The sequence below is a fragment of the Pseudoxanthomonas winnipegensis genome (assembly GCF_030322905.1).
GTDB lineage: Bacteria > Pseudomonadota > Gammaproteobacteria > Xanthomonadales > Xanthomonadaceae > Pseudoxanthomonas_A > Pseudoxanthomonas_A winnipegensis.
This window is the reverse complement of record NZ_CP095475.1, coordinates 1026478-1945388: the sequence shown is the minus strand read 5'-3', so window position 1 is coordinate 1945388 and position 918911 is coordinate 1026478. Positions and strand designations below refer to the sequence as shown.

At 69.0% G+C, this 918911-nt stretch carries 810 protein-coding genes, 32 tRNA genes, 1 other RNA gene, 7 pseudogenes and 2 riboswitches (1 of these 852 running past the window's edge); of the genes and pseudogenes, 331 read left to right on the top strand and 519 right to left on the bottom strand.

Annotated elements, in window-relative coordinates:
- Positions 1-180: 180 nt before the first annotated feature.
- Both pheA and serC read right to left on the bottom strand, forming a co-directional pair.
- Complete coding sequence (pheA, locus tag MWN52_RS08640) at positions 181-1389, bottom strand: prephenate dehydratase (protein WP_286577477.1); 1209 nt, start codon at positions 1387-1389, stop codon at positions 181-183.
- A 140-nt stretch (positions 1390-1529) separates the two neighbouring features.
- Positions 1530-2615 carry a phosphoserine transaminase gene (gene serC / locus MWN52_RS08635; protein ID WP_286577476.1) on the bottom strand — a complete coding sequence of 362 codons (1086 nt, stop codon included), beginning with the start codon at positions 2613-2615 and terminating at the stop codon, positions 1530-1532.
- A gap of 200 nt (positions 2616-2815) precedes the next feature.
- Between serC and msrP the strand changes: the two genes are divergently transcribed.
- Positions 2816-3784 carry a protein-methionine-sulfoxide reductase catalytic subunit MsrP gene (gene msrP, locus MWN52_RS08630; RefSeq protein ID WP_286577475.1) on the top strand — a complete coding sequence of 323 codons (969 nt, stop codon included), beginning with the start codon at positions 2816-2818 and terminating at the stop codon, positions 3782-3784.
- A 531-nt stretch (positions 3785-4315) separates the two neighbouring features.
- Positions 4316-5026 (top strand): protein-methionine-sulfoxide reductase heme-binding subunit MsrQ, encoded by a 711-nt coding sequence (gene msrQ, locus MWN52_RS08625; RefSeq protein WP_286577474.1) that lies wholly within the window; start codon positions 4316-4318, stop codon positions 5024-5026.
- A 139-nt stretch (positions 5027-5165) separates the two neighbouring features.
- Here the strand turns inward: msrQ and MWN52_RS19555 are convergent.
- Positions 5166-5381 (bottom strand): annotated as a pseudogene (locus MWN52_RS19555) (FHA domain-containing protein); the annotation flags it as partial.
- 441 nt (positions 5382-5822) lie between these two features.
- Between MWN52_RS19555 and MWN52_RS08615 the strand changes: the two are divergent.
- From MWN52_RS08615 to MWN52_RS08605, 3 genes are all read left to right on the top strand, one after another.
- Positions 5823-6098, top strand: coding sequence for a polyhydroxyalkanoic acid system family protein (locus tag MWN52_RS08615; RefSeq protein WP_130519643.1), 276 nt, complete (start codon positions 5823-5825; stop codon positions 6096-6098).
- Between the two features lie 87 nt (positions 6099-6185).
- Entirely contained in the window at positions 6186-6761 is a 576-nt protein-coding gene (locus MWN52_RS08610) for a phasin family protein (protein WP_286577473.1), read from the top strand.
- A gap of 133 nt (positions 6762-6894) precedes the next feature.
- Positions 6895-7890, top strand: a complete 996-nt coding sequence (locus tag MWN52_RS08605; RefSeq protein ID WP_286577472.1) for a restriction endonuclease — start codon at positions 6895-6897, stop codon at positions 7888-7890.
- Between the two features lie 467 nt (positions 7891-8357).
- Here MWN52_RS08605 and hutC read toward each other — a convergent pair.
- Both hutC and MWN52_RS08595 read right to left on the bottom strand, forming a co-directional pair.
- Positions 8358-9100 (bottom strand): annotated as a pseudogene (gene hutC, locus MWN52_RS08600) (histidine utilization transcriptional repressor HutC).
- Positions 9097-10461 carry a formimidoylglutamate deiminase gene (locus MWN52_RS08595; protein ID WP_286577471.1) on the bottom strand — a complete coding sequence of 455 codons (1365 nt, stop codon included), beginning with the start codon at positions 10459-10461 and terminating at the stop codon, positions 9097-9099. Before MWN52_RS08595 ends, hutC begins: the two are co-directional and overlap by 4 nt.
- 79 nt (positions 10462-10540) lie before the next feature.
- Here MWN52_RS08595 and hutI point away from each other — a divergent pair, with 79 nt between their 5' ends.
- From hutI to MWN52_RS08570, 5 genes are all read left to right on the top strand, one after another.
- Complete coding sequence (hutI, locus tag MWN52_RS08590) at positions 10541-11746, top strand: imidazolonepropionase (RefSeq protein ID WP_286577708.1); 1206 nt, start codon at positions 10541-10543, stop codon at positions 11744-11746.
- Between the two features lie 55 nt (positions 11747-11801).
- A complete protein-coding gene (gene hutH, locus MWN52_RS08585) occupies positions 11802-13337 on the top strand; it encodes a histidine ammonia-lyase (protein WP_425608117.1) in 1536 nt (511 codons plus the stop codon).
- A gap of 103 nt (positions 13338-13440) precedes the next feature.
- Positions 13441-14322, top strand: a complete 882-nt coding sequence (gene hutG, locus MWN52_RS08580) for an N-formylglutamate deformylase (RefSeq protein WP_286577469.1) — start codon at positions 13441-13443, stop codon at positions 14320-14322.
- Positions 14319-15986, top strand: coding sequence for a urocanate hydratase (gene hutU, locus MWN52_RS08575; RefSeq protein WP_286577468.1), 1668 nt, complete (start codon positions 14319-14321; stop codon positions 15984-15986). The genes hutG and hutU overlap by 4 nt, the downstream gene beginning before the upstream one ends.
- Positions 15987-16203: 217 nt before the next feature.
- Positions 16204-16470, top strand: coding sequence for a hypothetical protein (locus MWN52_RS08570; protein WP_286577467.1), 267 nt, complete (start codon positions 16204-16206; stop codon positions 16468-16470).
- Positions 16471-16557: 87 nt separating this feature from the next.
- Here MWN52_RS08570 and MWN52_RS08565 read toward each other — a convergent pair whose 3' ends face one another.
- From MWN52_RS08565 to zigA, 4 genes are all read right to left on the bottom strand, one after another.
- Positions 16558-18720 carry a S46 family peptidase gene (locus MWN52_RS08565; protein WP_286577466.1) on the bottom strand — a complete coding sequence of 721 codons (2163 nt, stop codon included), beginning with the start codon at positions 18718-18720 and terminating at the stop codon, positions 16558-16560.
- A gap of 92 nt (positions 18721-18812) precedes the next feature.
- Positions 18813-19949 carry a CobW family GTP-binding protein gene (locus MWN52_RS08560; protein WP_286577465.1) on the bottom strand — a complete coding sequence of 379 codons (1137 nt, stop codon included), beginning with the start codon at positions 19947-19949 and terminating at the stop codon, positions 18813-18815.
- On the bottom strand, positions 19946-20860 hold the full coding sequence (folE2, locus tag MWN52_RS08555; RefSeq protein WP_286577464.1) for a GTP cyclohydrolase FolE2: 915 nt from the start codon (positions 20858-20860) through the stop codon (positions 19946-19948). Before folE2 ends, MWN52_RS08560 begins: the two co-directional genes overlap by 4 nt.
- A gap of 62 nt (positions 20861-20922) precedes the next feature.
- Positions 20923-22143, bottom strand: coding sequence for a zinc metallochaperone GTPase ZigA (gene zigA / locus MWN52_RS08550; protein WP_286577463.1), 1221 nt, complete (start codon positions 22141-22143; stop codon positions 20923-20925).
- Between the two features lie 366 nt (positions 22144-22509).
- Here zigA and MWN52_RS08545 point away from each other — a divergent pair, with 366 nt between their 5' ends.
- The gene (locus MWN52_RS08545) at positions 22510-24651 is read left to right on the top strand and encodes a TonB-dependent receptor family protein (protein ID WP_286577462.1); all 2142 of its coding nucleotides are present in this window, start codon (positions 22510-22512) and stop codon (positions 24649-24651) included.
- Positions 24652-24663: 12 nt separating this feature from the next.
- Here the strand turns inward: MWN52_RS08545 and MWN52_RS08540 are convergent, their stop codons facing one another.
- Together MWN52_RS08540 and MWN52_RS08535 are read right to left on the bottom strand one after the other, a co-directional pair.
- Positions 24664-25830 carry an SGNH/GDSL hydrolase family protein gene (locus MWN52_RS08540; protein WP_286577461.1) on the bottom strand — a complete coding sequence of 389 codons (1167 nt, stop codon included), beginning with the start codon at positions 25828-25830 and terminating at the stop codon, positions 24664-24666.
- Positions 25831-25958: 128 nt separating this feature from the next.
- Complete coding sequence (locus MWN52_RS08535; RefSeq protein WP_286577460.1) at positions 25959-26882, bottom strand: LysR family transcriptional regulator; 924 nt, start codon at positions 26880-26882, stop codon at positions 25959-25961.
- Between the two features lie 131 nt (positions 26883-27013).
- Between MWN52_RS08535 and MWN52_RS08530 the strand changes: the two genes are divergently transcribed.
- Positions 27014-27421, top strand: a complete 408-nt coding sequence (locus tag MWN52_RS08530) for a RidA family protein (protein WP_286577459.1) — start codon at positions 27014-27016, stop codon at positions 27419-27421.
- A gap of 136 nt (positions 27422-27557) precedes the next feature.
- Positions 27558-29216, top strand: a complete 1659-nt coding sequence (locus tag MWN52_RS08525) for a DUF3300 domain-containing protein (RefSeq protein WP_286577458.1) — start codon at positions 27558-27560, stop codon at positions 29214-29216.
- Positions 29217-30104: 888 nt separating this feature from the next.
- On the opposite strand, the gene MWN52_RS08520 is transcribed toward MWN52_RS08525, so the two are convergent.
- Positions 30105-32585 carry a S9 family peptidase gene (locus tag MWN52_RS08520; protein ID WP_286577457.1) on the bottom strand — a complete coding sequence of 827 codons (2481 nt, stop codon included), beginning with the start codon at positions 32583-32585 and terminating at the stop codon, positions 30105-30107.
- Between the two features lie 169 nt (positions 32586-32754).
- Between MWN52_RS08520 and MWN52_RS08515 the strand changes: the two genes are divergently transcribed.
- The 4 genes from MWN52_RS08515 (at position 32755) to wrbA (MWN52_RS08500) (ending at position 34953) form a co-directional block, all read left to right on the top strand.
- Positions 32755-33552, top strand: coding sequence for a HipA family kinase (locus tag MWN52_RS08515; protein WP_286577456.1), 798 nt, complete (start codon positions 32755-32757; stop codon positions 33550-33552).
- A complete protein-coding gene (locus tag MWN52_RS08510) occupies positions 33530-33922 on the top strand; it encodes a DUF3037 domain-containing protein (protein WP_286577455.1) in 393 nt (130 codons plus the stop codon). The genes MWN52_RS08515 and MWN52_RS08510 overlap by 23 nt, the downstream gene beginning before the upstream one ends.
- 84 nt (positions 33923-34006) lie before the next feature.
- On the top strand, positions 34007-34291 hold the full coding sequence (locus MWN52_RS08505; protein WP_286577454.1) for an acyl-CoA-binding protein: 285 nt from the start codon (positions 34007-34009) through the stop codon (positions 34289-34291).
- Between the two features lie 62 nt (positions 34292-34353).
- Positions 34354-34953 carry an NAD(P)H:quinone oxidoreductase gene (gene wrbA, locus MWN52_RS08500; RefSeq protein ID WP_286577453.1) on the top strand — a complete coding sequence of 200 codons (600 nt, stop codon included), beginning with the start codon at positions 34354-34356 and terminating at the stop codon, positions 34951-34953.
- A 552-nt stretch (positions 34954-35505) separates the two neighbouring features.
- Here the strand turns inward: wrbA (MWN52_RS08500) and MWN52_RS08495 are convergent.
- The 6 genes from MWN52_RS08495 to MWN52_RS08470 all read right to left on the bottom strand — a co-directional run bounded on the left by MWN52_RS08495 (position 35506) and on the right by MWN52_RS08470 (position 43412).
- The gene (locus MWN52_RS08495; protein WP_131660637.1) at positions 35506-36999 is read right to left on the bottom strand and encodes an efflux transporter outer membrane subunit; all 1494 of its coding nucleotides are present in this window, start codon (positions 36997-36999) and stop codon (positions 35506-35508) included.
- Complete coding sequence (locus tag MWN52_RS08490) at positions 36993-37739, bottom strand: SDR family oxidoreductase (RefSeq protein WP_286577451.1); 747 nt, start codon at positions 37737-37739, stop codon at positions 36993-36995. Before MWN52_RS08490 ends, MWN52_RS08495 begins: the two co-directional genes overlap by 7 nt.
- Before the next feature lie 39 nt (positions 37740-37778).
- On the bottom strand, positions 37779-40961 hold the full coding sequence (locus MWN52_RS08485) for an efflux RND transporter permease subunit (RefSeq protein ID WP_286577450.1): 3183 nt from the start codon (positions 40959-40961) through the stop codon (positions 37779-37781).
- Positions 40962-41135: 174 nt separating this feature from the next.
- Entirely contained in the window at positions 41136-42347 is a 1212-nt protein-coding gene (locus tag MWN52_RS08480; RefSeq protein ID WP_130533994.1) for an efflux RND transporter periplasmic adaptor subunit, read from the bottom strand.
- Between the two features lie 49 nt (positions 42348-42396).
- The gene (locus tag MWN52_RS08475; RefSeq protein WP_286577448.1) at positions 42397-43200 is read right to left on the bottom strand and encodes an SDR family oxidoreductase; all 804 of its coding nucleotides are present in this window, start codon (positions 43198-43200) and stop codon (positions 42397-42399) included.
- Entirely contained in the window at positions 43197-43412 is a 216-nt protein-coding gene (locus MWN52_RS08470; protein ID WP_286577447.1) for a hypothetical protein, read from the bottom strand. Before MWN52_RS08470 ends, MWN52_RS08475 begins: the two co-directional genes overlap by 4 nt.
- A gap of 130 nt (positions 43413-43542) precedes the next feature.
- Between MWN52_RS08470 and MWN52_RS08465 the strand changes: the two genes are divergently transcribed.
- Positions 43543-44553, top strand: coding sequence for a LysR family transcriptional regulator (locus tag MWN52_RS08465; RefSeq protein ID WP_286577446.1), 1011 nt, complete (start codon positions 43543-43545; stop codon positions 44551-44553).
- Between the two features lie 92 nt (positions 44554-44645).
- Here the strand turns inward: MWN52_RS08465 and MWN52_RS08460 are convergent.
- From MWN52_RS08460 to MWN52_RS08425, 8 genes are all read right to left on the bottom strand, one after another.
- A tRNA-Val gene (locus MWN52_RS08460) sits at positions 44646-44720 on the bottom strand.
- Positions 44721-45198: 478 nt separating this feature from the next.
- Positions 45199-47406 carry an aldehyde oxidoreductase molybdenum-binding subunit PaoC gene (gene paoC, locus MWN52_RS08455; RefSeq protein ID WP_286577445.1) on the bottom strand — a complete coding sequence of 736 codons (2208 nt, stop codon included), beginning with the start codon at positions 47404-47406 and terminating at the stop codon, positions 45199-45201.
- Positions 47403-48359, bottom strand: a complete 957-nt coding sequence (locus MWN52_RS08450) for an FAD binding domain-containing protein (RefSeq protein ID WP_286577444.1) — start codon at positions 48357-48359, stop codon at positions 47403-47405. The genes paoC and MWN52_RS08450 overlap by 4 nt, the downstream gene beginning before the upstream one ends.
- A complete protein-coding gene (paoA, locus tag MWN52_RS08445; protein WP_286577443.1) occupies positions 48356-49006 on the bottom strand; it encodes an aldehyde dehydrogenase iron-sulfur subunit PaoA in 651 nt (216 codons plus the stop codon). The genes MWN52_RS08450 and paoA overlap by 4 nt, the downstream gene beginning before the upstream one ends.
- A 323-nt stretch (positions 49007-49329) precedes the next feature.
- Positions 49330-49647 (bottom strand): hypothetical protein, encoded by a 318-nt coding sequence (locus tag MWN52_RS08440; protein WP_286577817.1) that lies wholly within the window; start codon positions 49645-49647, stop codon positions 49330-49332.
- A gap of 294 nt (positions 49648-49941) precedes the next feature.
- The gene (locus MWN52_RS08435) at positions 49942-50340 is read right to left on the bottom strand and encodes a low affinity iron permease family protein (RefSeq protein WP_286577442.1); all 399 of its coding nucleotides are present in this window, start codon (positions 50338-50340) and stop codon (positions 49942-49944) included.
- A gap of 368 nt (positions 50341-50708) precedes the next feature.
- Positions 50709-50795, bottom strand: a tRNA-Leu gene (locus MWN52_RS08430).
- A gap of 144 nt (positions 50796-50939) precedes the next feature.
- The gene (locus MWN52_RS08425) at positions 50940-51542 is read right to left on the bottom strand and encodes a M23 family metallopeptidase (protein WP_286577440.1); all 603 of its coding nucleotides are present in this window, start codon (positions 51540-51542) and stop codon (positions 50940-50942) included.
- A gap of 145 nt (positions 51543-51687) precedes the next feature.
- Between MWN52_RS08425 and MWN52_RS08420 the strand changes: the two genes are divergently transcribed.
- Positions 51688-52392, top strand: coding sequence for a hypothetical protein (locus MWN52_RS08420; RefSeq protein ID WP_130531107.1), 705 nt, complete (start codon positions 51688-51690; stop codon positions 52390-52392).
- Here MWN52_RS08420 and MWN52_RS08415 read toward each other — a convergent pair.
- Positions 52373-53167 carry a helix-turn-helix domain-containing protein gene (locus MWN52_RS08415; protein WP_286577439.1) on the bottom strand — a complete coding sequence of 265 codons (795 nt, stop codon included), beginning with the start codon at positions 53165-53167 and terminating at the stop codon, positions 52373-52375. The two genes, MWN52_RS08420 and MWN52_RS08415, sit on opposite strands and share 20 nt — an antisense overlap.
- 106 nt (positions 53168-53273) lie before the next feature.
- Here MWN52_RS08415 and MWN52_RS08410 point away from each other — a divergent pair, with 106 nt between their 5' ends.
- Genes MWN52_RS08410 through MWN52_RS08400 form a run of 3 tightly spaced genes read left to right on the top strand, consistent with a single transcriptional unit; the run spans position 53274 to position 54756 of the window.
- Entirely contained in the window at positions 53274-53636 is a 363-nt protein-coding gene (locus MWN52_RS08410) for a nuclear transport factor 2 family protein (protein WP_286577438.1), read from the top strand.
- The gene (locus tag MWN52_RS08405; protein ID WP_286577436.1) at positions 53633-54427 is read left to right on the top strand and encodes an alpha/beta fold hydrolase; all 795 of its coding nucleotides are present in this window, start codon (positions 53633-53635) and stop codon (positions 54425-54427) included. The genes MWN52_RS08410 and MWN52_RS08405 overlap by 4 nt, the downstream gene beginning before the upstream one ends.
- Positions 54424-54756 (top strand): putative quinol monooxygenase, encoded by a 333-nt coding sequence (locus MWN52_RS08400; RefSeq protein ID WP_286577435.1) that lies wholly within the window; start codon positions 54424-54426, stop codon positions 54754-54756. The genes MWN52_RS08405 and MWN52_RS08400 overlap by 4 nt, the downstream gene beginning before the upstream one ends.
- Before the next feature lie 190 nt (positions 54757-54946).
- Here the strand turns inward: MWN52_RS08400 and MWN52_RS08395 are convergent.
- From MWN52_RS08395 to MWN52_RS08340, 12 genes and pseudogenes are all read right to left on the bottom strand, one after another.
- A tRNA-Gly gene (locus tag MWN52_RS08395) sits at positions 54947-55022 on the bottom strand.
- Positions 55023-55069: 47 nt separating this feature from the next.
- Positions 55070-55143: transfer RNA gene (locus MWN52_RS08390), tRNA-Cys, on the bottom strand.
- 108 nt (positions 55144-55251) lie between these two features.
- A tRNA-Gly gene (locus tag MWN52_RS08385) sits at positions 55252-55327 on the bottom strand.
- Positions 55318-55962: a CDP-diacylglycerol--glycerol-3-phosphate 3-phosphatidyltransferase gene (pgsA, locus tag MWN52_RS08380; RefSeq protein WP_130519560.1), complete on the bottom strand. Its 645-nt coding sequence runs from the start codon at positions 55960-55962 to the stop codon at positions 55318-55320. Before pgsA ends, MWN52_RS08385 begins: the two co-directional genes overlap by 10 nt.
- Positions 55959-57830, bottom strand: coding sequence for an excinuclease ABC subunit UvrC (uvrC, locus tag MWN52_RS08375; protein ID WP_130531097.1), 1872 nt, complete (start codon positions 57828-57830; stop codon positions 55959-55961). The genes pgsA and uvrC overlap by 4 nt, the downstream gene beginning before the upstream one ends.
- The gene (locus tag MWN52_RS08370) at positions 57827-59245 is read right to left on the bottom strand and encodes a hypothetical protein (RefSeq protein WP_130531095.1); all 1419 of its coding nucleotides are present in this window, start codon (positions 59243-59245) and stop codon (positions 57827-57829) included. Before MWN52_RS08370 ends, uvrC begins: the two co-directional genes overlap by 4 nt.
- A gap of 88 nt (positions 59246-59333) precedes the next feature.
- On the bottom strand, positions 59334-60113 hold the full coding sequence (kdsB, locus tag MWN52_RS08365; RefSeq protein ID WP_286577433.1) for a 3-deoxy-manno-octulosonate cytidylyltransferase: 780 nt from the start codon (positions 60111-60113) through the stop codon (positions 59334-59336).
- Positions 60114-60241: 128 nt separating this feature from the next.
- Complete coding sequence (gene lpxK / locus MWN52_RS08360) at positions 60242-61252, bottom strand: tetraacyldisaccharide 4'-kinase (protein ID WP_130534023.1); 1011 nt, start codon at positions 61250-61252, stop codon at positions 60242-60244.
- Positions 61249-63006, bottom strand: a complete 1758-nt coding sequence (msbA, locus tag MWN52_RS08355; RefSeq protein WP_286577707.1) for a lipid A export permease/ATP-binding protein MsbA — start codon at positions 63004-63006, stop codon at positions 61249-61251. Before msbA ends, lpxK begins: the two co-directional genes overlap by 4 nt.
- Positions 63003-63431 (bottom strand): ExbD/TolR family protein, encoded by a 429-nt coding sequence (locus tag MWN52_RS08350; RefSeq protein ID WP_130531087.1) that lies wholly within the window; start codon positions 63429-63431, stop codon positions 63003-63005. The genes msbA and MWN52_RS08350 overlap by 4 nt, the downstream gene beginning before the upstream one ends.
- 12 nt (positions 63432-63443) lie before the next feature.
- Positions 63444-64067: a MotA/TolQ/ExbB proton channel family protein gene (locus MWN52_RS08345; protein ID WP_130519548.1), complete on the bottom strand. Its 624-nt coding sequence runs from the start codon at positions 64065-64067 to the stop codon at positions 63444-63446.
- Positions 63961-66443: pseudogene (locus MWN52_RS08340) on the bottom strand (DNA internalization-related competence protein ComEC/Rec2); the annotation flags it as partial. The gene MWN52_RS08345 and the pseudogene MWN52_RS08340, both read right to left, overlap by 107 nt.
- A gap of 285 nt (positions 66444-66728) precedes the next feature.
- On the opposite strand from MWN52_RS08340, the gene MWN52_RS08335 reads away from it, so the two are divergent.
- Positions 66729-67961 (top strand): TCR/Tet family MFS transporter, encoded by a 1233-nt coding sequence (locus MWN52_RS08335; RefSeq protein ID WP_286577431.1) that lies wholly within the window; start codon positions 66729-66731, stop codon positions 67959-67961.
- On the opposite strand, the gene MWN52_RS08330 is transcribed toward MWN52_RS08335, so the two are convergent.
- Both MWN52_RS08330 and MWN52_RS08325 read right to left on the bottom strand, forming a co-directional pair.
- Positions 67962-68519, bottom strand: a complete 558-nt coding sequence (locus tag MWN52_RS08330) for a 2'-5' RNA ligase family protein (protein WP_130519544.1) — start codon at positions 68517-68519, stop codon at positions 67962-67964. It lies immediately after the preceding gene.
- Between the two features lie 48 nt (positions 68520-68567).
- The gene (locus tag MWN52_RS08325; RefSeq protein WP_130531080.1) at positions 68568-68909 is read right to left on the bottom strand and encodes a RidA family protein; all 342 of its coding nucleotides are present in this window, start codon (positions 68907-68909) and stop codon (positions 68568-68570) included.
- Between the two features lie 375 nt (positions 68910-69284).
- Between MWN52_RS08325 and MWN52_RS08320 the strand changes: the two genes are divergently transcribed.
- Positions 69285-69467, top strand: coding sequence for a hypothetical protein (locus tag MWN52_RS08320; protein WP_130519540.1), 183 nt, complete (start codon positions 69285-69287; stop codon positions 69465-69467).
- A gap of 351 nt (positions 69468-69818) precedes the next feature.
- Here MWN52_RS08320 and MWN52_RS08315 read toward each other — a convergent pair whose 3' ends face one another.
- A complete protein-coding gene (locus tag MWN52_RS08315; protein WP_130519536.1) occupies positions 69819-70157 on the bottom strand; it encodes a zinc ribbon domain-containing protein YjdM in 339 nt (112 codons plus the stop codon).
- A 156-nt stretch (positions 70158-70313) separates the two neighbouring features.
- On the opposite strand from MWN52_RS08315, the gene MWN52_RS08310 reads away from it, so the two are divergent.
- The 6 genes from MWN52_RS08310 to MWN52_RS08285 all read left to right on the top strand — a co-directional run bounded on the left by MWN52_RS08310 (position 70314) and on the right by MWN52_RS08285 (position 75555).
- Positions 70314-71267 (top strand): cation diffusion facilitator family transporter, encoded by a 954-nt coding sequence (locus tag MWN52_RS08310; RefSeq protein ID WP_286577430.1) that lies wholly within the window; start codon positions 70314-70316, stop codon positions 71265-71267.
- Positions 71268-71316: 49 nt separating this feature from the next.
- Positions 71317-72054 (top strand): DUF6491 family protein, encoded by a 738-nt coding sequence (locus tag MWN52_RS08305; RefSeq protein ID WP_286577429.1) that lies wholly within the window; start codon positions 71317-71319, stop codon positions 72052-72054.
- A 112-nt stretch (positions 72055-72166) separates the two neighbouring features.
- The gene (locus MWN52_RS08300) at positions 72167-72649 is read left to right on the top strand and encodes an FKBP-type peptidyl-prolyl cis-trans isomerase (RefSeq protein WP_130519530.1); all 483 of its coding nucleotides are present in this window, start codon (positions 72167-72169) and stop codon (positions 72647-72649) included.
- 110 nt (positions 72650-72759) lie between these two features.
- Positions 72760-74625 (top strand): ABC transporter ATP-binding protein, encoded by a 1866-nt coding sequence (locus MWN52_RS08295; protein ID WP_286577427.1) that lies wholly within the window; start codon positions 72760-72762, stop codon positions 74623-74625.
- A 22-nt stretch (positions 74626-74647) separates the two neighbouring features.
- On the top strand, positions 74648-75064 hold the full coding sequence (locus MWN52_RS08290) for a hypothetical protein (RefSeq protein WP_286577426.1): 417 nt from the start codon (positions 74648-74650) through the stop codon (positions 75062-75064).
- A complete protein-coding gene (locus MWN52_RS08285) occupies positions 75061-75555 on the top strand; it encodes a GNAT family N-acetyltransferase (protein ID WP_286577425.1) in 495 nt (164 codons plus the stop codon). The genes MWN52_RS08290 and MWN52_RS08285 overlap by 4 nt, the downstream gene beginning before the upstream one ends.
- Before the next feature lie 54 nt (positions 75556-75609).
- Here the strand turns inward: MWN52_RS08285 and hemN are convergent, their stop codons facing one another.
- From hemN to MWN52_RS08270, 3 genes are all read right to left on the bottom strand, one after another.
- Positions 75610-77019: an oxygen-independent coproporphyrinogen III oxidase gene (gene hemN / locus MWN52_RS08280; protein ID WP_286577706.1), complete on the bottom strand. Its 1410-nt coding sequence runs from the start codon at positions 77017-77019 to the stop codon at positions 75610-75612.
- Positions 77020-77258: 239 nt separating this feature from the next.
- Complete coding sequence (locus MWN52_RS08275) at positions 77259-78056, bottom strand: amidohydrolase (protein ID WP_286577424.1); 798 nt, start codon at positions 78054-78056, stop codon at positions 77259-77261.
- Positions 78057-78476: 420 nt separating this feature from the next.
- Positions 78477-79625: a pyridoxal phosphate-dependent aminotransferase gene (locus MWN52_RS08270; RefSeq protein WP_130531075.1), complete on the bottom strand. Its 1149-nt coding sequence runs from the start codon at positions 79623-79625 to the stop codon at positions 78477-78479.
- 121 nt (positions 79626-79746) lie between these two features.
- Here MWN52_RS08270 and MWN52_RS08265 point away from each other — a divergent pair, with 121 nt between their 5' ends.
- The 12 genes from MWN52_RS08265 to metX all read left to right on the top strand — a co-directional run bounded on the left by MWN52_RS08265 (position 79747) and on the right by metX (position 89208).
- On the top strand, positions 79747-80244 hold the full coding sequence (locus MWN52_RS08265; protein ID WP_286577421.1) for a DUF3293 domain-containing protein: 498 nt from the start codon (positions 79747-79749) through the stop codon (positions 80242-80244).
- A 62-nt stretch (positions 80245-80306) separates the two neighbouring features.
- A complete protein-coding gene (gene ccmA, locus MWN52_RS08260) occupies positions 80307-80969 on the top strand; it encodes a heme ABC exporter ATP-binding protein CcmA (protein WP_425608097.1) in 663 nt (220 codons plus the stop codon).
- Complete coding sequence (gene ccmB / locus MWN52_RS08255; protein ID WP_286577418.1) at positions 80966-81649, top strand: heme exporter protein CcmB; 684 nt, start codon at positions 80966-80968, stop codon at positions 81647-81649. Before ccmA ends, ccmB begins: the two co-directional genes overlap by 4 nt.
- 199 nt (positions 81650-81848) lie before the next feature.
- Positions 81849-82307: an azurin gene (gene azu, locus MWN52_RS08250; protein ID WP_286577417.1), complete on the top strand. Its 459-nt coding sequence runs from the start codon at positions 81849-81851 to the stop codon at positions 82305-82307.
- Between the two features lie 190 nt (positions 82308-82497).
- Entirely contained in the window at positions 82498-83256 is a 759-nt protein-coding gene (ccmC, locus tag MWN52_RS08245) for a heme ABC transporter permease CcmC (RefSeq protein ID WP_286577416.1), read from the top strand.
- Positions 83253-83429, top strand: coding sequence for a heme exporter protein CcmD (gene ccmD / locus MWN52_RS19610; protein WP_130522326.1), 177 nt, complete (start codon positions 83253-83255; stop codon positions 83427-83429). Before ccmC ends, ccmD begins: the two co-directional genes overlap by 4 nt.
- The gene (ccmE, locus tag MWN52_RS08240; protein ID WP_130522325.1) at positions 83426-83869 is read left to right on the top strand and encodes a cytochrome c maturation protein CcmE; all 444 of its coding nucleotides are present in this window, start codon (positions 83426-83428) and stop codon (positions 83867-83869) included. Before ccmD ends, ccmE begins: the two co-directional genes overlap by 4 nt.
- A gap of 186 nt (positions 83870-84055) precedes the next feature.
- On the top strand, positions 84056-85975 hold the full coding sequence (locus tag MWN52_RS08235; protein WP_286577415.1) for a heme lyase CcmF/NrfE family subunit: 1920 nt from the start codon (positions 84056-84058) through the stop codon (positions 85973-85975).
- Complete coding sequence (locus MWN52_RS08230; RefSeq protein WP_286577414.1) at positions 85972-86547, top strand: DsbE family thiol:disulfide interchange protein; 576 nt, start codon at positions 85972-85974, stop codon at positions 86545-86547. Before MWN52_RS08235 ends, MWN52_RS08230 begins: the two co-directional genes overlap by 4 nt.
- Positions 86548-86552: 5 nt before the next feature.
- Positions 86553-86984, top strand: coding sequence for a cytochrome c-type biogenesis protein (locus MWN52_RS08225; protein ID WP_286577705.1), 432 nt, complete (start codon positions 86553-86555; stop codon positions 86982-86984).
- Positions 86984-88003: a tetratricopeptide repeat protein gene (locus MWN52_RS08220; RefSeq protein WP_286577412.1), complete on the top strand. Its 1020-nt coding sequence runs from the start codon at positions 86984-86986 to the stop codon at positions 88001-88003. Before MWN52_RS08225 ends, MWN52_RS08220 begins: the two co-directional genes overlap by 1 nt.
- Positions 88004-88092: 89 nt before the next feature.
- The gene (gene metX / locus MWN52_RS08215) at positions 88093-89208 is read left to right on the top strand and encodes a homoserine O-acetyltransferase MetX (protein ID WP_286577411.1); all 1116 of its coding nucleotides are present in this window, start codon (positions 88093-88095) and stop codon (positions 89206-89208) included.
- A gap of 344 nt (positions 89209-89552) precedes the next feature.
- Here the strand turns inward: metX and MWN52_RS08210 are convergent, their stop codons facing one another.
- Both MWN52_RS08210 and MWN52_RS08205 read right to left on the bottom strand, forming a co-directional pair.
- A complete protein-coding gene (locus MWN52_RS08210) occupies positions 89553-92651 on the bottom strand; it encodes a TonB-dependent receptor (protein WP_286577410.1) in 3099 nt (1032 codons plus the stop codon).
- 518 nt (positions 92652-93169) lie between these two features.
- Positions 93170-95731, bottom strand: a complete 2562-nt coding sequence (locus tag MWN52_RS08205; protein ID WP_286577409.1) for a glycoside hydrolase family 3 protein — start codon at positions 95729-95731, stop codon at positions 93170-93172.
- A gap of 110 nt (positions 95732-95841) precedes the next feature.
- Between MWN52_RS08205 and MWN52_RS08200 the strand changes: the two genes are divergently transcribed.
- Both MWN52_RS08200 and MWN52_RS08195 read left to right on the top strand, forming a co-directional pair.
- The gene (locus MWN52_RS08200) at positions 95842-96849 is read left to right on the top strand and encodes a LacI family DNA-binding transcriptional regulator (RefSeq protein ID WP_130519491.1); all 1008 of its coding nucleotides are present in this window, start codon (positions 95842-95844) and stop codon (positions 96847-96849) included.
- Between the two features lie 390 nt (positions 96850-97239).
- Entirely contained in the window at positions 97240-97950 is a 711-nt protein-coding gene (locus MWN52_RS08195) for a response regulator transcription factor (protein ID WP_286577408.1), read from the top strand.
- Here the strand turns inward: MWN52_RS08195 and MWN52_RS08190 are convergent.
- Complete coding sequence (locus tag MWN52_RS08190) at positions 97947-99317, bottom strand: sensor histidine kinase (RefSeq protein ID WP_286577407.1); 1371 nt, start codon at positions 99315-99317, stop codon at positions 97947-97949. The two genes, MWN52_RS08195 and MWN52_RS08190, sit on opposite strands and share 4 nt — an antisense overlap.
- A 212-nt stretch (positions 99318-99529) precedes the next feature.
- Between MWN52_RS08190 and MWN52_RS08185 the strand changes: the two genes are divergently transcribed.
- A complete protein-coding gene (locus MWN52_RS08185; RefSeq protein ID WP_286577406.1) occupies positions 99530-101875 on the top strand; it encodes a YadA family autotransporter adhesin in 2346 nt (781 codons plus the stop codon).
- A gap of 62 nt (positions 101876-101937) precedes the next feature.
- Positions 101938-103824 carry a S8 family peptidase gene (locus MWN52_RS08180; RefSeq protein WP_286577405.1) on the top strand — a complete coding sequence of 629 codons (1887 nt, stop codon included), beginning with the start codon at positions 101938-101940 and terminating at the stop codon, positions 103822-103824.
- 225 nt (positions 103825-104049) lie between these two features.
- Here the strand turns inward: MWN52_RS08180 and MWN52_RS08175 are convergent.
- Positions 104050-104135 (bottom strand) — tRNA-Leu (locus MWN52_RS08175).
- 189 nt (positions 104136-104324) lie between these two features.
- On the opposite strand from MWN52_RS08175, the gene MWN52_RS08170 reads away from it, so the two are divergent.
- Positions 104325-104948: a TetR/AcrR family transcriptional regulator gene (locus MWN52_RS08170; RefSeq protein ID WP_286577404.1), complete on the top strand. Its 624-nt coding sequence runs from the start codon at positions 104325-104327 to the stop codon at positions 104946-104948.
- A gap of 7 nt (positions 104949-104955) precedes the next feature.
- Here MWN52_RS08170 and MWN52_RS08165 read toward each other — a convergent pair whose 3' ends face one another.
- The 5 genes from MWN52_RS08165 to pssA form a co-directional block, all read right to left on the bottom strand.
- Positions 104956-105429: a hypothetical protein gene (locus MWN52_RS08165; RefSeq protein WP_286577403.1), complete on the bottom strand. Its 474-nt coding sequence runs from the start codon at positions 105427-105429 to the stop codon at positions 104956-104958.
- Positions 105426-105632, bottom strand: a complete 207-nt coding sequence (locus tag MWN52_RS08160; protein ID WP_130519479.1) for a PspC domain-containing protein — start codon at positions 105630-105632, stop codon at positions 105426-105428. The genes MWN52_RS08165 and MWN52_RS08160 overlap by 4 nt, the downstream gene beginning before the upstream one ends.
- A gap of 569 nt (positions 105633-106201) precedes the next feature.
- The gene (locus MWN52_RS08155) at positions 106202-107269 is read right to left on the bottom strand and encodes a class III poly(R)-hydroxyalkanoic acid synthase subunit PhaC (protein WP_130522315.1); all 1068 of its coding nucleotides are present in this window, start codon (positions 107267-107269) and stop codon (positions 106202-106204) included.
- Positions 107266-108477 (bottom strand): poly(R)-hydroxyalkanoic acid synthase subunit PhaE, encoded by a 1212-nt coding sequence (locus MWN52_RS08150; protein WP_286577401.1) that lies wholly within the window; start codon positions 108475-108477, stop codon positions 107266-107268. The genes MWN52_RS08155 and MWN52_RS08150 overlap by 4 nt, the downstream gene beginning before the upstream one ends.
- Before the next feature lie 50 nt (positions 108478-108527).
- A complete protein-coding gene (gene pssA, locus MWN52_RS08145) occupies positions 108528-109148 on the bottom strand; it encodes a CDP-diacylglycerol--serine O-phosphatidyltransferase (protein ID WP_130522313.1) in 621 nt (206 codons plus the stop codon).
- A 654-nt stretch (positions 109149-109802) separates the two neighbouring features.
- Here pssA and MWN52_RS08140 point away from each other — a divergent pair.
- Together MWN52_RS08140 and MWN52_RS08135 are read left to right on the top strand one after the other, a co-directional pair.
- Complete coding sequence (locus MWN52_RS08140; protein WP_130522312.1) at positions 109803-110075, top strand: acyl carrier protein; 273 nt, start codon at positions 109803-109805, stop codon at positions 110073-110075.
- A gap of 6 nt (positions 110076-110081) precedes the next feature.
- A complete protein-coding gene (locus tag MWN52_RS08135) occupies positions 110082-111317 on the top strand; it encodes a beta-ketoacyl-[acyl-carrier-protein] synthase family protein (RefSeq protein WP_286577399.1) in 1236 nt (411 codons plus the stop codon).
- A 26-nt stretch (positions 111318-111343) separates the two neighbouring features.
- Here the strand turns inward: MWN52_RS08135 and MWN52_RS08130 are convergent, their stop codons facing one another.
- Together MWN52_RS08130 and MWN52_RS08125 are read right to left on the bottom strand one after the other, a co-directional pair.
- A complete protein-coding gene (locus MWN52_RS08130; RefSeq protein ID WP_286577398.1) occupies positions 111344-111619 on the bottom strand; it encodes a hypothetical protein in 276 nt (91 codons plus the stop codon).
- Positions 111620-111818: 199 nt separating this feature from the next.
- Positions 111819-113561 (bottom strand): 3-hydroxybutyrate oligomer hydrolase family protein, encoded by a 1743-nt coding sequence (locus MWN52_RS08125; protein ID WP_286577397.1) that lies wholly within the window; start codon positions 113559-113561, stop codon positions 111819-111821.
- A 212-nt stretch (positions 113562-113773) separates the two neighbouring features.
- Between MWN52_RS08125 and MWN52_RS08120 the strand changes: the two genes are divergently transcribed.
- Positions 113774-114439 (top strand): response regulator, encoded by a 666-nt coding sequence (locus MWN52_RS08120; RefSeq protein ID WP_286577396.1) that lies wholly within the window; start codon positions 113774-113776, stop codon positions 114437-114439.
- A 198-nt stretch (positions 114440-114637) separates the two neighbouring features.
- On the opposite strand, the gene MWN52_RS08115 is transcribed toward MWN52_RS08120, so the two are convergent.
- From MWN52_RS08115 to MWN52_RS08105, 3 genes are all read right to left on the bottom strand, one after another.
- Positions 114638-115126 (bottom strand): NUDIX hydrolase, encoded by a 489-nt coding sequence (locus MWN52_RS08115; protein WP_286577395.1) that lies wholly within the window; start codon positions 115124-115126, stop codon positions 114638-114640.
- Positions 115127-115186: 60 nt separating this feature from the next.
- On the bottom strand, positions 115187-118492 hold the full coding sequence (locus tag MWN52_RS08110; protein ID WP_286577704.1) for a PAS-domain containing protein: 3306 nt from the start codon (positions 118490-118492) through the stop codon (positions 115187-115189).
- Positions 118493-118677: 185 nt separating this feature from the next.
- On the bottom strand, positions 118678-120894 hold the full coding sequence (locus tag MWN52_RS08105) for a TonB-dependent receptor (RefSeq protein ID WP_286577394.1): 2217 nt from the start codon (positions 120892-120894) through the stop codon (positions 118678-118680).
- A gap of 176 nt (positions 120895-121070) precedes the next feature.
- On the opposite strand from MWN52_RS08105, the gene MWN52_RS08100 reads away from it, so the two are divergent.
- Positions 121071-122468 carry a GntP family permease gene (locus MWN52_RS08100; protein ID WP_130519459.1) on the top strand — a complete coding sequence of 466 codons (1398 nt, stop codon included), beginning with the start codon at positions 121071-121073 and terminating at the stop codon, positions 122466-122468.
- On the opposite strand, the gene MWN52_RS08095 is transcribed toward MWN52_RS08100, so the two are convergent.
- Positions 122452-123783, bottom strand: coding sequence for a hypothetical protein (locus MWN52_RS08095; RefSeq protein WP_286577393.1), 1332 nt, complete (start codon positions 123781-123783; stop codon positions 122452-122454). The two genes, MWN52_RS08100 and MWN52_RS08095, sit on opposite strands and share 17 nt — an antisense overlap.
- Positions 123784-123910: 127 nt before the next feature.
- Between MWN52_RS08095 and MWN52_RS08090 the strand changes: the two genes are divergently transcribed.
- Complete coding sequence (locus MWN52_RS08090; RefSeq protein ID WP_130522308.1) at positions 123911-124615, top strand: response regulator; 705 nt, start codon at positions 123911-123913, stop codon at positions 124613-124615.
- The gene (locus MWN52_RS08085; RefSeq protein WP_286577392.1) at positions 124612-125964 is read left to right on the top strand and encodes a sensor histidine kinase; all 1353 of its coding nucleotides are present in this window, start codon (positions 124612-124614) and stop codon (positions 125962-125964) included. Before MWN52_RS08090 ends, MWN52_RS08085 begins: the two co-directional genes overlap by 4 nt.
- Before the next feature lie 706 nt (positions 125965-126670).
- On the opposite strand, the gene pnp is transcribed toward MWN52_RS08085, so the two are convergent.
- The 25 genes from pnp to tpiA all read right to left on the bottom strand — a co-directional run bounded on the left by pnp (position 126671) and on the right by tpiA (position 153375).
- A complete protein-coding gene (pnp, locus tag MWN52_RS08080) occupies positions 126671-128776 on the bottom strand; it encodes a polyribonucleotide nucleotidyltransferase (RefSeq protein ID WP_130519453.1) in 2106 nt (701 codons plus the stop codon).
- A gap of 157 nt (positions 128777-128933) precedes the next feature.
- Complete coding sequence (rpsO, locus tag MWN52_RS08075; protein WP_130519451.1) at positions 128934-129194, bottom strand: 30S ribosomal protein S15; 261 nt, start codon at positions 129192-129194, stop codon at positions 128934-128936.
- Between the two features lie 160 nt (positions 129195-129354).
- Positions 129355-130245, bottom strand: coding sequence for a tRNA pseudouridine(55) synthase TruB (gene truB / locus MWN52_RS08070; RefSeq protein WP_425608116.1), 891 nt, complete (start codon positions 130243-130245; stop codon positions 129355-129357).
- Between the two features lie 155 nt (positions 130246-130400).
- Entirely contained in the window at positions 130401-130775 is a 375-nt protein-coding gene (gene rbfA, locus MWN52_RS08065) for a 30S ribosome-binding factor RbfA (RefSeq protein WP_165402894.1), read from the bottom strand.
- An 82-nt stretch (positions 130776-130857) separates the two neighbouring features.
- Entirely contained in the window at positions 130858-133566 is a 2709-nt protein-coding gene (gene infB, locus MWN52_RS08060; RefSeq protein WP_165402895.1) for a translation initiation factor IF-2, read from the bottom strand.
- A 95-nt stretch (positions 133567-133661) separates the two neighbouring features.
- Entirely contained in the window at positions 133662-135173 is a 1512-nt protein-coding gene (gene nusA / locus MWN52_RS08055) for a transcription termination factor NusA (protein WP_130529651.1), read from the bottom strand.
- Positions 135174-135222: 49 nt separating this feature from the next.
- Positions 135223-135786, bottom strand: coding sequence for a ribosome maturation factor RimP (gene rimP, locus MWN52_RS08050; RefSeq protein ID WP_425608096.1), 564 nt, complete (start codon positions 135784-135786; stop codon positions 135223-135225).
- A gap of 149 nt (positions 135787-135935) precedes the next feature.
- Positions 135936-136012: transfer RNA gene (locus MWN52_RS08045), tRNA-Met, on the bottom strand.
- Between the two features lie 60 nt (positions 136013-136072).
- Positions 136073-137542: an NADH-quinone oxidoreductase subunit NuoN gene (nuoN, locus tag MWN52_RS08040; protein ID WP_286577389.1), complete on the bottom strand. Its 1470-nt coding sequence runs from the start codon at positions 137540-137542 to the stop codon at positions 136073-136075.
- Positions 137543-137554: 12 nt separating this feature from the next.
- Positions 137555-139075, bottom strand: a complete 1521-nt coding sequence (locus MWN52_RS08035) for an NADH-quinone oxidoreductase subunit M (protein WP_130521775.1) — start codon at positions 139073-139075, stop codon at positions 137555-137557.
- 19 nt (positions 139076-139094) lie between these two features.
- Positions 139095-141302: an NADH-quinone oxidoreductase subunit L gene (nuoL, locus tag MWN52_RS08030; protein WP_286577388.1), complete on the bottom strand. Its 2208-nt coding sequence runs from the start codon at positions 141300-141302 to the stop codon at positions 139095-139097.
- Positions 141303-141309: 7 nt separating this feature from the next.
- Positions 141310-141615 (bottom strand): NADH-quinone oxidoreductase subunit NuoK, encoded by a 306-nt coding sequence (gene nuoK / locus MWN52_RS08025; protein ID WP_130521777.1) that lies wholly within the window; start codon positions 141613-141615, stop codon positions 141310-141312.
- Positions 141612-142271, bottom strand: a complete 660-nt coding sequence (locus MWN52_RS08020) for an NADH-quinone oxidoreductase subunit J (protein WP_130529645.1) — start codon at positions 142269-142271, stop codon at positions 141612-141614. The genes nuoK and MWN52_RS08020 overlap by 4 nt, the downstream gene beginning before the upstream one ends.
- Positions 142272-142278: 7 nt before the next feature.
- Positions 142279-142767, bottom strand: a complete 489-nt coding sequence (gene nuoI / locus MWN52_RS08015; protein WP_130521779.1) for an NADH-quinone oxidoreductase subunit NuoI — start codon at positions 142765-142767, stop codon at positions 142279-142281.
- Between the two features lie 5 nt (positions 142768-142772).
- Positions 142773-143864, bottom strand: coding sequence for an NADH-quinone oxidoreductase subunit NuoH (nuoH, locus tag MWN52_RS08010; RefSeq protein WP_130521780.1), 1092 nt, complete (start codon positions 143862-143864; stop codon positions 142773-142775).
- Positions 143861-146107, bottom strand: a complete 2247-nt coding sequence (nuoG, locus tag MWN52_RS08005) for an NADH-quinone oxidoreductase subunit NuoG (protein WP_286577387.1) — start codon at positions 146105-146107, stop codon at positions 143861-143863. The genes nuoH and nuoG overlap by 4 nt, the downstream gene beginning before the upstream one ends.
- The gene (gene nuoF / locus MWN52_RS08000) at positions 146104-147441 is read right to left on the bottom strand and encodes an NADH-quinone oxidoreductase subunit NuoF (protein WP_130521782.1); all 1338 of its coding nucleotides are present in this window, start codon (positions 147439-147441) and stop codon (positions 146104-146106) included. The genes nuoG and nuoF overlap by 4 nt, the downstream gene beginning before the upstream one ends.
- Positions 147442-147445: 4 nt before the next feature.
- Positions 147446-147973 (bottom strand): NADH-quinone oxidoreductase subunit NuoE, encoded by a 528-nt coding sequence (gene nuoE / locus MWN52_RS07995; RefSeq protein ID WP_130521783.1) that lies wholly within the window; start codon positions 147971-147973, stop codon positions 147446-147448.
- A complete protein-coding gene (locus tag MWN52_RS07990; protein ID WP_130529639.1) occupies positions 147970-149295 on the bottom strand; it encodes an NADH-quinone oxidoreductase subunit D in 1326 nt (441 codons plus the stop codon). The genes nuoE and MWN52_RS07990 overlap by 4 nt, the downstream gene beginning before the upstream one ends.
- Positions 149292-150044, bottom strand: a complete 753-nt coding sequence (locus MWN52_RS07985; RefSeq protein WP_286577386.1) for an NADH-quinone oxidoreductase subunit C — start codon at positions 150042-150044, stop codon at positions 149292-149294. Before MWN52_RS07985 ends, MWN52_RS07990 begins: the two co-directional genes overlap by 4 nt.
- 30 nt (positions 150045-150074) lie before the next feature.
- The gene (locus MWN52_RS07980) at positions 150075-150629 is read right to left on the bottom strand and encodes a NuoB/complex I 20 kDa subunit family protein (RefSeq protein ID WP_130521786.1); all 555 of its coding nucleotides are present in this window, start codon (positions 150627-150629) and stop codon (positions 150075-150077) included.
- Complete coding sequence (locus tag MWN52_RS07975; protein WP_130521787.1) at positions 150620-150976, bottom strand: NADH-quinone oxidoreductase subunit A; 357 nt, start codon at positions 150974-150976, stop codon at positions 150620-150622. The genes MWN52_RS07980 and MWN52_RS07975 overlap by 10 nt, the downstream gene beginning before the upstream one ends.
- Positions 150977-152018: 1042 nt before the next feature.
- Positions 152019-152103, bottom strand: a tRNA-Leu gene (locus tag MWN52_RS07970).
- 46 nt (positions 152104-152149) lie between these two features.
- Complete coding sequence (gene secG / locus MWN52_RS07965) at positions 152150-152554, bottom strand: preprotein translocase subunit SecG (protein WP_130534136.1); 405 nt, start codon at positions 152552-152554, stop codon at positions 152150-152152.
- A 68-nt stretch (positions 152555-152622) separates the two neighbouring features.
- Positions 152623-153375 carry a triose-phosphate isomerase gene (gene tpiA / locus MWN52_RS07960; RefSeq protein ID WP_286577384.1) on the bottom strand — a complete coding sequence of 251 codons (753 nt, stop codon included), beginning with the start codon at positions 153373-153375 and terminating at the stop codon, positions 152623-152625.
- A gap of 173 nt (positions 153376-153548) precedes the next feature.
- Here tpiA and MWN52_RS07955 point away from each other — a divergent pair, with 173 nt between their 5' ends.
- Positions 153549-154367, top strand: coding sequence for an SDR family NAD(P)-dependent oxidoreductase (locus MWN52_RS07955; protein WP_286577383.1), 819 nt, complete (start codon positions 153549-153551; stop codon positions 154365-154367).
- A 433-nt stretch (positions 154368-154800) separates the two neighbouring features.
- On the opposite strand, the gene MWN52_RS07950 is transcribed toward MWN52_RS07955, so the two are convergent.
- The 6 genes from MWN52_RS07950 to trpB all read right to left on the bottom strand — a co-directional run bounded on the left by MWN52_RS07950 (position 154801) and on the right by trpB (position 160640).
- Entirely contained in the window at positions 154801-155754 is a 954-nt protein-coding gene (locus tag MWN52_RS07950) for an isopenicillin N synthase family dioxygenase (RefSeq protein WP_130522225.1), read from the bottom strand.
- Between the two features lie 124 nt (positions 155755-155878).
- Positions 155879-157243: a phosphoglucosamine mutase gene (gene glmM, locus MWN52_RS07945; protein ID WP_130534064.1), complete on the bottom strand. Its 1365-nt coding sequence runs from the start codon at positions 157241-157243 to the stop codon at positions 155879-155881.
- The gene (gene accD / locus MWN52_RS07940; protein WP_130518839.1) at positions 157243-158130 is read right to left on the bottom strand and encodes an acetyl-CoA carboxylase, carboxyltransferase subunit beta; all 888 of its coding nucleotides are present in this window, start codon (positions 158128-158130) and stop codon (positions 157243-157245) included. The genes glmM and accD overlap by 1 nt, the downstream gene beginning before the upstream one ends.
- A 57-nt stretch (positions 158131-158187) precedes the next feature.
- Positions 158188-159000 (bottom strand): tryptophan synthase subunit alpha, encoded by an 813-nt coding sequence (gene trpA, locus MWN52_RS07935; protein ID WP_286577381.1) that lies wholly within the window; start codon positions 158998-159000, stop codon positions 158188-158190.
- Positions 158997-159371: a DUF3144 domain-containing protein gene (locus tag MWN52_RS07930; protein WP_286577380.1), complete on the bottom strand. Its 375-nt coding sequence runs from the start codon at positions 159369-159371 to the stop codon at positions 158997-158999. The genes trpA and MWN52_RS07930 overlap by 4 nt, the downstream gene beginning before the upstream one ends.
- A gap of 51 nt (positions 159372-159422) precedes the next feature.
- Positions 159423-160640: a tryptophan synthase subunit beta gene (gene trpB / locus MWN52_RS07925; RefSeq protein ID WP_130518845.1), complete on the bottom strand. Its 1218-nt coding sequence runs from the start codon at positions 160638-160640 to the stop codon at positions 159423-159425.
- 96 nt (positions 160641-160736) lie between these two features.
- On the opposite strand from trpB, the gene MWN52_RS07920 reads away from it, so the two are divergent.
- Positions 160737-161636 carry a LysR family transcriptional regulator gene (locus MWN52_RS07920; RefSeq protein WP_286577378.1) on the top strand — a complete coding sequence of 300 codons (900 nt, stop codon included), beginning with the start codon at positions 160737-160739 and terminating at the stop codon, positions 161634-161636.
- Between the two features lie 10 nt (positions 161637-161646).
- Here the strand turns inward: MWN52_RS07920 and MWN52_RS07915 are convergent, their stop codons facing one another.
- The 9 genes from MWN52_RS07915 to prmB form a co-directional block, all read right to left on the bottom strand.
- Entirely contained in the window at positions 161647-163416 is a 1770-nt protein-coding gene (locus MWN52_RS07915; protein ID WP_130518849.1) for a glucan ABC transporter ATP-binding protein/ permease, read from the bottom strand.
- A gap of 116 nt (positions 163417-163532) precedes the next feature.
- Positions 163533-164168: a phosphoribosylanthranilate isomerase gene (locus tag MWN52_RS07910; RefSeq protein ID WP_130522218.1), complete on the bottom strand. Its 636-nt coding sequence runs from the start codon at positions 164166-164168 to the stop codon at positions 163533-163535.
- A gap of 80 nt (positions 164169-164248) precedes the next feature.
- Positions 164249-165043 (bottom strand): tRNA pseudouridine(38-40) synthase TruA, encoded by a 795-nt coding sequence (gene truA, locus MWN52_RS07905; RefSeq protein WP_286577377.1) that lies wholly within the window; start codon positions 165041-165043, stop codon positions 164249-164251.
- 26 nt (positions 165044-165069) lie between these two features.
- Entirely contained in the window at positions 165070-167004 is a 1935-nt protein-coding gene (locus MWN52_RS07900; protein WP_286577376.1) for a motility hub landmark protein FimV, read from the bottom strand.
- 150 nt (positions 167005-167154) lie between these two features.
- Entirely contained in the window at positions 167155-168180 is a 1026-nt protein-coding gene (locus tag MWN52_RS07895) for an aspartate-semialdehyde dehydrogenase (protein WP_286577375.1), read from the bottom strand.
- Positions 168181-168283: 103 nt separating this feature from the next.
- Positions 168284-169336: a 2-hydroxyacid dehydrogenase gene (locus MWN52_RS07890; RefSeq protein ID WP_286577373.1), complete on the bottom strand. Its 1053-nt coding sequence runs from the start codon at positions 169334-169336 to the stop codon at positions 168284-168286.
- On the bottom strand, positions 169329-170468 hold the full coding sequence (gene aroC / locus MWN52_RS07885; protein WP_425608095.1) for a chorismate synthase: 1140 nt from the start codon (positions 170466-170468) through the stop codon (positions 169329-169331). Before aroC ends, MWN52_RS07890 begins: the two co-directional genes overlap by 8 nt.
- Positions 170469-170499: 31 nt before the next feature.
- The gene (locus tag MWN52_RS07880; protein ID WP_165394477.1) at positions 170500-170790 is read right to left on the bottom strand and encodes a GIY-YIG nuclease family protein; all 291 of its coding nucleotides are present in this window, start codon (positions 170788-170790) and stop codon (positions 170500-170502) included.
- Between the two features lie 56 nt (positions 170791-170846).
- A complete protein-coding gene (gene prmB, locus MWN52_RS07875; RefSeq protein WP_286577371.1) occupies positions 170847-171776 on the bottom strand; it encodes a 50S ribosomal protein L3 N(5)-glutamine methyltransferase in 930 nt (309 codons plus the stop codon).
- An 85-nt stretch (positions 171777-171861) separates the two neighbouring features.
- Between prmB and MWN52_RS07870 the strand changes: the two genes are divergently transcribed.
- A complete protein-coding gene (locus MWN52_RS07870; protein WP_286577370.1) occupies positions 171862-172518 on the top strand; it encodes an SCO family protein in 657 nt (218 codons plus the stop codon).
- Positions 172515-173363, top strand: a complete 849-nt coding sequence (gene asd, locus MWN52_RS07865) for an archaetidylserine decarboxylase (RefSeq protein ID WP_286577369.1) — start codon at positions 172515-172517, stop codon at positions 173361-173363. The genes MWN52_RS07870 and asd overlap by 4 nt, the downstream gene beginning before the upstream one ends.
- 207 nt (positions 173364-173570) lie before the next feature.
- Here asd and MWN52_RS07860 read toward each other — a convergent pair whose 3' ends face one another.
- The 5 genes from MWN52_RS07860 to MWN52_RS07840 form a co-directional block, all read right to left on the bottom strand.
- Positions 173571-173918 carry a hypothetical protein gene (locus MWN52_RS07860; protein ID WP_130529611.1) on the bottom strand — a complete coding sequence of 116 codons (348 nt, stop codon included), beginning with the start codon at positions 173916-173918 and terminating at the stop codon, positions 173571-173573.
- Between the two features lie 243 nt (positions 173919-174161).
- The gene (locus tag MWN52_RS07855) at positions 174162-177308 is read right to left on the bottom strand and encodes an efflux RND transporter permease subunit (RefSeq protein ID WP_286577366.1); all 3147 of its coding nucleotides are present in this window, start codon (positions 177306-177308) and stop codon (positions 174162-174164) included.
- Between the two features lie 39 nt (positions 177309-177347).
- A complete protein-coding gene (locus tag MWN52_RS07850; protein ID WP_130522208.1) occupies positions 177348-180581 on the bottom strand; it encodes an efflux RND transporter permease subunit in 3234 nt (1077 codons plus the stop codon).
- Positions 180582-180653: 72 nt separating this feature from the next.
- The gene (locus MWN52_RS07845) at positions 180654-181880 is read right to left on the bottom strand and encodes an efflux RND transporter periplasmic adaptor subunit (RefSeq protein ID WP_286577364.1); all 1227 of its coding nucleotides are present in this window, start codon (positions 181878-181880) and stop codon (positions 180654-180656) included.
- A 208-nt stretch (positions 181881-182088) separates the two neighbouring features.
- Positions 182089-183687: a transglycosylase SLT domain-containing protein gene (locus MWN52_RS07840; protein WP_425478232.1), complete on the bottom strand. Its 1599-nt coding sequence runs from the start codon at positions 183685-183687 to the stop codon at positions 182089-182091.
- Between the two features lie 162 nt (positions 183688-183849).
- On the opposite strand from MWN52_RS07840, the gene MWN52_RS07835 reads away from it, so the two are divergent.
- The 3 genes from MWN52_RS07835 (at position 183850) to greB (ending at position 186443) form a co-directional block, all read left to right on the top strand.
- Positions 183850-185358 (top strand): helicase HerA-like domain-containing protein, encoded by a 1509-nt coding sequence (locus MWN52_RS07835; RefSeq protein ID WP_425608094.1) that lies wholly within the window; start codon positions 183850-183852, stop codon positions 185356-185358.
- Between the two features lie 95 nt (positions 185359-185453).
- Positions 185454-185885: a hypothetical protein gene (locus MWN52_RS07830; RefSeq protein ID WP_286577362.1), complete on the top strand. Its 432-nt coding sequence runs from the start codon at positions 185454-185456 to the stop codon at positions 185883-185885.
- Between the two features lie 51 nt (positions 185886-185936).
- Positions 185937-186443, top strand: coding sequence for a transcription elongation factor GreB (gene greB, locus MWN52_RS07825; RefSeq protein ID WP_286577360.1), 507 nt, complete (start codon positions 185937-185939; stop codon positions 186441-186443).
- 183 nt (positions 186444-186626) lie between these two features.
- Here the strand turns inward: greB and rimO are convergent, their stop codons facing one another.
- The gene (gene rimO, locus MWN52_RS07820) at positions 186627-188000 is read right to left on the bottom strand and encodes a 30S ribosomal protein S12 methylthiotransferase RimO (RefSeq protein WP_286577359.1); all 1374 of its coding nucleotides are present in this window, start codon (positions 187998-188000) and stop codon (positions 186627-186629) included.
- A 165-nt stretch (positions 188001-188165) separates the two neighbouring features.
- Between rimO and MWN52_RS07815 the strand changes: the two genes are divergently transcribed.
- From MWN52_RS07815 to MWN52_RS07805, 3 genes are all read left to right on the top strand, one after another.
- Positions 188166-188837 carry a dienelactone hydrolase family protein gene (locus MWN52_RS07815; RefSeq protein WP_286577358.1) on the top strand — a complete coding sequence of 224 codons (672 nt, stop codon included), beginning with the start codon at positions 188166-188168 and terminating at the stop codon, positions 188835-188837.
- Positions 188834-189250: an HIT family protein gene (locus tag MWN52_RS07810; RefSeq protein WP_286577356.1), complete on the top strand. Its 417-nt coding sequence runs from the start codon at positions 188834-188836 to the stop codon at positions 189248-189250. Before MWN52_RS07815 ends, MWN52_RS07810 begins: the two co-directional genes overlap by 4 nt.
- Positions 189251-189474: 224 nt before the next feature.
- On the top strand, positions 189475-189669 hold the full coding sequence (locus MWN52_RS07805) for a LiaI-LiaF-like domain-containing protein (RefSeq protein ID WP_130518899.1): 195 nt from the start codon (positions 189475-189477) through the stop codon (positions 189667-189669).
- Between the two features lie 152 nt (positions 189670-189821).
- Here MWN52_RS07805 and dcd read toward each other — a convergent pair whose 3' ends face one another.
- Both dcd and apbC read right to left on the bottom strand, forming a co-directional pair.
- Positions 189822-190397 carry a dCTP deaminase gene (gene dcd, locus MWN52_RS07800; protein WP_130518903.1) on the bottom strand — a complete coding sequence of 192 codons (576 nt, stop codon included), beginning with the start codon at positions 190395-190397 and terminating at the stop codon, positions 189822-189824.
- Positions 190398-190461: 64 nt separating this feature from the next.
- Complete coding sequence (gene apbC, locus MWN52_RS07795; protein ID WP_286577353.1) at positions 190462-191301, bottom strand: iron-sulfur cluster carrier protein ApbC; 840 nt, start codon at positions 191299-191301, stop codon at positions 190462-190464.
- Positions 191302-191574: 273 nt separating this feature from the next.
- Here apbC and MWN52_RS07790 point away from each other — a divergent pair, with 273 nt between their 5' ends.
- On the top strand, positions 191575-194349 hold the full coding sequence (locus MWN52_RS07790) for a TonB-dependent receptor plug domain-containing protein (protein WP_286577351.1): 2775 nt from the start codon (positions 191575-191577) through the stop codon (positions 194347-194349).
- Positions 194350-194417: 68 nt separating this feature from the next.
- Positions 194418-196016 carry a tetratricopeptide repeat-containing sulfotransferase family protein gene (locus MWN52_RS07785; RefSeq protein ID WP_286577350.1) on the top strand — a complete coding sequence of 533 codons (1599 nt, stop codon included), beginning with the start codon at positions 194418-194420 and terminating at the stop codon, positions 196014-196016.
- Between the two features lie 114 nt (positions 196017-196130).
- On the opposite strand, the gene MWN52_RS07780 is transcribed toward MWN52_RS07785, so the two are convergent.
- Positions 196131-199169: a TonB-dependent receptor gene (locus tag MWN52_RS07780; protein ID WP_286577348.1), complete on the bottom strand. Its 3039-nt coding sequence runs from the start codon at positions 199167-199169 to the stop codon at positions 196131-196133.
- A gap of 389 nt (positions 199170-199558) precedes the next feature.
- Here MWN52_RS07780 and MWN52_RS07775 point away from each other — a divergent pair, with 389 nt between their 5' ends.
- The 6 genes from MWN52_RS07775 (at position 199559) to rnfB (ending at position 206274) form a co-directional block, all read left to right on the top strand.
- A complete protein-coding gene (locus MWN52_RS07775) occupies positions 199559-199999 on the top strand; it encodes a DUF2147 domain-containing protein (RefSeq protein WP_130522197.1) in 441 nt (146 codons plus the stop codon).
- Positions 200000-200560: 561 nt separating this feature from the next.
- The gene (metG, locus tag MWN52_RS07770; RefSeq protein ID WP_286577346.1) at positions 200561-202639 is read left to right on the top strand and encodes a methionine--tRNA ligase; all 2079 of its coding nucleotides are present in this window, start codon (positions 200561-200563) and stop codon (positions 202637-202639) included.
- An 83-nt stretch (positions 202640-202722) separates the two neighbouring features.
- Complete coding sequence (locus tag MWN52_RS07765) at positions 202723-203961, top strand: MFS transporter (protein ID WP_286577344.1); 1239 nt, start codon at positions 202723-202725, stop codon at positions 203959-203961.
- The gene (locus MWN52_RS07760; protein ID WP_130522194.1) at positions 203958-205205 is read left to right on the top strand and encodes an arsenic transporter; all 1248 of its coding nucleotides are present in this window, start codon (positions 203958-203960) and stop codon (positions 205203-205205) included. Before MWN52_RS07765 ends, MWN52_RS07760 begins: the two co-directional genes overlap by 4 nt.
- Before the next feature lie 21 nt (positions 205206-205226).
- On the top strand, positions 205227-205817 hold the full coding sequence (locus MWN52_RS07755; protein ID WP_286577343.1) for an HAD-IB family hydrolase: 591 nt from the start codon (positions 205227-205229) through the stop codon (positions 205815-205817).
- A 37-nt stretch (positions 205818-205854) separates the two neighbouring features.
- The gene (gene rnfB, locus MWN52_RS07750; protein ID WP_130529583.1) at positions 205855-206274 is read left to right on the top strand and encodes an Rnf electron transport complex subunit RnfB; all 420 of its coding nucleotides are present in this window, start codon (positions 205855-205857) and stop codon (positions 206272-206274) included.
- A gap of 29 nt (positions 206275-206303) precedes the next feature.
- On the opposite strand, the gene MWN52_RS07745 is transcribed toward rnfB, so the two are convergent.
- The 6 genes from MWN52_RS07745 to MWN52_RS07720 form a co-directional block, all read right to left on the bottom strand.
- The gene (locus MWN52_RS07745) at positions 206304-207212 is read right to left on the bottom strand and encodes a TraB/GumN family protein (RefSeq protein ID WP_286577341.1); all 909 of its coding nucleotides are present in this window, start codon (positions 207210-207212) and stop codon (positions 206304-206306) included.
- Positions 207212-208162, bottom strand: coding sequence for a DUF1684 domain-containing protein (locus MWN52_RS07740; protein WP_286577340.1), 951 nt, complete (start codon positions 208160-208162; stop codon positions 207212-207214). The genes MWN52_RS07745 and MWN52_RS07740 overlap by 1 nt, the downstream gene beginning before the upstream one ends.
- An 8-nt stretch (positions 208163-208170) precedes the next feature.
- On the bottom strand, positions 208171-210006 hold the full coding sequence (gene mutL, locus MWN52_RS07735) for a DNA mismatch repair endonuclease MutL (protein ID WP_286577339.1): 1836 nt from the start codon (positions 210004-210006) through the stop codon (positions 208171-208173).
- Between the two features lie 97 nt (positions 210007-210103).
- Positions 210104-211684 carry an N-acetylmuramoyl-L-alanine amidase gene (locus MWN52_RS07730; RefSeq protein WP_286577338.1) on the bottom strand — a complete coding sequence of 527 codons (1581 nt, stop codon included), beginning with the start codon at positions 211682-211684 and terminating at the stop codon, positions 210104-210106.
- Positions 211685-211784: 100 nt separating this feature from the next.
- The gene (tsaE, locus tag MWN52_RS07725; RefSeq protein WP_425608093.1) at positions 211785-212240 is read right to left on the bottom strand and encodes a tRNA (adenosine(37)-N6)-threonylcarbamoyltransferase complex ATPase subunit type 1 TsaE; all 456 of its coding nucleotides are present in this window, start codon (positions 212238-212240) and stop codon (positions 211785-211787) included.
- A complete protein-coding gene (locus tag MWN52_RS07720; RefSeq protein WP_286577337.1) occupies positions 212240-213727 on the bottom strand; it encodes an NAD(P)H-hydrate dehydratase in 1488 nt (495 codons plus the stop codon). Before MWN52_RS07720 ends, tsaE begins: the two co-directional genes overlap by 1 nt.
- A 25-nt stretch (positions 213728-213752) precedes the next feature.
- On the opposite strand from MWN52_RS07720, the gene queG reads away from it, so the two are divergent.
- Entirely contained in the window at positions 213753-214823 is a 1071-nt protein-coding gene (gene queG / locus MWN52_RS07715) for a tRNA epoxyqueuosine(34) reductase QueG (protein ID WP_286577336.1), read from the top strand.
- A 206-nt stretch (positions 214824-215029) separates the two neighbouring features.
- Here queG and pgi read toward each other — a convergent pair whose 3' ends face one another.
- The 6 genes from pgi to pcnB form a co-directional block, all read right to left on the bottom strand.
- Positions 215030-216532 carry a glucose-6-phosphate isomerase gene (gene pgi / locus MWN52_RS07710; RefSeq protein WP_286577335.1) on the bottom strand — a complete coding sequence of 501 codons (1503 nt, stop codon included), beginning with the start codon at positions 216530-216532 and terminating at the stop codon, positions 215030-215032.
- On the bottom strand, positions 216532-216912 hold the full coding sequence (panD, locus tag MWN52_RS07705; RefSeq protein ID WP_130518939.1) for an aspartate 1-decarboxylase: 381 nt from the start codon (positions 216910-216912) through the stop codon (positions 216532-216534). Before panD ends, pgi begins: the two co-directional genes overlap by 1 nt.
- 80 nt (positions 216913-216992) lie before the next feature.
- Positions 216993-217835: a pantoate--beta-alanine ligase gene (gene panC, locus MWN52_RS07700; RefSeq protein ID WP_286577334.1), complete on the bottom strand. Its 843-nt coding sequence runs from the start codon at positions 217833-217835 to the stop codon at positions 216993-216995.
- A gap of 44 nt (positions 217836-217879) precedes the next feature.
- A complete protein-coding gene (panB, locus tag MWN52_RS07695; protein WP_130534101.1) occupies positions 217880-218692 on the bottom strand; it encodes a 3-methyl-2-oxobutanoate hydroxymethyltransferase in 813 nt (270 codons plus the stop codon).
- Positions 218693-218709: 17 nt separating this feature from the next.
- On the bottom strand, positions 218710-219201 hold the full coding sequence (gene folK, locus MWN52_RS07690) for a 2-amino-4-hydroxy-6-hydroxymethyldihydropteridine diphosphokinase (RefSeq protein ID WP_286577332.1): 492 nt from the start codon (positions 219199-219201) through the stop codon (positions 218710-218712).
- A complete protein-coding gene (pcnB, locus tag MWN52_RS07685) occupies positions 219198-220571 on the bottom strand; it encodes a polynucleotide adenylyltransferase PcnB (protein WP_228257860.1) in 1374 nt (457 codons plus the stop codon). Before pcnB ends, folK begins: the two co-directional genes overlap by 4 nt.
- Positions 220572-220627: 56 nt before the next feature.
- Between pcnB and MWN52_RS07680 the strand changes: the two genes are divergently transcribed.
- Both MWN52_RS07680 and fdxA read left to right on the top strand, forming a co-directional pair.
- A tRNA-Glu gene (locus MWN52_RS07680) sits at positions 220628-220702 on the top strand.
- A 137-nt stretch (positions 220703-220839) separates the two neighbouring features.
- The gene (gene fdxA, locus MWN52_RS07675; RefSeq protein WP_130518949.1) at positions 220840-221163 is read left to right on the top strand and encodes a ferredoxin FdxA; all 324 of its coding nucleotides are present in this window, start codon (positions 220840-220842) and stop codon (positions 221161-221163) included.
- Between the two features lie 94 nt (positions 221164-221257).
- Here the strand turns inward: fdxA and MWN52_RS07670 are convergent, their stop codons facing one another.
- Positions 221258-221779 (bottom strand): hypothetical protein, encoded by a 522-nt coding sequence (locus MWN52_RS07670; RefSeq protein WP_130518951.1) that lies wholly within the window; start codon positions 221777-221779, stop codon positions 221258-221260.
- 22 nt (positions 221780-221801) lie between these two features.
- Entirely contained in the window at positions 221802-222710 is a 909-nt protein-coding gene (gene dapA / locus MWN52_RS07665; protein ID WP_286577330.1) for a 4-hydroxy-tetrahydrodipicolinate synthase, read from the bottom strand.
- Between the two features lie 136 nt (positions 222711-222846).
- On the opposite strand from dapA, the gene MWN52_RS07660 reads away from it, so the two are divergent.
- The 7 genes from MWN52_RS07660 to MWN52_RS07630 all read left to right on the top strand — a co-directional run bounded on the left by MWN52_RS07660 (position 222847) and on the right by MWN52_RS07630 (position 228927).
- Positions 222847-223422 carry a glycine cleavage system transcriptional repressor gene (locus MWN52_RS07660; protein ID WP_130518955.1) on the top strand — a complete coding sequence of 192 codons (576 nt, stop codon included), beginning with the start codon at positions 222847-222849 and terminating at the stop codon, positions 223420-223422.
- A 2-nt stretch (positions 223423-223424) separates the two neighbouring features.
- Positions 223425-223907: a peroxiredoxin gene (locus tag MWN52_RS07655; RefSeq protein ID WP_286577329.1), complete on the top strand. Its 483-nt coding sequence runs from the start codon at positions 223425-223427 to the stop codon at positions 223905-223907.
- An 82-nt stretch (positions 223908-223989) separates the two neighbouring features.
- Positions 223990-225393 carry a PhoH family protein gene (locus MWN52_RS07650; RefSeq protein ID WP_130518959.1) on the top strand — a complete coding sequence of 468 codons (1404 nt, stop codon included), beginning with the start codon at positions 223990-223992 and terminating at the stop codon, positions 225391-225393.
- A 60-nt stretch (positions 225394-225453) separates the two neighbouring features.
- Positions 225454-226302 (top strand): alpha/beta hydrolase family protein, encoded by an 849-nt coding sequence (locus tag MWN52_RS07645; protein WP_286577326.1) that lies wholly within the window; start codon positions 225454-225456, stop codon positions 226300-226302.
- A gap of 67 nt (positions 226303-226369) precedes the next feature.
- Positions 226370-227653 carry a nucleotide sugar dehydrogenase gene (locus tag MWN52_RS07640; RefSeq protein ID WP_286577325.1) on the top strand — a complete coding sequence of 428 codons (1284 nt, stop codon included), beginning with the start codon at positions 226370-226372 and terminating at the stop codon, positions 227651-227653.
- A 34-nt stretch (positions 227654-227687) separates the two neighbouring features.
- Complete coding sequence (locus MWN52_RS07635) at positions 227688-228695, top strand: NAD-dependent epimerase (protein WP_286577324.1); 1008 nt, start codon at positions 227688-227690, stop codon at positions 228693-228695.
- A gap of 155 nt (positions 228696-228850) precedes the next feature.
- Positions 228851-228927, top strand: a tRNA-Arg gene (locus tag MWN52_RS07630).
- A 430-nt stretch (positions 228928-229357) separates the two neighbouring features.
- On the opposite strand, the gene MWN52_RS07625 is transcribed toward MWN52_RS07630, so the two are convergent.
- From MWN52_RS07625 to lexA, 6 genes are all read right to left on the bottom strand, one after another.
- Positions 229358-229450 (bottom strand) — tRNA-Ser (locus MWN52_RS07625).
- A gap of 75 nt (positions 229451-229525) precedes the next feature.
- On the bottom strand, positions 229526-229735 hold the full coding sequence (gene csrA, locus MWN52_RS07620) for a carbon storage regulator CsrA (protein WP_286577323.1): 210 nt from the start codon (positions 229733-229735) through the stop codon (positions 229526-229528).
- A gap of 143 nt (positions 229736-229878) precedes the next feature.
- Positions 229879-232527 carry an alanine--tRNA ligase gene (gene alaS, locus MWN52_RS07615; RefSeq protein WP_286577322.1) on the bottom strand — a complete coding sequence of 883 codons (2649 nt, stop codon included), beginning with the start codon at positions 232525-232527 and terminating at the stop codon, positions 229879-229881.
- A 115-nt stretch (positions 232528-232642) separates the two neighbouring features.
- Positions 232643-233140: a recombination regulator RecX gene (recX, locus tag MWN52_RS07610; RefSeq protein WP_425608115.1), complete on the bottom strand. Its 498-nt coding sequence runs from the start codon at positions 233138-233140 to the stop codon at positions 232643-232645.
- A 188-nt stretch (positions 233141-233328) separates the two neighbouring features.
- Positions 233329-234363, bottom strand: a complete 1035-nt coding sequence (recA, locus tag MWN52_RS07605) for a recombinase RecA (protein ID WP_130518973.1) — start codon at positions 234361-234363, stop codon at positions 233329-233331.
- A gap of 173 nt (positions 234364-234536) precedes the next feature.
- Entirely contained in the window at positions 234537-235184 is a 648-nt protein-coding gene (gene lexA / locus MWN52_RS07600; RefSeq protein ID WP_286577320.1) for a transcriptional repressor LexA, read from the bottom strand.
- 121 nt (positions 235185-235305) lie between these two features.
- Between lexA and MWN52_RS07595 the strand changes: the two genes are divergently transcribed.
- The 3 genes from MWN52_RS07595 to MWN52_RS07585 are packed head-to-tail and all read left to right on the top strand — an operon-like array spanning position 235306 to position 236266.
- Complete coding sequence (locus MWN52_RS07595; RefSeq protein ID WP_286577319.1) at positions 235306-235542, top strand: hypothetical protein; 237 nt, start codon at positions 235306-235308, stop codon at positions 235540-235542.
- Positions 235542-236054: a hypothetical protein gene (locus MWN52_RS07590; protein ID WP_286577317.1), complete on the top strand. Its 513-nt coding sequence runs from the start codon at positions 235542-235544 to the stop codon at positions 236052-236054. The genes MWN52_RS07595 and MWN52_RS07590 overlap by 1 nt, the downstream gene beginning before the upstream one ends.
- The gene (locus tag MWN52_RS07585; protein WP_286577315.1) at positions 236054-236266 is read left to right on the top strand and encodes a helix-turn-helix domain-containing protein; all 213 of its coding nucleotides are present in this window, start codon (positions 236054-236056) and stop codon (positions 236264-236266) included. The genes MWN52_RS07590 and MWN52_RS07585 overlap by 1 nt, the downstream gene beginning before the upstream one ends.
- A gap of 3 nt (positions 236267-236269) precedes the next feature.
- Here the strand turns inward: MWN52_RS07585 and MWN52_RS07580 are convergent, their stop codons facing one another.
- Positions 236270-237937 carry an ABC1 kinase family protein gene (locus MWN52_RS07580; RefSeq protein ID WP_130519312.1) on the bottom strand — a complete coding sequence of 556 codons (1668 nt, stop codon included), beginning with the start codon at positions 237935-237937 and terminating at the stop codon, positions 236270-236272.
- 17 nt (positions 237938-237954) lie between these two features.
- Positions 237955-238446, bottom strand: a complete 492-nt coding sequence (locus MWN52_RS07575) for a CinA family protein (RefSeq protein WP_130518983.1) — start codon at positions 238444-238446, stop codon at positions 237955-237957.
- 174 nt (positions 238447-238620) lie between these two features.
- On the opposite strand from MWN52_RS07575, the gene MWN52_RS07570 reads away from it, so the two are divergent.
- On the top strand, positions 238621-240912 hold the full coding sequence (locus tag MWN52_RS07570; RefSeq protein ID WP_286577312.1) for a glycoside hydrolase family 3 N-terminal domain-containing protein: 2292 nt from the start codon (positions 238621-238623) through the stop codon (positions 240910-240912).
- A 203-nt stretch (positions 240913-241115) separates the two neighbouring features.
- Positions 241116-242129, top strand: coding sequence for a transporter (locus MWN52_RS07565; protein WP_286577311.1), 1014 nt, complete (start codon positions 241116-241118; stop codon positions 242127-242129).
- A gap of 67 nt (positions 242130-242196) precedes the next feature.
- Here MWN52_RS07565 and MWN52_RS07560 read toward each other — a convergent pair whose 3' ends face one another.
- From MWN52_RS07560 to MWN52_RS07550, 3 genes are all read right to left on the bottom strand, one after another.
- On the bottom strand, positions 242197-243033 hold the full coding sequence (locus MWN52_RS07560; RefSeq protein ID WP_286577310.1) for an aldo/keto reductase: 837 nt from the start codon (positions 243031-243033) through the stop codon (positions 242197-242199).
- A 161-nt stretch (positions 243034-243194) separates the two neighbouring features.
- Complete coding sequence (locus tag MWN52_RS07555; protein WP_130518991.1) at positions 243195-243584, bottom strand: OsmC family protein; 390 nt, start codon at positions 243582-243584, stop codon at positions 243195-243197.
- A 117-nt stretch (positions 243585-243701) separates the two neighbouring features.
- The gene (locus MWN52_RS07550; protein ID WP_286577307.1) at positions 243702-244628 is read right to left on the bottom strand and encodes a LysR family transcriptional regulator; all 927 of its coding nucleotides are present in this window, start codon (positions 244626-244628) and stop codon (positions 243702-243704) included.
- A gap of 104 nt (positions 244629-244732) precedes the next feature.
- On the opposite strand from MWN52_RS07550, the gene MWN52_RS07545 reads away from it, so the two are divergent.
- Positions 244733-245734, top strand: coding sequence for an NAD-dependent epimerase/dehydratase family protein (locus MWN52_RS07545; RefSeq protein WP_425608114.1), 1002 nt, complete (start codon positions 244733-244735; stop codon positions 245732-245734).
- A 278-nt stretch (positions 245735-246012) separates the two neighbouring features.
- Positions 246013-248676, top strand: coding sequence for a DNA mismatch repair protein MutS (gene mutS / locus MWN52_RS07540; protein ID WP_286577304.1), 2664 nt, complete (start codon positions 246013-246015; stop codon positions 248674-248676).
- 406 nt (positions 248677-249082) lie between these two features.
- Here the strand turns inward: mutS and MWN52_RS07535 are convergent, their stop codons facing one another.
- Positions 249083-249730 (bottom strand): glutathione S-transferase family protein, encoded by a 648-nt coding sequence (locus MWN52_RS07535; RefSeq protein ID WP_286577302.1) that lies wholly within the window; start codon positions 249728-249730, stop codon positions 249083-249085.
- A 68-nt stretch (positions 249731-249798) separates the two neighbouring features.
- The gene (locus tag MWN52_RS07530) at positions 249799-250494 is read right to left on the bottom strand and encodes a helix-turn-helix transcriptional regulator (RefSeq protein ID WP_286577300.1); all 696 of its coding nucleotides are present in this window, start codon (positions 250492-250494) and stop codon (positions 249799-249801) included.
- A gap of 112 nt (positions 250495-250606) precedes the next feature.
- On the opposite strand from MWN52_RS07530, the gene MWN52_RS07525 reads away from it, so the two are divergent.
- The 6 genes from MWN52_RS07525 to MWN52_RS07500 all read left to right on the top strand — a co-directional run bounded on the left by MWN52_RS07525 (position 250607) and on the right by MWN52_RS07500 (position 259492).
- Positions 250607-251236, top strand: coding sequence for a DUF937 domain-containing protein (locus tag MWN52_RS07525; RefSeq protein ID WP_130522162.1), 630 nt, complete (start codon positions 250607-250609; stop codon positions 251234-251236).
- Positions 251237-251395: 159 nt separating this feature from the next.
- Complete coding sequence (gene katG, locus MWN52_RS07520) at positions 251396-253600, top strand: catalase/peroxidase HPI (RefSeq protein WP_286577298.1); 2205 nt, start codon at positions 251396-251398, stop codon at positions 253598-253600.
- A 240-nt stretch (positions 253601-253840) separates the two neighbouring features.
- Positions 253841-254980, top strand: coding sequence for a phosphotransferase enzyme family protein (locus MWN52_RS07515; protein WP_286577297.1), 1140 nt, complete (start codon positions 253841-253843; stop codon positions 254978-254980).
- Between the two features lie 43 nt (positions 254981-255023).
- Positions 255024-255119: riboswitch (TPP riboswitch) on the top strand.
- Positions 255120-255192: 73 nt separating this feature from the next.
- On the top strand, positions 255193-257367 hold the full coding sequence (locus MWN52_RS07510) for a TonB-dependent siderophore receptor (protein WP_286577296.1): 2175 nt from the start codon (positions 255193-255195) through the stop codon (positions 257365-257367).
- Positions 257364-257945, top strand: coding sequence for a nicotinamide riboside transporter PnuC (gene pnuC, locus MWN52_RS07505; protein ID WP_286577295.1), 582 nt, complete (start codon positions 257364-257366; stop codon positions 257943-257945). Before MWN52_RS07510 ends, pnuC begins: the two co-directional genes overlap by 4 nt.
- A 59-nt stretch (positions 257946-258004) precedes the next feature.
- Entirely contained in the window at positions 258005-259492 is a 1488-nt protein-coding gene (locus MWN52_RS07500; RefSeq protein ID WP_130534751.1) for an MATE family efflux transporter, read from the top strand.
- Positions 259493-259506: 14 nt separating this feature from the next.
- Here the strand turns inward: MWN52_RS07500 and MWN52_RS07495 are convergent, their stop codons facing one another.
- The 10 genes from MWN52_RS07495 to ffh form a co-directional block, all read right to left on the bottom strand.
- Positions 259507-259911: an RNA-binding S4 domain-containing protein gene (locus MWN52_RS07495; RefSeq protein ID WP_286577294.1), complete on the bottom strand. Its 405-nt coding sequence runs from the start codon at positions 259909-259911 to the stop codon at positions 259507-259509.
- A complete protein-coding gene (locus tag MWN52_RS07490) occupies positions 259904-260167 on the bottom strand; it encodes a hypothetical protein (RefSeq protein ID WP_130522155.1) in 264 nt (87 codons plus the stop codon). The genes MWN52_RS07495 and MWN52_RS07490 overlap by 8 nt, the downstream gene beginning before the upstream one ends.
- A gap of 63 nt (positions 260168-260230) precedes the next feature.
- Complete coding sequence (locus MWN52_RS07485; RefSeq protein ID WP_286577293.1) at positions 260231-260515, bottom strand: hypothetical protein; 285 nt, start codon at positions 260513-260515, stop codon at positions 260231-260233.
- 122 nt (positions 260516-260637) lie between these two features.
- On the bottom strand, positions 260638-261042 hold the full coding sequence (rplS, locus tag MWN52_RS07480; RefSeq protein ID WP_130519020.1) for a 50S ribosomal protein L19: 405 nt from the start codon (positions 261040-261042) through the stop codon (positions 260638-260640).
- A 160-nt stretch (positions 261043-261202) separates the two neighbouring features.
- Positions 261203-261970, bottom strand: a complete 768-nt coding sequence (gene trmD, locus MWN52_RS07475; RefSeq protein WP_286577292.1) for a tRNA (guanosine(37)-N1)-methyltransferase TrmD — start codon at positions 261968-261970, stop codon at positions 261203-261205.
- 72 nt (positions 261971-262042) lie between these two features.
- Positions 262043-262558: a ribosome maturation factor RimM gene (gene rimM / locus MWN52_RS07470; protein WP_130519024.1), complete on the bottom strand. Its 516-nt coding sequence runs from the start codon at positions 262556-262558 to the stop codon at positions 262043-262045.
- 38 nt (positions 262559-262596) lie between these two features.
- On the bottom strand, positions 262597-262860 hold the full coding sequence (gene rpsP / locus MWN52_RS07465; RefSeq protein ID WP_130519026.1) for a 30S ribosomal protein S16: 264 nt from the start codon (positions 262858-262860) through the stop codon (positions 262597-262599).
- A 101-nt stretch (positions 262861-262961) separates the two neighbouring features.
- Positions 262962-263768, bottom strand: a complete 807-nt coding sequence (locus tag MWN52_RS07460) for an aminotransferase class IV (protein ID WP_286577288.1) — start codon at positions 263766-263768, stop codon at positions 262962-262964.
- Positions 263765-264835, bottom strand: a complete 1071-nt coding sequence (locus tag MWN52_RS07455) for an NAD(P)H-dependent flavin oxidoreductase (RefSeq protein ID WP_286577286.1) — start codon at positions 264833-264835, stop codon at positions 263765-263767. Before MWN52_RS07455 ends, MWN52_RS07460 begins: the two co-directional genes overlap by 4 nt.
- A 7-nt stretch (positions 264836-264842) precedes the next feature.
- The gene (gene ffh, locus MWN52_RS07450) at positions 264843-266240 is read right to left on the bottom strand and encodes a signal recognition particle protein (protein ID WP_286577284.1); all 1398 of its coding nucleotides are present in this window, start codon (positions 266238-266240) and stop codon (positions 264843-264845) included.
- 189 nt (positions 266241-266429) lie between these two features.
- Between ffh and MWN52_RS07445 the strand changes: the two genes are divergently transcribed.
- The 5 genes from MWN52_RS07445 to MWN52_RS07425 all read left to right on the top strand — a co-directional run bounded on the left by MWN52_RS07445 (position 266430) and on the right by MWN52_RS07425 (position 272059).
- Positions 266430-267221 carry a cytochrome C assembly family protein gene (locus MWN52_RS07445; protein ID WP_286577282.1) on the top strand — a complete coding sequence of 264 codons (792 nt, stop codon included), beginning with the start codon at positions 266430-266432 and terminating at the stop codon, positions 267219-267221.
- A 99-nt stretch (positions 267222-267320) separates the two neighbouring features.
- Positions 267321-267782, top strand: a complete 462-nt coding sequence (locus MWN52_RS07440) for a MarR family winged helix-turn-helix transcriptional regulator (protein WP_130519036.1) — start codon at positions 267321-267323, stop codon at positions 267780-267782.
- Between the two features lie 2 nt (positions 267783-267784).
- Positions 267785-269269, top strand: a complete 1485-nt coding sequence (locus MWN52_RS07435) for an efflux transporter outer membrane subunit (RefSeq protein ID WP_286577280.1) — start codon at positions 267785-267787, stop codon at positions 269267-269269.
- On the top strand, positions 269266-270462 hold the full coding sequence (locus MWN52_RS07430; RefSeq protein WP_130519040.1) for an HlyD/EmrA/EmrK family protein: 1197 nt from the start codon (positions 269266-269268) through the stop codon (positions 270460-270462). The genes MWN52_RS07435 and MWN52_RS07430 overlap by 4 nt, the downstream gene beginning before the upstream one ends.
- Before the next feature lie 10 nt (positions 270463-270472).
- Positions 270473-272059, top strand: a complete 1587-nt coding sequence (locus MWN52_RS07425; protein ID WP_286577279.1) for a DHA2 family efflux MFS transporter permease subunit — start codon at positions 270473-270475, stop codon at positions 272057-272059.
- Positions 272060-272252: 193 nt separating this feature from the next.
- On the opposite strand, the gene MWN52_RS07420 is transcribed toward MWN52_RS07425, so the two are convergent.
- Positions 272253-273239, bottom strand: a complete 987-nt coding sequence (locus tag MWN52_RS07420; RefSeq protein ID WP_286577278.1) for an alpha/beta hydrolase — start codon at positions 273237-273239, stop codon at positions 272253-272255.
- Between the two features lie 110 nt (positions 273240-273349).
- Between MWN52_RS07420 and MWN52_RS07415 the strand changes: the two genes are divergently transcribed.
- On the top strand, positions 273350-274219 hold the full coding sequence (locus tag MWN52_RS07415) for a LysR family transcriptional regulator (RefSeq protein WP_425608113.1): 870 nt from the start codon (positions 273350-273352) through the stop codon (positions 274217-274219).
- Positions 274220-274231: 12 nt separating this feature from the next.
- Here MWN52_RS07415 and gorA read toward each other — a convergent pair whose 3' ends face one another.
- From gorA to MWN52_RS07400, 3 genes are all read right to left on the bottom strand, one after another.
- Positions 274232-275596: a glutathione-disulfide reductase gene (gene gorA, locus MWN52_RS07410; protein ID WP_130523667.1), complete on the bottom strand. Its 1365-nt coding sequence runs from the start codon at positions 275594-275596 to the stop codon at positions 274232-274234.
- A gap of 87 nt (positions 275597-275683) precedes the next feature.
- Positions 275684-276922 (bottom strand): DUF418 domain-containing protein, encoded by a 1239-nt coding sequence (locus MWN52_RS07405; protein WP_286577276.1) that lies wholly within the window; start codon positions 276920-276922, stop codon positions 275684-275686.
- 72 nt (positions 276923-276994) lie between these two features.
- On the bottom strand, positions 276995-277474 hold the full coding sequence (locus tag MWN52_RS07400; protein ID WP_130519048.1) for an FKBP-type peptidyl-prolyl cis-trans isomerase: 480 nt from the start codon (positions 277472-277474) through the stop codon (positions 276995-276997).
- A gap of 73 nt (positions 277475-277547) precedes the next feature.
- Between MWN52_RS07400 and MWN52_RS07395 the strand changes: the two genes are divergently transcribed.
- Positions 277548-278126 carry a C40 family peptidase gene (locus MWN52_RS07395; RefSeq protein ID WP_130519050.1) on the top strand — a complete coding sequence of 193 codons (579 nt, stop codon included), beginning with the start codon at positions 277548-277550 and terminating at the stop codon, positions 278124-278126.
- A 236-nt stretch (positions 278127-278362) separates the two neighbouring features.
- Positions 278363-279193 carry a C40 family peptidase gene (locus MWN52_RS07390; protein ID WP_425608112.1) on the top strand — a complete coding sequence of 277 codons (831 nt, stop codon included), beginning with the start codon at positions 278363-278365 and terminating at the stop codon, positions 279191-279193.
- A gap of 321 nt (positions 279194-279514) precedes the next feature.
- On the opposite strand, the gene MWN52_RS07385 is transcribed toward MWN52_RS07390, so the two are convergent.
- Positions 279515-280438 carry a LysR family transcriptional regulator gene (locus MWN52_RS07385; protein ID WP_286577275.1) on the bottom strand — a complete coding sequence of 308 codons (924 nt, stop codon included), beginning with the start codon at positions 280436-280438 and terminating at the stop codon, positions 279515-279517.
- A gap of 66 nt (positions 280439-280504) precedes the next feature.
- Here MWN52_RS07385 and MWN52_RS07380 point away from each other — a divergent pair, with 66 nt between their 5' ends.
- Positions 280505-281119, top strand: coding sequence for a LysE family translocator (locus MWN52_RS07380; protein ID WP_286577274.1), 615 nt, complete (start codon positions 280505-280507; stop codon positions 281117-281119).
- A gap of 304 nt (positions 281120-281423) precedes the next feature.
- On the opposite strand, the gene MWN52_RS07375 is transcribed toward MWN52_RS07380, so the two are convergent.
- Positions 281424-281915 carry an acyl-CoA thioesterase gene (locus MWN52_RS07375; RefSeq protein WP_286577273.1) on the bottom strand — a complete coding sequence of 164 codons (492 nt, stop codon included), beginning with the start codon at positions 281913-281915 and terminating at the stop codon, positions 281424-281426.
- A 149-nt stretch (positions 281916-282064) separates the two neighbouring features.
- Between MWN52_RS07375 and MWN52_RS07370 the strand changes: the two genes are divergently transcribed.
- Complete coding sequence (locus MWN52_RS07370) at positions 282065-282469, top strand: hypothetical protein (RefSeq protein ID WP_130519054.1); 405 nt, start codon at positions 282065-282067, stop codon at positions 282467-282469.
- Positions 282470-282731: 262 nt separating this feature from the next.
- Here MWN52_RS07370 and MWN52_RS07365 read toward each other — a convergent pair whose 3' ends face one another.
- Positions 282732-284054: a dicarboxylate/amino acid:cation symporter gene (locus MWN52_RS07365; protein WP_286577272.1), complete on the bottom strand. Its 1323-nt coding sequence runs from the start codon at positions 284052-284054 to the stop codon at positions 282732-282734.
- A 203-nt stretch (positions 284055-284257) separates the two neighbouring features.
- On the opposite strand from MWN52_RS07365, the gene MWN52_RS07360 reads away from it, so the two are divergent.
- The gene (locus MWN52_RS07360) at positions 284258-285958 is read left to right on the top strand and encodes an alkaline phosphatase (RefSeq protein WP_286577271.1); all 1701 of its coding nucleotides are present in this window, start codon (positions 284258-284260) and stop codon (positions 285956-285958) included.
- Between the two features lie 467 nt (positions 285959-286425).
- Here MWN52_RS07360 and MWN52_RS07355 read toward each other — a convergent pair whose 3' ends face one another.
- From MWN52_RS07355 to cyoA, 5 genes are all read right to left on the bottom strand, one after another.
- Positions 286426-288318 carry a M61 family metallopeptidase gene (locus MWN52_RS07355; protein ID WP_286577270.1) on the bottom strand — a complete coding sequence of 631 codons (1893 nt, stop codon included), beginning with the start codon at positions 288316-288318 and terminating at the stop codon, positions 286426-286428.
- Between the two features lie 161 nt (positions 288319-288479).
- Entirely contained in the window at positions 288480-288824 is a 345-nt protein-coding gene (gene cyoD / locus MWN52_RS07350; RefSeq protein WP_130519062.1) for a cytochrome o ubiquinol oxidase subunit IV, read from the bottom strand.
- Entirely contained in the window at positions 288824-289447 is a 624-nt protein-coding gene (cyoC, locus tag MWN52_RS07345) for a cytochrome o ubiquinol oxidase subunit III (protein WP_130519064.1), read from the bottom strand. Before cyoC ends, cyoD begins: the two co-directional genes overlap by 1 nt.
- A gap of 1 nt (position 289448) precedes the next feature.
- On the bottom strand, positions 289449-291446 hold the full coding sequence (gene cyoB / locus MWN52_RS07340) for a cytochrome o ubiquinol oxidase subunit I (RefSeq protein WP_130519321.1): 1998 nt from the start codon (positions 291444-291446) through the stop codon (positions 289449-289451).
- 2 nt (positions 291447-291448) lie between these two features.
- Complete coding sequence (gene cyoA, locus MWN52_RS07335; RefSeq protein ID WP_286577268.1) at positions 291449-292534, bottom strand: ubiquinol oxidase subunit II; 1086 nt, start codon at positions 292532-292534, stop codon at positions 291449-291451.
- A gap of 1262 nt (positions 292535-293796) precedes the next feature.
- On the opposite strand from cyoA, the gene MWN52_RS07330 reads away from it, so the two are divergent.
- Positions 293797-294896 (top strand): IS3 family transposase gene (locus MWN52_RS07330; protein WP_286574530.1). Its coding sequence is split into 2 segments (ribosomal slippage): positions 293797-294046 and positions 294046-294896, totalling 1101 coding nucleotides; the frame shifts between segments, so codons are not numbered across the junction.
- A gap of 770 nt (positions 294897-295666) precedes the next feature.
- Here MWN52_RS07330 and MWN52_RS07325 read toward each other — a convergent pair.
- From MWN52_RS07325 to MWN52_RS07310, 5 genes are all read right to left on the bottom strand, one after another.
- Positions 295667-295933 carry a hypothetical protein gene (locus tag MWN52_RS07325; RefSeq protein ID WP_286577267.1) on the bottom strand — a complete coding sequence of 89 codons (267 nt, stop codon included), beginning with the start codon at positions 295931-295933 and terminating at the stop codon, positions 295667-295669.
- Positions 295934-296782: 849 nt separating this feature from the next.
- Complete coding sequence (locus MWN52_RS19605; protein ID WP_425608111.1) at positions 296783-297034, bottom strand: OmpA family protein; 252 nt, start codon at positions 297032-297034, stop codon at positions 296783-296785.
- Positions 297035-297270: 236 nt separating this feature from the next.
- The gene (locus MWN52_RS07320; RefSeq protein ID WP_425608092.1) at positions 297271-298266 is read right to left on the bottom strand and encodes an RHS repeat domain-containing protein; all 996 of its coding nucleotides are present in this window, start codon (positions 298264-298266) and stop codon (positions 297271-297273) included.
- A 31-nt stretch (positions 298267-298297) separates the two neighbouring features.
- Positions 298298-303472: an RHS repeat domain-containing protein gene (locus MWN52_RS07315; protein WP_286577266.1), complete on the bottom strand. Its 5175-nt coding sequence runs from the start codon at positions 303470-303472 to the stop codon at positions 298298-298300.
- Positions 303473-303961: 489 nt separating this feature from the next.
- Positions 303962-304037, bottom strand: a tRNA-Thr gene (locus tag MWN52_RS07310).
- A gap of 168 nt (positions 304038-304205) precedes the next feature.
- Between MWN52_RS07310 and MWN52_RS07305 the strand changes: the two genes are divergently transcribed.
- The gene (locus MWN52_RS07305; protein ID WP_286577265.1) at positions 304206-305180 is read left to right on the top strand and encodes a Dyp-type peroxidase; all 975 of its coding nucleotides are present in this window, start codon (positions 304206-304208) and stop codon (positions 305178-305180) included.
- A gap of 9 nt (positions 305181-305189) precedes the next feature.
- Here the strand turns inward: MWN52_RS07305 and ispH are convergent, their stop codons facing one another.
- From ispH to murJ, 5 genes are all read right to left on the bottom strand, one after another.
- Positions 305190-306140, bottom strand: a complete 951-nt coding sequence (gene ispH, locus MWN52_RS07300) for a 4-hydroxy-3-methylbut-2-enyl diphosphate reductase (RefSeq protein ID WP_130519113.1) — start codon at positions 306138-306140, stop codon at positions 305190-305192.
- A gap of 57 nt (positions 306141-306197) precedes the next feature.
- Positions 306198-306740, bottom strand: coding sequence for a signal peptidase II (lspA, locus tag MWN52_RS07295; protein WP_130561915.1), 543 nt, complete (start codon positions 306738-306740; stop codon positions 306198-306200).
- Entirely contained in the window at positions 306731-309562 is a 2832-nt protein-coding gene (ileS, locus tag MWN52_RS07290; protein WP_286577263.1) for an isoleucine--tRNA ligase, read from the bottom strand. Before ileS ends, lspA begins: the two co-directional genes overlap by 10 nt.
- A gap of 76 nt (positions 309563-309638) precedes the next feature.
- Complete coding sequence (locus tag MWN52_RS07285; protein WP_130529445.1) at positions 309639-310589, bottom strand: bifunctional riboflavin kinase/FAD synthetase; 951 nt, start codon at positions 310587-310589, stop codon at positions 309639-309641.
- A gap of 99 nt (positions 310590-310688) precedes the next feature.
- Positions 310689-312281, bottom strand: coding sequence for a murein biosynthesis integral membrane protein MurJ (gene murJ, locus MWN52_RS07280; RefSeq protein WP_286577701.1), 1593 nt, complete (start codon positions 312279-312281; stop codon positions 310689-310691).
- Positions 312282-312400: 119 nt separating this feature from the next.
- On the opposite strand from murJ, the gene rpsT reads away from it, so the two are divergent.
- On the top strand, positions 312401-312670 hold the full coding sequence (gene rpsT / locus MWN52_RS07275; RefSeq protein WP_130519121.1) for a 30S ribosomal protein S20: 270 nt from the start codon (positions 312401-312403) through the stop codon (positions 312668-312670).
- Positions 312671-312939: 269 nt separating this feature from the next.
- Here rpsT and obgE read toward each other — a convergent pair whose 3' ends face one another.
- From obgE to rplU, 3 genes are all read right to left on the bottom strand, one after another.
- Entirely contained in the window at positions 312940-314007 is a 1068-nt protein-coding gene (gene obgE, locus MWN52_RS07270; protein WP_130519123.1) for a GTPase ObgE, read from the bottom strand.
- Between the two features lie 200 nt (positions 314008-314207).
- A complete protein-coding gene (gene rpmA, locus MWN52_RS07265) occupies positions 314208-314468 on the bottom strand; it encodes a 50S ribosomal protein L27 (RefSeq protein ID WP_130519125.1) in 261 nt (86 codons plus the stop codon).
- A 12-nt stretch (positions 314469-314480) separates the two neighbouring features.
- The gene (gene rplU / locus MWN52_RS07260) at positions 314481-314804 is read right to left on the bottom strand and encodes a 50S ribosomal protein L21 (RefSeq protein ID WP_130519127.1); all 324 of its coding nucleotides are present in this window, start codon (positions 314802-314804) and stop codon (positions 314481-314483) included.
- Positions 314805-315080: 276 nt separating this feature from the next.
- Between rplU and uvrA the strand changes: the two genes are divergently transcribed.
- The 3 genes from uvrA to MWN52_RS07245 all read left to right on the top strand — a co-directional run bounded on the left by uvrA (position 315081) and on the right by MWN52_RS07245 (position 319337).
- Entirely contained in the window at positions 315081-318038 is a 2958-nt protein-coding gene (uvrA, locus tag MWN52_RS07255; RefSeq protein ID WP_286577260.1) for an excinuclease ABC subunit UvrA, read from the top strand.
- On the top strand, positions 318038-318466 hold the full coding sequence (locus tag MWN52_RS07250) for an acyl-CoA thioesterase (RefSeq protein ID WP_130534784.1): 429 nt from the start codon (positions 318038-318040) through the stop codon (positions 318464-318466). The genes uvrA and MWN52_RS07250 overlap by 1 nt, the downstream gene beginning before the upstream one ends.
- 79 nt (positions 318467-318545) lie before the next feature.
- Positions 318546-319337: an enoyl-CoA hydratase/isomerase family protein gene (locus MWN52_RS07245; RefSeq protein WP_286577258.1), complete on the top strand. Its 792-nt coding sequence runs from the start codon at positions 318546-318548 to the stop codon at positions 319335-319337.
- Here MWN52_RS07245 and MWN52_RS07240 read toward each other — a convergent pair.
- The 3 genes from MWN52_RS07240 to MWN52_RS07230 form a co-directional block, all read right to left on the bottom strand.
- Positions 319312-320166 carry a sulfurtransferase gene (locus MWN52_RS07240; RefSeq protein ID WP_286577256.1) on the bottom strand — a complete coding sequence of 285 codons (855 nt, stop codon included), beginning with the start codon at positions 320164-320166 and terminating at the stop codon, positions 319312-319314. The two genes, MWN52_RS07245 and MWN52_RS07240, sit on opposite strands and share 26 nt — an antisense overlap.
- Positions 320163-320963, bottom strand: coding sequence for a CoA pyrophosphatase (locus MWN52_RS07235; protein ID WP_286577254.1), 801 nt, complete (start codon positions 320961-320963; stop codon positions 320163-320165). The genes MWN52_RS07240 and MWN52_RS07235 overlap by 4 nt, the downstream gene beginning before the upstream one ends.
- A 97-nt stretch (positions 320964-321060) precedes the next feature.
- The gene (locus tag MWN52_RS07230) at positions 321061-321789 is read right to left on the bottom strand and encodes an FKBP-type peptidyl-prolyl cis-trans isomerase N-terminal domain-containing protein (protein WP_130519139.1); all 729 of its coding nucleotides are present in this window, start codon (positions 321787-321789) and stop codon (positions 321061-321063) included.
- Positions 321790-321964: 175 nt separating this feature from the next.
- Between MWN52_RS07230 and MWN52_RS07225 the strand changes: the two genes are divergently transcribed.
- The 3 genes from MWN52_RS07225 to nth are packed head-to-tail and all read left to right on the top strand — an operon-like array spanning position 321965 to position 323786.
- On the top strand, positions 321965-322747 hold the full coding sequence (locus MWN52_RS07225; protein WP_286577253.1) for an enoyl-CoA hydratase/isomerase family protein: 783 nt from the start codon (positions 321965-321967) through the stop codon (positions 322745-322747).
- Positions 322747-323112, top strand: a complete 366-nt coding sequence (locus MWN52_RS07220) for a hypothetical protein (RefSeq protein ID WP_286577251.1) — start codon at positions 322747-322749, stop codon at positions 323110-323112. The genes MWN52_RS07225 and MWN52_RS07220 overlap by 1 nt, the downstream gene beginning before the upstream one ends.
- Positions 323109-323786, top strand: coding sequence for an endonuclease III (nth, locus tag MWN52_RS07215; RefSeq protein ID WP_130534790.1), 678 nt, complete (start codon positions 323109-323111; stop codon positions 323784-323786). Before MWN52_RS07220 ends, nth begins: the two co-directional genes overlap by 4 nt.
- Before the next feature lie 745 nt (positions 323787-324531).
- Here the strand turns inward: nth and MWN52_RS07210 are convergent.
- Positions 324532-325821, bottom strand: a complete 1290-nt coding sequence (locus MWN52_RS07210) for a porin (protein ID WP_286577248.1) — start codon at positions 325819-325821, stop codon at positions 324532-324534.
- A 220-nt stretch (positions 325822-326041) separates the two neighbouring features.
- On the opposite strand from MWN52_RS07210, the gene pstS (MWN52_RS07205) reads away from it, so the two are divergent.
- The 8 genes from pstS (MWN52_RS07205) to MWN52_RS07170 all read left to right on the top strand — a co-directional run bounded on the left by pstS (MWN52_RS07205) (position 326042) and on the right by MWN52_RS07170 (position 334063).
- Complete coding sequence (gene pstS / locus MWN52_RS07205) at positions 326042-327106, top strand: phosphate ABC transporter substrate-binding protein PstS (protein ID WP_130523635.1); 1065 nt, start codon at positions 326042-326044, stop codon at positions 327104-327106.
- A gap of 722 nt (positions 327107-327828) precedes the next feature.
- Entirely contained in the window at positions 327829-328929 is a 1101-nt protein-coding gene (pstS, locus tag MWN52_RS07200; protein WP_130529427.1) for a phosphate ABC transporter substrate-binding protein PstS, read from the top strand.
- A 367-nt stretch (positions 328930-329296) separates the two neighbouring features.
- Positions 329297-330265, top strand: coding sequence for a phosphate ABC transporter permease subunit PstC (gene pstC, locus MWN52_RS07195; protein WP_130534791.1), 969 nt, complete (start codon positions 329297-329299; stop codon positions 330263-330265).
- Positions 330265-331116, top strand: a complete 852-nt coding sequence (pstA, locus tag MWN52_RS07190; RefSeq protein WP_130519155.1) for a phosphate ABC transporter permease PstA — start codon at positions 330265-330267, stop codon at positions 331114-331116. Before pstC ends, pstA begins: the two co-directional genes overlap by 1 nt.
- Before the next feature lie 19 nt (positions 331117-331135).
- Positions 331136-331966 (top strand): phosphate ABC transporter ATP-binding protein PstB, encoded by an 831-nt coding sequence (gene pstB, locus MWN52_RS07185; protein ID WP_286577244.1) that lies wholly within the window; start codon positions 331136-331138, stop codon positions 331964-331966.
- Between the two features lie 138 nt (positions 331967-332104).
- Entirely contained in the window at positions 332105-332815 is a 711-nt protein-coding gene (gene phoU / locus MWN52_RS07180) for a phosphate signaling complex protein PhoU (protein WP_131660079.1), read from the top strand.
- Between the two features lie 256 nt (positions 332816-333071).
- A complete protein-coding gene (gene rnt / locus MWN52_RS07175) occupies positions 333072-333722 on the top strand; it encodes a ribonuclease T (protein WP_286577242.1) in 651 nt (216 codons plus the stop codon).
- The gene (locus MWN52_RS07170; RefSeq protein WP_286577241.1) at positions 333722-334063 is read left to right on the top strand and encodes a DUF6966 domain-containing protein; all 342 of its coding nucleotides are present in this window, start codon (positions 333722-333724) and stop codon (positions 334061-334063) included. The genes rnt and MWN52_RS07170 overlap by 1 nt, the downstream gene beginning before the upstream one ends.
- A 4-nt stretch (positions 334064-334067) precedes the next feature.
- Here MWN52_RS07170 and rhtA read toward each other — a convergent pair whose 3' ends face one another.
- The gene (rhtA, locus tag MWN52_RS07165) at positions 334068-334958 is read right to left on the bottom strand and encodes a threonine/homoserine exporter RhtA (RefSeq protein WP_130529417.1); all 891 of its coding nucleotides are present in this window, start codon (positions 334956-334958) and stop codon (positions 334068-334070) included.
- A gap of 99 nt (positions 334959-335057) precedes the next feature.
- On the opposite strand from rhtA, the gene MWN52_RS07160 reads away from it, so the two are divergent.
- Together MWN52_RS07160 and MWN52_RS07155 are read left to right on the top strand one after the other, a co-directional pair.
- The gene (locus MWN52_RS07160) at positions 335058-335600 is read left to right on the top strand and encodes an XRE family transcriptional regulator (RefSeq protein WP_286577239.1); all 543 of its coding nucleotides are present in this window, start codon (positions 335058-335060) and stop codon (positions 335598-335600) included.
- Between the two features lie 47 nt (positions 335601-335647).
- Positions 335648-336154, top strand: a complete 507-nt coding sequence (locus tag MWN52_RS07155) for an O-acetyl-ADP-ribose deacetylase (RefSeq protein WP_286577238.1) — start codon at positions 335648-335650, stop codon at positions 336152-336154.
- Between the two features lie 178 nt (positions 336155-336332).
- Here the strand turns inward: MWN52_RS07155 and MWN52_RS07150 are convergent, their stop codons facing one another.
- The 4 genes from MWN52_RS07150 to rnr form a co-directional block, all read right to left on the bottom strand.
- Positions 336333-339335 carry a diguanylate cyclase gene (locus tag MWN52_RS07150; RefSeq protein WP_286577237.1) on the bottom strand — a complete coding sequence of 1001 codons (3003 nt, stop codon included), beginning with the start codon at positions 339333-339335 and terminating at the stop codon, positions 336333-336335.
- A 36-nt stretch (positions 339336-339371) separates the two neighbouring features.
- Positions 339372-340118 carry a 23S rRNA (guanosine(2251)-2'-O)-methyltransferase RlmB gene (gene rlmB, locus MWN52_RS07145; protein ID WP_130529409.1) on the bottom strand — a complete coding sequence of 249 codons (747 nt, stop codon included), beginning with the start codon at positions 340116-340118 and terminating at the stop codon, positions 339372-339374.
- A gap of 142 nt (positions 340119-340260) precedes the next feature.
- Complete coding sequence (locus MWN52_RS07140) at positions 340261-340710, bottom strand: GFA family protein (protein WP_286577235.1); 450 nt, start codon at positions 340708-340710, stop codon at positions 340261-340263.
- A 15-nt stretch (positions 340711-340725) separates the two neighbouring features.
- Positions 340726-343269 carry a ribonuclease R gene (rnr, locus tag MWN52_RS07135; RefSeq protein ID WP_425608091.1) on the bottom strand — a complete coding sequence of 848 codons (2544 nt, stop codon included), beginning with the start codon at positions 343267-343269 and terminating at the stop codon, positions 340726-340728.
- 95 nt (positions 343270-343364) lie between these two features.
- Between rnr and MWN52_RS07130 the strand changes: the two genes are divergently transcribed.
- The 6 genes from MWN52_RS07130 to MWN52_RS07105 all read left to right on the top strand — a co-directional run bounded on the left by MWN52_RS07130 (position 343365) and on the right by MWN52_RS07105 (position 349957).
- Positions 343365-343449 (top strand) — tRNA-Leu (locus MWN52_RS07130).
- A 779-nt stretch (positions 343450-344228) separates the two neighbouring features.
- Positions 344229-344313, top strand: a tRNA-Leu gene (locus MWN52_RS07125).
- 156 nt (positions 344314-344469) lie between these two features.
- Positions 344470-346296: an SLC13 family permease gene (locus tag MWN52_RS07120; protein WP_306996161.1), complete on the top strand. Its 1827-nt coding sequence runs from the start codon at positions 344470-344472 to the stop codon at positions 346294-346296.
- Between the two features lie 78 nt (positions 346297-346374).
- On the top strand, positions 346375-348621 hold the full coding sequence (gene parC / locus MWN52_RS07115; protein WP_286577232.1) for a DNA topoisomerase IV subunit A: 2247 nt from the start codon (positions 346375-346377) through the stop codon (positions 348619-348621).
- Between the two features lie 145 nt (positions 348622-348766).
- Positions 348767-349300 (top strand): DinB family protein, encoded by a 534-nt coding sequence (locus tag MWN52_RS07110; protein WP_286577231.1) that lies wholly within the window; start codon positions 348767-348769, stop codon positions 349298-349300.
- Positions 349301-349957, top strand: coding sequence for a thiopurine S-methyltransferase (locus MWN52_RS07105; RefSeq protein WP_286577230.1), 657 nt, complete (start codon positions 349301-349303; stop codon positions 349955-349957). It abuts the gene before it with no gap.
- A gap of 52 nt (positions 349958-350009) precedes the next feature.
- Here the strand turns inward: MWN52_RS07105 and MWN52_RS07100 are convergent, their stop codons facing one another.
- The 3 genes from MWN52_RS07100 to MWN52_RS07090 all read right to left on the bottom strand — a co-directional run bounded on the left by MWN52_RS07100 (position 350010) and on the right by MWN52_RS07090 (position 352137).
- Entirely contained in the window at positions 350010-350951 is a 942-nt protein-coding gene (locus MWN52_RS07100) for an aspartate carbamoyltransferase catalytic subunit (RefSeq protein ID WP_286577229.1), read from the bottom strand.
- A gap of 93 nt (positions 350952-351044) precedes the next feature.
- Entirely contained in the window at positions 351045-351494 is a 450-nt protein-coding gene (gene ruvX, locus MWN52_RS07095) for a Holliday junction resolvase RuvX (RefSeq protein WP_130523622.1), read from the bottom strand.
- A 76-nt stretch (positions 351495-351570) separates the two neighbouring features.
- Entirely contained in the window at positions 351571-352137 is a 567-nt protein-coding gene (locus MWN52_RS07090; RefSeq protein WP_131660071.1) for a YqgE/AlgH family protein, read from the bottom strand.
- Between the two features lie 120 nt (positions 352138-352257).
- On the opposite strand from MWN52_RS07090, the gene MWN52_RS07085 reads away from it, so the two are divergent.
- Positions 352258-352833, top strand: coding sequence for a type 1 glutamine amidotransferase family protein (locus tag MWN52_RS07085; RefSeq protein ID WP_286577227.1), 576 nt, complete (start codon positions 352258-352260; stop codon positions 352831-352833).
- A gap of 30 nt (positions 352834-352863) precedes the next feature.
- Here the strand turns inward: MWN52_RS07085 and MWN52_RS07080 are convergent, their stop codons facing one another.
- The 4 genes from MWN52_RS07080 to MWN52_RS07065 all read right to left on the bottom strand — a co-directional run bounded on the left by MWN52_RS07080 (position 352864) and on the right by MWN52_RS07065 (position 354661).
- Complete coding sequence (locus MWN52_RS07080) at positions 352864-353094, bottom strand: hypothetical protein (RefSeq protein WP_286577225.1); 231 nt, start codon at positions 353092-353094, stop codon at positions 352864-352866.
- Positions 353076-353507 (bottom strand): hypothetical protein, encoded by a 432-nt coding sequence (locus MWN52_RS07075; protein ID WP_286577224.1) that lies wholly within the window; start codon positions 353505-353507, stop codon positions 353076-353078. Before MWN52_RS07075 ends, MWN52_RS07080 begins: the two co-directional genes overlap by 19 nt.
- A gap of 123 nt (positions 353508-353630) precedes the next feature.
- Entirely contained in the window at positions 353631-354302 is a 672-nt protein-coding gene (gene msrA / locus MWN52_RS07070; RefSeq protein ID WP_130523618.1) for a peptide-methionine (S)-S-oxide reductase MsrA, read from the bottom strand.
- Between the two features lie 92 nt (positions 354303-354394).
- The gene (locus MWN52_RS07065; RefSeq protein WP_130519198.1) at positions 354395-354661 is read right to left on the bottom strand and encodes a putative signal transducing protein; all 267 of its coding nucleotides are present in this window, start codon (positions 354659-354661) and stop codon (positions 354395-354397) included.
- 438 nt (positions 354662-355099) lie between these two features.
- On the opposite strand from MWN52_RS07065, the gene MWN52_RS07060 reads away from it, so the two are divergent.
- The 6 genes from MWN52_RS07060 (at position 355100) to MWN52_RS07035 (ending at position 360413) form a co-directional block, all read left to right on the top strand.
- The gene (locus tag MWN52_RS07060) at positions 355100-356878 is read left to right on the top strand and encodes a glutamine--tRNA ligase/YqeY domain fusion protein (protein ID WP_286577222.1); all 1779 of its coding nucleotides are present in this window, start codon (positions 355100-355102) and stop codon (positions 356876-356878) included.
- Positions 356878-357321, top strand: a complete 444-nt coding sequence (locus MWN52_RS07055) for a hypothetical protein (protein WP_286577220.1) — start codon at positions 356878-356880, stop codon at positions 357319-357321. The genes MWN52_RS07060 and MWN52_RS07055 overlap by 1 nt, the downstream gene beginning before the upstream one ends.
- The gene (locus MWN52_RS07050; protein ID WP_130519203.1) at positions 357321-357878 is read left to right on the top strand and encodes a nucleoside deaminase; all 558 of its coding nucleotides are present in this window, start codon (positions 357321-357323) and stop codon (positions 357876-357878) included. Before MWN52_RS07055 ends, MWN52_RS07050 begins: the two co-directional genes overlap by 1 nt.
- 14 nt (positions 357879-357892) lie before the next feature.
- Positions 357893-358441 (top strand): GNAT family N-acetyltransferase, encoded by a 549-nt coding sequence (locus MWN52_RS07045; RefSeq protein WP_286577217.1) that lies wholly within the window; start codon positions 357893-357895, stop codon positions 358439-358441.
- A 49-nt stretch (positions 358442-358490) separates the two neighbouring features.
- Positions 358491-359543, top strand: a complete 1053-nt coding sequence (gene rlmM, locus MWN52_RS07040) for a 23S rRNA (cytidine(2498)-2'-O)-methyltransferase RlmM (protein ID WP_286577216.1) — start codon at positions 358491-358493, stop codon at positions 359541-359543.
- Between the two features lie 150 nt (positions 359544-359693).
- The gene (locus MWN52_RS07035; RefSeq protein ID WP_286577215.1) at positions 359694-360413 is read left to right on the top strand and encodes a hypothetical protein; all 720 of its coding nucleotides are present in this window, start codon (positions 359694-359696) and stop codon (positions 360411-360413) included.
- Between the two features lie 480 nt (positions 360414-360893).
- Here MWN52_RS07035 and MWN52_RS07030 read toward each other — a convergent pair whose 3' ends face one another.
- From MWN52_RS07030 to MWN52_RS06995, 8 genes are read right to left on the bottom strand one after another with little or no spacing between them, the layout of a single operon-like run.
- A complete protein-coding gene (locus MWN52_RS07030; protein WP_286577214.1) occupies positions 360894-362072 on the bottom strand; it encodes a UbiH/UbiF family hydroxylase in 1179 nt (392 codons plus the stop codon).
- Positions 362069-363277: a 2-octaprenyl-6-methoxyphenyl hydroxylase gene (ubiH, locus tag MWN52_RS07025; RefSeq protein ID WP_286577213.1), complete on the bottom strand. Its 1209-nt coding sequence runs from the start codon at positions 363275-363277 to the stop codon at positions 362069-362071. The genes MWN52_RS07030 and ubiH overlap by 4 nt, the downstream gene beginning before the upstream one ends.
- 45 nt (positions 363278-363322) lie before the next feature.
- Positions 363323-363736: a type IV pilin protein gene (locus MWN52_RS07020; protein WP_286577212.1), complete on the bottom strand. Its 414-nt coding sequence runs from the start codon at positions 363734-363736 to the stop codon at positions 363323-363325.
- A gap of 18 nt (positions 363737-363754) precedes the next feature.
- The gene (locus MWN52_RS07015; protein ID WP_286577209.1) at positions 363755-368470 is read right to left on the bottom strand and encodes a pilus assembly protein; all 4716 of its coding nucleotides are present in this window, start codon (positions 368468-368470) and stop codon (positions 363755-363757) included.
- Positions 368467-368946 carry a pilus assembly PilX family protein gene (locus MWN52_RS07010; protein WP_131660059.1) on the bottom strand — a complete coding sequence of 160 codons (480 nt, stop codon included), beginning with the start codon at positions 368944-368946 and terminating at the stop codon, positions 368467-368469. Before MWN52_RS07010 ends, MWN52_RS07015 begins: the two co-directional genes overlap by 4 nt.
- Positions 368936-370129, bottom strand: coding sequence for a PilW family protein (locus MWN52_RS07005; protein WP_130519220.1), 1194 nt, complete (start codon positions 370127-370129; stop codon positions 368936-368938). Before MWN52_RS07005 ends, MWN52_RS07010 begins: the two co-directional genes overlap by 11 nt.
- Positions 370126-370611, bottom strand: a complete 486-nt coding sequence (gene pilV, locus MWN52_RS07000) for a type IV pilus modification protein PilV (protein WP_235872411.1) — start codon at positions 370609-370611, stop codon at positions 370126-370128. Before pilV (MWN52_RS07000) ends, MWN52_RS07005 begins: the two co-directional genes overlap by 4 nt.
- Positions 370608-371087, bottom strand: a complete 480-nt coding sequence (locus MWN52_RS06995) for a GspH/FimT family protein (RefSeq protein WP_425608090.1) — start codon at positions 371085-371087, stop codon at positions 370608-370610. Before MWN52_RS06995 ends, pilV (MWN52_RS07000) begins: the two co-directional genes overlap by 4 nt.
- Positions 371088-371432: 345 nt before the next feature.
- Between MWN52_RS06995 and MWN52_RS06990 the strand changes: the two genes are divergently transcribed.
- The 9 genes from MWN52_RS06990 to MWN52_RS06950 all read left to right on the top strand — a co-directional run bounded on the left by MWN52_RS06990 (position 371433) and on the right by MWN52_RS06950 (position 380816).
- A complete protein-coding gene (locus MWN52_RS06990; protein WP_286577206.1) occupies positions 371433-372053 on the top strand; it encodes a hypothetical protein in 621 nt (206 codons plus the stop codon).
- A gap of 16 nt (positions 372054-372069) precedes the next feature.
- Positions 372070-372633: a cob(I)yrinic acid a,c-diamide adenosyltransferase gene (locus MWN52_RS06985; RefSeq protein WP_130523606.1), complete on the top strand. Its 564-nt coding sequence runs from the start codon at positions 372070-372072 to the stop codon at positions 372631-372633.
- Entirely contained in the window at positions 372630-373538 is a 909-nt protein-coding gene (locus MWN52_RS06980; RefSeq protein WP_130529370.1) for a histone deacetylase family protein, read from the top strand. The genes MWN52_RS06985 and MWN52_RS06980 overlap by 4 nt, the downstream gene beginning before the upstream one ends.
- Before the next feature lie 113 nt (positions 373539-373651).
- Positions 373652-376081: an LPS assembly protein LptD gene (gene lptD, locus MWN52_RS06975; RefSeq protein WP_130523604.1), complete on the top strand. Its 2430-nt coding sequence runs from the start codon at positions 373652-373654 to the stop codon at positions 376079-376081.
- An 8-nt stretch (positions 376082-376089) separates the two neighbouring features.
- A complete protein-coding gene (locus MWN52_RS06970) occupies positions 376090-377523 on the top strand; it encodes a peptidylprolyl isomerase (protein WP_130519232.1) in 1434 nt (477 codons plus the stop codon).
- Between the two features lie 10 nt (positions 377524-377533).
- Positions 377534-378514: a 4-hydroxythreonine-4-phosphate dehydrogenase PdxA gene (gene pdxA, locus MWN52_RS06965; RefSeq protein WP_286577202.1), complete on the top strand. Its 981-nt coding sequence runs from the start codon at positions 377534-377536 to the stop codon at positions 378512-378514.
- Positions 378515-378751: 237 nt separating this feature from the next.
- The gene (gene rsmA, locus MWN52_RS06960) at positions 378752-379564 is read left to right on the top strand and encodes a 16S rRNA (adenine(1518)-N(6)/adenine(1519)-N(6))-dimethyltransferase RsmA (RefSeq protein WP_130519234.1); all 813 of its coding nucleotides are present in this window, start codon (positions 378752-378754) and stop codon (positions 379562-379564) included.
- A gap of 20 nt (positions 379565-379584) precedes the next feature.
- Entirely contained in the window at positions 379585-379965 is a 381-nt protein-coding gene (gene apaG / locus MWN52_RS06955) for a Co2+/Mg2+ efflux protein ApaG (protein WP_130519236.1), read from the top strand.
- A 5-nt stretch (positions 379966-379970) separates the two neighbouring features.
- Entirely contained in the window at positions 379971-380816 is an 846-nt protein-coding gene (locus MWN52_RS06950) for a symmetrical bis(5'-nucleosyl)-tetraphosphatase (RefSeq protein WP_130523602.1), read from the top strand.
- Positions 380817-380958: 142 nt separating this feature from the next.
- Here MWN52_RS06950 and MWN52_RS06945 read toward each other — a convergent pair whose 3' ends face one another.
- The 9 genes from MWN52_RS06945 to MWN52_RS06905 form a co-directional block, all read right to left on the bottom strand.
- Positions 380959-381495, bottom strand: coding sequence for a dihydrofolate reductase (locus MWN52_RS06945; protein WP_286577200.1), 537 nt, complete (start codon positions 381493-381495; stop codon positions 380959-380961).
- Positions 381492-382286 carry a thymidylate synthase gene (locus MWN52_RS06940; RefSeq protein WP_286577199.1) on the bottom strand — a complete coding sequence of 265 codons (795 nt, stop codon included), beginning with the start codon at positions 382284-382286 and terminating at the stop codon, positions 381492-381494. Before MWN52_RS06940 ends, MWN52_RS06945 begins: the two co-directional genes overlap by 4 nt.
- Positions 382286-383185: a prolipoprotein diacylglyceryl transferase gene (gene lgt / locus MWN52_RS06935; RefSeq protein WP_286577198.1), complete on the bottom strand. Its 900-nt coding sequence runs from the start codon at positions 383183-383185 to the stop codon at positions 382286-382288. The genes MWN52_RS06940 and lgt overlap by 1 nt, the downstream gene beginning before the upstream one ends.
- 108 nt (positions 383186-383293) lie before the next feature.
- Complete coding sequence (locus tag MWN52_RS06930; RefSeq protein ID WP_286577197.1) at positions 383294-383863, bottom strand: hypothetical protein; 570 nt, start codon at positions 383861-383863, stop codon at positions 383294-383296.
- Between the two features lie 366 nt (positions 383864-384229).
- On the bottom strand, positions 384230-384718 hold the full coding sequence (locus MWN52_RS06925; RefSeq protein WP_286577196.1) for a TPM domain-containing protein: 489 nt from the start codon (positions 384716-384718) through the stop codon (positions 384230-384232).
- Positions 384718-385620: a TPM domain-containing protein gene (locus tag MWN52_RS06920; protein WP_286577195.1), complete on the bottom strand. Its 903-nt coding sequence runs from the start codon at positions 385618-385620 to the stop codon at positions 384718-384720. The genes MWN52_RS06925 and MWN52_RS06920 overlap by 1 nt, the downstream gene beginning before the upstream one ends.
- 19 nt (positions 385621-385639) lie before the next feature.
- Positions 385640-386308 carry a LemA family protein gene (locus tag MWN52_RS06915; protein WP_286577194.1) on the bottom strand — a complete coding sequence of 223 codons (669 nt, stop codon included), beginning with the start codon at positions 386306-386308 and terminating at the stop codon, positions 385640-385642.
- A 94-nt stretch (positions 386309-386402) separates the two neighbouring features.
- Entirely contained in the window at positions 386403-387140 is a 738-nt protein-coding gene (locus tag MWN52_RS06910) for a TerC family protein (protein WP_286577192.1), read from the bottom strand.
- Positions 387141-387156: 16 nt separating this feature from the next.
- Positions 387157-387558, bottom strand: a complete 402-nt coding sequence (locus MWN52_RS06905) for a diacylglycerol kinase (protein ID WP_286577191.1) — start codon at positions 387556-387558, stop codon at positions 387157-387159.
- 247 nt (positions 387559-387805) lie between these two features.
- Here MWN52_RS06905 and MWN52_RS06900 point away from each other — a divergent pair, with 247 nt between their 5' ends.
- Positions 387806-388570, top strand: coding sequence for an SGNH/GDSL hydrolase family protein (locus MWN52_RS06900; RefSeq protein WP_425608089.1), 765 nt, complete (start codon positions 387806-387808; stop codon positions 388568-388570).
- 4 nt (positions 388571-388574) lie between these two features.
- Here the strand turns inward: MWN52_RS06900 and MWN52_RS06895 are convergent, their stop codons facing one another.
- The 8 genes from MWN52_RS06895 to nudE all read right to left on the bottom strand — a co-directional run bounded on the left by MWN52_RS06895 (position 388575) and on the right by nudE (position 394617).
- Positions 388575-389504 carry an isoaspartyl peptidase/L-asparaginase family protein gene (locus MWN52_RS06895; RefSeq protein ID WP_286577189.1) on the bottom strand — a complete coding sequence of 310 codons (930 nt, stop codon included), beginning with the start codon at positions 389502-389504 and terminating at the stop codon, positions 388575-388577.
- 12 nt (positions 389505-389516) lie between these two features.
- Positions 389517-390779, bottom strand: a complete 1263-nt coding sequence (locus MWN52_RS06890; RefSeq protein ID WP_286577187.1) for a sensor histidine kinase — start codon at positions 390777-390779, stop codon at positions 389517-389519.
- 60 nt (positions 390780-390839) lie between these two features.
- Entirely contained in the window at positions 390840-391541 is a 702-nt protein-coding gene (locus MWN52_RS06885) for a response regulator transcription factor (RefSeq protein ID WP_014159900.1), read from the bottom strand.
- A gap of 179 nt (positions 391542-391720) precedes the next feature.
- Positions 391721-392023 carry an Mpo1-like protein gene (locus MWN52_RS06880; RefSeq protein ID WP_130519258.1) on the bottom strand — a complete coding sequence of 101 codons (303 nt, stop codon included), beginning with the start codon at positions 392021-392023 and terminating at the stop codon, positions 391721-391723.
- A 73-nt stretch (positions 392024-392096) separates the two neighbouring features.
- Positions 392097-392420, bottom strand: a complete 324-nt coding sequence (locus MWN52_RS06875; protein WP_130534370.1) for a YnfA family protein — start codon at positions 392418-392420, stop codon at positions 392097-392099.
- Positions 392417-393238 carry a nucleoside triphosphate pyrophosphohydrolase gene (gene mazG, locus MWN52_RS06870; RefSeq protein WP_286577185.1) on the bottom strand — a complete coding sequence of 274 codons (822 nt, stop codon included), beginning with the start codon at positions 393236-393238 and terminating at the stop codon, positions 392417-392419. The genes MWN52_RS06875 and mazG overlap by 4 nt, the downstream gene beginning before the upstream one ends.
- 39 nt (positions 393239-393277) lie before the next feature.
- Positions 393278-394072 carry a 3'(2'),5'-bisphosphate nucleotidase CysQ gene (gene cysQ, locus MWN52_RS06865; protein ID WP_130519264.1) on the bottom strand — a complete coding sequence of 265 codons (795 nt, stop codon included), beginning with the start codon at positions 394070-394072 and terminating at the stop codon, positions 393278-393280.
- Positions 394069-394617 (bottom strand): ADP compounds hydrolase NudE, encoded by a 549-nt coding sequence (nudE, locus tag MWN52_RS06860; protein ID WP_286577184.1) that lies wholly within the window; start codon positions 394615-394617, stop codon positions 394069-394071. The genes cysQ and nudE overlap by 4 nt, the downstream gene beginning before the upstream one ends.
- A gap of 118 nt (positions 394618-394735) precedes the next feature.
- Here nudE and MWN52_RS06855 point away from each other — a divergent pair, with 118 nt between their 5' ends.
- Positions 394736-395470, top strand: coding sequence for a 16S rRNA (uracil(1498)-N(3))-methyltransferase (locus MWN52_RS06855; protein ID WP_286577183.1), 735 nt, complete (start codon positions 394736-394738; stop codon positions 395468-395470).
- A gap of 237 nt (positions 395471-395707) precedes the next feature.
- On the opposite strand, the gene MWN52_RS06850 is transcribed toward MWN52_RS06855, so the two are convergent.
- The 6 genes from MWN52_RS06850 to pilG all read right to left on the bottom strand — a co-directional run bounded on the left by MWN52_RS06850 (position 395708) and on the right by pilG (position 408261).
- Positions 395708-396178 carry a chemotaxis protein CheW gene (locus MWN52_RS06850; protein ID WP_130519269.1) on the bottom strand — a complete coding sequence of 157 codons (471 nt, stop codon included), beginning with the start codon at positions 396176-396178 and terminating at the stop codon, positions 395708-395710.
- Positions 396179-396182: 4 nt separating this feature from the next.
- Positions 396183-397730, bottom strand: a complete 1548-nt coding sequence (locus tag MWN52_RS06845; protein ID WP_286577181.1) for a chemotaxis protein CheB — start codon at positions 397728-397730, stop codon at positions 396183-396185.
- On the bottom strand, positions 397717-405075 hold the full coding sequence (locus MWN52_RS06840; protein ID WP_286577180.1) for an Hpt domain-containing protein: 7359 nt from the start codon (positions 405073-405075) through the stop codon (positions 397717-397719). The genes MWN52_RS06845 and MWN52_RS06840 overlap by 14 nt, the downstream gene beginning before the upstream one ends.
- A gap of 60 nt (positions 405076-405135) precedes the next feature.
- Positions 405136-407169 (bottom strand): methyl-accepting chemotaxis protein, encoded by a 2034-nt coding sequence (locus MWN52_RS06835; RefSeq protein WP_286577179.1) that lies wholly within the window; start codon positions 407167-407169, stop codon positions 405136-405138.
- Between the two features lie 76 nt (positions 407170-407245).
- A complete protein-coding gene (locus MWN52_RS06830; RefSeq protein ID WP_286577699.1) occupies positions 407246-407776 on the bottom strand; it encodes a chemotaxis protein CheW in 531 nt (176 codons plus the stop codon).
- Positions 407777-407859: 83 nt separating this feature from the next.
- Positions 407860-408261, bottom strand: a complete 402-nt coding sequence (gene pilG / locus MWN52_RS06825) for a twitching motility response regulator PilG (protein WP_130519276.1) — start codon at positions 408259-408261, stop codon at positions 407860-407862.
- Between the two features lie 196 nt (positions 408262-408457).
- On the opposite strand from pilG, the gene gshB reads away from it, so the two are divergent.
- Positions 408458-409408: a glutathione synthase gene (gene gshB / locus MWN52_RS06820; protein ID WP_286577178.1), complete on the top strand. Its 951-nt coding sequence runs from the start codon at positions 408458-408460 to the stop codon at positions 409406-409408.
- 8 nt (positions 409409-409416) lie between these two features.
- On the top strand, positions 409417-410292 hold the full coding sequence (locus tag MWN52_RS06815) for an energy transducer TonB (RefSeq protein ID WP_286577177.1): 876 nt from the start codon (positions 409417-409419) through the stop codon (positions 410290-410292).
- A 286-nt stretch (positions 410293-410578) separates the two neighbouring features.
- Here MWN52_RS06815 and tsaB read toward each other — a convergent pair whose 3' ends face one another.
- From tsaB to sucC, 3 genes are all read right to left on the bottom strand, one after another.
- Positions 410579-411298 carry a tRNA (adenosine(37)-N6)-threonylcarbamoyltransferase complex dimerization subunit type 1 TsaB gene (gene tsaB / locus MWN52_RS06810; RefSeq protein WP_286577176.1) on the bottom strand — a complete coding sequence of 240 codons (720 nt, stop codon included), beginning with the start codon at positions 411296-411298 and terminating at the stop codon, positions 410579-410581.
- 403 nt (positions 411299-411701) lie between these two features.
- A complete protein-coding gene (gene sucD / locus MWN52_RS06805; RefSeq protein ID WP_130519284.1) occupies positions 411702-412577 on the bottom strand; it encodes a succinate--CoA ligase subunit alpha in 876 nt (291 codons plus the stop codon).
- A 23-nt stretch (positions 412578-412600) separates the two neighbouring features.
- On the bottom strand, positions 412601-413770 hold the full coding sequence (gene sucC / locus MWN52_RS06800) for an ADP-forming succinate--CoA ligase subunit beta (protein ID WP_130519285.1): 1170 nt from the start codon (positions 413768-413770) through the stop codon (positions 412601-412603).
- Between the two features lie 188 nt (positions 413771-413958).
- On the opposite strand from sucC, the gene MWN52_RS06795 reads away from it, so the two are divergent.
- The 6 genes from MWN52_RS06795 (at position 413959) to MWN52_RS06770 (ending at position 422138) form a co-directional block, all read left to right on the top strand.
- Positions 413959-415587: a sensor histidine kinase gene (locus MWN52_RS06795; RefSeq protein WP_286577172.1), complete on the top strand. Its 1629-nt coding sequence runs from the start codon at positions 413959-413961 to the stop codon at positions 415585-415587.
- A 90-nt stretch (positions 415588-415677) separates the two neighbouring features.
- Complete coding sequence (locus MWN52_RS06790; protein WP_286577171.1) at positions 415678-417141, top strand: sigma-54-dependent transcriptional regulator; 1464 nt, start codon at positions 415678-415680, stop codon at positions 417139-417141.
- Positions 417142-417495: 354 nt separating this feature from the next.
- Positions 417496-417942: a pilin gene (locus MWN52_RS06785; protein ID WP_286577169.1), complete on the top strand. Its 447-nt coding sequence runs from the start codon at positions 417496-417498 to the stop codon at positions 417940-417942.
- Between the two features lie 202 nt (positions 417943-418144).
- Positions 418145-419869 carry a type IV-A pilus assembly ATPase PilB gene (gene pilB / locus MWN52_RS06780; RefSeq protein WP_286577168.1) on the top strand — a complete coding sequence of 575 codons (1725 nt, stop codon included), beginning with the start codon at positions 418145-418147 and terminating at the stop codon, positions 419867-419869.
- A gap of 139 nt (positions 419870-420008) precedes the next feature.
- The gene (locus tag MWN52_RS06775) at positions 420009-421271 is read left to right on the top strand and encodes a type II secretion system F family protein (RefSeq protein WP_286577167.1); all 1263 of its coding nucleotides are present in this window, start codon (positions 420009-420011) and stop codon (positions 421269-421271) included.
- A gap of 3 nt (positions 421272-421274) precedes the next feature.
- Entirely contained in the window at positions 421275-422138 is an 864-nt protein-coding gene (locus MWN52_RS06770; RefSeq protein WP_130523577.1) for a prepilin peptidase, read from the top strand.
- 237 nt (positions 422139-422375) lie between these two features.
- Here the strand turns inward: MWN52_RS06770 and MWN52_RS06765 are convergent, their stop codons facing one another.
- The 6 genes from MWN52_RS06765 to gap form a co-directional block, all read right to left on the bottom strand.
- A complete protein-coding gene (locus MWN52_RS06765) occupies positions 422376-423380 on the bottom strand; it encodes a class I fructose-bisphosphate aldolase (protein ID WP_286577165.1) in 1005 nt (334 codons plus the stop codon).
- Positions 423381-423450: 70 nt separating this feature from the next.
- Positions 423451-424920 carry a pyruvate kinase gene (gene pyk, locus MWN52_RS06760; protein WP_286577164.1) on the bottom strand — a complete coding sequence of 490 codons (1470 nt, stop codon included), beginning with the start codon at positions 424918-424920 and terminating at the stop codon, positions 423451-423453.
- 185 nt (positions 424921-425105) lie between these two features.
- Complete coding sequence (locus MWN52_RS06755; protein ID WP_286577163.1) at positions 425106-425768, bottom strand: HAD-IA family hydrolase; 663 nt, start codon at positions 425766-425768, stop codon at positions 425106-425108.
- 75 nt (positions 425769-425843) lie between these two features.
- The gene (locus MWN52_RS06750) at positions 425844-427019 is read right to left on the bottom strand and encodes a phosphoglycerate kinase (protein WP_286577161.1); all 1176 of its coding nucleotides are present in this window, start codon (positions 427017-427019) and stop codon (positions 425844-425846) included.
- A gap of 863 nt (positions 427020-427882) precedes the next feature.
- Positions 427883-428395: a hypothetical protein gene (locus tag MWN52_RS06745; RefSeq protein WP_130520191.1), complete on the bottom strand. Its 513-nt coding sequence runs from the start codon at positions 428393-428395 to the stop codon at positions 427883-427885.
- Positions 428396-428626: 231 nt separating this feature from the next.
- The gene (gene gap, locus MWN52_RS06740; protein WP_130520189.1) at positions 428627-429631 is read right to left on the bottom strand and encodes a type I glyceraldehyde-3-phosphate dehydrogenase; all 1005 of its coding nucleotides are present in this window, start codon (positions 429629-429631) and stop codon (positions 428627-428629) included.
- A gap of 224 nt (positions 429632-429855) precedes the next feature.
- Between gap and MWN52_RS06735 the strand changes: the two genes are divergently transcribed.
- The 3 genes from MWN52_RS06735 to amaB all read left to right on the top strand — a co-directional run bounded on the left by MWN52_RS06735 (position 429856) and on the right by amaB (position 433505).
- The gene (locus MWN52_RS06735) at positions 429856-430479 is read left to right on the top strand and encodes an OmpW/AlkL family protein (RefSeq protein WP_286577158.1); all 624 of its coding nucleotides are present in this window, start codon (positions 429856-429858) and stop codon (positions 430477-430479) included.
- A gap of 194 nt (positions 430480-430673) precedes the next feature.
- Positions 430674-431501: a S1/P1 nuclease gene (locus MWN52_RS06730; protein WP_286577698.1), complete on the top strand. Its 828-nt coding sequence runs from the start codon at positions 430674-430676 to the stop codon at positions 431499-431501.
- Positions 431502-431972: 471 nt separating this feature from the next.
- Positions 431973-433505 (top strand): L-piperidine-6-carboxylate dehydrogenase, encoded by a 1533-nt coding sequence (amaB, locus tag MWN52_RS06725; protein WP_286577156.1) that lies wholly within the window; start codon positions 431973-431975, stop codon positions 433503-433505.
- A gap of 99 nt (positions 433506-433604) precedes the next feature.
- Here amaB and galA read toward each other — a convergent pair whose 3' ends face one another.
- The 4 genes and pseudogenes from galA to MWN52_RS06705 form a co-directional block, all read right to left on the bottom strand.
- Complete coding sequence (gene galA / locus MWN52_RS06720) at positions 433605-436157, bottom strand: beta-galactosidase GalA (protein ID WP_286577155.1); 2553 nt, start codon at positions 436155-436157, stop codon at positions 433605-433607.
- Positions 436158-436168: 11 nt separating this feature from the next.
- Positions 436169-437260 (bottom strand): annotated as a pseudogene (locus tag MWN52_RS06715) (glycoside hydrolase family 53 protein); the annotation flags it as partial.
- A gap of 49 nt (positions 437261-437309) precedes the next feature.
- Positions 437310-439991 carry a TonB-dependent receptor gene (locus MWN52_RS06710; RefSeq protein WP_286577149.1) on the bottom strand — a complete coding sequence of 894 codons (2682 nt, stop codon included), beginning with the start codon at positions 439989-439991 and terminating at the stop codon, positions 437310-437312.
- 301 nt (positions 439992-440292) lie between these two features.
- Positions 440293-441210: a LysR substrate-binding domain-containing protein gene (locus tag MWN52_RS06705; protein ID WP_286577147.1), complete on the bottom strand. Its 918-nt coding sequence runs from the start codon at positions 441208-441210 to the stop codon at positions 440293-440295.
- Positions 441211-441495: 285 nt separating this feature from the next.
- Between MWN52_RS06705 and MWN52_RS06700 the strand changes: the two genes are divergently transcribed.
- The 13 genes from MWN52_RS06700 (at position 441496) to MWN52_RS06640 (ending at position 453860) form a co-directional block, all read left to right on the top strand.
- Positions 441496-442236: an SDR family oxidoreductase gene (locus MWN52_RS06700; protein WP_130529310.1), complete on the top strand. Its 741-nt coding sequence runs from the start codon at positions 441496-441498 to the stop codon at positions 442234-442236.
- A gap of 4 nt (positions 442237-442240) precedes the next feature.
- On the top strand, positions 442241-442867 hold the full coding sequence (locus MWN52_RS06695; protein ID WP_286577145.1) for a 2-dehydro-3-deoxy-6-phosphogalactonate aldolase: 627 nt from the start codon (positions 442241-442243) through the stop codon (positions 442865-442867).
- On the top strand, positions 442864-444012 hold the full coding sequence (gene dgoD / locus MWN52_RS06690) for a galactonate dehydratase (protein ID WP_286577144.1): 1149 nt from the start codon (positions 442864-442866) through the stop codon (positions 444010-444012). The genes MWN52_RS06695 and dgoD overlap by 4 nt, the downstream gene beginning before the upstream one ends.
- Entirely contained in the window at positions 443990-444916 is a 927-nt protein-coding gene (locus MWN52_RS06685) for an SMP-30/gluconolactonase/LRE family protein (protein WP_286577143.1), read from the top strand. The genes dgoD and MWN52_RS06685 overlap by 23 nt, the downstream gene beginning before the upstream one ends.
- Complete coding sequence (locus MWN52_RS06680) at positions 444913-445788, top strand: 2-dehydro-3-deoxygalactonokinase (protein WP_286577142.1); 876 nt, start codon at positions 444913-444915, stop codon at positions 445786-445788. Before MWN52_RS06685 ends, MWN52_RS06680 begins: the two co-directional genes overlap by 4 nt.
- Before the next feature lie 82 nt (positions 445789-445870).
- Entirely contained in the window at positions 445871-447433 is a 1563-nt protein-coding gene (locus tag MWN52_RS06675; protein WP_286577141.1) for a sodium/sugar symporter, read from the top strand.
- 272 nt (positions 447434-447705) lie between these two features.
- Complete coding sequence (locus MWN52_RS06670) at positions 447706-448479, top strand: class I SAM-dependent methyltransferase (protein WP_286577140.1); 774 nt, start codon at positions 447706-447708, stop codon at positions 448477-448479.
- Positions 448480-448491: 12 nt separating this feature from the next.
- Positions 448492-448776 (top strand): DUF4190 domain-containing protein, encoded by a 285-nt coding sequence (locus MWN52_RS06665; protein WP_286577139.1) that lies wholly within the window; start codon positions 448492-448494, stop codon positions 448774-448776.
- Between the two features lie 17 nt (positions 448777-448793).
- Positions 448794-449849: a quinone-dependent dihydroorotate dehydrogenase gene (locus MWN52_RS06660; protein WP_286577697.1), complete on the top strand. Its 1056-nt coding sequence runs from the start codon at positions 448794-448796 to the stop codon at positions 449847-449849.
- Positions 449846-450889, top strand: a complete 1044-nt coding sequence (murB, locus tag MWN52_RS06655; RefSeq protein WP_286577137.1) for a UDP-N-acetylmuramate dehydrogenase — start codon at positions 449846-449848, stop codon at positions 450887-450889. The genes MWN52_RS06660 and murB overlap by 4 nt, the downstream gene beginning before the upstream one ends.
- 41 nt (positions 450890-450930) lie before the next feature.
- A complete protein-coding gene (locus tag MWN52_RS06650) occupies positions 450931-451800 on the top strand; it encodes a DMT family transporter (RefSeq protein WP_425608110.1) in 870 nt (289 codons plus the stop codon).
- Between the two features lie 219 nt (positions 451801-452019).
- Positions 452020-453084, top strand: a complete 1065-nt coding sequence (locus MWN52_RS06645; protein WP_286577136.1) for a TPM domain-containing protein — start codon at positions 452020-452022, stop codon at positions 453082-453084.
- An 86-nt stretch (positions 453085-453170) separates the two neighbouring features.
- Complete coding sequence (locus tag MWN52_RS06640; RefSeq protein ID WP_286577135.1) at positions 453171-453860, top strand: aspartate/glutamate racemase family protein; 690 nt, start codon at positions 453171-453173, stop codon at positions 453858-453860.
- On the opposite strand, the gene MWN52_RS06635 is transcribed toward MWN52_RS06640, so the two are convergent.
- Both MWN52_RS06635 and ispG read right to left on the bottom strand, forming a co-directional pair.
- Complete coding sequence (locus tag MWN52_RS06635) at positions 453861-454565, bottom strand: phosphatase PAP2 family protein (RefSeq protein ID WP_425608088.1); 705 nt, start codon at positions 454563-454565, stop codon at positions 453861-453863. It lies immediately after the preceding gene.
- Complete coding sequence (ispG, locus tag MWN52_RS06630) at positions 454555-455832, bottom strand: flavodoxin-dependent (E)-4-hydroxy-3-methylbut-2-enyl-diphosphate synthase (protein WP_425531396.1); 1278 nt, start codon at positions 455830-455832, stop codon at positions 454555-454557. The genes MWN52_RS06635 and ispG overlap by 11 nt, the downstream gene beginning before the upstream one ends.
- A 244-nt stretch (positions 455833-456076) precedes the next feature.
- On the opposite strand from ispG, the gene xseA reads away from it, so the two are divergent.
- A complete protein-coding gene (gene xseA / locus MWN52_RS06625) occupies positions 456077-457417 on the top strand; it encodes an exodeoxyribonuclease VII large subunit (protein WP_286577134.1) in 1341 nt (446 codons plus the stop codon).
- On the opposite strand, the gene MWN52_RS06620 is transcribed toward xseA, so the two are convergent.
- Both MWN52_RS06620 and MWN52_RS06615 read right to left on the bottom strand, forming a co-directional pair.
- The gene (locus MWN52_RS06620; protein WP_286577133.1) at positions 457389-458618 is read right to left on the bottom strand and encodes an AcvB/VirJ family lysyl-phosphatidylglycerol hydrolase; all 1230 of its coding nucleotides are present in this window, start codon (positions 458616-458618) and stop codon (positions 457389-457391) included. The two genes, xseA and MWN52_RS06620, sit on opposite strands and share 29 nt — an antisense overlap.
- A 152-nt stretch (positions 458619-458770) precedes the next feature.
- The gene (locus MWN52_RS06615; RefSeq protein WP_286577132.1) at positions 458771-460009 is read right to left on the bottom strand and encodes a virulence factor family protein; all 1239 of its coding nucleotides are present in this window, start codon (positions 460007-460009) and stop codon (positions 458771-458773) included.
- A 175-nt stretch (positions 460010-460184) separates the two neighbouring features.
- Here MWN52_RS06615 and MWN52_RS06610 point away from each other — a divergent pair, with 175 nt between their 5' ends.
- Complete coding sequence (locus MWN52_RS06610) at positions 460185-461924, top strand: vWA domain-containing protein (RefSeq protein ID WP_286577131.1); 1740 nt, start codon at positions 460185-460187, stop codon at positions 461922-461924.
- Here the strand turns inward: MWN52_RS06610 and MWN52_RS06605 are convergent.
- Positions 461921-464821, bottom strand: a complete 2901-nt coding sequence (locus MWN52_RS06605; RefSeq protein WP_286577130.1) for an EAL domain-containing protein — start codon at positions 464819-464821, stop codon at positions 461921-461923. The genes MWN52_RS06610 and MWN52_RS06605 overlap by 4 nt on opposite strands.
- 270 nt (positions 464822-465091) lie before the next feature.
- On the opposite strand from MWN52_RS06605, the gene MWN52_RS06600 reads away from it, so the two are divergent.
- The 9 genes from MWN52_RS06600 (at position 465092) to MWN52_RS06560 (ending at position 472713) form a co-directional block, all read left to right on the top strand.
- Positions 465092-465610 (top strand): RNA polymerase sigma factor, encoded by a 519-nt coding sequence (locus MWN52_RS06600; RefSeq protein WP_425608109.1) that lies wholly within the window; start codon positions 465092-465094, stop codon positions 465608-465610.
- Entirely contained in the window at positions 465607-466770 is a 1164-nt protein-coding gene (locus MWN52_RS06595) for a hypothetical protein (protein WP_286577129.1), read from the top strand. Before MWN52_RS06600 ends, MWN52_RS06595 begins: the two co-directional genes overlap by 4 nt.
- Positions 466767-467363, top strand: a complete 597-nt coding sequence (locus MWN52_RS06590; protein WP_130520144.1) for an IMPACT family protein — start codon at positions 466767-466769, stop codon at positions 467361-467363. The genes MWN52_RS06595 and MWN52_RS06590 overlap by 4 nt, the downstream gene beginning before the upstream one ends.
- Before the next feature lie 150 nt (positions 467364-467513).
- A complete protein-coding gene (locus MWN52_RS06585) occupies positions 467514-469301 on the top strand; it encodes an ABC transporter transmembrane domain-containing protein (RefSeq protein ID WP_286577128.1) in 1788 nt (595 codons plus the stop codon).
- Between the two features lie 99 nt (positions 469302-469400).
- Positions 469401-469592, top strand: a complete 192-nt coding sequence (locus MWN52_RS06580) for a DUF3606 domain-containing protein (RefSeq protein WP_130520139.1) — start codon at positions 469401-469403, stop codon at positions 469590-469592.
- 58 nt (positions 469593-469650) lie between these two features.
- On the top strand, positions 469651-470166 hold the full coding sequence (locus MWN52_RS06575; protein WP_286577127.1) for a histidine phosphatase family protein: 516 nt from the start codon (positions 469651-469653) through the stop codon (positions 470164-470166).
- Positions 470163-470867 (top strand): deoxyribonuclease V, encoded by a 705-nt coding sequence (gene nfi, locus MWN52_RS06570; RefSeq protein WP_286577126.1) that lies wholly within the window; start codon positions 470163-470165, stop codon positions 470865-470867. The genes MWN52_RS06575 and nfi overlap by 4 nt, the downstream gene beginning before the upstream one ends.
- Before the next feature lie 271 nt (positions 470868-471138).
- Positions 471139-472002, top strand: a complete 864-nt coding sequence (locus tag MWN52_RS06565) for a pirin family protein (RefSeq protein WP_130523543.1) — start codon at positions 471139-471141, stop codon at positions 472000-472002.
- Between the two features lie 252 nt (positions 472003-472254).
- A complete protein-coding gene (locus MWN52_RS06560; RefSeq protein ID WP_286577125.1) occupies positions 472255-472713 on the top strand; it encodes a hypothetical protein in 459 nt (152 codons plus the stop codon).
- A gap of 88 nt (positions 472714-472801) precedes the next feature.
- Here MWN52_RS06560 and MWN52_RS06555 read toward each other — a convergent pair whose 3' ends face one another.
- From MWN52_RS06555 to rlmD, 7 genes are all read right to left on the bottom strand, one after another.
- The gene (locus MWN52_RS06555; RefSeq protein WP_286577123.1) at positions 472802-473656 is read right to left on the bottom strand and encodes a pirin family protein; all 855 of its coding nucleotides are present in this window, start codon (positions 473654-473656) and stop codon (positions 472802-472804) included.
- Between the two features lie 718 nt (positions 473657-474374).
- A complete protein-coding gene (locus MWN52_RS06550) occupies positions 474375-474581 on the bottom strand; it encodes a cold-shock protein (protein WP_130520125.1) in 207 nt (68 codons plus the stop codon).
- A gap of 91 nt (positions 474582-474672) precedes the next feature.
- Positions 474673-475419 carry an S-methyl-5'-thioinosine phosphorylase gene (locus tag MWN52_RS06545; protein ID WP_286577122.1) on the bottom strand — a complete coding sequence of 249 codons (747 nt, stop codon included), beginning with the start codon at positions 475417-475419 and terminating at the stop codon, positions 474673-474675.
- A complete protein-coding gene (locus tag MWN52_RS06540) occupies positions 475416-475982 on the bottom strand; it encodes a hypoxanthine-guanine phosphoribosyltransferase (RefSeq protein WP_130520121.1) in 567 nt (188 codons plus the stop codon). Before MWN52_RS06540 ends, MWN52_RS06545 begins: the two co-directional genes overlap by 4 nt.
- On the bottom strand, positions 475982-476983 hold the full coding sequence (gene nagZ / locus MWN52_RS06535) for a beta-N-acetylhexosaminidase (RefSeq protein ID WP_130529257.1): 1002 nt from the start codon (positions 476981-476983) through the stop codon (positions 475982-475984). The genes MWN52_RS06540 and nagZ overlap by 1 nt, the downstream gene beginning before the upstream one ends.
- 103 nt (positions 476984-477086) lie before the next feature.
- On the bottom strand, positions 477087-477614 hold the full coding sequence (locus MWN52_RS06530) for a CYTH domain-containing protein (RefSeq protein ID WP_286577121.1): 528 nt from the start codon (positions 477612-477614) through the stop codon (positions 477087-477089).
- A gap of 200 nt (positions 477615-477814) precedes the next feature.
- Complete coding sequence (rlmD, locus tag MWN52_RS06525; protein WP_286577120.1) at positions 477815-479155, bottom strand: 23S rRNA (uracil(1939)-C(5))-methyltransferase RlmD; 1341 nt, start codon at positions 479153-479155, stop codon at positions 477815-477817.
- A gap of 92 nt (positions 479156-479247) precedes the next feature.
- Between rlmD and MWN52_RS06520 the strand changes: the two genes are divergently transcribed.
- Positions 479248-479949 carry a response regulator gene (locus tag MWN52_RS06520; protein ID WP_286577119.1) on the top strand — a complete coding sequence of 234 codons (702 nt, stop codon included), beginning with the start codon at positions 479248-479250 and terminating at the stop codon, positions 479947-479949.
- A gap of 156 nt (positions 479950-480105) precedes the next feature.
- Here MWN52_RS06520 and recO read toward each other — a convergent pair whose 3' ends face one another.
- The 9 genes from recO to rpoE all read right to left on the bottom strand — a co-directional run bounded on the left by recO (position 480106) and on the right by rpoE (position 489041).
- Positions 480106-480852, bottom strand: a complete 747-nt coding sequence (recO, locus tag MWN52_RS06515; RefSeq protein ID WP_286577118.1) for a DNA repair protein RecO — start codon at positions 480850-480852, stop codon at positions 480106-480108.
- A gap of 148 nt (positions 480853-481000) precedes the next feature.
- A complete protein-coding gene (gene era, locus MWN52_RS06510) occupies positions 481001-481909 on the bottom strand; it encodes a GTPase Era (protein ID WP_286577117.1) in 909 nt (302 codons plus the stop codon).
- Positions 481910-482070: 161 nt separating this feature from the next.
- Entirely contained in the window at positions 482071-482751 is a 681-nt protein-coding gene (gene rnc / locus MWN52_RS06505) for a ribonuclease III (RefSeq protein ID WP_286577115.1), read from the bottom strand.
- Positions 482738-483121, bottom strand: coding sequence for a DUF4845 domain-containing protein (locus MWN52_RS06500; protein WP_130520107.1), 384 nt, complete (start codon positions 483119-483121; stop codon positions 482738-482740). Before MWN52_RS06500 ends, rnc begins: the two co-directional genes overlap by 14 nt.
- Before the next feature lie 29 nt (positions 483122-483150).
- A complete protein-coding gene (gene lepB / locus MWN52_RS06495; protein WP_286577113.1) occupies positions 483151-483945 on the bottom strand; it encodes a signal peptidase I in 795 nt (264 codons plus the stop codon).
- A 109-nt stretch (positions 483946-484054) separates the two neighbouring features.
- Positions 484055-485848, bottom strand: a complete 1794-nt coding sequence (gene lepA, locus MWN52_RS06490; RefSeq protein ID WP_286577112.1) for a translation elongation factor 4 — start codon at positions 485846-485848, stop codon at positions 484055-484057.
- 137 nt (positions 485849-485985) lie between these two features.
- Positions 485986-487527 (bottom strand): Do family serine endopeptidase, encoded by a 1542-nt coding sequence (locus tag MWN52_RS06485; protein WP_286577110.1) that lies wholly within the window; start codon positions 487525-487527, stop codon positions 485986-485988.
- 72 nt (positions 487528-487599) lie between these two features.
- Complete coding sequence (locus MWN52_RS06480; RefSeq protein ID WP_286577109.1) at positions 487600-488427, bottom strand: RseA family anti-sigma factor; 828 nt, start codon at positions 488425-488427, stop codon at positions 487600-487602.
- The gene (gene rpoE / locus MWN52_RS06475; protein WP_130520214.1) at positions 488424-489041 is read right to left on the bottom strand and encodes an RNA polymerase sigma factor RpoE; all 618 of its coding nucleotides are present in this window, start codon (positions 489039-489041) and stop codon (positions 488424-488426) included. The genes MWN52_RS06480 and rpoE overlap by 4 nt, the downstream gene beginning before the upstream one ends.
- 233 nt (positions 489042-489274) lie before the next feature.
- Between rpoE and MWN52_RS06470 the strand changes: the two genes are divergently transcribed.
- Both MWN52_RS06470 and MWN52_RS06465 read left to right on the top strand, forming a co-directional pair.
- Positions 489275-491338 (top strand): 3-hydroxyacyl-CoA dehydrogenase NAD-binding domain-containing protein, encoded by a 2064-nt coding sequence (locus tag MWN52_RS06470; RefSeq protein WP_286577108.1) that lies wholly within the window; start codon positions 489275-489277, stop codon positions 491336-491338.
- Positions 491339-491699: 361 nt separating this feature from the next.
- Positions 491700-491873 (top strand): hypothetical protein, encoded by a 174-nt coding sequence (locus MWN52_RS06465; protein WP_165394575.1) that lies wholly within the window; start codon positions 491700-491702, stop codon positions 491871-491873.
- A gap of 134 nt (positions 491874-492007) precedes the next feature.
- Here MWN52_RS06465 and MWN52_RS06460 read toward each other — a convergent pair whose 3' ends face one another.
- From MWN52_RS06460 to MWN52_RS06395, 14 genes are all read right to left on the bottom strand, one after another.
- On the bottom strand, positions 492008-492355 hold the full coding sequence (locus tag MWN52_RS06460; protein WP_130520096.1) for a PilZ domain-containing protein: 348 nt from the start codon (positions 492353-492355) through the stop codon (positions 492008-492010).
- Positions 492352-493311 carry a DNA polymerase III subunit delta' gene (locus MWN52_RS06455; RefSeq protein WP_286577107.1) on the bottom strand — a complete coding sequence of 320 codons (960 nt, stop codon included), beginning with the start codon at positions 493309-493311 and terminating at the stop codon, positions 492352-492354. Before MWN52_RS06455 ends, MWN52_RS06460 begins: the two co-directional genes overlap by 4 nt.
- A complete protein-coding gene (gene tmk / locus MWN52_RS06450; RefSeq protein ID WP_286577106.1) occupies positions 493308-493955 on the bottom strand; it encodes a dTMP kinase in 648 nt (215 codons plus the stop codon). Before tmk ends, MWN52_RS06455 begins: the two co-directional genes overlap by 4 nt.
- Positions 493952-495085, bottom strand: coding sequence for an endolytic transglycosylase MltG (gene mltG, locus MWN52_RS06445; protein ID WP_425608108.1), 1134 nt, complete (start codon positions 495083-495085; stop codon positions 493952-493954). Before mltG ends, tmk begins: the two co-directional genes overlap by 4 nt.
- Positions 495086-495205: 120 nt before the next feature.
- Positions 495206-496564: an aminodeoxychorismate synthase component I gene (locus MWN52_RS06440; RefSeq protein WP_286577103.1), complete on the bottom strand. Its 1359-nt coding sequence runs from the start codon at positions 496562-496564 to the stop codon at positions 495206-495208.
- Positions 496565-496645: 81 nt separating this feature from the next.
- Positions 496646-497884 carry a beta-ketoacyl-ACP synthase II gene (gene fabF, locus MWN52_RS06435; RefSeq protein WP_286577101.1) on the bottom strand — a complete coding sequence of 413 codons (1239 nt, stop codon included), beginning with the start codon at positions 497882-497884 and terminating at the stop codon, positions 496646-496648.
- A 128-nt stretch (positions 497885-498012) separates the two neighbouring features.
- The gene (gene acpP, locus MWN52_RS06430) at positions 498013-498252 is read right to left on the bottom strand and encodes an acyl carrier protein (RefSeq protein ID WP_130520084.1); all 240 of its coding nucleotides are present in this window, start codon (positions 498250-498252) and stop codon (positions 498013-498015) included.
- Positions 498253-498368: 116 nt separating this feature from the next.
- Positions 498369-499118, bottom strand: coding sequence for a 3-oxoacyl-ACP reductase FabG (gene fabG / locus MWN52_RS06425; protein ID WP_286577100.1), 750 nt, complete (start codon positions 499116-499118; stop codon positions 498369-498371).
- Complete coding sequence (gene fabD / locus MWN52_RS06420; protein WP_286577099.1) at positions 499115-500062, bottom strand: ACP S-malonyltransferase; 948 nt, start codon at positions 500060-500062, stop codon at positions 499115-499117. The genes fabG and fabD overlap by 4 nt, the downstream gene beginning before the upstream one ends.
- Positions 500063-500171: 109 nt before the next feature.
- Entirely contained in the window at positions 500172-500963 is a 792-nt protein-coding gene (locus MWN52_RS06415; RefSeq protein ID WP_286577098.1) for a BUD32 family EKC/KEOPS complex subunit, read from the bottom strand.
- A gap of 239 nt (positions 500964-501202) precedes the next feature.
- The gene (locus tag MWN52_RS06410) at positions 501203-502198 is read right to left on the bottom strand and encodes a beta-ketoacyl-ACP synthase III (RefSeq protein WP_130520076.1); all 996 of its coding nucleotides are present in this window, start codon (positions 502196-502198) and stop codon (positions 501203-501205) included.
- 86 nt (positions 502199-502284) lie between these two features.
- Positions 502285-502479 (bottom strand): 50S ribosomal protein L32, encoded by a 195-nt coding sequence (gene rpmF / locus MWN52_RS06405; RefSeq protein ID WP_130520075.1) that lies wholly within the window; start codon positions 502477-502479, stop codon positions 502285-502287.
- Positions 502480-502524: 45 nt separating this feature from the next.
- The gene (locus MWN52_RS06400; RefSeq protein WP_130520073.1) at positions 502525-503031 is read right to left on the bottom strand and encodes a YceD family protein; all 507 of its coding nucleotides are present in this window, start codon (positions 503029-503031) and stop codon (positions 502525-502527) included.
- A gap of 159 nt (positions 503032-503190) precedes the next feature.
- Positions 503191-505056, bottom strand: coding sequence for an ArnT family glycosyltransferase (locus MWN52_RS06395; RefSeq protein ID WP_286577097.1), 1866 nt, complete (start codon positions 505054-505056; stop codon positions 503191-503193).
- A gap of 41 nt (positions 505057-505097) precedes the next feature.
- Here MWN52_RS06395 and MWN52_RS06390 point away from each other — a divergent pair, with 41 nt between their 5' ends.
- Genes MWN52_RS06390 through MWN52_RS06375 form a run of 4 tightly spaced genes read left to right on the top strand, consistent with a single transcriptional unit; the run spans position 505098 to position 509550 of the window.
- The gene (locus MWN52_RS06390) at positions 505098-506051 is read left to right on the top strand and encodes an AAA family ATPase (protein ID WP_130520212.1); all 954 of its coding nucleotides are present in this window, start codon (positions 505098-505100) and stop codon (positions 506049-506051) included.
- A gap of 9 nt (positions 506052-506060) precedes the next feature.
- Positions 506061-507017: a DUF58 domain-containing protein gene (locus MWN52_RS06385; protein WP_425608107.1), complete on the top strand. Its 957-nt coding sequence runs from the start codon at positions 506061-506063 to the stop codon at positions 507015-507017.
- Positions 507014-508996 carry a transglutaminase TgpA family protein gene (locus tag MWN52_RS06380; RefSeq protein WP_425608087.1) on the top strand — a complete coding sequence of 661 codons (1983 nt, stop codon included), beginning with the start codon at positions 507014-507016 and terminating at the stop codon, positions 508994-508996. The genes MWN52_RS06385 and MWN52_RS06380 overlap by 4 nt, the downstream gene beginning before the upstream one ends.
- Positions 508997-509022: 26 nt before the next feature.
- Positions 509023-509550, top strand: a complete 528-nt coding sequence (locus MWN52_RS06375) for a Slp family lipoprotein (RefSeq protein WP_130520067.1) — start codon at positions 509023-509025, stop codon at positions 509548-509550.
- A 586-nt stretch (positions 509551-510136) separates the two neighbouring features.
- Here the strand turns inward: MWN52_RS06375 and MWN52_RS06370 are convergent.
- From MWN52_RS06370 to dnaX, 4 genes are all read right to left on the bottom strand, one after another.
- Positions 510137-510493: a histidine triad nucleotide-binding protein gene (locus MWN52_RS06370; protein WP_286577095.1), complete on the bottom strand. Its 357-nt coding sequence runs from the start codon at positions 510491-510493 to the stop codon at positions 510137-510139.
- Between the two features lie 140 nt (positions 510494-510633).
- The gene (recR, locus tag MWN52_RS06365; protein WP_286577094.1) at positions 510634-511230 is read right to left on the bottom strand and encodes a recombination mediator RecR; all 597 of its coding nucleotides are present in this window, start codon (positions 511228-511230) and stop codon (positions 510634-510636) included.
- An 82-nt stretch (positions 511231-511312) separates the two neighbouring features.
- Positions 511313-511633, bottom strand: a complete 321-nt coding sequence (locus MWN52_RS06360) for a YbaB/EbfC family nucleoid-associated protein (RefSeq protein WP_130520062.1) — start codon at positions 511631-511633, stop codon at positions 511313-511315.
- Between the two features lie 7 nt (positions 511634-511640).
- Complete coding sequence (gene dnaX, locus MWN52_RS06355) at positions 511641-513497, bottom strand: DNA polymerase III subunit gamma/tau (RefSeq protein WP_286577093.1); 1857 nt, start codon at positions 513495-513497, stop codon at positions 511641-511643.
- A 178-nt stretch (positions 513498-513675) separates the two neighbouring features.
- On the opposite strand from dnaX, the gene MWN52_RS06350 reads away from it, so the two are divergent.
- A tRNA-Ser gene (locus MWN52_RS06350) sits at positions 513676-513768 on the top strand.
- Between the two features lie 235 nt (positions 513769-514003).
- An RNA gene (gene ffs, locus MWN52_RS06345) (signal recognition particle sRNA small type) lies at positions 514004-514100 on the top strand.
- On the opposite strand, the gene MWN52_RS06340 is transcribed toward ffs, so the two are convergent.
- The 9 genes from MWN52_RS06340 to MWN52_RS06300 form a co-directional block, all read right to left on the bottom strand.
- Positions 514087-514587 carry a GNAT family N-acetyltransferase gene (locus MWN52_RS06340; protein WP_286577092.1) on the bottom strand — a complete coding sequence of 167 codons (501 nt, stop codon included), beginning with the start codon at positions 514585-514587 and terminating at the stop codon, positions 514087-514089. The genes ffs and MWN52_RS06340 overlap by 14 nt on opposite strands.
- A 100-nt stretch (positions 514588-514687) precedes the next feature.
- Complete coding sequence (locus MWN52_RS06335; protein WP_286577091.1) at positions 514688-515581, bottom strand: helix-turn-helix domain-containing protein; 894 nt, start codon at positions 515579-515581, stop codon at positions 514688-514690.
- Complete coding sequence (locus tag MWN52_RS06330; RefSeq protein ID WP_286577089.1) at positions 515578-516018, bottom strand: molybdenum cofactor biosynthesis protein MoaE; 441 nt, start codon at positions 516016-516018, stop codon at positions 515578-515580. The genes MWN52_RS06335 and MWN52_RS06330 overlap by 4 nt, the downstream gene beginning before the upstream one ends.
- A gap of 2 nt (positions 516019-516020) precedes the next feature.
- A complete protein-coding gene (locus tag MWN52_RS06325) occupies positions 516021-516263 on the bottom strand; it encodes a MoaD/ThiS family protein (RefSeq protein WP_286577088.1) in 243 nt (80 codons plus the stop codon).
- Positions 516260-516748: a cyclic pyranopterin monophosphate synthase MoaC gene (gene moaC, locus MWN52_RS06320; RefSeq protein ID WP_286577087.1), complete on the bottom strand. Its 489-nt coding sequence runs from the start codon at positions 516746-516748 to the stop codon at positions 516260-516262. The genes MWN52_RS06325 and moaC overlap by 4 nt, the downstream gene beginning before the upstream one ends.
- Positions 516749-516773: 25 nt before the next feature.
- Complete coding sequence (locus tag MWN52_RS06315; RefSeq protein ID WP_286577086.1) at positions 516774-517154, bottom strand: nuclear transport factor 2 family protein; 381 nt, start codon at positions 517152-517154, stop codon at positions 516774-516776.
- Positions 517155-517157: 3 nt separating this feature from the next.
- Complete coding sequence (moaA, locus tag MWN52_RS06310) at positions 517158-518183, bottom strand: GTP 3',8-cyclase MoaA (protein WP_286577085.1); 1026 nt, start codon at positions 518181-518183, stop codon at positions 517158-517160.
- A 1-nt stretch (position 518184) separates the two neighbouring features.
- Positions 518185-518940, bottom strand: a complete 756-nt coding sequence (locus MWN52_RS06305) for an MBL fold metallo-hydrolase (protein ID WP_286577084.1) — start codon at positions 518938-518940, stop codon at positions 518185-518187.
- Between the two features lie 8 nt (positions 518941-518948).
- Positions 518949-519698, bottom strand: a complete 750-nt coding sequence (locus MWN52_RS06300) for a 3-deoxy-D-manno-octulosonic acid kinase (RefSeq protein ID WP_286577083.1) — start codon at positions 519696-519698, stop codon at positions 518949-518951.
- 18 nt (positions 519699-519716) lie between these two features.
- On the opposite strand from MWN52_RS06300, the gene MWN52_RS06295 reads away from it, so the two are divergent.
- A complete protein-coding gene (locus tag MWN52_RS06295; RefSeq protein WP_286577082.1) occupies positions 519717-520760 on the top strand; it encodes a glycosyltransferase family 9 protein in 1044 nt (347 codons plus the stop codon).
- Between the two features lie 58 nt (positions 520761-520818).
- On the opposite strand, the gene MWN52_RS06290 is transcribed toward MWN52_RS06295, so the two are convergent.
- The gene (locus MWN52_RS06290) at positions 520819-521226 is read right to left on the bottom strand and encodes a DUF6165 family protein (protein ID WP_130529152.1); all 408 of its coding nucleotides are present in this window, start codon (positions 521224-521226) and stop codon (positions 520819-520821) included.
- A 111-nt stretch (positions 521227-521337) separates the two neighbouring features.
- Positions 521338-521427, bottom strand: a tRNA-Ser gene (locus tag MWN52_RS06285).
- A 207-nt stretch (positions 521428-521634) separates the two neighbouring features.
- Here MWN52_RS06285 and MWN52_RS06280 point away from each other — a divergent pair.
- Positions 521635-522339, top strand: a complete 705-nt coding sequence (locus MWN52_RS06280) for a PP2C family protein-serine/threonine phosphatase (RefSeq protein WP_286577081.1) — start codon at positions 521635-521637, stop codon at positions 522337-522339.
- Between the two features lie 309 nt (positions 522340-522648).
- Here MWN52_RS06280 and dnaQ read toward each other — a convergent pair whose 3' ends face one another.
- From dnaQ to MWN52_RS06260, 4 genes are read right to left on the bottom strand one after another with little or no spacing between them, the layout of a single operon-like run.
- A complete protein-coding gene (gene dnaQ, locus MWN52_RS06275) occupies positions 522649-523404 on the bottom strand; it encodes a DNA polymerase III subunit epsilon (protein ID WP_130520011.1) in 756 nt (251 codons plus the stop codon).
- A gap of 3 nt (positions 523405-523407) precedes the next feature.
- Positions 523408-523959 carry a GNAT family N-acetyltransferase gene (locus MWN52_RS06270; protein ID WP_286577080.1) on the bottom strand — a complete coding sequence of 184 codons (552 nt, stop codon included), beginning with the start codon at positions 523957-523959 and terminating at the stop codon, positions 523408-523410.
- Positions 523956-524405, bottom strand: coding sequence for a ribonuclease HI (rnhA, locus tag MWN52_RS06265; RefSeq protein WP_130520007.1), 450 nt, complete (start codon positions 524403-524405; stop codon positions 523956-523958). The genes MWN52_RS06270 and rnhA overlap by 4 nt, the downstream gene beginning before the upstream one ends.
- 17 nt (positions 524406-524422) lie before the next feature.
- Entirely contained in the window at positions 524423-525058 is a 636-nt protein-coding gene (locus tag MWN52_RS06260; protein WP_130529146.1) for a methyltransferase domain-containing protein, read from the bottom strand.
- Positions 525059-525105: 47 nt separating this feature from the next.
- On the opposite strand from MWN52_RS06260, the gene gloB reads away from it, so the two are divergent.
- The 3 genes from gloB to MWN52_RS06245 all read left to right on the top strand — a co-directional run bounded on the left by gloB (position 525106) and on the right by MWN52_RS06245 (position 527910).
- Entirely contained in the window at positions 525106-525882 is a 777-nt protein-coding gene (gene gloB / locus MWN52_RS06255) for a hydroxyacylglutathione hydrolase (protein WP_286577691.1), read from the top strand.
- A complete protein-coding gene (locus tag MWN52_RS06250) occupies positions 525879-527054 on the top strand; it encodes a lytic transglycosylase domain-containing protein (RefSeq protein ID WP_286577079.1) in 1176 nt (391 codons plus the stop codon). Before gloB ends, MWN52_RS06250 begins: the two co-directional genes overlap by 4 nt.
- 64 nt (positions 527055-527118) lie before the next feature.
- A complete protein-coding gene (locus MWN52_RS06245) occupies positions 527119-527910 on the top strand; it encodes an enoyl-ACP reductase FabI (protein ID WP_130519999.1) in 792 nt (263 codons plus the stop codon).
- 266 nt (positions 527911-528176) lie between these two features.
- Here MWN52_RS06245 and MWN52_RS06240 read toward each other — a convergent pair whose 3' ends face one another.
- The 9 genes from MWN52_RS06240 to tig form a co-directional block, all read right to left on the bottom strand.
- Positions 528177-530147, bottom strand: coding sequence for a SurA N-terminal domain-containing protein (locus MWN52_RS06240; RefSeq protein WP_286577078.1), 1971 nt, complete (start codon positions 530145-530147; stop codon positions 528177-528179).
- Positions 530148-530575: 428 nt separating this feature from the next.
- Positions 530576-530652: transfer RNA gene (locus MWN52_RS06235), tRNA-Asp, on the bottom strand.
- 84 nt (positions 530653-530736) lie between these two features.
- Positions 530737-530813, bottom strand: a tRNA-Asp gene (locus MWN52_RS06230).
- Between the two features lie 27 nt (positions 530814-530840).
- Positions 530841-530915: transfer RNA gene (locus tag MWN52_RS06225), tRNA-Val, on the bottom strand.
- A gap of 16 nt (positions 530916-530931) precedes the next feature.
- A complete protein-coding gene (locus MWN52_RS06220; protein ID WP_130519995.1) occupies positions 530932-531204 on the bottom strand; it encodes an HU family DNA-binding protein in 273 nt (90 codons plus the stop codon).
- Positions 531205-531414: 210 nt separating this feature from the next.
- Positions 531415-533856: an endopeptidase La gene (gene lon / locus MWN52_RS06215; protein ID WP_130519993.1), complete on the bottom strand. Its 2442-nt coding sequence runs from the start codon at positions 533854-533856 to the stop codon at positions 531415-531417.
- Positions 533857-534001: 145 nt separating this feature from the next.
- A complete protein-coding gene (clpX, locus tag MWN52_RS06210) occupies positions 534002-535288 on the bottom strand; it encodes an ATP-dependent Clp protease ATP-binding subunit ClpX (RefSeq protein WP_130519991.1) in 1287 nt (428 codons plus the stop codon).
- A gap of 232 nt (positions 535289-535520) precedes the next feature.
- Complete coding sequence (gene clpP / locus MWN52_RS06205) at positions 535521-536147, bottom strand: ATP-dependent Clp endopeptidase proteolytic subunit ClpP (RefSeq protein WP_130519989.1); 627 nt, start codon at positions 536145-536147, stop codon at positions 535521-535523.
- A gap of 128 nt (positions 536148-536275) precedes the next feature.
- Complete coding sequence (gene tig, locus MWN52_RS06200) at positions 536276-537568, bottom strand: trigger factor (protein ID WP_286577077.1); 1293 nt, start codon at positions 537566-537568, stop codon at positions 536276-536278.
- Between the two features lie 262 nt (positions 537569-537830).
- On the opposite strand from tig, the gene MWN52_RS06195 reads away from it, so the two are divergent.
- The 6 genes from MWN52_RS06195 to MWN52_RS06170 all read left to right on the top strand — a co-directional run bounded on the left by MWN52_RS06195 (position 537831) and on the right by MWN52_RS06170 (position 539395).
- Positions 537831-537907, top strand: a tRNA-Pro gene (locus MWN52_RS06195).
- Between the two features lie 44 nt (positions 537908-537951).
- A tRNA-Arg gene (locus tag MWN52_RS06190) sits at positions 537952-538028 on the top strand.
- A 36-nt stretch (positions 538029-538064) separates the two neighbouring features.
- A tRNA-His gene (locus MWN52_RS06185) sits at positions 538065-538141 on the top strand.
- A gap of 73 nt (positions 538142-538214) precedes the next feature.
- Positions 538215-538290, top strand: a tRNA-Lys gene (locus tag MWN52_RS06180).
- Positions 538291-538499: 209 nt separating this feature from the next.
- Positions 538500-538585, top strand: a tRNA-Leu gene (locus MWN52_RS06175).
- A 33-nt stretch (positions 538586-538618) separates the two neighbouring features.
- Positions 538619-539395, top strand: a complete 777-nt coding sequence (locus MWN52_RS06170) for a Bax inhibitor-1/YccA family protein (RefSeq protein WP_130529138.1) — start codon at positions 538619-538621, stop codon at positions 539393-539395.
- A 129-nt stretch (positions 539396-539524) separates the two neighbouring features.
- Here the strand turns inward: MWN52_RS06170 and MWN52_RS06165 are convergent, their stop codons facing one another.
- From MWN52_RS06165 to grxC, 3 genes are all read right to left on the bottom strand, one after another.
- Positions 539525-540532 carry an isocitrate dehydrogenase gene (locus MWN52_RS06165; protein WP_286577076.1) on the bottom strand — a complete coding sequence of 336 codons (1008 nt, stop codon included), beginning with the start codon at positions 540530-540532 and terminating at the stop codon, positions 539525-539527.
- A gap of 851 nt (positions 540533-541383) precedes the next feature.
- Positions 541384-541779: a carboxymuconolactone decarboxylase family protein gene (locus MWN52_RS06160; protein WP_130523499.1), complete on the bottom strand. Its 396-nt coding sequence runs from the start codon at positions 541777-541779 to the stop codon at positions 541384-541386.
- Complete coding sequence (gene grxC / locus MWN52_RS06155; RefSeq protein WP_130519979.1) at positions 541776-542045, bottom strand: glutaredoxin 3; 270 nt, start codon at positions 542043-542045, stop codon at positions 541776-541778. The genes MWN52_RS06160 and grxC overlap by 4 nt, the downstream gene beginning before the upstream one ends.
- Before the next feature lie 168 nt (positions 542046-542213).
- Between grxC and MWN52_RS06150 the strand changes: the two genes are divergently transcribed.
- From MWN52_RS06150 to MWN52_RS06115, 8 genes are all read left to right on the top strand, one after another.
- Positions 542214-543857, top strand: coding sequence for a M48 family metalloprotease (locus tag MWN52_RS06150; protein WP_486660047.1), 1644 nt, complete (start codon positions 542214-542216; stop codon positions 543855-543857).
- Positions 543858-543953: 96 nt separating this feature from the next.
- On the top strand, positions 543954-544643 hold the full coding sequence (phoB, locus tag MWN52_RS06145; protein WP_130519977.1) for a phosphate regulon transcriptional regulator PhoB: 690 nt from the start codon (positions 543954-543956) through the stop codon (positions 544641-544643).
- A 139-nt stretch (positions 544644-544782) separates the two neighbouring features.
- Positions 544783-546117, top strand: coding sequence for a phosphate regulon sensor histidine kinase PhoR (phoR, locus tag MWN52_RS06140; protein WP_130519974.1), 1335 nt, complete (start codon positions 544783-544785; stop codon positions 546115-546117).
- The gene (gene ppk1, locus MWN52_RS06135; RefSeq protein WP_286577074.1) at positions 546114-548195 is read left to right on the top strand and encodes a polyphosphate kinase 1; all 2082 of its coding nucleotides are present in this window, start codon (positions 546114-546116) and stop codon (positions 548193-548195) included. Before phoR ends, ppk1 begins: the two co-directional genes overlap by 4 nt.
- 58 nt (positions 548196-548253) lie before the next feature.
- Entirely contained in the window at positions 548254-549786 is a 1533-nt protein-coding gene (ppx, locus tag MWN52_RS06130; RefSeq protein WP_286577073.1) for an exopolyphosphatase, read from the top strand.
- 183 nt (positions 549787-549969) lie between these two features.
- Complete coding sequence (locus MWN52_RS06125) at positions 549970-551226, top strand: sensor domain-containing phosphodiesterase (protein WP_286577072.1); 1257 nt, start codon at positions 549970-549972, stop codon at positions 551224-551226.
- A gap of 636 nt (positions 551227-551862) precedes the next feature.
- Positions 551863-553008 (top strand): glycosyltransferase family 4 protein, encoded by a 1146-nt coding sequence (locus MWN52_RS06120; protein ID WP_286577071.1) that lies wholly within the window; start codon positions 551863-551865, stop codon positions 553006-553008.
- Positions 552992-553537: a phosphatase PAP2 family protein gene (locus tag MWN52_RS06115; RefSeq protein ID WP_130529130.1), complete on the top strand. Its 546-nt coding sequence runs from the start codon at positions 552992-552994 to the stop codon at positions 553535-553537. The genes MWN52_RS06120 and MWN52_RS06115 overlap by 17 nt, the downstream gene beginning before the upstream one ends.
- A gap of 16 nt (positions 553538-553553) precedes the next feature.
- Here MWN52_RS06115 and hflX read toward each other — a convergent pair whose 3' ends face one another.
- The 6 genes from hflX to acnD all read right to left on the bottom strand — a co-directional run bounded on the left by hflX (position 553554) and on the right by acnD (position 561225).
- On the bottom strand, positions 553554-554912 hold the full coding sequence (hflX, locus tag MWN52_RS06110; RefSeq protein ID WP_131659917.1) for a ribosome rescue GTPase HflX: 1359 nt from the start codon (positions 554910-554912) through the stop codon (positions 553554-553556).
- Positions 554913-555053: 141 nt separating this feature from the next.
- The gene (hfq, locus tag MWN52_RS06105) at positions 555054-555338 is read right to left on the bottom strand and encodes an RNA chaperone Hfq (protein WP_130533796.1); all 285 of its coding nucleotides are present in this window, start codon (positions 555336-555338) and stop codon (positions 555054-555056) included.
- A 149-nt stretch (positions 555339-555487) separates the two neighbouring features.
- Positions 555488-556444 (bottom strand): tRNA (adenosine(37)-N6)-dimethylallyltransferase MiaA, encoded by a 957-nt coding sequence (miaA, locus tag MWN52_RS06100; RefSeq protein WP_286577069.1) that lies wholly within the window; start codon positions 556442-556444, stop codon positions 555488-555490.
- 286 nt (positions 556445-556730) lie between these two features.
- Entirely contained in the window at positions 556731-557918 is a 1188-nt protein-coding gene (prpF, locus tag MWN52_RS06095) for a 2-methylaconitate cis-trans isomerase PrpF (RefSeq protein WP_286577068.1), read from the bottom strand.
- A gap of 39 nt (positions 557919-557957) precedes the next feature.
- The gene (locus MWN52_RS06090) at positions 557958-558599 is read right to left on the bottom strand and encodes a 2'-5' RNA ligase family protein (protein ID WP_286577066.1); all 642 of its coding nucleotides are present in this window, start codon (positions 558597-558599) and stop codon (positions 557958-557960) included.
- 16 nt (positions 558600-558615) lie between these two features.
- Complete coding sequence (gene acnD, locus MWN52_RS06085; protein ID WP_286577065.1) at positions 558616-561225, bottom strand: Fe/S-dependent 2-methylisocitrate dehydratase AcnD; 2610 nt, start codon at positions 561223-561225, stop codon at positions 558616-558618.
- Positions 561226-561432: 207 nt separating this feature from the next.
- Between acnD and MWN52_RS06080 the strand changes: the two genes are divergently transcribed.
- The 3 genes from MWN52_RS06080 (at position 561433) to MWN52_RS06070 (ending at position 564347) form a co-directional block, all read left to right on the top strand.
- A complete protein-coding gene (locus tag MWN52_RS06080; protein WP_286577064.1) occupies positions 561433-563118 on the top strand; it encodes an electron transfer flavoprotein-ubiquinone oxidoreductase in 1686 nt (561 codons plus the stop codon).
- Positions 563119-563279: 161 nt separating this feature from the next.
- Entirely contained in the window at positions 563280-564002 is a 723-nt protein-coding gene (locus MWN52_RS06075; RefSeq protein ID WP_286577062.1) for a glycosyltransferase family 2 protein, read from the top strand.
- A 3-nt stretch (positions 564003-564005) separates the two neighbouring features.
- Positions 564006-564347 (top strand): lipid-A-disaccharide synthase N-terminal domain-containing protein, encoded by a 342-nt coding sequence (locus tag MWN52_RS06070; protein ID WP_130519944.1) that lies wholly within the window; start codon positions 564006-564008, stop codon positions 564345-564347.
- A 13-nt stretch (positions 564348-564360) separates the two neighbouring features.
- Here the strand turns inward: MWN52_RS06070 and MWN52_RS06065 are convergent, their stop codons facing one another.
- The 17 genes from MWN52_RS06065 to uvrB form a co-directional block, all read right to left on the bottom strand.
- Positions 564361-564711, bottom strand: coding sequence for a DUF4189 domain-containing protein (locus MWN52_RS06065; RefSeq protein ID WP_165402905.1), 351 nt, complete (start codon positions 564709-564711; stop codon positions 564361-564363).
- Positions 564712-564871: 160 nt separating this feature from the next.
- Positions 564872-565384, bottom strand: a complete 513-nt coding sequence (locus MWN52_RS06060; RefSeq protein ID WP_286577058.1) for a DUF4189 domain-containing protein — start codon at positions 565382-565384, stop codon at positions 564872-564874.
- A gap of 104 nt (positions 565385-565488) precedes the next feature.
- Positions 565489-566595 (bottom strand): TrbL/VirB6 family protein, encoded by a 1107-nt coding sequence (locus MWN52_RS06055; protein ID WP_286577057.1) that lies wholly within the window; start codon positions 566593-566595, stop codon positions 565489-565491.
- 57 nt (positions 566596-566652) lie between these two features.
- The gene (locus MWN52_RS06050; protein ID WP_286577056.1) at positions 566653-567399 is read right to left on the bottom strand and encodes a hypothetical protein; all 747 of its coding nucleotides are present in this window, start codon (positions 567397-567399) and stop codon (positions 566653-566655) included.
- 40 nt (positions 567400-567439) lie between these two features.
- Positions 567440-569899, bottom strand: a complete 2460-nt coding sequence (locus tag MWN52_RS06045; RefSeq protein WP_286577055.1) for a VirB4 family type IV secretion/conjugal transfer ATPase — start codon at positions 569897-569899, stop codon at positions 567440-567442.
- 64 nt (positions 569900-569963) lie between these two features.
- On the bottom strand, positions 569964-570275 hold the full coding sequence (locus MWN52_RS06040) for a VirB3 family type IV secretion system protein (RefSeq protein WP_130519931.1): 312 nt from the start codon (positions 570273-570275) through the stop codon (positions 569964-569966).
- A gap of 3 nt (positions 570276-570278) precedes the next feature.
- A complete protein-coding gene (locus MWN52_RS06035; protein WP_286577052.1) occupies positions 570279-570689 on the bottom strand; it encodes a TrbC/VirB2 family protein in 411 nt (136 codons plus the stop codon).
- 80 nt (positions 570690-570769) lie between these two features.
- On the bottom strand, positions 570770-571615 hold the full coding sequence (locus MWN52_RS19545; RefSeq protein ID WP_425608086.1) for a lytic transglycosylase domain-containing protein: 846 nt from the start codon (positions 571613-571615) through the stop codon (positions 570770-570772).
- A 190-nt stretch (positions 571616-571805) separates the two neighbouring features.
- Positions 571806-572849 (bottom strand): P-type DNA transfer ATPase VirB11, encoded by a 1044-nt coding sequence (gene virB11 / locus MWN52_RS06025; protein ID WP_425608085.1) that lies wholly within the window; start codon positions 572847-572849, stop codon positions 571806-571808.
- A gap of 17 nt (positions 572850-572866) precedes the next feature.
- Positions 572867-574090 carry a TraB/TrbI/VirB10 family type IV secretion system protein gene (locus MWN52_RS06020; RefSeq protein ID WP_286577048.1) on the bottom strand — a complete coding sequence of 408 codons (1224 nt, stop codon included), beginning with the start codon at positions 574088-574090 and terminating at the stop codon, positions 572867-572869.
- On the bottom strand, positions 574087-574872 hold the full coding sequence (locus MWN52_RS06015; RefSeq protein ID WP_130533783.1) for a TrbG/VirB9 family P-type conjugative transfer protein: 786 nt from the start codon (positions 574870-574872) through the stop codon (positions 574087-574089). The genes MWN52_RS06020 and MWN52_RS06015 overlap by 4 nt, the downstream gene beginning before the upstream one ends.
- Entirely contained in the window at positions 574869-575723 is an 855-nt protein-coding gene (locus tag MWN52_RS06010; RefSeq protein ID WP_286577044.1) for a VirB8 family type IV secretion system protein, read from the bottom strand. Before MWN52_RS06010 ends, MWN52_RS06015 begins: the two co-directional genes overlap by 4 nt.
- Before the next feature lie 100 nt (positions 575724-575823).
- On the bottom strand, positions 575824-576273 hold the full coding sequence (locus tag MWN52_RS06005) for a hypothetical protein (protein WP_425531355.1): 450 nt from the start codon (positions 576271-576273) through the stop codon (positions 575824-575826).
- A 403-nt stretch (positions 576274-576676) separates the two neighbouring features.
- Positions 576677-578347, bottom strand: coding sequence for a type IV secretory system conjugative DNA transfer family protein (locus MWN52_RS06000; RefSeq protein ID WP_286577042.1), 1671 nt, complete (start codon positions 578345-578347; stop codon positions 576677-576679).
- 43 nt (positions 578348-578390) lie between these two features.
- A complete protein-coding gene (locus MWN52_RS05995; RefSeq protein ID WP_234852596.1) occupies positions 578391-578660 on the bottom strand; it encodes a hypothetical protein in 270 nt (89 codons plus the stop codon).
- A gap of 216 nt (positions 578661-578876) precedes the next feature.
- Positions 578877-578951, bottom strand: a tRNA-Val gene (locus MWN52_RS05990).
- 131 nt (positions 578952-579082) lie between these two features.
- Positions 579083-581104, bottom strand: coding sequence for an excinuclease ABC subunit UvrB (uvrB, locus tag MWN52_RS05985; RefSeq protein ID WP_286577039.1), 2022 nt, complete (start codon positions 581102-581104; stop codon positions 579083-579085).
- Between the two features lie 157 nt (positions 581105-581261).
- On the opposite strand from uvrB, the gene MWN52_RS05980 reads away from it, so the two are divergent.
- Positions 581262-581813 (top strand): GspH/FimT family pseudopilin, encoded by a 552-nt coding sequence (locus MWN52_RS05980; RefSeq protein WP_286577037.1) that lies wholly within the window; start codon positions 581262-581264, stop codon positions 581811-581813.
- A gap of 174 nt (positions 581814-581987) precedes the next feature.
- On the opposite strand, the gene MWN52_RS05975 is transcribed toward MWN52_RS05980, so the two are convergent.
- From MWN52_RS05975 to grxD, 12 genes are all read right to left on the bottom strand, one after another.
- Positions 581988-582064: transfer RNA gene (locus MWN52_RS05975), tRNA-Asn, on the bottom strand.
- Positions 582065-582158: 94 nt separating this feature from the next.
- A complete protein-coding gene (locus MWN52_RS05970) occupies positions 582159-582569 on the bottom strand; it encodes a type IV pilin protein (RefSeq protein WP_286577036.1) in 411 nt (136 codons plus the stop codon).
- Positions 582566-586279, bottom strand: coding sequence for a pilus assembly protein (locus tag MWN52_RS05965; protein WP_286577035.1), 3714 nt, complete (start codon positions 586277-586279; stop codon positions 582566-582568). The genes MWN52_RS05970 and MWN52_RS05965 overlap by 4 nt, the downstream gene beginning before the upstream one ends.
- 8 nt (positions 586280-586287) lie before the next feature.
- Positions 586288-586791 carry a pilus assembly PilX family protein gene (locus MWN52_RS05960; protein WP_286577034.1) on the bottom strand — a complete coding sequence of 168 codons (504 nt, stop codon included), beginning with the start codon at positions 586789-586791 and terminating at the stop codon, positions 586288-586290.
- An 11-nt stretch (positions 586792-586802) separates the two neighbouring features.
- Positions 586803-587966: a PilW family protein gene (locus MWN52_RS05955; protein WP_286577033.1), complete on the bottom strand. Its 1164-nt coding sequence runs from the start codon at positions 587964-587966 to the stop codon at positions 586803-586805.
- The gene (pilV, locus tag MWN52_RS05950) at positions 587963-588454 is read right to left on the bottom strand and encodes a type IV pilus modification protein PilV (protein WP_286577032.1); all 492 of its coding nucleotides are present in this window, start codon (positions 588452-588454) and stop codon (positions 587963-587965) included. The genes MWN52_RS05955 and pilV (MWN52_RS05950) overlap by 4 nt, the downstream gene beginning before the upstream one ends.
- Complete coding sequence (locus MWN52_RS05945; RefSeq protein ID WP_286577031.1) at positions 588451-588993, bottom strand: GspH/FimT family pseudopilin; 543 nt, start codon at positions 588991-588993, stop codon at positions 588451-588453. Before MWN52_RS05945 ends, pilV (MWN52_RS05950) begins: the two co-directional genes overlap by 4 nt.
- A 158-nt stretch (positions 588994-589151) precedes the next feature.
- Positions 589152-590534, bottom strand: coding sequence for a nucleotide 5'-monophosphate nucleosidase PpnN (ppnN, locus tag MWN52_RS05940; RefSeq protein ID WP_130529070.1), 1383 nt, complete (start codon positions 590532-590534; stop codon positions 589152-589154).
- A 141-nt stretch (positions 590535-590675) separates the two neighbouring features.
- Positions 590676-593951 carry a TonB-dependent receptor gene (locus MWN52_RS05935; protein WP_130529069.1) on the bottom strand — a complete coding sequence of 1092 codons (3276 nt, stop codon included), beginning with the start codon at positions 593949-593951 and terminating at the stop codon, positions 590676-590678.
- A gap of 378 nt (positions 593952-594329) precedes the next feature.
- Complete coding sequence (locus MWN52_RS05930; protein ID WP_130519900.1) at positions 594330-594929, bottom strand: MarC family protein; 600 nt, start codon at positions 594927-594929, stop codon at positions 594330-594332.
- Entirely contained in the window at positions 594926-595672 is a 747-nt protein-coding gene (locus tag MWN52_RS05925) for an SDR family NAD(P)-dependent oxidoreductase (RefSeq protein ID WP_130533714.1), read from the bottom strand. Before MWN52_RS05925 ends, MWN52_RS05930 begins: the two co-directional genes overlap by 4 nt.
- Positions 595669-595989 (bottom strand): Grx4 family monothiol glutaredoxin, encoded by a 321-nt coding sequence (gene grxD / locus MWN52_RS05920; RefSeq protein WP_130519896.1) that lies wholly within the window; start codon positions 595987-595989, stop codon positions 595669-595671. The genes MWN52_RS05925 and grxD overlap by 4 nt, the downstream gene beginning before the upstream one ends.
- Positions 595990-596147: 158 nt before the next feature.
- Between grxD and MWN52_RS05915 the strand changes: the two genes are divergently transcribed.
- Positions 596148-596726 carry a superoxide dismutase gene (locus tag MWN52_RS05915; protein ID WP_286577029.1) on the top strand — a complete coding sequence of 193 codons (579 nt, stop codon included), beginning with the start codon at positions 596148-596150 and terminating at the stop codon, positions 596724-596726.
- A 91-nt stretch (positions 596727-596817) separates the two neighbouring features.
- Here the strand turns inward: MWN52_RS05915 and MWN52_RS05910 are convergent, their stop codons facing one another.
- On the bottom strand, positions 596818-597963 hold the full coding sequence (locus MWN52_RS05910; protein ID WP_286577027.1) for a 5-(carboxyamino)imidazole ribonucleotide synthase: 1146 nt from the start codon (positions 597961-597963) through the stop codon (positions 596818-596820).
- Positions 597964-597997: 34 nt separating this feature from the next.
- A complete protein-coding gene (purE, locus tag MWN52_RS05905; RefSeq protein ID WP_286577025.1) occupies positions 597998-598501 on the bottom strand; it encodes a 5-(carboxyamino)imidazole ribonucleotide mutase in 504 nt (167 codons plus the stop codon).
- Between the two features lie 58 nt (positions 598502-598559).
- On the opposite strand from purE, the gene MWN52_RS05900 reads away from it, so the two are divergent.
- From MWN52_RS05900 to MWN52_RS05885, 4 genes are all read left to right on the top strand, one after another.
- Positions 598560-598826: a Trm112 family protein gene (locus tag MWN52_RS05900; RefSeq protein ID WP_130519888.1), complete on the top strand. Its 267-nt coding sequence runs from the start codon at positions 598560-598562 to the stop codon at positions 598824-598826.
- Positions 598823-599686, top strand: a complete 864-nt coding sequence (gene nadC, locus MWN52_RS05895) for a carboxylating nicotinate-nucleotide diphosphorylase (RefSeq protein WP_286577024.1) — start codon at positions 598823-598825, stop codon at positions 599684-599686. The genes MWN52_RS05900 and nadC overlap by 4 nt, the downstream gene beginning before the upstream one ends.
- Positions 599687-599770: 84 nt before the next feature.
- Positions 599771-600838, top strand: coding sequence for a DUF2272 domain-containing protein (locus tag MWN52_RS05890; protein WP_286577023.1), 1068 nt, complete (start codon positions 599771-599773; stop codon positions 600836-600838).
- Positions 600839-600881: 43 nt separating this feature from the next.
- Complete coding sequence (locus MWN52_RS05885; RefSeq protein ID WP_286577021.1) at positions 600882-601214, top strand: DUF3301 domain-containing protein; 333 nt, start codon at positions 600882-600884, stop codon at positions 601212-601214.
- A gap of 31 nt (positions 601215-601245) precedes the next feature.
- On the opposite strand, the gene MWN52_RS05880 is transcribed toward MWN52_RS05885, so the two are convergent.
- The 7 genes from MWN52_RS05880 to MWN52_RS05850 all read right to left on the bottom strand — a co-directional run bounded on the left by MWN52_RS05880 (position 601246) and on the right by MWN52_RS05850 (position 606710).
- Positions 601246-601485 carry a hypothetical protein gene (locus tag MWN52_RS05880; RefSeq protein ID WP_286577019.1) on the bottom strand — a complete coding sequence of 80 codons (240 nt, stop codon included), beginning with the start codon at positions 601483-601485 and terminating at the stop codon, positions 601246-601248.
- A 156-nt stretch (positions 601486-601641) separates the two neighbouring features.
- A complete protein-coding gene (locus MWN52_RS05875; protein WP_130519878.1) occupies positions 601642-602085 on the bottom strand; it encodes a ClpXP protease specificity-enhancing factor in 444 nt (147 codons plus the stop codon).
- A gap of 99 nt (positions 602086-602184) precedes the next feature.
- Positions 602185-602814, bottom strand: coding sequence for a glutathione S-transferase N-terminal domain-containing protein (locus MWN52_RS05870; protein WP_130523470.1), 630 nt, complete (start codon positions 602812-602814; stop codon positions 602185-602187).
- Between the two features lie 163 nt (positions 602815-602977).
- Positions 602978-603724 (bottom strand): cytochrome c1, encoded by a 747-nt coding sequence (locus MWN52_RS05865; RefSeq protein ID WP_286577017.1) that lies wholly within the window; start codon positions 603722-603724, stop codon positions 602978-602980.
- A complete protein-coding gene (locus tag MWN52_RS05860; protein ID WP_130519871.1) occupies positions 603717-604982 on the bottom strand; it encodes a cytochrome b in 1266 nt (421 codons plus the stop codon). The genes MWN52_RS05865 and MWN52_RS05860 overlap by 8 nt, the downstream gene beginning before the upstream one ends.
- Positions 604982-605602 carry a ubiquinol-cytochrome c reductase iron-sulfur subunit gene (petA, locus tag MWN52_RS05855; protein WP_130519869.1) on the bottom strand — a complete coding sequence of 207 codons (621 nt, stop codon included), beginning with the start codon at positions 605600-605602 and terminating at the stop codon, positions 604982-604984. The genes MWN52_RS05860 and petA overlap by 1 nt, the downstream gene beginning before the upstream one ends.
- Positions 605603-605789: 187 nt before the next feature.
- Positions 605790-606710, bottom strand: a complete 921-nt coding sequence (locus tag MWN52_RS05850; RefSeq protein ID WP_286577016.1) for a lytic transglycosylase domain-containing protein — start codon at positions 606708-606710, stop codon at positions 605790-605792.
- 200 nt (positions 606711-606910) lie between these two features.
- On the opposite strand from MWN52_RS05850, the gene miaB reads away from it, so the two are divergent.
- Positions 606911-608341, top strand: a complete 1431-nt coding sequence (miaB, locus tag MWN52_RS05845; RefSeq protein ID WP_131659946.1) for a tRNA (N6-isopentenyl adenosine(37)-C2)-methylthiotransferase MiaB — start codon at positions 606911-606913, stop codon at positions 608339-608341.
- Positions 608338-609156 (top strand): shikimate 5-dehydrogenase, encoded by an 819-nt coding sequence (locus tag MWN52_RS05840; RefSeq protein WP_286577015.1) that lies wholly within the window; start codon positions 608338-608340, stop codon positions 609154-609156. Before miaB ends, MWN52_RS05840 begins: the two co-directional genes overlap by 4 nt.
- On the opposite strand, the gene MWN52_RS05835 is transcribed toward MWN52_RS05840, so the two are convergent.
- Entirely contained in the window at positions 609157-609933 is a 777-nt protein-coding gene (locus tag MWN52_RS05835; protein ID WP_130519862.1) for a helix-turn-helix domain-containing protein, read from the bottom strand. It abuts the gene before it with no gap.
- Between the two features lie 121 nt (positions 609934-610054).
- Here MWN52_RS05835 and MWN52_RS05830 point away from each other — a divergent pair, with 121 nt between their 5' ends.
- From MWN52_RS05830 to MWN52_RS05795, 8 genes are all read left to right on the top strand, one after another.
- Positions 610055-611461 (top strand): FAD-binding oxidoreductase, encoded by a 1407-nt coding sequence (locus MWN52_RS05830; protein ID WP_286577014.1) that lies wholly within the window; start codon positions 610055-610057, stop codon positions 611459-611461.
- Between the two features lies 1 nt (position 611462).
- Complete coding sequence (locus tag MWN52_RS05825; RefSeq protein WP_286577013.1) at positions 611463-612383, top strand: class I SAM-dependent methyltransferase; 921 nt, start codon at positions 611463-611465, stop codon at positions 612381-612383.
- Positions 612384-612390: 7 nt separating this feature from the next.
- Positions 612391-613365, top strand: a complete 975-nt coding sequence (locus MWN52_RS05820; RefSeq protein ID WP_286577012.1) for a PhoH family protein — start codon at positions 612391-612393, stop codon at positions 613363-613365.
- A 12-nt stretch (positions 613366-613377) separates the two neighbouring features.
- The gene (gene ybeY / locus MWN52_RS05815) at positions 613378-613875 is read left to right on the top strand and encodes an rRNA maturation RNase YbeY (protein WP_286577011.1); all 498 of its coding nucleotides are present in this window, start codon (positions 613378-613380) and stop codon (positions 613873-613875) included.
- Positions 613872-614456: a hypothetical protein gene (locus MWN52_RS05810; protein ID WP_286577009.1), complete on the top strand. Its 585-nt coding sequence runs from the start codon at positions 613872-613874 to the stop codon at positions 614454-614456. The genes ybeY and MWN52_RS05810 overlap by 4 nt, the downstream gene beginning before the upstream one ends.
- An 81-nt stretch (positions 614457-614537) precedes the next feature.
- Positions 614538-615401 carry a CorC family transporter gene (locus MWN52_RS05805; RefSeq protein ID WP_130519850.1) on the top strand — a complete coding sequence of 288 codons (864 nt, stop codon included), beginning with the start codon at positions 614538-614540 and terminating at the stop codon, positions 615399-615401.
- Between the two features lie 2 nt (positions 615402-615403).
- Positions 615404-616588, top strand: coding sequence for a lipoprotein N-acyltransferase Lnb domain-containing protein (locus MWN52_RS05800; protein ID WP_425608084.1), 1185 nt, complete (start codon positions 615404-615406; stop codon positions 616586-616588).
- Positions 616589-616742: 154 nt separating this feature from the next.
- On the top strand, positions 616743-617672 hold the full coding sequence (locus tag MWN52_RS05795) for a peptidylprolyl isomerase (RefSeq protein ID WP_425608083.1): 930 nt from the start codon (positions 616743-616745) through the stop codon (positions 617670-617672).
- Positions 617673-617732: 60 nt separating this feature from the next.
- Here MWN52_RS05795 and MWN52_RS05790 read toward each other — a convergent pair whose 3' ends face one another.
- Together MWN52_RS05790 and MWN52_RS05785 are read right to left on the bottom strand one after the other, a co-directional pair.
- Positions 617733-618227, bottom strand: coding sequence for a DinB family protein (locus tag MWN52_RS05790; protein ID WP_286577007.1), 495 nt, complete (start codon positions 618225-618227; stop codon positions 617733-617735).
- Positions 618228-618261: 34 nt separating this feature from the next.
- Entirely contained in the window at positions 618262-619173 is a 912-nt protein-coding gene (locus tag MWN52_RS05785) for a DMT family transporter (RefSeq protein ID WP_286577005.1), read from the bottom strand.
- Between the two features lie 199 nt (positions 619174-619372).
- On the opposite strand from MWN52_RS05785, the gene MWN52_RS05780 reads away from it, so the two are divergent.
- Entirely contained in the window at positions 619373-620308 is a 936-nt protein-coding gene (locus MWN52_RS05780) for a LysR substrate-binding domain-containing protein (protein ID WP_130519842.1), read from the top strand.
- Between the two features lie 8 nt (positions 620309-620316).
- Here MWN52_RS05780 and MWN52_RS05775 read toward each other — a convergent pair whose 3' ends face one another.
- The 6 genes from MWN52_RS05775 to MWN52_RS05750 form a co-directional block, all read right to left on the bottom strand.
- Positions 620317-620664: a GFA family protein gene (locus tag MWN52_RS05775; RefSeq protein ID WP_286577003.1), complete on the bottom strand. Its 348-nt coding sequence runs from the start codon at positions 620662-620664 to the stop codon at positions 620317-620319.
- A 70-nt stretch (positions 620665-620734) separates the two neighbouring features.
- The gene (locus MWN52_RS05770; RefSeq protein ID WP_286577001.1) at positions 620735-621955 is read right to left on the bottom strand and encodes a putative bifunctional diguanylate cyclase/phosphodiesterase; all 1221 of its coding nucleotides are present in this window, start codon (positions 621953-621955) and stop codon (positions 620735-620737) included.
- 53 nt (positions 621956-622008) lie between these two features.
- Complete coding sequence (locus tag MWN52_RS05765; protein WP_286576999.1) at positions 622009-623283, bottom strand: cyclic di-GMP phosphodiesterase; 1275 nt, start codon at positions 623281-623283, stop codon at positions 622009-622011.
- Positions 623284-623466: 183 nt separating this feature from the next.
- Positions 623467-625317, bottom strand: coding sequence for an ABC transporter ATP-binding protein (locus MWN52_RS05760; RefSeq protein WP_286577687.1), 1851 nt, complete (start codon positions 625315-625317; stop codon positions 623467-623469).
- A 104-nt stretch (positions 625318-625421) separates the two neighbouring features.
- On the bottom strand, positions 625422-625901 hold the full coding sequence (gene rraA, locus MWN52_RS05755; protein ID WP_130519837.1) for a ribonuclease E activity regulator RraA: 480 nt from the start codon (positions 625899-625901) through the stop codon (positions 625422-625424).
- A gap of 24 nt (positions 625902-625925) precedes the next feature.
- The gene (locus MWN52_RS05750; RefSeq protein WP_286576997.1) at positions 625926-626963 is read right to left on the bottom strand and encodes a lipid A deacylase LpxR family protein; all 1038 of its coding nucleotides are present in this window, start codon (positions 626961-626963) and stop codon (positions 625926-625928) included.
- Between the two features lie 150 nt (positions 626964-627113).
- Here MWN52_RS05750 and MWN52_RS05745 point away from each other — a divergent pair, with 150 nt between their 5' ends.
- Positions 627114-627962: a DUF72 domain-containing protein gene (locus tag MWN52_RS05745; protein WP_286576996.1), complete on the top strand. Its 849-nt coding sequence runs from the start codon at positions 627114-627116 to the stop codon at positions 627960-627962.
- Between the two features lie 41 nt (positions 627963-628003).
- Positions 628004-628948 (top strand): DMT family transporter, encoded by a 945-nt coding sequence (locus MWN52_RS05740; RefSeq protein ID WP_286576995.1) that lies wholly within the window; start codon positions 628004-628006, stop codon positions 628946-628948.
- A 10-nt stretch (positions 628949-628958) separates the two neighbouring features.
- Here MWN52_RS05740 and MWN52_RS05735 read toward each other — a convergent pair whose 3' ends face one another.
- The 4 genes from MWN52_RS05735 to ubiM form a co-directional block, all read right to left on the bottom strand.
- Positions 628959-630032 carry a GGDEF domain-containing protein gene (locus tag MWN52_RS05735; protein ID WP_286576994.1) on the bottom strand — a complete coding sequence of 358 codons (1074 nt, stop codon included), beginning with the start codon at positions 630030-630032 and terminating at the stop codon, positions 628959-628961.
- A gap of 90 nt (positions 630033-630122) precedes the next feature.
- Positions 630123-630866 carry a pseudouridine synthase gene (locus MWN52_RS05730; RefSeq protein WP_286576993.1) on the bottom strand — a complete coding sequence of 248 codons (744 nt, stop codon included), beginning with the start codon at positions 630864-630866 and terminating at the stop codon, positions 630123-630125.
- Positions 630867-631188: 322 nt separating this feature from the next.
- Positions 631189-633117 (bottom strand): DEAD/DEAH box helicase, encoded by a 1929-nt coding sequence (locus MWN52_RS05725; RefSeq protein ID WP_286576991.1) that lies wholly within the window; start codon positions 633115-633117, stop codon positions 631189-631191.
- 134 nt (positions 633118-633251) lie between these two features.
- Entirely contained in the window at positions 633252-634439 is a 1188-nt protein-coding gene (gene ubiM / locus MWN52_RS05720; RefSeq protein WP_286576990.1) for a 5-demethoxyubiquinol-8 5-hydroxylase UbiM, read from the bottom strand.
- 108 nt (positions 634440-634547) lie between these two features.
- Here ubiM and MWN52_RS05715 point away from each other — a divergent pair, with 108 nt between their 5' ends.
- From MWN52_RS05715 to MWN52_RS05705, 3 genes are read left to right on the top strand one after another with little or no spacing between them, the layout of a single operon-like run.
- Positions 634548-635075: an RNA polymerase sigma factor gene (locus tag MWN52_RS05715; protein WP_286576988.1), complete on the top strand. Its 528-nt coding sequence runs from the start codon at positions 634548-634550 to the stop codon at positions 635073-635075.
- 33 nt (positions 635076-635108) lie between these two features.
- Positions 635109-635759, top strand: a complete 651-nt coding sequence (locus tag MWN52_RS05710) for a hypothetical protein (RefSeq protein WP_286576987.1) — start codon at positions 635109-635111, stop codon at positions 635757-635759.
- A gap of 59 nt (positions 635760-635818) precedes the next feature.
- The gene (locus MWN52_RS05705) at positions 635819-636043 is read left to right on the top strand and encodes an RNA-binding S4 domain-containing protein (RefSeq protein ID WP_130529011.1); all 225 of its coding nucleotides are present in this window, start codon (positions 635819-635821) and stop codon (positions 636041-636043) included.
- A gap of 18 nt (positions 636044-636061) precedes the next feature.
- Here MWN52_RS05705 and MWN52_RS05700 read toward each other — a convergent pair whose 3' ends face one another.
- From MWN52_RS05700 to MWN52_RS05690, 3 genes are all read right to left on the bottom strand, one after another.
- A complete protein-coding gene (locus tag MWN52_RS05700) occupies positions 636062-636286 on the bottom strand; it encodes a hypothetical protein (protein WP_131658437.1) in 225 nt (74 codons plus the stop codon).
- Positions 636283-644934, bottom strand: coding sequence for a GH36-type glycosyl hydrolase domain-containing protein (locus MWN52_RS05695; protein ID WP_345783509.1), 8652 nt, complete (start codon positions 644932-644934; stop codon positions 636283-636285). Before MWN52_RS05695 ends, MWN52_RS05700 begins: the two co-directional genes overlap by 4 nt.
- 263 nt (positions 644935-645197) lie before the next feature.
- Positions 645198-645377 (bottom strand): CsbD family protein, encoded by a 180-nt coding sequence (locus MWN52_RS05690; RefSeq protein ID WP_130519816.1) that lies wholly within the window; start codon positions 645375-645377, stop codon positions 645198-645200.
- 189 nt (positions 645378-645566) lie between these two features.
- Between MWN52_RS05690 and MWN52_RS05685 the strand changes: the two genes are divergently transcribed.
- From MWN52_RS05685 to MWN52_RS05670, 4 genes are all read left to right on the top strand, one after another.
- Positions 645567-646814 carry an alkaline phosphatase family protein gene (locus tag MWN52_RS05685; RefSeq protein WP_286576982.1) on the top strand — a complete coding sequence of 416 codons (1248 nt, stop codon included), beginning with the start codon at positions 645567-645569 and terminating at the stop codon, positions 646812-646814.
- A 26-nt stretch (positions 646815-646840) separates the two neighbouring features.
- Entirely contained in the window at positions 646841-648373 is a 1533-nt protein-coding gene (locus tag MWN52_RS05680; RefSeq protein ID WP_286576980.1) for a DNA-3-methyladenine glycosylase 2, read from the top strand.
- On the top strand, positions 648370-648882 hold the full coding sequence (locus MWN52_RS05675) for a methylated-DNA--[protein]-cysteine S-methyltransferase (protein WP_130519810.1): 513 nt from the start codon (positions 648370-648372) through the stop codon (positions 648880-648882). The genes MWN52_RS05680 and MWN52_RS05675 overlap by 4 nt, the downstream gene beginning before the upstream one ends.
- Positions 648883-649045: 163 nt before the next feature.
- The gene (locus MWN52_RS05670; protein ID WP_286576976.1) at positions 649046-649426 is read left to right on the top strand and encodes a VOC family protein; all 381 of its coding nucleotides are present in this window, start codon (positions 649046-649048) and stop codon (positions 649424-649426) included.
- A gap of 527 nt (positions 649427-649953) precedes the next feature.
- Here the strand turns inward: MWN52_RS05670 and MWN52_RS05665 are convergent.
- Both MWN52_RS05665 and MWN52_RS05660 read right to left on the bottom strand, forming a co-directional pair.
- Entirely contained in the window at positions 649954-650121 is a 168-nt protein-coding gene (locus MWN52_RS05665; RefSeq protein WP_130516098.1) for a 30S ribosomal protein THX, read from the bottom strand.
- 122 nt (positions 650122-650243) lie between these two features.
- A complete protein-coding gene (locus MWN52_RS05660; RefSeq protein WP_130516096.1) occupies positions 650244-650651 on the bottom strand; it encodes a MerC domain-containing protein in 408 nt (135 codons plus the stop codon).
- A gap of 99 nt (positions 650652-650750) precedes the next feature.
- On the opposite strand from MWN52_RS05660, the gene MWN52_RS05655 reads away from it, so the two are divergent.
- From MWN52_RS05655 to MWN52_RS05645, 3 genes are all read left to right on the top strand, one after another.
- Positions 650751-652808: a TonB-dependent receptor gene (locus MWN52_RS05655; RefSeq protein WP_286576974.1), complete on the top strand. Its 2058-nt coding sequence runs from the start codon at positions 650751-650753 to the stop codon at positions 652806-652808.
- Positions 652809-653127: 319 nt separating this feature from the next.
- Positions 653128-653568 carry a MarR family winged helix-turn-helix transcriptional regulator gene (locus MWN52_RS05650; protein WP_228257773.1) on the top strand — a complete coding sequence of 147 codons (441 nt, stop codon included), beginning with the start codon at positions 653128-653130 and terminating at the stop codon, positions 653566-653568.
- The gene (locus MWN52_RS05645) at positions 653565-654794 is read left to right on the top strand and encodes an MFS transporter (RefSeq protein WP_286576972.1); all 1230 of its coding nucleotides are present in this window, start codon (positions 653565-653567) and stop codon (positions 654792-654794) included. Before MWN52_RS05650 ends, MWN52_RS05645 begins: the two co-directional genes overlap by 4 nt.
- Positions 654795-655446: 652 nt before the next feature.
- Here MWN52_RS05645 and MWN52_RS05640 read toward each other — a convergent pair.
- Both MWN52_RS05640 and gltX read right to left on the bottom strand, forming a co-directional pair.
- A complete protein-coding gene (locus MWN52_RS05640) occupies positions 655447-655941 on the bottom strand; it encodes a transcriptional repressor (protein ID WP_130516090.1) in 495 nt (164 codons plus the stop codon).
- 20 nt (positions 655942-655961) lie between these two features.
- Positions 655962-657368 carry a glutamate--tRNA ligase gene (gene gltX, locus MWN52_RS05635; RefSeq protein WP_286576970.1) on the bottom strand — a complete coding sequence of 469 codons (1407 nt, stop codon included), beginning with the start codon at positions 657366-657368 and terminating at the stop codon, positions 655962-655964.
- Positions 657369-657450: 82 nt separating this feature from the next.
- Between gltX and lpxH the strand changes: the two genes are divergently transcribed.
- Positions 657451-658194, top strand: a complete 744-nt coding sequence (lpxH, locus tag MWN52_RS05630; protein ID WP_286576969.1) for a UDP-2,3-diacylglucosamine diphosphatase — start codon at positions 657451-657453, stop codon at positions 658192-658194.
- A 216-nt stretch (positions 658195-658410) separates the two neighbouring features.
- On the opposite strand, the gene MWN52_RS05625 is transcribed toward lpxH, so the two are convergent.
- From MWN52_RS05625 to MWN52_RS05595, 7 genes are all read right to left on the bottom strand, one after another.
- Positions 658411-659232 (bottom strand): ferritin-like domain-containing protein, encoded by an 822-nt coding sequence (locus MWN52_RS05625; protein WP_286576968.1) that lies wholly within the window; start codon positions 659230-659232, stop codon positions 658411-658413.
- Positions 659229-659717, bottom strand: coding sequence for a T6SS immunity protein Tdi1 domain-containing protein (locus MWN52_RS05620; protein WP_286576966.1), 489 nt, complete (start codon positions 659715-659717; stop codon positions 659229-659231). The genes MWN52_RS05625 and MWN52_RS05620 overlap by 4 nt, the downstream gene beginning before the upstream one ends.
- Before the next feature lie 15 nt (positions 659718-659732).
- Positions 659733-661202: an amidophosphoribosyltransferase gene (gene purF, locus MWN52_RS05615; RefSeq protein ID WP_130523444.1), complete on the bottom strand. Its 1470-nt coding sequence runs from the start codon at positions 661200-661202 to the stop codon at positions 659733-659735.
- A gap of 55 nt (positions 661203-661257) precedes the next feature.
- Positions 661258-662022 carry a CvpA family protein gene (locus MWN52_RS05610; RefSeq protein WP_286576965.1) on the bottom strand — a complete coding sequence of 255 codons (765 nt, stop codon included), beginning with the start codon at positions 662020-662022 and terminating at the stop codon, positions 661258-661260.
- 94 nt (positions 662023-662116) lie between these two features.
- Positions 662117-663133: an SPOR domain-containing protein gene (locus MWN52_RS05605; protein ID WP_286576964.1), complete on the bottom strand. Its 1017-nt coding sequence runs from the start codon at positions 663131-663133 to the stop codon at positions 662117-662119.
- 65 nt (positions 663134-663198) lie between these two features.
- Positions 663199-664473: a bifunctional tetrahydrofolate synthase/dihydrofolate synthase gene (folC, locus tag MWN52_RS05600; RefSeq protein WP_286576963.1), complete on the bottom strand. Its 1275-nt coding sequence runs from the start codon at positions 664471-664473 to the stop codon at positions 663199-663201.
- A 74-nt stretch (positions 664474-664547) separates the two neighbouring features.
- Positions 664548-666605 carry a phosphocholine-specific phospholipase C gene (locus MWN52_RS05595; protein ID WP_286576961.1) on the bottom strand — a complete coding sequence of 686 codons (2058 nt, stop codon included), beginning with the start codon at positions 666603-666605 and terminating at the stop codon, positions 664548-664550.
- A 166-nt stretch (positions 666606-666771) separates the two neighbouring features.
- On the opposite strand from MWN52_RS05595, the gene MWN52_RS05590 reads away from it, so the two are divergent.
- A complete protein-coding gene (locus MWN52_RS05590) occupies positions 666772-669078 on the top strand; it encodes a TonB-dependent receptor family protein (protein WP_286576960.1) in 2307 nt (768 codons plus the stop codon).
- Positions 669079-669175: 97 nt separating this feature from the next.
- Entirely contained in the window at positions 669176-670210 is a 1035-nt protein-coding gene (gene tdh, locus MWN52_RS05585) for an L-threonine 3-dehydrogenase (protein WP_165394567.1), read from the top strand.
- 148 nt (positions 670211-670358) lie between these two features.
- On the opposite strand, the gene MWN52_RS05580 is transcribed toward tdh, so the two are convergent.
- The 4 genes from MWN52_RS05580 to MWN52_RS05565 form a co-directional block, all read right to left on the bottom strand.
- Entirely contained in the window at positions 670359-671402 is a 1044-nt protein-coding gene (locus MWN52_RS05580) for a sulfate/molybdate ABC transporter ATP-binding protein (RefSeq protein WP_286576959.1), read from the bottom strand.
- 20 nt (positions 671403-671422) lie between these two features.
- A complete protein-coding gene (gene cysW, locus MWN52_RS05575) occupies positions 671423-672274 on the bottom strand; it encodes a sulfate ABC transporter permease subunit CysW (protein ID WP_379655765.1) in 852 nt (283 codons plus the stop codon).
- 65 nt (positions 672275-672339) lie between these two features.
- Positions 672340-673200 (bottom strand): sulfate ABC transporter permease subunit CysT, encoded by an 861-nt coding sequence (gene cysT / locus MWN52_RS05570; RefSeq protein WP_130516063.1) that lies wholly within the window; start codon positions 673198-673200, stop codon positions 672340-672342.
- Positions 673197-674237 (bottom strand): sulfate ABC transporter substrate-binding protein, encoded by a 1041-nt coding sequence (locus MWN52_RS05565; RefSeq protein WP_130523437.1) that lies wholly within the window; start codon positions 674235-674237, stop codon positions 673197-673199. Before MWN52_RS05565 ends, cysT begins: the two co-directional genes overlap by 4 nt.
- Before the next feature lie 195 nt (positions 674238-674432).
- On the opposite strand from MWN52_RS05565, the gene kbl reads away from it, so the two are divergent.
- On the top strand, positions 674433-675641 hold the full coding sequence (kbl, locus tag MWN52_RS05560; RefSeq protein ID WP_286576958.1) for a glycine C-acetyltransferase: 1209 nt from the start codon (positions 674433-674435) through the stop codon (positions 675639-675641).
- Positions 675642-675782: 141 nt separating this feature from the next.
- Here kbl and MWN52_RS05555 read toward each other — a convergent pair whose 3' ends face one another.
- The 3 genes from MWN52_RS05555 to MWN52_RS05545 all read right to left on the bottom strand — a co-directional run bounded on the left by MWN52_RS05555 (position 675783) and on the right by MWN52_RS05545 (position 678984).
- The gene (locus MWN52_RS05555) at positions 675783-676571 is read right to left on the bottom strand and encodes a pseudouridine synthase (protein WP_286576957.1); all 789 of its coding nucleotides are present in this window, start codon (positions 676569-676571) and stop codon (positions 675783-675785) included.
- Between the two features lie 48 nt (positions 676572-676619).
- On the bottom strand, positions 676620-677144 hold the full coding sequence (locus MWN52_RS05550) for a hypothetical protein (protein ID WP_286576955.1): 525 nt from the start codon (positions 677142-677144) through the stop codon (positions 676620-676622).
- A 751-nt stretch (positions 677145-677895) separates the two neighbouring features.
- The gene (locus tag MWN52_RS05545) at positions 677896-678984 is read right to left on the bottom strand and encodes an OmpA family protein (RefSeq protein WP_286576954.1); all 1089 of its coding nucleotides are present in this window, start codon (positions 678982-678984) and stop codon (positions 677896-677898) included.
- A gap of 372 nt (positions 678985-679356) precedes the next feature.
- On the opposite strand from MWN52_RS05545, the gene MWN52_RS05540 reads away from it, so the two are divergent.
- Both MWN52_RS05540 and MWN52_RS05535 read left to right on the top strand, forming a co-directional pair.
- Complete coding sequence (locus tag MWN52_RS05540) at positions 679357-681414, top strand: NADPH-dependent 2,4-dienoyl-CoA reductase (RefSeq protein WP_286576953.1); 2058 nt, start codon at positions 679357-679359, stop codon at positions 681412-681414.
- Positions 681415-681740: 326 nt separating this feature from the next.
- Positions 681741-682199, top strand: coding sequence for a cell wall hydrolase (locus MWN52_RS05535; RefSeq protein ID WP_130516048.1), 459 nt, complete (start codon positions 681741-681743; stop codon positions 682197-682199).
- A 105-nt stretch (positions 682200-682304) separates the two neighbouring features.
- On the opposite strand, the gene prpC is transcribed toward MWN52_RS05535, so the two are convergent.
- Genes prpC through prpB form a run of 3 tightly spaced genes read right to left on the bottom strand, consistent with a single transcriptional unit; the run spans position 682305 to position 685022 of the window.
- Positions 682305-683459 (bottom strand): bifunctional 2-methylcitrate synthase/citrate synthase, encoded by a 1155-nt coding sequence (prpC, locus tag MWN52_RS05530; protein WP_286576951.1) that lies wholly within the window; start codon positions 683457-683459, stop codon positions 682305-682307.
- Positions 683460-683495: 36 nt separating this feature from the next.
- On the bottom strand, positions 683496-684101 hold the full coding sequence (locus MWN52_RS05525) for a DUF1003 domain-containing protein (RefSeq protein WP_130523431.1): 606 nt from the start codon (positions 684099-684101) through the stop codon (positions 683496-683498).
- A gap of 33 nt (positions 684102-684134) precedes the next feature.
- Entirely contained in the window at positions 684135-685022 is an 888-nt protein-coding gene (gene prpB, locus MWN52_RS05520; protein WP_130523430.1) for a methylisocitrate lyase, read from the bottom strand.
- A gap of 118 nt (positions 685023-685140) precedes the next feature.
- Here prpB and MWN52_RS05515 point away from each other — a divergent pair, with 118 nt between their 5' ends.
- On the top strand, positions 685141-686370 hold the full coding sequence (locus MWN52_RS05515; RefSeq protein ID WP_286576948.1) for a citrate synthase family protein: 1230 nt from the start codon (positions 685141-685143) through the stop codon (positions 686368-686370).
- Positions 686371-686412: 42 nt separating this feature from the next.
- On the opposite strand, the gene prpE is transcribed toward MWN52_RS05515, so the two are convergent.
- The 3 genes from prpE to MWN52_RS05500 all read right to left on the bottom strand — a co-directional run bounded on the left by prpE (position 686413) and on the right by MWN52_RS05500 (position 690915).
- Positions 686413-688317, bottom strand: a complete 1905-nt coding sequence (gene prpE / locus MWN52_RS05510) for a propionate--CoA ligase (RefSeq protein ID WP_286576946.1) — start codon at positions 688315-688317, stop codon at positions 686413-686415.
- Between the two features lie 131 nt (positions 688318-688448).
- Positions 688449-689240: a hypothetical protein gene (locus MWN52_RS05505; protein ID WP_286576945.1), complete on the bottom strand. Its 792-nt coding sequence runs from the start codon at positions 689238-689240 to the stop codon at positions 688449-688451.
- Between the two features lie 49 nt (positions 689241-689289).
- On the bottom strand, positions 689290-690915 hold the full coding sequence (locus MWN52_RS05500; RefSeq protein ID WP_286576944.1) for an acyl-CoA synthetase: 1626 nt from the start codon (positions 690913-690915) through the stop codon (positions 689290-689292).
- Positions 690916-691280: 365 nt separating this feature from the next.
- On the opposite strand from MWN52_RS05500, the gene MWN52_RS05495 reads away from it, so the two are divergent.
- The 3 genes from MWN52_RS05495 to MWN52_RS05485 all read left to right on the top strand — a co-directional run bounded on the left by MWN52_RS05495 (position 691281) and on the right by MWN52_RS05485 (position 695923).
- On the top strand, positions 691281-694109 hold the full coding sequence (locus tag MWN52_RS05495; RefSeq protein ID WP_286576943.1) for a TonB-dependent receptor plug domain-containing protein: 2829 nt from the start codon (positions 691281-691283) through the stop codon (positions 694107-694109).
- 116 nt (positions 694110-694225) lie between these two features.
- Entirely contained in the window at positions 694226-694618 is a 393-nt protein-coding gene (locus tag MWN52_RS05490) for a c-type cytochrome (RefSeq protein WP_286576942.1), read from the top strand.
- 69 nt (positions 694619-694687) lie between these two features.
- The gene (locus MWN52_RS05485) at positions 694688-695923 is read left to right on the top strand and encodes an FAD-dependent oxidoreductase (protein WP_286576940.1); all 1236 of its coding nucleotides are present in this window, start codon (positions 694688-694690) and stop codon (positions 695921-695923) included.
- Between the two features lie 187 nt (positions 695924-696110).
- Here the strand turns inward: MWN52_RS05485 and MWN52_RS05480 are convergent, their stop codons facing one another.
- The 3 genes from MWN52_RS05480 to MWN52_RS05470 all read right to left on the bottom strand — a co-directional run bounded on the left by MWN52_RS05480 (position 696111) and on the right by MWN52_RS05470 (position 698791).
- A complete protein-coding gene (locus MWN52_RS05480) occupies positions 696111-696860 on the bottom strand; it encodes a hypothetical protein (protein ID WP_286576938.1) in 750 nt (249 codons plus the stop codon).
- Positions 696861-697043: 183 nt separating this feature from the next.
- Positions 697044-698030, bottom strand: coding sequence for a malate dehydrogenase (locus MWN52_RS05475; protein WP_130528956.1), 987 nt, complete (start codon positions 698028-698030; stop codon positions 697044-697046).
- A 266-nt stretch (positions 698031-698296) separates the two neighbouring features.
- Positions 698297-698791, bottom strand: coding sequence for a peptidylprolyl isomerase (locus MWN52_RS05470; protein WP_130523421.1), 495 nt, complete (start codon positions 698789-698791; stop codon positions 698297-698299).
- Positions 698792-698892: 101 nt separating this feature from the next.
- Here MWN52_RS05470 and typA point away from each other — a divergent pair, with 101 nt between their 5' ends.
- From typA to MWN52_RS05455, 3 genes are all read left to right on the top strand, one after another.
- A complete protein-coding gene (gene typA / locus MWN52_RS05465) occupies positions 698893-700722 on the top strand; it encodes a translational GTPase TypA (protein WP_286576936.1) in 1830 nt (609 codons plus the stop codon).
- Positions 700723-700800: 78 nt separating this feature from the next.
- On the top strand, positions 700801-701277 hold the full coding sequence (locus tag MWN52_RS05460; protein ID WP_130516019.1) for a DUF2127 domain-containing protein: 477 nt from the start codon (positions 700801-700803) through the stop codon (positions 701275-701277).
- Between the two features lie 64 nt (positions 701278-701341).
- Positions 701342-702940, top strand: a complete 1599-nt coding sequence (locus MWN52_RS05455; RefSeq protein WP_286576934.1) for an amidase — start codon at positions 701342-701344, stop codon at positions 702938-702940.
- A gap of 19 nt (positions 702941-702959) precedes the next feature.
- On the opposite strand, the gene MWN52_RS05450 is transcribed toward MWN52_RS05455, so the two are convergent.
- Together MWN52_RS05450 and MWN52_RS05445 are read right to left on the bottom strand one after the other, a co-directional pair.
- Positions 702960-704123, bottom strand: coding sequence for a mechanosensitive ion channel family protein (locus MWN52_RS05450; RefSeq protein WP_286576933.1), 1164 nt, complete (start codon positions 704121-704123; stop codon positions 702960-702962).
- 301 nt (positions 704124-704424) lie between these two features.
- Complete coding sequence (locus MWN52_RS05445; protein WP_286576932.1) at positions 704425-705816, bottom strand: class II 3-deoxy-7-phosphoheptulonate synthase; 1392 nt, start codon at positions 705814-705816, stop codon at positions 704425-704427.
- Positions 705817-706014: 198 nt separating this feature from the next.
- Between MWN52_RS05445 and MWN52_RS05440 the strand changes: the two genes are divergently transcribed.
- Entirely contained in the window at positions 706015-708138 is a 2124-nt protein-coding gene (locus tag MWN52_RS05440) for a TonB-dependent receptor (protein ID WP_286576931.1), read from the top strand.
- A 67-nt stretch (positions 708139-708205) separates the two neighbouring features.
- Here the strand turns inward: MWN52_RS05440 and MWN52_RS05435 are convergent, their stop codons facing one another.
- From MWN52_RS05435 to MWN52_RS05215, 45 genes are all read right to left on the bottom strand, one after another.
- The gene (locus MWN52_RS05435; protein ID WP_130516009.1) at positions 708206-708739 is read right to left on the bottom strand and encodes a disulfide bond formation protein B; all 534 of its coding nucleotides are present in this window, start codon (positions 708737-708739) and stop codon (positions 708206-708208) included.
- 145 nt (positions 708740-708884) lie between these two features.
- Positions 708885-709256, bottom strand: coding sequence for a 50S ribosomal protein L17 (gene rplQ, locus MWN52_RS05430; protein WP_130516007.1), 372 nt, complete (start codon positions 709254-709256; stop codon positions 708885-708887).
- Between the two features lie 278 nt (positions 709257-709534).
- Positions 709535-710533, bottom strand: a complete 999-nt coding sequence (locus MWN52_RS05425) for a DNA-directed RNA polymerase subunit alpha (protein WP_130516005.1) — start codon at positions 710531-710533, stop codon at positions 709535-709537.
- A 49-nt stretch (positions 710534-710582) separates the two neighbouring features.
- On the bottom strand, positions 710583-711212 hold the full coding sequence (gene rpsD, locus MWN52_RS05420) for a 30S ribosomal protein S4 (protein ID WP_014161359.1): 630 nt from the start codon (positions 711210-711212) through the stop codon (positions 710583-710585).
- A 15-nt stretch (positions 711213-711227) separates the two neighbouring features.
- Complete coding sequence (gene rpsK, locus MWN52_RS05415; protein WP_130516003.1) at positions 711228-711623, bottom strand: 30S ribosomal protein S11; 396 nt, start codon at positions 711621-711623, stop codon at positions 711228-711230.
- A 12-nt stretch (positions 711624-711635) separates the two neighbouring features.
- Positions 711636-711992 carry a 30S ribosomal protein S13 gene (rpsM, locus tag MWN52_RS05410; protein ID WP_130516001.1) on the bottom strand — a complete coding sequence of 119 codons (357 nt, stop codon included), beginning with the start codon at positions 711990-711992 and terminating at the stop codon, positions 711636-711638.
- A 354-nt stretch (positions 711993-712346) separates the two neighbouring features.
- Positions 712347-713690 carry a preprotein translocase subunit SecY gene (gene secY, locus MWN52_RS05405; RefSeq protein ID WP_130516000.1) on the bottom strand — a complete coding sequence of 448 codons (1344 nt, stop codon included), beginning with the start codon at positions 713688-713690 and terminating at the stop codon, positions 712347-712349.
- A gap of 7 nt (positions 713691-713697) precedes the next feature.
- Positions 713698-714141: a 50S ribosomal protein L15 gene (gene rplO / locus MWN52_RS05400; RefSeq protein ID WP_286577685.1), complete on the bottom strand. Its 444-nt coding sequence runs from the start codon at positions 714139-714141 to the stop codon at positions 713698-713700.
- Entirely contained in the window at positions 714141-714332 is a 192-nt protein-coding gene (gene rpmD / locus MWN52_RS05395; protein ID WP_014161364.1) for a 50S ribosomal protein L30, read from the bottom strand. The genes rplO and rpmD overlap by 1 nt, the downstream gene beginning before the upstream one ends.
- Complete coding sequence (rpsE, locus tag MWN52_RS05390) at positions 714325-714861, bottom strand: 30S ribosomal protein S5 (protein WP_130515996.1); 537 nt, start codon at positions 714859-714861, stop codon at positions 714325-714327. Before rpsE ends, rpmD begins: the two co-directional genes overlap by 8 nt.
- A 155-nt stretch (positions 714862-715016) precedes the next feature.
- Complete coding sequence (gene rplR / locus MWN52_RS05385; protein ID WP_130515994.1) at positions 715017-715373, bottom strand: 50S ribosomal protein L18; 357 nt, start codon at positions 715371-715373, stop codon at positions 715017-715019.
- Positions 715374-715453: 80 nt separating this feature from the next.
- The gene (gene rplF, locus MWN52_RS05380) at positions 715454-715981 is read right to left on the bottom strand and encodes a 50S ribosomal protein L6 (RefSeq protein ID WP_130515992.1); all 528 of its coding nucleotides are present in this window, start codon (positions 715979-715981) and stop codon (positions 715454-715456) included.
- 16 nt (positions 715982-715997) lie between these two features.
- Positions 715998-716396, bottom strand: coding sequence for a 30S ribosomal protein S8 (gene rpsH / locus MWN52_RS05375; RefSeq protein ID WP_130533646.1), 399 nt, complete (start codon positions 716394-716396; stop codon positions 715998-716000).
- A gap of 186 nt (positions 716397-716582) precedes the next feature.
- Positions 716583-716888 (bottom strand): 30S ribosomal protein S14, encoded by a 306-nt coding sequence (gene rpsN, locus MWN52_RS05370; protein WP_130515988.1) that lies wholly within the window; start codon positions 716886-716888, stop codon positions 716583-716585.
- Positions 716889-716903: 15 nt separating this feature from the next.
- Positions 716904-717446: a 50S ribosomal protein L5 gene (gene rplE / locus MWN52_RS05365; protein ID WP_130515986.1), complete on the bottom strand. Its 543-nt coding sequence runs from the start codon at positions 717444-717446 to the stop codon at positions 716904-716906.
- A gap of 11 nt (positions 717447-717457) precedes the next feature.
- Entirely contained in the window at positions 717458-717775 is a 318-nt protein-coding gene (gene rplX / locus MWN52_RS05360) for a 50S ribosomal protein L24 (RefSeq protein ID WP_130515984.1), read from the bottom strand.
- Positions 717776-717790: 15 nt separating this feature from the next.
- The gene (rplN, locus tag MWN52_RS05355) at positions 717791-718159 is read right to left on the bottom strand and encodes a 50S ribosomal protein L14 (protein WP_014161372.1); all 369 of its coding nucleotides are present in this window, start codon (positions 718157-718159) and stop codon (positions 717791-717793) included.
- A gap of 15 nt (positions 718160-718174) precedes the next feature.
- Positions 718175-718441 carry a 30S ribosomal protein S17 gene (gene rpsQ, locus MWN52_RS05350; RefSeq protein ID WP_130515982.1) on the bottom strand — a complete coding sequence of 89 codons (267 nt, stop codon included), beginning with the start codon at positions 718439-718441 and terminating at the stop codon, positions 718175-718177.
- An 11-nt stretch (positions 718442-718452) separates the two neighbouring features.
- Entirely contained in the window at positions 718453-718638 is a 186-nt protein-coding gene (gene rpmC / locus MWN52_RS05345) for a 50S ribosomal protein L29 (RefSeq protein ID WP_286576927.1), read from the bottom strand.
- Positions 718638-719051, bottom strand: coding sequence for a 50S ribosomal protein L16 (gene rplP / locus MWN52_RS05340; RefSeq protein ID WP_130515980.1), 414 nt, complete (start codon positions 719049-719051; stop codon positions 718638-718640). The genes rpmC and rplP overlap by 1 nt, the downstream gene beginning before the upstream one ends.
- Positions 719052-719056: 5 nt before the next feature.
- Positions 719057-719776, bottom strand: a complete 720-nt coding sequence (rpsC, locus tag MWN52_RS05335) for a 30S ribosomal protein S3 (protein WP_130515977.1) — start codon at positions 719774-719776, stop codon at positions 719057-719059.
- Positions 719777-719780: 4 nt separating this feature from the next.
- Positions 719781-720122, bottom strand: a complete 342-nt coding sequence (gene rplV / locus MWN52_RS05330) for a 50S ribosomal protein L22 (RefSeq protein WP_130515975.1) — start codon at positions 720120-720122, stop codon at positions 719781-719783.
- A 12-nt stretch (positions 720123-720134) separates the two neighbouring features.
- On the bottom strand, positions 720135-720410 hold the full coding sequence (gene rpsS, locus MWN52_RS05325; protein WP_130515973.1) for a 30S ribosomal protein S19: 276 nt from the start codon (positions 720408-720410) through the stop codon (positions 720135-720137).
- A gap of 6 nt (positions 720411-720416) precedes the next feature.
- The gene (rplB, locus tag MWN52_RS05320; RefSeq protein ID WP_130515971.1) at positions 720417-721244 is read right to left on the bottom strand and encodes a 50S ribosomal protein L2; all 828 of its coding nucleotides are present in this window, start codon (positions 721242-721244) and stop codon (positions 720417-720419) included.
- A gap of 11 nt (positions 721245-721255) precedes the next feature.
- Entirely contained in the window at positions 721256-721555 is a 300-nt protein-coding gene (gene rplW, locus MWN52_RS05315; RefSeq protein WP_130515969.1) for a 50S ribosomal protein L23, read from the bottom strand.
- Positions 721552-722157, bottom strand: a complete 606-nt coding sequence (gene rplD, locus MWN52_RS05310; protein ID WP_286576925.1) for a 50S ribosomal protein L4 — start codon at positions 722155-722157, stop codon at positions 721552-721554. Before rplD ends, rplW begins: the two co-directional genes overlap by 4 nt.
- A gap of 11 nt (positions 722158-722168) precedes the next feature.
- The gene (rplC, locus tag MWN52_RS05305) at positions 722169-722822 is read right to left on the bottom strand and encodes a 50S ribosomal protein L3 (protein ID WP_130523413.1); all 654 of its coding nucleotides are present in this window, start codon (positions 722820-722822) and stop codon (positions 722169-722171) included.
- Between the two features lie 11 nt (positions 722823-722833).
- Positions 722834-723145, bottom strand: a complete 312-nt coding sequence (gene rpsJ / locus MWN52_RS05300) for a 30S ribosomal protein S10 (RefSeq protein ID WP_014161383.1) — start codon at positions 723143-723145, stop codon at positions 722834-722836.
- A gap of 512 nt (positions 723146-723657) precedes the next feature.
- Positions 723658-724848 (bottom strand): elongation factor Tu, encoded by a 1191-nt coding sequence (gene tuf / locus MWN52_RS05295; RefSeq protein ID WP_130515940.1) that lies wholly within the window; start codon positions 724846-724848, stop codon positions 723658-723660.
- Between the two features lie 53 nt (positions 724849-724901).
- Positions 724902-726989, bottom strand: coding sequence for an elongation factor G (gene fusA / locus MWN52_RS05290; protein WP_130515961.1), 2088 nt, complete (start codon positions 726987-726989; stop codon positions 724902-724904).
- A gap of 186 nt (positions 726990-727175) precedes the next feature.
- Entirely contained in the window at positions 727176-727643 is a 468-nt protein-coding gene (rpsG, locus tag MWN52_RS05285; RefSeq protein ID WP_130515959.1) for a 30S ribosomal protein S7, read from the bottom strand.
- 11 nt (positions 727644-727654) lie between these two features.
- Positions 727655-728029 (bottom strand): 30S ribosomal protein S12, encoded by a 375-nt coding sequence (gene rpsL / locus MWN52_RS05280; RefSeq protein ID WP_130515957.1) that lies wholly within the window; start codon positions 728027-728029, stop codon positions 727655-727657.
- 232 nt (positions 728030-728261) lie between these two features.
- Positions 728262-732485, bottom strand: coding sequence for a DNA-directed RNA polymerase subunit beta' (gene rpoC, locus MWN52_RS05275; protein WP_130528942.1), 4224 nt, complete (start codon positions 732483-732485; stop codon positions 728262-728264).
- Between the two features lie 110 nt (positions 732486-732595).
- On the bottom strand, positions 732596-736789 hold the full coding sequence (gene rpoB / locus MWN52_RS05270; RefSeq protein ID WP_130515953.1) for a DNA-directed RNA polymerase subunit beta: 4194 nt from the start codon (positions 736787-736789) through the stop codon (positions 732596-732598).
- A gap of 295 nt (positions 736790-737084) precedes the next feature.
- The gene (rplL, locus tag MWN52_RS05265) at positions 737085-737453 is read right to left on the bottom strand and encodes a 50S ribosomal protein L7/L12 (RefSeq protein WP_130515951.1); all 369 of its coding nucleotides are present in this window, start codon (positions 737451-737453) and stop codon (positions 737085-737087) included.
- 42 nt (positions 737454-737495) lie between these two features.
- Positions 737496-738032 carry a 50S ribosomal protein L10 gene (gene rplJ / locus MWN52_RS05260; RefSeq protein ID WP_130515950.1) on the bottom strand — a complete coding sequence of 179 codons (537 nt, stop codon included), beginning with the start codon at positions 738030-738032 and terminating at the stop codon, positions 737496-737498.
- Positions 738033-738439: 407 nt separating this feature from the next.
- Positions 738440-739138 carry a 50S ribosomal protein L1 gene (gene rplA, locus MWN52_RS05255; protein WP_286576923.1) on the bottom strand — a complete coding sequence of 233 codons (699 nt, stop codon included), beginning with the start codon at positions 739136-739138 and terminating at the stop codon, positions 738440-738442.
- 4 nt (positions 739139-739142) lie between these two features.
- The gene (gene rplK / locus MWN52_RS05250; RefSeq protein WP_130515946.1) at positions 739143-739571 is read right to left on the bottom strand and encodes a 50S ribosomal protein L11; all 429 of its coding nucleotides are present in this window, start codon (positions 739569-739571) and stop codon (positions 739143-739145) included.
- A 203-nt stretch (positions 739572-739774) separates the two neighbouring features.
- A complete protein-coding gene (nusG, locus tag MWN52_RS05245; RefSeq protein ID WP_130515943.1) occupies positions 739775-740332 on the bottom strand; it encodes a transcription termination/antitermination protein NusG in 558 nt (185 codons plus the stop codon).
- 13 nt (positions 740333-740345) lie between these two features.
- On the bottom strand, positions 740346-740738 hold the full coding sequence (gene secE, locus MWN52_RS05240; protein WP_130515941.1) for a preprotein translocase subunit SecE: 393 nt from the start codon (positions 740736-740738) through the stop codon (positions 740346-740348).
- Positions 740739-740797: 59 nt separating this feature from the next.
- Positions 740798-740873 (bottom strand) — tRNA-Trp (locus MWN52_RS05235).
- A 173-nt stretch (positions 740874-741046) separates the two neighbouring features.
- Positions 741047-742237, bottom strand: coding sequence for an elongation factor Tu (gene tuf / locus MWN52_RS05230; protein WP_130515940.1), 1191 nt, complete (start codon positions 742235-742237; stop codon positions 741047-741049).
- 51 nt (positions 742238-742288) lie between these two features.
- Positions 742289-742364, bottom strand: a tRNA-Thr gene (locus tag MWN52_RS05225).
- Positions 742365-742417: 53 nt separating this feature from the next.
- A tRNA-Gly gene (locus MWN52_RS05220) sits at positions 742418-742491 on the bottom strand.
- 29 nt (positions 742492-742520) lie between these two features.
- A tRNA-Tyr gene (locus MWN52_RS05215) sits at positions 742521-742606 on the bottom strand.
- A 306-nt stretch (positions 742607-742912) separates the two neighbouring features.
- Between MWN52_RS05215 and MWN52_RS05210 the strand changes: the two genes are divergently transcribed.
- The gene (locus tag MWN52_RS05210) at positions 742913-744073 is read left to right on the top strand and encodes an isovaleryl-CoA dehydrogenase (protein ID WP_130533643.1); all 1161 of its coding nucleotides are present in this window, start codon (positions 742913-742915) and stop codon (positions 744071-744073) included.
- A gap of 217 nt (positions 744074-744290) precedes the next feature.
- Here the strand turns inward: MWN52_RS05210 and ychF are convergent, their stop codons facing one another.
- From ychF to MWN52_RS05170, 8 genes are all read right to left on the bottom strand, one after another.
- Positions 744291-745382, bottom strand: a complete 1092-nt coding sequence (gene ychF / locus MWN52_RS05205) for a redox-regulated ATPase YchF (RefSeq protein ID WP_130515936.1) — start codon at positions 745380-745382, stop codon at positions 744291-744293.
- A 79-nt stretch (positions 745383-745461) separates the two neighbouring features.
- Positions 745462-746043: an aminoacyl-tRNA hydrolase gene (gene pth, locus MWN52_RS05200; protein WP_131658398.1), complete on the bottom strand. Its 582-nt coding sequence runs from the start codon at positions 746041-746043 to the stop codon at positions 745462-745464.
- 54 nt (positions 746044-746097) lie between these two features.
- A complete protein-coding gene (locus MWN52_RS05195; protein WP_130515932.1) occupies positions 746098-746766 on the bottom strand; it encodes a 50S ribosomal protein L25/general stress protein Ctc in 669 nt (222 codons plus the stop codon).
- 165 nt (positions 746767-746931) lie between these two features.
- Positions 746932-747891, bottom strand: a complete 960-nt coding sequence (locus MWN52_RS05190; protein ID WP_130515930.1) for a ribose-phosphate diphosphokinase — start codon at positions 747889-747891, stop codon at positions 746932-746934.
- A 149-nt stretch (positions 747892-748040) separates the two neighbouring features.
- A tRNA-Gln gene (locus MWN52_RS05185) sits at positions 748041-748118 on the bottom strand.
- A gap of 5 nt (positions 748119-748123) precedes the next feature.
- Positions 748124-749005: a 4-(cytidine 5'-diphospho)-2-C-methyl-D-erythritol kinase gene (gene ispE, locus MWN52_RS05180; protein ID WP_286576919.1), complete on the bottom strand. Its 882-nt coding sequence runs from the start codon at positions 749003-749005 to the stop codon at positions 748124-748126.
- A complete protein-coding gene (gene lolB, locus MWN52_RS05175; protein WP_286576917.1) occupies positions 749002-749649 on the bottom strand; it encodes a lipoprotein insertase outer membrane protein LolB in 648 nt (215 codons plus the stop codon). Before lolB ends, ispE begins: the two co-directional genes overlap by 4 nt.
- Positions 749646-751328 carry a tetratricopeptide repeat protein gene (locus MWN52_RS05170; protein ID WP_165394565.1) on the bottom strand — a complete coding sequence of 561 codons (1683 nt, stop codon included), beginning with the start codon at positions 751326-751328 and terminating at the stop codon, positions 749646-749648. The genes lolB and MWN52_RS05170 overlap by 4 nt, the downstream gene beginning before the upstream one ends.
- A 64-nt stretch (positions 751329-751392) precedes the next feature.
- Here MWN52_RS05170 and hemA point away from each other — a divergent pair, with 64 nt between their 5' ends.
- Both hemA and prfA read left to right on the top strand, forming a co-directional pair.
- Entirely contained in the window at positions 751393-752673 is a 1281-nt protein-coding gene (gene hemA, locus MWN52_RS05165; RefSeq protein WP_130523406.1) for a glutamyl-tRNA reductase, read from the top strand.
- On the top strand, positions 752651-753733 hold the full coding sequence (gene prfA / locus MWN52_RS05160) for a peptide chain release factor 1 (RefSeq protein ID WP_286576914.1): 1083 nt from the start codon (positions 752651-752653) through the stop codon (positions 753731-753733). The genes hemA and prfA overlap by 23 nt, the downstream gene beginning before the upstream one ends.
- 435 nt (positions 753734-754168) lie before the next feature.
- On the opposite strand, the gene MWN52_RS05155 is transcribed toward prfA, so the two are convergent.
- Together MWN52_RS05155 and MWN52_RS05150 are read right to left on the bottom strand one after the other, a co-directional pair.
- Complete coding sequence (locus tag MWN52_RS05155) at positions 754169-754915, bottom strand: anti-sigma factor (RefSeq protein WP_286576912.1); 747 nt, start codon at positions 754913-754915, stop codon at positions 754169-754171.
- Positions 754912-755421, bottom strand: coding sequence for an RNA polymerase sigma factor (locus tag MWN52_RS05150; RefSeq protein ID WP_286576910.1), 510 nt, complete (start codon positions 755419-755421; stop codon positions 754912-754914). The genes MWN52_RS05155 and MWN52_RS05150 overlap by 4 nt, the downstream gene beginning before the upstream one ends.
- A gap of 34 nt (positions 755422-755455) precedes the next feature.
- On the opposite strand from MWN52_RS05150, the gene MWN52_RS05145 reads away from it, so the two are divergent.
- The 5 genes from MWN52_RS05145 to MWN52_RS05125 all read left to right on the top strand — a co-directional run bounded on the left by MWN52_RS05145 (position 755456) and on the right by MWN52_RS05125 (position 760414).
- On the top strand, positions 755456-756790 hold the full coding sequence (locus MWN52_RS05145; RefSeq protein WP_286576908.1) for a S8 family serine peptidase: 1335 nt from the start codon (positions 755456-755458) through the stop codon (positions 756788-756790).
- Positions 756791-756873: 83 nt separating this feature from the next.
- Positions 756874-757746 carry a hypothetical protein gene (locus MWN52_RS05140; RefSeq protein ID WP_286576907.1) on the top strand — a complete coding sequence of 291 codons (873 nt, stop codon included), beginning with the start codon at positions 756874-756876 and terminating at the stop codon, positions 757744-757746.
- Between the two features lie 108 nt (positions 757747-757854).
- The gene (moaB, locus tag MWN52_RS05135) at positions 757855-758373 is read left to right on the top strand and encodes a molybdenum cofactor biosynthesis protein B (RefSeq protein ID WP_286576905.1); all 519 of its coding nucleotides are present in this window, start codon (positions 757855-757857) and stop codon (positions 758371-758373) included.
- A 32-nt stretch (positions 758374-758405) separates the two neighbouring features.
- Positions 758406-759191 (top strand): polyphosphate kinase 2, encoded by a 786-nt coding sequence (gene ppk2, locus MWN52_RS05130; protein WP_286576903.1) that lies wholly within the window; start codon positions 758406-758408, stop codon positions 759189-759191.
- 155 nt (positions 759192-759346) lie between these two features.
- Positions 759347-760414 carry a glycosyltransferase gene (locus tag MWN52_RS05125; protein ID WP_345783508.1) on the top strand — a complete coding sequence of 356 codons (1068 nt, stop codon included), beginning with the start codon at positions 759347-759349 and terminating at the stop codon, positions 760412-760414.
- Between the two features lie 12 nt (positions 760415-760426).
- Here MWN52_RS05125 and MWN52_RS05120 read toward each other — a convergent pair whose 3' ends face one another.
- The 3 genes from MWN52_RS05120 to MWN52_RS05110 are packed head-to-tail and all read right to left on the bottom strand — an operon-like array spanning position 760427 to position 762563.
- Positions 760427-760651 carry an acylphosphatase gene (locus MWN52_RS05120; protein ID WP_425608082.1) on the bottom strand — a complete coding sequence of 75 codons (225 nt, stop codon included), beginning with the start codon at positions 760649-760651 and terminating at the stop codon, positions 760427-760429.
- Between the two features lie 44 nt (positions 760652-760695).
- Entirely contained in the window at positions 760696-761286 is a 591-nt protein-coding gene (locus MWN52_RS05115) for a TlpA family protein disulfide reductase (RefSeq protein WP_286576902.1), read from the bottom strand.
- Positions 761286-762563: a YihY family inner membrane protein gene (locus MWN52_RS05110; protein WP_286576900.1), complete on the bottom strand. Its 1278-nt coding sequence runs from the start codon at positions 762561-762563 to the stop codon at positions 761286-761288. The genes MWN52_RS05115 and MWN52_RS05110 overlap by 1 nt, the downstream gene beginning before the upstream one ends.
- A 118-nt stretch (positions 762564-762681) precedes the next feature.
- Between MWN52_RS05110 and wrbA (MWN52_RS05105) the strand changes: the two genes are divergently transcribed.
- From wrbA (MWN52_RS05105) to MWN52_RS05095, 3 genes are read left to right on the top strand one after another with little or no spacing between them, the layout of a single operon-like run.
- Positions 762682-763281, top strand: coding sequence for an NAD(P)H:quinone oxidoreductase (gene wrbA / locus MWN52_RS05105; RefSeq protein ID WP_130523398.1), 600 nt, complete (start codon positions 762682-762684; stop codon positions 763279-763281).
- The gene (locus MWN52_RS05100) at positions 763278-763640 is read left to right on the top strand and encodes a DUF2069 domain-containing protein (RefSeq protein ID WP_286576898.1); all 363 of its coding nucleotides are present in this window, start codon (positions 763278-763280) and stop codon (positions 763638-763640) included. Before wrbA (MWN52_RS05105) ends, MWN52_RS05100 begins: the two co-directional genes overlap by 4 nt.
- A gap of 56 nt (positions 763641-763696) precedes the next feature.
- Positions 763697-764182, top strand: a complete 486-nt coding sequence (locus MWN52_RS05095; protein WP_286577682.1) for an asparaginase domain-containing protein — start codon at positions 763697-763699, stop codon at positions 764180-764182.
- 677 nt (positions 764183-764859) lie between these two features.
- Here the strand turns inward: MWN52_RS05095 and MWN52_RS05090 are convergent.
- The 3 genes from MWN52_RS05090 to sufT all read right to left on the bottom strand — a co-directional run bounded on the left by MWN52_RS05090 (position 764860) and on the right by sufT (position 768830).
- Positions 764860-766665: a S8 family peptidase gene (locus MWN52_RS05090; protein WP_286576897.1), complete on the bottom strand. Its 1806-nt coding sequence runs from the start codon at positions 766663-766665 to the stop codon at positions 764860-764862.
- A gap of 409 nt (positions 766666-767074) precedes the next feature.
- Entirely contained in the window at positions 767075-768169 is a 1095-nt protein-coding gene (locus MWN52_RS05085) for a branched-chain amino acid aminotransferase (protein ID WP_286576896.1), read from the bottom strand.
- Between the two features lie 109 nt (positions 768170-768278).
- Positions 768279-768830, bottom strand: a complete 552-nt coding sequence (gene sufT / locus MWN52_RS05080) for a putative Fe-S cluster assembly protein SufT (protein ID WP_130515893.1) — start codon at positions 768828-768830, stop codon at positions 768279-768281.
- A gap of 155 nt (positions 768831-768985) precedes the next feature.
- Here sufT and MWN52_RS05075 point away from each other — a divergent pair, with 155 nt between their 5' ends.
- A complete protein-coding gene (locus MWN52_RS05075) occupies positions 768986-769399 on the top strand; it encodes a hypothetical protein (protein WP_286576894.1) in 414 nt (137 codons plus the stop codon).
- A gap of 28 nt (positions 769400-769427) precedes the next feature.
- On the opposite strand, the gene MWN52_RS05070 is transcribed toward MWN52_RS05075, so the two are convergent.
- Positions 769428-770882 (bottom strand): NAD(P)(+) transhydrogenase (Re/Si-specific) subunit beta, encoded by a 1455-nt coding sequence (locus MWN52_RS05070; protein ID WP_286576893.1) that lies wholly within the window; start codon positions 770880-770882, stop codon positions 769428-769430.
- A complete protein-coding gene (locus MWN52_RS05065; RefSeq protein WP_130515887.1) occupies positions 770879-771178 on the bottom strand; it encodes an NAD(P) transhydrogenase subunit alpha part 2 in 300 nt (99 codons plus the stop codon). The genes MWN52_RS05070 and MWN52_RS05065 overlap by 4 nt, the downstream gene beginning before the upstream one ends.
- A 145-nt stretch (positions 771179-771323) precedes the next feature.
- On the opposite strand from MWN52_RS05065, the gene MWN52_RS05060 reads away from it, so the two are divergent.
- From MWN52_RS05060 to MWN52_RS05050, 3 genes are read left to right on the top strand one after another with little or no spacing between them, the layout of a single operon-like run.
- Positions 771324-771896, top strand: a complete 573-nt coding sequence (locus MWN52_RS05060) for an RNA polymerase sigma factor (protein WP_130515885.1) — start codon at positions 771324-771326, stop codon at positions 771894-771896.
- Entirely contained in the window at positions 771893-772261 is a 369-nt protein-coding gene (locus tag MWN52_RS05055; RefSeq protein ID WP_286576892.1) for a hypothetical protein, read from the top strand. The genes MWN52_RS05060 and MWN52_RS05055 overlap by 4 nt, the downstream gene beginning before the upstream one ends.
- Positions 772258-772743: a DUF3106 domain-containing protein gene (locus tag MWN52_RS05050; RefSeq protein WP_286576891.1), complete on the top strand. Its 486-nt coding sequence runs from the start codon at positions 772258-772260 to the stop codon at positions 772741-772743. The genes MWN52_RS05055 and MWN52_RS05050 overlap by 4 nt, the downstream gene beginning before the upstream one ends.
- A gap of 321 nt (positions 772744-773064) precedes the next feature.
- Here MWN52_RS05050 and MWN52_RS05045 read toward each other — a convergent pair whose 3' ends face one another.
- The 3 genes from MWN52_RS05045 to MWN52_RS05035 all read right to left on the bottom strand — a co-directional run bounded on the left by MWN52_RS05045 (position 773065) and on the right by MWN52_RS05035 (position 778982).
- Positions 773065-774162 (bottom strand): NAD(P) transhydrogenase subunit alpha, encoded by a 1098-nt coding sequence (locus MWN52_RS05045; RefSeq protein ID WP_130523390.1) that lies wholly within the window; start codon positions 774160-774162, stop codon positions 773065-773067.
- A gap of 67 nt (positions 774163-774229) precedes the next feature.
- A complete protein-coding gene (locus tag MWN52_RS05040) occupies positions 774230-776620 on the bottom strand; it encodes a DUF1631 domain-containing protein (protein WP_286576890.1) in 2391 nt (796 codons plus the stop codon).
- Positions 776621-776756: 136 nt separating this feature from the next.
- On the bottom strand, positions 776757-778982 hold the full coding sequence (locus tag MWN52_RS05035) for a DUF1631 family protein (RefSeq protein WP_286576889.1): 2226 nt from the start codon (positions 778980-778982) through the stop codon (positions 776757-776759).
- Between the two features lie 138 nt (positions 778983-779120).
- On the opposite strand from MWN52_RS05035, the gene MWN52_RS05030 reads away from it, so the two are divergent.
- The 5 genes from MWN52_RS05030 to MWN52_RS05010 all read left to right on the top strand — a co-directional run bounded on the left by MWN52_RS05030 (position 779121) and on the right by MWN52_RS05010 (position 782946).
- Positions 779121-779705 carry a nitroreductase family protein gene (locus MWN52_RS05030; protein ID WP_286576888.1) on the top strand — a complete coding sequence of 195 codons (585 nt, stop codon included), beginning with the start codon at positions 779121-779123 and terminating at the stop codon, positions 779703-779705.
- 120 nt (positions 779706-779825) lie between these two features.
- Positions 779826-780719, top strand: a complete 894-nt coding sequence (locus tag MWN52_RS05025) for a 5'-3' exonuclease (protein ID WP_234852628.1) — start codon at positions 779826-779828, stop codon at positions 780717-780719.
- Positions 780716-781267, top strand: coding sequence for an NUDIX hydrolase (locus MWN52_RS05020; protein WP_286576887.1), 552 nt, complete (start codon positions 780716-780718; stop codon positions 781265-781267). The genes MWN52_RS05025 and MWN52_RS05020 overlap by 4 nt, the downstream gene beginning before the upstream one ends.
- Entirely contained in the window at positions 781260-782036 is a 777-nt protein-coding gene (locus tag MWN52_RS05015) for an N-formylglutamate amidohydrolase (RefSeq protein ID WP_286576886.1), read from the top strand. Before MWN52_RS05020 ends, MWN52_RS05015 begins: the two co-directional genes overlap by 8 nt.
- 43 nt (positions 782037-782079) lie before the next feature.
- Positions 782080-782946, top strand: coding sequence for a transglutaminase-like domain-containing protein (locus tag MWN52_RS05010; RefSeq protein ID WP_286576885.1), 867 nt, complete (start codon positions 782080-782082; stop codon positions 782944-782946).
- Positions 782947-782966: 20 nt separating this feature from the next.
- On the opposite strand, the gene MWN52_RS05005 is transcribed toward MWN52_RS05010, so the two are convergent.
- The 3 genes from MWN52_RS05005 to prmC all read right to left on the bottom strand — a co-directional run bounded on the left by MWN52_RS05005 (position 782967) and on the right by prmC (position 785619).
- A complete protein-coding gene (locus MWN52_RS05005; protein WP_286576884.1) occupies positions 782967-783629 on the bottom strand; it encodes a hypothetical protein in 663 nt (220 codons plus the stop codon).
- Positions 783630-783769: 140 nt separating this feature from the next.
- Positions 783770-784711, bottom strand: coding sequence for a prolyl aminopeptidase (pip, locus tag MWN52_RS05000; RefSeq protein ID WP_286576883.1), 942 nt, complete (start codon positions 784709-784711; stop codon positions 783770-783772).
- A gap of 35 nt (positions 784712-784746) precedes the next feature.
- Positions 784747-785619 (bottom strand): peptide chain release factor N(5)-glutamine methyltransferase, encoded by an 873-nt coding sequence (gene prmC, locus MWN52_RS04995; RefSeq protein ID WP_286576882.1) that lies wholly within the window; start codon positions 785617-785619, stop codon positions 784747-784749.
- A gap of 63 nt (positions 785620-785682) precedes the next feature.
- Here prmC and MWN52_RS04990 point away from each other — a divergent pair, with 63 nt between their 5' ends.
- The 5 genes from MWN52_RS04990 to MWN52_RS04970 all read left to right on the top strand — a co-directional run bounded on the left by MWN52_RS04990 (position 785683) and on the right by MWN52_RS04970 (position 791680).
- A complete protein-coding gene (locus MWN52_RS04990; protein ID WP_286576881.1) occupies positions 785683-786522 on the top strand; it encodes an alpha/beta hydrolase in 840 nt (279 codons plus the stop codon).
- A gap of 154 nt (positions 786523-786676) precedes the next feature.
- The gene (gene ahpC, locus MWN52_RS04985) at positions 786677-787237 is read left to right on the top strand and encodes an alkyl hydroperoxide reductase subunit C (RefSeq protein WP_130515863.1); all 561 of its coding nucleotides are present in this window, start codon (positions 786677-786679) and stop codon (positions 787235-787237) included.
- 158 nt (positions 787238-787395) lie between these two features.
- Positions 787396-788991, top strand: a complete 1596-nt coding sequence (ahpF, locus tag MWN52_RS04980) for an alkyl hydroperoxide reductase subunit F (protein ID WP_130528877.1) — start codon at positions 787396-787398, stop codon at positions 788989-788991.
- A gap of 723 nt (positions 788992-789714) precedes the next feature.
- Positions 789715-790677 carry a LysR substrate-binding domain-containing protein gene (locus MWN52_RS04975; protein ID WP_130515859.1) on the top strand — a complete coding sequence of 321 codons (963 nt, stop codon included), beginning with the start codon at positions 789715-789717 and terminating at the stop codon, positions 790675-790677.
- 43 nt (positions 790678-790720) lie between these two features.
- Positions 790721-791680 carry a transaldolase gene (locus tag MWN52_RS04970; protein ID WP_286576878.1) on the top strand — a complete coding sequence of 320 codons (960 nt, stop codon included), beginning with the start codon at positions 790721-790723 and terminating at the stop codon, positions 791678-791680.
- 93 nt (positions 791681-791773) lie between these two features.
- On the opposite strand, the gene serB is transcribed toward MWN52_RS04970, so the two are convergent.
- The 22 genes from serB to aspS all read right to left on the bottom strand — a co-directional run bounded on the left by serB (position 791774) and on the right by aspS (position 811542).
- Positions 791774-792487, bottom strand: coding sequence for a phosphoserine phosphatase SerB (gene serB / locus MWN52_RS04965; RefSeq protein WP_286576876.1), 714 nt, complete (start codon positions 792485-792487; stop codon positions 791774-791776).
- 72 nt (positions 792488-792559) lie between these two features.
- Positions 792560-793246, bottom strand: a complete 687-nt coding sequence (locus MWN52_RS04960) for a YoaK family protein (protein WP_286576874.1) — start codon at positions 793244-793246, stop codon at positions 792560-792562.
- A 111-nt stretch (positions 793247-793357) separates the two neighbouring features.
- On the bottom strand, positions 793358-794266 hold the full coding sequence (locus tag MWN52_RS04955; protein ID WP_286576873.1) for a DUF922 domain-containing protein: 909 nt from the start codon (positions 794264-794266) through the stop codon (positions 793358-793360).
- Positions 794267-794773: 507 nt separating this feature from the next.
- Positions 794774-794849, bottom strand: a tRNA-Lys gene (locus tag MWN52_RS04950).
- A 70-nt stretch (positions 794850-794919) separates the two neighbouring features.
- Complete coding sequence (gene queC, locus MWN52_RS04945; RefSeq protein WP_286576872.1) at positions 794920-795585, bottom strand: 7-cyano-7-deazaguanine synthase QueC; 666 nt, start codon at positions 795583-795585, stop codon at positions 794920-794922.
- 85 nt (positions 795586-795670) lie between these two features.
- Entirely contained in the window at positions 795671-796360 is a 690-nt protein-coding gene (gene queE / locus MWN52_RS04940; protein ID WP_286576871.1) for a 7-carboxy-7-deazaguanine synthase QueE, read from the bottom strand.
- A gap of 290 nt (positions 796361-796650) precedes the next feature.
- Positions 796651-797481 (bottom strand): tol-pal system protein YbgF, encoded by an 831-nt coding sequence (ybgF, locus tag MWN52_RS04935; RefSeq protein ID WP_286577681.1) that lies wholly within the window; start codon positions 797479-797481, stop codon positions 796651-796653.
- Between the two features lie 178 nt (positions 797482-797659).
- The gene (pal, locus tag MWN52_RS04930; RefSeq protein WP_130528867.1) at positions 797660-798175 is read right to left on the bottom strand and encodes a peptidoglycan-associated lipoprotein Pal; all 516 of its coding nucleotides are present in this window, start codon (positions 798173-798175) and stop codon (positions 797660-797662) included.
- Positions 798176-798264: 89 nt separating this feature from the next.
- Positions 798265-799593, bottom strand: coding sequence for a Tol-Pal system beta propeller repeat protein TolB (tolB, locus tag MWN52_RS04925; protein ID WP_130515839.1), 1329 nt, complete (start codon positions 799591-799593; stop codon positions 798265-798267).
- A 111-nt stretch (positions 799594-799704) separates the two neighbouring features.
- Positions 799705-800736 carry a cell envelope integrity protein TolA gene (tolA, locus tag MWN52_RS04920; RefSeq protein ID WP_130515837.1) on the bottom strand — a complete coding sequence of 344 codons (1032 nt, stop codon included), beginning with the start codon at positions 800734-800736 and terminating at the stop codon, positions 799705-799707.
- Entirely contained in the window at positions 800726-801184 is a 459-nt protein-coding gene (gene tolR / locus MWN52_RS04915; RefSeq protein WP_130515836.1) for a protein TolR, read from the bottom strand. Before tolR ends, tolA begins: the two co-directional genes overlap by 11 nt.
- Before the next feature lie 11 nt (positions 801185-801195).
- Complete coding sequence (tolQ, locus tag MWN52_RS04910) at positions 801196-801969, bottom strand: protein TolQ (RefSeq protein WP_130515834.1); 774 nt, start codon at positions 801967-801969, stop codon at positions 801196-801198.
- Between the two features lie 53 nt (positions 801970-802022).
- On the bottom strand, positions 802023-802472 hold the full coding sequence (gene ybgC, locus MWN52_RS04905) for a tol-pal system-associated acyl-CoA thioesterase (RefSeq protein ID WP_130523372.1): 450 nt from the start codon (positions 802470-802472) through the stop codon (positions 802023-802025).
- Positions 802473-802524: 52 nt separating this feature from the next.
- The gene (gene ruvB / locus MWN52_RS04900) at positions 802525-803565 is read right to left on the bottom strand and encodes a Holliday junction branch migration DNA helicase RuvB (protein WP_286576869.1); all 1041 of its coding nucleotides are present in this window, start codon (positions 803563-803565) and stop codon (positions 802525-802527) included.
- Between the two features lie 87 nt (positions 803566-803652).
- Positions 803653-805575 (bottom strand): potassium transporter Kup, encoded by a 1923-nt coding sequence (locus tag MWN52_RS04895; protein WP_425518685.1) that lies wholly within the window; start codon positions 805573-805575, stop codon positions 803653-803655.
- Between the two features lie 45 nt (positions 805576-805620).
- A complete protein-coding gene (ruvA, locus tag MWN52_RS04890; protein ID WP_286576867.1) occupies positions 805621-806211 on the bottom strand; it encodes a Holliday junction branch migration protein RuvA in 591 nt (196 codons plus the stop codon).
- A gap of 163 nt (positions 806212-806374) precedes the next feature.
- Positions 806375-806917 carry a crossover junction endodeoxyribonuclease RuvC gene (ruvC, locus tag MWN52_RS04885; protein WP_130561300.1) on the bottom strand — a complete coding sequence of 181 codons (543 nt, stop codon included), beginning with the start codon at positions 806915-806917 and terminating at the stop codon, positions 806375-806377.
- Between the two features lie 145 nt (positions 806918-807062).
- Positions 807063-807800, bottom strand: a complete 738-nt coding sequence (locus MWN52_RS04880; protein WP_130523369.1) for a YebC/PmpR family DNA-binding transcriptional regulator — start codon at positions 807798-807800, stop codon at positions 807063-807065.
- A 365-nt stretch (positions 807801-808165) separates the two neighbouring features.
- Positions 808166-808726, bottom strand: a complete 561-nt coding sequence (locus MWN52_RS04875; RefSeq protein WP_286577679.1) for an esterase/lipase family protein — start codon at positions 808724-808726, stop codon at positions 808166-808168.
- A gap of 83 nt (positions 808727-808809) precedes the next feature.
- The gene (locus MWN52_RS04870) at positions 808810-809064 is read right to left on the bottom strand and encodes a hypothetical protein (protein ID WP_130515822.1); all 255 of its coding nucleotides are present in this window, start codon (positions 809062-809064) and stop codon (positions 808810-808812) included.
- Between the two features lie 86 nt (positions 809065-809150).
- Positions 809151-809660: a GNAT family N-acetyltransferase gene (locus tag MWN52_RS04865; protein WP_130515820.1), complete on the bottom strand. Its 510-nt coding sequence runs from the start codon at positions 809658-809660 to the stop codon at positions 809151-809153.
- An 82-nt stretch (positions 809661-809742) separates the two neighbouring features.
- Entirely contained in the window at positions 809743-811542 is a 1800-nt protein-coding gene (aspS, locus tag MWN52_RS04860; protein ID WP_286576863.1) for an aspartate--tRNA ligase, read from the bottom strand.
- 165 nt (positions 811543-811707) lie between these two features.
- Here aspS and MWN52_RS04855 point away from each other — a divergent pair, with 165 nt between their 5' ends.
- Positions 811708-812421, top strand: coding sequence for a DUF3011 domain-containing protein (locus MWN52_RS04855; RefSeq protein WP_286576862.1), 714 nt, complete (start codon positions 811708-811710; stop codon positions 812419-812421).
- A gap of 671 nt (positions 812422-813092) precedes the next feature.
- Here MWN52_RS04855 and MWN52_RS04850 read toward each other — a convergent pair.
- Both MWN52_RS04850 and MWN52_RS04845 read right to left on the bottom strand, forming a co-directional pair.
- The gene (locus MWN52_RS04850) at positions 813093-813389 is read right to left on the bottom strand and encodes an FmdB family zinc ribbon protein (protein WP_286576861.1); all 297 of its coding nucleotides are present in this window, start codon (positions 813387-813389) and stop codon (positions 813093-813095) included.
- A gap of 65 nt (positions 813390-813454) precedes the next feature.
- Positions 813455-814756, bottom strand: coding sequence for a cation:proton antiporter (locus tag MWN52_RS04845; protein WP_286576860.1), 1302 nt, complete (start codon positions 814754-814756; stop codon positions 813455-813457).
- A gap of 223 nt (positions 814757-814979) precedes the next feature.
- Between MWN52_RS04845 and MWN52_RS04840 the strand changes: the two genes are divergently transcribed.
- The 3 genes from MWN52_RS04840 to MWN52_RS04830 all read left to right on the top strand — a co-directional run bounded on the left by MWN52_RS04840 (position 814980) and on the right by MWN52_RS04830 (position 818776).
- Complete coding sequence (locus MWN52_RS04840) at positions 814980-816221, top strand: MFS transporter (RefSeq protein ID WP_130515810.1); 1242 nt, start codon at positions 814980-814982, stop codon at positions 816219-816221.
- Positions 816222-816282: 61 nt separating this feature from the next.
- Positions 816283-818574 (top strand): glucosylglycerol-phosphate synthase, encoded by a 2292-nt coding sequence (gene ggpS / locus MWN52_RS04835; protein ID WP_130523703.1) that lies wholly within the window; start codon positions 816283-816285, stop codon positions 818572-818574.
- A gap of 37 nt (positions 818575-818611) precedes the next feature.
- Positions 818612-818776, top strand: coding sequence for a phosphatidate cytidylyltransferase (locus tag MWN52_RS04830; protein WP_425608081.1), 165 nt, complete (start codon positions 818612-818614; stop codon positions 818774-818776).
- 7 nt (positions 818777-818783) lie between these two features.
- On the opposite strand, the gene MWN52_RS04825 is transcribed toward MWN52_RS04830, so the two are convergent.
- Both MWN52_RS04825 and MWN52_RS04820 read right to left on the bottom strand, forming a co-directional pair.
- Entirely contained in the window at positions 818784-820112 is a 1329-nt protein-coding gene (locus tag MWN52_RS04825) for a DUF6056 family protein (RefSeq protein ID WP_286576858.1), read from the bottom strand.
- Positions 820109-820621 carry a hypothetical protein gene (locus MWN52_RS04820; RefSeq protein WP_286576857.1) on the bottom strand — a complete coding sequence of 171 codons (513 nt, stop codon included), beginning with the start codon at positions 820619-820621 and terminating at the stop codon, positions 820109-820111. Before MWN52_RS04820 ends, MWN52_RS04825 begins: the two co-directional genes overlap by 4 nt.
- 47 nt (positions 820622-820668) lie before the next feature.
- Between MWN52_RS04820 and MWN52_RS04815 the strand changes: the two genes are divergently transcribed.
- Positions 820669-822570, top strand: a complete 1902-nt coding sequence (locus tag MWN52_RS04815; protein WP_286576856.1) for an ATP-binding cassette domain-containing protein — start codon at positions 820669-820671, stop codon at positions 822568-822570.
- Between the two features lie 208 nt (positions 822571-822778).
- On the opposite strand, the gene MWN52_RS04810 is transcribed toward MWN52_RS04815, so the two are convergent.
- Complete coding sequence (locus MWN52_RS04810) at positions 822779-823813, bottom strand: Lnb N-terminal periplasmic domain-containing protein (protein WP_345783507.1); 1035 nt, start codon at positions 823811-823813, stop codon at positions 822779-822781.
- A gap of 109 nt (positions 823814-823922) precedes the next feature.
- On the opposite strand from MWN52_RS04810, the gene MWN52_RS04805 reads away from it, so the two are divergent.
- Positions 823923-824750, top strand: coding sequence for an aldo/keto reductase (locus tag MWN52_RS04805; protein WP_131660594.1), 828 nt, complete (start codon positions 823923-823925; stop codon positions 824748-824750).
- 446 nt (positions 824751-825196) lie between these two features.
- Here the strand turns inward: MWN52_RS04805 and ppc are convergent, their stop codons facing one another.
- Complete coding sequence (ppc, locus tag MWN52_RS04800; RefSeq protein ID WP_425608080.1) at positions 825197-827926, bottom strand: phosphoenolpyruvate carboxylase; 2730 nt, start codon at positions 827924-827926, stop codon at positions 825197-825199.
- A gap of 98 nt (positions 827927-828024) precedes the next feature.
- Positions 828025-828114, top strand: a riboswitch (S-adenosyl-L-homocysteine riboswitch).
- A gap of 38 nt (positions 828115-828152) precedes the next feature.
- Between ppc and ahcY the strand changes: the two genes are divergently transcribed.
- The 4 genes from ahcY to ybaK all read left to right on the top strand — a co-directional run bounded on the left by ahcY (position 828153) and on the right by ybaK (position 831171).
- Positions 828153-829595 carry an adenosylhomocysteinase gene (gene ahcY, locus MWN52_RS04795; RefSeq protein WP_130515798.1) on the top strand — a complete coding sequence of 481 codons (1443 nt, stop codon included), beginning with the start codon at positions 828153-828155 and terminating at the stop codon, positions 829593-829595.
- A 147-nt stretch (positions 829596-829742) separates the two neighbouring features.
- Positions 829743-830027 carry a type II toxin -antitoxin system TacA 1-like antitoxin gene (locus tag MWN52_RS04790; RefSeq protein WP_130533591.1) on the top strand — a complete coding sequence of 95 codons (285 nt, stop codon included), beginning with the start codon at positions 829743-829745 and terminating at the stop codon, positions 830025-830027.
- A gap of 1 nt (position 830028) precedes the next feature.
- The gene (locus tag MWN52_RS04785; RefSeq protein WP_286576854.1) at positions 830029-830328 is read left to right on the top strand and encodes a type II toxin-antitoxin system RelE/ParE family toxin; all 300 of its coding nucleotides are present in this window, start codon (positions 830029-830031) and stop codon (positions 830326-830328) included.
- A 369-nt stretch (positions 830329-830697) separates the two neighbouring features.
- Positions 830698-831171, top strand: a complete 474-nt coding sequence (gene ybaK, locus MWN52_RS04780) for a Cys-tRNA(Pro) deacylase (RefSeq protein ID WP_286576853.1) — start codon at positions 830698-830700, stop codon at positions 831169-831171.
- A gap of 15 nt (positions 831172-831186) precedes the next feature.
- Here the strand turns inward: ybaK and MWN52_RS04775 are convergent.
- From MWN52_RS04775 to MWN52_RS04755, 5 genes and pseudogenes are all read right to left on the bottom strand, one after another.
- A pseudogene (locus MWN52_RS04775) lies at positions 831187-832610 on the bottom strand (OprO/OprP family phosphate-selective porin).
- Positions 832611-832727: 117 nt separating this feature from the next.
- Entirely contained in the window at positions 832728-833504 is a 777-nt protein-coding gene (locus MWN52_RS04770; RefSeq protein ID WP_130515792.1) for an ABC transporter permease, read from the bottom strand.
- The gene (locus MWN52_RS04765; RefSeq protein ID WP_130515790.1) at positions 833488-834321 is read right to left on the bottom strand and encodes an ABC transporter ATP-binding protein; all 834 of its coding nucleotides are present in this window, start codon (positions 834319-834321) and stop codon (positions 833488-833490) included. Before MWN52_RS04765 ends, MWN52_RS04770 begins: the two co-directional genes overlap by 17 nt.
- Positions 834322-834336: 15 nt before the next feature.
- Positions 834337-835413, bottom strand: coding sequence for an ABC transporter substrate-binding protein (locus MWN52_RS04760; protein ID WP_286576851.1), 1077 nt, complete (start codon positions 835411-835413; stop codon positions 834337-834339).
- Between the two features lie 61 nt (positions 835414-835474).
- The gene (locus tag MWN52_RS04755) at positions 835475-836581 is read right to left on the bottom strand and encodes a 4-oxalomesaconate tautomerase (RefSeq protein WP_286576850.1); all 1107 of its coding nucleotides are present in this window, start codon (positions 836579-836581) and stop codon (positions 835475-835477) included.
- 108 nt (positions 836582-836689) lie between these two features.
- On the opposite strand from MWN52_RS04755, the gene MWN52_RS04750 reads away from it, so the two are divergent.
- Complete coding sequence (locus MWN52_RS04750; RefSeq protein WP_130523353.1) at positions 836690-837610, top strand: LysR family transcriptional regulator; 921 nt, start codon at positions 836690-836692, stop codon at positions 837608-837610.
- A gap of 754 nt (positions 837611-838364) precedes the next feature.
- Here the strand turns inward: MWN52_RS04750 and MWN52_RS04745 are convergent.
- Positions 838365-841238: a TonB-dependent receptor gene (locus MWN52_RS04745; protein ID WP_286576848.1), complete on the bottom strand. Its 2874-nt coding sequence runs from the start codon at positions 841236-841238 to the stop codon at positions 838365-838367.
- A gap of 142 nt (positions 841239-841380) precedes the next feature.
- Between MWN52_RS04745 and agaR the strand changes: the two genes are divergently transcribed.
- Entirely contained in the window at positions 841381-842163 is a 783-nt protein-coding gene (gene agaR / locus MWN52_RS04740) for a transcriptional repressor AgaR (RefSeq protein WP_130528826.1), read from the top strand.
- Positions 842164-842412: 249 nt separating this feature from the next.
- On the opposite strand, the gene MWN52_RS04735 is transcribed toward agaR, so the two are convergent.
- Positions 842413-843555, bottom strand: a complete 1143-nt coding sequence (locus MWN52_RS04735; RefSeq protein ID WP_286576847.1) for an amidohydrolase family protein — start codon at positions 843553-843555, stop codon at positions 842413-842415.
- Between the two features lie 117 nt (positions 843556-843672).
- Here MWN52_RS04735 and MWN52_RS04730 point away from each other — a divergent pair, with 117 nt between their 5' ends.
- Genes MWN52_RS04730 through MWN52_RS04705 form a run of 6 tightly spaced genes read left to right on the top strand, consistent with a single transcriptional unit; the run spans position 843673 to position 851971 of the window.
- Positions 843673-845763: a glycoside hydrolase family 36 protein gene (locus MWN52_RS04730; RefSeq protein ID WP_286576846.1), complete on the top strand. Its 2091-nt coding sequence runs from the start codon at positions 843673-843675 to the stop codon at positions 845761-845763.
- Positions 845760-846680 carry a DMT family transporter gene (locus MWN52_RS04725; RefSeq protein WP_286576845.1) on the top strand — a complete coding sequence of 307 codons (921 nt, stop codon included), beginning with the start codon at positions 845760-845762 and terminating at the stop codon, positions 846678-846680. Before MWN52_RS04730 ends, MWN52_RS04725 begins: the two co-directional genes overlap by 4 nt.
- 16 nt (positions 846681-846696) lie before the next feature.
- Positions 846697-847986 (top strand): D-tagatose-bisphosphate aldolase, class II, non-catalytic subunit, encoded by a 1290-nt coding sequence (locus tag MWN52_RS04720; RefSeq protein WP_286576844.1) that lies wholly within the window; start codon positions 846697-846699, stop codon positions 847984-847986.
- Positions 847967-849130: an SIS domain-containing protein gene (locus MWN52_RS04715; protein WP_286576843.1), complete on the top strand. Its 1164-nt coding sequence runs from the start codon at positions 847967-847969 to the stop codon at positions 849128-849130. The genes MWN52_RS04720 and MWN52_RS04715 overlap by 20 nt, the downstream gene beginning before the upstream one ends.
- 5 nt (positions 849131-849135) lie before the next feature.
- Positions 849136-850083: an N-acetylglucosamine kinase gene (locus tag MWN52_RS04710; protein WP_286576842.1), complete on the top strand. Its 948-nt coding sequence runs from the start codon at positions 849136-849138 to the stop codon at positions 850081-850083.
- A gap of 43 nt (positions 850084-850126) precedes the next feature.
- The gene (locus MWN52_RS04705; protein WP_286576841.1) at positions 850127-851971 is read left to right on the top strand and encodes an NPCBM/NEW2 domain-containing protein; all 1845 of its coding nucleotides are present in this window, start codon (positions 850127-850129) and stop codon (positions 851969-851971) included.
- A gap of 70 nt (positions 851972-852041) precedes the next feature.
- On the opposite strand, the gene MWN52_RS04700 is transcribed toward MWN52_RS04705, so the two are convergent.
- Both MWN52_RS04700 and MWN52_RS04695 read right to left on the bottom strand, forming a co-directional pair.
- Positions 852042-852599: a DUF3228 family protein gene (locus MWN52_RS04700; protein WP_286576840.1), complete on the bottom strand. Its 558-nt coding sequence runs from the start codon at positions 852597-852599 to the stop codon at positions 852042-852044.
- 6 nt (positions 852600-852605) lie between these two features.
- On the bottom strand, positions 852606-853529 hold the full coding sequence (locus MWN52_RS04695; protein ID WP_130528808.1) for a M14 family metallopeptidase: 924 nt from the start codon (positions 853527-853529) through the stop codon (positions 852606-852608).
- Between the two features lie 137 nt (positions 853530-853666).
- Between MWN52_RS04695 and metF the strand changes: the two genes are divergently transcribed.
- Both metF and MWN52_RS04685 read left to right on the top strand, forming a co-directional pair.
- The gene (metF, locus tag MWN52_RS04690; RefSeq protein ID WP_286576839.1) at positions 853667-854497 is read left to right on the top strand and encodes a methylenetetrahydrofolate reductase [NAD(P)H]; all 831 of its coding nucleotides are present in this window, start codon (positions 853667-853669) and stop codon (positions 854495-854497) included.
- Positions 854498-854971: 474 nt separating this feature from the next.
- Positions 854972-855574, top strand: a complete 603-nt coding sequence (locus tag MWN52_RS04685) for a hypothetical protein (RefSeq protein WP_286576838.1) — start codon at positions 854972-854974, stop codon at positions 855572-855574.
- A gap of 76 nt (positions 855575-855650) precedes the next feature.
- Here the strand turns inward: MWN52_RS04685 and MWN52_RS04680 are convergent, their stop codons facing one another.
- From MWN52_RS04680 to MWN52_RS04650, 7 genes are all read right to left on the bottom strand, one after another.
- Positions 855651-857018: a sensor histidine kinase gene (locus tag MWN52_RS04680; protein ID WP_286576837.1), complete on the bottom strand. Its 1368-nt coding sequence runs from the start codon at positions 857016-857018 to the stop codon at positions 855651-855653.
- Positions 856981-857658, bottom strand: coding sequence for a response regulator transcription factor (locus tag MWN52_RS04675; protein WP_130515758.1), 678 nt, complete (start codon positions 857656-857658; stop codon positions 856981-856983). The genes MWN52_RS04680 and MWN52_RS04675 overlap by 38 nt, the downstream gene beginning before the upstream one ends.
- Before the next feature lie 186 nt (positions 857659-857844).
- Complete coding sequence (rimK, locus tag MWN52_RS04670; RefSeq protein WP_130528802.1) at positions 857845-858762, bottom strand: 30S ribosomal protein S6--L-glutamate ligase; 918 nt, start codon at positions 858760-858762, stop codon at positions 857845-857847.
- Between the two features lie 79 nt (positions 858763-858841).
- Positions 858842-860131 (bottom strand): hypothetical protein, encoded by a 1290-nt coding sequence (locus tag MWN52_RS04665; protein WP_286576836.1) that lies wholly within the window; start codon positions 860129-860131, stop codon positions 858842-858844.
- Between the two features lie 111 nt (positions 860132-860242).
- The gene (locus MWN52_RS04660) at positions 860243-861934 is read right to left on the bottom strand and encodes a CshA/CshB family fibrillar adhesin-related protein (RefSeq protein ID WP_286576835.1); all 1692 of its coding nucleotides are present in this window, start codon (positions 861932-861934) and stop codon (positions 860243-860245) included.
- Entirely contained in the window at positions 861934-865653 is a 3720-nt protein-coding gene (locus tag MWN52_RS04655) for a porin family protein (RefSeq protein ID WP_286576834.1), read from the bottom strand. The genes MWN52_RS04660 and MWN52_RS04655 overlap by 1 nt, the downstream gene beginning before the upstream one ends.
- An 11-nt stretch (positions 865654-865664) precedes the next feature.
- Positions 865665-870077, bottom strand: coding sequence for an OmpA family protein (locus tag MWN52_RS04650; protein ID WP_286576833.1), 4413 nt, complete (start codon positions 870075-870077; stop codon positions 865665-865667).
- Positions 870078-870706: 629 nt separating this feature from the next.
- Here MWN52_RS04650 and MWN52_RS04645 point away from each other — a divergent pair.
- Positions 870707-870949 carry a hypothetical protein gene (locus MWN52_RS04645; RefSeq protein ID WP_286576832.1) on the top strand — a complete coding sequence of 81 codons (243 nt, stop codon included), beginning with the start codon at positions 870707-870709 and terminating at the stop codon, positions 870947-870949.
- 27 nt (positions 870950-870976) lie between these two features.
- On the opposite strand, the gene MWN52_RS04640 is transcribed toward MWN52_RS04645, so the two are convergent.
- Entirely contained in the window at positions 870977-872497 is a 1521-nt protein-coding gene (locus MWN52_RS04640) for an XVIPCD domain-containing protein (RefSeq protein WP_286576830.1), read from the bottom strand.
- Positions 872498-873151: 654 nt separating this feature from the next.
- Between MWN52_RS04640 and MWN52_RS04635 the strand changes: the two genes are divergently transcribed.
- The gene (locus MWN52_RS04635; RefSeq protein ID WP_130528790.1) at positions 873152-873892 is read left to right on the top strand and encodes a DNA/RNA non-specific endonuclease; all 741 of its coding nucleotides are present in this window, start codon (positions 873152-873154) and stop codon (positions 873890-873892) included.
- Between the two features lie 9 nt (positions 873893-873901).
- On the opposite strand, the gene MWN52_RS04630 is transcribed toward MWN52_RS04635, so the two are convergent.
- Positions 873902-874603: a response regulator transcription factor gene (locus MWN52_RS04630; RefSeq protein ID WP_286576829.1), complete on the bottom strand. Its 702-nt coding sequence runs from the start codon at positions 874601-874603 to the stop codon at positions 873902-873904.
- 1 nt (position 874604) lies between these two features.
- A complete protein-coding gene (locus MWN52_RS04625; protein ID WP_286576828.1) occupies positions 874605-875957 on the bottom strand; it encodes a sensor histidine kinase in 1353 nt (450 codons plus the stop codon).
- Positions 875958-876078: 121 nt separating this feature from the next.
- Here MWN52_RS04625 and trhA point away from each other — a divergent pair, with 121 nt between their 5' ends.
- The gene (gene trhA, locus MWN52_RS04620) at positions 876079-876813 is read left to right on the top strand and encodes a PAQR family membrane homeostasis protein TrhA (RefSeq protein WP_286576827.1); all 735 of its coding nucleotides are present in this window, start codon (positions 876079-876081) and stop codon (positions 876811-876813) included.
- A gap of 555 nt (positions 876814-877368) precedes the next feature.
- Here the strand turns inward: trhA and MWN52_RS04615 are convergent.
- The 16 genes from MWN52_RS04615 to MWN52_RS04540 all read right to left on the bottom strand — a co-directional run bounded on the left by MWN52_RS04615 (position 877369) and on the right by MWN52_RS04540 (position 894802).
- Positions 877369-878277 carry a LysR family transcriptional regulator gene (locus MWN52_RS04615; protein WP_003141085.1) on the bottom strand — a complete coding sequence of 303 codons (909 nt, stop codon included), beginning with the start codon at positions 878275-878277 and terminating at the stop codon, positions 877369-877371.
- Positions 878278-878509: 232 nt separating this feature from the next.
- Positions 878510-879661, bottom strand: a complete 1152-nt coding sequence (locus MWN52_RS04610; protein ID WP_286576825.1) for a S1C family serine protease — start codon at positions 879659-879661, stop codon at positions 878510-878512.
- Positions 879662-879685: 24 nt separating this feature from the next.
- Positions 879686-880651, bottom strand: a complete 966-nt coding sequence (locus MWN52_RS04605; protein ID WP_286576824.1) for a zinc metalloprotease HtpX — start codon at positions 880649-880651, stop codon at positions 879686-879688.
- A complete protein-coding gene (psiE-GI, locus tag MWN52_RS04600; RefSeq protein ID WP_286576823.1) occupies positions 880629-881126 on the bottom strand; it encodes a heat resistance protein PsiE-GI in 498 nt (165 codons plus the stop codon). The genes MWN52_RS04605 and psiE-GI overlap by 23 nt, the downstream gene beginning before the upstream one ends.
- Positions 881123-882838: a heat resistance system K+/H+ antiporter KefB-GI gene (gene kefB-GI / locus MWN52_RS04595; RefSeq protein ID WP_286576822.1), complete on the bottom strand. Its 1716-nt coding sequence runs from the start codon at positions 882836-882838 to the stop codon at positions 881123-881125. The genes psiE-GI and kefB-GI overlap by 4 nt, the downstream gene beginning before the upstream one ends.
- A 3-nt stretch (positions 882839-882841) precedes the next feature.
- On the bottom strand, positions 882842-883282 hold the full coding sequence (trx-GI, locus tag MWN52_RS04590; RefSeq protein ID WP_012761376.1) for a heat resistance system thioredoxin Trx-GI: 441 nt from the start codon (positions 883280-883282) through the stop codon (positions 882842-882844).
- Positions 883272-884417: a hypothetical protein gene (locus MWN52_RS04585; protein ID WP_286576820.1), complete on the bottom strand. Its 1146-nt coding sequence runs from the start codon at positions 884415-884417 to the stop codon at positions 883272-883274. The genes trx-GI and MWN52_RS04585 overlap by 11 nt, the downstream gene beginning before the upstream one ends.
- Positions 884418-884496: 79 nt before the next feature.
- Positions 884497-885108, bottom strand: a complete 612-nt coding sequence (hdeD-GI, locus tag MWN52_RS04580) for a heat resistance membrane protein HdeD-GI (RefSeq protein WP_111197259.1) — start codon at positions 885106-885108, stop codon at positions 884497-884499.
- Positions 885109-885204: 96 nt separating this feature from the next.
- A complete protein-coding gene (gene yfdX2, locus MWN52_RS04575; protein ID WP_286576818.1) occupies positions 885205-886092 on the bottom strand; it encodes a heat resistance protein YfdX2 in 888 nt (295 codons plus the stop codon).
- 102 nt (positions 886093-886194) lie between these two features.
- Positions 886195-887109: a heat resistance protein YfdX1 gene (gene yfdX1 / locus MWN52_RS04570; protein WP_286576816.1), complete on the bottom strand. Its 915-nt coding sequence runs from the start codon at positions 887107-887109 to the stop codon at positions 886195-886197.
- Positions 887110-887131: 22 nt separating this feature from the next.
- Positions 887132-887590, bottom strand: coding sequence for a small heat shock protein sHSP20-GI (hsp20-GI, locus tag MWN52_RS04565; RefSeq protein ID WP_129323683.1), 459 nt, complete (start codon positions 887588-887590; stop codon positions 887132-887134).
- Between the two features lie 78 nt (positions 887591-887668).
- Positions 887669-889498, bottom strand: a complete 1830-nt coding sequence (gene ftsH / locus MWN52_RS04560; RefSeq protein WP_286576812.1) for an ATP-dependent zinc metalloprotease FtsH — start codon at positions 889496-889498, stop codon at positions 887669-887671.
- 27 nt (positions 889499-889525) lie between these two features.
- Complete coding sequence (cls, locus tag MWN52_RS04555; protein ID WP_286576811.1) at positions 889526-890956, bottom strand: cardiolipin synthase; 1431 nt, start codon at positions 890954-890956, stop codon at positions 889526-889528.
- Positions 890957-890972: 16 nt separating this feature from the next.
- Positions 890973-893822, bottom strand: a complete 2850-nt coding sequence (clpK, locus tag MWN52_RS04550; protein WP_286576810.1) for a heat shock survival AAA family ATPase ClpK — start codon at positions 893820-893822, stop codon at positions 890973-890975.
- Positions 893823-893915: 93 nt separating this feature from the next.
- Positions 893916-894485, bottom strand: coding sequence for an Hsp20/alpha crystallin family protein (locus MWN52_RS04545; RefSeq protein WP_124189403.1), 570 nt, complete (start codon positions 894483-894485; stop codon positions 893916-893918).
- A 35-nt stretch (positions 894486-894520) separates the two neighbouring features.
- A complete protein-coding gene (locus MWN52_RS04540; RefSeq protein WP_012761384.1) occupies positions 894521-894802 on the bottom strand; it encodes a helix-turn-helix domain-containing protein in 282 nt (93 codons plus the stop codon).
- 344 nt (positions 894803-895146) lie between these two features.
- Between MWN52_RS04540 and MWN52_RS19600 the strand changes: the two are divergent.
- A pseudogene (locus MWN52_RS19600) lies at positions 895147-895380 on the top strand (IS110 family transposase); the annotation flags it as partial.
- 121 nt (positions 895381-895501) lie between these two features.
- Here MWN52_RS19600 and MWN52_RS04530 read toward each other — a convergent pair.
- Positions 895502-895931 (bottom strand): annotated as a pseudogene (locus MWN52_RS04530) (transposase domain-containing protein); the annotation flags it as partial.
- A 139-nt stretch (positions 895932-896070) separates the two neighbouring features.
- Between MWN52_RS04530 and MWN52_RS04525 the strand changes: the two are divergent.
- The 25 genes from MWN52_RS04525 to MWN52_RS04405 form a co-directional block, all read left to right on the top strand.
- Entirely contained in the window at positions 896071-897024 is a 954-nt protein-coding gene (locus MWN52_RS04525; protein WP_052155790.1) for a LysR family transcriptional regulator, read from the top strand.
- A gap of 439 nt (positions 897025-897463) precedes the next feature.
- Positions 897464-898276: an ATP-binding protein gene (locus tag MWN52_RS04520; RefSeq protein ID WP_286576803.1), complete on the top strand. Its 813-nt coding sequence runs from the start codon at positions 897464-897466 to the stop codon at positions 898274-898276.
- A 141-nt stretch (positions 898277-898417) separates the two neighbouring features.
- The gene (locus tag MWN52_RS04515) at positions 898418-898636 is read left to right on the top strand and encodes an AlpA family transcriptional regulator (protein WP_034050566.1); all 219 of its coding nucleotides are present in this window, start codon (positions 898418-898420) and stop codon (positions 898634-898636) included.
- Positions 898637-898676: 40 nt separating this feature from the next.
- Entirely contained in the window at positions 898677-899543 is an 867-nt protein-coding gene (locus MWN52_RS04510; RefSeq protein ID WP_034050658.1) for a ParA family protein, read from the top strand.
- The gene (locus MWN52_RS04505) at positions 899527-899763 is read left to right on the top strand and encodes a type II toxin-antitoxin system HicA family toxin (protein ID WP_286576799.1); all 237 of its coding nucleotides are present in this window, start codon (positions 899527-899529) and stop codon (positions 899761-899763) included. Before MWN52_RS04510 ends, MWN52_RS04505 begins: the two co-directional genes overlap by 17 nt.
- Positions 899756-901396 (top strand): ParB family protein, encoded by a 1641-nt coding sequence (locus MWN52_RS04500; protein ID WP_286576797.1) that lies wholly within the window; start codon positions 899756-899758, stop codon positions 901394-901396. Before MWN52_RS04505 ends, MWN52_RS04500 begins: the two co-directional genes overlap by 8 nt.
- 17 nt (positions 901397-901413) lie before the next feature.
- Positions 901414-901974, top strand: coding sequence for a DUF2857 domain-containing protein (locus MWN52_RS04495; protein WP_003141063.1), 561 nt, complete (start codon positions 901414-901416; stop codon positions 901972-901974).
- Positions 901975-901977: 3 nt separating this feature from the next.
- Entirely contained in the window at positions 901978-903162 is a 1185-nt protein-coding gene (locus tag MWN52_RS04490) for an STY4528 family pathogenicity island replication protein (RefSeq protein WP_003141061.1), read from the top strand.
- Between the two features lie 238 nt (positions 903163-903400).
- The gene (locus MWN52_RS04485) at positions 903401-904153 is read left to right on the top strand and encodes an OST-HTH/LOTUS domain-containing protein (RefSeq protein ID WP_033980480.1); all 753 of its coding nucleotides are present in this window, start codon (positions 903401-903403) and stop codon (positions 904151-904153) included.
- Between the two features lie 188 nt (positions 904154-904341).
- Positions 904342-905130 (top strand): PFL_4669 family integrating conjugative element protein, encoded by a 789-nt coding sequence (locus tag MWN52_RS04480; RefSeq protein WP_033980479.1) that lies wholly within the window; start codon positions 904342-904344, stop codon positions 905128-905130.
- On the top strand, positions 905127-905675 hold the full coding sequence (locus MWN52_RS04475) for a DUF3158 family protein (protein ID WP_009521552.1): 549 nt from the start codon (positions 905127-905129) through the stop codon (positions 905673-905675). Before MWN52_RS04480 ends, MWN52_RS04475 begins: the two co-directional genes overlap by 4 nt.
- Complete coding sequence (locus tag MWN52_RS04470; RefSeq protein WP_003141056.1) at positions 905672-906055, top strand: single-stranded DNA-binding protein; 384 nt, start codon at positions 905672-905674, stop codon at positions 906053-906055. The genes MWN52_RS04475 and MWN52_RS04470 overlap by 4 nt, the downstream gene beginning before the upstream one ends.
- A gap of 294 nt (positions 906056-906349) precedes the next feature.
- Complete coding sequence (locus MWN52_RS04465) at positions 906350-908365, top strand: DNA topoisomerase III (RefSeq protein ID WP_286576794.1); 2016 nt, start codon at positions 906350-906352, stop codon at positions 908363-908365.
- A 778-nt stretch (positions 908366-909143) separates the two neighbouring features.
- Complete coding sequence (locus MWN52_RS04460; protein WP_013982118.1) at positions 909144-909380, top strand: hypothetical protein; 237 nt, start codon at positions 909144-909146, stop codon at positions 909378-909380.
- A gap of 25 nt (positions 909381-909405) precedes the next feature.
- On the top strand, positions 909406-909798 hold the full coding sequence (locus MWN52_RS04455; RefSeq protein ID WP_286576791.1) for a hypothetical protein: 393 nt from the start codon (positions 909406-909408) through the stop codon (positions 909796-909798).
- A gap of 250 nt (positions 909799-910048) precedes the next feature.
- Positions 910049-910762, top strand: coding sequence for a DUF5983 family protein (locus MWN52_RS04450; protein ID WP_286576790.1), 714 nt, complete (start codon positions 910049-910051; stop codon positions 910760-910762).
- Between the two features lie 290 nt (positions 910763-911052).
- Positions 911053-911850, top strand: coding sequence for a hypothetical protein (locus MWN52_RS04445; RefSeq protein WP_013982120.1), 798 nt, complete (start codon positions 911053-911055; stop codon positions 911848-911850).
- A 65-nt stretch (positions 911851-911915) separates the two neighbouring features.
- Positions 911916-912281 carry a DUF3085 domain-containing protein gene (locus MWN52_RS04440; protein WP_029578154.1) on the top strand — a complete coding sequence of 122 codons (366 nt, stop codon included), beginning with the start codon at positions 911916-911918 and terminating at the stop codon, positions 912279-912281.
- A 343-nt stretch (positions 912282-912624) separates the two neighbouring features.
- A complete protein-coding gene (locus MWN52_RS04435; protein WP_013982122.1) occupies positions 912625-913176 on the top strand; it encodes an STY4534 family ICE replication protein in 552 nt (183 codons plus the stop codon).
- 55 nt (positions 913177-913231) lie between these two features.
- Positions 913232-913843, top strand: coding sequence for a DUF3275 family protein (locus MWN52_RS04430; protein ID WP_003294141.1), 612 nt, complete (start codon positions 913232-913234; stop codon positions 913841-913843).
- 89 nt (positions 913844-913932) lie between these two features.
- A complete protein-coding gene (locus MWN52_RS04425; RefSeq protein WP_003141031.1) occupies positions 913933-914298 on the top strand; it encodes a hypothetical protein in 366 nt (121 codons plus the stop codon).
- Between the two features lie 84 nt (positions 914299-914382).
- Positions 914383-915033: a hypothetical protein gene (locus tag MWN52_RS04420; RefSeq protein WP_286576787.1), complete on the top strand. Its 651-nt coding sequence runs from the start codon at positions 914383-914385 to the stop codon at positions 915031-915033.
- A 65-nt stretch (positions 915034-915098) separates the two neighbouring features.
- A complete protein-coding gene (locus MWN52_RS04415; RefSeq protein ID WP_142028478.1) occupies positions 915099-916208 on the top strand; it encodes a DUF6094 domain-containing protein in 1110 nt (369 codons plus the stop codon).
- A 102-nt stretch (positions 916209-916310) separates the two neighbouring features.
- Positions 916311-916616: a hypothetical protein gene (locus tag MWN52_RS04410; RefSeq protein WP_128666852.1), complete on the top strand. Its 306-nt coding sequence runs from the start codon at positions 916311-916313 to the stop codon at positions 916614-916616.
- Positions 916617-916714: 98 nt separating this feature from the next.
- On the top strand, positions 916715-918911 hold the 5' portion of the coding sequence (locus MWN52_RS04405) for a helicase-related protein (protein ID WP_286576782.1). Its footprint extends 77 nt past the window's final position; the window shows 2197 of its 2274 coding nt (coding positions 1-2197); it begins with the start codon at positions 916715-916717; the stop codon falls past the right edge of the window.

Genomic DNA, 918911 nt, shown 5'->3' with positions numbered 1-918911 from the left:
GTTCCCGGTCGCGGCAGGATGCCGCGTCCGGGAATTCCGCTGGTGGCGCGGATCCTGCGCGCAGCGCAGGGCGCGAGGACGAGCGTGCTTTCTTTTGGTTACTTTTCTTTGCACGAGCAAAGAAAAGTGACTCGTGCCTCGAAGAGGTACGAAAGCTTTTGCCTCAAGCCGCAACCGGCATCAAGGCACCGCCACCGGATACGAACCCAGCACCTTGATCTGCGCCGAATGCGCCTCCAACTCGGCGAGCGCCTGCTTCATCGCCTCGTCCTCCACATGCCCGGCCAGATCGATGAAGAAGCCGTACTCCCACTTGGCGTGATGGCTGGGCCGCGACTCGATGCGGTTCATGCTGATGCCATGACGCGCGAACGGGCTGAGCACGTCGAACAGCGCACCCGGCTTGTCGTGGATGAACACCAGCACCGAGGTGCGGTCGTGACCGGACGGCGGGAAGATCCTGCGGCCCACCACCAGGAAGCGCGTGGTGTTGTCCTTGTCGTCCTGGATCGGGCTCATCACGACCTTCTTCAGGCCATAGGCATGCACCGCGCTCTCGCCGCCAATCGCCGCCGCATCGTCCGCGTTGCGCGCGCGCCGCGCGCCCTCGGCATTGCTCGACACCGGCACCTTCTCGGCCTTGGGCAGGTTGGAGCGCAGCCAGCCGGCGGTCTGCATGAACGACTGCGGATGCGCGTAGATGCGCTCGATGTCGGCGATGCGCCCGCTGCGCGACATCAGGAACTGCTGCACGCGCAGCTCGACCTCGCCGCAGATCTTCAGGTCGGAGGTCAGGAACATGTCCAGCGTGATCTGGATCGTGCCCTGCCCGGAGTTCTCCACCGGCACCACGCCGAAGTCGGCGCTGCCGCTTTCCACTTCCTGGAAGACTTCCTCGATGCTGGCCATGGGCAGCCCCAGGGCCGAGCGGCCGAAGTGCTTGAGCACGGCCTGCTGGCTGAAGGTGCCTTCCGGGCCCAGGTAGCCGATCTTCAGCGGCTCCTGCAGCGCCAGGCTGGAGGACATGATCTCGCGGAACACGTGCACCAGCACTTCGTCGGACAGCGGGCCCTGGTTGCGGTCCACCACCATGCGCAGCACCTGCGCCTCGCGCTCGGGGCGGTAATAGTCCACCGCGGCGGCGAGCTTGCCCTTGGCCTTGCCGACCTGCAGCGAATAGCCGGCGCGCTCGGCGATCAGCGCCTGGATCTCGCGGTCGATATGGTCGATGCGCGACCGCACCTGCGCCAGGTCGAACTCGGGCTCAGCCGGCGAGGCGCTGGCGTCCTTGGCGGATGCCTTGGCCACCTTGGCCGGCTTGCCGGGCTTGGCCGCCTTGGCCGGCAACTTGCTCGGCGCGCTTGCGGGTTTGGGGGTTTTCTTGGTCATTCGAGGTCATCCGTAAAGCGGAATTTGGCGGCTTCTCTGTGGGAACCGCCACGGCGGCGATGAGGCTTCACCGGTAAAGCTCCATCGCCGCCATGGCGGCTCCCACCAGGCCGGCTCCCATAACAGCCAAGCGCGGTGGCTCAGCCATTGCGCCGCTGGAAGTCGTGCATGAAGTCCACCAGCACCTGCGCGCAGGCCACCGGCAAGGCGTTGTACAGCGAGGCGCGCAGGCCGCCGACCGCCTTGTGGCCCTTCAGGCCGATCAGCCCGGCGGCCTTGGATTCGGCCACGAAGCGCGCGGTCAGCGCCTCGTCGGCCAGGAAGAAGGGGATGTTCATGCGCGAGCGCACCGCCGGATGCACGGTATTGCGGTAGAAGCCGCCGGACGCATCGATGGCGCCGTACACCAGCTGCGACTTGGCCGCGCTGCGCCGCGCGAACTCTTCCACGCCGCCCTGGTCCAGCATCCAGCGGAACATCAGCCCGGCCAGGTACCAGTTCCAGGTCGGCGGCGTGTTGAGCATCGAGTCGCGCGCCAGATGCGAGGCGTAGTTGAAGATGTCCGCGCGCGGCTGGCCGGCGCGCTCGAGCAGGTCGCGGCGCACGATTACCACCGCCACGCCCACCGGCCCGAGGTTCTTCTGCGCGCCGGCATAGATCACGCCATAGCGCGACACGTCGATCGGCTCGGAGGCGATCGAGGACGAGAAGTCGGCGAACAGCGGCACCTGCCCCACCTCGGGCGTGTGCCGGAACTCCACGCCATGGATGGTCTCGTTGGCGGTGATGTGCACATAGGCCGCATCGGGCGAGAGCCGCCAGTCCGCGCGCGGCGGGATGTCGGTGAAGCCCTCGGCCTCGCTGCTGGCGGCCACGTGCACGTTGACGTAGTCCTTGACCTGCTTGATCGCGGTCTTGCTCCAGTGCCCGGTGGCCACGTAGTCCACCGTCTGGCCGGGGCTGGCGAAGTTCAGCGCCAGCAGCGCCTGCTGGGTGGTGGCGCCGCCGGGCAGGAACAGCACGCCGTAGTCGTCGGGAATGGTCAGCAGCGTGCGCAGATCGGCCTCGGCGCGTGCGGCGACCTCCATGAACTCGGCGCTGCGGTGGCTGATCTCCACGATCGAGGCGCCCACGCCGTTCCATTCCAGCATTTCGGACTGCGCGTGGCGCAGGACGGCTTCGGGCAGCGCCGCGGGGCCGGCGCTGAAGTTGTGGACGCGGGACATGGCGGCCTCGATCAGGGGGCACATAGTATGCCGCAGGCTGAATCGCCCCACGGCCGCCTTTGCATCCGTCCTGCCGCGATCCGCGTAAGGTGGTTGCAGGCGAATCCATCGCCAGGCGCAAACGCGTGCAACGGCGGGAATTTTTCGCCTGCTGGCGCGTCCCATTGGTTGCCCATGTGACTTTTCGCAGGAGATGCACCGTGTCCCTACGCGACGCCCTCACCCTCAAGGATCACCAGGTCACCGACGAGGCCGTCTACCGCGGCCGTCGCGACCTGTTCAAGCTGGCCGCCGCGCTGCCGGCGCTGGCCCTGGCCGGCTGCGCCGACGCCGATCCGCCCGATGCGCCCAAGACCGTCGTCACGCCCGAGCAGGCCAAGGCCGGCTTCCGCACCAGCGAGACGCTGACCCGCTACGAGGACGTGACCAGTTACAACAACTTCTACGAATTCGGCACCGGCAAGACCGACCCGTCAAGCGCGCCCAAGACGCTGCGCACCTCGCCGTGGTCGGTCAAGGTCTCCGGCGAGTGCGAGAAGCCCGGCACGCTGGCGCTGGAGGACCTGCTCAAGTCCGCGCCGAGCGAGGAGCGCATCTACCGCCTGCGCTGCGTGGAGGGCTGGTCGATGGTGATCCCGTGGGACGGCATCCCGCTGGCCGCGGTGCTCAAGCGCTTCGCGCCCACGGCCAAGGCCAAGTACGTGGCCTTCACCACCCTGGCCGACCCGCGCCAGATGCCGGGCATCGCCTACCGCTCGATCGACTGGCCCTACCGCGAGGGCCTGCGCATGGACGAGGCGATGCATCCGCTGAGCTTCCTGGCCACCGGCGTCTACGGCAAGCCGCTGCCCCAGCAGAACGGCGCGCCGCTGCGGCTGGTGGTGCCGTGGAAGTACGGCTTCAAGAGCATCAAGTCGATCGTGGAGATCCGCTTCGTCGAGAAGATGCCGCCGACCGCCTGGAACGACCTGCAGCCCAACGAGTACGGCTTCTTCTCCAACGTCAATCCGGACGTGGACCACCCGCGCTGGAGCCAGAAGACCGAACGCCGCATCGCCGGCAACGCCAGCAAACTCTTCGCCGAGCGCATCCCTACCCGCCCCTTCAATGGCTATGCCGATCAGGTCGCTTCGATGTATGCGGGGATGGATTTGCGGAAGTGGTTTTGAGTGGGGCGGGGATTCGGGATTCGGGATTCGGGATTCGGGATTCGGGATTCGGGATTCGGGAATCGGGAATCGGGAATCGGGATTCGAGCGAAGCTAGGAGCACTGGCAGAAATAGGCAAGAGGAACTGGTGATCAAGGCGAAGAGCCAGGAACCAAGCGACGTCAGCCTGAGCCGCATGACCCGCCCCCTCCCTTGCGCGCAGCGCAGGGGAGGGTTGGGGAGGGGTGCTTTTCGCGATTAGCCCGAGAGGGAAGCAACAACAGCAACAGCAACAGCCAACCCCTCCCCGGCCCTCCCCTGCGCTACGCGCAAGGGAGGGGGCAGAAGCAGAGCACTGACGCAGACGCTTTCCTCCCGAATCCCGAATCCCGAATCCCGAATCCCGAATCCCGAATCCCGAATCCCGAATCCCCAATCCCCAATCCCCAATCCCCAATCCCCAATCCCCAATCCCCAATCCCCAATCCCCAATCCCCAATCCCCAATCCCCAATCCCCAATCCCCAATCCCCAATCCCCAATCCCCAAAAAATGAAACCCCTCACCCTCGCCAAGCTCGTCGTCCACCTGCTCTGCCTGGCGCCGCTGGCACTGCTGGGCTGGCGCTTCTGGGACGTGTGGCGCAGCGGCAGCGATGCGCTGGGCGCCGACCCGATCGCGCAGATCGAGCATTTCACCGGGCTGTGGGCGCTGCGCTTTCTGATCTTCACCCTGGCCATCACCCCGCTGCGCCAGCTCACCGGCCAGGCGGTGCTGCTGCGCTTCCGCCGCATGCTGGGCCTGTACGCGTTCGCCTATGCCACCGTGCACCTGGCCGCCTACCTGGGCCTGGACCTGGGCGGCTACTGGACCCAGATCTTCGCCGAGATCGTCAAGCGGCCCTACATCACCGTGGGCTTCGCCGCGTGGCTGCTGCTGGTGCCGCTGGCGATCACCTCCACCCAGGGCTGGATGCGCCGGCTCAAGCGGCGCTGGGGCCAGCTGCACAAGGCCATCTACGTCATCGGCGTGCTGGCGGTGCTGCACTTCTGGTGGCTGGTGAAGTCCGACATCCGCGAGCCGGCGCTCTACGCCGGACTGCTCGCCCTGCTGCTGGGCTGGCGCGCCTGGAAGGCGATCAGGCGGGCGCGAACAGCAGCAGCAGCGCCAGCACGCCGGCCAGCACCGCCGCGGCCAGCAGCAGCCACGGCCAGCGCTTCAGCGAAGCCCGTGGCGCCACCGCCGCCGGCGTCGGAGCGCTGACGGTCGTCTCGGAGGCCGCCGGGTCGGACGGATCGGGCTGGCTCCAGGGGATCTCCACCACGAAGCGCGACTGCGGGTCGAAGGCGACCTGGTCGCCGGCGTTCAGCACGGCCTCGTGCACGGGCACGCCGTTGACCACGCTGGTGACCCCGCCCTGCAGATGACGCAGCAGCACACCGCCGGAGACGCGGCCCAGCACGGCGTGCAGGCCGGACAGGTGCGGCGCATCCAGCACGATATCGGCCTCGCGCCCGGCGCCGACGCTGCAGCCGCTGCCGATGGTGAAGGCGCGGCCGTGGTGACGTCCGCCGATGCCGCGCAGGACCACGCGCGGATCCGGCTCGGCCTGGGCCATCGGCGCCGAGGAGGCCGGACGTGGCGCCTGGCCGCGTACCAGCACTTCCACGCCATCGGCGTAGACCGCATCGCCCGGACGCAGCATGGCCATGCGCCGCACCGGACGGCCGTTGACGTGGATGCCGCGCATGCCCGGTGGCACCTGCAGCCACAGGCCGCGCCGGTCCAGGCTGAACTGCACCAGCAGCGCGCCGGGCACCGCATCGCCCACGCCGATGGTGCCGCTGGCTTCGCGCACGATGCGGTGGATACCCGTGCCCAGGGCACGGTCGGCCGTCCGGCCTTGGGGAAAATGGAGACTGAGGTTCTGCACGCGGCCGGGAGACTAGCACGCAGGCCCACAGGTTCGGGCTTCGCAAGGGCGGAGGCGGCACGCGCCTTCCACGGGCGATGCGCGGTTGGGCGACAATGCGCGCTTGTCCTTCGCCAGCCCAGCGCCATGTCCCGCATCGAACTGCAGCATCCCCACCACAAGTCGCCCGAGCAGACCCGCCAGGCCCTGGAAGAGGTGGCCGGCAAGCTGCACGCGCGCTTCGGGGTGAGCCATCACTGGGACGGCGACACGCTGGCGTTCAATGGATCCGGGGTGGACGGGCGCATTGCCATGCAGCCCGGCGCGCTGCATGTCACCGCCGAGCTGGGCTTCCTGCTGTCGGCGATGAAGGGGCCGATCGAGTCGGAGATCCGCCGGGTGCTGGGCGAGCGCTTCGCCTAAACGCCCTGCCCGGCCCATCTTCGACACGGCGCTCACCGGCCGCTGCGGACACTGCCAGGCATCGTCCCGACCGCATCGGAGTGATCCATGGCCACCAGGAAAACCGAGCGCCAGCGCCCGTCCGACTTCGAACCCTCGCTGCATGAGCAGGCCGAGCGCCTGCAGGCGTCGCTGGGCGAATCGGCCCAGCAGATCTGGCTGGCCGGGCTGGGCGCCTTCAGCCGCGCCCAGGCCGAGGGCAGCAAGCTGTTCGACACGCTGGTGCGCGAAGGCAGCAAGGTCGAGGCCCGCACCCGCGACGCGCGCGCCGGCCTGGCCGACGGCGTCGAGGAAGTGCGCAGCCGCGCCGGCGAGACGCTGGGACGCGTGGACCAGGTCTTCCGCGCCCGCGTCGGCGAGGCGCTGAAGGCGCTCGAGGTGCCGACCCGGCGCGAGCTGGGCGCGCTGGCCGACCGCATCGACGCGCTCAACCAGAAGCTGCGCGCGCACAACGAGCGGCCCACCGCCGGCGCGCGGGCGCGCAGGGCGGCGGCCCGTTCCACCCCGCCCGGTCCCGCGCCGGTCCCGCCCCAGGCCACCGAGGACCGGCCGGTGCGCAAGCCGCGCGCCGCGCCTCGACCGGCGCCCGCGGACCCTGCCGCTCCTGGCGACGTGACCGACTAAATCGCCCCTACCCTCCGATGTGCTGCTCGCCCGCAAGCCCGCCATCCTCTTGGCCGACGTATGCCAAGCATGGACTGGCCGCCAGCACGGTTGCCCGTAGAATGCCCCACCTGTTTCAGCGGATGTACGCCTCATGCCGTTCTGGTTGATCGGGACCCTCGTGGCCCTGCTGGTGGGCGTGGTCGCCACTGCCTACCTGTGGCTGGTCCGCCGCCGCCTCGACGAAACCCAGGCCGGCCTGCAGGCGCTGGCGGCGATGCGCTGGCGCGACTTCTCGCGCCTGGTGCTCTCGGCGCTGCAGCTGCGCGGCCTGGAGCGCCTGTCCTTCGAGCCCGAGGATGTCCGCAACCAGCACCCGAGCCTGCTGCTGGGCGATGCCGAGGGCAAGCACTGGCTGCTGAGCTGCAAGCACGGCACCGCCTATCGCATCGGCTCGGTGGCGATCGATGAACTGGCCTCCGAGGCGCGCCTGCGCGGCGCCCAGCACAGCATCCTGGCCACCCAAGGCCTGGTCGACGCCGGCGGTCATGAGAAGGCGCAGCGCTCCAATGTCGAGATCCTGGACGGCGCCAAGCTGTGGGCCGAGGTCAAGCCGATGGTGGACAGCGCGACCGTCCAGGGCATCAGCGGCCAGGCCAACCTGCGCGCGCGCCGCCGCATCGGCCTGAGCTGGATCGCCGCGCTGCTACTCGGCGTGCTGGTCAGTGGGCTGCCTGCCCTGCTCGATTCCGACTCGACGCCCGAGACCGTCGCACCTGCGCCCGTCTCCGCTCCGGCGCATTCGCCAACCCCGGCGCCCGCCGTCAGCACGCCTTCCCAGACACCGGAACCGCCGACCGACGCCGAGCTGGCCCGCCAGCGCGGCGAGGTCGCCAAGGCCCTGGCCAAGGCCGGTGGCCTGCGCCAGCCGGCCTGGATCTCCGGCTCGACGCTGTCGGTGGACATGCTGGCCGACGAGGCCATGGTGATGCCGACGGTCTGCGCCGAACTGGCCAAGTACCCGGACCTGGCGCTCTCGCGCATCCAGCTCAACCCGCGCCCCGACAGCGACGAACGCGTGCGCTGGCGGCAGTGCGAAGCGACGATGAGCGCGCCGGGCCCGGTGCCTGCGCCGACGCCGGGGCGTTAAGCGGCGCCTGTGCCGCAATCGCCCGATGGTCGCCTAATAGCCGAAGAACGTCATTCCCGCGTAGGCGGGAAGTGCTGTTCGGCAGACGCATGTCTGACTATCCAGCGGCTTTCGCAGGAAATGTCGAAGTCTCTCGGTTCCCGCCTGAGCAGGCCCTTTGAGGTTATTCGACGTGCTTGAAGCACGAACGGGTATTTCGGTTGCTTTGGCGCAGCGCAGGAGCAACAGCAAAGTCAAAAGCTCACCCCTCCCCAGCCCTCCCCTTCGCCTTCGGCGAAAGGGAGGGGGCCGGATTGGGTCTTACGATTGCCTTATCTGCAGTCTGATCCTCCGCCGCAGCCCTAGCCCTGCCCTCGTCATTCCCGCGTAGGCGGGAAGTGCTGTTCGGCAGCAGCATGTCTGACTAGCCAGGGAGTTACACACGGCGTCCAAGACGTAGGACGTCTGCGCTCCTCCCACGCGCCCGATCAGCGCCCGCCAGGCGAGAACCGCGCCACCAGGTCGTGGAGTCGCCCAGGAAGACCTGGGTCACGCAGGTCACCGGCTGCTCGCCGCGCCAGGTGCGGCGCTCGATCACCAGGCAGGCGGTGCCGATGGGCACCTGCAGCAGGCGCGCGCGGGCGGCGTCCACGCCGATGGCGCTGATGCGGTGCTCGGCGCGGGTCCAGCTGACGTGCTGCAGCAGCCAGCTGCCCGGGGCGGTCTGCGAGAAGTCCACGTCCACCGCCTGCGGCGCGGCGGCCGGGTTGATCAGGCGGTCCTCCAGCGCCAGCGGCCGGTCGTCGGCCAGGTGCAGGCACTGCAGCGCGAGCACGCGCGCCTGGCCGGCCAGCTCGGCCTCGCGCGCGTCGCCGCGGCGCGGCTTGCGCAGCTGCCGGGCCAGCAGCTGGAACTGGTAGCGGTGGCCGCGTGCGGCGATCTCGAACGGGATGTCCGGGATGTCCAGCGCCACCTGTTCGATATGCGGATGCGGGCGCGCGATGAACGAGCCGGCGCGGCGGCGGCGCTCGATCATGCCGGCGTCGGCCAGCAGGCTCAGCACCTTGCTCACGGTCATGCGCGCGCAGCCGTACTGCGCCATCAGCGCGTGCTCGGAGGGGATGCGGTGGCCCGGAGGCCATTCGCCGCTGTGGATGCGGCCCTCGATGTCGTCGCGGATGCGCTGGTGCAGCGAACGCGCCGGCGCGGGCGAGGCCTGCGGATCGCTCATGCGCGCAGGATCCGGTCCAGCGCCGCGGCGTAGCGATCGGCCACCGCCGCGGCGTCGACGTGGCGGCCGTCGCGCACGACCAGCCGGCCCTGACGCCAGACCTGGCGCACCGCGCCGCGGCGGGCGGCGAACAGCCAGCTGTCCAGCCACGCATCGCCCTGGCGCGCGCGCAGCGCCGGATGGTCGGAATCCAGCTCCACCAGGTCCGCGGCGGCGCCGACCCGCAGGCCCGCCTCCACGCCCAGCGCCTGCGCGGCGCCTTGCAGGGCCTGTTCGAACAGCCAGCGCCCGCTGGACACGCCCTGCCCCTGCGCGAGCACGTTGCGCCCGCGCGTGACCAGGCGCTGGCCGTACTCGAGCAGGCGCAGCTCCTCGGCCGCATCGATCAGCACATTGGAATCCGAGCCCACGCCGAAGCGGCCGCCCGCGCGGGCGAAGTCGCGCATCGGGAACAGGCCGTCGCCCAGGTTGGCCTCGGTGATCGGGCACAGGCCGACCACGGCGCCGGCCTCGACCATGCCCTGCACTTCGTCCGCTTCGACGTGGGTGGCGTGCACCAGGCACCAGCGCGCGTCCACCGGCGCGTGGTCCAGCAGCCACCGCACCGGGCGCTGGCCCGACCAGGCCAGGCAGGCCTCCACCTCGCGCGTCTGCTCGGCGATATGCAGATGCACCGGGCCGCGGGTCAGCGGCAGCAGCGCGGTCAGCTCCTCGGGCGTGACCGCGCGCAGGCTGTGCGGGGCCAGGCCGAGCACGGCATCGCCCAGCGGCGCGATCGCCGTGGCACTGGCCTCCAGCAGGCGGGCGAACCCGTCCACGGTATGGATCAGCCGCGCCTGCGCGGGACTGGGCGGCGCACCGCCGAAGTCGGCGTGGGCATAGAACACCGGCAGCAGGGTCAGGCCGATGCCGCTGGCCTGCGCGGCCGCGGCGATGCGCGTGGCCATCTCGCCGGGATTGGCACAGGGCCGACCCTCGGGGCCGTGGTGCAGGTAGTGGAACTCGCCCACTCGGGTGAAGCCGGCCTCCAGCATCTCCACATAGGCCTGCTCGGCGATGGCCTGCAGGCTGTCCGGGTCCAGCCGCTGCACGAAGCGGTACATCAGCTCGCGCCAGCTCCAGAAGCTGTCGCCGGCCGCGCCGCCGACTTCGGTCAGGCCCGCCATGCCGCGCTGGAATGCGTGGCTGTGCAGGTTGCCCAGGCCGGGCACGGCCACGCCCAGGCGCACATCGCCCGGCTGTGCGGCGCTGCTCGCCTGCACCGAGGCGATGCGCCCGCCCTGCGTGCACACGCGCACCGCGCGCGCCCAGCCCTCGTCCAGCAGGGCGTGATCGATCCAGAAGCAAGCGGCTGGCGCCATCGGGGTTCCTCGACTGGACAGGCTGCAAAGGCCGGTCTTATTGTATAGACAAATGCGCTCCTGACGAGATGCCATGCCCCTGCGCTGCGACACGCTCTGGCACCACGCCCACCTGGCCACGCTCGATGCCGACGACGGCACCCTGGGCGTGCTGCGGGACGGCGTGATCGCCGCACGCGAAGGCCGCATCGTGCATGTCGGCCCGGCCGATCGGGCGCCGGACTTCGACGCGGCCACGCGCATCGATTGCCAGGGCCGCTGGATCACGCCGGGCCTGATCGACTGTCACACCCATCTGGTCTATGCCGGCAACCGTGCCGGCGAGTTCGAGCAGCGCCTGGCAGGCGCCAGCTATGCCGACATCGCCCGCGCCGGCGGCGGCATCGTCTCCACCGTGCGCGCCACGCGCGCGGCCGATGACGACGCGCTGATCGCCGCCAGCCTGCCGCGCCTGGACGCGATGCTGGGCGAAGGCGTGACCACGCTGGAGATCAAGTCCGGCTACGGCCTGGACCTGGAGCATGAACGCAAGCAGCTGCGCGTGGCCCGGCGCCTGGGTGAGCTGCGCCGGGTGGAGGTCGTGCCGACCTTCCTGGGCGCGCACGCGGTGCCGCCCGGCGTCGAGGCGCAGGCCTATATCGATGAGGTCTGCGGGACGATGATCCCGGCGGTCGCGGCGCAGGGCCTGGCCGAGGCGGTGGACGTGTTCTGCGAGGACATCGCCTTCTCGCCGGCGCAGGCGCGGCAGGTGTTCGAGGCCGCGCGCGCGCATGGCCTGAAGCTCAAGATCCACGCCGAGCAGCTCAGCAACCAGCACGGCGCCGCGCTGGCCGCGCAGTACGGCGCGCTCTCGGCCGACCATATCGAGCATCTGGACGCCGACGGCGTCGCCGCGATGGCCGCGGCCGGCACCGTGGCCGTGCTGCTGCCGGGCGCGTTCTATTTCACCCGCGACACCTTGGTGCCGCCGATCGAGGCGCTGCGCGCGGCCGGCGTGCCGCTGGCGCTGGCCACCGACTGCAATCCCGGCACCAGCCCGCTGACCAGCCCGCTGCTGGCGATGAACCTGGCCGCCACGCTGTTCCGCATGACCGTGGACGAGTGCATCGCCGGCTTCACCCGGCATGCCGCGCGGGCGCTGGGGCGACAGGACCGGCTGGGCCGGCTGCGCGCGGGCTTGGACTGCGACCTGGCGATCTGGGACATCGACGCGCCGGCCGACCTGGTCTACCGCATGGGCTTCAACCCGCTGCATGCGCGCGTGTGGCGCGGGCAGCCGGCATGAGGCCGTTTTTCGTACAACCCGAACGACCGGAGCATTCCGCGTGACCGACTCTCTTATGCTGCGCCCCGGCGCGGTCAGCCTGGCGCAATGGCGCGCCGTCTATCGCGGCGCGGCCGTGCGGCTCGATCCCGCCTGCCACGAGGCGGTCGCGCGCAGCGCGCGGACCGTGCAGGCCATCGTCGACACCGGCGCGCCGGTGTACGGCATCAATACCGGCTTCGGCAAGCTGGCCACGGTGCGCATCGCCGATGCCGACCTGGCCACGCTCCAGCGCAACATCGTGCTCTCGCACGCCGCCGGCGTCGGCGAGCCCATGCCCGCGCCGGTGGTCCGGCTGATGCTGGCGCTGAAGCTGGCCAGCCTGGCGCAGGGCGCCTCCGGCGTGCAGCCGGCCACGCTGGCGCTGCTGGAGGCCATGCTCCAGCGCGACGTGCTGCCGCTGGTGCCCTGCCAGGGCTCGGTCGGCGCCTCGGGCGACCTGGCGCCGCTGTCGCACATGGCCGCGGTGATGATCGGCACGGGCGAGGCGTTCTTCGAGGGCCAGCGCCTGCCGGCAGGCGATGCGCTGGCGCGGGCCGGCCTGGCACCGTGCGTGCTTGGCGCCAAGGAGGGCCTGGCCCTGCTCAACGGCACCCAGTATTCGACCGCTTACGCGCTGGCGGGGCTGTTCGAGATCCAGACCGTGTTCCAGGCCGCGCTGGTCACAGGCGCGCTGTCCACCGAGGCGGCCAAGGGCTCGGACACCCCGTTCGACCCGCGCATCCACGCCCTGCGCGGCCAGCCCGGGCAGATCGCCGTGGCCGACGCGCTGCGCGCGCTGATGGCCGGCAGCGCCATCCGCGAATCGCACCGCGAGAACGACGTGCGCGTGCAGGACCCGTATTGCCTGCGCTGCCAGCCGCAGGTGATGGGCGCGGCGCTGGACGTGATGGGCGCGGCGGCGCGCACGCTGGAGATCGAGGCCAACGGCGTGTCCGACAACCCGCTGGTGTTCACCGACACCGGCGAGGCGCTCAGCGGCGGCAATTTCCACGCCGAGCCGGTGGCCTTCGCCGCCGACATGCTGGCCATGGCCGTGTGCGAGATCGGCTCGATCAGCGAGCGCCGCATCGCCATGCTGGTCGACCCGGCGCTGTCGGGGCTGCCGGCGTTCCTGACGCCGCGACCGGGTCTCAACTCCGGCTTCATGATCCCGCAGGTCACCGCCGCGGCGCTGGTGTCGGAGAACAAGCAGCGCGCGATGCCGGCCAGCGTGGATTCCATCCCGACCTCGGCCAACCAGGAAGACCACGTCTCGATGGCCGCGCACGGCGCGCGCCGGCTGCTGGACATGGCGCGCAACGCCGCCAACGTGGTCGGCATCGAGCTGCTCGCCGCCGCGCAGGGCTGCGATTTCCATGCGCCGCTGGCGTCTAGCGCCGCGCTGGAGTCGGTGCGGGCGCTGCTGCGCGCGCAGGTGCCGACGCTGCAGGAAGACCGCTATTTCCACCCGGACATGGTGGTCGCGACGGCGCTGGTGCGCGGTGGCGCGCTGGTCGAGGCGGTCGGCGCGGACGGTCCGGAGCTGCCGGGCGTGGATCGGGCGGCGTGAGCGCGCTGCAGCGAGGTTCCGGCATGGCGCGCAAGTCACTGGATCCCCGCGTTCGCGGGGATGACGGGCTGAGTATTCGTCGGACTGTGGGAGACATGCGCGGATGAGCGACCTTCCCGAGTGGCTGGAACTTCATCGCGGCGCCGCGCCGCTGATCGTCAGCTTTCCGCATACCGGGACCGAGCTCCCGGCCGGGCTCGAGGGCGACTTCGTCTCGCCCTGGCTGGCACGGCGCGATGCGGACTGGCATGTGCACCAGCTCTACGCCTTCGCCCGCGCGCTCGGCGCCACCACGCTGCGCACCGCGATCAGCCGTTCGGTGATCGACGTCAACCGCGACCCGTCCGGCGCCTCGCTGTATCCGGGCCAGAACACCACCGGCCTGTGCCCGACCACCACCTTCGACGACCAGCCGCTCTACCGGCAGGGGCTGGCGCCGGACGAGGCCGAGATCGCGCGCCGGCGGGAGACCTGGTTCGCGCCGTACCACGATGCACTGGCCGCCGAGATCGAACGCCTGCGTGCGCAGCACGGCTGCATCGTGGTCTACGACGCGCACTCGATCCGCTCCCGCATCCCGCACCTGTTCGAAGGCGAGCTGCCGCAGTTCAACATCGGCAGCAACGACGATCGCGCCTGCGACGCGGCGCTGACCGACGCGGTCGAGCGCGTCTGCGCGGCCAGCGGCCTGCGCCATGTGCGCAACGGCCGCTTCAAGGGCGGCTGGATCACGCGCCACCACGCCCGGCCCCAGCACGGCGTGCATGCGATCCAGATGGAGCTGGCCTGCCGCGGGTACATGGACGAACCCGATCCGGTCACCCCCGAGAACTGGCCCACGCCGTTCTCGCAGGCCCGCGCGCAGGCCGTACAGGACACGCTGCGCGAGGTGCTCGCCGCCTGCCTGGACTTCGCAGGCACCCATCCCCTCGCCCACCGCGCGCCCGCCGTGGGCGCATCGTCCCATCACCAGGACTCACCATGACCCGTCGCGATCCGTCCCGCCGCATCCACGCTCCAACCGGCCCCGCGCTCACCGCCAAGAGCTGGCTGACCGAGGCACCGCTGCGCATGCTGCAGAACAACCTGCATCCCGACGTGGCCGAGCGCCCGGAGGAACTGGTGGTCTACGGCGGCATCGGTCGCGCCGCGCGCGACTGGGAGAGCTTCGACACCATCATCGAGACGCTCAGGCGCCTGGACGACGACCAGACCCTGCTGGTGCAGTCGGGCAAGCCGGTCGGCGTGTTCCGCACCCACGCCGATGCGCCGCGCGTGCTGATCGCCAACTCCAACCTGGTGCCGCGCTGGGCCAACTGGGACCACTTCAACGAATTGGACAAGAAGGGCCTGGCCATGTACGGCCAGATGACCGCCGGCAGCTGGATCTACATCGGCGCCCAGGGCATTGTGCAGGGCACCTACGAGACCTTCGTGGAGATGGGCCGGCAGCACTACGGCGGCGACCTGTCCGGGCGCTGGCTGTTCACCGGCGGCCTGGGCGGCATGGGCGGCGCGCAGCCGCTGGCCGCGGTGATGGCCGGCGCCTCCTGCCTGGCGGTGGAGTGCCGCAAGAGCAGCATCGACATGCGCCTGCGCACCGGCTACCTGGACACCTGGACCGATTCGCTGGACGAGGCGCTGCGCCTGATCGAGGCATCCTGCCAGGCCCGGAAGCCGCTGTCGGTCGGCCTGCTCGGCAACGTCGCCGACGTGCTGGCCGAGCTGCTGGAACGCGGCGTCAAGCCGGACCTGCTCACCGACCAGACCTCCGCCCACGACCCGGTCAACGGCTATCTGCCGCAGGGCTGGAGCGTCGCGCAGTGGGACGACAAGCGCGTGTCCGCACCAAAGGAAGTCGAACGGGCCGCGCGCGCCTCCATGGCCCACCACATCCGCGCCATGCTCGGCTTCCATGCCCTGGGCGTGCCGACCGTGGACTACGGCAACAACCTGCGACAGATGGCGCTCGAAGAAGGCGTGGCCAACGCCTTCGACTTCCCCGGCTTCGTCCCCGCCTACATCCGCCCGCTGTTCTGCCGCGGTGTCGGCCCGTTCCGCTGGGCCGCGCTGAGCGGCGACCCGGAGGACATCGCCAGGACCGACGCCAAGGTCAAGGAGCTGATTCCCGACAATCCGCACCTGCACCGCTGGCTGGACATGGCGGCCGAGAAGATCAAGTTCCAGGGCCTGCCGGCGCGCATCTGCTGGGTCGGCCTGGGCGACCGCGATCGCCTGGGGCTGGCCTTCAACGAGATGGTCGCCAAGGGCGAGCTCAAGGCGCCGGTGGTGATCGGCCGCGATCATCTGGACAGCGGCAGCGTGGCCTCGCCCAACCGCGAGACCGAGGCCATGGCCGACGGCTCGGACGCGGTCTCGGACTGGCCCCTGCTCAACGCCCTGCTCAACACCGCATCGGGCGCGACCTGGGTGTCGCTGCACCACGGCGGCGGCGTGGGCATGGGCTTCTCCCAGCACGCCGGCATGGTCATCGTCTGCGACGGCACCGACGCCGCGGCCAGGCGCATCGCCCGCGTGCTGTGGAACGACCCAGCCAGCGGCGTGATGCGCCATGCCGACGCCGGCTACGACATCGCGATCGACTGCGCGCGGGAGAAGGGCCTGGATCTGCCGGGCATTCTGGGGTGAGCGCTGAGGTGGGTGGGACGTCACGCGATGTCGTCGCTGCGCGCGGACGTCCATGGGTTCCCGCTTTCGCGGGAACGACGAGTCTGTTTCTCTGGGCAGACCGTTCTTGCAAGAATGCCGTCGGCAGCCTATCAGCCGCTATGGACTGCGGTCCGTGCGGCGACACCTGCCGCACGCGCACTGGGCTACCCTGCCCCGCCGCCTTCCGCCCCGCCGTATGTCCCTGTCCACCTCCCACACCTACCGCCTGGCCCTACGGCCGACCGACGAACACACCAGCTCGGCCGAGCTGATGCGCACCGCGCAGCGCGTGCTGCTCTCGCTGGACGCGCGCGGGGTGTCGATCGTCCACCTGCGCCGCCCGCCGCTGCAGGACGCGCAGGGGCTGTACGTCGAAGCCGTGGCCGCCGGCCCGGAGGACTGGTACCGCGACGTGGACGATGCGCTGCTGGCCGAGGGCCTGCGCAGCGAGCTGCAGCCCTGACGCCGCCGCAAACCGCCAGCGCCGCCTGAAACGACAACGGCCCGGTCTTGCGACCGGGCCGTTGCATCTACACCGCGATGCGCCGGATCAGCGCTTGCTCACGCCCATTTCCTGCAGCAGGTTGTCGGCGTGGTCCAGGTGGTCCATGACCCACAGCATGTAGCGCACGTCGACCTGGATGGAGCGGTTGAGCTTGGGATTGAACAGCCAGTCGCCGCTCACCGACTCCCAGTTGCCGTCGAAGGCCAGGCCGACCAGCTGGCCGTTGCCGTCCAGCGCCGGCGAACCGGAGTTGCCGCCGGTGATGTCCAGGTCGGCCAGGAAGTCCACCGGCAGCGTGCCCTGCTTCTTCGAGGCATACGGACCGAAGTCCTTGGCCTTGATCGCGTCCAGTTCCGCCTTGGGGGCGTTGAACGGCACCTCGCCGGTGGCCTTCTCGACGATGCCCTCGGCGTGGGTGAACGGCGCATAGCTCACCGCATCGCGCGGCGCCACGCCCTGCACGTTGCCGTAGGTGACGCGCAGCGAGCTGTTGGCATCCGGGTAGACCGGCAGCTTCTGCGAATCCTTCCAGGCGATCATCGCCTGCATGTAGCGCGGGCGCAGCTTGGACAGCACGCCATCGCGCGTGTCGGCCTCGTCTTCCAGGGTCTTCAACTGCGGCAGCAGGGCCGCAGCCAGCTTGAGCATGCTGTCGTCCTGCGCGGCCAGCGTCTTGGCGTCGTCCTTGAAGTAGGCCAGGCGGGCCTGGCCGTCGCCCAGCTTGCTGCCGGCGTACAGCGCGGCCACCTTGGCCTTGATCGCCGCCTCGTCGCGCGCCCCGCCCAGCCAGGCGTCCAGCGCCGGCAGGCGCTGGGCCTGCGGCAGCTTGACGTAGCGCAGCAGCGCATAGGTCAGGAACTGCTGGTCCACGCCGGCGTCGTAGCGGCGGTCCATCTGCTTGAGCGCGCCCTCGATGCGCGCCTCGTCGCGCTGCTGGTAGCCCGGCTCGCGCTCCATGTCCGGCTTGGCGCGCTCACCGGCCAGGCGGGTCAGGCGCAGCCCGGTGGAGAACAGCGCCGAGCGCTGCAGCAGGCTCAGGTCCAGGTCGCGATCGCGCGTGGCGGCGGTGCCGGCCAGCACCTGCTTGAGCTGGGCGATGTCGCCGGCCGGGGCCTTGGCATCGCCGTCCTTGCGCGCGGCCAGCCAGGCGTCCAGCTGCGCTTCCTGCTGCTGCTTGACCGCCACCGCGTCGGCGCGGCGCAGGCCTTCGAGCTGGCCGCCGAAGTTCTTCAGATAGTTGTTGAGGCCGGCCACGGTGTTTGCGTACTTCACCCCGACTTCCGGCTTGGCCTTGGACGCGGCATCGATGATAGCCAGGCTGTCCTGGTAGATCTTGATCTGGGTCGGGTACTGCCAGTCGATGGCTGCCTGCACCTCCTGCGCCAGGCGATAGCGGTTGGTGCGGCCCGGGTAGCCGACCACCATCACGTAGTCGCCCTCCTCCAGGCCCTGCGGATTGACCTTCAGCACATGCTTGGGCTGGTAGGGCACGTTGTCCTTGGAGTATTCGGCGGACTTGCCGTCCTTGGACACGTAGGCGCGCAAATAGCTGAAATCGCCGGTGTGGCGCGGCCACATCCAGTTGTCGATGTCGCCGCCGAACTTGCCGATCGACTCGGGCGGCGCGTAGACCAGGCGCACGTCCTTGATCTCCAGCTGGCGGATCAGCTGATAGCTGTAGCCGCCGTGGAAGGTGTAGACATCGCAGCGGTAGCCGTCGCGCTCGCAGCCCTTGACCTGCGCCTTGATCGCCTGCTCGATCGCTTTGTAGCGATCCAGCGGCGCCATGTCCTCACGCAGGCCGCCGGTGATCTCCTTGGTGACGTCGCGGATCTCCTCGGTGACGAACACGCGCATGTCGGGCGAACCTGGCAGTTCCTCGCCGACGCTCCTGGCCAGGAAGCCATCCTCGATCAGGTTCTTCTGCGGCGTGGAGTTGTACTGCAGCGCGCCGTAGGCGCAGTGGTGGTTGGTGACCACCAGGCCCTGCGGGCTGACGAAGGAAGCCGTGCAGCCGCCCAGGCTGACGATGGCGCCCATCGGGTAACCGGTCAGATCGGTCAGCGCGGCCGGATCGAGCTTGAGCCCGTGCGCCTTGAGATCGCCGGCGATCTTGGGCAGCTGGGCCGGCTGCCACATGCCTTCGACGGCCAGGGCGGAGGGAATGCAGGTGGCGGCGATGGCGGCCGACAGCAGGAGACGACGCATGAGAAACCTTTCCGAATTGTTATTTAGTAACACTAGCCTGCGCCGCGCGCGAACCCATGTGCCGTTGGTCACTGCGGCGCCCGACATTCCTGTCAGGCAGGCCCCAGCGCCTGCGGTGGCCAGGCGCCCGAGGACACCGGACGCAGCGCCGCCGAGGTGCGGAAGGCCTCGAAGGTCTGGGTGATCAGCGCCGGCTCCACGTCGCGGGTGATGAACACCAGGCGCGAGCCGCGATCTTCGTCGGGCCAGGCCGGCAGGGCCTGCGCCGGGTGGAACAGCTGCTGGACCGCATGCACGACCAGCGGCCCCGCCTGCCCTTGCACGTGGACGAGGCCCTTGATCCGCAGCAGGGCCGGGCCGAGCATGCCGACCAGCGTGTCCAGCCACAGGCCCAGCACCTGTTCGGCGATGGGCTCCTCGATGCGGAAGCAGAAGGCCTGCACGTGGTCGTCGTGGCGATTGGGGTCCGGCGCCGCGGCCTGCGCTTCGAGCTGGCGCATGCCGAGCTGGAAGGCGAAGGCCGGCGCGGCCGGCAGCGGCAGATAGGCCTCCTCGTTCAACCAGGCCACCACGTCCGGCTGCTTGCCCTCGACCGAGAACAGGCCCAGTCCCAGCAGCGCCGCCGCCGGCACCTGTCCGTGACGCACGCGATGGCGCGGCGCTGCCGGATTGAGCCGGCGCAGGCGCTGCTCCAGCGCTGCGCGCGCGGTGTCCTCCACCAGGTCGTCCTTGGTCAGCAGCAGCACATCGGCGATGGCCACCTGGCGCACCGCTTCCTCGTGCCGGTCCAGGCTGGCATGGGCGGTGGCCAGATCGACGGTGGTCACCACGCCGTCCAGCACATAGCGGCCGGCCACGTCGGGATGGCCCAGCAGCGTGTGCACGATCGGCACCGGATCGGCCAGGCCGGTGGTCTCGATGACCACGCGCCGGAACTGGCGCCGCCCCTGGCGCGCGAAGCGCCACGGCGCGTCGCGCAGCACCTCCACCAGATCGGTGCGCACGTTGCAGCACAGGCAGCCGCCGCCCAGCTCCAGCACGGTCTGCTCGCGGCTGTGGGCCACCAGCAGATGGTCCAGCGCCATCTCGCCGAACTCGTTGACGATCACCAGCGCGTCGGCCAGCTCCGGCTGGCGCACCAGCTGGTTGAGCAGCGTGGTCTTGCCGCTGCCCAGGAAACCGGTCAGCAGCGTGACCGGAATCTGCTCCGGCTCGCGCACCGCGCTCATGCCGCCTGCTCCAGCGGCGCGCCGGCCCAGGCCACCGCGTCGTGCGCATGCAGGCTCTCGGCATGGGTGACCTGCACGCCGGGCCGCGCGTAGCGGCCTTCCAGCGCCGCGAGGATGCGCCGCGCCGCATCCTCGACGAACATCAGGTTGGCGCCGTTGGCGATGGCGAAGGCCTGCTCGTCTTCGCGCTTGACCGCCGTCTGCACCGGCGTGCCCAGCGCCGCCTCGACCCGGTCGATCAAGGCCAGCAGGCCGAAGCCCGCCGCCTCGGCCGGCACGTCGATGGCCACCTGCGCCACGCTGCGCTGGCTGTGCGGCGTGGCCAGGCTGGCGTTGGCGCTCAGCCAGCGCGTCACCTCCTGCGTGTCCACCGAGGCCCGCGCCTGGAAATCGCGCAGGAAGGCATCGGCCACCACCGCCCGCGCCAGCGCCGCCGAGCACGGACAGGTGGACGAATACGTCACCGCGACCTGCACGCGCAGCGCCAGGCCACCGCCATCCAGCCTGGCCGCGATCCGCACCGGATAGGTCTTCCAGCCGGCCAGCCCGGGCGTGCGCAGCGCGGGTCGGCGCACGGGCAGCGCCAGGCCCAGCTGCACCCGCGCGCGGCGGCTGCCGCAGTCGGCGTGGCTGTGGATCATGGCGCTGAGCAGGGCCTGCACCCGCGCCGGGCTCAGCGGCGCCTCCACGCCGAGGTGGTCCAGCTGACGATGCAGCCGCGACATGTGGATGCCCTTGGCGCGCGCGTCCGGCAGGTCGACCTGCGCGTCCACGCGCGCATCGAGCAGGCGCTGGCAGCCCGGTTCGTCCAGCCGCAGCGGCAGGTCGATGCCGCCCATGCCGACCCAGGACAGCGGCGCCGGCTGGGACGGCGATTCATCGAGACAGACATCGGGCAACGGCAGCGACATGGGCCTTAAGAACGAAGAAGAAGGAAGGGGCACGCCGCGCGAAGCGACGTGTCGGCAGGCCCTCAGTCCGCGGCCGGCCAGCCGGGGAAGGGATTGGGCCACTGCAGCCAGGCGTGGACGCCGCGGGCCATCTCCGCATCGGTCAGCAGGCAGGCGTCGAAACGCGCGCACAGGGCGTCGCGGTCCATGTCCATGCCGATCAGCACCAGCTCCTGGCGCGCATCGCCGACGCCCTCGACCCAGTGCGCGCGGATCGTGCGCACATGGTCCGGATCGTCCGGCCAGCGCTCCGGCGGCACGGCCGCCCACCAGTAGCCGGCGGCCTTGTGCCGGGCCACGGCGCCGGCCTGCGACCACTCGCCGGCCAGGGTCGGATGGCTGGCCAGCCAGAAGTGGCCCTTCGAACGCAGCACGCCGGGCCATTCGCTGTTGACCCAGGCGTGGAAGCGCTGCGGGTGGAACGGCCGGCGCGCGCGGTAGACGAAGCTGTCGATGCCGTATTCCTCGCTTTCCGGCACGTGCTCGCCGCGCAGCTCCTTGAGCCAGCCCGGCGCGGTGGCGGCCTGGTCGAAATCGAACAGCCCGGTGTCCAGCACGCGTTCCAGCGGCACCACGCCGAACTGCGCCGGCTCGATCCGCGCGCGCGGGTTGAGCCCGCGCAGGATCGCCATCAGCCGCTGGCCCTGCCCGGCATCGACCAGGTCGAGCTTGTTGAGCACGATCACATCGCAGAACTCGATCTGCTCCACCAGCAGGTCCACCACCGTGCGCGCGTCCTGTTCGCCCAGCGATTCGCCGCGCCGCTGCAGGCTGTCGCGCGAGCCGTAGTCGCGCAGGAAATTGAACGCATCCACCACGGTGACCATCGTGTCCAGCCGCGCGACCTCGCCCAGGCTGCGGCCGTCGGCGCCTTCGAAGGTGAAGGTCTCGGCCACCGGCAGCGGCTCGGAGATGCCGGTGGATTCGATCACCAGCTGGTCGAAGCGGCCGGCGCGCGCCAGCCGGTCGACCTCGACCAGCAGGTCCTCGCGCAGCGTGCAGCAGATGCAGCCGTTGCTCATCTCCACCAGCTTCTCGTCGGTGCGCGAGAGCTCGGCCCCGCCCTGGCGCACCAGGTCGGCATCGACGTTGACCTCGGACATGTCGTTGACGATCACCGCCACGCGCCGGCCTTCGCGGTTATTGAGGATGTGGTTGAGCAGGGTCGTCTTGCCGGCGCCGAGAAAGCCGGACAGCACGGTGACGGGCAGCTTGGGAGCGTGGGAATCGGGGGAGAGCGACATGGCGATGGCTTGGTGGGAAGCCCGGCGCGCCGCATCGGCGTGCGCCCTTGGGCGAATGAGAAGGGGCTGAGACCGGACGGAGGCCGGAAGTCGTTTTGTTACTTTATAACATCTACGACGAGGCGTTCAAATCCTGGAAACGTATCGCGCAGCCAGCTGCGCCGCAGCTCAAAGCGCTCCGGGCCGTGAGTCGACTCCGTGGCCCAATGCGTCTGTCAACCTGATTGACTTAATTCAAGTTCACAGCAAAGATGCGCCCCGTCCGGCGCCGCTGACCCGTCGCCTTCCCCTGCCCGTCCCGCGCGACGGCGGCCTTATCGCCGCCCGGGCGCAGGCGCGTGCGCCCTGCTCCTTGCGATCCATTCGATGACCCAGATCACGCTGCGCTCCCCCCGCCTTCCCCGCCTCCTCGCGCTCGCCGCCGCCACCTCCGGCCTGGGCGCGCTCCCCGCCCACGCCGAGGACGTCCCGCCCGACCAGGCCACCACGCTGGACACGGTGCGGGTCGCGGCGAAGCGCAATGAAGCCCTCGAACAGGCGCGCCAGGCGCTGGCCCGCGTCCCCGGCGCGGGCAATGTGATCGACCTGACCCAGGTGGGCGATGGCCGCGTGGCCGGCACCGCCGACGTGCTGGCCTACCAGCCCGGGATCTACGCGCAGTCGCCGGGCAACGAAGGGGTCAAGGTGTCGATCCGCGGCTCGGGCATCAACCGCGCGCCGGGCGCGCACGCCTCGGGCGTGTCGGTCTCGCTGGACGGGCTGCCGCTGACCTTCTCCGGCGGCACGCCGTATGAGCTGATCGAGCCGCTGTGGATGAGCCGGGTCGAGGTGCTGCGCGGGGCCAACGGCTTCGACCGCGGTGCGCTGACCCTGGGCGGGGCGATCGACTACGTCAGCCGCAGCGGCCTGGATTCGCCCGGCACCGAGCTGCGGCTGGAGGGCGGCAGCTTCGGCTACCGCAATGCCAGCCTGGGCGTGGGCGGTGTCGCGGGCGACTTCGACTACTACCTGGGCCTGGTCGACAGCCGCACCGACGGCTACCAGGCGCACGCCAGCGGCAGCGGCAAGGGCGCGATGGCCAACTTCGGCTGGCAGCTCGGCCCGGACCTCAGCACGCGCCTGATCCTGCGCTACCGCGAGACCGAGCACGACACGCCCGGCCGCCTGACCCGCGCGCAGCTGCGCGACGATCCGCGCCAGGCCAATCCGGCCAACCTGGCCATCGACGCGCGCCGCCCGCAGCCGGGCAGCACCTGGATCGGCAACGTCACCACGCTGCGCATCGACGAGGCCTCGACCCTGCAGGCCGGGCTGGTCTATCACCACTTCCCGATGGACCTCAACGAGAGCCTGTACCGCCAGCAGCTGGACTACAGCGACCTGGGCGCCACGCTGGACTACACCCACCGCCACCGCCTGTTCGGCCGCGAAAGCGTGACCACCGTCGGCCTGCGCGTCACCCACGACCTGGACGCCAACGTGCGCGAGACCCTGCGCTTCGCCCGCAACGGGTATCCGGCCGGCACGCTGACCCGGCGCTTCGAACACCTGGGCACCGATGCGGTGCTGCATGTCGGCAACGACCTGGCGCTGACGCCGGCGCTGCACCTGATCACCGGCCTGGCGGCGGTGCATACCAACCGCGAGGTCGCGGTGACCTGGCCGGCCAGCGGCGGGCGCCTGTCCGCGCACGACTGGGACAGCGCGCCGCGTCTGGGCTTCACCTGGCAGGCCAGCCCGCAGCTGCAGCTGTTCGGCAACCTGAGCCGCTCGGTGGAGCCGCCCCACCCGTGGTCGATGATCTGGGGTTCGCCGTTCTACTTCCCCGCCGGCAGCGGCCCGGCCACCGGCCGGCAGAGCACGCCGGTGCCGCTGCGCAACCAGACCGCGACCACGCTGGAGCTGGGCGCGCGCGGCGAGAGCGCGCTGGGTCGCTGGGAGCTGACCGCCTATGACGCGCAGGTGCGGCACGAACTGCTGAGCGTGGAACTCCAGCCGGTGCCCAACCTGGTGGTGGCCGAATCCAACGCCAGCCCGACCCGCCATCGCGGCCTGGAGGCCGGGCTGGACAGCACGCTGTGGCAGGCCGACGCCGGCCGCCTGTCGCTGCGCCAGGCCTATACCTTCAGCGATTTCCGCTATCGCCACGACGCGCGCTTCGGCGACAACCGCCTGCCCGGCCTGCCGCGGCACTTCTACCAGGGCGAGCTGCGCTACGACCATCCTTCCGGCGCCTATGCCGCGCTCAACGCCGAATACGCCTCGAAGATGGCGGTGGATTACGCCAACAGCTTCTGGGCCGATTCCCACGTGATCTTCGGCGCGCGCATCGGCCTGGACGCGCCGAGCGGGCGCTGGCAGACCTGGGTCGAGGCCCGCAATCTCGGCGACCGACACTACGCGGCCACGGTCACGCCGGGCTACGACGATGCCGGCAGCGATGCGGCGCGCTCGACGCCGGGCGAAGGCTTCGGCGTCTATGCGGGGCTGCGGCTGCGCTTTGACTGAAGCGCAGGCCGCTCAGCGGCCGAACACGCCTTCGACGAAGGCCTGCGCGGCGAAGCGCTCGCCGATCAGCCGGTGCGTGGCCGTATCCGGATGCAATCCATCGGGCAGCGGCAGCGCCTCGGCGTCGGCCTGCCCGTACAGGGCCAGGCCATCGAGGTAATGCAGGTTCGGATCCTGCGTGCGGCGCTGGGCGACCAGGTCGGCCAGCGTGCGGCGGATCACCTGCAGGGTCAGCTTGCCGCGCGCGACCTCGGCCGGATCGCCGGAGGCCAGCAGCCGCCATTCGCCGCGGGCGAGCGCGGCGGTGTCGGGCAGCGTGGGGCCGGGCGTGGTCTCGTGCATCGGGCAAAGGATCGGTGAGATCAGCAGCAGCGGCGTGTCGGCGTGGCCCTCACGGATGGTGTCGAGAAAGCCATGGACCGCCGGCCCCAGCGCACGCAGGCGCATCAGGTCGGTGTTCACCAGGTTGATGCCGAGCTTGAGGCTGATCAGGTCGGCCGGCAGGTCGCGGATCGTGCGCGCCACGAACGGATCCAGCAGCGCGCTGCCGCCGAAGCCCAGGTTGGTCAGCGCCACGCCGCCGCGTGCCGCCGCGATCGCCGGCCAGATCGCATGCGGCGCCGTGGCGCTGCTGCCGTGGCTGATCGAACTGCCGTGATGCACCCAGCGCCGCCGCGTGTCCGTGGCGGCGGGCTGCAGCGGCGCATCGCTGTGCAGCGCGATCAGCTCGGCCGCTTCATCGTGCGGCAGCCACAGCGTCAGCGTCTTGTCGCCCTCGGGAAGATCGTCGAAACGCAACACACCCGGCGCGCCCTGCTCACGCACAGCGCTGCCGGCGGCCATGTCGATCGTCAGCGTGTGACCGCCGGGCAGCGACGCCTGTGCCAGCACCTGCTCGCCCAGCATCAGGACGTAGACCCCGTCGGGCCGCGCCGGCAGGCCGGCATAGACGCGCCGCGTGCGCAAGGCGTGCAGTGCGACGGCCGTGGCGCGGGTGCGGAACACCAGCCGCACGCCCGAGGGCTGGGCCTCGGCCATCGCCAGCTGCGGATCGCCGCACTGCGCGCGAGCCCACGCCGGCAGCCGGTGCGGCACCACGCCCAGCGCGGTGGATGAGATCTCGACCGCGCCCTGCAGCAGCGCGGCGGTGACGGGTGTGGTGATGGGAAACGAGGTCATGCGAACAACTTCAGGCACGTAGCATCGCGCCCAGTGTATGGCCCGGACAACGGCGGGGCCTGCATGCCCTCGCGCGTTCGACACATGCCTTACGGGCACATGGGCCGATCCGGCGTATTCGCCGTGCTTCAACGTGGAAGGACGGCACTCGCGTCGCGCGCGTCGACCAGTTCCACCACCCAATCGATGAACGCCCGCAGCTTGCGGTTGGGATGGCGGTTGGCCCGGTAGGCGATCGAGAGCGGCATCGGCTCCAGCCGCCAGTCGTCGAGCAGCCGCACCAGCGCGCCCGAGGCCAGCGCCTCGCGGGTCATGTAGTGCGGCAGACAGAGCAGGCCGAGCCCGGCGGTTCCCGCGGCCAGGCAGGCATTGCCATCGTCCAGGGTGACGGCCGGGCGGACACGCGGCATCAGGTGTTCGTTTCCCTTGTGCATGGCCAGTTCCAGCACCTTGCCGGTGCGCGGGGAACGAAACCCCACGACCCGGTGCGCCGCCTGGGTCAGCGCGTCGGGATGGGTGGGCGTGCCATGACGCGCCAGGTAGGACGGTGCGGCGTAGAGGCCTATCTCCAGCTGGCCCACATGCCGCGCGACGAGCGAGGGATCGGTGATCACGCCCGCGCGCACCACGCAGTCCACCTGTTCGCCGATCAGATCGACCGCGCGATCGCTGACGCCGATGTCGAAGCGGATGTCCGGATAGCGCGCCAGGAAATCCGGCAGCGCCGGCAGCAGCACGAAGCGCGCCCAGGGGCTGGGGACATCCACGCGCAGGCGGCCACGCGGCGCCGTCGTCGCGGCCGCCAGGCTGTCTTCCGCGTCTTCGATGTCGGCCAGCACGCGCACCACCTGCACGTAATAGGTCAGCCCGTCCGCGGTCGGGCTGACCCGGCGCGTGGTGCGGTTGAGCAGCTTGACCTGCAGGTGCGCCTCCAGCTGCTGCACGAGCTGTGTCGCGCTGGTCTTGCTGATGCGCAACGCGGCCGCCGCCTTGGTGAAGCTGCTCGCTTCGACCACGCTGGCGAACACGCGCATCGCCTCGAGTCGGTCCATCCTGCGTCCTCCGTTCGCGCATTGTTTGCGCTGCGCGAATAGTGATACCGCAATCGCCCGGTTTTTCGCGCGATGGCCGACCCCTAGAGTGCCTCCTCCCGGCCCAGATGGCCGCTCCAGAGACGAACAACATGCATACGCGCGACGTGGTCTTCCCCGAGGGCCGGCAGGCGCTCTACACGCAGCACCGCTACGCACCGGCCGTGCGCAGCGGTGGGCTGCTGTTCGTGTCCGGGCAGGTCGGCAGCCGCGAGGACGGCTCGCCCGAGCCGGACTTCGCCGACCAGGTCCGGCAGGCGTTCGCGCAGCTGCAGGCGACGCTGAAGGCCGCTGGCTGCGGGCTGGACGACGTGCTCGACGTCACCACCTTCCACACCGATCCCGAGCGCCAGCTCGAGACGGTCCTGGCGATCAAGGACGAGGTCTTCCCGCAGCCGCCCTATCCCGCCTGGACGGCGGTGGGCGTGACCTGGCTGTCGGGTTTCGACTTCGAGATCAAGGTGATCGCCCGCCTTCCCGGCGCGGCGGATCCGGTCTGACCCGGCCTATCGAGCGCGCTGAACCGCCGCTTCACGCCCTCGCCTGCCACGGCCGAAGACGCGGAAACAGAAAGGTTGCCGACAGCTAGGCGGGCCCATGCTCGCCGCCGCGATCCAACCTGCCCGGAGCTGCATCATGCGTGCCGTCCGTCCCACCTCCCTCGCGCGCGTGCCGCGCGTCCCCGCCCTGCTGGCGCTTGCGGTGGCCGCCGCGCTGAGCGGCTGCCCGCAGACCCAGACCGCCGCCCCGGCGCCGCCGGCGCAGGCCGCGCTGCCTCCCGCCGCGGCGCCGGCTCCGGCCGCGCCGCTGCCCGATGCGCAGGATCTGTATCGCCTGGTCGCGCCGATCGCGCTGTTCCCCGATCGCCTGGTCGCCCAGACCCTGGCCGCGTCGGTCTACCCGGTCCAGGTCACCCAGGCCGACCAGTGGCTGCACGACCAGTCAGGCCTGTCGCCGCAGGCCAGGATGCAGGCGGCCAACGCGCAGCCCTGGGACCCGGGCGTCAAGGCGCTGACCCAGTTCCCCGACGTGATGGACCAGCTGGCCGGCAACCTGCCCTGGACCACGGCGCTGGGCCAGGCCTACGCGGCCGAACCAGGCGATGTGCTCAATGCGGTGCAGGTGATGCGCCAGCGTGCGCAGGCCTCGGGCCATCTGCGCGACACGGCCCAGCAGCGGGTCAGCGTGGTGCGCAGTGCGGCGGCTCCGGCCAGTGCGGTCGCGACCGTCGTGCCCGCGCCGGCGACCACCATCATCATCGAGCCGGCCCAGCCCGAGCGGGTCTATGTGCCGCGCTACGACCCGGACGTGGTCTATGGCGAACCGCTATACGTCCACCGCGTCTACGGCTACCGGCCGCCGCCGGCCTGGAGCACGGGCGATCTGCTGGCCACCGGGGTGGTGTCCTTCGGGCTGGGCGTGCTGGTCGGCAGCAGTTTCCACGGCGGCTGGGGCGGTCCGCCGCCGCCCCCGCCGCCGCCCTGGGGCTGGCAGGCCTGGGGCGTGGCCTGGCATGCGCGGCCAGGCATTCCGCCTTACGTCGCCTACCAACAGCAGCGCTTCGCGCCGCCGCCGGTGGTCGTCCAGCGCATCAACCAGCGCACGACGGTGCAGAACATCAGCTACGACCTGCATGGCCATGCCACGGTGATCAACAACCACGGCACTCTGGTCAACGCGCCGCAGCATTTCGGTGCGCCTGCGCCCGGGACGGCCATGGCGATGCCGCACTTCAACCGCGCCATGTGGCAGGCCGGGCAGCCGGTGCATGCGCCGCCGCCCATGTCCGGGATGGCGCAGGCGCTGCCGGCCAGGCTCAGTGCGCCGCGTCCGGCGGCGCTGATGCCGCCCGTTCCCGCGGGCGAACGTGTGGCGGGGTTCCATGGCAACCCGCCGCCGCATGCGCCCATGTCGGCGCCGCGTGCGTTCGCGATGAATACGCCTGTGCCTCAACCAGCGCGGATGGACATGGCGCGCGCGGCGGCGACGAACGGTCCGGGGCCGGGCGACGACCGGCATGCGCGGCACGAGGCGCCGGCGGCGTTCGCGCCCATGGCCGCCAGCGCGCGTGCGCCGGCGCCGATGCCGCACTGGGAGAATGCGCGTCCTGCGCCGCCGCGCGCCGAGCCGCGTCCCGAACAGGCGATGCGCATGCCGCCCCCGGCCTGGGTCAGCCGCCAGAGCGAACGGCCGTTCCCGGCCCAGATGCCGCGCCCGCCGCAGCACGGCAACGACCACGCCAGCAACCGCCCCGCTCCGCCGCGCGACAACAAGCGGCATCACGAGCACGGCTGAGCGCAGGCTCCTCTTCTGATCGAGGGATCGCGGCGTCTGCGTGTCCAGGCTTCGGAGGCGCAACGGTCCGGCGGATGGGTGCTGCTTTTCCCTTGTCAGATCATCTGCCCCGCCTAAACACCCCCCTCGTCGTTCCCGCGAACGCGGGAACCCAGGGACTTTCGGTCGGTGCACCGAAAGCAGGCTCTTCTCGCGATCCTGACGTCGCGTTGCAGTTGAGCGTCTTGGCTTCGGAAGGGCAGCGGTCCGGCGGGCGGTGTCCGCTTATCCCTCGATCAGGGCATCCTGCCCTGACTCGGGCGCTCGGCATCCTGCCTCGCTAGGCGCGGCCCCCGCCCGCCGGACCGCTGCTGCGCGCATCACGCCGAGGACTTCGGATCGAAAGTCGAAAGGCGTTCTGACTGATCCATCAGCCGGCGTCTCGATTGGGCCGGTTAGGCTGAGAGCGGGCCTGGACGGTTCGTCGCAGCAGCAGGTGCGATCAGCCTTTGCGAATGCCCAACCCTGTGGGAGCCGCCATGGCGGCGATGGGGCTTCCCCGGTAGAGCCTCATCGCCGCCATGGCGCTCCCATCTGTAGAGCGGAGCTCGCTCCGCTGCTCTTCGTTCGGTTCGTGGGGAAGGCCCCAGCGGAGCGAGCTCCGCTCTACAGAAGTGCGGCTGCTGGAGTTGAGGAGACAGTTGCTCCCACCGCAGCATGAAGCGCGGTCAATCCACCCCATCTCAGAGGCGGCCCTGGATGGCGGACCGAGCCGAGGAGCCGTGCCCGGCCGGGTCGAGGCTGGTTGGCGAAGTCCGTGCCCCCACCCTGCGCTCCAACAAGAAGCAAAAACAACGAAGGCGGCATCGTCCGACGCCGCCTTCGTCTCAACGCTCCCTAAGCCGTCTCCTACTTCGCCGGCTGTACCGGCTTGGCTGGCTTCACGTAGGTGTCGAACCAGTTGAGCATCTCGTAGACCTCCTGGGCGTTGGACTCCAGGGCGGTGTACCAGTGCGGCTCGTGCGGCAGCATGACCAGGCGGGTGGTGCCGCCGTTGCCGCGGATGGCCTGGTAGAGCTTGATTGACTGGAACGGCTCGGTGCCGGGGTTGGCGTCGTCCTCGCCGTGCATCAGCAGCAGCGGAAGCTTGATCTTGTCGGCATAGAAGTACGGCGAGGCCTTCAGGTACACATCGCGGGCCTGCCACAGCGAGCGGCGCTCGTTCTGGAAGCCGAACGGGGTGAAGGTCTTGTTGTACGAGCCGCTGGTGGCCATGCCGGCGCGGAACAGGTCGGTGTGCGCAATCAGGTTGGCCGTCATCAGCGCGCCGTGGCTGTGGCCGGTGACGCCGATGCGATCGCGGTCGACCACGCCCAGCTCGACCGCCTTGTCCACCGCGGCCTTGGCGTCGGCGGTGAGCTGCTCCAGGTAGGTGTCGTAGGCGGTCTTGGGATCGCCGACGATGGGGAAGCTGGCGTTGTCGATGATCGCGTAGCCGGCCAGCAGCAGCAGGCGGTAGTACGGCAGGCGGGTGAAGGTGTTCTGCGACCCGCTCACCTGCCCGGCCTGCGCGCTGGAGGCGAAGTCGGCCGGATACGCATACAGCACCGCCGGCAGGCGCGTGCCTTCCTTGTAGCCTGGCGGGGTGTAGAGGGTGAAGGACAGGTCCAGCCCGTCGGCGCGCTTGTAGGTGACCAGGCGCTTCTTGATCTGGCGCACTTCCGGCGTCGGGTCGGGCAGATGGGTCAGCGCGCTGCCCTGCGAGGCGAACTGCGCCTCGCCTTCGGCCGCGTCGGCCAGCGGCTGGCCCAGCGTGCGCAGGTAGGCGTTGGGCGGATCCACCAGCGACTGGTGCCAGGTCAGGAACTGGCCCGCGGCGGCGGTGAAGCCGAGGAACTGGTCGTAGTCGTCGGTGCCGCTGCGGAACAGGCGCTCGCTCTTCAGCGAATCCAGGTCCAGCCGGTCCAGGAACGGCCGGTCGCCCTGGGGCGAGGCGCCCTGCCCGCGCAGGAACACGCGGTTGCCGTCCTGGCGCACCACGACCGCGCCGTTGGGCAGGCGCCGGTACACGAACATGCCAGGGTCCTTGTACAGCTCGTCGCTGGACATGTCCCACAGCACGCGGCCCGGATCGCCCGGCTTGTCGATGTCCACGATGCGCGTGGTCTGCCAGTGGCGGTTCTCGTCGGACTCGAACTGGAACGACACGCCCGGCTGCGCGGTGAAGGCATAGCCGGAGAAGCGCTGCGCCGTGCGCGTGACTTCCACCGGCGCGGCGGTGAACGGCGCCTTGCGCATCAGCACGCGGTCGCGATGCGGCACGGTGACGTTCCAGTCGCCCTTGTCCAGCGCCTCGGCGTAGAGCAGCGTGGCCGGCTCGGTGGCGCGCCAGCCGAACTCGCGCGGGCCTTCGGGCACGCCGTGCACCGGCACGCGGTCGGCCAGCGGCAGCCGCGCGATCAGCGTGGATTTGCCGCTGGACACGTCCAGCACCGCCACATCGCGGGCGAAGCGCTGGTAGGTCACCGCATGCGAGTACGGCGCCTGGATCGCTTCGGTGCGCACGTGCACGCCATCGGGCGCGCCGTCGACATCGTCGTAGATCGCCGGGGCGCCGACATCGCGCACCTGGCCGCTGGCCGCATCGACCACCGCCAGCTGCGAGGTGCCGTAGTAGACGAAGCGCGCTTCGTCCAGCGGGCTCTTGAGCGTGTCGCGCGCCTCGTAGGTGCTGCTCTCGCCCTGCCCGCCCAGCGACTGCTGGATGTCCGGGCCGGAGGCGCCGTCGTCGACCGGCGCGGCGCCCTGGCCGGCGGGCACGCGCTTGACCAGCAGGGTCTTGCTGCCGTCCAGCCACTGCACGGCGCTGTTGAAGATCGGGTTGAGCGCCACGCCCGGCACCGGGTGCGCCTGGCCGCTGCGCGCATCGCCCAGCCACAGCTCGACCGAGGTCGGGGTGACGTTCTGGAAGGCGAACTGGGTGCCGTCCGGCGACCACATCGCCGCGCCCGGGCAGGCGCCGGCGGGCAGCGCGACCTTGCGCGTCTGGCCGCTGGCGATGTCCACCAGGGTGAAGTCGGCCACGCAGGCGGGAATGCCGTAGCCGGCCTGGGTGTCGTGGCGGCTGCGGTTGGCCGGCTCCAGACGCACGCCGGCCAGCTTGTAGTACGGCCGCGCGACGCGCTCGATGGACGGATAGGTCTGCGCGGTGGTCAGCAACAGACGCTGGCCGGTGGGATCGACGCTGGGCGTGGGCGGCGGCGGCGCCTTGAGCACCTTGAGCAGGTGTTCGGGCGGCGCGTCGTAGCCGGCCAGGGCCGGGCCGGCGGCGCAGAGGCCGATCAGGCCGGCGGCCAGCGCCGTCGACCAGCACTTTCCTTGAAGCTGCATGTCATTCCCCGAGGGCGAAAAGGACGCTGCCGCGCAGCGACGCCACGCAGCCGCCCGACTCTAGCACCGGCCTAGCGCGCCTTCTCTGGGCCGAAAGTCAGGGCCGGTGACCTCGCCGCGGCGTGCGGCTTTCCCCCGAATCGCGGTCCATCGGCTAGGCTTGCCGGCCATGTCGCCCGCCGCCCTGCCACTGAAAACCGTCCAGGCCACGCGCTATGTCACGCCGCTGCGCGAAGGCGGCTCGCTGCCGGCCGTGGTGGAGGCCGACGACGACGGGCTGTACGTGCTCAAGTTCCGTGGCGCCGGGCAAGGGCCCAAGGCGCTGATTGCCGAGCTCATCGCCGGCGAGCTGGCGCGTGCGCTGGAGCTGCCGGTGCCCGAGATCGCCCTGGTCGAGCTGGATCGCGAGTTCGCCCGCACCGAGCCCGATCCGGAGATCCAGGACCTAATCCGCGCCAGCGAAGGCCTCAACCTGGGCCTGGACTATCTGCCCGGCGCGCTCAACTACGACCCGGCGGCGATGGCGGTCGAGGCGCGGCTGGCCTCGCGCATCGTCTGGTTCGACGCCTTCATCAGCAACGTCGACCGCACCGCGCGCAATCCCAACCTGATGGTCTGGCATCGCCGGCCCTGGCTGATCGATCACGGCGCGGCGCTTTACTTCCACCACGACTGGGAGCATGCCGGCCAGGCCTGCGAGCGCCCGTTCGTGCTGATCCGCGACCACGTGCTGCTGCCCTTCGCCGACCAGATCGCCCAGGCCGACGCCGAACTGGCGCCGCGGCTGACCGATGCGCTGATCGAGCGCATCGCCGCGGCCGTGCCCGACGCCTGGCTGGAGGGCGAGCCGTTCTTCGCGGACGTGGCCGCGCATCGCCAGGCCTATGTCGACTACCTCAAGCGGCGCCGCGACGCGCGCGCCGCCTTCGTGCAGGAGGCCATCGATGCCCACGCTGCACACGTATGACTATGCGGTCATCCGCGTGGTGCCGCGGGTGGAGCGCGAGGAGTTCATCAACGTCGGGGTGATCGTCTCCTGCCCCGGCGCGCGCCAGCTGCAGGCCGCGGTGGAGATCGACGAACCGCGCCTGCGCGCCTTCGCCCCGGCGTTGGACCTGGAGACCACGCGCGCCTGGCTGGACGCGCTGGTGGCGGTGTGTCGCGGCGATGCGGGCGCCGGCCCGGTGGCGCAGCTGCCGCCGCGCGCGCGCTTCCACTTCCTTACCGCCCGGCGCAGCGCCATCGTCCAGGTCTCGCCTACCCACGTGGGCCGCACCAGCCAGCCCGAAAATATCGTCGAGCACCTGCTGCAGCGCATGGTCCGCTTGCCGCGCTGAAGCGCGCGGCGCTGTGCAGCGCAACGTGACCGACGCGGGCCGGCGTGCTCAGATCGCGCGCTCCCCACCTTGGAATCGGGCGCCATGGCCCAGATCGCCGCCACCGAATTCGAACAGGCCACGCTGGAGGTCCAGACCCTGCCCGAACGGCCCGACAACGACACCCTGCTGCGCCTGTACGGCCTGTACAAACAAGGCACCGAGGGCGATGTGCACGGCAACAAGCCGGGCTTCTTCGACTACGTCGGCAGCGCCAAGTACGAGGCGTGGGAGCGCCTGCGCGGCACCGCGCAGGAGGTCGCGCAGCGCCGTTATGTGACGCTGGTACGCGAACTGCTCGACGAGGCCGGCGGCGCGACGCGGCGATGACGTGACCTGACGCCAGGCCCTGCTACGGTCCGCGCTCCCTTCGAGAAAGCGAGTCGCGTGCCATGGCCAAGGTCCTCGTCCTGTACTACTCCGCCTACGGGCATGTCGAAGCGATGGCCCAGGCCGTCGCCGAAGGCGCGCGCAGCGCCGGCGCACAGGTGGACATCAAGCGCGTGCCCGAGCTGGTGCCCGAGGAGGTCGCCAAGGCCTCGCATTACAAGCTCGACCAGGCCGCGCCGATCGCCAGGATCGACGAGCTGGCCGACTACGACGCCATCATGATCGGCGTGGGCACGCGCTTCGGCCGCATGGCCTCGCAGATGGCCAACTTCCTCGATCAGGCCGGCGGCCTGTGGGCCAAGGGCGCCATGCAAGGCAAGGTCGGCGCGGCCTTCACCTCCACCGCCACCCAGCACGGCGGCCAGGAGACCACGCTGTTCTCGATCATCACCAACCTGCTGCACTTCGGCATGGTGGTCGTGGGCCTGGACTACGGCTTCAAGGAGATGATGACGCTGGACGAGGTCGCCGGCGGCGCGCCCTACGGCGCCACCACCCTGGCCGGCGGCGACGGCGCCCGCCAGCCCTCCAAGATCGACCTGGACGGCGCCCGCTACCAGGGCCAGCGCGTGGCGCAGACCGCGATCAAGCTGCATGGCTGAGTAATCTGCCCCTCCCTTTGTCCGCAGGCCAAGGGGAGCTTGAAGTCGCGGCTAGCGGTTTAGCGGAAGGTTCGCTTTTCGCGGGAAGGGCAGCGGCAGCGGCAACGGCAACGGCAAAAACAAAAGCAAAAACACCCCCTCCCAACCTCCCCCTTCGCTGCGCGAAAGGGGAGGCGCTGTTTCTCGGCTCGGCGATAGCACCGCGCGTTTCAGCCATTCCGCGCTTTCTGCTGTCGTGGGAGCAACCGTCTCCTCAAATCTCAGCGGCATGCCTGTAGAGCGGAGCTTGCTCCGCTGCTTTCGGCCGGATCATGGGACGGCCCCAGCGGAGCAAGCTCCGCTCTACAGGTGGGAGCCGCCATGGCGGCGATGAGGCTCTACCGGTAAAGCCACTCGCCGCCATGGCGGCTCCCTCATGATGCCGGCGCCCTCCTCGGCCTCCGGACCTGCATGCGTGCATCGGCCTTGGACCTGCACGCGCGCTAGCGCAACAGGCAAAACGCCTCAAGGCCGTGCGGTGGCGATAACTTCGTCACCGCCACCAAGGCCCGATCACCGCACCTCCTGCAGCGCCACCGCCCGCTCCGCAGCCGCCGCGCCCGGCGACGGCGGCGGCAGGCTTTCGGCCGCGACGTACTCGGGCCAGCCGCCGGCCAGCGCGGCGTACAGCTGCACCATCGCCACGCCGCTGCGCACGCGGCCCTGGATCGCCGCGTCCTGGCTGTCCAGGCGCGTGCGCTCGGCCTCGAGCATGTCCAGCGTGTCGATCGCGCCGTTGTCCAGCCGCAGGCGGGCCACCTGCGCGGCGCGCGTGCCGGCCTGCGCGGCCTGATCCAGATGGGCCGATTCGGTCCGGCTGCGATCCACCCGCACCAGCGCGTTCTCGGTGTCCTCCAGCGCGCGCAGCACGGTCTGCTGATAGGCCGCCAGGTCCTGCGCGGTCTGCGCGTTCGCCGCCGCAATGCGCGCACGCACGCGGCCCACGTTGAGGAAACCGCCGTCCAGGCCGAGCGACAGCACGCGCGTCTCGCTGTCGCGGGCGAACAACGCGCCGCTGCCCAGCGCCTGCGTGCCGAACAAGGCCCCCAGGCTGAAGCGCGGGAACAGATCCGCCGTGGCCACGCCGACGCGCGCGGTGGCGGCGGCCACCCGACGCTCGGCCGCCGCCACGTCCGGACGGCGACGCAGCAGGTCCGACGGCGTGCCCGGCAGCGGCGCCGCCGGCAGGGTCGGCAATGCGCCGCTGGTCATCAGCTCGGCGGCCATCGACTCCGGCGTGGCGCCCACCAGCACCGCGATACGGTTGGCCGCCACGGCCTCGGCCGCTTCCAGCGAGGGAATGCGCGCCAGCGTGGCTTCCAGCTGCGCGCGGCCGCGGTCCACATCGAAGGCATCGCTGAAGCCGGCCTCCGTGCGCGCCTGCAGCAGCTTGAGCGTGCGCTCCTGCGTGGCGGCGTTCTCACGGGCGATGTCCAGCTGCGACTGCAGGCCGCGCAGTTCGAACCAGCCCTGCGCCACGCTGGCGGCGATGGCCACCTGCATGGCGGCCAGGTCGGCCGACGCCGCCTGCGCATCGGCGCGGCTGGCTTCGCTGGCGCGCCGCAGGCGGCCGAACAGATCCAGCTCCCAGCTCACGCCCAGCCCGCCGACGTAGTTGTGCGTGTCGCGCCCATCGCGATCCACGCCCGGCGCCTGATCGGCGCTGCTGCGCACGCGCTCGGCCTGCGCATTGGCGTCCAGCTGCGGCAGCCGCGCGTAGCCGGCGTCGCGGGACAGCGCGCGGGCCTGGTCGTAGCGCGCCAGGGCGATACGCACATCGTGGTTCTGCAGCAGCGCGCGTTCGACCAGGGAGGACAGCTGCGGATCGTTGAAGGCCCGCCAGAACTCGCGCTCGGCCGTGGTCTCGCTGCCGGCGACCTGCGCGGTCACCGGCGCCTGCACGAAGGTCTCCGCGCGCGGCGCATCGGCACGCACGTAGTCCGGCCCGACCGTGCAGGCGGCCAGCAGCGCCGAGGCGACGCCGATGCCCAATACATGCCTCACCATGGCAGCACCTGTCCCAGGTAAGTGAAACTTCCGGTCGGGCCGTCGGCGCCGATCAGCGCCATCTGCACGCTGGTCTTGGCGCCTTCCGGCACGTCGATCTCGCCGCGCTGCTCGCCGTCGCTGTAGTTCATCTCGGTCTTCACGTAGCCCGGATGGATGGTGTTGACCTTGATCGGCGTGTCGCGCAGCTCGTAGGCCAGGTGGATGGTCCACGCGTTGACCGCGCTCTTGGACACGTCGTAGGCCGGGATCTTGAAGTGGTAGATGAACGAGTCCGGGTCGCTGTGCAGGGTCAGCGAGCCCAGCGCGCTGGACACGTTGACGATGCGCCCGGCCTCGGAGGCCTTGATCAGCGGCAGGAACGCCTGGGTGGTCTCGACCAGGCCGAACAGGTTGGTGTCGAAGGTCTTGCGCCAGGTCTGCAACGACTGCTCGGAGGGCAGCTTGTCGCTCTCGTCGGCGACGATGCCGGCGTTGTTGATCAGGATGTCCAGCTTGCCGTGACGGCCCTGCACGGCCTGGACCGCGGCGGTGATGCTGGCCGTGTCGGTGACGTCCAGCTGCAGCGCCTCGACCGACAGGCCCTCGGCCTGCAGCGTCTGCGCGACCTGCTCGGCAGCCTGCTGACTGCGGCCGGCCAGGATCACATGCACGCCGGCCTGGGCCAGCTGGCGCACGGTCTCGGCGCCGATGCCGCGGGTGGCGCCGGTGACCAGCGCGATCTTCTTGGAAGTGTTCATGTCATAGCTCCGTGTTGGGAACGAGAAGGAAGGACGCGCTCAGTGCGCGGTTTGCGGATGGGTCTGCGCCAGGGCCGGGGCCGCGTCGTGATGGACCAGCTGACGGCCGGACAGCTTGCGCAGGGCCACGTAGAACACCGGGGTCAGGAACAGGCCGAACAGGGTCACGCCCAGCATGCCAGCGAATACCGTCACGCCCGTGGCCGCGCGCACCTCGGCGCCGGCACCGTGCGAGAACACCAGCGGCACCGTGCCGGCGATGAAGGCGATGGAGGTCATCACGATCGGGCGCAGACGCAGGCGGCAGGCTTCCAGGGCGGATTCGACGATGCCCTTGCCGCCCAGCTCCAGCTCGCGGGCGAACTCGACGATCAGGATCGCGTTCTTGCACGCCAGGCCCATCAGCACCACCAGGCCGACCTGCACGAACACGTTGTTGTCGCCGCCGCTGAGCCACACGCCGAACAGCGCGGACAGCAGCGTCATCGGCACGATCAGGATCACCGCCAGCGGCAGGGTCCAGCTTTCGTACAGCGCGGCCAGCACCAGGAAGGCCAGCATCACCGCCAGCGGGAACACCACCATCGCCGCCTTGCCCTGGCTGGCCTGCTGATAGCTCAGGTCGGTCCATTCGATATGCATGCCATTGGGCAGCACCTGGGCGGCCAGGTCGGTCAGCTTCTGCATCGCCTCGGCCGAGGACAGCACGCGCGCATCGGCCTCGCCGGCCAGGTCGGCGGCCGGATAGCCGTTGTAGCGCAGCACCGGGTCGGGGCCGTAGGTCTGCTTGATGTCCACCATCGAGCCCACCGGCACCATCTGCCCGGCGGCATTGCGCACCTTCAGGCGGGCGATGTCCTCGACCGTCTCGCGGTACGGCGCATCGGCCTGGGCGATCACCTGCCAGGTGCGGCCGAACTGGTTGAAGTCGTTGACGTAGGCCGAACCCAGATAGGTCTGCAAGGTGTCGAACAGGTCGGTCAGCGCCACGCCCTGGGCCTTGGCCTTGGTGCGGTCCACCTGCGCATCCAGCTGCGGCACGTTGGCCTGGTAGGTGCCGATCGGGAAGCTCATGCCCGGCACCTGCGACACCGCGCCCTGGAATTGGCTGACCGCGTTCTGCAGCGCGCCGTAGCCCAGGTTGCCGCGGTCCTCGATGAACATCTGGTAGCCGTTGCCGTTGCCCAGACCCAGGATCGGCGGCGGCATCATCGAGAAGGTCAGGCCCTCGCCCAGCGAGGAGATCTTGCGGTTGATCTCGGCATTGATCTCCAGCGCGCTGCGATGGCGCTCGGCAAACGGCTTGAGCGTCAGGAACACCACGCCGGTATTGGGCGTGTTGGTGAACTGCAGCGCGTTGAGGCCGGGGAAGGAGATCGAGTGCGACACGCCCTCGGTGTGCATGGCGATGTCCGAGACCTTGCGCAGCAGCGCGTCGGTGCGCTCGATCGAGGCGCCTTCGGGCAGCTTCACGCCGGCGATCAGGTACATCTTGTCCTGGGTCGGGATGAAGCCGGCCGGCACCGCCTTGAACATCACGCCGGTGGCCAGCAGCAGGCCGATGTAGATCGCGAACACGATGCCGCGGCGGCCCAGGATGCGCGAGACCGTGCCCTGGTAGCGCGACGAGCTGCGGTTGAAGAAGCGGTTGAACGGGCGGAACACCCAGCGGCCGAATACCCGCTCCATGCCGCGCGACAGCGCGTCCTTGGGCGCGTCGTGGCCCTTGAGCAGGCGCGCGGCCAGGGCCGGCGACAGGGTCAGCGAGTTGATCGCCGAGATCACCGTGGAGATGGCGATGGTCACCGCGAACTGCTTGTAGAACTGGCCGGTCACGCCGGACAGGAACGCCATCGGCACGAACACCGCGCACAGCACCAGCGCGATGGCGATGATCGGCCCGGAGACCTCCTTCATCGCCTGGTGCGCCGCGGCCAGCGGGGTCAGGCCTTCCTCGATGTTGCGCTCGACGTTCTCCACCACCACGATCGCATCGTCCACCACGATGCCGATCGCCAGCACCAGGCCGAACAGCGTTAGGGTGTTGATCGAGAAGCCCAGCAGGTACAGCGCCGCGAAGGTGCCCACCACCGATACCGGCACGGCGATCAGCGGGATGATCGAGGCGCGCCAGGTCTGCAGGAACAGGATCACCACCAGCACCACCAGCAGCACGGCCTCCAGCAGGGTGTGCACCACCGCGCTGATCGAATCGCGCACGAAGATCGTGGTGTCGTAGACCGCCTCGTACTTGACGTCCTCGGGGAACTGCTTGGTCAGCTCGTCCATGGTCGCGATGACCTCATCGCGAATCTGCAGCGCATTGGCGCCGGGCGCCTGGAAGATGCCGATGCCGACCGCGTTCTTGCCGTCCAGCTGCGAGCGCAGCGTGTAGTCGCCGGCGCCCAGCTCCAGCCGCGCCACGTCGCGCAGGCGCACCACCTGGCCGTCGCTGCCGGTCTTGAGCACGATGTCGCCGAACTCCTGCTCGGTGCGCAGCCGGCCCTGGGCGTTGATCAGGGTCAGGAACTTGCTTCCCGGCATGGGCTCGGCGCCGAGCTGGCCGGCGGAGACCTGCACGTTCTGCTCACGCATGGCACCGACCACGTCGCTGGCGTTCAGGCCCAGCGCGGCGATGCGCTCGGGGTCGAGCCAGGCGCGCATGGCGTAATCGCCGCCGCCGAACACCTGCGCATCGCCCACGCCCTGGATGCGCGCCAGCGCGTCCTTGACGTGCAGGCGCGCGTAGTTGCGCAGGTACAGGCTGTCGTACTCGCCCTTGGGCGAGGTCAGGTGCACCACCATCAGGAAGGTCGGCGACTGCTTCTGCACCGTCACGCCCTGGCGGCGCACGTCCTCGGGCAGGCGCGCATTGGCCTGGGCCACGCGGTTCTGCACCTTGACCGCCGCATCGTCGGCGTCGGTGCCGGGGCGGAAGGTGACGGTCATCTGCAGCACGCCGTCCGAGCCGGCCACCGACTTGAGATACATCATGTTCTCGACGCCGTTGATCTGCTCCTCCAGCGGCGTGGCCACGGTCTCGGCGATGACCTTGGGATTGGCGCCCGGGTACACCGTGCGCACCACCACGGACGGCGGCACCACTTCGGGGTATTCGCCGGTGGGCAGCAGCGGCAGCGCGATTAGGCCCGCGGCGAAGATCACGATGGACAACACGGCGGCGAAGATCGGCCGGTCGATGAAGAATCTGGAAATGTTCATGGGGTGGTGTTCCTGAAAGTGAGCGACGCCGCCCTCGCTCCTTTCCCGGAGCGAGGCTTCATTGCGTGTTGCATTCCTGCCTGTGGGGTGGAGGTGGGAGCCGCCATGGCGGCGATAGGGCTCTACAGGCAATGCCCATCGCCGCCATGGCGGCTCCCACCCCACCCGGCCGCGCTAGTTCATCGCGGTGGTGCGCTGCTCGGCCGGCTTGGCCGCCGGCGGCTGCATCGCCACCGTCTTGGCCTGCACCGGCATGCCGGGCATGAAGATCTTCTGCACGCCCTCGACCACGACCTTGTCGCCGGCCTGCAGACCGCCGTTGACGATGCGCAGCCCGTCGGCCAGGCGGCCGAGCTGCACATCGCGGCGCTGCGCCTTGCCCTGCGCATCGACCACGTAGACGTACTTGCGGTCCTGGTCGGTGAGGATGGCCGCATCGTCGACCAGCATCGCCTTGAACTCGCCGCTGCCCGGCAGGCGCACGCGCGCGTACAGGCCGGGCACCAGGCTGCGGTCGGCGTTGTCCATCAGCGCACGCACGCGGATGGTGCCGGTGCCGGGCGAGAGCTGGTTGTCGACGAAGTCCACCTGTCCGGCGTGCGGATAGCCGTCCTCGCCGACCAGCGCCACCTGCACCGGCAGGCCGCCCTCGCGGCCGCTGGGCCGCTGGCCCTTGCGCGCCAGTTCGGCGTAGCGCAGGAAGGTGGTCTCGTCCGCGTCGAAGTGCACCTGCACCTGGTCGGACACCACCGTGGTCAGCACGCTGGCCGCATCGCCGGCGCCGACCAGGTTGCCGGCGGTGACCAGCGCGCGGCCGGCGCGGCCGTCGATGGGCGCGCGCACCTTGGTCCATTCCAGGTCCAGACGCGCGGCGTCGACCGCGGCCTGCGCGGCCTGCACCTCGGCGGCGGCCTCGTTGGACGTGGCGCGGCGCTGTTCGTACAGCTCGGTGGACATGGCCTGCTGATCGGCCAGCTTGCGGGCACGATCGGCCTCGCCGGTGGCCTGGCTGGCGGCGCTGCGCGCGCGGGCCAGCTGGGCCTGGGCCTGGGCCAGCGCGGCGCGATAGCTGCGCGCGTCGATGGTGAACAGCACCGTGCCCGCCTTGACCTCATCGCCCTCGCGGTAATTGACCGACTCGATGTAGCCCGACACGCGCGGACGCAGCTGCACGGTCTGCACCGCTTCGATGCGGCCGCTGAATTCGTCCCACTGGCGAATGGGCTTGATCAGCACCGGGGCGACGCTCACCGCGGGCGGCGGCGGGGCGGCGGTCTCGGCGGCGTTGCTGTTGCAGCCGGCGATCACCGCCACCGACAAGGCCAGCAGCGCGAAGGAGGACAGGCGACGGGCGCGGAAGAAGGAGTCGGTGCGGGAAGGATTCATGACGAAGACTCTGGTGGGGAGAACGAAAAGGCGCGACGAGGTTGCGACCTCAACCACGGTTGAGGTCAAGCGAAGAGACGGTGGGCGCGCTGGGCAGCGCGTCGAACAGGGTGCGTACCGGCGGCGGCACCCACGCCGCATCGAACGGCACGACGGCGCGCACGCGGCCGGAGGCGGCCGGGCGCAGCAGTTCGACCGCCCTGCGGCCCACGCTCAGCGCATCGGGCCAGCCGGCGCAGGCATGGGCGCGGTTCTTCGGCGTGGACAGCGGGTGGGCCACGGCCAGCAGCTGCACGCGCACGCCCAGCGGGACGGCTTCCTCGTGCAGCACCTTGGCCAGCATGTGCAGGGCGGCCGAGCCGACCGAGGCGTGGCCGTGTCCGGCCCAGCCGCACTCGGTGGCCGGCCCGCCCAGGATCACGTAGTGGCGCGTGCCGTCCTGGTCCTGCAGCAGCGGCAGCAGATGGCGCGCCAGCGCCAGGTGCGCGACCACGTCGTGCGACAGGCGCTGCTCCAGGCGGGCGGCGGGCTGGTCCAGCAGGCGCCCGCTGGTCGAGGGGGCGAACAGATGCGCGAACACGGCATGCAGGTGCACGCCATGCGCCCGCACCTGCTCCGCCAGCGCGGCGGCGGCCGCCTCGTCGAGCGGCAGCGGCTGGCGCAGCAGGTGCAGGCCGGGCTCTTCGCCATGGGCCTGGGCCAGCGCGTCCATCATCTCGCCCGGCGCGCCCACCGCCACGACCGGGCAGCCGGCCTCGATCAGCGCGGCGACCACGCCGGCACCGGCCGCGCCATCGGCGCCGAGCACCAGCGAGGCGGCCAACGGGGTGGTGGGCTTGATCATCCCACTCATGGGAGTTTTCCTCCCGCCATCGGGATAATCCCGAAATCGCGACCCAGCCGACCGGTGACCCGGGCCGCACCCAGCTGATTGCGGCGGCTCGGGCCAAAGTCGCGGAAACCCGCGTCCTGCCGGGCGCGCAGCAAGGTAGAGACCGGTGAAATCTCCATTTTCCGGCGGTTCTCGGGGGCCAGGAAGCGGCGCAGGCGGGTCAGCAGGGACATGGCGGTGGGCCAGGTGATCAGGACAGGTCGCCACCTTAGGCCTGCATGCAGGACTTGATTAGTCCAGATTTAGGGGAATAATCATCCCGCTCCCGGTCCAATCCCTCTTCCCCCGCCAAGGAGGACTCAAATGTCCCACGATCTCAACGACACCCTGATCTTCGTCAAGGTGGTCGAGAAGGGCAGCTTCGTCGGCGCCGCCAGCGCACTGCGGCTGCCCAAGACCACGGTCAGCCGCAAGGTCCAGGAGCTGGAAACGCGCCTGGGCGCGCAGCTCCTGCACCGCACCACGCGCAAGCTCGGCCTGACCGAAGCCGGCAACGTCTACTACGAACACTGCCAGCGCATCGCGCGCGAACTGGCCGAGGCCGAGAGTGCCGTCGGCCAGCTGCATGCCGGCCCGCGCGGCTGGCTGCGCGTCACCGCGCCCTATTCCATCGGCATCGACAAGATCGCCCCGCTGCTCGGCGAATTCCATGCGCGCCATCCGGAGGTGCGGGTGGAGATGCTGCTGAGCAACGAGCCGATGGACCTGATCGGTGGCGAGGTCGATGTGGCCTTGCGCCTGGGCAACCTGCCCGACTCCAACCTGATCGCACGCAAGCTGGGCGTGCTGTACACGCAGGTGTTCGCCGCCAACAGCTATATCGCCCGGCATGGCGAGCCGCTGCACCCGGACGATCTGCAATACCACCGCACCTTCGCCATGACCAAGCACCGCCAGGGCCACAGCTACAGCTGGTCGCTGAACGATGGCAACGGCGCGCGGGAGTTCGCGATCAATCCGATCCTGGTGGCCAACGATCCATCGGCGCTCAAGGGCGCGCTGCTGTGCGGCGAGGGTCTGCTGCTTTCGGCCGACGTGATGGTCAAGCCCTTCGTCGAGCATGGTCTGGTCCAGCGCGTGCTGGCCGGCTGGACGGGTGGCGAGTACGAGCTCAACGCGGTCTTCCCGCGCGGGCATGTGCAGTCGCCCAAGGTGCGCGCCTTCGTCGACTTCCTGCTCGAACGCCTCAACCTGGAGATCGACTACATGAGCGCGCACTGCCCGCTGATGAAGGCGCAGGCCGGGCAGGAGCAGGACACCGAGCACGATGCGCGCCACGACGGCAAGCGCATCCTGGAGGAAGTGCTGAGCTGAGGCGACAGGTGACGGGCCGGCGCAGCTGTTGCGCCGGCTTCCGCGCAGTGGACACGAAAAAGCCGGCGCGAGGCCGGCTTTTTCGTGTGACTTGGTGGGCGGTGCAGGGATCGAACCTGCGACCCTTGCCGTGTGAAGGCAATGCTCTACCGCTGAGCTAACCGCCCTCGATGCGAGCCCTTGGGGCCGATCGGGGCGCAAATAGTAATGGCACTTCCCGGATCGGTCAAACCGTTTTTTTGGTTCCTCTCCCGGGCAGGGGATTGCGGCGCGTGAGCGGTTCTTTGCTTAAGAGGGGCATCGGTCCGGACGGGTGTGGCAGCGCGCCGGACAGCATCGTTCGCGGCGGCGCCAAGTGCGACAAGTCCTCGCGGAATGCCGACCTAATCCCGGACGAGCCGCCTGGTGGCTTTTCTGGCCAAGGGCGACCCCACCCGTAGAGCGGAGCTTGCTCCGCTAGGCCTTCCCGACGATCCGGCCGAGACGCAGCGAAACTTGCTCCGATGACCTTCCCGTCAATCCGGCCGAAATGCAGCGGAGCAAGCTCCGCTCTACAAGAAGGTCGCGATGTGATCGGAAGCGTGGCTTCCACCGAACGACGAGGCGGGGTTCGATCCGAGACAACGCCCGACCCGGCCACGACGTTCAGGCTGTCAGCGCTGGCATCTCCTTCAGCAACTTGTCCAGCGTCACCGGGTAGTCGCGCACGCGCACGCCGGTGGCGTTGTAGACCGCGTTGGCGATCGCCGCGGCCACGCCGCAGATGCCCAGCTCGCCCACGCCCTTGGCCTTCATCGGCGAGACGATCGGGTCGGTCTCTTCCAGGAAGATCACTTCCTGGTGCGGGATGTCGGCATGCACCGGCACCTCGTAGCCGGCCAGGTCGTGGTTGACGAAGAAGCCCAGCCGCTTGTCCACCACCAGCTCCTCCATCAGCGCCGCGCCGGCACCCATGGTCATCGCGCCGATCACCTGGCTGCGCGCGGACTTGGGGTTGAGGATGCGGCCGGCCGAACATACCGCCAGCATGCGGCGGATGCGGATCTCGGCGGTGGCGCTGTCCACCGCGACTTCGACGAAGTGGCCGCCGAAGGTGGACTGCTGGTACTTCTTGGCCAGATCGCCGTATTCCATCTTGTCCTCGGCCACCAGTTCGCCATCGGCCGCCGCATCGGCCAGCTTCTTGCGCTGGCCGCCGGCCACGACCAGGCCGTCCTCGAAGCGGGCGCTGTTCGCGTCCATGCCGAACTTGCCGGCCACGGCCTCGCGCAGCTTGACGCAGGCCGCGTACACGCCGGCCGTGGAGCTGTTGGCGCCCCACTGCCCGCCCGAACCGGCCGAGACCGGGAAGGACGAATCGCCCAACTCCACCTTCACTCGCTCCAGCGGCACGCCCATCATCTCCGCGGCGGTCTGGGCGAGGATGGTGTAGGTGCCGGTGCCGATGTCGGTCATGTCGGTCTGCACCGTAACCACGCCGTCCGCGCCCAAGCGCACGCGCGCGGCGGACTTCATGTTGAGGTTGTTGCGGAAGGCGGTGGCCATGCCCATGCCGATCAGCCAGCGTCCTTCGCGGCGGGTGCCGGGCTTGGCGCTGCGCTGGTTCCAGCCGAACTTGTCCGCGCCCATGCGCAGGCACTGGACCATGTGCCGCTGCGAGAACGGGCGCTCGGGATGGTTGGGATCGACCTGGGTGTCGTTGACGATGCGCAGTTCGACCGGGTCCATGGCCAGCTTCTCGGCCAGCTCGTCCATGGCCACTTCCAGCGCCATCATCCCCGAGGCCTCGCCCGGAGCGCGCATGGCGTTGCCTTCGGGCAGGTCGAGCACGGCCAGGCGCATGGCGGTCATGCGGTTCTCGCCCGCGTAGAGCAGCTGGCTCTGCGAGACGGCGGTCTCCGGCTGGCCACCTTCCAGATCGCCCGACCAGCTCTCGTGGCCGAACGCGGTGATCTTGCCCTCGCGCGTGGCACCCAGGCGGATGCGCTGCAGCGTGGCCGGTCGATGGGTGGTGTTGTTGATGATCAGCGGCCGCGGCAGGGTCACCTTCACAGGCCGCCCCACCGCCTTGGCGCCCAGCGCCGCCAGCACGGCATCGGAGCGCACGAACAGCTTCCCGCCGAAGCCGCCGCCGATATACGGCGACACCAGGCGCACCTTCTCCTTGGGGATACCCAGGGTCAGCGCCACGTCGCCCACGCTCCAGGCGATCATCTGGTTGGACGTCCACAGCGTCAGCTGATCGCCTTCCCACTGCGCGATGGAGGCGTGCGGCTCCATCATCGCGTGGCTGTGGTCGGGCGTGGTGTAGGTGGCATCCAGCTTGACCGGCGCGCTGGCGAAGGCGCCAGCGAAGTCGCCGTGCGCGGTGTCCTTGTTGTCCTGCGAATCGCTCGGCATCTTCGCCTGGCCCTTGGCCTTGGCTAAGTCGAAGGCGCCATCGCTGCGGGTGTAGTCGACCTTGATCAGATGCGCGGCGGCGCGCGCCTGCTCGAAAGTCTCGGCGACCACCAGCGCGACGGCCTGGTGATAGTGCTGGATCTCCGGGCCGCCGAGCAGGTGCGCGGTATTCATCTTGCCCTTGCCCAGCTTGCCGGCATTGGCCGCGGTGACGATGCCGAGTACGCCGGGTGCGGCCTTGGCCGCATCGGTGTCGATCGAGCGGATGCGGCCCTTGGCGATGGTGGCGCACACCGGATAGCCATAAACCTGGCCGGGCGCCACGTCATGATGCTCGTAGGCATAAGGCGCGGTGCCGGTAGTCTTGAGCGGCCCGTCGATGCGGTCCTGCGCGCGGCCCACGACCTTGCCCTGGTCGATCGGATTGGTGGTGGCGGGGGTATCGAATTTCATGCTGAGGCCCTCGCTTCGGCCAGGATCGCGCCCAGTGCCCGCTCGACCAGCGGCAGCTTGAAGGCGTTGTGTTCGGATGTCTTGGCGCCGGCCAGCAGCTGATCGGCCACGGCCTTGGCCCCCTGCGGCATGGCCGCGTCGGCCTCTGGCTTACGCCAGGGCTTGTGCGCCACGCCGCCCAGGGCCACCGCGCCACTTCCGTCGCGCTGCACGATCGCCGCCACCGACACCAGCGCGAAGGCGTAGGACGCGCGGTCGCGCACCTTGTGATAGACCTGCGTGCCGCCGACCGGCTTGGGCAGGGTCACGGCGGTGATGAACTCGCCGCGCTCCAGCGTGGTTTCCAGATGCGGTGTGTTGCCGGGCGCGCGATACAGCAGGTCCAGCGGAATGCGCCGGGTCTTGCCCTCGGCGTTGGTGGTCTCCACCGTCGCGTCCAGCGCGCGCATGGCCACGGCCATGTCGCTGGGGTGGGTGGCGATGCAGGCCGGGCTGGCACCGACGACGGCGAGGGTCCGGTTGAAGCCCTCGATCGCCGCACAGCCGCTGCCGGGCATGCGCTTGTTGCAGGCCTGGGCGGTGTCGTAGAAGTACGGGCAGCGCGTGCGCTGCAGCAGATTGCCGGCCGTGGTCGCCTTGTTGCGCAGCTGGCCCGAGGCGCCGGACACCAGGGCGCGCGACAGCAGCGGGTAGTCGCGACGCACGACCTTGTCGGCGGCCAGGTCTGTGTTGCGCACCAGCGCGCCGATGCGCAGGCCGCCTTCGTCGGTGGCCTCGATGCGGTCCAGCCCGACGCCGTTGACGTCCACCAGGTGGGTGGGCGTCTCGATCTGCAGCTTCATCAGGTCGATCAGGTTGGTGCCGCCGGCGATGAACTTGGCGTTGGGCGTCTTCAGCAGCGCGGCGGCGGCGTCCTTGGCCGATCCCGCACGCTCGTAGGAAAAGGCCTTCATGCGCGCTCTCCCGCCACGTCGCTCATCGCCTCGACGATGTTGGAATACGCACCACAGCGGCAGATGTTGCCGCTCATGCGCTCGCGCACCTCGTCGACCGTGAACTTGGGCCTGGCCTCAAGATCGCCGGTGACATGGCTGGGCACGCCCTGCTTGATCTCGTCCAGCACCGCTACCGCCGAGCAGATCTGCCCCGGCGTGCAGTAACCGCATTGGTAACCATCGTGTTTGACGAAGGCCGCCTGCATCGGATGCAGGTTGCCCGGCTGGCCCAGGCCTTCGATGGTGGTGACATTGCTGCCCTCGTGCATCACGGCGAAGCTCAGGCAGGTGTTGATGCGGCGCCCGTCCACCAGCGCCGTGCAGGCGCCGCACTGGCCGTGGTCGCAGCCCTTCTTGGTGCCGGTCAGCTTGAGATGCTCGCGCAGCGCGTCCAGCAGCGTGGTGCGCGTATCGACCTCGAGCGTGACCGGCTTGCCGTTGACCTCGAAGGCGACCCGCTGCCTGCTGATCTTCTCCGGCGCGGCCGGCGCGGCCATCGCCTGCGCGGTGGACGGCAGACTGGCCGAGGCGGCGCCGGCCGTCGAGACGGCGCCGGTGATCAGCAGATCGCGGCGCGTGAGTTTCACGTCGAATGAGGGATTCATGCCTGGCTGTTCCTTCCAGCTGGGTGGGATGGCGGACGCGAGACGGACGGCGTGGCCGCCCGTTCGACAATCGAAGCTGACCCCTAGCCTCGCCCGATCCCCGGCCACGGCGCGTGATGCCGATGTTCAGACCACGTGTTCGTGCGCGTCACGGGGTGACAGGTCGGTCAGAAGACTAGCGCGATATGGTGTGCGCTTCACATGCAGTGGCGCTCGGCGCTGCGGGAAGACTGCAGTCAGCTGTGGGGTTCCCCTCGCCCCGGCGCGATCGCGCCGGAGCGTCACAACAACAGCCCTTGATCGTGCGGCTCGACCAGACGCGGTCAGTCACGCTGCCCGCTGGGGTCGGAATAGTCATGCTCGGGGTCGACCGGAGACTGCTTGGGGTCGTCCGGCTTGTCGTGGTGCTTGCGCAGCGCCTCTTTGTCGTTGAGCACCTTGTCCGGCGTGTGGCCCTTGGCATGGTCGCTGTGCGCATTGGAGACGTCGCGATGTTCCTCCTTGCCCTCGTCTCTCACCGCCGGCACGAAGGGCGAGATCGGGTCGCTTGCCGGAAAGGTTTCCTCCAGCGCCTCGTCGTGCTTGGCGTCCGGGTTCTTCAGATCGGTGTGGGGCTTGTCGTCGGCGGTGCGGGATATCATGGCGTCACTCCTGATGCAGGGCGCAGAACGAGCGCCGGTCGGTGCGGAATTGCCCAGCGCGCCTTTGCGCGTCCCTGATCTCGGCTTGTATCGAACGCGGTCAGGCCGAAGGTCGAGGAAGCCTGTTCGGCATCGTGCGCATTGGGGCGGGTCGAATCCACCCTGGACCCGGGCGCGTTACGGATTGGCGCGGGAATGTGGTGGAAACACTGAGCTGCTTTTAACAGCGTCGCGAAAATTGCGCCGCACCCGTACCGGTCAAGGCGCTATCGGCACTCGAAGAGACATCGAAGCTCAGGTCGTATCTGAGCGGGTCCGACCCATTCGATTCCGCGCCTCCCTGGCCAACTCTTCGTACTTCTTGCGCAGCTCTTCCAGCGCCTGCTCGTCCAGCTCCTCAAGGTCCAGCAGGGCGTTGTTCGCGCCGCGCGTCGCATTGATCAGCTCGTCGATCTTGATCTGCATCGCCGCCGTATCGGCGTTCTGGGTGTGCTGGATCAGGAACACCATCAGAAAGGTGATGATCGTGGTGCTGGTATTGATGACCAGCTGCCAGGTGTCGTTGAACCCGAACACCGGACCGCTGCAGCCCCAGAGCACCACCGCCAGCGCCGCAGTCCCGAAGGCCCAGGGCGTGCCCGCGGCGTAGGCCGCCTTCTTGGCCATGGCGTTGAACCTGGTCTTCATGCTCATCGCGTTCTCCTAACGTCCGTTTCGGAATTGGCGCAGCCCAATTCTCTCGCACACCGGGCCAAGTGCCCTGGCCGCTCGCGGTGAGCTGAACTCGTCTCGACGCTAGCGTTTCCGTCCTTCTCCGGTGGTTATTCGGTGCCGCTCGCGCAATACGACGGCAGCACAGACGCATCGCGCTCATCGGGGCGCTCCGGAAGCCAGGGACGCAAGCCAACCTAGCCCCCCGATCGTCAACATCGGATCATGAAACAGCGCAGCCACGCCGCACGAAGCTGGAGCAGGCCTGCACCGCATGGGCTCGCCTTCGCGACGCGCGCTCACACGACAAAGCCCCGATCTCTCGGGGCTCTTTACCTGTGCATGCCACTTGGTGCCCGGAGCCGGAATCGAACCGGCAAGGGATTGCTCCCGGCGGATTTTAAGTCCGATGCGTCTACCAGTTTCGCCATCCGGGCATGGATGGGGCGGTGTGCGCAGGCTAGCAAAAAGCACGCCTCCTCCGCACGTGGTTCGACGCCGCGCGGGCGCCACGAACGAACAAGCCTTGTCGTCTGCCGGCTGGGCCAGCGGTCGTCTCCCCCACCGAACCTTGCATCGCCTCAGTCGCCCGGCTCGCGGAACGGCTGGGTCCTGGCCAAAGCCCGCAGGTCCCAGCGGATCTGGAGCGGCATGTTGTCCGCCTCGCGATACGCGCCAACATGGATGTGCGGCGCGCGTGCGTTGCCGTTGTTGCCATCGAGGCCCAGCACATGACCTGCCTCGACCGTCTCGCCGACGTGCACCCGCAGCTCGGCCAAGTGCCCCATCGTCACGATCGCCCCGTCCGGGGTGCGGATGCGGACGGTGCCCGCCGGGGGCGGCCCCAGCGTGCCGGGCGTGTTGACCCGGGGATTGTCGTAGACGAACGCGATGACGCCGTCGACCGGCGCCAGCACCTCGGCGTGCCAGCCGTACCAGTCCGCATTGGCACGTCCATCGCGTCGATAGAGCCTGGCGAAGCCGCTGTCCCCGTCCACGCCGCCGAAGACCATGCAATCGGTGCCGAGCGCATCACCGGCGTAGTCCAGCTCGCCAACGGGATGCTCGGAACACATGAACCGATAGCGAAACATCGGCCCAAGCGTGATCTGTTCGATCTCGCCCTTCGGCATCACGGCCTTGGGCGGCGGACCGGGCATGGCGGCAAGCAGTGCGGCAAGCATGAACCACATCTCCATCGCTCCTCTACGCGTTCAGGTGTAGGCGTTCCCGGCGCAAGCCGGATGGCGGCACGGGGGTCTAAGGTGATTCAATTCGCATCGCCCTCGACGCCTGTGTCGGGCGGCGCCGATATCAGGAGAGCAGGTCATGAAGATTGATGCCTCGCGCGCGGTCGGGGCCTATGCGGCGGTCATGACCGTCGCCATGGCCTGGATGATGTTCGGTGCCAATGCCAGCCCGACGGGCACGAGGTTCGAGACGATCGATGTGCAGCGCATCAATATCCGCGAGCCCGACGGCACCCTGCGCATGACGATCGCTTCGCGCGACCGGATGCCGGGCATCATCGTCGCCGGCCATGAGACGCCGCATCCCGACCGTCCCCAGGCAGGCATGATCTTCTACAACGACGAAGGCACGGAGAACGGCGGGCTGGTGTTCTCCGGCGCGCTGAAAGACGGCAAGCCGACCAATCTCGGCGCACTGTCCTTCGACCGCTGGCGCCAGGACCAGACCGTGGCGCTGAGCAGCAGCGAGGACGGCGAGGACCGGCAGGCGGGGCTGGCGATCAACGACCGCCCGGACCAGCCGGTCGACTTCCCGACCGTCGCCCGCTTGATGCGCCAGCCCCCCAGCGCCGAACGCGAAGCCGCCATCCGCGCCGCCGGTGCGGTCGTCGCGCCGCGCGCGTTTCTCGGTCGGACCTCGGACAAGGCGTCGGTGCTGGCGCTGCGCGACACCGACGGCCGCAAGCGTCTGGAGCTGAAGGTCGCGGCGGACGGCCGCGCCACCATCGACTTTCTCGACGATCAGGGCCATGTCACCCGATCGATCACGGACCTGAGCCGGTGAGCAGCGCGCGCCGGGTCTGTTCGTCGGCCGGATAGAAGCATTCCAGCGTCAGCTCCGCCAGGGTCACGTCGGTCGCGGTGCCGAACACGGTCGTGGTGGACAGGAACGACAGCACGCCCCCGCCTGGTCCGCTGCGGATCGCGAGCGGCACCGCGATGCGCGCGACGGACTGCGCGGCGTGATCACCTTCCGGACACGGAAAGCCGCTGAGTTCGGCATGGAGTGCGTCGAGCGCCGGATCGGCCGAATGCGCGATGTCCAGGCGCAGCCGCGCCAGCAGATGGTGCCGCCATTGCGCCAGGTTGACGATGCTGGGCGCGAGCCCTTTCGGATGCAGCGTCGCGCGCAGCACGTTGATGGGGGGCGCCAGAAGCGCCGGATCGACGCCGTCCAGCAGCGCGGCCGCCGCCTCGTTGGCGCGCACCAGGTTCCAGTGGCGGTCCACCGCCAGCGCCGGGAATGGCGCGTGCGCGTTTAGCACGGCTTCGACCGCGGCCAGCGCGGCCGCCATGTCGGGCGCCTCGAGCGCGCGTTCGCCATGGATCGGCGCATACCCCGCCGCGAGCAACAGGCGGTTGCGCTCCCTGAGCGGCATCGCCAGCGGTTCGGCCAGGCGCAGCAGCAGTTCGCGGCTGGGCGCCGCGCGCCCGCTTTCGACAAAGCTCAGATGGCGTGTCGACACCTGCGCCTCGCCGGCCAGATCGAGCTGGCTCAGCCGACGCCGGGCCCGCCACTCGCGCAGCAAGTCGCCAACGGTGATCGCGTCTGTGGCCATGGCCGCATCCTAGCGAAAGGCGGCAGCGCTGCCATTACCTGCGGGGTAATCGCAGGGTCTGTGCGGACTGGGCATCCTCGGCGCATCGACGATGAGGAGAACGAGGATGACCGACCCCGACACCCTGGCCCGCGCCTATGTCGCCCTGTGGAACGAAACCGACGCCGCAGCGCGCGATCGTCGCCTGGCCGACGGCTGGACCGCCGATGCCCGCTACACCGATCCGATGATGGCCGGCGAAGGCCACGGCGGCATCGCCGCCATGATCGCCGCCGCGCGCGCGCAGTTCCCCGGGCACGCCTTCGCCCTTCGCGGCATGCCCGATGCGCATGGCCTATTCGTGCGCTTCTCCTGGACGTTGGCAGCGCCGCACGGGGCGCCGGTGGCCGGCGGGACCGACGTGGTCCGCATCGCGCCGGATGGCCGGATCGTCGAGGTGATCGGCTTTCTCGACCGGGAGGTCGCATGAGCGCGGCCTTCATCCCGCGCGGCGACGGCCACGCGCTGTTCGTCCGCGACTGGGGCGCGGGAGCGCCCGTGGTCCTGCTGGCGGGCTGGGCGATGGATGGAAGGATCTGGGGCGAGGTCATGCTGCATCTCAACGCCGCCGGCCTGCGCACCATCGCCTACGACCGAAAAGGCCATGGGCGATCGACGGATCGGCCGGGCTACGACTACGACGACCTCGCCGACGATCTCGCCGCCGTACTGGAGGCGCTCGACCTGACCGGGGTCACGCTGGTCGCGCACTCCGGGGCGGGCGGCGAAGCGATCCGTTACCTGTCGCGCCACGGCCGCGCGCGCATCGCCAGGCTGATCCTGGTCGGCGCCACGGGTCCGCGGGTCATCGGCACCGATGGCGTCACACCCGCGATGGTGGATGCGCTGTGCACGCAGCTCGCCTTCGACCTGTCGGCCTGGATCGACGCCAACATCGCGCCCTTCGCCCCCGGCACGCCGGAGCGCATCAACGCGTGGATGGCGAGCATGGTGCTGGACTGCTCGCGTCGCGCCGTCGTCGCGTTCCAGCGCACGATCGCCCTGAGCGACCTGTCGGCGGAAGCCGCCGCGCTCGACCTGCCGGTCGTCGTGCTGCACGGCGACCGCGACGTGTCCGCGCCGCTGGACAGCAGCGGCCGGGTCTACGCCGCGACGATCCCAGGCGCGGAACTGGTCGTCTACGAAGGCGTGGCGCACGGCGTGATGGTGACGCACGCAGCGCGGCTTGCCGGCGACATCGCCAGGCGGGCCAGCCCATGAGCGCGCCTGTCGCCCAGGCGCCGCGGTCGGCGCCCGAAACCTACGTCATCACTTTCCACGTCAAGGCGGACCAGGTGGCGCGCTTCCTCGCCCTGCTGGGTCCTGTGCTGGATGCGATGCGCCACGAGACGAGCTTCGTGCGCGCCGCGCTGCACGTCGATCCGGAGCGGCCGCACGTCTTCCAGCTCCACGAGACCTGGACCGATCGCGACGATGTCCTCAACGTCCAGCTGCACCGGCCCTACCGACAGGCGTGGCACGCCGCATTGGACGCGCTGCTGGCCGAGCCCAGGCAGATCGCGATCTGGACGCTCGTGCGGTCCGATTGAAGCCGGACGAGCAGGTCGCGCGGCTCGATGCGTCGCCATGGAGCGACGCCGCGTTGGGAAAGGTGGCGCGCGGGAGGCTTTCCACCGATGTCCGGGATGCCCGGACCAGTTCGCCCGGCGTGAGCCGACCCCGGAAAACAAGAACGGCCCCGTAGGGCCGTTCAAACTAGCGCGAAACGCTAGTGAAAATTGGAGCGGGATAAGAGACTCGAACTCTCGACCCCGACCTTGGCAAGGTCGTGCTCTACCAACTGAGCTAATCCCGCGTTTTGTGTTACGTAAAGCGAAAGTTTACCTTCGCTTCTTCGAGTTGTGGAGGCCTGGGTCGGAATCGAACCGGCGTGCACGGATTTGCAGTCCGCTGCATAACCACTCTGCCACCAGGCCGGTGACGCGCGGTTGGCCGCAAGAGCCTTCCGACAAAACAAAACCCCGATGGGCCGGGGTTTCGTCAACGCCGTTGAAGCAACTCCACTTCAACTGCGCCTTGAAACTTGGAGCGGGATAAGAGACTCGAACTCTCGACCCCGACCTTGGCAAGGTCGTGCTCTACCAACTGAGCTAATCCCGCGAGAGAGGCGAAATTGTAGTGCCTTTCTTGCGCGTGTCAACGGCTGCCTGCTCATCTTCGCGCAGGCTCGGCCAGGCGGCGCGCAGATACTGGTAGCCCGAGTACAGGGTCAGCAGCGCGGCCACGGCCAGCAGCCAGTCGCCGATGTGGAACACCGGCACGCTCATCCACACATCGCTCAGCGAATGGCCGGCCGGGCGCACCGAGTACAGCAGGCAGCCCAGCGCGATCATCTGCACGGTGGTCTTGACCTTGCCGATCCAGGCGACCTTGACCTTGCCGCGCTGGCCGATCTCGGCCATCCACTCGCGCAGGGCCGACACGGCGATCTCGCGGCCGACGATGACCGCCGCCCAGAACGCCATCCACGGCGTGGGATGGCCCTGCACGATCAGGAACAGCGCCACGGCCACCATCAGCTTGTCGGCGACCGGATCCAGGAACGCGCCGAAAGCTGAATACTGGTGCCAGCGCCGCGCGATCCAGCCATCCAGCCAGTCGGTGACCGCGGCGATCACGAACACCGCCGCGGCGGCCACGCTGGTCCACGCGTACGGCAGGTAGAAGACCACCACCAGCACCGGGATCAGCACGATCCGCAGCAGGGTCAGCCAAGTGGGAACGGTCAACTTCATGGGCGATCTGGGCCGGGCGTTGGGGGCGCCGCCGGTTCCGGCAACCCGTGCAGGTTAGCGTAGATGCGCTGGGCCAGCGCGTGATTGACCCCTTCCACGCGCGCGATCTCCTCCACGCCGGCGGCCTTGAGCCCGGACAGGCCGCCGAAATGCTTGAGCAGACTGGCGCGCCGACGCGGGCCGATCCCGGCGATGTCCTCCAGCTTGCTGGTGGTGCGCGCCTTCTGGCGCTTGCCGCGATGGCCGGTGATGGCGAAACGGTGCGCCTCGTCGCGCACCTGCTGGATCAGCTGCAGCGCCGGCGAGGCCGCGCCGGGGCTGACCTCGCGGCCATCGTCCAGGATCAGGGTCTCGTGGCCGGCGCGGCGTTCCACGCCCTTGGCCACGCCGACCAGGGCCACGCCGTCCACGCCCAGGTCGGCCAGGACCTCGCGCGCCTGGCGCAGCTGGCCGGCGCCGCCGTCGATCAGCAGCACGTCGGGCAGCACCGTGCCCTCCTCCATCGCGCGCCGGAAGCGGCGCTCGATCGCCTGGCGCATGGCCGCGTAATCGTCGCCCGGCTCGATGCCGCTGATGTTGAAGCGCCGGTACTGCGAGCGCACCGCGCCCTTCTCGTCGAACACCACGCACGAGGCCACCGTCGCCTCGCCCATGGTGTGGCTGATGTCGAAGCACTCGATGCGCTGGGCCGGCTCGGCCAGGCCCAGCAGCTCGGCCAGGGCCTGGCTGCGCGCGGCCTGGGCGTTGCGGCTGGTCATCTCGGTGGCCAGGGTGATCTGCGCGTTGCGCCGGGCCAGGTCGAGGTAGCCGGCGCGTTCGCCGCGCACGTTCCACTTCAGCTGGACCTTGCGGCCGGCCGCGCTGGACAGCGCCGCCTCGATCAGCTCGGCGTCGGGGATCTCGCGGTCCAGCAGCAGCTCGCGCGGCGGCACCTGCTCGGCGTAGTACTGCGAGACGAAGGCGGCCAGCACTTCCTCGGCGCTCTCCTCGCCGTTGGTGCGCGGATAGAAGGCGCGCGTGCCCAGGTTGCGACCGTCGCGGAAGGCCAGCAGCAGCACGCAGGCGGTGCTGCCCTGCATCGCGCAGGCCAGCGCATCCAGGTCGGCGGCGTGGCCGTCCACGTACTGGCGCGACTGCATGCCGCGCAGGCGCTTGAGCAGGTCGCGCAGGCGCGCGGCCTCCTCGAAGTCCAGCTTCTCGGCGGCGCGCTCCATCTCGGCGGTCAGCTCGTCGGACAGCTCATCGCTGCGCCCGCCCAGGAACAGGCTGGCGCGATGCACCGACTGGTCGTACTCGGCCTGGCCGACCAGCTCCACGCACGGCGCGGTGCAGCGGCCGATCTGGTACTGCAGGCACGGTCGGGTGCGGTTGCGGAAGACGCTGTCCTCGCAGTTGCGGATGCGGAACAGCTTCTGCATCAGGTTCAGCGTGTCGCGCACCGCGCCGGCGCTGGCGTAGGGGCCGAAATAGCGCCCGGCGATCGCGCGCGGGCCGCGATGGAAGGCGATGCGCGGGAATTCCTCGCTGGTCAGCAGGACGTAGGGATAGCTCTTGTCGTCGCGCAGGGCCACGTTGTAGCGCGGGGTGAGCGACTTGATCAGCTGGTTTTCCAGCAGCAGCGCCTCGGCCTCGGTGCGGGTGACCGTGACGTCCATGCGCGCGATCTGCGAGATCATCGCCAGGGTGCGCGGGTTGCGCGGCGCGTTGTTGAAATAGCTGCCCACGCGGTTGCGCAGCGCGCGCGCCTTGCCCACGTACAGCAGCGTGTCGTCGGCCGCGTACATGCGGTACACGCCCGGCGCGGTGCTCAACGAAGCGGCGAAGGCCTTGCCGTCGAACGGCTGGCCCGGGGGACTGCGACGGCTCATGCTTCGATCGGCACCTGCGAGACGGCGCCGCTGGCCAGGTCCACGCACAGCACCGCGTGCGCGTCGGTCTCGGCGATCCACAGCTTGCCGCCAAAGGCGGCCAGGCCGGCCGGCTGCGCCAGGCGCCGGCCCAGGTCCAGCGAGGTCACCGCGCCGCCGCCCAGGCGCAGGCTGCGGATGCGGCCGTTGCCGGTGTCGGCGATCCACAGCACCGGCGCGTCGGGATCCAGCGTCACGTCCTCCGGCGCCTGCAGGCGCGCCTGCTGGCGCTGGCCGTCGGCATCGCCGAATTCCCAGGGCCCCTGCCCGCCCACCAGCGTCTTGGCGAAATCGCCGCCCAGCTGCACCGCGCGCAGCGAGGCGCCCAGCGTGTCGCACACGTACAGCGCCTGCTGCACCAGCGCCAGGCCGGTCGGCTGGGCGAAGCTGGCCAGGATGCCGGCGCCGTCGCGCTGCCCCAGCTGGCCTGAGCCGGCGCGGCATTCGAGCATGCGGTTGCCCAGGTCCCAGCTCCATACCCGGTTGTCGCCGGACAGGGCGAAGTGCAGATGGCTGTTGGTCGCCACCAGCCCGGCCGGCGAGGCCAGCGCGACATCGCCGGGCGCGTGGATCGGGCCCTCGGCCGGCACCCCGGCCTTGCCCGTGCCCAGCAGGGTCTGCACCGCCCCGGTGCCCAGGTGGATGCGGCGGATCAGGTGGTTGCCGGTGTCGGCCACGTAGAGCTCGTTGCGCAGCAGCGCCACATGGGTGGGGCTGCGGAAGCTGGCGATCTCCATGTCGCCGTCCAGCGCGTCGGCGTTGCCGTTGCCGAAGCGCCGCATCACGCGCCCGGCGTGGGTGCATTCGACGATCTGGTGATGGCCGGTGTCGGCCACGTACAGACGCTCGGCATTGACCGCCAGGCCGGTGGGGAAGCGCAGCGGCAGGCGGGGCTCGGGATGGGTCTCGACCGGGCGCGTATCGACCAGGGGCTCGTCCAGCGGCTCGCACAGCGCGGTGAGCTGATTCTCCAGCGCGCCGACGCCGGGCGTGCCGACGATATGGTCGACCACCATGCCCTGCGCGTCGATCAGCACGACGGTCGGCCAGGCCTCGATGCCGAAGCGCTGCCAGGCGTGCCAGTCCAGATCGTGCGCGATCGGGAAACTGACCCCGAAGCGGCGCAGGCGCTTGAGCGCGGCCTGCGGATCGCGGTGCACGTCGAAACGCGGCACGGCGATCACCCGCACCTGCAGGCGCGCGCCGAAGCGGCGCTGCAGCAGCGCCAGATCGGCCAGCCGCTGCAGGCACCAGCTCGAGGCCGGGTCGACAAAGGCCAGCGCCACCGCACTGCCACGCAGCGACTGCAGCGCGGTCGGCGCGGCGTTGAGCCACAGCAGGCCGTGCGGGAAGTCGGGAGCGTGGACCGGATTCATGAATACTGAATGATGCCGCAGGCGGCCGGCTTCAAGCCGTGCGCGCCGGCGCGCTTCACACGCAAGACCAGCGGCGCACGGCCAGGCCTCACCGCATTCCGTCCAGATGGCGCTGGGCGCGCGCCAGGTCTTCGGGGGTGTCCACGCCGGGCGGGAAGGCGTCGGGCGTCAGCGCCACCGCGATGCGAAAGCCGGCCTCCAGCGCGCGCAGCTGCTCCAGCGACTCGGTGCGCTCCAGCCGGCCGGGCGGCAGCGCGGCGAAGGTGCGCAGGAAGCCGGCGCGGTAGGCGTAGATGCCGATATGGCGCAGGAACGGCGCCGGCGCGTCGGCCAGCACTTGGCGGCTGTGGGCGAAGCCATCGCGGTGCCAGGGCAGCGGCGCGCGGCTGAAGTACAGCGCATCGCCGTTGTCGGCCAGCACCACCTTGACCGCGTTCGGGTCGAACACCTGCTCGGCCTCGTTGATCGGCGTGGCCAGGGTCGCCATCGGATGGCCGCTGGCCGACAGCGCGGCGGCCACGGCGCGGATGCCGGATGGCGGGGCGAAGGGCTCATCGCCCTGCAGGTTGACCACCAGAGTCCGATCGTCCCAGCCGGCGATACCGGCGCATTCGGCCAGGCGGTCGCTGCCCGAGGCATGGCTGGCGGCGGTCATCGCCACCTGCACGCCGCTGCCGTCCAGCGCGCGCGCCACGCGTTCGTCGTCGGTGGCCACCCACACCTCGCGCGCGCCGGCGGCCAGCGCGCGCTGCGCCACGTGCAGCACCAGCGGCTGGCCGCCGAGCAGGCGCAGCGGCTTGCCGGGCAGACGCGTGGCGTCATGGCGGGCGGGAATGGCGACGACGAAGGGTTCTTGCAGGTCGGTCATGCGAAGGTCTTTCGAGCGCGCCCGGTCGGGGGCGCACCCTGCCGGGCGCGGGGGTGGGGAGATGACGCCATTCTAGCCGCTGCCCCGCGCCGGCCCCGCCGACCCGAGGTCCGCGCGGCCACGGGCGTTCAGCCCTTGTGGCCCAACGGCCCCAGCGTCCGCAGCGCCGCGACGCGGCCCAGCACCGCTACCCAGAACGCCTCGGGCAGCTCGGCCTCCACCGGCACGCTGTAGGCCCACGGCCCGGCGAAGGCGGCGCATTTGACCGCGTCCTTCTCGGTCATCAGCACCGGCAGTTCGCTGCCGAAGCGCAGATCGTCTGCGCTGTAGGCGTGGTGATCGTCGAAGGCATGCGGCACCACGCCGATGCCGTAGCCGCGCAGCAGGTCGAAGAAGCGGCCGGGATGGCCGATGCCCGCCACGGCGTGCACGCGATGGCCGCCGAAGGCCGCCAGCGTGGTCGGCTTCCCGCCGGCCAGCGGCAGGGCCAGGCCCGAGCGCAGCGTCATCGCCCATTCGCCGAAGCCGGCGCTGCCGCCGTTGACCACGCGGAAATCGACCTGGGCGCTGCGTTCGGCCGGCTCTCGCAGCGGCCCGGCCGGCAGCACGCGGCCGTTGCCGTAGCGGCGGCGGCCGTCAATGACCTCGATCTCCACATCGCGGCGCAGGCGGATGTGCTGCAGGCCGTCGTCGCAGACCACGATGTCGCAGCCGGCCGCCGCCAGCGCGCGCGCGGCGGCGACGCGGTCGCGGTCCACGCGCACCTTGGCGCCGGTGCGGCGCGCGATCAGCACCGGCTCGTCGCCGCCTTCGGCCGGCGTGGTGTCCGCCTCGACCCAGCGCGGCTTGCCCGGGTCCTGGCGGCCGTAGCCGCGGCTGGCCACGCCCGGCGTCCACCCCGCCTCGCGCAGGCGCTGGACCAGGGCGATGGTCAGCGGCGTCTTGCCGGTGCCGCCGACGGTCAGGTTGCCCACCACCACCACCGGCACCGGCACGCGCCGGCGGCGCAGCAGGCCGATGCGGTAGAGGGTGGCGCGCAGGCGCAGCGCGCCGCGGAAGACCGGTTCGAGCAGGCGCGGCAGCAGCGGCACCGGCGCGCCGTCGAACCAGTACTTCGGCGCGCCGCGCGAGGCGCTCATTCGGCCTCGCGGAACTGGGCGCCGTGCAGTTGCGCGTACAGGCCGCCGCGCGCCAGCAGTTCGGCGTGGGTGCCCTGCTCCACCAGACGGCCGTGGTCGAGCACCAGCACCTGGTCGGCGTGCTCGATGGTGGACAGGCGATGGGCGATGACCAGCGTGGTGCGGTGAGGCATCAGCTGGGTCAGCGCGTCCTGCACCAGGCGTTCGGACTCGTTGTCCAGCGCCGCGGTGGCCTCGTCCAGGATCAGGATCGGCGCGTCCTTCAGCATCGCCCGGGCGATCGCCAGGCGCTGGCGCTGGCCGCCGGAGAGCTTGCCGCCCTTGACCCCGATCGCGGTGTCCTTGCCGTGCTCGAGCTGTTCGACGAACTCCATCGCGTGCGCGTCGCGCAGCGCCTTGTCCAGCGCCTGCGGCTCGGCCGAGCGCATCTCGCCATAGGCCACGTTGGCCTCGACGGTGCCGTCGAACAGCATCACCTGCTGGCCGACCAGGGCGATCTGGCGGCGCAGGTCGGCCAGGCGGTAGTCCTGCACCGGCGCCCCATCGATCAGGATCTGGCCGGACTCGACGTCGTAGAAGCGCGGGATCAGCTTGATCAGGCTGGATTTGCCGCTGCCCGAGCGGCCGACGATGGCCGTGACCGTGCCGGGGCGCGCGATGAAGCTGATGTGCTCCAGCGCCGGCCGCAGCTGGCCGGGATAGCGCGCGGTGACGTCGCGGAACTCGATCGTGCCCTGCGCGCGCAGCAGCGGACGGGTGCCGGCGTCGACCTCGTCCGGCGCATCGAGCACCGAGAACAGGCGCTCGGCCGAGGCCACGCCGCGCTGCAGGACGTTCTGCACGTTGGTGAGGTTCTTCAAGGCCGGGATGATGCCGGCCATGGCCAGCAGCAGACTGAAGAAACCGCCCGCGCTGAGCCGGCCGGCGGCGGCCTCGTGGCCGGCGATCAGCAGCAGCGCCGCCAGACCGATGGCGCCCATCATCTGCACCGTGGCGGTGGAGATGCCGCGGGTGGACTCGACCTTCATCGCCAGACGCAGGTTGTGGTCGGCGAGCGCGTGATAGCGCTCCAGCTCGGACTGCTGCGCGCCGTAGACCTTGACCTCCTGATGGTTGGACAAGGTCTGGTCGGCGGCCTGCAGCAGCTGCGCCCCGCTCTCCTGGATGCGATGGCTGACCCGGCGGTAGCGCTTGGCGACCTTGTTCATCACGAACGCCAGCGGCGGCACCAGCACCAGGATGGACAGGGTCACCTGCCAGCTGGCGCCCAGCATCACGATCAGCAGCACGATGGCCTGCAGCGCCTGCTGGATCATGGTCTTGAGCGCATCGACCGCCGCCTGCGCGACCTGGTCCGAATCCGATCCCAGCCGTATCAGCATCGAGGGGACGGGCTCGGCATCGAAACGCGCGCCCGGCAGGGACAGGTACTTGCCCAGCACCTTGACCCGCAGGTCGCGGGCGATGCTGCGGGCCGCGCGCCCCATCGACATGTCGGTGATGTAGCCGGCCACGCCACGCACCAGGAAGATCACCAGGATCAGCGCCGGCATCACCCACAGCGCCTGCGGCGGCCCCTGATTGAGAAAGGTCCGGTTGGTGATGGGCTCCATCAGCCGGGTGAAGGCGCCCGTCCCGGCCGCCTCGACCAGCGCCGCCACGAACGCCAGCAGCAGCAGGCCGCGATACGGCCTGGCGAAGGTCAGCAGCCGGCGGTAGGTCTGCCAGGCCGATCCGGGGACGGCCGCGCTCACCGGCGCGACTCCTGTTCGGGGGCGGTGGCGATCGAGATGCGCTTGAAGCCCAGCTGGGCCAGCGCGTCCAGCGCGGTCACTACCGCCTGGTGCGGCGTGCGCGCGTCGGCGCGCAGCAGCACCGGGCGGGTGTGGTCCTTGCCGGCGGACTGGGCGATGGCCTGCTTGAGCGCGTCGGCGTCGGTGCGCAGCACCTCGCTGTCGCCGACGAAGTAGCGGCCCTCGGCGTTGATGAGGATGTTCAGCGCCTTGGCCGGCGCATCGGCCGGCTGCTGCGAGGCCGACGGCAGCTGCAGCTGCAGGGTCGAGCGCGCATCGAAGGTCGTGGTGATCACGAAGAAGATGATCAGCACCAGGATGACGTCGATCAGCGGGACCAGGTTGATCTCCGGCTCGTCGTGCGCGCGGTCGTCGCGGATACGCATCGGGCGCGGCCTTCAGTCGACGCGCGCGGCGGCGTGCGGCGCTTCCAGCGCATCGGACAGGGCCATGGCCTGCTGCTCCATCTCGATCACGTAGCCGGCGATGCGGCCGCGGAAATAACGATGGAAGATCAGCGCCGGGATCGCCACCAGCATGCCGGTGGCGGTGCACACCAGCGCCTTGCCGATGCCGCCGGCCAGCTGGTTCACATCGCCCAGGCCGTGGTCGAGGATGCCTAAGAACATCTGGATCATGCCGACCACCGTGCCCAGCAGGCCCAGCAGCGGGCCGGCCGCGGCGATGGTGCCCAGCGTGTTGAGGTAGCGCTCCATGCGATGGACCAGGTGGCGGCCGGTGTCCTCGATGCGCTCGCGGATCACATCGCGCGAGCGATGGCGCACGTCGAGCGCGGCGGCCAGCAGCGCGCCCAGCGGCGAGGTGCGGCGCAGCGATTCGATGTGCGAGGCCTCCAGATGGGAGGAGGTCGCCCAGCGGCGCACCTCCTCGCCCAGGCCCGGCGGCAGGATCTCCTTGCGGCGCAGGCTCCAGAAGCGTTCCACCACGATGGCCAGGGCCAGCACGGCGAGCAGCAGCAGCGGGATCATGGGCCAGCCGCCCGCCTTGACCAGTTCCAGCACGTTGAATCCTTACGGCGCAGCCGGCCGTGTGAGAACAGACCGATAGGATAGCCCAGACGCCTCGCGCGCCTGGACCGCGTCCCACAGGCGCGCGCGCCAGCGCCGACGCTCTCGCACAGACAGTCCTTCCGCGCGCAGCCAGACGCTCAGCGCGCCGTTGTTGGCGGTGTTCAGCACTTCCGCACCCTCCGCCTGCCAGCGCCGCACCACCTGCCGCTGCGGATGGCCGAAGCGGTTGTCCGCACCGGCCGAGACCAGCGCCAGGCGCGCGCCCGTGGCCCGGACGAAGCCCGGGTCCGACGACTCGCTGCTGCCGTGATGGGCGACCAGGGCCACCTGCGCCTTCAGCGCCGCCGGCCGCGTGCGCAGCAGCCCGCGTTCGATCACCTGGCCGATGTCGCCGGTGAGCAGGACCGCGCCATGCGCGGTATCCACGCGCAGCACGCAGCTGGATTCGTTGCGCAGGTAGGGAAAGCCGGGCGCGGGATGCAGCACCTCGAAGCGCACCCCGTCCCAGGCCCAGGCCTGTCCCGCGCGGCAGGCGGTCTGCAGCGGGATCGGCGCGCCGGCCGGCCCCAGCACTTCCAGCGCTGGCATCTGGCGTCGCACCGCGTCCAGGCCGCCGGCGTGGTCGGCGTCGCCGTGGCTGACCATGATCCGGTCCAGTCGGTGCACGCCCAGCGCGTGCAGCGCCGGCACCACCACCCGCTCGCCGGCATCGAAGCCATCGGCCACCGCCGGCCCGGTATCGAACAGCAGCGCATGGCCGCGCGTGCGCACCAGCACGGACAGGCCCTGGCCGACGTCGAGCGTGGTCACGGTGGCCTCGCCTTCGCGCGGCAGGTCCAGGTCAGGCAGCAGCAGCGGCAGCCACAGCAGCGCCGCCAGCGGCTTGCCGGGCACGCCGCGCGGCAGCAGCAGCCAGAACGCGCCCAGCACCGCCAGGGGCAGCGCGAACCACGCGCCTTCCGGCAGCCACCACAGCGCGAAGCGGCCCTGCGCCAGCCAGGCGAACAGCCGCCAGCTCGGTTCGAACGCCTGCCCGGCCAGCCACCAAGCCGGGGTGCCCCAGCCGGTGTGCAGGGTCTCGGCGGCCACGCCGAGCAGGCAGGCCGGCACCACCACCAGGCTCCACCACGGGATCGCCAGCAGGTTGGCCAGCGGCCCGACCAGCGAGGCCTGGCCGAACAGGGCCACGGTCAACGGCAGCAACCCCAGCGTGGCCACGCCCTGCGCCGAGAGGAACGCCCGCCACGCCGGCAGGCCATGCGTGGGCAGGCACCACACCAGCCAGGCCACGCCGGCGAAGCTCAGCCAGAAGCCGGCCACCAGCGGCGCCAGCGGATCGACCAGCAGCACCGCCAGCGTCGCCAGCGCCAGGGCGGCCACCGCGCCTGCGGGCCGCCGACCGCAGCGCGCCAGCGCCACCACGGCGATCATCAGCACCGTGCGCACTGTCGGCAGCGCGCCGCCGGACAGCAGCGCGTAGCCGCAGGCGAACAGCGTGGCCGCCACGCCGGCCGCCACCTGCCGCGGCAGCCACCGGCCCAGGCGCGGCAGCAGGCGCCACAGGCCTGACGCGAGCAGCGCGCCGAAGCCGGCGACCAGCCCGACATGGAAACCGGAGATCGCGATCAGATGGGTCAGCCCGGCCGCGCGCAGCGTGGCCCAGTCGGCATCGTCCAGGCCGCCGGTATCGCCCAGCGCCAGGGCGCGCACGAAGCGCTGCGCCCCGGCCGGCGCGTGCGCGGCGATGCGCGCCGACATCCGCGCGCGCCACGCGTCGATCCCGGTCGGCGGCCCCAACGCGCGGGCCAGCGGTGCGGCACGCACGTAACCGGTGGCCGCCACGCGCCGCGCCAGCGCATAGCGTTCGCTGTCGAACCCGCCCGGATTGACCAGCCCGCGCGGCGCGCGCAACCGCACCAGCAACTGCCAGCGCTGCCCGGCCTGCAGCCGGGTACGCGGGCCCGGCGCGATGGCGTCGGTCTCGTCGTACCAGGCCAGCTGCAGGCGCCGGCCACACGGCACCTCGGGACCGGCCGGGCACGCATCGGCCAGGAATTCGAAGCGCGTGCGCCGGGCCTCGACCTGCGGCAGGCCGATCACGCGGCCTTCGATCCGCCAGTCGCGCGCCTGGGCCTGCGCCGGCAGCTGCGCCGACAGCGCCCAGCCGGCCTGCAGGCCGGCCCAGCCGACGCCGAGCAGCAGCGCACCCGCCAGCCGTCCCGCCCCACGCCGCGCCCAGCACGCCACACCGAGCGCCAGGGCCGCGAGCAGCCAGCCGCGCGCCGGCAAGACCGGCAGCAGCAGACAGGTACAGACGCCCAGCAGCATGCAGATCGCCACGCCGCCGCCGAAAGCCGGCGCGGGCATGCGGCCGAGTGCGGCCGCGCAGCGGCTCCACCCCTGACGCGCGTTGGTCCTGGCCTGCGTCCATTGCATCGGCTGGCGTCCTGCCTGAGTCCTTGGCGCCAGCGTGCGGCGAGCGGGTGCGGCGCACCATCGCCGGGCGCCGTGCCCGGACGTGGGAAAAATCCCAGCGCGCAGGGAGCCGCACAGCACGCAACCCGCGTTGCACCGCGGCCATCTAGGCGGGTTACCATCGCGCCGCCCGCCGCCCGTCCTTCCACCCCGCGGCGCACCACGCGAGCCTTCCCGATGCCGCTTCCCGCCTTCCGTGCCGGCAAGGCCGCCGTCGCCTTCATCCTGGTCACCGCGATGCTCGACATCGTGGCCATGGGCATCATCATCCCGGTGCTGCCGCACCTGATCGAGCAGTTCTCCGGCTCCAACGCGCGCGCCGGGCTGATCAATGGCGTGTTCGTGGCGCTGTGGGCGCTGATGCAGTTTTTGGTCTCGCCGATCGTGGGCTCGCTGTCGGACCGCTACGGCCGCCGGCCGGTGATCCTGCTGTCCACCGCAGGGCTTGCGATCGACTACCTGCTGATGGCCCTGGCGCCCAATCTGTGGTGGCTGGCGGCCGGGCGCATCGTCTCGGGCATCACCACGGCCAGCTTCACCACCGTCTATGCCTACATGGCCGACATCACCACGCCGGAGAACCGCGCCCGCGGCTACGGCCTGATCGGCGCGGCCTTCAGCGCCGGCTTCGTGGCCGGCCCGCTGCTGGGCGGCGTACTGGGCGAATGGTCGCCGCGCGCGCCGTTCTGGGCGGCGGCGGCGATGAGCACGCTGGCCTTCGCCTACGGCGCGTTCGTGCTGCCCGAATCGCTGGCGCCGGACAAGCGCATGGCCTTCTCTTGGTCGCGCGCCAACCCGCTGGGCGCGCTGCGCCTGCTGCGCTCGCACCAGGAGTTGACCGGCCTGGCGGTGGTGAACTTCCTGCTGTACTTCGCCCACCACGTGTTCTCGGCGGTGTTCGTGCTGTACGCGGCCGACCGCTACGGCTGGGGCGCCTGGCAGGTGGGTCTGCTGCTGGCCATGGTCGGGGCGCTGGACATGCTGGTGCAGGGCACGCTGACCGGCCCGGCGGTGCGCCGCTTCGGCGATCGCCGCACGATGATCATCGGCCTGTGCTTCGGCGCGCTGGGCATCGCCTGCATGGGGCTGGCGCCGACCGGCTGGCTGTTCGTCGCCGCGATGCTGCCCAACGCGCTGTGGGGGCTGGCGATGCCGACCATCCAGTCGCTGATGACCCAGCGCGTGTCCGAGTCCGAACAGGGCCAGCTGCAGGGCGCCAACAACAGCGTCGGCGCGATCGCGGGCGTGGTCTCGCCGGTGTTCTTCGGCTGGGTGTATTCCCGTTCGGTGGGGCCCGGAGCGGCCCTGCCCTTCATCGGCACGCCGTTCCTGATCGCCGCCGGCGTGCTGGCTGCGGCCGCGCTGACCGGGATCGCGGTGGCCCGGCGCCAGCGCGCGCCGGCGGGCTGATCAGCCCAGCGCCCAGCGGCCGAGTTCGACATAGGCCTCGCGCTGACCACCGCGAAGCAGGACGAAGGCATCGAAGGCCAGACGCACCGGCGCGCAGGCTTCCGGCGCGAGGCGCTTGCCGTCGTTGTGGCCCAGGGTCAGATGCGGATGCAGCGGCGGCGACTTGGCCAGCACGATGCGCTGGCGCGTGGCCGCCGCGCGCAGCGCCGATTCCAGCGCGGCCAGCGCCGGCGGCGTCTGCGAGGCGGCCAGCACCACCGCGTTGCGGCCGAACACCGCCAGCCGGTCCAGGCTCAGCACGAAGGCCTGCCCCTGCACGCCGGCCACCGCGCGCTGTGCGCCCTCGACCAGGCCGGGGATCTGCTCGTCGAACGGCTCGCCCAGGTACAGCAGGGTCACGTGGCGCTTGGCCGCACGCATCGGCTTGAAGCCCTCGAAGCGCGGCGCATGCGCCTGCAGCGCCGCCTCCAGCGGCGCCTGGTCGCCGGCCGCGGGCAGCAGCGCGAAGAACAGGCTCGGCGGCGGCGCGGCCGGTCGGGCGAAAAGGTCGTCCTGCATCGTGGGCTAGGTCTTGGGATCGGCTGCCGGCGCGAGGCCGCGCAGGCCTCAGACCGCGGCGGTGACGACGATCTCGACTTTCCACGCCGGATCGGCCAGCCGCGCCTGCACGGTGGCGCGGGCCGGCGTGTGGCCGGGCACGACCCAGGTCTCCCAGACCGCGTTCATGCCGGCGAACTCGGCCAGGTCGGCCATGAAGATCTCGGCGCGCAGGATCTTGGACTTGTCGGTGCCGGCGCGCGCCAGCAGGGCGTCGATGGCGGCCAGCACTTCGCCGGTCTGCGCGGCGATGTCGCCGCCGCCTTCGGCGATCTGCCCGGCCAGGTAGGCCACGCCGTTGTGCACGGTCATCTCGGACATGCGCGGACCGGTATCGAAACGCTGGATCATCGTGAATGCTCATCGCGGAGGGGGCGCGCCACGCTACCCGGCCATCACCGCCCTGCCAAGCCGCCGCGGGCCTTCAGGCGGCGCCAGAGCCGTGGAACATAAAGTGTGGTACAATATCCTTGTTCCACGAATCGCACGCACCGGACTGTGCTTCCCCGCCCACCGGCGCCTGCGACCGGCCGGGTCCGCCCCGCTCCCGGCCCTCCCGACGCAGTCCCTGTCCGGCTTCGGCCTGTCCCCCTGCGGCTCACCTTGCCTTGACCGGCGACTGGCCGCATATCGGATTCGACACCTGCACCCGCGCACTGCGGCCGATCCTCTCGCCACGAGGGCGGGTCGCAGCGCCCCCGCCGCTCCACGACGAAGGAGAGCTTCATGCCCCGCACCAGTTCCAAGATCGCCGCCAGCAAGCCCCGCGCCTCCGACAAGAGCGCGCCGCTGACCCACGAGCGCATCCAGGCCGACCTGGCCGCCTTCCGCAAGGCCGGCGGCCGCATCGAGAAACTCGGCAACACCCGCGTGCTGACCAAGGTGGAAGTGCCCGAAGACGGCACCTGATGGGCAGCGTCCCGGATGATCCGACAGGCCGCGCAAGCGGCCTGTTGTTTTTTATGATGCTGGAAAAGCGTGGTTTGCGTAGTGCTGCTCAAGGCTGGCAACTGCACCTGCGTGTTGTGCCCCGCGCGTCGCGCCTATAGAGGTCGACAGATCCGTCGGTCCCGCCGAGTAGTCCGTGATTCCCGCGCACGCGGAAAGTGCTTCTCGGTAGACGCATGTCTGACCATCCACGCGTTATGAGGCCTCCGCGCGAACGTCCATGGGTTCCCGCTTTCGCGGGAACGACGGTGGAGGGGGTTCCGCAGCGATGCCTCGCCAAGCGCGCCAGGCACGCAACGTGCGAACGCGCGCTCAGGCCTTGCGCAGGAAGCAGGTCTTCAGCACCAGGCCCTTGATCTTGTCCGAGTGCCCTTCGATGTGTTCGGCGTCGTCCTCGACCAGGCGGATGTTGCGGATCACCGTGCCCTGCTTGAGCGGGATGCTGGAACCCTTGACCTTGAGGTCCTTGATCACCGTGACCGTGTCGCCGGCGGCCAGCACGTTGCCGTTGACATCGCGTACCACCAAGGCCTGATCGGCGGTGGCGGCCTCGGCCGACCATTCGTAGCCGCAGTCGGCACAGATCCACTGCGCACCATCGACGTAGGTGTTGTCCAGGGTGCATTGCGGACAGGCGGGGGCGGTGGGCATGAGGCGCAGAACCAGCGAAGAAGGAGAAAGCGCCATTGTACGACCTGGGCCGCACTCCCCCGCACCCGCATCCCCTCGCCCTGCACTCGTGCGCTCACGCGCAGGGGACGCGGAGATGACCAACATGCAGGCCCCACCCGCACCGCACCGCCGCCCATGGCCAAGCCCTCCGGCTCCCGTCTTGTCGTCTATGCCGCGCTGGCCGGCAATCTGGCCATCGCCGTGGCCAAGTTCATCGCGGCGTGGCTGTCGGGCAGCTCGGCCATGCTCAGCGAGGGCGTGCACTCGCTGGTGGACACCATCAACGAGGTGCTGCTGCTCTACGGCCTGCACCGCGCGGAGAAGCAGGCCGACCCTACCCACCCGTTCGGCTATGGGCGCGAGCTGTACTTCTGGAGCTTCATCGTGGCGCTGCTGGTGTTCGCCGCCGGTGCCGGCGTGTCGGCCTACGAAGGCATCGCGCATATCCGCCAGCCCGAGCCGGCCAGCAACCATCTGGTGAGCTACATCGTGCTGGGCGTGTCGATGCTGTTCGAGGGCGGCTCGTGGTGGGTGGCGCTGCGCGAGTTCCGCGCGAGCAAAGGCGAGCTGGGCTATTTCGAAGCCTTCCGCCGCAGCAAGGATCCGTCCACCTTCACCGTGCTGCTGGAAGACAGCGCCGCGCTGCTGGGGCTGGGCTTCGCGCTGGTCGGCCTGGTCGCCGCACAGGTGCTGGACATGCCCGTGCTCGACGGGGTGGCCTCGCTGTGCATCGCCGCGGTGCTGGCGGTGGCCGCCTTCATGCTGGCGCGCGAGACCAAGGGCCTGCTGATCGGCGAGCCGGCCCAGCCCGGCATCGGCAAGAGCATCCTGGAGATCGCCAACGCCGACCCCGAGGTGGGCAACGCCAACGGCGTGACCACCATCCAGATGGGGCCCAACCAGGTGCTGGCCACGCTCAGCGCCGAGTTCGAGGACACGCGCACGACCGAGCAGATCGAGGCCTGCGTGACCCGCATCGAGGCGGCGGTCAAGGCGCGCTATCCGGAGCTGGTGGCGCTGTTCATCAAGCCGCAGACCGAGGCGGTCTACCGCGCGCGCCGCGCCGCATTGGCCCCTGCCGCGCAATGAGGTAAAACGGCGGCGCCCGTTTCTTACGCGTCCATGAAGGACCGATGCAATGCGCCCGATCCTGCTGGCGTGGCTGCTGAGCCTGCCTTTCTGCGCCGCGCACGCGGCCGACCTCGCCCGCACGCCACCGGCGCCTGGCTGCCTGGATGCGCGCCGGATGACCGAGGTCCGCCAGGTTGATGCACGCACGCTGGCCGTCGTTGCGCACGACGGACGGCCCTACCGGCTCGGGCTGCAGTCCGACTGCCCCGGCGCGGATGCCGCGAGCGACGCGCGCCTGTTCGGCGCACAGGGCTGGATCTGCAACGGCGCACCGGCCTATGTGCAGATCGACGGGCGACGCTGCGCGGTCGCCAGCGTCGAGCCGCTGGACGCCAAGGCCCATGCGCGGCTGATGCAGCAGGCCGATCGGGACGCCATGGCCACGCTCGATCCAGTCAAGGTGATCGGCCCGCAGCGCGGCGCCGGCTTCCGAGGCTCACCGAGCTATTGCTTCGCACCGCGCTACCTGCGGTCCTGGTCGAGCGATCCGGACGGGCTGCTGGTGGAGGTCTCGCGCCGCCATCCGGGCGGGCATCGCTGGTATCGGGTCGAGCTCACCGGCAGCTGTCCGATGCTGCAGCGCAGCCCGGCGCTCGCGTTCCGCTCGGGCCTGGACCTGGGCATGATCTGCGGCAATCCCGGCGATGTGGTGCTGGGCGATGCGCGCCCGCAAGGCTTCGCCCAGTCATTGCCGGCAGGCGGTTGCGGCATCGCCACGGTCTATCCGGTCGACACGCATAAATGAACGGGCTGCGGTTGTGTCGGCGCCGGCTTTTGCCTAGGGTAGTGGCGTGTCCTTCTCCTTCGCGTCGTGAAGCCACCGACGTGCTCCCCTCAACCGTTCACGGATGTTTTTCATGGAAATCCAGGATGGCCGCGTGGCCACGATCCACTACACCCTCACCGGCGACGACGGCAGCGTCATCGACCAGTCCGCGCCGGATACGCCGCTGAGCTATCTGCATGGCGCCAGCAACATCGTGCCGGGCCTGGAGAGCGCGCTCACCGGCAAGCAGGTCGGCGACAAGGTCCAGGTCGACGTGCCGCCCGAGCTGGGCTACGGCCCGCGCCACGAGCAGCTGCAGCAGGTGGTGCCGCTGGGCGCGTTCCCGACCGGCGCCAACATCATCCCGGGCATGCAGTTCGAGGCCCATGGCGAGCACGGCCCGCTGGTGGTGACCGTGGTCCAGGTCGGCCCGGACGAGGTCACCGTCGACGGCAACCACCCGCTGGCCGGCAAGACCCTGCACTTCGCGGTCGAGGTGACCGACGTGCGCGAGCCCACGGCCGAGGAACTCAGCCACGGCCACGTGCACGGCCCGGGCGGCGCGCACCACTGATCCATCCGCCATCGCGGCGCGCTGCATCCCGACACCCCGGCCCTCGCGCCGGGGTGTCGGCGTTTGCGGGGTTCTCGTCGTCGTGATCGCCACGGCGCCACAATGGCGCCATGCCGCCTGCCGCCTCCGTCTCGCCCAGCCCCCGCCCCAGCCTGCGCGAGCGCTTCGCCGCGATGCGCAACGTGCCGCCCTTCCTGCGCATGGTCTGGGCGACCAGTCCGTGGCTGACCGTGGGCAGCCTGGGCCTGCGTCTGATCAAGGCGCTGCTGCCGATCGCCGCGCTGTACGTGGGCAAGCTGATCATCGACGAGGCCGTGCGCCTGGTCGGCGCGGGCATTCCGCTGGATTCGCTGGCCGATGCGCTGTCCAGCGGCCGGCTCACCCGGCTGATGGAACTGCTGGCGCTGGAATTCGTCCTGGCGATCGGCTCGGACCTGCTGGGCCGGGCGATCAGCTACGCCGACACGCTGCTGTCCGAGCTGTTCACCAACGCCACCAGCATCCGGCTGATGGAGCACGCCGCCACGCTGGATCTGGAGGACTTCGAAGACCCCGAGCTGCAGGACAAGCTGGATCGCGCGCGGCGCCAGACCATGGGCCGCATGAACCTGCTCAGCCAGCTGTTCGGCCAGGTCCAGGACACCGTCACCGTGATCAGCTTCGCCATCGGCCTGCTGGCCTATGCGCCATGGCTGATCGCGCTGCTGGTGGTGGCGCTGGTGCCGGCCTTCGTCGGCGAGTCGCACTTCAACGCGGTGGGCTATTCGCTCAACTTCCAGTGGACGCCCGAGCGCCGCCAGCTCGAATACGTGCGCCAGACCGGCGCCAGCGTCGAGACCGCCAAGGAGGTGAAGATCTTCAACCTCCACCGCTTCCTGATCGAACGCTACCGCAGCCTGGCGCAGAGCCTGTTCGCCGCCAACCGCGCGCTGGCGCGTCGGCGCGCCCTGTGGGGCACGGCGCTGGCGGCGCTGGGTTCGCTGGGCTACTACGTGGCCTATGCCTACATCGCCTGGCGCACGGTCAAGGGCGATTTCTCGATCGGCGACCTGACCTTCCTGGCCGGCAGCTTCCTGCGCCTGCGCCAGCTGCTGGAGGGCCTGCTGGTGGGCTTCTCGCAGGTCGCAGGCCAGGCGCTGTACCTGGACGATCTGTTCTCCTTCTTCGCCATCCAGCCGGAGATCACCTCGCCGGCCGAGCCGGTGCCGTTCCCGCAGCCGATCCGGCAGGGCTTCGTGTTCGAGAACGTCGGCTTCCGCTATCCGGACGCGCAGCACTGGGCGGTGCGGCATCTGGATTTCGAGCTGAAGGTCGGCGAGGTGCTGGCCCTGGTCGGTGAGAACGGCGCGGGCAAGACCACCCTGGTCAAGCTGCTGGCGCGGCTGTACGACCCGGACGAGGGCCGCATCCTGCTGGACGGGCGCGACCTGCGCGAGTACGACCTGGACGAACTGCGCGCCAATGTCGGGGTGATCTTCCAGGACTTCGTGCGCTACTACCTCACCGCCAGCGAGAACATCGGCGTGGGCCGGATCGAGGCGATGGACGATGCCCCGCGCATCCGCGCCGCCGCGCACAGCGCGCTGGCCGACCAGGTGATCGAAGGACTGCCGGGCGGCTACGAGCAGCTGATCGGGCGGCGCTTCAAGACCGGCGTGGACCTGTCCGGCGGCCAGTGGCAGAAGATCGCCATCGCCCGGGCCTACATGCGCCAGGCGCAGGTGATGATCCTGGACGAGCCCACCGCCGCGCTGGATGCGCGCAGCGAGTTCGAGGTGTTCCAGCGCTTCCGCGAACTGTCCGAGCAGCGCACCGCGGTGCTGATCTCGCATCGATTCTCCTCGGTGCGCATGGCCGACCGCATCCTGGTGCTGCACCTGGGCCGGATCGAGGCGGTCGGCACCCACGAGAGCCTGCTGGCCGAAGGCGGTCGCTATGCGGAGCTGTTCGAGCTGCAGGCCGCCGGCTATCGTTGATCGCCTGGCTCGAGGAGTTCCCATGCAACCCACCATCGTCCGCACCGCCGCCCTGCTGGCCTGCCTGCTGTGCCTGCCCGCCCTGGCGCAGACCCCGGCGCCGGGCAGCGAGGGCTGGAACCCCGCCGACATCGCCCAGGCCAAGGCCCAGGCCGATCGCGACGAGGCCTCGCTGCCCCCCGATCTCGGCCAGGCCATGCGCGCGGCGCAGCAGGACACGCTCGAACGCGGCGTCGCCGCCTGCGCCTCGCCGAAGGCCGACACCACCCCGTTCGTGATCGTCGCCCGGCTGGATGCGCGCGGCGGCATCGCCCGCACCTGGCGCAAGGGCGATACGCCGCTGGCGATCTGCCTCGACCGCTTCCTGCGCGGCCGCGTGCTGCTGGCCCCGCCGCGCGCGCCGTTCTTCGTGTCCTTCGAGCTCAGCTTCACGCCGTGACCGAGCCGGTGCGCATCCGGCCTGCGCACGTCGAGGACGCCGAGGCCATGAGCGCGGTGCTGCGGCAGATCATCGCCGTCACCGGCCGCGAGCGTCCGAGCGACCCGGACACGGTGCTGGCCCGCTACATCCAGAACCCTGCGCGCCTCCAGTGCAGCGTCGCCCAGGACGCGCAGGGGCGCATGCTCGGCTTCCAGTCGCTGATCCGGGCCACGGCGGGCAATCCCTACGACGTTCCGGAAGGCTGGGGGATCATCGGCACGCATATCAGTCCCCGGGCGCACCGGCTCGGGATCGGCAAGGCGCTGTTCGCGGCCAGCCGGCAGGCGGCCATCGCGGCGCGGCTGGAGAAGATCGATGCCTACATCGGCGCGGACAATCCCGCGGGCCTGCGCTACTACGAGGCCATGGGGTTCCGCACCTACCGGGAACCGGCGGGCATCGTGCAGAAGTGCTTCGTTGTGACGCGCGCGCCGCCCGAAGCGATCTGACGGATCGCCGTTGGACAGCAGTGCAGGCGGCGCCAGAGGCCGCCCTGCCCGGCCTCACACCGCGCGCGAGTGCCGCCCCTCCAGGCCACCCCGGGCCAGGTAGCGATCGAAGCGCATCGCCACCAGGCGCAGCAGGCCGCGCCCGCGTGCGGTGACCTGGATGGCCTCCGGTGCGACCTGCACCAGGCCGTCGCGCACCAGCGGCGCCAGCGCATCGATCTCGTCGCGGAAGTAGTCGTCGAAGCGGATGCTCCAGGCGCGCTCGACCTGTTCGGCCTCCACCCGCCCGCCGCACATCAGCCGCTGGATCACATCGGCGCGGATGGCGTCGTCCTCGTCCAGCAGCACGCCGCGCATCGTCGGCAGCCGGCCGGCGTTCAGCGCCGCCTCCCAGGCGGGCAGCTCGCGCGGGTTCTGGCTGTAGCTGTCACCGACATGGCTGATGGCGCTGACGCCGAAGCCCAGCAGATCGGTCTGCGCATGGGTGGTATAGCCCATGAAGTTGCGGTGCAGGCTGCCGCGGCGCAGCGCCAACGACAGCGCGTCGCTGGGCAGGGCGAAATGGTCCAGGCCGATGTATTCGTAACCGGCCGCGCGCAGCCTGCACACCGCCAGTTCCAGCAGCGCCAGCCGGCCTTCGGCATCGGGCAGCGCGTCCTCGTCGATCTGCCGCTGCGCGCGGAACAGCGCGGGCATGTGCGCATAGCCGTACACCGCCAGCCGATCCGGACGCAGTTCCAGGGTCTGGTCCAACGTGCGGGCGAAGCCCTCCAGCGTCTGGTGCGGCAGGCCGTAGACCAGATCCAGATTGATCGACCCGATGCCGTGGGCGCGGCAGCCGGCGACCACCGCATAGGTCTGCTCGAAACTCTGCACGCGGTTGATCGCATGCTGCACGCCGGGCGAGAAGTCCTGCACGCCGAGGCTGGCGCGGGTGAAGCCGCAGGCGCCCAGCGCGGCCAGATGCGCCGGCGTGGTGGTGCGCGGGTCCAGCTCGATGGAGATGTCGCGGTCGGCCGCCTGGCTGAAGCGGAAATGGTGGCGCAGGCCGTCCACCACGCGCGTGAGCTGCGCCGCGTCGAGGAAGTTGGGCGTGCCGCCGCCGAAGTGCAGCTGTACCACCTCACGGTCGGGCTCGAACAGCGCCGCCACCTGCGCGATCTCGCGCTCCAGGTGGCGCACGTAGCGATCGCCGGCCAGCGGGCTGCGCGTGATCACCCGGTTGCAGCCGCAGTAAAAGCACGGACTGGCGCAGAACGGCACGTGCACGTACAGCGACAGCTGCCGCGAGTAGTGGCCCACGTTGCTCTGCCGCGCCTGCTCGGCGAACTGCGTCGGCCCGAACGCCGCATCGAACTGCAGCGCACTGGGATAGGAGGTGTAGCGCGGGCCATTGACGCCGTAGCGCCGCAGCAGGTCGGCGTCGAAGGACCAGTCGCCGGATTCGGGAAGGGCGGGATACATGCGCCCATGGTCGCGGCCCGGCGCGCCGGCCGCCTTGACTTGGATCAACCCGGTTCGGAGTTTTGTTTCAGTCTTGGCAGGTCGCCGTTCCTACCCGAACTCAGGGCGAGGAAGCGCGAAATTGAAGTTCCTTCCGCAGACGGGCGATGAAATCGAACTGCGCCCGCGGAAAAGGCAACGCGCACGGTGTTGCCGCTTCAATCTAGCGAACTGCCCAGAAGCGAAGGACGCCCCCCAACTCAAGCCAGCTCGAAGCGGTCCGCATCCAGCATCGCCGGGAAATGCGCCCGGTGCGCCAGCAGCGCCTGCGCCGAGACCGCCGCGTAGGTCAGCCCCTCGGCGGCATCGGCCTCGGCCAGCGGCTGGCCCAGGGCGTCGAGCACCACGCTGTCGCCGGAGTAGCTGAGGTTGTTGCCGTCGGTGCCGACGCGGTTGACCGCGGCCACCACGCACAGGTTCTCGATCGCCCGCGCGCGCAGCAGCGTCTGCCAGGCGTAGCGGCGCGGCGAGGGCCAGTTGGCGACGAACAGCTGCAGATCGAAATCCAGCTGCCCCGGGCGCTCGACATCGAAGCGATTGCGGCAGAACACCGGAAAGCGCAGGTCGTAGCAGACCTGCGGATTGATCCGCCAGCCTTTCCATTCCACGCTCAGGCGATCGCGGCCCGGCGCATAGCGCTGATGCTCGCCGGCATAGCGGAACAGGTGACGCTTGTCGTACCAGGACAGCCCGCCATCGGGCGTGGCCCACAGCAGGCGGTTGAACACGCCCTCCTCGGTGCGCAGCTGCACGCTGCCGGTGACCGCCGCGTCCAGCTGCCGCGCCTGCTCGACGATCCAGGCCACGGTCGGCCCGTCCATGCCCTCGGCGCGATCGATGGCGTCGTTGGAGAAGCCGCTGGTGAAGGTCTCCGGCAGGATCACCAGGTCGGCCTTGCCGGCCGCCGGCGCGATCAGCTCGCCGTAATAGCTGCGGTTGCCGGCCGGGTCGTGCCAGCGGGTCGCGCCCTGGACCAGGGCAATGCGGAGGTCTTGCATGGGCGTGCTCTTCGGAACGGGGGCTTGGGAGTCTGGACCTGAAGATTACGCTCAACCCGGACGACGCGATCACGCGTCGACCGCTTCGATGCCTCGCCGTTCAAGAATTCATCCCTCGTCATTCCCGCGAACGCGGGAATCCAGCGCCTTGAACGCTTGCCGCGAAATCCCTGGGTACCCGCCTGCGCGGGAACGACGGATGAGGCGTTCCCGAGGCCGCGCACGCTTCTGCCCCCTCCCTTTGGCCGCTAGGCCAAGGGGAGGGCTGGGGAGGGGTCGCTCTTCGCGGGAAGGCCAAAGAAAAGGCAAAGACAAAAGCAAAAGCACCCCCTCCCAACCTCCCCCTTCGCTTCGCGAAAGGGGAGGAGCCGTCTCCACACTTCTGGAAGAACGGAGACGACGAGTGCGCCTTCCCTGCCCTCAGAGCTTCACCAGCCGCTCGATCGCCGCATCCAGCGTGGCGGCGTTCTTGGCGAAGCACAGCCGCGCCAGGCGCTGGCCGGCGGGCGGGGTCTCGTAGAACGGCGACAACGGGATCGCGGTGACGCCGTGCTCGATCGTCAGCCACTTCACGAACTCGATGTCCGGCAGGTCGCTGACCGCCGAATAGTCCACCAGCTGGAAGTACCCGCCCGGCACCGGCAGCGGCTTAAGCCGGGTGCCCAGCAGCTGCTCGCGGAAACGGTCGCGCTTGGCCTGGTAGAACGCGCCGAGCTGCTCATCGTGCTCCGGCTCGGCCTGCAGCATCGCGGCGAAGGCGTGCTGGGCCGGGGCGAAGCTGGTGAAGGTGTTGTACTGGTGGACCTTGCGGAACTCGGCGGTCAGCGCCGGCGGGGCGATGGCGTAGCCGATCTTCCAGCCGGTGCAGTGGTAGGTCTTGCCGAAGCTGGACACCACGAAGGCGCGTCGCGCCAGCTGTGGCCAGCGCAGCACGGACTCGTGCACGCGGCCGTCGAAGACGATGTGCTCGTAGACCTCGTCGGACACCAGGAAGATGTCGGTGCCTTCCAGCAGGTCGCTCAGGGCCTGCAGGTCGGCCTTGCCGAACATGGCGCCGGAGGGGTTGTGCGGACTGTTGACCATGATCAGGCGCGTGGCCGGCGTGATTGCCGCGCGCACCTTGTCCCAGTCCACCGCGAAGGTCTGCGGGTCCAGCGCCACGTGCACGGCGCGCGCGCCGGCCAGTTCGATGGCCGGCTCGTAGCTGTCGTAGGCCGGGTCGAGCACGATCACCTCCTCGCCCGGGCGCACCACGGCGTGGATGGCGTTGAACAGCGCCTCGGTCGCGCCGCTGGTCACGGTGATCTCGGTGTCCGCGTTCACCTGCGCGCCGTAGCAGCGCAGCACCTTGGCGGCGATGGCCTGGCGCAGCGGCGCCACGCCGGTCATCGGCGGGTACTGGTTGTGGCCGGCGCGCATGGCGCGGTCCAGCTCGTCCACCAGCCGCTGCGGCACCGGGAAATCGGGGAAGCCCTGCCCCAGGTTGACCGCGCCGTGCTCGGCGGCCAGCTGCGACATCACGGTGAAGATGGTGGTACCCACGCGGGGCAACTTGGTCTGCGGCTGCATCGGTCCGGAAGAGGGCGGGCGGTGGGGGCCGCAAGTGTACGCAATGACGTCGGGCACGCCGGTGACCCGGCCCGGGCCGGGGCCCCCACGACCTTGGTCTGACTGGCGCGGGCGCCGCGCCATGCCCATGATCAGCGCCATGGACGGGGAACTGGAACAGACACCACCGGCGCTGGGCGACCTGGCCCGGCTGTATGCCGCCGCGCACTACTTCGTGGTGGTGGGGCGCAAGGAATGGCTGTTCCAGGTCGGCCAGTCGGCCGCCGACGTGGAGCGCCAGCTCGGCGCGCGCAGCTACCAGTTCGTCACCGCCTGGAATCCGCGCTCCTGCCCGGCCGGCGAGGCGCGCAACCTGGAGGCCGCCCAGGTCCTGGAACAGCGCCTGCGCGAGACCAGCCTGAGCATCCACCGCGCCCTGGGCTGCAATGCGCAGGGCGGCGCGGTGGAGCACGGCTGGCTGGTGCTGGACGTGGGCTGGGACCAGGCCGACGCGCTAGCGCGCGACTTCGGCCAGGCCGGCACGCTGTACTGGCTGGCCGGCGAACCGGTGCGCCTGCGCATGCAGGCCCCGCGCCCGCACGATGCGCCCGACGACATGTTCACCGACTGGACGGGCTGAGCGGCGCGCGCGCCCCACGGTCCCAGTTCCCGGGCAGGCCGCGATCGACGACCTCCCCTAGAATGCGGCCGATGACGTCCGATGCCCCGCGCCCGCCCATGCTGTCCGTCCAGGCGCTAGCCTTCAGCCGCAACGAGGAGCCGGTGTTCGGGCCGCTGGCGTTCCAGCTCGACGCCGGCGAGGCGCTGCTGGTCCAGGGCGGCAACGGCGCCGGCAAGACCACCCTGCTGCGCGTGCTGGCCGGCCTGCTGCGCGCCGACGCCGGGACCATTGCGCTGGAAGGGCGCCGCGCCGATGCGCATGCGCGTTCGCTGGCGATGGCCTACCTGGGGCACCTGCCGGCGCTGAAGGGCGACCTGGGCGCGCTGGAGAACCTGGAGTTCCTGTGCGGCCTGCACGGGCGCCGCGCCACGCTCACCCCGGCCCAGGCCATGGCGGCCACCGGCCTGGCCGGCTACGAGGACACGCTGGCCCGGCAGCTGTCGGCCGGGCAGAAGAAGCGCCTGTCGCTGGCCCGGCTGTGGCTGTCACCGGCGCCCTTATGGCTGCTCGACGAGCCCTACGCCAACCTCGATCTGGACGGCATCACCCTGGTCAACCGGATGATCTCGGCGCATCTGGCGCAAGGCGGCGCGGCCCTGGTCACCACCCACGGCGCCTACGCCGCCCCGCCGGTGCGCACCCGGCAGCTGCTGCTCGCCGGGCGCGAGCAGGTCGCCGCGTGAGTTCGCCCACCCTGCCCGGCACCGCCGCCGCACTGCTGCGCCGCGACCTGCGGCTGCTGTGGCGCCGGCGCGGCGACGCTCTGCAGCCGGCCCTGTTCGCCCTGCTGGTGGTGGTGCTGTTCGCCCTGGCGCTGGGCGCCAACCCGCAGCTGCTGGCGCGGGTCGCGGCGGCGGTGCTGTGGCTGGCCGCGCTGCTGGCCGGGCTGCTGACCCTGGACAGCCTGTTCCGCGGCGATGCCGAGGATGGCTCGCTGGAGCAGTGGATCCTGGCGCCGGTGCCGCTGGCCTGGCTGGTGGCGGTGCGGGTGCTGGCGCACTGGCTGGCGACCGCCGGCCCGGTGCTGATCGCCACCCCGCTGCTGGCCGAACTGCTGTACCTGCCGCGCCCGCTGCTGCCGGTGCTGATGGCCTCGCTGGCCCTGGGCACGCCGCTGCTGAGCCTGCTCGGCGCAGTGGTGGCCGCGCTGACCGTGGGCATGCGCCGGGCCGGGGTGCTGCTGGCCCTGCTGACGCTGCCGCTGTACGTGCCGGTGCTGGTGTTCGGCGCCGGCGCGGTGGCCCGAGCCGCGGAAGGGCTGGACCCGGGCTTCGCCCTGCTGATGCTGGCGGCCGGCCTGGCGCTGGCCATCGTGCTGGCGCCGCTGGCGGCGGCCGCGGCGCTGCGCATCGCCACCGAGTAGGCCTCGCTTCCACCTGCCCGAGCGCGCCCCACCCGCCGCGGCGCTTCCCTTTCCGGCCCCGACTGTCAGACCATCGGCCAGTTCCACCCATTACAGTGATCGCGCGATCCTGTGCCCCACACCTGCACAGCGCCTCGCGCGGTCCAGCCCCCAAGCCTTCGCCCGCTTCCACGTCCCAACCCTCACCGGAGTTCGAAACATGCGTCCCTACCTGATCGCCGCCGCCATCCTCGCCGCGTCCGCGTCCTGTGCGTCCTTTGGCGCGCGCGCCGCCACCTGCTCGGCCGACCTGGAAGGCAACGACATGATGAAGTACAGCCTGACCAACATCGATGTGCCCAAGAGCTGCGCCAACTTCACCATCAACCTCAAGCACACCGGCAAGCTGGCCAAGACCGTGATGGGGCACAACGTGGTGATCGGCAAGACGGCGGACATGGCCGGCATCGACAGCGACGGCATGAAGGCCGGCGCGCCTGCGGACTACGTCAAGGCCGGCGACGCGCGCGTGGTGGCCCACAGCAAGCTGATCGGCGGCGGCGAGAGCACCTCGGTCAGCTTCCCGGTGGCCAAGATCGCCAGCGGCGGCCCGTATTCGTTCTTCTGCAGCTTCCCCGGCCACTCGACCCTGATGAAGGGCACGCTGACGGTCAAGTAAGCCGGCGCGCGCGGCCCGGGCGTCCCCGGGCCGAGGCGGCCGCGGTGTGCGGCGCAGCGTGGCGGCCGTCCTCGCTTTTGGTGGACAATCCGGGCACCGCCGCGCCGCCCACCCTGGCTGGCGCGGCCTCGGCATTGCCTTCGCCCGACGGGTGCCAGCTGGCGTCTTTCCGCAAGCCCCACGAGTCTCGATGTCCCAGAACAATGCGCTAGTGCTGTGGTTCCATCGGCTCGGTTCGCCGCCGGTGTTCGATCGCTTCGCCGCGCGCTGGGCGCCGTGGTGCTTCGGCATCGGCCTGGTCGCCATGCTGGTGGGCCTGTGGCAGGCCTTGTTCGTGGTGCCGGCCGACTACCAGCAGGGCGACAGCTTCCGCATCCTCTACATCCACGTGCCCGCCGCGTGGATGAGCCTGTTCGTGTTCGGGCTGATGGCGCTGTACGCGGCCATCGCCCTGATCTGGCGCATCAAGCTGTGCGAGATCCTGGCCATGGCCTGCGCGCCGATCGGCGCGGCCTTCACCGTGATCACCCTGGCCACCGGTTCGATCTGGGGCAAGCCGATGTGGGGCACCTGGTGGGACTGGGACCCGCGCCTGACCACCGAGCTGATCCTGCTGTTCCTCTACCTGGGCGTGATGGGCCTGTACGGTGCCATCGAGGACCGTCGCGCCGCCGCCCGGGCCGCCGGGCTGTTGGCCATCGTCGGGGTGGCGCTGCTGCCGGTGATCCGCTATTCGGTGGTGTGGTGGAACTCGCTGCACCAGGGCCAGACCATCAGCCTGATGGGCCCCTCGCACATGGACGCCAGCATGATCACGCCGCTGTGGATCATGGTGCTGGCGACCAAGGCCTGGTTCGCCGGCTCGCTGCTGCAGCGCGCGCGCCTGGACAACCTGCGCCGCGAGGCCGGCAAGGACTGGGTGCTGCGGCTGGCGGAGGCGCGCCCGTGAGCTATCTGCCCTACGTCATCGGCGCCTACGCGGTGTTCGTGATCGTGCTGGCCTGGGACTTCCTGCTGCCGCGCCTGCAGCTGCGCCAGCTGCTGCGCAGCGCGCGTCAGCGCCAGGCCCGCGCCCAGGCCCGGCGCGTGGCCGCGCCCGCGCAGACCGAGCTGCCGCGATGAATCCGGTCCGACGTCGCCGTCTGCTGCTGGTCTGCGCGCTGCTGGTGGCCGCGGGCCTGGCCACCGCCCTGGTCGCCGCGGCGCTGTCGCGCAATGCCAACTATCTGTTCACCCCGGCCGAGGTGCTCTCCGGCCAGGCCGGTGAGCATGCGCGCTTCCGCCTGGGCGGGATGGTCGAGCGCGGCTCGTTCCAGCGCGCGCAGGGCTCCATGGAGGCGCATTTCCGCGTCACCGACGGCGATGCGCAGCTGCCGGTGGTCTATACCGGCATCCTGCCGGACCTGTTCCGCGAGGATCAGGCGGTGGTCGCCACCGGCTCGATGCAGGGCGGTCAGTTCGTCGCCACCGAGGTGCTGGCCAAGCACGATGAGACCTACATGCCCAAGGAAGTCGCCGACAAGATGGGCAAGGCGCATCAGAAGCACCAGGTGAAGCAGTGAGGTCTGGCAGGGGCGGGACCGGGGACCGGGGACCCGGGACCCGGGAAGGCGGCACCCCAAGGTCTGAAGCGGCTGCGCGCCCTCACCTATCATCGTTGCGCGCGTCGTCGCGTCCAGGCTGCACCGAGCTTTCGCCTTTCTCTTTTTCCGGGTCCCGGGTCCCCGGTCCCCGGTCCCGGCTTCACCATGCTTCCTGAGCTCGGCCAGTTCGCCCTCATCCTCGCGCTGCTGGTGGCCCTCGTGCAGGCGGTGCTGCCGGCGCTGGGGGCGCAGCGCGGGCGCGTGGCGTGGATGGCGATCGCGCGGCCGGCGGCGATCGCGCAGCTGGCCGCGGTGTTCGTCGCGTTCGCGGCGCTGACCGCCGCGTTCGTGCAGCAGGACTTCTCGGTGCGCTACGTGGCCGAGAACTCCAATTCGCTGCTGCCGCTGGTCTATCGCTACACGGCGGTGTGGGGCTCGCACGAGGGCTCGCTGCTGCTGTGGGCGCTGGTGCTGGCCGGCTGGAGCGCGGCGGTGGCCTGCTTCTCCGCGCATCTGCCGCAGGTGGTGGTAGCGCGCGTGCTGGCGGTGATGGGTGTGGTGGCGGTGGGCTTTTTGTCCTTCCTGCTGTTCACCTCCGATCCTTTCGTGCGGCTGCTGCCCTCGCCCGGCGAGGGGCGCGATCTCAATCCGCTGCTGCAGGACCCGGGGATGATCATCCATCCGCCGATGCTCTACATGGGCTATGTGGGCTTCGCGGTGCCCTTCGCCTTCGCCGTGGCCGCGCTGCTGGACGGCACGCTGGATGCACGCTGGCTGCGCTGGACGCGGCCGTGGACCAATGTGGCCTGGGCGTTCCTGACCGGCGGCATCGCGCTGGGCAGCTGGTGGGCGTATTCGGAGCTGGGCTGGGGCGGCTGGTGGTTCTGGGACCCGGTGGAGAACGCCAGCTTCATGCCCTGGCTGGCCGGCGCGGCGCTGATCCATTCGCAGGCGGTGACCGAGAAGCGCGGGTCTTTCCGCGGCTGGACGCTGCTGCTGGCCATCGCCGCGTTCTCGCTGTCGCTGCTGGGCACCTTCCTGGTGCGCTCGGGCGTGCTGACCAGCGTGCATGCGTTCGCGGCCGATCCCACGCGCGGGCTGTTCGTGCTGGTGTTTCTTGGCATCGTGGTCGGCGGCTCGCTGCTGCTGTACGCGCTGCGCGCGCCGCAGATGGGCGACGGCAAACCGTTCGCGGCCAGCTCGCGCGAGACCCTGCTGCTGGCCAACAACGTGCTGCTGGCCTGCGCCTGCGCGATGGTCGCGCTGGGCACGCTGTATCCGCTGCTGGCCGATGCGCTGGACCTGGGTAAGATCTCGGTCGGCCCGCCCTACTTCAGCCTGCTGTTCCTGCTGCTGATGGCGCCGCTGGTGCTCCTGCTGCCGTTCGGGCCGTTGTTCAAATGGCAGCGCGAGCAGGCCTCGCGCGTGGCCGCGCTGCTGGCGCCGTGGGCGGTGCTGGCGCTGATCGGCGGCGGCATCGCGTACTTCATCGCGCCGCAGGGCCAGTGGAAGACGGCCGCCGGCATCGCCGGGGCGCTGTGGGTGGCCGCCGGCACGCTGCGCTTCGTCTGGCAGCGGCTGCGCGCGCAGGGACGACTGACCGCCGAGATGCTCGGCATGAGCCTGGCGCATCTGGGCATCGCGGTCTTCCTGGTCGGCGCGCTGCTGGTCGAGGCGCTCAACGTGCAGCGCGAAGTGGCGCTGCGGCCCGGCCAGACGGTCGAGGTCGGCCACTACGGCTTCACCTTCGAAGGCGTGCAGGAAAGCCGCGGCCCCAACTACGTCGCCGACCGCGGCACGCTGCAGCTGACCCGGCGCGATACGCCGCTGCAGACCCTGCATCCGGAGAAGCGCGCCTACGCCAGCGGCGGTCAGGTCATGACCGAATCGGCCGTGCGCCCGGGCGTGCTCGGCGATGTCTACGTGGCGCTGGGCGAACCGCTGGGCAACGGCGCCTGGGCGGTGCGCATCCAGGTCAAGCCGATGGTGCGCTGGATCTGGGCCGGCGCGGTGCTGATGGCCTTGGGGGGGCTGGTCAGCGCCAGCGATCGCCGCTTCCGCCGCCGTCCGGAGGCCACGCCATGAGCGCATCGGCCGAGCGTCGCGGCATCTCGCGTGGGGCGCTGATCATCGGCGCGCTGTGCCTGGCCGCGCTGTTCGCGCTGCTGCTGGTGGCCGTGCAGCGCTCCGACCGCCCCGATCGCCAGGCCTTGCCCTCGGCGCTGATCGGCCGCCCCGCGCCGGCCACGGTGCTGCCGCTGCTGCACACGCCGGGCAGCACCCTGGATCTGGCCACGTTGCGCGGCCGGCCCTACGTGCTCAACGTCTGGGGCAGCTGGTGCCCGGAGTGCCGGGTCGAACACCCGACCGTCAGCGCGCTGGCGCGCTCGGGCCAGGTGCGCGTGATCGGCTATGCGTTGAAGGATGACCCGGCCGATTCGCTGCGCTGGCTGCAGCAGTTCGGCAACCCGTACGAGGCCGTGGTCAGCGACGTGGAAGGCAAGGCCTCGCTGAACTGGGGCATCTACGGCGCGCCGGAGACCTTTCTGGTCGACGCCGGCGGCATCGTGCGCTGGAAGCATGTCGGCCCGCTCGACCAGGCCATCGTCGAGCGCGAACTGCTGCCGGCGCTGGCCGCCGCGGAGCGGGCGCGATGAAGGCGCTGCTGCGCGCCCTGCTGCTGATCGTCCTGGCCGCGCCGCTGCTGGCCTGGGCCCAGGTCAGCGATCCCACGCCGCTGCAGTTCCGCGATCCGGCGCAGGAGGCGCGCTTCAACGCGCTCACCCACGAGCTGCGCTGCGTGATGTGCCAGAACCAGTCGCTGGCCGATTCCAATGCGCAGATCGCCCACGACCTGCGCCGCGAAGTGCTGCAGCTGATGAACGCCGGCCAGAGCGATGCGCAGATCAAGACCTATCTGGTCTCGCGCTATGGCGAGTTCGTACTGTATCGCCCGCAGGTCGAACGCAGTACGTGGCCGCTGTGGTTCGGGCCCTTGCTGCTGCTGGTGGTCGGCATGCTGATCGTCGTGCGCGTGGTGCGCCGGCGCAGCGCGAGCGGCCCGCCGCCGGCCGACGACGGGCAGGAGTGGTGATGACCGGTTTCGTGATCGCAGCCGCCGTGCTGACCCTGCTGGTGCTGGGCGGCGCACTGTGGCCGCTGTGGCGCGGCGCGCCGAAGCTGGCCACCGGCCTGGTGGTCGCCCTGGGCGTGTGCGCGTTCGCGCTGTACCGGCTGCTCGGCACGCCCGCCGCCCTGGCGCCGCAGGCCAGCCAGGCGCCGACGACGATGGAAGACGCCATCGCCCTGCTCAAGGAACAGCTGCGGCGCGATCCGCAGGCCGCCGAAGGCTGGCAGCTGCTGGGCCGCACGCTGGCCGCGCAGGGCAAGGCCGTCGAAGCGCGCGAGGCCTTCGCCCGCGCCGTGGCGCTGCTGCCCGAGGATGCCAACGCGCTGGTCGAGGCGGCGCAGTCGCGCAGCCTGGCCGATCCGCAGCGGCGCCTGGACGATCAGGCCGTGGCCATGCTCGAACACGCGCTGCGCATCGATCCGGCGCAGCAGCGCGCGCGCTGGTTCCTCGGCGTAGCCCAGCGCCAGCGCGGCGCCGCCGCGCAGGCCGCCGCCACCTGGGAGCCGCTGCTGGCCCAGGTCGACACCGCCACGGCCAACAGCCTGCGCGAGCAGATCAACGCGGCCCGCGCCGAGGCCGGCCAGCCGCCGCTGACCGCCCCGGCGAGCGCGCCTGCCGCCGCGGACGAGGCCAACGCGGTGCGCGTGCGGGTAACGCTGGACCCCGCGCTTCCGGCCGCCGCACGCCCGCCGGCCGACGCCACGGTGTTCGTGATCGCGCGCATCCCGGATGGCCCGCCGATGCCGGTGGCCGTGCAGAAGCACACGCTCGGCCAGCTGCCGCTGGAGATCCGCCTGAGCGACGCGGACAGCCCGATGCCCACGCAGAAGCTTTCCGCACTGCGCGAGGTCGAACTCATCGCCCGCGTCTCGGCCAGCGGCAACGCGCAGCGCAGCGCCGGCGATCTGGAATCGGCGCCGGTGCGCGTGCGCCTGCCGGCCCAGGCGCCGGTGACGCTGGTGATCGGCAGCGGCGCGCGCTGAAGGCGCCCTGGATCATCGGCACGCTGCGTTGCCAGATCGACGCAACCGGCGCGACGCGTCGCGATTTGCCCACCGGCTACACTGACGCGATGACCGAATTCATCCCCCCCGGCACGCGCTGGCACGCGCTGTCCTCGCCCTTCCCGATGAAGCGCGGCGGCGCCCTGCACGGCGCGCGCATCGCCTACGAGACCTGGGGCACGCTGTCGCCGGCGCGCGACAACGCCATCCTGATCGTCACCGGCCTCTCGCCCGATGCGCATGCGGCCTCCAGCGCGTTGGACGACACGCCGGGCTGGTGGGAGGCGATGCTCGGCCCGGGCAAGGCGATCGACACCACGCGCTGGTTCGTGGTGTGCGTCAACTCGCTGGGCAGCTGCAAGGGCTCGACCGGACCTGCGTCGATCGACCCGGCCACCGGCCAGCCGTATCGCCTCACCTTCCCCGACCTGTCGATCGAGGACGGCGCCGCCGCTGCCGTGGAGGTGGTGCGCGCGCTCGGGATCGAGCGGCTGGCCTGCGTGATCGGCAACTCGATGGGCGGCATGACCGCCCTGGCCCTGCTGCATGCCAACCCCGGCATCGCGCGCAGCCATGTCAACATCTCCGGCAGCGCGCAGGCCCTGCCCTTCTCCATCGCCATCCGCTCGCTGCAGCGCGAGGCCATCCGCCTGGACCCGCTGTGGAACGGCGGCGACTACAGCGAGCACGCCTATCCGGAAAGCGGCATGCGCATGGCGCGCAAGCTGGGCGTGATCACCTATCGCTCGGCGCTGGAATGGGACGGCCGCTTCGGCCGCGTGCGGCTGGAATCCGACCGCCCGGACGAGGAGCCGTTCGGCCTGGAGTTCCAGGTGGAAAGCTATCTGGAAGGCCATGCGCGTCGCTTCGTGCGCCGCTTCGACCCCAACTGCTATCTGTATCTGAGCCGCTCGATGGACTGGTTCGACCTGGCCGAATACGCCGCGGGCGGCGACGTCCTGCAGGCGCTGGCCACCATCAAGCTGGACAAGGCGATGGCCATCGGCGCCACCACCGACATCCTGTTCCCGCTGCAGCAGCAGGAACAGATCGCCTCGGGCCTGCGCGCCGGCGGCGCCGACAGCAGCTTCGTCCCCCTGCCCTCGCCGCAGGGCCACGACGCCTTCCTGGTCGACTTCGCCCGCTTCGACCCGGCGGTGCGGGGGTTTCTGGCGGGGCTGTGAGCCGGACGGGAAACGCACGCTCGAGGCAAGGACGGCCCGCTGCGGCGGCAGTTGCAACCAGTCCTTGCGGATGATCCCGATGGGAGGAACTGTTTCTTCCGATCACGTCGCGACCTCCTTGTAGAGCGGAGCTTGCTCCGCTGCTCTGCGTTCGGTTCGCGGGGAAGGCCCCAGCGGAGCAAGCTCCGCTCTACAGGGCGGCCGGACACGAAGCGCCGCGTCCGGCCGGGTCGAGGCTGGTTGGCGAAGTCCGCTCACCGAATCCGCACGCCTGTGAAGAGCCCAAAAGAAAACCGGCTCCTCGCGGAGCCGGCTCTTGTTGCAGCTGCCGCAGTCGCGTCGGCTTACCAGTCGTAGGCCGCCGAGAACTGCACGTAGCGCGGGGACTGGAACGCGTACGGCAGGCCGTAGGTGTTGGAAACGGTGTAGGCCGCCGTTTCCGAGGTCCAGCCCTGCGAGGTGATGCCGTGGGAATTGAACACGTTGAACGCGTTCAGACCCAGGCGCAGCTTGTGATCGAAGTAGCCCGGCGCATACACCACGCCCAGATCCCAATCGTGCGTCCACGGCAGGAACTTGGTGCCGGGAGAAGCCGACTTGCCGAAGCAAGTATGGTAGGCCGCGCCATAGTTGCCCGCCGGATCGGCCGGACCGCCGTCGGCATTGTCGTTCTCGTCGATGCTGCCATCCGGGTTGTAGTAGCCGAAGCAGTTGGCCGGCGCACCCGCCATCAGGCGCGCGCTGACGCCCACCGACCAGTCGTCGTTGAAGGCGTAGCTGCCATGCAGCTTGATCTGATGGCGATGGTCGTTGGCCAGATAGCCATCGGCGTACTTCATGATCGCCGCGATATCCCAGTTCTCCGACGTGGACACACCATTGTCGTGGCTGTCGCTGCCCTGCCCGGTATCCGAATTGGCCGGACCCTCGGTGTTGCCCTGCAGCTTGGAGTAGGTGTAGTCCACGCGGAACTCCCACTTGCCGTCGAACGGATGCTCCAGGAACAGATCGATGGCCTTGTAGGTGCGCTTCATCGGCGACGGCCAGCCCCAGTCGCTGGGGTTCATGGTCAGCTTGGTGTAGGTGCCGGTGGGATTGCCGTTGGCGTCGATGTTCTGCAGGTTGAAGGTGTTGCTGGCGCTGGGGTTGCCCAGGAAGCAGCCCGGGATGTCGACGCCATCGGCCACGCTCTGGCCCTGGGTCGCGGCGAGCTTGTTGTACATCGTGCCCGGATCGCAGATGTCGTCCACGGCCGACTTCAGGTCGCGATAGGTGACCTTGGCGCCGAAGGCCCAGGACGCACCAAGCGTCTTCTCGAAGCCCAGGATGTATTCGTCCTGGTACTCGCTCTTGAGGTTGGTGGGCGCGATCGTGTTGGGGTCGACGGGCTTGCCGTCCTCACCGTTGAGCACCAGCACCGTACTGGCCTGATCGGTCACCGGGGCGCCGGTATTGGGGTTGATGCCGGTGTAGGTGAAGTACTGGCGGGTGAAGGTGGAGGGCGAAGCGCCACGCAGCGCCACCGCATTGGGCAGCGCCAGGAAGTAGCGCCCCGCGTTGGCGAACAGCTTGAACGAGGAATCCCCGAACACATCCCATGCCGCGCCGATCCGCGGCGCCCACTGGTTACCGCTGTCCACGTAGGGCTTGCCGACGTTGTTGTAGTTGGTGAACTTGTCGTTGCGCAGACCCACGGTCAGCAGCAGGTTGTCCACGACCTGCCACTTGTCTTCCAGGTAATAGGCATCCTGCTTGAGGGACATGCTGCTGGCGTCGGTGTAGAACGTGTTGCTGACGTAGTAGCCATTGGACGCGGCCAGGCTTGGAATACCGTAGGCCGCCAGCGCCCCCATGTTGTTGGTGTGGGAGTAGCGCCAGTTGTTGACGTACTGGGTGATGCCCTCGTTGTCCGACGAGAACTTCATGTTGTCCACGCCCAGGGTCAGGGTGTGGTCGCCCACCACCCACTGCAGATCGGCGCGCAGGCCGTGGCTGCGATCGATGGCGTTGGTACCGCCGGCGGTGAGCGTGTTGGGAATGGTGACGCCGCTGATGTCGGCCACGGCCGGATTCACCGTGGCCTGCGAGGCGGTGACCATGTCGATGCCGGCCGACACCTGCGGATTGATCGCCTTGTAGGCCTGGCGCGTGCGGCCGTAGGTGGCGTCGAAGGTCAGGCTGTCGGTGAGATAGCCGGTGTACTTGAGCACCGACAGGTCGTTGGTCAGGTAGGTCGGCGTGATCGAATTGAGCACGTTGCCGATGGCCTGGGTATCGAAGTCGTAGCCGTAATCGGTGCCGCGCTCGTTGGTCTTCTCGTGCAGATAGGTGTATTCGAGCAGGTTGCTGTCGTTGATGTTCCAGTTCAACTTGGCGTACAGCTTCGGATTGGTGCTGCTGTAGCGCTCGTAGGTCGCCGGCGCGGCCTGGCTGGGCGACCCGGTCGCGGTGTCGACCTTGTCGGTTTCTGCGGAGATGAAGCCGAACAAGGTGTCGCGGATCAGTGGACCGCTGACATAGCCGCTGTAGGTGCTCTCCCAGCGCTCGTGCTGATTGCCCTTGTCGTAGAGCGTGCCCGCCAGCTGCGGCGATTCGTAACCGTACTGATAGGGCTTGCCGGTGTCGGGATTGACCGGGATGTTCGGATTGGCATTGGCCGCGCTGAAATCCATGTTCGGGTAGTAGCGATCCGGATTGTTGGAGCGCAGGCCCTTGGGCGAGAACGTGATCTGGCCGCCGAAATGCAGATCGTTGCTGCCGCTCATGCCGATGCCGTTGATCACGCCGCCGTCGGAACGACCGTACTTGGCGCTGTAGCCGCCGGTGTAGGTCTCCTGCTGGGCGATCGACCCGTAGGGCAACGTATAGCCACCGACATTGGTCATCGGGTTGCCGGTGAAGAAACCATTGATGTAGTAGGCGTTCTCCGCCACCGACGCGCCGCCGAAGGACACGCTGTTGCCGAAGTAGTAGCCGTTGCCCGACGCGGTCCCCGGCGCCAGCAGCGCGATGGCCTCGGCCGAACGCGGGATCGGCAGGCGCTTGAGCTGCTCGGCGGTGATCACCGTATGGGTATCGGTGGCGGTCACGTCGATCTTCGGCGCGGACGCGCCGGTGACCCGGACCGTTTCCAGCGTCGCGGCGTTGCCGCCGAAGGACGCGTCGACCGCACTGCCGACCGTGACGATCACCGACTTGCTGCCGCCCTCCTGCGAGGTCACGGTGTAGGACCCCACCGGTAGCGAGCTCAGGCTGTAACGGCCATCGGCATCGGCCGTGACCGTGCGACTGAAGCCGCTGTTGTTGCTGATGGTCACGGTGGAACCCGGCTGGACGGTGCCGCGGATGCTGCCGCTGGTGCTCTGCGCGTGGACGACGCCGGCAAAGCACATCCCCAGCGCCGCACTCAACGCCGTGCGCTTCATGGTCTTGGCGAATTTCATCGAAAGATCTCTCTGGTTGACAGGTAGGAGCAAGGCCATCCGGCTGTCTTTCGTACTGCTTCCCAGCCGGGAATGCGTGGGTCTTGGGACAACCTCCGCAACACGAGAGTAACGAGAAACTCACAAAAAATTACAAATCGGTCATCTTTTTTTTGTGCCTGTTTTCGCTACATTTGACGGTGTTTTTCAAGAATTTGTCTGCCAAGTCGCGTCATGCAATCGACATGGTTTCAGTTGTCCTGAATGACGGCATCTGCCCCATTCGACACCGACCGTGCCTTGATTGACCGTCTCCTCTTAAAGTCCATTGAGGGCACGGAGGACGTTCTCTTCCGCAGTTTGCCGACGCCTCGACCGCGCTCACAGCACCCAACGCGCCATGTCCATCCAAGCAACCAGGCCGAGCGCGCCAGACGCACAAAAGCGAGGCCGGCGATGTCACCACCGCCGGCCTCGTGTCCGCCCAAGGTGTCAAGGCGGGCCGCTGTCCTCTTGACCGAGGCAGGGCCCGCCCGCCCTCATTTCGCCGCGCAATCGAGCACGTGCTGCGCCTCGGTGCCCAGGCCGACTTCGTGGATCGACAGCACCGTGCCGGCCGGCATGCGCCAGCCCAGCGGCGCGGTGACCTGGCCCATCTGCGCGTTGCGCGCGGCGAAGCATTTCAACGGGATGCCCAGCGTGCCCCAGGTGCCGCGCGGCGCTTGGGCCAGCGCGGTGTCGATCGGCAGGGATGCGCTGCAGCCCGGGCCGCATTCCAGGAACAGTTCGGCGCCCGGCTGCGACGGCGCGGCGTCCACGCGCAGGGTGACGCGCAGCATCACGTTGCCGTTGGTCTCGCGCACCAGGTCCAGCGGGCGCGGCGCGAGCAGCGCGATCTCGCCGGCCTGCTTCCAGGTGATCTTCCACGCGTCTTCCTGCGCCTTGTGGTCCACCGGTGCAATCGCCACGTCCGGCGCGTCGCGCTGGCCGGAAGGCTGGGACAGCGTGCGCGGCTTGCCCACCACCGACTGCACGCGCAGCGTCCAGCCGGTGGCTGGCGTTCCGCGTTCGAAGAAGGTCTGCGCGCCCAGCGAGGCCAGATCCATGCCCGCGTCCTCGGACAGCGCCGGCACGGACGCCGGCTTGGCGTAGGTCAGGCCGTAGCCGTAGGCGAACTGCGGGTCGTAACCGGGCTGGCCGACGTTCAAGGGCGTCTGCACCGCGGTGCGCGGCCACGAATAGGACAGCGTGCCGCGGAAGTCGTGCTGCACCTTGCCCGCAGCGTCGCGCAACAGCACATCGGCCACGCCGCCGCCTTCCGAACCCGGCAGCCAGGCGGCCACGAAGGCGTCGGCCGCGTTGATCTCACGATTCATCCACAGCGGACGGCCGGACAGGAACACCGCCACGACGGGTATGCCTTCCGCCTTGAGCTTGCGCAGCAGCTTCAGGTCGCGGTCGTCGCCCGGGCGATAGGCCAGCACCTTCAGGTCGCCCTGGAACTCGGCGTACGGCGTTTCGCCGAACACCACCACCGCCGCGTCGGGCTTGTGCGTGTAGTGGCCGTCGGCGGCCAGCTCGACCTGGCCGCCGGCGCGGGCCACCTGCTCGCGCAGGGCCGCGGCGATGGTCTGCGCATGCGGGAAGTCCTCCGGTTTCAGGCCGGTGCCCTGCCAGCTCAGGGTCCAGCCGCCGGACTGCATCATCATGTCGTCGGCGCCGTCGCCGGCCACCAGCAGCTTCGCGCGCGGGTTCAGCGGCAGCACGCCGCCATTGTTCTTCAGCAGCACCAGCGACTCGCGCACCGCGCGGCGCGCGATGGCGCGATGCTCGGCGCTGCCCAGCAGGTCGAACCGGCCCGCCACCCCGCGCGTGGAGGGCTTGCCGGCCTCGAACATGCCGGCGCGGAACTTGACCCGCAGGATGCGGCGCACCGCCTCGTCCAGGCGTCCGGCCGGCAGCGCATGGCCCTTCTCGGCCGCCAGCAGATGCTCGTAGCAGCCCTTCCAGGTGTCTGGCGCCATGATCATGTCCACGCCGGCGACGAAGGCCGGCACGCAGTTCTCGCGACTGCCGCCGGGCACGCCGGCATGGCCGTTCCAGTCGCTGACCACGAAACCGTCGAAGCCCATGCGCTGCTTCAGCACCCCATCCAGCAGCGAGGCGTTGCCGCTCATCTTGACCCCGTTCCAGCTGGAGAACGACACCATCACCGCCTGCACCCCGGCCTTCAGCGCCGGCGGATAGCCCGCGCCGTGCACGTCGCGCAGCGTGGCCTCGTCGATGCGCGCATCGCCCTGGTCGCGGCCCTCGAAGGTGCCGCCATCGGCCAGGAAGTGCTTGGCGGTGGCCACCACGTGCGCGCCCTTGAGGAAGTCCTTGCTGCCCGGCTTGCCCTGCAGGCCCTGGATCAGCGGACCGGCATAGGCGCGCACCACGTCCGGACTCTCCGAATAGCCCTCGTAGGTGCGGCCCCAGCGATCGTCCTGCGGCACCGCCAGGGTCGGGGCGAAGGTCCAGTCGATGCCGGTGGCGCGCATCTCCGCGGCGGTGGCTTGCGCGATCTGGCCCATCAGCGCCGGGTCGTGGGTCGCGCCCAGGCCGATGTTGTGCGGGAACAGCGTCGCGCCCACCACGTTGTTGTGGCCGTGCACCGCATCGACGCCGAAGATCACCGGGATGGCGTTGTACTTGCCGCCGCTGGTGTCCATCGAGGCAGCGTAGAAGTCGTCGGCCAGCGCCAGCCAGGCACTGGCCGGCGCGTTGTACTGGCCGCCCGGGTCCGAGCTGCCGCCGGCCAGGATCGAGCCGAGGCGGTAGGTCTTCAGATCGTCCGGGGTGACGCTGGAGATGTCGGCCTGGACCACCTGCCCGACCTTCTCTTCCGGCGACATCCTGGCCAGCAGCGCGTCGATGCGCGCCTCCAGCTTGGGATCGGGCTTGAGCGGCGAGCGCAGCTGCGGCCACAGCGCCGGATGCGCGGTGCCCGCCTGTTGGTCGAGCGCGATGGCCGCGCCGCCGCTCAGCACGCCGGCCGACAGCGTCGCCAGCAACGCGAGGGAAAGGGGGCCACGGGCGGCGCGGAAGGGACGTTGCTTCATGCAGAGGACTCCTGGGAAAGGGATGCACGTGCCGGACGTGCTGCGGTCGCAGCAGGCGTCGGCCGCGGGTTTTGGCAAGATGCGGCGACGGCGACAGGGGATGGCAGACGATGCGGGTGAGACTGGAGGACGTGGCCGAGGCGGCCGGCGTATCGATGAAGACGGTCTCGCGCGTGCTCAACCAGGAGCCGCGCGTGAGCGAACAGACTCGCCGCCGCGTGCAGGAAGTGGTCGACCGGCTGCACTACAAACCCAACCTCTCCGCGCGCAGCCTGGCCAGCCGGCGCACCTTCGTGGTCGCGCTGGCCTACGACAACCCCTCGCGCAACTACCTGATGCAGATCCAGGGCGGCGTGCTCGAGGCCTGCCGCGAGCGCCACTACACCCTGGTGCTGGCGCCGGTGACCTATGGCGAGGGCCGCGCGATCGCCGAGCTGCGCGAACTCGCCAACCAGCACGGCGTGGACGGCTTCGTGCTCACCCCGCCGCTGACCGACGACATGGAGCTGCTCGGCTTCCTGGACGATGCGGCCCTGCCCTTCGCCAGCATCGCCCCACGCACGCATCGTGGCCGCATCGGCGTGACCGTGGACGAACACGCCGCGGTGTGCGAGCTGATGCACCACCTGCTCGCGCTCGGCCATCGCCGCATCGGCCACATCAAGGGGCCGCCGACCCACGGCGCGGCCGAGTGGCGACATGCCGGCTACCGCGAGACTCTGCGCGAGGCCGGCATCGCCTACGACCCGGCGCTGGTGGCCAAGGGCGAGTTCACCTTCGAATCGGGCGTGGCCGCGGCCAACCAGCTGCTCGACCTGCCCGAGCCGCCCACCGCCATCTTCGCCGGCAACGACGACATGGCCGCCGGCGTGATCCGCGTGGCCGGCGAGCGCGGCCTGCGCATTCCGCAGCAGCTCTCGGTCTGCGGCTTCGACGACACGCCGATCTCGCGCCACATCTTCCCCTCGCTCACCACCGTGCGGCAGCCCACGCGCGACATGGGCCGCACCGCGACACTCGAACTGATCAAGACCATCCACACGCCCGACAGCGGCGCGATGGTGCAGATGCCCTACGCCCTGCAGCTGCGCGAATCGACCGCGGCCCCCTCGACCTGACGCAGGCATGCGCGCCGCGCCAGGGCAGCCCCGCAGTGCATGGACGAAACGCAAGTCAGGCAGGCGCATAGGGAGACAAGCCGGCAGCAAGGCAAGGAAGCGCCACCACCCACGACCCCATCCGGTGACAGCGCTGTCACCATACGAAGCCCGACCCCGCCTTGGCATTCTGCGCCGCATCAATCTGGCGGGCTTGTCATTCCCCAGACGGCACCAAGGCCGGCAGTGTCGGCCTTTGCCTTCCCATCATGCCGAAGGTGGGCAATGAAGCGTTCCGTTCCGCACGACTCGTGCAAGCAGGTCTTGAGATCTCGCCCTTGAGCTGCCCATGCGTCAATGCTGCGGGGGCCGTTCGCTCATGCGTGGGCCTCGGCTAAACTGCACCCGCGCATGACTTCCGATTCCGCTGCCACCGCCCTGCGCATCCTGGTCCTGGAGGACGATCCGATCCTGCGCGACCGCATCGTGGTGCCGGGACTGCGTCGCTTCGGCTTCGACGTCGACGGCTACGGCACCGGCGCGGAACTGCAGCAGCGCCTGCAGCGCGACGGCGCCGAGATCGTGGTGCTGGACGTCGGCCTGCCCGACACCGACGGCTTCACCCTGGCCGGCGCCCTGCGCCAGCAGGATCCGGACCTCGGCATCATCATGCTGACCAGCCTGGGGCAGACCGAAGACCGCATCCGCGGCCTGACCAGGGGGGCAGACGCCTATCTGTCCAAACCGGTGGAGATCGACCTGCTGGCCGCGACCCTGCATAGCCTGGCCCGGCGCGTGAGCGCTCGCCCGCCGCTGGCGCCGGCACGCGGGCGCTGGCAGGTGAGCGAGGACGGCTGGTGCCTGCTGTCGCCCTCCGGCGCCGCCGCGGCGCTGACCGGCAGCGAACGCCGCCTGTGCATGCGCCTGCTGGAGCAACCCGGGCTACTGGTGTCGCGCGAAGCGCTGATCGCGGCCCTGACCGACCGCGTCTACGACTTCGACGCGCACCGCCTGGACTCGATGGTGCACCGCCTGCGCAGCAAGGTGCAGCGCCGCTGCGGAGAGCCGTTGCCGCTGGCCGCCGTGCACGGCCAGGGCTACGTCCTCGATCCGGCCGGCTAGGGCGCGGCCTGGGCCGGCGGCGCATCGGCATGCGGCAGCACGATGCGGAACCGGGTGCCGATGCCCACGCTGCTGTGCACCTGGATCTGCCCCCCGGCGCGCACTACCAGGTCGCGAACCACGGCCAGACCCAGCCCGGTACCGCTTTCGGCGGGTTTGGTGCTGTAGAACGGTTCGAACACCTGCGCGGCGACCTCCGTGGGCATGCCATGGCCGTCGTCGGCGACCTCGATGACGGTCAGGCCATCGGCGCTGGACACGGCGATGTCGAAATGACCGCGGTCGGCGATCGCGTCGCGGCTATTGGAGGCCAGATTCAGCAGCATCAGGTCGAACTGGCTGCGCTCGAAGCGGATCGGCGCCTGCGCCGCCGGTAGCGCGCAGCGCAGCACGATCCGCGCTTCCAGCAACTGCCGCAGCATCGGCTGCAACGCCTCGACCGCGGCCGCCGCGTCGAAACGCTCGGCATGTTCGGCCTCGCGGCGACTGAAGCGCAGCAGGCGGCGCACGATGGTCATGCCGCGCTCGGCCGATGCCTCCACCGCCGCCAGGCTGTCCTCCAACTGCGCGATGCGCTGCGCATCGCTGGCCAGGTCGTCGTCGTGGCGCGCGGCCGCGAAGCCGGACATCACCGCCAGGATGTTGTTGAAGTCGTGGGCCAGGCCGCTGGCCATGCGCTCGGTGATCTCGCGCTTCTGCGCATGGATCAGCTGGGTCTGGGCGCGTTCGCGCTCCTGCATTTCCTGCTGCAGGCGCTGACCGCGCGCATTGGATTCGCGCAGGCTCTCGCGCAGCGCCTCGGTGGTGCGGTCCAGCAACAGCGTCACCAGCAGGTAGCTGCACAGCACCGGCAGGACGTTGAAGAGCGCCTGCGCCGAGGTATCGGCGAGCTCGACCAGGGCATCGTGGCCGACGCCGACGCCGAGCGTCAGCAGCAGGACGGCGAAGGTCACCCACAGCGCCCGGCGCCCAAGCACCAGACCGGCCAGGATCAGCGCCAGCAGCTGGGCCAACTGGTCCGGCAGCTGCTTCTGGAAGCCGTTGATGGCGGCATTGACCAGCAGCGCGCCGAGCATCGCCCCGAGCAGCAGGCGCACGCCGCCGCGCAACGCGCCGCGGCGCACGCGCACGAAGCCGATCGCCGCGCAGACGCCGATCATCAGGCTCATGGCGAGCGAGATCAGCATGCCCAGGGGCAGCGGCTGCCCGCGCAGCTGCGGCCAGGCCAGGGTCAGGGCGATCACGAGGGTCGCCGGGATGGTCACCGCAAGGAACAACAGCAGCAGTTGGATCACCCGCGCATTGCGCCGATCCACCTCGTCCACCAGCGGCGCGCGGCCCAGCCAGGTCCAGAACGCCTTCGTCATGCCGCCGTGCCTCATCCCATTCAGTGAGATTTCGATGATGATCCTGCGAGAACTTGCGGGTGACAAGCCGATGACGGCCCCTCTAAGTTCGCAGGACGGAACGCGCCCGGGGACGACGGCGCCGCTCCCAGACCACGCTCGACCGATACGGAGGCGCACACGCGCCGCCGACGTCTCCTTCTGCCTGCCGTTTTTTCGAACCCGAGATCGCCATGAACGAACGCATTTCCCAGCGCGGCACCGCCGCCCGTCTTCCGGCTTCCCACGCCCGCAACCGCCTGGCGCTGGCCCTGGCCTGCGCGCTGTGCCTGACCTCGACGGCGATGGCGCAGTCCATCGGCACCACGTCCACGACGGCCGGCAGCGCCAGATCCGCGACCATCGCGACCCGCGCCGCAGACGCCACCGCCAGCGACGCCGGCGCGACACCTTACGACCCCAGCATCTACTTCAAGGCCACCGGCAGCGCCGACAGCGACGCCGGCGCCGAGGCCGACGGCGACGAAGCGCTGGCCGCCGGCGAGGCCGCCTCGGCGGTGGGCAACGGCGCCATCGCGGTCGGCGGCGGCGCGGTCGGCTACGCCGACCACGCACTGGCCGTGGGCCAGAACAGCCTGGCCACCGAGATGTCCACCACCGCCGTCGGCGGCATGCTCGACGTGGATTACTCCTATCTGTCCGGCGGCGTCACGATCCTGCAGCAGACCTCCGCCACCGGCATGGCCGCGACCGCGCTGGGCGCGGGTGCCCAGGCCAGCGGCAAGTTCAACGTGGCCGCCGGCGCCGGCGCGATCGCCAGCGACAACTCCAGCGTCGCCGTCGGTGGCATCGTCGATGTGGGCGAAGACGGCTTGAGCTCGGAAGGGATGCAGCTGCAGGCCACCCAGGCCACCGGTCCGCTGTCCACCGCGCTGGGCGGCGGCGCGCTGGCCACCGCCTACAACGCGACCGCGGTCGGCGCGTTGGCCGAGGCCAGTTCCCAGCGGACGGTGGCCGTGGGCTCCACCGCGCTCGCCAACCAGTACGCCGCCGTCGCCGTGGGCGCACAGAGCCAGGCCACCGCCGAGTGGGCCACCGCCTTCGGCAACGCCGCACGCGCCATGGGCATCCACAGCGTGGCGATGGGTCCCAGCGCATTCGCGCAGAGCGACGACGCCACGGCGGTCGGCCCGGCCGCGCTGGCCCTCGGGGTCGGCTCGACCGCGCTCGGCAACGGCTCCTGGGCCGGCGGTACCCGCAGCCTGGCCTTGGGCGGAGGCATGGTCTGGAACGGCGAATTCTTCCGCGACATCCCGGTGCTGTTCTACGACAGCATCGCCGTGGGCACCGGCGCGGACGTGTTCGGCGACCAGTCGATCGCGATCGGCCCCGGCGCCCGCGTCGGCAACTCGCAGTTCGTCAACGGCCAGACGACCATCACCAACCGCAGCGTGGCGCTGGGCGCCGGCTCGGTCGCCGAACGCGACGACACCGTGTCCATCGGCGCGGTCGGGGCCGAGCGCCAGCTCACCAACCTGGCCGCCGGCACCATGGATACCGATGCGGTCAATCTGGCGCAGCTGCGCAAGGTCGCCGCCGCGTTCGGCGCCGGCAGCACGGTGGATGCCAACGGCGATCTGATCGGCGGCAACTACCTGGTGCAGGGCACGCACTACACCGACCTGGGTTCGGCCATGGGGGCCATCGATACCGCGCTGACGGGGTTCGATTCGCGCATCAACACCCTCGCCGGTTCCGACAGCGGTCGCGGCGTCAGCATCGGCGACGGCGCCGTGGCGCCGCCCAGCACCGGCGCCGGCACCAATGCCGTGGCCGTGGGCTCCGGCGCCACCGCCAACGGCGACAACGGCGTGGCGGTCGGCGCGCAGGCGCTGGCCTACGGCCCCAACGACACCGCGATCGGCGGCAACGCCACGGTCAACGCCGACGGCAGCACCGCGGTCGGCGCCAATGCCCGGATCACGGCGGCGGCGACCAATGCGGTGGCGATCGGCGAAAGCGCGACCGCGTCCGCCGCCTCCTCCACCGCACTGGGCCAGGGCGCGTCGGCCAGCGCCGCCAACGCGGTCGCGCTGGGTCAGGGCGCGGTCGCCAACCGCGCCAACACGGTCTCGGTGGGCAACGTCGGCAACGAACGCCAGATCGCCAACGTCGCCGCCGGCAGCGCCGACACCGATGCGGTCAACGTGGCGCAGATGCGCGCCGGCGACAGCGCCACCCTGAGCAGCGCCAACGCCTACACCAACACCCGCATCACCGCGCTGGACGACAACTTCAACCAGCTGCGCGCCGACACCGAGCGTCGCTTCGACGGCATGGACCGGCGCATGGACCGGCTCGGCGCGATGAGCGCGGCAATGCTCAACATGGCGGTCAATGCCGCCGGCACGCAGAGCCCGCGCGGGCGGGTGTCGGTCGGCGCAGGCTTCCAGGGCGGCGAGCAGGCGCTATCGGTCGGCTACGCCAAGAAGATCGGGACGCGCGCTTCGTTCAGCCTGGGCGGCGCCTTCAGCAGCGGTGAGTCCTCGGCCGGCATCGGCGTGGGCGTGGACCTGTGACCTCCCGCGGCGGCATGCGCCGCCGCGCTCTTCCTCTTATCTCTCCTTTCCAGGACATGCAGATGACGTCTTCCACACCGCTCGCAACCGCCCTCGCCGCCATCCTGTTCGCCGGTGCCGCCCAGGCCGCTTCTCCCACCATCGGCCTGGGCCGCGTGCAAGACCCGGCGCCGCAATCGGCCGCGCCCACCGAACTGGGCCAGCGCTTCATCGTCAAGACCCGCGACAGCGGCGCCCGGGCGCGCAGCCTGCTGGCCAGCACCCTCAGCAGCGCGGTGGCGCGCAGCGGCATGCAGCGCGCCCTGCCCGCCAACGCCAGCGTACCGGCACGCAGCGCGGTCAGCGCCAAGGTGCTGCGTGACATGGCGGTGCCGGGATGGCATGTGGTGCAGACCTCGCGCCGCCTGAGCGACAGCGAGCGCACCGCCTTCATCGCCGAACTCAAGGCCGACCCGTCGGTCGTTTCGGTGCAGGTCGACCGCCTGTACACCCGCCTGGACGAAGCCAGCGTGCGCCTGCCGGCGGCCATGGCGGCCGCGGCCTCCACCACCCCGAACGATCCTGCCTACGCCCAGCTGCAGTGGAACTTCCACGACCCGGCCGGCGGCGTCAACGCCGAAGCCGGCTGGACCCGCTCCACCGGCGAGGGCGTGGTGGTGGCGGTGATCGATACCGGCGTGGTGCAGAACAATCCGGACCTGGCCGCCAACGTGCTGCCGGGCTACGACATGATCACCGACCGCCGCGTCTCGCGCCGCGACAGCGACGGCCGCGTGCCGGGCGGCTACGACCTGGGCGACTGGGTGGAGACCGACTACTGCACCGCGCTCGGCGCATCGGGCAACGCGCCCGAGCCCAGTTCGTGGCACGGCAGCCATGTCTCCGGCACCATCGCCCAGGTGACAAACAACAATCTGGCCACCGCCGGCCTGGCCTACAACGTCAAGATCCTGCCGGTGCGCGTGCTGGGCTCCTGCGGCGGCTTCGGCAGCGACATCGCCGATGGCATGCTGTGGGCGGCGGGCCTGCCGGTGGACGGCCTGCCGACCAATCCGAATCCGGCCGAGGTGATCAACATGAGCCTGGGCAGCGGCGACCCGGACAGCTGCCCGCAGCTCTACCAGGACGCGATCGACCAGGTCAACGCCGCGGGCACGATCATCGTGGTCGCCGCGGGCAACGCCAACGCCAACGCCGGCAACTACACGATGTCCTCCTGCAACGGCGTGATCAGCGTCGGCGCCACGCGTGTCAACGGCGGCCGCGCCAGCTACTCCAACTACGGCAGCCGCGTGGACATCGCCGCGCCCGGCGGCGGCGGCGACGTGGACGGCAACCCGAACGGCTACATCTTCCAGGTCCTCAACGCCGGCACCCAGGGCCCGACCAGCGAGTGGCAGATCGGCGGCATGGCCGGCACGTCCATGGCCTCACCGCACGTGGCCGCGGCGGTGGCGATGGTGCAGAGCGTGGCCACGACGCCGTTCACCTGGACGGGCATGCGCGATCTGCTGCGCGCCAGCGCGCGGCCGTTCCCGGTGGCGATCTCGACCACGACGCCGATCGGCGCCGGCATTCTTGATGTGGACATGCTGCTGCAGATGGCCACCACGCCGCCGTGCCAGCCCTCCGACAGCAGTTGCGTGCCGCCGACCAAGACCCTGACTAACAAGGTCGAGCTGCGCGGCCTCGGCAGCCAGGGCGGAGATGCGCTGTACAGCTTCCAGGCCGCGGCCGGCACGGTGGTCAGCTTCATGACCTTCGGCGGCAGCGGCAACGTGGCCATGTACGTGTCGGCGGGCAGAACGCCGACCAGCAGCAGCTACGACGCACGCTCCACCCGCGCCGGCACCACCCAGACGATCCGCATCACCCCGTCCAGCGCCGGCACCTACTACCTGCGCCTGAGCGGAAGCTACAGCGGCCTGACCCTGGTGGCGCGGCAATAGGACCTTGCACCGTACGGCGGCGGCCGGACGGGACAGCCCGTCGCCAGGTCGAGGCGGCCGGCCGACAGGGAGGTCGGTCGGCGCCTCTGGTGAGGCGCCGGTCAAGGTCTGGCGCCGCACCACCGCCATATCCAAGGCGCGACGCGCACCAAGGACCGTCGAACACAAAAAAACCCGCTAAGCGCGGGTTCGATTGGATCTTATCGGGCGTTGCGGGATAGCCCTTGGTGCCGAAGGTGGGACTCGAACCCACACGCTTTTAAGGGCGGCGGATTTTGAGTCCGCTGCGTCTACCATTCCGCCACTTCGGCGCGGCCGCGCAGTATAGCGGCCCGGCGCGGCGCCGGTAAGCCTGCGGCGGGCGGCGTTGCGCGCCTGGCGCTCTCCCGCGGTGCATCACTCGTCTGGCGATATTCCTTGCTAGATTGGCGGAAACAGGCCAGCTCCGATCCCCCATGCCCATGCTCGCTTCCAGACCGCGCCTCCCGGGTGTGCGGCCGATGCCCCAGGTCGAACTGTGCCGCCGCGGCGAGCTGCGCGTGGAGAAGTTCCTCGACGCGGCCGCCGAGGTGTTCGCCGAGAAGGGCTACCAGCAGGCCCGCCTGAGCGAGATCGTGGCGCGCGCCGGCGGATCGCTGGCCACGCTGTACCGGGCCTTCGGCGACAAGGAGGGCCTGGCCTTCGCCATCATCGAGCGCCGCCTGCAGGACATGGCCGACCGGCTGCGCGCGATGGAACTGGACGGCTTGCCGCCGCAGGAGGCGCTGCGCAAGGCCGGCCGTGAGATCGCCGCCAGCCTGACCACGCCCGATGCGCTGCTGGTCAACCGCATCGTGATCGGCGAAGGCCGCGCCTTCCCGCAGCTGCGCGACTTCTTCTTCGACAACGCCATCGCCGACACGCGCGGCTGCCTGGGCCATTACTTCGAACAGCAGGTCGCCGCTGGCAGGCTGGTGCTGCATACCACGCCCTACCAGGCGGCGGGCCAGTTCTTCATGATGCTGTTCGGCGAGCTGACCATCCGCACCGCCTGCGGCTACATGGCCAACTCAGAGCCGGAGGACCTGGCGACCTACGTGGACGCCTCGGTCGAGCAGTTCCTGCACGGCGCGCTGCCGCGCTGAAGCCGCTTCATCGCAGCGAACGCGGGCTGGCGAACGGCCACCAGCCCGCGCCGGTCAAGGCATAGCGATCGGCGGCGCGCTCGAAGCGGTTGCGCACGCTGATCCCGCCACACAGCAGATAGAGCGGCAGGAACAGCGGCCCCAGCGCCATGTACTGCAGCACGTGCGCGCGTTCGTGATCGCCCAGGCGGATCGGCGCGTCGATGCAGTGCCCTGCCCGATGGCCGTAGGTGTGACAGGCGACGTCCAGGTCGGGCCCGGTGTGCAGGATGGTGTTGCCGAAGGTGATCGCCCCGCCCGGCCCCCAGGGCCAGCGCGCGAACACCAGCGCGTGCTCGCGCGTGCTCAGGTGCACCCGCGCGCCGCGCAGCAGTCCTGCTGCGCCGAGCAGCAGGCCGATCAGGGTATTGGGCGAGGTCCAGACCACCCCCAGCGCCAGCAGCAGCGGATGCGGCGCGCGCCCGCCGGCGCGATCGCTCACGCCTCGTTGGGCATCAGCAGCCACAGCAGCAGGTAGACCAGGATGCCGGGGAACGCGGCCGAGGCCAGCGAGACGATGACGAACACCACGCGTACCAGCGTGGCATTCCAGCCGAAGCGACGGGCGATGCCGCCCATGACGCCGGCGATCATGCGGTCGTCCAGCGAGCGGGCCAGCGGACGGGGAGCGGTGGGCGTGTTCATGGCGGCACTCTGCGAGCGGCGGTGGATGGTGGGGAGTCTAGCGGTGTGTGGGTCAAGGGCGGGTTGGGGATTCGGGATTCGGGATTCGGGATTCGGGATTCGGGATTCGGGATTCGGGATTCGGGATTCGGGATTCGGGATTCGGGATTCGGGATTCGGGATTCGGGATTGGGGATTGGGGATTGGGGATTGGGGATTGGGGATTGGGGATTGGGGATTGGGGATTGGGGATTGGGGATTGGGGATTCGGGATTGGGGATTGGGGATTGGGGATTGGGGATCGCAGGAAGCACGAGCCCAGGTGATCTGCCCCCTCCCTTGCGCGCAGCGCGGGGGAGGGTTGGGGAGGGGTTGGCAGTTGCAGTTGCTGTTGCAGTTAGCTGTTGCTTCTAAGGCTCGCCGTTGCCGCTGCTTTCGCTTGTCTTTAGTTAGCCGCGAAGAGCACCCCTCCCCGGCCCTCCCCTGCGCTGCGCGCAAGGGAGGGGGCGGATCATGGGAAGCGGTCAGTTTGGCGGGGCGGTTGGTGGCGCTTGGACCAAGTCGCCAAACAGTGGGGCCGGCAGACCCGATCAACGCGCCGCCAGCCAGCCTGCGATGGCGCTGGGGACTTCGCGCTGGGCGCGGCTGGAGACGTAGATGCCGATATGGCCGCCGCGGAAGCTCAGTTCGGAATAGTCCTGGCTGCCGACCAGCCCGCGCAGCGCCTTGGAGGCATCCGGGGGCACCAGGTGATCCTGCTCGGCGTAGATGTTGAGGATCGGCATCTGCAGGCGCGAGAGGTCCACCGCTTCGCCGTCCAGGGCGATGCCGCCTGCGACGAAGCCGTTGGCCTGGTAGAACTGCTTGGCGAACTGGCGGAAGGCCTCGCCCACCTGGTCGGGCGAGTCGAAGATCCACTTCTCCATGCGCAGGAAGTCCTGCACCGCGCGCCGGTCGTCGAGGATGTCGAGCAGGCCGACATACTTCTGCACGTTCAGGCGGAACGGCTTGAGCATCAGGTAGCTCAGGTTCATCAGGTCGGCCGGCACGTTGCCCAGCGTGTCCACCAGCAGATCCACATCGACCATGCGGATCCAGTTGGACAGCATGTTGTCCGGGGTGTGGAAGTCCACCGGGGTGACCATCGTGATCAGGTTGCGCAGCTTGGCCGGATGCAGCGCGGCATGGCACAGCGAGAGCGCACCGCCCTGGCAGATGCCGAGCACGTTGATCGCGTCCTCGCCACTGGTCTGGCGCAGATGGTCAACGGCGCCGTCGATGTAGCGGTTGACGTAATCGTCCAGCAACGCGAAACGGTCCGAGCGATCCGGATAGCCCCAGTCGATCAGGTAGACATCCTGGCCCTGCGCCAGCAGGCCCCGGACCAGCGAACGGTCCTCCTGCAGGTCGACCATGTAGGGCCGGTTGACCAGCGCATAGGTGATGAGCAGCGGGACCCTGGCGGTGGGCGCGGTGTCGCCGATGAAGCGATACAGCACCACCTTGCCATCGCGCCAGACTTCCTCGCGCGGGGTCACACCGTAATGCACGTCGCCGACCTCGGGCAGCGTGCGCAGGCCGGCGCCCAGCTTCTCCTGCAGGGCGATCGCTTCGGCGGCCAGCGCATCGGCAGTGGCGCGGAACGGGCTGCGGCTCATGCCGGCGCCTTGCCGCGCGTGGTGCGCCTGGCGGAGGTCTTCGAGATGGGCTTGCTGGGGGCTCTGGTGCGGCCGGCCTTCTTCGCTGCCGCCTTCTTCGCTGCCGCCTTCTTCGCTGCGACTTTCTTCGCTTCGACTTTCTTCGCCGTAGGCTTATCGCCGGTCTTCTTCGCTGCGGTCTTGGCCGACTTCTTCGCCGGCGCCTTCGACGCAGGGGAAGACTTCGAAGCGGCGGTCCTCTTCGCCGCCTTGGCCGGTCGCGCGGGCGACGGGGCCTGGCGAGGCGTTTCAGGCGCGGCCGCGGGACGCGGCGCGGGCCGCTCGGCGGCCTGGCCGCGCATCATGCGACGCAGGATGCGCTCGAGTTCGGCGATCTTGCGGTGCGCGGCGTCGACCTCGGTGCGCGTGGGCAGACCCAGCAGACTGCCGAGCTGCTCGACCTCGCGCTGCACGCCGGCGCGCATGCGCATCTGCGCGTTGGCCAGCGCGCCGTAGACCTCGCTGAATTCCTCGGACAGCGCCATGCGCGCGTAGGCATCCTCGGCCGCGTCGATCCACTCGTCGAACAGGGCCCGCGCGCTGTCCAGCGCACTGCCCTCGCCCGCCCGCTGGTTCAACTTCTCCTCGAACAGCGCATAGGCCTGCCGCGAGGCATCCTCCAGCAGGGTGCGGTAGGCCTCGGCCGCCTCGCGCAGCGCATGCTGGGCCTGCAACAGGCCCTTCCAGCGCTGCTGGTGCTCGCGCGCCGGACCGAAGGCCGGCGTCCTGGACCATTCCTCCAGCGGCCCGCGCAGCGATTCCAGCCAGGGCAGCCACTGCTCGCCCAGATCGTCCAGCCCGGTGGCCTGGCCGAACAGGCTGCCGAACAGGTCCGGATACGGATTGGCCTCGGTCGCGCCCAGCGCCTGGCGCCAGGCGGCGACGATGTCGGCCGGGGTGTTGTCGCGGTCGGCGAACTGGGCGGCCACGTGCTGCATGCGCCCGAACCAGTGCCGGGCCAGCCCGTCGAAGCGCTCCATCACATCGCCCGGCGCCCCGCCCTTGGGCGGCGTCCAGCCCGGCCAGCCGCCGGGCACCTGCTGCCAGGCCGGCGCCGCGGTCTCCAGCGGCACCGAGGCGAACTTGCGCAGCGCCTCGCCCCAGGTCTCCCAGACCTGGCGCGCCATCGCGTCCGCCCCTTCGCCCCAACCGCCTTGTGCACCCGACATTACGCGCTCCCGACTTGCGTCTGGATGATAGCAACCTGCCGGCAGCTGCCCTACGGCTTGGGAATACGCAGTGTCTTGCTGATCATCAGCGAGCCGGACAGCGCGAACAGCAGCACCAGCGGATGCAGCTGCCACGGCCCCAGCTGCCACTGGCCCCACCATACCTGCGCGCCGAGGCGGCCCTGCACCGCCGCCACCGCCAGCAGCACCACCAGCGCCAGGCTGGTCGGGATGGGCGTGCCCTCGAAGTAGGTCACCTTGCCCTCATCGCCCGAGAGCGCCTCGGCGGTGACGTTGTAGCGCGCCAGTCGGCTGACGCCGCAGCACACGAAGTAGCTCAGGATCAGCCAGTCCCAGCCGCCCTGCAGGCCGCAGGCATAGGCCAGCGCCGCCGGCGCCACGCCGAAGGAGATCACGTCGGCCAGCGAATCCAGCTCGCGCCCCAGGGTGGAGGCCGACTTGCGCCAGCGCGCCACCCGGCCGTCCAGCGCGTCGAAGATGAAGGCCAGCGGGATCAGCGCCATGCCGGCCAGCAGCACCCCCACCCGGCCCTGCTGCATGTAGTGCAGCGCGGCGAATACCGCGCCGCTGCCGCAGAAGGCGTTGCCCAGGGTGAACCAGTCGGCCAGCTGGAAGTCGCGCAGCATCGAGAAATGGCGGGGTCGTGACATGGTGCGCGCGCTCGCGACGGAAGAACGGGCCGCCAGCCTGCCAAGGGCGGCGTCGCGCGGCAATCAAGGCCGGGCGCGAGGGCTCGAAAAGATGGCACCTGTCAGCGCCACGCGGCCGGCCGCGTATCGGGCCGCGATGTTCCACGCGCAGGCCGGACGCGCCGCGATTCCGCCTGGTCATTTTTGTGCCATTTCGCTTGACACGCCTGCCCTGCAACGCGCTCACGCGCTTATCCACACCTTTGTCCGCGCGCCATCCACAGCCCCTGTGGATGAACTTACGCGCGCCGGTCACTTTTTCGCCATCTTCGGGCGAGGCCGTGCCGTTGCTGGGCGCGCGCGGCTTATCCACATGCTTGCCCCACCACTCATCCACACCGGCTGTGGAGAACTGCGGCGGCGGCACGGCTCACCGGGGGGTACGGTTCCACGGCCGCCAACCGGGCCCGGCTCGGCGCCAACGGACGGGACGGGACACCCCCGCTCAGCGGGCGCTGGACCGCCGCTGAAGGCCCGCGCCTGGACCGGCTTGACGAAAGGCCTCTGGAAGATTGGCGGTCTAGCGTGGCGCCTGGCTGCTGCGGCCGAGGCCGCAGCGTGCGCTCCACCGGCGGCCAGTGCCGTGCGGTGGCCTCTCATTCGCGGAGCACTGCCATGACCCCGTCCATCGAATCGCAGATCCAGACCATCGTCGCCCAGCACGCCGAGATCGACCCCGCCACCTTGACCCCGGACACCAAGCTGCAGGAGCTGGGCGTGGATTCGCTCGAGGCCATCGAGATCCTGTTCGACATCGAAGAGCACTTCGACATCACCTTCCCGCAGCGCGATCCGAAGCTGGACGACGGCTCGCTCGGCAAGCTGGTCCTGGCCGTCGAGGACGCGCTGGCGACCAAGGCGGCCACCGCGGCGCAGCCGGCGCACTGACGCGCCATGGACGCCTCCGTGCGGGCGCGGCGCGTGGTGATCACCGGCATGGGCGCGGTCAGCGCGCTCGGCCTGGGCGCGCCGGCGCTGTGGAGCGCGATGCGCGACGGTCGCAGCGGCATCGCGCCTCTGGCCTCGCCCGATCCGCACAGCACGCTGAAGATGCGTACGGCGGCGACCCTGCCCGGGTTCGCCCCGGACGCGACGCAGACCGGCGGCATCGCCCCCGGCCAGCTCGACCGCATGACCCAGATGGCGCTGGTCGCCGCCCAGGAGGCGATGACCCAGGCCGGCCTGAGCGCGGAGTCGGCGCTCGGCGCGCGCTGCGCGGTGGTGGTCGGCACCGGCGTGGGCGCCGAGCTCAGCCGCGACGAGCAGTCGCGCCGGCTCTACCGCGACCAGGCCGAGCGCCTGCACCCGCTGACCATCGTGCGCAGCATGAACAACGCCGCCGCCAGCCAGATCAGCATCGTCTTCGGCCTGCGCGGGCCGGCCTTCGCCGTGTCCAGCGCCTGCGCCTCGGCCAATCACGCGCTGGCCCAGGCCGCGCTGATGGTGCGCCACGGCCTGGCCGAGGTGGCCATCGCCGGCGGCAGCGAGGCCTGCCTGAGCCTGGCCCTGATCCGCGCCTGGGAAGCGATGCGCGTGGTCAGCGACGACACCTGCCGGCCGTTCTGCGCACAGCGCAGCGGCCTGGTGCTGGGCGAAGGCGCCGGGCTGTTCGTGCTGGAAAGCGCCGAACACGCCGCCGCCCGCGGCGCGCGGCCGCTGGCCGAGCTGGCCGGATTCGGCATGAGCGCCGATGCCGGCGACATCGTCGCGCCCAGCATCGACGGTGCGGCCGTGGCCATGCGCCTGGCGCTGCAGGACGCCGGCCTTTCGCCCAAACAGATCGACTACGTCAACGCCCATGGCACCGGCACCCAGGCCAACGACCGCTGCGAGACCCGCGCGCTGCGGCAGGTGTTCGGCACGCACGCCGAGGCGCTGGCGGTGAGCTCGACCAAGGCCGTGCACGGCCACGCGCTCGGCGCGGCCGGCGCGCTGGAACTGGTGGCCGCGATCGGCGCACTGCGCGAGCAGGTGGTGCCGCCGACCGCCAACTTCCTCGATCCCGATGCGGAATGCGACCTGGACTACGTGCCCAACCAGGCACGTACCCGCCCGGTGCGCGCGGTGCTGAGCAACTCCTTCGCCTTCGGCGGACTCAATGCGGTGATCGCGCTGCGCGCGGCGGATTGAAGCCTCGCAAGGTTCCACGCAGCGCGTCATGCGGCGCGATGCGGCCTGGTCATTTTTTTGCCAATCCGCTTGACACGCCCGCCCTGCAACGCGCTCACGCGCTTATCCACATCCTTGTCCAGCTTCCATCCACAGGCCCTGTGGATGAACTGCCGCGCGCTGGTCATTTTTTCGCCATCTTCGCGCGCCGCCTTGCCACGACTGGGCGCGCGCGGCTTATCCACATGCTTGCCCCAGCACTCATCCACACCGGCTGTGGAGAACCGCGCAGGTCGCATCGGCCGCCAACGGCACGGTTCCACGGCGCTCCGCCTGGCTCTACGGCGACAGCGTGTCGCCTCCAGCAATCCAGGCGGGCGATGCGCGTCACGCAACCTGGTTGAAGCCCCTCTTGCCGCACCAGCGCTGTCGCCCCGCGAAGGCCAGGCCCGTTGACCTTGTTTCTTGAATGGCCAAGGCGCTGACCCCGCTTTCGCGTGGATGGCGCCTGTGCCAGCTTCCTTACTTCACCGCCGCGCCGAACTGCGCGGCTTCCACCGCACCGGTGCCGCGGCCGCGCGCCTCGATCGTCGCATCGGCCGGCAGCGCGGCCTTGCCATCGAGCACATCGGCCACGCGATCCAGTGCGGCATAGACGTGCGGCAGCATCGGCGTGTAGCGCGCGCCGTACGCCGGCAGGGCGAGGAAGGCGTCGAAGTGCTCGCCGTTGCGCACCTGCCAGTAGCGCACCGGTCGACCGGCCGCGCGTGCGGCGGCGACATAGGGCGCGCTGGTGAACGCCGGCGGGATCAGGCCGTCGTCGGTGCCATGCACCACCAGCACCGGCAGCCCGGCCCGCGGCAGTCCGGCATGGGTGCCCGCGATGCCGGCGCGCACGCGTTGGGCGTCCGGGCCCTGCCCGTCCCACAGCGCGCGCAGGCACAGCAGCCCCGGCAGCGTCGGGTCGGGCGCGGCCAGCCTGGCATCGATCAGGCCCACGCCGTTGCCCGGCGGGATGCCGCTGGCGTCGGACCACCACGCCGCGCGTTCGACGGCCGTGGCCGCGCGCGGGGAGAGGTCCGCGTTCTGCGCCGACCAGCGATAGCCGCACGGGTGCTCGCCCGGCGCATAGCGGCCGTAGGCCGAGGCGTAGGTCGCCAGGATCGCGCGCCACAGGTCGAAACCCACGCTGGCCGCGCCGGAGGCCAACGCCGCTTCGCTCCAGCCGCTGGCCCGCAGCTGCGCGTGCGCCGAGGCGGCCTGCGCCGCAGGCGTGGCGCCCTCGACCAGCCCCTGCGCCTGGAGCGCGGCGCAGCGCGCGGCCCACAGCGGTTCGACCTGGGCGCGCAGCGGCGGCTGCGGCAGCGCCGCCGACGGCAGGTCGAGCAAGGCGCAAGGCATCAGCAGCGCCGCCTCGCTGGCGAAGTCGTACAGCGCACGCGCGCCGGGCGCGCCTTCGACGTAGACGTTGGGTTCGCCGGCGACGACGGCATCGATGAGCGCGTCGTCCAGCTCGGCCGCGCGCAGCACCGCGCCGCCGCCGTTGGAGATGCCGACCGCGATCACACGCGTATTGTCCGCAGTGAACGGCGCCGCCTGCGGGAACGCCGCATCCAGCGCCTGCAGCGCGAAGCGCGCGGCCTGCTGCACGTGCCGGCCCCAGTCGGCTTCCGGGTTGTCCTGCGAATGCGCGTGCTTGAACGCCACGCCGCCCGCCCCGGCCGCGGGCTGTGGAGCGAAGGCCAACGCCTGTTCGCCCGGCGCGGCCGAGGTGCCATCCAGCGCAAAGCCGCGCCCGGCATCCAGATCGAAATAGTCGGTACCGGTGCCCTTGTCCGTATAGGCCACCGCGCAGCCGCGCGGCAGTGCCCAGGCGCCGCCCACGGCGATGGCGCCATACACCCCGCGCGAGCCCGACGACGGCGCCACCACCACGCAGCGCCGCCGCTGATCGAAAGCGTCGGGTACCTGGACCAGCACGCGATGCGGTTGGCGCGCGCCGGGCACCGTGGCCAGCGCGGCGTACTCGCGGCCCGGCACGCGCGCCACGCTGCCGTACAGCGTGCCGTAGCCGCCGGTGGGCGAGAGATCGGCGATGCCGCGCCAGTTGGACCAGATCGCACGCCTGCGCAGTTCGGCCGGCGTGGGCGCGTCGGGCCTGGCGAAGGCCGGCGGCGTCGGAGCCTGCAGCCCGGCAAGCCCGAGGCCGGCGGTCAGCAGATCATCGCCGTCGCGGTGCACCGTGACCTGCGGAGCGCCGGTCACGCCGGCCTCCGCGTGCGGGCGGGGCTGCGGCGTGGCGCACGCGGCAAGCGCGCCGGATAAGAGCAATGCCGACAGGCGGCTGGCGGATCGGGTTCCATGCATGGCGCCACGCTACCTGCGGCTGCAGGCCGGCCGCATCGTACTTTGGTACCAGCCGCCGGCGGACGCGGCTTGCTAACGTTAGCCCTCGCCACCCGCCGACCGCCGCCGCCATGCCCACCCTGCTGATCGCCGACGACCATCCCCTTTTCCGCGCCGCGTTGCGCGGCGCGGCGGCCGATGCGGTGGCCGCCCTGGAGATGCTGGAAGCCGATTCGCTCGACGCGGTGCTGCGGGCGCTGGAGGCGCATCCGGAGATCGATCTGGTGCTGCTGGACCTGCACATGCCCGGCAACCACGGCCTGGCCGGGCTGGCCGCAATCCGCGCGCAGTTCCCGGCGGTGGCGGTGGTCGTGGTCTCGGCCAACGACGACCCGCGCGTCGTGCGGCGCGCGCTGGACCACGGCGCGGCCGGCTACCTGCCCAAGAGCGCCGGGCTGGAGGAACTGCGCGAGGCCATCCGCTGCGTGCTGGCCTGCGAACAGTGGCTGCCGGCCTCGCTGCGCACGGCGGTGACGCGGGCGCAATCCTCCGCGCACGACACGGCGCTGGCCGCGCGCCTGGCCAGCCTGTCGCCGCAGCAGTTCCGCGTGCTGGGCTATGTCGCCCAGGGGCTGCTCAACAAACAGATCGCCGACCGCCTGGACGTGCAGGAGCGCACGGTCAAGGCGCACGTATCTTCGATCTTCGAGCGCCTGGGCGTGCGCAACCGCACCCAGGCCGGAGTGATCCTGCGCGAGCTGGAACTCACCGACCCCGCGCGCCAGCTCGAAGGCTGAGCGGCGCCAGCCAAGCGCCGCCGACCAAGCTGATCACACCGCCGCCTCCACGAAGGCGGAATACCGCCCCCCACCCTTTCGCGCAGCGAAGGGGGAGGCTGGGAGGGGGTGCCTTTGCTTGTGACTTCCCCACGAAGAGCCCCCCTAAGCCGCTAGCACGACGCTCAACCACCTTCGCCGCCGGGCGCAACACCCGCTTCAGAAGCGGCTAAAGCTCCACGACACCATGCGCCCGTTGCGATACGGCATCACACCGTGAAACGGCCTCGGATCGCCATCGAACACCAGCGGCAGGAAGTGGCGGTCGCCCTCCCACATGGGCAGCTCGCCCAGGCGCTCGATCGGCGCCCACTCCAGTGTGCCCTCCGGATTGGAGGTCAGCGGCGTACCGGTCCAGGCGGTGATGAGGAAGATGAAGCACAGCCAGTCCTCGCCATTGCGGCCGAAGCCGGGCCAGCTGATGGTGCCGCGCAGCTCCATCGCCGTGCATTCGATGCCGGCCTCCTCGGCGATCTCGCGCACCATGCCGGCGGCGATGTCCTCGTCGTTCTCCAGCTTGCCGCCCAGCCCGTTGTACTTGCCCAGGTGCTCGTCCTCGAGCCGCGCGTTGCGGTGGATCATCAGCACCTGCGTGCCGTCGGGCGAAAGCACGTAGCCGAGCGTGCCGGTGATCGGGGTATAGGGCATGGCGAGGGCGTGGCGGTCAAACGCCCATTGTAGTCGCCCCCCGCGCCGGCGCCGCGGTGTTCAACCCGCTCGCGCGGCCAGCAGCCGGTCGAGTACGGACTTCAACGCCAGCGGCCGCAGCGGCTTGGCCAGCAGCGGCAGATCGGCCGCGCGCGCGGCGTCGCGCACCGCGCCGGAGGCGTCGGCCGAGAGCAGCACGCACGGGCGCGCGCCGAAGGCCTCGGACAGGCGCGCATGCAGGGCCACACCGGTGTCGCCCCGATCCAGGTGATAGTCGAACAGCCACAGCGCGGCCGACGCATGCGCCAACGCCGCACGCGCCTGCGCCTCGTCGGCGGCGGTGGCCACTTCGCAGCCCCAGCCCTGCAGCAACGCCGCCAGGGCGGCCAGCGCGGCCTCGTCGTTGTCCACCGCCAGCACGCGCAGGCCGGCCAACGGCAGGGCGCCCTGTCCGCGCACCGCGGCGCGCGGCGCCGGCAGACGCACAAGTTCGACGCCGAAGGCGGTGCCGCGGCCCGGCGCGCTGCGCAGCGAAAGCGGCGTGTCGAGCAGCCCGGCGATGCGTTCGGCGATGGCCAGGCCCAGCCCCAGGCCCTGGCCGCCGGCGTCCTGGCCGCGCCGGAACTCCTCGAAGATCAGCCGCTGCTGCTCCGGCGCGATGCCCGGCCCGCTGTCGTACACCACGATGCGCAGCCGCGCGCCGACGCGCCGCGTGCCCAGCAGCACCCCGCCGCGCGCGGTGTAGCGCACCGCGTTGACCAGGAAGTTCTGCACGATCCGACGCAGCAGCTGCGGGTCGCTGCGCACCCAGGCGGGGCTGGGCACATAGCAGAGGCGCAGGCCCTTCTCGGCCGCCATCGCGCGCACCTGCGCGGCCAGCGGATCGAGCAGTTCGGACAGCGGGAAGTCGCGCGGCGCCGGCACCAGGCCGCCGGCCTCCAGCCGCGACATGTCCAACAGGCCGCTGAGCAGGTCGTGGGTGGATTCCAGCGAGCCGGCCAACTGGCGCAGCGTGTCGTGGTCCTGCGCGGGCGTGCGCTGGGCCAGTGCGTCGGTGAACAGCTGCGCGGCGTGCAGCGGCTGCATCAGGTCGTGGCCGATGGCGGCCAGGAAGCGGCTCTTGGCATCGTTGGCATGCTCGGCCTCGGCCTTGGCGCGCTCCAGCAGCGCGGTGCGCTCGGCCACGCGCTGCTCCAGGGTCTCGTTGGCGCGCTTGAGCCCGGCCTCGGCGCGGCGCGAGTCGGTCACATCGGTGTAGGTGGCCACGAAGCCGCCGCCGGGCATCGGGTTGCCGCGGATCTCGACGATGGTGCCGTCGGGGAACACGCGCTCGGTCAGGTGCGCGGTGCCGGCGCGCATGAACGCCAGACGCCGGTCCAGCGCATGCTCGGCGCTGTTGCGGTGGGGCATGCGCTGCAAGGCCCAGGCGGTGAGATCGGCGATCGGCCGGCCGACCTGGAGCAGCTCCGGCGGGAAGCCGAACAGCTGCGCATAGCGCGGGTTCCAAGCCACCAGCCGCTGTTCGCGATCGACCACGCTGATGCCCTGGCTCATGTTGCGCAGCGCCGCCTCCAGCACCTGCTGGTTGAAGCGCAGGTCGGCCGAGGCCTCGCCGACGATGGCCGCCACGGTATCCAGCTCGCCGGCCTGGCTGCGCGCGGCGTTGAGCAGCAGGCGCGTGGAGGCCGAGCCCAGTACCGCGGAGAGCTCGCGTTCGATGCGCTGCTCGGTGGCCAGCGGCACCGGCCCGGCGTCGGGCGCGCCGGCGAGCAGGTGTTCGATACGCTCGTGGCCGAGGAAGCGCCGCCCGGCCTCGCGCAGCGCGGCGCGGTCCAGCCGGCGTGCGCTGCCGCGCGGCGCCTGGCGCCAGCCGGTCGCCGCCAGCGTGACCAGCGCGCCCAGGAACAGGCTGGCGCCGACCGCGCGGCCCAGCGCGCTCCAGCCGGTCAGGCCGAACAGCCCGGCCGGAGCGAGCACGCGCGGCACATGCCGCCAGAGCGGCGCGTCCGCCGGCCACAGCATCGGCACCAGCATCACCCATGCCCAGGTGGCGAACGCCGCCAGCAGGCCCAGTAGCGCCGCGCGTGGCGGCGTCTGCGGGCGCCACACCGCGAAGCACAGCGCCGGCACCAGGGTGGCCAGCGCGGAGAAGGACACCGCGCCCACGTCGGCCAGCGCGTCGTTGCCGCCGATCAGCCGGTTGTAGGCCCAGGCCAGCAGCATGATCGCCACGATGCCCACCCGGCGCAGGGTCAGCAGTTCGCCGCGGCGATCCTCGCCCTGCCCGCGCAGCCAGGCACCGCGCAGCAGGCCGGGCGCGAACCAGTGGTTGCCGATCATCAGACTCAAGGTCAGCGTGCTGATCACCACCATGCCGGTCGCCGCGCTCAGCCCGCCCAGGAAGGCGAACAGCCCCAGGCCCGCGTGCCCGGCCGCGAACGGCAGCGCCAGCGCGTACATGTCCGAGGGCACATGCCCGCCCAGCAGCAGGCTGCCGGCGCGCGCCAGCGGCAACGCCGGCAGCGCGATCAGCAGCAGGTACAGCGGAAACAGCCAGCGCGCGGTGGCCACGTCGCGCTCGTCGCGGCATTCGACCACCGCCACATGGAACTGGTGCGGCAGGATGAACATGGCCAGCGCGCCCAGCAGCACCAGCGGCACGAAGCCATCGGCGGCCGGCACCGGTGCGGCGCTGGCCGCGCGCGTCCAGTCCACGTCCAGCCCCAGCCAGACGAACGCGCCCAGGGCCAGCATCGCCGCCAGCTTGAACAGCGACTCGAACGCCATCGCCAGCACCAGCCCGCGGTTGTGCTCGGCCGCATTCGCCCGGCGCGTGCCGAACAGCATCGCGAACACCGCCATCGCCAGCGCCACGTACAGGGCACCGTCGCGCAGCGGCGCGGGCACCTGGTCGGCATGGGCCACATTGCCGGTGAGCGTGGACACGCTCATCGTCACCGCGCGCAGCTGCAGGGCCACGTAGGGCACCAGCCCGAGCACGGCCACGCCGGTCACGATCGCCGCCAGCCACGCATCCTTGCCCAGGCGGGTGGCGATAAGATCGGCCAACGAGGTGGCGTTGGTCTCGCGCGCCAGCCGCACCAGGCGCACCATAAAGGCCACCGCCAGCGCGTACAGCAGGATCGCCCCGAGGAAGGTCGGCGGCAGCGGCCAGCCGTAGCGCGCGGCCTGGGTCACCGTGCCGTAGAACGTCCACGAGGTGCAATGCACCGCCAGCGACAGCGCGTAGACGTGGCGCCAGCGCCGCGCCAGCACCGCCGGATGGCGCTCTCCATAGAGTGCGGTGCCGAACATCAGCGCCAGCCACGCCAGCCCGGCCAGCGCCACCATCCACATGCTCAGCATGGGCGCCTCACCCAGGCGCATGGGCACCGCTCAGCCGACGCACCCTGCCCGCACCAGCGCCGTGCGGCGCGCGCCCGCGATGTGTCCTGCCTCCCCATCGGCCGAGCATACCGCCAGCGCCCTGCCCCGGATGGACGAGGCCCGGCTTGCGCCGGGCCCGTCGTTCGACCCTGACCACGCAGCGGTCAGAAGTCGTAGCGCACGCTGGCCTGCACCTGGCGGGGCGCGCCGTAGAAGCCGGTCAGCACGCCGTAGGCGGCGATGTTGTAGCCGGTGGTGCGGTAGGCCTTGTCGGTCAGGTTGGTGCCCTGCAGCGACAGGCTCCAGGCGTCGTCGAGCTTCCAGATCACGCCGGCCGACAGCAGGCCGTAACCATCCTGGCGGATCTCCTTGGACAGGTCGGTGGTGGGCCAGACCTCGCTCTGGTAGCTGTAGGTGGCGCGCGCGGACAGGTTGCCGCCGCCGGCCAGATCGGTGCGCCACTCCACGTTCAGCGCACCGGAGTACTTGGGCGCGTTGGTGAAGTACTGGGTCTTGGCGATGTTGACGCCGCCGCTCATGAACTCGTCGTACTTGGCATCCAGCCAGGCCAGGTTGCCGCTGATCAGCCAGTGCCGGGTCGGCAGGAACTGGTACTCCACCTCCACGCCCTGCACCGTGCCCTTGCCGGCGTTGGTGAAGTCGCCAAAGAAGCTATAGCTGCCGTTGGGCAACTGGTACTGGGTGAAGACCGAGAGCTGGATATCCTTGTACTTGTTGTAGAAGTAAGCCAGGTTGAGGAAGGCGCGGCCGTCCAGCAGCCCCATCTTGCTGCCGATCTCGTAGCTGTCCACCTGCTCGTCGTCGAAGGGCTGGCCCGAGCGCGGCACCGCGGTGGTGTTGGCGCGGATGTTGTAGCCGCCGGACTTGAAGCCGCGCGAGGCCGAGACGTAGGCCATCAGGTCGGGCGTGAACTGGTAATCGACCGACAGCTTGGGCGAGACGTTCTTGAAGTTCACCGTCTTGTCGAAGTTGGCCGCCGTGCCCCAGGAGGTGGTGTAGCTGTCGCTGGTGTAGAAGCGGTTGAGGGCGATGGCGTGCTTGTCCTCGTCGGTGTAGCGCGCGCCCACGTCCAGCTTGAGCTTGTCGGTCAGATCGAAGGTCCAGTCCGCATACAGCGCCACGCTCTTGGTCAGCACCTTGCCCTGGGTGTCGCCGAACAGCGGATTGGTCAGCGACCTGGGCAGGTAGGGATTGGAGAAGTAGTTGCGGACCTGGCCACCGGCCTCGCCGTCGAAGTAGTACAGGCCCATGACCCCACGCGCGCGGCCGCCGCCATCGTAGTTGGCCTGCAGCTCGTGGCTGACCTGCTGGTCGTAGTAGTCGGCATGCACGTCGACCAGCTTCAGCGGGGTCTCGTCGAAGTCGATATTGGTATCGGTATCCGACTCGCGCTTGGCGATCACGTACTTGACCGCCCAGTCGGCGCTGGGCCGCCAGTTGAGCGTGGCCGAGGCGCCCTTGACCGTGGTGTCGTTGACGTTGGGCATGCCGCTGCGGATGTCGTAGCGGCTGGACAGCGGCGGATAGGCCGGCGCCAGCGGATTGGCCTTGAGCAGCTTGGCGCCGCGCACGCCGGACTGGTCGTCCAGCCAGTCCACCGCGAACTGCGCATCGAACTGCTCGTTGGCGAAGGCGCCCAGCTGGAAGCGCGCGGCGTTGATCTCCTTGTCGCTGACCTCCTGATCGTTGACCAGGTTCTTGCCGAAGCCGTCGCGGTTCATGCTGGCCACCGACAGCCGCGCGCGCAGCGCCTCGCTGCCGCCGATCGGGCCGCCGATGCCGCCCTTGAAGTCGAGCTGGTCGTAGTTGCCCACGGTCAGCTGGGCGTAGCCGTCCAGCTGCTTGGGCAGCTCGCGGCTGATGTACTTGATGGCGCCGCCGATGGTGTTCTTGCCGTAGAGCGTGCCCTGCGGGCCGCGCAGCACCTCGATGCGGCCGACGTCGAACACGTCCAGCAGCGCGCCCTGCGGTCGGGCGATGTAGACATCGTCCAGGTAGATGCCCACGCCCGGATCCACGCCCCACAGCGGATCGGCCTGACCCACGCCGCGGATGTACACGGTCGCGGTGCTGGTGGAACCGCGCGCGGCATAGATGGTCAGGTTGGGCACCTGCGCATCGAGATCGCCGATGTCCTGGATGTTGAGCTTGTCCAGCGCCTGCGGGGTGAACGCGGTCACCGCCACCGGCACTTCCTGCAGGGTCTCCTCGCGCTTGCGCGCAGTGACGGTGACCGCGTCGAGCGTGGTGGCCTTGGCGCCCTCGCTCGCCTGGCCAGGTTCGGTTTGCTGGGCCCACGCGCCGCTGGCCGGCGTCATCAACAAGCCGGCGATCGCCAGGCACAGGTGCTTGCGCTTCATGGTCATTCCCCTCCTCCCCGGGTACGACCTCGCGGCGGGATCGCCGCAAGTTGGGCGCAACTCTAGGCACCGGCCGCAGGGCCATCACTTGTACCTTGGTACAGGAGCGCGTCCATGCGGCCGCTGCCGATACTCGCCCCGCGCAAGCCGTGTCCTGGCGGCTGGAGAGTGGTGCCATGTCGTTCCTGATCGTGCTGGCCGCGCTGTGCTTCCTGATGTTCGTGGCCTACCGCGGCTACAGCGTCATCCTGTTCGCACCGGTGGCCGCGCTCGGCGCGGTGCTGCTCACCGACGCCTCGCTGGTGGCGCCGATGTTCACCGGCCTGTTCATGGAGAAGATGGTCGGTTTCCTCAAGCTGTACTTCCCGGTGTTCCTGCTGGGCGCGGTGTTCGGCAAGCTGATCGAGATCTCCGGCTTCTCCAAGTCGATCGTGGCGGCCACCATCCGCGTGGTCGGCGCGCAGCGGGCGATGCTGTCGATCGTGCTGGTGTGCGCGCTGCTGACCTACGGCGGGGTGTCGCTGTTCGTGGTGGTGTTCGCCGTGTACCCCTTCGCCGCCGAGCTGTTCCGCCAGAGCGACATCCCCAAGCGGCTGATCCCCGGCACCATCGCGCTGGGCGCCTTCACCTTCACCATGGACGCGCTGCCCGGCACGCCGCAGATCCAGAACATCATCCCCACCGCGTTCTTCGGCACCACGGCCTGGGCCGCGCCGGTGCTGGGCACGCTGGGCGCGGTGTTCATCCTGGTGCTGGGCATGAGCTATCTGGAATGGCGCCGCCGCGCCGCCGCGCGCGCCGGCGAGGGTTACGGCGGCGAGCTGCGCAACGAACCCGAACCCTTCAGGGGCGATCGCCTGGCCCACCCCCTGCTGGCGATCCTGCCGCTGCTGGTGGTGGGCGTGGCCAACTTCGCCTTCACCCGCTGGATCCCGCAGTGGTACGGGAGCAGCGCCTCATTCGTGCCGGCGGTGATCGGCAACCCGGCGCCAGTGGTGCAGGAGGTCTCCAAGGTCGCCGCGATCTGGGCCGTGCAGGCCGCGCTGCTGTGCGGCATCGCCTGCGTGATCGCCTTCGCCTGGAGGCCGGTGCTGGCCAGCTTCGCCGAGGGCACCCGCTCGGCGATCGGCGGCGCACTGCTGGCCTCGATGAACACCGCATCCGAATATGGATTCGGTGCGGTGATCGCGGCGCTGCCGGGCTTCTTGGTGGTGGCCCACGGACTGGGCGCGATTCCCAACCCGCTGGTCAACGAGGCCGTCTCGGTCACCGCGCTGGCCGGCATCACCGGCTCGGCCAGCGGCGGCATGAGCATCGCCCTGGCGGCAATGGCCGACAGCTTCATCGCCAACGCGCAGGCGGCCGGCATCCCGATGGAGGTGCTGCACCGCGTGGCCGCGATGGCCTCCGGCGGCATGGATACCCTGCCGCACAACGGCGCGGTGATCACCCTGCTGGCGGTCACCGGCCTGAGCCACCGCCAGTCCTACAAGGACGTGTTCGCCATCACCCTGGTCAAGACGCTGGCGGTGTTCGTGGTGATCGCTGCGTATTACCTCACCGGCTGGGTGTAGCCGGCGCCGGCGGCTGCGCCTCGGATCGACGACGCACCACCCCGTCGGCCAGCACCCAGTCCGCCGCCAGCTCCAGCGTCCAGCCCGGCCCCTGGTTGCGGCCGTCCACCGTGCTGGCTGGTCCGGCCACCGTCGCGGACTTCCAGTCGCCAGCGAGCAGCACGCCGCGCTCGACCGTCAGCGTGCCCCAGTCGTCGCGGATGATCGCGTGCGGATAGACCGTGCCCTGCGGCGGCAGGGGGAATACGGTGCGCGGGTCGAACTCGATGCTCATGTGCACCAGCGGCAGCCGCAGCCGCGGGCCGTCCACGAGCTGCGCGCGCCACTGCGCGGCCTGCTGGTCGTGCGCCTCGCGGATCGTGGTTTCCTCGCGGCGGATCGCCTCCTCGCCGTAGCGTTGGCCGGCCACGGCGGGATCGGGCAGCGGCGGGTCGCCGGCGGCGTGCTGCAGCAGGGTTCCCAGGTCGCTGTCGGGCCGCAGTCCCTGGCGCCAGCCCGGCGCCAGCGCGTCCAGCAGCAGGCCATAGGTCGGCCCGGACGCATAGGCGAAGCTGCGCACATAGCCGCGCCTGTGGTCGTAGTCCTCCAGCGTGGCGATGGCCGACACGGCGGGATCGCCCGCGTCGCCGAGGCGGCGGCCGGTGTATTCGGCCAGCCCCTCGTTGATCTCCAGCGCGTTCTCGCGCACGGCCGCATCCTCGAAGCGCTGCCGCCGCCAGGCGCGAAAGGCCAGCGCATCGGCGATGGCCGCCTGGCGCTGCGCGCCGCGGCTGCGCAGCGCCTGCGCCAGCGCGCGCCACTCCAGCCGCAGGCCGACGCGCCCGTCGAACTGGTCCAGGTGCTCGGGCAGCGGCGCGACGGGCGGTGGCAGGCGCGCGGGCTGGATGCGATGGAACGCCTCATGCATCAGCAGTTCGGCGCGGGCCTGCCGGTCCTGCGGGAGCGGCAGCTGCAGCATCGTCCAGCGCTGCCCGGCCCAGTCGGTCGCGGTGTTGGCGATGCCGATGTCCGCCGGCAACTGGCCCACGAACACGCCGCGCCGCCGCTGCAGGCCCTGCCCGGGCACGTCGCGGTCCACGAACAGCGTGCGCGTGTCGCGCTCGACCAGCATGATCGGGCCGCACAGGCTCTGGCCCCACAGCCGCGCATGGTCGCGCTGGCACAGCACCCGGTATTCGGCGATGGCCGCCGCGGCGGTCGCTGCCGGATCGTCATGAGCGTCCGCGGTGATCGGCAACGCCTGTACGGGGAAGACGGCGCCAACGCCGCCAACGCCCAGCCAGCAAAGGGAACGGAACATCGCACGCAGATTCATCGGTGACTCCAGTGAAGTGGACGAGGCCGCCATCCCAGCGCCGCGCCGTATCGCCTCGATGCCCGGCCTGTATCGCCACCGCCGATAGCGACACAATCCCGATACGTCTGGGTTCTATGAGAGGCGCATGGCAGGCAAGGACAACCGGATCGTCGTGGTCGAGGACGACGACAGCGTGCGCGAGGCCATCGTCGCCTACCTGGGCCGGCATGGCTTCGAGGTGCGCGGCACCGCCGATGCCGCCGGCCTGGACGCGCTGCTGCAGCGCCAGCCGGCCGACCTGGTGATCCTGGACATCATGCTGCCGGGCGAGGACGGGCTGTCGATCTGCCGGCGCCTGAGCCAGGACGGCCCGCCGGTCCTGCTGCTCAGCGCGCTGGTCGAGGTGACCGACCGCGTCGTCGGCCTGGAGGTCGGCGCATTCGACTACCTGGGTAAGCCTTTCGACCCGCGCGAACTGCTGGCCCGGGTGCGCGCCATCCTGCGCCGGCAGGCGCCGCGCGCCGCTCCGCCGACCAGTCCCTATCTGTTCTCCGGATGGGTGTTCGAGGCCGATGCCCACCGCCTGACCACGCCCGACGGCGCGACGCTCGCACTGACCGCCGGGGAATCCCGGATGCTGCTGGCCTTCGTCCGTCATCCCACCCGCGTGCTCAGCCGCGACCGGCTGCTGGACCTGACCCACGAGGCAGCGGAAGGGCCCTTCGACCGCGCGATCGACCTGGCCGTCAGCCGCCTGCGCCGGCGCCTGGCCGCGGCCGGGGGCGCTGCGCTGATCGAGACCGTGCGCAGCCTCGGCTATCGCTTCCGCGCGCCGGTGACGCGGGGATGAGGCCGCCGCCCATCCTGGTCCAGGTGGCGGCGCTGGCGCTGGTCACCCTGGCTCTCGCCTTCGCCCTGTGCTTCGGCATCGTCCTGGCCACGCCCACGCCCGCGCCCATCCGCATGAGCGTGCGCGAGGCCGCGGCCGCCCTCGACGGGCAGCACGGCGGCCGCTTCAGGATCGAACCGCGCGCTGCGCCGCCCGGCTGTGCCCGCGTCGCGCCGGTGGAGGCGACGCTGGCGCAGGCCGCACGTACCCAGCCGGGGCGCGTACGGGCGTGCTGGCTGGACGCGGCGGGCGCGGGCAAGGCCAGCGGCAACGGGCAGAGCGTGGTCCTGGTCGGCGACCGCACCCTGCTGGTGGACAGCGACGCGCGCGGCTTCCAGATGCGCTACGACGCCGATGCGCGGGTCGGCATGGACACCTCGCTGCCCGCCTTCACCGCGGCGATCCAGGGCAGCGACGGACGCTGGCGCACGCTGACGCCCATCGACCAGCGGCTGGCGGGCTGGCGGCTGCGGATGACGGCGGCGTTCGGCGTGGCGATGGCACTGCTGGCGCTGCCGGTGTGGTTCGCGGCCAGGCGGCTCTCCCGGCCGATCCAGCGCCTGGCGCGGGCGGCGGCGATCAGCGATCTGGACAGTGGCGCGGGCTTCCCGCTCGACGGCCCCCCGGAGCTGCGCGCGGTCGGCGAGGCCATGAACGCCATGCACGCCCGCCTGGCCCGGCATGCCGGCGAACGCGTGCAGGCCTTCGCCGCCATCGCCCACGACCTGCGCACGCCGCTGACCGGCCTGCGCATCCGCGCCGAGCTCGTCCCCGGCGCCGACCGCCAGCGCATGATCGGCGACCTGGACCGCATGGCCGCCATGATCGAGCAGATGCTCGCCTACGCGCATGCCCAGGCACAGCCGGCGCGGCTGCAGCCGGTCGATCTCGACGCCCTGGTCGCAGGCATCGCGGCGGACCGGGTCTCGCTGGGTCAGGCCGTCGCCTTCATCCCGGCGAATCGGGATACACGCCTCCAGGCCGACCCCACCACCCTGCACCGCGCCATCGACAACCTGCTCGACAATGCGCTGCGCTTCGCCGGCAGCGCACGCCTTAGCATCGAAGCGCACGTCAACCGGATCGACCTGCACATCGATGACGCAGGCCCCGGCATCCCGGAAGACCAGCTGGCCGGCATCACCACCCCGTTCAAGCGCCTCGAAAGCTCACGCAGCCGCACGACCGGCGGCGCCGGCCTGGGCCTGGCCATCGCCGAGCGCATCGCCGAAGCGCATGACGGCCGGCTGCTGCTGGCCAACCGCACGCCGCACGGATTGCGCGCCACGCTCAGCCTGCCGCTGCGCTGAGGCGTCGCCGCTATCGCCACATCGCGGGTCCAACACTGAGGCCGCGCCACGTCCTCGTCTTCGACTTGCACGGCTTCGGGCCTGTGAGCTGACTTCACCCACCAACTTCGACCCGGCAGGACCTAGCTCCTCGGCTCGGTCCGCCCTCCATGGCGGACTCGCCGCCGCGAACCATCCCTGGCCCACTCTCCGCACGCCCGCCTAGATCGAGGCGCTGCGGCGAATAGATCAGGACTTCTTCCAACTCGAAGCATCGAGCAGCGCTCTGCCCCCTCCCTTTCGCCGAAAGCGAAGGGGAGGGCCGGGGTGGGGTGCTTTTGCTTCTGTGGCTTGACCGGTAAAGCCCCGACCCCTCCCCGTCCCTCCCCTTCGCCTATGGCGAAAGGGAGGGGGCCTCAAGTCGAAGCCCTCCCTTCACTGATCGCTTTGTGCACAAGGGAAGGAGCGGCACGACCCGTAAACCGAAGTCCTGTGACCTGACGCGCGAGGCAGCGTTCCGGCGGGCGGGGGCCGCGCCTCGCGAGGCAGGAAGCCGAGCGCCCGAATCAGGGCAGGATGCCCTGATTGAGGGAAAAGCGGCCCCCGTCCGCCGGAACGCTGCCCCTCCGAAGCCGTAGCGCAAAAACGCGCGCTCTCTTTACCGAGACAGAAACAAAAAAAGGCGGGCCAAAGCCCGCCTTTCTCTAATCAAGCGATAGCCAACCGATTATTCGGTCACGCCCTCGCCTTCTTCCACGGCCTTCATGGACAGGCGGATGCGGCCCTGCTTGTCCACTTCCAGCACCTTGACCTTGACCACGTCGCCTTCCTTGAGCTTGTCGGAGACCTTCTCCACGCGCTCGGAGGAAATCTGCGAGACGTGCACCAGACCGTCCTTGCCCGGGGCGATGGTCACGAACGCGCCGAAGTCCATCAGCTTGGCGACCTTGCCCTCGTAGATGCGGCCCGGCTCGATGTCCGAGGTGATCTGCTCGATGCGCGACTTGGCCGCCTGGCCGGCAGCGCCGTTGACCGAGGCGATGGTGATCGTGCCGTCGTCCTGGATGTCGATCTGCGTGCCGGTCTCCTTGGTGATCGCCTGGATCACCGAACCGCCCTTGCCGATCACTTCGCGGATCTTGTCGGGGTGGATCTTGATGGTGATCAGGCGCGGCGCGTAGTCCGACAGCTCGGCGCGCGGGCTGGTCAGGGCCTTGGACATCTCGCCGAGGATGTGCAGACGGCCGGCCTTGGCCTGCTCCAGCGCCTGCTTCATGATCTCTTCGGTGATGCCTTCGATCTTGATGTCCATCTGCAGCGCGGACACGCCCTCGGAGGTACCGGCGACCTTGAAGTCCATGTCGCCCAAGTGATCCTCGTCGCCCAGGATGTCGGACAGCACCACGAAGCGGTCGTCCTCCTTCACCAGGCCCATCGCGATACCCGCCACCGGCGCCTTGACCGGCACGCCGGCGTCCATCAGCGCCAGCGACGAGCCGCACACCGAGGCCATCGACGAGGAGCCGTTGGACTCGGTGATCTCCGAGACCACGCGGATGGTGTACGGGAACTCTTCCAGGGTCGGCATCACGGCCAGCACGCCGCGCTTGGCCAGACGGCCGTGGCCGATCTCGCGACGCTTCGGCGCGCCGAAGCGGCCGCACTCACCCACCGAGTACGGCGGGAAGTTGTAATGGAACAGGAAGTTGTCCTTGTACTCGCCGCTGACCGCGTCGATCACCTGACCATCGCGCGCGGTGCCCAGCGTGGTGACCACGATCGCCTGGGTCTCGCCGCGGGTGAACAGCGCCGAGCCGTGGGTGCGCGGCAGCACGCCGGCCTGCACGGAGATCGGGCGCACCGTATCCAGCGCGCGGCCGTCGATGCGGATCTTGGTGTCAAGCACCGAGTCGCGCATGGTGCGGTACTCGAGCTCGCCGAACTCCTTGGACAGCTCGGCCTTGTCCCAGCCCTCGGCCTCGACACGGCCGGCCAGGGCTTCGATGACGTCCTTCTTGATCGCGGCGATGGCGTCGCGGCGCTGCAGCTTGTCGCGCACCTGGAAGGCCTCGGCCAGCTTGCTGCCCACGGCTTCCTTCAGCGCCGAGATCAGCGCCTCGTTCTTGGCCGGGGCGACCCAGCTGGAGGGCTTGGTGCCGGCTTCGACGGTCAGCTCGTTGATCGCGTTGATGACCTTCTGCATCTCGCGATGGCCGAAGGTCACCGCGCCCAGCATCACTTCCTCGGACAGCAGCGCGGCCTCGGACTCGACCATCAGCACCGCGTTGGCGGTGCCGGCCACGACCAGCTCCAGCTGCGAGTCCTTCAACTCCGACACGGTCGGGTTGAGGATGTACTCGCCGTTCTTATAGCCGACCTTGGCAGCGCCGATCGGGCCCTTGAACGGGGTGCCGGCCAGCGACAGCGCGGCCGAGGCGCCGATCAGGGCGGCGATGTCGCCGTCGATCTCCGGGTTTAGCGACATCACCGTGGCGATGATCTGGACTTCGTTCTTGTAGTCCTCGGGGAACAGCGGACGGATCGGCCGGTCGATCAGGCGCGAGATCAGCGTCTCCTTCTCCGTGGCGCGGCCTTCGCGCTTGAAGAAGCCACCGGGGATGCGGCCGCCGGCGTAGAACTTCTCCTGGTAGTCCACCGTCAGCGGGAAGAAGTCCTGGCCCTCGCGCGCGCTCTTGGCGGCGACGGCGCTGACCAGCAGTACGGTGTCGTCCATCTTGACGATGACGGCACCGCTGGCCTGACGGGCGATCTCGCCGGTCTCGAGGGTGACGGTGTGTTTGCCGTACTGGAAGGTCTTGGTGATTTTTGCCACGTGGGTTTCCTAAGAGTCTCGAATCTGGTTGTCCCGGCCGACGGCCCCTGCCGTGCCCGGGCGGCCACCGTATGCGGCCATGTTGCAGTGCATCTTTTTCCGACGCCGGAAAAAACGAACCGCGGCGCATCACTGCGCCGCGGTCGGTCATCTGGTTTTAGCGACGCAGGCCCAGCTTCTCGATCAGGGCCTTATAACGCGGGGCATCCTTGCGGTGCAGGTAGTCGAGCAGGCTGCGGCGGCGGTTGACCAGCTGCAGCAGGCCGCGACGGCTGTGGTGATCCTTCTTGTGGGTCTTGAAGTGCTCGGTCAGCATCTCGATGCGGGCGGTCAGCAGGGCGACCTGGACTTCCGGCGAGCCGGTGTCGTTGGCGCCGCGCTTGTTGTCTTCAATGACTTTCTGGGTGTCGATGGACATGTCGATTTCTCTTGGTTGATGCGCGACCTGCAGGAACGCGGGCTGTCCTCCGCGCGCACCGCCTGGTCCGCCGCTTGCAATGGTGAGTGAAGGCCGGGATCGGCCAAGGGCCTGAAAAGGCCGCGGTATTGTAGGGGCCAGCACCCGGTGGCACAAGGTTTCAGGCCGATGACGCCGCGCCGCCGGTCGGCCAGTTGAACAGCCGCTGGGGCGAAAGCAGCCCATCCTTGGACAGCTGTCCCATTCCCAGCACCTGGCCGGACTCGGCGAACACGGCCACGGTCCCGGCCGGGCCGGGCACGCCGGTCAGGCGCTGGCCCTGCCGCAGGCGCGCGGCGGCCTCGTCGGTCAGGTCGATGCGCGGCAGGCCGACCATGCCGGCCTCGACCGGCAGCAGGCAGGCCTGCAGGCTGCGCGGGTCGCGCTCGGCCAGGGCCTCGAGCTGCTCCAGGGTCCACATGCGCGGCTCGCGGAACGGGTCGACCCACAGCCGGCGCAGCTGGGCCACGTGCGCGCCACAGCCCAGCGCCTCGCCGAGGTCACGCACCAGGCTGCGCACATACGTGCCCGAGCCGCATTCGACATGCAGACGCAGCAGCGGCTGACCGGCGTCGAGCAGGTCGGCGGCCGACTGCAGCTCGAAGGCGCGCACGTAGACCGGGCGAGTCTCGACCTCCACCACCTCACCGCGCCGGGCCTTGGCGTACAGCGGCTCACCGCCGCGCTTGAGCGCCGAATAGATCGGCGGGCGCTGCTGCAGGTGCCCGGTCAGCGCGCGCAGCGCCGCGTCGAGGCGGTCGATCGGATAGGCCTGGACCGGCCGCTCGCGCAGCACCTGGCCTTCGGCATCGTCGGTATCGGTGACCTGGCCCAGCCGGGCCACGGTGTCGTAGGCCTTGGCGGAGCCCAGCAGGCTGCCGGCGATCTTGGTCGCCTCGCCGAAGCACAGCGGCAGCAGGCCGGTGGCCAGCGGATCGAGCGCGCCGGTATGGCCGCCCTTCTCCGCGCCGAACAGGTGCCGGGCCCGCTGCAGGGCCTGGTTGGAGCTCATGCCGCCGGGCTTGTCCAGCAGCAGGATGCCGTCGACGCGGCGGAACTTGGTGCGCGGGCGCTGCGGGCGCTTGCCGCGCGGCTGGTCGGCGCGCGCCGAACCGCCGCGTCCGGCACCGTCGGCGTCCGGCATCGCGGCGGCGTCGGTGGCGGTCATCAGTCCTGGTCGGATCCGGATTCGGGCGGCAGCGGATTCTCGCGCAGCAGCGTCTCGATGCGCTCGCCGCGGTCGACCGAATCGTCGTAGTGGAAATGCAGTTCAGGCACGTGGCGCATCTTCACTGCACGCGCCAGGGCGTAGCGGATCTGCGGCGCCAGTTCCTTCAGGCCCTTGACCGCCTCGGTGGAGCGTTCGGGCATCAGGGCGGTGACGAACACCTTGGCGTGGGCCAGGTCGCGGGTGACCTCGACGTCGGACACGCTGACCGACGGCAGGCCGTGCTCGCGCACGGCTTCGTGCACCAGCGTGCCCAGCTCGCGGCGGAGCTGGGCGGAGACGCGGTCGGTGCGATGGAAGGATTTGGTCGGCATGGCAATCGAGCGATGCGGCGATCACGGCGCCTGCGCCGGCGGCGATTCCTGGAAGGAACCGCCGCGGCGCAGACGGGCGCGATCACAGCGTGCGCTGCACCTCGATGCGCTCGAAGCACTCGATCTGGTCGCCGGCCTTGACGTCGTTGTAGGCCTTCACGCCGATGCCGCACTCGGTGCCGTTGCGCACTTCGTCCACGTTCTCCTTGAAGCGGCGCAGCGATTCCAGCTCGCCCTCGAAGATGACCGTGTTGTCGCGCAGCACGCGGATCGGCTTGGAGCGCTTGACCACGCCCTCGATGACCATACAGCCGGCCACCGCGCCGAACTTGGAGCTGCGGAACACGTCGCGCACCTGGGCGATACCGATGATCTCCTCGCGGATCTCCACGCCCAGCAGACCGGACGCCACCTGCTTCACCTGGTCGATCACGTCATAGATGATCGAGAAGTAGCGCATGTCCACGCCATTGGCTTCGACGATGCGGCGGGCCGAGGCGTCGGCACGCACGTTGAAGCCGATGATCGTGGCCTTGGAGGCGACCGCCGAGTTGGCGTCCGACTCGGTGATGCCGCCCACGCCGGAGCTGATGATGTTGATGCGGATGTCTTCGTTGGACAGCGCCACCAGCGAATGGCGCAGCGCTTCCACCGAACCCTGCACGTCGGCCTTGACGATCAGGTTGAGGCTCAGCTGGCCCTCGCCCTTGCCCAGCTGGGCCATGATGTCTTCCATGCGGCTGCCGGCCGAGGCCACCAGACGCGACTCGCGGCGCTTGGCATCGCGCTGCTGGGCCACGTCCTTGGCCAGGCGCTCGTCGTCGACGACCACGAAGTCGTCGCCCGCATCGGGCACGCCGGACAGGCCCAGGACCTGCACCGGGATCGACGGGCCGGCCGAGGCCGGCTGGCCGCCGGTCTCGTCGAACAGCGCGCGCACGCGGCCGTACTGGATGCCGCAGACCAGGTAATCGCCCTTCTTGAGCAGGCCCTGCTGGACCAGCACGGTGGCGACCGGGCCGCGGCCCTTGTCCAGCGAGGACTCGATGACCGTACCGGTGGCGCGGCCCTCGGGCACGGCGCGCAGTTCCAGCACCTCGGCCTGCAGGCTGATCGCGTCCAGCAGCGCATCCACGCCCTGGCCGGTCTTGGCCGACAGCTCGATGAACTGGGTGTCGCCGCCGAACTCCTCGGCGACCACGTCGTGGGCCAGCAGCTCGTTCTTCACGCGCAGCGGGTCGGCGTCGGACTTGTCCATCTTGTTGATCGCCACGATCAGCGGCACGCCGGCCGCCTTGGCCTGCTGCACCGACTCGATCGTCTGCGGCATCACGCCATCGTCGGCGGCCACGACCAGGACCACGATGTCGGTCAGCTTGGCGCCGCGCGCACGCATGGCGGTGAACGCCGCATGGCCCGGGGTATCCAGGAAGCTGATGACGCCGTTGGCGGTTTCGACGTGGTAGGCGCCGATGTGCTGGGTGATGCCGCCGGCCTCGCCGGTGGCGACCTTGGTGCGGCGGATGTAGTCCAGCAGCGAGGTCTTGCCGTGGTCGACGTGACCCATGATGGTGACCACCGGCGGACGCGGGGCCTGATCGCCCTGCACTTCCTCGGTGTGGGCCAGCAGCGCGTCCTCGGCCGAATCGGTATTGGCCTTGACCACCTTGTGACCCAGTTCCTCGGTGACCAGCGCGGCGGTGTCGTGGTCGATGGTCTGGGTGATGGTGGCCATCACGCCCATCTTGAACAGCGCCTTGACCACATCGCCGCCCTTGAGCGCGAGCCTCGAAGCCAGGTCGCCGACGCTGATCGCATCGCCGATGGCCACTTCGCGCACGACCGGCGCGGTCGGACGCTCGAACTGGTGGCTGCCCGAACCGCCGCGGCTCTGCTCGAGCTGGCGACGCGCCTTGGGCTTGCCGCGCGCGGCGCCACGACGGGCGCGGTCGGCGGCCGACAGGTGCAGCTGCCCGGCGAAGCGCTGGGTGCTGTCGTCGTCCTCGACGCCGGCGACCATCGCGTGCGAGCCGCGGGTCTTGTGCTTGGCCGCGGCCGCGCCGGCGCCACGCTCGGGCTCCTTGCGCGCGGGGGCCGGTGTGCTGCGCGGGGCGGCGGGCTTGGCCGGGACGCGGATCGAGGACATGCCGGCGATCGGGCCGTTGCGCTCGTCGATGGGCGTGCGCGCCGGCGGGGCCGACGGCGCCGCCGGTTCCTCGGCGACCGCCTCCTCGTCCTCGGACTGCGCCTCGGCGCGGGCCTCGGCCTCGGCGGCGGCGCGCGCGGCGAGCTCTTCCTGGCGCTTGCGCTCGATTTCCTCGGCGCGCGCGCGGTCGACCTCGGCCAGGCGCTGCTGTTCGGCCAGATTGCGCTGGCGCGACTCTTCCAGCTTGCGCAGGATCTCGGCGCGCTCGTCGCCGCCGTTGGCGGCCGCGGCACTGCCGGCGCGGCGCGCCTCGCTGGCCTGGGCCTCGGTCGGCTTGACGTAGGTGCGCTTCTGGCGCACCTCCACGGCCACGGTGGAGTTGCTGCGGCCGGACTTGACCGTCACTTCCTGCACCTTGCGGCGCGCCAGGGTGATCTTCCGCGAGGCCGCGGCCTCCTCGGTCTCACCGTCGGCCTTGCCGTGGGTGCGACGCAGGAAGCCGAGCAGCTTCATCTTTTCGGTGCTGGACACTTCCTGATCGGGGCCACTGAACTTCATGCCGGCCTCGGCCAGCTGTTCGATCAGTTTGTCGACCGGCGTGTTGACCAGTTCGGCGAGCTTGCGGATGGTGGTTTGCTGCGACATTCGGATCCTATGATCTGGTTGGCGCCCCCTCGCCCAGAGCAAGGGAAACGCGAATTCTAAACCCTGAAGGATTCAGGGCGATGTTCATGGCCGGCTCATTCGCCACGCTCCAGGCGGGCGATCTCCTCGGCGCGGGCGGCCAGGATCAGCGCGGCGGCGTGGGCCTCGTCTAGCCCATCGATGCCGAACTCCATCACCTCGTCGGCCGCCAGGTCCGACAGGTCCTCGCTGGTCCGCACGCCGTGCGAGGCCAGGGCGTAGGCGGTGGCCTCGTCCATGCCGTCCAGGGCCAGCAGGTCGGCGGACGGGCCGTCGCCCTCGGCGCTCTCCTCGGCGGCCAGCGCCTCGTTGAGCAGCGCGTCGCGGGCGCGGGCGCGCAGTTCCTCGACGATGTCCTCGTCGAAGCCCTCCACCGCCAGCAGCTCGCCGACCGGGACGTAGGCGATTTCCTCGACCGTGCTGAACCCTTCGGCGACCAGGATCTGCGCGATCTCCTCGTCCACTTCCAGCTTGTCCATGAACAGCTGGCGGGCCACGCCCTGCTCGGCCTCGGACTTGGCCGCGACCTGGTCCTGGGTCATCACGTTGAGCTGCCAGCCGGTCAGGCGGCTGGCCAGGCGCACGTTCTGCCCGCCCTTGCCGATGGCCTGGGCCAGGCGGTCCTCGGCCACGGCCAGATCCATCGAATGGCGGTCCTCGTCGACGATGATCGACTGCACCTCGGCCGGCGCCATCGCGTTGATGACGAAGTTGGCCGGGTTGTCGTTCCACAGCACGATGTCCACGCGCTCGCCGTTGAGCTCGTTGCTCACCGCCTGCACGCGCGAACCGCGCATGCCGATGCACGCGCCGATCGGATCGGTGCGGGTGTCGTGGGCGAGCACGGCGATCTTGGCGCGGTCGCCCGGATCACGCGCGCAGGCCTTGATCTCGACCAGGCCCTGGCCCACTTCCGGCACTTCCAGCTTGAACAGCTCCATCATGAATTCCGGCGCGGCGCGGCTGATGAACAGCTGCGGGCCACGCGGCTCGGAACGCACGTCGAACAGGTAGCCGCGCACACGGTCGCCGGCGCGCAGCACGTCGCGCGGGATGCCCTTGTCCTTGGCGATGAAGGCCTCGGCGTTGCCGCCCAGGTCCACGTAGATGTTGCCGCGCTCGGCGCGCTTGACGATGCCGGTGACCAGCTCGCCGACGCGATCCTTCCACGCATCGACCACCTGCGCGCGCTCGGCCTCGCGCACGCGCTGCACGATGACCTGCTTGGCGGCCTGGGCGGCGATGCGGCCGAAATCGGGGTTCTCGATCTGCTCCTCGATGTAGTCGCCCACCTCGACGCCTTCGGCCTCGTCGACCGCGTCCATCAGGCGGATCTGGCGATCGGGCGACTCCATGACCACGTCGTCGGCCACCACTTCCCAGCGGCGGAAGGTCTCGTAGGTGCCGTCCTTCTGGTCGATGGACACGCGTACCAGCACGTCCTGGTCGGGATAGCGCTTCTTGGCGGCGGACGCCAACGCGGCCTCGATGGCCTCGAAGATCACCTCGCGCGGCACGCCTTTTTCGTTGGCGACCGCATCCACCACCAGCAACAATTCCTTACTCATCTATCACTCCGAGCGCGACCACGCGGGCCGTCGTTGGGTTGGGTTGGTATCAATGCACTTGCTTGGGCGCGGCAGGCTTCTTCTTGCCCTTGCCGGCACCCACGTCTTTCTTCTTCGGCTGCGGCGCCAGGCCCAGCGCGACCCAGTCGGGCATCAGCCGGGCCTTGTCCAGGTTGTCGCCGGCGATGGTCATCTGCTGGTTGTCGAAGGCCAGCGTGATCGCCTCGCCCTCGACCGACACGATGCGGCCCTGCAGCCGGCGGCGCCCGTCCTGCGGCAGCTTCAGCACGACCTTGGCCTCCTCGCCGATGAAGCGCGCGAACTGCGCCGCGGTGAACAGCGGGCGATCCACGCCGGGCGAGGACACTTCCAGCGTGTAATTGCCGCTGATCGGGTCTTCCACGTCCAGCTGGGCCGAGACCTCGCGGCTGACCGCCTCGCAGTCGTCGATGTTGACCACGCGCGTCTCGCGCTCGGCCTCTAGCACGTCGATGTACAGGCGCAGCGTGGCGTTGCCGGTGGCCGGCAGGTATTCCACGCCCAGCAGCTCGAGGCCCAAGGCCTGAACGGTGGGCTGCAGCAGCTGTGCGATCTCGGTGGCCTTGTCGCTCACGTGGCGGAAGTCTCGTCGTAATGCTTTTTTCAGAAACGGAAAAGGGCCCAATGGGCCCTTTTCCGATGACGCTGGATGTAGAAACGGGAACAAGCGTTTCTACGAGCCCAGGCTCCTGGCGATCGAAGCGGACTTCGATGCCGGAAACTTGGTAGCGGGGGCAGGATTTGAACCTGCGACCTTCGGGTTATGAGCCCGACGAGCTGCCAGACTGCTCCACCCCGCAGCAGAAGCGGAATTATGAAGAATCAGCGGGATTTATGCAAGCCCTGAAACTTCTTTTGTATCAAATGCCGAAAGCGGCTTTGCACCAGGTCATCACCGGATTCCAGGCGATTCCCAGCACCAGCAGACCCAGTGCATTGACACCAAACACCACGGGGACCAGTTTACCTGAACGCGGCACCGGAAGGGAACCCACCGGCTCATCGAAATACATCACCTTGATCACGCGCAGGTAGTAGAACGCGCCGATCACCGCGCACACCACGCCCACCAGCGCCAGCCACATCAGGTCGCCGTTGACCGCGGCGCGCAGCACCACCAGCTTGGCCCAGAAGCCCAGGAACGGCGGCACGCCGGCCAGCGAGGCCATCACGCACAGCACCATGCCGGCCATCCACGGACTGCGCGCGCTCAGGCCCTTGAAGTCGTCGATCGTGTCGGCCTCGAAGCCGGCGCGCGAGAGCACCAGGATCGCGCCGAACGAAGCCGCCGACATCAGCGCATAGGCGATGCCGTAGAACAGCGCCGCCGCATAGCCTTCCGCACCGCCGCCGGCCAGGCCCAGGATCAGGAAGCCCACGTGCGACACGGTCGAATACGCCAGCATGCGCTTGAGGTTGGTCTGGGCGATGGCCACCACGTTGCCGATCACCAGCGACAGCGTCGCCAGGGCGGCCATCAGCAGATGCCACTGCGGCTGGGTCGGGCCCACGCCCTGCTCCAGCACGCGATAGGCCATGGCGAAGGCCGCCAGCTTGGGACCGGAGCTGATGAACAGCGTGATCGGGGTCGGCGCGCCCTGGTAGACGTCCGGCAGCCACATGTGGAACGGCGCGGCGCCCAGCTTGAAGGCGATGCCGCAGACCATGAACACCATGCCGGTCAGCAGCATCGGGCGATCGGTGATGCCGGCGATCGCGCCGTTGATCTGGGCCAGATCCAGCGAACCGGTCGCGCCGTACACCAGCGACATGCCGTACAGCAGCAGACCCGAGGCGATCGAGCCGAGCACGATGTACTTCATCGCCGCTTCGGTGGACAGGCCGTTGTCGCGGTTCATGCCGACCATCGCGTACGAGCACAGCGACAGCAGCTCCAGGCCCAGGTAGACCATGACCAGGCTACCGGCCGAGACCAGCATCATCATGCCGGCGGTGGCGAACAGCACCAGCACCGGCAGCTCGCCCGGATAGAGATTGCGCTCGCGCAGGTAAGGCCAGCCGTAGATCAGCGACAGGCCCGAGACCAGCACGATCGCGGCCTTGGTCACATCGGCCAGGGCATCGCGCACGAACATGTCGTGGAAGACGTGGGCCGGGCCCTGCGAGAGGTCCACACCGCTGTGGCTGACCAGCAGGACGAAGGTCACCGCCAGCACCAGCAGGGTCAGGCCATGGGTGATGGCGCGGCGGCGCGCGTCCAGGAACACGTCCAGGATCAGCAGCGCGAAGGCGCCGGCGACGACGACCAGTTCCGGGATGATCGGCAACAGGTCGGTGACGGGGGCGGAAGGAAGCATTGGAGCGGCCATGGCGTGAAGTCCTTACAGCTTGCTGGTGGCGAGCTGCATCGCCAGTTGCGCGATCGAGGGTTCCAGCAGGTCGGTCAGCGGCTTGGGATAGACACCCAGCGCCAGCGTGCCGGCCGCGAACACCCCCAGCACCAGCGCCTCGCGCCAGTTGATGTCGGTCAGCTCGGCCACGTGGCTGTTGGCGACCTCGCCGTACAGCACGCGCTTGACCAGCCACAGCGTGTAGCCGGCGCCGATGATCAGGGTCAGCGCGGCGATGAAGGCGATGTAGGGGTGCTTCTGGAAGCTGGCCAGGATGACCATGAACTCGCCGACGAAGCCGCTGGTGCCCGGCAGGCCGGAGTTGGCCATGCCGAAGAATACGAAGAACACCGCGAACCACGGCATCACATTGGCCACGCCGCCGTAGTCCTTGATCATGCGCGTGTGCATGCGGTCGTAGACCACGCCCACGCAGGAGAACATCGCACCGGAGACGAAGCCGTGCGAGATCATCTGCACCATCGCGCCCTGCAGGCCCAGGCGCGCCGCATCGACGTTGTCGTAGTCGCGCAGCAGACCCGAGGCGATGAAGGTGCCCAGGGTCACGAAGCCCATGTGCGAGACCGACGAATAGGCGATCAGCTTCTTCATGTCCTCCTGGACCAGCGCCACCAGGCCGACGTAGACCACGCCGATCAGCGACAGCACGATGACCAGCGTGCCCCACTCATGCGCCGCATCGGGCGTGATGGGCAGCGAGAAGCGCAGGAAGCCGTAGCCACCGATCTTCAGCATGATCGCCGCCAGGATCACCGAGCCGGCGGTCGGCGCCTCCACGTGCGCGTCGGGCAGCCAGGTGTGGACCGGGAACATCGGCACCTTGACCGCGAAGGCGATCAGGAAGGCGAAGAACAGCCAGGTCTGTTCCTTGGCGGTCAGCGGCAGCACGTACAGGTCGGCGAACTGGAAGCTGGCATGACCCAGCTGGCCACCCTTGATGTACAGGTAGACCAGGCCGACCAGCATCAGCACCGAGCCGAGGAAGGTGTACAGGAAGAACTTGACCGAGGCGTAGATGCGGCGCGGGCCGCCCCAGACACCGATGATCAGGAACATCGGGATCAGCATCGCCTCGAAGAACACGTAGAACAGCATCGCGTCGGTGGCGCAGAACACGCCGACCATCATGCCCTCGAGCATCAGGAAGGCGGCCACGTACTGGTTGACGCGCTTGTCCACCGCCGTCCAGGCGCCGATCAGCGCCAGCACCGTGGTCAGCGTGGTCAGCACGATCAGCGAGACCGAGATGCCGTCGGCGCCCAGGGCGTACCAGATGTCGAAGGCCGGCACCCAGGCGTGCTTCTCGACGAACTGCATGTCCGCACTGCCCCACTGGAAGTGGATCAGCAGCGGCAGGCTCGCCAGGAAGGTCAGCAGGGCCACGACCAGCGCCAGCCAGCGGGCGGCCTGGGCGCGGCCGGTGCCCATCGCCAGTGCCAGGGCACCGCCGAGGATCGGCAGCCAGATCAGAATGCTCAGCAAGTTCGACACGTGTTCGTATCCGTACAGATCAGCGCCAGGCCCAAGACACGACGGCCAGCAGTGCAACCAGGCCGATGATCATGGCGAACGCATAGTGGTAGAGGAAACCGGATTGGGTGCGGCGCAGCAGCTGCGAGGCCAGCTCGACCACGCGAGCGCTGCCGTTGACGAAGACGCCATCGATGATGCGGGTGTCGATCCAGCGCGAGATCCTGCCCAGCTGCAGACCGCCGCCGGCGAAGCCGTCGATCCACAGGATGTCGAAGCCGTACTTGGCCTCCAGGATCTTGACCAGACCGGAGAAGCGCTGGCGCAGCCTGGCCGGCCATTCCGGCGAGAGCACCAGGTACAGCACCGCGGCCAGGGCGAAGCCGGCCAGGGTCAGCCAGAACGGCACGCCCAGGAAGCCGTGCAGCGCGAAGGCCACCGGACCATGGAACTCCTCGGCCAGCGCGCCGACGGTGTCGCGCGCGGGATCGTAGAAATCGATGATGCCGGTGAAGAACTTCACGGCCTGGCCCGGCACGCCGCCTTCGGCGTGGTGGCCGGCCCAGTCGGTGCCGAACAGCATCGGACCGATGGTGAAGAAGCCGATCAGCACCGAGGGGATGGCCAGCAGGATCAGCGGCAGGGTCACCACCCAGGGCGACTCGTGCGGGATGTGCGGACCGTGGTGGCCGTGATCGTCATGACCGTGGACCTGGGCCTCGGCATCGGTGTGCTCGGCATCGCCGTGCGCGTCGTGATGCGCGTCGTGATGCGCGTGGTCATGACCATGGCCATGATCGTCGTGCGCCACATCGCGGAAGCGCTCGGCGCCGTGGAAGGTCAGGAACAGCAGACGGAAGCTGTAGAAGCTGGTGATCAGCACGCCGCCCAGCACCGCCCAGTAGCCGTAGGTGGCGATCCAGTTGTGCGAGACGTGCGCATGGTGCGCGGCGGCCTCGATGATGGTGTCCTTGGAATAGAAGCCGGAGAAGAACGGCGTCCCGACCAGGGCCAGCGTGCCGATGATCATGGTCACATAGGTGATCGGCATGTACTTGCGCAGGCCGCCCATCTTGCGCATGTCCTGCTCGTGGTGCATGCCGATGATCACCGAGCCGGCGCCCAGGAACAGCAGCGCCTTGAAGAAGGCGTGGGTCATCAGGTGGAACACGCCGGCGCTGTAGGCCGACACGCCCAGGGCCACGGTCATGTAACCCAGCTGGGACAGCGTGGAGTACGCGACCACGCGCTTGATGTCGTTCTGCACGATGCCGATCAGGCCGGTGAAGAAGGCCGTGGTCGCACCGATGAACAGAATGAAGTTCAGCGCGGTCTGCGACAGCTCGAACAGCGGCGACATGCGCGCCACCATGAAGATGCCCGCGGTGACCATCGTGGCGGCGTGGATCAGCGCCGAGATCGGGGTCGGGCCTTCCATCGAGTCGGGCAGCCACACGTGCAGCGGCACCTGGGCCGACTTGCCCATCGCGCCGATGAACAGCCCGATGCAGATCACCGTCATCAGCGACCAGCCGCCGATCCACTCGAACGCCTGCTGCAGGCCCTCGACCTGCGGCCAGACCTGGGCCAGCTTGGCATTGGCGGCCAGCGGCGCGTAGGAGAACACGGTGGCGTAGTCCAGCGTGCGGAAGGCCATCAGCACCGCAGCGATACCGAGCAGGAAGCCGAAGTCGCCCACGCGGTTGACCAGGAAGGCCTTGAGGTTGGCGAACACGGCCGTGGGGCGCTTGAACCAGAAGCCGATCAGCAGGTAGGACACCAGGCCCACCGCTTCCCAGCCGAAGAACAGCTGCAGGAAGTTGTTGCTCATCACGAGCATCAACATCGAGAAGGTGAACAGCGAGATGTAGCTGAAGAAGCGCTGGTAGCCCGGATCGTCGGCCATGTAGCCGATGGTGTAGACGTGCACCAGCAGCGAGACGAAGGTCACCACCACCATCATCATCGCCGTCAGGCGGTCGACCATAAAGCCGACATGGCCCTGGAAGCTGCCGACGTCGAAGAAGGTGTACAGGTTCTCGTTGAACGGCGACGCCCCGCCCCACACCAGCTGGTACAGCGTCCAGCACGACAGCGCGCAGCTGACGGCCACGCCCAGGATGGTGACGGTATGCGCGCCGGCACGGCCGACCTGCCGCCCGAACAGGCCGGCGATGATGCTGCCCAGCAATGGCGCGAGCACCACGGCCAGCAGCACGGACTTGGAAAGGAGAAGTTGGCCCGTCATCAGTACATCAGCCCTTGAGGGAGTCGACTTCGGCCACGTTGATCGTGCGCCGGCTGCGGAACAGCGCGACCAGGATCGCCAGGCCGATCGCGGCCTCGGCCGCGGCCACGGTGAGGATGAAGAACACGAACAGCTGGCCGGCCGTGTCGCCCAGCTGGCGCGAGAAGGCCACGAAGTTGATGTTGACCGAGAGCAGCATCAGCTCGATCGACATCAGCAGCACGATCACGTTCTTGCGGTTGAGGAAGATGCCGGCCAGCGAGATGCAGAACAGCACCGCGCCGAGCGCAAGCAGGTGTCCGAGGGTGATCACGACTTGGCCTCCTGGGCACCGTCTTGGGCCGGGGTTTCGACGACCGGCGCCACCGGGCGCACGGGTTCCATGCGCACCATGCGGAAGCGGTCGCGCGCCTTGACCCGGGTCTGTTCGGACGGGTCCTGCGTCTTGACGCCCTCGCGCTTGCGCAGGGTCAGCATCACCGCGGCGATCACCGCCACGGTCAGGATCACCGCGGCGAACTCGAACGGCAGCAGGAACTCGGTGAACAGCGAGCGCGCCAGCCAGGTGATGTTGGAGGTCTCGGCGGCCGCGGCGGCGGCGTTGTCCGGCAGCGCGGCGCCGGCCTTGGCCTTGACCCCGATCAGCACCAGCATCTGCACCAGCATGACCACGGCCACCAGCAGGCCCACCGGCAGGAACCTGACCCAGCCCTGGCGCAGCTGTGCCACGTCGATGTCCAGCATCATCACCACGAACAGGAACAGCACCATCACCGCGCCGACGTACACCAGGATCAGGGCCACGCCGAGGAACTCGGCGCCGACCAGCAGCCAGACGCAGGCGACGCTGAAGAAGGTCAGGATGAGGAACAGGACCGCGTGCACGGGGTTGCGCACGCTGATCACCGCAGCGCCCGAGACAGCGGCGACGGCGGCGAAGATCCAGAAGCTGATGTTGATCCAGTCCATCTCGTCCTCAGCGGAAAGCGGCGTCGGCGGCGCGGCGTTCGGCGATTTCCGACTCGAGTCGGTCGCCGATGGCCAGCAGCTGCGGCTTGGTGACGACGTTCTCGCCACGGTTCTCGAAGTGGTACTCCAGCACGTGGGTTTCCACGATGGAGTCCACCGGGCAGCTTTCCTCGCAGAAGCCGCAGTAGATGCACTTGAACAGGTCGATGTCATAGCGCGTGGTGCGGCGGGTGCCGTCCTCGCGCTTGGTCGAATCGATGGTGATGGCCAGCGCCGGGCAGACCGCCTCGCACAGCTTGCAGGCGATGCAGCGCTCTTCCCCGTTGGGATAGCGGCGCAGCGCGTGCAGCCCGCGGAACCGCGGCGACTGCGGGAACTTCTCCATCGGGTACATCATCGTGTACTTGGGCTTGAACGTGTACTTGAACGTCAGCCACAGGCCCTGCAGCAGTTCGAGCAGCAGCAGGCTCTTGAAGTAATGGGTGATCTTGTTCATGTCGGTCAGGCGCCTCGCTGGATGACGCCGTAGAACACCATCAGCGCGGTCACGGCGATCCACACGATGGTCAGGGGGATGAAGATCTTCCAGCCCAGCCGCATGATCTGGTCATAGCGGTAGCGCGGGAAGCTGGCGCGGAACCAGATGTAGGCGCTCATGAAGAACACGACCTTGGCGAACAGCCACGGCCAGCCGCCCTTCCAGACCCAGTCGATCCACGGCGAGACATCGGCGGTGACCCAGCCCTGGATCGGGCTCAGCCAGCCGCCCATGAAGAAGATCGAGACCAGGAAGCTGACCAGGATCATGTTGGCGTATTCGGCCAGGAAGAACAGCGCGAACGCCGAGCCGGAGTACTCCACCATGTGGCCGGCGACGATTTCCGATTCGCCTTCCACCACGTCGAACGGCGCGCGGTTGGTCTCGGCCACGCCGGACACCCAGTACACGATGAACAGCGGGAACAGCGGCAGCCAGTACCACTCGAACAAGCCGGCGTTGCCGCGCTGGGCCTCGACGATGCTGGACAGGTTGAGGCTGCCAGCGGCGATCATCACGCCGACCAAGGCGAAGCCCATCGCGATCTCGTAGCTGACCACCTGCGCGGCCGAACGCAGCGCGCCCAGGAAGGCGTACTTGGAGTTGGACGCCCAGCCGGCCAGGATGATGCCGTACACACCCAGCGAGGTCATCGCCAACAGGTACAGCAGGCCGGCGTTGGCGTTGGACAGCACCAGCTGCGCGTCGAAGGGAATCACCGCCCAGGCCGCGAAGGCCGGCGCCAGCGTGATCAGCGGCGCCAGGACGTAGATCGTCTTCTGCGCGCTGGCCGGCTGGATGATCTCCTTGAACAGCAGCTTGAACACGTCGGCGAAGGCCTGGAGGATGCCCATGCCCACGTACATCGGCCCGTGGCGCACGTGCATCCAGCCGATCAGCTTGCGTTCCCAGACCACGTAGAAGGCCACCGTGATGATCACCGGCATGGTGATCACCAGGATCTTCAGCACGATCCACACGATCAGGCCGCCCGCGCCCAGGCTGAGCAGCCAGTCGCGCAGGGGGCTGACGCCATTGATCAACAGCTCGTTCATGCAGCCACCACCTTCACCCGGCCGGCGCCGATCGGCGCGGTGGCGCCGTGGCCCGACTCGATCCACGCCGACCCCGGCGCGACACGGTCATTGATCGCCACCGGCAAGGTGGCCGTTCCATCGGCGGCCTGCACCTTGGCCACCTGCCCTTCGCCCAGACCCAGCGCCTGCGCGTCCTGCGGATGCAGGCTGATGCCGGGCGCGGTGTTGAGCGGATGGGCCTGCAGCGCCTGCGCGCGGCGCACGAAGCCATCGGTGCGGTAGATGCCGCAGGTGGCGACCACTTCCAGCCCCTCGCCGGCCAGCGACGGCGCGGCCGAGGCCTTGGGCGTCACCGCGGCCGGGTTGTCCAGGCTGGCGCGCGCGCCGGCCAGATCGGTGAAGTCGAAGCCCGGCAGACCCAGCACGCCGCCCAGGGCGCGCAGCACCTTCCAGCCTTCGCGCGCCTCGCCCGGCAGCTTGCCGCCGGCCTGGGTGCGCTGCTCGATGCCGTCCAGATTGGTCAGCGTGGCCTCGATTTCCGGCAGCGCGCCGATCGGCAGGATCACATCAGCCATGCGCCGAGTGGACGCGCAGGCGAAGTGGCTGAACGCCACGACCTTGGCCGCGGTCAGCGCCTTCTGCGTGGCGAAGCCATGGGCGAAGTCCAGGCCCGGCTCGATGCCGTAGATCACATAGGCGGCGCGCGGCTGGGCGACCATGTCGGCCGCGTCGCGCGCGCTCGGCAGCACGCCGGCGCGGGCCAGGCCCACGGCGTTGGCACCCTGCGGGATGCGGCACAGCGCCGCGCCGGTCGCCGCGGCGAAGTCGGCGGCGGCCTTGCGCAGCGCGGCGGCCTGCGGATGGTTCTCGGCCAGCGCACCGACGATCACCACCGCCGAGCTGGCGCCCTGCACCGCCTCGCGCAGCGCCGAAGCGCCCAGCGCATCGGCCAGCTGCGACGGCGGCACGATGGTCTTGCTGGCCGCGCTGAAGGTGAAGTCGAAGTCCACCGGATTGACCAGGTGCACCTTGGCGCCGTTGCGCACCGCCTTGCGGATGCGCTGGTGCAGCAGCGGCAGCTCGTGGCGCACATTGCTGCCGAACACCACGATCGCCCCGGCCTTCTCGATCTGCGCCAGCGGCAGCCCGAACGGCTGCGCGACGGCGGCGTCGGACAGGTCATTGGCAAGAATGCGATGGTCGAGGTTGCCGCTGCCCAGGCCCGCGGCCAGGCGCGCCACCAGGCCGCCCTCCTCGTTCGAGGTGGCCGGGTGGACCAGCACGCCGAGCTCATCGCCGGCGTGGGCCTTGAGGATCTCGGCGGCGGCGGCCAGGCCCTCGGCCCAGCTCACTTCCTTCCACTCGCCATCGACCTTCTGCAGCGGCTTGACCGCGCGGTCGGCGGCGTACAGGCCCTGGTGCGAATAGCGGTCGCGGTCGGACAGCCAGCACTCGTTGACCGCCTCGTTGTCGCGCGGCACGGTGCGCAGCACTTCGCCGCGACGCACGTGCACGTACAGGTTGGAACCCATCGCGTCGTGGAAGCCCAGCGACTCGCGCGCCTGCAGCTCCCACGGACGGGCGCGGAACTGGAACACCTTGTTGGTCAGCGCGCCGACCGGGCACACGTCGACCACATTGCCCGACAGCTCGGTGGTCAGCGGCTTGCCGTCGTAGGTGCCGATCTGCAGGTTCTCGCCGCGGTACATGCCGCCCAGCTCGTAGGTGCCGGCCACTTCCGCGGTGAAGCGCACGCAGCGCGTGCACTGGATGCAGCGGGTCATCTCGGTGGCGACTAGCGGACCGATGTCCTCGTCGGGCACCACGCGCTTGCGCTCGTTGAAGCGGCTGACCGAGCGGCCATAGCCCAGCGAGACGTCCTGCAGTTCACACTCGCCGCCCTGATCGCAGATCGGGCAGTCCAGCGGATGGTTGATCAGCAGGAACTCCATCACGCTGCGCTGGTACTTGAGCGCCTTCTCGTTGCGCGTGAACACCTTGAGCCCGTCGCCGACCGGCGTGGCGCAGGCCGGCGAAGGCTTGGGCGCGGCGCGACCGCCGACTTCGGTATCGACCAGGCACATGCGGCAGTTGGCCGCGATGGACAGCTTGTCGTGATAGCAGAAGCGCGGGATCGGGATGCCGGCCTTGTCGGCGGCCTGGATGATCATCGAGCCCTTGGGCGCGTACAGGACGCGGCCATCGATCTCGATGGTGACGTGATCGGGCGGGACGTTGGGATCGACCGGTTGGGCGCTCATGCGGCGGCCTCCAGCTGGACGTCGACGATCGAGCGACCGTTGACGATGTAGTACTCGAACTCGTCCCAGAACTGGCGCAGGAAGCCCTGGATGGGCCACGCCGCCGCCTCGCCGAACGCGCAGATGGTGTGGCCTTCGATCTGGCCGGCCACGGCCTTGAGCTGGTGCAGGTCTTCCATCGTGCCCTTGCCGGCGACGATGCGCTCCAGCACCCGGTGCATCCAGCCGGTGCCTTCGCGGCACGGCGTGCACTGGCCGCAGGATTCCTTGTGGAAGAACTGGCTGATGCGGCAGGCGAAGCGCACGCAGCACACGCTGTCGTCCAGCACCACGATGGCGCCCGAGCCCAGGCCGGTGCCAAGCGCGCGCAGCGTGTCGTAGTCCATCTGCAGGCCCTTGAGCTGGTCGGCCTTCAGCACCGGCATCGACACGCCGCCGGGGACGGCGGCCTTGAGCTTGCGGCCCGGCTTGAGACCGCCGGCCATTTCCAGCAGCTCATCGAACGTGGTGCCCAGCGGCACCTCGAAGTTGCCGCCCTTGGCCACGCAGCCGGACACCGAGAAGATCTTCGGGCCGCCGTTCTTGGTCTTGGACAGGCCCAGGAACCATTCCGGCCCGTTGCGGATGATCGCCGGCACCGAGGCGTAGGTCTCGGTGTTGTTGATCGTCGAGGGCTTGCCGTACAGGCCGAAGTTGGCCGGGAACGGCGGCTTGTAGCGCGGCTGGCCCTTCTTGCCTTCCAGCGACTCCATCAGCGCGGTTTCCTCACCGCAGATGTAGGCGCCGGCGCCCAGCGCGGCGTAGATGTCGATGTCCACGCCCGAGCCGAGCACGTTCTTGCCCAGCCAGCCGTGCTTGTAGGCATCGGCCAGGGCCTGCTCGAAATGCTCGAAGGGCTCGTGGTGGAACTCGCCACGCAGATAGTTGTAGCCCACGGTCGAACCGGTGGCGTAGCAGGCGATGGCCATGCCCTCCACCACCGAGTGCGGGTTGTAGCGCAGGATGTCGCGATCCTTGCAGGTGCCCGGCTCGGACTCGTCCGAGTTGCAGAGGATGTACTTCTGCATGTCGCCCTTGGGCATGAAGGACCACTTCAGGCCGGTCGGGAAGCCGGCGCCGCCGCGGCCGCGCAGGTTGGAGGCCTTGACCATCTCGACCACGTCGGCCGGGCTGATCTTCTCTTCGAGGATCTTGCGCAGCGCGGCGTAACCGCCGGTCTTGAGGTAGTTCTCGTACGACCACGGGGTGTCGTAGTGCAGCGTGGTCAGGCACACCTGATGCGGCTGCGGGGCGGGACCGACCGGGCCAGTGGAAGCTGGGTGGGAATGTGCCATGCGCTTACTCCAGGCCGTCCAGCAGCTCATCGACCTTTTCGGGCGTGAGGTGCTCGTGGTAGTGGCCGTTGATCACCATCATCGGCGCGGCCGAACATGCGGCCAGGCACTCCTCCTCGCGCTTGAGGAAGATGCGGCCGTCGGCGGTGGACTGGCCACGCTTGCAGCCGAGCTTCTTCTCGGCGTACTGCGCCAGTTCCTCGCCCCCGTTGAGCCAGCAGCTGATGTTGGTGCAGAAGGCGACGTTGTGGCGGCCGACCTTCTCCAGCTCGAACATCGAATAGAAGCTGGCGACCTCGTAGGCCCACACCGGCGGCAGCTCCAGGTACTTGGCCACGCCGGCGATCAGCTCGTCGGTCAGCCAGCCGCCGTTCTGCTCCTGCGCGGCGTGCAGGCCCTGCAGCACGGCCGAGCGCTTGCGATCCGGCGGGAACTTGGTCAACCAGTGGTCGATATGGGCGCGCGTGGCGTCGCTCAGCACGACCATCGGGTCGACGTGGCGCGCGTTCTCGAAATTACCCGTGGCCCTCATCGGTCCACCTCACCAAAGACAAGATCATAGGTACCGATCATCGCCACCACGTCGGGCAGCATGTGCCCGACCACGATCGCGTCCATCGAAGAAAGGTGCACGAAGCCCGGCGCGCGCAGGTGCACGCGGAAGGGCTTGTTGGCGCCGTCGGAGACCAGGTAGCAGCCGAATTCGCCCTTGGGCGCTTCCACCGCGCTGTAGGTCTCGCCGGCCGGCACGCAATAGCCTTCGGAGAACAGCTTGAAGTGGTGGATCAGCGCTTCCATGTCGTCCTTCATGGACTCGCGGCTGGGCGGCGCGACCTTGAAGTTCTCGATCATCACCGGGCCCGGGTTGGCCTTCAGCCACTTCACGCACTGGGCGATGATGCGGTTGGACTCGCGCATCTCGGCGATGCGCACCAGGTAGCGGTCGTAGCAGTCGCCGTTGAGGCCGATCGGGATATCGAAATCCACCGCGTCGTACTTGGCGTAGGGCTGCTTCTTGCGCAGGTCCCACTCGATGCCCGAGCCGCGCAGCATCACGCCGGTCATGCCCCAGGCGCGCGCCTGCTCGGGCGAGATCACGCCGATACCGACGGTGCGCTGCTTCCAGATGCGGTTGTCGGTCAGCAGGGTCTCGTATTCGTCCACGCGCGAGGGGAAGGTCTTGGTGAACTCCTCCAGGAAGTCCAGCAGCGAACCCTCGCGCGCGGCGTTGAGGTGCTTGAGCGCCTGGCCCTTGTGCCAGGGCGACTCCTTGTACTTGGGCATCTGCCCCGGCAGGTCGCGGTAGACGCCGCCCGGACGGTAGTAGGTCGCGTGCATGCGCGCGCCGGAGACCGCCTCGTAGCAGTCCATCAGCTCCTCGCGCTCGCGGAAGGCGTACAGCATCACCGCCATCGCGCCGAGGTCCAGCGCGTTGGAACCGACCCACATCAGATGGTTCAGGATGCGCGTGATCTCGTCGAACATCGTGCGGATGTACTGCGCGCGCACCGGCGCCTCGATGCCCATCAGGGTCTCGATGGCGCGCACGTAGGCGTGCTCGTTGCACATCATCGACACGTAGTCCAGGCGATCCATGTAGCCGATCGACTGGTTGAACGGCTTGGACTCGGCCAGCTTCTCGGTGCCCCGGTGCAGCAGGCCGATATGCGGATCGGCGCGCACCACCGTCTCGCCGTCCATTTCCAGGATCAGGCGCAGCACGCCGTGGGCCGCAGGATGCTGCGGGCCGAAGTTCATCGTGTAGTTGCGGATCTCCTGCCGGGCCTCGGCGGGATTGCTCGCGAAAGGCGCGTGGGCCTGGTTGACGTGCGATGGCTGGATCTGTGCGCTCATGACTTCGACTCCCGCGCCGCGGCTTCGCCGGCGGCGGTCTGGTAGCGCGCGTCCTCACGGATCACGCGCGGCACGCCCACGCGCGGCTCGACCGAGGTCACCGGCTCGTAGACCACGCGCTTGCGCTCTTCGTCGTAGCGCACCTCGACATTGCCGATCAGCGGGAAATCCTTGCGGAACGGATGGCCCACGAAGCCGTAGTCGGTGAGGATGCGGCGCAGGTCCGGATGGCCGGCGAAGACGATGCCGAACAGGTCGAAGGCCTCGCGCTCGAACCAGTTGGCGCCCGGCCAGATATCGGTGACCGAGGCCACCACCGGCACGTCGTCGTTGGGCGCGAAGCAGCGCAGGCGCACGCGGCGGTTGTGCTGGTAGGAGATCAGGTGCGCCACCGCGGCGAAGCGGTTGGTCGGCACCGGCACCTCACCGATGCCGCCGGCGTTGCCGTTCTCGCGGGTCGGGAACTCGCCCCAGGCGAAGCGGCCGACGGCCTTGCCTTCCACGCCGCGCGAGAAGCCCTGCGAGGAGACGTCCGAGGTATCCCACTCATCGCTGCCGTAGCCGAGGTAGTCCACGCCGCACAGGTCGGTGAGCTGCTCGAAGCCGAAGTCGTCGCGCAGCGCCAGGCACAGCTCGTGCCACAGCGCGTGCGGAACCTCGATGGTGGTCTCGCCCGAGGGCGAAACGGTCACGGCCGCGTCCGGGAAACGGGCGCGCAGCGTGTCGGTATAAAGGGCTTGCTCTGCCATGGGGGCTTTGCGTGCTCTGAAAGGAGTGGATCAGCGGGCGATGGTCTGGGTGCGCCAGATCTTCTTCTGCAGCTGCAGGATGCCGTAGACCAGCGCCTCGGCCGTGGGCGGGCAGCCCGGCACGTAGACGTCGACCGGCACGATGCGATCGCAGCCGCGCACCACCGAGTAGGAATAGTGGTAGTAGCCGCCGCCGTTGGCGCAGCTGCCCATCGAGATCACCCACTTCGGGTCCGGCATCTGGTCGTAGACCTTGCGCAGCGCCGGGGCCATCTTGTTGACCAGGGTGCCGGCCACGATCATCACGTCGGACTGGCGCGGGCTGGGGCGGAACACGACCCCGTAGCGGTCCAGGTCCAGGCGCGCGGCGCCGGCGTGCATCATCTCCACCGCGCAGCAGGCCAGGCCGAAGGTCATCGGCCACATCGAGCCGGTGCGGGCCCAGTTCATCAGCGCATCGACGCTGGTGGTGACATAGCCTTTTTCCAGCAGCGGGTTGTCGCCTTCCGGCCGCAGGATGTCGTCCACCCGCCCTTCCGGGATCGGGTTGGTCATCAGCTTGTCGATGGTTTGGATCACTCCCATTCGAGCGCTCCCTTCTTCCAGACGTAAATGAAGCCCAGGAACAGCATGCCCACGAACAGGCCCATGGTGACCAGGGAGCGCGCACCGATGTCCATGAACACCTGGGTCCACGGCACGATGAAGATGATTTCCAGGTCGAAGACGATGAACTGGATGGCGATCAGGTAGTAGCGCACATCGAACTTCATGCGCGCGTCCTCGAATGCCTCGAAGCCGCATTCGTAGGGGGAGAGTTTCTCGGCGTCGGGGCGACGCGGGCCGATGAGGCGACCGATGATCATCAGCGCGATGCCGATGCCGGTGGCGACGATCAGGAAAAGCAGGTTCGGCAGGTAATTGGCCAGCACTCGCAGTTCTCTCTTTTAATTCCCGCGACCGGGGCACAGTCTACTGCCGCAGTGCGGCAGAAGCGTGCAGAGGTCGCTGACGGGTCCAGCCTTGCGGATCCACCGTGTTGACGGGCCGGGCGCGGGACCTCGGCAGTGCCCTGCCGTCCCGATCCGGCCCGGCATGGCCGGGCGCTTCGCCGCGTGTCCTTCCGCTTCTCGTACCGGACACTGCTGCGAACCTGACAATTGTAGCGGTCACTGAACTGCCGAGTAAACGATTTCGCGGTTTTGGATCGTGCCGCGAATTCGCCATCCTTGCTGGCGCCGCGACAGGCCCGCAGCGCCTGGCCGGGGCTCCGGCGGCGACGGCGACGGAAGGGCTCTTCATCAGAGCGCGGGGACGCGAAGCGGCTCATGGCGCGCTTCGACGGCGAAAAGCGCACTTCGCCGCCCAGCCTCGACCCCGCCGGGCGCGACTCCTCGGCTCGGTCCGCCATCTACGGCGAACTCGCCGCCGCAGGCCACCCCTGGCCCGCTCTCCGCGCCCCCTGCCGGGTCGAGGCTCTGCGGCGAATAGCTCAGGACATCTTCCAACTCGAAGGCATCGAGCAAGCGCCCTGCCCCCTCCCTTGCGCGCAGCGCAGGGGAGGGCTGGGGTGGGGTGCTTCTGCTGTTGCTGTGCTTCGATGGCCTGCCCGGTAAAGCCTCGACCCCTCCCCAGCCCTCCCCTTCGCCTATGGCGAAAGGGAGGGGGCCTCACGTCGATAGTTTCCTGCCACTGATCGCGATGCGCGCGAGGCAGGGGTTCGAGCACCCTCGCAAACCGAAGCCCTGTGACCTGACGCGCGAGGCAGCGGCCGGCGGGCGGTGGCCGCGCCTAGCGAGGCAGGATGCCGAGCGCCCGAACCAGGGCAGGATGCCCTGACCGAGGGAAAAGCGACCACTGCCCGCCGGACCGCTGCCCCTGTCGAAGCGAGAGCGCGAAGGCAACGCAGCTCTTGATCGGAAGGCGACCAACGAAAAAGGGCCCGACAAGGCCCTTTTCGTTTACCGCGTTGTGTGGTGCCCAAGAGGGGACTCGAACCCCTACGACTTTCGCCGCTACCACCTCAAGGTAGTGCGTCTACCAATTCCGCCACCTGGGCAAAGCTTGCCTGCCGGCTCGCATCGCGCGGGCCGGCATTGTACGTGTCACTGGGCCGGAGTGGGAGCCGGCTTGGTGGCCTCGGGCTGCGCCGGGGCCGAAGGCGCGGGCTGGGCGGCCGGCGCGGAAACGGCGGGCGCGACCGTGTCGGCCGGCGCCGGGGCGACCGGCTGCTGCGACATGATGCCCAGATCCTGCTGCGCGCTGCCGGTGTGCGCGGTGCGCGAGGCGCTCCAGGCCATGAACAGGCTGATGGCGAAGAACGCCACGGCCAGCCACTTGGTGCTCTTGGACAGGAAGTTGGACGCGCCGCGCGCACCGAACACGGTGCCCGAAGCGCCCGCACCGAAGCCGGAGCCGGCCTGGGCGCCGGTCCCGCGCTGCATCAGCACCAGGCCGATGATGGCCACCGCCACCAGCACGTAGACCACATTGAGGATCAGCATCAACATCGACATGGATCGTGTTTCTCGTTGAAAGGCCCCGCCGCTTGGCAGCGACGGCGCCATGAAGTCTGTGTCTACCCGGCCGCCGCGCGGGCGATGGCCAGGAAGTCGGCGGCCACCAGCGAGGCGCCTCCGACCAGCCCGCCGTCGACATCGGGCTGGGCGAACAGCTCGGCGGCGTTGTCGGGCTTGACGCTGCCGCCGTACAGCAGGGGCAACGAATCGGCGATTCTAGCATCCACGCGCGCCACCACGCCACGGATGAACGCATGGACGTCCTGGGCCTGCTGCGGGGTCGCGGTGCGGCCGGTGCCGATCGCCCAGACCGGCTCGTAGGCCACCACCGCACCGTCGAAGCCGGCGCTGCCGGCCAGCGCCAGCACGGGCTCGAGCTGGGCGGCGATGACCTGCTCGGTCTGGCCGGCCTCGCGCTGCTCCAGGGTCTCGCCCACGCACAGCACCGGAAACAGGCCGGCATTGCGCGCGGCCATGAACTTGCGCGCGACCAGCTGGCTGCTCTCGTGGTGGTACTGGCGGCGCTCGGAATGCCCGACCAGGCCGTAGGTGGCGCCGACATCGACCAGCATCGCGGCGGAGACCTCGCCGGTGTAGGCGCCCTTCTCGTTGGCGCTGACGTCCTGCGCGCCGAAGGCGATGGGCCTGCCCTCGAAGTCCTCGATCAGATCGCCCAGGTAAGGCAGCGGCGGCAGCACCACCACTTCGACACCCGGCACGGGCAGGGCTTCTGCCAGTTCTCCGACCAGAGCCGTGGCGAAATCGCGGCTGCCGTGCAGCTTCCAGTTTCCGGCGACGATCCTGCGGCGCATGACAACTCCTATGAACATCAGGCGGGGCAGCATACCGCCTCGTCCGTGGTGGCTCGCTGACGAAGCCGCCCCACACACCCGCGGGCATCCCGCCCGCCCTGCCCCTGCGGCGTCCGTGCGCGGGCGCTGCCCGGGGATGCACACTGGCGCCCTCTTCCCGTCTCGCGCCTGCCATGTCCTCGACCGCCGTTCCTGCGCAACACCCCGGCTATGCACTGATCACGGGCGCCTCGGCCGGCATCGGGGCCGAATTCGCCCGTCAGTACGCCGCGCGCGGCGTGCCGCTGATCCTCACCGCACGCCGCGCCGAACGGCTGCAGGCGCTGGCCACTGAACTGGGGACGCAGGTGGACGTGCAGGTGATCGCCGCCGACCTGGAGGATCCGGCCGCGCCGGCCCGGATCGCCGAGGAGATCGCGCGGCGCGGGCTGCGGGTCCAGGTGCTGGTCAACAACGCGGGCTACGGCGTGCCGGGCCGCTATCTCACGCGCGACTGGAGTGTGCATGCGCGTTTCATCCAGCTGATGGTGACCGCGCTGTGCGAGCTGACCTGGCGCCTGCTGCCGCAGATCGCCGCCAGTGGATCGGGGCGGATCGTCAATGTGGCCTCGTTCGCCGCGCTGGTGACCGGGGCCGACGGGCAGACACTGTATGCGCCGGCCAAGGCCTGGCTGGTGGCGATGAGTCAGTCGCTGTCGCTGGAGTATGCCGACCGCGGCGTGCGGGTCTGCGCGCTGTGCCCGGGCTTTACCTGGTCGGAATTCCACGATGTCACGGGCACGCGCGAGCAGATGTCGCGCCTGCCCCGGTGGATCTGGCTGAGTGCCCAGGAGGTCGTGCGCGAAGGCATCGCGGGTGTGGAGCGCGGCCAGGTGCTGGTGATCCCGGGCTGGCGCTGGCGGCTGCTGTACCACGTGGTACGCCACCTGCCGCAATCCTGGCTGCTGGCGCTGATGGCGCGGAGCTCGCGCAAGGTGCGTGCGCAGGTTTGAGGCTTTCGCGCACCCGGCCTCACTTCAAGCGCTTCTCACAGCGGCTCGTGCGTTCCGGCGCTCGAGCGGGAGCGTTCCGGCTTCGGAGGGGCGGCGGTCCGGCGGGCGGTATCCGCTTTTCCATCGTTCAGGGCATCCTGCCCTGCCTTGAGGCGCTCGGCTTGCTGCCTGACTCTTCGCGACCACCGCCCGCCGGCCCGCTTGCCTTGCGCGTAGCGTCTGAAGGCCTCCACCTGTAGAGCGGAGCTTGCTCCGCTGCGTTTGGGCCGGATCATCGGGAAAGCCCCAGCGGAGCAAGCTCCGCTCTACAAGTAGGCCGCGACGTGATGGGGGAGAGAGAGTCGCTCCCACAGAAGCGTGACGCGCTGTCCCGACTAAGCGTCAACCGGTTAGGGCTGACTAGCCCAGGAGCCGTGCGCGTCGGCGACGCGGCTCACTTCAGCTTGATCTCGCGCAGGCGCTCGTCCAGGTAGTCCTGGGCAGTGATGGCCTGGGGATAGCGCTTGGGGTTGTCCGGGGTGATCGTCGAAGGCAGCACGTCGATCAGGAAGTCCGGATTGGGGTGCAGGAAGAACGGCACCGAATAGCGCGGCTTGCGCGCCTCCTCGCCCGGCGGGTTGGTGACCCGGTGCGTGGTGGAGGGATACACGTGGTTGGTCAGGCGCTGCAGCATGTCGCCGATGTTGACCACGATGGTGTCCGCGTCGCTGGTGAAGGGCACCCACTGGCCCTCACGCGACTTCACTTCCAGGCCGGCGGCGCTGGCGCCGACCAGCAGCGTGATCAGGTTGATGTCCTCGTGCGCGCCGGCGCGCACGTTCGGGATGTCGTCGCTGGTGATCGGCGGATAGTGGATCGGGCGCAGGATCGAGTTGCCCGCATCGGTCTTGTCGGCGAAGTAGTCCTCCGGCAGGCCGATGTGCAGCGCCAGCGCGGCCAGCACGTGGCTGCCCAGCGCATCGAGCTGCCGGTACAGGCCGTAGGCGTGCTCGCGGAAGTTGGGCACCTCGTCCGGCCACAGGTTGGCGGGCATGACGCCGGCGTACTTGGAGTCGGCGGGGAGTTCGCGGCCGACGTGCCAGAACTCCTTGAGGTCGAAGTGCTTGGAATCCTTGGCCGTCTCCACGCCGAAGGCGGTGTAGCCGCGCGCGCCACCGATGCCGGGCACGCGGTACTTCAGCTTGGCCTCGTCCGGCAGCGCGAAGAAGTTCTTGAACACCTCGTAGGCCGCGTCGATGTCGGCCTGCGGGATGCCGTGGTTGCGGATGCCGGCGAAGCCCCACTCTCGATAGGCGGCGCCCAGTTCGGCCACGAACGCCTCGCGGTCGGCGGCGCTGACGGGCGAGATGAAGCGGGCGATGTCGAGAGTGGGAATGGCGCTGCTCATGGGCAAACCGGAAGGCGAACGTGGCCGTCCAGTTTATCGCCTCGGGCCCTAACGCAGCAGCAGGTACAGGGCCCAGAGCGTGAGCGCCTTGACGACGGCCACGCCCAGGGCGATCAGCACTTTCTCATGCCGCGGCACGCACCGCCCCGGCCAGGGTGTCCAGCGTGGCCTGCATCAGCGCGTCGTCGTCGGCTTCCACCGTCACGCGCACCACCGGCTCGGTGCCGGACGGGCGCAGGAACGCGCGCCCGCGCCCGGCCACGGCGGCCTGGGCCTGCTGAAGCGCGGTCTGGACGGTCTGCGCCTCGACCACGGCCCTGGCGGCCACGCCGTCCAGGCGCACGTTGGTAGTGCGCTGCGGCAGCATGGTCAGGCCGGCCAGGGCCTGGTCCAGGCGGCGGCCGGTGCGGTGCAGGACTTCCAGCACCTGCAGCGCGCTGACGATGCCATCGCCGGTGTTGGCCCGGTCCAGGCACAGGATGTGGCCGGAGGCCTCGCCGCCGAGCACGCCGCCGCCATCGACCAGGGCCTGGTGCACATAGCGGTCGCCGACCTTGGCGCGGGTGAAGGCGATGCCCTGCTCGCCCAGCGCCTGCTCCAGCCCGTAGTTGGTCATCAGCGTGCCGACCACCGCGCCATGCAGGCGCCCGGACCGCTTCCAGTCGCTGGCCAGCACGTACAGCAGGCCGTCGCCATCGATCACGCGGCCATGGCCATCGACGAACAGCACGCGGTCGCCGTCGCCGTCGAAGGCGATGCCCAGGTCGGCGCCGGACAGCACCACGCGCCGGGCCAGGCCCTCGGGATGGGTCGAACCGACGCCGTCGTTGATGTTCAGGCCGTTGGGCGCATCGCCGATGACCTCCACGCGCGCGCCGAGTTCGCGCAGCACGATCGGCGCGACCTGGTAGGTGGCACCGTTGGCGCAGTCGACCACGATCTTCATGCCGGTCAGGTCGAACTCGCGCGGGACCGAGTTCTTGCAGCTTTCCACGTAGCGGCCGACCGCGTCGCGGGTGCGCACGGCCTTGCCCAGGGCCTCGGAGGCCACGGTGCGGAACGGCTGGTCCAGCGCGGCCTCGATCGCAAGCTCGGTGGCGTCGTCGAGCTTCTCGCCCTCGGCGGAGAAGAACTTGATGCCGTTGTCGTAATGCGGGTTGTGCGAGGCGGAGATGACGATGCCGCCGGAGGCGCGCAGCGCACGGGTCAGGTGCGAGACGGCCGGCGTGGGCATCGGCCCCATCAGCTGCACGTCCACGCCGGCGGCGACCAGCCCGGCCTCGAGCGCGGCCTCGAACATGTAGTTGGAGATGCGCGTGTCCTTGCCGATGATCACCACCGGCTTGCCCGCGCCGGCGCGGCGCACGCGCGCAGCCAGGGCGTGGCCGTAGGCATTGCCCAGGCGCAGCATGAAGTCGGCCGAGATCGGTCCCTGGCCGACGCGCCCGCGGATCCCGTCGGTGCCGAAGTACTTCCGGCTGGCGACCATCAGGCGACCTCGGGTTCGACCGGCCGGGTCTGCTTCATCATCAGCGCGCACAGATCGGCCAGGCGGTCGCGCAGTTCGCGACGGTCGCAGATCTGGTCGATGGCGCCGTGGTCGAGCAGGAACTCGGAGCGCTGGAAGCCCTCCGGCAGCGTCTCGCGCACGGTCTGCTCGATCACGCGCGGGCCGGCGAAGCCGATCAGCGCCTTGGGCTCGGCGATGTTGATGTCGCCCAGCATGGCGAAGCTGGCCGACACGCCGCCGGTGGTGGGATGGGTCAGCACCGAGATGTACGGCAGGCCGGCCGCGCGCAGGCGCCCCAGCGCGGCTGAAGTCTTGGCCATCTGCAGCAGCGAGAACAGGCTCTCCTGCATGCGCGCGCCGCCCGAGGCCGAGAAGCACACGAACGGGCAGCCCAGCTCCAGCGCCTTCTCCGCGCCCAGGGTGAAGCGCTCGCCCACCACCGAACCCATCGAGCCGCCCATGTAGGCGAAATCGAAGGCGCTGGCGACCAGCGCGCGACCCTTGACCTGGCCCTGCAGGGTGATCAGCGCGTCGCGCTCGCCGGTGGCCTTCTGCGCGGCCTTGATCCGGTCGGAGTACTTCTTCTGGTCACGGAACTTGAGCACGTCGGTCGGGCCCAGCGCCGCGCCCAGCTCGGTGGTGCTGCCGGCGTCGAACAGCGCCGCCAGCCGCGCGCGGGCGCGGATGGCCATGTGGTGGCCGCACTTGGGGCAGACCTCGAGGTTTTCCTCGAGCTCGGGCCGGTACAGCACCGCGCCGCAGTTGTCGCACTTCTCCCAGAGCCCCTCGGGGACGCTGCGCTTGGGTTTGCGGGTCGCCGCGTCGGTGCGGATGCCCGAGGGCATCAGTTTGCTCAGCCAGCTCATGCGTGTTTGAAAACCTGGTACGGCGCGCCCCGGGGGCGCGGGATCAAGCGCGGCAGTTTAGCCCAGCGCCTGATCCAGCGCCTCACGTAGCGGCCGCAGGAAGGTTCCGGCCAGTTCAGCTGCCTGTGCCGGGTTTTGCGCCGCAGCAATGGTCTCGACCAGGGCGCTGCCGACCACGACCCCGTCGGCCGCCGGCGCCATGGCCGCCGCGCTGGCCGCGTCCTTGATGCCGAAGCCCACCACCACCGGCACGCTGGCGGCCGCACGCAGGGTGCGCAGGCGCTCGCCGGCGGCCTGGGTATCCAGCCGGTCCGAGGCGCCGGTCACGCCGGCGAAGCTGACGTAGTACAGATAGCCCTGGCCCTGTTCGCACAGCAGCGCCATGCGCTCGGGGCTGGTGGTCGGCGCCGCCAGGGCGATCAGCTGCAGGCCGTAGGCATTGAAGGTGGCGCGGGTCTGGGCCGCCTCTTCCGGCGGCAGGTCGACCAGCAGCGCGCCGTCCACGCCGGCCTCGGTGGCCTCGCGCGCGAAGCGCTCGGCGCCGTGGATCTCGACCGGATTGAGGTAGCCCATCAGCACCACCGGCGTGGTCGCATCGGTCTGGCGAAACGCGCGCACCACCTCGAGCACGAAACGCAAACCGGCCCCGCGCCCCAGCGCGCGCTCGGAGCTGCGCTGGATGGTCGGGCCATCGGCCATCGGATCGGAGAACGGCACGCCCAGCTCGATCACGTCGGCGCCAGCGGCGACCAGCGCGTGCATGACCGGCACGGTCGCCTCCAGCGAGGGATCGCCGGCGGTGATGAACGGGACCAGCGCCTTGCGCCCCTCGGCCTTGCGCGCGGCCAGCGCGGTGTCCAGGCGGTTCATTCGGGCTGGCTGTCGCGCGAGGCCTGCTCGGCCTGCTGGGCGGCGGCGTAGGCGACGGCCAGCTCCGAGGCGCCCACGTCCACGCCGCGCTCGGCGCCGAGGATGTCCAGGTGCTCGTTGAGCATGCGCCGGTACAGGCCGGTCATGTAGTCCAGGAAGCCCTGGCGCGACTCGGCCGGGCTCGGCTCCACCGTCAGGTAGACGTGCGCGTTGTAGCGGGCCACGCCGTAGAGCGCGGCGAAGCTGGTGCGCTTGCTGCCGTGGATGCCGCCCTGGCGGTTGGCCAGCTGCACGAACTTGTTGACCACATCGAAGAACTGCGGGTCCAGCGGAGCGTCGATGCTCGGCGGCGCCTGGGTGTCGTCGGCCATGAGGAGGATTCCTTAGCGATTGCGAAGAGGGAAAGCGCGGCGCGGGCGCCGTCAGATCTGGATGTTCTCGCGCGCGGCGATGGTGTGCACATCCTTGTCGCCGCGGCCGGAGAGGTTGCACAGCACCAGCTGGTCGGACGGCAGATCGCGCGCCAGCTTGATCGCCTGGGCCACGGCGTGGCTGGATTCCAGCGCCGCCAGGATGCCCTCGGTGCGCGCCAGGGTGTGGAACGCGGCCAGCGCCTCCTCGTCGGTGATGCCCAGGTACGTGGCACGGCCCGAGTCGGCCAGGAAGGCGTGCTCCGGGCCCACGCCCGGGTAGTCCAGGCCGGCGGAGATCGAATGGGTCTCGATGATCTGGCCGTCGTCGTCGCACAGCACGTAGGTGCGGTTGCCGTGCAGCACGCCGACCCGCCCGCCGGCGATGGAGGCCGCGTGGCGGCCGGTCTCCAGGCCATCGCCGGCCGGCTCGGCGCCGTAGAGGCGCACGTTCGCATCGTTGAGGAAGGCGTGGAAGATGCCGATGGCGTTGCTGCCGCCGCCGACGCAGGCGGTGATCGCATCGGGCAGGCGGCCGAACTGTTCGAGCATCTGCGCGCGCGCCTCGCGGCCGACGATGGCGTTGAAGTCGCGCACCATGCGCGGATACGGGTCGGGGCCGGCGACGGTGCCGATGATGTAGAAGGTGTCGGCCACGTTGGTCACCCAGTCGCGCATGGCTTCGTTGAGCGCGTCCTTGAGCGTGGCCGAGCCGCTGGTCACCGGCACCACGGTGGCGCCGAGCAGGCGCATGCGGTAGACGTTGGCCTTCTGCCGCTCGATGTCGGTGGAACCCATGTAGACCACGCATTCCAGCCCCAGGCGCGCGGCCACGGTGGCGCTGGCCACGCCGTGCTGGCCGGCGCCGGTCTCGGCGATGATCCGGGTCTTGCCCATGCGGCTGGCCAGCAGGGCCTGGCCGATGGCGTTGTTGATCTTGTGCGCGCCGGTGTGGTTGAGGTCCTCGCGCTTGAGCAAGATCTGCGCGCCGCCCACCTCGCGGCTCAGGCGCCGGGCGTGGTAGATCGGGCTGGGGCGGCCCACGTAGTGCTTGAGGTCGTCGTAGAACGCGTCGGTGAAGGCCGGATCGGCGCGGGCCGTGTCGTAGGCGGCGGCCAGTTCCTGCAGTGGCCCGATCAGGGTCTCGGCGACGAAGCGCCCGCCGTGGCGGCCGAAGTGTCCGGCGGCGTCGGGATAGGCGTGGAAGTCACGGATGGCGGGAGCGGACATGGGGGCACCGGCATTGAACGAAGGCCGCCATCCTAGCCCAGCGGGACGGGTGGCAATAGCGATAAGATCGCCGCGACCTGTCAGGAAATCTCACACATGGCCTCCCCTGCCCTGCCCCCGCTGGGCGCGCTGCGCGCCTTCGAGGCCGCGGCCCGGCTGGAAAGCGTCAGCCGCGCCGCCGACGAGCTGCATGTGACCCACGGTGCGGTCAGCCGGCAGATCCGGGCGCTGGAGGACGCGCTGGGCCAGCCGTTGTTCGACCGCGTCGGGCGCGGCCTGGTGCTGACCCCCGCCGGCCGCCGCCTGCGCGACGCCTGCGGCCAGGCCTTCACGCAGCTGGGCCAGGCCTGGCGCGAACTGCGGCGCGGGCCGGCCGGCGACACGCTGGTGCTGGGCTGTTCGGCCAGCGTCCTGGCGCGCTGGGTGATTCCCCGGCTGGAACGCATGCAGCAGGCGCTGCCCGGCGTATCGCTGCACTTCTCCGCGCAGGAATCGCCGGACCGCGCCCTGGGCGAGGTCGACGCCCTGCTGCTGCTCGGCCAGGCGCCCTGGCCGGCCGGCTGGCAGGTGGCCGAACTGGCCGGCGAGACGATCGGGCCGGTCGTGGGCGCGCGCTATCCCGGCCTGCCGGCGCTGCAGGCCCAGCCGCCCACGGCGCTGCTGGGCGAGCGCCTGCTGCACACCGCCTCGCGCCCGCAGGCCTGGCCGCAGTGGGCCGCCGCGCACGGGCTGGATCCGCAGGCGCTGCAGTACGGCGAAGGCTTCCCACACCTGTACTACCTGCTCGAGGCGGCCGCCTCGGGGCTCGGCGTGGCCATCGCGCCGCGGCCGCTGGTAGACGCAGACCTGGCCAGCGGCCGGCTGCTGGCGCCGTGGGGATTCACGCCCACGCCGGGGCGCTGGGCGCTTTGCTCGGCGGCCGGGCGCAGCGATCCGCGCCTGACGCGGCTGGCGGGCTGGCTGCGCGGGGAACTCGGCGCTGCCGGGCCTACCTGAGCCGCCGGCGTTACTCGGCCACCGCCACCACTTCCTCTTCGGCATCGGCCACGAACTGCCCGCCCGCCTCCAACTGGGCGAACAGGCCGCCCTGGGCGACCAGCGCGTCGAAGCGGCCCTGCTCGACGATCTCCCCGTCCTTCATCACCAGGATCAGGTCGGCATTGCGCACGGTGCTCAGGCGGTGGGCGATGACGAAGGTGGTGCGATCGCGCGTGAGCCGGTTGAGGGCGCGCTGGATGCGCGCCTCGGTGGCGTTGTCCAGCGCACTGGTGGCCTCGTCCAGGATCAGGATCGGCGCGTTCTTCAGCATCGCCCGGGCGATGGACAGGCGCTGGCGCTCGCCACCGGACAGCGACACGCCGCGCTCGGCCACCAGGGTCGAATAGCCCTCCGGCTTGACCACCACGAAGTTGTGCGCCTCGGCCGCGCGCGCGGCCTCCTCCATCTCCAGCGCGCTGGCGTCCGGCTTGCCCACGCGCAGGTTGTCGGCCACCGAGCGGTACAGCAGGCCCGGGTCCTGGAACACCACGGCGATGTGCTCGCGCAGCGAGGTCAGCTTGACCGTGCGGATGTCGATGCCGTCGATGGTGATCCGGCCGCGGTCCGGGTCGTAGGCGCGATAGAGCAGGCTCAGCGCGGTCGACTTGCCCGCCCCGGTCGGCCCGACCAGGGCCACGGTGCTGCCGGCGGCGGCGGTGAAGTTCAGCGCGCGCAGCGCCGGGTGCGAGGCGTCGTAGCCGAAGGACACGTCCTCGAAGCGCACCTCGCCGCGCACCTTGTCCGGCAGCGGCGGCGCCTTGGGATCCTCCTTGACCGTGGCATCGGTATCGAGCACGGCGAAGAAGTCGCTCAGCGACGGCGTCTGGAAGAACAGGTTGGAGATGAAGCCGGCGAAGGCCTCCAGCCGCCCGATCTGCAGCAGCGCGAAGTTGACGAAGGTGACGATGCCGCCGACGGTCACCTCGCCCTTGGCGTTGAGCTGCGCACCGAGGGCGAAGATCGCCACGATGGTCAGCGTGGAGGCCGCGCGGTTGGCCACCGACAGCCAGGCCCAGCCGCGCAGCACCGGGTACTGCGCGTCCAGCGCGCGCCGGGACATTTCACGGATAGCCTCGACCTCGGCCTGCAGGCGCGTATAGACCTGCACCACCGGCACGTTGCCCAGCACGTCGCCGGCGCGCTCGGAGATGGCGCTGTGCAGCTGCTCGATCTGGCCCTGCGCGCGATGCGTGCGGCGCATGGCGATGGCGTTGAAGGTGGCGAAGGTCACCATCAGCCCGACCATCAGCAGGCCGAGCTTCCAGTTGACGTACAGCGACCAGGGGATCATCAGCAGGATCGACAGCAGCGTGGTCAGGTGGTCGCGGAAGAACCCCAGCCACAGGCCGAACAGGTTGTTGCTGCCGGTATGCATGATGCGCAGCAGCCGGCCGGTGTGGTGCTGGCCGTGATACGACAGCGGCAGCGCGATGGCGTGCTCGAAGTACTGGGCGATCACCGCCAGCCGGCGTCGATGCGCCAGGCGGTCGGCGAACAGCGAGACGAACACGCCGGCGGCGATGCCGCCGAAGCCCACCCCAGCCCACATGGCGATGTAGTGCCAGGCGCTGCGTCCCTTGCCCTGCGCGGCCAGCGCATCGATGACCTTGCCGAACAGCACCGGCTCCAGGAAGGCCACGCCGGACAGGGCCAGATTGGCCAGGACCAGGGTCACGGCGAGCCGTTTCTCGGGCGCGAGCAACTGCAGCACGCGCAGATAGACACGCCACAACGACATGCGCAGTTCTCCGGTCGGTCTCACGGCCAGTGTAGGGGCGGCCCGCGTGCAGGGTCCATCAATGCTGTCGCGATCGCGCGCTCAAGGCGCGCGATGCGAACGGTTCGAAGCCCTGGCTACGCCGCGGCGCTGGCGCCGCGCACCTGCGCGACGAAACGCCGCATCGCCTCGGCATCCTTGATGCCAGGCGCCGACTCGATGCCGCTGGACACGTCCACGCCCCAGGGCCGCACGCGACGCACCGCCTCGGCGACGTTGTCGGCGTTGAGGCCGCCGGCCAGCAGACACGGCGTGCCCACATCGCCCGGCCACAGCGTCCAGTCGAAGGACTTGCCGGTGCCGCCGCCCTGCCCTGGGGCATGGCTGTCGAGCACGAAGCCCGCCGCGGACGGCCAGGCCTGCAGCGCGGCGCGCGCCTGCCGGGCATCGGTCACGCCGGTCATCGCCACGGCCTTGAGGAACGGAAGCCCGAAGGACGCACAGAAGGCGTCGTCCTCGCCGCCATGGAACTGCAGCACGTCCGGCGCCACCGCGTCGATGATCGCCTCGACCTGCGCGCGCGGCGCATCGCGCACCAGGACCACCGCGGCCACCTCCGCCGGCACCAGCGCGCGCAGCGCGGCGCCTTGTTCGAGCGTCAGCTGGCGCGGGCCGCCGCCGTAGATGAGGCCGATGTAGTCCACGCCCAGCTCCACCGCCAGGCGCACGTCCTGGGGGCGGGTCATGCCGCAGAGCTTGATGCGGGTACGCATGGGCGAGGAGTGAGCGGAGAGGAGTGAGCAGTGGGCGTGCGTCGGCAGGATACGGCACGCCTGGGGCGGCCGCTCATCGCTCACGCCTCGCGCAAGGTCACTTCATCCGGCAGGCCCCAGCCGGCCGGATACAGCGGGCCGACGAACACCAGGCCCTGCGGCGGCGCGGTCGGGCCGGCCAGGGTGCGGTCGCGTCCGGCCAGCAGCTCGGCGACCCAGCCCTCGGGCCGTTCGCCGCGGCCGACCAGCAGCAGCGAGCCCACGATGTTGCGCACCATGTGATGCAGAAACGCATTGGCCTGCACCTCCACGATCACCTGCTCGCCCTGGCGGGTGACCGCGATGGACTGCAGCTCGCGCATCGGGTGGCGGGCCTGGCAGTGCACGGTGCGGAAGGCGGAGAAGTCGTTCTCGCCCAGCAGCGCCTGCGCGGCGCGATGCATGGCCGCCGCGTCCAGCGGCAGGCGCTCCCATGACAGCAGCTGGCGGCCCAGCGCCGGGCGCACCGCGCGGTTCAGCAGCACATAGCGATAGCGGCGCGCGCGCGCCGAGAAGCGGGCGTGGAAGTCCTCGGCCACCGGCACGCACCAGCGCACGCAGATCGATGGCGGCAGGTTGGCCGTGGCGCCCAGCGTCCAGCCGCGCGGCGCGCGCACCACCTCGGTGTCGAAGTGCACCACCTGGCACTGGCCGTGCACGCCGGCGTCGGTGCGGCCGGCGCAGACCGTGTCGATGGGCGCGTTGGCCACGGCCGCCAGCGCCGCCTCCAGGGTGGACTGCACGCTGGGCGTGTGCACGGGCGCGCCGGGCTTCTCCAGCCGCTGCCAGCCCTGGAAGTCGCCGCCGTCGTATTCGACGCCAAGCGCGTAGCGCATCGCCTGCAGTCCGCCTTGCGCGTCGATCAGCCCAGCGCGCGCAGCAGGCGGCCGGCTTCCTCGCGGGCGTGCGGATCGTCGCTGGCGCTGACCTGCTGCAGCAGCGCACGCGCCGCCTCGGTGTCGCCCAGGTCCAGATAGGCGATGGCCAGCTCCAGGCGCTCACGCCCGCTGGCGGCCGGCGGCGCGATCGGCACGACCGGCTCGGACGGTGCCGGTGCGGGCACCGGCGTCGGCCGGGCCACCGGGCGCGGCTGGGTGGCCGTGGAGATCGGCACCACGGTGGACGGCACGCGCGTGGCGGTCGGATGCGGGCCGTCGACGGTGTGCCAGGTCGGCTTGGCGGTGGCGCTCAGCCAGGCCGGCGAGGACGGCGCCGGCTGGGGCGTGTCCACCGGACCTGGGCGGGATTCGCCACCGACATAGACCGGCGTGTAGCGAGGCGCGGCGGGTTCGGATTCGGGCTCGGGGGCCGGCACCTGGACCGGCGGCGCCTGCGGTGCGAGGTCTACTTCAGCCACCGGCTCGGCCGGCGCCGGATCCTGCGCCGGGGCGTCGAGCGGGCCGCGGTAGACCGGCGCCGGACGCGGCGCGCGGCGACCGCGCAGGCCGACCCAGGCCAGCAGCCCGCCCACGACCAGCGCCAGGCCGATCCACCACCAGGCCGGCGCGCCGGCGGCGGCCGCGCCCTGGCTGTCGGCCAGGCGCTTCTGCGCGGCGGCCAGGTCGCTGTCTTTCATCGCGATCAGCTTGGCCTGCTGGTCCTTGAGCTTCTCCAGGTCGGCCACGCGGGTCTTGAGTTCATCGACCTCGGCGCTGCGCGCGGCCAGATCCTCGCGGGTCTGCCGAAGCTGTTGTTCTGCCAGCATGTCTCCCTCGCCTCCGGCGTGGGTGCCGGATGTGGTGCCCGCGCGCCGCGTGGCGTTGGCCACGGGCGGGGCGATTTCCAGTCGTGCGTCGGCCGCGCGCGCCGGCTTGGCGGCGCCGGCGGCCAGTGGTGCGGTGGGCGCGTTGCCGGCCGGCTGCGGCACCGGCGCGCGCACCTGGCGCCAGTCCGAGATCTGCCGGCGCACCATCGCCGAGGCCTCCGCGGCGGCCAGCGCGGCGGTCTCCTCGGCGCTGGGCATGCGCAGCGTGGCGCCGGCGCGCAGGCGGTTGATGTTGTTGCCGATGAAGGCCTCGGGGTTGGCCTGCAGCAGCGCGATCATGGTCTGGTCCAGCGTGCCGGACTGCTGCAGTTCGCGCGCGATCTGCGACAGGGTCTGCCCGCGGGCGACGGTGACCGTGCCGGACGCGGCGGCCTGCGGCGCGGCGATCGTCGGCTCGGCGCGCGGCACCGCGACCGGCTGCGGCGCGGGCTCCGGCGGCGGCGGAGCCGGCGCTGCGGCCACGGCTGGCGATGGCGTGGCTTCGGCCTGCGGCTCGGGCGCGGCCGGGGCCTGGGCGACCTCGGCCGGCAGCTGCTCGGCCCGCGACGGGGGCGGCGCGATCCGGTCCGACGGCACCGGGGCCGGCGCCTGGATCTGCGGCTGTCCGGCGGCGGCGACCGCGCCGGGGGCGCCGACCAGCGCCGAGTACTCGCGCACCAGGCGGCCCTGGCCCCAGTCCACCTCGATCAGGAAGTTCACCGCCGGCATGTCGACCGGCGCGGCGCTGGTCACGCGGATGACCGGCTTGCCATCGCTGGACATCGCCACGGCGAAGTCGAGCTGGCTGACCAGCCCGCTCGGGCGCGCCAATCCGACGCGTTCGAAGATGACCGGCGAGGCCAGGCGCGCGCGCAGCTGCTCCAGCTCGCCGGGCTCGCTGGAAATGACCGGAATCTCGGCCAGCAGCGGCTGGCCGGGTTGCGACATGACCCGGATCTCGCCCAGGCCCAATGCGCAGGCCGCATGGCTGGCGGCCAGCAAGGCCAGCGCCAGCGCACTGCGTGCGGCGGGTTTGAAGAAGGCCTGTTTCAAGGACATCCCCTGTGGAACACCGCCGCGACTATAGAGCGTTTGGCCCGCGCTTGCCCCTGCCGGGCTCGGCCAGGCGCAGAGGAGCAAGCGAGAACCACGAGCGAGAAGGCCCGCAACGGGCCATCTCGTTTCTCCCCCAGTGGCGGCCTATCAGCCGCCGGCCGCGACCAGCTCGGCCAGCTGCACGGCGTTCAGCGCCGCGCCCTTGCGGATGTTGTCGGCGACGACCCACAGGTTGAGGCCGCGCGGATGCGAGAAGTCCTCGCGGATGCGGCCGACGAACACCGGGTCCTTGCCCGAGGCATGGGTCACCGGGGTCGGATAGCCGCCAGCCTCCTGCCTGTCGACCACTTCCACGCCCGGCGCGCTGGCCAGCAGTTCGCGCGCGGCCTCCGGGGTGATCTTCTTCCTGGTCTCGATGTTGACCGCCTCGGAGTGGCCGTAGAACACCGGCACGCGCACCGCGGTCGGGTTCACCTGGATGGACTTGTCGCCCAGGATCTTCTGCGTCTCCCAGACCAGCTTCATCTCTTCCTTGGTGTAGCCGTTGGGCTGGAAGTCGTCGATGTGCGGGATCAGGTTGAAGGCGATCTGCACCGGGAAGCGCTGCGGATCGATCTCCTGGAACGCCAGCAGCTGCGCGGTCTGCTTGCCCAGTTCCTCCAGCGCCGAGCGGCCGCCGCCGGACACCGACTGGTAGGTGGCGATGTTGACGCGCTCGATGCCGTATTCCTTGTGGATCGGCGCCAGCACCGGCATCAGCTGCATGGTCGAGCAGTTGGGGTTGGCGATGATGCCGCGCGGACGGTCCTTGGCGGCTTCCGGGTTCACCTCGGACACCACCAGCGGCACGTCGTCGTCGTAGCGGAAGGCCGAGGAGTTGTCGATCACCACCGCGCCGGCGGCGGCGAACTTGGGCGCGTATTCCTTGGAGATACTGCCGCCGGCCGAGAACAGCGCGATGTCCACGCCGGTCGGGTCGAAGGTGGCCAGGTCCTGCACGGTGACCTTGCCGCCGCGATAGTCGATCTGGCCGCCAGCCGAACGCTCGGAGGCCAGCGCGATCAGCTTGCCGACCGGGAAGTCGCGCTCGGCCAGGATGGACAGCATGGTCTCGCCGACGGCGCCGGTGGCGCCCACGACGGCGACGGTGAAGCTGCGGGTTGCATTGTTCATGGGGTGTCTTCTTGAAGGGGATGGATAGGGGAAGGACGAACGCGACAGACGAAGAGCCTTGGGTTCGGGGAACCTCACCGGCGGTGCATGCGCGGGAGGTTCCCTATCGTTTGGTCGCGGTGATGGTGGTCGCGCCCACGGTCGCGACGCCGGTTTTGGCGGCTTTACGCGCGTCGGCGTTGATCAGGCTGGGCGGATTGCCGGCATCGGGCCCGAAGCCCAGCGCGGCGAGCAGGTTGTGCACCGCCAGCTGCACCATCGCCCGGCGCGTGGCCAGGCTGGCGCTGCCGATATGCGGGGTCAGCACGACGTTCTTCAGCGCCAGCAGTTCCGGGCGCACCGTCGGCTCGCCTTCGAACACGTCCAGCCCGGCGCCGGCCAGGCGGCCGTGGGCCAGCGCGTCAGCCAGCGCGAGCTCGTCGACGATGCCGCCACGGGCGATGTTCACCAGGGTGGCGGTCGATTTCATCTTCGCCAGCGCCGCGGCGTCGATCAGGTGGTGCGAGGCCGGCGTGTACGGCAGCACCAGCACCAGGTGATCGCTGCTGCGCAGCAGGTCGTCGAAGGGCACATAGGACGCGCCGACATCGGTCTCGACCTCGGCCGCCAGGCGCGAACGGTTGTGATACAGCACGCGCATGCCGAAGCCGCGCGCGCGCCGGGCGATGGCCTGGCCGATGCGGCCCATGCCCAAGATGCCCAGCGTGCTGCCGTGCAGGTCCGCGCCGAGCAGCGTGGTGAAGGACCACTTGCCCCACCTGCCCTCGCGCAGGAAGGCCTCGGCCTCGGTGATGCGGCGCGCGGTGGCCATCAGCAGGGCGAAGCCCAGGTCGGCCGTGGTCTCGGTCAGCACGTCGGGCGTGTTGGTGACCGCGACGCCGGCGGCGCTGAGCGCGGCGATGTCCAGATTGTTGTAGCCGACCGCGACATTGGCCAGCGCGCGCAGCCGCGGCGCCTGGGCGATCTCGGCGGCGCCGATGCGCTCGTTGAGCGTGATCAGCGCACCGTCCAGCGGCGCCAGCTTCTGCGCCAGCTGCTCGGCGGTGTAGGTCGTCACGGCCTGGGTGGTCTCCACGTCGCAATGCGCCCGCAGCTGGTCGACGAGGTCGTCGAACAGCGGCTGGCTCACCCAGACGCGGGGCCGCGACTCAGCCATCGACCTGCCCAGGCACGCGCGGCGCGACCTCGCCCACATCGCCGCATTGCGCGCGATGCCGCAGCGCCTGGTCCATCAGCACCAGGGCGACCATCGCCTCGGCGATGGGCGTGGCGCGGATGCCCACGCAGGGATCGTGGCGGCCGGTGGTGATGACCTCGACCGACTCGCCGTTCACGTCCACCGTCTGGCCGGGCAGGCGCAGGCTGGAGGTCGGCTTCAGCACGATCGAGGCGGTCACCGGCTGGCCGGTGGAGATGCCGCCGAGGATGCCGCCAGCGTGGTTGCTCAGGAAGCCCTGCGGGGTGATCAGGTCGCGGTGCTGCGTGCCCTTCTGCGCGGCGGCGGCGAAACCGTCGCCGATCTCCACGCCCTTGACCGCGTTGATGCTCATCAGCGCAGCGGCCAGGTCGCCGTCGAGCTTGCCGTAGATCGGCTCACCCCAGCCCGGCGCCACGCCGTCGGCCACCACGTCCACGCGCGCGCCGACCGAATCGCCGGACTTGCGCAGCGCGTCCATGTAGGCCTCCAGCTCGGCGACCTGCGGCGCATGCGGCCAGAAGAACGGGTTGTCCTCCACCGCGCTCCAGTCGAAGCCCGCCGGCCTGATCTCGCCCAGTTGCGAGAGGAAGCCGCGCACGGTCACGCCATAGCGCTGCCTGAGCCACTTCTTGGCGATCACGCCGGCGGCCACGCGCATGGTCGTCTCGCGCGCGGACGAGCGCCCGCCGCCGCGCGGATCGCGGATGCCGTACTTCTGCCAGTAGCTGTAGTCGGCATGGCCGGGGCGGAACTGCGCGGCGATGTTCGCGTAGTCCTTGCTGCGCTGGTCGGTGTTGCGGATCAGCAGGCCGATCGGCGTGCCGGTGGTGCGGCCCTCGTACACGCCGGAGAGGATCTCGACCTGGTCGGCCTCGTGCCGCGCCGAGGTATGCCGGCTCTTGCCGGTGGCGCGGCGCTGCAGGTCGTGGGCGAACTCCTCGGCGCCGAGCTCCAGCCCCGGCGGGCAGCCATCGACCACGCAGCCGATCGCCGGCCCGTGCGATTCGCCGAAGGTGGTGACGCGTAACAGCTGTCCGAAGGTGTTCACTGAATGTTTGCCGATGCCTGTGATGTGCTTTGTTGCCGTCATTCCCGCGAAGGCGGGAATCCATGCCGGACCGCTATCCGACAATCGAATCCCACAAATCCAACCACTGCGGATTCCCTTCCTGAATCAACCGGAGCTTCCAGGCCCGGTTCCACTTCTTGATCTGCTTCTCGCGCAAGATCGCCGATTCCATCGTCCCATGCAGTTCATACCAGACCAGCATGCCGATGTCGTATCGATCGGTGAATCCCTCCACCACATGGTTGCGATGTTGCCAAACCCGCGCCACCAAGTTGCTGGTGACGCCCACGTACAACGTGCCATTGCGCTCGCTTGCCATGAGATAGACGGCAGGCTGTTTCACCGGCCTTCATCGGCATGGATTCCCGCCTTCGCGGGAATGACGAGCACGAATGGCGCTCATGGGCGGCTGGCTGCAAGCTCGGTGATGCGGGCGCTGTGCGCGATCAGCTCGCGGCACTCGACCGCGAAGATGCCCATCTGGCCGACCTTGAACTCGATCCACGCGAAGTCCACCTCCGGCAGCAGCCGGACCAGGTGCTGCTCGGACTCGCCGACCTCGCAGATCAGCAGGCCGTCCTCGGACAGGTGGATCGGCGCGTCGCGCAGGATCTTCAGCACCAGGTCCAGGCCGTCGTCGCCGGCGCGCAGGCCCAGCTCGGGCTCGTAGCCGTACTCGCGCGGCAGCGCGTCGGTCTCGGCGTTGGTGACGTAGGGCGGATTGGTGACGATCAGGTCGTAGTGGCGCCCGGACAGGCCGGCGAACAGGTCGGACTTGAGCAGGGTCACGTTGTCGGCGAGCAGGCGCGCCTTGTTCTCGGCGGCCAGCGCGAGCGCGTCGTCGCTGATGTCCACGCCGTCGACCTGCCAGTCCGGGTTGTAGTGGGCCATGGCGATGGCGATGCAGCCCGAACCGGTGCACAGGTCCAGCGCGCGCTGCACTTCGCGCCCGGCCAACCAAGGCTCGAAGCCCGACTCGATCAGCTCGGCGATCGGCGAGCGCGGCACCAGCGCGCGCGCATCGGTCTTGAAGCTCAGGCCCGCGAACCAGGCCTCGCCGGTCAGGTAGGCCACCGGCACGCGCTCGACCACGCGGCGCTCGATCAGCGCCAGGATGGCCTGCTTCTCCTCCGGCAGCAGCCGCGCCTGGCCATAGGCCGGGCCCAGGTCCGGCGGCAGATGCAGGGTGTGCAGGACCAGCGCGGTGGCCTCGTCCAGCGCGTTGTCGTGGCTATGCCCGAAGGTCAACCCGGCCGCGTTGAACCGGCTGGCGCCGTAGCGGATCAGGTCGATGATGGTATGAAGGGCGTCGGCTGCGCTGGCAGTCATGGACAACAACGGCTGAAGGCGGTCGCCGATTATAAGGCGGCCGGCCCGGTATCATGCCCCTTCGTTGCACGGGAAACGTATCGAGATGTCCAAACGCAGCTTCGGCGTCCTGGTGTTGATCGTGGTGGCCGGCGTGCTCGGCGTGCTGGCGGCCAACAAGCTGTTGGGGCCCTCCACCGCCGGCAATGCGCAATGGCCGGCCACGCAGGCGGTGACCCTGCTGCCCACGCCGCGGCCGCTGCCGGAGTTCTCGCTGCGCCAGTCCGACGGGACCCAGCTGACCCAGGGCGAGCTGCGCGGCCACTGGACGCTGGTGTTCTTGGGCTTCACCTTCTGCCCCGACGTGTGCCCGACCACGCTGGCCCAGCTGGCGCAGGCGCAGAAGCAGTGGGCGGGCCTGCCGGAAAGCACGCGGCCGCGCGTGCTGTTCGTCTCGGTCGATCCCGAGCGCGACACGCCGATCAAGACCGGCGAATATGCCCACGCCTTCCACAAGGACACCCTGGCCGCGACCGCCGACGTGCCCACGCTGGAGGCCTTCGCCAAGTCGCTGAGCCTGTTGTTCGTCAAGGTGCCGGGCGAACACTACAAGGACAACCCGCAGGACTATTCGATGGACCATTCCGCACAGATCGTCGTGCTCGACCCGCAGGCCCGCATGGCCGGCATCATCCAGCCGCCGTTCGCGCCCGCGCCGATCGCCGCGGACATGCTCGAGCTGACCCGGGCCATGACCCCGTGAGCCTGGTCACCACCCTCACCTACGCGCTGCCGCACCGGCTGCTGTCCTCGGCCGCGCGCAAGCTGGCGTATTCGGACAACCCGGCCATCAAGCAGCGGCTGATCGACACGGTGGTCGCCAGGTTCAACGTGAACCTGGCCGAAGCCGCGCAGCCCGACCCGGCCGCCTACCCCACCTTCAATGCCTTCTTCACCCGCGCCCTGAAGCCCGGCGCGCGTACGCCCGATCCGGACCCGCGCAGCCTGCTGATGCCGGCCGACGGCCACATCAGCCAGTGCGGACCGATCGAATCGGGCCGCATCTTCCAGGCCAAGGGCCGGCACTTCACCGCCGCCGCGCTGCTGGGCAGCGAGGCCGACGCAGCCCCGTTCGAGCACGGCCGCTACGCCACCGTCTACCTGTCCCCGCGCGACTACCACCGCGTGCACATGCCCTGGACCGGCACGCTGCGCGAGACCGTGCACGTGCCCGGCCGCCTGTTCAGCGTGGGCACCGATGCGGTGGCCCGGGTGCAGGGCCTGTTCGCGCGCAACGAGCGGCTGGTGTGTCACTTCGACACCGACTTCGGGCCGATGGCCTGCGTGATGGTCGGCGCGATGCTGGTCTCGGGCGTGGAAACGGTGTGGAGCGGCGTGGAGATCCCCGAGTACGCCACCTCGATCACGCGCAAGGACTGGCGCGGCCGCGGCATCGTGCTGGAGCGCTTCGGCGAGATGGCGCGCTTCAACTACGGCTCGACCGTGATCGTGCTGCTGCCGCCGGGCGTGGCCGAGCTGGCGCCCAACCTGGGCGCCGAGACGCCGGTACGGCTGGGACAGGCGCTGGCGAGGCGGACAGGCCCCTGATTCAAGGCGGCGCGCCCGTCCGAGAGGCACGCTCGCTTGGGGGGGGGGAGCGACTATCTCCTCAAATCCAGCAGCCGCCCGTCTGTAGAGCGGAGCTCGCTCCGCTGCGCTTCGTTCGGTTCGTGGGGAAGGCCCCAGCGGAGCAAGCTCCGCTCTACAGGCGGGAGCCGCACTGCGGTACACCACCAGCTTCACTGATCGCGCCCGCTAGCCAGCGTAGCGGCGGGCGCCGCGATCCAGCGCCGCGCGGCCCAGGCGCTCGCCGCTGATGCGGCCCCACACCTGCGAGAACACCTCGCTGGCCTCGCGCTCGCTCAGGCCGCGCCGCTGCACGGCCGCGCAGCGCGCATAGCGCGCCTGCGCGCGATCCGAGTCCCAGCCTGGAGCGTCGAGATAGATGCCGTAGACCGCGCCGATCACCGGCCAGTAGCCGGCGAAATCGCGCGCGTCGCCGGCGCGTGGCAGGTTGAGGTACCAGTCCTGCCAGTACGCCTGCTCGGCCTGGAGATCGATGAAGATCCGCGGCAGGCGGCTGCCGCATGGAATCGCCTGCATGGCTGGCTCCTGGTGCGCCCTGTGCGAGCCACTGTGCGCGCCGCAGATTGCAGTCGCTTGAAGCTGTGCAGGTGAAAAGTGCGAAGCGCGGCGTGGTTCACGCTTGAAGCGTTTTCAGCGGGCAGGCACTGCGGTCGCGCAACAGACCCCGCTGGCGCGGACATCGCCGCGCGCCCTCGATGCGTGAGCGACGGGCTTGCCGGAGCAAGAGAGGCGGGATCGCCCGCCTCTCCTCCCACACGCTCAGCCCGCCTGCTGCGCCAGGCGCTGGCGGCGGCGCGCCAGCTTCTTCTCGCGACGGCGCGCGCGCCAGTTGCGCCAATGCTGCTGCAGGCAGGAGAAGATCACGTACAGCGCCGGCGTGCTCAGCAGGGTCAGGCTCTGCGAGAACAGCAGGCCGCCGATCATCGCGATGCCCAGCGGCCGGCGCAGCTCGGAGCCCTCACCCAGGCCGATCGCGATCGGCACCGCGGCCAGCAGCGCGACCATGGTGGTCATCATGATCGGGCGGAAGCGCACGATCGAAGCCTCGCGCGCGGCCTGGGCCGGGGTCAGCCCATGCTCGCGCTGGGCCACCAGGGCGAAGTCGATCATCATGATCGCGTTCTTCTTGACGATGCCGATCAGCAGCACCAGCGCGATCATCGAGATCACCGACAGCTCGGTGTTGGTCGCCACCAGCGCCAGCAGCGCGCCCACGCCCGCGGCCGGCAGCGTGGACAGGATGGTCACCGGGTGGACCAGGTTCTCGTAGAGCATGCCCAGCACGATGTAGACCGTGAGGATGGCGGCGAACACCAACATCAGCATCGAGTTGGGCTGCATGGCGATCTGCCAGCCGCTGTCCTCGGCGATCTTGATGTCGCCGGGCATGCGCATGCCCTCCACCACCGACTTGAAGATCGCATCGGCCTCGCCGCTGCTCACGCCCGGGGCGAGGTTGTAGCTGAGGTCCATCACCGTGTACTGGTTCAGATGGGTGATCTGCGCCGGCGCCAGGCCATCGACCTGCTTGGCCAGCGCGCTCAGCGGCACCATCTGCCCGTCGCGCGCCTTGAGCTTGACCGTGTCCAGCTGCGCCGGCGTGTCGGTCTGGTTGGGCAGCGCGTTGACCACCACCGAGTACTGGTTGAGCTCGGAATAGATGGTCGACACCGAGCGCTGGCCGAAGGCGCCATACAGCGCGCCGTCGATGGCGCCGATGGTGATGCCCAGACGCGCGGCCTGGGCGCGGTCGATCACGATGTTCTGGCGCAGGCCGCCCTCGTCCACGTCGCTGGAGACGTTGCGGAACTTCGGGTTTTTCTTCAGCTCGGCCACCACGCGGGGCAGCCACAGCGCAAGCTCGGCCTGGTCGTTGCCCTGCAGCGATTTCTGGTACTGCGCGCCCTGGTTGCCGGTGCCGCCGCCATCGCTGGGCAGGTCCTGCACCGCGCGCAGGCGCAGGTCCAGGTCGGGGTATCTGTCGGCCTTCAGGCTCAGCCGCGCCAGCACCTGGGCGGTGGTGTCCTTGCGGCCTTCGGCGCGGGTCTTGAGCTCGATGTTGAACTGCGCGCGCTGGCCGGACCAGCCGCTGCCCAGGCGCACGCCGACGATCTTCACCGCCGGGTCGTCCATCAGCATGTCGGTGATGCGCGCCTGGCGTTCCTTCATGTCGGCGAAGGACACCGTGGCGCTGGAGCTGGCGCGGCCCCAGATCAGGCCGGTGTCCTGCGGCGGGAAGCTGCCGGACTTGACCTTGCCGAACAGGAAGATCGTCAGGCCGATCAGGATCAGCGGCGTCAGCGCCAGCAGCAGCGCGTGGCGCAGGCTGAAGTCCAGGCACTTGACGTAGATGCGCAGCATCAGCGCATGCCCGGCCTCGATGGTGCGGCCAAGCCGCGAGGGCTTCTCCTCGACCGGGTGGGCCGACAGGAAGCGGCTGCACAGGGTCGGAGTCAGGGTCAGCGAGACGATGGCCGACACGCCGATGGCCGCCACCAGGGTGACGGTGAACTCGCGGAAGAACGCGCCCATCATCCCCGGGGCGAACATGACCGGGATGAACACCGCGATCAGCGAAGCGGTGATCGAGACGATGGTGAAGCCGATCTCGCGCGCGCCGGTGACCGCCGCCTCCATGCGCGACATGCCCGCATCGAGGTGGCGCATGATGTTCTCGATCACCACGATCGCATCGTCGACCACGAAGCCGATCGCGATCACCAGCGCCAGCAGGCTCAGGTTGTTGAGCGTATAGCCCAACACGTACATCACCACCGCCGCGCCGGCCAGCGACAGCGGCACGGTGATGGTGGCGATCAGGGTCGGCGCCAGGCGGCGCATGAACAGCGCCATGACCAGCACCACCATTGCCAGGCTGATCAGCAGGGTGATCTCCACCTCGTGCAGCGAGGAGCGGATGGTCGGGGTGCGGTCGTAGTACGGGGTCAGCGTCGTGCCGGGCGGCAGGTACTCGCGCAGCAGCGGAATCTGCGCGCGGATGCGGTCCACGGTCTCGACCGTGTTGGCGCCGCTGCGGATCTGCGCATACATCACCACCGCCGGCTGCTTGTTGAACCAGGCCGCCTGGTAGGCGTCCTGCTGGCCGTCGTAGACCCGGGCCACGTCCTTGAGGCGCACGATCACGCCATTCTGGTTGGCGATGGCCAGGTTGGCGAAGTCGGCGGCCTTGCGCACCGAGTCGTTGACGATGATCGCCACGGTCTGCTTGCCGTCGGACAGGAAGCCCGTGGGCGAGACCACGTTGGCCGCGCGCATGGCGTTGCGCAGGCTGTCCGGGGTCAGTCCCAGCGCGTTGAGCGCGCGCAGGTTGACGTCCACGCGCACCGCCGGGGTGGACGCGCCGGCGATGTCCACCGAGGCCACGCCGGTGATCTGGCGCAGGCGCTGGGCCAGCAGCGAGTCGGCCAGGTTGTACAGCTCGGCCGTGGACTGGGTGCTGGACACCAGCGCGATGGCGATCAGCGGATCGTTGTTGGGATTGGCCTTCTGGTAGCCGGGCGTGCCCATGCCCGAGGGCAGGTCCGCGCTGGCGGCGCTGAGCGCGGCGGCCACGTCCTGTGCGGCCGAATCGATATCGCGGCTCGAATTGAAGCTCAGGAAGATGTTCGAGCGCCCTTCCGAGCTGTTCGAACGCATCGTGTCCACGCCGGGCACCTGGCCCAGGCGCCGCTCCAGCGGCGCGGTCACCGTGGAGGCCATCGTGCTGGCATCGGCGCCGGACTGGCTGGCGCCGACGAACACCACCGGAATGCTCAACGACGGCAGCGCCGCCACGCCCAGGCGCAGGTAGCACATCAGGCCGATGACGAACACGCCCGCGGCCAGCAGCGAGGTGCCGATCGGGCGGCGGATGAAGATGGAGGACAGGCTGACGCGGCGGACCATGGGCGCGCTACTCGACGGACGATCGCCTTGCGGCGAGCGTCAGCCGGCCTCCGGCGCCGGGGCGCCATGACGCGCGGCGCGCGCATCGCGCCAGCGCTGGACGCGCTCGGAGGCGCGTTCCATGTACAGGTAGATCACCGGCGTGGTGTACAGCGTCACCAGCTGCGACAGCAGCAGGCCGCCGACGATCGACACGCCCAGCGGCTTGCGCAGCTCCGAGCCGATGCCGTCGCCCAGCGCCAGCGGCAGCGCGCCCAGCAGCGCGCAGGCGGTGGTCATCATGATCGGGCGGAAGCGCAGCAGGCAGGCGCGGCGGATCGCATCGTGCGCGCTCAGGCCCGTGCGCCGGGCCTCGATGGCGAAGTCGATCATCATGATCGCGTTCTTCTTGACGATGCCGATCAGCAGCACGATGCCGACGATGCCGTCCACCGACAGGCTGAAGCCGCACAGCCACAGCGCCAGCAGCGCGCCGACGCCGGCCGGCGGCAGCGTGGAGATGATGGTCAGCGGGTGGATGTAGCTCTCGTAGAGCACGCCCAGCACGATGTAGATCACCACCACCGCGGCGATCAGCAGCCAGACCACGTCGGACTGGCTGGTCGAGTACTCGGCCGCCTTGCCGATGAACTCGGTGCGGATGGTCTGCGGCAGGTCCAGCTGATCGCGCACCTCGTTGATCGCCGCCACCGCCTGCGACAGCGAATAGCCCGGGCTGACGTTGAAGGAGATCGTGGTGGCCGGCAGCTGCTGCTGATGGCTGATCACCAGCGGCGTGGTGCCGACCTTGGCGGTGGCCAGGGCCGAGAGCGGAATCGCCCCGCCGCTGCCCACGGTGATGCCGGTGTTGGCGTTGCCGATGCCGGTGGCGGTGGCCGAGTTGGACGAGGTCACCTGGCCCAGCACGGTCGCGTTGGTGCCGGTCAGCGCGCCACTGCCGTTGCTGGCGATGGCCAGCTTGTTCATCAGCGCGTCCTGGGTGCGGAACTCCGGTGCGACCTCCAGCACCACGCGGTACTGGTTGAGCGAGGTGAAGATGGTGGAGATCTGGCGCTGGCCGTAGGCGTCGTACAAGGTGTCGTCGATGCTCTGCATCGGCACGCCCAGGGCGCTGGCGGTGTCGCGGTTGACGTCCACCAGCAGCGCGCGGCCGGCGTTGGCCGCGTTGTTGCCCACATCCGACAGCTCCGGCCGCTGGCGCAGCGCGGCGGTCATGCGGTCGGCCTGGGTCTGCAGTTCGGCGGTGTCCACATCGGACAGGGAGAACTGGTACTCGGTGGCGGCCACGCGCGTGTCCAGGGTCACGTCCTGCACCGGCTTCAGGTACAGGGCCACGCCGGGAATGGCGGCCACGGCCTTCTGCAGGCGCGGCACGACGGTCTCCAGCGCTTCGCGCTGGCCGCGCTCCTTGAGCACGATGCTGACCTGGCCCTGGTTGAGGGTCGGGTTCATGGTGCCGGTGCCGATGAAGGCGGCCACGCCGGTCACCGCCGGATCGCGGCGCAGCGCCTCGGCCACGGCCTGGACGCGTGCCTGCATCTGCTCGAAGGCCACGGTCTGGTCGGCCTCGACCACACCGGTGATCAGGCCGGTGTCCTGCTCGGGCAGCAGCCCCTTGGGGATGGCGATGTACAGCAGCACCGTCACCACCACCGTGGCCAGGGCCACGATCAGGGTGAGCTTCTGCCGCGCCAGTACCCAGTCCAGGGTGCGCTCGTACAGGCCGACCGTGCGCGTCCACAGGTTGCGTTTGCCGGCGGCCGCGGCGCGCTCGTGCGCGTCGTCGCCCTCGGGCAGCGCGTCGGGCTTGAGCAGGTAGGCGCACATCATCGGCGTCAGCGTCAGCGACACCAGCATCGAGATGACCACCGCGATGGACAGCACCCAGGCGAACTCGTGGAACAGCCGCCCGGTCACGCCCGGCATCAGCAGCAGCGGCAGGAACACGGCCACCAGCGAGATGGTCAGCGACAGCACGGTGAAGCCGATCTCGCGCGCGCCCTCCTCGGCCGCCTCCGGACCGCTTCGGCCCTGCTCGATGTAGCGCACGATGTTCTCGATCATCACGATCGCGTCGTCCACCACGAAGCCGGTGGCCACCACCAGCGCCATCAGCGACAGGTTGTCCAGCGACATCCCGGCGAAGGCCATCACGCCGAAGGTGCCCACCAGCGACAGCGGTACCGCCACCGAGGGGATCACCGTGGCCCACAGCCGGCGCAGGAACACGAAGATCACCGCCACCACCAGGCCGATGGTCAGTACCAGGGTGAACTGCACCTCGTGCACCGAGGCGCGGATGGTCTCGGTGCGGTCGGAGAACACGTCCAGCTTCACTTCCGAGGGCAGCACCGTGCGCAGCTGCGGCAGCAGCGCGCGGATGGCGGCCACGGTCTGGACGATATTGGCGCCGGGCTGGCGGCGGATCTCCAGCAGCACCGCCTGCTTGCCGTCGGCCCACGCCGAGAGCTGGTCGTTCTCGACCCCGTCCACCACCTTGGCCACATCGCCCAGACGCACCGGGGCGCCGTTCTTGTAGCTGATGATGGTGTCGTTATAGCCCTGGGCGTCGTCGATCTGATCGTTGGTGCCGATGCTGTAGGTCTGGGTGGCGCCGTTGAGCGAGCCCTTGGGCGCGTTGACGTTGGCCTGGGTCAGCGCGCTGCGCAGGGTCTCCAGGGTCATGCCCATGTTGGACAGCTGCGCCGGGTTGACCTGGATGCGCACGGCCGGACGCACGTTGCCGGCGATCGACACCAGGCCCACGCCCGGCACCTGCGACAGGCGCTGGGCCAGGATGGAGTCGGCGTAGCGGTTGACCTCGCGCAGCGGCAGCGTGTCGGAGGTCAGCTTGAGGGTGACGATGGCCGCATCGGCCGGGTTCACCCGGTTGTAGGTGGGCTGGTACGGCAGGCCGCTAGGCAGCGTGGCCTGGCGCAGGGCGGACTGCACGTCCTGCGAGGCCACGTCGATGTCGCGGTCCATCGCGAACTGCAGCACGATCGTGGACAGGCCGGCCGAGGAGTCGGAGGTCATCATGTCCAGGCCGGAGATCTGGCCCAGCTGGCGCTCCAGCGGCGTGGTCACCAGCGCGGCCATCGTCGCCGCGCTGGCGCCGGGGTACTGCGTGGTCACCACCAGGCTGGGCGAATCGATCTCGGGCAGCGCCGACACCGGCAGGCTGCGGTAGCCCATGATGCCCAGCAGCATCACGCCGATCATCAGCAGCGTGGTGGCGATGGGGCGGCGGATGAAGATGCTGGAGAAGCCCAAGGGAAGTCCGTCCTGTCGAAGCGTCGTGCGGCGGCCCGCGCGTGGAGCGGCGCGGGCCGTGGATCGATTGGATCAGCGACCAGGGGGGCCGCGGCGGCCGCCGCCACGCTGGCCCTGCATGGCCTGCTGCAGCTCGGCGGCGGTGGGCTCGGGCGGCGCCTGGCCGGGCTTGAGCGGATTGACCTTGGCGTTGGGCTTGAGGCGGAACTGGCCCTCGGTCACCACGCGTTGCCCGGCGGACAGGCCCTTGGTCACCACGATGTGGGTCGAGCCGACCTCCACCCCGGTGGTGACCGGCGTCATCTTGACCGTGTTGTCGCTGTCCAGCGCATAGACGTAGTCGCCGTCCGGACCACGCTGCACGGCCTGGGTCGGCACGACCATGCCCTGCTTGAGCGTGTCCACCTGCAGGCGCACGTTGACGAACTGGCCCGGCCACAGCACGTGGTCGGCGTTGGGGAAGCGCGCGCGCAGGCGGAAGGTGTTGCTGTCGGCGCTGACCTGGTTGTCGACCACGTCCAGCACGCCATCGGCGACGATCACATGCTGGTCGGTGGCATCCAGCGCGGCGACCGGGGCGTTGCCGCGCGCCTGGGCCGCGCGCACCACGTCCAGGTCCTGTGCCGGCAGGCTGAAGGAGGCGTAGATCGGCTCGACCTGGGTGATGGTCACGATCGAGGAGCTGGTGGTCACCACATTGCCCACGTCCACACCGCGGATGCCGGCGATGCCGTCGATCGGCGAGACGATGCGGGTATAGCCCAGCTGCACCGCGGCGGCCTGCATCTGCGCCTCGGCGGCGGCCACGCCGGCCGTGTACTGGGCGACCAGGTTCTTCTGGGTATCCAGGTCGGTGCGTGCCACGTACTGGCTGTACTTGGGATCGGTCAGGCGCGCATTGGTGTCGCGCGCGGTCTGCAGCTGGGCCAGGTTCTGCTTGCGCGAGGCCGCGGCCTGGTCGTAGGTCGCCTGCAGCTCGCGCGGGTCGATGCGCGCCAGCAGCTGGCCCTTCTTGACCGGCTGGCCTTCGGTGAAGTCCAGGCTCATCAGGCGCCCGCCGGTCTGCGGGTTGATCGTCACGGTGTTGAGGGCGGTCACGGTGCCCGTGGTGCTGCGGTAGACCGGCACGTCCTGGGTGGTGACCGGCTCGACCGTCACCGGGACCGGTTTGTCGCTGTCCTGGCCGCCCTGGCGCATCTCCGCATCGCCCGAACCCCGCTTGCCGCAGGCGCGCAGGCCCAACACCACCACGACCACCACCACGACCGTCCACAGGACGATCTTCCATTTACGCGACATGCAACGATTCTCCGGGATGGGGGACGGCGTGTTCCCCGCCTACGACATGCAAGGTTAGCGGTTGGTAACGCGCGTGCCTGCATGACTGATGACAGGGGCAGCACGCCTGCAGGCGGCTTCGTTCAGCCACCAGCAGGCTGGATGTCATCCACGGGACATGCCCGCCCGCCTCCCGACCAGGTCGAGCGGCGCGGCCATCGGGCCGGGCTCAGCGGTCGCAGCCGACCAGTTGGATGGTCTGTCCCGGCTTGAGCGCGTAGGCTGGCGCGCGCAGCTTGTTGGCCTTGGCCAGATCGCCCAGCTCGCACTGGAACTTGCCGGCCACCTTGCCCAGCGTGTCGCCGCGGGCCACCTTGTAGCTGCGCACCTGCCGGGCCTTGGGCTTGGCCGGCCTGGGGCTGCCGGTGGCCACGGTGGTCGGCACGCCGGCCGGTGCCTCCACCGGCACGCCGCTGACATCGCCCACCGCCACGCGCGTGCTGCGCGGGCCGTCGTACTTGATCGCCGAATCGACCGTGGCGGTCACCAGCGTGTGCGCCAGCTCGGCGGTCGGCCCCTTGACGCACAGCCGGTTGTACAGGCTCACCATGTGCTGGTTGGCGTTGATCACAGTGCCGGCCGGGATCCAGGTCTCGGCCTGGTAGCGCGGATTGAGGTTGCGCAGGGCGCGCATGAAGCCCTCGCGCGTGCGGCCGGTGCCCAGGCAGATGGTCAGCTCGTAGATCGAGGCGGTGCGCTGCAGCTTCAGCGGCGCCGGCGTCGCATCCACCTTGGGGAACTGCAGCCCGTACTGCTTGGGATGCAGGAACAGCCAGGCCGCGGCGATCACCATCGGCACGTAGTCCTGGGTCTCGGCCGGGAACTGGTTGTAGGCCGCCGCGTTCCAGAAGCTGCCCGGATGCTCGCGGTAGATGCGCACCGCGCGCCCTTCCCCGCCGTTGTAGGCGGCCAGCGCGAATTCGATGTTGCGGCCCAGCTCGCCCATGCGCTCGTTCATGTACGCGGCGGCCGCCTCGGTCGCCGCGTACGGGTCGAAGCGGGTATCGAAGCCCGAACCGTCCATGCCCAGCCCGAAGCGGCTGCCCGTGGCCGGCATGAACTGCAGCAGCCCGGCCGCGCCCGCGCGCGAGGACACGTGCACCCGGCCGTAGGACTCCTTGGCCATGATCCCGAACAGCAGCGCCTCGGGCAGCCCGGTGATCTGCCAGGCCGGCAGCATCTGCGAGCGCAGATTCATGTAGTTCTCGTAGCTGTCGATCAGCGGCCCGCGCATGTCCGTCAGCCAGCGACGGATGCCCGCCTGCACGGCCGGGTTGTACTCGACCATGCTGTCGAAGGGATGGCGCTCGTCGTCGAGCAGACGCGCGGTGCGGGTCGAATCGGGCACATCGGCGCTGGCCGGCGCGCTGTGGTCGGTGCCGTCGTCGAGCGGATCGTTGCTGCCGGCCTCGCCGACCAGGTCATCGCTGTCGTCCTCGCCCCGCGCATCCACCTGGGCCTTGAGCAGGCGCTTGTAGGTGGCCAGCAGCGTGTGCATCTGGCAGCCCTTCTGCTTGGTGCAGGCGTCCAGCACGTCCTCCATGTCCTCCAGCGCCGCATCGCCCTGGGCCTGGCCCTTGGGATCGGCGTTGGCGGTCAGCACCAGCGCGTCGGTGTAGCGCTTCTCGGCGGCGGCCATGCGCTGGGTCAGCGCGTCGGCGGCGGCCTGGTCGCGGGCCGACACGCGCGCCTGCGCGGGCGCCGCCAGCAGCGGCAGCAACAGGAACGACAGCGGCACCACGCGGGACAGGAAGGGCATCAGGCACACGAACGGGCGAAAAGCGGCCCGGCAGGGTAGCCGCGCGCGCGCCGCAGCGGCAAGGTCGCGCGCGGCACCGCGTTGGCGGCCATGCATGCAGATGCGCGCGCGCGTTCGCGAGCCGGGCTTGGCTTGTGCCTAAAATCAGCGGCACCTGACGCGAGAACATCCATGGATCCGATCCTGCTGGGCAAGGGCCTCACCGACGACATCCCCGTCCACCTGCTGCCGAAGTTCGGCAACCGCCATGGCCTGGTCGCCGGCGCCACCGGCACCGGCAAGACCGTGACCCTGATGACGCTGGCCGAGGGCTTCTCGCGCCTGGGCGTGCCGGTGTTCATGGCCGACGTGAAGGGCGATGTGGCCGGGCTGGCCGTGGCCGGCGACGGCAACGAGAAGCTCATCTCCCGCGCCGCGCAGATCGGCGTACCCGGCTACGCACCGGCGGCCTCGCCGACCATCTTCTGGGACCTGTACGGCAAGCTCGGCCATCCGGTGCGCACCACGGTGAGCGAGATGGGGCCGACCCTGCTGGGCCGCATCCTGGAGCTCAACGACACCCAGTCCGGCGTGCTGGACATCGTGTTCAAGCTGGCCGACGACCGCGGCCTGCTGCTGTTCGACCTGCCCGACCTGCGCGCCCTGCTCAACCTGGTAGTCGAGGAGCGCAGCGCGGTCTCCACCCAATACGGCCTGGTCAGCGCGACCTCGGTGGCGGCGATCCAGCGCGCCCTGCTGCGCCTGGAGCAGGACGGCGGCGACGGCTTCTTCGGCGAGCCGGCGCTGGAGCTGTCCGACCTGATGCGCGTGGGGCCCGATGGCCGCGGCGTGATCGGCATCCTGGCCGCCAACCAGCTCGTGCTCAAGCCGCGGCTGTATTCGTCCTTCCTGCTGTGGCTGCTGAGCGAGCTGTTCGAGACCCTGCCCGAGGTGGGCGATCTGGACAAGCCCAAGCTGGTGTTCGTGTTCGACGAGGCGCACCTGCTGTTCGACGACGCGCCCCCGGCGCTGCAGCAGCGCATCGAACAGGTGGTCCGGCTGATCCGCTCCAAGGGCGTGGGCGTGTACTTCTGCTCGCAGTTCCCTGACGACGTGCCCGACAACATCCTGGGCCAGCTAGGCAACCGCGTGCAGCACGCGCTGCGCGCCTTCACCCCGCGCGACCAGAAAGCGGTCAAGACCGCGGCCGAGACCTTCGTGCCCAATCCGAAGCTGGACGTGGCGCGCACCCTGTCCTCGCTGGGCACCGGCGAGGCCCTGGTGTCCACGCTGCAGGACAAGGGCGTGCCGATGCCGGTCGAGCAGACCCTGATCGCGCCGCCGCGCTGCCGCATGGGCGCCATCAGCGAGGCCGAGCGCGGCCAGGTGCGCGCCGGCAGCCCGGTCGGCATGAAGTACGACACCGCGGTCAACCGCGAGTCCGCCGCCGAGCTATTGCTCAGGCGCGCGCAGACCGCGGCCGAACAGGCCCAGGCGCCGCCGGTGGGCAAGGCCGGCGCCAAGGACGAGGACGGCGGCGGCTTCGGCCAGATGGCCAAGGACATCCTGTTCGGCACCGGCCGCCGCCAGGGCGTGGTCGAGGCCATGGCCAAGCAGACCGCCCGCACCGTGGGCAATCAGGTCGGCCGGCAGATCCTGCGCGGCGTGCTGGGCGGCCTGTTCGGCGGCCGTCGGCGCTGAACGCGCGCGGCCGCGCGCTTCAACTCGCCGGCGCTTTTTGCCAAGCTCGCCCCTGCGCAGGCTCCGCCTGCCCCAAGAAGACCTCAGGAATTGCCATGACACGATCGCGCCTGCTGTGCTGTGCCCTTCTCGCCGTGGGGCTCGCCGCCTGCAAGCCCGCGCAGAGCCCGCAGACCACCACGCCCGCGCCGGCGTCCACGCCGCCGGTCCAGACGCCGCCGCCTGCCACCGGCGCCCCGGCGGAGATCAGCGACAAGCAAGGCGTGGTCATCGCGGCGAGCGCCCTGGCCGGGGATTTCGAGGGCAATGCCTCGACCCTGGTGATCGAGGCCGACGGCGAATACCGGCAGACCCTCAAGGCCGGCGGCGCCGAACTGACCAGCAGCGGCACCTGGTCGCCCGCCGGCACCGGCGTGATGCTGCTGACGCCCACCGACAAGGCCGCCCAGGCCGTGCGTTTCGACGTGATCAGCGCCGACGAGCTGCGCAGCCAGGACGGCGCCTATGTCTTCAAGCGCGTCCACTGATCGTCCGCGCGGCGCGCCGTCGCCGCGCCGCCGCATGACCGCATTGTCCGCATGAGCCGCTGGCGTCCGCCCGCCGAGAAGAGCACCGCCCTGATCACGCCCGAAGGCCATGCGCGCCTGAAGGCCGAGCTGGACGAGTTGTGGCGCGTGCGCCGGCCCGAGGTGGTCAAGGCGCTGGCCGCGGCGGCCGACGAAGGCGACCGCTCGGAGAACGCCGAGTACACCTATCGCAAGAAGCAGCTGGGCGAGATCGACCGGCGCGTGCGCTATCTGAGCAAGCGGCTGGAAGCGCTGCGCGTGGTCGACACCCGGCCCAGCGATCCGCAGGCGGTGTTCTTCGGCGCGCGCATCGAGGTCGAGCACATCGTCACCGGCGAAACGGCGCGCTACCGCATCGTCGGCCCGGACGAGACCGACGCGGCGCTTGGCCATATCAGCATCGACTCGCCGCTGGCGCGGGCGATGCTGAAGAAGCGGCTGGACGACGAGTTCGAGGCGCAGCTGCCCGGCGGCATGCAGCGCTATGTGATCGTGGATGTGGATTACGGCGCAGGCTGAGGCTTGCAAGCGCACGGTAGAAGCAGCAGTCGCTTCCGATCACATCGCGTCCTACCTGTAGAGCGGAGCTTGTGGCAATCCCCTCTTGGGGACTCCGCTGCCTTCCGGCCGGATCTTCGGCAGGCCCCAGCGGAGCAAGCTCCGCTCTACAGGAGGAGGCGCCCCACCCTGAAATCCCGCCGATCAGGACAGGACCGGCAGCTCGCGGCGCAGGACCTCGGCGAACAGGTCGTGCTCGTCGCTGTCCACGATGGTCACATCGACGAACTGGCCGGGCTTGAGGCCGGCCTGCTCGCCATCCTGGATATGCACCAGGCCATCGATCTCCGGCGCGTCGGCGGCCGAACGGGCCACCGCTACGCCGTCCTCGATCAGGTCGACCAGGCAGCGCTGCACGCTGCCGATCTTGGCCTCCAGCTTCTGGGCCGAGATCTCCGCCTGGACGGCCATGAAGCGCGCCAGGCGCTCCTGCTTGACCTCTTCCGGCACCGGATCGGGCAGCGCGTTGGCGCCGGCGCCGTCCACGGGCGAATAGGCGAACGCGCCGACGCGGTCCAGCCGCGCCTCGCGCAGGAAGTCCAGCAGGTCTTCGAACTCGGCCTCCGTCTCGCCCGGGAAGCCGACGATGAAGGTGCTGCGCAGGGTGATGTCCGGACACAGCTCACGCCAGCGGGCGATGCGCTCGCGGGTCTTGTCGATCGCGCCCGGGCGCTTCATCAGCCTGAGGATGCGCGGGCTGGCGTGCTGCAGCGGGATGTCCAGGTACGGCAGCACCTTGCCCTGCGCCATCAGCGGGATGATCTCGTCCACGTGCGGATACGGATAGACGTAGTGCAGGCGGCTCCAGACGTCCAGCTCGCCCAGGCCCTCGCACAAGGCCTTCATGCGGGTCTGGTACTCGCGGCCCTGCCAGGTGCGCGCGGCGTACTTCAGGTCCACGCCGTAGGCGCTGGTGTCCTGCGAGACCACCAGCAGCTCCTTGACCCCGCCCTTGACCAGCTTCTCGGCCTCGCGCAGCACCTCGTCCACCGGCCGCGAGACCAGATCGCCGCGCATCGAGGGAATGATGCAGAAGCTGCAGCGGTGGTTGCAGCCCTCGGAGATCTTCAGATAGGCGTAGTGCTTGGGGGTGAGCTTGATCCCGGCGGCGAAGTCCTCGCCGGTCAGGCGCGGGGCCGGGATCAGGTCCAGATAAGGATTGTGCTGCGGCGGCACGGCGGTGTGCACCGCCGACATCACGCTGCCGTAGTCGGCCGGGCCGCTGATCGACAGCACGCCGGGATGCGCTTCGCGAATCATGTCCGCCCGCTTGCCCAGGCAGCCGGTGACGATGACCTTGCCGTTTTCGGCCATGGCCTCGCCGATGGCCTCCAGCGACTCGGTCACGGCCGCGTCGATGAAGCCGCAGGTGTTGACCACCACCACGTCGGCATCGTCGTAGCTGCCGGACAGCTGATAGCCCTCCACGCGCAGCTGGGTGAGGATGCGTTCGGAATCGACGAGGGCTTTCGGGCAGCCGAGGCTGACGAAGCCGACCTTGGGGGCGGCAGCTGGCATGGGCGACACAGGGATGAGCGGCCGGCGATTATACGCCGCGCGCCGGGTCCGCCCGCCGCGCCGCTGCAACACCACGGCGGCAACGGTGCGGACCGGCGGGCTTGCCTTTCCTGAACGCGCCAGCCCCTAGACTGGCCTCCCCCTCGCCAGACAGGAGTTCCCGCCATGGGCCAATGGATCACGCTTTCCACCTCCAAGGGGCCGGTCGCGGCCTGGCAGGCCGAACCGGCCGGCGCTGTACGCGGCAGCGTGATCGTGATCCAGGAGATCTTCGGCGTGAACGAACACATCCGCGGCGTGGCCGAGCAGTACGCCGCGCAGGGCTACCTGGCGATCGCGCCGGCGTTCTTCGACCTGGTCGAACCCGGCCTGGAGCTGCCCTACGACCAGGACGGCACCAAGCGTGGCCTGGAGCTGGTCGGCGCCATCGGCCTGGACGCCGCCGTGGACGTGGTGGAGATCGCCGCCCACGCCGCACGCACCGCCGCGGCCAACGAGAAGGTCGCCACCGTCGGCTACTGCTGGGGCGGCACCGTCGCCCTGCTCTGCGCCCAGCGCCTGGGCCTGCCCGGCGTGAGCTACTACGGCGGGCGCAACGCGCAGTTCCTGGACCAGCCGCTCAAGGCGCCGGTGCAGTTCCACTTCGGCGAGCGCGACAAGCACATCACCGCCGAGGTCGTGGAGGCCCAGCGCCAGGCCTGGCCCGACATGGACGTGTTCACCTACCCGGCCGACCACGGATTCAACCGCGAGGCCAGCCCGGCGGTATACGACGAGGCCAGCGCGAAGCAGGCCTTCGGCCGCGCGGTGGCGTTCCTGCAGGAAAACATCGGTTGAGCGCGACGCACACCTTCGCGCTGGACCCGCGTCTTGCGGCCGACAGCGCCTTCATCGCCGACGGCCCGCTCTCGCAGGTGCGCCTGATGGACGACACGCGCTTCCCCTGGCTGCTGCTGGTGCCGCGCGTGGCCGGCGCCAGCGAATGGATCGAACTGGACGGCGGCCAGCAACGCCTGCTCCTGGCCGAGGTCAACCGCGCCGGCGCCTGCGTGCGCGCCGAGCCGGGCGTGACCAAACTCAATATCGGCGCGCTGGGCAATATCGTGCGCCAGTTGCACGTGCACCTGGTCGGCCGCCACGAAGGCGACGCCGCCTGGCCCGGCCCGGTCTGGGGCAGCGGCCCCGCGCAACGCCACGCGCCCAACGCACTGCAGGCGCGCATCGCGCACTGGCGCACGCTGCTGGGGTAACCATGTTGGCGTGACCGGCCAGGCTCTACTGCAGCGGACGTGAAGCACATGGCGCCCTGCGATCCCGATCATTGCATCAATGGCTCGACAGCCGCAGGACTGAACCTAGCAGAGAAGTCCTAGACATCGCATGCCTTCTGGCACGACGAAAGTTGACTTGTGGCACCTGATCCGGCGCGGTCGCAGGCGCACGATGGCCTCACCTTCCGAACGGATGCCCCACCATGCGCCACCTGATCCCCGCCCTGATCCTGATCGTGCTGGGCACGCTGTTCCTGCTGGACAACCTCGGCTTCCCGGGCTTGGACGTGCGCGAGCTCATCGCCACCTGGTGGCCGCTGCTGCTGATCCTGGGCGGCATCAACCTGCTGCTGCGCCGCGCCAGCGGCCAGCAGGCGCGCTGCCGCGACGTTTCCTGACGCCAACAGAGGCAGACAGTTGCCCTTCCAAAGCAGCAACGCGCACGCCGCGAAATCTCCTGGCCGGAGAAAAACCACAAAAAAAGCCGCACCAGAGGTGCGGCCTTCTTGCCATGCCTTGGCGGAAGCCGGACAAGGCCGGCCCACCGACCTCAGGTGCGCGGCAGGGTCACGCCGGTCTGTCCCTGATACTTGCCGCCGCGGTCGCGATACGAGGTCTCGCACACATCGTCCGCATCGGCCTGGAAGAACAGCATCTGCGCCACGCCCTCGTTGGCGTAGATGCGCGCCGGCAGCGGCGTGGTGTTGGAGAACTCCAGCGTCACATGACCTTCCCACTCCGGCTCGAGCGGCGTGACGTTGACGATGATCCCGCAGCGCGCATAGGTGCTCTTGCCCAGGCACACCACCAGCGTGTCGCGCGGGATGCGGAAATACTCGACCGTGCGCGCCAGCGCGAAGCTGTTGGGCGGGATGATGCACACGTCCGACTCGATATCCACGAAGCTGCCGCTGTCGAAGTGCTTCGGGTCGACGATGGTCGAGTTGATGTTGGTGAACACCTTGAACTCGCGCGAGCAGCGCACGTCGTAGCCGTAGCTGGAGGTGCCGTAGCTGACGATGCGATGGCCGCCGGCGTCCTGCTTGACCTGGCCCGGCTCGAACGGCTCGATCATGCCGTGCTGCTCGGCCATGCGCTTGATCCAGCGGTCGGACTTGATGCTCATGCGGGGCGTGTTCCTGAAGGGCGGCGTGCGGGAGGCCGCATTGTAGGCCAGCGGCGGGATGCTGTTAGACCAGCGAGGAGGCGATGGACATGCTGGCGCGCGGACGCTGGTCCAACGCCGCCACCAGCGCCTCGGCCACCTGGCGGTAGGCCTGGGCCACCGGCGAATCCGGCGCCGCCACCACCACCGGCGTGCCCAGATCGCCCTGCTCGCGGATGCGCACGTCCAGCGGCAGCGAGCCCAGCAGCGGCACGCCGTAGTGCGCCGCCATCGCCGCACCGCCACCCTGGCCGAACAGATGCTCGACGTGGCCGCACTGGCTGCACACGTGCTGGGCCATGTTCTCCACGACACCGAGCACGGCGATCTCGACCTTCTCGAACATCTTCAGCGCCTTGCGCGCGTCCAGCGTGGCGATGTCCTGCGGCGTGGTCACGATCACCGCGCCGGCGACCGGAATCTTCTGCGACAGGGTGAGCTGGATATCGCCCGTCCCCGGCGGCAGGTCGACCAGCAGGTAGTCCAGGTCGCCCCAGAGCGTGTCGTTGAACAACTGGGTCAGCGCGCCGGTGGCCATCGGCCCGCGCCACACCATCGGCGTGTCGGCCTCGATCAGCAACCCGATCGACATCGCCTCCAGGCCGAACGCGCGCATCGGCTCGATCGACTTGTTGTCCGGGCTCTCCGGCCGGCCCGACAGCCCCAGCATCGCCGGCACGCTCGGCCCGTAGATGTCCGCGTCCAGCACGCCCACCTTGGCCCCACCGGCCGCCAGGGCCAGCGCCAGGTTCACCGCCGTGGTCGACTTGCCCACCCCGCCCTTGCCGGAAGCCACGGCGATGACGTTGCGGACGCGGGGATGGGGCTGCAGGCCGCCCTGGGGCCGATGTGCGGGAATGGTCATGCCGTCATTGTCGCCGAGAGCGTGACGCGGTCGAAAGCCAAGGCACCGATGGCGAAATATCGTCTCGATACCCGGCCAAATCCGCTAAACCTGATGGTTTCGTCATCCCCCTCCCCGCGCCTGCAAGGTTAAGTTCCCGTTGAAAGGACCATCTCGCGCATTCACGACAAGGAACGTCGCGACCAACACCTGACTTACTGGGGAATTCTCACTATGACTTGCAAGCCACTCTCGCGCAGTCGTCTGACTGCCGCTGTCTTCTCCGCTTTGCTGATGCCAACCGCCGTCGCGTACGCACAGGACGGCCAGAGCGCCACCAATCTGGACAAGGTGACTGTCACGGGCTCGTTGATCCCGCAGTCGCAGATCGAGACTGCCACCCAGGTCATTACCATCAGCGCAGAGGACATCCATGCGCGCGGCTTCAACAGCGTGATCGACATCCTGCGTTCCAGCAGCTTCGCCAGCGGCGGCGTCCAGGGCGGCGAGACCTCCGGCAGCTTCACTCAGGGCGCCGAAACGGTGAGCATGTTCGGCCTCAAGCCGTCCTACACCAAGTTCCTGATCAACGGCCGGCCGATGGGCAATTACCCGGCCCTGTATAACGGCACCGACGCCTTCAACAGCGTCAGCGGCATTCCGATCGACGCGATCGAGCGCGTGGAGATCCTGCCGGGCGGCGCCTCGTCGCTGTACGGCTCGGACGCCCTGGCCGGCGTGATCAACTTCATCCTCAAGAAGGACTACGAAGGCACCACGCTGAACGTGCGCGGCGGCACCTATACCGAAGGCGGCGGCAACTCGGTCCGCTTCAGCCTGACCAACGGCTTCAACGCGCTCGATGGCCGGCTGCACTCGGTGACCTCGCTCCAGTACGAGACCTCCGATCCGATATGGGGATACCAGCGCGATCTCACCGACTCGACCAACACCAAGGGCTACAGCGCCTCGCCTGCTTCGCGCGACTACCTGGTCTACGGCTACCGCCAGATCGGCCAGAACGGCTTCGGCAGCAACGGCTATCTGTTCCCCGACGGCGTGGACTGCTCGGCGGTCACCTCGCAGTTCGCGGGCACCGAAGGCTTCCAGACGCGCGCGGGCTACGGCAGCTACTGCGGCTCCAACTACGCCCCGGGCTATCGCACCATCAAGAACGGCAAGGACTCGCTGCAGCTCTACAACCGCACCACGTTCAACGTCAACGACCACTTCGATCTCTATGGCGAAGTGCTCTACAGCCATGACGCGGCCGAGTTCGCCTCCGGCAGCAACTACACCTGGTGGGGCACGGGCGTGAAGTACGGGTACTACTACGACCCGGACTACGACAGCCTGCTGAACCTGCAGCGCGCGTTCTCGCCCGAGGACGTCGGCGGCAGCTACAAGAACATCATGAACAAGGACACCACCAAGAGCTACACCATCACGCTCGGTGGCAACGGCTCCTTCGGTGAGGCCTGGGACTACGATGTGGGCTTCACCCGCAACGAGACCCGACTGGACTCGCGCACCTTCGTGCGTTGGGCCGACAAGATCAACGCTTATTTCGAGGACAAGATCCTGGGTCCGCAGCTTGGGGTGGATCCCTATTTCGGCGCCTATCCGGTCTTCCGTCCGGACTATGCGGCGTTCTACACCGTCATGCCGTCTCAGGACTTCGCCAGCTTCACTGGCTACGGCACGGCGCGGGCCAAGACTTGGGACGACACCTTCCGTGCACAGTTGACCAATACGGATCTGTTCGCGCTGCCGGGCGGCTCGGCCGGTCTGGCTTTTGCGGTTGAAGCCGGCAACGAAGGCTGGAACTATGAGCCGATCCCGGGAATCATGGACGGCGCGGTCTGGGGCCTGACCGACGTGGCCGGCGCGGGTCATCGCACCAAATACGCCGCCATGGCCGAGCTGCGCCTGCCGATCGTGGACATGCTCACGGCGTCGTTGTCCGGTCGCTATGACGCCTACGACGCATACGGCAAGAAGATCGATAAGGCCACCTGGAGCGGCAGCCTGGAATTCCGTCCGATCGAAAGCCTGCTGATCCGCGGCAAGTACGGCACCGCGTTCAAGTCGCCGACGCTGCCCGACCAGTTCCAGGGGTTGAGCGGTTCGTACTCCTATGCGACGGACTACTACAACTGCGGACTGGAAGGCTACAGCCCGGACGACACCGAGGGCTGCTCGACGCGCTATTCCAATGCCCAGTACTTCGGCACCAAGGAAGGCAACAAGGATCTGGAGCCGATCACGGCCGACACCTGGAGCGTCGGCGCGGTGTGGGCACCGACCGCGCGCTTCTCGCTGGGCGTGGACTACTACAGCTGGGACATCAAGAACGAGGTCGCGCAGCTGGACAGCGACCAAATCCTCCTGCAGGAGTACTACTGCCGCAACAACCAGGCCGGCGCCGGAATCGTGTCCTGCGACCAGGCCTACGCCTGGGTGACGCGCGGCCAGGACGGCACGCTCCAGGAGGTCTACACCCCACGCATCAACGTGTCGCGGCAGAAGCTGGAGCTGTTCACCGTCAACAGCAAGTACCTGCAGGACATCGGCCGCTTCGGCGAGCTGATGTTCGCCGCCAACTACACCAACAAGCGCAAGCATGAGCTGCAGTCCGACCAGACCCAGCCCTACCTCAACCTGATCAGCGACCCGACCGCCAACTGGACCTACGACGCAGGCCCGAAGTGGAAGGCCGACGCGTCCGTGGGCTGGGCGATCTCCAAGTGGACCACGACGCTGTACGCCAACATGCTGGGCGCGACGCCCAACTATCTGGCCTACGCCTCGGGCAGCATGGACTACACCAACTCGGCCGGTGCCAAGGCCAGCAAGTGGGGCACCTACACCACGTTCAACCTGGGCGTGGACTACCAGGTGGAAGACAATCTGCGGCTGTCGCTGCAGGTCAACAACATCGGCAACAAGCTGCCCGACGGACAGGCCTACAACTATCCCGGCACGTCCACCACGCCGTACAACAACTATCTGTATAGCGTCTACGGTCGCGCGGTGTACGCTCAGATGCGCTACGACTTCGGCAGGTAAGCAGCGTCTGAGGCATGCTGTCTGGAGGCCCCCGCAAGGGGGCTTCCTTTTTCGTTGCAGGAGAGACGATGGAGAAGCTCGAACGCCAATACGCCACGGCCGTGGATGCCCTGAATCGTCGGGCATGGACCCAGGCCAGACAACTGGGCGAGCCGTTGTTGCAGCACTGGCCTGATCACGCCGGCTTGCACTTCGTCATTGGCGTGGCCGCGCTGGAACAGGGCGCCTGGAAGGACGCATTCCGTCATCTAGTAATGGCGACCCGACTCAACCCGCAGCGCCCCGACTACGCGGCGCAGTTTGCGCGGCTCCTGCTGGAATGCCAGCAGCCAGGCGATGCGCTGGCACAAGCAGAACGGGCGATGGCGCTGCAGCCCTCCGACCCGATGACGCTCAATACCTTGGCGGTGGTGTTGACCCGCTGCGGCGCGCATGCGCGTGCTGCGAACGCCTTCAAGGCCGCGGTCGAGCAGGCCCCGCAAGAGGCGAGCCTGCATTTCAACCTGGCCACCGCGCTGACGGCGATAGGGGATCTCGCGGGCGCCACCGAGGCATGCGAGGCCTGCATCCGTCTGCAGCCGGACTACTGGCGTGCGCATCTCACTTTGGCGCAACTTTCCAGGCAGACGCCCGAGCACAATCACGTCGAACGCCTGCAGGAACTGCTCGCCCGGCACGCCACCCCTTCGGCGCAGCTCCACCTCAATCTGGCGCTGGAGAAGGAGCTCGATGACCTGGGCGAGCCGCAGCGCGCCATGGCCCATCTGATCGCCGGCAAGGCGGCGTGGCGGCCGCAGCTGAATCGGTCCGGGCCGAGCGATGCCTCCGTCTTCCAAGCCATCGAGCAGGCCAGCCAGGTCCTTAACTCGGCTGGCTCAGGCTACCGCGGCGCGCCACCGAAGCCCATTTTCATCGTCGGGATGCCCAGAAGCGGCACGACCCTGGTCGAACGCATCCTGTCCTCCCATTCCCTGGTCCACTCGGCCGGCGAGCTTCAGCACTTCCCGGTGGCGTTCAAGAAGGCCACCGGCATTCTCTCTCCCTGGATTCTGGATCCCGGGACGCTGGCGGCTGCACCGCGCATCGACTGGCACGCCCTGGGGCACGACTACCTGCAGATGGCCCGCTCGGCCGCGGGAAACAAGGCGTTCTTCATCGACAAGCTGCCGCAAAACTTCCTCTACGTCGGCTGGATCGCCCAGGCCTTGCCCGAAGCGAAGGTCGTCTGCCTGCGACGCGATCCCATGGACACATGCGTTGCCAACTTCCGGCAGCTGTTCGCACCGACCCCGCAGTACAACTACTCGTTCGACCTTCTTGATGTAGGCCGTTACTACATCGGATTCGACCGGCTCATGGCGCACTGGAACCGTCTGCTGCCGGATCGCATCCTGGAAATCGACTACGAGGATATCGTCGAGCACCAGGCGGACAGCACGCGCAAGCTGCTCGCATTCTGCGGACTGGACTGGGAGGACGCGTGCCTGTCGTTCGAGCGCAACACCGCACCGGTGTCGACGGCGAGCGCGGTGCAGGTGCGCTCGCCGATCTACCGCAGTTCGCTGGGACGCTCGAAACGCTATGGCGAGGCATTGGCCCCGCTTCGCGGACTCCTGACTCAAGCAGGCCTGATGAACGGCCCGCGCAACCGCGTCGAGCACACCTGAAACAACAAGCCGCACGCCGGCTCGGCCGCGTACGCGAGGAATGAAGAACACCCAAAGCAAAGGGCCGGTCCTTTCGGACCGGCCCTCCTGTTGCATCGAACCCGATCGAATCGATCAGTAGTCGTAGCGGACCGTGAAACGGAGCGACCGCGGCGTCTGGTAGTTCACATCGTTGAGGTAGTTCGGGCTGATCACGTCGCGCGAGGCTTCCTTGAACTCGTTGTACTCGGTGACCTTGCCGTTGTTGAACAGGTTGAACACGTCGATTTTGAACTTCAGCTTGTTGTCCGCCCACGACGGTACATAGGCAGCCGACATGTCCAGCGTCCAGGACCACGGCGTGCGACCGGCGTCGCCGCGCTGGCGCAGTTCGCGCGTGCCATCGTCGTTGAGGCAGTAGAAGCTCGACCCGCTGTAGGCGTTGAGCGTGCCGGCATCCGGCTGGGCGATGCCTTCCAGCGGAATGTAACCCTGGCAGTTGACCGGACGGCCGGACTGCACGATCAGGTTGCCGCCGAACTGCCACTCCGGCGTCAGTGAGTACACGCCGAACACCTTCAACGTATGGCGGCGATCGTTGGGCAGGAAGCCATAGCTGCCGTCCATGAACAGCCTGTGGTCGAAGTCCTGGGTCAGGCCGGGATCGCCCTGCTCCAGCGTCGAGTTGACGTAGCCTTCGATGTTGCCCTTGCTCTTGGCGTAGGTGTAGGAACCCTGCAGGTTGAGCTTCTCGCCGGTGCGCTCGAAGAACAGCTCCAGACCGCTGTACTTGCGCTTGTACTTGGGCAGGCCCAGGTAGGACGCCGGCAGCGTGGCCAGTTCGACCTCGCCGTCGCCGTTGAGATCGACGTTGATGGTCACATCGTCGCCCGGGTTCAGGAAATAGCAGCTGGGCACCGAGGTGTAGTCGAAGTCGTCGTAGCCGTTGTCGGCGGCCCAGTCGATCCACGGGTTGGTCGTGCAGGTGTCGTCCATGCCGGACTTCACCTCGCGATAGGTCAGGCGCGTGCCGACCATCCAGGCATCGGTCAGCTGCACCTGCGCGCCCAGGATGACTTCGTCCTGGTACATCGGGGTCAGGCTGGTCGAGGCGACGGAGGCCGGATTGGGTGCCTCGCGCGAACCGTTGACCTGGGTCGGGCCGATCTGGGCGCCCTGGCCGACAGGCGTACCGTCAGCGTCGCTCCATCCGTTGACGTAGTACCAGTTGAACTCGGTGAACTCCGAGCCGGTGGCGCGGATGCTCGAGTTGCTGGCGACGGGGATGTAGTAACGACCGGCGGTACCGAAGAACTTCAGGCTGGCGTCGCCCACCACGTCCCAGGAGAAGCCCAGACGCGGCGCGATCTTGTAGTCCGACTCGACCCAGGCGATGCCGTCGCCGTTCTTGTTCTCGAACTTCTCGCCACGCACGCCCAGCTGCAGCATGAAGTTGTCGGTGACCTGCCAGTTGTCTTCCAGGTAGATCGCGCTGTTGACGTTCTCGTAGCTGGCGCTGCTGGTCTCACGCACGCGCGAGCGGGCATAGGTCGCGCCGCGCGGGACGAGCTGGCCATTGACGGTACGACCCGGCTGGCCGGCGTAGGCGCCGGTGGCCACCGAATTGCCGGGCACGGTGTAGTACGCCCAGTTGATGCCACCGGCGTAGGTCTGGCCGCGGTGACTGGAGTCGTACTTTTCCTGGTCCACGCCGAAGCGCAGCTTGTGATCGCCCAGAACCCACTCCGCGTCCACGCGGTAGGCCTTGCGCACGTCCTCGTCCGGCGCCACGTCCGGGTCGGCGATGAAGATGATGGTGCCGGGGTTGCAGCCAACGTAACGGTCGACGACGCTGGTGGTCAGGCCGAAGCTGTAGGCCCAGGGGCACTCGCTGCCCGGCGGATTGGCGGGCAGGCGCGAGTCGATCAGGTTGCTCAGGTAGCCGTACTGGGCCGACAGGGTGAAGTTGTCGGTGACATAGCCGGTGTACTTCAGGATGCCCAGCTTGCCGCCGTTCTCGATCTCGTACTGCTCGATCGGCGCCTCGTGGCGACCGACGTTGTAGCGGTTCTCGCCGTCGGCGGTCGGGTTGTAGTCGTAGGTGTGGTACTTGGTCTTGCGCTTGTTGTAGAGCCCGGTGAACTCCAGCAGGTTGTTGTCTGTGATGTACCAGTCCAGCTTCAGGAAGCCCTGCGGGGTGGTGTCGCTGGTCTTGCGGCTGTTCAACGAGTAGTAGTCGTCGGTCTGGTTGTCCCGCCCTTCGGCCAGGGCGAAGAAGAACAGCCGATCCTTGATGATCGGGCCGCTCGCGTAGGCCGAGTAGATCAGGCTGCTCGAGGTGTTGTCGCTGCGGTAGACGTAGAGCGGATCGGCGGCATCCGGGTCGCGCTCCTGCACGTCCTTGCCCGAGGCCTTGCCCCACTCCGGCTCCCACTCGACGCTGCCGCCGAAGTGCCAGTCGTTGGAGCCGGACTTGGTCACGATGCTCACGATGCCACCCAGCGAGCGGCCGTACTCGGCGCTGTAGCCGCCGGTCTTGACCTGCTGCTGCGCGATGGCCTGGAACGGCATGCGCGCGAAGGACAGCATGTTGCGCATGTTGGTGACGTCGAAGCCGTTGATGTAGTAGCCGTTCTCGGCGACCGAGGAGCCGCCGAACGAGGCCAGGTTGCCGAAGCCGGTATCGCCGCGCACGGTGCCCGGCGCGAGCAGCGCGACCGAGGTCACGTCGCTGGACACCGGCAGCGCGGCGATCTGGTCGGCGGTGAAGACCGAGGTCGACTCCACCGAGGACACGTCGATGGGGTTGTAGGCACGCGCGCCGACCACGGTCACCGAGTCCAGCGTGGTGGCGTCGCCACCGAAGGTCACCTGCGAACCGCTACCGACCTTGACCACGACATCGCGCGTCTGGCCATCGGCCGTGATCGCGTAGTTGCCCGGCGGCAGCTGGCTGAAGGTGAAGCGGCCCGAGCCGTCGGCGACGATCGAGCGGGTAAAGCCCGTCTGCGGGCTCTGGATGGTGATGGTGCTGCCCGGCTGACTGCTGCCGAAGATCGAACCCACGGCGCTCTGCGCCTGCACGCCGCCGGCCACGCACATGCCCAGCGCCACGCTGAGCGCGCTGCGCCGGATGTTGCTGGACAGCCTTCCACGAACTCCACGAGTTGCCATATCTCTCTCTCAGATAAGTGCGACGCAGGCCGGTGGCGGCCCCGCCAGAAGTGGTCCCTCCCGTCGACGGCGCGCCGGATGTGTCGATACGTGACAGAGTTGCGCACGTTGCGACGCCGCGCCATCCGTGGCTTAACAGAAGGTTGACTGGAGATTAACCTGCGTTTTATTTGTCGCAAGCTGACAAAAATTACAAGTGCGTAAAAGTGCGCTTCTGCGTGATGAACGGGGGTTGCGAACGCCTTGTCCTACCTACGTGCGGGGACACCACGGTCAGCAGATGACTTTGTTGTCACACCCGACATATGACGACACAAGAACCCACCTGCTCCCACCACACGCCGCAGTACGGTATAAGGGCGCAAGACCACATCCCTGGGAGGGGAGCGATGCACAAGACGATCCTGATGTTGTCCCTGGCCGTGCTGGCCGGCGCCGCGTCCAGCGCGATGGCGGCCGACGGGGCGGTGGGACGCTGGAAGACCATCGACGACAAGACCGGCGAAGTGAAATCCATCGTCGAGATCAGCGAGGCGGCCAACGGCAGCCTGACCGGCAAAGTCGTGGAAATCCTCAAGTCGGACAAGGGCCCCAACCCGGTCTGCGACGGCTGCTCGGGCGAGCGCAAGAACAAGCCGATCAAGGGCATGACCATCCTGTGGGACCTCAAGCCCGACGGCGCCAACGAGTGGGCCGGCGGCACCATCCTCGACCCGGCCAACGGCAAGACCTACAAGTCCAAGATGGAGCTGCAGCCGGGCGGCAAGAAGCTGGACGTCTCCGGCTGCATCGCCTTCATCTGCCGCGCGCAGACCTGGCTGCGCGAGTAGCGCCAGTCGCGCCTTGGCGAACACCCGACCAGCCCGGCCTCGCGCCGGGCTTTTTTGTGGCGCTTCTCCAGCGTGCGGAGATCGATCCGTCGATGACATGCGTGCGGGATCGATGAGCGAACGTCATTCCCTGGCCTTGACCCGGCTGACCGCGGCTTTTCCGGTGAATCCGCCATCCATCACTGGCTTGTCGCTGCGGGCGCTGTTAGGCAGCTCTGGGTAGCGCCGAGCTGGCCTGGACATCGCTACAGATGGATCAGGATCTTCGACCCGGAGTCGATTAGCTCAACGCGCGCGGCAGTGGGCCGGCGGGCGGTGGCCGCGCCGAGCGAGGCAGGAAGCCGAGCGCCCGAATCAGGGCAGGATGCCCTGATTGAGGGACAAGCGGCCACCGCCCGCCGGCCCACTGCCCTTCCGAAGCCACGCCCCCTAAAGCGCCCGCGGTCCCTGGATCAGGGAACCGGATCGGGGACCGGGATCGAAAGCAGCCCCCCTTCCGCAGTCCAAAGCCCCACCGGACGGCCATGCGATAATCGCCGACCCCTCTGGTCCGCCATCGCCATGACCCGCACCGCGCTCGTCTCCAACGCCCTGCCCTACGCCAACGGCCCCCTGCACCTGGGCCACCTGGTGGGCTACATCCAGGCCGACATCTGGGTGCGGGCGCGGCGCATGCGCGGCGATAACGTCTTCTACGTCTGCGCCGACGACACCCATGGCACGCCGATCATGCTGGCGGCCGAGAAGGCCGGGGTCACGCCCGAGGCCTTCATCGCCAACATCCAGGCCAGCCACGAGCGCGACTTCGCCGCCTTCGGCGTGGCCTTCGACCACTACGACTCGACCAACAGCGACGCCAACCGCGCGCTGACGGAGCAGTTCTACGTGGCGCTGGAACAGGCCGGCCACATCAGCCGGCGCAACGTCGCCCAGTTCTACGACCCGGCCAAGGGCATGTTCCTGCCGGACCGCTACATCAAGGGCATCTGCCCCAACTGCGGCAGCCCGGACCAGTATGGCGACAACTGCGAGGTCTGCGGCGCCACCTACTCGCCGACCGATCTGAAGGAACCCAAGTCGGTGATCTCCGGCGCCACGCCGGAGCTGCGCGACTCGGAGCATTTCTTCTTCGAGGTCGGCCACTTCGACGGCTTCCTGCGCGAGTGGCTGGCCGGCGATGTCGCCCTGCCCGGCGTCAAGGCCAAGCTGCGCGAATGGCTGGATGCCGAAGGCGGGCTGCGCGCGTGGGACATCTCGCGCGATGCGCCCTACTTCGGCTTCCAGATCCCCGGCCAGCCGGGCAAGTACTTCTACGTCTGGCTGGACGCGCCGATCGGCTACCTGTCCAGCTTCCAGAACCTGTGCGCGCGCCTGGGTGAGGACTTCGCGCCGCACCTGGCCGCCGGTACCCAGACCGAGCTGCACCACTTCATTGGCAAGGACATCGTCAACTTCCACGGCCTGTTCTGGCCGGCGGTGCTGCACGGTACCGGCCATCGCGCGCCCACGCGCCTGCACGTCAACGGCTACCTGACCGTCGATGGCGCCAAGATGTCCAAGTCGCGCGGCACCTTCATCATGGCGCGCACCTACCTGGACGTCGGCCTGGAGCCGGAGGCGCTGCGCTACTACTTCGCGGCCAAGTCCTCCGGCGGCGTGGACGACCTGGACCTCAACCTGGGCGACTTCGTCTCGCGGGTCAACGCCGACCTGGTCGGCAAGTTCGTCAACCTGGCCAGCCGCTGCGCCGGCTTCATCAACAAGCGCTTCGAGGGCCGGCTGGCCGATGCGCTGCCGGACGCGGCGCAGTATCAGCGCTTCATCGAGGCGCTGGGTCCGGTCCGTGAGGCCTACGAACGCAACGACCCGGCCGCGGCGATCCGTCAGGTGATGGCGCTGGCCGACGAGGCCAACAAGTACGTCGACGAGACCAAGCCCTGGGTCATCGCCAAGCAGGAGGACGCCGATGCCCAGCTGCAGTCGGTCTGCACGCAGGGGCTGAACCTGTTCCGCGTGCTGGCCGCCGGCCTCAAGCCGGTGCTGCCGCGCACCGCGGCCGAGGCCGAGGCCTTCCTGTCCGCGCCGGTGCTGGGCTGGGAGGAACTGGCCCAGCCGCTGACCGCGCACGTCATCCAGCCCTACACCCCGCTGTTCACCCGAATCGACCCCAAGCGCATCGACGCCATGACCGACGCCTCGAAAGACACTCTGGCCGCCGCGCCAGCAGCACCCGCCGCGACCAAGCCCGCGCCCGCCAAAACCGAAACAAAGGCGCCCACTAATCCCCAATCCCCAATCCCTAATCCCGGCCTCATCAGCATCGACGACTTCGCCAAGCTCGACCTGCGCATCGGCAAGGTGACCGCCTGCACGTTCGTCGAGGGCTCGGACAAGCTGCTGCGCTTCGAACTCGATGCCGGCGAACTGGGCACGCGGCAGATCTTCTCCGGCATCCGCGCCAGCTACGGCGAGCCGGACAAGCTGGTCGGCCGCAGCGTGGTGTTCATCGCCAACCTGGCGCCGCGCAAGATGCGCTTCGGCATCAGCGAGGGAATGATCCTGTCGGCCGGCTTCGACGGCGGCGCGCTGGCGCTGCTGGATGCCGACGCGGGCGCGCAGCCCGGCATGCCGGTGCGCTGACCGCCACACAGCGGCACGTTCCTTCACATCTCGGCCGGACGCAAACCGCGTACAGTCGGCCGAGCACATCGCGCCCTGCGTCCATGTCCCCAGCGCCTCCGACTCCCGACGCCAGTCCGCGCTCCCGCCGCGCCCTGACCGGGCTGAACTTCTTCGTCGCCGATGTGCAGGACGGGCTCGGCCCGTTCCTGGGCGTCCAGCTGCAGTCGGTCGGCTGGCAGGCCGGCGCCATCGGCCTGGCGATGACCGCCGGCGGCATCGCCGGCCTGCTCGGCACCGTCCCGGCCGGTGCGCTGGTGGACGCGACCCGGCGCAAGCGCGCGGTCGTGGCGCTCGCCTGCCTGCTGACGGTGGCGAGCAGTTGCCTGGTGCTGGCCTCGCACGCCTTCCCGGTGGTGGTCGCCTCGCAGGTGGCCAGCGGCCTGTGCGGGGCGATCATCGGCCCGGCGCTGACCGGACTGACGCTGGGCCTAGTGCGGCAGGCCGGGTTCGAGCGGCAGATGGCCCGCAACCAGGTGGCGAATCATGCCGGCAACGTCGTGGCGGCCGCCGCGGCCGGCTATCTGGGCTGGAAGTTCGGGCTGGTGGCGGTGTTCGCGCTGCTGGGCGGCTTCGCCCTGCTCGCCACCGCCAGCCTGTGGCGGATCGACCCGCGCCAGATCGACCACCAGGCCGCGCGCGGCAGCGAGCCGGGCAGCGACACGGCGCCGCCCGCGCAGGCGGTGCGCTGGCGCGATCTGCTGCGGCAGCGCCCGCTGCTGTTGCTCGGCATGGCCCTGCTGTTCTTCCACCTCGGTAATGCGGCCATGCTGCCGCTGTACGGACAGGCCGCGGTGGCCACGCATGCGGCCAATCCGGCGGTGTTCACCGCCGCCACCGTGATCATCGCGCAGCTGGTGATGGTGCTGGCCGCGCTGGCGGCGATGCGGTTGCTGCCGCGCTATGGGCATTGGTGGGTGTTGCTGTTGACCTTCGTCGCCCTGCCGCTGCGTGGACTGGTCGCCGCCGGCACGCTGGGCTCGCTCTGGGGCGTGCTGCCGGTGCAGGCGCTGGACGGCATCGGCGCCGGCCTGCAGAGCGTGGCGGTGCCGGCCACGGTCGCCAGCCTGATGCACGGCACCGGGCGCACCAACGCCGCGCAGGGCCTGGTGATGACGTTGCAGGGCGTGGGCGCCTCGCTCAGCCCGGCGCTGGGCGGCTGGGTCGCGCAGCACTGGAGCTATCGCATCGCCTTCCTCGCGCTCGGCAGCGTGGCCGTGCTGTCCCTGGTCCCCTGGCTGCTGCACGGCCGGCGGGCCGCTGTGCGAGACGCGATCGCATGACGCCCTGGCTGGTGTGGGCCACGACAGCGGCGACGGTGGTGTGCGTGGTGACGCGCCCGGGGCGCCTGCCCGAATGGGTCTACGCCGTGGCCGGCGCGCTGGTCGTGGCGCTGTCCGGCGCCCTGCCCTGGGCGGGCGTGGGCCATGCGGTGGGCGAAGGCCTGGACGTGTATCTGTTCCTGGCCGGCATGCTGCTGCTGTCCGAGCTGGCCCGCCGCGAAGGCCTGTTCGACTGGGTCGCGCAGCTGGCCGCGCAACATGCGCGCGGCTCGGGGCGGCGCCTGTTCGCGCTGGTGTTCGCCACCGGCGTGGTGGTGACCACCTTCCTGTCCAACGATGCCACCGCCGTGGTGCTGACCCCGGCGGTGATCGCGGTGGCGCGCAAGGCGCGTGCGCCGATGCTGCCGCTGCTGTTCGCCTGCGCCTTCGTCGCCAACGCGGCCAGCTTCGTGCTGCCGATCTCCAACCCGGCCAACCTGGTAATGTTCGGCACGCACATGCCGCCCCTGCCGCAGTGGCTGGCGCGGTTCGGGCTGCCGTCGCTGGCGGCCATCTTGCTGACCTATGCGGTGCTGGCCTGGAGCCAGCGGCGCGCGCTGGCCGGCGCGGTGTCCACCGAAGTGCCGCTGGCGCCGATCAACGCCCACGCCCGGCTGACGCTGTTTGCCTTGGCCGCGACCGCGCTGGTGCTGATGCTGGCCTCGTGGCAGGACTGGTCGCTGGGCTGGCCGACCGCGGTGATGGCGGCGCTGGCCGTGCTGACCGTCTCGCTGCGCGGACGCAGCGCGCCGTGGCCGGTGCTGGCCGGCGTGAACTGGGGCGTGCTGCCGCTGGTGGCCGGGCTGTTCGTGCTGGTCGAGGCGCTGCGCCAGACCGGCCTGGTCGCGACCCTGGCGGGCCTGCTGCGCGACCAGTTGCAGGCCGGCACGGTCCAGGCCACCTGGGTGGTGGCCGCCGCCACGACGGTGGCGGGCAACGTCGCCAACAATCTGCCGGTGGGGCTGCTGACCAGCGCCACGCTGGCCCAGGCCGCGCCGCCGGAAGTGGTGCGCGACGCCGCACTGATCGCGGTGGACCTGGGGCCCAACATCGCCGTGAGCGGTTCGCTGGCGACGCTGCTGTGGCTGTCGATCCTGCGCCGCGAGGGCGAGCACGTCGGCTTCTTCCAGTTCCTGCGCCTGGGCCTGGTGGTGACCCTGCCTGCGCTGGCCGCGGCGATCGCGCTGCGGCTGGCGCTGGGCTGAAGACGGCGACCGGGCCATCCGATGCAGCTGGCGCTGTTCGACTTCGACCACACGCTGACCACGCAGGACACCTACGCCGGGTTCCTGCGCCGCATCGCCACGCCCGAGCAGCTGGCGCGGGCGCGCTGGAACATCGCGCCGTGGCTGCTGGCCTACCGAGCGCGGCTGCTGTCGGCCGGCGCGCTGCGCGCGCGCGTGACCCGCATCGCGTTCGAAGGACAGGCGCATGACGAGGTGCTGGCAGCCGGCGAACACTACGCGCGCGATGTGCTGCCCGGCGTGTTGCGGGCGGACATGTATCAGCGCTTCGACCAGCACCTGGCGCGCGGCCATACCGTGGTCGTGGTCTCCGCCTCGCTCGATGCTTACCTGCGCCCGTGGTGCCAGGCCCAGGGCGTGGCGCTGATCTGCAATGCGCTCGAGCGCGTCGATGGCCGCTGCACCGGCCGCTATGCCGGGCGCGATGTGGGCCGGCACAAGGTGGCGCGCATCACGGCCGAGTACGATATGGCCAGCTTCGAACGCATCCACGCCTACGGCGACAGCGGCGAAGACAAGCCAATGCTCGCCCTGGCCCACGCACGCTGGTATCGCGGCCGGCCCTGCTCCTGACCGATCCGCACACCCCCGCGCAGCCCGACCGCCACGCATGACCGATCTTTCCCCTTCCCTCGTCGAACGCCTCGACCGCCTGCTGCCGCAGACCCAGTGCGGGCAGTGCGGGTTCGACGGCTGTCGCCCCTACGCGCAGGCGATGGCGCGCGGCGAGGCCGGGGTCGAGCGCTGCCCACCCGGCGGCGATGCAGGTGCGCGGGCGCTGGCGCAGGTGCTGGGCGTGCCGGCGCAGCCGTTCGATCGCAGCCGCGGTGCGCATCTGCCGCCGCGCGTGGCGCTGATCGTCGAGGCCGACTGCATCGGCTGCACCAAGTGCATCCAGGCCTGCCCGGTCGATGCCATCGTCGGCGGAGCCAAGTTCATGCATACCGTGCTGGAGGACCTGTGCACCGGCTGCGCGCTGTGCGTGCCGCCGTGTCCGGTGGACTGCATCGTGATGGAGCCGGCGGCTTAAAGCCGCGCGCCGAACCCGTCCGGGCTGCCTCAGTGCGCGGCGCACGCGCTGCAGATGCGCTCCACGGCATAACCCTTGGCGCGCAGCTTCTCGACCACGCCGTCGGGCCCGAGCAGGTGCAGCGCGCCGACCACCAACAGCGTGTCGTCTCCGCCCGGACCCTGCAGACGCGCCTCGAGCTTGGGCAGCCAGGCGTCGTTGCGCGCCACGTTGATGCGCTGGTACAGCGCGGGGTACTCGCGCTTCATGTCCGCGGCCAGTCCATCGCGCAGCGTCTGCACGTCGCCGGCGCGCCAGGCGGCATGCAGGCGCTGGGCTTCGCGCTCGCCCGTGGCGCCGGCATCGTCCAGGGTCTCGGCCAGGTACTGGCGCTGTTCCTCCGCGCTCATGCCATCGAGCATGGCGACCTGATCCTGCCCGCGCTCCAGCCCGCTGACCGGCTTGCCGGCCTGGCGGGCCAGCTGGATGAAGTGCAGGTCCAGGCCCAGCTGCGGATCCAGTCCCTGCGCGGTCATTTCCTGCACGCTGAGGGTGGTCGCCACCAGCCACGGTTCCAGATGCGCGAACAGGTCGATCGGCAGGTTATGCGCCTGCGCATAGGCCTGCAGCTTCGCCCAGGTCTTGGCATCGATGCGCTGCTGCAGGGTCTGTCCGGCGGGCAGCTGCGCGGCGGCCAGCATCGCCTGGCCCAGCGCCGGCGATTGCAGCTCATCGCCTGAGAGTTCCAGCACCACCTGTTCGGCATCGGCGAAGGCCGCATCCACGTCCGGCGAGAGCGGATAGTCCTGCGCGGTGAGCAGGTGGAACGAGCCCAGCAGGTACAGGGTGTGCTCGCCCTTGCTGACCTTCCACAGCAGCGGCACGGGCGGCGCGGCCCAGGCCGGTGCGGCCACGGCCAGCAGCAGCGCGGCCAGCAGGAGGCGGCGCAGCGCCGACATCAGTGCGCGCCGCCGCCGACCGGTCCGTTGTACATCTTCTCGCCGGCATCGACCAGCAGATCCAGCCGGTTCTCCGCCGGCGGCAGCGGACAGGTCGCATAGACGGTGAACACGCAGGGCGGGTTGTAGGCGCGGTTGAAGTCCACCACCACCCGGCCCTGCGCGTCGGGCGCGTCGGTGTCGATGAAGCGGCCGGCCGGATACGAGCCATGCCCGCTGGTGCGGTCGGCCAGCACCAGGAACAGCCCGCCGTTGTCGCCTTCCATCGCCGTGAGCGCATAGCGCTTGCCGTCGCGTTCGAACTCCACCTTGCCCGGACTGGGCGCGGCGATGGTGTTGCCGACCATGTCGGCATAGGTCAGCGTGGCGCCGGCCGGGCCCGGCACGAACCTGCCCTCGATGCGCCAGGCCGGATCGGGCGTCCAGTACTCGAGTTCGGTGAAGCCCACCCGCGCCGGCGCGTTGGCGCTCTTGATGCGCAGGCCGTAGCGCGGGCCGCGGTGGATCAGGGTCATCCGGTCGGCGCCGTCGTCGAAGCCGATCACCGTCGCCGGCCCGGACTGATCGTCGACCAGGCGGATGCGCCCTTTCAGCGGCTGGCCGTCGGCGGTCACCGCCACGCCACGCTCGGGGGTGAAGAACACCTTGTCGCCGTCCACCTGGACCAGGCCCAGCTTGGGCGGACCGACTTCCAGCTTGATGCCGCTGGCCTCGCTGCGGCCGATGTAATGCGCCTTGAGCGTGAGCCAGTGCAGCCCGACCAGGCTGGTCCAGCCGTCGGGCGCCAGCAGCGCCTGGCGGCGCTCGGTGCGCCAGATCGCGTTGTCGGCCAGGAAGGTGGTGTCGGAGGTCACCGCCGGACCGGCCTGCGGCGCCCCCGCGCGGTCGCTGCAGGCCGTCAGCAACGACGCCAGCGCCAGACATCCGAAAAGCGCCCCGGTCTTGCCCATCGACTGCCTCAACGCCCGCGCAGGAACCATTTGTCGATCTCGGCCAGATTGAAATGCGCCCAAGTCGGGCGTCCGTGGTTGCACTGCCCCGAGCGCTCGGTGATCTCCATGTCGCGCAGCAGGGCATTCATTTCCGGGATCGTGAGCCTGCGGTTGGCGCGGACCGCGCCGTGGCAGGCCATGGTCGACAGCAGCTCGTCGCGCGCGGCGGCCACGCGCCGGCTCTGGCCGTGTTCGCGCAGGTCGGCCAGCACGTCGCGCAGCAGCGCGCCGGGTTCGGCATGGGCCAGCAGGGCCGGCACGCTGCGCACGCTCAGGCTCTGCGGGCCGCTGCGGGTCACATCGAACCCCAGCTCGGTCAGGGTGGCGGCCTCGCGCTCGGCCACGTCGGCCTCGCGTTCGGCCACCGCCAGCGTCATCGGCACCAGCAGCGGCTGGGCGGTCAGGCCGATGCCGTCGTGCGCGGTCTTCAGGCGCTCGTAGCCGATGCGCTCGTGCGCGGCGTGCATGTCCACCACGATCAGGCCGTCGGCGTTCTCGGCCAGGATGTAGATGCCGTGCAGCTGGGCGATCGCATAGCCCAGCGGAGGAATGACGTCCTGCGCGTCGTTGGCGGGCAGCGGCATCGCCGGACCCGGCTGCGGGCTGCGGATCGACGGGCTGCTGTACAGCGCCGCATAGGCCCCCGGCGCATCGGCCACGCGCAGCCCCAGCGGCGACTGCTGCGCGCCGGTCCATTGCAGGTGCTGCGGCACCTGCCCCGCTGCCAGCGCGGGGGCGCCGTAGGCGGCCTGCGCCATCGGCATCGGCACGGCGGCCATCTCGCCGGCGCCTTCGGCGGCCACGCCCGCGCGCGTGCCGGCCAGCGCCTCCTGCAGGGTGCTGAAGACGAAGTCATGGATCATCCGCGATTCGCGGAAGCGCACTTCGTGCTTGGCCGGATGCACGTTGACGTCCACCCGCGCCGGATCCAGCTCCAGGAACAGCACGTACGCCGGCTGGCGGCCGTGATACATCACGTCCTGGTAGGCCAGCTTCACCGCATGGGCGATGTTGCGGTCGCGCACCGCGCGGCCGTTGACGTAGAGGTATTGCTGGTCGGCGCTGGCGCGCGAATACGCCGGCTGCGCGATCCAGCCGTGCAGGCGCAGGCCGGCGCCGCTGTGATCGATGCGCAGCGCGTACCGGGCGAATTCCTCGCCCAACGTCTCGTGCAGGCGCAGGCTGGGCTCCAGCTGACCGCCGCCCTTGTAGCGGCGCGACGGCCGGCCGTTGTGCGATACGCGCAGCTCCACGTCCGGGCGCGCCAGCGCCAGCGAACGCAGCCACTCCTCGATGTGACCCAGCTCGGTACGCTCGGCGCGCAGGAACTTGCGCCGCGCCGGCACGTTGTAGAACAGCTCGCGCACCTCGACCGTGGTGCCCTGCGCATGCTGGCGCGGTGTCACCTCGCCCACGCGCCCGCCGTCCACCTGCAGGCAGGCGCCGTGCGCATCGTGCGCGCGCCGCGAGCTGAGGCTGAAGCGGCTGACCGAGGCGATCGAGGGCAGCGCCTCGCCGCGGAAGCCGAGCGTGGCCACGGTCTCCAGATCGTCCAGCGAGGCGATCTTGCTGGTGGCATGGCGCGAGACGGCCAGCGGCAGTTCCTCCGGCGCGATGCCGCCGCCATCGTCGCGGATGCGGATCAGGCGGATGCCGCCTTCCTCCAGGTCGATGTCCACCCGCTGCGCGCCGGCGTCCAGCGCGTTCTCGACCAGCTCCTTGACGACCGAGGCAGGCCGTTCGACCACCTCGCCGGCGGCGATCTGGTTGATCAGGGTGTCGGGAAGCTGGCGAATGGGCACGGGCGAGGAATGAGCGCGAAAGAAATCCGCGGTCAGTCTAAATCACCGAACCGCGCTTGCTTTGCCCACGCCTCACCGCGCCCCACTCACTCCCGCCTCAAGGCGCCCCGCCGCTCGAACTGCCGCCTGCCGCAGCGGACTGCGCGCGCGCAGCGAACAGCGTGCCCGGCGGCGGCTCGCGGCTGAAATAGGTCTCCACACCCTGCAGGATCGCGCCGGCGATCTGGGCCTGGAAGGCCGGATCGGTCAGCTGCTTCTCTTCGGTGTAGTTGGAGATGAAGGCCGTCTCCACCAGCATCGCCGGCATGTCCGAGGTGCGCAGCACGGCGAAGTTGGCCTTTTCCAGCGTGGCCTTGTGCGCGTTGCCCACGTCCTTCAGCCCGGCCAGCACGTGGCCGGCGGCGTTCTCGGAGGCCTTCATGTGGCCGCTCTGCGCCAGGTCGATCAAGACCGAGCCCAGCGTGCTGTCCACGGTCTGCAGCTTGACGCCGCCGATCAGGTCCGAGGCGTTTTCCTTGTCGGCCAGCCAGCGCGCGCGCTGCGAGGTCGCGCCCTTGAGCGAGAGCACATAGACCGACGAGCCGCTGGCGCTGCGGTTCTCGGCGGCGTCGGCGTGGATGGAAATGAACATGTCCGCATGCGCCGCGCGCGCTTTGACGGCGCGCTGGTTGAGCGGGATGAAGTAGTCGCCGTCGCGGGTGAGGTAGGACTTCAGGCCGGGCGTGGCGTCGATCTGCCGGGCCAGCTGGCGGGCGATCGCCAGGGTGACGTTCTTCTCGTACTTGCCGGTCGGGCCGATGGCGCCGGAGTCCTGGCCGCCGTGGCCGGCATCGATGGCGATCACCAGCGGGCGCATGCCGGCGCGCATGGCCAGCTTGGGCTGCGGCAGCACCGGGGCCGGGGCGTCGGCGACGACGGACTTGGGTTCGACCGGCGCCGGGCGACCGGTGGCGATGGTCACGCCGGGCGCGATGGTCTCCGGCACGTTCGTCGCGGCCGGCGTGGGCACCACGACGCCGGGCACGGGCTGGCCGGCCAGGATCGCCGCCGGCGACAGCGTGCTGGACGCCGGCGTGGCGGGCGCCTGCTGCTGCGGCGAAGGCGCCGACGGTACGGGCGTGGTCACCGGCGCCTGGACGACGGGCGTCGGCGCGGCGGACATCGGGCGCGTGGCCTGGGCGACCAGCGCGGAGGTGGCCTGCGCGGCGGCGACGCTGGCCGGCACGGCGGCCGCCGTCGCGCTGGGCGTGGGCGCGGGAGCACTGGCGGTCGCCGGGCCGTCGCCGGGCCACTCGATCACCAGCCGCGACAGCGCGCCGGCGCCTTCCATATGCGGATTGACGGCCGTGATCGGCCCGGCCAGGTCGAACACCACGCGGAACGTGCCTGGCACCGGCTGCCCGGTGCGCACGGCGGTGACCACGCCACTGGGCGCGGGCAGCTTGAGGGATTTCAGCGCGGTGGAGGCCGGCAGGTCGACGACCAGACGGTTGGGATTGGCCAGGGAAATGGTCTTGTAGCTGCCCGCGCCCTGCAGCTGGATCTCGGCGCGGGTGCCGGTCGGGCCGTTGACCAGGTCGATGGCGCGCACTTCGCCGGCATGGGCAGCAGGCACGACGCTGGCCAGAAGCGCGGCGCCCCCCCATGCGATCGCAAATGCGGTCATCCCCTTCGGCATGCGGCGATTCAAGCACTGCCCAAGCGTAAAGGCAACCCCTTTTCCCTTAATAATCCGTGACCTGCCGAAGCTTTCTCGCCTCGCCCGGCATAAGTCGCCCCTAACTGACGATTTCCGCCAGACGGGCCAGCCAGGCCTGTCCGGTCTCGGTCCCCGCCACCAGGCGCGCGTCGCGCCCCTGGGCGGAGATCTCCAGGAAGATCTCCAGGTCCGCGCGCGGCAGCCCGCCGCGGCCCTTTTCCGGCCATTCGATCAGCCACAGCGTGGCCACGGCCTCGTCCAGGCCGAGGAAATCCAGCTCGCTGGCATCGCCCAGCCGATACAGGTCCAGGTGCCAGGCCTCGCCGCCGTCGATGGGGTAACGCTCGATCAGCGTGTAGGTGGGGCTGCGCACCGAACCGGTCACGCCCAGCCCGCGCAGCAGCGCGCGCGCCAGGGTGGACTTGCCGGCGCCCAGGTCGCCATGCAGATGCACGGCCGCCTGCGGCGGGCGGGTGGACGCCAGCGCGCTCCCCAGCCGCGCGGTGTCCTCGACCTGCGCCAGGTGCAGCCGCATCAGCCGGCCCCCTGCGGATTGGCCAGCGTCGGCAGGCAGTCGAACAGATCGCTGGCCAGCAGGCCGCGCTGGCCGCGCTGCGCGGCGGCCGCGTCGCCGGCCAGCCCGTGCAGCAGCGCACCCGCGCTGGCCGCGGCGAACGCATCCAGCCGTTGCCCGCGCAGCCCGGCGATCACGCCGGTCAGGACATCGCCCATCCCGCCAGTGGCCATGCCCGGATTGCCGGTGGTGATCACGCGCGGCAGCTGGCCGTCCTGCGCGATCAGCGTGCCGGCGCCCTTGAGCACGACCGTGGCCTGCCAGCGCGCCGCCAGCTCGGCCGCCGCGCCGAACCGGTCGGCCTGGACCTCGGCGGTGGAACGCCCGAGCAGGCGCCCGGCTTCGCCCGGATGCGGGGTCAGGATGGCGTCGCCCAGCGCACGCGGCGGCTGCGCGATCAGATTGAGCGCGTCGGCGTCGAGCACCAGCGGCTTGCCGGCTTCCAGCGCCGGCCGCAGCAGCGCGCGGCCCCAGTCGCCCTGGCCCAGCCCGGGGCCGATGGCGATGACGTCGGCCGCCTCGAGCAGCGGCTGCAGATCGCTGCCGGATTCCACCGCGTGCACCATCGCCTCCGGGCGCCGCGTCAGCAGCGCGCCGACATGCGCCTGGCGCGTGGCCACCGTGACCAGGCCCGCACCGCTGCGCAGCGCGGCCTCGGTGGTCATCATGATCGAACCGCCGTGGCCCAGATCGCCGCCGATGCACAGCACGCGGCCGTTCTCGCCCTTGTGCGTGTCCAGGCGGCGCGGCCTGAGCCAGCTCGCCAGATGCTCGGCCTGCAGCAGCTGCGCCTTGGGGGCGGTCATGCGCATCAATTCGTCAGGGACCTCGAGCGGATCGAGCAGCAGTTCGCCGGCATGTTCGAGCCCGGCGCCGGTGTGCAGCCCGTGGTGGCGCACGATGAACTGCAGCGTGCGCCGCGCGCGCACCGCCGCGCCCGGCGCGGTCCCCTGCCCCGCATCGATGCCGCTGGGCACATCGAGCGCGAACACCGGCGCAGGCTGCGCATTGATCGCCTCGATCAGCGCTTGCGCCTGCCCCTCCGGGGCGCGCGCCAGGCCGATGCCGAACAGCGCGTCGACCACCACATCGGCCGGCGGGAACTGCTCAGGGAACAGGGCCACCTGTCCGCCGGCGGCGATGTAATCGGTGCATGAGCGCTGGGCCAGGTCGGTGCGCGGTGTGTGGTCCTCCAGATGCAGCACCACCACCTGCCGCCGCGCGCGCAGCGCGCACAGGGCCAGCACGTAGCCATCGCCGCCGTTGTTGCCCGGCCCGCACACCACCGTGATGCGCTCGGCGCGGGGCCAGTCGCGTTCCAGCACCCGCCACGCGCCCTGCCCCGCCTGCTGCATCAGCGCGAAGGCGCCGCCTGCCAGGCGCGCGCTGGCTTGCTGGTCCAGGGCACGCGCCGCGGCGGTGCCGAACAAGGGGAGAAGGGCCGTCATGGCGCGCGATTCTATACTTGCGTCCATGACTGCTTCGTCTGCGACATCGCCCGATCCGCACGCGCTGGCCGCGCGGATCCGTGCGCTGGCGCGCGCGGCCGGTTTCCAGCGCTGCGGCATCGCCGGCATCGAGCTGGGCCAGGACGAAGACCACCTGCGCAGCTGGCTGGCCGAAGGCCTGTACGGCTCGATGGACTGGATGGCGCGCCACGGCCAGCTGCGCGCGCGGCCCGCCGAGCTGATTCCCGGCACCCTGCGCGTGATCTCGGTCGGCCTGGACTACGGGCGCAACGACAGCGACGAAGCCTGGACCACGCTGGGCGATGGCACGCGCGCCTATGTGGCGCGCTACGCACTGGGGCGCGACTACCACAAGCTCATGCGCAACCGCCTGCAGAAGCTGGCGCTGAAGCTGCAGGAGGAAGTGGGCGCGTTCGGCCATCGCGTCTTCGTCGATTCGGCGCCGGTGCTCGAGCGCGCGCTGGCGCGCAACGCCGGGCTTGGCTGGATCGGCAAGCACACCTGCCTGATCGACAAGCAGGGCGGCTCGTGGTTCTTCCTCGGTGAGATCTACGTCGACATCCCGCTGCCCATCGACGCGCCGGCCAGCGCGCACTGCGGCACCTGCGTGCGCTGCATCGAGGTCTGCCCCACCCAGGCGATCGTCGCCCCGCACCGGCTCGACGCGCGGCGCTGCATCGCCTATCTGACCATCGAGCACGAGGGTGCGATTCCGATCGAATTACGCAAGCCGATCGGCAACCGCGTCTTCGGCTGCGACGACTGCCAGTTGGTCTGCCCCTGGAACAAGTTCGCCAAGCGCACCGACGAGCCGGACTTCCGCGCGCGCAACGACCTGGATACGGCCACGCTGCCGCAGCTGTTCGCCTGGGACGAGGACGAGTTCCTGCGCCGCACCGAAGGCTCGGCGATCCGCCGCAGCGGACACGAGCGCTGGCTGCGCAACATCGCCGTGGCCCTGGGCAATGCGCCGACCACGCCGGAGATCCTCGCCGCTCTGGCCTCGCGCCGCGACGCGCCTTCCGCGCTGGTGCGCGAGCATGTCGGCTGGGCCTTGGCACAGCACGGCGCCTGAAGGCGTCGGAAGCCGGTAGAGCGGAGCTTGCTCCGCTGCTCTTCGAACAAGCCGCATTGTGCAGAGCGGAGCTTGCTCCGCTGCTCTTCGGACAAGCCGCATTGTGTAGAGCGGAGCTCGCTCCGCTGCTCTTCGGACAGGGCGCATGTAAAGCCTCAGCGGAGCAAGCTCCGCTCTACATATGCGCAGAAACCTACCTTCGCTTTTCAGCGCGTGCGGATCTGCTCCAGCAGCGCCTGGGTGACCGGGTCGTCGGCCTGGGCCTGGCCCTTGAGCGCCGGCAGCAGGCCGTTGGCCAGTTGCTTGCCCAGCTCCACGCCGAACTGGTCGAAGGCGTTGATGCCCCAGGCCAGCGACTGCGCGTACACGCTGTGCTCGTACATGGCGATCAGCGCGCCCAGCGACTGCGGGGTGAGCGCGTCGAGCAGGATCATCGTGCTCGGCCGCCCGCCGGCGTAGCTGCGGTGCGGGTCGTCGCTGGACTGGCCGTTGGCCAGCGCCTCGGACTGCGCCAGCAGATTGGACAGCAGCGCGATGTGGTTCTCGGCGTAGGGGTCGTCGTTGTGGATGGTGCCGACGAAATCCAGGGGCACGATCTGCGTGCCCTGGTGCAGTGCCTGGAAGAAGCTGTGCTGCACATCGGTGCCCGCCCCGCCCCACCACACCGGCACGGTCTCGCAGTCCACCGGCGTGCCGTCGATGCGCACCGACTTGCCCAGGCTCTCCATCACCAGCTGCTGCAGATAGTTGGGCAGCAGCGCCAGGCGCTGGTCGTAGGTCATCACGCCGTGCGCGGCGTGGCCGAGCACGTTGCGGTTCCAGATGGCGGTCAGCGCGTGGCGGATGGCCAGGTTGGACTCGGCCGGGGTCTCCAGCACGTGCTGGTCCATCAGCGCGGCACCGTCGAGCAGCGCGCAGAAGTTGTCGAAGCCAATCGCCAGGGCGATCGGGAAGCCCACCGCCGACCATAGCGAGTACCGCCCGCCCACCCAGTCCCACATCGGCAGCACGCGCGCATCGGGGATGTCGAAGGTCTTGGCGGCGCGCTCGGGATTGGCGCTGACCGCGTACAGGCGCTCGCTGCCGCCCAGCCAGTCGGCCAGGATCTTGCCGTTGAGCAGCGTCTCCTGGGTGCCGAAGGTCTTGGAGATCAGGATCGCGGCGGTGGTCGCCGGATTCAGGCCGGCCAGCACGCGCTGCGCCGCGGCGCCGTCGACGTTGGACAGGAAGTGCACGCGCAGCTTCGGCTGCAGCGGGCGCAGCGCATTGGACACGTGGCGCGGCCCCAGATCCGAGCCGCCGATGCCGACGCTGACGATGTCGGTGACCTCGCTGGCCTCCAGCTCGGCCACCAGCTTGCCCATGCGCTCGCGCACGCCGGCCGCCTCGGCATAGGCGTCCTGGGCGACCTTGGCGTCGGTCAGGTTGCTGCGCAGCGCGGTGTGCAGGGCCGAGCGGCCCTCGGTCGGATTGACGATCTCGCCGCGGAACAGGCGCTGGTAGGCCGCCTTGAGATCGAGGTCCGAGGCCAGCGCATGCAGCGCCTCCAGCGCCTGGCGGTCATAGCCCTGGCGGGCGAAGCTGGCGTACACCGGCCCCACCCGCAGCGCCAGCTCCGACGCGCGAGCAGGATCCTGTTCCAGCAAATCCGGCGCGCGGGTGCCGCGCAGGCGGTTGGCGTGGGACTGCAACGCGTCGAAGTTCGTCATCAGGCGGCCTGCTTGGGAATCGATTGGTTGGTGTGGGTGATGCGGTTCTGCCCGTCCACGTAGATCAGCGTGGGCTTGAACGCGTCGGCCTCGGCTTCGGACATGCTCGCAAAGGCGGCGATGATGATGATGTCGCCCACCTGCACATGGCGCGCGGCGCCGCCATTGAGCGAGATGATGCCGCTGCCTTCGTCGGCGCGCAGGGCATAGGTGCTGAAACGCGCACCGTTGGTGACGTCCCAGATGTGCACCTGCTCGAACTCGCGGATGCCGCTGGCGTCGAGCAGGTCGCCGTCGATGGCGATCGAGCCTTCGTAGTTCAGCTCGGAATGGGTGACGGTGGCGCGGTGGATCTTGGTCTTGAGCAGGCTCAGGTGCATCGGCGTAGGACAGCGACAGGAAAGCAGGCCGGCGAGTCTAGCAGCGCGCGGCGTGTCCGATCGGCCAACCTGCGCGACTTTCAGAATTCCAGGTTGTCGATCAGCCGGGTGGTGCCCAGGCGGGCGGCGATCAGCGCCACCTTGGGGCCCGTCTCGCCGTCGGCCGGCTCGGATAGGTCCGGGCGGCGCACCACGGTGTAGTCCACCACGTAGCCGACCTGCGCCAGGCGGGCGGCGGCGGCCTGTTCGACCTCGGCGCGCGGGGCGCCGGCGGTCAGGTCGTCGCGCATCTGCAGCAGGGTGCGGCGGATCTCGGCCGCGATGGGGCGCTGCTCGTCGGAAAGGTACTGGTTGCGCGAGCTCATCGCCAGGCCGTCGGCCTCGCGCACGATGCTGCCGCCCAGGATCTCCACCGGGAAGGCCAGGTCGGTGACCATCTGCCGGATCACCGCCAGCTGTTGGTAGTCCTTCTTGCCGAAGGCGGCCAGGTCCGGGGTGACCTGGTTGAACAGGCGGCTGACCACCGTGCACACACCGTCGAAGTGGCCGGGCCGGCACTCGCCTTCCAGCACCCCGCTGACCCCGGGCACGTGGACCTTGGCGGCCAGCTCGATGCCGAACGGATACATCGACTCGACCGTGGGCAGCCACAGCACGTCGCAGCCGGCGCCTTCCAGCCCGGTGGTATCCGCATCGGGCGTGCGCGGATAGCGCGTGTAGTCCTCGTTGGGGCCGAACTGGGTCGGGTTGACGAACACGCTGGACACCACGCGGTCGGCATACTGGCGCGCCAGCATCACCAGCGAGTAGTGCCCGGCGTGCAGGTTGCCCATGGTCGGCACGAAGCCCACCTTCAGGCCCTGGCGCTTCCAGCCGGCCACGCGTGCGCGCAGCGCGTCGAGTTCAGTGATGGTTTCGATCATATGCGCCCTACCCGCGCGTCGGAGTCGATGGGGTCGGACGTGCGTCAGTACGCATGGGCGGCATCGGGAAAGTGGCCTGCGCGCACGGCGTCGGCATAGGCGCGCACCGCGCCGGCGATCGAGCCGCCCTGCTCCAGGAAATCCTTGACGAACTTCGGCCGGCGGTGGCCCATCTCCAGGCCCAGCAGGTCGTGCAGCACCAGCACCTGGCCGTCGCACTGCGCGCCGGCGCCGATGCCGATGGTCGGGATGTCCACCGCCGCGGTGATGCGCGCGGCCAGCGTGGAGGGCACGCATTCGAGCACCAGCAGGCTGGCGCCGGCCTGGGCCACCGCGATGGCATCGGCCAGCAGCTTCTCGGCCGCGGCGTCCTCGCGCCCCTGCACCTTGTAGCCGCCGAAGGACAGTACCGACTGCGGCGTCAGCCCCAGGTGCGAGCACACCGGGATATCGCGCTCGCTCAGGAAGGCGATGACCTCCAGCTTGTGGCCGGCGCCTTCCAGCTTGACCATCTCCGCGCCGGCCTGCAGCAGGCGCGTGGCCGCCTCGAGCGCGCGCTCTGGCGTGGCATCGGACTGGAAGGACAGGTCGGACACCAGCAGCGCGCGCTGCAGCCCGCGGGCGACGATGCGCGTGTGGTAGACCATGTCCTCCACGGTCACCGGCAGGGTCGAGTCATGCCCCTGCACCACCATGCCCAGCGAGTCGCCGATCAGCACCAAGTCCACGCCCGCCGCGTCGAGCGTGCGGGCGAAGCCGTAGTCGTAGCAGGTCAGCATCACCAGCTTCTGCCCGGCCTGCTTGGCCTGGCGCAGGGCGGGAACGGTCCAGGGCTTGCTGTCGGCGTGCGTACTCATAGCCGATCATTATCCACTCATAACGCGGTGATGGCGCCACGGTCGATGCGGAAAGCTGCTTCCCGCACGCTGCCGTGGCCGGCGATGCGCAGCTCCGGGGCCACATCGGCCAGCGGCACCAGGGCGAAAGCGCGCTCGTGCAGGCGCGGATGCGGCACCTGCAGACCAGGCACATCGATCACCGCCTCGCCATAGAGCAGCAGATCCAGGTCCAGCGTGCGCGGGCCCCAGCGCTGTTCGCGGCTGCGGTCGCGGCCGAAGCGGCGCTCGATCTCCAGCAGCGCCGCCAGCAGGGCCGGCGCCGGCAGCGTGGTGGTCACGCGCGCGGCAGCGTTGACGAAGTCCGGCTGGTCTTCCACGCCCCAGGCCGGCGTCACGTACAGCGGCGAGGCCGCCACCAGCACGGTCTCCGGCAGCGCGCCGATCGCCGCGAAGGCCGCGCGCAGCGTGCCCGCCGCATCGCCCAGGTTGGCACCCAGGCCGATGCAGGCGGTAACCGGGGCGGTCATTCCCCGCTGGCGCCGGCCGCGCCGCTGCGCCGACGCCGGCGTCGGCGACGCTTGGACGGCGGCGCGTCCTCGTCGGTATAGCTGTCGATGGCCGGCTCCAGGCCCAGGCTGGCCGACAGCTCCTCGTTGGACTGGGTCTGGGCCTGGGTCCAGAAGGCGACATCGGCGGCGTGCTCGGGCGAGGCCGACTGGCGCAGCACCAGGAAGTCGAACGCCGCGCGGAAGCGCGGATGGCTCAGCAGGCGCACCACGCGCTTGCGCTGGCGCTGGGAGAAGCGCGACTGCAGCAGCCAGATCTCCTGCATCGGCAGGGAGAAGCGACGCGGCAGCGCGATGGTGGTCAGCTGGTGCAGGGTGACCCGGTCGGCGGCGCGGCGCGCGGCCTCTTCCGGATGCGTGCCCTGTGCCTGCAGGCCGATCAGCGCGCGGCAGTAGGCCGGCCACAGCAGCAGGGCGAACAGGAAGGCCGGCGAGACCGGCTCGTCGGCCGCCACGCGCGCATCGGTGCCGGCCAGGCCTTCGAGCACCATGGCGCGCAGCGCGCCGCTGCGGTTGGACTTCAGCGCCGCCGCGCTCTCGGGCAGCAGCACGGTCAAAAGGCCCGTGCGCTCCAGGCCCTCGAAGCTGGCCACGGCATGGCCGGACAGGAACAGCTTGAGCACTTCCTCGAACAGCCGCGCCGGCGCGGCCTCGGCCAGCAGCGGGGCCAGCTCGGGGATCGGCGCGGCGGTCGGCCCATCGATGGTGAAGCCCAGCTTGGCCGCCAGGCGCACCGCGCGCAGCATGCGCACCGGATCCTCGCGATAGCGCTGCTCGGGGTCGCCGATCAGCTTCAGCCGGCGCGCCTGCACGTCCTCGAAGCCGCCGCAGTAGTCCCGCACCGAGAAGTCCTCGATGGCGTAGTACAGCGCGTTGGCGGTGAAGTCGCGGCGGACCGCGTCGTCCTCGATGGTGCCGTAGACGTTGTCGCGCAGCAGGCGGCCGTCCTCGTGCAGCTCGCGGTCGCCGCTGCCGTCGTCGCTGTTGGCGCGGAAGGTGGCGACCTCGATGATCTCGCGGCCGAAGACCACGTGCGCCAGCCGGAAGCGGCGGCCGATCAGGCGGCAGTTGCGGAACTGCTGCTTGACCTGCTCGGGCGTGGCGTCGGTGGCCACGTCGAAGTCCTTCGGGTGATGGCCGACCAGCAGGTCGCGCACGGCGCCGCCGACCAGATAGGCCGAAAAACCCGCATCACGCAGGCGGTAGAGCACGCGCAGAGCGTTGGGGCTGATGTCCCGGCGCGAGATGGTGTGTGCTTCGCGCGGGATGACGGTGGGCTGAAGTTCGGAGGTGATGATTGCGGCGTCCGTTGATGTGGCGGCTGACCCGATTGCCGGGAGCCCAAGCTGCGAATATACTAACCAGCTCAAGCCGTCACGGCCAAAACGCTCCCTTCGTCTAGTGGTTAGGACGTGGCCCTCTCAAGGCTAAAACAGGGGTTCGAGTCCCCTAGGGAGCGCCACCGTGGCAATGCGAGACCCGATCAGACCCGGCCGATGCCGGGTCTTTTCGTTTGTGCCGCCCGGGCGCGCAGGCGGGGATGGAAGCGCATTCCTATAGAATGCGCAGCCTTCCTCGCACGTCATACCGGAAACGCCCATGCCCTTCGTCGTCACCGAGAACTGCATCAAGTGCAAGTACACCGACTGCGTGGAGGTGTGCCCGGTGGACTGTTTCCATGAAGGCCCCAACTTCCTGGTGATCGACCCGGACGAGTGCATCGACTGCACGCTGTGCGAGCCGGAGTGCCCGATCAACGCCATCTACCCCGAGGACGACGTGCCGGCCGGGCAGGAAGGCTTCGTGGCGCTCAACGCCGAGCTGGCCAAGGCCTGGCCGGTGATCACCGTGCGCAAGGAACCGCTGCCCGACGCAGGCGACTGGGAAGGCAAGCCGGACAAGCTACCGCTGCTGCAGCGCTGAGCCCACCGCGCGGCCGTCCAGGCCCGGCGCGACCCCAGCCAACAAAAAAGGCGCCGCAAGGCGCCTTTTTCGTGGACTGCGCGGACCCGATGGATCAGGTGCCGCCCAGCTTGTTCTTCAGCTCGGCCATCAGGCGCGTGGCCTCCGGGCCGTTGGCCGGCAGGCCGCGCGGATCCACCGCCGAGACGTACACGCCCGAGCTGGTCTCGGCCACGCGCACCAGGAAGCTGGCGCCCTGGTAGGTCACATCGAAGCTGCCCAGCAGCTGCGCGCGGCTGGCGATGGTCAGGCCATCGACCGTGCCCAGCGCGTCGCCGACCTTGGCGAACACCTCGTCGCGCTTGCCGGGGACGTTGAAGCCGGAGGTGCTGCTGGCCGCCGGAGCGGCCTGCTGGCCGCGGCCCTCGGCGCTGCCGCTGGCCACGGTCGGCACCTGCATGGCGCCGGCGGTGTTGGGCAGGTTGAGGTCCGGCGGGACTTCCAGCGGGCGGGCCTGCTCGCTCAGCGCGTAGTCGCCCTTGGGCCCCTTGTGGAACCACTTGCAGCCGGACAGGCCGACGATCGACATCGCCAGCACCACCGGCACGACCACACGCGAAAGACGGGAAACACGCATTGAATGACTCTCCGTTGTTGATTCAGGCCGCGAGCGGTTCGCGGCTGGATTGTTCTTCGAGCACGGCCCGCCGTGCGGCCAGGCGATCGGCCAACCCGGTGTGGGCGGCCGACAGCGGCAGCAGCGGCAGGCGCAGGCCCTGGCCGATGCCGGCGCGCTGCAGCAGCGCCTTGACCGGGATCGGATTGGACTCGATGCCGAAGAAGGCATGGAATTCTGCCAGTTGCGCGTCCCAGGCGTCGGCCCGGGCGGCGTCGCCGGCGCGCGCCAGATCGCACAGGCGGCGGTAGGCGCCGGGCAGTGCGTTGGCGCCGACCGAGATTAGCCCGTCGGCGCCGGCCAGCAGCGCCCGGCAGGCGGTGGCGTCGTCGCCGCCGAGGACGGCGAAGGTCCCGGTGCGCAGCGCCAGCAGCGCCTGCATGCGCGCCGGGTCGGCCACCGCCTCCTTGATGCCGACGATGCCGGGGTGAGCGGCCAGCGCGGCCACGGTCTCGGGCAACAGGTCGCAGCCGGTGCGGCCGGGGACGTTGTAGAGCACCACCGGCAGCCCGCCCTGCTCGGCCACCGCGCGGTAATGGGCGACCAGGCCGGCCTGGGTCGGACGCACGTACGGCGGGGTCACCACCAGCGCGGCGTGCGCGCCGGCAGCGGCCGCCAGGCGGGTCTGGGCGATGGTCCTGGCGGTGCTGGACTGGCCGGTGCCGGCCAGGACCGGGACCTGGTCGCCGATCTGCTCGACCGCCGCGCGGATCAGCCGGGCGTATTCATCTTCGGACAGCGTGGCCGCCTCGCCGGTCGAGCCCGCCACCACCACGCCCTGCACGCCGCCGCGCAGCTGCTGGGAAAGCAGCGCGCGCCAGGCATCCAGATCGAGGTCGCCGGCGCCGGAAAACGGCGTGGCCAGGGCGGTGATACAACCGGAAAGGAACAAGCGCTTCGCCTGTAGGGAGTGATACGCACGGAACGCCGCGCACGGGCAGCGATGTTACTTGCGGCGCGAAAGGACGGGCAAGTATGCTGGCCGCGCTTCACCGGCCCCCTCCCGGGCGCCATTCAGACTCGTTGCAATGCCGGAAGCCCCTTTGACTGACACCACGCCCCGGCCTTCGCCGAACGAAAACCACCTCCTGATCAACGCCTACACGACGCATCCGGAGTCGCCCCTGCTGGGCGTGACGCGTCGGATCGCCGATTCGGGCTGCAACCTGGTCGATGCGCGGTTGTCCACGGTCGGGCGGGACGTGTCGGTGACGGCGCTGGCCACCGGTTCCTGGGACGCGGTGGCCAAGCTGGAGGCCATGCTGACCCGCCTCGAGCGCGAGGAAGGCCTCAAGCTGATCTGGTACCGCACCGCCGCCAAGGTCGTGCAGTCCAACCTGCTGCCCTACATCGTCGAGGTGGTGGCCGCCGACAAGCCGGGCATCCTGTTCCAGCTGGCCGATTTCTTCGACCGTCAGGGCATCACCATCGAGAACCTGCAGTCCACGCGCTACCGCGCGATGCAGACCGGTGCGGAGATGTTCTCGGCGCAGGTCACCATCGGCGTGCCGGCCAACATGCACATCGCCGCGCTGCGCGACGATTTCCTCGAATTCTGCGACCATCTGAACCTGGACGCGATCATGGACCCGATGAAGTTCTGACGATGGTACCTGCCGCCCAGGCCCTGTCCAAGTCCACCCTGAAACTGCCGCTCGCCCTGTCCGGCGGCACCTCCACCACGCTTGCCGATTTCGCCGGCCACTGGCTGGTGCTGTACTTCTATCCGAAGGACAGCACGCCGGGCTGCACCACCGAAGGGCTGGAGTTCAATGCGCTGCTGCCGCAGTTCCGGCAGCTGGACGCCACGGTGCTGGGCGTCTCGCGCGATTCGGTCAAGTCGCACGATAACTTCTGCGCCAAGCAGGGATTCGACTTCCCGCTGGTCAGCGATGCCGACGAGGCACTGTGCAAGGCCTTCGACGTGATCCGCGAGAAGAACATGTACGGCCGCCAGGTGCTGGGGATCGAACGCAGCACCTTTCTGATCTCGCCCGACGCGCGCATCGTGCAGGCATGGCGCAAGGTCAAGGTCGCCGGCCACGCCCAGGCCGTGCTCGACGCGCTCAAGGCCGCCCGATCCCAGTGACCCCCGTTGTTTTCCTTTACCCCCACCACCCCGCCCCGCGGGCCGTGGTGGCCTGCTGCTGTCCGTCCAACAGGAACCGCCGATGACCCGAAGCAAGCGCATCTACGTGCTGGACACCAACGTCTTGATGCACGACCCGACCGCGCTGTTCAAGTTCGAGGAACACGATGTGTTCCTGCCCATGCAGGTGATCGAGGAACTGGACAATGCCAAGAAGGGCATGTCCGAAGTCAGCCGCAACGCGCGCCAGGTCAGCCGCTTCCTCAACGAGCTCATCGTCGGCGCCGACGCCCAGCAGATCCAGCTGGGCATCACGCTGGTCCATCCGCAGGGCCTGAGCCTGCGCCAGCCCTCGCAGATCGGCCAGCTGCACTTCCAGCTCAAGCCGGTCGATCCGGGCCGCACCTTCGGCACCATCGCGCCGGACAACAAGATCCTGGCCGCGGTGCTGCAGCTGCGCGAGGAGCATCCGGGCACGCCGGTGATCCTGGTGTCCAAGGACATCAACCTGCGCATCAAGGCCTCGATCAGCGGCCTGGTGGCCGAGGACTACGAGAACGACCGCGCGCTGGACGACTTCAGCCTGCTCTACACCGGCGCCACGCAGCTGCCGGAGGACTTCTGGCATCGCCACCAGGGCGACCTGAAGTCCTGGAGCGACAAGGGTGGGCGCACCAGCTACGAGGTGACCATGGCCGACGAGGAGGACTGGTTCCCCAACCAGTACCTCTACCTGCCGGGCGAGGACGAAGTCGAACTGCGCGTGGTCAAGGTCAACCCGGACGGCAAGGCCACGCTGACGCTGGTCGACGACTTCCGCGGTGGTCAGCACGCGGTATGGGGCATCAGCGCGCGCAACCGCGAGCAGAACTTCGCGCTCAATGCGCTGATGGATCCGGAGATCGATTTCGTCAGCCTGCTCGGCACCGCCGGCACCGGCAAGACGCTGTTGGCGCTGGCCGCAGGCCTGGCCCAGACCATGGACCAGCAGCGCTACCGCGAGATCATCATGACCCGCGCCACGGTCAGCGTGGGCGAGGACATCGGCTTCCTGCCCGGCACCGAGGAGGAAAAGATGACGCCGTGGATGGGCGCGCTGACCGACAACCTGGAAGTGCTCACGCATAACCAGGAAGGCGGCGCCTGGGGCCGGCAGGCGACCAACGACCTGCTCGCCAGCCGCATCAAGATCCGCTCGATGAACTTCATGCGCGGCCGCACCTTCCTCAGCCGCTACCTGATCATCGACGAGGCGCAGAACCTCACGCCCAAGCAGATGAAGACGCTGATCACCCGCGCAGGTCCTGGCACCAAGATCGTCTGCCTGGGCAACGTCGAGCAGATCGACACCCCGTACCTGACCGAGACCACCTCGGGCCTGACCTACGCGGTGGACCGCTTCAAGGGCTGGGCGCACAGCGCGCACATCACCCTGCGTCGCGGCGAGCGCTCGCGCCTGGCCGACTTCGCCTCGGAAGTGCTGTGACGCCAGCGGCCGGCGCGCGCCGGCCTGGGCCACGGCGCAGGCGGCGCGAGGCGCGGGGCCATGGCTGAGGCGCACGAGGGCCTGCCGCTGCAGGCCGGCGACGGCCATCGCTGGACGCTGCTGCGCCGCGTCCCGGCCCAGCCGCGGGCCAGCCTGCTGTGGCTGCCGGCGCTGGGCGTGGCGGCACGCCACTATGTGCCGCTGGCCGAGGCCCTGGCCGAACGCGGCATCGCCGTGTTCCTGCACGAGGCGCGCGGCCATGGCAGCAGCAGCTGGCGTGCCTCGCGCGAGGTGGACTGGGGCTATCGCCAGCTGCTGATGCTCGATCTTCCCGTCAGCGCGCAGGCGATGCGCAAGGCCCTGCCTGGCCTGACGTGCGTGATCGGCGGCCACAGCCTGGGCGGACAACTGGCCGGCTGCCACGCGGCACTGACCGACACGCCCTTCGACGCGCTGTGGCTGGTCGCCAGCGGCACGCCGTACTGGCGCACCTTCCCGCTGCCGCGCGGGCCGCTGCTGCCGCTGGCGTACCGCTTCCTGCCCTGGCTTGCGCGCCGTCGCGGCGCCCTGCCCGGCCATCGCATCGGCTTCGGCGGCAACGAGGCGCGCGGCCTGATCGAGGACTGGAGCCGTGTGGGCCTGGGCGGGCGCTACGCCGGTCAAGGCATGGACGTGGCCATCGAGGCCGCCATGGCCGCCTGCACGATCCCCATGACCGGAATACTGTTCGCGCAGGATTGGCTCGGGCCGCCGGCCTCGCTGCGCGCACTGATGGAGAAGTTCGCGCACGCAAGTCCACGCAGCGTGGCAGTGCTGGACCGTCAGGCGCTTGGGACCACACCCGATCACTTCGCCTGGATGCGCAAGCCGGACCCGGTCGCACAGCGGCTGGCGGCTTCGCTCGACTGAGCTGCGTCGTCGCGCTGATGGCGGCGCGGTGCGATGCTATGCGTCGGATTCCGGCAACGACTCGCGCATGTCCCACACGCTCTCTCCTGCACCGAAGATCGCCATCATCGGCCTGGGCTATGTCGGCCTGCCGCTGGCGGTGGCCTTCGGCAGGCAGACCGCCACGATCGGCTACGACCTGGATGCCACGCGCGTGGCCGAACTGCAGGCGGGCCACGACCGCACGCTGGAGACCTCGAGCGAGGCGCTGCGCGCGGCCACCGGCCTGCGCTGCAGCGACGATGCGGCCGACCTGGCCGGCTGCGAGGTCTTCATCGTCACCGTGCCCACGCCGGTCGACGCCTACAAGCGCCCGGACCTGAGCGCCCTGGAGTCGGCCAGCCGCACCGTGGGACGCGCGATCCGCCGCGGAGGCCTGGCGATCTTCGAATCCACCGTCTACCCCGGCGCGACCGAAGAGATCTGCGTGCCGATCATCGAGGCCGAATCGGGCCTGGTGTTCAACCGCGACTTCCATGCCGGCTACAGCCCCGAGCGCATCAACCCGGGCGACCGCGAACATCGGCTGGAGACCATCGTCAAGGTGACCTCCGGCTCGACCCCGGAGGCGGCCGCGCGCGTGGACGCGCTCTACCGCGCGATCGTGCCGGCCGGCACGCACTGCGCGCCGAGCATCCGCGTGGCCGAGGCGGCCAAGGTGATCGAGAACACCCAGCGCGACGTCAACATCGCCCTGGTCAACGAACTGGCCCTGCTGTTCCATCGCTTGGGGATCGATACCGGGGACGTGCTGGCCGCGGCCGGTACCAAGTGGAACTTCCTCGGCTTCAAGCCCGGCCTGGTCGGCGGCCACTGCATCGGCGTGGACCCCTACTACCTCACCCACAAGGCGCAGCAGGTCGGCCATCACCCGGAGGTGATCCTGGCCGGACGCCGCATCAACGACGGCATGGGCGCGCACGTGGCCCAGCGCACGATCAAGCTGATGGCCCAGCGCGGCCTGGCCGTGGCCGGCGCGCGGGTGTTGGTGCTGGGCCTGGCGTTCAAGCAGGACTGCCCGGACCTGCGCAACACGCGCGTGGTGGACATCGTGGCCGAGCTGGGCCAGTTCGGCATCGCGCCGGACATCCACGATCCCTGGGTCGATGCGCAGCAGGCGCGCCACGAATACGGCCTGACCCTGCTGGACGCGCCCGCGGCGGCGCACTACGACGCGGTGATCCTGGCCGTGGCGCACCGCGAGTTCATCGCCCTGGGCGCCGCCGGCATCCGCGCGCTGCTGCGCCAGGACGGCGTGCTGTTCGATGTGCAGCGCGTGCTGGACCGCAGCCTGGTCGATGCGCGCTTGTGACGCTTCCCATGATTTCGAAGACGAGATCCACACCATGAAGATCCTGGTCACCGGCGCTGCCGGTTTCATCGGCGCGCGCCTGAGCGAGCGCCTGCTGGCGCGCGGCGACAGCGTGCTGGGCTACGACAACCTCAACGACTACTACGATCCCACGCTCAAGCAGGCGCGCCTGGCGCGCCTGACCGAGCAGCCGGGTTTCCAGTTTGTCCATGGCGCGCTGGAAGACAGGCCGGCGCTGGAGGCGGCGTTCGACGCGTTCAAGCCCGAGCGGGTGGTCAACCTCGCCGCGCAGGCCGGCGTGCGCTATTCGCTGGTCAATCCGCACGCCTATGTGGAAAGCAATCTGGTCGGCTTCATGAACATCCTGGAGGCCTGCCGCCACCGCGAGGTCGGGCACCTGGTCTACGCCTCATCCAGTTCGGTCTATGGCGGCAACCGCAAGCTGCCCTTCGCCGTGGAGGACAGCGTCGATCATCCCTTGAGCCTGTACGCGGCCAGCAAGAAGGCCAACGAGCTGATGGCGCACACCTACAGCCATCTCTATCGCCTGCCGACCACGGGCCTGCGCTTCTTCACCGTCTACGGCCCCTGGGGGCGGCCGGACATGGCGCTGTTCCAGTTCACCCGGCGCATCCTGGCCGGTGAGCCGATCGAGCTGTTCAACAACGGCCAGCACACGCGCGACTTCACCTACATCGACGACATCGTCGAAGGCGTGATCCGCACGCTCGATCATGTTCCCGGGCCCGATCCGCACTACGACCCGCTGCAGCCCAACCCCGCCACCTCGGATGCGCCGTACCGGGTCTACAACATCGGCAACAGCGCGCCGGTGCAGCTGCTGGACTACATCGACACCCTGGAGCGCGCGCTCGGCGTCAAGGCCGTGCGCAAGCTGCTGCCGCTGCAGCCTGGCGATGTGCCCGATACCTTCGCCGACGTCAGCGCCCTGCAGCGCGACGTGGGCTACGCGCCTTCCACGACCATCCAGACCGGCATCGCCGCGTTCGTGGCGTGGTACCGGGAGTATTACGGGGTCTGATTGCAGCGGGAGAGCTCGAATTGCGCAGCGGGCGATCTGCTGCAGCAGCAGCATTGAGCCACCGCATCGTCAGGCAGAGAAAGAATGGGGATGAAAGGTGATGAAAGGTGTTGACGCGGCCGCCCGAAACCCGAATAATCTCGCTCCTTCGCAGCGCGCCCGTAGCTCAGCTGGATAGAGTACCTGGCTACGAACCAGGCGGTCGGGAGTTCGAATCTCTCCGGGCGCGCCACTACAAAGACAAGAAAGCCAGTGGACTCCACTGGCTTTTTTGTTGCCTGTTTTCCGCCGATCCATGACGCGGTTCCGGGGCGCCCCGGCTTCTCTTCGGCACTTCTGAGCCGATGTCACGGCACAACGCGCGGACCATCTGCGCGCGTCGACGCGATCGCCGAGTCGCTACGCTTGCGTGGTCTAGATGCGCGAACAGTAGGCGCTACTTACGCCATTGCGCTGCAGGAGCCCTCACGGTGAATCGTCGAGGCGCATGCGCCTGGCCCCTCGCACGGCGCACGCCGAATGCCATCGCGATCCCACGCCGCGCTTAGGCGCGAATGCGCGCCACACGCGCGGCAATGGACGACCAGGCATGCATTCGATTCCGTGCTTCGGCTGCCGAATCGCGCATACGAAAAACCCGCCGGAAGGCGGGTTTCAAGGACTGGCGGAGTGAGAGGGATTCGAACCCTCGATAGAGCTTTTGACCCTATACTCCCTTAGCAGGGGAGCCCCTTCGGCCTCTCGGGCATCACTCCGAACAACATCGTGCCGTGGCATTGCGCGACGGCCGGCAAGGATACCGGCTGAACGCCTCCACGGCAAACATTCTGTCAGTTGGAGCTGTTGCCTTCGACGCGATCCTCGGTGCCGGCCTCATCGCCACGCTGGATGCGCTGGTAGATCTCCTCGCGATGCACGGCAACGTCCTTGGGCGCGGTGATCCCGATGCGCACCTGGTTGCCTTTCACGCCGAGGACGGTGACTGAGACCGAATCTCCGATCATCAGGGTTTCGCCGACACGGCGAGTCAAGATCAGCATTTCAATTCTCCGTAGGCCGGCTAGCGTATAGCCGGTGGAAGCATTTGGCCCGCGTAGTGCCAAAAACGCTTCCAGATAAGTTCATGGACGTGAAACATGGTAGCGGCCGGTCACCTCCAGCCGCAAGGGAAAAGGAGTCGGGCTTATGCCGCCAGGCGCTGCGCCACCCAAGAAGTGACCCCAGCCAGCGCCGAAGCAAGGGCGGGCCCGTCCTCGCCACCACCCTGGGCCAGGTCCGGGCGACCGCCGCCCTTGCCGCCGATCAGACCGGCGACGTGACCCAGCAGTTCCCCCGCCTTGACCCGGCCCATTGCGGCACCGTTCACGCCGGCCACCAGGGCCGCCTTGCCGCCCTCGGTGCCGGCCAGCAGGATCACGGCGTCGCCCAACTGCTGCTTGAGGCGGTCCACCGCGTCGCGCAGGGCCTTGGCGTCGAAGCCTTCCAGACGCGCCGCCAGGACCTTGATGCCGTCCACCTCGACCGCCTGGCCGGCCAAGTCGGCGGTGGCGCCGGAAGCGGCCTTGGCCTTGAGGCTTTCCAGCTCGCGCTCCAGCTTGCGCTGGCGCTCGGTGAGCTGGCGGATGCGCTCGACCACCTCGGCCGCGCTGCCGCCGAGCAGGCCGGCGGCCTCGCTCAGGCGACGCTCCTCGCCATCGACGTAGTCCAGCGCGCCCTGCCCGGTCACCGCCTCGATGCGGCGCACGCCGGCGGACACGCCGCTTTCGCTGACGATCTTGAACAAGCCGATGTCGCCGGTGCGCTGCACGTGGGTGCCGCCGCACAGCTCGGTCGAGGTATCGCCCATGCGCAGCACGCGCACGCGCTCGCCGTACTTCTCGCCGAACAGCGCCATCGCACCGAAGTCCAGGGCCTCCTGCATGCCCATGTTGTGGATCTCGGCCTGGTGGTTGGCGCGGACCTCGGCGTTGACCCGGCGCTCGATCTCGGCCAGCTCCGCCGGGCTCACCGGCTGGAAGTGGGAGAAGTCGAAGCGCAGCCGGTCCGGAGCCACCAGCGAGCCCTTCTGCTGCACGTGGGTGCCCAGCAGCGAGCGCAGCGCGGCGTGCAGCAGGTGGGTGGCCGAATGGTTGAGGATGGTCGCGCCGCGGCGCTGGGCGTCGATCTCGCCGGCGACGACATCGCCGACCGCCAGCGCGCCGTGCTCGACCTGGCCCAGGTGACCGTGGAACTGGCCGGCCAGCTTGAGCGTGTCGCTGACCGCGAACGCGCCGCCGGCGCCCTGCAGCCGGCCGGTGTCGCCGACCTGGCCGCCGGACTCGGCGTAGAACGGGGTGCGATCCAGCAGCACCAGGCCGGACTGGCCGGCCTCCAGGCGCTGCACCGGGCGGCCGTCGTGCAGGAGGGCGACGATCCTGAGGCCATCGGCCTGCAGCTGGTCGTAGCCCAGGAACTCGGTCGGCGTGAGCTGTGCGACCAACTCGGCCGGCAGCGCGGTGCCGCCGGAGAACTTGCCGGCCGCGCGCGCGGTCTGGCGCTGCTGCTCCATGGCCGCCTCGAAGCCGGCCATGTCCACGTCCATGCCGCGCTCGCGGGCGATGTCGGCGGTCAGGTCGACCGGGAAGCCGTAGGTGTCGTACAGGCGGAACGCGTCGGCGCCGGGAATGCTGCCCTGCGCGCGCGCGGCCACGTCCTCGAAGATGCGCATGCCGGCGTCGAGGGTCTCGGCGAAGCGCTCTTCCTCGGCGCGCAGCGCGCGCTCGACGAAGTCCTGCTTCTGCGCCAACTCCGGGTAAGCCTCGCCCATCAGCGCCACCAGGGTCGGCACCAGCTGGCTGAAGAACGGCTGGCGCACGCCCAGCATCCAGCCATGGCGCAGGGCGCGGCGGATGATCCGGCGCAGCACGTAGCCGCGGCCTTCGTTGGACGGCAGCACGCCGTCCACGATCAGGAACGAACAGGCGCGGATGTGGTCGGCGATCACGCGCAGCGACTTGTTCTCCAGGTCGGCCGTGCCGGTGAGCTCGGCGGCCTTGCGGATCAGCGTCTGGAACAGGTCGATCTCGTAGTTGCTGTGCACGTGCTGCAGCACCGCCACCAGCCGCTCCAGGCCCATGCCGGTGTCCACGCACGGGGCCGGCAGCGGCACCAGGGTGCCGTCGGGCTGGCGGTCGAACTGCATGAACACCAGGTTCCAGATCTCGATGAAGCGATCGCCGTCCTCGTCCGGCGAGCCCGGCGGGCCACCGGCGATGTGCGCGCCGTGGTCGTAGAAGATCTCGGTGCACGGCCCGCACGGGCCGGTGTCGGCCATCTGCCAGAAGTTGTCCGAGGCGTAGGGCGCGCCCTTGTTGTCGCCGATGCGGACGATGCGCTCGGCGGGCACGCCGATCACGTCGTGCCACAGGCCGTAGGCCTCATCGTCGGTGTGGTAGACGGTGACCAGCAGGCGCTCGGCCGGCAGCTTCCAGACCTGGGTCAGCAGCTCCCAGGCCCAGGCGATGGCCTCCTTCTTGAAATAGTCGCCGAAGGACCAGTTGCCCAGCATTTCGAAGAAGGTGTGGTGGCGCGCGGTATAGCCGACCGAATCCAGGTCGTTGTGCTTGCCGCCCGCGCGCAGGCAGCGCTGGACGTCGGCCGCGCGCACGTAGCTGCGCTTCTCCGCGCCGAGGAACACGTCCTTGAACTGGACCATGCCCGAATTGGTGAACAGCAGGGTCGGGTCGTTGCCCGGCACCAGCGGGGCCGAAGGCACGATGGTGTGGCCCTTGGCGCGGAAGAAATCGAGGAAGTCCTGGCGGACCTGGCTGCTGCTGAAAGTGGGGGCGGTCATGTGGGCGCGGGCAGTGGGCGAGCGGCTGGCAAAACAGGCCGCGGATCCCCTCTAGATGGATGCGACCTGCCCTTAAGACAACCTTGAACCGCAAAGGGTAACAAAGCCGGGCGGCTCAGTCCTCCGGCAGCCCGCGCAGGACCGCGCGCACCGCCTCGCCGTCGAAGCCGCGCCGCAGCAGCAGGTCGGCGGCCTTGCGCTGGGCGGACAGGTCTTCCAGCCGCTCTGGGCCGAAGCGCCGGGCGACCAGGTCGCGGGCCAGCTCGCGCCAGTCGCCCTCGAAACTGGCCAGGGCCTTGTCCACCTGGGCCGCGTCCAGGCCATGGGTTTCCAGCTCGACCTGGATGTAGCGTGGGCCGTAGCCTGCGGCCACCCGGCTTCGGACCAGGGACTCGGCGAACCGCGCGTCGTCCTGCCAGCCCTCCCCCGCCAGGCGCTCGACGGCGGCGCGGGCCTCCTCGGCCTGGACGCCGCGCGCGGTCAGCTTGCGGGTCAGCTCCTTGCGCGAATGCTCGCGGCGGACCAGCAGCGACAGGGCGCGCTGGACCGGCGTGGGCTCGGGCCGGCGACGGCGCGGCCTGGTGCCCTGCTCCGCCGCGGCCGCGTCGGACACATCGGGCGCGTCGTGCTCATCCATGGCTGGACACCCGGACGCCGGCGTCGGGGCCGATCCGTCCCATCCCGAACGCAGAACAGCGCCGCCCGCGAGGGCGCCGCCGTCGTGCTCCATCTTGGAAGGTCGCCCCGCGCAGGCCGGCGCCGCCACTGACAGCAGCGCCGACCTGCGAGGAACGGATGCAATCAGGCGTCATCGCCTTCGTCGTTCTCACGACCGGCCACCTCGGCCGGCTGGAACTTCTCGCGCAGCTCGGCTTCCAGCTTGGCGGCCACCTCGGGGTTCTCGCGCAGGTAGGTACGCGAGTTGTCCTTGCCCTGGCCGATGCGCTCGGAGCCGTAGCTGTACCAGGCGCCGGCCTTGTCCACGATCTTGGCCTCCACGCCCATGTCGATCAGCTCGCCCTCGCGGCTGATGCCCTCGCCGTACAGGATCTCGGTGACGACCTGCTTGAACGGCGGGGCCATCTTGTTCTTGACGACCTTGATGCGGGTCTGGTTGCCGATGATCTCGTCGCCCTTCTTGATCGCGCCGATGCGGCGGATGTCCAGGCGCACCGAGGCGTAGAACTTCAGGGCGTTGCCGCCGGTGGTGGTCTCCGGGCTCTGGCCGGGCATCATCACGCCGATCTTCATGCGCAGCTGGTTGATGAAGATCACCAGGGTGTTGGAGCGCTTGATGTTGCCGGTCAGCTTGCGCAGGGCCTGGCTCATCAGGCGGGCCTGCAGGCCGGGCAGCTGGTCGCCCATCTCGCCTTCGATTTCGGCCTTGGGCGTCAGGGCGGCGACCGAGTCAATGACCACGATGTCCACCGAATTCGAGCGTACCAGCATGTCGGCGATTTCCAGCGCCTGCTCGCCGGTGTCGGGCTGGGACAGCAGCAGGTCGTCGACGTTGACGCCCAGCTTGCCGGCATAGATCGGGTCAAGCGCGTGCTCGGCGTCGATGAAGGCGGCCGTGCCGCCCTGCTTCTGGCACTCGGCGATGGCCTGCAGGGTCAGAGTGGTCTTGCCGGAGGACTCGGGCCCGTAGATCTCGACCACGCGGCCCTTGGGCAGACCGCCGATGCCCAGCGCGATGTCCAGCATCAGCGACCCGGTCGGGATCACTTCGGTGGCCTCGATGACGCGGTCGCCCATGCGCATCACCGAGCCCTTGCCGAACTGGCGCTCGATCTGGGTCAGGGCCGCGGCCAGGGCGCGCTTCTTGTTCTCGTCCATTGTCAGTGTCCTTGGAAGGTGTGGTGAGGTGATGGGAGCAATCTAGAGCAGGTGGATCGCACGGATTGAGACATCGGCGAGCCGTGCTGCAACGGTGCGCCGTGCGCCTGGCCGGCGGCAGCGGGCGATGCCGCCGTCGCGGGTCGGAAAAGTCCGGACGGAAACGTGGGACATCACCGGTTCGGCCGCACCAGGCCGCAGTACAGGCCTTCGATGGCGAAGTCCTGGTCCGGGCGCACGTCGATGGGCGAGTAGTCCGGGTTGCGCGGCAGCAGGCGGATCGAGTCGCGGCCGATCTTCAGCAGCTTGACGGTGATCTCCTCATCGATGCGCGCCACCACGATCTGGCCGCTGCGCGCCTCGCCGGTGCGGTGCACGCCGATCAGGTCGCCGTCGAAGATGCCCTCATCGCGCATCGAATCGCCCTTGACCTTGAGCAGGTAGTCCGGCGAGGGCGAGAAGAACACCCGGTCCAACACCACGTAGTCGTGGTGGCCGGCGTCGGCGCCGATGGGCGCGCCGGCCGCGACCCGGCCCAGCACCGGCAAGCGCAGGGCGGAGGCGTCGTCGTTGGCCGGCGCGAACTGCATCGCGGCCTGGGCCGGCTGCGGCGCACGCAGCAGGCGGATGCCGCGCGCCCGGCCGGGGATGCGCTCGATGGCGCCGGCGGCCTCCAAGGCCTCGAGGTGGTATTGCGCGGCGCGCACGCCCTTGAAGCCCAGCGCGCGGGCGATCTCGGTCTGCGAGGGCGGCATGCCATCGGCCTCAAGCCGCTCGGCGATCAGGGCCAGGATGGTCTGCTGGGTGTCGGTGAGCTCCATGGTTAGTAGTAATACTACTAAGAGAAATGAGGAGCAAGCAGTGTTGACAGGTTTCGAAAATAATTTATGTTTCTCGTAAATTAATTCTGGCAAAGCATCTGTTAGCCACCGGAGACAACGCATGAAGCACGTCGCCAGTACCGCCCTGACCGTCCTCTCCACGCTGCTGCTCGGCTTTTATGCCCTGATCCTGCTGACCGCGCCAACGAAGGCCTTCGACGGGCCGGATAGCCGCCTGGTGCTTGTCCACGCCATGGGCCTGGCCGGTCTGGCGCTCGCGGTCATGGCCGTGCGCGAACTGCGCAGGCAGCGGCACGAGGCGTTGCGGTTGAGACAAGACAGCGAGGGCTTCGTCTGATGGACGGACAGGCCGAACCAGGGGTCCAGGAGAAGATCGAGCGCCTCGGACATGTCTTGTGGTGGATCGGAACGCTCGGCATTGCCGTCGAAATCCTCACGCTGGCCTACGACGATCTGTTCGCTTCCGGGCGATTGAGCCAGGCACAAGGACATCTCTCTCCGACGCTGGTCGACGTGTGCATGTGCCTGTCCTATCTGTTCCCGCTGGTGGCGATGCGCGGCCTTGGTCGCAGCCTGATGCGGGAGGAGGCGCTGAGTCTGCCCGTCGCCAAGGCTTTTCGCCGGGTCGGGCATGCGACGCTGTTGTATGCGCTGTTCCGCGGAATGCCGGATTTCGTCAACGGATTCATCGACGGGTTCAACGGCACCACGACGCCCTCCTTCCATCTGGATGTCGGCTACTTCAGCGATCTCTATCTGCCTGTCATCGCCTGCGTCTGCCTCTACAGCGTGGCGCACCTGATGAAACTGGCGGCGGAGGCCGCCGACGATGCGCGGGGCATCGTCTGATGCCGATCATCGTCAACCTCGACGTGATGCTGGCGCGGCGCAAGATGAAGTCCAAGGACCTGGCCGATGCGGTCGGGATCAGCGAGACCAACCTGTCCCTGCTCAAACAGGGCCACGTCAAGGGTGTGCGCTTCGCCACGCTGGACGCGATCTGCCGGGTGCTGGACTGCCAGCCGGGCGACCTGCTCGAGTATCGCGCCGATCCGATCTAACGCTCAGCGCCGTCCGCTGCGCACCGTCCACACCAGCAACACCACGCCGCACAGGCCCGCGCCGATGAAGCCGGCCAGTCCCAGGGCGGTGCGGAAGCGGCTGGGCACGCCGCCGCTGTCGATCACGATCGAGGAGCCGACGATCAGCGCGGCGGTGATGATGCCCATGGTCAGCCGGTTGACCGCATGGGCGAACTGGTTGCCGAACGGGCGCAGGCTGGTCACCTCCAGCTGGATGTTGCCGCGGCCGTAGCGGCGCAGCAGTCGGCGCAGTTCGCGCGGCAGGTCCTCGAGCAGGTCCAGCGATCCGGCCAGGGCGCGCTGGCCGCGGCGGGCGAGCCGGCGCGGCGCATAGCGCCGCAGCATCGCCCGCTCCAGGAACGGCCGCGCCTGGCCGGCCATGTCGAATTCGGGGTCCAGCAGGCGGCCCAGGCCTTCCAGGGTCAGGAAGGCCTTGACCATCAGCGCCAGGTCGCCCGGCAGCACCAGGCCGTGTTCGCGCAGCAGCGCCGAGATGCCCAGCAGCATCCGGCCCATGCGCAGGTCCTTGAGCGGCAGGCCGCGGTACTGGTCGATCATCTCGTCGATGTCGGCCTGCAGGCGTTCCTCGTCCACCTCGGCATCGCCGGCCCAGTCGATCAGGATGTCGGCCACGTCCTGCGGCTGCTGGGCCACCATGCCGTAGAGCAGCCGCGCGATCTGCGCCCGGCGCGGGGCGCTGACGTGACCGACCATGCCGAAGTCGATCACCGCGATGCGCCCGTCGGGCAGGTAGAACAGGTTGCCCGGGTGCGGGTCGGCGTGGAACAGGCCGTCCTCCAGCACCATCTTCATCACGATGTCCGCCCCGGCCTGGGCCAGGCCGCGCCGGTCCAGGCCGGCGGCCTCCACCCCGGCGATGTCCGCGCCGGGGATGCCCTCGACGAAGGCCTGCACGTTCAGGCGTTCGCTGGTCCAGGCCCAGTAGACCTTGGGCACGACCATCTCCGGATGGCCGGCGAAGTTGGCCGCGATGCGCTCGGCGTTGTGGCATTCGGCGGCGAAGTCCAGCTCGTTGCGCAGCGAGGCGGTGAACTGCCGCACCATCTCGCGCGGGCGGTAGCGGCGCAGCTCGGGCGCGCGCGCCTGGACGATCTCGGCCAGCCGCGCCAGCAGGCGCAGGTCGGCCTCGATCGTCTCGCGGATGCCGGGCCGGCGGATCTTGAGGATCACCGCGGTGCCATCGGCGAGCCAGGCGCGGTGGGTCTGGGCCAGCGAGGCGGCGGCCAGCGCGGTGGTGTCGATGCGGGCGAACACCGCCTCGGGCTCGGCGCCCAGGTCCTCGCGCACCTGGGCGCGGATCAGTTCGAAGTCCAGCGCCGGCACGTTGTTCTGCAGCTGGCCCAGCTCGCGCAGGAACTCCGGCCCCAGCAGGTCCACGCGCGTGGCCAGGATCTGGCCCAGCTTGATGAAGGTCGGCCCCAGCTCCTGCAGCGCCCGGCGCAGGCGCTCGGGCGTGGACATGGTCAGGTACTCCTCGGCGTGCTCCAGGCGCAGCAGGCGGCCGGCCTTCTCCAGCGCGCCGGTCATGCCGATGCGCCGGGCCACGTCGCCGAAGCCGTAGCGCACCAGCACCGTGGCGATCTCCTGGATGCGCCCCAGGTCGCGCACGGTGGACAGGGTCTCCCACAGCGCGCCGTGGGGCTTGTTCACAGCGCCTGACCCAGCCCGCTCAACGCCGCGGCCACGGTCTGGCGGCGCACCGCGTCGCGGTCGCCGTCGAAGTGGAACACCTGGGCGCGGGCGTAGCCGCCGCGCCGCTTCCAGCCGATCCACACCGTGCCCACCGGCTTGTCCTCGCTGCCGCCGCCGGGGCCGGCGATGCCGGTCACCGCCACGGCCACGCTGGCGCCGGAATTGACCAGCGCGCCGGAGACCATCTCGATCACCGTCTCGCGGCTGACCGCGCCGAAGGTCTCCAGGGTCTGCGGGCGCACGCCCAGCATCGCCTGCTTGGCCTCGTAGCTGTAGGCGGCCATGCCGCAGTCGAACCAGGCCGAGGAGCCGGCGATGTCGGTCATGGCCTTGGCGATCCAGCCGCCGGTGCAGCTCTCGGCGGTGACCAGGCGGTCGCGCTGCTCGTGCAGGCGCTGGCCGACCGCGGTGGCCAGTTGGGTCAGTTCGGCATCGGAAGGCGGCATGGGGCGTCCAGGGTCAGGCAGGTCCCCTCCAGTATCCCAGATCGTCGGACCCGGCCCGATCGGGCGCGGCATCGTGCGATGCCGCGTGCGTTTTCCGTGTAAACGATTACATTTCACCACCTGACCCCGCCACCCGAAGTGGCCCGAACACGCTTAAGCCCTGGAGAGAGCGGCATGACCCAACACCGAATCACGCGGCGACAGCTGCTTACCGCCGCGGGCGCGGCCACCCTGCTCTCGCAGCTGCCGATGGGCCTTGCGCTGGGCCGCGCGCGCGACGGCGCGAAGACACCGGCCTTCATCGACGACCTGATCGGCCGCATGAGCCTGGTCGAGAAGGCCGGCCAGCTGACCCTGATGGCCTCGGCCAGCCAGAACGGCGCGGCCGCGGCGGCCAACCCGATCAGCAACACCTCGGCGGTGTCGGCGCAGGTGGCCGCGGTCAAGGCCGGCCAGCTGACCGGCGTGTTCAACAGCTCCAACGTGCTCTGGCACGAGCGCCTGCAGAAGGCCGCCATGCAGAGCAGGCTGAAGATCCCGATGCTGTTCGCCGCCGATGTCATCCACGGCTTCACCACGGTGTTCCCGGTGCCGCTGGGCGAGGCGGCCAGCTTCGAGCCGGAGCTGGCCCGGCGCACCGCGCGCGCGGCGGCGATGGAAGCGGCAGCGGTCGGCATCGACTGGACCTTCGCGCCGATGGTGGACATCGCCCGCGACGCGCGCTGGGGCCGCGGCGTGGAAGGCAGCGGCGAGGACGTGCTGCTGGGCCGGCGCATGGCCGCCGCGCGCGTGCACGGCTTCCAGGGCGAGCGCGGCCTGGCCGACCCCGAGGCCGTGGTCGCCTGCCCCAAGCACTTCTGCGCCTACGGCGCGGCCGAGGGCGGCCTGGACTACAACACCACCGATGTGTCCGAACGCGTGCTGCGGCAGACCTATTTCCCGCCGTTCCAGGCCGGCTTCGACGCCGGAGCGATGACCACGATGGCCTCGTTCAACGAGATCTCCGGCATCCCGGCCACGGCCAACCACTGGCTGCTGGACGATGTGCTGCGCGGCGAATGGGACTTCACCGGCGTGGTCGTCTCCGACTACACCGGCGATGAGGAACTGATCGCCCATGGCTTCGCCCGCGACGGGCGCGATGCGGCGCGGCTGGCGATCCTGGCCGGCGTGGACATGAGCATGCAGAGCGCGCTCTACCTCAAGCACCTGCCCTCACTGGTGGAAAGCGGCGAGGTGCCGATGGCGGTGGTCGACCGCTCGGTGCGGCGCGTGCTGCAGCTCAAGGCGCAGCTGGGCCTGTTCGACGATCCCTTCCGCCGGATCAAGCCATCGGCGCCCTCGCGCCAGCGCCTGCCCGAGACGCTGGAGTTGGCGCGCGAGGCCGCGCGCAAGTCGGTGGTGCTGCTGAAGAACGAGGACGATGTGCTGCCGCTGCGCACCAGCGGCCAGCGCATCGCCCTGATCGGCCCGCTGGCGCAGGACTGGGACAGCACCAAGGGGCCGTGGACGCTGTTCGAGGGCGACGATACGGGCAGCGACCTGGCCACCGGCATGAAGCAGACGCTGGCCGACCCTTCCCTGCTGCAGGTGGTGGCAGGTTGCGGCTACCAGAAGCCGCTGGCCGGCGGCGTGCAGGAGGCGGTGGCCGCCGCGCGCGCGGCCGACGTGGTGGTGATGGCCATCGGCGAATCGCGCGACGATTCGGGCGAGGCGCGTTCGCGCACCTCGATCACCGTGCCGCAGGTGCAGCAGGACCTGCTCGACGCGGTCGCGGCCACCGGCAAGCCGGTGGTGGTGGTGCTGGGCAACGGCCGCGCGCTGGCGCTGGGCAAGCTGGCGCCCAAGGCGCAGGCGGTGCTGGTGGGCTGGTACCTGGGCTCGCGTTCGGGCCTGGGGCTGTGCGATGTGCTGTTCGGCGCGCACGGGCCGTCGGCGCGCCTGCCGGTCAGCTTCCCGCGCGAGTCCGGCCAGGTGCCGTACTACTACGACCACAAGACCACCGGCCGGCCCGATCCGGAGCCGGAGAAGCTCAGCCCGTTCAAGACGCGCTACATGACCGCGCCCAACTCGGCGCTGTTCCCGTTCGGCCATGGGCTGACGTACGGGCGGATCGAATACGGCGGGCTGGACATCGGCGATGGCCGGCTGCCGGCCGACGGCGCGATGACCGTGCGCGCCACGATCAGCAACCGCGGCAGCCGCGCGGCCGAGGAAGTGGTGCAGCTGTACGTGCACGACCGCGTGGCCAGCATCACCCGACCGGTGCAGGAACTGAAGGACTTCCGCAAGATCCGCCTGGAATCCGGCGCCAGCGCGCAGGTCGAGTTCACCCTGCGCCGCGCCGACCTGCTGTTCATCGGTCAGGATCTCAAGCCCACGGTCGAGCCGGGCCTCTTCGATGTCTGGGTGGCGCCGTCGGCCGAGGTGGACGGGCTGCACGGGACGTTCGAACTGTTGGGCTGATCCCCGCATTGGGGGCCGCGGTCTCTTCACACCACGTCGCGGTCGCCCTGTAGAGCGGAGCTTGCTCCGCTGGCGTTCTCCCACGATCTGGCCGAAGGGCAGCGGAGCGAGCTCCGCTCTACAGGCGGCGCTTGTCGGCGGTGTCGCATGCGGGGCGGGTGGCTAGGCTACGCTTGCGCCTTCCGCTCCCCTCGCCCGCGCGCATGCCTCAACTCGAGCACTACGGTTCCAACGAAGACGGCTTGATCTGGGGCTACCGGTTCGTGCCCGGCCAGCCGGCCGAGGCGTTCGGCAGCGAGGCCGTCGATGCCTTCCTGGCCGATCCGCAGGCCAGTGCGCGCGGCGAGTTCCTGTGGCTGCACTTCTCGCTGGCCAACCAGGCCTCGCGGCGCTTCCTGGCCAACCGCCTGACCCTGCCGGAGGCCTTCCACGACTCGCTCGGCAGCGGCGTGGGCTCGACCCGGCTGGAGCTGGACGAGGGCGCGCTGGTGGCGGTGATCCATGACGTGCTGTTCGATTCCACCTTCGATGCGTCCGAGGTCGGCACCACCACGCTGAGCATCGCGCCGCGGCTGGTGGTCAGCGCGCGGCTGCGGCCGCTGCGTTCGGTCGAGCAGTTGCGCACGGCGGTGCGCAACGGCCAGGACTTCCGCTCGCCGGTCGACCTGCTGGCGCATCTGCTGCGCGACCAGGCCAGCGTGCTGGGCGACATCGTGCGCAAGTCGACCGCGCGCGTGGACCAGATCGAGGACCGGCTGCTGGACAACCGCGTGGCCACCGACCGCAAGGAACTGGGCGCGCTGCGCCGCTCGCTGGTACGGCTGCAGCGGCTGTTGGCACCCGAGCCCACCGCCCTGTTCCGGCTGTTGAACCGGCCGCCGGCCTGGATCAGCCGCGAGGACGTGATCGATCTGCAGCAGGCGGCCGAGGAGTTCTCCACGGCCGTGGGCGATTCGGCCTCGCTGGTCGAGCGGGTCAAGCTGATCCAGGAGGAACTGGCCGCGCTGGTCAACGAGCAGAGCAGCCGCACGCTGTTCATCCTGACCGTGGTCACCGTGCTGGCGCTGCCGGTGAACCTGATCGCCGGCCTGTTCGGCATGAACGTAGGAGGCATGCCGCTGGCCACCTCGGCGCACGGCTTCGCCGTGGTGGTGACCGGCCTGGTGCTGCTGACCGCGGTGCTGGCTTGGCTGGCCTTCGGTCGGCGCGCGGATTAGGCGTTCGCCGCGATTCGCTGACAGCGACGAAATTCGACGACGAACTCGAGGTGCGCGGCCAGCCGCCTCAGAGCATCTCCAGCGCGCGCTTTGCCCTTGGCGGCGGGAAGGCGCGGTCCAGATCGGCCAGGTCCTCCTCGGTCAGCGTGAGCGACAGTGCGCCGGCGTTGTCCTCCACATGCGCGCGGCTGGCGGCCTTGGGGATGGCGATGACGCCCTGGCGGCGCAACACCCAGGCCAGCGCGACCTGGAGATCGCTGGCGTTGTGGCGCCCGGCGATCTTCTGCAGCGCCGTGTGGCCCTTGAGCCGGCCCTGCTCCACCGGGCTGTAGGCCATCGCCGCGATCTGGCGCTGCTCCAGCCACGGCAGCAGGTCGTATTCGGGGCCGCGCCGGGTGAGGTTGTAGAGGATCTGGTCGGTCGCGCAGTGCGTGCCGCCGGCGTCGATGAGTTCCTCCATGTCGTCCACATCGAGGTTGCTCACGCCCCAGTGGCGGATCTTGCCGGCCTGACGCAGCGCCTGCATCGCCTCGACGGTCTCGGCCAGCGGCACCGAACCGCGCCAGTGCAGCAGGTACAGGTCGATGTGATCGGTGCCCAGGTGGCGCAGGCTGCGTTCGCACGCCTGCGGCAGGCGGCTGCGCGAGGCGTTCTGTGGGTAGGCCTTGCTGACCACGAACACGTCGTCACGCCGGCCCTGGATCGCCTCGCCGACCAGGCGCTCGGACGCGCCCTCGCCGTACATCTCGGCCGTATCGATCAGGCGCAGGCCGAGGTCGATGCCGCGCTGCAGGGCTTCGATCTCCGCCTTGCGCCGCGCCGGATCGTCGCCCATGTTCCAGGTGCCTTGGCCGAGAACCGGGACGTCCTGGCCGCCGAGTCGGGTGGTCGGAATGGGAGACATGGCGATATACCTGCGCTGCACGACGAGACTTGCCGTGCGGACGAACGTAACGCTCGAGCGCTCAGCGAGGCGTGAGCGGCACGCGGACAATGTGTGTAGCAGCGAACATGCATCCGCGTCCCTCGCCCTGCAGCATCACGAGGGCAGACAAGGCGTAAATCTCAAGCGCGCTCGCTGGTGATGGTCGCGCCCTCGCGCATCACCAGGGTGACCGGCGTGCGCGCGACCACGTCGAGCAGACGTTCCCACTGCGCATCGCTCAGCGCCGCCGAGGCGTGCAGCTTGCGATGCACGTGCAGCTTGCCGTCGGCGTCGCGCTCGGAGGACAGCTCGGCGCTGAATTCGCCCAGGTCCCAGCCCTTCTTCTGCGCGTACATGCGCAGCGTGATGGCGGTGCAGGCGGCCAGCGAAGCCAGATACAGGTCGAACGGCGCCATGCCCTGATCCTGCCCGCCCAGCGCGGCCGGCTCGTCGGCAATCAGCGTGTGGTGCGCAGTGGAAATGCGGTGGGCGTAGTCGGTGCCGGTGGACTGGATGCGGACGTGGGACATGCGGGACTCCTGTGGTTCATCGCCTGGTGGAAGACTGTGCCAGTTCGCCGCCAAACGGAACGGGCGAGCCGATGCGGGTCGTGCTGGCTGCGGTGCGCCCTCGTTGATCTCCGCCGCTCATCGCCCGGCACCGCCGGAAGCGGAAACCGGACGCGACAGCGCGACATGCGCTTCCATGCAGGCCACCAGGGCGTCGAACACTGCCTTGCAGCGCCGGCTGCCGCGCAGGTCGCCGTGCATCGTGACCCAGGCCTCGAGCGGAAACGAGAACGCGTCGGGCAGCACGCGGATCAGGTTGGCATCGCGCGCGGCCAGCGCCGCCTGGCAGGCGCCGATGCCGCAGCCAGCGCGAATCATGGCCAGCTGCGCCACATCGCTGTCGCTGCACAGCGCGAAGGCGTCGCGGTCCAGGAACGGAAAGCGCGCCGTGGCGGCACGCAGGAACGGCGTCTCGCGATCGAAGCCGATCAGGGCGTGCTGCTTCAGTCCGGCGAGCGTGGCCGGCGTCCCGTGCCGTTCGAGATAGTCGGCGTGGGCGAACAGCCCCAGCTCGATGCTGCCGACCCGGCGCGCGACCAGGGCCTGCTGCCGGGGCGGGGTCATGCGGATGGCGATATCGGCCTCGCGCTGCAGCAGGTCCTGTACGCGGTTGGTCGGCACCAGTTCGATCTTCAGCAGCGGGTGCTCATGACGCAAGCCTGCCAGCGCCTGCGGCAGCACTTCGATGCCGATGACCTCGCTGGCCGAGATGCGCACGGTGCCGCGGATGCCCTCGCCCTGGCTGAGGGCTTCGCGCTCCAGGGCGGCGGCGGTGTTGCGCATGGCCTCGGCATGCCCCCGCAGCGCGACGGCGGCATCGGTCGGCACCAGGCCGGCCTGCGTTCGGGTGAACAGGGTCTGCCCGAAGGCGGTTTCCAGGGCGGTGATGTGCCGGCCGACGGTCGGCTGGGTGATGCCCAGGGCACGCGCGGCGCCGGACAGCGAACCTTCCGTCAGGACGGACAGCAGGCTGCGGTAGTGCTCCCATCCGATCTTTTCGGCCATACGAAAATGTATAGCGGATCGATGGCGATCGGCAATTCACAGCCATCCGGATCTGTCCGACGCTGCCTGCCTCCCATCGACAGGAAGGAAGCGGCTCCATGGATATCTCTTCGAACAAACAAGCGCTGGTCCTGGGCGCCAGCGGCGGCATCGGCGGCGAAGTCGCCCGCCAGCTGCGCGATGCGGGCTGGCGCGTCCGGGCCCTCAAGCGCGGCCTGGACACCGTGACCGAGCAGCGCGATGGCATCACCTGGCAGCGCGGCGACGCGATGAACCGCGACGATGTCATGAGCGCCGCGCGCGGCTGCCGGGCCATCGTCCATGCGGTCAATCCGCCGGGCTATCGCCACTGGGGCCAGCGGGTGCTGCCGATGGTGGAGAACACCATCGCCGCCGCCATCGCCGAACGCGCCACGATCGTCCTGCCAGGGACGGTCTACAACTACGGCCCCGACGCGTTTCCCCTGATCGCCGAGGGCGCCCCGCAGCATCCGGCCAGCCGCAAGGGCGGCATCCGCGTGGAGATGGAGGACCGCCTGAACGCTGCCACCGCGCAGGGCGCGCGCGTGATCGTGGTGCGCGCCGGCGACTTCTTCGGGCCGCGCGCGGGCAACAGCTGGTTCTCGCAGGGCCTGGTCAAGCCGGGCCAGCCGGTGAAGAAGATCCTGCTGCCCGGAAAGCCAGGCGTCGGGCACCAGTGGGCTTACTTGCCCGATGTGGCGCGGACGATGGTGGCGCTGCTCGGTCGCGGCGAGACCCTGGCGCCGTTCGCCCGCTTCCACATGGCCGGTCACTGGGACGCGGATGGAACACGCATGGCGCAGGCGATCCGCACCGTCGCCCGCAGGCGCGGACAGGACCCGGCCGTGGCGGCCTTCCCCTGGTGGCTGACCTGGGCGCTGGCGCCGTTCGTCCCGACCCTGCGCGAGCTGCGGGAGATGCGATACCTCTGGAACGCGCCGGTGCGTCTGGACGGCCGACACCTCGCGGCCGTCCTGGGTGAGGAGCCGCACACGCCACTGGAGGATGCGGTGGAGGCGACGCTGGCCGGGATGAGCTGCATCCCCCGCACGAGCGCGTCGCCGGCGTCAGCGGGTGCCGTCTGATGCGGACACGCCTGCGGCTCGTCCTCCGCGCAGCGGCTCCATAAGAAGCCGTTGCGCAAATCCAGACGCAGCGCCGCGCCGACATCAGCCCCCACAGACACCCGGTTCCTGCCCAGCGGGGAAGGACGGGTGCGGTCAGCCGTTCTAAACTTGGCGCCCGGCGTGTCCGCCGACGCCGGGCGCCGCGACAGGCGCATCGCCTGATGCCAAGGGCGCCTCAGCCCCAAGCCGCCGCCTCGCCTCGCGCCCAGCCTGACCGCTCCCCCACCGAGAACCCGATGTTGCAGTCCACCGATTCAGCAGCCAAACCGAGCAACAGCAAGGGCGCCGTCGAGCACACGCCCCTGATGAAGCAGTTCTTCGCGGCCAAGTCCGAGTATCCGGACCTGCTGCTGTTCTTCCGCATGGGCGACTTCTACGAGCTTTTCTACGACGACGCGCGCAAGGCCGCGCGGCTGCTGGACATCACCCTGACCCAGCGCGGCAGTTCGGGCGGCGCGCCGATCCCGATGGCCGGCGTGCCGGTGCATGCCTACGAGGGCTATCTGGCGCGGCTGGTGGCGCTGGGCGAATCGGTGGCGATCTGCGAGCAGATCGGCGACCCGGCCCTGGCCAAGGGCCTGGTCGAACGCAAGGTGGTGCGCATCGTCACCCCGGGCACGGTCACCGACGAGGCGCTGCTCAACGAGCGCCGCGACACGCTGCTGATGGCGCTCGCGCGCGGCAAGGCCGGCTACGGGCTGGCGTGGGCGGATCTGGCCGGCGGACGCTTCCTGGTCAACGAGGTCGAATCCGACGACGCGCTGGAGGCCGAACTGGCGCGCCTGGAGCCGGCCGAACTGCTGGTCCCCGACGAGGAAGGCTGGCCGACATTCCTGGCCGGGCGCAGCGGCGTGCGCCGGCGCGCGCCGTGGCTGTTCGATGCCGACAGCGGCAGGCGCCAGCTGCTGCAGTTCTTCAAGCTGCACGACCTGACCGGCTTCGGCATCCAGGACCGGCCGCAGGCCATCGCCGCCGCCGGCGCGCTGCTGGGCTACGTCGAGGAGACGCAGAAGTCGCAGCTGCCGCATCTGAGCGCCATCGCGCTGGAGCCCTCGGCCGAGGCGATCGCCATGAACGCCGCCACGCGCCGCCACCTGGAGCTGGACACGCGCGTGGACGGCGATGTGCGCCACACGCTGCTGGGCATCCTGGACAGCACGGTCACGCCGATGGGCGGGCGCCTGCTGCGCCGCTGGCTGCATCGCCCGCTGCGCGCGCACGACGTGCTGAACCAGCGCCACCACGCCGTGGAGACCCTGATCGAGCGCGGCACCGCGGCCGACCCCACGACCAGCGTCGGCCAGGCGCTGCGCGAGGCGTTCCGCGCCTTCGGCGATGTCGAACGCATCCTCACCCGCGTGGCGCTGCGCTCGGCGCGCCCGCGCGACCTGTCCACGCTGCGCAACAGCCTGGCGCTGCTGCCGCGTCTGCGTGAACTGCTCGCGCCGCTGGATTCGCCGCGCCTGGCGGCGCTGGCCGCGGCCATGGGCGAACACGACGCCACCGCGCACCTGCTGGTCAGCTCCGTGGCCGAGCAGCCGCCGCTCAAGCTCACCGATGGCGGCGTGCTGGTCGAGGGCTTCGACGCCGAACTGGACGAACTGCGCCAGCTGTCGACCAACGCCGACCAGTTCCTGATCGACCTGGAGGCGCGCGAGCGCGCCTCCAGCGGCATCGCCACGCTGAAGGTCGGCTACAACCGCGTCCACGGCTACTACATCGAGATCAGCAAGGGCCAGGCCGACAAGGCGCCGGTGCACTACACCCGCCGCCAGACGCTGACCAATGCCGAGCGCTACATCACCGAGGAACTGAAGGCCTTCGAGGACAAGGTGCTCTCCGCGCGCGAACGTGCGCTGGCCCGCGAGCGGGTGCTGTACGAGCAGCTGCTGGATGCGCTGGGCGAGGTGCTCGAGCCGCTCAAGCGCTGCGCGGCGGCGCTGAGCGAACTGGACGTGCTGTGCGCCTTCGCCGAGCGCGCCCAGGCGCTGGACTGGACTCGGCCCGAACTGCTCGAGGCACCGTGCCTGCTGATCGAACGCGGCCGCCATCCGGTGGTCGAGGCCGTGCGCAACGAGCCGTTCGAACCCAACGACCTGCGCCTGGACGGCAGCGACACCGCCGCGGCGCGACGCATGCTGGTGATCACCGGCCCGAACATGGGCGGCAAGAGCACCTACATGCGCCAGAACGCGCTGATCGTGCTGCTGGCGCATATCGGCAGCTTCGTGCCGGCCAGCCGCGCGCAGATCGGGCCGATCGACCGCGTCCTCACCCGCATCGGCGCCGGCGACGACCTGGCCCGCGGCCAGTCGACCTTCATGGTGGAAATGGCCGAGACCAGCTACATCCTGCACCACGCCACGCGTCATTCGCTGGTGCTGATGGACGAGATCGGCCGCGGCACCTCGACCTACGACGGCCTGGCGCTGGCCGATGCGGTCGCGCGCCATCTGGCCGCGGTCAACCGCTGCTACACGCTGTTCGCCACGCACTACTTCGAGCTGACCGCGCTGGCCGACGAGAGCGTCGAAGGCGGCCCCAGCGGCATCGCCAACGTGCATCTGGATGCGATCGAGCACGGCGAGTCGCTGGTGTTCATGCATGCGGTCAAGGACGGCGCGGCCAACCGCAGCTTCGGCCTGCAGGTCGCCGCGCTGGCCGGCCTGCCGCGCAGCACCCTGAACCAGGCGCGCCGCCGCCTGGCCGAACTGGAACGGCGCGGCAGCGACACCCACGCCTCGAAGATGGCGCCGCAGGCGCTGGACGCGCCGCAGCAGTTCGGCCTGTTCGCCGCCGCGCCCTCGGCGGCGCAGGAAGCCCTGGCCGCGCTCGACCCGGACGAACTCAGCCCCAAGCAGGCGCTGGAGGCGCTGTATCGGTTGAAGGCGCTGCTGTAGCGAGCGCGCCTCGCTGTTGAGGACCGCTCCGGTGGGAGCCGACGTCGTGGGAAAGACGCCAGGGATCGGCTTGGCGGGAGCCGCTGTCCCTTCCGATCACATCGCCGCCCACTTGTAGAGCGGAGCTTGCTCCGCTGCGTTTCGATCAGATCTGGGGGAAAGTCCCAGCGGAGCAAGCTCCGATGCGTTTTCGATCGGATCTTCGGGGAAGCCTCAGCGGAGGTAGAGCGGAGCTTGCTCCGCTGCGTTTCGATCAGATCTTGGGAAAAGTCCCGGCGGAGCAAGCTCCGATGCGTTTTCGATCGGATCTTCGGGGAAGCCTCAGCGGAGCAAGCTCCGCTCTACAAGTGGGGCCGCCAGTAGCCAGAAGACGGCCGCCACGGCGGCTCCCGCGGAGAACGGTCGATCAGGCAGAGACGCTCTCGGGCATGTTCGGGTTGGGATGCTGGGGGATGAGCGCGTTGTCGAGCTCGCCTGCGCGCAGCGCCGCCGGGCGCCCGGTATGGGCCTTGGCGAAGGCGACGAAGGCCGGGCGCGACTCCAGCTCGCCGGTGCGCAGGTAGTAGCCCAGGCAAGCGGCCACATACAGATCGGCCGCGGTGAAGTGGTCGCCCGCCAGGTGGGTGCGGCCCTCCACGACCTGCTCCAGCGTATCCAGCAGCGTGCCCTCCTCGCCGTAGCCGGCATCGAACGCCGACGCCAGCGTGCCGCTGTGCTTGGCGGTCAGGAAGGCCTCGAACGGCCCGGCCATGAAGAACAGCCAGCGCAGATAGGCCGCGCGCTCGGGCGAGTCTTCCGGCGGTGCCAGGCGGCGCTCGGGCACCAGCTCGGCCAGGTAGGCGCAGATGGCCGCGTTCTCGGTGACGATGGCCTCGCCGTGGCGCAGCGCCGGCACCTTGCCCATTGGGTTGATCGCCAGGTATTCGGGCGACTTCATCGGCGCGCCGAAGTCGATGATCTTCGCTTCGTACGGCAGGCCGGTCTCCTCGATCATCCAGCGCGCCACGCGGCCACGGGACATCGGGTGGGTGTAGAGGATCAGGGGTTCTTGCATGACGGCGCTCCGCTGTGGATGAGCCGCCAGTGTCCTCAGCCCCTGCTGACAGCCACTGTCAGCAGCGCTCAGCGCACCGCGGGCGCCGGCTTGAGCTGCGCACGCCAGCGCTTGATCAGCGCGTGGCGCTGGGCGGGATAGCGCTGGCCGGTGTCCACCAGCCACTGCATGCGGTCGGCGCGGAAATGGCGGAAGTCGCCGCGCAGTTCGCACCAGGCCGCCAGCAGACGCCTGTCGTCGAGGAAGGCCATCGCGAACGGCCACAGCGTGCGCTCGCTGTCGCGTCCCTCGCCGTCGCGATAGCACACGCGCACCGCATGCCCGGCGCGAATGGCCAGGCGCAGCGCCGGCAGCCACGGCTCCGGCGGCGGCGGCGTCCACTCCGGGGCGAACAGGCCGCTGGTCTCCACCTCCAGCCGCAGCCGCGCCGGCAGCACGCGGGTGATCCGCTCCATCGCGCGCTGCGCGGCGGCGGCCAGCTCCGGGTCGGCATGCGCGGCGACCCAGCGCGCGCCCAGCACCAGCGCCTCGAGTTCTTCCTCGCCGAAGTTCAGCGGCGGCAGCAGGAAGCCGGGCCGCAGCAGATAGCCAACGCCCGGGTCGCCGGCGATGTCGGCACCCTGGTCGCGCAGGGTGGCGATGTCGCGATACAGCGTGCGCAGGCTGACGCCGAGCTGCTCGGCCAGGCGCGCGCCGGCCACCGGGTGGCGCCGGCCGCCGAGGGCGTCGAGCAGGTGCAGCAGGCGCGTGGCGCGGGCGGTCATCCCATCAGCATAGAGGCTGGCACGCGCGCGCCGGCAGCTGCGCGCGTTAACCCCGGCGCAATCCGCTTTGGGCTAACGTCCACGCCCCAATCCCTGACGGCGGAGCCGCACGATGACCTCTTCCCTTTCCGGCATGGCCGAGGCCTTGTTCCAGCAGCTGCAGGGCGCGCCCGTGCAGCAGATCTCCGCGCAGTTGGGGACCGCGCCGGCCCAGACCCAGAGCGCCATCGCCACCGCGCTGCCGCTGCTGCTCGGCGCGCTGGGCCGCAACGCCCAGCAGCCGCAGGGCGCCGAAGCGCTGCTCGGCGCCCTGCAGCGCGACCACGCCGGGGCGGCCTCGGGCTTCGACCTGGGCGGACTGCTCGGCTCGGTGCTCGGCGGCGGCGCCGGTCCGCAGACCGACGGTGCCGGCATCCTCGGCCACATCTTCGGCGGCAGCACGCCGACGGCGGCGAGCGGGCTGGGCCAGGCGACCGGCCTGGGCGGCGAGAAGGCCAGCCAGCTGCTAGCGCTGCTGGCGCCGATCGTGATGTCCTACCTGGCCCAGCGTTTTCTCGGCAACGGCCAGGGCGACGCCTCGCAGCTGGGCCAGGCGCTGGGCCAGGAGCACGCACAGGTGCAGCAGTCCGGCGGTCTGGCCGGCGGTCTGCTGGGCAAGGTGCTCGACCAGGACGGCAACGGCCAGCTGGACCTGGGCGATCTGATGAAGCTCGGCGGCGGCCTGTTCGGCGGCTCTCGCTGAGGGCGCGCACCCGGCCTTGAGTCGGCAGACGCCGCGTGCGCAGCGCGCGGCGCTCCTGCGATAGCGACTGCCTATCGTAAAGTTCAAATCTATCGACTATTCATAGTCATCAAGGGCCGATACCGTTGCCGCATCTTTCCACGCAACGAGCCAGCGCCCATGAGCACGCCCAGCGACAACGCCACCCCCGCCCCGGTCGAGGCACCGACCCCCGCTCCGGCCAAGTGCCCCTTCCACGAGGCGCCGCTGCAGGTGGCCGGCGGCGGCACCGGCAACCGCGACTGGTGGCCCAAGCAGCTGCGCGTGGACCTGCTCAACCAGCACTCCAACCGCTCCAACCCGCTGGGCGAGACGTTCGACTACCGCGCCGAGTTCGCCAAGCTGGACTACAGCGCGCTCAAGGCCGACATCCGCCGCGTGCTGACCGATTCGCAGGCCTGGTGGCCGGCCGACTGGGGCACCTACGCCGGCCTGTTCATCCGCATGGCCTGGCACAGCGCCGGTACCTATCGCATGGTCGATGGCCGCGGCGGCGCCGGGCGCGGCCAGCAGCGCTTCGCCCCGCTCAACAGCTGGCCGGACAACGTCAGCCTGGACAAGGCCCGGCGCCTGCTGTGGCCGGTCAAGCGCAAGTACGGCCAGCAGATTTCCTGGGCCGACCTGATGGTGTTGGCCGGCAACGTGGCGCTGGAGAGCAGCAGCTTCCGCACCTTCGGCTTCGGCGCCGGGCGCGAGGACGTGTGGGAGCCGGACCTGGACGTGAACTGGGGCGATGAGACCACCTGGCTGGCCCACCGCGACCCGGAGAGCCTGGCGCGCAACCCGCTGGCCGCCACCGAGATGGGCCTGATCTACGTCAATCCCGAAGGCCCCAACGCCAGCGGCGATCCGGCCTCGGCCGCGGCCGCCATCCGCGCCACCTTCGGCAACATGGCCATGGACGATGAGGAGATCGTCGCCCTGATCGCCGGCGGCCATACCCTGGGCAAGACCCACGGCGCCGGCGCCGCCGACCACGTCGGCCTGGACCCGGAAGCGGCCGACCTGGAGGCCCAGGGCCTGGGCTGGCACAGCAAGTTCGGCAGCGGCGTGGGCGCCGATGCGATCACGTCCGGCCTGGAGGTGGTGTGGTCGCAGACCCCGACCCAGTGGAGCAACCACTTCTTCGAGAACCTGTTCAAGTTCGACTGGGTGCAGACCCGCAGCCCGGCCGGGGCGATCCAGTTCGAGGCCAAGGATGCGGACGCGCTGATTCCCGACCCGTTCGATCCGTCGAAGAAGCGCAAGCCGACCATGCTGGTCACCGACCTGACCCTGCGCTTCGACCCGGAGTTCGAGAAGATCTCGCGCCGCTTCCTGGGTGACCCGCAGGCCTTCAACGAAGCCTTCGCCCGCGCCTGGTTCAAGCTGACCCACCGCGACATGGGCCCGAAGGCGCGCTATCTCGGCCCGGAAGTGCCGGCCGAAGACCTGATCTGGCAGGACCCGCTGCCGGCGCCGGTGCACCAGCCCGGCGCGGCCGACATCGCCGCGCTGAAGGACCAAATCGCCCAGTCCGGGCTGTCGGTGAGCGAGCTGGTCTCGGTGGCCTGGGCCTCGGCCTCGACCTTCCGCGGTGGCGACAAGCGCGGCGGCGCCAACGGCGCGCGGCTGGCCCTGGCCCCGCAGAAGGACTGGGCGGTCAACGCCGGCGCCGTGGCCGCGCTGCCTACCCTGCAGGCGATCCAGCAGGCCTCCGGCAAGGCCTCCGGCAAGGCCTCGCTGGCCGATGTGATCGTGCTGGCCGGCGTGGTCGGCATCGAGAAGGCGGCGGCCGCGGCCGGCGTCCAGATCGAAGTGCCCTTCACCCCCGGCCGCGTCGATGCGCGCCAGGACCAGACCGACGTGGCGTCCTTCGAGGCGATGGAGCCCATCGCCGATGGCTTCCGCAACTATCGGCGCCTGCCCGGCGGCCCGACCACCGAGACGCTGCTGATCGACAAGGCCCAGCAGCTGACCCTGACCGCGCCGGAGCTGACCGTGCTGATCGGTGGCCTGCGCGTGCTGGGCGCCAACGTGGACGACTGCGCGCACGGCGTGCTGACCGATCGGGTCGGCGTGCTGAGCAACGACTTCTTCGTCCACCTGCTGGACATGGGCACCGAGTGGAAGGCGACCTCCAAGGAAACCTACGAGGGCCGCGACCGCGCCACCGGCGAGATCCAGTGGACGGCCAGCCGCGCCGACCTGGTGTTCGGTTCCAACGCCGTGCTGCGCGCGCTGGCCGAGGTCTATGCCAGCGACGATGCCAGGCAGAAGTTCGTGCACGACTTCGTGGCGGCGTGGACCAAGGTGATGGAGCTGGACCGCTTCGACCTGAAGTAAGTCCCGAACGCGCAGATCCACAACGCTCGGCGCAACGCGTCGATCGCACGACACCGCCCCTCCCCCTTTGCGCAACGCGCAAGGGGGAGGCCGGGAGGGGGTGCTCTTCGCAGGAATCGCCCGACCTCGGATGCTCTCGCCCCGCGGGTCCGCACCACCACCCGTCTCAAACCACAACGACCAGCACCCTCCCCGCCTTGCCGCACAATATCGGGCCGATGCCACGCGCCCGTTCCCACCATGAGTGATGCCTCCCACCGCGTGCATGGCGTGGGCCCCGAAGACGCCGCGCCGGACTGGCCGCCGCTGCGGGCCGACGAAGTCGACACCCTCCTGGCCGCCTACCCGCCGCTGGCCGCAGGCCCGCATCGCATCACCTGGCACAGCCCGCGTCCCCTGTCGGCCGCCGCCTTGGTGGAGACCGCGCACGGCCCGCTTTTCGTCAAGCGACACCATCGCAACGTACGCAGCGCCGATGGCCTGGAAGAGGAACATCGCTTCATGGCGCACCTGCGCGACCGCGGCCTGCCGGTGGTCGAGGTATTCGCCGACGCGCACGGCCGCACCGCGCATGCGCACGGCGAGTGGACCTATGAAGTGCACCGCGCCGGCATCGGTGCGGACCTGTATCGCGAGACCACGTCTTGGACGCCGCTGACCGACCTGGCACAGGCGCGGCAACTGGGCGCGATGCTCGCACGGCTGCATCTGGCCGCGGCCGACTACACCGCGCCACAGCGCAGCACGCATCTGCTGGTCGCACGCGACGATCTGATCCGCGCGGACGATCCCATCGCCGCGCTGCAGGCGCAGCTCGCACAGCGCCCGGCGCTGGCCGAATGGCTGCGCGCACGCGACTGGCAGGCGGACTTCGAGCGCCATCTGCTGCCCTGGCATGCCGGCCTTGCCGAAGCGCTGCGCGATGAGCCGCGCCTGTGGGCGCACAACGACCTGCATGTCTCCAATCTGCTCTGGCAGAGCCAGGCCGATGCGCCGCGCATCAGCAGCGTGCTCGACTTCGGCCTGGCCTCGCCGACCGGCGCGCTGTTCGACCTGGCCACCGCGATCGAACGCAACGCCATCGCCTGGCTGTCGCTGGAAGACGGCCTGGACGCCGCACATGTGGACACCGCGCTGGCCCTGCTCGACGGCTATCGCACGGTGGCGCCCCTGTCGCCGGACCGGGTGCGCTTGCTGGCCGATCTGCTGCCGCTGGTGCACCTGGATTTCGCCCTGTCCGAGGTCGAGTACTTCCACGCCATCACCCACGCGCCGGACAACGCGCAGGTGGCCTACGCGACCTTCCTGCTCGGCCATGCGGACTGGTTCGCCAGCGCGGCGGGCCAGGCCCTGCTGCAAGCGCTGCGCGCGGCCGCCTGAGATGCAAGGTGTGCAAATCGACGCCGAATGGTGTCCAATGCGCACTCTGAAGCGGGGGTGCCCGGCGTTGCCGGGCTGAGAGAGTCCCTTGGAACCTGATCCGGTTTGCACCGGCGTAGGGAGCTTTGAGCAGCACGGCAGGCACGCCCGGCAACGGCGTGCGCCGTGCGCGCCGTCGCTTCGTCCTTGAGCCCTTGCCTGGTGACGAACCGATGAACCGCCCACGCTCCACCCTGCTGCTGTCCTGCCTGCTGTCCTCCGCCGCGCTGCCGCTGCACGCGCAACAGCAGACCGATGAATCCGCTTCCGCCGCCAAGGCCACCGATCTGGCGACCGTGCAGGTCAAGGGGCAGACCCAGGCCACGCCGACCAGCCAGTCCAACAGCTTCGGCCCCGGCAGCTGGCGCGACACGCCGGCGTCGATCAACGTGCTGACCCGCGCCCTGATCGACGCGCGCCAGCCGCGCAGCCTGAGCGAGCTGGCGCACAACGACGCCTCGCTGGGCGACAGCTACGCGGCGGCCGGCTACTACCAGGACGTGTCGATCCGCGGCTTCGCGCTCGATCTGGCCACCGGCCTGCGCTTCAACGACCTGTCCATCGCCGGCGAGCAGCGCCTGGCGCTGGAGAACATCGCCCAGGTGGAGATCCTCAAGGGCGAGGCCGGCCTGACCGCCGGGATCATGGCGCCCGGCGGCATCCTCAACTTCGTGGCCAAGCGTCCCGAGCGCGTGCAGGAGCTCACCCTGGGCACCGATTCGCATGGCTCGCGCTACACCGCCGTGGACTGGGGCCGCTGGCTGACGCCGAGCTTCGGGCTGCGCTTCAACGCGGCCTGGGAAGACACCCATTCCTACATCGAGCACCTCGATGGCCGGCGCAACTTCTACTCGCTGGCCGCCGACTGGCTGATCGGCGACAAGGGCAAGCTGGAGCTGGACGGCAACTACCAGACCAGCTCGCAGCGCTCGGCCTCGGGCTACCAGCTGCTGGGCGGCGATGCCCTGCCGCCGCATCCCAGCGCGACCAAGCTGCTCGGCTACCAGCCCTGGGCGCAGCCGGTGGCGATCCAGACCACCAACCTCACCGCCCGCTACCGCTACCAGTTCAACGCCGACTGGCAGGGCAGCGTGGCGCTCGGCAGCAGCCGCAGCGTGATCGACGACAACGTGGCCTTCGCCTACGGCTGCTTCTATGCGCCGCAGTGCGCCGATGGCAGCGTGCCGGGCAACTACTTCGCGCCCAACGGCGACTACGATGTCTACGACTACCGCAGTCCGGACGACACGCGCCACAACCAGCAGTTGCGCGCGCAGCTGCAGGGCAAGTTCCAGACCGGCGCGCTGCAGCATCAGCTGACCGTCGGCGTGGACGGCTATCGGCGCACGGTCGATCGCCGCCAGGACGTGTACGACTACGTCGGCACGGCCAACATCGCCCGGGACACGCCGGTGTTCGCACCCTCGCCCAACATGCCCGGCCCGTCCGCGCGCCGGCTGGACGATCAGCAGCGCGCGCTGTTCGCGCTGGACCGCATCACGCTGGGCGAGGGCTGGCAGTGGCTGGCCGGCGGGCGCTGGGTCCGGCTCACCGAGACAGACAACGACAGCGAAGGCGTGCGCGAGCGCCGCACCCGGCTGAGCACCTTCCTGCCGCAGACCGCGCTGCTGTGGCAGGCCACGCCGCGGCTCAACGCCTACGTCAGCTACAGCGAAGGCCTGTCGCTGGGCCAGGAGGCGCCGTACTGGACCTCCAACGCCGACAGCTTCCTGCCGCCGCTGCAGTCGCGCCAATGGGAAACCGGCGTGAAGTTCGCCGCCAGCGATGCGCTGGACCTGGGCGCGGCGCTGTTCCGCATCCGCCAGCCGTTCCAGTACGCGATGCCCGACGCCAGCGAGGCCGGCTACACCTTCGTCCAGCGCGGCCAGCAGGTGCATACCGGCCTGGAGCTCACCGCCAACGGCAGGCTGACCGAACAGCTGCGCATCGTCGCCAGCGCCAGCGTGCTGCGCGCGCGCGCCGACGACAGCGGCACGCCCTCGGTCGACGGCCATCAGCTGATCAACGTGCCCAAGGCGCGCGCCAGCGTGTTCCTCGACTACCAGCTGCAGTCGCTGCCCGCCCTGAGCCTCAACGCCGGCTGGCGCTATGCCGCCGCCAACGTCGCCACGCCCGATGGCGCGCTGCGCGTGCCGGCCTATCACGTGTTCGACGCAGGCTTGCGCCTGCGCAGCCAGATCGGCGGCCAGGCGCTGACCTGGCGGCTGTCGGTGGACAACGTGTTCGACAAGTTCTACTGGCGCGACACCGGCAGCAGCGGCGGCGACTACTACCTGTTCCCCGGCGCGCCGCGGCTGGCGCGCCTGACCGTGACCTGGGCGCTGTGAACATCGACGCGCTGGAATGGATCGGCGCGGCGGTCAGCGTGGCCGCGGTCTGGCTGGCCGCGCGCCGCCACATGCTGGGCTGGCCGGTCGGGCTGGCCTCGGTGGCGCTGTATGCGCTGGTGTTCGTCGATGCCCGGCTGTACTCCGATGCGCTGCTGCAGGTCGCCTTCGCCGGCTTCATCGTCTACGGCTGGCGGCGCTGGAAGGCCAACCTGGACGACGACGGCCTGGTGCGCGTGGCCACGCTCGCGCCGGGCGCGGCGCTGCGCGACCTGGGGCTGGGCGCGCTCGGCGCGCTGCTGCTGGGCTTTTGCATGCACCGCTACACCGACGCGGCGCTGCCGTGGCTGGATGCGGCGCTGACCGCCTTCAGCCTGGTGGCGCAGTGGTGGCAGGGCCGCCGCCACGTGGCCGCGTGGTGGCTGTGGATCGTGCTGGATCTGATCTACGTCGGGCTGTACCTGTTCAAGTCGCTCGAGGTGACCGCGGCGCTGTACCTGGGCTTCGTCGGCCTGGCGGTGATGGGCCTGCGCCAGTGGCGCCGGGCGGCCCAGGCCGCGCCGCTGCCGGCGGCTTGACTGACGCGACGGTCAGGCGATGGTAGGGTGCCGGACCCTCGCCGGCCCCTGCTGTCTCCATGCCCGCACCTGCCGCCCCCCCACGTTCGCTGACCGAAGGCCCGATCGGCCGCAGCCTGTGGCTGTTCTCGCTGCCGATCCTGGGCGGCAACGTGGCCCAGTCCCTGAACGGCTCGGTCAACGCGGTGTGGATCGGCAAGTTCCTGGGCGAATCGGCGCTGACCGCCACGGCCAACGCCAACAGCATCCTGTTCTTCCTGATCGGCTCGGTGTTCGGCATCGGCATGGCCGCCACCATCCTGATCGGCCAGGCGATCGGCGCGGGCAACATCGCCCGCGCGCGCCAGGTGTTCGGCACCAGCGCGAGCTTCTTCATTGGCCTGTCGGTGCTGATCGCCTGTACCGGCGTGTGGACCGCGCGCCATCTGCTGGCGGCGATGGGCACGCCGGCCGATTCGCTGCCGCTGGCCGAAAGCTATCTGCGCGTGATCTTCCTGGCGATACCGCTGATCTACGCCTTCGCCTTCCTCTCGGCGGCGCTGCGCGGCGCGGGCGATGCCAAGACGCCGTTCCGCTATCTGCTGCTGGCCGTGGCGCTGGACTGCGCGCTGGACCCGGTGCTGATGCTCGGCCTGGGGCCATTCCCAAAGCTGGGCATCGCCGGCGCGGCCTGGTCGACGCTGATCACCCAGGCCATCGCGCTGCTGGCCATGCTGATCGCGTTGCGCCGCCGACGCCACGTGCTGTGGCTCGGGCGCAAGGATCTGGGCCTGTTCCGCATCGACCCGGCCATCCTCAAGTCGCTGGTCACCAAGGGCGTGCCGATGGGCCTGCAGATGGTGCTGGTGTCGCTGGCGATGATCGCCATGATGACCCTGGTCAACCGCTTCGGCACCGACACGGCCGCCGCCTACGGCGCGGCGCTGCAGACCTGGGCCTACGTGCAGATGCCCGCCATGGCCATCGCCGCGGCGGTGTCCTCGATGGCCGCGCAGAATGTGGGCGCGCAGCGCTGGGACCGCGTCTCGGCGATCGCGCGCACCGGCGTGCTGTTCAACTTCCTGATGACCGGCGCGCTGATCGCGCCGCTGATCCTGCTCGACCACTGGACCTTCGGCCTGTTCCTGGCGCCGGGCAGCGCCGCCTTCGACACGGCGCGCCATCTCAACCACATCGCGATCTGGTCGTTCCTGTTCTTCGGGGTGATGTTCGTGCTGTCCGGCGTGGTGCGCTCGACCGGCGCGGTGATCCCGCCGCTGATCATGCTGGTGATCTCGCTGTGGGGCATCCGCGTGCCGTTCGCCAAGCTGCTGCAGCCCACGCTGGGCGCCGATGCGGTGTGGTGGAGCTTTCCGACCAGTTCGCTGTGCTCGATGCTGATGTCCATCGCCTATTACCGCTGGGGCGGCTGGCGCAAGGCGCGCATGGGCGCTGCCGATACGCGCACCATCGCCGTGCCCTCGGAGGTACCGGCAAGCCCGCCCTCGCCGGTGGCCGATCCGGCCGATCCGGACCGCGCGCCGGACGATGTCCTGCAGAAATCCTGATCGCTCGCGCGCGCTCAGAGCGCGTCGATGTCGCCCAGCGCCTGGATCAGCCGGCGCGCGCGCTTGTCCGGCTTGCTCTCCGGCGGCCGATAGCCGCCGCGCTCGGCCGCGCTCAGCGCGCGCGCCTCGACCCGCCGCTGCCGCGATGCTTCGGTTTCCTGATACAGCGCCTGCGCCACCGGCGCCGGGCCGCGCTGGTCGGACAGGCCGCATACGGCGATCTCGAAGCATTCCTCGCCACGCTGCACGCGCAGCGCATCGCCCACCCGCACCGTGCGCGAGGGCTTGGCGCGCTGTCCGCCGATCTCCACCTTGCCCAGGCCTACCGCCTCCTTGGCCAGGGCGCGGGTCTTGAAGAAGCGTGCGGCCCACAGCCACACGTCCAGGCGCACCGCCTGCGGGACGACGGGCTCAGTCATGCTTTCCCGAGAAGTCCGGCTTGATCGGCTGGCTCGCGCGCGGGCCGGGCTCGGCCCAGGCCTCCGGATGGCAGGGATCGCGCACCATCGTGCCCGCCGAGGATCGCGCCAGCGTGTCGGCCGCCGAGGACGAGGCGACCTGGCATTCGGGCCGGTCGGCCGGACGCAACGCGGTCGCATCGTCGCGCGCCTGGTGGCTGGCGCAGGCCGACAGCAGCAACAACGCGGCGGCCAGCGAGGTTCCCTGCAGTTTCATCTTCGTGTTCCTGTGCATGCGTGTTCCCTTCCACGTGCAAGTGGGCGACGCGGTGCGTGAAGCTCACGTGCCCGGCTTGTTGCCGAAGCGGATCTCGGCGTGCGATTCGGTGTCGCGCTGGCAGGCCTGCGTCATACGCGCATCGCGCACGCCCTGCTCGAACGCCTGGCCGTGCTTGCCGTCGCGGATCTTGTCCGGGAACGGCGGCTGGTTGGCAGCGTCGCGCGCCTGCAGCTGGCATTCGTAGGCGATGTTCGGGCCGTCCAGGCCGTTGGTGCTGGCGCAGCCGGCCAACCCCAGCGCCAGGCTAACGCCGGCGATCCACTTGGTATTGAGACTGCGTGACATCCCATCCTCCTTCCGTGGGCGCGCCGGGCCGCACGGGTGCGTGGCGCTGAAAACAAGAAACCCGGCACGAGGGCCGGGTTTCGAGCTTAGCGCGGCGCAGGCCGGGCGAATGTGCCGAAGGCTTACTCGGCAGCGGCAGCCTGGCGGGCAGCCTTGGCGGCGGCAGCGGCGGCCAGGTCTTCCTTGATGCGGGCGGCCTTGCCCTGCAGACCGCGCAGGTAGTACAGCTTGCCGGCGCGGACCTTGCCGCGGCGCTTGACTTCGACGGAGTCGATGGTCGCGCTGTGGGTCTGGAACACGCGCTCGACGCCGTAGCCGTGCGAGATCTTGCGCACGGTGAAGGCGGAGTTCAGGCCGGCGTTCTTCTTGGCGATGACCACGCCTTCGTAAGCCTGCACGCGCTCGCGGTTGCCTTCCTTCACCTTCACATTGACGACGACGGTGTCACCCTGGCTGAACTGCGGCAGCTCGCGGGAAATCTGGGCGGACTCGAACTCCGCGATGATGGACTTGTTCAACTTGCTCATGGTGGCACCGATTCAATGTTCGGGTGGGTGTGTCGGGTCTCGACAACAAGGGCTGATGCAGTCGCGAGAAGTCGCTGCACGTTTATCGTGATCTTGCGGCCCGCCCAGGCCGAGCGGCCCGCGGGAACTGCGCATTGTAGACGAAATTTCCGGCGCGTGGCTAGTCGTCCTGTCCCTCGCCTTCGACGGCGTGCTCGGCCCGGAAGGCCTCCAGCAGCTTGCGATCGGCCTTGGACAAGGCAGCCTCGTCCAGCAGGTCGGGCCGCCGCAGCCAGGTCCGGCCCAGCGACTGCTGCCGGCGCCAGCGCGCGATGGCGGCATGGTTGCCCGACCGCAGCACCTCGGGCACCTCGCCCCAGGCGTGGCTGGCCGGATGCGTGTAGTGCGGGCAGTCCAGCAGCCCGGCCTCGCCTTCGAAGCTGTCCTGGGCGGCGGATTCGGCATCGTTGAGCGCTCCGTCCTGCAGGCGGGTGACCGCGTCGATCAGCACCGCCGCGGCCAGTTCACCGCCGGAGAGCACGTAGTCGCCGATGGAGATCTCCTCGTCGACCTCGTGCGCCAGGAAGCGCTCGTCCACGCCCTCGTAGCGGCCGCACAGCAGCACCAGCCGTGGCAGCGCGGCCAGTTCGCGCACGCGCCCCTGGGTCAGCGGCCGGCCCTGCGGGCTCAGGTAGATCACCGGCGCCGGCGCCGGATCGGCCTGACGGACCTCGTCCAGGCAGGCGCGCAGCGGCTCGATCAGCATCACCATGCCCGGGCCGCCGCCGAACGGACGGTCGTCCACGCGGCGGTAGTTGCCGGCGGCGTAGTCGCGCGGATTCCAGCCCCGCAAGGCCAGCAGCCCACGTTCGCGCGCACGACCGACCACACCATAGCCGGCGCTCTGGTCGATGAACTCGGGAAACAGGCTGATGACGTCGATGCGCATGGGCGAGCAGTGAGCGAAGACGAGTGAGATGGAGCCCAGTAGAGCACTACGCTCACTCCTCTCCACTCGTTCCTAGAACTCGGGGTCCCAGTCCACGCCCACCACGCCGGCCTCGAAGTCCACGCGGGTCACGAAGTCCGGCTGGATGAACGGGATCAGCCGGTCCTTGTCGCCCCGCGCCACCAGCACATCGTTGGCGCCGGTGGAGAACAGGTGCGAGACCGTGCCGAAGTCGCGGCCGTCGGCGTTGATCACGCGCAGGCCTTCCAGGTCGACCCAGTAGTACTCGTCGGGCTGGGGCGGCGGCAGCGCGCTGCGCGGCACGGCGATCTCCAGCCCGACCATCGCCTCGACCGCATCGCGGTCCTCGACGCCGGGGAAGCTGGCGATCAGATGCTTGCCCGAGGGCTTGCCGCGCACGCCGGACAGCTCGCGCTCGCGGCCGGCCGCATCGCGCAGGGTCCAGGGCTGGTAGCGGAAGATGGCTTCGCGCGGCTCGGTCCAGGACTCGATCTTGACCTGGCCACGCACGCCGAACGCGCCGACCACCCTGCCCAGCAGGATGCGGCGCGTTGCGTTCTCACTCATTGCGAGAAGACCGGCCGCGCCAGGCGCGACCGCAGCGATCAGGCCGAAGCCTGGGCGTTGGCCTTGGCCGCTTCCTTGTACAGGTTGCGGACCTTGTCGGTCAGCTGGGCGCCGTTGCTCACCCAGTGGTCGACGCGGGCGGTGTCCAGCACCACGCGCGGCTCGGCGCCCTGGGCGACCGGGTTGTAGTAACCCAGACGCTCGATGTTGCGGCCGTCGCGCGCGCTGCGCACGTCGGTGACGATGATGTGGTAGAAGGGGCGCTTCTTGGCGCCACCGCGGGTAAGGCGGATCTTGACCATGGTGCTCTCGTGTTGCCCAGTCGCCAGGATGGCGAGGTAAGCCGGCAATTATAGCTGGCCGCGCGCGCCACGCAAACCCGTCCCCACTCTCCCGCCTGTGCTCAGGGGCGATCCCAGGGCTGGGTGTCCAGCGCCCGGGCCAGCAGGGCGGGCAGTTCCGGCGCGGCCGGCAAGGGCCTGCCATCGATCCCGGACACCGGCGTGCAGCCGTTCGCGTTGGCGGTGAAGGCGGCCACCGTGCCCGCTTGTTTCAGCGTGACGTCCGCGCTCCGCTGCGGCACACCCAAGACATCCAGGCCCCGCTGCAGCAGCGCCTCGCAGGTGCCGCGCAGCGCCGGGCCCTGCGGCCAGAGCACTTGGCCGCCGTCCCAGAACCCGATGTTCCAGACCGAGCCTTCCACCACGCGCGCGCCCTGCCCCGCCGCTTCGACGAACAGCGCGTCGTCGGCGCCGGCCAGCCGCGCCTGGCGCCGGTAGTGGAACAGCGGCAGCGTGGCGATGTGCTTGATCTGCGGCAGCGGCCGCACGAACGCGTAGGACTTCAGGGCCAGCGGCCCGGCCGGCGCCGCCGGCCGCGCATCCGCCACGGAGATCAGCCAATCCGGCGTCACCGGCTTGAGCGGATCGCGATAGTCGAAGTCGCGCGCGAAGCCGGTGATCCGCACCGACGCGTCCTCCACCCCGTGCAACGCCTGCCGCAGCTGCGCCAGCAATGCGGGCTCGTCGAACGGGGCGTCGAACAGCTTCGCATGGCCCTCGCGCAGCCGCGCCAGGTGCAGATCGAGCCCCTGCACCGCGCCGCCGCGCGTGCGGAAGGCGGTGAAGTGGCCGTAGTTGGACTGCGCCAGCGGACGCAGGTCGTCGAGCGTGACGGGCCGACCGGCGATGCTCAGGCGGGGCGCGCTCACAGCAGCGCGTCGGCCTGCGCCCACCAGTCCCGCAGCAGCGCGGCGGCGGGCCTGGCCTGCGCGGCCCAGGCCGATTGCCCGGCCCAGGCCTGCATCGCATCGAGCCGGTCCTCGACCACGGCCTGCTTGCGCATCGCGGCGGTCAGGCCGCGCTGCACCGGATACGGCGCGGGCGATGGCGCTTCAGGATTCGCGGCCGCGCGGACATAGGCCGTGGCGATCGAACGCCCGAGCCGGCCGGAGAACGCGCGCGTCGGCCAGGTGTCCTGCGGCTCGGTCCCGGCCAGGGCCTGCGCCCAGGCCGGCGCGATGGCGGCCTCCGGCGTGCGCAGGAAGGCGGTGCCGACCATCGCCGCACTCGCGCCCAGCGTCAGCGCGGCGGCCACTCCGCGGCCATCGGCGATGCCGCCGGCGGCGATCACCGGCACCGACAGCGCATCGGCCAGGCGCGGCACCAGCGCGAACAGGCCGACCAGCTGGCGTTCGGCGGCGGCCGGATCGAACGCCCCGCGATGCCCACCGGCCTCGAAGCCCTGCGCGATCACCGCATCGGCGCCGGCGTCCTGCGCGCACTGCGCTTCGGCCAGCGTGGTCGCGGTGGCGAACCAGGCGATGCCGGCACGGCGCAGCGCCTGCACCTGGGCCGGTTCCAGCACACCCATGATCGTGGACAGCACCTGCGGCCGCGCCGCCAGCACGGCGTCGAACTGCGCGTCGAAATCCGCCGGGACCGCATCGCCCGCGTTGGCGGGCACATCCGGCCCCCACTGCGCCAGCAGCGCACGCACGGCGGCCTCGGCCTGCGCATCGCGCGCAGGCGGCGCGTCCGGCACCCACAGATTGACCTGTGCGGGTCCGCTGGAAAGCGCACGAAACTCGTCCATCCACGCGCCGATCTCCTGCGGCGTGGACAGCACCGCGCCCATCGCGCCCAGGCTGCCGGCGTCGGCCAGCGCCGCCGACAGCGGCACCGGGCAGGCGCCGGCCATCGGCGCCAGCAGGATCGGCACACGCACGCCGAAGCGCGCGCAGAAGTCGTCGGATCGCAGGCGCGCGGCCGAGGCCATCAGCCGATCAGCGGAACGGCATGCCGCCGCGACCGCCGCCGCCGCCCATGGCGCCCATGGCGCCCATCATCCCGCGCATGCCGCGCATCATGCCCTTCATGCCACCGCGGCCCAGCTTGCCCATCATCTTTTCCATCTGCGTGAACTGCTTCATCAGCTTGTTCACGTCGGCCGGCTGGGTACCCGAGCCCTTGGCGATGCGCGCGCGGCGCGAGCCGTTGAGCAGCGCCGGATTGCGGCGCTCCTTCTTGGTCATCGAATTGATGATGGCGATCATGCGCGGCACTTCCTTGTTGCCGGCGACCTGCGCCTTGAGGTGCTCGGGCACCTGGCCCAGGCCGGGCAGCTTGTCCATCAGCGCGCCGATGCCGCCCATGTTCTGCATCTGCTCGAGCTGGTCGCGCATGTCGTTGAGGTCGAACTTCTTGCCCTTGGCGACCTTCTCGGCGAGCTTCTGCGCCTTGTCCTTGTCGACCTGGCTCTCGACCTGCTCCACCAGCGACAGCACGTCGCCCATGTCCAGGATGCGGCTGGCCACGCGCTCGGGATGGAACACGTCCAGGCCGTCGGGCTTCTCGCCCACGCCGATGAACTTGATCGGCTTACCGGTGATGTAGCGCACCGACAGCGCCGCGCCGCCGCGGGCATCGCCGTCGGTCTTGGTCAGCACCACGCCGGTCAGCGGCAGCGCCTCGGAGAAGGCCTTGGCGGTGGTCGCCGCGTCCTGGCCGGTCATCGAATCGACCACGAACAGCGTCTCGACCGGCTTGACCGCGGCGTGCAGCGCCTTGATCTCAGCCATCATCGCCTCGTCGATGGCCAGGCGACCGGCGGTATCGACGATCAGCACATCGGTGAAGGACTTGCGCGCGTCCTCGATCGCGGCGCGGACGATGGCCTCGGGCTGCTGCGAGGCATCGGAGGGGAAGAACGGCACGTCGACCTGCTGGGCCAGCGCCTTGAGCTGCTCGATGGCGGCCGGGCGGTAGACGTCGGCCGAGACCACCATGACCTTCTTCTTGCGCTTCTCCTTCAGGTGCTTGGCGAGCTTGCCCACGGTGGTGGTCTTGCCCGCGCCCTGCAGACCGGCCATCAGGATCACCGCCGGCGCCGGCACGTTGAGGTTGAGGTCCTGGGCGGTGGAGCCCATCACCGCGGTCAGCTCGTCGCGCACGACCTTGATCAGCGCCTGGCCGGGGGTCAGCGACTTCAGCACCTCCTGGCCGACCGCACGCACCTTGATGCGCTCGACCAGGGCCTGGACCACCGGCAGGGCGACGTCGGCTTCCAGCAGGGCGATGCGCACCTCGCGGGTGGCCTCGCGGATGTTGTCCTCGGTCAGGCGGCCGCGGCCGCGCAGGCGCTCGATGGTGCCGGACAGGCGCTGGGTCAGGGATTCGAACATGGGGGCAACCGGAAAGCGGACGCGAAGCGGGCGCGCAGTATATCCGGGTGGGTTTTGCGGCCGGGCGGGAATAGGGAGCGAGCTGAGCCTTCTCAGCGCGGCTTGTGCCTCTCCGTGCGCGCCCCATCCCATCGCCCGTCCAACAAGAATGGTTCTCGAAAAGCGGAGCCGCGTGCGACACTGCGCGCCATGGGGTTCGTCCTTCCTTCCTGTGTCCTGTACCTGCTGGCGACCCTGTTGCTGGTGCGCGCCGTCGCGCCCGATGCCGCCGGGCCGCCCCGCGCCTGGCGCCTGCCGGCCCTGCTGGCCATCGCTCTGCACGGCGGCTACCACCTGTGGGTGGCCTGGCGCACGCCGGGCGGGCCGGACATGCATTTCTTCGCGGCCCTGTCGCTGGTCAGCCTGGGCATGGCGGCGATGACCGCCCTGGTCGCGCGCGGCCGCATGGCGGCGGTGGGCGTGGTGTCCTTCCCGCTGGCCGCGCTGCTGCTGGCCGTCTACCACGGCTACGGCCACCGGCCCTCCTCCGGCCTGGACTGGCGCCTGCAGCTGCATGCCTGGCTGGCGCTGCTGTCCTACGCCACGCTGGCGGTGGCGGCGCTGCTGGCGATCATGCTGTGGGTGCAGGAGCGCGCCCTGCGCCGGCGCGAATTCCACGCCTGGCTGCGCGCACTGCCGCCGCTGACCGAGCTGGAGACGCTGCTGTTCCGCACGATCGCGGTGGGCTTCGCCCTGCTGACCGCCACGCTGCTGACGGGAATGATGTTCGTCGAGAACCTGTTCGCCCAGCACCTGGTGCACAAGACCGTGCTGAGCGTGCTGTCCTGGCTGGTCTTCGGCGGCCTGCTGCTGGGCCGCTGGCGGCGCGGCTGGCGCGGCACGACCGCGGTGCGCTGGACCTTGGTGGCCATGGCGCTGCTGCTGCTCGCGTTTTTTGGCAGCAAGGCGGTGCTCGAGCTGATCCTGCAACGCACCTTATGAGCTGACCGTTCTGTCAGCAGAATGCCGCGACGCGGCATTCCATTGCTGAAACAATATTTGCATTGACAAATATCCCACCCGCGCGGATCATGCCGCGCCATGAATTCCCCTGCGTCCATCTGCCCGCCCGCGAGCGGGTCCTCGCTCGGCCTGTTGATCCGCCAGACGCGTGACGCGATCTGGGAAGCGATGGAGCGCGAACTGATCGCAGCCGGCCACGACCTGACCTTCAGCCAGTTCGTCACCATCAAGAAGCTGGCCGACGGCATCGCCAGCGTCACCGACCTGGCGCGCGCCGCCGAGGTCCACCCCGGCGCGATGACGCGCCTGCTCGATCGCCTCGAGGCGCGCGGCCTGGTCACGCGCAAGGCCGATCCCGGCGATCGCCGCGCCCTGCACATCCACCTCACCGAGGCCGGCACCGCCATCTGGCAGGACATCAACCTGTGCGGCCAGCGCGTGCTGCAGCGCGCGACGCGCGGCATGTCCGAGGCCGAATCCAGCGAACTGATGCGCCTGCTCGAGCAGGCGCGCGACAACCTCACCTCCGAGACCGATTGACCATGTCCACGTCCGTTCCCCCACGCCTGCACGGCAGGCTCGCCGCGGCGCTGGCCTGCGCGCTGGTGCTGGCCGGCTGCGCCAGCAGCCGCGGCCTCACCACCAGCGGCCAGCCGCTCGACGCAGACACCCTCGGCGCGCGCCAGGTCCTGGGCGCGGACGCCTTCAGCGCCGCCGCCTTCCCGCGTCAGGACTGGTGGAACGCGCTGGGCGATCCGCAGCTGGACGGCCTGATCCGCGAGGCCCTGCAGGGCAATCCGTCGCTGGCCGCGGCCGACGCGCGCCTGCGCCAGGCCAAGGCCCAGGCCGGACTGGCCGACGCACAACGCAAGCCCACGCTCGACGCCACCGGCGAATACAGCGGCGTGCAGCTGCCCAAGGGCCTGGCCGGCCCGGAGATCGGCGGCGATGTGATGTGGGCCAACGTGCTGATGCTCGACTTCAAGTGGGCGCCGGACCTGTGGGGCGGCCAGCGCGCCGCCTACGAGGCCGCCGTCGGCCAGGCGCGCGCCGCCGAAGTCGACGCCCAGGCCGCCCGCCTGACCTTGTCGGCCAACATCGCCCGCACCTACATCTCGCTGTCGCAGGCCTACAAGGCGCTGGACGTGGCCCGCCGCGAGCAGCAGCGTTCGGGCCGCCTGCGCGACCTGAGCCAGCAGCGCGTCGATGCCGGCCTGGACAACAACCTGCAGCTGCGCCAGGCCGAGAGCACCATCGCCAGCGCGCGCCAGCAGGAACAGGCCGCCCAGCAGCAGATCGACGCCCTGCGCAACGCGCTGGCCGCGCTGCTCGGCAAGGGCCCGGACCGCGGCCTGGCCATCGCCCAGCCCAAGCTGCTCGCCGCGCCCGCGCCGTCGGTGCCCGGCGTGCTGCCCAGCGAACTGCTCGGCCATCGCGCCGACGTGGTCGCCGCGCGCTGGCGCGTGGAGGCCGCCAACCGCGGCATCGACGCGCGCAAGGCCGCCTTCAAGCCGAGCGTGAACCTGTCGGCCATCGTCGGCCTGGCCTCGGCCAACCTGTCCGACCTGTTCGACAGCGATGCGGTACTGGGCCTGGGCGGGCCGGCGATCAGCCTGCCGATCTTCGATGGCGGCCGCCTGCGCGCCAACCTGGACAACGCCGACGCCCAGTACGACCTGGCCGTGGCCAGCTACAACGGCGCCCTGGTCGGTGCCATGCACGAGGTCGCCGATGCGGTCCAGTCGGCGCGCTCGCTCGATGCGCAGGTCGCCTCGCTGACCGCGGCGCGCGATGCGGCGCAGAAGGCCTACGACCTGGCTTCCAACCGCTACGACGCGGGCCTGGGCACCCAGCTGGACGTGCTCTCCGCGCAGCGACCGCTGCTGCAGCTGGAACAGCAGCTGGCCGATCTCCACGCCCGCCGCTACGTCGCCGTGGTCGATCTCGACCAGGCCCTGGGCGGCGGCCTGCCGCTGACCGCGCCGACTCCCTCTTCCACCAATACCGCCGATACCTCCACGCCATGAACTCGCAGACTCCCAACGCTCAGGCCGGCGCACAGCCGCCGAAGAAGAGCAACCGCAAGCGTTCCCTGCTCATCCTGCTCCTGGTGATCGTCGTGGCCGGCGTGGGCTGGATCGCCTACGAGCTGCTGTACGGCCGCTGGCACCAGAGCACCGACGACGCCTACGTCGCCGGCAACATTGTCTCGATCGTGCCGCAGACCATGGGCACGGTGGTCAGCATCGACGCCGACAACGGCATGAAGGTCGAGGCGGGCCAGCCGCTGGTGCACCTGGATCCCAACGATGCCCAGGTCAGCTACGACCAGGCCGTGGCCAACCTGGCCGGCACCGTGCGCCAGGTGCGCGGCCTGTACAGCAGCGTGGAGTCCAGCGAATCGGACCTGCGCGCCCGCCAGGTCGCCGTCGATCAGGCGCGCGCCGACGTCAAGCGCCGCGAAGGCCTGGTCGCCACCGGCGCGGTCTCGCGCGAGGAACTGGCCCACGCCCGCGACATCCTGGCCTCGGCCGAGGCCGCCCTGGGCGGCGCGCGCGGCAACCTGCAGCGCACCCGCGCGCTGGTCGATGCCACCACCGTGTCCAAGACCCCGCAGGTGCAGGCCGCGTCCTCGCAGCTGCGCCAGGCCTATCTCAACCTGCAGCGCACCGCGATCCTCGCGCCGGTCTCGGGCTACGTGGCCCAGCGCCGCGTGCAGCTGGGCCAGCAGGTCCAGCCGGGCACCACGCTGATGACGATCGTGCCGATCGACCAGGTGTGGATCGAGGCCAACTTCAAGGAAACCCAGCTGGGCAAGATGCGCATCGGCCAGCCGGTCGAGGTGCATGCCGACCTGTACGGCGACGACGTCACCTACCAGGGCAAGGTCGACAGCCTGGGCCTGGGCACCGGCAGTGCGTTCTCGCTGCTGCCGGCGCAGAACGCCAGCGGCAACTGGATCAAGATCGTCCAGCGCCTGCCGGTCAAGATCGTGCTCGATCCCAAGCAGCTGCAGTCCCATCCGCTGCGCATCGGCCTGAGCACGGACGTCAACGTGAGCCTGAAGGACCAGAACGGCCCGGTCCTGGCGCCGGCCCGCCCGGCCGATGCCAAGCCGCTGATGACCACGGCCGCCTACAACAAGCAGTTGGCCGACGCCAACCAGCTGATCACCTCGATCATCGAGCAGAACCTGCCCGAGTCGGCCAAGACCAACTGAGCGCGCACTGATGTCCACCATCGCCGAAGACGCGGGCGGCGGCGCGCCGGCCGCCCCCAAGCCGGCGGCCCAGCCGTTCCGCCCGCCGAACATGGCGCTGACCACGATCGGCCTGGCGCTTGCATCGTTCATGCAGGTGCTGGACACGACCATCGCCAACGTCTCCCTGCCCACCATCTCGGGCAACCTGGGCGCCAGCGCCAACCAGGCCACCTGGGTCATCACCTCGTTCGCGGTGAGCAACGCGATCGCGCTGCCGCTGACCGGCTTTCTGACCCGCAAGTACGGCGAGGTGCGGCTGTTCACCCTGGCCACGCTGGCCTTCGTGGTGGCCTCCTTCCTGTGCGGCATCGCCAACTCGATGGGCCTGCTGGTGGTGGCCCGCGCGCTGCAGGGCTTCGTCGCCGGCCCGATGTATCCGGTGACCCAGGCGCTGCTGATCTCGATCTATCCACCGCACAAGCGCGGCCAGGCCATCGCCCTGCTGGCGATGGTCACGGTGGTCGCGCCGATCGCCGGCCCCATCCTGGGCGGCTGGATCACCGACAACTACAGCTGGGAATGGATCTTCTTCATCAACATTCCCATCGGCATCTTCGCCAGCTTCGTGGTCGGCCGGCAGATGAAGGGGCGGCCCGAACAGCTGCAGTCGCCGAAGATGGACTACATCGGCCTGGCCACGCTGATCCTGGGCGTGGGTGCGCTGCAGATCATGCTGGATCTGGGCAACGACGAGGACTGGTTCAATTCGACCAAGATCGTGTGGCTGACCATCGTGGCGGTGCTCGCCCTGACAGTGTTCGTCATCTGGGAACTGACCGAGAAGGATCCGATCGTCAACCTGCGCCTGTTCCGCCACCGCAACTTCACCGCCGGCACGCTGGCGATGGTGCTGGGCTATGCGGCGTTCTTCTCCATCGGCCTGCTGGTGCCGCTGTGGCTGCAGCGCAACCTGGGCTATACCGCGCTGTGGGCGGGCCTGGCCTCGGCACCGCTGGGCGTGCTGCCGGTGCTGCTGACGCCGTTCGTGGGCAAGTACGCCTCGCGCTTCGACCTGCGTCTGCTGGCCAGCTTCGCGTTCTTCGTCATGGCCTCCACCAGCTTCCTGCGCTCGAACTTCAACCTGGACGTCAACTTCGGCCGCGTGGCCGAGGTGCAGCTGATCCAGGGCCTGGGCGTGGCGCTGTTCTTCATGCCGGTGCTGACCATCCTGCTCTCGGACCTGGAACCGCATGAGATCGCCGCCGGCTCGGGCCTGGCCACCTTCGTGCGCACGCTGGGCGGCAGCTTCGCCGCCTCGCTGACCACCTGGGCCTGGAACCAGCGCACCACCGTGCACCATGCGCAGCTGACCGAGCACATCAACGCCTACGATCCGGCCATGCAGCAGACCGTGAACCAGCTTGGCCGCGGCGATCTGCAGACCGGCGCGGTGGCGCTGAACCAGATGATCGGCCAGCAGGCCGCGCAGATCGGCTTCAACGAGATCTTCCACCTGCTGGGCATCGTCTTCCTGTCGATCATCGTGGTGGTGTGGTTCGCCAAGCCGCCGTTCGCGGCCAAGGCCGGCGGTGGCGCGGCGGCCGGCGGCCACTGAGGTCGGCGCCTTTCGCACCACGACAAAGGGCCGCAGCGATGCGGCCCTTTGCTTTTGGCGTCACTGCCAACCGCCACACATCGTCGTTCCCGTGGACGCGGGAACCCAGCGGCTCTCGCACTCAAGCAGCCAAGGCACTGGATTCCCGCGCTCGCGGGAATGACGGGCCGTTCCCAGCCGTCCCGCCCCGCGCTTACAGGATCCCGATCTCCTTCAGCCACTGCTCCAGCAGCACCGGCCACATCTTCACCACCGGATGCTTGGACGGGCGCAGCCCGAAGGCATGGCCGCCCTTGGCAAACAGGTGCACCTCGGCCGGCACGCCGGCCTGCTCCAGCGCGCGCGCGTAGACGGTGCTGTTGCAGATGTCGTCGACCGGGTCGTCCCAGTCCTGCAGCAGGAAGGTCGGCGTCGTCCGCGCCGTGACCTTGAAGCCCGGCGCGAACTTGCCCTCGCGGCACAGGTGCCCGGGATAGGCCGCGATCGCGAAGTCCGGCCGGCTGCTGAGCTTGTCGGCCGCGTCCACCGGCGCGTAGGTGGAGGTGAAGATGTTGCTGGTCTGCGCCACCAGATAGCCGCCGGCGGAGAAGCCGATCACCCCGACCTTGGCCGGATCGATGTGCCACTGCGCCGCATGCGCGCGTACCAGGCGGATGGTGCGCTGTGCGTCCTGCAGGGCGAACGGCGTCCTGGGCGTGATCTCGCAGTTGCAGTCCTTGTCGTAGTGGTGGTTGCCGCCGGGCACCCGGTACTTGGACAGGATGCAGGTCATGCCGTGCGCGGTGATCCAGTCGCAGATCTCGGTGCCTTCCAGGGTGATGGCCAGCATCACGAAGCCGCCGCCGGGAAAGACCACCACGGCCGCGCCGGTATTGCGTCCTTTCGGCGGGTAGACCGTCATGGTGGGAACGCTGACGTCGAACACGCCCTGCGACACATCGCCGGCGAGCGTATCCGGCGTGAGCTTGGTCAGCACGCGCTCGGGCTTGCGCGTGGTCTCTTCCGGATCCGGCGCGGCATGCGGCCAGATCGGCAGCTGCGTCGTGCCTGCGGGCGCCTGCCACACCTCGACACGTGCGACTTCTTTCGAAGAAGGATCGGCCGGCGCGGCCAACGCCGCACGGCCGGACGAGCCAAAGACAACCGCTGCGCATACCACGCCATACACGATCCGATGCATGTTCCGACGCCTTCCGACTGAGAAAAAAGGTCGGCGCTATAGTCTGATCCGCCCCGTACGCGCGCAAAGGATGTTATCTCTTGGCAGCTTCAAGAAGATCTCATGTGCCCATGGGTCCGTCGGTGTCGTTGAACGCGCTCAAGGCCTTCGAAAGCGCGGCGCGGCATCTGTCCTTCACCCTGGCCGCGGACGAGCTCTCGGTCACGCCCGCGGCCATCAGCCACCAGGTCAAGTCGCTCGAGGACCGGCTCGGGGTGCGCCTGTTCCGGCGGACCTCCAAGGGCCTGGTCATCACCGACGAAGGCCTGGCCCTGGTGCCGACGCTGAGCGATACCTTCGCCCGCGTAGGCCGGCTGCTGGAGCAGTTCGAGCACGGCCACCGGCGCGAGGTGTTGACCGTCAGCGTCGTGGGCACCTTCGCGATGGGATGGCTGTTGCCGCGCCTGCGCGACTTCGAAGCGCAGCATCCGTTGATCGACCTGCGCCTGCTGACCAACAACAACCGCGTGGACGTGGCCGGCGAGAGCCTGGACTTCGCCATCCGCTTCGGCGACGGCGCCTGGCACGGGCTGCAGGCCGAATGCCTGCTGGACGCGCCGCTCTCGCCGCTGTGCTCGCCGGCGACCGCGGCGCGCCTGCAGACGCCGGCGGACCTGAAGAACGTGCCGCTGCTGCGTTCCTACCGGCCGCAGGATTGGCCGGCCTGGTTCCAGGCCGCCGGCTGCGCGCCAGTCCCGCTGCGTGGCCCCGTCTTCGACGCCTCGACGCTGATGGCGCATGCGGCGATCGACGGGCACGGCGTGGCCCTGGTGCCGCCGTGCATGTTCGAGCGCGACCTCGAAAGCGGGCGCCTGGTCCAGCCGTTTCCGGTCATGGTCAGCACCGGCGCGTACTGGCTGACCATGTTGAAGCGTCGTCCGCTCACTCCGGCGATGACGAGCTTCAGGAGATGGCTGCTGGCGCAGCTGCCCGGGCCTTAGCAGCGCGCCCGCCTAGCGCAGCAGGACCACTTCCTCGGCGCTGGTGGGATGGATGGCGACCGTCTCGTGAAGGTCGTCCAGCGTAGCGCCCAGCTTCACCGCCACCGCGAAGCCCTGCAGGATCTCGTCGGCGCCCTCGCCCATCAGATGCACGCCGACCACGCGCCGCTCCGGGCCAGCGCATACCAGCCGGAACAGGCTGTGCTGCGGCGCGTCGGCCAGCGCATAGAGCATCGGCCGGAACGTGGTCGAATACACCTTCACCGCGTCCTGGCCGAACTTGGCCTGCGCCTCCTTCTCGCTCAGGCCGACGCCGCCCATCGGCGGATGCGAGAACACCACGCTGGGGATGTTGGCGTAATCCAGCTTGGCCTGCGGCTTGCCGCCGAACAGCCGGTCCATCAGCCGGCGCGCGGCGGCGATCGCCACCGGGGTCAGCTCGACGCCGACGTCGGTGACATCGCCGATGGCATGGATGTTCTCCACGTTGGTGTCCTGCCACTCATCGACCTGGACGTAGCCTTCGTCATCGGTGCGCACGCCCACGGTCTCCAGACCCAGGTCGTGCGTATTGGGCGTGCGGCCGGTGGCGAAGATGACGCAGTCGTATTCGCCCGGCATGGGGCCGGTGTCGGTGAGCACGCGCGTGGCCTGGCCGTGGCGTTCCAGCGCGGTCACCTGCATGTCGAAGAACAGGCGGATGCCGCCCTGGCGCAGGTTCTCGGCCAGCTGGTGGGTCAGCCCGCGGTCAAAGGCCTGCAGCAGACACGGGCCGCGCACGAACAGCTCGACCTGGCTGCCCAGCGCCTGCAGCACGCCGGCCAGCTCGACGGCGATATAGCCGCCACCGACGATCGCCACCCGCGGCGGCGCCGAGCACAGGTTGAAGAAGCCATCCGAATCGATCGCCAGCTCCGCGCCGGGGATGTCCGGCCGCTTGGGATGACCGCCGGTGGCGATCAGCACATGCCGCGCCTTGAGCTCCAGTCCGTCCTCGCAGCGCACGCCGCCCGGCATCAGTCGGCCGCGCGAGGGAATACGGTTGATGCCGCCCTTGTGCAGGCGGCGGCGGTAGCTGTCGTGGATGCCGGCGATGTAGCGCTGGCGATGGACCACGAACTCCTGCCAGTCCAGCGGCCCATGCTCGACCGGGAAGCCCAGGTCGGCGGCCATGTCCAGATGCCGGGCGATCTCGGCCGCCAGCCACATCGCCTTCTTCGGCACGCAGCCGACGTTGACGCAGGTCCCGCCCAGTTCGCCCGGCTCGAGCAGCGCCACGCTGGCGCCGTATTCGGCCGCGCGGAAGGCGCCGGCCAGCCCCCCGGAGCCGCCGCCGATGACGATCAGGTCGAAGGCGCTGTCAGCCGCTGCCTGCATGGATGTTCACTCCGCTCGGGTCTCAGGGTCGTTGCACAGCATGCCCAAGCCCCGGCCCACGACGGGTGAGGACAAGGCGACTCATCTCTATCCGGCGCGGCGCGGCGGCCGCGCATAGGCCAGCGTGCGCAGCGCCCATTCGGCCGGCCCGGGCAGCCCCCGCTTCTGCCACCACCGGCTCAGGACAAGCTGAAGCGCGAACAGGGCCAGCGCCAGCGGCAGCTGCCAGCGTCGCGCCAGCCCGAAGGCCCCGAATCCATAGCCATAGAAGAGCATGGTGAACACCAGCGACTGCAGCAGATAGTTGCTCAGCGCCAGCCGGCCGGTCGTAGCAAGCGCCGCGCACAGGCCGGTCAGCGAGGGGCGCCCCTGCAGCCAGCGCAGGGTCCAGGCCACATAGCCCAGGCAGATCGGCAGGCTCGCCGCCGACGCCAGCGCCGCGCCCAGGCAGGTCCGCGCATCGGTACGCCCCGGCCCGATCCACGGCGCCAGCCACACCGCCAGCCCCATCGCACCCAGGCCCAGCGGCAGCGCGATCCAGCGCATTGCCTGCAGCGCGCGCGCATGCCGCGCCGGTTCGGCCAGCACCCCGCCCAGCCAGCCGCCGATCAGGAACAGGCCGAAGACCTGCGCCCCGTAGATCGGCAGCACCTGCAGGTTCGAGACGAAGTCCTCCAGCCGCTGGCGCGTGGCGGCGAGGTAATCGCCGTGCGCGTAGGCGCCGATCTGGGCCTGCGCCTGGGCCTGGGCGTGTACGGCCTGCTCGTGCAGCGCCTGCTGCCAGGCCGGATCACTGGCCAGCGATGCGCCCATCGCCGCCACGCCCAGCATCAGCCCGGCCGGCACCAGGAACAACGCCACTCCGATCCACGCCAGCACGCCGCCGATGACCTCGCGGAAGGCCAGCAACAGCAGCCCGCACAGCGCATAGGTCATCAGGATGTCGCCGGACCAGACCAGCAGCGCGTGCGCCAGCCCGATCAGCAGCAGCCCCGCGCAGCGGCGCAGCCACACCGGGCCCAGCGCCCAGCCCTCGCGCTCGGCGCGCACGGCCAGGCCGGCGAAGCCCGCGCCGAACAGCAGCGAGAACAGCGCGATGAACTTGCCCTGGACCAGCACGTAGATCGCCGCGTCCACCCAGCGATCCGCACCGGACAACGCCGGATCCACGCCGGTGCCCATCGACGCTGGCGGGCCGGCGAAGCCTTCCAGATTCATCAGCGCGATGCCCAGCAGCGCCAGGCCGCGCAGCACATCCATCGCCGGCAGGCGCGCGCGCTCGCCCAGCGGCGCGGGCAGCGCCGTCACGGCGGGGTCAGGGCGCATCGCGCCGGCCCCAAACGACGACGGCCCGCATCACGCGGGCCGCCGCAAAGCTTGCACAAGCAAGCGCATGACTCAGTGCTGGTGGCCGCCATCGCCGTGCACGTGACCGTGCTCGATCTCCTCGGGCGAGGCCTCGCGCACCTCGACGATCTCCACGTCGAAATGCAGGTCCTTGCCGGCCATCGGGTGGTTGAGGTCCACGTCGACCACGCTCATGCCCACCTTCTGGATGGTTACCGCGCGCGGGCCGAAGTTGGTCTGCAGCACGACCTGCTGGCCGGCGGCGAGCTTCTGGCCGCCGAAGTGCTTCTTGGGCACGCGCTGGCTCAGGCCATCGCGGCGCTCGCCGTAGGCCTCGGCCGCGGCCACGTCCACGCCGAAGCTTTCGCCGGCTTCCTTGTCCATCATCGCCGCCTCCAGGCCGGGGATGATGTTGCCGTGGCCGATCAGGATGGCCAGCGGCTCGCGGTCCTTGGAGGACTCCAGCGGCTCGGCGCCGACTTCGGACACGGTGTAGTGGAAACGCACGACGCTGTCTTTGGCGATTTTCATTGCAAACTCTGGTGAAGGCCGCGGTGGCGCGGCAGGGTGCGCGGCTTGTCCGCCGCAGGGCGTGCGGACCACAATGGCCGCGATGAAGACCGTCCATTATCCGGGCTCGCCCCGGCGCATGCCAACCGCCCGGCTCCGGCGCGGTCTGGTCCTCACCGGACTCGCCCTGGTCCTGGCCTTGCTGGCCGGCTGCGGCAGCGAGCGCCCGGTGGTGCGCAGCAAGGCGCCGCCACCGCCGCCCCGGGTCTGGTCGGTGCAGCCGGTGGCCGACCCGATGGCGGTCAATGGCGTGATCATGCGCGCCCTGGGGCTGGTCGGTACGCCCTACCGCTACGGCGGCAACACGCCCGAGTCGGGCTTCGACTGCAGCGGCCTGGTCAACTACGTCTACCGCGACATGCTCGACCTGCGCCTGCCGCGCACCTCCAGGGAGCTGGCCCAGATCCAGGGGCCGCGCATCGATGAGAGCCGCCTGGCGCCGGCCGATCTGGTGTTCTTCGGCACGCCCGGCAGCGTCAGCCATGTGGGCATCTATGTGGGCGAAGGCCGCTTCGTCCATGCGCCCAGCAGCGGCGGAACAGTCCGCCTGGACTCCCTGGACGGAGCCTACTGGCGCGACCATTACAGCGGGGCCCGCCGGGTTGTTAATTAAATGTGATGCGTAAAATGTGATGCATTTCTCAATGCTCTCTACGCTCCTGTAACGAACTTTGAACATCTTCACTGGCGACTAACGGCAAACTCCAGTCTCCGCCGCGAAACCTTCACCCGCCCGTGACGAACGACGACCTGAAGTTGGGCCAGCCGCTCACCACCCGCCGCCTGCATCGTGGCCCGCTTCCGCTACTGATCCTGGCGTTGCTTGGTACCGGTGCCGCGCCGCTGGCGATGGCCCAGGACGCTACCCATCTCCCCGCCACGCCGTCCTCTGACGTGGCCACGGTCACCAGCCCGGTGGCCACCACGGTCGCCACTGGCGTGCCGACTCCGATCAACGCCAACAGCGCTGCCGCCGTTCCGGCCGGCCAGCCGATCGCCACTGCCACGCCTGCTCCTGCCGCCGTTGCGACGGCTCCCGCCGTGAGCATTCCGGTCGCCGCGCTGGCGCCGGCCGCCGCAGTCCCGGCCGTGGCCGTGGCCGGCAACGGCTCGCTGCGCGACAAGGCCACCGAGGCCGCGGCCGCCACCCTGACCGCGCTGCTGCCGCGCCTGGCCGCCAGCGACACCGTGCCGGTTATGGACCGCTCGACCACGCTGGCCGGCGACCTGAGCCGCCTGCTGAGCCACTACAACCTGGCCGGTGCCGCGGCTGCGGCCGGCGGCCAGGCCGATGTCGGCAAGGTCCAGAGCGTCCTGCAGAGCGCGCTGGCCCTGCTCGGCACGCCCTACCGCTGGGGCGGCAGCGATCCGGACAGCGGTCTGGATTGCAGCGGCCTGGTGGGCTACGTGTTCCGCACCGCGCTGGGCGTGGACCTGCCGCGCGTCTCGCGCGACATGGCTGCCGACGGCGAGGGCGAGCTGATCAGGAACCGCGACCAGCTGCGCCAGGGCGACCTGGTGTTCTTCGGCGCTCGCGGCCGGGTCAACCACGTCGGCATCTATGTCGGCGAAGGCCGCTTCCTGCACTCGCCCAGCACCGGCAAAGACGTGCGCGTCGATACGCTGACCTCCGGCTACTGGGGCGGTCGCTTCATGCAGGCGCGCCGCGTCTCGCTGTAAAGAGCAGACTCAGGGCTGCAAGAAGAAGCCGGCGCATGCGCCGGCTTTTTTGTTTCATGACACCCCCGGCGCCTGGCTTGGCGGATATGCGCCGTCGCGCTGTGCAGCCATTTCATCAGCGCCTGTGCGCCCGTCATCGGGCCATGCCGTCCGAAGCAGGCCCGGCCCGCCAAGCGACAGACCCGCCAGATCCTCGCCCCGGCCTAACCGACAACTGATCAGCGGCGACAAGACGATGGGCAACCCGGGCCTTGGTGACGATGCCAAGCGCGCCAGGCCACAGCACGCCTGCTTCCTCGAAGAACAGGGACAGATGCCCCATCAGGCCATTGTGCGCAGCCAGCGCAGCAAGTCTGCCTGTGGACTCTCAGGCTGCAGGGACTGCGGCGACAGCAGGCAGTAGTGCGAGCCGTCCGCGACGAAGCCCAGCGGCGCGGTCAGCACCCCGCTGTCCAGGTCGTCGCGCACCAGATGCCACGGGCCGATCGCCACACCCAAGCCGGCCACGGCCGCCTGCAGGCTGAAATAGAAGTGATCGAAGATCTGCTCCGGCCCATCCGGCACGGACTGGCCTGCGGCCGTTGCCCATTCCGACCAGGTGTTCGGCCGCGTGCGCGTGTGCAGAAGCGGTGCATCCGCGTTGATGACCACGCCAGTCTTCTTCCCGTCGAACCAGGCCGCCATCCTGTCGGGTCGGCAGACCGGGCCTACCTTCTCGGCGAACAACGGTTCGACGTGGCAGCCCTTGGGCCAAGGAAAGTCATCGCGGCGGATTGCCAGGTCGATGCCGCTGTCGAAGGAGAACGGTCCGCCACCGGCGACCAGATGCACGTCGATTTCCGGATGCCGGGCCTGGAAGGCCGGCCAGCGCGGAATCAGCCAGCGCATCAACAACGTCGGCTCGCAAGACAGCACCCAGCGCCGCGCTTGGCGGGCACTGGCGCGCAGTTCCCCTACAGCCTGTCGCATCAGATCCAGCCCCTGTCCCACCGCCCGCGCCAGCGTGCGGCCCGCATCGGTCAGGAAGACGCGTTGGCTGCGCCGTTCGAACAAGGCCTGTCCCAGCGCATCTTCGAGCAGGCGCACGGCGCGGCTCACCGCGCCGTGCGTCAGGTGCAGTTCTGCCGCCGCTCGGCTGAAGTTTTCCAATCGGGCCGCCGCCTCGAAGCAGCGCAGTGCCAGCAGCGAAGGCAGGCGCCTATCGTCGAGTGGTGAGCCCAACTCACCATACCTGTCAGAAGTCATCGTTATTCAAAGGGAACCATCGACCGTAGTATCGCTTCGATTCGTTGCTTCACGACAGGCTGCGCCATGACCGAACTGATAGTCGTCATCACCATTACCCTGCTGGCCGTGATCAGCCCAGGACCGGACTTTGCGATGGTCACGCGCAATAGCCTGATGCTCTCGCGGCGCGCCGGTGTGCTGACCGCCCTAGGCATCGGCCTGGGCGTGCTGGTCCACGTCACCTACACGCTCATCGGGGTGGGTCTGCTGATCAAGCAATCGCTTTGGCTGTTCAACGCCATCAAGCTAGTGGGGGCCGTCTATCTGGTCTACCTCGGCGTGAAAATGCTGCGCTCCAAGCCTGCTGGCACCCTGGCCAACCCCGTGGCTGCGCTGTCGGATGCAGCGGCGTTGCGCATCGGCTTCCTGACCAATGCGCTGAATCCGAAGACCACGATCTTCATCGTCAGCCTGTTCATGCAGGTGGTGCGACCCGACACGCCGCTAGCGGTGCAGATCGGCTATGGCGCCTTCATCTCCCTGGCGCACATGGCCTGGTTCAGCCTGGTGGCCTTGTGCTTCTCCAGCAGTGCAGTGCGTGATCGACTGCTGTCGGTGCGCCATTGGATCGACCGCACCTTTGGCGGGCTGCTGGTCGGTTTCGGAATCCTGCTGGCGGTGGCGCGCGGAACACGCTGATTCACGCCAAGGCGCGGCGTTTCTAAGTCGGCGGCTTTCGTCTGAAGCGTAACGCCGAGCGCTTCGGCGCCGCAGAACGAGACACGCGATACGGGTCGCGGCGGACGCATCAACCGGCGCGACTGCGGCCCATGCATCGTCTCGCTCCGGACACATCGCGCACCGCCTGCGACAACACCCAGCCTGGCAGGCGATCGCGGCAGTACCCGCGACATGGACTTTCGACGATCGAGCCGGACTTCCTGAGCGCTTGAGGCCAGCCATTCTTGTTGCAGGCATTTCCACCCGGCAAGGCTCAGTTCCTCTACACGTGCAAGGCCGCCACGGTCTGCTCGATGTCCTTGCTCAGCTCCATCACCTTGATCGCGTAGTCGGCCAGGCGCTGGTCCGCCTCGCTGGTCGGCGTCCACGGCGGCACGGCGGTCGGCTTGCCTTCGGCCTGGTCCATGGCCACGAACACGATCACGCAGTGCGTGCACAGGCGGCTGACCGCGTCCCGCTCGCCGGGTTCCAGGTCGCGCGCGCGCACGTCCACGGCGAAGTGCATGCTGCTGGTGCCGGTGTGGACCAGCTTGGCGGTGACGGTCACCAGGTCGCCGATGCGGATCGGGGCGACGAAGCGGATGCCGCCCACCGCGACGGTGACGCTGTAGTGCCCGCTCCAGCCCACGGCCGCGGCATAGCCGACCTGGTCGATCCAGCGCATGACCACCCCGCCGTGGACCTTGCCGCCGTAGTTGACGTCCTTGGGCTCGGCCAGGAAGCGGAAGGTCAGTTCACGTTGCTCGCCACGCATGGGGTCTCCTGAAGATCGTGCTGGGCGCGCGCCGCGCCGGGCTGGTCGAGAGGCCGGCGCCAACGCCGGTCGGGCGAGGATAGTCGGTTGCGGGCGAGGCGAGTTTCGCGCCATCCTGTCGGCTTCCCGCTCAATGGAATGAACACCACATGCGTAGCTTCCTGGGGTTGCTGCTGGGCATCCTCGTCGCCGCGGCCGTCATCGCCGGCGGCACGTATGCCTACCAGCATCTGTACCGCCTCCCCTCCGGCGCGGACTTCTATACCGTCTCCAACCTGGCCGATTACGCCGTGTCCGCCCCGCGCGAGGCGCTGGCCTGCCTGATCGCCGGCTGTGCGCTGGCCGGGCTGCTCGGCGGCGGGGTCGCGGCCAAGGTCTCCAGCGCCAACCGCAGCGCCCCGGCGATCGCGGTCGGTGCGCTGGTGATGGCGGCGGTGATCGCGCTGGCGGCCTTGGTCCCCTTCCCGGCCTGGGTCACGGTGGTCGCGCTGCTGCTGCCGATCCCGATGGCGCTGTGCGCCACACGCCTGGCCACGCCGCGCCACGAGGTCTGAGCACGGCGCGGAGAAATGCGCAGTCGCCTTGGCCAGGCCGGCGACTGGCGCGACGCGTCTGGCACCTCATCGACGAGGTGCGCCGCTCGATCGGCCGTCCCGCCCGCATGGCTCGGCGTCGTGGACCCCTATCTTCACGCTCCAACTTGTGCGGCCACCATGGACGCATCACGGAAGCAGCTAGAAGCATCACGCGCCGCGCAAAAAGGAAGGGCGCGCTGACCGGCAGCGCGCCCTTCGCCTTGGCCCAGCACCGAACGGATCAGCGCTGCGGCGCGGACTCCACGCCGACATTGGTCGGCGCCGCATCGTAGATCTGCTTGTCCAGCAGGCCGGTCTCGCGCGCGACCAGGGTCGGCACCAGCATCTGCCCGGTCACGTTGGTCAGGGTGCGCATCATGTCCAGGATGCGGTCGATGGCATACAGGTAGCCGATGGTCTCCAGCGGCAGTCCGGCTGCGGTGAGCACCACCGTGGCCATCACCACGGCCGTACCGGGCACGCCAGCGGTACCGAAGCTGCCCAGCACCGAGGCGATCAGCACGATGAAATACTGGTTGCCGGTCAGCGGCACGCCGGTGTACTGCGAGATGAAGAGCGCGCACAGCGCCGGATAGATCGCTCCGCAGCCGTCCATCTTGATGCTCGCGCCCAGCGGCACGGCGAAGGCCGCATAGTCCTTGTTGACGCCCAGGTTGTGGGTGATCGAGCGCATCGACACCGGCATGGCGGCGAAGCTGGACGAGCTGACGAAGGCCACCTGCATGCCCGGCGCGGCGCCACGGAAGAACTTCAGCGGGTTCAGCCCATGGATCAGCAGCAGACCGCCGTAGACCACCACGATGTGCAGGATGCAGGCGATGTACAGGGCCAGCACGAAGTTGCCCAGCGGCAGCAGCTTCTCGAAACCATAGGCGCCCACCAGCGCGGCGATCAGGCCGAAGGTGCCGATCGGGGTGACCTCCAGCACGAAGCGCGTCACCTGGATCATGATCTCGCTCATCTGCGCGGTGACCTTGCGCGCCTCGGCCACGCGGTCGCCCAGCTTGACCATGGCGAAGCCCAGCAGCGCGGCGAAGAAGATTACCGGCAGGATCGAGCCGCGGCCCGCCGCCAGCACGGTCTCGCCGGCGGCGTTGGTCCGCGTGCCGATGCCGGTCAGGGCGAAGAACGGGTTGGACGGCACCACGTCCAGCAGCACCTTGACCGGGCTGGGCACGTCGCGCGGCTTCCACGCCGAGTCGATGGCGATGCTCAGCGCGCCGCTGCCGGGCTGCATGACCGTGCCCACCAGCAGGCCCACGCCCACCGCCAGGCAGGCGGTGATGACGAACCAGCCGAAGGTGCGCGCGCCCAGCGCGGCGATGGACTTCTGCCCGCTCAGCGCCGAGATCGCGTTGATCACCGCGAAGAACACCAGCGGGATCGCGATCATCTTGATCAGGGTGACGTACAGATCGCCCAGCGGACCGAACCAGGTCTCCGCGCGCGGGCCGAGCGCCCAGCCGGCCAGGGCGCCGAGCACGAAACCGGCCACCACCCGCTGCCAGAACGGGATCTTCAGCCATGCCTGCCCGAGTTTCACGAAATCACGCCCCGTCGTCGGTGTCCCATCGCGCACCTTACCGCGCGGTGGCCGCGCCTGGCGATGCCCGGCGTGGAACCCGGCGGACCAGCAGCGGGACATGCCGGGCCAGCGCCACGCCGGGCGCGTCGGTCCGGATCGTCATCCTGCTGTTGTCTTGGAGAGGCAGACTTGGCGGTCGGTCCTCTTCCCGTCTCTCCAGCATGCGCCTGCCCTGCCCTCCCGTTCTCGCCCTGACCGCCTCCCTCGGCCTGACCCTGCTGGCCGGCTGCGCCAGCACCGCCGGCGCCAGGCCCACCATCGCCGCCGCGGCGCCGGAGGTGCCGCAGGTCGCCCACCCGCAGGGCGAGACGCCGCAGTGGTGGTATCGCAGCGGCGCCGCGCGCGCGGCCGGCAACGGCGCCATGGCGGGCAAGGCGCGCAACGTGATCCTGTTCCTCGGCGACGGCATGAGCCTGACCACCGTGGCGGCCGCCCGCATCCTGGAAGGACAGCGCCGCGGCGCCCCGGGTGAGGAGAACGCGCTGAGCTGGGAGACCTTCCCGGCCACGGCGCTGAGCAAGACCTACAACACCGATTCGCAGACGCCCGACTCGGCCGGCACCATGACCGCGATCATGACCGGCGTGAAGTCGCACATGGGCGCCATCGGCGTCAGCGCCGGCAACCGCGGCGACTGCGCCGACAGCTTGAACAAGGGCCTGCTGACCTGGCTGCAGCTGGCCGACAGCGCCGGGCTGGCCACGGGCATCGTCACCACCACGCGCATCACCCACGCCACCCCGGCGGCGACCTATGCGCACAGCCCCGAGCGCAACTGGGAGAACGACGCCGACCTGCCCGAAGCCGCGCGCCAGGCCGGCTGCACCGACATCGCCCAGCAGCTGCTGACCGATGCGCGCTTCGGCCGCGGCCCGCAGGTGGTGCTGGGCGGCGGCCGCAGCCAGTTCCAGAACGCCACCGAGCGCGATCCCGAGTACGACGACAAGGTCGGCCTGCGCCTGGACGGCCGCGATCTGGTCGAGGAGTGGAAGCAGGCCCACCCGGGCGGCGCCTACGTCTGGAACGCGGGCCAGTTCGAAGCGGCCAAGGACGCGCCGGCCCTGCTCGGCCTGTTCGAGCCGGACCACATGCAGTTCGACCACGACCGCAACCGCAGCGCCCAGGGCGAGCCCAGCCTGGCGCAGATGACGACCGCGGCCATCCAGTCCCTGGCGCGCCAGCCGCAGGGCTTCGCGCTGATGGTCGAGGGCGGCCGTATCGATCACGCCAATCACTCCGGCAACGCCTTCCGCGCCCTGGACGAAACCATCGCCCTGTCCGATGCGGTGCGCGCGGCGGTCAAAAACGCGCCGCCGGACACGCTGATCATCGTCACCGCCGACCACTCGCATTCGCTGAATTTCGTCGGCTACCCGGTGCGCGGCAACCCGATCCTGGGCAAGGTGCGCGGCGTCTCCGGCGAGGACGGCGATCGCACGCAGTACGCACGCGATGCCAACGGCCAGACCTACACCACGCTCAACTACGCCAACGGCCCGGGCTATCCCGGCGCGAGCAACGCCCAGCCCGCCGGCCCCAAGCGCTTCCCGCACGAGCCCTCGGAGTTCAAGGCCGCGCAGGGCCGCCCGGTGCTCGACGAGGTCAACACCGAGGATCCGGACTATCTGCAGGAAGGCATGATCCCGATGAAGTCCGAGAGCCACGGCGGCGACGATGTCGGCGTCTGGGCCATCGGACCGGGCAGCGAGGCGGTGCACGGCACGATCGAGCAGAACACGCTCTACCACCTGATCGTGCAGGCCACGCCCGCGCTGCGCGCGCGCCTGTGCAAGGCTGGGACATGCAATGCCGATGGGGTGCCGGTGGAGCTGCCGTTGGCGAAGGCGTTTGAGGTGGAGTGAGGAGGAGCAGGAGCTTTCGCGTCCTTCGGACGCGACTTCCTTTTGTCTTGTCAAAAGGAAGCAAAACCGCTTCTCGCCGGGACGCACGCCGACGCTGCGCGTCGGTCCCCTGCGCTCCTCGCAAAGCAGGGCACGGCGCCCAAACTCGCTTCGCTCAAACAGGGCGCCTCTTCGGCCCTGCTTTGCTGCGGTGCTCGGCGTGCTTTACGGCTCAGACAGGTGGAGCGAAACGCAAAGGCGAAAGCACTTGAGCTACAGCAACGGCAGTGCGGCAACATTAGAGTCGAAGCAGTACCTTCAGATCGTCATTCCCGCGCAAGCGGGAATCCATGGACTTTGCTCTTAGCCTTTGCTGGTGCTTCCAGGCAGAAGAGGTAAGGCGAAGGGGCCAGGATCAGACACGCGGCGGATATCGGCACGGGGCAGTTTGGCGTCCGCACGACCCCGGGCGGACGCCAATCCCAGACTCAACGCGCCTCGAGCAGCTTGCTCAAGGTGTCCGTGGTGCCGGCCACGCGTTCCAGCGACGGGTACTGCAGCCCACCGTGGTAATCGAGCTTGTAGGTGTCGTAACGGTCGAAGTTCTTCACCAGCAGCTCGATCGGCGCCTTGCCCGTCTTGGCCGCGGTCACCGCGTCCTTGATCGTATCGCCGGAATAGGCCTGGCCGTTGACCGCCACGATCGTCATGCCCGGGGCGATGCCGGCCTGGAAGGCCGGGCTGTCCCACAGCACATCGCCCACGCCGCCGTCGCTGCCCACCGACAGGCCCAGCGAATAGGTCAGGTTGGTCGACTTGCTGCGGCCCTCGGCGGCCTTGATCGCGGCGCTGGGCTTGTCGCTGAACACCAGCTTCCAGCCGCTGGCCTCGATGCCGCCGGTCAGCGGCTTGCGGCCATCCAGGCGGTCGCGCAGGAACGTGGCCCAGTCGTAGGCCGCCACACCATTGAGCGTGGACACCACCTCGTCGAAGTCGTAGGTCTTGACCTGGTAGCTGCCGTTGTCCATGCCGAAGAAGGCCTTGGCGAAATCGTCGATCGACTTCTTGCCCCGGCTCAGCTCGCGCAGCTTGGCGTCGGCCTCCAGCCACACCATCTGGCCGCCGGAGTAGTAGTCCTCACTCAGCTGGTAGCTGCGATAGGCCAGCGGGCGGCGCATGTTGATGGTCGGATCGTTGGTGGTGTCCTGCAGCGGACGCCAGTCCAGGCCCGGCCGGCCGCGGGCATAGGTTGCCGCGACGCTGGCCAGGGCGTCCATCGTCTGCTCCTTGGACCACAGGCCCGAGCGCGCGGCCAGCACATAGCCGTAGAACTGGGTCTGCCCCTCGTACACCCACAGCAGGCTGTCGCCCATGGGCACGTTGAAGTTGGGCGTGGTCAGGTCCACGCCGCGACGGAACTTGCCGTTCCAGGAGTGGTTGAACTCGTGCGGCAGCAGATCGCGACCGCCCCAGGTCTCGTCCCACTTGGTGAAGTAGTCCGGGCTGCCGCTGTTCTCGCTGGAGCGATGGTGCTCCAGGCCGATGCCGCCCATCTGGGTGGTCAGCGCCAGCAGGAAGTCGTAGTGATCGTAATGGTGCGCGCCATAGAGCTTGTAGGCCTGCTCGACCAGCGCCTTGTGCTTGGCGATCTGCTCGGGCTTGGCCTCCAGCGACTTGGGCGCGTCGGCGAACACGTTGAGCTTGACCGGGGTCTCGCCCTGGCTCAGGTCGAACTGCTTGTAGTACTTGCCGGCGAACAGCGGCGAGTCCTGCAGCACGTTCCACGGCAGGGTCTTGAACTGCACCGTGTCGCCGGCCTTGCTGGCGGTCTCGGCGGCGGTGGCGTAGGACCAGCCGGCCGGCAGCTTGACGCTGGCCTGCACCGGGATCTGGCGGCTGTAGTAGCCGGCCGGGTACAGCACGGTGAGGTTCCACTGCAGGTTGAGCATGGCCGGGGTCATCACCACGCGGCCTTGGTCGCGGTTCAGCGGCGAGAGGTAGTCGAACTCCACCTGCAGCTCGCTCACGCCTTCCGGGATGTTCACCTTGTAGGCGAACACGTCGTACTGGTCGCGCGTCCAGGCCAGCTTCTGGCCGTTGGCGGTGAACTTCAGCCCCGCGACCTTGGCCACCTGGCCGGTCGGGCTGTGGTTGCCGGGGATCCATTCCGGATACAGCAGGGTCAGCTCGCCCGCCTTCACCGGCAGGGTCTCGCGCACCTTGAAGATGCGACGGCCCAGATCGGTGGCATCCACGTCCACCCGCAGGGTGCCGGGATACGGGATGTCCTGCGGCGCGGGCGTGCTGGACTGCTGGGCCTGCGCGGTACCCGCCAGGGCGCACAGGACGGCCAGGGCGACGGGCGAGAAAGCGATCTTCATGGAGTCTCCGGGACGAGGATGAGGCCAGGGCGGCAACCCTCGATGCTATCCCCTGTCGCCCACCTGACGTTCCTGCCATTGGTCACGGTCGCCCGCCTTCCGCCCACGAAAAAGGCCGCCCAAGGGGCGGCCTGTTCGTGACGCAACGGAAGCCGGAGGCCTCAGTGCATCATGTTCGCGTTCATGTTGTGCAGCACCCACAGCGAACCGACGATCACGATGCCGATCACCACCACCGTGGAGATGAACACCATGGCGTTGCTGCGCTGGGCCGGGGTCAGGTCCATGTGCAGGAAGTACACCAGGTGCACCACGATCTGCACCGCCGCGCACAGCGCGGCGATGGCGGCGGTGACGCCGGCCGGAAAGAATCCGCTCATCGCCAGGCCGAACGGGATCACCGTCAGGATCACCGCCCAGACGAAGCCGATCAGATAGGACTTCACGCTGCCGTGGCCGGCCGCCTCGTGGGCGTGGTCGTGGGAAGAATGGACAGGACCGCTCATCACAGGGCTCCCAGCAGATAGACGACGGTGAACACACCGATCCAGATGATGTCCAGGAAGTGCCAGAACAGGCTCAGGCAGGACAGACGGGTCATCACGCGCGGCGTCAGGCCCTTGGTCAGGACCTGGATCACCAGCACCGCCATCCACAGGATGCCGGCGGTCACGTGCAGACCGTGGGTAGCCACCAGGGTGAAGAACGCCGACAGGAACGCGCTGCGCCCCGGGCCCGCGCCCTCCTCGATCAGGTGGTGGAACTCGTAGAGCTCCATCCCGAGGAAGCCGGCACCGAACAGGAAGGTGATGAACAGCCAGCCCAGCAGCTGTCCCTTGCTGCCCTTGTGCGCGCCGATCATCGCCAGGCCGAAGGTCAGGCTGGAGAACAGCAGCAGGAAGGTCTCGACCAGCACGAACTTCAGGTCGAACAGCTCCTTGGCCGTGGGGCCATCGACCGTGGCGCCGGACAGGACCGCGTAGGTGGCGAACAGGCCTGCGAAGATCAGGCAGTCGCTCATCAGGTAGATCCAGAAGCCGAACACCGAATTGGCGCCGGCATCGTGGTGCCCGTGGTCGTGGGCGTGCGCGTCGTGGTGCGCGTGACTCATGGTGTTGCTCGCGGACATGTCAGAGGGCCCCCGTCTTGGCGGCACGCAGGCGGTCAAGCTGGTCGTAGCGCGCGTTCTCGATGCGCGCCACCTCGGCGGCCGGCACGTAGTAGTCGATGTCGTCGTCGAAGGCGCGCACCAGGAAGCTGCCGATCATGCCGACCAGGCCGATGATGGCCATCCACCAGATGTGCCAGATCATGCCGAAGCCCAGCAGCACGCTGAAGGCACCCATCCACACGCCGATGGCGGTGTTGCGCGGCATGTGGATGTCCTCGAAGTGGGTCGGACGCTGATAGGCGGTACCGGCCTCCTTGTCACGCCAGTGCTGGTCCAGGCCATTGACCTTGGGCAGGTGGGCGAAGTTGTAGAACGGCGCCGGCGAGGAGGTGGCCCACTCCAGCGTGCGGCCATCCCACGGGTCGCCGGTCAGGTCGGGGTTTTCCTTGCGCTTGATGATGCTCCAGGCGATCTGGACGATGTTCAGGAAGATGCCGCAGCCGATGATCACCGCACCGCCGGCCGCCACCATCAGCCACGGGGTCCACTCCGGGTTGTTGTAGCTGTTCAGGCGACGGGTCATGCCCAGGAAGCCCAGCACGTACAGCGGCATGAAGGCGACGAAGAAGCCGACGATCCAGCACCAGAACGAGGCCTTGCCCAGCTTGTCGATGAGCTTGAAGCCGAACGCCTTGGGGAACCAGTAGGTCAGGCCGCACAGGCAGCCGAACACCACGCCGCCGATGATCACGTTGTGGAAGTGGGCGATCAGGAACAGCGAGTTGTGCAGCACGAAGGACACCGCCGGGATCGCCATCATCACGCCGGTCATGCCGCCGATGGTGAAGGTGACCATGAAGCCCACCGTCCAGTACATCATCGAGGTCATCTGCAGACGACCGCGGAACATGGTGAACAGCCAGTTGAAGATCTTCACGCCCGTGGGCACCGCGATGATCATCGTGGTGATGCCGAAGAACGCGTTGACGTTGGCGCCCGAGCCCATCGTGAAGAAGTGGTGCAGCCACACGATGAAGGACAGCAGGCCGATGCAGCTGGTGGCCCACACCATCGAGGTATAGCCGAACAGCGGCTTGCGCGAGAACGTGGACACCACCTCGGAGAACACGCCGAAGCACGGCAGGATCAGGATGTAGACCTCCGGGTGACCCCAGATCCAGATCAGGTTGATGTACATCATGGCGTTGCCGCCACCGTCGTTGGTGAAGAAGTGCGTGCCCAGGTAGCGGTCGGCGGTGAGCAGGGCCAGCGAGACGGTGAGGAACGGGAACGCGGCGATCATCAGGATGTTGGTGATCAGCGCGGTCCAGGTGAAGATCGGCATGTGCATCAGCTTCATGCCCGGCGCGCGCATCTTGAGGATGGTCACCAGGAAGTTGATGCCGGTCAGCGTCGTGCCCAGGCCCGAGATCTGCAGGGCCCAGATGTAGTAGTCGACCCCGACCCCGGGACTGTATTGCAGCCCCGACAGCGGAGGGAACGCCAGCCAGCCGGTCTGGGCGAACTCGCCCACGAACAGCGACAGCATGATCAGCACCACGCCGGCCACGAACAGCCAGAAGCTCAGCGAGTTCAGGAACGGGAACGCCACGTCGCGCGCGCCGATCTGCAGCGGCACCACCAGGTTCATCAGGCCGGTGATGAACGGCATGGCCATGAAGAAGATCATGATCACGCCGTGCGCGGTGAAGATCTGATCGTAGTGATGCGGCGGCAGGATGCCGGCACCGCCGTCATGGGCCAGCGCCAGCTGGGTGCGCATCATGATCGCGTCGGCGAAGCCGCGCAGCAGCATGACCAGCGCCACGAAGATGTACATCACGCCGATCTTCTTGTGGTCGACCGAGGTCAGCCACTCGCGCCACAACCAGCCCCACTTCTTGTAGTAGGTCATCAGCGCCAGGACCACCAGGCCGCCCAGCGCGGTACCGGCGAAGGTCGCGATCAGGATCGGCTCGTGGTACGGGATCGCCTCGAGCGTCAGTTTACCGAACAACATTAGTGCGTCTCCTGCGGATTGCGCGTCTCACCCGCCGGCGCCTTGGCGTCGTCGTGGTGCATGTGCTCCATGCCGGGCATGGCGTCCATGGACTGCATGTCGTGACCGTCGTGCGCATCGCCGGCGGGCGCGCCGGGCGGTGCGTGATCGCCCGCGTGGGCGTCGGCCTGCTGCGCGGCCTCGGTGCCCGGCTCGGCCGGGTTGTCCATGCCGAGCATCTTGTGCCCGCCGTTGCCGTGCGAGCCCATCATGTACTTGGCGATGATGCCGTTGAACAGCTCAGGCTTGACCGAGGCGTAGTAGATCGGCGCCACGTTCTCGCTGGGCTTGGCCAGCTCGGCGTAGGACGCGTCGTCGAGCGTCTTGCCCGAGGCCCTGGCCTTGGCGATCCAGGCCTCGAAGCCCGCCTGATCGGTGGAGATCGCCTTGAACTGCATGCCCGAGAAGCCCTGGCCGCTGTAGTGCGAGGACATGCCGCGCAGATCGCCCTGCTCGTTGGCGATCAAGTGCAGCTTGGTCTCCATGCCCGCCATCGAGTAGATCATCGTCCCCAGCTCGGGGATGAAGAAGGCGTTCATCACCGAGTCGGAGGTGATGCGGAAGTTGAGCGGCGTCTTCTCCGGGAAGGCCATCTCGTTAACCGCCGCCACGTTCTGGTCCGGATAGATGAACAGCCACTTCCAGTCCAGCGACACCGCCTGGATGGTCACCGGCGGCACGTCCGAGTCCAGCGGACGGTACGGATCCAGCGCGTGCGAGGAGCGCCACACCAGCACGCCCAGCACGGTGATGATCACGCACGGGATGGCCCAGACCACGATCTCGATCGGCGTGGAGTGGTGCCACTCGGGCTCGTAGCGGTTCTGCTTGGAGGCCCGGTAGCGATAGGCGAACACCAGCGCCATCACGATCACCGGCACCACCACCAGCAGCATCAGCACCGTGCAGGTGACGAGCAGGTTGCGCTCGTCGATGCCGATCTGCCCCTTGGGGTTCAGGATGGCGGACTGGCACCCGCCGAGAAACAGCACACTTGCCAGCAAGACCCATGGACGCAGTCGTCCAGGAAGCTTCAGCAGGGACATGGTCTATCCAGTTGCGAGAAGAAATCGGCTACCTAGACGGACGGTCGGCTGGCCGACCGCCCGCAACACAGGCCGCGCGTGGGCTGCCGCACAGGCGCCCGGACGCTGGCAGAGCCTGCGCTAGAACCGCACTATCTTATGCTGCCAAGCAACATCAAGGAATCCCTCGGCCGACGCGATTGCGTCAGTCGGCCGCGATCTCGCCGACCGCGCTCGTGTGATCCATATCCCAACGCGGATGTCGGCGCCGCGCCGACCGCTCGCGGCATGCTCCGATGCTACGCCTGTCGGCGCGTCGCGCTGTCGACACGGTGCGCATGAACACGCAAAAGAAAGGCCCCGCCAACGCTGCGACGGAGCCTTCAGAATGACCTTGGTGCCGGAAACAGGAGTCGAACCTGCGACCTACCGCGCGGGGATGTTCCTCCGGATCACCTCATCCTGCCACTCATAGCCTGTTCAGCCGATCGATGTCTGAGGGAGCGCCGACGCAACTACTCATCGCCTCGCTACCGAACTCGTCGCAAGCTCCCGATCTGCGGCTCTGTAGAAGGGGCAAGGCCCAAGTTTACAGAGCCATTTTCGAAAGCGTTTTTTTGGCCTCTTTCCTTACCCACGCCTTGGGATGGCTTTTTAGTAGCTCCACGCGATCGCGAGCCTGCTCAAAGTTTCCACCATCAGTTTTGCTACCTAGGCAGATATACCGCCCATCCAGATAAGTAAACCGATATGGGTCATTGTTGGCTTAAGAGAGATTGCCACCGTTATAGACGGTGTTGCCGTTTTCCTGTAGCTAATAGGAAGAAGCGTTGCCGACAGCGCTCCACGAAACAGTGTAAGAACCCGTACTGCTCGAGCCCGGAGCACTGACGGCAGGCGCGCCCTATGGCGGCGTCGGTATCGTCAACGCGACCAGCGCGCCTGGATCGGATGCCAATCGTGTCGCCGAAAAGAGGGGCTTGTTCAGAGGTTCCTTAGCTAACACTTGCGGGACCGTTACCCGGCAAGGGGCATCACTCACTCATGCACTCTTGCATGAACTTCAAAGCTAACTGCTCGCCCGTCACTATCTAGCAAGAGGCGGCCTTCGAAGGTGCCTTGTATCTGAGCATAGGGCTGTCCTCTATTGGCGTACGCAAGCTCTTCCAATAGCAGGGCAGTTGATCTTCTGTATTGAGGCAAGTCTGAGAATACTGACCTGAGACGAATCATGTAGCCGACCGGCAGGTGAGTTCTCTACCCTCGACAGGCAAGGAGAACTCATGAAGAAGCGTTTCACCGATGAGCAGGTCATCGCGATCCTGCGCGAAGCGGAAGCGGGCGCGGCACCGATCAAGGTGCTGTGCAAGAAGCACAACATCAGCGAGCAGACGTTCTTCCGCTGGCGCAATCGCTTCGGCGGGATGGACGTGCCGGACGCCAGGCGGCTGAAGGATCTTGAATCGGAGAACGCCCGGCTCAAGCGGTTGGTGGCCGAGCAGATGCTGGTGATCGACGGGATGAAGGAGATCGTCCGAAAAAAATGACATCCCCGTCGGGGCGACGCGCTGCATTGGTCGCGTTGACCCGTCGGGGACTGTCGCAGCGCAAGGCCTGCCGCTACCTGGACCTGAGCCGGCGGATTGCCGGCTATGCGCTTCGCCAGCCGGCTGCGGACAAGCCCCTGGCCGAGCGACTGCTGGCGGCGTCGCCGCAGGTGCCGCGGTTCGGCTACCGGCGGATGGCGGCCTGGCTTGGCGTGGGGGAGGCCCGGGTCCGGCGCCTGTGGCGTTCGCTGGGTCTGAACATCCCGCGTCGGCGTCCGCGGCGCCGGCGCAGCGGCAGCGATATCCGCCTGCCCGGCGCGGTCCGGCCCAACGCCGTGTGGAGCTACGACTTCGTGCACGACCAGATGGTGGATGGTCGCAGCCTGAAGCTGCTGTGCGTGATCGACGAGTACACACGGGAATGCCTGGCCATCGAGGTCGGGGCCAGCCTGCGGGCGCAGGACGTGGTCCTGACCCTGTCGCGGCTGATGCGGCTGTACGGCAAGCCGGCGTTCGTGCGCTCGGACAACGGCGCCGAGTTCACTGCGGCGAAGGTCATGCGCTGGCTGCGCGATGCCGCGATCGGCCCAGCCTTCATCGCCCCGGGCAGTCCGTGGCAGAACGGCTTCGTGGAGAGCTTCAACGGCAAACTGCGCGACGAGTTGCTGAACCGCGAATGGTTCCGCAGCCGGGCCGAGGCCAAGGTGCTGATCGAGCGCTGGCGGCAGTTCTACAACGAGCGCAGGCCACACAGCGCACATGGCTACAAGCCCCCGGCAAGCATCCGCCGGAACTGGTCCGAACCCGATACCATCACCACAGGACTCACCGCCTGAGTGGCTACAAAGTCCGTACGCAGGTCAATACTGCTGCCAACACGTCAGACCCGTCAGGTTCGTCTACTAGATAGGCGCCATGGCGGGTTGATATCAAGTAAGCGTTAATTTTGATGGAGCGGTTAGAACAAATCTCTTTTCTCTCCTTGACATCTGATGCGGTTGAGCAAACTTCTTTGCCGGAATCAGCCGTCGCGTATCCCGGGAAAAGCGCGGCAAAAATCAATAGAGCTGTTGCCTTCATTCGCATGCTCCTGGCTCTTCGCAAACTGAATTCGTAGATCAGTCTGCGCCTATGAGTATCGCATCAGAGTTGATCTCGCCACCTGGGTTCAATAGCCCATATGGATTGATCCGCGCGCCCTGATAAAAATTCGCCTCAGCCGTATAAACTCTAATCTCACCAGTGTTGATCTCCTCACGCCTGTATGGATATAGCCGTCACCACCCTTTCGACTCAGCTGCTGCGCGCTCCTGCGGGGTACGCCTGTCCCGGATCGTGAGGTGACCAAAGGGGTCGGCGCCTAAGCGCTCACTGGTCTTCTTGTCGGTCTCGGTGTCCACGGCACCAGCCTACGGGCGATCGGCGCACTGCTTCATGAAAGCGCACGTCATCTTCATCTCAGAGAGTGTTGCGGCAGGCTTTTAGGATGTCCGGCTCTTATGCAGGCCTCTGCATTTTCTACTTAGGATTAGACAAAATTCATTTGCTGCAAGACATCCGCCGAAACTCTGCCAGTCAAAGCCTCGGAGCACGACACACATATCAGCTACCACATCTGATCTCTTATAGATTTCTCTTCTATACCTCGATAATTGCCAAGAATTTGGCGAAAGAAGTAAAAAACTGTCAAACCAAGCCCAGTCCCCCACGCCGAAACAATCCCAACGAACACTAACCACTGCAACAGCCTGCCACCTGTTAGCAAAGTCAGTAAAACCCCAAATCCGCCAAAGACCAGCGAGAGTAATGCTATAGATACGATCAACCAGAACAATTTTGGCTTTTTTGTCTTATGATCAAAGAGAGTCTTCATTCCTTATTGCCCTCCCGAAGAGGCGGAGTGACCAAGGTTCCTGTATATATTTTTCCACCACCGACCCCTAGGTAACTACCCACTCCTGGCTTGAATCCAGCGGAAGCACTCCCCCCCCACTACTCCACTGTACAGCGCCACCAACGTCCAATGGAGTGCCGGTAGCCGTAACCGCTGTCGCCTGAGCGAAGGCCACGTTTGACGTGGAAAATCCTGTTTCCAAGGGGCCATTATTCAAGCCACCTTGAAAGTTCCCGGAGGCAACAGCGCCACCGCCTACAGACGGGACCAGCCCTAAGTTGGCTTGAAGACCAATCTGACCGGAGCTTAGATTCGCTACTACTCCCAAATCGCCAAGAGCAGTCAGTCCCAAAGGAGCCGTATTTGGCCCAATAGGTGTACCTAGCATGCCAGCTATGCCGACACTTACTACCACGTCATGTTGACTAACATAATTTCTCAGGTCCTGCTTACCACTTTCGAACGCAGCCTTTCCTTCAGCACCAAGTGCCCTACCGAAAGCAACTGTTTTCTCCGCTACAAAGGTTAGCGCCTCAGCTTTTGCTACTTCAACGATTTTATTGCAAGGCCCGCAGTGATGCAGAATGCCGTCGCCGGCACCTGCATTATCTACAACAGGCTCACCATTTTCCACAACTGCGCCCCGCATCACGACAGCTGGATGGAGGGGGGGACCAGGCAATTTATGTTGATAATTTGCGCGCGGCTGCCGCTCGCGCTGCATCTCTACGTGCCTATAGTGCCGTGTAGCCGCGCACCGCCAACGAAGTGATGGAAGCACAACAAGGCCCGCAGTGCGGCCTTGTGCTTTCGCTTCACAAGCAAGCTCTATGGCACATCTTCGTAGCTAATGTAAGCGCGCCTATTTTGTGCTCGCCCATCTTCTGTCTCGTTACTGCCAATAGGCCTTGCACTACCCAAACCCTTTGGTGCAGACAACCGAGACTTAGATACACCATGATTGAGCAACCAATCTTGCAAAGCTTGTGCTCTGCGTAGCGACAATTCAGAGCACGACAACCCGGAGCATTCTTCTGAGTCCGTAAATCCTAAAACTCTCAAGGGGACATCCGGCGGCATCCTTTTAAGGAGCGCAAGGTCATTCTCCAACGCTTCTTGATCGCGAGGGCCGGCCACCGCTTCCAGCAACGCCTTGCCAGAAGCTGGCTGGCCAGTCTTGAAGTTGACGCCCCAGAAGTCGCCAGGATCAGCAAAATAACCTTCCTTGCTAACGGTAGCAGTAGATTCAAGATGGGACGAGCTTGCGCAAGCCGAGATCGCGGCCACGGCTAGGCAAACAAAGAACGATCGACCTTTCATAGGCAACTCCCCTCGCTCGAACCCGCGCAGGATGACATGACAGAGAAATTCGCTCTCGCATCAACCGCGTTTTCATTTATGCCATCGCCGGGATTCCAAGGTGCCCAAAGATTATTGGCATTCTGAAGAAAGCCCGTTGCCTTCTGGAAATAGGCCTCGGAGCGATACGCCGCCTGCTCTCTTCCGAATCGTTCCAACTTCGATCCTGGAAAGCCTTCTTGCACAATTCGAACCCCATGATCTCCCTCGTGCAGTGCTCTCATAGCAAGCCCGCTTATCAACCCTGACTCTCCAGGACTCTTTTTCCCGATGGCTGTTAAATCAAACTTGACGGTTCCTTTTCCTTCTCTATTTGTATTGATCAGGCCGTAGTCTCCTTTCAAATCACCAAATGAAACTTTGATGTCTGAATTCCCCTTCTCCCCAAAAAAATTCACAGCTGCGCTGAGCTGACCCCTTTGCCCTTCCGTGAGCTTTGAGCTAGTAGAAGCTGCTTTAGCCGCGTCAATTGCTTTGTCAAAGTTCCCACAATCAGTTTTGCTGCCTGAGCAGACATACCGTCCATCTGGATCAGTAAACCGATATGGGTTATTGCTAGCATACCAGTACCGATTGAAGTTGACGCCGGGCTTCGCGTAAGCAGTAACCGGATCGACGGACAGGAACAGTCCGATCATCGGGTCGTAATAGCGCTGCTGCATGTAGTTCATGCCCGTGGCAGCATCCAGGACATGCCCGGTGTATCCAGGGCCATCTGTGTCGGGTCGGTTGAGTAAATCGCCATATGGGGCGTACTCGCTACGCTCAATCACCTGCTGGCTGGCATTCGTGACCGCGATAGGGCTTCCCAACGCATCGGTGTGGATGTACTCGACCGTCTGAGCGTATGCCGGCACTCCAACGCAGGCACACCACAGCGCGAACATGAACCAGAGCAGCCGATTCGCGCCCCAACGGATCCTTGCGAAACTGCCTGTCGAATTACTATTCATTAATACGGATCCTTGACCGCTCGAATTTGATTCAGAACACCGCAGACCATGCCGAGCACCCGGTCGCATTGCAAGCGCGCACGCGGTATGTGGGATTGTTGGAGGGAGGATTGACCCCAACCTTCACCGTGGACGCAGAGGTGTTCGGACCCGAGTAAGTGATGTAACCCTGAAGCTCATAGCTCGTGGCATTGGGAGCCGCATCCCACCAAGCCGTGTATTGCCAGCGTTTCCCGCCGGTGTTAGTCAAATCCTGCTGCGTGTTGACAGGTGTTGGTGGGATCAACGCCACTGTGGTTGACGCGCTGGCGCTCCATGGGCCACACCCGACGTTATTGCATGCTCGAGCCGTGTAAGCGTAAGTGCCGTTGCCGCGCCCACCGATTGCTAGGGCGAGATTGCCACCGCTGTAGACGGTGTTGCCGTTTTCCTGCAACTCATAGGAAGAAGCGTTGCCGACCGCACTCCACGAAACAGTGTAGGACCCGGTGCTGCTCGAGCCGGGAGCGCTGACAGTGGGCGCACCAGATGGCGGGGTCGGGATCGTCACCGCGACCGGCGCACCGGCGCTCCACGGTCCGCACCCGACGTTGTTGCATGCTCGGGCGGTGTAGGTGTAGTTGCCCGTCCCACGACCACTGATGCCAGCCGACAGGTTGCCCCCGCTGTAGACGGTACTCCCGTTCTCCTGTAGCTCATAGGAAGAAGCGTTGCCGACGGCGCTCCACGAAACGGTGTAAGAGCCTGTACTGCTTGAGCCCGGAGCACTGACGGCAGGCGCGCCCGACGGCGGCGTCGGGATCGTCACCGCCACGGTGGCCCCTGCGCTCCACGGCCCGCACCCGGCGCTATTACAGGCACGGGCGGTATAGGTGTAGTTGCCCGTGCCACGCCCGCTGACCGAGGTCGATAGCCCGCCCCCGCTGTAAAGGCCGTTGCCGTTCTCTTTCACCTCATACGACGTGGCCGTATTCACCGACGTCCAGGAAATGGAATAGGCACCATTGCTGCTGCTCGCGGGCGCGCTGACGGCAGGCGCGGCGGAAGGCGCGCTGGGGAGCGTCACCGCGACGGTGGCTTCGTTGCTCCAGCCACCGCAGGTACTGCCCGCACACGCTTGCACCCGATAGCTGTAGACACTGGTGCCCTTGCCGCTGGCGCCGTAGCTCGTGGCACTCCCACTGTAGACCGTGGTCCATGCCCCGGTGCTGCCGACCTTTTCCTGCAGGGTGTAGGTGATGGCGTCGGTGACCGCGGTCCAGCTGACCGTATAGGCCCCGGTGCCATTCGAGGCGGGCACGCTGGCGGTCGCGGTACCCACGCTCTGCACATTACTGATCCGCGCCACAAGGCTGCCGCCCAGATAGACGTATTCGTATCGGCGATTCGCGCGCTGGTTCTGCTGATAGCGCAGCACGCCGTCCTGGCCATAGAGCGAGTAGATGTTGCCATTTGAGGCGACCGACAACACGCGGCGTCCGCTGGCGTCGTAACGATAGGACTCCTTGTTCGGGACCGAGCGCAGACGATTGCCGTAGTCGAAGGCGTAGGTCTGCCCGTTCTTGTTGGCCAGGTTGCCTTGCGCGTCGTAGCCCAGCCCGATCACCGCGCTGCCGCTTCCGGCGTTGCTGACCGTCTCCAGCTGCTGCTTGGCGTTGTACGCGTAGACGTAGTTGGACACCGCCCCGACCTTGAAGGTCTTGAGGTTGTCCAGTGCGTCATAGGTGAACGCGGCCTGGTTGTCGCCGCCGAACATCACCGATTGGGTGGTGGCCAGGCGATCCAGTCCGTCGTAGGTCATGCTGCGGGTCTGGCGGCCGTCCACGTAGTCGGTGATCGCGCTGACGTTGCCGTTCGGGTCGAAACCGTAGGCCATGTCGATGACGGCGCCGCCGCCCGTGTCGGTGCTGCGCGCCGGCATCTGGCGAGCGTTCTGCGTCATGGTGTGGACCACACCATTGCCGTATGTGAACTGCTTGATCGCCCCGTTGGGGTAGTACGACACGCCCGTGGCGTAGGACCCCGCCTGCGTCGGCTGGCCCAGCGCGTTGGGGGCGTAGGACAGGGTCAGCCCGGAGGGATAGGTCTGGGTGGCAAGGTTGCCGTTGGCATCGTATCCGTACCCGATAGATAGCGCCGCGGCCTGGCCCGCCTGCGCCATACCTTCGCCGATGAGCTGGCGACGCGCGTTGTAGGTGTAGGTGTTGATGACACTTTCCGCCCCGCTTCCGGCATTGGCGGTGGTGACTTGGTAAGGCTTACCGTCCGGTGTATACATCCAGGTCTGATTACCCCGTCCGTCCGGAAAACTCAACGTACTGAGCCGATTCCGAGCGTCGTAGGTACGCCCAACTTTGCGAGCGGCGACAGCCGTGCCGCTACCATCATCACAAGCCTGCGTCGCGGCCAAACCCGCGGAGGTCCAAGCCACGTTTCCAGCCAAGTCATAGCCGACCAGGGTTGCGCCACTTTCCGGTTCCACGCTGCGACAAAGTTGCTGATAGCCGTTATAGATATAGCTGCGAGTGACGCTGACCGTATTTGAAACATCTCGCCGGGTGATTGCGGTGGGCTTGCCAAAGTCATCACGATTGATCTCAGTGATAGTGCCCTCGGCAGCCTCTATCTTTATAGGAAGATCGTAGCTCGGCTGATCGTAAGCCTTGAATGAGGTGATCTTCACTCCGCCGCGCGGATCGGTAGTGCGCGTCTTGAAACCGCTCAAGTATGCGGTGGTGGTCACCTGGACACTTGGCGTCAGTTCGGTGTCCTGACCTACCGACGTCTCACGTCCCAACGCATCATAAGAAGTCCAGGAGCCAGTGGCCAAGCTATCTGTCGTCCCCAGATAAGAGGCAAAGGTGGTCCTGCCTTCGTGATCGTATGCGAATCGCTGGAAACGCTTGGTGGCTGTCTCATTCCCATTGTCGTATTCCCGGGTCACGATCGGACGCCACAAGCCGTCGTAGTAAGTTACCTTCCGCGCGTTACCAGTCGAAACGGTCTGTCGCCAATGACCGGCCGCCAGTCCGAACTCGGCCATGCCAATCGGTTCAAACACCTGTGTCGTGGGATTCGCTGGTGCGCCATCGCTTGGGTAACTGGTCGAGGCCAATCGCCCCGCCCCATCATAAGTAAAGATGTACTGGTAGCCGACTTCATCGGTATGACTGGTAATCCAGCCAGCGTCACTGACGACCGCCGAGCGCCCATTTCCATCAGCGTACCCGACACTTTGCGGGATACCGCGCTTCCAGTTGGAGTAAGTGGTCGTGCGATTATTCGGGTCGGTCACCGTGGAAAGCATTCCACCCGTCCCGTATCCATAGGTGCCCGTCAGTCGGCCGAACGCATATGTCTTGGTCAACTGCCCCAGATTGTTGTACTCGCCAACAGCGACAACCAGTCCGTTCCCCAGATTGGTGACCGAAGCTGGCTGGTCCATCACCCAGATGGAAGGAAGATCCGAATAGACCGTTTTCTCCGTCACAGCAGCGGAAGGGCCACTGCGAGTTACCTGCGAAGGCCGTGCCATCGCATCAAAGGTCGTGGACCACGAAAAAGTGACGCCGTCTTGTTGAGTAACCCTTTGTTTGACAGGGTGGTGGCGGCTCGCATAGCCACCGTCGCCTCGAGGCTGGATACTGAAGCCGATGCTTGTTGGATACGGCCCCTCGTCTGGCGCGCCATAGGCCACTGTTTCCGTACGAAGCGCCGCAGTGCCGGATACCGCAGTCTGCGTAGACAGCAGCTGTCCTTCATTGACCTGCCACCGATTGCCATAGACATGCTTGTCCACACTTCCGTCAGGATTGGTAACAGTTGCTGTCCGGACCGATGGCGTCGATGAAGTGCACTTGGGAGCACCGCTGGCATTGGCCTGTACAGTCGCCGGATCCCAGCAGCCTGCCGTTCCATCGTAGCTGTATGTCCAGTTGTATCCCGCGCTTGGCAAGCCTGGTCCGTTGATACTCTTGGACACCAAGGCCATGACGAACGACTCTTTGGGGTAGTACGCACTCGTCGGCGCACCATCCACGTAGAAGCACTCACGCGGCACCCACGTGCGCGACATGCGTACTGCCTGTAGTCCGAACGTGACCACCGCACCACTGGGATGCGTGACGCTTCCGGTGGAAGTTCCACCGCCGTTCGTATTATCGCATTGCCCATTCTGCCCAGGCGTTCTGGAGACCAGGGATTGGAGATTGAACTTCCAGCTACTCTGATCGGGCAGGGTAACCTGACTCAGCGATATGGAAGAGGTATAGGTATAGGTCCAGGTTCGCCCTGCACTGCTCGCCGACTGTATCTGATAGCCCGCGCTGTCAACGTAGGTAAAGCTTATGGAACGACCATCACTACTGGTGATGGACTGCAACTGGTTGGGATTGGAAGAATTCCAGTTGTAGGTGACAGAGTTGCCGAATCTATCCGTTACCTGGGTGGGATAAATAATGTACTCATCTCGGTACAGAATATACCCATTGATAGCCTGCGGAGTCACTCCGGTTGCCAGCCTGGCAGAAGCGGCTTGCGGAGCCGGCGATGATTTCTTCAGGGCCGAATGGGCACGGGTGACCATGTGGTCAAACCTGTAGCGCGTGCCATCTCGGGTCACGACCTCAAACCCCTCACCCACGGAAGGGTTACTGCCAACGGCGAGGTTGGCGACGCAAGATACCGCCGAACCATCCGCCAAGGTCAAAGGATATGCGCGACCATCGGTCGGCATGGCGCTGGAGGGGTAGCTTAAAAGTTCCTGGTCTCCCTTCCCGGGCAGGTAGACGAAAGTCCCCTGCCAGTACTCGGTTGCTGAAAAATCGCCCCCCTGCTGACCGACAGCATCCAAAGGAGCTTCATAGCTGGAACAACGCTTGCCATATACGGACGGAACACCGAACGCCCACTTGCTCCCCTGCGGAAACACTCCGTGGATACTGGGAATGGAGAGATCCCAGTCCCCGAAGAATCCCCGAAAACCGTCGACTCCCTGACCCGCGCTCAGCCGGCGGGTAAGTTCGACCGCCAAGCCTGAATTCCCAGGCACTGAAACATCTGTCTGAGTTAGACCGAGCGAACCGCTGTAGAGATTGACCTCGTCACCCACCAGCCCAGTGTTTAATCCCTTCACCTGCGAGGTGGCTGTCACCAGCTTGCTGAACTCTTCAGGGACCGTGACGGTCTGGGCATCGGCTCGCGCCATGACCGCCAGCGCTATTACCCCAGGTAGGAAAGAAAACAACGCTCGAGCGCAACTCGACCTGAGGCCGGCACTTTGATTCGCACGCATCGACATCCCCCGTGCTAGGGGCTGCAGCCCCATACCGCTTGTTCCCTAGCAGTTCGAGCCATTAGCCGGCAAAGATGTCAGCCTTGTCAAGTGCGGCCCTTGCAAGTAATGCCGCGGGAGGAGCGGCCATTGAGGCAACTGAGGCCCGTCTGTGAACTACCCTCCGGCGCACGCAGTTGTTATGGCAAGCAGTATGGCCTGCGTCAGCTAGTAGAAGTGGGCATCGGGGGCGGGGGCAGACCGGCGAGCCTGCGTCTGACCGTAAGCGGCTGGGAAGCCGACTTAGGATTGACAGGCGAGCCATGCTCGGACGCGGATCATCAGCGGCAGTGACGCGCCGCCGCGCAAGCCCTTGAAAAGAAAGGCCCCGCCAACGCTGCGACGGAGCCTTGAGAATGACCTTGGTGCCGGAAACAGGAGTCGAACCTGCGACCTACGCATTACGAATGCGCCGCTCTACCAACTGAGCTATTCCGGCGGGGAGGGCGAATTCTAGGGACCGTACCGCTTCCGGTCAATTGAGCCGGCGGGCGCGATCGTGCCCGGCGGCGCTGCCGGTACGCCACACGTCCAAGGCGATGCTGCATCATTGCCATGGACGCGCCCTCGGCGCCCTGCCCCGCTCTCGCCGCCGCAAGGAGCCGCCATGCCCGCCCGCACCACCGCCGCCTCGTCCGACGCCACGCCTGTCGGCGCCGAGCCGCAGGCCATCGACGCGCCGCTGTCCATCGCCGCGACGTTCCTGGTGCTCAACGTCAAGGACACGCCACAGGCGCACGCGACCGTGCGCGCGACGCTCGGCGCCACCGGCGATCTGATCAAGACCATCACCAGCCGCGACCTCAGCCGTGGCTTCACCTGCAATGTCGGCATCGGGTCGCGGGTCTGGGAGACGCTGACCGGGCTGTCCAAGCCGCGCGAGCTGCATCCTTTCAGGGAGATCCGCGGCGCGGCCCACACCGCCGTCTCCACGCCGGGCGATCTGCTCTACCACCTGCGCGCGCCCACGATGGACCTGATCGTGGAGTTCGAGAAGCTGCTGCTGCAGGCCTTCGGCGATGCGGTCGAGCCGGTCGATGAAGTCAGCGGCTTCCGCTACTTCGACGGGCGCGATCTGCTCGAGTTCGTCGACGGCACGGCCAACCCGGACGGGCTGGCGCTGCCGCAGGCCACGCTGGTGGGCGAGGAGGATCCGGACCATGTCGGCGGCAGCTATGTGGTGATCCAGAAGTACCTGCACGACCTGGACGCCTGGCGCGCGCAGCAGGTGGAGGCGCAGGAGGCAATCATCGGGCGCAGGAAGTTCGACAACACCGAGCTGCCGGACGCCCCGGCGCCGGCGCAGAAATCGCACAAGACGCTGTGCACGATCAGCGATGCGCAGGGCGAGCACGACATCCTGCGCGACAACATGCCCTTCGCCTCGCCGGCGCGCGGCGAGTACGGCACCTACTTCATCGGCTACACGCGCCATCTGTGGGTGATCGAGAAGATGCTCGAACGCATGTTCATCGGCGACCCGACGCCTCTGCACGATCGCATCCTGGACTTCTCCACCGCCAAGACCGGGGCGGTGTTCTTCGTGCCGGCACGCGCGGTGCTGGACGCGATGGGCGACTGACCGCGCCGGTCAGTCCACCAGCTGCAGGCGCAGCTCCTTGGGCAGGGCGAAGACCATGCTCTCCGGCTCGCCGGCCAGTTCGCTGACGTCGTTGGCGCCCAGCTCGCGCAGGCGCGCGATCACGCCGTCGATCAGCACGTCCGGCGCCGAGGCGCCGGCGGTCACGCCGACCCTGCGCTTGCCGGCGATCCAGCGCGGATCGATCTCCTGTGCGCCATCGATCAGATACGCCTCCACGCCGTCGCGCTGGGCGAGCTCGCGCAGGCGGTTGGAGTTGGAGCTGTTGGGCGAGCCGACCACCAGCACCAGGTCGCATTCGCGCGCCAGGTCGCGCACGGCGTCCTGGCGGTTCTGCGTGGCGTAGCAGATGTCGTCGTTCTTCGGCCCCTGCATCGCCGGGAAACGGGCGCGCAGCGCTTCGATGATGCCGACCGTGTCGTCCACCGACAGCGTGGTCTGGGTGGTGTAGGCGAAGTTGTCCGGCTGCTCGATCTGCAGCGTGGCGACATCGTCGATGTCCTCCACCAGGTAGATGCGCCCGGTACCGCGTTCGCGGTCCCACTGGCCCATCGTGCCCTCCACTTCCGGGTGGCCGGCGTGGCCGATCAGCACCACGTCGCGTCCGGCGCGGCAGTGGCGCGCCACCTCCAGGTGGACCTTGGTCACCAGCGGGCAGGTCGCATCGAAGACCTTCAGCCCGCGTCGGCCGGCCTCGGCGCGCACGGCCTGGGAAACGCCGTGGGCGCTGAAGATGACGGTATTGTTGTCCGGCACCTCGTCGAGCTCTTCGACGAAGATCGCACCGCGGCGCTTGAGGTCGTCGACCACGAAGCGGTTGTGCACGACCTCATGGCGCACGTAGATCGGCGCGCCCAGGGTCTCGATGGCGCGCTTGACGATCTCGATGGCGCGGTCGACACCGGCACAGAAACCGCGGGGATTGGCGAGCAGGACGTCCATGGCAGGCAGTGTAGAGGAGTGAGGGGAAAGGAACGCGTAACAGCGGTCCCGTGGGCCCTACGGCTTCTCCGTTGCCCGCGCCTCGGCCCCGCCCTTCTTGCTCAGCCCGAACAGCGCAATACCCACCGCGCCGCAGACGATGGCCGAGTCGGCGATGTTGAACGAGGGCCAGTAGTGGTCGCCCACGTACCACTGGATGAAATCGACCACATGGCCGTGCATCAGCCGGTCGATCACGTTGCCCAGCGCACCGCCGATGACCAGCGCGTACGGCAGGGCCACGCGCCAGTCGCCGCGCGGCGTGCGCGACAGCCACCAGCCCAGCAGGCCGCACACGCCCAGCGCCAGCGCCGTGAAGAACCAGATCTGCCAGCCGCCGGCGTTGCTGAGGAAGCTGAAGGCCGCGCCGGTGTTGTAGGTGCGGTACCAGTTCCAGAAGCCGTCGATCACCTTGACCGCTTGGAACTCCGGCAGGCTGGTCAGCACCCAGGCCTTGGACCACTGGTCCAGGCCGATGACCACGGCCGACAGCAGCAGCCAGATCAGTGCCGAAGGCTGCCGCGTCGAGGCGCCCGGGTGCTGCGCTTGGTTCAGAACCATTGCCGGTCCTCCCCCGCGCCATCGACATTGTCCACGCAGCGCCCGCACAGCTCCGGATGCGCGGCGTAGGCGCCGACGTCGGCGCGGCGCTGCCAGCAGCGCACGCACTTGGGCTTGTCGGTCGGCTGGGCGCTGACGAAGAGCGCCTCGGCGCTGGCCTCGCGCACGGTGACATCGCCGCTGATGAACAGGAAGCGCAGCTCATCGGCCAACGGCTGCCAGCGCGCGGCGGTGGCCGCGTCGGCGGCGATGGCGATCTCCGCGTCCAGCGCCGCGCCGATGGCGCCGCTGGCGCGCATCGGTTCGAGCACCTTGGCCACCTGCTCGCGCAGGGCCAGCAGCGCGTCGAAGTCGGTCTCGCCCAGCTTGGCCTCCGGCGGCAGCGGCGCCAGGCCGTCGTACCAGGTGGTGAACAGCACGTTGTCCAGGCGGTTGCCGGGCAGGTAGCCCCACATCTCGTCGGCGGTGAAGCTCAGGATCGGTGCGATCCAGCGCACGAAGGCTTCGGCGATGCGGTACATCGCGCTCTGCGCGCTGCGGCGGCCGCGCGAATCCTCCTGCATCGTGTACAGGCGATCCTTGGTCACGTCCAGGTACAGCGAGCCCAGGTCGACGCTGCAGAAGTTCAGCAGCGCCTGCACGATGGCCGGCAGGTCGTAGCGCGCATAGGCGGCCTCGATCTTCTCCTGCAGCTGCCAGGCGCGATGCACGATCCAGCGATCCAGCGCGACCATGTCGTCCAGCTCACGCAGGTGCACGGCCGGATCGAAGCCATGGAGATTGCCCAGCAGGAAGCGCGCGGTGTTGCGGATGCGGCGGTAGGCGTCCGCGTTGCGCTTGAGGATCTCCTGCGACAGCGACATCTCGTTGCTGTAGTCGGCGCTGGCGATCCACAGGCGCAGGATGTCCGCGCCAAGGGTCTTCATGATGTCCTGCGGCTCGATGCCGTTGCCCAGCGACTTGGACATCTTGCGGCCGTGCTCGTCCACGGTGAAGCCGTGGGTCAGGCACTGCCGGTACGGCGCGGCCTTGTCGATGGCCACGCCGGTGAGCAGCGAGGACTGGAACCAGCCGCGATGCTGGTCGCTGCCTTCCAGGTACAGGTCGGCCGGCTTGCCGAAGCCGCGCTCCAGCAGCACGCCCTCGTGGCTCACGCCCGAGTCGAACCAGACATCGAGGATGTCGGTGACCTTCTCGTAGTCGGCGGCCGCATCGCCGAGCAGTTCGGCCGGATCCAGGTCGTACCAGGCGTCCACGCCGGCCTGCTCCACCTTCAGCGCCACCTGCTCCATCAGCGCGACGCTGTCCGGATGCGGCAGGCCGGTCTCGCGGTGCATGAACAAGGCGATCGGCACGCCCCAGGTGCGCTGGCGCGAGATCGTCCAGTCCGGGCGGCCCTCGACCATGCCGGCGATGCGCGCGCGGCCCCATTCGGGATACCACTTCACCGCATCGATGGCCTTGAGCGCATCGCTGCGCAGGTTGGCCTGGTCCATCGAGATGAACCACTGCGGCGTGGCGCGGAACACCACCGGTGTCTTGTGCCGCCAGCAGTGCGGATAGCTGTGGGTCAGCGGATGGAAGGCCAGCAGCGCACCGTTGTCGCGCAGGCCTTCGACGATGGCGTCGTTAGCCTTCCAGATGTGCTGGCCGGCCAGCGCCATCTCACCGAACGGCGGCGTGGACGGCAGGTACACGCCGCGTCCGTCGACCGGGGTGATCTGCGCGGCGGTGTAGCGATCGACCAGATCGTACTTCAGGCAGACCGCGTAGTCCTCCTGGCCGTGGCCGGGCGCGGTGTGGACCGCGCCGGTGCCGTCCTCGGCGGAAACGTGATCGCCCAGGATCAGCGGGATGTCGCGCTGCGCGTAGAACGGATGGCCCAGCAGCAGGCCTTCCAGCGCAGCGCCCTTGGCATGGCCGCGCACCACCACCTCGGACACGCCGTAGCGCGCCAGGGCGCGCGCGGCCAGCGCCTCGGCCACGACCAGCCAGCGCGGCGCGCCGTCGCGGGCCGGGCCCTCGACCAGCACGTAATCCAGCTCCGGGCCCAGGCTCACCGCGAGCGAGGCCGGCAGCGTCCACGGCGTGGTGGTCCAGATCGGCACGGCCACCTCGGTCCCGGCCGGCGCCTGCGCGCCGAACGCCGCGGCCAGGGCCTGCGGATCGCGCGCGGCATAGCCCACGTCGACCGCCGGGGAGACCTTGTCCTGATACTCGATCTCGGCCTCGGCCAGGGCCGAGCCGCAGTCGAAGCACCAGTGCACCGGCTTGGCGCCGCGCACCAGATGGCCGTTGGCGACGATCTTGGCCAACGCGCGGATCTCGTCGGCCTCGAAGCGGAAGTTCAGCGTCTTGTACGGATGGTCCCAGTCGCCGATCACGCCCAGGCGCTTGAAGTCCTTGCGCTGCAGGTCGATCTGCTCCTCGGCGTACTCGCGGCACTTCTGCCGGAACGCGCGCGCGTCCAGCTTGGTGCCCACCTTGCCCCACTTCTTCTCCACCGCGATTTCGATCGGCAGGCCGTGGCAGTCCCAGCCCGGCACGTAGGGCGCGTCGAAGCCGGCCAGATAGCGCGACTTGACGATGATGTCCTTGAGGATCTTGTTGACCGCGTGGCCCAGATGGATGGCGCCGTTGGCGTAGGGCGGGCCGTCGTGCAGCACGAACAACGGCCGGCCCTTGGCGTTGGCGCGCAGCTGGGCGTACAGGTCCTGGTCGTACCAGCGCTTGAGCGTATCCGGCTCGCGCTTGGGCAGGTCCCCGCGCATGGGGAACTCCGTGGCCGGCAGATGCAGGGTGGCTTTGTAGTCGGTACTCACAGGTGGCGGTTCTCTGCGGCTATGCGGGGGAGGCCTGCGCGGCGCCACGCGGGCCTGGATTCAAGAAGATGGTCGTTCAGGCCGTGGCCCGCAGGCGTTCGGCGGACAGCAGTCGGCGGGCGTTGGCGGCGTCGCGCTGCATCTGTTCGGTCAGCGCCTCCAGGCCGTCGAATTTTTCCTCGTCGCGCAGCTTGGCGACGAATTCCACGCGCAGGTGGCGCCCATACAGGTCGCCGCTGAAGTCGAACAGATGCGCCTCCAGCAGCGGCTCCACGCCCTCCACGGTGGGCCGGGTGCCGAAGCTGGACACCGACGGCCACGGCCGCTCGGTCAGCCCATGCACCCAGGTCGCGTAGATGCCGCTCAGCGCCGGCGTCTTCGGGAAGCGCAGGTTGGCGGTCGGGAAGCCCAGCGTGCGGCCCAGCTGCTTGCCGCGCACCACCCGCCCGCCGATGGCGTAAGGGTGGCCGAGCAGGCGCTCCGCATGGACGAAGTCGCCCTGGCGCAGCGCGGCGCGGATGCGGGTGGAGGACACACGCTCGCCATCGGCGCAGTGCACCGGTTCGATCTGGCCCGCGGCGAAGCCCAGCTCCGCGCCCATCGCCTGCAGCAGCGCCACATCGCCGCCGCGCTTGTGGCCGAAGCGGAACTCCGGCCCGATCCACACCTCGCGCGCGGCCAGGCGCCCGACCAGCAGCGTGTGCACGAAATCCTGCGCCGACATCGCGGTCATGCGCTGGTTGAAGCGCAGCAGGCCGATGCGGTCGGCCCCGCCCTGCAGCAGGCCTTCGACCTTGGCGCGCGGCAGGCTCAGGCGCGGCGGCGGGTCCTGCGGCTGGAAGAACTCGCGCGGCAGCGGTTCGAAACTCACCGCCACCAGCGGCAGCCCCAGCGCGCGGGCGCGCGCCTGGGCATGGCGCAGCAGCGCACGGTGGCCCAGGTGCAGGCCATCGAAGGCGCCGATGCACACCACACTGCCACCCGGGGTCAGTACCCCGCCTTCGATGTCACGGAACAGCCTGCTCATCGGGATTGGGCGATCGGGCGGCCAGACGAGGCCGCCCAGAAAATCTCTGGGGAAACTCGTGAAGTATAGCCGTCAGGCGCAGGCGCAAGGCCCACCGACTCAGTGCCCACGCAGGTCGCGCGGCCGCAGGCCCAGCGCGACCTGCACCACACCGTAGGTGAGCCCACCTGCCGCGACCAGGCCCAGCAGGCTAAGGACGCGCGTCAGCTTGGGCAGCACGGTGAAATCGGGAAGCCAGTGCAGCCCGGCGCCGACCACCGCGGCCATCGCCGCGCACGCCAGCAGCAGCCGCAGGACGAAGCCGCCCCAACCCGCGCGGCGCTGATACACCCCGGCGCGGCGCAGCCACATCCACAGCAGGCCCAGGTTGATGTAGCTGGCCACCGCGCTGGCGATGCCCAGGGCCAGATGCAGGCCGGGCGTCCGCGCCAGCGCCTCGGTCACGCCCAGCGCGCGCACCTCCGGCTTGACCATCAGCTGGTACAGCAGCGCCAGGAACAGCAGGTTCAGCACCATGTTGGACACCAGCGCCACGATGCCGGCACGCACTGGGGTGGTGGTGTCCTGGCGGGCGTAGAAGGCCGGCAGCACGATCTTGAGCAGGGCGAAGGCCGGTAGACCGAAGCTCAGCCCGAACACCGACATGGCCGCCATATGCGTATCGAAGGCGGTGAACTTGCCGTACTGGAACAGCGTGGCCACCAGCGGCACGCTCAGCAGCATCAGCCCCACCGCCGCCGGCACGGCGATCAGCAGGGTCGTGCGCAGGCCCCAGTCCAGCGCCGCGGAGAAACCGGCGGCGTCGGTCTTGACGTGGTGGCGCGAGAGCGCCGGCAGGATCACCGTGCCCAGCGCCACGCCGAACACGCCCAGCGGCAGCTCCAGGAAACGGTCGGCCTGGGAGAGCCAGCTCTGCGAGCCGGCGAACAGGAACGAGGCGATCACCGTATCCAGCAGCAGGTTGATCTGCGCCACCGACGAGCCGAACAGGGTCGGCACCATCAGCCGCAGCACCCGGCGCACGTCCGGATGCGACCAGCCCCAGCGCGGCAGGGTCAGCAGGTCGATCCCGCGCAGCGCCGGCAGCTGGAACAGCAGCTGCAGCGCGCCGGCCGCCAGCACCGCCCAGCCCAGCGCCAGGATCGACATGCCCATCAGCGGCGCCAGCCACAGCGCGCCGGCGATCATGCACAGGTTAAGGATCACCGGCGTCAGCGCCGGGATGGCGAAGCGGTTGAAGCTGTTCAGCGCCCCGCCCGCCAGCGCGGTAAGCGAGACGAACAGCAGGAACGGGAAGGTCAGCCGCAGCAGGTCCACGATCAGGCCGAACTTGGCCGGGTCGTCGGCCGAGCCGGGGTTGAACACCATGGCCACCTGCGGGGTGAAGATCAGCCCCAGCGCGGTCACCAGCAGCAGCACCCCGCCGAGCGTGCCCGACACGCTGGCCATCAGCGTGCGCAGGTCGGCATGCGGCCGGGTCTCCTTGACCTCGGTGAACACGGGCACGAAGGCCGTGGAGAACGAGCCTTCGGCGAACAGCCGGCGCAGGAAGTTGGGGATGCGGAACGCCACCCAGAACGCGTCGGTCACCGCATTGGCGCCGAAGCTGGCGGCGATGGCCTGGTCGCGCACCAGCCCCAGCACCCGCGAGATCATCGTCATGCTGCTGAATGACAGCAGCCCTTTCAGCATTTTCGGTGCGCTCACGCCCTACCCCAGGCCATGTGGTTGACGCAAGTCCTTGAACAGCCCATAATTTCCCGTTCGTTTTTCCGCCCGCCGTCAACCCCAAGTCTTCTCAGGATCCCAACGTGGCCAATATCAAGTCCGCCAAGAAGCGCGCCAAGCAGACCGTCGTGCGCAACGCGCGCAACGTCGCTCAGCGCTCCATGCTGCGCACCGCCGTCAAGAAAGTCATCAAGGCCCTCGACGCCAACGACGCCGCCGGCGCCGAAGCCGCCTTCGCCACCGCCCAGCCGCTGCTGGACCGTTTCAGCTCGCGTGGCCTGATCCACAAGAACAAGGCCGCCCGTCATAAGAGCCGCCTCACCGCGCGCATCAAGGCCCTCAAGGCCGCTTGACGCTCCACTGACGGCAAGGGCAACAGGAAACCCGGCTTCGGCCGGGTTTTTTGTTGCCCACGGATTGCCGCAGACAACGGTCACGCACCCCCGTAGAGCGGAGCTTGCTCCGCTGAAGCCTGCCCAGGATTGTCCGTCGCCCGTCTGCTCCAGAGGCGCCGCTCCCATGTGCCAAGCAGGCAAGAGCAGCGGAGCGAGCTCCGCTCTACACAGGCGGACACCGCCCGATTCCGGCGTTGGATGCGTCACGGCCATGCCTCCCGCGAGACCTAGCCGGCGTTCTGCGCAGCCTCGAGCGCCTCTTCGCGCTGGCGGTCGAAGAAGGCCATGATCGCCTGCATGATCGGCCAGGTGCCCTCGCGCGAGATCGCCGAGGTCACATACCACGGGCCGGTCCAGCCCAGTTCCTCGATGACCGCCCGGGCGCGCTCGGCGGCCTCGTCCTCGAACATCAGGTCGGCCTTGTTGAGCACCAGCCAGCGCGGCTTCTCCAGCAGCTCCGGATCGTGCTTGCGCAGCTCGCGCTCGATGGCGCGCACCTGCTCGGCCGGCGAGACGGTCACGCCGGTGTCGGCGAAGGCCTCGTCCACCGGCGCCATGTCCACCAGGTGCAGCAGCAGGCGGGTGCGCTGCAGGTGGCGCAGGAACTGCGTGCCCAGCCCGGCGCCCTCGGCCGCGCCTTCGATCAGGCCCGGCACGTCGGCGATGACGAAGCTGCGGTGCGGCTCGACGCTGACCACGCCCAGATTGGGATACAGGGTGGTGAACGGATAGTCGGCCACCTTCGGCGTGGCCGCCGACACCGCGCGGATCAGCGTGCTCTTGCCGGCGTTGGGGAAGCCGAGCAGGCCCACGTCGGCCAGCAGCTTGAGCTCGAGCTTGAGCAGGCGCTCCTCGCCCTCCTCGCCCGGCGTCGCCCGGCGCGGGGCGCGGGTGATCGAGGACTTGAAGTGCATGTTGCCCAGCCCGCCCTTGCCGCCGCGCGCCACCAGCAGGCGATCGCCGTGCGTGGTGAGGTCGCCGATCACCTCGTCGGTGCCGACGTTGACCACCATCGTGCCGACCGGCACGGTAATGGTCAGGTCCTCGCCGGCCTTGCCGTACATCTGCCGGCCCATGCCGTTCTCGCCGCGCTGGGCGCGGAAGTTCTTCTGGTGGCGGAAGTCGACCAGCGTGTTGAGGTTCTCGTCGGCCTGCAGCCACACGCTGCCGCCATTGCCGCCGTCACCGCCGTCCGGGCCACCCAGCGGGATGAACTTCTCGCGCCGGAAGCCGACGCAGCCATTGCCGCCATTGCCGGCGATGACCTGGATTTCCGCTTCGTCTACCAACTTCATGGGATTCGGGATTCGCGATTCGGGATTGGAAAGAACCACCGGACGCCGCAGTTTAGCGACCCCGGCAAAGAACGGAGACAAGGAATCGAAGAACCCGCCGAATCCGCCTTCGCGAATCCCAAATCCCCAATCCCGACATCCCGGCTACAAACGAAAAACCCCGCCGAAGCGGGGCTTTCGCGACGCAGCGACGCGAAGGCTCAGCCCTCGGTCACCACGCTCACGGTGCGACGCTTGGCCGCGCCCTTGACCGAGAAATCGACCTTGCCGTCGACCAGCGCGAACAGCGTGTGGTCGCGGCCCAGGCCGACGCCCGGACCCGGGTGGAACTGCGTACCGCGCTGGCGGACGATGATGTTGCCGGCTTCGATCGCCTGGCCACCATAGACCTTCACGCCCAGCATCTTCGGGTTGGAGTCGCGGCCGTTGCGCGAAGAACCTACGCCCTTTTTATGTGCCATGACTTGCGCTCCTTACTTGTTGTCGCCGGAAGCGTTGATTCCGGTGATCTCGATTTCGGTGTAGTGCTGCCGGTGACCCTGGTGCTTCATGTGGTGCTTGCGGCGGCGGAACTTGATGATCTTCACCTTGTCGGCGCGGCCGTGCGACTTGACCGTCGCGGTGACCGTGGCGCCCTTCAGCGCGTCGCCCAGCTTGATGCCGTCGTCGCTGCCGAGCATCAGCAGGGTGTCGAAGGTGATGGCCTTACCGGCTTCGGCGTCCAGCTTCTCCACGCGCAGGGTCTCGCCCTGCATGACGCGATATTGCTTGCCGCCCGTGACCAGAACTGCGTACATGGGTGCTTCCTCTTTGTGTTGGCTTTTCGTAGTTATTCTCGTGCCTGCCGCCCATCGAGGGGCGGACAGAAGCGGAATGATAGCCGGATCAGTGACTTGGAGCAAGTCACCCCATCCCGTGCCCGCCCGCGGTCCCCGGGGGTCGTCCGGCCGCCCCGGGGCCTTCGGAAATCCGTCAATTGCCCCCATACAGGGGACTCGCTAGGCTGACCGATTCGCGACGGATCGACACGTGCCGGCGCCCTCCCCTTCCTGCACAGGCCAGACCCCCAAGGCATGGACAGTATCCGCATCCGCGGCGCTCGCACGCACAACCTGAAGAACATCGATCTCGATCTGCCGCGCGACAAGCTGATCGTGATCACTGGCCTGTCCGGCTCGGGCAAGTCCTCGCTGGCCTTCGACACCATCTACGCCGAAGGCCAGCGCCGCTACGTCGAGTCGCTGTCGGCCTACGCGCGCCAGTTCCTGAGCGTGATGGAAAAGCCGGACGTGGACCACATCGAGGGGCTGTCGCCGGCGATCTCGATCGAACAGAAGTCCACCTCGCACAACCCGCGCTCGACGGTCGGCACGATCACCGAGATCTACGACTACCTGCGCCTGCTCTATGCGCGCGTGGGCATCCCGCGCTGCCCGGACCACGGCTATCCGCTGGAGGCGCAGACGGTCAACCAGATGGTCGACCAGGTGCTGGCGCTGGATGGCGAGCAGCGCTACATGCTGCTGGCCCCGGTGATCCGCGAGCGCAAGGGCGAGCACGCCCAGGTGTTCGACCAGTTGCGCGCGCAGGGCTTCGTGCGCGTGCGCGTGGACGGCGAGCTCTACGAGATCGACGCGGTGCCGCCGCTGGCGCTGCGCGTCAAGCACACCATCGAGGCGGTGATCGACCGCTTCAAGCCGCGCGAGGACATCAAGCAGCGCCTTTCGGAGAGCTTCGAGACCGCGCTGAAGCTGGGCGACGGCATGGCCGCGGTGATGTCGCTGGATCAGCCCGACGCGCCGCCGCAGCTGTTCTCGTCCAAGTACTCCTGCCCGGTGTGCGACTACTCGCTGCCCGAGCTGGAGCCGCGCCTGTTCTCGTTCAACTCCCCGGTCGGCGCCTGCCCCAAGTGCGATGGCCTGGGCGTGGCGCAGTTCTTCGACCCGGCGCGCGTGGTGGTGCATCCGGAGCTGTCGCTGGCCGCCGGCGCGGTGCGCGGCTGGGACCGGCGCAACGCCTACTACTTCCAGCTGATCGCCTCGCTGGCCAAGCACTACAAGTTCGACGTCGATGCGCCGTGGATGATCCTGCCGGAGAAGGTCCAGAAGGCGGTGCTGTACGGCAGCGGCGATGAGCTGGTGACCTTCACCTACCTCACCGAATCGGGCGGGCGCACCCAGCGCAAGCACAAGTTCGAAGGCATCGTGCCCAACCTGGAGCGCCGCTACCGCGAGACCGAATCGCCGGCCGTGCGCGAGGAGCTGGCCAAGTTCATTTCCGAGCAGCCCTGCCCCGAGTGCGGCGGCGCGCGTCTGAACCGCGCCGCGCGCAACGTGTTCGTGGCCGATCGCCCGCTACCGGAGATCGCCGTGCTGCCGGTGGACCAGGCGCTGGCGTTCTTCCGCGAGCTCAAGCTCGCCGGCTGGCGCGGCGAGATCGCGGTCAAGATCATCAAGGAGATCGCCGAGCGGCTGGGCTTCCTGATCGATGTGGGCCTGGACTACCTGACCCTGGAGCGCAAGGCCGACACGCTGTCCGGCGGCGAGGCCCAGCGCATCCGTCTGGCCAGCCAGATCGGCGCCGGCCTGGTCGGCGTGATGTACGTGCTGGACGAGCCGTCCATCGGCCTGCACCAGCGCGACAACGAGCGCCTGCTCGGCACGCTGACGCGCCTGCGCGACCTGGGCAATACGGTGATCGTGGTCGAGCACGACGAGGACGCGATCCGCGCGGCCGACCACGTGCTGGATATCGGTCCGGGCGCGGGCGTGCACGGCGGCGAGATCGTCGGCGAAGGCACGCTGGAGGATCTGCTCAAGGCGCCGCGCTCGCTGACCGGGCAATACCTGTCGGGCAAGCGCCGCATCGAGGTGCCCAAGGCGCGGCACAAGCCCAACCCGAAGATGACGCTCAAGCTCACCGGCGCGCGCGGCAACAACCTCAAGGGCGTGGACCTGGAGATCGCCGCGGGGCTGTTCACCTGCATCACCGGCGTGTCCGGCTCGGGCAAGTCGACGCTGATCAACGACACGCTGTTCAGCCTGGCGGCCAACGAGATCAACGGCGCCTCGCACCAGATCGCGCCCTACGACGAGGTTACCGGGCTGGACCTGTTCGACAAGGTGGTGGACATCGACCAGTCGCCGATCGGGCGCACGCCGCGCTCCAACCCGGCCACCTATACCGGGCTGTTCACGCCGCTGCGCGAGCTGTTCGCGCAGGTGCCAGAGGCGCGTGCGCGCGGCTACTCGCCGGGGCGCTTCAGCTTCAACGTGCGCGGCGGCCGCTGCGAGGCCTGCCAGGGCGATGGCCTGATCAAGGTCGAGATGCACTTCCTGCCCGACGTGTACGTGCCTTGCGATGTGTGCCATGGCAAGCGCTACAACCGCGAGACGCTGGAGATCCTCTACAAGGGCTTCAACATCAACGACGTGCTGGAGATGACCGTCGAGGACGCGCTGAAGCTGTTCGAGCCGGTGCCGTCGATCGCGCGCAAGCTGGAAACGCTGATGGACGTGGGCCTGAGCTACGTCAAGCTGGGCCAGAGCGCGACCACGCTGTCCGGCGGCGAGGCCCAGCGCGTGAAGCTGTCCAAGGAGCTCTCGCGCCGCGACACCGGGCGCACGCTCTACATCCTGGACGAGCCCACCACCGGCCTGCACTTCCACGACATCGAGCATCTGCTGGCGGTGCTGCACAAGCTGCGCGACGACGGCAACACCATCGTGGTGATCGAGCACAACCTGGACGTGATCAAGACCGCCGACCAGGTCGTCGACCTCGGCCCCGAGGGCGGCCACCGCGGCGGCACCATCATCGCCACCGGCACGCCGGAGGAAGTGGCGGCCAACCCGGCCTCGCACACCGGCCGCTTCCTGGCGCACCTGCTGCCGGACACCAAGGCCAAGGCCAGCAAGCCGGCGGCGGTAGCCAAGGACGAGGTGCTGCCGCCGCGCATGGCGGCCAAGAAGGCGGCCAAGTCCGCGGCCAAATCCGCCAGGATCCCAAGCAAGAAGAAGGCCTCTTCCTGATGAGCGAAGCGAGCGAAACCCCGATTGCGCGCAAGGTACTGGCGCGCGTGCCGATCTCCGTGCGTTGGCGCGACATGGATGCCTATGGCCATGTCAACAACGCCAAGTACATCTCCTACCTGGAGGAGGCGCGCGTGCGCTGGCTGCACGGCGTCACCGGCGGCCAGACCATGGGCCGCGGCATCTCGCCGGTGGTGGCCAATACCGACGTCAACTACCGCCGGCCGATCGTGTGGCCCAACGACATCGTCGTGGAGCTGTTCGTCGAGCGCCTGGGCAATTCCAGCGTGACCATCGGCCACCGCATCGTGGCCGACAACGATGACACGGTGCTGTACTCCGATGGCCACGTGGTGGTGGTGTGGATCGACACGGCCACCGGCAAGAGCGCGCCGATTCCCGAGGCGGTGCGCCAGGCCAGCGTCTAGGGCCTGCCCCGCGTCTTTCCATACCTCACCGCACGGGCCCGCTATCATGCGGGCCCGCTGCATTGGTAGGAGGCGTGCGATGTCCGAGCTGGTCCAGGTCCTGTCCCACGGTGCCGTGCGCGAACTGCGCCTGGCGCGGCCGCCGGTCAACGCGCTCGACGATGCGCTGATGCAGGCGCTGGCGCGCGCGCTCGAGGACAGCTTCGCCGATGCCCAGGTTGCCGGCGTGGTGCTGTCGGGCAACGAACGGGTGTTCAGTGGCGGGCTGGATGTGCCGCATCTGATCTCGCACGGACAGGACCGCGACGCCCTGCGTGCGACGTGGTCGGCCTTCCTCGGCCTGGCCGGCATCATCGCCGCCGCACCCATCCCGGTGGCCGCCGCGCTGACCGGCCATGCGCCGGCCGGCGGCTGCGTGCTGGCGCTGTGCAGCGACTATCGCGTGATGTGCCGCAGCAATGATGCGGCGCATCCGCTGCAGATCGGCCTCAACGAGACCCAGGTGGGGCTGGCCGTGCCCGACGGGATCCAGCATCTGATGCGCCGCGCGATCGGCGCCCACCAGACCAGCCTGCTGGTCGTGCCCGGGGCGATGGTCAGCGCCGAGTACGCGCTGCGCATCGGCCTGGTCGACGCGCTCGCAGACGATGCCGCGGCCACGGTCGAGCACGCGGTGCAGCGGCTGCAGGCGCTGGCGCGGCTGCCGCAGACGCCGCTGCGCAGGACCCGCGCGATCGCCCGCACCGACATGGTCGCGGCGCTGGAGACGGTGGTGCTGGAGGAGTTCATCGAGCAGTGGTTCGGCCCGGACACCCAGGCCGCCCTGCAGGCGATGGCCGCTCGGCTCAGGAAGTCGCCACCGGCCGCGTAGGGTCGGCGATCCAGCCGCTCCACGAGCCGGCGTAGAGCTTCGGCCCGGGCAGGCCGGCGTGTTCGAACGCGAGCAGCTGATGGCAGGCGGTCACGCCCGATCCGCACATCAGCACCGCATCGCGCGCCGCATGCGGCCCGAGCAGGGCCAGCAGCTCCAGCCGCAGGGCCTGCGGATCGCGGAAGCGGCCATCGGCCAGGTTGTCCTGGAACGGGCGATTGACCGCGCCGGGCACATGCCCAGCCACGCGATCGACCTGCTCCTGCTGGCCGCTGTAGCGCTCGAAGGCGCGCGCGTCGATCAGCCAGCCCGGCGCCTCGGCGCGGCGCGCGGCGACCTGGTCGGCATCGACGATGCGCGTGTGGTCGAAGTGGCCCGGATACGGCGGCAGCGGCACCGGCGCGGGCACTGCCTCGGTCTCCGGCAGGCCGGCGGTGCGCCAGGCGGCCAGGCCGCCGTCGAGCACCGCCACCCGCGCGTGACCCAGCAGGCGCAACAGCCACCACAGGCGCGCGGCGGCCATGCTGCCATCGCCGGCGTCGTAGACCACCACCTGGTGCTCGGGCCCGATGCCCCAGCGCCCCAGTCGGGCCTTGAACGCGTCCTCGTCCGGCAGCGGATGCCGGCCCTGCCCTTCGGCGATCCGCGAGAGGTCGGACAGGTCCTCGTTGAGATCGGCGAAGACCGCATGCGGCAGATGCGACTGCGTGTAGCCGGCGCGGCCGGCGGCCGGGTCGGATAGCGTGAAGCGGGCATCGACCAGGCGCAGGTCCGGGTCGTGCAGGTGCAGCAGCAGGACGGTGGGATCGACCAGGGTGGTCCAGTTCATGCCACAGCCTCCAGGCGTCGGCGCAGGTTGTAGAGGATGGCCGCAGTCGCGCCCCAGATGCGCTGCGCGGCCCAGTCGTATTCCAGCACGGTGCGCGCACGGCCCTTGAACGACAACTCCACGCTGCGCAGGTTGTCCGGCGCCATCAGATAGTCCAGCGGCACTTCGAACACCTCGGCGACCTCGCCCGGGTTGGGCACCGGCACGAAGGCCGGATCCACCACCGCCACCACCGGCGTGACCAGGAAGCCGCTGACCGTGGCCAGCGGATCGAGCAGGCCCAGCGGCTGCACCTGATGGCGCGGGAGCGCGATTTCCTCTTGGCTCTCGCGCAGGGCCGCGTCGATGGCATCGGCGTCGCCCGGGTCCACGCGGCCACCCGGGAAGCTCACCTGCCCGCCGTGGTGGCGCAGGTCGTCGTGACGGCGGGTCAGCAGCACGGTCGTCCCGTTCGCACGCGGTACAAGCCCGGCCAGCACCGCGGCGGCGGCGGGCGGCTTGCTGCGGAGCATGTCGTCGATCTCGCCCTGGTTCCAGCCGCGTGCCGCCGGTGCCGCGTCCAGCGGATGCAGCGCGCGCTGCAGCTGGGGGTACTCGGGCAACAGCGCGGGAAGATCGGCAGGCATGCGACGCAGCGGAAGCGCGCTCATCAGGGTCGAACGCGCATCATCGCCCATCCGCGCCCAGCCGGCGATTTCGTCCAGCGTGCGCAGGCAGCCCGCGCACAGCCCGTCGGCGCGCATGCGGCACACGCCGATGCACGGCGACAGCAGGCTGGGGGCGGAGGCGGCAGACATGGACGATCGAAGCGGAACGAAGTTTTGGGACGGTTGAAACGACGATGCGCCGGACGGGCCGGCGCATCGTCTTGCCACACTGCGGCAGCGCGCAGGCTTACTTGACGCCCACCAGCTTGACGTCGAACACCACGGCCTGGTTCGGGCCGATCGGCGACTGCGGCGTGTTGCCGTAGGCCTTTTCCGGCGGCAGCACCACTTCCCAGCGCGAGCCGGACGGCATCTGCACCAGCGCGTCGCGCAGGCCCGCCAGCGGGATCTCGCTGACCTTCAGGCTGGCCGGCGGCGGCGGGGTGGTCTGGCCCTGCTGCGGGCTGAAGGTATCGACGAAGGTGCGGCCATCGGCCAGCGAACCCTTGTACTGGATGGTCACGGTGCTGGCCTGGGTCGGCTTGGCGCCGCTGCCGGCTTCGACCACGCGGTACTGCACGCCACCCGGCAGGGACTGCACGCCGGCCTTGGCCTTGTTCTGCGCCAGGAAGGCGTCGGACTTGGTCTTGTTGGCGGCGGCGGCCTGGTCGAACGCGGCCTTGGCCTTGGCCATCTGGCGCGCTTCCATCTGCTGCACGGCGGTGCGCAGCTGGTCGACCGGAACCGAGGGTTCCTTCTTGGCGTAGCCTTCGTTCAAGGCCTTCTGCACGGTGGCCAGATCGACGGACTCGCCGCTTTCGATCAGGTTGCGGCCCAGGTCGTAGCCCAGCGCATAGCTCAGGGCATTGCGGTCGGGAGCGGGCGTGGAAGCCGGGGCGGTCGAGGTCTGTGCTGCGGCGGTGCCTGCGGCCAGAGTCATGGCCAGCACGCTGGCGGGAAGCAAACGCAACTTCATGTCTTACAAACCTCCGGGGTTCAAGGGTTGGGTCCAGCAAGCACTTGCGGCCCAAATGGACGCGCTAGGATAGCCCCCGCCGGACTTAACGGCCAGTGAGGCATGGACGCGATTGACCGGCCTGTCCGCGGGAAAGTTCCCGCTTCACCAATTTTTCACGAACAAGGCGTGTCGCATGGCTGAGAACTCCGTTTTGGTCGCCGATGAGGGCGCGGTGCGCCGCATCACCGTCAACCGCCCCGACAAGCTCAACGCGCTCGACGCCGACACCATCGCCGCACTGACCGAGGCCTTCCGTGCCGCCGACGCGGACCCGGGCGTGCGCGTGGTGGTGCTGACCGGCGCCGGGCCCAAGGCGTTCGTGGCCGGCGCCGATATCGCCGGCATGACCACGATGGATGCCATGGCCGGGCGCGACTTCGGCCTGCGCGGGCAGACCCTGATGCGCACCATCGAGACCCTGACCAAGCCGGTGATCGCGCGGGTCAACGGCTTCGCCCTCGGCGGCGGCCTGGAGCTGGCGATGGCCTGCCATCTGCGCATCGCCGCCGAGACCGCCAAGGTCGGCCAGCCGGAAATCAACCTGGGCCTGATCCCCGGCTTCGGCGGCACCCAGCGCCTGCTGCGCCTGGCCGGGCGCGCGGCCACGCTGGAGCTGTGCCTGCTGGGCGCGCCGATCAGCGCCGCGCGCGCCCTGGCGCTGGGCATCGTCAACGAGGTCGTACCGCCCGACGCGCTGGATGCGCGCGTGGATGCGCTGGCCGCGCAGCTGGCCAGCGCCGCGCCGCTGGCGCTGCGCGCGATCCTCGAGTCGGTCATCCATGGCGGCGAATGCGCGCTGGGCGAAGGCCTGCAGTTCGAGGGCGCGCAGTTCGGGCTGATGTTCGCCACCGCCGACATGCGCGAGGGCACCGCGGCCTTCGTCGAGAAGCGCAAGCCGCAGTTCTCGGGGCGCTGATGGGCATCGACGGACACGACTGCGCCCAGGTGCTGGCGCTGGCCGCGCTGCTGGCCGAGGACAGGCTCGATGCGGCGCTCGAGGCCGGGCTGATGGACGTGCCTGCGGACCCCGGGACCTGCGCGCACTGCGCCGCCGCGCTGGCGCAGGTGGCCGCGGCGCAGCAGCGCCTGCACGTCGCCTGGGCGGCCAGGGAGCGCTATCGCGCACGCGCCGCGCGTCTGGCCCGGCGTGCGGCCGAGCGCCAGGCGCGCCGGATCAAGCCCGCCGCCACGCCGAGCCCGCAGGCGCCCGCCCTGCCCCCTGCCGTGGCCGCCGCCCTGGCCCGGGCCAAGGCGCGCGCCGCCGGAACGCCGCGCACGTGAGCCCCGCTGCGACACGCCGCTCCCGCACGCTCACGCGCGCGGAGATCGCCGAGCTGTTCTCGCGCCTGGCCGAGCTCAATCCCAACCCGACCACCGAGCTGGAATACACCACGCCGTTCGAGCTGCTGATCGCGGTGATCCTGTCGGCGCAGGCCACCGACGTGGGCGTCAACAAGGCCACGCGCCGGCTCTACCCGGTGGCCAACACGCCGCAGGCGATCCTCGCGCTGGGCGAGGACGGCCTGAAGCGCTACATCTCCACCATCGGCCTGTTCAACGCCAAGGCCAAGAACGTCATCGCCACCTGCCGGATCCTGGTCGAGCAATACGAGGGGCAGGTGCCGCGCCAGCGCGAGGCGCTGGAGGCGCTGCCCGGCGTGGGCCGCAAGACGGCCAACGTGGTGCTCAACACGGCGTTCGGCGAATCGACGATGGCGGTGGACACGCATATCTTCCGCGTCGCCAACCGCACCGGCCTGGCGCCGGGCAGGAACGTGCGCGAAGTCGAGGACCGGCTGGTCAAGGTGATCCCGCCGCAGTATCTCTACAACGCGCACCACTGGCTGATCCTGCACGGCCGCTACGTGTGCAAGGCGCGCAAGCCGGACTGCCCGCAATGCGTGATCCGCGATCTGTGCCGGTTTCCGGACAAGACGGTTGAGCGGCAGGAGTGAGTGGTGGGACAAAGAGAGCGGCCGATCTGCCGCTCTCATGCACTCCTCTTTGCTCTTTCTCAAAGAGGTTCTTGCGACTGGCGGAGCGGACGGGACTCGAACCCGCGACCTGGCTCGGGAGTGCGACGCCTGCGCGTTCGGACTTCGGAAGGGCAGCGGGCCGGCGGGCGGCGTCCGCTTATCCCTCGGTCAGGGCATCCTGCCCTGACTTAAGGCGCTCGGCCTCCTGCCTCGCTAGGCGCGGTCACCGCCCGCCGGCCCGCTGCCGCGCGCTTTGTGTACGCAGGCTTCGGTTCGAAGCAGTCCTGATCTTTCCTCTCGCGGAGCGCCGGCGCGCTCTCTGTAGGCGCAACTGTCTCCTCAAATCTCGCAACGGCCTATGTGTAGAGCGGAGCTTGCTCCGCTGTGGCCTTTCCCACGAACTGAACGAAGAGCAGCGGAGCAAGCTCCGCTCTACAGGTGGGAGCTGCCCTTGTGGCCTTTTTGGTCAATTGCGGCGATGGGGCTTTCCCGGTGGAGCCTCATCGCCGCCATGGCGGCTCCCACCGAAGCACGAGGCGCGGGCAGGCTCTTCCCGTTCAATCGCCAGCGATGGAGGAACAACCGAGCCGAGGAGACGCGCCCGGCCGGGTCGAGGCTGGTGGCCGAAGTGGCGCTCACCGAGCTCATGCATTTCCGTAGAAACAAAAAAAAGCGGCGGAGCCTTCGCTCCGCCGCCGGATGACGTCGATCGAGGGGAAGTCGATCAGAACGACACGTCGCCCCACACGCCGAACTCGCTGGTCTTGGTGTCGATGTTGCGGTCGTTGTCGCGGTGCGTGTTCTTGTAGACGGTGGCCAGCTTGAAGCCCTTGGTCACCGGGAACTCGACGCCGAGGTTGTAGTAGGTCTCTTCCAGGTTCGGATCGACGTCCTTGCTCAGCTTGGCCTTGTCGTAACGGGCGAACAGATTGATGCCGCCATCGGTCAGCGCCACGTTGGCCCAGCCCGAGTAGCCATCGGCCTTGTCCTCGACCGTGTTGGTGACGGCCCAGTTCTTGGCCTGGAAGTACTCCACGCCGGCGCGGAACTTGGAGCCGGCGTAGGCGGCCATCGCGTCGAAGCGCTTGGCGGTCTGCGGCGGGTCGAAGTTCTGGGTTTCCTTGGCGCGCTCGCCGGTGTAGCCACCGATGGCGATGATCGTCTCCGGCGTCGGCGCGAAGCCCAGGCGGCCTTCCCAGTCCATGCCCTTGCTGCGGCCCGGATTGCGGTAGCCGCCGCCGCTGACCACCGAGGTGGCGTAGTTGAAGCCGGCGCCCAGGTCGCCGAAGGCGTGCACGCCCCAGTCGGCCGAGGTGCCATAGGACAGGCGGTCGATCAGCGTGTTCTCGACGTAGCGGTAGCCGTAGTACTTCTCCACGAACGGGACCCACGGCATGTCGGCCGCACCGACGCGCACGGTGAAGGCGTCGTCGAACTTGCCCTGCACATAGGCCTTCTTGATGAAGACCTCGACGCTGTCGGCGCGCTTGCCGTCGCCGTTGGCGCTGCCCGGGCCCGGGGTCACCGAGAAGTACTGCGCATCGGTGGTGATGTTGGCCGACCAGATGTCGTTGAACTTGTGGTCGAAGGTCAGGTAGAAGCGCTTGACGTCGAAGCCGGTGCCGGTCGAGTTGGTCTTCACGCCGTTGCTCTTCTGATCGACGCTGGTCAGGTCGAAGAAGATGCGGCCGCCGATCTTGTTGTCGTTGACCAGCTTGGACAGGCCGTCCACCTTGGTGGTGGTGGCGGCCGAGGCCTCGATGGCCTGCGCCTGGACGACGTTGACCTCGGACTGCGCGTCGGACTGGGCTTCCTGCTGGGCGACCTGGGTCTGCAGCTGCTGGATCTGCGACTGCATCGCGGCCAGCTGCGCCTTCAGCGCCTCGATCTCGGTCGCGGTCGCGGAGGTCGCGGCGACGGGCTTGGCCTTCTTGCTCGACTGGGCGTGGGCGTAGGGGCTCGACGCTAGGCCGAGGCCGGCGACGACGGCCACGGCAAGGATATGGGAACGCATGGTTCTCTCCGGGTGGTGGATGCGAGGGCTGTGCCCCTGGTGCTCCCCCGGGGCGACGGCGTGAAGATTCCGCTAAGCCCGTGACGCTCACGGGTCACTTTGATGACATTCGCAAGACAGCCGATCCGGAACCCCGTCACGGCGGGCGTGTCATCCGGGTGTCACGAATATTTCTTCAAAGCATCATCGAATCGTCCTGCAATGGCGCCCATCGCCGGCAATGCCGCCGGTGCACCACCCGTCAGGAGCTTCTTTCGTGACCCACCTTTCCAAGATCCGCGTGCTCGCGGGTGCTGTCGTCGCCACCCTGGCGCTGTCCGCCAACCCGGCCTCGGCGGCGGACATCACCGGCGCCGGCGCGTCCTTCATCTATCCGGTGGTGACCAAGTGGTCGGCCGACTACGCCACCGCCACCGGCAACAAGGTCAACTATCAGTCCATCGGTTCGGGCGGCGGCATCGCCCAGATCAAGGCCAATACGGTGGACTTCGGCTCTTCGGACAAGCCGCTGGATTCGGCCGAGCTGTCGGCCTCGGGTCTGGTGCAGTTCCCGTCGGTGATCGGCGGCGTGGTGCCGGTGTTCAACGTGGCCGGCGTCGCCCCGGGCGCGCTGAAGCTGGACGGCGCCACCCTGGCCAACATCTTCCTGGGCAAGATCGCCAAGTGGAACGACCCGGCGATCGCCGCGCTGAACCCGGGCCTGGCCCTGCCCGACCAGAAGATCACCATCGTCCATCGCTCCGACGGTTCGGGCACCAGCTTCAACTTCACCAACTACCTGTCCAAGGTCAGCCCGGAGTGGAAGTCCAAGATCGGCGAAGGCACCACCGTGCAGTGGCCGGCCGGCATCGGCGGCAAGGGCAACGAGGGCGTGGCCGCCTACGTCAAGCAGATCAAGGGCGGCGTGGGCTACGTCGAGTACGCCTATGCGCTGCAGAACAAGCTGGCCTATGCCTCGATGCGCAACTCGGCCGGCAAGTTCGTGCTGCCCAGCGATGAGACCTTCTCGGCTGCGGCCTCCAGCGCCGACTGGGCCAAGTCCAAGGACTTCAACCTGGTCATCACCAACGCGCCGGGCGCCGATGCGTGGCCGATCACCGCCACCAACTTCATCCTGATGCGCAAGTCGCCCAAGAGCACCGCCAGCGCCAAGGGCGCCAAGGACTTCTTCAAGTGGGTCTACGCCTCCGGCGACGCCCAGGCCAAGGCGCTGGACTACGTGCCGCTGCCCGACCCGCTGGTGCAGCAGATCCAGACCTACTGGTCGACCAACCTGAAGTACTGAGCCAGCGCGCGGCCTCCTGCGGCCGCATGACGTTCGATGACGCGGCCCTCTGTGGGCCGCGTTTTTTTTGCCGAGTGCAGGTCGGCGAACGTCACCTCGCCAACCGGCCTCGACTCGGCCGGGCGCGGCTGGTCCGCGCTCTAAGGCGGACTCGCAGCCGCGGACCATTCCTGGCCCGATCTCCGCGCGCCCGCCCGGGTCGAGGCTCTGCGAGCGTAAAGATCAGGACTTCTTTCCACCCGAAGGCGTGGGCAAGCGCTCTGCCCCCTCCCTTTCGCCACAGGCGAAGGGGAGGACCGGGGTGGGGTGCTTTTGCTTCTGCTTTGGTGGCTCTACCGGGAAAGCCCCAACCCCTCCCCATCCCTCCCCTGCGCTTCGCGCAAGGGAGGGGGCCTCAAGTCGATGATTTCCCGTCAATGATCGCGTTGTGCGCGAGGAAGGGTTCGAGCGCCTGCAAACCGAAGCCCTGTGACCTAACGCGTGCAGCAGCGGGCCGGCGGGCGGGGGCCGCGCCTAGCGAGGCAGGAGCCGAGCGCCCGAATCAGGGCAGGATGCCCTGATTGAGGGATCAGCGGCCCCCGCCCGCCGGACCGCTGCCCCTCCGAAGCCGCAACGCCCGTGCCCCGATCACGGCGTCATGACCCTGTAACAAAAGCATCATCCAATAGCGCCAAGCAGGCCGGATGCTCGTCTGCGCCCTCTTCGCTTCCCTGGAGTTGTCCATGCGTTTCAAGCCGGCCCGTGCGGCCCTGCTGTCCCTGTCCGTTGCCCTGGCCGTCGCGGCCTGCAGCAAGCCCGCCGACCAGGCCAACACCGCCGCCACGCCGGCCGCCGACGGCGCCACCCAGCCGGCCGCGGCCGCCAAGAATCCCAATGCCGCGCAGATCTCCGGCGCCGGCGCGTCCTTCATCTATCCGCTGGTGTCCAAGTGGTCGGCCGACTATGCGGCGGCCACCGGCAACCAGGTGAACTACCAGTCGATCGGCTCCGGCGGCGGCATTGCCCAGATCAAGGCCAAGACCGTGGACTTCGGCTCGTCGGACAAGCCGCTGTCCAGCGAAGAGCTGGCGCAGTCCGGCCTGGGCCAGTTCCCCTCGGCGATTGGAGGGGTGGTGCCGGTGGTCAACCTGGACGGCGTGGACGCCGGCAAGCTGCGCCTGACCGGCGAGCTGCTGGCCAACATCTTCCTGGGCAAGATCGCCAAGTGGAACGACCCGGCGCTCCAGGCCGCCAACCCCGACCTGAAGCTGCCCGACGCGAAGATCAACCTGGTGCACCGCTCCGACGGTTCGGGCACCAGCTTCAACTTCACCAACTACCTGTCCAAGGTCAGCCCGGAGTGGAAGTCCAAGGTCGGCGAAGGCACCTCGGTGCAGTGGCCCGACGGCGTGGGCGGCAAGGGCAACGAGGGCGTGGCCTCGTACGTGAAGCAGATCAAGAACTCGATCGGCTACGTCGAGCTGGCCTACGCCCTGCAGAGCAACATGCCCTACACCGCCATGCAGAACGCGGCCGGCCAGTGGGTGCAGCCGGATGCGGCCTCCTTCGCCGCCGCGGCCGAGAGCGCCGACTGGGCCAACGCCAAGGACTTCAACCTGGTGATCACCAATGCGCCGGGCGAGAAGGCCTGGCCGATCACCGCCACCAACTTCATGCTGATGCACAAGCAGTCGGCCGATGCCAAGCGCAATGCCGAGACGCTGGCGTTCTTCAAGTGGGCCTTCGAGCACGGGCAGGCGCAGGCGGCGGACCTGCACTACGTGCCGCTCCCGGCACCGCTGGTGCAGCAGATCGAGGCGTACTGGGCGGCGGAGTTCAAGTGACGCAATGGCGCGGCTGGGCCATAGGCCCGGCCGCCTTTGCCGCTGCCGGAGGCGGCATGCCGCCTCCATCCGCGCGAAAGCGGGGACCCGAGGACGTTGCGGTTGCAGTTGCGCTTGCTCCACACGCCTCACAGCCAAAGCAAAGTCCCTGGATTCCCGCGTTCGCGGGAATGACGAACTGAGAGATGGCTTGCCCGCCTTCGCGGGAATGACGAGTTGAAAGATTGCTTTGCGCTTCCGCGGCAATGACGAGTTGAAAGATCACTTGCCCCTCCGCGGCAATGACGAACTGAAAGATTGTGCGTTCACGCTTTCGCGGCGACACGCCGCGTCGCGTCTCCCGCCCCCATCCGAGCCCTCATCCTGCATGAACGCAGCAACGCTCCCCCTTCCCGACAGCAACTCGCGCGATGCGCGCGACGCGCGGGCCGATCGCCTGTTCCGCTGGGTGCTGGTCGGCACGGTGGTCTTCGTGCTGGTCGCGCTGGCCAGCGCCGCCCTGTCCATGCTCTGGGGCGGCCGCCACGTGCTGCTCGACCAGGGCTGGCACTTCATCACCTCCACCGACTGGAATCCGGTGGAGAACAAGTACGGCGCGCTGGCGCCGATCTACGGCACGCTGGTCACGGCGGTCATCGCCATGCTGATCGCCGTGCCGGTGAGCTTCGGCATCGCCTTCTTCCTGACCGAGGTGGCGCCGCGCTGGCTGCGCGGGCCGATCGGCACGGCCATCGAGCTGCTGGCCGGCATCCCCTCGATCATCTACGGCATGTGGGGCTTGTTCGTGCTGGTGCCGGTGATGACCGAATACGTCACGCCCTGGCTCAACGACACCCTCGGCACGCTGCCGGTGGTCGGTGTGCTGTTCCAGGGGCCGCCGCTGGGCATCGGCATCCTGACCGCCGGCTTCGTGCTGGCGATCATGGTCATCCCCTTCATCTCCTCGGTGATGCGCGAGGTCTTCCTGACCGTGCCCACGCGGCTGAAGGAATCGGCCTACGCGCTGGGCGCGACCAAGTGGGAGGTGAGCTGGGACATCGTGCTGCCCTACACGCGCTCGGCGGTGATCGGCGGCATCTTCCTGGGGTTGGGCCGTGCGCTGGGCGAGACCATGGCCGTGGCCTTCGTGGTCGGCAACAGCGTGAGCCTGTCGGCCTCGCTGCTGATGCCGGGCACTACCATCGCCGCGCTGATCGCCAACGACTTCGGTGAGGCCACCGAAACCTATCGCTCGGCGCTGCTGCTGCTGGGCTTCATCCTGTTCATCGTGACCTTCGCGGTGCTGGCCGTCGCGCGCTTCATGCTGATGCAGCTGGCCCGTCGGGAGGGCAACTGATGTCCAGCGCCGCCATCTATGCCCGTCGCCGCGTGGTCAACGCGGTGGCGATCTTCGTCTCCTGCATCACCGCGCTGTTCGGCCTGGCCTTCCTGGCCTGGATCCTGTGGACGCTGGTGGCCAAGGGCATCGCCGGGGTCAACCTGGACCTGTTCACCCAGAACACGCCGCCGCCGATGCAGGAAGGCGGCCTGCGCAACGCCTTCTTCGGCAGCGCGGTGATGTGCGTACTGGCGATCGCGATCGGCGCACCGCTGGGCGTGCTGGCCGGCACCTGGCTGGCCGAGTACGGCAATGCGCGCAAGGCCGGCACGGTCGTGCGCTTCGTCAACGACATCCTGCTGTCGGCGCCGTCGATCGTGCTGGGCCTGTTCGTGTACGCGATGGTGGTGTCGGTGATCGGCTTCTCGGCGCTGGCCGGCGCGATCTCGCTGGCCTTCATCGTGCTGCCGGTGGTGGTGCGCACCACCGACGAGATGCTGCGCCTGGTGCCGGCGCAGATGCGGGAGGCCGCGCTGTCGCTGGGCATCCCGCAGTGGAAGGTGATCATGCAGGTGCTCTACCGCAGCGCCTCGGCCGGCATCGTCACCGGCATCCTGCTGGCGCTGGCGCGCATCTCCGGCGAGACCGCGCCGCTGCTGTTCACCGCCTTCGGCAACCAGTTCTGGAGCACCAACATCTTCCGCCCGATGGCCTCGGTGCCGGTGGTGATGAACCAGTTCGCCGGCAGCCCCTACGAAACCTGGCAGACCCTGGCCTGGGCCGGCGCGCTGGTCCTGACGGTGTTCGTGCTGCTTGTCAGCCTCGGCGCGCGCTTCTTCCTGCTGCGCAACCGGATCTCCAATGACTGATCTCTCGATGGATCCCACCATGAATGATGTGCAGCACGCCTCGCCCTCCCCGCGCCTGACCCCGGTCACCACCGACCGCGGTGCGCTGCCGCCGGCCGAGGTCAAGCTCGAGGCCCGCGGCCTGGATTTCTATTACGGCAACTTCCATGCGCTGAAGGGCATCAACCTGCAGATCCCGGAGAAGCGCGTGACCGCGCTGATCGGCCCCTCGGGCTGCGGCAAGTCCACGCTGCTGCGCATCTTCAACCGCATCTATGCGCTCTATCCCAAGCTGCGCGCCACCGGCGAGGTGCTGCTGGACGGCGAGGACATCCTCTCGCCCAAGTACCCGATGAACCGCCTGCGCAGCAAGGTCGGCATGGTGTTCCAGAAGCCGGTGCCGTTCCCGATGACCATCTTCGAGAACGTGGCCTACGGCATCCGCCACCACGAGAAGCTGTCCAGGGCCGACATGAACGACCGCGTCGAGCAGGCCCTGCGCCAGGGCGCGTTGTGGGACGAGGTGAAGGACAAGCTGGGCCAGAGCGCGCTCGGCCTGTCCGGCGGCCAGCAGCAGCGCCTGTGCATCGCCCGCGCCGTGGCGCTGCGTCCCAGCGTGCTGCTGCTGGACGAGCCGACCTCGGCGCTGGACCCGATCTCCACCAGCCGCATCGAGCAGCTGGTCGAAGAGCTCAAGCAGGACTACACCATCGCCATCGTCACCCACAACATGCAGCAGGCCGCGCGCGTGAGCGACTACACCGCCTTCATGTATCTGGGCGATCTGATCGAACACGATGCCACCTCGATCATCTTCTCGCGTCCGTCCAAGCAGCAGACCGAGGACTACATCACCGGCAGGTTCGGATGAGGGGTTGAGGAGCGAACAGGAGCGAGGAATGAGAAACAGCAAGATCCGCTCTTCCACGCCTCACCGCTCACGCTTACCTCCTCTCCACTCGCTTTCCGCCTGAAGCTCCACATTCCTCTCCACTCATTTCCCGCGCCCATGAACAACTTCCCGCACGACCACATCGTCAAGAGCTACGACGAGGAGCAGCGCCGCATCGCGGCCGAGATCCTGCACATGGGCGAGATCGCCGTGGCCCAGCTGGAAGCGGCGCTGGACGTGGTCGAGCGCCGCGACGACCGCGCCGCCGAACGCATCATCGCCAACGACGAGGCCATCGACACGCTGGAGGACAAGGTCAGCCACGACGTCATGCAGCTGGCCCTGCGCGGGCCGATGGCGCGCGATCTGCGCGTGATCCTGGCCGCGCTGCGCATTCCCAACGACATTGAGCGCATCGGCGACTACGCTTCCAACGTGGCCAAGCGCTCGATGGCGCTGAACATGCTGCCGCCGGTGCCGCACGCCACGGGCCTGCGCTCGCTGGGCCAGCTGGCCGCCGAGCTGGTGCGCGACGCCATGGCCGCCTACCGGGATCAGGACGCGCAGCTGGCGCTGGAAGTGCGCGACCGCGACGCCGAGCTGGACGCGATGTATACCTCGCTGTTCCGCGAGCTGCTGACCTACATGATGGAAGACGCGCGCAACATCACCCCGTGCACGCATCTGCTGTTCATGGCCAAGAACCTCGAGCGCATCGGCGACCACGCCACCAACATCGCCGAGAACGTGTGGTTCTTGGTGCAGGGCGATCATCCGCTGCCGCCGCGCGACAAGCGCGACGAGACTTCGACCACCAATCTGACCTGACGGACCGGCCGGCCGCGCGCCGCGCGCGGTGGCCGGGCATCAGGACCTCGCGCACCGCGCGGGCGCCGTAGCGCACCGCCTCCTCCCTCCGTTGTGTCGCACTTTTCAGCGCGCATCCCAGGATCCGACCGAGCGCGGTCGCGCCCCTGCTCGCCTTCAGCGGCGAGGCGGCGCAAGTCTCCACGGATTCAAGCGAGCGAGGTCGCCCGCCCGACGAGCCGCCAGCCAGTCTGGGGCCGTCTGCTAGGCTTTCGCGATGCAAGACGCCTCCGCCCCCGCCTCCCCCGCCCCCTCGTTCACACCCATGGCGCGCCGTTTCCGCGGCTTCCTGCCGGTGGTGGTGGACGTGGAGACCGGCGGCTTCGACTGGAACCGCCACGCGCTGCTGGAGATCGCCGCCGTGCCCCTGGACCTGGATGAGGCCGGCCGCTTCGTGCTGGGCGACACCGCCTGCGTGCATCTGGAGCCGGCGCCGGGGCTGGAGATCGATCCCAAGTCGCTGGAGGTCACCGGCATCGTGCTCGACCATCCCTTCCGCCTGGCCAAGCCCGAGAAGGAAGCGCTGGACCACATCTTCGCGCCGGTACGGGCGGCGGTGAAGAAGCACAACTGCCAGCGCGCGATCCTGGTCGGGCACAACGCGCATTTCGACCTGCACTTCCTCAACGCCGCGGTGGCGCGCACCCAGCACAAGCGCAATCCGTTCCACCCCTTCAGCGTGTTCGACACGGTCACCCTGGGCGGGCTGGCCTACGGGCAGACGGTGCTGGCGCGCGCGGTGCAGGCGGCCGGCATGCACTGGAACGCCGACGAGGCGCATTCGGCCGTCTACGACGTCGAGCAGACCGCGCGGCTGTTCTGCAACATCGCCAACCAGTGGCCGCGGACGCAATCCGCGTCCGAATAATGACGCGCGCCGACCCGCCGCCGGCTGACGCCTCGCTGCAGCCGCTCATCGATGTGCTGGACGCGTTGATCCAGGTGCTCGAACAGGACGGCGATACCCACTGGAGCGCGTGGATGCGGCGCGCGAAGTCCCGCCTGGCGCAAGGCGATGATCGCGGCGCGGACGACCTGCTCGGCGCCTACGGCGGCATGGGATCGTTCAACGACCTGATCCTCGGCCAGTCGTACCAGGACGGACGCTTTGCCTGGAAAACGGGCTACGCCGAACTCAACGAGCGGTTGGACGACTTGCGTGGCCGCGCCTGGGAGCTGGCGCAACAGATCCGGCGGCGGCGCGCCTGAGCCCCTAGTCCGGCAGCGGCGCCGCCGGCGGCGGGGTCCGGGCGCCCAGCGTGGCGCCGGCCGAGGCCACGATCACCGCGGCGATCGCCAGCCACTGCAGGCCCGACAGGCGCTCGTGCAGGAACGCCAGTCCGCACAGGGCGCCGATGGCCGGCTCCAGGCTCATCAGCATGCCGAAGGTGCGCGTGGGCAGGCGGGTGAGCGCCATCATCTCCAGCGAGTACGGCAGTGCCATCGACAGCACCGCCACGCCCAGCGCCGCCGGCAGCAGCGCTGGCGCCAGCAGCGCGCTGCCGGCGTGAATCACGCCCCAGGGCACGGCCACCATCGCGGCGATGGACGAGCCCAGCGCGACCATGCGCGGGCCATGCCCGGCGCCGGCCTTCTGCCCGAAGACGATGTACAGCGCCCAGCACACGCCGGCACCGACCGCGCAGGCCACGCCGAATGGATCCAGCGCGGCGTCGCGGCCCGGCCACGGCACCAGCAGCACCAGGCCGAGCGCCGCCAGCAGCGCCCACACCAGATCCAGGGCGCGGCGCGAGCCCAGCAGCGCCAGCGCCAGCGGCCCGGTGAACTCCAGCGCCACCGCCAAGCCCAGCGGCACGGTCTGCAGGGCGAGATAGAACAAGGTATTCATCGTGCCCAGCGACACGCCATAGCCGATCAGCATCTTCCACGGCAGCGCGCGCCAGGGCAGCGTCCAGGGGCGGAAGGCGATCCACAGCAGCACCGTGCCGAAGCCGAGCCGCAGCGCGGTCGCGCCGGTGGCGCCGACCACCGGGAACAGCGTCTTGGCCAGGCTCGCGCCGGCCTGGATGGACACCATCGAGGCCAGCAACAGCAGCACCGGGAACAGCACCGAGGACTTCAGCGAGGGGGACGAAGCGGACACGAAGAGCCTGCAGTGGATGAGCGCGAGGCTGCGCACTATATTGCGCAGGATGGTCAGTCTAATGACGCGCAATATAGTGCGCAACCGGACGGAGGCGCGATGAGCGTGCTCGAACATGTGGCCGGCAATCTGCGCCGCCTGCGCCAGCAGGCCGGCCTGAGCCAGCAGGCGCTGGCCGAGGCCGCCCAGGTCAGCCGGCGGATGCTGGTGGCGATCGAATCGGGCGATGCCAACGTCAGCCTCAACACCCTGGACCGCTTGGCCGCGGCGCTGGGGGTGCAGTTCGCCGACCTGCTCAAGTCCGCGGCGATCGACGACCCGACGCGCGTGGATGCGCTGGCCTGGCGCGGACGCGACCCCGCCTCGCGCGGCGTGATGCTGTCCAGCGTGCCGGCGGGCCATCAGGTCGAACTGTGGCAGTGGACGCTGATGCCGGGCGAGCGCTATGCCTCGCAGGCCGATCCGGCCGGCTGGCGCGAGCTGCTGCTGGTGATTGAAGGCACGCTGACGCTGGAGAGCGTCCACGGCCTGCGCCAGTTCGCCGCGGGCGAACACCTGGTGTTCGCCAGCGATGCCGGCGACTACGCCTACCGCAACGATGGCGACGCGCCGCTGCGGCTGGTGCGCAACGTCGTGTACTGACGCCCGTCTTCGCACCCAGGCCACGCGCGCCGTCGCAGGCTGCTCCCATGCCACCCGAACTCCGTGCCCTCCGCGCCGACATCACCACGCTTCAGGTCGATGCCATCGTCAATGCCGCCAACAGCAGCCTGCTCGGCGGTGGCGGCGTCGATGGCGCCATCCATCGCGCCGCCGGCCCGGAGCTGGTGGCCGCGTGCCGGCTGCTCGGTGGCTGCCAGACCGGGCAGGCGCGCGTCACCGCCGGCTATCGCCTGCCGGCGCGCTACGTGATCCACACCGTCGGGCCGGTCTGGCGCGGCGGCGAGCATGGCGAGGCCGCGCTGCTGGCCGACTGCTACCGCAACAGCCTGCGCCTGGCCGGCGAACGCGACCTGGCCAGCCTCGCCTTTCCCTGCATCAGCACCGGCATCTACGGCTTTCCGCCGGCGCCCGCGGCCAAGATCGCCGTGGAGACCGTGCGCGCCGAGGCTGCCGCGTATCCGAGCCTGCGCGAGGTGCTGTTCTGCTGCTTCTCGCAGGAAGACCTGGCCCTGTACGAAGCGCTGCTGCGCTAGCGCTTGTCCTTGCGGCGACCAGCGCTAGGCCCGCAACACACCACCTATCGTCGTTCCCGCGAAAGCGGGAATCCATGGACGTTCGCGCAAAAAACCAAAGTCGCGGGGTTTTCGCTTTCGCGGGAACGAAGGACGCTCACAAGGCCGCCCTCAATCCCAACCCCACACTCCCAAGCACTCAATCGTGCTCGATCCGGTCGCGCCCATTGCGCTTGGCGCGATACATCAGGCGATCGGCGCGCTGGTACAGCGAGGCCGGCGCGGCATCCCCGGGCTCCAGCACCACCAGCCCGGCGCTGAAGGTAATGGCCAGGCCGGCGATCCCGCCCCAGTCGCGGCGCGCATGGAACAGCGCGCGCAGCCGCTCGCAGGCCAGCGCGGCCTGTTCCAGCGTGGTGTCGGTGAACAGCAGGCAGAACTCCTCGCCGCCGCTGCGCGCGGCCATGTCGGCCTCGCGCTGCTGCGCGGCCAGCACCTGGCCGACCTCGCGCAGGACCGCATCGCCGACGGTATGCGAATACTGGTCGTTGACCCGCTTGAAGTGGTCCACGTCCAGCATCGCCAGGCACAGCGGCTGGCCGCTTCGTCGGGCGCGGGCCATCTCCTGCGCCAGCCGCTCCTCGAACGCGCGACGATTGGGCAGGCCGGTCAGCACGTCCTCGCGCGCCTGACGTTCGAAGGCCTCGGCCTGCGCACGCAGCTGCTCCAGCAGGTCGGTCTTCTCCTGGTCGGCCAGGCGCAGGCGCTGCGTCTGGGCCTGCAGGTCGCGGGTGCGCGCATCGACCAGCCCGGCCAGGCGCTCGGTGCGATGGCGGTACCAGTGCACGCGATACCGGTACAGGCCGAACAGCACCAGCACCAGCAGCGCGATCGCGCCGAACTGCACGCCGTGGCGCTGCCACAGGAACGGCTCGACGGTGAAGTGCAGCACCGCCTGCCGCGCGCTCCACGCCCCGTCCGGATGCGCGGCGGACACGCGCAAGGTGTAATCGCCGGGCGGCAGGCGCGCCAGTTCGATGCTGCGCTGATGGCCGCGCCGCACCCAGTCGCCGTCCAGGCCGTCGAGCCTGGTGCGGTACTCGGTGCGCTCGGGCAGCAGATAGCTCAGGCCGACATAGCTGACCGTCAGGCGCTGGTCGCCGTTGAGCCGCAGCGGCTGCTCGGTGCGCCAGGCCAGCGGCGCGCCGTCGCGCTGCACCTCGTCGATCACCACCGGCGGTGCGGGCCGGTCGCGGAACCACTGCATGCGCGCCGGATCGACGATGGTCACCCCGCCGGCCGTGGCGATCCACACCGTGCCGTCGCCACGCACCACGGCGGTCGGCCCCGAGCTGCCGTTGGCCTGCGAGTTGGCCATGCCGTCCATCTCGTTGAAGCTGGTCAGCACCACGCGTGGCTGCAGGCCGTCGGCGACGCGGTCCAGGCTGGCCAGGTCGGTGTACAGCACGCCGCGGTTGCTGGTGATCCACAGGTGGCCGGCCTGGTCGGGTCGCAGCTCGAACACCGTGTCCACCGGCATGCCCTGCTCGCGGCCCACGCGCGCCAGCTTGCCGCCGCGCATGCGGTAAAGGCCGCGGTCGGTGGTGATCCACACCGCATCGCCCAGGCGGATGAAGCCGAACACCGTGCGCGCCCCGCCCAGGCCTTCCAGCGGCAGGGGCTGCACCTGGGTGCCGCGCAGCACCAGCGCGCCTTCCAGCGTGCCGATCCAGACCGCGCCGGGCTCGCTGTAGACCGAGGTGATCAGGCCGCTGGGCAGGCCGGGCACCTGCGGCCGCACCGCGCGTTCGCCGTCGATGTAGGCCAGGCCGCGCTGGGTGGCCAGCCACACCACGTCGTCCGGGCCGACGCTGATCGCGCGCACGGTGCCCTGCGGCACGCCCTGCTCGGTGCCGTAGCGGGTGACCGCGCCGTGGAGCGGCACGCGGTACACCCCGTCGCTGGCCGTGCCCACCCACAGCGTGCCGTCGCGCTGGCGCGCAAGGCTCAGCACCGAGGGCGGCTTGCCGGTCTGCGTGGGCAGCGCCACGGGTGTGACGTGGCGGTCGGCGCTGATCCGCTGCAGGCCCAGCGGATGGCCCACCCACATCGCGCCATCGGGCGCCTCCAGCAGCGCGCGCACGTAGTCCGAGTCCAGGCCGTGGCGCTTGGTGATGTTGGAGAACAGCGTCTCGTGCAGGCGGAACAGGCCGCCGTTGGCGCCGATCCACAGGCTGCCCTCGGCGTCTTCCTTCAGCGCGGTGATCCGCCCGCCCGGCAGCGGCCAGGCCGAGGTCAGCGTCTCCACGCCGTTGCGCCCGATGCGCAGCACCTCGCCGCCTTCGGTGCCGATCCACAGCTCGCCGCGCCGGTCCTGCAGCATCGAACTGGGGCGCCCGACCTTGGGCAGCACATGGCGCAGCACCAGGCCCTGGCCCTCCATGCGGTACAGATGATCCTGCGCCACCACCCACAGCGCGCCGTCCGGCGCCAGATAGGGCCAGGCCGCGCCGGGCGGCAGGCCGGCCTCCTGGGAGACGTTGTGCAGCGTGCCGTCGTCATCGCGCCGCAGCAGGCCCTCGGTGCTACCGACCAGGACGCGATCCTGCGCATCGACCGCCAGGTGCGCATAGGCCGTGCGCAGCGGCGAATCCGGCCCCGGCGTCTCGTAGCGGTAGCGGCCGTCCGGCTCCAGGCAGGCCAGGCCCCGACCCTCGAACAGCATCCACAGCCGGCCGTGGCGGTCCATGGTCATCGCCGGCAGCAGCACGGCCGGCGCATCGGCCGGCCGCGGCCAGATCTTGAACGTGCCATCGGTGCCGTAGCGGCTGATGTTGCCGCGCGAATCGCTCAGCCACAGGGCGCCGTCCGGCGAGACGTACAGCGCGCCGATGCCGTTATCGGCCAGCGCCGGCCGGGTGCCGCGGTCGAAGGTGGTGAAGTCCAGGCCGTTGTAGCGCGTCAGCCCTTCCCAGGTGCCGAACCACAGATAGCCGTCCGGGGTCTGGGCGATATCGCGGATCGAGTTGTGCGGCAGCCCCTCGCGCGAGGTCCACAGGTCGATGGCGTAGTCGCGCAGCGGCGGCGCCGGCGACAGCGAGGCGGCGGCCAGGGCCGACGCGGCCGGCGCCAGCAACACGCACAGCCACAGCAGCGCCCACGCCCGTCGCCATGCAGCGCGATGCCGATGCGTCCGCGTCATGCCGCCCCCTGCCGCACGTAGCCCCCTTCGCCCGCCTCAGAGGCCGCGCTGGCGCACGGCCTCGAACAGGGTCACCCCGGTGGCGACCGATACGTTGAGGCTTTCGATATCGCCCGGCATCGGGATCTTGACCAGCCCGTCGCAATGCTCGCGCGTGAGCCGGCGCATGCCATCGCCCTCGCCGCCCAGCACCAGGGCGATGTTGCCGGTCAGGTCCAGGGCGTAGAGCGAGTTGTCCGCCTCGCCGGCCAGGCCGTAGATCCACACGCCGGCCTTCTGGATCTCGCGCAGGGTGCGCGCCAGGTTGGTCACGGCGATCACCGGGATGCGGTCGGCGGCGCCGGCCGAGGTCTTGCGCACGGTGGCGTTCAGGCCCACCGACTTGTCCTTGGGGATGACCACCGCGGTGACGCCGGCGGCGGCGGCGCTGCGCAGGCAGGCGCCGAGGTTGTGCGGGTCCTGCACGCCGTCGAGCACCAGCAGCAGCGCGCGGCCCTGCGCGCCTTCGATCAGGCCGGCCAGCTCGCCCTCGTCCCAGGTCCGCGCGGCGGCGTAACGCGCGGCCACGCCCTGGTGGCGCACCTGGCCGCCGACGCCGTCCAGCGCCTGGGTGGTGACGCGGCGCACATCGATGCCCTTGCGGCGCGCGTTCTCCTCGATCTCGGTCAGGCGCGCGTTCTTGCTGCTGCCGTCGATCAGGACTTCACGCACGTGGTCGGCATCGTTGTCGATCGCGGAGGCGACGGCGTTGACGCCGACGATCCATTGGTTCTGTTTGCTCATGAGGGAAAGTCTTGGGAAATCGGCTTTCTTGAAGGGGAAGGCGGGGCGTGGAACCTGGGCGGGCGGAAGATCGTGGCGCCACCGAGGACGGACCGTCGGCACCGCGCGATTGTTCCCGAATCCAGAAGACGATTCCGCCTCGTCAGGTGTCGCGGTCGGGATGCTGGAAGGAGACGATGCGGGAGAGGAATTCCAGCGCGGCGCTGTCCTGCTCGGTGCGGCGCGTCGGCAGCGCCGCCAGCGTGTCGGTGAACGGCAGCCGCCCCTCCACGCCGTACTGGATGTGCGGAGGAAACAGCGCCGGGGTGTCGAACGCGCCGGCCGCCAGCGCCACGCCGTCGGGCGCCTCGTAGGTCAGCGGCGTGCCGCACTGGTTGCAGAAGCCGCGCTCCACCAGATTGGAGGAGGCAAAGCGCGTGGGCTGGCCGCGCGTCCACTCCAGGGTGGCGCCGCGGGTGGACACCAGCGGCGCGTAGTACGCACCGAACGCCTTCTGGCACATGCGGCAGTGGCAGATCGAGGCGTCGTCCAGCGTCCCGCTGACGCGAAAGCGCACCGCCCCGCACTGACACCCGCCGCTGTACTCGCCCATCGTTCGCCGCCTCGCTCAGTACTTCTGCTTCTTGCGCTTGGCCGGGAACGCCTGCGGCGGCTGCTCGTCCGCGGCGGCCCCGTCCTGGCGCTGCTCCACCAGCCGGAAGTCGATCTTGCGCTCCTCCATGCTGGCCTTCATGACCTGCACCTGGACCGCGTCGCCCAGGCGGAACTCCATGCCGCGGCGCTCGCCGGAGAGCGTCTTGCGGATCGGGTCGAAGTGGTAATAGTCGTGCGGCAGCTGGGTTACGTGGACCAGGCCGTTGACCTTGGACTGGTTGAGCTCGACGAACAGCCCGAAGCTGGTCACCCCGCTGATCACCCCGTCGAAGATGCCGCCGACATGCTGCTCCATCCACGCGGCGCGGTAGCGCTCGTCGACCTCGCGCTCGGCCTCGTCGGCACGGCGCGCACGCTCGGAGCACTGCAGCGACAACGCGGCCATTTCGCGCGGGCTGTACTGGAACTTCTCCACCGGCTTGCCGCTGAGGGCGTGCTTGATCGCGCGGTGGACCAGCAGGTCCGGGTAGCGGCGGATCGGCGAGGTGAAGTGCGCATAGGCGTCCAGCGCCAGGCCGAAGTGGCCGGCGTTGTCCGGCGTATACACCGCCAGGCTCTGGCTGCGCAGCACCACCGACTCCAGCAGGGCCACGTCCGGGCGTTGGCGGATCTTGTGCAGCAGCGCGGTGAAATCGCGCGGCTCGACCTTGCTCCACGGCGGCATGGACAGCTTGAATTCCTTGAGGAACTCCAGCAGGTCGGCGTATTTGGACTCCGGCGGACGCTCGTGCACGCGGTATGGCGCCGGCACACCCTTGGCCAGCAGATAGCGCGCGGCCTGCACGTTGGCCGCGATCATGCATTCCTCGATCAGCTTGTGCGCGTCGTTGCGCACCTGCATGCCGGCCTGGGTGACCTCGCCCTTGTTGTCCAGGACGAAGCGCACTTCGCTGGTCTCGAACTCGATCGCGCCGCGCTTCTGCCGCGCCTTGGCCAGCAGGCCATACAGCGCGTGCAGGCGCTGCACGTGCGGCAGGATGGCCGGGCCGATCTGGGCCTGCGCCTCGGCGTCGTCCTCGCCCACCGCCTTCCACACCTGGTCGTAGGTCAGGCGCGCATGCGAGCGCATCACCGCCTCGTAGAACTTCGACTCGGTGACCTCGCCGTTCTTGTTGACCTGCATGTCGCACACGAAGCACATGCGGTCCACGTTGGGATTGAGCGAGCAGATGCCGTTGGACAGGGTCTCCGGCAGCATCGGCACCACGAAGCCGGGGAAGTACACCGAGGTCGCGCGCAGCTGCGCCTCCTCGTCCAGCGGGGTGCCCGGGCGCACGTAATGCGACACGTCGGCGATGGCCACCACCAGCCGGTAGCCGGAGCGGTTGCTGATGCGCAGGCCCTTGCGGTTGGACTCGCAATACACCGCGTCGTCGAAGTCCTTGGCGTCGGCGCCGTCGATGGTCACCAGCGGCATGTCGCGCAGGTCCACGCGCCCGCCGATCATCGACGGCTCGACCTTCAGCGGCACCGCGGCGGCCTCGTCCAGCACGGCCTGCGGGAACTCGTAGGGCAGCTCGTGACCGTGGATGGCGGTCTCCACCACCAGCGAGGGGGTGAGCTTGTCGCCGAGCACGGCGATGATCTTGCCGATCGGCTCGCGGCGCCCGTCCGGCGCATGGGTCAGCTCGCACACGACCAGCTGGCCGTCGCGCGCCTCGCCGCGCGCGTCGGGCGGGATCATGACGTTGCGCTGCATGCGCTTGTCGTCGGGCACCACGAAGCTCACGCCCGCCTCGATCGCGAAGCGGCCGATCAGCCGGTGCACGCGGCGCTCGAGCACTTCCACGATCGCGCCCTCGCGGCGGCCGCGCCGGTCCATGCCGGTGACGCTGGCCAGCACGCGGTCGCCGTGCATGACCTTGCGCATCTCGAACGGGGGCAGGAACAGGTCGTCGCCGCCCGCCTCGGGCCGCAGGAAGCCGAAGCCCTCCGGGTTGGCGATCACCACGCCCGGCACCAGGTCCATCTGCTCGGCCGGCGCATAGCCGCCGCGGCGGTTGAGCAGCAGCTGGCCGTCGCGGACCATCGCATTGAGGCGCTTGCTCAATGCCTCGAAGCGGTCCGGCGCGGTCAGGTCGAGCTTGGCCGCCACTTCCTCGGCGGTGAGCGGACCTTCGCTGGCGGCCAGCGTGCCCAGGATCACTTCGCGGCTGGCGATGGGCTGGGCGTAGCGCTCGGCCTCGCGGGCGGCATGGGGGTCGACGAAGCCGGCGTGGCCCGCGCCCTGCGCGGGCACCACCACGCGCGGACCGCGCGGGCGGCGTTCGAACGGACGCGGCCCCGCGTCGCGGGGTCGGTCATCGCCGCCGCGGCGCCCGCCGGGCGCACTCTTGCCGGGGCGCGCCGGGGCGGGTGCGTCGGGCAGTTGCGGCATCCAGGGGGGGAGCGACTTGCCGGCGGGCTTCTTTCCGCCGCCGGCGGCATTACGTGATTTGGAAGGCGAAGCCTTGCCCGATGGGGGGTTGCGTCCGCCCGATCCAGTTTTTTTGGTCATGCGCGCATGGTACACCCCAAGGCCCGCGCTTCCTGGCCCGGCACGCCCGCCGCGTTGACAATCCGCGCCGTTCACCCCACCATACGCGCCCCGTTGCCCAGGTGGCGGAATTGGTAGACGCACTAGTTTCAGGTACTAGCGGGTAAAACCGTGGAGGTTCGAGTCCTCTCCTGGGCACCAACGGATCGGCAGGTCACTGCCACACATCAAACCCCGCCAGCGCGGGGTTTTTTGTTGCTCTTTTCCTTGGCGAGAGAATCTTGGCGCGCGGGCTTTCTTGGCTTCGGAAGGGCAACGGTCCGGCGGGCGGGGGCCGCTGATCCCTCAATCAGGGCATCCTGCCCTGATTCGGGCGCTCGGCCTCCTGCCTCGCTCGTCGCGGCCCCCGCTCGCCGGACCGCTGCCTCGTGCGTCAGGTCACGAGGCTGCAGTTTGCGGAGAGCGTTAGACCACATTCCCTCGCGCACAACGCGATCAGTGACGGGAAATGATCGACTTGAGGCCCCCTCCCTTGCGCGAAGCGCAGGGGAGGGATGGGGAGGGGTCGGGGCTTTACCGGGCAAGCCACCGAAGCGAAGAGCAACAGCACCCCTCCCCGGCCCTCCCCTTCGCCTGCGGCGAAAGGGAGGGGGCAGAGCGCTGCTCGAGGCCTTCAAGTTCGAAGAAGTCCTGATCTATTCGCTGTGGAGCCTCGACCCGGGCGGGCACGCGGAGAGCGGGCCTTAGGATGGCCCGCGGCGGCGAGTACGCCAGGGATCGCGGACCGAGCCGAGGAGCCGCAACCGGCCGGACCGAGGCCGGTTGGCGAAGTACGCTCACCCGCCCGCACGCTCATCAACGTGCCTGCGCTCAAGGAGTCCGACGAAGCGACTTTCTGATCTTCCCGCCCTCGCGCGCGATGCGATGTGCAAAACCTGTTGACGTACGCCCCGCCCTGACCGCAGAATGCGCGCCCCGTTGCCCAGGTGGCGGAATTGGTAGACGCACTAGTTTCAGGTACTAGCGGGTAAAACCGTGGAGGTTCGAGTCCTCTCCTGGGCACCAACGGATCGGCAGGCCACTGCCACACATCAAACCCCGCCAGCGCGGGGTTTTTTGTTGCCACCGCGGCGCGCCGCTTCAGGTCCAGGCGCCTACACCGTACGCGTGGAAGCCCGGGCTTAAGCTGGCGCGCGCCCTTCCCGGAGCCATCGCGTGCCACTGGAACCTCAGCAGCTGCTCTTCCTGGTCATCCTGGCGGTGACGCTGGCGCTGTTCGTCAGCGAGAAGCTGCGCGTGGATCTGGTGGCGATGCTAGCGATGCTGGCCCTGACGCTGACCGGCATCCTCAACCCGCGCGAGGCGCTGGCGGGCTTCTCCAGCGAGCCGGCGATCATCGTGGCCGCGGTGTTCGTGCTCTCGGCGGGCCTGGCCGCCACCGGCATCACCGACCGCATCGGCCAGGCCATCGGCCGGGCCGCCGGTGGCAGCGAGTGGCGCACCATCGCGGTGGTGATGCCGGCCACCGCGGCGCTGGCCGCGTTCTCGCACCATCTGATGGTCACCGCGATGATGCTGCCGATCCTGATGCGGCTGGCGCGCGAGCAGAAGCTGGCGGCCTCGCGCCTGCTGATGCCGATGTCGCTGGCCGCCTCGCTGGGCACCACGCTGACCCTGATCAGCGCGCCGGCCTTCCTGCTGGCCAACGATCTGCTCAAGCGCTCGGGCCAGGATGGGCTGGGGTTCTTCGCCATCACCCCGATCGGCGCGGTGCTGGTGCTGCTGGGCACCGTCTACATGCTGCTGGGCCGCTGGCTGGTGCCCAAGCGCAGCGGCGAGTCCAGCAGCGACAGCTACATGCGCCTGGAGCGCTACTACACCGAGCTGGTGGTGGACGAGGACTCGCCGTGGATCGGCCAGACCTACGAGGCCTTCCGCACGCACTTCGGCGAGCGCCTGCAGGTGGTGAACTGGCTGCGCCACGGCGTGCGCCGGCCCCGTCAGCGCGCCGACAGCCCGCTGCAGCGCGGCGACGTACTGCTGGTGCGCGCCTCGCCCGACGAGATCGCCTCGATCAAGGACGAGCCCGGTCTGTCGCTGCACGCGGTGGTCAAGTACGGCGAGCAGCCGCGCGAGGATGCGCGCAAGACCGAGCTGCTGGGCGAGGAACAGCTGGTGCAGGCGGTGGTGGCGCCGCATTCGGAGTTCGTCGGCCGCAGCGTGGCCAGCATCGACTTTCTGCATACCCTGGGCGTGGTGGTGGTCGGCCTGTGGCGCAAGGAGGGCTGGCTGCACGGCGAGCTGTCCGAGGTGGTGCTCGAGGAAGGCGACCTGCTGGTGCTGTGGGGCCGACAGAACATCTTCGGCAAGCTGGCCCAGCACCATGGCTTCCTGATGCTGATGCCGTTCGAGGCGCATCAGCGCAGCCGCCGGCGCGCGCCGCTGGCCCTGGCGATCATGGTGGCCTCGGTGGCCGCCGCGGCCACCGGCTGGCTCACCCCGCAGATCGCCTTCCTGGCCGGCGCGGTGGCCATGATCATCACCCGCTGCGTGGGCGTGGAACGCGCCTACGAGGAAATCGACGTGCGCATCTACGTGATGATCGCCGGCGTGATTCCGCTGGGAATGGCGATGGAGAAGACCGGCACGGCCGCCTGGTTCGCCGACATCCTCGGCCGCCATGCCGCGCACTGGAGCGCGCTGACCCTGCTGCTGGTGATGTTCGCCAGCGCCGCGCTGCTGACCCAGATCCTCTCCGATGCGGCCACCACCGTGCTGCTCACGCCCATCGCCCTGGCCATGGCCCAGGCGCTGGGCGAGCCGCCGACCCCGTTTGTGATCTGCATCGCCATGGGCGCGGTGGCCTCGTTCCTGACCCCGATCGGCCACCACGGCAACCTGCTGATCCTCAACCCGGGCCAGTACACCTTCGGCGACTTCCTGCGCGTGGGCGCGCCCCTGACCGCGCTGATCGCCCTGGCCACGGCGTGGATGGCGCGCTGGATGTGGCTGGGCGGGCCGCTGCTGCCGTTCGGCTGGGGCGGCTGACGCTCGGCCCGCCGTGTCGCGGGCACTGCGACGGGCGGGGGGCTAAAATCGGCGGGTTCACCTCAACCGCAGTGCCGCATGACCGACGACGCCATCCGCCCCACCTTCCACGGATTCGAACAGATCCCGCTGCGCGAGTACGCCGAACGCGCCTACCTGGACTACTCGATGTACGTGGTCCTGGACCGTGCCCTGCCCTTCATCGGCGACGGGCTCAAGCCGGTCCAGCGCCGCATCATCTATTCGATGAGCGAGCTCGGCCTGGGCGCCGCCGCCAAGCCGAAGAAGTCGGCGCGCACCGTCGGCGATGTCATCGGCAAGTACCACCCGCACGGCGACTCGGCCTGCTACGAGGCGTTGGTGCTGATGGCCCAGCCGTTCTCCTACCGCTACCCGCTGATCGACGGCCAGGGCAACTTCGGCTCGTCCGACGATCCCAAGTCGTTCGCGGCCATGCGCTACACCGAGTCCAAGCTCACCCCGATCGCCGAAGTGCTGCTGGGCGAGCTGGGCCAGGGCACCACCGACTGGTCGCCCAACTTCGATGGCACCCTGGAAGAGCCGACCTGGCTGCCGGCGCGCCTGCCGCACCTGCTGCTCAACGGCACCACCGGCATCGCCGTGGGCATGGCCACCGACGTGCCGCCGCACAACCTGGGCGAGATCGTCAGCGCACTGATCCGCCTGATCGACGATCCCGACGCGACCGTGGCCGACCTGTGCGAGCACGTGCGCGGCCCGGACTATCCGACCACCGCCGAGATCATCACCGCGCCGGCCGACCTGCGCGCCATGTACGAGACCGGCAACGGCAGCGTGCGCGCCCGGGCGACCTTCACCCGCGAGCACGCCAACATCGTGGTGACCGCCCTGCCCTACCAGGTCTCCCCGTCCAAGGTGATCGAGCAGATCGCCGCGCAGATGCGCGCCAAGAAGCTGCCCTGGCTGGAGGACATCCGCGACGAGTCCGACCACGAGAACCCGGTGCGCGTGGTGCTGATCCCGCGCTCCAACCGCGTCGATGCCGACCAGCTGATGGGCCATCTGTTCGCCACCACCGACCTGGAGAAGAGCTACCGGGTCAACCTCAACATCATCGGCCTGGACGGTCGTCCGCAGGTCAAGAACCTCAAGTCGCTGCTGAGCGAATGGCTGGGCTTCCGCTACGACACGGTCACCCGCCGCCTCAAGCACCGCCTGGAGAAGGTCGAGCGCCGCCTGCACCTGTTGGAAGGCCTGCTGACCGCCTTCCTCAACCTGGATGAGGTCATCCGCATCATCCGCAGCGAGGACGAGCCCAAGCCGGCGCTGATCCAGCGCTTCGCGCTGTCCGAGGAACAGGCCGACTACATCCTGGAGACCCGCCTGCGCCAGCTGGCCCGCCTGGAGGAGATGAAGATCCGCGGCGAGCAGGACGAGCTGGCCAAGGAGCGCGAGAAGCTGCTGGCCACGCTGGATTCCAAGACCAAGCTCAGGAAGCTGGTCAAGGACGAGCTGCTGGCCGACGCATCGAGGTTCGGCGACGAGCGCCGCTCGCCGCTGATCGCCCGCCAGGCCGCGCAGGCGCTGGACGAGACCGAGCTGGTCGCCAGCGAGGCGATGACGGTGGTGGTCTCGGAGAAGGGCTGGGTGCGCGCGGCCAAGGGCGGCGACATCGACACCGCCAAGCTGTCCTATCGCGATGGCGATGGCCTGCTGGCGGCGGTGCGCGCGCGCAGCAACCATCAGGTGGCGTTCCTGGATTCGACCGGGCGCGCGTACTCGACCGCGGTGCACACCCTGCCCTCGGCGCGCGGCAACGGCGAACCGCTGACCGGGCGCTTCTCGCCGGCGGCCGGCGCCTCGTTCCAGGCCCTGGCCTCGGGCGAGAACGACACCCGCTTCGTGCTGGCCTCCTCGCACGGCTACGGCTTCGTCACCCGCTTCGAGAACCTCACCAGCCGCAACAAGGCGGGCAAGGCGATGTTCAACCTCACGCCCAACGCCAAGGTCCTGCAGCCGGCGCTGGTGGCCAACCCGGCCACCGACCGCATCGTCGCGGTGACCAGCGCCGGCAACCTGCTGGCGATCGCCGCCAGCGACCTGCCCGAGCTGGACAAGGGCAAGGGCAACAAGCTGATCGACATCCCCAAGGCCAAGCTGGCCACCGAGCGCGTGGTCGCCATCGCCGCCATCGGCCCCGGCGGCACGCTGGCCGTGCACAGCGGCGCGCGCACCATGACCCTGTCATTCAAGGACCTGGATCTGTATACCGGGACGCGTGCGACCCGGGGGATGTTGCTGCCGCGCGGTTGGCAGAAGGTGGACGGGCTGGATGTCCAGTAGTTCACCTTCCCGGCGCGCAGCGGCGCGTTTGTCGTCGCTGCGACCGACACTGGTCGCGGCGCGGCAGAAGGTGGACGGGCTGGATGTCCAGTAGTTCACCCTCCCGGCGCGCAGCGGCGCGTTTGTCGTCGACGCGACCCGTGCCATGACGCCAGACGCCGCCGTCCTGATGGCCGCGTACAACCGCTGGATGAACCGGCGGATGTACGAGGCCGCGTCGCAGCTGCCGGAGGCGGCGCTGCGCCAGGATCGCGGCGCCTTCTTCGGCTCCATCCAGGCCACGCTCAACCACATCGCCGTTGGCGACACGATCTGGCTGCACCGCTTCGCGCAGCCAGAGGCCGCCTCGGCGCTGCGCGAAGCGCTTCAGCCTTTTCCCCTGCCGACCTCACTTCGGCAGGAGCTGGCGGGTTCCTTCGCCGAGCTGCAGCGCTACCGGGCCGCGCTGGATGCGGTCATCGCGCAGTGGGCCGGCACGCTCACCGAGGCGCGGCTGGAGGGCGAGCTGGTCTATCGCAATACGGCCGGCAAGACGTTCACGCGTCCCTGGCGGCAGCTGGTCCTGCATTTCTTCAACCATCAGACGCATCATCGCGGCCAGGCCAGCACGCTGCTGTTCCAGGCGGGCATCGATGTGGGCGTGACCGACCTGATCGCGCTGCCGACCGAGGAGCTTTGAATGCAACCGGACTTCTGGCTTCAGAAATGGCAGGACAACCAGATCCCCTTCCACCAGCACAAGGTGATGCCGCTGCTGGAAAAGCACTGGCCGGCACTGCAGCTGCCCGCCGGCAGCCAGGTGTTCGTGCCGCTGTGCGGCAAGTCGCTGGACCTGGCCTGGCTGGCCGCGCAGGGCCACCGTGTGCTGGGTCTGGAGCTGTCGCCGCTGGCGGTCGCGCAGTTCTTCGCCGAGCACGGGCTGACGCCGCAGACCCGCGTCACCCGCTACGGCACCAATTACACGGCCGGCGCCATCGAGCTGATCTGCGGTGACGTGTTCGATGTCGATGCCGGACTGCTGGCCGACTGCGCCGGCGTCTACGACCGCGCCGCGCTGATCGCCCTGCCCGAACCGCTGCGGGCCCGCTACGTGGACGAGGTCTACGGACGCCTGCCGGCGCACTGCCGGGCGCTGCTGATCACGCTGGAATACGCCCAGCACGAGCGCGCCGGCCCGCCGTTCTCGGTCGATGCCGACGAGGTCCAGGCCCGCTATGCCGCGCACTGGACCATCGCGCCGCTGGAACGGCGCGAGATCCTGGCCGATGAGCCGCGCTTCGCCGCCGACGGCATGACCGCGCTGCACACCACGGTCTATCGGCTGCAGCGGCGCTGATTCGCCGGCCGCGCGCGCCATGCGGCGCGCGCGGTCAAACCGCCTGGGGCCTTCAGCCCAGCAGCATCTCCAGCACGGCCATGCGGATGGCCACGCCGTTGCCGACCTGGCGCAGGACCAGCGACTGCGGGCCGTCGGCCACCTCGTCGGTGATCTCCACGCCGCGGTTGATCGGGCCCGGATGCAGCACCACCGCCTCGGGCGCGGCGCGCTTCAGGCGCGCGGCGTTCAGGCCGTAGTCGCGGTGGTAATCCTCCAGCGAGGTCACCAGGCCTTCCTCCATGCGCTCGCGCTGCAGGCGCAGCATCATCAGCACGTCGGCGCCCTCCAGGGCGGCATCGAAATCGCCGGTGGTGCGGCAGCCGTCGCACACCTCGCCGCCGGGCAGCAGCGTGTCCGGCGCGCACAGGGTGATGTCGGTAGCACCGAGCGTGCGCAGCGCATGCAGGTCCGAGCGCGCCACGCGCGAATGCTTGATGTCGCCGACCATCACGATCTTGAGTTTGGAGAAATCCGGGCCCTTGGCCTGGCGGATGGTCAGCACGTCCAGCAGGCCCTGGGTGGGATGGGCGGCGCGGCCATCGCCGGCGTTGATCACCGTGGTGCCCTCGTGCGCGTGCGCGGCCAGCATCTGCGCGGCGCCGTCGTCGGGATGGCGCACCACGAAGCCGCGCACGCCCATCGCCTCCAGATTGCGCAAGGTGTCCAGCGCGGTCTCGCCTTTGCGCGCCGAGGAGGTCGAGGCGTCGAAGTTCACCACGTCCGCGCCCAGGCGCTGGGCGGCGATCTGGAACGAGCTGCGCGTGCGCGTGGAGGGCTCGAAGAACAGCGTGCACACCGTGCGCCCGACCAGCGTGTCGCGCTTGTGCGTGCGGCCCAGCGCGGTGTCGCGGATCATGCCGGCGCGGTCGAGGATGCGGCACAGCGTGTCCTTCGGCAGGCCCTCCAGGGTCAGCAGGTGCAGCAGGCGTCCGTTGGAATCCAGTTGGCTCATGGTGTGCTCGTGGTGAGGCGAAGGAGCCGCGCGCGCGGCGCGCGGCGGAAAGGAATCAGGCGATCGGCACAGCGCCTGCCCGGGCGCGGGCGCTCATGGCACATGCGTGGCGTCCTGCGGGGCGGCCAGCCAGCGCTCGACGATGACCGCCGCGGCCACCGCATCCAGCGCCGCGGCGTCGCGCTTGCGCTTGCGTCCCTGGGCGCGGTCGACCGCGAAGCGCTGCGCGGCCTCGACCGAACTGGAGCGCTCGTCCACCAGCACCACCGGCAGCTGGTAGCGCTGGCGCAGCTCACGGGCGAAGGCATGGGCGCGCTTGCGGATCGGCTGGTCGCCGCCGTCCAGGGTCATCGGGTCGCCGACCACGAAGCCGTCGGGGCGCCATTCGCCGCGCAGCTTGTCGATGGCGGCCCAGTCCGGACCGCCCGGATGCACATCGACCACGGCCAGCGCGCGCGCGCCGGTGCCGAAGGCGCTGGCCACGGCCACGCCGATGCGGCGCGCGCCCACGTCGAAGCCCAGGACGGTACCGTCCAGCTTCATCGGCGCTCCGGGATCGGAAAGTGCGGCGCCGCCGGTCTCGGACGGCGCCCTGCGGCACGGTGTCCGGCCGCCGTCTTCATGCGTGTCCGCTGTAATCCGTCATGCGGGTCATGTCCACGCCGATGCGCCCGCCGGCGGCCTGCCAGCGCTGATCCAGCGGCAGGTCGAACAGCAGCTCGCCATCGGCCGGCGCGGTCAGCCAGCTGTTCTCGCCCAGCTCGAACTCCAGCTGCCCGGCGCCCCAGCCGGCGCAGCCCAGCGCGACCACGGCATGGGCCGGGCCGTCGCCGCGGGCCATGGCCTCCAGGATGTCGCGCGAGGTGGTCAGGTACAGGCCGGCGCCGATCTGCATGGTCGAATCCCAGTCCTCGCCGCCATCGTGCAGGACGAAGCCGCGCTCGGGATGCACCGGGCCGCCGTACAGCACCACGCGGTTGCGCAGCGCCTCGTCGCTGGTCTGCAGGTTCATCTGCTGCAGGACCTCGCCCAGGGTGTATTCCGAGGCGCGGTTGACGACCACGCCCATGGCGCCCTCGTCGTCGTGCTGGCAGATCAGCGCCACGCTGCGCGCGAAATGCGGGTCGTCCAGCGCCGGGAGCGCGATCAGCAGCTGATTGGCCAGGGTGTCGGTCTGCAGGGGCATGCGGCCATTCTAGGGCATCGCCTGTCGGGCGCACGCCGCCGCGGCGCGGACCGGTCACTTGCGTGCCTGCATGGCCCTGCCACACTCGGCCTCCAACCTTATGACGGAGCGCAGGCGACAATGGGCACGATCGCGGTGGTGATGGTCGATGGCGTGGCGGACTGGGAGATCGGCGTGGTCCTGCCGGCGGCACGGGCGTGGTTCGGCGATACCGTGCTCAGCGCCAGCATCGACGGCAAGCCGGTGACCAGCATCGGCGGCCTGCAGATCGTCCCGCAATTCGCTCTGTCCGACCTGGCGCCGCTGGAGGCGGACCTGTGGATCCTGCCCGGTTCGGACCAGTGGCAGGCGGGCGAGATCCCCGGCCTGAGCGGCCTGCTGCGCGAGCGCGTGGCCGCCCAGCGCCCGGTCGCGGCGATCTGCGGAGCCTCCCTCGCCCTGGCCTATGCCGGGTTGCTGGACGCGCGGCCGCACACCAGCAATGCGCTGGCCTTCCTGGCCGAGCGCCTGGGCCCGGTCTATGCCGGGCAGGCCCATTACCGCGAGGAGAAGGTGGTCAGCGCCGACGGCGTGGTCACCGCGCCGGGCACCAGCCCGGTCAGCTTCGCCACGGCCTGCCTGCGCCTGCTGCATCCCGAGCGCGAGGACGACATCGCCAGCGTGAAGGCGATGTTCACCGCGGAGTTCGCCGACTGACCTGACCGACAGGCTCAGCGCGGCCCCAAATCAGCCGACCGCGAAGGTCAGCGCGTGGTCCAGCATGAACATCGCCAGGACCACGAGAAACGGACTGCGCAGCAACGGCCGCCCATAGGCGAAGCGGGCATGCAGCCAGAAGACGATGATCGCCAGATACAGCGCGATCATCCTGTAGATCACGCCCGCGAAGCCGCCGGCCAGGTGGATCCCCAGCCGCGCCAGACCAGGCTGGGCCACCATCAGCGCGGCAGCGACCACGAAGGCGACGTGCCGGAAGAAGCGGCGCCGGTACAGCAGCGCGAGCGCGTAGAACGCCACGAAGAACGCCGGATCGAACAGGAGGCCCGGTAAAAAAAACGTCGCCACTGCAGCCAGCCGACGCTGCCCGCGAACAGGACCACCAGCGCGATGGAAGCCCAGCCCAGCCAACGGTGCACGCGCGGCCTGCCCGCCTCGATCAGGAAGGGCTGCACGATCAGCAGCGCAAACCAGGCGACGCAGACGAGCGCGTGGAAGTGGACCGCGGCCGGCACGCCCGCGAAGTCCGGCGCGCGACCGAGATAGCCGAAGAACGGCGTGTCCGGGATACGCGGCGTGAAGCCGGCCAGGACCAGTGCCAGCAAGCCCAGGAAGAAGAAGCCGAGGTGGCGGTACGGGCGGCGCGCGGTCATGACGGAGAACTCGGGGCTCGATGACACCAACGCCGCCTCGAGGCGGCGCAGGTCAGCCCCGGTTGAGCCGCGTCACCGGCATGGGCGGCCGATGACGCGCACGCGATCCGGCCAGCGGACGGATCAGGCCTCCAGGCCGATCGGGCAGCTCACGCCGGTGCCGCCCAGGCCGCAATAGCCGGCCGGGTTCTTGGCCAGGTACTGCTGGTGGTAGTCCTCGGCGTAGTAGAACGGCGGCGCCGGGTAGACGATCTCGGTGGTGATCTGGCCGTAGCCGGCCTCACCCAGGCGTTGCTGGTAGGCGTCGCGGCTGGCCAGCGCGGCGTCGTACTGGGACTGGGTTTCGCAGTAGATGGCCGAGCGGTACTCGGTGCCGCGGTCGTTGCCCTGGCGCATGCCCTGGGTGGGATCGTGGTTTTCCCAGAAGGTGCGCAGCACCTCGTCCAGCGACACCTTGGCCGGGTCGAACACCACCCGCACGACCTCGGCGTGGCCGGTCATGCCGGTGCAGCTTTCCTCGTAGGTCGGGTTGGGCGTGAAGCCGCCCTGGTAGCCCACCGCCGTGGTGACCACGCCCGGCAGCTGCCAGAACTTGCGTTCGGCGCCCCAGAAGCAGCCCATTCCGAAGCCGATCGTCTCCATGCCCGGGAACTCGCCCTGGAGCGGCTGGCCGTTGACGAAATGCACATTGCGCAGCGGCAGCGGCGTCTGACGGCCCGGCAGCGCTTCCTCCGCGCGCGGCAGGCGCTGCTTGAACGCGCCGATGCCGAGGCGGCTGGTGAGGGACTCGAGCATGGGAAACCTCCTTGCGACGATGTGGATGGCGGGCGGCGCGGGGCCTGTCTTCGCGCTCCGGGGGCGCCTGGACGCCGCGCGGATGGCCGGCGCTAGGCCGGCAGCAGGTCGGGAGCGTCCAGATCCCCACAGATGGGGTCGGACGGGGGGTCGAGCAAGCCCGCTGCCTGCAGCGCATCGCGGGCCTGCGGCAGGGCCACGTCAGGCACGCACACGCGCAGCACGCCGAACAGCGGCAGCTCGCCGCCAGCGCCCAGCAGCGATTCGCCGAAGACGAAGGCCGGAATGCCCGCGTCTTCCAGCGCATGCCGCGCCAGATGGGCATCGAACAGGTTGTCGGCGCGATAGGCCACTTGCATGCGGACCTCCAGCAAGGCGGGATTGGCCGCGAGCATACGCCCGGCGCGGCGGGTGGCCTGTCGATGTGCCGCTCTGTCTCCTCAAATCTCGCAGCGGCCCGCCTGTAGAGCGGAGCTTGCTCCGCTGCTCTTCGTTCGGTTCGTGGGGACGGCCCCAGCGGAGCAAGCTCCGCTCTACAGGTAGGAGGTAGGAGCCGCCATGGCGGCGATGGGGCCTTACCGGGAGTCCCCAAGCCGTCTGGGTAGAGCCCTATCGCCGCCATGGCGGCTCCCACCGAGCTGCTACCAAGCTCCTAGCGAGCCTCCACCGAGCTCCTACAGCGCTCGAACAAGGCGTCGACTGCAGCGCCCACAGCGCGCGCAGCGCGAGACTTCGGGCAGAGGGCCCGCGGCCGCTTGGGCTAGACTTGGCGTTTGGATCTCGTCTTGCCGCTGCCCATGTCCGATACGCCTGCCGCTTCCGCCGATTCCGCGCCCGAAACCCGCGCCCCCGACGCCCAGACGCCGGCGGAGAAGCGCGATTTCATCCGCCAGATCGTGCGCGAGGACCTGGCCCAGGGCCGCCATCAGGGCGTGCGCACGCGCTTTCCGCCCGAGCCCAACGGCTATCTGCACATCGGCCACGCCAAGGCGATCTGCCTGGACTTCGGCGTGGCGGCCGAGTTCGGCGGGGTGTGCAACCTGCGCCTGGACGACACCAATCCGGCCAAGGAAGACCCCGAGTTCGTCGCCGCCATCCAGGACGATGTGCGCTGGCTGGGCTTCGACTGGGCCAACCTGCGCCATGCTTCGGACTACTTCGACGTGCTCTACCTGGCCGCCGAGAAGCTGGTCAAGCAGGGCGATGCGTTCGTCTGCGACCTCAGCGCCGAGCAGGTGCGCGAGTACCGCGGCACGCTGACCGAACCGGGCCGCAACTCGCCCTGGCGCGAGCGCAGCGTGGAGGAGAACCTGGACCTGCTGCGCCGCATGCGCGCCGGCGAGTTCCCCGACGGCGCGCGCACGCTGCGCGCCAAGATCGACATGGCCAGCGGCAACATCAACCTGCGCGACCCGGCGCTCTACCGGATCAAGCACGTCGAGCACCAGAACACCGGCAACGCCTGGCCGATCTACCCCATGTACGACTTCGCCCATTCGCTCAGCGATGCGGTGGAAGGCATCACCCATTCGCTGTGCACGCTGGAGTTCGAGGACCATCGCCCGCTGTACGACTGGTGCGTGGAGAAGGTCGACCTGGTCGGCCACCCCGAGCTGCTGCAGCCGCTGCTGGACAAGGGCTTCCCCAAGGAAGCCGACCGGCCGCGCCAGATCGAGTTCTCGCGCCTGAACATCAACTACACGGTGATGAGCAAGCGCAAGCTGACCACGCTGGTCACCGAGGGCCTGGTCGAGGGCTGGGACGATCCGCGCATGTACACGCTGCAGGGCCTGCGCCGCCGCGGCTACACCCCGGCGAGCCTGCGCCTGCTGGTCGATCGGGTCGGCATCTCCAAGCAGAACTCGGTGATCGATTTCTCGGTGCTGGAAGGCTGCCTGCGCGACGACCTGGACGCCAGCGCGCCACGGCGCATGGCGGTGGTCGACCCGCTCAAGCTGGTGCTGACCAACCTGCCCGAGGACCACGCCGAGTCGCTGACCTTCGCCAACCACCCCAAGGACGAGGCGGCCGGCACGCGCCAGGTGCCGTTCTCGCGCGAGCTGTGGATCGAGCGCGAGGATTTCGCCGAGGTGCCGCCCAAGGGCTGGAAGCGCCTGGTGCCCGGCGGCGAAGTGCGCCTGCGCGGCGCCGGCATCATCCAGTGCGAAGAGGTGATCAAGGACGGCGATGGCCGGATCGTCGCGCTGCACGGCACGCTCGATCCCGAGTCGCGTCCGGGCATGGAAGGCGCCAACCGCAAGATCAAGGGCACGATCCACTGGGTCGATGCCAAGGCGGGCGTGGCGGCGGAGATCCGGCTGTTCGATCGCCTGTTCTCGGTGGCCAAGCCGGACGACGAGAGCGAGGGCAAGACCTACCGCGACTACCTCAACCCCGAGTCCAAGCGCGTGGTCGCCGGCTTCGTCGAGCCGGCCGCGGCCCAGGCCGCGCCGGAGCAGTCGTTCCAGTTCGAGCGCACCGGCTACTTCGTCGCCGACCGCCGCGACCACACCCCGGACAAGCCGGTGTTCAACCGCAGCGTGACCCTGCGCGACACCTGGGCGGCGCAGGCGTGATGCGTTCCTGGCGCGCCCTGCTCGCCCCGCTGCTGGCCGCCGTGCTGCTGGCAGGCTGCGCCGCGCCGGCCAATACCCAGGCCGTGCCAGCCAACCCCGCCACGGCCCCGGCTCCCAGCACGCAGACCGGCTCGAACGCCACGCCCGCGCCTTCGCGCCCCCCCAGCACGCCGGCCAAGGTCCAGACCCAGTGCACCAGCGACGCGCAGTGCGTGGTCAAGAACATCGGCAGCTGCTGCGGCGAACTGCCCGCCTGCGTCAATGTGGACAGCCCCACCGACCCGGCCGCGGTCCAGGCGCAGTGCCAGGCCAGCGGCCGCATGGGCATCTGCGGCTTCCGCCCGATCAGCGCCTGCCAGTGCCAGGCCGGCACCTGCCAGCCGGCGGGCGACGGCGCCGGCAGCCTGAATTCTCCCGCCCCCGCACCGCTGCAGATCCGCTGATGCTTTACGCCCAGGTCCATCTCACCCTGCCCGCCTGGGTCCACGACGCCGTGGACCTGGGTCGCGCCTACGCCAGCGATGCCGACAAGGTGGCGCTGGCCATCACCCTGTCGCGGCTGAACGTCGAGCACGCCAGCGGCGGCCCGTTCGGCGCTGTGGTGTTCGACGGCGACCGCATCGTCGCGGCCGGCGTCAACCGCGTGGTGCCGCACAACACCTCGCTGGCCCATGCCGAGAACATGGCCTACATGCTGGCCCAGCAGCGCACGCAGAGCTTCCGCCTCAACGCGGTGCTGTCCGGCCCGGTCGCGCTGGCCACCTCGGCCCAGCCCTGCTGCCAGTGCTTCGGCGCCACGGTGTGGGCCGGCATCGACCGGCTGCTGATCGGCGCGCGCGCCGAGGACGTCGAATCGCTGACCGACTTCGACGAAGGCCCGCTGCCGGCCGACTGGGTCGGCGAGCTGGGCAAGCGCGGCATCGAGGTCGTGCGCGACCTGCACCGCGACGACGCCCGCGCGGTGCTGGCCCACTACGGCCAGCACGGCCCGCAGTACTGAAGAGCATCGCTTCGATGTCCGCGAACGCAGCCGCCGCCCGCGTCCGCTCGGCCGTGACGATCCGCCCCCTCACGGTGGCCGATGCGGCCGCGCTGAAGGCGTGCCGCGTGGCCGGGCTGCAGGAAACGCCCGAGGCGTTTCTGTCGACGGCCGCCGAGATCGAGGCCACGCCGCTGGCGCAGTTCGAGGCCGAGCTGGCCGATGCCGATATCCGCTATGCCGGCGCGTTCGACGGCGAGGGGCTGGTGGGCTTCATGCGCACGGTGCGTTTCTCGCGGCGGGCGCGGCGCCACGTCGCCGAGGTCCGCAGCGTGGTGGTGCGCGCGTCGCATCGCCGCCAGGGCATCGCCGACCGCCTGCTCTCGCACCTGATCGCACAGGCACGCGATAGCGGCATCGAGGCGCTGCTGCTGACCGTGGTCGCCGGCAACCTGCCGGCCCGCCGCCTGTACGAGCAGGCCAGCTTCACTGTCTACGGGATCGAACCGTGCGCCGTGCGCCGGGACGGCGTGGATGAGGACCAGCTCCTGATGCGGCTGGCGCTGCAGGCGGCGGGCCCATGAGCGGCCACGCAACGGCCGGTGCGCAGCCGCACGCACGCCGGAGGCAGGCATGAAGACCATCGGCCTGCTGTGCTATTGCCGCCAGGGCTTCGAACCGGAGCTGGCGGCCGAGCTGACCCAGCGCGCGGCCGAGGCCGGGCTGGCCGGCTATGCCCGTACCCAGCGCAACGACGGCTATGCGGTCTTCGCCTGCGAGGACGCGGGGCTGGCCGACGCCCTGCCCTGGCGCACGCTGGTGCTCGCGCGCCAGAAGCTGGCGCTGATCGCCGAGCTGCGCGGGCTGGACCCGGCCGACCGCATCACGCCGATGCTGGCCGCGCTGGACGGCCTGCCCCGGCTCGGTGATGTGTGGGTGGAGCACCCCGATTCGGACACCGCCAAGCCGCTGGCCGGGCTGGCGCGCAGCTTCGGCAATGCGCTGCGTCCGGCGCTGCGCAAGGCCGGCCTGCTCAGCCCCAAGGAAGACCCGCGGCTGCCGCGCCTGCACGTGCTGTTCGTCGCCGGCGATCACGCGCTGCTGGGCCTGGCCCGGCCCGGGGACGCCGCGCCCTGGCCGCTGGGCATACCGCGCCTGCGCCTGCTGCCCGAGGCGCCGTCGCGCTCGGCGCTGAAGCTGGAGGAAGCCTTCCTGGCCTTGCTCGATGCCGACGAGCGCGCCGCGCTGCTGCGCGCCGGCATGCGCGCGGCCGACCTGGGCGCCGCCCCGGGCGGGTGGACCTGGGTGCTCACCCGCCAGCAGCTGCAGGTCACCAGCATCGACAACGGCCCACTGCGCCAGCACGTGCTCGACACCGGCCTGGTCACCCATCTGCGCGCCGACGGCTTCCACTGGAAGCCCGCCCAGCCGCTGGACTGGATGGTCTGCGACATGGTCGAGCAGCCGCGCCGCGTGGCCGAGCGCATGGCCACCTGGCTGCGCGAGGGCTGGTGCCGGCACAGCGTGTTCAACCTCAAGCTGCCGATGAAGAAGCGCTGGGACGAGACGGTGCTGTGCCTGGAGATCCTGCGCACGCAATCCGGCGGCCTGCGCACCCTGCGCGCCAAGCAGCTGTATCACGACCGTGAGGAGATCACGGTGTTCGCCTCCAAGGGCGACAAGTGAGCACCGCGCGGTAGCGGCGGGCGACGACGCTTGGGCGCGTGGCTTGACGCATTGCCCACTTCGCGCAACTCGTGATCGCCAGCCCTGACGGTCTCAGCCGCTGCAATCGCCCCATGCGATGCTGACCTCCGTCAAAGGGAGGGCCGCGCCATGCAACCGATCCAGCTCAAGGACCCGGCCGGGTTCGCCGAGGAGTTCCTGCGCCTGTCGCTGATGCAGGGCTTCGGTTCGCTGAACAAGCGCGACCTGGAGCTGCTGACCTTCGTGCTGCTCGAGCGCGATGGCGCGATCCCGCGCGACAGTTCCAACGCCGCCGCCGCGCTGCAGCTGCGCATCACCGCCACGCGGGTCAAGAGCCTGCGCCGCGACGGCTATGCGCGCTGGCGGGCGCTGGTGCCGGAAGAACCCGACGCGGCCCTGCAGCGGATCGTGGCCACGGTGCTGACCGAGGACAACCTGCGCTCGGGCGCCAAGCACGTCAGCGAGCGCGCCAAGAAGGAGGGCTTTCTCGCCATCCGCGTCGAGCATCCCGACGATGCGCAGCAGTTCGAACAGGCCATCCTCGACGTCGGTGCGCTGCCGGTGTACGAGCGCAACCGCGAGGTGGTGGCGGTGCGCTTCGACACGCTGCTGAAGGTCGCCGAGAAGTGGGGCTATCTGCAGCCGGATCCGGCCGCGATCACGCGCGAGCTGAAGAAGCTGCAGCCGACCGCGGCCGAGGTGGCCGACCTGCTGCAGAAGGACGTCACCAAGCTGCGCTGGGTCGACGCCCGCAACGCGCTCAACAGCCTGGGCGCCAAGGCCATCGCCTCCACCGCCGAGGGCGGGTTGAAGGGACTGCTGAAGCTGGTGTTCCCCTTCCTGCCGTAGTTGCACCGGACGGCAAATGCCAACGCCTGTAGAGCGGAGCTCGCTACGCTGAGGCTTTCCAAGCGACCTGGCCGAAGAGCAGCGGAGCAAGCTCCGCTCTACCAACAGCAGCGTCACGTCAGAGCCCCGCCGCGCCCCGCAACGCGTTAAACAGCCTCGGTGCCAAGACCATCGCCCCCACCGCCGAGGGCGGGTTGAAGGGACTGCCTGTAGAGCGGAGCTTGCTCCGCTGAGGCTTTCCAAGCGACTTGGCCGAAGAGCAGCGGAGCAAGCTCCGCTCTACAAACAGCAGCGCCGCGTCAGAGCGCCGCCGCGGCCCGCAACGCGCTCAACAGTCTCGGCGCCGACGCCATCGCCCCCACCGCCGAGGGCGGGGTGAAGGGGATGCCTGTAGAGCGGAGCTTGCTCCGCTGAGGCTCTCCAAGCGACTTGGCCGAAGAACAGCGGAGCAAGCTCCGCTCTACCAACAGCAGCGCCGCGTCAGAGCCCCGCCGCACGTCGCCACAGCAGGTCGGTCAGCGGCGGCAGCCGGCCGGCCAGGCCGAGCAGCGGGCCGCGCGCCAGGGTGGTGTGCAGCTCGTCGGTGGAGAACAGGCGGTTGATGCCGTCGAAGGTGTAGGCGGCCACGGCGTTCTCGCTCAGGCGGGTGCGCGCCCAGCGCTGCAGCCGGTGCGCGCCGTCCCACGGCGCCTGCCGCGCCTGGGCCTGGGCCACGTTGTCCAGCAGCCCGGCTACGTCGCGCAGGCCCAGGTTGACGCCCTGCCCGGCCAGCGGATGCACCGCGTGCGCGGCGTCGCCGACCAGCAGCAGGCGGCCCTCGACGTACTGACGCGCCAGCTGCAGCCGCAGCGGGAAGGCCGCGCGCGGCGAATCGATCACCATCTCGCCCAGCCGCCCGGCGAAGGCCTGGGTGAGCTCGCGCGAGAACGCGTCCTCCTCCAGCGCCAGCACGCGCGCGGCGTCGGCCTGCGGCAAGGTCCACACGATCGAACTGCGCCCCTGGGTGCAGGGCAGCACGGCCAGCGGCCCGGTCGGCAGGAAGCGCTGCCAGGCGGTGTCCTCGTGCGGGCGTTCGGTGCGGATGTAGCCGACCACGCCGCGCTGGCGATAGTCGTGGCCCTGCGTGCCCAGCCCGGCCAGCTCGCGCAGGGTGGAGGCCGCGCCGTCGGCGGCGATCACCAGCCGGGCCTCCAGCCGCGCGCCGTCGTCCAGGGTCAGGCGCACGCCGGCCGCGTCCTGTTCCATCGCCTCCACCCGCGCCGGGCAGCGCAGCTGCACGCCGGCCGCGGGCAGCGCGGCCCACAGGCGATCGGCCAGCAGGCCGTGTTCGATCAGCCAGCCCAGCTCGCGTCGACCCAGGCGGTCGGCGTCGAACATCAGCTCGCCGCCGCCGGCCGCATCCCACACGCGCATGCGGCGATACGGCTGGGCACGCGCGCGGCGCACCGCGTCCCAGACGCCCAGGCGCTGCAGCAGGGCCGCGTTGTCCGGGGCGAAGGCGTAGACGCGCAGGTCCGGCGCCTGCGCCGACCACGGGGTCGGCGCCTGGCCTTCGATCAGCACCACCTCCAGCCCGCGCTGGGCCAGACCCAACGCGCAGGCCGCGCCGACCACGCCGCCGCCGACCACGATCACATCGCTGCGGGCGCGGCGACTCATGGCGCCGCCTCCCGACACAGCGCCGGCACGTCGCCGGCGAAGCCCATCGCCCCGCCGACCAGCATCGACTGCAGGCTCGGCATCCGGTCGATGGCCAGCAGCCCGGCGCTGCGCAGCGGCCGCAGCAGCGGCGCCGCATTGCTGGTCAGCCGCGCCAGGCCATCGGAGAAGCGCAGCGTGCGCTCGCGGTCCGGACCGCGCCGCGCGGCGTAGTCGGCCAGCAGCGCGTCCTCGCCCGGGTCGTCGCCGGCGGCGATCAGCTCGGCCAGGGTCAGCGCATCGCGCAGGCCCAGGTTGAAGCCCTGCGCGCCGAGCGGATGGATGGTCTGCGCGGCATTGCCCAGCAGCACGGCGCGCGGCGCGACGGTGCGCTGGGCCAGCACGCGCACGATCGGATAGCCGCTGCGCGGCCCGCTGGCGATGAAGCGCCCGGCGCGCCAGCCGAACACCGCCTGCACCCGCGCCAGCCACGCCGCCTCGTCCAGCGCGGCGACCGCCTCGGCGTCGTGTTCGCGCACCGCATGGATCAGCCCGTAATGGCGATCGCCGCGCGGCAGCAGCGCGGTCGGGCCGTCGTCGGTCAGCCGCTCCCAGGCGCTGCCGTCCGGGGCGCGGCTGGTGCGCACGCGCGCCACGAACAGGCGCTGCCCGTAATCGTGGCGCTGCGCCTCGATGCCAAGCGCGTCGCGCACGCTGCTGGCGCTGCCATCGGCGCCGACCAGCAGCGGCGTGCGCAGCTCCTGCTCGCCCGCGTCGGTGGCGATACGCACCCGGCGCAGGCCGTCGGCCAGGCCGGCCAGCGCGACGAAGCGCGCCGGCCGGTAGCGGGTCACATGCGAACAGGCGTCCAGCGTCTCTTCCAGCGCCTGGCCGAAGTCGCGCGCGACCACCACCTGGCCGAAGGCCTCGCGCCCGTAATCGGCCGCCTCCAGCAGCACCCGGCCGAAATCGCCGCGGCGGCTGACGTGAATGCGCCGGATCGCGCCGGTGGGCGCGTGCAGCCGGGACATCACGCCCAGCGCCGTCAGCGCATTGACCGTGGCCGCGGCGAAGCTGAGATTGCGCTCATCGAACACCGCCGGCATCTGCCCCGACGGCGTCGCCTCGATCAGGGCGACATCGCGCCCCAGCCGGTCCAGCGCGATCGCCAGACTGGCCCCGACCAGGCCGCCGCCGACGATCACCACATCATGTCGTGCACTCATGCCGCCATGATACGACCTGACCCATCCGGGCTTGTGGTGAACCGTTTACCAGCAGTTGGCGACGGTGTCGCCGGAGGCGGTCTTGACGTTGGCCTGGTTGATGCTCAGCGCGCCGCAGCTGTCCGCCGCCTGGACCGGCGTGGGCGTTGCGGTGAGGGTGAAGGCGCTGGCGCCCTGACCTGACAGCACCAGGGTATAGCGCGGGCTGGTGGCCTCGCGCGGCGAAGCGTTGTTCGGCAGGGCGAAACCGAGATAGGTGTTGTTGGCGGTATGGAAGCGCTCGGCCAGGCCGGCATACTCGGCCAGATCCGCCTTGGCCTGCGCCCGGTAGCTGCGCAGCACGTAGCGCGTATAGGACGGATAGGCGATCGCCGCCAGGATGGCGACCACCGCCACCACGATCATCAGCTCCACCAGGGTGAAGCCGCGCACGCGGTCGTGCTTGCTGGACATCGTCATTGCGCCTCTCTTCCCGGATTATTTCAGCTGACGCCAGGACTGACGCCCGCACGGCACGCTGCCGTACAGGCCGGTGACGCTGCCGTTGGCGATGCCGGCGACCGTGCACTGGCCGGTCTGCTGCGTGCCCGCGCTTTCCACGCCGCGCAGCCAGCCCAGCGACAGCACCGGCGCGGTCGAGGTGGCCGTGGCCGAGGTGTTGGAGGACGCGCTGGCGCTGACCGCGCCGCAGCTGGCGGTGCAGATCGCGTTGCCGTTGGCGTCGCTCAGTCCCGACATCGCCCCGCCGCCGGTCAGCACGCCCAGCCCGTAGAGCCAGTTCTCGCCGCCGCCCGAGCAGTTGTTGCCCACCGTGGGCGTATAGGTGGCGAAATACACCACGCCGCTGAGCAGATAAGGCGTGCCGATGAAGCGCTCGCCCTGCGCATCCGAGCCGACCTCCAGGTCCACATACCAGCCGCGGCTGTTGGCGTAGTTGACCGGGTTGCTCGACACCGCGCGCGCGGCGTAGTTGGACGAGGGCGAGCTGGTCGCGGTGACGCTCTGCCCGACCAGCGCCGAGCGGCCGCCGACCGGCGTGCCCAGGTTGTCCTGGATGCCGTACAGGCTCTGCACGCTGACGCTGGAGGCATCGCCGTTGACGAAGTAGCGGCCGGTGCCGAAGTACACCATGACCCCGCCGGCGCCGGAGGCGGCCTCCTTCAGCAGCAGATGGCCGGTGATCGGCTGCTCGTTGCCGTTCGCGTCGACGGCGCTGAACAGCGGTTTGCCGCCGAAGCCCACCGACCACGCGGTCGGATCGGTGGCACTGAGATCGAACTTCCACACGTTGCCGCGCAGGTCGCCGGCATAGACGGTGTCGGCCAGGCCCTGGCCGTTGCCCAGCGCGGCCACCGCCACGTTGACGATGCCGTTCTTGCCCAGGTACGCGCCCGCGGTCGGGGCCAGCCTGCTGATCACCTGGCCGGTGCCGACATCGACCACGTACAGCACCGGGTTGCCGTTCACCGAATTGGCGCCGTTGCCGAAGATCGCCACGAAGCGCACGCCGCTGCTGGTTTTGACCGGCACCACCACGGCCGACCCGAGCACCTGGCCCAGATTGGCATCGTTCTGGCCGGACAGCTCCCACAGCACGCTGGCCGCGCTGACCGCCGTGGGATCGGTGACGTCCAGCGCGAACACCGAGCCCTGCGGCAGCGTGCCGGCGTTGGTCTCGCTGGCACCGCCCGCGCCGGTGGACCCGATCGCCACGGTGCGCCAGGCGCCGCCGTAGTAGGCATCTCCCACCGACACCGGGCCGTCGACGTAATAGCGATGCTGGAAGCCGCTGGTGGCGTTGGTGGTGCTGGTCACCGGGTCGGCCAGTTCGCCCAGATGCTGGCGTGCGCTGTAGGGCACGAAGCCGAACAGCTCATTGCCGCCGTTGCCGGTGCTGGCGTCGAAGCCGTGCAGCATGCCGTCGTTGGCCCCCACGTAAACGGCCGGCGTGCGGCCGGCCTTCCTGGTCAGGAAGGCCTTGTAGCTGGTGGCCAGGCCGGTCAGCCCCGTGGCCGAGCCCCAGGCCGCGCCATAGCCGTAGTCGTCGGTCGGCAGCGAGACCACCGGGCCGGAATTGACGATGTCGCCCAGCCGCGAGGAACGCGTGCGCAGCGTGCTGTTGCTCTGCCCCTTCAGATACGCCAGCAGGCTGTCGACCGTGGTGCTGCCCAGCCAGGCCTGGGTATCGCTGTCGCCGGTGTTCAGACCCAGGGCCGCCATCTGCGCGGTCCGCGAGCCGCCGGGGATGTTGGTCGAGACCAGCGCGCCGGTCTTGACCGCCATGCTGACGCTGCCATCGCCCCGGATCAGGGTCGGCGCGATCGCGGTGAAGAGGTTGCGGCTGGTGTCCGGGCTGGCGACGGCGTCGAGCTTGTTGGCCGCCGACCACAGCCGGGCCTTGGTCTGCAGCGAGGTGGCGATGACATCGCCGGTCCAGTCGTTGTCGCTGCCCGCCGCGAACGAGGCGTAGACCGAAAACGCGCTGCTGTCGATGCTGCTGCTGGACGAACTGCCGGACACCGCCACCGCGCTGCTGGCGGCCGAATCGAAGATCTGCTGCAGGCGCGTCTTGAGCTTGGTCGGATCGCGCGCGAGGAAGTAACCATCCGGCGTGCCGCTGGTGGCGCTGTCCCATTCGCCCGCGTCGGGCTTGCCGTTGCCGTTGCGGTCGGTGAAGTTGCCGTACTTGGCCGCGAACCACAGCGGGTTCTGCAGCACGCCGGTATTGCCGCTGCCGGTATTGAACAGATAGACCTTGGGCCGGCTCCACCGGCCGTACTGCGCGCTGGTGGCGGTCAGGTAGGAGCCATCGTTGCTGCCCGGGCGCAGCAGATCGCGGTAGGTGCCGTCGGCACCGGAGCCGGTCACGGTGAAGCCGGAGAGCAGCGCGTTGCCCGCATAGGCCGACAGCAGCTCGACGCGCAGCATCATCTGGCCACCACCCACCGCCGGCTTGTCGCCGCTGCCGGTGCACAGGGCCGAATCCGAGCGCCAGCAGATGTCGTAGCCGGTATAGGTCGCATCGTTGACCCCACCGGTGCTGGTGCAGGCGCTGCCCACGCAGAAGCTGAGCATGGTGACCACGTCGTTGTCGTGGTCGTTGCCCCACAGCGAGTCCTCCCACACGATCTTGTAGCTGCCGGCGACCAGATTGCCGCTGCCGTCGTACTGCAGGTCGCGACCATAGACGTAGCGCGGCGAGACCTGTGAGGCGGTCTTGCCGGCGCCGATGTTGCCCAGCGTGCAGGTGCGCCAGCCGCTGCTGGTCGCGGTGGCCGAGCCATTGTTGTTGGCCTGGCACACCGGCGAGATGGTGATGAAGGAGCCACCGACCGGAATCCTGAAGGTGGGCAGGCTCTCGGCCATCTGCACCGCGTAGGTGCGCACCACGTTCTTGTAGCTGGCGGTCTTGCCGTTGCTGCCCACCAGGTCCGGACGCAGGTCGGTGGTGGCCGCCTTGAAGGCCAGGCCGGCGATGCGGTAGCTGCCTTCGGTGGAAGGCGCATCCGGGCACAGGCCCAGCACCTTGCCCAGGCTGGTCACCGTCTGCGACTGGCAGTAGTCGGCATAGGTGTCCGCGGGCGCGCCCACCGCCAGCGTATTGGTGATGCGGCCGGCGAAATAGCTGCCGCCGGTGATGCCCTCGTCATCGCCCACGGTCTTGGTCGCCGAGTCCGCATCCAGGCTGAGGCTGCTGCTCCTGCCGGTGACGGTGGGGATCTCGTCGCTGTCGAACGAAGGCACGCCGGAGGACAGCACCAGGATGCTGCAGCTGGAACAGTAGGAATAGCCCAGCCCGTTGCCGGAGGCCGCGCCGTAGGGATCCTTCCAGGTCAGCCCCACCGGAATGCTGCGCGCGCTGTCGGCGCTGCTGTTGGTGCCGAAGGCCGCGGTCTTGCTGCCGCCGGCGATGTACTTGAGCGCCTCGCCGTACATCTCCGCCAGCGGATTGCCCCAGGCGCTGCAGGCGTAGCCGGAACTGTTGCCCGGGTCGTTCAGATAGCCGTTGCCGGCGCCGGCGGGATAGCCGTTGCGGTTGAGGATGCCGTAGGTGCCGCAGTCGTTCCAGACCGAGCCGGTCCAGCCGACCGTGCTGGCGCCGTTCTTGTAGCTGATCGTGAAGTTGTCCACCGCCTTGACGATGCCCTCGTCGCCGGCGGCGGTGCCGATCAGGTAGCAGAAGCGCCCGTTCTGGGTGTTGACCTCATCGCCGGTGGCGCAGGCGCTGGTACCGTTGCCGGCGAAGCGCCCGATGTTCCGGCGCAGCACGCCGCCGGCGCGCGGCTGGTCGTAGGTACCGCTGATCAGGCCGAAGCGCAGCTTGCCGCTCTCGCCGTACTGCTGCAGCAGCCCGGCAGGCCGGTAGTAGGTGTAGGTGCCGTCGCTGTAGCTGCGGCAGAACGATTCGCGCAGGCTGGCATCGCTGTTGTCGCACACGTCCACGCGGACGCTGAAATCCTGCTTCACGCTGCTCGGGTCGTCGGTGGTCGAGCCCACCGTGCACTGGCTGTTCGAGGTGGCCGCCCATTCGGTATAGCTGCCGGCGGCCGCGCGCATCAGCGGCGCCCCGCCGACCGACAGCGAGGCGTTGCAGAAGGACATGGTGGAGGTGTACGGCGTGTACTGGCCGATGTCGCTGCCCGAATACACCTTCACCCAGGCATGCAGGTCATTGGGCACATAGGACCGCTCGAGGATGGTCTGGTAGGCGCCCTTGCTGCCGACCGTGTCGGTGCTGCGCTTGCCGCCGTACAGCACATAGCGCAGCAGGTCCAGCCGGCTCATCGTGGCCCAGTTGAGGAAGTTGCCCGACCAGGTCCCCGCGCACTGGTGCGCATTGGCCCCGCTGGCCGCGGCGGCCGCCTTGAACACCGAGCCGGTGTAGGCGTAGCAGAGATTGGGATCGAAGTAGCCGGAATAGCTGAAGGTGTCGGTATAGGTGGTGTCGATCCGCCCGTCGCCATCCAGGTCGGTGTAATCCGAGTAGGCGCGGTTGAACAGCTGCTCGTCGCGCGACATCACCATCATCATCAGCGGCGGCTCGCTGTCGCCCAGATACATCGGGCTCTGCGACATGGCGAAGTCGCTGGTGGACGCCAGCAGTGGCATGAACACCATCAGCAGCAGCGCGATCGCGGCCACGGCGCGCAACAGCCGCAGCGGAGCGCGGGCGGGCAGGTCCGGGGAGGTCATGGGATGTAGATCGTCTGGACGACCGCGGTCGCGGCCGGGCTGGAGGGCGTGTCGACGGCCAGCGAGGTGATCTCGTAGGCGCTGCCGACCGAACTTGCGTCGAGCGTGGCCCCCAGGTTGCTCGAGGTGCCGGTGGTGGCGTCGCAGACCAGGCGACGCACGTACACCGCATTGGCGGCGCCCTGCGTGCGCGACCACGCCAGGGCATCGAAGGTGCAGGCCGTGCTGTCCTTGGTCACCGTGAGGGCCGAGGCCTTCAGCGCGGCCTCCTTCTGCCTGGCCTGCGCCTCGGCGTTCTGGAAGGCCAGATCGGACTGGCGGTAGTTGGAGGCCATCTTTTCCTGCATCGAGGCCACCGTCATGCCGCTCAGCCCCAGCAGGGCCAGCAGCAACAGCATGACCAGGGCGACATACAGGATCGCGCCGGCCTGCCGGCCCGGCGTGCGCGGCGCACGGAGCTTGCGCTCAGTTTCCATAGAGGCGGTTCCGCAACGTAACGGTGGACTGGTAGACCGAGCGCGCGCGCGCATCGTCCGGCGTGATGAAGGTGACGCCCTGGGTGGTCAGGCGGTTGTCGGCCGTGGCCTGCGTGGCCGACGCAGGTTCCGGGCTGGCCATCACCAGCCCGATCTGCACACTGACCACCCGGCGCCAGGCCTTCTCCGGATCGCCCATCGAGGCATCGACCTGGGCCGAGGTCAGCAGTTGGGTCACCGCGCCGCTGGGCGTGGTGCCGGAGGCCTGATCCTGACCGTAGAGCAGCTGCATGTTCTCCACGCCTTCGACCAGTTCCTCGGACTGGGTGGTCAGCGCGCCGCCCGGCGCGGCGGTGAAGCGGACCCGATACAGCGATGGACGCTGGGTCTGGCTGTTGAGGCCGACGTAGTACACCTCGCTCTCGGCGCGATACAGCTCGGCCCCCTGCGGGAACTTGAAGTTGACGTTGGCCAGGCCGGCATTGAGCGCCGTCGCCCCCACCGACACGCTCGCCGCCGGAGACACGGCGGCGGCCTGGAAGACGATGGCGTTGTCGCAGGTGGTGATGCCGAACAGGCCTGGCGCCGCGATGCCGCCCTTGAACAGCGTCCAGTCCGCGGCGCTGGGCGAGATGGCGAACGTGGGGGTCGCGCCGTTGACCGCCGTGGCGATAGGCAGCCCCTGCCCTTCCAGATAGCGCAGCACCAGGATGTCGCTGCCGGCGACGCGGTTGGTCAAGGCGGCGGCGATCTGCGCGGGCAGCGCCGGGGTGAAGCTGCCGCCCACGGTGGGGGTGCTGCTCAGGGTCACCGTGGTCCCCGGCGTGGTCCCGTTCGCCCCATAGCCGCGCACGGCGAAGTTGAACTGCAGCGCGGCGTCGGCGCCGGCGCCGAAGGTGGTGCGCGTGGTCAACAGCGAGGATCCGTCGCGGGTCAGGATGGTGTCGCTGCTGCAGCCCATGTGCCCGGCCATGCGCAGGTCCCGGCTCAGGTAGTCCATGGCGAAGCGCCCGCCCTCCTGCAGGCGCGCCTGCGCCTTGGCCAGGCGATAGGCGTTGCTGGAGGCCGAGAAGACCTGCACCACGCCCAGCAGCAGCAGCAAGCCGATCAGCAGGGCGATCATCAGCTCGATCAGCGACAGGCCCGCCTGCCTGGAACGCGATGTCCGGCGAAGGCGGCTCATAGCGTCGTGCTCGTGCTGAAGACCTGCTGGCCAGTCGAGGCGGCGTTGCCGCGATCGTCGGTCCAGCTGATCGACACCGTCAGCGTCGTCGCATCGCCGCTGGGCGTCTGGGTGACGGTGGCCGAGGCATCGGCCCCGAGCGCGCGCCCCAGCTGGCATTGCCAGAGCGTCTTGAAGGTCGCCGCGGTCATCGCGCCTGTCGCCAGCGCGCAGGCGCTGGCGTCGGCGGTCCCGGTATACGTGGTGGCGTAGGCCGCGACGGACTTGCGATCCGCGCGCACCTGGTCCAGCAAGGTGTCGGCCAGTTGCGTGGCCTTGGTGCGGTAGTTGGCGCTCTCGGTGTAGCGCACGTTGACCACCTGCAGCATCGCGAAGCCGAGCAGTCCGACCGCCAGCACCAGCAGGGCGATCAGAACCTCCAGCAGGGTGAAGCCGCCCTGGTTTCGAGCGCGGGCACTCACCGGAAAGGTCACGACCTTCACGAGCAGGCTCCCGAGACCACCTTCACCGAGCCGGTCGCGGCCACGGTGATGTCGCGGCGCAGGCCCGCCGCGCCGCTCGCGCAGTCCACCGGCTGCAGGCTCAGCACCTGATCCACGCCGGAGGCGCGGCGCCCGCGCGAATCGAAGTTCACCACCGCCCCGCCGGTCCCGCTCAGCTGCAGCCGGTCGTTGCCGGCCTCGTAGCGCACCACCGGCTCGCCCGCGCTCAGGACGCCGTCGCCATTGGTGTCGTCCCACACCAGCCAGCCGCCGGACCAGCCGGCCGCGCAGCTGCTGCCGTCGGTGCTGGGACACAGCCCGGACGCCTGGATCGTGCGGATGGCCTCGGAGCGGGCCAGTGCTAGCCCCGCCACCAGCGAATTGGCCTGGGTCGTCAGCTGGGCCTGCTGGATGACCGACTTGAAGCTGGGAAAGGCGATGGCCGCCAGGATGGCGAGCACCACCACCACGACCATCAGCTCGAGCAGGGTGAAGCCCGCGCTCCCACCGCGCCATCCTCCCGCGCGCCAGGCCCTGGCCCCCCTTCCGAACCGTTCGCAAGCATCCACCGGCATGCCCCCCCTGCGCACGAGCCGGGCACCTCCACGGCTTGGCGAGCGCGGGCGCACGCTAATCCCGGCCAAGCCGCGGCCGATGTCCGTCTTTTGCGGCATGTGTCGCCGGCACGCAGCGCGGGCAAGCAACGGCAGGAGCGCGCCCGCGACACCGATGAGCGGTCGGCGGCGCGCCGCGAACGGAGGGCGCCCCCACGCCTGAGGACGCGCACGGTAGAATCGCCGTTCATGCACCAGACTGCCACCATGACTCCGCTCCCCACCCGTACCGGCCCGCGCGCGGCCATCCTGGCCTTGCTGGCCGCCGTGATGATCGCCACCCGCCTGCACCTGCCGGCGCTGTCCACGCACATCGGCGCGCTGCCAGACGCCTCCTGGGCGGTGTTCTTCATGGCCGGGTTCTACCTGCGCGGTTGGTCGCGCTGGGCCTTCCCGCTGTTCATGGCGCTGGCGGTGGGCGTGGACTACGCGGTCATCACCGGCCAGGGCCTGGAGTTCTGGAAGCACTACTGCGTCTCGCCGGCCTACTGGTGCCTGGTGCCGGCCTATATGGCCCTGTGGCTCGGCGGCAGCCTGACCGCGCGCGCCGCCGTCCGCCTGCGCCAGGAGCGCACCCTCGGCGTGGCCGTGGTGGCGCTGGTGGCCTCGGTGGCGGTCTGCCACCTGATCAGCCAGGGCAGCTTCTACTGGCTCAGCGACAGCGTGCCGCAGCCGGCGACGCTGGCCGGCTGGTGGAAGAACTACTCCGACTGGTTCTGGCCCTTCCTGCGCAGCACCGCCATCTACGTCGGCCTGGGCGTGATCGTCCATGTGGGCGTGCAGCAGGTCGTGCGCCTGGCCCGACCGCAGGACCGCACCGCCGGCTGAAGCCGGCGCGCCGCGCATGGGACACCGCCTGTCGCGCATCTATACGCGGACCGGAGACGACGGCACCACCGGCCTGGGCGACGGCAGCCGCACCGGCAAGGATTCGGCCCGGGTGAGCGCCTACGGCACCGTGGACGAGGCCAACTCGGCCATCGGCGTGGTGCTGGCCGCGCCCGGCGTGGCCAACGACATCCAGGCGCTGCTGACCACGGTCCAGCACCAGCTGTTCGACCTGGGCGGCGAGCTGTGCATCCCGGGCCATGCGGCCATCACCGCGGCCGACGTGGACGCGCTGGAGCGCCAGCTGGACGGTTACAACGAGCACCTGCCGCCGCTGAAGGATTTCATCCTGCCGGCCGGCGGTGAGGCGGCCGCGCGCTGCCACCTGGCCCGCACCATCGTGCGCCGGGCCGAACGCGAGACCGTGGCGCTGTCGCGCCTGGAGCCGGTGCGGCCGGAGGCGATCGGCTATCTCAACCGGCTCTCGGACCTGCTGTTCGTGCTCGCCCGCGTGCTGGCCCGCGCCGATGGCGCCGGCGAAGTGCTGTGGGACCACCGGCGCCGGCTCGCCGCGCCGTGATCATCCTGACCCACCCGGCCTGCCTGGGCCACGACCCCGGCCCCGAGCATCCCGAACGCCAGGCCAGGCTGGAGGTCGTGCTCGAGGCGCTGCGCCGCGACCACGGCGACCTGGACTGGCGGGAGGCGCCCTCGGCCAAGCTCGGCGACCTGCGCCGGGTCCACACGCCCGAGCACATCCAGGCGGTGATGGAACACGATTTCAGCGGGCATGTGATGCTCGACCCGGACACGGTGGTCAGCCCGGGCTCGCGCGCCGCGGCGCTGCGTGCCGCCGGGGCGGTGATCGCCGCGGTCGATGCGGTGATGGACGGGCGCGACCCGGTCGCCTTCTGCGCAGTGCGCCCGCCCGGCCACCACGCCACCGCCAGCACGGCGATGGGCTTCTGCCTGCTCAACAACATCGCCATCGGCGCGGCCTATGCCTGCGAGCACCACCGGCTGGAGCGCGTGGCGGTGGTGGATTTCGATGTGCACCACGGCAACGGCACCCAGGCCATCTTCCAGGACGACCCGCGGGTGGCCTACTTCAGCAGCCACGAGTCGGGGCTGTTCCCCTACAGCGGGGCCCCGTCCGAACGCGGCGTCGGCAATGTGCTCAACGCCCTGCTGCCGCCGGGCAGCGGCAGCTTCGCCTTCCGCAACCTGTGGGAGGACCGGATGCTGCCGGCGATCGAGGCCTTCCGTCCGCAGCTGGTGATGATCTCGGCCGGGTTCGACGCCCATATGCGCGATCCGCTGGCCGACCTGATGCTGGACACCGAGGATTTCGACTGGATCACCCGGCGCCTGCGCCAGATCGCGCAGACCCACGCCGGCGGCCGCATCGTCTCGGCGCTGGAGGGCGGCTACGACCTGGACGCCCTGCGCGAGTGCGCCAGCGCGCACGTAGCGGCGCTGCGCTGACGGCCGCCGGGCCTGCCCTGAACCCGAGCCGGCCGTTGTCGGCGCGTCTTCATTGCCCCGTCCATCCCGATACGGCAAGCTAACGGCCGTTTTTCGTCCGGATTCCCCAACGCGTGCGCCGAGCCTTTCGCCTGCTGCCCATTCCGTTCAGCATTGCCCTGGCCCTGCCGGCCATGGCCGCGGATGAAAAACCCGTCAGCTACGCGCTGTGCCCGGTCCAGGATGCGATCCCCGCCTTCGACGGGGCGCCTGCCGCCGTCGCGCCGAAGGACCAGGCCGCCCAGCGCCAGCAGAGCCAGCTGCTGCCCACCGATGTGACCGGCGACACGCTCAACGGCAACAACATCGACGGCACCGCCAACTACCAGGGCAATGTGCGCCTGATCCGTGGCGATCAGTTCCTCAATGCCGACAACCTCTTCCTCAACCAGGAAGAAGGCACCTACACCGCCGACGGCAACGTGCGCTACCAGGACTCGGGCATCCGCGTCATCGCCAAGCGTGCCAGCGGCAATCAGAACGACGACTCGCATCATATCGAGGACGTGCAGTACCAGCTGATCTCCCGCCGCGGCAACGGCGTGGCCGACACGATCAACATGGTCGGCCCGCAGGGCGAGCTGATGGGCTCGACCTATACCACCTGCGACCCGGAAGACCCGGCCTGGCAGCGCTGGTACCTGCGCTCGCGCGAGATCGACGTCAACACCGACGAAGGCTTCGCCACCGCGCACCACGCGGTGGTGCGCATCGGCAGCGTGCCGATCCTGTACGCGCCCTGGTTCAAGTTCCCGATCGACGACCGCCGCCAGACCGGCCTGCTGTTCCCGCGCGTGGGCCTGTCGGGCAAGAACGGCCTGAGCTACGAGCAGCCGATCTACCTCAACCTGGCGCCCAACTACGACTCCACGCTGTATCCGCGCTACATGAGCGACCGCGGCGTGGTGTTCGGTGGCGAGTTCCGCTACCTCTACCACGGCGGCGAAGGCAAGCTGGAAGGCGCCTGGATGCCCAGCGACGACCTGGTCCGCCGCCGCGCCCGCGACTACGCCAACGCCCTGCCCGGCAGCGGCGACGAGAACATCTACAACGATCCGCTGCAGGACAAGAACCGCGGCTTCTTCCGTTTCCGCGGCCATCACGACCTCAGCAGCACCTGGCAGGCCCGCGCCGACTTCTCCTGGATCAGCGACTCGCGCTATCTGGAGGACAACGGCGGCATCTCCAACGGCACCAACGGCGGCTACGGCTATGCCACCTCGGCCCTGACCAGCACCGTGGGCATCTACGGGCGCTCCCAGTACTGGAACGCCGGCGCCGAGACGATCACCTACACCTCGGCCGACTACACCGTCGACAAGGCCACCCTGCCCTACAACAGCCTGCCGCGGCTGTTCTTCAACTACGACCGGCCGGTGCTGGACTGGCTGACCGTGGGCTTCAAGAGCGACCTGAGCCGCTTCGACCACAGCGAGAAGGATGGCGGCAGCCGCCTGGACCTCAAGCCCTATGTGTCGCTGCCGTTGCGCGGCGCGGCGTGGTTCATCGAGCCGGGCCTGGCCTATCGCTACACCGCCTATCACCTGGAGCAGGGCCTGGCCGACCAGCTCGGCGGCGACCGCTCGCCGACCCGCTCCACGCCCATCGCCACGGTGGACGCCGGGCTGTTCTTCGACCGCGACACGCAGTGGGGCGACACGCCCTACCTGCAGACGCTGGAGCCGCGGCTGTACTACCTCAACGTGCCCTACCGCAACCAGAACAACCTGCCGCTGTTCGACACCGGCGACATGACCTATAGCTGGGGCCAGCTGTTCCGCGACAACCGCTTCTCCGGCGCCGACCGCCAGACCGATGCCAACCAGCTGACCCTGGCGCTGACCAGCCGCAGCATCCGCCAGACCGACGGCCTGGAGAAGTTCAACATCAGCCTGGGCCAGATCCTCTATTTCGAGGATTCCAATGTCCTGCTGAACCAGAACTCGCAGCCGATCGAGAAGGGCAAGTCGGCCTGGATCGTCGACTCCAACTACATGCCCACCGACCGCTGGACGCTGGGCGCGTCCTACCAGTACGACGCCAAGAACAGCCGCGCCGACCTGATCAGCTTCCGTTCGCGCTATCTGATCGGCAACGACGGCGTGGTCAACCTGTCCTACCGCTACCGCCGCGACCTGCTCAAGCAGGCCGACCTGTCCTTCCTCTACCCGATCAACCCGGTGTGGAGCGTGGTCGGGCGCTACTACTACTCCTTCCAGGACAACAAGGTGCTGGAAGCGATCGGCGGCGTGCAGTGGGACAGCTGCTGCCTGGCCGTGCGCCTGCTCGGCCGCCATTACGTGCGCAATCGCCAAGGCGATTCGGACAACCAGATCCAGATGGAGTTCGTGCTCAAGGGCCTGTCCTCGCTGGGCCAGAACACGGACAAGACCTTGCGCCGTGGTATTCTCGGCTATTACCGCGACGACCTGTATCTGGTGCCTCCCAGCGTCGCCGCCCCGGATCTCGACGACAACGACGACACCGGTTCCGATCCGTTCTGAAGACATCCATGACCATTCGATCCCTTTTCGTTGCCGGCCTGCTGGCCGCTACCGTCATCGCGCCGCTGCGCGCGCAGGAATCCCAGCCGCTGGACGGCATCGCCGCCGTGGTCAACGAGGACGTGGTGCTGAAGAGCGAGCTGGACCGCGCCGTGGCCAACGTCCAGGCCCAGTACGCCAGCAACCCCGCCCAGCTGCCGCCGCCTGAAGTGCTGCGCCGGCAGGTGCTCGAGCGCCTGGTGCTGGTCAAGCTGCAGGTCGCCCGCGCCCAGGAAAACGGCATCAGCGTCAGCGACGAGGAAGTCAACAGCGCCGTGGCCAGCGTGGCCCAGCAGAACAACACCACCGTCGACGGCCTGCGCCAGCGCCTGGCCGCCGAAGGCCTGTCCTTCGACGAGTTCCGCAGCTCGCTGCGCGACGAGATCACCGTCCAGCGTCTGCGCCAGAGCTACGGCCAAAGCCGCATCCGGGTCAGCGAGGCCGAGGTCGACGCCGCGCTCAAGGCCCAGGCCAACGGCGGCGTGCAGTACCACCTGGCGCACATCCTGATCGGCCTGCCCGAGGGCGCCACAGCCGAGCAGATCGCCACTGGCCAGAAGAAGGCCGAGGGCGTCAAGAGCCTGCTGGACCGCAACGAGATGGACTTCTCGGCCGCGGCCGTGCGCTATTCGGACAGCCCCAACGCGCTGGAAGGCGGCGATCTGGGCTGGCGCAGCCTGGACGAGATCCCGGTGGCCTTCGTCGACACGCTCAAGAGCATGCAGGCCGGCCAGGTGGTCGGCCCGATCCGCGGCCCGTCCGGCTTCCAGCTGCTCAAGCTGGTGGAGACCCGCGACGCCTCGCAGGCGCCCAGCCAGATGACCACCGAGTACCACGCCCGCCACATCCTGGTGCGCGTCACGCCGGTGCAGGACGCCGCGGCGGCCAAGGCCAAGATCGACACCCTGCGCGCCCGCATCGCCGGCGGCGCGGACTTCGCCGAGCTGGCCAAGGCCGACTCCGAGGACGCCAACACCAAGAACGATGGCGGCGACCTGGGCTGGTTCACCGCCGACCAGTTCGGCCCGGACTTCGGCCAGCGCCTGACCGCGCTGAAGGACGGCGAGGTCAGCGAGCCCTTCCGTACCGAGGCCGGCTGGCACATCGTCCAGCGCGAAGGCACCCGCCAGACCGACGTGACCGATCAGAACCGCCGTGCCCAGGTGCGCGACACGATCGGCCGGCGCAAGCTGGAAGAGGAATACAACCGCTACCTGCTGGAGCTGCGCGGCGAAGCCTACGTCAGCTTCCGCACCGGCGACCCGGCGATCGACAACGCCACGCCGGATACCGCGATGAGCGCCCCGGGCGCCGCCGAGGAAGCGGCCCGTGCCGGCAAGAAGCAGCGCGGCGGCGACAACAACGACATGCCCGGCTCGGCCTCGTCCAGCCAGATGCCGTAAGGCCGCCAGGGTGATGCGGCCCGACCTGGCGCTCGTCCCCGGCGAGCCGGCCGGGATCGGGCCGGAACTTTGCATCCGGCTGGTCCAGCAGCCGCGTCAGGACTGCCGGCTGGTCGCCTTCGGCGATGCCGACACCCTGCACGCGGCGGCCCAGGCGCTGGCGCTGCCGCTGAACCTGCTGCCTGCCGACGCGCAGCCCCAGGCGCCGGGCGACCTGGCCTTCGTGCCGGTACCCAACGCGGTGCCCAGCCGCTTCGGCAGGACCGATCCGCGCAACGCGGCCGCGGTCATCGACGCCCTGCTCGCCGCGGCCGACGGCTGCATCGCCGGCCGCTTCGCCGGCGTGGTCACCGGCCCCGTGCACAAGGCGGTGATCAACGAAGGCGGCATCGCCTATACCGGCACCACCGAACTGCTGGCCCACCACGCCGGCCGCGCGGTGGTGATGATGCTGGCCAACCAGATCGTGCGCGTGGCGCTGGTCACCACCCACTTGCCGCTGCGCGCGGTGCCCGATGCCATTACCGAGGCCGCCCTGCGCCACGCCGTGCACACCACCGCGCAGGCGCTGCGCGAGGACTTCGGCATCGCCCGTCCGCGCCTGTGCGTGCTCGGCCTGAACCCGCACGCCGGTGAGGAAGGCCACCTGGGCCGCGAGGAGCTGGACCTGATCATCCCGACGCTGGCGCGCTTGCGTGGGGAAGACCTGGAGCTGATCGGCCCGCTGCCGGCCGACACGGCCTTCCTGCCCGACAAGCTGGCCGGCTTCGACGCGGTGCTGGCGATGTATCACGACCAGGGCCTGCCGGTGCTCAAGTACAGCGGCTTCGAGCAGGCCGTGAACCTCACCCTGGGACTGCCCTACCCGCGCGTGGCGGTCGATCACGGCACCGCGCTGGCGCTGGCCGGCCAGGGCGTGGCCGACCCGTCCAGCCTGTTCGCCGCGGTGCGCACCTGCGCGGCGATGGCCGCGCGCAGGCGCACACGGTGAGCTCAGCGGCAAGCCCCCGCCTGGGAGCACCCGCCCCACCCCTGTAGAGCGGAGCTTGCTCCGCTGAGGCCTTCCCACCTATCCCACAGATGTAGAGCGGAGCTCGCTCCGCTGGGGCTTTCCCGATGATCCGGTCGGAAAGCAGCGGAGCAAGCTCCGCTCTACAAGGGATGCTGGTACGTGATGCGGCTCCTACGACAAAGAGGACGGCCTGCCCATGCCGGGTAAACTGTCGCAATGACCGCTACCCCCCACTTCAGTGCACCGGCCAAGAAGTCGCTCGGCCAGCACTTCCTGCACGAGCGGCACTACATCGACCGCATCGTGCAGGCGGTCGATCCCAAGCCGGGCGACACCCTGGTGGAGATCGGCCCAGGCCAGGGCGCGATCACCTTCCCGCTGCTGCGCCGGCACGGCGCGCTGACCGCGATCGAGTTCGACCGCGACCTCATCGCCCCGCTCACCGCCGCCGCGCAGGACGTGGGCGATCTGACCATCCTCCACCGCGATGTGCTCTCGGTCGATTTCACCGCGCTGGCGCAGGGCCGCACGCTGCGCCTGGTCGGCAACCTGCCCTACAACCTGTCCTCGCCGATCCTGTTCCATGCGCTGGACCATGCCGCGGCGATCGCGGACATGCATTTCATGCTGCAGAAGGAAGTGGTCGATCGCATGGCCGCGGGCCCGGGCAGCAAGGTGTACGGACGCCTGAGCGTGATGCTGCAGGCCTATTGCGAGGTGACGCCGCTGTTCGTGGTGCCGCCGGGCGCGTTCAGCCCGCCGCCGAAGGTCGATTCGGCCGTGGTGCGCCTGGTGCCGCGGGATCCGGCGCGCATCGACGTACGCGATCCCAAGCGCCTGGAAGCGGTGGTGCGCGCGGCCTTCGGCCAGCGCCGCAAGACCTTGCGCAATGCGCTGTCCAGCGTGTGCGACGTGGCCCAGATCGAGGCCGCCGGCATCCGCCCCGATGCGCGCGCCGAACAGGTGGCCGTGCGCGACTTCATCGCGCTGGCCAATCTGCCGTACGGCGAGGCGGCCGAACCAGGCTGAGGCTTGAGTACACTGTGCGCATGAGCAGCAACGATTACGCCATCGATGTCGATGTCGCCACCCGGTTCCTGGAAGAACGCTCGGAACCTGCCAGCGGTCATTACGTCTTCGCCTATACCATCGTGATCCGCAACCGCGGCACGCAGCCGGCGCGCCTGCTCGCGCGCCATTGGGAAATCACCGACGGCAACGGCAAGACCGAGCGCGTCGATGGCGAGGGCGTGGTCGGCGAACAGCCGCGCCTGCGTCCGGGCGAGCTGTTCCAGTACACCTCCGGCGCGGTGCTGGAGACCGACCACGGCACCATGCGCGGTCGTTACGACATGGTGGCCGACGACGGCACGCACTTCGATGCCCCGATCGCGCCCTTCGCGCTGTCGGTGCCGCGTACGCTGCACTAAGCGCCATGGCGGTCTGGGCGATTGGCGACCTGCAGGGCTGTTACGACGCCACGGCACGGCTGCTGGAAAAACTCGATTTCGATCCCGCGCGCGACCGGATCTGGTTCTGCGGCGATCTGGTCAACCGCGGCGGACAGTCGCTGGAGACCCTGCGCCTGGTGCATTCGCTGCGCGACCACTGCGAGGTGGTGCTAGGCAACCACGACCTGTCGCTGCTGGCCATCGGCGCGCGCACCGAAGAGGAGCAGCGCAAGGTCAATCCGGACTTGGGCCGGATCGTGCAGGCGCACGACCGCGACACGCTGCTGGAATGGCTGCGCCACCGCGAACTGGTGCACGTGGACCGCGAGCTGGGCTGGATGATGGTGCATGCCGGCCTGGCCCCGCGCTGGAACTGCGCCGCGGCCGAGGGCTATGCGCGCGAGGTGGAGAAGCAGCTGCGTGGCCCGGCATTTCGCAAGCTGATGCGCAGCATGTACGGCGACAAGCCCAACTGGTCCACCGGCCTGGCCGGCCCGGACCGCTGGCGCGCGATCATCAACGTGCTCACCCGCATGCGCTACTGCACGCCGCGCGGACGCATCGCGATGGAAGAGAAAGGCACGCCGGGCACGCAGGCGCAGGGCCTGTATCCCTGGTTCGCCGTGCCCGGCCACGAGCCGCGCGAACTGAAGATCGTCTGCGGCCACTGGTCCACGCTGGGGCTGATGCTGGGCCTGGGCGTGCATGCCATCGACACCGGCGCGGTCTGGGGCGGCAGGCTCACGGCGCTGCAGCTGGACACCGACGAGCTGCGCGTGGTGCAGGTGCCGGGGCGCGATGTCGATCCGGGCACGGCACGGCGCGATTAGCGTCAGGTCGTCTTTCCCGCGAAAGCGGGAACCCATGTACGTTGATTCGGGGAAGCCCCCAAAGGCGCTGGGTTCCCGCTTTCGCGGGAACGACGGTAGAGGGCTTTTGCAGCGGCTTTCGTGAGCGCCTGGCTGGCAGCCGCTAGGCCTGCCTGACGTAATCCACGAACTCGAACGCCAGCGCGTGGCGGTCGTCGGCCGCATGCGGCTGGCGCGCCGTGACGCGCCACTGCGCCGGATCGAAGTGCGGGAAGAACGCCTCGGCGCCCTGTACTTCGGTGTCCACGTGGGTCAGATACAGCACGTCGGCCAGCGGCAAGGCCAGCGCATAGACCTGGCCGCCGCCGATGACGCACAGCTCCTCGGCCCCCTGCCCGCTCGCCTGGCGCAGCGCGGCATCGAGCGAATCGACCGCGACCATGTCCTCGAACGGCACCTGCCCACCCCGCGTCAGCACCAGGTTCAATCGACCGGGCAAGGCACGCCCCAGCGACTGCGCGGTCTTGCGCCCCATCAGCACCGGCTTGCCCAGGGTCAGCGCCTTGAAGCGCTTGAGGTCATCGGGCAGGCGCCACGGCAGATCGTTGTCGCGGCCGATGGCGTTGTGGCGGTCGAGCGCGGCGATGAGCGAGATGCGGGGCCTGGAAGACGCCGGCGCCTCGGACGAGGCCTGCGTCATACCGCCACCGGCGCCCTGATCGCCGGATGCGGGTCGTAGCCGAGGATCTCGATGTCCTCGAAGGTGAAGCCGAACAGATCGGTCACCTCCGGATTCAGATGCAGCTTGGGCAAGGCACGCGGCGTGCGCGTGAGCTGCTCGCGCGCCTGCTCGAAGTGGTTCGAGTACAGATGCGCATCGCCCAGCGTGTGCACGAAATCGCCCACGCCCAGACCGGTGGCCTGCGCCACCATGTGGGTCAGCAGCGCGTAGCTGGCGATGTTGAACGGCACGCCCAGGAAGATGTCGCCGCTGCGCTGGTAGAGCTGGCAGCTGAGCTTGCCGTCGACCACATAGAACTGGAACAGGCTGTGGCACGGCATCAGCGCCATCTGCGGCAGCTGCGCCACGTTCCAGGCGCTGATCACCAGCCGGCGCGAATCCGGGTTGCGCTTGATCTCCTGCACCAGCCACTGCATCTGGTCGATGGTCTGGCCGTCGGCGCCCTCCCAGCTGCGCCACTGCTTGCCGTAGACCGGGCCGAGGTTGCCGTCCGCGTCGGCCCATTCGTCCCAGATGCTGACCTTGTTGTCCTTGAGATAGGCGATGTTGGTCTCGCCCTTCAGGAACCACAGCAGCTCATGGATGATCGAGCGCAGGTGCAGCTTCTTGGTGGTGACCAGCGGGAAGCCTTCGCCCAGATCGAAGCGCATCTGCCAGCCGAACACGCTGCGCGTGCCGGTGCCGGTGCGGTCGGACTTCTCCGCGCCGTGCTCCAGCACGTGGCGCAGCAGCTCCAGGTACTGGCGCATCAGTGCGCCTCCGCGGGCGTGGCCTGCGCCGGGAGCACCGGCTGCAGCACCGGCGCGCGGCGCGAGCGCCACAGCAGGAACAGGCCCAGCGCCACCAGCGGCAGGCTCAGCAGCTGGCCCATCGTCACCCAGCCGAAGGCCAGATAGCCCAGCTGCGCGTCCGGCACGCGCACCAGTTCGACCAGGAAGCGCGAGAGGCCGTAGAGCAACGCGAACAGGCCGGACACCGCGTAGCGATGGCGCGGCCGCATCGAGAACACCCACAGCACCGTGAACATCAGCACGCCCTCGAGCAGCGCCTCGTAGAGCTGCGAAGGATGCCGCGCGTAGCGGTCCAGCGCGCCGGCCGCGTACTGCGCCTGCAGCTGCGCCTGGCTCAGGTGCTGCTCGTAGAGGGCCGGATCGGTGGTCGGGAAGATCACGCCCCAGTTGGTGCCGGTGTACTTGCCCCACAGCTCGCCGTTGACGAAGTTGGCCAGGCGGCCCAGGCCCAGGCCCGCCGGCACCAGCGGCGCCAGGAAGTCCATCGTGTCGAAGAAGTGCAGCCGATGCCGGCGCGACCACAGCCAGGCGGCGGTGAGCACGCCGAGCAGGCCGCCGTGGAAGCTCATGCCGCCCTCCCACACCTTGAACACCTTCAGCGGATTGTCCAGGTAGACCGGCAAGTCGTAGAACAGGATGTAGCCCAGCCGCCCGCCCAGCACCACGCCGAGCATGGCGTAGAACATCAGGTCGGAGAAATGCTCCAGGTTCACGCCCGGCAGGCGCCCGGCCTGCACGCGACGGCGGCCCAGATACCAGGCGGCGAAGAAGGACAGCGCGTAGGCGATGCCGTACCAATGCACATCGACCGGGCCGATGGAAAAGGCGATGGGGTCGAGGTGGTGCAGGAAGATCATGCGTAGCCGACGGCGGACGAAACAGCCGACATTCTGACGTACCCGGCTGGCGCGCGCATGCGGCGCGCCGCAACGCGGCGATCCGCGGCCGCGCTCAGCGCCGCCGGATCAGGGCGCCGAGCCCTCTTCCACCGCCGGCATCGGCGGGCGCAGGCGGAACAGGCGCAGGCCCGCGGCGTTCAGCGCGGACTGTGCCGGCCCGGCGAGGTCTTCTTCGCCCGCCAGCCAGGATTCGACCAGCGTGCGGTCGCCGCGGCAGGCCAGCAGCAGCTCGTGCGCCGGCACCGACGGGCTGGCCTGGGCGACGTCGTGCAGGAACACCTGACGCAGCCGCAGCGAGCCGCGCAGCGCCAGCACCGTCTGCACCAGCAGGAAGGCGCCGATGCCCCAGGCCGCATCGCCCACGCCGCGCGCCGTGGTCAGCCAGGCGAAGGCCACGCAGGCCAGGGCCCGCACCAGGGTGGCGCGGGTGTTCTCGCCCGGCATCTGCCAGCGCTGGTGATGCAGGTATTCGAACCAGGTCAGCACCAGGGCGAAGGCGGCCAGCGCGTTGCAGCCAGCCAGCACCAGCGCGCTGGACGCGGCCACGGCGATGGTCAGGTCGCGGCGGCGCGGGCGCATGGCGGCGGTGTACAGCCCGGGCAGGCGGGTCAGCGTGGCGGTGAGGGCTGGGTGCATGAGGACATCCTGGCGCGGCGGGCGGGGGCGGCGCAGAGGCCGGCGGCGCGCACGGCGCCTGCCTGGATTTCGCTGCACAGACCGTGCCTGGCGGCGAAGCAGGTGCCTGGATGATGCCGCAGTGCGGCAGCCCCGTGAAGGGCGCGTGATGAATATCGGCGAACGGCGGGCATTCCTGTGGTCGAGATCACAGGACGGCATCGGTGGGATGCAGAGGTGGCACGTCGATTCGCCCACCTGTAGAGCGGAGCTTGCTCCGCTGCTCTTCGCCCGGTTCGTGGGAAAGGTCCCAGCGGAGCAAGCTCAGCTTCTCTTCGTCCGGTTCGTGGGTAAGGCCCCAGCGGAGCGAGCTCCGCTCTACAACGCTCAGAGGATCCGCGGCAGATCGGGCAGTTCGTTGTCGCCGCGCTGCCCGGGCACCGCCGGAAACGCGCGGGCCAGCAGCGCCGAGGCGGCCTGCACCCCGGCAACGACCGCGGCCTCCGGATCGCCCTGGCGCATGCCGGCTTCGATCTGCGCGCAGGCCTGGTCCCATTCCTCGACGCTGACGCGGCCTTCCAGCCCCCGGTCGGCGACGATCTCGATCTGGTGATCGGCCAGCAGCAGGTAGATCAGGACCCCGTTGTTGGCGGCCGTATCCCAGGTGCGCAGCCGGGCGAACGCCGCATGCGCGGCCGCGCGCGCGTCCACGCCCGCCCAGACCGCGGACGGATGCAGCCCGGATTCGACCGCGAACATCACCTCGCCGCTGTGCAGGCGCTCGCCTTCGGCGATGGCCTGGGCGATGCGCTGCAGGCGATCGGCCGGGAACAGCCGGTGCGCGGACGGCGCGAACAGGTGCCGAAGCCAGCGCATCACCAGCTCCCCGAGGCGCCACCGCCTCCGGACGAGCCGCCGCCACCGCTCCAGCCCCCGCCGCCGCCGAAGCCGCCCCCGCCACCGAATCCACCGCCGCCCCAGCCACCGCCGCCGAGGCCACCGCCCCAGCCGCCGAAGCCGCCCGGCCCGGCGAAGCGCCCGCCCGAACCGCCCAGCAGTCCCATCAGCAGGCCGATCACGCCCGCCAGCCCGCCCACCAGCACGGAGGCCAGCAGCCAGGCCACCGCGCCACCGGCCACGCCGCCGACTAGCGCGCGCAGCGGCCGCGGCAGCGCGCGCAGCACGGTGCGGGCGAAGCCGGCCACGACCAGGCCGGCGACCAGCGCGAACAGCCAGTCGCCGCCGCCTTGGCGACCGCCGGCCGGGTGCGAACTCTCCGGCGCCGGCAGCGGCTCGCCATCGATCAGCTTGACCAGCACCGCCGTGGCATCGGTCAGGCCGCCGGCGTAGTCGCCCTGGCGGAACTTGGGTGCCAGGTATTCCTGGATGACGCGGTTGGCGACGGCGTCGGGGATGGCGCCTTCAAGCCCGTAGCCGGGCTGGATGCGCACGCGCCGGTCGTCCTTGGCCACCACCACCAGCACCGCGTCGTCCACGCCCTTGCGGCCCAGCTTCCACTGGTCGAAGACGCGCTGGGTGTACTGCTCGATCTCTTCGGGCTGGGTGGTCGGCACCATCAGCACCTGCAGCTGGGCGCCCTTGCGCTGCTGCAGGTCTAGCGCCTGCTGGCGCAGCGCGCCGGCCTGCTCGGCCGAGAGCGTGCCGGTGGTGTCGATGACCGGCGAGTCCAGCGTCGGGATGGCCGCCTCCTGCGCCAGCGCCAGGGGCGCCAGCAGCAGGACCAGCAGCAGCGCAGCCAGGCGCAGCAGCGGTTTCATCGCGTGTTGCGGCGGCAGCTTACTGGGCCGGGGTCGTGGCCGGCGGCGTCTGCTGCGGTGCCTGCGCCGGCAGGGCCTGCGGCTGGGCAGGCGCGCTCGGCGGCGGCTGGCTGAAGTCCACGGTCGGGGCCTGCGAGATCTGCGCCTCGTTGGCGACCGAGAAGTTGGGCTTCTCCTTGGCGCCGGTCACCTTGGCCGTCAGCGCCTGCGGGAACTGGCGGATGTAGGTGTTGTAGTCCTGCACGGCCTGGATGTAGCGGCCGCGGGCCACGGTGATGCGGTTCTCGGTGCCTTCCAGCTGCGCCTGCAGGTCGCGGAAGTTCTGGTCGGACTGCAGGGTCGGATAGTTCTCGCTGACCACCAGCAGGCGGCTCAGCGCGCTGCCCAGCTGGCCTTGCGCCTGGGAGAACTGCTGCAGCGAGTTCGCGTCATCGGCGTTGACCTGGATCTGGCCGACCCGGGCGCGGGCGTTGGTGACCTCGGTCAGCACCTGGCGCTCCTGCTGGGCGTAGCCCTGCACGGTGCGCACCAGGTTGGGGATCAGGTCGGCGCGGCGCTGGTACTGGTTGAGCACCTCGGACCAGCCGGCCTTCACCGCCTGATCCTTCTGCTGGATGGTGTTGTATCCGCAGCCGGCCAGCAGCGTCAGGGCCGCGAGCATCAGCAGGGAACGGAAGACATGGCGCATGGCGTGACTCTCCTGGGGGGTCGACCGGCGGCGCGAGGTGCGCACGCCGCGCATCATGAACAGGCTTTCATTAAAACGCCGTGGCCGCCTGCCCTCAGGCGTCGACCCCGTGCGCCTGGGCGCGGCGGCGCATCAGCAGGTTGAGCACCTCGACCAGCGCCGAGAAGCCCATGGCGAAGTACACGTAGGCCTTGGGCACGTGCAGGTCCAGGCCATCCAGCACCAGCACCACGCCGACCAGCACGATGAAGGCCAGCGCCAGCATCTTCACCGTCGGGTTGGCGTCGATGAAACGGCCCAGCGGATTGGCCGCCAGCAGCATCACCAGCACCGCCAGCACCACCGCCGCCACCATCACCGGGATGTGGCTGGCGAAGCCGACCGCGGTGATCACCGAGTCCAGCGAGAACACGATGTCGATGATCGCGATCTGCGCGATCACCATGCCGAACACCGCCGAGGCCTTGGTCGTGTTGGGATCGCCGTCGTCGCCACCGGTGATCAGCTCGCGGATCTCGCCGATGCCCTTCACCACCAGGAACACGCCGCCCACGATCAGCACCAGATCGCGGATCGAGATGCCCATGCCGCCCACCTCGAACAGATCGCTGCTCATGCGCGACAGATAGGCCAGCGACACCAGCAGCGCGATGCGCGTGATGCAGGCCACCGCGATGCCCAGCTTGCGCGCCTTCGAGCGCTGGCTCTCCGGCAGGCGGCTGACCGCGATCGAGATGAACACCAGGTTGTCGATCCCCAGCACGATCTCCAGCGTGCTGAGCGTCAGCAGCGTCAGCCAGGTATTGGGGTCGGCGAGGAAGTCCAGGTTCATGTGTGGGGGAAACCTTCTAGAGCGAGGAAGAGAACATCAGCCACAGGCGCGGTCCGGCGATCAGCCCCCAGCACAGCAGCACGTTGAGCATCGTCATCAGCACCGCGGCCGAGCCCATGTCCTTGGCGCGGCCGGCCAGTTCGTGGAACTCGGCGCCGTAGCGCTCGATCACCGCTTCCACGGCGGAATTGAGCAGCTCCACGGCCAGCACCAGCAGCAGCGAGCCGACCAGCAGCGCGCGCTGCACGCCGTCGCCGCCCAGCCACAGGCCCAGCGGCGCCAGCACCACGAACAGCACCACTTCCAGGCGGAAGGAGGATTCGTGCAGCCAGGCCGCGCACAGCCCCTGCCAGGACCAGCGCGCCGCCTTGAGCAGGCGCGCGGGGCCGCGCGGGGTATGGCCGTACAGGTCGGCCATGGTCAACGCGCGTCCCGCGGGCGGATCGGGGACGACGGAAGCGGCTGGAGCATGGGCCGGGTCGGGAGGGCAGCGGCGGAAAGCGGCGATTTTGCCATAGCCGGCACACGGGCCGGGTTAGCCGCACGCCAGCGGGTCAGTTGCGTGCTTCCGGGCAGGCAGCGCTGGTGCGGCAGGGCGGCGCGCGCCGTCGGGGTGGACGGCAGGCCTCGGGCTGGTTCACTGTGCGCCGCTGTTCGAAGGTTCCGTGGAGGGTTCTACCGTGTCGATCAAGTCGAGTGTTTCCATTGTGCTGGCCGCCTGCGTGGCCTTGCTGACCGCCTGTGCGCAGACCCAGCTCGCCACCGCGCCCACCCCGCCGCCCGCGACCGCGCCGGCCGCACCGCCCGAAGTGGCCAGCGGCGCGGTGTCCAACCCGGCCTGGGCCAAGGACATGGACGCCTTCGCCGCGCAGGACGCGGCCAACCCGCCGCCCAGGCACGCCGTGCTGTTCATCGGCAGCTCCTCGATCCGCATGTGGAGCACGCTGGCGCAGGACTTCGCCGGCACGCCGGTGATCAACCGCGGCTTCGGCGGCTCGGAGGTGCGCGACAGCACGTATTACGCCGACCGCATCGTGGTGCCCTACCAGCCACGCGAGATCGTGTTCTACGCCGGCGACAACGACCTGGCCGCCGGCCGCAGCGTGCAGCAGGTGGTGCAGGACACCTTCGCCTTCATCGCCCGCGTGCGCCGCGACCTGCCCGGCGTGCCGGTGGTCTACCTGTCGATCAAGCCCAGCCCCTCGCGCGCGCAGCTGCTGCCGCAGATCCGCCAGGTCAATGCGCAGATCGCCGCCCGCGCCGCGCGGCTGCAGGGCGTGCACTTTGTCGACGTGTTCACCCCGATGCTGGGCGCCGACGGCCAGCCGCGCAGGGAACTGTTCCGCGAGGACATGCTGCACATGACGCCGGAGGGCTATGCCATCTGGACCCGCGCGCTGAAGCCGTACGTGGAAGGCAGCGCGCGCTGAGTGCCTAAGCGGCGAAGATCGCGGTGCCGCGCCGGCCGTCGCGATCGACCCAGCCGCGGTACATGCCGGCGGTGTTGAACGGCAGCGCCAGCCGGCCCTGCGCATCGACGGCGATCACCCCGCCGTCGCCGCCCAGCGCCGGCAGCGTGCCGAAGATCACCGCATCCGCCGCCTCGCCCACGCTGGCGCCGCCGTAGGCCACGCGCGCGGCGATGTCGTGCGCGGCCGCGCAGCGGATGAAGGCCTCGCCCCAGCCGGTGGCCGAGACGGCGACCTGCGTATCGGCCCAGGTACCGGCGCCGATCAGCGGCGAGTCGCCCACGCGGCCCCAGCGCTTGTTGGTCATCCCGCCGGTGGACGTGGCCGCGGCCAGGTGGCCGTGCCGGTCCAGCGCCACCGCGCCGACGGTGCCGAAGTAGCGGCCCGAGGCCGCCGCGCCCTCGCGTTCGTCCGCCTGCGCGCGTTGCAGCTGCGCCAGGCGCGCCGGCGTGCCGAACCAGGCGTTATCCACGCGCGCGATCCCGGGCTGGCCATCGGCGAAACGCTCGGCGCCCGGCCCGACCAGCAGCACATGCGGGCTGTGCTCCATCACCGCGCGCGCCAGCTGGACCGGGTTGCGCACCGTGCGCACGCCGGCCACCGCGCCGGCGCAGCGAGTGTGGCCTTCCATCAGCGCCGCGTCGAGCTCGTGGTCGCCCTGCGCGGTAAAGACCGCGCCGTAGCCGGCGTTGAACCACGGCGCCTCCTCCAGCGCGACCACCGCCGCCTGGACCGCGTCCAGCGCGGCGCCGCCGCGTTGGAGCACCGCGTGGCCGGCATCGAGCGCCTGCGCCAGGGCCGCGTGAATCGCCTGCTCCTGGTCCGGCGCCAGCGCATCGATCACCCCCGCGCCGCCGTGCACGGCCAGGGCGATGGGCGCATCGGGCGCAGGCATGCCGGGCGGCGCTTAGAAGAACCGCACCGTGGCGGTGGTGCCCTGCCCCAGCACGCTGTCCAGCTCGATCTTCCAGCCGAAGCGCCGGCACAGCCGCGAGACGATCGACAGGCCCAGCCCGGTGCTGTGCTGGCGCGTGTCGTCGGCGCGATAGAAGGGCTCGAAGGCACGCTGCACCGCGTCGGCGGTCATGCCGATGCCGGTGTCGCGCACCACCAGGCGGTCGCTTTCCACGCGCACCTCGATCTGGCCCTCGTCGGTATAGCTGCAGGCGTTGCGCAGCAGATTGCTGACCACCACATGCATCACCCGCGGCGGCGCGTGCAGGCGCGGCCTGGCGTTGCACACCACGGTCAGGTCGACCGGCTTGCCTATCAGCAGGTCGCGCGCGCTCTCGGCCTCGTCCAGGACCACATCGACCAGTTCGAAGTCCTCGCTCTGCGGCTCGACATCCGCCTCGCGCGCCAGGATCAGGAAGGCGTCGATCACCGCCTCCATTTCGCGCGCCGAGCGCTGGATGCGCTGCAGCGAGCGCACCGCGCGCGGCGGCAGCTCGCCGGCCAGGGCCAGGTCGGTGGCCACGCGGATGACGGTCAGCGGCGTGCGCAGCTCGTGGCTGGCGTCGCAGGTGAAGTCGCGTTCGCGGGCAACGTGGGCCTCCACACGCTGCGACAGGCCGTGCAGGGCCTCGGCCAGGCTGCGCGCCTCGCCCTGCACCTCGCGCGGCAGCTTGTCCGAGGCCAGCGCCGAGGTGTCCGGCGCCCGCGGATCCCATTGCGAGACCTGGCGCGCCAGCCACGAGGTCGGCGACACCAATGGACGGAAGAAGCGATAAGTCAGATAGGACGCGCCATACAGCGCGCCCAGGCACAGCAGCATCGGCAGCGCGCCGGACCAGAAGAACAGGCGCTCGGCCTGGGTGCCCAGCCAGGCCAGGTAGAGCCGACCTTGCGGGCGCTCGTCGACCAGCACCACCTCGCTGCCGACGGTATGCACGCCGGGCTCGAGCTCGCGCAAGGGCTCGGGCAGGTTGAGCGTGGACTGGCCCGGCAGGACCAGATAGCCGCGCAGATCGTGCGTATTGGGCGGCGGCTGCGCCTTGGAGGTGGCGTACAGGTCCCAATAATGGGCGGCCTCCTCGTGCAGCATCGTCTGCACCAGGCTGCGCTTGATGACCGCCGAGACGATCAGCACCGACGCGATCACCGCCAGGCTAGCCAGGGCCACCCTGAGGATGAACGCGATGCGGATGCTATGGGGAAGTTCCTGGGGCACGACGCGCGATCAGTCTTCAGGAGAACCGCACGCCACCGCGCCGGAAGGCGCCTGTACGCATCAGGCGATGTCGGCGACGCGGTAGCCGGCGCTCTGCACGGTGTGCAGCAGCGGCTTGTCGAACGGCTTGTCGATCACCTTGCGCAGGTTGTACAGGTGGCTGCGCAGGGTGTCCGAATCCGGCAGTCCGTTGCCCCAGATCTCGCGCTCGATTTCCTGGCGGGTGACCACGCGCGGCGATTCGCGCATCAGGATGGTGAGCAGGCGCAGGCCGATCGGCGAGAGCATCAGCTCGGTGCCGCCGCGGGTGACGCGCATGCTGACCGGGTCCAGCACCAGGTCGGCGACCTTGAGCACTTCCGAACCGACCTGGCGGCGCTCGCGGCGGATCAGCGCGCGCAGGCGCGCTTCCAGCTCCTGGATCGCGAAGGGCTTGGTCAGGTAGTCGTCGGCGCCGGTGCCCAGGCCGCTGAGCTTGTCGTCCAGCGTGTCGCGCGCGGTCAGCATCAGCACCGGGGTGGACTTGCGCGCCTCGCTGCGCAGGCGGCGACAGACTTCCAGGCCATCCATGCGCGGCAGCATCAGGTCCAGCACCAGCACGTCGTAGCTGTTCTCGGTGGCCAGGCGGTAGCCATCCAGGCCGTCGGAGGCGTAATCCACCTCGAAGCCCTTGCCCTCCAGATACTCACCGATCATCTCGGAGATGTTGCGGTTGTCCTCGACGACCAGGACCAGTCCCGAGGTTTCCTGTGCATGACGCATAACGTGATCTCCGAAAAAGTGCCCAAACTTTCAGGTTTGTGAAACTATCGGGCGTGGAGTCGACGATGCGTGAAGGCGGTGTCCCGATCACGTGATCGACCGTGATCGGGTGCTGGTGCAGGCTCGGGCGAGTGCGCGACAGACGCGGTTTTGCGAAATTTCGGCGCGCGCGTGCCCCGCTATAGGCGCACCTTGCCGCGCAGGATGTCCACGAACATCACCCAGTCCCCGGCCAGCGAATAGAACGGATGACGGAAGGTCGCCGGCCGGTTCTTCTCGAAGAAGAAGTGCCCGACCCAGGCGAAGCCGTAGCCGCACACCAGCGCGGCCAGCGCGAAGCCCCAGCGGCCGGTGGCCAGCGCCGCGGCCAGCAGCGCCAGCACGCCGCAGCTGCCAAGAAAGTGCAGCCGCCGCGAGGTGCGGTTGGCGTGCTCGCTCAGATAGAACGGATAGAACGCGCGAAAGGAAGCGAAGCGGCGCATGTCCGGGCGGCACTGGCGAAAGACGCGCGCAGTGTCGCGCCCGTGTCCGCGAAGGTCACGCTGCGACGCGGCGTCAGGCGTGGCGCGGCCCGAACATGATCACGGCCATCCCGCACAGGCAAAGGCCCGCGCCCAGCACGTCCCAGCGCGTCGGGCGCACGCCGTCGACGGCCCACAGCCAGCCCAGCGCCACGGCGATGTAGACCCCACCGTACGCCGCGTACACGCGCCCCGAAGCGGTGGGATGCAGGGTCAGCAACCAGGCGAACAACGCCAGGCTCGCCGCCGCCGGCAACAGCAGCCACGGGCTGCCCTCGTGGCGCAGCCACCGCCATGGCAGATAGCAGCCGACGATCTCGGCCAGCGCGGTGGCGAAGAACAGCAGGACAGTGGTCATGCGCCAGCGCGCTCGTGTCGCTTGATCCGCTGCCAGAGCGCCTCCTGCGCCTCCAGCTCCAGCTCGGCGAAGACCAGGCCCTCGCGCGTGGCTTCGGCCTCCATCGCGCGGAAGCGGCGCTCGAACTTGGCATTGGCGTGGCGCAGCGCGCCGCCGGCGTCCACGCCGGCCTTGCGCGCCAGGGTGAGGCAGACGAACAGCACATCGCCGATCTCATCCTCCAGCCGGGCCGCGCGCTGTGGATCGTCCTCGCCGCGCGCCAGCTCGGCCCGCACCTCGTCGATCTCCTCGTACAGCTTGTCCAGCACCGGCGCCGGGCCCGGCCAGTCGAAGCCGGTCCGCGCCGCGCGCGACTGCAGCTTGGTCGCACGCTGCCATTCGGGCAGGCCGCGCGCGATCCCGGCCAACGCCGAGGGATCGGTCTGCCCCTTGGCCGCGCGCTCCTGGCGCTTGATGTCCTCCCAGTTGGCGCTGACCGCCGCGCTGCCGTCCACCTGGGTCTGCGCGAATACGTGCGGATGGCGCCGCACCAGCTTGTCGGAGATCGTGCGCGCCACGTCCTCGAAGGCGAACACGCCCTGCTCGGCCGCCATCTGCGCGTGGAACACCACCTGCAGCAGCAGGTCGCCGAGCTCGTCCTTCAGATCGTCCAGATCGCCGCGGTCGATCGCATCGGCGACCTCGTAGGCCTCCTCGATCGTGTACGGCGCGATGGTGGAGAAATCCTGTTCCAGATCCCAGGGGCACCCGCCGTCGGGATTGCGCAGCTGCGCCATGATCGACAGCAGGCGTGCGATCTGCGTGCCCGGCTCGGCCATGGGGTCACCTCTTGCGATGTGGGGAAGATCGGCGGCGCGTCAGAGCCAGTCGCGCCACGGCAGCGCAGGGTCGCCCAGCGCCATGAAGTCGCCGTTGAGCAGGCTCTCGCGTCGGTTGTAGCGGAAGGCGCGGCCATCGGGCGCCAGCAGCGCGCCGCCGGCGGCCTCCAGGATGCATTGCCCGGCCGCGGTATCCCATTCGCAGGTCGGGCCGAAGCGCGGGTACACGTCCAGCGTGCCCTCGGCGATGCGGCAGAACTTCAGCGACGAGCCCAGCGGCACCGGTTCGGCGCCCGGCAGCTGGTCCAGCACCGCCTGGGTGCGCGGATCGCGGTGCGAGCGGCTGGCGGCCACGCGCAGCGGCGCGCGCGCCGGCTGGCGCGTGCGCAGTTCGCGGTCGGTCTGGCCGTCGCGGCGCAGCGCCACCTGCCCGGCCTGGGCATGCCACAGCGTGCCGGTGACCGGCGCCATGATCACGCCGAACACCGGCTGATGCGCCTCGATCAGTGCGATGTTGACGGTGAACTCGCCGTTGCGCTTGACGAACTCGCGCGTGCCGTCGAGCGGATCGACCAGCCAGTAGGCGTGCCAGTCCTGGCGCGCGGCCCACGGCGTCTTGGCGCCCTCCTCGCTCAGCAGCGGCAGGTCCGGCGTCAGCCGCGCCAGCCCGTCGGCGATGATCCGGTGCGCGGCCAGGTCGGCGCGCGTGAGCGGGCTGTTGTCGGCCTTGTGCTCGACCTCGAAGTCCTCGGCATAGACCTGCATGATCGCGTCGGAGGCGTCGCGCGCGATGGTCAGCACCGCCTCGTGCAGGTCCGCGGTGATGCGACTCATGCCTGGGCCGCCAGCCACTCGCGGGCGATGAACAGCGCCGCCAGTGATCGGCCTTCGGAAAAGTCCTCGCGCAGCATCAACTGGTCCAATGCATCAAGCTTCCACGGCACCACTTCAAGTTCCTCGGGTTCATCGCCCGGCAATCGCTCGGGATACAGGTCGCGCGCGACCACCAGCCAGGACTGGTGGCTCATGTAGGTCGGCGCCAGGGTCAGGGCGCGCAGCACGTCCAGCTGGCGCGCGCCATAGCCGGCCTCTTCCTTGAGCTCGCGGTCGGCGGCCTGCAGCGGCGTCTCGCCGGCGTCGATGCGGCCCTTGACCAGGCCCAGCTCGTAACGGTGCATGCCGGCGGCGTACTCGCGCACCAGCAGCACGGTGTCCTTGTCGATCAGCGGCACCACCACCACCGCGCCATGGCCGCTGCTGACCTGGCGGTCGAACACGCGCCGCTCGCCGTTGGAGAATTCCAGGTCCAGCTTCTCCATGCGCAGCGGGCCGACCTGGTGCTCGGTCACGCCATGGATCAGCGGCAATCTGCGGCTCACGCGCCCAGCCTGCTGCCGCGCGCGGCAGCGGTCGATATCATGGGCGCATGCGAGTCGATCATCAGCCGCGAATGCTAGCAGAGCAGAACAGCGCTGCGCCCGTCTTCAGGCGCGAACCATGCGCGTGACACGCGTGCACGTGGAGGCGGCGCTGGCACCGGGGCACGAGGTCGCCCTGCCCGAGGACGCCGCCGCGCACCTGGCGCGCGTGCTGCGCCTGCGCGAAGGCGATGCCTGCGTGCTGTTCAACGGCGATGGCCACGACTACCCGGCGCGCCTGGTGTCGCTGGACAAGCGTCAGGTGCGCGCCCGCATCGGGGCCGCGCAGCCGCTGCAGAACGAATCGCCGCTGCGCATCGTGCTGCTGCAGGGCATCGCCCGCGGCGAGAAGATGGACCTGATCCTGCAGAAGGCCACCGAACTGGGCGTGGCGCAGATCCTGCCGGTCGACTCCGAGCGCTCGGAGGTCAAGCTGTCCGGCGAACGCCTGCACAAGCGACTGGCGCACTGGCAGGGCGTGGTCGTGGCCGCCTGCGAACAGTCCGGGCGTGCCCGCGTGCCGGAGGTCGCCTCCCCGCAAGCCCTGATCGCCGCCGCCGCGGCCCTGCCCGACGATGCCCTGCGCCTGCTGCTCGATCCGCAGGGCGCACACGCCCTGAGCACGCTCCAGGCCCCGGCCTCGCAGCGGGTGGTGATCGCCATCGGCCCCGAGGGCGGCTGGTCGCCGCGCGACCGCCAGGCGCTGGAGGCCGCAGGCTTCCAGGGCCTGCGCCTGGGCCCGCGCGTGCTGCGCACCGAGACCGCCGGCCTGGCCGCCATCGCCGCGCTGCAGGCGCGGCTGGGGGATCTGTAAGACAGGCCGCGATCGCGTGGTTGTTTCGGGAGGGCGCGCTTCTCGCGCTGTGCGCGAAAGTCCATGGGTTCCCGCGTTCGCGGGAACGACGATAGAGACGTTTCAGCGGCTTTACGCTGAGAACCGCTTCAAGAATGTTCGCTGACGGCTCGCAGCGACGCTGACGCGACGCGCTGTTTCAGGCCTTCAATGCCATCGCCCACCGCGCATGAGGCGTGAATCCGCAGGCACAGGACTTCAGGCCGGCTCGGCGATCACCTGGGCGAGCATCGCCTCGATCGCCTCCAGGTCAGGCAGCAACGCCGCCTCGTCGCCCAGCAGCACCCGCATGTGCACCCCGTGCGGCAGCGCCTCCTCGCTGGCGTCGGCCAACAGGCCATCGCGTGGCACCGAGATCAGGCGCGGGAAGGACTGCGTCAGCAGGCCGATGTACGGCATCCCCTCGCCCCCGGTCAGCGTCTTGAGCACCACGAACTTGCTGGCGGCGTTGACGCTCTCGCGCCCCAGCCCGCCCAGCGCGACCATGGAGAACAGCGGCACCTGCCAGCCGTGCCAGTCGATGGTGCCGGGCAGCCAGTGCGGCGCCTCGGCCACCGGCTGGACCGGCACCCGGGCCAGGACCTCGGCCACGGTCGCGTTGGGCAGCAGCACGCGTTCGTCGCCGGTCTGCACCAGCACGCCGCGGATTTCGTCATTGGCTCGGGACATGGCGTCAGATTCCCAGGTGTTGTGCGACGCGGCGGGCGAGTTCCTCCGGCGCGGCGATGTCGCCGCCGCCGGCTTCCAGGGCGCGCGAGGCCGCCCAGTCGTAGCAGCCCTGCAGCGACTGGCCGCCGATCAGGCCGCCGCGCGCGGCCAGCATCAGCGCGGGCTCGGCGTGGGCCGGGTCGGCGCCGCTGAGCAGCAGCACGGCGGTGCGGTACGGCGGCAGCCCGCCCAGCAGCGCGGTGACATCGACGGCTTCGGCGACGAACTCGACCTTGCCGGCGGTGGCGCGCGCCGACAGATCGTCGGGCACCACGTAGACCACGCCGGCACGGGCGACCATGCCCGCGACCGGGATGCTCACCGGCAGTGGCGAGACGCGCTCGATCTGCCGGACCAGGTTGTCGTAGCGCCCGCCATCCAGGCGCAGGTGCACCAGCACGGGCTGCTCGAGCGTGTCCGGCAGCTCGGCCAGCACGCGACGGACCGCGTCGGGCCCGCCGATGCCGGCGAACAGCAGCACCGCGCCGGGCACGATCTCGCCCTTCGGCTGCGGATCGGCCGCCACACCGTGCGCCGGGTCCAGTGCCTCGAGCTCAAGGTTCAGATCGCCGAACCCCGGCGGCAGCGGCGGCGGTTCGGCCGGCGCGCGCTTCTCCGGCACCGTGACCTGGAAATCCTCGACCAGCGAGAGCGTGCCGAACGAGGGCCGCGAGGGCGGCGGCGGCGCTTCGACCGCAACCGGCGGCGCCCCCACGGCCGGCTCGGTCGGTTCGAGCGGCGCCAGCACGGGCGTGTCGACCAGCGCCTGGCGCGTCGGCGTTTCGGGCGGCGTCCAGTTGTCCAGGTCGATGACGAACGCATCGGCCGGCTGTGCGCCGGCGGCCTCGTCCTCGAGCTCCAGCGGCGGCAGCGTGGCCGGGGCGCGATCGCCGGGCTGCGGATCCGGGACATCCGCCAACGACCAGGACACGGGCGAAGGCGACGCAGTCTGCGCGTCCACGCCATCGATTGGGTCGACCGACGCCTCAAGCGCGTCCGTCGGCACGTTCAAGCCCGGATCGACCGGCAGCGCGGCCGACTGCCCGGCGGCTTCGTCCAGATGCAGCTCCAGCCGCGCGCCTTCGTGCAGCTGTTCCGGCGCCGGCGGGCGGCCGGGTTCGGGCGCTTGCGGCGGTTCGATCTCCGCGCCCGGCGGCAGCACGTCGCGGTGGCCATGCAGCTTGGCGCGCAGATGCCTCGCCCAGCGCTGCGCGTCCCAGCCCTCGCGGGCGCTGGCCAGCGCGGCCTCGTCGTAGATCACGGTCAGGGCGGGATCGGCCAGGACCGCCTCCAGCCGGGCCAGCGCGTCCTCGATGGCCGGCTCCAGCGCCACCAGCACCACCTGTGGGCCGCTGGCGGCCAGCGTGTCGGCATCCAGGCTGTTGGGGTCGTCTTCCAGCGCGATCCGCGCGCCGGCGCCGAGCAGCGCGCCGCGCAGCTGCTCACGGGCCGCGCCCGGGCGCGCCAGCAGCACCACGCGCGGCGCGGACAGGGCGGCCTCAGTCGCGGACACGGGCGATCCCCAGCAGGTCGTACACGTTGCGCATCAGATCCAGCTCCTGGTACGGCTTGCCCATGTAGCGCTGCACGCCGATCTCCAGCGCGCGCTGGCGGTGCTTGTCGCCGGTGCGCGAGGTGATCATCACGATCGGCACGCCGGCAAAGCGCGGATCGGCGCGCATGGCGGTGGCCAGCTCGTAGCCGTCCATGCGCGGCATCTCGATGTCCAGCAGCATCAGGTCGGGCACGCGTTCCTCCAGCCGCTCCAGCGCCTCGACGCCGTCGCGCGCGGTGGCCACCTCGAAGTTGTGCCGCTCCAGCACGCGCCCGGTGACCTTGCGCATGGTCAGCGAATCGTCGACCACCATCACCAGCGGTACATGCCGCTGCTCGACCTGGGCCGAGGCCGGCACAGCCGAGACCGGCTGGGCGATATAGCGGCGCACCAGCGGCGCGGCGTCCAGGATCACCACCACGCTGCCGTCGCCGGTGATGGTGGCGCCATAGATGCCCGGGATCGAGCCGATCTGCGGGCCCACCGGCTTGACCACGATCTCGCGATTGCCCAGCACCTGGTCCACCGCCACGGCGGCGCGCAGCTCGCCGGCGCGCACCAGCAGCAGCGGCACCTGCGGCTGGCCTTCGGCCTTGGCCGGGGCCTGGCCGACCAGCGTGCCCAGATCGTGCAGGGCGTATTCCTCGCCGCCATAGACATAGGAGCCGCTGCCGGACTCGTAGCGCTCGCGGCTGATGCGGCCGACGCCGCCCACCGCCGCGACCGGCACGGCGAACTGGGTCTCGCCGATCTGCACGAACACCGCCTGGGTCACCGCCAGGGTCTGCGGCAGGCGCAGGGTGAAGCGCGTGCCCTGGCCGCGGGTCGAGGCGATCTCCAGCGAGCCGCCGAGCTGGCGCACCTCGTTGTGGACCACGTCCATGCCCACGCCGCGTCCGGCCAGCTGGCTGACTTCCTCGGCGGTGGAGAAGCCCGGCTCCAGAATCAGCCGCTCCAGGTCGACGTCGGCGATCTCCGCGCCGGGCTGCAGCATCCCGCGCTGTTCGGCGCGGCGGCGGATCGCGGCATGGTCGATGCCGGCGCCGTCGTCGGCCACCTGCAGCACCATTTCCGAACCTTCGCGGCGCAGCACCACGCGCACCGTGCCCTCTTCCGGCTTGCCCGCCGCGCGGCGCGCCTGCGGCGACTCCAGGCCATGGGCCACGGCGTTGCGCAGCAGGTGTTCCAGCGGCGCGGTCATGCGCTCGAGGACGTTGCGGTCCAGTTCGCCGTGGGCGCCCTCCAGCTGCAGCTGGGCCTGCTTGCCTGTGTCGGCTGCGGCCTGGCGCAGCACCCGGCGCAGCCGCGGCACGCTGCCTTCGAAGGGCACCATGCGTGCGCGCATCAGGCCGTCCTGCAGTTCCGAGCTCACCCGCGACTGCTGGCCGAGCAGGCTGTCGTTCTGCCGCGCCAGGTCGTCCAGCACGCCCTGCAGGCCGCTGATGTCGGCGGCCGATTCGGCCAGCGCGCGGGACAGCTGCTGCAGCGTGGAGAAGCGGTCCAGCTCCAGCGGATCGAAGGCGGTGTCGCGCGTGTCCTGCTCGCGCTGATAGCGGGCGACGATCTGCGCCTCGGTCTCGAGGTCAAGGCGGCGCAGCTGATCGTGCAGACGCGTATTGGTGCGGTCCAGCTCGGCCATGGCCGCGCGGAAGGCCCCCATCTGCTGCTCGAGGCGAGCGCGATAGATCGCCACCTCGCCGGCGTGGTTGACCAGCTGGTCGAGCAGATCGGCGCGTACGCGCACCTGCTCCTGGCCGCTGCCCGACGAGGCCTGCTCGTCCTCACCCTGGCCGTGCAGGTCCAGCGGGGCCGACAGCGGCGGCAGGTCCGGGATCGGCTGCGGCACCAGCGGCGCGATGGCCACGGGCGCGGGCGCGAGCGACTCGGCGGTCGTCTCCGCGGCGGGCGGCGTCGGCTCGGCGGCGGCCTCGACGGCCCACGGCGTGCGCGGCTCGGCGTCGACGAAAGCCGCGTCGCTGGCCGGTTCGTCCGAAGACATCGCCGCACGCTCGGCCTCGGCCTGGCGGATGGCGCTGGCGTAGGAGGTGCCCAGGGCCACGTCCAGCGCAGCCAGCAGCTCCGCGTCCAGATAGTCGGCCGACGAGGCAGTGGCCGGCTCGGGTTCTACGCTCGCAGGCTCCTCAGCGAAGCCTGGCTGCGAAGAGGGCTGCGTTTCGTCCTGCAGATCCCAGGCCGGCGGCGCGGGGTCGCGATGCTCGTCCGTTGATACCGGCTCGTGCGGCGCCTGGCTCGCCTCGGCCTCCGGCAGGAAGCCGAAGGCCTCGGCATCCTGGCTGTCCGGCATCGATTCGTCGACGGCGTCCAGCGCCTCGGCCGGTTCGGCCGGCAGCGCGTCCTCGCGCTCCGGCGAGACGGTGAAGGCGAACGGCTCGGCTTGCTGGTCGGCGGCGGGTTCCTGGACGCCCGGCTCCTGCTCGTCCAGGGCGTCAGCGCCGGACGGGGCCGCTTCGATCGACGGCGGCGCCTGTTCGAACGACGTCGCCTCAGGCGAGGCCGCCTCGGGCGGTGCCACGTCGTCGAAGGACACTTCCTCGATCTGCAGCTCATCGAACGCCGGCGATTCGGCCGGCGCGGCCGCACCCTCGTCCGTGGTCACCTCGCCACGCGCACGCGCGTCGAACTCGGCCACCAGCGCCGGCTGCGGGGCCACGACGCGGTAGGCGGCCGTGCGTCCGAGCATGCCGTGCAGGGCGTCGAAGCCGCGCTCCAGCAGGCCGATCACGCCGCGGTCCACATCGGTGCGGTGTTCGGCGACCTGCTCCAGCAGAGACTCGATCGCATGGCCGAGGTCGCCGATCGGCTCGATGCCGGCCATGCGCGCGCCGCCCTTGATGGTGTGCAGGTCGCGCTGCAGTCCGATCACCAGGCTGCGGTCGTCCGGCGCCTGGCGCAGGCGCGCCAGCAGGCCGTCGGAGTGGTCGAGCAGGTCGTTGCCCTCCTCGACGAAGATATCGACCAGGTCGCGGTCGAGCACGCTGAAATCCAGCAGGCGCTCGGTCTGATCCTTCGCTTCGTTGGCCACCGGCTCGCTCAAGGAGGCCGCATGCGCCTCCTCGTGCGCCGGACCATGGCCGGCCGCACCATCCAGGGCCTCGATGTCCTCGGCCTGGTCTTCGGCGAACAGCGCCTCGGGCGCGTAGTCGTCCTGGGCCTCGGCGATGTGCGTCGGCGCGGCCGGCGTGGCGGTGAACGTGGCGTCCGCCGATTCGGGCAACGGCGCGTCTTCGGCGGTCTCGGCGGCGGCTTCCAGCGCGACCGGGCCGCCCTGCATCACCTCGCTCACCTCGGCGACCGTCGGCTCGCTCGGCTCCGGCGCGGCTGGCGCCGGCGGCTCGAAGGCCTGCGTGTGTTCGTACCAGGCCATGGCCTCGGCCGCCGCTTCCGGCTCGGTCAGGGCGACATCGCCATCGGCCGGTGTCTGCGCCAGCGCCTCCAGCTCGGCCCGCTCCTCCTCGCTGAGCGACTCTTCGTCGTCCAGCGCGCGCACATCGGCGTCGTCGGCGGTCTCGGGCAGATCCTCGAAGGCGAGCAGGTCCGGGTCGATCTGTGGATCGCGCTCGGCGTGGGCCTCCAGCGAGACGTCATCGGCCGCGCCTTCCGGCTGCGGCGCGCCGGTATCGAAAGCGGCCAGTTCCGGCGGCAGCGGCGCCTCGAACGTCGGCACCGGCGGCTCAGCCGTCGCCCTGTTGGGACGTTCGGCCTGATAATCCAGGCGCAGGTCGAACCAGGTCGCCTGGCCGTCGTCGACCGGCGGGGCGTGCGGCGCCGGCGGCTCGAACGCGTCCAGCGTCGGCACGAATTCCACGTGTCCGTCGACGAAGCGCGAGAGGTCCATCGCGCCGGTGAGTTCCAGATCGACCGGCGTCTCCGTCTTCAATGGCGCCACGGGCGCCAGCCCCGGATAGGTGGCTTGATCCTGATCGTCCACCGAGGCGGTGAACAGGCGCTGGGCCGCGGGCAGGCTGTCGCGCCGCTCCTCCAGCAGCGCACGCAGCACCAGGAACTGCGGGATGCGCGGCTGCGGCTCCTGCAGCGCGGCGATGGTGGCGCGCACGGCCGCGGCGGCCGAGGCCAGCCCTTCGACGCCGGCCGGATCGGCCTGCACCTGGTTGGCCAGCAGCCGCTTGACGTACTGCTCGGCGCGGCCGGTGACCTCGGTGATCTCCGGCACATCCGCCATCGCGAAGGCGCCGTTGATCGTGTGGAAGGCGCGCAGCAACGGCTCGCTCGCCGCGGCGGACTGGGCGTTGCGCGCCTGCGCCAGCCAGGCATCGATCACCTGCAGGTGGTTGGCGACCTCGGTTTCCAGGATCTCGCGCAGCACGCTGTCCACGGTGGCGGGCGTGCCCTCGTGCGAGGGCGCGGGCGCGGCGGTTTCGCGCTCGTCCTGCGCGGCGGCTGCAGCGGGGACTTCGCTAACCGGGGCAGCGTCGTACCACGCGTCTTCGCCGCTGGCCAGGCGCTCGGCGATCGCCTCGATCCCGGCCAGGTCGGCCTGCACGCCGGCGCGGCCGCGCAGGGCCGCATCGAGCTGGGGCAGCGTGTCGGTGGCCTGCTGCAGCAGCGTCTGCACGGCCGCGCTGGGCGGACGCGAGCCGTCCAACACGCGATTGAGCATGTTCTCGATCTTCCACGAGAACTCGCCAAGCAGGCGCGCGCCGACCAGGCGGCCGCTGCCCTTGAGGGTATGGAAGACGCGCCGGATCGGGCGCAGGCGCTCCAGGTCATCCGGCTTGGCCAGCCACAGCGGCAGCAGCTGGCGCAGGTTGCCGATCTCCTCGTCGAATTCCTCGAGGAAGACGTCGCGGATCTCGTCGTCGATATCGTGGCCGGACACGTCGAAGCCGGCGGCCAGCGCGGGCGCATCGGTCGCAGGCGCCGCGTCCTGCGGCGGGAGCGAGGAGACCGGATAGGCGGCGTCCTCGGGCGCGGCTGTCGTTGTCGGCGACGGCTGCGCGGGCGCGGCGGCGTCCTGCTCGTAGGCGAAGGCCGGCTGGCCGACCGAAGGCAGCAGCGCTTCCAGAGCGGGATCGGGCCGCAGTGCGTCTTCCGGCGCTTGCTCGGGTTCGGGCGAGCGCTCGGCCGGCCGCTCGATGGCCTCGGTGACGGGCGCATCGTCGGCGAGATCGAACGCCGGCGCGTCCGTGTCTGCCGCGACGTCTTCGTCGGGCGCAGCCAGGGGCGGCACGTCTGCGTCAGGCGCCTGATCGGACAACTCAAGCTCCGTTGCGCCGGCCGCCACCGGCGACGGCACCTCGTCGCGTTCACTGGCCACCGGATCGAACACCGAGGCATCACTGGCCGTCGGTTCGAACGCCGGCAAGGCGTCGGCGTGCTCGAGCGCATCGTGCAGGTCCAGGCGGATCGCCTGCGCGGGCGCATCGTCCTGGCCCTCGAATTCGCTGGCCACCGGGTCGAACGCCGAGGCGCTGCTCGCCTGCGGCTCGAACGCCGGCAGCGCCGGCGCACGTTCGATCTCCAGCGCCTCGCCGGCGGGCACGCTGTCGGCGGCCTCCGGCGTCAGACCGACCGACGCCGGCGCGCTCGAATCGTCAGCATCGTGCGCGCCTTCGGCTTCCGCCTGCCGCGCCTCCGGCACTTGCGGCACCGGCAGCGGCCAGTAGCGCAGCGTCTCCAGGCTGGAGCGGGTGATGCCGAGGATTTCCTCGCGGTTGGGGTGGTGCTCGCGCAGCGCCTCCAGGTAGTACTCCAGGCTGGCCATCGCATCGGCCAGCGTGTCCAGCTGCGCGCCGCCGGGCACGCGCCGGCGCTCGATCAGCTCGGTACCGATGTAGCGGCGCACGCCTTCGACGTAGTCGGCCGGTTCGGCCAGCTCGAGCATGCGCAGCGCGCCGCCGACCTCGCCCAGCAGGCGCGGCATCGCCTCCAGCTGCGCGTGGTCCCAGCCGGTCTCGATGAAGGCCACGAACTGCTGGCGCGCCTCGGCGAAATTGCGCATCGCCTCGCCGGCCAGCGCTTCGACCGTGCGCCGCGACTCGGCGGCCTGGGCGTCCGGCGCGCCGCCGGCATCGCCCAGGTGCGCGACCTGGTCGTCCAGCGAGGCATCGACGTAGAGCAGCGCCCCGGCGATATCCAGCAGCGCGCTCTCGTCGGGCGCGCGCCGGCCGTCGACCAGCTCGGCCAGGCAATCGCGCTGCTGCAGCACCACGTTGCGCGCCAGGCCCAGGCCCATCATGCCGAGCGTGTCGGCCACGCTGCCCAGCTGCGCCACCTGCGGCGCCAGGCCTGCGATGTCCGCGCCGGTGCGCAGCTGCAGGTCCAGCGCGTCCTTGACGCGCATCAGCTCTTCCTTGACCACGCCGCCGACGGTGTCCAGCAGCGCGCGGTTGCGCCCGCTCAGGCTGCTGCGGGCGTGGTCGATCTCGGCCTGGCTGGGCGAGGCGGCGGACAGGTCGAAGGCGCGGCGCAGGTCTTCCAGCGCCGGATGCCGCGCATCGGTCTGCGCCACTTGGTAAAGCAGCAGCCGGGTGGGCTCCTGCCCGGGCGTGGCGCCGGGGACCAGCCCCTGGCGCAGCTGGCGTACGGCGCGCAGCACCGCGGCGAAGCCTTGGTGCAGCGCCGGGCTGGGCGTCAGCGCGCCGTCGCGCAGCGCCTCGGCCACGCTGCTGGCCACCCACAGCATGCGCCGGGCGGCGGTGTGCTCGGCCAGGCGCTGCAGCGGGATCAGGGCCGACGCCAAGGCGCCGGCGTCGGCCGGCGTCCCGTCCTCGGGCCAGCCGGCGAAGGTGCGTTCGAGATGATCGCCCGCCTGGGCGAAGCGTGCCTCGCGCGTGCTGGAGGGCAGCGGCTCGGTGGCCGGCACGTCCTGCGGCAGCGGGCGGCTCAGATCCGGGGCGAACAGCACGCTCTCGCTCAGGCCGGCCTCGCCGCGCGCGGCGCGGATCTCGTTGAGCAGCGGCAGCAGCACGATCGGGATGTCGCGATGGCCGCTCTGCAGGCGCTCCAGATAGTCCGGCAGCAGCACGGTGCCGCGCATCAGCGTGGCGCAGCCCTCGGCCGGGTCGGCGACCTGGCCGTCCTGCAGGGCCTGGGCGAGCTTTTCCAGCTCCTCGGCCACCATCGCCGGCGCGTACAGCTCGACCATGTGCAAGGTGCCCTGCACCTGGTGCAGGTAGCCCACGCACAGGTGCATGCGCGAGACGTCGGCCGGATGCTCGGCGAAGGACTCGATCTCCCCGCGCACCAGGCGCAGGGTCTGGTCCAGCTCGGGCTTGACCCAGCCGAGCACGGCGTGGCTCATCGCCTCGCGCAGCGCGCTCATGGCGAGCCCCGCATGCCGAAGGCCGGGTGGTGGACGATGCTGGTCATGCGTTCAATGTCCTCAGCCCGGCAGCTTGAAGTCGGCCACGGAGCGACGCAAATCCGATGCCAGCTGGGTCAGGTGTCCGATCGATTCGGCGGTCTGCCCGGCGCCCTGCGAGGTCTGCAGGGTGATGCGGCGGATCACGCCCATGGTCTGGGTGATGTCCAGGGCGGCGGTGGACTGCTGCTGGGCGGCGGCGGAGATGTTCTTGATCAGCTCGTTCAAGTCGCTGGACACCCGCTCGATCTCGCCCAGCGCCGTGCCGGCGTCCTCGGCCAGGCGCGCGCCGGAGACCACTTCGGAGGTGGTCTGCTCCATCGAGCTGACCGCCTCGTTGGTGTCGGCCTGGATCGCCTGGACCAGCGATTCGATGCGCTTGGTCGCGCCCGAGGTGCGTTCGGCCAGGCGCTGCACTTCGTCGGCCACCACCGCGAAACCGCGCCCGGCTTCGCCGGCCGAGGCCGCCTGCACCGCCGCGTTGAGCGCGAGGATATTGGTCTGCTCGGAAATGTCGTTGATCAGTTCCACCACCGAGCCGATCTCCTGCGAGGACTCGCCCAGGCGCTTGATGCGCTTGGAAGTCTCCTGGATCTGGTCGCGGATCTGGTCCATGCCGCGGATGGTCTCGCGCACCACGCCCGCGCCCTCGGTGGCGATCAGCACCGAGCGCTGCGCCACCTCGGCCGAGTCGGTGGAGTTGCGCGAGACCTCCTCGATGCTGACCGCGATCTCGTTGATGCGGTCCGAGGCGGTGGTGATCTGCTCGGCCTGATGGTTGGCCGCCTCGGCCAGCTGCAGCGCGGTGGCCTGGGTCTCCTGGGTCGAGGCGGCCACCTGCACGGAGGTGTCGTTGATCGTGGTCACCAGGTGACGCAGTTCGTCCACCGCATAGTTGATCGCGTCGGCGATCGCCCCGGTCATGTCCTCGGTGACCGAGGCCTTGACCGTCAGGTCGCCCTCGCCCAGCGAGGAGATCTCGTCGAGCAGGCGCATGATCGCCTGCTGGTTGCGGCTGTTGTATTCGACCTGGGTCTGGTAGCGGATTTCCTGCTCGCGCTGGCGCCCGGCGTAGAGGCTGTAGAGCAACGCGATCAGCGAGAGCACCAGGATGGCGCCGCCGACGATGGTGTACCAAAGGTTGGGGAACACGCGCGTGTCGCGCACCGAGCCGAATGCCGAGAACGCGTCGAACAGCTTCTTGCTGTCCTCCAGCATCTTGCCCGAACCCTCGGTGATCGCACCGGAGGCCGACTGCGCGGCGAACAGGCTGCGCGCGCTGCCCAGGATCGCGTCCAGGTCGCGCTTCATGCCGGTCCACAGCGTCTGCGACTGCTCCAGCGCCTGCACCGCCGCCGGCACGCGCAGCGGGGCGATGCCCAGCTCCTCGTTGCCGTTGCGCAGGCCTTCGATCACCTGGCCGAACAGCAGCGCATCGCGCGCCAGCGCGTCGCCGGCCATGGTCGCCGTGCTGCCGCCGGCGCGCATCTCGGTGACGTTGCGGGCCATGCGGCCGGCCACCACCACCTGCTGCAGCGCGCTGTAGACCTGCGAGGACGGCGCGCCGCTGGCGGACATGGCGCGCACCACCTCGTTGAGCTGCGCCTGTAGCTGCGGCACCTGCGCGCCGAAGCGGTTGGCGTTGCCGGCCAGCGCCAGCACGGCCGGTTCGGCGTTGACGATCTGGCCGGCGCTGGCGTCCAGCGGCTTCCAGGTAGTCAGCAGCTGCTGCAGCGCGCCCTGCACGCCCGGCTCCTGGCCGAAGCGCTCCTGCAAGCCACTCAGCGTATTGTTGATCTGGCCGCGGGTGGCCTTGAACGCGGCGTAGGCCGGGGCGTTGCCGCCGACGGCCTCGTTGGCCTGGTTGGCCAGCTGCTGGGACAGCACCTGCAGATCGGCCGCGCCGGTCGCGGCGCCGGACAAACGGCTGCCCTGATAAGTCGACATGGCCGTATTGGCCGTCACCACCAGGAAGGACAGCACCAGCAGGATCGCCCAGAACGTGGTCCCCATGCCGCCCAGCCTGGCCTTGGGCGTTTCCGCGGCAGTACTCATTGCTTGATCCCCGAAAAGAACATCAGTGAAAGCACGCGCGCCGCCACCCCAGCGGCGCTGCGTCTCCGGCGCCGCGCTATTGCGCGGCCTGCCGGAACTCCGGCGTTCGCGCCAGCAGCGATAGCGCGAACACCCCCCAATCCTGGCCGTCGCTGGAAAACGCCTGCGAGACGAAATGTCCGAAGCGGCCATCGGCCAGCGCACCCGGCGCGGCGACCTGGTCGCGGCCGAAGCTGCGCTGCCCGTACAGCTCGTCGATGGTCAGCGCCACATCGCCACCGGCCTGGCGCATCACCAGCACCCGCTGCCCCTCGTGCAGCACGGTCCGCTCGCCCTGGAGGAACTGCTTCAGGTCGATCACCGGGAACAGGTTGCCGCGCAGATTGCCCACGCCCAGCATCCACGGCTGCGCGCCGGGCACCGGCGTCACTGGCGGGATCGGCACGATCTCCACCACCTCATCGAAACTGGACACCAGCCGGCGTGACCCGATCCGGTAGGCGACCCCGCGCCACTGGTCTTCCTCGGCGCGCGCCTGCGGCAGGGCCACCGCGTGGGCCAGGCTGCGGCGCTCGTAGTCGGCCAGGATGTCGAACGGCGTGCGGATCATGCCGACACCTGCGACGGCGCGAGGCCGGAGGCGTGGGCGGCGGGGCGATGGGAAACGGCGTCCATGGCGTTCCCTGCGGCTCAGGCGGCGACGTGGGTGCGGATGGCCTCGAGCAGCTCCTCCCGCGTGAACGGTTTGGTGAGGTACTGCTCGGACCCGACGATGCGCCCGCGCGCCTTGTCGAACAGGCCGTCCTTGGAGGACAGCATGATCACCGGCGTGCTCTTGAAGACCTGGTTGTTCTTGATCAGCGCGCAGGTCTGGTAGCCGTCCAGGCGCGGCATCATGATGTCCACGAAGATGATCTGCGGCTGCTGGTCGGCGATCTTGGCCAGCGCCTCGAAGCCGTCGGTGGCGGTCACCACCTCGCAGCCCTCGCGCTTGAGCAGGGTCTCGGCCGTGCGCCGGATGGTTTTCGAATCGTCGATCACCATCACCCGCAGGCCGTCCAATCCACCGGCCTGGCTATCGTTGTCTGTCATGGCGGAGCATTCCCCTGGCGCGCGACGCTTCATCGGCGGCATCGCTGCGAAGCGCCTTATATCCCACCCGTCTACGCGGCCTGTCAAGACGGCGCAGCCGGTGGCGCGCGCTCTGTGACGCCCATTGCAGAACCGTGGGGCGCGGCCGGCGCCTGTTACCATCAAGACCCTGTCGCACCCCCTTCCCGTACGCCTCATGCCTCTCGACGTCATCGTGGTGATGGACCCCATCGGGTCGATCAAGATCGCCAAGGACACCACCTTCGCCATGCTGCTCGAGGCCCAGCGGCGTGGCCACCGGCTGCATTACGTCATTCCGGGCGGGCTGTCGCTGCGCGGCGGTGCGGCCCTGGCGCGCACCGCGCCGCTGGCCGTGGCCGACGACAAGGCCGGCTGGTTCACCCTGGGGGCCGAGACCGAGACCGTGTTCGGCCCGGGCCAGGTCGTGCTGATGCGCAAGGACCCGCCGGTCGATCCGGAATACGTCTACGACACGCAGGTGCTGGAGATCGCCCAGCGCGCCGGCGCGCTGGTGGTCAACAACCCGCAGGGCCTGCGCGACTACAACGAGAAGCTGGCCGCGCTGCTGTTCCCGCAGTGCTGCCCGCCCACGCGCGTGAGCCGCAGCGCCGCCGAGCTCAAGGCCTTCGTCCACGAGCACGGTCAGGCGGTGCTCAAGCCGCTGGACGGCATGGGCGGGCGCTCGATCTTCCGCACCGGCACCGGCGATCCCAACCTCAACGTGATCCTGGAAACGCTGACCGACGGCGGCCGCAAACTGGCGCTGGCGCAGAAGTTCATCCCGGACATCAGCGCCGGCGACAAGCGCGTGCTGCTGGTCGACGGCGAGGTGATCGACTACTGCCTGGCGCGCATCCCGCAGGGCGATGAGTTCCGCGGCAACCTGGCCGCCGGCGGCCGCGGCGAGGGCCGCCCGATCAGCGAGCGCGACCGCTGGATCGCCAGCCAGGTCGGTCCGGCGATGAAGGCGCACGGCATGCTGTTCGTCGGCCTGGACGTGATCGGCGACTACCTGACCGAGGTCAACGTCACCAGCCCGACCTGCGTGCGCGAGCTGGACGCCCAGTTCGGCCTGAACATCGCCGGCCAGCTGTTCGACGCGATCGAGCGCAAGCTCGCGGCCTGATCCGCGCCATGTCGTCCGCCGCGCTGCCCGCGCCCCCGCTCGACGAGAACGCCCGACTCGGCGCCACCCTGGCGCTGTCGGTGCTGATCCACGGCATCGTGCTGCTGGGGCTGGGCTTCGCGCTGGACGACAACGCGCCGGTGGTGCCGACCCTGGACGTGATCCTCAGCCAGACCAGCACGCCGCTGACGCCCAAGCAGGCCGATTTCCTGGCGGCGGCCAGCCAGCAGGGCGGCGGCGATGCGCAGAAGTCGCGGCGGCCGCGCGAAAGCCAGGCCGGCGTGGTACCGCAGGCCGAGGCCGGCGTCTCGCCGGTGCCGCTGCGCGCGCAGGCGCCCGACGCCGCCCCGCCGCCGCAGGCCCGGGTCGTCACCGCCGCCGACTCGGACATCATCGTCCCGCCGCAGGAAGCGCATCCGCGCCCCGACCGGCCGGACCTGCCACCGGGCGAGCAGAAGATCGAGCACGACATGGAAATGGCGCGCCTGGCCGCCGAGATCCACCTGCGCTCGGACCTGTACGCCAAGCGGCCCAAGCGCAAGTTCGTCTCGGCCAGCACCCAGGAATACGCCTGGGCCAACTATCTGCGCGCCTGGGTCGATCGCGCCGAGCGCGTGGGCAACCTCAACTACCCCGACGAGGCGCGCCGCAAGCGCCTGTCCGGGCAGGTGGTGATCTCGGTGGCGGTGCGCCGCAACGGCACGGTCGAGCAGAGCCGGATCATCCAGTCCAGCGGCGTGCCGTTGCTGGATTCGGCCGCCCTGCGCGTGGTCGCGCTGGCCGCGCCCTTCCCGCCTCTGCCCGACACCGACGAGCACGTGGACATCCTGCACGTCACCCGGACTTGGGTGTTCCTGCCGGCGGGTGAGCTGCGCGACCAGTAGGTTCGCGCAAAGCGCGGGCGGCAGAGCGGACGGACTAGCCTGTGGGTGGTGCCAACGGATCCGCCTCGCCACCGTTGACCACCCCCACGTAGAGCGGAGCTTGCTCCGCTGCGCTTGTGTCGGATCGTTGGCAAAGCCCCAGCGGAGCAAGCTCCGCTCTACACGGCCGCGAGGTGATGTGAAGAGACAGGTGCTCCCCAGACGCGCGGCGCATCGCATCGTGTGGGCTGCCCTGGCGGCGATCAGGCTTTCCCGAAGAAGCCGCTTCGCACAAGACCCCACATGCTCATCCTCCTGTCTTCGCCGCCTTCGCCGCGCGCAGCGCCTGCTGCTCCTCCAGCGTCAGCGCCACGTTGTTGCGCAGGTAGGCCGGTTCGACGGATTCGGGAGACGGGCGCTCACCGCGCGCCCAGGCCTGCAGCGCCAGGGTGGCCACGTCGGCGGCATGCGGCAGCGCGCCTGCGTCCACGGCGATGAGTTGGTCCTGCAGCCGCGCGGCAAGGGCGCCGTCGACCGCGGCGAATCCGGTGCCCACGGCCTGCCACCCGCCTTCACCATCGGCCAGCGCGACCGCCTCGGGCGCGCCCACCGTCTCGGCATCCAGCGCCTCCAGCACCTCGCCCTGGCGGCGATAGCAGGCGGAATACACCTCACCCATGCGCGCGTCGATCGCGGCCATCACGCGGGTGGCCTCGGCAGGGGCGCGCAGCGCCAGGGCCTGCAGCGTCGACACCGGCAGCAGCGGCCGGTCCAGGGCCAGCGCCAGGCCCTGGCCCAGCGCGATCGCCAGGCGCACGCCGGTAAACGCGCCGGGCCCGCGCCCCACCGCGATCGCATCGAGCTGCGACTTGGCCACGCCCGCCTGGTCCAGCAGCGCCTGCGCCCACGGCAGCGCCAATTCGGCATGGCGGCGCGGCGCGAGCTCGAAGCGCTCGATCACCTGACCATCGACGGACAGGGCGACCGAACAGGCTTCGGTGGAGGTTTCAAAGGCGAGCAGGCGCATGCGGCGGATCGGGAGCGAAGAAACAGTGCGCCATTCTGCGCCCTCGCACCGGCGCGGCCAAACGCGCCAAGGCTGCCTGTGCTCACAGGCCTCCCCGTCGCTGCCATGCACACGCACGGTGCAGCTCGCGCTTGCTGGGGAAAGTGCTCATTACCGTCGTCCCCGAGAAAGCGGGAACCCAGCGACTTTCGCGCGCAGGAGCCAGAGGCACTGGGTTCCCGCTTTCGCGGGAACGACGATAGAAGGTTCGTCGACGGCGCTTGGCCTTCTGCAACGAAGGCCGAAGCGAAGCGCTTGCCTCACTCTTCACCTCGAGCCGCCGTCGGCCGCGCGAAGGCCCCGAAAGCAAAACGGGCCGCCCGAAGGCGACCCGTCGTGTGCAACAAGCAGCTGGCAGCGCGGCTTACTTCACCAGCGCAGCGATCGCGGCACCCAGATCGCCCGGCGAGCGGACGGTCTTGACGCCCGCGGCTTCCATCGCCGCGAACTTGCCTTCGGCCGTACCCTTGCCGCCCGAGGCGATCGCGCCGGCATGGCCCATGCGCTTGCCGGCCGGGGCCGAGGCGCCGGCGATGAAGCCGACGACCGGCTTCTTGACGTGCTTGGCGATGTACTCGGCGCCGGCTTCCTCGGCGTCGCCGCCGATCTCGCCGACCATGATGATGCCTTCGGTCTGCGGGTCTTCGTTGAACAGCTTGAGGCAGTCGACGAAGTTCAGGCCGTTGATCGGGTCGCCGCCGATGCCGATGCAGGTGCTCTGGCCCAGGCCGACCTCGGTGGTCTGCTTGACCGCCTCATAGGTCAGCGTGCCCGAACGCGAGACGATGCCGATCTTGCCCGGCTTGTGGATGTGGCCCGGCATGATGCCGATCTTGCACTCGCCCGGAGTGATGACGCCCGGGCAGTTCGGCCCGATCAGCACGGTGTCCGGATGGGCGCGGGTGAGCACGTTCTTGACGCGCAGCATGTCCAGCACTGGGATGCCTTCGGTGATGCACACGATGACCTTGATGCCGGCCGCGGCCGCTTCCAGGATCGCGTCGGCCGCGAACGGCGGCGGCACGTAGATGACCGAGGCGTCGGCGCCGGTGGCCTGCACCGCATCGGCCACGGTGTTGAACACCGGCAGCTCGAGGTGGGTGGTGCCGCCCTTGCCGGGGGTCACGCCGCCGACCACCTGGGTGCCGTAATCGAGCATCTGGGTGGCGTGGAAGGTGCCCTGCTGGCCGGTGAAGCCCTGCACGATCACCTTGGTGTTCTTGTTGATGAGGACAGACATTGGATTTCCTTCGGTGTCGTGGATCAGGCGGCGTTCTTGACGGCTTCAACGACCTTCTTGGCGCCGTCGTTGATGTTGTCGGCCGGGATGATGGCCATGCCGCTGTCGCGCAGCAGCTGCTTGCCTTCCTCCACGTTGGTGCCTTCCAGGCGCACGACCACCGGCACCTTGACGCCCACTTCCTTGACCGCGGCGATGATGCCCTCGGCGATCATGTCGCAGCGCACGATGCCGCCGAAGATGTTGACGAAGATGCCCTGCACCTTGTCCGAGGACAGGATGAGCTTGAAGGCCTCGATCACGCGCTGCTTGTTGGCACCGCCGCCCACGTCCAGGAAGTTGGCCGGCTCGCCGCCGTTGAGCTTGATCACGTCCATGGTGGCCATGGCCAGGCCGGCGCCGTTGACCATGCAGCCGATGTTGCCGTCCATGGTCACGTAGTTGATGTCCAGCTCCGAGGCGATCACCTCGGTCGGATCTTCCTGGGTCTTGTCGCGCATGGCGACCAGATCCTTGTGACGGAAGTTGGCGTTGTCGTCGCTGTTGAACTTGCCGTCCAGCGCGTACAGGTTGCCATCGTCCAGGATCGCCAGCGGGTTGATCTCGACCAGCGCCAGGTCCTTGTCGTTGAAGATGCGGTACAGGTTGACCATGATGCTGGCCAGCTGGCCGGCCTGCTTGGCGGTCAGGCCCAGCTTGAAGCCGATGTCGCGGCCGTGGTAGCCCTGCACGCCCTCGACGAAGTCCACGTTGAGCGTATGGATCTTGTCCGGGGTTTCGGCGGCGACCTGCTCGATCTCCATGCCGCCCTCGGAAGAGGCGATGTAGGTGATGGTCTTGGTGCCACGGTCGACCAGGACCGACAGGTAGAGCTCCTTGACGATCTCGCCGGCGGTGGTCACCAGCACCAGGCCGATCGGCAGCTCGACGCCGGCGGTCTGGTAGGTCGCCATCTTGGTGCCGAGCATCTTGGCCGCGGCCGCCTTCACATCGTCGGTCGTCTTGCAGAACTTGACGCCACCCGCCTTGCCGCGGCCACCGGCGTGGATCTGGGCCTTGACCATCCAAGGGCCCTGCCCCAGCGACTTGGCCACTTCAACCGCTTCGTCCGGGGTCGCGGCGACCTTGCCGGCCGGGACCGGGATGCCGTATTCGGCAAGCAGTTGTTTTGCCTGGTATTCGTGGAAATTCATGCGTCACCGTATAGATAAGGTCAGTACGCATCGCGCGCGTCGGCGCGCCCTCCTCAAGACGGGGGCAGCCTGGGCGCCGATGGGCCGCACATTGTCGCCCATGGCACTGTTGCGACGCAAAAGCGGCGCTTTTGGCGCCGGGCTCCTATACTCGGGTTCGTTCCATCCAGTGGAAGGATTCGTCCAACTTGAGTAACGGGCCCGCCAAGACGCCGACCCTGCCACTGGCCTCGGTTCCGCGGCGCGAGCTGTATTCGCTGGCCCTATACCGGGTCCTGGAGGCCGGCATTCTGGCCGGCATCCTGTTCAGCCCACTCTCGGACATCCTGGGCAGCGGCGACGTCCGCTCACCCTGGCTGGCCACCTGCGCCACGGTGTTCTATCTCGTGTTCTCAGTGGCGATGCTGGTCTTCGGCCGCAACGAGAAACACCTGTTGCCGACCGTGATCGTCGGGGTCTGTGTCGACATCGCGGTGGCCTGCGTGGTGACCTCCACCCTGCCCGAGGCCGCACCCGGCGTGGCCATGCTGCTGCTGTTCAACGTGGCTGCCGCCTGCGCGCTGCTGCCGTTGCGCTGGGGCATCGGCGTGGCCGTGGCCGCGACGGCGGCGCACTTCTCGCAATACCTGGTGGCCACGTTCGCGCTGAACGCGCCAGCGCGGCCGGTGGCGGAAGTCGTGATGTTCTGCGTCAGCTATCTCGCCGTGGGCCTACTTTCGGTCCAGGTCGGCCTGCGCGCGCGGCGCAGCCAGCAGTTGGCGGACGAACGGGGGGCCGAGGTCGCCAACCTGGTGGAGGTCAACGAACTGATCATCCGCCGCATGCGCACCGGCGTGCTGGTGGTCGACGGCGGCGGGCGCATCCGCCTGTCCAACGAAGCGGCGACGGCCCTGCTCGGCGCGGTCGCAGAGGTGCCCGAGGCCAGCGAGGGCAACCTGCTGCAGAACGTGTCCCCGGAGCTGGCCCGGCGCATGCAGCGCTGGCGCAACGGCTGGCAGCAGGACGAGACACCGCTGGCGCTCTCGCCCGACCAGCCGGACATCCAGCCGCGCTTCGCCCGCCTGCTGGCCGGCAGTGACCTCTCGCTGGTGTTCCTGGACGACGCCACGGTGGTCTCGCGCCGGGCCGAATCGCTGACCCTGGCCGCGCTGGGACGCTTCTCGGCCAGCCTGGCCCACGAGATCCGCAATCCCCTGGCCGCCATCAACTACGCCGTGCAGCTGCTGGAAGAATCGCGTGAGTTCAACGCCAGCGATCGCCACCTGCTGGGCATCATCCATCAGCAGTGCCAGCGCACCAATGGCATCGTCGAGAGCGTGCTGGGCCTGGCCCGGCGCGAGCGCGCCATCCCCGAGCACACCGACCTCAACCTCTTCGCCCGCCAGTTCGTCGACGAGTACCAGCAGTCGATGTCGATCGAGACCGACAGCCTGGAAGCGGTTACCGGCAGGCATCAGGTCACCGCCCTGGTCGATCCGCGCCACCTGCACCAGGTCTGCACGGTGCTGGTCCACAACGCCTTCAACTACGGCCGCCTGCCAGGCGAGCCGGCGCGCGTGCGCCTGCGCGTGTTCCAGCTCGACAAACGCGCCATGATCGACGTGCTCGATCGCGGGCCCGGCATCCCGCCCTCGGTTGCGGCGCAGCTGTTCCGGCCGTTCTTCACCACCTCCGAGCACGGCACCGGGCTGGGCCTGTATATCGCCCAGGAGCTGTGCCGGGCCAACCAGGCGACGCTGGACTATGTCTCGGTACCCGGAGGCGGCAGCTGTTTCCGCATCGCCATGCCCGGGCCCAACGCCCTGCTGACGAACTGACGCGTGCGGGGTTGCGCCGATTCCGCGGCGCGCCCCTCGCTCGCCGGCCCGTTCAGCCGGTAGACTGGCGGCGAACCACGCGAGACCACGATGAGCGACCCCCGAAGCGCCCTGATCGTCGATGACGAACGCGATATCCGCGAACTGCTGACCCTCACCCTGGGCCGCATGGGCATCCGCATCGACACCGCCGCCAACCTGGGCGAGGCGCGCGCGCTGCTGGCCCGCAATGCCTACGACCTGTGCTTCACCGACATGCGCCTGCCCGACGGCAACGGCATCGAGCTGGTGGGCGAGATCTCGCGACAGTTCCCCAAGACGCCGGTGGCGATGATCACCGCGTTCGGCAATGTCGAACTGGCGGTGGAAGCGCTCAAGGCAGGCGCCTTCGATTTCGTCAGCAAGCCGGTGGACATCAACGTCCTGCGCGGCCTGGTCAAGCACGCGCTGGAACTCAACAATGTCGAACGCCCCTCGCCGGCGCCCGCGCCGGCCCAGCACGCCATGCGCCTGCTGGGCGAGTCGTCGGCCATGCGCGAGCTGCGCGACACCATCGCCAAGGTCGCCCGCAGCCAGGCGCCGGTCTACATCCTAGGAGAATCGGGCGTTGGCAAGGAGCTGGTAGCCCGTACGATTCATGAGCAGGGCGCGCGCTCGTCCGGCCCCTTCGTGCCGGTCAACTGCGGCGCGATCCCCGCAGAGCTGATGGAAAGCGAGTTCTTCGGCCACAAGAAAGGCAGCTTCACCGGCGCGCACGCCGACAAGCAGGGCCTGTTCCAGGCGGCCAGCGGGGGCACCCTGTTCCTGGACGAGGTGGCCGAACTCCCGCTGCCCATGCAGGTCAAGCTGCTGCGTGCCATCCAGGAGAAGGCCGTGCGCCCGGTCGGCGCCTCGGGAGAGATCCAGGTCGACGTGCGTATCCTGTCGGCCACCCACAAGGACCTGGGCGAACTGGCCCACGACGGCCGCTTCCGCCACGACCTGTACTACCGCATCAACGTCATCGAACTGCGCGTACCCCCGCTGCGCGAACGCACCGGCGACCTGCCGCAGCTGACCGGCGCCATCCTCAACCGGCTGGCAGGCAGCCAGGGACGCCCGGCCCCGCGCCTGACCCCAGCCGCGGCGGATGCGCTGTCGCAGTACGCCTTCCCTGGCAACGTCCGTGAGCTGGAGAACATCCTGGAGCGCGCCATGGCCATGGCCGACGAGGACGCCATCGATGCCAGCGATCTGCGCCTGCCGCAGGGTGAGCGCCGATCTGCCGCGGCGCAGCCTCCCGCACAGTCCCCGCCGCCCCAGGACTACGACCCGTTCCGTTCCGCACCCACGCCCCAGTTCGGCCAAGGCCTGCCGTCGCAAGCCGGCGCCTCGTCCGCACCAACGGCCAATGAAGCCGAAGGCCCGCTCCCCTCCTACATCGAGCAGATGGAGCGCGCCGCCATTCACAAGGCCCTGGAGGACAACCGCTGGAATAAGACCAAGGCTGCGGCCCAGCTCGGCATCACCTTCCGCGCCCTGCGCTACAAGCTCAAGAAGCTCGGCATCGAGTGAGGTTGGATCTGCACACCTCCCCGGGCGATCTGAAAGTGAGACTTGATGTGCGACTTGAACTGAGACTTCGTCCAGCTTCTTCGCGCAAATCTTTCCCCAACGACCGGTAGCTGACGCGATGCGTCACTTTTTGACGCAACAAGGCAGAAGCGGATCGATAGGTGCCTGCGAGACTGCCCCAACCACGGGTGACTCGCCCGCGGCAGGGCCGCAAGGCAATGGCAACGTTGGCACGCTTCGTGCTGTGTACCATCCGCACGTGGGTATCCACGGCGCCCACGGTCCGCGACATACCAGGGACACGGGGAGACAGTGTCCCTCAACCAGTTCCACCACCCTTCGAAGGAATTGCTCATGAAGAAGAACATGCAGGGCGGCTTCACCCTCATCGAACTGATGATCGTGGTCGCCATCATCGCCATCCTGGCCGCCATCGCGCTGCCGGCGTATCAGGACTATGTCGTGCGCTCACGCGTCTCTGAAGCCATGGTTTTGGCGGATGGCCTGAAGGTCACTGTTGCCGAGAATGCCGCCCAAGGCGCGGCGGACCTGGGCACCGGGGCAACTTTGACCACGTCAGCCGACAAATCCCCTAACGTGACCAGCACCGCTGTCGACGCCAAAACCGGCGCCATTACCGTCACGACGACCTCCAAGGCCGGCAACGGCACTGTTGTCTTGACGCCGAACGCAGGTGGCGCCGCGCTTGTGGCTGGTACTCCGCCGAACGGCACGATCGTGTGGACCTGCACTGGTACGGTCAAGCAGAAGTACCTGCCGAGTAGCTGTAAGGGAGCGTGATCCCAACGTACTGAGCTTGACCGAAGAGCCTCCACAGATTGGAGGCTCTTTTTTTTTTGGGAAGTGCGGATCCGCGCCTGGTCCGATACCTTAATTAAATTTTTCTCCCTGACGTGTTCCATCCACCAGTCTTGCGTGAACGTCTCTCCGCAAGGCTCGAAACGAGCTAATCTATCGTCAAACAGCTAAAGAATCATTGCGCATGAACGCAATTGCATCCCCCAACCTCGTCGGCATCACTGGAATCGCCCGTCGCCTCGTGATGGATGGCGCGCTTGAAGAAGGCGCAGCGCGCACCGCAATGGCTGAAGCATCTCGAGCCAAGATTCCATTGGCGCAGTGGATACAAGAGATGAAGCTTGTAAGCCCTGCACAGCTCGCTGCCGCGAACGCTATCGAGTTTGGCATCCCGTTGATTGATGCATCAGCGTTCGATCCTGCCCAGAACGCCCTGAAACTAGTCAGCGAGGAACTGCTTCAGAAGCATCAAATCCTTCCTATGTTCAAGCGTGGCAACAAGCTGTATGTCGGCGTCTCCGACCCGACGCGAATGCAAGGGTTGGACGAAATCAAGTTCCATACGAACCTCGTCGTCGAACCAATCCTAGTCGCTGATGACCAGCTACGACGGACTCTGGAGGCCTGGAGTAATGCCTCGGACTCGCTCGCCGGCATGGGCGGCGACGACGAGGATTTCGGCAGCCTGGACACCGCGGCTGGCGATGAAGAAAGCGGCGACACGGGTATCGATGCCAAGGGAGAAGACACACCTGTCGTCAAGTTTGTCAATAAAATGCTGGTCGATGCCATCCGCAAAGGAGCTTCCGACATCCATTTCGAGCCTTATGAGACAGACTATCGCGTGCGCCTTCGCATCGATGGCATCCTTAAGACCGTCGCACGAGCGCCGCAGAAGCTTAACCAGCGCATCGCCGCGCGCCTGAAGGTCATGTCGCAGCTGGACATCGCCGAGAAGCGCGTTCCGCAGGACGGACGCATCAAGCTCAACCTGTCAAAGACACGTCAGATCGACTTCCGCGTCAGCACCCTGCCGACGCTGTTCGGCGAGAAGATCGTGCTGCGCATCCTAGATGGCAGCGCCGCCAAGCTGGGCATCGACAAGCTGGGTTACGAGGAGGACCAGCAGAAGCTGTTCCTGGATGCCATCCACAAGCCCTACGGCATGGTGCTGGTGACCGGCCCGACCGGCTCAGGCAAGACCGTGTCGCTGTACACCGCGCTGGGCATCCTCAACGACGATACCCGCAATATCTCCACAGCCGAGGATCCGGTCGAAATACGCCTTCCCGGCGTCAACCAGGTCCAGCAGAACAACAAGCGTGGCATGACTTTCGCCGCCGCCCTGCGCTCGTTCTTGCGACAGGATCCGGACATCATCATGGTCGGCGAAATCCGCGATCTGGAGACGGCCGAGATCGCCGTCAAGGCGGCGCAGACGGGCCATATGGTGCTCTCGACCCTGCACACCAACGATGCACCGCAAACCATCGCGCGACTGATGAACATGGGCATCGCGCCCTACAACATCACCAGTTCGGTTACCTTGGTCATTGCTCAGCGCCTGGCGCGCCGCCTGTGCACGCGCTGCAAGCGGCCCGCCACCATCCCAGCCAAGGCGTTGCTGGCCGAGGGGTTCAGCCAAGCCGAATTGGACGAGGGATTCAGCGTCTTCGAGGCCGTGGGTTGCGACGAGTGTACCGAGGGCTACAAAGGGCGAGTAGGCATCTACCAGGTCATGCCGATGACCGACGAGATCGCCACGATAATCCTGGAGGGCGGCGGCGCGATACAGATTGCGGAGGCAGCACAGCGCTCTGGCATCCGTGACCTGCGCCAGTCGGCACTATGGAAGGTCAAGCAGGGGCTGACTAGCCTAGCCGAGATCAACCGGGTGACCAAGGACTAAGCAAGTCCATTCAGAAGCCCGGGGACACTGGACAAATGCCCAGTAGAATCTCGCACTTGCACGTTGTTTTGCCAGCAGAACCCGCTACCATGCGGGTCGAGCTACCCGGCATGGGGATGCCGGCAACTGGGGAACGCACATGGCCGTAAGCCGTTCAGCCGCCAAGAAGTCCATACCGGTCGCGCGCGACACCAAGCAGTTGGTTACCTTCGTTTGGCAAGGGACCGACAAGCGCGGCGTCAAGATGAAAGGCGAGCAGGAGGCACGCAATGCCAATCTTTTGCGCGCGGAACTGCGCGGAAAGGGCATTACTCCCTCCGTCCTCAAACCCAAGCCCAAACCGCTGTTCGGTGCTGCCGGAAAGCCGATCAAGCAAGGCGATATTGCTTTTTTCAGTCGCCAGATGGCAACCATGATGAAGTCGGGTGTGCCGATCATCACGTCGCTGGAGATCATCGGCGGGGGACACAAGAACCCCCGCATGAAGAAGATGATCGAGGGGATCAGGGCGGATATCGAAGGCGGCTCCTCACTGTCTGAGGCAATTAGTAAGTTCCCGGTCCAATTCGACGAGCTGTATCGAAACCTTGTGCGCGCCGGCGAGGGCGCGGGTGTTCTTGAAACCGTGCTTGACACGATTGCGACTTACAAAGAAAACCTTGAGTCTTTGAAAGGCAAGATTAAGAAGGCGCTGTTCTATCCCGCAATGACTATTGCGGTTGCATTGATTGTCAGCGCGATCCTGCTGATTTTTGTAGTTCCTCAGTTTGAGGCTGTTTTTGCGGGATTTGGAGCAGACCTTCCTGCATTCACCAAACTAATCGTTGCTGCATCGAGAGTAGCGACTGCTTATTGGTGGTTGGCGCTGTTAATTGGAGGTGGCGGTGCTTTTGCGTTCATCTTTGCTCTGAAGCGCTCATTGCCAATGCAACACGCACTTGATCGTGCGCTACTGAGGGTTCCCGTTATCGGACAGATCCTCAACAACAGTGCCATCGCACGCTTTGCGCGTACGCTGGCCGTGACCTTCAAGGCCGGCGTTCCGCTGGTTGAGGCACTGGATACAGTCGCGGGTGCCACGGGTAGCACCGTTTATGAGAAAGCGGTTTTCCGCATCCGCGATGACGTAGCGGTCGGTTATCCGGTCAACATGGCAATGAAGCAGACCAACCTGTTTCCGCATATGGTGATCCAGATGACCGCAATCGGTGAGGAGGCAGGTGCGCTGGACACGATGCTGTTCAAGGTAGCTGAGTACTACGAGCAGGAAGTGAACAATGCAGTCGATGCGCTGAGCAGTCTGATCGAGCCAGCCATCATGGTGATTCTGGGTGTGCTTGTCGGCGGCATGGTCATCGGCATGTATCTGCCGATCTTCAAGCTTGGCGAAGTGGTCGGCTGATCCATGGCGTTTCTCGATCAACACCCCGAGCTGGGGTATCCGGTGGTGGGCGCGCTCGGCCTGATGGTCGGCAGCTTCCTCAATGTGGTGATCCTGCGGCTGCCGCGGCGCCTGGAGTGGCAGTGGCGGCGCGATGCCACCGAGATCCTGGAGCAGCCGGATCTGTACGACCCGCCGCCGCCCGGGATCGTGGTCGAGCCTTCGCATTGCCCGCACTGCAAGCACAAGCTGGCCTGGTTCGAGAACATTCCGCTGTTCAGCTGGCTGGCGCTGCGCGGCAAGTGCCGGTACTGCCATACGCCGATTTCGGTGCAGTATCCGGCGGTCGAGCTGCTGGTCGGACTGCTGGCGGTGCTCTGCGTGTGGCGCTTCGGTTTCGGCTGGCAGGGCTTTGGCGCGGCAGTGTTGAGTTGTTTCCTGGTGGCGCTGTCGGGGATCGATCTGCGCACGCGGCTGTTGCCCGATACCTTGACGCTGCCACTGATGTGGCTGGGGCTGGTCGCCAGCCTGGAGCATCTCTATCTGCCGCCCAAGCCCGCGTTGCTGGGGGCGATGGCGGGCTATGTGTCGCTCTGGTCGGTGTGGTGGCTGTTCAAGCAGCTCACCGGCAAGGAAGGCATGGGCCACGGCGACTTCAAGCTGTTGGCCGCGATCGGCGCATGGGTCGGGTTGCGCGGGATCCTGCCGGTGATCCTGTTCTCCTCGCTGATCGGCGCGGTGGTGGGTGCGGCGTGGCTGGCCACGAAGGGGCGCGATCGCTCGACGCAGATCCCGTTCGGGCCTTATCTGGCCGTGGCCGGATGGGTGGTGTTCTTCTGGGGCGACCAGATCATCGACGGATATCTGCGGCTGTCGGGGCTGCGGTGACGCGGGGCCGATTCGACCCTTGATGATGAAACGCCGGCTCGAAGCCGGCGTTTTTCGTTAGGTGCGCTCAAGTGAGTGGGGAGCCCAGGGAGAGCCGCTGGATCCCCGCCTGCGCGGAGATGACGAGCTCACTTTCTGCGCCCCCGGCCGCATACCGCGCAAAGGCCATCCTCAACGGCAACACAAGGTTCCGCCTCAGCGCAGATCCGCCGACCTTCAACGCCGCAGGCTCGCCCCCTACCCCTTCCACTTCCCCAACGCCGCCAGCCCGTTCTCCTTCGCACGCTCCAGCACGATCGCCTGTGCCTTGGTGAAGTTGCCGACCGGATCCTTGGCCCAGTGAGCCAGCGCGGCCTGCTGCATGGCGCGGCCGTAAGAGAAACTCAAAGGCCATGGCAGGTTGCCGAGGCGGTTCATCGCATCCAGGTGCGCGGTGGCGTCCGCGTCGGACTGGCCGCCGGAGAGGAAGACGATGCCCGGCAGGATCGCCGGCACGGTGCTCTTGAGGCACATCACGGTCGACTCGGCGACTTCCTCGATGTCGGCCCGCTCCTCGCAGTCCTGGCCCGGCACGACCATCGAGGCCTTGAGCAGCGTGCCCTCCAGCAGCACGCCCTGATCGTGCAGCGCGCCGAACAGCGAGCGCAGCATCGCCTCGGTGACCTCGTAGCAGACCTGGATGTCGTGGTCGCCGTCCATCAGCACTTCCGGCTCGACGATGGCGACCAGGCCCTGCTCCTGGCACAGCGCCGCGTAGCGGGCCAGGGCGTGGGCGTTGACCTCGATGCAGGTGCCGGAGGGGATGTCCTCGCCGATGGTGATCACCGCGCGCCACTTGGCGAAGCGCGCGCCCAGGGCGTAGTAGGCCTTGAGCCGGTCGCGCAGTCCGTCCAGACCCTCGGTCACCCGTTCGCCCGGGCAGCCGGCCAGGGGCGAGGTGCCCTTGTCGACCTTGATGCCGGGGATGAGGCCGTGGCTGGCCATGTACTTGGGGAACGGCGTGCCGTCCTCGGTGCTCTGGCGCAGGGTCTCCTCGAACAGGATCGCGCCGGAGATGTGATCGCTCAGCCGGGGCGTGGTCAGCAGCAGCTCGCGGTAGCGGCGGCGATGCGCCTCGGTGTTCTCGATGCCGACCGCGGCGAAGCGCTTGCCGATGGTGGCCGTGGATTCGTCGATGGCGATGATGCCCTTGCCGGGGGCGACCAGCGCCTGCGCGGTTTCGGCGAGCGATTCGATGCTCATTGGAGCTCCTGGAGAACGCACTGCGAGGGGGCCGCAGTATAGCGGCGCCCCCTCACAGCCCAGGTGCGCTTTAAAGCTCGCCCAGTCCGCTGGCGCGCCCGTCTTCGCCCACTTCCAGCAGGCGCAGGGTGTTGGTGGCGCCGTGGGTCTCCATGTGCTCGCCGCTGGTGAACACCACGCGGTCGCCCGGACCCAGCGCACCGGCCTTGACCAGCATCTGGATGCTGGCGCGCGCGGCCTCGCGCGGGACCATGCCGCGGCTGTCGAAGGCAATGGGATGGACGCCGCGCATCAGGGCCATGCGCCGGCGCGCGCCGCCATGGCGCGAGAACGCATAGACCGGCACGGTGGAGCGGAAGCGCGACAGGAAGCCCGCGGTGCCGCCGGATTCGCTCAAGGCCACCACGCCGCCCAGCTTGATGTGCTCGGACAGGAACATCGTGGCCATCGCGATGGCATGGTCGGCGCGCTGCAGGTTGCGCTGGGCCGCCTCGAAGTCTGTATCCATCGAGAACGAGCGCTCGGCACCGACGCAGATGCGCGCCATCGCCTCGACCGCGCGCACCGGATAGGTGCCGGCGGCGGTCTCGGCCGAGAGCATCACCGCATCGGTGCCGTCGATGACCGCGTTGGCCACGTCCATGACCTCGGCGCGGGTGGGCAGCGGGCTCTCGACCATCGACTGCAGCATCTGGGTGGCGGTGATGACGACCTTGTTCTGCTCGATCGACTCGCGAATGATCTGCTTCTGCAGGCCAGGCAGCTCGGCATCGCCGATTTCCACGCCCAGGTCGCCGCGCGCGACCATCACCACGTCGCTGGCGCCGACGATCTCCTTCAGGTTCTCGATAGCCTCGGTGCGCTCGATCTTGGACACCAGGAAGGCGTCGCTGCCGTGCTTGCGCGCCAGGCTGCGCGCCTCCTCCATGTCGGCCGCGTTGCGGCAGAAGGAGACGGCGATGAAGTCCACGCCGATGTCGGCGACGATGGCAATCAGCTCGCGGTCGCGGTCGCTCAGCGCGCCCAGCGACAGCCCGCCGCCCTGCTTGTTCAGGCCCTTGCGGTCGGACAGCACGCCGTCGTTGAGCACCTGGGTGACGATGCGCTCGCCTTCCACGGCGGTGACGCGCAGCTGCATCATGCCGTCGTCCAGCAGCAGCACATCGCCCGGCGCCACGTCGCCCGGCAGGTCGAGGTAGCTCACGCCGACCTGGGTCTCATCGCCGGCCGGCACGCCTTCGCGCGCGATCAGGTCGAAGCGCGCGCCGGTCTTCAGCTGCACCTTGCCCTGGGCGAAGCGCTCGATGCGGATCTTGGGACCAGGCAGGTCGGCCAGGATGCCCACTTCCAGGCCGAGCTTGTTGGCGGCGCTGCGCACGGCCTCGGCGCGATCGCGCTGGGCCGACGGGTCGCCATGGGAAAAGTTGAGCCGCACCACGTTCACGCCGGCGCGCATCAGGTCCTCCAGCACGCCAGGCGGGTCGGTGGCAGGGCCGAGGGTGGCCAGGATCTTGGTGCGGCGGGCGTTGGATTTGGTCATGGCGAAGGTCTCCGTCTTGCCGTAAACGCTACCACAGGACTGGTGGTGGTCCGCTTCTGCGCTGCAGCATGGAACAAGGCGGCAGCGCTCCACAGCGGCCATCTCCAGGCAACCCTTTGATGCAAAAGGGTCTTGGCGCCGGGGACCTCATGAAGCGAATGATTGAAATGGCTTTGTAATGGTATTCAACTGCGCGGCAGCGTCACCCCTAGCGCACCGGCCAGCGCGGACGGCGTCTCGACCACCTGCCCAGCGCCTGCGGCAAGCAGTTCTTCGCGATCGCCGAAGCCCCACAGCACGCCGATGCTGCGCATGGCGTGCGCCGCGGCGCCCTCGATGTCCATGCGGCGGTCGCCGATCATCACGCAGTCGGATGCCGGGACCCGCAGCCGCGTCAGCGCTTCGGTGATCAGGTCGCGCTTGAAGCGGCGGGCCCCGTCGTCGCTGGCGCCGACGATTTCCTCGAACGCCGGGCCGAACGGCAGTGCGCTCAGGATGCGCCGCGCCGCGCGTTCGTTCTTCGAGGTCACCACCGCCAGCCGATGGCCGGCCTGCGCCAGCGCCTCGATCAGCTCAGGTACGCCGGGGTATACCGTCAGCTCGGTCCAGCCCAGCGTGTCGTAACGCTGCCGATAGAGCGCCAGCGCGCGTGCCACCAAGTCCTCGTCGCCGAACGCGGCCTGGAAGCTGTCGCGCATCGGCGGCCCGATCCACGCGCGCAGCGCCTCGCGCGATGGCGTCGGCCGCTGCAGGGAGGCGAACACATGCGCGATGCCGTTGACGATGCCGGGCTCGGAATCGATCAGCGTGCCATCCAGGTCGAAGAACAGGGTGGGAAGCGGAGTCATGCGGATACCTCGAATAAGAAGCGAAAAGGCCCGGCTTTTCAGGGCCGGGCCTCTGAAGTGACAGCGGCGCGCTGATCAGCTGCCGCGCGCTTCCAGCGCCGCGACCGCCGGCAGGGTCTTGCCTTCCAGGAACTCCAGGAAGGCGCCGCCGCCGGTGGAGATGTAGGACACGTCCTTGGCGATGCCGTATTTGTCCACGGCCGCCAGCGTGTCGCCGCCGCCGGCGATGGAAAACGCCGACGAGGCGGCGATCGCGCGCGCCAGGGTCTCGGTGCCCTTGCCGAAGGCGTCGAACTCGAACACGCCGACCGGGCCGTTCCACACCACCGTGCCGGCCTTGGCGATCAGTGCGGCGTAGGCCTGTGCGGTATCCGGGCCGATGTCCAGGATCAGGTCATCGGCTTCGACCGCATCGACGCGCTTCACCGTCGCGGGGGCGTCGGGCAGGAATTGCTTGGCCACCACCACATCGGTGGGCAACGGGATCTCGGCGCCGCGCGCCTTGGCGTCGGCGACGATCTGCTGGGCGGTGCCGATCAGGTCCGGCTCGCACAGCGACTTGCCGACGCTGTAGCCGGCCGCGGCGATGAAGGTGTTGGCGATGCCGCCGCCGACGATCAGCTGGTCGACCTTGCCGACCAGGTTGGACAGCAGCTCGAGCTTGGTCGAGACCTTGCTGCCGGCGACGATGGCCAGCAGCGGCTTGGCCGGGTTGTCCAGTGCCTTGCCCAGGGCGTCCAGCTCGGCCATCAGCAGCGGGCCGCCGGCGGCGACGGGCGCGTACTTGATCACGCCGTGGGTGGAGGCCTGGGCGCGGTGCGCGGTGCCGAAGGCATCCATGACGAACACGTCGCACAGCGCGGCGTACTTCTTCGACAGCGTCTCGTCGTCCTTGGCCTCGCCCACGTTCATGCGGCAGTTCTCCAGCAGCACGATCTGGCCGGGCTTGACGTCCACGCCGTCGACCCAGTCGCGCACCAGCTCGACCTTGGTGCCCAGCAGGGCGGTCAGGCGCTCGGCCACCGGCGCTAGCGAATCCTCCTCGCTCCAGGTGCCCTCCTTCGGCCGGCCCAGGTGCGAGGTGACCATCACCGCGGCGCCCTGCTCCAGCGCGGCCTTGAGGGTCGGCACCGAGGCGGTGATGCGCTGTTCGGAGGTGATCTGGCCGTTCTCGATCGGCACGTTGAGATCCTGACGGATCAGCACGCGCTTGCCGGACAGGTCGAGGTCGCTCATGCGGACGATGGTCATGCTTGGGTCCTGTGCAGGGGAAAGATCAGACGCCCATTGTCCGCGCTGCGTGGGGGTGCGGCAAACCTGCAGCGGCGTTGGGAGGTGCGTTGCGGGACGTGTCAGGCCTTGTGCATCGCTTCCCGAGCCGGTCACTGGCCACCTTTTTGCCCATGGGCTCTTTCTTCATCGACGCATCTCAGCGCCTTGGCTGCCCGGCTTCGGAAGGGCAGCGGGCCGGCGGGCGGCGGCCGCTTTTCCCCTCGGTCAGGGCATCCTGCCCTGACTCGGGCGCTCGGCATCCTGCCTCGCTAGGCGCGGCCACCGCCCGCCGGCCCGCTGCCTCGAGCGTCAGGTCACAGGGCTTCGGTTTGCGGGCGCTCGGACCCTTCCTCGCGCACAACGCGATCAGTGACGGGAAGGTATCGACTTGAGGCCCTCCCTTGCGCACAGCGCAGGGGAGGGATGGGGAGGGGTCGGGGCTTTACCGGGCAAGCCACCGAAGCGAAGAGCAAAAGCACCCCACCCCCTCAGTCGCTAGTTCGCGACTTCGAGCTCCCCTTCGCCTGCAGCGAAAAGGGAGGGGGCAGAGCGCTTGCTCGATACCTTCGAGTTGTAAGAAGTCCTGATCTATTCGCTGCAACGCCTCGACCCTGGCGGCCGCGCGAAGAGCGGGCCAGGGCTGGCCCGCGGCGGCGAGTCCGCCATAGATAGCGTACAGAGCCGAGGAGCCACCCAGCCGGTCGAGGCTGCTTGGCGAAATCCCTTCGCCGACCTCGCTCACGTCACTCCCGGGTTGACTCACCGCACTGCGGAGACGATCCCAACGAAAAACCCCGCGCTTTCGGCGCGGGGTCTGAGCGCAAGCGGATGCAGGGCCCACCTCACTCCATGTCGAACGAAGTCACCACGCCGCCCTGGATCTGGATGGTGAGCCGCGAGGCGCCATCGGCGCCGGCCGACGCATCGGCGTCGGTGCCCGCGCGTGCGGACAGACGATCGGCCGCGTTGGCGCTGCGCTGGGCGCGATAGCTGTTGGAGGCCACTTCGCCACCGACGTTCTTGCCGGTCAGGTCGGAAACATCGCCCAGCACGCCACGCAGTGAGCCCACCATCTTGCCGAAGCCCGAGCCGGCCGAAGCCGCGGGCTTCTTGGCCGCGCCCTTGATGTAGACGTAGGTCTCGGAGGCGCCGCCGGACGAGCTCAGCTTGGCCTTCTTTGAAGTCGGCTCGCCGAAGCTTTCCAGCACCTGGGCCTTGGTCGTCTTGCCGGCCACCAGGTGGCCCTGCACGTAATCGATGTCGAAGATGTCGGCCGTCTGCGCCCATGCACCCGGCGCCATCAGCACGGCGGCCACTGCAATCAGGCCGCTTCCAAACCATTGCTTGATCTTCATGAAACACTTACCCCTTAAGTGAAATTCGCTTCCCTGCCCACGGCACGGGCCGTTGGACGATCCGCGGGTGATTGATAGCACGACACTCGGCTCGAAAAAAGAGACCCGCACCCCTGCTCGCGCTCCCCCCGAGCTCCATCGTCCCCTCCGCCGAGCGGACCTACCCGTTTCCCGTGACCGCATCAAGACAAAGGGCGCCCGAAAGGCGCCCTTTGTCCTGAATCGCGCGGCTTACTTGCCCGCGACGACCTTGACCATTTCCAGGCACTTGTTGGAGTAGCCCCATTCGTTGTCGTACCAGGACACCAGCTTGACGAAGGTGGAGTCCAGAGCGATGCCGGCCTCGGCATCGAACACCGAGGTCCGGGTCTCGCCGCGGAAGTCGGTGGCCACGACCTTGTCCTCGGTGTAGCCCAGCACGCCCTTCAGCGCGCCCTCGCTCTGGGCCTTCATCTCGGCGCAGATCTCGGCATAGGTGGCCGGCTTTTCCAGCTCGCAGGTCAGGTCCACCACCGACACGTCGGAGGTCGGCACGCGGAAGCTCATGCCGGTCAGCTTCTTGTTGAGCTCCGGGATCACCACGCCCACGGCCTTGGCCGCGCCGGTGGACGAGGGAATGATGTTCTCCAGGATGCCGCGGCCGCCGCGCCAGTCCTTGTTGGACGGGCCGTCGACGGTCTTCTGCGTGGCGGTGGCGGCGTGCACGGTGGTCATCAGGCCGCGCTTGATGCCCCACTTGTCGTTGATGACCTTGGCCAGCGGCGCCAGGCAGTTGGTGGTGCAAGAGGCGTTGGAGATGATGGCCTGACCGGCGTAGGTCTTGTCGTTGACGCCAAAGACAAACATCGGCGTGTCGTCCTTGGACGGCGCGGACAGGATGACCTTCTTGGCACCGGCGTCCAGGTGCTTCTGCGCGCCTTCCTTGGTCAGGAAGATGCCGGTGGATTCGATGACCACCTCGGCGCCCACCTCGTCCCACTTCAGCGCGGCCGGGTCGCGCTCGGCGGTCAGGCGGATCTTCTTGCCGTTGACGATCAGCGTGGTGCCCTCGACCGAGATGGTGCCCTCAAAGCGCCCGTGCACCGAGTCGTACTGCAGCATGTAGGCCAGGTAGTCGGGTTCGAGCAGGTCGTTGATGGCGACGATCTCGATCTCGCCCTCGAAATTCTGCACGGCCGAACGCAGCACATTGCGGCCGATGCGGCCGAAGCCGTTGATGCCTACCTTGATGCTCATTGCTGGAGGACTCCTGTAAGCGGCACGCGGGTGCGCGACGCGGCGGTGAAGGGGTCCGCATTCTAGCAGCGCGCCCCGTTGCCGCCGGGTCGTGGCAGGCGCGGGGCTGAATCCGGCGGCGATCCCAGGACGACAGCCGCCCGCCGTGCGCCTTGATCCGGATCAAGGCGGGCGCCCGGGCCCGGTTGGAGCATGTGCGCCACACACATCGGAGCCTCATCGTCATGCGCAAGTCCCTCCTCACCTGCCTGCTCGCCCTGGCCCTGGGCGGCGTCTGCCTCCAGGCCGCTGCCCAGTCGCGCGGCGATTTCACCGTCGGCGTCGGCATCCACCAGGTCAATCCGAAGTCGGACAACGGCAAGCTGGCCGGCGGTACGCTGCCGGTCAGCGTGGACAGCAGCACCCGCCCCAGCGTCACCGGCGAGTACTTCGTGGCCGACAACCTGGGCCTCGAGGCGCTGGCCGCCTGGCCGTTCCAGCACGACATCAACATCAAGGGCCTGGGCAAGGTCGGCACCACCAAGCAGCTGCCGCCGGTGGTGTCGCTGCAGTACCACTTCAACAGCGCCGGCAAGGTGTCGCCGTTCGTGGGCCTGGGCGTGAACTACACCAAGTTCTTCAGCACCGACGCCAAGGGCGCCCTGGCCGGCAGCGATCTGGACCTGGGCGACTCCTGGGGCCTGGCCGCGCACGCCGGCCTGGACTTCGCGCTGAGCGCGCGCAGCGCCCTGCGCGTGGACGTGCGCTGGGCCGACATCGACACCAAGGTCAAGCTCAACGGGGCCAAGCTGGGCACGGCCAACATCGATCCGATGGTCTACGGCGCCGCCTGGGTCTACCGCTTCTGAGCCAGCGCGCGCTGCGCGCATGCCGGCAACGGACGTGCGCGGCGCGTGCCGGATGGGGACCGGCCAGGGAGGCCGGGTGTGTCGCCGCCACGGAGGGCGGTTCAGGCGCGTCGCCGCGCGGAGGTGACATCGAGCCGGCGCGCAAGCGCGGGTATCATCCCGGCCCTCGTGCTTCGAAAGCCGGATGCTGCGTGTTGAAGATTCCGTTCGTGCGGCCGCTGGCCGCGCTGCTGTCCCTGAGCCTGTTGGCTTGCCCCGTGTCCGCCCTGGCCTGGGGCCGCACCGGCCATCGGCTGGTGGCCGAGCTGGCCGAGCCCGACCTCACCGCACAGACGCGCGCGCAGATCGACGCCCTGCTGGCACTGGAGCCCGGCGCGACACTGCCCGGCATCGCCAGCTGGCCCGACGAACTGCGCGAGTCCGACCCCGACCTGGGCAAGCGCACCGCCGCCTGGCATTACGTCGACCTGGGCGAGGACGACTGCCATTACGACCCGCCGCGCGACTGCCGCAACGGCGACTGCACGATCGCCGCGCTCACCGCGCAGACCAAGCTGCTGGCCGACCGCAGCGCACCGGCCGCCGCCCGCCTGCAGGCGCTGAAGTTCGTCGTGCATCTGGTCGGCGATGCCCACCAGCCGCTGCACGCCGGCTTCGCCCGCGACAAGGGCGGCAACACCGTGCAGATCAACGTGGACGGCCAGGGCAGCAATCTGCATTCGCTTTGGGACAGCGGGCTGCTGCGCCATACCGGCCTGGACGAGGACGCGCTGCTGGCGCAGATCCGCGCCCTGCCCCGGCCCGCGCCCGGCGCCGGCACCGGCTTCCCGCCGGACGCGACCTCGTGGGCCGAGGCGTCCTGCCGCATCGTCCGCTCGCCCGGGTTCTACCCGGCCCGGGCGAAGCTGGACCCGGCCTACTTCGCCACCTGGACGCCGGTGGCCGAGCAGCAGCTGCGTCTGGCCGGCGTGCGCCTGGCGGCTGTGCTGAACGCGGCGCTGGAGCAGGCACAGGGCGGCTGACGAAGCCACTCAAAGCAACAGCAACAGCCAACCCCTCCCCAACCCTCCCCTGCGCTGCGCGCAAGGGAGGGGGCGGCCCTGGTGAGGTCTTGATGCTGGCTGCGAGCCCCCCAGTCCCTGGCCCCGAATCCCGATTCCCGATTCCCGATTCCCGATTCCCGATTCCCGATTCCCGATTCCCGATTCCCGATTCCCGATTCCCGGATCCCCGATCCCCGATCCCCGATCCCCGATCCCCGATCCCCGATCCCCGAATCCCGAATCCCGAATCCCGAATCCCGAATCCCGATCATCGTGCGCGCCGACGGCAGCTGCCCCCGCGCCATGAATTCACGGCCGCAGCTACCGACGCAGCTGCCACAAGCTCGCCATCCCCAGCCGCCCCAGGCCCGCCTGGACGGCCTGCTAAAATTGCCGGCCCTGCCGCGTCCCCCGCCCGCGGCGCAACGCGTCCCCGAACACGGAGTTTCCATGTCTGCTGACCTGCTCAAGGCCCTGGGCCTTGGCCCGACCAATCCCGGCACCTATCTCGGCAACGGCCAGTGGTCCAGCACCACCGATGCCGGGGTGCTGGAGTCGGTCAACCCGACCACCCATGCCGTCATCGCCACGGTGCATGCCAGCAGCCAGTCCGACTACGACACGGTCATCGAACGCGCGCAGGCGGCGTTCAAGACCTGGCGCACCACGCCGGCGCCGCGTCGCGGCGAGGCCGTGCGCCTGTGCGGCGAGGCGCTGCGCAAGCACAAGGATCTGCTCGGCTCGCTGGTGGCGCTGGAGATGGGCAAGTCCAAGCCCGAGGGCGATGGCGAAGTGCAGGAGATGATCGACATCGCCGACTTCGCGGTGGGCCAGAGCCGCATGCTCTACGGCTACACCATGCATTCGGAGCGCCCGGGCCACCGCATGTACGAGCAGTACCACCCGATCGGCCTGGTCGGCATCATCAGCGCGTTCAACTTCCCGGTCGCGGTGTGGGCGTGGAATGCGTTCCTGGCCGCCATCTGCGGCGACATCTGCATCTGGAAGCCGTCCAACAAGACCCCGCTGACCGCGCTGGCCACGCAGAAGATCTGCAACGACGCGCTCAAGGACGCCGGCTTCCCCGACCTGTTCTTCCTGATCAACGATGCCGGCATCGAACTGTCCCAGCAGCTGGTGGACGACAAGCGCGTGCCGCTGATCAGCTTCACCGGCTCGACCGAGGTCGGCCGCATCGTCGGCGAGCGCGTGGCGCGGCGCCTGGGCCGCAGCCTGCTGGAGCTGGGCGGCAACAACGCAATCATCCTGGACGAGACCGCCGACCTGAAGCTGGCCGTGCCGGGCATCGTGTTCGGCGCGGTGGGCACCGCAGGCCAGCGCTGCACCACCACCCGCCGCCTGATCGTGCACGCCTCGATCTACGACACCGTGCTGGCCACGCTGGTCAAGGCCTACAAGCAGGTCGAAGGCAAGATCGGCGATCCGCTGGATGCGGCCAATCTGATGGGCCCGCTCAACAGCAAGGCCGCGGTCGATGCCTTCCTGAAGTCCGTCGAGCAGGCCAAGGCCGCCGGCGGCACGGTGGAAACCGGCGGCAAAGCGCTGGAGCGCGAAGGCAACTTCGTCCTGCCGACCATCATCTCCGGCCTCAAGAACACCGACGCCATCGTCCAGCACGAGACCTTCGCCCCGATCCTGTACGTGATGAAGTACGAGACGCTGGAGGAGGCCATCGACATGCAGAACGGCGTGCCGCAGGGCCTGTCCTCGTCGATCTTCACCAACAGCCTGAAGGCGGCCGAGAAGTTCCTCTCCGCGGCCGGCAGCGACTGCGGCATCGCCAACGTCAACATCGGCACCTCCGGTGCGGAGATCGGCGGCGCGTTCGGCGGCGAGAAGGACACCGGCGGCGGGCGCGAGTCCGGCTCGGATGCGTGGAAGGCCTACATGCGCCGCCAGACCAACACGATCAACTACTCCGATTCGCTGCCGCTGGCGCAGGGCATCAAGTTCGATCTTTAAAGGGTCCGAACGGCACGGACCGGCCTTGGGGCCGATCCGTGCCTGACCTTGCCGTCGTCGCCGCACGCTCGGAGACGGCGTAACTCAGGCCGCGCTCACCTAGGCGAGCGCGTCCAAAACTTCCAGCTCCAGCGCCGCACCCCGCAAGCCTGGCGCGCTGGCCTGCAGCCGCAGGCGGCCCGGCCCACGCGCGCTCTGCACGATCGCCTGGCACAGCCCGTTGAAGGCGCGGCGCCGATCGGCCTTGTCGGCCTCGTGGCTGGCCGGGTCGCCGTTGCCGACGCCGATCAGCGCCCCCGCCCCACTCACCTGGAAGCGGACCTCGTCGCCGGCGGTCGGCACCTGCCGGCCCTGCGCGTCCACGATGGCCACTTCGATCATGCCCACGTCCTGGCCGTCGGCCAGCAGGCTGGCGCGCGCGCAGCGCAACGCGATGGCGGCCGGCGCGCCGGTGGTCTCGCGCCGCTGCACCAGCACCTGCTCGCCGCCGCGATAGCCGCGCGCCTCGATCGCGCCCGGCGCGTAGCGCACGCGCCACTCCACGTGGCCGTAGCGCGGCACGCGACGCCGGCCCTGGCTGACGCCGTTGACCCACAGCTCGACCTCGTCCAGGTTGCTGTGCACCCACACATCCACCATGCCGTTGGCCAAGGCCGGCAGCGCGTCCCAGTTCCAGTGCGGGAACAGGTGCAGCACCGGCGCCTGCGTCCACTGCGCGCGGTAGTACCAGGCGTTGTCCTTGGGGAAGCCGCAGCTGTCGAGCACGCCGAACTGCGAGGCCACGTTGGGCCAGCGGTTGTACGGCGTGGGCTCGCCGCGATAGTCGAACCCGGTCCAGACGAAGCCGCCGGCGATCCACGGCCGCTCGGCCACGAACGCCCACCACGACTCGGACGTGGATGCCCACCACGGGTGGTCGACGTCGTAGGCGCGCGTATAGCCGCGGGCGTCGTCGACGAAATAGTTGCCGCGCACCGACACGGTGCTGGCGGTCTCGCTGCCGTACACCGGACGCTGCGGCTCGCGCGCGTGGAAGGCGTCCATCTGGTTGGTGCGGTAGTTGAAGCCGACCACGTCCACCACCTGCCCCACGCCCTTGCCGAAGCCCTTGTCCATGGCGAAGGTGGTCGGCCGGGTCGGATCGAGCCGGCGCACCAGCGCCTGCATCGTGCCGACGATGCGCGCGCCGCGCGCGGTGACCATCTGCGGCTCTTCGTTGCCCAGCGACCAGGCGATCACGCTGGGCCGGTTGCGGTCGCGCAGCAGCAGGCGCTGCAGTTCGCGCATCGCCTCAGGGTCGGAGGACATGCGCCGGGTCTCGGCGATCACCAGCATGCCCAGGCGGTCGCACAGGTCCATGAGCGCCGGGCTGGCCGGGTTGTGCGCCATGCGCCAGGCGTTGCATCCCAGCGCCTTGAGCTGCTGCAGGCGCCAGGCGTGCAAGGCGTCTGGGATGGCGGTGCCCACGCCGGCATGATCCTGGTGGTTGCAGGTGCCCTTGAGCTTGTACGGCGCGCCATTGAGCAGGAAGCCGCGCTGGGCGTCGAAGGCGATGCTGCGCACGCCGAACGCGACCTGGACTGCGTCGCGTGCGACACCGTCCACACGCAGCTCGGCCAGCAGCCGGTACAGGACCGGGTTTTCGGGCGACCACAGCTGCGGTGCGTCGAAGGCCAGCGCGTGTTGCACCGTGGTCTCATCGCCGGGCGCCACCTGCGGTGCCGGCAGCTGCGCCTTGGCCACCACGCGCCCGTCGTCGTCCAGGACCTGCAGCACCAGCACGCAGGCCTCGGCCTGGTCGCCCGCGTTGTGCAGCGTCGCCTCTACAGCGCAGGCGGCCTGCCCAGCGCGGGGTGTGGCCCGCACCACGAGCCCGCCGGCAGGAATGTGCAGCGGATCGGTCCTGCGCAGCCAGACATGGCGGTAGATCCCGGCGCCTTCGTAGAACCAGCCCTCGCCCAGGGTGGCGTCCACGCGTACCGCGATCACATTGCGAGCGCCGTAGTCGACCACATCGGTGATGTCCACCTCGAAGCCGATATAGCCGCTGGCGTTGGTGCCGACGATATGGCCGTTGCAGAACACGATGCAGTCGCGGAACACCCCGTCGAATTCCAGCACCAGGCGCCGGCCCGCATCGCTGGCGGGAATGTCCAGCTCACGCCGGTACCAGCCGATGCTGGTCTCGGGATGCTCGCGGCCCACGGGGCGATAGCCGTGCGCGGCGGCCGGATCGTCCACGTCGGCGGGCGGATGGGGATTGGGCACGAAAGGCAGTTCCACCGCCCAGTCGTGCGGCAGCGACAGCGCGCGCCAGCCCGCATCGTCGTAAGCGATCAGCGCCGCATCGGCGGTGTCCTTGCCGGCCTTGGCGTAGGTGCGCTGGTAGGTGCCGAAGTTGAAGTCGCGCGCCGGATCGTCGGCGTGGCCGAAGGCGAAGCGCCAGCCAGCATCCAGGCGGTCGCGCTGACGCGCACCAGGCGTTGGACGCCCGGCCGACGCCCGCGGCAATGCGAGTGCCGATGGCGCCTGCACGACGGCCGCGTCACCGGCGGCGCTCGCCGTCGCCGCCGCACGGCCCGCCGGCACCGTAACCGCCACGCCGCCGGCCATCAGCGCGCGCAGCAATTCGCGGCGGCTCACCTCGCTCATCGCGGCAGGCGGTAGTCGTGGCGCATGAAGTCGATGCCCGGCAGCAGCGCGTTGCCGTGCCGGAAATCGAAGAACGTGGCGTTCTCCCAGGACGAACCGGTACCCCAGCGCGTCTTGCAGCGGCTGGTGGTCCACTCCGGCGCCCAATAGACCACGCCGCTGCCGTCGTTGTCGGCCACCAGTTGGGTCAGGTCGGTGAGGTAGCGCAGCTGCCCATCGGGCGTGGCCGGATAGCCCGGAATCAGCGAGTCCTCGCCGAGCAGGTTGTGCGATTCATCGCCCGCCTCCAGCGTCCACGGGTAGGCCGTCTCCACCACCACCACGTCCCTGTCCGGATAGGTCTTGCGCAGGCGTGCGATGGTCTGGCCCAGCTGCGCCATCGTCTGCGTGGACCACTTGCGGTAGTAGCTGATGCCGATCAGGTCGAAGCCGCGCACCCCGGCGCGGTCGGCCGCCGCGAACCACGGCTCCACGTTCTCCGGCTGGGCGATATGCAGCATCACCCGCGGCTGGATCCTGGAGTGGGCGCCGGCATCGTGGACCGCGCGGATGCCGGCTTTGAACAGGGCCGCGTTACGCGTCCAGTCGATGCGGTCCTTCCGCTTGTCCCAGACCCTGGAGCTCATCAGCTCGGGATTGGTCTCGTTGCCGACCTGGACCAGCTCGGGCATCAGCCCCTCGCGGTCCAGCGCCATCAGCGTGTCGTAGGTGAAGTTGTAGAGCGTGCGCGCCAGGTCGTCGGTGTCGGCGACATCGGCCCAGGCCTTGGGGATGTACTGCTTGTCGCCGTCGGCCCAGTCGTCGGAGTAGTGCAGGTCCAGCAGCACCTGCATGCCCTGGGCGCGGGCCCGGCGCACGGTCTTCTTGACGTCGGACAGGTCGCTGTAGCGCGTCCAGCGCGCGTCGTTCCACAGCCGCACGCGCACCAGGTTGGCGCCATGGGCGCGGAAGATCGAGAACACGTCCTCGACCTTGCCGCCGTCGCGGTACTGCACGCCGCAGTCCTCCATCTCGTTGGCGAAGGACAGGTCCGCCCCCAGGTAGAACGGCCGCGCGCGCTCCTCGGCGCCGGCCGGCAGCGCGAAGAGCACCGCCGCCAGCATCGCCGCGCGCAGCCAGCCTTTGTTTCGATCACTCACAGTCATCGTCCTCTCAGAACCGGAACGTGGCTTCGAGCGAGAAGCGCCGGCCGAACAACTGGTAGCCGCCGTCGTCCATGTTGGCCAGGCGATACGGCAGGTTATCGGTATAGGCGCGCATGGCCTCGTTGGTGAGGTTGCTGACCTGCAGCTTCATCGCCCAGCGCGGATTGAACTGCCAGCCCAGGCTGGCGTCCCAGGTGCCCATGCTGTCCAGGCGCACCAGATGGGAGGCATTCCAGCCGTACGCCGTGCTGTAGGGGCTGTGGTAGCTGTAGCCCGCGCGCGCCTCCAGCTTGCCGTTGCTGTACCACAGGTCGGCCGAGCCGGTTCGCCGCGCCAGCCCGCTCAGCGGCAGCGGATTGTTGGCCGGCGAGAACTCGTGCAGGTTGGAATCCACCAGCGACAGGTTGGAGTAGATGCCGAAGTTCTCCATGCCCGGGATGAACCAGAACGGGGTCTGGAAGGTCAGCTCGACGCCGTCGATGTAACCGCCACCGCCGTTGAACGGGCCACTGATCAGATAGTCGCGGCCGTCGATGGTCTCGTGCTCGGTCTTGTAGCCGATGCTCGAATCGACCCACTTGCGGTACACCGCCACCGCGGCCAGCGCCTCCTTGTGGAAGTACCACTCGTAGGACAGGTCGAGCTGGGTGGCGCGGAACGGATCCAGCCGCGGGTTGCCGCCGCTGCCGGTGAGCTGGCCGCTGACCGTGGCCGGATTGTCCAGATAGCGGCCGGTGCGCAGCTCGTCCAGCGGCGGCCGCGCGACCACCTTGGCCGCGGACAGGCGCAGGATCTTGTCGTCGGCGATCAGGAAGTTGACCGTCGCGCTGGGCAGCACATCGGTGTAGTCCTTGCTGGCGCTGCTGGGCGCATAGGTATTGCCATCGACAGTGTCGTAGCCATCGCTGCGGGTATGCGTGCCGACCACGCGCACGCCGACATTGCCGGTCACATCCACGCCCAGCCAGTTGGAGCTGAAATTGGCCTTGGCGAAGGCTTCCTTGACCCGCTCCTGCACCTTCCAGTGGTCCAGCATCTGTTCGGCCAGCGCCGAGGGGGCGAAGCCGCCGAAGCCGCGCTCGGCGATGTCGTCCACGTTGCCCGCATAGACCGGCGGCACGTTCAGGCCGGGGATGTCCAGGGGATGGATGAGGTCGGCATAGGCCGAGATCGGCTGGTTGTAGTCCGAGTAGTTGGCCAGTTCGTGGCGGTTGCGCTTGACCCGGTCGGAGACGCGCGCGCCGAAGGACAGCCGGTTGAACGCGCCATCGAGCGGGCGGCTGGCATCCAGCGCCAGCGCGGCGATGCGGTCGTGCAGCGACTGCGGCTCGTCGCTGCCGGCGATGCCCCAGGCCGGCGTGGCGCTGCTGGCCGAGATCCAGGGCGCGTGGCCCGGCGCGAAGTCGAAGGACACGCTGTCCGGGTTGAGCCCGAACTGCACCGAGCGCCAGCGGTTCTCGCGCTTGGCCTCCGAGGCCGACAGGTCGGCGCCGAGGGTCCACACCTCGCCGGTCCACTTGCCGTTGAGGCCGCCGGCGGTCAGCGTCTTGACCTCGCTGTACTTGGCCAGCACCTGGTCCATCTCCAGCGGCGTGCCCCACTGCGAGTTGATCAGCGTACCGCCGACCACGCTGTGGTCGATCATGTGGATGGACGAGCCCGGCTGGCCGTACGGGTTCCACCACGACCAGATGCTGTCGTCCCAGTTGCGGTACCAGGTCTGCGACTGGTCCTCGTCGATGCGCACCCTCGAATAGAGCGCATCGGCCTTCAGTTCGAAGTTGCCGCTGCGCCACTGCAGCGCGGCCATCGCGCCGGTGCGCGTCTGGTCGATCAGCTTGAGCTGGTCGGCCGCGCCCCAAGGGGTGTAGTCGCGCGTGCCGTCGCCATCCACGTCCACCGCGCTGGCGTCGTCGGTATAGCCCCAGCTGCCGATCAGCGCGTTGGCGTTCTTCTGCTTCTGATAGGTCGCGCCGATGGCGATGGCCAGGTCGTCGTTGATCTTGTGCACCCAACTGGCGCCGAAGCGGCTGCCCCAGGGGCTGTAGCCGTCCACGTCCTTGCCCTGGTCGTAGAACACCGGGCCGGCGCTGGCCACGAACCGCGGGCCGGTATAGGTCAGCGGATCGATCGTGGCGATGTCCACCGTGGCGGCGATGCCGCCGGCGATCAGGTCGGCCGAGGGCGTCTTGTAGACCTTGACGGTGGAGACGATCTCGGTGGGAAAGATCTCCCAGCGCACCGCGCGGTCCGGCTCGGAGGAGGCGATCTCGCGGCCGTTGACCGTGCCCATGGTCATCCGCGGGCCCAGGCCGCGCACGGTGGCAAGGCTGGCGTTGCCGCGGTCCAGCGAGGCGGTCACGCCGGGCAGGCGCGCCAGCGCCTCGGCCACGGTGACGTTGGGCATCTGGCCCATGTTGTCGGCCGAGATCACCTCGACCACGTGATCTTCCATCTGCTTGACCGACACCGCCTTGTCCAGCGCGGCGCGCTGGCCGGTGACGGTGACGGTGTCCAGACGGGTGACAGCCTCGCCGTCCTGGGCCGCGTCCGGCTTGGCGGCCGCGTCCTGGGCCAGCGCCTGCCCGGCCACGCCACCCAGGATGCCCAGCACGGCGACGGTGAGCAGATGACGGACGAGACGTTCCGACGCGCCGCGTTGCGGGGCGCGCACTTGGTGCATTGGCATGATTTGCTCCCTCCCAAGGACAAATTGGCCGAACTTAAGTTGTGATGTGCACGGGTCGCCCCTGGCGGCCCCACCGTGCGGCAGTCACCCGAAGGCGGTGCCGCGGTGCCGATCGGCCGGACCCTCAGGTCCCGCCGGGGGCGCACCCGTGTCAGGGGAGCCTGGCCCGCCACGCTGGGCAGGTTCGGCAGGACCCCGCAGGGCCACGGTGTGTCTGCGGGCGGCAGCATAGGAACGGCAGACATGCCGCACAAATGAAATATTCACAGGGAGCTATCCAGCCCTGGAATACGTGCGCGCCTTAGTCCGGCGCGTCGTAGAGGGTCCGGGCGGTCTCGCGCAGCGCCTCCAGCACGCAGGCCGCCGCGGGGGAGAGCTGGTGGCCGCGGCGGCGCACGATGCCGAAATCCTCCATCTGCACGTCCATGTCGATCGGCAGCACGGCCAGCTGCCCGGCCTGGACGTGGGCGGCCACCGAGCGCGCCGGCAGCACGGTCAGGAAGTCGCTCTCGGCCAGCAGCGCGGTGATCACCGGCAGGGCCGAGGTCTCGATGACGTTGTCCGGCCAGGGCATGCCGTAGCGCATGAAGGCCGTGCCCAGCCGCGCGCGCAGCACGCTCTCGCGCGGCGGGACGATCCAGCCGCATCCGGCCAGGTCGGCATGCGACAGCGAGCGCCCGCCCAGCGGATGGCCGGCGCGGGCGATCACCGCGTGCGGCTCGTCGGCCAGGCGCTCGAATTCCAGCTCATCGCGCAGCTCGGCATCCATGATCCGCCCCACCACGATGTCCAGCTGGCCATCGAGCAGGCGCGAGACCAGCGGCCGGCTGTAGTCCATCTCCACCCGCACCAGGATGCCGGGGAAGGCGCGCTTGACCCGCGCCACCGCCAGCGGCACCAGGTTGGTGCCCGGGTTGACCACCGTGCCCAGCGCCGCCTGGCCCAGCCGGCCCTCGCGCAGCGCGGCGATCTCATCGCCGGCGTGGGCGAGCTCGGACAGCGCCGCCCGCGCGTGGCGCGCCAGCACCTCGCCGTAGCGGGTCGGTTCGACGCCGCGCGCGTGGCGCTCGAACAGCGGCACGCCCAGCAGGCTCTCCATCTCGGCCAGCAGCTTGGAGGCGGCCGGCTGGGTCATCCGCGTCGCCTCGGCGGCACGCAGGACCGAGCGTTGCTCGTGCAGGTGCTGCAAGAGCAGCAGGTGGCGCGTCTTCAGCAGCATGGTCCAGCCCCCTTTCTCAACCGGCGTCGACGACGCGGACGGTGGCGGACCGTAACGTATTCCATGACGAAATAGAACACTCGAAAAATTTCATTTGCCAGGTATAGCTTGGCTTCCAATAATCAGCGCCGCTCCGGCCCCGCATGGTCTGCCGGGGCGTCCAATCCGGTAGCGTCGCGTCCTGACGGCCGCACCGGACCATTCCGTCACGGATCGTGATGAACCGAGGAGGGGTTCCATGACGCATTCGCAGACAGACGCCGGCCCATCGCCGGCGCCTTGCGCATGAGCGGCCGGCTGTCCGGCAAGGTCGCGCTGGTCACCGGCGCAGCCAGCGGCATCGGCGCGGCCACGGCCGCGCTGTTCGCCGAGCACGGCGCCACGGTCATCGGCCTGGATCGCAACGCGCCGGCCGCGGCCGATGCGCGCCTGGCGCTGGTGCAGGGCGACATCACCGACGGTGAGGGCGTGCAGGCACTCGTCGCCGACATCCTGGCGCGCCACGGCCGCCTCGACGTGCTGGTCAACAACGCGGGCGCGGACGTGTTCTCCGATCCGCTGCAGCTCACCGATGCCGACTGGCAGCGCTGCCTGGACCTCAACCTCAAGGGCGCCTGGAACCTGTGCAAGGCGGCGCTGCCGGCGATGGTCGCCGCCGGCGCCGGCAGCATCGTCAACATCGCCTCGGTGCACGGCCACAAGATCATCCCGCACGCCTTCCCCTACCCGGTCGCCAAGCACGGCCTGATCGGCATGACCAAGGCGCTGGGCATCGAATACGCCGCGCACGGCGTGCGGGTGAACTCGATCTCGCCCGGCCTGATCCTGGTGCCGCGCATCGAGGCCTGGTTCGCCCGCGAGCCGGGCGCGCGCGAACGCCAGACCGCGCTGCTGCCGCCCGGCCGCATCGGCACGCCGCAGGAAGTGGCCTACACCGCCCTGTTCCTGGCCAGCGACGAGGCCCGTTTCATCAACGCCACCGACATCCTGATCGATGGCGGTCGCTCCCAGCTCTATCACGAGTAAGTCCATGTCCCACGACACGCGCCCGTTCAAGCTGCCGCTGGTCGCGATCCTGCGCGGCATCACGCCGGAAGAGACCGCGGCGCATGTCGACGCCCTGGTCGGCGCCGGCTTCGATGCCATCGAGATCCCGCTCAATTCGCCACGCTGGCGCGACAGCATCGCCCTGGCCCATCGCGAATACGGCGCGCACGCGCATATCGGCGCCGGCACCGTGCTGCGCAACGAGCAGGTCGATGCGCTGGCCGAGATCGGCACGCGCTTCATCGTCACGCCCAACACGCGGCCTTCGCTGATCCGCCATGCGGTCGAGCGCGGCATGACGGTCGTGGCCGGCTTCGCCACGGCCAGCGAGGCCTTCGATGCGATCGATGCCGGCGCGCAGATCCTCAAGCTGTTCCCCGCCGCCACCTACGGCGCCGGCCATGTGCGCGCGCTGCGCTCGGTGCTGCCGGCGACGGTGCCGGTGTACGTGGTCGGCGGCGTCACCCCCGACACGCTGGCCGGCTTCCTCGCCCAGGGCGCGGCCGGGGCCGGCATCGGCGGCGAGTTGTACCGGCCGGGCCAGACGCCCGAGACCACCGCCGCGCACGCGCGTGCCTTCGTGCAGGCCTATCAGGACGCCCAGGGATGAAGATCACCCGCTTGACCACCTATCACGCCGCGCCGCGCTGGCTGTTCCTCAAGGTCGAGACCGACGAGGGCATCACCGGCTGGGGCGAACCGGTCATCGAAGGCAAGGCGCGCAGCGTCGAGGCGGCGGTGCACGAGCTGTCGCAGTACGTGGTCGGCCAGGACCCGGCGCGCATCAACGACCTCTGGCAGACCCTGTACCGCGGCGGTTTCTATCGCGGCGGCGCGATCCTGATGAGCGCCATCGCCGGCATCGACCAGGCGCTGTGGGACATCAAGGGCAAGGCGCTGGGCGTGCCGGTGTACCAGCTGCTCGGCGGCCTGGTGCGCGACCGGATGAAGACCTATCGCTGGGTCGGCGGCGACCGCCCGGCCGACATCGTGGCGCAGATGCAGGCCCACCAGGCGCTGGGCTACGACACCTTCAAGCTCAACGGCACCGAGGAGATGCGGCTGATCGACAGCCCGCGCGCGGTCGATGCGGCGGTGGCCAAGATCGCCGGCATCCGCGCGGCGCTGGGCGATACGGTGGACTTCGGCATCGACTTCCACGGCCGCGTCGGCGTGCCGATGGCCAAGACGCTGCTGCGCGAACTGGAGCCCTACCGGCCGCTGTTCGTGGAGGAGCCGGTGCTGGCCGAACACTACGAGCACTACGCGCGCCTGGCCGATACCACCAGCATCCCGCTGGCCGCCGGCGAGCGCATGTACTCGCGCTTCGAGTTCAAGCACGTGCTGGCCCAGGGCGGCCTGGCGATGCTGCAGCCGGACCTGTCGCACGCCGGCGGCATCACCGAATGCCTGAAGATCGCGGCCATGGCCGAGGCCCACGACGTGGCGCTGGCGCCGCACTGCCCGCTCGGCCCGGTCGCGCTGGCCGCGTGCCTGCAGGTGGACCTGGTCTCGCATAACGCAGTGCTGCAGGAACAGAGCATCGGCATCCACTACAACCAGGGCGCCGACCTGCTGGACTACCTGATCAACAAGGAAGATTTCGCCTGCGTGGACGGCTACATCGCCGCGCTGCCCAAGCCGGGTCTGGGCGTGGAGATCGACGAGGAGCGGCTGATCCACGCCAACCGCACGCCGCCGGACTGGGCCAACCCGCTCTGGCGCCATGCCGATGGCAGCGTGGCCGAATGGTGAGCCGGTGAGCGTCGCGCCCAGCGTCGCCCTGGCGGTGGACAGCCGCTGCACGCACGGCGAAGGCGTGCTGTGGTGCGAGCGCCGGCAGGCCGTGTTCTGGGTGGACATCAGCGGGCAGCGCCTATGGCGCCACGACCCCGCCGACGCCCTCACCCGCGCCTGGTCGTTGCCCGATCGTCCGGCCTGCCTGGGGCTGATGGAAGACGGCCGGCTGCTGGTGGTGCTGGCCAAGTCGATCGCGCTGGCCGACCCGGACGCGCCCGCCGGCGCGCTGCCGCTGCAGACAGTGTGCGCGGTCGAGGCCGATCAGCCGCTTACCCGCAGCAACGATGGCCGCGCCGACCGCCACGGGCATTTCGTGTTCGGCACCATGGATGAGCATGCCGACAAGGCCGAGCGCGGCGCCTTCTACCAGTTCTCCTTCGCCCATGGTTTGCGCCGGCTGCCGCTGGGCGGGGTGTCGATTCCCAACTCGATCTGCTTCAGCCGCGACGGCCGCACGCTGTATTACTGCGACTCGCTGCAGCCGCGCATCCTGTGCTGCGACTACGATCCGGACCGCGCCTGCACGGCCAATCCGCGCGTGTTCGCGCAGGTCGATGTACAGGGCGCCGAACCGGATGGCTCGGTGATCGATGCCGAGGGCCATCTGTGGAATGCGCAGTGGCGCGCCGGGCGCGTGGTGCGCTATGCGCCCGATGGCCGGATCGAACGGATCGTGCCGATGCCGGTCAAGCATCCCACCTGCCCGGCCTTCGGCGGACCTGCGCTGGGGCGCCTGTTCGCGATCAGCTCGCGCCTGGACCACACCACCGAGGAACTGGAGCGCACGCCGCACGCCGGCGGGCTGTTCGCCTGCGAACCCGGCGTCGTCGGCCTGCCCGAAGGCCGGGTGCGCGCATGATCGCGATCGACTGGGGCAGCAGCAGCCTGCGCGCGTGGCGGCTCCACGCAAACGGCGCGATCGTGGACACGCGGCGCGCGGATCTGGGCGCGCTCGGCCATGGCGCGGCGACGCCGGCACTGCTGGCCGAGGCGCTGCAGGGCTGGGACGACACAGAGCTGCTGCTGTGCGGGATGGTCGGCGCGCGCGGCGGCTGGTCCGAGGCGCCCTACCTGCCCTGTCCGGCCACGCCGGCGGCGCTGGCGCAGGCGCTGCAGGAAGTCCCGACGCAGGGCACCGCACTGCAGGGTCGGCGCGCGCGGATCGTGCCCGGCGTGCGCGGCGGCAGCCAGGCGCTGCCCGACGTCATGCGCGGCGAGGAGACGCAGATCGTCGGCCTGCTCAGCCAATGCCCCGATGCGGCGCAGGTCTGCCTGCCCGGCACCCACAGCAAGTGGGTGTCACTGCGGGCCGGCGCGATCGCCAGCGTGCACACGGCCATGACCGGCGAGTCCTACGCGCTGTACCGGCAGCACAGCATGCTCGCGCGCAGCATGCCGCCGACGTCCGAGCCGGAGGTCTTCGACGCGGAGGTCTTCGCCGCCGGCGTGCGGCGCAGCGGCGAGCCGGGCGGGCTGCTGCATCACCTGTTCGGCGTGCGCACGCTCAGCCTGTTCGACCGGCTCGCGCCGGCGCAGGCGCCCGCCTACCTGTCCGGGCTGCTGATCGGCCATGAAGTCCGCGCGCAGCTGCCGCTGCGAGCGCCGGTGCACCTGATCGGTGGGCCAACGCTCGGTGCGCGCTACCGACAGGCCTTCGACTTACTGGGAATCGACAGCCACCTGCACGGCGAGGATCTTGCCGCCTGCGGGTTGTTCCACCTGACTCGATGAACGTCCGCCGCCCCTGTGCCGCAGCGTCCGCCTCACACCATCGGTGGCGCGGCCAAGCGGTCCTGCCTGGAACCCGTACACCATGAGCCTGTCCCCTCTCGACACCTGCATCGTCGTCCTCTATGCGATCTTCATCTTCGCCCTGGCCCAGTGGGTCTCGCGCGAGAAGCGCGGCGGGCAGCGCAGTGCGCAGGACTATTTCCTGGCCAGCCGTGCGCTGCCGTGGTGGGCCATCGGCACCTCGCTGATCGCCGCCAACATCTCGGCCGAGCAGATCATCGGCATGTCCGGCTCGGGCTATGTGATCGGCCTGGGCATCGCCTCCTACGAGTGGATGGCGGCGCTGACGCTGATCATCGTCGGCAAGTTCTTCCTGCCGATCTTCCTGAAGAACGGCATCTACACGATGCCCGAGTTCCTGGAGAAGCGGTACAGCCCGACGGTGCGCACGGTGATGGCGCTGTTCTGGCTGGGCGTGTACGTGTTCGTGAATCTGACTTCGATCCTGTGGCTGGGCGCCACGGCGGTGCATACCGTGGCCGGGGTGGACGTGGACGTGGCGTTGGTCGCGCTGGGCCTGTTCGCCGGTGCGTATGCGCTCTACGGCGGGCTGAAGGCGGTGGCGCTGACGGACTTCGTGCAGGTCTCGCTGCTGGTGCTGGGCGGGCTGCTCATCACCTGGATCGCGCTGGACAAGGTGGCCGATGGGGCGGGCGTGGTCGCCGGTTTCCAGGTGCTGCTGCAGCGCGCGCCGGAGAAGTTCCACATGATCCTGGACCGCTCCAATCCGCACTACAAGGATCTGCCGGGGCTGTCGGTGCTGCTGGGCGGCATGTGGGTGATGAACGTGTCCTACTGGGGCTTCAACCAGTACATCATCCAGCGCGCGCTGGCCGCCAAGAGCCTGGGCGAGGCGCAGAAGGGCATCGTGCTGGCGGCGTTCCTGAAACTGACGATGCCCTTGATCATCGTGGTGCCGGGCATCGCGGCGGTGCTGCTGGCGCCGGGCCTGGAGCGTCCGGACGCGGCCTATCCGCATCTGATGAGTCTGCTGCCCAACGGCATCCTGGGCGTGGTGTTCGCGGCGCTGATGGCGGCGGTGATCGCGTCGCTGGGCTCCAAGATCAACTCGATCGCGACCATCTTCACCATGGACGTCTATCGGCCGCTGCGGCGCGGGGCGTCGGAGAAGCAGCTGGTGCGGGTGGGCCGCATCGCCGCGGCGCTGGCACTGGTGCTGGCCATCTTCTCGGCGCGTCCGCTGCTGGGCAGCTTCGATCAGGCGTTCCAGTACATCCAGGAATTCACGGGCTTCTTCACGCCGGGCATCTGCGTGATCTTCCTGCTGGGCATGTTCTGGAAGCGCACCACGGCCACCGCGGCGCTGGTGGCCGCGGTGGCCTCGGCGGTGCTGTCGCTGGCGCTGAAGCTGTGGCTGCCTTCGGTGGCCTTCATGGACCGGGTCGGCCTCGTCTTCCTGGCCTGCATCGCGCTGGCCGTGGGGATCTCGCTGCTGCAGCGCGGTGGCCAGAGCCGCTACAACGTGGAACTGGACGACATCGACTACACCACCAGCAAGGGCTTCAATCTGGCCGCGCTGCTGGTGGTGGTGATTCTGATCGGTCTGTACGCCGTGTTCTGGTGAGTCTGGAGCCGAGTGGCCAGCGCGTAGACGACGTGCTGGTATCCGTTCGTTTTCGCTGTTGGCATATCTCGGCTAGAGATCGCGGCGTCTGAGCGTTTTTTGGCTTCCAAGGGGCAACGGTCCGGCGGGCGGCGTCTCAGAACCTGAATCCTCCCGGGTCGAGTCTGGTGAGCGAGGCGAGTCCTCCCAGCCCCGCGCGCTGGCGAAAGGCCTAAAATCTGCGGACCGATCGCAGTCCGGACGTTTCCCGGGCGGGTTACCGGGAGATGGGCATGTCGCTGGATTCAACCCAACGTTTCACCTCACGCGTGGCCGACTATGTGCGCTATCGGCCCGATTACCCGCCGGCGCTGATCGACTGGCTGCATGGGCCGATGGGCGTGGCGCGCGACGCGCCAGTGGCCGACATCGGCGCCGGCACGGGCATTTCCTCCAGGCTGTTCCTCGACGGTGGCCATCCGGTCACGGCGGTGGAGCCCAATGCCGCCATGCGCGCGGCGGCGGTGGCGTGGCTGGGCGGCGATGCGCGCTTTGCCGCGGTGAACGGCACGGCCGAGGCGACCACGCTGGCCGATGCCAGCGTCGGGCTGGTGGCCGCGGCGCAGGCGTTCCACTGGTTCGACCAGCAGGCGGTCCGGCGTGAGTGGGCGCGCATCCTGCGGCCCGGCGGGCTGGCGATGGTGTTCTGGAATTCGCGCCGGCTGACGGGCACACCCTTCCTGGAAGGCTATGAGCAGTTGCTGCTGGACTACGGTCTGGACTACACCAGCGTGGCCGAGCGCTACAGCGACGATGCGGCGATGACGGCCTGGTTCGGCGGCGGGCTCAAGGGCACGGTGCGCTTCGACCATGGGCAGCGGCTGGACTTCGACGCGCTGCGCGGGCGCCTGCTGTCCTCGTCCTATGCGCCGCAGGCCGGTCATCCGCGCCATGCGCCGATGATGGCCGCGCTGCGCGCGCTGTTCGACGCCACCGCGGTGGACGGAACGGTGTCGTTCGACTACGACACGCGGGCCTTTGCCGGTACCCTTGCGCTCACTTCCTGAAGGAACCGCCGCATGAACGCCATCGCACGTCCCACCAGCAGCCTGGCCGTGGTCTCGCTGGTGTTCGGCATCTTGGGCTGGAGCCTGCTGCCCACCGTCGGCGCGCTCGTGGCGGTCATCACCGGGCACATGGCCCGCGCCGAGATCCGCCGCAGCCAGGGCGCGCTGGAGGGCGACGGCATGGCCGTGGCCGGGCTGGTGCTGGGCTGGCTACACCTGGTGCTGCTGGTGCTGGGCATTGCGGCGCTGTTCCTGTTCTTCGGCGGCATCGCGGCGCTGGCTGCGTACGCCAACTAAAGGACCGCATGATTCCGATGTATTCGCTGGCGCGCCCGTTCCTGTTCGCCCTGGACGCCGAGCAGGCCCATGGCGCCGGCCTGCGGGCGCTGGAGCTGGCCTATCGCAGCGGCACGCTCGGCCTGGCCACGCGCCAGCCCGGGCCGATGCCCACGCGCGTGCTGGGGCTGGACTTCCCCAATCCGGTCGGACTGGCCGCGGGCCTGGACAAGAACGGCGCGCATATCGATGCGCTGCTGGCGCTGGGCTTCGGCTTCGTCGAGGTCGGCACGGTCACCCCGCGCCCGCAGGCCGGCAATCCGCAGCCGCGCATGTTCCGGCTGCCGCAGCACCGGGCGGTGATCAACCGGCTGGGCTTCAACAACGAGGGCGTCGATGCGCTGGTGCGCAACGTGCAGCGCGCGCGCCGCAAGGGCGGCCTGCTGGGCATCAACATCGGCAAGAACAAGGACACGCCCAACGAGGACGCGGCGCAGGACTACCTGTTCTGCCTGGAGCGCGTCTACCCGCTGGCCGACTACATCACCATCAACATCTCCTCGCCCAACACTGCGGGGCTACGCGAGCTGCAGGAGGAGCAGTCCCTGCGCCAGCTCATCGGCACGCTGCGCGAGGCGCAGGAGCGGCTGGGCGCCCAGCACGGCAAGCGCGTGCCGATGCTGGTCAAGGTCGCGCCCGACCTGTCCGACGACGACATCGACGCGGTGTGCCGCGTGCTGGCCGGCCTGTCGGTGGACGGCGTGATCGCCACCAACACCACCGTCGATCGCAGCGCGGTGCTCGCCCATCCGCATGCCGGCCAGGCCGGCGGGCTGTCCGGCGCGCCGCTGATGGGCCAGTCCACGCTGGTGCTGCGGCGCATGCGCACGCGGCTGCCGCAGGAGATCCCGCTGATCGGCGTGGGCGGCGTCACCTCCGGCGCCGATGCGGTGGCCAAGATGTCGGCCGGCGCCTCGCTGGTGCAGCTGTATTCGGGCCTGGTCTATCGCGGGCCCTCGCTGGTCTACGAATGCGTGGAAGCCATCCGCCGCCGCCGCGAGCAGCCCAGCCGCGGCCCGGTCGCCCCGGCATGAGCGCATCGCGCTGGCTGCTGACCGAGCACGCCCCGCTCCGCTCCCGCAACACCTTCGGCGTCGCCGCGCAGGCGCGCTATCTGCTGCAGGTGGCCGACCTGGCCGCGCTGCCCGAGGCGCTGGCCCTGCCGGCGATCCAGGGCCAGCCGCTGCTGCCCATCGGCGCCGGCAGCAACCTGCTGCTGGCGGGCGATCTGGAGGGCGTGGCGCTGGGCTTCGACGCGCGGCGCATCGACCTGCTCGAAGACGACGAGGCCGGCGTGCGGGTGCGCGCGGAGGCCGGCGTGGTCTGGCACGACCTGGTGCTGTGGACGCTCTCGCAGGGCGCGTTCGGCCTGGAGAACCTGGCCCTGATCCCCGGCACCGTCGGCGCCTGCGCGATCCAGAACATCGGCGCCTATGGCGTGGAGGTGGGCGAGCACATCGACAGCGTCGAGGCCTGGGATACCCGCGCCGGCGACTGGTGCCGGCTGTCGCGGGCCGAATGCGCCTTCGGCTATCGCGACAGCGTGTTCAAGCGCCAGCCCGGGCGCTGGATCATCACCGCGGTGACCTTCGCCCTGTCGCGCGTGCCTGATCTGCGCCTGGACTACGCCGGGCTACGCGCCGAGCTGGACGCCATGGGCGTGGCCGAACCCGGCCCGGCCGAGGTGGCGCAGGCGGTGATCCGCGTGCGCAGCCGCAAGCTGCCCGACCCGGCGGTGCTGGGCAACGCGGGCAGCTTCTTCAAGAACCCGATCGTGCCGGCCGCGCTGGCTGAGCGGCTGGCGGCCGACTTCCCCGGCCTGCCGGTGTTCCCCGGCGATGCCGAGGACACGCGCAAGCTCTCGGCGGCGTGGCTGATCGAACGGGCCGGCTGGAAGGGTCAGCGCGACGGCGATGCCGGCGTCTCGCCGGACCATGCACTGGTGCTGGTCAATCATGGCGGCGCCAGCGGCGCGCAGCTGCTGGCGCTGGCCCGGCGCATCGCCGCCTCGGTGCAGGCGCGCTTCGGCGTGGACATCGAACCCGAGCCGCGCATCGTCGGCGCCGCGTGGTGATCGCCCCGGCGCCGGTCGCGCCGCTGCGCGCGGCGCTGCTAATGCTGGCCAGCACGCTGTCCTTCGGCCTGATGGCCATCAGCATCCGCCTGGCCTCCCAGTCGCTGGGCACCACCGAGATCGCCTTCTTCCGCAACGCCATCGGCCTGGCCGTGCTGCTGCCGATGGTGCTGCGCCCGGGCCGGCCGGCGCCGCGCACCGCGCATCTGCCGCACTATCTGGTGCGCACCCTGATCGGACTGTGCTCGATGCTGTGCGGCTTCTGGGCGATCGCCCACCTGCCGCTGTCGCAGGCGATCTCGCTGTCGTATTCCACGCCGCTGTTCGCGACCATCGCGGCGGTGTTCTGGCTGGGCGAGCGCGTCCACCTGCGGCGCTGGCTGGCGGTGGCGGCAGGCTTCATCGGCGTGCTGGTGATCCTGCGCCCGGGCTCTTCGCAGTTCTCGCCCGGGCTGCTGGTGGCGGTGGCCGCGGCGGTGACCAGCGCGGTGGTGGCGATCCAGATCAAGCAGCTCTCGCGCATCGATCCGCCCGATACGGTGGTGTTCTACACCTACGTGTTCTGGGTGCCGATGTCGCTGCTGCTGGCGCTGGCGCATTGGCGCTGGCCGCAGGGCATCACCTGGCTGTGGCTGGTGGGCTGCGGGGTGTTCGGTACCGGCGGCCAGCTGCTGTGGACGCGCGCGCTGAAGCTGGGCGAGGTCTCGGCGCTGCAGCCGATCAGCTTCATGCAGCTGCCGCTGGTGATCGTGCTGGGCGGCTGGCTGTTCGGCGAACGCCTGGATGTGTGGACGGCGCTGGGTGCGGCCATCATTCTCGGCTCGACCGCCTACATAGCGCATCGCGAGGCCGCGCTGGCCCGGCGTGCGGCGACCAACGCCCCGGTGGAAGGCGCCAAGCCGGGCGAATGAGCCTCGCCGCCAGCATCCAGATACAGTATCTCCCGCGAGGCACCCGAGGTGATGACCGGATCGGCCAGATGGACCACCACGGGGATGCTTGCCGTCGCGGCCAGCGCGCGGGACGATCGCGGCGGCCAGCACGCTAGTTCTGGTTCGGCCGCGATCCTGCGATGATCGCGCCGCCTGCGGCACGCTCGTTCTACGTTCGTCATGCGCCCGAGGACCAAGATGAAACCGCACCGTCTGATGTGCACCTTGATCCTGGTCCTGCTGCTGGTGCCCTTGGCAGCACGCGCGCTCCAGATTCCTGCGTACACGCCCAATGTGGTCGACCCGGCCGGCCTGCTCAGCGAGGACGACACGCAGCGTATCAACCACGCCCTGGCGGAGATCCGCAACGGCCAGCAGATCTGGGGCGCGGTGTATCTGGCGCCGTCGCTGGAGGGCGAAAGCATCGAGCAGGTGGCGGCCACCGCCTTTGAACAATGGCGGCTGGGAAAGCGCGGCGCGGACAACGGCCTGTTGCTGGTGCTGGCGATCCAGGAGCGGCGCTCACGCTTCGAGGTCGGCTATGGTCTGGAAGGCACCCTGCCGGACCTCGTCGCCAAGCGCGCGCTGGACGATGCCCTGGCTCCGAAGATGCGACAGGGCGATATCGCGGGCGCGATCATCGACGCCTTCGATTTCATGGCCCGCGTGGCGGCGAAGGATCCGGCCACCTTGGAGCTGCTGGCGCAGGCGCAGGCGGAGAAGCGCGGCAAGTGGAACCGTGGTCTGGCGGCCTGGGCCGGATTCGCGGCCCTGGTGTGGCTGTTCCAGCCGCTCGTCCGCTGGCTGGCCGGCCGGCGGCGCGCCCGGCTGATGGCGCGACACCCGGAGCTGATCGGGGAGGATGAAGAAGTCGCCCGCGCCCAAGCCCGTCCCAGACGCTACCTCGGTCTGTTCATCAAGGGATTCATGACCCTCAACCCGGGGTGCTTCGTCCTCATTCTGTCGGCGACGTTCGCGCCCGCCTTCGCGATCATCATCGCGCTGGAACTGCTGTTCCTCACGCTCACCCTCTACCACGCGGGCCGCCGCTACCGCAGCGAAGCCCGTTTCCGTGAGTTTCTCCGCCGCGTGGCCAGCGAACGGGAAAGCCTGATCCGCAAGGGCCACGTCGCGCGGACGGAATCTGGCGCGTACACCTACACCACCGCCTACTACGCCAGCCAGAGTGCGTCTTCTTCGAGCGGCGGTTCCTCCTCCGGCGGTGGCAGCTCCGGCGGCGGCGGCGCCAGCTCCAGCTGGTGAGGCCCAGCCCCGCATGACGGCGACTTGTCGCACCGCCCCCGGCCGCGCAAAGTGACCTTCCACCGGACAACGAGCGCAACGCACGGATGAAGACCATCGGCCTGATCGGCGGCATGAGCTGGGAATCCACCCTGCCCTACTACCGCCTCATCAACCAGACCGTGCGCGAGGCGCGCGGCGGCCTGCACTCGGCCAAGGTGCTGCTGTACAGCGTGGACTTCCACGAGATCGAGGTGCTGCAGCACGCCGGCGACTGGGACGCGGCCGGCGCGGCCATGGCCGATGCCGCGCGCCGCCTGCACGCCGGCGGCGCGGACTTCATCGTGCTGTGCACCAACACCATGCACAAGGTCGCCGACGCGATCACTCACGCCACGCCGCTGCCGCTGCTGCATATCGCCGATGCCACCGCCCAGGCGCTGCTCGATGCCGGCATCGCCCGCGTCGGCCTGCTCGGCACGCGCTTCACCATGGAGCAGGACTTCTACCGCAAGCGGCTGGAAGCGCGCGGGCTGGAAGTGCTCGTGCCCTCGGCTCCGGATCGCGGCGACGTGCATCGGATCATCTACGACGAGCTGTGCCAGGGCGTGATCGACGAGACCTCGCGGGCGACCTATCGCCAGGTGATGGCGCGCCTGGTCGAGGCCGGCGCCCAAGGCATCATCCTGGGCTGCACCGAGATCTCCCTGCTGGTCGGCGAGGACGATGCCACCGTGCCGCTATTCGACACCACCACCCTGCACGCCCGTGCCGCGGCGCTGCGCGCACTGGACTGATCAGCGCGCCGGCGGTTCGACCTGCGGGGTCTTCCACGGCCGCCGCGCGCCGCGGAAGATGGCCGCGTACACGCCCACGGTCCAGGCGATCGCGGCGGCCCAGCCGCCGAGGATGTCCGAAGGGTAATGCACGCCGAGGTAGACGCGCGAGGCGCCCACGGCCAGCGCGAACAGCGCGCACAGCACCAGCACCGGCCAGCGCCCGCGCGTGCCCCAGGCCAGCAGCACCAGCACCACCATCAGCGTCATCGAGCCCATCGCATGGCCGCTGGGAAAGCTGAAGGTGTCTTCGGGCGAGATCGACTCCCACAGGCTCGGCCGTGCGCGCCCGAACAGCTGCTTGGTGCCCATGTTCAGCAGGGCCGAGCCGACCACCGTCGCGCCGACGAATGTCGCCTCGCGCCAGCGTCGCGCCAGCAGCAGGCCGGCCACCAGCAGCGCATCGACCAGGATCACGCCCTGGTAGCCGGCCCAGCTGATGCCCAGAAAGGCCTGGTCCAGCCAGGGCCCGGACAGCGCCTTGGCGCGCAGCAGGATCGGATCGTCGAAGACGAAACGCTCGGCCTGGTGCACCTCCTCGCCCAGTTCGGCGAAGCCCCACAGCGGCAACAGGATCGCCGCGAACAGCAGGCCCATGCGCCAGCCGATGCGCCGCAGGATGCGACCGACGACGCCCGCGCCGCCTCCGGGATGCTCAGCCCGCACTGCGCGCGTAGTGGCGGTCGACGTACTCGTCGATCAGGGCGACGAACTCGTGCGCGATGTTCTCACCGCGCAGGGTCACCGCCTTCTCACCGTCGATGAACACCGGCGCCGACGGCGCCTCGCCCGTGCCCGGCAGCGAGATGCCGATGTTGGCGTGGCGCGATTCGCCCGGGCCGTTGACCACGCAGCCCATCACCGCCAGGGTCATGTGCTCGGCGCCGGGGCGGGTGATCTTCCATTCGGGCATTTTGCCGCGCACGTGCTCCTGCACGACCTTGGCCAGCTCCTGGAAGAACTCCGAGGTGGTGCGCCCGCAGCCCGGGCAGGCGGTGACCATCGGCGTGAACGCGCGCAGGCCGGTGGTCTGCAGCAGCTCCTGGGCGACGATGACTTCCTGGGTGCGCGAGGTGCCGGGCTCGGGCGTGAGCGAGATGCGGATGGTGTCGCCGATGCCTTCCTGCAACAGCACCGCCAGCGCCGCCGAGGACGCCACGATGCCCTTGGAGCCGATGCCGGCCTCGGTCAGGCCCAGGTGCAGGGCGAACTCACTGCGGCGCGCCAGGTCGCGATAGACCGCGATCAGCTCCTGCACGCCGGAGACCTTGGCCGAGAGCACGATGCGGTCGGCCGGCAGGCCCAGCTCCACCGCGCGGTGGGCCGAGTCCAGCGCCGAACGGATCAGCGCCTCGCGCAGCACCGCGGTGGCCTCCCAGGGCTGGGCGCGCTGGGCGTTCTGGTCCATCAGCGCGGCGGCCAGCGACTGGTCCAGCGAGCCCCAGTTGGCGCCGATGCGCACCGGCTTGCCGTAGCGGATGGCGAACTCGATCAGCTGGGCGAACTGGGTGTCCTTCTTCTTGCCGAAGCCGACGTTGCCGGGGTTGATACGGTACTTGGCCAGGGCTTCGGCGCAGGCCGGCTCGCCCGCCAGCAGCTGGTGGCCGTTGTAGTGGAAGTCGCCGATCAGCGGTACCTCGATGCCCATCATCGCCAGCTTGTCGACGATGCGCGGGATGGCCGCGGCGGCCTCGGGCGTGTTGACCGTCAGGCGCACCAGCTCCGAGCCGGCCCGCCACAGCTCGGCCACCTGCTTGACGCTGGCGGCCACGTCGGCGGTGTCGGTGTTGGTCATCGACTGCACCACCACCGGCGCGCCGCCGCCCAGCTGCACCTTGCCCACGTGCACGCCATGGGTGACGCGCCGCGGCTGGCTGCCGGCGGCGATGGGCATGGGTTCGGACACGGGCAGCGGCGTGGGAATGGCGTTCATGGCGCGCATTTTAGCCCGTGCCAGGTGTGGGAGCCGCCACGGCGGCGACGGGGCTTTACCGGGGATGGGGCTAGACGGGCATGCCTCTCATGCCTCTGTAGAGCGGAGCTTGCTCCGCTGAGCCCTTTCGATGATCCGGTCGAAACGCAGCGGAGCAAGCTCCGCTCTACAAGGAGGCCGCGGCTTGACCTGAGAGACAGTTGCTCCGACCCAACCACATGCACACCGCTACACTGGCGCGCTGATGAACGACCTGCCCGACCGCGACGTCCTCACCCCGTCCCAGCTCAACACCCTGGCCCGCGACCTGCTGGAAGGCAGCTTCCCGGCGATCTGGGTGGAGGCCGAGCTGGGCAACGTCACCCGGCCGGCGTCGGGACATCTGTACTTCACCCTCAAGGACGCGCGCGCCCAGGTGCGCTGCGCGATGTTCAAGCCCAAGAGCAGCTGGCTGAAGTTCGTCCCGCGCGAGGGCCTGCGTGTGCTGGCACGCGGGCGGGTCACGCTGTACGAGGCGCGCGGCGAGTACCAGCTGGTGCTGGACCACATGGAAGAGGCCGGCGAAGGCGCGCTGCGGCGCGCCTTCGAGCAGCTCAAGGCGCGGCTGGCGGCCGAGGGCCTGTTCGACCCCGCGCGCAAGCGCCCGCTGCCGGCCTTCCCGCGCCGCCTGGCGGTCATCACCTCGCCCAGCGGCGCGGCGGTGCGCGATGTGATCAGCGTGCTGGGGCGACGCTTCCCGCTGCTGGAGGTGGACGTGCTGCCGACCCAGGTGCAGGGCGCCACGGCCGCGGCGCAGGTCGCCGCGCTGGTGCAGGCGGCCGGGGCCAGCGGCCGCTACGACACGGTGCTGGTCACGCGCGGCGGCGGCTCGATCGAGGACCTGTGGGCGTTCAACGACGAGGCGCTGGTGCGCGCGGTGGCCGCCTGCGCCGTGCCGGTGGTGTCGGCGGTCGGCCACGAGACCGACTTCACCCTGTGCGATTTCGCCGCCGACCTGCGCGCGCCCACGCCCTCGGCCGCGGCCGAGCTGCTGGTGCCGTCGATCGCCGACCTGGGCACCCGCCTGCGCGGCCTGGGCCGGCGCCTGCACACCTTGCATGCCCATCACATGGACCGCGTCCAGCAGCGCGTGGACCGCGCCTGGCTGCGCCTGCAGGCGCAAGGCCCGCAGGCGCGTCTGGCGCTGATGCGCCGCCGCCATGCCGATGCGCTGCGCCACCTGCAGGCGCAGTGGCAGCGCCAGCTGGAACGGCGCCGCGCGCGGCTGCGCCATGCCGAAGGCGTGCTGCGCGCGCATTCACCGCAGCGGCGCCTGGCCGCGCTGGCCGAGCGTCTGGCCGCCCTGCAGGCACGGCCGCAGGCGGCCATCGGCCGCCAACTGCAGCGCGAGGCTCTACGCCTGACCGGACTGGCCCGCTCGCTGGAGGCCATCAGCCCGCTGGCGACCGTGGCCCGCGGCTACGCGCTGGTCAGCCGCGAGGACGGCACGCTGGTGCGCTCGACTACGCAGGTGGCGGTGGGCGATCGGTTGGAGGCGCGACTGGCCGACGGCACGCTCAGCGTGCAGGTGCTGCCGCCGAAGTAAGCCCGGCGACCGCCACGCCGGGCGCCGGACCGGTGATCCAGCCGGCGACCTGACCGGTCTCGAAGTGATGGCCGCCCGGCGCCATGCGCACATCGACGCCGGTGCCGCGCAGCGACGGACACAGCGTGGCGTCCTCGTCCTCATCCTGGCCATAGACGCACAGGATCTTCTGCGCGGGGATCCTGGCCAGCTGCGGCTTGATCGGATAGGCGCTGCCCGCGCTCCACCCCAGCCAGCCGCCGATGCGCACGGTGAAGTTGGCGTTGGTCGCCAGCCCCAGCAGCGCCACGCGCCGCACCTGCCCCTGCTGGGCGGCCGGCAGCCGCCCGTACAGGAACGGCAGCACGTCGGCGCCGAACGAATAGCCCACCAGGTCGACCTGCGACACATGCCAGCGGCGCTGGTACTCGGCGATCACCGCCGACAGATCGGCCGCGGTCCGCTCGGGCGTCTTGGCCTTCCAGAAATAGCGCAGGCTGCTCCAGCCGATCACGGCCGCGCCCTGGTCGTGCAGCGCGGTGGCGATCTGCTGGTCGATGGGCTGCCAGCCACCGTCGCCGGTCATCAGGATCACCAGCCGCTGCGCGTCCGCATGCGGCATCTCCACCAGCGGCAGGCCGCGAAACGGCGCGATCGGCGGGGCGAAGCGGGTCACGCTGGTGGCGACCAAGGCATCCGGCGCGGCCTCGACGACTTCGCCCAGGCCCGGCGCTGTGCCTGCCTGGCAGGCGATCGGTGCCGCGCCGGCCACGCGCTCGACCACCCCGGCGCTCACATCCGGGCTGCGGCTGTGCACCAGCGCCGCCCGCGCCATCTGCGCGCCCTGGCCCACGCCCACCAGCAGCGGCGCGATGTAGTCGTCCACACCGGCGCCGCGCAGCACGCGCTCGCCGAGCCAGTTCAGATCCACCGCGTACTGGGCGCAGTCCTGGCCCGCTCGCGCCAGGTAACGGCGCACATCGACCACGCCGACCACGGCCCCGGCGGCGGTCAGCGCCTGCGCATCGGCCGCCAGGCGCGGGGTGTCGCGGCCTTCGCCCAGCAGCAGGACCAGCGCACGCGGCGCCGAGGCCGGCCGCTGCACCTGGACCAGGCCGAACGGCCCCCCGACCCGCTTGAGCTGCAGCAGGCGGTAGCCGCCCCATCCCCCCAACACCAGCACGCCCACCACGGCCGCGGCGATCCAGCCAACACGTTTCACATCCCTTCCCCTGCACGATCCCACGGCACGTTCATCCCCCAACAACGCAACGGGCCGCGGCCGAAGGCCAATCGGCCCGGCTCTGACTTGCGGGGATTTCGTCAGCGGGGTCGGCAAAGGCGCGGCGCGGGAAGGCCGCGCCGCTCGAACCTCTACTTCGCCGCGGGTTCGCCGGCGGGCGCGTTGCGCTCGAAGTTGGCGCGCAGGCGCTCGACCATGGCCGGGATGTTGTGGTCGAAGTGGTGGCCGCCGCCGGTCTTGGCCACATGGATGCCGCGGGCGGCCAGCGCCGGGCACAGCGTGTCCTTCTCTTCCTCGCCGTAGACGCACAGCAGCATGCCGGGCGGCAGCTTGGCCAGCTCAGGCTCCACCGGCGCGTCGTCCGAGGACGGGGTCCCCAGCCAGCCGCCGACCGAGACGCGGAACGAGGCGTCATGGCCCAAGCCCAGCAGCGAGATCGAGCGCACGCTGGCGCGCGTGGCCGGCGGCAGGCGGTTGTAGAGGAAGGGCATGGCGTCGGCGCCGAACGAGTAGCCGATCAGTTCGACCTCGTCGGCATGCCAGCGCCTGCGGTATTCGTCGATCACCGCGGCCAGGTCGGCGGCGGTCTCCTCGGGCGTGCGCCGCGACCAGAAGTAGCGCAGGCTGTCCCAGCCCACCACCGACACACCCTGCGCGCGCAGGCCGCTGCTCACGCCCTTGTCCAGGCTGCGCCAGCCGCCGTCGCCGGAGATGAAGATCGCCAGACGATGGCTGCCGGCGGCCGGCAGTTCGATCAGCGGCAGGCCGCGGAACGCCGGCTCCGGCCGCGGCAGGTGCGCCACCACCGCATCGGCCACCGCCTGCGGGCCGGCCTGCTCAAGCACGAAGCCCTGCTCGGCCGAGGACGGCGCCAGCGCACAGCCCGGGGGCGCGGCCGCGGCGGGTCCGTTCAGGACCGCGCCGACCACGGTCTGCGGCAGCGCGTTAGCCACCGCCACGCGCGCCAGCGCGCCGCCCGTCGCGTCGGCGCCGACCAGCATCGGCGCGAAGTAGGCATCCACCCCGCCCTGGCGCATCAGGCGCCGGCCCACGCGCTCCACACTGTTGGCGATCAGTTCGCAGTGATGCGGATCGACGTGCGCCAGCGCCTGGCCGGCCGGCACCAGCGCCACCAGCAGGCCGCGGTCGGCCAGCGACTGCGCCAGCTGCGCCGCCTCGCTGCGCCGCCGCGCGCGCTCGGCCATCACCACCACCACGCCGCGCGCCTTGCCGGCCGGTTCGAAGGTCAGCGCCACGCCGAATGGCTTGCCCAGGTGATCCCGGCGCAGATGCGAGGCCAGCGCCACGCAGGCGCAGACGCTCAACAGCAGGGCCAGCAGCGTCCAGCGGACCCAGGGTCGGAGGCGCATCGCGATTCCTGCATGAGAAAAGGTGGCGCAGCCTAGCGAAATGTTGTCGTGGCGTGAAGGGCCGACACGAGACTGTTTCGTCGCGGTTGAACTGGCCAGGTTGCGCAGAGCTCAAACCCCGCCGCGGCGGCTCGCGCGTTTGCCCGCCTGTCGTCCAACCCAGGAAGCCACCGCCATGCGCCGCACGCCCCGCACCTGCCTGTCCCTGCTGATCGCCGCCGCGCTGGCGGCCTGCTCCTCCACGCCGCCGTCGCCCGCCGCCCGGGAGCGTGCGATGGCGGCCGAGGCCGCCGAGCAGGCCGCTATCGCCGCGGATTCCTACCAGTCCGCTCGCCTGTTCTCACCCCCTGCACCGCCGGCCCCGCCACCGCCACCTCCGATGCCGCAGCGCGCCATGCGCATGGCGGCCGCCGGCATCGTGGCGCCCCTGCCCGCCGCCGTGCCGCCACCGCCCGCGGTCGATACCGAGCGCTACGCCCACCAGGACGACAACCCGGTGCGGCGCACCGACGAGCAGCCGGTCTCGACCTTCTCGATCGACGTGGACACCGGCAGCTACAGCAACGTGCGGCGCATGGTCCGCGCTGGCGAGCGCCCGCCGGCCGACGCGGTGCGTGCAGAGGAGTTCATCAACTACTTCGACTACCACCATCCCGCCCCCGACAGCCCGCAGGTCCCGTTCCGCGTCACCACGCAACTGGCCCCGGCGCCGTGGAATCCGCAGCGCCAGGTGCTGATGATCGGCATCAAGGGCTACGCGCTGCCCAAGCGCGAGCTGCCGCCGTCCAACCTGGTGTTCCTGATCGACACCTCCGGCTCGATGGACGCGCCGGACAAGCTGCCGCTGCTCAAGCAGTCGCTGGCGCTGCTGGTGCCGCAGCTGCGCGCGCAGGATCGCGTCTCGATCGTGGTCTACGCCGGCTCGGCCGGACTGGTGCTGCCGCCGACCCCGGGCGACGCCCACGCCAGAATCCTGGCCGCGCTGGACCGGCTGGAGGCCGGCGGCAGCACCAACGGCGGCGCCGGCATCGCGCTGGCCTATGCGATGGCGCGCCAGGCCTTCATCCCCGGCGGCAGCAACCGCGTGCTGCTGGCCACCGATGGCGACTTCAACGTCGGCACGGTCGACCAGCGCGCGCTGGAGACCCTGGTCGGCGATGCGCGCAAGGCGGGCGTGGCGCTGAGCACGCTGGGTTTCGGCCAGGGCAACTACAACGATGAACTGGCCGAGCGCCTGGCCGATGTCGGCGACGGTCAGCACGCCTACATCGACTCGGACCGCGAGGCGCGCAAGGTGCTCGTGCAGCAGCTGCAGGGCACGCTGCTGACCATCGCGCGCGACGTGAAGATCCAGGTGGAGTTCAACCCCGCGGCGGTGGCCGAGCACCGCCTGATCGGCTACGAGAACCGGGCCCTGGCGCGCGAGGACTTCGCCAACGACAAGGTCGATGCCGGCGACATCGGCGCCGGCCACGAGGTAACCGCGCTGTACGAGTTGACCCCGGCCGGATCGGGCGCGGCGCGCCTGCCGGCGCGGCGCTACGGCGCCTCGTCGAAGCCTTCCGGCGATGCGCGCGAGGTCGCCGACCTGCGCCTGCGCTACAAACGGCCCGGCGAGGACACCAGCCGCCTGATCGAGGTGCCGATCCTGGCGTCCTCCGCGCAGGCCCAGCCCGGCGACGCGCTGCGCTTCGCCAGCGCGGTGGCCGGCTATGCCGACCTGCTGCGCGGCGGCACGCGCTTCGACGGCTGGGGCTGGGACCAGGTGATCGCCACCGCGCGCGCGGCCAGCGGCGAGGATCCGGACGGCCTGCGCCGTGAGTTCGTCGAACTGGCGGGCCAGGCCCGCGCGCTGGTGGCACCGAGCCAGGATGAAGGCATGGCGGTGGCGCCGGTGCCGGCGGTGGTGCGCTAGAGCGCGCGTTCGCCCAGCACCGGCCCGGGGCGGCCGAGCAGATAGCCCTGCGCGTAACTGCAGCCCAGTTCGCGCAGGGCGGCCAGCTGCGGCGTGGTCTCCACGCCCTCGGCGATGGTCTCGATGCCCAGCGTGCCGGCCAGGGCCAGGATGGCGCGCACCAGGGCCAGGCTTTCCTCGCGATGTTCCTCGCCCAGGCCGGCGATGAAGCTGCGGTCGATCTTCAACGCCGAGATCGGGAAGCGATGCAGATACGACAGCGCCGAGAAGCCGGTACCGAAATCGTCCAGCTGCGCCAGCACGCCGCGCACGCGCAGCTGTTCGAGCATGCGCAGCGCGCGCGGGGCATCGTCCAGCAGCGCGATCTCGGTGATCTCCACGCGCAGCTGCGCCGGATCGGCATGGTGCTGGTCGAGCAGCCGCAGCAGCCGGCTGGCGAAATCGGGCGAACGGAAGTGCCGCGGCGAGACGTTGACCGAGACGTAGCCGTCCACGCCGGCGGCGATGCGGCTGACTACCTGTTCGTAGAGCAGCCAGTCGATCTGTTCGATCAGGCCGCTGTCCTCGCCCTGGGCCAGGAACTGCCCCGGCAGCAGCAGGCCACGGCGTTCGTGGTGCCAGCGCAGCAGTGCCTCGTGGCCGACCACCGCGCCGTCGGACACGCGCAGGATCGGCTGGAAATGCGGACTGAAGTGCTGGCTGTTGATCGCGCGGCGCAGGTCGGCCTCCAGGTCCAGGCTCTGCATCGCCGCCTCGCGCATGTGCTCGTCGAACACCGCGCTGCGCTCTCGCCCCTCGGCCTTGGCCCGGTACATCGCCGCGTCGGCGTCGCGCAGCAGGTCCTCGCCGCGCTGGTAGCGCGGATGCCAGGCGGCGATGCCGATGCTGGCGGCCGGGAACAGCTCGCGCCCGGCCACCCACATCGGCCGGTTGAGCGCTTCGAGCAGGCGCGAGGCGAACTCCACCGCCTCGTACGCGCCGCGCCGGCAGGCGATCACCATGGCGAACTCGTCGCCGCCCAGGCGCGCGACCAGATCGCCCTCGCGCACCTGCGAGGTGATGCGCCGCGCCACCTCGATCAGCAGTTCGTCGCCTGCGGCATGACCGATGGAGTCGTTGACCAGCTTGAAGCGGTCCAGATCCATGAACAGCACCGCGAAGTGATGCCCCGGATTGGCCTGGGCGCGGGCGATGGCGGCGGTCAGGCTCTCGAGCAGGAAGGCGCGGTTGGGCAGCCCGGTCAGCGCATCGTGCGTGGCCTGGTAGGTCAGGCGCTGCTCGGCGCGCAGGCGCTCGCCGATCTGCGCCATCAGCTTGGCATTGGCCTCGGCCAGTTCGAAGGTGCGCGCCTCCACGCGTGCCTCCAGCTCCAGGTGCGCGGCGCGCAGCGACTCGCGCGCGCGCTGCCGGGCCAGGCCGGCGCCGAAATGGTGGGCGACGAAGGACAGCAGGTTCTGGTCGTGCAAGGTGTAGTGCACCTCGCTCGAGTAGCTCTGCACCACCACGCAGCCGCGGGTCTCCCCGCCCTGGTCCAGCGGCACGCCCAGCCAGCTGTAGGACGGCGGGCCGTGCTGGATCACCTGCCCGCTGGCCACCAGTTCGGCCACGTCCTCGGCCTCGGCCAGCAGCGGCCGGCTGGTGCGGATGACGTACTCGGTCAGGCCTCGGATCGCGCGCCGCGACCGGCGCGCCGGATCCTGCTGATCGACCGAATACGGGAAATGCAGCGTCTGGCCATCGTCGTCCAGCAGCGCGATGTAGAAGTTGCGCGCCACGATCAGCTCGTCCACCACGCCGTGCACGGCGGCGTAGAACTCCTCCAGCGAGGCCGAGGTGTTGGCCAGCTCGGTGATGCGGAACAGCGCGGTCTGCAGCTTCTCGGCGCGGCGGCGCTCCTGGATCTCGGCCTGCAGCTCGCGGTTGGTCAGCTGCAGCTCGCGGGTGCGCGCCTCGATGCGCGCCTCAAGCTCCTCGTGCGCATGGCGCCGGTCCAGCGCGGTGAGGATGTGCTGGGCCACGTAGCTCAGCAGCGCGCGGTCCTCGTCGGTGTAGCTGGCCGGGGTGTCGTAGCTCTGCACCACGATCGCGCCGCAGACGCGGTCGTCGCGCCGCATCGGCACGCCCAGCCAGTCCACGCTTTCCGGGCCATGGCTGGCGTCCAGCGTCACTCCCAGACGCTGGCTCACCGCCGCCGACGGCCCGCGCATCGGCTTGCCGTGGTGCAGCAGGGCCAGGGTCATGCTGTTGCGCATCTCCTCCTCGCCGAACTCGCGCTCCGGATCGGCCACGTAGGGGTCGATCAGATCGGCGAAGTAGAGGAAACGCATCGTGCGGCGCACCTCATCGTAGAGCACGATGTAGCAGTTCTCCGCGTACATCAGCGTGCCGACCACGGCGTGGATGCGGGCCAGCATCTCGCTCATTTCCAGATCGGCGCTGGCCAGGTCGGCGATCTCGTACAGCGCCTGCTGCAGGCGCTTGGACTTCTCCAGGGTGACCACGCGGGCGGCGGCGCGCTCGGCCTCGAGCACGGCACCGATCAGCGCCTGGGCGGCCGCCTTCCACGCAGTGACCTGCGCCGGCGTCAGCGGCGCGGCCAGGCTGGCGGCCAGGGACATGCGCGCATTGCCTTCCACGTTGGACCAAGCCAGCAGCAGCTCGTCCTCGTTGCGGACCACGTGCTGGGGGTTGTCCCACAGCGCCTGCTCGGCGCGCCGGCGCAGTGCCGGGCCGGCGCCTTCGCTGGCCGCGCCACCGGCGCCGATCGCCCAGTCCCGCCAGCAGGCCACGACCTGCGAGCCGTCGGGCAGCAGGCCGCACAGGACCTGCGCCACGGCGTCCGCCGCCACGGCGCCGATCCCGGCCTGCTGCACGGCAGTGGCGGTCTGGCCCGACATCGATTCCCCCCCAGTCACTGCGATTACACAGAGCAGATGCACACTTCGTGCCAGCTTCCAGCCGGCCGTGTGACGGTGGCGCGACCCCGCACCGGGCGCATGGACGTTGCTCCTTCCATGCCTGCGGCCCGACCGAACGCGCGAGTATACGGACGCCCGCTCCGCGCGCGAGGCCGCGGCCCGTGGCGGCCCGCCGACTTTGAGACGCAGGCCTCACCCCGTAGGCTAGCGGCGGTGAACGATGCCGCCGAGCCCGCCGACGACGCCCTGATGCTGGCCTATGCCGCCGGCGACGTGCGCGCCTTCGAGCTGCTCTACGCGCGCCATCGCGGGCCGCTGTACCGCTTCCTGCTGCGCCAGCTGCGCGATGGCGCGACCGCCGACGAGCTGTTCCAGGACGTGTGGCAGCGGGTGATCGGCGCGCGCGCCAGCTGGCAGCCGGAGGCGCGCTTCGCGACCTGGCTGTATCGGATCGCCCACAATCGGCTGAACGATCACTGGCGCGCCCTCAAGCATCGTCCGCCGGCACCGGAAGACGCCGACGCGCGCACCGAACGGGTCGAGGACCCGCAGACCCCGGAGCGCCAGCTCAGCGACTTCGAATCGCGCCGCGAGCTGCAGCGCGCGCTGGACGCGCTGCCGGACGAACAACGCGAGGTGCTGCTGTTGCGACTGGAACAGGAACTGACCCTGGAGGAGATCGGCCAGATCACCGGCGTGGGCCGCGAGACGGTCAAGTCGCGCCTGCGCTATGCCATGGACAAGCTGCGCGCGGGGCTGGGCCGATGAGCCGCGAGCCGCTGACGCCGGAAGAGCGCGCCCTGGCCGAGCGCCTGGCCGCGGGCAATGCGCGCGCCGAGCCCGGCCCGACGCTGGACGCGCGCATCCTGGCCGCGGCCCGCGCCGCCGTGGAAGAACCCGTGCCCACGCACGACGCAGGCCCATCCCTCTCGCCCACGCCCCCGTTCGCCATCGGCGCGTCGCGTGCGCGCCGCCCGCGCCGGCGCTGGTCGCTGAGCCTGGGCGTGGCCGCCTCGCTGCTGCTGGCCGTGACCCTGGCCTGGCAGCTGCGTCCGCAGCGCACCACGCAGGTCGTCTACGAAGAGGCACCGGCCGCGCCCGCGCGCCTCGTCTCGCCGTCCACGTCGCCGCCCGAGCCCGCGGCGGCTGCGGATCGGGTCCAGGCCGTTGCTCCCGCGTCGGCTCCGGCATCTGCTCCGGCATCGGCCCAAACTCCGGCCCAAGCCGAACCAGACGCCGCCCAGCGCCGTGCCACGCGCAAAGCAGCGCCGCCCCCGCTGCCCGCCGCCGTGCCGCCCCCGCCGGAGGCGCCGTTCGTGGCGCCGGCCGAGCAGGCGAAGCCCCTGCCCCCGGCTGCGGCTGGGCAGGCCGCAAGCGCGCCGTCGGCGGATGGCACCCAGACAGAGGCGTACTCGGCCACGTCCGTACCCCCGCCGGCCTCTGCAGTGGCACAGCCGCCCGCACCGGCACCTGCCGCCGGCCTCTACACGCCGCCCGCCCCACCAGCGCCGCCCGCCCCTGCGCCGAACGCCGTGGCACCGCCCCCACCCCCGCCGCCAGCCGCCACGCAGGCGCTGTCGCGCAAGGTCGAGCGCCAGGCCGACACCGCCGCCGTACAGGAAGACCGCAGGTCCCAGGCCAAGCGCGCCGCGCCACCGGCCGGCGAAGCCCTGGGCGCGGCCCAGGCCCAGGCTGCCGGGGACATTCCGGCGCCGCGCACCATCGACATGCCCGGCGATCAGACGCCGCCCGCGCTGGAACGCGCCCTGGCCGAGGACTGCGCCCTGCCGCCCGCGCAATGGCTGCAGCGCATCCGCCTGCATCGCTTCGAGGGCGAGGGCGCGCTGGCGCGCGCCAGCCTGGCCGCCTTCGTCCAGGCCCATCCCGAGCAGCCGATCCCCGAGGATCTGCGCGCGCTGCTGCCATGAGCGATACCCTGGCCGCGCCGCTGCGGCACGAACAGCTGGTCAAGCACAGCCGGTTCCTGGTCCAGGCCGGGCCGGTGGACTCGGCCGAGGCCGCCATGGCCTTCATCGCCGCGGTCAGCGACGCCGACGCCACCCACAACTGCTGGGCCTGGCGCGTCGGCGCGGCGTTCCGCTCCAGCGACGATGGCGAACCCGGCGGCAGCGCCGGCCGGCCCATCCTGGCGGCGATCGACGGCGCCGGCTTCGACCGGATCGCGGTGGTGGTGACGCGCTGGTTCGGTGGGATCAAGCTGGGCGTGGGCGGGCTGGTTCGTGCCTACGGCGGCAGCACCGCCAGCGCGCTGCGGCAGGCGCCGCGTGTGCCGCTGGTGGCCATGGCCGGGCTGGAGATCGGCTGCGGCTTCGACGACCTGGGCCATGTGCACGCGGCGCTGGCGGCGTTCGCCGCGCAGAAGGACGCCGAGCGCTTCGACAGCGACGGCGCTGTGCTGCAGGTGCAACTGCCGGCCGAGCGGCGCCAGGCGCTGGAACACGCCCTGCGCGAGGCCACCCGCGGGCGCGTGCAGTGCCGCGACGCCGCGCCGGCGCATTGAAAACCCCGCCGCCCACCGCCACCCATGGCAGGATGCGCGCCGGCCCGGCCGCTGCGGCCTGACGCTCCACGCCAGCGCCTGCGCCGACCGCCGGCACGCGTTGGCCGGATCGCCGCCGGCGCCTCCCCTCTCGACTGGTTGTCCGCACCGATGAATTCCCAAGCCCAGACGCTTCCCGCCACCGGCGCGCCCGATGCGCGTCCCAAGGCCCGGCTGGGCAGCCTGCGCGCGCTGTGGCCGTTCGTGCGCGCCCACATGGGGCTGTTCGTGAGCTGGCTGTTGGCCCTGGCGGTGGCCTCGGCGGCGACCCTGAGCCTGCCGTACGCCTTCAAGCAGATGATCGACCAGGGCTTTTCCAGCGGGGCGAACATCGACCGCGCCTTCCTGGGCCTGTTCGGCGTGGCGGTGGTGCTGGCGCTGGCCAGCGCCGCGCGCTTCTACTTCGTCTCGCTGCTGGGCGAACGCGTGGTGGCCGACCTGCGCCGCCAGCTCTATGCGCACCTGCTGGGCCTGGACGCGCAGTTCCACGACCGCACCCGCAGCGGCGAGCTGGTCTCGCGCCTGTCGGCCGATTCGGAACTGCTGCGCAGCGTGGTCGGCAGTGCGATGTCGGTGGCGGTGCGCAGCTCGGTCACGGTGATCGGCTCGGTAGTGATGATGTTCATCGCCAGCCCGCACCTGGCCGCCTTCGCGCTGGTCGGCATCCCGGCGGCGGTGGTGCCGATCGTGCTGGGCGCGCGCAGGCTGGGCCGCATCGCGCGCGCCAGCCAGGACCGCGTGGCCGACGCCAACACCCTGGCCAGCGAGTCGCTGGGCGCGGTGCGCACGGTGCAGGCGCATGCGCGCGAGCCCTACGAGCAGGCGCGCTTCGAGGCGGCGGTGCAGGTCTCGGTGCAGACCGCGCGCAAGCGCATCCGCGCCCAGTCGCTGGTGACCGCCGGGGCGATCACGCTGGTGTTCGGCGCGATCACGCTGGTGCTGTGGTCCGGCGCGCACGACGTGATCGCCGGGCGCATGAGCGCCGGCACGCTGGCGCAGTTCGTGCTGTATGCGCTGATCGGCGGCGGTTCGGTCGGTTCGCTGGCCGAGGTGTGGAACGAGCTGCAGCGCGCGGCCGGCGGCATGGGCCGCATCGGCGAGCTGCTGGACGAATCGGCGCACGTGCGTCCGCCGGCCCAGCCGCTGCCGCTGCCGCGCCCGCTGCGCGGGCAGGTGCAGTTCGACCACGTCTCGTTCCGCTATCCCACCCGGCCGGATGCGCCGGCGCTGGACGACTTCACTCTGGACATCGCCCCGGGCGAGACGGTGGCCCTGGTCGGCCCGTCCGGCGCGGGCAAGAGCACGGTGCTGTCGATGCTGCTGCGCTTCCACGACGTGGACGCCGGCGCGATCCGCATCGACGGGCTGGACCTGCGCCAGCTGGACACCGCCGCGCTGCGCGAGCAGATCGCGCTGGTGCCGCAGGCGCCGACGATCTTCGCCGCCAGCGCCGCCGAGAACATCCGCTACGGCCGGCTCGAGGCCACCAACGAGCAGCTGCACGCCGCCGCGGTGGCGGCCGAGGCCGACGGCTTCCTGCGCGAACTGCCCGATGGCTACGACAGCCAACTGGGCGAACGCGGCGCGCGCCTGTCCGGTGGCCAGCAGCAGCGCATCGCCATCGCCCGCGCGCTGCTGAAGGACGCGCCGATCCTGCTGCTGGACGAGGCCACCAGCGCGCTGGACGCGCAGAGCGAGCGCGCCGTGCAGAGCGCCCTGGAGCGGCTGATGGCCGGGCGCACCACGCTGGTCATCGCCCATCGCCTGGCGACCGTGCTCAAGGCCGACCGCATCGTGGTGATGGACCGCGGCCGCATCATCGCCCAGGGCACGCACGAGTCGCTGATGGCCCAGGGCGGGCTGTACGCCGAGCTGGCGCGGCTGCAGTTCATCGACTGAGGCCGCGTGCCGCCATGTGCAGATGAAGCCGGCGCGGCTCACGCGCCTTTACGGTGCACGTTCCCAGGCTGGTCGCCTGTCATCCCTCGCGAGATCGCCATGAGTTCCGCCGACAATCCCCGCATCCCGAAGGACATCGCCAAGGTCGAGCTGACCGAGGAATGGGAGCTGGCCTACTGGACCCGGCACTTCAACGTCAACGAGCAGGACCTGCGCGCCGCCGTGCAGGAAGCCGGTACCGCCACCGACCAGGTCAAGCGCCACCTCGAATCGCGCCCGCAGCAGTCCTGATCCGCCACCGGTGCGCCACGCTCCCACGCTCAGGCTTCGCCACGCGCTCGCCGGCTGCATGATGCTGCTGCTCGTCGGCTGCAGCACGACGCCTTCGATGCGCCCGACGGCTTCCAGCGCGTCGGGCGCGACCTTTCTGCTGGTGCCCAACGCCGACACCGTGGCGGGCAACGACCAAGACCCGCCCCTGTCGCCCGCAGGGCAGGCCCGCGCCCAGCAGCTGGCGCAGGCGCTGGCCGACGCGCCGCTGGCGGCGATCTACACCGACGAGTTCCGGCGCACCCAGCAGACCGCCGCGCCGGTGGCCGCACAGCATCCGCGGGCGCAGCGCCTGCGCTACTTCTCGCGCGGACCGGCCGACGACAGCGCACGGCAGTGGCGGGCGGCGCATGCGCACGACACGGTGCTGGTGGTGGGCCAGCCCAGCACACTAGCGCCGCTGGCCGATGCGCTGTGCGGGTGCACCGTGCGCCCGCTGCGTGACGGCGAGACCGATCGACTGCTGCGCATCCACCTCTCCGCGCGCGCCGCGGCCCAGGTGCAGGACATGCGCTACGGCGGACCGGCCCCATGACGCGTCATGTCTTCGCCGGCTGGGACGGCAGCATCGCCGGCGCGCGCGCCCTGCAGGAGCGGCTGGCGGCGCGCGTGGTGCTGGAGGATCGCGTGCCCGCGGCGCCGCGCACCATCGCCGGCTTCGACGTCGGCTTCGAGGACGAAGGCCACACCACGCGCGCGGCCGCCGTGCTGCTGGAGGGCACGAGCCTGGAGCTGATCGCCAGCACGGTCCAGCGCGTGCCGACCTCGATGCCTTACGTCCCCGGCCTGCTGAGCTTCCGCGAGCTGCCCGCGCTGGTGCAGGCGCTGGAGTTCCTGCCGCAGGTGCCAGACCTGGTCGTGGTCGATGGCCAGGGCATCGCCCATCCGCGCCGGCTGGGCATCGCCGCGCATTTCGGCGTGGTCACCGGCCTGCCCACGCTCGGCGTGGCCAAGCAGGTGCTGTGCGGGCGCTTCGAGGCGCCCGGCCCGCAGCCCGGCGAGCACACGCCACTGATCCATCGCGGCGAACAGATCGGCTGGGCCCTGCGCAGCAAGCTGCGCTGCAATCCGCTGATCATCTCGCCCGGCTTCGGCATGACGATGGACGGCGCGCTCACCTGGACCCGCGCCCTGCTGCGCGGCTACCGCCTGCCCGAACCGACGCGCCTGGCCGACCGCCTCGCCTCGCGCCGCGGCCCCATGCCCGGCGACACCCCGCAGCTGCCGCTGGCCTAACCGCGGCCTCGCACTCCGCGGTTGCCCCTCCCCTTTCGCGCAGCGAAGGGGGAGGCCGGGAGGGGTGCTTTTGCTCTTAGCCTTTCCGCGAAAAGCCCCCTCCCCTTCAGGCGCTAGACGCGACTTCGTGCTCCCTTGGCCTGCGGCCAAAGTGAGGGCGCAAAACGCGCATCCTTTCCCCGACCTGCAACAATCCGTTGTGCGCGATCGTCAGGCCGAGCTCCCGGCCGGCATGCGATCCTGCCGGCCTTTCGAACCGGAGCAGACGCCAATGACCGCCACCGTCATCGAACCGCGCGTGCACGACCTGGGCGGTTTCCAGGTCCGCCGCGCCGTGCCCACCCTGCAGGCGCGCAGCGTGGGGCCGTTCGTGTTCGTCGATCACATGGGGCCGGCCGAGTTCGACGCCGGGCACGGCATCGACGTGCGCCCGCATCCGCATATCGGCCTGGCCACGGTCACCTTCCTGTGGGAAGGCGCCATCGGTCACCGCGACACGCTCGGCTCGGACACGGTCATCCGGCCCGGGGACGTGAACTGGATGACCGCCGGCCGCGGCATCGCCCATTCCGAGCGCAGCCCGCAGGCCGAGCGCGTGGACCACGCGCCGCTGCACGGCATGCAGACCTGGGTGGCGCTGCCGAAGTCCGATGAGGAAGTCGCGCCGGAGTTCTACCATCATGCCGCCGCCACCCTGCCGCACTGGGACCAGCATGGCGCGCGCCTGCGCGTGATCGCCGGCCGCGCCTGGGGCCGCGAATCGCCGGTGCGCGTGTACTCGGACACCTTCAACGTCGCCTTGGATCTGGCGCCGGAGGCCGAGCTGGCCATCGACGACAGCGCCGTCGAACGCGCGCTCTACATCCTGGACGGCCAGGCGCAGCTGGACGGAAGCGATGTGCCGATGCGCCACCTGATCGTGCTCGAGCGCGGCACCCGCCCGGTGCTGCGCGCCAAGACGCCGCTGAAGGCCATGCTGGTGGGCGGCGAGCCGCTCGATGGCCCGCGCCATCTGTGGTGGAACTTCGTGTCCAGCTCCAAGGAGCGCATCGAGCAGGCCAAGCAGGACTGGCTGGAGGGTCGCTTCGGCCGCATCGCCGGCGATCCGGAGTTCATCCCCCTGCCGGAACGTTGACGCGGCGCACGTTCGGCAGCGCCGAAGCCTTCGGCCGGACCAACACGCGGGGCCGGGTTTGGCTTATGTTGCAGTGCGATGCCGGCGCGCCCGGCATCGCCCGCACGACGCGTCGACCGGGCGGCCCGCACCAGTGTGCGGGCGCGCAGGGGAGTTCCAAGGGTGCGCAGCACGGCCCGGACGAGGCGTTCGTCTTCCATCCACCGCGCATCGCCCCTGGCGCGATGCGCCCTGCGCATTGGGGATCGTTCGATGAAAGCCTGCCTTGCCTCCGCCGCCTTCCTGCTGCTGTCGCTGGCCGCCGCCGGCGCGTCCGCCCAGTCCACGGCCGGTTGCCCGCAGTTGCCGGCCGGCACCGGGCTGCACTGGGAACGCAGCGGCACCGCCGCGCTGGTGATCTGCAAGGCCCTCGACGCCGCCGGCCAGCAGGCCTTCGGCGTGATGCTGGCCGCCAAGGAGCCGGACAAGCCGGCCGGCGCGCGCGAGGAGAAGACCGAGATCGACGGCCGCAAGGCGCGCTGGTACCACACCCGGATCGCCAATCGCCCCGACGCGCGCAGCCGCATGGCCGTGATCGAGCTGGGCGATGAGCGCTGGGCGCAGGTCTGGATCGATGCCCCCAGCGAGGCCGCGCTGCAGGCGGCGATGGCCACCGTGGGCACCCTGCGCTTCGACCCGGCCTCGATGGCCGACGCCAACACCCGCCGCTGATCCGTCGCCCCGACGACGAAGAGGCCGCCTCGAGGGCGGCCTTTTCGTTTTGCGGCGGCAGCGCAGGCGGCTTTCCGACCGGTTCGCGCTAGAAGCGGCCTTCCTGGAAATCGACGAAGGCCTGCATCAGTTCCTGGCGGGTATTCATGACGAACGGGCCGTGGCGCACCACCGGCTCGCGCAGCGGCCGGCCGGCGACCAGAATCACGCTTGCGCCCTGCGCACCGGCCTGCAGGACCAGCGACTCTCCGCCACCGAGCACCGCCAGCGTGCGGCTGGGCAGTTCGCGCGCGCCCTCGCCCTCGCCCACCGTGATCTCGCCTTCGTAGGCATAGGCGAAGGCGTTGTGGCTTGCGGGCAGGGTGTAGGTCCAGCGCGCGCCGGGCGCCAGCGCGATGTCCAGGTACAGCGGATCGGTCGCCGGCTGCACGATCGGGCCGGTCACCTCGCCGACCGCACCGGCGATCACCTTGACCTCCACGCCCGCGGCCGGCGTGGCCACCGGGATGCGCTCGGGGGCGAATTCCTGGTACTTGGGCGCGGTCATCTTGTCCTTGGCCGGCAGGTTGACCCACAGCTGGAAGCCGCGCATGCGGCCGGATTCCTGCTCGGGCATCTCCGAATGCACCAGGCCGCGCCCGGCGGTCATCCACTGCACGCTGCCCGGGGTGAGCAGGCCTTCGTTGCCATGGTTGTCGCGGTGGCGCATGCGCCCGTCGAGCATGTAGGTCACCGTCTCGAAGCCGCGGTGCGGGTGCTCGGGGAAGCCGGCCAGGTAGTCCTCGGCCTTGTCGGTGCCGAATTCATCCAGCATCAGGAACGGATCCAGATCCGGCAGTTCGGGCGTGCCGATCACGCGGGTCAGCTTGACCCCGGCGCCGTCGGAGGCGGGCATGCCGCGCACGGTACGGACGATGCGGGCCGCATGGGCGGTGTCGTTCATGGCGTTACTCCAGAAGGCTTGCGTCTGGCCAGATGATGGCGACGCCGCGCCGCCGACAGTACCGCCACGCCGCGCAACGATCCATTGCGGTTAGCGACGGCCGGGGCTGGAGCCGTTGAGAAAGATCGTCTTGTGATTCGGGGTCGCGAGGTCTGAGCGTGCTGGCTTCGGAGGGGCAGCGGGCCGGCGGGCGGTGTCCGCTTGTCCCTCAATCAGGGCATCCTGCCCTGATTCGGGCGCTCGGCATCCTGCCTCGCTAGGCGCGGCCACCGCCCGCCGAACCGCTGCCGCGCGCGTCATGTCACAGGACTTCGGTTTAAGCGGTCGTTCGAACCCATCCCTCGCCCGCAACGCGATCAATGGCGGGAAATTATCGACTTGAGGCCCCCTCCCTTTCGCCATAGGCGAAGGGGAGGGACGGGGAGGGGTCGGGGCTTTACCGGGCAAGCCACCGAAGCGAAGAGCAAAAGCACCCCACCCACTCAGTCGCTAGTTCGCGACTACGAGCTCCCCTTCGCCTTCGGCGAAAGGGAGGGGGCAAAGCGCGGCTCGGTCCGCCTTAGATGGCGGACCGAGCTGGGGATCCACGTCCGGCCGGGTCGAGGCTGGTTGGCGAAGTGGTGGCCGGCCACGCATTGGTATCAGCGAGACGCAAGAGAACGGCCATAAAAAACCCCGCCGGAGCGGGGTTCAAGAAAACGGTGCGAGATCGGCTTCTTCAGGTGGCCGGGGTGATGTTGGACGCCTGCGCGCCCTTGGGGCCCTGCGTCACCTCGTAGCTCACGCGCTGGCCTTCCTGCAGGGTGCGGAAGCCTTTGGCGTTGATCGCGGTGTGATGCGCGAAGACATCGGCGCTGCCATCTTCCGGCGCGATGAATCCGAAGCCCTTCGCATCGTTGAACCACTTGACGGTACCGTACGGCATAGCTCTTTGTATCCCCAGATTGGATCGGTGGTGTTGCGCTGCCAGGTAGCCGCGCAATTCCGAGTATGCAAAGACGCGGGGAGCTTGACAATCACCCGCGCGCCAGTTCGCCCACCAACTCCGCCATCCCAGAGGACGCCGCCTCCACATTGGCCAGCACCTCGGCCATGGTGATCTCCTCGCCGGTGCCGCAGCCGGCCGCCCAGTTGGCCACGATCGCCAGGCAGGCGTAGTCCAGGCCCAGCTCGCGCGCCAGGCCGGCCTCGGGCATGCCGGTCATGCCGACCAGGTCGCAGCCGTCGCGCTTCATGCGCGCGATTTCCGCCTTGGTTTCCAGGCGCGGGCCCTGGGTGGCGCCGTAACAGCCGCCGTCGACCACCTTCACCCCCGTCACCCGCGCCGCGGCCAGCACCTTGTGGCGCAGCATCGGCGTGTAGGGATCGCCGAAGTCCACGTGCAGCACCTCGCCGCCCTCCTCGCACAGCGTGGAGATGCGGCCCCAGGTGTAGTCGATGAGCTGGTCCGGGCAGGCCAGCACGCGCGGGCCGAAGCGCTCGGTGATACCGCCGACCGTGTTGAGCGCCAGCACGCGCGTGGCGCCGAGCTGCTTGAGCGCGGCCAGGTTGGCGCGGTAGTTGACCTTGTGCGGCGGCAGCGAATGACCCTCGCCATGCCGCGCCAGGAAGGCCACGCGCCGGCCCAGCACCGTGCCCACCCGCACCGGACCCGAGGGCGCACCGTAGGGCGTGTCGACGTGGCGGGTTTCGACATCGTCCAGCGTGGCCAGCTTGTAGACGCCGGTGCCGCCGATGACGGCCAGGTCGATGTGCTGGCTCACACGTCCTCCTTCATCGCGTAGATGGCCGGCAGGTTGCGCAGGTGCTCGTGCACGTCCATGCCGAAGCCGAACACGTAGCGGTCCGGCACTTCCACACCGACGTAGTCGGCCGAGACCTCGGCCACGGCGCGGTCGTGGCGCTTGACGGTGAGCGCGGCGATGCGCACGTCGGTGGCGCCCTGCTCCAGGCACCACTGGCGCACGGCCAGCAGGGTCAGGCCCTCGTCGAGGATGTCGTCGACCAGCAGCACGCGGCGGCCGTACAGCGCGGTGGCCGGGCGGTGCTTCCACACCAGCTCACCGCCTTCGGTCTCGCCGCGGTAGCGGGTGGCGTGCAGGTAGTCGTACTGCAGGTCCAGGCCGCGCAGGCCCAACTCCAGCGACAGCTGGCCGGCGAAGGGCAGGCCGCCATGCATGATGGTCAGGAACACCGGCACCTCGCCGGCGTAGTCGCGCGCGATGGCGTCGGCCATCGTGGTGATGGCGGCATCGATGGTCGGGCGATCCACCAGCAGGTCGGCGTTGGCCAGGGCCTGGCGGATGGTCGGGGCGGTGTTGGACATCAGGCGGTTCCCTTGGGCAATGACAGGCGCGCGAGCGCGGATTCGTGGCGCGTATCGGCCAGCAGGCCTTCCCACGCGCGCGGGCCGCGGCCGATCAGCCCGATCAGCGCGGCGGTGTTGAGTGAGCGGCCTTCGACGGCGCGCAGCGCCTCGTCGACGACCTCGGGATGGCAGGCCAGCACCACGTCGCAGCCGGCGTCCAGGTGCAGCGCCACGCGCCGGGCGACGCCGCCGGCGGCATGCGCGGCGGCCATGGAGATGTCGTCGGAGAACACCACGCCGCGGAAGCCCAACTCCTCGCGCAGCAGGCGCACCCAGCGCGGCGAATAGCCGGCCGGCTCCGGCGCCACCGCCGGGTAGACCACGTGCGCCATCATCACCGCATCGGCCCCAGCGTCGATGCCGGCGGCGAAGGGCACCAGGTCCTGCGCCTGCAGTTCGTCCAGCGGGCGCGGATCGGTGGCGACATCGACGTGGGTATCCTCCAGCACGGTACCGTGGCCGGGGAAATGCTTGAGCGTGGCGGCCATGTCGGCCGCGTGCATGCCCGCCACGTAGGCGCGGGTGAGCGCGGCCACCACCTGCGGGTCTGCGGCGAAGGCGCGGTCGCCGATGGCGCGGTTGCCACGGCCCAGGTCGACCACCGGAGCGAAGCTCAGGTCCACGCCGCTGGCGCGTACTTGGCTCGCCATCAGCCAGGCGTGCTCGCGCGCGGCTTCCAGCGCACCGGCCGGATCGGTCGCGTACTGCGCGCCGAAGCTGGCCAGCGGCGGCAGCGCGGCGTAGCCGTCGCGGAAGCGCTGCACGCGCCCGCCTTCCTGGTCCACGCAGACCAGCACCGGACGCGGTGCGGCCTCCCGGATCGACGCGCTCAGCGCCGTGACCTGTTCGCGCGAGGCGAAGTTGCGCGCGAACAGGATCACCCCGGCCACCGCATCGTGCTGCAGCCAGTCGCGTTCCCTGGGGGCCAGTTCGGTGCCGGCCAGGCCGATCACGAGCATTGGGTCGAAACTCCGTGGGCCGCGCTTGCGCGGGGGGTCAAGATTGTCGCAGAAGCACAAGTCGGCGGGCGGCATGGGCGCCAGACGCGGGAAGCGGCCCGGTTCAGCCCGCCGTGCTGGAGCTGTGAGGCGCGCGCTCGGCCTCGCTCCACTCCGCATACGGCCGGTCGGCCAGCGCCAGGTTGTAGTAGCGCGGCTGGTCGGTCACTTCCGCGCCGAGCCAGGCCGGGCGTTCGAACGGCTCATCGGCGTGGGCCAGCTCGATCTCGGCCACCACCAGCCCGGCGTTGTCGCCGGCGAACTCATCGATCTCCCACAGGTGCGCGCCGACCTGCACCAGGTGCCGGGTCTTCTCCACGCGCCCGCCCACGCACAGCCGCAGCAGGGCCTGGGCGTCGGCGACCGGGATCGGGTACTCGAACTCCTGGCGCGTATGCCCGACCTGGCGCGACTTGATGTTCAGCGCCGCCGCCTCGCCCTCCAGGCGCACCCGCACCGAGGCCAGCTGCGCGCCCCCGGCCACCACCGACAGGTCGTTGAGATAGCCCTGCGCCATCGGAATGGCGCGATGCGCCGCCGCGCGCCACCCCTCGTTAGCCAGCAGGAACTTGCGTTCGATTTCGATGCCCATGGTGTTGCCTGTGTGTAGGGGAAACAAGTGCGCCCTGCTTTTTCCCCCTCCCTTTCGCGCAGCGAAGGGGAGGGCTGGGGAGGGGTCGCTCTTCGCGGCAAATCAAGAGCAAGAGCAAAAGCACCCCTCCCCCTCAGTCGCTAGTGCGCGACTTCGAGCTCCCCTTTGCGCTTCGCGCAAAAGGGAGGGGGCGAAAGCGACTACCGCTCGAACAACGCGATCGACTCCACATGCGCGGTCTGCGGAAACATGTCCATCGCCCCCGCCGACACCAGCCTGAAGCCGCACTCGTTGACCAGATAGCCCGCATCGCGCGCCAGCGAGCCGGGATGGCAGCTGACGTAGACGATGCGCGAGAACTGTTGCAGCGGCAGCTGCCGCAGCACGTCGATCGCGCCCGAACGCGGCGGATCCAGCAGCAGCTTGTCGAAGCCGGCGCGCATCCACGGCGCATCGCGCTGGTCGGTGGTCAGGTCCGCGGCGAAGAACTGCGCATTGGACAGCCCGTTGCGCTGCGCATTCTCCTGCGCGCGCGCCACCAGCCCGGCCTCGCCTTCCACGCCGACCACCTCGCCCACCAGACGCGCCAGCGGCAGGGTGAAGTTGCCCAGCCCGCAGAACAGGTCCAGCACGCGCTCGCGCGGCTGCGGATCCAGCAGCGCGAAGGCATGCGCGATCATCTTCTCGTTGAGCTTGCCGTTGACCTGGATGAAGTCCAGCGGCCGGAAGGACAGCTCGATGTCCCACGGCGCCAGCCGGAAGGACAGCGGCACCTGCGCCGGCCACAGCGGATGCACGGTGTGGTTGCCGCCCGGCTGCAGGAAGATGGCGAAGTCCTGCTCCTGGGCGAAGGCGGTCAGGATGTCCAGGTCGTCCTGCACCAGCGGCGCCAGGTGGCGCACCACCAGCGCGATGGCCGCATCGCCGGCGATGAACTCGATCTGCGGGATGTCCGCGCGTCCGGCCAGGCGGTCGATGCACTGCGCCAGCGCCTCGATGCGGAAACCGATCTGCGGGATCAGCGTATGGCATTGCCGCAGGTCGGCGACGAAGCGCGGATCCTGCTCGCGGAAGCCCACCAGGGTCTTGTCCTTCTTCTCCACGCGCCGCACCGAGAAGCGGCCCTTGCGCCGGTAGCCCCAGCTGCCTTCGTGCAGCACCGGCAGCACGCTGGCCGGCGCGACGTGGCCGATGCGCGTCAGGTTCTCCAGCAGCGTGTGCTGCTTGTAGGCGATCTGCTTGGTCTCCTCCAGATGCTGCAACACGCAGCCGCCGCAGGTGCCAAAGTGCGGGCAGCGCGGCGTGACGCGGTCGGGCGAGGCGTCGAGCACTTCCAGCGTGCGCGCCTCGTCGAAGTGCTTGCTGCGCGCGGTCTGTTCCACCCGCACCCGCTCGCCCGGCAGCGCGCCGGTGACGAACACGGCCTTGCCCGATTCGCCGGGCACGGTGGGGGGACGGCGGGCCACGCCGCGGCCGTCGTGGCTCAGGTCGTGGATCTCAAGGTCGAACGGGGTCTTGTCGATGCGCGGGGAACGGGCCACGTGGCGATGAGCTGCGTGCGGGGAATCGCGTATTGTCGCAGAAGCGCCGGGGCCGACGCCCGGCGCGGCCCGCCGCCGCGAAAGGAGCCCGCATGGCCGCCACGCCCCACATCCTGCTGGTCGAGGACGACCCCACCACCAGCGAGTTCATGCGCGCCGCGCTCGAAACACTGCCGGCCACCGTGTCCGTCGCCCGCAGCCAGTCCGAGGCGCTCGCGACCGAGGGCCGCTTCGACCTGTGCCTGGTCGATGCCAACCTGCCCGACGGCCGCGGCGATGCCCTGCTGGCCCGTCTGCGCGCGCGCCAGCCGGCGCTGCCGGCGCTGGCGCATACCGCCGACCCCTCGCCCGGCCTGCATGCCGCGCTGTGCGCCTCCGGCTTTGCCGCGGTGGTGGTCAAGCCGGTCGGCGCGGCCTCGCTGCGCCAGGCCGCGCGCGATGCGCTGCAGGCGCGCACCCCGCCGGAGACCGCGGCCATCCGCACCTGCAGCGATGAGGTGCCGGTGTGGGACGACGCTGCGGCGCTGTCGGCGCTGGGCGGCAACCTCGACCATCTGCAGACCCTGCGCGGGCTGTTCCTGCAGGAGCTCGACGCCCAGGCCGCCGCCATCGAGGCCGCCCTGGCCGCCGACGACCTGCCCGGCGCGCACCAGCAGCTGCACCGCCTGCGCGCCAGCAGCGGCTTCGTCGGCGCCGCGCGCCTGCATGCCGCCGCCAAGACCTTGGACGCCAGCCTCCCCGACCGCGCCGCCCAGGCCGAATTCCACGCCGCCTGGCAGCAGACGCGCGCCTGAGCCGCCGCCTGTCGGTAGAGCGGAGCTTGTGGCAATCCCCTCTTGGGGACTCCGCTGCTCTTCGTTCGGTTCTTGGGGAAGTCTCCAGCGGAGCAAGCTCCGCTCTACAGGGGGGCGGCGATCTGATCGGAAGAGGCAGGCGCTCCCACCAGTGTTTCAGGGGGCGTCTTCGCTGGTGGCCGATGGTGTCGACGGCCGCGGCAGCGCGGCCAGCATGTCCCAGGACTTCAGGCCGCGGGCGCCCAGGTGGTGGGCCAGCAGCTGGCGCATCGCCCGGCGCAGGTCGGCCAGGTCGGCCGCCTCGGGCTGGGCATCGGAGGCCAGCGCCAGCAGCGCCCGGCCGCTGGGCGCCGAGGCGCGCTCGCCGCTGCGCTCGCTCAGCAGCCGGCGCGGGCCGTGCTCGGGGTCCAGGCGGTAGCGCGCGGCCGGGTCGACCGGCGCGCCGTCGCCATCGTGATCGAGCACCAGGCCGAAGCCGATCGCCTCGAGCAGGTCGCGCTCGAAGCGGCGCAACGACCACGCCAGCGGCTCGTCGTGGGCCAGGCGCGCGCGCACCCGCGCATAGGCCAGATACAGGTCCGGCAGCGGGTCCTGGCGCGGGGCCAGGCGCAGCACCAGCTCATTGATGTAGAACGCCGCAAGCATGGCATCGCCCTGCAGGCGCGGCGCGGCGTCCAGCGCCTCGGCGCCGGTCAGCCGCCCCAGTTCGCCGCGCAGCTGCGCCTCGAGCCGTATGTGCTGCAGCGGCTGCAGCGCCGCGCGCAGCACCTGCTTCTTCGGCCCCTGCACGCCGCGCGCGACCACGCCCAGCCGGCCATGGCCGGCGCTCAGCACCTCGACCAGCAGACTGGTCTCGCGCCAGGGCCGGGCGTGGAGGATGAAGGCGGGCTGGTCGATGTTCACAGCCGGGACCGGGGACCAGGGACCGGGGACCGGGGAAGAGCGGCGACGCCGTGCGGGCGGCTGTAGCGCTCGAATTCTTGAAAGCGATGCACGAGCGCCGCATCGACGCACCTCCCGGGTCCCCGGTCCCCGGTCCCCGGTCCCGGCTTCATTCGTACCCGAACGCCTTCAGCGCGGTCTCGTCGTCCGACCAGCCCTCGCGCACGCGGACCCAGGTCTCCAGGAAGACCTTGCGGTCGAACAGATGCTCCATCTGCTGGCGCGCCTTGCTGCCGATGTCCTTCAGGCGCGCGCCGCCCTTGCCGATGACGATGGCCTTCTGGCTCTCGCGTTCGACCCAGATCACCGCGCCGATGCGCAGCATGTTGCCGTCCACGGTGAAGTGTTCGATCTCGGTCGTGGTGGCGTACGGCAGCTCGGCGCCGAGCTGGCGCATCAGCTGCTCGCGCACCAGCTCGCCGGCCAGGAAGCGCTCGCTGCGGTCGGTGATCTCGTCCTCGCCGTACATCGGCGGCGCTTCGGGCAGCTGCGCCAGGATGTCGCGCACCAGCGCGTCCAGGCCGCTCTTCTTCAATGCCGAGATCGGGTGCACGGCGGCGAAGCTGCGGCCCTCGCTCACCTGCGCCAGGAACGGCAGCAGCTCGGACTTGTCCTTGAGCCGGTCGACCTTGTTGATCACCAGCACCAGCGGGATCTTGGCGTCGCTGAGCACGTTGTAGGCCAGCGTGTCGGTCTCGTCCCAGCGCCCGGCCTCGATCACCAGCAGGCCGGCATCGACGCCTTCGAGCGCGCCGCGCGCGGCGCGGTTCATGACCCGGCTCATGGCCGAGGCCGAGTACTTGCCCTGCTGCTTGTGCAGGCCGGGCGTATCGACCAGCACGATCTGCCCTTCCGGAAAGGTCGCGATGCCCAGCAGGCGGTGACGCGTGGTCTGCGGCCGGCTGGAGGTGATCGACACCTTGGCGCCGACCAGCGCGTTGGTCAGGGTGGACTTGCCGACGTTGGGACGGCCGATGACCGCAACGCTGCCGCTACGGTGGGGTTGTGGAGTCGTCATGGTAGGGAGCTTAGAGCGTGTCGGGGATGAGTGCGAATGATCGTGACCTCCCCTTGTAGAGCCGAGCTTGCTCGGCTGCTCTTCGTGCAGGCCATGGGGAACGCCCCGATAGCGGAGCGAGCTCCGCTCTACATGAAGCGCGGCCGAAATCTCTAGCAGGTCTATTTGCGCGGCAGCTGGGCGATCACGGCGGCGGCGGCGGCCTGTTCGGCGGCGCGGCGCGAGCCACCCTCGCCTTCGGCCGACAGCACGGGGTCGGTCAGCACGCAGCGCACCTGGAAATGGCGCGCGTGCTCCTCGCCGCTCTCGGAGACCAGCTCATAGCTGGGCAGCGCCTTCTGCCGGCCCTGCAGCCATTCCTGCAGGCGGGTCTTGGGATCTTTCTCCGGCTTGCCGACCGGCAGAGCGGCCAGGGCCGATTCGAACCAAGGCAGCACGCAGGCGCGGCAGGCCTCGAAGCCGGCGTCCAGGTAGATCGCGGCCACGACCGCCTCCAGCGCATCGGCCAGGATCGAATCGCGGCGATGCCCGCCGGACTTCAGCTCGCCCGGACCCAGGGTCAGGCGCGCGCCCAGATCGAGTTCGCGCGCCAGGGTCGCCAGCGAGCCTTCGCGCACCAGCTCGGCGCGCGCGCGGGTCAGCGCGCCCTCGTCGGCCTTGGGCCAGCGCTGGAACAGCGCTTCGGCGATCAGCAGGTTGACGATGCTGTCGCCGAGGAATTCCAGCCGTTCGTTGTGGACCGCGCCGGCGCTGCGATGGGTCAGCGCCTGGGCCAGCAGCTGCGGTTCGGTGAAGACATGACCGATGCCCGCACCGCCGGCCGTCGGCTCAGCCTTCGCCACCACCGCTCCGCACGATGTCCTGGGAGGTCTCGAACTTGCCGACCACGTCCAGGTTGCCGATCATCGGCCGGCGCACTTCGTACTGCACGTGCAGGTTCCAGCCGTTGTTGATTCGCTTGAACTTCACGTTCTCCGGCTTGACGTTCTCGGAGTAGTTGATGTCCAGGCGACGGAAGAACAGGTCCTGCAGCCGCGCCGGATCCATGTCGGCCGAGCCGGACTGCTCGGACAGGCCCTTGGCCGCGGCCTTGACCGAATAGAACTCCTGATACATCGGGAACAGCTTCATGCCGATATAGGCGGCGAATCCGACCACCGCCAGCGTGATCACAAAACCGATCAGCGTCATGCCGCTCTGGTTGCGCTTCATGTCCTTCCCCTCACCCCTGTGGAACCGCGTCACTCGATCCGGGTCCCGATGCGGGAGGGATCGAACCCGTTCTTGCAGAACCAGCCCTCGCAGTTGAGCCAGATCACGAACGCCTTGCCGCGCAGGTTGGACTCGGGCAGGAAGTGCGTGTCAGGCCACAGGCGGCTGTCCTCGCTATTATCACGATTGTCGCCCATCACGAAATAGTGCCCCGGCGGCACCTTCCAGGTGCCCTCGCCGACGTAGTGACCCAGGTCTTCGTAGATGGTGTGGGTCTTGCCCGGCAGGTCTTCCTGCAGCAGGGTCACCCGGTCGCTGCCCGGCGGCAGGCCGCGGCCGGTATAGGTGCCCAGCGGCTTGTACTGCACCGGCACGCCATTGATCGCCAGCGTGTTGCCGGAGAAGGTGACGGTGTCGCCCGGCAGGCCGATGATGCGCTTGACCCAGTTGTTCTCCGGATCCATCGGCGGCTTGAACACCACCACGTCGCCGCGCTTGGGCTCGCCCAGCGGCAGGAACTTGGTGTTGGTGATCGGCAGACGCAGGCCGTAGGAGAACTTGTTGACCAGGATGAAGTCGCCGATCAGCAGGTTGGGCATCATCGAGGCCGACGGGATCTTGAACGGCTCGGCCACGAAGCTGCGCAGGATCAGCACGATCGCCAGCACCGGGAAGAACGCCTTGGAGTAATCCACCAGCACCGGCTCTTCGTCCAGCAGGCCGGCCTTGGCGGCGCGGCGCTTGGCCAGAAACAGCTTGTCCAGCAGCCAGATGAAGCCGGTCAGCAGGGTGAGCACGACCAGGATTGTTTCGAACCAGACCATCGCTTGTCCTTATCGCGCGATGCGGCGGGCATCGCGCGTACTTGCACAAAACTAGGGCGGGCCATGCGACCCGCCCCGCCTGCAGCCGGCGCCAGGGCCGGCCTGCCTCTTACTTGCTGTCCACCTGCAGCACGGCCAGGAAGGCCTCCTGCGGGATCTCCACGCGGCCGACCTGCTTCATGCGCTTCTTGCCTTCCTTCTGCTTTTCCAAAAGCTTCTTCTTGCGCGTGATGTCGCCACCATAGCACTTGGCCAGCACGTTCTTGCGCATGGCCTTGACCGTCGAACGGGCGATGATCTGCGCGCCGACGGCGGCCTGGATGGCCACGTCGAACATCTGCCGCGGGATCAGTTCCTTCATCTTCTCGCACAGCTCGCGGCCGCGGCGATCGGCCTGGCTGCGGTGCACGATCAGGCTCAGCGCGTCGACCTTGTCGCCGTTGATCAGCGTGTCCAGGCGCACGAACGGGCCGGCCTGGAAGCGCAGGAACGAATAGTCCAGCGAGGCATAGCCGCGCGAGACCGACTTGAGCTTGTCGAAGAAGTCCAGCACCACCTCGGCCATCGGCAGCTCGTAGCTGATCTGCACCTGGCTCGCCAGGTACTGGATGCCGATCTGCACGCCGCGCTTTTCCTCGCACAGCTTGATGATGTTGCCGATATAGGCTTCCGGCGTGAGGATGTTGGCGCGGATGATCGGCTCGCGCACTTCCTCGATCAGGTTGGACTGCGGCAGCTTGGCCGGGTTGTCCAACGAGACGATGCTGCCGTCGGTCTTGAGCACCTCGTAGACCACCGTCGGCGCGGTGCTGATCAGGTCCAGGTCGTACTCGCGCTCCAGGCGCTCCTGCACGATTTCCATGTGCAGCATGCCCAGGAAGCCGCAGCGGAAGCCGAAGCCCATCGCCTCGGAGCTTTCCGGTTCGAAGCGCAACGCCGCATCGTTCAGGCGCAGCTTCTCCAGCGCCTCGCGCAGGGCCGGATAGTCCTCGGCATTGGTCGGGAACAGGCCGGCGAACACGCGCGGCTGCATCTCCTGGAAGCCCGGCAGCGGCTTGGGGGCGGGGTCCGAGGCCAGGGTCAGCGTGTCGCCGACCGGCGCGCCGTGCACGTCCTTGATCGAGGCGGTGATCCAGCCCACCTCGCCGGCGCCCAGCTTGGGCAGCTCCTTGCGCTTGGGCGTGAACACGCCGACCTTGTCCACCTCGTGGGTGCGGCCGGTGGACATCACCAGGATCTTGGACTTCGGGCCGATCTCGCCCTGCATCACGCGCACCAGCGAGACCACGCCCAGGTAGTTGTCGAACCACGAGTCGATGATCAGCGCCTGCAGCTTGTCGGTGTCGCGCGGCTGCGGCGGCGGGATGCGGTGGACGATGGCCTCCAGCACCTGCTCGACGTTCAGGCCGGTCTTGGCGCTGACCGCGACCGCGTCGGTGGCGTCGATGCCGATCACCGCCTCGATCTCGGCCTTGGCCTTCTCGATATCGGCGGTGGGCAGGTCGATCTTGTTGAGCACCGGCACCACTTCCAGGCCCTGCTCGACGGCGGTGTAGCAGTTGGCCACCGACTGGGCTTCCACGCCCTGGGCGGCATCGACCACCAGCAGCGCGCCCTCGCACGCGGCCAGCGAGCGGCTGACCTCGTAGGAGAAGTCCACGTGGCCGGGGGTGTCGATGAAGTTCAGCTGGTAGGTCTGGCCGTCGGCCGCCTTGTACGGCAGCGAGACGGACTGGGCCTTGATGGTGATGCCGCGCTCGCGCTCGATCGGGTTCGAGTCGAGCACCTGGGCCTCCATCTCACGGGCCTGCAGACCGCCGCACAGCTGGATGATGCGGTCGGCCAGGGTGGATTTGCCGTGGTCGACGTGGGCGATGATCGAGAAATTGCGGATGTTCCGCATCGAAGCGGGCGTTTCAGGCGGCATGGGGGCGGCGGGCGGGGGCCGTCGAAGGGCAAACGGAGATTATCGCATGGCCGCCGCCGCCCCGCCGTCCGGCCCCGGCACCGGGATCGCCCGGCGCCAGGACCGGGGCGCGCTCAGCGCGCGCCGCCGACGGTGACCGCGACGAACTGGCGCACGCCGCTGCGGCCGCTCTCGACCAGCAGCATCAGCACGTCGCCCTTCTTCAGGCCGGCGGTGGCCTTGTTGAAGTCCTCCAGGCTGCCGATGTCGCGGCGGTTGGCCTGGACGATGGTCAGCCCCGGCTCCAGGCCGGTGTCCTGGCTGACCGCCGGGCTGACACCCACGATCACGACCTTGCCGCGCCCGTCGGCCTGCACCGAGAAGCCCAGCTCCTTGGCCGTCAGGGCCGGGGAGGCGCTGCTGCCGCCCTCCTCGTCCTGGGCGCCGGCACCACCGCGGCCGCCCATGGCCAGCTTCGGGTCCAGCTCGGTCAAGGTGACGTCGACCTTGCGCGGCGAACCGTCGCGGATGACCGTCAGGGTGACCTTGGTGCCCGGCGGCAGCGGCGCCACGCGCGAGGGCAGATCGGAGTAGTCGGTGATCTTGGCGCCGTTGAACTCGGTGATCACGTCCATCGGCTTGAGGCCGGCCTTGGCCGCGCCGCTGCCCGGGGTCACCTGGGTCACCAGCACGCCGTTGGTATCGGGCAGCTTGAGCGTCTTGGCCATCGCCTCGCTGATGCGCTGGTTCATGCTCACGCCCAGCATGGCGCGGCTGACCTTGCCAGTCTTCTTCAGCTGGTCGGCGGCGCTGACGGCCAGGTCGATCGGGATCGCGAAGCTGATGCCCATGTAGCCGCCGGACTGGGAGAAGATCTGCGAATTGATGCCGACCACCTCACCGGAGGTGTTGAGCAGCGGGCCGCCGGAATTGCCCGGGTTGATCGCCACGTCGGTCTGGATGAAGCGCACGTAGTTGCTGCCGCCCATCCCGGCCTGGGTGCGGCCGGTGGCGCTGACCACGCCGGCGGTCACCGAATGATCCAGGCCGAACGGCGAGCCCATGGCCACCACCCACTGGCCGGGCTTGAGGTTGTTGGACTCGCCCATGCGCAGCGACGGCAGGCCGGTGGCGTCGATCTTCAGCAGCGCCACGTCGTAGCCCTGGTCGGCGCCGACCACCTTGGCCTTGAACTCGCGGCCATCCGAAAGCTTGACCTTGACGTTCTTGGAGCCGTCGACCACGTGGTTGTTGGTCAGGATGTAGCCGTCGGGCGAGATGATGAAGCCCGAGCCCATCGACTCGCCGCGCGGACGGCCGCCGCCGCCGCCGCGACCGGGCCCCGGAATCTGCATGCCGGGGCCGAAGATCTGGCGGAAGATTTCCGGGATCTGCGACTGGTCCATGCCCTGGTCGTCGTCATCGTCCTGGGTGATCTGATCATCGGCGCTGCTGCTGTCGTCGCCGATGGTGGCATCGACATTGACCACGCCCGGGGCGACCTGCTCGACCAGCTTGGTGAAGTCCGGCAGGCCGGTGACGATCTGCGGCGCGCTGCTCTGGGCGATGGTGGGCGCCACTGCGGCGGCGCCGCTGCCGCCCTGCTGCGCGCAGGCGGACAGCGGGACGGTGAGGGAAACCAGGCCGATCAGGCCCATGCGGAGACGTGGATTCATCGACTGCTCGCCTTTTGCGTCGGAAGAAGAAGTGGGGATGAGGCGGCAGCCCAGCGCGGGCCGCCGCCGGACTTACGGCTGCGCCGGGGTTGTCTGCGCCGGGGACGCCGGCTCTGCCACCGGCAGGCGCGGCTGGAACGGGTAGTACGAGCTCTGCTCGCCGGGCGCGTAACCGGTGGCGTAGGCGCCGTTGCCGCGCAGCTGGGACAGGCTGGAGCGCGGCCACGGCCGCGCCGCCGGCTGGCCCAGGCGGGTGCCGGCGAACGGATCCTGCGAGCCGGCCGCAATGGGCGGTGCCGGCGCGTTCACCGCGGCCAGGGCCTGTTGGGTGATCGCCGCGGTCGCCCGGGCGGCCTGCTGGTTGCGCGTGGCGCTGCCCCGGCGGCTGTCCTCGGCCCGGCGCGGCAGGCTGGCCACGGCCATGCCCGAGGCGAGCAGCGCCGATCCGGCCGCGGTCGAGGCGTCGGCGGGGGCCGGCATGGCGGGCGAAGGCCCTGGCGCGCTCGCGCTGGCCAGCGCCGGCGTTTCAGGCGAGGCCGAAGGCCGGCCGCTCTGCTGCCCGGCCATGAAGACCGCCACCAGCGCCACGGCGGCGGCGACCGCACCGCCGCCCCAGCGCAGCACGCGCCCGCCGCGGGCCGGGGCCTGGTTCGCGGCCGGCTGCACCGGCTGGGCCGCGATGGCGGCGGCCACCCGCTCGGCGAAGCCGTGCGGCGCCGGCGCCTGGGCCTGGCCGCGCAGCACGTCGCCGCACAGCTGCCAGCGCTCCCAGGTCGCGGCCAGGGACTCGTCGTCGGCCATGCGCTTCATCAGGAAGCGCGCCTGGTCGGGGGCCAGCGCGCCGTCCATCAGCGCGGACATCTGCTGGCGGTAATGCTGCTGGAACTTGTCGTCGATCATCGTTTCTGCTCCCGGGTGGCGCTGCCGGTGTCCAGCAGCGGCCGCAGCTCGGCATCGATGGCGTCGCGGGCGCGGAAGATGCGCGAGCGCACCGTGCCGATCGGACAGCCCATCTTCGTGGCGATCTCCTCGTAGCTCAGGCCCTCGACCTCGCGCAGGGTGATGGCCGTGCGCAACTCCTCGGGCAATGCATCGACCGCGCGCATCACCGACTGCTCCAGCTGCTGGCGCATCAGTTCGCGCTCGGGCGTGTCGGTGTCGCGCAGCCGCGCGCCGGCGTCGTACTGCTCGGCGTCGGCGGCGTCCACATCGTCGGTGGGCGGGCGTCGGTTGTGGGCGACCAGATGGTTCTTGGCGGTATTCACGGCGATCCTGTGCAGCCACGTATAGAACTGCGCGTCACCACGGAAATTCCCCAGCGCGCGATAGGCCCGCATGAAGGTTTCCTGCGCCACGTCCTGGCACTCGCTCCAGTCGTGCACGTAGCGACCGATCAGCGCCAGGATCCGATGCTGGTACTTGCGCACCAGCAGATCGAAGGCGGCGCTGTCTCCGCGCTGGACGCGCTTGACCAGCTCGAGATCCAGCTCGATGGGTGGATCAGCGTCGCGCATGCCGGGCCGCACGGAAGTGGGCGTCGTCATGAGCCGGATCCTGAGACCGCGGCGACGCAAAAAAGTTCACCGGCGGCATGGCAGTCCTGCTGCAAGGGGTTCGGAGCGGAAAAATAACGCATCGCGCGTGGCAGGCCTGTCGGCGGTGGAGCCTCGAACGTGGGGATTTGACGCGACCCAGACAAGCTCCCGATCATAACGGTCTTCCCATACTGCAACGGATGGTCCCGCTCATGGCAGCCAGCTTCGATGGGCTTCGATTCAGTCACTGGCGCACGGAGAGCCGTCCGGAAGGTGTGGTCGTCCTGTGGCTGGACCGTCAGGATGCCTCGGTCAACGCCTTCTCGCAGGACGTGCTGATCGAGCTGGGCGACATCATCGAACGCCTGGCCATCGACCCGCCCAAGGGCGTGGTGGTCGCCTCGGCCAAGGCCAGCGGCTTCATCGCCGGCGCCGATCTGAAGGAGTTCCAGGAGTTCGACCGCCGCGGCACGGTCAACGACGCGATCCGGCGTGGCCAGATGGTGTTCCAGAAGCTGTCCGAACTGCCCTGCCCGACCGTGGCGGCCATCCATGGCTTCTGCATGGGCGGCGGCACCGAGATCTCGCTGGCCTGCCGCTATCGCGTGGCGTCCAACGATGCGTCCACGCGCATCGGCCTGCCCGAGACCAAGCTCGGCATCTTCCCCGGCTGGGGCGGCAGTGCGCGCCTGCCGCGCCTGATCGGCGCGCCGGCGGCGATGGACCTGATGCTCACCGGCCGCACCGTCTCGGCCAGCGCCGCGCGCGGCCTGGGCCTGGTGGACAAGGTCGTGGACAAGGCGGTGCTGATCGATACCGCCGTGTCGCTGGCGCTCAAGGGCACGGTGCGCCCGTTGAAGCAGCGCGCCACCGCGTGGGCCACCAACACCTGGCCGGCGCGCAAGCTGCTGGCGCCGCAGATGGCCAAGCAGGTCGCGCGCAAGGCGCGCAAGGACCAGTATCCGGCGCCATACGCGCTGATCAACGTGTGGGAGCGCAGCGGCGGCCAGGGCATCGGCGCACGCCTGGATGCCGAACGCCGCGCGGTGGTCAAGCTGGCCGGCACGCCGACCGCGCGCAACCTGATCCGCATCTTCTTTCTCACCGAACGCCTCAAGGGCCTGGGGGGCAAGGAGCATGGCATCAAGCATGTGCATGTGGTGGGCGCCGGCGTGATGGGCGGCGATATCGCCGCCTGGTCGGCCTACAAGGGCTTCGAGGTCACCCTGCAGGATCGCGAGCAGCGCTTCATCGACCCGGCCATGACCCGCGCCCAGGCGCTGTTCGAGAAGAAGGTCAAGGACCCGGCCAAGCGTCCGGCCGTGGCCGCGCGCCTGAAGGCCGACCTGGCCGGCGCGGGTGTGGCCAGCGCGGACCTGGTGATCGAAGCCATCATCGAGAACCCGGAAGCCAAGCGCGCGCTGTACGAGACCCTGGAACCCAACCTCAAGCCCGACGCGCTGCTGACCACCAACACCTCCTCGATCCCGCTGGTCGAACTGCGCGAGCACATCGACAAGCCGGCGCAGTTCGGTGGCCTGCACTATTTCAATCCGGTGGCGATGATGCCGCTGGTGGAGATCGTCCAGCACGACACCATCGCGCCGGAGACCGTGCAGCGCCTGGCCGCGTTCTGCAAGGCGCTGGACAAGTTCCCGGTGCCGGTGGCCGGCACGCCGGGCTTCCTGGTCAACCGCGTGCTGTTCCCGTACATGCTCGAGGCGGCCAACGCCTACGCCGAAGGCATCCCCGGCCCGGTGATCGACAAGGCGGCGGTGAAGTTCGGCATGCCGATGGGCCCGATCGAACTGATCGACACCGTCGGCCTGGACGTGGCCGCCGGCGTGGGCAAGGAGCTTTCGCCCTTCCTCGGCCTGCAGGTGCCGGCGGCGCTGGCCACGGTCGAGCCGGACAAGCGCGGCAAGAAGGACGGCCAGGGCCTGTACAAGTGGGAGAACGGGCGCGCGGTCAAACCCGAAGTACCCAAGGACTACCAGGCCCCGGCCGATCTGGAGGATCGCCTGATCCTGCCGCTGCTCAACGAGGCGGTGGCCTGCCTGCACGACGGCGTGGTGGCCGATGCCGATCTGCTGGATGCCGGCGTGATCTTCGGCACCGGCTTCGCGCCTTTCCGCGGCGGTCCGATCCAGCACATCCGTGCCGCCGGCGCCGATGCCCTGCTGGAACGCCTGCGCGCCCTGCAGGCCCGCCACGGCGATCGCTTCGCCCCGCGCCCGGGCTGGGACAACCCCGTGCTGCGCGAGCCGGTGGCGTAAGCCGCTGCGGCTGTGATTGCCCTAGCCCGGCACTGTGCCGGGTAGGAACGACCTGCAAATTCGTTATTCCCGCGAACGCGGGAAGTGCCTCTTGGCAGACGCATGTCTGATCATTCAGGGGCTCTGACGCTCGGTGCGAAAGCCACTGGGTTCCCGCCTTCGCGGGAACGACGATAGAGGTTCTGCCCGTGGCCTCGAGTTCAGCGCGGCCGGCAAGACGCGCAGTAAAGCGGATCCGTGCCTGCCCAGGCGGCTTCGCACGCAACCCCAAGGTCGAGCATCCACCCCAGCGCTGCCGCCCGGCGGCGCGTTGCGGCATCATGGCGCCTCAGTCCTGACGAAAGACCGCGAGCCGATCGCCATGTTCAATCTGTCCCCACCGACCTCCGGCATGTTCTTCCTCTCGCTGCTGCTCGGCGGCCTGGGCGTGGCGGCCAAGCTGCACTACATCCCGGCGCTGGTGCCGTACGCGTTCTGGCTGGTCTGCGCCGGGCTGGTCGTGCTGCTGATCGGCAACCTGTTCAAGGGGCTGTAGAACAACACAGCGTAGAGCGGAGCTTGCTCCGCTGGGGCTTCCAGACGATCTGGCTGAAGTGCAGCGGAGCAAGCTCCGCTCTACAAGTAGGCCGCGATGCGATGTGAGGCAGGCGCTCCCACCTCGGCGCGCGCTCACATCGTGTGCGTCGGCTTGTCGGCGTTGAGGGTGCCGGCCAGCAGGGTCTCGATGCGGTTGCGGACCGCGTCGCCCTCGCCGCCTTCGCTGAACTGCACGCCGATACCGGCGGTACGGGCGCCCTGGGCGCCGACCGGCGTCACCCAGATCACCTTGCCGGCCACCGGCAGGCGCTCGCTGGACTCGGGCAGGGTCAGCAGCACGAACACCTCGTCGCCGAGGAAGTAACGCTTGGGCGTGGGCACGAAGATGCCGCCGTTGCGCACGAAGGGAATGTAGGCGCTGTACAGCTGGGCCTTGTCCTTCACCGTCAGCGACAGGATGCCGCCCTTTGTTGCATTCATCCTCGTCCTCCGTTCGACGCATCACGCGTGCCGCGCCAGGCAAGCAACAGGTCCACGATCGCCAGGTCGGCGCGCACCGTGGTGCGCAGCAGGTCGCGCGTGCGGTTGGCCGCGTCGAACCACGCGGCCAGCTTGTTCAATCGCGCCGGATCGGTCAAGGCCGAATCGGCCGACTGGGTCAGCGCCAGCTCGGCGGCGAAGCGCAGGCGCAGCGCGGCGTGCTCGTCGCCGGCCCAGCGCTGGGCGGTCTCGACCGCCGACACCTGGCCGCGTTCGAGCTTGGCCAGATCGCTGGCGACCTCGCGGCGCAGCGCCATGCCGCCCTCGGCCAGCCACGACAGCGCCAGGCCGGGATGCCCGCGCGCGGCGTCCAGCGCCTCGGCCGCCGCGCCGTGCGGATAGTCCTGCGCCGCCAGCCATGCCAGCGCCTCCTCGCGCGCCGGCAGGCGGATCTCCAGCCGCTGGCAGCGGCTGCGGATGGTGGCCGGCAGGCGCATGGGCTCGGCGCTGAGCAGCCACAGGTAGCGGCCGGGCTGGGGCTCTTCCAGCGTCTTGAGCAGGGCGTTCCAGGCCGCGGTGTTGACCGCGTCGGCCGGATCGATGATCGCCACCTGCGCGCGGCCGTACTGCGGGGTCAGCGAGAGCTTCTGCGAGAGCTCGCGGATCTGGTCGATCACGATCTCGGTGCGCAGCTTGGTGCCATCGCGCGTGGGGATGAAGGACACCCGCTGCAGGTCCGGATGGGTGCCGGCATCGATCAGCTGGGTGTCGCGGTTGTCGCCATCGGGCGCGCCCGCGCTGAGCACGTAGCGCGCCAGGCGATCGGCGACCGCACGCTTGCCCACGCCCGCCGGACCGGCCAGCACCAGCGCATGGCCCAAGCGCCCGGCCTGCAGCGCGGCCAGCGCCTGATCGTAGGCGCGCTGCTGCCACGGCGTGAACGCGGCCGCGCTCATTCCTGCGTGTCCAGCCAGGCCTGCACGGCCTGGCGCACGGCCGCGGCCACGTCCTGCGGCGACTGCGCCGCGTCGATCACGCGGAAACGCTGCGGGAAGGCCTGCGCGCGCCGGCGGTAGCCTTCGCGCACCCGTTCGAAGAAGTCGTCCTGCTCGCGCTCGATGCGGTCCGGCCACAGGTCGCGGCCGGCGGTGCGCGCGCGGCCCACGCGCACGTCCAGGTCCAGCAGCAGGGTCAGCGCCGGCGCCACATGCACCACGCGCTGCTCCAGGTCTTCCACCAGCGCGCGATCCAGGCCGCGCCCATGCACCTGGTAGGCGTAGCTGGAATCGGTGAAGCGGTCGCTCACCACCCAGGCGCCACGCGCCAGCGCCGGGGCGATCACGCGCTGCACGTGCTGGGCGCGCGCGGCGAACATCAGCAGCAGTTCGGCCTCCGGCGCCAGGGCTTCGTCGCCCGGCTGCAGCACGATGTCGCGCATGCGCTCGGCCAGCGGCGTGCCGCCCGGTTCGCGGGTCAGCAGCACCTCGTGCCCGGCCGCCTGCAGGGTCTCGCGGATCGCGCCGAGCGCGCTGGTCTTGCCGGCACCCTCGCCGCCTTCCAGGCTGAGGAAGTGCCGGTGTTCGAGCGGACGCGCGCTCACGGCTGCCTGGCCTTGGCGTCCTGCGCCGGCGCGGCCTGGGCGTCACCGAGCGCCGTGGCGGCGTCCTCCGGCAGCGGCGGGCGGCGCAGGCGGTCCAGATACTGGCGCACGGCCGCGTTGTGCTGGTCCAACGTGGCCGAGAACACATGCCGCCCGCTGCCGTCGCCGAGCGCGACGAAGTACAGCGCGTCGCCCTGGGCCGGATGCAGCGCGGCCTCCAGCGCGGCGCGGCCGGGCATGGCGATCGGCGTGGGCGTCAGCCCGGTGCGCGTATAGGTGTTGTACGGCGTATCGGTGGTCAGGTCGCTGCGACGGATGTTGCCGTCGTAGCGGCTGCCGATGCCGTAGATCACGGTCGGGTCGGTCTGCAGCTTCATGCCCAGCTGCAGGCGACGCACGAACACCCCGGCGATCTGCGCGCGCTCCTCGGCGATGCCGGTCTCCTTCTCCACGATCGAGGCCAGGGTCAGCGCCTGCTCGGGCGAGTCCAGCGGCAGCTCTGGCGCACGGGTAGCCCACAGCGCCGCCAGCGTCTTGTCCATGGCCTCGTGGGCGCGCTTGAGCACGTCCAGGTCCGAATCGCCGCGCGCATAGAGATAGGTCTCGGGCAGGAACCGGCCTTCCGCATGCTGCCCGGGGTGACCGAGCTGCGCCATCAGCGCCGCATCGTCCAGCTGCGTGGTCTGGTGACGCAGCGGCGTGGCGGCGTTGAGCGCGGCGCGCAGCTGGCGGATGTTCCAGCCTTCGACGATGGTGAAGCGGTACTGGATCGTGCGGCCGGCGCGCATGGCCTGCAGCAGCGAACGCGGCGTGGTCACGCCGGGCTCGAGCGCGTACTCACCGACCTTGAGCTTGCCGGCCGCATCCAGCTGACGCGCCAGCAGCTCCCACTCGATGTCGGCACCGGTGGTGATGCCCTGCGCGCGCAGATGCGCCAGCACGCCGCGGAAGCTGTCGCCCTGGCGCACCTGCGCCACCTGGTCGGGCTTCAGCCCAAGCAGCGGCTGCGACTGGAAGGCCTGGTAGTGCTGCCAGCCCCACACGCCGACGGCAGCCACGGCCAGCGCCAGTAGCACGAGGAGGAACACGAGGGCGCGGCAACCGCGCTTGCAACCTGACGCCACGGCGATTCGGGGGGAGGACGGAAGTGGGCGGCAGGATACCAGCCGGAGAAGTGAGCGCAGAGGAGCGGGGAGCGAGGTGAGCCAGGGCCGGAATTCGGCTTTCGCTCCCTCCTCACCCATGCTCGCTCACGCCTGCCCCAGCGCCAGCAGCATCCCGCGCGCCTTGGCCCGGGTCTCGTCCAGCTCGGCCTGCGGGTCCGAATCGACCACGATGCCCGCACCGGTGCGGAAGCGCAGCGTGGTGCCGTGCGGGTCATGGTCCAGCTGCGCGCTGCGGATCAGGATGTTGAGGTCCATGTCGCCATCGCGCCCCAGCCAGCCGAATGCGCCGGTGTAGGCCCCGCGCGGGGTCTGCTCCAGCTCGGCGATGATCTGCATGCAGCGCACCTTGGGGCACCCGGTGATGGTGCCGCCGGGAAAGGTCGCGGCGATCACCTGCCCCGGCGTAACCCCGGCGCGCAGCCGGCCGCGCACGTTGCTGACGATGTGATGCACGTGGGCATAGCTTTCCACCGTCATCAGCTCGTCGACCTCGACGGTGCCCGGCCTGCACACCCGGCCCAGGTCGTTGCGCTCCAGGTCGATCAGCATCACGTGCTCGGCGCGCTCCTTGGGGTGGCCGACCAGTTCGCGGATGCGCGCGGCATCGTCGTCGCCGGCGAAGCGCGGGCGGGTGCCGGCGATCGGGCGCGTTTCCACCACGCCCTCGCGCACCGACACCAGCCGCTCGGGCGAAGCACTGACCACGGCGTGTCCCTCGTACTGGAACAGCCCGGCGAACGGCGCCGGATTGCTGGCCCGCAGCCGCGTGTACAGCGCGGCCGGCTCCAGCCGCGGCGCGAAGCGCGCCTGCCAGCCGCGCGAGAGATTCACCTGGAACACGTCGCCGGCGGCGAGGTAATCCAGGATGCGGCGCACGCCCTCGGTGAAACGCTCGGGCGCGTCCTCGTGCAGCGCCTCGGGCGCGTGCCAGACCGGCGCCGGCAGCGTCGCCGCCCGCGCCAGATCCGCGGCGATCAGCTCCAGCAACGCCTCACACCCGGGCTCGGCCACCGCCACGCAGCGGCCGCTCGCGCGATCGCGCAACACTGCGGCGGGACAGCGCAGCGCCAAGGCCACCGGACCGGCGCCCTCGCCCTGCGGCAAGGCCAGCACCGGCTCGACCTGCGCGGCCAGCTCGTAATCCAGCATCAGCGCCCAGCCGCCGTGGAATGGCCAGTGCGAGGCCGCACGCGCCGTGCGCAGCGGCTGCCACGCGGCATCGAGGAGTCGGAGAAACTCGCCGTCCAGCGGCGCGCCATCCAGCGTGCGGGTCACGCCATCGCCGTCCAGGCGCAGGCCTTCTCCCGTGCTCGCCAGCAGCAGGTCCCAGCGTCCATGCACCGTGCCGGACGCGACCGACTCCATCAGCAGCGGATAGCGCGCCGGCGCGCTGCGCTGCAGGGCCAGCAGGTCGGTATCGCCGGGCAGGTCGTGGATCAGCATGGAAGCATCGTCATCCCGCAATGCACATCGGGAGCGGCCTCAAGGCCGCTCCCGATGCGGGTGTTGCATGGCGCGGCACGCTCAGAGGCGCTTGAACACCAGCGTGCCGTTGGTCCCGCCGAAGCCGAAGCCGTTGGACATGGCCACGTCGATCTTCTTCTCGCGCGCCACGTTGGGCACGTAGTCCAGATCGCAGCCCTCGCCCGGGTTGTCCAGGTTGATGGTCGGCGGGATCACGCCCTCGTGCAGCGCCATCACCGAGAAGATGGCCTCCACGCCGCCGGCGGCGCCGAGCAGGTGACCGGTCATCGACTTGGTCGAGCTGACCATCATCTTGTAGGCGTGATCGCCCATGGCGCGCTTCATCGCCAGGGTCTCGGCCAGGTCGCCCAGCGGCGTGGAGGTGCCGTGCGCGTTGAGGTAGGCCACGTCTTCCGGGTTCACCCCGGCATCCTTCATCGCCATGGTCATGCAGCGCGCCGGGCCGTCGCCATTCTCGCTGGGCGCGGTCATGTGCCAGGCGTCCTGGCTGGCGCCGAAGCCGGCCAGCTCGCAGTAGATGCGCGCGCCGCGGGCCTTGGCGTGTTCGTATTCCTCGATCACCAGGATGCCGGCGCCGTCGCCCATGACGAAGCCGTCGCGCTCGGCGTCCCACGGCCGCGAAGCGCGGGTGGGATCGTCGTTGCGGGTGGACATGGCCTTCATCGAGCAGAAGCCGGCCATCGAGGTCGGCGAGGAGCCGCGCTCGGCGCCGCCGCAGACCATCACGTCGGCATCGCCGTACTGGATGGTGCGCATGGCCATGCCGATGGAGTGGTTGGCCGTCGCGCACGCCGACACGGCCGAGAAGCCGGGCCCTTTGAGGCCCTTCATGATGCTCAAATGGCCCGGCAGCATGTTGATGATCGTGCTGGGGATGTAGAACGGCGAAACCTTGCGCGCGCCGCCCTCCAGGTATTTCTCGGTCTGCTGCTCGATGCCCAGGATGCCGCCGATGCCCGAACCGACCATGGCGCCGATGCGTTCGGCGTTGGCCTCGGTGACTTCCAGTCCCGAGTCCTCGAGCGCCATCAGCGAGGCCGCCATGCCGTAATGGATGAAGGCATCCATCTTCTTGGCTTCCTTGGGATGGATGAACTGGCTGATGTCCAGATCCCGCACCTCGCCGCAGATGCGGGTGGCGAAGGTCGAGGCATCGAACGAGGTCAGCGGGCCGATGCCCGAGCGACCATTCTTGATGCCGTCCCAGCTGGTGACCAGGTCGTTGCCCAGCGGCGAGACCATGCCCATGCCGGTAACGACGACGCGACGTCGGCTCATAACGTTCTACTCCGCAATGCTGCAGGCCGGTCCAGAACCGGCGTTGACAGGGATGTCGGCGCACCTGCGACCAGATGCGCGCGGGGCCGCAAGCGCGGCCCCGGCGTGATGCATGGCGTCAGCGCCGATCAGGCCTTGACGTGGGCCTTGACGTAGTCGATGGCCTGCTGGACGGAGGTGATCTTCTCGGCCTCTTCGTCCGGAATTTCGCACTCGAACTCTTCTTCCAGCGCCATGACCAGCTCGACGGTGTCCAGCGAGTCGGCGCCCAGATCGTCCACGAACGATGCGTTGGTGGTGACTTCTTCTTCTTTGACGCCAAGCTGTTCGACAACAATCTTCTTGACGCGTTCTTCAATGCTGCTCATGGATTCGCTCCAGACGGAGGTGGGTAGTAAACACGGGATAGTGTAGTGGAAACAGGACGTTACGCGCGCGTGCGCGTATCGCCCCGTGAATCAGCCACTTAGGGCGGATTTTTGCCTTACGGCATGTACATGCCGCCGTTGACGTGCAGGGTCTCGCCGGTGATGTACTTGGCGCCCGGCCCGGCCAGGAAGGCCACGGCGTTGGCGATGTCGGCCGGCTCGCCCAGCTGGCCCAGCGCGATCTGGCCCAGCAGGGCCGCGCGCGCGTCCTCGGGCAGGGCCTTGGTCATGTCGGTATCGATGAACCCGGGCGCCACCACGTTGACGGTGACCCCGCGCGAACCGATCTCCTTGGCCAGCGACTTGGAGAAGGCGATGATGCCGGCCTTGGCCGCGGCGTAGTTGGTCTGGCCCGGGTTGCCGGTCACGCCGACCACCGAGGCGATGTTGATGATGCGGCCGCGGCGCGCCTTCATCATGCCGCGCATCACCGCCTTGGAGGTACGGAACACGCTGGACAGGTTGGTGTCCAGGATGGCGTTCCAGTCCTCGTCCTTCATCCGCATCAGCAGGTTGTCGCGGGTGATGCCGGCGTTGTTGACCAGGATCGAGACGGGGCCGAACTCCTTGGCGGTGGCATCGATCAGCGCCTCGACCGCCTCGGCGTCGGTGACGTCCAGGATACGGCCATGGCCGCCCAGGGTCTCCATGCGCTGGGCGATGGCCTGCGCGCCGGCGTCGGTGGTCGCCGTGCCGATGACGGTGGCGCCCTGCGCGGCCAGCGTGTCGGCGATGGCCGCGCCGATGCCGCGGCTGGCGCCGGTCACCAAGGCGATCTCGCCGGCCAGGGGGAGTGCAGCGTTCATGCGGTCTTCCAGGTCTCGAGCGCCGAGGCGAAGTCGGCCGGGGTGGACAGCGCGCGGCCGTCGAGGGACTTGTCGATGCGCTTGACCAGGCCGGTCAGCACCTTGCCCGGCCCGCATTCGGCGATGCGCGTGGCACCGCCGGCGGCCAGCGCCTGCACGCAGTCGGTCCAGCGCACGGGCAGATACAGCTGGCGCACCAGCGCCTGGCCGATCGACTCGATCGAATCGTGCACCTGGGCATCGACGTTCTGCACCACCGGCAGCGCCGGCAGATGCCAGGACAGGCCCTTGATGGTCTCGGCCAGGCGGTTGGCGGCCTCGCGCATCAGCGGGGTGTGCGAGGGCACGCTGACGGCCAGCTTGACCGTCTTGCGGATGCCGCGCGCGTTGAGTTCGGCGATGGCCGTATCGACCGCATCGGCGTCGCCGCCGATCACGATCTGGCCAGGCGAGTTGTAGTTGGCCGGCACCACGACCTTGCTGCCGGAGACCTGCGTGCAGACCTCGGCCACCAGCGCGTCCTCGGCGCCGAGCACGGCGGCCATCGCGCCGACGCCGGCCGGCGCGGCCTCCTGCATCAGCTGACCGCGGATGCGCACCAGATGCGCGCCATCCTTGAGCGACAGCGCACCGGCGGCGACCAGCGCGGTGTACTCGCCCAGGCTATGGCCGGCCAGCCGGGCCGGCGTCGGGCCGCCTTCCTTGCGCCACAGGCGCCACACCGCGATGCCCGCGGCCAGCAGGGCCGGCTGGGTGTATTCGGTGCGATTGAGGAGTTCTTCCGGGCCGCCCTGCGAGAGCGCCCACAGGTCCGTGCCGGCGCCGTCGGAGGCCTCGTTGAAGGTGTCGCGCACCTGCGGGTGCAGCTCGGCCAGTTCGGCCAGCATGCCGATCGACTGCGATCCCTGGCCGGGAAACACGAAGGCAAGTGAGGTGTCAGTCACGCGCAAAAACGCCCTGCTGGGAAAAACGAGCGGCGATGATAAGCGTGAAAGGCGCGCGCCGTCTGTACTGGGGCGTATGCCAGCGGTCGGCCTCGCGATGGTGCGCGGCTCATCCCAGCAGCAGACGCAGCACGTCGAGGTCGCCGTCGCTGAACCAGTCGATGGCCAGCGTACCGATGATCAGCACGCTGAAGGTGCTGGCCGCATGCAGCACCAGCAGCGCATGCGCCAGCCGGCGCGACTTGCGCCCCAGGCGATTGCACACCGATGCCAGCCGCTGCAGACGGCCGGTGACCTGATGGGTCTGCTGCTGCACGTCGCTGGCATCGCGCGCCATCGCCTCGTGCATCAGCGCCTGCAGCGCCTCGGGCCGGTGCTCGTAGTAGCGCGCCACGCCATAGCCGAACATCAGCCAGTCGCGCGCCTGCGCCTGGGCCAGGTTCATCACCTCCAGCGGATCTTCCTCGAAGTCGATGAAGCCGATGCGCTGGCCGTCGTAGGTCATGTTGCGCGGCAAGGGCTGACCGAGATACGCGCCCTGCGCATGCGCCTTGGCCATCGCCTCCAGGGCCAGGCGCACCAGCTGATCGCACTGCGCATCGTCGCGCGCATTGCGCAGCCAGCTGGCCAGCGACTTGCCGTTGTCGCTGAGCACCAGCGAGGCGCGGCCGCGGCCGATCACTTCGGGCACGTGCACGCGTTGCGCGGCCAGCTCGCTCAGGCGGCGGGCCTCGGTATCCAGCGCGCCGGCGCCGACGTGGTGCGGCGGCGGGCGCAGGGGATCGATGCCGAGCTTGTCGGCGATGAACTTCAGCGCGCCCAGCGACAGCAGGCGGCTGCCTCCGTCGCGGTAGTGCTTGAGCCAGGCTTGCCGGCCGTCGATGAGGATGGGTTCGACCATGGGGGTTTCTCGCGCCTCGGGCCTGGACCCGACATGTCGGAAACATGTTAAACCCGAAGCGTTAACGCAATTACAACCTGGGGTCGGACGCAAGCCACGTTGCGTTCAGCACAGACGGGCCGAAGGCATGCCTGACAACACGCACCATGCGTCAAGGCCGGCTTGCGCCGGCCCTGAATCGCTGAAGAAATCGGATGGCTGGCGGACGGGCGACCTGGCGCCGGCCCCGCAAGCACGCCTCAGAAGCGCAGCAGCACCGAGCCCCAGGTGAAGCCGCCGCCGAAGGCTTCCAGCAGCACCAGCTGGTCGCGCTGGATGCGGCCATCGCGCACGGCCTCGTCCAGCGCGATCGGCACCGAGGCCGAGGACGTGTTGCCGGTGCGGTCGACGGTGACCACCACCTGCTCCATCGACATGTCCAGACGCTTGGCGGTGGCTTCGATGATGCGCAGGTTGGCCTGGTGCGGCACCAGCCAGTCCAGGTCGGTCTTGTCGAGCTGATTGGCCGACAGGGCCTCGTCCACGACCGCGTCCAGCGCCTTGACGGCGTACTTGAACACGTCGTTGCCCTTCATCAGGATGCGCGAGCCGTTGTTGGGCTCTTCCGGCTTGAAACCGGAGGACACGCCGACCGGATTCCACAGCAGCTCCTTCTTGCTGCCGTCGGCATGCAGGTGGGTGCTGAGGATGCCGGTGGTCGCATCGGCCTTGAGCACCACCGCGCCGGCACCGTCGCCGAACAGCACGCAGGTGGTGCGATCGCTCCAGTCGGTGATGCGGGTCAGGGTCTCGGCGCCGACCACCAGCACCGTGCGGGCATCGCCGGTGCGGATGAACTTGTCGGCCACCGACAGGGCGAAGACGAAGCCCGAACAGGCCGCGTTGACGTCCAGCGCCATGCAGCCTTCGGCGCCCAGCTTGGCCTGGATCAGGCAGGCGGTGGAGGGAAACACCAGATCCGGCGTGGTGGTGCCCACCACGATCATGTCCAGCTCGGACGGCGCCACGCCGGCGGCTTCCAGCGCGCGCAGGGCGGCCAGATGCCCCAGCGAGGCGCTGGTCTCGCCTTCGCCAGCGATGCGTCGCTCACGGATGCCGGTGCGGGTGCGGATCCACTCGTCGCTGGTGTCCACGATCTTGGACAGATCGTCGTTGGTCACCACCTTGTCCGGCAGACAGCTGCCTGTGCCTGCGATACGCGAGTAGATACGACCGTTCGTCACCGGCTGGCTCATCGTGATTCCCGTTGCGCGACCCGCAAGACGGGCCTGAATGATGCGGCGATCGGGCGCGCGTGCTTAAACGACGCGCGCCGTCAGGCTCATTCTTCGTCGACGACAGCCGACTTGGTCGCGATGACCTTCTTGCCGCGGTAGTAGCCGTCAGCCGTCACGTGGTGACGGATGTGGGTCTCGCCCGTGGTCGGGTCGGTGGCCAGCTGCTTGGCGGTGAGGGCGTCGTGGGCGCGGCGCTGGCCGCGACGGGACGGGGTGACGCGGGATTTCTGAACTGCCATGGTCTTGCTCCAAACGTGTCTGCGATTCAACCGCCTGCGGGGCGGTCAGTTCTTCTTGAGCGAGGCCAGGCCCGCGAACGGGTTGGCCTTCGCCAGTTCTTCCTGCTGCGGGGCAGCGTCAAGCTCCACCGCGGGCAATTCCGGATCCATCGGCACGGCGGGAACCGCCAGCACCAGCTCGTCCTCCACCAGGTCCAGCGTGCGCAGGATGCCGTCTTCGGGCACCAGCAGCGCTTCCATCTCCGGCGGCAACGCCGCTTCCTCGGCCTCGTCCCGGATCAGGCCGAGCCGCTGCACCATCGACACCGGGAACAGGAACCGCTGCAGGCTGCGCTGGCATTCCAGCGGCAACGCGGCATCGATCGTCAGTTCCACATAGGGCACCTGCAGCGCATCGCGATCGAACTGCATCGTGAAGCCCACCTCGCCCTGTGCATCGGTCAGCAGCCCGTCCAGCCGGCGGAAGGCCGCCAGCGGCACCCTGCCTTCGAGACTGCGCCGCCCGGCCACCATGCGCCAGATATCCAGGGTTTCGGGCACGTGCGCGGACATAAGCCGCAAAATGTTAAAGAGCCGGCCTGGTCATGTCAAATGCGCCGGACCGGCGCCCGGCCTGGGGCGCCGATCGCCGCCGCCCTGCCCCGTTCAACCACCCCCGGCCTTGGCAGATGGCCGCGGAGCGGCCTGACCGTTCGGCCGGCGCCGCTGGCCTCAAGGCTTCCGCACGCGGATCGGCTGCTCGGACCAGTCCTCCATGCTGCCGTCGCGCCCGTGCAGGCGCAGCCCCAGCCAGTGCTGGCCCGGCGCAAGACCGCTGGCATCCACCCGCACGCCGAACCCCACGTCCGGATGCTGCGGGTCGTTGGAGATCTTCCAGTAGGTGGCCACGCCCGGTGCGGGCAGTCCGTAGCGGGCGCGGGCCACGACCCGACCATCGATCAGCACCTCGACCGCGTCCAGCCCGACCCCGTCCTTGAACGCCCACCCCGCCACGTCGAACACGCCCGACACGTCCGCGCCGCCCACCGGCGTATCGATCCAGGCCATCGCCGGGGTCACGCACGGCTGCGCGCGGGCGGCCTCCAGCGCCGCCGCATCGCGGCGCGGCAGGCGGAACAGCAGGAAGCGCTGGCGGCCGTGGTCGACATTGATCACCCGCGGCGGCGGCAGCGGCCCGACCTGCGAGCACAGGAAGTGGTACTGCACCAGCAGATCCTTGTAGGACACCTCGCTGGCGCCGACCACCAGCAGTTGCGCGGTCGGGCTGGCGCCGTCGCTGTGCAGGCCCCACAGGCGCAGCTGCGGCGCGCGGCCGTGCTTGATGTTGAGCGGATGGTCGAGCACCGGGATCGCATCGTCGCCCAGCGCGAAGCCCAGCTCGGCGCCGACCTTGAAGTTGTCGGCGAGCATGCCGGTGGGCTCCGGCGCGCGCGCCAGCTCCTCGCGCACCGCGTCGGCCAGCACGTTCCAGCCGGCGAAGTTGTAGGGATAGAACTTCTGCCCGGCCAGGTCCGCGCGCCAGCGCGGCACCGAGGCGATCAGGTAATAGCCCAGCACGCTGGCCAGGCCCAGCCCGCACAGCGTCCAGGTCGCGCGCCGCAGCCACGGCGACCAGGTGCGTAACAGCACCGGCACGGCCAGGAGCAGCGGCAAATAGCCCGGCAGCGGCCAGTGGAAGCTGACGCGTTCGACATCGGCGAAGAAGCCCAGCACGAAGAAGCCGATCGTCGACACCGCGCCCAGCAGGCAGAAGTAGCGCCGCTGCGGCGGCAGCGCATCGCCCTTGCGCAGCGCGCGGGTCAGCACCGTGATCAGGGCGAAGAACAGCAGCGGCGTCACCAGCGCCGCCTGCACCAGCAGGAACCACAGCCCGGTCCACTGGAAGGTCCACGGATGGCGCTCGACCAGCTGGAAGCGCAGGCCCGCGTCGGCGTTCTCGATGTTCCAGGCGATCAGCGGCGCCCAGGCCGCCACCCCCAGCGCCAGCGCCACCCACACGCGCACATCGCGCAGCACGCGCCGGCCTTCGGGAATCAGCAGCAGCGCGATCAGCCCGGTGCCGATCACGCCGACGAAGCGATAGTGGCTGAGCGCGCCGATGGCCAGGCCGAGCGCGAGCTCGGCCGCGCCGGCCGCATCGACCTGGCGCAGCAGGCGCGCGCCTGCATCCAGGCACAGGACCGTGGCGAAGGCCATCGGCACATCGGGAATGGCCAGGATGCCCAGGCTTCCCGACAGCGGCATCAGCAGCAGCAGGCTGCCCGCGCGCCAGCCGGCCACCGCGCTGAACCAGCGCGTGCCGATGCCGACCAGCAGCCACGGCAGCAGCGCCGACAGCAGCAGGAACGGCAGGCGGATGGCCAGTACATGCTGTCCACCGATCAGCGTGCCCAGACGCGTCATCCACGCGGTCAGTCCAGGCAGGTCCGAATACGCCGCAGCCAGGTGGCGTCCTTCCTGCCAGTAGAACGCCTCGTCGACGAACAGCGGCAGGCGCGCGGCGATCATGACCTTGATGACAGTCAGGACGATCCACAGCGCCAGGAACGTGCGCTGTGCGCGCGCTTCTTCATTCATATAGCCGCTACACTCGGGAAAAAGGACAACGTGGAGCCATGATGCAGCTCAGGTCTTCAGCACGCCCCATGCTACCCGAGGCCTTGTCGACGGCTCTGCAGCAGGCCCAGGCGCAGGTCAATGGACTGGTGCTGGGCAAGCCGCGCCAGGTGCGCCTGGCCTTCGTCGCGCTGCTGGCCGATGGCCATCTGCTGATCGAGGACCTGCCCGGCCTGGGCAAGACCACGCTGGCCCATGCGCTGGCGGCTACGCTGGGATTGAACTTCCAGCGCGTGCAGTTCACCTCCGATCTGTTGCCCGGCGATGTCCTGGGCGTGTCGATCTACGATGCGCAGGCGCGCCGCTTCCAGTTCCATCCCGGCCCAGTCTTCACCCACGTGCTGCTGGCCGACGAGATCAATCGCGCGCCGCCGCGTACGCAGAGCGCGCTGCTCGAGGCGATGGCCGAACACCAGGTCACGCTGGACGGCACCACGCATCGTCTGGAAGAGCCCTTCTTCGTCATCGCCACGCAGAACCCGGTCGATCTGTCGGGCACCTATCCGCTGCCGGATTCGCAGCTGGACCGTTTTCTGCTGCGCATGGCGCTGGGCTATCCCGAGCCCAAGGACGAACGCGCGCTGCTGGCCGGCAGCGACCGGCGCGAACTGATCGCCCAGGCGCGTCCGCTGCTGGGCGTGGAGCAGGTGCTCGAACTGCGCGCCGCCGTCGCCCAGGTGCATGCCAGCGATGCGCTGCTGGACTACGTGCAGGCGCTGGTGAACCGCAGCCGCCGCCAGCCCGGCGTGCGCGTGGGCCTCTCGCCCCGCGCCGGCCTGGCGCTGCTGCGCGGCGCGCGCGCGCATGCCCTGCTGCTGGGCCGCGACCATGTGATTCCCGAGGACGTGCAGGCCTTGTTCGCCGCCGTGGCCGCGCATCGCCTGGTGCCCGACGCCGAAGGCGTCTCGGCCACCGAGCTGGCCCAGGCCATCGCCCAAGCCGTCGCGGTGGACTGAGGCGTGGCGTTGCTCGCGCGCCTGCGCAGCAAGGCGGCGCTGATGGCCAGGCCGCAGGCGCCCGAGTCACTGCCGGTCAGCCTCGACCGACGCCGCGTCTATGTACTGCCGACCGGCTTCGGCCTGTTCGCCGGCGGCCTGGTCGGCGTGATGCTGCTGGGCGCGCTGAACTACAACAACAACCCGGCCCTGCTGCTGGCGCTGCTGCTGGCCGCGACGCTGATGGCCAGCCTGATGGCCGCGCACCTGCAGCTTTCGGGTCTGCGCGTCGACGCGATCGGGGCCGAGCCGGTGCATGCCGGCCAGCCGCTGCAGCTGCAGCTGGCCGTGTCCGCGCGCGATGCGCGCCCGCGCATCGGCCTGCGCCTGCGCGCCGGCCAGGACGAGGCGCTGGTGCCGGCGCTGCACGAGGGCCAGCAGGTCATCGCCACGCTCGACTATCCGACCGCCACGCGCGGCTGGCTCACGCTGCCGCGCCTGCGCCTATCCACCACCCAGCCGCTGGGCGTGGCGCGCGCGTGGTCGTGGGTGTGGCCCGAGACGGCGCTGCTGGTCTATCCGGCCGTGGAAGTCGACGGCCCGCCCCTGCCCGAGCCTGGCGGCGCTTCGCGCCAGACGCGCGTGGATGCGGCCGGCGAGGAGCTGCACCACCTGCGCGCCTATCGTCCCGGCGATGCGCAGCACACCATCGCCTGGAAACCCTCGGCGCGCCGCGACACCTTGCTGGTGCGCGAGTACGAACGCCCGGTCGGCCGCGAGGTCGTGCTGGACTGGTCCGCGCTGGCCGCCCTGCCGCAGGAGGCGCGCATCGCGCGGCTGACGCACTGGATCGAGCTGGCCGAACGCCAGGCGCGGCGCACGCGCCTGCTGCTGCCGGGCCAGCCGCCGATCGGGCCGGCCAGCGGGCCGCCCCATCGCCACCAGTGCCTGCGCGCGCTGGCGCTGCTGCCCAGGAGCAGGACGTGATCGGCCGGCGCGTGCACGCCACTTCGCCCGCGCTGGACGCACGCAGCCGACTGTGGACGCTGGCCTCGGCCGGCTTCGGCCTGCTGCCGCTGCTGCTGCAGCTGCCGGGCGGCACGGCGTTGGCGATCGGGGCGATCGGCGTGCTCAGCGCGGGCGCCTCGTGGAAGCGGCGCATCCCGCTGCCGCTGCGCGTGCTGCTGGCGCTGGCGGCGCTGGCCGCGGTGCTGTGGTCGGCCGGGCCGCGCGTCGGCCGCGATACCGGCTGCGCGCTGCTGGCGGCGATGCTGGCGATCAAGCCCACCGAGACCACGACGCTGCGCGATGGCCGCAGCCTGGTGGGCTTTGCGCTGTTCGCCCCGTTCGCCGCGTTCCTGCTCGATCAGGGTCCGCTGACGATGGCGCTGGGGCTGGTCTCGGTGCTGTGCGCGCTGGTGGCCATGCTGCGCCTGGCCGCGCTGGAGTCCGGTCTGCTCGACGCCAGCGGCGCCAGCGCGGCGCGCATCAGCCCCTGGCAGCTCGGCCGGCTGGTGCTGATGGGTCTGCCGCTGGTCCTGCTGACGTTCTGGCTGTTCCCGCGCCTGGGCAGCCCGCTGTGGGGCCTGCCCGACCGCGCGGTCGGCCGGCCAGGCCTGTCCGACGACATGCGGCCGGGCGAGTGGATCGACCTGCTGGCCGACGACACGCCCGCCGCGCGCGTGACCTTCTTCGGCGCCACGCCGCCGCCTTCGCAGATGTACTGGCGCGGGCCGGTGCTGGACGACTTCGACGGCCGCGTGTGGCGCCGCGGCTGGAGCGGTGGGCGCGCGCCGGCCGAGGTGTCGCGCCAGGGCCCGCGCTACGACTACCAGCTCGACTACGAACCCACAGACCGCAGCCAGCTCGTCGCGCTGGACCTGCCCTTCGCGGCGCCCGAAGGCGCGCGGCTGTCGGCCGACTACGAACTGAGCGCGCAGCGCCCGCTGGCCTCGCTGACGCGCTGGCGCATGCAGGGCCAGGCGCCGGCGCGCTTCGATGCCCAGCTGCCGCCCCAGGCGCTGCAGCGCGATCTGCGCCTGCCGCCGGGGCTCAATCCCCGCACGGTCGCGCTGGGCCGGCAGTGGCGCGGCGAAGCCGGCGCCAACGGCGATGCGGCCATCGTCCAGCGCGCGCTGACCTGGATCCGCAAGGACTTCGGCTACACGCTGGACATCCCGTTGCCGGGACGCGACATGGCCGACGAGTTCCTGTTCCAGACCCGGCAGGGCTTCTGCGAGCAGTTCAGTTCGTCCTTCGTGATCCTGATGCGTGCGGCCGGCATTCCCGCGCGGGTGGTCACCGGTTACGTGGGCGGGGTGCGCAATCCGTTCGGCGGCGGCTACTGGATCCTGCGCCGCCAGGATGCCCACGCCTGGGCCGAGGTCTGGCTGCCGCAGCGCGGCTGGGTCCGGGTGGACCCCACCGCCGCGGTGGCGCCCGAGCGCATCTACGACACGCTGGACGACCGTGCCCAGGCCGGTGGCGACGGGGGCGAGGGTCTGTTCGGCCTGAGCCGCTACGCGCAGGTCAGCGACTGGCTGCGGCGCGGCTGGAACGATCTGGTGCTGGGCTTCGATGTCGAGCGCCAGCGCCGGCTGCTGCAGCCCTTCGGCATCGAGCGCCTGGACGAAGGGCGCCTGGGCCTGCTGTTCGCGCTGGCCGGCGGTGGCGCGCTGCTGGGCATGGCCTGGCTGCTGGCGCGCGGCGAACGCGAGCGCGATCCGCTGCTGCGGCAGTGGCATGCGCTGGGGCGGCGCTATCGCCGCTTCGATCTGGCGCCCGGCGCGGACGAGCCGGCGCAGCGCTGGGCGCAGCGTGTGGCGAGCGTGCGACGCGACGCCACCGCAGCGCACAAAAACGAGGAACTCATCTCACTCAGCCAGCGTTTCGCACAGGCACGCTACGCTGCCGGTCACGCGGACGTCCGGGCGCTGATACGCGATCTTCGCCGGCACCGTCCGTGATCCATTCCGAGGCCCGTATGAAGCGCATGTCTTTTCTCCGTCCGCTGGCCGTCACTGGCCTTGCGATCGCCCTAGGCGCCTGCGCGACCGCGCCCAAGCCGCTGCAGGGTCAGTTCCCCGGTGTGACGCCGCGCGATGCGGTGGTCGGCGTGCAGACCGGCGCGCAGGTGCGCTGGGGTGGCCGCATCGTCGAGACCAAGCCGGGTGCCAACAGCACCTGCTTCGAGATGATCTCCGCGCCGCTCAGCGCCACGGGCCGTCCGCAGAGCGATACGCCGGATGCGACCGATGGGCGCTTCATCGCCTGCCGCGCGGGCTTCTACGATCCGGCGATCTTCTCCAAGGGCCGTGAGGTGACCTTCGTCGGTCGCGTGTCCGGCACCGAGACCACGCGCATCGGCGAGTACGACTACCGCCTGCCCAAGGTCGACGCCGATGTGGTCTACCTGTGGCCGAAGGTGCGCGAGGTGCAGGTGCGCCCGTATCCGTACTACGACCCGTTCTGGGGTCCTGGCCCGGGCTGGGGCTGGGGTCCGCGCTGGGGCTGGTGGTAAGTCGCCTCAGTTTCCGCGTAGTAGAGAAGGGCCGGCGATTGCCGGCCTTTTCTTTGAAGTGCTTCTGCCCATCAATCGATCGCTGGCGTTGGCGTCGGCTTCCTTCCCCGCTGGTCGCGCCCTCGCCCGCCGGACCGCTGCCGCGCGCGTCATGCCCAAGCACTTCGGGTCGAAAGCAAGGCTTTGGTGGAAGATGAATTGATCCATCTGCTGCCAGGGCCTCGATCCGAGCGGCTCTGCGGGAACGAGCAAGTCGCCGCCTTCTTGTAGAGCGGAGCTCGCTCCGCTGCATTTCGGCCGGACCATCGAGAAAGCCTGAGCGGAGCAAGCTCCGCTCTACAGGTGGGAGCCGACCTTGTCGCCTGTTTGGCCGATGGCGGCGATGACGCTTTCCCGGTAGCGCCTCATCGCCCGCCCAAGAGCCAGCGAGGGATGACTGGCGAGCCGATGCGCCATGCTCGGCCGGGTCTAGGCGGGTTGGCGAAGCGAGTCCACCGATGCCGCACGCATGCCATCCCCATGGTTCACGTCCCTGCACTCCGGCGAAAAGCCGTTCCGACTGCCTGCGCGGGCAGTCCCGCGGGCTTCAGCCGCCCGGCGCGCCGAAGTGGCCCAGCGCCGCGCCGGCCAGCAGGTGCAGGTGGATGTGATAGACGGTCTGCCCGGCATCGTCGCGGCAGTTCATGACCACGCGATAGCCCTTTTCGGCAAAGCCTTCCTGGCGCGCGTACTGCGCCGCGGCCAGCACCAGCTTGCCCACCAGCGTGGCCTGGTCCGGCGTCAGGTCGTCCAGCGTGGGCACGTGCACCTGCTTGGGAATGAACAGCACATGCACCGGCGCCTGCGGCGCGATGTCCTTGAAGCCCAGCACCTCATCATCCTCATAGACGATGGTGGCCGGGATCTCGCGCCGGATGATCTTGCCGAAGATGGTGTCGTTCATGGGCTGGCCTGAGAAGCGAGTTAAGAGAAACGAGAAACGAGAAACGAGTTTAGCTTTCCTGGCTGGACATGGCCGCAAGGTCTTAGGAGGCTCGTGCGCCCACCCTCTCCTTTCTCGTTGCTCTCGACTCGTTACTGGCCCTAGGCCATTTCGCTGCGCGAACCGAACGCGTGCGAGAGCGTGCCGCGATCTACGTACTCCAGCTCTCCACCCAGCGGTACGCCGTGCGCCAGGCGCATGGGCTTGACGTCCGCCTGGCGCGCCAGCTGCGCCAGGTAGTGCGCGGTGGCCTCGCCTTCGACGGTGGGATTGGTGGCGATGATCAGTTCGGCGACCTCGCCCTGGGCCAGACGCTGGGACAGCTGTTCCAGGCCGAGCTCGCGCGGGCCGATGCCGTCCAGCGGCGAGAGCCGGCCCTGCAGGATGAAGTACAGGCCGCGATAGCCGGTGGCCTGTTCGATGGCCAATCGGTCGGCTGGGGATTCGACCACGCACAGCTGGTGGCGGTCGCGGCTGGGGCTGGCGCAGATGGCGCACAGCGTGCCTTCGGTGAAGTCGCGGCACTGCTGGCAGTGGCCGATGTGCTCCATGGCCTCGGCCAGCGCGGACGACAGCCGGCGGCCGCCGGCGCGATCGCGCTCCAGCAGCTGGTAGGCCATGCGCTGGGCGCTCTTGCTGCCCACGCCGGGCAGGACCTTGAGCGCGTCGATGAGCTGTTCGAGCAGCGAGGAAGTCAAAACGGAAGGGGCCGGGGATCAGGGACCAGAGGCCAGGAAAAACGCAGGGACATACCGGCCCCTGGTCCCTGGCCCCTGCGCTTCAGAACGGCAGCTTCATGCCGGGCGGCAGCTGCATGCCGGCGGTGGCCGAGCCCATGCGCGTCTTGGATTCGGCGTCGATCTTGTTGGAGGCGTCGTTGAACGCCGCGGCGATCAGGTCCTCGAGCATTTCCGCATCGGACAGCAGGGTCGGGTCGATGCGCACCTTGCGGCACTCCTTGGCGCCGGTCAGCGTCACGCTGACCATGTTGCCGCCGGCGTTGCCGGTGACTTCCAGCTTGGCCAGCTCTTCCTGCGCCTTCTGCAGGTTTTCCTGCATCTTCTGCGCCTGCTGCATGAGTTGGGCGATGTTTCCACGCATGGTCTGGTTACTCGTCGAAAGGTCGGATGGAATCGGGCACCACGCGCGCGCCGTGCTGCTGGATCAGCCGCTGCACGTCGGGGTGGTTCATGAACTGTTCTTCGGCCGAGGCGCGGCGCGCGTCCTGCTGGCGCGCATCGCGCATGGCCAGCGTCTCGGCGCCTTCGCCGGCCACCGCGCCGGTGTCGAACACGATCTTGGGCACGCGCCCCAGCGAGGCGGACAGCGCATCGGCCAGGTCGCCCACCGAGCGCTCGGTGCGCAGATAGTCCAGGCCGGGCGCCAGGGACAGGCGCAGCACCGCATCGCCGTAGCTGGCGAAGGCGACGTTGGCGGCGAGCTGGCGCGAAGGCCCGCTCAGCTTGGCCGAGGCGACGAGCGCCAGCCAGTGATCGGTATCGGCGATGCCGTCGCTGGTCGGCGGCGGCGCGGACGGCGCGCGCGCGGGTGCGGCAGGCGCGGCGATAGCGCTCGGGGCTGCCTGCACTGGCTCGGTGACGCTGATCTTCTGCGCCGGCACTTCCCACGGCGGGACGTCGTCCATGGCTGGTGCCGGCGTTGGCGCGGCCTGGACCGCAGGTGCAGCGGCGAAGGGCGCGGGTTCCGGCTCGGTCACCACGGATGGCTTCGGCGCGGGCGCAGGCACGGGTTCGACCGGCGCATGCGGGGCCGTCGCCATCTCCGGCATCAGCGGGGCCGCGGCGGCGCGTCCGCTTGCAGTCTCGTCCACCGTGCCCGCGGTCGGCTTGGCCGGTGCGGCGGAGGCCGGCGCGACATCGCCGGCTCCGGCCGGACGGAAGGCCAGCATGCGCAGCAGGCTCATTTCGAACCCGGCGCGCGGGCTCGGCGCCAGGTAGAGATCGCGGCGACCGTTGAGCGCCATCTGGTACCAGAGCTGCACCACTTCCGGGCGCAGGCGCTGGGCGAAGCCTTCGGCGTCGACGCCCTCGGCCTCGATCGCCACGCCCGGCACCAGCTGCCGCACCTGGATGCGATGCAGCGCCTCGGCGAAGGCCTCTAGCACCCCGCCCCAGTCCGGCGAGAACTCGGCCAGCGTGGCGATGGTGGCCATCAGCCGCGCGCCGTCGCCGTCGGCCAGCGCGTCGAGCAGCGCGCCGACCTGGGTGCGGTCGACCGTGCCGAGCATGGTGCGCACGCCGGCATCGCTGAGCTCACCGGCGGTGTAGGCGATGGCCTGGTCCAGCAGCGACAGGCCGTCGCGCAGCGAGCCATCGGCGGCCTTGGCGATCTGGCGCACGGCGCCGTCCTCCGAGGGGATCTGCTCGGCGCCGAGGATCTTGGTGATCTGCCCGCCGATCTGCGCCTCGTCCAGGCGCTTGAGGTTGAACTGCAGGCAGCGGCTGAGCACGGTCACCGGCAGCTTCTGCGGATCGGTGGTGGCCAGCAGGAACTTCACGTGCTCCGGCGGCTCCTCCAGCGTCTTGAGCAGCGCGTTGAACGCCGCCTTGGACAGCATGTGCACTTCGTCGATCAGATAGACCTTGAACTTGCCGCGGCTGGGCATGTACTGGGCGTTCTCGATCACCTCGCGCACATCGTCCACGCCGGTGTTGGAGGCCGCGTCGATCTCCAGCAGGTCGATATAGCGTCCGGCGTCGATGTCCAGGCAAGCCGCGCACTGACCGCACGGATCGGCGCTGGTACCAGTCTCGCAGTTCAGCGACTTGGCGAAGATGCGCGCGATGGTGGTCTTGCCCACCCCGCGCGTGCCGGTGAACAGGAAGGCGTGGTGGATGCGGCCGCTATCGAGCGCGTTGGACAGCGCACGCACCACGTGCTCCTGACCGACCAGTTCGGCGAAACGCTTCGGGCGCCACTTGCGGGCCAGGACGAGGTAGGACATGCGGTCATTGTGCCGCGCCAGGGGGGGCGTTCCAAGGACGAGCGTAGCGAAGAGACCCTCCAGCGTCCCGGCATGAACGGCCCGTCGCGCACGACAGGTTCGCGGGACTCGCAATAAATCCGGCGCGCGGCTAGAATCTGCGCCCCTGAGCGCGGCCCCGCGGCCGTGTTCAGGTCCCGGAGAGGTGTCCGAGTGGTTGAAGGAGCACGCCTGGAAAGTGTGTAAGCGTCTAAACCGCGCTTCGGGGGTTCGAATCCCCCTCTCTCCGCCAGTTTGAAAGTGTCGAGATGGCCCAGCCGCGTGAGTTTCGCCGGCGTCTGGGAGGGGGTGAGAACCCCCGGGTTCGACAGGTGGCGCCGCCACCTGCACGGCGAAGCCGCCCGTAGGGCGAGGCATCGAAAGATGCCGAGTGAATCCCCCTCTCTCCGCCAGTTACAGGTCATCGCCTCCAACGATGACGCAACGCACCCGGGCCGCGCGATGCGCGGCCCGCGTCCATGGTGGCCCCGTCGGCCCCTCGCGACGCTAGGTCGAAAATCCCGCCAGGGCCGGAAGGCAGCAACGGTATCGACTGACGCGGGCGCCGAGGTCAGCCGGCGGGGCCGCCACCTTTTTCCAGCCCCGCGATCTGCGCATCGGACAGCGCCGGGCGCGACAGGACGGTGGACGTCTCGATCTGTCGCCGCGGCACGTTCCAGTAGCCCCGCAGCAACGGGGCGATGCGCGCGTCCGGCACGCTGGCAAAGCCATTGCGTCGATAGAAGCCGATGGCCCAATGCGCCGCCGCCCAGGTCCCGACCAGGATCACCCTGTGCGCATGCGCGTCGCACAGCCGCTCGAGCAGAGCCGAACCCACGCCGTGCCCCTGGTAGCCAGGCAGCACGTAGGCGTGGCGGATCAGACACACGTCGCCGACCCGCTCCATGCCCATGATGCCCACCAGCGCACCGTCTAGCGCGATGCCGCTGAACTGCACGCCGCGCGCCATTTCCTCGCTCAACGCCGCGCGCGACATGTAAGGGGCGCGCCAGCAGTCGGGCGGGATCACGCCTTCATAGGCAACGGCGGCGCGGTTGACGATGTCCAGCATGGCGTCCAGGTCGGCGCGCAGGCAGGGGCGGACGTGCATGGGGGATTGGGCGTACGGAGCGTCGGACATGGTGAGGACTCGGTGTCGAAGGACACGGTCATCATGTCGGGGGCAGCGGCCTTGGGTCTTGGACGATCTTGCAGCTCCGCACGGCGAGCGCCCGCGCGAAGGCGCCGGGCGTGAAGCCGAACTGGCGGACGAACGCGCGGTGGAAGTGGCTCTGATCGCTGAACCCGGCGGCCACCGCAGCCTCGGCCAGGGGCAGGCCGGCACGGACGGCGGCACGTGCATGCTCGAGCCTGCGCAAGGTGAGATAGGCGTGCGGCGTCAGCCCCGTCGATCGCTGGAATCCCCGCAGTGTCTGGTAGCGGCTGAGACCGGCCTCCCTGGACAGGCTGTCCAGCGAGTGCGTGGAGAGCGGCATGTCGTCCAGCAGTTGACGCACGCGTGCCAGGCGCGCCGGCAGAGGTGCAGGTCCCGGCTCGCGCACGGCAAGCAAGGCCGCCAGGACGGGCAACAGGCGCGCCTGCTGATGATCGCCGGAGGAGTCGGGGTCGATCGCGGCCCGGTACAGCGCCGCGACCAGCCGTGCCAACCGGGGACGGGCCAAAACCGGGGCGAGGAATTCCGAATCCGTCCTCAGGTCCGTGCGCAGATCCTCGACCAGCACGCTGAGCGTCTCCGGTGAGAAATACAGCATCGACCAGGTGCGCCTCTCACAAACCGGCGCACCGTCGTGCACCTCGCCGGGATTGACGGTGATGACATCGCCCGCCCGTGCCTCGACCTGACCACGTCCGCTCCAGGAGACCTGCGCGCCGGAGGTGAGCAGGCCGATGCCGAAGGCGTCATGGGCATGCCGTGGGAAGCGGTGGCCGGAACATGCCTCGACCGCCATGCTCCCCGGCAACCAGGTCCCTCGCGCGACGAATCCGGCGCCTTCGGCCCGCCGCGAGCGCAATGCACCGCGCGAAGGGCCGATCGCCTGGTTCATCTCTTGGCCGCGCCGCGATCCGCTTGTGGATGCAGCCAGCTCTGCGCGCCATCGAGGTAGCGCTCCTGCTTCCAGATGGGCACGCGCGCCTTGGTCTCGTCGATGATCCAGCGGCAGGCGGCGAAGGCGCCGTCGCGGTGGCCGGCCGACACGCCGACCCAGACCGCCATCTCGCCCACGGCCAGCTCGCCGACGCGATGCACGCAGCGCGCGTCGACGATGGCGAACCGCGTCAGCGCCTCATCGAGGATCTTCTCGCCCTCGACGCGCGCCAGCTCGGCATAGGCCTCGTAGTGCAGGCCGGAAACGCCCTGCCCTTCGTTGTGGTCGCGCACCCAGCCTTCGAAGCTGGCGAAGGCGCCGGCGCGCGCGCTCAGCAGCTGCGTGCGCAGCGGCGCAGGCTCGATCGGCTGGTCGGTGATGTCGAAGCGGGTCATCCTCAGCCTCCGCTGACCGGCGGGATGAAGGCGATCTGCGCGCCTTCGGCCAGCGCATCGTCCCAGCGCGCGAAGGCGCCGCCCTGGGCCACGCGCAGATGCGCCGGTTCCCAGGCGAAGCCATGGCGCTGCTTCAGCTCGGCATACAGGCCGGCCAGGTCCGAGGCCGTGGTCTGTACGCTTTCGCGCTCCACGCCGGCGGCCTGACGCAGGCTGGCGAAATACAGCACCTGCACGCCGGTCATGCCGACACCCCGAAGTCGCGCTTGCCGCCGTGCTTGCCCAGCAGCTGCGCCGGGCCCAGTACGATGGCGTGCGAGAGCGCCTTGCACATGTCGTAGACCGTCAGCGCCGCGACGGTGGCGCCGGTCATCGCCTCCATCTCCACGCCGGTGCGATGGGTGGTGCGCACGCTGCATTCGATGCGCAGCGTGTCGGCGTCGTGCCAGTCGATGGCCAGCCGGCAGCCGTCGATGGGCAGCGGATGGCAGAACGGGATCAGCTCGTGGGTGCGCTTGACCGCCATGGTGCCGGCGATCACCGCGGTCTCGACGATGCCGCCCTTGGCGCTGCGCAGTGCGTCGTGGCGCAGCTGCTCGGCGACCTCGCGCGGGAACGCCACCAGGCATTCGGCCGTGGCCTGGCGCGCGGTGACGGCCTTGTCCGAGACATCGACCATGGCCGGCTGGCCGGAGGCATCCAGATGGGTGAGCGTGCGCGGTGCATTCATCGCGCAAGCGTAGTGCAAGTCGCGCTCAGCCGGCGTCTAGAGCGTCCGGCAGCGGCGTGCCCTGGTGGAACACCATGCGCCAACCCGCCGCCTCCTGACGCCAGAGCGAGCTGCGCCGGGCCAGGCGCACGCCAGCGGCATCCTCGCGTCGGGAGACGTAGCGCAGCTGGACCAGTCCTGGCGCCAGTTCGACGCATTCGAAGGCGTCGGCGCTGTAGCGGCTCTCGTCGGATTCCTGTGCCAGTTCGGCCACGATGTCCTGGCGCGTGTAGCGCCGGCCCGAGGCGCCGAACTCGACGAAGTCCTCGGCCAGCAGCGCCTGCAGGCGCGTGGCGCTGGCACGCACCTGGGCCGTGAGCAGCGCGCGCTCCTGGGCGATCAACCACGTGCGCAACGCGGCGTCCACGCATCAGCCTCCGATCAGGAACATCTCCACGCGCTTGCGCGGCGGCTGGACCGGCTGGCCGCGCAGCTCGCTGTAACGGTCGGCACGGCGCGACCACAGCCCGGCCAGGCGCTCGGCCAGCGGCAGTTCGCCCTGGGCCAGGCTCGGACGCAGGTCGGTGGAGGCGCCGGAGAACAGGCAGGTGTAGAGCCGGCCATCGGCCGAGACGCGCGCGCGCTGGCAGTCGCCGCAGAACGGCGCGCTGACCGAGGACACGAAGCCGATCTCGCCGCCGCCATCGTCGAAGGCGTGGCGCACCGCGACTTCGCCGCGGTAGTGCGCATCCAGCGCATGCAGCGGCCAGCGCGCGTGGATGGCATCGCGCAGCTCGCCCGAGGTCACCACCTGGGCCGCGCGCCAGTCGTTGCAGGTGCCCACATCCATGAATTCGATGAAACGCAGCACGTGGCCGCTGCCGCGGAAGTGTTCGACCAGCGGCAGCACCTGATCCTCGTTGACGCCTCGCTGGACCACGCAGTTGAGCTTGAGGCTGGCAAAGCCGGCCGCGCGCGCGGCGTCGATGCCGCGCAGCACCGTGGCGATGTCGCCGCGTCCGCCGGACATCTGCGCGAAGCGCTGCGGATCCAGCGCATCCAGGCTGACCGTGATGCGATGCAGGCCCGCATCGCGCAGCGCCTGAGCATGGCGCGCGAGCAGGGCGCCGTTGGTGGTCAGCGCCAGGTCGTCGATGCCGGGAACACGCGCCAGCCGCGCGATCAGCGTCGGCAGGTCCTTGCGCAGCAGCGGCTCGCCGCCGGTGATGCGCAGCTTGTTCACGCCCACCCGCGCAAAGCCGCGCACCAGCGTCTCGATCTGGTCGAAGGACAGGCGCGAGGCCGCGTCCAGCCCGTAGTCGTCGGGCACCTTGTCGGCCGGCATGCAGTAGCCGCAGCGGAAGTTGCAGGCCTCGATCACCGACAGGCGCAGATCGCGCAGCGGCCGGCCGCGCTGGTCCAGCGGCAGTTCCGGCGTGCGTGGCAAGGCGTTCATGTCAGGACGGCAAGGGGCCTGGGATCGGGTCCGGCAACGCTAGCACCTGCCCCGGCAAGGCGACGCGATGGCCGCGCCCGGCCAGGGCGCGCGCGTCCTCGGCGCTGGCGTGGTGGTAGAGCACGCAGCGCGCCAGCAGCGCGTGCGGGTACTCGCGCTCCAGGTCCTCGATGCCGCTGTGCGAGGGGTTGCCGTGCAGCGCGCAGTCGTGCGCGATCACCTCGCCGGCGTCGGCGTACTGCGCCAGCATCTCCGGAATCGGCCGGGTATCGCCGGTCCACACCAGTGCGCCGGGCAGGCGCAGGCCGAAAGCGGTCTGTGGCCAGTGGTGGCGCACCGGAAACGCCTCCAGCCGCACCCCGTCGTGCCAGAACGCCTCGCCCACCGGCACCAGGTGGAAGGCGTCCCAGAAGTTCGCCCCGCCCTCGGCCAGGACGTTGGGATACTCGGCCACGCGCTGGTGCAGCAGCGCCACCACCGGCGCGGGCACGTATAGCCGCACCTGCCCGCGCCGCGCCGGATCGAAATAGGCGCTGCCGAACAGGCGCTCGAAACCGCCCACATGGTCCAGGTGGGTATGGGTGACGAACACCGCCGACGGCGCCTGCCCGTACTGGCGGATGTAGGCGTCCAGGCCCTCGCTGCCGCAGTCGATGGTCAGCCACGGCGCGCCATCGCGCTCGATGGTCGCCATCGCCGAGCCCAGCTCGACCGCCGCGGCATTGCCCACGCCCTGGAAACGCAGCGACCAGCGCATGTCGGCCCTCAGAAGCCCCGTTCCCAGGCGCGGTCGTAGGCCTTGCGCAGGCGCGCGAAGTCCTCCTGCACCTGCTGGCTGCTACGTTCCCCGCGAAGCTTCATCAAGGAGCGCAGCAATCGGGCCAGGTTGGCCTCGCGCCAGCGCGTGGCCGGGATGCGCAGCACGCCGCGGTCGAAGTCGATCAGCCAGCCGCGCCCCTGCGCATCGAACAGGATGTTGTGCGCGTTGAGATCGGCATGGTCCAGGCCGGCGCGGTGGAAGCGCGCGATCAGGCGTCCGGTTTCCTCCAGCGGCGCGCTCTGCCCGGCCACATGGTAACGGTCGGCCAGCGAGCGCACGTCGGCCAGCCGTTCCATCAGGATCGCGGCGCGGTAGGTCAGACCCTGGCGCAGATAGCGGGCCACGAACGGCTGCGGCACCGGCAGGCGCATGCGGTGCAGCGCACGGGTCAGGCGGAACTCGGCGAAGCTGCGCGTGCGGTTGGCGCCGCGCCACAGGTAGCGGTCGCTGCTGACGCTGGCAGCCAGGCCGCCGCGCTTGTACTGGCGCAGCAGGCTCTGCCCGAACGGCGCATCGACGAACCAGGCCCCGCCGCGGCCGCCGCTGTCCACCGGCCGGGCCTGGTCGCCCCAGTGCGCGGGGTCCAGCCATTCGGGCTGCGCTTGCCGCAGCCGCTGGCGGTCGAACAGAATCGCCCCGTCACCGCGCGCATCGCGGTACGGCATCAGCACTTCCGTCGCGTCAAAAGCGGCCATCGCGCGAGTCTAACAATTTTGTCCAACGCCCCTGAGTCCCTGTGCCTGCTGCGCCTGTCCGCGCTGGGCGATGTCACCCACGTGGTGCCGCTGGTGCGCACGCTGCAGCGCGCCTGGCCGCAGCTGACGCTGGACTGGATCATCGATGGCGGCGGGCGCAAGCTGCTCGACGGCCTGCCGGGGGTGCGCTTCCACCTCTACGACAAGAAGACCGGGCTGGCCGGCATGCGCGCCCTGCGCGCCACCCTGCCCGGCCGCTTCGACGTGCTGCTGCAGATGCAAGTCGCGCTGCGCGCCAATGTGCTGTCGGCCTTCGTCCCCGCGCGCCGCCGGATCGGCTACGACCGCAGCCGCTCCAAGGATCTGCACGGCCTGTTCGTCAACGAGCGCATCGCCGACCGGCCGGGCATCCATGTCCTGGATGCCATCGGCAGCTTCTGCGAACCGCTGGATCTGCGCCAGGACGTGGTGACCTGGGACCTGCCGGTCCCGCCCGAGGCCTGGGACTGGGCCCGCGCGCAGTGGCCGGACGATGGCCGGCGCGTGCTGATGATCTCGCCCTGCTCCAGCCATGTGCGCCGCAACTGGTATGCCGACCGCTACGCGGCGCTGGCCGACCACGCCATCGCCCAGGGCTGGCGCGTGGTGCTGTGCGGCGGGCGCAGCGTGCTGGAGCGGCAGACCGCCGACGCCATCGCCGTGCAGATGCGCGGCCCGGTGCTGGACCTGGTCGGCAAGGACACGCTCAAGCAGCTGCCGGCGCTGCTGGCCCGCGCCGACCTGGTGGTCACCCCCGACTCGGGCCCCATGCACATCGCCAACGCCATGGGCACCAAGGTGCTGGGCCTGCATGCGGCCAGCAACCCGCGCCGCAGCGGGCCTTACTCGGATGTGCGCTACTGCGTGGACCGCTACGACGACGCGGCGCGGCGCTACCTGCACAAGCCGGCGAGCGAGCTGAAATGGGGTACCAAGATCGAGTTCGACGAGGTGATGGCGCTGGTCACGGTCGACGACGCGATCGCCGCGTTCGAGCGCTATCGCGCCGACACGGCGGGCTGAGCGAAACGGACGCGGCGGCAGCGCAGGCCGCCGTCACGCCCACTGCCCCGGCGACGCGTCAGGGCGCGGCGCCGCTGCCGTAGTCCTCGTAGGACTTCTCCTCGACATAGGCCGAGCCCAGCGCCAGGTTGATGTCCTTCTTGATCCGCGCGCGGGTGTCGTTCTCGAAGTACACACTGCGCGCCAGGCGGATGAACTCCTCGTCGAAGGCCTGCGCCTTCTCCTTGAGCCGGATGTCGTCCTCGATCACCCACAGCCGCTCGTTGACTGCCTTGAGCTCGGCGCGCAGGCGCGCGATGTCCTGCACCGCCGCCGGATGCGCCATCCAGGTCTGCTCCAGCGCCGAGAGCTCCTTGCGCACGTTGGCCAGCTTGGCCGCGTCGGTCATGCGCTCGGACTTGATCTGCAGGATCGAGATCTTGTCCAGCAGCTCGCCGAAGGAGACCGGAGTGAGGATTTCGGACATGGCGCACCATCGCGATGAAAGGCCGCAAGTGTACCGGCGTCGCCGTCGGCGCGAGGCCACGCAGCGCAGGGCGGACAAGCAAACGGCCCCATCGGGGCCGTTTGCGGAACATGGCGGAGAGGGTGGGATTCGAACCCACGGTACGCTTGCACGTACGCCTGATTTCGAGTCAGGTACATTCGACCACTCTGCCACCTCTCCGAGTGTCGCACCGCCTGTCGGCGGTCCCCGGGGGTCGATCCGGGGTTGCGCATGATACGGGCCGCGCCGGCCCGGGACAAGCACCACGCGGCGGGCGCCGGACCGGATGTTGGCGGACGCCGCCGATGCACTGCAGCTTGTCCCCTGTCCGCTTCGACGCGATCATGGCGTTCATTTTTCAATGCAACCGGGGACGCCAGGCGCCACATGATCGAGTTCGGACACCTCAGCCACGTCGGCCTGCGGCGCGCCCTGAACGAAGACACCTATTACGGCGACAGCGCGCTCGGCCTGTGGCTGGTCGCCGACGGCATGGGCGGCCACGCCTGCGGTGAAGTCGCCAGCGCCCTGGCGCGCGAGACCATCGTGCGCGAGATCAACGCAGGCGCCGCGCTGGGCCAGGCCATCCGCGTGGGCGACGAGGAGATCATCCGCACCTCGCGCCGGCGCAACGACTCCCTGCCCATGGGCACCACCGTGGTGGCCGCGCGCGTGCAGGGCAACCGCTTCGAGGTGGCCTGGGTCGGCGACAGCCGCGCCTACCTGTGGCGCGACGGCCAACTGGCCCAGCTCAGCCAGGACCACAGCTACGTGCAGGAACTGATCGCACAGGGCGCGCTGACCAGCGAGCAGGCGCGCTCGCATCCGCACCGCAACGTGGTCACCCAGGCGCTGGGGGTGACCGACCCGGCGCAGCTCAATGTCGAGACGCTGACCGGCGAGTTCCGCCCCGGCATGCAGCTGCTGCTGTGCAGCGATGGCCTGACCGAGGAAGTGGACGACCGCGGCATCGCCGCGATCCTGCGCCAGGACGACTGCAGCGCGCAGGAATGCGTGGACGCGCTGATCGCCGCCGCGCTCGACGGCGGCGGCTCGGACAACGTCACTGCGATCCTGGTGCGCTGCGGCTGAGCCGGGCGAGGCAGCGCCGGCCGGGCCTGGCGTCTCGCTGTGTGTCCTGGAGTTTGAAGTAAGCCGGAGCCGCCTCAGGAAGTCTCGCCTCTCCGCCGTGCCTCGCAGGACCGGCCGCGCATTTCGAGCCACCCAAGCACCCACCCACCGCCGTCATTCCCGCGAAGGCGGGAATGCAGTGGCTTTCACCTACAGCGCTACAGGCGCTGGGCTTTCGCGGGAATGACGGAAGGGTTGGTCCTCTCCACGTTTGGACCTGCAGACCCGCCTCGGGGCATTCGCCGCCCTGCCCCAGGCCTCCCAGCCCCCTCAGGCGACCGCAGCGGCCTCGGCGTTGGCCGGCGCCGGCGGCGCCTCGATCAGATCCCACAGGCACGGTCCGCCGGCCTTGGCGCGCAGCTTCTCCAGGCGCTTGGCGTGCGCCTCCAGCTCACCCGCGGTCGGCGTCACCCGCGCGCGCAGGCCGACATTGCTGGCATCGAAGGCGTGCACCACCGGCGCGGCATGCCCGCCGCCCTCGTCGAAGCTGCCGAAGCCGATCTCCTCCTGGCCCGAGGTCAGCGCGATGTAGACATCGGCCAGGATCTGCGCGTCGAGCAGGCCGCCGTGCAGGTGACGGTGGGTGTTGTCCACGCCCAGGCGCTTGCACAGCGCATCGAGCGAGTTGCGCTGGCCCGGGTAGCGCTCGCGCGCCATGGCCAGGGTGTCCACCACGGTGCAGTAGTCGGTGAAGCGGCCGTACTGCGCGCCGAGCCGCGCCAGCTCGCTGTCCAGGAAGCCCACGTCGAACGAGGCGTTGTGGATGATCACCTCGGCGCCGCGCACGTAGTCCAGGAACTCCTCGACGATCTCCTCGAACGCCGGCTTGTCGGCCAGGAACTCCAGCGTCAGCCCGGTCACCTCCTGGGCGCCGGGTTCGAACTCGCAGTCGGGCCTGAGGTACTTGTGGAAGTTGTGGCCGCTGGGGCGGCGCTCGATCAGCTCGACCGCGCCGATCTCGACGACGCGGTTGCCCTTCTTCCATTCCAGGCCGGTGGTTTCGGTGTCCAGGATGATCTGGCGCATGGCCTAGCGGTCCTCGTGCAGCGTGATGGAGAACTGCCGCAGCGGATGGTCCAGGCCGGGCAGCTGGGCCATTGTCTCAAACACGAAGCCCAGACGGTCCATCACCGTCAGCGATGCGGTGTTGGTGGGGTTGACCAGCGCCAGCACGCGCGGCAGGCGCAGCACGTCGCGCGCATGGTCCAGCACTGCGCGCGCGGCCTCGGTGGCGTAGCCCTTGCCGCGCGCCTCGGGCAGCAGCGCATAACCCAGGTCCGGCGCGGGCAAATAATCGCGGGTGACCAGGCCGGCCTGGCCGATGTCGCGGCCGCTCGCGGTTTCCACCACCCGGCACAGGCCCAGGCCGTTGGCGGCGCGATACGCCAGCGGCCCGCGCCGCACCGCCTCGCGCGCCGTGGCCAGGTCGCGCACGCCGGCGTCGCGGACCTGGGCGATGAAGTCGGCATCGTTGAGCACGGCCAGCATCAGCGCCGCATCGCGCTCGCTGTCGGTGGGCAGGTGCAGGGTCAGGCGCGCGCTGCGCAGCGCCGGCGTCTGCTCGGGCACCGGGGCACTCACGCCGCCGCGCCGTCGCGCACGGCGATGGCCGCGTTGCGCGCCAGCACGTCCACGCGCTCGTTGTCGGCGTCGCCCGAATGGCCCTTCACCCAGCGCCAGTCGATCTGATGACGCTGGGTGGCCGCGTGCAGGCGCTCCCACAGCTCGCGGTTCTTGACCGCGCCGCCGGCGGCGGTCTTCCACTGCTTGCGGATCCAGCCGGGCATCCATTCGGTGATGCCCTGGCGCACGTACTGCGAGTCGGTGATCAGGATCACCTGGCAGGGCTCGGTCAGGGCCTCCAGCGCCATGATCGCGGCCATCAGCTCCATGCGGTTGTTGGTGGTGTGCGCTTCGCCGCCGAACAGCTCGCGTTCGATGCGGCCGTAGCGCAGCAGCGCGGCCCAGCCGCCGGGCCCGGGATTGCCCAGGCACGAGCCGTCGGAATGGATGGTGATCTGTTTCATGGAGCTGTCCGTAGGAGTCAGGCCGGCACCGCGTCGGGCTGCCATCGCGGCGGCCGGGCGGGCGAGAGGATCAGGTCGGGGCCGCGCTTGTCGGCCTGCAGCAGGCACACCGCCCGCATCATGTCCGGCGCGCGGCCGTCGTTGCGCCAGGCCGGCCCCAGCCACTGCGGGGGATGGGCCTCGCAGTCCAGCCCGGCCTGCTGCAGCAGCCGGCGCCAGCGCCCGGGATTGCGCACCGACAGGCCGGTGCGGCGCCAGCGCAGGCGGTATGGGCTGACCGGATTGAGCGTGAACAGCCACAGCCGGCCGCCCGGCTCGAGCACGCGCGCGCATTCGGCCAGCACGCCGCGCGCGCCGTTCTCCGGCACGTGCTGCACCACCACCGCGCTGAAGCTGTCCGAGGCCAGCGGCAGGCTGGGCCCGCAGCGCAGCGGACCGTCGAAGCCGCCGCCGGAGGCCTGCAGCGCCAGACCGGCGGCCACCACCGAGACGCCCGCGCCGGCGCCGGGATGCAGCCATAGCGTGGGTGCGGCGGCCTTGGCGGCCAGCAGGGAGGCGATGCGCGGCTGTTCAGCCGCCAGCAGGCGCTGTCCGTCCGCGGTCCCGAACCACGCCAGGGGCTCGGGTTGACGTTGGGAGGCGGCGGCAGGCATGGTCGGGGATTGTAGAGGACGCCCCTGCGTCTGCCGACCGATCCATGATGCCGAGCCTGACCGCGCTGCGCGCCTTCGACGACAACTACATCTGGGTGCTGCGCGGCGACGCCGGGCAGTCCCTGATCGTCGACCCGGGCCAGGCCGCGCCGGTGCTGGAGGCCGCCGCGCAAGGCCTGGAGCCGGCCGCGATCCTGCTCACCCACCACCATGACGACCATATCGGCGGCGTGCCCGAACTGCTGGCGCGCTGGCCCGGTCTGCCGGTGATCGCCGCCGACGATGACCGCATCGTCACCGCGACCCACCGCGTGGGCGATGGCGAAACCTTCGAGGCGGCGGGCATGAGGTTCCAGGCGCTGTTCGTACCCGGACACACCCGCAGCCACGTCGCCTTCCACCGGCTGGCCGAGGGCGGCGAGCTGTTCAGCGGCGATACCTTGTTCAGCCTGGGCTGCGGGCGCCTGTTCGAAGGCACGCCTGCGCAGATGCTGACCTCGCTGGACCGGCTCGCCGGGCTGCCCGGGGACACGCCGGTGTGCTGCGGCCACGAGTACACCGCCAGCAACGCCGCCTTCGCCCTGGCGGTCGAACCGGGCAACGCGGCCCTGCGGCAGCGCGCCGACCAGGTGCGCGCCCTGCGCGCCCAGGGCCGGCCGAGCCTGCCGGTCAGCCTGGCCCAGGAACGCGCGGCCAACCCGTTCCTGCGTGTGGACGTCCCCGAGGTCGCCCAAGCGGTGGACGCCTGGCTGGGGCATCGGGCCGGCGACAGGGTGGAGACCTTCGCCGGGCTGCGGCGCTGGAAGGACGGCTTCCGCGCGTGAGGCCGGTGGCGGCCGTGTGTCTGCTGGCCCTGGCTGGCGGCGTCTTCCCTGGCTGGGCGCAGCAGGCGACCGACGCGCCGGCCGAGGCGCGCGGGGCCGGGACCACGCCGGACGATGCAGGCGTCGATCCGGCGCAGCAGAGCGTGAATGGCGGCGAGATCTTCCGCCAGTTCCGCGAGGGGCTGGCCGAACCCAGCTGCACCGCGCAGGCCAGCGATGCGCAGTACCGGCGCAACTTCGCCCACGCGCCGAACCGGCTGGCCGATCGCGACGACGACATCCTGCCGCTGTTCGGCTACGTGGTCGGCGCGATGCGCCAGGCCGGCCTGCCGACCGAGTACGCGCTGATCCCTTTCGTGGAGAGCGGCTATCACCCGGGCGCCGCCAACGGCGCGGGCCCGGCCGGCCTGTGGCAGTTCGTCTCGCTGACCGCGCGCAACCACGGCGTGCGCATGCGCAAGGGCTACGACGGGCGCCTGTCGCCGGTGGAATCGACCCAGGCCGCGGTGCGCTATCTCAAGACGCTGCACGACATGTTCGACGGCAACTGGCGTCTGGCGATCATGGCCTATAACGCCGGCGAGAACCGCATCGTGCAGGCGGTGCGCCGCGCCGGCCGCGGCACGGCGATGGAACGGCCCACGACGCTGCCCGGGGTCTCGCGCAACACCGCCGCCTACGTGGACAAGCTGCACGCGCTGGCCTGTGTGCTCGAGGACGCGGGGGAGCGCCCGGAGTGGCTGGCCTCGCTCGCGCGGCCGGTCGCGCATCTGCAGCCCACGGCGCTGCCGGCCGACTACGGCTCGCTCTCGGCCTGGGCCGCGCGCGAGGGCCGCGACGTGGACCAGATCGCCGGCCTCAATCCGGCGGTGTCGCGCCTGCGCGGCGGCCTGGGCGGCGAGACGATGTGGGTGTTGGCCGGCCCGCGCACCGGCGCGCCGGCGGTGGCCGCGGATCTGCGCGCGCTGGGCGGCGGCGATTCGGCTCCCGCGCCGGCCACTGCGCCGGCCGAGCCGCCGGCCACGCACACGGTGGTGCGCGGCGAGACGCTCTCGGCCATCGCCCGCCGCTACGGCCTGGCCACCGCGCAGCTGATCCGCTGGAACGCGCTGGGCAAGCGGGCGCTGATCAAGCCGGGCATGGTGCTGAAGTTGGCCGATCCGCTGCGCTGAGACCCGCATCACTGGGCGATGGCAGAATGAGCGCTTGGTTTTCGGCCCGCACGCGAGAGGCGCAATGGGGTTCCTGCAAGGCAAACGTGTCCTGATCACCGGCATCGCGTCGGATCGCTCCATCGCCTGGGGCATCGCCGAGGCCATGCATCGCCAGGGGGCCGAACTGGCGTTCACCTACCAGAACGACAAGCTCAAGCCGCGCGTGCTGCAGGCGGCGACCACCTTCGGCAGCGAGATCGCGCTGCCGCTGGACGTGGCCGACGATGCGCAGATCGATGCCTGCTTCGAGGCCCTGGCCGAGCACTGGGACAGTCTGGACGTGCTGGTGCATGCCATCGCCTTCGCGCAGGGCGAGGCCATCGCCGGTGAGTTCCTCGATGGCCTGACGCGGGAGAACTTCGCCGAGGCCCACGACATCTCGGCCTATTCGCTGGCGGCCCTCGCCCACGCGGCGCGGCCGCTGATGCGCGGCCAGCAGGGTGCGATCCTGACGCTGAGCTATCTCGGCGCGCAGCGTGCGCTCTACAACTACAACCTGATGGGCGTGGCCAAGGCCAGCCTGGAGGCGACCGTGCGCTATCTGGCCCTAAATCTCGGTCCCGAAGGCACGCGCGTCAACGCCATCTCCGCCGGGCCGATCAAGACGCTGGCCGCTTCGGGCATCGCGGGTTTCCGCAAGACGCTCAGCTATGTCGAGGAGCATGCGCCGCTGCGCCGCAACGTCTCCATCGACGATGTGGGCAATGCGGCGGCGTTCCTGTGTTCGGATCTGGCCGCCGGCATCACCGGCGAGATCACCTATGTCGATGCCGGTTACAACATCCTGGGGATGAGCGGGGTCGATGGCGGCTGAGCTCATGCTTCAATGAGCTCATCTGCCGATTTAGGATCGCGGCGCACTGATGCGTTGGCTTCGGAAGCGCAGCGGCAAGTTCGCCATGGAGCGCGAACCGAGCCGAGGAGTCACGTGCGGCTGGGTCGAGGCGTGTTGGCCAAGTCAGTTCATCCGCTCCACGCTCATTGGAGCCAATCGGTGCACGCCCCAACACACCGGCGAGAACGAAAAAGCCGCGCCTGTCAGCCAGGCGCGGCTTTCGATGTCATGCGACGAAGACGCGCTTAGAGCTTGTCTTCGTGCACCACGACCTTGAACTTGCGGCGCGTGTCCTGGACGTATTGCTGCACGTCCGCGCCCGCGTAGAGCTGGGTGAGCTGCTGGCGCAGCTGGTCGCGCTGGGCCTCGGGCAGCTTGGTGGGATCGCCCGGGGTGACCTTGTCCACGGTGAAGACCACGAAGCGGCCGTCTTCCATGCGCACCTTGCCCGGGGTGACCTTGCCGGCCTCGGGCGCGGGCGCGGCGAACAGGGCCTGGCTGCCTTCCCGCCAGGGGATCTGCGCGCCGCGCGGCAGGCCCGGGATCTGCCCGAACTGGTAATGCGCCGCGTCGGCGATGGCCTTGAGGCTCTCGCCCTTCTTCACCCGCGCCAGCACGTCGTCGGCCAGCTTTTCGGCGGCCTTCTCGGCGCGGTCAGCGCGCACGGCAGCAATGACCTGGTCCTTGACCTTGTCCAGCGGCTGGTCGGTCGCCTCGCTGTGGTCGGTCACGCGCACCACCAGGGCGTGCGTGTCGTCGATCTTGATCAGCTGGCTGGCGGTGCGGTCGGCGATCTGCTGTTCGTCGAACACCACGCGCAGCACCTGCGGGTTGGCCAGCAGGCCCGGCGCGTCGCCGCGCGAGAAGGGGCCGGCCTTCTGCACCTGCAGTCCGGCGGCCTGAGCGCCGGCGGCGAGCGAATCCGGGTTGTCCAGCGTGGCGGTGACCAGCTTGCCGGCCACGTCGTTGTAGTGCTTGGCGTCGGCTTCCTTCTGCGCCTCGGCGGCCAGCTGCGCGCGCACGTCCTCGAAGGGCTTGGCGGACTGGCCCTTGACCTCGCGCAGCTTGATCACGTGGTAGCCGAACTCGCTCTTGATCGGGCCCACCACCTCGCCCGGCTTGGCGATGCCGAACAGGGCCTGTTCGAACGGGCCGACCATCATCCCGCGCGTAACCCAGCCCAGGTCGCCGCCGTTCTCGGCCGAGCCCGGGTCCTGCGAATTGGCCTTGGCCAGCGCGGCGAAGTCCGCGCCCGGGGCCTTGGCCTGTTCGGCCAGCTTGGCCGCCTTGTCCTCGGCCGCCTTCTGCGTGGCCGCATCGGCGCCGGCGGGCACGGAGATCAGGATGTGCGAGGCCAGGCGCTGCTCGGTGGAGAAGCGCGCGGTATCGGCCTCGTAGCGCTTGCGCAGCTCGGCTTCGTCGACGGCCGGCGCGGGCGGCAGCTTGGACGCGTCGACCTCGACGTACTCCACGCTGACCTGCTCGGGCTTGCGGAAGTCGGCGCGGTGGGCGTCGTACCACTGCTTGGCCTGGGCATCGGTGACCGGCGCGGTGTCCGGGGTCGGCGCCGGCAGGGTGGCCAGGGTCACATCGCGCGTCTCGCCCATCAGCTTGAAGAACTGGTCCATCTGCTGATCGGTGACGAAGCTGCTCATCGCCAGGCCCTGCGGCACCAGGGAGATGGTCATGTCCTGGCGCAGCTGCTGCTGGTAGGTGGTCGGAGTCAGGCCGTTCTGCTGCAGGATCGCGGCGTAGGTGGCGCCGTCGAACTTGCCGCCCTGCTGGAAGCTGGCGTCCGAGGCGATCGCTTCGCGCAGCGCGGCATCGCTCACCGCCACGCCGTCTCGCGTGGCGGCCAGTTCGACGACCTTGCGGTCGATCAGGTCGTCCAGGATCTTGCGCTTGTTGGCGGCCGAGTCGAACTCGCGGGCGTCGAAGGCATCGCGCTGCTGCGCCTGCTGGCGGCGGCGTGCGTCGCTCACGGCGCGCTGGTAGTCCTGCACGCTGATGTCGGCGTGCTGCCACAGCAGCGAGAGCGGCGGCCACGACGGGGCCGAGGGCCACCAGGTCGGCGGGGCCTGCACGCGTGCCACGGAGGAATCCGGACCACCGCTCATGTACTCGTTCACGCCCACGAAGGCGAACGGAACGATCAGCAGGCCCATCACCACGGTGGCGATCCAGCCTGAGGTCTTTTCGCGAAGAGTCTGCAGCATCGAGTCGTTAGGTCAGGTTCGGCAAGCCGCGCAGTTTAGCGTGGTTCCACGCGCAATGCCGCCGGCTAGGCCGCGCCCCTGACACGATGCTCAGGCACGGGAAAAGGCTCCGCGGGATCGCGGCGCCTGGGCGTTCCGGCTTCGGAGAGGCAGCGATCCGGCGGGCGGTGGCCGCTTGTCCCTCGATCAGGGCATCCTGCCCTGACTCGGGCGCTCCGCGTCCTGCTTCGCTGGTCGCGGCCACCGCCCGCCGGCCCGCTGCCTAGCGCGTTACGCCTTAAGACTTCGGGTGGAGAGAAATCCCAGTCATCTGCCGAGTAAACGCGCACGATCGTGTCGAGGCTGGCGAAACGTGTTTGCCCGCGCCGCGTGCGGTGACGCACAAAAGAAAACGCCCGCCGGGGTCGCCGGCGGGCGCTTTGAACAACTGGCGGAGTGGACGGGACTCGAACCCGCGACCTCCGGCGTGACAGGCCAGCATTCTAACCGACTGAACTACCACTCCGCGCTTGAAACGCTTTGCACAACATCTGCCTTCACCCTTCGGGGAAAGCAAAGCCCCCAATCGCTCGGGGGCTTTTGGAACAACTGGCGGAGCGGACGGGACTCGAACCCGCGACCTCCGGCGTGACAGGCCAGCATTCTAACCGACTGAACTACCGCTCCGCGCTTGAAACTCTTGGCTGTGGTGCTTGGTGGGTGCTGAGGGTTTCGAACCCCCGACCCTCTCCGTGTAAAGGAGACGCTCTACCGCTGAGCTAAGCACCCTGGCGAGCTGAGCGGATTAGTTTACAGCGTCCTTCAGAGCCTTGCCAGCCTTGAATGCAGGATTCTTCGAAGCGGCGATTTCGATGTTCTCACCGGTCTTCGGGTTGCGGCCCGTACGCGCGGCGCGGCCACGCACCTGGAAGGTGCCGAAGCCCACGATGGTGACCGAGTCGCCGCCCTTCAGCGCTTCGGTGATGCTGGCCACGACGGCGTCGACGGCACGGGTGGAATCAGCCTTGCTCAGGTCGGAACGGCTGGCGACAGCCTCGATCAATTCGGCTTTGTTCATTGCGATAACTCCATGTGCGGTATGCAACCGCTGAATGTGTGACCGGCCCGGGGCTTGCGCCACGTCGGGCCGGTTGGATCCCACTGCGAACGACCGTTGGGGACGTCCTTGGGTGCGGCTTTTATACCAGCCGCACCCCGGTGCCGCAACCGAAAAACCTAATAACGGCGCGGGTTTCAGCGCGTTTTAGGTTTCATGAAGCGCGCAAAGTCAATGCTTGACATCGCGCTGCGGCGCACGCTTGGCCGGCTGCGGCACCTCCACGCCCTTGTCGCCTTCCGAGCCGCCGACCGGCCCGACCGGGCGCTCCAGCGCCAGGTCCAGCACCTCGTCGATCCACTTCACCGGCACGATCTCCATGCCCTTGAGCACCGACTCGGGGATGTCCGCCAGGTCCTTGCGGTTCTCCTCGGGGATGATCACGGTGGTGATGCCACCGCGCATGGCGGCAAGCAGTTTTTCCTTCAGGCCACCGATGGCCGAGACACGGCCGCGCAGGGTGATCTCACCGGTCATCGCCACCTCGGCCTTGACCGGATTGCGCGTCAGCGTGGACACCAGCGCGGTCACCATCGCGATGCCGGCGCTCGGGCCGTCCTTGGGCGTGGCGCCATCGGGCACGTGCAGATGCACGTCCTGCTTCTGCAGGAACTCGGTGTCGATGCCGAGGCTCTCGGCGCGCGAACGCACCACCGACAGCGCGGCCGAGGCCGATTCCTTCATCACATCGCCGAGCTGACCGGTCAGCGTCATGCCGCCCTTGCCGGGCACCAGCGTCACTTCGATCTGCAGCAGGTCGCCGCCGACCTCGGTCCAGGCCAGGCCGGTGACCAGGCCGATCTCGTTGGCTTCCTCGGCGCGGCCGAAGTCGAAGCGGCGCACGCCCTGGTACTTCTCCAGGTTCTTCTCGGACACCACGATGCGCGCCTGGCCCTTCTTGGCCTTCTTCTCCGGCTGCGGGCCGGCCAGCGCGATCTCCTTGACCACCTTGCGGCAGATCTTGGCGATCTCGCGCTCCAGGCTGCGCACGCCGGATTCGCGCGTGTAATAGCGCACGATGTCGCGCACCGCGCTTTCCTCGATCTTCAGCTCATCGGGCTTGAGGCCGTTGGCCTTGAGCTGCTTGGGCACCAGATAGCGCTGGGCGATGTTGAGCTTCTCCTCCTCGGTATAGCCGGGGATGCGGATCACCTCCATGCGGTCCAGCAGCGGGCCGGGGATGTTGAGCGAGTTGGAGGTCGCCACGAACATCACGTCCGACAGGTCCAGGTCCACTTCCAGGTAGTGGTCGTTGAAGGTGTGGTTCTGCTCGGGATCGAGCACTTCCAGCAGCGCCGAGGACGGATCGCCACGGAAGTCCATCGACATCTTGTCGATCTCGTCCAGCACGAACAGCGGGTTCTTGGTGCCGACCTTGTTGAGGTTCTGCACGATGCGGCCCGGCATCGAGCCGACGTAGGTGCGGCGATGGCCGCGGATCTCGGCTTCGTCGCGCACGCCGCCCAGCGCCATGCGCACGAACTTGCGGTTGGTGGCCTTGGCGATGGACTGGCCCAGCGAGGTCTTGCCCACGCCCGGCGGCCCGACCAGGCACAGGATCGGGCCCTTCATCTGCTTCACGCGCGACTGCACGGCGAGGTATTCCAGGATGCGCTCCTTGACCTTCTCCAGGCCGTAGTGGTCGGCGTCCAGCGTCTCCTGGGCGACCTTGAGGTCCTTGCGCACCTTGGAGCGCTTCTTCCACGGCACGCCGAGGATCCAGTCCAGGTAGTTGCGCACCACCGCGGCCTCGGCCGACATCGGCGACATCTGCTTGAGCTTGTTGAGCTCGTTGCGCGCCTTGGTCTCCACGGCCTTGGGCATGCCGGCCGCGGCGATCTTGCGGGTCAGCTCCTCCAGTTCGTTGGGCGCGTCGTCCAGCTCGCCCAGCTCCTTCTGGATCGCCTTCATCTGCTCGTTGAGGTAGTACTCGCGCTGGGACTTCTCCATCTGCGACTTGACCCGGCCGCGGATGCGCTTCTCCAGCTGCTGCACGTCGATCTCGCCGTCGACGAAGCCGACCAGCAACTCCAGCCGCTCGCCGACCGGGATGGTCTCCAGCAGGCGCTGCTTGTCGCTCAGGCGCACGCCCAGGTGCGCGGCGATGGTGTCGGCCAGGCGGCCGGGCTCGTCGATGCCGGCCAGGGTCTGCAGCAGTTCCGGCGGCAGCTTGCGGTTGGTCTTGACGTACTGCTCGAACAAACTCATCAGCGAACGCGCGACGGCCTCGATCTCGCGCGATTCGGCGGCCTCGTCGGTGTCGATCTCCTCGCCCTGCCCGTACAGCGACTGCTCGCGCTCGACGATCTCGCTGACCGCCACGCGCGCGATGCCCTCGACCAGCACCTTGATCGTGCCGTCGGGCAGCTTCAGCAGCTGCAGCACCTGGGCCAGGGTGCCGATCTGGTAGAGGTCGGCCGCGGTCGGGTCGTCGGTGTCGGCCGACTTCTGCGCGACCAGCAGGATGCGCTTGTCGGCGGCCATGGCCTGCTCCAGCGCGCGCATCGACTTGTCGCGGCCGACGAACAACGGGATGACCATGTGCGGGAAGACCACCACGTCGCGCAGCGGCAGCACGGGCAGGTCCAGGATCTGGGGTTCGGTACGGGCCATGGGGGCTCCAGGAAAGTGCGGGGAGGCAGGCTGGGAAGCAGTGCGAACACGTGCCGCAAAAATGCCAATGGCCCCGTTATGGGGCCATTGGCTGGGCGATGCAAGCGAGAATCCGGAGCCCTTTGGCGATCAAGGACTTACCCGATCATTCGGCCGATGCGACCTTGGGCGCGGCCGGCGGATTCTGGTAGATCAGGTAGGGCTCGGACTTGTGCTCGATCACCGACTCGTCCACCACCACCTTGCCGACGTTTTCCAGCGACGGCAGGTCGTACATGGTGTCCAGCAGCACCGACTCGACGATGGTGCGCAGGCCGCGGGCGCCGGTCTTGCGCTTGAGCGCCTTGCGCGCGATCGCCGACAGCGCGTCGGGGCGGAATTCCAGCTCCACGCCCTCCATGTCGAACAGCCGCTTGAACTGCTTGGTGATGGCGTTCTTCGGCTCGGTGAGGATCTTCACCAGCGCCGGCTCGTCCAGCTCCTCCAGCGTGGCGACCACCGGCAGGCGGCCGACGAACTCGGGGATCAGGCCGAACTTGATCAGGTCCTCCGGCTCGACCTCGGACAGCACCTTGCCGATCTCCGGCTTCTTCTCCGAGGACTTGACCTTGGCGCCGAAGCCGATGCCGCTGGCCTCGGTCGAACGCGCCTGGATGATCTTGTCCAGGCCGGCGAAGGCACCCCCGCAGATGAACAGGATGTTCTTGGTGTCCACCTGCAGGAATTCCTGCTGCGGGTGCTTGCGGCCGCCCTGCGGCGGGACGCTGGCCACGGTGCCTTCGATCAGCTTGAGCAGCGCCTGCTGCACGCCTTCGCCGGACACGTCGCGGGTGATGGACGGGTTTTCGCTCTTGCGCGAGATCTTGTCGATCTCGTCGATGTAGACGATGCCCTGCTGCGCCTTGTCGACGTCGTAGTCGCACTTCTGCAGCAGCTTCTGAATGATGTTCTCCACGTCCTCGCCGACGTAGCCGGCCTCGGTCAGCGTGGTCGCATCGGCGATGGTGAACGGCACGTTGAGCAGCCGCGCCAGCGTCTCGGCCAGCAGCGTCTTGCCCGAACCGGTCGGCCCGGCGAGCAGGATGTTGGACTTGGCCAGCTCGACGTCGTCGCTCTTCTGGCGGCTCTCGATGCGCTTGTAGTGGTTGTACACGGCCACGGCGAGCGTGCGCTTGGCGCGCTGCTGGCCGATCACGTACTGGTCGAGCACCTCGAGGATCTCGCGCGGCTTGGGCAGCGAACTGCGTGCCGACTGCGCCTTCTCCTCGAGTTCCTCGCGGATGATGTCGTTGCACAGCTCCACGCATTCATCGCAGATGAACACGCTCGGGCCGGCGATCAGCTTGCGGACCTCGTGCTGGCTCTTTCCGCAGAACGAGCAGTACAGGATTTTGTTGCTCTCGCCGGAACGGCCTTGGCGGTCTTCGCTCATGCTTGTTTTACCCACTCACAGCTGCCCCCGCGGGGGCATTCGATTTCGAGAATAGCACCGGATCGGCGCCGTTGGCGTCTGCCCGGCGCCGCGCCCGGAACGCAGAAATCCGTCTGCAAGTTCCGGGCCCCGGGCCGCCCCGGGCGGCTGGACCGGCTTGAAACGACGCGCGCCGGGTCGTTGCCGCCCGGCGCGCGAGGGCCGAAAGGATCCCGGCCAGCCGGCCGTTCGTTCAGGCAGACTGGATCGACTCGTCCGGACGGCGCTCCAGCACCTCGTCCACCAGGCCGTAGGCCTTGGAGTCCTGGGCGCTCTTGAAGTTGTCGCGCTCGGTGTCGCGGGCGATGGTCTCCAGCGACTGGCCGGTGTGCTTGGCCAGGATCTCGTTGAGCTTGTGGCGCAGGGTCAGGATCTCGCGGGCATGGATGTCGATGTCCGTGGCCTGGCCCTGGAAGCCGCCCAGCGGCTGGTGGATCATCACGCGCGAGTTGGGCAGCGCATAGCGCTTGCCGGCCGCACCGGCCGCCAGCAGCAGCGCGCCCATCGAGGCGGCCTGGCCGACGCAGATGGTGCTCACGTCCGGCTTGATGTACTGCATGGTGTCGTAGATCGCCATGCCGGCGGTGACCACGCCACCGGGCGAGTTGATGTAGAAGCTGATGTCCTTTTCGGGATTCTCGGCCTCGAGGAACAGCATCTGCGCCACGATCACGTTGGCCACGTGGTCGTCGACCGGCCCGACCAGGAAGATCACGCGCTCCTTGAGCAGGCGGGAATAGATGTCATAGGCGCGCTCGCCGCGGCTGGTCTGCTCGACCACCATCGGAACGAGATTCAAGGCCTTGGTCAGGTTATCCATGGAGTGAGGCACCTTATCGTTGTTGGATCCGTCTCCCCGGGAGGGGACACGTGGATTGCGCTGGATCCCGCCTCACCGCACCGGCCGGCGCCTTTGGGGCACCGGACCGATGGCGAAACCGGGGACCGTTACTGCCGGATCGCGTCCTGGAAGGACAGGCCCTGTTCGGTGTGCTGGGCGCGCTCGGCGATCCAGTCGATCACCTGCTCCTCCATCACACGGGACTGCAGCCCAGCCATCATCTGGGGGTCGTTGCGGTACAACTCAATGACCTGCTCGGGCTCCTCGTAGGTGGAGGCGATCAGGCGCAGGGTTTCCTGCACGCGCTTGGGGTCCAGGCGCAGCTCGTTGCGGCGGGCGACCTCGCCCACCAGCAGGCCGACCAGCACGCGCTTGCGCGCCGGGTCCAGGAAGCCCTGGTAGGCGTCGTCGGGCACCTGCAAGTTCTGGCCCTGGCGGCGGGCCTGCTCGACCTGCTGGGCCAGCATGGCGCGGGCCTCGTTCTCGACCAGGCGCTCGGGCATCTCGACCGAGGCGTAGGCGGCGATCAGCTGCTCACCCACCTCGCGGCGCAGGCGGTTCGCCAGCGCGCCCTTGAGCTCGCGCTCCAGGTTGGTGCGGATGTCGGCGCGGAACTGGGCCTCGTCGCCACTCTTGACGCCGAAGCTCTTGATGAAGTCCTTGTCCACCGGCGGCAGCACCGAGGCGGCCACGTCGGTGACCTTCAGGTGCACCTGGACGCTCTTGCCGGCCAGCTGCGGCACGCGCCAGTCGGCCGGGAAGGCGACGGTGATCTCCTTGTCCTCGCCCTTGGACATGCCGACCAGGGCCTGCTCGATGTCGGCGAACATCACGCCCGAGCCGATCAGGGTGGCGCCGGTCTCCACGCCCTCGGCGGGCAGGCGCTCGTCGCCGGCCTGCGACCAGGTCTCCAGCGCGACGCGGTCGCCCTCGGCGGCGGGACGATCCACCGCCTCGAAGGTGCGGCGCTGCAGGCGCAGGTTCTCGATCATCTGGTCGATGTCGGCGTCGGTCACCTCGGCGGTGTGGCGCACGACGTTGAGCTTGGAGACGTCGATCTCGCCGAAGTCCGGCACCACCTCGAAGGTCGCGACCCACTCCAGCTCGCCCTCGCCGGCCGGCTCGAGGCGCGGATTGCCGGCCAGCTGCAGGGCCTGTTCGCGCACGGCCGAGTCGAAGGTCTCGCGCAGCAGCCCGTCCAGGGCCTCGGCGCGCACCTGCTTGCCGAAGCGCTGCTCGATCACCTTGGCCGGCACCTTGCCCGGGCGGAAGCCCTTGATGCGCACGGTGCGGCTGAGCTCGCGCAGGCGGCCGCCGATGTGGTTGTCCAGGCGCTCGGCCGGCAGCGTGAAGCTCATGCGGCGCCCAAGGCTGCCGGTCGATTCGACGGAAACGGTCATCTCACTTAGCTCCTGCAACCGCGACGCAAGGCTGGTCGCGGGTCATCGTTGTTGAAGGTTGAAGGGGTTGCTTCGGACGCGGGCCGCGGATGCCGCGGTCGGGCCCCTTGCCGAACGCGCTAGTTTCGCCGATTGGGCGCGGTTTGACCACAAATGCGTCCAGGCGCGTTGACAGGTGCACCTCGCATCCAGACAATACGCGTCCTTTCCGGCGGGCAACGTCGGTCAGGGACCGGCGAGTCGCCGGCCCGCACACGGTTTCCGGGGTATAGCGCAGTCTGGTAGCGCGCCTGCTTTGGGAGCAGGATGTCGGGGGTTCGAATCCCTCTACCCCGACCATCCAACGCGGTCCGATCGATGAAGTCCGGATGCGATCCAGCCGGGCGCCCGTAGCTCAACTGGATAGAGCACCGGCCTTCTAAGCCGGCGGTTACAGGTTCGATTCCTGTCGGGCGCGCCAATTCACCGGTGCACGAGGCTGGATGCGGTATCAGTGGTGGCTGTAGCTCAGTTGGTTAGAGTACTGGATTGTGATTCCAGATGTCGGGGGTTCGAGTCCCCTCAGCCACCCCAATCCGCAGCGGTTTTCTTCGACAAGGGTGTTGCACAAACCGAATCATCGCGTATACTGCGCGACCAGTTTTCGGGGCCGTTAGCTCAGTTGGTAGAGCAGTTGACTCTTAATCAATAGGTCCAAGGTTCGAATCCTTGACGGCCCACCAAACAAGAAGGCGTCCAGTGCTCTGGGCGCCTTCTTTCTTTTCCGGCTTCGCAAAGCCACGGGCTCCGGCGCGGCGCAAGGCAGCGCGGCGACTTCCCCGCCCGCTGGACCCGGCCAGCGCCGCTGCCGCAACGATCGGGCAAACCGAGCACTAACAGCATCGTCAGCGCCTACTGTCGCGATGGACAGGTAGAATGCGCGCGACCTCATGCGAAAGTGGCGGAACTGGTAGACGCACTGGATTTAGGTTCCAGCGGGTAACCCCCGTGCGGGTTCGAGTCCCGCCTTTCGCACCAGCATCATTCGAAGGTATCGCCCAGGGAGGCACCATGATCCGCAGCGGCAATCCGGCTCTGAAAGAGTCCACGTTCCTCGACCTCGGCACCGGCGCGGTGGTCACCCGCGACGGCGGGGCGATGACCCTGAACGGCACGGTCAACAAGACCGGCTTCCTGCTGCTGCTGAGCCTGCTGACCGCGGCCTTCGCCTGGAACCAGTCCACCATCGCCCTGCCCAACGGCGAGATGACGGCGGCCGCCGGCGCGGCGGTCTACGTGATCGGCGGCGCAATCGGCGGCTTCGTGCTGGCGCTGGTGACGGTGTTCAAGAAGGAATGGTCGCCGGTCACCGCGCCGCTGTACGCGCTGGTGGAAGGCTTCTTCCTCGGCTCGGTCTCGGCGCTGTACGAAATGCGCTTCCACGGCGTGGTGTTCCAGGCCGTGCTGCTGACCTTCGGCACGCTGTTCGCGCTGCTGATGGCCTATCGCAGCGGCCTGATCAAGGCGACCGAGAACTTCAAGCTGGGCGTGGTCGCGGCCACCGGCGGCATCATGGTGATGTACCTGGTCTCGATGGTGATGCAGCTGTTCGGCATGAACGTGTCCTACCTGCACGGCTCGGGCGTGGTCAGCATCGGCATCAGCCTGGTCGTGGTGGTGGTGGCCGCGCTGAACCTGGTGCTGGATTTCGACTTCATCGAGTCGGGCGTGGACGCCGGCGCGCCGAAGTACATGGAGTGGTACGGCGCCTTCGGCCTGATGGTCACGCTGGTGTGGCTGTACGTGGAATTCCTGCGACTGCTGTCCAAGCTGCAGTCGCGGAATTGACGGGAATGGGGAATCGGGAGTGGGGAATCGTAAGAGCCCGCTTCTCGGTCACTGATCGAATCACCCATCAACCCGCATAACGAAAAAGGGCGCCGTGAGGCGCCCTTTTTCGTTGCGGGTCGGCGGGGCTCAGAGGCGGCTGGCGATGGCCTTGGCGAAGCCCATGGTGTTGCCGGTGCCGCCCAGGTCCGGGGTGACCGAATCCTTGGCCTCCAGTGTGGCCACGATCGCCTTGCGCAGGCGCGTGGCGTTGTCCGGCTGGCCGATGTGGTCGAGCAGCTGCGCGGCGGCGAGCAGCAGCGCGCAGGGGTTGGCCTTGCCCTGCCCCGCGATGTCCGGCGCCGAGCCGTGCACGGCCTCGAAGATCGCCGCGTTGGTGCCGATGTTGGCGCCCGGGGCCAGGCCCAGGCCGCCGACCAGACCGGCGCACAGATCCGAGAGGATGTCGCCGAACAGGTTGGTGGTCACGATGATGTCGAACTGCTCCGGACGCATCACCAGCTGCATGCAGGTGTTGTCCACGATCATCTCGTTGCACTCGATGTCGGGGTAGTCCTTGGCCACTTCGCGGCCGACCTTCAGGAACAGGCCCGAGGTCGACTTGATGATGTTGGCCTTGTGCACCAGGGTGACCTTCTTGCGGCCGGTGGCGCGGGCCAGGTCGAAGGCGTAGCGCACGATGCGCTCGGAGCCCTTGCGGGTCACGCGCGCCATCGACACGGCGGTCTCGCCGTCGGCGGAGACTTCCTGGCCTTCGCTCAGGTAGGCGCCCTCGGTGTTCTCGCGCACCGTGATCAGGTCCACGCCGCTGCCGAAGCGCGACTTGGTGTTGGGGAAGGAGATCGCCGGACGCACGTTGGCGTACAGGTCGAAGTGGCGACGCATGGTCACGTTGATCGAGGTGAAGCCCTCGCCAACCGGCGTGGTCAGCGGGCTCTTCAGCGCGACCTTGTTCTTCTCGATCGACGCCAGGGTCGAGGCAGGCAGCAGGTCGCCGTGCTTCTCCAGCGCGACCAGGCCGGCGTCGGCTTCTTCATAGGTCAGGCCGGCCTTGAGCGCGTCGAGCACGTGCAGGGTGGCTTCCATGATTTCCGGGCCGATGCCGTCGCCGCGGATGACCGTGATGGTTTGCGTCATTGAGTGGGGATCCAAGCTGTGGCGCGCTGCAGGAGTGCCGCGCGGGGGGCTCGCCAGTATGCAGGGTCGCCCGCTTGCCCTCAAATGCAACCATTGGCGTGGATGCCCTAAATTCCTCTAAATCTTCGGAAAGCCGGCGATCTTGTCGCCAACAATCAGAAAACCATGAGTATGTGGATTCAGGTATGTATTAAGAATGCATACCTGAAGAGCCCTGAAAAGTCCCACTGTGCGCAGGACTGGGGTTCCTTTGCCCCCTCCCTTTCGCCGCAGGCGAAGGGGAGGGCCGGGGTGGGGTGCTGTTGCTGTTGCTTTGGCGGCTTGACCGGTAAAGCCCCAACCCCTCCCCATCCCTCCCCTGCGCTTCGCGCAAGGGAGGGGCCTCAAGTCGATACCTTCCCGTCACTGATCGCGTTGTGCGCGAGGAGGGAGTTCGAACGCTCACGCAAACCGAAGCGTTGTGACCTGACGCGCGAGGCAGCGGGCCGGCGGGCGGGGGCCGCGCCTAGCGAGGCAGGACGCCGAGCGCCCGAATCAGGGCAGGATGCCCTGATTGAGGGATAAGCGGCCCCCGCCCGCCGGACCGCTGCCCTTCCGAAGCCAAGACGCTCAACGGCAACGCGATCCCGGTACTGCGAGAAGCACTCTGATCTTGGCACCCCGAGCGAAAGTCCCTGGGTTCCCGCGTTCGCGGGAACGACGATAGGGGTGTGCCAGGCGCGGCAGATGACCCGACCGAGAGAAAGGCGGACACCGCCCGCCCGGCCGCTGCCCCGCCGAAGCCGAACCGCAGCCCTTGCGAGCGGCGAGGCCCTCGCGCCGAGCGCGCCAACCAGCAAAAGAACCGCCCGTCAGCCGTGATCGTGCGCGGCAGGCGCCGGCGCGCCACCTTCGAGCTGGTCGAGGAAGTCCACGGCGCGGCGCAGGTGCGGGATTACGATCGACCCGCCCACCACCAGCCCGACCGAGAAGGTCTCGAAGAACTCCTCGCGGGTGACGCCGACTTCCTTGCACTGGGCCACGTGATAGCTGATGCAGTCGTCGCAGCGCAGCACCATCGAGGCCACCAGGCCGAGCAGTTCCTTGGTCTTCACGTCCAGCGCGCCGGCCTGGTAGGTCTGCGTATCGAGCGCGAAGAACCGGCGCACGACCTGGTTGGGCTCGGCCAGGATGCGCTGGTTCATGCGCTGGCGGAACTCGGTGAAGGCCTGGACGCGGTCGGCCTCGGTCTCCCCGCCCTGGCTCATGCCGCGTCTCCGGCCAGCAGCGGCTCGAGCTTGCCGGCACGGTGCAGCGCCATCATGTCGTCGTAGCCGCCGACGTGGGTCTCGCCGATGAAGATCTGCGGGACGCTGGTGCGCCGGGTGCGCGCCATCATCTTCTCGCGCTCGGCCGGATCGGTGTCGATGCGCACCTCGGTCCAGGTCTGGCCCTTGGACTTGAGGAAATTCTTGGCGGCCACGCAGTACGGGCAGACGGCGGTGGAATACAAAGTGATCTGGGGTGCGCTCATGGGGAATTCTCGGCACGTGGGAAGGTCTGAAGACGCATCATGGTGGCATGTCACCGGCGGACCAGAGGGCGCAATGCAACGCTGCGGATTAACCACGGATTCACCCCTGGGCACAGGCGCCCCGCCATGCTGCGCGGATTTCCGCCGATGCATCGAGGGATCGACCGCGTGCGCCTGACCCTGCTGGCCACTGCCCTGACCACGCTGATCGCCGCACCGCTGGCGTTCGCCCAGGCCGACAGGCTGCCCGATATCGGCTCATCGGCCGGTGAACTGCTGACACCCGCCCGCCAGCAGCAGTACGGCGCCATGACCCTGCGCGAACTGCGCAACTACGGCTATCTGCTGGACGACCCGCTGATCGACGACTGGCTGGACCGCGTGGGCGGCAAGCTGGCGGCCAACAGCGACCGACCCTCGCAGCCCTTCACCTTCTTCATGCTGCCCGACCGGCAGATCAACGCGTTCGCCACCCTGGGCGGCTACATCGCGGTCAATTCCGGTCTGGTGCTGACCGCCGAGCGCGAGGACGAAGTGGCGGCGGTCCTGTCGCACGAGATCGCCCACGTCACCCAGCAGCACGTGCTGCGCAGCGTCGAGCGCGCCCAGCGCGACCAGATCCCGATCCTGCTGGGCATGCTGGGCGCGATCATCGCCGCGCAGGCGGCCGGCGGCCATTCCAGCGGCGATGCGACCCAGGCCGCGGTGGTCAGCGGCATGGGGCTGATGCAGCAGCGCCAGATCGACTACACCCGCTCCAACGAGTCCGAGGCCGACCGCATCGGCATCCAGACCCTGGCCCGCGCCGGCTACGACCCCGACGCCATGGCCGGCTTCTTCAGCCGCATGGACCAGGCCATGCGTGCCAACAAGGGCGGCGAACGCGAGCGCACGCCCGACTATCTGCAGACCCACCCGGTCACCAGTTCGCGCATCAGCGAGGCGCACGACCGCGCCGAGCGGATCAAGCGCGAGAAGAACGTCATCACCACCGTCAGCACCCCGGGCGGCAAGATCGTCGAGTCCAGTCCGCGTGAGGGCGACTACGCCGCCGGCGCGCGCAGCAACAACCCGCTGCTGCCCTTCCAGGTGACCCTGCCGCAGGCCAGCTTCGACAATGGCGCCACCGGGCTTTTCCAGTGGGCCAAGGAGCGCCTGCGCGTGCTCAGCGCCAACACGCCCGATCAGGCCATCCGCGAGTACGAGAGCATCCGCCGCAGCACCGGCGAACTGAGCGAGGCCCAGCAGTACGGCCTGGCCCTGGCGCAGCTGCGCAACAACCAGCCCGGCGCCGCCGTGGCCGCCCTGACCCAACTGCTGCAGCGCTCGCCCGGCAACCAATGGCTGGGCATCGGCCTGGCCGAGGCCCAGGCCCGGGCCGGCGACGTGCCCGGGGCCAAGGCGCGCTTCAAGGACCTGATGGCGCGCACGCCCAACAGCCGCGCCGTGGCCCTGGGCTACGCCCAGGTGCTCAACGGCCAGGGTGACCGCGCCGGCGGCCAGCAGGCCCAGGCCGTGCTGCAGCCGCTGCTGGACGCCAGCGCGCAGGACCCGATCTTCCAGCAGGCCTACGCCCGCGCCTGCGAGCTGGCCGGCGACAGCGTCCGGGCCGGTGAGGCCTACGCCCAGGTCGCCTACCTCAACGGCCGCCCCGAGCAGGCCCTGACACAGCTCAGCAATCTGAAGAAGCGCGAGGCGCTGGACTATTACGCCCGCGCCCGCATCGACGCCCGCATCGCGGCCATCACCCCGGAGGTGCTGGCCCTGCGCGATGCCGGGGTCAAGGATCCGGACCTGGACCGCAACCGCTGAGGGCCTCGGGCGCACCGGTCCGCAGCGGGTGTCACAATCGAGTCACAAAATTGTCGTCTACTGCCGCACGTCCCCAATCCGTCCGGCTCCCGTCCCGTGCAGAAGCGCATCCTGATCGTCGATGATGAACCCGCCATCCGTGACATGGTGGCCTTCGCCCTGCGCAAGGGCGAATTCGAGCCGGTGCATGCCGGCGACGCCCGCGAGGCGCAGGGCGCCATCGCCGACAAGGTGCCCGACCTGATCCTGCTGGACTGGATGCTGCCCGGCACCAGCGGCCTGGAGCTGGCCCGTCGCTGGCGCAAGGACGCCCTGACCCGCGAGGTGCCGATCATCATGCTCACCGCGCGCGGCGAGGAGAACGACCGCGTCGGCGGCCTGGAGGCCGGCGTGGACGACTACGTGGTCAAGCCCTTCTCGGCGCGCGAACTGCTGGCCCGCATCCGCGCGGTCATGCGCCGCTCGCGCGAGGACGAGGAGGACGGCAGCATCGCCCTGGGCGCGCTGCGCATCGACGGCGCCGCCCACCGCGTGTTCGCCGAGGACACGCCGGTGCCGATCGGTCCGACCGAGTACCGCCTGCTGCACTTCTTCATGACCCACCCCGAGCGCGTCTATACCCGCACCCAGCTGCTCGACCACGTCTGGGGCGGCAGCGTCTATGTGGAGGAGCGCACCGTGGACGTGCATATCCGCCGCCTGCGCAAGACCCTCGAACCGCACGGCGTGGACAACATGGTGCAGACCGTGCGCGGCTCGGGCTACCGCTTCTCGGTGTCCACTTAAGGCCCGTAACGAGGGAAATAGGTAACGAGTGGACCGCCCCGCGACTGGGGCGTCCGCCTCGCTCGTGCCACGTTCCTCCACACGCGTGCCTCGCCTTGCGCTGCTCGCCCTGTCACATGTTCTGACTCACAATCCCCACATGCCTCAGCACCTGCGCTCGGCCTGGAACCGCACCCTGTTCCGCCTCGCCACCCTGCTCCTGATCGTTGCGGTCGCCGGCTGGCTGGCGGGCGCGTTCTGGCCGGTGCTGGCGGTGGGCGCGCTGTGCGTGGTGGCCTGGCAGTTCCTGCGCCTGCGGGCGGTGCTGCGCCGGCTGACGGCGCGCGCGCGGATCAAGCCGGCCGAAGGCGACGGGGTGTGGAACGAGCTGGACCGCCTGCTGCACCGGGGCCAGGTCGAGATGCGCACGCGCAAGCGGCGCCTGCTGGCGATGCTGCGCGCCTATCGCGCCGCCGCCGCGGCCCTGCCGGACGCGGTGGTCGTCATCGACCGCAACAGCCAGCGCGTGCAGTGGTTCAACAAGGCCGGCACCACGCTGCTGGGCCTGCGCCATCCGGCCGACCTGCACGCGCCGGTGGTCGATCGCCTGCAGCCGCTGCCGATGGCGCACTGGCTCAGCGCCGGGCGCAACGCCGAACCGATGCTCGACGCGGCCTCGCCGATCAACCCGGACCTGCGCCTGAACCTGCGCCTGATCCCCTACTCGGACCAGTACTGGCTGCTGGTGGCGCGCGATGTCAGCAAGCTCAACCGGCTGGAGGAAATGCGCCGCGACTTCGTGGCCAACGTCAGCCACGAGCTGCGCACGCCGCTGACCGTGGTGCACGGCTACCTGGACATGCTCGACGCCGACGAGATGCCCGAGTGGAAGCCGATCCTGGACGAGATGCAGAAGCAGTCCGCGCGCATGACCCAGCTGGTCGAGGACCTGCTGACCCTCTCGCGCCTGGAAGTGCAGGACAGCCTGGCCGACGAGGCCATCGCCATGGCGCCGATGCTGGCCACGCTGCGCCGCGAGGCCGAGGCACTCAGCCGCGGCCGCCAGACCATCGTGGTGGAAGACAGCGGCGACATCGACCTGCGCGGCTCCAACAAGGAGCTGCACAGCGCCTTCTCCAACCTGGTCAGCAACGCGGTGCGCTATACGCCGGCCGGCGGCACGATCACCATCGGCCTGGCCCACGAGGGCGCCGGCGCGGTACTGAGCGTGCGCGACACCGGCTACGGCATCCCGGCCGCGCACCTGCCGCGCATCACCGAGCGCTTCTACCGCGTCTCGACCAGCCGCTCGCGCGAGAGCGGTGGCACCGGCCTGGGCCTGTCCATCGTCAAGCATGTGCTGAACCTGCACCAGGCGCGGCTGGAGATCGAGAGCGCCGTCGGCCAGGGCAGCACCTTCTCGGTCCACTTCGGCCCGGCGCGCGTACAGCCCCGTGAGTCCGCCTTCCCCTTCCCGCAGAGCCTTCCCGCATGATCGCCGCCGTCGAGCCAACCCTTGAAGCCGCAGATCCGCTGCGCGATCCGTCGCTGTACTTCAACCGCGAGCTGTCGCAGCTGGATTTCAACTTCCGCGTGCTGGCCCAGGCGCTGGATGGCAGCGTGCCGCTGCTGGAGCGACTGCGCTTCCTGTGCATCAGCTGCACCAACCTGGACGAGTTCTTCGAGATCCGCGCCGCGACCGTGCGCCACGCGCAGGACTTCGGCCTGCCGCCGGGGCCGGACGGGCTGACGCCGGCCACCGTGCTGGCGCGCATCCACGACCGCGCCGCCGAGCTGGTCGATGCGCAGTACAAGTGCTGGAACCAGGTGCTGCGCCCGGCACTGAACGAGGCCGGCGTGCGCGTGCTCAGCCAGTCGGTGTGGAACGCGCGTCAGAAGCGCTGGCTGCGCGCCTACTTCCGCAACGAGATCATGCCGGTGCTCTCGCCGCTGGGCCTGGACCCTTCGCACCCGTTCCCGCGCATCCTCAACAAGTCGCTCAACATCGTGGTGGTGCTCAAGGGCAAGGACGCGTTCGGCCGCGCCGGCCACATGGCCATCGTGCGTGCGCCGCGCTCGCTGTCGCGCATCATCCACCTGCCCCAGCGCGTGTCCGGCGGCGAGCACGACTTCGTGCTGCTCTCCAGCGTGCTGTCGGCGTTCGTGGACGACCTGTTCCCGGGCATGGAGGTCAAGGGCGCCTACCAGTTCCGCGTCACCCGCAATTCCGAGCTGGTGGTCGACGAAGAGGACGTGGAGAACCTGGCCCTGGCCCTGCGCGATGAGCTGGCCGGGCGCGGCTACCGCCCGGCGGTGCGCCTGGAGATTGCCCACGACTGCCCCAAGGCCATCGTCAACACGCTGCTGGAGAACTTCAGCCTGACCGAGAACGCGGTCTACCGCATCGACGGCGCGGTCAATCTCAACCGCGTGATCCAGGTCTACGACCTGGTGCAGCGCCCGGAGCTGAAGTACCCGCCCTTCACCCCACGCCAGCTGCGCGATGGCGATGCGATGTTCGAGACGGTGGCCGACGGCGACGTGCTGCTGAGCCACCCCTTCGATGCCTTCACTCCGGTGCTGGAGCTGCTCAAGCAGGCCGCCACCGACCCCAACGTGCTGGCGATCAAGCAGACGCTGTACCGCACCGGCAAGGACTCGGCCATCGTCGATGCGCTGGTGCTGGCCGCGCGCAACGGCAAGGACGTCACCGTGGTGGTCGAACTGCGCGCGCGCTTCGACGAGGAGGCCAACCTGGGCCAGGCCGACCGCCTGCAGGCCGCCGGCGTACAGGTGGTGTACGGCGTGGTCGGCTTCAAGACCCATGCCAAGATGCTGCTGATCGTGCGCCGCGAGGGCCGCAAGCTGCGCCGCTACGTGCACCTGGGCACCGGCAACTACCACGCCGGCACCGCGCGCGCCTACACCGACCTGGGGCTGATCACCGCCAACCAGGACATCGGCAACGACGTGCACCTGCTGTTCCAGCAGCTCTCCGGGCTGGCGCCGACCACCAAGCTCAAGCTGATGCTGCAGTCGCCCTTCACCCTGCACCCGGGGATGATCAAGAAGATCGAGCGCGAGGCGCGCTTCGCCCGCGCCGGGCGGCCGGCGCGGATCATCATCAAGGTCAACGCGATCAACGAGCCGCGCGTGATCCGCGCGCTGTACGCCGCCTCGCAGGCCGGCGTGCAGATCGACCTGATCGTGCGCGGCGCCTGCACCGTGCGCCCGGGCGTGACGGGCGTGTCGGAGAACATCCGCGTGCGCTCGATCGTCGGACGCTTCCTGGAGCACAGCCGCGTGTACTGGTTCGGCAACGACGGCGATCCGGAGCTGTACTGCGCCAGCGCCGACTGGCTGGAGCGCAACCTGCTCAACCGGGTCGAGGCCTGCTTCCCGATCCTGGACGAGAAGCTGTCCGCGCGCGTGTTCCGCGACCATCTGCAGAACTACCTGGACGACAACACCAACGCCTGGGAGCTGGAGACCAACGGGGTCTACCACAAGCTCTCGCCCGGTCCGGACCAGGCGCCGCATTCCGCCCAGGGCACGCTGCTGGCCAAGCTCTGAGGCCGTGCCCGCCGGTCCAGGCACGGACGAGGGAGCGGCTTCGGCTACCATGCGCGCCATGCCTTTCACGCTCCTCGAGACCCTTTCCAGCCCGCTGCAGGACAACGACCAGCTGGCCGCTGTGGACTTAGGGTCCAACAGCTTCCACATGGTCGTGGCCCGCTATACCCAGGGTCAGCTGCGCGTGATCGATCGCCTGCGCGAGACGGTGCGCATGGCCGACGGCCTGGATGCCCGCGGCGGCCTGTCGCAGGAAGCCCACCAGCGCGCGATCGATTGCCTGTCGCGCTTCGGCCAGCGCATCCGCGAGCTGCCCGCCTCGCGCGTGCGCGCGCTGGCCACCAACACGGTGCGCCGGCTGGCGCTGCCGCAGAGCTTCCTGGTGCCGGCCGAGGCCGCGCTCGGCCATGCCATCGAGGTGGTGTCCGGCCGCGAGGAGGCGCGTCTGATCTACCTGGGCGTGGCCCAGGCGCAGCCGCCCAAGCCGGGCACGCGCCGGCTGGTGATCGACATCGGCGGCGGCTCGACCGAGTTCATCATCGGCAGCGGCCTGCAGACCCTGGAGCGCGAGAGCATCCAGGTCGGCTGCATCGCCAGCACGCGGCGCTTCTTTCCCGGCGGCAAGCTCTCGCGCAAGCGCTGGATGTCGGCGCTGACCGAGATCACCGCCGAGCTGCAGCAGTTCGCCCAGCAGTACCGGGCGCTGGGCTGGCAGGAGGCGATCGGCTCATCGGGCACGGCCAAGGCCATCGGCGACATCTGCGCGGCGATGAAGCTCACCAAGGGCGCGATCACCGCCGAGGCGCTGCCGCAGGTCCGCGATCGCCTGCTGCAGGCCGAGCGCGTGGACGCGATCGACCTGCCGAGCCTGAGCAAGGACCGCCAGCCGATCATCGCCGGCGGCGTGCTGGTGATGGAGGCCGCGTTCCAGGCGCTCGGCATCGACCGCATGATGGTCAGCAAGGCCGCCATGCGCGAAGGCATCCTGTACGACATGCTCGGCCGCCGCGGCAGCGACGATCCGCGCGAGCTGTCGGTGGCCACGATGATGCAGCGCTATGGCGTGGACATCGATCAGGCCGACCGCGTGGACGCCACGGCGCAGCGGCTGTTCGAGCAGGTCGCCAAGGCCTGGGACCTGGGCGAGGACGATGCCCGCCTGCTGCACTGGGCCGCGCGCCTGCACGAGATCGGCCAGGCCGTCGCGCACAGCCAGTACCACGTGCACGGCGCCTATCTTCTCGAGCATTCGGACATCGCCGGCTTCTCGCGCCAGGAGCAGCTGATGCTGGCGGCCCTGGTGCGCACGCACCGCCGCAGCATCCCCAAGGCGGCGTTCGACGCCCTGCCGGACCGCCGCATCCCGGCGATCCGGCGCCTGGCCGCGCTGCTGCGCCTGGCCGTGCTGCTGCACCGCGCGCACGACGCCGCGCCGATCCCGACCCTGGAGCTGACGGCCGAAGGCGACACGCTGCGCCTGCTGCTGGACAAGCAGTGGATCGACGCGCGCCCCCTGCTGCGTGCGGACCTGATCGGCGAATCGGACGACATGCCCGGCCTCGGTGTGGCCTTCAAGCCTTTCGTCACCTGAATTCGGCGACCGGCGTCACGCCGGTCCGGTGCGTGTATCCGCACTCTCACCGCGTCCAACACGCCGCGTTCATCTTGAATCGGGTACGGATGCTACCTTCGAGGAACCTGAACAGGCGAAGTGCGGCAGTGCCGTGATCCCGCTCGCACCTTGCCTTGGGCAACGTCCAAGAGGGCATGCATCGTGCACAACAACTCGGAAGACCTTATCCAGCGTGTGCTGACGCAGATCGCGTCGGCGTCGGTCTCGATCGACCGCAACATCGAGCAGATCCTGGGCGTCATGCGCGAACACCTGCAGATGGACGTGGCGTTCGTCTCCGAGTTCGGCTCGCGCGACCGCGTGTTCCGCCACGTCATCAACCCCACTGGGCGCGTGGTGCTAAGCCGCGGCGACACCATGCCGATGGAGGCCGGCTACTGCCCGCGGGTGGTCGATGGTCGCCTGCCGTCGCTGATCCCCGACACCTCCCGCCTGCCCGAGGCGATGGGGCTGCCGGAAACCATGAGCGTGCCGATCGGCTCGCACATCAGCGTGCCGATCCGGCTTTCCGACGGCAGCGTGTACGGCACGTTCTGCTGCTTCAGTTTCGAGGCCAAGCCGGGGCTGGACGAGCGCGACCTGCACGTGATGCGCGCCCTGGCCCAGTTGGTCTCCCTGCAGGTCCAGGGCGACATCGATGCGGTACAGCTGCACAACGAGAAGCTACGGCGCATCAGCGGCGTGCTGGAGATGGGCCAACCGCGCACGGTGTACCAGCCCATCTACCGTCTGCACGACCGCGCCCTGATCGGCGTGGAATGCCTGTCGCGCTTCGACATGGAACCCAAGCGTTCGCCCGACGTCTGGTTCAACGAGGCCAACGAGATCGGCCTGGGCATGCGCCTGGAGATCAACGCCATGCTGACCGCGCTGCAGGGCCTGCGCGGCATGCCGGGCGACTTCTATGTCTCGGTCAACATCTCGCCGCAGACCCTGGTCACCCAGAACATCCTGGGCCATCTGGATGTGATCGATGCCGGCCGGCTGGTGCTGGAGCTGACCGAGCATGCGCTGGTGGAGGACTATCCGGCGCTGCAGACGACCATCAAGCATCTGCGCGCGGCCGGCGTGCGTTTCGCGGTGGACGACGCGGGCGCCGGTTACTCCAGCATGCGCCACATCCTCACGCTGCACCCCGAGATCATCAAGATGGACATCAGCCTGACGCGCGATATCGACCACGATCGCGCGCGCCAGGCGATGGCCGCGGCGCTGGTCGGCTTCGGCCGCCAGACCGGCAGTCACGTCACCGCCGAAGGCATCGAGACGCGCGAGGAGCTCGAGGCGCTGCAATCGCTCGGCGTCGGCCAGGGCCAGGGCCAGGGCTACTACCTGTCCCATCCGCTCAGGCACGACGATCTGCGCGCACTGCTGCAGCCCGACGCCGTGCTCGGCTAAAGGCCACCGCGACGCTCGCCAGGCGGCTGCGCGCCTGCATCCGCGACGGGGCGATTTCGGGTTCCCCTTCGCGCGCGAAAGGGAAGAGGTCGGTGGGGGCAACTGTCTCCTCAAATCTCGCGGCGGTCTGCCCGTAGAGCGGAGCTTGCTCCGCTGGGGCCTTTCCCACGAACTGAACGAAGAGCAGCGGAGCAAGCTCCGCTCTACAGGTGGGGGCCGCCCGTGGCGGCGACGGGCTTTCCCCGCTTTCCCGGCCCTCCCAGCTGTACCAAGAAGTCAGACTTTCCTTCCTGAGAAAACCCACACCCGTCGTTCCCGCGAACGCGGGAACCCAGCGCCTCGATCCAACGCGCGAAAGTCCCTGGATTCCCGCCTTCGCGGGAATGACGGTAGGAAGTGGCTGGCGTCTGTCAGTCACCGCCCTTGTGGGAGCTGCCCTCGTGGCCTTTTCGGCCAATGGCGGCGAAGGCTTTACTGGTAAAGCCCCATCGCCGCCATGGCGGCTCCCACAGATCCCCCAACTCCCAAAGATCCACAAGGTCACGGCGATCGTGGTGGCTTTCATGCAACTGACATCGCACTGACATCGACGCTGCATCCGCGCCTCCCACCCTGTGTCAAACCCGGGAGGCGCCCATGCGCTATGTCATCGTCACCGAGACCTATCCGCCGGAAGTCAACGGCGTCGCCTTGACCGTGCAGGGCCTGGAAGAAGGCCTGCGCCAGCGCGGCCACCACGTCAGCGTGGTGCGCCCGCGCCAGGACGGCGCGGCGCAGGCCGCGCAGGACACCGTGCTGGTACGCGGTGCGGGCCTGCCGCGCTATCCCGGCCTGCGCTTCGGCCTGCCGGCGCCGCTGCAGCTGAAGGAGCACTTCCGCGCCTTCGCACCCGACGCGATCTACGTGGCGACCGAAGGCCCGCTGGGCTGGTCGGCGCTGCGCGCGGCCCAGCGTCTGGGCATTCCGGTGGCGACCGGCTTCCACACGCGCTTCGACCACTACATGGGCGACTACGGCCTGCCCTGGCTGCAGCCGGTCGCGCTGGGCTGGATGCGCCGCTTCCACAACCGCGGCGACGCCACGCTGGTGCCGACCCACGAGCTGGCGCAATGGCTGCAAGGTCAGGGCTTCGGCAAGGTCAAGCGGCTGGCGCGCGCAGTGGATACCGGCCAGTTCCATCCGGGCTTGCGCAGCGACGCGCTGCGCGCGCTGTGGGGCGCCGGCGAGGCCACGCCGGTGCTGCTGTCGGTGGGTCGCATCGCGGCCGAAAAGAACCTGGGCCTGGCGGTCCAGGCCTTTCGCGCGCTGCAGGCCCGCGTGCCGCAGGCGCGCATGGTGTGGGTTGGCGATGGCCCGGAGCGGGCGGCGCTGCAGCAGGCCAATCCGGACTTCGTGTTCTGCGGCGTGCAGCGCGGCGTCGAGCTGGCGCGGCACTACGCCAGCGCCGACCTGTTCGTGTTCCCCAGCCGCAGCGAGACCTTCGGCAACGTGACCCTGGAGGCGATGGCCAGTGGCCTGGCCACGGTGGCCTTCGACTCGGGCGCCGCGCACGAGCATCTGCGCCATGGCCTGCACGGGGCGGCGGTCGGCGACGACGCGCAGTTCGTCGCGGCGGTGCTGGAACTGGGCGGCGATGCGCAGCGCCTGCGCGCGATGGGCGCCGCGGCGCACCAGGCGGTCCAGGCGCTGCAGCCGGCCCAGGTAGCCGCGGATTTCGATGCCCTGCTCGCCGGGCTCGCCCATTCCCGCAAGGAGGAGTCCGCCGATGCGCTCGCCGTCTGAACTCTCGCTGCCGCGCGAAGCGCGCGTGTGCCTGCTGGCCAATCGCCTGGGTCGCCGCAGCGATGTGCGGCGCTTCTTCGCCATCGTCAGCCGCCTGGGCGATGGTGTGTTCTGGTACGCGCTGATGGGCGCGCTGATCGTGTTCGACGGCTGGCACGGCCTGGCCGCGGCGGCGCACCTGGCGGCGACCGGCGCGATCGCGCTGGTGCTGTACAAGGGCCTCAAGCGCTGGACCCGGCGGCCGCGGCCGTTCGCCTCGGACGTGCGCATCCAGGCCTGGGTGGCGCCGCTGGACGAGTTCTCCTTCCCCTCGGGCCACACGCTGCATGCGGTGGCCTTTACCGTGGTGGCGCTGGCGCACTACCCGGCGCTGGCGCCGCTGCTGCTGCCCTTCACCGCCTGCGTGGCGACCTCGCGCGTGGTGCTGGGCCTGCACTACCCCAGCGACGTGCTGGCCGCCACGGTGATCGGCATCGGCCTGGCCGCGCTGGCGCTGTGGGTGGTGCCCGGGGTCAGCCTGTTCGTCTGAGCGCGTCTAGCGCCGCTCAGGCTTCCCACTGCTCCACTTCCACCGCCGGCAGCAGCGGGCGCAGGGCCTCGCCACCGGGCTGGGAGAGCAGCTTCTGCGCGTCGCTGCGCGCCATGTCCAGGGTCAGACGCCAGCCGGCTTCTTCGTGGGCCTCGCCGCGCACGGCTTCCAGGTCGAACAGGCGCGCGCGCAGCCGGCCCGCGCTGGACGGCAGCAGCACCTCGCCGCGGATGCGCTCCAGGCCCAGGCGCTGGGCCAGCGCGTCCTGCAGCAGATCCAGGCCCACGCCATCGCGCGCCGAGATCCACACCCGCTCGCGCGCCAGACCCAGCGTGCCTGGTTCGGTGGTCTCGTCCAGCGCGCCCTCGGGCGCGTCGTGGCGCGGCTGCGCGCCCTCGATGCGGTCGATCTTGTTGAACACCAGCAGCTGCGGAATGTCGCCGGCGCCGATCTCGTTCAATACCAGGTCGACCTGTGCCATGCGCTCCTCGCGCAGCGGATCGGCCGCGTCGACCACGTGCAGCAGCAGGTCGGCCTCGCGCGCCTCGGACAGAGTGGAGCGGAACGCGGCGACCAGTTCGTGCGGCAGATCGCGCACGAAGCCGACCGTGTCGGCCAGCACCACCGCGCCGCCGGCCAGATTCACCCGGCGCACAGTCGGATCCAGCGTGGCGAACAGCTGGTCGGCGGCATAAGCCTCCGCGCCGGTCAGCGCGTTGAACAGGGTCGACTTGCCGGCGTTGGTGTAGCCGACCAGCGCCACGCGCGGCAGCTCGCTGCGCACGCGCGCCCGGCGCATCTGGGTGTGCTGCACCTCAACCTTTTCCAGCCGCTTCTGCAGTTGGTCCACGCGCTTCTGCAGCAGGCGGCGGTCGGTTTCCAGCTGGGTCTCACCCGGGCCACGCAGGCCGATGGAGCCACCGCGCTGGCGCTCCAGGTGGGTCCAGCCGCGCACCAGGCGGGTGGCGATGTGCTTGAGCTGGGCCAGTTCGACCTGCAGCTTGCCCTCGTGGCTGCGCGCGCGCTGGGCGAAGATGTCCAGGATCAGCCCGGTGCGGTCCAGCACGCGGCGCTCCAGGGCCTTTTCCAGGTTGCGCTCCTGGCCCGGCGTCAGGGCATGGTTGACCAGGATCAGGTCGGCGCCGGTGGCATCGGCCGCGGCCTTGACCTCATCCAGCTTGCCGCTGCCGATGAAGGTGGAGGGGCTGGGCCTGTCGGCGCGGGCGGTGACCAGGGCGGCGATGGTGGCGCCGGCCGAGCGCGCCAGCTCGGTGAACTCCTCGGCGGCATCCTCGTCGCTGGAGGCGGCGGCGGTTCCGCCGCGCACCGGCTGGATCAGCAGGGCATGCTCGCCCCGGCGGGAACGTTCGAACAACTCAGTCGGCATCGGTCACGGCAATCACGGGCTAAGGCCACAGCATGGTGGCGACTATCCTCCGCTTCAACCGCGGGCGGACGCGATGCGGTGCGCATTCCGACCAATGGACGCCCGGCCTGAACCGGGCGCCTCTGACGACTACTCGTCCTCGGCCTCGTCAGACGAGGGCTCGGCGCCGTCGGCACCGGGCTGCACATAGCCGCCGCCAGGCCCCACGCGCACGTTGCGCGCCGGCACCACGGTGGAGATGGCGTGCTTGTAGACCATCTGGCTCACGGTATTGCGCAGCAGCACCACGAACTGATCGAAGGACTCGATCGTCCCCTGCAGCTTGATGCCGTTGACCAGATAGACCGACACCGGAACCCGCTCGCGGCGCAGCGCGTTGAGGAAAGGATCCTGCAGGGATTGCCCCTTGGACATGCGAATGCTCCCGCCCATTCTTTCGATGGGACTGTTCTTGTAATGGGCCGGCGCGGTGACTGCTCCCCGAACCGCGGCCGGTCACGGGATATTACACAAGGCCGGCGGATTGACCAGACGCCATTTCGCGGTTTTCGCGGCAAGGCGGCTCAGCGGCCCAGGAACAGCGCCAGCGCGTCCTCCAGCTCGGCGCGCTGGGTCGCCGGGTCGAACCAGCGCAGGTCGTGGCGCGCCCGCAGCCAGGTGGACTGGCGCTTGGCCAGCTGGCGGGTGGCGGCGATGGCGCGTTCGCGGAAGTCCTCCGCGCTGCCCTGCCCGTCCAGGAATTCCCAGGCCTGGCGATAGCCGACCGCGCGCACCGCCGGCAGGTCCAGGGGCGCCGGGGCGGCCTGCATCTGCGGCAGGGCCCGCAGCGCGCGCACTTCATCGAGGAATCCGGCCGCGAGCATCGCGTCGAAGCGCTGCGCGATGCGCGTGTGCAGCACCGCGCGGTCGGCCGGCGCCAGGGCCAGCTTGAGCAGGCGCACGGGCAGCCGCGCGTCGCCGCGGCCCTCGGCCTGCCAGGCGCTGATCGGCTTGCCGCTGAGGCGGTAGACCTCCAGCGCGCGCTGGATGCGCTGCGGATCGGTCGGCTTGATCCGCGCCGCCGCCAAGGGGTCGACCTGCGCCAGCTGCGCATGCAGCGCGGGCCAGCCCTGCGCGGCGGCCTCGGCGGCAAGCGTGGCGCGCAGCTCGGGATCGGCCTGCGGCATGGCCGCCAGGCCCTCGGTCAGCGCCTGGAAGTACAGGCCGGTGCCGCCGGCCAGGATCGGGATGCGGCCGCGCGCGAGGATGGCCTCAAGCGCGGCGCGTGCCTCGAGCGCGAAGTCCGCCGCCGAGTAGGTCTGCCAGGGATCGCGCACGTCGATCAGGTGATGCGGCACCTGCGCCCGTTCCTCGGCGCTGGGCTTGGCCGCGCCGATGTCCAGGCCGCGATAGACCAGCGCCGAATCGACGCTGACGATCTCCCCGCCCAGCCGCTGCGCCCAGTCCAGGGCCAGCGCGGACTTGCCCGAGGCGGTGGGCCCGAGCAGGGCGATGGCAGGCGGCAGCAGCAGGTTCGACATGCGCGACAGTCTGCGGGGTGTCGGGCGAGGGGTCCATTGCGCCGGCGATGACTCGCTTCCTGAAGCCGATGGTTGCGAGACTGAAGTTTTCCGGGGAAAGCCCTTCGCCGCCATTGGTCAAAGAACCATAAGGGCGCCTTCCCCCTGTAGAGCGGAGCTTGCTCCGCTGCATTTCGGCCGGTTCATCGGGAAGCCCCAGCGGAGCAAGCTCCGCTCTACAGGAAGGTCGCGACATGATTCGAAGAGGCGGTTGCTCCGGCAAAAAGGAAGTGCCGGTGCACAGGCCTCAGAAGCTGTCGCCGGGGACGCGTACCCAGCCTTCCATCAGCACGCGCGCGCTGCGGCTCATGAGGGCCTTGGTGACCTGCCACTGGCCCTCGACCTGCTGCGCCTCGGCGCCCACACGCAGGGTGCCGGAAGGGTGGCCGAAGCGCACCGCGCTGCGCGGCCCGCCGCCGGCGGCGAGGTTGACCAGCGTGCCGGGAATCGCCGCCGCCGTGCCGATAGCCACCGCGGCGGTGCCCATCATCGCGTGGTGCAGCTTGCCCATCGACATCGCGCGCACGCGCAGGTCGATCTCGCCGGCCTCGACGGTCCTGCCGCTGGAGGCGACGTAGCTGTCGGCCGGCGCGACGAAGGCCAGCTTGGGCGTGTGCTGGCGCCGGGCCGCCTCGTCCAGCGTCCGGATCAGGCCCATGCGCAGCGCGCCGTGGGCGCGGATGGTCTCCAGCCGCGCCAGGGCCGCGGCGTCCTCGTTGATCGCGCCCTGCAGCTCGCTGCCGGTGTAGCCCAGCGCCGCGGCGTCGAGGAAGATCGTCGGGATGCCGGCATTGATCAGCGTGGCCTGGAAGCTGCCCACGCCGGGCACCTCCAGCGTGTCGACCACATGCCCGGTGGGGAACATCGCGCCGCCGTCCTCGCCGTCGTCGGCCGGGTCGAGGAACTCCAGCTGCACCTCGGCCGCCGGGAAGGTCACGCCATCGAGTTCGAAGTCGCCGGTCTCCTGCACCTGCCCGTCGGTGATCGGCACGTGGGCGACGATGGTCTTGCCGATGTTGGCCTGCCAGATGCGCACCGTGCACAGGCCATCGCGCGGCACCTTCGCCGGATCAATCAGGCCCGAGGCGATGGCGAACGGCCCCACCGCCGCCGACAGATTGCCGCAGTTGCCCGACCAGTCCACGAAGGCGCTGTCGATGGACACCTGGCCGAACAGATAGTCCACGTCGTGGTCGGCACGCGCGCTGCGGGAGACGATCACCGCCTTGCTGGTGCTGGACGTCGCGCCGCCCATGCCGTCGATCTGCTTGCCGTACGGATCGGGGCTGCCGATCACCCGCAGCAGCAGCGCATCGCGCGCCGCGCCGGGCGCCTGCGCGCGCTCGGGCAGGTCCTGCAGACGGAAGAACACGCCCTTGGAGGTGCCACCGCGCAGGTAGGTGGCGGGGATCCTGATCTGCGGGACATGCGACATGGGGGACATCCTTTCAGCGTGCGCGCGGCACGCGTTGCATCAGAGGGAAAAGGCGGCCTGCACCGGCTGCGGCGCGGCGGGCGCCAGCGTCCAGCGCGACAGGGTCCGGTAGCGGTAGGGATCACCGCTACCGATGGCCAGCTCGAAACTCTCGATCGGCCAGTCGATGGCGCGGATCGGCTTGATGCGCTGGCGCCGGGCCTCGAGGTCGTAGCGATAGCTCAGCGTCACGTGCGGGCGGTGGCCCTTGCGACTGGTCAACAGCCCCTGGTCGGCGATGGCCAGCTTCAGCGCGAGCAGCAGTTCCTTCAGCGCATCGACCGGCTGCGAACAGCACAGCTCGATATTGGCGCTGGCGCGCGCGTTGGGGCTCACCCGCAGCTGGTCCAGCGACAGCAGGAAGCCGTGCGCCTGCACGGCCTGACCGGCCTGCAGCAGCAGCGCGCGTGTCTGCGGTGAATCGATGAAGCGGTCCGACAGCGTCTGGTGCCAGTTGACCAAGGGAAACATCGCCAGCCCCGTGGCCGCCTGGATGCCCTGCTCGCGCGTGGCGACATCGAAGACCTCGCGCATCGCCGCGTCGGGGCGGGCGATGAACAGCAGGCGGTCGCCGCCCATTTCCTTGCTCCACAGCCGGTCCAGCAGCTGACCTGGCGGCGGCGCGGGAGGCTGCGGTCGCATGGTGGTCAGCACGCGCTCAGGCCGCCTTGGACGACTCGAGGAAGTCCTGGGCGAAGCGCTGCAGCACGCCACCGGCCTCGTAGATGGAGACCTCTTCGTCCGAGTCCAGCCGGCAGCGCACCGGCACCTGTTCCGTACTGCCGTCCTTGCGGTGAACCACCAGCGTCAGCGTGGCGCGCGGCGCGCGCTGGCCGAGGACATCGTAAGTCTCGGTGCCGTCCAGACGCAGCGTGCGCCGGTCGGTGCCGGGCAGGAATTCCAGCGGCAGCACCCCCATGCCGATCAGATTGGTGCGGTGGATGCGCTCGAAGCCCTCGGCCACGATCGCCTCCACCCCCGCCAGACGCACGCCCTTGGCGGCCCAGTCGCGCGAACTGCCCTGGCCGTAGTCGGCGCCGGCGATGATGATCAGCGGCTGGCCGCGCTGCATGTAGGCCTCGATGGCCTCCCACATGCGCACCACCCGGCCATCGGGTTCGATCCGCGCCAGCGAGCCCTGCGTCTCCACCCCGTCGATCACCGCCATCTCGTTGAGCAGCTTGGGGTTGGCGAAAGTCGCGCGCTGCGCGGTGAGATGGTCGCCGCGATGGGTGGCGTAGGAGTTGAAGTCCTCCTCCGGCACGCCCATACGCGCCAGGTACTCCCCGGCCGCGCTGCTGGCCAGGATGGCGTTGGACGGCGAGAGATGATCGGTGGTGATGTTGTCGCCCAGCAGCGCCAGCGGACGCATGCCGCGCAGCGTGCGCGCGCCGGCCAGCGCGCCCTCCCAATACGGCGGGCGACGGATGTAGGTGCTCATCGGCCGCCAGTCGTAGAGCGGGCTGATCTTCTGCTCGTGTTCGACGCGCACGTCGAACATCGGCCCGTAGACCTTGCGGAACTGCTCGGGCTTGACGCTGGCCTTGACCACCGCGTCCACCTCCGCATCCGAAGGCCACAGGTCCTTGAGCGTGATCGGCTGGCCGTCGGCGTCGAAGCCCAGCGCGTCCTTCTCGATGTCGAAGCGCACCGTGCCGGCGATGGCATAGGCGATCACCAGCGCTGGCGAGGCCAGGAAGGCCTGCTTGGCATAAGGATGGATGCGGCCGTCGAAGTTGCGGTTGCCGCTGAGCACAGCGGTGGCGTAGAGGTCGCGCTCGATGATCTCCTGCTGGATCTTCGGATCCAGCGCGCCGCTCATGCCGTTGCAGGTGGTGCAGGCGAAGGCGACGATGCCGAAGCCCAGCCGCTCCAGCTCGGGCAGCAGTCCCGATTCCTCCAGATACAGCTGCACCGCCTTGGAACCGGGCGCCAGCGAGGTCTTGACCCACGGTTTGCGCGTGAGCCCGCGCGCGTTGGCGTTGCGCGCCAGCAGCGCGGCGGCGATGACGTTGCGCGGATTGGAAGTGTTGGTGCAACTGGTGATCGCCGCGATGACCACCGCGCCGTCGGGCATCAGGCCATTGGCCTCCTCCGCGCGCGCCTTGTCCAGATCCACCGCGATGCCGCGCTCGGCCAGCGCGCGGGTGGGCAGGCGCCGGTGCGGGTTGGACGGGCCGGCCAGGGTGCGATCGACCGTGGACAGATCGAACTGCAGCACGCGCTCGTACTGCGCGCTGGCCAGGTCGTCGACCCAGATGCCGGCGGTGCGCGCGTAGGTCTCCACCAGCTGCACCTGCGCCTCTTCGCGGCCGGTCAGGCGCAGATAGTCCAGGGTCTGGTCGTCGATGTGGAACAGCGCAGCGGTGGCGCCGTACTCGGGGCACATGTTGGAGATGGTCGCGCGGTCGCCGATGCTCAGCGTCGCCGCGCCCGCGCCGTAGAACTCCAGGTAGGCGCCGACCACCTTCTGCTTGCGCAGGAACTCGGTCAGGGCCAGCACGATGTCGGTGCAGGTGATGCCCTCGCCCGGGCGGCCGGTCAGCTCGACCCCGACGATATCGGGCAGGCGCATCCACGAGGCACGGCCCAGCATCACGTTCTCCGCCTCCAGCCCGCCCACGCCGACGGCGATCACGCCCAGCGCGTCCACGTGCGGGGTATGGCTGTCGGTGCCCACGCAGGTGTCGGGGAAGGCCACGCCGTCGCGGGTGTAGATCACCGGCGACATCTTCTCCAGGTTGATCTGATGCATGATCCCGTTGCCCGGGCCGATCACCTCGATGTTGCGGAACGCCTTGGCCGTCCAGTCGATGAAGTCGAAGCGGTCGGCGTTGCGACGGTCCTCGATGGCGCGATTCTTGGCGAACGCCTGCGGATCGGTCCCGCCGCATTCCACCGCCAGCGAGTGGTCCACGATCAGCTGCACCGGCACCACCGGATTGACCTGGGCCGGGTCGCCGCCCTGCTCGGCGATGGCATCGCGCAGGCCGGCCAGATCCACCAGCGCCGTCTGGCCCAGGATGTCGTGGCAGACCACGCGCACTGGGAACCAGGGGAAGTCCAGGTCGCGCCGGCGCTCGATCAGCTGGCCCAGGTAGGCCGGCAGCTGCGCCGGATCTGCGCAGCGCACCAGGTTCTCCGCATGCACCCGCGCGGTGTACGGCAACCCCGCCCAAGCGCCCGGCGCGAGCGCTTCCACCGCGGCGCGGGCGTCGAAATAATCCAGCGCGGTGCCGGGGAGCGAGGTGCGGTAAGCGGTGTTCATGGCGGGATCCTGCGATCAGATCTGGCGGACGACGTCGGATACGGACGTGGCCCGTACCGGGGCGCAATCTGGCACCGCACGATGCATTGATCAATCTTGAGCGGCAGAATCAACCTGTCTGCGGCGCCCGGGCGTGAATTCAAACGCGCGTTTGGCTTCGCTATGATGACGCCCCTTTCGCCATGCCCCGCCGATGGAGCACAGCCGATGACCCCCGACGCGCTACTCGCCCAGTACGGGCCCCGCGAATCGATGGAATACGACGTGGTGGTGGTCGGCGCCGGCCCGGGCGGCCTGGCCACCGCGATCCGGCTCAAGCAGCTGGCCGTCGAGGCCGGTCGCGACGTGTCGGTGTGCGTGCTGGAGAAGGGCTCCGAGCCCGGCGCCCACATCCTGTCCGGCGCGATCATGGACCCGCGCGCGCTGACCGAGCTGTTCCCCGACTGGAAGGAAAAGGGCGCCCCGCTTAAGCAGCCGGTGACCGAGGACCAGTTCCTGTTCCTCAGCGACACCGGCGCCAAGGCGACCCCGCATGCGCTGCTGCCCGAGTGCTTCCACAACCAGGGCAACTACATCATCAGCCTCGGCGCCCTGACGCGCTGGCTCAGCACCCAGGCCGAGGGGTTGGGCGTGGAGATCTTCCCGGGCTTCGCCGCCACCGAGATCCTCTACAGCGACGCCGGCGCGGTGAAGGGCGTGGCCACCGGCAACATGGGCCTGGGCAAGGACGGCGAGCCGACGGCCGAGTTCCAGCTGGGCATGGAGCTGCACGCCAAGTACACGATCTTCGCCGAGGGCTCGCGCGGCCAGCTCGGCCGCCAGCTGCTGGCCAAGTTCTCGCTGGACGCCGGCAAGGATCCGCAGGCCTATGGGCTGGGCATCAAGGAACTCTGGCAGATTGACCCGGCCAGGCACACGCCCGGCCTGGTGGTCCACACCGCCGGCTGGCCGCTGGATGCGGACACCTATGGCGGCTCGTTCCTGTACCACGCCGAAGACGGCAAGGTCGCCATCGGCCTGGTGGTGGGCCTGGACTACAGGAACCCGTGGCTGAGTCCGTTCGAGGAATTCCAGCGCTTCAAGACCCATCCGGCGATCCGCAAGTACCTGGAAGGCGGCAAGCGCATCGGCTATGGCGCCCGTTCGATCACCGCCGGCGGCCTGATGTCGCTGCCCAAGCTGGTCTTCCCCGGCGGCGCGCTGGTCGGCTGCGAGGCCGGCACGCTCAACGCCAGCCGCATCAAGGGCAGCCACGCGGCGATCAAGACCGGCATGCTGGCCGCCGAGGCGGCGTTCGCGGCGCTGGGCGAAGGCCGCAGCGGCGATGAACTGAGCGCCTACCCGGCGGCCTTCGAGGCCAGCTGGCTGTACGCCGAGCTGCAGCAGTCCAAGAACTTCAAGCAGTGGTTCAAGAAGGGCCGCACGCTGGCCACACTGATGACCGGCATCGAGCAATGGCTGCTGCCCAAGCTGGGCATCCGCAACCCGCCGTGGACGCTGCGCCACAGCACGCCGGACCATGCCTGCCTGGAGCCGGCCAACCAGCACCAGAAGATCGCCTACCCCAAGCCGGACGGCCAGCTGACCTTCGACCGGCTGTCCTCGGTGTTCCTGTCCAGCACCAACCACGACGAGGACCAGCCGGCGCATCTGACGCTCAAGGACCCGGCCGTGCCGGTGGAGATCAACCTGGCGACCTATGCGGGCCCAGAGGCGCGCTATTGCCCGGCGGGCGTCTACGAGTTCGTCGCCGCCGACGGCGGCGGCCAGCGCCTGCAGATCAACGCCCAGAACTGCGTGCACTGCAAGACCTGCGACATCAAGGATCCGACCCAGAACATCGTCTGGGTCGCCCCGCAGGGCGGCGGTGGCCCGAACTACGCGGGCATGTAGGCCGGAAGGTTAGCGCCGCGACCTCGCGCCGCCTCTGGCGGCGCCTTCGACCGAATTCCGACAGGGCCACACGGCCTACTGCGCCCGGCCCGGCCTGCGCGTGACACGCGCAGGCGGCGTTCCAGTCGTCCCCCGCCGGCAAAAACCGGATAATGCGCCCCATGCAGAACCCCGCCCTGTCCGTCGTTGTGCCCGTCTTCAACGAGCGCGACAACACCGCCCCCCTGGTCCACGAGATCGTCGCCGCCCTGCGCGGCGTGGTGCCGTTCGAGATCCTCTACGTCGACGACCATTCGCGCGACGACACGCTGGCCACGCTGCAGGCGCTCAAGGCGCAGGTGCCCGAACTGCGCGTGCTGCAGCACCAGACCCAGAGCGGCCAGAGCACCGCGATCCGCACGGGCGTCAAGGCCGCGCGCGCGCCGTGGATCGCCACGCTCGATGGCGATGGCCAGAACGACCCGGCCGATCTGCCCAAGCTGCTGCGCGCGCGCGATGCCGGCGATCCGCTGGTGAAGCTCTACGCCGGCTGGCGCGTCGACCGCAAGGACAGCGGCAGCAAGCGGTGGGCCTCGCGCTACGCCAACGCCATCCGCGCGCGCATGCTGCGCGACGATACGCCGGACACCGGCTGCGGTACCAAGCTGTTCGAGCGCGACGCCTTCCTCGATCTGCCCTACTTCGACCACATGCACCGCTACCTGCCGGCGCTGATGCAGCGCGCCGGCTGGAAGACCATCAGCGTGCCGGTCAACCATCGTCCGCGCGGCGCCGGCGTGTCCAAGTACAACAACCTGCAGCGCGCCCTGGTCGGCATCCGCGACCTGCGCGGCGTGGCGTGGTTGATCGCCCGCAGCAAGCGCACCGCGGTGAAGGAACTCTAAAGAATGGAAATCCACTGGCTGGACCAGCCGATCCAGGCCTTGTTCTGGACCGGCATCCACATCACCGGCTGGAAGCTCATCGGCTATACCGGCGCCCTGATGTTCGGCGGCCGCTGGCTGGTGCAGTTCATCGCCTCCAAGCGCGCCGGCAAACCGGTGATCCCGCGCCTGTTCTGGTACATGAGCGTCGTCGGCAGCCTGATGACCCTGGCCTACTTCATCTTCTCGGCCAAGCAGGACTCGGTCGGCGTCCTGCAGAACCTCTTCCCCGCCTTCACCGCGCTCTACAGCCTGCACCTGGACATCAAGCATCGCGGCTGGAAGCGCGATCGCGCGACGCATTAGGCGCGGGAGATCCCTATTCCCTGTACTTGGGCATGGTGCAGTCTGAGTACACCACCTTGCACGACGCACCTGGGCCGGCTTTCTCTCTGCAATATTTGAGGCCGAGTTCACTGGCGAGCTCGATCGAGCCAGCAGTCTGAGCAAAATTGCTAGTGCCTAGAATCTGAGGATCAATCAATGCCATGCATTGGTTGAAATAAGTGAAAGACACCACGCATGAACGTCCACCGCGCTCCTCGCATGCTTCAAGTGCACGTTTTTCAGCGGCCCGCTTTGAAAGTTCGCCTGTCGATACGCCACCAATCAAATTGGGGCTGTCGGCAATCGCGCCCCACGTCTTGTCCCAGTGACCGACGATCTTCACGATGGTCCTTCCCGAACCAGAGCCGGCTTGGGGGAGATCGGGCTGGCACAACACTGAGCCGGCCGCGACTCCGCCAGGACAGCGCGTCTGTGCATCTGCGCCTGCCGCAATGAGCGTTGGTGCCGCAATCAGGCCCAATCGCGCCATAAATCTTGCACCTTTAGTAGCGCTGGAAGATCGGATCGGTGCAGTCCGTATAAAGTATCTTGCAATCAGAGCTCTTCTCGGCACAACCTTTTAGGGCCTCGCTGCTAGCAATCTCAATGTTCTTAGCACTCGACTGCACTTCCCACGCCCTGCCGCTGGCCTGCAAACCCGTCGCGTAGGCGACGCACTGGTTTTGATACGCAAATAGCGCCTTACAACTGCTGCCGCCGCCCTGTGCGCACGCGGTGAGCGCTGCCTGCTCCGCTTCGCCCCTACTTAACTTGCCTACAGATGCTCCAACCTCAGTTCCAACAGTATCCTTGGCAATCGCACCCCAAGTCTTGATCCATTTACCTGCAGGCCGTGGCGGCAACGCAATCTCGTTGCCTTGCTGGTTGTAGTACCCGAGTCGATTCTGTTCAGCCTGGAACTGCTGTTGCTGCTGCTGTTGCACAGCATCCTGGCCAAAAGCATGCGAACAATAGAAAAGTCCGCAATTTATTATCAAGACTCCAAAGATCTTCACTACGCCCTCCTCCGATCAAATCACCTCGAATGACCGAGAGAAATACACTTATGCCATCCCACCTGAATCCCCACTGGCCGTAATGTACCGCTTGACACATAAATCTATGTGGGACCAGAACCTTGCGGATCGGGGTGCGCACCTTTCGAACCAGAGGACGCCGTTAACGTTGAGTTTCCTGACCCAAGAACATTAACGTTACGCCCTTGTTGCATTTGTTCATTCTTGATGGTATCGAGCTGAGAACTCCTTCCCATCTGCGCCGGCATGTAACTCCCCGCCGGCTGCCCGTTCGGGCCCGGCTGCCCACTCTGCGGGGCATTGGCATTGATCGCCGAGTACGGGCTGAAGCTGGCCAGCATGCCCTGGAAGAACGAGGCCGCCATTGGCGGACAGGTGATCAGCATTGTCGTGAGGATCAATCCCAGTCCAGCCGTCTGCATCGCTGCTTCTCGAAGCCCAGCCGGATTGGCTAGCTGGAACTGCGTCGTCGCCCACTGCACGCCCGCCACCGTGATCATCAGCTTCATCGCGATGTTCGACAACACGTACAGCGTCGCCAGCGAGAACATCATCCCCGCACCGTACATGAGCCAGCGAGAAAACAACTGTTTGGTCGCATCGAACATCAGGCAAATAATGAACAGCGGCCCCAACCCGACGAACAGCGCCATTCCCACTTCGTACATCAGCACCATCGCGCCACCCGTGATCGCAGGCCCCCCGATCCCCAACATCACCATGACCCGCAACATCCCCGACTCGCCTTCCAGCGCGCCATCGCCGCCGGTCTGGGCTGAACTGACCGCCGTCAGCGCATTCATCGCAAGCGAGGTCGCATCCAGGCTCGCGTTGATGCTCTCGAACATGTCCTTATTACTCTGATCGGCGTTGTTGGTCACCATGCCGTAGATGGCCTCGCCCAACCCCGAGGTCAGGCTCTTGTACAAGGCCGACGAATTGCCCGCGAAGCCCGTCGCGATGCCGATCACGAGCATGGCCTTCAGCGTGTCCCCCACCAGAGCCATCATCGGCTCACGAGAACGCCCGGTCATCACCCGCCAGCCCTGAATGAAGATCCAGATGGTCAGCAGGCTGAGCGCCAGCATCCCGAACAGCGCGGCGAACCGGCTGAGGAGACTGGACTGGAAGCCATTGATCTCCTCCTGCAGGAACTCGAAGATAAGAGGAAAGAAAAGAAAGTCGGGCATGGCTAAGAGATGTCCTTGTCTACTTCGTCGAGCTCGCGATCGCCAAGATGACTTGCATCATTCCTGCGCATTCGACTGATATAGGTGCGCGCCGGCCAAAGCCGCTGTCAAGAGCGCGCTTCTGACTGCGCCGTCGACAAAGGACGACCCTTTACCGCGCTGAAGGTCTCGCGTCAGATCAGCCAACTTGGCGTTCTGATCGGTGAAATAGCGACTGTAGCTGTCCATGGTCAGCCTCAGATTCATCTGGTCGATCTGGATCTGCGTCTGCAGGGCCAGGAGCTTGTTGGTATTGGACTCGAGGGATCCGAACTCGGTCTCCGCCCCGGTATCGATTTGCTTACGTTCCTGAAGAATCGCGTTGAGCTCCTCTTGCCGCTTCTTTGTCAGCTCGAGCATTTTTACCAAGTAGTTGTTGAGCTTCACTTCCTTGGTGACCATGTCCGTACAGATCTTATTTTGATCCGTACTGACCGCGTTATCGGGCTGTACACGGCAGCGCGACGACTGCACATCGGAAGCGTCGTTTCGCTCCGACATCTTGCTGTCGTTATCATCCTGAAGGCTGAGCGTCTTATTCTTACTTGTATCGTAAGCATCGCTTTTCACATGGCTCTGCTTGTAAATCTTATCCAGCCGCTCATTGACGTCCTGTTTCAGGTTGTCAATCTTGGTCTGTGTTGTTTCATCGGTGACATGCCATTGCGCGAACGCCGGCGCACAGGCGGCCAAGAGGCCGAGGCAGACGCACGCCCGAAGCGCCTGCTGGGATCGGCGGCGGAGAGGGATAGCGGTCGTGCTCATGGGAACTCCTTGGATCGAGATACGATTCATCGAATTGTCGTTATGCCAATGCGCTGCGGCCTGCGCGGTGAGCGACACGCCCGCCCTTGCCAGACCCCTTGCGGTTTTCATAGAACAGCTCAAGCCACTCTTCCGGCGTCAGATCGGCCGCAGGTTTCTCCAGCTGCATCGAACGCTGCGCCAGCACCTGGTGCATGATCTCGATGTTGTCGGTGGAGGCCGAGATCACCGAGAGCGCATCATCGAGCCCGCGCAGGTTCAGCTGGCACACCACCGAGCCATGACCCTGCTTGACCAGGAAACAGCGCGAGCGCTCGTCGAGGCTGACGACGACCTGATACTCGGCCTCGGTGAGCTTGAGCCCCTCGATGTAATCCTCGCGACTGGCGTTCGGATTCGGCAGCAGGATCAGGGTCGCGGTCTGCTCGATCAGCGCGGCGGAAATATCGCTCGCCAGCGCGTCTTCGGGGCTCTGCGTAGCGAAGATGCCCAGGCCATTCTGCTTTCGGATGGTCTTCTGCTTGTTCTTTGCGAACTCCTTCAGCCCGCCCTTTCCGTCCAGGATCTTCCAGAACTCGTCCATGACATAGATCAGCGGACGGCCGTCGATCAACTCCTCCAGGCGGTGCAGGAGATAGTTGATGACCGGCGCGCGGACCTCCGGATTGTCGATGATGTCGGTGTAGTCGAAGCCGATGATGTTGGCTTTCTGCAGATCGATGGTGTCCACCGGATTGTCGAACACCCAGCCGAGCGAATTGCCTGCCGTCCACTTGCGGATGCGCGCATACAATCCGTCGTCGCCCATGTTGGGCAGACTCTTCTGGAAGTTGGTCATCGTCCGCAGGTGCGGCGGCGTGTCCAGAATGTTCTCGACCGCGCGGAAGATGTCCTCCTCCTCGCGCGCGGTGTAGGCGATCTTGCCGGCCAGCACCTTGACCAGATCGGCCAGGAACTGGACGTTGGCCTCGTTACGCTCGCACTGGAAGGGGTTGAATCCGGTCGGCCGGCCGTTCTCCAGCGCCAGATAGTTGCCGCCGCACGCGCGAACGAAGATCTCCGCGCCGCGATCCTTGTCGAAGAAGAAGATCGTCGGCGATGGCGTGTACTTCTGCACCTGGCTCAACAGGAAGTTGATCAGCGCCGTCTTGCCGGTACCCGACTTGCCGATCACCATCGTATTGGCGATGGCCTTCTCGCCGAACGAATTCTCCGCCGGATGCGTGGCGTGGAAATTGAAGTAGTACGGCTGCCCGTTGGTGGTCTGCAGCGTGGTGATGCACTCGCCCCAGGGATTGTTGTCTTTCTTACCCGTGGCGAAGTTGTGCAGCGGCGAGAGGCCAAGGAAGTTCAGCGAACTGATGTTGGCCGGCCGCGTCCGATACTTCCAGTTGGCCGGCAGCTGCGAGTAGAACGAGGCGGTCACCGCCAGGTCCTCCTTGGCCGAGACGAAGCCCGCATTGGACAGCTCGGCCCGCGCGGTAGCCACGTTCTGCTGCAGCTGCGCCTGGCTATCGGCGTACAGCGCCATCACGAAGTGGTACTCGCCCAGCACGAAGTTGCCCGAGGACAGCTGATCCATCGCATGGTCGAGCTCGGCGATCTGGCTGACCGCCTTGTCGCCGGAGGAAATCATCATGCCCTTGGTCCGGTCGAGCACCTTCAGCGCATCGTGCCGGCCCATCGGGCTGAAGGAATGACTGATGACGTATTCGAAGTCCAGATACTTCAAGCCATTGAGGATGCCCGGGAAGGTGCCGTCGGGGTATTCCTTCACGTTGAGGATCGCGCCGTAGTGCTTCTCGCCGTTGGGCGTGGCGATGATGTAATCGCCGGTCTTGGCCGAGAACAGATGCTTGCTGACCGGCAGATAGTCCTTGATCGACGCGCCCAGCACCGGCACCGGTTCGGTCACGCGATTCAGGATGTAGCCCAGGAACTCCAGCGTCTCGGAGAACACAATGCCGTTGCGCGCTTCGTAGATGCCCAGGCGATACGGCGAATAATCCTTGAGCACCGCTTCCACGTTGCCCGCCAGCTCCAGGACCTTGGCGACGGCCTGCTCTTCCATCGCCCTCAACCGTTCCAGATCGCCGCTCTTCTCCACGAAGGCCTTGCCGGCGACGATGGGGCGATACAGCAACGTCAGATACATCTCGTTGCGCATCACCTTTTGGCTGGACAGACTCTCGAAGTAGTCGTCCGACAGCTGCTGGTTGAACTTCTGCGCGAAGGTGCTGCGCTGACGGATGCTGCCGCGGCGGCGCACATCGTGGACCCAGAACGCCACGTTCACGAAGTCCGGCGCACGCAGGGTCTGCAGCATCCGGTTGAACGTATTGTGCCGGTGCTCCAGCTCCCACTCCTCGCGGCCGACGAAGGGCAGACCGCCCAGGTGCCAGGTCAGCAGATAGTCCCCGCCCGTGGTCTTGACCACGGACTGCGCCACATGGCTCGAATAGGGAATGAACTCGCTGACGGGCGAATCGGGGTTGAACATAGGACCTTCCTGGTTTACTGCAACTGCCAGGCGCCGATCGGCGCCTGGCACAAACTCGAACTGCCTACTCGCGCTCGGCAGGCTTCTTCCGGTACGGGTTGGGCGAAAACACCCAAAGCCCGTCGTTGTGACGGATGTTGCGAGTCCGCATGCGGAACTGCAGACGCAGCCCCATCAAGCGGAAAATCATCTCGTCGCGCTTGGCCATCTGCCGCATCACGAAGATCACCACCGGCAAGGCCAGCAGCCAGAGCAGGTTGCCGCTGTACATCGCGAAAAGCAGCGTGCCGCCTGCCCCGATGAAGAACGGGACATACGGCACGCCCATGAACATCGCCGGGCGCGTGCAGCCGCGGAACATGATGTTCTTTTGCATGGATCAGCGGACCTGTTCCACCGGCAGCACGATCATGCTCGCAGTTGCACCAGTCGTCATGCACTTCGAGCTGTTCTCGTTCTTCGGCATGACCATGGCGGCGATCTGGCCTGCCGCGCCGATCAACAGACCGCCGATCAGGATGGGAGCGACATCGCCGATACGCTTATGGGCGAACGCGATCTGATAGCCGGCGAAGATGACCGCGATGGTCACCACCGCGATCGAGGCAATCGTCAGGATGTTGTTCACGCTGCCGAAGAACCCGCAGACGCTGTCGGCAGTGTCGCCATAGCCGTTGTTCTGCGCGAACGCCGGCAGCGCTAACACCGCGCCCAGCAGAATTGCAGACTTCAGCATCGACTTACACGTTGCAGTCGTCTGGGTCGAGATCAACTTGCCTTGCTTTTCCATGTGACTCTCCTTGCTTCGAGGGTGGGATGGGGGAATGCCTCCCCGGGATCGGCGCCGTTCCCCAGAACGGCGCCAGGAACTCAGAACACGAATGCGTTGTCGCCCGCCTGTCCCTGCGCCTTGCCAGCCGCGTCGGCCACCTGAGGCGCGGCCGCCTGGGCTGGCGCGGCCTCCGCCTTCTGGCCTTGCAGGGGCGTGGGAAAGACGGGCCCGTTGCGGGTCAATCGCACCACGCCGCTGGCCGACGGCGCCGCCTGGGCAGGCCCAGGCGCGGCCGCACCAGCAGACGCGGGGACATCGCGGGCCGCGCTCACAACAGGAGCAGCGGCATCCTGCGAAGCGGACCTGGAAAGCGTCTCCTGCCCGTCGTCCTGGCCCACGACGCGGCGCGAGAGCGGCGCTTGCGCGTCTGCAACCGACCCGGCGCGAGAGGCCGACGGCGATACATTCGCCACCACCGGGATGGCGTTGCCGAGGTCCATCCCGGCGCGCTGACCGGCGATGGACGCGAAGATCTTCTGGACGTAGCCGTGCTGATATCCGGTCGTGAAGTTGCCCGAGTAGTAACAGCTGAACGCGCTACCCCAGTCTCCCTGCGCGCGCGCGTGGCACTCGGAGAGGATCCGCGCGCCTGCTCGCAGATTCACGCAACCATCGAAGGCCTGCGCGTACGAGGCGACCCCGTACTTGCGCAGGTTGTAGCGATTGACCTGGGCCAACCCGACAGAAAAATTGTAGCCCCGGCTTTCGAGCATCTCGGCGGTCGCAACCGCTTCGGCGAGATTACGTGGCTGGCGCACCAGACGCCCACCCACTACGCCGATGGCGTAGGGGTTGGCCGAGGACTCGACCTGCACCACGTGATGCATGACGTCCATGGGCACCGCGAGGTTTTGGCACTGCATCATGTCCACGAAGGGAAGCATGCGCACCTCCTTTGCCTGTAGGCACCACCTGTCCGCTTCCCACGGGGCCGGGCGCGCGATCCATGGCGCGGCATCTGCGATACCGCATCTTCTGCCAGCCTCGAAGGCGATGTCAATTCGTTCACCCCTCCTCCTTCGTGATGGAGCGCACGCTAAATTCGGCTTGAAACATGGTCCGTCGCCCGCGTCGTCAGTCAGTGAAAACACGGTCCGGCGTGAAATCGATCCCAGTGATATACCGACCACCGGCGTGGGCCTTGATATGCACCACGATATCGATCGTCATCATCAGCAACCGCTTGATGACGCTGAATTCGAGGCCCGCGCCCTCCGACGAGGCCTTCACCATCAGCGCGAGCTGGTCCCAGGTCTGACCGATGCTGCCCGCGTGGCAGCTGGTGATCGAACCGGGATGGCCGGACGCGCAGTTGCGGATGAAGTAGAACGACTCGTCGCCGCGCAGCTCGGCCAGGATGATGCGGTCCGGCTTCATGCGCAGGCAGGCTTCCATGCAGCTCTTGGCGGTCACGTTGCTGGTGCTCTGCCCGCCCTTGGAGTACAGCAGATGCACGACGTTAGGCTGCTCGATGAAGAGTTCGCGCGCGTCCTCGATGGTCACCAGACGCTCATCGCGCGGGATGTGATGAACCAGCGCCTTCATGAAGGTCGTCTTGCCGCTGCCGGTGGCGCCGGACACCACGATGTTCTTCTTGTAGAGCACGGCCTTGCGGAAGAACTCGGCGTAATCGCGGCGCCGGCGCAGCTCGAGCAGTTCCTCGTCGTGCGCGCTGAGCCCGGCATTGCCTTCCAGAATCTGGTCGAAAAAGCCTTCCTGCTGATACTGATCGAGCGTGCGTGTCTGATGCGAAGGCAGGCGGATCGTGATCGAGACCTTGCCCGGATCGCATGCCGGCGGAATCACGAACTGCGCGCGCTGACCGGTCGGGAAGGTCAGCGACACCACCGGATCGGCATCGGTGATGCGCTGGCCGGTGTTGCTCTCGTTGACCACGGCGGTGCAGAACTGACGGGCGCGCTCGAAGTTCAGCGACGGCACCTCGATCCGGCGCCAGCCATCCCGCCCCTCCAGATACAGCTCGCCCGGTCGATTGACGCAGATCTCGGTCACGTCGTGGGACGACATGTACTCGCGGATGCCGAGCACCTCGTACTGATAGTCGAGGAACTCGTTGGACACCTGGGCGACCGGCCCTTCGGTGACACCGCCTTCCATGAGTCGTCCCTCCAGCATCACTGGTAGCTTGGGAGCACACCCGAGAAGTCCACGTCCTTGGCGACGTAGACATTCAGGACCGTGCCCTGGTTGATGGTAATCGTCGGCGACCGCGCCATCTGCTGGCTGATCATCTGTTCGGACAAGCGCTGCATGGCCTGCGCGGTTTCGCTCTCGTACGGCTCTATGTAGGTTGTGCCGTTCTCGGTGATCGTGGTCCGCTGCGGGCCATGCTTCTGGCCTTCGTATTTGAAGGCATCGGCGATCAGGCTGATCATCAGCGCCGAGGTGATCTTGCTGGCCCAGTGGTTATTCAGATCGCCCGGATGCCCGGCGCCGCCGAGGTTGTCCACACCGGGGCTCGACATCATCACGTCGATCCCGGTGGGCGTGGTGATGCGATCCCACACGACGGCCACGCGATTGGTGCGTCCGCCGCCGCCCGAGTAGGTGCCGCTGACCTTCGAGCCCTTCGGCAGCAGCAGACTCTTGCCGTTCACCGAATAGACCGGCTCGGTCACGATGCAGCTGGTGAAGCCCGACACGTCGGTCACGATATGCGTCTCCAGCACGCAGCGGATGTAGGTGCCGCGCAGCAGCAGGGTGTCGGGCTTCTGCAGGTAGCTCGCCGCGGACACATCGCCAAGCTGGGCCTGGATGGGGGGCTGCGTCCCGGGCTCGCCGTTCCGGGGCGTCGGCGCGGTGCCGAGGCCATCGGGACCGCCCATCGGCGCGCCGCCAGCGTTACCGCCCACGCTTGCGCCGCTGTCGGCGATCCGGCGCTCCACCAGCGAAGGACCCGCCGGGCGCTGCTCGCGCCGGGCACCGGCCAGGTTCTCGCGGCCGAACTCCTGCGGCTCTTCCAACGGCAGCGGGGCCACCGGCGTCGCCGGCTCCGCGCTTGCCGCTGGCAGCGCGGGCTCGACCTGCGGTGCGTCGGGCACGAGCGGCCGCTCGACACGCGCCTGCCGGGTGGGCTCGGGCTTGTCCTGACCGGAATTGAACATCTTCAGGAACATCGCCGCCATCACCAGGATCAGCAGCAGCGTCGCGCCCATGAACAGCAGCGCACGCCGATTGAGGCGCTGGCCTTCCTCGGAACGCAGGCTCGGCGCGGCGCTATCGAGATCCTCGACCTCTGGCTGCCTGCTCGAGGAAAAATACGGATTGCCCCGGTCCTCCGGCGGCTCTCCTGCGCCGGGAGGATCGCGATGCTCGGGCGGAATGTTGTTCTGGCTCATTTCTGCTGATTCCTCCGCAGCCCAACGACGTTCAGTCCATGACGGATCACCAGGTAGGGATAGGTGCCATGGACGACGATCGTGTTCTTGTCGACGGTGGTATTCACCACGAAATCCTCGCCGTGCTCCTCCTGCCGGCCATAGACGCTGGGAAAGTTTCCGCTGGGAAAGCTCACACCATCATTCATCTTGACGTAGGTGAAGCGTCCATCGTCGTAGACCGTCGTGGGAATCAGCCACTGCGCCTTGCTGCGGGTCGCGTAGGAATAGTCGTAGTAGTAGCGCCGGGACTTGTCGATCCCCAGATCGATCTGCGCCGGGGGCTCGCTCGGTGCCGTCGTCTCGGCCACCGGCGTGGTCGCGAACTGCGTGTCCGGCGAGTAGACGAAGCTGATCTTGTACTGCACGCCGGCGGCGCGCGCCTGGTCGAGCGCCTTCCAGTCCGTGGCGACGACCTTGAGCTCGAAGATGTAGGAGTGGGTGGCCGTGCGCACCATCATGTTGGTGTCCACGTCCGTGTTCTTCGGTTTGAGGTAAAACACGTTCTCGCGGCGCGACAGCTCCCAGCCGCTGCTGAAGCCGGTGCTGTAATCGAGGATCTTTTCGTTGGGGCTCAGCTCGATCTGGGTCGTGATGCCCAGCCCGGTCCTGACCTGGTAGATCGCGTCCGGCTTGTACTCGTAGCGATCGATGACCTGCGCCCCGACGGACGCCGACGCACACAGGCCCGACAGCAGCAGGAAGAAGACCGGCAGCGCGCCGGCGCGACGTGGCGCACTCATTGCGAGGTAGCTCCGTTCTGCTCAGTGGTGGAAGGTTGTGCCGGTGCCGGCTGACCATTGGCCGGCGTCGACTCGACGGGAGGATAGGCAACCTGGCCAGGGGCCGCCGCTGCAGCACCGGCGGCTGGCACCGGCGTTTCGGCGACCGGAAGGCTGGCGGCGTCGCTGTCGACGCGATAGCTGGTGACCTGGAACCCCAGCGGGTTGATCACGCGATCCTGATCCTCGAACTTGAGGTTCTTGTTGTAGCTGTAATCGATCGTGGCCAGCTTGTTGTCCAGCGGCTGGGTCTGGCCGGTCTTCTTGTCATACCTGAAGCGCTGGAACCGCACCGTCGCCCCGCGGAACCCCTGCCCGTCCGGCGTACGGACCAGCACCGTGCTGAGAATCTTGACGCGGATGCTGGCGAAGCGACCGTAGGTCTCGATCAGATTGACCGGATTGCTTCGGCTGTAGAGCGCGCGGTACTCGTTGGCCACGGGCGTGGAGGACATCACGTTCACCTGCCGCCAGCCGCCCAGCGGTGTGAAAGTCTGGTCCGAATCGTAGGACTCACGGGCCAGCACATAGCGTTCGACATTGGCGCGGTTGATCGCCTCGTTGGAGGTGATGGTCTTGTCCATCACGTCCGGCACCAGGCGGCTGGCCTGCACATTGCCGGTGTAGGGATCGGCCATCACGATGAACGGCGTGCGCTCCTTCAGCGGCAGCAGCATGAAGTAGCCGCCGGCCAGCACCAGCGACAGGACGATGGCACCCGTGGCGACCTGCCAGGCGCGCTTTTCGCTGCGCTTGGCCATGTCGGCGATGGTGAGCTCGTAGTTCACCGCCTTCTGGATGGCTGCCTTCACCTTGGGCGTTTCTTCTTTCTTTCGGGAAATCATGCAGGAACGCTGCGCCTGTCGGGGATAGAGGATGCCGGCGCCGAATGGGACACCGACGCTGGAAACGTCATGGCTTGGAAGGCGGCGCGGCCGCCGGTGCGGTCGTCGCGGCGGGCGCGGCGGAAGCCGACGTCACCGTGATCCTGTTGCCTACGACGGACACCGCGATCCCGCGTGGACCGTATGCACTGGTCAGCTGCGCGGCCGCGTCGCGGATATCGGTGGTGTCGATCTGCGAGACCGGACCATACAGGGTGAAATCCGAGCCGAAGCGATAGTCCAGCTGCATGCCGCTGTCCTTGGCCCAGCGGGTGAGCATGGTCTTCAGGGTGCCGTCCATCGGCGAGGCCTGGAAGATGTAGGTACTCGATAGCGGGATCTCGATCGGCGTCTCGGAGTAGTTGTTAATCGGACGCCACTTGCCGCCGAAGTCCGGCGCCGGCGTTGTGCCGCATCCGACGAGCAACGCGCTCGACACGACCAGCATCGAAGAAAGTTTGACGATGTTCCGCTGCAACACGGCAACTCCTGTAAAGGGCAATCCGGACAAGGCGCACAAGAAACGACGCGCCATCCGCACTCTGGAATGACGATCGATCGTTTCTAGTATCTGAAGATGACAACGCGTCGCACCTGATCGATACGATCAACGAGACGCCATTGTTCGACTGGCCTGTCGATGCGACTGTGCGCACAACCTGCGCGATGCGCTCTTAGCGCTGAAGAATCTCCTGACATCCCTTGTCCGCCCCCTTGTTCGACAACCGCCGCGGCAAGCAACACCGCGGCCACCACCACCTGGAAGGACTCCGCTCCAGGTGCCCCGTGCAGTAAAGCTAACGTGCACCTGACGGGTGCGTCAAGGATTCAGCACAGCTTCATCTGTCCTTCACAAGCCATAACGGAACGCGATGCGCGCATCAAACTGTGATGCGCTCCACATCCACTTTGTCCATCACGCGCGCAGTGAAGTAGCGCTCCTTGTAGTACTTGATCTTCTCGCACTTGACCGGATGCGCGATGCCTTCGTACAGGAAGACCTCCTGATCGAATCCCATCGCCTTGAGTTCCTGCGGCAGCATCAGCGCGCGCCGCTCCTCCGAAATGCTGCGCGTCACTTCGCGCCCGCGGGTGATGTTGCGCCGCTTGAAGGTGGTGTAGCCCAGCATCTCCGAGTAGTCGTTGGCGTCCTGCTGCTCGCGCGGCGCGTAGATGATCTGCAACGCATGGTTGGTAATGATAGTGCGCGAGACGTCCTTGCCATAGGTCGCATCCAGCTGCGCCATCGACTGGATGATCGGCAACAGGCGGATGTTGTAACCGGCCATGTACGACACGGCCGAGGCGATGATGTCGACCTTGCCTATCGCTGTGAACTCATCCATCAACAGCAGGCACTGGTACTTGAGCTCGGGGTTGTTCTGCGGCAACTCGCGGGTGTTGAGATTGATGATCTGGCTGAAGAACAGATTCACGATCAGTCGGCTTTCGGCCAGCTTGTTGGGCTGGATGCCGACATAGATGCTCATCTTCTTCTTTCGCAGGTCGGTGAGCAGGAAGTCGTCGCCGGACGTGGCCGCATCCAGCACCGGATTGATCCAGGCATTCAACGGCTCCTTCAGCGTGCCCATGATCGAGGCGAAGGTCTCATCTGCCTGCGACAGCAGGTTGGAGAATGCCGAGCGCGCGTTGTCGCTGAGGAACTTGCGCGAGGCCAGGCCGCGCAGATAGGCCTTCAGATCCGTGCCGTCGCCCGAGGACAGGCGATAGATGCGCCCCAGCGTCGGCGGGCCGGAGGAGAACGGGAAGCCCGTGGCGACTTCGTCGTCATGATTCTCGAACAGGAACAGCGCGAAGGCCATGAAGGCGTTGCGGGCCTGGCTGACCCAGAACTTCTGCTCGTCCGCGCCATCGGGATACAGCATGGCCGCGATGCTCATCAGATCGGACACGCGGAAGGCCGGGTCGCGCGAGACGTAGGTCAGCGGATTCCAGCGATGGGTGCGGCGGTCTTCAGCGAAGGGGTTGAAAAGATAGACCTCGTGTCCCTGCGACCTGCGCCAGCCGCTGGTCAGCTCGAAGTTCTCCTGTTTGATGTCCAGCACCACGACCGACTCGGCGTAATCGAGCAGGTTGGGAATCACGATGCCCACGCCCTTGCCCGAACGCGTGGGCGCGGCCAGGATCACGAACTGCTGCCCCGGCAGGCGCACCAGCTTGCCGCCGAACTTGCCGACGATGATGCCGGTGTTCGAAGGCTGCAGCATCTTGTGCTTGTTCAGGTCGCCGGCATTGGCGAAGCGCGCATCGCCATGCAGCGACTGCCGCTTTCCCTTGAACAGCAGCGCCAGGATCAGGACATAGACGATCAGCACCGCGCCGAAACCGATCCAGCCGGCCGCCTTGATCTTGCCGGCGTAAGGCCGATAGCGCGCATCACCCAGCGCCTGGATGTACTCGACATACGTGTTCCAGTGCAGCGGCGCATGCACCTTGAGCAGCGCCATCGTCACATAGCCGGACAGGTACAGCCCCGCCGCCACGGCCAGCACCGTCAACAAGACGGCCAACCCAAGTTTCCCCTTGCTCAAGCGCACTCCTCCTTGAAGCCGCGCCCGCGCGCGGCGCGAATCATCAACGGATCAACCGGGCCGTCTTGGGCCGCACCGACTTGCGCCGGCGCGGACGCGCATCGTCGGCGCGGATCGGCTGCTCGTCCTCGATGAGCTGCTCCATGTACAGGCGCGCCTGCTCCAGCGAAGTCTCCTCGCGCAACTTGGCGCCCGAGTCGGTCACCACCGCGTAACCGATCACCTCGTCCGGCGCATAGGCCGGGTCCGCATCGCGCGTGATGGCGACGACCTGATAGCCGTGCTTCTGCAGGAGGGTGTGGCGGTATTCCATCCCTGGCGCTCCTCGAAGGTCCGAGAGCGCGATCCTAAGCGATCCCGGCGTGACGAGGCCACCTTCGCCCCCAGCCCCCAGGTCGCGGCAGGCTGCGCCTCGCCCGGCAGGCGCCCCAGGATCAGCAAGCATCTTCTGGCAACCTGGCGCCAGACATGAAAAAACCGGGCGCTGCCCGGTCCGTTTCATCTTCACCAGCCTGCCCCTGGCAGGAGGTGGTGGGCGGTACAGGGTTCGAACCTGTGACCCCTACCATGTCAAGGTAGTGCTCTACCGCTGAGCTAACCGCCCGTTGCGACATCGTGTCGCCGCGCCCTCGGTGCGAGGGGCGCGCATCATAACATCACCTGCGCGCGGCGTGAACATCCCTGCGCGGCTTTTTCTCTGCCCCTGCCCCTGCCCCTGCCGGCCAGCCGCCCGCCTCACACGGTCAGGCTGACGGACTTGAGCTTCTGGATCTCGTCGCGCAGGCGGGCGGCGTCCTCGAACTCCAGATCCCGCGCGTGCTGGTACATGCGCGTCTCCAGCGTCTTCAGACGCGCCGAGATCTGCTGCGGGCTGAGCGCGCCGTAGTCCTCGGTCGGCTCGGCGACCTTGCGGCCCTTGCCACGCTTGGGCGCATCCTCGTTGGCTGCCTCGCGCGCGCCCTCCAGGATGTCCACGATCGGCCGCGCCACCGACTTGGGCACGATGCCATGCTCGGCGTTGTACTCCTCCTGCTTGGCGCGGCGGCGGTCGGTCTCGTCGATGGCGGCCTTCATCGAGGGCGTGATCCGGTCGGCGTACAGGATCGCCTTGCCGCGCAGGTTGCGCGCGGCGCGACCGATGGTCTGGATCAGCGAACCGGTGGAGCGCAGGAAGCCCTCCTTGTCCGCGTCCAGGATCGCCACCAGCGACACCTCGGGCATGTCCAGGCCCTCACGCAGCAGGTTGATGCCGACCAGCACGTCGAACTTGCCCAAGCGCAGGTCGCGGATGATCTCGACGCGCTCGACCGTGTCCACGTCCGAGTGCAGGTAGCGCACCTTGATGCCGTGCTCGCCCAGGTACTCGGTCAGGTTCTCGGCCATGCGCTTGGTCAGCGTCGTCACCAGCACGCGGTCGCCCATCGCGATGCGATCGTTGATCTGCGAGAGCAGGTCGTCGACCTGCGTGCCGACCGGGCGGATTTCCACTTCCGGATCGGTCAACCCGGTCGGACGCACCACCAGTTCGGTGATCTCACCGTCGGATTCGCGCAGCTCGTAAGGCCCGGGCGTTGCCGAGACATAGATGCTGCGCGGCGAACGCGCCTCCCACTCCTCGAAGCGCAACGGGCGGTTGTCCAGCGCCGAAGGCAACCGGAAGCCGAACTCCACCAGCGTCTCCTTGCGCGAACGGTCGCCCTTGTACATCGCCCCGATCTGGGGAATGGTCACGTGCGACTCGTCGATGACCAGCAGCGCATCGGCCGGCAGGTAGTCGAACAGGGTCGGCGGCGGCTCGCCCGGCGCCTTGCCGGTGAGATGGCGCGAGTAGTTCTCGATGCCGCTGCAGAAGCCCACCTCGGCCATCATTTCCAGGTCGAACTGGGTGCGCTGCGCCAGGCGCTGCGCCTCGACCAGCTTGTTCTGCTGGTACAGCTGCTCCAGCCGCTCCTTCAGCTCGATCTTGATCGTGTCGACCGCGCTGAGCGTGCGCTCGCGCGTGGTGGCGTAGTGGGTCTTCGGGTAGACGGTGTAACGCGGCACCTTGCGGATGGTCTCGCCGGTGAGCGGGTCGAACAACGTCAGCCCCTCGATCTCGCCGTCGAAGAGCTCGATGCGCAGCGCCTCGACGTCGTTCTCCGCCGGATGCACGTCGATCACCTCGCCACGCACGCGGAAGGCGCCGCGCTGCAGCTCGTATTCGTTGCGTGTGTACTGCAGATCGGTCAGGTGACGGATCAGCTGGCGCTGGTCGATGTGCTCGCCGCGCGAGAGGATCAGGCGCAGCGACAGATAGTCCTCGGGTGCACCCAGGCCGTAGATCGCCGAGACCGTGGCCACCACCAGCGCATCGCGCCGCGACAGCAGCGTCTTGGTCGCGGCCAGGCGCATCTGCTCGATGTGCTCGTTGATCGAGCTGTCCTTCTCGATGAAGGTGTCCGAGGACGGCACATAGGCCTCGGGCTGGTAGTAGTCGTAGTAGCTGACGAAGTACTCCACCGCGTTGTGCGGAAAGAACGACTTGAACTCGCCGTACAGCTGGGCCGCCAGCGTCTTGTTGGGCGCCATCACCAGCGTGGGCTTCTGGATGCGCTCGATCACGTTGGCGATCGTGTAGGTCTTGCCCGAGCCGGTCACGCCCAGCAGCGTCTGCTTGGCCAGGCCCGCCTCGAAGTTCTCGGTCAGCCGGTCGATCGCCTGTGGCTGGTCGCCGGAAGGCGAATAAGGGGAAACGAGCTGGAAGCGGTCTTCGCTCATGGTCACGCCTTCGAAGTCGAAAAAAAGTATAGCGCCGGGGTTGGTGAGCTCCGGATGCAGACATTTCCTACCGATCGGTGCGCCCAGCGCCGATGTCGGCGGCCGGCCGCAGGAGCGAGGCTGACCCTCCCCTCCCAACTCGGACAAGGAATGCCCGATGAACATCCGCCCGTCCCGCAAGGACCGACGACACGCCCGCGGCTTCACCCTGGTCGAATCGCTCGTGGTCCTGGCTGTGGCCAGCATCGGCCTGGCCATCGGCGTGCCGTCCTACAACGCCTTGCTGCGCCACCAGCGCGAAGCGGCCACGACCAACCTGCTCAGCTCCTTCCTGGCGTCCGCACGCAGCACCGCGATCAGCTACCGCATCCCGACGGTGGTCTGCCCGTCGCTGGACAAGAAGGAATGTCGGGACGACAGCGACTGGACACAAGGCTGGATCATGTTCTTCGACGCCGACGGCAACCGCCGCCCGGACCTCAGCGAGGACCTGCTGCGCGTGGAATCGGCCCCGCGCGACCCCGATCTGCGGATCCTCTCCACCGGGGGCCGCCCCAAGGTCACCTTCCTGGCCAACGGCAGTGCCGCCGGCACCAACCTGACCATCCGGCTGTGCCGTGGCGACACGTCCAACGCGGCGGTGATCGTCAACCAGAGCGGTCGCACGCGCGTGGAGAAGCCGCGAACATCGAAGGGATGCGAAAGCTGAACAGGGCGAGCGCCGCCATGTCCCCCATCAAAGCGGCTCGTCAATGATCGTGGGCGGACCGACACGCGTGAGGCCGAGCCCATGCCTCGGAGCGGCGGCTGCGCAGGTGGGCCCAGCGGACGGAAGCGCAAAAAGCCACGGGCCTGCATCGCTGCAGGCCCGTGGCTTGAATCTTGGCGCCCGAAGTTGGACTCGAACCAACGACCCCCTGATTAACAGTCAAGTGCTCTAACCGGCTGAGCTATTCGGGCGGGGAGCGCATTCTAGCGGCCGAGGTCCGTCTCATGCAACCGGTTCCGCCGGCTGACAGGCAGGCCAAAGCACTGCCTCCGTCGACGGTTCTCGCTACCAGCAGCTGGCTAGCGTCCCGGCCGTGTTTCCCTTGACGCCGGCCTGATTGATGCTCAGGTTTCCGCACTTGTCCGAGCTCTGCGGCCCCTTGGCGGTCGCAGTGATTACGAAGGTGGACTGCGCCTGATTGGAGAGCGCCAAGGTGTAGTACGCCGTTCCCCCTTCGCGCGGGGATTGCGTCGTCGGCAGCGTGAAGTTTACGTATGTGTTGTTGACCGTATGGAAGCGCTCAGCAAGCTGCGCATACTCCAGAAGATCGGCTTTGGCCTGGGCGCGACGCGCCTTGCGCACGTATTCCTGGTAGGACGGATACGCAATCGAAGCGAGGATCGCAACGACTGCAACGACGATCATCAATTCGATCAAGGTAAAGCCAGACGCAAGTCTGTTGCCACGACTACTCATCGGATCTGTCTCCAAGACTGACGCCCACAGGGCCTGGGCACATACAGGGGATCAGCACCAGCAACCTGGACGACCATCGAGCAGCGCGCACCCAGCGCACTGTCTTCTTCGGCGGCCGTCGGCGTCGCGCTGGACAACGGGGCCACACGTGCCGTGGACATCACGGCCACATCCTTCACCGGCGAAGAACCACTGGTCGTCAGTGTCAAGGCGCCGGTGCCCGTGCCAGGGGTCGAGCCGGTTGGCGTCCCGACGCGGACGACCGACAGGCCGGCGCCACCTGATAGACCATTCAACCCGTACAGTCGATTGATGCCCTCGCCGGCGCAGGAGCCGTTGCTCTCAGGCGAATACGTGGGGAAGTACACCAGGCCGCTGTCGACGCGCGGGTAACCGACGAAACGTTCGCCCGACGCAGCGACCACCCCACCGCTGCTGACACCCAGATCCAGGTACCAGCCTCGCTTGCCCGCAGGCACTACGTTCGATGTGACGGTCCGCGTCTTTCCGTCGGTCTCTGAGGTAATGGTCTGCTGCTGCAGATCGGAGCGCCCACCGATACTCGATCCCGAATCGAGGATGCCGTAGAGCGTCTGGATCTGCTTATCGCTCTTGTCGTCCTCGAAGGAAAAACTGCCTGTTCCGAAATACAGCATCACGCCGCCGCCCGCTCCGGAGGCGGCATCGAAGCCACCCATGATCGGCTGACGCGCGCCGCTGGGATCCTTCGCCACAAACAGCGGCACGGTCTGAGTCGAGTTGTTGCGAAGGTCGAATTTCCACACCGCGCCATTCTGGTCGCCTGCGTAAACCGTGTCGGCGTAGCCATCGCGCCCAGCGGTCGAGCTCGTTCCCACATAGCGATCCAGGACCACCACGTTCCCGAGCCCGTTGGCGACGGCATCGCGTCCAGCCTCCTTCGCCATGATCGTCGTGACCGCGCCCGTCTCCATGTCCACCACGAACAGCACTGCACGATTGCTCACGCTGTTGTAACCGTTACCGAAAATGGCTTTCCATCTGACCGTGCCATCGTTGGCCTTGACCGGTACCACTACGGGCTTGCCCAGAACATAGCCGATGTTGTTCTTGATGTTTCCAGTGCTGACGCTGTCGTTGATCTCCCAGAGCACATTGGCCGCGCCAAAGCTGGAGGGGTCGGTCACGTTGAGCGCGAACACACCGCGCCCGCCGGCGCCCAGCGCACCGACCGCCACCGTCTTCCAGGTCGATCCCCAGTAGGCATCGGACACCACTGACGGTCCGTCGACGAAGAAAGTGTGACGGAAGGCCTGGTTGTTCTTGTCGTCGGCGTTGTACGGGAACAACAGATTGCCCATGTGCCCAACCGAGGCCGAGGGCGCATAGGCGAACAGTTCGGCGCCCGTCTTGCCGTCGAAACCATGGTAAAAGCCGTCATTCGCTCCGACATACACCATCGGACGATCGAGGGTCTTCTTGTTTGCGACATACGCTTTATAGCTGGTCGCAAAGGGATAGGTAGAGCCGCCATTGCTCTGGATATCGCGCAGGGAATTGGCGTATCCATAGTCGTCGGTGGCCGCGCTGATGACAGGCGTCGAATTGACCAGATCACCGAGTCGGGTACTTCGCGTACGCAGGGGCGTCTTCTCATCTTTCTCGAGTGACTGGTCGCCACGCAGATAGTCCACTGCCTGATCCAGGGTCACCTGCAGCTTGCTACCCGGCCCTACAATGCCATTGCCCGAACCATTGGCCGAGCAACGGGTCAAGGCATCGGAACAAAGTGCCGACGCGTCACCGATATTCGCGCTGGTGAACGCCGACACCGCCGGCTTCACCGCACCCGCCGTTTTGCCGAAGAGGATATTGCGCGATGCCGCAGCGGGGATCTTGCCCGCATCGGTGGCTTCCCAAAGTTTGGAGTAGGAGATCGCACCAGTCAGGATGTCGCTAGAAACTGACTGTGCCGTCAGCGTGCTATACCAGTCGGTACTGTTGTTGGTGGAGGTATAGGCAGGAACCACCGTCAACGAGCCGGCGCCGATGCGCGCGCCGGTCAGCCCGATGCTTCCCGATGGCGTGGTACCGGCGCCCACCGATGCCAGGATGCGGCGCATGGCTTCCGCGATTTCCGCGGGCGACTGGGCGTTGATGAACTCGCCGCGCGTATTGAGCGCGGCATGCCAGATGTCATCGACATTCGCCGGCTGCAGGTTCATGGAGCTCGTGGCGTACCAGGTGGGAGGATTCTTGTAAGGATCCGCTGTCGCCGCTGCATCGACCCCATACACTCTGCCCACCGCACCAAGCGTAATACCGTAGAAATTGACATGCTGGTTCTTGTTGCAGTCGAGCTTCAGATCCGGGTTGGCGCCACTGCATGCGTCCGGCACCGGCACCTGACCAGCGACCAGATCAGGTCGGATATTGTTCTCATAAGACCAGCTCGCGAAATCGGCGATGGTATCTGTCGAGGGGCTTCCCTTAAGCGGAACAGGCAACGAACCGTCGACGTCGCCCACCGCGATGCTCCCGCCGCCCGTGTAACTGTCATTGGTGTATCCGTCCGTGAAGAGCATGGAGGCGTTCTTCTGGCAAGACAGCTGGACCGGCGCTCCAATGTCCTTTCGACGAAACTGGTCGCCCATGAAGCGGACTGCCTGACGCAGCGGCGTGGCGGAATTACCAGTCAAAGCACGCATGTTCGAATACAGTGTCTGGCGATCGCCAGCGACGTTCAGATCGAACATCGTCACCGCATTGCGCTTGTTGATCGTGAAATAGCCCACGCGCATGTCTTTTACTTCCGAGATGGACTGCGTCATCGCGGAGATGGTGGCGCGGTTACGATTGCCGTGATAAGTCCACCAGTTGGCGAAATTCTGAACCGCCGTTGCGCCCCCCGTTTTGAAGTTGCCCTCAAGATATTCGTACTTATAAAGATTGCTTCCCTTCGGACCGGCGCCGGTGATCAGGACACGCTTGCTCAGGTCAAATCCCGGCGGCGGCGTCGCGTTCTCACTCAGATAGACGACCGCGGGGTAATAGCGCAGCTTGATATTGCAGTTCGACGCGAGCGTCAGATTCGAAGAAAGCGTGATCCACTTATTGGTCGGCGCACCGACGCCTGGCGTAGGCGTATTGCTACAACTGTCACTGTTGAGATAGGTCGTTCCTTCAAAAAGAATCATGCCAGCGGTATAGGCAATGGCGCCCGAGTCCAGCGTCTTGGTGAAGTCGAACGTGGTGCCGGAGTTGGATCTGACATCCTCCTTCGCCGCAGTAGGACTCGAATTGGCCTCATAGCTTCCGTCGGATGTCTGCCAGGGCAGATAAGTGACCGCTGGATTGAAGTAAGCGCGGTTGTATTCCGGATCGCGCGCGGCGCCGTACTGGTCAGCCCTGGGCACGCCGCTGCTCACGGCCTTGTTGTAACAAGTGCCCGAGCCCAACGGCGTTCCGTCAGAAGCGAAGAAGCTCTTCGTGTTGTTGTTCCAGCATCCGGAGCCGGACGACGTCGCAAACAACAGTTCATCACTGATCATCGAGCCTGAATCATCGACGCCCATGATGAAAGCGGGCTTGATGTTTGTCTCAATGTTGAGCGGCGACTGAGAGAGCGTGCCCGCGCCCTGCGCCGCGAAGACCGAGTAGGCGACGTATCCGGCGCCTCCGGCCAAGGCAAGAAGGAGACTGGAGGAGAGCAGTAGGCGACGGTGCTTCATGTCGAGCCTCAAGGGCGGAAAATGGTGTCGACGGCCGCGTCGGCCGATGGCGCGGTATCCACATCGGTGGCGTAGGCGCTGATTTGATAGACGGGATTGGGATCTTCGCTTTCAGGCCGCCCCCCCATCGCCAAGCTGGTGTTGCCGGAGATGCAGCGCCCGATGGATCGCACCTTGGTGCTGTCCGCGGACGAGTTGTTCATCGAGCGCTGATACGCCCAGCTCGTGGCGTCGAAGCCGGTATCGCAGACCAGATCCACCGTTACAGCGTCACAGGTGGTGGATGCCCGGTTGACTTGAGCCTCGACATAGCACTCCGCCTGACGGGCCCTGGCTTCGGCATTTTGAAAGGCTATGTTGCTGTTTCGATAGTTCGCCGACATCTTTTCCTGCAGCCCGGTGACCTGCATGCCGACCACGCCAAGTAGCGCCATCAGAATCAGCATGATCAGCGCGACGTACAGCACCGCGCCTTGCTGGGATGAAGAGGAAGGGAGGGAACCGGATCGCATCGGTTTGGCCTTTAGTTTCCGAAAAGCCGGTTGCGCAGGGCGATGACCGACTCGTAAGAGGAGCGATAACGTCCATCGTTCGGTGCATTGAACGTCGTCCCCAGCGCAGTGAGCGAGCCCTGCGTGCGCTGCGCGGAGGCGGCGACATCCGCGCTGCTGGCAATGACGCCGACCCGCACCTGCTCAACGCGACGCCACGCGTTCTCGTTGGTAACCGCCGCGCCCAAGGTATCGGCCGTAGCGATGATGCCGATATTGCCGGTCAGCGAACTGACGTCGGTTGACTGGTCCTGGCCGTAGATCAGCTGGAGGCTATCGATGCCTTCCACCAGTTCCTCGGTCGTAGTCACCACGGCGGTGCCGTTGACATTGGTAGCAAAGCGGGTTCTGTAGAGCGAGGAGACGGGCGAGCCAGTCCTTGTGCTCACGTAGTAGACCATCGACTCGGCCCTGTACAACGTGGCCTGGCCGGAGGGCGTGGCAGTGTAGTGGCCAACAAAATCAGGGATGCCGGTCCGAACGCCGCCCGAGTCGGTGGTAGTCACGGTGCCGGCGCCCGAGTTCGTCGCGCTAGCCTGGAAAACATCCGCATAGGAGCAATCGCTCACCCCGAACAAGGCTGGATTGCCTACGCCATCGAGGGTCAACGCACCCCAGTTTGCCGGCAGCACGGTCAGTTGGGTCGGGCCAACAACGGTGATGGGCGCGCCGCTGCCGTAGAAGAACCGCAGCACGATGATGTCGCTACCGGGCTTGGGATTAAGTCCTGATAGATAAGCTGGCAACCCGGGCTGCCATCCTGCCGATGGTGAAGCCAGATTCACAGACGCACCGGGAGCGGTCCCGTTGGCCTCGTAGCCCTGCAATGAAATGGCGAAATTGAGAGGATTGTCGCCGGCGGTCACGTGAGAAGTGAGAAGACCCGGCGTCTGCAGACGCGCCTGATCGTTGACGCAGCCATAGTGACCCACCATGCGCACATCGCGCTGAAGAAAGTCCATCGCGAAGCGGCCGTTCTCTTGCACGCGAGCCATGCCTTGAGACAGCTGATAGGCGTTGCGCGAAGCCGAGAACACCTGGATGACACCCAGCATCAGGATCGAGCCGATCAGTAGCGCAATCATCAGTTCGATGAGCGATAACCCAAGGGCATGCTTTCGCGTAGAAGCGTTCACAGGCGACTGCTCATTGTGACGGTGCCGGTTTTGAATTTCCCGTCGGCACGGTCTGGATTCTTTTCCCAGCGCTGATCGTTCCAGTTGAGGGACACCGTCGCCACCCCATTGGCATACGTCACCACAGCCGAAGATCCCTCTCCCAACGTCGCGCGCGCTCGGCACTGCCAGAGCGCGATGCTGTCGGAGACGCTGACCGCATCGCCAGATTTCGGATAATCGCAGGTAGTGCCGGTTGCAGTTGATGCATAGCTTGCAGCCGCGTACTGCGCGACAAGCAGCCGATTGGAACGCATCTGGTCGAGCAGCTCGTAGACCAGATTCGTGGCCTGCGTGCGCTGATTCGAGCTCTCGCTGAAACGCACGCTCATGGTCTGCATCATGGCCAACCCCAGCAGGCCGAACCCCAGGATCAGAATGGCGATCATCACTTCCAGCAGGGTGAAGCCGCCGGCGCGATGTCCGTTGACTGGCTTGGCGTGGTTCATGGGCAATTGACCTGCTCGCGCGTGACCTGGCCACTGGGATTGACCGTGAGCACATTCCTCAGCCGTTGTCCGGACGGGCAAGGATCGGAAGAGATCGTCAATACGGTGCCGCCCGTGAGCGCCGTGTTCGAGGAATCGCGGCCGGTCGCCCGGCCCCGGGCATCGAAATTGATCTGATTGGCCTCGCCACCGGTGACCGTGATGCCCGAAGGCTTGCTGGAGTAGCTCACGATCGGCTCGGTGCCGTCGAGGTTGCCATTGCGATCCAGGTCCTGCCAGACCAGCCATCCATCGGACCAGTCGCCGCTGCAGGACGTGGCGTTGGCGCTGGGGCACAGGCCCGCAGCGCGTGACTTGATGGCCTCGGTACGGGCCAGCGCGATCGCGGCCAACACTTGATTGCTCGCGGTCGCCACCCGCGTCGAACGGATCGTGTTCTGGAAGCTCGGAAACGCGATCGCCGCCAGGATCGCCATCACGGCGACCGTCACCATCAGCTCCAGCAGCGTGAAGCCCCTCGTTTGCGAGCGTCGGCCCATTCCCGGTCCCATCCCCTTTTCGGCAGATGAAGGTTACGGAAGCCGCCGCCGCCCGCCCAGCGTGGCACGATGGGCGGTCGGTTCAGGGAGACGAACGATGCGGACGGTGTCCTAGGGCACGTGCGCGCACGGCCCAAGGTCCGACAGGTGCGCAATCCTCAGGTCACGACCCGATAGCAGGGCTTGTAGTCGCCGGCGATCTTCATGCGGCGCTGGGCGACGAAGGCCTGCAGCAGGTCATCCAGCGCGGCCATGATCTGCGGGTCGCCGTGGATCTCGAAGGGCCCGAATTCCTCGATCCGCCGCATGCCGTCCTCCTTGACGTTGCCGGCGACGATGCCCGAGAAGGCGCGACGCAGGTCGGCGGCGATGGCGTGCGGCGCGCGCCCATGGTGCAGGTCCAGCTGGGCCATGGCCTCATGGGTGGGCGCGAACGGCTGCTGGAAAGCCAGCGGGATATCGATCGACCAGTTGAAGTAATACGCATCGCGCGCCTCCTTGCGGTGCTCGCGCACCTTGGCGATGCCGGCCTTCATCGCCTGCGCCACGGCGACCGGGTCGCCGATGATGATCTGGTAGCGCGAAGCGGCGGCCTCGCCCAGCGTCAGCCGGATGAAGGTGTCGATCTGCTCGAAGTAAGGCGCGGCCACCACCGGACCGGTCAGCACCAGCGGGAACGGCAGATGCGCATTCTCTTCGCGCAGCAGGATGCCGAGCAGATACAGGATCTCCTCGGCGGTGCCTACGCCGCCGGGGAAGACGATGATGCCGTGGCCGATGCGGACGAAGGCCTCGAGGCGCTTCTCGATGTCCGGCATGATCACCAGGTGATTGACGATCGGGTTGGGCGACTCGGCGGCGATGATCCCCGGCTCGGTCACGCCGATGTAGCGCACCTGCTTCTGGCGCTGCTTGGCGTGGGCGATGGTGGCCCCCTTCATCGGGCCCTTCATCGCACCCGGGCCGCAGCCGGTGCAGATGTCCATGCCGCGCAGGCCCAGCTCGTAGCCCACTTCCTTGGTGTAGAGGTATTCCTCGCGCGAGATCGAGTGGCCGCCCCAGCACACCACCAGGTTGGGCTCCTGCGGCTTGATGATGCGCGCGTTGCGCAGCTGCCCGAACACCGCATCGGTGATGCCGGCCGAGGTCTCCAGGGCGCTCGCGTATTCCTCGCCCAATTCGATGGCCATGTAGGCCAGGTCGCGCACCACCGCGAACAGCAGCTCGGCCACGCCGCGGATGATCTCGCCATCGACGAAGGCCATCGCCGGCGCGTTGAGCAGCTCGATACGGACACCGCGGTCGCGCTGCAGCACCTGGATGTCGAAGTCGGGATAGAGATCGCGCGCGGCGCGCGGGTCGTCGGAGGCGCTGCCGCTGGTCAGTACCGCCAGCGCGCAGCGGCGCAGCAGCTCGTGCATGCCGCCGGCCGAGGCGTCGCGCAGGCGCGCCACTTCGGTGCGCGACAGGATATCCAGCCCGCCGCGCGGGTAGATGCGGGTGCTCACGACCGGCAGCGCCCGGGTTTCCACTTCACTCATTGCATGTTCCTGCTTGTTCGTCTGTCTTGTCCCGGGACTGTAGCGCAGCCGGCCGATGGCGCATATGTCATGGCCGCGCACAGGAAAACGGCCGGGTTGCCCCGGCCGCTTTCCGTTACGTATCGCTTCGAATTCGATGGATCAGAACTCGTAGCGCAGGCCCACCTGCAGCGACCACTGGGACACACCGACATTGAAGCCGTCGGCGTCGGAGTTGGCAACGGTCGGCGAGCTGGCACCGGTGAAGTTGTACACGTACTTGCCGTCCCGACTGATCCCCACCAGCGAGGCGACCGAGGCATCGGCGTAGAAGCCGTAGTCGTAGATGTTGCCCCACTTCTTGTTCAGCAGATTGCCCACGTTCTGGATGTCCACCCAGACCTCGGCCTTGTTGCCCTTGAAGAAGCCCGGGATCTGCTGGCTCAGACGCAGATCAAAGGTATTGATGAAGCCGGTACGGAACGCATTGGCCGGGGCGTAGCTGCCCTTGTACGCCGCCAGTTCCGGCTTCGTGGCGAGCCAGTCGTAGAACCGCTTCTCCATCGCCGAATCCACCGCGACCGTACCGTTGGCGTTGAACTTGCCGAAGTACACGTCACCGGTGCCCTTGGGCACGTAGAACAGGTCGTTATAGGTCCGGCTGTCGCCGTTGGCGTCACCGACGAAGACGTAGCTGTACGGACGTCCGCTGCGGCCTTCGTAGACCAGACCCACGCTGGTGTCGTAGTCACCGAAGAACTTGTGCTTCCAGTTCAGCGATCCGGAAATGCGATCCTTGATCTCGTAACGCGAGGTCTGCGAGATGTCCTCGCCGGAATTGAAGCTGTACTGGTAGGTGTAGCCGGAGCTGGCGGTCGAGCTGGTCAGCGGACCGACCTCGGTCGCATGGGTGTAGGTGTAGCCCAAGGTCCAGGACCAGTCGCTGCCCGGGCTCCACGGCTTGGTCAGCGAAGCGGTGAACTGCTGGCTCTTGCCCTTGCTGGTGTTGTCGATCAGGTACACATCGCCGAAACGGGTGTCGCGGCCGTACTGGTTGTCGGACGTCGCATAGGCGGCGCCGCGCTTGGTCGGGTTCCAGTACAGCGAGCGGCCATCGGGGCCGGTGAAGCCCGGACCCAGGTTGAGGCGGCGGTAGTAGAGCGCGTTCTTGACGTCGGTCATGATCAGCTCGGCCGACGCGACCACGCCGTACCACGGCAGCTCGTGGTCGAACGCCAGGTTGGCCTTCCAGATCGACGGCAGCTCGAAGTCCTTCTGCGTGAAGTTGACGCTCATCTGGCAGCCGGTCCGCGAGCTCGGATACGGGTTACAGCTGCCCGAGCCCGGCTGGTTGTTGCCATCGGGGGAGAAGCGCAGCGTCGGATCGTAGGCGGTCGCCTGCAGCTGCGCGTAGTTGTAGCCGTTGTTGGCGTAGCTGTTGCCGATCCACACCTGGGGCGCGTCGCCCTGGAACAGGCCCACGCCACCGCGCACCTGCATCGGGCGCTCGGAATTGAAGGTGTAGTTGAAACCGAAGCGCGGCTGCACCAGGAAGTCACCGCTGAACACCTGGCTGTTGTCATAGCCGAACACCTGATCGGCCAGCGCGTTGTAACGCGGCTCCGGGCTGACGTCCGGCCGATCGCCGCGCACGCCCAGCGTCAGGGTCAGGTTGGGGCTGACGTACCAGGTGTCCTGGATGAACAGGCCCAGGTTGCTGTTCTTGTAGTCGGCGGCGAACGAGCCCGGCGAATACTCGGTGCGATGGTTGTAGGTGGCCCAGCGGCCGTTCTGGAAGTTGGTCAGCGCATGGTTGCCGTTGGCATCCGCGGCGCCGGCCCAGAAGGTGTACACGCCCCAGGCCTGCGCGCTGTACAGGTTGTAGATGTCGTTGGTGGCGTAGTCCGCGCCGAACTTCAGGTCGTGGTCGCCCAGCGTCCAGGTGCCCGATCCGGTGTAGTTCCAGGTCTTGGTGCGCAGGTAGTTGCCCTGCGAGTTGACCTCGGTGCCGAAATACAGCGAGTCGCCGCTGACCCGGGTGCCGTTGGTGGTGGAGGTGGCATCGCCGAAGAAGATCTGAATGCTCGGCAGGTTGCTCGGCACCACGCGCTCGGCGGTGTAGTCGCGGTAGGAGGCCTTGAACTCGGTGGAGAAGTTGTCGCTCCAGTCGCTGAACAGCTGGCCGGTGTAGCTCTCCACGGTCTTGTTGTGCTGGTACCAGTAGGTGCTCAGCGACACGCCGGTGCTGCTGATGCCGTTGATGCGCAGCTTGCTCTGGTCCAGCTTGCTGTAGCGGAAGCTGGCGCGATGCGCGTCGCTGATGTTCCAGTCCAGCTTCAGTGCGTACTCTTCCAGATCGGTGTTGCCGTTGCTGGCCAGCTGGCCCGCGTCGAACCCGTAGACGTTCTGCGCGATGCTCTGCGCCAGCGCCACGTCGGCGTTGGTGATGACGTGGCCGGCCTTGCCCAGCGCGCTGCCGGACAGGTCGCCGCCGGGCGCGTCCTGCTGGAACTTCTCGTAGTTGGCGAAGAAGAACAGCTTGTCCTTGACGATCGGGCCGCCGAAGGTCGCGCCGTAGGTCTTCTCCTTGGTGAAGCCGTTGAACTTGGTGCCGTCCGGGTTGTCGCCGAACCAGTCGCCATCGCGCATGTAGCCGTAGACCGAACCATGGAACTCGTTGGTACCGGACTTGGTCACCGCATTGACGGTCGCACCGGCGGCCGCGGCGATGCTGACGTCGTAGTTGGACAGGTTGACGTCGATGGCCTCGATGGCCTCCATCGACACCGGCTGGCGCCGGGTGGTCATGTTGTTGCCTTCCAGGCCGAAGGTGTCGCTGGCCGAGACGCCGTCGATGTTGATCGAGTTGTAGCGCGGATTCTGGCCGCCGGCCGAGATCGTGCCCGAGGCGCGGTCGACGAAGGCCACGCGCGGATCCAGGCGCATGTAGTCCTGGATGTTGCCGTTGATCGAGGGCAGCGCCTGGATGGTCTGCTGGTTGACGCTGGTGCCCGAGCCCATCTTGGTGGCGCTGAACACGTCCGAGCCGCCGCTGTAGCCGATGGCCTGCACCGAACCCAGGTTGGTCACGTCGCCGGTCAGGGCCGCGTCGACGGTGTTGATCTTGTTGAGATCCAGGTAGACGCCGTCTTCGGTCTTGGTGCCTTCGCCGGGCTTGGTGATGGTGATGGTGTACGGGCCACCCACGCGCAGGCCGCGCGCGGTGTAGCGACCGGCGGCATCGGTGGTGGCGTGGCTGACCGTTCCGGATTCCACGTGGGTGATGGTCACCTCGGCGCCGGCGACCGGCGCACCGCCGGAACCGACGACCTGGCCGCCGACGCCGGCGGACGTGGTCTGCGCCATGGCCGGCGCAGCGGCCAGCGCGGCCAGGAGGCCAAGGGCAAGTTTGGAAGTCCGGATACGATGATGTGTCATTGCGCTGCCTCGAAGTTTTGTGGCGGTCAGAAGAAAAATCGTGCCGGCCGGCCATGCTGTGTGGCATGGCTCTCATGGACTTGCTTAGGATGTGGCCCCTGGAACACGCGGCAGGCACGGCAGCCGCGCGTTAACGACAGGTTAACACGGTAAAGGCGTGATGTGACCGGATCGTGACGACTTTTGCGCGCTGCGGCATCAGCGCGAGAGAAAGGGAATAATTCCCTTGCATTCAACGACTTGAATGATTTTTCTGCAGCTGCGCGCGCCAGTCGTCGTCACTGAAATGACATCTTCTGGCGGTTGAGCGCCTCCGCCCAACTCGGGGTGGAGCAGGAAGGACGGTCATGCGCCGGCGTCCAGTCAGACGCCCAGACCTCAGCCGCCGCGCAGAGCACCCAGATACGTGCCGATCCCGTCCAGCAGCATCTGCACGGAGATGGCCACCAGCAGCATGCCCATCAGCCGCTCGATCGCGGTCAGCGCACGCATGCCCAGCCACTTGTAGACCAGCGTGGCCGAGAACAGGATCACCGCCGTCGCCAGCCAGGCCAGCCCCAGGGCCAGGCTCCAGCCGAGCAGGCGCTCGGGCTCGTTGCTGCCCATCAGCATCACCGCGGCCATGCCGGAGGGGCCGGCCACCAGCGGGATGGCCAGCGGCACGATGAAGGGCTCGCCGCCGGGGATCTCGCCCATCAGGCCTTCGGGCCGCGGGAAGATCATGCGGATGCCGATCAGGAACAGCACGATGCCGCCGGCGATCTGCACCGACTCCTGGCGCAGATGCATGAGTTCCAGGAAGTACTTGCCGCCCCACAGGAACCCCATCAGCACGACCAGCGCGATCAGCAGCTCGCGGATCAGCACGATGCGCTGGCGCTGCGGCGGCAGCGGCCGCAGCACCGACAGGAACACCGGGATATTGCCCAGCGGGTCGAGGATCAGGAACAGCAGCAGCGCTGCGGACAGGATGGTCATGCCAGGGGATTCCAGACCAGGCCGCGCCGCTCGGCGCCGTCTGGAGAAAGCAGGGTCACGCAGTGTGCGGCGTACTGGTCGGCATCGGCCAGCGCCGGGTCGGTATCCTCGGCGTAGGCGCGGGCGCGAAGCATGGTGCGCATCGGCCCGGGCTGCAGCGCGCTGACCCGCACCGGGGTGCTGGCCAGCTCGGCGTGCAGCATCTGCACCAGCGCGGCCAGCCCGTGCTGGGCCACGCCGTAGCCGCCCCAGTAGGCGTGGCCGACGCGGCGCGGATTGTCCAGGGTGAACACCAGCGCGCTGTCCGCCGCACGACGCAGCAGCGGCAGGCAGGCCTGGCTCAGCCACCACGCCGCGGTGAGGTTGACATGGATGGCGCGCGCGAAGGCAGCCGGGTCGGTGTGCTCCAGCGGGGTCAGGCCGCGGAACTCGGCCGCGCAGTGCAGCACCCCGTCGAGGCGGCCGAGGTTGCCCTCGATGCGCTGGGCCAGTTCGGCGTAGTCGTCCGGTGCGGCGCCTTCCAGGTCCAGCGGATAGAGCAGCGGCTCGGGGCCGAGCTGGGCGCAGGCGTCATAGATGCGGGCGAGCTTGGCCGGCCGGCGGCCCAGCAGCACCAGGGTGGCACCGGCCTGCGCGCAGGCGCGGGCACTGGCCTCGCCCAGGCCGCCGTGCGCCCCGCTGATCAGCACCACACGCCCGGCCAGGGACTGCACGGGGCGCACGGGCACCTGCAGCAGACTCACCGCGGCATGGCCTCGGCGACGATGCGTTCCAGTTCGCCGGACTCGTGCAGTTCCAGCGTGATGTCGCAGCCGCCGATCAGCTCGCCATGGATGAACAACTGCGGGAACGTCGGCCAGTTGGAAAAGCGCGGCAGGTTGGCGCGGATCTCGGGCTCTTCCAGCACGTTGATCGCGCGCAGGTCCACCGCGCCGGCCGACAGCAGGGCCTGGACCGCGCGGCTGGAGAAGCCGCACATCGGGTACTCCGGGGTGCCCTTCATGAAGAGCACCATGGGGTGGCGGTCCAGCTCCGCCTGGATACGTTCCAGCACCGGCATGTTGCGTTCTCCTGCGTTGCCGCACGCCCTTGACGGCATGCGCACCCTCGTCGAGTAAACTGCGCGGCGCTTTCCATCGCCGCTGGTCGGACGCAATTGTAAGCCCTGCGCCCCCGCCCCCGGCATCTGCCAGACACGCCAAGCCAAGAGGAACCGCCATGGCCATCGAGCTCCCCGCCCTGCCCTACGACCGCACCGCACTGGAACCGCACATCTCCGGCGAGACCATCGATTTCCACTACGGCAAGCATCACAAGGCCTATGTGGACAACCTCAACAAGCTGATCGATGGCACCGAGTTCGCCGACCAGCCGCTGGAGAGCATCATCAAGAAGTCCCAGGGCGGCGTGTTCAACAACGCCGCGCAGGTGTGGAACCACACCTTCTACTGGAACTGCCTGTCGCCCAACGGCGGCGGCGCGCCGAGCGGCAAGCTGGCCGAGCTGATCAACGCGGCCTTCGGCGACTTCGAGAAGTTCAAGGAAGAGTTCACCAAGACCGCCATCGGCACCTTCGGCTCGGGCTGGGGCTGGCTGGTGCAGAAGAAGGACGGCAGCGTCGGCCTGGTGAGTACCTCCAACGCCGCCACGCCGCTGACCGGCGAGGACACCCCGCTGCTGACCATCGATGTGTGGGAGCACGCCTACTACATCGACTATCGCAACGCGCGTCCGAAGTACGTCGAGTCGTTCTGGTCGCTGGTCAACTGGGACTTCGTGGCCAAGAACCTGGCCTGATCCTTCGCTGGCTGTACGAAAAAGGCCGGGGATTCCCCGGCCTTTTTCATGGGCGCGTCCAGCGGCGGCCAGGACGCGGGAGGCGATCCGCTCAGCTGCGCGCCAAGCGCTCCAGCACCGGCTGCACCTGGGCCTGACGCGACAGCGCCTCACCCGCCGCGGCCAGGGCGACGGACAGGGCCTGTGCGGTATCGGCACGCAGCGTGGCGTGGCCGACCTTGCGGCCCTCGCGCGGCGACTTGCCGTAGTCGTGCCAGTGCCCGCCGGGCTGATCGAGCACGCCGGTGGCGTCGGGCATCTGCCCCAGCCAGTTGAGCATGCAGGCGTGCCCGCGCATGGCCGGTTCACCCAGCGGCAGGCCCAGCACCGCGCGCAGGTGTGCCTCGAACTGCGAGACCTCCGCGCCTTCGATGGTCCAGTGCCCGGAGTTGTGCACGCGCGGGGCCATTTCGTTGGCCAGCAGCGTCTCGCCCTGGCAGAACAGCTCCAGCGCGAACACCCCGACGTAATCCAGGCGCTCGGCCACGCGCCGCGCATAGTCGACCGCCTGCGCCTGCAGGGCCTGGCTGGCCTGTGCCGGCGCCAGGCTGGCCGACAGCACGCCGTCGACATGCCAGTTCTGGGTCAGCGGGAAGGCCTTGAACGCCCCATCGCGGCCGCGCACGGCCACCACCGACACCTCGCGATCGAAGGCGACGAAGCCCTCCACGATCAGCCCGACGGTGCCGGCCTGCGCGCCCAGCGCGTCCCACGCGGCCTGCGCGTCGGCCGGCGACTTGATCCGGAACTGGCCCTTGCCGTCGTAGCCGAAGCGCCGCGTCTTGAGGATGCAGGGCGTGCCGATCCGCGCCAGCGCCGCGTCCAGCCCCTCGCGCGAGTCGACCGCCGCGAACGCCGGCACCGGGATGCCCAGCTCGCCGAACAGCGTCTTCTCCGACAGCCGGTCCTGCGCCACGCCCAGCGCCTGCGGATTGGGATAGACCGGCACCCGCTCGGCCAGCCACTGCGCGCTGGCGGCCGGCACGTTCTCGAAATCGAAGGTCACCACATCGACCTTGGACGCGAACTGCGCCAGCGCCGCCTCGTCGTCGAACGCGCCCACCTGCAGCGGCGCGCACTGGCCGGCGCAGGACTCGGCCGACGGGTCCAGGACGAGGAACTTCAGCCCAAGCGGCACGCCCGCCAGCGCCAGCATGCGGGCCAGCTGCCCGCCCCCCAGGATCCCCACCGTCGTCATGCGCGCCCCCGCTGCGGAAGAATGCCGACCGTGCTCATCGCCGCGGATCGTCCTGGTCCATGACGTCCTGGGTCTGCTTGGCCCGGAAGGCGTCCAGCGCCTGCGCCACCTCCGGCGCCTCCGGCGCCAGCATCGCCGCGGCGAACAGCGCCGCATTGGCCGCGCCGGCGTTGCCGATGGCGAAGGTCGCCACCGGGATGCCGGCCGGCATCTGCACGATGGACAGCAGCGAATCCATGCCGTTCAGGGCCTTGGACTGCACCGGCACGCCCAGGACCGGCACGGCGGTCTTGGACGCCAGCATGCCCGGCAGGTGCGCCGCGCCGCCGGCGCCGGCGATGATCGCGCGCAGCCCGCGCGCGGCGGCCTGTTCGGCATAGGAAAACAGCACGTCGGGCGTGCGGTGGGCCGAGACGACCTTCACCTCGTAGGCCACGCCCAGGGCATCGAGCTTCTGCGCGGCGTGCTGCATGGTCTCCCAATCCGAACGCGAGCCCATCACGATGCCCACGCGCGGCGCTGCCAGATCGTCGGTCATTGGCCCTGCCCTGCGACAAAACGATATTCTAGCGATCTTGTTCGCCAACGGACCTTCCATGGACCGCAAACTGCTTGACCTGCTGTGCTGCCCCGTCTCGCGCCAACCGCTGGGCCCGCTCGAGGCCCGCGGCGTGGAGGCGCTGAACCGCGCCATCGCGGCCGGCGCGCTCAAGCGCGTGGACGGCAGCGCCCAGGCCGAACCGCTCAAGGAAGCCCTGGTCACCCGCGACCGCAAGACCGTCTACCGCGTCGAGGACGGCATCCCGGTCCTGCTGCCCGAGGAAGGCATCGCCACCGTCCAGGTCGCCGACTTCCCGGCGTGAGCGCTGCCGCGCCGCTGCCGCCGCCCGAGGCGGTGGTCCTGGACGATGTGCGCCGCGCCCTGGCCGAGGACCTCGGCCCGGGCGATGTCACCGCCGCGCTGCTGCCGGATACCGACGATGTCGCCTATCTGCTGTGCAAGCAGGAGGCGGTGATCTGCGGCCGGCCGTGGTTCGACGCCTGCCATCGCCAGCTCGATCCGCAGGTCTCCATCGACTGGCGCGTGGCCGAGGGCCAGCGCGTGGCCGCCGGCACCGTGCTGGCCACCCTGCGCGGGCACTCGCGCACCCTGGTCAGCGCCGAGCGCACCTCGCTCAACTTCCTGCAGACCCTGAGCGGCACGGCCACGGTGACCGCGGCCTTCGTCGCGGCCGTGCGCGGCACCGGCGCGCGCATCCTGGACACGCGCAAGACCGTGCCGGGCCTGCGCCTGGCGCAGAAGTACGCCGTGCGCTGCGGCGGCGGCGACAACCACCGCATCGGCCTGTTCGACATGGTGATGCTCAAGGAAAACCATGTGCGCGCTGCCGGCGGCATCGCCGCGGCCATGCGCGCGGCCCGCGCCCTGTACCCGCAGCTGCCGCTGGTGGTCGAGGTCGAATCGCTGGACGAGCTGCGCCAGGCGCTGGAACAGCCCTGCACCCGGATCATGCTCGACGACTTCAGTCCCGAGCAGCGCCGCGAAGCCGTGCGCATCGCCGCCGGCCGCGTGCCGCTGGAGGTCTCCGGCATGGTCGACCTGGACACCGTGCGCGCCGTGGCGCAGGACGGTGTGGACTGCATCTCCATCGGCGCGCTGACCAAGCATGTGCACGCCGTGGACCTGTCGCTGAAGCTGGGCCCGCCGCCGCACAGCGCTTGATCGGCGTGGGGTTTCACGCGTCCTGGCCTGTGACTCTGCCAGCGTACGTAGTGAGAACTCACCTTCATCAAGGATCCGCAGACGATGCCGTTTCGCTGGACGCGCGTCCTGGCCCTGCTGCTGTTGGGCATCGGCACCCGGGCGCAGGCGATCGAGGTCTGCGACGCCCCGCCGCGCTTCGGCCTGAGCCAGGCCGCGATCGCCATCGTCCGTGCCGCCTGCGAGGAGCATCGGCAGTGGATGCGCCCCTTCATCGACCGTCAGGGCCGGCTGGCCTCGTTGCGCGTCACCGAAGCCGAGAGCGGCAACCTGGCCGATCATGGCCTGGTGCCGTGGCAGCGCGTGGCCGGCTATTGGCGCGAGAGCGGCACCCTGTCGCAGGTCGCAGGCGAGCCCGGCGCGGCCAGCTGCTGGGCACCGCCGGGCAATCGCTTCACGGATAACGACTGCCGCGCGTTCCTGATCGACACGCCGTGGTCGGCGGCGTTCGTGTCCTGGATCATGACGCGGGCCGGCGTCATGAACTTCACCCGATCGCCGCGCCACATCGACTACATCCGCGCGGCCTTTCGCGACGGTGGCAGCGGCGGCCCCTACCGCTTCACCGATCCAACGATCGAGAAGCCCGCGCCCGGCGACCTGCTGTGCTTCATCCGCAACCGCCGGCAGGTGATGGGCTTCGCCGGCCTGAACGCTGCCCTGGCCTCCCGCGCCGGCGTGCCCAACCAATCCCATTGCGACATCGTGGTGGCGGCCAATGTCGGCGGCGACCGCACTCTGCACCTGATCGGCGGCAACGTGCTCAACGCGGTGACCATGCGCCAGCTGGACCTGGACCGCAGCGGCCGCGTGGTCCTGCCGCTGCCGCGCGTGAGCGAGGACGGCGGCGACGCCACCGGCCCGGGCGCCGAATGCACGCCCGCACAACCCGACCAGTGCAACTTCAACCGTCAGGACTGGGCGGTGCTGCTGAAGCTGCAGGTGGCCGACCCGGCGCCCGCCGCGCCTGCTGCGCCGCCGCCCGTGGAGCCGCAGCCCCTGCCTCAGACCCCGCCTGCGCCGGAGGCGCCGGGCCAGGCCCCGGCCCCGAATGCGCCGCCGGCCGCGGCACCGCCGGTCGAGGCCGCGGCGCCCTTGAAAAGCGGCGAGTGATCCACGCCTGCCGCGCGAGCCCGCGCACCGCTAAAGTCGCGCCATGACTCCGATCCTCATCCTGATCTTCGGCGCGGCCGTGTTCTTCTGGTGGAACGCCTCGCGCGCCGCGGCCGAACGCGCCACCCAGGTCGGTCGCAACGCCTGCGAGGCGGCCGGCGTGCTGTGGCTGGACCAGAGCGTGCAGGCTACCGGCGTGCGCCTGCGCCGCGGCGAGGACGGCAGGCTGGGGCTGGAGCGCAGTTTCCGCTTCGACTATTCCCACGACGGCGTCGAGCGCCACTCCGGCAAGATGGTGCTGCATGGGCAGCGGCTGGTGTCCTTCGTCGGGCCTACGCGCCCGGACAACACCGCGCAGTTCCCCAGCCTGCACTGAGGCCGGACCGTCGCCGCGGACTAGGTAGACCTCAGCGGCCGCGCGGCGGCTCGCCCTTGAGCACGCAGACCAGCACCAGCAGCGCCGTCGCCACGCCGATGACGATCAGGTGCGCCTGCGTGTGATGGCCGTGGCGGAACAGCACGCTCGCGCCGACCACCACGCCCAGGTACAGGACCATCGTCAGCCAGCCCTGCCAGCGGCACGGCAGGCCCCAGCCGAAGCCGAAACGCTTGGCGGGGAACCAGTAGTCGGACCGCGGATCGGGCATGGCGGCGTTTCCAAGCGGCAGCGGTGCAGGATTGGAACGACTCACAGACCCGTCATTCCCGCGAAAGCGGAAATCCAGCGCCTTTGGCCTTACCGCTTGAAAGTCGCTGGGTTCCCGCTTCCGCGGGAACGACGGCAGGGGATTTTACCGGCTGTGCTACTTCACCACGCGCAGATGCGGGCGCTTGGCCGGTGGCGGCGTCGGTTCGTCCGGGGCCGCGCCATCGGGCGAAGGCGGCTCATCATCGTCGTGCGGGCCCTGCCCGGCGGCGATGTCCTCGGGCAGCGCCATGCCCTGGCCGGTCTCGCGCGCATAGATCGCCAGCACCGCCGAGATCGGCACGTTGACCGGATAGCTCACCCCGCCGAAGCGTGCGCTGAAGCTGACCGTCAGGTTGTCGATGACCAGGTGCGCGACCGCACGCTGGGCGATGTTGAGCACCACCCGACCTTCCTTGACCGCGCTGGAGGGCACCTGCACCCCGGGCTGGGTCGCATCGACCAGCAGGTGCGGGGTCATGTCGTTGTCGGCGATCCATTCGGCCAGCGCCCGCAGCAGATACGGGCGATGGCTGGTCATCGGGGGCACGTCTTCAGTCATGCCCGCAGTTTAGCCAAGAGCGAGGAATGAGGGGAGAAGACGGCGGCGCAAGCGCCGCCTGCTCATCCACGCCTCAGCGCTTCGCGCTCACTCCTGCCTTCAGGCCGGCAGATCGCGCAGCTTCTTTTCCTGCTCGGTCAGGCTGCGCACGAAGCCCGGATTGCGGAAGATGCGGTTGCCGTAATCCTCGATCGCCTTGCCGTCCTTGGGCAGGCCGACGTCCAGCGACTGCAGGCGCCAGATGATCGGGGCCATGGCGCAATCGGCCAGGCTCATTTCCGGGTTGAGGAAGAACTTGCTGGCCTTGAACAGGGGCACCGAGGCGGTCAGCAGCTCCTTCAGGCGCTTGCGGCCGGCGTCGGCCTGGGCCTTGTTGCCCAGCTGGATGGCCTGCACCTGCGGCACCCAGTCCACCTCGATGCGCAGCATCGCCAGGCGCAGGCGCGCGCGGGAGAGCGGATCGACCGGCATCAGCGGCGGGTGCGGGTAGCGCTCGTCCAGGTACTCGCTGACCACCGAGGCGGCGTACAGCGTCAGGTCGCGCTCGACCAGGGTCGGCACGGAGTGATAGGGGTTGAGGTCGATCAGGTCCTCGGGCGGATTCTGCGGATCGACCGGCACCAGGTCGTAGCTGACGCCTTTGGCGGCCAGCACCAGCCGCACGCGGTGGCACAGCACATCATCCACGGAGGAGAACAGCGTCAGGGTATTTCGCATGCGGGCACTCATCACCTTGTCGGGCTCATCCAGCGGCCGGCATCCACCGGCCACGCCTGTTTCTGCCAGGCTTCCTGCCTGGACACCGCGTCGCGGCATGCCGCGAGACGCGATGAACATGAACATAGCAGGCAGCCGCCGATTTGCGCACCCCTGCTGGAGGTCATGACCCCGCTTAGTGGACGTCTTTCCAGAACTCCTTCTTCAGCAGGAAGGCCAGGAAGGTCAGCCCCGCCAGGAACAGGATCACCCACACGCCCATGCTCTGACGCTTAAGCGCGGCCGGCTCGCCGGCGTACTCGAGGAAGTTGGTGATATCACGCACGGTGCGGTCGAACTCGGCCGGACTCTCGGTCCCGGGCGAGGCCAGCACCAGCGCCTCGACCGGCTTTTCCTTGGTCTGCGGGTCTTCCGGGCCGAACTTGGCGTGCTGCAGGCCCTGCAGCTCCCACAGCGGGTTGGGCATGGAGGCGTTGGGGAACAGCTTGTTGTTCCAGCCCAGCGGCCGGCTCTCGTCCAGGTAGAAGGACTTGAGGTAGGTGTAGACCCAGTCCGGGCCGCGCACCCGGGCGATCAGGCTCAGGTCCGGCGGCATCTTGCCGAACCACTTGGTCGCCCCGTCGTGCGGCATGGCCACCTGCACCTGCTGCCCCACCGGCGCACCGGTGAAGTTGAGGTTGGCCATCACCTGGTCCTCGGTCAGGCCCAGGTCCTGTGCCATGCGCGAATAGCGCAGGTACTTGAGCGAGTGGCAGCCCGAGCAGTAGCCCATGAACAGCTTGGCGCCACGCTGCAGCGAGGCCTTGTCGCTCAGGTCGTTGCCGGCCTGCAGCGTCGCGCCGCCCTCGGCGGCCAGCAGGCCGGTGCTCAGCAGCAGGCCAGCGGCGAAGGCCGCCAGCTGCGGGAGAAGGCGCTTAGTCATGCGTGCTCACCCGGTCGGGCACCGGCTTGGTGCGTTCAAGGCCGAAGAACGTGTACACCCACAGGAAGATGAAGAAGCCGAAGTAGCAGCAGGTCAGTACCCGGCCGATGTAGGTCTCGGTGATGTCCGTGCCGGGGCCAGAGCCGATCTTGCCCAGGTAGACGAAGCTGAAGGCGAAGATCCCCAGCGCGATCTTGTAGGCCAGGCCGCGGTAGCGGATCGAGCGCACCTTGCCGCGGTCCAGCCAGGGCACGGTGAACAGGATGGCGATGGCCGAGAACATCACCAGCACGCCGCCGAGCTTGTTGGGCACCACGCGCAACATCGCGTAGTAGGGCGTGTAGTACCAGACCGGCTTGATGTGCTCGGGCGTCACCAGGCGGTTGGCCTCGGTGAAGTTGTCGTGCTCCAGGAACAGGCCACCGAAGGCCGGCGCGAAGAAGATGATGAACGCACCGATCACCAGCAGGAAGCCCACGCCGACCAGGTCCTTGACCGTGTAGTACGGGTGGAACGGGATCGTGTCGATCGGCGCGGTCTTGCTCCAGCGGTTGCCCTTGGGCCCGTGTTTGGTGTCCACGCCCTGCGGGTTGTTGGAGCCGACCTCGTGCAGCGCACCCAGGTGCAGCACCACCAGCAGCAACAGCACCAGCGGCAGCGCGATCACGTGCAGGGCGAAGAAGCGGTTGAGCGTGGCATCGCTGGGCAGGTAGTCGCCCATGATCCATTCGGTCAGGCCCTGCCCGATCACCGGGATGGCGCCGAACAGCGAGATGATCACCTTGGCGCCCCAGAACGACATCTGGCCCCAGGGCAGCACGTAGCCCATGAAGGCCTCGGCCATCAGCACCAGGTAGATCAGCATCCCTAGGATCCACACCAGCTCGCGCGGCTTCTGGTAGCTGCCGTACATCAGCCCGCGGAACATGTGCAGGTAGACCACGATGAAGAACAGCGAGGCGCCGGTGGAATGCATGTACCGGATCAGCCAGCCCCACTCGACGTCGCGCATGATGTACTCGACCGAGGCGAAGGCCTCGGCCGCGCTGGTCTTGTAGTTCATCGTCAGGAAGATGCCGGTGACGATCTGGTTGACCAGGATCAACAGGGCCAGCGAGCCCATGTAGTACCAGAAGTTGAAGTTCTTCGGCGCGTAGTACTCGCTCATGTGCTTGCGGTACATGGGCATCAGCCCGGGCGCCCGCGCCGTGACCCAGTCGAAGACCCCGTTGGCCGCTCGCGTGATGACGTTGGACATCAGGCAGCTCCCTGCGGATCGACGCCGATGATGATGGTGTTGTCGTCCTGGTAGTGATGCGGCGGCACCAGCAGGTTGATCGGCGCCGGCACGCCCTGGAACACGCGCCCGGACATGTCGAAGCGCGACTTGTGACAGGGGCAGAAGTAGCCGCCCTTCCACTGCGGATCGAACGGCTCGGGCCGGATCTCGGCGATGATCTCCGGCGAGCAGCCCAGGTGCGTGCACAGGCCGACCAGCACCGAGATTTCCGGCTTGATCGAACGGAACTCGGGATTGCCCTTGAGGACGTAGGCCGGCTGCTGGTCCTTGTTGGTGCTCTCCGGATCGCGCAGGCGATCGTCCAGGCTCGGCAGCGCGTCAAGGATCGCCTTGGAGCGCTTGACCACCCAGATCGGCTGGCCGCGCCATTCCAGCACCATGCGCTGGCCTTCCTGCAGCCCGGTGATGTCGGCGGTCACCGGTGCGCCGGCGAGCTTGGCCCGGGCGCTTGGATTCCATGACTTGATGAACGGGACGGCCAGAAAGCCCGCACCCACGGCACCGACGACTGCGGTGGTGGCCGTCAGGAACCGGCGGCGCCCCGCATCCACGGGCATTGTGACCTCGTCGTTGGCCATCCCTTACTCCGCGAAAACATCTTGAGGTAGCTGTCTGGCTGCCAGTGATGGGGCCGACGGAACGGCCTCATCGCAAGAGCGCGTCGGAGTCTAACTGAATAAAAAATTTCGCCACAACAATCCCTTTCCGATCAATCAGTTGGAAAAGGAAAACCCGGCCATTCCGGTACTGCAGCGCAACATCCGTTCAGCGAAGACCGACCGTCCCCAGGTTGGCCCGGTAGCGCTCGGCCAGCACGCCCACGCGCTGCACGTAGCGCTGGGTCTCGGCATAGGGCGGTACGCCGCCGTTGCGGTCCACCGCGCCTTCGCCGGCGTTGTAGCCGGCCGCGGCCAGGGTCAGATTGCCCTGGTAGCGCTTGAGCAGCCAGGCCAGGTACTTCACGCCGCCGCGGATGTTCTGCGTGGCGTTGTAGGCATCGTCCACGCCGAAGCGGCGCGCGGTGGCCGGCATCAGCTGCATCAGCCCCATCGCGCCGGCGCGCGAGAGCGCCAGCGGGTTGTAGGAGGATTCGGCATGGATGATGGCGCGCACGATCGCCTCTTCCACGCCGAACTCGCGCGCGGCCGAGGCGATCTCGCTCTCGTAGGCGACCGTGTTCAGTCGGACCGCGCCGAAGTTGAGGTTGGGATTGCCGCAGGCGTAGCAGGTCTCGATGAAGCTGTACTTGATCGTGCGGATGTCGGCGCTGGCCAGCCCGCGCGGACGGGCGCTGGTGTAGTTGCGCACCCCGTCCTTGATGAAGGAATAGACCTGGCCGCTGACCACGCGGCGCGGCGGCACGGCGGCGGGCTTGGCCACGGCGGCAGTCGGCGGCGGCGGTGCGGCCGGGACGATGGCCGTCGAAGGCCGCGACTCGACGCTGGGCGGCACGATGGCGGCAGGCGCGGCAGACGCAGGAGGTCTGTGTGTCGGCGCGCTGGCCTGGGCGCGGCGCGCCGGCTCGGCCCGGTACTGGCTCACCACCGTGCAGGTGGCGCCGGAGACACGCTTGCTAACGTAGGCCGGGATCCCGTCTGCGCCGACGCACTTGTACAACGTGCCGGCGCTGGCCGGCAGCGCGACCAGCGCGGCAGCGATCATCCCCAGTCGCAGCAGCCCCCTCATGGGCGCGAGTGTCCCAGCTTATCAATGACTTAACAAGCATTCGGCCCGCGGGCGACAGGGCGACGCGCCGGTGGGACGCGGCACAGCGTTTGCCCTCCTCGCCCCTCGCGCGCGACTGCCCGCTGCGCCTGCCGTCCGGCGCGAGCCGCCAAGCCGCTAAACTAGTCGGCTTCCCCGCCCACCCGACTGGATTAAGCGCCATGACCGGGACGCCAGACGTCACCCTGCCCACCTCGGGCGACACCTCGCTCATCCCCCTGCCCTTCGTCGCCACCCGGCCGGCGCAGGTGCGCGGCAAGCTGTACATCAAGACCCACGGTTGCCAGATGAACGAGTACGACTCGGCCAAGATGGCCGACGTGCTCGCCCAGGCCGAAGGGCTGGAGCTGACCGACCGGCCCGAGGAGGCCGACGTCATCCTGGTCAACACCTGCTCGATCCGCGAGAAGGCGCAGGAGAAGGTCTTCAGCCAGCTGGGCCGCTGGAAGGAATTCAAGACCGGCGACCGCGAGGTCATCATCGGCGTCGGCGGCTGCGTGGCGTCCCAGGAAGGCGAGGCCATCGTTAAGCGCGCGCCCTACGTGGATCTGGTGTTCGGCCCACAGACCCTGCACCGCCTGCCCGAGCTGATCCGCGCGCGGCGCGAACAGAACCGCCCGCAGGTGGACATCAGCTTCCCGGAGATCGAGAAGTTCGACGCCCTGCCCGAACCGCGGGCCGAGGGCCCCAGCGCCTTCGTGTCGATCATGGAGGGCTGCAGCAAGTACTGCAGCTTCTGCGTGGTGCCCTATACCCGCGGCACCGAGGTGAGCCGGCCGTTCGAGGACGTGCTGGTCGAGGTGGCGCAGCTGGCCGCCCAGGGTGTGCGCGAGATCAATCTGCTCGGCCAGAACGTCAACGCCTACCGCGGCCCGTACGGCGAGGGCGAGATCGCGGATCTGGGCATGCTGATCCGCACCATCGCCCAGATCGAGGGCGTGGGCCGCATCCGCTTCACCACCTCCCATCCGCTGGAGTTCTCCGACACGCTCATCGATGCGTATCGCGACGTGCCGCAGCTGGCCAACTACCTGCACCTGCCGGTGCAGGCGGGCAGCGACCGCATCCTCAGCGCGATGAAGCGCGGCTACACCGCGCTGGAGTTCAAGTCCAAGATCCGCAAGCTGCGCGCGGTGCGGCCGGACATCTCGATCAGCTCGGACTTCATCGTCGGCTTCCCCGGCGAGACCGATGCGGACTTCGAGAAGACCATGAAGCTGATCGAGGACGTGGGCTTCGATCAGAGCTTCTCCTTCATCTACTCGCGCCGTCCGGGCACGCCGGCGGCCGACCTGGCCGACGACACGCCCAGCCAGATCAAGCACGCGCGCCTGGAGCGCCTGCAGGCGCGCATCAACGCCTTCGCCGCGGAGATCTCGCAGAAGATGGTCGGCAGCGTGCAGACCGTGCTGGTCGAAGGCCCGTCGAAGAAGAATCCCAACGAGCTCACCGGCAAGACCGAGAACATGCGCTCGGTGAACTTCCCCGCGCCGCAGCGCCTGATCGGCCAGTTCGTCGATGTGCTGATCACCGAGGCGCTGACCAACTCGCTGCGCGGCCGCGTGGTCACCGACACGGAGCGGGCCGCATGACCGCGCGCATCAGCCGCGACACCCAGCTGTGCATGTCGCTGTCCGGACGGCCGGGCAACTTCGGCACGCGCTTCCAGAACTACCTCTACGACGCGCTCGGCCTGGACTACCTGTACAAGGCGTTCACCACGACCGACCTGGAGGGCGCGATCGCCGGCATCCGCGCGCTGGGCATCCGCGGCTGCGCGGTGTCGATGCCCTTCAAGGAGGCGGTGATCCCGCTGCTGGACGGCCTGGAGCCGTCGGCCAAGGCGATCGATTCGGTCAACACCGTCCTCAACACCGAGGGCGTGCTGCGCGGCTACAACACCGACTACACCGCGGTGGCCACGCTGATCGCCGACAGCGGGCTGTCGACGGACACGCCGGTGGCGCTGCGCGGCAGCGGCGGCATGGCCAAGGCCACCGCCTGCGCGCTGCGCGACGGCGGATTCGCCCGGGGCTGGGTGGTGGCGCGCAACGCGGTGGCCGGCCAGCGCCTGGCGCGCACCGCCGGCTGGCAGTGGTCCGAGGACATGCGCGGCGTGACCGCCGGGCTGCTGGTCAACGTCACCCCGATCGGCATGGAAGGCAGTTCCGATGCGCAATCGCTGGCCTTCACCGAAGCGGAAGTCGCCGCGGCGCAGCTGGTCTTCGACGTGGTCGCCATCCCGGTGGAAACCCCGCTGATCCGGCTGGCGCGCGCCCTGGGCAAGCCGGTGATCACCGGCGGCGAGGTGATCGTGCTGCAGGCGGTGGAGCAGTTCGTCCTGTACACCGGCGTGCGGCCCGAACCCGAGCTGGTCGCCCGCGCCGCCGCGCACGCGCTGGGCTGATCAGCGCCGCGCGCGCCTGCGTGGATCGCGGGCAGGCGGCGCGCTTTCCGCACGCAGGCTGTCGACCAGCGAAAACACCCACGGCCTCAGCGCGACCAGCATGCCGACGCTGCGCCGCCGCTCCGGCGGCAGGCTGATGTCGAGCTCGGCCGCCTCCTTGAAGTCGACCACCAGCTTGTCCAGCTTGCGCCGCAGCGTGGCGACCGACGCCTCGCCGAGTTCGCCGATTTCCAGGGCCAGGTGCGCCTCGGCCGCGGCGAAGTCGTCCTTGAGGAATTCGTGGCTGGCCATCTGCAGGTAGCGGGCGCGCACCGGCCCGTCGTCGCGCCATGAGAAATCGCGCGGCACGCGCAGACGCACGTGGTTGCCCGGCAGCAGGTCGAGCAGGCGCAGACGATCGAGCTGGGCCAGCAGCCGCACCAGCTCGGGCGGCCTGAGTCCGAAGCCTTCGCCGATCGCCGCGGTACGCCAGCCCTGGCATAACAGGTGGAAGACGGTCATCAGCCGCGGCTCGGCCGCCAACGACCGCTCCTGGTGCAGGGTGAGATGGCGGCGCGACTCGCGCGCGCCGCGGGCCGTGCGCGCCAGCTCGAAGAAGTCGATGTCCAGCACCTCGCAGATCTGCTCCAGGCGCGCCAGGTCCATGCGCCCACTGGACAGCACGCGCTTGATCGTCGGCTCGGACACCCCCAGCGCCGCGGCCAGGTCGGCATAGCGCCAGCCGCGTTCCTTGAGCAGGCGCTTGAGCGCGGTGAGCAGGCGTTCGCGGTCGGCCATGGCGATGGAGGCGCGTCACAGGAGGATGGACGGGATCATATTCCGATACTTGTCCGAACTTGATTGCGGATCTTGATCCGCGGCGCGCAGGGTGCGCTCACCTCTCCAGCCAAGCATGCGCATGCCCGCCCTGCCCACTCCAGCCTGTCGTCCTGCCGAACTGCTCAACGATGTCCATGCCCGTCTCAATCCCACGCGGGCGTACGTGCTGCGGCCCGGCTCGGTGGCCGAGGCCTGCGCGGCGATCCGCGCCAGCGCGCGGGCCGGATCGCCGCTGATTGCCGCCGGCGCGCGGCATGCGATGGGCGGTCAGCAGTTTCTGGCCGATGGCCAGGTGCTGGACACCGCCGCGCTGGACCGCGTCGTGGACTTCGACCCGGTGCGCGGCCTGATCACGGTCGAAGCCGGCATCCGCTGGCCTGCGCTGCTGGCCTGGCTGGCGGCGTGCCCGGACAACACGGCGGGCTGGACGATCCGCCAGAAGCAGACCGGCGCCGACGACTTCAGCCTGGGCGGCGCACTGGCCGCCAACATTCATGGGCGCGGGCTGTGCCTGGCCCCGTTCGTGGAGGACGTGGAGGCGCTGGTGCTGATCGATGCGCAGGGCCAGCGGGTACAGGCCAGCCGCGGCGAGGGGGCCGAGCTGTTCGCCCTGGTGGCCGGCGGCTACGGGCTCTTCGGCGTGGTGGTGGAGATGACGTTGCGGCTGACGCCCCGGCGGACGCTGCGCCGCCAGGTGTCGCTGGCCCGCATCGGCGGCGTGCAGTGCGCATTCGAGGACGCGATCGCCCAAGGCTGCACGTATGGCGATTTCCAGTTCGCGATCGATCCGCGTAGCGAGGATTTCCTCGATCTGGGCGTGCTGTCCTGCTATCGCCCGGTCGATGGCGTCGAACCCGACGCGCCGCGCCATCTGCAGGCCGAGGACTTCGGCCGGCTGCTGTGGCTGGCCCACCAAGCGCCCTCGCGCGCCTTCCAGGAATACGCCGATTTCTATCTGACCACCGACGGCCAGCACTACGCCAGCGATGCGCAGCAGACCGGCGTGTATCTGGAGGACTATCACGCGGCGGTCGATCGCAGCCTGGGCCACTGCGGCTCGGAGATGATCACCGAGCTGTATGTGCCGCGCGGCGCGCTGGCGGGCTTCATGGGCCGCGCCGCCGACAGCCTGCGTCGCCACCACGCCCAGCCGGTCTACGGCACGGTGCGCCTGATCGAACGCGAAACGACCAGCGTGCTGGCGTGGGCACGGCAGGACTGGGCCTGCGTGGTGTTCAACCTGCACGTGCAGCATGGCCCGGCCGGCGTGCAGGCCGCGGCCGTGGCCTTCCGCGCGCTGATCGACGATGCGCTATGGTTCGGCGGCAGCTACTACCTGACCTATCACCGCTGGGCCACGCGCGAGCAGGTGCAGGCGGCGCATCCGCGCTTCGCCGAGTTCCTCCGCGCCAAGCGCGCGCTCGATCCGCAGGGCCGCTGGCAGAGCGACTGGTATCGCCACCATGCCACGCTGGTGACGCGCTGACATGGCCGGCATCAGCACCTCGATGCTGCTCGCCGCCGCCGCGGTACGCGAGGCGCGGACGGATCGCACGCCGCCCGCGCAGCGCAACGCCGCCATCGCCCGTGCCTGCCTGCAGCGCGCCGGGAGCGGCGGCGATCGCCTGCTGCGCGCAGTCGATACGCGGCCTGGACGCGGCCTGCTGCGGCTGCTCGAGGCCGCCTGCCTGCCTGGCATCGGCGCGCACTACGCCTGGCGCAAGCGCCGGATCCGGCGATGGGCGCAACGGGCCTGCGCCGAGGGCGTGCAGCAGGTGCTGATCCTGGGCGCCGGCTTCGACGGGCTGGCGCTGGCGTTGCTGGACCAGGCGCCGGCGCTGCGCGTGTTCGAGGTCGATCGCGAGGCCACGCTGGCGATCAAACAGGCCGCGCTGCGCGCGCTGCGCCTCGACGATCCGCGCCTGCGGCTGTGTCCTGGCGAACTCGGGACGGTGCCGCTGGCGCGCTGGCTGCGCGGATTGCCCGGCTTCGCGCCGGACCTGCCCACGCTGATTGTCGCCGAGGGCCTGCTGATGTACCTGCCGCTGGACACGGTGCAGGCCCTGCTGCGGCAACTGGCCCGCGCCCTGCCCGATGCACGCCTGATCGCCACCGCGATGGCGCTGTGCCACGACGGCGCGCCCGGCTTCGTCCGGCAGCGCCCCTGGGTGCGGCGCTGGCTGGGGCGGCGCGGCGAACCGTTCCGCTGGGGCGCGACGCGCCCGGCCCTGCCGACGCTGCTCGGCCAAGGCGGCGTACGGATGGACGGAATCGCCGACGCAGACGATGCGGATGATCCCGACCCCGCGCCCGGGGAATGGCTGTTCCACGGCCGCCTGCTGCATCCGGACCACAGCGTTGCAGCCGCCTCTCCACACAGCCGACTCAGGGCCGCCGCGCTACCCTAGGCGGCCTATGACGACCCACCATCACGATTTCACCCTCGACCCCTACGACACCGAGCAGCTGGCCAACCTGGCCGGGCCGTTCGATGCGCATCTGCGCCAGATCGAACTGAAGCTGGGCGTGGAGATCTCCAACCGCGGCAACGTGTTCCGCGTGCAGGGCCCGGACCGGGCCGTGGCGGCGACCGCGCAGCTGTTGCATACGCTGTACGCGGAAGCCGCGACCGAGACCTTCGACGCCGATGCGATCCACCTGCGCCTCAACGAGGCCAACCTGGAGCATGTCGCCGCCGGTGGCTACGCGCCGCAGGACGTGGCGATCAAGGTCAAGCGCGGCACGGTGCGCGGCCGCGGCCCCAACCAGGCCGCCTATCTGCACGCCATCGCCACCCACGACATCAACTTCGGCATCGGTCCGGCCGGCACCGGCAAGACCTTCCTGGCCGTGGCCATGGCGGTGGAGGCGCTGAACGAGGCGCGCGTGCAACGCCTGGTGCTGGTGCGCCCGGCGGTGGAGGCCGGCGAGAAGCTCGGCTTCCTGCCCGGCGACCTGAGCCAGAAGGTGGACCCCTACCTGCGCCCGCTCTACGACGCCCTGTACGAGATGCTGGGCGTGGAGAAGGTGGCCAAGCTGCTGGAGAAGAACGTCATCGAGATCGCACCGCTGGCCTACATGCGCGGACGCACGCTCAACGATGCCTTCGTGATCCTGGACGAGGCGCAGAACACCACCGTCGAGCAGATGAAGATGTTCCTGACCCGCATCGGCTTCGGCAGCACCGCGGTGGTGACCGGCGATATGAGCCAGACCGACCTGCCCAAGCACATCCGCTCCGGGCTCAAGGACGCGCTGGAGGTGCTGCGCGGCGTGGACGGGATCTCCTTCAGCTTCTTCGGCGCGCGCGATGTGGTGCGCCATCCGCTGGTGGCGCGCATCGTGCGGGCTTACGATGCGCGCGACGACAAGGCCGCCGATCCGGCGTGAGTTGAAACCGACATGACCCAGGGTCCGATCCATCTGCAGGTCGCGGTCAGCTATGCGCTGCCGCGCGCCGGCCTTCCGTCCGCGGTGAGCTTCCGCAAGTGGGTCGCCGCGGCGCTGAAGGGCCGCATCCGCGAGGCCGACCTGGCCATCCGCTTGGTCGATGCCAAGGAAGGCCGTGCGCTCAACCGGCATTACCGCGGCAAGGACTACGCGACCAACGTGTTGTCCTTCCCGGGCGAGCTGGACGAGACGATCAAGCTGCCCAAGGGCGTGACCATGCCGCTGCTGGGCGACCTGGTGATCTGCGCGCCGGTCGTGGCGCGCGAGGCGCGCGAGCAGGACAAGGCGCTGCTGGCGCACTACGCGCATTTGACCGTGCACGGCGCCCTGCACCTGCTGGGCTGGGATCACGAGGACGACACCGAGGCCGAGGCGATGGAGCAGCTGGAACGCGAGATCCTGGCCGAGCTGGGCATCGACGATCCCTACGCGGCGGACGGCGCTGCATGAGCCGGCGCGCGCTCGCCACCGCGCTGCTGCTGTGCGCGCCGTTCGCCCTGCCGCGCGCGCATGCGACCGAGGCCACGCCGATCGCCAAGCCCGACCTGGCTGCGCTGATCGAATGCCGCAAGGAGGTCCCGGACTTCCTCGCGCTGGCCCCGGCCGTGAGCGACCCGCTCAAGGCCGTGGCGCTGGGCTGGAAGCCGCTGCCGCAAGTCAACCAGTTCATGACCGAATTCCAGCTGGCCGCGCCGATCACCGTCTTCGGCCATGCCACCGACCGGATCGCCTTCGCCGGCGACAGCATCATGGCGATCCTGGACCTGCCCGACCCGCGCCCGCTGGCGCACCAGCTGGGGCTGGAGACCGGCATCGACACGCCGGAGAAGGCCATCTTCGGCAAGCAGCTGCGCGCGACGACACGGACCGATCCGGCCAGCGGCCAGACCCTGATCCAGGCCATCATCCTCAATGTCTCCAACGTCGCCTCGCACCCGGGCAAGACCCTGGCCGGCTGCAGCTACAACCTGGACACCGAAGGCCCCGATCCGGCCCCGGCGGCGCCCGCCGCCCAGGCTCAGGCCCACTGAACGCGACGTCAGCCGGCGCCCGAAACCGTTCTGCTAGACTGCCGGCCACGCCCGCGATTGCCGGGTGCCGTCCACCCCCCAATGTCTGAAGACGACAGTACAACCGCGTCGGAAATCCCTGAAAAACGACGCAGCTGGCTCGAACGCCTGAGCCAGGCGTTCTCCGGCGAACCGGAATCCCGCGAAGACCTGCTCGCGCTGCTGCGCGACGCCCAGCACAACGGCCTGCTCGAGGCCGACACCGTGACGATGATGGAAGGCGCCATGTCGGTGGCCGAACTCACCGTGGGCGATGTGATGGTCTCGCGCTCGCAGATGGTCTCCCTGGCCGTGGACACGCCCTTCCTGCAGCTGATGCAGCAGGTGGTCGAATCGGGCCACTCGCGCTTCCCGGTGCACGGCGAGAACAAGGACGAGATCCTGGGCATCCTGCTGGCCAAGGACCTGCTGCGCGGCGTGGTCGCCGACAACGGCCCGGGCACGGTACGCGAGCTGCTGCGCCCGGCGGTGCTGATCCCCGAATCGAAGAAGCTCAACCTGTTGCTCAAGGAGTTCCGCCTTTCGCGCAACCACATGGCGCTGGTGGTGGACGAATACGGCGGCGTGGCGGGCCTGGTCACCATCGAGGACGTGCTGGAGCAGATCGTCGGCGAGATCGACGACGAGCACGACGAGGCCGAGGACGAGGCCTCGCGCATCGCCGCACAGGCCGATGGCCAGTACGTGGTCGACGCGCTGACGCCGATCGAGGACTTCAACGAGCGCTTCGGCGCGGACTTCCCCGACGACGAGTACGACACCGTCGGCGGCCTGGTCACCGACGCCATCGGCCACCTGCCCGAGACCGGCGAGGAGCTGACGCTGGGGCGCTTCGCCTTCCGCGTGGCCAAGGCCGATGCGCGCCGCGTGCACGCCTTCCACGTCGGCGTATTGCCCGAGGATTGAGCTTGAAGACCACCGGCCTGCTGGCGCGCCTGCTGTGCGTGCTCGTGTTCGCGCTGCTGGCCTGTGCCGCGCCGGCCGCGCCGCGCATCGGCGTGATGACCATGCAGCCGGGCGAGGTGTTCTTCGAACGCTTCGGCCATGACGCGCTGGTGGTCGCCGACCCGCAGACCGGCCAGGCCACCTCGTACAACTTCGGCTTCTTCGATCCGGACGAACCGGGCTTCGTGCGCCGCTTCATCGACGGCAAGATGCTGTACTACCTGGTCGCGCTGCCGCTGCAGGAGGACCTGCAGAGCTACCAGGCCGAAGGCCGCGGCGTGTCGATCCAGTGGCTGGACCTGACCCCGCAGCAGGCGCAGGCGCTGGCCGATTCGCTGGCCTGGCGCGCGCGTCCGGAGAATGCGCGCTATCCCTACGACTACTTCACCAGCAACTGCGCCACGCAGGTGCGCGATGCGCTCGATGCGGCCATGGGCGGGGCGCTGAAGAAGCAGCTGGCCGGCCGTTCGCGCGGCAACACCTACCGCAGCGAGTCGGTGCGCCTGGCCTCGCCGGCCTGGTGGATGTGGATCGGCTTCGACCTGGGCTTCGGCCCCTACGCCGACCGGCAGCTCTCGCGCTGGGACGAGGCCTTCGTGCCGATGCGCCTGGCCGATGCGCTGACCCAGGTGAAGAACACCCAGGGCCGCCCGCTGGTGCAGTCGACCCAACAACTGCTGCCGCACCGCATCGCACCCGAGCCGCCGGAGACTGCGCGCAGCTGGTGGCCGTGGCTGCTGGCCGGCGTGCTGGTGGCGTTCGCGCTGGTGTGGCTGGGCACGCGCGCGCGGCGCGTGGTCGGCGGGGTGGCGCTGGTGTTCTGGCTGGTGTGCACGCTGGCCGGCGCGCTGATGCTGTTCATCTGGTTCGGCAGCGGCCACGTGGCCGGCTGGGCCAACCGCAACCTGCTGCTGCTCGATCCGCTGTGCGTGCTGTTGCTGCCCGCGGCGGTGCAGGTGCTGCGCGGCCGCGCGCTGGCGGCGTGGTCGCGCTGGCAGCTGCGCCTGGTGGCGGCGCTGTCGGTGCTGGCGTGGATGCTGCACTGGTTCCCGTTCAACGTGCAGGCCAACATCGCCTGGGTCGCGCTGCTGGTGCCGGTGCATCTGGCGCTGGCCTACGTGCTGACCGCACAGCGCGCGACGCGCTGATTCCGCAAGCTTGCAGGCCCCGCGCGGGCCTGCGCCAGCGTCGGGTTCCGCTTCCCGCCTGTCTTGCTGGAGCGCGCAGGCGCGCGCCTCGCTGGCGTGGCGCGGGGCGCCCGGTCAGAATCGGGCCCATCCTTTCCATGCCACGAGTCGCCACATGCCCGCTCCCGCCCGCCTCACCGCCGCGCTGCTGCTCGCGCTCTTGCCCGCCATGGCCGTGGGCGCGGCCGCGCAGGCCAAGAAGCCGTACCGCAGCGGGCAGCAGATCCTCGACGCATCGCCGGCCAGCGACTGGCGCACGCTCGACCCGGCGCGCACGCTTTACCTGGAGCTGGCCAGCGGCCGGGTGGTGATCGAACTGGCGCCGGCGTTCGCGCCCGAGCATGTGGCCAACATCACGACCCTGGCCCACGAGCACTTCTGGGATGGCACCAGCATCTACCGCTCGCAGGACAACTTCGTGGTGCAGTTCGGCGACGTGGATGGCGAGGACCCGGCAAAGGCCAAGTCGCTGGGCAGCGCGAAGACGCATCTGCCGGCCGAGTTCCACCGCAGCGCCAAGGGCCTGAACTTCCAGCCGCTGCCCGACCGCGATGGCTGGGCCAGGCAGGTGGGTTTCGTCGACGGCTTCCCGGCCGCGCGCGACGGCGCCGACGGCAAGGCCTGGCTGGCGCATTGCTACGGCACGCTGGGCGCGGGCCGCAATAACGCCGACGACAGCAGCATCGGCGCCGAGCTGTACGTGGTCATCGGCCAGTCGCCGCGCCAGCTGGACGACAACATCACCGTGGTCGGCCGCGTGGTGAAGGGGATGGAGCTGCTGAGCACGATCCAGCGCGGTCCGGAGCCGATGGGCTTCTACACCGACCCGGCGCAACGCACGCCGATCAAGTCGATCCGCCTGGCCAGCGAGGTGCCCGCCGCCGAGCGCACGCCGCTGGAGCTGCTGCGCACCGACAGCCAGACCTTCCGCGACGTGGTCGAAGCCAAGCGCAACCGCGTGGACGATTTCTACAAGCGTCCGGCCGGCCACATCGACCTGTGCAACGTGCCGCTGCCGGTGCGGACGCCGGGCGGCAAGAAGTAAGCCAGGCGCGGAGAGCCGCCGCGTCAGCGCCGCGGGACGTGCCGACGCGATCCGCGCGTCCTAGACAATCCCCTGGCGCCGCCCCGGTTCGCTGGCGTGCAGATAGCGGGTGAAGGTGTCGCTGGGGCGATCGCAGCCGCACTCGGCCAGCACCATCCCCACGTTGCCGCGATGGTAGGCGCCATGCGCCAGCACGTGGAACAGGATCTCCGCGCGGGTCATGGTGCCCGCTTGGCCGTCGGTGAAGGCAAAGCGGACCGGTTCATCCAGTGCTTTCGCGTCCAGCGTGGCGACGTAGGCGCGGTACCAAGCGTCGGATGCGGCGACGTCTTCGCGCAAGGCTTCAAGGGTCGGCGTGTCCGGCGTATTGGTCGCCTGGTAGCCGTGAGCCGTTCCCCGCAGATGCGCGGCGAAGATCCGGTCCACCACGTAGGCGTGATTCATCCGCCGCACCGCGCGCTTCCACTGCGCCGGATGCTGCTGCGGATCGATCACGGCCAGCGCCTCGAACAGCTCCGCGTTGGCCCATGCCTTGTAGCCGAACTGCTTCTCCATCCGCTTGCTCCCAAAGGTCAGGCCCGAGGCGGCGTCAGCGCGGACGCCTGGCCGCGGCGCGTTGGCTGACCGCGACGCTGCCCAGGATCAGCACCGCCGCCAGGAGCATCGTCCAAGTCAGCGGTTCGCCCAGGATGGCCCAGGCCAGCAGCGCGCCGAACACCGGAATCAGATAGGTCACCGTGGCCGCGCGGGCCGGACCGATGCGCTGGATCAGGCGGTAGTACACGCGGTAGGCCAGGCCGGTGCACAGGATGCCCAGCGCGCCGGCGCAGGCCCAGGCCACGCCGGGCACCGGCGCGGTGGGCCAGTGGGTCACCGCCAGCGGCGAGAGCAGCAGGGCCGCGCAACTGAGCGTCGCCGCCGCCGAGCTGGCCGGCGGCAGATCGGCCATGTGCCGCTTCACCAGGTTGTAGCCGATGCCGTACAGCAGCGACGCGGTCGCGCCGGCCAGCGCCGCCGGACCCACGCTCAGGCCGCCGGCCTTGCCGGTGGCCAGCACCAGCACGCCGATGAAGCCGACCAGCAGGGCGATGGCGCGGCGCGCGCCGATCTTCTCGCCGAAGAACAGGAAGGCGATCAGCGCGGTGAACAGCACCGTCATCGCATTGGTGATGGCGCCGATCGCCGCCGGCGCGTGCTGCGCGCCCCAGGCGAACAGCAGGAAGGGCAAGGCCGAGTTCAGCACGCCGATGCCGGCCAGCACCGGCCAGCGCCTGGCCGGAAACTGCGCCCGGTCGCGCCACAGGAACGGCAGCAGCACCAGCGCGCCCAGGCACAGACGCAGCTCGACCAGGGCATAGGCGCCGAAATGCGGCGCGGCCACGCGCATGAAGAGGAAGGAGCTGCCCCAGATCACGCCCAGCACGGCCAGCTCGATGGGCGTGCGCCAGTCGCGGGCGGTGTGGGTGGGCGGGCAGGCGGCCGAAGGCGAGGCATGGGACATGGCGCGGTTCCACATGGAAATCGTGAGGGAAGGTGCGGACGGCAGCGCGCCGTCGGCAGGCGCCGCCAGCCTGCGCGAGGCGGCGGCGTCGCGCTGGCCGGTTCCGGACATCGCAGCGTGATTGCATGGTCTAGCGCGCGGCCCGGCCCCACAAGCGCGTAGTATCGGCGCCTGCCACAAATCTGATTTGTGCCTCGCCATGCACCTGCGCCCGACCCTGTTGCCCTCCCTCGGCGTGTTCGCCGCGGCCGCCCGCCACCAGAACCTGGCCCATGCCGCCGAGGAGCTGCACCTGACCGCCAGCGCGGTCAGCCACCACGTGCGCAAGCTCGAGGCGCTGCTGGGCGTGAGCCTGTTCCAGCGTCACGCGCGCGGGGTCAAGCTCACTCCGGAAGGCCGCCAGCTGGCCGATGCCGCCACCGCCGCGCTGGCCGACGTGGCCGCGGTCGCCGGCGCGCTGCATCCGCAATCCGAGGTGGTGCCGCTGAAGGTGACCACGCTGCACTCGCTGGCCTACTGCTGGCTGCTGCCGCGCCTGCCGCGCTTCTGCGCCGCCTATCCGCGGGTGCGGGTGGAACTGGACTCCAGCCCGGCGATGGCGCGCTTCGACGACAACGGCCCGGAGGTCGGCATCCGCTATGGCAGCGGCGACTGGCCGGGCATCACCGCCCATCACCTGATGGACGACGAGCTGTTCCCGGTCGCCTCCCCTGCGCTGCACGGCATCGGCGAGGTGACCACGCCGGCCCAGATCGCCCGGCTGCCGCTACTGGCCGACCTGGGGCTGCAGGGCTGGCGCGAGTGGTTCCGCGAAGTCGGCGTGCACGGCGCGCAGCTGCCGATCGCGCATGTGTTCAGCGACAGCACCGACGTGATGCGCGCGGCGGTCTACGGCCTGGGCGCGGCGCTGGCGCGCAAGCACATCGCCCTGCCCTATCTGCAGCGCTATGAGCTGGTGCGTCTGCCCGGCCCGGCCATCCGCGCGCGCTTCGCCTACTACGCCGTGCACGCCACGCATCGCCCGCTGTCGCCAGCCGCGCGGCTGTTCATGGACTGGCTCAAGGAACAGGCCAAGGACACGCGCACGCCGATGCCGGCGGTGCCCGACGAGCTGCTCGGCCGCGCACCGGGTTGAAAGCCGCGTCAGCGGCCCGCGCCGTCGTAAGGAAGGATAGTCAGCGAGGCCAGATCCAGCTGCGGCAGGCAGCGCACGTTGATCGCGACCATCGCCGCGCCGTCCGGCCCGGTGCCTTCGCTGTAGGGCGCGATCCCGCAGATCGCGCAGAAGTGGTGGCGCAACGTGTGCGAGTGAAAGGTGTAGGTCTGGACCGCGCCTGGATCGCTGCGCAGCGAAAACGCCGCGCGCGGCGCGAACCAGAGCAGGCCGCCGCGGCGCCGGCATAGCGAGCAGTTGCAGTCGATCACCTCGCGTACCTCACCGGTCACGGTGAAGTCGATGGCGCCGCAGTGGCAACTTCCGGCATGGTGCATGGCGAGCGCTCCGCGCGTTGGAAGCGCCAGTCTAGGCCCATCGCCCGGCGCGTGCGGGCCGGCGGCGCCTTCAGTCGACGAACTGCGCCAGGGCCTCTTCCGCCGGCGCCGGGCGGCCGGGGTAGTAGCCCTGGCCCAGGTCGCAACCGATCTCGCGCAGGCGGCTCCAGATAGCCGAGCTCTCGATGCCTTCGGCCACCACCACCGCTTCCATGCTGTGGCCCATGTTGACGATCGATTCGACCAGGCGGCACATGCGCCGGCTGTCGATGACGTCGCGCACGAAGCTCATGTCGATCTTCAGCTCGTCCACATGGAAGTGGCGGAAGTAGGACAGCGAGGAATAGCCCACGCCAAAATCGTCCACCGCGATGCGCAGGCCCATCTCGCGCAGACGCGTGAGCGCCTGGCCGATCTGCTGCGGATTGTCGACGAAGGCGGTCTCTGTGACTTCCAGCATCACCTGGGCGGGGTTGACGTTCCAGATGCGCAGGGCCGAGGCCATCTGTTCGACGAAGCCACCGGCGGTCAGCGCGATCGGCGACACGTTCAAGCCGCACTGCAGGTCCGGATGCTCGGCGAACACCGGCGCGCAGTGGCGCAGCGTGGCGTTGATGCTCCAGCGGGTCAGGCCGTCGATCAGGCCGGTCTGCTCGGCGGCGACGACGAACAGGTCCGGCCGCACCGGACCCAGCACGGGGTCGTGCCAGCGCGCCAGCGATTCGAAGCCGCGCAGGGCACCGCTGTCCAGGGCGAAGATGGGCTGCAGGTGGACCTGCAGCGCATTGTGGTGGATCGCGCGGTGCAGGTCTTCGTAGCCCACGCTGGCCGGCATCTGCCCCGCATACAGCGCGTGATGCTCAGGCCGCTGGGCGGCGCTCGCGCAGGCCACGTCGGCGTGCCGGCACAGCTGCTCGGCGTCGGCTGCATTGACAGCCATGGCCACGCCCACGGCCACGGTCACCCGGGAGGGGCGGCCGCCGGCTTCCAGCGGATAGCGGAAGGCGCGCGCGATCTTGCCTGCGGCCAGCATGGCCAGGTTCTGGTCGCGCACGCCGGGCAGCAGCACGGCGAAATCGCACTCGCCGATGCGCACCAGCGCATCGACCTCGCGCAGGCAGTCGCCCAGGCGCGCGGTGAAGGCGGCGATGAGCGCATCGCTGGCGCCGTAGCCGAACACCGCCTCGTACTCGCGCAGCCGCTGCATGCGCACCACCAGCAGCGCGCCGCCCGCGGCCGGCTCGGGCACGAGGCGCGCGATGGTGTCGAACAGGATTTCGCGGTTGAGCATCCGGCCGTCCTAGCGCCCTGCCTGGCGCAGCGTCATGCTGGCCCGTGCACATCTCACAGATAGAGTTCCTTGGGATCGAGCCCGTAACTGCCCGGCTTGAGCCCCTTGCGGATGCTGATCTGGCGGTTGTCGTGCGCGCCCCAGGTGTCGCGCAGGTCCAGCGGCTCGAAGGCCTCGCGCCGCTGCTTGTCGGCATCGGTCAGCAGCATGACCTGCGGGAACAGCCGGCGCACCGGGTTCTGCTCGACCACGATGGCGACCTCGCCGGTGGACAGTTCCACCAGGCTGCCGGTCGGATACACGCCCAGGCACTGCACGAACTGCTCGACCAGATCGGGCTGATAGGACGCGCCGCGCTGGCGGTAGAGCGCCTGCATGGCCTCGTAGCGCGACAGCGGCTCGCGGTAGGGCCGCGGACTGGTCATGGCGTCGAACGAGTCGACGATCGCCGCGATCCGCCCGAACAGCGGGATCTGCGAGCCGGTCAGGCCGGCGGGATAGCCCGAGCCGTCCTCGCGCTCGTGGTGGGTCAGGATCATCTCGCGCACGACGCTGTTGGAGGCACCCGAGGCGTCGTACAGGCGCAGGCTGTGGCCGAGGTGGCTGCGCAGCAGCTCCAGCTCTTCGGCGGACAGGGCGCCATCGTGTTCCAGCAGCGACTCGGGCAAGGCGGTCTTGCCGATGTCCAGCAGCAGCCCGGCGGTGGCCAGGTCGTGCAGGGCCTCATCGGGGAATCCCAGATGCCGGCCGAAGGCGGCCATGAAGCCGCAGCAGTTCACCGCGTGGCTGTAGGTGTAGCCGTCGTGCTGACGCAGCGCCTCCAGCCAGAAGAACGCATCGGGATTGCGCACGATGCTGTCCACCACCGGCGTCACCGCCTCCTCGACCGCCTCCACGTCCAGCCGGCCGCCGTTGCGCAGCTCGGCGATGATGCCGCCGGCGGCACGGTCCACCGATTCCAGCGCCTGGCTGGCACGCGGCACTTCGTCCTGGACGCGCGACAGGATCGGGCGCGGATTGGCGGTCAGCGTGGCCAGTTCGGGGATCACGTAGGGCTTGCGCCGTTTCGCCGGCGCCGGCTCCGGGTCGCCCACGACCATGGGCGCGGCGGCCGGCTTGCGCAGGGCGGCGCGCACGAAGCTCTCGCTCTTGACCACATCGACGGTGACCTTGGCGCAGTACTTGGCCAGCTCGGCGATATCGGCCGGGCTTTCGATCAGGAATCCTTCCAGCATGTACGGCGTGCCCAGCCAGTCGCGGTCGAGCCGGCTGACGTACATCCCCGGGCGCAGCTCGCCCACCTGCAGCTCGCGTTCCTCGATCCACATCCGTTGATGCCCGCCCCTCGCAGTACTTGCAGCCGTCGCAGCCATCGCAGTCCCTGCCGTTCTCGCAGTCGCATCAGCGAACATGCACCCATCCCTTGCACGCATCATCCCCAGACCCCAGCCGGCTTTCAAGGAAAGACGGACTGAGCAGCGTAACGGCAGGCCGACGGCTTTCTTTAGCGACTAGCGCGCGTCCCCGACGAGCGGGTCGGCGGCCACGAATCCTCCCGTCTGCCGCTGCCACAAACGCGCATAGAGCCCCCCCTCGGCCAGCAGCTCGGCGTGGGTCCCGGTTTCCACGATCCGCCCCGCATCCATCACCACCAGCCGGTCCATCCGGGCGATCGTAGACAGCCGATGCGCAATGGCGATGACGGTCTTGCCGCGCATCAGCACGTCCAGGCTGTCCTGGATGGCCGCCTCGACCTCCGAATCCAGCGCCGAGGTGGCCTCGTCCAGCAGCAGGATCGGCGCATCCTTCAGCAGCACCCGGGCGATGGCGATGCGCTGGCGCTGTCCGCCGGAGAGCTTGACCCCGCGTTCGCCCACGTGGGCATCGAGTCCGGTGCGCCCCTCACCATCCACCAGCGTATCGATGAAGCCATCGGCACGCGCCTGTGCGATGGCCGCCGCGACCTGCTCGGGCGTCGCCTCGGGACGGCCGTAACGCAGGTTATCGAGGATCGAGCGATGCAGCAGCGAGGTGTCCTGGGTGACCACGCCGATCTGCCCGCGCAGGCTGGCCTGGGTGATGCCGGCGATGTCCTGGCCATCGATCAGGATGCGCCCGGCCTCCAGGTCGTAGAGCCGCAGCAGCACGTTGACCAGGGTCGACTTGCCGGCGCCGGACGGACCGACCAGGCCGATCCGCTCGCCGGCGGCCACGGTCAGGTTCAACCCGGCGATCACCCCGCCACGCTGGCCGTAGTGGAAGTGGATGTCCTCGAAGCGCACCTGCCCGGCCGTGACCCGCAGCGGCGGCGCGTCGGGACGGTCGATGACGGTATGCGGCCGGGCGATGGTCTCCATGCCGTCCTGGACCGTGCCGATGTCCTCGAACAGGCCGTTGACCACCCACATGATCCAGCCGGCCATGTTCTCGATGCGGATCACCAGTCCCGTGGACAGGGCGATGGCGCCAACGGTGATCGCGCCGCGCTGCCACAGCCACAGGCCCAGGCCGGCGGTGCCCACGATCATCAAGGCATTGAGCACGGCGATGACCACGTCCATCGCGGTGGTCATGCGGGTCATGCGCTGCACGCTGCCCAGGTTCTCGCGCACCGCCTCGGCGACGTAGTCGTCCTCGCGCCGCGGATGCGGGAACAGCTTGAGCGTGGCGATGTTGGTATAGCCGTCCACCACCCGGCCCATCAGCCTGGACCTGGATTCCGACGCGCGCCAGGAGCGCTCCTTCACCCGCGGCACGAAATACGCCAGCGCCGCCACGTAGGCCAGCAGCCAGGCGATCAGCGGCAGCATCAGCCGCCAATCCGACTGGGCGAACAGCACCAGCGCGCTGCCGGTGTACACCGCCACGTACCACAGCGCATCGATCAGCTGGGTGGCCGACTCGCGAAGCGAGGCGCCGGTCTGCATGATCCGGTTGGCGATGCGGCCGGCGTAGTCGTTCTGGAAGAAGGCCAGGCTCTGCCGCACCACGTGCCGATGCTGCTGCCAGCGCGTGCGCGCGGTCAGCGCCGGGGTCACCGACTGGTGCATCAGCAGGTCGCCCAGGGCCATCAGCAGCGGCCGCAGCACCAGCGCCACGCCCGCCATGCCCAGCAGCTGCGGGCCGTGGCGGTCGAAGAAGCCGGCCGCCGTCTCGTCCTTGGCCAGGTCCACCAGCTTGCCGAGGAAGTCGAACAGCGCCACTTCCACCAGCGCCACCGCGAAACCGACCACGAACATCGCCGCCAGCACCCAGCCGCCCGGCCGCAGATAGTGCAGGTAGAAGCGCACAAGCCCGTGCGGCGGCGTCGCCTCGTCGGGACGGCCGAACACGTCGATCAGCGATTCGAACCAGCGGAAGATCATGGGAGCAGGCGAAGTCTAGAGGAGTCCGGCGTGAGCAGCGGCGAAGACAAGGACGGCGCCGTCCTTGCCCGCTCCTCGACCCGCCTCGCCTGCGCCTGGTCTCAGGTCAGCGCATGCTCGGCCACGATCACCCCGTTGGCATCGGCATACAGCCACTGCCCGGGCACGAAGGACACCCCGGCAAAGCGCACCGGCACATCGACCTCGCCCAGGCCGCGCTTCTCGGTCTTCATCGGCACGGCGGCCAGCGCCTTGATGCCCAGCGGCAGGTTGGCCAGCACTTCCACATCGCGCACGCAGCCGTGCACCAGCACGCCGGACCAGCCATTGGCCACGGCCTTTTCGGCCAGCATGTCGCCCAGCATCGCGTGGCGCAGCGAACCGCCGGCCTCGATCACCAGCACCTTGCCGGTGCCGGCCTGCTCGACCTGCTCGCGCACGCGCGAGTTGTCCTCCGGGCAGCGCAGGGTGACGATCGTGCCGCTGAAGGCCTGCGCGCCGCCGAAGTCGCGGAACAGCGGCTCGGCCACCTGCACCTCGGGATGGGCATCGCACAGGTCGGGCGTACTCCACTGGGGCATTGGCATTCTCCGCTTGGGACGGGACTACAGCGCCCGGCTGATGGTGAAGCTGCCGAACACCGGCGGCTCGCTCTGGCCGTCGAACTCGCGGCTGGAATGGTAGCGCGCCACGGCGAACTTCCAGCGCCCCTTCATGACCGCCACGCCGTAGCCGACGTAGCCCACCACATTGCGCTTGTCCACGCTGTGGCTGTCCTTCCAGGTGTTGCCGTCCAGGGTGATGTCGCGCAGCACCCAGCGCACGTCGGTGGTCAGGAAGGCGTGGAAGCGCCATTCGCCGCCCGGACGGGTCTGGCTGGCCGGGGCGGTGTCCTCGCCGGCCGGGCGCAGCGGCGTGCTGCCGAAGTCGTCGGGCAGGTGACGGCCGAAGCGCAGCTCGGCGCCGCCGTTGGCGAAGGTCTGGTAGTTGCCCAGCGCCGCGCCGTAATGGGTGATCGCGTCCCAGGTCCACAGCCCCGAGCCCCACGCGAAGCGATGCATGCGCTCGTGGCGCAGCAGGAACAGCGGCTCGTCGCGCAGCTGGTTGTCCCAGCCGCGGAACTTCTTGTCGCTGAGCACCCGGTGCACCGCCTCCTGGATCTGCTTGCCGCGCGCCGACGGCCCGACCCAGCCCAGGCCGATCTGCGTGGTCTGCAGCGCATCGCCCTTGCGCGCGTTGTAGCCGAAGGTGGCCATCAGCACGCCGGCATAGGGTCGGTCGTCCGGGATCAGGTCGCTGCGGGTGTTGTCCTTGGGCGTGTACAGGGCCTGGCCGAGGTTGAAGACCATGTTCTGCTCATCGAAGCCCTCCGGCTTGATCGCATTGAGGTAGCGATTGACCAGACGCGCCATCGGCGACAGACACGGATCGTCCTGGTAGTCCTTCAGGTTGGCCGAGACCCAACCCAGCTCCACACCGCTGGTATAGCCCTGGTCCTGGTGATCGCCGCCGAACAGGTCGTTGTCGACGCGGAGACTGACGGCCTTGGGGATGTCGGTGCGGGTGGGACATTGCTCCGACGTGACCGCCTGCGCGCTGCCGCTCGCCGTGGCTGCAACCAGCAGCCAGCCTGCCTTGGACATGGGATTCCCGCGTGAAAGTTGAGTGCAGGGAATCATGAACGGCTCAGTACTGAAATTGGTGTGAAGGCATGACAAGCAGCGTCGCGATGGCCGGTCTTGCCAGCCTGCCCGGCTATGCTCACCGGCCCTCGCCCTTGCCGGAGCACCGTGATGGCCAAACGCAGCGCCGCAGCGCCCGACGCCGATCTGTTCCAGACGCCCGCCGCCCCGGAGGGCATCCGCGTGGGCATCGGCGGCTGGGTGTACGCGCCCTGGCGCGACAACTTCTACCCGGCCGGCCTGGTGCAGCGGCTGGAGCTGGAATACGCCAGCGCCCGCCTCACCGCGATCGAGATCAACGGCACCTACTACGGCACCCAGCAGCCGGCCACCTACGCCAAGTGGCGCGATGCCACGCCGGAAGGGTTCATGTTCTCGGCCAAGGCGCCCAAGCGCATCACCCAGTCGCGCAAGCTGACCGGCACGCGCGCGCAGGTGGAGGATTTCATCGGCGGCATCAGCGAGCTGGGCGACAAGCTCGGGCCGCTGGTGTGGCAGTTCGAGGCCGGGCGCAGGATCGATGCCGAGCAGTTCGAAGGCTTCCTCGACCTGCTGCCGAAGAAGGCCGGCAAGCGCACGCTGCGGCACGTGCTGGACGTGCGCGATCCGGACTTCATCACGCCCGACTTCCTGGCCCTGGTCCGCGCGCACGGCATGGGAACCGTGTTCTCCGAATCCACCGAATATCTCTCCTTCGCCGATATCACTGGCGACTTCGTCTATGCGCGCCTGATGGCCAGCCGCAGCGACGAGGCCACCGGCTATCCGGCGGCCGAACTGGATGCCTGGGCGCGCCGCGCGCGCGCCTGGCGCGCCGGCGAGGACCCCGAGGAGCTGCCGCACGTAGGCCCGACGCCGGCGCCAAAGCGGCCGCGCGAGGTCTTCGTGTTCTTCATCTCCGCGGCCAAGGAGCGCAACCCCGCCGCGGCCATGGCCTTGCTGGAACGGTTGCGTAAGTAATCTCGTCGCCACGGCGTGGCGGCACGGCGATAATGGCAGGCATGCCCATGTCCGCCCGCCGCAAGGCCCACCTGCAAGTGCACCTGTGCGTGCTGTTGTGGGGATTCACCGCCATCCTCGGCAAGCTCATCACCCTGCCCGCGCTGCCCCTGGTGTGGTGGCGCATGCTGCTGGTGGTGCTCGCCCTGGCCCTGCTGCCGGCGGTCTGGCGCGGCCTGCGCGCGATGCCGGTGCGGCGGCGCTGGGCCTATGCCGGCATCGGCGCGCTGGTGGCGCTGCACTGGCTGACCTTCTACGGCGCGATCAAGCTGGCCAATGCCTCGGTCGCGGCGACCTGCATCGCGCTGGCGCCGGCGTTCACCGCGATGATCGAACCATGGGTGACGCGCCGGCCGTTCGATGCGCGCGAGCTGTTCTTCGGCATCGCCACCCTGCCCGGCGTGGCGATGGTGGTCGGCGGAGTGCCGCACGAGATGCGCGCCGGCATCGCGGTCGGCGCGCTGTCGGCGCTGCTGGTGGCGGTGTTCGGCTCGCTCAACAAGCGCATGGTCGAAGGCGGCGAACCGCTGACCGTCACCGCCCTGGAGCTGGGCGCCGGCACCGTGCTGCTGACCGCGCTGGCGCCGCTGATGGCGCTGGTGCCCGGCTTCGGCGGCGCGCTGCTGGTCCTGCCCGGCCTGCACGATGCGGCGCTGCTGGTGGTGCTGTCGCTGGTCTGCACGCTGCTGCCCTTCGCCCTGGCGCTGGTGGCCCTGCGCCAGGTCAGCGCCTACGGCATGCAGCTGGCCACCAACCTGGAGCCGGTCTACGCGATCCTGCTGGCCATCGTGCTGCTGGGCGAGCAGCGCGAACTCACGCCGATGTTCTACGGCGGCGTGGCGATCATCCTGGTCGCGGTCTTCGCCCACCCGGTGGTGGCCCGGCGCAGCCCAGGCGCGCATCCGGAGCTGCTGGTCACCGCCGAAGCCAAGAGCGTGGCCGACTGAGCCCGCCCGCCTAGGGCGCCAGCACCACGCGGTCGCGGCCGCCGCGCTTGGCTGCATACAGCGCCTGGTCGGCGCGGCGGAAGGCGTCCTCGGCCGTGTCGTCGCGGCGCCGGCATTCGGCCACGCCGATGCTCACCGTCACCGCCAGGTCGACCGGCAGCGAGGTGGCCGCGGTGCGCAGGAACTCGCACTGCGCACGCGCCTGCTCGCCGGTGCTGTCCGGGAACAGGATCACGAACTCCTCCCCGCCGTAGCGCGCGGCCATGCCGTCGGCGCTGTGCGCGCGCAGCGTGTCGGCCAGCGCCACCAGCACTTCATCGCCCGTGGCGTGGCCGTGCACGTCATTGATCACCTTGAAGTGGTCCACATCGACCACCGCGACGCTGACGCCCTTGCCGCACCCGGCCGCGTGCTGCTCCAGCATCATGTCCAGCGCCATGGTCAGCGCGCGGCGATTGGGCAGGCCGGTCAGCGGGTCGGTGCGGGTCTGCGCGGCCAGGTCGGCGTTCTGGACTTCCAGCTCGTCCTGGTACTGGCGCAGCTGCTGCTCGTACCAGTCGCGCTCGGCCATCTGCGTGGCCAGCGCGCCGGAGATGCGCCGCAGCTCCAGCAGATACATCACCTGGCGCGCCAGCGCGCGCAGCGCCTCGGCCTGCCCGGGGCTGAGCGTGCGCGGCTTGCTGTCCAGCACGCACAGCGCGCCCAGCGCCTGGCCATCGGGCGTCACCAGCGGCGCGCCGGCGTAGAAGCGCACGCCCAGCGCGCCGGTCACCAGGGGATTGTCGAGGAAGCGCGCATCGGTACTCGCATCGCGCACCACCGTCGTTTCCTCGGGCGCCAGGATGGCGTGGCCGCAGAAGGAGATGTCGCGCCCGGTCTGCTGGGCTTCCACGCCCTTGCGCGACTTGAACCACTGGCGATCCTCGTCGATCAGGCTGATCGCCGCGATCGGCGCATCGCAGATGCGCGCGGCGATGGTGACCAGATCGTCGTAGGCCTGTTCGTTCTCGCTGTCCAGGATGTGATAGCGCGCCAGGACGGCCTGACGCCTGGCTTCGTCGTGCGGATGCGGGGGACTTGGCATCCGGCGAACTTAGCCAGTGACCGTTCGTCGGACCAATCGAGGAAAGCTAAAACCACGCAGCCTGTCACAGGGTGGCTCAGTGGCGCGTGCTTACCACTGCGTCAGATCGGGCAGCAGACCGCGCAGCTCGGCATCGGTGAGATTGCGCCAGCGGCCCGGCTTGAGCGGGCCCAGCTTGACGTTGTCGATCCGCACCCGGCGCAGCTGGGTGACGCGATAGCCGAAGGCGGCGGCCATCAGCCGGATCTGCCGGTTCAGCCCCTGGGTGAGCACGATGCGGAAGCCGAACTTGGCGATGCGCCCGGTGCGGCACGGCAGCGTCATCTGGTCGTGGATGCGCACGCCCTTGGCCATGGCGCGCAGGAACTCCTCGGTCACCGGCTTGTTGACCTCGACCAGGTACTCCTTCTCGTGACGATTCTCGGCGCGCAGGATCTGGTTGACGATGTCGCCGTTGCTGGTCATCAGGATCAGCCCTTCGGAGTCCTTGTCCAGCCGCCCGATCGGGAAGATGCGCTGCTCGTGGCCGACGAAGTCGACGATGTTGCCCTTGACGCTGGCCTCGGTGGTGCAGGTGATGCCGACCGGCTTGTTCAGCGCGATATAGACGTGGCGCCGCCCGCTCGACTTTGACACCGTCCGCGCGCGCAGGGGCTGGCCATCGACCAGGACCACGTCCTCCGGCCCCACCACCGCGCCCGCGCCGGCCGGATGTCCGTTGACCGTCACCCGCCGCTCCCCGATCAGCCGATCGGCCTCGCGCCGCGAGCAGAAGCCGGTCTCGGCGATGTGCTTGTTGAGGCGGGTGGGGGTGGGGGGGGAGGTGTCGGTCATGGAGGCGGTTGGGGATTCGGGATTCGGGATTCGGGATTCGGGATTCGGGATTGGGGATTGGGGATTCGGGATTGGGGATTGGGGATTGGGGATTGGGGATTGGGGATTGGGGATTGGGGATTGGCGTTGGCAGCATCGCGTCAGACCGCATGATCCGCCCCCTCCCTTGCGCGCAGCGCAGGGGAGGGTTGGGGAGGGGTCGCTGTTGCTGTTGCGGTTGCCTTCCAAACATCACGCGAATGGCGAAAAGCTCCCTCCCCCCTCAATCGCTAGCCGCGATTTCGAGCTCCCCTGCGCTGCGCGCAAGGGAGGGGGGCGAAGCTCAGTCCTTCGGCGGGCCCTTGCGGTGCGGCTTGGCCGCCGGCTTGAAGCCGGGCTTGCCGCCGGGGCGCGGTTTGCCAGCGCCGGGGCGGGCCGAGGCGGGGCGGAAACCGCGCGGGGCCTCGTCGCCGGCGTCCTCGCCGACCTTGTGGATCTTCAGCTGCTGGCCCGAGACCCAGACCTTCTTCAGATGGGTCAGGGTCTCGCGCGGCATGCCCTCGGGCAGGTCCAGGATCGAGTAATCGTCCTGGATGTCGATGCGGCCGATGTAGCGGCTCTCCAGCCCGGCCTCGTTGGCGATGGCGCCGACGATGTTGGCCGGCTTGACGCCATGGGCGTGGCCGACCTCGATGCGGTAGCGCTCCATGCCGACCTCGGCCTCGCCGGCCGGCGCACGCCGCGGGCGTTCGGCCGGGGCCTCGTCGAAGGACGCATGCGCCGGCCGCTCCGGGCGCGCGCGTTCGCTCCGCTCGCCCGGCTCGAAACGCGGCGGACGCTCGCCGCGTTCAGCGCGCTCGGGGCGCGGCGCACGCTCGTAGCGCTCGCTGCGCTCCGGACGCGCAGCGCGCTCGAGACGCTCGCCGCGCGGCGCGCGGTCGGCGGCCGACAGCAGCAGCGGCGTGTCGCCCTGCAGCAGCCGCGCCAGCGCCGCGGCGATGTCCACCGCCGGCACGTTGTGCTCGCGCTCGTAGGTCTCGATCAGCGCGCGGTACTCGCCCGCCTCGCCGGTGGCCAGCGTATCGGTGATGCGCGCCAGGAACCGCGCCACGCGACGGTCGTTGACCGCCTCGACCGTGGGCAGCTGCATCTCGGTGATCGGCTGGCGCGTGGCGCGCTCGATCGCGCGCAGCATCGACTTCTCGCGCGGGGTCACGAACAGGATCGCCTCGCCGCTGCGTCCGGCGCGGCCGGTGCGGCCGATGCGGTGGACGTAGCTCTCGGTGTCGTAGGGGATGTCGTAGTTCAGCACGTGGCTGATGCGCTCCACGTCCAGCCCGCGCGCGGCCACGTCGGTGGCCACCAGGATGTCCAGCTTGCCGTCCTTGAGCTGGGCGATGGTCTTCTCGCGCTGCGCCTGCTGCATGTCGCCGTTGATCGCGGCGGCGGCCAGTCCGCGGGCCTGCAGCTTCTCGGCCAGCTCCTCGGTGCCGGCCTTGGTGCGGGCGAAGATGATCATCGCATCGAAGGTCTCGGCCTCCAGGATGCGGGTCAGCGCGTCGAGCTTGTGCAGGCCCGAGACGAACCAGTAACGCTGGCTGATGTTGGCCGAGGTGGTGGTCTTGGACGCGATGGTGACTTCGGCCGGATCGTTGAGATAGGTCTGGGCGATGCGGCGGATCTGCGCCGGCATGGTCGCCGAGAACAGCGCCACTTGGCGGGTGGGCGGCGTCTTCTGCAGCACGGTCTCGACGTCGTCGATGAAGCCCATGCGCAGCATCTCGTCGGCCTCGTCCAGCACCAGCGTGGTCAGGCCGGACAGGTCCAGCGAGCCGCGCTCCAGGTGATCGATCACCCGGCCCGGGGTGCCGACCACCACATGGACGCCGCGCTTGAGCGCCTGCAGCTGCGGGTAGTAGCTCTGGCCGCCGTAGATGGGCAGGACGTGGAAGCCGGGGATCTTGGCCGCGTACTTCTGGAACGCCTCGGCCACCTGGATGGCCAGCTCGCGCGTGGGCGCCAGCACCAGCACCTGCGGCTTGCCGGCCGACAGGTCCAGTTTGGACAGCACCGGCAGGGCGAACGCTGCGGTCTTGCCGGTGCCGGTCTGCGCGGTGCCCAGCACATCGCGTCCGGCCAGCATCGCCGGGATGGTGGCGGCCTGGATGGGCGAAGGCGACTCGTAGCCGACGGCGACCAGGGCGGCCTGGACCGGCGCGGACAGGCCAAGGGCGGAGAACGGCACCGCGGGTGCGGCAGTTTCGGAAGACATGATGCAGCTCGCTTGAAGACGCGTAACGGCCGCCTATTGTGCGCCCTGGCGGCCCGACGCGCTTTGAATGGCGCTTTCCGCCGGATTCGGGCCCCAACCCGCCCGGCAGGGTCCGCGGCGCCCGGACCGGCGAGTTAGTGCTGCAAATGGTGCTGCAAGGCCTGCCGGAAGGGCGGCACCGCCGCGGCCAGGCGCAGCGCGCCGCCGCGCAGCAGGCGCGCGCCCGGGCGCTCGTCCGCGTACAGCCGCGCCACCAGCTGGGTGGCCGCGTACAGCGGCCAGGTCGCGCGCCGGTGGGCGCGGGCGTAGGCCTGCAGCGGCGCCGGATTGCCCGCATCCGCGTGGCCGTCCAGCGCATCGGCCAGGCGCCCCACTCCGCCCAGGCCGAAGTTGAAGCCGTGCGCGGTCACCGGATGCATGCCCACCGCCGCATCGCCGGCCAGGGCGAAGCGGGCCCCGGCCAGGCGCCGGGCGTAGCTGGAAACCAGCGGATAGATATGGCGCGTGCTGGCCAGGCGCATCGCGCCCAGGCGGCCTTCGCACAGGCGCGAGACCTCGGCCGAGAAGGCGGTCTCGTCCAGTTGCAGCATCGCCGCGGCGCGCTGCGGGCTCAGGGTCAGCACCAGCGAGGACACCGCGCCGGTCAGCGGCAGCAGCGCCACCGTCGCCCCGTAGGCGAACCACTCCAGCGCCACGCCGTGGTGCGGCTGCGCGTGGGCCACGTGGCAGACCAGCATGCTGCGGCCCAGCTCGTGCAGCTCGGCGCCGACGCCCAGCTGCCGGCGCAGCGCGGACAGGCGCCCGTCCGCGGCCACCAGCAGGTCGGCCTGCAGGACCAGGCCGTCGTCCAGCGTGGCCTCGACCCGGTCGGGATGGCGGCGCAGGCTGGCCACGCCGGCGCCGTCGAGCAGGGTCACGCCCGGGTGCGCCAGCGCGGCCTCGAATGCCGCCTGCCGCAGGTGGTGGTTAGCCACCAGCCAGCCCAGCGGCGCCTCCTGGCCTTCCCCGCCGCCGATGTCCAGGGCGAACGGCGACACGCCGTCCTGCACCCGCGCCTGGCGCAGCGGCGAGATCGTCCGCGCGTCCAGCCGCGGCCAGACTGACAGCGCCTCCAGCAGCTGCCGCGAGGCATGGGTCAGGGCGATCTCGCGGCCGTCGAAGGCGGGCGCCTCCAGCGCCGCGCGCGGCTGGCGATCGACCACCGCGACGCGGCGCCCCTGCGCGGCCAGCGCGCGCGCCAGGCACAGCCCGACCGGGCCGGCCCCGCCAATGACCACGTCGAACCGCATATGCGCACCCGTCGAGATGAGAATGGCTCGCATCCTAGCGGGATCGGTGCGCGCCGCATTGATCTGGCGCAAGGCGGGCTGTGACAAGCGGCGCGTCGGCGCGAATCACCCTGGCATCGACGCACACTGCCCCCTTATTCCATGGACGACCTCGCCATGCCCTCGGCCACCGCGCCTGACCCCACTGCCCAGACGCGCTTCCAGTCCCTGCTGGAGGCCCATCGCGGCATCGTGCTCAAGGTCGCGGCCAGCTACGCCTTCCATCCCGAGGACCGGGCCGAGCTGGCGCAGGAGATCGCCGCGCAGCTGTGGCGCGCGTTCCCGCGCTACGACGGCGACCGCCCGTTCTCGACCTGGATGTACCGCATCGCGCTGAACGTGGCGATCTCGCAGGTGCGCGGCCACGCGCTGCGCCAGCGCCACGCCTTGCCGATGGACGAGGACCTGCACGACCTGGCCGATCCCAACGCGGCCGATCCCGAACGCGACCAGCAGCTGCGTCTACTGCGCGACTTCATGGCCCGCCAGCCGCCGCTGGAGCGCGCCCTGCTGGTGCTGTACCTGGAAGACCGCCCCACGCGCGAGATCGCCGAGATCCTGGGCCTGACCCAGACCAATGTCACCACCAAGATCGCACGGCTCAAGCAGCGCATCCGCGCCGAACTCTGACTACTGCCGCCCTCTCCTCCCTGGACTTCCCACATGGACCACATCATGGAACCCGACGAACTCAAGGCCGCCTGGCAAACCCTGGGCCGCCGCATCGAACAGTCCGACACGCTGGCCCGGCAGCTGCTGCGCGAACGCGGGCTGGACCGGGTGCGCGGCAACATGCGCTGGATGTATGCGGGCAAGATCGCGCAGATCCTGTTCGGCGATGCGCTGATCTACTTCGGCATCACCACCGGCCTCAAGCACCTGGCCACGCCGCACCTGCTGGCCTGCAGCGTGTTCATGCTGGCCTATGGCGTGCTGACCCTGGTGCTGGCCGGCCTGACGCTGAGCCGGATCTCGAAGATCGACTATGCCGCGCCGGTGCTGGACATCCAGCGACGCGCCCTTGGCCTGGTGCGGCTGCAGCGCCTGGCCAACCGGTGGCTGGGACTGCCGTGGTGGTTCCTGTGGATCGCCATCTTCGTCCTGGAGGTCAAGGCCAATCTGGGCGTGGACCTGTTCGTCACCGCGCCGGCCTTCATCTGGGTCAGCGCCGCCGTCGGCGCGATCGGCCTGATCGCGACCCTCGCGTATCTGCGCCGCCGCGACGCCCGCCTGGGCGAGGGGAACGACGCGCCGCGCAGCCTGCGCGACGCCCGGCGCACCCTGGACGAGCTGCACGCCTTCGAACGCGAATGAGCGCCGCGGCCCGGGGCGGGGCCTGTCATCCGTCCCCGCTCGGGCCCTAGACTGCGCGCATGCAGATCCTCGAATTCGATCTCGACGGCGAATACGTCGAACTCCACATCCTGCTCAAGCTGTGCGGCCTGGTCGACAGCGGCGGCATGGGCAAGCAAGTGGTCGCCAGCGGCGTGGTCAGCGTCGATGGCGCCCAGGAGCTGCGCAAGACCGCCAAGATCCGCGCCGGCCAGGTCGTGCGGGTCGACGATCAGGTCGAGATCCGGGTGATGGATCCGGCCTGAGCCTGACGGCGCGGGCCATCAGGCCTGGCGTTCGCTTCCCGGCGCGTGGCGGGCAAGGATGACGCGGATGCGGCCCTGCGCGTGTTCCGCATCCTCAGGCGAGGCCTGGGACACGATGTCCGCGCACAGCGCATCGAACTGCTTGCGGAAGATGCGCGGCTCGCGCAGATGCGTGACCCACTCGGCCACGTCGCGTTCCAGCCGATCCAGTGCGGCGTCCAGCGCCTGGCGTGTCAGGGTCATGACGAACCTCCCGGCAGATCGATCTGCACCTGGTGGACCGCGCCGTCGTCGTGCAGCGCGAAACGATTGCCCGGCTGGCGCACGCCGTCCACCGACAGCGACGGTGCGGCCGCCTCCCCGTAACGCACCGTGATGGCGTAGGTGGCCTGGCCTGCGGCGTACTGCAGGCTGAAGGTCTCCCAGCCGGCCGGCACGCGCGGTTCCAGCATCAGCATCTCGCCTTCGCGCCGCAAACCCAGCAGCGATTCGAGCAGCAGCCGGTACATCCAGCCGGCCGAGCCGGTGTACCAGGTCCAGCCGCCGCTGCCGGCGTGGTCGCCCACGGCGTAGACGTCGGCGGCCATGACATAGGGCTCGACCCGGTAGCGCGCCACGCCTTGCGCATCGCGCGCGTGGTGGATGGGGTTGATCATCTCCAGCAGCTGCCAGGCGCGTTCGACCTGACCCAGCTCGGCGAAGGCCATCACCGTCCACACCGCGGCGTGGGTGTACTGGCCGCCGTTCTCGCGCACGCCGGGCACGTAGCCGCGGATATAGCCCGGGTCCGGGCCGTGGCGGTCGAACGGCGGATCCAGCAGCTGGATGATGCCCGCCTCGGGCTTGACCAGATGCGTGTCCAGCGCGGTCATCGCCTGCTGCACGCGCTGGGCCTGGCCGGCGCCGGACAGCACCGCCCAGCTCTGCGAGATCGAATCGATCCGGCATTCCTGCGCCTGCGCCGAGCCCAGCGGCGTGCCGTCGTCGAACCACGCGCGCCGGTACCAGCCGCCGTCCCAGGCGTGCTCCTCGATGCGCGCGGCCAGCGTGTCGGCCTGCGCCTGGCACCAGTCCGCGAACGCGTTCTCCCCGCGCCGCTGCGCCACCGGGACGAAGGCCTTGAGCACGTGGATCAGGAAGAAGCCCAGCCACACGCTCTCGCCGCGACCGTGCTCGCCGACCTTGTTCATGCCGTCGTTCCAGTCGCCGGTGCCCATCAGCGGCAGGCCACGCTCGCCGAGCAGGCGACAGCCGCGGCGCAGCGCCAGCACGCAGTGTTCGTACAGGCTGGCATCGCCGGCCGAGACCACCGGCAGGTCGTAGTAGGACTCCTCGTCGTCGTTGACCAGGCGGCCCTCGACGAAGCGCGCGCGCGCCTCCAGCACGCCCCAGTCCTGGGTGACGTCCAGATAGCGACAGGTCGCCAGCGGCAGCCACAGGTAGTCGTCCGAGCAGCGCGTGCGCACGCCGCGTCCGGTCGGCGGATGCCACCAGTGCATGGCATCGCCCTGCGGGAACTGCTGGGCGGCCGCGCGCAGCAGGTGTTCGCGGGTGACCTGCGGCAGGGCGTGGACCATGGCCATGCAGTCCTGCAGCTGGTCGCGGAAGCCCCAGGCGCCGCCGGACTGGTAGAAGCCGCTGCGGCCGAAGTAGCGGCTGGCGATCACCTGATAGAGCAGCCAGCCGTTGACCAGCAGGTCGAAGGCCGGATCGGGCGTGTTGACCCGGATGCCGCCCAGCACGCCGCGCCAGTGGATGCGCACGCGGTCCAGCGCATCGTGCGCCGCGCCGGCGCCGCGGGTGCGCCGCGCCAGCTCGAGCGTGGCGCCGGCATCGGCCGCCATGCCCAGCCGGAAGGTGGTCTCGAAGCTGCCGCCGGCCTCCAGCGCGATCGGCACCTGCAGCGCGGCGCAGGCGTCCAGTCCGGGACCAAAGCGGCCCGACAGCCCCTCGCGCCGCAGCCCGGCCGGCGCGGCCAGGCTGCCGTTGCGGCCCAGGAACTCGAGCCGGTCGGCGGTGAACTGACGCAGCAGCGTGCCGTCTTCCGGATTGACCCCGGCATCGACGTCGAAGAACGCGCAGCGCCCCTCGAAATCGCCGTTGAACGGATTGCGCGCGGTGAGCACGCCGCTGGCGATGTCCACGTCGGTGATCAGATGCATCTGAGAGCGGCTGCGCAGGTCGGCCAGCACGCATTCGACATAGCCGGTGGCGCTGAGCCGGCGCGCGCGGCCGGACAGGTTGCGCAGCCTGAGCACGCTGTACTTCACCGCCAGCTCCGCATCCACGTACAGCCACAGCTCGCTGTGGATGCCGTCCTCGACGTGCTCGAACACGCTGTAGCCGAAGCCATGGCGCACCCGGTACGCGCCGCTGCCCGGGCACGGCAGCGGCGTGGGCGACCACAGATGGCCGCTGTCCTCGTCGCGCAGGTAGAACGCCTCGCCGCTGCTGTCGCACACCGGGTCGTTGTCCCAGGGCGTGAGGCGGTATTCGTGGGCGTTCTCGCCCCAGCTGTAGCCGGCGCCGGATTCGGTCACCACCGCGCCCAGCACCGGGTTGGCCAGCAGGTTGGACCACGGCGCCGGCGTCGGCCGGCCGGGCGCCACGGTGATCACGTACTCGCGGCCATCGGCGCTGAAGCCGCCGGTGCCGTTGTCGAACTGCAGCGGCCCGGCCTGCAGCGGCTCGAACGGCCAGGGATCCTCGTCGGCCGGATCGGTCTGCACCGCGGGCGGCAGCCCGGCCACGGCGCCCTCGCCCGCCCGCCAGGCGGCCGGTCGCGGCGGCGCCGCCGGCAGCGGCGCGGGCGGCTCGCGCTCCAGCACCGGCAGGCGATCGACCTGCTCGGCCAGGGTGCCGGCGCGGTCGGTCAGCACCACGCGCGCCACCGACAGCAGCAGCACGCGGTCTTCCTGGCCCAGCTGCTGCACGGCACGCACGAAGATGCCGCCGCGCCGCTCCAGCACCTCGGCGCGCTGGTCGCGCGCCAGCAGCGCCAGGATCTGCTCCTGCAGCTGCTGGCGGTAGCCGGCCTGGCTCTCGTTCCAGACCACCAGGTCGGTCTCCAGGCCCTTCAGGCGCCAGTACTGGTGCGCCTGCACGACCTGTTCGACCAGCGGCAGATGGTCCACGTCGGAGACCTGCAGCAGCACGATCGGCAGATCGCCGGAGATCGCCTGCGCCCACAGCGCCGGCTGGGCGCGTCGGTTCTGGCGCAGGGTGTCCGCGTCGGCGCGCAGCACCGGGTCGGGCTGCAGCACCAGCGCGGCCAGGCGCTCGTAGACCTGCACGTCGGCCTCGTGCGCGTTGATCTGGCGGTGCACGACCTGACTGTGGGTCCAGGCCAGGTCGAACACGCGGTCGGCCAGGCGCCGGTCGCGGTACTTCTCGATCAGCGCATCGCAGGCGGCCTCGTCCTCGCCCACGCCGGTGACCAGGTCGAGCAGCGCCTGCTGGCCGGGCTGCAGGGTGATGCGCACGCGGATGGCGACGATCGGGTCGAGCACCGAGCCTTCGCTGTTGTCCAGCGCCAGGCGCTCCATCGCCAGCGGCCGCGCCGCGCTGCGCCCGCGGCCGATGAAGCGGGCGCGGTCGGTCTCGTAGGAGATCTGTTCGATGTCGCAGTCGTGCGCGGCCACCAGATGCAGCAGCTGCGGCGGCCGCTCGCCGGCCTCGCGCGCGCGGCGCCGGCAGACGATGGCCTGCTTGGCCGCCAGGATGCGGGTCTGCACGAACAGGTTGCCGAAGGCCGGGTGCGCCTCGTCGGCGCGCGGCGCCTGCAGCACGACCTCGGCATAGGTGGTGACCTCGACGGTGCGCGGATGGCGCGCGCGGTTCTTCAGCCGCAGGCGGCGCAGCTCGATGTCGTCCTCGGCCGACACGGCGATCTCCAGATGGCTGTCGATGCCGCGGTGGCGCACGCGAAACTCGGCCTTGGCCTGGGAGAAGATCGCCTCGAAGTGCTGGGTGCGCACGCAGGTGGGCTGATACGCGGCCGACCAGTACTCGCCCGATTCGGCATCGCGCAGATAGCAGAAGCTGCCGTAGGCATCGCGCGTGGGATCCTCGCGCCAGCGGGTGAGCGCGGTGCCTTCCAGGCGCGTATAGCCGCCGCCGGCCACGGTGAGCATGGCGTGGTAGCGCCCGTTGGACAGCAGCTGCACCTCCGGGCGCGGGCCGTCGGGATCGCGCAGGATGCGCAGCTGCGGGCCGGCCGCGGCCGCCGCGCCGTCGGCCGGGCTGGGCGCCTCGGACTCGTGCGCCGGCACCACCCCGGCGGCGGGCATGCGTTCCTGCAGCAGCAGCAGGGCCGCGCGCAGCGCCGGATCGGCGGCGAAGCGCTTCTGCATCGGCTGTTCGACCAGCAGATGGTCCAGCGACAGCAGCGCCATGCCCTGGTGATGGGCCATGTAGGAGCGGATCACCACGTGGCGTTCGCCGCGCGGCAGGCGCTCGGCCGTGTAGTCCACCGCCTCGTACATGCCGAACGCGCCGGAGAAGCCCTGCGCGGCCATCGCCTGCAGGTTCTCCAGCGCCGCCGGCGGATTCACCATCAGCGCCATCACCGTGGCGTAGGGCGCGATCACCGCGTCCTGCGCCAGGCCGCGCTTGAGCCCCAGTCCCGGCACGCCGAAGGCGCGGTACTGGTAGTTCATGTTCACGTCCACCGCGTTGTAGCCGGACTCGGACACGCCCCAGGGGATCTGCCGCGCCTGGCCGTATTCGATCTGCGCCTGGACCACGCCGTGCGCGGTCTGGTCGAGCAGCGAGCCGGGGTAGCTGGGCATCACCAGCTGCGGCATCAGGTACTCGAACATCGAGCCGCTCCAGGACACCAGCACCGGCTCGCCGCCGCCCTCGGTCAGCAGCCGACCCAGGGCGAACCAGCTCTCCTGCGGCAGCTGGCCCTGGGCGATGGCAACGAAGCAGCCCAGCCGCGCCTCGGAGGCCAGCAGGTCGTAGAAGCCCGCGTCCAGGCGGCTCTCATCGACGTTGTAGCCGATCGACAGCATTCGCTGCGCCGGGTCGTAGAGGAAGCGGTAGTCCTGCTCGGCGTGCCGCGCGGCCAGTTCGGCCAACGCTTCCAGCTCGTCCAGCTGGCGCGCCGCGAGACCGCCGGGCTCGGCATCGGCCAGCGCGCGCAGCGTGGCCGGCACGGCGTGCTCGCCGGCCGGCAGGGGGCCGGCCTGCTCCAGCATCGCCAGCGCGGACTGGCAGGCCTCCAGCAGGCGCGCCGGCCAGTCGATGGGCGCACGCGGCAGGGCGGCCTGCGTGGCCGCCTCGTCCAGCGCATGCGCGCGTTCGAGCAGTGTGCGGACCTGCGGCGCAGACGCTTGCTCACCGGTGCGCAGCGGCTGCAGCGCGTCTGCGAAGGCCTGCAGCGGGGCGGCCAGCGCCTCGCCCAGACCGGCGCGCTGGGCATCGTCTTGCAGCGCGCCCAAGGTGTCGGCCAGGCCGTCGAAGGTCTTGGGCGCCAGCAGCGGCGCATCGGCCAGCTGCAGCAGGCCCTGGCGCAGGGTGAGCAGATGGCCGGTGAGATTGCCGCTGTCCACGGTGGACACGTAGCGCGGCGCCAGCGGGCGCAGTGTGTCGGTGGTGTACCAGTTGTAGAGGTGGCCGCGATGGCGTTCCAGCCGGCCCAGCGTGTCCAGCGCGCCGCGCACGCGTGTCAGCACGCCGGGCAGCTGCAGATAGCCCAGGTCCCAGGCCGAGAGGTTGGCCAGCAGCGACAGGCCGATGTTGGTGGGCGAGGTGCGCCTGGCCAGCACCTGCGCCGGATGTTCCTGCAGGTTGTCCGGCGGCAGCCAGTGCTCCTGCGGGCCGACCCAGGTCTCGAAGAACGCCCAGGTGCGCCGCGCCAGCTGGCCCAGGAAGCGGCGCTGCGCGTCGTCCAGATGGGTCGAGGCCGCCGGCGGGCGCCGGCCCAGCCAGCCCATCAGCCAGGGTGAGGCCGCCCACAGCGCCAGGCACGGCACGGCCGCCGGCAGCGCCCACGGCTGCAGCAGCGCCACGGCCGCCAGCACCACCACGGCGAACACCGTCACCGGCCACATCAGCGCCACTTCCGGCATCTCGCCGCGCACGCTGCGCTCGACATCGCGCGAGACGTTCCACTGCAGCAGGTGCCGGCGCGAAACGGCCAGGCGCCACAGCGTGCGCACGATCGCCAGCGCGTTGCTGCCGGCCTGGTGCGGCAGGCAGGCGAAGGTCACCGCCGCCCGCCGCAGCTCGCGCAGGGTGCGCGTGCGCAGCAGCGACAGGTGCGCATCCAGCGGCAGCTCGCCCGGGCCGGCCAGCGCATCGCGCAGCGCCGCCAGCAGCGGCGGTAGCCACCACGGGCACAGCAGCCACAGCGTCCACACCAACGGCGCGGGCACCACGCACCAACCGGCCACCAGCAGGGTCAGCGCGGCGATCGGCACCAGGCTGCGGCGCAGGTTGTCGGCCAGCTTGCCGCGCGAGAGCCAGGACAGCGGGCTGCGCTCCCAGCCGCGTGCGGTCGGCACGCGCGGCAGCAGCCACGGCAGCAGCTGCCAGTCGCCGCGCACCCAGCGCTGGCGGCGCTTGGCATCGGCGAAATAGCGCTCGGGATAGTCCTCGTACAGGCGCACCTGGCTGACCAGCCCGGCGCGCGCGTAGCAGCCTTCCAGCAAGTCGTGGCTGAGGATGGCGTTGTCGGGCATGCGCCCGGCCAGCACCTGTTCGAACGCCTCGACCTCGTAGATGCCCTTGCCGACGAACGAGCCCTCGGCGAACAGGTCCTGGTACACATCGGAAATGGTGCGCGTATACGGGTCGATGCCCGCCTCGCTGCCGAACATGCGCGCATAGCGCGAACGCAGCGCCATCGCGCTGCCCAGGCCAGGCTGCAGGATGCCGTAGCCGCGCACCACCGTGCGCGTGTACGGAACGACCACCGGCCGGTTGAGCGGATGGGCCATGGTGCCCACCAGCGCGCGCGCGGACTCCAGCGGCAGCTGAGTGTCGGCATCCAGGGTGATGACATAGCGCACCCCGCGCAGCACCTCGGTGCGCCCGACGATGCAGCTGAACGGCGCGGTGTCGCCCTCGCGCAGCAGCGCGTTGAGCGCGGCCAGCTTGCCGCGCTTGCGCTCCAGGCCCATCCAGCGGCCCTCGTGCGGATTCCACTGGCGCGGGCGGTGGAACAGGTAGAACAGCTCGCCTTCGGCCGCATCGCGGCCCTGCCCGTGGCGTGCGTTGAGCGCGGCGATGCGCGCCTGGGCATGGGCCAGCACGGTCGCATCCTGGGGCAGGTGTTCCTGCGCGGCATCGGCGAAGTCGGTCAGCAGGCCGAAGTGCAGATGCGGCCCGCGGTTGGCCAGGAACCGCACCTCCAGCGCATCGACCAGTTCATCGACCGCCTCGGTGTCGGGGATCATCGAGGGCACGATCACCAGCGTGCGCGCCTGCGCCGGGATGCCGGCCTGGTAATCCAGGCTGGGCAGCGGATGCGGCGTCGCCAGGTTGCTCGCGGTCCAGTTGACCAGCGCCACGCCCAGTTCGCTGAAGGCCAGCAGCGCCAGCACCGCCGCGCCGGCCACCCAGCCCCAGGCCGGCACGGACGGGGCCAGGGTGCTGGCAAGCAGGCCGGCGGCGAACAGCGCGGCGAACACCGCGATCGGCCCGACGTAGGCCAGCAGCGGCACCGGCCGTACATCGGGCAGCAGCCGGCGCCAGCCGCGGCCGGCCAGCGTGCGCGCGATCTCGCGCGCGCCGTCGCCCAGCAGCCACCAGCCGACATGGCCATGGCCCTCGGGCGCACCGGCCGCGGCCGCGCGTGCGCGTTCCAGCACCATCGCCGCGATCTCGCCTTCCGGCCGCCCGGCGCGCCGGGCCACGGTCTCGACCACGCGCCGGTACTGGTCGCGGCTGGCGAAGTCCATGGCCGGATAGGTGCCGTCCGGATCCTGGCGCAGCAGGTGTTCGATCACGCTGCAGCGCTCGACGAAGCCGCGCCAGTCCATGCTGGTGATGAAGCGCAGGCTGCCGATGCTGTTGCGGATCGAAGCCTGCGCCGCGGCCTGGCGGATGCTTTCGCGCTGGACCACGGCTTCGAGCGAGCGCCCGCTCTCGGCCACCCACTGCTCCAGCCAGTCGATCGGCATGTGCGTGGCGAAGTTGCCGCCGCGCAGGTGGCGCAGCAGTTCGGACACGAAGGCCCCGCGCACCGGCGGCTGCGAGCGCAGCATGTCGGCCAGCACCAGCACCACGTCCTTGGGCGCGCGCTGGGCGGCTTCGGCCATGCGCTTGGCCCAGGCCTGGGCAAGGCGGTGATCGCCGACGTCGCGGGTGATGCGCGCGGCGATGCGGCGCAGGTTCTCGATCACCGCCAGGCGCAGCATGATCGGCACCGCCCACAGCTCGCCGATGCTCAGCGCCTGTTCCTGCTGGTAGCCCTTGACCAGGCGCTCCAGGGTCTCCGCATCGACCTGGCCATCACCGTGCGACACCGCCTGCATGGCCAGGTCGTAGACCCGCGGCAGGCCGGCCGACGGCCCGCTGGCCAGCGCCGGCAGCGCCCGGCTGTAGCCGCTGGGCAGGTGGCGCCGCGCCAGCCGCACCTGCTCGTCGATCAGGTAGTAGTTGTCCAGCAGCCATTCGCCGGCCGGCACCATCGGCAGCTTGTCGCGGGCGAAGGCGTCCAGGGCCTGGACCGCGCCCTCCAGCACCGCGCCGTTCTCGGCCAGCCGCGCCAGCATCCGCTCCGGGCCCTGCCCGGCCTGCAGCGTGTGCTGCTGGGACAGGCGCCGGCCCAGCTGTTCCATCTGGGTGGCGTTGAACAGCTGGGCGCGCAGCGGCGGCTCGGGCGTGGCGGTGCGGACCGCGTCGCGGTGGCGCTGCCGCCAACGCGCCAGCAACCGCCTCAAGATCCTCCTGCCCCGCCGCCGCCACCCTGCACGCATCTGACATCCCGTTGATCAGTGGAAGGAAGGCGCGCACCTCTTGCCGGGCAACGATGCGCGACCGCTGCCTTGAAGAGACCGAGCGCCTTCCGGAGATCCTTGATCCCCCGCCCACGCCCTGGGCAGGGAGCCAAAGACAAACAGGCCGAAGCGAATGCCTCGGCCTGTCAGCTGATACGCCAGCACGCGTGATCGCCCCGTGGCGGACGCGTCGGGCCTGCCCGCACTCAGTGCTTGGGGCGACGGGCCGCGTCTGCCGCCTTGCCCACGTCCTGCTGGACCTTGCCGGCGTTCTTCTCCAGCTTGCCGGCCGCTTCCTTGGTCTTGTTGCCGGTCAGCTTGCCGGCAGCTTCCTTCAGGCCGCCCTTGACCTGGTGCTTGGCACCTTCCACGCGATTCTTGTCCATCGTGCGTACTCGCTCGAGCTCGCCACACATGTGGCGCAGACCGTGTAGACCCGTGCGCGCAATGCAGGAGTGAAAGAAGTGCACGGACGCCTTCACGCGCACCGATGGATCGGCGTGCGGCACCGGTCCGCCGTGCGCCGGTCATGGCTTTCTGCCAAGCTCGAAGGCCCCTCATCGCCTGTGTCCCGCATGTTTTCCTCTGCTTTTCGGGCCGCGTGGCTGGCCGGCCTGTTGCTGCTGTCGGCCTGCGCCTCCGCGCCGACCCGGCCCGCGTCCCCCGACCCGGTCCTGCTGATCTCCATCGACGCCCTGCGCGCCAGTTACCTGGGCCGGGGCGACACGCCGCACCTGGACGCGCTGGCGCGCGACGGCGTGCGCGCGCAGTGGATGACGCCCTCGTACCCGACGCTGACCTTCCCCAACCACTACACCCTGGTCACCGGCCAGCGCCCGGACCACCACGGCGTGATCCACAACTCCATGCGCGAGGCAGGCCTGGGCGAATTCAAGGTCGCCGACACCCAGGCCACCGGGGATGCGCGCTGGTGGAGCGAGGCCACGCCGATCTGGGTCACGGCCGAACAGCACGGCCTGAAGACCGCGATCTGGGCGTGGCCCGGCAGCAGCGCGCCCATCGGCGGCGTGCGCCCCAACGAATACCGCCTGTTCGATACCGCCATCCCGGCCGCCACCCGCGCCGCCGACGTGGCCGGATGGCTGACCGGACCGGTCCAAGCGCGGCCGGCGCTGGCCGCGCTGTACATGGAGGACGTGGACGAGGAGGGCCACAACCACGGCCCCGATTCGCCGCAGGTGCGCGAGGCCCTGCGCCGTGTGGACGCGGCCGTGGGCGCGCTGCTGGACACGCTGCGGGCCCACAGCCAGCTGGAGCGCACCAACATCGTGATCGTCTCCGACCACGGCATGGCCACCGTCGCCCCCGAGCATGTGGTCGCGGTGGAGGACATGGTCAGCAAGCAGGAGGCAGTGGTGGTGTCTGTCGGCCAGGTGGTCGGCGTGCAGCCCAACCCGGGCTTCGAGGCGGCGGTCGAGGCCCGACTGCTCGGCCGCCATCCGCCCTACACCTGCTGGCGCAAGGGCGAACTGCCGGCGCGCTGGCACTACGGCAGCAACGCGCGCATCCCGCCGATCGTGTGCCAGATGGACGAGGGCTGGGACGCCCTGCCGGCCGAACAGGCCGCGCGCCGCCGCCTGCTCGGCCACGACCGCGGCTCGCACGGCTACGACCCGGCGCTGGAGTCGATGCGCGCCATCTTCATCGCCCACGGCCCGGCGTTCCGGCGCGGCGTGGTGCTGCCGGCGTTCGACAACGTCGATGTCTATCCGCTGCTGGCGCGCCTGCTGCAGGTGCCGCCCCAGCCCAATGACGGCACGCTGGCGCCGCTGCAGGCAGGGCTGCAGCCGCCCGCGCATTGATGTCCGAAAACGGCCAGTAGGGCCGCATGGCCGGTGCTAGCCTGCCGGCCATGACCTCGCCCCTGCCCGATGCCGCCCTGTGCGAACGCGCCCGCCTGAGCCGCGATGCGCGCTTCGACGGGCTGTTCTTCACCGCCGTGTCCAGCACCGGGATCTATTGCCGCCCGGTGTGCCCGGCGCCGCCGCCGCGGCGCGAGAACGTCAGCTACTTCCCGTCCGCCGCCGCGGCCGAGGCCGCCGGCTACCGCCCCTGTCTGCGCTGCCGGCCCGAGCTGTCGCCCGAGCACGGCGCCTGGCGCCGCGGCGACGATGCGGTGGCGCGCGCGCTCAAGCTGATCGACGCCGGCCTGCTGACCGATGCCCCGCTGTCGGCGCTGGCGCAGCGCCTGGCCTTGAGCGAACGCCAGCTGCGGCGGCTGTTCGCCGATCGCCTGGGCACCTCGCCGCTGGGCGTGCACGCCACGCGCCGGCTGCTGTTCGCCAAGCAGCTGCTGACCGAGACCGCCCTGCCGATCACCGACGTGGCCATGGCCGCCGGCTTCGGCAGCCTGCGGCGCTTCAACACCGTGTTCAAGGAGGCCTATCGCATGGCCCCGCGCGAGCTGCGCAAGCGCGAGGTGCCGGCGGCGGCCGACGAGACTCTGGTGCTGCGCCTGGGCTATCGCCCGCCGTACGACTTCGGCGCGATGCTCGACTTCCTGCGCGGGCGCGCGCTGCCGGGCGTGGAGCATGTCGATGCGATCTCCTATGCGCGCGTGGTCGGCCCGATCGAGTCCCCCGGCTGGCTGCGCGTCAGCGCCTGGCCGCGCGGCGAACACGCGCTGCGGCTGGAACTGCAGCGGATCGCGCCGGCGCGGATGCTGGGCGTGGTCGCGCGGCTGCGGCGCATGTTCGACCTGGACGCCGATCCGCAGGCGATCGCCGCGGCGCTGGGCCACGACCCGCGCCTGGCGCCGCTGCTCGAGCGAAGGCCCGGCCTGCGCATTCCCAGCGGCTGGGACGGCTTCGAGATCGCGGTGCGCGCGGTGATCGGCCAGCAGGTCAGCGTGGCCGCCGCGCGCACCTTCACCGCCCGGCTGGCGCAGGCCTTCGGCGCGCCGCTGCCCGAGCCGCTGCACAGCGAGGCCCACACACATCTGTTCCCCACGCCCGAGGCGCTGGCCGACGCCGATCTCACCGCGATCGGCCTGACCCAGGCGCGCGCGGCCACGGTGCGCACGGTGGCGCGGGCGGTGCTGGACGGGCGCGTGGACTTCCGCCCGGACGCGCCGCTGGACGACTTCGTCGCGCGCTGGGTCGCCCTGCCCGGCATCGGCCCGTGGACCGCGCACTACCTGGCGCTGCGCGGGCTCGGCCATCCCGACGCCTTCCCGGCCGAGGACCTGGTGCTGCAGCGGGCCCTGCCCAACGACGGCACGCGCCTGAGCGCGCGTGCGCTGGCCGCGCATGCACAGGCCTGGCGCCCCTGGCGCGGCTACGCCGTGCTGCACCTGTGGAAGGACGCCATGCCGGCCACGCCCCTCCGATCGCCCGAACGCCCTGCCAAGGACCTGCCATGACCATCTTCGAACGCCACTTCCCCAGCCCGGTCGGCCCGCTGCGCGTGGCCGCCAGCGATGCCGGCCTGCACGGCATCGAGTTCCCGGAGAACCGGCACCCGGTCAAGCGGCTGGAAGCCTGGGAACAGGGCGATCATCCGCTGCTGCGCGAGGCCCAGGCCCAGCTCGACGCCTATTTCGCCGGGCGCCTGCAGGCCTTCGACCTGCCGCTGGCGCCGCACGGCACCGCCTTCCAGCGCCAGGTCTGGCTGGCGCTGGCGCAGATCCCCTTCGGCGCCACCTGGAGCTACGCGCAGCTGGCCCAGCGCGTCGGTCGCCCCGGCGCCAGCCGCGCGGTCGGCGCGGCCAACGGCCGCAACCCGCTGCCGATCGTGCTGCCCTGCCATCGGGTGATCGGCGCCGACGGCGCGCTGACCGGCTTCGGCGGCGGCCTGCCGACCAAGCAGTTCCTGCTGCAGCTGGAGGGCGCGCTGCCGCCCGTGCCGCAGCGCGCCGGCCTGTTCAACTGACCAGGCGCGCCTGCCGGCCGTCTCGCAGGCGGGCCATGGATCGCCACGCGCGGCGCGCTACCATGCGCCTGCCTGCGGACACCGCTCCGCTCCTGCGCGCACGCCAGCCCCCCGGGCACCGCCCCGCCCCTGGCCGCTGCGCGATCGAGCTGGAGTTCAATACATGTCCCTGACCTCATCCCCGCACCCCTTCGCCTTCGGCCGGATCGCCCCGACGCTGCCGGTCGCCGACATCGCGCGGGCGCTGGCGTTCTACGTCGGCGTCATGGGCTTCGCCAAGACCTTCGAGAACGGCACCCCGGTGGGCTTCGTGATCCTCAAGAAGGACGCGGCGGAGCTGCACCTGTCCCTGGACCGGTCGCACAAGCCGGACCCGCGCAACCTGGCGCATCTGCTGGTCGACGACGCGGCCGGGCTCTACGCGCATCTGCAGCAGGCCGACATCCGCATCATCAAGGCGCTGCGCGATGCGGACTATGGGCTGCGCGGCTTCGTCTTCGCCGACCCGGACGGCAACCGCATCGACGTCGGCCAGCGGCTTTAGCGGCTGAAGCGGGAGCGGAAGGGGCTCTTCTCCTGATCGAGGGCTCTCCGTGCATCTTCGTGCGCGAGCTTCTCGACTTCGGAAGGGGCAGCGGTCCGGCGGGCAGTGGCCGCTTCTCCCTCGATCAGGGCATCCTGCCCTGACGCGGGCGCTCGGCTCCTGCCTCGCTAGGCGCGGCCACTGCCCGGTAAAGCTTCATCGCCGCCTTAGCGGCTCCCACCTGTAGAGCGGAGCTTGCTCCGCTGCTCTTCGTTCGGTTCATGGGAAAAGCCCCAGCGGAGCAAGCTCCGCTCTACAACAAGGCCGCAGCTTGAACTGAGAGACAGTTGCTCCCACCGAAACATGCGGCGCCGTCAGTCCTTTCCCATCCCGGTGTCGGCAGACCGAGCCGAGAAACCACGCCTGACCGGGTCGGGCTGGCCGGCGAAGTCCGCTTCACCGACCTCGCACTCCAGCCGAAAACCCAAAAGAAAACGCGGCGCCCAAAGGCGCCGCGCTTCTGTCTGCAGAGCGATGGAAGGCGGCGATCAGCCGGCCTTGGCCACCGTCTTCTTCGCCACGGCCTTCTTGGCCGGCGACTTGGCGACCGACTTGGCGGTCACCGGCGCGGCGACGGCGGCGCCGTGCTTGCGCGAATTGCCATAGCTGGCGTTGTAGCGCTTGCCCTTGGCGGTTTTGCGATCACCCTTGCCCATCTGCGTACTCCTCGTGTTGGTGGCCCGCCGGTTGCGGCGGGTGCGCGGCCGACGTGAAGGCCGGCGCGCAGGGCCGGAGAGGCTACCACAGCCTCGCGGGGCACCACAGGCCGGCCAGGCCCTCAGTGCGCGCAGCGCGCGTCGTGGACGTGGCCGTGGTTCAGCCGCAGATTCACCAGATGCGCCACGCCCACCAGCGTGCCGCCGAAGGTCATGGCCACCGCATGCGGCACCAGACTGTGATGCAGCGGCGGGTACAGCACCGCGACCCACAGCACCGCCAGCCCGACCAGCAGCACGCCCAGCGCGCGCAGCACCCGATGCCGGCGATAGCCCGCGGCCAGACTGAACACCCCCAGCAACGAAGCGAACACCACGAAGATCCGCTCGAAGCCCTCGCCCAGCCAGGCCGACAGCCCCAGCGCCGGCAGCAGTGCGATCAATAGCGGCAGCACCGCGCAGTGCACGGCGCAGACCAGGGAGCCGGTGGCGCCGATGCGGTCCAGCCAGGAACGGAAGGGAGAGCTCATGCGGGTGGAGTATGACTTTCGGGCCAGGCACCGAGTTGATGTCGATATATTATAACGTTAATGTTTCCTGATGACCTCCCTCCCCAGAAGTTGCCATTTATGACGCGATCTTCCTTCCGCAGCGCCGGTGTGTCCGCGCTGTCACGCGCCCCGCTCGCCGCCGCCCTCGGCCTGGCCCTGATCGGCTTCGGCGCCCATGCCCAGGAGGCGGCCACCGCCCCGTCCAGCGACAGCCGCCACGGCCGTGCCGAGCATCTGCATGCCAAGGACCTGGACGCGATCAAGGTGACCGCCGACCCGTTCCGCAGCGCCGCCGACGACCTGAGCCAGCCGGTCAACGTGCTGGCCGGCGAGCGGCTCGACGAGGCACGCGCCTCCAGCCTGGGCGAGACCCTGCAGGGCATCCCCGGCGTGCAGTCGTCCAACTTCGGCCCCGGCGTGGGCCGGCCGATCATGCGCGGCCTGGACGGCCCGCGCGTGGCGGTGATGTCCGACGGCATGATCACCCAGGACGTGTCCACCGTGAGCCAGGACCACTCCCCGGCGATCGAGCCCTTCCTGGCCGACCAGATCGAGGTGCTCAAGGGCCCGTCCACCCTGCTCTACGGCAACGGCGCCATCGGCGGCGCGGTGAACGTGGTCGACGGCCGCATCGCCGAGACGCCGGTACAGGGCGTCACCGGCCGCGCCGAGACGCGCGTGGACTTCGGCGACAAGGACGGCCAGACCAGCATGGCGCGCATCGACGCCGGCAACGGCGGCCTGTCGATCCACGCCGACGGCGTCTACCGCAACGCCAAGGACTACGACACGCCCAAGGGGCCGCAGGCCAACACCTTCCAGGACACCAAGACCGGCTCGTTCGGCGCTTCGCTGTCCGGTGACTGGGGTTTCTTTGGTGCGTCGATCTCGCGCTTCAACGACAGCTACGGCAACCCCGGCGAGCCGGGCGACCTGGCCCAGGGCGAGCGCGGCGTGCACCTGGAGCTGCACCAGGACCGCTTCGACGTGAAGGGCGGCCTCAACGATCCCTGGGGCGCCGGCAGCGGCCTGCGCTACAGCTTCTCGCACACCCGCTACGACCACACCGAGTTCGAGGGCGAGGAAGTCGGCACCAGCTTCTTCAAGCGCGCCAACGAGGGCCGCGTGGAAGCGACCTTCAGCGCCGACAGCGGCTGGCAGAGCGCGATCGGCCTGCAGGGCACCGACAGCACCTTCCGCGCCGTGGGCGAGGAATCCTTCGTGCCCAAGACCGACACCAAGTCGGTCGGCCTGTTCGCGGTGACCAAGAACGCCTGGGGCCGCTTCTCCACCGAGCTGGGCGCGCGCATCGACCGGGTCAAGTACGAGACCGACACCGGCCTGTCGCCCGACTTCAAGCCGGCCAGCTTCTCGGCCAGCTTCGGCTTCGGCCTGGCCGAAGGCTGGCGCCTGACCGCCAACCTGGACCACTCCGAGCGCGCGCCGGTGGAAGAGGAGCTGTTCGCCGATGGCCCGCACATCGCCACGCTGGCCTATGAGATCGGCGATGCGACCCTGGACAAGGAAAAGGCCAACCAGGCCGAGCTGGGCCTGCAGTACAGCAACGACTGGATGGATGCCAAGGTCTCGGCCTACTACAACCGCTACAACAACTTCATCTACGTGGCCGATACCGGCGGCCAGTGGTACCACGAGGAGGACGACGACTACCTGCCGATCCGCCAGTGGACTCAGGCCGATGCGACCTTCCACGGCTTCGAGGGCGAGGCCGATTTCCACCTGGCCAAGTCCGACACCGCCGGCGACTGGGATCTGCACGTGTTCGGCGACACCGTGCGCGCCCGTCTGAACGACGGCGGCAACGTGCCGCGCATCCCGCCGGGCCGTTTCGGTGCGCAGCTGCGCTGGCAGGCCACCAACTGGCGCGCCTCGCTGGGCGCCACGCGCTACATGAAGCAGGACAAGCTGGGCGCCAACGAGACCGAGACCGCCGGCTACACCATGGTCGATGCCCACCTGGCCTACCACATCGACACCGGCTCGACCGCGTGGGAAGTGTTCCTGGACGGCAACAACCTGCTCGACCAAGACGCGCGCGTGCACACCTCCTTCCTCAAGGACGATGTGATGCTGCCCGGGCGCAACGGCACCTTCGGCGTGCGCGTGTTCTTCTGATCCAACCCGGCGCGCGTCCTCTCCCACCGGAGAGGCGCGCGCTACAAGCGCACCCGGTGCGCGACCTATCTGCTCTCTCCCCCGCGCTGCCGCACGGGATTGCGGGCCGGAAGACGTTCCCCTGTCTTCCGGCCCGTTTTTTTTTGCGCGCATCACAAGCGGGACTGAGGTCGCTTGGGTAAGGGCCTGATCCGCCAGCGGCGCTGGCGCGACGTCGCCAGACCCGTATGCGCGTGGAATCCGGCGTTGCGGAAAGTCGGATTCCAGAATGCGTGCATATGCATGCATCATGCGGACCGACACCCACCGGAGCCACGTCATGCCCCTGCCCCCGGACACCGCCTGCACCTGCTTCCGGCTGCGCCGCGCCGCGCGCCAGGCCTCGCAGCTCTATGACCGCGCCCTGGCGGCGATCGGCCTGAGCCTCAACGAATACTCCATCCTGCGCCGCGCGCAGAAGGGCACGCGCACGCTGGGCGAGCTGGCCGAGGTCTGCGGCATGGACCGCAGCACGCTCACCCGTAACCTCAGGCCGCTGCTCGCCCGTGGCCTGCTGCGCGAGGCGCGCGGCGAAGACGCGCGCCAGCGCCTGATCCAACTCACGCCCAAGGGCGAGCGCGCCATCGCCCAGGCGATCCCGCTGTGGCAGCAGGCCCAGGCGCAGATGACCGCGCTGTTCGGCGCCGGCCCGATGCGGCGCCTCAACGACGACCTGGATGCCCTGCATGCGGCGCTGCGTCCGCTGCGGGAGGCCGCATGAGCACGACCGCCCCGCGCACACCGTGGCTGCTGCTGGCGGTGGCCTCGACGATGCTGCTGCTGACCATGGGCGTGCGCCAGACCACGGGCCTGTTCGTCAAACCCATCGCCGCCAGCACCGGGATCGGCATCGCCTCGATCAGCTTCGCGCTGGCGATCGGGCAGCTGGTGTGGGGCGCGGTGCAGCCGGTGTTCGGCGCGATCGCCGACCGCCACGGCCCGGCGCGCGTGCTGGTGTTCGGCGGCCTGCTGATGGCCGCCGGCTGCGCGCTGACCCCGTTCATGACCAGCCAGGCCGGCCTGATCCTCAGCCTGGGGCTGATGGCGGCGGCCGGCGCGGGGGCCGGCAGTTTCTCGATTCTGATCGGCGCCACCGCCCGGCACATCCCGGCGGCCAGGCGCTCCTTCGCCTCCGGCGTCATCAACGCCGGCGGCTCGCTGGGGCAGTTCCTCTTCGCGCCGCTGGTGACGCTGGGCATCAGCGTGGCCAGCTGGTCGGCGGCCATGTTCGGCCTGGCCTTCGCCTCGCTGCTGACGCTGCCGCTGATCGCCCCGCTGCTGAAGCCACGCCGGGGCGACCCGGCCGCGGCCATCGCCCACGCCGCCGTGGCCGCCCACCTGACCCTGCGCGAACAGCTGCGCCTCGCCCTGCACGACCGCAGCTACTGGCTGCTGCATCTGGGCTTCTTCACCTGTGGAGTGCACATCGCCTTCCTGGTCACGCACCTGCCGGGCGAAGTGGCGCTGTGCGGCCTCTCGCCCAGCGTGGCCGGCACCTCGATCGCCCTGATCGGCCTGTTCAACGTCGCCGGCAGCCTGACCGCCGGCGCGCTCGGCCAGCGCATGCCGATGAAGTACGTGCTGGCCGCGATGTACGGCAGCCGCGCCCTGCTGATCGCGCTGTACCTGATCTCGCCGCCCACGCCGATGACCTTCTATCTCTTCGCCGCGGCGCTGGGCTTCACCTGGCTGGCGACCGTGCCGCCCACGGCCGGCATCATCGGCAAGCGCTTCGGACCGCGCTACCTGGGCACGCTGTTCGGCCTGACCCTGCTCTCGCACCAGATCGGCGGCTTCTTCGGCGCCTGGCTGGGCGGCGTGGCGCTGGAGCGCTCGGGCAGCTACGCGTGGATGTGGTACGCGGACATGGCGCTGGCGCTCGTGGCGGCGGTGGCGAATCTGCCGATCCGGGAACGGGCTTTGGAAGCTCGACCAGCGCTGGCGTGAGGCTCGACCATGCGCTTCTTGCTGTGGTTTAAAGCAAAAGCTTTCGTGCCGCTTCGCGGCCCGACCTACTTTCTTTGCTCGTGCAAAGAAAGGTAGGCAAAGAAACACGCCCCGGGCGGCACGCCTGCGCTGCGCGCAGGTCCGCTCCGGGGCGAGGGATTTTCCAAGGGGACATCCTGTCCCCTCGGAAAACGCCGCACATCCCTGTGCGGCGCCCTGCGGGTCTTGTCCTCGCCCCTCCGCCGTGCCTCACGGGGGTCTGAAAGTCCAAAGCAAAAGCAACCACAACAGCCGAAGCCGTTGTGCTTTGGCTTTTGCTTTGGTTCTTGATTCTGCTGTTGCCCTAACCCCCCTTGAGGTCGGGCGGAGGACGACGGGTCAAACCCGAAGGGCGACGCGCAGGACGCGCGTCGTTTTTGGAAGGGACATGGATGTCCCTTCCAAAAATTCCCGGCGGCCGGAGCGGACTTTTCGCGCAGCGAAAAGCCGACCGCCGGGGTGTGCTTTCTTTGGCCTACCTTTCTTTGCACAAGCAAAGAAAGGTAGGTCGGGCGGCGAAGCCGCACGAAAGCTCTTGCTCCAGAAGCTTTAAAAGCCGTCGCTTATAAAGAAAAGCCCGCGAACCGCAAGCCCCCAACACAAGTGAAGCGAACTACTGCGCCTCCGCGCACCGCGCACACAAGCCATGCACTTCCAGCGTCTGCGCCTGCGGCTGAAACCCCAGCGCCTTGGCCCGCGCCTCCAGCTGATCCACCACCACCCGATCCTCCAGCTCCACCGCCGAATGGCAGCGGTCGCAGATCAGGAACGGCACCGAATGCGCGGCGCTGTTGGGGTGGTGGCAGGCGACGAAGGCGTTGACCGACTCGAGCTTGTGCACGAAGCCGTTGGCCATCAGGAAATCCAGCGCGCGGTACACCGTGGGCGGCGCATCGGCGCCCACGCCCTTGGAGGCGCGCACCAGGTCGAGCAGCTCGTAGGCCTTGATCGGCTTGCCGGCCTCGGCGATCAGGCGCAGCACGCGCGCCCGGATCGGCGTCAGGCGCAGGCCGCGCTCGCCGCAGGCGTGCTCGACCGCATGCACGAAGCCTTCGGCGTTGTGCACATGATGATGGGGCGCGATGCAGGCGGGCTTGGCGGCGGCCATGGGGCTCGTTCCTTACGGGATCAGTCGGCTTGCGCGGTCTTGATAAGCGCCGCGTCGATGCGTTTCAAGGCCTGCTCGCGGCCGGCCAGGTACACGGTATGGGAAATGTCCGGGCTGACCTGGGTGCCGGTGATGGCCACGCGCAGCGGCTGGGCGACCTTGCCCATGCCCAGCTCCAGGGCGGCGGCGGCCTCGTGCAGCGCGGCCGAGACCGACTCGACCTGCCACTCGCCCAGCGCCGCCAGCAGCTCACGCGCCTTGGCCAGCGGCGCGGCGGCGGCGGGCTTGAGGTGCTTGGCCACGGCGGCCTCGTCGTATTCGGTCAGCGGCTGGTACCAGACCACGGCCTTCTCGGCCATCTCCTTCAGGGTCTGCACGCGCTCGCGCAGGGCGATCACCACGTCCACCGGCGCCGGGCCGGCGGCCAGGTCCACGCCCAGCTTCTCCAGCTGGTACACCAGCTGCGGGGCGATGGTCTCCGGCGCGTCGGTCTTGAGGTAGTGCTGGTTGACCCAGCCCAGCTTGGCCATGTCCAGGCGGGCGGCCTTGGAGTTGACGTCCTTGACGTCGAACAGCTCGATCAGCTCCTGGCGCGAGAACAGCTCCTGATCGCCATGCGACCAGCCCAGTCGCGCCAGGTAGTTGATCAGCGCGTGCGGCAGGTAGCCGGCGTCCTTGTACTGCATCACGTCGGCCGCGCCGGTGCGCTTGGACAGCTTGGCGCCCTGCTCGTCCAGGATCATCGGCATGTGCGCGAACTTCGGCACCGGCGCGCCCAGCGCCTGGTAGATGTTGATCTGGCGCGGGGTGTTGTTGATGTGGTCGTCGCCGCGGATGACCTCGGTGATGCCCATGTCCCAGTCGTCCACCACCACGGCGAAGTTGTAGGTCGGGTAGCCGTCCGGGCGGAAGATCACCATGTCGTCCAGCTCGGCATTGGCGATCTCGATGCGGCCCTTGATCAGGTCGTCGAACACCACGCTGCCCTCGAGCGGGTTCTTGAAGCGGATCACGCGGTTGGGATCGTCGCGGTACGGCAGATTCAGCTCGCGCGCGGCGCCGTTGTAGCGCGGCTTTTCCTGCCTGGCCATGGCGGCCTCGCGCATGGCGTCGAGCTCCTCGCGCGTCTCGTAGGCGTAGTAGGCCTTGCCCTGCGCCAGCAGTTGCTCGGCCACCTCCTGGTAGCGTGCGATGCGCTGGGTCTGGTAGACCGGGCCCTCGTCGTAGTCCAGGCCCAGCCAGTCCATCGCCTCCAGGATCGCGTCGATGGCCGCCTGCGTGCTGCGCTCGCGGTCGGTGTCTTCGATGCGCAGCACGAACTGCCCGCCGCGGTGGCGCGCCTCCAGCCAGCAGTACAGCGCGGTGCGCGCGCCGCCGATGTGCAGATAGCCGGTGGGACTGGGGGCGAAGCGGGTACGGCAGGTCATGAAGAGCCCAAGGGGAACGTGCGAACGGGGAATGGCCGGCATTTTACCCGGCGCCACGCGGCCGGGCCGGTATCATGCGACGATGACCACGCTGTTCATCTCCGATCTGCACCTGGACGCCAGCCGTCCGGCCATCACCCACCTGTTCCTGCGGTTCCTGCGCCAGGAGGCGCTGCAGGCCGAGGCGCTGTACATCCTGGGCGACCTGTTCGAGGCCTGGGTGGGCGACGACGACCCGTCCGAGCTGGCCACCCAGGTCGCCCAGGGGCTGCGCGCGGTCAGCGAGGCGGGCGTGGCGGTGTTCTTCATCCACGGCAACCGCGACTTCCTGCTCGGCCAGGACTACGCCGAACGCTGCGGCATGCGCCTGCTGCCCGACCCGGCCGTGGTCGAACTCTACGGCGAGCCGGTGCTGCTGCTGCACGGCGATCTGCTGTGCACCTCGGACGTGGCCTACCAGCAGGTGCGCGCGCAGACCCGCAATCCGGCCTGGCAGGCGCATATGCTGGCCCAGCCGCTGGCCGCGCGCATCGCCTTCGCCGCGCAGGCCCGTGCGGCCAGCGCCACGCACCAGGGCGGCATGAAGCACGACAGCGCCAAGTTCGAGACGCTGACCGACGTCACCCCGGCCGAGGTCGAGACCAGCTTCGTGCGCTACGGCCTGACGCGCATGATCCATGGCCACACCCATCGCCCGGCCGTGCACGAACTCACCGTCGACGGGAAGGCCTGCACCCGCATCGTGCTGGGCGACTGGTACGAGCAGGGCTCGGTGCTGCGGGTGACGCCGCAGGGCTACGACCTGCAGTCGCTGCCGGTGCAATAGCGGCAAAGCCTGGCGGGGAGCAACTGTCCCCACAAATCTCGGCGGCCTGCCTGTAGAGCGGAGCTTGCTCCGCTGCTCTTCGTTCGGTTCGTGGGGGAGGCTCCAACGGAGCGAGCTCCGCTGCTCTTCGTTCAGTTCTTGAGGAAAGCTCCAGCGGAGCAAGCTCCGCTCTACAGGGAGGCCTCACTCCATCGCATTTCCCCAACGCGCTCGGGCTCAGGGCGCTTCCAGCGCCGCCAGCTCGTCCTCGTCGAAGCCGGCCTGCAGGCGGGCCTCCAGATTGAACGGCCCGCGCAGGTAGCCGCCGGCGTAATGGCGCAACAGCTCGCGGAAGCGCGCGCGCGGCTCAACGCCCTCGCGGGCGCAGTACCAGCGGTACCAGCGCGAACCGGCCGCCACGTGCGCCACTTCCTCGCGCAGGATCAGCTCCAGGATCGCGACGGTCTGCGCATCGCCCAGCGCGCGCAGCTTGGCGATCATGCCCGGGGTGACGTCGAGCCCACGCGCCTCCAGCACGCGCGGCACCAGGGCCATGCGCGCCAGGCCGTCGTTGGCGGTCTTCTCGCACATTTCCCACAGGCCGTGATGGGCGTCGAAGTCGCCGTAGTCGTAGCCCAGCGCCTGCAGCCGCGTGCGCAGCAGCATGAAGTGGCGCGACTCGTCGTGGGCCACGCCCACCCAGTCGGCGTAGAACGCAGCCGGCAGGCCACGGAAGCGGTAGACCGCGTCCCAGCCCAGGTCGATGGCGTTGAGTTCGATATGGGCGATGGCATGGACGAAGGCTGCGCGCCCCTCCACGCTGCCCAGGCCGCGCTTGGGCACTTCGCGCGGATGCACCAGCCGCGGTCGCGGCGGGCGGCCGGGCATGCGGATCGGATCGGGCGGCGGCGCGTCCTCGGGCAGCGGCAGCTCGCCGCGCGCGAAGGCCGCCGCGTAGCGCTGGGTCAGGGCGACCTTCTCGGCCGGATCGGCCGCGTCCAGGCACTGGCGCGCCGCGGCGAACAGCTCGCGCGCGGGGCTCGCGACCGCCGCGCTCATTCGAGCGCGTGGGAGAGATCGTCGACGGTCACGCCCGGCGGCAACGAGGCGACCTGCGCGTGCAGCTGTCCGGTCAGCGACAGATAGGCCTTCAGATCGGTCGGCTCCAGCGCCTCGCTGCTGCGCACGCCGCCCAGGACCGGCGGCAGGCGGAAGGCCCAGACCTGGCCCGCGGCGAGCGCCTCGCCGGCGCGCAGCCGCGGCGCGACCAGGTCGAAGCGGAAGCAGTGCGCGACGAACTCGGCATCGCCCAGCCGCTGCAGGAACTCAGGCAGATCGTCGGCGACCTTCTCCAGCACGCCGTCGACGCAGTCCAGGAAATACACGGCCTGTTCCTGCCGGGCCTGCACGAAGGCATCGCCGGCCAAGCTGAGCATCAGCGGCTGCATGCCGCCGCCGGTCAGCCAATCCCAGTCGGTCAGCAGCGTGGCGCGGTCGATGTCCTCGCCCAGCGCCACGCACAGGTCTTCCAGGGTGATCGCCATCGACGCGAGGCAGCCTCAGACTGCGCGGCGCTTGCGCTTGGCCTCGTCCGAGCGCAGCTGCTGGATGCGCTCGAAGTAGCCCGGCTCGATGCCGGTCACGTAGTCGCCGTCGAAGCACGAGGAATCGAAGCGCTTGAGCTGCGGGTTGCCCTCGCGCACGGCCGTTTCCAGATCGTCCAGGTCCTGGTAGATCAGCCAGTCGCAGCCGAGGAATTCCTCGATCTCCTGCTCGGTGCGGCCGTGGGCGACCAGCTCCTCGGCGGCCGGCATGTCGATGCCGTAGATGTTGGGATGGCGCACCGGCGGCGCGGCGCTGGCCAAGTAGACCTTGCGCGCGCCGGCGTCGCGCGCCATCTGCACGATCTGGCGGCTGGTGGTGCCGCGCACGATCGAGTCGTCGACCAGCAGCACCACGCGGTTGCGGAATTCCAGATGGATCGGGTTGAGCTTGCGGCGCACGGACTTGGTGCGCTCGCCCTGCCCCGGCATGATGAAGGTGCGGCCGACGTAGCGGTTCTTGACGAAGCCCTCGCGGTATTTCACCCCCAGCACGTTGGAGATCTCCAGCGCCGCGTCGCGCGAGGTGTCGGGGATCGGGATGATGGTGTCGATGTCGTGGTCGGGCCGCAGGCGCAGGATCTTCTCGCCCAGCTTCATGCCCATGCGCATGCGCGCCTTGTGCACCGAGACGTTGTCGATCATCGAATCGGGCCGGGCGAAGTACACGTACTCGAAGATGCACGGCGCGTGCTCGGTGCTGGTCGCGCAGATCTCGGAGAACAGCTCGCCGCGCGCGGTGACCACCAGCGCCTCGCCCGGGCGCACGTCGCGCACGCGCGCGAAGCCCAGGATGTCCAGCACCGCCGATTCGGAGGCCACGATGTATTCGTCGCCCTCCACGCTCTCGCGCTTGCCCAGCACCAGCGGGCGGATGCCGTGCGGGTCGCGGAAGGCCACCAGGCCCAGGCCCAGCACCACGCTGACCACCGCGTAGCCGCCGCGGCAGCGCCGGTGCACGCCGGCCACCGCGCGGATCGCGGCCTCGGGGGTGAGCATGCGCTGGGCGTCCAGCTCGTGGGCGAACACGTTCAGCAGCACCTCGCTGTCCGAGTCGGTGTTGATGTTGCGGCGATCGGCCTCGAACACCTGCTGGCGCAGCGCCTCGGTGTTGGTCAGGTTGCCGTTGTGCGCCAGGGCGATGCCGTAGGGCGAGTTGACGTAGAACGGCTGCGCCTCGTCCATGCCCTCCGAACCGGCGGTCGGATAGCGGCAGTGGGCGATGCCCACGCGCCCTTCCAGCACGGCCATGCGCTTTTCGTCGAACACATCGCGCACCAGGCCGTTGGCCTTCTGCACGCGCAGGCGGGTGCCGTTGGCCGTGGCGATGCCGGCGGCATCCTGGCCGCGGTGCTGCAGCACTGTCAGGCCGTCATAGAGCTGGCCAGCGACGTTCTGGGTACCGACGATTCCGACGATGCCGCACATGGGTGTTCTCCGCTCGGGTTTGCTGCGAGGTGACGTGACGAAACTAGCGCGACCGTTACTGGCCCTTGGGCATTGGCACGACCCGCGCCGGGTCGCCTTCGTTGGGATGCACCTGGGCCGGATCGCCCGGTGCGGGGTCTTCAAGGGGCTGGGGCCAGCGGCCGGCACTGCGTCCGCCGTCGCCCTTCAGAGCCTCGGACACCGTCTGCCCGAGTTGCGGCAGCTGCGCGGCCGCCTGCTGGAACTTGTCGTTGAGGGCGCCATTATCGCCTGACAAGGCCGGATTGTTGAGATCCAGGTTGCGTAACCGGTCCACGTTCATGTCCCGCAGATCGGGCATCGCCGGCATTTGCGGCACGGACAGTTCCGGCAGCTGGGCGCGCATCCAGGCCGCGCCGGGCGCGATCAGGGGCATCAGATGCGACTGGCGCCAGGCCGCCTCGTGCGGCAGCGGGGTGAAGGACAGCAGCAGCACCAGCACACAGGCGAAGAACCCGCCGCGCACCAGCCCCAGCCCGCCGCCGGCCAGGCGGTCCACGCCCGAGAGGCTGGTGTTGCGCACCGAGGCCTTGATCACCATGCCGATCAGCGCCACCACGATCATCACCCCGACGAAGGTCAGCGCGTAACCGCCCAAGTAGTCGGTCATGCCCGGCGTCCCGCCGTCGGCGAACTGGCGCGCGGCGCGGTCGCCGAACAGGAAGGCCGCCAGGCCCGCCAGCACCCAGGACAGGGTGCCGACCACGATCCCGACGAAGCCGCGCAGCAGCCCCAGCAAGGTGGACACCACGATCACCGTGCCCAGGACCAGATCGATCACGGGCTACTCCCGGCGCCGTGAAGAGATGGACGGATTGTCGCGCTTCGAAGTCATCGGTCTTCCTCCCTGGACCAACCGGCGTCCTTCAAGGCCTCTAAGGATGCGGGCGGACGATGCCGGTCAGGCCGTTGCGCGCGGCGACCTGCGCCTTGAGCTGGTCGGCCTCGGCGCGGGTGGACACCGGCCCGACCCGCACCCGGAACAGCCGGCCGCTGTCGGTGGACACCGGCTCGACGAAGGCGCTGAAGCCGTTGCCGCGCAGCTTGTCGCGCAGGCTGTTGGCATCGGCTTCCTTGCCGAACGCGCCGACCTGCACGGCGAAGCCCACGCCGGTGGCCGCCGGCTTGGGCACGGCGGCGACAGGGGGCTTGGATTCGACCGGCGCGGCCGGCTTGGCCGGCGTCGGCGCCGGCTTGGCGGCCGGTTCAGGCTTGGCCGCGGGCGCGGGCTTGGCCGCCGGCGGCGCCTCGGTGGCCAGCTGGGCCGCATCGGGATTGGGGGTGGCCGGCGTGGCTGCAGGCGGCGTGGAGGCCGCGGGCGCGGTGGCCGGCGCGTCGCTGCCAGCGTCCAGTGCGATCACCTCGGCCTTGACGTCGCTGCGCACCTTGACCGCGGCCAGGCGCGCGATCTCGGCCTGCGCGCGGTCGGCGTATGGCCCCACACGCACGCGCCAGGCCGGCTTGCCGCCGATGGTGGCCTCCTGGCGGAAGGCCTCGAGCCCGGACTGGCGCAGGCGGTCGATGACCACATCGGCATCGGCCTGGCTGGCGTAGGCGCCGAAGGTCACCGCGTAGTCGCCGCCGGCGGTGGCCAGCGGCAGGCCCTGGGCGTTGGTGGCCGGCTTGGGCGCGTCGGCCGGGGTCAGCGTCTCGGTGGCCGGCTTGGGCTGGGCGGGCATGCCGGTGGCGCCGTTGGCGCCGGGCTGGCCGGGGGTCACCAGCGGCAGGTCGCGGGTCTCGAACTGGCCCTCCGGCGCCTTGGGCACATCGGTGGAGACATCCGAGACGCCGCTGTCGCTGGCGGGGCCCTTGATCAGCATGGGCAGGAAGATGACGGCCAGGGCGACCAGGACGATGGCGCCGATGATGCGGTTTCTCAAAGCGGTATCCATCGTCTTGGGCGACGGCTTTGGTGATGAAGTGGCGAATTATAAGCGCGCGCGCCGCGGCGCTTTCCTCATGCGCCTGAATCCAGCACCGCCAGCGCCTCGGCCACGGTGTGGAACGAGCCGAACACCAGCACGCGCTCGCCCGGCGCGGCGGCCTTGAGCGCAGCGTGCAGCGCCTCGGCAATGCCGGCAAAACGTTCACCCGCCGCGGCCGGCGTGCCGGCCAGGCGCGCGGCGAGCGTGTCGGCGTCCTGCCCGCGCGGCGTGCCCGGCTCCAGCCCGGCCAGGAACCAGCGCGCCACGCGCCCTGCCAGGGCGTTGGCCACGCCGGCGGCGTCCTTGTCCGACAGCGCGGCGTAGACCGCCAACGTGCGCGCCGGGTGCCGGTCCAGGAACGCGGCCAGTTCGCGCGCGGCCTGGGGGTTGTGGCCCACGTCCAGGCGGAGCTCGATGCCCGCGCGCTCCAGCCGCTGCAGGCGCCCGGGCACGCGCGCCTGGGCGATGCCGGCGGCGAAGGCGCTGGCCGGCAGCTCCTCGGGCAGCGCGCGCAGCGCGGCGATCGCGGTGGCGGCATTGGCGCGCTGGGCCGGCGCGTCCAGCGGCAGCGCCGGCAGCAGCAGCTCGGTGCCGACCTCGCGCCAGCGCCACTGGCCGTCCTCGGCCGCCTCGTGGAAGAAGTCGTTGCCCAGCTGGATCACCGCCGCGCCGATGGCGTAGGCGTGGCCGAGCACGCTGGAGGGCGCGGTGACCTCGCCCAGCACCAGCGGCGTCCACGGCCGGGCGATTCCGGCCTTCTCCTTGCCGATGGCCTCGCGGTCGGCGCCCAGCCAGTCGGTGTGGTCGATGTCCACGGTGGTGATCACCGCCACGTCCGGGTCGATCACGTTGACGGCATCGAGCCGGCCGCCCAGGCCGACTTCCAGCACGGCCAGGTCCAGCCCGGCGCGCTGGAACAGCCGCAGCGCGGCAAGCGTGCCGTATTCGAAATAGGTCAGCGGGGTGTGGCCGCGCGCGGCCTCGACCGCCTCGAACCCCTCGACCAGCGCCGCGTCGTCGGCCTCCACGCCGTCGATGCGCACCCGCTCGTTGTAGCGCCGCAGATGCGGCGAGGTGTAGGCGCCGACCTTCCAGCCGCCGGCGCGGGCGATGGCCTCGAGGAAGGCCACGGTCGAGCCCTTGCCGTTGGTGCCGCCGACCGTGACGACCTGGCGCGCCGGCTTGCCCAGGCCCATCGCCTCGGCCACCGCGCGCACGCGCTCCAGGCCCAGTTCGATGGCGCTGGGATGCTGGGCCTGGATGTAGCTGAGCCAATCGGCCAGGGAACGGGAGACAGGGACGGACATCGGGCGGTACGGGGCGTTGGGGGGGCGCCATTGTGACCGCACCCCGCCCGCACCGCGAAGCGCGCCCGCCGTGGTCAGCGCACCCGCCCGATCGCCGGGTCGCTGCGGCTGGGGCGGCCGGTTTCCAGGTGCCCGGCCAGGCGGCGGCGGAACGCGCCGCCCGGCTGGGTGAGTTCCAGGTCGTACCAGTGGTCGGCCTGGGCCACCTCGATGCGCACGGTCTGCCGCTCGCCGGGGCGCAGGCTGATCCTGCGCGGCGCCGGGTCGGCGTAGTCCAGCGCGCGCAGCTGCAGGACGACCGGCGTGCGCGTCGGGTTGGACAGCTGCAGCACCAGCGTCTCGCCGTCCCGCGTGGCCTCGACCAGCGGCGCGGCATGGCCCTCGCCGGCGAACTCGCGCAGGAAGCCGTTCGGCCCGTGCACCGCCAGCGCGTAGGCCCCGGCCGGCAGCGCATGCGGCGCGTCCTCCAGCGTGCGGCCCGGCAGCACCGTGTAGTACCAGGGCCCGACCGCGCCGCCGTCGGCGTAGACGTTGAACACCGCCGCCGCCTGCCCGTCGTTGACGAAGACCAGGCGCAGCCCGTCCTCGCCGTGGCGCGCATGCACCTGCAGCGCGTACGGCAGGGCCCGCGCCGGGCGCTGGCCGGGCTCCTGCTTCGGCTGCGCGCCCGGCACCGGCACCACCGGCGCGGGCTGGCGCGCGGCGGCCTGCATGCGCTGCAGGTAGTCGGCGGTGGACGGCAGGGCCGAGAGCGCCGAGTCGTCGGGCGTGGCGAAGTCGAACACGCTGGTCAGATCGCCGGCCACCGCGCGTCGCCACGGGCTGATGTTCGGCTCGGCCACGCCGAAGCGCGCCTCCAGCAGCCGCAGCACCGAGGTGTGGTCGAACACCTGCGAATCGACCCAGCCCCCGCGCGTCCACGGCGAGACCACCGTCATCGGCACGCGCACGCCCAGGCCGACCGGCGTGCCCTTGTAGCTTTCGCCGCGCACCTCGACCTGGCTGGCGCCCATGCGCGCATCCAGCGCCGGCAGCGGCGCGGGCACATGGTCGAAGAAGCCGTCGTTCTCGTCGTAGTTGATGATCAGGCAGGTCCGCGCCCAGACCTCGGGCACGGCGGTGAGCGCATCGAGGATGCGCGAGGCCAGCGACTCGCCATGGGCCGGCGTGGCCTCGGGGTGCTCGCTGTACGGATACGGCGCGACGATCCACGACACCTGCGGCAGCTTTCCGTCACGCACGTCGGCGGCGAAGGCATCGACCAGGTGCTGGGCGGTGCTGTGCTGCGCATTGTCGGCGTCGGAGCCGGGCACGATCCCGCGCCCGCGCCGGTACAGCGGGTCGCGCACGTCCATGGCGCGGAAGCGCGCGAACGAGGACAGCGGGTTGTCGCCGTAGTTGTCGTACTCCTGGTAGACGCGCCAGTCGATGCCGGCCTCCTGCAGGCGTTCGGCATAGGTGGTCCAGCGCAGGCCGACGAAGTCGGCCCGGTCGCGCTTCATGTCCGCGGTCCAGTTGCCGTCGTCCGCGTTGTCCACCGCCTGGGCGCCGTCGTTGCCCACGCTCAGCCCGCTGCTGCCGGTGAACAGGTACATGCGGTTGGGATTGGTCGGCCCGTGCAGCGAGCAGAAGTAGCCATCGCACACGGTGAAGGCATCGGCCAGCGCGTGATAGAACGGGATGTCCGCGCGCTGCAGATGCCCCATGCTCAGCGCGCCCTTGTACGGCACCCAGCAGTCGTACTGCTGCCAGCGCGCGGCGTCCTGGCCGCGCGCGCCTTTCCAGTTGTGGTCCAGGCTCTTCATCACCGCTGCGCTGGTGGCGCGCGTGTCCAGGTGGAAGGGCAGCACGGGCGCGCCGCCGTCCTGGCGCTGCTGCCATACCGGCGCGCCATCGCGCAGCCGCAGCGGGCGCGGGTCGTCGAAGCCGCGCACCCCGCGCAACGTGCCGAAGTAATGATCGAAGGCGCGGTTCTCCTGCATCAGGATCACCACATGCTCCATGTCCGCCAGCGTGCCGCTGCGCACCTGCGCCGGCAGCGCCAGCGCGCGGCCGATGGAGGCAGGCAGCAGGCCAGCGGCGGTCAGCGCCGAGAGGCGCTGCAGGAAATCGCGACGCGAAAGTTTGTGCATACCGACATCTCGGAAACGAAAGAAAGCCCGGCGCAGCGCCGGCCGCCCAGCGGTATACGCCAGATGTTTGTCAGGCGCACGACATCCGGGACGTCATCGCCTCGTCATCGCAACTTCATGAATCGGTGACACCGTTCCGCCGCCTCCTCCCTCACGGCTTTCACCGATGTCACTTTCGATTCCCACGCCGCGCCGCAGCGCCCTGGCGCTCGCCCTGCTCTGCTCCATCTCCGGCCTGGCCCAGGCCGCCGACCCGCCGGCCGACGCCGCCGAGGCGGCCCCGGCCGATGCCAAGCAGCTCGACGCGGTCTCGGTGGTCGCGCGCGGCGCGACCCGCCAGGTGCAGCGCGTCAACCAGCAGGACATCGAACGCCTGCCGGCCGGCAGCAGCGCGCTGAAGGCGATCGACAAGCTGCCCGGCGTGCAGTTCCAGTCGGCCGACGCCACCGGCGCCTACGAGTGGTCCACCGCGATCTACCTGCACGGCTTCGACCAGAGCCGCCTGGGCTTCACCCTGGACGGCGTGCCGCTGGGCAACATGAGCTACGGCGTCACCAACGGCCTGTCCATCACCCGCGCCATCCTCTCCGAGAACATCGCCTCGGTGGAGCTGGCGCAGGGCGCCGGCGCGCTGGGTACGGCGTCCAACAGCAACCTGGGCGGCACGCTGCAGTTCTATTCGGCCGATCCGGAGACCGAGTTCGGCGGTCGCTTCTCGCAGACCGTCGGCGACCGCAACGCCAGCCGCACCTACGCGCGCCTGGACACCGGCGAGCACAACGGCCTGTCGGCCTACGTGGCCTATGCCGACTCGGACATGGACAAGTGGAAGGGCGACGGCAGCCAGCGCTACGAGCAGTTCAACGCCAAGGCGCTGTACGCCTGGGGCGAGGGCAACCGCGTGAGCCTGTTCGTGGACAAGTCGCGGCGCAAGGAACAGGACTACATGGACCTGTCGCTGACCAGCCAGAAGGTGCTGGGCTGGGACTACGACTACCTGGTGCCGGACTGGGCCACCGCCGCGCAGATGGCGCGCGCCTACCAGCGCACCGGCACCTATGCCGGCGTGGCCAACGGCTATCCGGCCTCACTGGCCGGCCTGCCGGCCGACTACGACTGGCTGGACGCCACCTACTACTGGGGCGCCGGCCTGCGCGACGACACCCTGGCCGCGCTGGCCGGCAGCTTCGTCTTCAGTCCCGCCGTCTCGCTGGACGTGACCGGCTACTACCACGGCGACCGCGGCGAGGGGCAATGGGTCACGCCCTACGTGCCGACCTCGGCCAGCGTGCCGCTGTCCATGCGCACCACCGACTACGGCCTGGACCGCTTCGGCGGCACCGCCGCGCTGAAGTTCAACATCGGCATCAACGAGATCGAGCTCGGCGGCTGGGCCGAGAACGCGCAGAACACCCAGGAGCGCAACTACTTCCAGCTGGGCGGGCCGTTCACTTCCATGTTCAACTTCTACGAGGCCGGCGACCCGTTCTACCGCCAGTTCCTGCAGAAGTACCAGACCCGCACGCGCATGGCCTATGCGCAGGACACCCTGCGCCTGCTCGACGACCGGCTGAGCCTCAACTTCGGCGCCAAGGCGGTGAGCACGCAGATCCAGGCGCGCTCGCTGGTGCCCAGCAGCAGCTATGCGCAGGGCACGATCAAGGCCGACGACCACTTCCTGCCGCAGGTCGGCGTCAGCTACAAGCTCGACGAGGCGCAGGACGTCTACGCCTCCTACAGCAAGAACATCGCCGCCTTCGGCTACAGCCCGTTCGCCACCAACCAGGCCACGTTCAACCAGCTCAAGAACACCCTGGACCCGGAGCAGTCGCAGACCGTGCAGGCCGGCTGGCGTACCCACGGCGAGCGCTACGAGGCCTCGGTCGGCGCCTACTACACGCGCTTCTCCAACCGCCTGCTGACCATCTCCCCGTGCAGCGCCATCCAGACCTGCTCGGCGATCCTGAGCAACGTCGGCGAGGTGGACAGCAGCGGCGTCGACCTGGCCCTGGTGTGGAAGCCGATCGACGGCCTGAGCTGGCTCAACACCCTGTCCTGGAACCGCTCCAAGTACCAGGACGACTACCTCAACAACGGCGTGGTGGCGACCAAGGGCAAGCAGGTCGTCGGCCTGCCGGAATGGATGTTCTCCTCCAGCCTGTCCTGGCGGCAGGACGGCTGGCACGCCTCGATCGACGGCAAGTACACCGACAAGCGCTACCTCACCTACCTCAACGACTCCAGCGTGCCCAGCTACTGGCTGTTCAACGCCGGCGGCGGCTACGACTTCGGCCGGGTCGGCGCGCTCTCCCGCCTGGACGTCTCGGTCAACGTGACCAACCTGGCCGACAAGCGCTACTTCGCCACCACCGGCACCAACGGCTATGTCGCCTCCGATCCGGACGGCTACAACCAGACCCTGATGGCCGGCGCCCCGCGCCAGGTGTTCTTCACGGTCGACGCGCGCTTCTGATCGCGCAAGCAGGGACGGCGGCCCGGCGTGGATGAAAGGTCCACGCCGGGCCGCGGCTTATAATTGGTCTCCTCTTTGTCTTCGGTTGCAACGCACCATGGCGGACACGATGAAAGCGCTGGTCAAGCGCGAGGCGGGCAAGGGCATCTGGATGGAACAGGTCGCCAAGCCCGTGCCCGGCCCCAACGAGGTGCTGGTCAAGCTGGAGAAGACCGCCATCTGCGGCACCGACCTGCACATCTACCTGTGGGACGAGTGGAGCCAGCGCACCATCAAGCCGGGCCTGACCATCGGCCATGAGTTCGTCGGCCGCATCGCGCAGCTGGGCTCGGCGGTGACCGGCTACCAGGTCGGCCAGCGCGTCTCGGCCGAAGGCCACATCGTCTGCGGGCATTGCCGCAACTGCCGCGGCGGACGTCCGCACCTGTGCCCCAACACGGTGGGCATCGGCGTCAACGTCAACGGCGCCTTCGCCGAGTACATGGTGATGCCGGCCTCCAATCTGTGGCCGATCCCCGACCAGATCCCCTCCGAGCTGGCCGCGTTCTTCGACCCCTACGGCAACGCGGCGCATTGCGCGCTGGAGTTCGACGTGATCGGCGAGGACGTGCTGATCACCGGCGCCGGCCCGATCGGCATCATCGCCGCCGGCATCTGCAAGCACATCGGCGCGCGCAACGTGGTGGTCACCGACGTCAACGACTTCCGCCTCAAGCTGGCCGCCGACATGGGCGCCACGCGCGTGGTCAACGTCGCCAACACCTCGCTCAAGGACGTGATGGCCGACCTGCACATGGAAGGCTTCGACGTCGGCCTGGAGATGAGCGGCAACCCGCGCGCGTTCAACGACATGCTCGACTGTATGTACCACGGCGGCAAGATCGCCATGCTCGGCATCATGCCGCGCGGCGCCGGCGCGGACTGGGACAAGATCATCTTCAAGGGTCTGACCGTGCAGGGCATCTACGGCCGCAAGATGTACGAGACCTGGTACAAGATGACCCAGCTGGTGCTGAGCGGCTTCCCGCTGGGCAAGGTGCTGACCCACCAGCTGCCGATCGACGACTTCCAGAAGGGCTTCGACCTGATGGAGGAAGGCAAGGCCGGCAAGGTCGTGCTGAGCTGGAACTGAGGTCCGCCTCGGGCCATCACGCGAAAGGCGCCGCGAGGCGCCTTTTTCGTTTCATGTGCGTCCCGCAGGGATGCCATGGGTGGGCGATCCGCAGATCACACAGCAGCTTTCACTCATCCGAACGCTGCCAGCGCACCGGCAAGCCCGGCTAGCGCTCGGCGAAGACGCCCCAGCGCGCCGGGACCAGGCCGACCCGCTCGCCCACCTGCACGCTTTCGGTCGCGGCCGGCAGCTCCAGCTCCAACGGCGTGCCATCGTCGAGACGGGCATGGATGCGCTGGCGCGGACCGCTGCGCTGCACGCTCTCCACCTGCGCCTGCCAGCCGCCCTGCCCCGGCGCGACCGGCTGCAGATCCTGGGGACGCACGAACAGCGCCACCGCGCCGTCGGCCAGCGCATCGCCCTGCGGCGCAGCCAGCGCCAGACCGCCGACGCGCAGCACCTCGCCGGCCTTGTGGCCCGAGAGGCGGTTGGCCTCGCCGACGAAGCCGTAGACGAAGGCCGACGCGGGCTGGTCGTAGACCTGCGCCGGCGTGCCGATCTGTTCGATGCGGCCCTTGTTGAGGATGGCCACGCGGTCGGCCAGCTCCAGCGCCTCTTCCTGGTCGTGGGTGACGAACACGGTGGTCACCCCGGTCGCCTCGTGCACCTGGCGCAGCCAGCGGCGCAGGTCGCGGCGCACCTTGGCATCGAGCGCGCCGAAGGGCTCGTCCAGCAGCAGCATCTTCGGCTCGATCGCCAGCGCGCGCGCCAGGGCCACGCGCTGGCGCTGGCCGCCGGAGAGCTGGGTGGGATAGCGCGCGCCCAGGCCCTCGAGCTGCACCAGCGAGAGCAGCTCGCGCACGCGCTCGGCGATCCGGGCCTTCGGCCAGCGCGCGCGGCCACGGCGGACCTTGAGGCCGAAGGCGATGTTCTCCTCCACCCGCATGTGCTTGAACAGCGCGTAGTGCTGAAACACCACGCCCACCTGGCGCTGCTGCACCGGCAGCACCGAGGCGTCCTGGCCGTCGAACAGCACGCGCCCCTCGTCGGCATGCTCCAGCCCGGCGATTACCCGCAGCAGTGTGGTCTTGCCCGACCCGGACGGGCCCAGCAGCGCCAGCAGCTCGCCCGGACGGATGTCCAGATCGATCGCGTCCAGCGCGGCGAAGGCGCCGAAGCGCTTGGAGAGGTGTTCGACCGTGATGCCCATGGGTTGTTGCGGACCTTGAATCAGTGTCGGTGTCTGGCCGCCAGCGCCTCGCCGTGGCGCCACTCCAGCCAGGACTTGAGCGCCAGGGTGACCAGCGCGCTCAGCGCCAGCAGGGAGGCGGCGGCGAAGGCCGCGCTGTAGGCGTATTCGTTGTAGAGGATTTCCACGTGCAGCGGCAAGGTGTTGGTGCGCCCGCGGATGTGCCCGGACACCACCGAGACCGCGCCGAACTCGCCCATCGACCGGGCCGCGCACAGCAGCACGCCGTACAGCAGCGCCCAGCGGATGTTGGGCAGCGTCACGCGCCAGAAGGTTTGCCAGCCGCTGGCGCCCAGGCTGAGCGCGGCCAGCTCCTCGTCGCTGCCCTGCTGCTCCATCAGCGGCATCAGCTCGCGGGCGATGAAGGGAAAGGTGACGAAGGTCGTGGCCAGCACGATGCCCGGTAGCGCAAACACGATCTTCGGCAGCTGGATCAGCGTGTCCCCCAACAGCGGCAGATGCACGCGCCAGCCCTCGTCGATCAGCGGCCAGGCCCAGCCCTGGCGGCCGAAGATCAGCATGAAGACCAGGCCGGCCACCACCGGCGAGACGGCGAACGGCAGGTCGATCAGGCTGACCAGGATGCGCTTGCCGGGGAAGCGGTGCTTGCTCACCGCCCAGGCCGCGGCGATGCCGAAGATCAGGTTCAGCGGCACCACGATCGCGGTCACCACCAGGGTCAGCCTGATCGCCGCCAGCGCGTCGCGGTCGGTGATCGCCTTGAGGAAGGTCGGCAGCCCGCTGCGCAGCGCCTCGGTGAACACCAGCACCAGCGGCAACAGCAGGAAGGACAGCAGGAACAGCAGCGCCAGCCCCACCAGCGTCCACTTCATCCACGCCGGCTCGGTGGTCGGCGCGCGCAGCGCGCGCCGTGGCACAGGCACGGACACGGCGGCCATCAGGCCGGCACCTTCAGGCCGCGCCGCGCCAGCCGCGCCTGCAGCGTGTTGATCACCAGCAGCAGGACGAAGGACAGCAGCAGCATCGCCGCGGCGATCGCAGTGGCGCCGGCGTAATCGAACTCCTCCAGCTTGATGGTGATCAGCAGCGGCGCGATCTCCGACACGCCCGGCAGGTTGCCGGCGATGAAGATCACCGAGCCGTACTCGCCCACCCCGCGCGCGAACGCCAGCGCGAACCCCGACAGCACCGCCGGCCACACCGTGGGCAGCACCACCTGGGCGACCGTGCGCAAGCGCCCGGCGCCGAGGCTGGCGGCGGCCTCCTCCAATTCAGATTCCACCTCGGCCAGGACCGGCTCGACCACCCGCACCACGAACGGCAGGCCGATGAACACCAGCGCCACCGTGATGCCCAGCGGGGTGTAGGCCACCTTGAGTCCGCCGGCCTCCAGCCAGCGGCCGAGCCAGCCGGTCGGGCCATAGAGCTGGGTCAGCGCGATGCCGGCCACCGCCGTGGGCAGCGCGAACGGCAGATCCACCACCGCATCGAACAGACGCTTGCCCGGAAAGTCGTAGCGCACGAACACCCAGGCCACCAGCGTGCCGGCCACCGCGTTGAACGCCGCCGCCGCCAGCGCGGTGGAAAAGCTCACGCGCAGCGCGGCCAGCACGCGCGGGTCGGTCCAGACCGCCCACAGTCCGTGCCAGCCCAGGCCGGCCGACTTGATGAACACCCCCGCCAGCGGCAGCAGCACGATCAGCCCGAGCCACAGCAAGGTGGTGCCCAGGCTGAGGCCGAAGCCGGGAATCACCCGCCTTCGGCGCGCGCGCCCTGCTGCAGGAATCGCAACGCTCAAGGCCGCTTCTTTCCCGCCAGCATCTTGTCGAACTCACCGCCGTCGGCGAAGTGCTTGGCCTGCGCCTTGGCCCAGCCACCGAACACCTGGTCCACCGTCACCAGCTGCACCTTGGGGAAGCGCGCGATGTCGGCCGCGTCGGCGAACTCGGGATGGCGCGGGCGGTAGAAGTTGTGCGCGATGATCTTCTGCGCTTGCGGCGTGTACAGGAACTCCAGGAAGCCCTGCGCCTCGGCGCGCGTGCCGTGCTTGTCCACGTTCTTGTCCACCAGCGCCACCGGCGGCTCGGCCAGGATCGACAGCTTGGGCACGACGATGTCGAACTTGTCCTTGCCCAGCTCTTCCTGCGACAGGAAGGCCTCGTTCTCCCAGGCCAGCAGCACATCGCCGATGCCGCGCTGGACGAAGGTGGTGGTCGCCCCGCGCGCGCCGGTGTCCAGCACCGGCACGTTGTTGTACAGCGCGGTCACCATGCGCCGGGTCTTGGCCTCGTCGCCCTTGAAGATGTGCAGGCCATAGGCCCAGGCGGCCAGATAGTTCCAGCGCGCGCCGCCGGAGGTCTTGGGATTGGGCGTGATCACCTGCACGCCGGGCTTGAGCAGGTCGGGCCAGTCCTTGATCTGCTTCGGATTGCCCTTGCGCACCAGGAAGACGATGGTCGAGGTGTAGGGCGCGCTGTTGTCCGGCAGGCGCTTCTGCCAGTCGGTCGGCAGCAGCTTGGCCTGGCTGGCGATCGAGTCGATGTCATAGGCCAGCGCCAGGGTGACCACGTCGGCCTCCAGCCCATCGATCACCGCACGCGCCTGCTTGCCCGAGCCGCCGTGCGAGCTCTCCACGCTGACCGATTCGCCATGCTTGGCCTTCCAGTCCTGGCTGAAGGCGTCGGACAGGGCGCGGTAGAGCTCGCGCGTGGGGTCGTAGGACACGTTGAGCAGCTGCTTCTGCTGGGCCATGGCCGCCGCGGCCACGGTCAGCAGGCACGAGGCCATGACCAGCGCGAACAGGCGAGTCAGGCGGCGGGTGCGGGTGAGGGTCATGGCGGATTCCTTGCTTAATGGACAGCGAGCTGGGCTGCATTCAGGAATGCTTATGCTGCCCAGGCATGAATGTGCCACGAAATAATGAAAGCGCGCGTGCTTATCGCCAACGGGAATCAGGCTGAACCCGCGAACCGGCCTCGGCGGGGCGGCGCGTAAAATGCGCCCTTCCGTTCCCGTTCCCAGGCCCGCCCGATGACCGATGCCCTCCCCGCCCTGACCCACCGCTACGCCGAGGAGCTGGACGGCATCCGCGAGGCCGGGCTGTTCAAGTCCGAGCGCATCATCACCGGCCCGCAGTCGGCGCAGATCACCCTGGCCGACGGGCGCCAGGTGTTGAACTTCTGCGCCAACAACTACCTGGGCCTGGCCGACCACCCGGACATCATCGCCGCGGCCAAGCAGGCGCTGGACACGCACGGCTTCGGCATGGCCTCGGTACGCTTCATCTGCGGCACCCAGGACCTGCACAAGCAGCTCGAGCAGACCATCGCGCGCTTCTTCGGCAAGCAGGACACCATCCTGTACGCGGCCTGCTTCGACGCCAACGGCGGCCTGTTCGAACCGCTGCTGGGCGAGGACGACGCGATCATCTCCGACGCGCTCAACCACGCCTCGATCATCGACGGCGTGCGCCTGTGCAAGGCCAAGCGCTTCCGCTACGCCAACTGCGACATGGCCGACCTGGAAGTGCAGCTGCAGGCGGCCGACGCCGCCGGCTGCCGGACCAAGCTGATCACCACCGATGGCGTGTTCTCGATGGACGGCTTCATCGCCCCGCTCGACGAGATCACCGCCCTGGCCGCCAAGTACGGCGCGCTGGTCCACATCGACGAATGCCACGCCACCGGCTTCCTCGGCCAGACCGGGCGCGGCTCGGCCGAGGTCAAGGGCGTGCTGGACAGGATCGACATCATCACCGGCACGCTGGGCAAGGCGATGGGCGGCGCGCTGGGCGGCTTCACCACCGCCAGCGCCGAGGTGATCGAACTGCTGCGCCAGCGCTCGCGCCCCTACCTGTTCTCCAATTCGCTGCCGCCGCACGTGGTGGCCGCCGGGATCAAGGCCTTCGACATGCTCGACGCCGCCGGCGACCTGCGCACGCAGCTGCGCGACAACACGGCCTATTTCCGCGAGCGGATGACCGCCGCCGGCTTCGACCTGAAGCCCGGCGTGCACCCGATCAGCCCGGTGATGCTCTACGACGCGCCGCTGGCGCAGCGTTTCGCCGAGCGCCTGCTGGAGGAAGGCATCTATGCGATCGGCTTCTTCTTCCCGGTGGTGCCCAAGGGCCAGGCCCGCATCCGCACCCAGATCAGCGCGGCGCACACCCGCGCGCACCTGGACCAGGCCATCGACGCCTTCACCCGCATCGGCCACGAGCTGGGCGTGCTGAAGGGCTGATTCGTTTACCGCTGGCCGGGGCCGAACGGCCTTGGCCCGGGCCATTGGTTGAAGGTTCCATCGGCGCCGAGGTGAGGCGCCGGGCGCGGATGGCGGCCACAAGCGCCGCCCGCGCTGGAATCCTTCTACGCCCGGATCAGGTCAGGGAGCGGCCTTCTTTCCGGGCGTGGCCACGTCGGAAGGCGGTGCCAGCGCGCTCACCTCCTGCGGCGTCAGTTCACGCCACGCGCCTTTGACCAATGCGCCCAGCGGCAGCTCGCCGATCGCCACACGCACCAGCCGCAGCGTGGACAGGCCGAACGCCTCGAGCAGCCGCCGGATCTGGCGGTTGCGCCCCTCGTCCAGCGTGATCTCCAGCCAAGCATTGCGCCCGCCGCTGCGCAGCAGCTGCGCGCGTGCGGCACGCAGGTGTTCGCCGTCGACCGGCGCGCCCTGCTCCAGCCGCGCCAGCAGCGCGGCATCGGGAATCGCATCGATCTGCACGTGATAGGTCTTGCTCGGCCCCGTCGACGGGTCGGTGATCGCCGCTGCCCACACAGGATCGTTGCTCAACAGCAGCAGGCCTTCGCTGGCCTTGTCCAGCCGCCCCACCGGCGCCAGCCATGGCAGACCTGCTCCGTCCAGGCAGCGATAGACCGTGTCGCGCCCCTGCTCGTCGCGCGCCGTGGTGACCAGGCCGCGCGGCTTGTTGAGCATCAGATAGCGGCGTTCGGCGCCCACTTCCGCGTCCGCCTGGCCATCGACCTCGATCCGCGAACGGCCGGCGACGGTCGGGAACTCCGGATCGCGCACCACGCGGCCGTCCACCCGCACGCGCCCCGCCGCGATCCAGCGCGCCGCCTCGGTGCGCGAGCACAGGCCCAGCTTGGACAGCGCGCGCGCCAACCCATGCCGCGGCGCATCGTCGCGAACCGGCTTGTGCGTCGCCATCGGAATGCGCCCCTGTATGCCGTCGCCGCGCGGGCCGACGGCGCGGACTTACTGCTTGTCGGCGGTCGGCACTGCCGCGGCGGGCGCGGCGGCCGGCGTCGCGACCACTTCGCCCGGCGGCACGGCGACCGCGGCGGCCGGCTTGGCCTTGACCACGCGCACGCCGCGCGACTTCATCCAGGCATCGAACTCGTCGGCCGTCATGCGCTTGCCGTTCTGGTTCATGTCGAAGCGCCAGGGCGTGTTGTCGTACTGGGTCTTGGGCTGGTAGGCGGCCGGATCGTTGGCCTTCACCGCCGGCGTGGCCATGGCCAGCTCGCGGCAGCCGTCGACCTTCATCCGCAGCAGCACGCGATCGACCGACTGCGCATCGTTGTAGGACTGCGCCAGCACGCCGCTGGGCGCGCCCAGGCTGGTGGTGTTGGCGAACAGCTCCACGGCCACCGGCGAGAGCACGGTCGTGCGCTGCGGCAGCGGTTGCGGCACCACGCCGTTACAGTCCTGCGCCGCTTCGGCGTGTGCGAACGGAGCAACGGCGAGCAGGGAAACGACCGCAACGAGGGATGCGCGCATAGGGAGTTCGCAAGGAGAAAAAGAGGGTTGCGGGAGTTTAGGCAGGCGGCGCGCAGACAATCAACCGTTACACGATGTTTTCCATGCAAATCACTGAAAGAAAAGACTGAATACGGTGCACGGAGCCCCGCGCGAGACAGAGGATTCTTCGCCGGAGCTCAGAACCGCCAATCCGTTGGTCAAGCGCGGGCGGGCCAGTGAGCCCGTTTCGCCCAGCAGCCTCGCCACGGCCAGGCGCGGCTCCACGGTTGGGCGACTCCTGCATGGCCGCTTGGCTGGGAAAGGCCTGATCGCGCCGCATGCTTCGGTAGGAGCAACTGTCTCCTCAAATCTCGCAGCGACCTGCCTGTAGAGCGGAGCTTGCTCCGCTGCGTTCCGTTCGATTCGTGGGGAAGGCCCCCAGCGGAGCAAGCTCCGCTCTACAGGTGGAAGCCGCCATGGCGGCGATGGGGCTCTACCGGGAAGGCCTCATCGCCGCCATGGCGGCTCCCCACCGAGATCGGGTCGAGGCCCGGAGAACTGTGCGCCATCGGCCACCCTGTGCATTCAGGCCACACAGCCCGGACCGCGGCGCTTCCGAAGCTGCGACCTCGACCGCTGCGAAACCCCGACATCGAAAGCCGCAACACTCAATCGCGGCGAGGCCTCGATTTCGACAGAAGCACAAAGAAAAAGCCCGGCGCAAGGCCGGGCTTTTCTTCACTGCTGGAGGCGGCTGCGGTATCCCGCAGCCAACCCCTGAGCGGCCAGATTAGTTCTGGACGTTCAGCTCCGTACGACGGTTCTTCTCGCTCTTACAGGCCGGGAAGGTGTTCGGGGTCTGCTCCAGCGGACGGCTCTCGCCGTAGCCGATCGGTCCAACCAGACGCGACGAGGACACACCATTGTTGGTGAGGAAGTCGTACACGGTCTTCGCACGACGCTCGGACAGCTTCTGGTTGTAGGTCTCGGTACCGCACAGGTCGGTGTGACCGGCGACTTCGACGCGCAGGTCGGGGTAGCGCTTGAGGATCTCGACGGCCTCGTTCAGGATCGCCACCGCGTCAGGACGCAGGGTCGCCTTGTTGAAGTCGAAGTTCACGCCCTTCAGGTCGATGGTGACCGGAGCCGGGCAGCCGTCCGGACCGATGGTCTGGCCAGCCTGCGAACCGGGGCACTTGTCGTCGCAGTTGTTGACGCCGTCACCGTCGTCATCCAGGTCGGCGCAGGTCTGAGCCGGCGGCGGCGGCGGCGGCGGGGCGACCGGAGCGGCCTTGGTGCCCAGCGGGATCACGACGCCGACCGAGGCCAGCACGTCACCGAACCACGACTCGTCCGGAGCGCGGTGGCTCTGGTCGTTGAAGTCGCCACGGTAGGCCACTTCGGCGCGCACGGCGACGCGGCTGTCGAAGGTGGTCTGCAGACCGACGCCGACCTTGGCGGCGAAGTTGCCGTCCTTGTTCTTGGCCGGGGAATCCGGGTTCGGGAAGTTGTCGTACTCTTCCTCCGAGCGCTGGTAGCCCAGGCCCATCAGGACGTACGGGTTCCAGCCGCGGCCTTCCTGGATGAAGTGGCGACGCAGGTCGAACGAGATGCCGTACTGCGACCAGTTCAGGTTGTCTTCCGGGTCCAGGCTCGGGTTCTGATAGTTCAGCTCACCGTCCAGCGACCAGTTCGGGCTGATGAACTTGCCCAGGCCCAGGGTGGCGAACGGAGCGTCGTCGGTCTTGCGGTCGCTGTCCTGCAGGTTGTAGCCCACCGCACCGGTCAGGTACCAGCGGTCGTCAAACTCCTGAGCCGAAGCGGCCTGCGCCACGCTCAGTCCGGCCAGCATCGCGGCGCAGAGAAGTTTCTTGTTCATTTGCGACTCCTTGAGAGTTCAGGGTTTTGAAAACCGACTGCGTGGGCGTGGGGTCATCCCGAGCCTTACGGCATTCAGTCCAATGTTTGAACGGCGAGGGTGCCGTCAACACCGGCGCAGATTATGCAGGGGCTCGTGAAGATCGTGTTAACAGCAGCCTAACAAGTCGACTCGCGCCCCTGCCTGGCGCGGGCCACGTTATACGGGCGCCAAAGCGCACGTGGTGTGAAAACCATGCGCCAATTGTGTGTCCGAATCGTTCATTACCTTCGGTTCAGGTGAAGCCAGCGTTGCCTTTGCGTCAGCGCCTCTTGTCCGGCGCAGCGCCTTGCGGCAAGGTGCGCGCACTCTTCCATACGCAAGCGTATTGACATGCCCAGCCAGACGCCGAGCCAGGCCAACCTGAACGAAGCCACCCACCCTTACCCGCATCTTCTGGCGCCGCTGGACCTGGGCTTCACGCGCCTGCGCAACCGGGTGCTGATGGGCTCGATGCACACCGGCCTGGAAGACCGCGCCGCCGACTTCCCCAAGCTGGCGGCTTACGTGGCCGAGCGCGCGCAGGGCGAAGTCGGGCTGATCGTGACCGGCGGCTTCGCGCCCAACCTGGTCGGCTGGCTCAAGCCGTTCGGCGGCAAGCTGTCCTGGCCGTGGGAGGCACGCCCGCATCGCCAGGTCACCCAGGCCGCGCATGCGCACGGGGCGAAGATCTGCCTGCAGCTGCTGCATGCCGGGCGCTATGCCTATCACCCGCTATCGGTCGCGCCCTCGCGCCTCAAGGCGCCGATCAATCCCTTCACGCCGCGGGCGCTGAGCGCGCGCGGGGTCGAGCGCCAGATCGATGCCTATGCCCATGCCGCGCGCCTGGCCCGTCAGGCCGGCTACGACGGCGTGGAAGTGATGGGATCGGAGGGTTATCTGATCAACCAGTTCACCGCCGCGCGCACCAACCAGCGCGACGACGCCTGGGGCGGCGATGCCGCGCGCCGGATGCGCTTCGCGGTGGAGATCGTGCGACGCGTGCGCGAGGCCTGCGGGCCGGACTTCATCATCATCTACCGCCTGTCGCTGGTGGATCTGGTCGAAGGCGGCAACGCCTGGCCGGACATCGTCGCGCAGGCCCGCGCGGTGCAGGCCGCCGGCGCGACCCTGATCAACTCCGGCATCGGCTGGCACGAGGCGCGCGTGCCGACCATCGTCACCTCGGTGCCGCGCGCGGCCTTCGCCGATGTCACCGCCAAGCTCAGGGGCGAGGTGTCGGTGCCGGTGATCGCCACCAACCGCATCAACATGCCGCAGGTGGCCGAGGACCTCCTGGCGGCCGGCAAGGCCGACATGGTGTCGCTGGCGCGACCGCTGCTGGCCGACCCGCACTGGGTGCGCAAGGCGCGCACCGGCGATGCGGCGCGGATCAACACCTGCATCGCCTGCAACCAGGCCTGCCTGGACCACGTCTTCCAGAACAAGCGCGCCAGCTGTCTGGTCAACCCGCGCGCCTGCGCCGAGACCGAGCTGGTCTATCGCAGGACCGAGACTCCGCGTCGCATCGCCGTGGTCGGTGCGGGTCCGGCGGGCCTGGCCTGCGCCACGGTCGCGGCCGAACGCGGGCACCGGGTGAGCCTGTTCGAAGGCGGCAGCGAGATCGGCGGCCAGTTCAACTACGCCAAGCGCATCCCGGGCAAGGAGGAATTCCACGAGACGCTGCGCTACTTCCGCCAGCGCCTGGACGACACCGGCGTGGAGTTGCACCTGGACACGCTGGCCGATGTGGACACGCTCAAGGGCTTTGATGCGGTGGTGCTGGCCACGGGCATCACGCCGCGCACGGTGCAGATGCCGGGCGCGGATCATCCCAAGGTGGTCAGCTATGTGGATGTGCTCTCCGGGCGCGTGCGGGTCGGCGCGCGTGCGGCGTTGATCGGCGCCGGCGGCATCGGCTTCGACGTGGCCGAGTATCTGGTCGAACACGGCGCGTCGCCGAGCACCGATCCCAGGCGTTGGATGGCGCAGTGGGGCGTGGACGCAAGCTTCGAAGCGCCAGGCAGTCTGATCGCGCCGAAGCCCGAACCGCCGGCACGCGAGGTGTGGCTGCTGCAGCGCACGCCGGGTCGGCCCGGTGCGCGTTTGGGCAAGACGTCGGGCTGGGTGCATCGCGCCACGCTGAAGGCCAAGCAGGTGCGCATGCTCGGTGGCGTGGAGTATCTGGGTGTGGACGATGAAGGCCTGCATCTCCGCGTGGATGGATCCGAGCAGACGCTGCCGGTCGACCATGTGGTGATCTGCGCAGGCCAGGAACCGCGACGCGAGCTGTTCGATCTGCTGCAGGCGCAAGGCATCACGCCGCATCTGATCGGCGGTGCGGATGTCGCGGCCGAACTCGATGCCAAGCGCGCGATCGATCAGGCCAGTCGTCTGGCCGCAACGCTTTGAAAAACGCACATCACGCGCGCTGCGAACGCGCTGCATCGCGGCATCAACCTCGCACTGTCATGAGACGCTGACTGCCGTAGTCAGCGTCGTGATGTAAGCGTCGATATTCAGTTGACGTTTTGAATTCGGCCCGTACCTTGCGCCGACTTTCCGACCCGCCGCCCAGTTCAGGCGGGTCTTGTCTGGCCACCCTTTCATTCAAGGCCAGCACCCGGGTAGCCCGTGAGATGGCTGCCTCCCCATGACGCCCAACCGCTGTGCCGGCCGTCTTCCCCAGTTTTGTGGGACGACCCCTTCGCATGCGGCCAAACGGAGCAAGGAGTTCGATGAAACTGGCCTGGATCTTATGGCTGTCGTCACATGTGATGCCGCAGCCGGCCGCCGATTCGCTATGTCTGTCCACCACCGTCTATCTCGAGGCGCGGGACCAGAGCATGCGTGGACAAGAAGCCGTTGCGGAAGTCGCGCTGCGACGCCGCGACAGCGGGCTATGGGGCAACTCGCTGTGCGAGGTGGTCACCGCACGGCATCAATTCGCCCCTGGCATCGTGCCCAGCTCCACGCGTCTGCAGAACGGCGGCGCATGGGCGCGCTCTGTGTCGGTGGCGCTGGATTCGGAGCGCAACTGGGCGCTGCCGCGCGGCGCGCGGCGCGAGATCGTCCCCGGTGCCAGTCACTTCGCCGCGCACGAACTGGTCGCACCCAGCTGGGCCAACGCCTACACCGTGGCCACGATCGGCGATCACACCTTCTATCGCGTGCAGTCGCTCAAGCCACGCTCGTGAACACCCCGGCTTACTGACGCAAGCGACTTCATCGCGACGCACAAAGAAGGAGGGCCGGCATTGCCGGCCCTCCTTCTTTGTTTCAGCGCCACATCGCACGCCGCATCAGCTGCGCTTGTCGATCGGCACGAAGTCGAGATCTTCCGGACCGGTGTAGTTGGCGCTGGGACGGATGATCTTGCCGTCGATGCGCTGCTCGATCACATGCGCGCTCCAGCCCGCAGTGCGCGCGATGACGAACAGCGGCGTGAACATCGCCGTCGGCACGCCCATCATGTGATAGCTGACCGCACTGAACCAATCTAGGTTGGGGAACAACTTCTTGATGTCCCACATCACCGTCTCCAGGCGCTCGGCGATGTCGTACATCTTGGTGCTGCCCTGCGCCTTGGACAGGTCGTGGGCGACCTGCTTGATCACCTTGTTGCGCGGATCGCTGACCGTGTACACCGGGTGGCCGAAGCCGATCACCACTTCCTTACGCTCCACGCGCGCCTTGATGTCGGCCTCGGCCTCGTCGGGCGTGTCGTAGCGCTTCTGCACTTCGAAGGCCACCTCGTTGGCGCCGCCGTGCTTGGGCCCGCGCAGCGCGCCGATGCCGCCGCAGATGGCGCTGTACATGTCGCTGCCGGTGCCGGCGATGACGCGGCAGGTGAAGGTGGAGGCGTTGAACTCGTGCTCGGCGTAGAGCACCAGCGAGGTATGCATCGCCTCGACCCATTCCTTGCGCGGCTCCACGCCGTGCAGCAGATGCAAGAAGTGGCCGCCGATCGAATCATCGTCGGTCTCCACGTCGATGGCGCGGCCGTTGTGGCTCCAGTGGTACCAGTACAGCAGCATCGAACCGAGGCAGGCCATCAGCTTGTCGGCGATGTCGCGGGCGCCGGGATGGTTGTGATCGTCTTTCTCGGGCAGCACGCAGCCCAGCGCCGACACGCCGCTGCGCATCACATCCATCGGATGGGCCGAAGCGGGCAGCTCCTCCAGCACGGCCTTGACCGCGGCGGGCAGGCCGCGCAGCGACTTGAGCTTGGCCTTGTAGCCGCGCAGCTCGTCGCGCGTGGGCAGCTTGCCGTGTACCAGCAGGTAGGCGACTTCCTCGAATTCGCTCTTAGCCAGGTCCAGGATGTCGTAGCCGCGATAGTGCAGATCGTTGCCGGTGCGGCCGACGGTGCACAGCGCGGTGTTGCCCGCCGGCGTGCCGGACAGCGCGACGGATTTCTTCGGCTTGAAGCCGGTGGCGGTGGGTTGCTCGGACACGGTGTTTCCTCCCGGGGTTTGCTTCGATGTGACGTGTTAAGGCGCAGCGGTCGGCGGCGCGTCGCGCTGGACCAGCAGCTGCTGCAGCATTTCGATCTGGCGGTTCTGCAGCTCGACCAGCGTGGCCCAGTCCTGCTCGCGCAGCTGGTTGAGCTTCTCGTGCACCTGCAGGATCTCCAGCTCGGACTTGACGTTGACCTGGTAGTCGTTCTCCGCGCGCAGGCGGTCGGCGGCGGCCTGGCGGTTCTGGCTCATCATGATGATCGGCGCCTGGATCGCGGCCAGGCAGGACAGACACAGGTTGAGCAGGATGTAGGGATAGGGATCGAAGGCCTTGGCCAGCACGAAGCTGTTGATCGCCATCCACACCGCCAGGAATACGCCGAAGGCGATGATGAAGCTCCAGCTGCCACCGACCTCGGCGACCCGGTCGGCCACGCGCTCGCCCAGCGTGCGGTTCTGGCTGAACTCGCGCGCCACGTTGCGTGCGACCTGGCGCTTGGCGATGAAGCGCTCGACGATCGCGCGCTCCTCGCCCTGCAGCTTCTCCAGTTCGGTCTGCAGCAGGTGGCGCGCGGTCTCGCGCCGGTCGATGCGGGTACGGCGCTGGCGTTCTGCGGCGGGCGGACGCGAAAAGTTCATGGCATGCGCAAGATCAGGTCGAAGGGAGCCCGATCATGCCCGCTTGCCGGCGAACAGTGCGTCCAGCTTATGCTCGAAGGCGTGGTACCCGATGCGTTCGTACAGCTCTTCGCGGGTCTGCATGGTGTCCAGGACGGCCTGCTGCGTGCCGTCCTGGCGGATCGCCTGGTAGACGCGCTCGGCGGCCTTGTTGGCGGCCCGGAAGGCCGACAGCGGGAACAGCTGGATCGCCACGCCCACGCTGGCCAGTTCGTCGCGGGTGAACAGCGGCGTGGCGCCGAACTCGGTGATGTTGGCCAGCACCGGCACCTTGACCGCCTCGACGAAGCGCCGGTAGGTCTCCAGGTCGTAGGCTGCTTCGGCGAAGATGCCGTCGGCGCCGGCCTCCACGCAGGCGATGGCGCGGGCGATCGCCGCGTCCACGCCCTCGGCCTGGATCGCGTCGGTGCGGGCGATCAGGAAGAAGTCCGGATCGGTCTTGGCGTCGGCCGCGGCCTTGACCCGGTCCACCATCTCGCCCTGGCTGACGATCTCCTTGCCCGGGCGGTGACCGCAGCGCTTGGCGCCGACCTGGTCCTCGATGTGGCAGGCGGCCGCGCCGGCCTTGATCAGCGACTTGATGCTGCGCTCGATGTTGAACGCGCTGGCGCCGAAGCCGGTGTCGATGTCCACCAGCAGCGGCAGCTCGCACACATCGGTGATGCGGCGGGTGTCGATGAGCACGTCTTCCAGCGTGTTGATGCCCAGGTCCGGCAGGCCCAGCGAGCCGGCCGCCACGCCGCCGCCGGACAGATAGAGCGCCTTGTAGCCGGCGCGCTTGGCCAGCAGGGCGTGGTTGGCGTTGATCGCGCCGATTACCTGCAGCGGCGACTCGGCGGCCAGGGCGGCGCGGAAGCGGGCGCCGGGGCTGGAAGTGGACATGGCGGAACTCCTGGATCGGGACGGGCGCGCGGCGCGGCGGTGGCGCACTCGCGGGGCGAGGCGCAATCTGGCACCCTGCGATGCATTGATCAATCTTGATCGCACAAATCAACCTGTCATGGACCACGACCTGATTCCGGCCACCACGGCCTGCGAGCTGCTCGGCATCACCAGCGCCACGCTCTACGCCTATGTCAGCCGCGGCCTGTTGGAATCGCGCCCCGGTCCGGACCACCGCAGCCGCATGTACCGGCGCCAGGACGTGGAGCGCCTGGCGCAGAACAAGCGCGCCGGCCGCGGCGCGGCGCGCGGCGCCGCGCAGAGCCTGGATCGCGGCCTGCCCGTCCTGGAGACCGGCATTTCATTGATCCAGGCCGATGGTCCCTACTACCGCGGCCGCTCGGCGGTGGCCGCGGTCCGCGACGGCGCCACGCTGGAGCAGACCGCGCGGCTACTGTGGGACAGCGCCGGCCACGACCCCTTCGCCGCCTCGCCATCGGCCTGGCCGCCGACGGTGGCGCGACTGGCGCTGGACCAGAGCCTGCCGCCGCTGGAGCGCACCCTGGCCTGCATCCCGCTGCTGGCGCTGGAGGTGCGGCATTCGTTCAACCTGGCCCCGGCGGTGCGCTTCGACGTGGCCGCGCAGCTGCTGCGGCAGAACGCGGCGCTGCTGATCGGCCAGCAGCCCGCGTCCACTCCCGTGCATCTTCAACTGGCCCAGGCCTGGGTGCCGGGCGATGCGGACTTCGCCGAACTGGTGCGTGCCGCGCTGGTGCTGTGCGCGGACCACGAACTCAATGTCTCGGCCTTCGCCGCACGCGTGGTGGCCTCCACCGGCGCGCACCTGCATGCCACAGTCTGCAGTGGACTGGCCGCGCTGTCCGGCCCCCGTCACGGCGGCGCCACCGCGCGCGCCTATGCGCTGCTGCAGGCCGGCGCCGACGAGGTGGCCGCCCGCTGGGCGCGCGGCGACGACTTGCCCGGCTTCGGTCATGCGATGTATCCGCATGGCGACCCGCGCGCGGCGGAACTGCTGTCGATGCTGCGCACCCACCGCGCCGACTGTCCGCGCCTGGCGCAGCTCGAAGCGCTGATCGCGCGTGCCGAGGAAGCCAGCGGCCTGCGCCCCAATATCGATCTGATGCTGGCGGCCCTGTGCTTTCTCTACGACCTGCCCGCCTCGCCCGCGCTGGTGGTCTTCGCCAGCGGCCGCCTCGCCGGCTGGCTGGCGCACGCGCTGGAACAGCAGACCCTGGGCAAGCTGATCCGTCCGCGGGCGCGGTACGTGGGCCTGCCGCCGGAGGAGCGAGCAGCGAGTGAGCAGCAGCGAGGAACGAAGGAGAAGTAGAAGCGGAAGCGTCGCTGCCGCTTTCCACGCATTCCTTTCTACTCAGCTCCCCGCGTCCGGTCCGCGCGACAGCGCGCGGCGCACTTCCTCAAGCGCATTGGGATCGTCCAGCGTGGACAGGTCGCCCGGATCGGCGCCCTGGGCCAGGGCCTGGATCGAGCGCCGCAGCAGCTTGCCCGAGCGCGTCTTGGGCAGCGCGTTGACGATATAGACCCGCGCCGGCCGCGCCACCGCGCCCAGATCGGTCTCCACGATCCTGCGCATGCCATCGGCCGCGCTGTTGCGTGCGGCCGTCTCGTCGGTGGCCTGGCGCAGCGTGGCGAACACGATCGGCACCTGTCCCTTGACCTCGTCGGCCACGCCCACCACCGCCGCCTCGGCCACCGCGCCGAAGCCGGACACCGACTCCTCGATCTCGCGCGTGCCCAGCCGGTGCCCGGCCACGTTGATCACATCGTCGGTGCGGCCGAGGATGAAGGTATAGCCGTCCTCGTCGCGGATCGCCCAGTCCAGCGAGCTGTACAGCAGTTCCTTGAAATGGCTGAAGTAGCTGTCGAGGAAGCGCTGGTCGTCGTTCCAGATCGTGCTCATGCAGCCCGGCGGCAGCGGCGGCTGCATCACCAGCACGCCCTTCTGGTTGGGCGCGACTTCCTCGCCGGTGGCCTCGTCGATGACCTTCATCCGGTAGCCGAGATTCGGGAAGCCCGGCGAGCCGAAGCGCACCGGCTTCATGTCCACGCCCGGCAGCACGCACAGCGCCGGCCAGCCGGTCTCGGTCTGCCAGTAGTTGTCGATCACCGGCTTGCGCAGCGCGTCGGTGATCCAGTGCGCGGTGGGCTCGTCCAGCGGCTCGCCGGCGAGGAACAGGTACTTCAGCTCGGACAGGTCGTGGCGCCGGATGAAGTCGACGTCGTGCTTCTTCAGCACGCGGATCGCGGTCGGCGAAGAGAACATCGTGCGCACGCCGTACTGCTCGCACAGCGCCCACCAGATGCCCGGATCGGGATGGGTGGGCAGGCCTTCGTACAGCAGCGAGGTGCAGCCGCCGATCAGCGGCCCGTACACGTTGTACGAATGCCCCACCGCCCAGCCCACGTCCGAGGTGGAGAACATCACCTGCCCCGGCGCGCAGTCGAAGATGGTGCGCATCGACTGCGCCATCGCCACCGCGTAGCCGCCGACATCGCGCTGCACGCCCTTGGGCTTGCCCGTGGTGCCGGAGGTGTAGAGCAGATAACTGGGCTCGTTGGATTCCAGCCATTCCACCGGCACCTGCGTCTGCCCGACCTGCGAGCGCAGGGTGGCGTAGTCCTCGTCGCGCCCCGGCACCTTCGGCTCGGCCGGATCCAGATCGCGCGAGACGATCAGCACCTTGGGCGGTGCGAATCTGGCCTCGGCGCAGGCCGCATCGATCATCAGCTTGTACGGAATCACCTTGCCGCCACGGATGCCCGCGTCGGCGGCGATCAGCAGCTTGGGCTTGGCGTCATCGATGCGCAGCGCCAGGTTGTGCGCGGCGAAGCCGCCGAACACCACCGAGTGGATCGCCCCGATCCGCGCGCAGGCCAGCATGGCGAACACCGCCTCGGCCATGTTGGGCATGTACACCACCACCCGATCGCCACGACCCACGCCCAGCTGCTTGAGCACCGCGGCGAAGGCGTTGACCTCTTCATGCAGCTGCCGATAGGTGATCTCGCGGGTGACGTTGGTCTCGGTGGACACGGCCACCAGCGCCAGCTGGTCGGGTCGCGTCTCCAGGTGGCGGTCGACGGCGTTGTAGCAGAGGTTGGTCTGCCCGCCGACGAACCACTTGCGGAACGGCGGATTGGAATAATCCAGGATCTGCTGCGGCGGGACATGCCAGTGGATGGCCTTGGCTTCCTGCGCCCAGAACGCCTCCGGTTCCTCGACCGAACGGCGGTACACCTCTTCATACGATGACATCCAAGCCCCCTCCCGAGCGCCGATGCCAGCGAGCATAGAGGGCGCCCGCGCGCCAGACCGTTGGACCATGGTCGATGCTTGGACCATGGTCGAAGCCGCGCCGGCCCCACGTCAGCTGTCGAGCTCTTGGCTTATCTCCCGGCAGCTTCAAGCTCGCCGACGGTGACGTGCCCCTTCCAGCCGTCGAAATACTTGTCCGAATAGACCCGGATCGCGCGCACGACTGCATCTTCGGAAGCCAATGTACATGCCTCCGGCGTCCCGCTTCCTTGTGCCTCCAGGCCCTCGATCCGGGTAATTCCCACGCCGTTGACGCCGCTGAAGCACCAACCCGTGCCGTAGACCGGATTGCTGGTGATTTCCTTGAGGTTGCGGTTCAAGCGCCGGTCCGCCCGAAGCGCGGCGAACGCATCCCCGTAGCGTGGCTGCAGCTGCTGCTGGAGCAAAATCGCGCGCTCCTTCTCCGCCGGGGAGACCTTGGACAGCGCTGACTGGTACAGCGCCACGGCATCCGGTTCCTTGCGCTCGGCGGCGAGCGCCAGCCAGGCCAGCCCCAGCGGTCGATCCTGCGCCACGTGATCACCATTGAAGTACGCCGTTCCCAACGCCCGCTGCGCAAACTTGTTGCCCCACCCCGCGGACAGCCTGAACATCTCTTCGGCCTGTTGGTATTTGCCTTCAAGCCAATAACGCTTAGCCAAGCAAAAATTGAACTCGCCCGGCAGCACGCGGAACATCAGCTCGCCACAGGAGGGATTGACGCGTCCATCGGTCGAGGCCACCCGGGCCGCCTCCTCGGACATGGTCTCCTCGTCCTGCGTGGACGCCTTCTGCTGTGCCTGCGCGGCCAGCGGCATCCACGATAGGGACAAGGCCGCCAGCAGGTTCAGGGCTGCCCTCGCACACCGCGCTCCGACGTCCATTGCGCACTCCTTCGCTGTGGTGGATCGATCATGCCAGAACGAGGCGCCGCTAGAGCTCCCGGACCCGGTCGCGCAGCACGAACTTCTGCACCTTGCCGGTGGCCGTGCGCGGCAGTTCGCCGAAGACGAAGGCGCGCGGCACCTTGAAGCCGGCCAGATGCGAGCGGCAATGCAGTTGCAGGGTGGCCGCATCCAGCGGGTCGGCGCCCGACTTGAGCTCGACGAAGGCGCACGGGGTCTCGCCCCACTGCTGGTCCGGCCGCGCCACCACGGCCGCAGCCATCACCGACGGGTGCCGGCACAGCGCGTCCTCGACCTCGATGGAGGAGATGTTCTCGCCGCCGGAGATGATCACGTCCTTGGAGCGGTCGCGGATCTTGGCGTAGCCATCGGGATACACCACGGCCAGGTCGCCGGTATGGAACCAGCCGCCTTCGAACGCCCGCGCCGTGGCGTCGGGATTCTTCAGATAGCCCTTCATGGTGAGGTTGCCGCGGTACATGATCTCGCCCACGGTCATGCCGTCCCATGGCACCGGCGCCAGCGTGTCCGGGTCGAGCACCTGCATGTCCTCCTGCAGCAGGCAGGCCACGCCCTGGCGGCTGTTGCGCTCGGCGCGCTGCGCGATGTCCAACGCGTCCCATTCCGGGCGCGGAATGCACAGCGAGGCCGGCCCGTAGACCTCGGTCAGGCCGTAGACGTGGGTGATGTGGAAGCCCATGCGCTCCATGCCCTCGATCACCGCCGCCGGCGGCGCGGCACCGGCGATCTGCGCCCGCACGCCGCTGATGCCCTGCTTCCACGCCTCCGGCGCGGCCACCAGCGCGCTGTGGATGATCGGCGCGCCGCAGTAATGGGTGACGCCGTGCTCGCGCATCAGCGCGAACACGCGCTGGGCATCGAACCGGCGCAGGCACACCTGTAACCCCGCCACCGCCGCCATCGTCCAAGGAAAGCACCAGCCGTTGCAGTGGAACATCGGCAGCGTCCACAGATAGACCGGATGCTGCGGCATGCCCCAGTCGATGATGTTCGCCACGGCATTCAAGTACGCGCCGCGGTGGTGGTAGACCACGCCCTTGGGATCGCCGGTCGTGCCGGAGGTGTAGTTGAGCGAGATCGCCTCCCACTCGTCCTGCGGCAGCTGCATCTCGAACCCGGCATCGCCTCCGGCGAGGAACGCCTCGTACTCGATCTCGCCGAGGAAGGCGCCCTCGGTCACCTGCGCATCGTCCACATCGATCACCCGCGGACGGTGCGTGCACAGTTCCAGCGCCTGGGCGATCACCGGCGCGAACTCGCGATCGGTGAACAGCACCTTGGCCTGCGCATGGTCGAACATGAAGGCCAGCGTCGCCGCGTCCAGGCGCGTATTGAGCGTATTGAGCACCGCACCGAGCATGGCCGGGCCGTAATGCAGCTCGAACATCGCCGGCGTGTTGGGCAGCATCGCCGCCACCGTATCGCCCTTGCCCACGCCCCAGCGCTGCAGCGCGCTGGCCAGGCGCCGGCAGCGCGCGTACTCATCGGCCCAGGTCAGCCGGCGCTCGCCATGGACCAGGGCCACGCGCTGCGGATGCACCAGCGCGGCCTTGCGCAGGAAGGTCAGCGGCGAGAGCGCGGTGAAGTTGGCCGGGTTGCGCTCCAGCCCGGCGGCATAGGCCTGCTGCGACATGACACGTCCCTGATGGCGGAGGCGCCAGCGTAGCGACGCGCCCCAGGCGGCGCGGCTCGACCTTCGTCGAAGCCGGCGCTCCACAGCGCCGATTCCCGCCACATCGATTCTGACAAGAACGTCAGGATCCTTGCCACCCGCGTGATGCGGCGCACCTACCCGCCCAGCTAGACCCCACTCGCGGCGATCGTCACCCGCTGTTAACGCTTACACATACTGCAGAACGTGTCCGACGCATGTCAGGCACCGCAATAGGGGATCACAGACCGTCATCCGTCCGCGCGGCCAGCAGGCCGCGCGTCGATCCCTGCATGGCCGTAGTCGTTGTCGCGCCCTCCCCTCCCCTCGCCTGGATAGAGCCCAACATGACCACCCGCCGTCTCCGCTCCCACCGCAGCCCGCGCCCGCTCCGTCGCGCCCCCCTGACCCGCCTGATCCTCGTCGCTCTGGCGGTGGCCGCGACGGCCCCCGCCCAGGCGCAGGAAACCTCCGAATCCAACGCCGCCAAGACGCTGGACAACGTCATCGTGACCGGCACCCGCCGCGTGGGCATGTCGGTGGACGACAGCCCGGCCCCGGTCCAGGTCGTCACCGCCGAGGCGCTGGAGCAGTCCGGCGCCCCGGACCTGATGAACCAGCTGGCCTTCCAGGTCCCCAGCTTCAATGCCAGCCAGCAGGGCACCGACATGACCAGCGCCACGCTGGTGGCCAACATGCGCGCGCTCTCGCCCAACCACACGCTGATCCTGATCAACGGCAAGCGGCGGCACTTCACCTCCAACGTCGCGGTCACCGGCGGCTATGCGGGCGCGGCCTCGACCGACCTGAGCTTCATCCCGACCAGCGCGATCGCCAGCGCCGAGGTGCTCACCGACGGCGCCGCGGCGCTGTACGGCTCGGACGCCATCGCCGGCGTGATCAACCTGATCACCAGGAAGAACGCCAGCGGCGGCAGCCTCTCGGCCGGCACCTCCGGCTATGACGATGGCGGCGGCTTCACCACCAACTATCAGGGCGACTTCGGCATCGGCGACGACACCACCTACTTCAACCTGGCCCTGGAAAGCGAACGCCGCCAGACCATCAACCGGCCCGGCGCGCCCTACGGCGCGGCCGCCTGCGTGGCCGACCGCCTGGCCAATCCGACCCGCGGCTGCCCGGCCACCGGTACCGCGACCACGCCCAGCGGCTATCCCAGCTCGACCGGCAACGCGGCGCTGGGGCGCGAGAACGAATACAACATGATCTACAACCCCTGGTTCCCCAACAACAGCCACCAGGGCGATGCGCCGGCGATCCAGCGCGATGTGGGCTTCCTGAGCGCCGGGATGTTCCTGGACGACGGCACCGAGCTCTACGGCACCGGCAGCTTCGGCAAGAAGAAGACCCAGAGCTGGCAGAGCTACCGCCGCCCCTCGCAGGACGGCGGCGTGGACCGCAATGGCGACGGCGACCGCACCGACCCCATCGGCGGCACCGGCCCGCGCAGCGGCAGGCCGCTGACCGAGGCGGACATCAACAAGTATCCCTACGGCTTCTCGCCCTCCATCGATACCGACGAGAAGGACTGGGAGGTGGGCGTGGGCATCACCGGCGAGCTGGCCGGCTGGCGCTACGACCTGTCCACCAACTACGGCAAGAACCAGATGGAGATCGACGTCACCAAGTCGATGAACTTCACCTTGTGGAACCGCACCGGCGCCTCGCCCGAGAGCTTCTACGTCGGCCGCTTCAGCGCGACGCAATGGGATACCGCGCTGGACCTGAGCCGCGACTTCGACTGGGGCCTGGCCGCGCCGACCACCATCGCGGCCGGTCTTGAGTACCGCGAGGACACCTACGGCATCGACCCGGGCGATGCGGCCTCGTACACCGGCGCGGGCTCGGCCTCCTTCCCAGGCTACAACCCGGCCGCCACCGGCAGCTGGGAGCGCAACAACAAGGCCGCCTTCGTCAACGTGATCCTCAACCCGACCGAGCACTGGATCGTCGACGCGGCCGCGCGCTACGAGCGCTACAGCGACTTCGGCAGCAAGGCGGTCGGCAAGCTGACCACGCGCTACGACTTCAACGAGCGCTTCGCCGTGCGCGGCACCTACAGCACCGGCTTCCGCGCCCCGACCATGGGCGAGAGCTACTACACCGCCATCCAGGTCGGTCCGACCGCGGCCACCGCGACGCTGCAGGCGGCCAACGTCGGCAGCGGCCTGAAGCCGGAAACCAGCCGCAACTTCAGCGTGGGCCTGGTGTTCAAGCCGCTGGACAACCTGACCACCACCCTGGATGCCTACCAGATTCGCATCGACGACCGCATCCGCCTGGGCAGCACGCTGCTGTACTCGACCAGCCAGTCGGTGGACACCTTGTGCGGACGCACCGCCGGCTGCGTGCCCAACCCCAACCTGCCCGACCCGGCCGACACCAACCGCGACGGTCGCCCCGACGACGCCTACAACCAGACGCTCGGCGCCGCGCTGGTCGCGGGCGGCTTCATCTCCAACGGCAGCGACCCCACCGCACCGGGCGGCAGCATGGACGCCACCGCGCGCGCCAACATCGGCCTGAACTTCTTCACCAACGCCATGGACACCAAGACCACCGGCGTGGACTGGGTGACGACCTACAACACCGCCTTCGAATGGGCGGCCATCGACTGGACCCTGGCGGCCAACTACAACAAGACCGAAGTCACCCGCATCGGCAACGCGCCCGCCGACCTTGGCGGACGTGCGCTGCTGACCGATGCCGACGTCGCCACCATCGAGTACAACAGCCCGAAATACCGGGTCAACCTGGGTGCGAACATCCGCTTCGGCGAGCGTCTGGCCCTGAACATCCGCGAGAACGTCTACGGTCCGCAGTACACGCTGGGCACCACCAGCGCCTATGCCGCGTTCCCGCAGATCATGAACACGCTGGACCTGACCACCATCAACGGGGTGACCTACTACAAGGCCAAGATCGGCACGATTTACACCACCAACATCGAACTGGCCTACACCCTCGATGAGCGCCTGCGTTTCAGCATCGGCGCCGACAACCTGTTCAACGCCTACCCGGACAAGACGCCCGCGGCGATCCGCCAGTACAACATCGAGCGTTATGCCACCACCGGCGCGCGCGACTACCTGCTCGGCAGTCCGCTGGGCTTCTTCGGCACGCGCTGGTTCGCCAAGGTGTCCTACACATGGTGAGCGACCGGGCCGGCGTTCGCGCATCGGCCACGGCGTCCCCGCCTTCGGGCGGGGGCGTCGGCGCATCCACGTCATCCTTCTCTGCCCGGTCCGCTCGTCATCGCCGGCTTGGTCTGTTGGCCCTTCTGCTGCTCGCTTCGCCGGCCGTGGGCGCAAGCGGGCAGGCGGCGGACGCGGTGCCTTTCACCGCGCAGCAGAGCGCACAGGGCGCACGCGTCTACGCCCAGCACTGCGCCGCCTGCCATGGCCAGCAGCTGGAAGGCTTCTCCGGCCCGGTGCTGGCCGGCCCGGCGTTCTACGGCCGCGACATGGGCGTGCCGCTGCATGCGACCTTCCAGTACATGGCCCGGGAAATGCCGGTCGGCCGCCCCGGCTCGCTGCGTCGCGAGGACTACGTCGCGCTGATGGCGCTGATCCTGGAGAAGAACGGCTATCCCGCCGGTGACGTCGCGCTGGACTACGACACCGCTCTGCACGCCGACGCCCCGCTCTACTTCCATCGCCCCTGAGCGTGCATGCGGCGGGCGGGGCCAGTCTCCCGCCGCGCCGCATGGATGCCCCATCCAAGGACTGCTTCGATGCAACGACGAGACTTCATGATTGGCGCGGGGGCCGCGACGCTGGCCACGCTCGGCGCGGCCGCACCGCTGGCTGCTGCGGGAACGGCGACCGCACAGGCCGCGCTGCCCGGGGAGGCCCTGGCCGACCCGCTCGGCGCGCGCACGCCGCCGCCGGCGTTCGTCCCCACCTCCGGCACCATCGCGCCCGTGCGTGCGCGCACCGACCGCATCGCGCGCATCACCGTCTGCACGCGTCCGTTCCGGGCGCAAGGCCCGCGCATCGAGCGCGAGAAGATCGCCGGCAGGGAGGTCATCCACAACTACGGGCACGGCGGCAGCGGCTGGTCGCTGTCCTGGGGCTCGGGCCTGGCGGCCGCGGCCGAGGTGCGCAGCACCGGCGTGCGCCAGGCCGCCGTCGTGGGCTGCGGCGTGATCGGCCTGACCACCGCCGTCGTCCTGCAGCGCCAGGGCATCAAGACCCGCATCTACACCCGCGAACGCGCCCCGGACGTGCGCTCGTTCAACGCGACCGGCCTGTGGACGCCGGACTCGCGCGTGGGCACCGTCGAGCAGGCCGATGGCGCCTTGTGGGAGGAGCTGTGCCGCAACTCTTTCCGCATGTTCCAGGCGATCATGGGCCTGCCCGGCAATCCGGTCGAATGGATCGAGTCCTACGCCCTCTCGGACATCCCCTTCGACCAGGCGCGCAGCGAGCATCTGGCCCAGGCGGCCGGCAATGCGGTCCACTTCGCCAGCTTCGCCGACCGCGTACGCGATCTGACACCGGCATCCGAGGATGTCCCGGCGGGCAGCCACCCGTTTCCGGCGCGCTACGTGCGGCGCGCCTCGACGATGATGTTCAACATCCCGGCCTACATGAACTGGCTGGAGCACGAATTCCTGCTCAACGGCGGCGCCATCGACTTCATCGACCTGCGCACGCCGAAGGACTTCGGCCTGATCCGCGAGAAGACCATCGTCAATGCCACCGGCTACGGCGCGCGTGCGCTGATGGGCGACCAGACGCTGGTTCCCGTGCGCGGCCAGATCGCGCATCTGGTGCCGCAGCCGGAGATCGATTACGCGTTGCGCTTCGAAGGCGTGAGTCTGGTCCCGCGCCGCGACGGCCTGCTGGTGCAGGCCATCGGCGATGAGATGGACGGCTACAACAACCCCTCGGTCGTGCCCAACCGCAAGGAGTCGGAGGCCGCCGTGCTCAAGCTGGCCGCGCTGTGCGAGCGCTTCACCCGGTAACGCGGCCGGCGACAGCGCTAGAAAGCAGAAACGCCGGCCCTCAAGGCCGGCATTTGTGTTCTACGTCCCGCAGCGCCGAGGCGCGCAGCAAGATTCGACGCATCAGATCAACCGCGTGGCGAGTCGTCCGCTGCGCGGCTCGACTCTGGCCTGGACGGCGTCCTGTCGGATCCTGGCGTCTCGCCGCCTATCTGCCCGGACCGATGTCCTCGACTTCGCCTGTCCTGACCCGCCCGCTCCAGTCCTGGAAATAGGTGTCATAGCGGGCCTGCAGCCCGTTGAGGACACGCTGTTCGGACAAGAGCGAGCACGGATAGACGGACTCCGGGTTTCGCGGGTTGGCGAACCCCATGCTGTTGACGCCTCTGATGCACTTGCCCGAACCGTAGACCGGATTGCTGGCCAGCTCGCGCATCTTGCGACGGAACAGTTTGTCGGCGCGGACGGCGGCGACGTCATCGGCATACTTGGCGCGCATCTGCTTGTACAGCGCATCCGCCCTGGCCTTCTGCGCCGGCGTCACCTTCTCCAGCGCGGAGTTGAACAGCCCCACGTTCTCCGGCTGCATGCGTTCGGTCGAGAGCCCCAGCCAGGCCAGACCCAGCGCGCGGTCCTGGGTCGCGCCCTCGCCATTGAAATAGGCCACGCCCAGCACCTTCTGCGCCGTCTTGTCGCCCCACGCCGCCGCCTCGAGCATGCGCGACAGGGCTTGGGGCATGTCGCCCTTTCGCATCGCGGCCGCCCCCATGCAGAAGTTGTAATCGCCCGGAAGGATCTGTTCCAGCAGGCGGCTGCAAGGCGAGACGTCGACCGCGGGGCCCCCGTGCGGACGCTCTTTCGCGGCGCCCGGCGGGGAATGCACGGCAATGAAGACCACGAACGATGCCAACAGCCCGCGGCGCAGGACGTGGCGGAGGGAATGGGCGATGCGTTCCATGCAACGTTCCTCGCTGAGGCTGTCGCCCTCGATACTACGCCTGCATCACGGCGAATGCGGATCGCCGTGAATCGAAGGTATGGCGCGGAGTTTTAGGCCCACGGAACGGCCGGCGGCGCCCGCAAAGCAAAACGCCGGACCTCACGGCCCGGCGTTTGCGTCGCAGCGACCTCCAGCGGAGGATCAACCCAGCAGGTGGGCCACGCCGCTGCGCTCTTCTTCCAGCTCGGCCAGGGTCTTGTCGATGTACTTCTGGCTGAAGTCGTCGATCGGCAGGTCCTTGACCAGGGTGTACTCACCGTTCTGGGTGGTCACCGGGAAGCCGAAGATCACGCCCTCCGGGATGCCGTAGGAGCCGTCGGACGGCACGCCCATGGTCACCCACTTGCCGTTGCTGCCCAGCGCCCAGTCGCGGACGTGGTCGATGGCGGCGTTGGCGGCCGAGGCGGCCGAGGACGAGCCGCGCGCCTCGATGATCGCCGCGCCGCGCTTGCCCACGGTCGGGATGAAGGTGTTGGCGTTCCATTCCTGGTCGTTGATCGCCTCGCCGATCGAGGCGCCGTCGGCGGTGGCGAAGCGGTAGTCCGGATACATGGTCGGGCTGTGGTTGCCCCACACCACCAGCTTCTCCATGCCGGCCACCGGCTTGCCGAGCTTGAGCGAGAGCTGGCTCAGGGCGCGGTTGTGGTCCAGGCGCAGCATCGCGGTGAAGTTCTTCGCCGGCAGGTCCGGGGCGGACTTCATGGCGATGTAGGCGTTGGTGTTGGCCGGGTTGCCGACCACCAGTACCTTCACGTTGCGCGAGGCGACCTTGTTCAGCGCGGCGCCCTGGGCGGTGAAGATCTTGGCGTTCTCCAGCAGCAGGTCCTTGCGCTCCATGCCCGGGCCGCGCGGACGGGCGCCGACCAGCAGGGCGTAGTCGGCGTCCTTGAAGGCCACTTCCGGGTCATCGGTGCCGACCATGCCGGCCAGCAGCGGGAAGGCGCAGTCCTCCAGCTCCATCATCACGCCCTTCAGCGCGGCCTGGGCCTTCTCCATCGGCAGCTCGAGCAGCTGCAGGATGACCGGCTGGTCCTTGCCCAGCATCTCGCCGGAGGCGATGCGGAACAGCAGGGCGTAGCCGATCTGGCCGGCGGCACCGGTGACGGCGACTCGGACGGGTTGTTTCATGGTGTGGATTCCTCGTGCATCGGATGGCGGGTGCGATGCCCGCCTGATGGGATAGGCGCTAGGCGCGCCAGGCGGATGGAGGGGTCACGCAGGCCGACGTCACGATCTCGCAGGCATCCAGCGGATGGCAGCGCGAAATCGGCATGAACGGCGGCTCCTGGTGGCGCCGCCTCGATTGTGCGGCGCGGAATTTTAGCACGCGCGCCCGGCGCGGCCGCGTTCGACCAATGGTCTACTTGCGGACGTGCCGGGGGCGGGGGCCGTGTTCAGGCAGCCAGGTGCTTGTTCCACTCGGCCACGCGGTCGGCCTTGGCGGCCAGGACGGCGTCGGCGTCGCCCTCGATCACCACCGAGTCGATGGTGTCGCCCTGCTTGACCGCATCGACGGCCTCCAGGCCCGAGACGACCTTGCCGAACACGGTGTGCTTGCCGTCCAGCCACGGGGTGGCCACGTGGGTGATGAAGAACTGGCTGCCGTTGGTGTTGGGGCCGGCATTGGCCATGGACAGCACGCCGCGCTCGTGGCGCACGCCGTTGTTGGTCTCGTCTTCGAAACGGTAGCCCGGGCCGCCGCGGCCGGAGCCTTCCGGGCAGCCGCCCTGGATCATGAAGTCCGGGATGACGCGGTGGAAGTTCAGCCCGTCGTAGAAGCCGCGCTTGGCCAGGTTGACGAAATTGGCCACGGTCAGCGGCGCCTTGTCCGGGTACAGCTCGACCTGGATCGGGCCGCGGGAGGTGTTGAAGGTGGCGGTGAGGGACATCGTGGAACTCCTTTGGAGCAGGCAGCCCGGTCGTGGGCGGTAACCGGCTATAATACGCGCTTCCCTCCACACCTCTGCGCGCACCGCCGCGCCCGTGCCGCATGTCCATTGAAAACCTTCGCAACATCGCCATCGTCGCCCACGTTGACCATGGCAAGACCACCCTCGTCGACTGTCTGCTGAAGCAGTCTGGCACCTTTTCCGAGCGTGCCGTCATCGCCGAGCGCGTGATGGACAGCAACGACCAGGAAAAGGAACGCGGCATCACCATCCTGGCCAAGAACACGGCCATCAAGTGGAATGGCAACCGCATCAACATCGTCGACACCCCGGGCCACGCCGACTTCGGCGGCGAGGTCGAGCGCGTGCTGTCGATGGTGGACACCGTGCTGATCCTGGTCGACGCGATGGACGGCCCGATGCCGCAGACCCGCTTCGTGACCCAGAAGGCCTTCGCGATGGGCTTCAAGCCGATCGTGGTGGTCAACAAGATCGACCGTCCCGGCGCGCGTCCGGAATGGGTCGTGGAGCAGGTGTGGGACCTGTTCGACCGCCTGGGCGCCACGCCCGAGCAGATGGACTTCCCGATCGTCTACGCCTCGGCGCTGAACGGCTACGCCTCGCTGGACGAGAACGCCCGCGACGGCGACATGACCCCGCTGTACGAGGCGATCATGCAGCACGCGCCCAAGCCGGAGGTCGACCCGGAAGGCCCGTTCCAGATGCGCATCAGCCAGCTGGACTACAACAACTTCGTCGGCGTGATCGGCATCGGCCGCATCCAGCGCGGCACGTTGCGCAAGAACATGCCGGTGGCCGTGATCGACCGCGAAGGCAAGAAGCGTCAGGGCAAGGTGCTGCAGGTGCTGGGCTTCCTCGGCCTTGAGCGCATCGAGCAGGAGACCGCCGAGGCCGGCGACATCGTGGCCATCTCCGGCATCCAGGAGCTGACCATCTCCAACACCGTCACCGCCCTGGAGGCGCCCGAGGCGCTGCCGGCGCTGACCGTGGACGAGCCGACCATCTCGATGACCTTCCAGGTCAACAACTCGCCCTTCGCCGGCAACAAGGACCTGTCCGGCGGCAAGTTCCTGACCAGCCGCCAGCTCAAGGACCGCCTGGAGCGCGAGACCGTGCACAACGTGGCGCTGAAGGTCGAGCAGCTGGAGGACGCGGACAAGTTCCTGGTCTCCGGCCGCGGCGAGCTGCACCTGTCGGTGCTGATCGAGAACATGCGCCGCGAAGGCTACGAGCTGGCCGTCTCGCGCCCGGAGGTCATCATCAAGGAGATCGACGGCCAGCAGATGGAGCCGATCGAGCAGCTGGTGGTGGACGTGGAAGAGATCCACCAGGGCGGCGTGATGGAGAAGCTGGGCGTGCGCAAGGGCCAGCTGAAGAACATGGAGCCCGACGGCAAGGGCCGCGTGCGTCTGGACTATGAAATCCCGGCGCGCGGCCTGATCGGCTTCCAGAACGAGTTCAAGACCCTGACCCAGGGCTCGGGCCTGCTGTTCCACGTGTTCGACCACTACGGCCCGAAGGAACAGGGCGCCATCGCCAAGCGTCCCAACGGCGTGATGATCGCCAATGCGCCGGGCGCCACGCCGGCCTATTCGCTGGGCCCGCTGCAGGAGCGCGGCAAGCTGTTCGCCGCCGAGGGCGACAACGTCTACGAAGGCCAGCTGATCGGCATCCACTCCAAGGACAACGATCTGACGGTCAACGCGATCAAGACCAAGCCGCTGACCAACATGCGCGCCTCGGGCAAGGACGACGCCATCCAGCTGACCCCGGCGATCAAGTTCACCCTGGAGCAGGCCCTGGACTTCATCGACGACGACGAGCTGGTGGAGATCACCCCCAAGGAGATCCGCCTGCGCAAGAAGCACCTGACCGAAAGCGAGCGCAAGAAGGCCTCGCGCGCGGCGTAAGGCGGTCTGTGCAAGCTGGCGCGGGTGGCGGCCCACGGGTCGCCGCCCGCGCACCAACCGGCGTATCCTTCCGGCCCGATGCCTCATACCCAACGTCCCTACGATCCGGATCCGCACGCGCATCCGGGCCTGCACGCGCTGGCGTTGTTCGAACTGGCCAAGGGCCTGCTGGCCCTGATCGCCGCGGCCAGCCTGGAAGTCCTCGGGCCCGACCCGATCAGGCGCGCGGTGTACTGGCTGATCGAGCGCTTCCATCTGGACCCGGCGCACGGCGCCCTGCCCTCGCTGCTCAAGCAGATCGACCCCAAGGCTGTACACCTGGCCGTGGCCGTGGTGGCCATCTATGCGCTGTGGCGGCTGGTGGAATCCTGGGGCCTGTGGCGGGCCAAGGCCTGGGCCTCGTGGCTGGGCTGCGTGGGCACGGCGGTCTACCTGCCTTTCGACATGTATGCGCTGGTCCGTCACCCGGGCTGGCATACGGCCGTGGTGGTGCTGATCAACGTGATCGTGGTGGCCGTGCTGGCCCGCGACCTGATCCGCCGCCGGCGCCACTGAGCCGCTTGCGGCCCCCGCGCCGCTGCGTTTAGCCTGCGACGATCCGCATGAGGGGATCGAACCGATGCACGCCTTCAGGCTTGCACTGACGCTGTCGTGCCTGGCCGCGCTTGCCGGCTGCACCGCCCCGGCGTCCGCGCCGCCCAAGACCGCCGCGCCCGCCCAGTTCCGCTATGCCGAGCTGACCATCGCCCAGCTGCAGGAACAGATGCAGCGCGGCGCGCTGGACAGTCGCACCCTGACCCGCGCCTACCTGGACCGCATCGCCCAGGTCGATCGCGCCGGGCCGCACCTCAATGCCGTGATCCAGCTCAATCCCGAGGCGATGACCGAGGCGGCGCTGCGCGACCGCGAGCGCGCCGGCGGCACCGTGCGCGGGCCGCTGCAGGGCATCCCGATCCTGCTCAAGGACAACATCGACGCCACGCCGATGGCCACCACCGCAGGCTCGCTGGCGCTGCGCGATTTCCATCCCAAGGCCGACGCCTTCCTGGTCAAGCGCCTGCGCGAGGCCGGCGCGGTGATCCTGGGCAAGACCAACCTCTCGGAGTGGGCCAACTTTCGCTCCAGCGACTCGATCTCCGGCTGGAGCGCGGTCGGCGGCCAGACCCATAACCCCTACGTGCTGGACCGCAACCCCTGCGGGTCCAGCGCCGGCAGCGGCGTGGCCGCCTCGGCCAACCTGGCCGCGGCCACGGTCGGCACCGAAACCGACGGCAGCATCATCTGCCCGGCGGCGGTCAACGGCGCGGTGGGGCTGAAGCCCACCGTCGGTCTGGTCAGCCGCGACGGCATCGTGCCGATCTCCTGGAGCCAGGACACCGCCGGGCCGATCACCCGCACGGTGGCCGATGCGGCCATCCTGCTGGCGGCGATGGCCGGTCGCGACAGCGCCGATGCCAGCACCGGCTACGCCACGCTCAATGCCCCGCTGGACTACGTCTCGCGCCTGCGCCCCGGCGCGCTCAAGGGCGCACGCATCGGCGTGGTCCGCAGCAGCTTCAAGTTCGGCCCCGACGTGGCCAAGGCGATGGAAGGCGCGGTCGCGACCCTGCGCGCGGCGGGCGCGACCGTGGTCGACGCCGAGATCCCCACCGCCGGCCAGTGGGACCAGGACGAGCTGCTGGTGCTCAAGACCGAGTTCAAGAACGGGCTGGCGCGCTACCTCACCAGCAAGGGCGCGCCGGTGGACTCGCTGCAGCAGCTGATCGGCTTCAACCAGCAGCATGCGCGCGAGGAGCTGGCGCTGTTCGGGCAGGACCTGTTCGAACAGTCCGCGGCGATGGGCGGTCTGAACGACCCGGCCTACATCCAGGCCCGTTCGCGCATCAAGCGGCTGGCCGGCCCGGAGGGCATCGATGCGGCGCTCAAGGCGCAGCACCTGGACGCGCTGGTCGCCGCGGCGACCGGCCCGGCCTGGCGCACCGACCCGGCGTTCAAGGACCCCTTCCCCGGCGCCGGCTACGGCGCGGCGGCGGTGGCCGGCTATCCCAGCCTGACCATCCCGATGGGCGACAGCCGCGGGCTGCCGCTGGGCCTGCTGTTCATGGGGACCGCCTGGAGCGAGGCCAAGCTGATCGGGCTGGGCTACGACTACGAGCAGCGCACCCAGGCGCGCGTGCCGCCGGCCTATCGCGCCACGCTGGAACCGCGCACGCCCTGAGCATCGCGCGCCCGGCGGATCAGTGCGACGGCGGTGGCACCGGGCCAGGCGGCTCGGGTGACACCGGCGGCGGGCCGTCCTCAGCGCCGGGCGAAGAGGTCTGGCGCGCGCTGGGCAACACCTGCGGCGTGTCGGGCGGGGTCTGTTCGCGGGTGAGCATGTTGCGCTGACGCGGCAGCGCGTCGGGATACTCGCGCGCCAGGTAATCCAGCACGCGCTCGCGCACCACGCAGCGCAGGTCGAAGGCATCGCCGGAACTGCGCGCGCTGACCAGCAGGCGCACCTGCATGGCGGTTTCGGAGGTTTCGGTGACCTGGGCGATGCAGACCCGGCCGTCCCAGCGCGGATCCTCGCGGCACACGCGTTCGGTCTCGGCGCGCACGGCGGCCATCGGGGTGCGGTAGTCCAGCCACAGGAATACCGTGCCGAGCATGTCGGCGCTGCGCCGCGTCCAGTTCTGGAACGGATTCTCGATGAACCAAGTCAGCGGCACCACCATGCGGCGCTGATCCCAGATGTGCACCACCACGAAGGAACTGGTGATCTCCTCGATGCGGCCCCATTCGCCCTCGACGATGACCACGTCGTCCAGGCGGATCGGCTGGGTCAGCGCGATCTGCAGGCCGGCGATCAGGTTGCCGAACACCGGCTTGGCCGCGATGCCCGCCACCAGCCCGAGGATGCCGGCCGAGGCCAGCAGCGTGCGACCGAGCTGACGCACCTCGTCGAACTGCAGCAGCACCACCGAGGCGCCGACCAGGATCACCGCGCCGGAGGCCACGCGCCCCAGCACCCGCGCCTGGGTATGGATGGTGCGCGCGTGCAGGTTGTCGGCCACGTCGATGCGGTTGTCGCGCAGGATCGCCGCCACGATGCCGGCCACCACGCGCACCAGCAGCCAGGTCACGCAGGCGACGATGCCGATATGCAGCAGCTGCTTGACCAGCTGCAGTTGCGCGTCCTTGAGCGGCGTGGCCTCGAGCCCGGCGCGCAGGAAGATCAGCGGCAGCACGAAGGCCAGCGGCAGGCTGAGGATGCGGGTGATGCGCGCGCGTCGGAAATCCTTGCCGCGCGAGCGCCGCTCCAGCCAGGCGAACAATCCCCAGGCGAACACGCCCAGCGCCAGGGAAATTCCCAGCGGGATCACGTAGTCGCGCGCGGTCATCCAGTGCAGGTCAGCCATCCCAACCGGAGACTGCCAAAGCGCGCGTCGAGGGTATGTGGGCACGCGTGGCGAACGACCGGGCGCATCACGCCTTGGAAGGGCGAGTGGGAGCCGCCATGGCGGCGATGAAGCTTTACCGAGGAGGCCTCATCGCCGCCCTGGCGGCTCCCACCTGTAGAGCGGAGCTTGCTCCGCTGCTCTTCGTTCGGTTCGTGGGGAAGGCCTCGGCGGAGTCCCCAAAAGGGGATTGCCACAAGCTCCGCTCTACAGGCAGACCGCTGCGAGATTCGAGGAGACAGTTGCTCCCCACCGAAGATCGCTAAGCCGCTGTCGCCTGCAGCTGCCGCTGCTTGCGCACGATCGACATGGCGATTTCCAGCGACTGCTCGTAGTTCAGGCGCGGATCGACGGTCGAGCGGTAGGCACGCTCCAGGTCCACATCGGTCAGCTCGCGCGCGCCTCCGGTGCATTCGGTGACGTCCTCGCCGGTCAGCTCCAGGTGCACGCCGCCCAGGCGCGTGCCGACCGCGGCATGGATATCGAAGGCCTGCTCGACCTCGCCGCGCACGTTGTCGAAGCGGCGCGTCTTGAAGCCGTTGCTGGTCGACTCGGTATTGCCGTGCATCGCATCGCACACCCACAGCACGCGCCGGCCATCACGCTTGACCGCCTCCAGCAGCGGCGGCAGCTTCTCGGCGATCTGCGCCGCGCCCATGCGATGGATGAAGGTCAGCCGGCCCGGCTCGTCGTCCGGGTTGAGGATGTCCATCAGCGCCAATAGCTGATCGGGCTTCACCGACGGGCCGACCTTCACCGCGATCGGATTGCGCACGCCGCGCAGGTATTCCACGTGCGCGCCATCGACCGCCGCGGTGCGCATGCCGATCCAGGGATAGTGCGTGGACAGGTTGAACCAGCCGTGCTGACGCGGGACCTCGCGGGTCAGCGCCTGCTCGTAGGGCAGCAGCAGCGCTTCGTGCGAGGTGTAGAAATCGATGCGGTTGAGGTTGTGCACCTCGGCGCCGGCCAGGGTCTCCATGAAGCGCACCGCGCCGCCTATGTCGGCCACCATCTGCTGGTATTCGTTGGCCAGCGGCGAGTAGCCGACCCAGCTGAGGTTCCAGTACTCGGGATGGTGCAGGTCGGCGAAGCCGCCGTCGATCAGCGCCCGCACGAAGTTCATCGTCATGGCCGAACGCGAATGCGCGCGGATCATGCGCTGCGGATCGGGAATGCGCGCCTGCGCGGTGAACTCGGGCCCGTTGACCAGGTCGCCGCGATAGCTCGGCAAGGTGACCTCGCCGCGGGTCTCCATGTCGGTCGAACGCGGCTTGGCGTACTGCCCGGCGAAGCGCCCGACGCGCACCACCGGCAGCTGCAGTCCGTGCACCAGCACCAGGCTCATCTGCAGCAGCACCTTCAGCCGGTTGGAGATCAGCCCGGACTCGCAGTCGGAGAAGCTCTCGGCGCAGTCGCCGCCCTGCAGCACGAAACGCTTGCCCTCCTGCGCCTCGGCCAGCTGCTTCTTCAGCGCGAAGATCTCCCACGAGGTCACCAGCGGCGGCAACCAGCCGAGCTCCTCGACCGCCCGGTCCAGCGCCTCGGCGTCGGGATAGGTCGGCAGCTGCATCGCCGGGCGCGCGCGCCAGCTGTCGGGGCGCCAGTCGCCGGAGGCGGCAGGAAAGGGAATGGCGGGGGCTGCGGCGGACATGCGGGGCTCCTGGAGAAGCCGCCATGATCGCAGAGCGCGGGGCCTCGCACGCACTTCCTGTCAATTCCGACAGTTTTCTGAGGTCTCTAAACCCCAGGAAACGTACGACACGCGCCCATGACTTTCGGCCTAGGCATGACAGTCCTGACAGGAGGACCGTTACTTCATAACATTTTCCCAACGGCCCACACCCCCTCCATGAAGACCCCGACCCTGCTCGCCTCCGCCATCGCCCTGGCCCTGGCGACCACACCCCTCCTCGCCCTGGCCGATGACGCCCCCACCGACACCACCGTCGACCTGGACGTGATCAAGGTCCACGCCAAGCTGGACGAGGCGCGCAATGCGCTCTCCCCGGACATCGGCAGCAGCCAGTTCACCATCACCGCGGCCGACATCGACCGGCTGCCGCTGGGGGCCTCCACGCCGATGAACCAGGTGCTGCTGCAGGCGCCGGGCGTCGTCCAGGACTCCTACGGCGGCGTCCACGTACGAGGCGACCACGCCAATCTGCAGTACCGCATCAACGGCGTGATCCTGCCCGAGTCGATCTCCGGCTTCGGCCAGAGCCTGGACCCGCGCACCGTGTCCAGCATCCGGCTGCTCGACGGCGCGCTGCCGGCCCAGTTCGGCGACCGGACCGCCGCGGTGGTCGACATCACCACCAAGAGTGGCCAGGCGCTCGGCAACGGCGGCAGCGTCGGGGTGACCGCGGGCTCGTTCGGCACCTTCAATCCCTCGCTGGCCTGGTGGGGCAGCCAGGGCCGCTGGAGCTGGTTCGTGACCGGCGACTACGACCAGAACAAGATCGGCCTGGAGAACCCGACCAACAGCCGCACGCCCGATCACGACAAGACCCACCAGGGCAAGGCCTTCGCCGACCTGACCTATCTGGTCAACGAGGACACCCGCCTGAGCGTGATGGCCGGCTACGCCAACAACCGCTTCCAGGTGCCCAACAACCCGGGCCAGACCCCGGCCTTCGACGACCAGGGCCAGACCGACTTCGATTCCAGCGCGCTGGACGAGCGCCAGCGCGAGAACACCCGCTTCGCCACCGTCGCCCTGCAGGGCCTGGTCGGCGACAGCGCCTATCAGGTCTCGCTGGGGCAGCGCTACAGCAGCGTGGCCTTCGATCCGGACGTCACCGGCGATCTGATCTTCGACGGCGTCGCCTCGCAGGTCGATCGCGGCAACCGCGCCAACGTGCTGCAGGCCGATATCTCCACCCCGCTGGGCGCCTCGCACACCTTGCGCTACGGCCTGTACGGCGACTTCGAACACGCCACCGCCAGCAATAACAGCTGGGTCTTCCCGGCCGACGCCGACGGCAACCAGACCAGCAACATCCCCGAGCTGATCGGCGACAGCAGCCGCTTCCACGCCAGCACCACCGCGCTCTACCTGCAGGACGAGTGGAAGCTCGGCGAGGACTGGACGGTGAACTACGGCCTGCGCGGCGATCGCTACAAGGCCTTCGGGCGGACCGAGAGCCAGCTCAGCCCGCGCGTGGGCGCGATCTGGCGCGCCACCGACAGCACCACCCTGCACGCCGGCTACGCGCGCTACTTCACCCCGCCGGCCAGCGAACTGATCTCCTCCGGGGACATCGCCCTGTTCGATGGCACCACCAACCAGCAGCTGGCCGCCGGCGCGCAGATCCCGCTCAGCGAGCGCAGCGACTACTACGACCTGGGCATCTCCCAGCAGGTCGGCGACCACCTGACCCTGGGCCTGGACGCCTACGACCGCCTGGCCGACCGCCTGCAGGACGAGGGCCAGTTCGGCGCCGCCTACATCTATTCGACCTTCAACTACCGCTACGGCCACGTCCATGGCCTGGAGTTCTCGGCCGACTACAACAACGGCCCGGTGAGTGCCTACTTCAATGCGGCCTACAGCCGGGCGATGGGCAAGCAGGTCATGACCGGCGCCTATAACTTCGACCCCGACGCCCTGGCCTATGTGGCGGAGAACTGGATCCACCTGGACCACGACCAGAAGCTCACCTCGTCGGGCGGCATCAACTACAGCTTCGCCGGCAACAACCGGGTGGGCGCCAACTACCTCTATGGCAGCGGCCTGCGCACCGATACGGCCACGGTGCCCAATGGCGCGGCGCTGCCGTCCTACTTCCAGCTCAACCTGAGCGCGGGGCACGACTTCGAGGCCGACACCTCGCATCCGCTGCATGTGCAGGTCGCCGCGGTCAACGCGCTGGATCGCAGCTACCAGCTGCGCGACGGCGGCGGCATCGGCGTGTTCGCGCCGCAGTGGGCGCCGCGCCGCGGCGTGTTCCTCAGCGTGCAGCAGGACTTCTGAGGCGACCTGCGCCGCGTCCAGGCTGCGGACCGGTCGACGCGCGCGGCCGGTCCGGCGCCAGGTTCGCTCAGGACGGGCGCAGCTCGCGCAGCAGCGTGCGCTTGCGCCGGCGGAAGGCGGCCAGCAGCAGCCACAGCGTCAGCACCACGAACCACAGCAGGCTCCACTCGGGCATCGACAGGCCCAGCAGACGCCAGGTCACCTCGGCGCACTCGCCCGAGCCGGTCAGGACCTGGCGCAGCACATCACCCAACGGGAAGGCTTCCATCATGTAGGCCAGGTCGGGGCCGCAGGCCGGCACCTTGTCGGCCGGCAGATGCTGCAGCCACACGTGGCGCCCGGCGATGCCGATGCCGATCAGCGCCGGCACCAGCCCCAGCAGGCCGTAGACGATGCGCCCGCCGCGGCTGCGCGGCCCATGCAGGCCGCCGATCAGGAACACCAGGCCCAGCAACGCGAACGCGCCGCGCTGGAAGCTGCACAGCGGACACGGGATCTGGTGCTGGTAGTACTGGGTGTACAGCGCGGCGCCCAGCAATCCGACGCACACGAGGAAACCGGCCAGGAACTGCGCGCGGAAGGACCAACGGAAAGGATTCATGGGCAGCGGCAACGGGGAAGTCCCCGCATTATCGCCACCCCGCGCGCCCAGGGCCAAATCCGCCCCTCCACGCGACCTGCGCCCCAAACGCAAAACCCCGGCCAGGAGCCGGGGTCTGCAGGTGACGCGTGCGGGACGGGGTCGATTACTCGGCCGCTTCCGGACGATCGACCAGTTCCACATAGGCCATCGGCGCGTTGTCGCCAGCGCGGAAGCCGCACTTGAGGATGCGCAGGTAGCCGCCCGGACGCGACTGGTAGCGCGGGCCCAGGGTGGTGAACAGGGTGCCGACCGCTTCCTTGTCGCGCAGACGCGCGAAGGCCAGACGGCGGTTGGCCACGCCATCGACCTTGGCCAGGGTGATCAGCGGCTCGGCGACGCGACGCAGTTCCTTGGCCTTGGGCAGGGTGGTCTTGATCAGGCCGTGCTTGATCAGCGAGGCGGCCATGTTGGAGAACATCGCGGCGCGATGCGAGCTGGTGCGGCTGAACTTGCGGCCGGCTTTCTGGTGACGCATGAGGTGGATTCCTGATGAATGGTGCGGCTGTTGAGGTTCGCTGTCGCCTTCGTGGCGTTGTTGCCTGGACTGCGGTTGGTCCTGATCCGGTCATCCTGTCCGGACATCGCGCGGGCCTTTGCGGCCCGTCGTCGAGGTGTTGCGGGTGAAGCAGTTGCGGTCGCGGCTAGGCCGCTGCCTTCCATGGCGGAGCGCTACGAGCTCCGGAAAATCCGGCCCGGCCATCCATGGCCGGGCGTTCGATCGCGCGCGAACCGGTGGTTCGCAAGCGCGCTATCTCACCCCATCATCCCGTGCTGGGAAACACCGGCCGGCGGCCAGTTCTCCAGCTTCATGCCGAGCGACAGGCCGCGCTGGGCCAGGACTTCCTTGATCTCGGTCAGCGACTTCTTGCCGAGGTTCGGGGTCTTGAGCAGCTCGACTTCGGTCTTCTGGATCAGATCGCCGATGTAGTAGATGCTCTCGGCTTTGAGGCAGTTGGCCGAACGCACGGTCAGCTCCAGGTCGTCGATCGGGCGCAGCAGCACCGGATCCACGCCGCCGGTCTGCTGCTTCGGCGCGCCGCGGTCGCGGTGCGTGAAGTCGCCGAACACCGACAGCTGGTCGCTCAGGATGTCGGCGGCGGTGCGCACGGCTTCCTCGGCGTCGATCGTGCCGTTGGTCTCGATGTCCAGGACCAGCTTGTCCAGGTCGGTGCGCTGTTCGACGCGAGCGGACTCGACGGCGTAGGCGACGCGACGGACCGGCGAGAACGAGGCGTCCAGCACCAGGCGGCCGATGGCGCGGTTCTCTTCGTCCGGACGACGACGGGCGGCAGCCGGCTGATAGCCGAAGCCGCGCTCGATCTTCAGGCGCAGATTGACCGCGATGTCCTTGGTCAGGTGCGCGATCACGTGGTCGGGATTGAGGATCTCGACGTTGTGGTCGGTCTTGATGTCGCCGGCGGTGACCACGCCCGGGCCCTGCTTGGTCAGGCTCAGGGTGGCGTTGTCGCCGGTGTGGATGCGGATGGCCACATCCTTGAGGTTCAGCAGGACTTCCAGCACGTCTTCCTGCAGACCCTCGATGGTGCTGTACTCGTGCAGCACGCCGTCGATCTCGACCTCGGTGATGGCGAAGCCGGGGATGGACGACAGCAGCACGCGGCGCAGCGCATTGCCCAGCGTATGGCCGTAGCCACGCTCCAGCGGTTCGATGACCACCTTGGCGCGGTTGTCGGTCAGGCGCTCGATCTGCGGGCCGCGGGGGCGCAGCACTTGCTGAGTGATACCCGTCATGTTGCTTTGTCTCCTGCAAACCCCCGCCAGGGCGGGGGTGCGTGTGTGATTACTTCGAGTACAGCTCGACGATCAGCGCTTCGTTGATGTCGGCGGGCAGGTCCGAACGGACCGGCACGGCCTTGAACACGCCGGCGAACTTCTTCGAATCCACCTCGACCCAGGACGGGCTCAGGTCCAGCTGCTCGGCCACGGTCAGGGATTCCTGCACGCGCAGCTGCTTCTGGGCCTTCTCCGACAGCTCGATCGCGTCGCCGGCCTTGACCTGGTAGGAAGGCAGGTTGACCGACTTGCCGTTGACCAGCACGCCGCGGTGCGAGACCAGCTGGCGGGCGGCCGGACGGGTGACCGCGAAACCCATGCGGTAGATCACGTTGTCCAGACGGGTTTCCAGCAGCTGCAGCAGGTTCTCGCCGGTGTTGCCCTTCTTGGTCGAGGCCTTCTTGTAGTAGTTACGGAACTGGCGCTCCAGCAGACCGTAGATACGCTTGACCTTCTGCTTCTCGCGCAGCTGGGTGGCGTAGTCGGACAGCTTGCCCTTGCGGGCGGTGGCGCCGTGCTGGCCGGGCTTCTGCTCCAGCTTGCACTTGGAGTCCAGCGCGCGCGCCGGGCTCTTGAGGGACAGGTCTGCGCCTTCGCGACGAGCGAGTTTGCAGGTAGGACCGATATAACGAGCCATTTCTAATCGCTCCCTTTAGACGCGACGCTTCTTCGGCGGACGGCACCCGTTGTGCGGGATAGGCGTCACGTCGATGATGTTGGTGATCTTGTAGCCGACGTTGTTGAGCGAACGTACGGCCGACTCACGGCCCGGACCCGGACCCTTGATGCGGACTTCCAGCGACTTCAGGCCGTAGTCCAACGCGGCACGGCCGGCCTTCTCGGCGGCGACCTGCGCGGCGAACGGGGTGGACTTGCGCGAACCGCGGAAGCCCGCACCGCCCGACGTGGCCCACGAGAGCGCATTGCCCTGGCGGTCGGTGATGGTGACGATGGTGTTGTTGAACGAAGCGTGGACGTGGGCGACGCCGTCGGTGACGACGCGCTTGATCTTCTTCTTCGGTGCCTTGGCGGCGGACGGCTTTGCCATGATGTTCGCCCCTTACTTCTTGATGGCTTTACGCGGACCCTTGCGGGTACGGGCGTTGGTACGGGTGCGCTGGCCACGCAGCGGCAGGCCGCGACGATGGCGCAGGCCGCGGTAGCAGCCCAGGTCCATCAGGCGCTTGATCGCCATGCCGACTTCGCGACGCAGGTCGCCCTCGACGATGTACTTGCCGACTTCGGCGCGCAGGCGCTCGACTTCCGGCTCGGACAGGTCGCGGATCTTGGTGGTCACCGTCACGCCTGCGGCTTCGCAGACCTTCTTGGACCGGGTACGGCCAATGCCGTAAATGCTCTGCAGCCCCACCCAGACGTGCTTCTGGGCAGGCAGGTTGACACCTGCAATACGCGCCATGACGCGATTCTCCAAACTGTTTGATGGCCGGCTGCACGCCCTCCGTGAACACGGATTGACGGCATATGGCGTAGGGAACTGGAAATTGTACCAAGGTCTCGGGTTGCTTGGAAGTCCATGGAACCTGGGGAGGTTCCACGGACCCGGCATGGGGAGTGTGCCCATGCTCCGGCGCCGGAAGCCGCTTACCGGACAGACCCGCAAGGGTCCGCCGGTGCCCGCGCTACTCTGGCGCAGGGACGAGCCGCTTCACACTCGCGCGCGAGACCGCCGCACGAGCCGCCCATTTTGAAAGTCCGGCCGATGGCCAGGCTTGGTGGCGGATGGGACCGCCGAAATTACGACCGAAAGAGGTCAGCCGCGCGACAGGCCGCGGTTACCGCCCTTCAGGTTGGCCTTCTTCAACAGGCTCTCGTACTGGTGGGACATCAGGTGCGCCTGGATCTGCGCGATGAAGTCCATCACCACCACCACCACGATCAGCAGCGAAGTGCCGCCGAAGTAGAACGAGGTGCCCAGCTGGGTACGCATCACTTCCGGCAGCAGACACACTGCCACCAGATACAGCGAACCGGCGGCCGTCAGGCGGGTCAGCACGCCGTCGACGTAGTCGGCGGTGGCCTTGCCGGGACGGATGCCCGGGATCAGCGCGCCGGACTTCTTCAGATTCTCGGCGGTTTCCTGCGAGTTGAAGACCAGCGCGGTGTAGAAGAACGCGAAGCCGATGATCATCGCCGCGAACACGATCATGTGCAGCGGCTCGCCCGGCGACAGCGCCTGGGAGATGCGCTGCAGGGTCACCGCCATCGGCGACTGACCGGACCACATCGCCAGCGTGGCCGGGAAGGCCAGGATGGACGAGGCGAAGATCGGCGGGATCACGCCGGCCATGTTGAGCTTGAGCGGCAGGAACGAGGTCTGGTTCATGTACGCGTTGCGACCGCCCTGGCGGCGCGCGTAGTTGACCGTAATCCGGCGTTGCCCGCGCTCGACGAACACCACGAACCAGGTGAACGCGAACACCACCACCGCCACGATGATCAGCGCGATGGGGCTCATCGTGCCGTCGTTGACGGCGCCGAAGGTATGGATCACCGCGGCCGGCAGGCCAGCGACGATGCCCGAGAAGATGATCAGCGACACACCGTTGCCGATGCCGCGCTCGGTGACCTGCTCGCCGACCCACATCAGGAAGATGGTGCCAGCGGTGAGTGCCACGATCGCGGTGACCACGAAGCCCAGGCCCGGGGCATACACCACCGGCGCACCGCCCGGCGCGGTCTGATGCTGCAGCGCCAGCGCGATGCTGCCGCCCTGCACCACCGCCAGCAGTACCGCGCCGATGCGCGAGTACTGGGTGATCTTGCGGCGGCCGGACTCGCCTTCCTTCTGCAGCGCCTTGAGCGCCGGGAAGATGTGCGCACCCAGCTGGATGACGATGGACGCCGAGATGTACGGCATCACGTTCAGCGCGAAGATGCTGAAACGGTGCAGGGCGCCGCCCGAGAACATGTTGAACATGTCCACGATGCCGCCGCCCTGCGCCTGCATCAGCGCGAGCATCGCGTCCGGGTTGACGCCCGGAACCGGAACGAAGCAACCGATCCGGTAGACGACCAGGGCCCCCAGCACGAACAGCAGACGCTGCCGCAGCTCGGTGAATTTGCCCAGACCACCCGCGATGCCCTGCTGCGCCATGCCGTGCTTACTCCTGGATGCTGCCGCCGGCAGCTTCGATGGCGGCCTTCGCGCCCGCCGTGGCCTGCACGCCCTTGAGCGTGAACGCCTTGGTCAACTCGCCCTTCTTCACGATCTTGGCGCGCTTGGCGGTGCTGGGCACCAGCTTGGCAGCGCGCAGGGCCGCGAAGTCGATCTCGCCGGCTTCCAGACGATCCAGCTGATAGGACAGCACCTCGGAGGTGTCCTTCTTCAGCTTGGAGCGGAAGCCGACCTTCGGCAGACGCTTGATCAGCGGCATCTGGCCGCCTTCGAACTTCGCCTTGATCTTGCCCTTACCGGCGCGGGCGAACGAACCCTTGTGGCCGCGGCCGGCGGTCTTGCCCAGGCCCGAACCGATGCCGCGACCGACGCGCTTGCGCTCGGTGCGGGCGCCTTCTGCAGGCGACAAAGTGTTGAGACGCATGTTGATTACTCCTCGACGCGGACGAGGTAGTGAACCTTGGCGATCAGACCGCGCACCTGCGGGCTGTCCTTGAGTTCACGCACATCGTTGAGCTTGTTCAGGCCCAGCGCCTTCACCGACAGGCGGTGACGCGACTGGGAACCACGCAGGCCGCGCACCAGGCGCACCTTGACGGTCTTGTTGGACTCATTAGCCATGGGTGAGTTCCTCCACCGACTTGCCGCGCTTGGCCGCGATGCGGGCCGGCGACTGCATGTCTTCCAGGCCGCGCAGCGTGGCGCGCACCAGGTTGATCGGGTTACGCGAACCGACCGCCTTGGCCAGCACGTTCTTCACGCCCACCGCTTCCAGCACGGCGCGCATGGCGCCACCGGCGATGACACCGGTACCTTCCGAGGCCGGCTGCATGAACACGCGGGCCGCGCCGTGGCCGGCCTTGACCGGGTGCCACAGGGTGCCGTTGTTCAGATCGACGTTGAGCATGCCCTTGCGCGCGTACTCCATCGACTTCTGGATCGCCACCGGGACTTCGCGGGCCTTGCCGTAGCCGAAACCGATGCGGCCGTTGCCGTCGCCCACCACCGTCAGCGCGGTGAAGGTGAACTGGCGACCACCCTTGACCGTCTTGCTGACGCGATTGACCGCGATCAGCTTCTCGATCATGCCATCGTCGACTTTCTCTTCGCGGTTGCGATCGCGCCCGCGCGAGCGTTGTTCTTCTGCCATGTTGTTGATTCCTGTTGAGAGGGTCTGTACGGCTTGGCCGCTTATGGTTGTGGTCTACCGCGGTGGAGCGTGACGTGGCTGCAGAAGAGCCGCGGCGCCCGGCGCAATCCGCGCCGGCAGAGGTTGCGTGGGGATGTACCCCACGCGGTTCAAGCTTAGAACTGCAGGCCGCCTTCGCGCGCGGCATCGGCCAGCGCCTTGACGCGGCCGTGGTAGCGGTAGCCCGAGCGGTCGAAAGCGACCTTCTCGACGCCGGCGGCCTTGGCGCGCTCGGCGATCAGCTTGCCGACCTTGGCGGCGGCGTCGCTGTTCTTGCCGTTCTTCAGGCCTTCCTTGACGTCGGCCTGCAGGGTGTTGGCCGAAGCCAGCACCTTGGAGCCGTCGGCAGTGAAGATCTGCGCGTACAGGTGCTGGCCGGTGCGCAGGACGCTCAGGCGCGGCACACCCAGGTTGCGGATGTGGGCGCGGGTCGACTTGGCGCGGCGCAGGCGGGCGGTGTTCTTGATGCTCATGTTCAGTGACCTCGTGGAAGCGGATCGGCGTTGAGCCAGCGGGGAGGCAGCGGCGGTATGCCCTCGCCTCCCGACTGCCGTTAAGCCTTCTTGGCTTCCTTGCGGATGATGGTTTCGTCGGAGTACTTCACGCCCTTGCCCTTGTAGGGCTCCGGCGGACGGAATCCGCGGATCTTGGCGGCGACTTCACCGACGCGCTGCTTGTCGGCGCCCTGCACCAGGATCTCGGTCTGGGTCGGGGCGGCCAGCGTGATGCCTTCCGGGGCCTTGAACAGGATCGGGTGGGAGAAACCCAGCGACAGGTTCAGGTCCTTGCCGGACATCGCGGCGCGGTAACCCACGCCGACCAGCTCGAGCTTGCGCTCGAAGCCATCGGACACGCCCTTGACCATGTTGGCCAGAATCGCACGGATGGTGCCGGTGATGGCGTCGTGGTCCAGCGAGGACGGCGACAGGCTCACGGTGCCGTTCTCGACGGCGATGTTCACGCCCTCGGGCTGGGCGATCGTCAGGGTGCCCTTGGGGCCCTTGACGGTCACGGTGCCGTTGGCGTTGTTCAGTTCGGTGCCCTTGGGCAGGGCAATCGGCTTCTTGGCGACGCGGGACATGTAAGAACTCCTTCCCTTAGGCCACGAAGCACAGGACTTCACCACCCACGCCGGCCGCACGGGCCTGCGCGTCGGTCATGATGCCCTTCGACGTGGAGATGATGGCAATGCCCAGGCCGTTGAGGACCTTGGGGAGCTCGTCCTTGCCGCGGTACTGACGCAGGCCCGAACGCGACACACGCTTGAGCGTGTCGATGACCGGCTTGCCTTCGAAGTACTTCAGGACGACCTCGAGCTCGGCCTTGTTGTTCTCGGTCTTGGTGACGCGAGAATCGGCGATGTAGCCCTCGGACTTCAGGACGCCGGCGATGGCGACCTTGATGTTGGACGACGGCATCTTCACCGTCTGCTTGCCGACGGCGGCCGCATTCTTGATGCGGACCAGCATGTCGGCGATGGGATCAGTCATGCTCATGTGCGATTCCTATGAGTAGCACCGATATCCGCTTTCGCGAAAATCTCGTGTTGTGGATGGCGCGGGCCTTGAGGCCTGCGCCCTTGCGCGGAAGATCTCTAGCACCAAAGCCTGGCGCCCATCGGGCCGCCAGGCTCTAGGTGGTGAAAATCCGGGGAGCGGATTCTACACCACTCCCTAGCTGTGTTACCAGCTGGCCTTGCGCAGGCCGGGCACGTCGCCACGCATGGTGGCTTCGCGCAGCTTGTTACGGGCCAGGCCGAACTTGCTGTACACGGCGCGCGGACGGCCGGACAGCTCGCAACGGGTGCGGAAGCGGCTGGGCGAGGAATCGCGCGGCAGCTTCTGCAGCTTGGTCGAGGCCTCGATCTTCTCGTCGTAGGACGCGTCCTGGCTGGAGATGATCTTCTTCAGTGCTTCGCGCTTGGCCGCGTACTTCTTGGCCAGCTTCGCCCGCTTCAGGTCGCGGTTGACCATGGAGGTCTTTGCCATGTCTTGGTCCTCGACTTAGTTGCGGAACGGGAACTTGAACGCTTCGAGCAGCGCCTTGGCTTCGGCGTCGGTCTTGGCGGTGGTGGTGATGGCGATATCCATGCCGCGGACCGCGTCGACCTGGTCGAAGTCGATTTCCGGGAAGATGATCTGTTCCTTCACGCCCATGTTGTAGTTGCCGCGACCGTCGAACGACCGGCCGGACACGCCACGGAAGTCGCGCACGCGCGGCAGCGAGATGCTGATCAGGCGGTCCAGGAATTCGTACATGTGGGCGCGACGCAGGGTCACCTTGCAGCCGATCGGCCAACCGTCACGGATCTTGAAGGACGCGACCGAGACGCGCGACTTCGTCGTGACCGGCTTCTGGCCGGAGATCTTGGCCAGGTCGGCGACGGCGTTCTCCAGGATCTTCTTGTTGGTCGCAGCCTCGCCCACACCCATGTTGATGGTGATCTTGGTGAGCCTGGGGACCTCCATCGGGTTGGAGTAGCCGAACTTCTTGGTCAAGGCCGGGACGACCTCTTCCTTGTAGATTTTTTCGAGACGAGTGGTCATGACCTCATTCCTCAGGCGTCGAGCGCCTCACCGCTGGAGCGGAACACACGCAGTTTGCGTCCATCCTCCAGCACCTTGAAGCCAACGCGCTCGCCCTTGCCGGAAGCGGCATTGAACAAGGCGACGTTGGAGATATGGATCGAGGCTTCGCGCTCGACGACGCCGCCGGCGACACCCGCCTGCGGGTTCGGCTTGGTGTGGCGCTTGACGATGTTCACGTTGGACACGACCACACGGTCGCCATCCACGCGCAGCACATCGCCCTGCTTGCCCTTGTCCTTGCCGGTGATGACGACCACCTGGTCGCCCTTCTTGATACGGTTAGCCATTGTGATTTCCTCCGCTCACAGCACTTCGGGTGCGAGCGAGACGATCTTCATGAACTTCTCGGAGCGCAGTTCGCGGGTCACCGGTCCGAAGATACGGGTGCCGATCGGCTCCTGCTTGTTGTTCAGCAGGACGGCGGCGTTGCCGTCGAAGCGGATCAGCGAACCGTCGGCGCGACGCACACCCTTGCGGGTACGCACGACCACGGCGTCATAGACCTCGCCCTTCTTGACCTTGCCACGCGGGATCGCGTCCTTGACGGTCACCTTGATGATGTCGCCGATGCCGGCGTAACGGCGCTTGGAGCCGCCCAGCACCTTGATGCACATCAGCTCCTTGGCACCGGAGTTGTCGGCCGCATCGAGATAGCTCTGCATCTGGATCATGATTCAGGACTCCTCTTATTCGGCCGCGCGGGCGACGATCTCGACCACGCGCCAGTTCTTGGTCTTGGACAGCGGCGCGATCTCCACCACGCGGACCAGGTCGCCTTCGTTGCAGGCGTTGTCGGCGTCGTGGGCGTGCAGCTTGGTCGAGCGCTTGATGTACTTGCCGTACAGCGCGTGCTTGACCTGACGCTCGACCAGAATGGTGACCGTCTTGTCCATCTTGTTGCTGACGACACGACCTTCGATCGTGCGCTGCGTTTTCTGTTCGTTATCACTCATGTCGGCGGTCCTTACTTCTTGCTGCCGAGCAGGGTCTTGACGCGAGCAATCTCGCGGCGGACCCGGCGGGTTTCGTGGGTCTTCGGCAGCTGGCCGGTCGCCTTCTGCATGCGCAGGGAGAACTGCTCCTTGCGCAGCTCGCTCAGATGGGCGTTCAGCTCGTCGGCAGACTTCTCGCGGAGTTCCTTGATAGCCATTAGCGCACCGTCCGGGTCACGAAAGTGGTGGTGACCGAGAGCTTGGCGGCGGCCAGGCGGAACGCCTCGCGTGCCGTTGCCTCGTCCACGCCCTCGATTTCATAGATCATGCGGCCCGGCTGGATCTGGGCCACCCAGTACTCCACGTTGCCCTTACCGGAGCCCATGCGGACCTCGATCGGCTTCTTGGTGATGGGCTTGTCGGGGAACACGCGGATCCACATCTTGCCGCCGCGCTTGACGTAGCGGCTGATGGAACGGCGCGCGGCCTCGATCTGGCGCGCGGTCAGCTGACCGTGCGCGGTGGCCTTCAGGCCGTACTCGCCGAACGAGACGAGATTTCCGCTCCAGCTCAGGCCTTCATTACGGCCCTTGTGCATCTTGCGGTATTTGGTTCGCTTGGGTTGCAACATTGCCGTTACCTCGCATCACGATCGCGGGACGGGCGCGACGGACGTTCGCTGCGCTCGGGGCGCGCGTCGTCCTGCTTCTCCTGACCCACCTGGCTGAAGTCGAACACTTCGCCCTTGTAGACCCACACCTTGATGCCGATGATGCCGTAGGTGGTCTTCGCCTCGGCAAAGCCGTAGTCGATGTCGGCGCGCAGGGTGTGCAGCGGCACACGGCCTTCGCGGTACCACTCGGAACGGGCGATCTCGGCGCCGTTCAGACGGCCGGCGACGTTCACCTTGATGCCCAGGGCACCCAGGCGGATCGCGTTGCCGACCGCGCGCTTCATCGCACGGCGGAACATGATGCGGCGCTCCAGCTGCTGGGCGATGGACTCGGCGACCAGCTGGGCGTCCAGCTCGGGCTTGCGCACTTCGGTGACGTTGATGTGCGCCGGGACGCCCATCAGATCGCTCACTTCCTTGCGCAGCTTCTCGATGTCCTCACCGCGCTTGCCGATCACCACGCCCGGGCGGGCGGTGTGGATCGTCACGCGGGCGGTCTTGGCCGGACGCTCGATCAGGATCTTGCTGATCCCGGCCTGGGCCAGCTTCTTGCGGAGCATCTCGCGGACCTTGAGGTCAGCGGCCAGGTAGCTGGCGTACTCGCGCTTGTTGGCGTACCACTTGGAATTCCAGTCCTTGGCGATGCCCAGGCGAATACCGGTCGGATGTACTTTATGGCCCATAGTCTTATTTGCCCTTGCCTTCGCCAACCACCACGGTGATATGGCTGGTGCGCTTGAGGATGCGCGTGCCGCGGCCCTTGGCGCGGGCCATGAAACGCTTCAGCGTCGGGCCCTCGTCGACCATGATGGTCTGGACCTTCAGCTCGTCGACGTCGGCGCCCTGGTTGTTCTCGGCGTTGGCGATCGCCGACTCCACCACCTTCTTGATCAGGTGGGCAGCCTTCTTGTCCGAGAACTTCAGCAGGTTGACGGCGCGCTCGGCCGACAGGCCACGCACCTGGTCGGCGACCAGGCGGGCCTTCTGCGGGGAGATGCGCGCGGTGCGCAGGATGGCTTTCGCTTCCATTGTCATCTCTCCTTACTTCTTGCCGCCGGCTTTCTTGTCGCCACCGTGACCCTTGAAGGTCCGGGTGACGGCAAACTCGCCGAGCTTGTGGCCGACCATGTTCTCGTTGACCAGCACCGGAACGTGGTTCTTGCCGTTGTGCACGGCGATGGTGAAACCCACCATCTCCGGCAGGATCATGGAGCGACGCGACCAGGTCTTGATCGGGCGCTTGCTACCGGCCGCAGCCTCCACCTTCTTGACCAGGTGGTGATCGACGAACGGGCCTTTCTTGAGTGAACGTGCCATGGTCGATTAGCCCCTACGATCGCGGACGATGAATTGCTGCGTGCGCTTGTTATGGCGCGTCTTGTAACCCTTGGTCGGCACGCCCCACGGGGTGACCGGGTGCGGGTTGCCCTGGCCGGCCTTGGCCTCACCACCACCGTGCGGGTGGTCGACCGGGTTCATGGCCGCACCGCGAACGGTCGGACGCACGCCGCGCCAACGCTTGGCACCGGCCTTGCCCAGCTTCTCGAGGCTGTGCTCGTCGTTGCCGACTTCGCCGATGGTGGCGCAGCACTCGGCCGGAACCTTGCGCATTTCGCCCGAACGCAGGCGCAGCGTGGCGAAGCCCTGCTCGCGCGCGACCAGCTGGACCGAGGCGCCGGCGGCGCGGGCGATCTGGGCGCCCTTGCCGACCTTCAGCTCGATGCAGTGCACCGTGGTGCCGACCGGGATGTTCAGCAGCGGCAGGGTGTTGCCGGTGCGGATCGGGGCGTCGCGGCCCGCGATCACCTGGTCGCCGGCCTTCAGGCCCTTGGGCGCGATGATGTAGCGGCGCTCACCGTCGACGTAGCACAGCAGCGCGATGTGCGCGGTGCGGTTCGGGTCGTACTCGATACGCTCGACACGGGCCGGAATGCCTACTTTGTCGCGCTTGAAGTCGATGACACGGTAGTGCTGCTTGTGGCCACCACCGATATGACGGGTGGTGATGCGACCGTGGTGGTTGCGACCGCCGGACTTGCTCTGCTTCTCCAGGAGCGGAGCGTGCGGAGCACCCTTGTGCAGGTCGGGCGTCACCACGCGCACGGCCGAACGGCGGCCGGCGGAAGTGGGTTTGAATTTCATCAATGGCATGTGGGTCTACCTCAGGCCGTGGCCGACACGTCGATGGCCTGGCCGTCGGCCAGACGCACATACGCCTTGCGCCAGTCGCCGCGACGGCCACCGCGGTTACGGAAGGACTTGTTCTTGCCCTTGACGTTCACCACGTTGACGGCCTCGACCTTGACGTCGAACAGCTGCTCGACCGCGGCCTTGACATCGGCCTTGGTGGCGTCGTTCGAGACTTCGAAGACGTACTGATTGCTTACTTCCTGCAGACGTGCAGTCTTTTCGGACACGCGCGGGGCGCGCAGCACGCTGAAGATTTTCTCGTTGCTGATCATGCCAGCCACTCCTCGATCTTCTTCACCGCATCGGCGGTGATCACGACAGTGTCGGCACCGACCAGCGACGCCGGATCCAGCGCCTGGACGTCGCGCACTTCCACATAGGGAAGGTTGCGAGCGGACAGATACAGGTGCTCCGAAGCATCCTCGGTGACGATCAGCGGACGCTTGCCGACGCTCAGTTCCTTGAGCTTGGAGACCAGGCCCTTGGTGCTGGAGGCATCGACGTTGAAGGCGTCGACGACGGTCAGGCGGTCCTGACGAGCCAGCTCGCTCAGGATGGCCTTCATCGCGGCGCGGTACATCTTGCGGTTGACCTTCTGGTCGAAGCTACGCGGCTTGGCCGCGAAGGTCACGCCGCCGCCGACGAAGATCGGGGCCGTCAGGGCGCCATGACGCGCGCCGCCGCCCTTCTGCTTCTTCGACTTCTTGGTGGTGCCGTTGACTTCCGCACGGGTCTTCTGGGCCTTGGTGCCCGCACGACCGGCGTTGCGGTAGGCGACGACGACCTGGTGCACCAGGTCCTGACTGAATTCGCGACCGAACACTTCGTCGGAGACCGACAGTTTGTTGGCGCTGCCGTTAATGGCGAGTTCCATGTTGGTTCTCCTTATGCCTTGCTCGCCGGACGCACGATCACGTCGCCACCCGGCGCACCCGGCACGGCGCCGCGAACGGCGATCAGGCCGCGCTCGGCGTCCACGCGGACGACTTCCAGGTTCTGCGTGCTCTGCTGCACGGCGCCCATGTGGCCGGACATCTTCTTGCCCGGGAACACACGGCCGGGGGTCTGACGCTGGCCCAGCGAACCCGGCGCGCGATGCGACAGCGAGTTACCGTGGGTGGCGTCGCCCATGCGGAAGTTCCAGCGCTTGATCGTGCCCTGGAAGCCCTTGCCCTTGGTCACGCCCTGGACGTCGACCTTCTGGCCCACTTCAAAGATGTCGGCCTTGATCTCGCCGCCGACGCTGAAGTCGCCGATCTTGTCGGCTTCCACGCGCAGCTCCCACAGGCCGCGACCGGCTTCGACCTTGGCCTTGGCCAGGTGACCGGCGACCGGCTTGGTGATCAGCGCAGCGCGGCGCGAACCCACGGCGACCTGCACGGCGCTGTAGCCGTCGGTCTCGGAGGTCTTGATCTGGGTGATGCGGTTCGGGGTGGCTTCGATCAGGGTGACCGGGATGGACTTGCCATCTTCGGTGAACACCCGGGTCATGCCGGCCTTGCGGCCAACGATGCCCAACGAATATTTCTTCGCAGTCATGGTCGGTGCCTTTAGGTCAGCTTGATCTGGACGTCAACGCCAGCCGCCAGCTCGAGCTTCATCAGCGCGTCGACGGTCTTGTCGTTGGGATCGACGATGTCCAGCACGCGCTTGTGCGTACGGGTCTCGTACTGGTCGCGCGCATCCTTGTCGGCGTGCGGCGACACCAGGATGGTGTAGCGTTCAATCTTGGTCGGCAGCGGGATCGGGCCGCGCACCTGCGCGCCGGTCCGCTTGGCCGTTTCGACGATCTCGCTCGCCGAGCGATCGATCAGGCGATGATCGTAGGCCTTGAGCCTGATACGGATCTTCTGGTCCGCCATGACGGTTTCCTGTGTTGAAAGAGCGACGGGCGCGGCCTCTGGGATGCCTTGCCCCGGTAATGGTCCACAAGCTTTTTTCTCGAAGTCCCTGCGCCTTGAGTCACCCCTTGCCGGGGGACGCGCCGGGGCCGCGAGGGCCCGGGAATCTTCCTGAAAAACAAGGCAGACCGATGAACGGCCTGCCCAGACGAAAGAGTATAGAACGCGTCAACTACGCCCGTCAACAACCCGGACGCATGGAGACGCGAAAAGTCGCCTTTTCGCGCCACCGGTTCACACGTTCAACATCCTTATCTGGCGAACACGAGGCGCTTCCTGCACCTCTTTTCGCGGTAGGCCGGCCACACCTCCCAGGGAGGGGCCGGCGGGTATTGCGGTGTTGCTTTGTTACTTGGTCCCGGGCTGGCCCGGGGGGCGTGCATTGTACTTCATCGGAGCGACCGATCCCCGCTTTCGCGGGAATGACGATCTGACAAAGCCCTGCGCGCCTTGGGCGCGCAGGGGTCAGATCGTCACTTGATGATCTTGGCCACCACGCCGGCGCCGACGGTACGGCCACCCTCGCGGATCGCGAAGCGCAGGCCTTCGTCCATCGCCACCGGGTTGATCAGCGTGACCTTCATCTTCACGTTGTCGCCCGGCATCACCATCTCGGTGCCTTCCGGCAGCTCGATCGCACCGGTGATGTCGGTGGTGCGGAAGTAGAACTGCGGACGGTAGCCCTTGAAGAACGGCGTGTGACGGCCACCCTCGTCCTTGGACAGCACGTACACCTCGGCCTCGAACTCGGTGTGCGGGGTGATCGAACCCGGCTTGGCCAGCACCTGGCCACGCTCCACGTCGTCACGCTTGGTGCCGCGCAGCAGCAGACCCGCGTTGTCGCCCGCCTGGCCCTGGTCCAGCAGCTTGCGGAACATTTCCACGCCGGTCACGGTCGTCTTCTGGGTCGGGCGGATACCGACGATCTCGATTTCCTCGCCCACCTTGATCACGCCGCGCTCGATACGGCCGGTCACCACGGTGCCGCGGCCCGAGATCGAGAACACGTCTTCCACCGGCATCAGGAACGCCTTGTCGACGTCACGCTCCGGGGTCGGAATCCAGGTGTCCAGCGCCTCGACCAGCTTCAGGATCGCCGGCACGCCGATCTCCGACTGGTCGCCTTCCAGCGCCAGACGGGCCGAACCGTGGATGATCGGGGTGTCGTCGCCCGGGAACTCGTACTTGCTCAGCAGCTCGCGGACTTCCATCTCCACCAGCTCCAGCAGCTCGGCGTCGTCCACCATGTCGGCCTTGTTCAGGAACACGACGATGTACGGCACGCCCACCTGGCGCGAGAGCAGGATGTGCTCGCGGGTCTGCGGCATCGGGCCGTCAGCGGCCGAGCACACCAGGATCGCACCGTCCATCTGGGCGGCGCCGGTGATCATGTTCTTCACGTAGTCGGCGTGGCCCGGGCAGTCCACGTGCGCGTAGTGGCGGCTCGGCGATTCGTATTCCACGTGCGCCGTGGAGATCGTGATGCCGCGCGCCTTCTCTTCCGGCGCCGCGTCGATCGCGTCGTAGGCCTTGAACTCGCCGCCGAAACGCTCCGCGCCCACCTTGGTCAGCGCCGCCGTCAGCGTCGTCTTGCCATGGTCAACGTGACCAATCGTGCCCACGTTCACGTGCGGCTTGGTGCGCTCGAACTTACCCTTTGCCATTGTCGTAATCCTTCAAAAGTTGTGTCAGTTGGAATGCGGTGCGAAGCGGTCGATTACTTCTTGGTGACCGCTTCGGCGATGTTGGCCGGCGCTTCGGCGTAGTGGTCGAACTCCATCGAGAAGGTCGCGCGACCCTGCGACATCGAGCGCAGCGTGGTGGCGTAGCCGAACATCTCGCCCAGCGGCACCATGGCGTTGATGACCTTGCCCGACGGGCTTTCGTCCTGGCCCTGCAGGATGCCGCGACGACGGCTCACGTCGCCCATCACGTCACCCAGGTAATCCTCGGGCGTGACGATCTCGACCTTCATCATCGGCTCGAGCAGGACCGGCGAGGCCTTGGAGAAGGCTTCCTTGAACGCCATCGAGCCGGCGACCTTGAACGCCATTTCGTTGGAGTCCACGTCGTGGAACGAACCGTCGACGGCCTTGACCGCGACGTCCACCACCGGGAAGCCGGCCAGCGGACCATTGCGCATGGCCTCTTCGATGCCCTTGCCCGCGGCGGCGACATATTCCTTCGGCACCACGCCGCCGACGATCGCGCTCTCGTAGCTGAAGCCCGCGCCACGCTCGGCCGGCTCCATCTCGATCACGATGTGGCCGTATTGGCCGCGACCGCCCGACTGGCGCACGAACTTGCCGTCCTGCTTGACGCCCTTGCGGATCGTCTCGCGGTAGGCCACCTGCGGCTTGCCGACGTTGGCTTCAACGTTGAACTCGCGCTTCATGCGGTCGACGATGATTTCCAGGTGCAGCTCGCCCATGCCGGCGATGATGGTCTGGCCGGATTCCTCGTCGGTCCGCACGCGGAACGAGGGATCTTCCTGCGCCAGGCGACCCAGCGCCAGGCCCATCTTCTCCTGGTCGGACTTGGTCTTCGGCTCGACCGCCATCGAGATCACCGGCTCCGGGAACGTCATGCGCTCCAGGGTGATGATCTTGTCCTGCGCGCACAGGGTGTCGCCGGTGGTGACGTCCTTCAGACCCACCGCCGCGGCGATGTCGCCCGCGCGCACTTCCTTGATCTCTTCGCGGTTATTGGAGTGCATCTGCAGGATGCGGCCCACGCGCTCCTTCTTCGACTTGACCGGGTTGTAGACCTGGTCGCCGGAGTTCAGCACGCCCGAGTAGACGCGGAAGAAGGTCAGCGAGCCCACGAACGGGTCGGTCATGATCTTGAATGCCAGCGCCGAGAAGGGCTCGTTGTCGCCCGCCTTGCGGCTGTCTTCCTGCTCGTTCTCGTCGATGCCCTGCACCGGCGGACGATCCACCGGCGACGGCAGCAGCTGGATCACGCCGTCGAGCATGGCCTGCACGCCCTTGTTCTTGAAGGCGGTGCCGCAGTAGACCGGCACGATCTCCACGCGCAGGGTGCGCTCGCGCAGACCACTCAGGATCTCGGCCTCGGACAGGTCGCCGCCGCCCAGGTACTTGTCCATCAGCTCTTCGCTGGCCTCGGCCGCGGCCTCGACCATGAAGCTGCGGGCCTCGTCGGCCTTGGACTGCAGCTCGGCGGGGATGTCGCGGTACTCGAACACGGTGCCCTGCGAGGCGGTATCCCAGTGGATCGCCTTCATCTTGACCAGGTCGATCACGCCCTCGAAGCCGTCCTCGGCGCCGATCGGCACCTGCATCGGCACGGCGTACGCGCCCAGGCGGGCCTTGAGCTGGTCCACGACCTTGTCGAAGTTGGCGCCGGTGCGGTCCATCTTGTTGACGAACGCCAGACGCGGCACGGCGTACTTGTTGGCCTGACGCCACACGGTCTCGGACTGCGGCTGCACGCCACCGACGGCGCACAGCACGAACACCGCGCCGTCGAGCACGCGCAGCGAACGCTCGACTTCGATGGTGAAGTCGACGTGGCCGGGGGTGTCGATGATGTTGAAGCGGTGCTGCGGCATGGACTTGTCCATACCCGTCCAGAACGCCGTGGTAGCGGCGGACGTGATGGTGATGCCGCGCTCCTGCTCCTGCTCCATCCAGTCCATCGTGGCGGCGCCATCGTGCACCTCACCGATCTTGTGGCTGACACCGGTGTAGAACAGGATGCGCTCCGACGTGGTGGTCTTGCCCGCGTCGATGTGGGCCATGATGCCGAAGTTGCGGTAACGCTCGATGGGAGTGGTGCGAGCCACGAGGAGTCTCTCTTTTTGATGAAAAGAACGTCGCGCCATGGGCGCGAACGGGGGCGATGATCACACGGGTCCTAAAGACCGAATGCCGCCCGGGGGCGGCTTTCGCTGTCGTGCGCGATGATCAGCGCGTTGTGTGGCGCCTAGGTGGCGCCTGGGGCCCGAAGATTCAAGGCCCCCGGTACTGCCTTACCAGCGATAGTGCGCGAACGCCTTGTTGGCTTCGGCCATGCGGTGGGTTTCTTCACGCTTCTTGATGGCGCCGCCACGGTTTTCCGAGGCGTCGATCAGTTCGGCGGCCAGCTTGCGCGGCATGGTGTTCTCACCACGCTTGCGCGCCGACTCGATCAGCCAGCGCATGGCCAGGGCCAGGCGGCGCGAGGCGCGCACTTCGACCGGCACCTGATAGGTGGCACCACCGACGCGGCGCGACTTGACCTCGACGGCCGGCGCGACGTTGTCCAGCGCCTTCTCGACCAGCTCGAGGGCGTTGGGATTCTTTTCGCCGATGACGTCCATGGCGCCGTAGACGATCTTCTCGGCGACGGACTTCTTGCCGCTCAGCATCACCATGTTGATGAAGCGGGCGATGGTGTGGCTGCCGTGCTTGGGATCGGGCAGAACGGTGCGCTGCGGCGCGGAACCTTTACGAGACATGTCTTATTCCCTTAGCTCTTCGGACGCTTGGCGCCGTACTTGGAACGGGCCTGGCGGCGCTTGGCAACGCCGGCGGCGTCGAGCGAACCGCGCACGGTGTGGTAACGCACGCCCGGCAGGTCCTTGACGCGACCGCCGCGGATCAGCACCACCGAGTGCTCCTGCAGGTTATGCCCTTCGCCACCGATGTAGCTGATGACTTCTTCCTGGTTGGTCAGGCGCACCTTGGCCACCTTGCGCAGCGCCGAGTTCGGCTTCTTGGGCGTGGTGGTGTAGACGCGCGTGCAGACGCCGCGGCGCTGCGGACAGTTGTCGAGTGCCGGCGAGGCGCTCTTGTAGGTCGTCGCCTGCCGCGGCTTGCGGACCAGCTGGTTGATCGTTGCCATCTTTGGATTCTTTGGATGAAGGCCGTGACGCCGGGCCTTTTGCGTGAAAACGACGGCAGGCCGTAGATGCGGCCTGCCGAGACAGGAGAGTATAGCTGGCAGCGGAATTTGTCGTCAACCGACGAAATCCTCACCACCGTCTGGCCGGTCCCGGGCCGGGATACGGGGCACATCCTGCGCCCCCTTCCGCTTGGTCAGGCCGGCCCCGTCTGGGGCCGGCCCGTCTTGCTGCTTACTGCTCGGTGCTGCTTTCCGACTCGGCCTCGCCACCTTCGGCCACGGCCTCGGCGGTCACCGGCCCGGACAGGGCGGCCATCTCCGACTCGGTCAGGCCCGAGGCGTTGCGACGGCGCTGGCTGTGGTAGGTCAGACCGGTACCGGCCGGGATCAGACGGCCGACGATTACGTTCTCCTTCAGACCGCGCAGGCTGTCACGGGTGCCGCGCACGGCCGCCTCGGTCAGCACGCGGGTGGTCTCCTGGAAGGAGGCCGCGGAGATGAACGACTCGGTCGCCAGCGAGGCCTTGGTGATGCCCAGCAGGACCGGCTCGTACTGCGCCGGCAGCTCGTTGCGGGCCACCAGCCTGGCGTTCTCCTCGATCACGCGCTGCTTCTCGACCTGCTCGCCGGCCAGGAACTTGCTGTTGCCCGCATCGGTGATCTCCACCTTGCGCAGCATCTGGCGGGTGATCACCTCGATGTGCTTGTCGTTGATCTTCACGCCCTGCAGGCGATAGACGTCCTGGATTTCCTTGACCAGGTACGCGGCCAGCGGCTCGACACCCAGCAGGCGCAGGATGTCCTGCGGGCTCGGCTCGCCGTCCACGATGGTCTCGCCCTTGGCCACGTGCTCGCCTTCGAACACGATGATCTGGCGGAACTTGGGAATCAGCTCCTCGTGCTCGTTGCCGTCGGTGTCCTTGATGATCAGGCGCTGCTTGCCCTTGGTGTCCTTGCCGAAGCTGATCACGCCCGAACGCTCGGCCAGGATCGCCGGATCCTTCGGCTTGCGCGCCTCGAACAGGTCGGCCACGCGCGGCAGACCACCGGTGATGTCGCGGGTCTTGGACGCTTCCTGCGGCACCTTGGTGACCACGTCGCCCACGCCGACGGCGGCGCCGTCCTGCAGGTTGACCACCGAACGCGGCGGCAGCAGGTACTGGGCCGGCATGTCGGTGCCCGGGATCGACAGATCCTTGCCGTCCTTGTCGACGATGCGCACCAGCGGACGCAGGTCCTTGCCCTGCGAGCCACGACGCTTGGGATCGGTGATCTCGCGCGAGGCCAGACCGGTCAGTTCGTCGGTCTTCTCGATGACGGTGATGCCGTCGACGAAGTCCACGAAGCGCACGAAACCGGCCACTTCCGACACGATCGGGTGGTTATGCGGATCCCAGTTGGCCACGGTCTGGCCGGCCTTGACCGCATCGCCGTCCTTGACGGTGATGGTGGCGCCGTAGGGCAGCTTGTAGCGCTCGCGCTCGCGACCGTGGGCGTCCAGCACCGACAGTTCGCCCGAACGCGACACCGCCACCAGCGAACCGTTGGCGTGCTCGACCGACTTGAGGTTGTTGAACTTCACCGAGCCGGTGGTCTTGACCGTGATGTTGTCCACCGCGGCGGCACGCGAAGCGGCACCACCGATGTGGAACGTGCGCATGGTCAGCTGCGTGCCGGGCTCGCCGATCGACTGGGCGGCGATGACGCCGACCGCTTCGCCGATGTTGACGATGTGGCCACGGGCCAGGTCGCGGCCGTAGCAATGCGAGCACACGCCGAAGTCCGAGGTGCAGGTGATGGTCGAGCGGACCTTCACCATCTGCACGCCGGCGTCTTCCAGCTTCTGCACCCAGGCTTCGTCCAGCAGGGTGTTGCGGGTGACGATCGGATCCTCGTCGTTGCCCGGCAGGAACACGTCCTCGGCCACGATGCGGCCCAGCACGCGGTCCTTCAGCGGCTCGACCACGTCGCCGCCTTCCACGATCGGGGTCATGGTCAGGCCGTCGGTGGTGCCGCAGTCGACCTCGGTGATCACCACGTCCTGCGCCACGTCGACCAGGCGACGGGTCAGGTAACCGGAGTTGGCGGTCTTCAGCGCGGTATCGGCCAGACCCTTACGGGCGCCGTGGGTGGAGTTGAAGTACTCCTGCACGTTCAGGCCTTCGCGGAAGTTCGCCTTGATGGGCGTCTCGATGATCGAGCCATCGGGACGCGCCATCAGGCCGCGCATGCCGGCCAGCTGGCGGATCTGCGCCTGGCTACCACGCGCACCGGAGTCGGCCATGATGTACAGCGAGTTCATCGACTTCTCGTTGATGGTCTCGCCCTTGGCATTGAGCACCTTGTCGGTACCGATGGTGTCCATCATCGCCTTGGCGATGCGCTCGTTGGTGCGCGACCAGATGTCCACGACCTTGTTGTAGCGCTCGCCGGCGGTGACCAGACCGGACTGGTACTGCTCCTGGATCTCGAGCACTTCCTGCTCGGCCTCGCCCAGGATGCCCTTCTTCTCGTCCGGGATGACCATGTCGTCGATGCCGATCGACACGCCCGCGCGGGTGGCGTAGGCGAAGCCGGTGTACATCAGCTTGTCGGCGAACACGACCGTGTCCTTCAGACCCAGCTGGCGGTAGCTGGAGTTGATCAGACGCGAGATGTTCTTCTTGGTCAGGTCGGTGTTGGCCAGCGCGAACGGCAGGCCATCGGGCAGGATCTCGGCCAGCAGCGCGCGCCCGACCGTGGTGTCCACGATCGAGGTCTTCTTCTCGCGGCTGCCGTCCTCGGCGATCACCGTCTCGGTGATGCGCACCTTGACCTTGGCGTGCAGTTCGACCACGCGGTTGTCGTAGGCGCGCTTGACCTCGGCGATGTTGGCGAAGGCCATGCCCTCGCCCGCCTTGTTCTCCAGGGCGCGGGTCATGTAGTACAGACCCAGCACCACGTCCTGCGAGGGCACGATGATCGGCTCGCCGTTGGCCGGCGAGAGGATGTTGTTGGACGACATCATCAGCGCGCGCGCTTCCAGCTGGGCTTCCAGCGAGAGCGGCACGTGCACGGCCATCTGGTCACCGTCGAAGTCGGCGTTGAACGCGGTGCACACCAGCGGGTGCAGCTGGATGGCCTTGCCCTCGATCAGCACCGGCTCGAACGCCTGGATGCCCAGGCGGTGCAGGGTCGGGGCGCGGTTCAGCAGCACCGGGTGCTCGCGGATGACTTCTTCCAGGATGTCCCAGACCTCGCCTTCCTCGCGCTCGACCAGCTTCTTGGCGGCCTTGATCGTGGTGGCCAGGCCGCGACGCTGCAGCTTGGCGAACACGAACGGCTTGAACAGCTCCAGCGCCATCTTCTTGGGCAGGCCGCACTGGTGCAGCTTGAGGTACGGACCGACCACGATGACCGAACGGCCCGAGTAGTCCACGCGCTTGCCGAGCAGGTTCTGGCGGAACCGGCCCTGCTTGCCCTTGATCATGTCGGCCAGCGACTTCAGCGGACGCTTGTTGGTGCCGGTGATGGCGCGACCGCGACGGCCGTTGTCCATCAGCGCGTCGACCGATTCCTGCAGCATGCGCTTTTCGTTGCGCACGATGATGTCCGGGGCGTTGAGCTCCAGCAGGCGGCGCAGACGGTTGTTGCGGTTGATGACGCGGCGGTACAGGTCGTTGAGGTCGGAGGTCGCGAAGCGGCCACCGTCCAGCGGCACCAGCGGGCGCAGATCCGGCGGCAGCACCGGCAGCACGGTCATGACCATCCATTCCGGACGGTTGCCGGACTCCAGGAAGGCCTCGACCAGCTTGATGCGCTTGGTCAGACGCTTGAGCTTGGTCTCCGAACCGGTGCTGGCGATTTCCTCGCGCAGCTTGACCATCTCGGCCTGCAGGTCGATGTGGCGCAGCAGTTCGAACACGGCCTCGGCGCCCATGGCGGCGTCGAAGTCGTCGCCGTGCTCCTGGCGCGCGGTCAGGTACTGCTCTTCGGTCAGCAGCTGGCGGCTTTCCAGCGGGGTCAGGCCCGGCTCGGTCACCACGTAGGCTTCGAAGTACAGCACGCGCTCGATGTCGCGCAGGGTCATGTCCAGCATCAGGCCGATGCGCGAGGGCAGCGACTTGAGGAACCAGATGTGCGCGACCGGCGAGGCCAGATCGATGTGGCCCATGCGCTCGCGGCGCACCTTGGCCAGGGTCACCTCGGTGCCGCACTTCTCGCAGACCACGCCGCGGTGCTTCATGCGCTTGTACTTGCCGCACAGGCACTCGTAGTCCTTGATCGGTCCGAAGATGGCGGCGCAGAACAGGCCGTCACGCTCGGGCTTGAAGGTACGGTAGTTGATGGTTTCCGGCTTCTTCACTTCGCCGAAGGACCACGAGCGGATCAGATCCGGCGAGGCCAGCGCGATCTTGATCGCGTCGAAGTCCAGGGTCTGGCGCTGCTGGTTGAAGAGGTTGAGCAGGTCTTTCATGAGTTTCTCCGGGATTCGGAATTCGAGATTGGGGATTCGTCAGAGCGAGGATCCGGGAGCGTGGGAGCGGCTTGTGCCACTCCCCGATCCCGAATCTCCAATCCCGAACCTCAGTTGTCTTCCAGCTCCATGTTGATGGCCAGCGAGCGGATTTCCTTCACCAAGACGTTGAAGGACTCCGGCATGCCCGCGACCATCTCGTGTTCGCCATCGACGATGTTCTTGTACATCTGGTTGCGGCCCTGCACGTCGTCGGACTTGACGGTCAGCATTTCCTGCAGGGTGTGCGCCGCGCCGTAGGCTTCCAGCGCCCAGACTTCCATTTCGCCGAAGCGCTGGCCGCCGAACTGCGCCTTGCCGCCCAGCGGCTGCTGAGTGACCAGCGAGTACGGGCCGGTGGAACGGGCGTGCATCTTGTCGTCGACCAGGTGGTTCAGCTTCAGGTAGTGCATGTAGCCGACCGTGGTCTTTCGATCGAACGCCTCGCCGGTGCGGCCGTCGTACAGCTGCATCTGCGTCTTGCTGGCGTTGAAGCCGAGCAGTTCGGTTTCCGCATCGCCGTCCGGATAGGCCAGGTTGAGCATCTCGCGCAGCTCGTCCTCGTGGGCGCCGTCGAACACCGGGGTGGCCATCGGCACGCCGTCGGTGAGGTTCTGCGCCAGGCCGATCAGCTCCTCATCGCTGAACTGGTCTAGGTCCACACGATCACCGGCCAGGGCCTTGTCGTGGTTGTAGACCTTGGCCAGGAACGCGCGCAGCTCGCTGACCGCACGCTGCTGCTCCAGCATCGTCTGGATGCGCTTGCCCAGGCCCTTGGCAGCCCAGCCCAGGTGCACCTCGAGGATCTGGCCGATGTTCATGCGCGAAGGCACGCCCAGCGGGTTCAGCACGATGTCCACGGTCTGGCCATTGGCCATGTAGGGCATATCCTCGACCGGCACCACGTTGGAGACCACGCCCTTGTTACCGTGACGACCGGCCATCTTGTCGCCCGGCTGGATGCGGCGCTTCACGGCCAGGAACACCTTGACCATCTTCAGCACGCCCGGGGCGAGGTCGTCGCCCTGGGTGATCTTGCCGCGCTTGTCGGCGAAGCGACGCTCGAACTCCTTCTCGTGCGCCTGGACCTGCTTCTGCGCACGCTCGATGGCGTCGGCCGCGTCGTCATCCTTCATGCGGATGGCGAACCAGTCGGCCTTCTTCAGGCCGTCCAGGTAGGCGTCGGTGATGGTGTCGCCCTTCTTCAGGCCGGCACCGCCGTTGGCCACCTTGCCGACCAGCTGCGAGCGCAGGCGGGCGAAGATCGCGTTCTCCAGGATGCGGAACTGGTCGTCGAAGTCCTTCTTGACGCGCTTGATCTCGGAATCCTCGATCTGGCGCGCGCGCTTGTCCTTCTCGATGCCGTCGCGGGTGAACACCTGCACGTCGATGACCACGCCATCCATGCCCGGGGGCACGCGCAGCGAGCTGTCCTTAACGTCGGAAGCCTTCTCGCCGAAGATCGCGCGCAGCAGCTTCTCTTCCGGGGTCAGCTGGCTCTCGCCCTTCGGCGTGACCTTGCCCACCAGGATGTCGCCGGCGCGCACTTCGGCGCCGATGTACACCACGCCGGACTCGTCGAGGCGGTTCAGCGCGCTCTCCGAGACGTTGGGGATGTCGGCCGAGATTTCCTCCGGCCCCAGCTTGGTGTCGCGCGCCTGGACGGTCAGTTCCTCGATGTGGATCGTGGTGTAGCGATCCTCTTCCACCACGCGCTCGGAGAGCAGGATGGAGTCTTCGAAGTTGTAGCCGTTCCACGGCATGAACGCGATCAGCATGTTCTGGCCCAGGGCCAGTTCGCCGATGTCGGTGGACGGACCGTCGGCCAGCACGTCGCCGCGCGCCACCACGTCGCCCACGTTCACCAGCGGACGCTGGTTGATGCAGGTGTTCTGGTTGGAGCGGGTGTACTTGATCAGGTTGTAGATATCCACGCCGGCATCGTGCTCGCCGGAGATCTCGTCCTCGTTGATCTTGACCACGATGCGGGCCGCGTCGATCTGCACCACTTCACCGCCGCGACGGGCATTGACCGTCACGCCCGAGTCGCGCGCCACGGCGCGCTCGATGCCGGTGCCGACCAGCGGCTTCTGCGCACGCAGCGTCGGCACGGCCTGGCGCTGCATGTTGGCGCCCATCAGCGCGCGGTTGGCGTCGTCGTGTTCCAGGAACGGCACCAGCGCCGCGGCGATGGAGACGGTCTGCATGGGCGAGACGTCCATGAAGTCCACGTCCGACGGCGGCTTGAGCAGCGACTCGCCCTGGTAGCGGCACGGCACGAACTGCTCGGTCAGCTGGTTCTTGGCATCGCTGAGCGCGTTGGCCTGGGCGATGACGTACTCGTTCTCCTCGATCGCCGACAGGTACTCGATCTCGTCGGTGATGCGGCCGTCCACGACCTTGCGGTACGGCGTCTCGAGGAAGCCGTAGGCGTTGGTGCGGGCATACACCGCCAGCGAGTTGATCAGGCCGATGTTCGGGCCTTCCGGCGTCTCGATGGTGCAGACGCGGCCGTAGTGGGTCGGGTGCACGTCGCGCACTTCGAAGCCGGCGCGCTCGCGGGTCAGGCCGCCCGGGCCCAGGGCCGAGACGCGACGCTTGTGCGTGACTTCCGACAGCGGGTTGTTCTGGTCCATGAACTGGGACAGCTGCGAGGAACCGAAGAACTCCTTGATCGCGGCGGCCACCGGCTTGGCGTTGATCAGCTCCTGCGGGGTCAGGCCTTCGGACTCGGCCATCGACAGGCGCTCCTTGACCGCGCGCTCGACGCGGACCAGGCCCACGCGGAACACGTTCTCGGCCATCTCGCCGACCGAACGCACGCGACGGTTGCCCAGGTGATCGATGTCGTCGACCACGCCGCGGCCGTTGCGGATCTCGGTCAGGACCGAGATCACGTCCAGGATGTCCGAGCTCTGGCCATTGGTGGCGACCAGGCGCTTGGATTCCTCGTCGTTGCGCACGCTGAAGTACTTGTGGTCGTACAGCACCGACTCACCGGTGGTTTCCTTGCGGCCCACGCGGCGGTTGAACTTCATGCGGCCCACGGCCGACAGGTCGTAGCGCTCGAAGGTGAAGAACAGGTTGTGGAACAGGTTCTGCGCGGCGTCCTTGGTCGGCGGCTCGCCCGGACGCATCATGCGGTAGATCTCGACCAGGGCCTCGAGCTGGGTCTTGGTCGGGTCGATGCGCAGGGTGTTGGACAGGTACGGGCCACGATCCAGATCGTTCACCCACAGCGTGCCCACCACCTCGACGCCGGCCTTGCGGAACGCGGCCAGCTGGTCGTCGGTGATCTCGTCGTTGGCGTTGGCCAGCAGCTCGCCGGTCGAGGCATCGACCACGTCGTGCGAGAGGATGCGGCCCACCAGGTACTCGTCGGGCACGGCCAGCGCGGCGATGCCGGAGGCTTCCAGCTGCTTGACGTGGCGCGCGGTGATGCGCTTGCCGGCCTCGACGATGACCTTGTCGCCATCGGCCAGGTCGAAGTTCAGCGTCTCGCCGCGCAGGCGCTCGGGCACCAGCTCCAGCTGCACGCCTTCGCTCGGGTCGATGTGGAAGGTGTTGATCTCGAAGAAGTGGTTGAGCATCTCCTCGTTGGAGTAGCCCAGCGCACGCAGCAGGATCGACACCGGCAGCTTGCGGCGACGGTCGATACGGGTGAACAGCGCGTCCTTCGGGTCGAACTCGAAGTCCAGCCAGGAGCCGCGGTAAGGAATGATGCGGGCGCTGTACAGCAGCTTGCCCGAGCTGTGGGTCTTGCCGCGGTCGTGGTCGAAGAACACGCCCGGCGAGCGGTGCAGCTGGGAGACGATGACGCGCTCGGTGCCGTTGACGATGAAGGTACCGTTGTCGGTCATGAGCGGGATCTCGCCCAGATAGACCTCCTGCTCCTTCACGTACTTGATGGCCTTGGTCGAGGACTCGCGGTCGTAGATGACCAGGCGCACGGTCACGCGCAGCGGCGCGCCGTAGCTCATGCCACGCTGACGGCACTCGCGCTCGTCGAAGGCCGGCTCGCCCAGCTTGTAGCCGACGTATTCCAGCGCGGCGTTGCCGGAGTAGCTGGAGATCGGGAACACGGACTTGAGCGCGGCGTGCAGGCCACGGTCCTCGCGCTTGGCGGCGTCAACGTGCTCCTGCAGGAACTCGCGGTAGGAATCGACCTGGATGGCGAGCAGGAACGGGACCTCGAGGATCGACCGCTGCTTGCCGAAGTCCTTGCGGATGCGCTTCTTTTCAGTGAACGAGTATGTCGTCGACATGGGACATTGCCTCTGGCATCGGGGGGCCACGCGTCCGCGACCCCTGGGGAACATTCTTTCGAATGGGAAGAACTGTCAGTTGGAAGTCGCTGGTATTGCCGGCACCAGCACGCCATCTCCCGCTACTTCCAACTACCAACTCGTGGATTTTCTCGCCGCGGTGCGGCGGACAACGAACGGCGTTGTTTGCTACGACTTGCGTGTTGCGGACTGCTTTTTCAACAACGACCGAAGGCCAGGGGCTTTCGCCCCCGGCCTTTGGGTGTCGCCGATGGAACTAGGCGACGAATTGCAATTACTTCACTTCGACGGTCGCGCCAGCGGCCTCGAGGTCCTTCTTCATCTTCTCGGCATCTTCCTTCGACACGCCTTCCTTCAGGACGCCGCCGGCCTCGGTGAGGTCCTTGGCTTCCTTCAGGCCCAGGCCGGTGATGGCGCGGACGGCCTTGATGACGTCGACCTTCTTGGCGCCGGCGTCCTTCAGGATGATGTTGAACTCGGTCTGCTCTTCGACGGCGGCGGCCGGGCCAGCGGCGGCGGCAACGGCAACCGGGGCGGCGGCGGAGACGCCAAACTTGTCTTCGATCGCCTTGACCAGCTCCATGATCTCCATGAGGGTCTTTTCAGCGATGGCGTCGACGATCTGCTCGGTGGACAGGGACATTGTGTTTACCTTCGGTCAAATTTCTGGAATGGGATACGGGAATCAGGCCGTTTCAGCCGGGGCTTCCGCCTCGGCCGGCGCTGCATCGCCACCGCCCTGCTGCTCGGCCACGGCCTTGATGGCGCGGGCGAACATCGTGACGGGTTCGGCCAGGACGCGGGCCAGCATGGCCAGGGCCTGATCGCGGGTCGGCAGCGAAGCCAGGACGTCGACGTGGCTGGCCGGATACAGCTGGCCGCCCACGGCCACAACCTTGGGCTGCAGCTTGTCGTTGGACTTGGCGAATTCCTTGATCAGGCGACCGGCAGCGCCGGGCTCCTCGGTCGAGAACGCGTACAGCAGCGGTCCGACCAGCGAGTCCTTGGCGCACTCGTATTCGGTACCTTCCACAGCACGGGCGGCCAAGGTGTTCTTGACCACGCGCAGGTACACGCCGGACTCGCGCGCCTGCTTGCGCATCGCGGTCATCTGGGAGACCGTGGTGCCTGCGTACTCGGCGGCGATCAAGGAGTGCGCCTTGGCGGCGACGTCTGCCAGCTCGGCGACAACTTCTTGCTTCTGGGACAGATTGAGAGCCATTAATCACTCCTCATTGTGAACTCCGCTCACGGCTCCTGCCGCTTGCGGTCCAGGGCAGCGTCCGTCCTGGACGCCGGGGACGCCTTCGCGTCCCACTGGTGGCCTTATCAACTGGCCTGCGCGAAGCAAGACCAGAAACCGATGAAGGCGGCACCATCTGCGCGGGCTGGCACAAGCCAATCAAGCAGTCCCGCTAGCGCCGACGCCGAATCCTTGCCAGGACCGAGCTTCCCTGCCCGTCGTCGGAGCGCGCTGACCGCACCTGCGGTCTTTGACGGCTTTCTGCGGCTCGCACCGCAGATCGCCCCCAAACGCGGGAACACATGGCGGGGATCGAGAGACGAGTGGCCGGCGCTGTTGCTTTGCCTTGACTCGTCGCCCTGCCCCGCTACGCGTTCCCGTCTTTCTTACTTCAGGTTCAGCGAGGACTGGTCCACGGTCACGCCGGGGCCCATGGTCGAGCTGATCGAGATCTTCTGCAGGTACTGGCCCTTGGCGGTCGAGGGCTTGGCCTTGACCAGGTCGGCCAGCAGGGCCTGCAGATTGTTCTTCAGGGCTTCGTCCTCGAAGGAGGCCTTGCCGATGGTGCAGTGGATGATGCCGGCCTTGTCGGTGCGGTAGCGCACCTGACCCGACTTGGCGTTCTTCACCGCTTCGGCCGGGTTCGGCGAGACGGTGCCGACCTTCGGGTTCGGCATCAGGCCGCGCGGGCCCAGGACCTGACCCAGCTTACCGACCACGCGCATCGCGTCCGGCGTGGCGATGACCACGTCGTAGTTCAGATCGCCGGCCTGCATCTTCTCGGCCAGGTCGTCCATGCCGACCGCTTCGGCGCCGGCGGCCAGGGCCTCGTCGGCCTTGGCACCGGCCGGGGCGAACACCGCCACGCGCACGGCCTTGCCGGTACCGGCCGGCAGCACGGTCGAACCGCGCACCTGCTGGTCGGACTTCTTGGCATCCACGCCCAGACGCACGGCCACGTCGATGGACTCGACGAACTTGGCCTTGGTGGCGGTCTTGAGGATGTTCACGGCCTCTTCGAAGGCGTATGCCTTACCCGGGGTTACGGCGGCCAGGATGGCCTTCTGTCGCTTGTTCATTGCCATGTCTTCAGCCCTCGACCGTCAGACCCATGGAACGGGCCGAGCCCGCAATCGTGCGCACCGCTGCGTCCAGATCGGCCGCGGTCAGATCGGGTTCCTTCGCCTTGGCGATGTCCTCGAGCTGCTTGCGGGTGACCTTGCCCACCTTCTCGGTGTTGGGGCGCTTGGAGCCGGACTGGATGCCCACCGCCTTCTTCAGCAGCACCGAAGCCGGGGTCGACTTGGTCACGAAGGTGAAGGTACGGTCCGAGTAGGCCGTGATGATGACCGGGGTCGGCAGACCCGGCTCGAGCTTGGAGGTCGCCGCGTTGAACGCCTTGCAGAACTCCATGATGTTCAGACCGCGCTGACCCAGCGCAGGACCGACCGGCGGCGAGGGGTTGGCCTGGCCGGCCTTCACCTGCAGCTTGATGTAACCGACAACTTTCTTTGCCATTTCAATGCTCTCCGGGTGCTAGCGCCTAGGATCAGGCTCCCCATCGGATCGGGAAAATCACGCGTCCCGACATCGCGTATGCGTTCGCGACAAAGGCCGCCAACGAGGGCGGCCATTGCGGTTGCCCGGCTGACCGGACAAGGGAGCCGCGCACTATAGCAGGTTTTGGGCCGTCCGGCGCAAGCGGCGCCGGCGGCGGGGGCTCAGGCCTTCTCGACCTGGCCGAATTCCAGCTCCACCGGGGTGGAGCGGCCGAAGATGAGCACGGCCACGCGCAGGCGGCTCTTCTCGTAATTGACTTCCTCGACCACGCCGTTGAAGTCATTGAACGGGCCGTCGACCACGCGCACCATCTCGCCCGGCTCGAACAGCACCTTCGGACGCGGCTTCTCGACGCCTTCCTGAACACGGTCCAGGATCGCGGCTGCCTCTTCGTCACGGATCGGCAGCGGACGGTCGGCGGTGCCGCCGATGAAGCCCAGGACCTTGCTGGTGTCCTTCACCAGGTGCCAAGACTCGTTGTCCATGCGCGGGATGCCGGCTTCGTCGTGGGTCTCGATCTGGACCAGCACGTAGCCGGGGAAGAACTTGCGCTCGGACCGGCGCTTCTGGCCCGACCGCATCTCCACCACTTCCTCGGTGGGCACCAGCACGTCGCCGAAGCGATCTTCCATGCCGTCGCGCACGATCCGATCGCGCAGCGCCTGTGCCACGGACTTCTCAAAGCCTGAATAGGCGTGTACCACATACCAACGCTTCACTGTGGAAATCTCCTCAACGGCCCATCGTGAACAGTTTTTCGACCAGCCACTGAATGCCGAAGTCGAAGCCAGCCAGGATCAGGCTGAGGATCACCACCACCACCATCACCACCCAGGTCATGCGCAGCGACTCCTGACGGGTCGGCCACACCACCTTGCGCAGCTCGAAGCGCGACTCGGACAGGAATTCCAGGGTGTCCTTGCCCTTGGCCGTGGCCACAAACACCGCGGCGCCGGCGACCAGGCCGACGATCACGATCAGCGCGCGCAGCGGGGTCGCCCACTGGCCGGCAGACCACCACCACACCACCAGGCCGGCAACGACCAGTGCCCCGGCCGCCACGTACTTGGCGATATCGCCCGCGGACGTGGTCGGCGCCTTGGATGGTTGGATCTTGCTGTTCATTCGGGTTGGATGTGCCGCCTTGCACTGCACCGCCTGCGAAGGCGGGACGATCTGGACAGTGGCACGCCAGGAGGGACTCGAACCCCCAACCTGCGGTTTTGGAGACCGCTGCTCTGCCAATTGAGCTACTGGCGTATGAACTGTAAAGGCACCGGCGAACCGCAAGACTCGCCCGTGCCGATGCGTGGACTCCCGCGGGTGCGGGACTGATAGCTTGGTGCGTCTATGTCGAGTCGCTGGATCCCCGCTTTCGCGGGGATGACGTTCCGGCAAAGGCGCCCGCGCTTGCGCGCGAGCGCGCCGTCACGTCACTTGATGATCTTGGCCACCACGCCGGCGCCGACGGTACGGCCACCCTCGCGGATCGCGAAGCGCAGGCCTTCGTCCATCGCCACCGGGTTGATCAGCGTGACCTTCATCTTCACGTTGTCGCCCGGCATCACCATCTCGGTGCCTTCCGGCAGCTCGATCGCACCGGTGATGTCGGTGGTGCGGAAGTAGAACTGCGGACGGTAGCCCTTGAAGAACGGCGTGTGACGGCCACCCTCGTCCTTGGACAGCACGTACACCTCGGCCTCGAACTCGGTGTGCGGGGTGATCGAACCCGGCTTGGCCAGCACCTGGCCACGCTCCACGTCGTCACGCTTGGTGCCGCGCAGCAGCAGACCCGCGTTGTCGCCCGCCTGGCCCTGGTCCAGCAGCTTGCGGAACATTTCCACGCCGGTCACGGTCGTCTTCTGGGTCGGGCGGATACCGACGATCTCGATTTCCTCGCCCACCTTGATCACGCCGCGCTCGATACGGCCGGTCACCACGGTGCCGCGGCCCGAGATCGAGAACACGTCTTCCACCGGCATCAGGAACGCCTTGTCGACGTCACGCTCCGGGGTCGGGATCCAGGTGTCCAGCGCCTCGACCAGCTTCAGGATCGCCGGCACGCCGATCTCCGACTGGTCGCCTTCCAGTGCCAGACGGGCCGAACCGTGGATGATCGGGGTGTCGTCGCCCGGGAACTCGTACTTGCTCAGCAGTTCGCGGACTTCCATCTCCACCAGCTCCAGCAGCTCGGCGTCGTCCACCATGTCGGCCTTGTTCAGGAACACGACGATGTACGGCACGCCCACCTGACGCGAGAGCAGGATGTGCTCGCGGGTCTGCGGCATCGGGCCGTCAGCGGCCGAGCACACCAGGATCGCACCGTCCATCTGGGCGGCGCCGGTGATCATGTTCTTCACGTAGTCGGCGTGGCCCGGGCAGTCCACGTGCGCGTAGTGGCGGCTCGGCGATTCGTATTCCACGTGCGCCGTGGAGATCGTGATGCCGCGCGCCTTCTCTTCCGGCGCCGCGTCGATCGCGTCGTAGGCCTTGAACTCGCCACCGAAACGCTCCGCGCCCACCTTGGTCAGCGCCGCCGTCAGCGTCGTCTTGCCATGGTCAACGTGACCAATCGTGCCCACGTTCACGTGCGGCTTGGTGCGCTCGAACTTACCCTTTGCCATGGCTGCTTCTTCTCGGATCGTTAGATAAGAGGGTGAAACGTACTGCTTGGATGGTGCTCACGAAAGGAATCGAACCTTCGACCTCCTCCTTACCAAGGAGGTGCTCTACCGACTGAGCTACGTGAGCGTGAAACGTGTGGCAGCTGCGGACCATCTGGCGACGATGGAGCGGCAGTTCAATGGAGCGGGAGACGGGAATCGAACCCGCACCATCAGCTTGGAAGGCTGAGGTTCTACCGTTGAACTACTCCCGCGCCGGGATACCGCAACTGCTCGAACTTCTTGGTGGAGGGAGGTGGATTCGAACCACCGAAGGCGTAAGCCAGCAGATTTACAGTCTGCCCCCGTTGGCCGCTTGGGTATCCCTCCGGATGACGCTTGGGTCCGGCCTTTCGGGCCGGGGTGAAACAGCCGGTGATTCTGGCGTGGGATCGATGTGCTGTCAACGACTGCGCGAGGATCTGCCCGATTCACCGGTGCGCCTGGAGCGGGCGCATGCTCGCCTTCGCAGGCGAGCCCCGCGGCGGCCTGCCGCGGGGGCGCGCATTGTGGCAGGCAATGGCCGCCACGGGAAGCACCATGTTGCCCTGCGGCGTGCCATCACGGGCGCTCGTCTTCAGCCTGTATGGTGCGCAGCGCGTCGAATCGTGGCGTGGCGCCTGACTTCGGAGACTCATGACACAGGATTTCAGCTTCGAGCTTGGCGAGGACATCGACCAGCTCCGCGACGCCGTGCGCACGTTTTCCAGCGAGGTGATCGCCCCGCTGGCCGACCAGGCCGACCGCGACAACGCCTTCCCCAACGCGCTGTGGCCGCAGCTGGGGCAGATGGGCCTGCTCGGCCTGACCGTGGAGGAGGAGTACGGCGGCACGGCGCTGGGCTACCTGGCGCACGTGGTGGCCATGGAGGAGATCTCGCGCGCGTGCTCGGCCATCGGCCTGTCCTACGGCGCGCATTCCAACCTGTGCGTCAACCAGCTGCGCAAGAACGGCGACGCCGCCCAGAAGGCGCGCTACCTGCCCAGGCTGGTCAGCGGCGAGCACATCGGCGCGCTGGCGATGAGCGAGGCCGGCGCCGGCTCGGACGTGGTCGGCATGAAGCTGCGCGCGGAACGGCGCGGCGATCGCTACCTGCTCAACGGCACCAAGATGTGGATCACCAACGGGCCCGACGCGCACACGCTGGTGGTGTACGCCAAGACCGATCCTGCGGCCGGGGCGCGCGGCATCACGGCGTTCATCGTCGAGCGCGGGTTCAAGGGCTTTTCCACCGCGCAGAAGCTGGACAAGCTGGGCATGCGCGGGTCGAACACCTGCGAGCTGGTGTTCGAGGACTGCGAGGTGCCCGAGGAGAACATCCTGGGCGGCCTGGGCCAGGGCGTGAAGGTGCTGATGTCCGGCCTGGACTACGAGCGCATCGTGCTCTCCGGCGGTCCGCTGGGGATCATGGCCGCGTGCCTGGACACGGTGCTGCCCTACGTGCGCCAGCGGCGGCAGTTCGGCCGGCCGATCGGCGAGTTCGAGCTGATGCAGGGCAAGCTGGCCGACATGTACGTGGGCTTCAACGCCTGCCGCGCCTACGTGTACGCGGTGGCGCGGGCCTGCGACCGCGGCCGCAGCACGCGCAAGGACGCGGCCGGGGCGATCCTCTACAGCGCCGAGAAGGCCACCTGGATGGCCGGACAGGCGATCCAGGCGCTGGGCGGCAACGGCTACATCAACGAGTACCCGACCGGGCGGCTGTGGCGCGACGCCAAGCTCTACGAGATCGGCGCGGGCACCTCGGAGATCCGACGCATGCTGATCGGGCGTGAACTGGTGGGCCGCTCGGATTGAGCGGTCCGGCGGGATCCGGGAACGGATGACGCCTGCCGTGTCCGCAGCGCCCAGCGCCCTTGGCTCACTGTGCCAAAGTCGCTGGGTTCCCGCGTTCGCGGGAACGACGATAGGGGGCATCTCAGCGACCCCGGGGCGCATGCAACGAAAAGGCCGCGCAATGCGCGGCCTTTTCGTGACGGCTTGGCAATAGCGACCCGGCGGGCCGCATCCGGCTTCAGACGTTGAAGCGGAAGTGCAGGATGTCGCCTTCCTGCACCTTGTACTCCTTGCCTTCCAGGCGCAGGCGCCCGGCTTCCTTGGCCCCCGCCTCGCCCTTGTACTTGATGAAATCGTCGTAGGCGATGGTCTCGGCGCGGATGAAGCCCTTCTCGAAGTCGGTGTGGATCACCGCCGCGGCCTTGGGCGCGGTCGAGCCGGCCTTGACCGTCCAGGCGCGCACTTCCTGCACGCCGGCGGTGAAATAGGTCTGCAGGCCCAGCAGCTGGTAGGCGGCGCGGATCACGCGGTTCAGGCCCGGCTCTTCCAGGCCCAGGTCGGCCAGGAAGGCGTCGCGGTCGGCGTCCTCCAGCTGCGAGAGCTCCTCTTCGATCGCCGCCGACACCGGCACCACCTGGGCGCCCTCGGCCTGCGCGCGGGCGCGCACGGCGTCCAGGTGCGGATTGTTCTCGAAGCCGTCCTCCAGCACGTTGGCGATGTACATCACCGGCTTGAGGGTGAGCAGGAACAGGTCGCGCACCAGCGCCTTCTCCTCCTCGTCGAGGCCGGCCGCACGACCGGGCTTGCCGTCGTCCAGCGCCTTGCGCAGCTTCTCCAGCACCGGCTTGCGCGCGATCATTTCCTTGTCGCCGCCCTTGGCGCCGCGCTCGGCGCGATTGAGCGCCTTCTCCACGCTGTCCAGGTCGGCCAGCGCCAGCTCGGTGTCGATGGTTTCGATGTCCGAGATCGGATCGACCTTGTTGTTCACGTGGATGATGTCGCCATGCTCGAAGCAGCGCACCACGTGGGTGATCGCATCGACCTCGCGGATGTGCGCCAGAAACTTGTTGCCCAGGCCCTCACCGCTGGCCGCACCGGCGACCAGGCCGGCGATGTCGACGAACTCCACCGCCGTGGGCACGACCCGCTGCGGCTTGACGATTTCCGCCAGCGCGCCCAGGCGCGGATCCGGCACCGGCACCACGCCCACGTTGGGCTCGATGGTGCAGAACGGGAAGTTGGCCGCGGCGATGCCCGCCTTGGTCAACGCGTTGAAGAGGGTCGACTTGCCAACGTTCGGCAGGCCGACGATGCCGCATTTGATGCCCATGTGTGTCATCCGGGAATGGAGAATCGGGAATAGGGAATCGAAGAGCGTGGCCGCCTTTCCATTCCCCATTCCCCATTCCCTATTTGCCCTGCGTATGCAACCGCTTCATCGCCTCGTTGAAATCGCCGGCCACTGCCAGGGGCAGCACGTCCAGCGCGTCGTCGATCGCACGGCCGATCAGGATTTCGTCGTCCGCGCTCGGTCGGCCCAGCACCCAGCCGGTGACCTTGTCCTTGTGGCCGGGATGGCCGATGCCGATGCGCAGGCGGCCGAAGCGCGCGTGGCCCAGCAGTCTGATGGTGTCGCGCAGCCCGTTCTGGCCGCCGTGGCCGCCGTCGAACTTCAGGCGCGCGATGCCGGGCGGCAGGTCCAGTTCGTCGTGGACCAGCAGCGTCTGCTCGGGCTCGAGCTTCCAGAAGCGCAGGGCCGCCACCACCGACTTGCCCGATAGATTCATGTAGGTGGCCGGCTTGAGCAGGCGCACGGTCTGCCCGCCCACGCTGACCTGGGCGGTCTCGCCGAACAGCTTGGCGTCCACGGCGAAGCGCGCGCCCAGCTGCATGGCGAGGGTGTCGACAAAACGGAACCCGGCGTTGTGCCGGGTCCGCAGGTGTTCGGGTCCGGGATTGCCCAGCCCGACGATGAGACGCACGCCTTCCATCGAAGGTTCGCCGAACCGCCGGGACGCGCCGCTGGCGCGCCCCGGCGCGTCCGGTTACTCGGCGTCCTTGGCTTCGCTGTCGTCGGCGACCTTGGCGGCCGGCACGTCGGCCGACGCCTCGCCCTCGGCGGACTCGTCCTCGACCTTGACGTACTTGGCGGTGACCACGGCCACGTCGTGCTCGGCGCCCAGCTTCAGCTCCGGCAGTTCCACGCCCTTGGGCAGCTTGAGCTGCGAGAGGTGGATCACGTCGCCGACGGCCAGGTTGGACAGGTCCAGCTCGATGAACTCGGGCAGGTCGCCCGGCAGGCACTCGACCACGACTTCGTTGAGCTCGTGGGCGACCACGACGTCGGCGGCCTTGCCGGCCGGCGAGGTGTCCTGGCCCAGGAAGTGCAGCGGCACGGCGGTGCGGATGGACTCCTTGTCGTTCACGCGCTGGAAGTCCAGGTGCATGATCTGCTGCTTGTACGGATGGCGCTGCATGTCACGCAGCAGCACCTTCTGCACGTCGCCGTTGAGGCTCAGCGAGAGGATCGAGGAGTAGAACCAGTCGTGCTGGCTGGCCAGCCAGACGTCGTTGTGGCTCAGCTGGATGCTGACCGGCTTGAGGTCGCCACCGTAGACGATGGCGGGGACGCTACCGGCGTGACGCAGGCGGCGGCTCGCACCCTTCCCCCCGTCCTCGCGGCGCTCCACCTTGATTTCATGTGTCGTTGCCATGGGCTTTTCACTTCTTTGCTTGAGTAAGCCACCTCGCGGTGGCGATGCGACTCCCCCGCGACCAGGAGAGCCGTTGGAAGGCCGGGATTCGGCATTCGGGATTGGGGATTCGCCAAGCGCGCTAACGCCCTGCGAATCGCCAATGCCCAATCCCCAATCCCGACCTCAATCCACGTACAGCGAGCTGACCGACTCGCCGAAGGCGATGCGGCGGATGGTCTCGGCCAGCATGCTGGCCACCGACAGCTGGCGGATCTTGCTGCAGCCCTTGGCCGCATCCGACAGCGGGATGGTGTCGGTGACCACCAGCTCGTCCAGCACCGACTTGTTGAGGTTGTCCACGGCCGGGCCGGACAGCACCGGATGGGTGCAGTAGGCGGCGACCTTGGTCGCACCCCGGTCCTTCAGCGCCGCGGCGGCGGCGCACAGGGTGCCGGCGGTGTCGACGATGTCGTCGACCATCACGCACTCCTTGCCCTCGACGTCGCCGATGATGTTCATCACCGTGGACACGTTGGCGCGCGGACGGCGCTTGTCGATGATCGCCAGCTCAGCATCGTCCAGGCGCTTGGCGACCGCGCGGGCGCGCACCACGCCGCCCACGTCCGGCGAGACCACCATCATCTTGTCGGTGCCGTAGGCGCGCCAGATGTCGGCCAGCAGCAGCGGCGAGGCGTAGACGTTGTCGACCGGGATGTCGAAGAAGCCCTGGATCTGGTCGGCGTGCAGATCGACGGTGAGCACGCGGTCGGCGTTGACCGCGCTGAACATCTTGGCGGCGACCTTGGCGGTGATCGGCACGCGCGAGGAGCGCAGGCGGCGATCCTGGCGCGAGTAGCCGAAGTACGGCACCACCGCGGTGACGCTGGCGGCGCTGGCGCGCTTGAGCGCGTCGATGATCACCAGCAGCTCCATCAGGTTCTCGGCGCTGGGCGCGCAGGTCGGCTGGATCACGAACACCTCCTGCCGGCGCACGTTCTCCTCGATCTCCACCTGCACTTCGCCATCGGAGAAGCGCGAGACCATCGCCTTGCCCGGACGCACGCCGAGTTCGCGGCAGATGCTGTGGGCCAGCGGCTTGTTGGCGTTGCCGGAAAAGACCAGCAGGCTGCGATCGTCTTGCATGGGGAATCTCGTGGGACAGCGGCAGGAAAGCGGGATGGACGGCACTGCACGGGCGCCGGACTGCGTGGCGTGCAGGCCGAGGACTCGCCTTGCGCGTCCCGGGCCGATGAGGCAACCGGTCGGGCCGCGCGCGCATGCGATGAGGACATTGGCTGGGGCGGTAGGATTCGAACCTACGAAATGCCGGGATCAAAACCCGGTGCCTTAGGCCTCTTGGCGACGCCCCAGTGGATCAGTCCTTGCGTGCGCTCCCGTCCAGGGCGTCCAGCAGGGGCGAACGCGCCGCCCCGGCCACCACCCAGCCGCGCAGTTCGCTCGGCAGCAAGGCCAGTCCGGCCTGGGCGGCCTGAAGGCTTGCGAACTCCACGAAACAGCCGCTGCCCGTCCCCGTCAGTCGTGGCGTCCCGATGCGCGAGAGCGTGGCGAAGACCGCCTCGATGGCAGGTTCGCGACGACGCAGCACCGGCTCGAACACGTTGTCGGGCACGGATCCGGAAAGGAAGTCCGCTATTTTCACGGGTGCGGCATTGCGCGTCAAATCCGGGGAGGCGAACAGGACCGGCGTGGCGACATGCAGGCCGGGGTCGACCAGCACATACCAGGCCGGCGGCAGCACGATCGGGGTCAGGCGCTCGCCGACGCCTTCGGCCCAGGCGTTGCGCCCGCGCACGAAGATCGGCACGTCCGCGCCCAGCGTCAGGCCCAGCGCGGCCAGCGCGTCCTCGCCCAGGGCCGTGCCCCAGAGATGGTCCAGGACGCGCAGGACGGTGGCGGCATCGGACGAACCGCCGCCGAAGCCACCGCCGGCCGGGATGCGCTTTTCGACGCGGATATCCGCACCAAGCGCGACGTTGGCGTGCGTTTGCAACAATTTGGCGGCACGGACCAGCAGGTCGTCGGCCTCCGCCACGCCCGGCACCGAGGTGCCGACGCGGGAGATCACCCCGTCCTGGCGCAGCCGGATGCCGACCGTGTCACCCCATTCGAGCAGCCGGAAGGCGCTCTGTAGTGCGTGATAACCGTCCGGGCGACGGCCGGTGATGCGCAGACACAGGTTCAGCTTGGCCGGCGCCGGCCACCAGGACCAGCCGCCGGACACGGAGGGCTGGCTCATGGCGTCGCGACGGCCGGTTGCCAGGTGTCGACGATCAGGCGCACGCGCGCATCGCCGCGCTGGGCCTCGATCCGCGCCGGCAGCGCCGGCGTGCCGTCCGCCGCCGGCGGCTGCCAGGCGGTGAAGTCGATGGTCCAGCCGCCCTGCTGCAGCTGGGACAGCTGCCCGTCGGCACCGTAGGCGAGCCGGGCCGGCGCCAGCGTCGGCGCGGCCTGGCCGCGAATCCAGTAGGCCAGGGCCTGCACGGGAATCTCCCAGCCGGTGGTCTCCAGCAGCAGCTGGCCGGCGTCGGCGCCCTGGCGCGGGCCGCCGTCGACGCCCTCCAGCCGCACCTGCCCGGGGCTGCCGACCAGGCGCCAGGTCTGGCGCGTGACCGGGGCGGCGAGCGCGACATCGAACGCGTCGCCGCGCTGGGTCCAGTCGATGCGGCCGCTGCCGCCCTTGTCGGCGCGGCGGATCGCCACCCGCCCGGTCATCGACCAGTCGCGGTGGGCGGCCAGCCAGGTCTCGCGCGCGGCCTGGGCGTCGGCCGCGATACCAGCATCGACCGGGGTCGGCGCCGGCCCACGCACGCCGGGGCTGGCGCAGCCGGCCAGCAGCAGGACGCCGCACAGCGCGGCCACGGACAGGAGGCGAGCGGTCATGCGCCGGTCTTCTCCAGCGCGCGCTGCAGCGAGCGGTTGTCCGGATCGAGCCGGCGCGCCTCGTCGAACAGCTTGCGCGCCTCCTCGTGCTGGCCCTTCTCCCACAGCAGCTGACCCAGGTGGGCGGCGATCTCCGGGTCCTTCATCAGTGTGTAGGCGCGGCGCAGCTGCACCAGCGCCTCGTCCTTGCGGCCCAGGCGATAGAGCACCCAGCCGTAGCTGTCGATGATGGCCGCCTCGTCCGGCGCCGCGGCGCGGGCGCGGTCGATCAGCTCCAGCGCTTCCTTGTAGCGGTCGGTGCGGTCGGCCAGGGTGTAGCCCAGCGCGTTGAGCGCGGCGGTGTTGGTCGGGTCGGTGACCAGCACGCGGCGCAGGTCGGCCTCGGCGCGGTCGATGCGGTCGCGCCGCTCCCAGGCCAGGCCGCGCGCGTAGAGCAGGTTGTTGTCGTCGGGATAGGCGGCCAGGCCGCGCGCCAGGGCGTCCAGTTCGCCGGCATCGTCGTCGTGTTTCTGGCGCAGCTCGGCCTCCAGCAGGTAGGCGTCGCGGCGGGCGGATTCGTCGATGGACGCGTCGGCCTGCATGGCATGGACCCGGGCGAAGGCCTCGTCGGTGCGGCCGAGCTGGTCGAGCGTGCCGATCGCGCGCAGGCGCGCCTCGATCGCGTGCTCGCCGGCGCCGACGCCCTCGTACCACCCCAGCGCGTCCTGCGGACGCTTGAGGTATTCGGCGATCTGGCCCAGCAGCAGGCGCTGGGCCGGGTCCTGCGCCTCGGCCGAGGCCTTGGCCTCGTCGTACAACGCGGCCAGGCCGGCGTCATCCTGGGCCTTAGCCAGCAGCGAGGCGCGCAAACCGAAGCTGCGCGTGTCCTGGGGCCCCTTGGCCAGGGCGGCGGCGGCCAGCGCGGGCGAGCCCAGGTGGTCGTATTCGGCGGCCACGCCCAGGCGCACCGACGGGTCCAGGTTGGCCTGGCCCTGCAGGTCGGCCAGCACCTGGCGGGCCTGATCGAGCTTGCCGGCCTGGCGCAGCTGGCTGGCATGCAGCAGGGCCACGCGCGGATTGACCGGGAAGCGCTTGACCACCTCGCCGACGATGCGTTCGGCCAGCGCCGGCTGGTCCAGCGACTGGGCCAGGCCGCCGAAGGCCAGCCAGGCGGTCAGGTCGTTCGGCAGCGCCTTGTCGTCCAGCAACTGGCCGAGCAGGCGCCCGGCCAAAGCCGGGTCGCGGCCGCCGCTGCCCAGCACGGTCAGCGCGTAGCGCCAGGCCTGCGGGTCCTTGTCGCGCAGCAGGGATTCGAGCTGGCGCCGGGCCACGCGCTCGCGCCCCTCGCGCAGCGCCACGGTGGCCTGGGCGGCGCGCATGGCCAGCGAACTGGGCGCGCGCTGCTGCCACAGCGCCAGCGCCTGCGCAGCGCGCGCGTCGTCATTGGCCAGCAGGGCGATGCGGGTGGCCAGTTCGGCCAGGCCCACGTCGTGGCCGGCCTGGGCGGCCTGCAGGTACCAGCGCGCGGCCTCGGGCAGCTTGCCGGCCTGCAGGGCGAATTCGCCGGCCATGACCGGCTCGAGCACCGCGCCGGTCGTCCCGCCTGGCGGGACCGACTCCTTGGCGAGCACCGCGGCAGAGGATGCGAATCCGGCAACGAACAGCAGCAACGGCGGGACGAAACGCATCTTTGCGGGCATTAGGGGGAACCGGGCCGTAAAATGGCGGGCAACAACACGCCAGCAGCTTAGCGCAAGCCCCGAAATGACGTTGTGGGTCCTTGGACTGAATCACCAGACCGCGCCGGTCACCCTGCGCGAACGGGTGGCGTTTGCCGGCGAGGCGCTGCCGGCGGCGCTGGACGCGCTGCGCGCCCTGCCGCAGGTCAGCGAGGCCGCGCTGCTGTCCACCTGCAACCGGACCGAGCTCTACGCCGTGGCCGACGACGCCACGCCGCTGGTGCAGTGGCTGGCCGCGCATGGCGAGGGGCTGGACACGTATCTGTATCGCCACCGCGATGCCGAGGCCGTGCGCCACCTGTTCCGCGTGGCCACCGGGCTGGATTCCATGGTGCTGGGCGAGCCGCAGATCCTGGGCCAGGTGAAGGACGCCTGGGCCCTGGCGCGCGAGCATCAGGCGCTGGGCAACGGCCTGGACCGGCTGTTCCAGCAGGCCTTCGCCGTGGCCAAGCGCGCGCGCACCGACACCCGCGTCGGCGCCAACCCGGTGTCGGTGGCCTCCACCGCGGTGCGGCTGGCGCAGAACTCCTTCGCCCGCCTGAGCGACTCGACCGTGCTGCTGGTCGGCGCCGGCGAGACCATCGAGCTGGCCGCCCGGCACCTGAGCGAGGGCAAGGTGCGGCGCCTGCTGATCGCCAACCGCACCCTGGCCCATGCCCAGGCGCTGGCCAGCCAGCACGGCGGCTATGCCCTGCCCCTGGACGAACTGGACCGCCACCTGGCCGAGGCCGACGTGGTGTTCTCCGCCACCGCCGCGCGCGAGCCGGTGATCAGCCGCGCACAGGTCGCCCAGGCGCTGACGCGACGCCGGCACAAGCCGATGATGCTGTTCGACCTGGCCGTGCCGCGCGACATCGAGGCCAGCGTCGCCGACCTGGCCGACGCCTACCTCTATACCGTCGACGACCTGGAACGCGCGGTCGAGGAAAACCGCCGCAGCCGCCGCCAGGCCGCCGACGAGGCCGAGGCCATCATCGACCTGCAGGTGGCGCGCTTCGTCGAAACCCTGCAGGCCGCCCCGCGCCAGGAGCCGCTCAAGCGCCTGCGCGCCTACGGCGAGACCACCCGCCGCGACGCGCTGGAGAAGGCCCAGGCCCAGCTGGCCAACGGCCGCGACCCGGCCCAGGTGCTGGAGCAGCTGGCCCACACCCTGACCAATCGCCTGCTGCACCCGCCGACCGCCGCCCTGCGCGAAGCGGCGCTGCGCGGCGATACCGAACTCACCCGCGCCGCCGAACGGCTGTTCCCGGCCAAGGCCCCCTACTCCCACGCCACGTTGCCCGATGACGCCGACCCTGCGCCGTAAGCTGGAGGCGCTGGCCGAGCGTCGCGAAGAACTCGAACGCCTGCTCGCCGACCCGTCCGTCGTCGCCGACACCACCCGCTTCCGCGACCTCTCGCGCGAGTTCGTCCAGCTGGCGCCGCTGGCCAGCGCACTGGACGCCGAGGCCCGCGCCAAGGCCGACCTGGTCGCCGCCGAGGCGCTGCGCGCCGACCCGGAGATGCGCGAGCTGGCCGAAGAGGAAATCGCCAGCGCCCAGACGCGCCTGGCCGAGCTGGAGGACGAACTGCTGGCCCTGCTGGTCCCGCGCGATCCGCGCGACGAGGGCAACCTGTTCCTTGAAGTGCGCGCCGGCACCGGCGGCGACGAGGCGGCGATCTTCGCCGGCGACCTGTTCCGCATGTACGCACGCTATGCCGAGCGCCAGGGCTGGAAGGTGGAAGTGGAATCCGACAGCCCCGGCGAGCACGGCGGCTACAAGGAAGTGGTGGCGCGCATCGTCGGCCGCGGCGCGTATTCCCGGCTGAAGTTCGAGTCGGGCACCCATCGCGTGCAGCGCGTGCCGGCGACCGAATCGCAGGGCCGCATCCATACCTCCGCCGCGACGGTGGCGATCATCCCCGAGGCCGACGAGGTCGAGGAGATCGTGATCAACCCGGCCGACCTGAAGGTCGACACCTTCCGCTCCTCCGGCGCCGGCGGCCAGCACGTCAACAAGACCGATTCGGCGATCCGCATCACCCACGTGCCGACCGGCGTGGTGGTCGAATCGCAGACCGAGCGCAGCCAGCACGCCAACCGCGACAAGGCCATGAAGCGGCTCAAGGCCCAGCTGCTGGACGCCGAGCGCAGCCGGCAGGCCGCGGCCGAGGCGCAGACGCGCAAACTGCAGGTCGGCAGCGGCGACCGCAGCCAGCGCATCCGCACCTACAACTTCCCGCAGGGCCGCATCACCGACCACCGCGTCGAGGGCCTGACCCTGTACGACCTGCCCAACATCATCGAAGGCGGCATGGACGAACTGATCGGCCGGCTGGCGCAGGAGCACCAGGCCGACGAACTGGCGCGGTTGGCTGAGGGTTGAGCCAAGCGCGGAGCGTGGGCGCGCCTGCTGGGTGGATCAGGCGGTCATTCCGGCACGCGCGTAGCGGGTCGAGGAACGGCGCGGCAGGCTAAAGACCAAGAGCCCAGGCCGGGAGAACCCGCGCCGTCTATGCACTCGCTGACATGCATCAGTCCGTCATTCCCGCGAAGGCGGGAATCCATGGACGTGAAGCTTCAGATTGAAGGGCATCGAACCAGGTGATGGCCGCCCGAGTCAGAACACCGGCAGCCGTCGTTCCCGCGAACGCGGGAATCCAGCGCCTTTGAGTTTCCCGCGCCAACGTCCATGGGTTCCCGCATTCGCGGGAACGACGGTAGTGGGGCTGTGGGGGCTTTAAACGGAAAGCAGACTAGGCAAGGCGCGCTTCCAGCAGCGACATCTCGCCCGCCTCTGGTCCGATAGCTTGCCCGTCACTCAGCGCCAGCCCGCCTTGCGCGCGGCCTGCTCCCCGCCGGCATCCAGCGCGTCGCCGTCGATACGCGCATCCACTGCATCGAGCACCGCCGGCGGCAGCGGCGAGGCGGCCTGCCTGAGCTCGCCCTGCGCGTGCTCGGCATCGCGCGCCAGCACCGGCAGCGACCAGCCCTGGGCGCCGCGGCAGGCCAGGCCCGCGGTCCTGGCCGATTCGACGCGGAAGGCGCGGCAGTACTGCCCGTCCTGGTCGCGGAAGCTCAGGGCGATCTGCACCTTGCCCGCGTGATCGGCGGAGAGCTGATCGTCCAGCGCGGCGGCCAGCGCGCCGCGCGCCTGCAGGCCGTCGGCGCCCTGTACCCAATCCGCGCCGCCGGTGCCGCGCAGCCAGGGCAGCGCGATCACCGCCAGCACGACGCCGGCCGCCAGCGCGCCCAGGTGCGTCCACAGCGTGCGCGCCCGCTTGCGCGGCGGGAACGCCACCACGTTGCTCGGCGCCGCCGTCGGCTCGGCCGCGGGCTCGGGCGATGCCGCGCCGTGGCCCAGGACGAACTGCACCAGCGCGTCAGGCACCGGTTCTTCGAGCGCGGCGGCATGCGAGGTGCGCACACGCGCGTCCAGGCGCCGCTGCCGCGCCACGCGCGCGGCCAGCTCCGGATCGCGCGCCAGGGCGGCATCGACCTGCGCCGCGTCCTGCGGGTCCAGCGCTTCGTCCAGGTAGGCCATCAGGGTGGCGTCGTCGATGTTCATGTCGCTTCTCCAGGTTCGCCCAGCAGGGCCTGCAACGCCTCGCGTCCACGCGCGAGTCGGCTGGTCAGGGTGCCGATCGGAATCTCCAGCACCTGCGCGGCCTCGCGGTAGGCCAGGCCTTCCACCAGCACCAGCGCGATGGCGCTGCGCTGTTCCTCCGGCAGGCGCGCCATCGCCGCCTCCACCGACATGCGCAGCGCGTGCGCCCCGACCGCGTCCTCGCCGACCTGCTCGCCCAGCTCCGCATCGGCGAACACCTCCTGGCCGCGCCGGCGCGCGCGCACCTCGTCGATCCAGGCGTTGCGCACGATGCGGTACAGCCAGGGATCCAGCGGCTGGGCCGGATCCCACTGCGCCGCGCGCGCCAGCGCGCGCTCGGCGGCGACCTGCAACAGGTCGTCCGCATCGTGCGGTGTGCCGGCCAGATTGCGTGCGTAACGGCGGAGTTTGGGCAGCCGCTCGCACAACGCCTGGCGGAAAGACGGGCTCGCCGCGTCCTGCTTCATGCCTGATATACGATTGGGAAGCCAGATTGCTTCCATGACCCGCGCAACATTTTTCCCCCTGCCACGGCGATCCCAAGGCGGCGCGATCCTAGCGCAGACGGCCGCCCTTGCGGCGCTGCTGGCCTGTGCGCCGGTCGCCCTGGCCCAGTTGCAGCCGCTGCCGCCCCTGCCGCAGACCGCCGCGCCGATCACCCGGACGCTGGGGCAGGTCGTCGACCCGCTGATGCGCGACGCCACCACCCTGGCCGACCGCACCCTCACCCAGGCACGCCAGCTCGGCCAGCGCCAGCTGCTGCGCGAGCACCGCGACGTGCTCGATACCGATCCCAACGACAACGTGGTGATCCGCAGCCAGGTCCTGGCGCTGGCGCCGACCCCCGAGGCGCTGGAACGTGCGCGCCAGGCGGGCTTCACCGTAGAGGCGCCGCGCCGGCTCGACGGGCTGGACCTGGAGGTCGTGCCGCTGCGCGCGCCGGCCGGCCAGTCCACGCGCCGGGCGGTCGAGGCATTGCGCGCACTCGATCCGGCCGGCAGCTACGACTACGACCACCTCTATGCCAGCAGCGGCGCGGCCGAGGCGGCCAGCGGCGCTGCGGTGACGCCCGCCGCGAGTGCGGCGGCCACGCCCTGGCGCGTCGGCCTGGTCGACAGCGGCGTGGACGCCGGCCACCCCGCGCTGAAAGGCGCGCAGGTGCAGCGCTGGGGCTGCGACGACCAGCCGCACCCGGACCTGCACGGCACCGCGGTGGCCTCACTGCTGGTCGGCGATGGCCAGCGCGCGCAGCCCGGCGTGCAGCTGTTCGCCGCCGATGTGAACTGCGGCGCGCCGACCGGCGGCAATGCGCTGGAGGTCGCCCAGGCCCTGGCCTGGCTGGCCCGGCAGCAGGTCCGCGTGGTCAATCTGAGCCTGGTCGGTCCGGACAATGCGCTGCTCAAGCGGGCGGTGGCCGCGGCCATCGGGCGCGGCATGGTCGTGGTCGCCGCGGTCGGCAACGACGGGCCGGCGGCGGCGCCGCTGTTTCCTTCGGCCTATCCGGAGGTGATCGGCGTGACCGCGGTCGATCCGCGCGATCGCGTCCTGCCCGAAGCCGGGCGCGGTCCGCAGGTGGATCTGGCGGCGGTCGGCGCGCAGGTGGAGGCCGCCGCGCCGGGCGGCAGGTTCGAACGCATGCGCGGCACCTCGTTCGCCGCCCCGCGCGTGGCCGCGCTCGCCGCGCAAGCCTTGGCCGCGCATCCGGACGAGGATGCCGACGCCCTGCTCGCCGCGCTGGCGGCGCATGCGCGCGACCTCGGCAAGCCGGGCCCGGACCCGGTCTACGGCCGCGGGCTGGTCCCGGGCACGCCAGATGAACAGGCGGCAACACGTTAGAAACGCCGGGAAGAAATTTTCCCGCTGGGCCGTAGTGCTTCCTGAAGGCAGCGGATTTCCCGCGCCAACGAGGGAGACATCTCATGCGTCACAACACTCTGACGTGGGCCACGGCCGCCATCATCGCGCTGGCCAGCACCGGTGCATCGGCTCAGGTCCTGGGCGGCCTGGGTGGCCAGGTGGGCGGCGCCATCGGCGGCGCCGGCAACCTTGGCGGTCAGATCGGCGGCGTCGGTGCGCCCGTGAACGGCATCGGCAACACCATCGACAACACCCGCGGCATGGCCGGCGATCGCCTGCAGCAGACCCGCAACCGCGCCGAGCGCGCCACCCAGCGCGCGTCGGACACCGCCGCCTCGGTGCGCGATCAGGCGCAGTCGGTCGGCGGCCAGGCGCAGGCGCTGGGCAGCGCCGCCGGTTCGGCCGCGCAGCTGACCGGTGACGCCAGCGGCACCGGCAACGCCGCCGCCAGCGCCTCGAACGGCGATCTGAGCGGTGCGCTCAACGGGGCCGGCAACGCGGCCGGCTCGGCCAGCCTCGACACCAGCGGCGTGACCAGCGCCGCCGAGTCCAGCGCGGCGCAGGCCGCCGGCTCGGCCCGCGCCGGCGCCAGCCAGGCCGCGCAGGGCGTGCGCAACACCGCCGGCCGCGTGCGCAACGGCGCGCAGGCCGCCGCGACCCGCGCCCAGGGTGGCGTGCAGGGCGCCGCCAGCCAGGTCGGCAGCGCCGCCTCGCAGGCCGGTGACAGCGCCGCGTCGACCAGCGCCAACGGCTCGGCCTCGGGCAACGCCAACGGCAGCGGCGCGCTGGGCAACAGCCTGGGCAACAGCACCAGCAACGCCGCCGCCTCCGGCAACACCAGCGGCAACGCCAGCGGCAGCGCCTCGCGCAATGGCGTGAACGCCTCGGTCGGCGGCTCGGCCAACGGGTCGGCGAACGCCAGCACCCAGCCGTAAGCGTCAGCTGCGGTCCGCACCGGCGCCGGCTTCCTTCGGGAGGCCGGCGCCTTTCATTTGGACGCGGCCTTCGTTGAAGCCTCACCGCCCTGGGCTTAGGCTGGCGCGATGAGCCATGCAGATACCTTGATTCCCCTGCGCCTGTGCGTGCTGACCGTCTCCGACTCGCGCACCCTGGCCAACGACAGCTCCGGCGACTATCTGGTCCAGGCCGCCACCGACGCCGGCCACCTGCTGCACGAGCGCACGCTGGTGAAGGACGACATCTACCGCATGCGCGCCATCGTCTCGGCCTGGATCGCCGATGACGAGGTGGACGGCGTGCTGATCACCGGCGGCACCGGCTTCACCGGGCGCGATTCCACGCCCGAGGCGATCGCGCCGCTGCTGGACAAGCAGATGCCCGGCTTCGGCGAGCTGTTCCGCGCGGTCAGCGTGGAGGAGATCGGCACCTCCTCGCTGCAGTCGCGCGCCTTCGCCGGGCTCGCCAACCGGACCTTCGTGTTCTGCCTGCCGGGCTCGACCTCGGCCTGCCGCACGGCCTGGGAGAAGATCGTCTCGGCCCAGCTCGACGCCCGCACCCGGCCCTGCAACCTGGCGACCCTGCGGCCACGGCTGAAGGAATAAGCTCGGCCGCCACGCCCGCGCCAGGACCCGACATGAGCAAGAAATTCAAGCGCAAGGACTACGAGGAAGCACTCGCGCCGCTGCAGCTGCAGCTGGTCAACCTGTCGCGCTGGCTGCTGCAGACCGGCAAGCGCGTGGTGGTGATCTTCGAAGGCCGCGACACCGCCGGCAAGGGCGGGGCCATCGATGCCATCCGCGAACATCTCAACCCGCGCCAGTGCAAGGTCGTGGCGCTGCCCAAGCCGTCCGACCGCGAAGCCACGCAGTGGTATTTCCAGCGCTACGTGCAGCAGCTGCCGGCCGGCGGCGAGATCGTGCTGATGGACCGCAGCTGGTACAACCGCGCCGGCGTGGAGCGGGTCATGGGCTTCTGCACGCCGGACCAGTACACGTCCTTCCTGCAGCAGGTGCCGATCTTCGAACGGCTGCTGATCGACGACGGCATCCTGCTGTTCAAGTACTGGCTGACCGTGGACCAGGCCCAGCAGGAGGCGCGCTTCGCCGAACGGCTGGAGGACCCACTCAAGCGCTGGAAGCTTTCGCCGGTGGATCTGGAGGCGCGCAAGCAGTACGCGGCCTATACCGAGGCGCGCGAGGCGATGCTGGCCGCTACCCATACTCACCACGCGCCGTGGACCCTGGTGGACTTCAACGACCAGCGGCGTGGGCGCATCACCCTGATCCGCGACCTGCTCTCGCGCCTGCCGGATACCACCGTGCCACCGGCCCGGCTGGACATGAAACCCCTGCACGGCAAGCTGCTGACCGAGAGCTACCACCTGATCGAGCCGCTCCCGGATACCAGCGACGAGCGGTAACGCCGGTAACGCGTCAGCCGATGGCCCGGCGAGGGCGTCCGGGCCACAGCGACTGAATACACGGTGACAAATGCTGCCCCCGCAGCGTGACGAAATGCGCGAAACCTTTCATCATGTGTTCATCACGGCACCTGTGCCCGTGCCGGACGTCACCCATGCTGCATTTCGCCCCTGCTTCCGCCTCGCCCCCCCTCCCGCCGCGCGTCCGCCTGATCACCCGTGACAACGGGGTGGGGCTGCGCCGCGACCTGGTCATCATGTCGCGGGCCCTGGCCAGCGCGCAGATCGGCAGCCAGGCGCTGGCCTTCGGCGGATCGCGCATGGGCAACAACCTGCGCCAGACCCGCGCCCGACTGGGGGCGCTGGCCACCGGGCGCATCGAGACCCAGATCTTCCTGGAGCGCGTCTACCGGGGCTGCCTGCCGGCCGCCCGGCGCAACGTGCTGGTCCCCAATCCGGAGTGGATGCTGGACAAGTGGCTGCCGCTGCTGCCGCGGTTCGAGCGGGTGCTGTGCAAGACCCGCCACGCCGAGCGGGTGTTCGGCGCGCTGGGCTGCGAGACGCGCTACATCGGCTTCACCAGCGAGGACCGCTTCGACGCCAGCGTGCCGCGCCGCCGCGCCTTCCTGCACGTGGCCGGGCGCAGCACCGCCAAGGGCACCGAGGCGGTGGTCCAGGCCTGGCTGCGCCACCCGGAGTGGCCGACCCTGACGGTGGTGCAGTCGCGCGATGTGCCCCGGATCGTGGCCCCCAACATCAACCACCGCCTGGACTACCTGGACGATGCGCAGCTGCGCGAACTGCAGAACGCGCACGCCTTCCACCTGTGTCCGTCCGAGGCTGAAGGCTTCGGCCACTACCTGGTCGAGGCGCTGAGCACCGGCGCGGTGGTCATCACCACCGACGGCGAGCCGATGAACGAGCTGGTCACCCCCGAGCGCGGCCTGCTGCTGCAGCCCTCGGCGCAGCGGGCGATGGCGCTGGGCACGCGCTATCGCGTGGAGGCCGAGGCGATCGAGGCGGTGGTCGAACGCGCACTGGCGCTCAGCCCGGAGACCTGCGCCGCGCTGGGCGAGGCCGCGCGGGCCTTCTTCCTGGACAACGACGCGGCCTTCCCGCAGCGCCTGGCCCAGGCCCTGCAGCTGTCGCTCGACCCGGAAGTGCCGCGCCGCGGCCTGGCCCGTCTGGCCACCGCCATGCTGCCGGGCCAGAGCACCGGCTGAGCACCGCGGCGGTCAGCCGATGCCGAAGCCCGGCGCGACCGCCTCATCCCAGGCGGCACGTTCCAGCTCATCGACCCGCGCCAGCGCGGGGCCGTGCGCCAGCCATGCGGCCAGCGCCTCCACGGCGGCGGGCTCGCCGCGCGCCACCACTTCGACCCGGCTATCGGCCAGATTGCGCGCGTAGCCGTCCAGCCCCAGCGCGCGGGCCTGATCGCGGGTTGAGGCGCGAAAGAACACGCCCTGCACGCGTCCGCTGACCAGGAACCGGGCGGCGATGGCGCTCAGGACTTGGCCGCCGTGCCGGCGTCGACGGCCTGTTCGATCTCCTGCGGGGTGATCGGCCCGAGGAAGCGCTTGGCGATCCGGCCCTGCGGATCGAGCAGATAGGTCGTGGGCAGGCCGGCCGGCGGCTCGAACGCGGCCGGCGGGTGATCCATCGACACCTGCGCGATCGGATAGGCGACCGGGTGCTGCTTGAGGAAGGCCACCAGCGCATCCGGCGCGATGTCGTCGAAGGCCAGGCCGACCACGTCGATGTCCTGGCGCCGCTGGTCCAATTCGGACAGGGCCGGCATCTCGGCCAGGCAGGGATGACACCAGGTCGCCCAGAAGTTCACCACCACCCAGCGCCCGCGATGCGTGGCCAGGTCGAGCGTGCTGCCGTCGGTGGCGGTCAGCTTCAGCGCGACCGGGCCATCGGCGGCGGGCGGCGTGGACGGCGGCGCGGTGGTCGCTTCGGGCGTGGTCGTTTCGGGCGCGGCGACGGCGGGTGCGGAGGTGGCGGGCGCCTGCGCGCGCTGGCAGGCCGCCAGCACGAGCAGCGCCGTGCAGGCCAGGGACAGGGGCAGAACGCGGGAACGGGAGGGCGTCATCAGCGGGGCGACTCGGGCAGGTTGCGGTAGAGGGTGCCGGCGTGATGCTGCAGCAGCTCGCGCACGGGCAGGCGGACGCGATCCAGCGCCTCGCGTGCGGCCACGCCCAGCGCGTCGTCCTGGCAGGGCAGCGTCACCTCGGCGATGGGGATGCGCAGCTGGCAGGCCTCGTAGAGTTCGGCCAGCGTGGTGTCTTCCAGATCGCGGGCCAGCAGCCACTGGCCGTCGTCCGCACAGCGCAGCAGGTTGATGCGCGCCAAATGGCCGATCAGTTCCTGGACCAGCGAGTCGGTCAGCATCGGCTCGAGCTTCATGATCTGGTTGTCGGTCAGGCCGTGGCCGTGGCGCCGCGCCTCGACGAAGCGCCCGAGCAGGCGCAGCAGGCCGTAGATCTCGAAGCCCTCCGGCAGGCGCATGGCCTGCGGCTGGTAGCGGAAGGCCGCCATCGACGAGGCCAGCGAGGCGCCGAGCAGGATCGAACTCCAGCTCAGATAGATCCACAGCATCAGGATCGGCGCCACCGCCACCGCGCCATAGATGCGCGTATAGGAATTGAAGCTGGCCAAGTACAGGCCCATGCCCCACTTGATCGCCTCCAGCCCGATCGTGGCCAGCAGCGCGCCGGCGAAGGCGTAGCGCCACTGGATGGATCGATGCGGCACCACGCGGTAGATCGCGGCGATGGCGCACAGCTCGATCAGCACCGGCGCCAGTGACAGGGCCAGCGAGGCCACCTGCCGCCCCTCGGCGGTCCGGAACAGCGGCAGCGCGAACACCTTGGCGGTGATCGCCAGCGAAGCGGCCGACAGCAGCGCGCCCAGCGTCAGCACCGTCCAGTACATGACGAAGCGCCCCAGCCGCGGGCGCGTGCCCGACACGCGCCAGATGCGGTTGAACGCGGCCTCGACGCTGTTGAGCGTGATCAGCAGCGAGATCACCAGCGCGATCACGCCGGCCACGGTCAGATCGCGCGCCGCTGCGGCGAACTCCTTCAGATAGCCTTGCGCCGAGCGCGCCGCGCTGGGCACGAAGTTGGAGAACACGTAGTCGCTGAGCGTGTCGCTCCACTGGCGGAAACCGGGGAACGCGGCCAGCACGCCGAACACCACCATCGCCAGCGGCACCAGCGCGAACATGGTCGTATAGGCCAGCGCGGCCGCGGTCTGGAACAGGCGGTCGTCCCAGAAGCGCCCCAGCAGAAAGCGCGCGAACGCCGTCAGCCGCGCCCGGTCGCGCACGTGCTCGTTCCAGCGATGCAAGGTGGAGGCCAGGGACATCGGGGCCAAGCCTACCCGAAGTGGCGTGGGCGGCTGTGGTGGCGAGCATCCTCGGCCGCGACAAGCCGGCCTGCCAGCGCCGATACTGGCGCCCCCTTGCCGCGTGGACGCCCCGCCGATGCCCGAGATCCTGGTCCTCTACTACAGCCGTGGCGGTTCGGTCGCGCGCCTGGCGCGGCAGATCGCACGCGGCGTCGGCGAGGTCGAGGGCATGGCGGCGCGCCTGCGCACCGTGCCGCCGGTGGCGGTGGTGACCGAGCGCAGCGCGCCGCCGGTCCCCGACGAGGGGGCGCCGTACGTCGACAAGCAGGACCTGGCCGACTGCGCGGGGCTTGCGATCGGCAGCCCGACGCGCTTCGGCAACATGGCCGCGCCGATGAAGTTCTTCTTCGATTCGCTGGGCGCCGAATGGGCCAGCGGCACGCTGGTGGGCAAGCCGGCGGCGGTGTTCACCTCCACCGCGAGCCAGCACGGCGGACAGGAAGCGACGCTGCTGAGCATGCAGATTCCGCTGCTGCACCACGGCTGCCTGATCGCCGGCATTCCGTTCACCGAGCCGCAGCTGAGCACCACGCGCACCGGCGGCACGCCTTATGGCGCCAGCCACGTGGCCGGCGGCGAGGACGATCCGCAGCCCAGCGAGGAAGAGGCCGCGCTGGCCCGTGCGCTGGGCCGGCGCCTGGCCGACATCGCGCGTCGGCTGCAGGCCACGCCATGAGCGGCGTGCGCACCCCGCGCCCGCTGCTGGCGCTGATGCTGCTGGCGCTGTCGGCGCTGTTCGGCTGGTGGTTCCGCGACGATCGCCACGCGCTGGCCACGCTGCTGGTGTTCACCGCCCCGCCGCTGGTGCTGGCCATCGGTGCGCGGCTGGGATCGCGGCTGGCGGTGTTCTGGTCGGGTGTGCTGGCGTTGGGCTGGTTCAGCCACGGGGTCATGACGGCCTGGTCGCATCCGGAAGTGCGGCTGTACGGCTGGATCGAGCTGCTGCTGGCGCTGGCCATCGTGCTGACCTCCAGCTGGCCGGGGCTGCGCGCGCGGCTGGGCCGCAAGCCGAAGGCCGACGGCGACGCACGCTAAAATCGTCCGTCTTCGATCCCTGCCTGGACCACGCCGTGAACGCTCTTTCCTCGCCCATGGACGATCTGCTCATCGTCACCACCGGCGGCACCATCGACAAGATCTACTTCGACGACAAGTCCGACTATCAGGTCGGCGAGCCGCAGATCGGTCGCATCCTCAAGGAGCTGGGCGTCGCGTTCCGCTTCACGGTGATCCCGATCATCCGCAAGGATTCGCTGCACATCACCGACGCCGACCGCGAGCTGCTGCGCGCCACCATCGCCGCGCAGTCCGCGCGCCATGTGCTGATCACCCATGGCACCGATTCGATGGTGCAGACCGCGCAGGCGCTGGCCTCGCTGGAGGACCGTGTGATCGTGCTCACCGGTGCGCTCAACCCGGCCGGTTTCCGCGGGTCGGACGCCGAGTTCAACATCGGCTGCGCGGTCGGTGCGGTGCAGTCGGCGCCGGAAGGCGTGTGGATCGCCATGAACGGCCGCATCTGGGACCCGCGCCACGTGCGCAAGAACGTGGCGGCCAACCGCTTCGAGCCGGCCTGAGGCAGGCGTAGCTGTCAGCGGAGGCTCTCGCGCGGCCGGACTTCCCACCACGGGAACCTGAAAGATCTACTCCAGATTGAGGGAGCACATCGCCTGAGCGCCCTACTTCGGAAGGGCAGCGGTCCGGCGGGCAGTGGCCGCTTATCCCTCAATCAGGGCATCCTGCCCTGATTCGGGCGCTCGGCTCCTGCCTCGCTAGGCGCGCCCCCTGCCCGCCGGCCCGCTGCCTCGCGCGTCATGTGTTGAGGCTTCGGTTCGAAAGAAGCCCCGATCCATCCGCAGAGGGCCTCTACCGGTTGGGTGCGGACCCCAGTCAGCGTGGGAGCCGCCATGGCGGCGATGGGCTTTTCTCATCAAAGTTTCAGCGCTGCTCAAGCATTGTCCGGCCGAGCCTCATCGCCGCCATGGCGGCTCCCACCAAAGCACGAGGCGCGGTCAGTCCTTTCCCATCCCGGCGTCGGCGGACTGAGCCGAGGAGCCGCGCCCGGCCGGATCAAGGCTGGCGGGCGAAGTGCGCTCGTCGTAGCGCACGCACCCGCACTCCAGCGGAACAACAACAAAAAACCCGCCGGGCATCCTGCTCCGGCGGGTCGTTCGTTGCGCGCTTCCTTACGGCGCAGGGCGGGCGTCCTTAACCCCGCGCAATCCTTGCGCGACCCTGCGAACCTGGTGACGGGTTACGGGGTGTAGCTCCCGGTCAGCTGCACGCCCGAATAGGTCGAGTAGGCCTTGACCCGCACGTAGTAGGTCCCGGTCTGCGGCGAGGCGAAGCTGCAGCTCTCCGAATTACCCGACTTGTACGGCCGGCAGGCGTAGGTCGAATCGGTCGGCGCACTGCCGAACCTCACATACAGGTCCGCATCGCCCGAGCCACCGCTGATGGTGAACTTCAGGTTGGTGGCGCCGGCCGGCACGTTGAGCGTGTAGTTGACCGAGTTGCCGGTGCTGGCCGACAGCCCGGTCACCGCCACACCGTTGGTGAGCGTCGAACCACTGCTACCGCCGCCGCCACTGCTACCACCCGCCTTGGCGGCATCCACCGCCGCGCGCGCCTGCACGATACCCGCACCGATCGGCTGCGAAGGCGTGGACGGGAAGGCCCGCGCGGTGTTCTTCAGGATCGTCTCGACCTGGGCCGGGGTCAGCGCCGGGTTGGCCACCGACTGCATCAGCGCCACCACGGCCGCCACGTGCGGGGTGGCCATCGAGGTGCCGCTGTAGGAGGCGTAGGTCTCCGAACCGGGCGAGGTGGTGCCGGAGTTGAGGGTGGAGAGGATGCCCGAGCCCGGCGCGGCGATGTCCACCAGCGAACCGTAGTTGGAGTAGCTGGCACGCGCCCCGCTGCTGGTGGTAGCGCCCACGGCGACGACGTTGTTGCAGTTGGCCGGGCTGGCGTTGGAGACGTTGGTGTTGTCGTTGCCGGCGGCGATCACCAGCGTGGTGCCACGCGACACGGCGCCGTTGATCGCGGTCTGCGTGGTCGTGCCGCAGGCGCCGCTGCCGCCCAGGCTGAGGTTGATCACCTCGGCCGGATTCTGGTTGGCGGGCACGCCGCTGACCGTGCCGCCGGAGGCCCAGACGATCGCGTCGGCGATGTCCGAATCGAAGCCGCCGCACTTGCCCAGCACGCGCACCGGCACGACCTTGGCGCCGTAGGCGATACCGGCCACGCCCTTGCTGTTGTTGGTGACCGCGGCGATGGTGCCGGCTACGTGGGTGCCGTGCCAGCTGCTGTTCTGCGCAGACTGCGGCACCGGGCGGCCCTGCGAATCGGTGCCGCACTCGCCGACGGCCAGCCAGTCGCCCGGATCGCTGGGATCCGAATCGCGGCCGTTGCCGTCGTTGCCGATGGTGGTGCCGCCCGGCAGCGTGTAGGCGGTGATGAAGTCATAGCCGGGCAGGATGTTGGCGCTGAGGTCCGAGTGCGAGGTGATGCCGGTATCCAGCACCGCCACCACCGTGCCCGCGCCATTGGTCACGTCCCACGCCGTGGTGGCGTACATGCCGCCGGTGCCGGTGCCCAGGTCCCACTGCTCGCTGAAACGCGTGTCGTTGGGCGTCAGGGTGGGACGATTGAGCTTGTCCACCTCCACATAATCCACGTCGGGATCGGCGGCGATCTGGCGCATCAGCGTCTCGGCGTCGGCGCGGTCCAGCTTGCGGCTGGCCACCACCACATCCGAACCCACCGCGGTGCGGCGCAGGTGCCGCAGCCCCAGGGCCGCGCCCTGCGCCGAGGGCACGGCGCGCGCGATGCCGCTCAGCGATTGGGTCAGCGACGCGTCGCTGGTCGCCTTGGTGCTGCCGTCACGGTACTTGACGATGAAGCGCTGGAATCCTTGCTGCTCGGTCGACTGCAGGCCGCTGAGGTTGACCCGACCCTGGGCCATCGCCGGGGACAACACCATCGTGGACAACGCGATGGCGGTTGCGGCGGTCAGGGCACGCAGCTGCAGACGACGCTTGGACACAACATCGGACATCGTGAATTCCTTTTTCGCTTGAGTAGACCGCGCTTGGCGCGGAGAAGAACCGGCGATGACCCACGGCCACATCGGGGGCTGTTTGGCGTGGATTGCAGCGCGTGTGACCTCCGGCGGACGGGTTTGCCGTTATGGCGAACCTGACCGAAACCTAACCGAGGCGAACGTGCCGCGAGATGGCCTCGATGTCATTTTGTGACCGAGTGCGTCATGAAAAAAACTCATCTAGACACCCACTGAAACCATCAGGATGCGATCCGTTGCTGTCGCAACCTGTCTCGCCTTGGCTTTTCAAGGCCTGAGCGCGCCATTCCGCGACCTCGGCGAGAAATCCTCCGCCGCAAACGACGACGCCCGGCGCGAGGCCGGGCGTCGGGGGCCGCTTGCTACGGCGCGTCAGGGCCTGCGATCAGGCATCCAGGCGCACCAGCCAGCCGTGGCGGTCCGGCAGGCGGCCGTACTGGATGTCGGTCAGCTCCTTGCGCAGCGACATGGTGACCTCGCCGGCCGGCGCATCCGGGCTGCCCACGGCGAAGCCCTCGCCCTTCAGCTCGCCGATCGGGGTGACCACCGCGGCGGTGCCGCAGGCGAAGACCTCGGAGATCGTGCCGTCGGCCACGCCCTGCTTCCACTCGTCGATGGAGACCTTGCGCTCCTCGACCTGCAGGCGGCGGTCGCGCGCCAGCTGCAGGATGGATTCGCGGGTGATGCCTTCCAGGATGCTGCCGGACAGCGCCGGGGTGACCAGGCGGCCGTCGGCGAAGACCAGGAACACGTTCATGCCGCCCAGTTCCTCGACGTACTTGCCCTCGACCGGGTCCAGGAACAGCACCTGCGAGCAGCCCTGGGCCTGGGCGATGGTCTGCGGCAGCAGCGAGGCGGCGTAGTTGCCGCCGCACTTGGCCGCGCCCGTGCCGCCCTTGCCGGCGCGCGCATAGTCGGTGGACAGCCAGATCGACACCGGCGCCACGCCCTTGGTGAAGTACGGGCCGGCCGGGCTGGCGATGACGTAATAGGACGCCTTCTGCGCCGCGCGCACGCCCAGGAAGGCCTCGTCGGCGATCATGAAGGGGCGGAAATACAGGCTGGTTTCCGGCGCCGAGGGCACCCAGGCGCCGTCGACGGCGATCAGCTGGCGCAGCGACTCGACGAACAACTCCACCGGCAGCTCCGGCAGCGCCAGGCGCTTGGCCGAGCGCTGCAGGCGCGCGCCGTTGGCCTGCGGGCGGAAGGTCCAGATCGAGCCATCGGCGTGGCGATAGGCCTTGATGCCTTCGAAGATCTCCTGGCCGTAGTGCAGCACCGAGGCGGCCGGATCCAGCGACAGCGGACCGTAGGGCTGCACCCGGGCGTCGTGCCAGCCGTCGGCGCGCGTCCAACGGATGGCGACCATGTGGTCGGTGAAGTGGTTGCCGAAGCCCGGTGCGGCGAGGATCGCCTGGCGATCGGCATCGCTGCGCGCGGCGGCGGAGGGCTGGACGGTGAAAGCCTGGGACGAAGACATGGACCGCGACCTTGCTGGAGGACAAAACCCGGCAAGGATAGCGCCGCGCGCGCGGCGATTCACCCGACGCGACCACACGCAACCAATGCGCCGGCCCCGGCGCGGCGCCTTACAGCATGCCGGTTTCCAGGCGCGCGGCCTCGGACATCATCGTGCGGTTCCACGGCGGGTCGAACACCAGCTCGACATCGGCCTCGGTGACGGTGGGGATCATCTCCAGCTTGCTGCGCACGTCGTCGACCAGGATCTCGCCCATGCCGCAGCCGGGCGCGGTCAGGGTCATCTTGACGCCCACCTCGCGCTCGCCCCCGTCGCGATGGCGCAGGTCGACCTCGTAGACCAGGCCCAGATCGACGATGTTGAACGGGATTTCCGGGTCGAAGCAGGTGCGCAGCTGGCGCCAGACCAGCTGCTCGACCTGCTCGTCGCTGGCGTTGTCGTCCAGTTCCAGCGGCTCGGGCGGCTCCTTGCCCAGCGCATCGGCGTCCTTGCCCGCAATGCGGAACAGATTGCCTTCGACGAAGACGGTGTAACTGCCGCCCAGGGCCTGGGTGATGTAACCGTAGGTGCCGGCCGGGAGCGTCACCGACTCGCCGGCGGGCACCATGACGGCGGCGCAATCACGCTCGAACTGGACCGGTTCGCTGCTGCTGGAATACATGGGGGAGAAATGGGGACGCGGGGCCGCGAGGCAAGCGCGCATTCTACCCGGCGCATCGCCCGGCCACGGCGCCACGCCGCGCGCCACAGCGTTGCGGGCCGATCGCGCCGGCCGGGACGGGTATGCTTGTCCGATTGCCCTGCGCGCCGTTGCCGATGCCCGCCCCGTCCGTTCGCTTCCCTCCGCTGACCGCCCTGGTCGTCTTCGCGCTGCTGGCCCTGCTGCAATCGCTGATGTGGATCGGCCTGGCCGCCTGGCTGGACCGCCAGTGCGGCTGGATGGCGCTGCTGCCGGCGCTGACCGCGGCCTGGCTGCTGCGCGCCGGCGGCATGGCGCCCGGCGCGTGGCGCGCGCTGTGGGCCGGCCTGCTGACCCTGCTGACCGTGGTCTGGGCCAACTGGGGCATCGTGGTGCTGCAGGTAGGCGTGATGATGGGCGTGACGCCGCAGGAATCGGCCGGCAAGCTCGGCGCGCACCTGGCCTGGACCCTGATCACGCTGGCCACCACGCCGCTGGACTGGGCGCTGATGGCGCTGGCGGTGATCGTGGCGGCGGTGCTGGCGCGCTGACGGCCAGCGCGCCGGTGCTGCCGGCGGCTCAGTGGCCGCCGTCGAGCGCCTTGAGTTCGCTCACCAGCGCGCTGGCCATCTCCGCGCCGTCGCCGTAGAGCATGCGCGTGTTGTCGGCGTAGAACAGCGCGTTCTCGATGCCGGCAAAGCCGGTGCCCTTGCCGCGCTTGATCACGATGACGTTGCGGGACTCGACCACGTCCAGGATCGGCATGCCGTAGATCGGGCTGGCCGGATCGGTCTTGGCGACCGGGTTGACCACGTCGTTGGCGCCGATCACCAGCGACACGTCGGTGTTGGGGAACTCGGGGTTGACGTCGTCCATGTCGGCGATCAGGTCGTAGGGCACGCCCGCCTCGGCCAGCAGCACGTTCATGTGCCCGGGCATGCGCCCGGCGACCGGGTGGATGGCGAATTTCACCTTCACCCCGCGCGCGATCAGGCGCTGGGCCAGCTCCCAGATCTTGTGCTGGGCCTGGGCCACGGCCATGCCGTAGCCGGGCACGATCACCACGCGTTCGGCGTAGGCCATCATCGCCGCCACGTCGCCGGCCTCGATCGGCTTCTGCGTGCCGCTGATCTCGGCCGCCGCGCCGCCGCCGCCGAAGTTAGAGAACAGCACGCCGCTGACCGGGCGGTTCATCGCCTTGGCCATCAGCCGGGTCAGCAGGATGCCGGCCGCACCGACCATCATGCCGGCGATGATCAGCGCCTCGTTGCCCAGCACGTAGCCCTCGAAGGACACCGCCAGGCCGGTGAAGGCGTTGTACAGCGAGATCACCACCGGCATGTCCGCCCCGCCGATGGGCAGGGTCATCAGCACGCCCAGCGCCAGCGCGGCCACGAAGAAGGCCACGATCGCCAGCGGCGACAGCGACACCGCCGCCCACACGCCCAGCGCGACCACCGCCAGCGCCACGCCCAGGTTGAACAGCTGCTGGCCCGGGAAGGTCACGCGCCGATCCAGGCGCCCGTCCAGCTTGGCCCACGCGATCACCGAGCCGGACAGCGACACCGCGCCGATGGCCGAGCCGATCACCGCCAGCGCCAGGGTGGTCGCCCCGGGCGCACGCGCGGCCAGCTGGGCCACGGCGGCCTCGCTCCAGTTGGACGTGTCGCGATGGACGATGAAGGCGTAGCGCAGCAGTTCCACCGCGCCGATGGCCGCGGCCGAACCGCCGCCCATGCCGTTGTACAGCGCCACCATCTGCGGCATGTCGGTGATGGCCACCTTCTTGGCCGAGATCCAGGCCGCGCCGACGCCGATCGCCATGGCCAGCACGATCAGCGCCAGGTTGTGCAGGCCCGGCAGGAAGAACGTGGCGCCGGTGGCCAGCAGCATGCCCGCGCCGGCCCAGCGGATGCCGCTGCGCGCGGTCACCGGCGAGGCCATGCGCTGCAGGCCCAGCAGGAACAGCGTGGCCGCCACCAGATAGCTGGCGCTGACCACCCAGTCCAGCACGCCCACGGTGGTCGGGTTCACGGCGCGTCCCCGGGTTTGCGGCTGGGCTTGAACATGTCCAGCATCCGCTCGGTCACCACGTAGCCGCCGGCGGCGTTGCCCGCGCCCAGCAGCACCGCGACGAAGCCCAGCGCCTTCTCCAGCGTGGTGTCGGCATGGCCCAGCACCACCATCGCGCCGATCAGCACGATGCCGTGGATGAAGTTGGAACCGGACATCAGCGGCGTGTGCAGGATCACCGGCACGCGCGAGATGATGACGTGGCCGGCGATGGCCGCCAGCATGAAGATGTACAGCGCAACGAAGCCGTCGATCATGGAACCGCGCTCCTCATGGACCCGCGCCCGGCACCGACCGGGGCGGGGCGCATCATAACCGCGACCTGACCGGGCCCGCCGCGCCGGTCAACCGCGCCGTGCGCGGCGCGTTTGCTCCGGTAACCGTGCTGCGTTGGCTATCCTCGTGCTGGTGAGTCCCCTGCTCCCCGATCCACCCGACATCCAATCGCCTGCGCCCGCCGTGCCCCCGGCCTCGCTGGAGGCGTTCCTGGGCGGCATCTCCACCCGCGCCTTCCGCTTCGCCGAGGCCGGGCTGCGCAGCCGCGAGGACGCGCTGGACGCGGTCCAGGATGCAATGATCAAGATGCTGACCTACGCCGACAAACCTGCCGCCGAATGGACGCCGCTGTTCTGGAGCATCCTGCGCCGGCGCATGATCGACCTGCAGCGCCGCGGACGCTTCCGCCTGCGCTGGATGGTGCCGGCCAGCGAGCGCAGCGAGGAGTCGCTCATCGACTGGGCCGATCCGCACGCCGGCCCGGCCGACACCCACGACCAGCGCGAAGGCTATGCGCGCCTGGTCGAGGCCCTGCGCGGCCTGCCCGCCCGCCAGCGCGAGGCCTTCACCCTGCGCGTGCTGGAGGAGCTGGACGTGGCCCAGACCGCGCGCGCGATGGGCTGCTCGGAAGGCTCGGTCAAGACGCATCTGTCGCGTGCGCGCGACGCTCTGCAGAAACAACTGGAGGAGTTCCGATGAACGCCCCGTCCGACTTCGACCACCGCATGCGCCAGTGCCATGCCGCCTCGCTGCAGGCGCTGTCGCCGCAGACGCTGGCGCGCCTGCGCGATGCGCGCCACGGCGCCGGCCGCGCGCAGCGGCCGCGCGGCTACGCCTGGCTGGGTGCCAGTGCGTTGGCGGCCGTGCTGGCGGTGGTCGCCGCCGCCCGGCTGATGCCGCCTTCTTCCCCGGCCGTTTCGTCCAGCGCCACCCACCAGGTGCTGGCCGTGCAGGCCACCCTGCCTTCCGATGCCACCGACGCCTATGTCAGCACCGCCGACGTGCTGGACCAGAACCCGGACCTGTACGTCTGGCTGGGGGCCTCGGACACCAAGATGGAATGACGCCCATGCGCCGCTTTGCTTCCCCCCTGCTGCTGTTGCTGCTCGCGCTGTGCTCCGTCACGGCCACCGCGCAGGACCGTCGTCCGCCGCCCCCGCCTCCGCCGCCCCCGGGCGACCAGGGGCCGCAGCAGAACTGGCCGGCCTGGGACCAGCTCACCGCGCAGCAGCGCGACGTGCTGGTCTCGCAGCTGCGCGATCGCTGGAACGACGACCCGTCCCGGCGCGGCCGGATGATGGACCACGCCCAGCGCTGGCAGCGCATGAGCCCGCAGCAGCGCGACCAGGCCAAGCGCGGCATGGAGCGCTACGAGCGCATGAGTCCCGAGCAGCGCGACCAGGCCCGCGCCCTGTTCGACCGGATGCGCACCCTGCCCCCGGCCCAGCGCAAGCAGCTGCGCGACCAGTGGGACGCCATGACGCCGCAGCAGCGCGAGGACTGGGTCCGCGCCCACCTGCCGTCGCCGGAAGACGATCCGGATTGACGGTGTGGGCCGTGTTCGTGGCCTTCGGGCCAGTGGCGGCGATCGGTCTCTCGGTAAAGCCGCATCGCCGGCATGCCGGCTCCCACTCGTAGAGCGGAGCTCGCTCCGCTGGGGCTTCCCCGATGATCCACTTGTAGAGCGGAGCTTGCTCCGCTGGGGCTTCCCCGATGATCCACTTGTAGAGCGGAGCTTGCTCCGCTGGGGCTTCCCCGATGATCCACTTGTAGAGCGGAGCTTGCTCCGCTGGGGCTTCCCCGATGATCCCACCGAAGAGCAGCGGAGCAAGCTCCGCTCTACAGGTGAGGGACGTCCCGCTCGCCTTCAGGCCGGCACGGCCTCGGCCTGCCATCGCGTCTTGGCCAGCAGCTCGTCGTCCCAGTCGAACGAGAGGGCATCGCCCTTCAGGAACAGCGCTACGAAGTTGTAGACGTTGCGCGCATACATCTCGCTGGCGTGCACCGCGCCCAGGCTGGCCAGGTTGAGCGGCCCGGCGACGGTCACACCGCCCTCCGTGGTCACGGTCTGGCCGGGCTGGGTCAGTTCGCAGTTGCCGCCGGTCTCGGCCGCCAGGTCGACGATCACGCTGCCAGGCCGCATGCCTTCCACCATCGCGGCGCTGACGATCTTCGGCGCCGGGCGCCCGGGCACCGCGGCGGTGCACACCAGGGTGTCCACGCTCTTGAGGTGTTCGGCCAGGCGGCGCTGCTGTTCGGCGCGCTCGTCCTCGGTGAGCTGGCGCGCATAGCCGCCCTCGCCGGCCGCGCTCACGCCCAGGTCGAGGAACTTGCCGCCCAGCGATTCGATCTGCTCGCGCGTCTCCGGACGCACGTCGAAGCCTTCCACCTGCGCGCCCAGCCGGCGCGCGGTAGCGATCGCCTGCAGCCCGGCCACGCCGGCGCCGACGATCAGCACCTTGGAGGGCCGGATGGTGCCGGCCGCGGTGGTCAGCATCGGGAAGAAGCGCGGCGTCAGCTCGGCCGCGATCAGCACCGCCTTGTAGCCGGCCATGCCGGCCTGCGAGCTGAGCACGTCCATGGCCTGGGCGCGTGTGGTGCGCGGCAGCCGCTCCAGCGGGAAGGCCAGCACGCCGGCGCGCTGCAGCGCCTGCGCGCGGTCGGCATCGGCCTGCGGATGCAGGATGCCCACCAGCACGGTGCCGGCCGGCCAGCTGGCGATGGCCGACGCCGGCGGGCACTGCACGCACAGCACCAATCCGCCGCCGATCGGCGCGCCGGCGTCCACCACGGCCGCGCCGGCATCGCGATAGGCCTGGTCGGGGAACCCGGCCGCGGCCCCGGCGCCGGAGTCGACCTGCACGGCGGCGCCGGCGGCGATGAGCTTTTTCACGGTCTCCGGGACGGCGGCCACGCGCCGTTCGCCCGCTGCCGTCTCCCGCACCACCCGTACCTCGACCGTCATCCCGGTTGCGCCCGCCATCGAAGGAGCCGCGATGCTAGCAAAGCGCCGCGCCGCCGGTGGCCGGCCCTCAGCCCGGGCCGGGCTGGCGCAGCACGCCGTCCAGGCGGTCGATCACGCCCTGCATGGCGCTGTCAAAGGCGTCCTCGTGCCGGTGCCGGCGCAGGCGACCCAGCCGCACCATCACCGCCAGTTCTTCGGGCGAGGCCACGCAAAAGCGCACGCCGCGGCGGTTGACGAACAGCAGCCGCGCCGAGATCGGGCTGACCCAGGACAGCTTGCCGGCCTGGACCTTGTTGTCCTTGTCGATGAAGTCCAGCCAGGTGCCGATCGGCAGCCCGCGGAAATGCTCGGCATCGGCGCTGTCGAACTCCAGCGCGTCGGTGCCGCCGACCAGGGCCAGGTTGGGCGACTGCGCCGCGGCCGCGGCGGCCTGCGCGGCCGGTTCGGCCACCGGCGGCAGATCGGGCAGCGCGCGCTCCAGGTCCGGGCGCGAGACCGACACCGCCTGCAACGTGTCGTGCAGCGCGTCGATCGCCGCGCCGGCGGCCTCGCCGCCCATGCCCACGCTGCTGAACACCTTGATCAGCCCGTGCCGCCATTCGGACAGCCACGGCTTGCCGACTACTTGCGCCTGGGCCTCGGCCAGCTCGTGCAGCACGCCGTCGGCCAGGGCCAGCGCGCTGGCCGCCATCTGGCTGTCCTCGCCCTCGCGCAGCAGGGCCATGGTCAGATGGTGCGCCCAGGGCTGGCGCAGGAAATCCTCGATCGTCTGCGGCACGCGCCGGCTCTCCAGGCGCTTGGCCAGTTCGATCGCGGCGCGCGCCCGCGCCGCCTCCAGCCGCTCCTGGCCGCGCTGCAGCTCGGTGGCGCGCCGCTCGGCGATCTCGATGCGGCGCTTGTGCTGGCCGAGGAAGTCGCGGAACTCCTCCTCCAACATCTGGAAGATCGCCAGGTTCTCGTTGAACTCGGCCACCAGCCGGTCGACCACTTCCTCCACCTTGGCCAGCAGCGTGCGGTCGGCCTGCGACTCGCCGGTATTGCCCTCGCAGGCCTCGGCCAGCACGTTGAGCAGGCGCCGCGCCGGATGGGTCTTCTGCACGAACATGCGCCGGTCCAGCAGCGCGACCTTGACGAAGGGCACCACCAGCTTGCCCATCAGCTCGCGCGAATGGGTCTCCAGGTCGCGCTCGTCGAGCATCACGTCGAACAGCATGCCGACCAGGTCGATGGCGTCCTCGTCCACCGGCGACAGACGCGTGGCGCCCGGCTCCATGCCCAGGCGCGAGGCGTTCTGGATGACCTCGCTCTTCAGGCGCTGGGCCAGCGATTCGCTGCTGCTGCCGGTGGCCACCTCCTGCAGCGTGTCGCTGGGCGTGGTCTGCAGCATGGACAGCACCGAGAGCATCTCGCGCTTGGACAGCGAGCGGCTGTCCATGCCTTCCACGCACTGGCCGCGGCCATCGCCGGGCCCCGCCGCGGCGACGTCGCCGACACGGTGGCTGCGCGATTCCTGCAGCAGGTGGTGCAGGGCCTCGAGCAGCACGCCTTGCGCGCCGGGCGCCAGCGGCGCCTCGGCCCCGGACCAGGCGCCGTAGCCGTCGCAGCCCTGGCCCTCGCCGGGCCAGCGCTGCGCGGGCGAGCTCAGGCGCTCGGTGAAGCGCGCCATCCATGCCGGCAGCGCGTCGTCGTCGTTGACCGCGCTCTGGCCCTCGCTGGCGGCCTGGCGCACCTCCACCGATTCCAGGCCCGGGATGGCCGCCGGCGGCGGCGCGGCCGGGCGCGGCACCGGCCTGCGCGCGGCGGTGGGTTGCTCGGGCATTACCCCGGCCTGGGCCAGCAGCAGATCGAGCGTGTCGTAGATGCGGCCCAGCTGCGGGACCAGCTCGCGCTCGCCCAGCTTGAGCACGGTCAGGCGCACTTCCAGGGCGAAGTCGCAGGGTGCGAAGGCCTCGTGCAGGGCCACGCCGACGTGTTCGGCGCCGATCGGGTTGTGCTCGGCGTCCAGCTCCTCGATCCCGGCGATCATCGCCAGGCGCCGGTCCAGGCGCTGCAGCACCTGGCGGCAGTCGCGGCCGACCACGCTGGCCAGGTTGCGCGCGGCCAGGCGCGATTCCAGCTCGGTCTCCGACAGCAGGCTCAGGCCGGTGACATTGGCGTCGGTCAGCGCGGTGTCGACCGACAGCGGTTTGCCGTCCTCCAGCGCGCGCCAGGCCTTCTCCAGGTGATCGCGGAAGCGGGCGACGGAGGGTTCGCGCTGGCGGCGCAGTTCGCGCATGCCGTCCAGGAAGGCCATCTGCGCCGGGCCTGCGCGCTCGGCGCGGTCGAACAAGGCATCGTCGAACCGCCCCAGCGCCTCGCCGAACGCGCTGGTCAGCGCAGGCAGTACCGTGCGCCGGGCCTGCTCGAGCAGACGCGGACTGCGTCCCAGTCCGTGCTGGAAGTCGGCGTAAGAAGACATACGGGCATCGTGTCCGTGGGGGTCAGACTGGGGGGAATGCGGTCCCCGACCGCTGCGTCATCCTAGTGTGAGCCCGGGCCATGAACCGTGACGGAACTCCCACTGCCTGTCCCTCCAAAAACAAAGACTTAGCGCCTCAGTTTTCCAGCTGATCGATGGCGCCCTGCATGGCGCTGTAGAAGGCGTCCTCGTGCCTGTGCATGCGCACGCGATCCAGCTGCGCCATCGCCGACAGCTCGTCGGGCGAGGCCACGCACATGCGGCTGCCGCTGCGGTCCACGAACATCAGCCGCGCCGAGATCGGGCTGATCCAGCTCAGCTTCCCGGCGCGCACACTGCCGCTGCGCGAGACGAAGTCCAGCCAGGTGCCCATCGGCAGCTGGCGGAAGTAGTCGGCGGTGACCTCGTCGACCTCGGCCAGCGCGTGCGGCTCCTCCCACGCCGCCGGCGCGGGCGCCTCGGGCTGGGCGATCAGCGGCGGACGCGGCAGCGGCGGCAGCTCGGACAGGGCCGCCGCATCCTTGCTGGCCTGGCCGGACAGTGCATCGCGCAGCGCGGCGCGCGCGGCCTGCGCATCGGCCTGGCTCAGCCCCAGGTTGTCCAGGAGCTTGGTCAGCGCCGGCTGCAGCTGCTCCAGCCAGGGCCGGGCCTGGTCGTGGACGCGGGCCAGGTCGAGTTCCTCCAGCAGCGCATCGGCCAGCGCCAGCGCCTGGGCCAGGTCGTCCGCGCCGCTCTCCCCGCGCAGCACGGTCATGCCCACATAGGGCGACCAGTAGCGGGTCATGAAATCGCTGATCGCCGGCGGCAGGGTGCGGCCCTGCAGCCGCGCGGCGGCGGCGCCGTCGGCGAAGCGGCGCGCTTCCTCGCGGCGCTCCTGAGCGCGATGCAGCTCGGTGGCGCGGCGCTCGGCGATCTCGACCCGGCGCTTGTAGCTGGCAAAGGCGGTGCCGAAGGACTGCAGCCAGCCGGCGAACACCTCGGTGTGCTCGGCGAAGTCCTGCTGGATGGCGTCGACGGTGCGGTCGAACTCCGCGCGCAGGGCCTTCTCGGCGGCCTCGTCGCCGACCAGGGATTCGGCGGCGTCCGCCAGCAGGTTGAGCAGGCGGCGCGGCGGGTCGTTCTCGCGCAGGAACAGGTCCGGGCTCAGCAGCGCGACCTTGGCGTAGGGCACCAGCAGCTGCTGCATGTCCTGGCGCACCGGGCCCTGCAGGTTGCATTCGTCGAGCATCACCTCGAACAGCATCGCCACCAGGTCCAGCATGTCCTCATCGACCGGATCCAGCCGCACCCGCGCCGGGTCGATGCCCAGCTTGGCGCCGGTGGCGCGGATGTCGTCCTTCAGCCGGTCCTTGAGCCGCGCCGGGCGCGGGCCGGCGGGCGACTCCTCCGGCATGGACTGCAGCAGCGAGAGCACCGAGAGCAGCTCGCGCTGGGACAGCGCCCGCCGCGCGTCCGGGCCGGCCTGCTGCTCGAGCTGGCGCGAGCGCTGCAGCAGCGCGTGCAGGTCCGCCGGCAGGATCTCCTGCACCGCGCGGGCGTGCTCGTTGCCGGCCGGCGCGGCGCCGGCCGCGTCCGGCGGCTGCCACTGGGCGAAGAAGCGCGCGATCCAGTCCGGCGCCTGCTCGCCATCGGCCTCACCCTCGGTGATCAGCCGCGCGCTGGGGATGCGCCGGCGCGAGCGCGGCTGCAGCAGCGCGCGCTCTGAGGCCTGGATCACCTGCATCAGGCGCTGTTCCAGTCCGGCATACAGCACGCCCAGGCGCGACTGCAGCTCGTCCTCGCAGATGCGGATGATCTCCAGCCGCGCGGCCGGGGCCAGGGTCAGCTCCTCGAAGGCGTCGAACACGCCGGCGCCGAGGTGATGGGGGCCGAACGGCAGCGTGTCGTCGCTGAGCTTGATCCCGCCGGCGAGCAGGCCGACGTAGCGGTTCACCCGCATCAGCTCGGTCCGCCAGCGCGCGGCGATGGCATCGGCCATGCGCCGGATCGCCAGGCGCACCTCCATGTCCTGGTAGCTGAGCAGGCTCAGGCGCGCGGCGCCGTCGCGGTCCAGGTCGGCCTCGGCCAGCTTGTACTCCACCGACAGCGGCCGGCCCAGCTCCAGCAGCTGCCAGGCGTTGACCAGGTGGCTGCGGAAGCGCGAGAGGCTGTGTTCGCGGCGGCGACGGACTTCCTGCTTGGCCTCGATCAGGTCGATCTGCGAGGCGCCGCCGCTGCCGGCCTGTTCATCCAGGCGCGCGGGCAGCACGTCCATCACCGACTGGAAAATCTCGCCCAGCGGCACGACGGCCAGCAGCCGCAAGTGCTCCAGCAGCGCCGCATTGCGGTCGCGCCTGCTGTCCTGGGTGAAACCGTTCAACATGCCCCGATCCCACGCCCCCGTCAGTGCCGTCAAGTCGCTCGAGAATCTCCTGGCCGGATGACCATGAGACCGGCGCCGCATGCGCCGGTCGACCTGTCCAACACTCAAAAACCGTGCCAAGCCGCTAAACTTCAGCGTATGCCGACCCCAGAACTGCTGCAAGCGCTCGACCAGCGCCGTTCAGTCCCGTCAAAGCAGCTTCATGCGCCCGGGCCGGACACGCCGACGCTGATGCGCATGCTGGAGAGCGCCAGCCGCGTGCCCGACCACGGCAAGCTGGTGCCTTGGCGCTTCATCCGCATCGAGGGCCAGGCCCGCGCGGCGATGAGCCGGCTGCTGGAAGCCCGCACGCGGCAGAAGGATCCGCAGGCCTCCGAGGCGGCGTTGGAGAAGGAGCGCGGCAGGTTTTCTTACGCGCCCGTCATCGTCACCGTGGTCGCCCGCCTGCAGCCCGGTCACAAAGTGCCGCTCGAGGAGCAATGGCTGACCGCCGGCAGCGTGTGCTTCGCCCTGCTGCAGGCCGCGCAGGCGCTCGGCTTCGGCGCGCAATGGCTGACCGGCTGGGCGGCCAGTGATCCGGTGGTGTGCACCGAGCTGGGCCTGGGCCCGGACGAGCGCATCGCCGGCTTCATCCATATCGGCACCGCCGCGATCGAGGTCCCCGAGCGCGAGCGTCCGGACGCGGCGGCGCTGCTCACCGACTGGACCGGCGAACGTGCCTAGTCCGGAGCCGGCCCGCGTGCGGTCTTGCCGGGCCAGGCATGGCAGCGGCGGAGCGCGGTCGTGCTGAAGGACCTGTATCTGGTCGATGCCAGCCTGTATGTGTTCCGGGCCTGGCACTCGATGCCCGATCAGTTCCGCGATGCCGAGGGCTGGCCGACCAATGCCGTGCATGGCTTCGCGCGCTTCCTGCTGGAGCTGGGCGAACGCCAGCGCCCGACGCATATCGCGGTGGCCTTCGACGAGGCGCTGGACAGCTGCTTCCGCCATGGCCTGTATCCGGCCTACAAAGGCAACCGCGAGCCGGCGCCGCCCGAGCTGCGGCGCCAGTTCGCGCACTGCAAGGCGCTGTGCGCGGCGCTGGGCTTCAACGTGCTGGCCCATACCGAGTACGAGGCCGACGACCTGATCGGCAGCGCCCTGCACGCGGCGCGGCCGCTGGGCTTCCGCGGGGTGATCGTCTCGGCCGACAAGGACCTCTCCCAGCTGCTGGGCGAAGGCGACGAGCAGTGGGATTTCGCCCGCGGTGTGCGCTGGGGCGCGGCCGGGGTCAAGGCGCGCCACGGCGTGGAAGCCCACCAGATCGCCGACTACCTGGCTTTGTGCGGCGATGCCATCGACAACATCCCCGGCGTCAGCGGCATCGGCGCCAAGACCGCGGCAATCCTGCTGGCGCACTTCGGCAGCCTGGACGCGCTGCTGGCGCGCTGCGACGAAGTCGCCTTCCTGCGCCTGCGCGGCGCCGCCCAGGTCGCCCTGCGCCTGCGCGAGCAGCGCGAACACGCCCTGCTGTGGCGCCAGCTGACCACCATCGCGCTGGACGCGCCGCTGGACGGGATCATGCCCGGCTTCGCGCGCGCGCCGGCCGATGGTCAGCTGCTCGACGCACTGTGCGAAGCGCTGCGCTTCGGGCCGACCCTGCGCCGGCGCCTGCGCGCCGCCTCCGGGCTGGAACAGCCGTGGACGCCACCGCACGACGACGCTCCCCATTTCCCCTCCTACGAGCCGGCCCAATGAGTTCCAAGACCGAACCCGCAGAAGTGATGTACGACGGCCAGTACCTGCGCCTGATCCGGCGCGGCACCTGGGAATACGCCGAGCGCGCCCACGCCGGCGGACTGGCGGCGATCATCATCGCCGTCACGCCGGAGGACAAGATCGTCTTCGTCGAGCAGTTCCGCGTGCCGCTGCAGGCCAAGACCATCGAGATGCCGGCCGGCCTGGTCGGCGACATCCACGCCGGTGAGTCGATCGAGGTCTCGGCCATCCGCGAGCTGGAGGAGGAAACCGGCTGGACCGCCGAGCACGCCGAGGTGCTGCTGATCGGGCCGGTGTCCTCGGGCTCGACCAACGAGCGCATCGCCTTCGTGCTCGCCACCGGCCTGCGCCGCGTCGGGCCCGGTGGCGGCGACGAGGACGAGAACATCACCGTGCACGAGATCCCGCGCGCGCAGGCCGCGGCCTGGCTGGTGGGCAAGCTCGGCGAGGGCTATGAGCTCGACGCCAAGCTCTGGGCCGGCCTGTGGATGATCGAGCACCACCTGGACGGCACGCCGCGTGACTGAGCCGACCCTGCTGGGGCCGCAGGACCCGCCGCCGTTCACCGTGATCGGCGCGCAGGGCGCCTCGCCCTACCTGCTCATCGCCGACCACGCCGGCCAGGCCGTACCGGCCGCGCTGGACCAGCTGGGCCTGCCGCAGGCCGAGCTGGACCGCCACATCGGCTGGGACATCGGCATCGCCGGCACCACGCGCGCGCTGGCCGCGCTGCTGGACGCCACCGCGATCCTGCAGACCTATTCGCGCCTGGTGATCGACTGCAACCGGCCGCTGGAGGCGCCGGGCTCGATCGCCGCGGTCAGCGACGGCACCGACATCGCCGCCAACGTCGCGGCCAACCCGCAGCAGCGCGCGCAGCGGGCCGCGGAGATCTTCCAGCCCTACCACGACGCGATCCGCGGCCAGCTCGACGCGCGCGCCGCGCGCGGGCAGCCGACGATCCTGATCGCCATGCACAGCTTCACCCCGGTGTTCGCCGGCATCGTGCGGCCCTGGCACGCCGGCGTGCTGTACCAGCGCGACGCGCGCCTGGCCCACGCCCTCAAGCCGCTGCTCGAGGCCGAGGGACTGACCGTCGGCGACAACGAGCCCTACGCGGTCAGCGATGCCACCGACTACGCCATCCCCGTGCACGGCGAGGCGCGCGGGCTGGTGCACCTGGAGCTGGAAATCCGCCAGGACCTGATCGCCACCGACGAGGGCCAGCGCGCCTGGGCGCAGCGGCTGGCGCGCCTGTTCACCCTTCTGGCGCCGGATTTCACACCGCAACCCTGAAAATCCCGCTATATGGAGGGCTGTCCCCCGACCGCCCTCCCACATGCTCATCCGCCTGGGTTACGAAATCGCCTTCCGGCTGCCGCAGCCCACCTCGATGCTGGTGACGCTGAACATCCACGACAGCCGCCGCACCGACATCGTCATCGGCCAGGAGCTGCGCGCCCTGCCCGGCGTGCCGATGCGCCAGTACCACGACAGCTTCGGCAATACCTGCACCCGCCTGCACGCGCCGGCCGGGCTGTTCACCCTGTACGCCGACGCGGTGGTGCAGGACGACGGCCAGCCCGATCCGGTCGCGCCAGGCGCACGCGAGGTGCCGGTGGACCAGCTGCCGGACGACACCCTGCTGTTCCTGCTCGGCAGCCGCTACTGCGAGACCGACCAGCTGGTCTCCATGGCCTGGGACCTGTTCGGCGCCACGCCGCCGGGCTGGGCGCGCGTGCAGGCGATCTGCGACTACGTGCACAACGCGATCCAGTTCGGCTACCAGCATGCGCGCGCCACCAAGGGCGCGGTCGAGGCGCTGCAGGAGGGCCGCGGCGTGTGCCGCGACTTCGCGCATTCGGCCATCGCCCTGTGCCGCTGCATGAACATCCCGGCGCGCTACTGCACCGGTTATCTTGGCGACATCGGCATCCCGCCGGTGGATGCGCCGATGGATTTCTCGGCCTGGTTCGAGGCCTATCTGGACGGGCGCTGGTACACCTTCGACGCGCGCCACAACACCCCGCGCATCGGCCGCGTGCTGATCGCCCGCGGCCGCGATGCGGCCGATGCGGCGATCAGCAACAGCTTCGGCTTCAACACGCTGGAGAAGTTCGAGGTCTGGACCGACGAGACCGACGATCCGACCCTCTCTCCGCGCGTGCCGGTCGCAGCGACGCTCCCGGCGTACGCGCTGACCTGAGGACAACGCCGGTGGACCGGTCAGTCCGCGTTGCCAGGGTGGTAGCGGCGCTCGACCTCGAAGTCGCTGCCCGGGCGCGGGAACGGACCTTCCGCCTTCACCGCCGCCACGAGCTGCGGGCCTTCGTTGCGATAGCGGCAAGTGACATGGATGCCGTTGGTGGTGAGGAACTCGACGCTCAGCGCGCCGGCGTCGTCATGTACGGCGCCGGTGACACCCGGTGCGATCGTCACTGCCTCGCCGGTCAGCGGCAGGATCACGACGTTGCTGTCGCGGGTATTGCCGAACACCACGGCCTCCCGGCTGCGATACAGCACCAGCGAGGCTTCCAGCGGCGCGGCGAACTCCATCTCCGGCCGGAACATGGCGTCGGCGGTGACACGCCCGTGCCCGCCGTCCCTCGCGCCCCCGTGGTGACGCCCCCCGCGGCCCATTCCGCTTCCTCGCGCCTGGTCGCCCGGCGGTGGCTCACCTCGCCCACCGCCGTTGGGCGAGGCCGCGGCGGACCTTGGTGGCGGAGCATCGGCAGCTGCCCGCTCCTCGGCAGCCTTCTGCGCCTGCCTGTTGGTCTTCGCGTCGGCCTGCCAGAGCTGCGGGACGGCGGTGGCCACGTCCTGCGCCAGGGTCGGCAGCGCCAGCGAGTACGACATCACGCAACAGGCCAATCCTCGCAGCATGGTCATCGCTTCTTCTCGAAAGGTATCGAGAATGCTAGGCAGGCGATGCGCGGCCGATATGTCGCGCGCGCCACAGGCCACGATCCGCGGGAGCGACGTACAGCGGCCGGTCGGAAAAGCCGCTCGGTCTGGACCGCGCGGCCGGCTCAGGCGAAGCGGTCGGTCGCGCGCACCAGCGCGTCGATGTTCTCTTCCTCGAAGGCCGAGTGGCCCGAGGTCGGCGTGATCTCCAGGCTCGCCTTCGGCCAGGCCTGGTGCAGGTCCCACGCGTTCTGGATCGGGCAGACCACGTCGTAGCGGCCGTGCACGATCACGCCGGGGATGTCGGCGATGCGGTGCGCGTCGCGCAGCAGCTGGTCCTCGACCTCGAAGAAGCCGCCGTTGACGAAGTAGTGGTTCTCGATGCGGGCGAAGGCCAGCGCGAACTCCGCATCCTCGTGGCCGCTGACGAAATCCTCGTCCACGCGCAGATAGCTGGTCGCGCCTTCCCATACCGACCAGGCGCGCGCGGCGGCCAGGCGCGTGGCCGCATCGTCGCTGGTCAGCCGGCGGTGGAAGGCCGAGATCAGATCGGCGCGCTCCACTTCGGGGATCGCGGCGATGTAATGCTGCCAGGCCTCGGGGAACAGGCGGTTGGCGCCTTCCTGGTAGAACCACTCCAACTCCCAGCGGCGCAGCATGAAAATGCCGCGCAGCACCAGCTCGGTCACGCGCTGCGGATGGGTCTGCGCGTAGGCCAGCGCCAGGGTCGAGCCCCAGCTGCCGCCGAATACCTGCCAGGTCTCGATGCCCAGATGCGCGCGCAGCTTCTCGATGTCGGCCACCAGGTCCCAGGTGGTGTTGTCCACCAGATCGGCGTGCGGCCGCGAGCGGCCGGAGCCGCGCTGATCGAACAGCACGATGCGGTACTTGGCCGGATCGTGGAACTGGCGCATCTTCGCGTTGCAGCCGCCGCCCGGTCCGCCGTGCAGCATCACCACCGGCTTGCCCTGCGGATTGCCGCACTGCTCGAAGTAGAGCGTATGACGCGCGTCGACCTGGAGTTCGCCGGTGTCGAAGGGTTCGATGGCAGGATAGAGCTGGCGCATGGGCGGCCTGGAAGTCGGGAAAAACGATCGGCAGTTTACGCCACGCCCTGTTGCGACTCGCCGGGCCAGCGACCCAGGCTCACGCGGTCGCGGTGCTCCAGATCCTGTTTGGTGCGCGCCTGGTCGAAGCCCGCCTCACGCAGCAGCGCGCGCACCGCCTCGCCTTGATCGAAGCCATGCTCCAGCAGCAGCCAGCCGCCCGGCCGCAGGTGCGCGGGCGCCTGGGCGGCGATGCGGCGGATGTCGTCCAGGCCATCGGCGCCCGAGGCCAGCGCGCTGGCCGGCTCGAAACGCAGGTCGCCGCGCGTCAGGTGGGCATCGCCGGCCTCGATGTAGGGCGGGTTGCTGGCGATCAGGTCGAAGCGCTCGCCGGCCAGCGGCGCCAGCCAGTCGCCGTGGACGAAGCGCACCTGGCCCAGGCCGTGTTCGCGCGCGTTGGCCTGCGCGATCTCGAGCGCGGCGGCGCTGGCGTCGGTGGCGACCACCTGCGCCAGCGGGCGCTCGCTGGCGATGGCCAGGGCGATGGCGCCGCTGCCGGTGCCCAGGTCCGCGACCCGCGCCGGTGCGTCAGCCGGCAGACGGTCCAGGGCCAGTTCGACCAGGCGTTCGGTCTCGGCGCGCGGGATCAGCGTGGCGGGGCCGACCCGCAGGTCCAGCGTCCAGAAGCCGCGCCGGCCGGTGATGTAGGCGATCGGCTCGCCGGCCGCACGCCGCGCCAGCAGCGCGGCGTAGGCGTCGTGCACGGCGGGTTCGACCGGGTCGGAGCCATGCGCGAACAGCCAGGCGCGGTCGCGGCCCAGGGCGTGCAGCAGCAACAGCTCGGCCTCGAAGCGCGCCGCGTCGCTGTCCAGCTGTGCGGCGCCGTGCCGCAGCAGCGCGTCCAGGCGTTCGGGTGACTGCGTTTTCATTCGCGCCATGGTAGCCGTTGCACCCTGTGCCCTTCCCTGTCGTCCTCGCCGGAGCCCTACGCCTTGAAGCCTTCCCGTTTGCTGCGCCTGGGTCTGGGCGCGCTGAGCGCGCTGACCCTGAGCGCCTGCCAGAGCCTGGCCTTCGGCATCGCCAACCATGGTCAGGGCCAGCCCGACGCCACAGCCGTCTACGACCCGGTGCGGCAGCTCTCGCTGGACGTCTATCGCCCCCTCGCCGCGGCCCACGACGCGCCGGTGCTGGTCTATTTCTACGGCGGCAGCTGGCAGCACGGGTCCCGCAGCGATTACCGCTTCGTCGGCCGGCGGCTGGCCTCGACCGGCGCGGTGGTGATGATCGCCGACTACCGGCTGGCGCCGGACACGGTCTTTCCCGGCTTCGTCGAGGACGGCGCGCGCGCGGTGGCCTGGGCGCGCGCCCATGCGGCCGATTACGGCGCCAACCCGGCGCGGATCTTCCTGGCTGGCCATTCGGCCGGGGCACAGATCGCCGCCCTGCTGGGCACCGATGCGCACTATCTGGCCGACCAGGGCGTGCCCCGCTCGGCGATCGCCGGCGTGATCGGGCTGGCCGGGCCGTACGACTTTCAAATCAGCGGGGAGCTCACCGAGGTGTTTGGGCCGCCGTCGCGCTGGCCGCGCGCGCAGCCGATCGGCTTCGTCGATGGCGACGAGCCGCCCTTCCTGCTGGTCAGCGGGCGCAAGGACACCGAGGTCGAACCGCGCCAGACCGAGGACCTGGCCGAGCGCCTGCGCGCGGCGGGCGGGCAGGTCGAGGTGCTGTGGCTGCCCGGTGGCCATCTGGCGCCGCTGATCGACCTGTACGCGCCCCGCCGGCACCCGGCGCTGCTGGCGCGGATCGGGGAGTTCGTCCGCGCGCCGTGACCGAACTGAAACGTGGCGCGGCCTAGGATGAGGCACTCGCCCGTTAATTGATATCAGCTATCGATTCGATGCCATCCATCGATTTGAGAAATCGATTCGCGGTGCGTAGGATGCCCCTATCGCCTCCACCCCCTCAGCAAAAAGGAAGAAAACGATGTCCGTCATCAACACCGAAATCCTGCCGTTCAAGGCCACCGCCTACAAGGACGGCGAGTTCATCGAAGTCTCCGATGCCGACCTGAAGGGCAAGTGGTCCGTGGTCGTGTTCTACCCGGCCGACTTCACCTTCGTCTGCCCGACCGAGCTGGAAGACCTGGCCGACCATTACGCCGAGTTCCAGAAGCTAGGCGTCGAGGTCTACTCGGTCTCCACCGACACCCACTTCTCGCACAAGGCCTGGCACGACACCTCGGCGGCGATCGGCAAGATCAAGTACGCCATGATCGGCGACCCGACCCACCAGATCTCGAAGAACTTCGACGTGCTGCGTCCGGCGGGTCTGGCCGACCGCGGCACCTTCATCATCGACCCGCAGGGCGTGATCCAGTCGGTGGAAATCACCGCCGAGGGCATCGGCCGCGAAGCCGGCGACACCCTGCGCAAGGTCAAGGCCGCCCTGTACGTGGCCTCGCACCCGGGTGAGGTCTGCCCGGCCAAGTGGAAGGAAGGCGCCAAGACCCTGGCGCCGTCGCTGGACCTGGTCGGCAAGATCTAAGCCGTTCCGCTGCTGCCACGCCGCCCCGCCTTAAGCGGGGCGGCGCAGGCGGCAAACCGGAGCCCGCCTGCGTCGCGGTCTGCGGTTTGTCCCCTGACCCCCTCGTCTGCCCACTCCGGGCCGGACGGTCCTTTGCCGCCCTTTCAAGGAGAAGCGCCATGTTGGACGACACCCTCAAGACCCAACTCAAGGCCTACCTCGAGCGCCTGACGCGCCCGGTGGAGCTGATCGCCTCGGTCGACGACTCGCCCACCTCCAAGGAGATGCTCGAGCTGCTGAGCGACATCGTGCTGCTGTCCGACCAGGTCTCGCTGGTCGAGCACCGCGATGCCGACGTGCACACGCCCTCCTTCGCCCTCAACTCGCCGGGCCAGGACATCCACCTGCGCTTCGCCGGCCTGCCGATGGGCCATGAGTTCACCTCGCTGGTGCTGGCGCTGCTCCAGGTCGGCGGCTATCCGTCCAAGGCCTCGCTGGAGACCATCGAGCAGGTGCAGGGGCTGGAAGGCGACTACAAGTTCGAGACCTATTTCTCGCAGAGCTGCCAGAACTGCCCGGACGTGGTCCAGGCACTGAACCTGATGGCGGTGCTCAACCCCAGGATCCAGCACGTGGCCATCGACGGCGCGGTGTTCCCCGACGAGGTGGAACAGCGGCAGGTGATGTCGGTGCCGACCGTGTACCTCAATGGTGAAACCTTCGGCCAGGGTCGCATGAACCTGGAAGAGATCGTCGGGCGTCTGGACGCTGGTGCGGCCAAGCGCGACGCCAAGAAGATCTCGGCCAAGGCGCCGTTCGAGGTGCTCGTGGTCGGCGGTGGCCCGGCGGGCTCGGCCGCGGCGATCTACGCCGCGCGCAAGGGCATCCGCACGGGCGTGGCCGCCGAGCGCTTCGGTGGCCAGGTGCTGGACACCATGGCGATCGAGAACTTCATCTCCGTGCAGGAGACCGAGGGGCCGAAGATGGCCGCCGCGCTCGAGGCGCATGTGCGTCAGTACGAGGTGGACATCATGAACCTGCAGCGGGCCGAGAAGCTGATCCCCGCCGGGCCCGATGGCCTGATCGAGGTGCAGCTGGCCAACGGTGCCTCGCTCAAGAGCAAGACGGTGATCCTGTCCACCGGTGCGCGCTGGCGGCAGATGAACGTGCCCGGCGAGAACGAGTACCGCAACAAGGGCGTGGCCTATTGCCCGCACTGCGACGGTCCGCTGTTCAAGGGCAAGCGCGTGGCGGTGATCGGCGGCGGCAACTCGGGCGTCGAGGCGGCCATCGACCTGGCCGGCATCGTCAAGCACGTCACGCTGATCGAGTTCGATCACAAGCTGCGTGCCGACGAGGTCCTGCAGCGCAAGCTGCGCAGCCTGCCCAACGTGGACATCATCGTCTCGGCGCTGTCCACCGAGGTACACGGCGACGGCAACAAGGTCACTGGTCTGTCCTACACCGACCGCACCAACGAGGCCAAGCACACGCTGGAGCTGGAAGGCATCTTCGTGCAGATCGGTCTGCTGCCCAACACCGAGTGGCTCAAGGACACCGTGGCGCTGTCGCCGCGCGGGGAGATCATCGTCGACGACCGCGGCGCGACCAACGTGCCGGGGGTGTTCGCCGCCGGCGATGCCACCACGGTGCCGTACAAGCAGATCGTGATCGCCATGGGCGAAGGCTCCAAGGCTGCGCTGAGCGCCTTCGACCACCTGATCCGCCACAGCGCCCCCGCCGCGCAGGAGCCGGCTGCCGCCAAGGCGGCCTGATCCGGACACGCGACAAGGTGCGAATGAGCCCGCCGGTGACCCCGGCGGGCTTTTTTTTGTGCTTCACCCTATCGAGGGGCGGGGAGTGGGCGTGTTGCGGCTTCGGGTGGGCAGCGGTCCGACGGGCAGGGGCCGCTTTTCCCTCGATCAGGGCATCCTGCCCTGACTCGGGCGCTCGGCTTCCTGCCTCGCTGGTCGCGGCCCCTGCCCGCCGGCCCGCTGCCTCGCGCGTGTTGGTCTATGCCTTCGGGTCGAAAGAAGTCCCGGTCCACCGCAGCGGGCCTCTACCGGTTGGGTGCAGATCCCGTCGTGGGAGCAACTGTCTCCTCAAATCTCGCGGCCTGCATGTAGAGCGGAGCTTGCTCCGCTGCGTTTCGACCGGATCATCGGCAAGCCCCAGCGGAGCAAGCTCCGCTCTACAAGGAGGCCACGGCTTGATCTGAGAGACAGTTGCTCCCCCAAGCATGATGCGGAGTCTCTATCCTATCCGGTCCCAGGCTGAGCCAGGGAGCGCTGGTGAGCCGAGGAGCCGCGCCTGGCCGGGTCGAGGCTGATCGGCGAAGTCCGCTCACCGACCTCGCGTTAACCATCAACGCACCCGGGTCATCCTCACCAGTGGAGAGCTCTCGCTAGGGGTTCAGCCTGCGTCGATTGATCGGGCGAGGCAAAAGGCGTTGAATGCATCGACGGCGCCGATGGCCGTGTCAGACAAGTCCTCCAGCCGTGAACCTGCGTGACCTCAAGTACCTGGTAGCCCTCGCCGACCACATGCATTTCGGCCGCGCCGCGGCGGCCAGCTTCGTCAGCCAGCCCACCCTGTCCACCCAGATCAAGAAGCTGGAGGACGAGTTGGGCGTGTCGCTGGTCGAGCGCGCGCCGCGCAAGGTCATGCTGACCCCGGCCGGTCGCGACGCGGCCGAGCGCGCGCGCCGGATCGTGGCCGAGGTCGAGCAGATGAAGGAATCGGCGCGGCGCAGCCAGGACCCCGAGGCCGGCACCGTGCGGCTGGGCATCTTCCCCACGCTCGGCCCGTATCTGCTGCCGCACGTGGTGCCGTCCATCCGCACGCGCTTCCCGCAGCTGGAGCTGCTGCTGGTGGAGGAGAAGAGCGATGTGCTGCTGCAGCGGCTGCGCGAGGGCAAGCTCGACGCCGGCCTGCTGGCCCTGCCGGTGGACGAGGACCAGCTGCACGTGGAGTTCCTGTTCGAGGAGCCCTTCGTGCTAGCCGTGCCCGAGGGGCATCCGCTGGCCGCGCGCGATTCGCTGACCCTGGACGAACTGTCCGACCAGAAGCTGCTGCTGCTCGAGGACGGCCACTGCCTGCGCGAGCAGGCGCTGGAGGTGTGCCGGCTCTCGGGCGCCAACGAGAAGTCCGAGTTCCGCGCCACCAGCCTGGAAACCCTGCGCCAGATGGTCGCCGCCGACGTCGGCGTGACCCTGCTGCCGACGCTGGCGGTCAAGCCGCCGGTGGCGCGCTCGGACAACATCCATCTGCTGGGGTTCAGTGACTCCCATCCCAGCCGGCGCATCGCCATGGTGTGGCGCAAGAGCTCGGCGATGTCCGGCTTCCTGATGCAGCTGGCGCAGGTCTTCAAGGACCTGCCGCCCGCGCTGCTGGATCCTTCCGCGCCTGCCACCGCACCGCCGCGCCGCGCCGCATCGACGATCCGGCAACGACGCGCGTGAGACCCTTTCCCCATTCCTCTCTTCCAACCTGACGGAACGACCCATGAGTGCCCCAAGCAAACTGCAGCAGCTGCGCGACCTGTCGGTGGTCGTGGCCGACACCGGCGACTTCGACGCGATCAAGCGCCTCAAGCCGGTGGACTGCACCACCAACCCGACCCTGGTGAAGAAGGCGCTGGACCTGCCGGTCTATGCCGACCTGATCGACGAGCAGATCGCCTGGGCGCGCGGCCAGGGCGAGGTCACCGATGAACTGGTCGCCGAGGTCGCCGATCGCCTCACCGTCGGCGTGGGCACCAAGCTCTCCGGCCTGATCGAGGGCCGCGTGTCGACCGAGGTCGATGCCGACCTGGCCTATGACACCGCCGCCAGCGTGGCCAAGGCGAAGAAGTTCATCGCCATGTACGCCGACAACGGCGTGCCCAAGGACCGCGTGCTGATCAAGCTCGCCTCGACCTGGGAAGGCGTGGAGGCCTGCCGCCAGCTGCAGGCCGAGGGCATCGACTGCAACTGCACGCTGATCTTCAACCCGACCCAGGCCCTGGCCTGCGCTGAGGCCGATGCGTTCCTGATCTCGCCGTTCGTGGGCCGCATCCTGGACTGGTACAAGGCCCACGGCCAGGCACCGGCCAACATCGATGAGGACCAGGGCGTGGTGTTCGTGCGCGGTGTCTACGACACCTTCAAGCGCCGCGGCATCAAGACCGTGGTGATGGGCGCCTCGTTCCGCTCGACCGAGCAGATCGAAGCGCTGGCCGGCTGCGATCGCCTGACCATCTCGCCGGACTTGCTGGACAAGCTCGATGCCGACCACGGCGAGCTGCCGCGCAAGCTGACGCCCGCCAAGGCCGAAGGCGGCAGCCACACGCCGGTGGATGCGGCCAAGTTCAAGGCCGACGTCGAAGCCGACCCGATGGCCAAGGAGAAGCTGGCCGACGGCATCCGCATCTTCGCCGAAGACCTCAAGAGCCTGCGCAAGACCATCGCCGACCGTCTGGCCTGATCGGCTCCGCCGCGCCCTTCCCTCGCTCGTGAGGGAAGGCGCGGCACCCGGGCCTGCTTCCGCGCCAACCGCGGAAGCGGGCTCGCGACTGCGCTATCCCAGGACGTCCAGCAGCCGTTCCAGCCCGCCCGTGTCGATCGACACCGCCGCCACCTCGCGCACACGCGGCTTTGCGTGGAAGGCCACCGACAGGCCCGCGGCCTGCATCATCGGAATGTCGTTGGAGCCATCGCCCACCGCGATCGTGCGTGCCGGGTCCAGGCCCAGCAGCGAGGCCACGTCCAGCAGCGTCGCGCGCTTGACCGCGCCATCGCAGACATCGCCCCAGGCCTGGGCCAGCACGCGCCCGGTCAGCGCGCCGTCGACCACCTCCAGCCGATTGGAGCGGACGAAGTCCAGCCCCAGCCGCGCGCGCAGGCGCTCGGCGAAGAAGGTGAAACCGCCGGAGACCAGCAGCGTCTTCAGCCCGGCGGCCTTGCACGCCTCGAGCAGCTGCTCTGCGCCAGGCGTGAGCTGCAGGCGTGTGTCGTAGACCTCCTGCAGCGCACCCTCCGGCACACCCTTGAGCAGGGCCACGCGGCGTAGCAGGCTCTCGCGGAAGTCGGCGATCTCCCCGCGCATGGTCGCCTCGGTGATCGCGGCCACCTGCGCCTTCAGGCCCACCGCCGCGGCGATCTCGTCGATGCATTCGATGGTGATCAGCGTCGAATCCATGTCCAGCGCGATCAGGCCGAAGTACGCCAGGGGCGGCAGCGGCGTGGCGCGACGCAGCTGCAGGCCGTCGGCGGGTTCGTGGGAATCGGTCATGGGCGAACAGGCGCACCGGCCGTGGGACGAAGGGCCTGCAAGCGTAAAGACCTCGGCCGCACCGGGCTAGGCCTAGGCGACGCCTTTGGAAGCGGCGTGCTCCGCCACGCGCCGCGCATAGAGCGCGTACACGCAGGCCAGCCCCAGGCAGATCACCGCCGGCGCGATCAGCACCGTATACGACCAGCGGTGGAAACCCAGCGCGCCGGCCAGGCCGCCGGCCAGGAAGCCGGTGATCACCGTTACGCACAGCGACAGCCGGCGCCATGGCAGCGGCATGCGCCGCAGCCCATGGCCGATGGCCAGCCCCAGGTCGGTGAACATGCCCGAGACATGCGTGGTGCGCACGACCGCGCCGCTGTAGGTGGTGGCCATCGCGTTCTGCAGGCCGCAGGCGCAGGCCGCCAGCCACAGGCCCCACATCGAGGCACGGGTCATCAGCGGCACCGAGGCCAGCAGCAGGCCGGCTTCCAGCACCAGCACCAGCCCATAGCGCCGCCCCAGCTGCAGGGCGACATCGCCGATCAGCGCCCCGCTGAGCGCGCTTCCAGCGACGAAGAAGAACGCGCCACCGGCCAGCTGCGCCAGCCCCCGCAGATCCAGCACCGCCGCGCGCGCGCCCATCTCCGAGGTGATGCCGGTCATGTGGCTCACGCCCTGATGGCCGAACCCCAGCAGCGCCACGACGTTGACGATGCCCGCGGTAAAGGCCATGACCCAGGCACCGGACCAGACCCAGCGCGGCAGTTTGGAAATCATCGAAGGGGCGCCAATGGCTCGCGGACGCGACAAGCGTCGCGCCGCGGCGCAATGGCTGTCAACGCCACGGCCGGCAAAATCTCAATGGTGGCGACGGACCGTTCGCCAACACTAGCGCCGCTTGGCTACGGCCATGATGCGTCCTGCAACGATGGCTGCCGGAACGATCGAGCATCCCCAGGCCAGGATGAAAATCAGCACCGCCGGCCCGCTCGCTCTCCCATGCTCGATCAAGAGCATGGCCAATGGCGGAAGGATTGCGGTGGCGAAGAGGCAAGCGACCGCGACCACGTCGTCTTGCAGCCTCGGGCCCGTCCGCGTGCGTTCGGCCGCAGCCTGCCTGCGCGCCATCAGCGCCCAGAAATAGCGTGCGCCGATGCCATACGCGGCGAAGAAGAAGACCCACAGCAAGGATTTGCTCGCTCGCGAATTCGACAGCCTACGTTCGACCGCCGCACCAGGCTTCGCCCACGAGAGCTTCAGGTGTCCATCGACCTTGTCGAAATCCGCCTGTGCCTTCTGCATCTGAGCGACGACCTCGGCCCCCTTCTGCTTGGCCAGCCGCTCAGCGGTTGAACACGAAGAGGCCTGGATGCGCTCGACTGCGTCTGCCAGCTGGTGTGCATAGCGGCGGGCGATCGCCACATGGTGCTCTTCATGGACCTGCACTCGCTGCTGGAGATCACGCCAGAATTCGCGCGTTGCCACCGACGCCCTGGGATCCGGGGTCCAGACAGGCAAGGCAACGGAGATACCGATCCCCACTTGGCTCCTGATGATGCGGCAAGCCCCTGACGACTCGCGCAGGACATAATCCAGGCGCATCTTTGCGCGCGTCAGGCCAGCGAGTGTTTCCTCTGCCGGCCCATCATCCTTTCCTAGCTGAGCCTTGGCCCGATCGCTCCAGGCCTTCATGGAGGCAAGGATCTGGTGACCATCCCGCCCCGTCACGGTGTAGCTGGAATCCTTGCGGTTCTCCCGAACCGTGCCAGCGTGTGCACCGGTGGCCAGGGCAAGCATGACCACGACAGCAAGACGCCATCCAGCGCGTCGCAACATCCTTGAGCACATTAGACCGTCCATTGTCTGTCCCCGTCGGATGAGCCTAACGCATCCACCTCGCGGAAAGATGTTCGCGGACTCGCAGGACAGTGACTGGACCTCTCAAAGCGTCGGCACTCCCGAGGGACTGCAGATCTGCATAACCAAGTGAGACTGGCGGGCGGCCATACAGCGCTGAGAAGTGGACAAGGCTCGGCGGAACCAATTGTTCAAGCCACCTGTTGTTCTGGCGGTACGCATCGCTGCGGCGCGGGTCATTATTCCTGCGGAGTCCGCAATCTGCGGCAGCGTTAATGCGCTCATTCTGAGCGCTCGTCTTTTTTGCAACGCGGGCAGTCGCTTACTCGACCGGAAGACCGCCGACTCATGGAGGGCGGTCCGAGACTCACTGAGACCTAAACCATGTACTTTTTAAGGCCTTTCCGGCATTGCTGAAAACTTACCGGACACCCTGAAATCCTGCGATGGTGGGCCGTGAAGGATTCGAACCTTCGACCAAAAGATTAAAAGTCTTCTGCTCTACCGACTGAGCTAACGGCCCGGACACGCGGCCCGGCGTTGCGCCGGGGCCGGCCATTCTACCGGAAAGGGCTGGCGATGCGACCCGCGCCTCAGGCGTAGCGCGTGGGATCGGGCACGCCCGCGTCGGCGAAGCCCGCCGCGCGCAGGCGGCAGGCGTCGCAGCGCCCGCAGGCCGCGCCATTGGCATCGGCGTTGTAGCAGGACACGGTGGCGCCGAAGTCCACGCCCAGGCGCACGCCCTCGCGCACGATGTCGGCCTTGCTCATGAACTGCAGCGGCGCGTGCACGCGCAGGCCGGCGCCTTCCACGCCCGCCTTGGTCGCCAGGTTGGCCAGGGCCTGGAAGGCGGAGATGAATTCGGGCCGGCAGTCCGGATAACCGGAGTAGTCCACAGCGTTGACGCCGCAGAAGATGTCCGCCGCGCCGAGCACCTCGGCCCAGCCCAGCGCGATGGACAGCATGATGGTGTTGCGCGCCGGCACGTAGGTGACCGGGATGCCTTCGCCGCCGGCCTGCGGCACCTCGATGTCGTCGGTCAGCGCCGAGCCGCCGATGCTGCGCAGGTCGACGTGGACGGTCTTGTGCGCGGCGGCGCCCAGCTGCTGCGCCACGCGCGCGGCGGCGTCGAGTTCGGACGTGTGGCGTTGGCCGTACTGCACGCTCAGCGCGTGCGTGCGGAAACCGTGTTCGCGGGCGATGGCCAGGACGACGGCCGAATCCATGCCCCCGGAGACGAGGACGACTGCATTGTTCATGTGGGGTGTTCTTCTTGCCGGCGAGACAGGCCGGGGAACGCATAGCCTACCGCCCGGGCGCCGGGCCGGCACTTCCCGCGCGGGTTCAGCGGCCGGGTTCGTCGTTCCACAGCAGCTTGTGCAGCTGCATCTGGAAGCGCACCGGCAGGCGGTCCTCGACGATCCAGTCGGCCAGCGCGCGCGGGCTCACCTGATCCTTGGACGGCGAGAACAGCACGGCGCAGCGCTGGTCCAGCGCGTGCTCGCGCACGACTTCGCGCGCCCAGTCGTAGTCGGCGCGGCTGCACAGCACGAACTTGACCTGGTCGCGCGCGGTCAGCAGCGGCAGGTTGTCCCAGCGGTTGCGGTGCTCCTCGGCCGAGCCGGGGGTCTTGATGTCGACCACGCGCGAGACGCGCGGATCGACCTGCGAGACGTCCAGCGCGCCGGAGGTCTCCAGCGAGACGTCGTAGCCGGCATCGCACAGCCGCGCCAGCAGGCCGATACAGCGCTTCTGCGCCAGCGGCTCGCCGCCGGTCACGCAGACATGGCGCACGCCCGCGCGCGCGACCTCGGCCAGGATGTCCTCGATCTCCCACCAGGTGCCGCCGTGGAAGGCGTAGGCGGTGTCGCAGTACTGGCAGCGCAGCGGGCAGCCGGTCAGGCGCACGAACACGGTCGGCCAGCCGGCGGCGTCGGCCTCGCCTTGCAGCGAGACGAAGATCTCGGTGATCTTCAGCCGGTCCTGCGGCGATTGTTCGATCTGGCTGGGGACGGCGGCGGCGGCGGCGTTCATTGCGGAGGCTCTCTAGAGCGTGTCGTGGGTTTTGGGATGAGATGCGTTGGTCGTCAGCGGTGCGGAGACGGTGTCGCGTGGCGCCGCCTTGGCTGGCCGCCAAGGCAAGCCGCGCGGCGCCGGCTCCGTGCCGCTGACGGACAACCCTCCGGGAAGCCGCCTGGGGCGGCTTCGCACTCATCCCAAAGCCCATGACACGCTCTTATGGCGGCGCCACCGCAGACCTCGCGGTGGCGTTTGAGTGGTGCGTGTTGCGGTACTGCGAAAGGTCCTGGCGGACCTCGTTGGGCTCAGCGGATCTGCCCGACCTGGATCGAATGCAGGCGATCGTCGGCGGTGCGGGCCACGTCGCTGCCGGGGTACTGCTGGATCACCTGCTGCAGCGTGGTCTGCGCGTCGTTGACCTTGCCCAGTCCGTACTGCGCCAGCCCCAGCTTGAGCAGGGCGCCGGGCGCCTTGTCATGGGTGGGATAACGCGAGAGCAGCGCGCGGAACTGGTCGGCGGCCATCTGGTAGTTCTGGGTGACGTAATAGCTCTCGCCCAGCCAGTACAGCGCGTTGGGCGCATAGACGCCACTGGGATACAGCTGCAGGAAGCTGGTGAACAGGTTGGCCGCGTCGGCGTAGTCGCCCTTCTTCAGCGCGTCGAAGGCCACACCGTAGGCGGTGCGCTCGTCGCCCGCCTGGGCCATCGCGCCGGCGTCGCCGTGGACCGCGGGCGGGGCCTCGGCGGTCGCGGCGGGCGCACCCGCCGCCGGCGGCGCAGCCTTGGCGCCGGCCGCGGGCGCCGCGGACACGGGAGGCTGAGTACCGGCAGCCGCGCCGCCGCCACCGCCGCTCTCCAGGCGGCCGATGCGGCCGTCCAGGTCGAGGTACTGGTCGCGCGCGCGCTGCTTGAGCTGCTCGTTCTCGTTCTGCAGCTGCTCGACGGTGCCGCGCAGGCTGGCCAGGTCCTGGCGCAGCTGGGTGATCTGGTTGAGCAGGTCGGTATTGGCCTGCGTGTTGTTGGCACGCACTTCCAGCGCGGCGACGCGGTCGGCCAGGCTGGCCTTCTGCGCGAAGGCGGCGGGCGCGACGCCCAGCGACAGCAGCAGGGCCGGCAGGAGAAGACGGAATCGGATGGGACGCATGGCGCTCACGTAACGAGGGTTGCGGATCGGACGGCCGGAGCATTGAACCATGGCCATCCAACGAAAAGGGCCGGCGCCGACCGGGGCAGACAGGTTGTGTCCTGTTGCCCCGCCCCGGTCACCGGCCCCGTTGGGCCACCGCGAACGGTGGCCCGAGGTCGAACGTCGATTACTTCGCGGTGTACACGATCTCGACGCGACGGTTCTTGGCCCAGCACTCCTCGGTCGACTCGGTGCAGACCGGGCGCTCTTCGCCGTAGCTCACCACCGACAGCTGGCTGGCCGAACCGCCGGCAGCCTGCAGGGCGGAGGAGACCGCGTTGCCGCGACGCTCGCCCAGGCCCATGTTGTACTCACGCGAACCGCGCTCGTCGGTGTTGCCTTCCAGGTTGATGCGGGCCGACGGACGATCGTTGAGGTACTTGGCGTGGCAGGCCATGATCGCCTGGAACTCCGGCTTGACGGCGTCCTGGTCCAGATCGAAGTACACCACGCGCTGGCGCAGGCAGGCGTCGGTATCCAGATCGCTCGGGCCGTAGGCACCGGCGTTGGTGGTCGGCTGGGTCATGGCCGGCGGCGGCTCGACGGCCGGCGGCGGCGGCGGAGCCTTGGTGTTCTTCTTACAACCGGCCAGAACGGCCACGGACATCAGGGACAAAGCAACGACGCGGAGAGTGGTGTTCATTTGGGTTCCTTACGCGGATCCGGGGTGGTGGATGCAAAAACGCGGGTTAGTTTAACGCAATGTTAAACCGGCGGAATGACCCTTTCGCATTATTTTTGCGGGGTCTGGTTCCGATACGGCGACCAGGCCGGCTCACGCACATCGCCCTGGGCCAGCACCAGGCGCTGGCGGACACGGCCATCGGCGGACACGGCGTACAGCACCCCCCGACCGCCCTCGCGTGCGGCATACAGAATCATCGAGGCGTTGGGGGCAAAGCTCGGCGACTCATCGAGCGAACCGGGCGAAAGCGTGGTCCAGCGCGGCGAACCGGTGCTGGAATCCATCATGGCGATGCGATAAGTGTTGCCCGAACCCTGGGCCACGGCGATCTTCTTGTCGTCGTAAGACACGGTCGGGGTCGCGTTGTAGTTGCCCTCGAAGGTCACGCGCGTGGCGCCGCCGCCGCTGGCCGAGGCCTTGTAGATCTGCGGACGGCCGCCGCGGTCGGAGGTGAAGTAGATCGAGCTGCCGTCAGCGCTCCAGGTCGGCTCGGTGTCGATGCCGTACTGGTTGGTGATCTGGGTCAGCGCCTTGCTGCCCAGGTCCATCACGTAGATCTCCGGGTTGCCGCTGCGCGAGAGCGTCAGGGCCAGCTTGCGGCCATCCGGCGAGAACGCCGGCGCGCCGTTGATGCCGCGGAAGCTGGCGACCAGCTCGCGCGCGCCGGTGGTGATGTCCTGGATGTAGATCGAGGAGTTGCCGCGCTCGAAGCTCACATAGGCCAGCTTGCGGCCATCCGGGCTCCAGGCCGGCGACAGCAGCGGCTCGGCCGAGCGCACGATCGTCTGCGGGTTGAAGCCGTCCGAGTCGGCCACCATCAGCGCGTAGCGCGCATTGGCGCCCAGGCCGGTCTGGGTGACGTAGGCGATGCGGGTCCAGAAGGCGCCGCGGATGCCGGTGATCTTCTCGTAGATGGCGTCGGCCATCTGGTGGGCGACATCGCGCATGGCGTTGGCGCGGCCGGTCATGGCCAGGCCGAGCAGGCGCTCCTGCTTGGCCACGTCGAACAGTTCGTACTCGACGCGGTAGGCGCCGTTGCCGCCGTCCAGCACGCGACCGACAACAATGTAATCCTGCTTGAGCGCGCGCCAGGTCGGGTACTGGATCTCCGAGCCGCGGGTCGGCTTCTCGACGATGCTGGCCACCGGCAGGGTGCGGAACGCGCCGGAGCGATCCAGGTCGGCGCTGACGACCTGCGAGACGTCGGTGGTCGGTGCGGCGCCCGAGCCCTGGTAGGGCATCGGCACGATGGTGATCGGCAGCGCGGAAGGGTTGCCACCGACGATGTTGATCTCAAGGCCCTGGCTCTGGGCGAAGGCCGCTGCAGGCAGGAACAGGGCCACGACAAGGGCGAAGTACCGCGTGAGTTTCTTCATGAAGGCTGGGCTTGTGCGAAAAGATCGGCTAGGGATAGCAGCCGACGGGTGAACATTTTCGCAATCATGAACGCCAAGGCGGTGTGAACCACCGCCCGGCGCGGCCCGCGATCAGCGGTCCTGCGCCTCGAAATTGAAGATCAGGCGGCGGTTGAACACCGGTTCGAAACCGCGGTACGGCAGCGGCTGGGCCTTGAGCACGGCCGCCTCGATCGAACGCTGGCCGGCCGCGTCCATCGGACAGCCCGGCTGCACCTCGGCCGAGATCACCTCGCCGCCGGGCAGCTGGGTCACCAGCACCTTGCAGCGCGTGCCCACCGCCACCGAGTCCGGACGCGTCCACTGGTTCATGACCGCGCTCTGGATGGCCGCCTGATACTTGGCCAGCAGGCCCGGATCGGTGCCGTTCTGCCCCGGCGAGGGGTTGGACGCGGCGGCCTGCGACGAGGACGCCTGCGTGGCCTGCTGCTGCGAGGCCTGACGGGCGCGCGCGTCGGCCAGCTGGCGCAGCTTCTGCTCGGCCAGCTGGGCCTGCTTGTCGGCCTGGGCGCGCTGGGCGCGGATGGCGGCCAGCTTCTTCTGCCGGTCGTCCTCTTCCTGCTGCGCGGCCAGGCGCTGGAGGCGCTCGGCTTCTTCCTGCTTCTTGCGCTCGGTCAGGTCGATCTGCTCCTGCCGGCGCTTGGCTTCCTGCTCCTTCTCGGCCTTCTCCTGGGCGATGGCCAGGCGGCTGGCCTCTTCCTGGTTGACCTGCTGCGGATCGGGCACGCGCTCCTGGGCCTGCTGCTGGCGCGGCACCGGCGAATCCTGCGGCTTGGGCTCCGGCACCGGCTGCGGCGGCGGCACGGTGTCCTCGTCGGCCACCGGCTGCGGCATGGGCGTGGGCGGGGTCGGCTTGGGCTCGACCTTGGCCGACTCGCGCACGGCCTGCTGCGCGGCGCGCATGTCGGCGGCCGACAGGTCCAGCGAGGCCTCGATCGCGGGCGAGCCGGCGGCGGCCTCGGCCTGGTCCTGGTTCCAGTGGAAATAGGAGGAGGCGATGATCAGGGCCAGCAGCAGTACGTGCACGCCCACGGCCAGGGCGACCGCCGTGCCGGGGCGGTCGCGCGGGTCGCGGCGATCCAGATGCGTGGCCTCAGCGTGCATTGCCGCCCGTGCCGCCGGGTTGCGAGACCAGCCCCACCTTCTTGACGCCGGACTCGGACAGCAGCGCGGTGGCGGTGATCACCTTCTGGTAGTCCGCATCGCCGGGCGCGGCCAGCATCACGCTGATCTTGTCCTCGCCCTGCTCGGCCACCATCGCCTTCAGGCGCGCAGAGATCTCCTCGGGCGAATAGGCCTGCAGCTTGTCGTCCTTGGTGACCTTGAGGAAGTAGTTGCCGTCCTTGTCCACCGTCATGATGATCGGATCGCTCTTGCTCTCCACCGACTTGGCGTGCGACTTGGGCAGCTCCACGTTCACCGCCAGGGTCAGCATCGGCGCGGTCACCATGAAGATGATCAGCAGCACCAGCATCACGTCGATGTAGGGCACGACGTTGATCTCGGATTTCAGCTTGCGCCGCTTGCGGCTGCGCGAAATGGCCGACTGCATGGACGCCTCCCTCAGGCTTCGCCGGTCTGGCGCTGCAGGATGGAGCTGAACTCGTCGGCGAAGGTTTCATAGCGCACCGAGATGCGCTCGACGCGGGTGGTGAAGCGGTTATAGGCCCACACCGCCGGGATGGCCACGAACAGGCCGATGGCCGTGGCGAACAGCGCCTCGGAAATGCCCGGCGCGACCGCGGCGATGCCGGCCTGCTCACCGCTGTTGAGCATGTCGTGCATGGTCACCATGATGCCGAACACCGTGCCGACCAGGCCCACGTAGGGCGCGGTCGAGCCGATGTTGGCCAGCAGCTCCAGGTTGCGCTCCAGCGCGTCGATCTCGCGCACGTAGGCGGTGCGCATGGCGCGCTGGGCGCCCTCCAGCTGCACGCGCCCATCGGTGTGGCGCTTGTCGCGCAGGCGGGCGAACTCGCGGAAGCCCGACTCGAAGATCGCCTCCAGGCCGGTGACCACGCGGCCGCGATCGGTGGCCGCCGCATACAGCTTGCCCAGATCGGCGCCGGACCAGAACCGGCCCTCGAACTCGTCGGCATCGCGGTTGGCGCGCTTGAACACGCCGGCCTTGCGGAAAATGATGATCCAGCTCACCAGCGAGCCGGTCAGCAGCAGCAGCACGATCACCTTGACCGGCAGGCTGGCCTTGAGCAGCAGCTCGAAGTAGTTGATGGAGCTGTGGGCGGCCTGCGCGGTGGCCTGGGCAGCCGCGGCGGCAGCCTCCGGCGGCAGGGTCTCGGTCACGGCGTCCTGCAGCGCCAGGAGCAATCCAATCATCCGTTGTTTCCTCGGGGGTTCTACGCTTTAAAGAAGGGGGAGCGGCAAAGGGGTCAGGCGGGGACTTCCAACAGCTTGAATTCCTGGTACAGCGCCTCGTCCAGCCCGACCGGGCGGAACGCGGACGCGGACACCGCGGCGATCTTCACCTGCGCGGCCAGCAGCCGGTCCTCCCCGCGCCAGATCGCCTGGTCGAACACGATGCTGGCGCGCCGCACCTGGCGCACCTGCACGGTCACAGTGAGCAGGTCGTCCAGGCGCGCGGGCCTGAGGAAGTCCAGCTGCATGCCGCGCACCACGAACACCAGGTCGTGCTCGCGGCGCAGCTGTTCCTGCATCTGGCCGCGCGATCGCATCCATTCGCTGCGCGCGCGCTCGAGGAAGGCCACGTACTGCGCGTGGTAGACCACCCCGCCCGCGTCGGTATCTTCCCAGTAGACCCTTGTCGGAATACTGAACGGTTGCCCATCGGCGACGGCCTGGGCTGGCGATTCAACAGTCATCGGATGCTCCGGAGCGCTGCGGGGCGCGGGATTCGGCAGGCCTTACAGGGCATCAGAACAAGGCCTCGGAGTCCGGAAACGGCAGCCCGGCGTCGCGCTTGGGCTGCAGCCCCAGGTGCGAATAGGCCTTGGCCGTGGCCATGCGCCCGCGTGCGGTCCGTACCAGGAAGCCCTGCTGGATCAGATAGGGCTCGATCACGTCTTCCAGCGTGCCGCGCTCCTCGGACAGGGCCGCAGCCAGCGACTCCACGCCGACCGGCCCGCCATCGAAGCTCTCCACGATGGTGTGCAGCAGGCGGCGGTCGAGCTCGTCGAAGCCTTCCGGATCGACCTTGAGCATGGCCATGGCGGCATCGGCGGTGTCGCGGCTGATCTGGCCGCCGGCCTTGACCTGCGCGTAATCGCGCACGCGCCGCAGCAGGCGGTTGGCGATGCGCGGCGTGCCGCGCGAGCGGCGCGCGATCTCGGCCGCGCCCTCGGGCTCGCAGGGAATGCCCATGATCTGCGCCGAGCGGCGCACGATCCGGGTCAGCTCGGCGGTGTCGTAGAACTGCAGGCGCTGGACGATGCCGAAGCGGTCGCGCAGCGGCGCGGTCAGCAGGCCGGCGCGGGTGGTCGCGCCGATCAGGGTGAACGGCGGCAGGTCGATCTTGATCGAACGCGCGGCCGGGCCCTCGCCGATCATGATGTCCAGCTGGAAATCCTCCATCGCCGGATACAACACTTCCTCCACCACCGGCGAGAGACGATGGATCTCGTCGATGAACAGCACATCGTGCGGCTGCAGGTTGGTCAGCAGCGCGGCCAGGTCGCCGGCCTTCTCGATCACCGGGCCAGAGGTCGTGCGCAGGCTGACGCCCAGCTCGTTGGCGATCACGTGGCTCAGCGTGGTCTTGCCCAGGCCCGGCGGCCCGAAGATCAGCACATGGTCCAGCGCCTCGCCACGGCCCTTGGCGGCCTGGATGTAGATGTCCAGCTGCTCGCGCACCGGCTGCTGGCCCAGGTAATCGGCCAGGCGCTTGGGCCGGATCGAGGCCTCCAGGGCATCGTCCTCACGGGTGGCGTCGGCGGCGATGATGCGGTCCTGGGTCATGCGGCTATGGTACGGGCAGGAGTGCGGCGTGAGGGGAAGCGAGCCTGCTTTGGCGCGTGCTCACTGCGCTTCGCTTACGCCTCGCCCTCAGATCTCCACCTGCGCCCCCAGCTCCACCAGGCGGTTGCCGGGGATGCGGAAGAAGTTGGTGGCCGGGGCGGCGTTGCGGTGCATGGCGGCGAACAGCTTGTCGCGCCAGACCGGCATGCCGCGGTGGGCGCTGGCCACGATGTTCTCGCGGCTGGCGAAGAAGGTGGTGTCCATCGGGTCGAAGTACGGCCCGCCCTGATCGCAGCTGCGCATCAGCGCCAGCGGCACGTCCGGGGTCTCCATGAAGCCGAACTTGACGATGACGCGGTAGAACTCGTCGCCGATCTCCTCGACCTTCATGCGCTTGTCGGCCGGCGCGTAAGGCAGCGGCAGGGTGTACACGGTCAGGAAGACGTTGCGCTCGTGCAGCACCTTGTTGTGCTTGAGGTTGTGCAGCAGCGCGTGCGGCACCATGCCGGTCTGCGCGGTCAGGAACACCGCCGTGCCCGGCACGCGCGCCGGCGGGGCCAGCATCAGCCCGGGCAGGAAGCTGTCCAGCGCGATGCCGTCCTTGCGGATCTCCGCGCCCAGCAGCTCGCGCCCGCGCCGCCAGGTGCGCAGCAGGGTGAACACCACCAGGCCCAGCGCCAGCGGGAACCAGGCGCCGTCGAAGAACTTGGCGCCGTTGGCGATGACGAAGCCCACATCGACGATGAAGAACACCACGCACAGCGGCAGCACCCAGGTGCGCCACTTCGGCCACAGCGCGCGCGCCACCAGCGCCAGCAGCATGGTGTCGATCATCATCGTGGCCGACACCGAGATGCCGTAGGCGGTGGCCAGCGCGGTGGAACTGCCGAAGGCCAGGACCACGGCCAGCACCGCCAGCATCATCATCCAGTTCACGCCCGGCACGTAGATCTGGCCGATGGTGTCGTGCGAGGTGTGCTTGACCGTCATGCGCGGGATGTAGCCCAGCTGCATGGCCTGGCGCGCCACCGAGAAGGCGCCGCTGATGACCGCCTGCGAGGCGATGATGGCCGCCATGGTGGCCAGCACGATCATCGGGTACAGCGCCCAGTCCGGCACGGCCTCGTAGAACGGGTTGTTGACCGCGGCCGGATCCTGCAGCACCAGCGCGCCCTGGCCCAGGTAGTTGAGCATCAGGCACGGCAGCACCAGGATGTACCAGGCGTAGCGGATCGGCTGGGCGCCGAAGTGGCCCATGTCCGCATAAAGCGCCTCGCCGCCGGTCACCGCCAGCACCACCGCGCCCAGGATCAGCACCGAGTGCCAGCCGTGGGTCATGAAGAAGTTCACCGCCCAGAACGGGCTGAAGGCCTTGAGCACCTCGGGCGCATCGACGATGTTGTAGATGCCGATCGCCGCCAGGGACAGGAACCACACCGTGGTGATCGGCCCGAAGATCTTGCCCACCTTCTCGGTGCCGAAGCGCTGGGCCATGAACACCAGGATCAGGATCACCACCGTGATCGGCACGATCCAGTGGTCCAGCGCCGGCGCGGCCACCTCCAGGCCCTCGACCGCGCCCAGCACCGAGATGGCCGGGGTGATCACGCCGTCGCCGAAGAACAGCGAGGCGCCGAAGATGCCGAGGATGCCGACCACGTAGGCCGAGCGCGAGCCCTTGGGCAGGGTGCGCTGGGCCAGGGTCATCAGCGCCATGATCCCGCCCTCGCCGTCGTTGTCGGCGCGCATGATGATGGTGACGTACTTGACCGTCACGGTGATCACCAGCGCCCAGAACACCAGCGACAGGATCCCCAGGATGGTGTCGTGGTTGCCGACCAGGCCGAAATGCGGCGAGAAGGCTTCCTTGAGCGTGTACAGCGGGCTGGTGCCGATGTCGCCGAACACCACGCCGATGGCGCCCAGCACCAGGCCGGGCATGCCCTGGTTGCCGTGGCCGTGGTGGGCGGGCGCGTTGCTGGTCGAGGTCGTGGCGGAGGGCGAAGACATGCGGCGCTAGCCTACTGCTGAAAAAGTGAGGATGTCCTGCACGCTTCAGCGCAGGGCCGAACGCAGCGCCTTGCGGATGATCTGCGCCGCGTCGTCGCCGGCGGCGGCCGCGTCGCGGGCCATGCGCTGGGCCTCGGCCGGCTTGTAGCCGAGCTGCTGGAGGGCGATGACCGCCTCGGACTGCGGGTCGGCCGGCGCGCTCATCGGCGTGACCACATCGCCGCCGGTCAGCGCCGCGGCGCGGTCGCGCAGCTCCACCACCATGCGCTCGGCGGTCTTCTTGCCGATGCCGGGGATGCGGGTGAGCGCGGTGACGTTGCCGGCCTGCACCAGCCGGGCGAACTCGTCCACGCTGACGCCGGACAGGATGGCCAGGGCGATCTTGGCGCCGATGCCGGTGACCTTCTGCACATCGCGGAACAGCCGGCGCTCGCCCTCGCGCAGGAAGCCGTACAGCGAGACGCTGTCCTCCTTCTGCGCGTAATGGGTAAACAGGGTGACCTCGCGGCCGAGCTCGGGCAGGTCGTAGATGGTGCTCATCGGCGCCTCCAGCTCGTAGCCGACGCCGCCGCCGACCTCGATCAGGAGCCAGGGCGGGGACTTGGCGATGAGGATGCCGCGCAGGCGCCCGATCATACGTGCGCTCCTGCGTTTTCCTTCTCCCACCGGGAGAAGGTGCCCGAAGGGCGGATGAGGGTCCGGCGAAGTCCGCGAGCAGCAGGCCACACGGGCGTCGACCGGCCCTCACCCCAAGCCCTCTTCCGGAGGCAAAGGGGCTTAGAGACATTGCGAAGCCCGATCATTTCCGGCTCCACGCCACGCGCGCGTCCACGCCCATGCGCGCGGCGGTGGCGCGCACGTGGGCATGGGTGATGGCCACCGCCAGCGCATCGGCGGCGTCGGCCTGCAGCTTGCCTTTCAGGTTGAGCATGATCGCGACCATGTGCTGGATCTGTTCCTTCTCGGCGCTGCCCCGACCGACCAGCGCCAGCTTGATTTCCTTCGGCGCGTACTCGTGCACCGGCAGGTCGCGCAGGACCACGGCGCTGATCGCCGCGCCACGCGCCTGGCCCAGCTTGAGCGCCGAGTCGGCGCTCTTGCCGACAAACACCTGCTCGATCGCCACCTCGTGCGGGTGCCAGGCGTCCAACAGCTCGGCCAGCCCCAGCAGCAGGCGCTTGAGCCGCAGCGGGAACCCGCCCTCGCCCAGCAGCACCAGCGGCCCGTTGTACACGTGCACCGCGCGCCCGGCGGCATCCACATCGATGATGCCGATGCCGGTGCGCTGCGAACCCGGGTCGATGCCGAGGATGCGGACGCAACCCGGGCTTGGGCTGCGCAGCTGCGGCACCGCGGCAGAGGCCTCGTCCGTCACGCCCTGGGCCGGCCCTGCAGGCGTCCGGGCGGACGGCGACGATGCGCCGTGGCGAGCTCCCCGTCCCGATCCCCGAGTCCCGCTGCCTGTGCGCGTCCCCGGCGGCACGGGCTCAGCTTCCCTCGCCCAGCGCCGCCTGATCGGCGTTGGAATAGACGTTCTGCACGTCGTCCAGGTCCTCGAGCATGGCCAGCAGCTTGGACACCTGCTGGGCGGTCTCGCCGTCCACCGCCACGTCGTTGTCGGCGCGGTAGGTGACCTCGGCATAGCCGGGGGTGAAGCCGGCGGCGGCGAGCGCCTGGCGGACTTCCTCGAACCCCTCCGGCGTGGTCAGTACGTCGATCGCCCCGTCCTCCGGGTACACCACTACGTCTTCGGCGCCGGCCTCGATGGCCGCCTCGGTCAGCGCGTCCTCGTCCAGGCCGCCGTCGAAACTCAGCACGCCGAGCTTCTTGAACATGAAGGCCACCGAGCCCTCGGTGCCCATGTTGCCGCCGCACTTGGCGAAGGCATGACGCACGTCGGCCACGGTGCGCACGCGGTTGTCGGTCAGGCAGTCCACGATCACGGCCACGCCGCCGGGCGCGTAGCCCTCGTAGCGGATGGTCTCGTATTCGACGCCTTCCAGCTCACCGGTGGCCTTCTTGATCGCGCGCTCCATGACGTCCTTGGTCATGTTGGCCGCAAGGCCCTTGTCCATGGCCGTGCGCAGGGCAGGATTGTTGGCCGGATCGCCGCCGCCGGGGCCGCGCGCGGCCACGCTGATCTCGCGGATGATCTTGGTGAACACCTTGCCGCGCTTGGCGTCCATGGCGTTCTTGCGGGCTTCGATCGAAGGGCCTCGACCCATGACACACTTCCGTTGGCTGAACTTGAGACGAAGCGGCAATTTTACCCCATGCCGCGCGCCCTGCCGCTGGGGACTAGGGCCTGTCATTCCTCCCCGGGCAGGTCGCGCCGCCCTTGCGCGTGCCCGGGGCAAGGAAGCGCGAGGGAGTGGACGTCCGTCCACGACCGAGCAATGACGTCGAACCACGCACTGCGTGGTGAGGCCGGGTGCGCGCAAGGGCGGCCCTTCGGGTTGGCGCTGCAAGGCCGCCATCTTCGCGCCGCGCGGCTTGGCCTGACGGCCAGTCAAGCCTGCGCCACGCGACGCAAACCTGACGGCCTTGCAGCGCCAACGCGGCCTACCCGGGGAGGAATGACAGGCCCTACCTAGCGCCGGAACCGCCCGTGCCGCAGGAAGGCCACCACCTGACGCGCGGCCTGCGGCGAGAACGGCAGGCCGGTATGGCTGGCGTGCACGCAGCAGTGATCGACCAGGCCGGACAGGCGGGTCTCGGCCAGGGCCACGGTGCCGTCGGAGGTCTCATCCACGCCGGCCAGCAGGCGGCCCACGCCGCGCGGCACATCGCCGGCGATCATGCCGACCTCGGTCGGGCCACTCCAGGGCGGACAGCCCCGGTCCAGCAGCAGCGCGCTGCGGCCGAGCACGCTGCCCCAGCCGCGCTGCGCGAGGACCTGCGCGGTCGCACTGCCGGACAGCGGCGAGCCCAGACAGACCAGGCGTGGCACGGGCAGGCCCGGATGCCGGCGCAAGGTCTCCAGCGCGATCAGCCCGCCGAGGCTATGCCCGACCAGATGGGTCGGCCGGGCCTGGCGCAGATGCGCGGCCAGGCGCGCGATGGCCACCTGCGGACCGCCAGTAACGCTGGGGTAGCCGAAGGGCTCGGCGGCGAAGCCCGCCCGCCGCAGCCGCCAGGCCAGCGGCTGCATCCACAGCGGCGCGTTCCAGATGCCATGCAGCACCAGCACCGATGGCAACGGCGCCCGCAGCGCGTCGCGGGCGTCGGGTCGGCTCAGTCGCAGGTCACCGCGGTGATCCGGTCCTGCGCGTCGACGTGGACGGTGACCCGGTCCATGCCGATGTCGGAGGAGGTCTCGCCGGCGCCGAGGGTGCGCAGGCGCTTGGCCCGGCTCTCGGCCTGGATGCGGTCCAGCACGCCCTGCTCGGCCACCCGGCCGATGGCCCAGCTGCCCGAGGCCGACGTACAGCGCATCATCTTGTCTCCCCCGCAGCCGGCCAACAGCCCGCAGGCCAGGGACAGTGCCAACAGCGCGCGCCTTCCGTGCATTTCGGATTCCTCCTTGGACATGGGGCGCAGCATGACCCAAGCGCGGGCCGCGCTCAACCGCGCGCTCAGGCCGGGCGCCGCAGGATGAACTCGTCGTCCAGCACGTTGCCGACGGCGAACTGGTACTCGCCCACCTTGTGAAACCCGTGCCGCGCATAGAAGCGCTGCGCGCCGAAATTCTGCGACCACACCCCGACCCACAGCGTGCGCGGCCCCTCGCGCAGCAGCCAGTCGAGGGTGGCCTGGAACAGGTGGGTGCCGACGCCGGCGTTCTGCTGCCCCTGCAGCAGATAGAGGCGCTTGAGCTCGCCATCGCCGGGCTGCACGCCCGGATGCGGCAGCCCGCAGGGGCCGGCGGCCGAGTGTCCGATCGCCTGGCCATCGCGTTCGGCCAGGAAGATCGCGTAGTCCGGATGCGCCAGCACGATCCGCATGCGCTCCAGCGCATAGGCCTCATCCAGGAAATCGCGCAGGTCGCCCGGCGGATACAGGTGACCGAAGGTCTGCACGAAGGTGCGCTCGGCCAGCGCCGAGAGCGTGTGGGCGTCGTCGAGGGTGGCGCGGCGGATCAGCATCGGGCCAGAAGTGAGCGTTGAGGAGTGAGAAGTGAGTGAAAGCGGATCGCGCTACCCGCCTTTGCTCACTCCTCAGTGCTGGTCACTCGCTCTTTGGCCGCACCTGCACGTGCACCTCGGCCAGCTGCGCATCCGGGATCGGCGAGGGCGCGTCGGTCATCAGGTCCTGCGCGCCGGTGGTCTTGGGGAACGGAATCACGTCGCGGATCGACTCGGTGCCGGCCATCAGCGCGGCGATGCGGTCGATGCCGAAGGCGATGCCGCCGTGCGGCGGGGCGCCGTAGTTGAGCGCGTCGAGCAGGAAGCCGAACTTGGCGCGCGCCTCCTCGGCGCCGATGCCGAGCAGTTCGAACACCGCGCTCTGCATCTCCGGGCGATGGATGCGGATCGAACCGCCGCCGATCTCGTTGCCGTTGAGCACCATGTCGTAGCCGCGCGAGACCGCAGTCCTGGCGTGAGCGCGCAGGTCCTCGATCGAATCCACCGCCGGCGCGGTGAAGGGATGATGCAGGGCCACATAGCGCTGCGCCTCCTCGTCCCACTCGAACATCGGGAAGTCGGTGACCCACAGCGGGCGCCAACCCTCCTGGACCAGGCCGAAGTCCTTGCCGGCCTTCAGGCGCACGGCGCCCATGAAGTCCGAGACCTTGCCGTAGGCGCCGGCGCCGAAGAACACCAGGTCGCCAGGAACTGCCTTAACGGCACGGATCAAGGAAACCGTCAGTTCGGGACCCAAGGCTTTCACGATCGATCCAGTCACCTGATCGATATCAAATCCACTTTCGACTGATCCGCCGCCCGAAGCGCCAGCCGGAGTTTGACCAAACTTCAACCATGCCAGCCCCTTAGCGCCGTACTTGGCCGCGTGCGCGGCGTACTCGTCAATCTGCTTGCGCGACAGCGTCGCGCCGCCCGGGATGCGCAGCGCGGCCACGCGGCCGTCGGCATCGTTGGCCGGGCCGGTGAACACGGCGAAGTCGCTGTCCTTGACCAGCTCGGCCACGTCGACCAGTTCCAGGTCGATGCGCAGGTCCGGCTTGTCCGAGCCGTAGCGGCGCATCGCCTCGGCCCAGGTCATGCGCGGGAACTGCGCATCCAGTTCCACGTCCACGACTTCCTTGAAGATCGCGCGGATCATCTCCTCGACGAAGTCCTGCACATCGCGCTCGCGCACGAAGGCGAACTCCATGTCCAGCTGGGTGAACTCCAGCTGGCGGTCGGCGCGCAGGGCCTCGTCGCGGAAGCAGCGCGCGATCTGGTAGTAGCGGTCGAAGCCGGCCACCATCAGGATCTGCTTGAACAGCTGCGGGCTCTGCGGCAGGGCGTAGAACTCGCCCGGGTGCATGCGCGCCGGCACCAGGAAGTCGCGCGCGCCCTCCGGCGTGGCCTTGGTCAGGATCGGCGTCTCGATGTCTTGGAAGCCGCGCGCGTCCAGATGACGGCGCAGGGCCTGCACCAGCCTGATGCGGGTGCGCTGCATGCGCTGCATCTCCGGACGGCGCAGATCGAGATACCGGTACTTCAGGCGGGTGTCCTCGCCGGGGTTCTCGTGCGCGTGGAAGGGCAGCGGCGCGGCCTTGTTGAGCACGGTGATCTTCGAGGCGATCACCTCGACCTTGCCGGTCTTGAGCTTGTCGTTGACCGCGTGGCGCGCGCGGACCACGCCCTCGACCTGCAGCACGTCCTCGTAGCCCAGCGAGGCGGCCACGGCGAACACCTCGGCGTTGTCCAGCTCGACGGTGACCTGGACGATGCCCTCGTGGTCGCGCAGGTCGATGAAGCACACCCCGCCCTGATTGCGGGCCACGTCGGTCCAGCCGGCCAGAGTGACGGTTTGGCCGATCAGGGTCTCATCGACCAGGCCGCAGAAGTGGGTACGCATGTGAGCAAACTCCGGGCAGGCCGCACGCCGCGGCCGGGAAAGCCGGCTATTTTGCGGCCCGCGCCGGGGCGCGGCAAATGCGGGCCCAGCGGCCCGCGCCGGCTGACGGGACGGCGGCGGGGCCGCGTGTATAGTCCGGCCCACTCGACCACCCGGAGCCGTGCCATGTTGCGACTGTTTGCGGTGCTGCTGTTTGCCTTGGGCGTGTATGCGGCCGCGCCGGCCCACGCCCAGGATTCAGTCACCTGCGAGAGCCAGAACAACCGCTACCGCGAATGCCGCGGCTTTGGCGGCCGCGTGCGGCTGGACCGCGCGCTGTCCGACTCGCCCTGTATCGAGGGCCGCACCTGGGGCACGCGCGGCGACGTGATCTGGGTCGACCGCGGCTGCCGGGGGCGCTTCGTGTCCGTGCGCGGCGGCGGCTGGGGCGACCGCCCCGGTGCGGGCCGAACCGTGCGCTGCGAAAGCACCGACAACCGCACCCGCGAGTGCGCCACCGGCTTCCGCGGCCGCGCCGTGCTGGTGCGCCAGCTGTCCGACAGCCGCTGCGTGGAAGGCCGCAGCTGGGGCCAGCGCGGCGGCAACATCTGGGTCAGCCAGGGCTGCCGCGGCGAATTCGCCGAGGGGCGCGGCGGCGGCGGCTGGGGCGGCGGCCCCCCGGGCGACCCGGGCTGGGGCAACGCCAATCCCAATTACACCGTGACCTGCTCGAGCAGCGACAACCGCCGCACCAGCTGCGGCTGGGACCGCCGCAATGGCCGCCCGGTGATCGTTAAGCAGCTCTCCAGCAGCCCCTGCATCGAGGGCAGCACCTGGGCTTGGCGCGGCGACCAGATCTGGGTCGATGAAGGCTGCCGCGCCCGCTTCGGCGCCCGCTGATCGCTTCCACGTTCGATCCGGCCACGCGGACAAGCGTGGCAGGCGTCGCAAAAGAGGCCGGGCTGACGCCTGGCCTCTCTTTTTGGTGCGCTTTGCCGTTCGCCGAACGCCTGGTCAGTGAAGCGGACTTCGCCAAGCAACCTCTACCTGGCCGGCCGCGGCGCCTCGGCTCGGTCCGCCCCCCCCCGGGCGGATTCTCCGATCGACCGCACCTCATCGTTCGGTGGGAGCCGCCCTCATGGCGCCAACAGCGGCTCCCACCTGTAGAGCGGAGCTCGCTCCGCTGGGGCCTTCCCCACGAACCGAACCGAAGAGCAGCGGAGCGAGCTCCGCTCTACAGGGTGGCTGCGACGTGAACAGAAGAGACAGTGGCTCTCACGGCGATGGCGTCCGCGCCCGGGAGGATCGAGGCTGCGCGGCAATCGAGCAGGGCTTCTTTCGACTTTCGACCCGAGGCCATCTGCGTAACGCGCGCGGCAGCGGTCCGGCGGGCGGGGGCCGCGCCTAGCGAGGCAGGACGCCGAGCGCCCGAATCAGGGCAGGATGCCCTGATTGAGGGAGAAGTGGCCCCCGCCCGCCGGACCGCTGCCCTTCCGGAGCCAGAGCGCGCTCGCCGGGCTCCGGAAGATCGAGGGACGAACCTCTCGCAGCCCAGCGAAGCAGGCGATCGATCAATCGCCGCTGGATGGCGTAGCAGGCTTGGTCTCGCTGGCCGCCGGCTTGGACTCGCTGCTGCCGGAAGCGCTGCTGCCCGCCCCCTCGACCAGGTTGCGCTTCTTGTCGCCGTCCTTCTTGAAGTCGGTCTCGTACCAGCCGCCGCCGGCCAGGCGGAACGCCGGCGCCGTCACCTGGCGCCTGACGGTCTGCGCGCCGCATTGCGGGCAGGTGTCCGGGTCGGGGTCGGAGAGCTTCTGCAGCTTGTCGAAGCTGTGGCCACAGGTGGCGCACTGGTAGGCGTAGATCGGCATGGCGATGACAGGGGTTGGCGTTAGCGGATTGCGGGCGCCAACGGTGGGGGCTGGAGGGCGCCGAATCAAGCGGTCCGGTCGGTGCGATCGGCATCCTCGGGCAGCGGACCGGCATCCTGCGCCGGTGGCGCGGCCGCGCGCACCCGCTCCTGGTGGAATTCCGAAGCCCCCGGCGCCAGCAGCGTGGCCGCCGCCCCGCCGGCCGCCGGGGCGTAGCGCTCCGGCGCCGTCTCCACCGGATCCACGTCGAACGGCGTGCGGAACACCAGCGAAGGCAGCAGCGTGGTCAGCGTCGCATACAGCAGCAGCCCGCCGAACAGCGCATCGGGGATGGCGAAGCGCTCGCGCAGCACCCCGGCCAGCACCAGCGTGAAGATCAGCGTCGGCGCCAGCGCCGTGCCGATGCGCAGGCCGGTACGGAAGGATTCGCCGAAGGTCAGCTTGCGCTGCAGCGCCAGCAGGCCCACCCGCAGCGGCAGCACCACCGCGGTCAGCGCCAGGCCCACACCCAGCGCCCCCAGGCTCAAGGCGCCGGCCGGCACCTTGGTGCCCGAATAGAAGAAATAGAACGGCACGAAGAAACTGGCGAACAGCCGCACCGCGTGCAGGTTGTCGTGCGAGGCCAGCGTCGGCATGCGCTGGCGCAGCAGGCGCGCCACCAGACCGGTGACGAAGGCGCCGACCAGATCGTGCACGCCGATCAGATGGGTCACGTAGGCGGCAATCACGCCGACCATCACCAGCAGCGAGAACTCCGCGCCCGGCGAATGCGGCAGCACCCAGCGCCCCAGCGCGATGAACAGCAGCGGCAGGCCGACCAGCATGGCCAGCAGCGCCAGCGTCGAGCCCAGCATCTCCAGCGGCGGGCTGGCCGACTGCAGCACCACGAACAGCGCCGCCAGCGCCAGCAGCTCGCCGGCGATGGCCTTGTTGGTCACCCAGAACTGCTCCTTGGTGTCCAGCCCCAGCCGGCCCAGCGTGTCGATGATGAAGCCGGTGGAAGGCGTCAGCAGGGCCAGCGCCAGCAGCGCGGCCGCCTGCCAGGACAGCCCTGCATAGCGCCAGGCCAGCCACGCCACCACGGCCAGGCTGGCCGAGCGCGCGACCAGATGGATGACCAGCTGCTTCCAGCCCTTGCGCAGCGCCTTGGGGTCCACCTCCAGGCCGGCGAACAGGAACAGCGAGGAGATGCCCAGCGAGGCCATCAGCGCCACCACCCCGTCCTCGACCGGCTTGCCGATGATCAGCGCGGCGACCACGCCGAAGGCCAGGCAGGTCAGCGGCGCCGGCAGCTTGAACTGCTGCAGGAACCGCGGAATGACCAGCAGCCCGAAGATCAGCAGCAGGTAGATCAGTTCTTGGCTCACGACGGTCCTTTCATGCGGGGTGGGCGAGGATGCGAGGCATGCTGCAATGCAGCATGACCGTCCCGGAGGATGCGGCCAAGGGATGGCTTCGGGCACCCCGGCGCGCGGACGCAGGACGCCGCTGCGCTTGGGGGTCGCGCACCTTACGCAACTTTCCCCAAACTAATCAATATGTTATGATGATGAAGGTGACCAACTCTCCTTCCCCCAGAAGGTCGCGTTGATGCTGCGGCTGTTCACCCTGCTGCTGGGCGTGGCCCTGCTGCTGACCGGCAGCGGCCTGCTCGGCACGCTGCTCGCGGTCCGCGGCGCGCAGGCCGGCTTCGACGATCGCACGCTGGGCCTGGTGATGTCGTGCTACTTCGCCGGGTATTTCTTCGGCACCTTCATCGGCCCGCCGCTGATCGGCCGCATCGGGCATATCCGCGCCTTCGCCTTCTTCGCCGCGCTGGCGGCCATCGCCGTGCTGCTGCACCCGATCTGGCTCGATCCCTGGGCCTGGGGCCTGCTGCGCCTGGTCACCGGCGTGGCGCTGGTCGGGCTGTACACCGTCATCGAGAGCTGGCTCAACGCCGAGCCCAATGCGAGCACCCGCGCGCGGGTGTTCTCGGTCTACATGATGGTCAACCTGTCGGCGCTGGCGCTGGGCCAGGTGCTGCTGGGCTGGGGCGGGATGGCGATGGCCACCCTGTTCTCGCTGACCGCCATCCTGCTGTGCGCCTCGGTGATGCCGGTGGCGGCCACGCGCCTGCAGCAGCCCGAGGTGCCGCCGATCCAGCGCTTCAGCCTGCGCCGGCTGTATGCGCTGGCGCCGGCGGCCACGGTCGGCGCGGCGCTGTCGGGCCTGGCGATGGGCGGCTTCTGGGGCCTGTCGCCGGTGTACGCCAGCCGCATCGGCCTGGACACGCGCGGCGTGGCGCTGTTCATGCTGGCCGCGATCGCCGGGGGCGCGCTGCTGCAGGTGCCGATCGGCCGGATCAGCGATGGCCGCGACCGCCGCCTGGCGCTGGCGCTGGCCGCGCTGGCCGCCGCGGGCGTGGCCCTGGCGATGCTGCTGCCGGCGGTCCAGGCCGACCGGCGGGCGCTGTTCGGGCTGTTCTTCCTGTTCGGCGGACTGAGCTTCTCGCTGTATCCGTTCGCGGTGGCGCACATGCTCGACTACCTGCCGCGCGAGCACCTGCTGTCGGGCTGTTCGAGCCTGCTGCTGGTCAACGGCGTCGGCTCCGCCATCGGCCCGGCGCTGGCCGGCGGGGCGATGCAGCGTCTGGGCCCCTCCGCGCTGCCGATCTACTTCGCGGTGATGCTGATCGCGCTGGCGGCCTATCTATTCGCCCGGCTGCGCTTCCACCGCGACCGCACCTTCGCCGCACCCTTCCGCCCGATGCTGCGCACCACGCCCACCGCGCTGGAGCTGATGCCGGAAACCGAACCCCCATCGCAACCTCAAGAGGAACGTTTTGACTGATCTGACCCCACCCATCCGCAACACCTCACCCCGCTCCACCCAGGCCCGGCCCGATCCGCGCCTGATCCTGGCGACCGACCTGGACGGCACCTTCCTGGCCGGCGACGCCGAGCAGCGCCACCGCCTGTACCGCCTGGTCGACCAGCACCCCGAGATCTGCCTGATCTTCATCACCGGGCGCGGCCTGGAAGCGGTGATGCCGCTGCTGACCGACCCCGCGATTCCCCGCCCCGACTATGTGGTGTGCGACGTCGGCGCCACCGTGGTCGACGGCCATACGCTGCAGCCGCTGCAGCCGCTGCAGTCCAAGATCGACAGCCGCTGGCCCGGCGACTACACCGTGGCCGCCGCGATGCGCGCCTTCCCCGACCTGGTCCGCCAGGACGTGCCGCAGGAACGCCGCTGCTCCTACTACTGCGACCCGGACACGCTGGCGCCGATCCGCGCCGACCTGGAGGAGGCCGCGCATGCGCTGGGCTGCTCGGTGCTGTATTCGGCAGACCGCTACCTGGACATCCTGCCGCCGGACACCGACAAGGGCCGCACGCTGAAGGCGCTGGCCCGGCAGCTCAAGCTGCCCAGCGAACGCGTGCTGGTCGCCGGCGACACGCTCAACGATCTGTCGATGTACCTGGCCGGCTTCCGCGGCGTCTGCGTGGGCGATTCGGAGGCCGCGCTGATCGAGGCCACCGGCGCGCTGTCCGACGTGCTGCACGCCAAGGCGCCCGGCTGCGGCGGCATCCTGGAGGCCATCGCCCACTTCAAGCTGCTCGACAAGGACGATCCGTGGCTGCCGGTGGCGCGCACCGCGCCGACCGGCAAGGCGCAGCTGCTGATGGTCTACCACCGCCTGCCCTACGAGGAGGTCGTGGAGGACGGCGAGCTGGTGCGCCGGCAGCCCAAGTCGCCCAACGGCATCATTCCCTCGCTGCTGGGGTTCTTCCAGGGCGGGCAGACCGGCTCCTGGGTGGCCTGGAGCATCGACGATCCCAAGCACGGGCCCTTCCAGACCCACACTTCGGTCGATGAGCGCTATCCCAACCTCACCGCCGCGCGCGTGCCGCTGAGCAAGACCGAGGTGGACATTTTCTACAAGCGCTTCAGCAAGGAGGCCTTCTGGCCGATGCTGCACGTGTTCTGGGAGCGCGCGCGCTTCCGCGAGGACGACTGGAAGGTGTTCCTCAAGGTCAACCGCAAGTTCGCCGAGGCCACCGCGGCCGAGGCGGCCGAAGGCGCGACGGTGTGGATCCACGACTACAACCTGTGGATGGTGCCGGCCTACCTGCGCGAGATGCGCCCGGACCTGAAGATCGCCTTCTTCCACCACACCTACTTCCCCTCGGCCGACGTGTTCAACGTGGTGCCGTGGCGGCGCGAGATCATCGGCAGCCTGCTGTCCTGCGATTACGTGGGCTTCCACATCCCGCGCCAGGTGGAGAACTTCGTCGACGTGGTACGCGGGGTGGCGCCGGTGGAACGCATACGCACCGAGAGCTGCGCGCCGCGCTTTCTCACCTACGGCTGCGCGGTGGGCCTGGACACGATGACCACGCGCCTGCGGGTTGCCGGGCGTGAGGTGGCGCTGGGGGCCCATCCGGTCGGCACCGACCTGCGCCGCATCAACCAGGTGCTGGCCAACCCGGAGGTGCGCAACAACATCTTCAAGCTGCGCCGCGAGATCGGCGCGCGCAAGCTGGTGCTCTCGGTCGAACGCCTGGACTACACCAAGGGCACGCTGGCCAAGCTGGAGGCGTTCGAGCGCCTGCTCGAATCGCACCCGCAGCTGCACAACAAGGTCACCCTGCTGATGATCTGCGTGCCGGCGGCCAAGGAGATGACGGTCTACCGCCAGCTGCAGAACGCCATCGAACAGGCGGTCGGCCGCATCAACGGCCGCTTCGCGCGGATGGACTGGACGCCGGTGCGCTTCTTCGCTCAGGCCTTCCCGTTCGAGGAGGTGGTGGCGCATTATGCCGCCGCGCAGGTGATGTGGATCACCCCGCTGCGCGACGGGCTGAACCTGGTGGCCAAGGAGTTCGTCGCCACCCAGGGCATCGAGGGCGGCAACGGCGTGCTGGTGCTGAGCGAATTCGCCGGCGCGGCGGCCGAGCTGAAGGGCGCGGTGCTGACCAATCCGCACGATCAGGCCGACCTGACCGCGGCCCTGTCCCAGGCCCTGCGCATGCCCGAGGACGAGGCCGCCGGCCGCCTGCGCCAGCTCAACGACATCGTCGAGTACTACGACGTGGACCGCTGGGGCCGCGACTTCCTGGCGGCGGTGCGCGACTTCACCCCGGCCTCGGCCGAGGTGCACGCGCTGGCCGCCGCGCCGAAGCGGGCCGCCCACGCTTGACCGGCCACGGCCGGCGCCCTGCCCGGGCGCCGGCCGTTTGCTGGGCGGGCTGGCGCTGTCGGCGACCAAGCGCAGCCTGGGCGCCAAGGCCTGGGGCACGATGATCGAGTGGCACGGCGGCGCGCTGGTCCGGCTGGACTCGGTGGTGTTCGCCGCGCCGGTGTTCTTCTCCGGGGTGCGCTACGCGTTCAACCCAGGCTGACGGGCCTTCAGACGAAGGCGGCCATCGTCACGCGCCAGCTGGCCAGCACCACGATCAGCGCCAGCAGGCCGCCGCGCACGCGCGGCCCGTAGTCCAGCCCGATGCGGTCGAGCTGACGCAGGCCGACCACCACCAGCGCCAGCAGGCACAGGAAGGCGATGCGCTGGCCGGACAGATAGGCCGTGGGCGAGAAGCCCATCATTCCCAGCGAGGCCAGGCCCAGCAGCAGCAGGCCCAGCATCCGTGCAGCCTCGCGCCCATCGCGCCAGAAGCCGCAGGCCGCGGCGATCACCACGCAGCCCACGGTGAAGGCCGACCACGCGCTGAGCGCGTACAGCCACGGGTTCCACACCGCATCGCCATCCAGGCGCAGCGGCAGCGACAGCTGCAGGGGATCGCCCGGCACGTGCGGCACGAACAACAGCATCTGCAGCAGCGACACCGCCAGCACCACGCCCAGCCCCGCCTTGAGCCAGCGCGCCAGCGGCGCGCGCCACAGCAGCACCAGGGTCAGCGCGGTGACGGTGCCGAACAGGTAGTTGCGCGGGTCGGTCATCGCCCGCTCGATCAACCCTAGGCCGATGCGCAGCCTCTCCAGCACGTCCAGGTCGGCGAAGTTGGGAAAGCGCATGCCGGTCTCCTCGCGGAACCGCTCGACATTGCCCGGCGCGCTGAGGGCGAAGGCCGCGTTGGCGCACAGCAGCGCCAGCTGCGCCCAGTCCCAGCCGCTGGCCCGGCGCTGCCGGGCGCGCCACAGGCACAGCCCGAGCGTCAGCGGCACCAGCACCAGCGCCAGCTGGTCGCAGTACGCCGCCAGCGCCGCGGCCAGGCAGGCGGCCAGCCGCGCCGGCCAGCGATGGGGGAGGTCCTCGACCAGCGGCACCAGGCTCCACACGCCCAGCGTCACCGGCCATAGATAGTTGAGCGAGCCGGTCAGCCACCAGCACGCCTCGTAGATGGCCTGCGGCGTCATCAGCATCACCAGCGCGAACACCACCCCCATCGCGCCAGGCCACGACCAGCGCGTGCCCGGCCGCGCCAGCCGCGCCAGGCCCACGCACAGCAGCGCCATCACCACCGCGTTGCAGGCGCGCCACAGGCCGGGCGCATGGACGATGGTCACCAGCAGCGCCTCGATCGGCAGCCGCCCGGTCCAGGTGTGATAGCGGTGGACCAGGTAGTCGCGCAGCGTGTAGGTGTCGAGCATGCTGGCGAAGTAGCTGTCGTCGGCCACCGGCGCCGAGCTGATGCCGAAGGCGTGGATCGAGGCGATCGAGGCCAGCATCCAGGCCAGGCCCAGCAGCGGCCAGTGCCAGCGCAGGCGCGGCGCGCTCACGGCGACAGCCCCGCGCAGTCCAGCGGCAGCAGCGCAGGCGTGTCGCCGGCGCGCCAGTCGAGGAACAGCCGCGCGCCCTGCAGCGAGACACCGGCCACGGCCAGGTTCAGCGAGGCGGCGAAGCCGGGCGCGTAATAGGTGCGCTTCTCGCCGGTGCGCGCCTTCAGCAGCGGCGCCAGCTGCGGCCGCGCCTGCCAGGCGGTGTCCAGCGCGCGCAGGCGGCCGTCGGCCAGGCGCAGCAGCACGCGGTTGCCGCCGATCGGCCAGCCCTGGCCCTTGCGGAGGGCCCAGCCCTGCACGCGCAGGCGCTCGCCGTCGACCTCGCAGCGTTCGGTCGCGTACAGGAACATCCCCGGCGCCGGCGCCGCGGCCGCCGCGTCGCTCGCCACCGGCGCGGCGTTGTCGCGCCAGAACAGCAGTGCGTAGAACGCGGCGAAGCCCAGCGCGCAGGTCGCCACGCCGATTCCCGCCCAGCGCGACAGCGCGCGCCCTTCCCTCACCGCCGCCATGCCGTCGTGCCCGCTGCCCGTGCCAGATGCCCGGCTACAATGGTCGCATGTCCCTCCTGCAACTTTCCCGCGTCGACTACAGCGTCGGCGGCCCGCTGCTGCTCGAACAGGTCGAGCTGTCCATCGAACCCCACGAGCGCGTGTGCATCGTCGGCCGCAACGGCGCCGGCAAGTCCACGCTGATGAAGCTGATCGCCGGCGAGCTGCAGGCCGACGACGGCGAGGTGCGCCTGCAGTCGGGCACGGTGGTCGCGCGCATGGCCCAGGAAGTGCCGCCGGACACCGCCGGCAGCATCTTCGACGTGGTCGCCCAGGGGCTGGGCGCGCTGGGCCGGATGCTGGCCGACTACCACCACGCCGTGCACGAGGGCGACATGGACGCCATGGGCCGCGCCCAGGCGCAGATCGAGGCCCACAACGCCTGGGACCTGGACCGCCGCGTGCAGGCCACGCTGGACCGGCTGGAGCTGGACGGCGAATCGGACTTCGCCGGCCTGTCCGGCGGCATGAAGCGCCGCGTGCTGCTGGCCCAGGCGCTGGTGCGCCAGCCGGACATCCTGCTGCTGGACGAGCCGACCAACCACCTGGACATCGAGGCCATCGACTGGCTGGAAGGCTTCCTCAAGTCCTTCGAAGGCAGCCTGATCTTCATCACCCACGACCGCAGCTTCCTGCGCAACCTGGCCACGCGCATCGTCGAGATCGACCGCGGCCAGGTCACCAGCTGGCCCGGCGACTACGACAACTACCTGCGCCGCCGCGAGGAGCGCCTGCACGCGCAGGCGCAGGAGAACGCGCGCTTCGACAAGCTGCTGGCCCAGGAGGAAGTCTGGATCCGCCAGGGCATCAAGGCCCGCCGCACCCGCAACGAGGGCCGCGTCACCGCGCTCAAGGCCATGCGCCGCGAACGCGCCGCGCGCCGCGACCTGCAGGGCAACGTGCGCATGGAGACCTCCAATGCGCAGGCCTCGGGCAAGAAGGTCATCAGCGCCGAACACATCACCCAGGCTTACGCCGGGCGCACGCTGCTGGACGATGTCGCGGTGACGATCATGCGCGGCGACCGCGTCGGCATCATCGGCCCCAACGGCTCGGGCAAGTCGACGCTGCTGAAGATCCTGCTGGGCGAACTGGCGCCGCAGCAGGGCACGGTCGAGCTGGGCACCAATCTGCAGATCGCCTACTTCGACCAGCATCGCAGCCAGCTGGACGAATCGCGCAACGCGCTGGAGAACGTCGCCCAGGGCACCGACTTCGTCGAGATCAACGGCAGCCGCAAGCACATCATCGGCTACCTGCAGGACTTCCTGTTCTCGCCCGAACGCGCGCGCGCGCCGATCACCCGCCTGTCCGGCGGCGAGCGCAACCGCCTGCTGCTGGCCAAGCTGTTCGCCCAGCCCTCCAACCTGCTGGTCATGGACGAACCGACCAACGACCTGGACGTGGAAACGCTGGAGCTGCTGGAAGAGCTGCTGGCCGAGTACAAGGGCACGCTGCTGCTGGTCAGCCACGACCGCGACTTCATCGACAACGTGGTCACCAGCACGCTGGTGCTGGAAGGCGAGGGCCGCGTCGGCGACTACGTCGGCGGCTACAACGACTGGCTGCGCCAGCGCCCGCGCGGCCGCGCCGGCTTCGACAGCCAGGCCCGGCAGACCGACCGCAGCGTGACCGAGCAGGTGGTCGCGGCCAACGCCGCCGCGGCGGCGGCCACGCCCGCTGCGACGCCGAAGAAGAAGCTCAGCTTCAAGGAGCAGCGCGAACTGGAGCAGCTGCCCGCCCGCATCGAGCAGCTGGAAGCCGACATCGAGACGCGCACCGCGGCGATGTCCGGCCCGGCCTTCTTCCAGCAGGACAGCGCCACCATCGTCGCCGAGAACGAGGCCCTGGCCGGCCTGCAGGCCGAACTGGAACGCGCCTACGCACGCTGGAGCGAGCTGGACGGCTGAGCAGCGCAGGCGGCAGGCGGCAGGCGGCAGGCCTAGGCTGAGGCTTGCCAGCAAGCTCCTCCCACAAGCCGCCGCAAACCCACTACCGTCGTTCCCGCGAAAGCGGGAACCCATGGACTTTCGCGTCGAAGCCTCAAGCCACTGGCTTCCCGCTTTCGCGGAAACGAAAAGTCCTGAGCTCTTCCGCATCGATCAGCGCGCGGCGCCCCTACGGCCCCACTTCCCCCGGCACCCCAACCCGAATCGCCCGCGAAAAATCCTCTCCCTCCCCCACTGCCCGCGCCTTGGCCGTGATATGCCCCCGCGCCCGCAACGTCGCGAAGTCGATCCCCGGCATCAACCCGCCATGGTCGGCCACGTAGCGGTCGAAGTACCCCGACAACAGCAGCCGCCAGTCCAGCGGCAGGCGGGCATCGATGCGCCTGGCCAGCTGGAAGATCACCGTGGTGCAGTTGCTCATCACCGTGTTGTAGAACGCCGGCCGCGCGCGCAGCGCGTCGGCCTTGTCCAGATAGGCCAGGAACAGCTGGCGCAACGCGGCCGGCGGCAGGTTGAGCCGGTACAGCCACATGTCCTCGCCGCGCACATTGGTGCGCACGCGCAGGATGTCGTCCTCCTCGGCGGCGACCAGCGTTTCCTCGTACTGGCGGAAGAAGCCGCCCAGCGCGGAGAACGCCTCACCACGCTCCTTGCGGATCTCCAGCGAGAACACCAGATGCCGGCCATCGGCGAAGCCGAAGGACACCAGCGTGTGGGCGATGGCCGGTCCCATCCAGTACGACAGCGCCAGATCGGCCGAACGCAGCTGGGACAGGTCGTAGCGGCGCGTGTCCCAGCGCACGTCGTAGTCGGTGTCGCTGCGCCAGTGGAAGTGGCGCACGTTCTCCAGCACCACCGTATCGCCCTGCACCTGCACCTGCGCCTGCAGCAGGCGCGCGACATCGTCGGCCCAGAGGCGATCCTGCCGCGGCGCCTGCAGCGACCAGCCGGCGAGGAACCCCAGCCAGGCCAGCAGCGCGACACCCGCCCAGCGCGCACCGCTGGCGCGATGACGCGCACGCAGCACCCTCCATCCCAGCCAGAGCCATGCCAGCGCCAGCACGCCGCGCAGCATGTGCGGCCAGTGGTCCAGATAGACGCTGGCCAGCACCGCCCAGGCCAGCAGCGGCGGCAGCAGGCACCAGGTCAGCGCACGGCGCCAGCGGGAGGAGACCGGCGTAGGGGAGTGCGAGTCAGGGCGCATCAGCGCGAATTCGTGAAGGCGTGCATCGTGGCCATCATCGTGCCGGCCTTGGCATGGAGGCAACGTCGTGCCGCCTACACTGCGAGGTCTATCGCGACAGGAGGCTTCCATGCACACCATCCCCGCCCTTGAAATGCTCGACGGCCGCACGATTCCCCAGTTCGGCCTGGGCGTGTGGCAGACCCCGGCCGACGAGACCGCCAACGTGGTCAGCGAGGCCTTCCGGCTGGGCTATCGCCACATCGACACGGCGGCCATCTACAAGAACGAGGAAGGCGTCGGCCAGGCCATCGCCACCTCCGGCCTGCCGCGCGACGAGCTGTTCATCACCACCAAGCTGTGGAACGAGGACCAGGGCTACGACAGCGCGCTCAAGGCCCTGGACACCAGCCTGGGCAAGCTGCAGCTGGACTATGTCGACCTGTACCTGATCCACTGGCCCTGCCCGGCCAAGGGCAAGTTCGTCGACAGCTGGAAGGCGCTGATCGCCGCGCGCGACGCGGGCAAGGTCAAGTCCATCGGCGTGTCCAACTTCCGCGTCGAGGACATCGAGCACATCGCCGCCGAGACCGGCGTGCTGCCGGTGGTCAACCAGATCGAGCTGCATCCACTGCTGCAGCAGACATCGCTGCGCGACTATGGCCAGACCCACGGCATCCTGACCGAGGCCTGGAGCCCGCTGGCCCAGGGCGGCGAGCTGCTGGAGAACGCGATCCTCAAGGACATCGCCGCGCGCCACGGCAAGACCGCCGCGCAGGTGATCCTGCGCTGGCACATCCAGCTGGGCAACATCGTGTTCCCCAAGTCGGCCAACCCGGCGCGACTCAAGGAGAACATCGACGTGTTCGACTTCAAGCTCAGCCTGGACGACATGGCCGCCATCGCCAGCCTGGATGCCGGCAAGCGGCGTGGGCCGGATCCTGCCGAGCTGAATTGAGGCGAAGGAGCGGCGGAAGCCTTCCCGCCGATTCTCTAACAGCCTCATAACTTCATTTCCCCGAGTGACCAATAGCGCTGTGGAAGCCGCGATAGCGGCGACGGGCTCCGCCGGTAAGGCCCCATCGCCGCCACGGCGGCTCCCACCTGTAGAGCGGAGCTTGCTCCGCTGGGGCCTTCCTCGCGAACCAAACCAAGAGCACCGGGGCTTGCTCCGCTGGGGCCTTCCTCGCGAACCAAACCAAGAGCAGCGGGGCTGCTCCGCTGGGACGTTTCCCGCTAACCGAAGGAAGAGCAGCGGAGCAAGCTCCGCTCTACAGGGAGGGCGCGACGTGATCGGAGGAGACAGTTGCTCTCACCAAGCATGTCCGCGACCTGCGCGGGCGTCCATGGAGTCCCGCGTTCGCGGGAATGACGGCCCTATCGCGGGGAGTGGTGCCTTCGGCCTCAGCCGGTGTTCTGCAAGCCCTGCGAGACGCCGTTGACGCTGGCCACCAGAGCGCGCAGGAGGGCGTCGTCCTCGCGGTCGGCGGCACGCCAGCGCTTGAGCAGGTCCACCTGCAGCAGGCTCATCGGATCGACGTAGGGGTTGCGCAGGCGAATGGAGAGGTCCAGGCGCTGATCGTGCTGGAGCAGGCTGTCGTTGCCAGACAGCCTGAGCACCCAGTGGCGGGTGCGCTCGTGCTCGGCCTGGATGCGCGGGAAGAACTGCCCGTGCAGATCGCTGGAGAGCTGGGAGAACAGCGCCGCGATATCCAGATCGCCCTTGGCCAGCACCATGGCGATGTCGTCCAGGAAGGTGCGCACGAAGGGCCAGTCGCGGCCCATCTCACGCACCGCCTCCTCGCCGAACTGCTCCACCGCCGCGGCCAGGCCGCTGCCCACGCCGTACCAGCCGGGGATGGTGGCGCGCGCCTGGCTCCAGGCGAACACCCATGGGATCGCGCGCAGATTGCTCAGCGCCGCGTCCTGGCCCAGCCGGCGCGAGGGACGCGAGCCCAGGGTCATGCGTTCGATCACGTCGATCGGCGTGGCGGTGCGGAAATAGTCCATGAAGCCCTTGGTGCCGACGAAGTCGCGATAGGCCTCGGTGCTGGCGCGCGCGACGGTGTCCATCAGCGTGCGCCAGTGCGCCTCGCGCGGCTCGGGCGGGCGCGGGCGGATGCTCGACACCAGCACCGCGCCCAGCGACTGCTCCAACGAGCGCAGCGCCAGCGCGCGGATGCCGTACTTGCGATGGATCACCTCGCCCTGTTCGGTCACGCGCAGGCGGCCGTCGACGCTGCCGCGCGGCGAGGCGTCGACCGCGCGCGTGGTCTTGCCGCCGCCACGGCTGATCGAGCCGCCGCGGCCGTGGAAGAAGGTCAGCTTGATGCCGAGCTCGTGTGCGGCCTCGAGCAGTTCGACCTGCCCACGCTGCAGGCCCCAGCGCGAGGCCGCCGTGCCGCCGTCCTTGCCGCTGTCCGAATAGCCCAGCATCACCATCTGCGTATCGCCGCGCGCGGCCAGATGCTGGCGGTAGACCGGGTCGGCGGCCAGGTCGCGCAGCACCTCCGGCCCGTGGCGCAGATCGTCCACCGTCTCGAACAGCGGCGCGATGTCCAGCGGCACCTGGCCGTCGTCATCCACCAGCCCGCCGCGCCGGGCCAGGGCCAGCACGGTGAGCACGTCGGCGCGGCTGTGCGCCATCGAGATGATGTAAGCGCCCAGCGCGTCGGCGCCGTGCAGCCGGCGCGCTTCGCCCAGGGCGGCGAAGACCGCGTCCAGGCGCGGATTGCCCTCGTCCTGGCTGGCCGGCAGCGTTTCGGTGCCGGCCGCGTACGGGCGCAGCAGCGTGGCGCGCGCGGCCGCGTCCAGCGTGTCCCAGTCGCCCTGGCCCAGCGCGGCGGCGACCGCGCGGCCGTGCACGCTGGATTCCTGGCGCACGTCCAGCCGCGCCAAGTGGAAGCCGAAGGTGCGCACGCGCCAGAGCAGGCGGCGCACCGCGAACCAGCCCGCGTGCAGGCCCTTGTGCGCCTGCAGGCTGTCCAGGATCAGCTGAATGTCGGCCTCGAACTCCTCCGGCGAGGCGTACGCGCCCGGCGCGTCGTCCAGAGTCGCGCGCAGCCGGGCGCGCATCAGGTCGTTGAGCAGGCGGTACGGCATGTCGCCATGGCGCGGGCGCGACCGCGCGGCGGCTTGCGGCAGCTGCGCCTGGTACTGCGCCAGGCGCGCGCGCAGGGCCTCGCTCACCGGCACCAGCGTGGTCGACTGGCTCAGCAGGCTGGCCAGCTGCCACAGCTCCTTCAGATAGCGCTCCAGCACCACCGCGCGCTGGGCGCGCAGCGTGTCGGCGATGGTGGTGGCATCCACGTTGGGGTTGCCGTCCATGTCCCCGCCCACCCAGGTGCCGAAGCGCAGCACGCGCGGCAGCGGCGGCGCGCTGCCGTAGACCTCGGTGAAGGCGTGCTCCAGCGATTCGTAGAACACCGGCACCACGCGGTACAGCACCTGGGTCAGATAGAAGCCCACGTGCTCGCGCTCGTCGGCCACCGTCGGCCGCACCGGCGAGGAATCGGCGGTCTGCCAGGCTGCGGTCAGCGCCATGCGGAAGCGCGCCGCATCGCTGGCCGCCTCGCCCGGCGTCTGCGCGCCGTCCAGCCCGGCCACCAGCGCGGCGACCATCAGCTGCTCCTTCTCCAGCAGCGCGCGGCGCACCGCCTCGGTCGGGTGGGCGGTGAACACCGGCTCCAGATCCAGCCGCTCCAGCCAGGCGGTGGCCTCCTCCAGGCCGACGCCCTGCTCCTTGAGCCTGAGCAGGCTGGCGTGCAGCCCTTCCGGCTGCGGCGCATCGCCCTGGCGCTGGTAGTCGCGGCGGCGGCGGATGCGGTGCACGCGCTCAGCGATGTTGACCACCTGGAAGTAGGCGCTGAAGGCGCGGATCAGCGCCTCGGCGTCCTCGGCGGACATGCCGGCCAGGGTCGCGGCCAGGCCCTGCGTGCCCTCGCCCTTCTGCCGGCGGGCGATGGCGCGGGTGCGGATGCGCTCGACCTGGGCGAGGAATTCGTCGGACACCTGCTCGGCCAGCATGTCGCCGACCAGCGCGCCGAGCCGGCGCACATCGTCGCGCAGCGTCAGGTCCGGCGCGGCGAATTCCAAGATCGCAGACGATGCCGACAAAGTTGCAGGTGAATTCATCGCGGTCGCGCCAGATGCCGATCTTGGAGGGACGCCAAGCCTACTGCAAAGGCGGCCGTGTTCATCGCCGCCGCGACGCACGGCGATATACTGCTGGCTTCGCCGAGGGGCGCTGCGACCCAAGCCGTGCCATGCACGCGCCACGGGCCAGGCTCGGCGATCCACCTGTGCAACGGCGCCCGGCAACCGCGAGCTTTCCACGCCCGCCCTTGACCGGAGCAACACCATGAATGCGCAACTGAAGACCTTCTCGACCGAAGGCGACTACAAGGTCGCCGACATCTCCCTGGCCGACTGGGGCCGCAAGGAACTGGACATCGCCGAGCACGAGATGCCGGGCCTGATGTCGATCCGCCGCAAGTACCAGGCCACCGCACCGCTCAAGGGCGTGCGCGTGACCGGGTCGCTGCACATGACCATCCAGACCGCGGTGCTGATCGAGACGCTCAAGGACATCGGCGCGGACGTGCGCTGGGCCTCGTGCAACATCTTCTCGACCCAGGACCACGCCGCCGCCGCGATCGCCGCGACCGGTACGCCGGTGTTCGCCTGGAAGGGCGAGACGCTAGAGGAATACTGGGACTGCACGCTGGACGCGCTGACCTTCACCCTGCCCGACGGCACCCTGACCGGCCCGGAGCTGGTGGTGGACGACGGCGGCGACGTGACCCTGCTGATCCATAAGGGCTACGAGCTGGAGAACGGCAGCAAGTGGGTCGACGAGCCGGCCTCCTCGCACGAGGAGCAGGTGATCAAGAACCTGCTCAAGCGCGTGGCCAGCGAGCGCCCGGGCTACTGGACGCGCGTGGTCGCCGACTGGAAGGGCGTGTCCGAGGAGACCACCACCGGCGTGCACCGCCTCTACCAGATCGCCGAGGCCGGCAAGCTGCTGGTGCCGGCGATCAACGTCAACGACTCGGTCACCAAGTCCAAGTTCGACAACCTCTACGGCTGCCGCGAGTCGCTGGCCGATGGCCTGAAGCGCGCGATGGACGTGATGCTGGCCGGCAAGGTCGCCGTGGTCTGCGGCTACGGCGATGTGGGCAAGGGCTCGGCGCATTCGCTGCGCGCCTACGGCGCCCGCGTGATCGTCACCGAGATCGACCCGATCTGCGCCCTGCAGGCGGCGATGGAAGGCTTCGAGGTCAACACCGTCGAAGACACCCTGGGCCAGGCCGACATCTACGTCACCACCACCGGCAACAAGGACATCATCACCCTGGAACACATGAAGGCGATGAAGGACCAGGCCATCGTGTGCAACATCGGCCACTTCGACAACGAGATCCAGGTCGATGCGCTGTACGCCTCGGGCGCGGTGAAGACCAACATCAAGCCGCAGGTGGACAAGTTCACCTTCGCCAACGGCAACAGCATCTTCCTGCTGGCCGAAGGCCGCCTGGTCAACCTGGGCTGCGCCACCGGCCATCCGAGCTTCGTGATGTCCAACAGCTTCGCCAACCAGACCCTGGCGCAGATCGACCTGTGGGCCAACAAGGACGTGTATGAGAAGACGGTCTACCGCCTGCCCAAGCAGCTGGACGAGGAAGTCGCGCGCCTGCACCTGGACAAGATCGGCGTGAAGCTGACCAAGCTCACCGCGCAGCAGGCCGATTACCTCGGCGTGCCGGTGGAAGGCCCGTACAAGCCGGACCACTACCGCTATTGATCGACGCAGCGGTCATCGCGTGATCACGAACGGGCGCCGCGAGGCGCCCGTTCGCATTTGGCGGCTGGGCAGCGTGATCGCCCGGACTGGGTCGCCTGTAGCACGTCTGTGCTACATTGCTGCAAGGTCACCGCCGGAAGCCCTCTCATGAGCACCACGACCATCCGCCTGCCGGACGCACTCAAGGCCCGCATCGCGAAAGCGGCCGAAGCCGCGGGCACCACGTCGCACAACTTCATCCTGGAAGCCATCGCCGAGAAGACCGACCAGGCGGAACGGCGCGCGGACTTCCTGGCGGAGGCCGATCAGCGCTGGGCCGAGTTCCTGGAAACGGGTGAAACCATCCCTTGGGAAGAGGCGCGCGCGTACTTCAGGGCCCGGGTCGCAGGAAAGCCCGCGAAGCGGCCGGTGGCGCGCAAGCTGGAAGACTGAGGTGACGCGTATTCGCCTCGGCCCCGGCGTGATCGAGGATCTGGAGCGGATTGCCGCTTACTTGCGCGACCACGAGAGCGAGCACGCTGGAGACAGGGCCGAGGACATCGTCAGCGCGTTGGACGTGCTGACAGGCAATCCCCTGATCGGCCGCCCGGCCCATGGAGACAACCGCGAACTGGTGATCGGCCGCGGCTCGCGTGGGTACTTGGCGTTGTACCGCTATGTGGACGTGACCGACACCGTGGTCGTGATGGCGCTCCGCGCACAGCGGGGAGCAGGCTATGCACGCGGCACATGAGGCTGACGCCGACACGCGCGCCGCGGGAGCGACGATAGAGGATTCGTTGGCGGCTCCAAGTTATGTGCCCCTGACCGCATGCGCATCCACGCTCGACCCGTCACGGCCAAGCTCCGCGAACCAGCCAGAACGCTTATCGACCCGAAGTCGTCTGCCTGACGCGCGAGGCAGCTGTCCGGCGGGCGGTGGGTAGCCGCGACGAGCGAGGCAGGAGGCCGAGCGCCTTAAGGCAGGACAGGATGCCCTGATTGAGGGATAAGCGGCCACCGCCCGCCGGACCGCTGCCCTTCCGGAGCCGGGACACTCAAGCGTGATCTCCAACCGAGAGATGAGTTTCCTTCAAAGCAGCACCATCATCGATATTCGCCCATGACCCCCGCCATCGCCCTGCTCAAGCGCGAGAAGACTCCCCACACCGTGCACAGCTACGCGCACGATCCCAAGGCCGATTCCTACGGCGGCGAGGCGGTGGAGAAGCTGGGCCTGGACCCCGCCCGGGTGTTCAAGACCCTGCTGGCGGGCAGCGAAACGCATGAGCTGCTGGTGGCGATCGTGCCCGTGGCCGGGCAGCTCGACCTCAAGGCCCTGGCGGAAGCCGCCGGCTGCAAGCGCTGCGAGATGGCCGGCGTCGACGAAGCGCAGCGCGCCACCGGCTATCTGGTCGGCGGCATCAGCCCGCTGGCGCAGAAGAAGCGCCTGCGCAGCTTCCTCGACGCCAGCGCACAGGCCCTGCCCCGCCTGCACGTCAGCGCCGGACGACGCGGCCTGGAAGTCGAACTGGCCCCCGCCGACCTGCTGCGCCTGACCGGCGGCCGCTACGCCCCGATCGGCAAGCTGCGTTGAGCGACCCGCGCCGCCTCAGAACGCCACCTGGAAGCGCGTGTTGAACGTATAGCCCTCGTCCTGCCCCCGATAGGCGCCGCTGCGGTTGTCGGTCTGCCAGAAGACCGCATCGAGCATGACGCGCGCATAGTCGTTGAGATACCAGTTGGTGCCCACCGTCCAGGCATGCCCGGTGCCGCCCGTGGGCAGCTCGTCGTAGTCCACATCCTCGTAGCGCGCGCGCAGCTCCCAGGCTCCGCGCCCACCGGCGTGACCGGATCCTGCACCTTGACCTTGCCCCAGGTGCCGCTCTTGGCCGTATAGGCCGGGCTGGCCCCGAACAGGAACACGCCGCCGGACACCGCCCAGGCCGAGTGATCCACGTCGTAGCGGCCCGCACTGCCCACGCCAGCGATGCGACGCGTGCCCCACTCACCGCTCACCCAGCCCGGCCCGAAGAAACCCGCAGCTTCCACGCCATAGGCCGTGCCACGCTCGGCACCAGCCAGCGCGCCCGGCGCGATCTTGACCAGATCGTTGAAGTGCCCCGAGATCGCCGAGCTGCGCAGCACGCCGGTGGCCCCGGCCGAAATGTCCTCGTGGAAGGCCCACGCCCCCAGATGCACCGTGGCGGTCTCGCTCAACAGCGGGTTCCAGTGCGCGCGCGCGGCCACGGTCAGGCTGTCGTTGTCCTCGCCTGCATTGTTGAGGTCGTTGCCCGCCACCGACAGGCTGGCGTGCCAGCCCTGCCCGAACACCCGCTCGGTCAGCCCCACGCCGAACAGGCCGCGCTGGGGCAGGATCAGCGTGCCGACCACGTTGCGATCGGCGAACGGCGTGTTGGTCGTGCTGCTGGAACCATCCAGGCCGCGGTCGTTGAGCCGGTTGCCGATGCTCAGCTCGGCCTGGGTGCCGAACAGGCGGTGATCGACGCTGGCATAGACCGATTTCCAGGCCACCTCGTTGTCGGCGAAGTCGCCTTCCACCACGTAGCCCAGCCGCCCGTAGCTGCCCTCGGCGCCCAGGCGCACCGAGCGGATCTCGGTGCCGGAGATGTTGCGGTCGGTGAAGTCCGAGCCGCCCGTGCTGGAGGCGTCCACGAACAACCGACCGCGCGGCCGGAAGGTGAAGCTGCCATCGGCATTGGAGAATTGCGGCGCGCCCTTGGACCAGCTGACCTTGGGCGCCTTGGCCTGGGCGGCCTCGACCTTGGCCACGCGCGCTTCCAGCGCGGGGTCCGCCGCTGCCGGCGCAGGAGCGACCACCGCGGTGCTCGCGCTGCCACTGCCTTCGACCGCCTTCAGGCGCGCCTCCAGCTGCTCGATCTTCAAGGCCTGCGCCTGCACCAGGCGGGTCAGTTCTGCCTGGCTCAGCGCCTGCGCGCCGGCCTGGCCGGTGGTCAGCAACAGGCCGATCGCCACCGTCAGCGCTGCCTTGGGCAGCACGTGGATTCGCATCATGGGAAAGCTCTCTCTCGGGCGCGGCGACGCAGGCGCGTCGGCGGCCACACGGGGATGGTGCGGGGGGATGGGTCCAGCGCGGTGCCGGCTAGCGCGCCGGCACCGTGACGCGTGCGATCAGCTGGTCGCGCCCTGCTGGGCGTTGGGACGCCAAGTGATCACGCGGTTCTCGACGATGTCGAGCAAGGCATCGATGATCAGCACGAAGGCGGCCAGGATGATGATGCCGGCGAACACGCCGACCGCGTTGAAGTTGCCTTCGGCCTGCGCGATCAGATAGCCCAGGCCCGCCGAGGCGCCCAGATACTCGCCGATGATCGCGCCGACCACCGCGAAGCCCACCGAGGTGCGCAGCGAGGACAGGATCCAGCTGGCCGCCGCCGGGAAGTACACATGCCGCAGCAGATCGCCGCGCCCGGCGCCGAGGATGCGTGCATTGGCCAGCACGGTGGGATTGACCTCGCGCACGCCCTGCATCGCGTTGAAAAAGGTGGTGAAGAACACCAGCGTCACCGCCAGCGCCACCTTCGACCACAGTCCCAGGCCCAGCCACAGCACGAAGATCGGCGCCAGCACCACGCGCGGGATCGCGTTGAAGCCCTTGATGAACGGGTCCAGGATCCGCGCCGACCGCCGGCTCAGCCCCAGCCACACGCCGCCGGCCACGCCCAGCGCGGTGCCGATCAGATAGCCCAGCGCGGTCTCGGTCAGGGTGATGTAGACGTGCTGGTAGAACGAGGTGTCCGACAGCCAGGTCCACATCTGCCGCGCGATGCCCGACGGCGCCGGGAAGAAGAACGGATCGATCAGCCCACTGGCCACGCCGGCTTCCCAGCCGCCGAACAGCACGACGATCAGGACGATCTGGATCAGTTTGTCAGTCTTGGCGTGCATAGCTCTTCTCCACTTCGCCGCGCAGGCAGGCCCAGATGTCGCGGTACAGGTCGGTGAATCGTTGATCCAGCTTGATCTCGGCCACGTTGCGCGGGCGCTCCAGGTCGACATCGAAGCTGCGCACCACGCGGCTGGCCGGCCCCGCCGAGAGCACCACCACGCGGTCGCCCAGCGCGATGGCCTCTTCCAGGTCGTGGGTGATCAGCACGACCGAGCGGCGGTCCTCCTGCCACAGCCGCAGCAGCTCGTTCTGCATCAGGTGGCGGGTATGGATGTCGAGCGCGGAGAACGGCTCGTCCATCAGGATGACCTTGGGCTCGACGATCAGCGCCTGCGCCATCTGCACGCGCTTGCGCTGGCCGCCGGAGAGCTGGTGCGGATACCGGTGCTCGAAGCCGGACAGGCCCACCTTGGCCAGCCAGGCCCGCGCGCGCTCCTCGCGCTCCTTGGCCGCCATGCCGCGGAAGCGCAGGCCGAGCTCGACGTTCTGCAGCGCGGTCTTCCACGGCAGCAGCGCATCCTGCTGGAACAGGTAGCCCACCGACTTCTGCACGCCCTTGACCGGCACGCCATCGATCGTGATGCCGCCGCTGGCCGGCGTCAGCAGGCCGGCCACCGCGTTGAGCACGGTGCTCTTGCCGCAGCCGGTCGGCCCGACGATGGCGACGAACTCGCCGTTGCCCACCTGCAGGTCGACCTCGCGCACCGCGGTGAAGTCGCCGAAGGACATGGTCACCTTGTCGATGGCGACCATGGTCTCGGCGGGATGGAACTGGGGTGCGCCATTGAGGCTGCGCACACTGGCGTTGAGCGCCATCAGGGAATCCTCCGGTTATTGCCTGGCCGCGGCGGTGGCCGATGCGCCACCTCCGGCGGCCAGGGCACGATCGACGAACGCGTTGGTATAGGTCTTGGACAGGTCCACCTTGGCCTGGGCCACGCCGTCGTTGAACTCGCTCAGCACGGCCAGCGGCGTGGTCAGGTCCTCGGGCACGAAGCGCCCGTCGCGGGTGAAGATGGCGCGCGCGTTCTCCACCGCCTTGGCGTAGGTGGCGCGGTCGCCGGAGACGTAGCTGTCCGGCAGCGCGGCCACGATCTGCTCGCCGCTGTGATCGGCGATGAAGGCCAGCGCGCGCTGCTCGGCCCGCACGATCTTCTCCACCGCCTGCGGCCGCTGCTGCAGGAACGCCGACTGCGCGTACAGCACCGAGGTCGGGTACAGCCCGCCGTAGACCTGGCGCGCGCCGGCGTCGCTGCGCGCATCGATCAGGATCTTGCCGACCTTGCGTTCGGCGATCAGCGTGGCGGCCGGATCGTAGTTGACCAGCAGGTCGACCTTGCCCTGTTCCAGCGCGGCCACCGCGGCGGCTCCGGAGCCCACGCCGATCAGCGACACGGCCGTCTCGGGAATCTTGTTGCGCGCCAGGTAGTGGCGGACGAAGAAGTCCGACGAGGAGCCCGGCGCGGTGATGCCGACCTTCATGCCCTGGATCGTCTGCGGCCTGGCCGGATCGAAGGTGCCGTCGTTGCGCCCGGCCAGCACCAGGCCCGAATTGCGCGAGAGCAGGATGAAGGCGGTGACGTCCTTGCGCTTGGCCTGCATCTGGATGGTGTGGTCGTAGAAGCCCACCGCCACATCGGTCGAACCGGCGACCAGCGCCTGCAGCACCTTCGAGCCGCCCTGGGCGAAGTTCTCGGTCTTGACCTGGAGGCCTTCGTCCTTGAAGTAGCCCTGGGCATCGGCCACGAAGAACGGCAGGTTGTTGAGATTGTAGGAGCCGACGCTGATGCGCACCGGCGCATCGTCGGCGCCCGGCGCGGCGCCGGAGGCGTGGCTGGCGTCCTTGCCGCAGGCGGACAGGGCGAGGGCGGCGGCGACCAGGGTGGCCGCCATGAGTGGCTTGTACATCGATCCCTCCCAGGATGTATGCGATGCGAAACGTGGACCGGGTCGGACCCGGCGAATCAGGTCATGCCGCTGAGGTCCATTCGGCAGCGACGGAAGTGCGTGGCGAGGGGGCGAACACCCGGCCTTCGAACAGGCGCCGCGCGGTCCGCACGACGCTGGCGACGACCGCGTCGCTGCCCGCGGCGCGGCTGAGCCCGACGGCCAGGCTGCCACTGGGATGCTCAAGGGTAATCGTGGTCGGCAGCGGCAGATATCCCACCATGGTGTGGGCCAGCGTGCCTTCGGTGACCACCGCCGTGGCCAGCCCCACCGCACCGGTGATGGCCAGCGCGGTGTGGCACTGATGCGGCATGAAGTAGCGGACCTGCAGGTGGCCGCCATGCTGCGGCGCAGCAAGCAGCACCGGCTTGGGAATCACGCGATCGGCGGCGTCGGCGATGCCCATGCGTCGCCCTGCCTCGACACGGATGGACTCGATCCGGGCCAGCAGCGCGGCATCGGCGTTGAGGCGGGCCGGCGTCTCGTCGCCGCGCAGGCCCAGCGCCTCGGCGCGGATCAGCACCAGCGGCATGGCGCAGTCGACCAGGCTCACCTCGACCTCGTCGATCCACTCGCTGGCGCGCCCGCTCGGCAGCAGCTTGCCGGTGCGCGCGCCGGCGGCGTCCAGGAAGGCCAGCGAGATCGGCGCGGCGGTGCCGGGCGCGCCGGCGATGCGGGCATCGCCCAGGTAGGCCACCTGGCCGTTGGGCGTCTCCACCGTGGCCACGATCACCTTGCCGGTGTTGACGTTGTGGATGCGCACCTGGGTGCGCGGATGCCGCGCCGGCACCAGGCCGCGCTCGATCGCGTATGGCCCCACCGCCGCCAGCATGTTGCCGCAGTTGGGCGCGGTATCGACCACGCGCTGGTCCACGCGCACCTGGGCGAACAGGTAATCGACATCGGCGTCGGCGCGGCTGGCGCGATCGATGATCGCGACCTTGCTGGTCAGCGCGTTGCCGCCGCCGATGCCGTCGATCTGCAGCGGATGGCCCGAGCCCATCACCTCCAGCAGCAGGCGGTCGCGCTCGGCGGCATCGGCAGGCAGGTCCGAGGCGAGGAAGAACGGCCCCTTGGAGGTGCCGCCGCGCATCAGAACACAGGGAACGCTGAGCAGGTCGTTGGACATGGGCGTGGTAGATTCATACCAGTTCCGGATTAATGATCCGGTGTGATGCGATCCTGGCATGGCCACGATTGATCTGTGAATTGCTATTTTTCGGTGGATTGATCCGATATGAGCATGAATTGCGAAATCCTGGACCTGCGCGCCTTCCTGCTGGTGGCCGAGTCGCGCAGCTTCCACCGCGCGGCCGAGACCCTGCACGTCTCACAGCCCGCGCTGAGCCGGCGCATCCAGAAACTCGAGCAGGCGATCGGCTCGCCGCTGCTCGAGCGCACCACGCGCAGCGTCTCCACCACGGCCGTGGGCGAGAACCTGCTGCCGCTGGTGCGGCGCATGCTGGAGGAGTTCGATGGCTCGCTGTTCGCCCAGCGCGGCGATCACGTCGGCCGCCAGATCACCATCGCCTGCCTGCCCACCGCGGCGTTCTACTTCCTGCCCAGCGTGATGGCGCGCTTCCATGCCGAGCACCCCAACGTGCGCTTCCGCATCCTGGACGTGCCGGCCACCGAGGGACTGCAGGCGGTGGAGCGCGGCGAGGTCGAGTTCGGCATCAACTTCATGGGCGCCTCCGATCCCAATCTGAGCTTCGAGGTGCTGGTGGAGGATCCCTTCGTGCTCGCCTGCCGGCGCGATCACCCGCTGGCCAAGAAGCGCAAGATCGCCTGGAGCGACCTGGAGAAGCACCAGCTGATCACCGTGCACCGCACCAGCGGCAACCGCACCCTGCTCGACGGCGCGCTCGCACGCGAGAACCTGAAACTGCGCTGGTTCTACGAGGTCACCCACCTGTCGACCTCGCTGGGCATGGTCGAGGCCGGCATCGGCGTGTCGGTGCTGCCGCGCATGGCCACCCCGCAGGGCGACCACCCGACCCTGGTCACGCGCCCGATCGACAGCCCGGTGGTCTCGCGCACCATCGGCATCGTGCGCCGGAACAACGCGGCGCTCTCGCCGATGGCCGAGCGCTTCCTGCAGATGCTGCAGAAGCAGTGGAAGCCCGGCGCCCGCACGACCGAGCGCACGCGCGGCTAGCGCGGCACGCACGACACCACTGGAAGGGTGCTGCGCCGAGGTGCGGGGGCGCGCGGTCCGATCGATGCGATGAGCGGGGCGAAAAGCCTTCTTCGCCGACCAGCCTCGACCCGGCCGGGCGCGGCTCCTCGGCTCGGTCCGCCATCCTGGCGGACTCGCCGCCGCGGGCCATCCCTGGCCCGCTCTCCGCGCGCCCGGCCGGGTCGAGGCGCTGCGGCGGATGGATCAGGACTTCTTTAGAGCCGAAGGCATCTAGCAAGCGCTCTGCCCCCTCCCTTTCGCCGCAGGCGAAGGGGAGGGCCGGGGTGGGGTGCTTTTGCTCTTCGCTTCGGTGGCTTGCCCGGTAAAGCCCCGACCCCTCCCCATCCCTCCCCTGCGCTGCGCGCAAGGGAGGGGGCTCAAGTCTATAACTTCCCGTAGCTGATCGCGTTGTGCGCCAGAAAGGGGGGCCCGAACAACCGCGCAACCCGAAGCCCTGCGACCTGACGCGCGAGGCAGCGGTCCGGCGGGCGGGGGCCGCGACGAGCGAGGCAGGACGCCGAGCGCCCGAATCAGGGCAGGATGCCCTGATTGAGGGAGAAGCGGCCCTCGCCCGCCGGACCGCTGCCCCTCCGAAGCCAGCACATTACCTCTCCGAAGCCGCAACCCGCCACGCACCAAGCGCTCTCAATCCAGAGAAGCTCCAACAGAAAAAGAAGCACCAACAGAAAAGACCTCTCACGAGGCCTCTTCCATCCACCACAGCGCGCGGCGATCAGAACCGCATCGTCAAGCCCAGGGTCAGGCTGCGGCCGTAGCGGTAGTAGCTGTTGAGCAGCAGCGGGTTGCCGTTGATGCTGGTGGTCTGCTCCTCGTCGAGCAGGTTGTTGCCTTCCAGCGAGACGGTGAACATGTCGTTGATGTTGTAGGTGATGTGCGCGGTCATCCAGGTGATCGGATCGGCCTTCTCGTTGTAGCCGGCGCCCAGCACGTTGACCGCGCTGACGAAGCCATCGGTATGGTCGGCGGTCACGCCCAGGTCCCACGGGCCCTTCTCGTACATCAGGCTGACCGAGTAGACCGACGGCGCGATGCCCTCCAGCGGACGCTTCTCGCCATCGACCCAGCTCTCCGACCAGTTGCGCGTGTACTGCGCGCGGAAGCCCAGGCCGTTGTCCCAGAAGTGCTGCAGGCCCGCCTCGATGCCGTGCACCTTGGCGTAATCGCCGTTGATCGGGCGCATGACGTTGAACAGCGTCGGGCCCGGCGAGACCACATTGCCATTGGCATCGGTGATGCCGCCCACGCCGATGTCCTGCCCGGTCTCCCAGCTGGTCGTGATCTGGTTGTCGATGCGCTTGTAGAACACCGCCAGGTTGGCGATGGAGTGCTCGGCGAAGTACCACTCCAGCGAGGCATCGCCCTGCTTGGCGCTATAGGGCTTCAGGTCGACGTTGCCGCCGTAGACCTGGGTGAACTCGCCCCAGGACACGCTCTGCGTGGTGCTGGTCGGCGCCAGCTGCTCCACCGAGGGCCGCGCCATGGTCTTGGCCGCGCCCAGGCGCAGCTGCAGGTCGTCGCTGAAGTGCCAGACGAAGTTGGCGGCCGGCAACACGTAGGTATAGCTGCCCTTCTGGCTGATGCTGGTGGGATCGGCGTAGGTCGCGGTGTAGTTGAACGCCCCGTTCTCGGTGATGCTGGTGATCTTGGCGTCCCAGGCCTGCGAGGTGGTGTTGGTCGAGACCACGCGCACGCCCACGTTGCCATCCCAGCGATCGCCGGACAGGTCGGCCTGCACATAGAACGAGGCGGTCTTCTCGCTGACGCGGTAGCTCTCCAGCGGGTTCCACGCCGGCGCGGCGTTGCTGTAGTCGTAGGCGCTGCCGTCGGCGCGCGTGCCCTTGTACGCGGCCAGCGCGGCCTCGTAGGCCGGCACGTCGAAGGCGATGAAGCTGCGCGGGAAGCGCGACTTCACCCCGCTCATGAAGTTGGGCAGCGAGTACACCGAGAGCAGATCGCCGCCCAGCGCGCCGACGTTGATCGCGTTGTCGCCGGAATAGTAGTCGGCGCCGCCGGTGAGCGTGTTGGTGATCAGGTCGCGCGACTTGCGGCGATCGGTCAGGCTCACGCCGAACTTCAGATGGTCCACATGCCCGGCGCCGACGAACAGGTCGCCGCCGACCGTGCCGCCGGTGATGCGGTCCTCGATGTTGTCGCCGGCCAGTTCGTTGTAGTGGGTGATGAAGTCGTTGGGGCCGAACTCGCCCTTGGCCAGCCCGCTGGCCCAGTCGCGACCGTCGGTCAGCGAGGTGGTGACGTTGGGGATGCCGGAGGGATTGAGCGAGATGGTGGTGGTGTTGGGCTGGTTGAGGCGCAGCACCACATAGCTGTCCTGGCCGCCGGAATGACGACGCGAGGTGGAGCGGTAGACGTCGCCGGTCACGGTGAAGTCGTCGGTGACCTTCCACTGCGCGTTGGCGCCGTAGAGCGCGGTATCGACCACGCGGTACTCGGTCTTGTTGAGCAGTTCGGGATTGAGGCGCAGCTCCGGATCGGGATTGTCCAGGGTCAGGCCGGTGACAATGCCGTTCTGCACGGTCACGTTCGACCAGCGGCCGGGCGAGAACAGCGGGTAATAGGACTGCTGGTAGCCGACCTGCGGCGAGTCCAGCTTGGTCTTCAGCCCGTCGACGGTCAGCCTGAAGCTGTCGCTGGGCCGCCATTCGAACTTGCCGGAGAAGGCGGTGCGCTTCTTGTTCTCCAGGATCGAGCCGACGCGGAACTGGCCCGGCGCGATCAGGCCATATTCGTCCGGATCCAGCTCGCCGTTGTTGTTGAGATCGATGTTGCCGCCCCAGGCGTTGCCGCCCCAGGAGGGATCGTTCGGATCGGGGTTTCGGGTCCAGCCGCCGTCGTTGCCGGCGGTGTCGGTGCGGTCCTTGCGGCGCGCCGAGACCACGCCCAGGATCACGCCCATGGTGTCGTCGGCGAAGGTGTTGCTGTAGACGCCGGAGAACTTGTGCCCGTTGAGGTCGGACATCTGGTTGCGGTCGCCCTCGATACGCACCACGCCGTGCTGGCCCGGCTGGTCGAACGGGCTGGCCGAGCGCAGATTCACCAGACCGCCGATCGCGCCCTCGGTGTTGGCGGCCTCGGCGCCCTTGATCACGTCGGCGCCGCTGATCACGTCGGCCGGCAGCACGTCGTAGGCGAAGTCGCGGCCTTCGCCGTCGGTGGCCAGGATGCGGCCGTTGAACGTGGTCAGGGTGTACTCCGGCCCCAGGCCGCGCACGCTGACCTTCTGGCCCTCGCCGCCGGCGGTGCGGCTGATCGACACGCCGGTGATGTGGCTGAGCGAATCGGCGACGTTGTTGTCCGGGAACTTGCCCAGCTCAAGCGCGGTGATCGAGTCCTGCACCGTGGACGCGTCGCGCTTGAGATCGTTGGAGCGGGTCAGCGCGGCGCGCACGCCCTTGACCTGGACGGTCTGTAGATCGGTGGCGTCCTGCGCATCGGCCGGCGCGGCCTCCTGCTGGACCTGCGGTCCAGGCGCCGGGGTGGCCTCCTGGGACCAGGCGGTAGCCGGCACCAACAGGGCGAGGGCGATTCCATGACACAGACGGCGGCGCTGCAGAGGGACGGCGTTCACGGCGATCTCCTGGAGAGGAAGGCTGGTGGGGGCCTGGCTGATGAAGCAACGAAACCGAGCCTAAATGATGTTTCGTTTTGTATCAATAGCGAAGTTTAACGAAATGCCCGTATACTCTGGAGCGTTTGCCCCAGGAGTCTCCATGCCGCCCGTCACCCGCGACACCAGCCAGCGCCGCCTGCAGATCAGCGAGCTCGTGCGCCAGCACGGCAGCGTCCAGGTCACCGCACTGGCGAAGCGGTTCGGCGTGAGCATGCAGACCGTCCGCAAGGACCTGCGCTACCTGGAGGAACGCGGCGTCATGGCGCGCGCCTACGGCGGCGCGATCGACAGCAACGTGGTCGGCCACACCGCCACCGAACCGCCTTACGAAACGAAACGCACCGCCCACCTGGACGAAAAGCGCCGCATCGGCGCGCGCGCCGCCGCACTGGTGCAGGCCGGCGACACCATCGCCATCGACTCGGGCACCACCGCGATCCAGCTGGCCGAGGCGCTGCCGGACATCGAGATCACCGTGGTCACCAACGACTTCGGCGTGCTGTCCTCGCTGGCGCCCAAGTCCAGCATCAACATCGTGATGCTGGGCGGCGAGCTGCGCCGCAAGAACATGGCCTTCTACGGCGGCCTGACCGTCGAGGCGCTGGACGCGCTGCACGTGGACAAGCTGTTCCTGGGCGTCGACGGCCTCGACCTGGAACGCGGCATCACCACCCACTACGAGCCCGAGGCCATGCTCAACCGCAAGATGGTCGAGGCCGCGCGCATGGTGGTGGCGATCACCGACAGCTCCAAGTTCGGCAAGGTCTGCCTGCACCGGATCATCCCGGTGTCCGGGCTCAACGCGCTGATCACCGACACCGGCGCGCCGGACGACATCACCAGCGCTTGCCAGGCCCTCGGCGTCGAAGTCGTGCGCGCCTGACCACGGATCAGGTGGGAGCCACTGGCTCCTCGAAAGCCCCCCTGTAGAGCGGAGCTCGCTCCGCTGCTCTGCGTTCGGTTCGCGGGAAAGCCCCCCGCCCCCCGGCGGGCGGTTCGTGGGAAAGCCCCAGCGGACGGTTCTGGGGAAAGCCCCAGCGGAGCGAGCTCCGCTCTACAGGCGGGGCCGTGGCGGAGATGAAGGTCTCACGGTGAACCCGCCACCCCTAGGCAGCGCCACGCGGTCTTCGGACTACCTGGCGGCTACCTGCCGCTCCAAACCGAACTCACGCACCGCATTGGCGTAGTAGATCCTGTCGATCACCGCGCGCGGCAGCGCCAGGCCCGGCACATCGGCCTTGAGCATGTCGATGCGCTGGGATTCGCCCGTCGCCAGGTACTTCCAGTCCGAAGTCCACATCGCGTGCGCCTCGGCGCGGAAGGCGGCCGGGTCGGCATCGGGCGCCTGGGTCAGGTCGGTGCCGTACAGCAGCCGGTCCTGGTAGCGGACGAAGAAGTCGCGCACCTTGGCCGGGTCGCGTAGCGACTGGTACTGCACCTGGCTCATGCGCGCCGCCAGATCGACCGTGGCGTTGGGATGGGTGTCGAGGAACTTGGCCAGCACATCCACGTCGTATTCCAGGCTGGCCATGTGCGCGCCCACGAAACGCAGCTGCGGATGCGCGGCGACGAAGCGGTCGCGCGCGGCCATCAATGCCTCGTGCGAGGGCATCTCCGGATGCAGATACATGTAGTAGTCCGGATGGTGCGCGAAGTACTCGCGATCGTTGTCGGTGGTCATCTGGTCCAGCGGCAGCCAGCAGTTGTACGGCTCGGCCTGGTGCGCGATCAGCGGCACGCCGAGCGACTGGACGTGATCGGCCACCGGCGACAGGCCCGGGTCGTCGAGCGTGATCAGCTCGCCCCTGGCGTTACGCTCGACCATGCCGATGTTCTTCCACACCTTCACCGCGCGGGCGCCTTCGGCGACCGCCGCGTCCAGGCCCTGGTTGGTGCGCGCCAGCCAGCCGGGCGTGCCGAAGCCCTTCATCGTGAAGGACGCCGCCCAATGGAAGCGCTGCGGCTCTTCCTGGGCCAGCGCCAGGGCAACGCGATGCTGCGCCTCAAGCGTGGGGAAGTCCGGGTAGTCGACGTTGATCGATAGCAGTTCGAAGTTGTCCGACCGCGCCAGCTGCAGGAACACCGGATCGGCCCCGTTGGCATGCACATGCGCATCGAACTTGCGCACCCTGGCGTAGTCGTCCATGGCGTAGGTCGCCGGCGGCGCGGCACCAGCCTCGGCGGGCGCGGACACCGCAGGCCGCGTCGAGGGCGAGCAGGCCGCCAATCCCAGCACCGCCACACCGATGAAGAGCCCCTGCTGCTTCCAACGCATCGCACGCCCTCTCCCGGTAACCAAACGAAACTTATAGGAACCATATCGCAACAAAACGCTTGCATCAACGCGCCCTGCGCACGCAGAATGCCCGGCATCGCCACCGGATCAGCCCACATGCCCCCGATTGGACGCCGCACCGCCCTGAAGTTCATCGCTGGCAGCGTGGCCGGCGGCATGACCTGGAGCACCCTGCCCTGGGCGCGCGCCGCGGCTGCCGCACCGGCTACCGGTTCGCAGGCGGGCGATGCGGTGCTGGGCATCGCCTTCGACCAGCGCATGCATACGCGACTGTCGGCCTGGGGCAGGCCGCTGACCGATTGGCAGCCCAGCGAGGTCCTGCTGCTGGGCGGCGATCAGATCGGCGATTTCAACCTGAGCGGCCAGCAGGCCCACGACCTGGACGACCCGCGCCATGGCCGTGGCCGGCAGGTGGTGTTCACCGGCCGCGCCGCGCAGGGCGTGGAGAAGCAGGTCGCCGTGAGCTGGTTCGAGGCCCTGCCCGGCCTGGCCCTGCTGCAGGTGCGCTACCGCAACCTGGGCGATACGCCGCTGAGCGTGACCGGCTGGCGCAGCAGCGCCCACGCGCTGCGCGAGGCGCCGGGCGGCTTCTGGAGTTTCTCCGGGTCCACCCATACCGATCGCCGCGACTGGGTGCAGCCGCTCGGCGAGGACTTCGACCAGCGCAACAGCCTGGCGATGGATTCCTCCGACTACGGCGGCGGCACGCCGGTGGCCAACCTGTGGCGCCGCGATGTCGGCCTGGCGGTCGGCCATGTCGAGCCGGTGCCGCGGCCGCTGGCCATGCCGGTCAAGCGCACCGCGACCGGCGCCTTGATCGCCATCGAGGGCCAGCAGCCGATCACCCTGGCGCCCGGTGCCGAGCTGGTCACCGAACGCACGTTCCTGGCCGTGCATCGCGGCGACTTCTACGCACCGCTGCAGCAGTACCGCCAGTTCATGGCGGCCGAGGGCATCGAAGGCCCGCGTCCGCCGGACTCGGCCTTCGCGCCGATCTGGTGCGCCTGGGGCTACGAGCGCGACTTCACCGTCAAGCAGATCGTCGACACGCTGCCCAAGGCGCAGGCGCTGGGTTTCGAATGGGCGGTGCTGGACGACGGCTGGCAGACCAACGAGGGCGACTGGAAGATCGACCTGAAGAAGTTCCCGCGCGGCGATGCGGACATGCGCGCCTTCACCGCGCAGGTGCGCCAGCACGGCATGCGTCCGCGCCTGTGGCTGGCGCCGCTGGCCGCCGATCCGGGCAGCGATGTGCTGCACGATCACGTCGACATGCTGCTGCTGGACAAGACCGGCGCCTTCCAGACCGTGACCTGGTGGAATGCGCTGACCCAGTGCCCGGCCTATCAACCGGTGATCGACTTCTACGTGGCGCTGGTGAAGAAGATCATCGGCGACTGGGGCTTCGAGGGCATCAAGCTGGACGGCCAGCACCTCAATGCGGTGGCGCCCTGCTACAACCCGGCCCACCGCCACGCCCGGCCGGAGGACTCGGTCGAAGGCCTGGCCAGGTTCTGGCAGGCGATCTACCACGCCGCGCACGAGGCCAATCCCGAGGCGGTGGTGGAACTGTGCCCGTGCGGGACCGCGTTCGCCTTCCACAACCTGCCGGCGACCGACCAGTACCCGGCCTCCGATCCGCTGTCCTCCTGGCAGGTGCGCAGCAAGGGCAAGTCGATCAAGGCGCTGATGGGGCATCGCAGCAGCTATGCCGGCGACCATGTGGAACTGTCGGACCAGCGCGACGACTTCGCCTCGACGGTCGGCATCGGCGCGGTGATCTCCACCAAGTTCACCTGGCCCAGGGACACCGAGCATCCGGCCGAGCCGCTGCCGCCAGGCGGCTTCGTGCTGACGCCCGAGCGCGAGGCGCTGTGGCGCAAGTGGGTCGACCTGTACAAGGCGCACATGCTGCCCAAGGGCGAGTACCTGGGCACGCTCTACGACATCGGCTTCGACCGGCCCGAGGCCCACGTCATCGCCAAGGACGGGGCGCAGTACTACACCTTCTACGCGCCGCGCTTCGACGGGCAGGTGGAACTGCGCGGCCTGGCCGCGGGCCGCTGGAAGGTGCGCGACCTGTTCAATGCACGCGACCTGGGCGTGGTCCAGGGGCCGACGGCGAGGCTGCCGGCGTCGTTCGAGCGCTTCCTGTTCCTGCAGGCCACGCCGGAGACCGCCGCATGAGCGCCACGCTCGCCGCGAGCGCGCCGCGTCGGCGCCCCTGGCTGGCCTATGCGCTGGTCACCGTCGTGCTGTGGGGCGTATGGGGCGCGCTGTCGCCGCTGTCGGCCGCGCACGGGTTCCCCGACACGCTGGTCTATGTGGTGTGGGCGCTGACCATGCTGCCGCCGGCGCTCTACATCCTGTGGCGCGGCGGCTGGCAGCTGGAGCGCTCGCCCAGGGCCGTGGTCTACGGCCTGACCATCGGCCTGCTGGGCGCGGGCGGGCAGATGCTGCTGTTCCATACGCTGACCATCGGGCCCGCGTACTTCGTGTTCCCGATCATCTCGCTCTCGCCGGTGGTGACCATCCTGCTTTCCTTCGTGCTGCTGCGCGAGCGCACCGGCTGGCAGGGCACGCTGGGCATCGTGCTGGCGCTGGTCGCGCTGCCGATGCTGGACCTGTCCTTCGGCCGCGGCGCGGGCGGAGGGCTGGGCTGGTTCGTACAGTCGCTGCTGATCATGCTGGCCTGGGGCGTGCAGGCGTTCTTCATGAAGCTGGCCAACGACAGCGTGCGCGCCGACAGCATCTTCGCCTACATGACCCTCGGCGCGCTGCTGCTGGCGCCGGTGGCGCTGTGGATGACCGACTTCAACCAGCCGATCAACACTGGCCCGAGCGGGCCCTGGCTGGCCGCCGGCATCCAGGTGCTCAACGCCATCGGCGCGCTGACCCTGGTGTTCGCCTTCCGCTACGGCAAGGCGATGGTGGTCGCGCCCTTGAGCAATGCCGGCGCGCCGCTGGTCACCGCCGCGCTGGCGCTGCTGTTCGCCGGCGTGGTGCCCGGCCCGCTCAAGGCCGCCGGCCTGGTGCTGGCCCTGATCGCCTCGCTGCTGCTGGTGCTCGAACCCGAGCGCCCGGCCGACGCTCCTCTTTCCTGATCCGGATCATTCCCCCGTGCAAGTTCTGCTCGACCTCATCGCACGCCACACCTCGGGCCACGCCGTCGGCGTGACCTCGATCTGCTCGGCGCATCCGCTCGTCATCGAAGCCGCGCTGCATCACGCCCAGCGCACCGGACAGGACCTGGTGCTGTTCGAGGCGACCTGCAACCAGGTCAACCAGGACGGCGGCTATACCGGCATGACGCCGGCCGACTTCGTCGCCTTCGTGCACGGCATCGCCCAGTGCGTGGGCTTCGATGCCTCGCGCATCGCGCTGGGCGGCGATCACCTGGGGCCGAACCCGTGGACGACGCTGGAGGCCTCGGCCGCGATGGACAAGGCCGAGGTGATGGTCGCCGCCTACGTCGCGGCGGGCTTCCGCAAGATCCACCTGGACTGCTCGATGGCCTGCGCGGGCGATGCCGAGCCGCTGCCGGAGGCGCAGATCGTGCAGCGCGCCGTGCGCCTGGCGCGTGCGGCCGAGGCCGCCTGGCAGCAGGCCGGCGGCGAGGCCCCGGTCTACGTGATCGGTACCGAGGTCCCGGTCCCCGGCGGCGCCACCGAGGCCATCGAGGGCCTTGCGGTCACCACGCCGGAAGCGGCGCTGGCCACCATCGAGGCCCATCGCGTCGCCTTCGTCGATGCCGGCCTGGAGGCCGCCTGGCGGCGCGTGGTCGCCTCGGTCGTGCAGCCGGGCGTGGAGTTCGACCACCACAGCGTCATCGACTACGCGCCCGACAAGGCCGTGGCGCTGAGCCGGTCGATCACCACCGTGCCGAACATGGTCTTCGAGGCCCACTCCACCGACTACCAGACCCACGATGCGCTGGCCGCGCTGGTGCGCGATCACTTCGCCATCCTCAAGGTAGGCCCGGGCCTGACCTTCGCCCTGCGCGAGGCGCTGTGGGCGCTGGACGCGATCGAGCGCGAGTGGATCGCGCCGGCCCGGCAGGCGCGCCTGCGCGAGGTGGTGCTGCAGCGCCTGCACGCCGAGCCCGGCCACTGGCGCCGCTACTACCACGGCCAGGGCCATGCGCTGGAGATCGACCTGCAGTACAGCCTGTCCGACCGCATCCGCTACTACTGGCCGGATGCGCGGATCGAACAGGCGCGCCTGCAGCTGTTCGACAACCTGCGGCGCGACCCGCCGCCGATCTCGCTGGTCAGCCAGTTCCTTCCCCACGCATTGCACGCCCTCCGCACCGGAACCGCGACGCTCGACCCGCAGTCCCTGGCCATGGCCCACGTCAGTGCCGTTCTCGATGAGTATCACCATGCATGCCATGACCAAGACCGTTCCTGAGTTCCTCGGCGTGCCCGAGGCCGAGCTGGAGGCCAGCCACGCCATCTGGACCGCGCGCGAGATCGCCCAGCAGCCGCGGCTGCTTCGCCGCACCCACGCGCTGATCGCCGACCTGCATGCGCAGCTGCAGGCCTTCGCCGCGCCGATCGCCAACGACCCGGCCGCGCGCGTGATCCTCACCGGCGCGGGCACCTCGGCCTATATCGGCCAGTGCCTGGCGCCGCTGCTGGACCGTGCGCTGGCCGCGCGCGTGGACGCGGTGCCGACCACCGACCTGGTGTGCGCGCCGCAGCTGTATCTGGACCCGGCGCAGCCGCTGCTGCTGATCTCCTTCGGCCGCTCGGGCAATAGCCCGGAGAGCATCGCCGCGGTCGAGCTGGCCGAGTCGCTGGTGCGCGACGTGCGCCATCTGGTGGTGACCTGCAACGCGCAGGGCAAGCTGGCCACCGCGCCGGTCAGGCAGGCGATGACCGTGACGCTGCCGGAAGAGACGCACGACACCAGCTTCGCGATGACCTCCTCCTTCAGCTGCATGATGTACGCCGCCCTGGCCGCGCTGCTGCCGGCCGGCGCGCTGGATGCGCGCATCGCGCCGATCGCGCAGGCGACCGAGGCGGTGATCCAGGACGCGCTGCCGCTGCTGCAGGCCCTGGCCAACGCCCGCCACGACCGCGTCGTGTATCTGGGCAGTGGGCTGTTCCAAGGCCTGGCGCGCGAGGCCACCCTCAAGCTGGGCGAGCTGACCAATGGCGCGGTGGCGACCTGCTACGACTCGCCGCTGGGCTTCCGCCATGGGCCCAAGACCTTCGTCACCGCCAAGACCCTGGTGGTGGTGTTCGTGTCGAACGATCCCTACACCCGCCGCTACGACCACGACCTGATCGACGAACTGCGGCGCGACGGCGTGGCCGCGCGCGTGATCGAGATCTCCGCCCGGCCGCGCAGCGACGATGCCGACACGCTGGCCGTGCCCGGCCTGGCCCAGGCCGCCGACGTGGACCTGCTGTGGCCCTACGTGGCCGCCGCGCAGATCTACGCCTTCCTGCACGCGCGTGCGCGCGGCGTCACGCCGGACAATCCCAACCCGGCCGGCATCGTCAACCGCGTCGTGCAGGGCGTGCGGCTGTACGCGCTGGAATCCTGAGCCCGATGCCTGGACACGCGCTGTATCTGGGCGTCGATGGCGGCGGCACCAAGACGCGCTTCGCGCTGATCGATGCCGCCGGCACGCTGCTGGCGCAGACCCAGCTGGGCACCGCCTACCACCCGCAGGTCGGGCTGGACGGCGTGCGCCGCATCCTGGAGGAAGGCATCGCCACCGTGCTGGCGCCGCTGCAGCGCGGCCGCGAGGACATCGCGCAGGCGTTCTTCGGCCTGCCCGCCTATGGCGAAGACCGCCGCGCCACCGCCGCGCTGGACCTCATCCCCGGCCAGGTGCTTGGCCACCAGCGCTACGCCTGCGACAACGACATGGTGTGCGGCTGGGCCGGCTCGCTGGCCTGCGCCGATGGCATCAACATCATCGCGGGCACCGGCTCGATGGGCTATGGACGGCGCGGCGCGGCCGCGGCGCGCGCCGGCGGCTGGGGCGAGGCGTTCGGCGACGAAGGGTCGGCCCACTGGATCGCCACGCAGGGGCTCAACGCCTTCTCGCGCATGAGCGATGGCCGCCTGCCGCGCGGGCCCCTGCACGCGATCCTGCGCGCGCACTTCGACCTGGACGACGACCTGGACCTGTGCGCGCATGTCTATGGCGAGGGCGTCGGCACGCGCGGCGACATCGCCCGCCTGTCCGTGCAGGTGGCGCAGGCCGCCGACGCGGGCGATGCGGTGGCGATCGGGATCTTCCAGCAGGCCGGCGAGGAACTGGCGCGGATCGCGCAGGCGCTGCGCGCGCTGCTCGGCTTCGAACCCGGCGAGCCGGTGCCGCTGTCCTACTCCGGCGGCGCCTTCAGTGCCGGCGCGCTGCTGATGCAGCCGTTTCAGACGGCGCTGGCCCGGTGGAGCGAGGACTTCGTCCTGCGCACGCCGATCCATCCCCCGCACTACGGCGCGGCGCTCTACGCGCTGCAGCTGGCCGGCGCGGCGCCGCGCTGACCACCCCGCCGCAGTCCGCCGGCCCCGCACAAGGAATGAAGCGATGAATCGACGGCTGCTGGCCTCCCTGCTCGCGCTGTGCGCCTTGCCCGCCGCGGCCGGCCAGCCCAGCGATGCGCTGCAGCCGAGCGGGCGCTTCAGCGTCTACGGACACGGCGCGGCGGCCACGCCGCCGATGGGCTTCAACCCCTGGAACGCGTTCCGCACCGAGGTCGATCAGGCGCGCATCCTGTCGGTGGTCGACGCCCTGCAGCAGCGCGGCCTGCAGCAGGCCGGCTATCGCTACGTCAACCTCGACGATGGCTGGTGGCTGCGACGCGACGCGCAAGGGCGCATCGAAATCCGCACGAGCATGTTCCCCATCGCCAGGCAGGCCGACGGCGGCACCGGCTTCCGCGCCTGGACCGACCTGCTGCACGCGCGTGGCTTCAAGGCCGGGCTGTATACCGATGCCGGCCGCAACGCGTGCTCGCAGGCCTTCGACCGGCACAGCCCCAACCTGCCGGTCGGCAGCGTGGCGCAGCGCGAGATCGGGCTGCAGGGCTTCGAGGCCTCGGACCTGAAGACGATGTTCCAGGACTGGGGCTTCGACTATCTGAAGGTCGATGCCTGCGGGTTGGCGGACTTCGGCGCCGACAGCGAGCCGGTGCGGCAGAGCGGCCATCGCCCGCTGCGGCCGCTGATCGTGCGCGGCGACGCGCAGCGCACCGATGCCGACGCGGTGGAGACGCGCTACGCCCGCATCGGGCGGCTGCTGGCCGACCTCAATCCGGACGACGATTTCGTGCTGTCGATCTGCCCCTGGGGCGAGGCCGGCGTGCGCGACTGGGGCGGCGCGCACGGCAACCTGTGGCGCACCAGTCCGGATATCGAGCCCACCTGGGCCAGCATGCTGCACAACTTCGATTCGGCGTCGCGTCGCGAGCTCTACGCCGGCCCCGGCCGCTGGAACGACCCGGACATGCTGGCGATCGGGCTGGGCGAGTTCGACGCGCAGCATCTGGCGCAGGCGCGCACGCATTTCTCGCTGTGGGCGATGCTGTCGGCGCCGCTGCTGCTGGGCTTCGATCTGCGCAGCGCGCCGCAGCCGCTGATCGATCTGCTGTCCAATCCCGAGGTGATCGCGATCGACCAGGACCCGGCCGGCAATCAGGCGGTGCTGGTCTCCGATACCGATGGGCTGCAGCTGCTGGTCAAGCCGCTGGCGGCACGCGGCGAACGCGCGGTGCTGCTGTTCAACCGCGGCGATGCGCCGGCCACGGCGCAGGTCACGCCGGCGCAGATGAAGCTGGCCGAGGCCGGCTTCAGCGCGCGCGATCTGTGGCAGCGCAAGGATCTGACGCAGACGCGCGGCAGCCTGCGGTTCGCGCTCGCCCCACGCGAGGTCGTGCTGCTCAAGGTCAGCGGCACGCCGGTGCAGGCCGGCGGCGCCCTGCTCAGCGAGCTGACCGCGCGCGTCCATGTGGCCGCAGATGGCCTGCCGCTCTACAGCACGCGGTTCGACCAGCCGGCCGGCACGCCCCGCGCCGACCTCACCCCCGACGGCGCGACGCTGCGCGTGGCCGGCAGGGCTTATCCATATGGCATCGGCGCCCACGCCGACTCGCGCCTGGAAGTCGCCACGCGCGGAGATTTCGTACGCTTCCGCGCGCGGGTCGGACCGCAGGACGACGCGGCGCCGGTGCGAGACCGTGTCGTGTTCCGCGTCTACGGCGACGGCCGGCTGCTGCACGCCACCGCGCCGCTGGGCGCGCATCAGGCGGCCACGCTCGACCTGCCGATCGACGGCGTACGCACGCTGGAGCTGGTGGCCGAGGCGCAGGACACCTCCGCAGGCGCCCTGCCGCCGGTGATCGCCTGGGCCGACGCGCGGCTGCTCGAACGCTAGCGCGTCGCTGATCATCCCGAGGCGCTTCCCGCTTGGTCTGCCGCCTGAGAACGCATGGTCTTGAGGCGCCTCAAGGCCTCCAGTTCGCGTTGCGCTCCCAGAACGCCACCGCGCGCCGATACGCCTCGCGGTCCAGCGGCACGCCGGAACCGCCCTCCTCCACGCCCAGCGCGTTGCGCAGCATGGTGATCGGAGCCATCGGGATCTCCTCCGGCGCGGCGGTGTACAGGCAGCCGACCACGCCCCAGTCCGCGTCGATGGCCTCGCCTTCCCTGGCCAGCTGCGCGCGGCTGTAGAGGATCGGCAGCAGGTACTCGGCGCGCGGGGCCTGCACGCCTTCGAACCAGCGCACCAGCACCGGCAGTTCGGCCGAGGTGCGCGCCTCGTAGGCCGAACGCAGCAGATGCCGGTTGTCGGCGGTGATCGGCATGGTCAGGCAGCGGGTCGAGGTCCAGTTGCGGTGCACATGCAGCTTGCAGAACGGCGCGTAGCCGTCGAGCACGCGCAGCGGCGTATGGGCGTTGAGATAGGCCTCGAAGCCTTCCGCGGTGCAGTCCTGGATGGTGTTGCCGCGCGGCGTGCGCGGGAACAGCCGGGCACGCGCGAACGGGGTCAGCACGATCGACATCGCGCCTCAGCCCCGCTGCGCCAGCGCGTAGTCGATCGCCGCGCGGATCGCCGCCACCTGCGCGTCGTTGCACTGCTGCGGCGTGGCGCGCGGGCTGTCGGGATAGACCTCGGTGGTGGTGCGATAGGGCGCGTCGGTGATGCCGGCGCACAGCCCCAGGGCCTTGCAGTCGTATTCGATCACGCCCGGGGCGACCGCCGGCGAGCCGATCAGCGTGCCGTCCGGATCGGCCGGCGCGATGTGGGTCACCTTGGCCACCGCGGCGTTGACCGCCTGCTGGAAGGCCGGCGCCGGCGCGGCGCTGTCGGCGCACAGATAGAAGCCGTCGGGGATCGTGCCCGGCACATAGGGCTTGCCGTCGCGCGCGGCCAGCGCCGGGCGGAACTCGGTCTCGTCGCTGTCGGTGGTCTCGTGCAGGTCGATGTGCATCACGATGCCGGCGCGCAGCGGCGCGATCAGCGCCAGCAGGGCGGCCGATTCGGCGGCCGGGCTGTGCGCGCGGAAGTTGCGGTTGGGGTCGAGCGCGTCGGGGTTCCAGCGGTGGATGCGCTCGTAGCCCCACGGGCTCACGCACGGCACCACCAGCAGGTTGGCGCGGCCGGCGTAGGCGGCGGCGTGGTGTTCGAGAAACTGCAGCGCGCCCTGCACGCCGCTGGTCTCGTAGCCGTGCACGCCGCCGGTGACCAGCATGGTCGGCAGCGCCGGGTCCCACGGGCGGCTGCGCACGGCGAACAGGTCGTACTGGTCCGCGTCGTAGTCCAGATGGCCGTACGGCACGACGTCGAAGCGCGCACGCAGCGGTTCGATCCGGGCCAGCACCTCGTCGGCATAGCCGCGCTTGCGGGTCTGGGCGGCGCGCCACTGCGCCTTCTCGGCCGCGCCCCAGGGGCGGCCTGGCGTGCCGATGGAAAGGGACGTGGACACGGTCATGCAGCGACACCCTGGCAGCGGAAGGAGGCGCGGGACTTTAGCACCCGCCCGCCGCCCGGCCGGCCGCATCGGGTGCCCTCCATGCATCCATCGCGATGAAGCGATAAGATGCCGCACCCGCCGCCCAACGCCCCGCCATGACGCCGATCAGCTTCGAGTTCTACCCGCCCAAGACCGATGAGCAGCGGGCCCAGCTGAATCGCACCGCCGAGCGGCTGGCGCGCTACGCGCCGGAGTACGTCTCGTGCACCTTCGGCGCCGGCGGCTCGACCCTGAGCTATACCTCAGAGACGGTGCGCCACCTCAAGCAGCACCACGGCTTCGACGCCGCCCCGCACCTGTCCTGCGTGGGCGGCAGCCGCGAGGAGATCCGCGAGCTGCTCAAGCTCTACCGCGCCATCGGCTGCAAGCGCATCGTCGCGCTGCGCGGCGACCTGCCCTCCGGCATGGGCCATGCGGGCGATCTGCGTTATGCCTCCGAGTTGATCGCCTTCATCCGCGCCGAGCACGGCGATGCGTTCCAGCTGGAAGTCGGCGCCTATCCGGAAACCCATCCGCAGGCCAGCGACGCGCTGGCGGACCTGAAGCACTTCAAGGCCAAGGTCGACGCCGGCGCCGATGCGGCCATCACCCAGTACTTCTACAACGCCGATGCCTATTTCGGCTTCGTCGAGGCGGTGCGCAGGCTGGGCGTGGAGATCCCGATCATTCCCGGGATCATGCCGATCGCCAACTTCGCCCAGCTGCGGCGCTTCTCCGAACAGTGCGGCGCGGAGATCCCGCGCTGGATCGCCAAGCGCATGGCGGCCTACGGCGACGACGCGGCGGCGGTGAAGGACTTCGGCGCCGACGTGGTCGCCCAGCTGTGCCAGCGCCTGATCGACGGCGGCGCGCCGTCGCTGCACTTCTACACGCTCAATCTGGCCAAGCCCACGCAGACGGTGCTGCAGCGGCTGGGGATTCGCTAGGGACGCGCGGTTGGGCATTTTCTAGAAGCGCAGTGCTCCCGCGGAAGCGCGGGCTGGAGTGTTTGGCCTTCGCGGGGAAGTCGCTGGGTTCCCGCGTTCGCGGGAACGACGAGGGAGGTTTCGCCGCTGCGTGCGGTGCGCGCCGTAAACCTGGCCGCTCGCCCGAACCCACGCGCTCACCGGAAAGCGCCACCGGATGCGCGCGCCAACCCCCAAAGCTCGTCATCCCCGCGAACGCGGGGATCCAGGGACGTTCGGACAGGCCGCGCAACGTCCATGGGTTCCCGCGTTCGCGGGAACGACGGTAGGGGTTTTGCAGCGGCTTCCGGTCTTCTGTTCTTCGGTGCCTTGGCAGTCCTCTGGCCCGCGGCGGTGGTGGCTTCACGGGTTAGGCCCATCGCCGGCATGCCGGCTCTTACCGGATCGCGTCATGGACTTCAGCTTGGCTGGGGTAGGCTGCGCCCCTTCATGCGCATGCCCGCCCCGCTCCTGCTGCTGACTCTGGCCCTCGCGCTGACCGCGCTGGCGTGGTCGCCTGCGGCGCGGACCCAGGCGATCCATCGCTGCACCGACGCCAGCGGCGTGAGCGTGTTCACCGATCGCCGCTGCGAGGATCTGGGCGCGGCCAGCCGCGTGCCGCGCCCGCTGCCGACCATCGCCGGCGAGGCCGGCGACGCGCCGGCGCGCACCCACCTGGGCTGCCCGCGCAAGCTGTCCGACCTGGTCCAGCGCATCGGCGCGGCCATCGCCGCCAAGGACGCCAACGACCTGGCCGCGCTGTACCAGTGGAACGGCATCTCCGACGCGTCGGCCAATCGCCTGCTCGACCGCATGGAGGGCATCGTGCGCCGGCCCCTGCTGGACATCACCCCGGTGCTGCCGGCGCCCGACCCGGTGGTCGAGGCCGACGGCACCATCACCGACGCCAACACCGATGGCTTCTATCCGCAGGCCACCCCGCCGCAGCGCCGGCGCCCGGTCGGCCTGCGCCTGCAGCAGACGCTGTCCAACGGCACGCCCACCTCGACGGTACTGGGCATCCGCCGCAACTACGACTGTTTCTGGATCTCGCTCTGACCCATCATGCCCGCGGGTGCGGGCCTCCATGGTCGGAGGTGCCGCGAACGGCTCAGGAGCGTCTTGGTCGCGGCCCTCAGGCCGGATGGAACCGCAGCGTGGCCACCACGCCGCGCTCGGCACCAGGCCGCACGCTGACCTGCCAGCCGTAGAGATCGCACAGGCGGCTGACGATGGACAGGCCGATGCCGCCGCCCTGTGAGTGCCCGGCGTGCGTACCGCGATAGCCGCGGTCGAACAGCCGCGCCGCGTCCTCCTCGCTCAGGCCGGGGCCGGAGTCGATGACCTCGACCGCATCATTAAGCACGCGCACCCGCACCGTGCCCTCCTGGGTGTACTTGACCGCATTGCCGACCAGATTGCCCAGCGCCACCGACAGCGCCGCCTCGGGCGCATCGATGACCAGGTCCTGGTTGCCTTCCAGCATCAGCTCCAGCGGCTTGCCGCCGATCTGCGCGCGGTGCGAATCCAGCAGCTGATCGGCGACCTTGGCCACATTGCTGGTGCCCTGCCCGCGCTCGTTGCGCGAGAGCAGCAGCAGCGAGCCGATCAGGTCCGAGCACGCCTGCTCGGCGCGCTGGATGCGCAGCAGGCGCGCCTGGATCTTGGGCTCCAGGTCGGGCTTGCCCAGCAGCAGCTCGGTCGCGCCGCGGATCACCGCCAGCGGCGTGCGCAACTCGTGGCTGACGTCGGCGTTGAACTCGCGATCGCGCTGCACGACCTCGGTCAGGCGGTTGGAATAGTCGTCCAGCGCGCGCGCCAGTTCGCCTACCTCGTCTTCGGGGAACAGCGGCCCCAGCTGGGTGGGGTTGCTGCTGCCGCGGTAGGCGCGCAGGCGATTGGCCAGCTCGGACACCGGGCTCATCACCCGCGAGGCCGCCCACCAGCCGATCAGCAGCGAGACCAGCGTGAACAGCAGCACCGTGGCATACAGCGTGCGCTTGAACTGCACCTCGCCCAGCGCGACCTGGCCCATGTCGTAGGCGATGAAGAACCAGGCATTGGGAGTCTTGCGCACGCCGACCTTGTAGGCGAAGGGCTTGCCATCCGGATCGGTGCCCGACATGGGGTGGATGCCGTCGTCGAGTTTTTCCCACTCGGGGAAATCGCGCCGCAGGCTGTCCAGCTTGTCCGGGCGATAGACGAAGCCCTTCATCTGCTGGACCGGGATGTCCAGGTTGCGCCCGCCGCTGGCCACATAGCTGCGCCAGGACGCTTCCATGTTGCGGTTCATCACGTCCTCGACCAGCTGGTTCTCCACGCGCTGGCGGGCCAGGATCGAGGCATAGGCGAACAGCACCGTCAGGCACAGGCCCAGCAGGGCGAAGGACCAGACGATGCGGGTGCGCAGCCGCCGGCGGAACTTACGCGCCCGCGTCGCGGCCGGCCGCGCGGACGCGTGGCCCTCAGGCTTCGGGAGCGGCGATGCGGTAACCGATGCCATGGCGGGTCTGGATGAGCGGGACTTCGAACGGCTTGTCGACCACCGCACGCAGACCGTGGATGTGCACGCGCAGCGAGTCCGAGTCCGGCAGCTCCTCGCCCCACACGCGCGTCTCCAGCTCCTGGCGGGTGACCACCGCCGGCGAGGCCTCCATCAGCGCCTGCAGGATCTTCAGCGCGGTCGGGTTGAGCTGCAGCAGCTTGCCCTGGCGGCGCACTTCCAGCGTGTCCAGGTTGTATTCCAGGTCGCCCACGTCCAGCACGCGGGTCTGCACGCCCTTGCCGCGGCGCGAGAGCGCGTTGAGGCGCACTTCCACTTCCTGCAGGGCGAAGGGCTTGATCAGGTAGTCGTCGGCGCCGGAGTCGAAGCCGGCCAGCTTGTTGTCCAGGCTGTCGCGGGCGGTGAGCATCAGCACCGGGGTCTGCTTACGCGCTTCGTTGCGCAGCTTGCGGCAGACCTCCAGTCCATCCATGCCCGGCAGGTTGAGGTCGAGCACGATGGCGTCGAAGTCGTGGACCACGGCCAGGTGCAGGCCGGTGACGCCGTCGGCGGCGAAATCCACGGTGTGGCCGCGATCTTCGAGGTAATCGCCCAGATTGGCGGCGATATCGCTGTTGTCTTCGATGACGAGGATGCGCATGTCAGCAGGTCTCCTGCGGCCGGGCGGCCGGGACGGCGCCAGCACGGCGCATCGGGAATGGGAAAGTCATGGGGATCCTTGGGTTGTTCCTGTGCGGGCCAAGCCGCAGCGGGCCGGCCTGTTCAGCCTTCCGCGCGGGACGGGGCGATTCTGTCACACCGTCGGTGAGGCTCCATGCATGGCCGTTCACGTTCGGCTGGCGGGGCGGCGTGCGAGGGAGGCTGGGCGTTGGACCGCGGCGGCGGCCACCAGTTCCACCACCGCCCCGGCGATGTCCACCCCGGACACCTGCTCGATGCCTTCCAGGCCCGGCGTGGAGTTGACCTCCAGCACCAGCGGGCCGCGCGCCGAGCGGATCAGGTCCACGCCGGCCACGCCCAGGCCCAGCACCTGGGCCGCGCGCACGGCCACGGCCGCCTCTTCGTCGCTGGCGATCGCCGGAAACGCCTCGCCGCCACGATGCAGGTTGGAACGGAAGTCGCCCTCCGGCGCCTGCCGGCGCATCGCCGCCACCACCCGGTCGCCGACCACGAAGCAGCGCAGGTCCGCGCCCTTGGCCTCCTCGACGAACTCCTGCACCACGAAGCTGGCGTACAGCCCGCGCAGCGCCTCGATCACCGAACGCGAGGCCGAGGGCTTCTCGGTCAGCATCACCCCGGCGCCCTGTGCGCCCTCGTTGAGCTTGATCACGTGCGGCGGCGGGCCCAGCAGCGCCAGCAGGTCGGCGGTGTCGTCCGGGTTGTCGCCGAACACCGTGGCCGGCAGGTCGATGCCGTGGGCGGCCAGCAGCTGGTGAGCACGCAGCTTGTCGCGCGCGCGCAGGATCGCATCGGAGCTGTTGGGCGTGTGGCAGCCCATCAGCTCGAACTGGCGCAGCACCGCGGTGGCGTAGCGGGTGACCGAGGCGCCGATGCGCGGAATCACCGCGTCGAAACCGGACAGGGTGGCGCCCTTGTAGCGCAGGTCGAAGCGGCCGCGGTCGATGCGCATGTAGCAGCGCAGCGGATCGAGCACGCGCACGGTGTGGCCGCGCTGGCGTCCGGCTTCGACCAGGCGCTTGGTCGAATACAGCCGCGTGTTGCGGGAGAGGATCGCCAGTTTCATGCGGCTGCGGGCCGGGGTCGAAAACGGCGCACAGCATGACACGGCGCCGTGACCGCTCATGCGCGCGCCGCCGCGGCCCTCAGTCGACGGTGCAGTCGACCGTGAAGGTCAGCGCGCCGCCCACCGGCAAGGTCTGCAGCTGCAGGCCGGTGTTGGACTGCAGTGCGGCCAGCAGCGAGGCATCGCTGCCGGTCGGGCAGATCGCGCCGCCGCTGGCGTCGCCGCAGCGGGCCGCGGTGCAGGTCAGGCCCGCCGCGGCCGGATCGCGGAGCACCGCGCCATCGGCCGCGACCGGCCCCGCATTACTGACCACGATCCGGTAGCTGGTCGCCTCGCCACGGGTCAGCGTGTCGCCGGCCTGGTCGTTGGGACCGGACGACGGTGTATTGGTCTTGGTCACGCTCAGCTCGGCGCGCAGCGAATAGCACACCCGCACCGATCCGTTGCGCCCGCTGCCGCCGCCGTCGGCGCCGGCCACGCGTGTGGGCGAAGTCGCGGCGGCTGCGACATAGGAGCCTCCGCCGCCCGGGTAAGCCGACTCGGGGCCACCGCCGCCGCCGGAGTATCCGCCGCCGCCGCCGCTCTCGCGATCGTCCGCGCCACCGCCGCCGCACACGCCCCAGCCGCCGGACGCGCCGATGCGATCGCCGGCCATCGGTTCGCCCGTGCCGCCGGCGCCGCCTGACGCACCGTTGATCGAACACTGGCCGCCACCGGCCGGGCCCTGGTGCGCGCCGACGAAGGTCACGCCCTGCCCGGGGCTGTTGAATCCACCGCCACCGCCGCCGCCGTCGCCCGTCTGGCAACTGGTGCTGCCGTCGGCGGCGACCTCGCCGAACTGACCGCCGGCGCCATTGACCCCGCCCAGCCCGCCGGCCGCGCAGTCGCCGCCGGCCGGCGAGCCGCCGTTGCCGCCATCCAGGCCCGCGCGACCGCCGCCGCCATTGCCGGTGTTGTCGTCGCCACCGCCCGCGCCGGCGATCAGCGCCAGCGTGCCGTTGAGATACGCGCCCGAGGCGCCGCCGCCACCGGACTCCTGGTCGTTGGCGCCAGGCGGCGCCTGGCCCGCCAGCAGCGTGATCACATCGCCCGGCGCGACCGCGAACGTGCCCTCGACCCGCGCGCCGGCACCGCCCTGATACGGGTTGGGCGTGCGCTCGCCGCCGTCGGCGCCGACGGCGATCAGACGCACCGAGGTCACCCGCGCCGGCACGGTGAACGTGGCGGGCGCATTGCCCGTGTAGGCATACAGGCGGGTCTGCTCGAGACCGGCCGGGCAGCTGGTGACTTCCTGGGCCTGGGCCGAGGCCAGGGCCGCGAGCAGCGCCAGGCCGAGCACTACACGGACGAACACGAACGAAGACTTCATCGAACCTGGGGACCTTGCTCAATCACGGGAAATGCCCGATCGCGATGGGAAGCGCGAAGCAAGGCCGCTGACGGAAGCACCCCGCCCGGACGGGCGGGGCGCAGCGTGATCTTAGTTGACGGTGCAGGTGACCGTCAGGGTGACCGTGCCGGTATTGGGCAGCGTGGGAATCGCAGCCCCGCCGGAGCTTTGCAGGGCACCCAACAGCGCGCTGCCGCTGGCCTGGGTCGGGCAGGCCGCACCGTTGGTGGTGCCGGTGCAGGCAGCGCTGGTGCAGGTCAGGCCGCTGCTGGCCGGATCGCGCACGATCGCGCCATTGGCCGGCTGCGGACCGTTGTTGGTGACCACGATGGTGTAGGTCTGGCTCGAGCCCTTGACCACCGTGTCGTTGGCCTGATCGCTGGCGCCCGCCGCGGGCGTGTTGGTCTTGGTGACCACCAGGTTGGCGCTGGCCTGGGCGATGGTGATCTGCGCGTCCTCGACCTCGCCGCTGGTCGCCGTGCCGGCGGGGCTGGCGACCTCGCTGGCGTTCTGCGCGTAACGCAGGCGGACCCAGGTCGTGCCGGCCTGGATGTCGTTGGGCACCGTCCAGCTCAGGCTGGCCGTGCCATTGGCACCCGAGCATGTGCCGACGGCGCGCTCGTCGCCATCGAAGCTGCCGTTGCCGTCGAAGTCGATCCAGCCGGCCACCGTGCCGGTGCCGCTGCCGCTGCAGGCGATGCTGCGCGTCAACACGGTGTTCCCGCTGCCGGCATTGATCGCCGGCGAGGTGGGCCAGCCGTTCTCCTCATTGGCGCCGGCGATGCCGTAGGCGTTGTCGGACGACGACGTACCGGGCTCGCCATCCGGGCCAACCGTGCCCACGTGATCGGTGGTCAGCGGCGACAGGCCGCCGGTGCTGAAGGACGGGGCGTTGATGTCCGTGCCGCTGGCCGATACGCCGCTGTCGTTGCCGTGCACCCAGTCGTAGAACAGGTGCGCGGCGGTGCCATAGCTGCTGGGCGCATCGCCGTAGTCCGCGCGCGGCACGAGCAGGCCGATGGACATGGCGGTGATACCGCCGCCGCGCATGGCGAAGGACATGCTGGGCGTGGCGGTCGGCGTGGTGAAGGTCAGGTAGCTGAGCGCCACGGGACTGGTGCCGCCGCCCTGCCCGCCCGGACCGAACTCCATGGTCTGGCTGCCGCCGTTGGTGGTCTTGGTGGCGGTATAGGGATTGCCGTTGCCGGCGAACATCTCCAGGATGTTCCAGTTGCCCGCGGCCGTGCCGCGGATGTATTCGCTGGGGACGCCGTTGCCGTCCAAGGTGGATTCGAGCGACTCGGCATCGGCGATGACCAGGCCGGGAATCGGATACGACGCCCCGTTGCGGGTCGCCGAGCAGTCGATATCGAAGCTGGCCGTCGAGGTCATCGCCGTGGCCAGACCCGCCACCAGGTTGTTGGCGCCGCCGGTGCCATCGATGTTGTACATGTCCTCCAGGCCGTCGCCGCTGTAATCGCCGGAGCGATAGCTGCTCAGCGCGCCGTTGAGGTTGGACAGGGTGCAGGTCACCTGGATCTGCTGGCCGTTGGCCACCTGCAGGGTGGCCGTGGTCTGCGCGCCGTTGGCCAGCGCCACGCCATCGGTGCCGTTGACACCGCCGCCCCAGGTCAGCCAGAGGATCTCGTTGCGGTACTTGCCCGTTCCGCCGGTGGCGTAGGCCGCGGCCTGCGCCTGCTGCATCGGCGCCAGCGCCGCGCCGGCGGCCAGCGCCAGCCCCAGGCCGCGCGCGGCCCAGCCATGGATGAAGTGCTTGCGCATCAGTAGCTCCCCACCAGGTTGATGAACCAGCCCTTGTGGTCGTAGTCGAAGTCGGTCAGGTCGTCGCTGAACTGGGTGAAGTTGTAGCCCAGCCCGATCCGCAGGTTCTTGCCGATGTCGCGGTCCACGCCGGCCAGCCAGCCCTGGCGGTTGCCGCCGTCCTCGACCTTGAGCAGGCGGTACTCGCCCATCGCATGCCATTGCTGGCCCAGGTCGTAGCGCACGGTGGTGCCGTAGAAGGTCGTGGTCGAATCGAACCACTGGCCCGTGCCGCGGCCGTAGCGCGCCTTGCCCACACGCTGGGCGACCTTGGCCGCGAACTCCCAGCGCTGGTCGGGCTTGTACACGCCTTCCAGCGAGAGCACCTGGGTCTTCTGGTCGTAGTCGTGCCCGCCGATCTGCGCCAGCGTGGCCAGGTCGTACAAATAGGTGTAGCGGCCGAACACGGCCCAGCGCACCGAGTCCCAAGGACGCCAGGCGAAGCCCAGGTTGCCCTGGATGAACCTGGCGCCGGCGAGCGGATCGAGCTTGTCGTCGGTGTCGGAGTAGTTCAGGCGACCGGCGATGCGCCAGCTGTCGTTGAAGCGATGCGTCAGGCGATTGGTGGACACCCACTGCTCGCGCTCCTCCGCACCGGTGTCGCGCCGCCATTCCACCTTGGACGCCCAGTCCGTATCGGGCGAGGTGCGGCCCAGGCTGACGCTGATCGCGCGCCGCTCGACTTGCCCGCCGGCGCTGTTGACCAGATCGCCGCGCTGCAGGGTGAAGCCGCTGGTCCAGCCCTGCGACGGGTAGAAATCCAGGCCGAAGGTATGCGCCAGGCCGGATTCGCCGGCGGTGTCGTCCTTGAGGAACTGACTCTCATTGAACACGTTGATCTGGTTGGACAGGCGCCAGCGCTGGCCCAGCGTCCAGCCGTCGCGCGCGCTGTTGTTGAACAGCGGGTCGTAGGCCTGGGTGTCGTCGTGGGTGGCGGTGTAGGCGCCGTACAGGCTGTGATCGGGCGTAAGGCGATACTCGGCATTGACCGTGGCCGCATCGCCCCGATCGCCGCTGGTGACTTCCGCGCCCACCGAGGACAGGTTGCCGAACAGGTACTTGCCGCCGACGGTGTAGGCGTCGTTGTCGGCGTACCTGCCGTGGTCGTCGTCCAGGGTCAGCTGCGCCTGGCCATACAGGTCGAAGGTGTCGCCGAAGCGGTGCGTGTACTTCAACGCGCCCAGCAGGCCGGCGGCATCGCCGACGGTGCGCTGCTCCTCGACGCGGCGGATCTCGGCGGCCAGCGTGTCGAAGTCGCCGATGCGCCACTCGCTGGTGACCTGGGTTTGGATCAGCGACTGCGCACCGCTCTGCGTCTTGCTGTAGCGCGCGTACACGCTCAGGTCCTGGGTGAACTGGCCGGTGACTTCCGCGCCGTACTCGGTGAGGTCCTCGCCGGTGTCGTAGCGGCTGATCGAATAGCCCGCCCCGACTTCGCGCCACCACGCGCCGGCCGCCCAGTCCTGCTGGGTCCAGCCGAGCTCCTTCAGATTGGCGCGCGCCTCCACGGCCTTGGCCTCGCCCTGGCGCGGCCCGGTGGCGTTGATCTGGGTGAAGGTGAAGCCGCCGTTGTCGGAGAAGAACACCGGCGTGGCGTAGGACTCGGTCTGGCTGTACTCGGCCTTCAGATAGGTGCCGCGACCGGCCTGCAGGGTGACATCGCCGCCCTTGAGCGTGTAGTCCTCGCCGCTGCGGTTCTCGTCGACATAGGTCGCACCGACGGCCACGTGGTCGCCCAGCCACTGCTTGCCGCGGAAGCCGGCGGTGACCTCGTCGTCGTCGAATCCGGTCGGGACGAATTCGTAGTCCACCAGCAGGCGCTGCGTATAGCCGTCCAGCGGCGTGTCGCGGGTGAGCGTGGTGACGTTGTCGCGGGTGATCTGCGCCAGCGGACGGGTCAGCAGGATGCGACCCTGGATCTGGTCGATCTCGTAGTCCACCCCGCGCACCAGCGTCGCCCGGTCGACCACGCGGCCGGTGGTCGGGTCGCTGACTTCCAGCACCACCTGGTCGGAACCGGCCAGGATCTCGGTGTGCTTAAGGTAGTACAGGCTGCCGCCGGTGCCGAGGAACTCGCTATGCCCCGGAGCGCTCTGCGCCTGCGAGCCGAACGCGCGCACCTGGGTCTTGGCCTCGCCCCAGGGATTGATCGCGTGCGAGCGCCAGTCGATCGCCGCGCCGTACAGCGAGCGCACGTACTGGGCGTACTCGGTGTCGGTGAAACCGGTGGCGTAGTTGCCCCACAGCGCCTGGTTCTTGTCCCAGTCCACGCGCACGTAGAACCGACCCTGCGTGTCCACGTCGCGACGCACGGACGAGTCGTCGCCGTAGGTCGGGTAGTACAGGTCCGGGTCCAGGCTGCGGAACACGTCCGTGGCATAGGCCTGGGTGAAGTGGTCGAACAGGTGCTCCAGATCCTGCTCGGTGGTGTCCGCCTGCGCGGTCACCAGGTACTTGCCGTTGAACTTGGCTTTGCCGTAGAAGGCCAGGCGGCCGTCGCTGATGATGTCGTCGGCGTAGCGCGGATCGGTGGCCGACAGCGTCGCGGTCGAACCGGACACCTTGTTCTGCGCCACGGTCACATCGGCCAGGCCGACGCCGAAGAAATAGCGCCCGGTGACATCCACATCCAGCGTGCGGTGCGCGGCCGGCACGCCGGTGCCCGCGGCCGCGCCGCCCAGCCCGTCGGCGCCGTCCTGCAGCGCCACGTCGAAGCTGTGATGGCCCACCGGCACCAGGTACTCGGCGGCGAACTTGCGCTCCAGGTCGACCGGATAGGTCTCGCCGTTGATCGCCAGCTGATAACCCTCGGGCAGGTTGCGGCCCTGGATGCGCACGCGCGAGCCGTACAGCGGGATGTTCTGCAGGCGCAGCCCGTTGCCGGCGAACACGTCCTCGACCAGGCGCTGGGTCTGGGCCTGGTCGTCGGTCAGCGCCGTGCCGAGGCTGCGTTCGGTCGACGTGCGCAGCAGGTCGCTGCCGCGCTGGGCCTCGTCGGGCCGGACCAGCTGCAGCGTGCGCGGCGTGGTCTCGTCGAAGCGGCCCTGCGCGTCGTAGGCGCGCAGCACATAGGCCAGCGAATCGCCGGCGCGATAGCGGTAGTCGGCCGGCAGCTGCCCATCCCAGTCGACATGGCTGACGTTGCCCACCTGCATCGGCACGGTGGCCAGCGGCGCGACCAGGTCGGTGTCGGTGGCGCGATAGATCGCCAGCTCGTAGCGCGCGACGAAGGCCGAGTAGTTGCTGCGCACATAGAACTGCACCGGCTTGGTGATGCGCGCACCGTCGAAGGCGACCAGCCCCGGCGCCGACACCGACAGCTCGGCCGTGCCGATCTGGGGATCCTCGGTCGCCCAGATCACCCCGCCGTTGGCCAGGTTGATCGAGAACTTGCCCGTGGCCGTGGCCTGGCCCGGCTGCACCTGCAGGATGTCCACGCGGCGGTCCGCGGCCAGCGCGGCGGCATCGGACGCCTGCGGCGCGGTGACCGGCTGCGTATCGCCGCGGGTGCGCACCTTGAACAACAGGCCTTCGCTCGCCTGGCAGCCCTCCGGGCCGCACTGCGGCTCCGGGGTCTCGGGCTGCGCGGGGGACGCTTCCTGCGCGGCCGCCAGCGGCGCGGTGCCGGCCAGCAGGCTGATCAGGGTGTAATCCAGCAACTTCATCGTGATGGTCTTCATGCTCAGCCCCCTTACTGCCCGGCCACGCCGGCAGGAGCCGTCGGATCGTCACTGGATTGCACCGTCACCTTCGCGCGCACCTCGGGGCGCAGTCGTTGGGCCAGCGCCTGGTACACCACCTTGGCGCGGCGCAGGCCGAGTTCGACGTTGCGCGCCGCGTCGCCGCGACGGTCGGCATGGCCGACCAGCGCCACCACGCCGCCACCGCGCTGTTCCAGATAGCGGGCCACGCCATCCAGCAGCGCATCGGCCTGCGGCTTGATCGTGGCCTTGCCGGTGTCGAACAGGACCGAGCCCAGCAGCGGGCCGCGCCCGTCCAGGCCGGCGATCATCGTGTCCGGATCGGACGCCTCGCTGCGCAGGCTCACGCGCGTGGCCGCCGCGGTGGCGGCCGTCAGGCGCGGCAGCAGCGCGGCCTTGACCGCGTTGGCGCGGTCGAACGCCAGCGCGGCGCTTTCGCCGTCGGCGGCGATCACCACCTCACCGCCGTGATAGGCCTCGATGCGGCCGGCCATCTTCTCCACCACCGGCAGGTACTGCGGCTTGAGCTGGGCGCTGTCGGCCTCGAACAGCACCTGACCCAGCTCCAGTTCGACCGTGCGCGCACCGCCTTCGATCAGGCCCTGCGGCAGCTTGATGCCGAAGTCGAAGCGCACCGGCATGCCGGGCGTGATGCGACGGACCAGCGGATTGGCGGTGGTGAACTGCGCGCCGCTCGGCAGCGTGGTCGGATCGACCTTGAGGATGAAGTTGCGGCCACGCGACCACTGCCCACCGTCGACGCCTTCCAGGTGATAGCGGCCGAACTGGTCGGTCTCCATCACCAGGCCTTCGACCGAGGCGATGCGTACGCCGGGAATGCCGCGCTCGTCGATGCCGCTGTTGCGGATCACGTAGTCCACCACATAGCCCTGCTCGCCCTGCGACAGGCGGCGCTCGACCGTCGGCGCGGCCGCGGTCAGGCCCTTGGCGGCCTGGCCGCTGGTGTCCACGCGCGTCCTGCCTGCCGCATCCATGCGCACGGTCACGCCCTGGTCGGTGGTCAGCACGAAGTCGTCGCTGAAGCGCGGCGCGCTGAGCACCTGGCGGATCACCACCTGGTGCGCCTCGGCCGGATCGGCCTCGGACTGGCGTGCGCTGAGCTTGCCGACGGCGATGCCGTGCAGCAGCGGCGCGCTCGCGTCGGCCTGCGGCTGCCAGCCCTGGCCGGCGTCCATCAGCGTCGAGTTGGGCACGTAGGCCGACGGATCGAACCCGCCCTGCACGTGCAGGCCGGTGATGGCCGCGCTGTCCTGCCAGCCATCGCCGTCGCGGTCGTCGAACACCGTGCCCACCAGCAGACTCTCATCGACCAGCGGATCGGAAGAGATGGTCAGCGAGGCGGTGGCGACGTTGGACACCGGCGCACCGGCGGCGGTGACCGCCTGGGCCTGATTGACCTGGGTGCCCTGGCGCACGCCGGCGCCTACCCGCATCAGGTAGACGAAGGTCGCGCTCTGCCCGGCGGCCACGTCCACGCCGGCGATGCGGATCGGCGACTGGCCGCTAACCGTGGCGCTGCGGTCGTCATCGCCGGCGACCAGCGAGCCGGCCACATAGGTGAAGCCCGGCGGCGGCGTATCGATGATCGCGCCGCCGACGAAGTTGCCGTCGCCGACGTTGCGCACGGTCAGCGTGTAGCGCACCAGGTCGCCGACCACCGCGGTGTTGACGGCCACGGTCTTGGTCAGGCGGATGTCGTAGCTGGAAGCCACGATGACCGTGGCGATGGCGCTGCCGCAGTTGCTGGGGTTGGCGGCCTCGCAGATCGTGTACGGATAGGCGTAGGTCGCGGCCGGCGTGCCCGCCGCCACGGTGATCGTGCCATCGGCGCGCATGACCAGGCCAGGCTGCGGCGAGGTGCCCGGCGTCAGCACCACATTGGTCATGGTGGCGCCGCTGCCGCCGACGGTGTCGTTGCCGAGCACGCTGGGCAGGGTCGCGCCGGCGCTGCTGTCCACCGTCGGCGGATGGTCGTCCACCGGCACGATCGGGGTCACGGTCACCACCACGGTGGCCACCGCCGGATCGCAGTTGGTCGGATGGGCGCGTTCGCAGATGGTGTACGGATAGCCGTAGCTGCCGGCCGGCGTGCCGCGGCTGACGGTGATGGTGCCGTCGGCGTTCATCGCGATGCCGGCATTGGGCGACGTCCCCGGCGTGAGCGACACGGTCGAGGTGCTGACCGGCTGGCCGCCGAGGGTGTCGTTGCTCAGCACCGTGGTGGTCGTGCCGGCTTCGTTGATGGCCGGGAAGCGGTCGTCGTTGGCCACGATCGGCGGGGCCACGACCACGGTGGCGACGGCGCTGTCGCAGTTGTTCGCGTTGTTCTTGGCGCAGATGGTGTACGGATAGGCGTAGGTCGCGGCCGGCGTGCCGGGCGCCACGGTGATGGTGCCGTCGGCGTTCATCGTCAGCCCCGCCTGCGGCGAGGCGCCCGGCGTCAGCGTGACCGTGTTGAGCGACACCGGCTGGCCAGCCAGGGTGTCGTTGACCAGGACCGAGGGCGTGGTCCCGCCCGAGCCGCTGCCGATGGCCGGCATGGTGTCGTCGACCGCATCCACGGCCGCCTGAACGACGATGACCTTGGTGGCCGTGTCGCAGGTCGCCGGCGTGGTCGGCGGGTTGATGCACAGCGTGTAGGTCAGCGTGTAGCTGCCCGGCGTGGTGCCCTGGGCCACGGTGACGCGGCCGGTGGCCGGGTCCAGCGTGATGCCGCCCGCGGCCGGCGTGCCCGACAGCGTCGAGCCGGTGATCGTGGCGTTGCCGCCGGTGCCCAGCACGGCCGGCGCGTTGTTGACGGTGTCGTTGCTGATCACCGGCGTGGCGGTGGTGCCCCCGGCGCTGGTCAGCGTCTCGGCCGCATCGTCGACCGCGTCGATGCCGGCCTGGACCACGATCACCTTGACCGCCGTGTCGCAGGTCGCCGGCGTGGTCGGCGGATTGGTGCACAGCGTGTAGGTCAGCGTATAGCGGCCCGGCGTGGTGCCCGGCGCCACGGTGACGCGGCCGGTGGCCGGATTCAGCGTGATGCCGCCCGCGGCCGGCGTGCTCGACAGCGTCGAGCCGGTGATCGTGGCATTGCCCCCCGTGCCCAGCACGGCGGGCACCGCGTTGACCGTATCGTTGCTGGTCACCGCCGTGGCAGTGGTGCCGCCGGCGCTGCTCAGTGTCTCGGTCGCATCGTCGACCGCGTCGATCGCGCTGCCCACGTTGACCGTGACCGTGGCGATGTCGCACACGGTCTGGTTCGGGCTGGCCAGGCACACCTGGTACTGGTAGGTGGTGGTGCCGCTGAAGCCGGCGTTCGGGGTGAAGGTGATGGCGCCGGTCGTCGCGTTGACGGTGGTGCTGCCGTTGGGCGAAGGCGTGGTGACCGTGATCGAGCCCGGGTTGATCGTGCCGCCCACGTGGGTGTCGTTGGTCAGCACGGCGGTGGTCACCGGCGTGGTGGCCGGCGTGCTGGCCGTGTCGTTGACCGCATCGATGCTCGGCGCCGCCACGGTCAGGGTCGCGGTGGCCGTATCGCAGTTGTTCGACTGGCCGGTCTGGCAGATCGTGTAGGGATAGCTGTAGCTGCCCGGCGTGGTGCCCGGCGCGACGGTGATGGTGCCGTCGGCGTTCATGGTGATGCTGCCGGCCGCGGGCGACGGCGCCGTGCCCGGCGTCAGCGCGACCGTCGCGGTGGTGGCCGCCGCGCCGTTGAAGGTGTCGTTGCCCAGCACCGAAGCGGTGCTGGTGCCGCTGACCACGGTGCCGAACGGGTCGTTGACCGCATCGATCGGCGGATCGATGGCGGTCGCGTCGGACGGGGTGCAGCGCGACTGGGTCGCACCGGACGCCGGGCAGGTCGCATCGCCGCCGCCGCTGACGCGCGCGGTGTTGGTCACGCTGCCCGTGGTGCCGCTCGCGACCGCGACCGTCAGCGTGATCGGGTTGCCGGACGCGCCGTTGGCGATGGCGTCCGTGCTGGTGCAGGTCACGGTCGGGGCGGTGCTGCTGCAGGCCCAGCCGGCACCGGTGGCCGAGACATAGGTCAGGCCGCTCGGCAGCGTGTCGACCACGGTGATCGCGCCACTGGTGGGCGCGGTGCCGATGTTGCTGGGGGTCAAGGTGTAGACCCCGTTCTGGCCCTGGCGGAAGTTGCCGCTGTGGCTCTTGGCCAGGTTGAGCTGGGGCGCCACCACCGTGTCCGAGTCGGTGGCCGAGACCTCGCAGCTGCCGCCGGCGGTGCAGGTCACCCCGGACGGGTTGGTGACGGTGACCGTATTGGTGACCGAGCTCTGGGCGGCGGCGGGAAGCGCGGCGGCCAGGCCGATCATCAGCGCGAACGAGGAGAGCGCGCGCAAGACCTTCTGCGCGCCACGGATTGACGTCACTGCCACGGAACTGCCCCCTGTTTCAAAGACACAAGGCAGCGCCGGTCCACCCACGGCCAACGCAGCCTTGCGAGCCTCCCCAATCACGGCCAAGGACCGCGATGTACGACGCGCGCCGCAAAAACTGCTAGGCACGTCGCATTGAAATGATAACTAGCGCACGCTTTTTTGACCACCCCTGAAATAAACGTGACTTGAGTCACTAATTTCACGTTGGTAACTGAAAGCGTTCAGTTACGGCGCAAACACTTTGTAAAACAATCGATTAGCTCCTCCATTTAAAATGAACAGGAGAGCTGATCAGCCGGCTCGATGCGGGGAGGCGACGACTGGCGGGCACCGACAGACAAGCGGCAGCGGCGAGCGGCGCGTGCCGGCGATCGGGGTGCGCAGCTTGGTTTCGGATCAGAACAGGAAGAACAAGCGGCCGGAGACGACCCCCGGCCTGATGCAGGCAGGGAGCGTCTCCCGCTCTGATCAGTGCGCCAGGGCAGTCAGCGGCCTATTCCCTGGACAGGCCGCTCCTGCCGCTGACGCGCGTAGCACGCCGCGCCTGGCGGCGATTGCGCCAGCTCGGGGTTGCGAGCCGGCATGGCAGGTCCGAGGATTGGCTTCGCCCTCGCTCGTCCCGCCCCATGCCCCCCAAGCCTTCGACGCCGTCGCTGTCCCGCAAGCCCGCAGCCGAACAGGCGGATCAGGCATTGATCCAGGCCGCGATCGCCGAGGCACATCGGCGCATCAAACGCATGCTGTCCGCGCACTTCCACGATTTCACGGACAAGCAGCAGCGTCAGGTTCGGGCATTGCTGAGCGCAAAGCAGCCCAAGGCTGCTACGCCGGTCGTCAAGGCAAGACCGAGGCGCAAAGCGCCGCTCTAGCTTCGTCCGGCGGGCGCGAGTCCGAGGCTATTGATGCGCAGTTCTGTGCAGGGCGTGCGCCTGCGACTGGGCCGGGGCAGACATGGCATCGGCGGCGGCCGTGCTGAACGCCATCGGCGTCAGGGCGCCTTCGGTCACCGAGACCTGGGCCCGCCCCAGCACCGCGCCCTGCTTCTCGGCGGCAAACAGCTGGGTGCCTTCGGGCCCACCTTTGTCGACCATGTCGATCCTGGTCATGCCTTGACGCTTGGATTCCACCGCCAGCGCCGCTGCCAGATTCTCGCGATGCGCTTGCGTGGGAAGCACCTGTCCGTTGGGGTCCAGGACCTCGATCCTGCGCATGACCATGTCGAACCGATGATGGTCGGGATGATGCGGGTCGGACAGCTGCAATACCGGCCCCGCGGTCGCGCGAGGATCCTGGAAGTCGATCACGCCGCCGGCCTTGAGTTGCGAATACACCTCGGCCTTGTGCTGATCCCTTCCCACGAATGCCTTGATGGCGTCGGTCAGCGCCTGCTGGTCGGCCGCACTCATCGCGCCCGGCACCAGGAAGTTCCTGAACTCTCCGGGCTGCTCCGGCATCTCCTTGAGCGCTTCCTGGTACTGACCCTGGCCACTGAGCTCGAACTCGTGGGACGCATTGGCCGCGCGGCTGACCAGGCGCAGATTGCTGGTGTCGTTGAAGGCATCCAGCACATCGGCCTTCTTCAGGCCCTGGCCGCCGGTGTGCTTGGGCAGCTCTTTGAGAAGCGCCTCGAATGCGATGGCATGATCGATATCGAACGCGTCGCGCGTGCAGAGCTGCCTGGTGACTGCGCACTCGAAGAGCGGCACCTTCATCGTGTCGAAAGGCGCCACCGGACGCGTGACCGAGGCTTCACCGCGGTAGGCGTCCTTCAAGGCGCTTTCGAACCACTTCCCCACCACGGCCGTATCGAACGAGAGGTCCTTGCGCGTCATCGCCGGCGTCCAATCGGCCTCGAGCGTCGCGGCGCGCCGCTTGGCGCCGTCGGTGTCCGGATCGAAGGCCGCCCGCGGCGCCGACGGATCGAATCCGAAACGCGCATGGCACCAGGCGCGCCATTCGGCCGATTGCGGCCCATGTTGGTCGTGGACGCGATCCGCTGCATCGCGTGCGCGGTTGACCGCCGCTGGCAGCAATCTGAGGTTGCTCACATCGTTGTAGCCCATCTGGGCTTCGGCCAGATTGCGAACGTCCAGCGCCTTGAGATGGTCCTTCCACTGCACGATGTGGTCGATATCCAACGCCTCGGGCGTATGCCAGCTCCCCTCTCGCTCGCTGTAGTACAGCAGCACCGGGCGCTGTCCAGGCAGCGCTGCCGGCGCCGGGCTCATGTGCTGCCTGGCCCAGTCGTTGCGCATGAACTCTTCGGTGGACCCATAGAACGCCAGGCCGATGCGCGAGGCCTCCGGATCCCACGCCGCGTTCTGCAGTGCGGCCCCGTGCTGGGGCGGCTTCAACCCCTCCCAATCCACGAGTTCCACCTGCTGCCCGCTTTGGAGCGTGTGCTTCGAGGCGCCCATGGCCAATCTCCTTTTTTGGGATTCCTTGTCTGGAACATCCTAGCGCCGGTGCATAGCGTGGCTGGAAGATCCTGGAGGGGCGGCGCCTCGAAATGTGACTGGACGCTCGAACCGACGTCTGTCGTCTGCAGCCACCTGGATCGATACGGGCCGGTTGGGTCGCCAACCTGCTGAAGTTGAGTGCCAGCAGCCGCGCAATCATTCCGCAGCGCTCAAAGATGTGCCAGGTCGGCATGCCAACGTCGTTGCCCTCATCAATTGCGACGGCTGCGCCGTGTTGAGGCACGGATGCGGGAGCCGCACGACGCCTGGCAGCATGTGGCATGCGCCACGCTCAAACAGCCGACCCCGGAAGGGCAGCCCTGATCGACGTTTCATCCTGATGGCGCTTCATTGACAGAAGCCGGGTTCAAGGACTCAGTCACAGCTTGCTTGATTGGATGTTGACCACGCAGAAACTCTGTTGGATATCTGCGGTCACCGCGTGCCACGTCGTGGCAAAGGGGCGCGGTGGTCGTCTTTCTCACACCACTCCGGCATCACGCCGGTCTCGGCTGTCTGCTCCACCTCCGTCAACTCGCATGTCGCTCAACAGGCACGGCCCAGGGCCGTGCGTGCTGGCTTCGTGCGGCCCGCCAACATCATGGAGAAGCCATGCGATTCCCGATCTTTCTCGCCGTCTTTCTGCTCACCACCTTCAGCGCCGCAGCGCAGGCCCAGGTGGTCACCCTCAACAAGGGGGGCTTCATCCTCACCTACGACTGCACCGAGCACACCGCCACGCGCTACGAATACACCCTCGGCGCCGATAACGGCTCCGCCGCTCGCCCCTCCGATTTCAATCTCGACACGACGCTGCCAAGCGGCTGCGGTGGCCAGACCTCGACGAAGTCCTATTCCAGCGTGCGCTCCGGCTACGATCGCGGCCATCTGGTCACCTCCAACCACATGGACTACAACACGACCTACATCCGCCGCGCCAACCTGATGTCCAACATCGTGCCGCAGGTGTCGGGCTTCAACCAGGGCATCTGGGTGCAGGCCGAAAACGTCGCCGAGTGCTACCGGGACATCAACCCCGTCGAGGTGTACGGCGGCGTGGTCTATGGCGACACCTCCAACGACTACTTTTTGGCCAGCCACGGCATCCGCACGCCGGAATACTTCTGGAAGACCATCATCACTACGGATCCCAACACGGGCGCCGAGAAGGCCATCAGCTGGATCATCCCCAACGAGACAGGCCTGGGCAGCCTGGACGACTACATCGTCTCGATCGCGGATCTGGAGGAACTCATCGGGGCGAGCAATGTCGGCATCACCGCTTCCTATGAGGTGAAGCACATGCTGCCGAATTCGACCTGGACACTGCCGAGCAACTGCGACCTGAGCTGATCGGGAACCTCACTGACGGCCGGGCCCCGCGCTTTCCTGGCGAATTTCCTGAACCATGTAGCCCAACCCCCGCAATACATGGATCTTGATCCCCGCCCCGCTCTCGGCGAGCGCTCGCCTCAGTTTGGAGACATGGGCCTCCAGCGCGTTGGATTCCAGGTGTTCGTCCAACCCATAGACGCTTTCCAGCAACGCCGCTCTTGAAACCGTCCGCCCGTGGCGCATGAGCAGCGCCTCGAGCACCAGGAGTTGTCGTCTGGGGAGCGTCAGCCTCTCCCCGTCCACCCACACTTCCCGATCGTCGGAGGAGTATCGAACATTGCCGATGCGGATCGTCTGGACCACCACCTGAGTCGGGCGGCGCAAGATGGCCCGCAGACGCGCAAGCAGCTCATCCGTCGAAAACGGCTTGGTCAGATAATCATCCGCACCGCTATCCAGCCCATCGATGCGCTCGCTGATCTCACTCTTTGCCGTCAGGATCACGATGGGCAGCCCCGGGCGTATTGCTCGGGCGCGCAGCACAAAGTCCGCGCCCTCGCCATCGGGCAGCTGCCGATCCAGCAGCATCACCCTGTATTCGTGGCTGGCAAGTGCCTGCTCGGCCTGGCGCAGGCTGGGGACCACATCGCCGATCATGCCGTGTCGCGCCAGCTGCGTGGCCAGCACCGATGCGAACTGCTGATCGTCCTCAACGATGAGCAGGCGCATCCTAGCGCTCACCCGAGATCGGGCTGCCGGCGCTCGGCAGGCGCATGGTGAAGCAACAGCCACCTTGCACAGGCTGGGATACCGTCAGCACGCCGCGATGCTTCTTGACGATCTCCGCCGCCAGATAAAGCCCCAACCCGCTTCCAGCTCCCGAGGGACGCAGACGGAAGAATGGCTCGAAGATCCGCGAGCTGGCCTCGCTCGGCACGCCCTCTCCCTGGTCAAACACGCTCACCGAGCAGTCGGGGCCGACCACGATCCTGATCTCGCCTTGCTTCGATCCGTGATCGATCGCGTTCTGGACCAGGCAAGTGATCACGCGCTGGACCGCGCCGGAATCGCCTTCCACCCACTGCGCCCGATTCGGCGGTTCCCACGAGAACTCATACCCGTTGGCGACGATGAGCGGCGCGGCCACCTCGGCAACCTCCTGCGCGATGGCGACCAGGTCGAAGCGCTCGAAGACACCGATCCTGCGATCGACCCGCTGGATGTCAAGCAGCTGCTCGGTGATGTTCTGCAGGCGCGCCACGTCCAACATCAACTCATCCTTCGCAGCGCCTGCTTCCAGGCCGCTGACCCGGGTCGTCAGAATCGCGATGGGCATCCTGAGTTCGTGCGCGGCGTCCGCCAGGAAGCGGTCGCGGGCTTCGGACACGTCCCAGATCCGCTGGAGCGCCTGATTGAAGCCATCGATCAATGGCCTGATCTCAACCGGAACGTCCGCCGCCTCCAGGGGCTTGGCGCGACGACTCAGGTCCGTCTGCGCGGCCAGTCTTGCGACTTCGTTCATTCCCTTCAGGCGTCGATGAACCACCAGGGGAATCACGACCACCGAAGTGACCATGAGCGGTAGGCCCACCCACGGCGCCAGGTAAATCGCGATGAAGGCGATGGCGCCAGCCAGATCGTAACCGCCGTAGCCGCCGACCAGCACACGCAGCGTTCTGCCGCCCTGATGATGCACGATCAACTTCGTCGCCGAGCGGAACGGTGGAACGTTGCTCTTGATGTCGGTCGGTTCAAGCTCACCCATGATCGGCACCCAGGCTTCGAACGCCTTGGGCGCTTTGCCCCAAGCCGCGATATTTCCGAGGTCATCTTTCGCCAGGGCCCATGCATGGGGCGCTTGAGTGGTGAATTCCTGCGGCAGCTGCGCCGGATCGAAGCGAAGCCTTCCGTGCTCGTAACCCAAGGCCTCGGCGACATCGATCGCCGTGCCATGCGGCAGCTGGCCGATCGAGCGATCCAGAAACGCAATGCACATCACCGCGCCCAACAGCACGAACGCAAGCACTTGCGCCACGCCGACTTGCCAGGAGAGTCGCCACGATAGCGACTGGGTCTTGCGCATGGATCGATCCGTCTACGTCTTCTCGTGAGCATGATGGACAAGCCACCCTGATGGAGCAAACGATTCGACGCGCAACCTTCGGACAACCTTTCCGGTCCACGCTGAGCCCGATTACTCATCGATGGAACGGATCTTCATGCGCCAGACGCGCACTACGACCGATGCCTTCAAGGCACCTGGATTGACGCAGGCGCTCTTCCGGCCTCACCGCATCCGATCATCACCCAAGAAAACGCTTCTGCCTACGGGTGAGTGGCTCAACACGCTCTCCCACGGCGCCGCCGCGCTGCTTTCCATCCCCGCCACCGTTTTTCTGCTGCGCCAGGCGGCCGCCCACGGAGACGGTCGGGCTTTGATAGGGAGCGGTGTCTTTGGTTTGACGTTGACGATCACCTATGCCGTCTCGTGCCTTTATCACGCCTGCGCTGACCCAAGGGCCAAGGCAAGCCTTCGCCGTGCCGATCACGCGGCGATCTTCCTCTTGATCGCTGGAACTTACACGCCGTTTTGCCTGGCGCTCCCCGTCTCCTGGAGCACCCCGTCCCTGATCGGGATATGGACCTTGGCCTTGGTCGGCATGGTGTTCAAAGCCTTCCGCCCCCTGGGTCGAACCTGGCTCTCACTCATCCCCTACATCGGCGTGGGCTGGCTCGTTGCGTGCGCAGCGATGCCCATCATCCAGCACCTTGGATTCAGCACCTTCGCCTGGCTCTTTGCGGGTGGTTGCTTCTACACACTTGGCACGCTGTTCTATCTACGCTCGGCCAAGCCCTACATGCATGCCGTATGGCACGGCTTCGTCATTCTGGGAAGCGTTTCCCACTACGTGGCCGTCGTGCAGTTGCCAGGCACGTAGGCAAATCGAACTTGATCCGCCCAGGCGGGAGAGGCAAACGGCAGTAATAAGAGCCGCTTTCTTCTGGGGGCTGTCGCTCCGACGCCTATTGGCGTGCTACCCCTTCCGCAAACCCTTCTGGGTTTCACCCGACCAGACACGCAGCGCCGCCAGCTGACAGATAGGGAAAAGGGCAATGAGGCAGCGTGCACCCATCATCTGTTGAAGAACACTGGGGACGGGAGCGTGCTTAGAGGCCCGAGCGGCGCGGCAGCATGAACGGTTTAGGGACCCACACCCTGATCTACTCCGCGCGGAGGGGATCGTTCAAGAGACCGTCTGTCGCTCCCCGCGCACTCTCAGCCATTTACGGACTTCGAGAAGCAGGATGGAGCGGGTGAAGGGAACATCATCGTGTTCCCAACTCGTTGATTGATAACGAGTTTTCCGCACTCGGCGAACCGAGATGGACATAATTATGGACTGAAAAACCACGCTTGGTCAACGTGCGCTCCGAGCAAGTCCAGTGCGAGCCATGGACAGCCAGCAGTAGCCAATGTACCCGAGCGCTCAACGTCACGAGGCCGGTTCATCTCCCTTTGGCAGGAACTCCTCGCGGGCGCGCTGCAGAAACCGCTTCATGGGCTCAGAGGGTTCGGCGCTGCGGCGCAGCAGGTAGGTGGACAGCATGGGCGGCGTGCCGGCCAAGGGGCGAACGGTTATGTCGGGGCGGTTCAGGGTCTGCACCTGCGAGGCAATGGCGAAACCTAGGCCATAACCGGCACCGACCAGAGTCAGCATCACGCCTAGGCTCGTCACCTGATCTACCAGCTTGAGCGGCTTGGACGCACCTTGAAGCACCGCCTGGATCTGGTGGTGGCAGCCCGATCCCGCGTCCGGATGGCACAGTACCAACGGAAACTTCAAGGCTTCATCCAATGGCACTTCCGCGTGCGCCAACAAGGGGTGGCGCACGGGCACGATCACCGACAAAGGATCGGTCCACACGGGCTCGGCGACAAGGCCTTCGCTCACCGCGTCCGACAGCGCAAAGCCGATGTCCAGCAGATCGTTGTGCAGGCCCTTGAGCTGCTGCGCGAAAGGCAGCTCGAAGACGCGAATCTCCAGTTCGGGCTCTTCCTCGCGGCTGCGCGCCAGCAAGGTGGCAATGTGGGGCTGCGCCAAGCTGTCGCAGATGGCGATGCGCAGATAACCCTGATAGCCCTGCGCCGCCGCCTTTGCGGCACTCACCGCCTGCTCCACGGTGGCCAGCACACGCCGGCACTCACCGAGGAACACTTGACCGGCCCAGGTCAGTCGCGTCTGGTGCGCGCTGCGGTCGAACAACTGCACGCCGAGCGTGGCTTCGAGATTGCGCATTGCGCGCGACACAGGCGATTGTTCTACGCCAAGGCGCTCGGCCGCTCGCGCGAAATGCAGTTCTTCCGCGACCGCAACGAAATAGCGCAGTAGTCTGAGTTCCAATGCGGCCTCCTGTTTGCCTCGTTCCTGGCCTGCGTCCACCTCATGCGGATTGCGCCTCGCTTTCTCCTTCGATGATTGGCAAGAGGTTCCGGCGTTGCATGCTTGCCTATTCGGATAGGCAGATCGCATCCGAAAATTACGGAGGTTGAGGCGGAACGCTACTTGGCCGAAGACCTGAGAACCTCAATCGCCGCGACGCTGCACTACCGCCTGATCCACAGGTTCAGTTCAATCAATTCCCGGGTTGCAGCTCCACACGCACCTCGCGCGATTTGCCGGCCCGTTCCACTGACAAGACCACCACATCGCCGACCTTCCTGTCGTCTAGCCGCGCGAGCAGCTTGGCCACATCGTCCGTCGCCTTGCCATCAACATCGATGATGCGGTCGCCCGGCACGATGCCTTGCGGCGTGACTTCGACACCCGCGAGGCCGGCCTTGTGCGCTGCCGAACCAGGGGTAACACGCAACACGAACACGCCCTTGCTTCCGGTCAGTGCAAGCAGGCGCTGATTGAGCTGTTCGTCCACCTCAATGCCCAGCGCCGGACGGATGTACTTACCGGTCTTGATGAGTTGCGGGACTACGCGCATGACGGTGTCCACCGGCACGGCGAAACCAATCCCGGCCGAGGCGCCGGAGGGGCTATAGATCGCCGTGTTGATGCCGATGAGCCTTCCTGCCGAATCGAGCAGCGGCCCACCGGAGTTGCCAGGGTTGATGGCGGCGTCGGTCTGGATCAGGTGATCGATGGCCGGGCCGCCCGCTTCTCCGGGTAACGAGCGGTCGAGCGCGGAGACGATGCCGGTGGTGAGCGTCCAGTCCAGGCCGAAGGGGTTGCCGATAGCGAACACCTTCTGACCCACCTTGAGGTCGGCACTGGTGCCGACCGGCACGGCCGGCGGGCGCTTGAAACCGACGCCAATCTTGAGCACGGCGATGTCGTGCGCTGGGCTCGTCCCCACCAGCGCGGCCTGGTAGTCGCGGCCATCGGCGAGTTTGACCGTGGCTTCAGAAGCACCCTGGATGACGTGGAAGTTGGTGACGACGTGGCCGGCATCGTCCCAGATAAAGCCCGAACCGGTGCCGCGCGGCACGGAGAAGACGTTGCGCGTCCAGACATCGCGTACCAATTGCGCGGTGGTGATGTAGACCACCGAGGCGCGCGATTTCTCGAACAGTTCGATGTTGGCTTTCTCGTCCGCCGCCAGATCGCCACGCGCCGTCACGGTGCGTTCTGCCGCCTCACGCGGACTGAACCAGGCCTCGATGGCGGGCAGGAACTGCCACAGCAGCATGAGCGCGGCAATGCAGGCGGTGATGACGAGCCAGCGCCGGACGAAGCGGTCCGGCGCGGGACGTTGGTACGGGTCGGGGTAGGCCATGAGAAGTCTCCTGTTGATAGGCAATCAGCGCCACAGCCCGCTCGGGCGCCAGCGCGGTGGGCGCGGCGTCACAGCGGATTCCGGCAAGAAATGGGGCGGGTGGAGTGGCAACGCTGATGCTGGCCCAGGCGCCAACGTCAGTAGGCGTGAGATGCGTTCTTGCGTGGCCGGATGCGTGCGCAACCAGGAGGGTTCGGGATTGCCCCATCCCGGCCACAACCAGGCCTGCCAGGAGCGGCTGACCCGCTCGATTTTCGCCAGCGCGGACGCCAGCCCCTGCGGGTCGCCAGTCAGTTCCGCAGCGAGGCGGTCAGCGTCGAACTCACGCACGCGAGACAAGCCGAGCTGTGCGAGCAGGGCCAGCTGGGGCGATGCGGCCAATAACAATAAACCAGGCCAATAGACCTCCGCCGCGCCAACCAGCAGCGCGGGCAGGCTCAGCAGGATCGCGATCTGTCCCATAAGGGCCAGTAGGCTCGTGAGGCGACTGACGGAATCCGCCAGCCCCATGACGCGCAGATCCTTATTGGCGATGTGCGCGATCTCGTGCGCGAGCACACCCGCCAGCTCGCGTGGGCTCAGGCGGCGCAGCAGGCCATCGGTGAGGGCGATCGATGCCTCCTGCTTCGATCCGGTGGCGAAGGCGTTGACGACGGCACTGGGCACGTAGTGCGGCACCGGCGTTGCGGGCAAACCGGCACGGACGGACAGCTCGTGCAACAGGGCCCAAATTTCCGGGGCTTCGTTCGGGTGCAGCGCCCGGGCGCGGTACAGACGCAAGGTCAAGGCGGATGCGGCTGCCGGTTCCAGCAGCAGCGTGCCTGCAACGGCAAACAGCGCGAGCCACAGGCCGCTTTCCCCGAACAGCAGGCTTCCTGCGGCGGCTGCGATCCCGACCAGGGTCAGGACCAACAGCCCGGTCTGCAGGCGGTTGAGCCAGAGGTGTTGCAACAACGCCGCGCGCGGGTCACCGGGATGATGACGGGTCATGCTCAGATGTCTCGGCGGCGCGGTCGTCGCGCTCGCGCAGCAGCCAGTAAGTGGCACCAAGCGCCAGCGTGGCGCCTGCAAGCGCGGCGATCTTGCCAGGGCTCGCCTCGGGGTCGAGGATCACGAACTTGCGCGCCAGCGCGATCAGGCCGATGAGGATCACGGTCTTGACCTGGATGATGCTGTCCCGACGCAGCGCCACGCGCACGATGGAATGCTTGAACTCCATCGCGATCAAGAGCGTCATGATCATGCCGAACACACTCTGGAATACCTTGTGATCCAGGGGATTGAAGGCATCGAGAACCAGCAGCGTGAAGACGATGGAGATGAGCTGGAACAGCGACACCACGATGATGACGGCAATCACCGCCGACAGCACGAGCGCGACGACCTGCTCGAAGCGCTCGTAAAAACTCATGATGGCCCATTGGTCACGGAAGACCTGAAATGGGTTAAGGCGTGTTGATTTCATGACGATGAACTCCCTGGAAAACGGCTGCTGTCGAGACGGCGGCGCATTGCGCTGATGTGTCCTTCAATCAGCTCGGTCGACATGCCAAGCGTCGACATCACCTGTTCCGCCAGCCCAATAGCTGCGGCAAAGGATTGCTGGTACACGCGCACGTTGGGCATGGCGCGAAATGCATCGGCCGCGGTCGTACTTCTGCATGACACCCACAAGGTCAGCGCCGGACGGCGCTCGGCAATCGCCTGGGCGATGCGCAGCACTTGCTGGGCATGGTCGAACGTGAGCACCACCAGACGCGCTTGCGCCAACCCGGCAGCCAGCAGGGTATCGGGCCGACTCGCATCGCCATGGAACACCGGCACGCCGGCGGCACGCGCGGCCTCTACCTTCTGCTCGTCTGCTTCCAGCAGCAGATGCGCCACGCCGGCGTGGCGAAGAATCTCGCTGACTGTCAGGCCAAGCTCGCCCGCGCCGCAAACGATGACATGGTCTCGATATCGCGCCGTCTGCGCGGCGATCTCGACTTCTTCAGCCTGGGGTGGCTGAATGACGCCGCCGGTGCGGCTCAAGAACCGGGCAAGTACATCGTGATGGCGGATCAGCAGCGGTGCCAAGGCCATGCTGAGCACCAGCGCGACCAGCATGGGTTGTACGACGGTCGCGGGGATCAGATGCTGCTGCAAGACCATGCCCAACAACAGCAGGGCGAACTCGCCGCCATGCCCCAACGCTATGCCCGTGCGCCAGGCATCGAGGGCGGACAGGCGCGTCGCCCGCAAGGCCAGGGTGTTGAGCCCGATCTTGACCGGTACCAGCACTGCCAGCCACGCCAGCACCGCCAGCGGTGCCGAAAGAATCTGCGCTCCGTCCAACTGCAGGCCGATGGTCACGAAGAACACCCCCGACAACACATCGCGAAACGGTTTGAGGTGGCTTTCCATGTGGTGACGGAAGTCGCTCTCGCCCAGCACCATGCCGGCCAAAAACGCACCCAGGGCGGCGGATACGCCGACCGCGTGTGCAGCAGCGGCGGCAGCCACCACCACGCACAAGGAAACCAGCACGAAGGATTCTTCGTGGCCCTGCCGCGCCACCCAGCCCAGCAGGCCATGCAACAGACGACGGGAGGCGAGGGCCGCTGCCGCGAACAACATCAGCACGCCCAACACTTCGAGCAGCACGCTCTCGATCTTCGGCGACTCGCCGCGCGCCCAGATCGCCAGCAGGGCCAGCAGGGGCACGCTGGCCAGGTCCTGAAAGACCAGCACGGCGATGGCGCTGCGGCCGTGGCGGGTGGTGAGCTCGCCTTGGTCGGCCAACTGTCGGCTGACCAGCGCCGTGGACGACATGGCCGCCGCAGTGCTGAGCAGCGCAGCGCTCTGAACTGGCTGTCCCAGCCACATCAACATCAAGGTCAGTGGCGTGGCGACAGCGATCATCTGCAAGCTGCCGGACGCCAATACGGTTTTACGGGAAAGCCAGAAGTGCCCGAGGGAGAACTCCAGCCCAACCATGAACAGCAGCAGGGCCACGCCCAGCTCGGACAGAAAATCAAGCGCTTCTCCCGGCGCGACTACACCGCTGACCGACGGGCCCAGCAAGGCGCCGACGGCGAGGTAACCCAGCAAGGCGGGTACTCTGAACGCCGCCGTCGCCACATCCGCGAGGCTGCATGCCGCCAGCAGGATCAGGGTGGCGCCGAGCAAGTCCTGCATCGGTCAGCGCCCCACCTGTGCAGATGCCCAGCGCACGATGTCCTGCGCGCCCAAGGCGCCAGCCTGACGCCCGATCTCCCGCCCACCCTGGAACAGGGCGAGCGTCGGAATGCTGCGGATGCCGAACTGCGCGGCCAGGTGGGGTTCTGCCTCGGTATTGACCTTGGCCAGCCTGACCCTGGGTTCGAGCTGGCGCGCCGCTTGCTGGAACTGCGGGGCCATCATCTTGCACGGCCCGCACCAAGGTGCCCAGAAATCGACCAACAGTGGCAGGTCGCTGCGCTCCACGTGGCGCGAGAACGTCGCCGTGGTCAACTCGATGGGTTCGCCCGTGAACAAGGGCTGCTGGCAGCGGCCGCAGTTGGGATGTTCCGATAGCTTCGCAGTCGGTACGCGGTTGATGGACTGGCAATGCGGACAGACGAGGTGAAGATCATTCTTCATGGTTCGCCTCCTTGGACCACAGTGAGGCTGCCGCGCTTCGGGTCACAGACAATGCCGACCAATCAACGCCTTGGAGCCAATCGTTCCCGTCTTTGCTTACTCCGGCCTCTTCCAGATGAGTAGCGATAAACGCTTCGGCCTGCATCAGCCACCTTTGGACAGTATCTTCCTTACTAGGAATCAGCAGGATTTCAGAGACGCTGCTGGCATCCAGCCCGTCCACACGGAGAAGCAGAAAAATGCGCCGCCACAAACGCGGCATGTCCTTCAGCAGGTCGAATGCAAAAGCGAACTCGCTCGACCGATCAACTAGCTCCTCCTGTTCCGCGATCGTTGCGGCATCGGGATGCTGACTGTCAGCGATGATATCGGCCAGCCTGAGTGTGTCATCGGGCTGATAAAATTCGAAGACTTCCTCTTCCACCATGGCCTCGGCGACGTCCTGGGCATCCGCTTCGACCGGCGCGTCCAGAGAAACGAATTCGCCAAATTGCCGGCTGTTTGCCACTTCGTGATCCAGGACGGCGAACAGATGCTTCAGAAGACCGAAGTAAGCGGCTTTTTCTTCCGGCACGGATTGCCATTCCACCTCAGCTTGGACAATCGCTTCATCCACCACGTCGCGCAGCGTCGGATAATCGCGCGGTAAATCGCCGACGGCACGCAGATAAGCCAGCTCACGCCTTGCGACAGCCTCAAGTTTCGACAGTAGAGGCATTCGGGTCACTTTGGCCTCATGGGCGGCTGACGCGGGTTTTGCGGCAATTCGCACCTTGAGCTCGCGCAAGCGCTCGCGTCGTGCTTTGCGCTTGATTTGGTCCTGAGCATGCAGCCGGTCAAAATGCTTCTTGGCCTGACGGAACAACGACTGTGCGAGCATCTGCGCGAGGGGCGTCAGCTCGTCATGTGATGCAGTGACGCTGACAATCTTTTTGCCGGGCAGGTGCATATAGCCACTGGCCAGAAATTGCCGCTTGGTCTTGTCGCGATCAAGGACGATTTGAAGTCGCACTGAATCTTTAGTGTGTTTGTCGAGCAATGGCTTGAGGGCGTGCTCGATCACATTTCCCAAAGCTCTCTGCCATGGTTCATGAAACTCTTTGTCGATAGCTCGATAGCTATATTGCATCTGCATGCATGACTCCTTTGATGTCATTTCTATGGAGGCACGAACCGAAAATGCTCATATCCATAGAATCTAGTTTGACCCGATCTTATCCCTGGCGCGTTTTGCGAAGACGCCAACTCAAGAACAAAAGCGTGACACCAGAGACTGCCGCATAGAAGCCCAACAGCCAGCCTGCGGCCAGGAATGACTCGACCGGACGGGAAAAAAATATCCACAAGACGATAGCGCCAAGGACAATCGAGAGCAGTCCACTGAAGGCAAGCCAGATTTCACCCTTGATTTCTTGACGCAGCCGAACGGCGGCGGATATCTCCAGCACACCGGTGAAAATCGCCCAGAACCCCACGCTAGCCCATAAAAAAGAAGCCATGACCATCGTGGCGACCCAAGGAGCAACCAGGACGACGACGCCGGTAAGTATGCCGACAATGCCGCTGAACAGCAGCCAGCCCCAGCGCTCTTTTTTCTGGATATGGCGCACCGCTGCAACCAAGTTGAAAGCGCCATTGACCAAGGAAAATGCGCCGAACACTAAGGTCATGGCCAACAGAGCCGATTGTGGCATCCAGAACGCAAGGGCTGCGAAAATCAATGCCAAGACACCGCGCAACGCAAAAATCCACCAATTTTCGGTCAATGAACACAGTGTTTTGGTGGGCTCATCCGCACTGGAATCGGTGATGGTATCTGTATTCATGCTATATCTCCTAAAGATCTAATGGGGTGAAAAAGCAAACACTCCTGAGCCAAGAGAGGGGCGCGACGCGCCCCTCTTACGCCCTATCCAGCGGTTTCAGAACAACTTGGACAGCTTTGCCTTGATTTCATCGAGCCAGCCTTTTCCGCCGCCTCCCCCAGCCGTCTTTTGCTTCACTTTCTTGACTTCAGCATACAGGGGCTCAAAGTCCTTCTTCTTTCCATAGCCCAGCATTTCTGCCATTTCCAACTGCTGCCGCGCTTCGTTCAATAATGTCTCCAGGCGCTCATTGGACGCTTCGCTCCGCTGACCATCTTCTACCAAGGTCTCGGCGCGCTTCAGGAGCAGCCTGGCGCGCAGGGCGGGCAGCGGATGCACGCTGCGCGTCTCGACCAGCGTGGTGAGCGCTGCCTGCAGCGCGGCTTTGGCTTCTTCAATCTTGCCCTGATCGATCAGCGGCACGACTGACTTCACGGCTGCGGGATAGGACGCCAGAGGGATGTTGGTGACCGCGATCACGATTTCACTGGCCAGCAAAGCCAGCACGTGACGTGCCTGTTGCACCTCGCCATGTTTGAGGGCATCCAGCGCCTCGTCGGTCATCGCCTCAATGGTTTCCGTGTTGGCGAACAAGTCGTGCACGATGGTGCGCACATCAACGGGGGCCAGGGCAAGCGTGGGTTCGCGCGCAACGATCAGCTCCAGCTTTCCCGTCACTTCGGCCAGCGTTGCCAATGCGCGTGCAGCGTCCTTGCCGTCAAGTGCGGCCAGCGCTGATTTGGTCAGCGCCAAGGCCGAGACGGCCTCATCGAGGACTTGTTTACGTTTGTCTGCAGCCTGCGAGTCCGTTTCCTTCTGAACCTCAGGCTGTACCTCCGTGACGACTTCAGGCTTGGCCTGTGGACTGACAGGAAGGCTGCTTACCGCGGCCTGTTCGTTTATTTCTTTGTTCGTCGCATTGGGATTTGATGTTTGCTCATTCATGATGATATGCCTCGTATGAGTTAGTGAAAATAGGCGAATCTATTGGGGCTGACTGCGAACATCGCGAGACTGACCGACCGAACAGTCGGCCCCTTCATCACCTCAAAACAGCTTTTGGAGGCGCGTCTTCAACTCGTCGAACCATCCCTTGCCGCTTTTGCCACCAGCCGACTTTTGCTCAATGGACTTCACATGATCGAAGATGGGTTTGAAATCCGCCTTCTTGCCATAACCCAGGATCTGCGCCATTTCGATCTCCGTGCGCACGGACGACAGCAAGGTGCTGAGCTCCTCGTTCTGCTTGGCATCGCGCTTGTCGGTCTCGGCCAGCTTTTCAGCTTTTGCCATCGCGGCTTCAGCCCGTAGCACGGGCAGAGGAAAGGCGACCGAGGTCACCACCAGCGTGTTCAGTGCGCGGGCGAGTTCCGCCTTGGCGTCGTCGATCTTGCCGCTGTCGATGAGCCGTGCGGCCGACTTGATCGCTGCCGGGTACGTTGCCATCGGCAGGTTGTCGGTTTCGATCACCATTTCGCTGGCCAGATTGGCGACGATGGGCCGGGCCTTTTGCACCTCGCCATCACCCAACAACTCCCGAGACAACTTGACCGCTTTCTTGACCGATTCCACGTCGGCGTGGATGTCATGGGTGATGACGCGTACATCGACGGGCGCCAAAGCAAGTTTTGGGTCACGCGCCAATACCAGTTCCAGCTTTCCGCTGGCCAGTTCCAGCGCAGCGAGCGCCTCCTTGGTCTTCTTTGCATCAAGGAGTGCCAAAGCCTCCTGGGTCTTGGTGAGCGCCGTGATGGCGTCCTGAGTGAGCTCAGCACGCTTTTTTTCGGCTTCCCGGGCGGCCTTGTCATCTACCTGTGGCTGCGCCGCCTTGGATGCGGCAGAGGGTGCTGCAGCACCTGGGCTAGAACCTGCCGCCGATTGGGCCTGGGCCGGTCCGCTCAGTCCGACGACGACCGCCAGGGCAAGTGCGGAGAAGGTTGATTGGGGCTGTTTGATATTCATGATCTGGGGCTCCTAATTAAAGTTAGTTGACTGAGATTTCAATCTGTTTCGGTTTGGCTTGCTCGGCCTTGACAAGCCGCACTTCCAGTGCGCCGTCTTTCATCGAAGCCGTCACCTTGGTCGGATCAACGTTGTCAGGCAAGACAAAGCTGCGCACAAAGCGGCCATACGCACGTTCGATGCGGTGGAACTTCTTGCCCTGCTCCTCTTTTTCCAGTTTGCGCTCGCCGCTGATGGTGAGCACGCCGTTTTCCGCGCTGACGCGCACGGCATCCTTGGGGACCTCCGGCAGATCCAGCTTGAGGAGGAATGCGTTCTCATCCTCGCTGATGTCCACCATTGGTACCCAGTCCGCCGTGGTCATGGCTTCGTTGCCGGTACGGGCGCCCTGTCGCTGGGGTGTCCGTCCCAACATCGTCGCCAGGCGGTTTTGCAATTCATCCAGTTCCCGGAAGGGGTCCCACGGAGTCAATGCAGACATATCGGTTCTCCTTGAACAATGCCGGCGAATTGGATGACGCACCGAACAGAGCCGCCGGCTCACTCTGAATAGCGCCTACTACTTTTCGTTTCCATCAAGAACAAGTCCTTGGGTCAATTGAAGGATGTCGTTCTCGTCGAGCGTTTCCCGCGCCAGCAGTTCGCGCGCACAACGCTCCAGCACCGCGCGGTTGGTGTCGAGGATCCGGTAGGCGCGCTCGAACACGCCCATCACGATGTCGCGGATGGCCTGATCGATGCGCGCCTGGGTCGATTCGGCCACCCGGCAGCCGCCGTGGGCCAGTTCTGGTGTATCGAGAAAGCGTGGCCGCTGCGCCTCGAAGGCGATGTAGCCCAGTCCTTCGTCCATGCCAAAGCGGGTGATCATGTCGCGGGCAACGTCGGTGGCTCGCGCCAGATCGTCTGCGGCACCAGTCGACAGTTCGCCAAACACCAACTTCTCTGCGGCGCGCCCGCCCAACAGTACGGCGATCTTGTGCTCCAGATCGGCGCGCGTCATCAGGAACCGGTCCTCGGTGGGGCGTTGCAGCGTGTAGCCCAGTGCGCCGATGCCGCGCGGAATGATCGATATCTTGTGTACCGGGTCTGTGCCTGGTAGCGCCAGCGCCACCAAGGCATGGCCCATCTCGTGATAGGCCACCGTCTCGCGCTCCTTCGGGTTGAGGACACGGTTGCGCTTCTCCAAGCCGGCGACGATGCGCTCGATCGCTGCAGTGAAGTCCTGCAGCTCGACCGCACGGGCTTTGCGCCGGGTGGCAGCCAGCGCCGCTTCGTTAACCAGGTTGGCTAGGTCGGCACCAGAAAAGCCGGTCGTCAACGCCGCGACTTGTTCGAGATCGACATCACTGGCCAGGGTAACCTTCTTGACGTGCACCTTCAGGATGTCCAGCCGTCCCTTCTTGTCGGGCCGGTCCACCAGCACCTGACGGTCGAAGCGACCGGCACGCAGCAGCGCCTGGTCGAGGATTTCGGGGCGGTTGGTGGCGGCGAGGATGATCAGCCCCACCGAGCTGTCGAAGCCGTCCATCTCGGTGAGCAGCTGGTTGAGCGTCTGCTCACGCTCGTCGTGGCCGCCGATGGGCCCGCCGACGCCGCGTGCGCGGCCCAGCGCGTCGAGTTCATCGATGAAGATGATGGCCGGCGCCTGCCCGCGCGCCTGCTCGAACAGGTCGCGCACCCGCGCCGCGCCCACGCCGACGAACATCTCGACGAACTCCGAGCCTGAGATGGAAAAGAACGGTACCCCGGCCTCGCCCGCCACGGCCTTGGCCAGCAGGGTCTTGCCCGTGCCGGGCGGGCCAACCAGCAACACACCTTTCGGGATGCGCGCGCCGAGGCGGCCGTAATCCTGCGGGTTCTTCAGGAAGTCGACGATTTCGACCAGCTCGGCCTTGGCCTCATCGACACCCGCGACATCGGCGAAGGTGACGCCCGTGTTCGTCTCCATGAACACCTTGGCGCGACTCTTGCCGATGCTCAGGAAGCCGCCCATGCCCTGCTTCTCGGCGAAGCGGCGGAACAGGAAAAACCAGACGCCGAAGAAGGCCACCGCCGGCAGAATCCAGGAGAGCACATCACGCAGCCAGGTGCTTTCCACCACCCGCGCATAGGGCACGTCGTACTTGGACAGCCGCTCGGCCAGGTCGGGTTCGACACGGGTGGCCACGATGGTGGTCTTGCCCCGGCTGTCCGGCGATTTCAGGCGCCCGGTCACCGTGCGGTCCGCCACCAGCACTTCGGCGACGCGCCCCTCGGCCAGCGCCTTCTCGAATTCGCTGTAGGGCACGGGCTCGACGGTCTTCGCCGCCTGCCAGTAGTTCTGCAGCGTCAGCAGCAACAGGCCGGCGACGATCCAGTAGCCAATGTTCCATTGATCTTTCTTTTCCATGGTCAATGTTCCTCGCAGGTCGTGTCGCTAGAGAATGGGGGTGAACAGACGGGCCACCCCGTCGCGCAAGCGGATGGCCAGCGGGCGGGCGCGCAACGCCATGGCCGATATCTCGTTCGATGCATCACGGGCGGCATCAAAAAGGGATTCCAGCCGCGTAGACAGCGCGGTGTCGTACACCTCCACATTGAACTCGAAGTTCAGGCGCAGGCTGCGCGCATCCCAATTGGCCGAACCAAGGCAGCACCACTGGCCGTCTATCAGCATCAGCTTGCTGTGGTCGAACGGGCCAGGCCGTTCGAAGATGCGCACACCGTGCTCCAGCACCTGCCAGTAGTGGGCGCGCGCGGCCCATTGCACCGTGGGATGGTCGCCGTTTGCGGGCGTCAGCACGTCGACGCGCACGCCGCGCAACGCGGCCGTGCTTAGCGCCGCGATCATCGGCTGATCGGGGACGAAGTAAGGTGTCCAGATGCGCACCGAATGCTTCGCGGCGCTCAAAGCGCCCATGAAGGTCCAGCGCATCCTGTCCAGGGCCTCATCGGGACCGGCCTCGATGCCGCGCGCCCAAGAGGTTCCTTGCTCATCAGCCGTTACGGGCGGTTCGCCCCAGTAACCCTTGCTGAGCCGCTCGCCCGTGGTATCGCACCAATCATCGGTGAAGCACCGCATCAGATGCGCAATCACCGGCCCGCGCAGACGAAAGTGCAAATCGTGACAGGCCTGGCCCGGCGCATCGGGCCGCCAATACGGGCTGAAGATGTTCATGCCGCCGGTGAAACCTGTCTCGCCATCGATCACCAGCAGCTTGCGGTGATTGCGCAGATGCGCGCCGTGCAGGCGCGCGGGAATCAACGTCGGGTTGAACGTCGCCGCCGGAACGCCGGCGCGCTGCAAGGCGCGGTAGGCGCTGCGGGGCGTCCAGCGGGCATACACGTCGTCGATCAGCACCCGCACTTGCACGCCGCGCTCATGAGCCCGGCGCAGCGCATCGACGAACTGCGCCCCGATGCCTTGGCTGTCGAAGATGTACGAGGCCAGGGCGACGCTGTACCGCGCCGATTCGATGGCGGCGAGCATGGCCGGGTAGGCCTGCTCGCCATCGACAAGCGGCTCGATGCGGTTGCCGCCGGTCAGCGACTGGCCGGTGGCGCGCCCCACCAGGTGGGCCAGACCGGCAAGCGGCGGCGATACAGCCTCGGGCATCGTGGGCGAGAGGTCCTGCCGAACAGCAGGATCTGCCCCCGGGAAGAGCCGCCGCGCCCGCCGCTGGTAACGGTTGATGCCGAACAGCCCATACAGCAGCGAACCGCCCAGCGGCAACAAGGCGATCAGCAGTACCCACAGCGTGGCCGATCGAGGGTCACGCTTGTAGATGACCGCGTGCCCTGCCGCCGAAATGGCGACCGCAAGCGACACGAGGGCGGCTGCCCATGTCAGCCCGTCGGGGTCGGACACGACAGCCTCCCATCGCTCAAGATTCGCCGCCCGCTGACTTCTTCTTGCGCGCAGGCTTGCTCGCGTCGCCAGGCGGTGCCTCGGCCACGTTCGCGGCATCGGGCTTTTCAGGCTCGGCCGGCTTCGCGGGTGGCTCCTGGCGCTCGAAGACCACCCGCTCGGCTTTGTCGTCCCAGCGAGCGCTGGCGTGATCGCCCTTGCCGATACCGCCACCCAACATCTCGCGCGCCAGTGCCGTCTCCAGCTCGCTGCGGATCAGCCGCTTGAGCTCACGCGCGCCGAACTCGGGCTTGTAGCCTTCCTCCGCGAAGTGATCGATCAAGGTCTGATCGAAGGTCAGCGTCACGCCCTGGCTGGCGGCGTTGCGGGCCACACGATCGAGCTGCAGGCCGACGATATGGCGGATCTCTTCCTTGCCCAGCGCATGGAAGACGATGATCTCGTCGATGCGGTTGAGGAACTCGGGGCGGAAGTGTCCGCGCAGCACGTCCATCACCTCGGACTTGGTCTTCTCGTATTCCTCTCCGGCGGCGCCACGGGCCTTCAGCCGACGCTGGATGATGTCCGAGCCCAAATTCGAGGTGGCGATGATGATGGTATTGGTGAAATCCACCACCCGGCCCTTGCCGTCGGTGAGCCGCCCGTCGTCGAACACCTGCAGCAGGATGTTGTAGACGTCGGGGTGAGCCTTCTCGATCTCGTCCAGCAGCAACACGCTGTAGGGTTTGCGCCGCACTTTCTCGGTGAGCTGCCCCCCCTCGTCATAGCCCACATAGCCCGGAGGCGCGCCCACCAGGCGTGCCACGGTATGGCGTTCACCGTACTCGGACATGTCGATGCGCAGCAGCGCACCTTCATCGCCATAGATCGACTCGGCCAGCGCCTTGGCGAGTTCGGTCTTGCCCACGCCCGTCGGCCCGAGGAACAGGAAGGTGGCCACCGGCTTGCCGCCTTCGCGCAGGCCCGCGCGCGACAACCGCACGGCATCGGCCACCGCGCGCACAGCTTCGTCCTGGCCCACCAGGCGCTCGTGCAGCCGCTGCTCCAGATGCAGCAGCTTCTCGCGTTCTTCCACCGTCAGCTCGTTGACCGGAATGCCGGTCAGGCGCGAGACGATCTGCGCGACATGCTCGGCCTTGACTTCGGCGCTGCCCGAGGCGCGCTCGCGTTCCCATTCCTCGACAAGCTTCTTGAGTTCGGCCTCTTTGGCCTCGATGTGCTTGCCCAGCTCGGCGGCCTTGTCGTACTGCTTGCGCGAAGCCACATAGTCCTGCTCACGCCGCAGCTGGTGCAGTTCGGACTCCAGCTCTTGCACCGCCACCGGGCGGGCCGTGGCCGACAGCTTCACGCGTGCGGCCGCCTGGTCGAGCAGGTCGATGGCCTTGTCAGGCAAAAAGCGCGCGGTGATGTAGCGGTCCGACAACTCGGCGGCGGCGATGATCGCATCCTCGGTGATGCTGACCTTGTGGTGCGCCTCGAAGGTGTCGCGCAGGCCGCGCAGGATCATCATGGTCTGCGCTACCGTCGGCTCGGGCACCATCACCGGCTGGAAGCGACGCTCCAGCGCGGCGTCCTTCTCGATGTACTTCTGATACTCGTTGAGCGTGGTGGCGCCGATCAGGTTCAGTTCGCCGCGCGCCATCATCGGCTTGAACACGTTGGCCACGTCCAGCCCGCCTTCGCCGCCACCCTGGCCTGCACCGACGATGGTGTGCACCTCGTCGATGAAGAGAATCAGCTCGCCCTGGTGCTCGGTCACTTCCTTGAGCACCTTCTGCACGCGCTCCTCGAACTCGCCGCGGTACTTGGCGCCGGCCACCATGGCATTGATGTTGAGTTCCACCAGGCGCTTGTCGCGCAGCGTCTCGGGCACTTCGCCGGCGACCATGCGCTGCGCCAGCCCTTCGACGATGGCGGTCTTGCCGACGCCGGGCTCGCCGATCAGCACCGGGTTGTTCTTCTTGCGCCGGGCCAGCACTTCGATGGTCGTCTCGATCTCCTGCGCGCGGCCGATGACCGGATCGAGCTTGCCCTCGCGCGCCATCTTGGTGAGGTCGCGCGAATACTTGTCGAGTTCCGGCGTGTTGGTCGGCGTCTCGGCGCGGCCATCCTCGGCCCCTTTGCCGACCACCTTGCTTACCTGCTGGCGCAGCGCTTGCGGCGTGAGGCCGTAACGGCGCAGCAGGTTGGCCGCCAAACCTTCGCCTTCCTCGGCGAGCCCGATCAGGAAATGCTCCGGCCCGACATAAGAGTGGCCGAGTTCGTTGGAGGCCACGAAAGCACGGCTGAGCGCGTCCTTGACCCGGGGCGACACGCCGATCTCGCCCTCGAACGGCTTGTCGCCGCGCTTGGCTTCGGATTCGATCTGGCGCTTGAGGTCATCGACCTTGATCTTGAACTGCCCCAGGATGGTCTTGACCACGTCGCTGTCGGATAGCGCCAGCAGCAGGTGTTCGGTATCGACTTCGGCGCGCCCGAACTCTGCAGCGTGTCGGGCGGCCTCCTGCAACAGGGCCTCGGACTGTTCGCTGATACGGCTGGCGAGCCCACTGCCGCGACGGCGCGCGGTGCCCGTACCGGCCGGGGCGGGTTCGCCGAACGAGGCATCGACGACCTCGTCGGTATCGGCCGCCATGGACGGTGCGTCGTCACCGATGCGGAAGAAGTCGCTGCCAAGAAAGTCTTCGAACAGCCCGCTGCGCGAGCCGAACAAGGCTTCCAGCGGTGAGACGGTGCGCTTTTGCTGGCGCGCCAGTTGGCGATAGTGATCGTCACACAACAGCATGGTGCTGTGGCGACCATTGAGATTGGCTTCCACCCGCACCGTGGCGGGCTGGCCGCAGACTTGGCATTGTTTTCTGGCCATGCTGATGCTCCTGTAAAGATTGATCTGACGAGGCACCGCCGATCACGGTGCCTCATCTCTTTGTGGTTTTTGAGAAAAACGCGCTGCCCCGCGTCAGCCGTTGATCGGGATCGAGCGGCCCTGCTTGGGCGTACTGGCCTCGCGCTTTTCCATCGTGATCGTGAGTACGCCGTTCTTGAAAGCGGCCTTGATCGTGTCCTGGTTGGCATCGGCCGGCAGGTTCAGAGCGCGCTGAAAGCTGCCGTAGGAGCGCTCCACACGGTGGAAACCGCCGTCTTTCGTTTCCTGCTCCTGACGCTTTTCACCGCGAACCAGCAGCACGTCGTTGTCGAGCGTGATCTGGATGTCTTTTTCCTCGACGCCGGGCACTTCCAGGGCGATCTTGTACTGCTTGTCGGTCTCCTGGATGTCCAGCGCCGGCTTCAGCAGGCCCGGCCAGTCCGACGGCCAGCGTGGCATGGCCAGCGCCGGAAAGCCGAAGCCTCGAAACGTGTCGTCGAAGAGGCGGTCGATCTCGCGGTGCAATTGCAGGATGGGACTGACGGGCCCACCCGCCACCGGCAGGTCATTGCGCTGCACCGGCAGCGAGGCAGTGCTCTGTTGTTCTTCCTGCTCCTTCTTGAACCAGTTCCAGGGAGCCAATTTCTTGAAATCAATGTCCATGTCACACCTCCAGAAGAAAAATTGAAGACTCTCGCTCACTCCGTTTGCCTGCGGCGACGGACAGCGCGCCCAGACGACACGGAGTGTTCCGCTGACTTTGGCTGCTCATCTGTGCGTATCACCTCCTTCTTTCTGCCTGCTTGGATCTGATCATTGATCCATCGATCGATTTCACTTTGACGAAACCGCCACGTCCCGCCGACCTTGAAGGCCGGAATCTCCCCGTGCGAGGCGAGCCGGTAAAGCGTCCGCTTGCCGACTTTCAAGTAGGCAGCCAACTCGTCGAGTGTGAAGATCGCCTGCTGGCGCGCTGTCATACCACCCCCACAAGTTCCGTCGTCACGCGGCCTCGCTCGAGGAAATTCTTGCAAGACTTTGCAAGATATTGTGCCCAACATGCCGAAAGTCAAGAGTCAACATCCAGCGATCTGCTGGCCGATTGATGTGACTCAATCGTAAGCAGCCAGGAAACAAATGTTGGCTGCCACCGCGATGGTGCTCCCCAAGTCATCAATCTGCAGCCATGTGAAAGGGGAAGTCCATAAACGAGATTGCCCGAGTCGGGGTGGATCTGGCCAAGCGGGTTATCTAGGTGCATGCGGTGGATGCGCGCGTGGTGGTTGCCAAGGCGCTGGCCGCTGACAAGTTTGCGGCCTGGTGCGCGCAGCTGCCTCCCGGCTGCCTGGTGGCCCTGGAGGCCTGCGGCGGTGCGCATCACTGGGCACGCAAGCTGCGCGGCTATGGGCTGGATGCGCGGCTGATTGCAGGCCACTTCGTCACGCCCTACCGCATGGCCGGCAAGGGACGCAAAAACGGTGCGGCCGATGCCGCAGCGATCTGCGAGGCGGCAACCCGCCCGCACATGCGCTTCGTGCCGGTGAAGCCGCCGGCGCAGACGCTGCTGACCAGCCATCAGCTACGCAAACCTCCCGATTCACTCACGCAGCTGATTCCTGCTTGCCTAGGGACGACCGTGTAAGCGGCAGATGGTCGGAGTCCTTTGCGACCAGCACCTACGCGAGCAGCCCGGAGGTGGGGATGCCCTTGGCGATGATCTCCGCCGGGACCGGCGCCTGGGTCAGCGTTCGGCACCTGTGCGCAGGTCCACTTGCCGCGGATGTGGCACTCGACCGTGAACACGCCCGGCGTGTAGTCCAGCTTCTCACTGATGCGCTTGAGCGCACAGCCGCACGCGCAGCGGGTGTTCTCGGGCTCGTGGTGGCAGTCCACGCGCGGCAGGTCCGCCGGCAAGGCGGTGCGCTTAGGCATCGCGCCAGGCGTAGCCGGCGGCTTCTTCTTGCCCAGCAGTTCCTGGAGCTGCGCCTCAGCCGCGGCAAGGTCGGCGTCCAGAGCCTCGTCGAACAGCGCGCGTTGTTCGGCATCGAGCTGCTCGCTCTTCTTGCCGAACTTCAGGCGTCGCAGCTGGGCGATCTCGAACGAGAGCTTCGCCGTAGGCGCTGACATGGGCGAAAAGCATCCGAGCATCACCCCCCAGGATGGCTCTCATCTCGATACAGAGGTGAATCCTCCGCACTATTCGGCTCCCTACGATGATATGGACTGATCACATCGGTAGGGAGAAAGCATGAACTTACGCCATCTTCGCTGCTTCATCGCCGTAGCCGAGGAACTGCACTTCGGCCGGGCTGCTCGACGGCTGCACATCGAACAGTCTCCACTGTCGCGCACGATCCGCCAGATGGAGGCGGATTTAGGGGTGCCGCTGCTCAACCGCTTGCCACGCAGTGTTCGTCTCACACCGGCGGGACAGGTCTTCCTCGAAGAAGCCCGGCGCGTACTGCTGGCCTTCGAGCAAGCGCAGACCAAGGCACGCGCCGCAGCGAACCAGCGGGACACGCTGCGCATCGCACTATATGGTGACATGGGGCAGGCCCGCTTGTCGGCGTTGCTTGCGCTTTGCCGCGAGGAGGCACCACAGGTCGGCATTCGGATATTTGAAACGCCACTGGCGCAGTTGGTGACTGGACTGCGCAACGACTTGTATGACGCAGGTTTTGCATTGGCTGGTGAAATGGACGCCGGCATCGTCGCCATGCCGGTGTGGCGAGACCCGCTGGTGGTGGCTTTGCCCGCCAGGCATCCGCTGCTGGCTTTCAAGGAAGTGCCGCTGGAGGAAGTGGCGAGCTATCCGCTGGTGCTGTGCGATCCCCAGGTATGCGAAGGTTGCAGCCGGCAGCGCGAACGGCTGCTCCGCACGGTGGATGCGCAGCCGACGGTAGCCGAGTACGTCAAGACCCATTCCCTGATGCTGGCCCTCGTGGCCGCCGGCTACGGCGTGGGCTTTTCGAGCGCGGCGCATCTGGCGGGTTGCCATCAGGCCGATGTCGTCGTGCGGCCGCTGGCCGACGAGACCGCTTCGCTGACGACCTATCTACTGCGACCCGATGGCGAAATCATGGAGCCGCTGCGGCAGTTCATCGACCGCGTGGAGCGTGTCGGACGCCCGCAAGGCACCGATCAACGCCGATGTGACGCGGGGATTTTGGACGGTACGATTCCCTTTCGGTCTGGACCTTGACCCGCATTGCATCGGCGGCCGACCTTTTGCGTCACGGGAATGGATGGCGAATCGGGCCTATCCACCCGGCATCAAGCAAGGCACCTTCAAGCTGTCGAGGTCACTGCAGTGACGCAGAACGCATGAGCCCTTGCTGGATGCAAACCGGCTCAGCCGGAAGTCGCATTGGCGCTTTACCCCGCCCGTATTCCTACGAAAACTTTGCCCTGGTTTTCCGGTAAAGCGCGGCATCCCTTCCTGATCGAACTTGGATGCGCGGCTTTTCAGACCGTTGCGCCGGTAACAAGATTTTTCGCAGGTGCATTATGGTTGAGGTGTAGCGGGCACCGCAAGGAGGTTTGCCCCCTGCGTAACGCTCGGCGACATCGCCGCACCCAACGTCCACCACGATGCCGACCGGCTCGCGCTTCATCGGGTTCTTTGGGCAATCGCTGCGCCCATGTGGGCCGCGCGCGCTTGCCATGTGTCGATCCGACGATGGGAAGAGCGCGATATGCCGAAATCGAGCAGCCACGCCTTTGGCGCAAAGACGTACTACCGACCGATCGAGGCGGCCGTCCGCTGGTGCGGTCTCCTGCGCTTCGAGCAGCGTATTCTGGAAGCGCTGGAGCAGCGTGCCATGCCGGAGCCCGGCGAATTCCCGCGCTGGCCGCTGCTGCGCCTGTATGCCGAGCGCATCTTCGACGCGCTGACGCATGGCGAATTGCCCGGTGGCAAGGCCGGCATCGTGCTGGACTCGCAGCGGCCGGCGCTCGACGACCCCGAGTTGACCGTGCGCCACGTGGACTTGAAAGCGTGGATGTCGCAGTTCTACCCCGGCGATCGGCCGGGGTTTTTGTTTGACGGCATCGAACGCGCGGTGCATCCGGCGGTGAGCGTGGACACGCTCAACATTCTGCTGGCCGATCGCGAAGCAGCGAAGTCGCAACTTGCCGAACTTGCCCTGGTGCATGAAGCGCTGCGCACCGCGCACGAAGCACTGGCGAAGGAACATGCCACGCGCGCGGCCAACGACGAACAGGCGCGCGAGCCTGGCCTGCGCAGCGAGACGACTTACCTCAACATCATCGGCGGACTGCTGACGCTGCTGCTGGGCAATTCGCCGTCAGGCGCAGCCTATTCGTCGTTCCGCAGCATGGATGCCGTGGTCAGCGCGCTGATCGCACACCATGAGGGGCGGCCGGGTCTCAGCGAGCGGACGCTGTGGAGCAAGCTCGCGCAGGCGCGGCGCCACCTGGAGGCGTCGCGCTGACGACGCGGCCAGCATGATGCCGATGCGGCGCACTGCAATTGCAGTCGCTGCTTCTGCAATTGCAGTGATTTCGGCGACCGCGGTGTATTGAATACGAGGCACTTTCCGAACAGCGCCAGTGAGCGTCAAGGAGTGTCTCTCATGTCTTCGCAGACCACCGCGCCGGCAGTTCCGGCCGAGCATCGCATCCTGCGTCGCGCCGAAGTCGAGGCCAAAACCGGCTTCAAGCGCGCGCACATCTACAGCCTGATGAAAGAAGGCAAGTTCCCGAAGGCGCTGCGCTTGGGCGTGCGCGCCGTGGGCTGGGACTCGGCGGAGGTCGAGCAATGGATCGCCGATCGCCTCAAAGAACGCGCCTGACGCTTCTTCTCGGTTCATGCCATTCGACGAGGAGAAGCTCATGCAGGTGGTGTCCATCATTTCGACCAAGGGCGGCGTGGGCAAGACCACGACGGCGGCCAACCTGGGCGGCTTCATCGCCGATGCCGGGCTGCGCGTGCTGCTGCTGGATCTGGACGTGCAGCCCACGCTGTCGAGCTACTTCACGCTGGACGTGCGCGCGCCCGGCGGCATCTACGAGATGCTGGCCTTCAACGAGCGGCGCATCGAGCAACTGGTGTCGCGCACCGCGATCGCGGGCCTGGACCTGGTGCTCTCCAACGACGACCGCGGCGAACTGAACACGCTGCTGCTGCACGCTCCGGATGGGCGCCTGCGACTGCGCCATCTGCTTCCCGTCTTCCGCACGCACTATGACTTGCTGTTGATCGACACGCAGGGCGCGCGCAGCGTGCTGCTGGAGATGGCGGTGCTGGCGTCCGACCTGGCGCTGTCACCGGTGACGCCGGAGATTCTGGCCGCGCGCGAACTGCGCCGCGGCACACTGCAACTGATCGAGGACATCGCGCCGTATCGCCACCTGGGCATCGAGCCGCCGCCGCTGCGCCTGCTCATCAACCGTGTGCATCCGGTGTCGTCGAACGCGCGGCTGGTCCAGCAGGCGCTGCGACAGGTGTTCCAGGAACAGGCCGGCGTGCAGGTGCTGGACACCGACGTGCCGGCCATCGAAGCCTATCCGCGCGCTGCGACACGAGGATTGCCGGTGCATCGGGTGGAGTACCGGCGGCCAGCTGGGCGCACGGCGCCCGCGGCGCTGGACACCATGCGCACGCTGGCCGGCGAGCTGTTCCCCGCGTGGCGGGAGCGCTTCGCGCTGGTCACCGGCCGGGCCGATGCGGGAGGGGCCAGCCATGGCGAGCGCACGTGAACTGGCGCGCGGCCGTGAACGGCTGCGCGCGCTGATCGAGTTCGCGCTGGGCGAAGGCTGGCGCGTGGTGCGCACGTCCGGCGGGCACCTGAAATTCACGAAACCAGGCTGCGCGTCGATCTACACCAGTTCGACTGCGAGCGACCACCGTGCCGACCGCAATGCCCGCGCGCAACTTCGCCGCGCCGACCGGCAGGCGCAGGAGAACGGCCGTGGCTGAGCTGACGCCGCAGGACATGGCTGCCAAGCTGCTGGCCACCGGCTTCGAGCGCAGCGGCCCTTCGGCCGCGACCTTGAGCGACCCCATCGCCGACACGCCGATGGTGGTGACGCTGGACCAGTTGCGGCCCTACGACCACGACCCGCGCGTGACGCGCAACCCGGCCTATGCGGAGATCAAGGCGTCCATCCGCGAACGCGGGCTGGACGCGCCCCCCGCGATCACGCGCAGGCCGGGCGAGGCGCACTACATCATTCGCAACGGCGGCAACACGCGGCTGGCGATCCTGCGCGAGTTGTGGAGCGAGACCAAGGAGGAGCGCTTCTTCCGCATTGCGTGCCTGTTCCGCCCGTGGCCGGCGCGCGGCGAAATCGTGGCGCTGACCGGGCATCTGGCCGAGAACGAGCTGCGCGGCGGGCTGACCTTCATCGAGCGGGCCTTGGGCATCGAGAAGGCGCGCGAGTTCTACGAGCAGGAAAGCGGCCAGGCGCTGTCGCAGAGCGAACTCGCGCGGCGGCTGACGGCCGACGGCTATCCGGTGCCGCAGTCACACATCAGCCGCATGAACGATGCGGTGCGCTATCTGCTGCCGGCGATCCCGACGCTGCTGTACGGCGGATTGGGCCGGCATCAGGTGGACCGGCTCGCAGTGCTGCGCAAGGCGTGCGAGCGCACCTGGGAGCGGCGTGCGCTGGGCCGCACCGTGGCCGTGGACTTCGCCTCGTTGTTTCAGGACGTGCTGACGCAGTTCGACACACAGCCGGACGACTTCTCGCCGCAGCGGGTGCAGGACGAGCTGGTCGGCCAGATGGCCGAGCTGCTGGAGGCGGACTACGACACGCTGGCGCTGGAGATCAACGACAGCGAAAACCGCCAGCGTGCGCTGACCAGCGAACCGGCGGCGCCTGTCGTGCCTGCTGGTCCTCCCCCGCCGGTCTCCGCGCCTCAGCAGCCACCCGCCTCGTCCGTGCCGCGCGACACCACGCCGGTCGCGCCTTCGGCGCCAGCAGCGACACCGCCTGCACCGCTCGAAGCGCCGGAGGACCAACACGGGCAACGCGACGAGCGCCTGCAAGGGCACATCGTGACACCGGCACCGACCACCGAGCGCCTGCAGTCCATCCAGCGGATGGTCGCGGACCAGCTCGGCGACAAGCTGCCCGACTTCGAGGCCGATGCGCTGCGTGCGATCCCCGTGCAGGCGGGCGGGCTCTATCCCATCTCGGACGTCTGGTACGTCGAGCCGGGGCTGGACGTGCCGGATCGCCTGCGCGTGCACATCGCGCAGTTCGCGCGCGAGATCGGCGAGGAAGCGGCGGTCGCCGACCACATCGAGGCCAGCGTCGGCGGCATCGGCTTCGTCTGCGTGGCACCGGCCGTGGGCCAGGCGAAGGCGCTGCCGGCGTTCGCGCGGGCGGTGCTGACCCTGCTGCATGTGCTGAGTGCGGCTCCGCCCTCCGCGAACGGATTGGACCGCGCGCGGCTGGCCGACGAGCTGGCGGCGCTGCTGCATGGCCACGGCGGCTCGGCCACACGCCTGAGCGATGCTGCGCTGGTGAAGCTGTTCCGTCTGCTGCGCCTGGCGCGCCGGCTGCTGGATCTGGAAGCCGGCGTAGCGAGCCAGGATTCCTGAGCGCAGGAGGCTCCCGCATGTCGGCACCGCACCCACTCAACCAGGCCGTGATCGCCCAGGCCCTGCATGACCTGCGCAACGGCCAGTTGCGCCGCTGCAAGGCCATGGGCTTCGGCGAGGAGGAGCTGGATGCGCTGAAGCACCCCGAACTCGTGAGCATGCTGGTGAATGCCACGGTGTCGTGGTGTTCGGTGTCGGTGAACCGGGAAGTGTTGAAGCGGCTGCTGAGCCAGGTGCACGACGTGGAGCGGGAGATCGCCACGGTGGACCGCATGCTGCGCCTGGGGGCGAGCACGGAGATGGTCAGCAAGTTCTACGGCCTCACGCATCAGGAAGTGGCGCTGCGCCGCGACATCCTCGGGCTGCCCAAGCGCAAGGGCCGGCATCCGGTGCTCGACGAGGCGCAGGACGTGGCCTTGTGGGAGCGCTGGAAGGCCGGCGTCTCCGAGCGCCATATCGCCCTGACCGACGACATGGCGATGCTGGCGCTGACCATGGATCTGGCCGAGGCGCTGAGCCTGCCGATGTCGGTGGTGTGGGCGGCGATACGCAACTGGATCGACCAGGGGCTGGTGTAGGCCATGACCACGGGTGGCGCACCACGGCGCGAAGGCCCGGTTGCGCTGTCGGCGTTGTTCGACGAGGCGCTGCGGCACCTTGAGCCGAAGGAACCGGCGCAGGGCACGGCGCCGAGCCAGGACGGCTTTCTCTACAGCGGCAACCGCCATGAGAGCGTGCCGCGCCGACTGTTCCTCGACCGGCGCCTGACCCCGCTGGAACGCAACGCCTGGCAGGTGTTCCGCCTGCAGCTCAACGACGACGGCGTGACCGCCTTTCCCACCTACGACCAGCTCCGCCCATATCTGGCGTCCATGCCCTGTGCGGCGCAAGCCTCGCACGAGACCGTGGCGCGCGCCTTGACGCTGCTGCGGCTGACGCGCTGGCTCAGCCTGGTGCGGCGGCGGCGCGATCCCAAGACCGGCCGCATCCAGGGGAACCTCTACGTGCTGCACGACGAACCGCTGTCGCCCTTCGAGGCGATGCAGCTCGACCCCGACTATCTGGGCCTGGTGAGCCAAGCGCTCACGCACGCGGCGAAGGCGGTGCAGGTCGTGGGCATGAACACGCTGCGGGAGATCGCCGAAGACCCGCTGCTCAGCGGGCGCACGCTGCCGACCCGCCTGCAGGTGCTCGCGCAGCGCATGGCACGGCATGGCTGGACGACGCCAGGTTATCCACAGGAGGGTGCGGACCACGAATCCGAAGAAGGCCAGGAAGCCCTGCTTCGGAATGGCGCGCGCCCGTCTTCGGAATCCGAAGCAGGGCCGAAACCCGCGCCGGACGGCTCTCTTCGGATTCCGAAGGAGGACCGTACAGTACGTAATGATCGTATAAATGAAGTACGTACAGTACCGCGCGCGAGGGCCTTGCAGAACCTGCGGCTGCCCGAGCGTTTCCTGCGCTTGAAGGACGAGCAGCAGGCCGGCGCGCTGGTGGCGCTGCAGCAGGTGGACGAGGCGCAGAGGCAGGCCGTTCTCGACGAGTGGGCGGCACGCTGCCACAACAGCGCGGTACGCAACCCGGCCGGCTACCTGTTTGGCATCATCCAGAAGGCGATCCGCGGGGAGTTCAAGGCCTGGGCCGGAGAAAGTGCATCGGCGGCGCCAGCGTCCCCGCCGTCGTCACCACCGGCATCCCGTGCGGCTGACCCCGAGGTGGCACGTGCCTACCTGGCACAGCTCCGAGAAGCCTTGCGTGATCGCTGATGTTGACTATACCCAGGGGATAGCTGGAACAGACACCTTTCCGCCGCGCTCAATTGTCGTCCGCCGAACGACAGGCGAAACTGTCGCCTGTGAATCAGACGAGGACAGCCACGCACGAGCCCGGCCGATGATGGACATGACGACTTCCCCCGTCACAAACGTACTGCAACCACTGCAGCGAGACGTTCAGCGCTTGCTGGGCAGATGCCTGTTGCGCCTTCAACAATACGAGCGCCTCATGAAAGCCATCGTGGCGCACCACGAGATTTCAGGCCCGGCGCATTCGCTGGAGGCCATTCGCACAGCGCGGATCGAAGATGCCGCGACCAAGACCCTGGGCACGTTGGTCGGACAACTGTTTGGTTCGTATGTGGTCACCGATGGAAATGGTGGCAAGGAACGCGACAACGATCTTCCCGGCGACGTGATTTCCTTTCGCACGCGCGTGCAACTGAGCCTGTCTGCGCAGGACTACGCCAAAACCCAGGCCGACCTCAAAGACCTGGTATCGCTGCGCAACACCCTGGTGCACCACTTCATCGACCAGCACGATCTATGGACCGTGGACGGGTGTCGCGCTGCACAGGACGAACTCGGTTCCGCCTACACGCGCATCGATCAACACTTTGAGCAGCTGCGCGGCTGGGCCGAGCACATGGATCAGGCGCGGCGCCTGGCAGCGGAGTTCGTCCAGTCGGATGTGTTCCACGACCTGGTGGTCAATGGCATCGCGCCGGACGGCACGGTGGACTGGCCGGCCGCCGGCATCGTTCGCGCGCTGCGCGAGGCCGCCGCGCAGTTGGCCGTCGAGGGCTGGACACCCATTGCCGCCGCTGGCCGCTGGATCGCGGACCAGCATCCCGAGCAGCTTCCAGCCAAGTACGGCTGCAGCAGTTGGCGGCAGGTGGTGCACGAGTGCCGCCTGTTCGAGCTTCGCTACCGTGAGGTGGAGGGGCAACGGGCCGCCTGGTACAGACCTCGCGAGGCATAGCCCCGCAACGCGGTCTCACCTCCGCGCGAGCCGCGAACAACTCCGCCGAGCTATCCCCAGGGGATAGCCGGCACACACAGCCTTCCGTGCGGAACAAACCGGGCGCGCATGGGCTGCGGTTTGTTGACTGACAGCCTTCCGGCCGATGCCGATGCTGGCGACTCGCCCCTTCACCGCGAGTCGCTCCAATGGCCAACGAACGCACAGAACCCCTGCAACTGAATCTCGGATCGCTGCGCAGCGCGATGTCGCTGACGCTGCACACGCACCACGCTTCGCGCATCTGGCACGGCCGCGCGCCGACCGAGGGGCGCCCCGGCATCATCGGTCTCAACGGCTTCATCGGCGCCATGAACAAGATGAAGCGCGGCGCCGAGCAGGACGACCCGTACTCGGATTGGTGGATGTTGCGGATCGAGGACAAGCTCGCCGACACCAAGACCCGCCTGCAGACCCTGCGCGAACAGGTCGACCAGGCCCTGGCCGACGTGCCACCGGCGCTGTCGCTGGGCGAGAACATGAATGTGCAGCCGGTGAAGCTGCCGCTGTTCGTGAATGCACAGCTCGGCTTCATGGCGGTGTACCTGCTGGCTGACTACGACGACCTGGCGCGCAAACTCATCCTGGCGCACCACACGGCGCTGATCGACCGCAGCACCTTGGAGCGCTGGCTCAATGATGGCGCGCACGCGCTGCGCAGCCTGTTCTCGCTCGCCCAGCAGTACCGCTACTCGGGCACGACGCGCGACGACTTCGCGGCGAAGAACGCCGCGGCGCGAGCGGCGCTGGAGAAGTTCGGCGAGCTGCCGCAAGACGTGCTGGAAGGCACGCGCCGCTCGCGCTTCGCGCCACCGATCGCGCGGCGGACGACCAAGCCCGGCACGCCGCCTGCTGCGCCCGCCATTGAGCCCGATGCGCCGGCTCACACGGATGGCGCAGCCAATCCAGCGACGGGTAATGAGGGTGCTGACGCATGACGGCATCGCCCCCCATCAGTCACTCCACGCGCTTCGTGACGCTGGAACAGGCGGACTTCCAGCGGCTGGAACACGCAGGCTACCTAAAAGGCCTTTTACAGCCTTTTAAGGGTAAGGGGAGTCTGGAGACTTGGGCCAGCCAGTGCGCAGCGCTGCGCGACGACGTGATTGGCCTGGCGCAGCGGCGTGTGCTGCCCCAGGCACGCGCCTACCCCTTCAGCCTGCTCGACGTGCAACTGGCCCAGCAGGCCACTGGCGCAGGGACGACCTTCCTGCGCTGGCGCAACCTCGACCGTTCCTCCATGGGCGTGGCGTTGTGGGAGGCCCTGCTGGCCAACCCCGCGACGCCGGCCTCGCTGATCGACGAGCTGTACGCGATCGAACTGCAGCGCATCGTGCTGAACATGCAGATCAGCCTGACCCACAGCATCGCTCGCCAAGCCCTGGAATGCGCCAGCAAGGCCGCCCAGGCCGAAGCGGCTTACCTGCGGCGTGTCCACGGGCATACCGCGGCCGTTCCACCCACCACCAAGGAGTCACCATGAGCACGCACTTCGTCGGCGAGGGCAACATCGGTTCTGCGCCGGACTACCGCGAGTTTCCGAACGGCAACGACGAGCCGCGCCGGCTGCTTCGCCTGAACGTCTACTTCGACAACCCGATCCCGAAGAAGGACGGCGAGTACGAAGATCGCGGCGGCTTCTGGGCGCCCGTGGAGCTGTGGCACCGCGACGCCGAGCACTGGAAGACGCTGTACCAGAAAGGTATGCGGGTGCTGGTCGAGGGCCGCACCGTGCGCGACGAATGGGAGGACGCCGACGAGAACGAGCGCGTGACGTTCAAGGTCGAGGCGCGGCGCGTGGGCATCCTGCCGTACCGCATCGAGTCGGTGGCGCTCAGCACCAAGCCGGCCGGCGGACAGTAATTCGCCCATCGCCGTTCCCCCGAGGGCGGCTGTAGCAACCGTCATACGCCCGCGATGCACCAGCGAGCTATCCCCAGGGGATAGCTCCAAGGTCGTCCACGGAGTTCCAGCCGCCCTCCCGAAACGACGCTCTTGCTGTGCCAGCTCCTGCGGTCTATGCACACCGCTGCGGCAACGGGCCGCCTGCCGATCACAAAGCGGTGTCTGCATCAATCGGCTTCCTTGCTGCCGGCATCTCCTGGCCCCGCCAAGCTGACGCCCATCCGATGAACCGCACATTTCCAAGGAGGCTTCATGCGCGTGTTCCTGTGCGAGAAGCCGTCCCAGGGCAAGGACATCGCCCGTGTGCTGGGTGCCGTTCAACGCGGCAACGGCTGCTACAGCGGCGCGGGTGTCGTCGTGACCTGGTGCATCGGTCATCTGGTGGAGGCGGTTCCGCCCGAAGGCTACGGCGAGCAATACAAGCGCTGGGCCATCGAGCAACTGCCCATTCTTCCCGAGCGTTGGCGTGTCGAGCCCAAGGCGGCGACCGCAGCGCAATTCAAGGTCGTGCAGCAGCTCGTCGCCAAGGCGGGCGAGCTGGTGATAGCGACCGACGCCGACCGCGAGGGCGAGATGATCGCCCGCGAGATCATCGACCTGTGCGGCTACCGCGGGCCGATTCAGCGCCTGTGGCTGTCGGCGCTCAACGATGCGTCGATCCGCAAAGCGCTGCGTGCGCTCAAGCCGTCCGCCGAGACGCTGCCGCTGTATTTCTCCGCACTCGCCCGATCGCGCGCCGACTGGCTGATCGGGATGAACTTGAGCCGCTTGTTCACACTGCTGGGGCGTCAGGCCGGCTGTACGGGCGTGCTGTCGGTGGGGCGCGTGCAGACGCCGACGCTGAAGTTGGTCGTGGATCGTGATCGCGAGATCGCGCGATTCGTCTCCATGCCGTATTGGGCCGTGGATGTGCTGCTATCCCATGCCGGCCAATCCTTCACCGCGAGCTGGATACCGCCCGAAGGCAGCACGGATGCAGCGGGTCGCTGCCTTCAGCAGCCGGTGGCGCAGCAGGCTGCGGATCGCATTCGCGCGGCACGCGATGCGCAGGTCGTGTCGGTGGACACCGAGCGCGTGCGCGAGGCACCGCCGCTGCCGTTCGACCTGGGCACGCTGCAGGAGGTGTGCTCCAAGCAGTTGGGCCTCGACGTGCAGGAGACGCTGGACATTGCCCAGGCGCTGTACGAGACGCACAAGGCGACAACGTACCCGCGCTCCGATTCGGGCTACCTGCCCGAGAGCATGCTGGCCGAGGTGCCGACCGTACTCGACAGCCTGGTCAAGACCGACCCCAGCCTGCGGCCGCTGATCGAGCGCCTGGATCGCCAACAGCGTTCGCGTGCGTGGAACGACGGCAAGGTGTCGGCTCACCACGGCATCATCCCGACGCTGGAGCCCGCCAACCTGTCGGCCATGAACGAGAAGGAGCTGGCCGTCTACCGGCTGATCCGCGCCCATTACCTCGCGCAGTTCCTCCCGCACCATGAGTTCGACCGGACGGTGGCGCAGTTCTCGTGCGGCAGTCAGTCGCTGGCGGCCGTGGGCAAGCAGATTGCCGTCATCGGCTGGCGTGAAGTGCTGGCGACGCCGGGGCCGGACGATGCCGATGGCGAGGATGCGCAGCGCAGCCAGGTACTGCCCGCCCTGCATGCGGGCCTGTCCTGCCCGGTCGGAAAGGTGGATCTCAAGGCGCTGAAGACGCTGCCGCCCAAACCCTACACGCAGGGCGAGCTGATCAAGGCCATGAAGACCGTCGCCAAGTTCGTGACCGACCCGCGCCTGAAACAGAAGCTGCGAGATACCACCGGCATCGGCACCGAGGCGACACGCGCCAACATCATCAACGGTCTGATCGGTCGCGGCTACCTGGTCAAGAAAGGCCGCGCCGTCCGCGCTTCCGACGCGGCATTCACGCTTATCGACGCGGTGCCCTCGGCCATCGCCGACCCCGGCACCACGGCGGTGTGGGAGCAGGCGCTCGACATGATCGAGGCCGGCCAGATGGCGCTGGACACCTTCATCGAGAAGCAGTCCGTGTGGCTCGGCCAGCTCGTGCAGCAGTATCGCGGCGCAACGCTCTCGCTCAAGCTGCCGCCGGCGCCGGCCTGCCCGCAGTGCGGCGCACCGATGCAGCAGCGCACGGGCAAGAGCGGCGCGTTCTGGTCCTGCTCGCGCTACCCGGACTGCAAGGGCACGTTGCCGATCGAGTCCCCGACGGGCCGGCGCAGCGCACCGCGCAAGCGGCGCGCTGCCTCCAAGGCGTCCTGATCCTCGCTTCCCCCTGCCGCGCCGGCCACTTCACTGGCGGCGAGGCAAACGTCCCGCACCGCGCGGGACTCCAAAGCGCGCGTCTCCTTCTGCAACGGTGTGCGCGCCCCGTCTGCCCGCCATCGGGCGACAGGGCGAGAAGGTCATTGCTCCACGAATCGCGCCCGCCGCCATTCCCTTGATCGGTGTGCCTTGCCTCGGTCATGAGGGGCTTCCTGACGCCTTGCCGCCGCGCGAGCCGTGAGGAGGCCCCTTGGGCCGAGGGTATTCCGTGCCGGTGCCCGCCGGCGGAACAACGGGCTCCCTTTGTGTGTGGATGCACGCCAGAGGTTTCCGGCCCCAGCCACGAAACGGGCCGGGTGCGATTGCTGACGCAGCGAACGGCTTTGACGACGGCCCGCGCTGACGCAGCCCACAGGTGGTTCTCCTTCCTCTCCAGCCGAAGGCCCGCGTGGCCTTCGGCGCCCTGGTCCTTGCCTTGTCCCGTGACGCGGGCCTGCCCTAAAGCGGGCCGTCCGCGATTCGGTTTTCCCTGCGACGACAGTCATGCTTCGCGCCCATCCTCACGCCATGCGTTGCTGACAGTCGTCAGCGGCATGCCCTGGCAGTCTCGGTCTTCAAGACTGCAACGCGGTTCGCCGCGTTGACCGATCCAGTCCGCTTCGCATCGCCCACCGCGGACGCTCGCCGGCCTGGCGACGATGCACTTTTCTCAACCACCCGAGGGGAACCCATCCCCTGCGGGATGCGTGCTCCCCGACCCACCAAGGAGCACGGCATGTCTGAACCTTCCGCATCTTCCTCTGCAACCGCAGTGCGCAGCGGTGCGCTGGCGCTGGCCTGGACCGGCAAGCGTTTGCCGCTACAGGTGCTGCGCAGCGCGGCCGGCCACTACATCGGCACGCAAGACGACGAAGGCCCGGTATCGCGGGAGTCCGTCGAGTATTTCCCGAACCACCTCGCAGCACAGCGCGCCCTGGATACCCATGCCTGGACACAGCGCGCTCACCCCTGATTCCCACCCTTCAAGGAGTTCTCTCATGAATCTGTCTTTACCCGAAGACGTGCTCGATCAGATGGCGCTGGAACAGGCGCACTTCGACGCTGCACCGCAGGCCTTCTTCGAGGCCTGGAAGCGCGGCGCGCAGATCGCCGGCCACGAGTGGTTCGGCGACGGCACACGCGAAGGTCTGCAGCGTGCCACCACCAAGTGGGACCTGCGGCCCAACATGCTGATGCTCAACGACACCCTGGGTGTGCTGAGCAGCGGTCAACGCATGTTCCTGTCCGCGATGGTGAGCTTCTACAACTCCCGCGAGGGCGGCGCGATGCTCAAGCGTTGCGGCTTCGAGGGGCTGTCCGACTTCGGCGGCCTCGATCTGGAACGGCGCCAGGTCATCGCCGACCTCACGCTGCACTACAACGGCTGGTGAGCCGCGCCTGGCAACCCACCGTTCTTTCATCCCACCCCACGAGGGACATGCGTCCCCGTTCGGGGCCATGTCCCTCCTTCCTTTCGCAGGAGCGGCCATGTCCCGAATCACCATCTTCCACTGACCTGCACCGCCCGCCACCAGGGCGGCCCGACGCCGCGGCCGGCTGACCGGTTGCCACTTCATCCACTCGCTGGGGTTCAATCCCCGGCAGGGGATTGCCTCGGCCATCCTCTGCTGGAGGAATCCCATGTCTCATTCCAAAAACCCCTTCGTCCGCGGCTACGATGGCCTGTCCGTGCAGCGGCTGCTGGCGATTTCCTACGACGACTGCCCGCTGAGCTATCTGCCGCTGCACGTCTCGCAGTCGCATCTGCCGGACAGCCAGGTCGAGCGCCATGCCTGCGTCTTCTGCGACGACTTCGCGCTGATCACCGAGGGCCAGAACGTGCCGCCCGAGCTGGACGCGCAGTGCCCCAGCCACGGTATCGCCCGAAACCTCGTCTACGCCGTCATGGCCGAAGAAGCCGGCCAGCCACTGCACGTCGGCGATACCTACTCCGAGGAAGCCGCGCGCGAGGTGGTCCGCCGCCTGCGCTTCGAGACCGGCTTCTACAGCCGTGCCTGGGAAATCAGCTCGGCGCACATCACCGAGGAGGCCGGCCGCTTCCTCGCCGAACTGGCGGACATCGCCACGCCGAGCGGTTTCTTGTTCGTGGCCTTCCGCATTCCCTACAGCCCGGCGGTCGGCGTGAAGCTGATCGCCACGCCCTGGACGGATGCGAACCTGCAGCATGTCGAGGGCATCACCGCCGAAGAGCTGCGGCAGGAGCACCGGGCCAAGGGCGTGCCGGAGTCCCTCGTGGAAGTGTTGCACCTGGCTGCGCTCGCTGACGTTCGCATGTTGGTGTTCGAAGCCGACGCGCCCGTGCTGGACGGGCTGACGCTCTACGACGACGAGTAACCCGCAACCCATTCGAGCCCCCACGTCGGGACTCTTCTTTTTCGCGGAACGCGGTGCCGGCGCATTGCCGATTCCCAACGGACGGCCGCCGCCATGTGCCGCACGCTGGCCGCATGTTCGCTGGCGTTGCCGGCAGCATGCCCAGGCAGTCGAGACCTTCAAGACTGCGGCGCGGTTCGCCGTGCTGGTTGCTTCGTTCTCCGGGCGCACCCGCGTCCATCCACCTCACCCTCAAGGGACAGACCTCCCTTGCGGGCGGGAGTCCCTTGGTTGCCACAAGGAGTCTCCCCATGGATACCCAAGCCATCCGTGCACAGATGCCAACGCTTGTTGTCGGTCATGTGCCTTCCAACGTCCGTTCGTTCAAGTTCAACATCTTCGACGGCCAGCCCAAGGTTTCGACGCTGGGCTTTCACATCGACCCGAAGCCTTTCGAGGGCAAGGTCATCGCCACCACCGACGAGGCCATCGTCGTCAAGACGGGGCGAGCCGAGTTCGCGGTGCTCGATCGCACGCTCGTGACTGAGGTGCCCGACGAGGGCGCCAAGGTGCAGGTCGAACCCTATGTCAGACGCCGCTTCGACGGTCAGCGAGCGGACACGCCCGAGGAGCAGACCGAGTTCACCGCCGACGGCCAGCCCTACACGGTGAAGCGGTTGGTGCTCGGGTCCGCACCGGCGAAGCTGCCGATTCCCAAGCCTCGCTGCCCCGAGCTGCAGGAACTGGTCAACCAACTGGAGCAGTTGCCCGCTCCCGACGGTTTCCGGCGCGTTACCCACATGCTGGTGGATGCCGGCGCGCGGGACATCACCTGGGTCGATCCGCTGCCCGCCGACATCATCCGCACACCGCCGGCCATCGGCTTCACCGTCGCCACGACGAAGTTCCACGGTCGCGTCACCGTGCTGTATGAGCGTGGCCTCGACCTCTACGCGGTGGAGCTGCGCCGCGACGGCGAGCTGATCGAACGGGTCGATGAGGTGTTCTTCGACACCCTCGGCGAGACGCTGGAACGGCTGATCGACGACGGGAGTTGGCGGCGCATCCGCGTGCAGTGCCTGTCGTGTCGTAAGGCTATCCGGCACTGATCTCACAGCAGCTTCCCGCCCTCGCGGCGGGAAGCCGTTTTTCCTGCCCCCTGGAGATCACACTCATGACTGTTCGATTCAAAGGCACGGAGCTGCGGCCCGTGCTCGCCGAAGCGGTGGCGAATCAATGCCGCGTCATCCTGGTCAAGGATCAGGGCGTGTACTTCCTGGCCGAGTGCGGCGAGCGCCGACCCGATGGTCGCCAGAAGACCATCGCCTATGCCGCCGGTTGCAACCCGGATGTCGATGCCTTCGACGACTGGTGGGAACTGGCGCGTGCCGAGTTCGGTGGCGACGACTTCGGCGAGTTCTTCGATCCGCAGGAGGGCGTGTTTGCGCGCATCCTGCGCAGCGAGGACGACCTCGACGTGTCCGCCACCGCGACACACCTGTCGCTGCAGGCGGTTCCTCCCACGCCCAGCGGTAACTGACCGCCCATCCCTGGCCCCCGCTCCGGGGGCCTCTTTCTTCCCGGCAATACGGACAGCCGCGAGTGCCGATTGCCGCTCGCCTGCGCGCCGTCCCGGCGCCACGCTTCCGGCCATGTTCCGCTGACGTCCGTCAGCGACATGCCCAGGCAGCCACGATCTTCAAGGCTGCGACGCGGTTCCGACCGCGTTGATCACCCCAGTTCGCACCGGCATCCATGCGCGAACGGCCATCGGTTTTCGATGGCGATGCCACCAAGCTGTTCCATCAACCCACGCGGGGGTTCCACACCTTCCCCGCCTGGGTCGGGTGTGTCTCCGCCTCATTGTTCTCAGGAGATTCACCATGACCACTTCCACCGAAAAGTCCTACTTCGATCTGCACATCACCGGCCTCGGGTATCTCAATCGCATCCGCGAAGTGAAGCCCAAGAAAGGCGATGCGTTCCTGGCCTGCGACATCGCGGCTCTGAACGGTCCCAGCGATGACGTCTCGTATGTGCGTTTCGACACGCGCGTATCGGGTTCGGAAGCGCAGCACCTGGTGCGCCGCTGCATTCAGGCGGTCGACGCCGAGAAGAAGGTGATGATCGGCTTCCGCCTGGGCGACCTGTGGACCGACACCTTCACCTACTCCAAGGGCAAGCGTGCCGGCGAGCAGGGGGTGAGCCTCAAGGCCCGCCTGCTGTTCGTCAGTTGGATCAAGGTCGACGGCAAGCTCGTCTACAAGGCCGAACCCAAGCCGACCGAGACCGACGAGCGGGAGCCGGAAGTCCCTGTGACGTCCGACGCGACCGCTGCGCAGCAAGCCTCGGCACCGGAGCCTTCCAAGCCCGTCGCCGATGCTGCCGACGACGCAGCCGATGCCCCCGCATTGGCCGTTGCCGAGTCGTTCTGATCCGCAAGGCCCCATCCCCGGGGCCTTGTCTTCTCTTCGTCCGCAGGAGACCTTCATGATCACCATCCCCGGCCAACTGGCCATCAAGACCATCCACGGCAGGAACGGCGACTTCAACGTCGGCCGCCTGGCGACCTCGATCGGCGAGTTCGTCGTGAAGAACGCCGAACTCGATCAGTACCGCGAGGGCAAGTACGACGGTGATTTCGTCATCGTCGAGATTCGTCCCTCCACGTACAACGCCAACGGCCGCATGGTCATCGAGATCCGCGCCCATCTGGGCGGGATGACACTGTCCAACATCGACGCCCTGAGCCGCGACGAAGCCCGCCGGCTGAGTCCGCAGGAAGTCGATCCGATCGACGAGGAGGCGCAGGCGCCCGTGCCGGCAACGCCCCCGGCCAAGCCGAAGGCGAAGCCGCGCAGTCCGCGCGATCCCCTGGTCGATACCACGCCGTTCGGCAGCGAACCGGCTCCCGTGTCCGCTGCGGCCTCGGCCGAGGCAGACGACGCGGCGCTGTTCGGTGCCTTGTGGCCCCTGGGCGAGACCGTGAAGCTCGATGCGACCGTGGATCGTCGTGTGCTGCGTCAGCAGCGCGACCGTCTCGACAAGCTCGGCTACGAGTTCGCTCCGTTGTCCCAGGACTGGCACCTCAAAGCTGCCTGATCCATCCGCCACCTTGCGCGGCATTCCGCCACCCGCCGGGGTTCTCCCCCGACGGGGAGGGCTCCGGCCTTTTCTTCAAGGAGACCTTCATGGGCTGGACCTTCGTTCGTCAGACGCGCGATCAGTTGATCCGCGAGCTGCTCGCTCCGCAGGCATCCGAACGCGCTTGCTGCGAAGTCATCGACCACACGCTGGACGGCGACGTTCTGTGGACCGTGGTTCGCGTCACCGCCAGGCAGGCGGGCGTCATGGGCCTCGCGGCCGGTGAGTCCGTCTGCTACATCGGCTGCCATCTGCTGGAAAGCTCGGGCGGCGATTGGGGCTACAAGTCCCTCGATGAGTCCGTGCATCCGTACTACTACTCGTGCCCGCTGCGCTATCTCGACATGGCGCCGGTGCAAAGCTCCGAGTGGCGCGAGCGGGTTCACCGCTTCCACGCGGGGCGCGCTGCCTAGCGGCACGCATCTTCCGTCACCCAACCGGGGCGAGCACTGCCCCGCGGGCTGTGGTTGCTCCTTCATTTCCAAGAGGACATCACCATGCCTGCACCTTCTTCCGCGAAACCGCTGTACCGCATCGACGAATGCCCCGATCTCATGGCCGACGGTTGCGTCGGTGACGAGCAGGGAAATCTCGCCTTTCTCTCGATCTGGGCGCGCGACACCGCCGTTCAGGAGTTCCTCGCCCGCCTGACCCTCGGCCGGGATGAACAGGGACTGGATCAGTTCCACGTCATCACCGAGCAGGGCGCATCCATCCCGGTCTTCGTCGGCAATGTCGAGAACCTGGAAAAGCGCATCACCCGCGCCTATCGGCGAACGCTGTTCGGTTCGCTGACGAATGTGTGGCTGTTCGATCGTCGCTGCGTGAAGCCAGACAAGGCCAACGCCAGCGCGCTGGCGCTTCTGCCCAGGGATTCCGCTCACCGGCTCGATCGGCTGTGGACGCTGGTGCAGGACACCTGCCCGCTGCCACTGCTCGACCACTGGCGCGACACCGTGCTGGAGCTGTTGCAGACACGACGGATGCTGACCGGTCTTCCCTTGGCCCTCGGGCCGCTGGAAGGCCATCGGCTGGCCCTCGATGTCCCGGCGCTGACGAAGGCGCTGGGCGAGCTGATCCGCAACGGCACCCTCGGCGCCACGCAGTACGAACTGGCCGCGAACGCACCGCTTCGGCGTGTGGCGTGAGCCATCCCCACGGGCATGCGCGCCGCGCGTGCCCGCCTTCCCTCATCCATCATCAGGAGAAATCCATGGCACTCATGTTTCCGCGCCTGGCGCGCAATTTCATTCGTAACGGCTACTTCCCCACCGACGAACCGACGCTGGAGCGGGCCTTGTCCGCACTGGCGCCGTCTCCCGGCTCCATGTCCATCCTCGATCCCTGCGCCGGCGAAGGCGTGGCGATTGCCGAAGCCGCCCACGCCCTCGGGCGCGAGCAGGTCCAGGCCTTCGTCGTCGAGTACGACGCCGAGCGTGCCCGCCACGCACGGCAACTGGTCGATCGCTGCATCCACGGTGACCTGATGGACACGCTGATCTCGCGCCAGTCATTCGGGCTGCTGTGGCTGAACCCGCCGTATGGCGACCTGAGCAAGGACGTGAACGGCAACATCGGCTATCAAGGCCAGGGCCGTGCGCGGCTGGAAAAGCTGTTCTATCAGCGCGCGCTGCCGCTGCTGCAGTACGGTGGCGTGCTGATCTTCATCGTGCCGTCCTACGTGCTCGACGCCGAGCTGGTCGGATGGCTGACGCGCCACTTCGCCGACCTGCGCATCTACCGTGCGGTGGAAACGCAGTTCAAGCAGGTGGTGATCTTCGGTCGCAGGATTCGTCAACGCGACCAGGCGTCGGAGTCGGTCAAAGCCGTGCGCGGTCTGCTGTTGCAGATCGGACAGGGTGACGCCGAAGCCGAGGAACTGCCGCTCGAATGGCCGTTCCTGCCGTACACCGTCCCTGCCAGCCCGGCCGAGCCGGAGCACTTCTATCGCGTAACGATGGAGCCCGAGCAGTTCGCCGATGAAGTCGGCCGGCTGCAAGGACTCTGGCCGGCGCTCGATACGCACCTGGGTGGCGCGCAGCAGTCGCTGCGTCCACCCGCGCGGGCCTTGTCGCACTGGCATCTCGCCCTGGCCTTGGCCGCAGGCGCGATCTCCGGCGTGGTGACGTCCAAGAGCGGGCGCGTGCTCGTCGTCAAAGGTGATACCCACAAGGAGAAGACCCTCCAGACGGAGTACACCGAACGCGACGACGGCTCCGTGGCCGAGACGCGCATCCTCACCGACAAGTTCGTGCCGGTCATTCGTGCATGGGACTTGACGCTGGGCTCGCCCACGTGGGGCGAAGTGCTGACCATCCGCTGATCGCTGTTCCCTGACGGTTCGCCGTCGCTTTCATCCGCCCACCGGGGTCACGTTGCCCCCGATGGGTTGCCGTGGCCCCTTCTTCCAGAAGGAGAAACCACCATGGCACTCGCAATCCTCAACCTCGCGTCACAAGCACGCTTTTCGCCCGGGCAGGTGGTCATGACCGCCGGCGTCGACGAGTTGGTCCGACAGGGCCGGCTCAATCCCAGCGCGTACCTGCGCCGCCATCTTCATGGCGACTGGGGCGACCTGAGCGACGACGATCGGCGATTGAACGACGCCGCGCTGCAATCCGGCGAGGATCGTCTGTTCTCGTCCTACCAGGTCACGCGCGACCTGAAGCTCTGGATCATCACCGAATGGGATCGCAGCATCACCACGCTGCTGTTGCCCAGCGAATACTGATCCGCATCCAGCGGCCTCGTGCCGCTTCTTTCTTCCCACCCAGGGGCATGTCACCGCCCCGTGGGGGAGGTGCATGCCCCATTTTTTGGAGCATCACCATGTCCATCGTTCTCGAAACCGTTCCCGAAACCGCTGTGCAGGGCGACCTGCTCGAAGCGGCCGCTTCACCTCTCACGCTCAGCCTGCAGGACTTCGTATCGGAGTTCGGCGACGAGCTGCTCGATTCGCTGAACCGCGCCAATCCTCCGGTCTACACCGGCCAGGTGCGGGTGCATCGGCAACTGATCCTCGCCTCGCTCAAGCGCAAGCTGTTCCCGGCGCAAGCCGATGTGGTCCATGCCGTCACCGAGCTACTGGTCGACCGCGGCGAACGTGCCGCGATCGTCAACGGCGAGATGGGCTGCGGCAAGACGACCGTCGGCATCGCCACGGCCGCCGTGCTCAACGCCGAAGGCTACCGCCGCACCCTGGTGCTCTCGCCACCCCACCTGGTCTACAAGTGGCGGCGCGAAATCCAGGAGACGGTGACCGGTGCCAAGGTCTGGGTGCTCAATGGCCCGGACACGCTGGTCAAGCTGCTGAAACTGCGCGAGCAGTTGCGCGTGCCGGCCCAGGGCCAGGAGTTCTTCGTCCTGGGCCGCGTGCGGATGCGGATGGGGTTCCACTGGAAACCTGTCTTCGTTCGTCGGCGCACGCCTCACGGCGACGTGGGGGCCTGCCCGGATTGCGGGCATGTCATCACCGACCTCGACGGCGAGCCGATCAACCCGGTCGAGCTGGAAGCCGCGGAGTACCGCCGCAAGTGCAGCCACTGCCGTGCACCGCTGTGGTCGTTGATCCGTCCCAGAGGCCTGTCCGCCAGCGACCAGTCCTCGACCGTGCTCAAGGCACTGAAGCGTATTCCAACCATCGGGGAAGTCACCGCGCAGAAGCTGATGCAGAAGTTCGGCGACGCCTTCCTCGCGTCGATGCTCGGGGACAACATCCACGAGTTCATCAACCTGATGGATGGCAACGGCGAGCTGGTCTTCTCGGATCGGCAAGCCCACCGGATGGAACGTGCGATGGCCAACATGGAGTTCGGCTTCGGCGAAGGCGGCTACCAGCCGTCCGAGTTCATCAAGAGACAGCTTCCCCAAGGCACGTTCGACCTGCTCATCGCCGACGAGGCGCACGAGTACAAGAACGGCGGCTCCGCACAGGGCCAGGCCATGGGGGTGTTGGCGGCCAAGGCGCGCAAGACGCTGCTGCTCACCGGCACACTGATGGGCGGCTACGGCGACGACCTGTTCCACCTGCTGTTCCGAGCCCTTCCGGGGCGGATGATCGAAGACGGCTACCGGCCGACGAAGAGCGGCAGCATGACGTCGGCCGCGATGGCGTTCATGCGCGACCACGGTGTCTTGAAGGACATCTATTCCGAGAGCACCGGCACGGCGCACAAGACGGCCAAGGGCACCAAGGTATCGGTGCGCACGGTCAAGGCGCCGGGCTTCGGCCCGAAGGGCGTGCTGCGTTGCGTTCTGCCGTTCACGGTCTTCCTCAAGTTGAAGGACATCGGCGGCAATGTGCTGCCGCCCTACGACGAGGAGTTCCGCGAAGTCGCGATGGACACGGCGCAGGCCGCGGCCTACCGCGATCTGGCGGGTCGCCTGACCCAGGAGCTGAAGCAGGCCCTGGCGAAGCGCGACACGACGCTGCTCGGTGTAGTCCTCAACGTGCTGCTGGCCTGGCCGGACTGCTGCTTCCGGTCGGAAACGGTGGTGCATCCACGCACGCGAAACACCTTGGCGTTTGTCCCCGCTCAGTTCAACGAGCTGGAGGTGATGCCCAAGGAGCGCGAGCTGATCGAGATCTGCAAGCAGGAGAAGGCAGAAGGTCGCAAGACCCTGGTCTATTCGGTCTACACCGGCACGCGCGACACCACGTCGCGTTTGAAGGTGCTTCTGGAGCAGGAAGGCTTCAAGGTGGCAGTACTGCGCGCGAGCGTGGATGCCTCCCGCCGCGAGGACTGGATCGCCGAGCAGTTGGACCGTGGCATCGACGTGCTCATCACCAATCCCGAGCTGGTGAAAACCGGCCTGGACCTGCTGGAGTTCCCGACCATCGTGTTCCTCCAGTCCGGCTACAACGTGTATTCGTTGCAGCAGGCCGCCCGGCGCTCATGGCGCATCGGCCAGAAGCAGCCGGTGCGCGTGATCTACCTCGGCTACGCCAACTCCTCGCAGATGACCTGCCTGGGGTTGATGGCCAAGAAGATCATGGTGTCGCAGAGCACGTCGGGAGACGTACCCG

Bases quoted from the DNA above. Each gene is read 5' to 3' on its own strand.
- lpxH (WP_286576969.1), top strand. From the start codon at position 657,451: ATGACCACGCTGTTCATCTCCGATCTGCACCTGGACGCCAGCCGTCCG.
- MWN52_RS04495 (WP_003141063.1), top strand. From the start codon at position 901,414: ATGTCGGCACCGCACCCACTCAACCAGGCCGTGATCGCCCAGGCCCTG.
- MWN52_RS08265 (WP_286577421.1), top strand. From the start codon at position 79,747: ATGCCCATGATCAGCGCCATGGACGGGGAACTGGAACAGACACCACCG.
- folK (WP_286577332.1), bottom strand. From the start codon at position 219,201: ATGACCGCCCCGGTTACCGCCTGCATCGGCCTGGGTGCCAACCTGGGC.
- MWN52_RS06610 (WP_286577131.1), top strand. From the start codon at position 460,185: ATGCGCCGCACGCCCCGCACCTGCCTGTCCCTGCTGATCGCCGCCGCG.
- MWN52_RS04465 (WP_286576794.1), top strand. From the start codon at position 906,350: ATGCGCGTGTTCCTGTGCGAGAAGCCGTCCCAGGGCAAGGACATCGCC.
- MWN52_RS06950 (WP_130523602.1), top strand. From the start codon at position 379,971: ATGGCGGTCTGGGCGATTGGCGACCTGCAGGGCTGTTACGACGCCACG.
- trpA (WP_286577381.1), bottom strand. From the start codon at position 159,000: ATGAACCGCCTGGACACCGCGCTGGCCGCGCGCAAGGCCGAGGGGCGC.
- MWN52_RS08510 (WP_286577455.1), top strand. From the start codon at position 33,530: ATGCCCACGCTGCACACGTATGACTATGCGGTCATCCGCGTGGTGCCG.
- ispH (WP_130519113.1), bottom strand. From the start codon at position 306,140: ATGGACGTCCTGCTCGCCAATCCCCGCGGTTTCTGTGCCGGTGTCGAC.
- MWN52_RS08465 (WP_286577446.1), top strand. From the start codon at position 43,543: ATGTCCCACGATCTCAACGACACCCTGATCTTCGTCAAGGTGGTCGAG.
- rpoB (WP_130515953.1), bottom strand. From the start codon at position 736,789: ATGTCGACGACATACTCGTTCACTGAAAAGAAGCGCATCCGCAAGGAC.
- metX (WP_286577411.1), top strand. From the start codon at position 88,093: ATGACCGAATTCATCCCCCCCGGCACGCGCTGGCACGCGCTGTCCTCG.
- cysW (WP_379655765.1), bottom strand. From the start codon at position 672,274: ATGAAGTGGACGCTGGTGGGGCTGGCGCTGCTGTTCCTGCTGTCCTTC.
- MWN52_RS08155 (WP_130522315.1), bottom strand. From the start codon at position 107,269: ATGAGCCGCAGCCCGTTCCGCGCCACTGCCGATGCGCTGGCCGCCGAA.
- MWN52_RS05710 (WP_286576987.1), top strand. From the start codon at position 635,109: ATGGACCACATCATGGAACCCGACGAACTCAAGGCCGCCTGGCAAACC.
- MWN52_RS07645 (WP_286577326.1), top strand. From the start codon at position 225,454: ATGGCTGAGGCGCACGAGGGCCTGCCGCTGCAGGCCGGCGACGGCCAT.
- rpoE (WP_130520214.1), bottom strand. From the start codon at position 489,041: ATGCGCGACGCTGATCCACCCATCGAGCTGGATCTCGAGCTGGTCAAG.
- MWN52_RS05700 (WP_131658437.1), bottom strand. From the start codon at position 636,286: ATGACCCTGACACGCCAGGCGCTGGACGCCGCACTGGATCGGCTGGAA.
- MWN52_RS07360 (WP_286577271.1), top strand. From the start codon at position 284,258: ATGCGCCTGCCCTGCCCTCCCGTTCTCGCCCTGACCGCCTCCCTCGGC.
- nuoN (WP_286577389.1), bottom strand. From the start codon at position 137,542: ATGGCCGCTCCAATGCTTCCTTCCGCCCCCGTCACCGACCTGTTGCCG.
- csrA (WP_286577323.1), bottom strand. From the start codon at position 229,735: ATGCTGATCTTGACTCGCCGTGTCGGCGAAACCCTGATGATCGGAGAT.
- MWN52_RS06330 (WP_286577089.1), bottom strand. From the start codon at position 516,018: ATGACCCGCTTCGACATCACCGACCAGCCGATCGAGCCTGCGCCGCTG.
- MWN52_RS08320 (WP_130519540.1), top strand. From the start codon at position 69,285: ATGCCCCGCACCAGTTCCAAGATCGCCGCCAGCAAGCCCCGCGCCTCC.
- galA (WP_286577155.1), bottom strand. From the start codon at position 436,157: ATGAGCGAGGTGAGCCGCCGCGAATTGCTGCGCGCGCTGATGGCCGGC.
- rpsL (WP_130515957.1), bottom strand. From the start codon at position 728,029: ATGGCAACGATCAACCAGCTGGTCCGCAAGCCGCGGCAGGCGACGACC.
- MWN52_RS07815 (WP_286577358.1), top strand. From the start codon at position 188,166: ATGGGCCAATGGATCACGCTTTCCACCTCCAAGGGGCCGGTCGCGGCC.
- MWN52_RS05440 (WP_286576931.1), top strand. From the start codon at position 706,015: ATGAAGACCCCGACCCTGCTCGCCTCCGCCATCGCCCTGGCCCTGGCG.
- gltX (WP_286576970.1), bottom strand. From the start codon at position 657,368: ATGACCTGCCGTACCCGCTTCGCCCCCAGTCCCACCGGCTATCTGCAC.
- MWN52_RS05535 (WP_130516048.1), top strand. From the start codon at position 681,741: ATGAAACTGGCCTGGATCTTATGGCTGTCGTCACATGTGATGCCGCAG.
- rpsE (WP_130515996.1), bottom strand. From the start codon at position 714,861: ATGGCAGAAGAACAACGCTCGCGCGGGCGCGATCGCAACCGCGAAGAG.
- zigA (WP_286577463.1), bottom strand. From the start codon at position 22,143: ATGTCGCTCTCCCCCGATTCCCACGCTCCCAAGCTGCCCGTCACCGTG.
- MWN52_RS05545 (WP_286576954.1), bottom strand. From the start codon at position 678,984: ATGAACAAGAAACTTCTCTGCGCCGCGATGCTGGCCGGACTGAGCGTG.
- panB (WP_130534101.1), bottom strand. From the start codon at position 218,692: ATGAGTACGCACGCCGACAGCAAGCCCTGGACCGTTCCCGCCCTGCGC.
- MWN52_RS08515 (WP_286577456.1), top strand. From the start codon at position 32,755: ATGTCGCCCGCCGCCCTGCCACTGAAAACCGTCCAGGCCACGCGCTAT.
- MWN52_RS04520 (WP_286576803.1), top strand. From the start codon at position 897,464: ATGTGGGCCGCGCGCGCTTGCCATGTGTCGATCCGACGATGGGAAGAG.
- MWN52_RS06370 (WP_286577095.1), bottom strand. From the start codon at position 510,493: ATGAACGACACCATCTTCGGCAAGATCATCCGGCGCGAGATCCCGGCC.
- rraA (WP_130519837.1), bottom strand. From the start codon at position 625,901: ATGCCCCAGTGGAGTACGCCCGACCTGTGCGATGCCCATCCCGAGGTG.
- MWN52_RS07950 (WP_130522225.1), bottom strand. From the start codon at position 155,754: ATGAGCAGCGCCATTCCCACTCTCGACATCGCCCGCTTCATCTCGCCC.
- rplL (WP_130515951.1), bottom strand. From the start codon at position 737,453: ATGTCCCTGTCCACCGAGCAGATCGTCGACGCCATCGCTGAAAAGACC.
- paoC (WP_286577445.1), bottom strand. From the start codon at position 47,406: ATGAAATTCGATACCCCCGCCACCACCAATCCGATCGACCAGGGCAAG.
- MWN52_RS05025 (WP_234852628.1), top strand. From the start codon at position 779,826: ATGCCCGATCAGTTCCGCGATGCCGAGGGCTGGCCGACCAATGCCGTG.
- MWN52_RS05650 (WP_228257773.1), top strand. From the start codon at position 653,128: ATGCCCCTGCCCCCGGACACCGCCTGCACCTGCTTCCGGCTGCGCCGC.
- MWN52_RS06520 (WP_286577119.1), top strand. From the start codon at position 479,248: ATGGCCGCCACGCCCCACATCCTGCTGGTCGAGGACGACCCCACCACC.
- rplR (WP_130515994.1), bottom strand. From the start codon at position 715,373: ATGAGCATCAAGAACACCGCCCGCCTGCGCCGCGCCAAGTCGACCCGC.
- MWN52_RS07455 (WP_286577286.1), bottom strand. From the start codon at position 264,835: ATGGCCTCGGCCGCGCGCCTGCGATCCGACGACTTCTGCGCGCGCTTC.
- ftsH (WP_286576812.1), bottom strand. From the start codon at position 889,498: ATGGAAAAGAAAGATCAATGGAACATTGGCTACTGGATCGTCGCCGGC.
- rnfB (WP_130529583.1), top strand. From the start codon at position 205,855: ATGACCGATCTTTCCCCTTCCCTCGTCGAACGCCTCGACCGCCTGCTG.
- trx-GI (WP_012761376.1), bottom strand. From the start codon at position 883,282: ATGAAGAATGATCTTCACCTCGTCTGTCCGCATTGCCAGTCCATCAAC.
- MWN52_RS05035 (WP_286576889.1), bottom strand. From the start codon at position 778,982: ATGTTGAACGGTTTCACCCAGGACAGCAGGCGCGACCGCAATGCGGCG.
- MWN52_RS04865 (WP_130515820.1), bottom strand. From the start codon at position 809,660: ATGCTGATCCGCCGCGCCACCCTCGACGACGCCCACACGCTCTCGGCG.
- recA (WP_130518973.1), bottom strand. From the start codon at position 234,363: ATGGACGAGAACAAGAAGCGCGCCCTGGCCGCGGCCCTGACCCAGATC.
- MWN52_RS05550 (WP_286576955.1), bottom strand. From the start codon at position 677,144: ATGCGCGCATCCCTCGTTGCGGTCGTTTCCCTGCTCGCCGTTGCTCCG.
- prpE (WP_286576946.1), bottom strand. From the start codon at position 688,317: ATGTCATCGTATGAAGAGGTGTACCGCCGTTCGGTCGAGGAACCGGAG.
- MWN52_RS06775 (WP_286577167.1), top strand. From the start codon at position 420,009: ATGGCCGTAAGCCGTTCAGCCGCCAAGAAGTCCATACCGGTCGCGCGC.
- MWN52_RS07430 (WP_130519040.1), top strand. From the start codon at position 269,266: ATGAACTCGCAGACTCCCAACGCTCAGGCCGGCGCACAGCCGCCGAAG.
- MWN52_RS06770 (WP_130523577.1), top strand. From the start codon at position 421,275: ATGGCGTTTCTCGATCAACACCCCGAGCTGGGGTATCCGGTGGTGGGC.
- panD (WP_130518939.1), bottom strand. From the start codon at position 216,912: ATGCACCTGAGCCTGCTCAAGACCAAGATCCACCGCGCCACCGTCACC.
- MWN52_RS04440 (WP_029578154.1), top strand. From the start codon at position 911,916: ATGACTGTTCGATTCAAAGGCACGGAGCTGCGGCCCGTGCTCGCCGAA.
- MWN52_RS05790 (WP_286577007.1), bottom strand. From the start codon at position 618,227: ATGGAGAAGCAGTTCGGCTACAAGGCATGGGCCAACGCGGAGCTGTTC.
- MWN52_RS04425 (WP_003141031.1), top strand. From the start codon at position 913,933: ATGGGCTGGACCTTCGTTCGTCAGACGCGCGATCAGTTGATCCGCGAG.
- MWN52_RS06680 (WP_286577142.1), top strand. From the start codon at position 444,913: ATGATCGCGATCGACTGGGGCAGCAGCAGCCTGCGCGCGTGGCGGCTC.
- typA (WP_286576936.1), top strand. From the start codon at position 698,893: ATGTCCATTGAAAACCTTCGCAACATCGCCATCGTCGCCCACGTTGAC.
- ruvA (WP_286576867.1), bottom strand. From the start codon at position 806,211: ATGATCGGGCGCCTGCGCGGCATCCTCATCGCCAAGTCCCCGCCCTGG.
- MWN52_RS08520 (WP_286577457.1), bottom strand. From the start codon at position 32,585: ATGCAGCTTCAAGGAAAGTGCTGGTCGACGGCGCTGGCCGCCGGCCTG.
- MWN52_RS08105 (WP_286577394.1), bottom strand. From the start codon at position 120,894: ATGAAGCGCAAGCACCTGTGCCTGGCGATCGCCGGCTTGTTGATGACG.
- MWN52_RS07640 (WP_286577325.1), top strand. From the start codon at position 226,370: ATGTCCCACACGCTCTCTCCTGCACCGAAGATCGCCATCATCGGCCTG.
- MWN52_RS05460 (WP_130516019.1), top strand. From the start codon at position 700,801: ATGCCTCATACCCAACGTCCCTACGATCCGGATCCGCACGCGCATCCG.
- MWN52_RS05435 (WP_130516009.1), bottom strand. From the start codon at position 708,739: ATGAATCCTTTCCGTTGGTCCTTCCGCGCGCAGTTCCTGGCCGGTTTC.
- folC (WP_286576963.1), bottom strand. From the start codon at position 664,473: ATGTCCGTCCCTGTCTCCCGTTCCCTGGCCGATTGGCTCAGCTACATC.
- MWN52_RS07090 (WP_131660071.1), bottom strand. From the start codon at position 352,137: ATGCCCCTGCAGACCGACACCCTGGCCAATCAGCTGCTGATCGCGCTC.
- tsaB (WP_286577176.1), bottom strand. From the start codon at position 411,298: ATGCGCCTGCTCGCCTTTGAAACCTCCACCGAAGCCTGTTCGGTCGCC.
- MWN52_RS06925 (WP_286577196.1), bottom strand. From the start codon at position 384,718: ATGCGCTGGCTTCGGCACCTGTTCGCGCCGTCCGCGCACCGGCTGTTC.
- acnD (WP_286577065.1), bottom strand. From the start codon at position 561,225: ATGAACACCGCTTACCGCACCTCGCTCCCCGGCACCGCGCTGGATTAT.
- MWN52_RS08095 (WP_286577393.1), bottom strand. From the start codon at position 123,783: ATGAATCTGCGTGCGATGTTCCGTTCCCTTTGCTGGCTGGGCGTTGGC.
- MWN52_RS05625 (WP_286576968.1), bottom strand. From the start codon at position 659,232: ATGAGCGCGGCGGTCGCGAGCCCCGCGCGCGAGCTGTTCGCCGCGGCG.
- MWN52_RS07980 (WP_130521786.1), bottom strand. From the start codon at position 150,629: ATGGGAGTGATCCAAACCATCGACAAGCTGATGACCAACCCGATCCCG.
- ccmE (WP_130522325.1), top strand. From the start codon at position 83,426: ATGAATCCGGTCCGACGTCGCCGTCTGCTGCTGGTCTGCGCGCTGCTG.
- MWN52_RS06015 (WP_130533783.1), bottom strand. From the start codon at position 574,872: ATGAGTGCGCCACGTCGCGCCGGCGCGCTGCCGGTCTTCTTCCTGCTG.
- lpxK (WP_130534023.1), bottom strand. From the start codon at position 61,252: ATGAGCGCCTCGCGCGGCGCGCCGAAGTACTGGTTCGACGGCGCGCCG.
- MWN52_RS08475 (WP_286577448.1), bottom strand. From the start codon at position 43,200: ATGAGTGGGATGATCAAGCCCACCACCCCGTTGGCCGCCTCGCTGGTG.
- MWN52_RS07435 (WP_286577280.1), top strand. From the start codon at position 267,785: ATGTCCACGTCCGTTCCCCCACGCCTGCACGGCAGGCTCGCCGCGGCG.
- rpsH (WP_130533646.1), bottom strand. From the start codon at position 716,396: ATGAGCATGACTGATCCCATCGCCGACATGCTGGTCCGCATCAAGAAT.
- truB (WP_425608116.1), bottom strand. From the start codon at position 130,245: ATGAGCTCCAACCAGGCCCTGCAGCGGGCCCGGCACCTGTTCGGCGCG.
- MWN52_RS08440 (WP_286577817.1), bottom strand. From the start codon at position 49,647: ATGATATCCCGCACCGCCGACGACAAGCCCCACACCGATCTGAAGAAC.
- MWN52_RS08115 (WP_286577395.1), bottom strand. From the start codon at position 115,126: ATGCCCTATACCCCGATCACCGGCACGCTCGGCTACGTGCTTTCGCCC.
- MWN52_RS05085 (WP_286576896.1), bottom strand. From the start codon at position 768,169: ATGTCTTCGTCCCAGGCTTTCACCGTCCAGCCCTCCGCCGCCGCGCGC.
- rpsN (WP_130515988.1), bottom strand. From the start codon at position 716,888: ATGGCAAAGACCTCCATGGTCAACCGCGACCTGAAGCGGGCGAAGCTG.
- MWN52_RS06045 (WP_286577055.1), bottom strand. From the start codon at position 569,899: ATGTTCAACCCCGATTCGCCCGTCAGCGAGTTCATTCCCTATTCGAGC.
- MWN52_RS04435 (WP_013982122.1), top strand. From the start codon at position 912,625: ATGACCACTTCCACCGAAAAGTCCTACTTCGATCTGCACATCACCGGC.
- purE (WP_286577025.1), bottom strand. From the start codon at position 598,501: ATGACCGACGATCTGGCAGCGCCGCGCGTGGGCATCGTGATGGGCTCG.
- MWN52_RS04675 (WP_130515758.1), bottom strand. From the start codon at position 857,658: ATGCGCATCCTCGTCATCGAAGACAACAGCGATATCGCCGCCAATCTG.
- MWN52_RS05670 (WP_286576976.1), top strand. From the start codon at position 649,046: ATGTCCCTGACCTCATCCCCGCACCCCTTCGCCTTCGGCCGGATCGCC.
- MWN52_RS08295 (WP_286577427.1), top strand. From the start codon at position 72,760: ATGCCGCCTGCCGCCTCCGTCTCGCCCAGCCCCCGCCCCAGCCTGCGC.
- MWN52_RS07050 (WP_130519203.1), top strand. From the start codon at position 357,321: ATGCTTTACGCCCAGGTCCATCTCACCCTGCCCGCCTGGGTCCACGAC.
- accD (WP_130518839.1), bottom strand. From the start codon at position 158,130: ATGAGCTGGCTGAGCAAACTGATGCCCTCGGGCATCCGCACCGACGCG.
- cysQ (WP_130519264.1), bottom strand. From the start codon at position 394,072: ATGAGTCGCATCACCGCGGACCTGCACGAGGCGGTGCTGACCATCGCG.
- MWN52_RS05605 (WP_286576964.1), bottom strand. From the start codon at position 663,133: ATGGATACCGCTTTGAGAAACCGCATCATCGGCGCCATCGTCCTGGTC.
- MWN52_RS07370 (WP_130519054.1), top strand. From the start codon at position 282,065: ATGCGTAGCTTCCTGGGGTTGCTGCTGGGCATCCTCGTCGCCGCGGCC.
- MWN52_RS07855 (WP_286577366.1), bottom strand. From the start codon at position 177,308: ATGGTCCGCCGCGTCAGCCTGTCCTCCATCTTCATCCGCCGCCCGATC.
- rpsC (WP_130515977.1), bottom strand. From the start codon at position 719,776: ATGGGCCATAAAGTACATCCGACCGGTATTCGCCTGGGCATCGCCAAG.
- MWN52_RS08230 (WP_286577414.1), top strand. From the start codon at position 85,972: ATGAGCGCATCGGCCGAGCGTCGCGGCATCTCGCGTGGGGCGCTGATC.
- apbC (WP_286577353.1), bottom strand. From the start codon at position 191,301: ATGACCATTCCCGCACATCGGCCCCAGGGCGGCCTGCAGCCCCATCCC.
- MWN52_RS06470 (WP_286577108.1), top strand. From the start codon at position 489,275: ATGGCAGCCAGCTTCGATGGGCTTCGATTCAGTCACTGGCGCACGGAG.
- ahpC (WP_130515863.1), top strand. From the start codon at position 786,677: ATGTCCGTCATCAACACCGAAATCCTGCCGTTCAAGGCCACCGCCTAC.
- MWN52_RS05065 (WP_130515887.1), bottom strand. From the start codon at position 771,178: ATGATCGACGGCTTCGTTGCGCTGTACATCTTCATGCTGGCGGCCATC.
- MWN52_RS07655 (WP_286577329.1), top strand. From the start codon at position 223,425: ATGGTACCTGCCGCCCAGGCCCTGTCCAAGTCCACCCTGAAACTGCCG.
- trhA (WP_286576827.1), top strand. From the start codon at position 876,079: ATGGAACGGATCTTCATGCGCCAGACGCGCACTACGACCGATGCCTTC.
- sufT (WP_130515893.1), bottom strand. From the start codon at position 768,830: ATGTATTCCAGCAGCAGCGAACCGGTCCAGTTCGAGCGTGATTGCGCC.
- MWN52_RS05195 (WP_130515932.1), bottom strand. From the start codon at position 746,766: ATGGCAACGACACATGAAATCAAGGTGGAGCGCCGCGAGGACGGGGGG.
- MWN52_RS07210 (WP_286577248.1), bottom strand. From the start codon at position 325,821: ATGCGTTCCCATATCCTTGCCGTGGCCGTCGTCGCCGGCCTCGGCCTA.
- MWN52_RS04505 (WP_286576799.1), top strand. From the start codon at position 899,527: ATGGCGAGCGCACGTGAACTGGCGCGCGGCCGTGAACGGCTGCGCGCG.
- rpsD (WP_014161359.1), bottom strand. From the start codon at position 711,212: ATGGCTCGTTATATCGGTCCTACCTGCAAACTCGCTCGTCGCGAAGGC.
- MWN52_RS08200 (WP_130519491.1), top strand. From the start codon at position 95,842: ATGCGGGTGAGACTGGAGGACGTGGCCGAGGCGGCCGGCGTATCGATG.
- MWN52_RS07790 (WP_286577351.1), top strand. From the start codon at position 191,575: ATGCCAACCGCCGTCGCGTACGCACAGGACGGCCAGAGCGCCACCAAT.
- MWN52_RS07730 (WP_286577338.1), bottom strand. From the start codon at position 211,684: ATGCCGAAGGGGATGACCGCATTTGCGATCGCATGGGGGGGCGCCGCG.
- MWN52_RS06170 (WP_130529138.1), top strand. From the start codon at position 538,619: ATGATCCGCAGCGGCAATCCGGCTCTGAAAGAGTCCACGTTCCTCGAC.
- lgt (WP_286577198.1), bottom strand. From the start codon at position 383,185: ATGATCTTCCTGCACCACCTCGACCCCATCGCCTTTTCCATCGGCCCG.
- pheA (WP_286577477.1), bottom strand. From the start codon at position 1,389: ATGACCAAGAAAACCCCCAAACCCGCAAGCGCGCCGAGCAAGTTGCCG.
- lon (WP_130519993.1), bottom strand. From the start codon at position 533,856: ATGGCCCGTACCGAACCCCAGATCCTGGACCTGCCCGTGCTGCCGCTG.
- wrbA (WP_286577453.1), top strand. From the start codon at position 34,354: ATGGCCAAGGTCCTCGTCCTGTACTACTCCGCCTACGGGCATGTCGAA.
- MWN52_RS06115 (WP_130529130.1), top strand. From the start codon at position 552,992: ATGCGCTCGCCGTCTGAACTCTCGCTGCCGCGCGAAGCGCGCGTGTGC.
- MWN52_RS07225 (WP_286577253.1), top strand. From the start codon at position 321,965: ATGGCTGAGAACTCCGTTTTGGTCGCCGATGAGGGCGCGGTGCGCCGC.
- prfA (WP_286576914.1), top strand. From the start codon at position 752,651: ATGACGCCGACCCTGCGCCGTAAGCTGGAGGCGCTGGCCGAGCGTCGC.
- trpB (WP_130518845.1), bottom strand. From the start codon at position 160,640: ATGTCCGCTCCCGCCATCCGTGACTTCCACGCCTATCCCGACGCCGCC.
- mazG (WP_286577185.1), bottom strand. From the start codon at position 393,238: ATGGCCGAGCCGGGCACGCAGATCGCACGCCTGCTGTCGATCATGGCG.
- rimK (WP_130528802.1), bottom strand. From the start codon at position 858,762: ATGAAACTGGCGATCCTCTCCCGCAACACGCGGCTGTATTCGACCAAG.
- MWN52_RS07930 (WP_286577380.1), bottom strand. From the start codon at position 159,371: ATGGCCGACGACACCCAGGCGCCGCCGAGCATCGACGCTCCGCTGGAC.
- MWN52_RS07395 (WP_130519050.1), top strand. From the start codon at position 277,548: ATGGCCGCGATGAAGACCGTCCATTATCCGGGCTCGCCCCGGCGCATG.
- kdsB (WP_286577433.1), bottom strand. From the start codon at position 60,113: ATGACCGACCTGCAAGAACCCTTCGTCGTCGCCATTCCCGCCCGCCAT.
- MWN52_RS08195 (WP_286577408.1), top strand. From the start codon at position 97,240: ATGACTTCCGATTCCGCTGCCACCGCCCTGCGCATCCTGGTCCTGGAG.
- MWN52_RS07585 (WP_286577315.1), top strand. From the start codon at position 236,054: ATGCCGATCATCGTCAACCTCGACGTGATGCTGGCGCGGCGCAAGATG.
- MWN52_RS05665 (WP_130516098.1), bottom strand. From the start codon at position 650,121: ATGGGCAAGGGTGATCGCAAAACCGCCAAGGGCAAGCGCTACAACGCC.
- metF (WP_286576839.1), top strand. From the start codon at position 853,667: ATGACGCCGATCAGCTTCGAGTTCTACCCGCCCAAGACCGATGAGCAG.
- MWN52_RS04475 (WP_009521552.1), top strand. From the start codon at position 905,127: ATGACGGCATCGCCCCCCATCAGTCACTCCACGCGCTTCGTGACGCTG.
- pstS (WP_130523635.1), top strand. From the start codon at position 326,042: ATGCCGCCGGTGCACCACCCGTCAGGAGCTTCTTTCGTGACCCACCTT.
- MWN52_RS06745 (WP_130520191.1), bottom strand. From the start codon at position 428,395: ATGAAGATCAAGCAATGGTTTGGAAGCGGCCTGATTGCAGTGGCCGCC.
- alaS (WP_286577322.1), bottom strand. From the start codon at position 232,527: ATGACCGCCCCCACTTTCAGCAGCAGCCAGGTCCGCCAGGACTTCCTC.
- MWN52_RS08560 (WP_286577465.1), bottom strand. From the start codon at position 19,949: ATGAGCGCGGTGCGCGAGCCGGAGCAGATTCCGGTCACGCTGCTGACC.
- MWN52_RS08435 (WP_286577442.1), bottom strand. From the start codon at position 50,340: ATGAGCATGAAGACCAGGTTCAACGCCATGGCCAAGAAGGCGGCCTAC.
- pth (WP_131658398.1), bottom strand. From the start codon at position 746,043: ATGGAAGGCGTGCGTCTCATCGTCGGGCTGGGCAATCCCGGACCCGAA.
- MWN52_RS08275 (WP_286577424.1), bottom strand. From the start codon at position 78,056: ATGCAAGACCTCCGCATTGCCCTGGTCCAGGGCGCGACCCGCTGGCAC.
- moaC (WP_286577087.1), bottom strand. From the start codon at position 516,748: ATGAATGCACCGCGCACGCTCACCCATCTGGATGCCTCCGGCCAGCCG.
- MWN52_RS06595 (WP_286577129.1), top strand. From the start codon at position 465,607: ATGAGCCGCGAGCCGCTGACGCCGGAAGAGCGCGCCCTGGCCGAGCGC.
- MWN52_RS06875 (WP_130534370.1), bottom strand. From the start codon at position 392,420: ATGACCACTGTCCTGCTGTTCTTCGCCACCGCGCTGGCCGAGATCGTC.
- phoU (WP_131660079.1), top strand. From the start codon at position 332,105: ATGAACAACTTCCCGCACGACCACATCGTCAAGAGCTACGACGAGGAG.
- MWN52_RS05660 (WP_130516096.1), bottom strand. From the start codon at position 650,651: ATGAGCTCTCCCTTCCGTTCCTGGCTGGACCGCATCGGCGCCACCGGC.
- rnt (WP_286577242.1), top strand. From the start codon at position 333,072: ATGCAAGACGCCTCCGCCCCCGCCTCCCCCGCCCCCTCGTTCACACCC.
- MWN52_RS07895 (WP_286577375.1), bottom strand. From the start codon at position 168,180: ATGAACAATGCAACCCGCAGCTTCACCGTCGCCGTCGTGGGCGCCACC.
- MWN52_RS06160 (WP_130523499.1), bottom strand. From the start codon at position 541,779: ATGAGCCAGGGCGGGGAGACCGAGGCCGACCGCGTCCAGGCCTTCACC.
- MWN52_RS07550 (WP_286577307.1), bottom strand. From the start codon at position 244,628: ATGGCCGAAAAGATCGGATGGGAGCACTACCGCAGCCTGCTGTCCGTC.
- MWN52_RS07240 (WP_286577256.1), bottom strand. From the start codon at position 320,166: ATGAACTGGACCACCCTGGTCGATCCCACCGTCCTGCTGCTGCACCTG.
- MWN52_RS04450 (WP_286576790.1), top strand. From the start codon at position 910,049: ATGTCTCATTCCAAAAACCCCTTCGTCCGCGGCTACGATGGCCTGTCC.
- MWN52_RS04695 (WP_130528808.1), bottom strand. From the start codon at position 853,529: ATGACCGTGTCCACGTCCCTTTCCATCGGCACGCCAGGCCGCCCCTGG.
- MWN52_RS04630 (WP_286576829.1), bottom strand. From the start codon at position 874,603: ATGCGCCTGCTCATCGTTGAGGACGATCAGCAGTTCGCATCGGTGCTG.
- ubiH (WP_286577213.1), bottom strand. From the start codon at position 363,277: ATGAGTGCACGACATGATGTGGTGATCGTCGGCGGCGGCCTGGTCGGG.
- paoA (WP_286577443.1), bottom strand. From the start codon at position 49,006: ATGAATCCCTCATTCGACGTGAAACTCACGCGCCGCGATCTGCTGATC.
- rpsG (WP_130515959.1), bottom strand. From the start codon at position 727,643: ATGTCTCGTAAAGGTTCCGCGCCGCAGCGCACCGTTCTGCCCGATCCC.
- MWN52_RS05850 (WP_286577016.1), bottom strand. From the start codon at position 606,710: ATGAGGGGGCTGCTGCGACTGGGGATGATCGCTGCCGCGCTGGTCGCG.
- MWN52_RS06375 (WP_130520067.1), top strand. From the start codon at position 509,023: ATGTCTTTTCTCCGTCCGCTGGCCGTCACTGGCCTTGCGATCGCCCTA.
- MWN52_RS05780 (WP_130519842.1), top strand. From the start codon at position 619,373: ATGCACCTGCGCCCGACCCTGTTGCCCTCCCTCGGCGTGTTCGCCGCG.
- moaB (WP_286576905.1), top strand. From the start codon at position 757,855: ATGAGCCATGCAGATACCTTGATTCCCCTGCGCCTGTGCGTGCTGACC.
- MWN52_RS07890 (WP_286577373.1), bottom strand. From the start codon at position 169,336: ATGGCTGAGTCGCGGCCCCGCGTCTGGGTGAGCCAGCCGCTGTTCGAC.
- parC (WP_286577232.1), top strand. From the start codon at position 346,375: ATGACCGACGACGCCATCCGCCCCACCTTCCACGGATTCGAACAGATC.
- tpiA (WP_286577384.1), bottom strand. From the start codon at position 153,375: ATGCGCCGCAGGATCGTCGCCGGAAACTGGAAGCTGCACGGCAGCCGC.
- murJ (WP_286577701.1), bottom strand. From the start codon at position 312,281: ATGCTGAAAGGGCTGCTGTCATTCAGCAGCATGACGATGATCTCGCGG.
- MWN52_RS07485 (WP_286577293.1), bottom strand. From the start codon at position 260,515: ATGTCACGCAGTCTCAATACCAAGTGGATCGCCGGCGTTAGCCTGGCG.
- nuoH (WP_130521780.1), bottom strand. From the start codon at position 143,864: ATGAACGAGCTGTTGATCAATGGCGTCAGCCCCCTGCGCGACTGGCTG.
- MWN52_RS05100 (WP_286576898.1), top strand. From the start codon at position 763,278: ATGAGCGGCGTGCGCACCCCGCGCCCGCTGCTGGCGCTGATGCTGCTG.
- trmD (WP_286577292.1), bottom strand. From the start codon at position 261,970: ATGCGCATCGACGTCATCAGCCTGTTTCCCGAGTTCATCGACCAGAGC.
- MWN52_RS06335 (WP_286577091.1), bottom strand. From the start codon at position 515,581: ATGAACCAGGCGATCGGCCCTTCGCGCGGTGCATTGCGCTCGCGGCGG.
- MWN52_RS04455 (WP_286576791.1), top strand. From the start codon at position 909,406: ATGAATCTGTCTTTACCCGAAGACGTGCTCGATCAGATGGCGCTGGAA.
- MWN52_RS07060 (WP_286577222.1), top strand. From the start codon at position 355,100: ATGTCCGATACGCCTGCCGCTTCCGCCGATTCCGCGCCCGAAACCCGC.
- MWN52_RS07250 (WP_130534784.1), top strand. From the start codon at position 318,038: ATGAGCGAAGCGAGCGAAACCCCGATTGCGCGCAAGGTACTGGCGCGC.
- tolQ (WP_130515834.1), bottom strand. From the start codon at position 801,969: ATGATTGGATTGCTCCTGGCGCTGCAGGACGCCGTGACCGAGACCCTG.
- MWN52_RS08290 (WP_286577426.1), top strand. From the start codon at position 74,648: ATGCAACCCACCATCGTCCGCACCGCCGCCCTGCTGGCCTGCCTGCTG.
- MWN52_RS06075 (WP_286577062.1), top strand. From the start codon at position 563,280: ATGCAGAACCCCGCCCTGTCCGTCGTTGTGCCCGTCTTCAACGAGCGC.
- MWN52_RS07560 (WP_286577310.1), bottom strand. From the start codon at position 243,033: ATGTCTCCCATTCCGACCACCCGACTCGGCGGCCAGGACGTCCCGGTT.
- rplE (WP_130515986.1), bottom strand. From the start codon at position 717,446: ATGACCACTCGTCTCGAAAAAATCTACAAGGAAGAGGTCGTCCCGGCC.
- MWN52_RS05945 (WP_286577031.1), bottom strand. From the start codon at position 588,993: ATGGGCCGACGCTCGCAAACGAGGGGCTTCACGCTGCTGGAGCTGATG.
- MWN52_RS06695 (WP_286577145.1), top strand. From the start codon at position 442,241: ATGTCCCACGACACGCGCCCGTTCAAGCTGCCGCTGGTCGCGATCCTG.
- MWN52_RS04955 (WP_286576873.1), bottom strand. From the start codon at position 794,266: ATGCTTGCCCTGGCCACCGGTGCACACGCTGGCACGGTTCGGGAGAAC.
- MWN52_RS04585 (WP_286576820.1), bottom strand. From the start codon at position 884,417: ATGCAGATGCAATATAGCTATCGAGCTATCGACAAAGAGTTTCATGAA.
- MWN52_RS07220 (WP_286577251.1), top strand. From the start codon at position 322,747: ATGGGCATCGACGGACACGACTGCGCCCAGGTGCTGGCGCTGGCCGCG.
- MWN52_RS05730 (WP_286576993.1), bottom strand. From the start codon at position 630,866: ATGACCGACACCTCCCCCCCCACCCCCACCCGCCTCAACAAGCACATC.
- MWN52_RS07445 (WP_286577282.1), top strand. From the start codon at position 266,430: ATGGGGTTCGTCCTTCCTTCCTGTGTCCTGTACCTGCTGGCGACCCTG.
- MWN52_RS04680 (WP_286576837.1), bottom strand. From the start codon at position 857,018: ATGGCATCGGTTACCGCATCGCCGCTCCCGAAGCCTGAGGGCCACGCG.
- MWN52_RS07760 (WP_130522194.1), top strand. From the start codon at position 203,958: ATGACGCCCTGGCTGGTGTGGGCCACGACAGCGGCGACGGTGGTGTGC.
- MWN52_RS05595 (WP_286576961.1), bottom strand. From the start codon at position 666,605: ATGCACAAACTTTCGCGTCGCGATTTCCTGCAGCGCCTCTCGGCGCTG.
- rplN (WP_014161372.1), bottom strand. From the start codon at position 718,159: ATGATCCAGATGCAGAGCTATCTCGATGCGGCCGACAACTCCGGTGCC.
- tolB (WP_130515839.1), bottom strand. From the start codon at position 799,593: ATGAAGAAACTCACGCGGTACTTCGCCCTTGTCGTGGCCCTGTTCCTG.
- MWN52_RS08220 (WP_286577412.1), top strand. From the start codon at position 86,984: ATGACCGGTTTCGTGATCGCAGCCGCCGTGCTGACCCTGCTGGTGCTG.
- MWN52_RS07805 (WP_130518899.1), top strand. From the start codon at position 189,475: ATGCGCCACCTGATCCCCGCCCTGATCCTGATCGTGCTGGGCACGCTG.
- MWN52_RS04605 (WP_286576824.1), bottom strand. From the start codon at position 880,651: ATGACCCGTCATCATCCCGGTGACCCGCGCGCGGCGTTGTTGCAACAC.
- tsaE (WP_425608093.1), bottom strand. From the start codon at position 212,240: ATGCGGCTGCACCTGGCGCAGGTCGAGGACACCGCGCGGCTGGGGAGC.
- aspS (WP_286576863.1), bottom strand. From the start codon at position 811,542: ATGCGTACCCACTTCTGCGGCCTGGTCGATGAGACCCTGATCGGCCAA.
- MWN52_RS05810 (WP_286577009.1), top strand. From the start codon at position 613,872: ATGAGCCGGCGCGCGCTCGCCACCGCGCTGCTGCTGTGCGCGCCGTTC.
- MWN52_RS07500 (WP_130534751.1), top strand. From the start codon at position 258,005: ATGCCCGCACCTGCCGCCCCCCCACGTTCGCTGACCGAAGGCCCGATC.
- MWN52_RS05140 (WP_286576907.1), top strand. From the start codon at position 756,874: ATGCGTCACAACACTCTGACGTGGGCCACGGCCGCCATCATCGCGCTG.
- MWN52_RS05740 (WP_286576995.1), top strand. From the start codon at position 628,004: ATGCCCATGTCCGCCCGCCGCAAGGCCCACCTGCAAGTGCACCTGTGC.
- MWN52_RS06080 (WP_286577064.1), top strand. From the start codon at position 561,433: ATGACCCCCGACGCGCTACTCGCCCAGTACGGGCCCCGCGAATCGATG.
- MWN52_RS04445 (WP_013982120.1), top strand. From the start codon at position 911,053: ATGGATACCCAAGCCATCCGTGCACAGATGCCAACGCTTGTTGTCGGT.
- MWN52_RS08085 (WP_286577392.1), top strand. From the start codon at position 124,612: ATGAGGCCGCCGCCCATCCTGGTCCAGGTGGCGGCGCTGGCGCTGGTC.
- MWN52_RS05900 (WP_130519888.1), top strand. From the start codon at position 598,560: ATGGACCGCAAACTGCTTGACCTGCTGTGCTGCCCCGTCTCGCGCCAA.
- rimO (WP_286577359.1), bottom strand. From the start codon at position 188,000: ATGCCAGCTGCCGCCCCCAAGGTCGGCTTCGTCAGCCTCGGCTGCCCG.
- MWN52_RS07530 (WP_286577300.1), bottom strand. From the start codon at position 250,494: ATGACCGCCCGCGCCACGCGCCTGCTGCACCTGCTCGACGCCCTCGGC.
- MWN52_RS06755 (WP_286577163.1), bottom strand. From the start codon at position 425,768: ATGACTCCGCTTCCCACCCTGTTCTTCGACCTGGATGGCACGCTGATC.
- MWN52_RS04750 (WP_130523353.1), top strand. From the start codon at position 836,690: ATGAGCATGAATTGCGAAATCCTGGACCTGCGCGCCTTCCTGCTGGTG.
- MWN52_RS07155 (WP_286577238.1), top strand. From the start codon at position 335,648: ATGCCACCCGAACTCCGTGCCCTCCGCGCCGACATCACCACGCTTCAG.
- pip (WP_286576883.1), bottom strand. From the start codon at position 784,711: ATGCGCCAGCTCTATCCTGCCATCGAACCCTTCGACACCGGCGAACTC.
- MWN52_RS05860 (WP_130519871.1), bottom strand. From the start codon at position 604,982: ATGTCCAACGTCATCACGCGAGCGGCCAACGGGGTCTTCGACTGGGTC.
- MWN52_RS07315 (WP_286577266.1), bottom strand. From the start codon at position 303,472: ATGGCGCGAGCCGATGCCCAGACCGTCACGGTCCCTGAAGAGTTCAGC.
- MWN52_RS06750 (WP_286577161.1), bottom strand. From the start codon at position 427,019: ATGACCATCGTCCGCATGAGCGACCTCGACCTGTCCGGCAAGCGCGTG.
- MWN52_RS04610 (WP_286576825.1), bottom strand. From the start codon at position 879,661: ATGGCCTACCCCGACCCGTACCAACGTCCCGCGCCGGACCGCTTCGTC.
- hemN (WP_286577706.1), bottom strand. From the start codon at position 77,019: ATGTATCCCGCCCTTCCCGAATCCGGCGACTGGTCCTTCGACGCCGAC.
- cyoC (WP_130519064.1), bottom strand. From the start codon at position 289,447: ATGTCCGCGAGCAACACCATGAGTCACGCGCACCACGACGCGCACGCC.
- MWN52_RS06540 (WP_130520121.1), bottom strand. From the start codon at position 475,982: ATGTCCAACACCGCCCCGACCATCCGCCAGGCCCTGGCCAACGCCGAC.
- rplJ (WP_130515950.1), bottom strand. From the start codon at position 738,032: ATGGCTCTCAATCTGTCCCAGAAGCAAGAAGTTGTCGCCGAGCTGGCA.
- MWN52_RS07535 (WP_286577302.1), bottom strand. From the start codon at position 249,730: ATGCAAGAACCCCTGATCCTCTACACCCACCCGATGTCCCGTGGCCGC.
- miaB (WP_131659946.1), top strand. From the start codon at position 606,911: ATGACCGGGACGCCAGACGTCACCCTGCCCACCTCGGGCGACACCTCG.
- murB (WP_286577137.1), top strand. From the start codon at position 449,846: ATGAGCGCATCGCGCTGGCTGCTGACCGAGCACGCCCCGCTCCGCTCC.
- rpmF (WP_130520075.1), bottom strand. From the start codon at position 502,479: ATGGCAGTTCAGAAATCCCGCGTCACCCCGTCCCGTCGCGGCCAGCGC.
- MWN52_RS06835 (WP_286577179.1), bottom strand. From the start codon at position 407,169: ATGAGTACTGCCGCGGAAACGCCCAAGGCCAGGCTGGGCGGCATGGGG.
- gap (WP_130520189.1), bottom strand. From the start codon at position 429,631: ATGAGCATCAAGGTAGGCATCAACGGCTTCGGCCGCATCGGCCGCAAT.
- MWN52_RS07755 (WP_286577343.1), top strand. From the start codon at position 205,227: ATGCAGCTGGCGCTGTTCGACTTCGACCACACGCTGACCACGCAGGAC.
- MWN52_RS04540 (WP_012761384.1), bottom strand. From the start codon at position 894,802: ATGACAGCGCGCCAGCAGGCGATCTTCACACTCGACGAGTTGGCTGCC.
- MWN52_RS05745 (WP_286576996.1), top strand. From the start codon at position 627,114: ATGGCCAAACGCAGCGCCGCAGCGCCCGACGCCGATCTGTTCCAGACG.
- secG (WP_130534136.1), bottom strand. From the start codon at position 152,554: ATGTTGATGCTGATCCTCAATGTGGTCTACGTGCTGGTGGCGGTGGCC.
- MWN52_RS07845 (WP_286577364.1), bottom strand. From the start codon at position 181,880: ATGTCGCGTAAATGGAAGATCGTCCTGTGGACGGTCGTGGTGGTGGTC.
- tolR (WP_130515836.1), bottom strand. From the start codon at position 801,184: ATGCAGTCGGCCATTTCGCGCAGCCGCAAGCGGCGCAAGCTGAAATCC.
- ybaK (WP_286576853.1), top strand. From the start codon at position 830,698: ATGACCCCCGCCATCGCCCTGCTCAAGCGCGAGAAGACTCCCCACACC.
- MWN52_RS06300 (WP_286577083.1), bottom strand. From the start codon at position 519,698: ATGGCCGCTTTTGACGCGACGGAAGTGCTGATGCCGTACCGCGATGCG.
- MWN52_RS06930 (WP_286577197.1), bottom strand. From the start codon at position 383,863: ATGCACCCAGCCCTCACCGCCACGCTGACCCGCCTGCCCGGGCTGTAC.
- MWN52_RS04655 (WP_286576834.1), bottom strand. From the start codon at position 865,653: ATGAAGACCATCACGATGAAGTTGCTGGATTACACCCTGATCAGCCTG.
- MWN52_RS04415 (WP_142028478.1), top strand. From the start codon at position 915,099: ATGGCACTCATGTTTCCGCGCCTGGCGCGCAATTTCATTCGTAACGGC.
- MWN52_RS08020 (WP_130529645.1), bottom strand. From the start codon at position 142,271: ATGGACTGGATCAACATCAGCTTCTGGATCTTCGCCGCCGTCGCCGCT.
- xseA (WP_286577134.1), top strand. From the start codon at position 456,077: ATGAACGACCTGCCCGACCGCGACGTCCTCACCCCGTCCCAGCTCAAC.
- MWN52_RS06500 (WP_130520107.1), bottom strand. From the start codon at position 483,121: ATGAAGCGCAACCAGAGCGGCATGACGCTGATCGGTTTTGTGATCACG.
- MWN52_RS08180 (WP_286577405.1), top strand. From the start codon at position 101,938: ATGACGTCTTCCACACCGCTCGCAACCGCCCTCGCCGCCATCCTGTTC.
- ispG (WP_425531396.1), bottom strand. From the start codon at position 455,832: ATGAACGCCATTCCCACGCCGCTGCCCGTGTCCGAACCCATGCCCATC.
- MWN52_RS07415 (WP_425608113.1), top strand. From the start codon at position 273,350: ATGGGTCCGTCGGTGTCGTTGAACGCGCTCAAGGCCTTCGAAAGCGCG.
- msrQ (WP_286577474.1), top strand. From the start codon at position 4,316: ATGAAACCCCTCACCCTCGCCAAGCTCGTCGTCCACCTGCTCTGCCTG.
- MWN52_RS06020 (WP_286577048.1), bottom strand. From the start codon at position 574,090: ATGAGCCAGAACAACATTCCGCCCGAGCATCGCGATCCTCCCGGCGCA.
- MWN52_RS06070 (WP_130519944.1), top strand. From the start codon at position 564,006: ATGGAAATCCACTGGCTGGACCAGCCGATCCAGGCCTTGTTCTGGACC.
- MWN52_RS07400 (WP_130519048.1), bottom strand. From the start codon at position 277,474: ATGAAAATCGCCAAAGACAGCGTCGTGCGTTTCCACTACACCGTGTCC.
- yfdX2 (WP_286576818.1), bottom strand. From the start codon at position 886,092: ATGAATGAGCAAACATCAAATCCCAATGCGACGAACAAAGAAATAAAC.
- MWN52_RS19545 (WP_425608086.1), bottom strand. From the start codon at position 571,615: ATGCTTCCCTTCGTGGACATGATGCAGTGCCAAAACCTCGCGGTGCCC.
- MWN52_RS05880 (WP_286577019.1), bottom strand. From the start codon at position 601,485: ATGCCCGATCCGCGGTCCGACTACTGGTTCCCCGCCAAGCGTTTCGGC.
- MWN52_RS07860 (WP_130529611.1), bottom strand. From the start codon at position 173,918: ATGCAGGCGATTCCATGCGGCAGCCGCCTGCCGCGGATCTTCATCGAT.
- MWN52_RS06400 (WP_130520073.1), bottom strand. From the start codon at position 503,031: ATGTCCGCGCACGTGCCCGAAACCCTGGATATCTGGCGCATGGTGGCC.
- MWN52_RS04470 (WP_003141056.1), top strand. From the start codon at position 905,672: ATGAGCACGCACTTCGTCGGCGAGGGCAACATCGGTTCTGCGCCGGAC.
- MWN52_RS07440 (WP_130519036.1), top strand. From the start codon at position 267,321: ATGAATTCCCCTGCGTCCATCTGCCCGCCCGCGAGCGGGTCCTCGCTC.
- rplX (WP_130515984.1), bottom strand. From the start codon at position 717,775: ATGGCTAACCGTATCAAGAAGGGCGACCAGGTGGTCGTCATCACCGGC.
- dnaQ (WP_130520011.1), bottom strand. From the start codon at position 523,404: ATGCGCCAGATCATCCTGGACACCGAAACCACCGGCCTGGAATGGAAG.
- hutU (WP_286577468.1), top strand. From the start codon at position 14,319: ATGACCCGTCGCGATCCGTCCCGCCGCATCCACGCTCCAACCGGCCCC.
- MWN52_RS07030 (WP_286577214.1), bottom strand. From the start codon at position 362,072: ATGAGTCGCCGCGCCCGCAGCGATGTGATCGTGGTCGGCGGCGGCGTG.
- MWN52_RS05210 (WP_130533643.1), top strand. From the start codon at position 742,913: ATGACACAGGATTTCAGCTTCGAGCTTGGCGAGGACATCGACCAGCTC.
- MWN52_RS05820 (WP_286577012.1), top strand. From the start codon at position 612,391: ATGACGACCCACCATCACGATTTCACCCTCGACCCCTACGACACCGAG.
- MWN52_RS05030 (WP_286576888.1), top strand. From the start codon at position 779,121: ATGCCGACCCCAGAACTGCTGCAAGCGCTCGACCAGCGCCGTTCAGTC.
- MWN52_RS05750 (WP_286576997.1), bottom strand. From the start codon at position 626,963: ATGTCCAAGGCAGGCTGGCTGCTGGTTGCAGCCACGGCGAGCGGCAGC.
- MWN52_RS05735 (WP_286576994.1), bottom strand. From the start codon at position 630,032: ATGCCAAGTCCCCCGCATCCGCACGACGAAGCCAGGCGTCAGGCCGTC.
- nfi (WP_286577126.1), top strand. From the start codon at position 470,163: ATGACGCGTCATGTCTTCGCCGGCTGGGACGGCAGCATCGCCGGCGCG.
- MWN52_RS07745 (WP_286577341.1), bottom strand. From the start codon at position 207,212: ATGTCGGCGCTGCGCCGCCTCCTGCTGGCCGCGCTGCTGCTGGCCGTG.
- serC (WP_286577476.1), bottom strand. From the start codon at position 2,615: ATGTCCCGCGTCCACAACTTCAGCGCCGGCCCCGCGGCGCTGCCCGAA.
- MWN52_RS06530 (WP_286577121.1), bottom strand. From the start codon at position 477,614: ATGGGCATCGAAATCGAACGCAAGTTCCTGCTGGCTAACGAGGGGTGG.
- MWN52_RS06970 (WP_130519232.1), top strand. From the start codon at position 376,090: ATGACCATTCGATCCCTTTTCGTTGCCGGCCTGCTGGCCGCTACCGTC.
- MWN52_RS05190 (WP_130515930.1), bottom strand. From the start codon at position 747,891: ATGCAAGACGATCGCAGCCTGCTGGTCTTTTCCGGCAACGCCAACAAG.
- MWN52_RS07385 (WP_286577275.1), bottom strand. From the start codon at position 280,438: ATGACTTCTGACAGGTATGGTGAGTTGGGCTCACCACTCGACGATAGG.
- MWN52_RS08400 (WP_286577435.1), top strand. From the start codon at position 54,424: ATGAGCGCGCCTGTCGCCCAGGCGCCGCGGTCGGCGCCCGAAACCTAC.
- MWN52_RS08545 (WP_286577462.1), top strand. From the start codon at position 22,510: ATGACCCAGATCACGCTGCGCTCCCCCCGCCTTCCCCGCCTCCTCGCG.
- MWN52_RS05150 (WP_286576910.1), bottom strand. From the start codon at position 755,421: ATGAAGCAGGACGCGGCGAGCCCGTCTTTCCGCCAGGCGTTGTGCGAG.
- aroC (WP_425608095.1), bottom strand. From the start codon at position 170,468: ATGACGGCAACAAAGCACATCACAGGCATCGGCAAACATTCAGTGAAC.
- MWN52_RS07425 (WP_286577279.1), top strand. From the start codon at position 270,473: ATGTCCACCATCGCCGAAGACGCGGGCGGCGGCGCGCCGGCCGCCCCC.
- MWN52_RS08450 (WP_286577444.1), bottom strand. From the start codon at position 48,359: ATGAAGGCCTTTTCCTACGAGCGTGCGGGATCGGCCAAGGACGCCGCC.
- MWN52_RS04515 (WP_034050566.1), top strand. From the start codon at position 898,418: ATGTCTTCGCAGACCACCGCGCCGGCAGTTCCGGCCGAGCATCGCATC.
- lepA (WP_286577112.1), bottom strand. From the start codon at position 485,848: ATGCGGAACATCCGCAATTTCTCGATCATCGCCCACGTCGACCACGGC.
- MWN52_RS04960 (WP_286576874.1), bottom strand. From the start codon at position 793,246: ATGATTTCCAAACTGCCGCGCTGGGTCTGGTCCGGTGCCTGGGTCATG.
- MWN52_RS05885 (WP_286577021.1), top strand. From the start codon at position 600,882: ATGACTCCGATCCTCATCCTGATCTTCGGCGCGGCCGTGTTCTTCTGG.
- MWN52_RS08480 (WP_130533994.1), bottom strand. From the start codon at position 42,347: ATGAATCCTTCCCGCACCGACTCCTTCTTCCGCGCCCGTCGCCTGTCC.
- MWN52_RS06090 (WP_286577066.1), bottom strand. From the start codon at position 558,599: ATGCGACCGCAGCCTCCCGCGCCGCCGCCAGGTCAGCTGCTGGACCGG.
- rpmC (WP_286576927.1), bottom strand. From the start codon at position 718,638: ATGGCTATCAAGGAACTCCGCGAGAAGTCTGCCGACGAGCTGAACGCC.
- MWN52_RS05715 (WP_286576988.1), top strand. From the start codon at position 634,548: ATGGACGACCTCGCCATGCCCTCGGCCACCGCGCCTGACCCCACTGCC.
- MWN52_RS07100 (WP_286577229.1), bottom strand. From the start codon at position 350,951: ATGAGCCAACTGGATTCCAACGGACGCCTGCTGCACCTGCTGACCCTG.
- MWN52_RS04665 (WP_286576836.1), bottom strand. From the start codon at position 860,131: ATGAAGTCTTCGTTCGTGTTCGTCCGTGTAGTGCTCGGCCTGGCGCTG.
- MWN52_RS04815 (WP_286576856.1), top strand. From the start codon at position 820,669: ATGTCCCTCCTGCAACTTTCCCGCGTCGACTACAGCGTCGGCGGCCCG.
- MWN52_RS05470 (WP_130523421.1), bottom strand. From the start codon at position 698,791: ATGTCCCTCACCGCCACCTTCAACACCTCCCGCGGCCCGATCCAGGTC.
- lepB (WP_286577113.1), bottom strand. From the start codon at position 483,945: ATGGTCTGGTTCGAAACAATCCTGGTCGTGCTCACCCTGCTGACCGGC.
- MWN52_RS08235 (WP_286577415.1), top strand. From the start codon at position 84,056: ATGCTTCCTGAGCTCGGCCAGTTCGCCCTCATCCTCGCGCTGCTGGTG.
- pgsA (WP_130519560.1), bottom strand. From the start codon at position 55,962: ATGAAGTTGACCGTTCCCACTTGGCTGACCCTGCTGCGGATCGTGCTG.
- MWN52_RS07235 (WP_286577254.1), bottom strand. From the start codon at position 320,963: ATGTCTGCCGCCTCCGCCCCCAGCCTGCTGTCGCCGTGCATCGGCGTG.
- MWN52_RS04855 (WP_286576862.1), top strand. From the start codon at position 811,708: ATGTTGCGACTGTTTGCGGTGCTGCTGTTTGCCTTGGGCGTGTATGCG.
- MWN52_RS06220 (WP_130519995.1), bottom strand. From the start codon at position 531,204: ATGAACAAAGCCGAATTGATCGAGGCTGTCGCCAGCCGTTCCGACCTG.
- MWN52_RS06855 (WP_286577183.1), top strand. From the start codon at position 394,736: ATGCGCGTGACACGCGTGCACGTGGAGGCGGCGCTGGCACCGGGGCAC.
- MWN52_RS04805 (WP_131660594.1), top strand. From the start codon at position 823,923: ATGCACACCATCCCCGCCCTTGAAATGCTCGACGGCCGCACGATTCCC.
- MWN52_RS07575 (WP_130518983.1), bottom strand. From the start codon at position 238,446: ATGCCGCCTTCCGATGCCGAACTGACCCAACTGGCCACCGCGGTCGGC.
- MWN52_RS07405 (WP_286577276.1), bottom strand. From the start codon at position 276,922: ATGCGCCCTGACCCCGCCGTGACGGCGCTGCCCGCGCCGCTGGGCGAG.
- clpX (WP_130519991.1), bottom strand. From the start codon at position 535,288: ATGAGCGAAGACCGCCAAGGCCGTTCCGGCGAGAGCAACAAAATCCTG.
- panC (WP_286577334.1), bottom strand. From the start codon at position 217,835: ATGATCGAAACCATCACTGAACTCGACGCGCTGCGCGCACGCGTGGCC.
- phoR (WP_130519974.1), top strand. From the start codon at position 544,783: ATGCCTCAGCACCTGCGCTCGGCCTGGAACCGCACCCTGTTCCGCCTC.
- rpsJ (WP_014161383.1), bottom strand. From the start codon at position 723,145: ATGGCGGACCAGAAGATCCGTATCAGGCTCAAGGCCTACGATCATCGC.
- MWN52_RS08150 (WP_286577401.1), bottom strand. From the start codon at position 108,477: ATGTCGGGTGCACAAGGCGGTTGGGGCGAAGGGGCGGACGCGATGGCG.
- clpP (WP_130519989.1), bottom strand. From the start codon at position 536,147: ATGGATAACCTGACCAAGGCCTTGAATCTCGTTCCGATGGTGGTCGAG.
- MWN52_RS04635 (WP_130528790.1), top strand. From the start codon at position 873,152: ATGCGATTCCCGATCTTTCTCGCCGTCTTTCTGCTCACCACCTTCAGC.
- MWN52_RS07390 (WP_425608112.1), top strand. From the start codon at position 278,363: ATGGCCCAGGACGCTACCCATCTCCCCGCCACGCCGTCCTCTGACGTG.
- MWN52_RS06700 (WP_130529310.1), top strand. From the start codon at position 441,496: ATGAGCGGCCGGCTGTCCGGCAAGGTCGCGCTGGTCACCGGCGCAGCC.
- ppx (WP_286577073.1), top strand. From the start codon at position 548,254: ATGCCTTTCACGCTCCTCGAGACCCTTTCCAGCCCGCTGCAGGACAAC.
- MWN52_RS07420 (WP_286577278.1), bottom strand. From the start codon at position 273,239: ATGCATCGGATCGTGTATGGCGTGGTATGCGCAGCGGTTGTCTTTGGC.
- MWN52_RS06245 (WP_130519999.1), top strand. From the start codon at position 527,119: ATGGGGTTCCTGCAAGGCAAACGTGTCCTGATCACCGGCATCGCGTCG.
- MWN52_RS05680 (WP_286576980.1), top strand. From the start codon at position 646,841: ATGGCCGGTGCTAGCCTGCCGGCCATGACCTCGCCCCTGCCCGATGCC.
- MWN52_RS04460 (WP_013982118.1), top strand. From the start codon at position 909,144: ATGTCTGAACCTTCCGCATCTTCCTCTGCAACCGCAGTGCGCAGCGGT.
- MWN52_RS04420 (WP_286576787.1), top strand. From the start codon at position 914,383: ATGCCTGCACCTTCTTCCGCGAAACCGCTGTACCGCATCGACGAATGC.
- prmC (WP_286576882.1), bottom strand. From the start codon at position 785,619: ATGAAAACGCAGTCACCCGAACGCCTGGACGCGCTGCTGCGGCACGGC.
- ppc (WP_425608080.1), bottom strand. From the start codon at position 827,926: ATGAATTCACCTGCAACTTTGTCGGCATCGTCTGCGATCTTGGAATTC.
- MWN52_RS08210 (WP_286577410.1), bottom strand. From the start codon at position 92,651: ATGAAATTCGCCAAGACCATGAAGCGCACGGCGTTGAGTGCGGCGCTG.
- MWN52_RS05910 (WP_286577027.1), bottom strand. From the start codon at position 597,963: ATGACGACGGTGGGGATCCTGGGGGGCGGGCAGCTGGCCCGCATGCTG.
- MWN52_RS08535 (WP_286577460.1), bottom strand. From the start codon at position 26,882: ATGGACCGACTCGAGGCGATGCGCGTGTTCGCCAGCGTGGTCGAAGCG.
- MWN52_RS08615 (WP_130519643.1), top strand. From the start codon at position 5,823: ATGTCCCGCATCGAACTGCAGCATCCCCACCACAAGTCGCCCGAGCAG.
- agaR (WP_130528826.1), top strand. From the start codon at position 841,381: ATGCCGCCCGTCACCCGCGACACCAGCCAGCGCCGCCTGCAGATCAGC.
- MWN52_RS07515 (WP_286577297.1), top strand. From the start codon at position 253,841: ATGAGTGATGCCTCCCACCGCGTGCATGGCGTGGGCCCCGAAGACGCC.
- MWN52_RS05890 (WP_286577023.1), top strand. From the start codon at position 599,771: ATGCCGTTTCGCTGGACGCGCGTCCTGGCCCTGCTGCTGTTGGGCATC.
- cyoA (WP_286577268.1), bottom strand. From the start codon at position 292,534: ATGTCCCTGCTGAAGCTTCCTGGACGACTGCGTCCATGGGTCTTGCTG.
- nusA (WP_130529651.1), bottom strand. From the start codon at position 135,173: ATGAGTAAGGAATTGTTGCTGGTGGTGGATGCGGTCGCCAACGAAAAA.
- fabG (WP_286577100.1), bottom strand. From the start codon at position 499,118: ATGAACGCTGCACTCCCCCTGGCCGGCGAGATCGCCTTGGTGACCGGC.
- MWN52_RS04410 (WP_128666852.1), top strand. From the start codon at position 916,311: ATGGCACTCGCAATCCTCAACCTCGCGTCACAAGCACGCTTTTCGCCC.
- ruvX (WP_130523622.1), bottom strand. From the start codon at position 351,494: ATGAAGCTGGACGGTACCGTCCTGGGCTTCGACGTGGGCGCGCGCCGC.
- pilV (WP_286577032.1), bottom strand. From the start codon at position 588,454: ATGAACCACGCCAAGCCAGTCAACGGACATCGCGCCGGCGGCTTCACC.
- nuoF (WP_130521782.1), bottom strand. From the start codon at position 147,441: ATGGCACATTCCCACCCAGCTTCCACTGGCCCGGTCGGTCCCGCCCCG.
- MWN52_RS07635 (WP_286577324.1), top strand. From the start codon at position 227,688: ATGAAGATCCTGGTCACCGGCGCTGCCGGTTTCATCGGCGCGCGCCTG.
- MWN52_RS08470 (WP_286577447.1), bottom strand. From the start codon at position 43,412: ATGTCCCTGCTGACCCGCCTGCGCCGCTTCCTGGCCCCCGAGAACCGC.
- MWN52_RS07555 (WP_130518991.1), bottom strand. From the start codon at position 243,584: ATGTCCCACGTCCGCATCCAGTCCACCGGCACCGACTACGCCCACCGC.
- pstC (WP_130534791.1), top strand. From the start codon at position 329,297: ATGAACGCAGCAACGCTCCCCCTTCCCGACAGCAACTCGCGCGATGCG.
- MWN52_RS07320 (WP_425608092.1), bottom strand. From the start codon at position 298,266: ATGAATAGTAATTCGACAGGCAGTTTCGCAAGGATCCGTTGGGGCGCG.
- MWN52_RS05455 (WP_286576934.1), top strand. From the start codon at position 701,342: ATGCACGCCTTCAGGCTTGCACTGACGCTGTCGTGCCTGGCCGCGCTT.
- MWN52_RS07140 (WP_286577235.1), bottom strand. From the start codon at position 340,710: ATGGGCGAGTACAGCGGCGGGTGTCAGTGCGGGGCGGTGCGCTTTCGC.
- MWN52_RS05425 (WP_130516005.1), bottom strand. From the start codon at position 710,533: ATGACGGGTATCACTCAGCAAGTGCTGCGCCCCCGCGGCCCGCAGATC.
- queE (WP_286576871.1), bottom strand. From the start codon at position 796,360: ATGAACGCCGCCGCCGCCGCCGTCCCCAGCCAGATCGAACAATCGCCG.
- MWN52_RS05450 (WP_286576933.1), bottom strand. From the start codon at position 704,123: ATGGCTGACCTGCACTGGATGACCGCGCGCGACTACGTGATCCCGCTG.
- MWN52_RS08595 (WP_286577471.1), bottom strand. From the start codon at position 10,461: ATGGCGCCAGCCGCTTGCTTCTGGATCGATCACGCCCTGCTGGACGAG.
- ybeY (WP_286577011.1), top strand. From the start codon at position 613,378: ATGACCCAGGGTCCGATCCATCTGCAGGTCGCGGTCAGCTATGCGCTG.
- rplC (WP_130523413.1), bottom strand. From the start codon at position 722,822: ATGACTGCGAAGAAATATTCGTTGGGCATCGTTGGCCGCAAGGCCGGC.
- MWN52_RS07565 (WP_286577311.1), top strand. From the start codon at position 241,116: ATGCCTCAACTCGAGCACTACGGTTCCAACGAAGACGGCTTGATCTGG.
- MWN52_RS05155 (WP_286576912.1), bottom strand. From the start codon at position 754,915: ATGAACATCGACGACGCCACCCTGATGGCCTACCTGGACGAAGCGCTG.
- rplK (WP_130515946.1), bottom strand. From the start codon at position 739,571: ATGGCAAAGAAAGTTGTCGGTTACATCAAGCTGCAGGTGAAGGCCGGC.
- MWN52_RS05785 (WP_286577005.1), bottom strand. From the start codon at position 619,173: ATGTCCCATGCCTCGCCTTCGGCCGCCTGCCCGCCCACCCACACCGCC.
- MWN52_RS04685 (WP_286576838.1), top strand. From the start codon at position 854,972: ATGCCCGCCCCGCTCCTGCTGCTGACTCTGGCCCTCGCGCTGACCGCG.
- ahcY (WP_130515798.1), top strand. From the start codon at position 828,153: ATGAATGCGCAACTGAAGACCTTCTCGACCGAAGGCGACTACAAGGTC.
- pstB (WP_286577244.1), top strand. From the start codon at position 331,136: ATGAATGATGTGCAGCACGCCTCGCCCTCCCCGCGCCTGACCCCGGTC.
- MWN52_RS06790 (WP_286577171.1), top strand. From the start codon at position 415,678: ATGAGCGACCCCCGAAGCGCCCTGATCGTCGATGACGAACGCGATATC.
- MWN52_RS06440 (WP_286577103.1), bottom strand. From the start codon at position 496,564: ATGCTGATCCACGACCTGCCCGGCGATACCGACCTGCTGGCCCTGCAG.
- MWN52_RS05865 (WP_286577017.1), bottom strand. From the start codon at position 603,724: ATGACTAAGCGCCTTCTCCCGCAGCTGGCGGCCTTCGCCGCTGGCCTG.
- MWN52_RS05970 (WP_286577036.1), bottom strand. From the start codon at position 582,569: ATGAGTAGTCGTGGCAACAGACTTGCGTCTGGCTTTACCTTGATCGAA.
- MWN52_RS07525 (WP_130522162.1), top strand. From the start codon at position 250,607: ATGACCTCTTCCCTTTCCGGCATGGCCGAGGCCTTGTTCCAGCAGCTG.
- MWN52_RS05005 (WP_286576884.1), bottom strand. From the start codon at position 783,629: ATGACCATGCTGCGAGGATTGGCCTGTTGCGTGATGTCGTACTCGCTG.
- MWN52_RS04485 (WP_033980480.1), top strand. From the start codon at position 903,401: ATGAAAGCCATCGTGGCGCACCACGAGATTTCAGGCCCGGCGCATTCG.
- MWN52_RS08525 (WP_286577458.1), top strand. From the start codon at position 27,558: ATGCGTGCCGTCCGTCCCACCTCCCTCGCGCGCGTGCCGCGCGTCCCC.
- MWN52_RS05645 (WP_286576972.1), top strand. From the start codon at position 653,565: ATGAGCACGACCGCCCCGCGCACACCGTGGCTGCTGCTGGCGGTGGCC.
- MWN52_RS04725 (WP_286576845.1), top strand. From the start codon at position 845,760: ATGAGCGCCACGCTCGCCGCGAGCGCGCCGCGTCGGCGCCCCTGGCTG.
- MWN52_RS07230 (WP_130519139.1), bottom strand. From the start codon at position 321,789: ATGAAGTTGCGTTTGCTTCCCGCCAGCGTGCTGGCCATGACTCTGGCC.
- msrA (WP_130523618.1), bottom strand. From the start codon at position 354,302: ATGCTCGAGTCCCTCACCAGCCGCCTCGGCATCGGCGCGTTCAAGCAG.
- pilG (WP_130519276.1), bottom strand. From the start codon at position 408,261: ATGACAGACAACGATAGCCAGGCCGGTGGATTGGACGGCCTGCGGGTG.
- pstS (WP_130529427.1), top strand. From the start codon at position 327,829: ATGCGTTTCAAGCCGGCCCGTGCGGCCCTGCTGTCCCTGTCCGTTGCC.
- yfdX1 (WP_286576816.1), bottom strand. From the start codon at position 887,109: ATGAATATCAAACAGCCCCAATCAACCTTCTCCGCACTTGCCCTGGCG.
- MWN52_RS07785 (WP_286577350.1), top strand. From the start codon at position 194,418: ATGGAGAAGCTCGAACGCCAATACGCCACGGCCGTGGATGCCCTGAAT.
- MWN52_RS04875 (WP_286577679.1), bottom strand. From the start codon at position 808,726: ATGCAGCCGCTGGCCTGGCGGCTGCGGCGGGCGGGCTTCGCCGCCGAG.
- MWN52_RS06645 (WP_286577136.1), top strand. From the start codon at position 452,020: ATGAAACCGCACCGTCTGATGTGCACCTTGATCCTGGTCCTGCTGCTG.
- MWN52_RS07670 (WP_130518951.1), bottom strand. From the start codon at position 221,779: ATGCGTGTTTCCCGTCTTTCGCGTGTGGTCGTGCCGGTGGTGCTGGCG.
- MWN52_RS07110 (WP_286577231.1), top strand. From the start codon at position 348,767: ATGACGCCAGACGCCGCCGTCCTGATGGCCGCGTACAACCGCTGGATG.
- MWN52_RS06685 (WP_286577143.1), top strand. From the start codon at position 443,990: ATGGCAGCGTGGCCGAATGGTGAGCCGGTGAGCGTCGCGCCCAGCGTC.
- MWN52_RS04640 (WP_286576830.1), bottom strand. From the start codon at position 872,497: ATGGGCGCCTCGAAGCACACGCTCCAAAGCGGGCAGCAGGTGGAACTC.
- MWN52_RS07160 (WP_286577239.1), top strand. From the start codon at position 335,058: ATGAGCGTGCTCGAACATGTGGCCGGCAATCTGCGCCGCCTGCGCCAG.
- MWN52_RS07660 (WP_130518955.1), top strand. From the start codon at position 222,847: ATGCCGGAAGCCCCTTTGACTGACACCACGCCCCGGCCTTCGCCGAAC.
- MWN52_RS06660 (WP_286577697.1), top strand. From the start codon at position 448,794: ATGTATTCGCTGGCGCGCCCGTTCCTGTTCGCCCTGGACGCCGAGCAG.
- MWN52_RS08530 (WP_286577459.1), top strand. From the start codon at position 27,014: ATGCATACGCGCGACGTGGTCTTCCCCGAGGGCCGGCAGGCGCTCTAC.
- tdh (WP_165394567.1), top strand. From the start codon at position 669,176: ATGGCGGACACGATGAAAGCGCTGGTCAAGCGCGAGGCGGGCAAGGGC.
- queG (WP_286577336.1), top strand. From the start codon at position 213,753: ATGACTGCTTCGTCTGCGACATCGCCCGATCCGCACGCGCTGGCCGCG.
- MWN52_RS06765 (WP_286577165.1), bottom strand. From the start codon at position 423,380: ATGAGCATCGAATCGCTCGCCGAAACCGCGCAGGCGCTGGTCGCCCCC.
- MWN52_RS04970 (WP_286576878.1), top strand. From the start codon at position 790,721: ATGAGTGCCCCAAGCAAACTGCAGCAGCTGCGCGACCTGTCGGTGGTC.
- MWN52_RS07010 (WP_131660059.1), bottom strand. From the start codon at position 368,946: ATGGAAACTGAGCGCAAGCTCCGTGCGCCGCGCACGCCGGGCCGGCAG.
- MWN52_RS06260 (WP_130529146.1), bottom strand. From the start codon at position 525,058: ATGCCTGCCGCCGCCTCCCAACGTCAACCCGAGCCCCTGGCGTGGTTC.
- MWN52_RS07915 (WP_130518849.1), bottom strand. From the start codon at position 163,416: ATGTCGTTGTGGCGTGTCTATCTGCGCGTGCTGCAGTTGCTCGCGCCC.
- MWN52_RS05515 (WP_286576948.1), top strand. From the start codon at position 685,141: ATGGACCACGACCTGATTCCGGCCACCACGGCCTGCGAGCTGCTCGGC.
- MWN52_RS06675 (WP_286577141.1), top strand. From the start codon at position 445,871: ATGAGCCTGTCCCCTCTCGACACCTGCATCGTCGTCCTCTATGCGATC.
- rpsQ (WP_130515982.1), bottom strand. From the start codon at position 718,441: ATGAGTGATAACGAACAGAAAACGCAGCGCACGATCGAAGGTCGTGTC.
- rlmB (WP_130529409.1), bottom strand. From the start codon at position 340,118: ATGAGCAAACAGAACCAATGGATCGTCGGCGTCAACGCCGTCGCCTCC.
- MWN52_RS04525 (WP_052155790.1), top strand. From the start codon at position 896,071: ATGAACTTACGCCATCTTCGCTGCTTCATCGCCGTAGCCGAGGAACTG.
- MWN52_RS06710 (WP_286577149.1), bottom strand. From the start codon at position 439,991: ATGCCAATGCACCAAGTGCGCGCCCCGCAACGCGGCGCGTCGGAACGT.
- rplS (WP_130519020.1), bottom strand. From the start codon at position 261,042: ATGAGCAAGTTGAACAAGTCCATCATCGCGGAGTTCGAGTCCGCCCAG.
- MWN52_RS04810 (WP_345783507.1), bottom strand. From the start codon at position 823,813: ATGCGCCCTGACTCGCACTCCCCTACGCCGGTCTCCTCCCGCTGGCGC.
- MWN52_RS08325 (WP_130531080.1), bottom strand. From the start codon at position 68,909: ATGATCCAGCGTTTCGATACCGGTCCGCGCATGTCCGAGATGACCGTG.
- MWN52_RS06325 (WP_286577088.1), bottom strand. From the start codon at position 516,263: ATGACCGGCGTGCAGGTGCTGTATTTCGCCAGCCTGCGTCAGGCCGCC.
- MWN52_RS08505 (WP_286577454.1), top strand. From the start codon at position 34,007: ATGGCCCAGATCGCCGCCACCGAATTCGAACAGGCCACGCTGGAGGTC.
- MWN52_RS07955 (WP_286577383.1), top strand. From the start codon at position 153,549: ATGTCCTCGACCGCCGTTCCTGCGCAACACCCCGGCTATGCACTGATC.
- psiE-GI (WP_286576823.1), bottom strand. From the start codon at position 881,126: ATGAAATCAACACGCCTTAACCCATTTCAGGTCTTCCGTGACCAATGG.
- rplA (WP_286576923.1), bottom strand. From the start codon at position 739,138: ATGGCAATGAACAAGCGACAGAAGGCCATCCTGGCCGCCGTAACCCCG.
- MWN52_RS05775 (WP_286577003.1), bottom strand. From the start codon at position 620,664: ATGCACCATGCCGGAAGTTGCCACTGCGGCGCCATCGACTTCACCGTG.
- MWN52_RS06910 (WP_286577192.1), bottom strand. From the start codon at position 387,140: ATGAACCTGGACTTCCTCGCCGACCCCAATACCTGGCTGACGCTGCTG.
- truA (WP_286577377.1), bottom strand. From the start codon at position 165,043: ATGCGCTACGCGCTTGGCGTCGAATACGACGGCGGCGACTTCCAGGGC.
- hutH (WP_425608117.1), top strand. From the start codon at position 11,802: ATGCTGCGCCCCGGCGCGGTCAGCCTGGCGCAATGGCGCGCCGTCTAT.
- rplD (WP_286576925.1), bottom strand. From the start codon at position 722,157: ATGGAACTCGCCATTAACGGCAGCGCCAACAAACTGTCGGTCTCCGAC.
- MWN52_RS08190 (WP_286577407.1), bottom strand. From the start codon at position 99,317: ATGACGAAGGCGTTCTGGACCTGGCTGGGCCGCGCGCCGCTGGTGGAC.
- MWN52_RS05875 (WP_130519878.1), bottom strand. From the start codon at position 602,085: ATGACTGAAGACGTGCCCCCGATGACCAGCCATCGCCCGTATCTGCTG.
- MWN52_RS07570 (WP_286577312.1), top strand. From the start codon at position 238,621: ATGACCCAACACCGAATCACGCGGCGACAGCTGCTTACCGCCGCGGGC.
- MWN52_RS06280 (WP_286577081.1), top strand. From the start codon at position 521,635: ATGATCGAGTTCGGACACCTCAGCCACGTCGGCCTGCGGCGCGCCCTG.
- MWN52_RS08310 (WP_286577430.1), top strand. From the start codon at position 70,314: ATGGCCAAGCCCTCCGGCTCCCGTCTTGTCGTCTATGCCGCGCTGGCC.
- MWN52_RS07490 (WP_130522155.1), bottom strand. From the start codon at position 260,167: ATGAAACTGCAGGGAACCTCGCTGGCCGCCGCGTTGTTGCTGCTGTCG.
- secE (WP_130515941.1), bottom strand. From the start codon at position 740,738: ATGAACAGCAAGATCCAACCATCCAAGGCGCCGACCACGTCCGCGGGC.
- MWN52_RS06940 (WP_286577199.1), bottom strand. From the start codon at position 382,286: ATGCGCCAGTACCTGGAGCTGCTGCGCCACGTGCTGGAGCACGGCGCG.
- gorA (WP_130523667.1), bottom strand. From the start codon at position 275,596: ATGCAGGCAGCGGCTGACAGCGCCTTCGACCTGATCGTCATCGGCGGC.
- tuf (WP_130515940.1), bottom strand. From the start codon at position 724,848: ATGGCAAAGGGTAAGTTCGAGCGCACCAAGCCGCACGTGAACGTGGGC.
- gloB (WP_286577691.1), top strand. From the start codon at position 525,106: ATGCCGAGCCTGACCGCGCTGCGCGCCTTCGACGACAACTACATCTGG.
- MWN52_RS04545 (WP_124189403.1), bottom strand. From the start codon at position 894,485: ATGGACATTGATTTCAAGAAATTGGCTCCCTGGAACTGGTTCAAGAAG.
- grxC (WP_130519979.1), bottom strand. From the start codon at position 542,045: ATGAGCGCACCCCAGATCACTTTGTATTCCACCGCCGTCTGCCCGTAC.
- prpF (WP_286577068.1), bottom strand. From the start codon at position 557,918: ATGTCGCATGTCCCGCAGATCAGGATCCCCGCCACCTACCTGCGCGGT.
- clpK (WP_286576810.1), bottom strand. From the start codon at position 893,822: ATGGCCAGAAAACAATGCCAAGTCTGCGGCCAGCCCGCCACGGTGCGG.
- MWN52_RS07495 (WP_286577294.1), bottom strand. From the start codon at position 259,911: ATGACTGAGCCCGTCGTCCCGCAGGCGGTGCGCCTGGACGTGTGGCTG.
- MWN52_RS08185 (WP_286577406.1), top strand. From the start codon at position 99,530: ATGAACGAACGCATTTCCCAGCGCGGCACCGCCGCCCGTCTTCCGGCT.
- dcd (WP_130518903.1), bottom strand. From the start codon at position 190,397: ATGAGCATCAAGTCCGACCGCTGGATCAAGCGCATGGCCGAGCAGCAC.
- sucD (WP_130519284.1), bottom strand. From the start codon at position 412,577: ATGTCTGTCCTCATCAACAAGAACACCAAGGTGATCGTGCAGGGCTTC.
- MWN52_RS07375 (WP_286577273.1), bottom strand. From the start codon at position 281,915: ATGCGTGGCGAGCAACGTGAACTGACCTTCCGCTTCCTGGCCGAGCCC.
- ppnN (WP_130529070.1), bottom strand. From the start codon at position 590,534: ATGAGTGAAGTGGAAACCCGGGCGCTGCCGGTCGTGAGCACCCGCATC.
- MWN52_RS05110 (WP_286576900.1), bottom strand. From the start codon at position 762,563: ATGTCCCTGGCCTCCACCTTGCATCGCTGGAACGAGCACGTGCGCGAC.
- MWN52_RS05125 (WP_345783508.1), top strand. From the start codon at position 759,347: ATGCTGCATTTCGCCCCTGCTTCCGCCTCGCCCCCCCTCCCGCCGCGC.
- MWN52_RS06600 (WP_425608109.1), top strand. From the start codon at position 465,092: ATGCTGGCCTATGCCGCCGGCGACGTGCGCGCCTTCGAGCTGCTCTAC.
- MWN52_RS05540 (WP_286576953.1), top strand. From the start codon at position 679,357: ATGCCCAGCCAGACGCCGAGCCAGGCCAACCTGAACGAAGCCACCCAC.
- rlmM (WP_286577216.1), top strand. From the start codon at position 358,491: ATGAAGACCATCGGCCTGCTGTGCTATTGCCGCCAGGGCTTCGAACCG.
- uvrC (WP_130531097.1), bottom strand. From the start codon at position 57,830: ATGAGCCGTCGCAGTCCCCCGGGCCAGCCGTTCGACGGCAAGGCCTTC.
- MWN52_RS08335 (WP_286577431.1), top strand. From the start codon at position 66,729: ATGCCGCTTCCCGCCTTCCGTGCCGGCAAGGCCGCCGTCGCCTTCATC.
- rbfA (WP_165402894.1), bottom strand. From the start codon at position 130,775: ATGCCGACCAAATCCTTCCATCGCACCGACCGCGTCTCCGCCCAGCTC.
- MWN52_RS06290 (WP_130529152.1), bottom strand. From the start codon at position 521,226: ATGTCCGAAATCCTCACTCCGGTCTCCTTCGGCGAGCTGCTGGACAAG.
- MWN52_RS06040 (WP_130519931.1), bottom strand. From the start codon at position 570,275: ATGCAAAAGAACATCATGTTCCGCGGCTGCACGCGCCCGGCGATGTTC.
- MWN52_RS04645 (WP_286576832.1), top strand. From the start codon at position 870,707: ATGCCCCCCAAGCCTTCGACGCCGTCGCTGTCCCGCAAGCCCGCAGCC.
- MWN52_RS07870 (WP_286577370.1), top strand. From the start codon at position 171,862: ATGTCCAAACGCAGCTTCGGCGTCCTGGTGTTGATCGTGGTGGCCGGC.
- MWN52_RS06840 (WP_286577180.1), bottom strand. From the start codon at position 405,075: ATGAGCGCGCTGCGCGAGGCGATGAGCCACGCCGTGCTCGGCTGGGTC.
- MWN52_RS07005 (WP_130519220.1), bottom strand. From the start codon at position 370,129: ATGAGCCGCCTTCGCCGGACATCGCGTTCCAGGCAGGCGGGCCTGTCG.
- MWN52_RS07775 (WP_130522197.1), top strand. From the start codon at position 199,559: ATGCACAAGACGATCCTGATGTTGTCCCTGGCCGTGCTGGCCGGCGCC.
- MWN52_RS06880 (WP_130519258.1), bottom strand. From the start codon at position 392,023: ATGCGCCGCTTCGCTTCCTTTCGCGCGTTCTATCCGTTCTATCTGAGC.
- MWN52_RS05965 (WP_286577035.1), bottom strand. From the start codon at position 586,279: ATGAAGCACCGTCGCCTACTGCTCTCCTCCAGTCTCCTTCTTGCCTTG.
- MWN52_RS07910 (WP_130522218.1), bottom strand. From the start codon at position 164,168: ATGCGTACCCGCATCAAGCTCTGCGGCATGACCCGCCCCCAGGACGTG.
- apaG (WP_130519236.1), top strand. From the start codon at position 379,585: ATGAGCAGCAACGATTACGCCATCGATGTCGATGTCGCCACCCGGTTC.
- petA (WP_130519869.1), bottom strand. From the start codon at position 605,602: ATGGCCAACGACGAGGTCACAATGCCCGTGGATGCGGGGCGCCGCCGG.
- ccmA (WP_425608097.1), top strand. From the start codon at position 80,307: ATGCGGCCGATGACGTCCGATGCCCCGCGCCCGCCCATGCTGTCCGTC.
- miaA (WP_286577069.1), bottom strand. From the start codon at position 556,444: ATGTCGAACCTGCTGCTGCCGCCTGCCATCGCCCTGCTCGGGCCCACC.
- metG (WP_286577346.1), top strand. From the start codon at position 200,561: ATGACCCGCACCGCGCTCGTCTCCAACGCCCTGCCCTACGCCAACGGC.
- MWN52_RS05115 (WP_286576902.1), bottom strand. From the start codon at position 761,286: ATGACGCCCTCCCGTTCCCGCGTTCTGCCCCTGTCCCTGGCCTGCACG.
- MWN52_RS05525 (WP_130523431.1), bottom strand. From the start codon at position 684,101: ATGAACTTTTCGCGTCCGCCCGCCGCAGAACGCCAGCGCCGTACCCGC.
- MWN52_RS06565 (WP_130523543.1), top strand. From the start codon at position 471,139: ATGACCGCCACCGTCATCGAACCGCGCGTGCACGACCTGGGCGGTTTC.
- MWN52_RS05930 (WP_130519900.1), bottom strand. From the start codon at position 594,929: ATGACCATCCTGTCCGCAGCGCTGCTGCTGTTCCTGATCCTCGACCCG.
- ruvB (WP_286576869.1), bottom strand. From the start codon at position 803,565: ATGACCCAGGACCGCATCATCGCCGCCGACGCCACCCGTGAGGACGAT.
- MWN52_RS06395 (WP_286577097.1), bottom strand. From the start codon at position 505,056: ATGAATGAAGAAGCGCGCGCACAGCGCACGTTCCTGGCGCTGTGGATC.
- MWN52_RS07065 (WP_130519198.1), bottom strand. From the start codon at position 354,661: ATGCAAGTGGCCTATCGCGCCGACAACCTGTTCGATGCCCATCTGGCG.
- pssA (WP_130522313.1), bottom strand. From the start codon at position 109,148: ATGTCACGACCCCGCCATTTCTCGATGCTGCGCGACTTCCAGCTGGCC.
- MWN52_RS06480 (WP_286577109.1), bottom strand. From the start codon at position 488,427: ATGATCGACGACAAGTTCCAGCAGCATTACCGCCAGCAGATGTCCGCG.
- MWN52_RS04735 (WP_286576847.1), bottom strand. From the start codon at position 843,555: ATGCGTTGGAAGCAGCAGGGGCTCTTCATCGGTGTGGCGGTGCTGGGA.
- MWN52_RS07650 (WP_130518959.1), top strand. From the start codon at position 223,990: ATGACCCGAAGCAAGCGCATCTACGTGCTGGACACCAACGTCTTGATG.
- amaB (WP_286577156.1), top strand. From the start codon at position 431,973: ATGTCTGCTGACCTGCTCAAGGCCCTGGGCCTTGGCCCGACCAATCCC.
- MWN52_RS05690 (WP_130519816.1), bottom strand. From the start codon at position 645,377: ATGGACAAGAATCGCGTGGAAGGTGCCAAGCACCAGGTCAAGGGCGGC.
- MWN52_RS05770 (WP_286577001.1), bottom strand. From the start codon at position 621,955: ATGCTCAACCGCGAAATCCTGTTCGACACCATCGCGCGCCTCGTGCCC.
- ahpF (WP_130528877.1), top strand. From the start codon at position 787,396: ATGTTGGACGACACCCTCAAGACCCAACTCAAGGCCTACCTCGAGCGC.
- MWN52_RS06990 (WP_286577206.1), top strand. From the start codon at position 371,433: ATGACTCCGCTCCCCACCCGTACCGGCCCGCGCGCGGCCATCCTGGCC.
- cyoD (WP_130519062.1), bottom strand. From the start codon at position 288,824: ATGAGCGGTCCTGTCCATTCTTCCCACGACCACGCCCACGAGGCGGCC.
- lexA (WP_286577320.1), bottom strand. From the start codon at position 235,184: ATGGAGCTCACCGACACCCAGCAGACCATCCTGGCCCTGATCGCCGAG.
- MWN52_RS08135 (WP_286577399.1), top strand. From the start codon at position 110,082: ATGGACGCCTCCGTGCGGGCGCGGCGCGTGGTGATCACCGGCATGGGC.
- MWN52_RS05830 (WP_286577014.1), top strand. From the start codon at position 610,055: ATGCCCGCCCTGCCCACTCCAGCCTGTCGTCCTGCCGAACTGCTCAAC.
- MWN52_RS08140 (WP_130522312.1), top strand. From the start codon at position 109,803: ATGACCCCGTCCATCGAATCGCAGATCCAGACCATCGTCGCCCAGCAC.
- MWN52_RS07105 (WP_286577230.1), top strand. From the start codon at position 349,301: ATGCAACCGGACTTCTGGCTTCAGAAATGGCAGGACAACCAGATCCCC.
- MWN52_RS08410 (WP_286577438.1), top strand. From the start codon at position 53,274: ATGACCGACCCCGACACCCTGGCCCGCGCCTATGTCGCCCTGTGGAAC.
- nagZ (WP_130529257.1), bottom strand. From the start codon at position 476,983: ATGCTCGTGATCGGCCTGGCCGGCACCGAACTGGCCCCCAGGGAACGC.
- MWN52_RS08205 (WP_286577409.1), bottom strand. From the start codon at position 95,731: ATGAAGCAACGTCCCTTCCGCGCCGCCCGTGGCCCCCTTTCCCTCGCG.
- rpsK (WP_130516003.1), bottom strand. From the start codon at position 711,623: ATGGCAAAGCCGTCCGCCGCCAAGGCACCGAAGAAGAAGATCAAGCGC.
- MWN52_RS05995 (WP_234852596.1), bottom strand. From the start codon at position 578,660: ATGGAATACCGCCACACCCTCCTGCAGAAGCACGGCTATCAGGTCGTC.
- MWN52_RS06915 (WP_286577194.1), bottom strand. From the start codon at position 386,308: ATGCGCCATGTCTTCCGTTCCCTGCTGATGCTCGCGGCCCTGACGCTG.
- sucC (WP_130519285.1), bottom strand. From the start codon at position 413,770: ATGAATTTCCACGAATACCAGGCAAAACAACTGCTTGCCGAATACGGC.
- MWN52_RS04510 (WP_034050658.1), top strand. From the start codon at position 898,677: ATGCAGGTGGTGTCCATCATTTCGACCAAGGGCGGCGTGGGCAAGACC.
- ychF (WP_130515936.1), bottom strand. From the start codon at position 745,382: ATGGGCATCAAATGCGGCATCGTCGGCCTGCCGAACGTTGGCAAGTCG.
- MWN52_RS05040 (WP_286576890.1), bottom strand. From the start codon at position 776,620: ATGTCTTCTTACGCCGACTTCCAGCACGGACTGGGACGCAGTCCGCGT.
- MWN52_RS06995 (WP_425608090.1), bottom strand. From the start codon at position 371,087: ATGGTCGTGGTGGTGGTGCTCGCCATCCTGGCGGCCATCGCCTTTCCC.
- mutS (WP_286577304.1), top strand. From the start codon at position 246,013: ATGTTGCAGTCCACCGATTCAGCAGCCAAACCGAGCAACAGCAAGGGC.
- MWN52_RS06920 (WP_286577195.1), bottom strand. From the start codon at position 385,620: ATGAAACCGCTGCTGCGCCTGGCTGCGCTGCTGCTGGTCCTGCTGCTG.
- era (WP_286577117.1), bottom strand. From the start codon at position 481,909: ATGACGACTCCACAACCCCACCGTAGCGGCAGCGTTGCGGTCATCGGC.
- MWN52_RS07765 (WP_286577344.1), top strand. From the start codon at position 202,723: ATGTCCCCAGCGCCTCCGACTCCCGACGCCAGTCCGCGCTCCCGCCGC.
- MWN52_RS06050 (WP_286577056.1), bottom strand. From the start codon at position 567,399: ATGAGCACGACCGCTATCCCTCTCCGCCGCCGATCCCAGCAGGCGCTT.
- MWN52_RS05145 (WP_286576908.1), top strand. From the start codon at position 755,456: ATGACCCGCGCAACATTTTTCCCCCTGCCACGGCGATCCCAAGGCGGC.
- tig (WP_286577077.1), bottom strand. From the start codon at position 537,568: ATGACCGTTTCCGTCGAATCGACCGGCAGCCTTGGGCGCCGCATGAGC.
- MWN52_RS06360 (WP_130520062.1), bottom strand. From the start codon at position 511,633: ATGCGTGGAAACATCGCCCAACTCATGCAGCAGGCGCAGAAGATGCAG.
- MWN52_RS07035 (WP_286577215.1), top strand. From the start codon at position 359,694: ATGCAACCGATCCAGCTCAAGGACCCGGCCGGGTTCGCCGAGGAGTTC.
- nuoG (WP_286577387.1), bottom strand. From the start codon at position 146,107: ATGAGCGCCCAACCGGTCGATCCCAACGTCCCGCCCGATCACGTCACC.
- MWN52_RS04715 (WP_286576843.1), top strand. From the start codon at position 847,967: ATGACCAAGACCGTTCCTGAGTTCCTCGGCGTGCCCGAGGCCGAGCTG.
- MWN52_RS06465 (WP_165394575.1), top strand. From the start codon at position 491,700: ATGTTCAATCTGTCCCCACCGACCTCCGGCATGTTCTTCCTCTCGCTG.
- MWN52_RS08160 (WP_130519479.1), bottom strand. From the start codon at position 105,632: ATGAACACGCCCACCGCTCCCCGTCCGCTGGCCCGCTCGCTGGACGAC.
- azu (WP_286577417.1), top strand. From the start codon at position 81,849: ATGCGTCCCTACCTGATCGCCGCCGCCATCCTCGCCGCGTCCGCGTCC.
- MWN52_RS04895 (WP_425518685.1), bottom strand. From the start codon at position 805,575: ATGTCTTCGCCCTCCGCCACGACCTCGACCAGCAACGCGCCCGCCCAC.
- MWN52_RS06240 (WP_286577078.1), bottom strand. From the start codon at position 530,147: ATGCTGCAGACTCTTCGCGAAAAGACCTCAGGCTGGATCGCCACCGTG.
- MWN52_RS06120 (WP_286577071.1), top strand. From the start codon at position 551,863: ATGCGCTATGTCATCGTCACCGAGACCTATCCGCCGGAAGTCAACGGC.
- MWN52_RS05495 (WP_286576943.1), top strand. From the start codon at position 691,281: ATGACCACCCGCCGTCTCCGCTCCCACCGCAGCCCGCGCCCGCTCCGT.
- ispE (WP_286576919.1), bottom strand. From the start codon at position 749,005: ATGAGCCAGCCCTCCGTGTCCGGCGGCTGGTCCTGGTGGCCGGCGCCG.
- katG (WP_286577298.1), top strand. From the start codon at position 251,396: ATGAGCACGCCCAGCGACAACGCCACCCCCGCCCCGGTCGAGGCACCG.
- MWN52_RS08315 (WP_130519536.1), bottom strand. From the start codon at position 70,157: ATGCCCACCGCCCCCGCCTGTCCGCAATGCACCCTGGACAACACCTAC.
- glmM (WP_130534064.1), bottom strand. From the start codon at position 157,243: ATGGTCGCCAGCCGGAAGTACTTCGGCACCGACGGGATCCGCGGGCGC.
- MWN52_RS06460 (WP_130520096.1), bottom strand. From the start codon at position 492,355: ATGAATGCAACAAAGGGCGGCATCCTGTCGCTGACGGTGAAGGACAAG.
- MWN52_RS08330 (WP_130519544.1), bottom strand. From the start codon at position 68,519: ATGCAGGACGACCTTTTCGCCCGACCGGCCGCGCCGCCGCCGAGCCTG.
- MWN52_RS04490 (WP_003141061.1), top strand. From the start codon at position 901,978: ATGACCACGGGTGGCGCACCACGGCGCGAAGGCCCGGTTGCGCTGTCG.
- MWN52_RS08495 (WP_131660637.1), bottom strand. From the start codon at position 36,999: ATGGTGAGGCATGTATTGGGCATCGGCGTCGCCTCGGCGCTGCTGGCC.
- MWN52_RS06055 (WP_286577057.1), bottom strand. From the start codon at position 566,595: ATGCCCGACTTTCTTTTCTTTCCTCTTATCTTCGAGTTCCTGCAGGAG.
- MWN52_RS06305 (WP_286577084.1), bottom strand. From the start codon at position 518,940: ATGCGCTGGTCGCTGCGTTTCCAGGGCGTGGGCAATGCCGCGGCGGTC.
- pyk (WP_286577164.1), bottom strand. From the start codon at position 424,920: ATGACCAAATCCAACGCCCGCCGCACCAAGATCCTGGCCACCCTCGGC.
- rplW (WP_130515969.1), bottom strand. From the start codon at position 721,555: ATGATCAGCAACGAGAAAATCTTCAGCGTGCTGCGCGCCCCGCGCGTG.
- MWN52_RS05010 (WP_286576885.1), top strand. From the start codon at position 782,080: ATGCTCATCCGCCTGGGTTACGAAATCGCCTTCCGGCTGCCGCAGCCC.
- secY (WP_130516000.1), bottom strand. From the start codon at position 713,690: ATGGCGCAGCAGGGCATCGCGGGTGGTCTGGGCAAATTCACCGAGCTG.
- MWN52_RS06885 (WP_014159900.1), bottom strand. From the start codon at position 391,541: ATGCGTCATGCACAGGAAACCTCGGGACTGGTCCTGGTCGTCGAGGAC.
- uvrB (WP_286577039.1), bottom strand. From the start codon at position 581,104: ATGAGCGAAGACCGCTTCCAGCTCGTTTCCCCTTATTCGCCTTCCGGC.
- tuf (WP_130515940.1), bottom strand. From the start codon at position 742,237: ATGGCAAAGGGTAAGTTCGAGCGCACCAAGCCGCACGTGAACGTGGGC.
- MWN52_RS08110 (WP_286577704.1), bottom strand. From the start codon at position 118,492: ATGCTGAGCATGTGGATGGTGGCGCTGGCCGGGCTGGCGTGGCTGGCG.
- MWN52_RS08370 (WP_130531095.1), bottom strand. From the start codon at position 59,245: ATGAATCCGGTCCACGCTCCCGACTTCCCGCACGGCCTGCTGTGGCTC.
- MWN52_RS06165 (WP_286577076.1), bottom strand. From the start codon at position 540,532: ATGACGCAAACCATCACGGTCATCCGCGGCGACGGCATCGGCCCGGAA.
- ubiM (WP_286576990.1), bottom strand. From the start codon at position 634,439: ATGCGAGCCATTCTCATCTCGACGGGTGCGCATATGCGGTTCGACGTG.
- MWN52_RS07085 (WP_286577227.1), top strand. From the start codon at position 352,258: ATGGGCACGATCGCGGTGGTGATGGTCGATGGCGTGGCGGACTGGGAG.
- MWN52_RS06550 (WP_130520125.1), bottom strand. From the start codon at position 474,581: ATGCCGTACGGTACCGTCAAGTGGTTCAACGATGCGAAGGGCTTCGGA.
- MWN52_RS05565 (WP_130523437.1), bottom strand. From the start codon at position 674,237: ATGACCCTCACCCGCACCCGCCGCCTGACTCGCCTGTTCGCGCTGGTC.
- MWN52_RS06590 (WP_130520144.1), top strand. From the start codon at position 466,767: ATGAGCGATACCCTGGCCGCGCCGCTGCGGCACGAACAGCTGGTCAAG.
- nuoE (WP_130521783.1), bottom strand. From the start codon at position 147,973: ATGAGGGCCACGGGTAATTTCGAGAACGCGCGCCACGTCGACCCGATG.
- MWN52_RS06735 (WP_286577158.1), top strand. From the start codon at position 429,856: ATGCGCAAGTCCCTCCTCACCTGCCTGCTCGCCCTGGCCCTGGGCGGC.
- MWN52_RS08405 (WP_286577436.1), top strand. From the start codon at position 53,633: ATGAGCGCGGCCTTCATCCCGCGCGGCGACGGCCACGCGCTGTTCGTC.
- MWN52_RS07720 (WP_286577337.1), bottom strand. From the start codon at position 213,727: ATGACGGCCCTTCTCCCCTTGTTCGGCACCGCCGCGGCGCGTGCCCTG.
- MWN52_RS05055 (WP_286576892.1), top strand. From the start codon at position 771,893: ATGAACGCCCCGTCCGACTTCGACCACCGCATGCGCCAGTGCCATGCC.
- MWN52_RS05505 (WP_286576945.1), bottom strand. From the start codon at position 689,240: ATGGACGTCGGAGCGCGGTGTGCGAGGGCAGCCCTGAACCTGCTGGCG.
- MWN52_RS05685 (WP_286576982.1), top strand. From the start codon at position 645,567: ATGTTTTCCTCTGCTTTTCGGGCCGCGTGGCTGGCCGGCCTGTTGCTG.
- MWN52_RS08490 (WP_286577451.1), bottom strand. From the start codon at position 37,739: ATGAACACTTCCAAGAAGATCGCGCTGGTCACCGGCGCCACCCGCGGC.
- MWN52_RS05840 (WP_286577015.1), top strand. From the start codon at position 608,338: ATGACCGCGCGCATCAGCCGCGACACCCAGCTGTGCATGTCGCTGTCC.
- MWN52_RS05870 (WP_130523470.1), bottom strand. From the start codon at position 602,814: ATGAGTGCCCGCATGCGAAATACCCTGACGCTGTTCTCCTCCGTGGAT.
- MWN52_RS06650 (WP_425608110.1), top strand. From the start codon at position 450,931: ATGCTGGCCAGCACGCTGTCCTTCGGCCTGATGGCCATCAGCATCCGC.
- ccmC (WP_286577416.1), top strand. From the start codon at position 82,498: ATGTCCCAGAACAATGCGCTAGTGCTGTGGTTCCATCGGCTCGGTTCG.
- MWN52_RS07045 (WP_286577217.1), top strand. From the start codon at position 357,893: ATGTCCGCGAACGCAGCCGCCGCCCGCGTCCGCTCGGCCGTGACGATC.
- MWN52_RS04730 (WP_286576846.1), top strand. From the start codon at position 843,673: ATGCCCCCGATTGGACGCCGCACCGCCCTGAAGTTCATCGCTGGCAGC.
- MWN52_RS07055 (WP_286577220.1), top strand. From the start codon at position 356,878: ATGCGTTCCTGGCGCGCCCTGCTCGCCCCGCTGCTGGCCGCCGTGCTG.
- MWN52_RS06665 (WP_286577139.1), top strand. From the start codon at position 448,492: ATGAACGCCATCGCACGTCCCACCAGCAGCCTGGCCGTGGTCTCGCTG.
- MWN52_RS05480 (WP_286576938.1), bottom strand. From the start codon at position 696,860: ATGGAACGCATCGCCCATTCCCTCCGCCACGTCCTGCGCCGCGGGCTG.
- MWN52_RS06555 (WP_286577123.1), bottom strand. From the start codon at position 473,656: ATGAACGACACCGCCCATGCGGCCCGCATCGTCCGTACCGTGCGCGGC.
- MWN52_RS04755 (WP_286576850.1), bottom strand. From the start codon at position 836,581: ATGTCCAACGACCTGCTCAGCGTTCCCTGTGTTCTGATGCGCGGCGGC.
- MWN52_RS06415 (WP_286577098.1), bottom strand. From the start codon at position 500,963: ATGGTCGAACCCATCCTCATCGACGGCCGGCAAGCCTGGCTCAAGCAC.
- MWN52_RS07285 (WP_130529445.1), bottom strand. From the start codon at position 310,589: ATGAGCAGGCTGTTCCGTGACATCGAAGGCGGGGTACTGACCCCGGGT.
- pstA (WP_130519155.1), top strand. From the start codon at position 330,265: ATGTCCAGCGCCGCCATCTATGCCCGTCGCCGCGTGGTCAACGCGGTG.
- MWN52_RS04710 (WP_286576842.1), top strand. From the start codon at position 849,136: ATGCCTGGACACGCGCTGTATCTGGGCGTCGATGGCGGCGGCACCAAG.
- MWN52_RS08425 (WP_286577440.1), bottom strand. From the start codon at position 51,542: ATGCTTGCCGCACTGCTTGCCGCCATGCCCGGTCCGCCGCCCAAGGCC.
- MWN52_RS04765 (WP_130515790.1), bottom strand. From the start codon at position 834,321: ATGGCGCTCAACGCCAGTGTGCGCAGCCTCAATGGCGCACCCCAGTTC.
- rpsS (WP_130515973.1), bottom strand. From the start codon at position 720,410: ATGGCACGTTCACTCAAGAAAGGCCCGTTCGTCGATCACCACCTGGTC.
- MWN52_RS05960 (WP_286577034.1), bottom strand. From the start codon at position 586,791: ATGCGATCCGGTTCCCTCCCTTCCTCTTCATCCCAGCAAGGCGCGGTG.
- MWN52_RS05825 (WP_286577013.1), top strand. From the start codon at position 611,463: ATGGCCGGCATCAGCACCTCGATGCTGCTCGCCGCCGCCGCGGTACGC.
- hdeD-GI (WP_111197259.1), bottom strand. From the start codon at position 885,108: ATGAATACAGATACCATCACCGATTCCAGTGCGGATGAGCCCACCAAA.
- rplF (WP_130515992.1), bottom strand. From the start codon at position 715,981: ATGTCCCGCGTCGCCAAGAAGCCGATTGCCCTGCCCAAGGGCACCGAA.
- MWN52_RS05045 (WP_130523390.1), bottom strand. From the start codon at position 774,162: ATGACGGTCGAGGTACGGGTGGTGCGGGAGACGGCAGCGGGCGAACGG.
- MWN52_RS04660 (WP_286576835.1), bottom strand. From the start codon at position 861,934: ATGCGCAAGCACTTCATCCATGGCTGGGCCGCGCGCGGCCTGGGGCTG.
- MWN52_RS07355 (WP_286577270.1), bottom strand. From the start codon at position 288,318: ATGAAGATCGCTTTCTCGCCCGTCGCCCTGGCCGTCCTGTGCGCCCTG.
- gshB (WP_286577178.1), top strand. From the start codon at position 408,458: ATGCCTCTCGACGTCATCGTGGTGATGGACCCCATCGGGTCGATCAAG.
- rsmA (WP_130519234.1), top strand. From the start codon at position 378,752: ATGACCGCTACCCCCCACTTCAGTGCACCGGCCAAGAAGTCGCTCGGC.
- MWN52_RS08090 (WP_130522308.1), top strand. From the start codon at position 123,911: ATGGCAGGCAAGGACAACCGGATCGTCGTGGTCGAGGACGACGACAGC.
- MWN52_RS04480 (WP_033980479.1), top strand. From the start codon at position 904,342: ATGGCCAACGAACGCACAGAACCCCTGCAACTGAATCTCGGATCGCTG.
- pgi (WP_286577335.1), bottom strand. From the start codon at position 216,532: ATGACGAACTTCGACGCGTTGCAGTCCCACGCCAACCGCCTGCGCGGC.
- hutG (WP_286577469.1), top strand. From the start codon at position 13,441: ATGAGCGACCTTCCCGAGTGGCTGGAACTTCATCGCGGCGCCGCGCCG.
- uvrA (WP_286577260.1), top strand. From the start codon at position 315,081: ATGGACAGTATCCGCATCCGCGGCGCTCGCACGCACAACCTGAAGAAC.
- MWN52_RS06410 (WP_130520076.1), bottom strand. From the start codon at position 502,198: ATGAGCCAGCCGGTGACGAACGGTCGTATCTACTCGCGTATCGCAGGC.
- MWN52_RS08420 (WP_130531107.1), top strand. From the start codon at position 51,688: ATGAAGATTGATGCCTCGCGCGCGGTCGGGGCCTATGCGGCGGTCATG.
- MWN52_RS04705 (WP_286576841.1), top strand. From the start codon at position 850,127: ATGAATCGACGGCTGCTGGCCTCCCTGCTCGCGCTGTGCGCCTTGCCC.
- MWN52_RS04790 (WP_130533591.1), top strand. From the start codon at position 829,743: ATGAGCACCACGACCATCCGCCTGCCGGACGCACTCAAGGCCCGCATC.
- MWN52_RS06585 (WP_286577128.1), top strand. From the start codon at position 467,514: ATGAATTCCCAAGCCCAGACGCTTCCCGCCACCGGCGCGCCCGATGCG.
- dgoD (WP_286577144.1), top strand. From the start codon at position 442,864: ATGAAGATCACCCGCTTGACCACCTATCACGCCGCGCCGCGCTGGCTG.
- serB (WP_286576876.1), bottom strand. From the start codon at position 792,487: ATGACCGATTCCCACGAACCCGCCGACGGCCTGCAGCTGCGTCGCGCC.
- ybgC (WP_130523372.1), bottom strand. From the start codon at position 802,472: ATGACTGTTGAATCGCCAGCCCAGGCCGTCGCCGATGGGCAACCGTTC.
- MWN52_RS06895 (WP_286577189.1), bottom strand. From the start codon at position 389,504: ATGCCTGCGCCCGATGCGCCCATCGCCCTGGCCGTGCACGGCGGCGCG.
- queC (WP_286576872.1), bottom strand. From the start codon at position 795,585: ATGAACAATGCAGTCGTCCTCGTCTCCGGGGGCATGGATTCGGCCGTC.
- MWN52_RS07305 (WP_286577265.1), top strand. From the start codon at position 304,206: ATGCCCGCCCGCACCACCGCCGCCTCGTCCGACGCCACGCCTGTCGGC.
- MWN52_RS04700 (WP_286576840.1), bottom strand. From the start codon at position 852,599: ATGTCGATCGTGCTGACCCCGTTCGCGCGTGCCCGGCTGTTCCCGCGC.
- hsp20-GI (WP_129323683.1), bottom strand. From the start codon at position 887,590: ATGTCTGCATTGACTCCGTGGGACCCCTTCCGGGAACTGGATGAATTG.
- prpB (WP_130523430.1), bottom strand. From the start codon at position 685,022: ATGTCCACTTCCAGCCCCGGCGCCCGCTTCCGCGCCGCCCTGGCCGCC.
- MWN52_RS07920 (WP_286577378.1), top strand. From the start codon at position 160,737: ATGGCCTCCCCTGCCCTGCCCCCGCTGGGCGCGCTGCGCGCCTTCGAG.
- infB (WP_165402895.1), bottom strand. From the start codon at position 133,566: ATGTCGCAGCAAACCACCATCCGCAAGCTCGCCGAACTGGTCAACACG.
- pal (WP_130528867.1), bottom strand. From the start codon at position 798,175: ATGAACACCACTCTCCGCGTCGTTGCTTTGTCCCTGATGTCCGTGGCC.
- wrbA (WP_130523398.1), top strand. From the start codon at position 762,682: ATGCCCGAGATCCTGGTCCTCTACTACAGCCGTGGCGGTTCGGTCGCG.
- MWN52_RS06340 (WP_286577092.1), bottom strand. From the start codon at position 514,587: ATGCTGGACATCGTCAACCGCGCCGCCGTTGCCTATGAAGGCGTGATC.
- MWN52_RS04625 (WP_286576828.1), bottom strand. From the start codon at position 875,957: ATGCGCAAGACCCAGTCGCTATCGTGGCGACTCTCCTGGCAAGTCGGC.
- purF (WP_130523444.1), bottom strand. From the start codon at position 661,202: ATGTGCGGCATCGTCGGAATCGTCGGTACCCAGAACGTCGCTGGCCAG.
- hfq (WP_130533796.1), bottom strand. From the start codon at position 555,338: ATGTCCAAGGGGCAATCCCTGCAGGATCCTTTCCTCAACGCGCTGCGC.
- MWN52_RS06945 (WP_286577200.1), bottom strand. From the start codon at position 381,495: ATGACGCAGGCCTCGTCCGAGGCGCCGGCGTCTTCCAGGCCCCGCATC.
- MWN52_RS05020 (WP_286576887.1), top strand. From the start codon at position 780,716: ATGAGTTCCAAGACCGAACCCGCAGAAGTGATGTACGACGGCCAGTAC.
- MWN52_RS05590 (WP_286576960.1), top strand. From the start codon at position 666,772: ATGTCACTTTCGATTCCCACGCCGCGCCGCAGCGCCCTGGCGCTCGCC.
- MWN52_RS05475 (WP_130528956.1), bottom strand. From the start codon at position 698,030: ATGAAACAACCCGTCCGAGTCGCCGTCACCGGTGCCGCCGGCCAGATC.
- MWN52_RS06575 (WP_286577127.1), top strand. From the start codon at position 469,651: ATGATGCTGCTGCTCGTCGGCTGCAGCACGACGCCTTCGATGCGCCCG.
- MWN52_RS07595 (WP_286577319.1), top strand. From the start codon at position 235,306: ATGAAGCACGTCGCCAGTACCGCCCTGACCGTCCTCTCCACGCTGCTG.
- MWN52_RS08270 (WP_130531075.1), bottom strand. From the start codon at position 79,625: ATGCAGCCGCAGACCAAGTTGCCCCGCGTGGGTACCACCATCTTCACC.
- MWN52_RS05075 (WP_286576894.1), top strand. From the start codon at position 768,986: ATGCCCGCCCCGTCCGTTCGCTTCCCTCCGCTGACCGCCCTGGTCGTC.
- MWN52_RS04880 (WP_130523369.1), bottom strand. From the start codon at position 807,800: ATGGGTCGAGGCCCTTCGATCGAAGCCCGCAAGAACGCCATGGACGCC.
- acpP (WP_130520084.1), bottom strand. From the start codon at position 498,252: ATGAGCAGCATTGAAGAACGCGTCAAGAAGATTGTTGTCGAACAGCTT.
- MWN52_RS05980 (WP_286577037.1), top strand. From the start codon at position 581,262: ATGAACATCCGCCCGTCCCGCAAGGACCGACGACACGCCCGCGGCTTC.
- rimM (WP_130519024.1), bottom strand. From the start codon at position 262,558: ATGAGTGAGAACGCAACGCGCCGCATCCTGCTGGGCAGGGTGGTCGGC.
- rpsM (WP_130516001.1), bottom strand. From the start codon at position 711,992: ATGGCGCGTATTGCAGGTGTCAACCTGCCTGCCCAGAAGCACGTCTGG.
- MWN52_RS05445 (WP_286576932.1), bottom strand. From the start codon at position 705,816: ATGTCCGCCGCAGCCCCCGCCATTCCCTTTCCTGCCGCCTCCGGCGAC.
- prmB (WP_286577371.1), bottom strand. From the start codon at position 171,776: ATGACTGCCAGCGCAGCCGACGCCCTTCATACCATCATCGACCTGATC.
- kbl (WP_286576958.1), top strand. From the start codon at position 674,433: ATGACCGATGCCCTCCCCGCCCTGACCCACCGCTACGCCGAGGAGCTG.
- pilB (WP_286577168.1), top strand. From the start codon at position 418,145: ATGAACGCAATTGCATCCCCCAACCTCGTCGGCATCACTGGAATCGCC.
- MWN52_RS05835 (WP_130519862.1), bottom strand. From the start codon at position 609,933: ATGGCCGACCGCGAACGCCTGCTCACCGCGCTCAAGCGCCTGCTCAAG.
- lolB (WP_286576917.1), bottom strand. From the start codon at position 749,649: ATGACCGCTCGCCTCCTGTCCGTGGCCGCGCTGTGCGGCGTCCTGCTG.
- MWN52_RS06390 (WP_130520212.1), top strand. From the start codon at position 505,098: ATGCAGCTCAGGTCTTCAGCACGCCCCATGCTACCCGAGGCCTTGTCG.
- MWN52_RS07380 (WP_286577274.1), top strand. From the start codon at position 280,505: ATGACCGAACTGATAGTCGTCATCACCATTACCCTGCTGGCCGTGATC.
- MWN52_RS05935 (WP_130529069.1), bottom strand. From the start codon at position 593,951: ATGACACATCATCGTATCCGGACTTCCAAACTTGCCCTTGGCCTCCTG.
- MWN52_RS06815 (WP_286577177.1), top strand. From the start codon at position 409,417: ATGTCGTCCGCCGCGCTGCCCGCGCCCCCGCTCGACGAGAACGCCCGA.
- MWN52_RS08300 (WP_130519530.1), top strand. From the start codon at position 72,167: ATGGAAATCCAGGATGGCCGCGTGGCCACGATCCACTACACCCTCACC.
- virB11 (WP_425608085.1), bottom strand. From the start codon at position 572,849: ATGGAAGGCGGTGTCACCGAAGGGCCGGTCGCCCAGGTGTCCAACGAG.
- MWN52_RS07020 (WP_286577212.1), bottom strand. From the start codon at position 363,736: ATGACGATGTCCAGCAAGCACGACCGCGTGCGCGGCTTCACCCTGGTG.
- MWN52_RS19605 (WP_425608111.1), bottom strand. From the start codon at position 297,034: ATGCCGCCGGATGTCCCCTTGAGAGTTTTAGGATTTACGGACTCAGAA.
- rplQ (WP_130516007.1), bottom strand. From the start codon at position 709,256: ATGCGTCACCAGAAAGCCGGCCGCAAGTTCAGCCGCACCAGCTCGCAT.
- MWN52_RS05095 (WP_286577682.1), top strand. From the start codon at position 763,697: ATGGACGATCTGCTCATCGTCACCACCGGCGGCACCATCGACAAGATC.
- MWN52_RS08305 (WP_286577429.1), top strand. From the start codon at position 71,317: ATGCGCCCGATCCTGCTGGCGTGGCTGCTGAGCCTGCCTTTCTGCGCC.
- MWN52_RS05795 (WP_425608083.1), top strand. From the start codon at position 616,743: ATGCCCGCTCCCGCCCGCCTCACCGCCGCGCTGCTGCTCGCGCTCTTG.
- MWN52_RS06705 (WP_286577147.1), bottom strand. From the start codon at position 441,210: ATGCTGCTGAAGACGCGCCACCTGCTGCTCTTGCAGCACCTGCACGAG.
- nuoI (WP_130521779.1), bottom strand. From the start codon at position 142,767: ATGAACAAGATCACCCATTACTTCAAGAGCCTGCTGCTGCTCGAACTG.
- MWN52_RS04430 (WP_003294141.1), top strand. From the start codon at position 913,232: ATGATCACCATCCCCGGCCAACTGGCCATCAAGACCATCCACGGCAGG.
- MWN52_RS07015 (WP_286577209.1), bottom strand. From the start codon at position 368,470: ATGACCTCCCCGGACCTGCCCGCCCGCGCTCCGCTGCGGCTGTTGCGC.
- MWN52_RS06605 (WP_286577130.1), bottom strand. From the start codon at position 464,821: ATGTCGGGCCAGACCGCCACTGCCGTGCAGCAGGCCGGGATCGGCGCC.
- ppk2 (WP_286576903.1), top strand. From the start codon at position 758,406: ATGAGCAAGAAATTCAAGCGCAAGGACTACGAGGAAGCACTCGCGCCG.
- greB (WP_286577360.1), top strand. From the start codon at position 185,937: ATGAGCCGCTGGCGTCCGCCCGCCGAGAAGAGCACCGCCCTGATCACG.
- MWN52_RS08170 (WP_286577404.1), top strand. From the start codon at position 104,325: ATGCCCCAGGTCGAACTGTGCCGCCGCGGCGAGCTGCGCGTGGAGAAG.
- fdxA (WP_130518949.1), top strand. From the start codon at position 220,840: ATGCCCTTCGTCGTCACCGAGAACTGCATCAAGTGCAAGTACACCGAC.
- MWN52_RS04760 (WP_286576851.1), bottom strand. From the start codon at position 835,413: ATGTACAAGCCACTCATGGCGGCCACCCTGGTCGCCGCCGCCCTCGCC.
- moaA (WP_286577085.1), bottom strand. From the start codon at position 518,183: ATGAACGCCTTGCCACGCACGCCGGAACTGCCGCTGGACCAGCGCGGC.
- rnhA (WP_130520007.1), bottom strand. From the start codon at position 524,405: ATGAAACAGATCACCATCCATTCCGACGGCTCGTGCCTGGGCAATCCC.
- MWN52_RS06035 (WP_286577052.1), bottom strand. From the start codon at position 570,689: ATGGAAAAGCAAGGCAAGTTGATCTCGACCCAGACGACTGCAACGTGT.
- MWN52_RS08485 (WP_286577450.1), bottom strand. From the start codon at position 40,961: ATGAACATTTCCAGATTCTTCATCGACCGGCCGATCTTCGCCGCCGTG.
- MWN52_RS08565 (WP_286577466.1), bottom strand. From the start codon at position 18,720: ATGCGTCGTCTCCTGCTGTCGGCCGCCATCGCCGCCACCTGCATTCCC.
- MWN52_RS05580 (WP_286576959.1), bottom strand. From the start codon at position 671,402: ATGGGCATCACGGTCGAACACCTCTCCAAGCGCTTCGGCGCCTTCGCC.
- MWN52_RS08120 (WP_286577396.1), top strand. From the start codon at position 113,774: ATGCCCACCCTGCTGATCGCCGACGACCATCCCCTTTTCCGCGCCGCG.
- rpmD (WP_014161364.1), bottom strand. From the start codon at position 714,332: ATGGCTAATGAGTCCAACAAGACCGTCAAGGTGCGCCTGGTGCGCGGC.
- MWN52_RS07835 (WP_425608094.1), top strand. From the start codon at position 183,850: ATGGATCCGATCCTGCTGGGCAAGGGCCTCACCGACGACATCCCCGTC.
- MWN52_RS07990 (WP_130529639.1), bottom strand. From the start codon at position 149,295: ATGAGCGCACAGATCCAGCCATCGCACGTCAACCAGGCCCACGCGCCT.
- MWN52_RS07985 (WP_286577386.1), bottom strand. From the start codon at position 150,044: ATGGCAGAGCAAGCCCTTTATACCGACACGCTGCGCGCCCGTTTCCCG.
- MWN52_RS05805 (WP_130519850.1), top strand. From the start codon at position 614,538: ATGTCTGAAGACGACAGTACAACCGCGTCGGAAATCCCTGAAAAACGA.
- MWN52_RS06905 (WP_286577191.1), bottom strand. From the start codon at position 387,558: ATGGCCGACCTGTACGGCCATACCCCGCGCGGCCCCGCGCGCCTGCTC.
- MWN52_RS08610 (WP_286577473.1), top strand. From the start codon at position 6,186: ATGGCCACCAGGAAAACCGAGCGCCAGCGCCCGTCCGACTTCGAACCC.
- rnr (WP_425608091.1), bottom strand. From the start codon at position 343,269: ATGACCAAAAAAACTGGATCGGGCGGACGCAACCCCCCATCGGGCAAG.
- MWN52_RS07170 (WP_286577241.1), top strand. From the start codon at position 333,722: ATGACGCGCGCCGACCCGCCGCCGGCTGACGCCTCGCTGCAGCCGCTC.
- ppk1 (WP_286577074.1), top strand. From the start codon at position 546,114: ATGATCGCCGCCGTCGAGCCAACCCTTGAAGCCGCAGATCCGCTGCGC.
- MWN52_RS06615 (WP_286577132.1), bottom strand. From the start codon at position 460,009: ATGCGCCTCCGACCCTGGGTCCGCTGGACGCTGCTGGCCCTGCTGTTG.
- tolA (WP_130515837.1), bottom strand. From the start codon at position 800,736: ATGCACGCTGAGGCCACGCATCTGGATCGCCGCGACCCGCGCGACCGC.
- MWN52_RS08415 (WP_286577439.1), bottom strand. From the start codon at position 53,167: ATGGCCACAGACGCGATCACCGTTGGCGACTTGCTGCGCGAGTGGCGG.
- MWN52_RS05090 (WP_286576897.1), bottom strand. From the start codon at position 766,665: ATGTCCGATGTTGTGTCCAAGCGTCGTCTGCAGCTGCGTGCCCTGACC.
- hemA (WP_130523406.1), top strand. From the start codon at position 751,393: ATGACGTTGTGGGTCCTTGGACTGAATCACCAGACCGCGCCGGTCACC.
- MWN52_RS08540 (WP_286577461.1), bottom strand. From the start codon at position 25,830: ATGACCTCGTTTCCCATCACCACACCCGTCACCGCCGCGCTGCTGCAG.
- rplB (WP_130515971.1), bottom strand. From the start codon at position 721,244: ATGCCATTGATGAAATTCAAACCCACTTCCGCCGGCCGCCGTTCGGCC.
- MWN52_RS07245 (WP_286577258.1), top strand. From the start codon at position 318,546: ATGTCCGAGCTGGTCCAGGTCCTGTCCCACGGTGCCGTGCGCGAACTG.
- MWN52_RS08350 (WP_130531087.1), bottom strand. From the start codon at position 63,431: ATGCGTATCCGCGACGACCGCGCGCACGACGAGCCGGAGATCAACCTG.
- MWN52_RS07590 (WP_286577317.1), top strand. From the start codon at position 235,542: ATGGACGGACAGGCCGAACCAGGGGTCCAGGAGAAGATCGAGCGCCTC.
- fabF (WP_286577101.1), bottom strand. From the start codon at position 497,884: ATGAGCCGACGTCGCGTCGTCGTTACCGGCATGGGCATGGTCTCGCCG.
- MWN52_RS06850 (WP_130519269.1), bottom strand. From the start codon at position 396,178: ATGTCCCGAGCCAATGACGAAATCCGCGGCGTGCTGGTGCAGACCGGC.
- MWN52_RS05640 (WP_130516090.1), bottom strand. From the start codon at position 655,941: ATGGCCGCCGCCAAGCCCGCCTGCATCGCGCCCCATCATCATGTGCAC.
- dnaX (WP_286577093.1), bottom strand. From the start codon at position 513,497: ATGTCCTACCTCGTCCTGGCCCGCAAGTGGCGCCCGAAGCGTTTCGCC.
- lspA (WP_130561915.1), bottom strand. From the start codon at position 306,740: ATGGTTCTGAACCAAGCGCAGCACCCGGGCGCCTCGACGCGGCAGCCT.
- MWN52_RS05765 (WP_286576999.1), bottom strand. From the start codon at position 623,283: ATGTGGATCGAGGAACGCGAGCTGCAGGTGGGCGAGCTGCGCCCGGGG.
- MWN52_RS08100 (WP_130519459.1), top strand. From the start codon at position 121,071: ATGTCGTTCCTGATCGTGCTGGCCGCGCTGTGCTTCCTGATGTTCGTG.
- rpmA (WP_130519125.1), bottom strand. From the start codon at position 314,468: ATGGCACATAAAAAGGGCGTAGGTTCTTCGCGCAACGGCCGCGACTCC.
- kefB-GI (WP_286576822.1), bottom strand. From the start codon at position 882,838: ATGCAGGACTTGCTCGGCGCCACCCTGATCCTGCTGGCGGCATGCAGC.
- MWN52_RS05915 (WP_286577029.1), top strand. From the start codon at position 596,148: ATGGCCATCGAGCTCCCCGCCCTGCCCTACGACCGCACCGCACTGGAA.
- MWN52_RS06785 (WP_286577169.1), top strand. From the start codon at position 417,496: ATGAAGAAGAACATGCAGGGCGGCTTCACCCTCATCGAACTGATGATC.
- MWN52_RS05620 (WP_286576966.1), bottom strand. From the start codon at position 659,717: ATGGCGATCACCCTGGAAGACCTGTGCGTGGCGCTGGGCGAGGACATC.
- nuoL (WP_286577388.1), bottom strand. From the start codon at position 141,302: ATGACGGGCCAACTTCTCCTTTCCAAGTCCGTGCTGCTGGCCGTGGTG.
- MWN52_RS05705 (WP_130529011.1), top strand. From the start codon at position 635,819: ATGCAGATCCTCGAATTCGATCTCGACGGCGAATACGTCGAACTCCAC.
- MWN52_RS06640 (WP_286577135.1), top strand. From the start codon at position 453,171: ATGAAGACCATCGGCCTGATCGGCGGCATGAGCTGGGAATCCACCCTG.
- MWN52_RS04820 (WP_286576857.1), bottom strand. From the start codon at position 820,621: ATGGCGGCGGTGAGGGAAGGGCGCGCGCTGTCGCGCTGGGCGGGAATC.
- MWN52_RS07510 (WP_286577296.1), top strand. From the start codon at position 255,193: ATGAACCGCCCACGCTCCACCCTGCTGCTGTCCTGCCTGCTGTCCTCC.
- MWN52_RS05170 (WP_165394565.1), bottom strand. From the start codon at position 751,328: ATGCCCGCAAAGATGCGTTTCGTCCCGCCGTTGCTGCTGTTCGTTGCC.
- MWN52_RS05725 (WP_286576991.1), bottom strand. From the start codon at position 633,117: ATGTCTTCCGAAACTGCCGCACCCGCGGTGCCGTTCTCCGCCCTTGGC.
- rpoC (WP_130528942.1), bottom strand. From the start codon at position 732,485: ATGAAAGACCTGCTCAACCTCTTCAACCAGCAGCGCCAGACCCTGGAC.
- MWN52_RS08605 (WP_286577472.1), top strand. From the start codon at position 6,895: ATGCCGTTCTGGTTGATCGGGACCCTCGTGGCCCTGCTGGTGGGCGTG.
- MWN52_RS06485 (WP_286577110.1), bottom strand. From the start codon at position 487,527: ATGAATCCACGTCTCCGCATGGGCCTGATCGGCCTGGTTTCCCTCACC.
- MWN52_RS07150 (WP_286577237.1), bottom strand. From the start codon at position 339,335: ATGACGCGGACGCATCGGCATCGCGCTGCATGGCGACGGGCGTGGGCG.
- MWN52_RS06670 (WP_286577140.1), top strand. From the start codon at position 447,706: ATGTCGCTGGATTCAACCCAACGTTTCACCTCACGCGTGGCCGACTAT.
- grxD (WP_130519896.1), bottom strand. From the start codon at position 595,989: ATGCCGGTGCTGGAACGTATCCAGGCGGAGCTGGACCGCCACCCCATG.
- rplV (WP_130515975.1), bottom strand. From the start codon at position 720,122: ATGGAAGCGAAAGCCATCCTGCGCACCGCGCGCATCTCCCCGCAGAAG.
- MWN52_RS05555 (WP_286576957.1), bottom strand. From the start codon at position 676,571: ATGGCGACGCACAAGCCGGTTCGCGACGATGCGCCGCGGCATGGGTTG.
- rplP (WP_130515980.1), bottom strand. From the start codon at position 719,051: ATGTTGCAACCCAAGCGAACCAAATACCGCAAGATGCACAAGGGCCGT.
- MWN52_RS06455 (WP_286577107.1), bottom strand. From the start codon at position 493,311: ATGAGCGCGGCCGCGTTCACGCCGTGGCAGCAGCGCGCCTACGATCAG.
- MWN52_RS04840 (WP_130515810.1), top strand. From the start codon at position 814,980: ATGCTGCGGCTGTTCACCCTGCTGCTGGGCGTGGCCCTGCTGCTGACC.
- ffh (WP_286577284.1), bottom strand. From the start codon at position 266,240: ATGTTCGAATCCCTGACCCAGCGCCTGTCCGGCACCATCGAGCGCCTG.
- MWN52_RS05485 (WP_286576940.1), top strand. From the start codon at position 694,688: ATGCAACGACGAGACTTCATGATTGGCGCGGGGGCCGCGACGCTGGCC.
- MWN52_RS08570 (WP_286577467.1), top strand. From the start codon at position 16,204: ATGTCCCTGTCCACCTCCCACACCTACCGCCTGGCCCTACGGCCGACC.
- MWN52_RS06580 (WP_130520139.1), top strand. From the start codon at position 469,401: ATGAGTTCCGCCGACAATCCCCGCATCCCGAAGGACATCGCCAAGGTC.
- MWN52_RS05500 (WP_286576944.1), bottom strand. From the start codon at position 690,915: ATGTCGCAGCAGGCCTATGCCGCCGGGCTGGAGCGCAACCCGGCCAAC.
- MWN52_RS05655 (WP_286576974.1), top strand. From the start codon at position 650,751: ATGACGCGATCTTCCTTCCGCAGCGCCGGTGTGTCCGCGCTGTCACGC.
- rpsP (WP_130519026.1), bottom strand. From the start codon at position 262,860: ATGGTCAAGATCCGCCTTACCCGCGGTGGCGCCAAGAAGCGCCCCTTC.
- MWN52_RS07740 (WP_286577340.1), bottom strand. From the start codon at position 208,162: ATGGGCAAGACCGGGGCGCTTTTCGGATGTCTGGCGCTGGCGTCGTTG.
- MWN52_RS04770 (WP_130515792.1), bottom strand. From the start codon at position 833,504: ATGCACGCCAAGACTGACAAACTGATCCAGATCGTCCTGATCGTCGTG.
- MWN52_RS07325 (WP_286577267.1), bottom strand. From the start codon at position 295,933: ATGAAGACTCTCTTTGATCATAAGACAAAAAAGCCAAAATTGTTCTGG.
- rpsO (WP_130519451.1), bottom strand. From the start codon at position 129,194: ATGTCCATCGACACCCAGAAAGTCATTGAAGACAACAAGCGCGGCGCC.
- MWN52_RS07075 (WP_286577224.1), bottom strand. From the start codon at position 353,507: ATGACCGCGCGCCGCCCGTACCGCCACCTCGGCTTCTTCTTCCTGGGC.
- folE2 (WP_286577464.1), bottom strand. From the start codon at position 20,860: ATGTCGCTGCCGTTGCCCGATGTCTGTCTCGATGAATCGCCGTCCCAG.
- MWN52_RS07830 (WP_286577362.1), top strand. From the start codon at position 185,454: ATGACACGATCGCGCCTGCTGTGCTGTGCCCTTCTCGCCGTGGGGCTC.
- MWN52_RS06985 (WP_130523606.1), top strand. From the start codon at position 372,070: ATGGGACACCGCCTGTCGCGCATCTATACGCGGACCGGAGACGACGGC.
- MWN52_RS05050 (WP_286576891.1), top strand. From the start codon at position 772,258: ATGACGCCCATGCGCCGCTTTGCTTCCCCCCTGCTGCTGTTGCTGCTC.
- rplU (WP_130519127.1), bottom strand. From the start codon at position 314,804: ATGTACGCAGTTCTGGTCACGGGCGGCAAGCAATATCGCGTCATGCAG.
- MWN52_RS06560 (WP_286577125.1), top strand. From the start codon at position 472,255: ATGAAAGCCTGCCTTGCCTCCGCCGCCTTCCTGCTGCTGTCGCTGGCC.
- MWN52_RS07780 (WP_286577348.1), bottom strand. From the start codon at position 199,169: ATGGCAACTCGTGGAGTTCGTGGAAGGCTGTCCAGCAACATCCGGCGC.
- obgE (WP_130519123.1), bottom strand. From the start codon at position 314,007: ATGAAGTTGGTAGACGAAGCGGAAATCCAGGTCATCGCCGGCAATGGC.
- MWN52_RS05675 (WP_130519810.1), top strand. From the start codon at position 648,370: ATGACCATCTTCGAACGCCACTTCCCCAGCCCGGTCGGCCCGCTGCGC.
- MWN52_RS04850 (WP_286576861.1), bottom strand. From the start codon at position 813,389: ATGCCGATCTACGCCTACCAGTGCGCCACCTGTGGCCACAGCTTCGAC.